A 922746-nucleotide genomic window follows, 5' to 3' on the forward strand; every position below is an offset into this window, starting at 1 on the left:
CTCACCCCGGGATCGCGTCACGCCGTGCGGCGACGGCGGTTCGGCGTGGCCTCAGCCGGTGCGGCGCCGTCCGACCGCGCCACCGCGCACGAGCACGGACGCCGCGGGGCCGCAGCGTCCGGTCGCCGTAGCGCTTGGACGAGCCCGGATCAGGCGGGTGCGGATTTGTCCGAGTCCGAGCCGGAATCGCCGCCCAGCTCGGGTTCGCCGGCGCCTTCGGCCTGCGACGGCGGCTTGGCGCGCAGGTCCAGCACTACCCGGATCAGCCCCGGCGAGTCCTGCTGGAATTCGCGTTCGAAGCCCAGCGACTGCGCCAGCGACAACATCGGCGCGTTGTGTTCGAACACTTCGCCGTACAGCCGGTGCACTTTTTTGCCGCGCGCCCACTTCACCAGCCGGGTCATCAGATAGCGGCCCAGGCCCATGTTGGCGATATAGCGGCTGACCAGGATCGCGAACTCGGCATCGCGAGTGCGCTCGTCGATGGCGATCCGCGCGACCGCGCCGACCAGGGCCTCGCCGGGAGGGAAGGGTTCGGCGGCGACCAGGGCGAACTCGGTGCGCGGATCGATACGGGTGAAGCGCTCCGCCATTTCCGGCGTGAGTTCCTTCAGCGCGTACAAGAAGCGCTGACGCACTTCGTCGGGCTGCAGCAGAGTGAAACCGGCCCGCAGGGGCTCGGCATCTTCGGGCCGTACCGGGCGTATCAACACCTCGCGTCCGTTGGGGAGACGCTGGCGTTCGTGCCAGGGCGGCAATCGTTCACGCGTGGCCATGGGTCTGATAGTGGCACATTGTGACGGATTTAGCCCTTCCTCTTTGCGATACCCGTCCGAGGTCCCGACCGGCGGGCGTCGGTATCCGCGATGCGGCGGCAGCGGGACGAAGGGCGGGGTCCCGTGCGGGCCTCATCGGGCCTGGGGTTTGTTGACGCAATCCATGCCAGAAATGAGAATTGGTTTCATCATGGCCGGCTAACCGCGGCCTGACAACTGCCATTGGCCAGCCCAGCCTCCGCTGGAGTGTGCCTGGGGCGTGCCGACCTGCCGGCTGGGCGATGGTCGGCGGGGGCGATACACGGGCGCTCGCCACACCGAAGGCGAGCTGCGCCGGGTGTTCGGCGGGACCCGGCGCCGGCCGCCGACGGGAGCATCCTGGCCCGACGCATCGGGTCCCGATCCGCGCCCGGCGACAATCCGGCAAGCCCGCCTGTCGCGTCTGGACCGGTTCGTGGGCAGGGCGCCGGCCGCGACCGCCCGGTCGATGCCATCGCCCGGCGCAAGGGCCTTTCGGTCCTCAATCGCCAGTATCGGCAATGCTAGACTCCGCCGCTTGAAACCCGAAGGAGCAGTTCAGTCATGGCAGGTGGTGGTGATTCGACCCGCGCGATCCTGTTCGCGCTAGGCGCCAATTTCGCGATCGCGGTGTCCAAGGGCGTCGCAGCGTTCTTCACCGGCTCCAGCGCGATGCTGGCCGAGACCGTCCACTCCCTGGCCGACTGCGGCAACCAAGGCCTGCTGATCCTCGGCCTGAAGCAATCCAAGCGCCCGCCGTCGCCCGACTATCCGCTGGGTTACGGCAAGGCGATCTACTTCTGGTCGTTCCTGGTCGCGGTGATGCTGTTCACCGTCGGCGGCATGTTCTCGCTGTACGAAGGCATCCACAAACTGCAGCACCCCGAACCGCTCAAGCAGTGGTGGTGGGCGGCCGGCGTGCTGACCTTCGGCATCGTCGCCGAGGCGATCTCGATGCGCGCCTGCCTGCAGGAAGTGGCCAAGGCGCGCGGCCAGCGCACTTTGTGGCAGTGGTTCCGCGAAAGCCGCCAGGCCGAACTGGTGGTGATCTTCGGCGAAGACCTCGCCGCGCTGCTGGGCCTGGTGCTGGCGCTGATCGCCGTGATCCTGACCGTGGTCACCGGCAACCCGATCTGGGACGCCATCGGCACCGTCTGCATCGGCGCGCTGCTGATCATCGTGGCGGTGTTCGTCGCCATCGAAGTCAAGGCGATGCTGATCGGCCAAAGCGTCGACCCGCTGCGCCAGCAGCAGATCCGCGAGTTTCTCGACGCGCGCCCGGAAGTGGCGCGGGTCATCAGCCTGATCACCCTGCAACTGGGCAACGAGGTGATGGTCTCGGTGCAGGCGCAGATGCGCGAAGAGCACAGCGTGGCCGGACTGACCGAGCAGATCAACGCGGTCGAGCGGGCGATGAAGCAGGCCTTCCCGGAAGTGCGCTGGAGCTTCTTCGAGCCCGACGTCGCGCGCGGCGACTGAGGCCGCGCTGCGGCACCGCAAGACGAGGCCGGGAGTGCGCTGCGCTTCCGGCCTTTTCGTTGGCGATAATCGTTCCGACGACGAAATGGACCCCGAACGATGAAGACCGGCCAAGCGGTATTGCTGTCGATAGCGATCGTGGCGGCCGCGGCGGCGGCCTTGGGCGGGGTCGGCTACGTGGCCTACCGGCAGCTCGAAGGCAAGGTGGCGCAACGCAGCCGGGCGGGGCAGGAAAACGCCGCCGGCCCAATGCACGGCGCCGCCGGCGCAGACCGGCAGGCGGCCGGGGATGGCGGCAAGGGCGGCGGCTGCGCGATCCAGGACCACGACGCCCGCGCCCGCGCCGTGCTGGCGCCGGTGGCCGCGGCCATGCAGACCAGCCAGCGGCCGGTGGCGCGGATCGAACTGAGCGAACTGAAGACCGACGCGTTGCGGTTGAGCAAGGTCGGCGGCCGCGCCTATTGGGCGGCCGGGCGCGATTACCCGCGCGATCCCCAGGGGCGGCCGTTGTTCCTGCTGGCCCAGCTCGATTTCGCCGAACTGCCGGTGATGCCGGGCTATCCCCAGCAGGGCTTGCTGCAGTTCTTCGTCTCCGCCGACGACTACTACGGCGCCGGCCTGGACCGCGCTCACGGCGAGGACCGCATGCAGGCGCTGGCCGAACAACGCGGCTTCCGCGTCGTGTACTGGCCGCGCACCGATGCGCCGGCGGTCGCGCCGCCGGCGGGCACGGCGGCCGGCGAGGGCCTGCCGTTCGATCCGGCCCGGCCGCGCCGGATCCGTTTCGTCGCCGACCACGAAACCATCGGCGGCAACGACGCCGGGCTCGAGCGCGCCATCGGCCGCGACATCGATGGCCTGATCGCCGATTACCGCAAGGCCCATCCCGAGGACGAGGCCGAGGACGTCGCCGACGACGTCGCCGCCTATCTGGACCGTGCCGGACACAAGCTCGGCGGCTACCCCGACTTCACCCAGTCCGATCCGCGCGCCGCCGGCGATGAGCGCGTGCTGCTGTTGCAGCTCGACAGCGACGAGGACCTGATGTGGGGCGATTCGGGCATCGCCAATTTCTTCATCGACCCCGACGACCTGGCCCGCGCCGATTTCAGCCGCGTGGCTTATCACTGGGACTGCTACTGAGGCCGCCACGACGAGGCCCGCACCGTTCGACGCCGGGCAGATGTGTGTCTGCGTCGTATCGCCACGAAGACCGCGCGGCCTGTCTGGGCTTGTACGGGGGCGGTAACGGCCGGGGGCGCGCCCCCGGCCGTCGATCCGTGCGGACGATCCTTTCGGGCCGTCCCGCCGGATCAGGGCAGGACGCAGCCGCAGCGGCGATAGCAGTTGGAATACTCGATCCAGCAGCGGCTGCCGCCGCTGTTCTCGCAGTTGGTCAGCGCGGTTTCGCACCCCAGGCGGCAGGTGTTGTTGCAGGCGAAGGCGCCGGCGCTGCTGGCGATGGTCATGCCGAAGGCGAAGGCGCACACGGCGAGAAACCCGATCTTCTTCCTGATCATTCGAATTCCCTCTCTCCAGCCCGTCATTGGGCGGCGCCGTGATACGACGCCCGCCGCGCTCGCGCAAGTCGTCGCCGCCCGGCGCCGGCGCGCAGCGGCACGGCCGCGGGCATGCGGATGCGGCGCAAGCCGGCCACGCCAAGCGCGCGCGGCTCCCGCGCAGCGATGCCGACGTGCCGGCGGGACGGCGCGCACGGCGGCGCAAGCGTGCGCTGGAACGCGATTTCCGCTGCGTTGCAGCGTGCCGCTGCGCGGGGCTCAGTCGGGCCGCTTGAGCCAGTTCAAGCCGCCTTCGGCGGCAGAGGTTTCGCCGAGCGTGCGCGCCAATGCCGGCAGCACCGCGGTCAGGGTCTCGTCCAACTGCCACGGCGCGTTGAGCAGCAACAGGCCGCTGCCGTTCATGCGCAGCGGCGAATCGTCGGCGCGCACCAGCAGTTCGGCGGTCAGGATGGACTTGGCCGGCAGCGCGGCGGCGCGGCGGTAGAACGGCTGCAGCGCGCGCCGGCGCTTGATCGGATACCACAGCGCGTAACAGCCCTGCGGCCATCGGGCCAGGCCCTCGCGCAGCGCCGCCAAGGCGGTGTCGAACTCTTCCAACTGCGCTTCGTACGGCGGGTCGATCAGGACCAGGCCGCGGTTGTAGCGGGTGGCGCCGATCTTGGGCGGCAACAGCGCCTTCATCGCCGCGTAGCCGTCGCGGGCGTGCACGGCCATGCGCGGGTCGGCATGGAAGTGCTGCCGGAGCTGGCCGGCCTCCTCCGGCTGCAGTTCGCAGGCGGCGATGCGGTCGTCCTCGCGCAGGGCATGCGCCAGCAACCAGGGCGAACCCGGGTAGGCGGCCGGCCCGTGCACGCTGCGGCAGGCCCGCACCGCGGCCAGATAGCGCGCGATCGCCGGTTGTTTCGGCGCCTCGGCGATCAGCCGGCCGATTCCGCCCTCGGCTTCGCCGGTGCGCTGGGCCGAATTGCCGTCCAGGGGGTACAACCCGCGCCCGGCATGGGTATCGAGCGCGAACAGCGGCGCCGGCTTGATGGTCAGCGCATCGCACAAGGCCAGCAGGGCGACGTGTTTGAGCACATCGGCGTGGTTGCCGGCGTGGAAGGCGTGGCGGTAGTTCATTTTCGGCCGGGATTGGGTTTCGGGATCGGGGATTGGGAAAAGCAAACAAGCAGTCCCCGGGACATTATGGGGCCTGGGCGAGTCGCGCCGCGAAAGCGGCAGCCCGCAGGCCGAACAGGCATCATGGGCGACGCGGCGCTTCGCCCATCCCCCATCCCGAATCCCCAATCCCCGCCCCATGCGCATCCTTCTGGTAGAAGACGAATCCGCCATCGCCGACACCGTGTTGTACGCGCTGCGCGCGGAGGGCTACGAGGCGGTGCATTGCCTGACCGGGGGCGAGGCGCTGCGCGAGGCGGCGCGCGGGGCGTTCGACCTGGCGGTGCTGGACGTCGGCCTGCCCGACATCGGCGGTTTCGCGCTGTGCCGCGAGCTGCGCCGCGAGCGCGATCTGCCGGTGATCTTCCTGACCGCGCAGAACGCCGAGGCCGACCGTATCCTCGGCCTGGAGATCGGCGCCGACGACTACGTGACCAAGCCGTTCTCGCCGCGCGAACTGGCGACCCGGGTGCGGGTGGTGCTGCGCCGGCTGCGTCCCGGCGGCAGCGAGGCCGCGCCGGCGACCGAGGAGGGCTTCGTCCACGACGCCGAGGGCAAGCGCATCCGCTACCGCGGCCAGGCCCTGGACCTGACCCGCTACGAGTACGGCCTGCTGGCCGCTTTGTTGCAGCGCCCGGGCGCGGTGCTGTCGCGCGCGCAGTTGATGGACCGGGTCTGGGGCGATGCGCTGGACAGCGGCGACCGCACCGTCGACACCCATATCAAGACCCTGCGCGCCAAGCTGCGCGAAGTCGCCGCCGACGCCGACCCGATCCGCACCCACCGCGGACTGGGCTACTCGCTCGACAACGCCTGAGCCGGGGCCGCTCGTGCGCATCGGACTGCGGATCTTCCTCGGCTACTTCCTGATCGTCGCGGTCGCGGCGTTGTTGCTGGTGCGGGTGTTCGTGGCCGAGGTCAAGCCCGGCGTGCGCCAGGCGATGGAAGACACTCTGGTCGACACCGCCAACGTGCTGGCCGAACTGGCCACCGACGATTTCCTCGCCGGCCGCATCGACCGCGGCGACTTCGCCAAGCGCGTGCGCTCGCTGGACGGACGCGACGTCGGCGCGGCGATCTGGGGCTTCCGCAAGCCGGAAACCAGCTATCGCGTCTACGTGACCGACGCGCGCGGCATCGTCGTGTTCGACAGCAGCGGCGTCGCGGTGGGGCAGGACTATTCGCGCTGGAACGACGTCTACCTGACCCTGCGCGGCCGCTACGGCGCGCGCTCCAGCGCGGTCGATCCGGCGCGCCCGGACGACACCGTGATGCACGTGGCCGCTCCGATCCGCGACGAGCGCGGCCGGGTGATCGGTTCGTTGACTGTGGCCAAGCCGAACGCCGCGATCGCGCCGTTCATCGCCCGCAGCCAGGCGGTGGTGACGCGCTGGGGCTTCGTGCTGATGGGCGCGGCGCTGGCCATCGGGGTGATCGTGTCGTGGTGGCTGTCGCGCCAGATCGGCCTGCTGCGGCGCTACGCGCAGGCGGTCACCGCGGGCAAGCGCGCCGACCCGCCGGACGCCGCCGGCGAGTTCGGCGAACTCGGTCAGGCGTTGGAGACCATGCGTGCGCGCCTGGAGGGCAAGCAGTACGTCGAGCAATACGTGCATACGCTGACCCACGAAATGAAGAGCCCGTTGGCGGCGATCCGCGGCAGCGCCGAATTGCTGGAATCGCCGCCCGGCGATGCGCCGATGCCCGATGCCGACCGCGCGCGCTTCGCCGGCAGCATCCGCCGTCAGGCCGAGCGCCTGGCGCAGATGATCGACAAGCTGCTGGCGCTGGCGGCGGTCGAACATCGCCAACGCCTGGAACGGCCCGAACCGGTGGCGTTGGCGGCGATCGCGCGCGAGGCGGCCGAGCATTGCGCGCAGCGCATCGACGGCGCCGGCGCGCGGCTGTTGCTGGACCTGGACCCGAGCCTGCCGCCGGTGCGCGGCGACGCTTTCCTGCTGCGTCAGGCGCTGATCAACCTGCTCGACAATGCAGCCGATTTTTCGCCGCCGGGCGGCGAGATCGTGTTGCGCCTGCAACGCATCGGCGAGGCGCAGCAGGTCGAGGTCGGCGATCGCGGCCCCGGGGTGCCGGACTATGCGGTGGGGCGGGTGTTCGAACGCTTCTACTCGCTGCCGCGGCCGGCCGGGGGCAGCCGCAGCAGCGGTCTGGGGCTGTGCTTCGTCGCCGAGGTCGCGTCCCTGCACGGCGGCAGCGCGCAACTGCGCAACCGCGACGGCGAGCCCGGCGCGATCGCCGCCCTGTCCATTCCGGAGTAGGAGCGGCGCAAGCCGCGACCAAGGCACGCGCGGGCGCCCCGGCCTGCGCCATCGACCGAAGCCCGGCCCCGCCGCTTCTGCGCAAACGGGGCACGCGGCCGTGCCGCGCGCCGCCTTACCGAATGCTGCGGTCGGCGCGGCGGTCGATCGCGCGTGCGCCCGTCGCCGCCCAGGTTTCGGGCGCGGGCTGCGGCCAACGGCCGACCTGGGCGCGGGCGTACAGATAGCCTTGCTGCAGGACGATGCCCATCGATTTGAGCTGGGCCGCGTCGGCCTGGGTTTCCACGCCTTCGGCGATCAGGGCGATGCCGAGCTGGGCGGCGATCGAGACCAGGCCGGCAACGATCACCTGGCGGGCGCGGTCGGCGGCGATGCCGCGGACCAGGCCGATGTCGATCTTGATCAGGTCCGGCGCGCAATCGGCGAGCAACTCCAGGCCCGCGTAGCCGGCGCCGAAATCGTCGATCGCGGTGGCGTAGCCCCAGTCGCGCAACAACCGTTGCGCCTGGCTCCAGGCGCTGCGCGCGATCGGGCTGGACTCGGGGAATTCGAACACGATGCGCCGGCCGTCCAGCCCCAGCGTCTGCGCCTGGCGGTGCAGTTCGTGCAGGGCGATCGGATCGCCGAGCATCGACGGGCCGAGGTTGATCGACAGCCGTTGCGCGCCGGGCAGGTGCGCGGCGGCGCGCAGTGCGGCGCGGGCCAAGCGCCGTTCCAGGTCGGCGCGCGCCGGCGCGTCGAGGCCGGCGAACAGCGCGGCGGCGCCGTCGCTGCCGGCGCGGCGGCCGAGCGCTTCGTAGGCGAACACCTCGCGCCGGTCGAGATCGACGATAGGCTGGAACGCGATGGCGAACGCGCCCGACGCGCTGCGGCGCTGCGGCGCGGACGGCGCGGAACGCGGTGGTGCGGGCAAGGCGCTCATCGCGGCCGCGCCGCGGGAATATCGACCCGCGCGGTACGCCGCACGCTGACTTCGATCCGGCGGCGGGCCGACGACTCGCGCAGCGACCACGGCAGCGGCAGGTTGTCGGCGACGACCTCCAGGGTGTGTTCGCCGACCGACACGCGCGGGAAGGCGAATTCGCCGTTGCTGTCGGTGCGTACGGCGTAGCGTCCGTCGAGCACCACGGTGACGTTGGCCGCGGCCTGTTCGGAAGCGGCACGCACGCCGTCGTCGTTGTCGTCGAGGAACAGCGAGCCGGCGACGTGGCCGGTGGCCGCGCCCGGCGCGCCACCGAGCACCGCCTGGCTGCGGCCGCGCTGACGGTCATAGCGCAGGCTCAACAGCGCCGAGCGCTCGCGCGGCAGGGCCAGGAACGGCGACTCGATCGCCAGCGGATCGAGCGCGAACGGCGAGCGTTGGCGGCCGCGGCTCTGGTAGACGGCCAGGTTCAGTGACCAGCGCGGAGCGATGCGCCAGTCCAGGCCGAGATTGAGGTCGGTGCCGCGCAAGGCGCTGGCGCCGTCGCCGTAAGTCCAGCGTGCATTGCCGTCGAGGCTGACGCGCGAGCCCAGGGCCAGGCCGCCGTAGAAGGCCAGCGTGGCGGTGCGGGTGGAACCGGCGTCGGCGTCGGCGATCTCGCCGTAGCCCAGCGACACCGACAAGCGCCGGCCGGCGCGCAGCGGCAGCGCCTGATCGATGCTGGCCTGCCAGCTGCGGCCGAGGCCGTCGCCGTCGGCGTGATCGAATTGCAGCCGGGTCTGGCCCCACTCGCCGCTACGGTCGGCGAACAACTGCAGCGCATGCGCGTCGCCGTCGGCGTGGCGCAGACTGAGGCTGGCGCCGTAGCCGAGCCGGCTGCTGGCCTGATAGCGCGCGTAGGCGGTGGCGTACTGGCCGTCGAAGCCGTCGCCGCTGATGGAGCGGATGTCGTCGACGCCGGCGTTCCATTGCCAGCGGCCGTACTGATAGCCCAGGCGGTAGTAGCCGCCGCGCACGTCCTGGTTGATCGGCAGCGCGCCCCAGGCCAGGCCGGGGTCGAGCGAAAACACGCCGTAGTGGTGGCGATAGCGGCCGCGCCGGGCGCTGGCGTCGATCCAGCCGCCGGCGGCGTCGCGGCCGTCGTTGCGGCTGCCGAGCAGATTGAACTGCACGCTGTCGCGTTCGCTGCGCCAGCCGGCCGCCCAGTGCGCGGCCTGGCTGTCGCCGGAGGCGAAGTCCAGATCGCCGCGGCCGTCGGCGACGATCCGGCCGCCACTGCCCAGCACCGCCAGCGACTGGTTCCAGCCGGCGCCGCTGCGCCATTGCACACCGGCCGCCGCGACCCGGCCGTCGCCGGGGTCGAAGCCGGCCATGCGCCGGCCGTCGTAGACGCCGGCGCGGCCGAACGCGGCGTACGCCGAGGTGCCGTCGGCGTCCTGTCGCCATTGCGTGCTGGCGCCGGCCAGCGGCGCGGTCGGCAGGAAAAAGCGGTATTGATTGCGCTGCAGCTCCGGCGCCGGCGTATTGAGCACGCCCAGGCCGTTGTCCACGCGCCAGCCGCCGTCGAGATACAGATTGCGTTGCCACAACGTGGCCAGCCCGCCCCAGTCGCGGCCCTCGTCGCCGTGCAGGCGATCGCTGCGGAACAGGTTGGCGTCCAGCGACAGGCTGCCGTGATCGGCGGTTTCCCAGAACCCGCCCGCCGAAAGGCCGTGCTCGTCGTAGCTGCGCTCGCCGCGCTCGCTGCGCGCCAGTTGCAGCTCGACGCGCAACGCGCGCGGCGGGCCGTCGTCGTCGGCCGGCGCTTCGTCCTCGTCCGGCGGCAGCGGCGCCAGCGCCTGCGGGGCGATGATCCGGTCGCGATACGCGCCGGCGGGAGGCGCCGTCTCGCTGGCGGCGACCGGCGCGGCGACCAGCGCGCCGGCGACGCACCACGCCAGCCGGCGCAGGACGAGCCGGTGCGAGCCGGGGGGAGGCAACCTCATCGGTTCAATACGGCGTCGAGTTCGAGCCGCTGCCGGTCCCAGTCCAATGCGCCCTCGAGTTTCAAGGGATAGGCGATCGGCGGCGCCGGCGTGGCCGGATCGTCGCCTTGCGGTTGCAATGCGATCGACCGGGTTTCGCCCGGCAGGATGGGCAGATTGGACGGCGCGAAGGCGATCTTGCGGCCTTGCGCGTCGGTGCCGTCGATCAGGCCTTCCAGGCGCGAATGGGCGTTGCCGGCGTTGTGGATCTCCAGCACCGGCAGGTCGCGGCCGTCGATGCGCTGCACCCCCATCGCGCGGGTCTGCAGCCGCGCGGCGGCGCCGCCGACGGCGAGGTAGACGATGATGCCGATCCGCCCCGACACCGGCAGCGCGACCGAGCCGCGTACGGTTTCCGGTTCGCCTTCGAGCAGGATCGCGAAGCGGCATTCGCCGGCCGGCGCGTCGGCCGGCACCGCGACTTCGAAGCGATAGCGGCGCTTGCCCTGCGCGCCGACTTCGATCTGCGCCGCCTCCAGCCCCACCCAGGGGCGGCAGCTGTCCGGCGCCAGCGCCTCGTCGAAGATCGCCGCGCCCTGCGGGTCGAGGCGCCAGTCGGCGGTCTTGAGCGTGTAGCGCGCCGACGCCGGCGACAGATTGGAGATTTCGACCACGTTGCGATAAGTGGTGCCGGGCCGGGCCGAGTCTTCGAAGCGCGGCGGCGAAACCAGGGCCGAAAAGCCCTGCGCGGCGACGCACAGGGGCAGCGACGCGAGCAGAGCGGCGAGGGTGCGCAGGCGGGCGAGGCGCATCACGGAGTGTCCAGGTCGACTTCGAAGGAAAAATGCAGTTGCTCGGCGCGCGACAGGCGTTGTCCGTCGGCCTGCAGGTTCAGGCGCACGGTGTCTTCGAGCAGCCCGGCCGGCAGCGGACCGGCATAGACCAGGGCGCGCTCGCCGGCGCGCAGCGCGCCCGGCAGCAGGCGGCCGCGGGTGGTCCATTGGGTCAGGATCGGTCCCGAAGGCGAGGCGGGCAGGGTCATGTAGACGCGGCCCTGGCGGCCCTGCCAGGGCGACAGGTCCAGGCGGACCAGCACGGTCAGCGCACCGGACACGGTCTGGCGCGCGTGTTGGCCGGGCACGGCGTCGTCCCATTTCATTTGCACGTCGTTGTCCAGCACCTGGCTGGCGCTGTCGTCGACGCGGAAGGTGGCGGCCTGGGCCAGGCCGGCGCACAGCGACAGCAGCGCGATCGCCAGCCAGCGGCTCATGGCGCGCTCAGGGTGTAGACCACCCGGCCGGTGTAGGTGCCGGCGGCGACCACCGCGTCGTTGGCATAGCGGAAACGGTGGCAGCTCTCGCGCCAGCTGTTGGCCGGGAAGCTGGCCAGGCTCTGCACGCCGCCGTTGAAGCTGCCGGCCGGAATCGGCTGGGTGCCGGTATCGCCGTTGCCGCTGCTGGCCCAGGCGATCTGCGAGAAGGCGATGCTGTCGCCGTTGCCGTTGCTCAGCCCGGCGGGCGAGGACACGGTCAGGCTGGCCGAGCCGGTGGTGGTCGGACGGCGGTAGAAGCCGCCGATGTAGACCTCGTCGGGCACGTTGCAGAAGGTGTAGCCGTCGTAGTGGCTGGTGGTCTGGGTGGCGTCGCTGGTCATCGGCTGGTCGGTGCCGTTGCCGAGCGCCGCGGCCGGCACGGTCACCGAGACCTTGTTGAGCGTGCCGCCGCTGCCCGGCGTGCCGCCGCCTCGATAGGTCCCGGTGAACACGCCGTTGCCGATGCGCAGATAGACCGCGCGGGTGCCGGGCGAGATGGTGACCACGAAGGCCTGGGCGGCGCCGAGCCACAGCGCGGCCAGCGGCAGCAGGGCCCAGCGGATCTGGCGGATGGCGCGCAGCGATGGCGTCATGACGGACGGTTCCGGTGCGGAGGCGGAAGCCCTCCCGCGGACGCGCCGCGGGAGGAGGGAGCGAAACGGACGGCGGAGCGCGTCGCCCGTCCGCCGCTTACGGCATCGAAGCGGTGTAGGTGACGCGGCTGTTGTTGGCGTTGACGCCGCCGTACACGCCCGGGGCGACGACGTTGTTGTTGAGGTAGGTGTAGGTCCAACGCGCGCTGCGGTTGACGACCTTGCCGCTGGCCGGCGCGATGGTGAGCGGCGTCGAGGCGCCGTCGGTCAGCACCGGCGCCGGCAGGGCGGCGGTGTCGCTGGCGGTGGCGATCTGGCTGTAGGAAATGGTGTCGCCGGCGGCGCCGTTGCTGAGCGCGCCCAGCGCGGTGGCGCCGAGGGTGATGTTGCCGTTGTTGCCGACCACCTTGGCGGTGACTTCGCCGTTGCCGAGGTCGCCCGAGGTCGCGGTCGCGGCGACGGCGGCGCCGTTGCCGACGTTGGCGGCCGGGACGGCGAAGGCGATCTGGTTGACCGTCGCGGTGCTGGTGTAGTCCGCGCCGCTGCCGACGCGCAGGAACAGGATCTTCGGAATCGTGATCTGGAAGTCGAGCTTGGCGCTGGCGGTCAGCGGCGAGCCGGCGCCGGTGCTGTACTGCGATTCGGCCTGGGCGAGCAGCGGCGCGCCGGCCAGCAGGGCGGCGGCCAGAAGAGAGGTCGGGAGCTTGCGCATCATCGGGATCCAAAAGGAGGTGAGCGGCCGGGGCTCCGGGCGCTGACCGCAGGCAGAAGCAGGTTTCGTGCCAAAAAATGTGACACATAGCTCATTGAAATTGTTAACACAAAGTGATTTTTGCGTGAGGACGAGTGAGTCAGAAGCTGACCTGCGGCGTCGGTTTGCGTCTTTTCGGGCCAGGGTCGGCACGTCCTCGGGGCTATTCGGGACAGGAATGGCGGGCTGAGGCGGTCCGGGCGGGGCGGGATCGGCCGCTTCCCCGTTCATGTTTGTGGATGCGCCGACGGCCCCAGGGGGCGGCGCCGAGAAGCGGCTTCGGCAGGCCGTAGCCGGGGGCGCGGCGGCAGGGGACGACGGCCATGCCGCTGAGCGGCCCCGGCGGTGTATCGGCCTGCCGTGCCTCCGGAGGGCGGCCGTCGACGGGCGCGAGATCGTGGGCGCCCTGGCCCGCTCGCCGCGAATTCCGTTGCGCCGCTGCGATGTTCGAACCGGCGCGGTGCGCGCTCAGGCGCCGCGGCCGATTCCGCTGTCTGCGGCAACGCCACCGCCGCGCGGACCGTCGCGACGGCGCACCGCGGTCGGACCGTACGGGGCCGGCGAGCGCGCTTCACTCTTGCTTCACCGCAGCCACACCGCCGGGCCATCGCGTCCCCGCATGCGCTGCGCATGCTGCGCTCCGAGTTCGTAACCAGGAGCAGGACCATGCGGGTGTGGCTGAAGATGTTGTTGGTGCTGGGGATGACCCTGGCGATCCTGATACCGCTGTTGATGATCGGCGGGATCATCGACGAGCGGCAGGGCTATCGCGCCGAAGCGGTGAACCGGATGGCGCGCAGCTACGCCGGCGCGCAGGCCTTTTCCGGGCCGGTGCTGGTGGTGCCGTACGAAGAGACCTGGATCGAGCAGGAGAAGGACCTCGACGGCGCGATCAAGCAGGTGCGGCGCCGCGAAGTCGCGCACTGGACTTTCTTCCCGAACAAGCTCGAGGTCGAGGGCGAACTGCTGCCGCGCGTGCGCCAGCTCGGCCTGCACAAGGTGCGGGTGTACGACTGGACCGGCCATGCGCGCGCCGATTTCAGCGCGACCATTCCGGCCGACCCGGCAGTCGATTCGACCCGCAACGGCCGCGTGCGCAGCATCGGCCGGCCGTGGATCAGCTACGCCTTCGCCGACGTGCGCGGCCTGCGCGCGCCCAAGCTGCGTTTGAATGGCGTCGAGGCGGCGATCGAGGACGGTCTGGGCGCGCGCGACGGCGGCGGCATCCACGCCCGCCTGGCGGCGCCGGCGCCGGGCGCTCAGTTGCGCGTGAACACCGACCTGAGCTTCGTCCTCGGCGGCACCGAATCGCTGGCGCTGGTGCCGCTGGGCAAGAGCAACCGCTTCGCCCTGCATTCCAAGTGGCCGCACCCGAACTACGGCGGCAGCTTCCCGCCGAGTTCGGACGACATCAGCGAGAACGGCTTCCGCGCCGAATGGCAGGTGGCCTCGGTGGCGACCAACGCCCAGCGCCAGTACCTGGCCGGCAACGTGCTGCCGGTGGTGCGCCTTACCCGCGACGACGACTCCAACGAACCGATCGGCGAAGTCAACGCGGTGCAGGTGACGCTCAAGGACCCGGTCAACGTCTACACCCAGGCCGACCGCGCGACCAAGTACGGCTTGCTGTTCGTGTTGCTGACCTTCGTCGGCTTCTTCATGTTCGAACTGATCAAGCAATTGCGCATCCACCCGATCCAGTACGGCCTGGTCGGCTTGGCGCTGGCGATCTTCTTCCTGCTGCTGGTCAGCCTCAGCGAGCACATCGCCTTCGGCTACGCCTATCTGGCGGCGAGCGCGGCCTGCATCGGCCTGCTGGTGTTCTATCTCAGCGCGGTGCTGCGCAGCCTGGTGCGCGCGCTCGGCTTCGGCGCCATGCTGACCACGCTGTACGGCGCCCTGTACGGGTTGCTGGTGTCCGAGGACAACGCGCTGGTGCTGGGCGCCGGCCTGCTGTTCCTGATCCTGGCCACGATCATGGCGGTCACCCGCAAGGTCGACTGGTACCAGCTCGGCGGCGGGCTGCCGCGCCGTGCGCCGGTGCCGGACCCGCCGGTCGGCCCGCTCTGACCGCTCATGCCGCGCTCGGGACCGCCCGGGCGCGGCGAGGCCGCGGCTGCGCAAACCTTGATACAGAAAAGATCGGTCCGGGAACGGCACGGCGGCTTGCGCGCTGACTAAGATGGACCGATGAAGAAGCCGATGCCCGTCATCCGCAGTTTCGCTGGGGTGGAGATCGCCCCTCATCTGCCGGCGCTGGCCGAACTGCGCATGCGCGTGTTCCGCGACTGGCCGTATTTGTACGACGGCGACGCCCAGTACGAGGAGCGTTACCTGCGCACGTATCGCGATTCCTGGCGCAGCGTGGTGGTGCTGGCTTTCGACGGAGGGCGCGTGGTCGGCGCCTCGACCGGGTTGCCGCTGAGCGACGAGACCGACGAGATCCGCGGGGCTTTCGACGGTCATCTGGTCCAGGTCGAGCACGTGTTCTATTGCGGCGAGTCGGTGTTGTTGCCGGAGTATCGCGGGCTCGGCGTCGGCCATCGCTTTTTCGACCTGCGCGAGGCGCATGCGCGCGCGCTGGGCGATTTCCGCTGGACCGCGTTCTGCGCGGTCGAGCGCGATCACGACGACCCGCGCCGGCCGGCGTTCCACCGCGGCAACGAGGTCTTCTGGCGCAAGCGCGGCTACACCCATCGTCCCGAACTGCGCGCCCACCTGAGCTGGAGCGAGGTCGGCCGCGGCGAACAGCCGCATACTTTGAGTTTCTGGCTGCGGCCTTTGGAGCGTGGGCGATGAGGCATGCGGCATGAGGAGCGCGGGATGAGGATAGCGGTGGCCAAGTACCGGATCGGCGCGCCGCGCGATTTCGCCGAGTTCGCCGACAAGCAGGCGCAGTGGCTGGCCGAGGCGCGCGCCGGCGGCGCGCAGGTGGCGGTGCTGCCGGAGTACCTGTCGCTGGAGCTGGGCGCGACCTTCGGTGCCGCCACCCAGGGCGACCTGCATGCCTCGCTGGTCGCCACCCAGGCCTATCGCGGCGCCTGGCTGGAACTGTTCGGCCTGCTCGCGCGCGAATTGCGCCTGCACGTGGTGGCCGGCAGTTTCCTGCTCGATCCGGGGCACGGCCGCTATCGCAACCGCTGTTACGCCTTCGCGCCGGACGGCGGCCGGGTGTGGCAGGACAAGCTGCAATTGACCGGGTTCGAAAAGCGCGCCGGGGTGATCGAGGCCGGCGACGAGCTCAAGGCTTTCGCCCTCGGCCCGACGCGCGCGGGCATCGCGGTCTGCTACGACATCGAATTTCCGCTGCCGGTGCGCGCGCAATGCGAGGCCGGGGCGCGGTTGTTGCTGGCGCCGAGCTGCACCGACACCGAGGCCGGCGCGACCCGGGTGCGGGTGGGGTGCCTGGCGCGCGCGCTGGAGAACCGTTGCTTCGTCGCCCAGGCGGTGACCGCGGGCGATGCGGCCTGGAGTCCGGCGCTGGACGTGAACACCGGCGAAGCCGCGGTGTACGCGCCGATGGACGTCGGCCTGCCGGCCGACGGCGTGCTTGCGCAGACCCGCGGCGGGCAGCGCTGGGCGTATGCCGATCTGGATTTCGCCGCGCTCGACGCCAGCCGCGAGCGGGCGCAGGTCGCCAACGATCGCGACTGGCCCGGCCAGCACGCCCCGGCGATTGCGCGGGCGCGCGTGCAGGCCTGGGAACCGCGCGGCTGATCCCCGGGCGTCGCGGACGCCGCGCGCCTGTAGGGGCGGCGTCCCACGGGGATTTCCTTCGGTCATAAGCTGCGACTCACCGAAGCGACCCGCGCAAGCGTGGCCCCAAGGAGCCCGCTTGCACGGCGCTGCTCAAGCCAGCGCCTGGTGTGCGAATCGCTTCGGCGGACGACGTGGTATGGCCTGGCTTCGGTTGTCGCGGCTCACGCCGCTCCTACAGGGGCCGGTTGGCGGCGCCGCTGGACGGAGCATGGCGATCGCGGCTCGCGCCGCTCCTACCCCTGGATGGAGGACCCGCCAAGGCCGCATCGTCGTTCCCCTCTTTGCAAAAAAGGGGCAGGAGCGATTTGCTCTTCCCGAATCCCGAATCCCGAATCCCGAATCCCGCCCTCACCACAACGACACGCCGGGCACCAACCACAGCGACAGGCCGGCCAGTGCGCTGCCGATCGCGGTGGCGGCCAGCACGTCGCTGGGGTAGTGCAGGCCCAGCACCACGCGCGAGGCGGCGACGCTGGCGGTGAAGGGGATCAGCAGCCAGGCCAGCAGCGGGTAATGGGCCATGGCGACCAGGCTGAAAGCCACCGCGTGCAAAGTGTGGCCGGAGGGGAAGCTGAACTCGTCCAGCGGTGCGACCCAGGCGTGGATGCGTTGATCGGACGCGAACGGGCGCGGGCGCCGGGTCCAGCGCTTGAGCAGTTTGTACAGCGCCAGTGCGATCACGCCGGTCGCGGCCAGATGCAGCGAGGCGCGCAGGCCGTCGTAGCCGTCGGCGACGATCAGCGCGGCCATCAGCACGTACCAGAACACGCCGTCGCCGAGCCGGCTGATCGCGGCGAAGTAGGCGCGCGAGCCGTTGCGTTCGCCGAGCCGGTTGGCGCGCAGACACCAGCCGGATTCGCCGTCGCTGAGGCGTTTGCGCAGGGGCATGCGGTTCATGCGACCTCCTGGGGCGGTTTGCCGGGAGCGGTTTGGGGCGGAACGGTTTCGGAGGGCATTGGGCGGATAGCGCCGGCGGGTTCGGAGCCGTCGTCGGCGCGAAGCTGGCGTCCGGGCGTGTTGCGTTCGGCGAGGCCGCGCAGCAGCGCGTCGAAGTCGGCCGCGACCTGCTCCGGGCGCAGCCCGGCGATCGCCTCGCGGCCGGCGTGGGCCATCGCTGCGCGCAGCGCGTCGTCGCTGCCGATGCGCACCGCCGCGGCGACGAAGCCGGCGTCGTCGCCGTCGGCGATCGCGGCGCCGTCGCGGCCGTCGCGCAGATGCTCGTGGGCGGCGCCGTAATCGAAAGCTACCGTCGGCACGCCGCTCGCCATCGCTTCCAGGGTGACGTTGCCGAAGGTTTCGCTGTGGCTGGGGAACAGGAACAGATCGCCGCTGGCGAAGTGGCTGGCCAGGGCCTGGCCGCGCTGCAGGCCGCAGAAAATGAAATCCGGGTTGTCGCGTTGCAGTTTTTCGCGCGAGGGTCCGTCGCCGACCCAGACGAAGCGCGCCTGCGGCCGTTGCGCCTGCAGGGCGCGGAACGCGCGCACTGCCAGATCGAGGTTCTTTTCAGGGGCGATGCGGCCGACGTAGATCGCCGCCAGGCCGTCCTCGCCCAGGCCCCAGTCGCGGCGCAGGGCGGCGCTGCGCCGTTGCGGATCGAACAGCGCGGTGTCGACCGCGCGCGGCAAGCGCACCACGTCTTCGAAGCGGCGTGCGCGCAGGAACTCGGCCAACTCGCGGGTCGGCACCAGGGTGGCGTCGGCGCCGTTGTGGAAGCGGCGCATCCAGTCCAGGGCGATGCCGCCGAGCCACGGCGCGCCGTAGTCGCGCATGTATTCGTCGAAACGGGTGTGGAAGCCGGTCGCGGCAGGAATGCCCAGGCGGCGCGCGGCGCGCAGCGCCGACCAGCCCAGCGGGCCTTCGGTGGCGACGTAGATCGCGTCCGGGCGCTGCCGGGACCAGGCCGCGCGCAGACGGCCGGCGCAGGGCAGGCCGAAGCGCAGGCCGGGATAGCGCGGCAGCGGCAGGCCGGGTACCAGCACTTCGTGCGCCTGGCCCCGGTCGACATCGCCGTTCTGACGCGGCCGCACCAACTCGACCGCATGGCCGCGGGCGCGCAGACCTTGTTCCAGCCCTTGCACGGTCAGGGCGACGCCGTTGATCTCCGGCGGATAGGTCTCGGTGACGATCGCGTAGCGCATGCGCGGCTCCCGGTTTGGGCAAGCCTGGGGGCGTGGCATGTCCCGGACGTGGCGCCGGTATGACCGCGGTATGACGCCGTCGCGGGCAAGCGGCAGGAGCGTGACCGGATGCGCATTTGTCCGCCGCGGAGCGGGTCCGGGCCGGGCCGTCAATGCCGGCACACTGGGGTCATGTTCCGGAGTGTTAACAACCCGATCCCTACAATCGCCCGATTCATTGGATCCGGGTCCCCCGCCGGTGCACCGACGCGAGCTACTCAAAACCGGGCTATCGCTGCCCCTGCTGGGCGCGGCCGCCTCCTGGACCGCTGTGGCGGCGGGTCCGGCGCAGGCGTTCGGCGCGGACACGGTGCCGGCGCTGGCGCGCGCGCTGGCCGCGAAACCCCACCGCGCCGGCGACAGCGAGCTGCCGCCGGCGCTGGCCGCGCTCCCCTACGACCGCTACCGCGACATCCGTTTCGACCCGGCCCAGGCGCTGTGGAAGGCCGAACGGCTGCCGTTCCAGCTGCAGTGTTTTCACCGCGGCTTCCTGTTCAAGCAGCGGGTCGACGTGCATCTGGTCGACGCCGGGCAGGCCACGCCGCTGCTGTACCGGCCGCAGATGTTCAGCTTCGGCGCGGCGCCCAAGCCGCAGCAGGACGACCTGGGTTTCGCCGGGTTCCGCATCCATGCGCCGATCAACCGCGCCGATTACTACGACGAGGTCGCCGCCTTTCTCGGCGCCAGCTATTTCCGCGCGGTCGCCAAGGACCTGCTGTACGGCCTGTCCGCGCGCGGCCTGGCGCTGAACACCGGCGCCGGCCAGGACGAAGAGTTTCCGCAGTTCGTCGGGTTCTGGATCGAGCGGCCGACGCGGCGCGCGCGCAGCATCGTGGTTCACGCCCTGCTCGACAGCCCCAGCGTGGCCGGGGCGATGCGGTTCGCGATCACGCCCGGCGCCGAGACCGTGTTCGATACGCAGCTGCGGCTGTATCCGCGCGTTGGCCTGGCGCGGGTCGGCATCGCGCCGCTGACCAGCATGTACCACTTCGACGCGGCCAACCGGGTCGGCATCGACGACTTCCGGCCCTCGGTGCACGACTCCGACGGCCTGGCGCTGTACAACGGCGCCGGCGAGCAGATCTGGCGTCCGCTGCACAATCCGCGCACGCTGCAGGAAAGCGCGTTCCAGGACCGCCGCCCGCGCGGCTTCGGCCTGATGCAGCGCAAGCGCGCCTTCGCCGACTACGCCGACGCCGAGGCCCATTACGAGCGCCGCCCGAGCCTGTGGGTGGAGCCGCTGGGCGATTGGGGCGAGGGCGCGGTGCATCTGATCGAAATACCGACCGGCGACGAGTACCACGACAATATCGTCGCCTTCTGGCGCCCGCGCGCGCCGTTGGCGGCCGGCCGCGAGTACCGTTACGACTACCGCCTGCATTGGTGCGCGCGCCACGCCTGGAAGCCCGAGCTCGCCGGCGTCGCCGGCACCCGCATCGGCGCCGGCCGCGACGGCGCGCGCCGGGTGGTGATCGACCTGGAGGGCGGTCGCCTGGCCGCGCTCGGCCGCGAGGCGCGCTTGCGCGCGTCGGTGTGGGCCTCGGCCGGTCGCGTCGTCGACGCGGTCGCGCACGCCAACGCCGGCACCGGCGGCTGGCGCATGGCCTTCGAACTGCAACCGCAGGATGCGCGCAGCATCGAGTTGCGCGCCGTGCTCGAAGACGAGCGCGGTCCTGTTTCCGAAACCTGGCTTTATCGTTGGACCGCATGAATCCCACCGCTCCGTTGCACCGTCCCAGCTCTACGCCGTACGAGGCTTTGCCGCCGGAGTCGCCGCTGGCGATGCCGGTGCAGTCGTTGTCCGCCGGCGCGCTGTCGCGGGCGCCGCTGCCGACCTTGCCCAGCGCGATGGGCTGGCGTCGCCTGTACGTGATCGGCGGCGCCGCGCTGCTGACCTTGATCGCGGCCTATCAGATCCTGCGCGTGCTCTACGTCGGCGGGCTGAATCTGCTCGAAGGCGTGCTGTTGCTGCTGTTCGTGTTCCTGTTCGCCTGGATCGCGCTGGCCTTCACCAGCGCCCTGGCCGGCTTCGTCCTGATCCTGTCGCGGCGGCGCTGGCGGTTGGGCCTGAAGCAGGGCGGCGAACTGCCTGCGTTGGGCGAGCGCACCGCCTTGCTGGCGCCGACCTACAACGAAGACCCCGAGCGGCTGATGGCCGGTCTGCAGGCGATCTACGAATCGGTCGCCGCCACCGGCCAGCTCGACAAATTCGACTTCTTCATCCTCAGCGACAGCACCAAGGAGCCGATCCGGCAGGCCGAGATCCGCGCCTTCCAGGCGCTGCGCGAGCGCACCGGCGGCCAGGCGCGGATCTTCTACCGCCGGCGCAAGAACAACGCCGAACGCAAGGCCGGCAACATCGCCGAATGGGTGCGCCGCTTCGGCGCGGCCTATCCGCATATGCTGATCCTCGACGCCGACAGCCTGATGACCGGCGAGGTCATCGTGAAGCTGTCGGGGGCGATGGAGCAGCATCCGGACGTGGCCCTGATCCAGACCCTGCCGATGATCGTCAACGGCCAGACCCTATTCGCGCGCATGCAGCAGTTCGCCGGCCGCGTGTACGGCCCGGTGATCGCCTACGGCATCGCCTGGTGGCACGGCGCGGAAAGCAACTACTGGGGCCACAACGCGATCATCCGCACCCGCGCCTTCGCCGATCACGCCGGCTTGCCCGAACTGCGCGGCCGGCGCCCGTTCGGCGGCACCGTGCTCAGCCACGACTTCGTCGAGGCCGCGTTGATGCGCCGCGGCGGCTGGGCGCTGCACATGGTGCCGGGACTGGTCGGCAGCTACGAGGAAGGTCCGCCGTCGTTGACCGACATGCTGGTGCGCGATCGCCGCTGGTGTCAGGGCAATCTGCAGCACACCGCGGTGCTGCCGGCGCGTGGCCTGCATTGGATCAACCGACTGCACCTGCTGATCGGCATCGGCCATTACTTCACCGCGCCGATGTGGGCGATGCTGATGCTGATCGGCCTGGCGATCCCGCTCGACCATGCCGGTTTCTTCAACTGGGACAGCGTGCGCCTGCCGGGCTTCTCGCCCAGCGACTACTGGCGCGACCAGGACCCGGACCGGGTGCTGTGGGTGTTCGTGGCGACCATGGCGGTGCTGCTGGCGCCGAAGTTCATGGCCTACCTCGCGTTGCTGACCGATCCGGACACCCGGCGCGGCTGTGGCGGCGCGGTCCGCGCCTTCGTCAGCATGATCTTCGAGACCCTGCTGGCGGCGTTGATGGCGCCGATCACCATGTACGTGCAATCGCGCGGCGTGGCCGAAGTGCTGGCCGGCAAGGATTCGGGCTGGGAGTCGCAGCGTCGCGACGACGGCAGCCTGCCGCTGTCGGGCCTGGTCCGCAGCTACGGCGGGCTGAGCCTGCTCGGCCTGTTGATCGGGTCCATGGCCTATGTGATTTCGCCGCCGTTGGCGGCATGGATGTCGCCGGTGATCCTGGGCCTGATCGTGTCGATTCCGGTGGTGGCCTTCACGTCCTCGCGCGGGCCGGGGCAGTTTCTGCGCAAGCTCGGCATCTTCCGCATTCCCGAGGAAGTGACGCCGCCGCCGGTGCTGGTGCGGGCGCGGCAATTGCGCGCCGAAGCGGCGCAGCGTTCGGCGCAACAGGCCTCCGCAGCGCCGGTAGCGCAGAAGTAGGAGCGACGCGAGCCGCGACCGCCATCGTTCGATCTCGCCGCGTCTTTGTCCTGGGCCCCTGTAGGAGCGGCGTAAGCCGCGACCAAGGGACGCGCAGAGGAATCAACGCCTTCGCCATCGATCGAAGCTCGAAACCCCCGCGAGGTAGGAGCGGCGCAAGCCGCGACCGCGCTCTTGCGGTCTCACGGCTCATGCCGTTCGAAGGCTTCTAAAGCGTCAAAGCCAAGCGTCCGTCCGCAAGCGGCCGGGTCACTTTCTTCGTCCAAGGCGACAAAGCCCTACGGGCTTTCCTTCGGTCAAAAGTAACCGAAGAAAACGCCATGGCGGTTTCGGATCAAGAGCCACTATGGGACGTAGCTTGCGCGGGGCTGCTCCGCACAGGCCATCCTTGGTTTGGCTGCGCACGGCCCGCCTCCCTGCGGGCCGCCCTCCATTTGTCTTGGCGAGTTCGAAGCGGCGCCAAGCTGTTCACGGCAACAGCAACAGCAACCGCAACCGCGGGCGCTGGGCGTCGCTTGCCGTGCGGCGCCTGGAAGGATGCGGCCGCGGGCGTGGACTGCATGCGCCGCGCCGCGGCCGGCGCGGTCTGTGTGGCGGGGCTTACGAAGCCAGCAGCTTCAGCGCGATTCCCAGACCCGCCATGTCCTGCGGTTCGCCTTCCAGGTCGGCGCGGATCAGCGGGCGCGATTCCAGCCAGCGCTTGGACACGGTCAGGGTCAGGGTCGAGCCCTCGACCTGGGCGTCGAGTTGCGGGATCGGGTCGGATTCGTGGGCGCGGTGCAGCAGCACCGCCAAGCGCAGCAGGGCCGAGCTGCGGCGGACCGCGGCCAGCAAGCGGTCGGGCAGGGCGTCGAACGCGGACTTGGGAATGCCGCGGCGATGGGTGCGCACCAGCGCGGCGAGGAATTGCTGTTGCTGGCGCGAGAAGCCGGAGATGTCCGAGTTCTCGATCACGTAGGAGCTGTGCACATGGTATTGGCTGTGGGCGATGGCCAGGCCGAGCTCGTGCAGGCGCGCGGCGCGCTGCAGCATCAGCCGGTCGTCGGCGTCCAGGCTCCAGCCCTGGGCGACCTGGTCGAACAGCCGCAGCAAGGTCGCCTCGACCCGCGCCGACTGTTGTTCGTCGATGCCGTAGCGCTTGACCAGCGCCGCTACCGCCGCGTCGCGCGGGTCGTCGGCGCCGCCGCGGCCGAGCATGTCGTACAGCACGCCCTCGCGCATCGCCGCCTTGCTGACCGCCATGCGCTGCAGGCCGAGCACGTTGAACGCGGCTTCCAGGATCAGGATGCCGCCGGCGATGATCGGGCGGCGGTCGGAGGACAGGCCGGGCAGGTCGATCGCATCGATGCGGTCGGCCTGCAGCAGGCGGTCGCGCAGCTGCGGCAGGGCGTCGGCGGTGACCGCGCCCTTGGTCAGCTTCATCGCCGCGCAGATCTCGCCGATCGCCTTGTTGGTGCCGGACGAACCCAGCGCCTCGTGCCAGCCCAGCGCGCGGTAAGTGCCGGCGAACTGCTGGAACTCGGCCGATACCTCGGTCAGCGCGTCGCGCCATTTCTTCTTCGACAGCTTGCCGTTCTCGAAGAAGCGGCGGGTGCTGGCGACACAGCCGACCTGCAGGCTTTCGCGCTCGATCGCCTCGAAGCCGCTGCCGACGATGCATTCGGTGGAGCCGCCGCCGATGTCGATCACCAGCCGGCGCTCGCCGGGCTTGGACGGTTGGGCGTGGGCGACGCCGAGGTAGATCAGGCGCGCCTCCTCGCGGCCGGACACCACTTCGATGGCGTGGCCCAGGGCCGATTCGGCCGGCATCAGGAAGGCCTGCGGCGCGGCCAGGCGGCGCACGGTGTTGGTGGCGATCGCGCGCACCCGTTGCGGCGGCACGTCGCGGATGCGCTGGCCGAAGCGCGACAGGCAATCCAGCGCGCGCTGGCGCACCTCCGGCGCCAGCCCGCCCTTGCGGTCCAGGCCTTCGGCCAGGCGCACGGTTTCGCGCAGGCGGTCGACGGTGCGCAGCTGGCCGAGCACGTAACGTGCGACCACCATATGGAAGCTGTTCGACCCCAGGTCGACGGCGGCGAGCAGGTCGCCGTCCTGGAGCGGCAGGCGGGTGGTCGGGAACACGTTATTCATGGCGCGGAATTTTCGACTATCCGCACAGTTTGGCCAACAGGGTCGCCTGGGCCGAATGCGGCATGGCGCCGTCTTCGGGGACGATCCGGCTGTAGCGACCGTCGGCGCCGAGCTGCCAGGCGTTGAGGTTGTCGCTCAAATAATTGGCCAGCGCCTCCTCGTAGACCCGCGCGCGCAGGTCCGAATCCAGGATCGGGAAACCGGTCTCGATGCGCCGCAGCAGGTTGCGCTCCAGCCAGTCGGCGCTGGAGCAGAACAGGTCCGGCGCGCCGTCGTTGGCGAACCAGTAGACCCGGTGGTGTTCGAGGAAGCGGCCGACGATCGAGCGCACCCGGATGTTGTCGGACACGCCTTCCACGCCGGGGCGCAGGGTGCAGGCGCCTCGCACGATCAGGTCGATCTGGACCCCGGCCTGCGAGGCCTGGTAGAGGGCGCGGATCACCTGCGGCTCGTTCAAAGCGTTCATCTTGGCGACGATCCGCGCCGGCTTGCCGGCGCGAGCGTGCTTGGTCTCGCGGTCGATGCGCTTGAGCACCCCGGCGTGCAGGGTGAACGGCGACTGCAGCAGGCACTTGAGCTTGAGCGACGGCGCCAGGCCGGACAGTTGCTGGAAGATCAGATGGACGTCGTTGCCGATGTCGGGGTCGGCGGTGATCAGGCCGAAGTCGGTGTAGGCGCGCGCGGTGCCGCTGTGGTAGTTGCCGGTGCCCAGGTGCACGTAGCGTTTGAGCTTGCGGCCCTCGCGGCGCACGATCAGCAGCATCTTGGCGTGGGTCTTGTAGCCGACCACGCCGTACACCACCTGCACGCCGGCTTCCTGCAGCCGGTCGGCCAGCCCCAGGTTGGCCTCTTCGTCGAAGCGCGCGCGCAGCTCGACCACCACGGTGACGTCCTTGCCGTTGCGCGCGGCCTGCACCAACTGCTCGACGATCGGCGAGTCCTTGCCGGCGCGGTACAGGGTCTGCTTGATCGCCAGCACGTTCGGGTCTTCGGCGGCCTGGCGGATCAGCTCCAGCACCGGCGCGAACGAGTCGAAAGGATGGTGCAGCAGCAGGTCGCCGTCGGCGACGGTGTCGAAGATGCTGTCGATGCCGGCCGGCACGCGCTGCTGGTAGGAGGGGAACTTCAGTTCCGGGCGCTGGACCAGGTCGTAGACCTGGATCACCCGGTTGAGGTTGACCGGGCCGTTGATGCGGTAGACCGCGTTCTCGGGCAGGTCGAAATTCTCCAGCAGCGTGCGCACGATCGGTTTCGGGCACTGCTCGGCGATCTCCAGCCGCACCGCGCGCAGATAGCCGCGGCCGATCAGCTCGTCGCGCAGGGCCAGGGCGATGTTGTCGACTTCCTCCTCGTCGACCAGCAGCTCGGAGTTGCGGGTGACGCGGAACTGGTAGGCGCCCTTGACCTCCATGCCCGGGAACAGCTCGTCGACGAAGGTCGACAGCACCGAGGACAGGAACACGAAGTCGTGCTTGCCGCCGGACACGTTCTCCGGCATCTGGATGATGCGCGGCAGCGAACGCGGCGCGCGCACGATGGCCAGATTGCCGGCGCGTCCGAACGCGTCCTTGCCCTTGAGCACGACGACGATGTTGAGCGACTTGTTGAGGATCTTCGGGAACGGGTGCGCCGGGTCCAGGCCCAGCGGCGACAGCACCGGCATGATCTCGTCGCGGAAATAGGCGCGCAGCCAGCGGGTCTGGCGCGCGTTCCAGGAGTTGCGGCCGAGCACGCGCACGCCGGCCTCGTTCAGCGCCGGGCGCAACACGTCGTTCCAGCACTCGTACTGCGACTTGACCAGCTCGGCGGCGCGCTCGTGGATGCGCGACAGCACCGTCTGCGGCGCCAGTCCGTCCGGGCCCGGCGCCAGGCCGAGGTCCTGGGCGTGGCGCAGGGTGCCGGCGCGGATCTCGAAGAACTCGTCGAGGTTGGTGCAGGAGATGCACAGGTACTTCAGCCGCTCCAGCAGGGGCACCTGCGGGTCCTGGGCCTGGGCCAGGACGCGGAAGTTGAAGTCCAGCTGCGACAGCTCGCGGTTGAAGTACAGCGCGCTGTCGCGCAGCGGATCGGTATCCAGCGGTGTTTCCGTCATCGCGTTCATGGCGCTACAGCGGCGGTCCTAGGGCAGTGCTTCGGGAAGAGTATCGGAATAGCCGTCGTAGGCGTCGCGGCGGCGGATGCGGTCGGGACCGAAGTGGCAGGCGAAGGTGCTGCCGCGGCCGACTTCGCTGGCGATCTCCAGCCGCGCCTGGTGCAGGTGCAGCACGTGCTTGACGATCGACAGGCCCAGGCCGGTGCCGCCGCTTTCGCGCGAACGGCTGGTGGAAACGCGGTAGAAGCGCTCGGTGATGCGCGGCAGGTGCGCGGCCGGAATGCCGTAGCCGCTGTCGACCACCTCCAGCACGGCGCCGCGCGCCAGGCCTTCGTTTTCGGGGCGGAAGCGGATGCGGATGGTGCCGCCGGCCGGGGTATAGCGGATCGCATTGCTGACCAGGTTGGAGAAGGCGCTGTGCAGTTCCTTGTTGGAGCCGAACAGGTCGATCCCGGCCAGGTCGTCCATCGCGATCTCGTGCCGGCCCTGGCTCAGCGCGTTGGCTTCGCGCTTGAGCGTGGCCAGCATCGAGGCCATCGCCACGGTTTCTTCGGCGATCAGGCCGTCCTGCGATTCCAGCCGCGACAGGGTCAGCAGGTCTTCGACCAGCTGGGTCATGCGCTGCGACTGGCGTTGCATCTCGGCCAGCATCGGCGCCCAGTCCGGGTGTTCCTCCGGATCGAGCATGTCCAGATAGCCGTGGACCACGGTCAGCGGCGTGCGCAGCTCGTGCGAGACGTTGGCGACGAAGTCGCGGCGCATCTGTTCCAGCTGCAGCAGCCGGCTGACGTCGCGCGCGACCAGCAGCCACAGGTTCTCGGAGTAGGGGATCAGGCGCAGGCTCAGGGTGATCGCCGGGTTCCACGGCGAGGCCGCCTCCAGCGGCTCGGCGTTGCGCCCGGAGGCCAGCCAGTGCGCGAGCTGCAGCGGTTGCAGGCGCTGCACCACCGGCGCGCCGATGTCGCGCGGGTAACGCAGGCCGAACAGGCCGTTGGCGGCTTCGTTGAACCATTGGATGCGCTGGCTGTTGCGCTCGACCACCACGATCGCGTCGGGCATCGCCGCAGCGGCTGCGCGGTAGGCGCGCAGCATCTCGATCAGGCGGCGCTTGCGTCCGCGCATCTCGGCCTGGCTGCGGTGCAGCAGGCGGTCGAGTTCGTTCCAGATGCCTTCGCCCAGCGGCGGGGTCAGGCGCTGGCGCGCGGTGAGGCGGATCAGCACCCGGCGCAGGCGCCAGTAATGCCAGGCGACCACGCCCAGGGCGGCGGCGGTGACCACCGGCCAGGGATAGCCGATCAGAACGCCGAGTATGGCCGCGGCGACCAGGATCAGCGCGAGCTGACCCAGGGTGCGGAACCAGGCGGAGCGTGCGCGGGGCGGCATACCCCCAGCTTACGCGGCGAGCGAGGCGGAAAAACGGTACCCGGCGCCGCGAACGGTCTGGACCATGCCGTCCAGGTGGTGCGGTTCCAGGGTCTTGCGCAGCCGGCGGATGTGCACGTCGACGGTGCGTTCCTCGACGTAGACGCTGCCGCCCCAGACGTGGTCGAGCAGTTGGGTGCGCGAATAGACCCGCTCGGGGTGGGTCATGAAGAAATGCAGCAGGCGGTACTCGGTCGGGCCGATCTGCACCGGCTGGTCGCCGCCGCCGACCTGGGCGAACACGCGGTGCGCGGCGCCGTCGATGCGCAGCGGGCCGACGCCGACGCTGCCGTCCTCGTCGTCCTCGCGCGAGCGGCGCAGCACGGCGCGGATCCGCGCCAGCAGCTCGCGCGCCGAGAAGGGCTTGACCACGTAGTCGTCGACGCCGGCTTCGAGCCCGCCGACGCGGTCGTTCTCCTCGCCGCGCGCGGTCAGCATGATGATCGGGATCTCGCGGGTCAGCGACTCCTTGCGCCAGCGCCGGGCCAGTTCCAGGCCGCTGGTGCCGGGCAGCATCCAGTCGAGCAGGATCAGGTCCGGCACGCGGTCGGCGATGGCCGCCTGGGCCTCGCGGGCATCGCCGGCATGGACCGGCTCGTACTCGCCCTTGCGCAGGGCGAAGGACACCATGTCGCGGATGGCGGGTTCGTCTTCGACTATCAGGATGCGCTTCTGCACACGGTCACCGGGGGAGGCAGGGGAGGGCCTTGAAACCGCGTCAGTACACTACCGTTTTATGACTGCTCCGTGACATGGGACGGGCGGTCTTGAGCGGACTGTGACCGCAGACGCGGCCCCCGGGGCAGGCCGGCAAAGCCCCAGGCGGCGGGGCTTGTGCGGTGCAGGCGGCTGTTTCGCCGGCGATGCCTGCGCGATCGGCGACGCTCGAGTTTGGCGGCCAGATGACATGGGCATGGCAGCCGACCGAGCGCCGACGGCGGCCGTGGCGAGAGTCCGGTCCGCAGCGCGGCGTTTACTGGCGCCGCAGGTCCTCGTCGCGCACGCCCTGGCGACGCAGTTCCAGCACCGCCGGGGTGATCGCGGCGATGCGCGCCTCGATCCGGGCGCGGGCGTAGTAGTCCAGGTCCGGCTTGCGCTTGAGGTTGTTGAGCTGGACCAGGGCCTGCTCCGGCCGGCCGCGCAGGTAGGCGGCCTCGGCATAGGCCTCGCCGGCGCGGATCGCGTCGCCGGCGATCTCGCAGGCCCGGGCGAAGGTCTGCTGCAACAGCGGGTCTTCGCCGCCGCCGCCGAGCAAGGGGCGCAGCACGGCCTGGGCGCGCTGGCCGGCGGCCGGGGTATTGCGGTCGGTCAGGACCTTGGCATAGCCCAGCGCGACCGCACGGTTGTTCGGGGTCTGGCGCAGCATGGCCTCGAAGCGGGTGTCGGCGGCGGCGGTCTTGCCGGCCTGGGCCTCGGCTTCGGCCAGGGCCAGGTTCAGCCACATCTGCCCCGGGTGCTTGCGCACCAGCGTCTCCAGCGCGGGCAGCGCCGCGCCGGGCTGGTTGCTGCGCATCTGCGCCAGGGCCTGGCCGTACGCCTGGGCGTCGCTGCGCGTGCCCAGGCGCTCGTACTCGCGCACCGCGTCGCGCGGCGAGCCGGCGCTGAGCACGCGGATGCGTTCGCGGGCGAAATCGAACACGCCGGTGCCGCCGGCGGTCAGGGCCTGATCGCTGATGCGGATGCCGTTGGGCAGCAGCGGGTTGTCGCTGCTGTCGGGCAGGCTGAAAGGCGTCTTGGGAATGCGTTCGACCCGGGTCGCGTCCGGGGTGGTCGTGATCGCGGTGACGCTGTTCTTGGCGGCGATCTGCTCGGCGCGTTCCTTGGCTTCGCTGATGCGGGTGGTGGTGACCGGGTGGGTCATCAGATAGTCCGGCGTTTCGCCGTACCAGTTGGCCTTGTTGCTGCGCGAGACCAATTGCATGCGGGCGAAGAAGTCGGCCATCGCGGTGGTGTCGTAGTGACTGCGCGACAGGGTCTGGATGCCGATCCGGTCGGCCTCGGACTCGTTGGAGCGGGTGTAGTTGATCTGCCGCTGCTGCATCAGGCCCATGCCCGAGCTGACCGCGGCCATGGTCGCGTCGTCGCTGGAATTGCCGCCGGCGGCCTGGGCGGCGACGATCGCGCCGAGCATCGCCAGCAGGATCGGCAACTGGTCGCGCTGGGCGCGCTCGACCCCGCGCAGCACGTGCTGCTGGGTGACATGGGCGATCTCGTGCGATAGCACCGCGGCGACTTCGTCCTCGCGCTCGGCGGTCAGGACCAGGCCGGAGTTGACCCCGATGTAGCCGCCCAGGGTGGCGAAGGCGTTGATTTGGCGCTCGCGCAGCATGAAGAAGTTGAACGGCTGGCGCGGCTTGTCGCTGTTGGCGGCCAGGCGCGTGCCCAGGGTCTCCAGCCAGCTGTCGATCAGCGGGTCTTCCAGCAGGTAGTCGTAATGGCGCAGCTGGGCCAGCATCATCGCGCCGTACTGGCGCTGCTTGGCCGGCGTCAGCAGTTCGCCGGCCGAGGAGCCGATGTCCGGCAGCTTGGATTCCTGCGCCTGCGCGCAGAGGCTGCCGATGGCGAGGGTGACGGCGGCGGTGAGCAGGGCGATGCGGCGCAAGCGGTGGGTCCTCGGGCCGGCGGAGCCGGTCGGCTGGGCGCGGCGGCGCGGTTTCGCGCGCGCGGCGGATGCATGGCAGGATGCCGCCCGGATCGGCGGACGGCGTGAATACGTCGTTAACTGTCGGTGCGTTCATTTCCGCGGCGTCGGCATCGTGGCGTCGACGTCCGGGCGGCGGCCGGCGCGGCTTGCGGCCGCGCCGGGCCCTGCTCCGGACGCCGGCGTATCGAATGCCGGTGGAGTGCGTTCCGCCGGCGAACTTTAAACTCATCGACGCTACGCCCATATTCCGACCGCAATCGCATCCCAGAGTTCAGGCAGGAGAACCGTTTTGACCGACACCGCCCCCACGACGCCCGAGATCGTCATCTACACCACCGCGATCTGCCCGTACTGCGTCGCCGCCAAGAACTTCCTCAAGAGCAAGGGCCAGCAGTGGACCGAGGTCCGGATCGATCTGGAACCGGGCGAGCGCGAGAAGATGATCGCGCGCACCCAGCGCACCAGCGTGCCGCAGATCTTCATCGGCCAGACCCACGTCGGCGGTTACGACGACATGATCGCGCTGCACCGCGCCGGCGGCCTGGAGCCGTTGCTGGCCGGCTGAGCGGGCGCCCGGGCGGCAGCGCCGCCTGTGCCCGCGAACGACCGGCCAGGGACGGACCGGGCCCGATCCGCGGCCGGGCAAGCCGCGCCAAGGACGGCAAGCGCGCAAACGCATCCTCCGCGCGCCGCTCCTCCCTCCGTAGCCTCTCCAATCCAAGGACCCCGCGTGAGCCATTCCCCCGCCGACGACGGCGCCTCGTCGCAAAAAGACCGCGTCGCCGAATTCACCGCGTTCCGCAAGCGCATGAACGAGCGCATCCTGGCCGAACCCAACCAGGTCGTACGCCGTTTCTTCGCCCTCGACACCCAGACCTACCAGGCCGGCGCGCTGGACGTGAAGACCAAGGAACTGCTGGGCCTGGTGGCCTCGCTGGTGCTGCGCTGCGACGACTGCATCAGCTACCACGTCGCCCAGTGCAAGGAGGCGGGCGTCAACCGCGATGAGATGTTCGAGACCTTCTCGGTCGGCCTGGTGGTCGGCGGCTCGATCGTGATCCCGCACCTGCGTCGCGCGGTCGACTTCCTCGACCAGCTCGAACAGGGCGAGGCCCAGGCCCCGGCCGGTCACGACCACGGCTGAGTCTGCTCAGCGCGGCGCAAGCCCTCTGTAGGAGCGGCGTGAGCCGCGACCCCGGAGCCCGGTGCCTCCGTTTCGCGACGGCGGGACCGGGCTTTCGTGTCTTGAGGGGGCGCGAGACTGGCGCCGTGCCGCAGGGCGGCCGCCTGCGCCGGCCGTCGCGCCAGCGCGGTCGCGGCTTGTGACCGGAGGGAATCCCTGTGGGACGCCGCCCCCACCCCGGAGCGCGAGCCCCGGGAACGCCCGGCTTGGCCGAATCGGTCCGCTGGACCCGGCACGGGGCCATCCGGCCTGGGTCCAGTACGGCCGCGAATGCAGGGCGGGGCCGCTTCCGGCATAATTGTGCGGTTAACACTTTCGTTTCGTGCGCCGCGCCACAGCGCCGCGCGCCCTACCGCTGGAAGAACTGCTCTCATGACGCAAACGATTACGGTCATCCGTGGCGACGGCATCGGCCCGGAGATCATGGACGCGACTTTGCACGTGCTCGACGCGATGAACGTCGGCCTGTCCTACGAGTTCGCCGACGCCGGCCTGGTCGCGCTGGAAAAGCACGGCGAACTGCTGCCGCAGGCGACCCTGGACTCGATCCGCACCCACCGCATCGCGCTGAAGAGCCCGCTGACCACCCCGGTCGGCGAAGGCTTCAGCTCGATCAACGTCGAACTGCGCAAGCGCTTCGACCTGTACGCCAACGTGCGTCCGGCCAAGTCGTTCCCGAACACCAAGTCGCGCTTCCCCTCGGGCGTGGACCTGATCACCGTGCGCGAGAACACCGAAGGCGCGTACATCGGCGAAGGCCAGTCGCTGTCGGAAGACGGCGAGACGGCGATGCTGACCCAGAAGATCACCCGCCGCGGCTCCGAGCGCATCGTCCGCTACGCCTTCGACCTGGCCCGCAAGACCGGCCGCAAGAAGGTCACCGTGGTGCATAAGGCCAACATCCTGAAGTCGACCTCGGGCCTGTTCCTGAAGACCGCGCGCGAAGTGGCGCAGCAGTACCCGGACATCCAGTGCAACGAGATGATCGTGGACAACACCTGCATGCAGCTGGTGATGCGTCCGGAGCAGTTCGACATCATCGTCACCACCAACCTGTTCGGCGACATCATCTCCGACCTGTGCGCCGGCCTGGTCGGCGGCCTGGGCCTGGCCCCGGGCGCCAACATCGGCACCGACGCGGCGATCTTCGAAGCCGTGCACGGCTCGGCTCCGGACATCGCCGGCAAGGGCATCGCCAACCCCTGCGCGCTGCTGCTCGGCGCGGCGCAGATGCTCGACCACCTGGGCCAGCCGGAAAAGGCGACCAAGCTGCGCGAAGCCATCGTCGCCACCCTGGAAGCCAAGGATTCGCTGACCCCGGACCTGGGCGGCGAAGGCAACACGATGTCGTTCGCCAAGGCCATCGCCAGCCGCGCCACGGCCTGAGCGATACCGCTGCGATCGATCGACGACGGGGCGCCTTCGGGCGCCCCGTTCGTTTTGCGGCGCACCGCACGCTTGCGCGCGGCGCGCGGCGCTAGGCTCCTGCGGCGAGATTCCGGCAGGACGCCGTCGCCTGCCCGAAGGGGGCCGCGCGCGCATCGATGTCCGCCACCGCTGGGGAGCGGCGGCGGCCCCGCATACCGGCGGTCAGGTTCGCATCGAGGAACGTCATGAAGATCAGGAAGATGAAGGGGAAGGCGATCGCATTCGCGGCGATCGCGTTGATCGGCGCCGCCGGCACCGTCGCGGCGATTCCGCCGCGCGGTACCTGCACCGCGGAAAACCAGGGGCAGCGGATCAAGGAATACGGACCCAACGGCACCTCGCGCATCTACCAATGCGAGGACGGGGTGTGGCTGCTGTACGCGATCTGCGATTACCGCGGTTGCACCATCGTGATCTGATCGATCCCGGCATGAGTCCGGCAGGACGCCGCCGACTGCCGGCCGCGCCGCCGATGCGCGCCTATGGCGCCGCATCGCGCGCGTTGTCCCGGCGGCACCTTGCATGCATTGAGGCATCCATGAAGATCAGGAAGATGAAGGGCAGGGCGATCGCGTTCGCGGCGATCGTGTTGATGAGCGCCGCCGGCACCGTCGCCGCGATCCCGGCGCCGGGCACCTGCACGGCCGCCAACCAGGGGCAGCGGGTGACGGAGCGTGCGCACGACGGCAGCTCGCGGATTTACCTGTGCGACGAAGGCGTGTGGCAGACCTATGCAATCTGCGACCGCTACGGCCGCTGCATCATCGTGATCTGAGCGGGCGTGGCGCCGCCGTGGGCCGTCCAGTGGACGACGGCCTCGCGCCGGCCGGCCATCGCGTTATCGACGGGGCGCCTGCGGGCGCCCCGTTTTCGTTGGTGCGCTGCCCTCATCCCCCTGCGGGCCCCTTCTCCCGCAAGCGGGAGGAGGGAAGAGCGGCCGGGAAGGAGGAGAGGGGATAGGTGGAAGGGAAAGGGGGAGGATGGGAGGGGGAAGGGGGCAACATAGCCGCGTAGCGCTCCCTCTCCCGCTTGCGGAAAAGGATTGGGGCGAGGGCGGATCAAGCGCGGCAGACCCAGCCGCCGGCTCCGCCGGCAACGGATATCCCCAGCCTCGGCCCGCCCCCTAATCCCTAATTCCTAATTCCTAATCCCTAATCCCTAATCCCGAATCCCAGCTTTCCACCCCCAGCACTCGACATCCGTGATGCTGCGCTGCAAAATCGCCAAGTTTTCTAATTCATTCGGATGAAGCGATGAATGATCCGTCCCGCCCCGGCGCGCCGTTGTCCCCGAGCGCGCTGGCGCTGAGCCCGCTGCTGGTGTTCCTGGCCCTGTTCTTCGGTGCCGGGCTGTACTTCACCGCGCACGGCGATGCGATGGGCTTCTACCAACTGCATGCGCCGGTGGCGATCCTGCCGGCGCTGGCGCTGGCCGCGTTCATCGCCTGGCGGCGCGGGATCAAGCCGCTGGAGACCCTGCTGCAGGGCATGGGCGACCACAACGTGGTGCTGATGTGCCTGATCTTCCTGCTCGCCGGCGGCTTCGTCGAAGTGTCCAAGGCGATCGGCGCGGTCGACGCCATCGTGGCGCTGGGCGTCGGCAACGTGCATCCGGCGTTGCTGCTGCCGGCGCTGTTCGTGGTCGCCGGCTTCATCTCGATGTCGCTGGGCACCTCGATGGGCACCATCGCCGCGGTCGCGCCGATCGCGCTGGGCGTGTCCGACGCCTCCGGCCTGGACCGCGCGCTGGTGCTGGGCGCGGTGATCGGCGGCGCCACCTTCGGCGACAACCTGTCGGTGATCTCCGACACTGCGATCGTCGCCAGCCGCACCCAGGGCTGCACCATGCGCGAGAAGTTCCGCGAGAACTTCAAGCTGGCGCTGCCGGCGGCGCTGGCCACCCTGGTGCTGCTCGGCTTCCTCGGCGAGACCGCGCCGGTCGACACGCCCGATCCGGTCTCGCCCTGGTTGATCCTGCCCTACCTGATCGTGCTCGGCCTGGCCATCGCCGGCATCGACGTGATCATCGTGCTCAGCCTGGGATTGGTCGTGGCCGGCCTGTTCGGCGTGTTCTTCGCCGAGGACTTCGGCTTCGCCGCCTACACCAGCCACATCTGGGACGGCTTCGAGAGCATGGTCGAGATCACGCTGCTGTCGTTGCTGGTCGGCGGCCTGGGCGCGCTGATGAAGGCCGCCGGCGGGCTGGCCTGGCTGGCGCAGACGATCGGCAAGTTCGCCCGCGGCCACCGCAGCCGCCGCGCCGGCGAAATCAGCATCGCCGCGCTGTCGGCGACCACCGACGTGTTCACCGCCAACAACACGGTCGCGATCCTGATCAGCGGCGGCCTGGCCCGCGATGTCGCCCAGCAGCACGGCGTGCCGCCGGCGCGCGCGGCCAGCGTGCTCGACATCTTCGCCTGCGTGACCCAGGGCGTGCTGCCCTACGGCGCGCAGATCCTGCTCGCCGCGTCCTTGAGCAAGGTCTCGCCGCTGCAACTGGTCGGCAACGTCCACTACAGCTGGCTGCTCGGCGGCATCACCCTGGTCGCTATGCTGTGGCCTTCGCGCAAGCGCACGGCCGAGGCGGCGTTGGGCTGAACCCAGCGACACGCAGGACGATCGGCCCGATTTGTCCGCGATGCAGCCCGGCTTTGGCCGGGCTGCTTGCGTTGGGACGCGGAGCAGGCGCACAGGCGCACGCCGCCTTGCCGCGATGCGGATTCAGTCCTGCGTGCGCCCCGGGGCGTCGATCAGCAGCGCCTGGCCGGGCTTGAGCACGGCCTTGGCGGTCAGGCCGTTGCGCTGCAGCAGGTCGGCGACGCGGATGCGGTAGCGCTTGGCGATGCTCCAGGCGTTGTCGCCGCGGCCGACGGTGTGGCGGCGCGGGGCCTTGGGCTCGCGCGGCGCGGCGACGTCTTCGTCGACCGACGCCTCGGTGCGCGCGGTTTCGGCCGCGACGGCCGGGCCCGATGGCAGGGCGCCCTCGACGACCGCGAGGTCGGCCGCGACCGGCCCCGGCGAGCCGACCGCCGGCGCCGCCACCGCCAGCAGCGGCGCGCGCTTGCCGCCGGCACGGGCGATGCGGCCGTCGCGGAAGGCCGGGTTCAGGCGCAGCAACTGCGCGGCGTTCTGGCCGGTGCGCGCGGCCCACTCGCCGATGCTGTCGACGTCGGAGGGCACCTCCACCGCATCCAGTCGCGGCACCGGCCGGTCCAGCGCGGCCAGCCACTCGTCGCGGTCGTCGGCTTGTTCCATCAGGCAAGACAGGGCGTGCAGCTTGCGCACGTAGGACGTGGTGATGTCGGACAGGCCGCTGAGGCGGTCGTGACGGGTCTGGGCGATCGGCGTGCCGGCGCGCTTGACCGCATTGAGCACGCGGTATTCGCCGGCGTTGTAGGCCATCACCGTCAGCCGCCAGTCGCCGCCGAACATGCCGTGCAGGGTCTTGAGGTAGCGCACCGCGGCGCGGGTCGATTCGACCGGCGACAGGCGGCCGTCGTAGCCCTCGCGCATCGGCACGCGGTGGTTGCGCGCGGTCATCGCGATCATCTGCCACAGCCCGGCCGGGCCGGCGGCGCTGCGCGCGCCGGGGCGGTAGCCGCTTTCGACGAAGGGAATCAGCGCGTACTCGGTCGGCAGGCCGGCCTCGCGCAGGGCGTCGACCACGTAGCCGAACAGCGGCAGCAGGTCGTCGTCGGAGGCGGCCAGGCGCTTGGGCGCAGTGGCGAAATGCTGGCGCCAGCGGCTGCTGACTCCGGGTTCGCAGCTCGGGTCGGCCAACCCTTCGCGGAAGCGGCGATAGATCTCGTGGCCGTTGCGGGTCGCGGCTGCGGGCTCGTCGACGGCGGTCGCGGGCTTGGCGGTCGCAGGCGGTTCGGCGAAGGCCGCGGTGGCACCGCCCAGGCCGAGCGAGCAGGCCAGGGCCGCGCCCAGCAGCCGGCGACGAGCGCCGCGCGCAGCGACGGCGTTCACGCCTGGAACCCGTCTTTCCAACGCCGCAGCTCGGCGAAGGCTTCGACCTCGTCGGCCGGCGCGCGGCCCAGGCGGGCGGTCAGGCTGCGCAGCACGGAAGCCTCGCGGCTGCGCAGGAAGGGGTTGGTCGCGCGTTCCTCGCCGAGCGAACTGGGAACCGAGGGACGTCCGGCGTTGCGCATGCTCTGGGCCTGTTCGATGCGGCGCGACAGCGCCGGATTGTCGGGTTCGACCACGCGCGCGAAAGCGCCGTTGGCCAGGGTGTATTCGTGTCCGCAGCAGACCCGGGTGTCGTCCGGCAGGGCCGCCAGCCGGGTCAGCGAGCTCAGCATCTGTGCGGCGGTACCTTCGAACAGCCGGCCGCAGCCCAGGCTGAACAAGGTGTCGCCGCTGAACAGCAGGCGTTGGCCATCGCTGCCGCTGCCGCTGCGGTCCAGGTAATAGGCCACGTGGCTGCGGGTATGGCCCGGTACCGCCAGGACCTGCAAAGTCCAGCCGGCGACATGCACCCGGATGCCGTCGTCGACCCGCACCGTGGCGTCGCCGATGCGCTCGTCGTCGGGGGCGAATACCGGCAGGCCCGGCCAGCGCTCGCGCAGCGCGGCGGTGCCGCCGATGTGGTCGTTGTGGTGGTGGGTCAGCAGGATTCCGACCGGGCGCAGGCCGTTCGCGGCCGCGGCCAGCACCGGCGCGGCGTCGCCCGGGTCGACGATCAGCGCGGTCTCGTCGTCGCTGCCGCACAGGGCCCAGATGTAGTTGTCGCTGAGGGCGGGCAGGGCGAGCAGCCGCATCGTCGGTCTCCTGGCGAACGCCGGCGCCGGATCGCCGGCGGGGCGGGGGCTCGGCTTGCCTGGCCGGCGCGGGAGGCGCACAGTCCGGGCGTAGCGGTCGCCGCGGTCCGGGAACGGCCTGGGCCGGTCGCCGGGTCGGGTTTGCGGGACAGGCGGCGCGCTGTCGCCGACGGTTCCGCCGCCGGCGGTAGTGTCACGGCGATCTGCGACCCTGGCGGCGCCCCGGTTCCGTCCGGAAGCCGCCTCCGGCGCAGCGGCGCTTCCCCGCCGGCTCCGCCCCGTCCCTGCGAGACGCGAACATGCCCGCCCTGTCCCACGGCCGTCAACCCGAGACCGACTCCGCCAGCGCCCTGCACTGGTTCGGCGAGGTCGCCGGTCAGGGGCTGCTCGAGGTCGAGGCGGCGGCGATGAGCCGGGTCCTGGCGGCCAGTCCGGCCTTGCCCTGGGCCTGGTTCGGACTGCCCGCGGCTTCGCCGCCGCGCGGGCGCGGGGTGGTCCTGCGCCGCAGCCGGCTCGGTTTCGACGGCGCGGTCCGCTGCCGCCTGCCGCTGCCCCTGGCCAGCGAGGCCTTCGGCGCGGTCCTGCTGCAGCACGTGTTCGACGACGGGGTCGACCCGCGGCCGCTGCTGAGCGAATGCGCGCGCATCCTGGCCCCCGGCGGGCGACTGTGGCTGGCGACCCTGAACCCCTGGAGCCCGTACCGTCTGCGCTGGGCGCGCAGCGGCCTGGCCGCGCGCGATGCCGGCCACTGGCAGGCGATGCTGCGCGTGTCCGGCTTCGCCGCCGATTCGGTCAGCCTGCAATGGCTGGGGCCGCGCTGGCGGGTCGCGCACGGCGACGCCGGAGTGGCCGCGGCCGACGTGTTCCGCGCCGGGGTCGCGCTGAGCCTGACCAAGCGCGTGCACGCGGCGATTCCGCCGGCGCGGCTGCAAGTGCTGCGCTGGCAGGGCAGCGGCGGTTTGATTCCGCGCGCGCAGCGTGGCTCGACCCGGGGCGCGCAACGGCGATAATGTCCGGCTGCCGTTCAAGAGAAGCCGTTGCGTGAGCCAAACCAGTACGGGCGTCGAAAAGACCGTCGAGATCAACACCGATGGCGCCTGCCTCGGCAACCCCGGGCCCGGCGGCTGGGCCGCCTTGCTGCGTTACAAGGGCCGCGAGCGCGAGCTGTCCGGCGGCGAGCCGGACACCACCAACAACCGCATGGAGCTGATGGGCGCGATCATGGCCCTGGAAGCGCTCAACGAGCCGTGCCGGGTGGTGCTGACCACCGACTCGCAGTACGTGCGTCAGGGCATCACCCAGTGGATCAACAACTGGGTGCGCAAGGGCTGGAAGACCGCCGGCGGCGACCCGGTCAAGAACCGCGACCTGTGGGAGCGCCTGCACGCGGCGACCCTGCGCCATTCGATCGAGTGGAAGTGGGTCAAGGGCCATTCCGGCGACCCGGACAACGAGCGCGTGGACACCCTGGCGCGCGTGCAGGCGGAACGGCTGCGGCCCTACCGACCGTAATGCACTGACGAGAATCCGCGAAGACCGGCAGCGGCGCACAGGCGCCTGGCACGCGACCAGGCCGCCCGGCATCGTGTCGGCCGCCGCGCGCTCCTTCCACGCATCTGAGACAATCCCCCCATGCGCCAAATCATCCTGGATACCGAAACCACCGGCCTGAGCTGGGAACGCGGCAACCGCGTGGTCGAAATCGGTTGCGTCGAGTTCATCGAGCGCCGCCCGACCGGCCGCACGTATCACCAGTACATCAAGCCCGATTGCGAGTTCGAGGCCGGCGCGCAGGAAGTGACCGGCCTGTCGCTGGAACGGCTGGCCAACGAGCCGCCGATGGAAGCGGTGGTCGAGGAATTCCTGGCCTTCATCCAGGGCGCCGAGCTGATCATCCACAACGCGGCCTTCGACGTCGGCTTCCTCAACAACGAGCTGTCGATCTGCGGCGCTCAGTACGGCAAGCTCGCCGACCACGTCAGCAACATCGAAGACTCGCTGCTGCTGGCGCGGCAGCGCTTCCCCGGCCAGCGCAACTCGCTCGACGCGCTGTGCAAGCGCCTGGGCGTGGACAACTCGCACCGTCAGCTGCATGGCGCGCTGCTCGACGCCCAGATCCTGGGCGAGGTCTACATCGCCCTGACCTCGGGGCAGGAAGAGATCGGCTTCGGCGACACCGTCGTGGCGACGCAGAACGCCCAGGTCAGCCTCCAGGTCGACCTCGGCGCGGCGCGGCCGCGGGTGGTGGTGCATGCGGACGAACTGGCCGCGCATCGCGTGCGGCTGGAGAAGCTGCGCAAGAAGGCCGGCAAGTGCGTGTGGGACCAGGTCCTGCCGGAGCCGGCGCTGGAAGCGGCCGAGGCCTGAGCGCGGGCCGCGCCCACGATGCAACGCGCCGGCAGGCGGCGCGTTCTGGATTTTTTTGAAAATCATTCGATTTTCGCGGCCCGTCTAAAGACGTCCAATCGCCTGCGGCGCCGCTTCAGTGGCTGCGCACCAGCACCACGGTGACGTTGTCCGAGCCGCCGCCGTCCAGCGCCGCGGCGACCAGGGAGTCGACGCACTCCTGCGCGCTGCAGTCGTTGTGCGCCAGCACCCGGGCGATGCTGCGGTCGTCGACCTCCTCGGTCAGGCCGTCGCTGCACAGCAGCAACTGCATGCCCGAGCGCAGCTCGCCGGTCATGGTCTCGACGTTGAGATTGCGCGGGTCGGTCACGCCCAGGGCCTGGGTCACCACGTTGCGGTGCGGATGGCTGCGCGCCTGTTCGTGGGTGATCGCGCCGTTGGCGATCAGCTCCTGCACATAGCTGTGGTCTTGCGACAACTGGGCCAGGTGGCCGTCGCGCCACAGATACACCCGGCTGTCGCCGACCCAGGCCACTTCGAAGCGGTTGCCGGCGATGCGCGCGGCGACCACCGTGGTGCCCATCGGCAGGGCTTCGTTGCGCCGCCGCGACATGCGGATGATCTCTTCGTCGGCGATCCGGATTGCCTGCGCCAGGGCGGTGCCGTTGCGCACCTCGCGCACGATCACCTCGCGCGCGAGCGCGCTGGCGACCTCGCCGTACTCGTGGCCGCCCATGCCGTCGGCGACCAGCCACAGCCCGAGTTCGCTGTCACCGTAGTAGGTGTCTTCGTTGAGTTCGCGGCGCAGGCCGACGTGCGTGAGGTGTCCGAATTCGATCATCTGCCGGTCGTGCCGTTCGCGTCCGTCGTGTGCGCCAATGCAATGAACGGAATCATCGCGGTCCAGCGGCCGCGTAGCAAGAAAGCGTGATCCCTGCACGGCTTCATGCACGAGGACGGATGAAGGCCGTGTATGCGTTGAGGATCGACGTCGCCCGCTCGCGCGCGTGAACCGGCGTTGCGTGCGACGTGATCGTGTCCGCAGCCTGGCCTGCGTCGGCCCAACCGAGGATGAAGCCTGCGCCGCCGCCGTGCCGGACTCGGCGACGCGCTGTCGCCGCCGTGGCCGGACGCTTCGCCGGAAAAACAAAACGGGCCCCGAAGGACCCGTCGTGTTGCGTATCTGGCGGAGAGGGGGGCCGCCAACGTGCTTCCGCATCGTTCCATATTGGTTCGTCATTTGCAACTAAGTCGTTGACCTTCAACAAATTATCGTCCGCACAACTCCATCTCCTTCCGCTATGATCCGCTGCCCAATCATGGGTACGGTCATGGGTAGGAGAGTGCATGGCGAAAGGAATTCATCGGTTGTCGGTGCGGCAGATTGCCACAGCCAGAACCGGACATCACGCGGACGGTGGCGGCCTTTACTTACAGGTGACCAAGACCCTTGCGCGTAGCTGGGTGTTCCGATACCAGCGCAACAAGCGGCGTCGCGAACTCGGGCTGGGAACGGCATCGGTTGTGACGCTCCAAGAGGCCAGGGAGCGCGCCGTGGAGCTTCGTAAGGCGCTTGCGAGAGGGGAAGACCCGATGGCCGCAAGACTGGCTCGTAGAGCTGCACAGCGGCGCACCTGGGGTGAAGTCTGCGAGGAGTACATCGAAAAGGCTTCGACTGAGTGGAAGAACGACGCTCAGGCGGCGCAGTGGCGCCAATCCCTGACGGATCACGGGCCGGATGCCAAGTTGCCGTTAGAGCACGTCACTGACGCAGTGGTGCTCGCCTGCCTACGGAAGATTTGGGAGAGCAAGACCGAGACCGCAACACGGCTGCGCGGACGCATCGAGCGCATTTGGGGCTATGCCCACTATGAGAAGTGGGTGACCGGTGAGAACCCGGCCAGGATGAAAGGGCACTTGGAACATGCTCTGCCCAAGGCTTCCAAAATCAAGAAGGTCAAGCACCACGCGGCAATGCCTTACGCCGACGTGCCTTCGCTGATGCAGCTATTGCGTAAGCGTGATACTAAGTCGGCCAAAGCACTGCGGTTCACGATCTTGACCGCCGCGCGTACTGAAGAAACCGTGGGCGCGCCCTGGTCCGAATTCAACTTGGCGAAGGCTCGTTGGGTTATTCCGGGTGAGCGAATCAAGGGCGGAAAAATGCATGTCGTGCCTTTGTGCGATGAGGCGCTCGAAATACTCAAGTCCATGCCAAAGGGTGAGCCGCCGTTCAAGCTGTCCGAAAATACGATGCTGTATCTGCTGAGCAAACCGGACAAGCTTGGGTTGCCCTATACGGTCCATGGTTTCCGGTCGTCGTTTCGAGACTGGGCGGCCGAAGAAACCGAAGCCGAAAACTTCATCGTGGAAATGGCCCTAGCGCACACCATCAAAGACAAGACCGAGGCCGCTTACCGGCGCGGTCAGTTGATCGCCAAGCGCAAAACGCTGATGACGGCCTGGGAAGCCTTTTTGAAAGCGCCGGCCAAGGCCAAGAATCGAGAGTCTGAGGCCGCCGAATAGGCGGCCTTTTGTTTGGATGCGTTGCCCGGTCACGCCGGCCCGGTTCCCGGTACGTGGCCTGTCCCGACCTTCGGCATCGCAGCCAGGGCAACGCCCCGCGCAGGCTGGCGACGTGTCCACCGATGGCGGCGCGCTCGCGGCGATCGACCGCCGTCTGTGTGCTGATCCTGGCCTTATCCATATAAAGCCCCACGGGTTGGGGGGCCATCGGAAATCGGTAACTTCGGTAACCGGGTCAAAAAAGCGATACTTTCTGTAGCCATATCAATAGCTTGCGATAGGGGCGGTGCGGTAACCTATTCGGTAACCATGAGGTAACTAGTTACCGTTTTTAGAGGTAACCTTTAGTCATCTTAAATGTCTTAAAAATCAATAGCTTGAGTTTCGGTTACCGCAAGGGTTACCGAAAGTTACCGAGCTACGGTAACCAATAAATTCCTTGTAATTCAAATGGTTATCTGGATTTTTTGGGCGAGGTTACCGGGGTTACCGATTTCCGGAGGCCACCCAACGCGACCGGTGCGGACGCCTGCCAGCGACCTACAGACCAAGCCATGCATAGCTGCCCTGTTGCCGGCCCTACCCGAGGGGGCCGAAACTGCCCGTTAGGTGCGTCAATCTGCGTCGCGTGCGCCCCACGATCTGATGCGAGCCCGAGACTGTCTTTGCCTGTCTTTTGTGCGGGCTCGCATTTGAGTCGAAAGCCGCACATGTAGTGGGAAGGCGTGGCGGGGTCTCGACCGCGCGCCAGCGCGCCGAATGGCCGTTGCGGGGGCGCACCGCCCGGTGACCCCGCAGATAGGCTTGGGGTGTGCCTGTCCGTATCTGCGGCCGTCGTGCGATGGACTTCTCTGACCCCGGCGTCAGAAAAGTCTGACGCGCCTGGGGTGCCGTCTAGGCGATACTCAAGGCCACGGTTCGCATTCCGCTTACATGCGTTCTGCAATTGCCGACAAGGAAGAATTCATCTGATGAGCATCGAATCACATTCAGTCACGACGCAGCCATCGGGAGTGCCGACGGGTCATTTCTATGTCCTTCAACCTGATATCTACAGTGGCGGTCCCGGCCACGGTTTGACATTTTCAAACCTTGAACGGTTGTTGACGCCGCCCCGGCGCATTCTTCGGCCAGCCGATGGCGGTTTTCCCGTCCTGCCCGAAATTCCCGTCCTCATTCAGAGCGCTTCTGGGCGTCCGTTGAAGGACTTAGAGGGAGTATTTAGCGGGTATTGGCTCGTATCTGAAGAACTAAAGAAGGTGTTGGAGCGCCACGACGCTGATGGATTCGCGTTTACGCCGTGCAATGTCGTTTCGGCTGATGGCACTTCGCTTGGCGAATATCATCTCTGCGACGTTCTGAGAGTTATCGATGTTCTGGACGAAAGCCTGTCGAGGCTCGATATAAGAATCGGCGAGGAGTATGCGAAGGGGAAACACTACCGCATTGGTCCTGGCGCAAGTCTAGCTTTCAGAGAGCATGAAATATCTGCGGCTCATGTGTTCAGAACGCCATTTTCTAGCTATGTCTTCTGCGACAAGAAACTAAGGGGCGCGATCATTGAAAGCGGATGCGTTGGCATCTCGCTAGAGGATGCTGCGGATTTCTGAGGCCATCTGTGGCAATGGACTAGTGAGAGAGCAACGGAACTGCCAAAATGAATGACAAGCTACAGCATACTTTTGAGCTGCATCATTGCATCGAACAGAACAACGTTTTCGAGAACAGCGAGCTATTGCAAACGCTGAGCCGAGACAAGCTATATAGCATCAACAATTCTGGCAATTTAGTTTACTTGCCCGACGGAAAGCCACTCGGCGCCCAGCTAGAGGTTTCCCCTCACGTTGGCGGGCATCTGAAGTCCTACACAAACGTAGTCGTTAGCGCGTTGAAGGACATTGAGGACAGCGCGGACTGGCAGTCGTACCTAGAGACCGGAGACCAAGCGACGGCGCAAAGAGTGGTGCAGCGAGTGCATCACGTCGAAAGCACGATAAAGACCGCCCTGGTGAACGGCGATCTTTACACGAACAACACGCATGGACTATCGAATAATCAGGTTCGGGCGATCAATCAGGACTTCCACTCAAAGTTCTACACGTATCAAGAAACGCACGCCGCACAAATCTCTGACATTGCGAAACTTGACCCGCCACAGTCGCAATGGGTCAGCGTTCTTCGCACAGAACAGCAGGCCCTCGACGCAGTTCAGTTGGTAAATAGGCCGGGATTCAAGCCCAGTCTCGGCACGGCTGCTGACGGGCGAGCCTCTTTGTTGGAAGCGATAGAGCAAGCGCATAGCGCCGGACGCTTAACTCTTTCGGCGGAAGGATTGGCTAGCGCGCGCGACTCTCTTGCGAACAGCAGTTTAAATTCGGTGCAGGCCGAACAATTGGCGCCCAAGGTTGGCGGGCGTGCTATGGCGATTAAAGGCATCGTAGCCGCTGCGGGGGCCGTCAGCATCGTGGAAGCCGCAGAAGCCAGCGAGCGCATATCGTCATCCTTGGATCGAGATAACCCGCTTGCCGCGCAATCGCACGCAATGCACTACGGCGGACGCGGTGTCGGCGGTGTTGCCGGCGGCGCCGCCGCTGGGCTCCTCGCAGGCTCTTGGAGCGGCCCAGGCGCGCTTGTAACTGTTGCAGTTGGCGCTTATGTCGGCAGCGAGGCCGGCGAGAAAGTCGCGAAGTGGTGGGACAACCGGCAGGTTTATCACCAGACCGACCGCGACGACGTATCGTGGGAATTCACCGGCCGGCAATGGGTGCGCGAGCGGACGGCAGACCTAACCCGCGACGGCAACGACAATCCAACCGTAACTACATTCGCCGCGCCGCCGGAAAAAGCGCGGGAATTGAATCTGGCCGCGCTTAACGCGGCGACTGCTTTAGAACTAAAGGACGTACCGCCGCCGCGCAGCCCCTTTGTTCAACCGCAGGCACCGGGGGACACTCCGAGTCTAGATCCCGCGCCTTGGGAGCGTAATAGCCGCACCGGGGAGTGGGAACGTAATGTGGTGGTCGGCCGCATCGATCACGGAGCGAATAACATTCGTCCCGAAATCGCATCGCCGCAGCGTACTGCCGCGTTAGAACAAGCCGCAGACCAGGTCATCCGCGAAAATATCGCTAACGGTCCTGCGCCTATTGCGTCGCGCTACGAAATTGCGTTTCGCGCGAGCGGCTTTGACGGCGAGAAACTACCCGCCGCAACAACGGCGCTGGCGCAGGGCTCCGTGACCGCCAGCAACGGCGAGTTGTACCGCCGCGACGACGGCGGCCAATGGCTGAGCATGAGCGGCACCCCCGCACCTGGAAACCTGCCGGTCGAGTTGGAGCGGACCAACGCCGAACTGGCGCCGCAGTTGGCCCAACACCGGCAGTACGTGGCCGCGCTGTCTCCCATGCAGGCACCGCCGGCCGAGGATCGCGACCGCGCCATTCTGCTAGACACGTATCAGCAGCGCGGCGTGAACCCGACGCAAGCGCAGATGGACGCGTCCATGCTCGCCGTTGCCCGCACGCGCGAAGCGAATGGAATCGGGCCGGGCATGACGACGTTTCAGCTTGAGCCCAACGCCGCAGGCGAGTACGACGTGCGCAGTCCGATCGCTCACGTTTACGGGTACGCCGATGGCGTCCGGCGCATCGCGGCCGTGACGACGGCGCCAGAGATCGAGCAAGCGCTAACCGAAGTTCGAGCCCGTCCGGCTCCGATCCCGGACACACCCGAACTGCGCATTGAGGCGCTATCGCCACAGCAGCGGGAGGCCCAGGAACAGGCGCTGCGGGAGGCGAATCGGCTTGGTCTATCGCGCGATGACGTGCAGTTGACCGCACAGCAAGCGGCAGCCGCAGCGGCGATTGCAGCGGATCGCGAACCGGAAATCATCACGCGCCCCATTGAAGCCGCCCGCGCCCAAGCGGCGCCACGGCCGGAAGCGGAGCCCGCCCCCGTACCGTCGCCGTCGGCCCCTAGCCAACCGGCCATGCCCCCGCCGTCGAAAGCGGAACCGCCGCCGGAAGCCGCCCAGGCCGAGGCGCGCACAGATGAAGCGCGCAAGCCTACAGAGCCCGCGCAGCCTGCCGCCGAAGTTCAGCAGGCAGCGCCGCGGCCACTGTCCGCGCAGAATGACGCGCAGGCCGCGCCAAGCGCGCCGAGCGACCATGACGACGCCCTGCGTCGTGGCAGCGAGGGGCAAGACGTGGCATTGCTGCAATACCGCCTGGATCGCATGGGCTATCGCGGGCCGGAAGAAACATCCCTGCCGCAGCATGGACGGTTTGACGCCGCAACCGAGCACGGCGTGCGGCAATTTCAAGAAGCCAATCGCCTGCCCGCCACGGGCATGGTGGACCCGGACACGGTACAAGCCCTGGCGGTCGCGCAGCAGAGCCGCGCTGTTCGTCCGGCGCCTACGGAACAGCGGGAACATCCCGCCGCGCCCGCTCGCGAGCGGCAGCCTACCGTGCAGGCTCAGGACGCCGCGCCTGCGGCAGTCGCGCCGCCGCCCCTATCTATGCCGGATCGCCGCAGAGAAGCGCACGAAGCGTTAGAGCCTGCGCCGTCTCAGCCATTGGAATCGCACCACGCTGCGGTGCTCTCTGCACGGGAGCATGGGGCCGCCAATCCCGCCCCCGAGCGCCTGCCGGCATCCGATGTAGGCCGGACCGAGCCGGACCACACGTCGCGGCAGTCCGAACCGGTTGGAACGCTCGCACCGCCGCTTGGCGATCACGAATCCGAGCCCGACAGGCGCGCCGCGCCATCCGAGCACGCCAGCGGCTCGCCCAGTCACGCCGAATCACAAGCTGGCATTCAACGCGCCACAGCCGATCCGACCGTTGATCTCTCCCGCTTCTCGCGCGAGGATCAAGCGATGATGGCGAAGATCCGCGAGGGCTCTCCCAACGGCATATCCAATGAGCATCTCGCGGCGGCGATGTTGGCTGCAAAACGCAACGAAATACCCGATGCAGGGAGCATCAAGCTAGTCGCCGTGGTGGGGGACACCCTATGGATAGAAAAGAACACCCCAGGATTCCACACGCCCGCCGCAACGCTTTCGCAGCAAGCGCCATCACTGGAAAATACGTTGCGCGAAACCCAAACTTTCAACGAACAGCAGGCGCAGCAACAAGCGCAGGCGAGGGAGTTGGAGCAGCAGCAACAGAACGAAAAGCAGACCGCAGCGATGCGGCCGCAACTGTAATTCACTATGGCCCTATCGGTTACGCCCAGGATGAAGCATCCGCACGGCATGCGTGACCATTACCCTTTCAAGGATGACACCCGTGAGCGAAGAACCCGTCTTTGAGCTGCAACGATTGATCGGTCCGGAGCTAGTTCAACAAAGCCTACTGCTGCGACTGCTAACCAAGGCCGGCATGTTCGATGTCGATGGCCCACGCAATACGATGTATCTGCCGATTTCCCGTGAGTTGGCAATTAAGTTGGGTGTTTCGCCTTACGCCGAAACGCCACTGTCAAGCTACACAGATGGTTTGATGGCCCAACTCGCCAAGATCGAAGCAACAGACGATTGGCAAGCAGCACTGGCTGGCGACGGAGCCGCGGCGCAGCGCGTGAGCGAGCAAGTTAACGGCCTGAGCGATGTGCTCAAAGTAGCGATCACCAACGGTGATCTTTACCTCGCCGCAACCGCAGACGGGTAACGGGTGCGAGGCGAGTTGAACGATGATTTCAGATAAACAACTGGCGGCCGCAGATTGCTAGATCAAGGAGGATATAGCGTGCGCAAACGAAAACGATGGGGGCTCCCAGGTCTGCTAACTGCGTGTTGCCTCGCGTCGGCGAGTGGAGTGCCGGCGTCATCGGCGGCCGCATCTTCTGCACCCGATTCATTGGCCATTGTGCGGCTTACGTTGTCGGAGCCGGAAGCAAATCTAGACTTAGCCCGCGCCAAAGTCCGAATTGATCGCCTGATAGACCCTCACATCGATGAAGCATCTGTGCTGCGTCAAATCGACCTGTTGTCGAAACAAGTCCTCGCACGTGTTCCTACGGGTGCAAGCAATCGCGCGAAGCTGGAAGTTTTGGTTACGTCATTGGCGCAGCCGGGTCCGTGGAACGACTATCGATCGTTTCGATATGACTTGGAAGACCCGTTCGGAAAGAACATACGGAACAAGTTTCTCTCAACTTACCTCGCGACACGCAAAGGCAACTGCGTATCGATGCCCGTCCTGTTCGTGATCGTCGCTCAACGAATCGGACTTGAGGCGACCCTATCGGCCGCGCCTCATCATGTATTCGCTCGGGTCAAAGGCGACGGGGGAAAATGGGTCAATGTGGAAGCTACGAGCTTTGGCACCAAGTCCGACAATAGCTATCAAATAGAACTAAACATCACACCCCGTGCAGTCCAGAGCGGCATCTACCTACGAACGCTTACGCGCAAAGAAACCATAGCGGTCATGCTTGAGACTCTAATGGAGCATTACAACGAGACCGGTGCGCAAGCGCGCCGCTTGGCGCTGACGGACTTGGTATTGGAACAAGACCCGAGAAACGTTGCGGCCATCCTACATAGGGGGAGCGCTTGTACTCGACTTGCAAAACAGCGCTTCGCCGACTTGCGCGTGTCGCCTGACGCGCTGTCGCGAGCACAGCGACAGGATTTCGAGAGGCTGGGGCGTTGCAATGCCGATGCTTTCGCCAAGGCCGAGGCGCTTGGATGGCGGGAAGAGACAAAGGCGGACAACGCGAACTATCGACGCGGTATCGACCAAGTGAAAGTCAATCAAGGAAGACAACCATGAAGATCGTAAGAACACTGGGATGTGGTGTCCTGCTGCTTGTACTCAACGCCGCCAGCGGAACAGCGTTTGCGCGTTACTTGCAATCCGATCCCATCGGGCTGCAAGCCGGACCCAGTACCTACGCCTACGTTTCAAGCAGTCCACTGATGTATTACGACCCCTTCGGGTTGCAGCAGAATCAAGCTTGCGTGGCCGCCTACACTGCGGGCGGTGCGATTTGCGTCGGCGCTGCCGGCTATTACGGTGGGGGTCTGGCTGGCGCGGTAGGCGGTGGCGCGGCTGGTACGTTAGTTTGTAGCCCTTCGGGTCCGGGCGCCCTAGCCTGTGCCGGCGCTGCCGGCACTGGTGGGGCAATTGTTGGGAGCAAGGCGGGCGGCCTACTTGGTGCGGCAGTGGGCGGCGTCGCGGGAAATCTACTCGGGCAGGCGATGTGTCCGAACGAGGAAAGCGAGGAAGAAAAACGCGAGAGGCATTGCCAAGCGCTCAAGGATAGTATTCACAATACGTGCTGGGGGCTACCGGCAAAGCAGCGGATGAGATGCTGGCAAGCAGCGGTTGACGCATATAGACAATGCATGGGACACATATGAATCAGGAAAAATTTATTGCCGAAAGGCGGCTCCTATTTGGGCGTGCTGATGACCCTGTCCGGAAAGAGTTGACGATACGCATCGCGGCGCCTCGCATACTTGACCCGGATAGTGTCAGCTTCAGATTTGATGAAGGGACTGCCGCCTGTTCGGCAGTCTTTGAAGGACTGGACGTTCCGCATTCCGAGGTCTACGGCATCGACACACTGCAAGCACTGCGGCTCGCCTCAGACATCGATCCGATATTGCGTGGGCTACAGAAGAAGCACGATGTAACTTTTTTCTTTCCCGATGGCGATACGTATTTCGACTAGCTCATCCAACGGATGCGAGGGCAAGCTAACAATGATTGCAGATAAACAGTTGGCCGGCGCCATTAGCGAGCGAGTCCTGCGCGTTAACGAACTTTTGAATGAGATGGCTAGCCTTGTCCAAGAGCGAGGCACCGAGGATGAACTTCGCCCGTTCTGTAGGGCTATCGGTCAAGTCATGGGGGAGTTGCTGTTGTCAGTCGCTAACCCGCTTTACAAAGCCCATCCCGAGTTGAAGCCGGCAGGGATGGATTAGGCCTGACGGCATGGAAACTAGTTGCCTGGATGAAATTAGGCGCATTCTTGACTCTGGCGAGGTAGACAGAGGAAGGGCCTTGTTACTCGACTTCGCAAAAGCCAATCCAGACGAAGCCCGAGCATGGATTTTCCTAGCTGGGATCGCGACACGTTTGCAGGATTGGACGCTGGGAAAGAAAGCCTTTTCTGAACTGACACGCCTGCGTCCGTCGGACGGTTTGGCGTCATCTGGTTTAGTGCAATCCCTTGTGGAACTCCATCACCACGACCGGGTCCGTGAGGAAATAGCAAGGTTTGCTTTGACTGCTGATCGATCAAATGCAGGCGCGATTGCGGTCCTTGCAGAACATCAAGAAGTGCTAAGACGAATTTCCGGGAGGGCTCCGCGGTAGACTAGAAGTCAAGAGGACAAAGAGAACGGCTATGCGAAAATTCACCGTAGGGGAGGTGGAAGGAACCGTGATTCGTTACAACCCGATACGCGGCATGTTCGTGGTGGAGGTTGTCGAATACGGGGAGTACATGGTTTTTGAGTTGCTCGACTCTGTTGACATCGAACTCGGCAACATTATTGCTGGCGACCTTCGCGCGCTTGGCAGCGTGGAGTTGCGCCACCTTCAAGCCGGGCGGATGTTCAGCGCTTACGGTCAGTCGGGGCCGTCGAGCAAGCAGGCGGCCTTGCGGCTCATCAGTTAGTCCGGCTGTACCGCGAGGGCTAGGGCAATGGCTTGCGCTTGGCGGCAATGGCTGACGCAAAAGGAAAGGGCGCCGTGCGGCGCCCTTTCTCATCTGCGCCGAAGCGCCATGCTAGGAGTCGAGCGTGTATGGAATGAAGCGAACGACTTCCTCGCCGACCCACTCATTGATGCGTCGAAAGCGCGTTTGCAACGGTATCAACTCATTGCGCGCGAACACCCGCGCGGCTTTCTCCACGTCGCCGAACCCGCCCGTGTTGTTCGGTGGCATGCACAGAAGTTGCGGCGGTACGCGATGCGCGGCCAGCACGTCATCGCGCGTCGCGCTCTTGATTCCTAGGAATTCGTCTTTCGCCGCAACTTCGCTGATCGGGATCACCTGTACCCCGTCCTTGGAGCCGTTGGGCGAGTACAGAAATAGATTGCGAAAATTGCCGATTCCCTTCGCGTCGCGCAATGCTTGCCGCATCGCGTCAATGTCGGCCGGGTCTTGCGCGGCATCGTTGACGTAGAGGATGAATCCCGCATGGCTACCGTTGAGGTAATACTTTCGACGGAACAGCGTCGCCGATTCGTTGAGAAACGCCGACTGTAATGCGGCGATGTACTGCGGCACGCCGTAAAGCTCTTGCGTCAGGTCCGGCTCGATCAAGTGAAACATCGAGTCCGGCGCGAATTCGTGTTCCTCACCGTCTTGGATGAAGTAATAACGCCCGTCTTCGATGCCTCGCCGCGTATGCAGCGCCAGCGAGTGCCGCAGCGCCATCGGCTTACGACTGCGGGCGTCGCGCCGTTCCAAATACGCGTTGCCTAGCGCGATCATATCGAGCGCCAATTTCTCGAATTGATCGCCGCTGAGCAAACGGTGCGGTATGAAGGTGGACGACAGGATGTTGCATTTCGTGTAGATCGCCGAGGCGTGGTGAGGGCTGGAGTGAAACGCGCGGGCAAGCCCGTTCATCGACACGGACGGCTCATACCAGCGCCCGACGCGGACGCACTCGCTGTGATCGAGGATGGCGCGTTTATCCATCACGGGCACCGGGTCGCCGAAGGTGAAGGCTTGCGCCTTCGGGGACGTTTTAGGGGCGTCGGCGGTGTCGGGTAGAGCAGGCATCAGAAAATCTCCACAATGGATTTGCTGCGCGGGCTGTCGCCGCCCAGCGGTTCATGGTCAAGCGCATGCATCACGGCCCACGCCAAATCGGCGTGCCCAATGTCATCGCTACGGCTTGCTTCAAAGGTGGCTTGCCGGCCGCTCGCGGTCATGGTCTTGCGGATCGCCATAAAGGCCTGCGCCAAGTCCGACCACGAAGCATCGAATTCCAGACGCCCGCTGCCGATCACGTCCTTAGCCTTTAAGACCATGCGGGTCTTGGTTTCCACCGAGTACGTGATATTTCGCGCGGCTGGGAAAAACTCGCGCACCAGCGGGTAAACGCCCGCACCGACGCCGGTTGCATCGATGCCGATATACGTCACGTTGTACTGCTGCGTAATTTTTCGGATGCGGTCGGCCTGCACCTTGAAATCCATGCCGCGCCACTGATGCTTTTCCAGCACGCGGAATTTGCCGCCGGGCACGGAGGGCGGCGCCACTACAACTAGGCCGGCGCTGTCGCCGGACAAGGCGGGGTCATAGCCGATCCAGACCTCGCGATAGCCGAACGGCCGCATCGCAAATTGCTTGAAGTCTTCCCAGACTTCCCAGGTGTCGACGAAGCACCGCTGCAACTCGGCAAGCGGGAACACCGACGCCGTGTCGTCGGCGAACTCGCACATAAGCAGGTTGGCCCATTCTTCCGGGCTCTTTTCCTTGCGCAGCGCTTCCAAGTCGAACAGGTTGCAGCCCAGGCGGGCCGCATCCATTACCGTGACGATCTGGCGCCAATGCCCATCTGCACAGTGGAAACCGTTTTGCAGCGTGTCGTGCGACACGTCCAGTTTGATGCGCTGATCGCGCGGCCTTCCCTTGTTGAACTGTTCGCCGGTCCAGAACGCATACGCTTCATGCGTGACGCTCGACGGCGTGGAAAAGTACGTCTGCCGCCACTGCTTATGCAGCGCCATGCCGGCCGCGACCTTTTGCAGTGCCGTGAATTGGAACGTCCAGAAGTATTCGTCAAAGTACAGGTTGCCGTGATAGCTCTGCGCGGTACGCATGTTGGTGCCGAGGAAATACAGCGTCGCGCCGTTGGGCAGCACGATCGGATCGCCCGACAGGTCTACATCGGCGGACTGCGCAAACTCGATGATGTACTGGCGGAAGACGTGCGCTTGTTTCTTGCTGGCCGACAGGAAGATTTGATTGCGGCCGGTCTCTAGCGCGTCTACCAGCGCTTCGCGAGCGAAATAGTACGTCGCGCCGATCTGGCGGGACTTCAGAATGTTGCGGATGCGTTCGGTCAATCCGGCCTTGCGCCATGCGCGTTGATAACCGAACAACTGCTGATCGAACGTGCGAAGCAATTGCACTTTCTGATCGTCCGAGAACGCATTGCGTACCGGCTTGCGCTTGGGCTTGGCATTGCGCCGCTCGATGTTCGGGTTCAAGTCGCCTTCGTGGCCGCCCGGCTCGCCGTAGCGGCGCACGCGTGCCAATCGCTCTATCTGTCGGCCGAGTAGGTCAATTTCCTTGTAATCGCCGCCCGTTTTGACTTCCTTCAGGACAAGTTGCGTTAAGCGCGCCTCAATCGAGGATTCGACGCGGGCAATCGGCGGCGCATCGTCCCAGGCGTCTCGGGTTTTCCAGCTTTCAACCGTCGTGCGCTTGAGCCCAAGGCTCTTGGCGATATCGGTCACGCGCCAGCCTTGCCAATAGAGCGCGCGAGCGCTTCGGCGCTGATCGATGTGCGGTGCGGGTGCAAGAGAGAGCATGCGCAAAAGCTAAGTCGCGCGCGCGTGTGGGCTGCATTCTTGCGAACGGTGTAAGCGCGTTACACAACGCGCATGCGTTGGACATAGTGCGCGTGCCGCCGACCATGAATCCATCGAAAGCAAATTCGTTCGGGGTCATTCGTGGCAGGCAAGAGCAAGTTTTTTCGCGTCGCAGTCGAGGGCAAGACCTGCGATAAGCGCACCATCGAACGGTCATGGCTGCTGGACGCCGCGGCGACCTATGACCGCAGCAAGTACGCCGCGCGTATCTGGCTGGAACACATCCGAGGCGCGGCGCCGGAATCGCCGTTCGGCGCGTATGGCGACGTGCTGGCACTGAAGACCGATACCGTCGTGATCGACGGCGAACAACGGTTGGCGCTGTTCGCGCAGGTTGCGCCGTCCGCTTCGTTGGTCGCGCTCAACAAACGCGGTCGCGGGCTGTACTCGTCTGTTGAGATTGATCCCGACTTCGCCGAGTCCGGCCGCGCCTATCTCGTGGGCCTTGGCGTGACCGACAGCCCTGCAAGCCTGGGCACCGAAGCGCTGTCGTTTTCCGCTGCGAATCCCGATACCGCCCTGAGCCGTCGAAAGCTCAACGCGGCCAACATCTTCACCGTCGCCGAGCCTATCGAATTGTCGTTTGACGACACCGACGAACCGTCGTCGCAGGGCGAATCGCTGTTCAACAAAGTGCGCTCGCTGCTGGGTCGCCGCGCCGCGAACGACGATGCGCGCTTTACCGACGTGAATCGCGCGGTCGAGACGGTGGCCCAGGCCGCCGCCGATACCGACCGCATCGCAACGGCCGCCCGTGACGCCCTGGCGCAGTTGCGGACCGAGACCGAAACCCAGTTCGCCGAACTGCGCGGCCTGCTGGACAGCACGCCGAACGGTGCCCCTGCGCGCCCGGTCGCCATCGGCGGCGGCGGTGGCGATCTGACTGACTGCTGATCGGGACCGCACGACCGCACGCCCCTACGTCAACCCAAATAAGCGGAACCCCATGCTCTGCAATACCCGACTGCGATTCGACCAGTACATTTCCCAGGTGGCGAAGCTCAACAACACCGGCGACCCCTACAAGAGCTTCAACGTGTCTCCCAGCGTGCAACAGAAGATGGAAGCGCGCATGCAAGAAAGTTCTTCGTTCCTTAAGTCCATCAACGTCATGCCGGTGGACGAGATCAAGGGCGAAAAGATCGGTCTCGGCATCGGCGCGCCTGTCGCCAGTCGCACCGATACCAATCTGCGCACGCGCACGACCCGCGATCCGACTTCGATGGATATCGGCGGCTACGAATGCCAGAAGACCAATTTCGATACCCATCTGAAGTACGCGAAGCTGGACGCCTGGGCGAAGTTCCCGAACTTTCAGGCGATGTGCCGCGATGCGGTGCTGACCCGCTGTGCGCTGGACCGCATTTCTATCGGCTTCAACGGTACGCATGCCGCGCCGGATACCGACCTGGGCAAATTTCCGAACCTTGAGGACGTGAACAAGGGTTGGTTGCAGCACTACCGCGACCAAGCGCCAGCCCGCGTGCTCAAGGAAGGCAAGACCCCGGGCAAGATCACTATCGGTGCGGGCGGCGATTTCGCCAATCTGGACGCCGCCGTCATGGATGTGGTGCATGGGCTGATCGATCCGTGGCACCAAAAGGCCGGCGGTCTCGTCGTGATCCTGGGCGCGGACTTGCTTCACCGTAAGTATTTCCCGTTGGTGAACACCAATCAGGCGCCGAGTGAACAGCTTTCGGCCGATATCGTGATGAGCCGGCAGGAAGTGGGCGGCAAGCCGGCGGCGCAGGTGCCGTTCATGCCCGATAACGCGATGTTTATCACCCCGCTTAAAAACCTGTCCATCTACTACCAAGAGAGCGCCCGCCGCCGCTATTTCAAGGACGTGCCGGAACGCGATTGCATCGAGAATTACGAATCGTCCAACGAGGCGTATGTGGTCGAGGATTTCGGCGCCGGCTGTCTGGTCGAAAACATCGAACTTGTGCGCTGATCGATGTCGCTCGCAAAAGCACACTTCCTGCGCGTGCGCGCCGCCGAGGCGTCCGCTTCGACGGCGCACGGCGAACCCATCGACGCGACCGCGTATGAGCTGATGCTCATGCAGTTGGCCGAGCATCGGCGCCGGCTCAAAACCTTGCAGTCGGTTGAACGCAAGGTGGAGATGAAGCGTCGGATTCTGCCCGAGTACGCGCCGTGGATTGACGGCGTGTTGCAAGGCGGTCGCGGCGGACAGGACAAGGTGCTGATGACGGTCATGGTCTGGCATATGGACGCCGGCAACTACGGCGAAGCGTTGCGCATCGCGGACTATGCATTGCGGTTCGATCTTGCAATGCCCGACGACTACCAGCGCACGACCGCAACCGTCATCGGCGATGAAATCGCGGACGCGGCGTTGAATGAGCAGGGTGCCGGCATGGCGTTCGATCTGGACGTGTTGACCCAGGCCGAAGCATTGACCCGCGATGCGGACATGCCCGACGAAGTGCGGGCGAAGCTGCACAAGGCGCTTGGTATCGCGCACATGGCGCAGGCCGGCGACCCGCCGTATGCCGGCGCGGCGGTGGCCTGGGCCGAGTCCGCCCGCGAACACCTGCGTCGCGCTTTGAAATTGCACGACCGCGTCGGCGTCAAAAAAGAAATCGAGCGCTTGGACCGCGCATTGAAACCACCCCTTACCACGTCCGGGTCGCCGGGCGTTGCGAAGCGCCGCAAACGCCGTTCGTAACGCCGGCCCCGGTCATCCCGAGTCGCCCACCCGCGCCACGGCGGCGGGGCGGGAGCGCGGGTCTCTCTCCCCCTATCGCTCCCGCCCCCCACCGCCGTTTTACCTGGACCCGATATGAGCGCTTTTATCGCCGCCGCGCCCGCCAAGGCCGCGCCGGAATCCGACACCCTGCAAAACGACGGCTGGTTTCCCGATCTGTCGTTGTCGTCGCTGCGGCTTGCTGGCCGCATCGATGGCACCGTGCCCACCGACCGCCTGCGCGAGCTGGCGAAGGATGCGGCCTTGACCGTCAACGCCCGTTTGCGCGAATTCCGCGCCGGTCACCAAGGCGCGGGATTCGCTTCGCTGCTGGCGGTGCCGTCCTCGCGCATCGACGGCGAATCGCGGCTGGCGGTGCTGTACCGCCGCGCCGTGGCGTGTTTGTTGAAAGCCGATGTGATCGAACGCTATCGCGACTTCGACAGCACCGACAGCGGCCAGCGTCGCGCCGAGGATCAAGAGCCCGGCGCGGATACGTGGCGCCGCAATGCGTCCTGGGCCGTGAGCGATATCAACGGCCAGACGCGCACCGTCGTTGAGTTGATCTAGTGCGCGTGTACGCCGTGCAGGGCGAAACCCTGGACGCGCTGTGTTGGCGCGTGCTCGGGCGCACGGCCGGCGTTGTAGAGGCCGCCTTGATCGCCAATCCCGGCCTCGCCGACCTGGGGCCGCTGCTGCCGCACGGAACCCCGGTGGATCTTCCTGACCCCGTAACCCGCGCCCCCGACGCCCGCCCCCTTATCCAGCTTTGGGACTGATTCGCCCTGTGACGACACCGACCGAACCCCTGCTGTCCATTCCCGTTCTGAGCGGCACCGCCGCCGCGTCCACGTCGGCCGGCGTCGTGGCCTGGGCCTCGCCGCTGACGCACGTCGGCGTGCCCGCTGCCGTGCTGTTCATGGCGTTTGCCGGGGTCGCCTGCGGCCTGCTGGTGAACCGGCCGGGCGGCACGCGCTGGCGTTTGTACGCGCTCGCGTTGGCCTATGCCGCCGTATCGGCCTGCGTCGCCATCGTCGTACCCAGCGTGCCCGGCCTGGGCTTCCTGCAACCCGTGGCGCCGGCCCTGGCGCTGCTGGTGGCGTTCTTCTCGCAATCGCTGATTCCCGTTGTGGGCGATGCGCTGGCCGAACGGATCAAGCGCGAAATCGGAGGCAAGCCGGAATGACCTTCGCCGATTGGCTAACGGCCCTGGTCGCGCTGGTGACCGCGCTGGCGATGCTCAAGGACACGCCGACGCACGACGACGTGCGCGCCAACGTCCGCGCCATTGTGCGCGGCGCCTGGGCGACGTTTCGCGCCCGTGGCGTGCGCGCGATCGACGGCGCCGCATTGGGCGGATTGGCTCGCTACCTAGTGCGCCTGGTTGCGCTGGTCTGCGTCGTCGCTGGCGCGGGCGTGATCGTCCTGCAGCCCGTTCTAGGGGTGGCCCCCATCCACGACCACGAACGCGCCCTGCGCGCCGCGCTGTGCGTCCTGCTGGCGCTGCAAGTTCCGTGTCCGTGGTGGCGCTACATCGCCCACGGTCACCCCCGTATTTCCCGTCCGTCGCTTCGGAGCAAACGCCGCAATGCTGTTCACTGAAACCCAACTGGCCGCCGCCGTGCAATGCCCGCACGCTCGCGCCGTGCGCTGGCACGAACCGCTTATGGCAGCCATGCACCGTCGCGCGATCACCACGCCGCGCCGCATTGCGCATTTCTTGGCCCAGGTCGGGCACGAAAGCGGCGGGCTGCTGCGCCTGGAAGAAAATCTGAACTACCCGGCTTCGCGTCTACTGGAAGTGTTCGAGGATTATTTCAGCCCGGCCACCGCGGCACAGTACGCAGGCCAGCCCGAGCGCATCGGCAACCGCGCGTATGCCAACCGCAACGGCAACGGCGACGAAGCCAGCGGCGACGGCTACCGCTTCCGGGGCCGCAGCCCCGTCCATCTGACCGGCCGCGACAATTACCGCTGGATCGGCGTTTTGATCGGTGTTCCGCTGGAAGCTGAGCCCGACCGCGCGGCCGGCGTCGAGGTCGGCGCCGAGATCGCGGCGGCGTATTGGACGGGGCGCGGCCTGAACCTGCTGGCGGACGGCAACGATGCGTTGGCCGTGAGCCGCAAGCTCAATCTCGGCCGGACCAACACCACGCGCATTCCGAACGGCTGGACCGACCGCGCGGCGCGCACAAAAAACGCGCTGCGCGTGTTCGGGATCGGCGCGTGAGCCCGTCGCTCGCCTGGGAGCTGGCGCGGCCTGTCGTCCGCGCGGTCGCGCTGCTGCTGATCCTGGCGGCGCTGATCGTCACGTATGCCGGAATGCAAACCGCCCGCGTGCATGCCGCCGAGGAACGCGCCGAGCGCGCCGACCGCGCCCGCGTCGCCGCCGAGGCGGCCCGCGATCTGGCCCGCGCCGAGGCACGCATCGAAGTGCGCTATGTGGACCGCGTGCAAGTCGTGCGCGAAAACGCCCAAGTCATTACCCGTGAGATTCCCGTCTATGTCACTCCGACTGCTGATGCTGCTTGCGCTGTGCCTGTCGGCTTTGTGCGCCTGCACGACGCCGCTGCCACGAACCAACCCGCCGGCCCAGCCGCCGGAAACCCTGATGCGCCCGCCGAAGGTGTTGCGCTCTCTGATGTCGCCGCCGCTGTCGCCGACAACTACGCCGCCGCCCACGAAAACGCCGAACAAGTAACGGGCCTGCAGGAATACGTGCGCGCCCTGGTCGAGCACTGCACCCGATGAACAAGCCGGCGAGCCTGCGCGCGCATCTGGCGGCTGCAATGCCCGAGCTGGCGACCGATCCCGAACGCATGCTGGTGTTCGTGGAAGACGGCAGTCTGATTAGTACCGAACAGCCCAATGACTCGTTTGAACTGCGTTACCGGTTGTCGCTGGTGCTGGTTGATTTCGTCGGCGACGCGGCACGGCTGTTCCTGGCCGTGCTGCGTTGGGTGCGCATCAATCAACTGGACTTGATCGCGCATCCCGACCGCTGGGGCGAACTGGCGTTTGAGGTGGACGTGATCGACCACGAACGCGCGGACGTGCAAATTCGCCTGCCGCTGCGCGAGCGAATCGGCGTGACGGTGGACGCAAACGGCGCGGAACAGGTGACGCCGTGGCCTGAGCCGAAATTCGACGTGACGGTTTGGGAGCCGTGAGCGATCTTGAGGCGTTAGAGCAGTGGGCCGCGCCGCTGGTCGCGGCATTGTCCCCGGCGGCGCGGCGCGGCCTGCTGCGCGCCCTGGCGCTCGATCTTCGCCGCTCGCAACAACAGCGCATCGCACGACAGCAAAACCCCGATGGCAGCGCCTACACACCGCGCAGACGTTTGCACGATGAGCGCGGCGGACGCATCCGCCGTCGCGCGATGTTCCAGCGCATCCGACAAGCCCGACACCTGAAAGCCACGGTGGAGGGCGGCGGGGTGCGCGTCGGCTACACCGGCCGTGTCGCCCGAATCGCCCGCGTTCACCAAGACGGCGGAATCGATGCCGTTCGCCCTGGCGGCGCCCTGGCGCGCTACGCCCGGCGCCAGCTACTCGGGTTCAGCCCCGCCGACCGCGACCGGCTCCGCGAACGGCTGGTGGCCCATCTAGCCGGCTGTACCGACGCAATTTAGCGACACACCGCACAGTTTCCCGGAGAAAGCGTGACCCGCGCCGCCGACGCCCTAGCGGGGCGCCGGATATTCTCGCGACGTGAGACAGGGGCCGGGTGAACATGGATCGTTTCGTGCGTCGTGCAATGCACATCGTTTGCTTGCTGCTGGTCACGCTGACTACGGTCGGCGCTGCACCCGTGCCCGCGCTGGAAGTATCGTTCTTGGCCCCTGGCACGGGTTTCACCGCTGAACGCATCTTGGCCGGCGAAGCCGCAGAGCATTTCGAGTCCGTGCCTTCGGCCGATGTCGTCATCATGGGTAAAGAGCCGCAATGGCTCCGCGTCGTCGCGCACCGAGATTATCCGCAGCAGCTCGCGCCGAATCTGGTGATGACGCAGCCTTATCGAAAGGCGATAGAGGTCTGGCGCCCTGGCGATCACGTCCCCCTACGTCGCGCCACTTATGGCGCGGATGCGGATTTGAATCATTCCACGCTGTTTCACGTCATCCCGCTCCCGAACGGATTACGGCGAGGTGATGTGATTTATCTGCGTGCGAAAGCGGTTGACGTGAGGCCGTCGCGGTTCACGATTGAATCGGCCGCCTATGTGCATCGTATGGACATGACGTTCGGACGCGCGCGAACCTTCGTGCTTACGTCCCTGAGTATCGTTGCGGTCCTCGCCTTGGGTTTTGGCGTGAGTCTGCGGCAGCGCGGCTATGCCTATCTGGCGCTCACCTTGGCGGCCCAAGCCGTAACGCTCGCCATTGAGGGCGGCGAGGTCCGCGAATCTTCGTGGCTGGTGTCGGTTGCGCAAGACCACCGAACCAATATCCTGCTGAACACAATAGCCACGCTCGCAAGCGTCCGGTTCTTGATGTTCTTCCTGAGTATCCCGCCGCTTCAACCGCGTATCGCCAAGGTACTGAACGCGTGCAGCATCGTGTTCTTGGCGTTGATTGCCGTTTCTACGGTCCACGTTTGGTATGCGTCGGCGATGATTGGCAACGTGACGTTGCTGGTCGCGATTGTGTCTGTGTTCAAAGCGATTCTTCATGCGCTGCACATGCGGCAACGCGAAGCGTTTTTCTTGCTGCTGGCATGGACGCCGCTAATGATCGTGGCCGCGATACGGGTCGGCGGCTTGCAAGGCTGGCTGCCGATCTTCGATTGGGTGGAGTTCGCACTCCCGTTTACCATGACCGTTGGCGGCTTGGGTCTGCTGTTCGGAATGACCGACAAGCTGCGGCAGCTCCGGCGCGAAAATGAAACGGCCCGCCATCGTGCGACGCACGACGGATTGACGGGCGTGCTCACGCGGAGCGCGCTGGACGATGCGATGCAGGCGGCGGCCGAGGCGGCGCACGCGACGGGCCGTCCGCTGTCCGTCGTGTTCTTCGATATCGATCACTTCAAGCGTGTCAACGACGACAACGGCCACGCGACCGGCGATGAAGTGCTGCGCATTGTGGCGCTGCGGACACTGAATCGCCTTCGCCCGTTCGACGTGTTTGGCCGCTACGGCGGCGATGAAATGCTGGTGGGCTTGCCGGGGGCTACGCTGGATGAAGCGGTGTTGATCGCTGAGCATGTGCGCGGTGCTGTGTCCGGCTCCCCGATATCCATCGACGGGCGCCGGCTGGAGATCGGTATTAGCATGGGGGTTGCACAACTCCGAGAGGGCGAGACATTGGGGGCGCTGTTGCGCCGCGCCGATATCGCCCTGTATCAAAGCAAGGCGCAAGGACGCGGCCGGGTCACCGGGTGCTATCTGGAAACGCCTACGCAGCCCTTTACCGCTTGAGCGGAACAGAGCGCGGCGTCTCAGTCCGCCCAGCGCGCTTCACTATTCTGAAAGTTCCATCCGCCTGACTGAGTACGCCATGAAACGCAAAATGACCCTTGCTCTCGCCGCCGCGCTGTTCGCGCTGATCTGCACCGCTTGCGCCCCGCCCAACAGCCCGGCCGATCTGCACCCCGAAGCGCACGCCGCGCTGTCGCAGGCATCGCACGCCTTACGCGCACCCTGACGGCGTAGAGATTGAGGTAGAGGACGCCCGGCCTAACGGCCGGGCGCCGCGTCGTGCGCTGTCATCACACGTCAAGCGCTTTCGGCGTTTTCCGGTCTTTTGCGCGCAAGATGGCCTTGCTGAGAATGTCGCCAACACGATCAAAATGCGATTTTGTTCCGAAGTACAGCGCGCCGCCAAAACCAAAGCCGACAAGTAACGCGGCAATGAGAGTCACGACGTAAGGCGGCGAGGTGAAACCCAATGCACTCGCAGCCAGATTCAAAGCGCTAGTCATCGCCGCTGTTGTGAACCCCACCATCTGCGCTCTAGAGGTTGCGCGCACCGATTGTGCGGATAAATCGATCTTCGCCTCTTCCAACTGAAGCAACGGAACCGGTGCGAGGCGGTGCAAAGTGATTTCGTCCAATGCTCGGTAGTCATCCATTACATTAGCTTGCACGTCGGTAATCGTGAGCCAGCCGTACTCGCGCGCCCGGTACGCTTCCCGAGCCAGCGCCGCCAATCCGACAACGGCACCTGCGGCCACCCACGCGGCAGAAGCGAGCACATACGGGCGCAGCGTTTCCTTTTCGACGCCGTAAAGAACATGCAGCGCGCCGCCCGCGTAAACGCCAAGCACGCCGGGGCTGCAAGCGACGGCAAACTGGGTTGCCCCTCTTTGTATTCTCGCGCCAACGCTTCGGTTAAACGACTGCTTGTCGTTAAACGCAACATCGTTCATCAATTCGTTAATGCTTGGCATGGCAGACCACTGAGGACGAGATTCAATCTCTGTTGATACGTCGGGTGTCGCGATTGGCTGGTTCATGTGCGCTCCTGTGCGCGGTGCCGATTGGCCGGCGAGTTGATCGTGCTGCAAGTTCAATTGCTCCGCAATGACCACTTTTTGATGAAAGTTATTTGCCGCCTGGGCGTGGCGTGAGCTCTATTTCGCCCGCCGCCTGTAGCCCCAACTCGGCAACTTCGCCAGTTCAGCTAAGACGGCCGCCAGACCTTCGTCATCCCGTGAAGCCAAGTCGTCGGGCTTTTCGCCGTTGATTCGGACGTCTACCCGCCATGCGTCGCGGTGCTTCCCCAGCGTCAAATCAGCGGCGCGCATATAGGTCTGCCACCGCGAACTGCGTACATGCGCTGTATGCCACCGCATGTAGGCGTCCGGTAGCGCTCCGCGATCTTGCTTCGTCACAAGGTATTCGGGGTTACTCGGCACGTACTCGCTCGCGTCGATAACACGCGCAGCCGCGCAAAGAAGCCACCGCGTATCGCGTACCAAGTCCAGCCGCTCTTGCGGTGCGCGCGTGACGCGCTCGCCCAACTCTCTTGACCGTGCTAGTAAGCGCTCAGTCAGTTCGAGGAGATCGGATTCAAGGTAGGGGTTTCGCGGTTCCTGTCGCATGTCGTCACCGCTGGATGTCTACGGCGCGAGTCTACGCCCGGCCGTCTCATGCCATGAGACCGTGAAAGCCGCTTACACGCTTGCAATCACTCAGGAAATTGTCGTGCGCGCGCGAGCCTGTCGGTAGTTCATACGGGGCCGCGCGTGTCCACCTTTACCGCCGTCGATTTGTCGCGCTTGCCGCCGCCGCTGGTGGTGGAGTCGCTGGAATACGAAACCGTCCTGGCGGAGCGCGTCGCCGACTTCCGCAAGCGCTTTCCCGCATACACCGAACTGACCGACTCCGATCCTGCAATGGTCTTATTGCAGGAAAACGCTTATCGCGAAATCGGCTGGCGCCAGCGCGTCAACGACGCGGCCAAAGCCGGGATGCTGGCCTATGCGGTCGGCGCCGATCTGGATCACATCGCGGCCCGCGATAGTCTGCTGCGGTACATCATTGATCCCGGCGAACCGGAGCGCGGGATTCCGCCTACCTACGAGAGCGATGCGGACTTTCGTCGCCGCATCCAACTCGCACCCGAAGGTTTTTCGGTCGCTGGCCCCGAAGGCGCGTACATTTTCCACGCGTTGAGCGCCGATCCCGACGTGTTGGACGCCAGCGCGACCAGCCCGGCACCAGGCGAGGTAGTAGTGACCGTCCTCGCACGTCACGGCGACGGCACGGCGTCCCCTGCGCTGGTGCGCGCTGTCGAACGCGTGCTGACCGATGATCGCATCCGCCCGTTAACCGATTACGTGCAAGTTCAGTCGGCGCGCATCGTGCCGTTTGAGGTTCGCGCGACGGTCTACACCCACGCCGGCCCCGATTCGTCGATGGTGATTGATGAATCGCTGCGACGGCTGCACAGCTACATCGAACAGTCGCACCGCCTGGGCCGCGACGTGCCGCAATCCGGGCTGTATTCCGTCCTGCATTCCGAAGGCGTGCAGCGCGTCTTGTTGCATTCACCCACCGCTGATGTGGTGATCGATCGGACGCAGGCCGCTCATTGCACGCTCGTTGATATTCGCGTGGGCGGGATCGATGAGTGATCTGTTACCGCCGAACGCATCGCCGCTGATGCGTGCCCTGGCGGCCACGAATGCGGCGATTGCGTTTGTGCCGATCCCATTGCGCGAACTGCGCGACCCGATGCGCTGCCCGCTGAAAATCCTGCCGTGGCTGGCCTGGGAGCGCTCGATTGATTCGTGGAAACCCTACTGGCCGGAACACATCAAACGCGCCCGTGTGCGCGCCGCGACCGAGATTCAGCGGCGTAAGGGCACCGCGCAAAGCGTGCGCGAAGTCGTCGCCGCGTTCGGCGGCGCCGTTGTGCTACGCGAATGGTGGCAGATGGAGCCCAAGGGGCGACCGCACACGTTCGACGTGAACCTGACGATTGCCGGCGACGGCGGCGCACCGCCGAGCCTGGAATTCATCGCCGACGTAATCGCAGAGATCGAGCGCACCAAGCCCGTGCGCAGCCACTTCACGTTCACCCAAGGCGCTTATGCGACCGGCGGGGTCGGCGTCGTCGCCGCCGGCCGTGTCGCGGCCTATCGCCGAATCCAGTTGACCGCCATCGAACCCGAGGAGACCCCCAGCCCGTGAGCGGCCTGTTTATCACTGTCACCGATGCCGGCTTTCGTGCGTTGGTCAATTCGTCCAACACGGGCACCCGTGCGGTAAGCCTGACGCATATCGGATTGTCGGCCGCTAGCTTCGCCGCCGCGCCCAATCTGACCACTCTACCGGGCGAGTTCAAGCGCCTGACGACGTTCGGCGGCGCCGCAGTCGCCAAGGACACATTGCATCTGTCGATCCGCGACGACGGCCCCGAGGCGTACAGCATCCGCGCGTTCGGCTTGTATCTGGACGATGGCACCTTGTTTGCGGTCTACAGTCATCCCGACGTGTTGATGAACAAAGACGCGGCCGTGTCGCTGTTGCTAACGGCAGACGTTCGATTCCAGCGCATCGACGTGTCGCAGTTGGTGTTCGGCGATACGGTGTGGCTCAACCCGCCCGCAACCGAGACCGTGCAAGGCGTCGTGGAATTGGCCGACCGCGTCGAAGCGGTCGCGGGGACTGATCGCACTCGCGCGATGACGCCGGACGGTGTGAAAGCGGCGATGGATGCACGCCTGGGTGACGCTGCGCCGTCGCCGTTCGTGAAGTCGATTCTGAACGCTGCAAGCGCACTACTGCTACGCGCTGCGCTGGGCCTGGGCAATGCCGCGGTACGCGACGAAGGCGCCGGCAAGGGCTTAGACGCCGACAAGCTCGACGGCGAACACGGCGCGTACTACCGCAACTTCGACAACCTGACCAACGTTCCCGGCGAGTTCACGGCCAAGAAGCACCGGCACGCGTGGGCCGATCTGGACGGCGTGCCCGACACGGCGAGCCGAAATCCGACGTTCGATGAGGTGACGAACAAGCCGGACGACTTCAAGCCCAAGCCGCACCCGCATTCGGCCAGCGACATCACGTCCGGTGTGTTCGCGCCCGAGCGTATCCCGGCGCTACCTATCGCCCGTGTGAGCGGGTTGGAAACCGCACTGGCCAACAAGGTCGGTGTCACGGGTGGCGAGATTTGGGGGCGCCTGATACTCACGCGCGATAGCCCGCCGCCCGATGGAAGTGCCTACAACACCGGCCATCTGGAATTGAAAACCACCAACACCAGCTTTCCGCGCATCGGTTTCCACCGCAGCGGCGCGGATGCGATCGCCATCGTCTACGAAGGCGGGACTTCGCTCACGCTGTGGTCGAATACGGGCAATCGTTATGACCTGTGGCACGGCGGAAACTTCAATCCGAACGGCAAAGCCAACCTCGGTACTCCGTCGCCGGGATCAATCCATTTGACGGGCGGCGCCGCCGCCTACTACCTGCGTGACCGTGATTCCAATCGCGACTGGGCGCTCTATGCGCACGGCGATCGAGTCGCCCTATTCAATGGCGGGGGGGACGTAGTGACAATCACGCCGTGGGGTTCGATTACGGCCAACGGCGGCTTTGACGATGGTTCCTCGTACCGGCTCAAGCGCGATCTAAAGCCGCTGCCCTATGGGTTAGCCGAGGTGGAACGAATCGTGACGCGGATCGGTCGCTATCGGGATTTCTATAACCGCGATGATCGCCTGCGTTTGTTCGTCCTGGCCGAGCAGTTGCGCGGCGTCTTGCCCGAAGCGGTCAATGATGACGGTTTGGTGATCGACGGCGAGCGTTACGCGACCGTGCAGTATTCCCAGTTGATGCCGCCGGTCATTGTGAGTGTTCAGCAGTTGGCCGCGAACGCTCGCGACGACCGCGCGGAATTGGCGAAGGTACGCGATAGCCTGGACACACTCAGGAGCGAGTTCGCCGCGTTTCGTGAGCGGGTCATGTCGCTGTCGGAGGGCGCCAGATGACCGGTCACCGTAGCGGCGGCGTCTCGTTTGATGACCTGTTTGACCCCGATTTGAACGGCGATGGCCCCACGGCTGGATTTCTGCGGCGTATCGACGGCACGCCGCTACGGTATGCGCATATCCAGTACGGCGCGCAGCGCGCCGACGTGAATCGGCGCAGTGGCGGCGTAGACGTGGCCCGCCTTTGGGCTGCGAAAGGCACGGCGTCTTACGTCAGTGATGGCGGTTGGGGCGGCCGTCTCGTTGCGTCGGACGTGGGCTATCCCAGCGCCAAAGCCACGGCGTCGTTTTCCTTTCGCTCGGACGGCTCGACGTTCTGGCAATCGGAAACCGGCGGCGGCAGCGGCACAGGAACGTGGGCGCGTTCGCGCCCTGGTGATTACGACATTCTGTTTTCGCTGATCTACGCGGACAGCGGCGGCTATCTCAATGTCACCCTCGATCAATGGTTGCCGCTGACAGAACTGCGATTCGTCTCGCTGACGGTAAGCGCGTCCAACGGGCGGCAGGCGTCGGCCAATCGCACCGTGCGTGCGCAGATTCGTCGCCGACAGGACGGCCGCATTTGGATGGATAAGCAAATGGCGTTCTATTGCACGGTCGCCGCTGACGGTTAACGCATCGTCACTGCGCAGGGTGTAAGCCGCTTACACCCTTGCGGTTTCGTGAGCGCACGGGACGTGCGTCCGATCCTTGTCGGTATGCAACGCAACGCCGACATTCAGCGCCGACTCGCGAACATGATTCGCATCGGCACCATTGCCGAAGTCAATTACACCACGCAACGCGCCCGCGTTGCGTCGGGCGATTTGTTGACCGACTTTCTGCCCTGGGGCGCCGGCCGCGCGGGCCGGCGCAGCGAGTATTCAGCGCCCAGCGTTGACGAACAAGTCATCCTCGTTTGCCCGCAGGGCGAGACGACCGGCGCATTCATCCTTTGCTCCGCGTACAGCGCCGCGAATCCTTCGCCGGGCAACGCGCCGAATCTGCATGTCACCCGCTACAGCGACGGCGCCGTCATCGCCTACGACGACGAAACGCATGCGCTGTCCGCGACGTTGCCCAGCGGCGGCACCGCGACACTGTCGGCCGATGGCGGCCTGACCATCAATGGCCCGGTCACGATCAACGGCAAAACCACGATCAACGGCGATACGTCGGTGGACGGCAAGGTTAACGCAAGCGGCGATGTGGTCGGCGCGGGTGTGAGCCTGGAAAAGCACCCGCACGGCGGCGTGCAGACCGGCGGCGGCAAATCGGGGCCGCCGGCATGACGGGCATGGATCGCGCCACCGGCCGCGCGCTCGACAGCGATGCGCACCTGCGCCAATCCATTGCGGACATTCTGTGTACGCCGCTGGGAACGCGCGTGATGCGCCGCGACTACGGATCACGGCTCGCCGACCTGATCGACCAGCCATTAAACGAAGCCACGCGCACGCGCCTGTTCGGCGCGACCGCTACCGCGCTTCAACGCTGGGAGCCGCGCGTGCGCGTGCGCCGCATCCAGTTCACGCCCGGCGACACGCCCGGCGCCTGCGAATTGACCTTGACCGTGGAGCGCATCGACCCCGGCGGTCGCCGTGTGCCGGCCTCGCTCGCGGTTCCGCTTCCCCTGCGCCTGTTCCCCTAGGAGTTTCCCATTGGATGATTTTCATCATGGCGTTCGCGTCATCGAAGTGACGGGCGGTGCGCGCACCGTCCGCGCTGTCGCGACCGCTGTCATCGGCGTGGTCTGCACGTCTAGCGACGCCGACGCCGCCGCGTTCCCCATTGACCGGCCCGTGGTGCTGACCGACGTTCGCCGCGCGCTCGCGAAGACCGGCAAGACCGGCACGCTGCGTCCGACCTTGCAGGCCATCGCCGACCAATGCAACACGCCGACCGTGGTGGTACGCGTGCCGACCGGCAACGACGACGCAGCCACGACCAGCGCGGTCATTGGCAGTGCCGAAGGCGCCAGCTTCACCGGCCTGTATGCGCTGCTGGCGGCGCAGGCGCAGCTCGGCGTGCGCCCGCGCATCCTGGGGGCGCCTGGCCTGGACACGCAGCCGGTCGCCGTCGCGCTCGGCGTGATCGCCAAGAAGCTGCGCGCAATGGCCTATGTGAGCGCTGCCGCCAGTGCGAAGAAAGAGGACGCCGTGCTGTACCGCAAGAATTTCTCGCAACGCGAATTGATGGTGATCTGGCCCGACTTCGTGTCTTGGGATACCGCGACGAACAGCACGCAAAACGCCTATGCGACGGCCCGCGCCTTGGGCCTGCGCGCTCTGATCGATCAAGAGCAGGGTTGGCACAAGTCGCTGTCTAACGTGCCGGTCGCGGGCGTTACCGGCCTATCGCGCGATGTGTTTTGGGACTTGCAAGACCCCAGCACGGACGCGGGTTATCTCAACGCGGGCGATGTGACGACGTTGGTCAATCACAACGGCTATCGCTTCTGGGGCTCGCGCACGTGCAGCGACGATCCGCAGTTCGCATTCGAGCCCTTCGTGCGCACGGCGCACGTCATCGCCGACACGCTGGCGGAAATCGCAGCCCCGAACGTCGATAAGCCGCTGACGCCGATGCTCGTCCGCGACATGCTCGACGAAGGCAATGCGCGCTTTCGCTGGTGGAAAACCGCCGGCTATCTGCTGGGCGGCCAGTGCTGGTTCGACAACGAGCAGAACCCGGCCGACCGGCTGTTTAGCGGAAAGCTCGCGCTCGCGCACAACTACACGCCCGTGCCGCCCGCCGAGGACATCACGTTGCGCCAATCCATCACCGACGTGTATCTGGCCGACTTCGCCAGCCGTCTTGTTGCCTGAGTTTCGGAGACCGCATGGCGCTGCCTTCTGTACTGAAAAACTATCACCTGTTCCACAACGGCGTGAGCTTCCTGGGCTTGGCGACCGAGGTCGAATTGCCGCCGCTCGCGCGCAACATGACCGCCTATCAAGCCGGCGGCATGTCCGGCCCGGTCGATATCGACAACGGGCCGGACGGTCCGATTGAATTCGGCTGGAAGTGCGGCGGTTTCGTCGTGGACGTGCTGCGCCAGTACGGCGCCGTTCGCCACGATGCCGTGCAACTGCGCTTCGCGGGCGCGTATCAGCGCGACGACACGGGCGAAGTGCTGGCCGTCGAGATCGTCGTGCGCGGTCGCCACAAGGAAATCGCGCTGGGTACGGCGAAGATCGGCGAGCAAACCGAATTCGCGGTCAAGACCACGTGCAGTTACTACCGCCTCACGGTCAACGGCGCGACCGAAATCGAGTGCGACCGCATGGCGATGATTGAAGTCGTCGGCGGTGTGGATCGCCTCGCGCAGCAGCGCGCCGCACTCGGCCTGTAATCCGCGCCCGGCGCAAGGCCGGGCCGTCTTTCTCTGCAAGGAATTTTCCCCATGCCCAAAGCTACCCCGGCGGACATTGCCGCCGTGTTACCCGATCCCGTGACCACCACGGCGGTCACCTTGGAAAAGCCAATTAAGCGCGGCGAATCCGAAATCGCGAGCGTAACCGTGCGCCGTCCGGTCTCCGGCGAACTGCGCGGCCTGTCCATGCTCGACCTGATGCGCTTGGAAATGGACGCGGTGCAGAAGGTGCTGCCGCGTATCACGATGCCGACCCTGACCGCGTTTGAGGTGTCCCAACTGGACCCGGCCGACACCGCGCAGTTTGCAATGGCGATTGCAGATTTTTTTCTGACGAAGGCGCAGCGGGCGGCCTCCCTGACTGCGTAGAAAACGCGATGGCGGACATTGCCGCCGTCTTCGGCTGGTCCCCCGCCGTCATGGGGGACCTTCCCCTTAGTGAATTGGTCGCATGGCGTGAGCGCGCCCGTGTGCGGAGCGGTGTTGACGAATGAGCGGCGGCGATCTGGCGTTAAAGGTGCGGCTCGATATGCTCGACCGCGCCACCAAGCCGATGCAGCAGGTCGCCGCCGCCGCGCAGGTCGCCGCCCGTGCGTTGCGCGAGACGCAAGACAAGCTCAAGGGGCTGGACCGCGCACAGCAGCAGATTGCCGGGTTCCGCCGGCTCAAGAATGAGACCGACGCGAGCGGTCTTGCGCTCAAGGCCGCGCAACAGAAGCTAAACGCGATGCGCGGCGAGATGCAGCGCGTCGGCGTCGCCAGTGAACGAATGTCGCGCGACTACGCGAAGGCGGAACGCGCTACCGAGCGACTACGCACCGCGCACATTCGCAAGCTGCAAGCGCTCAAGGGTTCGCGCGAGGGGCTGGCCGCGTCCGGGATCGAGGTCAAGCGCCTGGGCGAGCATGAGCGGCGCCTAGCGCACGATGTGGCGCAGACCACGCAACGCATTTCCGCGCAGCGGGCCGAGTTGGGCCGTTTGGCGCAGCAGTCGCGGCAGGCCCAGGCCGCGCAACAGCGCATGGCGCGCGCACAGCAGCAGGCCGGCGCCCTGGCCGCCGCGGGCGCCGGGGTCGGCGCGGCCGGCGCCGCGCTGGCGGCCCCTGTCGTGTTCGCCGTGCGCGCGTATTCATCGTTTGAAGATGCGATGACGGGCGTTGCGCGGCAGGTGGACGGCATGCGCGACAAGGTGGGCCGCCTGACGCCGCTGTATTACTCGATGGGCCGCGAACTGCAAAAGCTGTCCGAGGACTTGCCCGGAACCGCCGAAGAACTGGCGGCCATCGCTGAGGCGGCGGCGCGCATGGGCATCAAGGGCACGCCCGACATTCTGAAGTTCACCAAGACCGTTTCGGTCATGGCCGATGCGTTCAACTTGCCCACCGATGAAATCGGCGAAAGCATGGGCAAGCTGCGCAGCCTCTACAAAGTGCCGATTGGCAGCATCGAAGAATTGGGCGATGCGATCAACTACCTGGACGATAACGCGCAATCGCAGGGCCGCGACATCATCGACGTGATGCAGCGCCTGGGCGGCGTTGCCGACAAGCTCAATTACCGCCAAGCGGCGGCGCTGGGTAGCACGTTCCTTTCGCTGGGCAGTGCGCCCGAGGTCGCGGCGAGCGCTGCGAACGCCATGGTGCGCGAATTGGCCGTGGCGACGATGCAGGGCAAGCGCTTTCAAAATGGATTGCGCGCCTTGAGTTTGGACGCGGGCGCCCTGCAACAAGGCATGGTGACAGACGCGCAGGGCACGATTAAACGCGTCCTCGCGGCAATCAAACAACTGCCGGCCAAGGATCAACTCACGGTTACGACGCAGCTTTTCGGCAAGGAATTCGGCGACGACGCGTCCAAGCTCGCGAACAATCTAGAGGAATACGAGCGGCAAATTAAGCTGACCGAGGATGCACGGGCGCTGGGTTCGTCCCAGCGTGAGGCCGCCGCCCGCGCTAACAACCTGTCCGCGATCTGGGCGAATGCCAAGGATACCGGCCGCAATTTCGCCGCCGATGCCGGCGCGCTGTTGGCGCCGAACCTGCGCGAATTGGGCGACCAGCTCAAGAGCATCACCCAGGCGGCCCGCGCCTGGATCGCGGCGAATCCTGCGATGGCCGCCGGCCTGGTCAAAGCCGCGGCGGCCGGCGCCATCCTGCTAACCGTGGTCGGCGGGCTCGCCCTGGTATTGGCCGGCATCCTGGGGCCGCTCGCCGTGATCCGTTACGGCTTGGTGAGCCTGGGGCCGGCGCTGACCCAGGCGCAGACCGCGCTAAGCGGCCTGGGCGCGCGCGTGTTGCCGGTGCTGATGAACGGCGCCCGCGCCTTGCTGCCGGTCCTGGGCGGCCTGTCCGCACCGGTTCTGGCGTTGCTCGCGGTGCTGGCGGCGGTCGCCCTGGCGATCTGGAAGTATTGGGCGCCGATCAAGGCGTTTTTCATCGGTCTGTGGGCCGGCTTCGTTGACGCGCTGCGACCGGTGCAAGCCGAACTGGCGCCGCTGGGCGCCGCCCTGGCCGACGCGCTATCGCCGTTGCGCCCGCTGTGGGACGCCGTGGCCGCCGCGCTGGCCGCCGTGTGGGGCTGGCTGCGGGATCTGTTTACGCCGTTCCAAGCCACCGCCGACCAGCTCGCGGGAGCGACCGAAAACGGCCGTGCGTTCGGCGCGGTGCTGGGTTCGGTAGTAGCCGGACAGGTGCGCGCCGTCATCGCCGTGGTGACGACGCTGGCCGGATGGTTCAAGACGCTGTTCGCCTATTCGCCGCTCGGCCTGATCGCGGCGAATTGGGATGCGCTGCGCGGCTATTTCGTCGGCCTGTGGGACGCCTTGAAAAACATCGTGCGCGGCGGCTGGAATGCGCTGGTCGGCGTGTTTACGGGCGACGGGGCGCGACTGCGCGATGGGCTGGCGATGCTGTGGAACGGCATCAATTCGGCGTTGCTGGGTTGGCCCGCGCGTTTCGTGCAGTTCGGCGCGGATATGGTGCAAGGACTGATTAACGGCGTACTGGGCCGCCTGGATGCGCTCAAGGCGACGGTGACCAACGTCGCCGGCAATGTCGCCGGATGGTTCGCTAAGCGTCTGGACATTCGCAGCCCGTCGCGCGTGTTCGCGCAGTTCGGCGACCACACGATGACCGGCCTTGCGGTCGGCCTGGATCGCAGCCAGTCGGCGCCACTGGACGTGCTGTCGCGCCTGACCGGCGGCATGCAACGGGCCGGCGCCGCGCTTGCAATCAGCGCCGCCGCGACGGCGCCGGCCGTGGCGATCGATCAACGGCCGCCATTGGCCGCGCGTTCGCCTGCCGCGCCGCCCACTGCGCCCGCCGCGCCCATCGTGATTCACATCCATGTGCGCGACACGGATAAGGGGCAGGAAATCGCCGCCGCCGTCCGCGTGGAACTGGAACGCATCGAGCGCGAGCGCGCCGCCCGCCAACGCTCGACTTACACCGATTACGACGACTGAGTTTCCCCCGCATGCTGATGGCCCTGGATACCTTCGTGTTCTCCCTTCCGACGCTGGCCTATGACCAGCTACAGCGCAGCACTTCATGGCGCCATGTGGCCGCCGACCGCCTGGGCGCGCGACCGTCGCGCCAGTTCGTCGGCCCCGGCGATGACACGATTCGACTATCAGGCTTGATCGCGCCCGAACTGACCGGCACGCCGGCTTCGCTCGACGTGTTGCGCGCAATGGCGGACGACGGCAAGGCGTATGCGCTGGTGGAAGGAACCGGCGTGGTCTACGGCGCCTTCGTCGTTGGCGACATCAACGAGACGCGAACGCAGTTTTTCGCGGATGGCGCCGCGTGGCGCATCGAGTTCGATATGACCCTGGCCCGCGTTGACGATTCCACCGACGCGGAGCGGCGCGCATGATCGCGCACGCGATCCCGGCATGGCGCGTGACGCTGGACGGCAAGGATTTGACGGACCGCATCCGCCCGCATTTGCTCGACCTGACGTTGACCGAGGCCCGCGACGGCGAGGCCGACCAGCTCGATTTGAGCGTGCTGGATCGCGGCGATGCGATGGCGCTGCCGCGCCGGGGCGTGGCGCTGTCGGTCGCGCTGGGCTGGCGCGGTGGCGGGTTGGTGGACAAGGGCACGTTTACCGTTGACGAAGTGGAGCATTCGGGGCCGCCCAGCGTCATCGCGATCCGCGCCCGCAGCGCTGACCTGACCAAGCCCCTGCGCATTCGTCGTGAACGATCCTGGCACGGCGCGACGCTAGGCACGGTGTTGCGCGAGATTGCTGGCGAACACGGCTTGCAGGCGCGTATCGCACCTGCGCTTGCCGGCGTCGCCGTCGCGCACCTGGACCAGACCGAAAGCGACGTGGCGTTGTTGGCGCGGCTCGGGAAGCGATACGACGCCGTAGCAACCGTGAAGGCGGGATGCCTGCTGTTCGCTCCGGTGGGTAGCGGGCGCACCACCAACGGCGTCGCGATTCCAGAGGCCGCCGTGCGTCGGCAGGACTGCGAACGCCATCGTTTCGCCTACGCCGACCGCGACCGTTACAGCGGCGTGCGCGCGTATTGGTCCGACCGCGAAGGGGCGAACCGCAAATCCGTCCTGGTCGGCGAAAGCGGTAATGCGAAGCGCTTGGGCGAGACGTTCCCAAACGAGACCCAGGCCCGCGAACACGCCCAAGCGGAATGGGCGCGCGTGCAGCGTGGCGCGGCGACGTTCGGCGTCACCCTGGCGATGGGTCGGCCCGAGTTGTACCCCGAGCAGCGCGTGCGCGTGCGCGGGTTCAAACCGGAAATCGACGGCATGCCGTGGCTGATCGCTAAGGCAACGCACACCATGAATCCGGGCGAAGGTTTGAAGACCAGCCTTGAACTAGAAGCGGGCACGGAATGAGTGCATCGCATCGGGGGATATTCCTACCCACCGCCGCGCCAATCGCCGAGTGACGAAGCGGCCAAGGCTGCGCGATACTACGCACGGACGCCTAGGCCACTTCGCGTTGCGATGGATCGCGACGAACCGACCGCATGGACCTCAAGCGCCGGCGTCCTCTTTCTTCCTTTGCCACGGCGACCCGCGCTCCAGAGCGCGGGCATTTTCGCGTGTGTCCGCGTCGCAATCGGTGGGGTAGGGTTTTTCCTACGCGATACCGCTGCAAGTTCTGACGCGACAGCGCGGCAGTCACGAACACAGGGGCGGTGCGATGCGTCGGTTTTTGCGCGACTTGGACACCCCGCATCGTCGTGGCGACGTAACAGGTTGATCGCGCGTCGAGCACTGGGCGCCGATGTGTTGAGGTCGGCGCGGCCGTTCGTCGCTTCGCATGCGGTCCACTCGGGGCAGCCCGTAAGCGCGGCGTGTCCTGCAAAGCCACGCAACGCATTCGGCAAATGCACGCGCATGGTGAGTGACCCGATATGCACATCACCATCAACGTACTGTCCAACCGTGACCGCGTGCGTCAGTCGGTCTTCCCCTTTTTTTTGCGTCCACCGCCGCCCACGTTGATCGTTTGCGATCCGGTTATTGGGCCATGGCTGACCTGCCCGATTTTGATGTTTCCGCTGGATGCATTGAAGGTCGATCCAGTCGCGGGCGCTTGAGCCGCAATGCCGAGTACCGCCAATGCGGCTTTACGTAGTTCAAGCGAAGAACCGCGATACCGCGCCAACAATTCCGCTTCGTCATCGGCAATGGTGGAAGCGACGCGCTCGCCCGTGATGATGTAGGTGACATCAAAGCCCGCCGCTGCCAATTGCTTCATGTACGCAAGATTGGGCATCGACTCGCCCATCTCGTATGCCGCCTGAGTGCGCAGGCTCACGTGGCCCAGCGCGGCAGTCTCTTTTTGACTGGCGCTTTGCCGCTGCCTTTCTTCCGCAATCCGTGCGCCGATTGTGCTTATGTCATTGTGCATAAAACTGCATCTTCCTGTTGACATGTGCGAAATTTCGCACGATTATAGATTCCGAACTGTACGAACCTATCCGCATCCATCGCAATGTCAAATCAGTCACGCATTCGCACCAAGAAACAGGCCAAAGCGGACCTGCGCCGTCGCGGCGTCAGCGTTGCTCAGTTCGCTAGGGCGCACGGTCTCGCGGTCGGCACGGTCTATCACGTACTGAGCGGCGTTAGCCCCGCCCTGCGCGGCGAGGCCCATAAGGCGGCGGTGCTGCTGGGCATCAAAAACGGAGTGATCGAGCAGGGGGGCGAGTGAGCCGCATCCTGACCATGCTGTGCGGACACTGCCGCTGTGTCGGCAATGTTCGGTCGAGTAAGGAAATGACGCCGCTGTTTCGTGAGGTCACTTTGCGCTGCACCAACGATATGTGCGGGCATGTGTGGGTGGCCGATCTGATCGCGGTTCGCACCGTTTCCCCCTCTGCCTGTCCCGATCCTGAAATCGCTTTGCCGTTTGCGCGAAGCGTGATGATCCGAAACCTAGGGTTGCAATTGGAACTGGCGTTCCGCGACGCCGCCAACGATCCCGGATAGTTCGCTCCCGGTTCCTCTCCCAATCCCGACTTCTGTTCGCACGGCCCCACGGCCGGGCCCGGTCCCTTATTGCCTGAAGAAATGCAGACAGACACGCTCAACAAGATTTGCGAACGCCTTGAACAAGATTTCGGGTTCAAGAAGCGAAAGCAGTACTACCAAGACGGTAAGTGCCCTGAGTGCGGACAGAAAGAACTGTTCACGCTCCGCGACAATCCGAACGCGCTTAAGTGCGGTCGGGAGAACAATTGCGGTGCCGTGATCTTCGTTCGGGATTTGTACCCGGACCTGTTCAAGAACTATTCGGCCCGCTTTAAGCAGACCGACACCGCGCCGCATGCGGCGGCGGATGCCTATTTGTCAGAGGCGCGCGGGTTCGATCTTTCCCGCTTGCGTGGCCTGTATACGCAAGAGCTGCACCGCGATCCCGAACTCAAGATCACCACGGCCACGGTGCGTTTTCCGCTGGTGAACGGCATTTGGTGGGAGCGCTTCATTGACCACGCCGACCGGTTCGGCAAGCAAAAGGCCAAGTTCGCGCCCGGGAAGGATCGTGCCGGCGAATGGTGGCAGATGGAGGACACCGCCGCGTGGCCGTCCGAAATCTGGCTGACCGAGGGCGTGTTCGACGCAATCGCCCTGGAGCATCACGGCATAGCGGCCCGTGCGCTCATGTCGTGCAACAGCTATCCCGACAAGGCGTTGGCGCGGCTGCGCGCCGCGTGCGAGGTCGCCGGCAAGCGATTGCCAACCCTGGTTTGGGCGCTGCACAACGACAACGCGGGCCGCACGTACACGCTCAAATGGCATCACAGAGCCAAGGCGGATGGATGGAAGTCCAAGGCCGCGCAGATTCCGCAGAGCGGCCGGAACAAGATCGACTGGAACGATGCGCACTTGCGCGGCGCAATGAAGCCCAGCGACCGCGATACCTATCTTTACGAAGGTGCATTGCTGTGCGCGGTGTCGCCTTCCAAGAAAGCGCGAATCATCTACAAGCGCGAGGAACGCGCGACGTTCCATTTTTCGCATGGAAATCGGCTGTATTGGGCCAGCTTCAATGCGGAAGCCTACAACAAGGCCAAAGACAAGCTGGAAGGTGAGAGCACTGGAATGACCGAACAAGAGCTGCGCGACAAAGCGTTGAACGATTCGCTGTGCGTTTCCGAAATCTGCAATTGCCACCCGCAGCCGCTTTACTACCAATCCAATCGCCTGACCGGCGAGAGTTGGTATTACTACCGCATCACGTTTCCGCCCGGCCCGTACCACAAGACCGAAATCAAGGACACGTTCACCGCCAATCAACTGACATCGGCAACCGAATTCCGAAATCGTCTCTTGCACATGGCGTCGGGAGCGATCTGGGATGGCACGACGCCGCAGGTCATCCGGCTGTCGAAAGATACGCTGTTCGGCCTCAAGACCGTTGAGACCATCCCGTTCATTGGCTATGCCCGCGAACACGGCTGCTATGTCTTCGGCGACGTGGCTGTGAAGGACGGCGCCGTCTACAAGCGCAACGACGAAGACTTTTTCGATATCGGAAAGCTGTCGCTCAAGAGCTTGAACGAAAGCATCGGATTAGCGATCAACACCAAGCGCGAGGAGTACCGCAGCGATTGGCTGAACATGATCTGGGCGTGCTACGGGGTCAAAGGCATTGTGTCGTTGGCGTTCTGGTTCGGCTCGCTGTTTGCCGAGCAAATCCGCGCCAAACAACAGAGTTTGCCGTTTATCGAAATGTCCGGCGAGCCCGGCACCGGCAAATCGACCTTGATCGAATTCCTGTGGAAGCTGGTAGGTCGCACCGGGCACGAAGGCATGGACCCGGCCAAGTCCACGTTGGCCGGTCGCATGCGCACCTTTACCCAGGTCGCCAATCTGCCGGTGGTGCTGATCGAATCCGACCGTGGCAAAGAGGACGATCTAAAGCTAAAGAAGTTCGATTGGGAAGAAATCAAGCCGCTGTTCAACGGGCACATTGGCCGCTCGATCGGTGTCAAGAACTCGGGCACCGACACTTACGAGCCGCCGTTCCGCGCGTCGATTGTGATCGAACAGAACGCGCCCGTGTCGGCAAGCAAACCTGTGCTTGAGCGCATCGTGCATATGACGTTCGACAAGTCATTGCACAGTCGTGAGAACAAAGCGATTGCGGAGCAGTTGACCGATATAGATGTGTCCGAGGTCTCCGCGTTCGCATTGATGGCGACGCAGCGTGAAGCCGAAGTAATGAAGATCGTCAACGACGCGGCGCGGGACTACAGCAACCAACTGTTGAGCTTGGCGGACATGAAGAACGTCCGTTTAGCGCATAACCACGCGCAGATTATGGCCTTGGTGGACGCGTTGAAGCTGGTGACGCCGCTGACCGATGAACAGCACAGCGCAACGCACGCGGCCTTGATTCAAATGGCACTGGCACGGCAAGTCGCGCTCGATGTTGATCACAAGCACGTGCAAACGTTCTGGGAGCTTTACGACTTCGTTGGCGGCGACTCGGGTAGTCCGCCCCTCAATCATGCCAACAGCGAAAGTCTGATCGCGCTGAGCCTCGTTGAATTTGAGGCCCGCGTAATGCGCGCCGGCATTCGCATGCCGTGTGACCTGTCGGAATTGAAAGACCTTTTGCGCACGTCGCGTGCGCGCAAATTCCTTGACCACAAGAACGTCAAATCCCGCCTTACCGGCGAGGCGAAAAAGTGCTGGGTGTTCCAGCGCGAAATCTAAGCGGTCCCGGCGGGAGAGCGGCAACTCTCCCCAAGGGCCATCACCACGAAGCAACGGAGAGAAACCATGCGACACACGACCGACAAAACGCCGGAAGCAACCGCACGCCACGCGGATCACAGCGCCGGGACCGATAGGAAGGCTAGCACGGTCGAAAAAATCGGCAGCTTGCTTGCCGCGCATGCCCGCGCGGCCGTCACTTATTTGGACGCAGCCCAAGAACGCTATTTGGCCGAAGCCCGGCAGCGGCGTGCGATGGCCGCCGCCATGCGTCTAAATCCGTTGTTACCCCGCGACAAGCGCCACCAAGCCGCAGCGTCGGCGGAAGTTCGCGCCGGTTTCGCCGACGACAAGGCGTCGCACTACGCGGCGCGAGCAGCGCAGTTGCGGGCGCTCAACCCGGAACTACAGCCGTCGCCGCAAGTCCGTGTCGTCATCGCCGCGCAGGTCAACCGAATCGACGTGACCGCTTATTGGCCGCAGGGGCAGGGCGCCGCGCTGACCCAAAGCCGCGAACGCCTGGACGCACACTTGTGGCTCATCACGGGCGCCCATTGGGGCGACCACCTGGAAACGCTGGGGCCGGCGCTGTGCGAGTTTCTAGACGGGTTGCCGATGGCCTTGGATGTGGCCGACAGCTTGCGGTGCGGAGCATCCGAGGGTGCCCGCCATGGTTAAGCCCATCGGAATCATGGGCGTGGTGCGCACCTGGGCTATGGCCTGGGAGCGCAGGCGCGCCCAGGCGGCCCACCGCCGCGAGGTCCGGCGCGTCCTGGCGGCCTGCGCTGTAACGGCGACTGGCTTGCGCGCTCCGCAGTCGCCCCAGGCCGTGCGCCGCTCTTGGGAGGCGACATGACGCAACGACAGGTCGCCCATCAGGTCACCTTGCCCGCCTGCGCCCAGGGGCACGCCGTTCGGCACGTCCACGACTTGCGGCGGCCGGAAGCTGGCGGCGGGCACCTTCTGGAATGCGAGTGCCGGCAAACGGCGAAATACGCCTGTGTCGGCGACGCCCTGCGGCAGTGGCGGCGGATGAACGCCAAGCGCCGCGCCGCGATCCGGCGCAGCGAGCCGGCGGCGCCGGCCGCACAGCCAGCGCCGGCAACGCTGGCCGGCATTCTGCAATTCCCCCTGGCCTTTGTCCGAGGGTCGGGCGCATGAGGAAAACCATGAACCGATTTGGTGGCCGGCATGCGCCACTGGACGGCGGCCCCGTCTCGGGCCAGCGAGACAGCGGAGCCCGGTCGCCGCTGACCGTGATGGCCCGCCGCTGCCATCGCTGCAATACCGCGCGGGCGGTCGGCGGCGGGCGGGTGCGGATCGTTCAGCAACGCGGATGCCGGGTAAACGTTTTCACCTGCGCGGAGTGCAGCCGATGAGCCGAACCCCGGATATCGACGCCGGGCAAGTGTGGGTGGCCCGTAAACGGCGCACCCGCACCCCGTCGCGGCGGGTGGTGGCCGCGATCAACGGCCGTATCTGCTATAGCGCAGGCGGGGACGTGACTCGTTGGTGCCGGCTCCGCGCGTTTCTGGTCTGGCTGCGGCGCTACAACGCCGTTCGGACCGATCCCCGGCGCCGCCGTGCGCTGTCGGCTTGCTGGCGAGGGGCGTGATGGCGGTAGCACAGAGCCGAGTGCCGGCATACGAACGCCTGTTGCGGCGCCAGGAGGTAGAGAGCCGCGTCGGGCTCAAGAAATCGGCGATCTACCAGCGCATCGCAAAAGGGGTGTTCCCCGTCCCGGTTCCAGACGAAGACGGCACGAATGTCCGTTGGCTGGAGTCGGAAATTCGGGCCTACATCGCGGCCCGAAAGCGCGCCCGGGATGCTGGGTAAGGTGATGGGTACGGAAGTCTAGAAAAGAAAAAAGCCCCTGAAAAACAGGGGCTTTTTCTTTGATCTGGCGGAGAGGGGGGGATTCGAACCCCCGGTACGCTATAAACGTACGCCTGATTTCGAGTCAGGTACAATCAACCGCTCTGCCACCTCTCCGGGTGCGTGCGAGCCGAGAATGATACGGGCTGCCGCGCCCGCCGACAAGCGGTTCGTGCCGGAGCCTCCGGCGGCCCTTGGCGCCGCGGGCTACACTAGCCGCCCCTACGGCAATGAACGGCTGCGCGACATGTCCGAAATCCTGGTCCCGGTGTCCTTTGGCGAACTGCTCGACAAGATCGCGATCCTGCAGATCAAGTCCGAGCGCATGACCGACGAGGCCAAGCTGGTCAACGTGCGCAACGAGCTGACCGCGCTGGAGAAGACCTGGATGGCGCACCCGGCCGCCGGCCACGACATCGTCCGCCTGCGCGCCGACCTCAAGGCGGTCAACGAGCGCCTGTGGGTAATCGAGGACGACATCCGGATCAAGGAAAAGCGCCAGGAATTCGACGCCGAGTTCATCCGCCTGGCGCGTTCGGTCTATGTCGAGAACGACGAGCGCGCGCGGGTCAAGAAGCAGATCAACCTGGCCCTGGGCTCGACCTACGTCGAAGAGAAGTCCTACCAGGACTACGGCACCGGCCCGATCGGCTGAAGTCCGCGCCGCGGGCGTACCCGCAGGCTAGTGGCGGCGCGGGTCCAGCGCCGCCTCGTACAGGCGTTGCTGCAGGCTGGCCGGGTGGGTGGCCGCGTCCGGCCAGACCGGCTCGCCGCGACCGCGCGCCGGCGCGACGATGCCCAGCCCGGCGAACAGCCGGGCGAGCTCGCCCAGCGCCGCAGGATCGCCGCGGCCGAGATCGCCCAGCAGGGCCTCGATCAGGTGCCGGCCCGGCAGCAGTTCGAAGCGTCCTTCGGCGTCCAGCTTGACGATCGGCGCTTCGTGCAGCGAACGCTGCTCCGGGCCGTGCCAATAGCCGATCACTTCGCCCTCGTCGTTCTCGATCACGAAGCTGATGTAGGCGCTGACGCCTTCGATCGCGGCATGATGGGCGCGCACCGCCGGGTCGGCGAGGTCGCTGCGGCTCAAATACCCCTCCGGATCGAGCAGGGCCGGCTGGTAGTCGCGATCGATCACCGTGCAACCCAGTTCGGCGAGCAGATGCAGCAAGGGCGGATGCTGGCGCTGCCACAGACGCAGCAGCGCCTCCAGGTCGGCGGGCAGGGAACCGGGCGGCGGCGCGTGGAAATCGGCGAAGGCGGCCGAAGCCATGGGGAGGCGTCTCGGTGGGATCGGTTCAACGTCGCATCGGACCGTGTCGGCCAGGCGACGCCGCACTTCCATTAACGCAAAACCGAGCGGATTCAGGCCGCGCCCACGGCCCGGGTGGGGCGTGTCGGGCTGATCGGCGGCCCGTCCGATGCCCCCCCAGACCGCCCCAGACCGGGGCGAGCGGGCTGGCCTCGACGTGGAGGGTCGCACCGGTGCCGAGCAGAAGCCGGGCCGAACTCGGCCAGGTTCCCGGCCGCCCGGGAGGGATAACGCTCGCCGGTCCAGGTCGTCTCATCGAGCTCGGCGATTTCCCGGTCCAGGGCCTTGGCCCGTCCGGGGGCGTCCCTGGTCAAGTATCCGCGCCGGGCCTGCGCTGCGCCGAACAGCCCGGCCTTGCCCGTCATCCAGTGCCCGGCGGTGGCGTAACGCTCGCGCGCGACCACGAGCGGCGCCGGATGCCACTGACTCAAGCAAGCTCGTGTCGACCCGGCCGGTCGCGCCTCGGTGGCCCCAGAAGCACCGGTAGTCGTGGCGCCGGCCGGCGGCCGGCAAACGTTCCGGCGGCGCCGGCGGCGTATCGGCCGCGGTCGCCGGGCTCATGCGCCGGCGGCGGGGTGGTCGGCGCGATAGCGCTCGAACGCGGCGATGCCGTCCTCGACCGTGATCAGGTCCATCACCCCGGCGTGCTCGATCTTGCGGCCCCAGCCGATCTCCGCCGCGGGCTTGCCGAGGTACTTGCGCGCGGCGTCGTCGTAGCGGTCGGCGCAGTAGCGGCGGTCGCTGTAGGGCCCGCTGCGCGCCGGGTTGCTGGCCGCGTGCAGGCCCAACACCTTGGTGCCCATCGCGTTGGCGATGTGCATCGGTCCGGAGTCGGGAGTCATCAGCAGGTGGCCGCGTTCGAGCAGGGCCGGCAGTTGCTTGAGCGTGTCCTTGCCGACCAGATCCAAGGCCGGATGGCGCATGGCGGCGAGGATGGCGTCGGCGGTGTCGCGTTCGAGCTGGCTGCGGCCGCCGCACAGCACCACCCGCCAGCCCTGGCCGGCGGCGTGGTCGGCGACCGCGGCGTAGCGTTCGCTGCGCCAATTGCGCAGGACATGGCTGGAGCAGGGCGAAATCAGCAAGGTCGGCACGCCGTCCTGCGGCCATTGCGCGCGCGCCCATTCGCGCGCCTCGTCGGGCACCGGCAAGTCCCAGCGCACCTCGGTCTGGCGCAGGCCGAGCGGCTCGCAGAAGCTGCCGATCGCGTCGAGCACGTGGATGCCGGGCCGGTCGGCGATGCGTTCGTTGACGAACAGGCCGTGCAGGTCCTTGGAGCGCGAGCGGTCGTAGCCGATCCTGCGCCGGGCCGGGACGAAGGCCGACAGCAGGTTGGCGCGCGCGGCCACCTGCATCTGCAGCAGCGCCTCGAAGCGCCCGCCGGGCAGTTCGCGCTGGCGCAGCGCGCGGCGGACCGCGCGCATCCCGGCCAAGCCGGTCTTCTTGTCGTATTCGACGAACTCGACCCCCTCCAGGCCGTCGAGCAGGCGTCGCTCGCCCTTGCCGATCAGCCACACGATCGAGGCCTGCGGCCGCGCCGCGCGCAGGGTGTGGACCAGCGGCACGACATGGGTCACGTCGCCCAGCGCCGACAGGCGCAGCAGGCACAGGGAAGGCGAAGAACTGAGAGGCGATTGGGTCACGTGCTTGTTAGACTCGGACGGATGACGGGTTATGACGCCGCCGAGGGACTGACGCCGTACCGCGACGACAGCGGTTACGGTGCGATTCTGTTCGACCGCGAGCGGGTGCAGCAAGCGCAGCCGGAGTGGTTCTCGCCCGCGCATTGGGGCGCCAAGGCGCGGCCGGTCGACAGCGGCGGCCGCGGCGGGGCCTGGTTCGTGGATGCGCCGTTCGGTCAGGTGGTGCTGCGGCGCTACCTGCGCGGCGGCCTGGTCGCGCGTTTCAACCGCGATCGCTATTGGTGGCGCGGTGCGCACCGAACCCGCAGTTTCGCCGAGTTCCGCCTGACCCGCGAGGTCGCGCGCAAGGGTCTGCCGGTGCCGATGCCGGTCGCCGCCTGGTACCGGCGCGACGGGCTGCACTATTACGCGGCGATCCTGATCGAGCGCCTGGGCGACGTGCGTTCGCTGGCCGACCGCGCCGCGGTGGCCGGCGACGGCGCGCCCTGGGAAGAGGCCGGCCGATTGATCGCGCGCTGCCATCGCGCCGGGCTCGACCACGCCGACCTCAACGCCACCAACCTGCTGTTCGACAGCGGCGGCCGCGGCTGGGTCATCGATCTGGACCGCGGCGCGATCCGCATCCCGGCCACGGCCTGGCGCGAGCGCAATCTGGCCCGGCTGCTGCGCTCGCTGCTCAAGCTGCGCGGCGCGCGCACGCCGGCCGAGGTCGAACGCGATTTCGCCCGACTGCGCACGGCCTATGACCGCGCCTGGGAACGTGGTTACTGAAAGAGTGAATGGTCAAAGGCGAGGGTGGGCATGAGTTGGCGGTTGCGTCTGCACGGCGTCGGCAATGCGTCGGCGGTGGAATTGGGGTCGGCGATGGCGACGCTGGAGCGCGACGGCGAGCCGTGGCTGACCGTCGACTGCGGCGGCGAGGGGCTGACCGCCTATCTGGCCCACTACGGCCGGATGCCCGAGGCGCTGTTCGTCACCCACACCCACCTCGATCACGTCGCCGGCTTCGAGCGCCTGTTCGTCGCCCATTACTTCGACCCGCAGCGGCGTGGCAAGGTGCGCCTGTACGTGCCGGCGCCGGTGGTGCCGCTGCTGCACCAGCGCGTGGCCGACTATCCCAACGTGCTGGCCGAGGGCGGGGTGAACTTCTGGGACGCGTTCCAACTGGTCCCGGTCAGCGGCCATTTCTGGCACGACGGCCAGCGCCTGGAAGTGTTCGCCACCCGCCATCACTGGCCCGACAGCGCCTTCGGCCTGCGCCTGCGCGGCAGTGCGATCTGGACCGGCGATACCCGGCCGATCCCCGAGGTGCTGGCCAAGTACGCCGATGCCGGCGAGCTGATCGCCCACGACTGCGCCCTGCACGGCAATCCCTCGCACAGCGGCATCGAGGACCTGGAGCGCGAGTACCCGCGCGAATTGCTGAACCGCTGCGTCCTGTACCACTACGGCAGCCGCGAAGAAGGCGACGCGCTGGCCGCGCGGGGGTATCGTGTGGGGAGGCCGGGCGAGGTGATCGATCTGGCCGAGCCCCTTGAGACCCAGGTGCCGTCCTAGGTGAATGCCGTTGCCGCGCAGGAACTTGCCGCACGGGCCGCTGGCGCAGCGGCGCCGGCGCTGCCGCTCGACCGGCTCGGGCGGCCGCTGCGCGACTTGCGCCTGTCGGTCATCGACGCCTGCAATTTCCGCTGCCCGTATTGCATGCCGGCCGAACGGGTCGGCGACGACTACGGCCTGGACGCGGCCGGGCGGCTGAGTTTCGACCAGATCGAAACCCTGGTGCGCGGCTTCGTCCGCGTCGGCGTGCGCAAGCTGCGCCTGACCGGCGGCGAGCCCTTGCTGCGCAAGCGCCTGCCCGAGCTGATCGCGCGCCTGGCGGCGATTCCCGGCCTGGACGATCTGGCCCTGACCACCAACGGCTCGTTGCTGGCGCGGCACGCGCGGGCGTTGCGCGAAGCCGGCCTGCGCCGTCTCACCGTCAGCCTGGACGCGCTCGATCCGGATTTGTTCCGGCGCCTGTCCGGCGGCCGCGGCGAGGTCGCCGACGTGCTCGCCGGCCTCGACGCCGCGCACGCCGCTGGGTTCGGGGCGATCAAGCTCAACTGCGTGGTCCAGCGCGGAGTCAACGAAGACCAGGTGCTGCCCCTGGTGGAACGCTTCCGCGCCGGCGGCGACGTGCTGCGTTTCATCGAATACATGGACGTCGGCAATTGCAACGGCTGGAGCCAGGCCGGGGTGGTGCCGTCGCAAGCGTTGCGCGACCGCATCCATGCGCGCTGGCCGCTGCGCGCGCTCGACGCCAACTATCGCGGCGAGGTCGCCTCGCGCTACGGCTTCGCCGACGGCGCCGGCGAGATCGGTTTCGTGTCTTCGATCAGCGCGCCGTTTTGCGGCGACTGCCACCGCGCCCGGGTGTCCGCCGACGGGCGACTGTACACCTGCCTGTTCGCTGCCGAGGGCAGCGACCTGCGCCCGCCGCTGGCCCAGGGCGAGGACGCCTTCGCCGCCCATCTGGCCGAGCTGTGGTCGCGACGCGGCGACCGCTACAGCGAATTGCGCGCCGCCGATGCGCCGCGCCCTCGCCGGCACGTGGAAATGTTCCTGATCGGCGGTTGAGCGCAGCCGGAGGCTTGTCGTGTCCATAGCGCGCACTCGACAGCGTCCCGACGGGACCGCGACCGCCGTCGCGGCGGTCCCGGCCACGTCCGCTGGGCGCTTGGGCGCGCTCGGATTCGTGCACTGGCCGGGTGCGGTGTCGGCCGCCCGCGTGGCGCAGGCGGGCGCGCAGGCCGATGCCGCTGCGCAGGCGATGGACGAAGACGACGCCGGCACGCGCGATCTGCTCGCCCATCCGGGGTGTGCGGCGCTGGTGGCGCCGCTGCGGCGGAGGCTGGCCGGGGTCGGCGCGCTGGATCGCGATGCCGTCGCGGTGCAATGCACTCTGTTCCGCAAGAGCGGCGCGCGCAATTGGAAGGTCGGCTGGCATCAGGATCTGTGCGTGCCGGTCGCCGGCCGGGTGGAGTGCGCGCAGTTGAGCGGCTGGTCGCGCAAGCAGGGCGTCGATTTCGTCCAGCCTCCTGCGGAGTTGCTGGAGCGCCTGACGATCGTGCGCCTGCATCTGGACCCGTGCGAAAGCGACGACGGCCCGTTGCGCGTGGTGCCGGCCTCGCATCGTCACGGCCGCTTGGGCATGGCGCAGGCCCGGGCATTGCGCGCCCGTTCCGGCGAGGTCGAGTGCAGCGCGCAGCCCGGCGATCTGCTTATCATGCGTCCGTTGTTGCTGCACGCCTCGTCCAAGGCGGCCCGGCCGCAAGGGCGGCGGCGCGTGCTGCATTTTCTGTTCGGACCGCGCGAGCCGGGGTACGGACTTCGCTGGAGTATGACGATTTGAGCGCCGAGCCCACCCTGACCCACATCGACCGCGACGGCCGCCCGGCGATGGTCGACGTGTCCGCCAAGGCGGCCACCGCGCGCGAGGCGACGGCGCGCTGCCGGGTGACGTTTCCGGCCGCGGTCGCGGCGCAATTGCGCGCCAGCGGCCTGCGCAGCAAGAAAGGTGCGGTGATCGACACCGCGATCGTCGCCGGCACGATCGCGGTCAAGCGCACCCACGAACTGATTCCGTTCTGCCATCCGCTGCCGATCGATGGCTGCCGCATCGCCATCGACTGGGACGGCGAGCGCAGCCTGGCGATCGACTGCGCGGTGCGCACCGTGCATCGCACCGGGGTCGAGATGGAAGCGCTGACCGGCGCCACGGTCGCGGCGCTGACCGTGTACGACATGTGCAAGGCCTTGTCGCACGCGATCGTGCTCGGACCGGCGCGCCTGCTCGGCAAGCGCGGCGGCAAGCGCGATTTCGGCCGCAGCGGATTCGACGGCGACGCGACTGCGGCGGCCGCGCAATCGCGGCGGAGAACATCCAAGCCGGCGGCTGCGGCGGCGCCGGTCGCGGCCCAACCCGCGGCCGGCGAGCGCGCTGCGCGGCGGCCGGCGGCCAGCCAGACGAGCGCCGCCGGGTCGGCCGCGACCAAGCCGGTGCGCGCGCGCCGCCGGGGTAGCGCATGAGCCGGCTGACCGTGCTGTATTTCGCCAGCCTGCGCGACGCCGCCGGGGTCGCCAGCGAGGCGGTCGAAGCCGACGGCCCCGACCTGCGCGCCTTGTACGAAACCCTGCGCCGGCGCCACGGCTTCGCCTTGCCGGTCGAACGGCTGCGGGTCGCCGTGGACGGCGATTTCGCGGATTGGAACGAGGCGCCGCGCGCGGGCAGCGAAGTGGCCTTCATTCCGCCGGTCTCGGGAGGCTGAGCGATGGCGCGCTTCCGATTGTCCGAGCATCCGTTCGAGATCGCGCCGCTGCGCGAGCGCCTGCTCAGCGAGCGCGCCGGCGCCTACGCCGGCTTCGAGGGCTGGGTGCGCGACCACCACGACGGCCGCGCCGTGGCCGGCTTGCGCTACGAAAGCTACGCCGCCCTGGCCGAGGCCGAGGGCGAGCGGGTGCTGGCCGAGGCGATGGAAAAGTTCGCCATCGTCGAAGCCTGTTGCGTGCACCGGGTCGGCGATCTGGCGATCGGCGAACTGGCGGTGTGGGTCGGCGTCAGCGCCGCGCATCGCGATGCCGCGTTCGCCGCCTGCCGCTACATCATCGACGAGACCAAGCGGCGCGTGCCGATCTGGAAGCACGAGCGCTACGCCGACGGTGCCGCCGACTGGCTGCACCCCGAACCGCCGTAAACGCCGGCGCGCGAATGCGACGCAGGTGCGCGGCCGCTGGCCGGCGTTGCGCTAGGCTCCGCTCGACGCCGTCGTGCGCTGTCGCAAACCTCATCGGAGCCGAACCGCCATGCGCTTGCGATCCCTGGGACTGGGCCTGTATCTACTGATCGCGCCTGCGGCCGCGGGCGAATTGCTGGTCGGCAACAAGGCGGCCGATACAGTCTGGCGCCTGTCCCTGGACGACGGACGCAAGCTGCGCGCATTCGCCAGCGGACGCGGTCCGCACGAAATCGCGGTCGCCGACGACGGCGCGTTGGCGGTGGTCGCCGATTACGGCGACAAGGACGCGCCCGGGCATACCCTGACCGTGCTCGACCTGCACGGAAAACAGCCGCCGCGACGGATCGGGCTGGGCCGCCACGGCCGCCCGCACGGCCTGCGTTTCCTGCCCGGCGGGCGCGAGTTGCTGGTCACCACCGAGGCCACTTCGCAGCTGTTGCGCGTGGATGTCGCCGACGGACGGATCGTGGCCGAGATCGCGCTCGGCGAGGGTCGCGGCCACATGGTCGCGGTGAGCGCCGACGGCGCCAGCGCCTATGTCAGCAAGATCGACCGCGGCACGCTCAGCCGGATCGACCTGCGCCGCAACCGCAAGACCGACGAAGTCGCCGCCGGCGCCGGCGCCGAAGGCCTGGCGGTGCGGCCCGGCAGCGGCGAGATCTGGGTCGGCAACCGCGAGGCCGGCACGGTGACCGTGCACGACCCGGACGACCTGTCGATCCGCGCGGCCCTGGACAGCCCGGGCTTTCCGATCCGCGTCGCGTTCACCGCCGACGGCCGCTACGCCATGGTCAGCAACGCGCGCGCGGCCACCCTGTCGGTGTTCGACGCGCGGCGCAAGCGCCTGCATGCGCGCGTCTCGCTGGCGCGCGAGGGCGTCGAGTATCGCGATACCTTGCTCGGCCGCGCCGCGCTGCCGATCGGCGCGATCGCCGACCCGCGGCGGCCGCGCGTCTATGTCGCGATCAGCGGCGGCGACGAGATCGCGGTGATCGATCGCCGTCGCTGGCGGGTCGTGGCGCGCTGGCCGACCGGGCGCGAGCCGGACGCGTTGGCGTTGACGCCTGCGCCCTGAGCGATTTCAGGCGTCGAGGGCGACGACCGCTTCGCCTTGGCGCGCCGCGCCCGGGGTGATCCCGAGCACGCGCTTGAACGCGCGCGAGAACGCGGCTTCGGATTGGTAGCCCAGTTGTTCGGCGATATCGGCGATGGCCCGGTCGCCTTCGCGCAGCCAGGTCAGGGCGACGTGCATGCGCCAGCGCGCCAGGTACTGCCTGGCCGGTTCGCCGACCTGTTGGTGGAAACGCGCGGCGAAGGCCGAGCGCGACATCGCCGAAACCGCGGCCTGGGCCTTGCTGGCGCGACATTGGCGCGGAGTGGAAGTGCGCGAGCTGCTCGGCGAGCGCGACCTGAGCCATGCGCAGGCCGCCGCGATCCTGGGCCAACGCCTGGGCCTGTCGGATCTGGAGTACCGGCAGTTGGAGCCGGGCGAGGCGGTGGACGGGCTGATCGGCGCCGGCTTCGCGCCGGATCTGGCCGCGGCCTATGTCGAACTGGCCCGCAGCATCAACGCCGAGTTGATCCGTTCGCTGCAGGGGCGCAATGCGACCAACACGCCGCCGACCCGGTTCGAGGATTTCGCCGAGGCGTTGGCGCAGGCGTATCGGGCGATGTAGGCGCAGGGGCGGCCAGGCGCGCCGAGGCCGGTCCGGCAGCCTCGGCCGGCGCGGGCGAGGCGATAGAGAGCGGAGCGGGAATGCCGGCCCGAAAAGGCGGCGGCCCCGCAAGCGTGACTCCGGCGCCCGAATCAGTCGATACCGTTGCTGCCTTCCGGCCCTGGCGGGGTTTTCGACCTATCGTCGCGGAGGCGCCAACGGGGCCACCATAGACTCGGCGATGCGCAGGCGCGTCGCGAGGCCCGGCATTCTGCCTGAGCCCCCGCCGCGGCGCAATCGCGGCCGCGGCGGGCGTTCAGCGCCGCCGCGTCTCGCGGTCTCGCGGCGGCGGCATCGGCTGCGCGCCTGGATCGATCGCGGCAGGGCTCGGGACGCCCGGGCCCGCGGCCGCCGACGGTCTCGTCCGGGCCCGCCAGGAGGGCCGGCGAGGCCGTGCGTCGGCGTCATACGCTGAAACCCACGAGTGAAGCCGGCCGTTGAAACCTGCCGTAGAAACCGGCCGTAGAATCGGCGCATGCGCATCGCAGTGCTCTCCGACATCCACGGCAACCTCGGTGCACTCGAGGCGGTGATCGCCGACTTTCGCCGGCGCGGCGTCGAGCATGCGGTCGACCTGGGCGACCTGCTGTCGGGCCCGCTGCAGCCGTGCGCGACCGCGGACCGGTTGATCGAACTGGGCTGGCCGACCATCGCCGGCAACCACGAGCGCCAAGTGCTGTTCGATCCGCTCGAACGCATGAGCGCTTCCGACCGCCACGCCGCTGCGGAACTGCGCCCGGATCAGCGCGACTGGCTGCGCGCGCTGCCGCCGAGCCTGCGCCTGGACGAAGAGGTGTTGCTGGTGCACGGCACCCCCGCCAGCGATCTGGCATGCTTCCTGCAAACCATCGACGCCGGCGGCATGCGTGCCGCGCACGCCGGCGAGATCGCGCGACGCGCCGGCGACGACCCGGCGCGCCTGATCCTGTGCGGCCACACCCATGTGCCGCGCGCGTTGCGGCTCGACGACGGACGCCTGATCGTCAATCCCGGCAGCGTCGGCTTGCAGGCCTACGCCGGCGAGCATCCGCACCCGCACCGGGTCGAGAACGGTTCGCCGCAGGCGCGCTACGCCATCGTCGAACGCGACCGTGACGGCTGGCATGCGCAACTGCTGCAAGTCGACTACGACTGGGGCGCGGCGGCGGCGCTGGCCCGCCGCAACGGCCGCGAAGATTGGGCCCGCGCGCTGCTGACAGGACGCGTCTGACCCCAGCGCCGAGTCGGATCCTGCGTCTGTAGGAGCGGCGCGAGCCGCGACAGCGTTCTTGCGGCCTCGCGCCGTCTAGTCGATTTCAGGATGCAAGCAAGGCTTCCGCTCGCAAGCGGACGGGGACTGTCTTGGGGCGCCCCAAAAGTCCCGCCGGATGTCCTTCGGTCAAAATCGGCAGAAAAGCCCGGACACGGAAATCTCCGCTGCGGCTTCGATGCCGGCGCCGGGATTTTTCGATAAGACATCCCTGTCTTATCGAGGCATGCGCTTCAACCGCAGATCGCACGTCTTGTGCGCCACCCTTCGGGCCTGCAGGCGCCGTCGCGGGTTCGCTGCTGCGCCAGGCTCTTCCGGCAACGGCGACACGGCAACTTAGGGGAGCGGGATACTCGGCCTCCGCATCCCTGTCAGCGCTGCACCACGAACGTCGCCGCGGTCGCGTTCAAGGTATTGCACTGCTCGAACAATAACCGGTCGCGATTGACTGTGGCGTAGGACTCGTGCCGGCCCATCAACTGGCAGGACTGCCATTTCACGAACGGCATGTCGCCGTTGCGCGGGCGGTAGGTGACCGGGAACGCCAGCGGTCCGACCGAGGACACATGCGCCCAGGCCGCGTCGGTGCAGCTGATGAACGTCAGGCTGCCGTTCTTGGCGTCCCAGCCGCAGTTGAGCAGCTTGCTGCTGGTCGAGCGCAGTTCGAAGCGCACGCCGATCACGACCAGGGTCTTGACCGTATTGGAATGGCTCTGCGCCGGCAGATCGAAGAACACCGACGGCACCTGCGGATCGGTATTGGTGTGGATCCACGAACCGCCGTAGACGTTGATGTAGCCGCCCTTGACGAAGCGCAGCAGGGTGCCGCTCTTGTACTCGAACTTGCAGTCGCGGAACCAGAAGTTGAGGAACTGGTCCTGCTGGGCGAACTCCGGCGACATGCCCGAATGCAGGAAAGCGTCGCCGATCACCACGTCGTTGGCCAGGTGGCAGCGGTTGAACGACCATTCCGAGTTGAGGTTGGAGTCGCTCGGGCCGTCGAGGCCGATGATTCGCTCCCACGGGCCGCGCCATTCGACATCGTCGAAAGCGAAGTCCTGATTGGAATCGTTGACCGCCGACCAGGCGAACAGCCAGCTTAGGCCGGCGCGCGCCGAACGGAAGCCGATCTCGCGCACGCGGAACTGGCGCAGGCGGCCGGCCGCGGTCATCAGGTTGTTGTTGAAGCGGTCGCCGCTGGCCAGCGGCGCGTCGAACAGGATTTCCGAGCTGCGCTTGCCCTGACCCTCGATTACGTAATTGCGCAACTGCGGACCGACCATCGGCAGCAGCGCGTCGGCCTTGGTCACCCGGTACACGCCGGCGGGGAAATACAGATGGTGGGTCAGCCAGCCGTTGCTGTTGACCGAGGCGAACACCGCATCGCGGGCGCGCTCGATCGCCGCAGTGTCGTCGGTGCTGCCGTTGCCGACGGCGCCGTAGTCCTTGACGTTGACCCGGCCGTCGGCGGGCAGCGCCAGCGCGCCGGCGGCGGCCGTCGTGCGACGCGGGCTCGGCGCGACCGCTGCTGCGGCGGCCGCGCCGGCGCTAGCGGTGGCCGCGGCCATCAGGCCGGCGGCGCCGATCAGCTGGCGGCGCGAACGCGAAGTCGGGGTGGCGTCGTTGGCGGGAATCTTCTTGCTCATGAGAATCCTTGTGTGGTGGATGCGCCCGCAAGGGCGAGAGCCGCGACGGCGGCGGGGCGCACGCGGATTTGGCCGCTCCGTCGCGAGCCGCGCGCAATCTAGGCGCCACGCCTCTATGGAATTGCGATGAGCAACGCAATTCGCCCGTGCGACTGCGATGGCAGTTGTAACGAAAGGTTGTAGTGAGTCCGCAGTCGCGCTCTGTCCATACGCCGACGCGCCGCACTGCGACCGCCGGTCGGCGATGGAAGGCGCTGGCGCGCATCGTCTGTGCGCGCCCACGCGATCGACGCCCCCTGCGCCGCGCACGACCCTCGGTGCCGGCCGGCGGAGATGTCGGGGGTGGCGGGGCGCGTTCGGCGTCGTTCGCCGTGGAACAGCGTGGTTCCGCCAAGCCGTTGGCGTTGCGGAACTGAGCGGTTCAGCCCCGCGGTGGGGCCGGTGCGCCGGCCCTGGCCGGCGCTGGCATAACGCGTAGACTGTCGCTCTTTGCCCGGTTCAGCCGTCGAATTGAATACGCTGCAAATCGAGTTGCGGGCTGCGACTGCCGCGCAACACACCCGGTTGGATCGGCTGATGGCCGGCGGCTTGAGCGATCACATGGGCTATGCGCGCTACTTGCGCGGCATGGCGGCGCTGGTCTCGATCTTGGCCCTGGCACCGGAGGAACTGTCGGCGCGCGCGCTGTGGCGACCTGGTTCGATGGCCAGCGCCCGGCCTTGCTGACGCAGGACCTGCAACAGTTGGGCGCGGCGCCGTCAGCGCCGCCGCCGGCCTTGCCGCCGAGTTGGTGGATGGGGGAACCTACGTCCTGGAAGGCTCGGCCCTCGGCGCCCGGCTGCTGTTGCGCAATCTCGCCGGCCTGCGCCGGACCGATCCCGATATGCCGCAGTCGTTCTGCAGCGCCACGCCGAGCGCAGCCAGCGTTGGCCGCGCTTCCTCGCCGCGCTGGCCGGCCTGCGCGGACCGATGCGCGAGGACGCAGAGCGCGGCGCGCGGCACGCCTTCGGCCTGGTGGCCGAGGCCATGACTTCCGAGGATCTCGCATGATCGACCCCAAACTGCAGGCGGCGTACGACGAGTGCGCGCGCGAGCCGATCCACCTTAGCGGCGCGATCCAGCCGCACGGCGTCCTGCTGGCGTACGCGCCGCGCAACGGCCGCCTGGTGGCGGTATCGGAGAACGCCGGCGACTTGTTCGGCCGCAGCGCCCAGGAACTGCTCGGACAACCGACCGTCTGCGAGTGATCCCGGACGCCGGCTACGCGCCGGTGTCGGTGCATTGCGCGGCCAGCGCCGCGCCGCTGGACATGAGCTTCGACTTGCTGCGCAGCGTGTCGCCGGTGCACCTTGGAGTACCTGCGCAACATGGGCGTAGGCGCCTCGATGTCGATTTCGCTGATCGTCGACGGCCGGCTGTGGGGCTTGATCGCCTGCCATCATCCGCAGCCGCGTCCGGTCGACGCCGCGCAACGCATCGCCGCCGACGTATTCGGCCGTTACGTCTCGCTGCTGCTGAGTAGCCGCGACCTCAAGCGGGTCGGTGCCGCCGAATCGGCCTCCCGCGCGCACCGGGTGCGCCTGGAACAAGCGCTCAGCGACGGCACCCCGGCCCTGCGTACCTTGCGCGACGAAGCCGGCGCCCTGCTCGGCGCTTCCTGCGCGCATGGCCTGGCCTTGGTCGCCGGCGACCAGCAGGTGCTCGGAGAGTGCGTGGACGAGGCGGCGGTCGAGGCCGCCTTGGCCTGGGCGCGGGCGAATGCCGGCCACGAAGCGGCGGGCAGCGCCGACCGTACGGCCTGGAACCCGTCCGGCGAGGGGCCGGCCGGACTGTTCGCGGTGCCGCTGGAAGGCGGCACCCTGGGCTGGCTGCTGTTGTTCCGCGAAGAGCAGATCGAGCACGTGCGCTGGGCCGGCGCGCCGTCCGACGCCTACCAGCTCGATGCCGGCAGCCTGAAGATCGGCCCGCGCGCGAGCTTCCAAGAATGGAACCAGACCGTGCGCGGCACCTCCGAGCCGTGGACCGGCGAGGACGCCGAGCGCGCCGAACGCCTGCGCCTGCTGTTGCTGCGCTATCTGCACGCGCCGGCCAGCGAGCCGGCCGAGCGCGATACCGGCGGCCGCTTGGTGCGCCTGGACGCCTACGGCCACCGTCGCCGCCTGACCCTCCTGGCCAACCTGCTCGCCGACGCCGCCGATCACCTGGATCCGCAGCAGCGCGAGCGCATGAGCGGCCTGATCGGCGAACTCGAGGCGATCGTGTCCACGCCGGCGAACCTCGGCGAACGCCAGGCCGCCGGCTGACTGGGCGGTCGTGTTCGCGCCGGCGTCATCGCCTGCCGACGCCGCCTTCATGTTCCTTGCGGCTGCACTGTCCGCGCGGCGTCGTTTAACGACATGTCGATTGGCATCGGCCGGCGATCGCGGCTCCATAGAGGGGCCGCGATCGGCGGCGCGAGCGGGACAGGGCATGAAGGCGTGGCAGCGCGAGCACGACCTCAACGCATTGCAGGCATTGGCGAACCTGATCGCCGCCCTGCTGCGCCAGGCAGAACTCGCTGCCGAGGATTGCGGCGAGGCCGAGATCGAGCGCGCGCAGGCCTGCGCGGCGTTGGATGCGGCCTTGCTGCGGCAACTGGCGGCGCGCGACGGCAGCGAACGCGCCGCGACCGAGTTGAGCGCGCGCCTGTGCGCCGTCGAGGCCGAACTGGGCGAATGTCTGTACTGGCATCGCCCGAGGCGGGCTCGCGCTTGCGCCTGCAGCGCGTCGCGATCTACGAACTGCAGGCCTTGAAGCTGCATGTCGACGACTACCTGCTGTTTCGCGATGCGCCGCGCCTGGGCGAGCGGTTCGAAGCGCTGGCGCGCGCGACCGACAGCCTGCAGCGCCAGCGCGGCGCCAACGCCGCTTTACAGGCCCATGCGCGCGCCGCCGGCCGGTCGCTGCGCGCCGCGCTGCAGGCACTGGACGGCGCCGCCGAACCGCAGAACGACGACCGCGAACTGAACCAGCGGCAGCGCGCCTGAGCTCCGATGCGCAAGTTGCTGCTCACGCTCGACGCGCGCTACCTGATCGTCGAGCGGCGCCTTTGGCGCGCGAGCGATCCCGGCTTGAGCGCCGACCGCCGCCAGGTTCTGATCGATGAGCTGATGGACGCGCGCCGCGCGCCACCGGCGACGATCCGGCCGCCTTGCGCCAGGCCCGCGCCCGGGTACAAGCGGCGAAAGTGTCCCTCGGCGAACGCGGCCCGGTGTGGTGGCGCGACGGCGTGCCGGACTGCAATCGGCATCTGGTCGAGAACACGCCGTATGCGGCCTGGTACGCCGCGCCTCGTCTCGGCTCTTGCGAGGCGGGCGGTCCACCATGGAACGCGCCCGCGGGGTGCGGGAGGACTTGCCAGGCGATCATGGGGCGGCGATGCTTGGGGCGAAATGCGTTGGAAGACCCATGCATCGGAGCGGTCTGGGCTTGACGCTGCGTCGCCCCCTGGTTCCGCGCCAACGGGAGCTTCGCGTATCGGCTGTCGCAATCGTTGTGCCCGAGATGCGCAACGGCTCCGAAAATGCGCAAGCGCCCGGGCGCGTGTTACGACGGAAAAAGTACGGTCGCAATACAGAGAAGGGAGTTCTACGCTCGATCAGTTGCAGATCGGTTCGGAAGCGATTACCACAAGGAGAATGTGAAATGCGGGGATCCGTAATACTGGCTTCGATATTGTTCGGCTGCAGCTTCTCCGCAGCCACCGCAGCCACCAATCAGCGTGTATCCGACGGCGGTCGTACGCAGATCCAGACCCAGCAGCAAAGCCGTCTCCAGGCTCTGGCCAAACGAGGTCGTTACAGCAATTACCAGCAGTTGTTGGGGGCTGGCCAAGTTCAAGCCAAGCACGGCGCGGTAGGCGGGGGGCTCAAAGGCGCGCGGCCCACACCCGAGCAAATGCAAGCGTTGACGCAGCAGACCGCGGTCGACTTGGCTGCGCTGGGGTTCACGGCAAAGGACGTGGCGGTCTTCCAACAAAGCGGGATCGACTTGTTCGATATCGCGCAGCGGTTTTTCGCGGGCAGCACCACTGCCGCCGAGCAAATGCTCATGGCCGACACCGTGGTCATAGCAACAGCAGGCAAGACGATGGACGGTCGGGCACGCCTGGACGGATTCTTGTCGACGAGTCCGTTTACCGTTGTGAAATCGCTTAAGGGCGCGCGGGCGCCGGGCGACATGGTTTACGTCCCACGAAAATCCGGGGCGAACCCGGATGGCACTGTCTTGACCGTAACCTCCGACATCGAATTTACGGTGGGAAAGAAGTATTTGTTGGTATTGTCGAAGAATTGGTACGAGCAGTGGGTCGCTGAGAAGCGCAAGCAAACCGAGGCCGGTTTCATCGCTGTGCCGTATCTGGCGTACGAAATACTCCCCAACGACACCCTGCGGGACGGTCCGCGCGCCACGCGCTCGGGCGAAGACCCGCGCAGCGTCGCCGAGGCTGCGAACGAGTTAAAGAAGTTTTCTCCTGGCAAGCGTAGCGCCGGGGGCGCGCCATGATTTCGGCTCGCATGCTTGTGGCGACGGCCCTGGCCGTCTGCGGCTTTCAAGCGTCGGCCCAGGCGCCGGTCATCACTTCGCAATGGGAGGCCGCCTCGGTCAATATTGGGTTTCACGACTCGGTTTCGGCCTGCATCTTTTCCAGCATAGGCGCCAGCAATACCTGGAACCGCGTGGGAGTGGATTTGCATCTGCAGACCGACTCGCTTGCGTCGCATCCTCGCGTCGATGAGCAAACTCAGGCCTACAATTATTCGCACATCACCGTCGAAGACGACGCGCAGCTGCTTCCCGGCGCCCTTATGGAAGCCCGGATCATGACGAATTCCCAGACGGGAACGATTCTGAACGCCGATATATTCGTGGATCGGCGGCACATGAATCAGACTCAGGGGCTGTTCCAGTTCAGTTGCGATACCGGCAGTAGCGTGCCGCCGGACAAGTACGACTGGGAGTCGGCGATCCTGCACGAGTTTGGGCACATTGTCGGCTTTCAGCACACCTACGACCAGACCGGTTGTTCGATGTACAAAACGCTGAAAGAGGGCGAGTCGCGTCGGGTGCTGTGCGAAGCCGAAAAGCAGGAGTACATCCGAGCCTACGGTTTGACGTTCAGGATCATGGCCCTGGAGAACGTGGCGGGGCCGCAGGGTGCCAATATTCCGGCCCGAGTCTTCTACAAGGGCACGCCGGTCTTTCCGGTTAGGAGAGAGACGAAAATCGTCGAATGCGCCAGCGGCTGGGAGTGCAGCGACTACATCGGAACCTACACTGCCCAAACGCCGTCGCCGCTGACTTTCTATTTCAGGTGCACTAATACCACGCCCCTTCCCACTGCGACGTTCCGTTGGCGCACGACGCTGATAGACGCCAATGGAATGAAGACCAACAGTGTCGACCACACCAGCACTTGCACCACTCCGCCCGGCGCGATCCAGACCGACAGCGCAGATCCTGTGGGCGGCAACAGGATCATCATTACCCAGTGACATGAAGAACAGACGCGTGTTCTTTAGCGCGATACCGGGCAAAGAATCCGATAGGCAGAAAGAACTAAGTCCCTGAGAATCGGGGCTTGGTTCTTTGTATGGGGAATTCCTAGCCATACCGGACCAAAGTCCAAGAGGGTTTGGCCATGAAGCGATGCCCAAACTGTGAGGGTGGTCGCGACGTCGACCTAGAACCCTTAATTTTTAGGCCTATGAAGCGTACGTCGATACAGGGGCTTAGACCCACGTTGGTCCGGAAAGGGTAGGGGTTGGCATGGATCACATTGAGGCGATCGTCAAAAACGTTGCTTGGAGCGACCGCCACGATGAAGAGTCGTTCACCGGCGCCCTGCATGAGCGGGCCGTCTGGGACGCTCAGAAGTGCTGGGAGCTGGAGGCCGCATTTACTGCCTTGCCGCTCACCCAAAGGATTTTCCCCAACTGATGTGTCCCCTGTTCCGCCTCTTCAGCTACATCATGGTCAGTCTCGGAGCGTACTTCGATCCAAACGATGCCTTCAGGATCGATAACGTGACGATGCGCAGGTCTATGACTGCCGGGGAGGGCCCAGCTTGTCTTCGAGGGGGTGTTCTCGGGAAACATGCCGGTTCAGTCCTCAGGCTTGGGGACACCCAATCGACGGCTTCATGCCAACGTTTGATTCAGGCCGAAGCCGCTTCATCGGCTCGGCCTGATTCGAGCACTGTCGTAGAGCAGGCACTTGGCGAGTCGTGAAGGGCGTCGAACCTTCGACCTATGGGGCAAGAGTCAACTGCTCGACGAGTCGAAATAATTTGAACTCGGAAGTCTGCGAGGCTGCCGGCGCCGGGGCGGACCCAGCCGCTGGCCGTTCACCTCGCTGCGGCCTGGGGCGGCCGTCTCGTATGCGGCAAGCTGCGGCGGGCACAAAAAAGCCCCCGAGCGGACTCGGGGGCTTTCTTCACGTGAACTGGCGGAGAGAGGGGGATTCGAACCCCCGAAGCGCGGTTTAGACGCTTACACACTTTCCAGGCGTGCTCCTTCAACCACTCGGACACCTCTCCGGGATCTGTGCGACTCGCTGGGCGGGCCGTTCAGAGCCGGGAATTCTAGCCTTGGCGGGGGCTGGCGGACAAGCTGGGCGTGGCCGGCCCGGCTTCCGGGCCGCTATAAGGGGGTTTTCCCGAGTCCCGGCGGACGCTCCGGGCGCGGCCGCGCGGGGCCGGCGTGGCACAATGCGCGGGTTCCACAGTGCCGCGCCCAGCGTCGTGACGGCGCCCGCTCGCGCGCGCTGTGCCGCGTTACCCTGGCGGCTCGTCCGCAGGCCTCATCGCAAAGGATCCGATGTCGTATCTCGTCCTCGCCCGCAAGTGGCGCCCCAAGCGTTTCGCCGAACTGGTCGGGCAGGAGCACGTCGTGCGCGCGCTGACCAACGCGCTCGGCACCGGGCGCGTGCACCATGCCTTCCTGTTCACCGGCACCCGCGGGGTCGGCAAGACCACCATCGCGCGCATCTTCGCCAAATCGCTCAATTGCGAGCGCGGTACTTCGGCCGATCCCTGCGGCGAGTGCGCGGCCTGCCTGGACATCGACGCCGGGCGCTACATCGACCTGCTCGAGATCGACGCGGCCAGCAACACCGGCGTCGACGACGTGCGCGAGGTGATCGACAATGCCCAGTACATGCCCAGCCGCGGCCGGGTCAAGGTCTATCTGATCGACGAAGTCCACATGCTGTCGAAGTCGGCGTTCAACGCGCTGCTGAAGACGCTGGAGGAGCCGCCGGGGCACGTCAAATTCCTGCTGGCGACCACCGACCCGCAGAAGCTGCCGGTGACGGTGCTGTCGCGCTGCCTGCAGTTCAACCTCAAGCGCCTGGACGAGCAGCAGATCGCCGGGCAGATGACCCGCATTCTCGCCGCCGAGCAGATCGGCGCCGACGAGTCGGCGATCCGCCAGTTGGCCAAGGCCGCCGACGGCAGCCTGCGCGACGGCCTGTCGCTGCTCGACCAAGCCATCGCCTACGGCGGCGCCGGCGGCGACACGCGCCTGGAAGGCGCTGCGGTTGCGGCGATGCTGGGCTCGGTCGACCGCACCCGGGTCGGCGCGGTGCTGGCCGCGCTGGCCGACGGCGACGGCACGCGGCTGATGGCCGAGGTCGCGACCCTGGCCGAGTTCTCGCCGGACTGGGGCAGCGTGCTGGAGTCGCTGAGCGACGCCCTGCACCGGATCCAGGTCCGCCAGTTGGTGCCGGAGGCGGCGGTCGAGGCCGACGGCGTCGATGTCGACGCGCTGGCCGCGCAGCTGCGGCCTGAGGTCGTGCAGCTGTGGTACCAGATGAGCGTCAACGGCCGCCGCGATCTGCCGCTGGCGCCGAGTCCGCGTGCCGGTTTCGAGATGAGCGTGCTGCGCATGCTCGCGTTCCGCCCCAGCGGCGCGGCCGAGCCCGGCCCGACGTCGGGCGGTTCGGGCGGGCGCAGCGAGCCCGCGCGCGGCCGCGACGCCGCCGCGCAAGCGGCTGCGGCGATGCGCGAGATGGGCGGTGCGCCGGTGCGCGAGGGCGCGCCGCGAGAAGCGGCGGTATCGGCGCCTTCCGCGGAGCCGTCGACGCCGCTCGAGCCGGCGCAGGCCCCGGCGCGGGCGGCGGAAGCGCGCAGCGCCTCTGCGTCCGGGTCGCCGCCGCGTCCGGTCGCGCCGATCGAACCGGCTCGCGCCGAGCCGACCCGTAGCGAACCGGCGCGCGCTCCGCTCGCCGCCGCGCCTGCAGCGGCGGACGAAGCGCCGTTGTGGCCGGACGAGGAACCGGTGCGCCGCGCCGAACCGCCGCGTCCGTCGCGGCCGGTCCAGGCGGTGCGCGAGGACGCGCCGCTGTGGCCGGAAGACGATGTGCCGCAACCGCGACAATCGTCCCGCCCGGAACGCGCGGGTTCGGAGCCGGAGCCGGTTCGTCCGGAAGCGGCCCGGCCGGCCGCTCCGGCGGCCTCGGTCGAGCCGGAGCGGATCCGATCGGCCCGGATCGAGCCTGTCCGCGCCGAGCCCGAGCCCGCACGGGCCGAGCCGGCGCCGATCGCCGCCGAACCCGAATTTCGCGTCCCGCCGGCCGCCGCCGCGCCGGCGCCCAGCGTGGTGCCGGACGAAGTGCCGCGCGAAGACATGTTCGCCAGCCCGGCGCCGCGCGCGTCCGAGCCGATCCGGATGCCGGCGCGCGCCGCCGCGGGCGGGGCGGGAATTCCCGACGCCGACGCCTGGCACGCCCTGGTCGACGCCAGCGGCCTGCGCGGCCCGGCGCGGATACTGGCCGAGCATTCGGGCTTTCTCGGTTATGCCGACGGCGTGCTGAGCCTGTCGCTGGGGCCCAACGACGACCACCTGCGCGCGCCGGTGCTGATCAAGATGGTCGCCGATGCGCTGGCCCAGCGCTTGGGCGTCGCTCCGCAGATCCGCTTCGAGACCGCTTCCGGCGGCGAATCGCTGCATGCGCGCAACCTGCGCGCGCGCGACGAGCGCCAGGCTTCGGCCGAGGACATGTTCATGAACGATCCCGACGTGCGCCGCCTGATCGACGACTACGGCGCCAAGCTGGTGCCGGACTCGATCCGCCCCTACGACGAACCCTGAGCCCCTTGCGCGGCGCCCGCCGCGCCCTCATCCCATCGGCGGGCGCCGCCCTCGCGCGTCGCCGCCGTCCGGGCCGGACGGCTCCGATCCCGAATACGATCTCCAACACGACCACAAGGCAGGACCACCATGCGCGGCAACATCGCCCAACTCATGCAACAGGCGCAGCGGATGCAGGAAAACGTGCAGCGCGCCCAGGAAGAACTGGCCAAGATCGAGGTCACCGGCAGCGCCGGCGGCGGCATGGTCAGCGTGACCCTGACCGGCCGCATGGACTGCCGCAAGGTGCGCATCGACCCGAGCGTGCTGTCCGACCAGGAAATGGTCGAGGACCTGATCGCCGCCGCCTTCAACGATGCGGTCAACAAGATCAACGTCGAGTCGCAGGCCAAGATGTCGGCCGCCACCGCCGGCATGCCGATGCCGCCGGGCATGAAGCTGCCGTTCTGAGCGGCGCGCGCGGATGAACCTGCATATCGGCGCCACCGCTGCGGTAGTCGCTGCGGGCTTGCTAGGCCTGGACGTCTACACGACCTGGGCGATCTGGCGCGAGCCGGATCTGACCGGCGCGCAGAAGGGCCTGCAGTCGGCCCTGGTCTGGCTGTTGCCGTTGCTCGGGGCCATCGTCTGCCTCAACGTGGTGCGGGCGATGAACCGCGAGCCGGTCGCGCGCAGCAGCTTCACCGTCAGCGAATGAGCGGACGCCGGCGCGCATGAGCAGCAGCCTGCTCGAACAACTGATCGACGCGTTCCGGGTGCTGCCCGGGGTGGGGCAGAAGTCGGCCCAGCGCATGGCCTACCACGTGCTCGAACGCGAGCGCGCCGGCGGCCAGCGCCTGTCGCAGGCCCTGGCCGAAGCGATCGAGAAGATCGGCCACTGCGTGCGTTGCCGCGACTTCAGCGAGAGCGAGGTCTGCCCGACCTGCGCCAGCGCTGCGCGCGACGCGCACCTGCTGTGCGCGGTGGAATCGCCGGCCGACCGGCTGGCGATCGAGCAGGCCACCGGCTACCGCGGCCTGTACTTCATCCTGCAGGGCCGGCTGAGCCCGCTCGACGGCATCGGCCCGCGCGAACTGGGCCTGGACGCGCTGGCCGCGCGCCTGGCCGAGGGCGAAGTGCAGGAACTGATCGTCGCCACCAACCCGACCGTCGAAGGCGAAGCCACCGCCCACTACCTGGCCCAACTCGCGCGCCAGCACGGTGTGCGCCCCAGCCGCCTCGCCCACGGCGTCCCGCTCGGCGGCGAACTCGAGTACGTCGACCGCGGCACTCTGTCGCATGCGTTCGGCAGCCGGAGCGAGATGTAGGTGGTTGCTGGGATCGGGATTGGGGATTCGGGATTCGGGATTGGCAAAAGCGGTCGGACGGGCGGGACCGAATTCGGTGTACCGTAGCCACGCTCCGGTTTTTACCAATCCCGAATCTCCAATCCTCAATCCCGGCCCCCAATGACCGACACCACCATCTTCGGCAAGATCATCCGGCGCGAGCTGCCGGCCGACATCGTTTACGAAGACGGCGATCTGATCGCGTTCCGCGACATCGCGCCGCAGGCGCCGGTGCACGTGCTGTTCGTGCCGAAGACGCCGATCGCCACCCTCAACGACCTGCAGGCCGATCAGGCCGCGCTCGTCGGCAAGCTCGTCCACGCGGCGGCGCAGTATGCGCAACGCGAGGGCTTCGCCGAGGACGGCTACCGGATCGTCATGAACTGCAACGGCCACGGCGGCCAGACCGTGTTCCAGCTGCACCTGCATCTGCTCGCCGGCGATCAGCTCGGCCGCTTCGGCACCCCGCGCTGAATCGCCCGGCGTCGAGCCTGCGGCGAGAGGGCGTTCGGTTCCCGATCCGCATCGCCGTGGCCCTTGCCGTTCCCTGCGTTGAAAAGGGAGGGCAGGGGGATTCGCCCTTGCCGTTGCGCGACACGGCCGGTGCTCGGCGAACCCACCCCAAAACGAACGAAGGCGCCGCCAGGCGCCTTCGTCGTTACCGCCGCGGGCTACCGGCGACGCTCGCGGCTCACCACCAACCCCACCACGGCCACGGCGCCGGGCGTTCGATCACGTCCACCCGTTCGCGCACCGGCCACAGATAGACCACGTCGGCGTCGAGCTGCGGAAAGCGGTACTCGTAGCCGCCGATGCGCCGCGACTCGTAGCCGGCGATGCGGCCGGTGAAGGTCACTTCGCGGTTCTTCTCGAACAGCGCCGGGTCGTAGAAGCCGGCGCGGCAGGCCAGGAAGCGGCCGCCGACGTCGTCGCTGGCCCAATACGGCCGGCCCGAGTCGCCGAGTCGGGTCGAGATCATTTCGAAGCAGGTGCGGTTGGCCTGCGGCTCGACATCGACGATGCGGCCGCCCCAGCGCACGACCGCGCCGGTGCTGTCGCTGGCCGCGGCGTCGGCCGGGGTGATGGGCGAGAACGCCCCCTGTAGCGGTTTGGGCTGGGTGGCGCAGCCGCCGAGCAGCGCGACTCCGACAGCGATTACGGCAAGACGCAGCTTCATCGTCGTTCTCCAGAAGGGCCGGGCCGATGCGCGCGTAAGGCCCGAACCAGTTCGTTGCGCAGTGCTCGGGCCTCGCGCCGCCCGGGTCCATTACCAGCGTAGCGCCAATCGCTGAAATGTTGGCTGAGCCGGAGCAAGCTTTCGCCCAGGTCCGGCCGCGCCTGGGCCACCCGCCCGGCCCAGGCCAGGGCCGGCTCGTGCGGTTGGCGCTCCAGGCCCAGCCGGCGGTAGCGTCGGCCCAGGGCCCGCCAGGCCCGCACCACCGGGTCGCGCTCGCGTTCGCCCCGGCTGCTGAGCCAGACCATCCAGATCCCGGCCACGCTGGCGAACAGCACGAACAGCAGCACCAGCTTGTGGTTGTCCAGCCGGTCGACGCCGAAGGGTTGCAGCATGCGCTGCTGGCGGCTGGCGTCGAAGCCGAGCACGAAATCGTTCCAGCCGCGGCGCAGCCAATCGCTGAGGTTGAACAAGGGCGTCGCCGCGGCGATGCCGCCGAACAGTCCGCCGGCGCCCGGCTGCCGGTCGGCCAGGGTGTCGTAGATACGCTCCGGCGCGACCGCCGCGGTCGGGTCGACCCGCACCCAGCCGCGCCCGCGCAACCACACCTCGGCCCAGGCGTGGGCGTCGGAACGGCGCACCAGCCAGTAGTTGCCGACCGGGTTGTAGTAACCGCCGGCATAGCCGGTGACCACCCGCGCCGGCACGCCGGCGCCGCGCATCAGCACCACGAAGGCCGAACTGAAGTGCTCGCAGTAGCCGGCCTTGTGGTCGAACAGGAACTCGTCGACCGAATGCCGGCCGAGCAGGGGCGTGGCCAGGGTGTAGGCGAATTCGCCGCGGATCATCGCCATCGCCCGGCGCACGATCGCCGCATCGTCGGCGCCGGCCTCGGCGCGCCAACGCTGCGCCAAGGCCAGGGTGCGTGGGTTGTAGCCCTCGGGCAGGGACAGGGCCATGCGCCGCAAGGTGTCGCGCAGCTGCGGTTCGTAGCTGGCCGGCGGCGCCGAGTGCAGTTGCCAGCGGGTTAATGTGCTGAGCGGTCGCCGCGTATAGAGATTGTGGTCCAGGGTCAGCCGCGCACCGGGCGGCGCCGCGCGCGGCAGGTCCAGGGCGACGAAATCGCGGGTGTCGGTCGGCTCGACTTCCAGCTCGTAGTCCCAACCGTTGCCTGCCGCGCGCATCGGCGCGGCCGGCAGGCCCTGGATCCAGCGCGAACGGGTCCACTCGCGGCCGTCGAAGTTCCAGAGCACCGGCCCGCGCCAGTACATCTGCGAGGTCGGCGGCGCGGCGCCGCGGAAGCGCGCGCGCAGGGTGACGGTTTCGTCGTTGAGCAGCTCGACCATCTCGCCGGGGCGCATGCTGTCGGACAGGCCGGGCCGGGCCAGGGCGCGGTCGGGGATGCCCCACAGCGGCGAGCTCAGGCGCGGGAACAGCCAGAACACCGCCAGAGCCAGCGGCAGACCGATCGCGATCAGGCGGCCGATCGAAAGCAGGCGCTGTCCGGGCGACAGGGCCGGTTCGGCGGCGCGCGCGGGGTCGGGGCGCGATTCGTACTCGGCCAGGCGCTGCAGGGTCGCCAAGGCCAGCACCACCGCGGCCAGGCCGAGCACCAGCGACCAGGGGCCCTGGTCGAGCAGGAAGGTCGCGAACGGGCCGAACAGGGCGAAGCCGATCAGGCTGCGCGCGTCGCGCAGGGTGTAGGTTTCCGACGGCTTGAGCGCGAACATCGCCGCGAGCAGGGCGCAGCCGGTATCGCGCCCGAGCGAAAAGCCGGCCAGCACCAGCACCGCGCCGACCAAGCCCAGCACCAGCAACAAGCGCAGCGCGCTGGGCAACGGCCGGCGCCAGGACAACAAGCCGATGCCGACGCCGACCGCGGTGATCAGCGCGGCGATGCTCGGCGGCAGTTGCAGCAGCAAGGGCAACAGGCAGCTGGCGCCGGCGAGCAGGGTCGCGCGCCGCGCCGACGGCGGCAGCCCTTCCGGTGCCCGCGCGTCGTCGCCGGCGCGCCTGCCTGCGGCGAAGGGAAGACGGAGTTCAGCCATGCGGCATCAACGCCAGGGCGCGCAGGCAGGCGTGGCGGTGGGCGTGGCCGCTGCCCGGGCCCAGCGCGGGTTGGTGGGGCAGGCTCAGCCGATAGCGGCAACCGTCGCGCTCGGCTTCGTCGACCCAGCGCGCCAGCCGCGAAATGCGCGCTTCCTGGTCCAGCCCGTTCAAGTGCTGCCATTCCAGTTCGACGTCGCCGCCGAGCGGCTGTTCGTACTCGCGCACCAGCAGGATGTCGCGTCGCGCCGAATGCTTCCACGCGATGGTGCGGCGGGCGTCGCCGGGGCGATAGGCGCGCAGGTGATGCACGTCGTCGCCGGCCGGATGCAGCCGGGTCACGGCCTGGTCGCCGCCGCCGGTGGGCAGCGGCGGGCCGTGCGGTTCCGGCGTCGGATAGACCAGCAGCGGCGCCTGCGGCCAGACCAGGGCCCAGGCCCGCGCCAGGCCCAGCGGGCGGGTGGTCCACACCCGCAGCCGCGGCAGTTCGAGCCAGCCGCGCCGTTCGGTGGTCAGCCGCAGCGCCGCTTCGCCGGCGCCCTGGTCCAGATCGAGCGAGGCGACGCCGGTGCCGAGCGCGCCGTCGTCGTCCACGCGTAGGCCGCGCCGGGCGCGGTCGGGCTTGGCCCGCGCATGCACCCGCACCGTCATCGGCTGGCCGGCCGGTACCGGTTCGGCGTCGATCGCGACGATGCTCAGCCCCGACAGTTGCAGCTGCGCGGCGATCAGGCTGGCCAGGCCGGCGCCGGCCAGCAGCAGCGCCAGCAGCAGGGCCGGGTTGTTGTTGTAGTTGAGCGCGCCCAGCAGCATCGTCGCCAGCAAGGCACCGTAGAACGCACCGAAACCGGTCGGCAGCACATAGATGCGGCGGCGGTCGAAGCGTGCCGGCAGGGCTTCGCGACGGCGCGGCCGGGTCAACGCCAGCAGGCGCCGGCGCCATTCGCTCAGGCGTCCGCGCGCGGTGGCGGTGGTCGTTCCAGCCTGGGCCATGCGGTTCGGACTCAATCCACCGCCACGGCGTAGAGGATCGATTTGGCCACGTCGGGGCCGGCATCGGCTTCGGCCACCAGGCGGTGCGAGGCGACCGCGGCGAACAGCGCCTGCACGTCCTCGGGCACCACGTGCGAACGGCCCAGCAGCAGCGCGTAGGCGCGCGCCGCGCGCAGCAGCGCCAGGCCGGCGCGCGGCGACAGGCCGACCCGCACGCCGGGGTGCTTGCGGCTGCGCGCGAGCAAGGCCTGGACGTAGCCGATCAGGCTCTCGCTGGCATAGACCGCGTCGACCGCGCGACGGATCGCCAGCACGTCCTCGGCGCTCAGCAACGGCCGGGTCTGGGCGATCAGATTGCGCCGGTCGGCGCCCGCCAGCAGGTCGCGTTCGGCCGCTTCGTCGGGATAGCCCAGGTGCAGGCGCAGCAGGAAGCGATCGAGCTGCGAGTCCGGCAAGGGATAGGTGCCCGACAGGTCGACCGGATTCTGGGTGGCGATGACGAAGAACGGGTCGGGCAGGGCATGCGTGCGCCCGTCGACGGTGACCTGGTGTTCGGCCATCGCCTCCAGCAGCGCGCTCTGGGTGCGCGGCGGGGCGCGGTTGATCTCGTCGGCCAGCAGGACCTGGGTGAACACCGGTCCGGGGTGGAACTGGAACTGGCGCGATTGCGGGTCGAACACCGATACGCCGACCACGTCGGCCGGCAGCAGGTCGGAGGTGAACTGCACGCGCTGGAACTCCAGCCCCAGGGTCGCCGCCAGCGCGTGGGCGAGCGTGGTCTTGCCCAGGCCGGGCAGGTCTTCGATGAGCAGGTGGCCGTCGGACAACAGCGCGACGAAGGCCAGCCGCACCGCCTGCGCCTTGCCCAGCACCAGCGAATTGACCTGCGCCTGGGCCTGTTCCAGGGCGCTGCGCAGGGCATCGGGTAGGATGGTCTCGCGTTGCGCCGACGTCGGGTTCGCCGTCGTGGTCTTGCCTGCCGTCATCGTGCTCGGTTCCTGTTTCGGTATCGTCGCGTCGCCGCGCGCGCGATCGCGTTGCGCCGCTCTCGCGCATCATCGCGCGCGGTCGCGGCCGGTGCAGCCATCGCATGGCCGCGTGCGGATGTTCTGGAACGGACATCAATAAAAAAAAGACATCGATAAAGCCCGCGCGCGCCCTGCCGAGGTTCGCGCGGAGATTGCCGAGCGGACGCTGCCGCGCGGACTTTGCCGGATCGGTCGCGCGTGAGGAGCGTGCGACCGGCCGCATGCGACGATTCGGCCGCGCGCCCGGCGCGACAGATCCAACCCCTTCCGAAGTGTAGCGAGGTCGAGTGCCGATGCGGGAACCAAAGCAGGACACGGGCGGCGCCGCGCGCGGATTCTGGATGCTGTGGCTGTCGCTGCTGGCGCTCAAGGCCGCGGTGGCCGCGCGCCTGCCCTTGTTCGTCGACGAAGCGTTCTACTGGCAGGAAGGGCAGCATCCGGCGGCGGCGTATTCGGACCTGCCCGGGCTCACCGCCTGGCTGACCCGGCTCGGGGTCGAACTCGGCGGCGCGCAGGCCTGGGCCTTGCGCTTGCCGTTCCTGGCGATCGCCGCATTGGTGCCGCTGCTGTTGGTGCGCATGACCGCGCGCGAATTCGGCGCGCGCGCCGGCTGGGTCGCCGGTTGTTTCGGTCTGCTGCTGCCGTTGGCGGGCACGCTCGGCCTGCTCGCGCTGCCGGACGCGATGATGGCGTTGGCGACCTTGCTGTGCCTGGACGCCGGCGCGCGCCTGCTGCGCGAGGTCGATGCGCGCGCCGCGGTGGAGCTGGCCGCCGGCCTCGCTCTGGGCGCACTCAGCCACTACCGCTTCATCGCGGTGATCGCGGTCGGCGGCGTGGCGCTGCTGTGCCTGCCGCAAGGCCGGCGCGCGCTGCGCGACGTGCGCGTGCTGGTCGCCGCGGCGATCGGCGCCTCGGCCTGGGCGCCGCTGGTGGCCTGGAACATGGACAACGCCGACGCCGGTCTGCGCTTTCAACTGGTCGATCGGCATCCGTGGGCGTTCCACATCGACGGTTTGTGGTTCGTCGTCGTGCAGGCGCTGCTGGTCACGCCGCCGTTGTTCGCCGCGCTGGCCTTGGGCGCCTGGCGCGGCGCACGCGCGGCGAATCCGGCGGCGCGTTATTTCGCTCTGTCCGGCGCGCTGATCGTGCTCGGTTTCTTCGTCCTGGGTTTCTTCGCCGATACCGAGCGGGTCAGCTTCCATTGGCCGCTGCCCGGCTATCTGGCCTTGCTGCCGCTGTTGCCGGGCGTGCTTGCGGCTTGGCCGCGCTGGGCGCGCGGACTCGCCGCCGCGCTGGCCGGCGCGGCGGTGCTGGCGGTGCTGGGCTATTACGTCGCGGTGTCGGTGCCGTCGCTGCGCGCGCGGAGCGCAGGCGAGAAGTGGTATCCGTCGAATTTCGCCGGGTGGGACGAACTGGCCGGGCGCGTGCAGAGGCGCCTGCGCGAATTGCCGCCGGGCACGCGGGTGTTGGCGGACAACTTCAAGATCGGCGCCGAACTCGGCTTCGCCCTGGGCGATGCGCGGATCGAAGTGCTGGACCATCCGATCAACCACAAGCACGGGCGCGCGCCGCAGTTGCGGCTATGGAGGCTGGAGCGCGACCGCCGCATCGATACCGTCGCCGGGCCGGCGCTGCTGGTGGTCGGCGCGACCGAGGTCGAATACAAGCATCTGTTGCAGCGCTATCACGATCTGTGCGCGATGCTGGGCCCCTTGCCGCCGCCGCAGGCGCTGAATGTCGATCACGGCCGCCAGCGTTTCCTGCTGTTCGCCCTGGACGGCCGCGCGCGCCAAGGCCCATGCACGACGCCGGCGATGGCCTGGGTCGATGCGCCGCTCGCCGGGGCGCGGGTCGGGCGCGAATTCGAAGTCGCCGGCTGGGCGTTCAAGGACGGCATCGGCCTGGCCCGGGTCGAGGTCTTGCTCGACGGCAAGCCGGTCGCACAGGCGCAGTACGGACGCGAGTTGCCGGGCGTGCGCGGGTTCTGGCGGATCAGCAACGATCCGCAGCATCCGCGGGTCGGCTTCGCCGCGCGGGTGCGGCTGGATGCGCAGGCGCCGGGGCGGCATTGGCTGGGCCTGCGCTTGCATGGCCGCGACGGCAGCATCGAAGACTGGGCCGAACAGCCGATCGAGCTGGCGCCGCGCTGAGCGCATGCGCTTCGCGAGCGTGCCGGGTCAGGGCAGGGCGTAGCCGGCCTGGCGCAGCAGGCGCGCGGTCGCGATCAGCGGCAGGCCGATCAATGCGGTCGGGTCGCTGGACTCGATCGCCTCGAACAAGGCGATGCCCAGGCCTTCGGACTTGAAACTGCCGGCGCAGTCGTAAGGCTGCTCAGCATCGACATAGCGGGCGATCTCGGCCGCGTTCAGTTCGCGAAAGCGGACGGTGGTGACGTCCAGCGCGGTCAACGGCGCCTGACCGTGGCGCAGCACGCACAGCCCGGTCAGGAACCGCACCTCGCGCCCGGACATGGCCTGCAACTGAGCCAGGGCGCCGTCGCGGCCACCGGGCTTGCCGATCGGGCGGCCGTCGAATTCGGCCACCTGGTCCGAGCCGATCACCCAGGCCTGCGGCTGCTGGGCCGCGACCGCGCCGGCCTTGGCCGTCGCCAGGCGGGCGGCGAGGGCGGCCGGGGTCTCGCCCGGCCGCGGGGTCTCGTCGGTGTGCGGGCGGGCGGTGTCGAAGGCCAGTCCGAGCCGGCCGAGCAGCTCACGACGGTAGATCGAGGTCGAGGCCAGGATCAGAGGGGAAGGCATAGGCGATCTCTAACTCTATTGAGACGTCGTGCAAAAACGGCGTCTCAGCCGGTCGGCAGACGCGCACGCTCGATCTTGTTCAGCTGTTGCTCGATCCGGCCGCGCGCGGCATCGATCGAGCTGCGCACTTCGGCCAGCTGGGACAGGCTGGCGCGGCGCCCGTATTCGCGCAGCCACAGGCGCTGGCGCAGCATTTCCCGCATCGCGTCGCCGACCGGGTCGCGGCCCTCGTCGCCGGCGACCGCCTCGATCTCGGCCCGGGCCGTGCGCAACTGGGCTTCTAGGGCGTCGGCGGCGTCGAGCAGTTCGCGCACCGCGCGCTGGCGCCGCATCGGCCCGTACAGGGCGAGGACGGCCGCGGCCAGGGCCCCCAGCACGACCAGGGTCAGCAGCAGGATGAGGATCAAGGCGGCGGCTTCGCTCGGCAGGAGGCCGGAAAGTCTGCACGCGCGCCGGGGGCGGCGGCAAATCCCCAGCGCCGGCCGGGGCTTACGGTTTGACAGCGGGGGGCGGGGTCTCTACCATTCCGCGGCTTATGTCAGCCGATGTGCCATCTGGGCGGGTGCCCGACGTCCTCGATGCCTGGCGCCTGGTGGCGGCCCGGCGCGGCGTGGAAGGCCGTGTGCCGTTGTCGGACATGACCCGGCTGCGCGACAGCCTGGTCGACGCCGAAGGCGAAGTCAGCTTCTCGCTGGATTTCGACAGCGACGCGCTGCAGGTGCCCTACGTCGAGCTCAAGATCGACGCGCAGTTGCCGCTGTTGTGCCAGCGCTCGCTGGAACGGTTCCTGTTGCCGGTGCAGATCGTGCAGCGGCTGGGGCTGATCCGCGACGAGGCCGACGAAGCCGCGTTGCCGCCGGGCTACGAGCCGCTGCTGATGCCGGACGACGGCATGCTGCGGCCCGTGGAGCTGGTCGAGGACGAACTGATCCTCGCCGTTCCGGTGGTGCCGATGGCGCCCGGCAGCGAGGCGGTCGAACGCGAATGGGAGGCCCCGCAGGCCGAACAGGACGCGGCCAACCCGTTCTCGGTGCTGTCCTCGCTGAAGAAGAACTGACGCAAGACCGGTTTCACCCTTTTCGTTCCATTCCGACCTGCAGGCGAAGCAGCAAGCCGTTCCTGCGAATCGGGCTACGCTATCCACCTCAGGTTTCCACCGCTTTTCCGGAGCAAGACCATGGCTGTTCAGAAGTCCCGCGTTACCCCGTCCCGTCGCGGCCAGCGCCGCGCCCACGACGCGCTGACCAGCAAGCAGCTGGCCACCGACCCGACCACCGGCGAGACCCACATCCGCCATCACGTGACCGCCGACGGCTACTACCGCGGCAAGAAGGTCATCGAGACCAAGACCCGCATCGTCGACGAAGAATAATCTTCGTTCGCGCCGCGACGTGCGCCCGGCTTCCGGCGCGCGTCGCCGCCGATCTGGGCCGGCCGCGGGGAGCGCATCCCCGTGCCGGCGCCGATCCGCTCCGTCGCCCGCGGCGGCGCGTCCGAACTCAGACCTGCGGCCGTCGCGGCACCGTTCCACCGCCAGCTCATGCTGGCGGCCTGCGTTTGTGGCACTGATGACTTCGGCGGCCTGCGTCCGGCGACGACGCTGCATCGCGGCGTGCGGAGCCTGAGCGGGCCCCTACACGGCAACGCCGCGGAGTGGTGATGACAGATCGGATTTACGCCCGCATCGCGGGTACCGGCAGCTACCTGCCGGAAAAGGTGTTGACCAACGCCGACCTGGCCAAGTTGGTCGATACCAGCGACGAATGGATCGCGACCCGCACCGGCATTCGCGAGCGCCATATCGCGGCCGAGGGCGAGACCACCGTCGACCTCGCTTACCACGCTTCGGTGCGTGCGCTCGAAGCCGCCGGCGTGGCCGCGAGCGAGATCGACCTGATCGTGCTCGGCACGACCACCCCCGACCTGATTTTCCCGTCCAGCGCCTGCCTGCTGCAGCACCGCCTGGGCGCCGACGGCTGCCCGGCGTTCGACGTCAACGCGGCCTGCTCGGGTTTCGTCTACGCGCTGACCGTGGCCGACAAGTTCATCCGTTCTGGCGCGGCCAAGACCGTGCTGGTGGTGGGCTCGGAAACCCTGACCCGGATGCTGGACTGGAACGACCGCGGCACCTGCGTGCTGTTCGGCGACGGCGCCGGCGCGGTCGTGCTCAAGGCCGACCGCGAGACCGGCATCCTCAGCACCCATCTGCACGCCGACGGCGGCAAGAAGGAGCTGCTGTGGAACCCGGTCGGCGTCTCGGCCGGCTTCAAGCCGGAAGAGCATAATGCCGGCGTGCGCGTGCTGATGACCGGCAACGAAGTGTTCAAGCATGCGGTCAAGGCGCTGGACTCGGTGGTCGAAGAGACCCTGGAAGCCAACGGCCTGGACCGTCATGAGATCGACTGGCTGATTCCGCACCAGGCCAACCTGCGCATCATCGAGGCCACGGCCAAGCGCCTGGACATGCCGATGGACCGCGTGATCGTGACCGTCGACCGGCACGGCAACACCTCTTCGGGTTCGGTGCCGTTGGCGCTGGACGAGGCGGTGCGTTCGGGCAAGGTCCAGCGAGGCCAGTTGCTGTTGCTGGAAGCGTTCGGCGGCGGTTTCACCTGGGGCTCGGCGCTGCTGCGCTACTGATCCCTGTTGCCGTTATCGCCATCGCCGAGGCCGGCCGCGATTCGTCGCGAGCCGGCCTTTCGCGTCTTTGAGCTTGCGTATTTGTGCAGGGGCGGCGTAAGCCGCGACGCCAGGACGCGCAGATAAGCCAACGCCTTCGCTATCGATCGAAGCCCGAAACCCTCGCGGGTAGGAGCGGCGCAAGCCGCGGCCACGGGACGCGCAGAGCGATCAATGCCTTCGTCATCGATCGAAGCCTGAAACCGTCGCCGGGGTAGGAGCGGCGCAAGCCGCGACCGCCCTCTCTCCCGCTCGCCGCGTCTTTGTCCTGGGCCCCTGTAGGAGCGGCGTAAGCCGCGACCGCGCTCTTGCGACCTCGCGGCGTTTGTCGTTCGAAAGCTTGTGAAGCTTCAAAGCCACAAAGCCTCCAAGCAAAGCTTCCGTCCGCAAGCGGCCGGGTCACTTTCTTTGTCCAAGGCGACAAAGAAAGTAACCAAAGAAAACGCCATGGCCGTTTCGGATCAAAAGCCACTATGGGACCTGGCTTGCGCAGAGCTGCTCCGCACGGGCCTTCCCTGACCTGGCTGCCCACGGCCCGCCGCCCTGCGGGGCGTCAGGGCGTTCTCGCGAGATCGCTGCGGCGCCAAGCTATTCACAGCAACAGCAACAGCAACAGCAACAGCAATGCTAGGAATCGGCGCTTGGGGGTAGGAGCGGCGCAAGCCGCGACCGCGGCGCTGTGTTCTCGCGGCGTTTCTTGGCCGGAAGGGCTCGGGCCGCGGTCATGAACCGGCGCGGCGGTTTCGGCTTCGATCCTCGGCTTCGGCGTGGAATCGGCGGCCCTTGCCGAGACTGTTGGCATCGTCCGGTTTTGGATGCGCGAATGCCTGGTGAAAGGGGGGGGTGTGCCGTCGTATCCATCGCGAGGTTTCGGCGCGTCCGGGACGTGCCCGGGCGATTTTGACCCGATCAGGCAAAGCCCGGGGCGCTCGATCGAGCGGAGCCCGCATGACCGGCGAACTCGTTCGGTGCCGCGCCGCTGCGAGGTTTCGCGCCGGATCGCCGCGGTTTGCGACGCCGCGTGACGCCGTACCGACCGGTACAGACGTTCGCAACCGTTCGCCCGTATGATTCGCCATCCTTTCGATGTGACGGCACGCGTGACCGATCAGCGCCTTTCTTTCGTCTTCCCGGGCCAGGGCTCGCAGTCGCTGGGCATGCTGGCCGAGCTGTCCGAACTGCATCCGCAGGTTCGCGAAACCTTCGCCGAAGCCAGCGACGGCGCCGGCGTCGATCTGTGGGCGCTGAGCCAGGGCGGCCCGGAAGAGCAGCTCAATCGCACCGAGTTCACCCAGCCGGCGCTGCTGGCCGCGGGCGTGGCGGTGTGGCGCCTGTGGCGGGCGCAGGGCGGGGCGCAGCCGGCGTCGCTGGCCGGCCACAGCCTGGGCGAATACAGTGCGCTGGTTGCGTCCGGGGCGCTGTCGCTGCGCGACGGCGCCCATCTGGTGCGCCTGCGCGGGCAACTGATGCAGGACGCGGCCCCGGCCGGCGTCGGCGCGATGGCCGCCGTGCTCGGCGCCGAGGACGCGTTGGTCGAGGAGATCTGCGCGGCCGTATCCGGCGCTGAAGTGGTGGTGCCGGCCAATTACAACTCGCCGGGCCAGATCGTCATCGGCGGTCATGCCGGCGCGGTCGACAAGGCGCTGACCCGGCTCGCCGAGGCCGGCGTGCGCAAGGCGGTCAAGCTCGCGGTGAGCGTGCCCTCGCATACGCCGCTGATGCGCGATGCCGCCAACCGCCTGGCCGAAGCCATGGCCGGGCTGGACTGGCGCGAACCCTCGATCCCGGTGGTGCAGAACGTGGATGCGCAGGTCGAGGACGGCCTGGACGCGATCCGCGATGCCCTGGTGCGTCAGCTTTATCTGCCGGTGCGCTGGACCGGCTGCGTGCAGGCCCTGTCCGCACGCGGCGCGCAGCGCATCGCCGAATGCGGTCCCGGCAAGGTGCTTGCCGGCCTGATCAAGCGCATCGACAAGGCCATCGACGGCCGCGCGATCGGCACGCCGGCGGATTTCGAATCCGCGTTGGCGGACTGGCGCTGAATCCGGACCGCCGCGCACCTGCGACCCTTGCGCTACTGAAATCCCGACCCCAGCCTGTGTAGGCTTGGCCGCATGCACGCGCGGCCAGGCCGCCTCGCTCGGGCGGGACGCCGCGGCTGTCCCGACCGGGACGCGGTGCGGCCCCCACGAGCCAGCAGCCCTTACGGAGTGAAACACGCATGAGCACGACCCCGCTTTCGGGCGAAATCGCGCTGGTTACCGGCGCCAGCCGCGGCATCGGCGCGGCCATCGCCGACGAGCTCGCCGCCCAGGGCGCGACCGTCGTCGGCACCGCGACCAGCGAAGCCGGCGCGCAGGCCATCGCCGCCCGCCTGGCCGCGCACGGCGGCCACGGCCGGGTCCTCGACGTCGCCGACCCGGCGTCGGTGGAGGCCCTGATCGACGAGGTCGCCAAGACCGTCGGCCCGATCTCGATCCTGGTCAACAACGCCGGCATCACTCGCGACAACCTGTTGATGCGGATGAAGGACGAGGACTGGCAAGCCATCCTCGACACCAACCTCAGCAGCGTCTACCGCACCAGCAAGGCGGTGATGCGCGCGATGATGAAGGCGCGCAAGGGCCGGATCATCAACATCGCTTCGGTGGTCGGCGTGACCGGCAACCCGGGCCAGGCCAACTACGCCGCGGCCAAGGCCGGGGTGATCGCCTTCAGCAAGTCGATGGCGCGCGAGATCGGCAGCCGCGGCATCACCGTGAACGTGGTCGCCCCCGGATTCATCGACACCGACATGACCCGCGACCTGCCCGAGGACGCGAAGAAGGCCATGTTCGACCAGATCGCGCTGGGCCGCTTCGGCGACCCGGCCGACATCGCCCGCGCGGTGGCGTTCCTGGCCGGCCCCGGGGCCGGCTACATCACCGGCGAAACGCTGCACGTCAACGGCGGCATGTACATGCCCTGAGCCTTTGGCGTAGGCTGTAAGCGATTGAACCCAAAGGGGTTTCGTCGAAAGGCCCGCGGCCCTCGCGAAACCCTCCGATTCCATTAGACTATTCCGTCGAAAAACCCCTCACGGGAGGAGCAGCATCCATGAGCAGCATCGAAGAACGCGTCAAGAAGATCGTGGTCGAACAGCTTGGCGTCAAGGAAGAGGAAGTCACCAACAACGCTTCGTTCGTCGACGACCTCGGCGCGGATTCGCTCGACACGGTCGAGCTGGTGATGGCGCTCGAAGAAGAGTTCGAGTGCGAGATTCCGGACGAAGAGGCCGAGAAGATCACCTCGGTGCAGCAGGCGATCGACTACGTCAAGGCGCACGTCAAGTCGTAATGCGCCCGCTCGTCCGCGATGCGCCTCGGCGGCTCGCGGACGGCATGCCATGCCATACAGCGACAACTCGGGGCCGCATTGCGGCCCCGTGCTTTTCAGGCCGGTCGATACGCCGGCGTAGCGTCCGCAGACGGATCCAGCAGAGGTAGCGTTGCATGTCCAACCGTTCCTTCAACCGCCGCGTGGTCGTCACCGGCCTCGGCCTCGTCTCCCCGCTCGGCAACGACGTCGTCAGCAGCTGGGACGGCATCGTCAACGGCCGCTCCGGCATCGGCCCGATCACCCATTTCGATCCGGCCCTGTTCACCACCCGCATCGCCGGCGAAGTGCGCGATTTCGACATCACCCGCTGGGTGAACCCGAAAGACGCCAAGAAGATGGAGGAGTTCATCCATTACGGCGTCGCCGCCTCGCTGATGGCGCTGGAAGACGCCGGCATCACCGTCGACGACTCCAACGCCGAGCGCATCGGCGCGCTGATCGGTTCGGGCATCGGCGGCCTGCTCGGCATCGAAGAGCAGACCATCAAGTACCACGAGGGCGGCCCGCGCAAGATCTCGCCGTTCTACGTGCCCAGCACGATCATCAACATGCTGCCCGGCCAGGTCTCGCTGCTGACCGGCATCAAGGGCCCGAATTTCTCCGCCGTGTCGGCCTGCGCGACCTCGAACCATTCGATCGGCACGGCGATGCGCATGATCCAGTACGGCGACGCCGACGTGATGGTCGCCGGCGGCGCCGAGCGCGGCTCCTCGCCGACCTCGGTCGGCGGCTTCTGCTCGATGAAGGCGATGTCGACCCGCAACGACGACCCGACCCGCGCCTCGCGGCCGTGGGACAAGGAGCGCGACGGCTTCGTCCTCGGCGACGGCGCCGGCATCCTGGTGCTGGAAGAGTACGAACGCGCCAAGGCGCGCGGCGCGCGCATCTACTGCGAGCTGGCCGGCTTCGGCGCCAGTTCGGACGCGTTCCACATGACCGCGCCGAGCGAGAACGGCGAAGGCCCGGCGCGCTGCATGGCGGCGGCGTTCGCCGACGCCGGCATCAACCCGGACCAGGTCGGCTATCTCAACGCGCACGGCACTTCGACCCCGCTCGGCGATCTCGCCGAGACCCTGGCGATCAAGCGCGCGCTGGGCGATCACGCCTACAAGACCATGGTCAGCTCGACCAAGTCGATGACCGGGCACCTGCTTGGCGCGGCCGGCGGCGCCGAGGCGATCTTCTCGGTGCTCGCCCTGTACCACGGCATCATTCCGCCGACCATCAACCTCGACGAGCCGGGCGAGGGCTGCGACCTCGACTACGTGCCCAATGTCGCCCGCGAGGCCAAGGTCGACGTCGCCGTGTCCAACGGCTTCGGCTTCGGCGGCACCAACGGCACCCTGGTGTTCAAGCGCATCTGAAGTCCGCGCCCCGCGCTGCGTGCGGGGCCTTGCGCCGCCGGCGGCGGCCGGCCGCGCCATGTCGGGCGCCGCTGCGGTGCCCGGCATCCGTACCGCAGGCCGGGCCTGCGCACGGTGCCGCGATCCGGCGCCGGCCGTTTCGCGGCGATTTTCATCCGCCGCGCCGCGCGCGGTATCCTGCCGCAGGCGCGGCTCGACGAGCGGTTTCGCGCGCCGCCTCCGGCCTGCCGGAGCGCGGCGCCGGCTCGGCGCAGCCCATCCCGCCGTTCCGGTCGACGACTGAGCCTCCGCCCCGCGGACGCGGTCCGCGCCGGCGCGCGGCGGCTCGGATCGTAGGCTTGGAGGTGTCGTGGGTAAGACTGGCAAACGCGGCTGCGGCTGTCTGATCGTGATCGTGCTGCTGCTGGCCGCGCTCGCCGCGGGCGGCGCCTGGCTGTGGCAGCGCTACCAGCATTTCGCCGATGCGCCGATGAGCGGCCTGGAGAAGGGCGAGAGCCTGCGCGTGGAACGCGGCGATTCGTTGCCGGCGGTGGTGCGCAAGCTGCGCGCGGCCGGGGTCGAGCAGGGCGAGGCGCTGGAATGGCGCGCACTGGCCAGGCAACTCGGTGCGGCCGGCCGGTTGCAGGTCGGCGAGTATGCGCTCGAGCCCGGCACCACCCCGCGCCAGTTGTTGACCGCGATGCGCGACGGCAAGGTGGTCAGTCACCGCTTCACCATCGTCGACGGCTGGAACATGCGCGAGCTGCGCGCGGCGCTGGCCCGCGCCACGCCGCTCAAGCAGGAAGCGGCGCAACTGGACGACGCGGCGCTGATGAAAGCGATCGGCCGCCCCGGACAGCATCCGGAAGGCCGCTTCCTGCCCGAAACCTATCTCTACACCGGCGGCGACAGCGACCTGGACGTGCTCAAGCGCGCCCATCAGGCGATGGACCGCGCGGTGCAGGCGGCGTGGGAAGGCCGCGACCGCGACAGCGTGCTGAAGAGCCCGGCCGAGTTGCTGATCATGGCCTCGATCGTGGAGAAGGAAACCGGCCTGGCCGCCGAACGCCCGCAGATCGCCGGCCTGTTCGAACGCCGGCTCAAGCTCGGCATGAAGCTGGAGACCGATCCGACCGTGATCTACGGCCTGGGCGCGAACTACGACGGCAACATCCGCAAGCGCGACTTGCAGACCGACACGCCGTACAACACCTACACCCGTACCGGTCTGCCGCCGACGCCGATCGCGATGCCGGGCCTGGCGGCGCTCAAGGCCGCGGCCAATCCGGCGCCGGGCGACGCGCTGTTCTTCGTCGCGGCCGGCGACGGCACCGGCCGCAGCCTGTTCGCGGCGACCTATGCCCAGCACCAGGCCAACGTGCGCCTGTACCTGCAGCGCTACCGCCAGCAGCGCACCCATAGCCAGCCGGAAGAGGGCAAGGCGGTGCTGGAGGAGGCCGAGTCGGACACGGCCGCGGCGCCTGCCGCGCCGGCGGACGCGCCGCCCGCGAACGGAGCGCGCCGATGAGCGCACCGCTGCGCACCGGCGCGCGCTTCGTCACCCTGGAGGGCGGCGAGGGCGCCGGCAAGTCGACCGTGCTCGCCGCGTTGCGCGGCGCGTTCGAAGACGCCGGCATCGATGCGGTCTACACCCGCGAGCCCGGCGGCACGCCATTGGCCGAGCAGATCCGCGGCCTGATGCTCGACACCCATCACGAGCCCGCCGCGCCGGAGACCGAGCTGCTGCTGGCCTTCGCCGCGCGCGCCCAGCACGTGCGCGCGACCATCGCGCCGGCGCTGGCCCGCGGCCGCTGGGTGATCAGCGACCGTTTCACCGACGCCAGCTATGCCTACCAGGGCGCCGGCCGCGGCCTGGACCTGCACTTCATCGCCGAACTGGAACGGCGCGTGGTCGGCCTGAGGCCGGCGCTGACTCTGCTGCTCGACGTGCCGGTCGACGTCGGCCTGGCGCGCGCGCGCGGCCGCGGCGCCGCCGACCGGATCGAAAGCGAGCGCAACGATTTCTTCGAGCGCGTGCGTCACGCCTACCGCGAGCGCGCCGCCGCCGAGCCCGAGCGCTTCGCCGTGATCGATGCCGGCCAGCCGGCCGAAGCGGTCGCGCAACAGGCGGTGGCGCGGCTGCGCGCGCTGATCGCGCGCACGCCCGCCGCGGGAGCGCAGGCATGAGCGCGCCGGCGTTCGCGAGCTGGCAGCGCCGCATCTACGATCAGGCCAAGGCCTCGATCGCGGCCGGCCGGCTCGGCCACGGCCTGCTGTTCTGCGGCCCGGCCCAACTCGGCAAGCGCGCGGTCGCCGAGCGTCTGGCGCGCGGCCTGCTGTGCCGCGAACGCGACGCCGACGGCGAGCCGTGCGGTCGTTGCCGCAGCTGCCTGCTGCTCGACGCCGGTACCCATCCGGACTACCAGTTCGTCAGCTTCGTTCCGAACAAGGAAGGCACCCGACTGCGCACCGAGATCGTGATCGAGCAGATCCGCTCGCTGTCCGAGCGCTTGGCGCTGACCCCGCAGTACGGCGGCGCGCAGATCGCGATCATCGATCCGGCCGACGCGATCAACACCGCCGCCTGCAACGCCTTGCTCAAGACCTTGGAAGAGCCGGTGCCGGGGCGGTATCTGTGGTTGGTCAGCTCGCATCCTGCACGCCTGCCGGCGACCATCCGCAGCCGCTGCCAGCGCCTGGAGTTCCGCCTGCCGCCGCACGACGAGGCCTTGGCCTGGCTGCGCGCGCAAGGCCATGCCGAAGCGGCCGCGCGCGAGGCGTTCGACGCCGCGCGCGGGCATCCCGGCCTGGCCCAGGAATGGCTGACCGGCGACGGACTGAAGCTGCGCCGCGAAGTCGCCGCCGATCTGGCCAAGCTCGGCCGCGGCGAAACCTCGGCACCGGAAGTCGCGCAACGCTGGGTCGGCGACGAGCATGCCGCGCTGCGTCTGCGACACGCGTCGGACATCGCGCTGGCCGAAGCCGCCGCCGGCTTGACCGACCCGGGCCGCGCGCGCAGTCTTGCTGCCTGGTTCGATCGCGCCAACCGGACCCGCGATCTGTTGCGGACCACGGTGCGCGCCGATCTGGCCGTTACCGAATTGTTGATGGCCTGGCGCGCCGACGAGACGCGCCGCGCCGCAGGAGGAAGCAGGGCATGAACGCACCGGCAGGGGCAGCGCGGCAGGGCATCCTGTCGCTGACGATCAAGGACAAGGCGGCGCTGTACAGCGCCTACATGCCGTTTCTCAAGTTCGGCGGCATCTTCGTCGCCACGCCCAAGCGTTACTTCATCGGCGACGAGGTGTTCTTGTTGCTGACCCTGCCCGAATCGGGCGAGCGCATGCCGGTGGCCGGCAAGGTGGTGTGGGTCACGCCGACCGGCGCGCAGGGGCATCGTACGGCGGGCATCGGGGTGCAGTTCGCCGAGACGGCTGAAGGCGATGCGGTCAAGGGCAAGATCGAGGCGCTGCTGGCCGGCACCCTCCACGCCGAGCGACCCACCCACACGATGTGACTGCGGCTGCGTCGCTGCGGCATTGCCGGGGCCTCCGCCCAGGGTAGGAGCGGCGCAAGCCGCGACCGCCATCCATCGCTCTCGCCGCGTCTTTGTCCTATGCCGCCTGTAGGAGCGGCGCAAGCCGCGACCGCGTTCTTGCGGTCTCGCGGCGTCTGTCGTTCGAAGGACCGTGGAGCTTCAAAGCTTCAAAGCCGAGCTTCCGTCCGCAAGCGGCCGGATCACTTTCTTTGTCCAAGGCGACAACGTCCTACTGGGTTTCCTTTGGTCAAAAGTAACCAAAGAAAACGCCATGGCGGTTTCGGATCAAAAGCCACTACGGGACGAAGCGTGCGCGGGGCTGCTCCGCACAGCCCGCCTCCCTGCAGGCCGCCCTCCGCGGCTTGAGGGCGTTCTCGCAAGATCGATGCGGCGCCAAGCTCTTTACGGCAACGGCAACAACAAAAAAGCCGCGCATTCGCGCGGCTCTTCGTTGCTTGCGGCGTTGCGCGCTTTACTTGCGCAGCAGCGGCGAATCCCAGCCCTGGCGCGGGGCGAAGCGCAGGCCGTAGCGGGCCTGCAGCTGTTGTAGGCGCGCCAGGACGTTGTCGACGCCGGTTTCGCGTACGTACTGGATCGGGCCGCCGCGGAACGGGGCGAAGCCGGTGCCGAAGATCACGCCGGCATCGAGCAGGTCGGGGTCGGCGACCACGCCGTCGTGCAGGCAGGCCACCGCTTCGTTGATCAGCGGCAGGATCAGGCGGTCTTCCAGATCGTTCGGCGCCTTGTAGTCCTTGGCCAGCTCCGGCTTCTGCGCGCGGCCGTTCTCCCACTTGTACAGGCCCTGGCCGTCCTTCTTGCCGCGCTTGCCCGGCTCGACGTTGCTCAGCGCGGCCGGCACTTCCAGGCCCAGGAACGGCGCCAGCTCGGCGCCGACGCCGGCGGCGACGTCCAGGCCGACGGTGTCGATCAGTTCGATCGGGCCCATCGGCATGCCGAATTTGAGCGCGGCCTTGTCGATCGCCGGCCCCGGGATGCCTTCGGCGAAGGCGGTGCCGGCTTCGAGCATGTACGGGAACAGCACCCGGTTGACCAGGAAGCCCGGGCTGCCGGCGACCGGCACCGGCAGCTTGTCGATCGCCTTGCAGAACGCCGCCAGGCGCTGCTCGGTCTCCGGCGCCATCGCATCGTGGCGGATGATCTCCACCAGCGGCATCAGCGCGACCGGGTTGAAGTAGTGCAGGCCGCCGAACTGGGCCGGGCGGCGGATGTGCCCGCGCAGTTCGTCGAGCGGAATCGACGAGGTGTTGGTGGTCAGCAGCGCGTCGGCCTTCAGCCGCGGCTCGACCTGCGCGTACAGCTCGCGCTTGGCCTCGGGCTTCTCGATGATGGCCTCGATCACCAGGTCGGCCGCGTCGGCGCCGTCGCCGGCCAGATCGCTGCGCAGGCGCGCGGCGACCGCGGCGCGCTTGCCGTCGTCCTTGACCTTCTTGGCGAACAGGGTCTGGGCGCGTTCCAGCGCGCCGTCGATGAAACGCTGCTCGCGGTCGGCCAGGGTGACTTCGAAGCCCTTGTAGGCCGACCAGGCGGCGATGTCGCCGCCCATCACGCCGGCGCCGACCACGTGCACGTGCTTGATGCGATGGTCCTTGCCGCCCTGGCCCTTGAGCCGTTCCTGCAGGAAGAACACCCGGATCAGGTTGCGCGCGGTCGGAGTCGAGGCCAGCTTGACCACCGACTTGCGTTCGCCGGCCAGCAGCGCTTGCACGCCGCCGCCGGTGCGCTCCCAGGTCGAGATCAGCGCGTACGGCGCAGGGTAGTGTTCCTTGCGTGCCTTGCGCGCGACCTGCTTGACCAGCATCGGCGCGAGGATCTTGCGCGCCGGCCAGGTGTTGCTGGCCCAGGCGGTGAAGCGCTGCTTGAACGGACGCTGGGCGCCGCTCAAGGCGATGCCGGCGGCGGTGTCGACCAGCACCGCCGGCTCGGCGATCTTGTCGACCAGGCCGATCGCGCGCGCCGCCGTCGCCGACAGGCTGCGGCCGGTCAGCATCAGGTCGAACGCGGCCGGCGCGCCGACCAGGCGCGGCAGGCGCACGCTGCCGCCCCAGCCCGGGTAGATGCCGAGCTTGACCTCGGGCAGGCCGATCCGGGTCGAGCCGTCGCTGCTGGCGACGCGGTAGCGGCAGGCCAAGGCGATTTCGGTGCCGCCGCCCATGCAGAAGCCGTGGATCGCCGCGACCGTGGGGCAGGGCAGTTCGGCCAGGCGCTGGAACACCTGCTGGCCGCGGCGGATGGCGTCGCCGACCGTGCCCTTCTGGTCGAAGGACTGGAATTCCTTGATGTCCGCGCCGGCGATGAAGCCGGTGCTCTTGGCCGAGCGCAGCACCAGGCCCTTGGGCGGGTCCAGCGCCAGCCGTTCGAGCAGGCCGTCGAGTTCGATCAGCACGTCCTGGGCGAAGGTGTTGACCGGCGCGCCTTCGCGGTCGAAGGAGAGCACCAGCACGCCGTCCGCGCGCAGTTCGGTGTGCCAGTGCCGGGCACGGAGCCCGTCAAACGCGGTGAGGCCGTCGAGGGCTGCAGTCATTGCCGCACCATCCGTTCAGGTATGGGGAGGCCGCTATCATCCCGATTGTGTTTCGCCGCCGTCAAATCCGTTCGCTCCGGCGCCCGTCCGTACGGCAAGTCCCCGGCGGCTGTGGGACACTTGACGGTTGCGAGCGTTCGCCGCCGACCCCATTGATCCGGCGATTGAACTTTTTCCCCGACAGGGTTGTCCCATTGTTCGGCCATGGCCGAGCTGACAGGAGTGCCGGCGCGGTATGGCCGAGAATGAGTTGGACCAGGAGCTGGTCAGGCGTGTCCAGCGCGGCGACAGTGCGGCCTTCGATGCCTTGGTGCGCAAGTACCAGCATCGGATCACCGCGCTGATCGGGCGCTACATCCCCGACTGGAGCGAATGCCAGGACGTGGCCCAGGAAACCTTCATCCGCGCCTACCGCGCGATGGCGAATTTCCGCGGCGACGCCCAGTTCTATACGTGGTTGCACCGTATCGCCGTGAATACCGCCAAAAACTACCTGGTAGCGCAGAACCGCCGGCCGCCGACCGACGACATCGACGCCGGCGACGCCGAGCAGTACGACGCCGGCATCCGCCTGCGCGATACCGATACGCCGGAACACGAACTGCTGCGGCAGGAGATCGAACGCACCGTGATGCGGGTGGTCGAGTCGCTGCCGGAGGAACTGCGGGCCGCCATCACCATGCGCGAGGTCGACGGCCTGAGCTACGACGAGATCGCGCAGAAGATGGGGTGCCCGATCGGCACGGTGCGGTCGCGGATCTTCCGCGCCCGCGAGGCGATCGACACCGAACTTCGGCCCTTGCTGGACAATCAGGACACCCGGGAGCGCGCGCACTGATGATGTCGAACACTATCCATGGCGATGATCGCGAGAACCTGAGCGCCTTGTTCGATGGCGAGCTCGACGGCGACGCCGCGCGCTTCGCGCTCAAGCGGCTCGGCCACGACGCGCAATGGCGCCAGGCCTGCGGCCGCTGGCAATTGTGCGGCGACGTGCTGCGCGGCCGCGCCCAGGGCGTGGCGCCGGCCGATTTCGCCGACCGGGTCGCGGCCGCGATCGCGGCCGACGCCGCGATCCAGCGTTCGCGCGAGAGCGCCGCTCCGGCCGATGCGATCCGCGAGCGTCCGCGCAGCCGCCGCGGCTGGTTCGGCGGCGCTGCGCTGGCCGCTTCGGTCGCGGTCGCGGCCTTGTTCGTGGCGCGGCCGTTCTCCGACGACGCCGCTGGCGGCAGCGCCGACCCGGTGCAGGTGACGGTTCCGGCCCTGGCCGCCGCCCAGCCGCAGCCTGCGACCCCGGCCGCCGCCGACCCGGCCGCCACCGCGAGCGGCGTGCCGGCGGCGACCTCGGGCGACGCTTCGGTCCTGGCCGGCGGCGCCGCCGCGACCGCGGTCGCCGTGGCCGAGCTGCCGCGGCGGCTGAACGAACGCCGCTCGCGCGGCCAGAGCCAGCGCGCCGCGCTGCGCGCATCGGCCGGGCGCCAGGCCGAAGCGCCGGTGCAGGTCGCCGCGATCGGCGGCGCCTCGCCGCTGCCGGCCGATGCCGCTCGCAACCCGTTCCACCCGCCGCAGAACGAAACGCCAGCGGCGCGACCGTGGCCGCGCGCGGTGTTGCCGAACTTCCCGGCCGACCACGGTTACACCGCGAGCTACGGCAGCAGCGGTTCGTTGTCGCCTTCGTTCTATCCGTTCGAGCCCGCCGCCGCGACCGATGAGCCGCGCGTCCGTGCGCCGGCTCCGGAGCGGTCGCCGCAGCCCTGAGTCCGGGCCCGGCGGTCGGCCCATCCGGCCGGCCGGGTCCGTTTCCGAAGCATCCCCATCGTCGCCTGCGCGGCCGTGCCGCGCGACGGCCCCCTGTTGTCCGCGTTCCGACCCTCAACCATCGTCACGAGGCCGCTTCATGACCCGCTTCCCGATGCTCCGCCTGTCGTCGAACCGCGCCGCGGCCGCCGGCCGCACGCGTGGCCGTCCCCTGCATTCCCTGGCCCTGATCGGCGCGATCGCCGTCGCCTTGCCGGCGGCGTGCACGGCGCAGGCGCCGACCGCCCCGATCGCGCCGCCGCCGGCGGCGACCCCGGCCGCGCCGATCGTGGCCGGCCTGCCGGATTTCACCGCCCTGGTGCAACGGGTCGGCCCGGCGGTGGTCAACATCAGCGCCGAGAGCACGCCCAAGCGGGTCGCCCGCGGCGGCATGCCCGATGAGGAACAGATCCCCGAGTTCTTCCGCCGCTTTTTCGGCCCCGACTTCCCCGGCCCGGGCGGCCAGGGGCCGCGCCAGCCGCGTGGCGGCGGGCGTTCGATCGGCAGCGGTTTCCTGATCTCGCAGGACGGCTACGTGCTGACCAACCATCATGTGGTCGACGGCGCCGACACGGTCACGGTCAAGCTGACCGACCGGCGCGAGTTCAAGGCCAAGGTGATCGGCAGCGACGAGCAGTCCGACGTCGCCCTGCTCAAGATCGAGGCCAAGGGGCTGCCGTTCCTGCGCGCCGCCCAGGCCGGCCACACCAAGGCCGGGCAGTGGGTGGTCGCGATCGGCTCGCCGTTCGGCCTCGACCACTCGGTCACCGCCGGCATCGTCAGCGCGGTCGGACGCAGCAATCCCTATGCTGATCAGCGCTATGTGCCGTTCATCCAGACCGACGTGGCGATCAACCAGGGCAATTCCGGCGGCCCGCTGCTCAACACCGGCGGCGAGGTGGTCGGGATCAATTCGCAGATCTTCTCCAATTCCGGCGGCTACATGGGGGTCAGCTTCGCGATCCCGATCGACGTGGCGATGAACTCGGCCGAGCAGTTGCGGGCCAAGGGCAAGGTCAGCCGCGGCCAGCTCGGCGTGGTGGTGCAGCCGCTGGATGCGACCAAGGCCGCCGCGCTGGGCCTGCCCGACAGCAACGGCGCCCTGATCGCGCAGGTCCTGGACGGCGGTCCGGCGGACAAGGCCGGGCTGGTGCCGGGCGACGTGGTGCGCTCGGTCAACGGCACCGCGGTGTACGAGTCCAGCGACCTGCCGCCGCTGATCGGCAACCTGGCGCCGGGCAGCAAGGCGCGGGTCGGCGTGTTCCGCGACGGCAAGACGGTCGAGCTGACCGTGGCGGTCAACGAGTTGAACGGCGACGGCGCGCTGGCGGCCAACGATGCGTCGGGCAACGGCAGCGATGCCGCACCGTCGCGCAGCGGCGGCAACGCCCTGGGCATCGCCGCCCAGGACCTCGACCCGGCCGCGCGCCAGCGCCTGGGCCTGAAGGCCGGCGAGGGCGTGGCGGTGCGCGATCCGGGCCCGGCCGCCGCCGAGGCCGGGGTCCGTCCCGGCGACGTGATCCTCTCGGTCGGCCGCACCGCAGTCGGCAGCGCCGCGGCGCTGGAGCGGGCCCTGGCCGGGACCCGTCCGGGCCAGACGGCGATGCTGCTGGTCCGCCGTGGCAGCGCCACCCAGTTCATCGCGGTCCAGGCCGGGCAGGGCAAGTAACCCAGGCCGGCGGCGTGCCGGCCCCTCGCGTAGCCAAGGGGGCCGGTCGGCTGGCTCGGACACCGGCGGCGACCGGTTCCGGCCAGACTCGGCGCCCGCCCCACGGCGGGCGCCGGCGTGGTCGTGCGCACGGTTCGGCCCGCCGCCCGGCCGCGGCGGGCCGGGGGCTATGCGATAATCCCCCGTTAACTCTCATGGAACCGGCGAGCTCCGCGTCGCCTCGCATGCAACAGATCCGAAACTTTTCGATCATCGCCCACGTCGACCACGGCAAGTCGACGCTCGCCGACCGCATCATCCAGCTGTGCGGCGGCCTCGAAGCGCGCGAAATGGAAGCCCAGGTGCTCGACTCGAACCCGATCGAGCGCGAGCGCGGCATCACCATCAAGGCCCAGTCCGTGTCCCTGCCGTACAAGGCCAAGGACGGCAAGGTCTACCAGCTGAACTTCATCGACACCCCCGGCCACGTCGACTTCTCCTACGAAGTCAGCCGCTCGCTGGCCGCCTGCGAGGGCGCGCTGCTGGTGGTCGACGCCGCCCAGGGCGTCGAGGCCCAGTCGGTCGCCAACTGCTACACCGCGGTCGAGCAGGGCCTGGAAGTGGTGCCGGTGCTCAACAAGATCGACCTGCCGACCGCCGACATCGAGCGCGCCAAGACCGAAATCGAGGCCGTGATCGGCATCGACGCCGAGGACGCGGTCGCGATCAGCGCCAAGACCGGCCTCAACGTCGAGCTGGTGCTGGAGGCGATCGTGCATCGCATCCCGCCGCCGAAGCCGCGCGACACCGACAAGCTGCAGGCGCTGATCATCGACTCCTGGTTCGACAACTACCTCGGCGTGGTCTCGCTGGTGCGGGTCATGCAGGGCGAAATCGGACCGGGCAGCAAGATCCTGGTGATGTCGACCGGGCGCACCCATCAGGTCGACAAGGTCGGCGTGTTCACCCCCAAGCGCAAGGAGCTGCCCAAGCTCGGCGCCGGCGAGGTGGGCTGGATCACCGCCTCGATCAAGGACGTGCACGGCGCGCCGGTCGGCGACACCCTGACCCTGGCCTCCGATCCCGCGCCGGGTCCGCTGCCGGGCTTCCAGGAAATGCAGCCGCGCGTGTTCGCCGGCCTGTTCCCGGTCGACGCCGAGGACTACCCGGCGCTGCGCGAGGCGCTGGAGAAACTGCGCCTCAACGACGCCGCGCTGCGTTTCGAGCCGGAAAGCTCCGAGGCGATGGGCTTCGGCTTCCGCTGCGGCTTCCTCGGCATGCTGCACATGGAGATCGTGCAGGAGCGCCTGGAGCGCGAGTACGACCTCAACCTGATCAGCACCGCGCCGACGGTGATCTACGAGGTGCTCAAGACCGACGGCAGCGTGATCCCGATGGACAACCCGGCCAAGCTGCCGCCGGTGAACATGGTCGAGGAGATCCGCGAGCCGGTGATCCGCGCCAACATCCTCACCCCGCCCGACTACATCGGCAACGTGATCAAGCTGTGCGAGGAAAAGCGCGGCGTGCAGATCGGCATCACCTACATGGCCAGCCAGGTGCAGATCAGCTACGAGCTGCCGATGGCCGAGGTGGTGCTGGACTTCTTCGACAAGCTCAAGTCGGTCAGCCGCGGCTATGCCTCGCTGGACTACCACTTCCTGCGCTTCCAGGGCGGCCCGTTCGTGCGCGTGGATACGTTGATCAATGGAGACAAGGTCGATGCGTTGAGCATCATCTGCCACCGCAGCCACGCCGACCGGCGCGGTCGCGACCTGTGCGAACGGATGAAGGACCTGATTCCTCGGCAGATGTTCGACGTCGCGATCCAGGCCGCGATCGGCTCGCAGATCATCGCCCGCAGCACGGTCAAGGCGATGCGCAAGAACGTGTTGGCCAAGTGCTATGGTGGCGACATCACTCGCAAGAAGAAGCTGTTGGAAAAGCAGAAAGAAGGCAAGAAGCGGATGAAGCAGGTCGGTCGGGTCGAGATTCCGCAGGAAGCGTTCCTGGCTGTGCTGACGGTCGACAACAAGTAAGCGCGGATTGGCGATTTGGGATTGGGGATTGGGAAGCAAGAGGCGCCCGGGCGGCTGAGATGCGGTCGCAGCGAGCGGTCTCGGATTCGAACCGAACCCGCCCCCGAGTTCCCGGTCAATTCCCGGCTCCCGCTTTAACCAATCCCAAATTCCGAATCTCGAATCCCGGCTTTAAAAGGACAACTGCATGCGTTGGTTCGAAATCGCCCTGGTGTCGCTGACGATCTTCACCGGACTGGTCTGGCTGCTGGACAAGCTGGTGCTGGCCAAGCGCCGGGCCGCGAACGAGGGCCTGCTGGACGACGGCAAGGAGCCGGTGGTCGTCGACTACTCCAAGGCGTTCTTCCCGGTGCTGTTCGTGGTCCTGATCCTGCGCAGCTTCATCGCCGAGCCGTTCCGGATCCCGTCCAACTCGATGATGCCGACCCTGCTGACCGGCGATTTCATCCTGGTCAACAAGTTCACCTACGGCCTGCGCCTGCCGATCACCAACCACAAGGTGCTGGCGATGGGCGAACCCGAGCGCGGCGACGTGGTGGTGTTCCGGCCGCCGCATCATCCCGAGCAGGACTGGATCAAGCGCGTGATCGGCTTGCCCGGCGACAAGATCGTCTATCGCGACGGCCGCCTGACCGTGAACGGCGAACCGATCGCCTACGCGCCGGTCGGGGTCTACCAGGGCCGCGGCAACGGCGTGGAAATGACCGGCGCGCAGGAACTGCGCGAGCAGGTCGGCAAGCACATGCACAATATCCTCCTGCGCACCGAGTCGCCGCTGCTGGATCAGGGCGAGGGCGAATGGGAGGTGCCCGAGGGGCAGTATTTTGTGATGGGCGACAATCGCGACAACAGCGAGGACAGCCGATACTGGGGCTATCTGCCGGAGCAGAACCTGCGCGGCAAGGCGTTCCTGATCTGGATGAACTTGGACGGGGGCGTGGACTTCTCGCGCATCGGCAGCAGCATTCCGTAACGGCGCGAGCCGTTGCGGTGGGGACGTGGTGGGTTGGACCAACCGGTTGATCGAAGGGGATCGAGGTATGAAGCGTAATCAAGGCGGTATGACCCTGCTGGGGTTCATCATCGTGTTGGCGGTGGTCGGCGTGTTCGCCTACATGGGCATGAAGCTGGTGCCGATGTATTCGGAGTTCTATTCGGTCAAGCGTTCGCTGTCCGACCTGGCCCAGGAGCCGGGCGCCGGACACATGGACGGCGCCAGGGCGCGCGACCTGTTCTTCCGCCGCATGGACATGAGCTATGTCGACAGCGTGAAGCAGGAAAACTTCAAGATCGTGCGCAACGACCGGGGCATGGAAATCACCGTGGCCTACGAAGTGCGGCGTCCGCTGATCGCCAACCTCGATGTGGTCGGCCGTTTCAAGGCGGTCCAGCAGCTGACCTCGAAAGAAGGTGACTGATCCGATCGGCCATCGCTTCGCCGACCCGGCGTTGCTGCAGCAAGCCCTGACTCATCGCAGCGCCGGGGCGCCGCATAACGAACGCCTGGAGTTTCTCGGCGATGCGCTGGTCAATCTGATCGTGGCCGAAGCGCTGTACCAGCGTTGGCCGCAAGCCGACGAGGGCGCGTTGACGCGCGCCCGCGCCGAACTGGTGCGCGAATCGGCGCTGGCGCCGATCGCGCGCGCCTTGGAATTGGGCGCCCGCCTGACCCTGGGGCCGGGCGAAATGAAGTCCGGCGGCCACCGCCGCGATTCGATTCTGGCCGACGCGCTGGAGGCCGTGGTCGCGGCGATCTACCTCGACGCCGGTTTCGAAGCCTGCCGCGCCCGGGTCCTGCCCTGGTTCGTGCCGGCGATGGAGGCCCTGCCGCCCGCGCACAAGGTCGGCAAGGATGCCAAGACCCGCCTGCAGGAATGGCTGCAAGGTCGGCAAAAACCCCTGCCTGTGTACGCCCTGCTGTCGGAAAGCGGCGAGGACCACGCCAAGACCTTCCGGGTCAGTTGCACCTTGAGCCAGCCGCCGTTGAGCGCCGAAGGCGAAGCCGGCTCCCGCCGCGCCGCCGAGCAATTGGCGGCGGACGAGGTGCTGCGGCGGTTGAAGGCCGATTGAGCGGGGATTGGGGATTTGTAACAGCGGGGATTCGGGATTCGGAATTCGCTAAAGCCGCCTCCGGGCGGCTTTACGCTTTTTGCCAATCCCGAATCCCCAATCCCCGCTCCATTGCCCCCACCGCCGCCCGGGGGGACAATTCGCGTATGACTTCTTCTTCCCATCGCGCCGGCCACGTCGCCGTCATCGGCCGTCCCAACGTCGGCAAATCCACCCTGGTCAATGCCCTGGTCGGGGCCAAGGTCAGCATCGTCTCGCCGCGGCCGCAGACCACCCGCCATCGCCTGCTCGGCATCGCCACCTTCCCCGAGGGCCAGTTGCTGCTGGTCGACACGCCCGGTATTCACCGCGAGCAGAAGCGGGCCATGAACCGGATGATGAACCGCGCCGCGCGCGGCTCGCTGGAAGGGGTGGATGCGGCCTTGCTGGTGGTGCGCGCCGGCCAGTGGGACGACGAGGACACCCTGGCGTTCGACGCATTGCGCGGTGCCGGCCTGCCGGTGGTGCTGGTGGTGAACCAGGTCGACCGCATCGCCGACAAGGCCGCCCTGCTGCCGTACTTGGCCAAGGTCAGCGAGGGCCGCGATTTCGCCAGCGTGCACCCGGTGTCGGCGCTGAAGAACAAGGGCCTGGAGGCGCTGGTCAAGAGCGTGCTGGCGCTGCTGCCGGAACAGGAAGCGCTGTATGGCGAGGACGAGATCACCGACAAGAGCCAGCGCTTCCTCGCCGGCGAGATGGTGCGCGAGCAGCTGATGCGCCAGCTCGGCGAAGAGCTGCCGTACGCGACCACGGTCGAGATCGAGCGCTTCGCCGTCGACGGCGCGATGCTGCGCATCGGCGCGGTGATCTGGGTCGAACGCGACGGCCAGAAGGCGATCGTGATCGGCAAAGGCGGCGCCCGCCTGCGCGAAATCGGCGCCAAGGCCCGAGTGCAGATGGAGCGCCTGTTCGGTTCCAAGGTGTTCCTGGAGACCTGGGTCCGCGTACGCGAAGGCTGGTCCGACGACGAGGCGGCGCTGCGCCAGTTGGGGTATGAGTGAGGTTGGGATTAAGGATTAGGGATTAGGGATTGGTCGAAGCAAGTCCGTCCTCGCTGTGTAGGTTCACAGCACCGCGTATCGCACTTCCGAATCCCCAATCCCGAATCCCCAATCCCGGCACCATATGCATCTGATCGCCGAACCCGCCTACGTGCTGCATACGCGCCCCTGGCGCGAGACCAGCTTGTTGGTGGAGGTGTTGAGCGAGCAGCACGGGCGGGTCGGCTTGGTCGCGCGCGGCGTGCAGGGGCCGAAGCGGCAGGTGTTGCGCGCGGCTTTGCAGCCGTTCCAGCACATCCGCGTGGATGCGCTGTTGCGCGGCGAGTTGGCGCGCCTGACCGCGGCCGAGGCGCTGGATGCGGCGCCGCGCCTGGACGGCGATGCGGCGCTGGCCGGTTTCTACGTCAACGAATTGCTGTTGCGGCTGGTGCCGCGGCACGATCCGTTCCCGGAGTTGTACGCGCTTTACGGCCGCACCCGCGCGCGTCTGCCGGGCGAGGGGCTGGCCTGGACCCTGCGCCGGTTCGAACGCGACCTGCTCGAAGCGCTGGGGTCGGGGTTCGACTGGAGCGTCGATGCCGACGGCACGCCGATCGATCCGGCCGCGCGTTACCGGCTCGATCCCGAGCAGGGGCCGCGCCGTCTGCTCAGCGACCGCGGCCACGGCGAGCGCAGCGCCGCCGCGACCGGGCGCGCGCTGCTGGCGCTGGCCTGCGACCTCGCGCCGGAGTCGTCGGATCTGCCGGGCCTGCGCCAGGCGCTGCGCGCGGTACTGACCCACCACCTCGGCCCACGCGGGCTGAAATCCTGGGAAATGATGGCGGAGCTGTCGCGGGTGCGCAGCCGGCCCGGGCGGGAGCCGGACGCGGCGCAGGATTAGCGCCGGCTCAGCCGGCCGCCTGCACGGTGTCGGCGGCGGCGGCGGCCAGGCGCGTCAGCGCGGCGGCCGAATCGGGCTGCGCCTGCAGTTCCTGCACCGCCTGGGCGAGCCTCAGGGCGCCGACAAAACCGCAGCTGGCGCGCAACTTGTGCAGCTCGGCGCGCACCGCGTCCACATTGCCGAGCCGGTGAGCGCTTTCGATCGCATGGCGCGCATTGGGCAGCTCCTGCAGGAACAGACCTCGCAAGGTGGCGATATGGGTGCGATTGCCGTTGAGCGCACGCGCCGCGCTGTCGTCGTCCCACACCGGCGCGGCGCTCGCGGCGGTGGCCGGCGCCTCGGCGCACTCTTGCCCGGGCAGGGCCAACAGGCGCCGGATCGCGGCGCGCACCGCGGCCGCAGGCAGCGGCTTGACCAGCACTTCGCTGAAGCCCGAAGCGATCAGCCGTTCGCGCACGTCGCTTTCGCCGGTGGCGGTGTGCGCGACCGCGATCGTGCGCGGATGGCGCCGGCGCAGGCGCGCGAGCAACTCGCTGCCGCTGCCGTCGGGCAGGTTGGCGTCGAACAGCCACAGCTGATAGTCCTGCGCGTCGCCCAGCGCGAGCGCGGCGGCTAGGCTGTCGGCGCCGTCGACTTCGGCCGGTATCGCCTCGACCGCGGCGGTGAGAAAGGCGCGGCTGGTGGGGTCGTCCTCGACCAGCAGCACGCGTGGAACTGGGGAATTCTTCATTGCCGGTTCGCTTTCGCCCGCTATCCTGCGTCCATGCTGAGGGCCATGTTACGCCTCCTGATCGGTTTGTCGCTGCCCCTGGCCGGGATCGCAGCGGCCGATGTGCAGGCGCGCACACTGACCGCGCGGATCGAACGCGTGCATACGGCGGTGGCCCAGCTCGATGGCGTGACGGTGCGGCTGTCGTGGCCGGAGGGCGCCGGACAGGGCGACCTGCAACTGCACGCCGCGCGGGTCGAAGCGCCGGAGCTGGGCTATCGCTACCGCGATTTGAACTGGCGCTGCCCTTTGCGCCGCGACGGGCGCGGCGGCTGGGCCTGCGCCGGCGAGCTGCGCAGCGGCCGCGGGCCGGCCTTGCACCTGGCCCTGGACCTGGGCGTGGCCAGCACCGACGCACGGCTGAGCCGCGGCGACAGTGTGCTCACCCTGCGCCGCGATGCGGCCAGCCCCGACCTGACCCGGATCGATCTGAGCCGGGTGCCCTTGGCCTGGACTCAGGCCCTGCTGGCCCAGGCGTGGCCGGAGGGGCGGATCAAGGCCGGCACTCTGGACGGCCGGCTCGACATCGCCGCGCCCGAACGCGGGCCGCTGCGCATCGCCGGGCCGTTGCGGCTGGCCGGCGGCGCCTTCGACACCCCCGACGGTTCGGTCGCGGCCGAGCGCCTCGGCGCTCATCTGAACCTGGACAGCGCGATCGGCGCCGGCCAGCGTTTCGCGATCGACGGCGGCCTGCAGGGCGGCGAACTGTTGTTCGGCAATGCCTACCTGGCGTTGCAGCAGCGGCCGGTGGAATTGCGCGTCGAGGCCGAGCGCGGCGCCGGCGAGTCCGGCTGGCGCTTGCCGCAGTGGCGATGGCGCGACGGCCGCCTGCTTCAGGCCGAGGGCAGTGCCGCGCTGGGGGCCGACGCCGGCCTGGCCGCGCTCGACCTGCAACTGCGCAGCGAGGACCTGGCGCCGGTGCGCGATGCGTACCTTTCCGGTTTCCTCGCTCTGGCCGGTTTGTCGCAACTGGAACTCGGCGGCGTCGCCCAGGCGCGGCTGCGGCTGCGCGACGGCGAACTGCAACAGGCGCAGGCACGGTTGGGCGCGGTGCGCATGAACGACCCGCAGGGCCGGTTCCGCTTCGAGGGCCTGGACGGCGAGTTGCGCTATTCCGACGCCGATCCGGTCGACAGCGAACTGGCCTGGTCGGGCGGGGCGCTGTACGGACTCGAGTTCGGCCCGACCCGATTGCCGTTCTCCAGCGATCATGGCGAGTTGCGCCTGCGCCGCGCGATCGGCTTCCCCATGCTGGGCGGCCAGGTCGGCATCGACGGCCTGCGCCTGCGCCCGCCGGCCGGCGGACGCGGCCTGGACCTGCGCTTCGGCCTGACCCTGGACCGGCTCGATATCGGCCGCCTGGCCAAGGCCCTGGACGGACCGGCGTTCACCGGCGAACTCAGCGGCCGCCTGCCGCAGGCGCATTACGCCGACGACCGGCTCGAGCTCGATGGCGGGCTGAGCATGCAATTGTTCGGCGGCACGGTGGCGGTGTCGTCGCTGGCGATGGAGCGGCCGTTCGGGGTCGCGCCGACCCTGAGTTCGGACCTGGCGCTGGAAAACCTGGACCTGGAATCGCTGACCGGCGTATTCGGCTTCGGCAGCATCACCGGCCGCCTGTTCGGCCGCATCGACCGGCTGCGTCTGGTCGACTGGCAGCCGGTCGCGTTCGACGCCGAATTGCACACGCGCAAGACCCCCGGCGTGCGCCAGCGGATCAGCCAACGCGCGGTGCAGGACCTGTCCAGCGTCGGCGACTCGTCCTTCGTCGGCAGCCTGCAGGACCGCCTGATCGGTTTCTTCGACGACTTCGGCTATGCCCGCATCGGCATTTCCTGTCGCCTCGCCGAGGAGGTCTGCCACATGGGCGGGCTGGGGCCGGCCAAGAACAGCGGCTTCCTGATCGTGCAGGGCGCCGGGTTGCCGCATCTGGACGTGGTCGGCTACAACCGCCGGGTCGACTGGCCGACCCTGCTCGAACGCCTGGAGGCGGTCAGCAAGGGCGAGCTCAAGCCGGTGGTGCAGTGACCGCCGGCGCGGTGATGGGCGCGCGGCCGCGGGTCGCGTATCCCGCCGTTCAACGGCGCCGTGGTTCAATAGGCGCCGAATCGTTCAGCCCGCGTCCGGATGCGCGGGGCCTCGCGCAGGACGCGCGCCCACGAAAAGGAAACCGATCATGCGCCGTTGGATGGGAGTACCGGTCGCCGCCGTGATGTTGACGGCCTGCGTGACCATCAACGTCTATTTCCCGGCCGCCGAGGCCAAGGAAGCGGCCAAGGAATTCGTCGAGAAGGTGATCGGCGACCAGGCCCCGGCGACGGCGCCGCTACCCGAGCCGGCCAAGCCCGGCGGCGGACTCGGCGCGGTGCGGCCGCAGGCCTCGGCCAGCGACGTCAGCCGGCTCGCGGCGCGCATCGACTGGCTGTCCCTGGTCGGCATCGGCAGCGCCTACGCGCAGTCGCCGGACATCTCGATCAAGACCCCGGCGATCCAGGCGATCCAGTCGCGCATGGCCTCGCGCTTCGACAGCCAGCTGCGCGCCCACTTCGATTCCGGCGCCCTGGGCTTCACCAACAACGGCACCGTCAGCGTGCGCGACGCCGGCAAGATCCCGCTCGGCGACCGGGTCGCGGTCAACCAGGCGGTGGCCGACCAGGGCCGCGATTCGGCCGCGGTCTACCGCGAGATCGCCGTCGCCAACGGGCACCCCGAGTGGGAAGGCCAGATCCGCCAGGTGTTCGCCCGGCAGTGGATCGAAAGCGCCAAGGGCGGCTGGTGGTATCAGGATGCGGGCGGCGGTTGGAAGCAGAAATAGCCGGGATTGGGGATTCGGGATTGGTTTGGAGCCGGGATTCGGCATTAGGGATTCGGGATTGGCTTAAAGCCGAAATTCGGGATTCGGGATTCGGGATCGGTTGAAGCCCTGCTTGCGACGTGAAAGGCCCGCTTCGGCGGGCCTTTCGCTTTTGCCAATCCCCAATCGCCAATCCCGGCCGACCCCGACGCGACTCCGAGTACGCGAAAATGCAACAATGGCCGGCCATTTGATTCCTGCCAGCAGCTGTGGCCCGCATCGATCAAACTCCTTTCGAGGTCGCCATCGCCGGCCTCACGCACGACGGCCGTGGCGTTGCCCGGCGTCCCGACGGCAAGGCCGTGTTCGTGGCCGGCGCGCTGCCGGGCGAACGGGTCATGGCCAAGCAGACCGCGCGTTCGCGCCATTTCGACGAGGCGGTGACGCTGGAAGTGCTGGAGGCTTCGGCCGACCGGGTCGCGCCGCGTTGCGCGCATTTCGGCACCTGCGGCGGCTGCGCGCTGCAGCATCTGTCGGAGGACCAGCAGATCCTGGCCAAGCAGCGGGTGCTGCTGGAAAACTTCGAACGCATCGGACACGTGACGCCCGAGCGCGTGCTGCCGGCGCTGACCGATTCGGCCTGGGGCTATCGGCGCAAGGGCCGGTTCTCGGTGCGCCGGGTCGAGAAGAAGGACAAGACCCTGGTCGGTTTCCGCGAGACCGATCCGCGTTTCGTCGCCGACATCCGCCGCTGCGACACGGTGATCCCGCAGATCGGCGACAAGATCGAGGCCCTGGCGACGCTGATCGACGGGCTGCAGGCGCGGCGCGAGATTCCGCAGGTGGAGTTCATCGGCGGCGACCCGCAAAGCGATCACGGCGGCATGGCGCTGACTTTCCGCCATCTGGCGCCGCTGTCGGAGGCCGACCGCCAGGCCATTGTCGGTTTCGCCCGCGAGCACGCGTTCGCGGTGTTCCTGCAGCCGGGCGGCGTGGACAGCGTGCATCCGCTGTGGCCGGCCGATCCGCAGTTGTCGTTCTCGCTGCCCCAGTGGCAGCTGGAACTGAAGTTCCGGCCACTGGACTTCATCCAGGTCAACGCCGCGCTCAACGGGCGCATGATCCAGCACGCGATCGACCTGCTCGAACCGCAGGCCGAGGATCGCGTGCTCGACCTGTTCGCCGGCCTGGGCAATTTCACTTTGCCGCTGGCGCGCACGGTGCGCGAAGTGGTCGGGGTCGAGGGCGAGGCCGGGCTGGTCCAGCGCGCGCGCGACAATGCCGCGCACAACGGTCTGGGCAACGCCCAGTTCTACGCCGCCGATCTCGGTAAAGACCTCAGCGCCGAACCGTGGATGCGCGAAGGCTTCGACCGCCTGCTGCTGGATCCGCCGCGCTCGGGCGCCGACTTCGTGCTCACCCAGCTGCCGCTGAAACAGTTCAAGCGCATCGTCTACGTCAGCTGCCATCCGGCTTCGCTGGCGCGCGACGCCGGCTATCTGGTGCGCGAGAAGGGCTGGAAGCTGCGCGCGGCCGGGGTCATGGACATGTTCCCGCACACCGCACACGTGGAATCGATCGCGATGTTCGAGCCGCGCTGAGGTGCGGCTCGCGCTTGCGCTGGGCGGCGCTCAGCGCGGCGGATCCAGGCGCCAGGTGCCGTCGGCTTGCGGCACGAAGCGCAGCGTGGCCTGGTCGTCGCCTTCGGGCAGGCGCATGCCGACATCGCAGGAAACCCGCCCTTCGTCGCGGTCCAGTTCGCAGCCTTCCAGCGCCGACACGATCAGGCTCGCCGCGGCCCGCTCGTAGCGACCGCGTTGCTCGGTATCGTCCAGGCGCGGGGCGCGCAGCAACAGGTCCGCGCGCAGCAGCGCCTGCGCCTGCGTCCGGCTCGGCGCCGGCGGCGCCAGATCGGCCAGCGGCAGCAGGATCCAGGCGCCGTCACGCCGTTGGAAACGGTAGGTCTGGTAGGCGCCGCCCAGGCCCGATTCGAGCCGTACGATGCAATCGACCCGATCCTCGCGCAGCGGGCCGCAGAGGCGCAGCTCGCTGAGCCGGATCGATTCGACCAGCGCCTGGCCCATCGGCGTGGCCGCCGGCGATTCGGCGGCGAGCGCTGCGCGCTGCGCGGCGATGGCCTGGTCGAGCGTGGGCGCTGCCGGCGGCGATGCGGGCGTCGATGGGGGCGTCGATGGGGGCGGCGCGGCGGCGGCCAGCAGCGGCCACGCCAGGCACAACAGCGGCAGACTCAGCCGGGCAGCGCGATGCCGCGGCGGAAAGGGCAGGGCGGGCATGGCGTCCTTGCTGGAAACGGCGCTGCGTCGGGAGCGCGCATTCTACGTGCGCATTCGTTCGCCGCACTCGGCCATAATGGCGCATGGGCATCGAAATCGAACGCAAATTCCTCGTCGTCGGCGACGGCTGGCGCGCCGCCGCGCACAAAGTTGTGCCGATGGCGCAGGGTTATCTCAACGACCTCGACGCGATGGAGCCCGGCGCCGGGCGCAGCGCGATGAAAGCCTCGGTGCGGGTGCGCATCGCCGGCGACGAGGCTTATCTGAATCTGAAATCGCGCGAACTCGGCCACACCCGGCAGGAATTCGACTACCCGATCCCGGTCGCGGACGCGCGCGCGCTGCTGGCGCTGTGCGTCGGCGGGCTGGTCGATAAGCGCCGGCACTACGTCGAGCACGCCGGCCGGCTGTGGGAGGTCGACGAGTTCCTCGGCGACAACGCCGGGCTGGTGGTGGCGGAAATCGAGCTGGAGCGCGCCGACGCGCCGTTCGAGCGTCCCGACTGGGCCGGCGCCGAGGTCACCGACGCGCAGCGCTACTACAACCTGGCCCTGGCGACCCGGCCGTATGCGGCCTGGACCCAGGCCGAACGCGACGGCGCCGGCTGAATCCGCCGGCCGGGCAGGGTGCGCCCGCCGCGGCATCTGCGAGACAATGGCGCCAGCGCGTCCGGCGCTGACTTTTCCCAGGAGTTCCGCATGCTCGTGATCGGCGTCGCCGGTACCGAACTCACCGCGCAGGAGCGCGACTGGCTGCAGCACGACGCCTGCGCCGGCGTGATCCTGTTCAGCCGCAACTTCGCCTCGCGCGCGCAGGTGACCGAGCTCTCGGCGGCGATCCGCGAGGCCGCGCCGCGGCCGCAGCTGATCTGCGTCGACCAGGAAGGCGGGCGGGTGCAGCGTTTCCGCGAGGGCTACAGCGCGCTGCCGCCGCTGGAGGTATTCGGCAAGCTCTACGCCGAGGACCGCGACGCCGCGCTGCGCCTGGCCGAGGAGCACGCCGGGTTGATGGCGGCCGAAGTCCAGGCCAGCGGCGTCGACCTGAGCTTCGCGCCGGTGGTCGACCTGGGCCGCGGCAACCTGGCGATCGGCAACCGCGCCTTCGATGCCGATCCGCAGATCGTGGCCGAGTTCACCCGCGCCTACATCCGCGGCATGCACGGACGCGGCATGGCCGCCACGCTCAAGCATTTTCCCGGCCACGGCTCGGTGCTGGCCGACACCCATTTCGACCAGGCCGCCGATCCGCGCACGCTCGACGAGTTGCGCGCCACCGACCTGATTCCCTTCGTCGCCGGCATCGAGGCCCAGGCCGACGCGGTGATGATGGCGCACGTGTCCTATCCGGCGGTCGCGCCGGAACCGGCCGGTTACTCGCGGCGCTGGATCGAAGAGATCCTGCGCGGCGACCGCGCACAGGGCGGGCTCGGTTTCCGCGGCGTGGTATTCAGCGACGACATCGGCATGGCCGCGGCGTTCTCGGTCGGTGGTGTCAAGGCGCGGATCGACGCGCACTTGGACGCCGGCTGCGACGTGGTCCTGGTCTGCCACCCGCAACTGGTCGAGGAATCCCTGGCCGCGGTCGCCGGCCGCCGGCTCAATACCGCCGCGCTGATCGGACTGATCGGCCGCGGCGCGCTGGGCTGGGACGGCCTGATCGCCGACGCCGCTTATGCACCCACCCGCCAACGTCTGGAAGGATTGGCCTGATGACTTCGCACGACCTGGCCGCGGCGCTCGCCGATGCCGATCTGATCCACGACCGCCGCAGCCTGGAGCGCGAGATCGCGCGCATGGCGGTAGCGATCCGCAACGATTACGCCGGCGCCCGCCCGGTGTACCTGACCATCATGCACGGCGGTCTGCCGTTCGCCGCGCAGCTGGCGATGGAGCTGGGCCAGCGCGGCCTGGATCTGGAGTTCGACTACCTGCACGCGACCCGTTACCGCGGCCAGACCACCGGCGCGGACCTGGTCTGGAAGCATCGACCGGCGACGCCGCTGCGCGGCCGCCGGGTGCTGCTGGTCGACGACATCGTCGACGAGGGCCACACCTTGCTCGGCATCCGCGACTGGTGCCGCGAACAGGGCGCTGCCGAGGTCCGCATCGCCGCGCTGGCGGTGAAGCGCCACGACCGCTGCGTCGACGGCCTGCGCGCCGACTACGTCGGAGTGGAAGTGCCGGACCGCTACGTGTTCGGCTACGGCATGGATTTCTACGAGCAGGGCCGCAACCTGCCCGCGATCTACGCATTGAAGGATTGAGATGAGCGCGCCCGCAATCGATCTGGCCGTGATCGGCGGCACCGGCCTGTACCGCCTGGCCGAGCTGCAAGATGTGCAGTCGCAGCAGCCCGAGACGCGTTACGGCGCGCCGTCCGGCCCGATCCGGGTCGGCACGCTCGGCGGTCGCCGGATCGCCTTCCTGGCCCGTCACGGCGAAGGCCATTCGCTGCCGCCGCACCAGATCAACTACCGCGCCAATCTGGCCGCGCTGCAGGCGATCGGCGCGCGCCGGGTGTTGGCGCTCAATACGGTCGGAGGCATCACCGAACGGTTCGGCCCGCGCGTACTGGCTTGTCCGGATCAACTGATCGATTACACCTGGGGCCGCATCTCGACGATCTGCGAAGAGCCCGGCAGCGAAGTGCTGCACGTGGACTTCGGCGAGCCGTACACGCGCAGCCTGCGCGCGGCGGTGCTCGCCGCGGCGGCGCAGGCGAGCGTGGCCCTGGTCGACGGCGGCTGCTACGGCGCGACCCAGGGGCCGCGCCTGGAAACGCGCGCCGAGATCCTGCGCATGCGTCGCGACGGGTGCGATCTGGTCGGCATGACCGGCATGCCCGAGGCCGGGCTGGCGCGCGAACTGGGCCTGGACTACGCCTGTCTGGCGATCGTCGCCAACTGGGCGGCCGGCGCCGGTCCGGACCCGGACGAAGTCATCACCCTGCAGGACGTGCTCGACAACGTCGCCGCGGCCTCGGCCGGGCTGCCGGCCTTGCTGGGCGCCGTGTTGGATCAGTGATCGGTTTCGCATAAACCGCGATGCGCGGATTCGAACCGGCGCCGACCTGGCCGGTTCGGTTGCGCAAATACGTGGCCGATGCCGTCACGTTGAGCCGTTGTCTTCCATGGGCGCAGTTTGCATACTCGCCTTGCGTCTTCAGGCACACTCGCCGGCGACGCACGTCAACGCATCCAGCATGAGGTCAATAAGGATATGCAGTACGGCACCGTGAAGTGGTTCAACGACGCCAAGGGCTTCGGTTTCATCTCGCCCGAAGACGGTAGCGCGGATGTATTCGTGCACTTCTCCGCGATCAACGCCAAGGGCTTTCGCAGCCTGCAGGAAGGCCAGCGCGTCAGCTACCAGCTGACCCAGGGCCCGAAGGGCGCCCAAGCTTCCGAGGTTACTCCGGCGGCCTGATCGCGTCGCTCGCGGCCAGTCCGCGCCTGACCGATCGCATCGGACAGTTTCCAAGGCCCCGCGTAGCGGGGCCTTTCTTTTTGCGCGATTCGCGTCCCGGGGGAAAGCGAATCCCTTTTGGCACCCTTGCAACGGGGGAAATCGCAACGGCGACGGCAAAGACGACGGCGGCCCCAGCCGGCTTCGCGCCGACTTACCGCACCAGCGCGATACTGAGCTTGGGCTCTCCCCCGAGCCTCTAAGCTCCGATTCCCGATTCCCGATTCCCGATTCCCGATTCCCGATTCCCGAATCCCGAATCCCCGCCCAAAGGAGTAGCGCAGTGAAGGAAGCATTGCCGCCGTTCGCCACCCATCGGGTCGAGAACCAGCCGCCGGCGTTCGCGCCGCGCGATCTGTGGCGCGAGGACGCGGCCTTGCGCGAAGCGGTCGCGGCCGAGGGCGGCGACGCGCATGCGCAGGCCCTGGCGCGCTACGGCGCGCTGGCCGGCGACGAGTTGTACCGGCTCAGCTTCGACGCGCACCGCGACAAGCCGCGCCTGCGCCAGTACGACGCCGGCGGCCAGCGCATCGACCTGGTCGAGTTCCACCCCAGTTATCACGCCATCATCGGCGCGGCGATCGAGCACGGCGTGGCCGGGCTGTCCTGGCATCGGCCCGGGCCCGGCGCGCACGTGGCGCGCGCGGCGCTGAGCTATCTGCATCACCAGGTCGAGCCGGGCACCAGTTGTCCGCTGACCATGACCCATGCCGCGGTGCCGGTGCTGCGGCACGCGCCGGCCTTGGCCGAATGGGCGCGCAAGGCGGCGACGCCGGCCTACGACGGTCGCGACGTCGCCGCCGCCGACAAGCCGGGCCTGACCCTGGGCATGGGCATGACCGAGAAGCAGGGCGGCTCGGACGTGCGCGCCAACCAGACCGTGGCGCGGCCGCTGGCGGGCGACGAGTACGAGTTGGTCGGGCACAAGTGGTTCTTCTCAGCGCCGATGTCGGACGCGTTCCTGGTCCTGGCGCATGCGCCGGCCGGCCTGAGCTGTTTCCTGATGCCGCGTTGGCATCCGCACGGAGGCAAGAACGCGTTGCGGTTGATGCGGCTCAAGGACAAGCTCGGCGACTGGTCCAATGCGTCGTCGGAAGTCGAGTTCCAGGGCGCCTGGGCGCAGCGCATCGGCGAAGAAGGGCGCGGCGTGGCGACCATCATCGAGATGGTGATGCTGACCCGGCTGGACTGCATGCTCGGCTCGGCCGCGCAGATGCGCATGGCGCTGGCGCAGGCGCTGCACCACGCGCGGCATCGGCGCAGCTTCGGCAAGCGTTTGATCGAGCACGCGCTGATGCGCAACGTGCTCGCCGACCTGACGATCGAATCGGAGGCGGCGACCCGCTTCGCGATCCGCGTCGCCGGCGCGGTCGACCGCGCCGGCGACGACCCGGTCCAGGCCGCATTCGCGCGCATCGCCACCGCCATCGGCAAGTACTGGATCTGCAAGCGTGCGCCGGCCTTCGTCAACGAAGCCCAGGAATGCCTCGGCGGCGCCGGCTATGTTGAAGAATCGCTGCTGCCGCGCCTGTATCGGCAGGCGCCGTTGAACTCGATCTGGGAGGGCAGCGGCAACATCCAATGCCTGGATGTGCTGCGCGCGCTGGGCCGCGAGCCGCAGGCCGCACAGGCGCTGCTGGCCGAGCTGGACGCCGCGGCCGGACGCGATGCGGATTTCGATGCGTATTCGACGCCGCTGCGCGAGGCCTTGAGCGGGCGCACGGCGATCTGCGAAGCGCAGGCGCGATTGTGGACCGAACGCCTGGCGCTGAGCCTGCAGGCGGCCTATCTATTGCGCAGCGGCAGCCCCTTGGCCGGCGCGTTCTGCGCCAGCCGGCTCGGCGGCGGCCGCGGCCAGATCTACGGCAGCCTGCACAGCGACGAGAGTTTCGAACGGGCTTTGCTGCGCGCGGGCGGCGAATGAGCGCGACGCCGGAACGGGCGCGACGCAGCGGCTTGCGCACCGCCTCGTGGGGGCTCGGCGCCGCGTCGGTGGCGCTGCCGGCGGCGCTGTTCGCCTATCAGAGCCATCAGCTCCGGGTCTGGGCGGAACAACATCCCGGCGGCGTCTGCGGCATGGGCATGTTCGCCGCGATCGCGCTGTCGGCGCTGCTCAGCATCGGCCTGTCGGCGCTGGCCTTGCTGCTGGGGTGGTTGGATCATCGCGCATGGCGTCGCCCGCTGTCGCTGCGCCGCGCCATCGAGCTGTTGCTGGTCGGTCTGCGAGGCGGCCTTGATCGCTTGCGCGGCGGCGCTCGTCGCCAACGCCTGGGATTGAGCTTCACCTCAAATGCCGCACACCGGTTCGCCGCGAGGCGCTCGATTCGGCGCGCTCGATCCGGTTCGTTCACGTGCATTTTTGCGCATACGCATCGTGCGCATGTCGGTTGATGTAGGTGGCCAGGCCGCGTCCGGCCGATGCCAGCGCCTGCATCCGTTCGATGACCTCGGCGCCGGCGCTGGCCGCCGTGTACAGGTACTGCGAGCCGTCGGCGAACTCGACCGCGATCGCCTGCGGCTCGATCCGGTAGCCGCGTACGCCGGAGTCGCCGGAAAGATTGCGGTAGCGGGTCATCGCGGACGGCATCTGAATGGCGCGGACGACCGGTCGTCGCCCCGAGCGCGGAGATTGGCCGTATCGTGCGCCGGATGGGTGTAAGTTTGGGTGAGGCGGCCGTGGACGCCGCCGCAGGAGGTCGCCATGCGTGGTCCTCGTAAAACCCAGGCCCTGGCCTTGATCGCTCTGGCCGCGGTGCCGCCGCCGGCGCACGGTTCGGATTTTTCTCTGGCCTTCATGTTGCTGAGCCGCGGCGCGGGTCTGCTTGCGCTGTGCGCGTTCGTGGCCTGGTGGATCGGCGAGCGCTATCGCACGCAGTGAGTCGCGCTGCCGCCGCGGTGCTGGCGGTGCGGTCGCGCGATCGCGCCGATTGCGTTCCCGGCGCGGATGTCGAATCGCGGCTACGACTCTGAGCATTCGATCTCGGCGCGAACCTCGACGTGCATGGGGCTGAGCCGATGCGTCCGATCGGGCCATCGGCGACGACCGTCCGGCGGCTCGCGCGCCGGCGCTCGACCGATCGCCGCCGCTGCGCATGGAGCGCATCGGTTTGCGCGCTTTTCGCGCAATTCTTCAGCTCGCTGTACGCAACCTATGCTGCAGCGCAAGGATGCGCCGGCGCATCGTCGTTGCGACGGCATGCGCGTGCCGTAGTTGTGACGCGCTTCGGGATCAGCGTGTGATGCGCCCTCGCAGCGGCGCCTTGCCGCGGCGGCATGCGATCCACTTAGCTGAGCGCTCCCGTTGTCCGTCCGCTACGACGCCACGAACTACCCGGGATTCGACGACGGGCCGCCGTCCCGGCGACGGCGCCGCGAGGCCGCTGCGGCCTCATCCGAGTCATGTCAGTTCCCCATCCCAAGGAGCTTTCCCACATGTCCGTTTCGATTTCCCGCCAGTCCGCCCGCAAAATCTCGCTGTCAGCCTGTGTCGCGCTCGCCGCAGCGGCCACGTTCGCATCGGGCGCCGCCGTCGCCGGCGATACGGTCGATGCGCAGTTGAAGTTCGCGATGCAGCGCGACCTGGGCATCTTCCCGGGCCAGTACGCCCAGTATCTGGCGACCGAGCGCTTGGCCCAGAGCCAGGGCCGCGCGATCGAACGCGAGTTCGGCAGCGCTTACGCCGGCAGCTGGATCGAACGCAATGCCGACGGCAGCTTCAAGCTGGTCGCCGCCAGCGCGGGCGCGCGCAAGTCGTCGTCGATCGGCGGCGTGGAAGTACGCAACGTTCGCCACAGCCTCAAGCAGCTGCAGCAGTCGATGGACCTGCTCGACGCCAGTTCGCGCGCCCGCATCAAAGGCATCAGCAAGCCGCTGACCGGCGTGCAGAGCTGGTACGTCGATCCGGTCAGCAATTCGGTGGTGGTGAAGGTCGACCAGGGCGCGCTGGACCGCGGCATCGACTTCGTCGCCCTCAGCGGCGCCGACAGCGGTTCGGTGCGGATCGAGGAAACGCCCGGCACGCTGCAGACGGCGGCGACGATCGTCGGCGGCATCGAGTACTCGATCAACAACGCCTCGCTGTGCTCGGTCGGCTTTTCGGTCACCCGCAGCTCGACCAAGGGCTTCGTCACCGCCGGCCACTGCGGCTCGGCCGGCGCGATCGTGCGCATCGGCGGCGCCCAGGTCGGCTCCTTCGCCGCCTCGCGGTTCCCGGGCAACGACCGCGCCTGGGTCAGCGTCGGCAGCGGCAATACCCTGCAGCCGTGGGTCAGCAACTACAGCGGCGGCAACGTGATCGTGCGCGGCAGCACCGAGGCGGCGATCGGCGCGGCGGTGTGCCGCTCCGGCCGTACCACCGGCTATCGCTGCGGCACCATCACCGCCAAGAACGTCACCGCCAACTACGCCCAGGGCGCGGTCTACGGCCTGACCCAGGGCAATGCCTGCATGGGCCGCGGCGATTCGGGCGGCTCCTGGATCACCAGCGCCGGCCAGGCGCAGGGCGTGATGTCCGGCGGCAACGTCCAGGCCAACGGCAACAACTGCGGCATCCCGGCCTCGCAGCGCAGCAGCCTGTTCGAGCGCCTCAATCCGATCCTGAGCCAGTACGGGCTGAGTCTGGTTCGCGGCTGACGGCGTCGCGGCAGGAGCGCCCCGCCGCGGTGGGGCGCTCTCGCTTCGGTCAGCCGAGGCCGGCGGTGATCGCAAACAGCAGTATGACGACCCAGAGAATCGCGCTGCCGAGCATGCCAACGATCAGGCTTTTGCCGAAGGTGATGCCGAACAGCCACCGGTAGAGCAGGCACGTGCCGACAAAGCCGATGGCCAGCCCCAGCCAATCGGGGGCGATGCAGGCGCCGGCTGCCTCGACCAGGGCCTGCTGCAAGGCCAACGCCAGCGCAGCGATCCATACACTGCCGCGCTGCGCACCGGCCGCGCGCGCGCTGTACACGACCGGCACGATGGCCACGCACAGGAACACCCCGGCCGAGATCCAAAAAAGCTCCGCCATCGGCTACAGGCCTCTGCGTCGTGCGCGGCGACGGCGAAGCCTCGTGCGGTCCTGGGCCGGATGGCGTCGCGGACAGGCCGCGGGTTCGGCGTCGGCAGGGACGGCGACGCTGGTGCCTTGCACAAGGCTCCGCATTTCAGTCCAGGAACTGCAGCTTGGCCAGCTCGGCGTACAACCCGCCCTGGGCCAGCAACTGCTCGTGGGTGCCTTCGGCGACGATCCGGCCGCGGTCCATGACCACGATCCGGTCGGCCTTGAGCACGGTCGCCAGGCGGTGGGCGATGACCAGGGTGGTGCGGCCCTGCATCAGGGTTTCCAGGGCCTGCTGTACCGCGCGCTCGCTCTGCGCGTCGAGCGCGCTGGTGGCCTCGTCGAGCAACAGGATCGGCGCGTCCTTGAGCAGGGCGCGGGCGATGGCGATGCGTTGCTGCTGACCGCCGGACAGGCGCGTGCCGCGTTCGCCCAGTTCGGCCGACAGGCCGTCGGGCAAGGCCTGGATGAAATCGGCCGCGTGGGCCGCGCTCACCGCCTGTTCGAGCTCCGCTTCGCTGGCCTCGAGCCGGCCGTAGCGGATGTTGTCGCGCGCGCTGGCGGCGAAGATGGTGGGTTGCTGCGGGACCAGGGCGATCGATTGGCGCAATGCCGCCGGATCGAGCTCGCGTACGTCGGCGCCGTCGACCGACACCGCGCCCTGCTGCGGGTCGTGGAAACGCAGCAGGATCGAGAACACGGTGCTCTTGCCGGCGCCGGACGGGCCGACCAGGGCCACGGTCTCGCCGGGTCGCACGCGCAGGCTGAAGTCTTCCAGCGCCGGCAGGTCCGGGCGCATCGGATAATGGAAACCGACCCGGTCGAACACCAACTCGCCGCGCACCGGCTGCGGCAGCGCGCGCGGTTGCGCCGGCGCGGTCACCGCGTTGGTTTCCTCCAGCAGCTCGCCGATCCGGCTCATGCCGCCGGCGGCGCGCTGCAGGTCGTTCCAGACCTCGGCCAGGGCGCCGACCGAGCCGCCGCCGATCAGGGCGTAGAGCACGAACTGGCCCAGGGTGCCGGCGCTCATGCGCCCGGCGACCACGTCGTGCGCGCCCGACCACAGCACCAGGGTGATCGCGCCGAACACCAGGGTGATGGCGATCGCGGTGACCCAGGCCTGGGCGCTGATGCGGCGGCTGGCGGCCTTGATCGCGATCAGCAGCGACTCGTTGAAGCGGCCGCGCTCGTAAGGCTCGCGCGCGTGCGCCTGGACCGTGCGCACCGCGCCGAGGGTCTCGCTGGCCAGGGCGTTGGCGTCGGCGACCCGGTCCTGGCTGGCGCGCGAGATCTTTTGCAGCCGGCGCCCGCCGATCACGATCGGCAGCACCGCCAGCGGAATGGCGACCAGGGCGTACAGGGCCAGCCGCGGACTGGTCACGAACAGCATCGCCAGGCTGCCGACCACCGTGACCGCGCTGCGCAGCGCCACCGACATGCTCGAACCGACCACGCTGCGCAGCAATTCAGCGTCGGCGGTCAGGCGCGAGATCAGCTCGCCGCTGCGGTTGCGGTCGTGGAAGCCGACGTCGAGGGTAATCAGGTGGTTGTACAAGGTCTCGCGCAGGTCGGCCACCACCCGCTCGCCCAACACCGAGACGAAGTAGAAGCGCACCGCGGTGGCCAGGGCCAGGGCGACCGCGACCGCGAACAGCAGCAGGAAGGCGCGGTCGATCGCGCCGCTGCCGCCGCCGGCGGCGCTCTGGGCGAAGCCTTGGTCGATCATGGTCTTGAACGCGACCGGCAGGCTCAGGGTCGCGGTGCTGGACGCGGCCAACGCGAACAGCCAGGCGACGAACAGGCCGCGGTGCTTGCGCACGAACGGCCACAGGGTGCGCAAGCTGCCGATCGGCGCCTTCTTGCGGGGTTCGGCTGCGGCGGCGCGGCGGCCGCTGGGCGTGTCGCTCATCGGGTGAAGGTCATCCAAGGGGGCTCGCGCCGGGCTCGTCGAGGCGTACCCGATTACGTGTGGCGTCGCGCAGCTGCGCTTTCAAGGCGGGCAATTGCGACGCCGGCAGGCGGATCCGCACCCGCACGCCATCGGCGCTGTAGCGTTCTTCGGTCTTTTCCGCGCCGTGGGCGGCGAACGCGGCATGGACCGCGCCGGTGTCCTCGAAGCCGAAGCTGAGCTCGAGTTCGTCGTAGCGGACCAGTTCGCGGCGCGGCGCGCGGCGCAGGCATTCGGCGGCGCAGCCGCCGTAGGCGCGGACCAGGCCGCCGGCGCCGAGCTTGATGCCGCCGTACCAGCGGGTCACCACCACCGCGATCCGGTCGTAGCCCTGGCCGTCGATCGCGGCCAGGATCGGCCGCCCGGCGGTGCCGGCCGGCTCGCCGTCGTCGTTGAAGCGGTATTGGGCGCCGATGCGGTAGGCCCAGCAGTTGTGGGTCGCGGCCGGGTCGCCGACCTCGGCGAAGAAGGCCAGCGCCGCTTCCGGGGTCTCGACCGGGGCGGCCAAGGCCAGGAAACGGCTGTGCTTGACCTCCTGGGCCAGGCTGGCGCGCTCGGCCAGGGTCGAGGCGCCGGCGGGCGCGTTCATTTCAGCAGCGGCCGCAGGTCGTCCGGAATCCGCGTCCGCGGGTGGGCGCTGCGGAAACGGCGCAGGCCGTCGCGGGCGCGCTCGATCTGGCCGGCGTCGCGGTACTCGCGGATGCGTTGCAGCCACTGTGCCGGCGCCAGGCGCGCATCGTCGGCGTCGGCGGCCGCGCCGATCCGGCTTCCGGTCACTTCGATCCGGTCCAGGGCGACCGAGTCGGCAGCGGCCTCGGCGGCCGGAGCGGCTGCGGGAGCGGCCTTGGCTTCCACGGCGCCGGCCGCGGTGGCCTTGCGGGCCGCGGTTTCGGAGGCGAGCGGGGCCGGCCGGGCCTCGGCGGCCCGGTAGTCCTGGCTCTGATCGCGACCGGCGGCCGCGTTCTGCGCCGCCGGAGCCGACGAACGCGAACTTACTGCGCTGGACGGCGCGGCTGGCGCGGCCGAAGCAGGGGCGGGCGGGGCCGGTGGCGCCGGCGGCGGGGCCGGCATGTCGATCGGCGCGGGCTCTTCGGGCAGCGAGAACGCTTGCGGCGGGGCGCGCCTGGCCTGGTGCGGTTCGGCCTGGGGCGCTTCGGCGCTGCGTTCGCGCCGGGCGTCGCCGGCCGGTACGGGCGCGGCGGCTTGGGTGCGCGCCGGGAGCGCCGGCGCGGCAGCGGCGCCCGCTGCGTCGGCGACTTCGAGCGGGGGAGGAACCGCTGCCGGGGCGACCGCGGCGGCGTCCGCCGCTGCTGCCGAATCCTGGCCCGGCGTTGCGGCGGTGATCGCTTCGGTCTCGGCGGCCGTCGCGGCCGGTGCCGAAACCGTGGCCGGGTCCTCGCCCACGGCTTCGAAGCTCTTGCCGGTGGGGCGCAACTGCCAGGCGATGCCGACCGCCAGGCTCAGCGAGGCGGCGACGCCTATCCACGCCGGCCAGCGCGAACGCGGCCGCGCGCGCGGCGCCTGCGCCACCGCGGCATGGGCGGCGGCCAGGATCCTGGCGTCGAGCGCCGGCGAGGGGCCGTCGTGCGGGCCCACCCGCAGCAGGCGGTCGGCCAGCTCGCGTTCTTCGGCCGTCAACGGATCGGGGGCGTCGGGACGGCGGTTCATTCGGTCAACCTCGCGCGCAACTTGTCCATCGCGTAGCGCAGCCGGGACTTCACGGTCTCGCGGCCGGCTCCGGTGATGGCGCCGATGTCCTCCAGACTGAGTTCCTGTTCCAGCCGCAGCAGCACGACTTCGCGCTGTTCCTGCGGCAATTCTTCGATGGCGCGCTGCAGCCGCCGGCGCTGTTCGAACTCCGACAGCTCGCGCTCGGGCGTAGTCGGGTCGGGCACGCGCGCGGCGCGCTCGTCGCCGTCCTCCGGCGCCGCCGGGCGGTGCTTGAGCCCGCGCCAGTGATCGTTGAGGCGGTTATGGGCGATCCGGAACAGCCAGGTGCTGAACGCCGCTTCCGGTTTCCAGCCGTGCCGCGCCGCGATCACCCGCTGCCAGACGTCCTGGAAAAACTCGTCGGCGAGCGCCGAATCACGGATTTGCCGCAGCAGGAAGCGGTACAAGGGGCCGCGATGACGCGCGTACAGCACCTCGAACGCGGCGGCATCGCCGCCGGTCCAGGCGAGCATGAGCACGTCGTCGCTGGCATCCGCACCGGAATTCATCCGCGGCAGGGTACGGCTTGGCGACGCCGACGGGAAGCGCTTGCGCGTCGCCGGAGCCTCGTATAGCGGTAGGTGCTGGGCCATCGGCATGATCGGGTCAACGGCCCGGGGCCCGGCATGGGGTTGGCCTATGCCGCTCCCGTAAAGCTCGCGTTATCCTGCGCCCTGCGCAGAAGGCGGCGATCCGGTGCACAGCAGTGACGTACTTCCAGTGGCGGCGGTAAGCGGGCGCTCGACTGCAGGCGACGCGCTGGCCTGCGCGCTGCAGGAAGCCTTGCCGGCCGGTTCGCAGGTCGTGGTGTGCTGGCGCGACGCGCAAGGCCGCGTTTCCGATTCGTCCACGCCGGGCGCGCCGGCACCGCTGCGCGCCGACGCCGCCGCCTGGCTGGAACGCGATCCGCCGGCGGTGGGCGCGTCCGGCGATACCCGCCCGGACCGCATCGAAGCCGCCTGGTGGCTGGAGGACGGCAGCCGCGCGGCGCTGGTCGCGGCCCTGCCGCAGTCCATGCCGACGCCGCTGCGCGCCGCTTGGCTGGCGATGGCGCGGCGCATCGTCGCCGCCGACCTGGCCGCGGTGCGCGCCCATGCCCGCGCCGAGGCGCTGGAGAAATCCGAGCGCCTGCAGCAGGCGCTGTACGGGATCGCCGACCTGGCCGGCTCGGGCCTGGAGATGAGCGATCTGCTCAGCCGCATCCACGGCGTGGTCTGCGGCCTGACCTATGCCGAGAATTTCTACATCGTGCTCTACGACGACGTCGCCGACACGATGCGCTTTCTGTACTTCGCCGACCGCGCCGACCCCTTCGTCGCCGACCCCGAGCAGGTGATCCGCGCCGCCGACATGCCCAACAGCCTGACCCTGGCCTTGCTGCGCCACGGCGAGGCGCTGCAGGGCAGTTCGACCAGCCTGCGCGAGCTGCTGAACGTGCCGCCGGACGATTTCCACGGCCCCGACAGCGCCGACTGGCTCGGCGTGCCGATGCGCCGCGGCGAGCGGGTATGCGGCGCGATCGTGGTGCAGAACTACGACACGCCCGGCAGCTACGGCGAAGAGGACCGCGCCTTGCTGTCCTTCGTCGCCCAGCACATCCTGACCGCCCTCGACCGCGTCCACGCCCGCGAAGAGCTCGAACGCCGCGTCGCCGAACGCACCTACGCCCTGCAGCTGAGCAACCGCGACCTGCAGGCCGAGATCATCGAGCGCCAGCGTTCCGAGCGCCTGCAGCGAGCGCTGTTCCGCATCGCCGAGCTGACCATCACCTCCGACACGCTGAGCCGGTTCTATTCCCAGGTCCACGACGTGGTCAGCGAGCTGCTGTACGCGCGCAATTTCTACATCGCGCTGCTGTCCGACGACGGCGAGCGCCTGCAGTTCCCGTACTCGATCGACGAGCGCGACATGATCCGCGAATCGCGCCGGCTCGCCGACGGCCTGACCGAGTACGTGATCCGCCAGGGACGGCCGTTGTTGGCCGACCGCAACCGCATCGCCGAGCTGCACGCCCGCGGCGAGGTGCGCAGCCACGGCTCCGCCGCGCATTGCTGGCTGGGCGTGCCGCTGTTCCGCGACGAGGCGGTGGTCGGAGTGATCGCGATCCAGAGCTACTCGCGCGCGATCGCCTTCAACGCTCGCGACCAGGAGCTGCTGACCTTCGTCGCCCATCACATCAGCATCGGCCTGGCCCGCAAGCAGGCCCAGGACCGGCTGGTCACCGCGCACGGCGAACTGGAGCAGCGCGTGGCCTCGCGCACGCGCGAGCTGGCGCACAGCAATGCCGAACTGGTCGCACAGATCGGCGAACGCGTGCGCGCCGAGCAAAAGCTCACCCACCAAGCCTTGCACGACACCCTGACCGGGCTGCCGAACCGCGGCCGGTTGCTGGAACGCCTGGGGCAGGCCATCGCCCAGGCCCGTCGCGACCGGCGCTCGTTCGCGGTGCTGTTCCTCGACCTGGACCGGTTCAAGCTGGTCAACGACAGCGTCGGCCATTCGGCCGGCGACGAACTGCTGGTGGAAAGCAGCCGCCGGATCGTCGCCGCGGTGCGCGGCGAGGACATGGTGGCGCGGCTGGGCGGCGACGAGTTCGCGATCCTGATCGAGAACATCGACGGCCTCGGCGCGGTCGAGGACATGGCGCACCGGGTTCTGCGCGCACTCGGCGAGCCGTGCTGGATCGCCGGGCGCGAGGTGTTTCCTTCCGCCAGCATCGGCATCGCGCTGTGGCATCCGCGGTATCGCGACGGCATCGAGCTGCTGCGCGACGCCGACGCCGCGATGTACCGGGCCAAGGGCCTGGGCCGCGGCCGTTGCGCGGTGTTCGACGAAGAAATGCGCGACCAGGCGATGCGCATCCTCGACCTGGAAGCCGACCTGCGCCGAGCCATCAACGGCGACGCCTTCGTCGCCTACTACCAGCCGATCGTGCGCCTGGACGACCGCGCCCTGATCGGCCACGAGGCCTTGTTGCGCTGGCGCCACGAAAAACGCGGCCTGCTGCTGCCGCGCGAATTCATCGGGGTGGGCGAGGACAGCGGCCTGATCGAAGAGGTCGACTGGATCCTGTACGGCCGCGCCGTGGCCGAGCTGGCGCGCGGCGGCGAGGGCTACATTTCGGTCAACGTCTCGCCGCGGCATTTCCGCTCGGGCGATTTCGCCGACCGCCTGCTGCGCCTGCTCGACGACGCCGGCGCCGATCCGCAGCGCCTGCGCATCGAGATCACCGAGGTCGCGCTGCTCGACGACGTCCCGCGCGCGCTGCGCATGCTGCGGACCCTGCGCAATCACGGCGTGCTGGCGCAATTGGACGATTTCGGCACCGGCTTCTCGGCGCTGTCGTATCTGCACCGGTTCCCGATCGAGTGCCTGAAGATCGATCAGAGTTTCGTCGCCGGCCTGGTCGGCGAATCGCGTCCGGAAAGCGTGGCGGTGGTGCGCGCGATCCAGGCGCTGGCCGGCACCCTGGCCATCCACACCATCGGCGAGGGCGTGGAAACCGAAGCTCAGCGCGCGGCCTTGCGCGAACTGGGCTGCGTTTACGGCCAGGGTTTCCTGTTCGGACGCCCGGCCGAGCGGCTGGCGACCGGCGCCGTCGCCGCCATGCCGACGCCGGCGGGCGACGTCGCTGCGCCGGCCGCGTGCACGGCCGGCGCCTCGTCCTCGCTTACCGGCTGACCGCGACCTCGGTCGCCGGCGCGGCCGGGGGCGCGCCGATCTGGACGCGGGCGCGTTCGACCAGGCCGAGGAACTCCGCGCGCAGGCCCCAGCGATCGTCCAGGCGCACGCTGCGCGCGGTCGCGGCGATCTGCTCCCAGCCCCAGCCGTCGATCTGCTTGCCGCCGCGCAGCGCGTCGGCGAACGCGGCGACCGAGGCGGCGAAGCGCATCGAATCGCTGGCCACGGCGCGCAGGCCGGTCTTGCGCACCGGGGTTTCGATCAGTTGGCTGCGGTCTTCGCCGGGACGCTTGTAGCGCAGCTTGAGTAGGGCGATCTCGTCCTCGCCTCCGGCGTCGGCCGGCGCGGAGGCGGCATAACGCAGCGCCGGCAGGCGCGTGGCCTTGGAGCCGACCGGGGTGATCTCGTACAGCGCGGTGACCTGATGGCCGGCGCCGATGTCGCCGGCATCGACCTTGTCGTTGGCGAAGTCCTCGCGCTTGAGCAGGCGGTTCTCGTAGCCGATCAGGCGGTACTCGGCGACCTGGGCCGGGTTGAATTCGATCTGGATCTTGACGTCGCGGGCGATGGTCAGCAGGGTCGAGCCCATCTGCTCGACCAGCACTTTGCGCGCCTCCTGCGCGGTGTCGATGTAGGCGTGGTTGCCGTCGCCGACGTCGGCCAGTTTTTCTGCCAGCGCATCGTTGTAGTTGCCCTGGCCGAAGCCGAGCGTGGTCAGGGCGATGCCGCTCTTGCGCTGGTCGGCGACGAGGGTTTCCAGGGCGTTGTTGTCGACCGTGCCGACGTTGAAATCGCCGTCGGTGGCCAGGATCACCCGGTTGACGCCGTTCTTGACGTAGGCCTGCCTGGCCATGGCGTAGGCCAGGCGGATGCCGTCGCCGCCGTTGGTGCTGCCGCCGGCCTGCAGCCGGTCCAGCGCGGCGAGAATCTCGTCCTGGCGATCGCCCGGCGTCGGCGGCAGCACCAGGCCGGCGGAGCCCGCGTAGACCACGATCGAGACCCGATCCTGCGGGCGCAGTTGGCGGGCCAGCATCGAGAAGGCGTTCTTCAGCAGCGGCAGTTTGTCCGGCGACTCCATCGAGCCGGAGGTGTCGATCAGGAACACCAGGTTGGCGGGGGGCAGGGTGCGCTTGGGCACCTCAAAGCCCTTGATGCCGATCATCAGCAACTGGCGCTGCGCGTTCCAGGGCGCCGGCGCGAGTTCGGTGCTGACCTTGAAAGGCATAGCCAGCGAGGCGGGCGCCGGGTGCCGATAATCGAAGTAGTTGATGAACTCTTCCGCGCGCACCGCGTCGGCCGGCGGGCGCGTGCCGGCGTTGAGCATGCGCCGCACGTTGGCGTAGCTGCCGGTGTCGACGTCGATGGAGAAGGTCGACAGCGGCTGTTCGCTGGCGCGCAGCACCGGATTGTCTTCGCGGGCGGCGTATTTCTCGGTGTTGGCCGGCTGGGCGTACACGGGCGGCGGCGGGGCGGGCGGCGCGATGAAGCCGAGCGCGGCCGGGGCGACCTTCAGGGCTTGCGGCGCCGCGCGCCGCAGGCGCGGGTCGGCGATGCGCGAGCCGGTGACCTGGACCCGTTCCAGCGCGGCGCCCGCCTTGGCTTCGGCGCGCGTTGGCGCCGGCGCGGCCGCCGGCGCGGCGACGGATGCGACCGCGGCTGCGTCGGCGGCTTGGACGGGTTCGATCGCGACGACATCGCCGGGCGCGGCCGCCTCGGCTTCGGCGGGCGGCGTTTCGGGCGCTTGCTTGGCCAGGTCGCCGGGCGCCTGGCAAGCGCCGAGCGACATGGCGAGGGCGGCGAGCAGGGCGACGCGCAGGGCGCGCGGGGTGGAGGAGGCGGGCTGGGCGGACGTGGCGCGGGCGGACATGGCGGCTTCCCTGGTGTGTGGACCTGAGAAGATCAACGCGCCGCCGCGGCGGACGGGGTTGGCGGCGGTCGAACTATTTTCCGGCCGCCGCCGGGTGCGCCGTGGGGCCGGCTCAGCCGGCCGGGTCGCGGATCACCAACAACCGCTGCTCGCTCATGTCCTCGATCGCATAGCGCACGCCTTCGCGGCCCTGGCCGGAGTCCTTGACCCCACCGTAGGGCATGTTGTCGACGCGGAAGCTGGGCACGTCGCCGACGATCACGCCGCCGACGTCGAGCCGGTCCCAGGCGCGCATCGCATGATCGAGGCGACCGGTGAACACGCCGGCCTGCAGGCCGAAGTCGCTGTCGTTGACCCGCGCGAGCGCCCGTTCGTAATCGTCGAAGGGCTCGATCAACGCCACCGGCCCGAACGCTTCCTTGCGGTACAGCTCGGCGTCGCGCGGCACCTTTTCCAACAGCGTGGCCGGGATCATCGTGCCCTGGCGCGGGCCGCCGGCGATGCGCTTGGCGCCGCCCGCGAGCGCGCCGTCGATCCACGACTGGATGCGCTGCGCGGCCGGTTCGTCGACGACCGGGCCGATGAAGGTGGCCTCGTCGCGCGGATCGCCCATGCGCAGCGCGCCGACTGCGGCTTTGAGCTTCTTGCGCAGCTTGTCGTAGACGTCGGCGTGGGCGTAGATGCGCTGCACGCTGATGCAGCTCTGGCCGCTCTGGTAATAGGCGCCGAACACCAGCCGCTGGACCACGTGGTCCAGGCTCGCGCCCGGGTCGGCATCGACGATGCAGGCGGCGTTGCCGCCCAGTTCCAAGGTGACCTTCTTCTTGCCGGCGCGGGCCTTGAGGTCCCAGCCGATCAGGCCGCCGGTGAAGCTCAGCAGCTTGATCCGCGGGTCCTCGACCAGCAACGAGGCGTCCTCGTTGGAGCAGCACAGGGCCGAGAACGCGCCTTCCGGCAGGTCGGTCTCGGCCAGCACTTCGGCGATGATCAACGCGCCGACCGGGGTCTTGATCGCCGGCTTGAGCACGAACGGGCAGCCGGCGGCGATCGCCGGCGCGACCTTGTGCGCGACCAGGTTGAGCGGGAAGTTGAACGGGGTAATGAAGCTGCACGGCCCGATCGGCACCCGTTTGACCATCCCGCGATAGCCGCGGGTGCGCGGCGAGATCTGCAGTTCGAGCAATTCGCCGGGGCTGCGGGTGGCTTCGTTGGCGGCGATGCGGAAGGTGTCGATCAGCCGGGTGACCTCGCCGCGCGCATCCTGGATCGGCTTGCCGGCTTCGATGCACAGCGCCAGGGCGAGTTCTTCGAAACGTTCGCCGAAACGGCGCACGCAGTGTTCGAGCACGTCGCGGCGGCGATCGGGGGCGAACTCGGCCATGGCCTCGCGCGCCGCGTGCGCGGCGGCGATCGCCTGGCGCACGGCGGCCGCGTCGGCCATCGCCACCCGCGTGGCGCGCTTGCCGCTGTACTTGTCCAGCACTTCCAGGTCGGTGTTGACGGCGACCGCGCGGTTGGCGAGGTAGTAGGGGTAGCTCGGCTTCAGGCCTTTGCCGGCGCGGGCCGCGGGGGCGGATTTGGACTTGGCCATGGAACGCTCCGAAGCGAAATGGAAAAGGGAGGGCTGCGGCGCGCGCTCAGCGCAGCGCAGCGGCCAGGCGCGGGATGTCCTGGTTGAGGATACGGTCGTCGTCGGCGTAGTCGATCGGCACTTCGATCAGGTCCACGCCGGGCGCGGCCAGCGCCTGCCGCAGCAGGGGCAGGAAGGCGTCGCTGGACGCGGGGCGATGGCCGCGCGCGCCATAGCTGCGCGCGTAGGCGACGAAGTCCGGGTTGCCCAGGTCCATGCCGAAGCTGGGGTAGCGTTCGTGCGCCTGCTTCCACTTGATCATGCCGTAGGCGTCGTCGCGCAGCACCAGCACGGTCAGGTCCAGGCCCAGCCGTACCGCGGTTTCGAGTTCCTGCGAATTCATCATGAAGCCGCCGTCGCCGCACACCGCCAGCACTTTGCGTTCGGGGCAGACGATGCGCGCGGCGATCGCCGACGGCAGGCCGGCGCCCATCGTCGCCAGGGCGTTGTCGAGCAGCAGGGTGTTCGGCTCGCGGCAGCGGTAGCTGCGCGCGAACCACAGCTTGTACAGGCCATTGTCGAGACAGACCACGTCGTGCGGCGCCATCGCCGCGCGCACGTCGGCGACCAGGCGCTGCGGCGCCAGCGGAAAGCGGTCGTCGTCGCAGCGCTCGCGCAACTGCGCCAGCAGCGCCTCGCGCACCCGACCGAAAAAGGCGAAGTCCCAATGCGGTTGCGGCTGCAGGACCTCGCCCAGGCGCCAGACCGAGTGGGCGATGTCGCCGACCACTTCGATCTGCGGGAAGTACACCGGGTCGACCTCGGCCGCGTCGTAGTTGACGTGGATGACGGTGCGCCGGCCTTCGCGCATGAAGAACGGCGGTTTTTCGATCACGTCGTGGCCGATGTTGACGATGCAGTCGGCGGCGTCGATGGCGCGGTGGACGAAGTCGCGATCGGACAGGGCGGCGTTGCCGAGCCACAGCGGCCCTTCCTCGTCGAGCACGCCCTTGCCCATCTGGGTGCTGAAATAGGGGATGCCGAGCTTGGCGACGAAGGCGTGCAGGGTCTTGGCGGTGGTCTTGCGGTTGGCGCCTGCGCCGATCATCAGCAACGGGTGGCGCGCCTGCGCGATCGCCTGCGCGGCGCGTTCGATCGCCTTGTCCTCGGCCACCGGCCGGCGCGAGAACGCGGCCGGGATCGGCCGCGCATCGGTGAGCTCGCCGGCGACGTCCTGCGGCAGCTCCAGATGGACCGCGCCCGGGCGTTCTTCCTCGGCGCGGCGGAAGGCTTCGCGTACCCGCGCCGGGATGCTGTCGGCGGAGACGATCTGGCGGGTGTACTTGGTCAACGGGCGCATGGCGTCGACCACGTCGACGATCTGGAAGCTGGCCTGCTTGCTGATCTTGATCGGCTTCTGCCCGGTGATCATCAGCATCGGCATGGCGCCGAGCTGGGCATAGGCCGCGGCGGTGACCAGGTTGGTCGCGCCGGGGCCGAGGGTGCTGAGGCAGACCCCGGCCTTGCCGGTGAGGCGGCCGTAGGTCGCGGCCATGAAGCCGGCGGCCTGTTCGTGCCGGGTCAGCACCAGCCGGATCGAAGAGGTGCGCAGCGATTCGAGCAGGTCGAGGTTCTCTTCGCCGGGAATGCCGAACACGTATTCGACGCCTTCGGCCTCGAGCGCGGCGACGAACAGATCGGACGCCTTGGTCATGCCGGACTCCATCGCGGGCAGGGCCCGAAGGCCGGCATGGTCGCGCAGTCCGCGTTAGCGGCAGGCGATGACCGCCGCGCGACGCGCCGCTACAACGGCAGCGCGGCCTGGCTCGGCACCGGTTCGTCGCGGTCGTCGGCTTCGACCCGAAGCCGCAGTTCGCCGTCGCCGACCCGGGCCGTGAGGCGCTCGCCGGCGGCGGCGTCGGCGACCCGGCGCACGACCCGGCCGTCGCGGTGCTGCAGGATGGCGTAGCCGCGCGCGACCGTGGCCAGCGGGCTGCAGGCTTCCAGCGAGCGCGCCAGTCCGCGCAGCCGCAGCTCCTCGGCGCGCAGCCGGCGCGCGATCGCGTTGCGCGGGCGCGGCGCCAGCGCGTTCAGGCGATCGCGCAGCGCGGCGATGCGGCGTTGCGGCTGGTGCGCGCGCAGCACCGCGTCGGCGTGACGCAGGCGTGCGCGTTCGCGCTCCACGCGCAGACTCCAGGCCTGTTCCAGCCGCCGCCAGGCCTCTTGCTGGCGGCTGCGCAGCGCGGCCAGCCGCGCCTGCGGGCGCAGCGCGTTGAGGCGCAGGCCGGCGCGGTCGCTGCGCTGCATCGCCTGGCGCAGGCGTTGCGCCTGCAGATTGCACAGCCGGGCATCGAGATTGCGCAGGCGGTGCAGCAGGTCTTCGCGTTGCGGCACCAGCAATTCGGCCGCCACCGACGGAGTGGGCGCGCGCAGATCGGCGGCGAAATCGGACAGGCTGAAGTCGGTTTCGTGGCCGATCGCCGAGACCACCGGCACGCTCGCCGCAGCGATGGTCCGCGCCAGGCGTTCGTCGTTGAACGCCCACAGGTCTTCCAGCGAACCGCCGCCGCGCGCCAGCACGATCACGTCGTAGCGTTGCGAAGCGTCGGCGCGCTGCAGCATGGCCGCGATCTGCGCTGCCGCGCCTTCGCCCTGCACCGGCACCGGCAGCACCTCGGCTTCGACCAGGGGAAAGCGGCGCGCCAGGACGCTGAGCACGTCGCGTACCGCCGCGCCGCTGGGCGAGGTGATCACCGCGATGCGACGGGCGAAGCGCGGCAGCTCGCGCTTGCGTTCGCGATCGAACAGGCCTTCGGCCGCCAGGCGCGCCTTGAGCTCCTCGAACGCGCGCCGCAGAGCGCCTTCGCCGGCCTCTTCCATGTGGTCGAGCACCAACTGGTAGTCGCCGCGCGCTTCGTACAGGGTCAGCCGCCCTCGCGCGAGCACGCGCACGCCCTCGCGCGGGGCGAACTTCAGCCAACTGCTCTTGGGCTTGAACATCGCGCAGCGGACCTGGGCGCGCGCGTCCTTCAAGGTCATGTACAGATGGCCCGACGACGGCCGCGACAGATTGCCGAGCTCGCCCTCGACCCAGATCAACGGAAAGGTATCTTCCAGCACGTTGCGCGCGAGCGCGTTGAGCTGGCTGGGGGTGAGGACGTCGTCGGGGGAACTGGGGGGCATGGCCAGACAGGAGCGAGGCGAGCCGCTCGGAGCGAAACGGGTGCGGCGATGGTAACCCGTCCCGTGCGCGGCTTCCGGGGCAGAGCGAACGCGTCGAGTGGAGCAGGGCGGACAGGAAGGCCGGCCGGGGGAGTTCGGGCCGCTTCCGGAATCATCATGCCCGCCAAGGCGAGGGCCCGGAGATTTCGGAGCCCGGACGCGATCGCGCCCGGAAAATCCCCGCCTCCCCGGGATGACGCCCGCAGACAGGCGTAGCCGCCCCGCGCCAGAGCCATCGGGCCGATCCGCGGTGCCCGACCGGGCCGGAACTCCGTCGCGCTCGGCGCCGCGCGTCAGCCGCGCTTCACCCCCGCCGCACCTCTGTGCTGAGTCCCGGCGCTACAATGCGCCCATGAATTCCGATGCCGTCCTGCCCTGCGCCCACCCCGATTTCGGCCCGATGCCGCGCCGCCTGACCCGTTCCGTGCAGATCGGCGGAGTCCAGGTCGGCGGCGGCGCGCCGGTGGTGGTGCAGTCGATGACCAACACCGACACCGCCGACGTCGCTTCCACCGCCAAGCAGGTCGCCGAGCTGTGGCGCGCCGGCTCGGAGATGGTGCGCATCACCGTCAACACCCAGGAAGCCGCGGCCGCGGTGCCGCGGATCGTCGACAAACTGGCGATGATGGGCGTCGAGGTGCCGATCATCGGCGACTTCCACTACAACGGCCATCAATTGCTCACCGCCGAGCCGGCCTGCGCCGAAGCCTTGGCCAAGTACCGCATCAACCCCGGCAACGTCGGCTTCGGCAAGAAGAAGGACAGCCAGTTCGCGACCTTGATCGAGCTGGCGATCAAGTACGGCAAGCCGGTGCGCATCGGCGCCAACTGGGGCTCGCTGGACCAGGCCCTGGCCGCGCAGTTGATGGACGAGAACCACACCCGCGCCGAGCCCTGGGACGCCGGTCGCGTATTGCGCGAGGCGTTGATCCGTTCGGCCCTGGATTCGGCTGCGCGCGCGGTCGAGCTGGGCCTGCCGGCCGAGCGCATCGTGCTCAGCGCCAAGGTCAGCGGCGTGCAGGAGCTGATCGCGGTGTATCGCGAGTTGGCCAACCGCGGCGATTACGCCTTGCACCTGGGCCTGACCGAGGCCGGCATCGGCAGCAAGGGCATCGTCGCCTCCAGCGCCGCGCTCGGCGTGCTGCTGCAGGAAGGCATCGGCGACACCATCCGCATTTCGCTGACGCCCGAACCGGGCCAGGCGCGCAGCAACGAAGTCATCGTCGCCCAGGAGCTGCTGCAGACCATGGGCCTGCGCGCGTTCACGCCGATGGTCACCGCCTGCCCGGGCTGCGGCCGCACCACCAGCACCTTCTTCCAGGAACTGGCGCAGACCGTGCAGGAGCACGTGCGGGCGAAGATGCCGGAGTGGAAGATCACTCATCCGGGCGCGGAAAACCTGACCCTGGCGGTGATGGGCTGCGTGGTCAACGGCCCGGGCGAATCGCGCCATGCCAACATCGGCATCTCCCTGCCCGGCACCGGCGAAGCGCCGTCGGCACCGGTATTCGAGGACGGCGAGAAGACCGTGACCTTGCGCGGCGAGAACATCGCGCGCGAGTTCGTCGATCTGATCGACCGCTACGTCGAGCGCCACTATGCCGCCCGCGCCGCAGGTGCCTGAAGCCGACCTCCGGCCCACGGACGCGGCCGGTAGCCACGAAGACGCCGCCTCGGTCCGCCGCGGGCCGGGCGACAGCGCGCTGCAGCAGGAGGCGCGCTTCGGCCTGGCCCTGTTGCGCCGCCACGGCTGGACCCTGGCCCTGGTCTTCCTCGGCTTGTTGTTGCCGCTGTGGGCTTTCGCCGAGCTGGCCGACGAGATCCACGAACGCGAGGCCATCGTCTTCGACGTGCCGGTCCTGCAGTACGCGCACGGCCTGGCGCGCGAAGGTTTCGACAGCGCTTTCGTGCTGCTGTCGCAACTGGGTTATCTGTGGGGCGTGGTGCCGTTCGACATCGGCCTGGTGCTGATGCTGAGCCTGCGCCGGCGCTTCCGCGAAGCCAGTTTCGCCGCGCTGGCGCTGGGCGGTTCGGGCCTGCTCAACATCGCCGCCAAGCAGTTCTTCGCCCGCGAGCGGCCGTCGCTGTGGGAGTCGATCGCGCCCGAGCACAACTACAGCTTCCCCAGCGGCCACGCGATGGGTTCGATGACCTTGTTGGTCACGCTGCTCCTGCTGAGCTGGCCGACGCGCTGGCGTTGGCCGGTGCTGATCGTCATGGTGCCGTTCGTGCCGGCGGTCGGCTTTTCGCGCCTGTACCTGGGCGTGCATTACCCCTCCGACATCCTCGCCGGCTGGGCGGTGGCCACCGCCTGGGTCGTGGCGGTGTATCTGGTCGTGTACCGCGGCGGCTTGCTGCGGCCCTGGCACCGACGTAGCTGATTCGGGTCTCATCGGCAAGGGCGGATGCGGCCGTTGTGGGGTGCATTTCGCCAAATTAAGCAAAGCCATTCCGCAGATACTGCCAGAGGCGGGTAGGGGGTACCCTGTCCGCATGCGTTGTCACTTTTAGGGGGAAGTGAGCGACGCAGTCTTGCGGCCCGTGTTCGTTACCGGAACCGCAACAGATCGACCTCTCCCTACACGGGTGCGCAACACCGGCCGCGTTGGCCGCGTTGCGCTTAGCGCATGCGTCAGCAAAGAGAGGCTAGGGGAATGCGGAAGGTAATGAAGAGGACGTCCATCGCGGCGGCCATCGCAGCGGTCGCGGCCATCGCCGGAGCGACGGCGATGATGCCGGGCCGCGATTCGGGACAGGGCGGGCCGATCGGCGGCGCGCCGTCGCCGTCTTTGCCGAGCGAAGCCGCGCTCGACGGCTACAAGCGCTACATCGTGGTCTACCGCGAAGCGCCGTTGAGCGCCTACAAGGGCGAACTGAGCGGCATGCCGGCGCCCAAGCGTCTGCCCAGCGTCAGCGGCGGCAACGGCCGCATCGACGTGCAGAGCGCGGCCGCGCGCAGCTACGTGCAGCACCTCGGCGACGTCCAGTCCGCGCACGAGCGCCGCATCCGCGGCCTGCTCGGCCGCAGCCCGCGGGTGGACTTCCGCATGCGCCACGCCCTCAACGGCATGGTCGCCGAACTGACCTCGGCCGAGGCGGACCGCATCGCCCAGCTCGATGAAGTGCGCTTCGTCGAGCCCTATCAGGAATACGAACAGGCCACCGACGTCGGTCCGGCGCTGATCGGCGCGCCGGCGTTGTGGAATGCCGCGCCGAGCGGTTTCCGCGGCGAGGGCATGGTGGTCGGCATCATCGACTCGGGCATCAATTTCGGCAGCCCGGCGTTCGCCGCGGTCGACGACAGCGGCTACCAGCACATCAATCCGCTCGGCGCCGGCACCTACCTGGGCAGCTGTGCGCCCGGCGGCGTCGACGAAGGCCGTTGCAACGACAAGCTGATCGGCGGCTACGACTTCGTCTGCAACGCGCCCGGCAACCAGTGCGGCGTCGCCGACGTGCGCGAAGAGCCGGGCTTCGGCGACACCAACAGCCACGGCAGCCACGTCGCCTCGACCGCGGCCGGCAACGCCTGGACCGCGAGCTACCGCGGCCACAGCATCCGCATTTCCGGCGTCGCCCCGCGCGCCAACATCATCGCCTACGACGCTTGCTACACCCAGATCTCCACCGGCCGCGGCCTGTGCCCGAACACCGCGACGGTGCGTTCGATCGATCAGGCGATCGCCGACGGCGTGGTCGACGTAATCAATTACTCCATCGGCGGCGGTTCCAACCCGTGGAGCGAAGCGACTTCGCTGTCGTTCCTCAACGCCACCGACGCCGGCATCTACGTCGCCGCGGCCGCCGGCAACGACGGCCCGGCGTCGTACACCACCGGCCATCTGGAACCGTGGGTCGCCACCACCGCCGCCTCGCAGCATGGCCGCGGCACCTTCGCATGGGTGCTGTCGGTGTCCGGTCCGGGCGGCGTGCCCGGCGACCTGCAGGCGATCGAGCTGACCGAGGGCAGCGGCGGCACGCCGTTCGCCACGGCCATCCCGAGCAACACCCCGGTGCGGGTCAGCGCCGGCATCGACACCGCCAACGACGGTTGCGCCGCATTCCCGGCCAATACCTTCCAGGGCGCGATCGCGGTGGTCCGCCGCGGCAGCTGCAACTTCACCGACAAGGTCGCCAACGCCGCGGCCGCCGGTGCGGTGGCCGTGGTCATCGCCAACAACCAGGCCACCGGCCTGACCCCGACCGTGACCGGCGCGACGGTACCGGCCTTCGTCGCCAGCCAGGCCGACAGCAATCTGCTGCGCGACTTCGCCAACGCCAATGCCAACACCAGCACCGGCGGCATTCCGTACCCGTCGGTGATCGTCAACAACACGCCCGACCAACTGGCCGACTTCAGCTCGCGCGGCCCGGCCGGGGTGCTGGACGTGATCAAGCCCGAAATCACCGCCCCGGGCGTGGACATCCTGGCGGTCACCGCAGGTACGGCGATCAGCGGCAGCGAGAATTCGGTCGGCCTGATCAGCGGCACGTCGATGGCGTCGCCGCACCATGCCGGCGCGGCTGCGCTGGTGCGTCAGGCCCGTCCGAACTGGACCGTGGCCGAGGTCAAGTCGGCGCTGATGATGACCGCCAAGCAGGAAGTGCTGAAGGAAGACGGCGTCACCCAGGCCGATGCGCACGCGATGGGCGCGGGCCGTCTGCAGCTCGAACAGGCGATCCGCGCCGGTCTGGTGCTCAACGAGACCACGGCCAACTTCCGCGCGGCCAATCCGGCCACCGGCGGCGACGTCTCGACGCTGAACCTGGCGAGCATGGCCAAGTACAGCTGCGCCACCTCTTGCTCGTTCACCCGTACCTTCCGCAACGTGCTGCCGACGCGCCAGACCTGGACCGGCAAGGTGCAAGGCCTGAGCGCGCTGGTCTCGCCGTCGCTGTTCACGCTCAATCCGGGCGAGAGCAAGACGGTCAAGATCACCGTCAGCACCAGCGCCTTGGCCCCCAACGGCAATTTCAACTTCGGCAAGCTGGTGCTCACGCCTTCCGGCGGCGACACCTCGCAGCCGCTGTTGCGCCTGCCGATCGCGGTGGCGGTGCAGCCGCCGCGCCTGGACGCCACGCCGTCGACCGCGCTGACCCTGGCTCAGGGCAGCAGCGGCAACGTGACCTTCCGCCTCGGCAACATCGGCGGTTCCAACCTGGACTGGCAGATCGACAACACCGGCAGCGGCGGACGCACGCTGGTCGCGCAGTTGCCGAACAACACCAACGGCCGCCGCTCGACCCGCTTCACCGACGCGGCCACGGTCGGCGCGCGCGCGCAGCTGTCGGCGGACGACTTCACCCTCACCGACGCGACCGGGATCACCCGCATCGTCGCCGACGGTTTCGTCAACGGCGGCAGCCTGGCGACGTCGACCAACATCAACTGGTCGATCTTCCGCGATGTCGGCGGCAATCCCGAAGGCAACCCGGAATCGACCCCGCAGCTGGCGGTGTGGAGCCACACCTCCACGGTGAACGGCGCCGGCGTGTCGACTTCGGGCTTCGCCAGCATCAGCCTCAACCTCGCCGCCGCCGGCCAGAACCTCAATCTGCCGGCCGGCCGCTACTGGCTGGTGGTGTCGGTGCGCGCGCCGTTGGCGACCAGCTGGTTCTGGTTCAACGCCACCAGCGGCGACAGCATCTACCGTGGCGCGATCATCACCCCCGACGGTACCGGTGACTGGTCGGCAATCGCCGGCGCGCCGGGCCTGGCCTACCAGCTGCAGGGCGCCAATGCCTGCGGCGCTACCTGGATCGGCGCGCCGTCGCGCGCGTTCGGCCGCCTCGCGGTCGGCGCCAGCGTCGACACCCTGGTGCAGATCAGCGCCGCCGGCCTCGCGCCGGGCAGTTACTCCGGCTATGTCTGCGTGGCCAGCAACGATCCGCTGCGTCCCAAGGCGGCGCTGCGAGTCGCGCTGACCGTTACGCCTTCGCCTTGACCGTACCGCGCGCCGGGCCTGCACGGGCCCGGCGCGCTCCATTCGGCCGGACCATGCGCGGTCAGGACCGGCACCCATTTCGTCGCCGCGCGCGATCACGGCCGCGCGGCGCGCACGACGTCTTCCAGGAGGACAGTTTGAACATTTCGCACAAGACCCTTCTCGCCACCGCGCTCTCGCTGGCCTGCGCTTCGGCATGGGCGGGCGAGCCCTGCGTGCTCGACGACGGTTTCGGCGGCACCACCACCGGCGGCGCCACCGCCAACGGCGGCAGCGCCATCGCCTGCGGCCAGGGCGCGAGCGCGGACGGCGATTTCGCCGTCGCCAACGGCGCCGGCGCCACCGCCAGCGCGGTCGGCGCGATCGCGGTCGGCGCGAACTCCACCGCGTCGGGCGACCAGAGTTCGGCGCTCGGCGCGGGCGCCACCGCCTCCGGCGCCAACAGCAGCGCGATCGGCGACAGCGCCACCGCCTCGGGCGAGTTCTCGACCGCGAACGGCTCGGCCAGCACCGCCGGCGGGCGTTTCGCCACCGCCAGCGGCGCCGGCAGCACGGCCAGCGCCGACAACGCCACCGCGCTGGGCGCGAACAGCTCGGCCTCGGCCGCCGGCGCGGTCGCGCTGGGCAGCGACTCGATCGCCGATCGCGCCAGCACGGTGTCCATCGGCAGCGCCGGCGCCGAACGCCAGTTGGTCAATCTCGCCGCCGGCACGGCCGACACCGACGCGGTCAACGTGTTCCAGCTCAACACCCTGGCCGGCGCGCTCGGCGGCGGCGCCAGCTTCGCCGGCGGCGTGTTCACCGCGCCGACCTATGCGATCCAGGGCGGCAGCTACCGCGATGTCGGTTCGGCGTTCGCCGCGGTCGACGGCCGCCTGACCGATCTCTACGGTCGGGTCGGCGCCGGCGCGGCCAATTCGGTGACCTATACCGACGCGTCGCAGACCCAGGTCGCGCTGCAGGGTGCCGGCGGCACCCGCGTGAGCAACGTCGCTGCCGGCACTGCGCCGACCGACGCGGCCAATGTCGCCCAGGTGCAGAGCGGCGACGCCCAGACCCTGCGCAGCGCGAATGCCTACACCGACTCGCGCGTGACCCAGATGCTGGCCGCGCCGACCGAGGCGATCAACGAGCTGCGCGACGACATGAACTGGCGTTTCCACAAGCAGGATCGCCGCATCGACAAGCTCGGCGCGATGACCGCGGCGATGGTGCAGATGTCGGCCAGCGCATCGGGCCTGAACACGCCGAACCGGATCGCGGTCGGTGCGGGCTTCCAGGGCGGTCAGCAGGCGCTGTCGATCGGCTATCAGCGCGCGATCAGCGATCGTGCGACGGTGACCCTGGGCGGCGCGTTCAGCGACTCGGAAAGCTCGGCCGGCGTCGGCGTGGGTTTCGGTTGGTGAATGCGAGCGGGACGGGCCGCAACGGCTCGTCCCGAATCGCGGCCGGTCGCGCGACGCGCGACGTTGCAGGAACGCAACGGCGGTCCGCTTGCGAGCTGCCGGTCGCAGACTAGAATCGGCCGGACACGCGCGAAGCGTGGCGGCCGTCACGGAGCGGTTGCGTCGTCGCCGGAATGCGACGCCGCCCGTGGGGGAGTCCCGCCCGGATTGCGTTAGTGGGGTTAGCCGGTGCCGGAGGAAGCGGGCCGGGCGCAGCGGGCACGGGGCCAGGGCCGATGTGTTCGTCGTGGACGATGTCTCTTCCTGAACTCGCGCCGCGATATGCCTGAGGGGGCAGGCGGGGAGCGGTGTCTTCGCGAACGACGCAGAGGACCTCTCGATGCCTAACGCAGTCAATCGATTGACGATCGCGATCAGCCTGATCGGGCTGGCCGCGATCGCCGGCGCCGCGATCCGCGGCTTGTCCGACGATACCCCGGCCGACGCCGGCGCGATCGGCGGCGCTCCCTCGCCCAGCCGCATCGACAGCGGCCTGGAAACCCAGACCAGCCGCTACATCGTGTTGTACAAGGAAGCGCCGCTGGCCACCTACGCCGGCGAGATCGCCAGCCTGCCGGCGCCGCAGCGCATGGCCGGCGCGCAGAACGCCAACAGTGCGGCCAAGAGCGGCGCGCTCGGTCGACTCGACGTGCGCAGCGCGCAGGCGCGCGGCTACGTGCGTCACCTCGATCAAGTCCAGCGCGACCACGAGCGCGGCATCAATGCCTTGATCGGGCGACCGCTGGCGATCGAGCGGCGCATGCAGCATGCGGTCAACGGCGTGATCACCCGCATGACCCAGAACGAGGCGGCGCGCATCGCCAAGCTGCCCGGCGTCGAACTGGTCGAAGAGTATCGCGAGTACGAGCAGGCCACCGATGTCGGCCCGGCGCTGATCGGCGCGCCGGAGCTGTGGAACGCCGTGCCGACCCAGTATCGCGGCGAAGGCGTGGTGTTCGGCATTCTCGACTCGGGCATCAACTTCGGCAGCCCGGCGTTCGCCGCGATCGACGACACCGGCTACCAGCACGTCAATCCGTTCGGCAGCGGCACCTACCTGGGCACCTGCGCGCCCGGCGGCGTCGACGAAGGCCGTTGCAACGACAAGCTGATCGGCGGCTACGACTTCGTCTGCGGCGCGCCCGGCAATACCTGCGGCGTGGCCGACATCCGCGAGGAGCCCGGCTTCGGCGACACCAACGGCCACGGCAGCCACACCGCTTCGACCGCGGCCGGCAACGCCTGGAACGCCAACTACAAGGGCCGCACGGTCCGCATTTCCGGCGTCGCGCCGCACGCCAACATCATCGCCTACGACGTCTGCTACACCCGCATCTCCACCGGCCAGGGCCTGTGCCCGAACACTTCGGCGGTGGCCGCGGTCGACCAGGCGATCGCCGACGGCGTCGACGTGATCAACTACTCCATCGGCGGCGGCAGCCAGCCCTGGGGCGAGGCGGTGTCGCTGGCCTTCCTCAACGCGTCCGACGCCGGCATCTACGTCGCCACCTCGGCCGGCAATTCCGGCCCCGGCCCGAACACCATGGGCCATCTGGAGCCGTGGACGGGTTCGACCGCGGCCTCGCAACACGGGCGCGGTACCTTCGCCTTCCTGTTGCAAGTCACCGGCCCGGGCGCCGTGCCGCCGGCGCTGCAGGCGATCCAACTCACCGAAGGCAGCGGCGGCGCCGCGTTCAACGCCAGCCTGCCGCCGACCACGCCGCTGAAAGTCAGCGCCGGCATCGACACCGCCGCCGACGGCTGCGCGGCGTTCGCGCCGGGCGCGTTCCAGAACGCGATCGCGGTGATCCGCCGCGGCACCTGTAGCTTCTCGATCAAGGTCAACAACGCCGCCGCCGCCGGCGCGATCGGCGTGGTCATCGCCAACAACCAGCCGGGCGCGACCACGCCCAGCGTGCCGGGCACCACGATTCCGGCGTTCCTGGCGTTGCAGACCGACAGCGACGCGTTGCGAAACTTCGCCGCCGGCAACGGCAACACCACCACCGCCGCCATCAACTTCCCGCCGACGCCGATCCCGAACACGCCCGATGCCCTGGCGGCGTTCAGTTCGCGCGGCCCGGCCGGCGATTTCAGCCTGATCAAGCCCGACATCACCGCGCCGGGCGTCAGCGTGCTGGCGGTGTTGTCCGGCACGGCGATCACCGGCAGCGAGAACCTGGTCGGCCTGCTCAGCGGCACGTCGATGGCCTCGCCGCACCACGCCGGCGCCGCCGGTCTGTTGCGCCAGGCCAAGCCCGACTGGACCGCCGCGGAAATCAAGTCGGCGTTGATGATGACCGCCGAGCTCAAGGTCTACACCGAGGACGAAGTCACCCTGGCCGATCCGTTCGACGCTGGCGCCGGCCGGGTGCAGGTCGATCGCGCGCTGCGTGCCGGCCTGGTGCTCAACGAGACCACCGCCAACTACCTGGCGGCCGATCCGGCCACCGGCGGCGACGTCTCGAGCTTGAATCTGGCCAGCCTGGCACAGCGCGAATGCGCCGAAGCCTGCGTGTTCAAGCGCAGCTTCCGCGCGGCCCAGGGCCAGCGCGGTCTGTGGGTGGCGCAGCTCAAGGGCGTCAGCGGGATCGCCTTCCCGCCGGTGTTCCTGTCTCAGCCGGGCCGCACCCAGGACGTGACCGTGATCGTGCTGACCCATCAGCTGCCCAAGGACGGCGCCTGGCACTTCGGCGCGCTGCAACTGGATCAGGTGCTCGGTGGCCCGTCGCCGCAGCTGCACCTGCCGGTCGCGGTCGCGGTGCCGCCGCCGCAGATCGAACTGCGGCCGGCGCAGGTCGCGGTGAGCTTGCCGGCCGGTACGCGCGGTTTCGCCGATTTCGCGATCGGCAACCTCAGCGCGTCGGAACTGCAGTTCCAGGTCGACAACACCGGCGAAGGCTCGCGGAGCGTGATCTCGGCGAACTCCGACGGCGTCAGCAGTGGTTTCCGCAGCACCGTCTACACCGATCCGGCCTCGGCCGGCGGCCTGCCGGCGCAGTTCTCCAGCGACGATTTCCTCCTCACCGACAGCACTCGCCTGTCGCGGCTGTTCGCCGAGGGCTTCGTCTCCAGCGGCGCCGCTTTGGCCAGCACCGCGACCAGCCTGACCTGGAGCGTGTTCGCCGACAACGGCGGCAACCCGGCCAGCAACCCGCTCGCGGGTTCGGCCTTGTGGACCTACACCGCGGCGCCGAACGCCGCCGGCGTGACCGTGGACGGAGCGAACATCAGCCTCGACTTGGCCGCGGCGGGGCAGAACGTGCAGTTGCCGGCCGGCCGCTACTGGCTGGTGGTGCATGCGCGTACCAGCTTCGCCAATCGCTGGGTGTGGTACGCCTCCAACAGCGGCGACAACCAGTTCCGCACCATCGCCCCCGCGGTCGGCGGCGCCGGCACCTGGAACGCCGGCGCCGGCTTCGCCGGCCTGGCCTACGACATCCAGGGCGCCAGCGCGTGCGGCGCGCCCTGGATCGGCGCGCCGGTGCGCGCCTTCGGTCGCGTCCCCGGCCGCGGCCAAGTCGCCAACCGCGTGCGCATCGATGCGCGCGGCCTGAGCGCGGGCACCCACATCGGCTATGTCTGCGTCGCCAGCGACGACCCGGTCCAGCCCAAGGTCGCGCTGCGCGTGGCGTTGACGGTGACGAACTGAGCGTGCTGAGTTGAGATTGGGATAGAAACCGAAAGCACGTCGCGATCCGACCGGGCCCGTTCGCGGGCCCGGTCTTTTTTCAGGCGGCTGCGGGCACGCGTGATCGAGCATGCGGCCGCAGGTGCAGGTGCAGGTGCAGGTGAGGCCGGCGCGCGCCTGGCGTCGCGTAATTGGGGATTGGGGCAGGCGTGGCGATAGCGCCATCGGAGCCGGGCGTAGCGGCTTCGGCGACGGTTTTCGACGCCTTCGGCCGCGCCGCTCACCACTCCCGCCAGGTCTCGGTCAGATCCTCTTCGCCCGAACCCAATCCGGCTTCGGCCGCGGCGCCGAGCAGCAGATCGCACAAGCCCTCGCGTTGCTCGGTTTCGATCAGCGCGTAGCCGCACCGGGCGTTGAGCGCGTTGAGCGCGAGCACGGCCGTCTTGAGCGCGACGCGAACCCGCGGCGGGTCGCCGGCGGCGTCGCGGGCGGCGTCCAGGAACCGGTCGACGATGGCTTCGCAGGCTTCGATCTCGGGTTCGGCGTAGCCGGGGTCGGCGCTGTCGGCGCGCAGGTCGTCCATGTAGCTGCGCATGCCGTCGAGGATTTCGCTTTTGAGCTCGACGTAGTCGTGGGTGTTCACCTGCATCGTCCTGCAAGGGCCGGCGACCTGAGGCAGGCGGCGGCCGGGTGGGGCCGCGCCGGCGGTGGGCCGGCGCGTCGGGGGACGCCATCCTAGGCAGGGCAGATTGCAGTCGATGCGTCGAAGCAGGCGCCGCGGCGCGAGGCGACGGAAGCGTGACGACGGTCGACGAACGATCCTCCGCGGCCGTGCGGCAGCCGTAGCGACGACGCGGCCGCGGTCGCGGCCGGCGCAAGACGAGCTTGCGCCTTGAATGGGGTCGCTGCCGGTCTTGCTAGACTGTCCGCGCCGGTCGCCGTTCGGCGGTGCGGCATCCGTGGTCAGGAACTCGCGCCGTGCAGAAGCCCGATATTCCCGCCAACGAAGCCGAGCGCCTGGCCGCGTTGCGCAGCTACGACATTCTCGACACGCCGCCGGAGCCGGACTTCGACGACCTGGTCGCCATCGCCGCGGCGATCTGCGACGTGCCGACCGCCCTGATCAGCCTGGTCGACAGCGACCGGCAATGGTTCAAGTCCAAGCTCGGCCTGAAGGTGGACCAGACTCCGCGCGAGCTGGCGTTCTGCGCCCATGCCATCCTCGACCCGAGCCAGCCCTTGGTAGTGCCGGACACGCACCAGGACGAGCGCTTCCACGACAGTCCGCTGGTGGTCGACGAGCCGAACATCCGGTTCTACGCCGGCGCGCCGCTGGTCACGCCGCAAGGCGAGGCGATAGGCACCTTGTGCGTGATCGACACCGTGCCGCGGCAACTGCTGCCGCAGCAGCGCAAGGCCTTGCTGGCCTTGTCCAAGCAGACGTCGCGGGTGCTGGAGCTGCGCCGGGTCAGCCGCGCGCTGGCGCGGCAGTTGCAGGAAAGCGACTGGTACGAAAAGCAACTGCTGCAGTACCAGCAGCAGCTCGAAGCCAGCAATGCCGACCTGGCCGCTCTGACCCGCACCGACCCGCTGACCGGCCTGCCGAACCGGCGCGCGTTCGCGGCCGCGTTCGAACAGGCGCAGGCGCGGCGCGACGGCCGGCTGCAGGTGGCGGTGCTGGACATCGACCATTTCAAAGTCATCAACGACGTGCACGGCCATCCGGAGGGCGACCGGATCCTGGTGGCGGTCGCCGAGACCTTGCGCCTGTACGCGTCCGCGCCCGGCGCGGTGGCGCGCTACGGCGGCGAAGAGTTCCTGATGATGTTCGAGTCCGACCTGCGCCAGGCCGAACTGCAGTGCGAGTTCGTGCGCGAAGCCATCGCCAACCTGCCGGTCGGGCTGCCGTTGACGGTCAGCATCGGCCTGGCCACGCATCGCGCCGGCGAAAGCAGCGCCGACAGCATCGCCCGCGCCGACCAGGCCCTGTACGCGGCCAAGCGCAGCGGCCGCAACCGGGTCGAGGTCGCCGAAGGCGACTGAGCCGGCGGCGGCTCAGCGGTAGACGCGTTCGCGTTCGGCTTGCAGGCGCTGGCGCAGGTACTCGTCGCGGCTCAGGCCGCGGGGAAAGGCGCGCATCGCCATGACCTCGGCGACGATTTCCTGTTCGCGCCGCTTGTAATCGCGAAAGCGCGGATCTTGGGCTTGCTGCTGCAGCCATTGCGCATTGCTGCGTTCGGCCTCGCCGCGATAGCGCGCGGCCAAGGCTTCGACCAGTTCGGCCTGGCGCGCCGGGTCGGCGACGGTGGCGCGGATCAAGGCCACGCGCAGCAATACGGTTTCGCCGGCCGAGAGTTCGCCGGCGCCTTCGTAGGCGTCGATGTTCCGCTGCAACGCCTGTGCGCGCCGCTCGCGCTCGCCGGCCGGCAGGCGTTCGGCCTGGGCGAAGAACTGCCGCGCTTCGTGCTGGAACCGTTGGCGTTGCCGGTATTGCTGCGCCTGCGGCGTGGCGAGCAAGGCTTGCGATGACGGCGGCGTCGCGGCGTCGTTTGCGGCTACGGCCGTCGCTGCGCCGGCCGCGACGGCGCCCCCGTCGTGCCGAGGCCATCCGGCGCCGCCGACCGCCGCGGCCAGGGCCGCGGCGGTCAGGGCGCTTGCGATCAAGACAGGCTTGCGCATCTCAGGTCAGCAACTGGTCGACCAGCCAGTACAGCAGGTTGAAGGGCTTGGCCCGGTCGGCGGCGTCGCTGTCCTCGGCCGCGTCGAGCACTTTGCCCTGGCCGTCGAGCACGCTGTCGATGAAGTGCTTCAGCTCCAGGTTCTGCGCCTGTACGTCGCCGTTCTTGAAATCGACGATGGTGGTGCAGTGGCTTTCGTTGAGCTTGCGGTACTGCGGGAAGTAGCCACCGAAGTTGTCCAGGCCGTTGAGGCGCGCGGCCAGCCGCTGGGTGTCGGTGCCCCACTTGGCGTGGATCAGCGCCTGCTTGGCTTCCTGGGTCGGCGCCTGACGGATATCGTCGTGGAAGCGCTCGTAGGAATACGACGAGTAATTCAGGTCTTTCCAGAAGTGGGTGTGGCCGAGGCGGTCGTTGCGGTGCTTGTTGGCGAGCGCCGGATAGATCGAACCCAACTCGTTGAGGTCGACTTGCGGTAGACCGGCGGAGAGGAAGGCCAGCGGTCCGTTCGGCGCGTCCAGGCCCCAGACTTCGCGGATCGTGGTCATCAGCGGCTGCGAGGGATATTCGGCCGGATTGCCGTAGCGCGGAGTCGGAAAGATCGGACCGGAATCGTCGATCAGGAAGCCGTTGGTCGGCGCCAGCTCGGTGCGCAGCGAGTCGAACGAGATCAAGCTGCCGGCGCCGCCGGCGCTGCAGCCGGTGCTGAGCATCTGCCCCGGTCGCGGCAGGTTGTCCTTGAGCCAGGCGGTGATCGCGCGGGTGTTGCGCAGGCCGTTGTGGTGCCAGACCAGCGGCGGCTTCTGCCCGCTGGGGTCGTCGTACACCGCGACCTTGTCGCCGCTGTAGATGTCGCCGGTGCAATACGGCACGTAGACCATGTTCCAGCCCTGGGTCTTGACCGCATCGAAGGGGCTGACGCGGGTGACGAAGGGGCTGACCAGGCTCGCGCCCGGGTTGAGCAGCTTCATGTAGTCGTCGGGCACGCCGTTGGGATTGCGCGCGCCGCGCACGCCGGTGGCGCCGGTGCAGCTGGCGTAATCCCAGCAGGCGCCGCCGCCTTCCATGTAGATGATGGTATTGGTCGTGTTCGGAACCCGGTTGACGAAGATCTTGTACGGCGAACCGTTGCCGCAGATCGCGCCGGTCTCGGCCGGCAGCTGCACGGTCTGCCACGAGTAGTAGGCGGCGGGGTCGAAGCCGTCGCTGCGTGCGGCGCTGCGGCTCAGCAGCGGATAGTGGCCGCTGCGCTGGGCCGGCTGCACCGGGTTGTCGGCGCGCGGCGGCGAGAACAGATTGCGCAGGGTTTGGAAAAACCCGTAATCGCCGGTCTCGGCCTGCGAGGGCAGGCTGGACAGGGCGACCAGGCCGCCCAGCATCACGGCGGCGGCGTGTCGGCTTAGGGCCATAAACTCATCTCCTTGTGAGCATCCGAAGGGGCGGACGGGCGCCGTGCGTTCGGCGCAGGCGGGGAGGGCGCGTCCGTACTGCCGCGTCTGGATAGCCCCGGCGCGATGACGGGTCAATCGGGCTAGGGCGCGAATTGCGTTGCGCGGCGAGTTTGTCCGCGAATGCTTCCGCGGTTGTCCGCTTTTGCCCCGCAAACGATCACGGAATCGCCGCCGCGGACGGCGCGGTCGTGCGCTGCAGCATGTGATTGCCTTCGCCCAATGCGCGGACCTGGCGCCGCGCCGGAAGCGGCGCCGGCCGGTCGGCGGTCGCGGCGTTCACTCGCCGGGCACGGCGCCCGCGGTCGCGGCGGCCGAAGCGCGGCGCCGCGCCAGCACGGCCTCGCGATGGGCGATGTAGGCGTTGGAGCCGAGGATGATCGCGGCGCCGATCACGGTCCAGCGGTCCAGCGATTCGCCGAACCACAGCCAGCCCGCTGCGGCCACCAGCGGCAGCTGCATGAAACTGATCGGAGTCAGCGCCGATACTTCGCCGAGCTTGAGCGCATGCGTCCACAGCACCTGGCCGCCGGTGCCGAACACGCCGGCGGCGACGATCCAGACCCAGTCGACGCCTTGCGGCCATTGCCATACGAACAGGGCCGGTATCAGCGACATCGGCACCCAGAACGCGTAGGTGTAAAGCACGATGGTGTTGGCCGAATCGACCCGCGACAGCTGCTTGATCTGGATCGAGATCACCCCGCCCAGCACCGCCGCGAGCAGTGCGGCCAGGCTGTCGACCGAGAACTCGGCCGAGCCCGGGCGAACGATCACCAGTACGCCGACGAAACCGGCGGCGACCGCGAGCCAGCGCCGCGCGCGCACCTGCTCGTGCAGGAACACGACCGCGGCGATGGTGACGAAGATCGGCGTCGAATAGGTCAGCGAGATCGCCTGCGCCAAGGGCAGGTGGCCGATCGCCCAGAACCCGGCCAGCATCGAGCAGATGCCGATCAGGCAGCGCACGAAGTATTTCGGCAATTGCCGGGTGCGCAGGTCCGCGCGTCGCGCGCCGAGCAGCAGCGGCAGCACCGCGAGCAGGCCGAACAGATTGCGGAAGAACGCGATCTCGAAGGTGTGCAGCGAGTGCGAGGCGAAGCGGATCGCGATCGTCATCACCCCGAACGACAAGGTGCTGGCCAGCATCAGGCCGGCCGCACGCAGCGGTTGTGCCGGCGCTGGGCTCACCAGCTCGCGCCGACGACGCGCGGCTCGGGTTCGATGGCGATGCCGAAGCGCGCCTGCACCGAATCGGCGATGCGCCGGGCCAGGTCGAGCAGTTGCCGGCCGCTGGCGCGGCCGTGGTTCACCAGCACCAGGGCGTGCGCGGCGGACACGCCGGCGTCGCCGTCGCGATGGCCCTTCCAGCCGCAGGCATCGATCAGCCAGGCCGCCGACACCTTGCGCGTGCCCGCGTCGCTGCCGCGGAACACCGGCGCCTGCGGATGCCGGGCGAGCAACGCCTCGGCCTGCGCCGTCGGCACGATCGGATTCTTGAAAAAGCTGCCGGCGTTGCCGAGCACGGCCGGGTCGGGCAGCTTGCGCCGGCGGATCGCGATCACCGCTTCGGCGACCGCGCGCGGGGTCGGCGCGGTCACGCCCATCGCCGCCAGCTCGTCGCCGATGCCGGCGTAGTCCAGCCTGAGCTGCGGGCGCCGCGACAGGGCGAACTCGACCGCGACGATCAGATAGCGGTCCGGCGCCTGCTTGAACAGACTGTCGCGATAGCCGAATCGGCACTGCGCGGCGTCGAAGCGGTGCCAGCGCGCGGTGGCCGGTTCGTAGGCTTCGACTGCATGCACGAACTCGCGCACTTCCACGCCGTAGGCGCCGATGTTCTGGATCGGCGCGGCGCCGACCGTGCCCGGAATCAGGGCCAGGTTCTCGAGCCCGGCATGGCCTTGCTCGAGCATCTGCATGACGAAGCCGTGCCAGGGCACGCCGGCGTCGGCGCGGACGACGGCGCGTTCGCCGTCGTCGTCGAGCGTGCGCACCCGCCGGCCGCTGAGTTCGAGCACGGCGCCGGCAGGATCGCCGGCGAACAGCAGATTGCTGCCGCCGCCGAGCACCAGGGCCAGGCCGTCGCGCAGTTCCGGCAGGGCCAGGGCCTGCGGCAACGCCTCGGCGTCGGCCACATCGATCAGCCAGGGCGCGCGCGCCTCGACGCCGAAACTGTTGCGCCCGCGAAGGGATACGTCGCGCTGCACGCGCACGTTGGGGTTCATGCGCTGGGGCCTGCGGCTACGGCGGCGGAAACCGAATGGGAAAAATCGGACAGGATGGCGGCGCGCTCAGATCGTCGGCGGCATGTTGCCGCGGCTGGGCGCTTCCTTGCGGCGGCGGATCGCTTCGACGCAGTCGTGGACCAGCGCCGGGCCGCGGTAGACCAGGCCCGAATAGCACTGCACCAGGCTGGCGCCGGCGGCCATCTTGGTCACCGCGTCGGCGCCGGACAGGATGCCGCCGACGCCGACCATCGGGATGCTTTCCGGCAGGCGCGTGCGCATCTTGCGCAGCACCGCGGTCGACGGCGCCATCAGCGGCCGGCCCGACAGGCCGCCGGCTTCGTTGGCGTAGGGGCTGCCTTCGACGCCTTCGCGGGCGATGGTGGTGTTGGTGGCGATCACGCCGTCGACCTGCAGCTCGCTGAGCACCCGGCTGGCGGCCTCGATATCGTCGTCGGACAGGTCCGGGGCGATCTTGACCAGCATCGGCACGCGCCGGCCTTCGCGCGCGCCGAACTTCTCCTGCGCCTCGCGCAGGGTGCCGATCAGGCGGCGCAGCGACTGCTCTTCCTGCAGCTCGCGCAGGCCGGCGGTGTTGGGCGAGGAGATGTTGACGGTGATGTAGTCGGCCAGCGGATAGACCCGCTCCAGGCAGTACAGATAATCGTTCTCGGCACGCTCGTTCGGCGTGTCCTTGTTCTTGCCGATGTTGATGCCGAGCAGACCGCGCTTGCGCCGGGCCTTGGACACGTTGCGCACCAGCGTTTCGACGCCTTCGTTGTTGAAGCCCAGGCGGTTGATCACCGCTTGCTGCTCGGCGAGGCGGAACATGCGCGGGCGCGGATTGCCTTCCTGCGGCTTGGGCGTGACCGTGCCGATTTCGACGAAGCCGAAACCCAGCGCCAGCAGCGCGTCGATGTGGGCGCCGTTCTTGTCCAGGCCGGCGGCCAGGCCGACCGGATTGGGGAAGGTCAGGCCGAAGACCTTGGTCGGCAGCGGCTTGGGCACCTTCGCCACCAACGGGTTGAGGCCGGTGCGGTATGCGGTTTCCAGCGCCGTCAGGCCGAGGCCATGGGCTCGTTCGGCATCCAGGCCGAAGAGGAAGGGTCGGGCGAGGCTGTACACGAGGTCGGTGGGGGCGCTCGGGAACGGGGACGACGATTATCGCCGATGCCGCGCCGCGCCGCGACCTCGACGGGGCGTTTGTGGCCGAAAACCGTCACTCGCCGGGGCGGACTGTGACGCGGCGGGGCGCTCCGGCGATCGGTTGCCGCCGGACTGGGGCGGGCGCCGCAAGAACGCGCGCCGCCGACGGCGGCGCGCGCGGTGGGCTTAGGGGTCGGCCGGACAGTCCAGGGGGCTGACGCAGTCGGCGTAACGCAGTTCGCAGGCCTGGGCCTGGCTCGGCGATTCGGCGGTGAGCACGCAATGCTCCCAGACGATGCGGCATTGCCGGCAGCGTTCTTCGTCCGGCGTGGCCGATGCGGCGGCGGCGAAACCGAACGCGGTCAGGGCCAGGATCAGGCGGAAGCGGCGGTTGGATCGGTGGTTCATCCTTGCGTCTCCATGCAGTGGATGCGATGCGGCGACGCGCTTGCTCGGGCGCGGCGCGCGGGTGCGGGCGGGCGCTCAGGGGTCGAGCTGGCAGCCGTAGGCGGTCAGACAGGCGCGGTACTGCATGAAGCAGCTCGGGCGCGCGTCGGGGGTGTAGAGCTGACAGGGTTCGAGCACGTTGGTGCGGCATTCCTCACAACGGTCGATCGCGGCGAAGGCGGTGACCGATGCGGCGAAACCGAACACGCCGGCGGCGAGCGCGGCGAGTCGGGCGGTGCGGGACCCTCCTTTCGTGGAAACGGCTTTCATCGAAACGTCCTGTTCGTCGCCAGTCCTTCTGGCCCGGCCACGCTAGGCGTCTGCGGCGGGGCGGACAAGCTGCGCCGCAACACCTGCGGCGCGCGGCGGCGCCGCGCGCCGTGAAGCGCTCAGTGGCTGCCGGCCATCGCCGCGATCGCGGCCAGGCCGCCGAAGAACAGCACGATCACCACGATGCTGACGATGGCGATGACCACCGAGGCCCAGCCCAGGATCAGGCCGCCGATGGCGAGGCCGTCGCCGTCGTAGCGGTCGGGTTCGCGGCGGATCTGGCCGCGCGCCATGTGGCCGGTAACGATCGCGCCGAGGCTGCCGAGGATGGGCAGCAGGGTCCAGCCGAGGATGCCGGCGATCAGGCTGATGATGGCCAGGACGTTGGTCTGGCGGACGGGTGTTTGCATCGAACGATCCCTCGTTAGCTTGAAGTTCGTCACAGCATACGACGGGGCGGGAAGGAACGAGAAACCAGGGACATGGGAACGAAGAACGCGCGACGGCGGTCCGCCCCCGTTGTGGCCGCGGTCTGCGGGCGTAGGCGCTGGCCCGGTTCGCAGGCTGGATCACAAAACAGGGCGGCCGTCGCCGGCCGCCCTGAAGTCGTCGCGTCGAAGCCGGCCGCAGCCGGCGTCCGGTTTACAGATCGAACTTGATGCCCTGCGCCAGCGGCAGCGCGTCGGAGTAATTGATCGTGTTGGTCTGGCGACGCATGTAGGCGCGCCAGGCGTCGGAGCCCGACTCGCGGCCGCCGCCGGTTTCCTTCTCGCCGCCGAAGGCGCCGCCGATTTCGGCGCCGGAGGTGCCGATGTTGACGTTGGCGATGCCGCAGTCCGAGCCGGCGGCCGACAGGAAGGCCTCGGCGGCCTTGAGATTGGCGGTGAAGATCGACGAGGACAGGCCCTGCGGCACGTCGTTCTGCAGGTCGACGGCTTCGTCGAGCTGCTTGAACTTCATCACGTACAGGATCGGCGCGAAGGTTTCGGTCTGCACCACCTCGGCGTCGTTGCTCAGGCCGGTCACGATCGCCGGCAGGACGAAGTTGCCCTTGCGATCGATGCGCTCGCCGCCGGTCTCGACCTTGCCGCCGGCGGCCTTGGCCTTGGCGATGGCGTCGAGGTAGGCCTGCACGCCGTCCTGGCTGTTGAGCGGACCCATCAGGTTGGCCGGGTCGGTCGGGTCGCCGATCTTCTTCTCGACCTGCTTGTAGGCGGTGACCAGCTTGGCCAGCACCTCGTCGTAGATCGACTCGTGCACGAACAGGCGGCGGGTGGTGGTGCAGCGCTGGCCGGCGGTGCCGACCGCGCCGAACACGATCGCCGGGATCGCCAGCTTCAGATCGGCGGTGGCATCGACGATGATCGCGTTGTTGCCGCCCAGTTCGAGCAGCGAACGGCCCATGCGGCGGGCGACGCGCTCGCCGACGTGGCGGCCGACCTTGGTCGAGCCGGTGAAGCTGACCAGCGCGATGCGCTTGTCGTCGACGAAGTTCGAGGCCAGCTCGGTGCCGGCGTCGTTGAACAGGAAGAACAGGTCGGGGAAGCCGCCGGCGCGCAGGGCGTCGTTGCAGATCTTCATCGAGGCGACCGCCGACAGCGGGGTCTTGGGCGAGGGCTTCCAGATCGAGATGTCGCCGCAGATGGCGGCGATGAACGAGTTCCAGGCCCACACCGCGACCGGGAAGTTGAACGCCGAGATGATGCCGACCAGTCCCAGCGGGTGCCACTGCTCGTACATGCGGTGGCCCGGGCGCTCGGAGTGCATGGTCAGGCCGTACAACTGGCGCGACAGGCCGACCGCGAAGTCGCCGATGTCGATCATCTCCTGCACTTCGCCGTCGCCTTCCGGCTTGGACTTGCCCATTTCCAGCGCGACCAGCGAACCCAGCGCGTCCTTGTGCTTGCGCAAAGCGTCGGCGCACAGGCGGATGGCTTCGCCGCGGCGCGGCGCCGGAGTGGTGCGCCAGACCTTGAACGCGGCCTGGGCGCGCTCGACGATGGTGTCGTAGTCGCGCTGCGAGGAGGCCTGCACGCGCGCCAGCACTTCGCCGTCGGTCGGGTTGATCGGCTCGAGCACGCCGGCGTCGGCGGTCGTGGCCCACTCGCCATGGCCGAGGTAGGTGCCGGACTCGTTGTCTTTGAGTCCCAGGGCGGCGAGAACGGGGTGGGTCATACCGGAAGCTCCATATGGTGCCGCGCCGGGGGCGCGGCGAAACGGGAAGGGCGCCCGCGAGGGCGGGGCGACGCGCTGGGCGCGGCGCCGGAATGCGCGGCCCCGATGCGTTTCGAACGCACTGCAATCCGCTGCCTGGAGATTCCACGCGAACGGAGGCGCTGCCCGACCGCTGCCGGGGCCATCCGCGGAATTGTAGCCGTTGGGCCGTCGCAGTGCTTACCGGCGCGGTTTCGCCGCGGGCGGTGCGACCTGCGATCGCGGCGCCGCGGACGGGGACGTCACTGGACGGTGCAGGTCAGGGTCACGGTCACGCGATTGTCGGGAGGCGCGGCCGTCAGCGTCGCCAGGGTCACGCCGGTATCCAACTGCGCCAAGGGCAGGTTCGCCGCGGGACATCCCACTCCCGAGCAGAGGGCCGGCCCCGGGCAGCTCAAGCCGGTGCGGCCGGCGGCCGGGTCGCGCAGCACCGCGCCTGTCACTGCGTCCGGACCGCCGTTGGCGACCACGATCGTGTAGGTGGTCGTCGCCCCGCGCGCCAGGGTGTCGTTGGCTTGATCGATATCGCCGTTCACGCCGGGGGTGTTGGTCTTGGTGATGCTCAGATCGGCCAGCGGAAGACGGGTATTGACCAGGGTGCAAGTCAGGTCGTCGCCGGCCGCCGGGGTGATGCTGAAACTGGCGCCGTTGCCGCTGGGCGTCTGGCCGCCGGCGAAAGCGTTGCTGCAGTTCCAGCTGACCGTGTAATTGCCGAGGTTGGCGCCCGCGGCCGCGGTTTCGGACAGCGTATACGCGGCTGCGATGGTGGCGGGCTCCACCGTCACCGAACCGTTGGCCGTGCTGCCGCTGCCGGTGGTGGTCACCGGGGCCGGTGCGCCGGGACCGACGACGCTCAGCGCGAACTGGTCGGTGGCGACGAAGCGTCCGAGTGGCAGGGACTTCTGCAGACGCACGACGGGCTGCCTGGTGTTGGTGTACGTGCAGGTCGTGGCGGCAGTGCCGTTCGAAATCGTCAGTTGCCGCCCGGTCGAGCCGGATGCCAGCGTCGAACCGCCGGCGCAGGCGACGGCGGTGAGGTAATTCGCTTGACTGCCGTTGGAGAAAGTTTCCGCGGGCAGGGTCAGGACATCGCCGGCATAGACGGTCACGGCCGCGCCGACATCGGTCTCGTTGCTGGTGTTCGCCGTCGCGGCCAGGGTCGGATTGTTGGTGCCGCCGGTCGTGGTCACCGAAATCGCGTGGTTGACCGTGGCGTTCTGCCAGGTCTTGGCCAAGTTGATCTGCTGGGCGATGCGGGTATTGGTGAAGGTACAGACCACGCCCGAATCGGCCGGCATGCTGAAACTGCCGTTGGCGCCGGTACCGCTGGCGACGAGGCTGTTGTTGGAGACGCGCCGGCACTCCCAGGCGATGGCGTAGTTGGCGGCGCTGCCGGTGGCGAAGGTCTCGCTGAGCGTGACGGTCTGGCCGGGCAGGCCGTTGGCCGTGGCCGCGGTGGTGGTCGACGGCGGAGTCGACGTGCCGGGCGTCGGGTTTTCCGCGCCTGCGCCGGCGAGGGTCAGGTTGACCGTGTCGCCGCTCTTGCCGTTGACCCAGGTTTTTCTCAGGGTGACCGGCAGGTTGGGCACGTTGGCCGAGCCGAAGCCCACGCCCAAGGTATCGGTGGCCAAGCCGACGGCGGTCAGCACCAGTCGGTCGAACGTGGTGTTGTTGGTGTTGATGAACACCAGCGTGTCCGGGAAGTTGCCGCCCGTCGCCGATGGGAAGGAAGACAGCGTGTAAGTGGCGGTGGTCGCGTTCCAGGTGTAGTTCGTGGGGGTGCCGGTGGGCGGATACGGGTCGACCACCGTCACCGTCCAGGTACTGGTATCGATCGCGGCGCCTTGGTAGTAGGCGTCGAAGTTGTACGTGAACGGTCCGGTTACGCCGACGTCGCCCGAACCCGGATCGAACAGCGAGATGATCGTGTTGTCGGGCGAGCTGACGACGCCGTTGAATTTGAAATCGATGACGGTCGTCGAGAAAGCGCCGGCGGGTGCGTCGTCCGGTGCGCGCGGAAACTCGCCGTCGAATCCGAAATGGAATATTCCGGTGACGCCGCCGACGGAGTTGGCGTAAGGGTCGGAGTAGGCCGGGGCGCCGAAACCGCTGGCGATGATGGTGCTTTGGTGATTTTCGGTGAACCCGTACACCTGTCCGGCGCCGGTGCGGGTCATGTCTACCGTTCCGGAAATGGAGCTGCCGCCCGGGGCCCACAGCCAGTTTCGGGTAGCGGTCTGACCGCTGTTCAAGATTCCGGGATTGCCGCCGGAGAGAGTCACCCAACTGGTCTGGGCTCCGGCGCTCGGCGCGAATGCCAGGATCGAACCGGCCGTCAGCAGACCGGCCCAAAACTGTCGGAACCGCAGATCGAGCCGAAGCACGTGCAGTAGAAGCGCGATCGCGCCCGACCCGGTCCGGCCACAGAACAAGCTGCACATGGAAATCCCCCCGGAACCGCTTGATGTTCAGTACAGCGGTCTTTCGCCCCGGCGTATGGACGCAAGTGTTGCCGCTTGCGCGGCATAAATAGAGATTTCTGTCACATTTTGCAATGACACATTTACGCCGCATTAAGCTACCGGGCGGGCGGTCGCAAAAAAGCGAGCGATTGCCTGACCCGAGCCGGGGCGAGACAAGAAGGCATCGGATGGTGGGGCAATCGATCCGCTTCGCGACCCGGTGCGTGCGCGAGCCGGCGCAGGGGCGTGGCGCGCGCTGCGGCGGCCTCTGGTTTGGCGACCCCGACACGATTCGAACGTGTGACCTTCCCCTTAGGAGGGGGATGCTCTATCCAGCTGAGCTACGGGGCCGGCGATGCATGGCTGCGTTCCCGCCGATGCGCGGGGCGCATACGCGCGGCCGCGGCCATCCGCCGATTGTACCCGGCGGCGCGGGGCGGCGGCCACGGCGCGGCCGGATGGCCGGCCCGGCCGGCTTCAGGCGCTGCGCCACAGGCGCTGCAGCAGGGCCTGCGCGGCCGCGCCGGCGGCGACCGGGTCGAAGCGTTCGACCGGCTGCGCCAGGGCCCAGCGATCGGCCGCGCGCAGCACCGCCAGCGAAGCGGTTTCGATCAGGCGGCGGTCCGGCGTGCCGTCGATCAGGCCCAGCCGGGCGGCGTCGGCGAAGAAGGCGGCGAACCAGGACGAGGGCGCGTCGCCGGGCGTCTGTTCGAGCAGAGCGCGATGATCGGGATGGGCGGCGAGAAACGCGCCGAGACGCTCGTTAGCGGCATGGAACTGCCGCCACAAACCATCGGCGTCGGCCGCCGGCGACCATTCGCCCAGGGTCTGCGCGGCGCGTTGCAGCGAATCGGCGGCGACGGTTTCGAACAAGTCGCCCTTGCCGTCGAAGTAGTGGTAGGCCGAGGACTTGGAGATGCCCGAGTCGTCGATGATCCGGTTGAGCGAAGCGCCGTCGCGGCCGTCGCGGGCGAAATGCGCGCGCGCGGTGTCGAGGAAGGCGGCTCGGGCCGCGGCGGGCAGGCGTTCGAAGCGGGGCAAGGGCATGGCGCAGCGGTCAGCGGGCGGGAGTGGCGACGTCCGCGGCGGCTGTCGGCGTCGACGGCGCTGTGTCGCGCAGGCCTCGCAGGATGTGCAGGGTCGCGCGCCAATGCGCGGCCCACAGCGCCAGCGCCGCGGCGCCGGCGAGCACGCCGGCCGCGCCGGGCCACAGCGAGGCGATTTGCGGTGCGCACCAGCCCAGGCCCAGCCGCTGCCAGCGCCGCTGCTGCGCCGTCGCGATGCGGCCGTCGGCGCGCAGCGAGCCGGCGATCGCCGCGACGATGAAGAAGTCTTCCACGAAGTTGTAGGGGATCGCGAACATCCACCACACCGAGCCCGGCGGCGCGCGTCGCGCCGATGCCGGGATCGCCTGCAGCACGGCCTGCAGGTGGCGGCAGTAGCAGGCGACCAGGGCGAAGAACGCCAGCATCGCGGCGATGGCGCCGGCCGGCTCCAGGGCCCGCACCTCGCCGAGGAGGCCGGCGCCCCATTGCGGCGCTCACCAGGGTTGGGTCAGCAGGGCCGCGACGGCGAGGGTCGCGGCGAACTTGAGCCAGGGCATGCAGGCCCGCTCCATGGTGTGTACCGGTAGTGTACACAGTTGGTTTCATGGCCGGGCCGGCCGCTCGCGGGCGCGCAGGCGCGTGAGATTCCTCCGCTCATAAGCCGCGCCTGCCGCAGCGGCGTGTGCAAGCGTCCCTCGCCCCTGGGCCCATCGACGGCGTTTCAACGCTGGCGCGTTGCTTACGGCGTCAGGCATTCGCCGTGCTGCTTGAGCTTGTCCAGCAGCTCAGGGTGGGTATCGGCGACATGCCGGCACACCAGTGCTTTGCCGTACTCGCCGGAGATGCGCCGCCCGGGTTCGGAGGAGATGACGGCCAGGGTCTTGGCGTAACACTCGGTGCCGACGAAACGCTCCAATGCTTGCTGTCGTTGCGGCGGCAGCGCCTGCAACTGCGCCAGGAGATCGTTCGACGAGGCGGCCTTGCGGCTGGCCGCCATCGCCGCCGCGCCGTCTTCGGACTCGATGAACCTCAGGCAGGGTTCGAACTGTTGCGCCGGCAGCGCCTGCGACAACAGCGGTTCGAGCTTGGCGGCCAAGGCGCCGGTGTCGAAGCCGGCGACCGCGGCTTCCGCGACCGCGCGAAGCTTGGGATCGCTGGCGGTTTGCGCCACGATCTGCTGGTTCAGCGCATGCTTGCCGTGAAACACTTCGAACAGATAGACGACCAGCTTGGCCGGACCGGTCGGCGCGGTTTCGGCGGGGGCGGGCGGAGCGGCGAAGCAGGCCGAACCGAACAGCAACGCAGGAAGAGCCGCCGCGAGGGCGAGCCTGGAAAGACGCATCGAATCATCCCCTGAAGTGCGGCGCGCGAATCGCGCCGACGGATAGCGCCGCCCGTCGCTGCGGCGGCATGACGCATTCTGGCAGAGTCTGTCGCGGCCTTGCGAGGCATGCGCTTCCCCTTCGCCGATCGGTGCGTGCTACCCGTTCGGCGTTTTTGTAGGAGCGGCGTGAGCCGCGACCACCGCAGCCGCGTACGCAAGCGGTGCCTGGCGAAGCACGGATGACCGGCCGCACTCGACCGCGACAGGCTCCATCCCCGCTTGGGAGACGTTCGGGGCATCGCATCGCTTCGGCGGTCGCGGCCGGTGACCGGAGGCCATCCCGTGGGACGCCGCTCCAACCGGAAGGCGGCAGGTTCCGTCGGCGGACGCACAGGCGGCGAAAACACGAACGCCCCGCGCGAGGCGGGGCGTTCGGGCTCTGCGGCGGACGCAGGCGGCGTGCCGGTTTATTCCACCGACAGCCCTTCGACCTTCTGCCAGCCGCGCGGCAACAGGCCGCCGCGGGTGGCGCGGGCGCCGAGGTAGGTGTCCAGCTCCTTATACGACAGGCCCATGGTGCGCGCGCCGGACTTGATGCTCAGGGTCTGTCCCGGGGCGACCACCGCCACCGCGACCACGCGCTCGGTGCCGAGCTTGGCCTTGGGGATGTCGATGATCTTGTTGCCCTTGCCCTTGTCGAGTTCGGGCAGCTCCGAGACCGGGAAGGCCAGCAAATGGCCGACGTTGGTGACCGCGACCACCCGGTCCTGTTCGACGTCGCCGACCGGGGACGGCTGCAGCACCTTGGCGTTCGGCGTCAGCGACAGCATCGCCTTGCCGGCCTTGTTGCGGCCGGTCAGGTTCTCGAAGCGGGTCACGAAGCCGTAGCCGTGGCTGCTGGAAAGGACGAAACGCTGGTCGTTGTCGCCGGCGGCGATGGCCTGGAACGCCGCGCCGGCCGCGGGCGAGAAGCGCCCCGTCAGCGGCTCGCCGTTGCCTCGCGCGGAGGGCAGGCTGTGGATCAGGGTCGAGTAGGCGCGGCCGGTCGAATCCAGGAACGCGACCTGCTGGGTGCTGCGGCCCTTGGCCGCGGCCAGCAGGCCGTCGCCTTCGCGGTAGCTCAGGGTGGCGGCGTCGATGTCGTGGCCCTTGGCCGCGCGCACCCAGCCTTTCTCGCTGACCACCACGGTCATCGGTTCGCTGGCGACCAGTTCGGTCTCCGACAGGGCCTGCGCGGCGTTGCGCGCGACCAGCGGCGAACGGCGCGCGTCGCCGAACTTCTTGGCGTCGGCGAGCAGTTCGTCCTTGATCAGCTTCTTCAGCTTGGTCTTGCTGGCCAAGGTGGCGACCAGTTGCTCGCGCTCCTTCTCCAACTCGGCCTGTTCGCCGCGGATCTTCATTTCCTCCAGGCGCGCCAACTGGCGCAGGCGGGTCTCGAGGATGTAGTCGGTCTGCTCTTCGGTCAGGCCGAAGCGCTTCATCAGCACCGGACGCGGCTCGTCCTCGGTGCGGATGATGCGGATCACCTCGTCCAGGTTCAGGAACGCGACCAGCAAGCCTTCCAACAGGTGCAGGCGGCGGTTGACCTTGTCCAGGCGGTGGTTGAGGCGGCGGGTGACGGTGTCGCTGCGGAAGCTCAGCCACTCGGTCAGGAAGGCCTTGAGGCCCTTGACCTGCGGGCGGCCGTCCAGCCCGATCACGTTGAAGTTGATGCGGTAGCTGCGTTCCAGGTCGGTGGTCGCGAACAGATGGCCCATCAGCTGTTCGACGTCGACCCGGTTGGAGCGCGGCACCAACACGATCCGGGTCGGGTTGGCATGGTCGGACTCGTCGCGGATGTCTTCCAGCCACGGCAACTTCTTGGCCCGCATCTGGGTCGCGATCTGCTCGATGACCTTGCTCGGCGAGGTCTGGTAGGGCAGCGCGGTGACGACGATGTTGGCGCCGTCCTTCTCGAAAATGGCGCGGGCGCGCACGCTGCCCAGGCCGGTTTCGTACATCGCGATCAGGTCCGCACGCGGGGTGATGATCTCGGCCGTGGTCGGGTAGTCCGGGCCGAGCACGTGCTCGCACAGGTCGCGGGTGGTCGCGTCCGGGTCGTCGAGCAGGCGCACGCAGGCGCTGACCACTTCGTTGAGGTTGTGCGGCGGCACGTCGGTGGCCATGCCGACCGCGATGCCGGTGGTGCCGTTGAGCAGCAGATGCGGCAGGCGCGCCGGCATCCAGGTCGGCTCTTCCAGGGTGCCGTCGAAGTTCGGGTCCCAGTCGACCGTGCCCTGGCCGAGCTCGCCGAGCAGGACCTCGGCGATCGGGGTCAGCTTGGACTCGGTGTAGCGCATCGCCGCGAACGACTTGGGATCGTCGCTGGAGCCGAAGTTGCCCTGGCCCTCGACCAGCGGATAGCGGTACGAGAACGGCTGCGCCATGAGGACCATGGCCTCGTAGCAGGCGCTGTCGCCGTGCGGGTGGTATTTGCCGATCACGTCGCCGACGGTGCGGGCGGACTTCTTCGGCTTGGCCGCGGCGTTGAGGCCGAGTTCGCTCATCGAATAGATGATGCGGCGCTGCACCGGCTTGAGGCCGTCGCCGAGGAAGGGCAGGGCGCGGTCCAGGACCACGTACATCGAGTAGTCGAGGTAGGCGCGCTCGGCATACTCGCGCAGGGGGATCTGTTCGAAGCCGTGGAACACCGGACGTACGGAATCGGTCATGGAACCTGTGGCTGGGTAGGGCTGACCGGGGATTCTAACCGGGCAGGGGGTGGCGGGGATGTCGTGGCGGCCGCGACGCCCCGCGAGGTGCGCCGCGGAGCCCGCTGGCGCTGCGGCCGGGCGGGCCGGCGCGGTATCCTGCCCGCCCGCCATCGCTCAGCCTGAGACCGCCATGCCGCGTCGCTTCCGCCGCCTGCGTACGTCGATCCTGTGCCTGGCCGCGGCCGGCATCGGCATCGCCGCGGCGACCGCGGCGCAGGCGCCGTCGCGCGCCGCGCCGGTCTGGTCCTATAAAGTCGTCGCCCGCTACCCGCACGACCCGGGCGCGTTCACCCAGGGCCTGATCTTCCGCGACGGCTTCCTGTACGAAAGCACCGGTCTCAACGGCCGTTCGACGGTGCGCAAGGTCAAGCTCGATACCGGCGAGGTGGTGCAGCGTGCCAGCCTACCGGCCTCGGTGTTCGGCGAGGGCCTGACCGATCGCCAGACCGAGCGCGGCCGCCAGCTGCTGGTGCTGACCTGGACTTCGCGCGCCGGCTACATCCTCGACATGGGCAGCTTCGCCACCGCCGGCACCTTCAGCTATCCCGGCGAGGGCTGGGGCCTGACCCGTTCGCAGGACACGATCTACCTCAGCGACGGCAGCGCCCAGATCCGCCTGCTCGATCCGAAGACGCTGAAAGAGCGCGGCCGGATCGAGGTGCGCGAGGGCGGCCGCCCGGTCGACCAGCTCAACGAGCTGGAATGGGTCAAGGGCGAGATCTACGCCAATGTGTGGCAGACCGACCGCATCGTCCGGATCGACCCCAAGAGCGGGCGCGTGCTCGGCTGGATCGACCTCAGCGGCCTGTTGTCGCGCCACGGCAGCGGCGGCAGCGGCGGCCGCGGCGCCGACGTGCTCAACGGCATCGCCTACGACGCCGCGCGCGACCGCTTGTTCGTGACCGGCAAATGGTGGCCGGACCTGTTCGAGATCAAGCCGGTGCCGCCCGCCGGCGGCAAGCGCTGAACCCGCGGCGCGGCATCGGCCGCGTCGTCGCCCTGCATCGTCGCAAGCCGCATTGAGCCGAGCGCCGCTTAGCTGACGGATTTGTCAGCGGCGCGACAGCCTGCCGTCCGCGGCCGCGGCCTAGAGTCGGCGCAGGTTCCGCGTGCCTCCCACCGCGGTCCTGCGCGGCGTCGCGGTTTGCGGCGTCGCGTCCTCCCCGTTGCCAAGGACGCCGCCCATGCCGCCTGCCGCCGATCGTTCACTGTCGCCCCGCGCCCGCAAACGCGCCTACGCCGTCTCCGTCCTGGCCGCCGCGCTGGCGGCGGGGCTGGCCTGGGGCGGCTTCGGCAGCCGCGGCGCGCCGCCGCCCAAGCCGCCCTCGCCGGTGCCAGTGACCTTCGCCAGCGTCGAACGCCGCGACGTGCCGCATTGGCAGGAAACCATCGGCACCGTGACCTCGCTGCAAAGCGCGGTGTTGCGGCCGCAGGTCGACGGCGTGTTGACCCAGGTGCTGTTCCACGAAGGCCAGACGGTCAAACGCGGGCAGTTGCTGGCGCGCATCGACGACCGCGCGATCCGCGCCGGCCTCGACGGCGCGCAGGCCCAGCGCGAGCGCGACGCGGCGTTGCTGCGCGCGGCTAAGTCCGACCTGAGCCGGTTCCGCCAGTTGTCCGGCGCGCAACTGATCGCCAAGCAGATGCTCGATCAACAATCGGCCTCGGTGCAGCAGTTGCAGGCCACCGCGCAAGGCAATCAGGCGGCCGTCGATGCGGCCCAGGTGCAGTTGTCCTACACCCGCATCGTGTCCCCGATCGACGGCCGGGTCGGGCTGCGCCGGGTCGATCCGGGCAATGTCGTGCGCACCGGCGATGCGCAAGGCCTGGTCACCGTGCAGCAGGTCGATCCGATCTCGGTGGTGTTCTCCCTGACCCAGGACCAACTGCCGGCGTTGCGTGCGGCGCAGGCCGCCGGGACGGTCGCAGTGCAGGCGCTGGACCGCGACGCCGGCCGGGTGCTCGGCGAGGGCGAGCTGCGGGTGATCGACAATCGGGTCGACGAGGCCACCGGGACGGTGCGCCTGCGCGCGGTGTTCGACAATCCCGGCGATCGCCTGTGGCCGGGGCAACTGGTCAGCGTGCGGGTGCGCACCGGCGAAGAGCGCGGCGCGACCGTGGTCGCCGCCGAAGCGCTGCAGCGCGGCGTCGAAGGCAGTTTCGTCTACCGTCTGGGCAGCGACGGCAAGGTCGCGGCGGTGCCGGTGCAGATCGGCTACCAGGACGATGCCTTGGCGGTGGTGCGCGGTCTGCGTCCCGGCGATACCGTGGTCCGCGACGGTCAGTCGCGGCTCAAGCCCGGGACCGCGGTGGTCGCGGCCAAGCCTTCCTCGCCGGTGCTGCGATGAGCGCGCCGGCCGGCGACGGCAACGCCGCTTCCACCACCCAACAGCTGGTGCGGCGTGCCTCGGTTTCGGACTGGTTCGTGCGCCATCCGGTCGCGACCACGCTGTTGACCGCGGCGGTGGTGCTGCTGGGCGTGTTCGCCCAGCCGCGTTTGCCGGTGGCGCCGCTGCCGCAAGCCGAGTTCCCGACCATCCGCATCGGCGCCAGTCTGCCCGGGGCCAGCCCGGAGACCATGGCCTCGGCGGTGGCCACGCCGCTGGAGACCGAGCTGACCGCGGTGCCCGGCATCACCGAGATGACCTCCAGCAGCGCGCTGGGCACGACTTCGATCACGCTGCAGTTCGCGCTCGACAAGAGCATCGACACGGCCGCGCAGGAAGTGCAGGCGGCGATCAACGCCGCGGCCGGGCGCCTGCCCGCGGACATGCCGTCGCTGCCGACCTGGCGCAAGGTCAATCCGGCCGACAGCCCGATCCTGGTGCTCAGCGTGGTCGCGCCGCAGATGTCGCTGACCGAGCTCAGCGACCTGGTCGAAACGCGTCTGGCGCGCAACCTGACCCAGATCGACGGCGTGTCGGAGGTCTTCATCGCCGGCCAGCAGCGGCCGGCGATCCGCATCCAGGCCTCGCCCGAGCGGCTGGCGGCGATGGGGCTGACTCTGGCCGACCTGCGCGAGGTCGCGCGCAGCGCCAGCGTCAACCAGGCCAAGGGCGCGCTGGTCGGCGAGCGGCGCATGTCGACCTTGGCCGCGAACGATCAGCTGTTCCGCGCCGAGGACTACCAGAAGCTCGTGGTGAGCTACCTCGACGGCGCGCCGGTGCGGCTGGGCGACGTGGCCAAGATCGGCTTCGGCGCCGAGAACGATTACGTATACGCCTGGCCCAACGGCCAGCCCGGCCTGGCCCTGGTGGTCAATCGTCAGCCCGACGCCAATATCATCGCCACCACCGACGCGGTGCTGGCCGCGCTGCCGCGGTTGCAGGCCGGCCTGCCGGCTAGCGTCGAGGTGGCGGTGCTCAACGACCGCACCCGCACCATCCGCGCGTCCCTGCACGAGGTCGAACTGACCCTGGGCGTGACCGTGTTGTTGGTGGTGCTGGTGATGGGCCTGTTCCTGCGCCAACTGTCGGCGACCATGATCGTCGGCGCGGTGCTGCTGGTCGCGCTGGTGGCGACGTTCGCGGCGATGTACGCCCTGGGCTACAGCCTCAACAACCTGACCTTGGTCGCACTGGTGATCGCGGTCGGCTTCGTGGTCGACGACGCCATCGTGGTGATCGAGAACATCCACCGCCATCGCGAGGCCGGGCTGGGCGCGTTGGAGGCGGCGCTGAAGGGCGCCGGCGAGATCGGCTTCACCGTGGTCTCGATCAGCCTGTCGCTGATCGCCGCCTTCATCCCGCTGCTGTTCATGGGCGGCGTGGTCGGGCGCTTGTTCGCCGAGTTCGCGATGACGGTTACCGTGGCGATCCTGATCTCGATCGTCGCCTCGCTGACCCTGGCGCCGATGCTGGCGGCGCGCTACATGCGCGCCCCGCCGCACCACGACGCCGCGCGCGCCGGATGGTCGCAGCGCCTGCTCGCCGGCTACGACCGCAGCCTGCGCTGGGCGCTGGACCGCCAGCGCGCCGTGCTCGCCGCGTTCGCCGCGACCCTGGCGGTCGCGGTGCTGGCCTACAGCCTGATTCCCAAGGGCTTCTTCCCGTTGCAGGACACCGCCTTCGTGTTCGCCACCACCGAGGCCGCGCAGGACATCTCCTTCGAGCAGATGCGCGCCAAGCACCTGCAACTGGCCAAGATCGCCGAGAGCGACCCGGCGATCCAGACCTATATGCATTCGGTCGGCGCCACCGCCGGCAGCCAGAGCCTGTCCAACGGCCGGTTCTGGTTCATCCTCAAGGACCGCGGCGACCGCGACGTCTCCGCCGACGAGTTCATCGATCGCATGAGGGCCAAGTTCGCCGCGGTGCCGGGCATCGCCATCTACATGCGCTCGGCGCAGGACATCAATCTCGGCACCGGCCCGGCGCGGACCCAGTACCAGTACGCGTTGCGCGGCCAGGACAGCCGCGAGTTGTCGGTCTGGGCCGACCGCCTGACCGAGCGCCTGCGCACGCTGCCGGAATTGCGCGACGTGTCCAACGACCAACAGATCGGCGCCGCGGTGACCCGCCTGACCATCGACCGCACCGCCGCCGCGCGTTTTGGCCTCACTGCGGCCGATATCGACCAGGCGCTGTACGACGCCTTCGGCCAGCGCCAGATCAACGAGTTCCAGACCGAAACCAACCAGTACAAGGTGATCCTGGAGATCGATCCGCGCTTGCGCGGCCGAGTCGACAGCCTGGCGTACTTCCACCTGCGCTCGCCGGTCGGCGGACAGATGGTGCCGCTGTCGGCGGTGGCCAAGGTCGAGCCGGCCGAGAACGGCCCGGTGTCGATCAGCCACAACGGCATGCTGCCGGCGGTCAATCTCTCGTTCAATCTCGCCCCCGGCGTGGCCCTGGGCGACGCGGTGGCGCGGGTCGAGGACGCCGCGCGCGAGATCGGCCTGCCGGCGTCGATCTCCGGCAATTTCCAGGGCAGCGCCCAGGCCTTCCGCGATTCGCTGGCGACCCAGCCGCTGTTGATCCTGGCCGCCCTGCTGGCGGTCTACATCATTCTCGGCGTGCTGTACGAAAGCTTCGTCCATCCGTTGACGATTCTTTCGACCCTGCCGTCGGCCGGGGTCGGCGCGGTGCTGATGCTGTGGGTGTGGAAGCTGGATTTCTCGATCATGGCCCTGATCGGCATCGTGCTGCTGATCGGCATCGTCAAGAAGAACGGCATCCTACTGGTGGACTTCGCCCTCGACGCGCAGCGTCAGCGCGGCCTGTCGCCGCGCGCGGCGATCCACGAGGCCTGCCTGACCCGGTTCCGGCCGATCATGATGACCACCTTGGCGGCGCTGCTCGGCGCGGTGCCGCTGATGCTCGGCCTGGGCACCGGTTCGGAGCTGCGCCAGCCGCTCGGCGTGGCGGTGGTCGGCGGCCTGTTGGTCAGCCAGTTGTTGACCCTGTACACCACGCCGGTGATCTATCTGGCCCTGGACCGCTGGTTCCTGCAGCGCCGCCGCGCCGCCGCGGCGCAGAGGCCGACGGCCACCGCGGCGGCGGCCGCAGCGGAAGGGTAGGATGAGGCCCCGGAACTCCTTGCGATGAAGCGCCTGCCGCGATGAAGCTGCTGATCGTCGAAGACGAGGTCAAGACCGCCGACTACCTGCGCGACGGCCTGGCCGAGCAGGGCTGGGCCGTCGACGTCGCCCGCGACGGCATGTCCGGCCTGCACCTGGCGCGCGAGCTGGATTACGACGTGATCGTGCTCGACGTGATGCTGCCGGGCATGGACGGTTTCGCCGTGCTGCGCGAACTGCGCACGCGCAAGCAGACCCCGGTGATCATGCTGACCGCGCGCGATCGCATCGACGACCGCGTGCACGGCCTGGGCGCCGGCGCCGACGACTATCTGGTCAAGCCCTTTTCCTTCATCGAACTGCTGGCGCGCCTGCAGGCGCTGGTGCGGCGCGGCCGCCAGCAGGAGCCGACCGAACTGGCCGTCGGCGACCTGCAGATCAACCTGATCGCGCGCCGCGCCTTCCGCGACGGCGTGCGGCTGGACCTGACCGGCAAAGAATTCGCCCTGCTGGCTTTGCTCGCCCAGCGCCGCAGCCAGATCCTGTCCAAGACGGTGATCGCCGCGCAGGTCTGGGACATCAACTTCGACAGCAACACCAACGTGGTCGAAGTCGCGATCAAGCGCCTGCGGACCAAGATCGACGGCCCGTTCCGCAGCAAGCTGCTGCATACCGTGCGCGGCATGGGCTATGTGCTGGAGGTGCGCGAGGACGAGCGCGAAGGTTCGGCATCCGGGCGGTCGCCGGCATGACGTGGCTGTCGATCGCCCAGCGCTTGGCGGCGATGTTCGCCCTGGCCGCGCTGCTGGTGTTCGCCCTGGTCGGGGTGGTGCTGCACCAGGTGCTGCGCGACCAGATCGTGCGCTACCAGCACGCCGAACTCAGCACCAAGCTGCGCTCGGTCGCGCACAGCGTGGCGATGTGCGATTCGCCGGAACGCTGGCGCAAGGTCCAGGACAAGATCGAGAACCTGACCACCAGCGAGCGCAATACCCGTTTCTGGGCCTGGAGCGAAAGCGCAGACTTCCGCCTCGGCGCCGACCGCGCGTTGCCGGTGCGCACCGGCAACGCCCGCGACTACGGCATGGGCACGCTCGATCGACCCGGCATGACCTCGCCTTACCGGACCTTGGAGCAGATCGTGCCGGCCTACGGCCAGCGGCCGCCGGTGCGGTTGTGGATCGGCATCGATTCGCAGCCCTACGTGGCCGCGTTGCGCACGTTCGCGCTGGCCTTCGTCGCGCTCGCCTTGGTCGGCACCGCGCTGGTAGCGCTGCTCGGGCACTGGATCGCGCGGGTCGGCCTGCGCCCGCTGCAGCGGCTGTCGAGCCAGGCGCGCACGTTGAGCCCGAGCAACCTGTCGCAGCGCCTGCGCACCGAACAATTGCCGCCGGAGCTGGGCCATCTCGGCGGCGCCTTCAACGGCGCGCTGGACCGCCTGGAGGCGGCCTATACCCGGCTGGATGCTTTCAATGCCGACGTCGCCCACGAACTGCGCACGCCGCTGGCCAATCTGATGGGCCAGACCCAGGTGGCGCTGTCGCGGCCGCGCGAGGCGGCGCAGTTGGAAGAGGTGCTGCAGTCGAACCTGGAAGAGCTCGAACGCATGCGCGGCATCGTCAACGACATGCTGTTCCTGTCGCGCGCCGACCAGGGCGATATCGCCCTGGACCGTGCCTGCGTGCCCTTGGCCGCGGAGGTGGCCAAGACCGGCGAGTTCCTCGAGTACCTGTTGGAGGAAGCCGGCATGCGCCTGCGCATCGACGGCGCGGCCGATGCCTGGATCGACTCGGCGCTGTTCCGCCGGGCCATGACCAACCTGCTGCACAACGCGGTCCAGCACGGTACGCCGGGCTCCGAGATCGTGGTCGAGCTGGCGACGGGCCGGAGCCCGGGCGAGGCCCGGGTGGCCGTGCGCAACCGCGGCCAGACCGTGGCCGCGGAGCATCTGGGACGGATGTTCGACCGCTTCTACCGCGCCGACGCGGCGCGCGAGCACCGCGGCGAGCGCCACCACGGGCTCGGCTTGTCGATCGTCAAGGCGATCGCCGTGCTGCACGGCGGGGCGGTGTTCGCCGACAGCGGCGATGGCGTCACCACGGTCGGCTTCAGCCTGGCCGAGCCGGCCGCGCTGCGCGCCTGAGGCGGGCGCGGCGGCAAGCGCCGCTCAGCGGTGCAGGTCGCCCGCTGCTTCGGGCTGGTAGCGCAGGCCGAGTACGCGCAGTTGCGCGCTGCGTCCGCCCGGCAGGGGCCAGGCGATGCGCGCGCCGACCCGCAGGCCGAGCAGGGCGCTGCCGACCGGGGCCAGGATCGAAATACGGTCGCTGCGCCCGTCGGCGTCGCGCGGATAGACCAGGGCGGCCTCGCGTTCCTCGCCGCTGGCTTCGTCGACGAAGCGGATCACGGAATTCATGGTGATGACGTCGGCCGGCACCTGGGCCGGTTCGACCACCTCGGCGCGGTCGAGCTCGCGGCGCAGGCCGCCGGTGTCCAGGCCGGGCGGGGCCTGGTCGAGCAGGGCCTCCAGGCGGTCGCAGTCCAGCCGCGACAGGAGCAGCGGCGGCGGCAGGCCGGAGGGGTGGGGCAGTTGCTGATCGTTCATTGCGGACTCCATAAGCGATAACGGGCGACGCACTGCGTGCGCCGCCCGCGGTTCAGGGATGTCCGGCGACCTTAGCCCGCGGCCGGAGGCGCTTCAAGCCGGCACGGACGGGCGATGCCGCGCAGCGCGCCGGGCCTGTGCCGGATCGGGCGACAACCGGCCGGTGAAAAAATTTATGACAAAGTCGTTGACAGCCGGTCCGCTGCAAAGCAACATACGCGCCTCGCAACGCTGAACGGCGACGCGAAAGGCCCAGGTGGCGGAATTGGTAGACGCACTAGTTTCAGGTACTAGCGGGTAAAACCGTGGAGGTTCGAGTCCTCTCCTGGGCACCAACGATATACGACGACGAAGCGGTTCCAAACCTTCGACGTTGAAGACAAGGCGAGCCATCGGCTCGCCTTTTTCTTTTTCCGATTCGTTTCCGGCATGCCGTCCGCGCAGTCCCGGCCCCTTTCGCAGATCGGCGCCGGATCGCGCTGCGGGCGCATGCGCGCCCGCCGGACCGTCGCTCCTTGGCCGTGCCCGGCTGGGCGGCACGTTTCTTTTTTCATGTCTGCGGCGCCGTCCGACCCGCCGGGCGGCGCTCAGGAGCTCGGTTCCGATTCGCCGGGGGCGGGATCGGGCCCCTCGGCCCGCGGGTGGAGCGAATACTCCAGGGATGGATTCATAAACTTGACTCCGGTCACATGCCGATTCAGGAAATTGCCTGGTCATAGACCATCGGCTAGGCTTTGCCGTGCAGCACCGGCCGTACAGGCCGCCGTCGTGGGGAGGCCGGGAGCGATCCCGGAGACCGGCGGACTGCCTGCGCGGTGGACCCGGGACGCGCCGTCGCATCCGTCGGGCCACGTTAGGAATTTCAGTTCACTAAGGAGAGGTCTCATGAAGAAGTTGGGTCTGGCGGTCGCGCTGATGCTCGCGACGACGTCCGCCGCGGCGAATGAATTCATTCCCTACTACGGCAACAACCCGTTCGTGTTCTGCAAGGTCGGCGTGCCGCAGGACTGCTGGGTGCCGAAGAACATCGCCACCGGCGAGTACCGCGTGCTCAGCCGCAAGTGCTTCAAGCCGTGGTCGGCCAAGCTGTTCTCGCGCGTGTGCAAGCAGGCCTTCCCGAACGGCATGCCGGCCGGCGGCGACGCCGCCCTAGGCGCCGCGGCGGTCGGCCAGGCGGCGACCACCGGCAACTACGACGACATCAAGGACAAGGCCGACGCTTACAGTAAGCAGAACTCCTCGTATGCCGACGCCTACGAGAAGCAGATGAACTTCTCGCAGATCGAGAAGAAGGCCAACGCCAGCGGCCAGAACTTCAACGACATCAAGGCCCGCGCCGACGAGTACAGCCGCAGCACCGGCTTCGATCCGAACGCGTATGTCAGCGAGCAGCGCGATCCGGCCCGCGTCGATCCCTGATCGAAGCCGCTTCGTTTGCGCTTTGCGACGGCCCCGAGCGATCGGGGCCGTCGCCGTTTCTGCATCCGTGCGCACGGACGTGGCGATCGCGACGGTCGCGGGACGGAGGCCGGCGACGCCGTCGGCATAACCCCGGCATAACTTATCGGACGAGACGAGCACCGCACCCGCGCCGAGACGCGCGCCGCGCCGCGGGCATCGCGCCGGCGCCGGCTTGCGCGGCCGTGACGCCTCGCACGGATGCGCGCGGCAGCGCTGGCATAGTCCTGTCCGGGGAAAGAGGGGCCGCCGATGGAAGAGCGACTGATCCTGGTCGATGGCGATGACCGAGCCATCGGCGTCGGGGAGAAAATGCGCGTGCACCGCGAGGGGGCGCTGCACCGTGCGTTCTCGATTTTCGTGTTCGACGAAACCGGACGCCTGATGCTGCAGCAGCGCGCATCCGGCAAATACCACTCTGGCGGACTGTGGAGCAACACCTGTTGCGGCCATCCGCGCGAAGGCGAGGCCACCGATGCCGCCGCGCATCGGCGTCTGGGCGAGGAAATGGGCTTCGACTGCCGGTTGCGCAGCGTCGCCCGCATCGTCTATCGGATCGAAGTCTCGCAGGGGCTGATCGAACACGAGTACGACCATATTTTCGTCGGCCGCTACGACGGTCGGCCGCGGCCGAATCCGCTGGAGGTGCGCGACTGGGCCTGGCGCAGCGCGGCCGACCTGGATGCGGCGTTGCGCGAGCGGCCGCAAGACTTCAGCGGCTGGCTGCGCTACATCCTCGATCGCGGCGGGCCGGAGGAGTTGGAGCGCTGGCGCGAGGCGGCGAGCGAGGGCGTGGCCTCGCGTTAGCCCCTTGCGGGACGGGCCAAGCGTGGCGCGGTGGCGTGGCGGATCGGCCGCGTGCGTGGCGGCGGCCAGGCGGCGGCCGCGCGGTTCATAACGACCTCGTCATGAACACGCTGTTGGGGTCCTCGACGTAATCGCCGAACGGTGCGCACTCGACGAAACCGAACTGCGCATACAGGGTCCGCGCCGGCGCGAAGCCGGCCATCGAACCGGTTTCCAGGCTCAGCCGGCGATAACCGCGGCGGCTGGCTTCGTCGAGGATATGGCCCAGCATGCGCGTGGCCACGCCCTTGCGCCGATGCGCCTCGGCGGTGCGCATCGATTTGATCTCGCCGTGGGTCGAATCGAGTTCGCGCAGGGCGCCGCAGCCGAGCAGCTGGCCTTTCTCCCAGACCGTCCAGAAGCGGATGTCCGGCCGGCGCAGACCGTCCAGATCGAGGGCGTGAACGCTTTCCGGCGGCGAAAGCTCGGCCATGTCGCGCAGGTGCTCTTGCAGCAAGGCGTGGATTTCCGAGCCGGTGAGATCGTCGATGCGTATGTCCATGAGCGCAAACCGCGACGGCGCAGGGGAAGGACCGAGCATGCAGCAGTCGCCGCGGCGAGGGAATCCGTGTCGCGCTCCCGGCCATCGCGGGCGCTTGCGGCCGTGGCCCGGGTTTTCTCGTCCAAGTGCCGCGCAAATGCCTTCGGGCGCTTCGTCGCCCGGGGCCGTCACGCGGCCTGCCGGCGGTATCCGTTAAAGTCCGGCCGATCCGGGAAGCGGCGATGCTCCGCCGCGTTGCCGCCGCGAGGAGACGATCCATGCCCACCCAAGCGCGCCCCTTCCTGATGTTCACCGGCCGGGCCGAGGAGGCGATGACCCGCTATGTCTCGCTGTTCACCGATGGCCGCGTGCTCGAAGTGAACCGCTACGGCGCCGAGGGCCCTGGGCCCGAAGGCTCGGTGATGGTCGCGCGCTTCCGTATCGCCGGTCTCGAAGTCATGTGCAGCGACAGTTACGTGCAGCATGCTTTCGGCTTCACGCCGTCGATGTCGCTGTTCGTGGATTGCCGCAGCGAGGAGGAAGTCGACGCCCTGGCCGCCCTACTGAGCGAGGGCGGCTCGGTGTTGATGCCGCTGGACGACTACGGTTTCAGCCGTCGCTTCGCTTGGGTCGCCGACTGTTTCGGCGTGTCCTGGCAACTCAATCTGCCTTGAATCGGTACGAAGCGACGACCCGCCGCCACGGCGCCGGCAATGTGATTTGTGCGGGGTACTGGACGCGGCCGTTTGGACCCCGCGGCACCCGCAGGTAGGATGGATGCCAATGCAGGTCCGGATTTTCGCCCGCGTAGGCGAAGGCGGGCGAATACCGAGGGCGTCATGGTCGATCGCGAACGTCGCAACAGCGACAAGAAACTCAACGCCGCCGAGCTGCGCGCCGGATTGACGCCGGCGCAACTGGACGCTCTGACGACATTGGAGTTCTTTCGCTGGGAACTGCGCTTCGTGCGCCGGCCGCTGTTTCAAGACCCGATTCCGGTGGTGTTCAACCGCGACGGCAAGCGCTATGCCGTGCTCGAGCCCGACGGCAGCCTCAACGAGAACCCGGGCTTCAAGATCCGCGACTGAGCCGCTTGCCGGCGCCGCAGGCGCGTTGCAAGATCGGAGCGTGACCGCATCGCGACCGCGCTCGCTGCTTGCGACGGCATTCGTTTCCCTCCCGGATGCAATCCCATGGACGCCGCCCAGGCCCGCGCCCTGATCGAACGCTATATCGCCGCCTACAACGCCTTCGACATCGACGGGATGCTCGCGACCCTGGCGCCGCAGCTGCGGTTCGAGAACTGGAGCGGCGGCCAGCTGACCGCCGAGGCCGACGGCATCGAAGCGTTTCGTGTGTTGGCCGAGCAGGGCGCCCAGTTGTTCGCGCAGCGCGAGCAGCGCGTGCTCGACCTGCGCCTGGACAGCGCCCGCGCCGAAGCCGACATCGGCTATCGCGGCCGGCTGGCGCTGGACCTGCCCGGCGGCCCGCCGGCCGGCACGGTGCTGGAACTGCAGGGCACCAGCGAGTTCGGCTTCGCCGACGGCCGCATCGCCCGCATCGTCGACCGCAGTTGAGCTGAGGGGCCCCGTCCGGCGTGTCCGCCATCGGGATGGCGGGGCGTGGCTTCGTCTAGTTCGCGTGCGCGTCCCCGCTCATTGCCGCCAACAGCCGGAGCAAGCCGGGCTTCAGGATTACCGACGGCATTCGTCCTTGGGGGGGCGTGCCGGTTGGCGTAGGCGCGGGCGCTTGCCGGAGCCCGTCGAACATCGTGCAGTAATGGCGTACCTCGCCGCGTCTGTCGGTGTAGGGCGGATGCATCGCCAAGCATTTGTCCAGGGCCGATTCGCGTTGCGCGGCGGCCAGGACGGCGGGATCCCTTTCGGCCATGACGCCCAGAAGGCCGATGTAGCCCATCGACAGCATTCCTTCGTCTCGGGTCTCGATGCGCGTGAGCAAGCGGGCCGCCATCGCGGGAGTTCGCTCGGTCACGTAGCGTTGCGGAAATCCGATGTTGGGCGGATGCGAAGTGCCCATATTGCAGGCCACCAGATCCAGCAGTTCCTCATCGTCCAGTTCGCCCAACCGGGTGGCCAGCTCCTGTTCGTCCAGGTCCCAGGTGTTGGGCAGTCCGTAGCAGTTGGGTTCGGCCCAGCGCGGCGGAGCGCAGGCCGCCGCCAGGGCGGTCAGAAGCAGTATCGGCAGGAGTCTGGGCATGCGGCCGAATGTCTGGATCAAGCCGACCCGAGAAGCGGCATCGGCGGGGCGGGGTGTTTCTCTTTCGAGCCCCCGGGCCGATCCGGCGCGCAGACCAGATGAACGACGTCCGACGAGCGTTCGTACCGTCCCCAGGGCAGGACCAGATAGCGCTTTATATGCCAAGACCCGTGCAGGTCGAGCGGTACCATGTAGTCAGTCTCCACCAGGAACGGCCCTGCGACTGTTGCGGACACCATGTCGCGCGTCATCGCGACGGGGGCGCCTCTCATGTCCCTTCCGCGGATGCCTTTGCGTTGCAGGTCCTGAAACGTGTCGTCGACGCAGGCGTCCAGGCTTTGCCACGCCGTGAGATAGCCGGCGCCGAGGACGAGCAGGCAAACCGTCGCCACGCCGAGCAGGGTCTTTTTCCAAATGGTCACGCGGCGCTCCTTAGTTCCTCGAACGGGCACGTCGCTGCACGGCTCCGGCTGGCACGGTCATCACGGCGCATCACGGCGCGGTCGGCTCGACCTCTTCCGCCTCCACCCCGAATTCCATCTCCATGGCGATCCGTACCAAGGCCGGAAAAGCGAACCAGTACTGTCGCCTCACCGCGTCCTTGACGAAATCTTCGCCGAACATCTCGCAGTAATGACGTTGCTCCCATGGGGCCAGCCTGTCCCGATCTGCACGGAGCAGCGCGATCCTGTGCTTGAGCATCAGACGGCGGAAATCGCCGACATTGCCTATGCCGACAGCGGAAAGCTCCGTCACCAACTCATCGTACGGCGCATTTCCGTAATCGTTCCGCCGCGGGAATATCTTGGATAGGACGGCATGTATCGACGCTGCCGTCAGTGGGCGCTGATGGATCCTTTTGCGGGCCGATATTCGTCTCATGGCGTTCTATCGCGTCAAGGCGGCTTTACTGGAACGAATTGTCGGGCGCCGGCCGCTTGGGCGGCAAACAGTCGTGACCGCGGCTGACGATACTGCCCGCCAGCTGATAGCACTCGAACAGCTGGCGATCATTGCGGTAGCCGGAATACACCAGGAAGGATATGGCGCCGCCTCGCTGAGCCTGGCGGACCCGGCTGGGGGCGCCGGGCAGCCGGCCCAGGCGTATTGCCGCAACCGGGCCGTCGCCGGTACGGGCAAGGCGATAGACGTAGCCCTCATTGGCCGAAAGGTGGGCCAGTCCGGTAAAGACGAAGACGCCTTCCGGGTTTTCGACGATTCCATGGACGTTCTCGTTCAGCACCGTCTCCAGGTCGCCGTCGGCGTCCTGAAATACGAGCTTGCCGATCCATTCCCCGGCATTGGTTCCCGAGAGGCGGCCGCCGAAGGCCTCGAGCGTGTGGTCCGCGACCACGGCCCGATGTCGCCGCTCTGGCGCGGGCGCGGACTGCTCGGCGGAACAGCCGCAAACCAGGATCGACGCGGCGAGCAACAGCGCCAGACTGTGTTTGAACATCAGTCGCCGCAAGTCTGTGATCACGCCTATGCCCAGCGCGAAAAATTCCGTCGCCACGAACGACGCATCTCCCTGGCCGTATCGCCGAGGAAGGCCGCTGGACGCATTGCGGTAGATTCTGCCACGCGCGGACATTCGCCTCATGGCGTTCCATCGCTTTGCAATCGGGCCTGGCCGGCTGCATCGCTATGCCCGTCGGTCTGGATGGATCGCCTGGCCTTGCCGGCGATCCAGGCGCCCGCCGCGGCCAGTATCGCGGCGGCGATGGCCAGCCAGCAGCCGAAGGTGAATTGCAGCCATACGGTAACGGCCGCTGGGACATAGATTGCGGCGAATACGGCGCAACAAACGGCTGCCAGGACAGGGCGGCGCAAGAGTAGGACCGCCGAAAGGACCCCGATCAAGCCGGAGCCCACCCAAAGCGCGTGGCCGATCGGGGGAGCGGCACGGAAGCTGCGAATGGCTGGAAACTGGTCGGGCAGCATGTCGAGGGCCAAACCCAGGCCGGTGGCGAGCGGGCCGAAGGAAAGCAGGGCGACCAGGGCGGCGGCAAGTTTTGAAACGACGGGAGAGCGGAAATTCATAGCGGCTCAGTCCTTGGCTGGGCGTTCCGCGAAGCGGCTTCGGTTCGAATGAATGTTCCGCTAGCCACGCGCGACGGAACGGACCAAGACGATATTTGCGCAGTCTTCTCTTTCCAGCACTCATCCAGCGCTCGGGATGTCGAGCATGATGCCCTCGCCGAATTCGGACTTGCACCCGAACGGGCGGTACAGCGGATGACGACCAGCAGGCGGGTCGATCGATGGGGGCTTGATCGTCGATCTTGAACCAAAGCCATGCCCTGTCCGCGCCCGTCCAACGCGAACGGCGCCTGCGGGCTTCCGCCGGGCGTAGCGGCCTGAATCGTCCAGGCGAAAAAAAACCGACGAAGCATCGTCGGTTTTTTAGGACTTGGTGGAGCGGAGGAGGATCGAACTCCCGACCTTCGCATTGCGAACGCGACGCTCTCCCAGCTGAGCTACCGCCCCAAGTCAGGATGGGAAGTCTAACGGGGACGGACGCGTCGCGCTAGTCCCTGTTCGCGAGCAGGGGCGCCAGGGCCGGTTCCAGGGCGCTGCGGCGCCAGCCGGACAAGGCCTCCGGCCAGATGCCGTGGTCGAGCAGGGCTTCCAGCCAACGGCGCGAGGCGAGCACGCCGTCGGGCAGGCCGAGCGCGGCGCTGCGTTGGGCGACGGCGTCCTGCAATTGGCGCAGGCGCTGCTTGTCGCGGGTCTCGGCGACGGCGGCGTCGGGGGCCTGGTCTTCGTCGGCCAGCGGCGTCGACAGTGCGGTCCAGATCGCGTCGGCGAGCTTGCGCGGGGCCTTGGGGTGCGCGTCGAGCAGGCGCTGCAGGGCGTCGCGGTCGCTCGGGGCCTGCTTGGCCAGGGTCGCGGCGAGTTCGTTGTCGAGGATCCAACTGCGCGGCTTGTCGCTGTCGCGCGCGTAGCCGTCGCGCCAGCGCAGCAGGCGCAGCAGGCGGCGCTGCGCGGCGGCGTCGAGGAACTGGGCGCTGCGCATCGACAGGTGCGGCCAGCGCTCGGGCGCTTCGTTCTCGGCGTTGGCAACGGTGCGGGCGGCGTCCTCGGCCAGCCAGTCGCGGCGGCCGAGTTGGCCGAGCAGGCCGTCGAGGGCGTCGTGCATGGCGAACAGATGGCGCACGTCGTCGGCGGCGTACTCCAACTGCGAAGGCGAGAGCGGGCGACGCAGCCAGTCGGAGCGGGTCTCGCCCTTGGCCAGGGTCACGCCGGTGAGTTGTTCGACCAGTTTCTGGTAGCCCAGGCCGCCGCCGATGCCGGCCAGGGCCGCGGCTTGCTGGGTGTCGAACAGCGGCTTGGGCACCACGCCGCAAGCGCGCTTGAACGCGACCAGGTCTTCGCTGGGGCTGTGGGCGATCTTGAGGATGGCGGTGTCGGCCAGGATCGGCGCCAGCGCCTCGGCGATGCCCGGGCGCAGCGGGTCGATCAACAGGATGACCGGCTCGGCCTCGGCTTCGCGCTCGATCGCGATCTGCACCAGGGCCAGCTGCGGCCAATACGTGCGTTCGCGGATGAATTCGGTGTCCAGCCCGATCCGAGCGGGCTTGGGGTCGAAGTGCGCGAGCAGCGCGGCGGGCGTGGTGATCCAGTGGGGCATGAGTCGTCGTTCGGGGCGCGGCGGCCGGTGCGGTGCCGGGGCGGGCGACAATAGCCTACTTTCCGCGCCGGGGCGCGAAGCGCGACCGCCGGCACGCTCGGCGGGGCTGGCACGGGCGCCGCGGCGGCGGGAACGCGGGCTGCGTGGCGGGGTCGAAGCGCTATGCTGGGGCGGTCCTGGTCGGCGAGGTCGTGGGTTTGCGCGCATTGGTGGGTTCGGGCATCGCGGTGTTGGCGCTGCTGGTCGGGTGCTCCGACCGGGACGGCAAGACGTCCGCGCCGCCGGCCGCGACGCGCGCACCGATCATTACCGTCAGCGCCGATCAGGCCGTGTCGCCGGTGCCGGCCTGGCGCGCGCCGGCGGTCGCGGTCGACGCTGGCAATGCCGCGGCGCTGCGCAAGCGCGCTGCCGCCGCCCTGAGCGAGGGGGATTTGTACGCCAGCGCCGACTCGGCGATCCCGATCTATCTGGCCCTGCGCGAGTTCGCGCCGACCGACCGCCCGGTCGCGGTCGGCCTGGACCGGGCGGTGGCGCTGTTGCTGATGGAAGGCGAGGCCGCGCTCAAGCGCATCGACGATGAGCCGCTGGCCTTGCGCGAGGCGCACCAGGCCGCGGCGGTGGCGCGCGCGGTCGCGCCGGAGCATCGCAAGGTCGAGGCCTATCTGGAGCGGCTGGATCGCGCCGACGAAGCGCAGGAGGCCAATCGGCTCGGCGAGGTCGAGCTCAATGCCGGGCGCATCGGCGAAAGCGGGCAGGGCGGCGCGCTGGCGCGGTTCCGCGAGGCCTTGGAGCTGCGGCCCGGCGACGTGCGCGCGGCGCAGGGCATCGCCGCGGCCGAAAGCGCGCTGATCCGGCGCGCCGAGGTAGCGGCCGACCGCGACGATTACGCCGGCGCCGAGCGTTGGCTGGCCGCCGCGGCGCAGGTGCGGCCGAAGCTGGACACCGCCGCCGACGCCCAGGGCCGGATCGCGGCGCAGCGCCGCGCCCGCATCGGCCATCTGCGCGACGCCGGCATCGCCGCCCTGCCCAAGCTCGGCGGCATCGACGAGGCCCGCGGCAATCTGGCGACCTTGCTGCGCATCGCTCCGGCCGGCGATCCGGCGGCGATCGAGTTGCGCGAGCGGATCGAATTGGCGACCCACTACGGTTTGTTCCGCCCCGGCCAAGTGTTCACCGATGCGATGAATCTGGGCGGGCGCGGCCCGGCGATGGTGGTGATCCCGCATGGCGCGTTCCGGATGGGCGCCGACGCGGTCGAATCCGGTTCGAGCGATGCCGAGCGGCCGCTGCGCACGATCCGTTTCGACCGCGGCCTGGCGGTGTCGCGCTACGAGATCACCGTCGGCGAGTTCCGCCGCTTCATGAACGCCAGCAAGCACCGCCCGCGCGCCAACCGGCGCGGGTATTCCATCGCCTACGACGAACGCAGCGGCAACCTGGTCCGGCGCGGCGGGGTCGACTGGCGCTCCGACTATGCCGGCCGGCCCGCGGCCGACAACATGCCGGTGGTGCACGTCAGCGCCAAGGATGCGGTGGCCTATACCGAGTGGTTGTCGGCGATCACCGGCCAGCGTTACCGGCTGCCGAGCGAGGCCGAGTTCGAGTACGCCTTGCGCGCCGGCACCCAGGGCCGTTTCCCCTGGGGGGACGGGCCGCCGCCGGCGCGGGCCGGCAACCTGACCGGCAGCCTCGACGCCTCGCCCAGCGGCCGGCAGTGGCGCAACGCCTTCGACCGCTACGGCGACGGCGCCTGGGGGCCGGCTCCGGTCGGCCGCTACGCGCCGAATGCATTCGGTCTTCACGACATGGCCGGCAATGTCAGCGAGTGGGTGGCCGATTGCTGGCACGACAACTACCGGCGCGCGCCCCGCGACGGCGCGGCCTGGTTCAATCCGGGCTGCCGCACGCGGGTGTTCCGCGGGCCGTCGTGGTCGAGTTCGCCGGCGCAGTCGCGCGCGGCCTGGCGCCAGGGCACCAGCGCCGACACCACCAACGGCCGCCTCGGGTTCCGGGTGGTGCGGGAGATTTGACCGGCGCCGGTCGCGCGGCATGATGGCGCGATCGTCGTCGGCGATGGGGGCGGGCGGCGCGCGAGCGCCGCACGGCCGGTCAGCAACGAAGCGGGCGCGGGCCCGCAGGCAGTTTCGGGAGTAGGCAGATGCGGATCGATCCTATGGGCGGCGCGAGCCGCGGGCAGCGGCGCGGGTTCGGCGGGTTCCGCTGGTGGATCCTGGCCCTGTTCGCGGTCTATGCGGCATGGCAGTGGTTCGGCAGCGCCAAGACCGATCCCTACACCGGCGAGAAGGCGCACTACGGCACCACCGCCGACGAGGAAGTGCAGCTCGGCGCGCAGGCCTTCCAGCAGGTGCTGGGCGACGCCAATGCCCAGCGTGCGCTGTTGCCGGCGAACGCGCCGGAAAGCCAGGCGGTGCGCGAGATCGCCCAGCGCCTGATCGGCAAGGTGCCGCAGGTCGCCGAATCGCTGGCGGCGGCCAACCAGCAGACCGCGCCGACCGATTACCGCAGCTTCCAGTGGGACGTGGCGGTGATCGATTCGCAGGAAGCCAACGCCTTCTGTCTGCCCGGCGGCAAGATGGCGGTCTACACCGGCCTGCTGCCGGTGACCCAGAACGCCGACGCGTTGGCGGTGGTGATGGGGCACGAGATCGCCCACGCCCTGCTGCGCCACGGCTCGCAGCGCATGGCCCAGCAGAAGCTGGTGCAGATGGGCCAGATCGCCACCGGCATGGCAGTGGGCGGCATGGACCCGCAACAGCAGCAGATGATCATGGGCGCGCTCGGCGCCGGTGCCCAGTACGGGCTGATCCTGCCCTACGGGCGCAACCACGAGACCCAGGCCGACCAGGTCGGACTGATGCTGGCGGCGGCGGCCTGCTACGACCCGCGCCAGGCGGTACCGCTGTGGGAGCGCATGTCCCAGCTCGGCGGCGGCCAACGCCCGCCGGAGTTCGCCTCGACCCACCCGGACCCGGCCAACCGCATCCAGAGCCTGCAAGCGCTGATGCCGCGCGCGCTGCAGTTCTACCAGGCGAACTGTGCGAACCGGCCGTTGCGGTGAGCCTGAGGTAGCAGCAACGGCGACAGCAACTCCTCCTGGCCCCCTTTTTCGCAAGGGAAGAACAGCGAAGGCTAACCACAGAAAGAAAAAGCCCGCCGGTCGGCGGGCTTTTTCGTTGCGCGTGCGGCCTCGTCGTGCGTTGGAAGGAGGTCGGCATCGAACGGCCCGGCTTCGGCCTTTACCAATCCCCCATCCCTAATCCCCGCGTTCAGAAACTTATGAACAAGCCGCCGTTGACCGGAATATTGGCGCCGGTGATGAAACCGGCGTCGTCGGCGGTCAGGAATTCGACGGTGCGGGCGATTTCGCTGGGCTTGCCGAGGCGGCCGACCGGGACGGCGTCGATGATGCGGCTGCGGATGTCCGCGGGCACCGCCATCACCATCGCGGTTTCGCAGTAGCCGGGCGAGACCGAGTTGACCGTGACGCCCTTGCGCGCCACTTCGCGCGCCAAGGCCATGGTGAAGCCGTGCATGCCGGCCTTGGCCGCGGAGTAGTTGGTCTGGCCGAACTGGCCGGTCTGGCCGTTGACCGAGCTGATGTTGACGATGCGGCCGAAGCCGCGCTCGGCCATGCCGTCCACCGCGTGCCGGCACAGGTTGAACACGCCGTCGAGGTTGACGTCCATGACCTCGTCCCAGGCCCGCTTGTCCATCTTGCGCAGGCTGCCGTCGCGGGTGATGCCGGCGGCGTTGACCAGGATGTCGACCGAGCCTTCGCGTTCGAGGATGCGGCCGATCGCCGCGCCGCAGTCGTCGTAATCGGCGACGTTGGCGGCTTCGAAGCCCACGTCCAGGCCTTCGGTCAGGCGGCCGAACTCGGCGATGCGCTCTTCGCGCGAGCCCAGGTCGAGGGCGATCACGCGCCGGCCGGCGCGGGCGAGGGACTTGCAGATCTCGCTGCCGAGACCGCCGATACCGCCGCTGACGACGGCGATGCGCTTGTGCATGGGAACTCCGGAACGGGATGCCGGGCGCGGCGGGGTCACGCGCCCGCGAACCGCCCGCGGGCGGTCGCGATCGTGCTGGGCGCGCCGGCGGCGCGCAAGAAAAAAGCGCGGCTCAACGCTCGCGCTTGTCGGTCTTGTTCCGCGGCGTGGTCGGTTGGCCTACGCTGCCGGACAGGTTCTGCTGGAACTCTTTCCACAGGCTGAGGTTGCGCTCGGTGAGCTGATTCATCATCGCCCACGGGGTCTGGCCGAGCATGCCGCCCATCTGGTTGCGGAACTGCTGCTGCTGGTCCAGGAACAACTGCATCGAGCGTTCTAGGTAGTTGCCCATGAAGCCCTGCAGCGAGTCGCCGTAGAAGCGGATGATTTGGCTGAGCAACTGGGTCGACAGCACCGGTTCGCCGTCCTGCTCGTGCTCGGCGATGATCTGCAGCAGCACCTGGCGGGTCAGGTCTTCGCCCGAGCGCGCATCGCGCACTTCGAACTCCTCGCCGTCGACGATGAGCTGGCGCACGTCTTCGATGGTGATGTAGCTGGAGATCTCGGTGTCGTAGAGACGACGGTTGGGGTACTTCTTGATGACGCGGGTCGAGGCCATGGAGCTTTGGCTCTAAAACGTGGTGCCTTGCAGCATGGCTCAGGCCGCGAGGGCTTGCAACAGGGTCGGCACAATGAGCGCGACGGGCGGTCGGAACCGCCGCCGGACGCGGCGCCGTCCGGCCTGCGCACCGGAGACCTGAACAGGTCTCCGGCGGCGAACCGGTTTACCAGCCCATGTACTGACCGCCGTTGGCGGACAGGTTGGCGCCGGTGATCCAGCCGGCTTCGTCGGGAATGAAGAAGCCGACCGCGTAGGCGATCTCTTCCGGCGTGCCCAGGCGCCCGGTCGGGATCTGGGCGATGATCTTGTTGCGCACGTCCTCCGGCACGGCCATGACCATGTCGGTGCCGATGTAGCCCGGCGACACGGTGTTGACGGTGATCCCGAACTTGGCGTTTTCCTGCGCCAGCGAGATGGTGAAGCCGTGCATGCCGGCCTTGGCCGCGGCGTAGTTGGCCTGGCCGTACTGGCCCTTCTGGCCGTTGATCGAGCTGATCTGCACGATCCGGCCCCACTTGCGATCGCGCATGCCCTCGATCACCGGGCGGGTGACGTTGAAGCAGGAATTGAGGTTGGTGCCGATCACGTCGGTCCACTGCTGCGCCGTCATGCGGTGGAAGGTGGCGTCGCGGGTGATGCCGGCGTTGTTGACCAGGATGTCGATCGGGCCGAGTTGGCGCTCGACCTCGCGCACCAGCGCTTCGGCCTGCTCCGGCGAGGACACGTCGCCCTGGGCGATGGCCACGTCGAAGCCCTGTTCCTTCAACTGCGCCTGCCAGGCGCGGCCCTTGGCTTCGTCTCGATAGTTGGTCGCGACCTTGTGCCCCATCTTGGCGAGGCGTTGGACGATCGAGGTGCCGATGCCACCGGTGCCGCCGGTGACCAGTGCAACGCGTGACTGCATGCTGTGCTCTCCATGACCGCGCAGCGCGGTATCGGCCCGATTCTAGACAGCATTCGGGGCCGGCGTGTTGTGCACAGCAGCGAGGGTCTCAGCACATTTTGGAATCTGTGCCGGACTGAACGAAACCCTGGCCTGGTCGAGCAATTGCGTGACAGTCGCTACCGCGGCCAGGGGCTCGGGGTCCTGGCCGAGCGCGTGCCAGGCGGCACGCAATGCGGGCAGCGGGTCGGACGGGTCCAGCGGCTGCGCAGCGTCGGACTTGGACAGCTTGCGTCCCTGCGCGTCGAGCAGCAGCGGCAGGTGGGCGTAGCGCGGCGTCGGCAGGCGCAGGGCGCGCTGTAGCAGGATCTGGCGCGCGGTCGAGTCGAGCAGGTCGGCGCCGCGGACCACGTCGGTGATGCCCTGGTCGGCGTCGTCCACCACCACCGCGAGCTGGTAGGCCCAGTAGCCGTCGGCGCGGCGCAGGACGAAATCGCCGACCTCGGCGGCTACGTCCTGGCGCTGCGGGCCGAGCACGGCGTCGTCGAAGCCCACCGTGGCGCCGTCGGCCACGCGCAGTCGCACCGCCGCTTGCGGCGCGGCGCGCCCGGGTTCGCGCGCGGCGGCGAGGCAGCGGCGGTGGATGCCGCCGGCGGCGGCCAGGTCGCTGCGGCTGCAGCGGCATGCGAAGGCCAGCCCGCGTGCGAGCAACTGGTCCAGGGCGGCGCGGTAGAGCTCGCCGCGCTCGCTCTGGCGCCGCACCGGCTCGTCGCTCTCCAGGCCGAACGCGGCCAAGGCGCGCAGCTGGCGTTCGGCGGCGCCGGGAACTTCGCGCGGCGGATCGAGGTCTTCGATACGCACCAGCCAGGCGCCGCGGTGGTGGCGCGCGAGCAGCCAGCTGCCGAACGCCGCCAGCAGCGAACCCGGATGCAGGTCGCCGGTGGGCGAGGGCGCGAAGCGGCCGCGGTAAGGCGCGGGCGCGGCCGCGCCGGGGCTGGCCGGGCCCCCGGCATGCTCGGGTGGGAACGAAGGATGTCCGGACAATGAACGAGCGCTCGGGCGACGGCGGGGACGATACGGATTCTCGTTGAATTAACGGCGGGTTCGCCACATTTGAGGACGAGCGGCGGCGACGCCGCACCGACAGGGAGGTCGCCCGAAGCCGCGCATGGTGCGCGGCAACCAAAGCAAAGTACGACCATGTTCAAACGCATAGCGCTGTTCCTCGCCACCAACCTGGCCGTGCTGATCCTGCTCGGCGTCGTCATGTCGGTGCTGCAGAACGTATTCGGCATCCGCCTGGGCAACAACGGCGCGATCCTGGTGATGGCCGCGGTGTTCGGTTTCGGCGGCTCGCTGATTTCGCTGCTGATGTCGAAGTGGATCGCCAAGCGGACCACCGGCGCCTACGTGATCGAGCAGCCGCGCAACGCCGAGGAGCGCTGGCTGGTCGAGACCGTGCGCCGCCAGGCCGAGGCGGCCGGCATCGGCATGCCTGAGGTGGCGATCTACCAAGCGCCGGAAATCAATGCCTTCGCCACCGGCGCCAACCGCAACGACGCGCTGGTCGCGGTGTCGACCGGGTTGCTGGGCGCGATGACCAAGGACGAGGCCGAGGCGGTGCTTGCCCACGAGGTCAGCCACGTCGCCAACGGCGACATGGTGACCATGGCCCTGATCCAGGGCGTGCTCAACACCTTCGTGCTGTTCGCCGCGCGCATCGTCGGCGGCTGGATCGACGCCATGCTCAACGGCGGCCGCGAATCGCGCGGGCCGGGCGTGTTCTATTTCGTCGTGGTGATGGTGCTGGACGTGGTGTTCGGCATCCTGGCCAGCATGATCGCCATGGCGTTCTCGCGTTACCGCGAATTCCGCGCCGACGCCGGCGGTGCCCGCCTGGCCGGACGCGAGAAGATGATCGCCGCGCTCAAGCGCCTGTCGCTGACCTACGGCGAGAGCACCCTGCCGAACCAGGTCCAGGCCTTCGGCATCAGCGGCGCGGTCGGCCACGGCCTGTCCAAGCTGCTGCGCAGCCACCCGCCGCTGGAGGAGCGCATCCAGGCGCTGATCGACGCGCCGCAGGAGCGGTCGAGCGGTCGGACCGTGGTGCGTTGAGCGAAGGGCGGGGAAAGGCAAGAGCACATCCCGCTGGCCCCTTTGCAACGCTGGGGCAGCGAAGGCGGCTCCGCCAACGGCCGGGTTTCTAGAGCCATCGGCCGCCGCCGCCCGACTACGATGAAACAACAAAAAACCCGCCAGACGGCGGGTTTTTTGTTGCTCGCAGGCCCCGGCTTTCTTAGCCCTTCCCGAATCCCGAATCCCGAATCCCGAATCCCAGCCTCACTGGAAGTCGTAATCCATCTCCGGCCCCGCCGCGGCCAGGAAGTGCCCCTGGGCGTAGTCGATGCCGGCGCCGAACAGCAGGCTCATGCTGGCCGCGTCCTGGACGAACTCGGCGATGGTCTGCTTGCCCAGCTCGCGCGCCTTGTCGGCGATGTCGCGGACGCGCTGCTGGTGGTCGGGGTTGCCGGTCAGGTCTTCGATGTAGCCGCGGTCGATCTTGAGGAACGCGGCGTCGAAGTGGTTGAGCAGCTGGAACGAGTTGAGGCCGGCGCCGAACTGCTCCAGGCCGATGCGCACGCCGTAAGGGGCGATGCGCGCCTGCAGTTCCTGCGCCGCGCGCAGGTTGGTGAACACCTTGGACTCGGGCAGCTGCAGCACCAGCAGCTTGCCGTCGGCGCCGTACTTGGCCAACTGTTCGACGATGTGCTGCTGCAGGCTTTCGTCCTGCAGCGAGGCCTGGGTGATCTTGACCAGCAAGGTGGTGCGGCGGCCCTGGCGCATGCGCTCGCCGATGATCTGGATCGCCTTGCCGACCACCCAGCGGTCGATCTCCCACAGCAGGCCGTGTTCCTCGGCGATCTGCAGGAACGACAGCGGCTGCACCAGCTCGCCGCCGGCTTCGCCCGGGGCCGCGCTCTGCATGCGCAGATAGGCCTCGTACATCTCGATCGGCTCGCCGTGCAGATTGATCAGCGGCTGGTAGTTCATGACGAAGCGATCGGCGTCGAGCGCGTCGCGGATGCGCGTGACCCAGGCGGCGATGCGCTCTTCCTCGGCGCGGTCGACCGCGCCGGGGTCGAACAGCTCGCTGCGGTTGCCGCCGACGTCGCTGGCCGACTGCAGGCATTGGCTGGCCTTGCCGAGCACGGCGGTGATGCTGGCGATCTTCTCGCCGATCTGCACGCCGCCGAGGCTGGCGGTGGCGCTCAACGCCAGCGGGCCGGCCTCCAGCACCTGGTCGGCGAACGCGGCGCGGATGCGCTCGGCCAGCGCCGCGGTGTGGCTGTGGTCGCTGTGCCGGGTCAGCACCGCGAACTGGTGCTCGGCGAAGCGCGCGACCACGTCCTCGGCGCCGATCGCGGTGCGCAGGCGTTCGCCGCAGGCGGCGATGAGCTGGTCGGCCTGGTCCAGGCCGATTTCCTGCAGCAACTGGTTGTAGTGGTCGGGCTCGATCAGCAGCAGGCCGTGGTGGGCCGAGTTCTGCGCCGCATCGGACACCGCGTCTTCCAGCGCGCGCAGGAAAGTGGCGCGGTTGAGCAGGCCGGTGACCTGGTCGCGCTGGCGCAGCGCTTCGACTTCGCGCGCCAGTTCCGGGTCGACTTCCTGCCGGCGCAGCACCACTTGCAGGCAGTGCTCGCCCTCGTAGGTGGCGGGGGTGAACTCCATCACCGCCGGGAAGGCGTTGCCGTCCAGGGTGCGGGCCTGGGTCTCGTAGCTCGGCGGCGGCGGTTCGCCCTTGCTGAGCTGCTTGAGCAATTGCTTGAAGCCGTCGACCTGGCCGGGCGCGACCAGATCCAGCAGCGACATGCCTTCGATCTCTTCGAAGGACTCGAAGCCGAACATCTCCAGGTACGCCGTATTGGCGCGGATGTGCATGCCTTCGTGGATGTAGGCGATCGGGTCGCGCGAGGAATCGATCAGCGCGTCGCAGCGGCGCTCGGTCTCGCGCACCTGGGCTTCGAGCCGGCGCAGCGAGCGGCGCGCTTCCAGGTCGGCCCATTCGGCGCGCACCGCGTTCTGCAGATGCGCCAGATTGGAGCGCAGCACCACGCCGCGCGCGCCGATTTCCAGCGCGCCGAGCAGGATGGCGTCGTCGACGGTGTCGGTCAGCACCAGCACCGGCAGGTCCTTGCCGCTGGCGTCGACGCTCTGCATCAGCTTGGACAGGGCGACGTTGCGCGAATCGCGCGAAGCCAGGACCAGGTCCGGCGGATGCTGCAGGATCAGGGCCGCGACTTCCTGTTCGTTTTCCGGCCGCGTCGGCCGTACTGCGATGCCGCTGTTGCGCAGGCCGCTGACGATGGCCTCGGCCGCCTCGACGCTGTCGTCGACGATCAGCAGGCGCAATACCATGTCTTTGCCGAATTGCATTGACCACCTCCGTGGGCCGGGTTTATGACATGAAGGACCGGCCTCGTCCATGCAAGGTCGAAAATCTGTGACCTGTTGTTGGGTTCGATCCGCCGCGACCTGACAGGGCCGGCGCATGGCGGCGCCGGTCTGCGGTTTCGCGTCGTTCCCCGATCAAACCCCGACCAGATTACAACCTTACAACGGTCGCTTGCCGGGATCGCCTGCCACTTCTCGCACCAGCTTGGGCACCAGGTAGCCGGAGATGCGCGCGGCCAGGGCGCGGTGCAGGGCCAGGGCGCGTTCGTCGGCGACCTCGAAATGGGCCGAGCCCTGGACCCGGTCGAGCTGGTGCAGGTAATAGGGCAGCACGCCGGCGGCATAGCTGCGTTCGCTGAGCGCGGCCAGGGCGTCGACGTCGTCGTTGACGCCGCGCAGCAATACCGCCTGATTGAGCAAGGTGGCGCCGGCGGCGCGCAGCCGGCCCATGGCGGCGTCGACCGAGGCGTCGAATTCGGCGGCGTGGTTGGCGTGCAGCACCACCGCGACCGGCCAGGGCAGTCCGCGCAGCCAGGCGACCAGCTCGGCGTCGACGCGCTCGGGCAGGACCATCGGCAGGCGGGTGTGCACGCGCAGGCGGCGGAGGTGCGGAATCGCGGCCAGGGCCTGGGTCAGCTCGGCCAGCTTGGGGGTGGCCAGCGACCAGGGGTCGCCGCCGGACAGGATCACCTCGTCGATGCCGGCGTCGGCGGCGATCGCCGCCACCGCCTCGCGCCAGCCGGCCGCGGCCGCGGTTTCCTCGGCATAAGGGAAGTGGCGGCGGAAGCAGTAGCGGCAGTGGATCGCGCAACTGCCGGTGGCGATCAGCAGGGCGCGGCCGCGGTACTTGCGGATCACGCCGTGGCCGGCCTTGGCCGCGCCGTCGCCGACCGCGTCCAGGCTGAAGCCGGGCATGGGCCGCATTTCCTCGTCCAGCGGCAGCACTTGGCGCAGCAGCGGGTCGGCCGGGTCGCCGTGGCGCATGCGGGCGACGAAGCCGCGCGGGACCCGCAGCGGAAACTGCGCCGCCGCCTCGTCCGACAGGCCCAGCGCCGCCTCGTCCAGGCCGAGCAGGGACAACAGCTCGCGCGGATCGCGCAGGGCCTCGCGCCAGGCCGCCTGCCAGCGGGCGCCGGGGCGGTCGGGGGCGGGCGGCTGCATCGGGGCCGGGGCTGCGGTTATCATGTCGGGCTGGTTCGGGTGGCCGGATCTGCCGGCGCCGGCCCGGGCCGTAGGCCGGGGCGGGCGCGCAGCCCGACATTCTAGCCTTACCCGCCCGATCGCGTTCCCGAGCGGCGCACCGTGGCGACGTGGCCGAGCGCCGGCCTGCCGCAGCGCGGGGCGCCGCCTCATTACTTTCCAAATTCGCAGGAGCTTCAGCATGGCCAGCTTAGGCATGAACGACGTCAAGACCGGACAGAAGATCCTGGTCAACAACGACCCGTGCATCATCACCGAGACCGAATACGTCAAGCCGGGCAAGGGCCAGGCCTTCACCCGCGTCAAGTACCGCAGCATCAAGTCGGGCCGCGTGGTCGAAATGACCATGAAGGCCACCGACAGCGTCGAACAGGCCGACGTGGTCGACACCGACATGCAGTACCTGTATTCGGACGGCGAGTACTGGCACTTCATGAACCAGGAGTCGTTCGAGCAGGTCCAGGCCGACAAGGCCGGCATGGGCGGCGCGGAGAAGTGGCTCAAGGGCGAGGAAGAATGCGTGGTGACGCTGTGGAACGGCGTGCCGATCGCGGTCCAGCCGCCGAACTTCGTCGAGCTGAAGATCACCGAGACCGATCCGGGCGTGCGTGGCGATACCTCGGGCGGCGGCGGCAAGCCGGCGACCCTGGAAACCGGTGCGGTGGTGCGCGTGCCGCTGTTCGTCGGCCAGGAAGAAGTGATCAAGGTCGACACCCGCTCGGGCGAGTACGTCAGCCGAGTGAAGTAAGCCGGTCCGTTCCGCGGCCGCCGCCGGCGGTCGCGGGCGGCCGCGCAAGTCCCGCCGCCGGCCGCGCCTGCGGCGCGGTTTGCCGGCATTGCCGCTTTCGCCGCCGCCTGCGCGGCGCGGGCGAGGGCGGCGCACAATGCCTTGCGGCGACGCCGCGGCGCTGCGATGCGCAGCGTGCCCGACGCCACGACCCGTACGCGGACGGCGACCCCGGCCGCGTTTTCGCAATACCCGGCCGACCCGGCCCCGGGCGGTCCGACCCTCCGAGCGAGCGCAGATGACGACCGAAGCCCAAGCCATTCCCTGCGACCTGTTGATCGAAGCGGGCTGGGTGGTGCCGGTCGAGCCGCATGCGGTGGTGCTGGAAGCCCACGCCGTCGCGGTGCGCGGCAGCCGGATTCTCGAGGTCCTGCCGGTCGCCGAAGCGCGGGCGCGCTACGCACCGGCGGAAACCGTTTCGCGGCCCGACGCGGCGCTGATCCCGGGGCTGGTCAACGCCCACACCCACAACCCGATGACCCTGCTGCGCGGCATCGCCGACGATATGCCGCTGATGGAGTGGCTGCAGGGCCATATCTGGCCGGTCGAGGCGGCGGTGATCGGGCCGCAGTTCGTCGAGGACGGCATCGCCCTGGCGATCGCCGAGATGCTGCGCGGCGGCACCACCTGCGCCAACGAGAACTACTTCTTCCCCGACGTGCAAGCCGCGGTGTACAAGCGCCACGGCTTCCGCGCCCGGGTCGGCCTGCCGGTGATCGATTTCCCGACCGCCTGGGCCAAGAGTTCGGACGAATATTTCGACCGCGCCGGCGAAGTGCACGATCTGTGGCGCGACGATCCGCTGGTCGCGACCGCGTTTGCGCCGCATGCGCCGTACACGGTCAGCGATGCGAACTTCGAGCGCATCCGCATGCTCGCCGACCAGCTCGACCTGCCGATCCACCTGCACACCCACGAGACGGCGCAGGAAGTCGTCGACTCGATCAAGCTGCACGGCCAGCGCCCGATCGCGCGCCTGGACCGCCTCGGCCTGATCAGCGACCGCCTGATCGCGGTGCACATGACCCAGCTCACCGACGCCGAGATCGAGCTGTGCGCGCAGCGCGGAGTCAGCGTGGTGCATTGCCCGGAATCCAACCTCAAGCTGGCTTCGGGCTTCTGCCCGGCGTGCAAGCTCGAGCGCGCCGGGGTCAACCTGGCGATCGGCACCGACGGCTGCGCCAGCAACAACGACCTGGACATGTTCGGCGAGACCCGCACCGCGGCGCTGCTGGCCAAGGCCGTGGCCGACGACGCCAAGGCGCTGGACGCGTTCCGCGCCCTGCGCGCGGCGACCCTCGGCGGCGCGCGCGCGCTCGGCTACGAGAGCCGGATCGGCACCATCGAAGCGGGCAAGCAGGCCGACCTGGTCTGCGTCGATCTGTCGCAGCTGGAGACCCAGCCGCTGCACCATGTGGTCTCGCAGCTGATCTACGCGACCGGGCGGCATCAGGTCAGCGACGTCTGGATCGCAGGCCGCGCCAAGCTGCGCGAGCGCGTGCTGGTCGACATCGACGTCGCCGGCCTGCTCGCCAACGCGCGCCAGTGGCGCGAACGCATCGCCGCGATTTGAACCTGCGGCGCTCGCGCGGCGTTAACACCGCGGCGCGGGCGCTTGGCCACACTAAGCGACGGCGGCGCCGCTTCGGCGCCGCCCGACCGGCGAGGACGCGAACCGCGCCCGCGCCGCCATCGACCGGCGACGGTCCGAACGGTAGACACCATGAGCGCTCACAGCACCGCCCCCCAATCCGGCGACACCGGCGACACGGCCTCCGCAGGCGGCGAAAACTTCAGCCAGGCCGAGTTGGACAAGTTCGGCGCCCTTGCCAATCGTTGGTGGGACCCGCAGGGACCGCAGAAGCCGCTGCACGCGATGAACCCGGCGCGGCTGGGCTATGTCGCCCAGCGCGTGGAATTGCGCGAGGCGCAGGTGCTCGACGTCGGTTGCGGCGGCGGCCTGCTCAGCGAGGCCCTGGCCGCGTCCGGCGCGCAGGTGATCGCGATCGACCTGGCGCCGGAGCTGATCAAGGTCGCCAAGCTGCACCGGCTGGAAACCGGCGTTGCGGTCGACTACCGGCTGCAGTCGGTGGAAACCCTGGCCGAGCAAATGCCGGCGCAGTTCGACGCGGTCACCTGCATGGAAATGCTCGAGCACGTGCCCGATCCGGCGGCGATCGTTCGCGCCTGCGCCAAGCTGCTCAAGCCCGGCGGGCGCCTGTTCCTGTCCACTCTCAACCGCACCCCGGCGGCGTTCGCGCTGGCCATCGTCGGCGCCGAATACGTGGCCCGGGTGCTGCCCAAGGGCACTCATCAGTACCGCGATTTCATCAAGCCCTCCGAGCTGGCGGGTTGGCTGCGCGAGGCCGACCTGCAGCTGGAAGACGTCAGCGGCCTGATGTACGAACCCTGGCGCAACGCGGCGCGGGTGATCTCGCGCACCGACATCAACTACCTGGCCTGCGCGCGCAAGCCCGAGGACGCGGCATGAGTGCGGCCGCGGCGGCCGTCGCAGCGTTTCCGAAGGCGGCCTTGTTCGATCTCGACGGCACCTTGCTCGACAGCGCGCCGGACATGCTCGCGGTGGCCAACCGCATGCGCGCCGCGCGCGGCGTCGGCCCGATGCCGCTCGATGCGCTGCGTCCGCACGTGTCCAAGGGCGCGCGCGCCATGCTCGGCGCGGCGTTTCCGGAACTGGACGCCGAGGGGCGCGACGCGCGGGTGCGCGAGTTCCTCGACCTGTACGAAGTCGAGCTCGGCCTGCACGGCGCGCCGTTCGCCGGCGTCGAGGCGATGCTCGGCCAGCTCGAGGCGGCCGGCTGCGTATGGGGCATCGTCACCAACAAGCCCGAGTACCTGGCGCGCAAGCTGATGCCCCTGCTGGGCTGGGAAACCCGCTGCGCGGTGCTGATCGGCGGCGACACCCTGGCCGCGCGCAAGCCCGATCCGCTGCCGCTGACCGTGGCGGCCGAACGCATCGGCATGACCGCGGCGGATTGCGTCTACGTCGGCGACGACGAACGCGACATCCTCGCCGCTCGCGCCGCCGGCATGCCCTCGGTGGCCGCGCTGTGGGGCTACCGGCTTGACCACGACGACCCGCTGTCCTGGCAGGCCGACGCGATGATCGAGGCGCCGGCGCAATTGCTCGCCGCCGACGCATGGCCGGCGACGCGATGAGCGCCGCCGGCGAGGCCGACGAGCAGGCCCTGCACGAATTCGCCGGCAAATGGCGCGCGCGCTGGCCGGAGTGGTCGGTGGCCGAGGTGTTCGTGCCGCGCGCCGAGCGTGCCACCGCGCTGGCCTGGGCCGCGCTGCAGCAAGAGCTGACCGATGCCGCCTGGGGCGGCAGCGACGCCGCGCCGGGCGAGGCCAAGCTCGGCTGGTGGATGGAAGAACTGCAGGGCTGGACCCAGGGGCGGCGACGCCATCCGCTGGGCCTGGCCCTGCAAAGGCGCCCGGCGCCGTGGGCGGCGCTGGCGGCGGCCCTGCCGGGCCTGCGCGACAGTCGCGAGCGGCCCGGCGACCGCGGCGAGGCCTACGACGCCTTGCGCCCGCTGGCCGAGGCCGCGGCCGCGATCGATGCGGTCCTGTTCGAGCCGGTGCCCGGCCAGTTGCCGGTCGCCGCGGTACCGGCGATCCAGGCCGCCCTGCTGGAGGCGCGCCTGCTGCTGCAGGGCGACGCCGCCGTGCCGCTGAGCGTGGTCGCGCGGGCCCTGGCGCGCCCGGGCGAGGGCGCCGCGGCGGAATGGGGCCGGGAACTGCTGGCGCAATGGCCCCACGGCGGCGGCGCCACGGTGCCGCGACGGCTGTGGACGGCCCTGGCCCGGACCCGCCTGCAGCGCGGCGATGCGGCCCGCCCGCTGTCGCCGTGGACGGCGTTGCTGGCGGCCTGGCGCGGGGCCCGCAACTGAGCGTTGCAGGGCCGGGGCCGGGCCGGCCGTCCCCAGCCGCTAGAATGGCGGCGTTGCGTTCCCCCCACGCGCCCCCATTTCAGCCGTCGTGAACCCTCCCAACGCTCCTGCGCTCAAGCCCGTTTTGCCCGATGTCGCCTTCGACGCCGCCGCCGCGGCGCGGCCGCTCGACTGGGTGGGCATGTCCAATATCGCCTTGCCGCTGCGGATCGCCGCCGGCGACGGCAGCGTCATCCAGGTGCCGGCCTCGGTCGACGTCTCGGTCGATCTGCGCGATCCCGACGCGCGCGGCATCCACATGTCGCGCATGTACCTGCATCTGCAGCACGCCTTCGCCAGCGAGACGGTGACCCCGGCCGGCCTGCGCCGCGCCCTGCAAAGCCTGATCGACGGCCAGGGCGGGCTGTCCGGCGCCGCGCGCCTGAGCCTGCGTTACGAACAACTGCTGCTGCGTCCGGCGCTGGCCAGCCAGAACGCCGGCTGGAAGCGCTATCCGGTCGAGATCGACGCGCGTCTGATCGACGGTCACCTGCACCTGGGACTGCGTTTCGCGGTCGAGTACTCCAGCACGTGTCCGGCTTCGGCGGCGTTGTCGCGCCAGCTCAATGCAGCGCGTTTCGCCGCCGATTTCGCTGCCGCGCATCCCTTGTCGACCGCGGTGGTGAGCGACTGGCTGGCCTCCGAACGCGGTCTGGCCGCGACGCCGCACGCGCAGCGCAGCCGCGCCGACATCCGGGTCGAGTTGCGTCCGGCATTCGACGAACTGCCGCTGGTGGCGTTGATCGACGCGATCGAGCAGGCGCTCGGCACGCCGGTGCAGACCGCGGTCAAGCGCGAAGACGAACAAGCCTTCGCCAAGCTCAACGCCGAAAACCTGATGTTCTGCGAAGACGCCGCGCGCCGGGTCGCCGCGGCGCTGTCGCGCGATGCGCGCATCGAACGCTTCGACGCCGAAGTGGCGCATTTCGAAAGCCTGCACGCGCACGATGCGGTGGCGCGGGTGACAGGGCAGGGCGCGCGCGACTGAACGCGCGCCTGATTCGCGCCGGCATCCGTCGGCGGTAACGAACTGCATATTTGAGGCGCGTACCGCGCTTCCTCGCATGCCAATGTGCCGAGGCGTGTTACAGCGCACAGATTGACAGGCCAAATCGTGACGCTACCCACCCCCGGCGCGCGCGCCGCATCGGCTATGCTCGGGTCATTGGATCAGTGACCGGATGGGGCATGGGGAAACCCTGGCGTCGGGGCTGGCAGACCCTGTGGGCTCTGCTGGCGATGTGGGTGGCGGCGATCGCGTCGGCGCAATCCCCGGGGCTGTCCTCGTCCGACCGTCCGGCCTTCCGTGCGCCTGCGTTCAGCCTCGCCCGGCTGGCCCAGGACCCCGTGCCGGCGCGCGTGCTAGCCGGCGAGTTCGACGGCGCCTTCGAGGCCGTGTCCGGCAGCGAGATCGCCGCGCCGCGGCGACAGCCGATCTGGTGGCGGATCAGGGTGCTCGGCGAATTGAGCGCCGATGCCGCGCCGCAACTGGTGGTCAGCCGGCCGTACCGGCGCGAGGTCGAGCTGTGGCGCCCGGGCGACGCCGTGCCGCTGCGCCGCTCGATCTACGGGCCCGACACCGACTTCGATCATTCCACCCGCTTCGTGGTGTTTCCGCTGCCGCAGGGACTGCGCCAGGGCGATGTGCTGTACCTGCGTCTGATGACAGTCGACGTGCTGCCGTCCAAGGTGACGATCCAGCCGCTGGCCGAGGTCCATCGCGAGGACATGCTGCACGTCGGTCTGCGCAGCGTGGTGCTGACCGCGATGGGCGTGGCTGCGGTGCTGGCGTTCGGGTTCTGGGCCGGCCTGCGCGAGCGCGGCTACGCCTACCTCGGCCTGACCCTGGTGCTGCAGATCCTGACCCTGACCGCCGACGGCGGCGAGATGCGCGCGGTGCCGTGGTTGAGCGAGATCGCTCCGGACGGGCGCACCAACGTCGTGCTCAACACCGCCGCGGTGCTGGCCAGCATCCGTTTCCTGATCTTCTTCCTCGGCCTGCGCACCACCCAGCCGCGGGTCGCGCGCATCCTCGACTACTGCAGTATTTCCCTGGGCGCGCTGCTGGTGGTGTCGGTGTTCCGCACCTGGAAGCACAGTGCGCTGTACGGCAATCTCAACTTGTTGGTGGTGATCGCGCTGGTGCTGTACTGCACCGCGGTCGCGACCTGGCGCCGGCAACGCGAGGCCTATTTCCTGTTGCTGGCCTGGACCCCGCTGATGGCGCTGCTGGTGGTGCTGGTCGGCGCCAATCACCAGTGGTGGCCGGAATACGCCTGGCTCGAGTACGCCTTCCCGGTCGGCCTGGCCCTGGGCGGGCTCGGCCTGCTGCTGGGCCTGACCTCGAAACTGCAGCAGTTGCGCCGCGACCGCGACACCGCCAACCGGCTCGCCACCTACGACAGCCTGACCGGGGCCATGACCCGTGCGGCGATCTCGCAAAGCCTGCGCGGCGCGGTCGACAGTGCGCATCGCTCGCACCGGCCGCTGTCGGTGGTGTTCTTCGACATCGACCACTTCAAGCGGATCAACGACGAGCACGGCCACCGGGTCGGCGACGAAACCCTGCGCATCGTCTCGCTGCGTACCCGCAACCGCCTGCGCGCCTACGACCTGTTCGGCCGCTACGGCGGCGACGAGGTGTTGGTTGTGCTGGCCGACACGCAACTGCGCGATGCGGTGCGGGTCGCCGAGCATCTGCGCGAGTCGGTCAGCGGCAGCCCGCTGTCGATCGACGGCCGCCTGTTGCCGGTCAGCCTGAGCCTGGGCGTGGCCGAGCTGTTGCCCGGCGAGACGCCGGAGCAGTTGCTCGAGCGCGCGGACGCCGCGCTGTACGCCAGCAAGTCGGCCGGGCGCGACCGGGTCACCGGGCATGCCACCGAGCCGGTCGAGACCGAGGCGGTGTCGTGAACCCGGAGCGCCGCCGGCCGGCCTCGTGCGCGCCGGCGCAGTTGCGCACCGGCGACGTATTGTTGCTGCGCCATCGCAACGAACTGGCGCGGTTGTACGCCTGGCTCGGCGACAGCGACTACGACCACGCGGTACTGGTCGGCCGCGCCGGCTGCCTGATCGAACTGTGCGCCGACGGCGTGGTCGAGCCGGCACTGGCCGAGCGCCTGGCCGATCCGGACCTGAGCGCTGCCGAAGCGCGGCGGCCGCAGCAGGCCGGGGGCGAAGCGGCGCAGGATACCGACCGCATCGCGGTACTCGCGCATGCGCTGTCGCTGCGCAAGCCGGCGCATGCCGGCGACCCGTTGCGCGCGCTCGGCGTGCTGGCCGCGCTGCGCGAGCGCGACTGGCCGGCGCAGCCGGGCCTGCGTCGGGTGCTGTACGAAGCCTTGCGCCGGGTCGCCGAGACCGGCGCGGAAGCGATGACGGCGAGCGAATTCGTCTATCGCTGCCTGGCCGAGAATCCGGTCCATGCACGCGACCGTTCGGTATGGCGATTGCCGCCGGTGCCGTCGCGGATGCGCCCCTGCCCGGACCTGGACGAGGCGGCGCTGTGGGCCCGGATCGAACCCTGGCTGTCGGCGGCGCGCCGCCGCGGCTGGGCCGAGGCCAAGGCGGAGGCGGACATCGGCGAGGCCGCGTTCGCAGTGGCGCTGGCCCAGGCCCGCGCCCGCCTGGGCCTGATCGCGACCGGGGCCGGCTTGCTGGCGGCCGGACCGCGGGTCGCCAATCCGAAATGGCTACGTCTGCGCGAACTGGAGCTGTCGCCTTCGTTGCCGGCACTGGGCGCGTTGCTGGCGGGCTGAGCGCTCGCGCTGCTCAGCCCACGACGGCCGCTCAGGGCGCCGCCGGCGCCTTCGTCGCGCGCACCGCATCGCCGCGTTCGAGCACCAACTGCGGATCGATGCGCACGTCGAACCAATTCATGCCCCAGTGCAGGTGCGGCCCGGTCGCACGACCGGTCGCACCGACCGCGCCGATGGTCTGGCCCTGGGCGATGCGATCGCCGACGTTGACGTCGATGCGCGACAGATGCAGGAAGTTCGAGCTGATGCCGTGGCCGTGGTCGAGCACCACGGTACCGCCGGTCAGGTACAGGCCGGGCTTGGCGAAGCTGATCACGCCCGCGGCCGGGGCCAGGATCGGGGTGCCGTTCGGCGCGGCGATGTCCATACCGGAATGGCCGGAGCCTTTCTGGCCGTTGTAGACGCGCTGATTGCCGAAACGGCCGCTGATCCGACCGCGCACCGGCCAGGCGAAGGCCTGGGCGAAGTCGGCGCGGTCGTCGTCGCGTACCCGCGCGGCCACCACTTCGGCCTGTTCGCGCTGGATCCGCGCGGCGATCTCGGGCGGCGGGTTGACCGTTTTCGGCGGCACGCCCTGGATGTACTCGGTCGGGAAGTCGCGCGGCGTCACCGCGATGCGCACGGTCTCGACCCGGCCGGGCGCGGTTTCGACCTGGACCTCGAGCGGGCCGGCCGCGTCGCGGCCGACGCCGAACACCACCGAGCCGTAGCCGGTGCTGCGCAGGCTGCGCCCGGCGTAGCGCACCGTGCTGCCGGGCGGCACCTTGCCGATCACCATCGCGCCCTGCTGCACGGCCTCGGGGAACACGATGCGCGTATCGGCGCGCGCCGGCGCCGGTGCGGTGTCCTGGGCCGGCGCGGCGGCGCTCGGAGCGGCCGCCGCCAGGCACGCCGCCAGGACGGCGGCGGGGCCGCGGCTCATCGGGCGAACGCCAGACGTTGCCCGTTCGGTGCGCCGACCAGGGCCTTGCCGTCCCAGGCCAGCGCGCCGTTGACCCAGGTCGAGGCGATGCGGCTGTGGAAGGTGCGGCCTTCGAACGGCGACCAGCCGCACTTGGACAGCACGTCCTCGCGCCGCACCGTGTACGGCGCGTCGTCGATCAGCACCAGGTCGGCGAAGTAGCCTTCGCGCAGGAAGCCGCGGTGTTCGACATCGAACAGCTTGGCCGGAGCGTGGGCGAACTTGTCGACCACCTGGGCGGTGCTCAGGCGGCCTTCGTGAACCAGTTCCAGCGCGGCGTTGAGCGCGAACTGGACCAGCGGCAGGCCGCTGGGCGCGCCGGTGTAGGGTCGCGCCTTCTCTTCCAGCGTATGCGGCGCGTGATCGGTGGCGAGCACGTCGATCACGTCCTCGGCCACGGCGCGGATCAGCGCCTCGCGGTCGGCCGGGTCCTTGATCGCCGGATTGCACTTGATCAGGTGGCCGAGCTTCTCGTAGTCGTCGCGGTCGAAGCGCAGGAAGTGGATGCAGGTCTCGGCGGTGATGCGCTTGCCCTCGATCGGGCCGGCCTGGAACAGGGCCAGTTCGTCGGCGGTGCTGATGTGCAGCACGTGCAGGCGGGTGCCGTGCTTGCGCGCCAGCGAAATCGCCAGCTCGGTCGATTTCTTGCAGGCTTCGCGCGAGCGGATGTCGGGGTGGAAGCGCGCCGGGATGTCGTCGCCGTACTGCGCCTTGTAGCGCGCCAGCTCGGCATCGATCATCGGCGTGTCTTCGCAATGGGTGATGATCGGCGTCGGCACGTCGCGGAAAATCGCGTCGAGGGTGACCGGATCGTCGACCAGCATGTTGCCGGTCGAAGCGCCCATGAACACTTTCACGCCCGGCGCGGTGCGCGGATCCAGCGACTGGATCGCGGCCAGGTTGTCGTTGCTGGCGCCGAGATAGAAGCCGTAATTGCCCCAGGCGCGCCCGGCGGCGCGGCGGTACTTGTCCTCCAGCGCCGCCGAGTCCAGGGTCGGCGGCTGGGTGTTGGGCATGTCCATGAACGTGGTCAGCCCGCCGGCCACGGCCGCGGCCGACTCGGTGGCCATGTCGGCCTTGTATTCCAGGCCGGGTTCGCGGAAATGGACCTGGTCGTCGATCATGCCCGGCAGCAGGCGGCGGCCGGCCGCGTCGACCACGGTTTCGTTGCCGCGCGCATCCAGGCCGGCGCCGATCTGGGCGATGCGGCCGTTCTCGATGCGCAGGTCGCCGTCGTATTCGCGGCCTTCGTTGACCAGCCGGGCGTTGACGATCAGTGTCGATGACATGTGTGTTTTCCGGAGTCCAAGGGCGGCACGGGATCGTGGCCGCCGGGGTGCAGGGGATGGCAGCGCGCCAGGCGTCGCAGCGTCAGCCAGCTGCCCCTGAACGCGCCGAAGCGGTCGATCGCCTCCATCGAATAGGCCGAGCAACTGGGGTAGAAACGGCAACGCTGGCCCAGCATCGGACTGATCCAACGCTTGTAGCCGCGAAGCAGGGCGATGAGAAGGCGGTCGATCACGTTTTCTTAATGCCGGCAACGGTAGGGACTGACGCAGGAAACGCGCGCCGCGAATGCCCTCGGGTACTGCGTCTGGCCGGTGATTTGGCGCGGTTGCCGCAGGTGCCGCAGCAGGGTATAACAGCGCGCTTTCCCCAAACAAGGCAAGTGCGAGACGAAGGTCCGCCGCGGCGCGGAAGCGATGCTACCGTGTCTGCCCGGGCCGGGCGAAAACCGGCCGAACGCCGGATTTCACTTGCGGTCAGCGAACGCATGTGCATTTGATGACCGGGTGGGTCATGCTTGGCCCGCGAAGCCCTTCGGACGGCGTCCGGGGGCGCCCTCAGGGAATAGAAGGACAAGCCGCTCGTGGCAGTGAAAAAACCTGCGAAGAAGGCCGCCCAGGCCGCCAAGAAGACCGTCAAGCCGGCTGCGAAGAAGGCGGCCAAGCCTGCGCCCAAAAAGGCGGCGAGCAAGGCTGCCAAACCGGCAGCGAAGAAGGCGACGGTCAAGAAGGCCGTAGCGAAATCCACGGCGAGCAAACCGGCGGCCAAGAAGGCCGCAGTCGCGAAGAAGGCGGCGCCCGCCAAGGCGCCCGCGGCGAAGAAACCGGCCCCCAAGCCGGCGCCCGCCGCGAAGAAAGCGCCGTCCGCGGCGGCAAAAAAACCCGCACCCGGCAAGGCCGGCGGAACGAACAAGCCCGAGCTTAAAAAAGTTGAAGCGAAAAAGCCCGAAGCTGTGAAGCCCGCAGCCAAGCCGGCTGCCCCACCGCCCGCGCCGCAGGCCGCCGCCAAGGCTCCCCCTGCAGCGCAGGTCGACAGCACCTCCGACCGAAGCAAGAACACAGTGACCCAGACAGCATCCAGCAAAACATCCGCGAGCAAGCCCGCGAGTACGGCCGCCTCGGCGCCGCGCCCGGCCGGCAAGGTCGCCGTCGCCGTGACCGCCAAGCAGGCGGCGCCGGCGCCGAAGACCAAGGTCAAGGTCGTGGCGTACAAGAACGACCCGGCGACCGGCCGGCCGATCGTTCCGGACGGCTACAAGCCGACCTCCGACGAGGAGTACATGAGTCCGCTGCAGCTGGAGTATTTCCGCCAGCGTCTGCTGCAGTGGCGCGCCGATCTGGTCGAGGAGTCCAAGCAGACCATCGAGAACCTCAAGGATGAAGTGCGCGACGTCGGCGACGAGGCCGAGCGCGCCACCCGCGAGACCGAGAACTCGCTCGAGCTGCGTACCCGCGACCGCTATCGCAAGTTGATCAGCAAGATCGACAGCACGCTCAAGCGGGTCGATTCCGGCGACTACGGCTTCTGCGTCGATACCGGCGAAGAAATCGGCCTGGAGCGCCTGGAAGCGCGCCTGACCGCCGAGCGCACCATCGACGCCCAGGAGCGTTGGGAGCATCTGCAGAAGCAGATGGGCGACTGACCGGCCCGACGGCCGAGCGGTGCGGTCCAAGGAAAAGCCCGGCTTCGGCCGGGCTTTCGCGTTTCGGCCGGGCGCGGGCGAACAGCCGTTACGCCGGTGCGGGCCGAAGCGGCCTGCCCGCGCACGGGCTCCAGCGCTCACCGCCATCCTTCAACCGACAGAACCGGTCCACCCGCTCGGCGCCGGCCTGCGGCAAGCTGGGGCCAATCCCCCGACGAGCGCCGCCATGTCCACCGATGCCGCCGACCTGGACTTCCTCCGCGAGGCCGTGGCCTTGGCCCGCGCCAACATCGCGGCCGGCGGGCGCCCGTTCGGGGCGCTGGTGGTGCGCGACGGCGCGGTGCTGGCGCGCGCCGCCAACGCCATCCACGCCAGCGGCGACCCCACCGCACATGCCGAACTGCTGGCGATCCGCGCCGCCGCGCAAGCCCTGGGCGTGCCGCGCCTGGACGGCTGCACGGTCTACGCCAGCGGCCAGCCCTGTCCAATGTGCCTGGCGGCGATGCATCTGTGCGGCGTGGCCGCGGTGCATTTCGCCTATTCCAACGACGACGCGGCGGCGTTCGGCCTGTCCACCGCCGCGGTCTATGCGCAGATGGCGCTGCCGCCCGCGCAGCAGTCCTTGCCGGTGCGGCCGTTGCGCCCGCCGGGCGAGGAGGGGCTGTACCGGGAATGGGCGCAGCAGCGCGGCTGAGCGTCTATTGCAGGTCGCGCAAGTCGAGCCGGCGCAGCTTGGGCGCCAGCTTCGCGGTCGCGGCGACCACCGCCAGGGTCATGCAGCCGCCGAAGATCAGCGACGGCACCAGGCCCAGCAGGCGGGCGGCGACGCCGGACTCGAACGCGCCGAGCTCGTTCGATGAGCCGATGAAGATGCCGTTGATCGACGACACCCGGCCGCGCATCTCGTCCGGCGTCGACAACTGCAGGATGGTCGAGCGCAGCACCACCGACACGCCGTCGCACATGCCCGAGAGCATCAGCATCAGCGCCGACAGCCAGAACTGGCGCGACAGGGCGAAGCCGATGATGCACAGGCCGAAGCCGGCCACCGCGTACAGCAGCAGGCGCCCGGCGTGCTTCTGCGGCGGATGCCGGGCCAGCCACAGACCGACCAGCACCGCGCCGGCGGCCGGCGCCGCGCGCAGCACGCCCAGCGCTTCGGGACCATAGTGCAGCACATCGTGGATGAAGGCCGGCAACAGCGCGACCGCGCCGCCGAACAGCACCGAGAACATGTCCAGCGCCTGCGCGCCGAGCACGACTTGGTGATTGAACACGAAACGCAGGCCCTCGCCGATGCTCTTGAACACCGGCGCGCGTTCGCTCGGCGCCGGCGGTTCGGTCACGCGCAGGGTGATGATCGCGATCGCCGCGGCGACGGCGAAGCCGGCCGCGACCAGGTAGGCCGAGGTCTTGCCGCCCCAGGCCACCAGCGCGCCGCCCAGCGCCGGGCCCAGCACCAGTCCGGTCTGCATGACCACGCTGCTGACTCCCGCGCCGCGCGCGTAATGCTCGCGCGGGAGCACGCGCGCGAACAGCGACGTGTACACCGGCCCCAGGAAGGCGCGGACCACGCCGTTGAGCGCGATCGCCGCGTAGATGGTCGCGGTGGCGAAGCCGAATCCGCCGGCCGGCAGCGCGCCGGAGGCGACCCCGGCCAGCAACGCGGTGGTCGCGACCAGGCCGAGGCAGGCGAACAGGCCGAGCTTGCGCCGCGGCAGATGATCGACCGCGTAGCCGGCGAACAGGGCGAAGCAGAAATAGGGCACGACTTCGGCCAGGCCGATCAGGCCCAGGGCGAAGGGATCGCGGGTCAGTTCGTAGACGTGCCAGCCGACCGTGACCGCGACGATCTGGTACGACAGCATGCCCAGCAGCCGGTACACCAGCAGGCCGGCGAAACCGGGGTTGCGCAGCAGCGGGCCGACTCCGGTCGGTGCCGGCGGCGGTGCGTCGGCGGTGTCGGCGCTCGTGCCGGACGGTCCGGCGCTCACAGGCGCCGTTGCGCCTGCTCGCGGATGAAGGCCAGCAGCGCGGCCAGGCCGTTGCTACGGGTCGGCGACAGGTGCTTGGCCAGGCCGATGTCGGCGATGTAATCGGCCGACGTGGCGACGATCTCGTTCGCGCTGCGCCCGGAATAGACCCGCAGGGCCAGGTAGATCAGGCCGGAGACGATCGCCGAATCGCTGATTGCATGGAAATCCAGGCGTTGCGCGTCGCCCTCGACCGCGATCCAGACCATCGACTGGCAGCCGAGCAGGCGGTGCTCTTCGGTCTTGTAGGCCTGCGGCAGGTCCGGCAACTTGCGGCCGAGGTCGATCAGGTACTGGTAGCGTTCGGACCAGTCGCCGAAGAAGGCGAATTCGTCGCGGATCGCGGCCTGGGCCTGAGCGGCGCTGGGTTCGAGCGGAAACGGGGAAGCGGGGAGGGCGGCAGCGTTCATCGAATCTGGGGGCCTGCGCGCGTCAGGACCCGGTTTCCTCGGTGTTGAGTTCCGGGCGCTTGCGCACCCAGCGCACGCCCTGCGGCGTGTCTTCCAGCAGGATGTTCTCGTCGGCCAATTGCTGGCGGATCGCGTCGGCGCGGGCGAAATCGCGCGCCTTCTTGGCCGCGCTGCGCTCCTCGACCAGGGCCTGGATGCGCTCGTCGTCCTGGTCGCCGTCGGCGCCGGCGAACCAGGCCGCCGGGTCCTGCTGCAGCAGGCCCAGGGCCAGGCCGGCGCCGAGCAGGTCGCGCTTGAGCCGCGCCTGCTCGGCCGGATCGGTGGCCTTGCGCGCCTCGGCGGCGATGCGCGCGATCTCGGCCAGCGCCTGCGGCGTGCCCAGGTCGTCGTCGAGGATGCGCTCGATCTCGGCCGGGATGCGTACCGGCTCGGCTTCGACGCCGGCCAGATCGCGCAGAGTGCCGTACAGCCGGTCGAGGGTACGCGCGCACTGCTCGATCAGCTTGTTCGACCAATCCAGCGGCTGGCGGTAGTGGGCGGTCAGCAGCGCGTAGCGCAGCGCTTCGGCCGGGTGCTTTTCCAGCAGTTCGTGCACGGTCTCGATGTTGCCGCGCGACTTGGCCATCTTCTCGCCGTCGAAGTTCAGCATCCCGTTGTGCAGCCAGAACCGCGCGAACACCTTGCCGCCGTGCGCGCATTCGCTCTGCGCGATCTCGTTCTCGTGGTGCGGGAACATCAGATCGTTGCCGCCGGCATGGATGTCGATGGTCTCGCCCAAATGGGCGGCGGCCATCGCCGAGCATTCGATGTGCCAGCCCGGACGGCCGCGGCCCCAGGGCGAGTCCCAGCCGGGCAGGTCGGCGCCGGAGGGCTTCCACAACACGAAATCGCCCGGATCGCGCTTGTACGGCGCGACTTCGATCCGTGCGCCGGCGCGCATGTCGTCGATGTCGCGGCGCGAAAGCTTGCCGTACTCGGGGAAGCTCTGGATCGCGAACAGCACGTGGCCTTCGGCCTCATAGGCGTGACCGGTGGCGATCAGGCGCTCGATCATGCTCACGATCTGGCCGATGTGCGCGGTCGCGGCCGGCTCCAGGTCCGGCAGGCGCACGCCGAGCGCGCCCATGTCCTGGCGGTAGATCGCGGCGTAGTGCTCGGTGATGACCGAGATCGGCACCCCTTGCTCGGCCGCGGCCGCGTTGATCTTGTCGTCGACGTCGGTGATGTTGCGGGCGAAGGCCAGCGCGCCGTAGCGCCGGCGCAGCGCCTCGGCCAGCACGCCGAACACCACCGGGCCGCGGGCGTTGCCGATGTGGGCGTAGTTGTAGACCGTGGGGCCGCACAGATACATGGTCGGGCGGGCCGGATCCAGCGGAACGAAGGCTTCGACCTGTCGCGACAGGCTGTTGTAGAGATGCAGGCTCATGGCGGCACGAATGGGAGTCGGTTCATTCTAACGAAGGCACGCTCGCTGCGCCCGGACGCGATGGCGCTGCGGCGGCCGGGGCGCGCGGCGAAGCGGTGCCGCCGCGCGACCGACCGGCGGGGCGCCGACGTCGCCGGTCGCTCCGCGCCGGTGGCCGGGCGGCGCGATGGCCTCCGGCACGACGCCGCGGACGTGCCTCCGGCCCGGTTCGCGGGCTGCGCCGGGTCGGGCCTAAAGGTGGGATTCAGGCCATGGCGGCACACTGCTCTTACAATTTATTCACGAATCCGTCTCCGCGAGCCCGATGAACCGAACCGCCTTGCAGGCTTCGATCCTGGTGCTGGCCAGCGCCCTGGCCGCGGCGTCGTCGCTGCCGGCCGCGGCCCAGCACACCGTGATCCAGGCCGAAAACGTGCGTTTCGACTACGCCCAGGTGCTGCGGGTGACCCCGGTCTACCAGACCCTGCGCGCGACCACGGTCGAGCAGCAATGCGACCCCGAGCCCGCTGCGAGCGAGAACTCGCGCCTGTCGCGGGTGGTCGGGGCGGTGCGCGAGGCGCTGGGGCGCGAGCGCAATCCCAAGCCCAGCACCGGCGAGAACTGCCGCCCGGTGCCGGTCGACCGCGAGTTCCGCCGGCCGATCGCCTACGACGTGGACTACGTCTACAAGGGCGCCCGATTCCGCTCGCGCCTGCCCGAGGACCCGGGCAACAAGCTGCGGATCCGGGTCGCGGTGACCCCGGTCATCACCCCGATCAGCACCTCCCGCTAGCCCCGGCGCCGCCCGGACGCGGCCGTACGGCTTGCGCCCGCGTCCCGCCCATGCGAGCATTCGCGACCTCATGAACCCGAACTACGCCGACGCCGACGTTTTGACCTCCGCCTACATGGCGGCGGGCATGACCTCGCGCGCGCGTCGACCGTTGCCCTGCCAATCCGCTGGGTGACGGCGCTCGCCGTCGTTCGTGTAACAAGCACCACACACGAAAAGCCCAGCCTAGCGCTGGGCTTTTTTGCTTTTCGGGATCGGGATTCGGAATTCGGGATGGGTTACAGCGGCTGCCGCCACCCCCGATCGCCTTTCGCGCCTCCCACCACCGCGTTCCACGCTTTGCGAATCCCCAATCCACAATCTCGAATCCCAGACATGTCCAGACACTTCCTCAACACCCAGGACTGGTCGCGCACCGACCTCGACGCGCTGCTGGCCCAGGCCGCGGCGTTCAAGCGCAGCAAGCTCGGCGACCAGTTGCGCGGCAAGTCGATCGCGCTGGTGTTCTTCAATCCGTCCATGCGTACCCGCACCAGCTTCGAGCTGGGCGCGTTCCAGCTCGGCGGCCATGCCGTGGTGTTGCAGCCGGGCAAGGACGCATGGCCGATCGAGTTCGACCTGGGCACGGTCATGGACGGCGATACCGAGGAGCACATCGCCGAAGTGGCGCGGGTGCTGGGCCGCTACGTCGACCTGATCGGCGTGCGTGCGTTCCCGAAGTTCGTCGATTGGGCCTACGACCGCGAAGACATCGTGCTCAAGTCCTTCGCCAAGTATTCGCCGGTGCCGGTCATCAACATGGAGACCATCACCCATCCCTGCCAGGAGCTGGCGCACGCGCTGGCGCTGCAGGAGCGCTTCGGCACCACCGACCTGCGCGGCAAGAAGTACGTGCTGACCTGGACCTACCACCCCAAGCCGCTCAACACCGCGGTCGCCAACTCGGCCCTGACCATCGCCACCCGCTTGGGGATGGACGTGACCCTGCTGTGCCCGACCCCGGAGTACGTGCTCGACCAGCGCTACATGGGCTGGGCCGAGCAGAACGTCGCCGAGAGCGGCGGCTCGCTGACCGTCAGCCACGACATCGACAGCGCCTACGCCGGCGCCGACGTGGTCTACGCCAAGAGCTGGGGCGCGCTGCCGTACTTCGGCAACTGGGGTCCGGAAAAGCCCATCCGCGACCAGTACAAGCACTTCATCGTCGACGAGGCGAAGATGGCGCTGACCAACAACGGCGTGTTCAGCCACTGCCTGCCGCTGCGCCGCAACGTCAAGGCCACCGACGCGGTGATGGATTCGCCGAACTGCATCGCGATCGAGGAGGCCGAGAACCGCCTGCACGTGCAGAAGGCGATCATGGCCGCCCTGGCGGGCGGCCGGAACTAGGGATTCGGGATGGGGGATGGGCGAAAGCGCATCCCCAGCGCTGGATCATCAACAAGACATCATCATTAGAGACGCCTCCCCATGTCGCAGCAGACCGCTTCCACCCATCCCGAATCCCAAATCCCGGATTCCGGCACCAAAGACATCGTCCTCGCCTTCTCCGGCGGCCTCGACACCAGTTTCTGCGTGCCCTACCTGCAGGAGCGCGGCTGGGCCGTGCATACCGTGTTCGCCGATACCGGCGGCGTCGACGACGAGGAGCGCGCCTTCATCGAGCAGCGTGCCGCCGAACTCGGCGTGGCCAGCCACGTCACCGTCGACGGCGGTCCGGCGATCTGGTCGGGCTTCGTCAAGCCGTTCGTGTGGGCCGGAGAGGGCTATCAGGGCCAGTATCCGCTGCTGGTGTCGGACCGCTACCTGATCGTCGAAGCCGCGCTCAAGCGCGCCGCCGAACTCGGCACCAAGGCGATCGCCCACGGCTGCACCGGCATGGGCAACGACCAGGTGCGTTTCGACCTGGCGGTCAAGGCGCTGGGCGATTACGAGATCGTCGCGCCGATCCGCGAAATCCAGAAGGAGCACACCGAGGTCCGCGCCTACGAGCAGAAGTACCTGGAACAGCGCGGCTTCGGCGTACGCGCCAAGCAGAAGGCCTACACCATCAACGAGAACCTGCTCGGCCTGACCATGTCCGGCGGCGAGATCGACCGCTGGCAGGCGCCGGGCGAGGGCGCGGTGGGCTGGTGCAAGCCGCGCGCGCAGTGGCCGAGCGAGACCCTGTCGGTGAAGCTGAGCTTCGAGAACGGCGAGGCGGTGGCGCTGAACGGCGAGAAGATCGAAGGCCATAAGCTGTTGGCCAAGCTCAACGGCCTGTTCGCGCAGTACGGCGTTGGCCGCGGCCTGTACACCGGCGACACCACCATCGGCCTCAAGGGCCGGATCATCTTCGAAGCGCCGGGCCTGATCGCGCTGCTGACCGCGCACCGCGCGCTGGAAGAAGCGGTGCTCAGCAAGCAGCAGAACCGCTTCAAGCCGGACGTGGCGCGCAAGTGGGTGGAGCTGGTCTACGAAGGCTTCTTCCACGACCCGCTCAAGGCCGACCTGGAAGCCTTCCTGGCCAGCTCGCAATCGACCGTCAACGGCGAGGTGACCCTGGAGAGCAACGGCGGCACCGTCAACGCGGTGGCGATCGAATCCAGGCACATCCTCAACGCCAAGGGCGCGACGTACGCCCAGGCCGCCGACTGGGGCGTGGCCGAGGCCGAAGGCTTCATCAAGCTGTTCGGCATGAGCAGCACGCTGTGGGCGGAGATCAACCGCAAGAGCTGACGCTCAACAGCCCCTCTCCCGCAGGCGGGAGAGGGGACTGCAGCGACGATATTGCGGCGACGCACCCCACCGACTCCCCAACGACCCGCCGACCATGCTCCCCGAAGTCCTAACCCATCTGCAGGCCCTGGTCTCCTACGACACCCGCAATCCGCCGCGGGACATCGGTACCGACGGCATCTTCGATTATCTGCGCAGCCAACTGCCGGGATTCCGCATCGAAGTGACCGATCACGGCGCCGGCGCGGTGTCGATGTTGGCCGTGCGCGGCAACCCGCGCCGGCTGTTCAACGTCCATCTCGACACGGTGCCGTCGTCGGAAGCCTGGAGCGCGGATCCGCACGTGTTGCGGGTGACCGAAGACCGCGCGATCGGCCTGGGCGCCTGCGACATCAAGGGCGCGGCGGCCGGATTGCTGGCCGCCGCGGCCGTTGTCGACGGCGACGCCGCGTTCCTGTTCTCGACCGACGAGGAGGCCAACGACGCGCGTTGCATCGCTGGCTTCCTCAGCACTGCGCACGGTTTCTCGGACGTGCTGGTGGCCGAGCCGACCATGAATGAGGCGGTGCTGGCGCATCGCGGCATCAGCTCGGTGCTGCTGAAGTTCCGCGGCGTCGCCGGGCATGCCTCCGGCGCCAACGCGATGCAGGCCAGCGCGTTGCATCAGGCGATCCGCTGGGGCGGCAAGGCCCTGGACTACGTCGAGGCGCAGGCGCACCAGCGCTTCGGCGGTCTGACCGGGCTGCGCTTCAACATCGGCCGGGTCGAAGGCGGGATCAAGGCCAACATGATCGCGCCCAGCGCGGAACTGCGTTTCGGCTTTCGTCCGCTGCCCTCGCAGCCGATCGACGACCTGCACGAAACCTTCGGCACCCTGGTCGACGCCGGCGCGATCGAGCGCTACGAGGAAACCTTCCGCGGTCCGCCGTTGCCGGCCGGCGGCGTCGCCGATGCCGAACATCGCCGGCTGGAAGCGCGCGACCTGGCCGACGCGCTCGATCTGCCGATCGGCAACGCGGTCGATTTCTGGACCGAAGCCTCGCTGTTCTCGGCCGCCGGCCTGACCGCGATCGTCTACGGCCCGGGCCATATCGCCCAGGCCCATACCGCCGACGAATGGGTCGCGCTGGAACAACTGCAAGGCTACGCGCAGAGCGTGGCGCGCGTCATCGGGAGCAAGGCGTAATGAGCGTTTCCATGGACAACCACCTGCAGACCCGCCAGACCATCGTGCGGCTGCTGTCGAGCATGGCCAGCGCCAAGGAGATCTCGCAGTACCTCAAGCGTTTTTCCCAGCTCGATTCCAAGCGCTTCGCGGTGGTCAAGGTCGGCGGCGCGGTGCTGCGCGACGACCTGGCCGCACTGACCTCGTCGCTGGCCTTCCTGCAGGACGTCGGCCTGACCCCGATCGTGATCCACGGCGCCGGCCCGCAGCTCGACGAAGAACTGTCCGCGGCCGGCATCGTCAAGCAGACCGTCAACGGTCTGCGAGTGACCTCGCCGGAGGCGCTGGCGATCGTGCGCCGCGTGTTCCAGGCGCAGAACCTCAAGCTGGTCGAAGCGCTGCAGGCCGGCGACGGCCGCGCGACCTCGATCATCTCCGGCGTGTTCGAGGCCGAATACCTGGACCGCGATACCTACGGCCTGGTCGGCGAGGTCAAGAAGGTCAACCTGGCGCCGATCGAGGCCAGCCTGCAGGCCGGCTCGATTCCGGTCATCGCCAGCCTCGGCGAAACCGCCGGCGGGCAGATCCTCAACGTCAACGCCGACTTCGCCGCCAACGAGCTGGTGCAGGTGTTGCAACCGTACAAGATCGTGTTCCTGACCGGCACCGGCGGCCTGCTCGACGACAACGGCAAGGTGATCGACTCGATCAATCTGTCGACCGAGTACGAGCACCTGATCGAGCAGCCGTGGATCAACGGCGGCATGAAGGTCAAGATCGAGCAGATCAAGGACTTGCTGGACAAGCTGCCGCTGACCTCGTCGGTGTCGATCACCAAGCCGGCCGAACTGGCCAAGGAACTGTTCACTCACAAGGGCTCGGGCACGCTGGTCCGGCGCGGCGAACGCGTGCTGCAGGCCGCGCGCTGGGACGAGCTCGACCTGGAACGCCTGCGCGGCCTGATCGATTCGGCCTTCGGGCGCAAGCTGGTCGCAGGTTATTTCGAAAACACCCGGCTCAAGCAGGCCTACGTCAGCGAGAACTATCGCGCCGCGATCGTGCTGATCGAGGCCGACGGCCGCACCTACCTGGACAAGTTCGCGGTGCTCGACGACGCCCAGGGCGAAGGCCTGGGGCGGGCGGTATGGCAGGTCATGCGCGAGCAGAATCCGAGCGTGTTCTGGCGCTCGCGCCACGGCAATCCGGTCAACCCGTTCTATTACTCCGAATCCGACGGTTGCCTAAAGCAGGAGAAGTGGAAGGTGTTCTGGTACGGCATGCACGGCTTCGACGAAATCGCCGCCTGTGTCGAGTGCGCCGGGCGGCGCACGCCGACCCTGGAGGACTGATGGACGCGCAAGGCAGTGCGTGGACCCAGCAACCGCGGCTGAGCGGGGAGCACGTCGTCCTGGAACCGCTGTGCCGCGCGCACGGCGACGGTCTGCGCGCGGCCCTGGCCGGCGGCGAACTGGCCCAGGCCTGGTACACCAACGTGCCGGCGCCGGAGGGCGTGGACGGTTACATCGACGCCGCCCTGGCGATGCGCGACCGCGGCGTCGCCTGGCCGTTCGCCGTGCTCGATGCGCGCGGCGAAGTAGTCGGCAGCACCCGCTATTACGACATGGACGCGGCGGTGCCGCGGGTCCAGATCGGCTATACCTTCTATGCGCCGCGGGTGCAGCGCACCGGCCTGAACACCCAGGCCAAGCTGCTGTTGCTCGGCCACGCCTTCGAAACCCTGGGCTGTATCGCGATAGGCTTCGAGACGAGCTGGTTCAATCAGGCTTCGCGCGCCGCGATCGCGCGCCTGGGCGCCAAGCAGGACGGCGTGCTGCGCAATCACCGCCGGCACGCCGACGGCAGTCCCCGCGACACGGTCGCATTCTCGATCATCGATACGGAGTGGCTGGCGGTGAAGCGCAATCTGCATTACAAGCTGGACCGACACGCAAGCGGAGCCGCAACCCATGGCTAAGACCTTAGGCATCGTCGGCGCGCGCGGCCACGTCGGCGCCGACCTGATCCGGCTGATCGCCGGCCATCCCGAGTTCGAGTTGGCCTTCGTGTCCTCGCGCGAACTCGACGGCCAGCGCCTGGCCGACCACATCCCCGAATACGCGGCCAAGAACCCGGATCTGCGCTACAGCTCGCCGGCGCACGAACAGTTGCCGGCGCTGGGCGCCGACGCGGTGGTGCTGGCCCTGCCCAACGGCAAGGCCGCCGCCTGCGTGGCCGCGTTCGACGCCGTCGGCGCCGAACCGGTGATCGTCGACCTGTCGGCGGACTATCGCTTCGACGATCACTGGTACTACGGCCTGCCCGAGCTGACCCGCGGCGATTATCACGGCCAGCGCCGGATCAGCAACCCGGGCTGCTACGCCAGCGCGATGCAGCTGGCGATCGCGCCGCTGCTGAACGTGCTGGAAGGCGCGGTGCAGTGCTTCGGCGTGTCCGGATACTCCGGCGCCGGCACCACGCCCTCGGACAAGAACGACCCCGACAAGCTGCGCGACAACCTGATGCCGTACGCGCTGACCGGGCATCTGCACGAGCGCGAGGTCACTCGCCACCTCGGCCATCCGGTCGAGTTCATGCCGCACGTGGCGCCGCATTTCCGCGGTCTCACCGTAACCTCGAACCTGCACCTGTCGCGCCGGTTCGAGCGCGAAGAGCTGGTCGAGCACTATCACCGCCATTACGACGGCGAGCCGATGGTGCGGGTGCTGGACGAGGCGCCCTGGGTCAGCCGCATCGCCGGCCGGCACCATGTGGAAATCGGCGGCTTCTCGGTATCCGAAGACGGTCGCCGGGTGGTGGTGGTGTCGACCCTGGACAACCTGCTCAAGGGCGCGGCGACGCAGGCGCTGCAGAACCTCAACCTGGCCTTCGGCCTGGACGAACTGACCGGCATCGACGCGCACCCGCGACCGTGACGCTTCCGTTGTTTCCCCCTCGAGAAAAGGGGGCAGGGGATTTGCTGTCGCCGTTGCTCTGAACGCAGGGCAAAAGCGGGCACAAAGGCCAAGGCAAGTCCCCCTTGACCTCCCTTTCCAAAAAGGGGCGTCCGGTAGGAGGGATTCGTTGGTTGGATGGGTTGCAGCGTTCGGAGTGAAGCCGCCATGCGTCTGTCGCGTTATTTCTTGCCCGCGTTGAAGGAAAACCCCGCCGAGGCGCAGATCGCCTCGCACCGGCTGATGCTGCGCGCCGGACTGATCCGGCAGGAAGCCGCCGGCATCTACACCTGGCTGCCGGCCGGCCTGCGCGTGCTGCGCAAGATCGAGGCCGTCGTCCGCGACGAGCTGGACCGCGCCGGCGCGCTGGAATTGCTGATGCCGACCTTGCAGTTGGCCGACCTGTGGCGCGAAAGCGGCCGCTACGAAGCCTACGGGCCGGAAATGCTGCGCATCCGCGACCGCCACGAGCGCGAACTGCTGTACGGGCCGACCAACGAGGACATGATCACCGCGATCTTCCGCGCGCATGTGAAGTCCTACCGCGCGTTGCCGATGAACCTGTACCAGTTGCAGTGGAAGTTCCGCGACGAGCAGCGCCCGCGCTTCGGCGTGCTGCGCGGGCGCGAGTTCCTGATGAAGGATGCGTACTCGTTCGATCTCGACGAGGCCGGGGCGCGCCGCAGCTACCGGCGCATGTTCGTCGCCTACCTGCGCATCTTCGCCCGGCTCGGCATCCGCGCGATTCCGATGCGCGCCGAGACCGGGCCGATCGGCGGCGACCTGTCGCACGAGTTCCTGGTCCTGGCGCCGTCGGGCGAGTCGGCGGTGTATTGCGACCGCGGCATGCTCGAATTGCCGATCCCAGGCGACGACATCGATTACGACGGCGACCTGGAGCCGATCGTGCGCCAGTGGAGCTCGCTCTACGCCGCGACCGAAGACGTGCACGACATCGAGCGCTTCGAGCGAGACGTGCCGGCCGAACGGCGGGTGCAGGCGCGCGGGATCGAAGTCGGCCAGGTGTTCTATTTCGGCACCAAATACTCGCAGCCGATGAAGGCCGCGGTGACCGGCGCCGACGGCGCCGAGCGCGCCATCCACGGCGGCTCCTACGGCATCGGCGTGTCGCGCCTGGTCGGCGCCATCGTCGAGGCCGGTTGCGACGAAGCCGGCATTGTCTGGCCCGAGCCGGTGGCGCCGTTCCGGGTCGGCCTGATCGATCTCGATCCGGCCGATGCGACGGTCTCTGCGGCTTGCGAATACCTGTACGCGCAACTCCAGGCGCGCGGCGTGGACGTGCTGCTCGACGACACCGGCGAGCGCGCCGGGGTCAAATTCGCACACATGGACCTGCTCGGTCCGCCCTGGCAGATTGTGGTCGGCCGGCGCGGACTGGAGCGCGGCGTCGTCGAACTCAAGCGTCGCGCGACCGGCGAGCGGACGGAGCTGACGCAGGAGGACGCTCTGGCCCGTTTGTCCATGCGCAGGAACGAGTGAGGCGGAACGAGCGGCGGTCGCCGCCGCCTTCTGTTGCCGAATTCTCTTTCGCCTCTGTTTCCCCGTTTTCCCGATTCTCTTTCCCGATTCCAGCGAGCCGTCCCCCATGTCCGATCTGCTTTGGCAAAAACCCGGCGTCAAGGTCGACGCGCGGATCCAGAACTTCCTCGCCGGCGAGGACGTGATTCTCGACCGCGAGTTCTTCCTGTTCGACATCCAGGCCAGCCGCGCCCATGCGCAGGGCCTGCAGCAGATCGGCATCCTCAACGCAGACGAGCTCGAGGGGTTGTCGCGCGAGCTGGACGTGCTGGCCGAAGATTTCCGCGCCGGCCGCTTCGTGCTCGACGAGCGCTACGAGGACGGCCATTCGGCGATCGAAGGCCGGTTGATCGAACGGCTCGGCGATGCCGGCCGCAAGATCCACACCGGCCGCAGTCGCAACGACCAGATCCTGGTCGCCACCCGGTTGTGGCTGAAGGACCGGCTGAGCCGCGTCTACGCGCTGTGTCGGGAGACGGCCGAAGTCGCCCTGGCGCGCGCCGAGGCCGAGGCCGGCTTGCCGCTGCCGGGCTACACCCATCTGCAACGCGCGATGGTCTCCAGCGCCGGCATGTGGTGGGGCGCCTGGGCCGAGGGCTTCATCGACAACGCCGTGCGGGCGCGCCAGACCCTGGACTGGGTCGACGCCAATCCGCTCGGCAGTGCCGCGGGCTACGGCATCAACCTGCCGCTGGCGCGCGAACACACCACCCAGGCGCTGGGCTTCGGCCGACTGCAGCTGATCGCCACCTACGCCCAGCTTTCGCGCGGCAAGTTCGAACTCGGCGCGATCGATGCGCTGTCGACCGCATTGCTCGACTTGCGCCGCCTGGCCTGGGACCTGAGCCTGTTCACCAGCGCCGAATTCGGCTTCGTCGCCTTGCCGGCCGAATACACCACCGGCAGTTCGATCATGCCCAACAAGCGCAACCCCGACGTGATCGAGCTGATGCGCGCCAGCTACGCCGCCGTCGCCGCCGCGCGCACCGAGATCGAACATCTGCTGTCGCTGCCTTCGGGCTACCACCGCGACCTGCAGTTCTCCAAGGGCGCCATCTTTCACGCCTTCGGCCGCGGCCTGGGCGCGCTGGAGCTGCTGCCCGACCTGCTGCGCAACCTGGAATGGAAGGCCGAACGCCTGCGCGCGGCGCTGGAGCCATCGATGTACGCCACCGACCTCGCCGTCGATCTGGCCCGCCAGGGCCTGCCGTTCCGCGACGCCTACAAGCAGGCCGCCGACCCGGCGCGCTGGGCCGAGGGCGATCCGGAGGCCAGCCTGCGCGCGCGGGTGTCGCCGGGCGCGGCGGGCGATCTGCGCCTGGATGCCCTGCGCGCGCGCCTGAAGGAGCTGACATGAGCGCCGCGGCAAAGGATTTCGCCGCGCAGCCTTTGCCGCCCTGGCGCCGCGCCGTGCTCAAGGTCGGCAGCAGCCTGCTGGCCGGCTTCGAGGGCGGCGGCCTCGACCCGCGCTACGCCGCCGGCCTGGCGCGTTTCATCGAAAGCGCGCGCGAACAGCAGCGCGAAGTGGTGCTGGTGTCCTCCGGCGCGGTCGCGGCCGGGCGCAGCCGCATCCACACCGGCGGCGACGGCCTGGTGCTGCGCCAGGCGCTGGCCTCGCTGGGCCAAGCCTCGCTGATCGCGTTCTGGCAGCAGCTGTCCGGCGTGCCGGTGGCGCAGGTGCTGCTGACCCACGACGACCTGCGCAACCGTCGCCGCTACCTCAATGCGCGCGCTTCGCTGCGCGAATTGCTGCGCCTGGGCGCGTTGCCGGTCATCAACGAGAACGACACCGTCGCGGTCGACGAACTCAAGCTCGGCGACAACGACAACCTGGCTGCGGCGGTGGCGTCGCTGGTCGACGCCGACCTGCTGCTGATCGCCACCGACATCGGCGGTTTGTACAGCGGTCACCCGCAGCGCGATCCGACCGCGCGGCCGATCGGCCACGTGGCGACGGTGACGCCGGAACTGCTGGTCACCGCCAGCGGCGGCGCCGGCGCGCTCGGCACCGGCGGCATGCGCACCAAGCTCGAAGCGGCGGCCAAGGCCGCCACCGCCGGAATCGCCACCGCGCTGTTCTGCGGCCGCGACGCCGAGGTGGTCGCGGCATTGGCCCAGGACCGCCTGCACGGCACCCTGGTCGCTGCGCACAGCGACCGCCTGCGCGCTCGCAAGCAATGGCTGCGCCACGCGCCCGCCAGCGGCAGCCTGCACATCGACGCCGGCGCGGCCAACGCGCTGCGCGTGCGCGGCGCCTCGTTGCTGCCGGGCGGGGTGGTCGCGGTCGAGGGCGAGTTCCGCCGCGGCGACGTGGTCGAGCTGCGCGTGGCGGCGGACGGTGAGGCGATCGGGCGCGGGTTGGTGCAGTACAACTCGGTCGAGCTGGGGCGGATCAAGGGCCGCCACAGTCGCGACATCGAGGCGGTGCTCGGCTTCCGCTACGGCGAGTCGGTGGTGCACCGCGACGATCTGGTGATGCTGGGCGGGCGCACGCCGGCGGAGGTCGGCGCGATCGCGGCCGACCCCACCGGTGCGGTCGCCGCCAACGAGAGGAACAGGGCATGAGCGGTTACGTACGCACCTTGGCCGAGCGCGCCCGCGCGGCATCGCTGATTCTGGCCGCACTCGACGGTGCCGAGCGCGCCGCCCTGATCGCGGCGATGGCGGGGCAGCTGGACGCACGAAGCGCGAGCATCCTGGCCGCCAACGCCGAAGACGTGAGCCGCGGCGAAGCCGCCGGCCTCGGCGCGGCCATGCTCGACCGCCTGCGCCTGGACCCGCAGCGCCTGGCGGCCATCGCCGACGCGCTGCGCGAAGTGGCCGCGCAAGCCGACCCGCTCGACGGCGTCACCCGCAGCGAAACCCGCCCGAACGGATTGGTGATCGAACGCAAGCGGGTGCCGCTGGGCCTGATCGCGATGATCTACGAATCGCGGCCCAACGTGACCGCCGACGCCGCCGCGCTATGCCTGAAAGCCGGCAACGCCGTGCTGCTGCGCGGCGGCTCGGAAGCGCGCGCCAGCAACGCCGCGATTGCCGCCGCCCTGCACGCGGCGCTGCGCGAACGCGGCTTGCCGGAAGCGGCGGTGTCGTTGATCGACGACACCGCGCGCGAGCACGTGCTGGAGCTGCTGCAGCTGTCGGATCTGATCGATCTGGCGATCCCGCGCGGCGGCGAAAGCCTGATCCGCTTCGTCGCCGAACATGCGCGCGTGCCGGTCGTCAAGCACTACAAAGGCGTCTGCCACCTTTACGTGGACCGCGCCGCCGATCCCGCGCTGGCGCTGGACCTGCTGGTCGACGGCAAGGCCTCGCGCCCGGGCGTGTGCAATGCGCTGGAAACCCTGCTGGTGCATCGCGACATCGCCGACGCCTTCCTGCCGCAAGCGCTGGCCGCCCTGGCCGCGCGCGGCGTGGAAGTGCGCGGCTGCGAGCGCGTGCGCGCCTATGCGCCGGACCTGGCCGTCGCGGACGACGCCGACTACGCCGCCGAGTACCTCGACCTGATCATCGCCGCGCGCGTGGTCGACGATCTCGATCAGGCCCTGGTGCATATCGCGCAGTACGGCTCCGACCACACCGAAGTGATCGCCACCGCCGACCCGGCCGCCGCCGAGGCCTTCGTCCGCCGCACCCGCAGCTCGGCGGTGATGGTCAACGCCTCCTCGCGCTTCAACGACGGCGGGCAACTCGGCCTCGGCGCCGAGATCGGCATTTCGACCACGCGCTTGCATGCCTACGGCCCGATGGGCGTCGAATCGCTGACCATCGAACGCTTCGTCGTGCGCGGGGCAGGGCAGGTCCGCCATCCCGAGTCGCAGCATCGCTGACGCCGGGGCCTCGTGTAAGCCCTTATAGGAGCGGCGCAAGCCGCGACCGCAGGGCGTCCAGATCGCGCCGCAGGCCGGGTTTCGTGGTCGCGGCTTACGCCGCTCCTACAGGCGAGGATTCAAAAAACGCAGCGCCGCCTGGCCCCTTGTAGGAGCGGCGCAAGCCGCGATCGCAGCGCGTCCAGATCGCGCCGCAGGCCGGGTTTCGTGGTCGCGGCTTACGCCGCTCCTACAGGCGAGGATTCAAAAAACGCAGCGACGCCTGGCCCCTTGTAGGAGCGGCGCAAGCCGCGATCGCAGCGCGTCCAGATCGCGTCGCAGGCCGGGTTTCGTGGTCGCGGCTTACGCCGCTCCTACAGGCGAGAATCCAGAAAACGCAGCGACCTGGCCCCCTTGTAGGAGCGGCGTAAGCCGCGACCGCAGGGCGTCCAGATCGTGCCGCAGGCCAGGTTTCGCAGTCGCGGCTCGCGCCGCTCCTACAGGCGAGGATTCAAAAAACGCAGCGCCACCTGGCCTCGTGTAGGAGCGGCGCAAGCCGCGACCGCAGGGCGTCCAGATCGTGCCGCACACCAGGTTTCGCAGTCGCGGCTCGCGCCGCTCCTACAGGCGAGGATCAAAAAAGCGCAGCGCCACCTGGCCTCGTGTAGGAGCGGCGTAAGCCGCGACCGCAGGGCGTCCAGATCGCGCCGCACGCCAGGTTTCGTGGTCGCGGCTTGCGCCGCTCCTGCAAACGGCGATCCATCTGACTCCCACCACCGCCTCAACGCCCAGCGGATTTGCCGGAATCCCCGCCCGTCGCCATCGTCTCTTCCATCCAGCGCGCGTAGTTCCCCAGCCGCACGCCGTAACTGATCTCGCCGTACCGGCCCGGGCGCAGTTCCGTGCCCTCGACCTGGCCGCGCTTCCAGGCCGCGACCCCGGCGACCTGCCATTGCTTGCCTACCGCGACCAGGATCGGCCCGCCGCTGTCCCCGCTACCGGTCGACGCCTCCAAGGGCAGCGCCTTCGGCGGTGCGTCGAAGGCGTATCCGATCCACCGAGTTTCCGACACGCTGATCCGGTTGTAGCCCTGGCGCAGTTCGGTCCGATTCGGTCCACGCAACGAATGGCCCGTCGAACCCGTCCCCGTGGCGCCGCGTCCCATGATCCGGACGAGCTTCCCCAAGGCCGAACCCCGGTAGATGCGCACAGGGGCGATATCGCGAACCGGCGCGGACAGCTCGATCAAGGCGATGTCGTCGGACGTAGCGGCGAACGCGAAGAACGCGTCCCAATCGCCCGATTTCAGTGCGGCGTCGATCATCGCCTGAGGCGGCTGTTTGTAGCCCGGATGGACGACGATGCGGCGCACCGCACGAGGCGTGCCGCCCACGTCCACCGTATCCACGGCATGCTGCCAGCTCACGGCATGGGCGGCGGTCACGACCCACTGCGGCGCGATAAGCACCCCATGGCCCTCGCCGGGCATGTCCGCCAGCGCCGGGAACTCGGAGGCCGCCATGCGATAGCGCAGATCCGGGACATCGTCGCGAACGACGACCGCGCCGGCGCCGGACGAGACCAGCAGGAGCAGCAGGGCGGCAGCACGCATGCGCAACATCCGTCGTCGGAAACCGCCATTGTCGGGCCCCAGGCGCGGCGTTGGCTATAGGCCGGTCGCGCGACACCGGGCCGCACCCCTGGTAGGAGCGGCGTAAGCCGCGACCGTGGGGCTTCAAGCTCGCGCCGCAGGCCGGACCTCCCCTATGGGCGCCCGTGCTCAGCCGACCGCGCAATCAGCAGCAGAACGGCGGCGGCCGCGGCAAGACACCGATGGGCTGTGCGCAGGCGGCGCTCGCCGCAGAGCCATCGCGGGCGAACCCGCGGCGCATGTCCGATCTCGCCCCTTGCGGGCGCCAGGTCGCGGATATCAGGCGCCGAATCCCGGCGGCGCGCGAAAACCACCAAGCGCTTGCGCGATCAATCGGGCGACTTCGATGGTGGTCCGGTCGCCATACTCCGGGCCGATGATCTGCAGGCCGATGGGAAGGCCGTCGCGCGATAGTCCGCTGGGAAACGCCGTGCTCGGCAGATAGGCGACGCTCGCCAGGCCGACCCAGAAGTAGTGCTCGTAATGCGAAGTGCGCACCGCGTCGACGTCGAGAATTCTCTCGGGCTTGGGCCGGTGATCGTGTGGGTACGCCGTCGTCGCGGAAATCGGGCATATCACGACATCCCAGTCGCCGAAGAAGGCGCGCCAGCTCAGCCGGCAGCGCGTGCGCGCCTCGTCGCGATCGGACCAGTCGCGATGGTCCAGCGCTCGCGCACGCATCAATATCGCCAGCGGCGATTCGTCGCTCGCATCGAACTGCGCGGCCGTTCTCCGGTTGTCGCGATGGTAGTCGTCCGGAAGACCGACGAGCCCAGCCGATCCCAACAGACTCAGGTAGGTAACGTACGAGTCCTTCGCGGAGAAGTCGGGGCGCGCCAGATCGGACACTGCCGCGCCAGCCCGGGCCAAGGCGTCTCCGACCTCCTGCACGCGATCCGATATCTCGACCGAGGTCGGCGCGAAATCCTGCCTGGGCCAGATCGCCACGCGCAGGCCGCGTAGCGTGTGCGTCTTCGGCGGCGGAAGCTCCAGTCTCCAGCCCGGCGATCGAAACCGGTCGGCGCCGGCTACGGCGTCCAGCGTCAACGCCAGATCCTCCGCGCTTCGCCCCATCGGCCCGACGACATTCAGATCCTGGGCGGATACGACGCCCAAAGGATGGTGGCCCTGCGTTGGAACGATGCCGTAGGTCGGCTTGTGCCCATACACGCCACAGAAGTGGGCCGGGTTCCGGATCGAACCGCCGATATCGGAACCGAATTCCAGGCCGCTCAGGCCGGCCGCCAGCGCAGCGGCCGATCCGCCGGACGATCCGCCCGGCGACCTCGCCGTGTCCCAGGGGTTGTGGGTGGTGCCGTAAACCTCGTTGTAACTCTGCCAATCGCCGAGCCGCAGCGCGACGTTGGTTTTGCCGATGACATGGGCGCCGGCCGCCTTCAACCGCTCGACTACCGCGGCGTCGTTCAAGGCGAGACGATCCCGTTGCTCCGGCACGCCCCACGTCGTCGCCAAGCCGGACACGTCGAAGGATTCCTTGACCGTCATCGGCACGCCGTGCAGCGGACCCAACCGCTGTCCGCGGGCGACAGACGCATCGGCCCGCTTCGCCGCTTCCAGGGCGCGCTCGAAATCCCTCACCACGACGGCATTCAACGCTTTATCGAATGTCTCGATGCGTTCGATGTAGTGTCGAGTGAGTTCGAACGAACTGATTTCCTTGCGCCGAATCCGTCGCGCCAGATCGGCCGCCGACGAAAAGGCCGACTCGTCCGACGCGAGGCCGGTGTCGATCGGGGGCAGGGTAGGGTCGCAGGGCGAAACCGCAGCCCCGTCCGGCGCCGTGAGCAAGTCAGGCCTGGAAATCGGATTCATAATGGCCCCGGCCGTAGGTCGGCAGCGCTCGATCACGGGCCTGTCGGCCCTGATTCACGCCTGCTAATCCCGCTGGGCCGGAATTCTAGCGGAAACCCAAGTGCCCGTAACGAGTCGCGCCGTGCCCCTGTGGGGAAAATCCCGGCCGATATCTGTGCCAGGAGTGGGGCGGGGGGCCGCACGCAGCCGGCCGCAGCTCCAGCGCGGAGCGCATTGCCGCGGCCCATCGGGGATATTGCTTGACAGACCGATAGCCGGGGCCGGACCCTCTGCGGCATGAAAATCGATATCGAAACGCTCAGCCTGGCGCAACTGGAGTCCCTGTTGATCGCCGCGGAACGGCGCAAGCGCTTGCTCTCCAGCCGCCGCTCCATCGCCTCGGTACGTCGCAAAGTGATCGCGCTCGCCGCTCAGCACGGTTACACGATCGAGGAACTCTACGGGGACAAGCCGGTGGCCGCGGCGGCGGTCAAGAAGCGGACGACACGGCGAAAGACGGGCAAGGTGGCTCCCAAGTACCGCGACCCGGACAACAAGCGCAACACCTGGTCGGGCCGCGGGCGGATGCCGCGATGGCTGGCCCAGAAGACCAAGCACGGCCGCAGCGCCACCGACTTCCTGATCCCCGGCCTGGCCAAGCCCACCGCAAGCAAGAGCAGTTCGATAGGCCGACGGACGCTGATCAAGCAGCGCTGACGCCGCAGCCCGGGTGCGCGGGAAGGCTGAGGAGCGCCTGGCGCGCTGCGATCGGTGTGCGCAACGGCGAGTACGCCCGCGCCAGGCACCGCCATCCGGCGGTCTATACTCTGTTCGCATCGGGGCCCCGGGCATCGGCTATGCGAACAGCTTCAGCGTCGCCTTCATTTCAAAGCGCTGTACCGGCGGAATCGGCGCCGATGCCCCGCCATCCGACGCTCCGCTTCCGATACCTCGCGCGCGGGCACCGGGAAAGCGTTTCGACGACGCGCCACGGTTGCGCGAGCTGTCGCCCATGAGCGCGATCGACCGCTTCCCCGCACTGGGCGCCTGGCGGGATGCCGGCGAATTCGTCACCGTCCGCGGCCGTCGCATCTACTGCCGTCGCGACGGAGCGGGGCCGCGACTGCTGCTGATTCACGGCTTCCCGACCAGCAGCCTGGATTGGGCGCCGATATGGCCGATGCTGACCTCGCGCTTCGAGGTGCTGACCTTCGATCTGCTGGGCCTGGGGTTTTCCGCCAAGCCTCGCGGCCATCGTTACCGCGTGAGCGAGCAGGCGGATCTGGCCGAAGCGGTCGCGCATCATTACGGCTGGAACGCCGCCTTCGTACTCGCCCACGATTATGGCGATACGGTGGCGCAGGAATTGCTCGCCCGAAGCGATCAGAACCCCGCGCACGCCGCGTTGCGCGTCCTGCGCTTGTGCCTGCTCAACGGCGGATTGTTTCCGGAAACCCATCGCGCTCGACTGATCCAGCGTTTGCTCGCTTCGCCGCTCGGGCCTGGGTTGGTCGGGTTGATGAGCCGCCGCAGCTTCGCGCGCAGCCTCAACGCGTTGTTCTCGCCTGCTCGCCCGCTCGGCGAGACGGCTATCGACGAATACTGGGCGTTGCTGCAGCACGAACAAGGCCTGCACGCGGTGCCGTCGCTGCTCGGGTACATGGCCGAACGCCGGCGCGAACGAAGCCGCTGGGTCGGTGCGCTGCAAACGACCGAGACCCCTTTGCGCCTGATTTGCGGCGCGCTCGATCCGGTCAGCGGATTGCACATGTCCCAACGCTATCGGCAACTCGTTCCGCGCGCGGATGTCGTGCTGCTGGACGATGTCGGCCATTTCCCGCAGCTGGAAGACCCGGACAGCGTCTTCGCCGCGGCCGCAGCCTTCTTCATCGGCGACGACGAACGGACCGGCGGGTAAGGCGGTTCCGCATTTTTCGAACACGCGGCGCCGATTCGCTGCGTTCGATCGATCCGAAATCGTGCCCGCGCAGCAGGGCAGGGGGCGGCGATCGCATAGGCATCGATCGCGTCGTGCCGACGGCCTGCGCCGTGTATTTTCCGATAGGCCGGACGGCGACTGGACGCCGAGTAAAACCGAACTCCGGCGGTCGATAACGAAGAAACGCGCGATGCGTCGGACGCGGGCGTCGAGCGCAGATCGCTGCCACCGGCATGCCGCGAGTCGATTCATCGCTGGCCGGTCGCGGGCGGTTTGCCCGTATGCAGCAGGGGGTCGGCACCGATTGCCGAAAGTGCAAGCGAAGCAGCGTAACCGCGGTTTTTCCCCTGCACTGTGAAGCGCTTCCGAATTTTTCCGGAAGTCGGTTGACGCCCCTGGGGGCCGGATGTAGTGTCCGGCCGAAGGACGAATTGGCTGTAGGGCAAGGAGAATTGTGCTCGTGAGCGCGCCCTCGTACGACGGGACCATCGCAGTGCCGGACGCCAGTCCCGGTCACGCCGACTTCCCTCTGACGGACATGCAACGCCTGCTGGTCGTCAGTGCCTCCGACGGCATGGAATATGCGCTGCATCCGCACCTCTACTTCGAGGTGGAGCGTCCCGGCCTGGACATCGATCGATTCGTTTCCGCGATCGCGCGCGTGATCGAGCGACACCGGCGCAACATCGTCGCCGTGACGCCGGAGCTGCGGCTGCGGCAGGTCGAAGAGGCGAGCGCGCCTCGCGTATCGGTCTGGGACCTGCGCGGGCTTTCCGAATTGGGAACACGCCAGGGGCTGATGCAGATCCGGCATCGGATGTCGCACCAGCCGCTGCCCATGGATCGCTGGCCGTGGCTCGACTTCCAGCTCACACGCTACGGCGACAGCGATGTCCGGCTGCACGTCAATTTCAGCAATCTGTTTCTCGATCAGTTTTCCGGGCTGCGCCTGCTGTCCGAGATCGAGCAGTACTACGCAAACCCGGATGTCGAACTTCCCGCCGACCAAGTGGGGATCGCGGAGGTGTCGCTCGCGCTGGCGCAGCGCCACGAGGCGGCCGATCGGGCGCGCGCCTATTGGACCGATCGCGTAGCGACGCTGCCGGCTCCGCCCGAACTGCCGCTCGTGCGCCTGCATGGAAACCCGGGCTTGAACCGGCGCCGGCTGGTGATCGACGCGGCGACCTGGGCCGCCTTCACCGCCGGCGTCGCCTTGCACGGCATGAGCCCGGTGACGGCCTTGCTCGCGGTGTACGGCGAGATCGTCGCCCGTTTCAGCGGGTCGCGCCATTTCATTCTCAATCAGATGATCACGCGCCGCCTGCTCAGGCGGATTCCGGGCGCCGAGTCGGTGCTCGGCAATCTCGGCGCGATCTATCCGCTCGAATTCGATTGGCGCGGTGCGGCCTCGCTGCTGGAACGGGCCCGCCGCCTGCAGGCGACCATCATCGGCGATCTCGGACGCACCGACTGGTCGGGGGTCGATGTGCTCGAGGCCTTGAACGCGCGCCACCATTCGCAAGGCCGGGCCGCGTGCCCGTTCGTGGTCTCGTCGGGCTTGGCCGGCGGGCCGCAGGAAGCGTTCGGCTACAGCAAGCTGGCGACGCCGCAAGTGTTGCTCGATCACCAGTTCTTCGCGCTTCGCGGCGACCGGGTCGAAATCGTCTGGGATGTCGTGGAAGCCGCGTTCCCGCCGGGTTTCATCGATGCGCTGTGCCATGCGCACGAAGCGCTGATCCGCAGCCTGGCCGCCGACCCGCAGGCGTGGACCGCGACGACCGCGCTGGTGGCGGCCCGCAGCCCGGCATCGCCGGTGGAAACCGGCCCGGCACGGCCGTTGCCGACGGGCCGCCTGTCGGACGGATTAAAGGCCGGAGCACGCGTCGCGCCGGAGCATCCGGCTGTCGTCTGCGGCGAGGAGGCGCTGAGCTATGGCGAACTGGCCGCGGCCGCCGAATCGTTGGCGAAGGTGTTGTGCGCCCACGGCGTCCGCCCCGGCGATCGGGTCGCGATCGTGCTGGCCAAGGGGGTTCCGCAGACGATCGCGGTCTATGCGGCCCTGCTCGCCGGTGCCGCGTACGTGCCGATCGATCCCGCGTGGCCGCAGCGGCGGATCGAGCAACTGGTGAACGACATCGGCGCGGCGGCCATCCTCGGCACCGAGGCGGGCCAATGCCCGGGCGTGCCCGTCATCGCGGTCCGCGGCCAGGCAGCGGCTGTCGCAGCGGCGGCCTGCGCCGGCACGCAGTTGCCTGCCGACCTCGATCCTTCCGCGCTGGCCTACGTCATCTACACCTCCGGCTCGACCGGGCAACCCAAGGGCGTCGCACTCGATCACCGCGGGCCGGTCAACACCATTCTCGACGTCAACGGCGAGTTCGGCATCGTTGCCGAAGACGTGCTGTTCGGCGTGTCCTCGCTGTCGTTCGACCTGTCGGTGTACGACATCTTCGGTGCGGCGATGGCGGGCGCGACGCTGGTGCTGCCCGATCCCGCCGACCACAGCCCGCACGCCTGGCTGGCGGCGATGGTCGAACGAGGCGTCACGGTGTGGAATTCGGCGCCTCCCTTGATGCAGCTGCTGGTCGACGTCGCGCGCGCCGAGGGCGTGCAGTTGCCCGCGCTGCGCCTGGTGATGCTGTCCGGCGACTGGATTTCGCTGTCCCTGCCCGACGACATCCGGGCGATCGCGCCGAATGCGAAGGTGGTGAGCCTGGGCGGCGCGACCGAGGCCTCGATCTGGTCGATCTGGTATCCCATCGATGCGGTAGACCCCAAGTGGCGCAGCATCCCCTACGGGCGGCCGATGGCGAACCAACCCTGGTACGTCCTCGACGAGCAGGGCCATGAGACGCCGACTTGGACCACCGGTCAGCTGCATATCGGCGGCGTCGGTCTCGCCCAGGGCTATTGGGGCGACCCGGGTAAAACCGCGGCGGCGTTCGTAACGCACCCGGCCACGGGCGAGCGCATCTACCGCACCGGCGACCTCGGCCGCTTGCTGCCCGACGGCAACATCGAGCTGATCGGGCGCATCGATGCGCAATGCAAGATCCAGGGGCATCGGGTCGAACCCGGCGAAGTCGAGCACGTGTTGGCGGCCGATCCGCGGGTCAAGGACGCCGTCGTGCTGGTGGCCGGCGAGGCCAAGCAGAAGCAGCTGCGCGCGTTCGTGGTGCTGCACGAAGCGGCAGGCCCCAGCGAAGGCGAGTCCATCCGCGCCAGCCTGGTGGACCGGCTGCCCAGCTATCTGGTCCCGGCGCAGATCACGGTCGTGGCGAGCCTGCCGGTCACCTCGAACGGCAAGCTCGACCGCGGCGCGCTGCTCGCGCTCGCCGAACCCGCCGCCGAAGCCGGTGTGGACTATGTCGCGCCGCGCACCGAGCTGGAGCGCACGATCGTCGCGGTGTGGAAAGAAGTGCTGGGCGTCGAGACCATCGGCGTCGAAGACGATTTCTTCAACCTCGGCGGGCAGTCGTTCACCGCATTGCGTGCGGTCGCCGCGCTTCGCTCGAAAACCAAGCTCAACCTGTCTCTCGGCGGGCTGATCGAGTCGCGCACCGTCGCGCGCCTGGCCAGCCTGATGACCGGGCAGCGGCTGTCCAACGCCCTGGTGCCGCTGCACCCCGGCGCCGGGCCGGCGCTGTTCATGGTGCATCCGGCCGGCGGATCGGTCGCGGCTTACCGCGACCTGGCGCGCGATCTGGACCGCGCCAGTTTCGGGCTCGCGGCGAGCGAGCCGCTGCCCGGCACCGTGGAAGCGCTGGCGCAGGGGTATGTGGCCGCGGTCCGCGCCGCGGCGCCGGGCCCGTACACGATCTCCGGCTGGTCGTCGGGGGCGGTGATCGCGCTGGAGATGACCGCGCAGCTCGAGGCGGCGGGGGAAAAGGTGGCGCAGTTGATCGTGCTCGATGCGCCCGCGCCGACCGATCCGCCGCCCGGCCCGGTCGACGACGGCACCTTGCAGGACTGGTTCCGCGAGGACACCGCCGGCGCCGACCTGCTGGCCACCGAGCTGCATCATGTCTATCCGGTGTTCGCGCAGATCGTGAATGCCTGCCGCAGCTATCAGCCGCCGGTGGTGGCGGCGGACGTCGCGCTGATCCGGGCCCGCGACGGGCGGGTCAGCGAGTATGCGGAGCATCCGCACGAGGCCGTGGGCGATTGGGGCTGGTCGTCGCGCACCCGCGGCAGGGTGGCCACGCGGGTGGTCGCCGGCACCCACCATAGCCTGTTCAGTCCGCAGCACCGCGCCGACGTGGTGGCCGCCGTTCGGGAGCTCGCCCGATGATGCGCCTGCGCGATGACGGCTTGCCGTTGAACCTTCGCCTGTCCCTGCCGACGCCATCGGCGCCGGTGCCCGTTCGTGCGGGTGTCGTGGAGTGATCATGTCCAGTTCGAGCGCATCTTCCGACAGCAGCGAACTCCCCGCCGACATCGACGTCGTCGTGATCGGCGCAGGACAGGCCGGCCTCGCCGTCGGCCAGACGCTCAAGCAAGCGGGCGTGAACTTCGTCATTCTCGACGCCGCGAACGAACTCGGCGTGTCCTGGATCAATCGCTGGGATTCCTTGCAGCTGTTCACGTCCGCGCGGTTTTGCGGTCTGCCCGGGCTGCCGTTCCCCGGCGATCCGGACCGATACCCGGCCAAGGACGAAGTGCCGCACTACTTCCGGACCTACGCCGCGACGTTCGAGCTGCCGGTGCATCTCGGCCAGCGGGTGGTTTCGGTGCAGCGCTCCGACGGCGGCTTCGCGGTGACCACGTCGACCGGCCGCATCAGCGCGCGCCAGGTCGTCGCCGCGGTCGGCGCGTTCCAGACGCCGGTCGTCCCCGAGTTTTCCCGGCGGCTTGCGCCGTCGGTCACCCAGCTGCATTCGCACGCGTACCGCAATCCCGAGCAGCTCCCCGCCGGCAAGGTCGCGGTCGTCGGCTCGGCCAACTCGGGCCTGCAGATCGCCACCGAGCTGTCGCACAGTCGCGAGGTGGTGGTTTGCCGAGGCCGCAAGCAGCCGCGGCTGCCGCAGCGGATACTCGGGCGCGATGCGTTCTGGTGGTTGTCCAAGTCCGGCCTCCTGCGCCTGCCGACCAACACGCCCCTGGCGCGGCGCTTGGCGATGCCCGATCCGGTCGTCGGCACGAAGATCGACGAGCTCGCGCGCAGTGTCGGTTTCGCCGAGCGGGCGGTGGACGCCGATGGCGCGCAGTTGGTCACCGCCGACGGCCAGCGGATCGAGGCATCGACCGTGCTGTGGGCCACCGGCTACCGCAACGACTGGTCCTGGCTGAGCCCCGAACTGCGCGGCGCGGACGGCCAGCCCGAGCACAATGCGGGCATCGGCGCGTCCGGCCTGCACTTCGTCGGCCTGTACCGGATGCGCAACCGCGGCTCGGCGCTGCTGGGCTTCGTCGGCCGCGACGCGCAACGCGTCGGCGCGGCCGTCGCGCGCCGCGCCCGGCGCTGAGCCGCAACTCAGCCGGCCTGCAGTTCGGCCGCCTGCGATTCAGCGGCCTGCGGCTCGGCGGCCGGTAGCCCGAACGCCTGCTCCGGCTGCCACTCGTCGACCAGTCGGTCGTAGTTGGCGTAATCCGGCTCCAGGCCGGCGGCGACGATCTCCCACAGCATCTCGTCGGTGCCGCCGCCGATGCGCGCCATCTTCACGTCGCGCCACCAGCGGCCCAGCGGCGACTCCGATTCCAGCACGCCGGCGCTGCCGAAGATGTGCATGCACTCGGACATCACCTCGCCGCCCAGGCGCACCACCGTGACCTTGGCCGCCGAGGCCGAGCGCACGTTGAAGCCGGCGCCGTCGGCGATCAGCCCGTTCAGCGCCAGCTGCATCATGTCGACCCGCGCCTGCAGGTCGGCGACCCGCAGGCGCAAGGCCTGATGGTCGAACAGGGGGGCGCCGAAGGACGTGCGCCGCTTCATCCGCGCCACGGTCACGCCCAGGGCCAGCTGGCAGGCGCCGACGATCTGCGCCGCCATGGCGAAGCGTTCTTGGGCCAGGGCCATGCTGAGCACGGCCAGGCCGGTGCCGGGCCGCGCGATCATCAGCTCCTCCGGCACCCAGGTGTCGAACTGCACCGGCGCGGTGCTGATGCTGCGCGCGCCGACGGTGTCGAACTGCTTGCCGACCCGCAGCTGCGAGGTCGGCACCAGGAACAGCGCCAGGTCGTCGCGGCCGGCGTGGCCCTCGTCGCTGCCGCGCAGCGCCAGCACGATGTAGTCGGCCACCGGCGAAGGCGAGGCCATCTTCTTGTGCCCGCGCAGGCGATAGCCGCCGTTTTCGCGCGCCGCGGTCGAAGCCAGGCCGAGCATGTCCGAGCCCGCGCCGGCTTCGGTCGCGGAAATGCACAGCACGGCCTGGCCGGCGATCGCCTGGTCGGCGACCTCGCGCAGCCGTTCGGAACGGCCGAACCGGCGCAGCATCGCGATCGCCGAGTCGTGCAGGGTCACGCCGGAGGCGATGCCGCCGGCGCCGAGCCGGCCGAAGCGCTCGGACAAGGCCAGGGTGTGCTGCAACGCCGGCACCGGGCGCTCCTGCCACTTGGCGGCGAAGATGCCTTCCCGGCCCAGCAATTCGACGATGCCGCGCGGGAAGCGCCCGGCGACTTCGGCCTCGTCGATCATACGCCGCGTCGATTCCTGGGCCAGCAGCGTGTCCAGGCGGTCCTTGAAGGAGGCGATAGCGGAAATCGCGGTTTCGGTATCGAGGCTCATGTTCAGCCGACCTGTTCCTGATGTCGTGGGGCGCTCATGCCGTGCAGCATGGCCAGCTCGGTTTCGACGATGCTGATGGTGGCGGACCGCCGCGGCTTGCCCGACGGCGTTTTCGGCAGTGTGCGCGGCGGCACCACCGAAACCAGCCGCGGGCTGACGCCGAAGGCCGAGTAGACCGCGTCCGATACTTCGTTCTTGATCCGCGCGCTGGACTCCAGGTCGGCGCTGTCGGCGGCTTCGACCACCACCGCGAATTCCTCGCGGATGCCCGCGGCGGCCAGGGCGACGGCGATGGCGTTGCCCGGGCGCACCCCGTCGACGCGGCAGGCGGCCCGTTCGATGTCGGTGGGGAAGATGTTGCGCCCGGCGACGATGATCATGTCCTTCAAGCGGCCGCAGACGACGACCTCGCCGGTTTCGGTGACGTAACCGATGTCGCCGGTGCTGAACCAGCCGCCGGCGCCGAGCAGCGACTGCCTGCCGTTCTGGGTGAGGTAGTAACGCGAGACCGCATCGCCGCGGATCTTGAGTTCGCCGACCGTGCGCGGCTGCGCGCCGGTGCCCGGCGCATCGCCGACCATGACCTCGATGCCGGGCAGGGGCTTGCCCAGCCGGGCCAGGTGGCGCGCGCCGTCGCCGGTGCGCGGCGCCGCATGCGACTTGAGCTCGATCGCCGCCTGATCGACCGCATCGAACTGCATGCCGGCGCCGGTCTCGGAGAACGAAATGGCCAGCGTGGCCTCGGCCATCCCGTACGCGGCGACGAAGGCCTTGCCGTCCAGCCCGAAGCGGGCGCCGGCGTCGATCACCGCGGCCACGGTGGCATGGTCGATGGGTTCGGCGCCGCTGAGCACGAAGCGCAGCGAGGACAGGTCGAACGCCCCGTCGGGCGCCGCGCGCAGGTAACGGGCGAGCAGGGCATAGGCGAAGTTCGGCCCGGCGGTCATCGTGCCGCGGTACTTGGAGATCAGCGTCGGCCACAGCCGCGGCGAGCGCAGGAAATCCCCGGGCGCCGCGCACACGGCCTCGGCGCCGACCTGCATCGGCAGCACCATGAAGCCGATCATGCCCATGTCGTGGTACAGCGGCAGCCAGCTCACCAGCACATCGGCCTGCGGGTCCAGCCGCGAGGCGCTCACCATCGCCGCCGCGTTTTCGTACAGGTTGCGGTGCGAGATCGCCACCGCCTTCGGCAGCCCGGTCGAACCCGAGGTGAGCTGCAGGAAGGCGATGTCGTCCTCGCCGCACTCCACCGGCGCCAGCGCCGCGCCTTCGGCCAGCGTTTCCGCGGCCAGCACCGCGGTGCCCTGTGCCTCGAACAGCGGCGTGGTGCGGGCGAACACGTCGCCGACGACCGCGACCTTGGCGCCGATCATCGCCAGCACCGCGAACGTGTCTTCCGCCCAGGCTTCGAGGTCGGCGCGCGGGCCGGGCTGATGCAGCATCGTCACCGACGCCCCGCGCATCCAGATGGCCTGGATCACCGGTGCGATGCTGGCCGGCTCGCCGACCAGCACGCCGACCGTGTCGCCGGGATTCACCCCGGCCGAGGCCAGCGAGCCCGCCATGCCGCGGGCGATCTCATGAATCTGCTGCCAATTGCGCCGCAGCGGCTGCTGCGGTTCGCCCGTCACCAAACCTCGGCCGGACGCGGGCGCAGAAACGAATACCTGTTGGGTGAACCTGCTCATGATGCGATCGGTCCTTGATCTTCCGGTATCGCGCGCCGGCGACGGAACGTACCGTCGCGGCGACCGGGGGCTTTAGGCGGGGATTGCGGATTCGTCGGGAATCCCGGCGTTGCAAGCGACAGTGCGATGGCGCGTCTGTTCGATCAGCCGGGTCACATCGCCGACGGTCTTGCACCGGATCAGCTCCTCCTGCTCCAGCGTCACCCCCAGCCGCTCCTCGATCGACACCAGGCCGATCGCGAACGCGATGGAGTCGAACCCCAGGTCGCCGATCAACAGCGCGTTCGGATGCACCCGCCCCGGCTCGATCGCCAGCTCGTCCCGAAAAACTGCAACGAGCGTCTCATAGACAGTCGGTTTTTCAGACATAAATCACTCCTTTGATTTCTAACGAGCGTAGCACTCAGGCTATCGCGTCCTGGCCACCCATAGCGTATGAACCGGGCGTTCTGCAGCAGGAATACGCGGTTTGGGGATGGGGTAGGACAAGGGTGGTTGACGCACGTTAGGCGTCAGATGTGATCAGGTTCCCGGAGTGAGGATCAGGCGTGCTCTACAGAATCTATCTTCGCCAGCGACTGGCCTACGCAATCTAGAGAGTAGAGCCGTCACCATTGTCCTGCACTAGTTCTATGCAGCGTGAACCCAGTTCTTAAGGTTTGGGTGCTCGGCCATTGTGTTCATTAAGACGGCGATCCAATGGTTCGCACCATAGGTTTCGCGTCGGTCATTGGAGCGTCCTTTCAGGAACTCCTGTAAGTTCGCCCCCCCTGCATTGAGAAACACTCTGCAATCCGACAGGATCTCGGCAACTTCGTCGTTGCTTCGCTCGTCGTACCGGTCAATTAGCTTGAGTCGGCGGAAGTGGCTGTCGATAAGATCCCATACGTTTTCCTCCATCTCTGCGGGTCTTTCGAGAGAGAAGGTCGCCCCTACGCCCGTGAAATGCGGGTCTTCATGGAGAGTCACTTTGACGAACTGCAAGTCCGGTACTATATCGGTATACGAGTGCAAAAACTGACGTTTTCCATGGATGGACAACCAATCGTCGTCCTTTGTTGAGTTGCATGTCGAACAGCAGGGAACCAGATTCAGTGGATGTACCGAAAACTCGGGGAATGCAACTGCAGGCATGTAGTGGTCAAACGTGCGAGGAAGTGTAGTTCCACACATGGGGCAGTACTTTAGAGTCCGTCTGGGCTGCGCGTCTCGGATTGCTTCCTTAAGTTGTCTTAAGGGCTGGGTGGCTCCGTCATAGCAAGCACGTAAGGGGGCTCTAAGCAGAAGAGATTCAGCGTCCTTATCGAGGCTCGCTAGCAAGCCTTTGCCGATGGCATCGGCGTGAGCCTCGTATCGCTTCTTGATCAACGCATGGGCCTTAACAAGGGGTTCGCGTGTGGCCTTGTGCTTTTTGTCTCGAATAGCTACGTACCAGTCCAGATAGCCAGGATTGTCGGGAAGGGGGGCTAAGTTCCTCATTTCTTCTTTCCCGCCTTCTTGCCGTACTGCGCCAACAGATACGCCTGAGCATTCAGGCTTAGGCCGCGATCGAAGTGAGCCATGACCTCCTCGGCTGACTCTTCTTGCGCAAGTTTCTTGAGGGTCCGGCGGTAGAGGGTTTCGACCTCGATCGTCTCGAACACGTGTTTGGTCAGCTCGGTCACACTTTCCCCGAAGCTTTCGAGCAGCAGCGGATTAGCTACCGTCACGTTCTGCTCTCGTTCGAACACGAGTACGCGCTTCGCAGGGATCTCCTGGATCACGACAGGTGAGTGGGTTGCAACTACTGCATAGGAATCAAATTCTTCCAAGATCTCTGCCAATACCAGAAACAAGCTAGCCACGGCGTTCGGGTGAAGATGTGTTTCGGGCTCGTCGAACAGAACTATCGAGTTCGGCTGGATCCATGCGAGAAGTGCAGTCACGAAGTGTGCCAAGATCGACTGGCCAGAACTAAGTAGGGACAACGCTGCGTCGTCTATCGAGGCACTGCTTATTTCTGCCTTCAAACTCACCGTTAGTTGTTCGCTGAGATCCCCTAGAATGGCTTGCATATGCCGGGTCCAGTCAGCTTGCCCTCCACGGTCACGTATTCTGTTCTGGTTCCGACGGTAGGTTTCTACAAGCGAGGCGCGCGATAGCCCTCCTTTGTCATTCCTGATGCCGCAGTACACATAACTACTGGAGCTATCAGGCGGTGGGCGTTTGAAGCGGTCAAAGGCACTGTACGAGATGGCTATGATGCGCGTGAAGAGAGGGCGGCCGAGGGGGAATCGTTTCTCTCGCTCGACCAGCTTTTCGGCCGAGGTCCGCGAGATTTGTGCGAGATCGGCCCCCAAGCTCGCGAGAAACCTAGTTTTGCCAACGGCATTGCGGCCAATGATTCCCACGATGCGGCCTGGGACACGGTCCTTGCGGTCGAAGGCGAAATGCGCATCAATATCGGCGTCTGCTCCGTCGATCATCCCAATGTATGAAAAGGCAAGCTGGGCGCGAACGGTGTCTCCCAAGGCCCACGCAGAACCGAAGCGACGGGCTCGGTGGGCGCCGTTTTCGCGCATCATCGCGTTTCGAAATGCTGTAGTTGGTTCAAAATCAGACGCGAACGCTGGTCGCCAGGCGATATCACGAAGCGCGTCAAGAACATCGCCAGACTTTGCGCCAAAGAGTTTGTGAAGATTCTTGTAGTAGTTGTCCTGCTGGCCAATGGATACAAAGTCATCGCTCAGTTGAGAGAACGCATCCTGCAGATGGGTGGTCTCCGCTACTTGGATGGGCTCTCCGTCCGCGTTCGTTCGCTGGAGGATTTTTACCGCGCCTATGCGAGTTTCGTCGCCGTTTCTGTCGAGATAACTGAGGTGGAATTGTACCTTGTGCCCGTAGTCATCCCAGTTGTCCGTCGTAAGTACGAATGTTGGTCGGGGCGACGAGGGAACGGGTTGCTGCCGTGCGCGGACTAGAAATTTCAGATTCTTCGACAATGGGCTAGTTCCTTGCATCAGGGGTTAAATGAAAAATTAGCATCGTGGCGCGGTTGTGAGGTGATACGACAATTGTGTTCTTTTTAGACTGGCTCAATGCTAGCCGGGCGCTGTGTGGGCTTGTTATGGAGCCCTCAGTAGCACTGTTTGCTAGCCCATGAGTGCACTCGTGACAACTCTCTGCTGGAGGCGTGCGACGTGATTGTGGAAACTTATTGCCGCAAGTTTATTTGCTAGGCAAAACGCAACAGTAGGATGTCATGTCTGGAAGTTTGGCTTTTTGGGTCGGAAGCCGGCGCCAGCGAATGCGTGAGCAATTCATGTGGACGCTCGATGCAGGCTTGGATTAAAAATTGGACTCATTTTTCAACAGGTTGTGAGGGTTCGGCGGAGCGTCAAAATGGTGCGTTCTGGACGTAAGCGACTTTCAACGTTGATGGTCTATAAAATGTTCTCGCTAGGTATACGGGATTAGCCATTGAACTCGGCCAGGCCTCATTGACAACCACCAGATGATTCCGCAAAGTTGAAATTACGGAGCGTCGAAACTCCTCGTATAGCGGTGCCCACCTTCGTCAATGGTGGGTTTTTCATGCCCGATGTTTGGGTGTGTCGACGCGTTGCCTGCGTCGGGAGGGCGGCTAATACAACACCCGCAAGGGGAATACGCCCGCCGTCTATGCGCGGTTTCGAACCTCCCGACATCCCGCCGGTCGCGCAATGTGCCGCGCGGGCTTTCCGCCTATGGACAGGAGTGCCGCGTATGCCCCGCAAACCCGAGTTCGCGCCCCCGCAGGAGGGGGTGGTGATGTCCGTCGATGCGTTCGAAGCGCTGTCCGCTTTCCAGCGGGAGTTGCACGGGATCGTGCGGACTCTGCAGCCGGAGGTATTGATCGAGATCGGGTTTCCGGCGGGGCAGGATCATCGGGTGTTGCGGGAGGTGTTTCAGGCCTTGGCGCGGCGGTTGGACCCGGTGCTGGCGGCCTGTGTTTGGACGCTGGTCGGGGATGGCGGTGTCGGGGCGGGGCGGGCGCACTGAAGGCGGGCCGGTCTTGCTGCGGGCCGGTGTGGCTGGTCGCTGAGCCTCGATGGCGAGCCGTCGGGGCTGGGTGCCCGTCGATCGCGGGCCACCGGCGCGATCGGCCGTGTGGCATGGCATGCGCCGGGCCGGGACGGCGTCTCGTGCTAGCGCGCGCCACTCGTCGCCGGCATATCCCGCACGAGCTTGTACAACTTCTGTAGGTCCGAAGGATGCCCCTGCTTCCGGAACTGGCTGAAGATCAGGTAGCCCAGAATCGAGTTCCCGGTATCCCGCCGCGCCACCAGCGTCAGTTTCCGCGCCGGGTCCACCAGCAGGTATTGGCCGCCCCAGCCGTCGGCGTGCACGGTGTCGAGCTCGGAGTTCAACCACCAGGAGTAGCCGAAGCCGTCGTAGAACGGGTTCTGCGTGGCGGAATACGAGGCGGTGCTTTTGGCTATCCACTCGGCGGAGACGACCCGCTTGCCGTTCCAAAGGCCCTGCTGCGCTACCAGCGCCCCCAGCCGCGCCAGGTCGCGTGCGCTCATGTGGATGCGATAGGTCCGGTAATCGGAATCGGAGCCGCGTTGGTCATAGATCACGTGCTCGCGGTGGAAGTCCTGCATGCCCAGCGGGGTGGCCAGCCAGGTATCGATGGCCTCGCCGATGGATAGCCCGGTCTTGCGTTCGAAGATGGCGCCCAGGACGTTGAAGTCCCAGTTGTTGTAGAAGTAGTTCGTGCCCGGCGCGAACTGGCCGCGCTGCGGGCGGCCTTCTTTGTTTTCCACCGTCTCCGCGCCGGAGGGCAGGTAGATGCCCGACCGGGCTTGAAGCAGGTGTTCGATGGTGGCTTGCTTTTCCGCCTGGGTGAGGGGCGTGCGGCTCTCGTCGACGCCTAGCGCTGCCAGATTCTCGTTCACATCGATCAACCCGCGGTCGACCGCCACGCCGAACAGCAGGCTGAGGATGCTCTTGCGCGCGGACGCCAGGTTCATGGGCGTGCCGACCTCGCCGTACTCCATCAGCACCGTTTCGCCGCGCAGCACGACGAACGCATCGATGGCGTCCGCCTGGGTCGTTATGTAGTCCGTGAGCTTGTTCGCCTGCTCCGGAGGCAGCGGAGCTTGCGCGAGGGGCAGGGGGCGGGTGGCGGGTGCGTCCCGGTCGATGAAGGGCCGAAGGCCCAGTACCAGCGATACCGCCAGAGCCGCAAGCAAGGTGATGCCCAGGTACTTCAGGATGCGCCGCATGGATGGGCCCCCGTTGAGTACGTTGTCGGTGCCGTCCACCGGATCGGCGACGGAGCACGTTGGGTCTGACGCGTTCTTTCGATCCTTGGGCCAAAGCGCGACCCGCATCGTCGTGGCGGTGGCTGGACCGGGCCATGCCAGCAGGCGGGTTGGGCTAACGGCCTTTTGCGAGGCTGCAACAACAGCGGTGCGGGTTCAACCGGTCGACGCAACAGCTGCGCCCAGCTTACTGGCCACAAACGGCGTCGGGGACTGTTTTGAGTCGTCCCCGATACCGTTTCCCGGGTGGCGAGCTCGCCAGGGGGCGGCGAACCCAGGCCTTGATCCCGCTGTCGCCTACTTCGCCGGGCTCAAGGTCGGGAACAACGTGCCCAGCACGGTCTTGGTTGCCTTGTCGCCGCCCATGTCCTCGGTGGCGTTGGCCACCACCAGGGCGCCGGTGTTCGTGTTCGGGAACAGCACCGCCCAGGCGAGCCAGTTGCCGTCGGAGCCGCCGTGCACCAGCACGGGGCCCTGGCGTCCTGCGATCGAATCCTGGACGCCCCAGTCCAGGCCCGAGCCGCTGCCGGGTTGCGCCGTTTGCATCAGCCGGTACGAGGCGCGGCTCAGCAATTTGCCACGGCCTTGGCTGCCGGCCAGTTGGTCGAGGCAGAAGCGCGCCCAGTCGGCCAGGCTCATGTGCATGTTTCCGGCCGCGGTGTACATCATCGGCACGCCGTCGTCGGACACTTTCGGCGCCGTCGTCACCGGCTTGCCGCCACGGTGGCCGAGCGGCTGGCCGGCCTGGGTGGGGCCGAAACCGGCGCTCGCCATGCCCAAGGGCTGGAAGACTTCGCGGCGCATCAGTTCCTCGAAGTCCGATCCGGTGGCGCGCTCGGCGATGACGGCCGCGATGAGGAAGCCGGTGTTGCAGTAGTTGAATTCCGTACCGGGTGCGGCAGCCGGCGCATCCTTCAACGCCTGGGCGATGAAGGCCAGGCGTTGTTGCGGCAACGGCCGGGTGTCGACGAAGAAGGTATCGAGGACCTTCAGGTCGCGGATGTTCTCCGGCAGGCCCGACCGGTGCGAGAGCAGCTGGACCAGGGTGACCGAGCGGTATTCCGGTCGCATCGTCTCGGCCAGGTCGGGCAGCAGCGTCGCCAAGGGGGCGTCCCAGGACAGCACGCCGCGATCGACCAGCTTGGCGATCAGCGCGACCGTCATCGGTTTGCCGGTGGATCCGATCAGCCAGACATCGTCGGCGCCGACCGCGTCGGCCGCATCGCTGCGGCGCAGGCCGCGCACGGCTTGTTGGGCGATCGCGCCGTCGCGCATGACCAGCGCGCCGAGTGCAGGCGTCTGGGTGCCTTCCATCGCGCCTTTCAGCAGGGCGTCGAGATCGACGGCGTTCGGCGGCGGTACGTCGTTGGGGTGGGCCTGCACCGCGAGCGGCGCTTGCAGGAGCAGCATGGAGGCAAGAACGAGCTGAAGGAAGCTTCGACGCGCTGGATGTTTCAAGTGGATCCCCTGGTGTGCGGCTGCTCGATGGGTGGCGACGCGCCCCTTCGTCGCTACCGGGCCGCGGCGAGGCGCTTGCATGGATCGCGCGCCCGCCGCATGGATCGATGCTGCGGTTTACAGCGGATGCGTGCATGAGCTGCAAGTCATGGCTGCGGCGGGATGAGGCATGGAGGCGATAGCAACAGCGACAGCGCAGCGACAGCAACGGCAACGGCAACGGCAACGGCAAATCCCCCCCTTGGCCCCCCTTTTTCAAAGGGGGAAGCGTTGGGGTGGGGGGCGTTGGGGCTGGAGGGGTGAGGGTTGCGGTTGCGCTTGGAGGCGGATGCGGGCGTGGAATGGGCGCGGCCTGGGTCGCGGCTTACGCCGCTCCTACAGGAAGGGGAGGCGCGCTTAGCCACGCCGGGGAGGGTGGGCTCAGCGCTGCGGCTTGAACTCGATCGGGACGATCACGACGGCGGCGATGGGGCGGCCGTTGCGTTTGGCGGGGGCGAAGCGCCAGTTGCGTACGGTGGCGACGGCGGCGCGGTCGAGGTCGCGGTTGCCGCTGCGTTTGCCGATCTCGACGCGTTGCGGGCGGCCGTCGGCGCCGACGCGCACGCGCAGGGAGACCAGTCCGCCTTCGCCGCGGCGCAGGGCGTCGAGCGGGTAGGGCGGTTTCGGGCTGTGGCCGGGCAATGGGCGGGGTTTGGCGCTGGCGCCGCGCGGGGCGGTGTCGCGTTGCGCGCGCGGTGCGGCGACCGCGGGCGTGGCGTCTGTCGCGTCCGCGCTCGGGGCCGGCGGTTGGGCGGTGTCGTCGTCGCTGGTGCTCGGCGGGTTCGGCGGCTGCGGCGGCGCCAGCGGCGGGCGGTCCAGGCCGGGCGCGCCTTCGATCTGCTGCGACGAGCTTTCGCTTTCGATCTGGCGGTAGCCGTGCGATACGACCAGCAGCACGGCGACCACGAACACCACCGCCAGGCCCAGCATCGGGATCCAGGCGGTTTCGGGCAAGGTGTGGCGGGTGAAGGCCGGCATCGGCGCGGCCAGCGCCAGCGGCTTGGGCGGCGGCGGTTTGACCGTGGTGACGCCGAGCGGCACGGCCTGGTTGGGGTCCATGTGCAAGGTGCTGATGCGGCCTTGGTTCAGCGCTTGCGCGACCTCGGCGCTGGCGCCGAGCGCGGCGGCCACCTCTTCCAGCGCGACCGGCGGCGGTGCGCTGCGCCGCTCCACGCCGCTGAAGCGGTGGCGGTTGTATTCGGCCCACAGGATCAGCACCGTCGCGGCGCCGACCGCGGTGGCGGGCAGCGCCAGCAGCAGGAAGGGGTCGATCTCGTGCTGGCGCAGGTACAGTTCGGCTTCGGTGCGGCGGATGCCGAACAGCCACATGAACAACGTGATCAACGGCACCCACAGGTAGAGGTAGATCGCCCAGAAGGCGCCGGTGGTCAGGCCCCAGAAGGTGCGCGGCAGCAGCGGCTGCGAGTACGGCCGTTGGATCAGCCGCGAGTCGTGCTTGTGCCGCCGAGAGCGGCGGGGCTGCGGCCGCTGCGGCACCTGGCCGGGCTTGGGCGTGCTCATCGCAGCCCCCGATCCGGGCTCACCCACACCGCGCGGGTGCCGCGGCGCTTGGCCAGCGCCTTGGGCACTGCGGCCACGGTGGTGGTGAAGCTCAGCAGCCAGAACACCATCGGGTACCAGATCATCCAGTAGTAGTTGCGGCCCACGCCGGTTTCGTAGCGGCGGTCGATGACGATGCTGGCGGCGAACTGCAACAGGCAGATCATCGCCAGGATCACGCCGTGCCACGACGGCAGCAGGGTCGGCACGCGCAGCTGCTCGGGCAGTTCGAACACCAGGCCCAGCGCCCACAGCAGGATGATGAAGGCCATCATGTAGGCCCAGGCCAGGCTCAGCAGGTATTCGCCCAGCACCGCCCACATGCGGCGGCGGCGCCACGAGACCAGGTCGCGGGTGTGGCGCAGCAGCACTTCGACGCCGCCCTGGGCCCAGCGCAGGCGCTGCTTCCACAGGCCGCGCACGGTTTCCGGCATCAGGATGAAGCACATCGCATTGGGCTCGTAGCGGATGTCCCAGTGGTTCATCTGCAGGCGCCAGCTGATGTCGATGTCCTCGGTGACCATGCTGTCGGACCAGTAGCCGATCTGGTGCAGCGCGGTGCGGCGGAACGCGCAGATCACCCCGGACACCGTGAAGATGCGGCCGTAGACGCGCTGGGCGCGCTTGATCATGCCGATGATCGAGGCGAACTCGCCGACCTGCAGGCGGCCGAGCAGGGTCGATCGGTTGCGGATGCGCGGGTTGCCGGTGACCGCGCCCACGCGCGCGCCCGAGCACAGGTGCCAGACCATCCAGTGGGTGGCGTACTCGTCGAGCAGGGCGTCGCCGTCGATGCAGACCAGGTACTCCGAGCGCGCCGCCAGCGCGCCCATGCGCATGGCGTTGGCCTTGCCGAGGTTGCGGTCGAGGTGGACGACCCGCAGCGAGGGGTACTGCGCGGCGAGCAGGTTGAGCTTCTCGCCGGTGTCGTCGCCGCTGCCGTCGTTGATGGCGATGACTTCGAACGCGGGATAGCGCTGCGCCATCGCCGAGGCGATGGTCTCGCGGACGTTGTCGCCCTCGTTGTGGCAGGGGATCAGGATCGACACGAACGGCGTCGACTCCAGCGGCGGCGGATCGGTGCGGCCGCGGGCGTGGCGCTCGCGGCGCAGGTAGTAGTACAGCCCGCCCGCGATCCAGAAGAACGACATCACGATCGGGTAGTAGAAAGCGAATTTGAACGACACCGCGAGTAAGGCGCTGAGAACCTCGTACATGGCAGTCTCCGATGAGGCGCGCGTGCGCGGTGGAAGGGCCCGGCGCTTCGGCGCCGGGGGCGGGGTCAGCGTTCGATGTAGGGGAAACCGCGCGCGGACATGATTTCGCGCGCGTCGCGGGTCGAGGGGACGTCGTCGATGAAGTTGTCCGGGTACCAGGCCAGGTGGCGCACGCCGGCGGCCTGCAGGCGCCGCGCCATGGTCTTCAGCCGTTGCGCCGGGATCGGCTTGTTGTCGCGCCAGTCCACGGTCTGCAACTCGAACAGGGTCCGCGCCAGGCCGCGGGGCGAGCGCGCCACTTGCGCCACCAGCCGGTCCATCCAGGCCTGCGGCTCGCGGCTGTTCTCCATCCACGGCATCGCCATCACCGCGGTGTAGTCGTAGGCCTGGTTGAACGCGGCCAGGTTCTGCGCGAACCAGCGCTCGCTGTCCGGGCGCAGCACCGGCTCGGCGAACAGGTTGCGCACGGTGATCAGCTTCGGCCGCCACTTGCCGGCGGCGCGGGTCAGTTCCTGAGTGAATGCGATCAGGGCCTGGGTGCGCTGGGCCGCCTGTTCCGGCGCCTGGCCGAGCAGTTCGTCGTCGCGCAGCAGGGCGTCGTCGTGGAACAACAGGCCTTCGCTGTAGCCGCTGACGGCGAGGTCTTCGTAGATGTCGGCGACGATCTTGCGCGCCTGCGGCTCGAACGGATTGAGGCGGAAGGTTTCCTTGGGGTTGCTGGCGGCGATGGCCAAACGCCGGCGCAGCGCGGGGTCGGGCAGCTCGAAGCCCAGCACCGGCAGCCAGGCGAACACCTTGACCCCGGCGCGGGTCTTGAGCTGCCAGGCGACCCGGTTGTACAGGTCGGCGCGCATCGGCAGGTGGCGGTTGGGGAAGTACAGCGCGTCGGCCGAACCGTTGCCGTCGGGGTCGGCGAAGGCCTGCAGGAACACATGACTGGGACCGACCTGCTTGACCCGCTCGATCAGCTTGTCGAGGTTGCGCGCCTGTTGCGCCGGATCGGCGTCGTAGACGTAGTCCAGGTCGATCTGCAGCGCGCGCAGGCCGTCCAGGCCTTCGTCGTGGCGCAGTTCGTAGGCCAGGTCGTTGACGGTCGGGTTGTCGAACACCAGCAGCCGGGCGAGGCCGTGCAGGTCGCGGCGCAGGGTCTGGTGGCGGCCTTCCAGGTCGAAGGTGACCTGCATGCCGAGCTGGTCGGCGATGGCGTTGGTCTGGCTGTTGTAGGCCGCGTACGGCCACACCACCGATTGCGGGGCGACGCCGAGTTCGCGCTTGATCGCGGCGACGCTGTCGCCCAGGTCCTTGCGAATCCGCGCCAGGTACTCGGCCTCGGTCTCGTAGCGCTCGGCCTTGGGGTCCCAGACCCGGGTGATCGCCGCCGGCATGCTGTTGCCCTGCGGGTTGGAGGTCACGCCGCGGTGCAGGGCGTGGCTGTGCGAGGCGACTTCGATCAGGCCCGAGGCCTGCATCTCGCGCAGTTGGTCCCAGGTGACGAAGTCGTCGTGGGTGAACATGCGCGGGCCGTAGTCGACCTGCTGGTCGCGCGGCAGGTCGACCCAGGAGGTCACCACCGCCATCAGCGCCGGGTAACCGTAGGCGCGCAGCAGCGGGAAAGCGTGGGTGTAGATGCTGCGCAGGCCGTCGTCGAAGGTCAGCAGCACCGCTTTGGGCGGCAGCGGCTTTTCGCCGCGCGAGGCGGCGATGACCTGGCTCAGCGACACCGGGTGGTAGCCGTGGCCGGCCAGCCAGTCCAGGTGGGCGGCGAAGTTCTGGGTGCTGACCGCATAAGCGTCGGGATCGCCTTTGCGGGCGACGTCGTCGCGCACATCGTGGTAGCTCAGCACCAGCAATTCGTCGGCCTGGGCCGGCGCCAGCGCGGCCAGGGCCAGGGCCGCGGCGGCGAACAGGCTGCGCAGCGTGTGCGCGGCCCAGGCGTGGCGAGCGGCGGCGGGGAGTCGCAGATCCATGTTCATTGCTCTCCCCAACGGAAGTTCAGATCGAAGCCGAGTCGTTCCTCGCGCTGGCCGTCGTAGACCGGGCGCGACCAGCTCAGGCCGTAGGTCAGCTTGCGGCCGGTGCCCAGCCCCCATTCGTGTTCGTAGCGCAGCTGCGGAATCCAGGCGCTGCCGTAGCCCTGCTGCCAGTAGGGGCCGGCGTAGGCGGTGAAGCGTTGCAGCAGGTGGCGGCTGTAGCGGCGCCAGGCGACGTGGTTCAGGCGCAGGCCGAGATTGAGCGAGGCGTCGCGGCTGGGGTTGAAGTAGGGCACGTCGGCATCGCGGCGGCTGGCGCGGCTGGCCGAGAGGTCGGCCAGGCCGTCGAGCTGCAGGTGCGGGCGGGTATAGGCGCGCTGGTCGAGCGACAGCGCGAACGCGCTGCGGCGGTTGTCGTCGCTGTAGCGCAGCTGTTGCACGCTGGCGGCGACCGCGGTGCGGTCGCTGGGCGTCCAGCGCAGGCCCAGGCTCAGCGCGTCGGCGTCGATGCCGGCGCGGCGCGCCTGCAGCGAAGCGTCCGGCGACTGCCGGTACCAGGACGCGCTGCCGCGCCAGGCGTCGTTGAAGCGCCAGCCGGCGTCGAGGTAATAGCCGGTGCGGTCGTCGCGGTCGAGCCAGCGGTCGCTGGCGCGGTCGACGCCGAACCCCAGGCTGAGCCGGTCGTAGGCGTACAGCGCGCCGACGCCCTGGCGGCGGTCGTGCACGCGTTCGCCCGGGTAGTCGGCCCAGGCGTCTTGCGCGTGCGCGGTGAGGCGCCAGCGATCGTGGATCAGCGGGCTGCGGATTTCGGCGCGGTGGGCGCCGTCGCGGCTGCCGAGCGGCGAGGTGCTGTCGCCGCCGCCGTCGGCGCGGCTGCGATGGCTCGAGGTCGACACCTGCCACTGCCAGCCCAGCCGGCTGTCCCAGGACTCGCGCATCTGCCGCACCTGCACGTCGCGTTCGCGGCGCGCCAACAGCTCGTCGTGGATCGGCCGCGCCAGATCGACCCGGTCGTGTTCGAGGTAGGCGCCGATCTGGCCGATCCGCGCGCCGACGCTGGTCGGTTCCAGGGTGCTGGCCATGCGGAAGCGTTCCAGCGCGCGCTCGGTCCAGCCGCGGCGCTGGTAGGCGACGCCGAGGTTGGTCTGCAGGCCGGCGTTGTTCGGGCCGATCGCCGCCAGCGCTTCCAGATCGCGCTGTGCGCCGACGGTGTCCTCGCCGTACAGGCCGACCATGATCAGGTTGGTGTCGGCGTCGTAGTGGCGCCAGTTGGCGTGGCTGACCTTGGCCCCGGGCACGCGTACGAAGGCGGGCTCGGCGGCCTTGATCTTCTGCAGTTGTCTCTTCGCGTCGTCGAAGCGCTCGGCCTCGGAATAGGCATAGGCCAGCTGCAGCTGCGAGTCGTGGTCTTCCGGCATTTCGCGCACGACCCGCTCCAGCACCGTCGCCGCTTCCTCGGGGTGGCGCGCGGCCAGCAACGAGGCGCCGACCCGGGCCAGGGCGTACAGCGGCACCTGGACGCCTTCGGCCTGCAACTGGCGGTAGTTCTGCACCGTGTCGGCGTGGCGTTCGAGGATGTTGAGCATCACCAGCTCGTCGAAGCGCGTGCGCAGGTCGGCCTGGCGCTGGCTGTCGCTCTGGCTCTGGCGGTACTCGGCCATCGCGCTGCGCGCGGCGCGGATTTCCTCCAGCCGCTGCGCTTCGTTCTCCGGATACAGCCCGCCCCACACCACCATCCGCGCCAGGCGATTGGATTCCAGGCGCTGGCGTTCTTCGGCGCTGAACAAACCGGGACGTTCGCGGTACAGGCTCCAAGCGCGGTAGGCGTTGCCAAGATCGGCCAGGGTCAACACCTGCAGGCGATACAGCGCCTCGTCGCCGGGACGGACGGCGAGGCCGGCTTCGATCTGTGCCAGGGCCGCCAGCCACTGCCGGTCGGCGCGCAGGCGCTCGATCTCGGGCAGGGGGTTCAGGGGCTTGGGTTGACTCTCAGTGGCTGAAACTGACGAAAAAGGGCAGATTGAGCTCGCAGAAACCAAGGTGAAGGCAAGGGCGTAAGCAAGGCGATGCGTAATCGGCATGAACCACCAAGATCCGTGGGGAAGACGCGACCGGTCCGTGACGCGAATGAAAAAATGTGAGCTAAGTCACATTGAGGCTTGCCCTCATTGACGCAAAAGCTATGCCAAAGACTCGTGAATCGCGGGCTTGATTTTTGCAGCGAAGTGCTTGTCCCGATTGGCTTTTGCGCATTGCCTGGATACGTTCGCAATGCTGCGGCGCGGTTTGACAGTCTCGATTTAGATCGATTTAAATCGGGTGAAACGGCGTATCGAATATTCGCCAACGGGCGAAGCGTGACGCCGCGCAAGCATGGGAGCGGGGCATGTCGTTGGGTCATAACGCTCGCCGCGGTCGCGGCCGGCCGCAGGATGTCGCAAGCCGTCGGATCGCACGCCGTTGTTCGATCGCGGTCGCGATCGCATTGGCCTGGCCGGCGTTCGCGGCGGCGCCGCGCAGCTTCTCGACCTCGTTCGAAACCGGCGAAGCGGTACCCGCAGCCGCTCCCGACGTGCCGGGCTCGCTGCATGTGGACGGTGGCCCGGACGCGGGCGCGGCCTTGACCGCCAAGCCCGGCGTCGGCTTCACCGGATTGCGCTCGCTGCGCTATCAAGGCGAGGGCGGGCACGAACAACGCCTGCACGCGTTCGACGTCGATCTGGCGCTGAGCAAGGACAGCGTGCTGTCCTATCGCGTATTTCCCTTGTCGGACGAGCGCGTGTCGGGACGGCGCGCGACGGTGCCGGCCGACGGCCTGCGCAACACTTCCGGCTTCGTTGCGGTCGATCTGGAATTCGACGACGGCAGCCGGCTGTCGCAGCGCGCGCCGCTGGACCGGTACGGCCAGCCGCTGACCGCGCGCGGCCAGGGGTTGGCGCGGCTGCTGTATCCGGACCAATGGAATGCCGTCTCCAGCCGCATCGGCGACGTCGCGGCCGGACGCCGCGTGCGGCGCATCCTGGTCGTGCACGATGCCGACCACGCTGCGCCGTTTCGCGGCTGGCTGGACGATCTGCGCATCGAGCGCATGCCGGCGGCGAAGGGCCCGGCGCCGCGGCCCAGCGACTACGTCGACACCCGTCGCGGCAGCAATTCCAATGCGCGTTTCTCGCGCGGCAATACCTTCCCGGCGGTCGCGTTGCCGCACGGTTTCAATTTCTGGACCCCGACGACGAACGCCGGTTCGCACTGGATCTACCAGTACCAGGAGCGCAACGGCGACGACAACCGGCCGCGCCTGGAGGCGCTGGCACTGTCGCACGAGCCCAGCCCGTGGATGGGCGACCGCCAGACCTTCCACGTCCTGCCGGCGATCGGTACCGCCCGGCCCGAGTTCGACCGCGGCAAGCGCGCGCTGAGCTTCGGCCACGACCAGGAGACCGCGCGCGCCGATTACTACCGGGTGCGCTTCGACAACGGCCTGGTCGCCGAGCTGACCCCGACCGATCATGCCGCGATGCTGCGCTTCACTTTCCCGGACGCGAACGCGCAATTGCTGTTCGATCATCGCGACGAGCACGGCGATATCCGGCTGAATCCCGACGACGGCAGCCTGAGCGGCTGGAGCGACAGCCGCAGTTCGCTGTCGACCGGCGCGACCCGGTTGTACTTCTACGCGCGTTTCGACCGGCCGGTGCGCGGCGGCGAGCGCCTGCCGCGCGAGAAGGGCCGCGACCGCGTGTCGGCCTGGTACGGCTTCGACCTCGGCGCCGAGCCGTCGCGGCAATTGACGATGCGCATCGCCACCTCGCTCATCGGCGTCGAACAGGCCAAGCGCAACCTGGCGCTGGAAATCGGCGCCGACGAGGGCTTCGACGCGGTGCGCGAGCGCGCCCGCGCGGCCTGGGACGCCAAGCTCGGCGCGGTGCGCATCGAAGGCGCGCCCGAGCACGAACGCGCCACCTTGTACTCGAACCTGTACCGCCTGTTCCTGTATCCGAACAGCGGCTACGAGAACACCGGCACCGCAGAACAGCCGGTGTACCGCTACGCCAGCCCGTTCGCGCCCCCTGCCGGCGCCGATGGCGATACCGCCACCGGCGCGACCGTGGTCGACGGCAAGGTGTTCGTCAACAACGGCTTCTGGGACACCTACCGCACCAGTTGGCCGGCCTATGTCTTGCTGGCGCCGACCCAGGCCGGCGAGATGATCGACGGCTTCGTCCAGCAGTACCGCGACGGCGGCTGGATCGCGCGCTGGTCTTCGCCGGGTTATGCCGACCTGATGGTCGGCACCAGTTCCGACGTCGCCTTCGCCGACGCCTGGCTCAAGGGCGTGCGCAATTTCGACGTGCGTTCGTTCTATCAGTCGGCGATCCGCAATGCTTCCAGCGTCAGCCCGATTCCGGGCGCGGGGCGCAAGGGCATCGAGCGGGCGATCTTTACCGGCTACACCGACACCACCGTCGGCGAGGGCCTGTCCTGGTCGATGGACGGTTACATCAACGACTTCGCCATCGGGCGTTTGGCCGCGGCGCTGGCGCAGGAGGCTGCGGCCGACGATCCCTATCGCGCCGGCTACGCCGACGATGCGGTCTATTACCGCAATCGCGCGCTGGGCTACGTCAACCTGTTCCATCCGCAATTGGGTTTCTTCGTCGGTCGTCATCGCGACGGCCGCTGGCGCTACACCGCCAGCGAGTTCGACCCGCTGCGCTGGGGCGGCGACTACACCGAGACCAACGCCTGGAACATGGCCTTCCACGCGCCGCAGGACGGCGCCGGCCTGGCGGCGCTGTACGGCGGCCGGGTCGCGCTGGGCAACAAGCTCGACCTGTTCTTCGCCACGCCCGGCCTGTTCGAGGTCGGCAGCTACGGCCAGGTGATCCACGAGATGCTGGAAGCGCGCGACGTACGCATGGGCCAGTACGGCCACAGCAACCAGCCCTCGCACCACATTCCCTACATGTATGCCGCCGCCGGCCAGCCGTGGCGGACTCAGGAGAAAGTGCGCGACATTCTCGACCGGTTGTACGTCGGCGGCGAGATCGGCCAGGGCTATCCGGGCGACGAGGACAACGGCGAGATGTCGGCGTGGTGGCTGTTCAGCGCCGCCGGTTTCTATCCGCTGCGGATGGGCTCGCCGGAGTACGTGATCGGCGCGCCGCGCTTCGAGCGGATGAGCATCCGCCTGGAGAACGGGCGCGAGTTGCGCATCAACGCGCCCAAAGTCGGGGCGCGCAACCGTTACGTGCAGTCGCTGCGGGTCAACGGCGAGCCCTGGGACCGGTTGACGCTGCCGCACGAACTGCTGGCGCAAGGGGCGGTGCTGGATTTCCGCATGGGCCCGTCGCCGTCGAACTGGGCCAGCGCGCCGCAGGCGCTGCCGGAATCGTTGAGCGCCGACGGCGAGAAGCCGACGCCCTGGCGCGACCTGGGCCGGCGCGACAACGCGACCGTGGCCGGCATCGCGGCCAAGCAGGCGGCGGCCTTGTTCGACGACGACTCCGGCACCGGCGTGCGTCTGAACGTGCCGATGCCGTCGATCGCCTGGACCTTCAAGCGTCCGGCGACGGTGCATCTGTACACGCTGACTTCCTCGGCCAAGCGCGGCGATGCCCAGGCCTGGGCCTTGCAAGGTTCCAACGACGGCGAGCAGTGGACCACCCTCGACGAGCGCAGCGGCCAGGCCTTCGCCTGGCGCCGGCAGACGCGTGCGTTCGCGCTGGCGCAGCCGGCGAGCTACAGCCGCTACCGCCTGCGCCTGGTCGGCGAGGGCGGCGCGATCGAACTGGCCGAGGTGGAGTTGATCGGCGAAGCGCCGTGAAGGCGGAAGCGGTCGGAGAGGAGCGCACGACGAACGGGATGCGCGGTCGCCGGCGACGGACGCTCGTCGGTCCGCGCGCCCGGCTCAGCGGTCGTTGACTGCGGCTGTGACGCGTTACAGGCTTTAACGCCAGCCGAAGGCATCGGTGCCGGCGAGCCCGCAACGCGCCACGGTGCGCGTACGCATGGCCCGTTGCGCTTCGCTGAGGCGCTGGCGCCAGCGTGGTTCTCGTCGCGACCGTGACGGCTTGCAGGCTTTAACGTCGCGCTCCGATCCGTCGCAGTGCGACGTCGGTCCGTTCGTGCGAATCGTTCCCGGTTTGTCCCGGTATCGCCCCGGATTGTTCCTCGGCAGGCGGCGCTTGCGGGGCTAGGGTCGGGGAGCTGTCCCCATCCACCGGACGATCCGCAGCGAGGCGCATATGGAACGCATGCGACGTAACCGCAGCGCAGGGCGGCTTGCCGCCGTGTTGGCCGCGGGCCTGATGCTGGCCGCGCCCTGGGCGCAGGCGCAGAACTTCGAAACCTATTACGGCAACCAACCTTGGCGCGACCGCGGCGAGGACGTCAAGACAGTCAACTTCTGTCCCGGCGGCGGCTCGGTCACCGTCGGCACGCGCCGCTCCAGCGACGGCCAGGAACAGGTCCTGGTCACCCGAGCCAACGACAGCGGCGTCACCGACAATCCCGGCCTGAATACCTGGCAGCAGGCGTATCCGATCGCCGGCAGCAAACTGTCGAACGCGTTCGGCGTGATCGAACTGACCGGCGGACGCGGTTTCGCCGTGACCGGTGCGGTCACCGTCGGCGACGGCAGTTTCGTCTATGTGTTGCAGATCGACTGCAAGGGGTATCCGCGCTGGACCACGCTGCTGGACAATCTCGATCCCTCGCACCGCGCCACCGGCTACGACTTGATCGAAGGCGGCACCACCGTGTCGAGCACCGCCGGCAACGGCCAGATCGTGGTGGTCGGCGAGGAGATCGACCGCAACGGCCGCAGCTTCGGTCGTATCGCGCGCCTGGACCCGGCCGGCAACGTCATCTGGGATCAGGACTACGACGGCGGCAGCGATTGGCCGAATCTGCGCTTCCGTGCGGTGACCGAGAACTTGGCCGGCACCGGCGGCTACACCGATCTGGTGGTGGCCGGTTCGGCTTGGTCGGGCACGGCGCGCGGCGGCCTGATGTTCCGTACCGACGGCGGCGGCGCGCCGGTGTGCAGCAGCGTGCTCGCCACCGGTCAGGACCACCGCGACTTCCACGGACTCGCCGCGCTGTTGAGCCCGAACTATCAGGGCGAGACCGTGCTGGTCGGCGCCGCCAGCACGCTCGGCGGCGGCAACGCCCAGGTCTATATGGCGCGCTACTCGCGTCTGACCTGCGCGCCGAAAGTGCAATCGGTCTGGCAGGACCGCGCCCAGGCCAGTTTCACCGCCTTCGACGTGGTCGAGGCGCGCACCCTCGACGGCCGCGACGGCGCGCTGGCGGTGGTCGGCACCATCGCCGGCACCCAGGGCTTCCTGCTCGCCGCCAACCACCGCGACCTGCTGCGTTACGGCGGCCTGGGCCCGCGCCGCTTCGGCGACAAGTTCCGCGAAAGCCTGTACGCGATCGACCGCAAGCGCGACCGCTTCATCCTCGCCGGCGACACCTACGGCGACTGGCAGGGCGTCGGCGATGCGCAGGACGTGTACTTCGTCCAGGTCGACCCGGGTTTGAACACCGGCTGCGCCGATCCCTGGGAGCCGGCCGCGGTGCCGGTCGACCTGCCGTACAAGCAACCTCTGCCGCATCCGATCCGGATTCCCGAGTTCCGCCGCGTCGACACCCCGCTGCTGCAGGCCAGCGATTGGGGCTATGCCTGCGCGCTGGACCCGCCGGAAGGCTGCCCGGGACTGATCAACAACGGCATCGTCCAGCTCGGCGTGTCCAGCACCGGCTACCTCAACATCGAGTGCCCGAACATCGACCTGTCCAGCGGCCGCTACGGCACCCGCCTGGTCGGCCTGCGCTACATGCCGACCAACGGCGAAGCTTCGGCGCCGGGCGCACCGTGCGAAGGCTGGGGCGTGGCCAACGCCGATCCGGCGGCGCCGGTGAGCGGGCGCACTTCGCGTTGCGCCGGCACCAGCAACGTGTCGGTGGTGAGCTTCACCTACACCCCGAGCACGGCGACGTCGGTGGTCAACGTCGGCAACACCTTCCGCGTCACCCACCAGTACACGCCGATCGCCGCGACCAGCTATCTGTACCGGGTCGACGTCAAGATCGACAACATCGGCCGCACGCCGGTCAACGACCTGCGCTACACCCGCGGCATCGACTACGACATCCCGCCGAACACGTTCTCCGAGTACATCACCATGGCCGGCGCTTCGCCGTTCCTGTTGGCCTGGAACAACAACGGCTTCAATTCGCTGGACCCGTTGGCGGCCAACAGCGGCACGTCGGGACCGATGACCGACTTCGGCCCCGGCGACCTGGGATCGCACATGGACTTCCGCTTCGGCGTGCTGCCGGTCGGCGCTTCGCGCAGCTTCGTCACCTTCTACGGTGCGGCGCCGACCCAGACCGCGGCCTTGAACGCGCTGTCCATCGTCGGTGCGGGGCTGTATTCGTTCGGCCAGACCAACTGGGACGGCGTCGGCGGCGCCGGCAACACCAATCCCAACCCCGGCACCTTCGGCGCCACCACCGGCGCGCCGGCGACCTTCATGTACGGCTTCAAGACGCAGTGATCGCCGCGGCGGCGGCCGGCGCTACGGCCGTCATCGCACGCGAGCCCCGGGGGCCTGCGCCCCCGGGGCGTTTTCGTACTCCGCGCGGCGCAGGCCGCGTTGCAGATGGACGACTCCGGCCAGCAGGCACAGCGCGATCGCCGCGGCCAGGGCCGCGGCCGCCGGCGCCAGGCGCAGGCGGTCGGCGAGCAGGCCGGCGAACAGCGTCGCCAGCGGCATCGCGCCCATGGTCGCGGCGGAGAACCAGGTCATCTCGCGGCCCATGCGCTGCGCATCGGCATTGCGCTGCAGCCACGACAGCGACTGGATGCCGTAGTAGTTCGATGCCGCCGCGAGCAGGCAGAACGCGGCCAGGGTCGGCGGCAGCGCGGCGCTGGCGGCGAGCAGGGCATAGGCGAGGGCGGCCGCAGCCCAGCACAGCAGGATTTTGCGCAGCACCGCCCGCATGGGATCGGTGGCGCGCGCCGCCAACGGCGCGGCGACGGCGATGCCGGCGAACTGGGCCAGATAGATCAGGAAATAGCGCGCATCGCCGCGTTCGACCAGCAGCAGCGGCAATAGCACCTGCACCGGACCGAAGGCGAGCACGGTGCTGATCAGCAAGTAGGCGTAGTAACTGCGCGGCACGGCGGCCGCGGCCGGGAGCGCCTGCGCCCCGCTGGATGCGTCCGGGCCGGCGCCTGCGCCGCGTACCGGCCCGCGCCGGCGCACCGCCGCCAGCAGCCACAACGAGGCCGCCACGCAAATGGCGTCGATCCAGAAGGCCCACGCCAGGCTGCGCGCGTCGTGGCTGCGCAGAATCAGACTGCCCGCGAGCATCGGCAACAGCGTCATCGCCAGGCTGGACGCGACCGCGAACACCGCGTTGCCGGCGGCGAGCAGGGGTTTGCGGATGTACAGGCCGAAGCTGGCGCGACCGGCCGGGTACGCCAGCGCCCAGACCAGGCCGCCGAGCAGGGCGATCGCGTATACGCTTTCGATCGTGATCCGGCCGCTGCCGGCCAGGATCGCCAATGCGGCATTGAGCGCCACGTAACAGGCGCGGCACCACCACAGCACGCGCAGCGGATCGAGCCGATCGAGCAGGCCGCGGCCGAATCCGAGCAGCAGCGCGCTGGGCAAGGCTTCGATCGCCGCGGTCAGGCCCAGGTCGAAGGCGCGGCCGGTCAGGCGCATGACCAGAAACGGCAGGGCGATCAGGGTGAAACTGGCGCCGAAGGTGGTGATGAGATTGTCGAGCAACAGCCAGCCCAGGCGCGGATCGCGCCGGCTCAGCCGCCATAGGCGCGCGGCGTCGGCGGCGCGGCGGCGCAGCGCGAACCGGGGCATCGGTGCGGCGTCGCTATGCGCCGGCTCAGGACGCGGCCGCGCCGGTGCGGCGCAGGAAGAACAATTCGCCGTCGCGCTCCACCGTCAGGCCATAGGCGCTGGCGATGGCGCGCAGCTTGCCGGCGTCCAGGCGCCATACCGGCTCGACATCGTCGACGCCGAGGTCGAGGGTCCATTGCATGCCCAGCCAATGGGTGAGCACGAAGCCGCGCTCGCTCAGCAGCCCGGCCAGGGTTTCGAAATAGCGCTCCAGATGGCGCTGGCAGCAGGCGAAGCTGGCCAGGTTGTTGTCGAGAACGCAGTCGAAGCGGCGGTCGCGGAACCGTTCGGCGAACTCCAGGCCGTGCTTGTTGAGCAGATGGACCTGGTAGTCGGCGATGCCGAGGCTGCGGCCGTGCTCCCATTCGCCCTCCGCCACGGTCACCGAGGTCACCCGCGCGCGGCCGGCGAGCAGGCGCGCGACCGAGGAATTGCCGGTGCCGATGTGCAGCACTTCGCCTCCGTCCAGTTCGGCCCGCTCCAGCCAGAGATTGATCGCTTGCTGGTCTTCGGTGGGTTCGCACTGCGAGTAGTCGAGCAGCGGCCAGGTGGCGCGCTCTTCGGCGGCGCGGTGGGTGGCCGCGTGCGGTTCGCGTCCGCAATCCAGGCGCTGCGCGCCGATGTCGAAGCGCGGCCGGAACGCGGCGGCGGAGGCGAGCGAGGGTTCGTTCATGGCAAGGGCCGAGTCGAGCGATGGAGGAGCCGGGTAATGCGGAGCGATGCGAATGCGGGCGCCCACAGCCGGCGGAGTGGATCGATTCTTCAACGCGCGCTGTCGCGGTGTCGAGAGAATGCGCGCGCCGTTCGCGGAACTGCTAAACGTCGTCACAGAAAAGCGAGCGCGCCTGCTTCCATTCTTGCTTGCGAAAAACGCGGCCATGCATCGCGTTTTCGACCGTAGCCAGGTTACGGTTTTGTTGCAGGTTCCGCCCGTTGCGCCGTTCCTCCCCCGTTGTAGCCGATGCAAGCACCGAACGTGCGGCCCTCGTCATGCGGGGCGTCGTATCGACGCGTCCGGTCTGCCCAACAGACCCTGCGGTCCGCCGCGCGCAATGCGTGCGCGGAGCGCGTTGCCGGATGCGTTGTTCTCATGCTGAGCCAGTTCTTCTTGACCGGCCTGGTCGGTTTCTCGACCTTGATCCTGTTGTGTTGCCTGATCTTTCTCGCCGGTTGGGCGGTGTGGCGCGTCTTGCGGCGGCCGCCGTCGCCGACGTTGGCCGACTATCCCTTCGTTTCGATCCTGGTGCCGTTCTACAACGAGCCGCCGGCGTCGTTCCTGCGTACGCTGGAGGCGATCGAGAACGCCGAATACCCCGGCCGGATCGAAGTGCTGCTGGTCGACGACGGGTCCACGAACGCTACGCCGCAGGCGCTGGCGCAGTGGCTGCAGCCGCCGCGCGAAAAGTGCTATCGCCTGGTGTCGTTGGCGCGCAACGGCGGCGCCAAGGGCCTGGCCCTGGATGCGGCCTTGCCGCAGCTGTCGCCGGAGTCGGACGTGGTCACGGTGATCGACAGCGATACGGTGATCCTGCCGTGCTCGTTGCGGCGCGCGGTCGAGGCCCTGTACGCCTCGCCGCGCCATGCCGCCGCCTGCGGGCTGATCGTGCCCGACGAGCGCCATCGCTCCTGGCTGCACCGGCTGCAGTTCTACGAGCATGTCGGGGCGCTCGCGGCGATCCGCTATGTGCAGAGCAAGATCGGTGTGGTCAACGTGGTCGCCGGGGCGTTCTCGTTGCACCGCACCGCGGTGATCCGCGAACTCGGCGGCTGGGGCGACTGGCTGGTCGAGGACATTTCCTGGACCTGGCGCGCCTTCGCCCACGGCTATTCGATCGCCTACGCGCCCGACGCGATCGCGTACACGATCTGCCCGACCACGCTGCAGGGCCTGTTCCGCCAACGCCGGCGCTGGGCGCGCGGACGGCTGGAGTCGTTCCGCGTCGCCTGGCGCATCTCCTGGGCGCGGACCATGACCATGCTGCCGTGGTGGCTGCTGTGGGCGCAATCGGCGCTGGTGCCGACCTTGCTGCTGTTGATCGCCGGCGCGTTGGTCTATCGCAGTCCCAGCCTGCTCGCGATCGCAGGACTGAACTGGTCGCTGATGGCGCTGCTGAATTTCGTCTCGATGATTCAGGCGCGCACCCGGCTGGGCCTGAGACCGTTGGACCTGGCCCTGGTCTCGGTGTGCAACACCGTCATCGACGTGCTGCTGTTGCCGGCCAACCTGATCGGCTTGCTCGACGAACTGCGCGGCGGTCGCAAGACCTGGCTGACGCGCTGAGCGGCGCATGGACTGGCACGGATTCCTGCAGGCCCGGCCACAGGCCTATCTCGGCCGCGGCGCCGCGGACCGGCGCGTACTGGCGCTGACCTTCGACGACGGACCCGGTCGCGCCACGCCGGCCCTGCTCGATGCCTTGCGCGAACTCGATGTGCGCGCCAGCTTCTTCTGCGTCGGCGCGGCGATGCGCGCGCAGCCAGCGTTCGTACAGCGATTGCTCGATGAAGGGCACGAACTGGGCAACCACTCCGAGCGCCATGCCGATGCGCGCGGGATCGAGGCCGGGCAGTGGATGCGCGAGGAAGTAGAGCCGACGGCCGAGGCGCTGGCGGCGGCCGCGCGCGACCGGCCGGTCGCGGCGGCGCCGTTGTTCCGCCCGGCCTACGGCGAACTCGATGCCGCGCAATTCGACGCGCTGGCCGCGGCCGGCTACGTCGTGGTCGGCTGGTCGGTCGACCCGCGCGACTGGTTGGAACCGGACGCGCCGGGCTATGTCTCCTGCGTGGTCGAGTCCGTATTGGCGCGTATCCACCCCGGCGCGATCGTGCTGCTGCACGACGGCGACGACGAAAGCGGCGGCGCGCGCCACGGCATCGTCGAGATCGTGCGTCGGCTGGTGCCGGCGCTGCGGAACCAGGGCTATGGCTTGGTAAGGGCCGGGGAACTGATGGCGGCGGCGGGCGCGGGCCGGACGACGGCGATAAGCTGACGCTTCGATGCCTTCGCGAGTCTGTCGGCTTTTGTCGCTTCAGGCTTCGGGCGGCTGCTGCTGCGGCGGCGGTACCGGCCGCGGTGCGCGGCGCGGTGGCGGCGCTTCGCGGTGCGGTTCGAGGTAGACCGCATTGAGCAGGGGCAGGGCGACGAACAGCGCTCCGAGCCACAGCATCGACGCAGTGAAGAAGCCGAAGCTGAGCAGCATGGCGCCCATCAACAGGGCGAACAGGCCCGAGCCCAGGCGCACGATCAGGGCGAACAGCGAGGATTCGATCCATGCCGCCGAGGCCAGCGCGACCACGAACGGCGCCAACCCGAACAGGGTGCCGATCGGCGAGGGACGGCCGCCGAAGGCGGTGAGAATGACCGCTGCGATGGCGATCCAGTTCCACAAGATCAGATAGCGTCCCATGTGTTGCGGGTCCTTTGGCTGGGGATCGTTGGTCCGCGACGTTGCGTCAGGTAACGGCAGCGCGCGGCATAGGCCAAAACACAGGCCGCGACTCAGCGCCGGCCGGGCGCTGGGGCCAGTCGGGTCAGGGCCCCCGGCTTCCAGGCGTAGTGCCAGGTATGCCGGCCGGGCGCGGGGCAGGCGGCGCTGTGGCCGTTTCCGGCGCCGGCATCGTCCTGACAGAACGGCGATGCCTCGCGAGCGAGGAATGCCACCGAAATGCGCTGGTCCGCCACCCGGATCGATTCGACCTCGCCGGGAATCTGCGCACTGGCGTTCTCGACGTAGCCGAGCGCGCGGACCCGGGCCAGATGGGCTTTCTCGGCGTCGTCGCTGAGGCGCGAGGGCTGCGCGCGCGGATCGTTCGGGCGCAGTGCGTCCAGCACCGTCAGCGAGTTCTCGCAATCGAAATTGGCCTGGGCGCAGGTGGCCGTCAGCAGGAACAGGATTTCGGCGCGGCCGTCGCCGTCGAGATCGGCGACCTGGACCCGGCGGGCGCGGAAATCGCTTTGGATGTCGTCGCCGTAGCGGTTGTCGGCGACCGCGTCCGCTGCGCGTTGGGCCGCGGTCGTATCCGCAGGCGCGGCGAACGACAGGCCCGCCCAACAGGCGAGCGACGACAAGACGACGGCAGTCCTTGGCATGGCGACGATTCCCGGCGCCTCGAGGGTGAGGCGGCTGCGGCCTAGATTACGCCACCGTGCGCGCTGCGCAACGAGACGCCGGCGGTCCGGAGGCGGTGGCGCGACGTGGCCGCGCCGTGCCGGGCGGTCGTGTGGTGGCCCGGTGCGCCCGGCGCCGGTTTTATGCGGCCCAAGCCTCGCCAGCGACGACGGCCTAGGCCGGAGCGGATTGCGTCCGCGGCTGCGCCCGCGGCGCCGTTGCGACCGCCTTGGCGCTGGCCGAGCCCGTCTTGCTCGACGCCTGCACACGCAGCGACGCCTGCGGCGAGGCCTGTCCGGAGCGGGTGCTCGCGCGCGACGCAGCGGGCCGGCGACTTGGCGCTATCGCGCGGATACCGACCCTTTATCGCGCCTGGGCGCGGCTTCGAGTTTTACGGCACTCCGAAAGGCGCGCGCTGATCTGGGCCCTGCCTCAAGCGGTGGCAGGGGCACGCGCGAGAAGACCTGCGTCGACTGCCCCAAGCGCATCGCCCCTTGGTTGCCTGACGTGAGCGGGGTGCCGCAAGGCTAGAACAGGGCGGCGCGAACTCGCCTGCGGGCGAGCAACCGACGGACGCGAACGGTTCCGTCCGCGCTGCCGCGTAGCGGGCGCTCAGCGCGCGTCCGGAAACCGGTTGACCCGGTCGATGCCGTGGATGGCGGCGTTGCTCGCATGCAGGTTGGGCTGGACGACCTTGGCGATGCCGACCATCACATGCCTGTCGACCGATTGGATCGCCAGGCTGTTTCCGTGCAAGGTCTTCAGCGAACTCCAGCGCTCGAACTCGGCCACGGTCTTGCGCCTGGCGATCAGGTGATGGCACAGCAAGTCGATCAGGCGCGGCTGGTTCGGCGCGAGCAACAGCGATTCGAGGTAGCCATCCGGAAGCATGCCGAACGCTGCATCGGTGGGGATGAAGGCGGTGAACGGACCGGGCCCGTCCAGCAGTTCGCGCAATCCGGCGCGTTCGGCCGCGTCGCAGAACACGGAGAACCCGTGCTCGGCGGCGACTTCGAGCAGCTTTCTTGCGGTGCTGTCCGGGCGGGCGATGGAGACGATCCGCGGCATGACGCGCGCGGACAGGGCGGAGGAGTTCATGTGGTTGTCCTTGGATGGCAGCGCACTGAAGCGCGCGCTGCGATGGTGCGATGGATGGAACGAATCACCAGCCCCAGACGCTGATGGCCAGGAGCAGAATGCAGCCCGATATCGCGGTCGCCCAGTACGAGGCGAGCATCTGCCCGCGATTGTCCTTGCAATACAGCGCGCCGCCGCGATCCTGGCTGAGTCGGAAGTTCCGGTCCCTGAGATAGATCATGAGATTGCGCGCACCGCGCGGCGTATTGGGCGGCCCGTTCCGTTCCGATGGGCGAGGGCTGCGGAGGTGATCGCGCTGCTTCGGATGCAAGGTGCCAAGCAGTTTCCAGAATCTGGCCCGAAGCAGGGATTCGATCGCGATCGCCGAAACGAACAGGATCAGCGCGGACAAGGTGATCGCGTTCATTCGGCGCCCGCCCGGGCAGCGGCCAGCCGTCGCCGTAGTCCGCGCGAGCCCTTGTCAGGGAGCGGTTCGCGTCGGTCGCGATCGGTAAAGTAGTGCCGCCACGGTGTGGCCGGCCTCAGCGGGGCGGGATCGGGAGCGAGAATGGGCCAGCCTTCGCTCTCTGCGTCCTGGATCGCTCGCAGGTCCTGCAGGACGAGATTGCGCGCTGCGTGGGCCCGGAGCAGTTCGAGGTGCGCTTGAGCGTACATGCCGTTCTCCGGCCTGCACGCTGAGGAGCGGCTGGCGGCAGACGCTTCGATGCTTGCAGGTACACACCCTATCAGACTTCCTGCGGTTCGGCGCGACGGCGAACTCGTCACGGCGAAGTAACGGAGCAAGGCGCATGTTGGCCGGGTTGCGGTGCAATGCCGCAACGGCTGCTCAAGCCGCGCCGCACGTCCATTCACTCTCCGCATTGAGTCATCGCTCCCGATACGCGGGGGCATCGGCTTCGGCCATCCTCGATTCGCCCGATGCGAATCCATCAGCAGGCCACTTCCATGACTACTCCCCAGAACACCCAGCAAACCGAGACGTCGAACCTCAGCGTGCTCGACACCGTCGCCGCCAACGGTTCGTTCGGCATTTTCGGCCGCGCCGTGGAACAAGCCGGCTTGAAGGAAACCTTGGCCGGACCGGGACCGTTCACCGTCTTCGCGCCGACCGATGCGGCTTTCGACAGCCTGCCGGCAGGCAAGTTGGACGATCTGTTCAAGCCGGAAAACCAGGAGCAACTGAGCTCGATCCTCAAGTACCACATCGTCAACGGCCGGCGCAGCGTGGCCGACGTGGGCAAGTGGGATGCGGCCAGGACCGTCAACGGCCAGCCGGCGCCGATCAAGCGCGAGGGCGAGACCGTCAGCATCGACGGTGCGCGCATCACCGTGGCCGACCTGAGCTCGGCCAACGGGTTCGTGCACGGAATCGACAAAGTCAACCTGCCGGCGGCGAAGCAGAACTAGCGCACGCCGCGAGGCAGGGATAGCCTTCATCGAGATCGTTGGAAAGGCCGGCGCAAGCCGGCCTTTTCCGTTGTGGCGCCGCCGGGCGGGTAAGCGACGGGGCCGTGGGCGCTGCGACAGGCGAATCGATCCAGGGTTCGCGGCAGCGCGCCGAGAGCGGCCCGGATGCCGGGTGCCGACCCTGCGCCGGTACTGCGTTGGGCAGGCCGCGGGCGCAGCGTGCGTCGGCGGAGCTGCGATCCGGTCCTCCCGTGCCGCGCCGATGCGGTAGCCTTCGCCCATGCGCATCCTCGTCGTCGAAGACCAAACGGACCTGCGGCAGGCGGTGGCCAAGCGCATCCGCGCGCTCGGCCACGCCGCCGACGAAGCGCCGGACGGCGCGATGGCCGAATCTTTCGTTCGCAGCTACGTCTACGACGCCTTGATCCTGGACCGGCTGCTGCCCGACGGCGACGCCCTGGTCCTGCTGCGGCGCTGGCGCGGCGAGGGCCTGGGCGCGCCGGCGTTGTTCCTAACCGCCTGCGATCAGGTCGACGACCGCATCGAAGGCCTGGCCAGCGGCGCCGACGACTATCTGATCAAGCCGTTTTCGATGGACGAGCTGATGGCGCGGATCGCGGCGATCGCCCGTCGCGGCGGTTCCATCCGACCCACCCGGCTGCGGGTCGGCGATCTGGAGATCGACCTGGGCCGGCGCGAAGTGCATCGGCGCGGGGTGCTGTTGCCGCTGCGGCCGAAGGAGTTCGCGGTGCTGCAGCGGCTGGCCGAACGCGCCGGCCGGGTGGTGTCGCGCAGCGAGCTGATCGCCGGCTGCTGGGGCGAGGACCGCGAGCCGGCTTCGAACGCCGAAGAAGCGGTGATGGCCGCGTTGCGGCGCAAGCTCGGCGATCCCTCGCCGCTGCGCATGGTGCGCGGCGCCGGCTATGCGCTCGAAGACGGCCCGCTTGAGGGCGGCGATGGCCCCCAGGCTCCGTGACCGCCGGCTGCGCGCCGTCGCGCGGCGCCCGCGCTTCGGTAACCGGCGACCCGATGCAGACCGCCCCCTGTACCGCAACGGCGGCATGGCGCATCGCGTGATCCAGCAGCAACCGGCGGCGCTCCGAATCGAGCGCGGCACCGCGCCGATGCGCCGGGGCGGCCTGGGAGGGGGAGTCGGCGCAGGTCGAGCGCGCGCGATGCCAAGGCGATGCCGACGGTTGCCGGACATGATTGGAGCGCAGGGCTGAATGGAGGATTCGGGGGCCGGGTCGGCCGGCCGACGGAAGGCGGGGAGCCGAGGCCGATTAGGAGGATGATGGTCGCAGGGCCGGACGCGTGTCCGGCCGATGGAGGCGCGCCGTGGCGACCCAAAACATGGCCTGGTTCATTACCGCCTGCGACGACCGTGGCCAATGCGGCGATCTGCTGTGCATCCGTTCCAGCGACGTAACCTCGCTTGGCGATGGGACCGAGAAAACCGAGCAGTTGTCGATCTCGATCCGCAATCGCGAAGGCAGGGCGCTGAGGCGGCGTAGCGAAGGCATCTACGTCGACGATGGGGTGAACAGAGTCTATTGGTCGCAAGATCCTTCCGCGCCCTAGCCGACTATCGGCCAGGGGCGGGGAAAAGGTTGACGCGATCGATGCCGTGGATCGCGGCGTTGCTCGCATACAGGTTGGGCAGGGTGACCTTGGCGGCGCCGACCATCACTTGCTTGTCGATCGCCTGGATCGCCAGGCTGTTCCCATGCAGGGTCTTGAGCGAATCCCAACGCTCGAACTCGGCGACGGTCTTGCGTTTCGGGACGATGTGGTGGCACAGCAGGTCGACCAGGCGCTGCTTGTTCTCGGCCAGGAACAGCGATTCGAGATAGCCCGGCGGAAGCTCGGCGAATGCGGCGTCGGTGGGCAGGAAAGCCGTGAACGGGCCCGGCCCATCGAGCAGATCGCGCAATCCGGCGCGCTCGGCCGCGTCGCAGAAGATCGCGAAGGATCCCTGTTCGGCCGCGACGTCGAGCAGTTTCTTCGCGGCCGGTTCGGGGCGTGCAATGGCGGTGATCCGCGGCATCGTGCCGGCGGACGGAGCGTGGGAATTCATGGGGTCGGCCTTGTGTGGCAGCGCGACTGCGCGCGCTGCGATGGGTGGGGCGAGTCACCAGCCCCAGATGCCGATGGCCAGCAGCAGAAGGCAACCCGATATCGCGGTCGCCCAGTACGAGTAGATCATCGGGCCGCGATTGTCCTTGCAATACAGGGCGCCGCCGCGATCCAGGCTCAGGCGGAAGTTCCTGTCTCTGAGATAGATCATCAGCTTTCGCGCACCGCCTCGCTGGGTCGGCGGCGCTTCCCGCTCGGATTCGCGGCCGCGGTGGGCGTGGTCGTGCTGCTCGGGGTGCAGGTGGCCGAGCAGTTTCCAGAATCTGGCCTGGAGCAGGGATTCGATCGCGATGGCCGCAACGAACAGGATCAACGCGGACAGAGTGATCGCGTTCATTGCCGATCTCGCACGGCGATGCGCGGGCAGCGCCGCCGTCCGCTCGGATCCTGGCCAGGAAAGGGGCGGGGCGAGGCGCGATCGAAAAAATAGTGCCGCCACGGCGTGGCCGGCCTCAACGCGGCCGGATAGCGGCAGGGAACCGGCCAGCCTTCGCTCTCCGCGTCCTGGATCGCGCGCGCGTCCTGTCGGTCGAGATCGCGAGCCGCGTTGGAGCGAAGCAGTTCGAGGTGCGCGTGGGCGTACATGCCGTCCTCCGGCCTGCGGGCTGAGGAGCGGCTGGGAAGACGCTTCGGTGCTTGCAGGTAGCCACCATATCAGACCGCGCATTGCCCGGCGTGACGAGAGCGCCGCCTCGTCACAGCAAAGTAACGAGGCCAAGCGCATGTTGGGCGGGTTGCGGTGCAATGCCGCAACGGCTGCTCAAGCCGCGCCGCACGTCCACTCACTCTCCGCATTGAGTTATCGCTCCTGATCTTTCAGGGGCATCGGCTTCGGCCATCCTCGATTCGCCGAAAGCGGATCCACCAGCAGGTGACCTCCATGAATACCAATCAGAACTCCACTCCGAGCGCCAATCAAACCGCTGCCTCGACCCTCAGCGTGCTCGATACCGCCGCCGCCAACGGCTCGTTCGGCATTTTCGGTCGCGCGGTGGAAAAAGCCGGGCTCAAGGAAACCCTGGCCGGCCCGGGCCCGTTCACCGTCTTCGCCCCGACCGACGCGGCCTTCGACAGTCTGCCGGCCGGCAAACTGGACGAGCTGTTCAAGCCGGAAAACAAGGAACAGCTGAGCGCCATCATCAACTACCACGTCGTCAACGGCCGCCGCAGCGCGGCGGACGTCGGCAAGTGGGATGCGGCCAGGACCGTCAACGGACAGCCGGCGCCGATCAAGCGCGACGGCGAGACCGTCAGCATCGATGGCGCGCGCATCACCGTGGCCGACCTGGCCTCGGCCAACGGGGTCGTGCATGGCATCGACAAGGTCAACCTGCCGGCGGCGAAGAAGAACTAGCGCGGCCGCGAGGCAGGGATCGCCTCCATCGCGAGTTGAAGCGAAAGGCCAGCGCAAGCTGGCCTTTTCCGTTCTGGCGACGGCCCGGTTCGGATTCGGTCGCGTACATGTGCGCACTCATTCGACCTGCGCGGCAAACGCGCATTTCGGCCTCGGAATCCAGACCAGGACGGCATGGTCGAGGCCGAAGACGGTAGGACCGGCGCCCGACCTGTTTTCCGGGCTGCACGACTGGGTGCTGGAGCTGTAGGCGCCTGCATCGCGCGGGCGGCGCCGTCGAAGGTCAACGCTCGCTGCCGCCGCCGTCCTGGGTTTTGCCCGGCGCCGGAGCGATGTCCAGGACATAGGCGACGCCGCCGGCGCGTCCGGAGGTCATCGTGCCGAACTCGGTCGCAGACACGGCGAAGCGGTAGCGTCCCGGCCGCGCCGGCTCGCCTTCGATCCGGGCGCAGTCCTCGCCGCGGGCGTGCTCCAGCCGCAGCCCGTCGGGCAACTCGCCCGAGTCGATCTCGAACGCGGCGATCGGATTGCCGGGGTTGGTAACGCAGAGGGATTGGGCATAAGGCGCACGAACCGAACCGGAGGGCAGGGCGTCGGGTTGCAGGCGCAACTCGCGGCTGCAGCCGGACGCGCCGGCCATCGCCGTGCACGTCGCGAGCGCAAGCCAGAGCGCATCGGTCTTGACCTTGAGCATGGGGCCTTTGCATGATCGATCGCATTCGATCTTAGCCGCTGCTCGGTTCCGATGGCGGCGGACGGACGCGCCGCTCGAAGGCGGCGCGGTTGGCCTATCGCAGGGAGGGGAAGGCTTTGAAACAGGTTTGGTCGGCCGGTTTGGCCTTGCTGGGCGTTTTGTCCGGCGCCGACGCAACGGCGCGCTGCATGGACGTGGAGGGCCGGGTGGCCGCCTGCAGGATCGCCGGGCAGGCGAAAAGCCTGGCGATCTGCCTGGCCGGCGACGAAGCGGTGTATCGCTACGGCCCGAACCAGGGGCCGGACGAACTGGTGCTGCGCGCGCCGCTGACCCAGCTCGGCTATTACCGTGCGGACGGCGCCCAGGGCACGATCGACGAGACGGTGGTGTTCGCCAACGGCGACCATGCCTATCGGGCCCGCTTCGGCTTTCGCGACGGCCAGGCGCCGGATCCGACCGAGCTGCGCAAGATCGGCGAGCTGCAGGTCCAGCGCAAGGGCGACACGGTCGCCGCCCTGACCTGCGCCGCGGACAGCATCGAGCGGGTTCCCGAGCTGCTGCTCGACCGGATGCGCAAGCTCGGGCGCACCCACGCCAGCGACGCGGTCGAGTTTCCCAATTACGACATCGAGTATCCCGGCCCGGTCGCGCAGTCGCCGGCCTGCGAACGCGACTCGAACGTGGACAGTTGCTGGAGCCAGGGCGTCTCCGCTGCGCGCGGCGGCGATCCGGCGCTGGCGCTGGGTTACTTCGACAAATCCTGCGACGCCGACCTGGGCCCGCAAGGTTGCTACGAAGCCGGCAAGCTGTACCTGCACAACCGCAAGCTGCGCGACTACCCGCGCGCTTACGAACGCCTCGGCCGGGTCTGCGCCAGCGACGACATCGGCCAGGGGCCCTACGCCTGCAAGTACCTGGGCTGGATGCATCACACCGGCATCGGCGCGCCGCGCGACACGGCCCAGGCCTGGACCTATCTGTCCAAGGCCTGCTTCCTGCACAACCCGGATTTGTTCCTGGACGCCGAAGGCTGCCACTTCCTCGCCGAAGCGGCCTTGGCCGGAGCGCCGCGCAGCGAACGGCCGCAGCGCGTATCCGGCGAGCGCGGTCAGCTGGCCTATCTCGCGCTGGCGATGGGCTGCGCCGACGGCGCCGAGGGCATCTGCGCCCAGGCCAGGACGCTACTGTCCGACGCCCGCGCCGCATCTGCCGCCTGGGTCGCCGGTTGCGACGCGGACGCCGCGGCGTCGCCGCTCGGCGACTGCGCCGGCCTGATCGCGCCGCAGGCCGATTACGAAGCCAATCGGGCCTTGCGCAAACGGATTCTTTCGCGATTCCGCGACGCGTCGAGCGCGCTGGACGCGCCCTGAAAGCGCGCTGCCGTCGCCGCGTTCGAACCCGGCGGGCACGGCCGGCAAGCGGCGCAGGTGAGGCATGGCGCCGATGCCGAGGAGCTGCGCCGATCGCGCGACCGGCCTGCAGGCGAGGGCGGTTGTCTGGTTGGCGCTTGCTACGGCGGCTTGCCGCCGCCGTAGCGCAGGCACAAAAAAACCGGCGCGAGGCCGGCTTTTTCGTCGTATCAGATTGGTCGGGGAGACAGGATTTGAACCTGCGACTTCTACGTCCCGAACGTAGCGCTCTACCAGGCTGAGCTACACCCCGACTGCTGAGCCGCAAATTCTAGCGACGTCCCCCCGGGTGATGCAAGAGGGGCGATGCAAAAAATTCATCGCGACGGGTCCGGCCCCGATCAAAGCCCGCCCGGAGGCGGTTCCGGCGCTTTCGCCCCGGATCGGTCGTCGTGCCCCGGCGCGGCAAGCCAGGAGCGGGGCGGGACGTTAAACTGTTTGCGTCGGTTGCGCCAGCCGTTCGTCCGTCCGCGGACGGGCCCGGGCGCCGCCGCCGGCCCGTCCGCCCGACCCCATTGGAGTACCGCTTGATCAAGCCCCGCACCCCGCCCGGGGTCATGGAGCTCTTGCCCCGTGACCAGATCGCCTTCCAGCGCATGCTGGACACGATCCGCCGCAACTTCGAGCGTTTCGGCTTCCTGCCGATCGAAACGCCGGTCATGGAGCTGTCGGAGGTACTGCTGACCAAATCCGGCGGCGAGACCGAGCGCCAGGTCTATTTCGTCCAGTCCACCGGCGCGCTGGAGAAGAGCGCGCAGTCGGGCGAGCGCGGCGTGCCGGAAATGGCCCTGCGCTTCGACCTGACCGTGCCGCTGGCGCGTTACGTGGCCGAACACGAGCACGAATTGGCGTTCCCGTTCCGCCGCTACCAGATGCAGCGCGTGTACCGCGGCGAGCGCCAGCAGCGCGGCCGCTTCCGCGAGTTCTATCAGTGCGACATCGACGTGATCGGCAAGGACGCGCTCAGCGTGCGCTACGACGCCGAGCTGCCGGCGGCGATCTACGCGGTGTTCTCCGAGCTCAACATCGGCGCCTTCACCATCCAGCTGAACAACCGCAAGCTACTGCGCGGCTTCTTCGAAGCCCAGGGCGTGGCCGATGCGCAGCAGCAGGCGCTGGTGCTGCGCGAGGTCGACAAGCTGGACAAGCGCGGCGCCGACTACGTGCGCGAGACCCTGACCGGGCCGGAGTTCGGCCTGGCCGCGGATGCGGTCGCCACCATCCTCGACTTCGTCGCGATCCGCTCGACCTCGCACGAGGACGCGCTGGCGCGCCTGGCCGCGCTGGGCGAGGGCAACGAATCGCTGCGCCAGGGCGTGGCCGAGCTGCGCGAGGTGCTGGGGCTGGTGCGCGCGCTGGGCGTGCCGGAAAAGAACTACGCGCTGAACTTCTCGATCGCGCGCGGCCTGGACTACTACACCGGCACGGTCTACGAGACCACCCTCGACGACTACCCGCAGGTCGGTTCGATCTGCTCGGGCGGCCGCTACGAGGACCTGGCCAGCCACTACAGCAAGTCCAAGCTGCCCGGCGTCGGCATCTCGATCGGCCTGACCCGGCTGTTCTGGCAGTTGCAGGAAGCCGGCCTGGTCAGCACCGCCGACAGCAGCGTGCAGGTGCTGGTCACCCAGATGGACGAGGCCCACCTGCCGCACTGCCTGGCGATCGCCAACGAGCTGCGCCACGGCGGCCTCAATACCGAAGTGGTGATGGAGGCGTCCAAGCTCGGCAAGCAGTTCAAGTACGCCGATCGCGCCGGCATCCGCTTCGTGGTCGTGCTCGGCGAGGACGAACTCGCCAAGGGCACGGTGACGGTCAAGGACCTGCGCCGCGAAGATCAGTTCGAAGTCGCGCGCAGCGAACTCGCCCGCACCCTGCGGGTCGAGCTCGAACAGTCGCGGGTCATGCAGTGATCGATCCGCGCGCCGGTCGCGTCGGCACCGCCGGCCGTCCGGACGCGCCGACGCGCCGTTGGCGCGCGCCCCCTTCCCATCCCGCGCGGCATCCGCCGCGGCGGGATCGGGCGCCGGCTGCGGCCGGTTTCCACCCCGCGACCGGCGGCCGCCGGCGCGGTTCCCATCGTTCCATTGACGCACCGACTCCCGAGTATGCGCGGCCGGTTCCGGCCGTCGCAGATGATCGCCAGGGTGCGATGCGGAGAACCCACGCTTGAACAAGATCCAACTCGATGGCCGCTCTTTGACGCGGTCGCAGCTCGTCGCCGTGGCTTACGGCGCCCAGGTCGAACTGTCCGCGGCGCAACTGCCGGCGGTAGCGCGCGCGGCCGACTTCCTGGCCGAACAGGTGCGCCGCGAAGAACCCATCTACGGCGTTTCGACCGGCTTCGGCAGCAACGCCGACCGCCTGCTCGGCGCGCATCACCTGCGCGACCAGCTGCCGGGCGCCAAGCGCAACGAAGAGACCCTGCACGAAGAGTTGCAGCGCAATCTGATCGTGACCCACGCGGTCTGCGTCGGCGAGCCGTTCGCGCCGGAAATCGTCCGCGCCATGCTGTGCATCCGCATCAACACCCTGATGCGCGGCCACTCCGGCATCCGTGTGCAGACCCTGCAGGCGCTGACCGATATGCTCAACGCCGGCATCGTGCCGGTGGTGCCGCAGCTGGGCTCGGTCGGCGCCAGCGGCGATCTGGCGCCGCTGTCGCATCTGGCCATCGTCCTGCTCGGCGGCGGCGAAGCCTTCTACCAGGGCCAGCGCCTGCCCGGCGCCGAGGCGCTGGCGCGCGCCGGTCTGGCGCCGGTCAAGCTGTCGTACAAGGAAGGCCTGGCGCTCAACAACGGCACGGCGCAGATGCTGGCCTGCGGCGTGCTCGCCCTGGCCAAACTCGAGGACCTGCTCGATACCGCCGATCTGGCCGCGGCGATGACCATCGACGCCTTCGCCGGCCGCCTGGGCGCGTTCGCCCAGGAAGTGCACGCGCTGCGTCCGCATCCGGGCCAGGTCGAAGTCGCCGCGAACCTGCGCAAGCTGCTCGACGGTTCCACGCTGTCCGACATTCCCTACCACCTGGTGCCGCGCTTCCGCGCCTGGCAGCCGCAGAGCTGGGACACCCCGGCCGCGCAGCAGCTCAGCTTCGACATCGGCTGGGACTGGGTGCCGTTCGGCCAGCGCCACGGCCGCGAGAAGTTCTACAATCGTTTCCGCCCGTTCCGCGGCGGCAAGAAGCACCAGCCCCAGGACAGCTACTCGTTGCGCTGCATCCCGCAGGTGCACGGCGCGGTGCGCGACGCCATCGCCCAGGCCGCGCGCGTGCTCGAAGTCGAGCTCAACTCGCTGACCGACAACCCGATCGTGTTCCCGGACGCGCAGGCCGAGCACGTCGAGCAGCAAGTGATCTCGGCCGGCCACTTCCACGGCATGCCGCTGGCGCTGGCGATGAGCTATGTCAAGGCGGCGATCCCGGTGCTGGCGAGCATTTCCGAGCGCCGCCTCAACAAGCTGGTCGATCCGGCCACCAACGACGGCCTGCCGGGCTTCCTGATCGGCAACGAAGACTCGACCGAATCCGGCCACATGATCGTGCAGTACACCGCCGCGGCGATCGTCAACGACCTCGCCAGCCGCGCGCATCCGGCCTCGGTGTATTCGATTCCGACCAGCGCCAACGCCGAAGACCATGTCTCGATGGGCGCCAACGAGGCGCGCCACGTGCTGGCGATGGCCGACGACCTGGGCAAGGTGCTGGCGCTGGAGCTGTACACCGCCGCCCAGGCGCTGGACCTGCGTCGCGACATGATCAACGCCGCGCGCGATCTGGCCGATCGCGCCGACGCCGCGACGCTGGCCGCCAAGGTCGCCGGCGGCCCGCTGGCGGCCAGCGATGATCACGCCGGCTTCCTGGCCGAAGTCGAAGGCCTGCGCGCCGAACTGGCCGCGGCCGAAGAGTTCCGCCCGGGCCGCGCGGTCGCCGCCGCGCACGCCGCGTTGCGCGAGGCCATCCCGTTCCTGGATCACGACCGCGCCCTCGACGGCGAAGTCGCGACCGCGGTGCGGCTGGTGCGCGACGGCACCGTGCTCGACGCGGCACGCGCTACGCTGCAGGGCTGAAGTCCCAGGCGCCTGTGCATTCCCTCTCCCGCTCGCGGGAGAGGGGTAGGGGCGCGATGAACGCCAGCGGCGAAGGCCAGCGGTGAAAGGCAGGGGGCCCGTCATGCAGATCGTCCGTCACAACGACCGCGTTTTCACCTTGCGTCCGCTGCTGGCGCCGGACGAATGCGCCGAACTGATCGCCTTGGCTGAGGCGCACGGCTTCGAGCCTGCCGGCGTGCGCACCGCCGACGGCGGCCAGAAACCGATGGCGCACGTGCGCAACAACGAGCGCGCCGTGTTCGAATCGCCGCACTGGGTCGGCGCCCTGTGGCAGCGCCTGCGTGCGGTCGGCCTGCCGGCGTTGGACGGCGAAGTCGCGGCCGGCTTGCCGCGCGCCTTGCGCTTCTACAAATACGGCCCGGGCCAGCGTTTCCGCATGCACAAGGACGGCCCCTGGAGCGAAGACGGCCGGCTCAGCCGGTTGACCCTGCTGGTCTATCTCAACGACGGTTTCGGCGGCGGCGACACCGACTTCCGCCAGTTCCGGGTCGTGCCGCGCGCCGGCGACGGCCTGCTGTTCGTCCACGACACCTGGCACGAGGGCGCGACGGTCGAGTACGGCACCAAGTACGCGCTGCGCTCGGACGTGATGTACGCGCCGCCGGCATAAGCGGCGCGCGGTTCAGGACGCCAACCGCTCCGCCCCCCAGACCCGCACGCAGTCGCGGCCGTCGGCCTTGGCCAGATACAGCGCCTGATCGGCGAATTGCAGGGCCGCCTCCACCCCCAGATCCGCATCCGGCGCGATCTCGTGCACGCCGATGCTGGCGGTGACCGGGATGTCGCGGCTGCGGCTGGGGCAGGGCTGGGCGGTGAGGCGTTCGCGCAGTTCCTCGGCGACCCGGGCGCCGGCATCGAGATCGTGGTCGGGCAGCACGGCGACGAATTCCTCGCCGCCGAAACGCGCCAGCAGGGCGTGGTGCGGAATCAGCACCTGGGCGATCAGGCCCGCGGCCCAGCGCAGGCATTCGTCGCCGATCAGATGACCGTAGCGGTCGTTGATCTGCTTGAAGTGGTCCAGGTCGATCATCATCAGCACCAGCGGCCGGCGTTGGCGGCGCGAGCGGTGCAGCAGCGATTCGAAGGCCTCGCGGAAATGGCTGCGGTTGTGCAGGCCGGTCAGCGCGTCGCGCTGGCTGGTTTCGCGCAGCCGTTCGTGCGCGTCCTCGAGCTGGACCAGGGCCTGGCGCAGCTCCAGCGTGCGCAGCTCGACCTTGTGCTCGAGCTGGTCGCGCGCCTCGCGCACGATCCGCTCGTTCTCGCTGCGCAGCGACGAGTAGCGGTAGCCCAGGGCGACCGAAAGCAACAGCATCTCCAGAGCCGAGCCGATCTGCACCCCGTATTCGGTGATGAACATCTTCGGCAGCAGGTCGAAGGCGATCGCGGCGAACATGCCGGTGCCGAGCAGGAACGCCGACCACGCCAGCAGGAACAGCCGCGCCGGCTTGTAGCCGCGGCGCATCGCGACCAGGCTCTCGACCGCGATCCAGGCGATGCTGACGAACACCGCCGCCGAGGCGATCGGGGTGGCCACGCGATAGGGCAGGCGGGTCGCGGCCAGGCCGAGCACCACGAAGAACGCGATCATCGCCAGGCCGACGTAGTCGCCGCCGCGCCAGCGTTGGCGCAGGCCGAGGAACTCGCGCGCGAACTGCTGCATGCCGATCTGGGCCAGGCAGATCGACAACGGCACCGAATGGTCGGCCAGCCAGGGCGACTGCGGCCACAGGTATTCGAAGCCCAGGCCGTTGAGGGTCAGCAACACCAGGCCGAAGGCGCAGATGTGGAACAGGTACCAGAAGTAGCTGGAGTCGCGCAGGCTCAGCCACAGCACCAGGTTGTAGAAGAACAACGCGGCGAGGATGCCGTAGTACAGGCCGATGCCGAGCTGAGCGTCGCGCGCCAGTTCGGTGAACGCGCTGGGGGTGTACAGGGTCAGCGGCACCTGCATCGAGCTTTGGCTGCGCACGCGTACGAACACGTCGACGGTCTCGCCGGCCGGCAGGTCGATCCAGAAATTCGGATGGCGGTAGCGGATCGCGCGCGCCGCGAACGGCAGGCTGTCGCCGCCGGCCTGGTAGGTCGCGACGCCGTCGGCGCCCGCGGTGTACACGTCGAGCCGGTCGCTGAGCGCGAACTCCTGGACCAGCAGCCAGCGCGGCACTTCGGCGTTGCGGTTGCGCACCGCGATGTGGAACCAGAATGCGCCGGGCTGGAACCCGAACGAGTTGCGCCCGCCGGGCAGGGGCTGGAAGCGGCCGTCGAGCATCGCCTGGCGCGCGCCGTCGAGTTCCAGCCGGCCGCCCGGGTCGTGGTAGTAGGCGGTGAACGGCGCCAGCTCGACCGCGCGCGTGCCGCGGCCCAGGTCGAGCACGCTATGCGCCTGCGCCGGCAGGGACGCGGTGAGCAAGGTCCACGACAGGGCGAGGCAGAACAAGCGGAGCGCCGCGGCAGCGCGGCGCAGGCGGACGGGCACGGCGGACTGGGTCGTGTTCATCTTCCATGGCGGTGACGGACGCAGGCCGTTGCGTCGCGCGGGCGGGAGGCGCCCGCGGAGGGGGCGCGGGCAGGGCGTGTTCTGGGTCTTAACGCGATTAGCGGCCGGTTCAGGCCGGGCTTGACGATCTTCGCTGCGCTCGCTAATGTATTAACGTGTTAGTACATTAATGCATTCGTGATCCGGTCGTCGGGTCTGGATGCGCCACTGCCTCGCAACGCCAGCCGAATCTCCTGCATGAAGCGCCGCGCCACCGATCTCGACCAAAGCCAGGATGCGCTCGCCGATCTGGCCGATGCTTTCGCCGGATTGCGCAGCGCCGAGCAGGTGCGGGCCTTCCTGGAAGACCTGTGCACGCCGGCCGAGCTGGAAGCGATGAGCGACCGCTGGCGGGTCGTGCCGCTGCTGGAGCAGGGCGTGCCTTATCGCGAGATCCACGACCGCACCCAGGTCAGCGTGACCACCATCGGCCGCGTCGCGCGCGTGCTCGAGCGCGGTGCCGGCGGCTACGCCGCGGCCCTGCACCGCCGCCCCGGCCGACACCGCTGATCGCGCTCTGCGCGTCGCGGCCCCTGCGCCGCGGCCCGCGTCAGTTCCCTCCTTGTCCGTTAGCCGCTCGCCCCGCATCCCCACCGAGACCCGTCCATGAGCCCTCCCGCCAGCGCCGTCGCGCGTGACCGCCTGCGCATCGCGATCCAGAAGTCCGGCCGCCTCGCCGACCCGGCGCGCGCCCTGCTGAGCGCCTGCGGCCTGAGCTGGCGCGAAAGCCGCGACCGCCTGTTCTGCTACGGCGAGACCTTGCCGGTCGACCTGCTGCTGGTGCGCGACGACGACATCCCGGGGTTGATCGCCGATGGGGTCTGCGATCTCGGCGTGGTCGGCCGCAACGTGCTGCTGGAACAGGACGGCGATCGCCGCGGCAACGGCCGCGCGGCGGCGTTCCGCGAGTGGCGTCCGCTCGGGTTCGGCGCTTGCCGGCTGGCGATCGCGGTGCCCGACGCCTGGCATTGGGAAGGGCCGCAGCAGCTCACCGGCAAGCGCATCGCCACCAGCTACCCGGCATTGCTGAGCCAATGGCTGGCCGAGCAGCGCATCGAGGCGCAGGTGGTGCTGCTGTCGGGATCGGTCGAGATCGCGCCGCGCCTGGGCCAGGCCGAGGCGATCTGCGACCTGGTCTCCAGCGGCGCGACCCTGGCGGCGAACCAGCTCAAGGCGGTGCAGACCCTGGTCGAAAGCGAGGCGGTGCTGGCCGGACCGGCCGAACGGTTCGACGACGTCCGCGGCGAACTGGCCGACCTGTTGCTGCGCCGGCTCGACGGCGCGATGCGGGTGCGCAACAGCAAGCTGCTGATGTTCCAGGCCCCGCGCGACCTGCTCGACGAACTGCTGCCGCTGCTGCCGGACGCCGAGGCGCCGACGGTGATGCGCCTGGACAACGACGACGGCGTCGCCCTGCAGGCCTTGTGCCACGGCGCGGTGACCTGGCAGCGGCTGGAGGAACTCAAGCGCGCCGGCGCGCGCGGCCTGATGGTGCTGCCGGTGGAGGGCATGCTGGCATGAGCGCGCGCATGCAACGTCTGCTTTGGAACGCATTGGACGAGGCCGCGCGCGAGCAGGCCCTGCGCCGCCCGGCGCAACAGACCCGCGCCGATACCGCCGCGGCGGTGGCGGAGATTCTCCAGGCGGTGCGCCGCGACGGCGATGCCGCCCTGCGCCGCTACGCCGAGCGCTTCGACGGCCGCGCGCCGGAGCGCTTCGCGGTGTCGGCCGGGGAGTTCGAACAGGCCGAACGCTCGTTGAGCCCGGCGCTGCGCACGGCGATCGACGAGGCCGGCGAGCGCATCGCCCGTTTCCACGAGGCCGGCATGACCCGGCCCTACGCCCTGGACACCGCCGAGGGCGTGCGCTGCGAGCGCGTGCTGCGGCCGATCCGCCGGGTCGGCCTGTACGTGCCGGCCGGCTCGGCGCCGCTGCCCTCGACCGCGCTGATGTTGGGCGTGCCGGCGCAACTGGCCGGCTGCCCCGAGGTCGCCCTGTGCACGCCGTCGCGCGCCGACGGCAGCGCCGATCCGGCGGTGCTGTACGCCGCGCGCCGCTGCGGCATCGAGCGCGTGTACAAGCTCGGCGGCGCGCAAGCCATCGCCGCGATGGCCTTCGGCACCGCCAGCGTCGGCAAGTGCGACAAGCTGTTCGGGCCCGGCAACGCTTACGTCACCGAGGCCAAGCGCCAGGTCGCCCTGCTCGAGGGCGGGGCGGCGATCGATCTGCCGGCCGGCCCCTCCGAAGTGCTGGTGATCGCCGATGCCGGCGCACGCGCCGACTTCGTCGCCGCCGACCTGCTGTCGCAGGCCGAACACGGCCCGGATTCGCAGGTGATCCTGCTCAGCGACGATGCGGCCCTGCTGGATGCGGTGGACGCCGAACTCGAACGCCAGCTCGCGGTCTTGTCGCGCGCCGACACCGCGCGCGCCGCGCTGGGCGCGTCGCGCTCGATCCTGGTCGATTCGATCGACAGCGCGCTTGCGGTCAGCAACCGCTACGCGCCGGAACACCTGATCCTGGCCCTGCGCGACGCGCGCGCCTGGCTGGGCGAAGTCGAGGCCGCCGGTTCGGTGTTCCTCGGCGACTGGGCGCCGGAAGCGCTCGGCGATTACTGCAGCGGCACCAACCACGTGCTGCCGACCAGCGGTGCGGCGCGCTATGCCGGCGGGGTCAACGTGGCCAGCTTCCAGGTCGCGATCACGGTGCAGGAGGTGCAGCCGCAGGGCTTGCGCGCGATCGGCCCCTGCGCGGTCGAGCTGGCCACGGCCGAAGGCCTGGACGCGCACCGCGAGGCGGTGGCGCTGCGCTTGCGCGCGGTGGCGGCATGAGCGATCAATCTTCGATGAGCGACCAGGCGATGAACGACGATCCGGTACTGCTGCTGCGCGAAGACTTGCGCGATTTCGCCGGCTACAGCTCGGCGCGCAGCGAAAAGCGCGACGGCCGGGTCTGGCTCAACGCCAACGAGGCGGCCTGGCCCAGCGTGGCCGACGGCGAAGGCGCGGTGCGCCGCTACCCCGATCCGCAGCCGGCGGCGCTGCGCGAGCGCCTGGCCCGGCTGTACGGCTGCGAGCCGCAGCAACTGCTGGCCGGGCGCGGCAGCGACGAGGCCATCGACCTGCTGGTACGGGCGCTGTGCCGCCCCGGCGGCGACGCGATCGCGATCACCCCGCCGACTTTCGGCATGTACGCGGTCTGCGCGCGCCTGCACGGCGTGCGCACCATCGAGGCGCCGCTGCGCGATACGCCCGACGGCTTCTCCTGCGATTTCGCCGCGCTCGCCGACACGGTCGAGCGCGAGGCGGTCAAGCTGGTGTTCCTGTGCTCGCCGGGCAATCCCTCCGGCAGCTTGTTGCCGTTGCCGCAGATCGCCGCTTTGGCGCGGCGCCTGCGCGGCCGCGCCCTGGTGGTGGTCGACGAGGCCTACATCGAGTTCGCCGAGGGCGCCTCGGCGGTGAGCCTGCTCGGCAGCGAACGCAACATCGCCGTGCTGCGCACCCTGTCCAAGGCGCACGCATTGGCCGCGGCGCGGATCGGCACGGTGATCGCCGATGCCGGGCTGATCGCCGCGCTGCAGCGCTGCCAGGCGCCGTACCCGTTGCCGACCCCCTGCGTCGGTTTGGCCCTGCGCGCGCTGGCCGAAGTGCCCCTGAACACCACCAAGGCGCGCACCGCCACCGCGATGAGCGAGCGCGAGCGCCTGGCCGAGGCCTTGCGCGGCCTGCCCGGCGTGCGCCGGGTCTATCCCTCGCAGGCCAACTTCCTGCTGGTGCGCTTCGACGACGCCCAGAGCGCGTTCGATGGCCTGCTCGACACCGGCGTGGTGGTGCGCGATGTGCGCGCCGCGCCGCAACTCGGCGATGCGCTGCGCATCAGCCTGGGCACGCCGGAGCAGAATGCCGCGGTGATCGAGGTGCTGAGCCGGATCGCGCGCCGGGCCGGAGTCGCGGCATGAGCGCGGGCACGCCGATCCTGTTCGTCGATCGCGACGGCACCCTGATCGAAGAGCCGGCCGATTTCCAGATCGACAGCTACGCCAAACTGCGCTTCGTGCGCGGGGTGATCCCGGCGATGCTGAAGCTGCGCGACGCCGGCTACCAGTTCGTGATGGTCACCAACCAGGACGGCCTGGGCACCGAGTCCTATCCGCGCTGGAGCTTCGACGGTCCGCACGAGCTGATGATGCAGGTGTTCGAAAGCCAGGGCATCGTGTTCCGCGAGGTGTTGATCGACACCAGCTTCCCGGCCGAGAACCGGCCCACGCGCAAGCCCGGCATCGGCCTGGCGCTGCACTTGCTGAAAGACCGCAGCATCGATTGGCAGCGGTCGGCGATGGTCGGCGATCGCGAAACCGACAACGGCTTCGCCGCCAACCTCGGCGTCCGCGCGTTCCAACTGCGCACCGAGCAGTTCGGCGGCGAGTGGGACTGGGCCGGCATCGCCCACGCCTTGGCCGACCGGCCGCGCACCGCGCGGGTGCAGCGCAATACCCGCGAGACCCGGATCGAGGTCGCGCTGGACCTGGACCGCGCCGCCGAGCCGCGGGTCGCGACCGGGCTGGGTTTCTTCGACCACATGCTCGAGCAGATCGGCAAGCACGGCGGCTTCGCCCTGGAGCTGCGCTGCGAGGGCGACCTGCACATCGACGAGCACCACACCATCGAGGACAGCGCCCTGGCGTTGGGCCAGGCCCTGCGCGAGGCGCTGGGCGACAAGCGCGGCATCGGCCGTTACGGCTTCGACGCCGCGGCGGGCGGCGAGGGCGAAGGCGAAGGTGTTCAGGAAAAAAGCACACTTATTCGGCAGGCCGATGTCGTCTTGCCGATGGACGAGACCCTGGCGCGGGCCGCGCTGGATTTCTCCGGCCGACCGTACTTCGTGTTCTCCGGCGCGTTCGCGCGCGAGCGCGTGGGGGATTTCCCTACCGAGCTGGTCGCGCACTTCTTCCGCTCGTTGTGCGAAACCGCGGGTCTGAACCTGAATCTGAACGTGGAAGGTGATAACGATCACCACAAGATCGAGGCCTGTTTCAAATCGGTGGCGCGTGCGCTGCGTCAGGCGATCCGTCGCGAAGGTCGCGAGCTGCCGAGTACGAAAGGGGTTCTGTAATGACCTGGGTGGTAGTAGTGGATTCGGGTGGGGGGAACGTCGGCTCGGTGCGTTATGCATTGGAGCGGTTGGGCGCGCGTTCGATCCTGAGCGCGGACCCTGCGACGATCGCCTCGGCCGATCGCGTGATCCTGCCCGGCGTGGGCGCCGCCGCCCCCGCCATGGCGCGGTTGCGGGAGCGAGGCCTGGTCGATGCGATCCGCCGCTTGCAGCAGCCGCTGCTCGGGATCTGCCTGGGGATGCAGCTGTTGTACGAGTCCTCGGAGGAGGGCGAGGTGGAATGCCTCGGACTCCTTGCGGGCCGTATCACCCGACTGCCATCAGGACCAGGAGTGCGTGTGCCACACATGGGCTGGAACCTCCTCCAGAAACGCGCGCCGCGAGATCGCGGCGATGCCCTGCTCGCCGGGCTCGGCGAGCGCGACCAGGCCTATTTCGTCCACAGCTACGCCGCCCCGGTGACCCAGGACACCCTGGCCAGCGCCCGCTACGGCGTCGACTTCACCGCCGTGGCCGGACGCGGCAACTGCTACGGCGCCCAGTTCCACCCCGAACGCTCGGCCGCGGTCGGTTCGCGTCTGCTCGCGAACTTCCTGGCCCTGGAGGCGTGAACATGGGCAACGCCACCTTGTATCCCGCGATCGACGTGCGCGACGGCCGGGTCGTACGCCTGCACCAGGGCGACTACGCCCAGGAGACCCGCTACGAGACCGAACCGCTGGCGCTGGCCACCCGTTATGCCGAGGCCGGCGCCAAATGGTTGCACCTGATCGACCTCGACGCCGCCCGCTACGGCGGCTACACCCTGGCGCCGCTGCTGCGCGCGATCACCACCTCCAGCTGGATGCGGGTGCAGACCGGCGGCGGCGTGCGCAGCGAGGCCGACGTCGAGGCCATCCTCGACGCCGGCGCCGACCGGGTCGTGATCGGCTCGCTGGCGGTCAAGGAACCCGAACAGGTGATCGGCTGGTTCCGCCGCTTCGGTACCGAACGCATCACCATCGCCCTGGACGTGCGCCAGACCGGCGACGGCGGCTGGGAGCTGCCGGTGGCCGGCTGGACCGAAGCCAGCGGTGCGCGCCTGGAGCCGGTGCTGGAGGTTTACGCCGGCGCCGGCCTGCGCCACCTGCTGTGCACCGACGTGTCCCGCGACGGCACCATGGCCGGTCCCAACCTGGACCTGTACCGGCACCTGCATGCGATCGCGCCGCAGGTCCAGGTGCAGGCGTCCGGCGGCATCCGCGACATCGCCGACATCGTCGCCGCCGACGGCGTCGGCTGCAGCGGCGCGGTGCTCGGCAAGGCCCTGATCGAAGGCCGCTTCCAGCTCGGCGACGCATTGCGCCAGGTGCGCCGATGCTGAACGCCTCCGCGCCCGCGCTGAACTCTACGCCGCTGAGCCGGCGCATCGTGCCGTGCCTGGACGTGCGCGACGGCCGGGTGGTGAAGGGCGTGCGCTTCCGCGATCACGTCGACATGGGCGACATCGTCGAGTTGGCGCTGCGCTATCGCGACGAGGGCGCCGACGAACTGGTGTTCTACGACATCACCGCCAGCCCGCAGGGCCGCAGCGTCGATCGCGACTGGGTCGAGCGGGTCTCGCGCGCGATCGACATTCCGTTCTGCGTCGCCGGCGGCATCCGTTCGGTCGAGGACGCGCGCGGCGTGCTCAATGCCGGCGCCGACAAGATCTCGATCAACACGCCCGCACTGGAACGGCCGGCGCTGATCGGCGAGATCGCCGCCGAGTTCGGCGTGCAGTGCGTGGTGGTCGGCATCGACAGCCTGCGCGACCCCGACGGCGAATGGCGGGTGCGCCAGTACACCGGCGACCCCGACCGCACCCAGGCGCTGGCCCGGCGCACCCTGGACTGGGTGGTCGAGGCGCAGCGCCTGGGCGCCGGCGAGATCGTGCTCAACTGCATGGGCAGCGACGGCGTGCGCAGCGGCTACGACATCGAACAACTGTCTGCGGTGCGGGCGGTATGCGAGGTGCCCCTGGTCGCCTCCGGCGGCGCCGGCGCGATCGAGCATTTCGGTGCGGTGTTCCGCGAAGCCGACGTCGACGCGGCCTTGGCGGCCAGCGTGTTCCACTCCGGCAGCATCCGCATTCCGGTCCTCAAGGCAGTGTTGCGAGAGCAGGGTGTCCCAGTCCGCGAACTCCAATGACGGCGCCGCGTCCGGCCTGGACGCAGCGCAGATCGACGCCCTGGCCTGGGACAAGCAGGACGGCCTGTTGCCGGCGGTGATCCAGGACGCGGCGGACCTGCGCGTGCTGATGCTCGGCTACATGGACCGCGCCGCGCTCGACGCGACCCTGGCCAGCGGCCATGTGACCTTCTACAGCCGCAGCAAGCAGCGCCTGTGGACCAAGGGCGAAAGCTCCGGCCACTTTCTCGACCTGGTCTCGATCGAAACCGACTGCGACCGCGACACCTTGCTGGTGCGCGCGGTGCCGCACGGGCCGACCTGCCATCTCGGCCGGGTCAGCTGTTTTCCCAAGGCCCCCGGCGACGAGTTGGCCTTCCTCGGCGAACTCGACGAATTGATCGCCCGGCGCGAGCGCGAGCGTCCCGAGGGCAGCTACACCACCCACCTGTTCGCCAAGGGCGCGGCCGCGATCGCCAAGAAGGTCGGCGAAGAGGCGGTGGAGACCGCGCTGGCGGCGGTCGGCGAAGACGACGCGGCCTTATGCGCCGAAGCCGCCGACCTGTTGTTCCACCTGCAGGTGCTGTTGCGCGCGCGCGGCCTGTCGCTGGCCGACGCGGTCGCGGTGTTGCGCCAACGCCACGGCCAGCCGCATCGCGGCGCGCGCCGGCGCGAGGACTGAGGGCCAGACGCCGCCCCAGCGCCGCCGACTCAACTGATGTCGTTCTCGAACGCCGCCCGCGCCAGTCCGCCGATGGTCACCGACTGATCGCTGAGGAAGGCCTTCTCGAACCAGTTCAAGGTATTCCACTGGTCCTCGACGCCCTTGTGCATGTATTCCTTCTGCAGCTCGGAATACGGCGACACCGGGCCGGGCCCGTTCTGCGGGATCTCGCCGTTCTTCTTCTTGTCCATGTAGGTGTCGACCATGATGCCGGCGACGATGTTGTTGGACTTCTGCGTCTCCCAGCGCGCGCGCAGGTAATCGGCGGCGACGGCGAGATTGGTGTCGTAGAAGTGGCCCGGGGTCCAGCGCAGGTCGCGCAACTGTTCGAATGCGCCCTGGATGTCGTCGGGATGACGCTCCATCGCGTCCTTGATGTAAGCCTCGACCTTGCCGCGATCTTCCGGCGCCCACTGGGTCGCTTCGGTCTTGTAGGCCCCGATCGCCGATTCGATGGTTTCGCGCGACGCGGCGGGCAGGTCGGGATGACGCTCGAGGATCTTCTGTCCGTACTGCTCGACCAGTTGCGCCACCGTCGGCTCGCGTTCGGTCTTGCCGCGGCCGGGCAGGGCGAGGATCTGCAATTGGATCTCGACCGCGACCGCCTTGTCGATCGCGGCGCGGTCGTCGGCGAGCTGCGAGGCGCCGGCGCCCTGGCTCAGGTGGGTCTGGTACTGGCGGATCGCCCGGTCGGTGGCCTCCGAAGCGGTCGGCGGCTCGGGCGGTTCGGGGCGATAGGGGTAGGCGGTCGGTGCCGCCGCAGTGATCGGCGTGACCATGACGGACTCCAACGGGTTGGGGGAGACTCACCCTAGGACGCCGCATTCGCCGTGCACATCCGGGCCGTCCCTAGGCCTTTGTTAAGCCGGAACCGGCTTCGCAGCGGGTATCGGCCGAATCCGATACGCCTGCCCCTATAGGGGCGCCGTGAGCCGCGACCGACCGCAGCGGTGTGGACGAGCCTCGCGGCCGAAACCCGGAGTCGCCGGGTCCCGGCGAGTCGAGTGCCGTTTGGCTTCGGATACCGCGCTTGCGTACGTCGCTTCGGTTGCCGCGGCCCACGCCGCCGCCGCAGGAGCGGTGGGGCACGAGGCGGCGGCGCCCGCGCATAATGGGCCGTTCCCAAGGAGTTTTCGCATGCGTCCGATCGCGTCCGCCGCCCTGTTGTCCGCCCTGTTCGCTACGGCCGCCTCGGCGACGCCGCAGTGCGAGGGCACGGTCTATGCCGACCGCAATGGCAACGGGCGCCGGGACGCCGGGGACGCGGGATTGGCCGGGCAGCGGGTGTCCGACGGCGAAATCATCGTCGTGACCGATGCCCTAGGGCGCTACCGGCTGACGCCGCGCGAGGGAAGCAGCCAGTTCCTGATCAAGCCGGCGGGCTATCGGCTGCCGGCGCGCGGCAACGGGCTGCCCGATTACTGGCTCAACGTGCGCGAAAACGAAGGGCCCGCGCTGAAGTACGGCGGCATGCCGCGCAGCGAAGCGACGTGCCGGGACTACGGTCTGATCCCGCAGCGCGCGCAGGGCGGCGAGGATCTCGACGTGCTGGTGTTCGCCGACCCGCAGACCAAGAGCGCGGTCGACGTGGGCTACTACGAGCGGGCCATCGTCGAGCCGCTGGCGCGCGAGGGCGCGGCTGCCCGGTTGGGCCTGAGCCTGGGCGACATCACCCACGACGATCTGTCGCTGTATCCCCGGCTCAATGCCGCCACTGCGCGCCTGGGCGTGCCCTGGCTGCATGCGCCGGGCAACCATGATCTCGATTTCGACGCGGCCCGCGACGAGGACTCGCTGCTCAGCTTCCGCCACGTCTACGGCCCGGACACCTACGCCTGGGAAGAACCGCAGGCCAACTTCGTGGTGTTCGACGACGTGGTCTACCGGCCGGGGCCGAAGCCGGACTACATCGGCGGCCTGCGCGAGGACCAGTTCGTCTTTCTCGAACGTTACCTCGCCGATGCGCCGAAGCAGCGCCTGCTGGTGCTGGCCATGCACATTCCCTTGTTCGACGCCGCGCCGGGACGCGAGAGCTTCCGCCGTGCCGACCGCGAACGCCTGTTCGCGCTGTTGCGGCCGTTCCCGCACGTGCTGGTGCTGAGCGGGCACAGCCATGCCCAACGCCATGTCTTTCACGCCGCGGCGAGCGGCTGGCAGGGCGCCGCGCCGCTGCACGAGTACAACGTCGGCGCCGCCTGCGGGGCGTTCTGGTCCGGCGTGCGCGATGCCCAGGGACTGCCCGACAGCACCATGAGCGACGGCACCCCGAACGGCTACGCACGCCTGCGCATCGGCGCGGATGCGCGTTATGCGCTGAGCTGGCATCCGGCGCCGTCGGCCGGACGCGCGCTGGACGCGGACTCGGTGGCCAACGCGCACCTGCGCCTGTACGCGCCGAAGACCTTGCGCCGCGGCTCGTATCCGATCCGCGGCGTGTACGCCAATGCGTTCATGGGGCGCGAGGACAGCCGGGTGGAATTGCGTATCGACGGCGGCGAATGGACGCCGATGCGTCGGGTCGAACAGCCCGACCCGGCATTGTTGGCCGAAAACGCCCGCGACGACGGCGCCGAGCGCTTGCGCGGCTACGACCGCGCTGCGATCGCGATGCCGTCGGCGCATCTGTGGAACGCGGCGCTGCCGACCGATCTGGCGGCGGGAGAGCATGCGATCGAAGTACGGGTATTCGATGCGTGGCAGGGCGAGCAGCGCTTGTCCACGCGCTATCGCCTGATCGAGGCCGCACCGTGAGCGCCGCGCCCAAAGGCCCGGCCGACGACCTGCCGGTGATCGCCTTCGCCGATGCCGCGACGTTCGAGCGTTGGCTGGAAAGCGGTGCGGAGCCGCGCGGAGTGTGGCTGAAAATCGCCAAGAAAGGGCAGGGCGCGGTGACGGTGAACTACCAGGAGGCCCTGGACGTGGCCTTGTGCCACGGCTGGATCGACGGCCTCAAGCGCGGCCTGGACGAAGTGTATTTCCTGCAGCGATTCACTCCGCGCCGGCCGCGCAGCCTGTGGTCGAAGATCAACATCGGCAAGGTCGAACGGCTGATCGCCGAAGGCCGCATGCGCCCGGGCGGGCAGCGCGAGGTCGACGCGGCCCAGGCCGACGGGCGCTGGGCGGCGGCCTACGAATCGGCCAGCAAGATGAGCGTGCCCGAGGATCTGGCCCTGGCGCTTAAGCGCGAGCCGAAAGCCCGCAAGTACTTCCAGGCGCTGGACGGCGCCAATCGCTACGCGGTGTTGTGGCGAGTGCACACCGCGAAAAAGCCGGAGACGCGCGCGGCGCGGATCGCCAAGTTGGTGGCGATGCTGGCGCGCGGCGAGAAGATCCATTCCTGATGAAGAATTGACGCGGGCTTTACGCGCCGGACGGCGCTCGGGAATGGCGGCTTTACGCCGGCGCTTCCTACATTGGGCCTCAAGGCGCGCCGCCCCGAGTGCGCCGCGAGTGCGAACGTGTCGATCCTCATCCTGCGCGGCCCGCAGCCCGGTGCCGCCGTCGAATGGCCGCTGCAGCCCTTGGCCGGCCCGGTCCGCGCCGGTTTGATCGAGCGCGCCGCCAGCGCCGGCAAATCGATCGCGCTGCGCTGCTGCCGCAGCGAGCGTGAACTGGTCGAGTGCCTGCGCGGCATGCGTGCGGCCAACACCGAACTGCTGCTGCTCGATCCCGGCGCCTGCGTGCCGGCCAGCGCCGAATTGCGCGACGCACTGGACGGTTTGCCGATGCCCTACATCGAAGTCCACGACGACCGGATGGGCGCGCTGGAACCCTCGATCGTCCCGCATTGCGGCCCGCGCCTGCGCCTGGTCCACGGCTATGCCGCGCACAGCTACACCCTGGCCCTGTCGATCGCGCTGGAGCACCTGGGGTGCGACGAATGCGGTAACGCTGTCCATGTCGGCACCTGAGCCGAACATGGACAGCGCCGATACGCACCATTTCTATTTCGCCGACTACGAGATCCTGGTCGGCGGCCGTTTCTGCATTCGCGGCCAGGCCACGTTGGACTATGCGCCGACGGATACGACGCCGTTCGACCCGGCCGAGTTGGTCGAGCGCCTCCGCCGCCGCATCGCCGACGAGCGCGGCGTCGAGCGCGATGAAGTGCGGATCCGTCATCTGAGCCGGTTGTAGCCGCCAACCGCCGCGATCGACGCATCGCTCCCTGTAGGGGCGGCGTCCCACGGGGACTTTCTGCGGTCATGAGCCGCGACCGCCGCAGCGGGGCGTATGCGAGCGCAGCGCCCAAACCCCGGATAGGCCGTCTAATGCGGAAGAACCCTGTGCCCGGGCTGCGGACACGGGCATGACTTGCCGCGACGGCGTCCGCTTTGGGGTAGGAGCGACGCAAGTCGCGACCGCCGTGTTGCGGCTTGCGCCGTAGCTGCGGCACCCCCGTCGCGGCTTGCGCCGCTCCTACACGAGCCCGTCGGCCGCAGCGTCGCTCAGACCGGGTCGATCTGCGCGAACGATTCCACCCGGGTGTGGCCGTGCGTGGCATCGCCCTCGCGCGGCTGCGGGTAGTCTTCGCGGCGGTCGACCAGCACCGTGCCGACGCCGGCGTCGCGGGCGGCGTCGAGTTCCTCGACCACGTCGGACAGGAACAGGATCTCGTCGGCGGGCAGGCCGATCGATTCGACGATGCGCGCATAGCTGTCGCGCTCGCGCTTGCCGCCGACTTCGGTGTCGAACCAGCCCGAGAACAGCTCGGTCAGATCGCCCGCATCGCTGTGGCCGAACAGCAGCCGCTGCGCCGGCACGCTGCCGGAGGAGTACACGTACAGGCGCAGGCCGGCGTCCTTCCAGCGGCGCAGCGCCGGCGCGGCATCGGGGTACATGTGCGAAGTGAAATCCGCGCTGCGGTAGCCGTCGGCCCAGATCATGCCCTGCAGGGCCTTGAGCGCGGTGTGCTTGCGGTCTTGGTCGATCCAGCCCTGCAGCACCTCGACCACGGTCGAGTCCTGGCACACGCCGCCGTTCTCCAGCGCCACCGCGTCCAGCCACTTGCGCACCGCCGGTTCGCGCCCGCGCGCGGCGACGAAGCCCGGCAGGGCCCGGCGCGCGTAGGGGAACAGCACGTCCTTGACGAACGAGATGCTGCTGGTGGTGCCTTCGATGTCGGTGAGAATGGCGCGGATGGGCATGGGGCGAGGAATTAGGTAAAAGGAACGGGTTGGGAGAAACGAAGCGGAGGCGAATTGCGAGTCGCGATCAGAGAGCGGCGCGGCGCCGATCCGTACGCGCTTGGCCGCTTCTCGGCATCGAGCGGGTGCGGGCTGAGGTCCGGGATAAAGTGTGCAGAGCGGAGCTTTGGCGGACGACCGCCGAAGACGGCGCAGGATGCTCGCTACTCGTTCCCCGCTCTCAGCCCGCCTGTCCCTTCTCGTAGCGCGGGAACTGCTGGGCCAGGTCGCTGCCGGTGAAATAGCCGACCCAACCGTCCGGCTCGGTGAAGAAACGGATCGCGACGAAGCTCGGCTCCGGGCCCATGTCGAACCAATGCAGGGTGCTGTCGGGCACCGAGATCAGGTCGCCTTGCTCGCACTTGATCTCGTACACGTTGGGTTCGACGTGCAAGGTGAACAGGCCCGAGCCGGCGACGAAGAAACGCACTTCGTCTTCCTTGTGGTAATGCTCGTCGAGGAACTTGCCTCGCATCGCCTCGCGCTGCGGATTGTCCGGGGCGATGCTGACCACATCGACGGTCTTGAAACCTCGTTCGGCGGTGATGCGCTTGATGTCGGCGCGGTAGGCGGCCATGATCGCTTCCGGCGTGTCGCCCGGCTTGACCGGCTGGGCGGCCTGCCACTGTTCGAAGCCGACCCCGATCTTGGCCAGTTCGCGTGCGATCTGCGCCTGATCGCTGGTGCTCAGCGTCGGCGTGCCGGGCTCGTCCTCGGCGAAAATGCGCAGGCGGCTCATCGCTGCAGTCTCCTCAGTTCCAGTTCGCATCCGAGCAGGAATTCGAACGCCTCCAGGTGGCGCCGGGCCTCGGCCATGTCGCGGCCCCAGGCGTACAGGCCGTGGCCGTCGATCAGATAGCCCCACATCGGTTGGTGGTCGAGGGTGGCGTCGACCTGGGCGGCCAGGGTCGGCATGTCCTGGGTGTTCGGGTACACCGGCAGGTCCAGCTCGGTGTCGTGGGTGGTGGTGCCGCGGAAGGCCTTGAGCAGCTCGTAGCCCTCCAGATGCACGTGGCCCTGGCCGGCGAACAGGCGCGAGGCCACGGTCTGGGTCTGCGAATGGGTGTGCAGGACACAGCCGACCTCGGGGTAGCGCTTGTACAGCTGGGTGTGCAGCAGGGTCTCGGCCGAGGGGCGGTGCTCGGTGGCGACCGGCTGCCCGTCCAGGTCCACGACCATGATGTCGGCCTCGGTCAGGCGGCCCTTGTCGCGGCCGGACACGGTGATGGCGACGTGGGACTGGTCGATCCGGCGCGAGAAATTGCTGCTCGTGGCCGGAGTCCAGCCGCGCTGGGCCAGCTCGCGCACATTGACGATGATCTCGCCGGCGCAGTGCGACAGGTGCTGGGGGTCGTAGGGCAGGGGGCTGTTCATGGTCTCAGTTTACAAACAAACGGCGACCGGGGCGGCCCGGTCGCCGTGGGTTTGCCCCGGCTGGCGGCAACACAGCGTTGCCGCGGGCCCGCGCAGTGCCGTTCAGGCCTTGCGCAGGCGGCTGTGGCGGAAGCCGTACAGGAAGTAGACCAAGATCCCGACCGCGGTCCAGACCGCCATCAGCATCCAGTTGTGCGCGCTCATGGTCGACAGCAGGATCAGGCAGCTGACGATGCCGGCCAGGCAGATCGGCCAGGCGAACGGAATCCGGAACGGGCGCGGCAGGTCGGGCTGGGTGCGGCGCAGGATCAGCACGCCGGCGCAGACCGCGGCGAAGGCGATCAGGGTGCCCATCGAGGTCATGTCGCCGAGGATGTCGAGCGGGAACAGCGCCGCCAGCAGGGCGATGCCGATGCCGGTGATGACGGTATTGATGTGCGGGGTGCGGTACTTGGGATGGATCTTGGTGAACACCGGCGGCAGCAGGCCGTCGCGGGCCATGATCATGAAGATGCGCGGCTGGCCGATGATCATCACCAGCACCACCGAGGACAGGCCGACCAGGGCGCCGACCTCGACCACCACGCGCAGCCAGTTCAGCGCCGGATGGGCGGCGATCGCGGTGACCACCGGCTCGTCGGTGCCCAGGGTGGTGTAGGGCGCCAGGCCGGTCATGACCGCGGCCATGCCGATGTAGAGCACGGTGCAGATCGCCAGCGAGGCCATCATGCCGATCGGCATGTCCTTCTGCGGCTTGTGCGATTCCTGCGCCGCCACCGACACCGCCTCGAAGCCGATATAGGCGAAGAACACCATCGAGGCGCCGCGCAGCACGCCTTCCCAGCCGTATTTGCCGTGCCCTTGCGATTCGGGGATGAACGGGGTCCACAGCTCGGGGTTCACGTACTTCCAGCCGACCGCGATCACCAGCACGATCAGGCCCGACTTCAGCAACACCATCGCCATGTTCATGGCCGAGGATTTGCGGATGCCGACGTAGCACAGCCAGGTCAGCAGCAGCACGATCGCCGCCGCCGGCAGGTTGGCGATCGCGCCGGTCGGGCGCAGCTTGGCGTCCAGCGGCGCCTGCACCAGCGCCGCCGGCAGGGTGATGTCGAAGTGTTGCAACAAACTGAGGAAGTAGCCGGTCCAACTGACCGCCACCGCCGAGGCGGAGACGCCGTACTCCAGTATCAGCATCCAGCCGATGAACCAGGCCGAGAGTTCGCCGAGGGTGGCGTAGGTGTAGGTGTAGGCGCTGCCGGAGACCGGCACCATCGCCGCGAACTCGGCGTAGGCCAGGGCGCAGAAGGTGCAGCAGATCGCGGCCAGGACGAAGGACAGCATGATCGCCGGGCCGGCGTGTTCGGCCGCGGCCTTGCCGGTGATGACGAAGATGCCGCCGCCGATCACCGCGCCGATGCCGAGCGCGGTCAGGCCCCAGGGGCCGAGGGTGCGGTGCAGGCTGAGGCCGTCGGCGTCGCTGTGGGCAGCGTGCGGGTGTTTGGTCGCCCGGAGTTGTTCCAGCATGGGGTTCGTCCTGGTGTTGCGTGTGTCCGCGATCCGGATCCCCTGCGTCCCGTCATTCCCGTCAAGGCGGGAATCCGAAGACTTCGAAGTCGTGCCCCGGCGAAGCCCTGGAGTCCCGCTTTCGCGGGAACGACGGCTTCGAGGAGCGGGCCCGAACGGCGAGCCGGTCGCTGCGGTGGAAACGTCTGTGCGTGGAAAGGAAAAAGGCCGGCGGAAGGTGTCCGCCGGCCTCGAATCATGAATGCGCCGGGTTCAGGCCTTGCCGCCCGCCGCCCTGCGCAGCTTGCTGTGGCTGTAGCCGTAGAAGGCGTAGATCAGCAGGCCGATCACGGTCCAGCCGGTCATCAGGTGCCAGTGCTCCGAGAACGGCTTCCAGAACAGGTACAGGCAGGCCGCGGCGCCGAGCGGGCAAACCACCACGGCCAGCGGCACGCGGAACGGACGCGGCAGGTCGGGGCGGGTGTTGCGCAGGATCAGTACGCCGATGCAGACGGTGGCGAAAGCGAGCAGGGTGCCCATCGAGACCAGTTCGCCGAGCAGTCCGATCGGCAGCAGGCCGGCCAGGATGCAGGCGAACACGCCGACGATGATCGTGCCCATGTACGGGGTCTGGAACTTCGGATGGACCTTGGCGAACAGTTGCGGCAGCAGGCCGTCCTTCGCCATCGAATAGAAGATGCGCGGCTGGCCCATCAGCATCACCAGGATCACCGAGCTGAGGCCGGCGATCGCGCCGATCTCGACCGCGAGCTTGAGCCAGCCCAGCGCCGGATAGGCCTCCAGCGCGGTCGCCACCGGCTTCGGAGTGCTCAGCATGTGGTACGGCAGCAGGCCGGTCAGCACGCCGGAGACGATGATGTAGATGATGGTGCAGATCACCAGCGAGCCGAGGATGCCGATCGGCATGTCGCGCTGCGGGTTCTTGGCCTCGCCGGCGGCGGTGGAGACCGCGTCGAAGCCGATGTAGGCGAAGAACACCACCGAGGCGCCGCGGACGATGCCGTCGATGCCGTACTTGCCCGGGCCCTGGTTCTCCGGAATGAACGGCACCCAGTTGTCCGGGTTGACGTACTTCGCGGCGAAGGCCACGAACAGGGTGATCACCACGACCTTGATCGCGACGATGATCGAGTTGATGAAGGCCGACTGGGTGATGCCGACGTAGCACAGGCCGCTGAGCGCGGCGACGATCGCCACCGCCGGCAGATTGACCAGGCCGCCCGTGTAGACGATCGCGCCATCGACCACGTTCAGCGGCGCCGCCGACAGCGAGGTCGGCAGGCCGACGCCGAAACTGGTCAGCAGGCTGTTGAGGTAGCCCGACCAGCCGACCGCGACGGTCGAGGCGGCGAACAGGTACTCCAGGACCAGGTTCCAGCCGATGAACCAGGCCACGAACTCGCCCAGGGTGGCGTAGGAATAGGAGTAAGCGCTGCCCGAGACCGGCAGCATGGCCGAGAACTCGGCGTAGCACAGGCCGGCCAGGGCGCAGGCGAAGCCGGCGATGATGAAGCTCAGCACGATCGCCGGGCCGGCGTGTTCGGCGGCGGCGTGGCCGGAAAGGACGAAGATGCCGGCGCCGATGACCGCGCCGATGCCCAGCATCACCAATTGGGTCGCGGTCAGCGACCGTTTCAGCGTGGCTTCGCCTTCGAGGCTGCCCTCCACGGGCTCGCCGGCGTCCACGTGGCCGGCCGGCGCCACGGGCTTGGTGATGAACAGGCCTCTCGACATCGAACTCCCCTCTCTCTCGTAAGAAGTGATCTGAAGTGATCTGTGCCCGTCGTTCTGCGACGACGATGGATGACCGACTCCCGGAGCGGGGCGGCGGGCCACCTTAACCCAGTGCGGAAACGGGCGGCAAGCGGAGCCGGTCATGGCCTTTGCGGCGATAATCACGGTCCCGGCTCTGCGCCCTGTGCTTTTTTCGGTATGCCTGTGAAACATTCGGACTCGATCGGTCAGCTGCGTTCCAATCTCGACCTGTACGCGCGCCAATGGCCCGACGAAGCCGAACATACGCTGCCGTTTCTGGCCTTGCTCACCGAAGCCGACGGCGGAGAGACGGCGCCGGACGGCGCCACCGAACCCGGCGACCCCTTCCTGCGCGAGCGTCTGGCCGGCCATTTCACCGGCGGCGCCTGGCTGATCGACCGCGCCGGCCGGCGCGTGCTGCTGACCCACCATCGCAAGCTCGGCCGCTGGCTGCAGCTCGGCGGCCACGCCGACGGCGACCGCGACCTGGCCCAGGTCGCCCTGCGCGAGGCCGAGGAAGAGTCCGGCCTGACCGGACTGAGCGTGGAGCCGGAACTGTTCGACCTGGACCGGCACTGGATCCCGGCCCGCCACGAAGTCCCCGGGCACTGGCACTACGACCTGCGCTACGTGGTTCGCGCCGGCGACAACGAAGACTACGTGGTCAGCGAGGAATCGCTGGACCTGGCCTGGCGCGACATCGCCGAGCTGTTGGCCGACCCGACCAGCGACGAATCGATGCGGCGCATGGCGCGCAAGTGGCTGGCGCGGGGGTGAGGATCGCGGCCGGCCGCTGCGCCAGCGCCGCAGCGGCTCGCCTGTAGCAAGCGGCGGCGTCTGCCTGTAGGAGCGGCGTGGTTGCCCTGTAGGAGCGAGGTGGTTGTCCTGTAGGAGCGGCGTAAGCCGCGACCATCGCAGCGGTGTGCGATACCGCGTTCCCGTCCGCAGCGGCGGATCGACAAAAACACACCCGTTGTTGCCGCGTTGCCGGTCTTCGCCGGCGCCGCGCTTGCGTCCACCGCTTCGGCGGTCGCGGCTCACGCCGCTCCTACAAGGAAGCGGCGTCATCGGGGGTAGGAGCGACGCGAGTCGCGACCGCCATATTTCCAGCTTGGCCGTCCTCACCCCAAAGCGGCGTGGTCGCCTGTAGGAGCGGCGTAAGCCGCGACCATCGCAGCGGTGCGATACCGCGTTACCGTCCGCAGCGGCGGATCGACAAAAACTCACCCGTCGTTGCCGCGTTGCCGGTCTTCGCCGGGGCCCGCGCTTGCGTCCACCGCTTCGGCGGTCGCGGCTCACGCCGCTCCTACAAGGAAGCGGCGTCGTCAGGGGAGGAGCGACGCGAGTCGCGACCGCCATATTTCCAGTTTGGCCGTCTTCACCCCAAAGCGGCGTGGTCGCCTGTAGGAGCGGCGTAAGCCGCGACCATCGCAGCGGTGCGATATCGCGTTACCGTCCGCAGCGGCGGATCGACAAAAACTCACCCGTCGTTGCCGCGTTGCCGGTCTTCGCCGGCGCCGCGCTTGCGTCCACCGCTGCGGCGGTCGCGGCTCACGCCGCTCCTACGAGGAAGCGGCGTCATCAGGGGTAGGAGCGACGCGAGTCGCGACCGCCATATTTCCAGCTTGGCCGTCCTCACCCCAAAGCGGCGTGGTCGCCTGTAGGAGCGGCGTAAGCCGCGACCATCGCAGCGGTGTGCGATACCGCGTTACCGTCCGCAGCGGCGGATCGACAAAAACTCACCCGTCGTTGCCGCGTTGCCGGTCTTCGCCGGCGTCGCGCTTGCGTCCACCGCTTCGGTGGTCGCGGCTCACGCCGCTCCTACGAGGAGCGGCGTCATCAGGGGTAGGAGCGACGCGAATCGCGACCGCCATATTTCCAGCTTGGCCGTCCTCACCCCAAAGCGGCGTGGTCGCCTGTAGGAGCGGCGTAAGCCGCGACCATCGCAGCGGTGCGATACCGCGTTACCGTCCGCAGCGGCGGATCGACAAAAACTCACCCGTCATTGCCGCGTTGCCGGTCTTCGCCGGCGCCGCGCTTGCGTCCACCGCTGCGGCGGTCGCGGCTCACGCCGCTCCTACGAGGAGCGGCTTCGTCAAGGTAGGAGCGACGCGAGTCGCGACCGTCGTGTCGAACGGTCGCGTCGCAAAACCGGGTGCCGACGCTCAGCCCCGCCCGATCGCCGGATCGCTGACGCCCGGGCTGCCGTTCTCGGCATGGCCGGCGATGCGGCGCAGATAACGGGCATCGGTATCGCAAGTGACGCTGAAGTCGTACCAGCGCCGGCTGGTCGCCAGCGGCCAGTGATCGCGCACCCGTGCGCCCGGGGCGAGGTCGTAATGGCGTGCCGGCGCATCGCTGTAGTGGTTCGGGCGCAGGGTCAGGCGGCAGGCCGCGCGGCCGGTGTTGACGAATTCCAGGCTCAGCAGTTCGCCGATCGCATCGTGGCGCACGATCACTTCCGGATTGGCGCCGGTCGCCGACAGCGCCTTGTTCAGATCGCCGCGGAACTGCCGCAGGAATCCGTTCGGACCATAGGTTGCCAAGTCGTAAATGCCCTGAGTGTACTGGCGCGCGCTCCAGTAGTCCGACAGCGCGGTGTTCGCGTCCAGGGTGTAGTACCACGGCCCGTCGCTGCGATTGCCGGCGTACACGTTCAGGCAGGCGCCGGCGACACCGTCGTTGCCGAAATCCAGCCAGTAGCGGCCGCTGGAAGCTTCGATCCGCCCGTCCACGCGCAGCTCGTACGGCAGCGCCCGCGCAGGCCGCGCGCCACGCTCCTGGCGCGGCATCGACGGCTTGCTCGGCGGCTTGGGCGCGCTGAGCTTGCAACTGGCGTCGGCGCCGCTCATCGCGCCGGAAGTGTCCGGCAGGGTCGGCCACTGCGCATTGGGGTTGGCGAAATCGAACGCAGTGCTGAGATCGCCGGCGACGCTGCGGCGCCAGGCGCTGATGTTCGGTTCGGCGATGCCGAAGCGCGCTTCCAGGAAGCGCAGCACCGAAGTGTGGTCGAACACCTGCGAATTGACCCAGCCGCCCTTGCTCCACGGCGAGATCACGAACATCGGCACGCGGATGCCGAGCCCGACCGGGATGCCCTTGTAGTTTTCGGTCGCGGTGTCGACCGTGCTCTTGCCGAGGCTGGACGTGATCGCCGGCAGCGGCGGCGGAACGTGGTCGAAGAAGCCGCCGTTCTCGTCGTAGTTGATGATGAAGACGGTCTTGGACCAGACCTCGGGATTGGCCACCAGCGCCGCCAGCAGGCGCGCGGTCAGCGACTCGCCGTAGGCCGGGGTCGCTTCCGGATGCTCGCTCATGATGTAGGACGGCACGATCCACGACACCGCCGGCAGGGTGCCTTCGCGCACGTCCTTGGCGAACTCGGCGATCAGGTGTTCGCCGCGCGAGGTCTTGGCGTTGGTTTCGTTGGAGCCCGGGACGATGGCGCGGGCGCGCTTGTACAGCTCCGAAGCGGTGTCCAGCTTGCGGAACTTGGCGAAGTAGGCGAGCGAGTTGTCGCCGTAGTTGTCGTGCTCCTGGTACACCCGCCACGGGATGCCGGCGTTCTGCAGCCGTTCGGCGTAGGTGGTCCAGCGATGGCCGGCGAAGTTCGGGTTGTCGCGCGCCATGTCGCCGGTCCAGTTGCCGTCGTCGGCGTTGTTGACCGCCTGCGGCCCGAAGTCGCCGACGGTCATGCCGCTGGTGCCGGCGAACAGGTGCATGCGATTGGGATTGGTCGGGCCGTGGTGCGAGCAGTAATAGGCGTCGCAGACCGTGAACGCGTCGGCCAGGGCGTAGTAGAACGGCAGGTCCTCGCGGCGGAAGTGGCCCATGCACATCGAGCCCTTGGTCGCGACCCAGGCGTTGTAGTCCTTCCAGCGGGCGTGCGAGCCCTTCCAACTGTGGTCGATGTCGGCCATGCAATGCGCGGCGGTGCGCATGGTGTCGAGGTGGAACGGCAGCACCGGTTGCGGATTGGTCGCCGACTTGGGCTGCTCCCACACCGTCTTGCCGCCGGGCAGCGGAATCGGCCGCGGATCGTCGAAGCCGCGCACGCCGCGCAGCGCGCCGAGGTAATGATCGAAGGAGCGGTTCTCCTGCATCAGGATCACCACGTGCTGCACGTCCTGGATAGTGCCGGTGACACGCGCGGCCGGAGTGGCGAGCGCGGCGCGGATGGTGGGCGGCAGCAGGCTCAGCGCGGCGGCGGAGCCGGCGAGCTTGAGGAAATCGCGACGAGTGGAGGTGACCAAGGCCGGGCTCCTGGCTGGGCGGGCGGCGGGCTGCCGCGGGAAAAAGACTAGCCTGAGAGGCGCAGATTGCAGGTTCGTGGCAGCCCTGCGCGCGCGAGCGGGATCACGTTTCCGCAAGCCGCGGCGGATAATTTGGCCGCGAAATTCTGTGAATGCGGTCGCGCGAAGCGTTGGGCGGCTCTTGTAGGAGCGGCGTCAGCCGCGACCACCGCTGCGGTGATCGCGAGCGCGGCCGGCCGAAGCCCGGGCGGATGCGGCCGCCGGTTTCGCTAAGACGGGCGGGTCTGATGCTTCGGAAGGAGCGCGGTATCGCACCGCTTCGGCGGTCGCGGCTCACGCCGCTCCTACAAAGGCCGCTTGCGCCGCTGCGCCCCGGATGCGGCGCGGGCAGGCGGCGCATGGCTCAGTCGCGCAGCCACTTGGTCATCAGCCGGCGCGGATGCGCGCGGTAGCCCGCGCGCTCGTAGATGCCGCGGGCGTGGGCGTTGTCGTCGTTCACTTCCAGCCGCAAGGCGCCCAATCCTTCGGCCCGGCACAGGGCCTCGATCTCGGCCAGGGCGCGCTTGGCCAGCCCGCCGCCGCGGTGCGCCGGCAGCACGAACAATTCGTCGAGCAGGCCGTAGCGTCCGCCGAACTCCAGGCTGAAGCAGAAGCCGAGGACGAAATAGCCGGCTATCGCGCCGTCGCGCAGGATCAGCCGCAACCGGCCCGCGTTCGGGTCCGACACCAGGGTCAGCAGCGCCTGCCGCAGCGCCGGTTCGTTCCACGGCAGGTGCTCGACCGTGTAGAACTCGCGCAGTACCGGCATCAGCCGCTCCAGGTCGGCGGCGCCGGCGGCGGCGAAACGGTAGTCGGGGGCGGGGGAGGCGTCGTTCATGGCCACTCCTGGCTGCGGCCGTAGCGCGTCATCCACGCGGCGACGGACGGATCGGATCGGTACTCGGCGCGAAGCGCGTCCCAGCGCGCGCGTTCGTCGCGGCGTCGCTGCTCGGCCTCGCGCGACAGGGCCTCCATGGCCTGCGCGTCGGAGGGCTCGCCGCCGGAGAAGTCGAGGTTGTGCTCGTGCGCGATGACGAATTCGCGCAGTTCGTGCGGCAAGCCGCACCAGCCGCCGGCATGGCCGGCTTCGATGCGCGGCGGCGTCTGGCAGCCCGCGCCGGCGTCCGCGCCGAGGCGCGAGCACCCGGCCGCCAGCGCGAGCGCGCCGGCGGCCCACAGCGCGATCTCAGTCCGCACGGCCGGCGAACTCGCCGGTGGTGGTGTTGACCAGCACGCGTTCGCCGTTGCCGATGTATTCCGGCACCATGATTTCGATGCCGGTCGACAGCTTGGCCGGCTTCGGGCGCTTGGTCGCGGTACCGCCCTTGAGCTCCGGCGGGGTCTCGATCACTTCGATCGCCACGCTCTGCGGCAGCTGCAGCGCCACCGGCTGGTCGTCGATGATCTGCACGTAGCAGCCCGACAGGTCCCCGACGATGTAGCCGGCAGCGTCGCCGACCACGTCGGCATCGAGCGTATAGGGGGTGTAGTCCTCGTCGTCGAGGAACACGAAGGCGTCGCCGTCCTTGTACGAGAAGGTCGCCTGGCGACGGCTCAGCTCGACTTCCTTGAGCTCGTCTTCGGCGCCGACGCTGAGGTCGAACTTGGTGCCGCCCGGCACCGAGTACATGGTGAAGCGGTACTTCACGTTGCCGCCGCGGCCCTGCGGCGAGCTGCGTTCGATATCGCGCACCTGGTACACGGTGTTGTTGTGTTCGACCACGTTACCTTTTTTGACGTCGTAGGCTTTCATCGTTGTTCGGAATTCGAGATTGGGGATTCGGGGTTGGCAAAAGCGGAGGGGGACGCCGGGCGGAGCGGGGATCGCTTTGCCGATCCCGAATTCCCAAACCCGAATCCCGGCCTCGCTTACTTCGGCGCCAGCCGGGTAGCGCCGTCCAGGCGGATGGTCTCGCCGTTGAGGTAGCGGTTGCCGAGGATGTAGCCGACCAGGTCGGCGAATTCTTCCGGGCGGCCCAGGCGCGAGGGGAAGGGGATCGAGGCCGACAGCGACTGCTGCACCGATTCGGGCATGCCGTCGACCATCGGGGTCCAGAAGATGCCCGGAGCGACGGTCATCACCCGGATGCCGAAGCGCGACAGTTCGCGCGCCATCGGCAGGGTCATGCCGACCACGCCGCCCTTCGAGGCCGAGTAGGCGGCCTGGCCGATCTGGCCTTCGTAGGCCGCGACCGAGGCGGTGTTGACGATCACGCCGCGCTCGCCGTCTTCGCCGGCTTCGTTGTGCTGCATCAGGTTGGCCGCGGCCTTGGCGACGTTGAAGCTGCCGACCAGGTTGACCATCACCGTGCTCTGGAACTGGCCCAGCGGCATCGGCGCTTCCTTGCCCAGCACGCGGCCGGCGCCGAGGATGCCGGCGCAGTTGATCGCCGCGTTCAGCCCGCCCAGGAACTCGCGCGCGGCCGCCAGGTTGGCCGCGACCCCGGCCTCGTCGGTGACGTCGGTGCGGAAATAGCGCGCCTTGTCCGCGCCCAGCGCCGCCACGGCTTGCGCGCCCTTGTCGTCGTTGACGTCGAACAGGGCGACCTTGCCGCCACGGGCGACCAGGTGCTGGGCCACGGCCAGGCCGAGGCCGGAGACGCCGCCGGTGACGACGGCGCGGGCGTTTTCGAGTTGCATGGGCGGTTCCTGAAGGCGGAAAGCCGCCATTCTAAAGGAGCCGGGGTATCGGCGCCGACCGCGGCCGGCGGCCGCGGACGCGGTCAGACCGTGCGCAAGTACCAGGTATGGCTGCCCGCCAGCTCCGCGTAACCCATCGGCGCGTCCAGCAACTGGAAGCTGTTGGCCTCCAGCAGCCGCTGCGCCTCGCTCATGCGGTCCAGCAATTCGACGTAGCACTGCGTATAGCCGTAGCCGCGCGCGGTCAGCAGGCACTTGTCGAGCAGGGCCTGGCCCAGGCCGATGCCGCGCACCGACGGCAGCAGGTAGAACTTGCGCAGCTCGCAGATGCGCTCGTCGCCGCCGAGCAGCGGCGCGATGCCGGCGCCGCCGCCGAGCTTGCCGTCGCGTTCGACCAGGAAGTAGGCGCTGCGCGGGCGGCTGTAACTGCGCTGCATCGCGTCCAGTTCCGGGTCGCTGATCGCGGCCGCGCCGAACTCCGCCTGCACCTGGCGGGCGATCGCGGCCAGCGCGGCATCGTCGCGGGGCAGGATCGAGCGCAACTGGACGCCGGGCGGCAGGGCCATGCGATAACTCTGTGTCGGGGACCGGTGCACATCCTCGCTCAGGACGGGGCCGATGCGAAGATGCCGGTAGCCGCATCGGGACTCGGCGCCGGGAGGGCGCAGGCGCTGCGGAGCCGGTTGTACAGTAACGGCCGGCGCCCGGACCGCCCGTCGGCAGGGTCAAGGGGCATGGATCGCAAGCCAAGGAGAGATCGTATGAGGAAGCTGGCCTGTCGGGCCGCGGGACTGCTGCTGTCGGCGTTGCTCGTCCAGCAGGCCCATGCCGACCAGGGGTGTCCGGAAGGGCTGAGTCCGATCGGCCGGGCGCCCGGACCGATCTGCGTCCCCACGCCGGGTTACGGAAACGGCCCGGTGCAGCGCGCGGCGCCGCCGCGCACCGCACCGGCGACCATGCCCGCGATCACCATGATGCCTACGCCGCAGCGCCTGCGGTTCTTCGGCGTGCACGTCAGCGATCCGGCGCGTTCGCAGTTGTACTCGTCCAACTACTCGCTGGACGTCGCCAAGGCCTCCAGCCTGGCGCTGGACTACTGCCGCCAGCAGACCGGGCAGGAATGCGTAGTGCTCGGCTCGTTCGTCGATCAATGCCAGTCGATCGTGATCGACAAGGCGCGCAAGACCTACCGCGGCCTGGACCTGATTCCGCGCGTGGCCGCGCGCACCGCCATGGCCGAGTGCCAGCGCGGTACCCGCTCCGGCGAGTGCCGCTTGTGGCGCCTGCCGCTGTGCAGCGGCTCGGACTACAGCGGCGGCAATTTCATCGGCGAGGACAACGGCCGCACGCCCGAGCAGATCGCCGAGGAGATCGCGACCATGACCCGCGAACTGTCGGCCGAGTTGGCCGCGGACGGCGGTTGAGTCTCGCCCTGCCGCCGAGCGCGGCGCAACGCCCAGGACGCCGATCAAGACCCATGGACCCCGCCAAGCATATCGACGCCGTCGTCGCTTCAGGACTGGCCCCGCTGCTGAAATCTCACGGCTTCGCCAAGGCCGGCCGCAGCTTCCACCGCCGACACGGCGATCGCTGGCAGGTGGTGAACGTCCAGGCCAGCAGCGGCAACAGCGCCGCGCAGGCGCGCTTCACCCTCAATCTGGGCCTGTACATCCCCGAGATCGAGGTGTTGGCTGGAAACGCTCCGCTGGCCGGCAAGCCCAAGGAGTACGAGTGCACCCTGCGCGAGCGCATCGGCGCGCTGATGCCGCAGGCCCGCGACCATTGGTGGACGCTCGCGCCCGACAGCGACCCGGCGCTGCTGGCGCCCGAACTGGCCGACGCCTTCGCGGCCCACGGCTTGCCTTGGCTGGAGGGCTATGCCGATCTGGCCAAGGTCGCCGCACGGCTGGCCGAGGCGCCGACGATCCTGGCCGCGGCGGCGGCGCTGGCGGCCGGCGACCGCGAGGCGGCGGCACGCCGGATCGAACACATGAAGGCCGACCGGCCGCGGGCGACGGCGGTGGCGGACGCGTGGGCGGCCAAGCACCTGACGGCTTGAGTCCGATGCCCGCACCCGGGGGCGGAACGGCAGCGATATTTACGGAGCACGGATGAGTCGGGCGGAATGGTCTACTGCGGTGTTGCGGGTGTTCGGCGACGACCTGGACCCCGATGAAGTCAGCACGCTGCTTGGCAGCAGCCCGAGCAGTTCGGCGCGCAAAGGCGACCGGCTGGTCAACGCGGCCACCGGGCGGGTGCGTATCCTCAAGACAGGCCGCTGGAGCCTGAGCGCCGTGGACAACAGGCCTGAAAACATCGAAGCGCAGATCTTCACGATCCTCGGCGGCGTGACCGACGACCTGGCGGTCTGGCGCTCGCTGGGGGAGCGCTACCGAGTGGACCTGTTCTGCGGAGTGTTCATGGAAAGCGGCAACGACAATCTGCGGCTTTCGCCCCAAGCGCTGCTCGCGCTGGGGCAGCGCGGAATCGAGCTGGAACTGGACATTTACGATCCGGCAGACGAAGCAGCGGCACAGCCGCATTGAGTCGGGCGACGGACGAGATCGCATCTTGACGCATATACCCACAGCCAAGGAAAAGGACCGTTTCGAGCGGCTCCAGCTCAGCGTCGGCCAGATGCCGCGATGCGCATTGAGCGAAGGGGCGTTCGCTACCGGCGAACACCATCGCCAGCGCGATCCCGACACTGTCTTCGCGCGGCTGCGATACCCCCGTCCTCAGGCGATACGCGCCTTGCGCGAACGCAGTCGTCCGGCCCTATGAACCTGCACTGGAAAGACCTGGAGACCGATGGCGGCCAGTGGTTCGGCCTGGCCCTGCAGTGCAGGATGGACGACGGCCGCCATCGCAAGCCGCCGTTGCACCTGGAGAGCGGCGACAACGGCCGGATCCGGCTGGTGCAGGAGTGCGCGGGCAGCGATGAATCGGTAGTGCGCTTCTGGGCGACGCTGCTGAGCGACTACGAGGGCGTTTATTGGCTGCGCGGCGCCGACGAGGCGCCGGCGCCAGTGCCGGCGTCGACGCTGGATTCGGCGATCGTCGAGCGGCATGCGGCGTTGCCGCAGGCGCAACGCCTGCCCGGATGGAGCCGGGTGTTCGCGCAGGCGCTGGCCGAGGGCCCGGCCTCGTTCCTGTACCCGGGGCTGTGGGTGTTGATGGCGATGCGCCCCAAGCCCGGAACCTGGACGTTCGAAACCGAGCCCCTGCGCCGGGCGCAAGCGAGCTGGTGGCTCGAGGATGCTCGCGACGCCTTGCGCGAAGACCCGCTGTTCTTCATCGACTGGTGGCACGGACGCTACCCGCTGCTGAACCTGCGCGCGCCGGCCGCGGTCGACGACGGCCGGCTCAAGTGGTGGCGCAAGAAGGCGCGCGAGGAGGCGTTGCCGCCGGTGCTGCTGTGGTATCTGAGCTGCCTCAACGGCTATGTCATCGTCGACGGCCATCTGCGTCTGCAGGCGGCCTTGCTCGAGGATCGGCCGCCGTCGTTTCTGGTCGCCTATTCGGCCTACGAACAGGCGGTGCGGCCCGATCCGGCCGCGCAACGCGCGATTCTCGATTCCTACGAGCGCCACGCCCGCGAGTTGGCGCTGAGGCTGCCGCAGCGTCGGCCGATCGGCACCGACTCGATCAACGCCACCCTGATCGCGGCGTTCGACGACCGGCCGCTGCTGTTGCCGCGCAGCTACGGCTGGGCCACGCGCCGGCCGGAAGCGCAATGGCTGGACGAGGTCCGGGCTCGGCTGGCGGCGATCGGGCGCAGCGAGGCGATGGACGAGTTCGCGGCGCGTTGACCGGCCGTCGCGGCGTGTGCCGGGTCGCGTAGGCCCGGGCTCAGTTCGTACGGCTCAGGTAGTAATCGCGCAGGTCCCCCGGCGACAAGCCGGGAGCGAACAAGAAGCCCTGGCCGATGCCGACGCCCAGCTCGCGCAGGAAGCCGCGCTGGCGTTCGGTCTCGATGCCCTCGGCGACCAGGCCCAGGCCCAGGCTGCGGGCGATGCCGGTGACGGCCTGGCAGACGGCGACGTCGGATTGGTTGTCGGGCACGCCCTGGACGAACAACTGGCTCAGCTTGAGGCCGTGGATCGGCAGGCGGCGCAGGTAGTTGAGCGCGCTGTAGCCTTCGCCGAAATCGTCGATCGACAGGTGCACGCCGAGTTCGCGCAGGCGGGCGAAAGTGCGCACCGTGTCGGGCGCGTCCTCGATCAGCACCCGTTCGGTGAATTCCAGCTCCAGCGCGCTGCCGGGCAGGCCGTGTTCGGACAACGCCGCGGCGACGTTGCTGGCGAGGTCGTCGCCGAGGAACTGGCGGTAAGAGACGTTGACCGCGACGCGTTCGACCCGCAGGCCTTCGTCGCGCCAGCGGCGCAGTTGGCGGCAGGCCTCGTGCAGCACCCAGCCGCCGATGCCGACGATGTCGCCGGTGGTTTCGGCATGGCCGATGAAGCGGTCCGGGCGCATTTCGCCCAGCGAGCGGTTGCGCCAGCGGATCAGCGCTTCGACCGCGATCACCCGGCCGTCGCCGAGGTCGACCTGCGGTTGGTAGACCAGATGGAACTCGTCGTTGTGCACCGCGCGGCGAAGGTGGGTTTCCAGTTGCAGGCGGTGCAGCTGCTGTTCGGCCAGTTCCGGAGTGAAGGCCTGCCAGCTGTTGCGGCCGCGGCGTTTGCTGTCGTACATGGCCACGTCGGCGCTTTGGATCAGCTGTTGCGCGGTGCGGCCGTCGAGGGGCGCCTGGGCGATGCCGATGCTGGCGGTGATGCTGAACTCTTCGCCGTCGACGCGGAAGCTGTCGCCGAAGCTTTCCAGGATCGCGTCGGCGATGCGTTCGGCGCGCAGCGGCTCGCCGTCGAGCGGGCACACCACCAGGAATTCGTCGCCGCCGAAGCGGGCGATCTGCGCCGGATCGTTGCCGATGGCCTGGCGGATGCGGCGCGCGGCCGAGGCCAGCAGGCGGTCGCCGGCGGCATGGCCCAGCACGTCGTTGACCACCTTGAAGCGATCCAGGTCGATGTACAGCACCGCCAGCGGCGATTGCGGGAAGGTGTCCAGGCGTTGTTCGAGCTCGGCTAGCACCGCGTCGCGGTTGAGCAGGCCGGTCAGCGGATCGCTGCGCGCCTGGATGCGCAGGTGTTCTTCTTCCTGCTTGCGCTCGGTGACGTCCTGCAGGGTGCCGGTCAGCACTTGGCCGACCGGATCGCCGGCGCCGGCGTCGCCGATCACCCGCACCCAGAACACGCTGCCGTCCGGGCGCACGCCCTGCAGCTCCAGATCGAGCCCGCGGCCGCCGCCGACGCTGCGGTCGAGGTGGCTGCGCAAGCGATGGCGGTCCATCGGGCGCAGGCAGTCGAGCAATTCCTCGATGGTGGTCGGCACGACTTCGCGGCCGAGAATGCGCGCGGCTTCGTCGGTCAGATACAGGCTGTCGCGGCCGGCGTCCCACTCCCAGCCGCCGATGTGGGCCAGGGCCTGGGCGCGGTCGAACAGCGCGCTGTCGCGCTTGAGCGCGGTGACGTTGGAGAACAGTGCGAACACCTGGTTCGGCCGGTCGCCGCCGGGCGGGAACTTCGGCACCGCGGTCACCGACAGCCAGATCAGTTCGTGGCGGTTGCGGTGGTACAGGCCGAGCACGGTGCTCTCGACCACGCGCCCGGTTTCCAGGGCGATGCGCGAGGGGTATTGCGTGGGCGGCAGCTCGCGGCCGCGCTCGTCGATCACCATCCAATGGCCGGAGCGCAACTCGTCGACGATGCTGTCGCCGCTGTGCAGCGACAGCAGCCGCATCGCCGCGCTGTTGGCGTAGACGATGCGCAGGCCGTCGTCCTGCACGATCACGCCGCGGTCGATCAGTTCGACCAGCTCGCGGAAGCGCAGCTCGGCGTCCTGGCGGGTGCTCAGGTCGCGGGCGACCGCGATGATCCGGCGCTGGCCCTCGTGGACGAACGCGGCCGAATGCACCTCCACGGGGAAGCGGGTGCCGTCGCCGCGCTTGTTGGTGACCTCGATGACGTAGGTCTCGCCGCGGTTGAGGGATTCCCACACCGGGACCAGGTGGTCCTGCGGCAGCTCCGGATTGAGCACGTGGATCGGCTGGCCGAGGATGTCTTCGCGCACCCGCCGGTGCGCATGCGTGCCCTGGCGGTTGATCTCGATCACCGTGCCTTCTTCGTCGAGCACCGTGACCAAGTCGGGGATCGAGTCGAACAGGGCGCGGTACAGGCAGCGGTGTTCGGCATCGCCGCCGCGCGCGCGCAGCGCGGCCGCGGCTTCGGCGAGCAGGGCGCGCAGCGCCGGGTCGAGTTTGGGGTCCTGCTGCGCCCGCTCCAGCGCCGCCAGGACCCGCGCCGGATCGTCCGTGCGGCTCGGCGGCGGCTCCGGCGCGGGCGCGTCGCGCTTCACGCCGCCGCCAGAGCCTTGCCGACCTTGCTGCCGGTTTCGCGGCCGAGCAGGCCGGCCAGCCAGCGCCCGGTCCGGGCCAGCGCATCCAGGTCGATGCCGGTGTCGATGCCCAGGCCGTGCAGCATATAGACCACGTCCTCGCTGGCGACATTGCCGCTGGCGCCCTTGGCGTAGGGGCAGCCGCCGGTGCCGGACACGGCCGAGTCGACCACCGCCACGCCTTCCTCCAGGCAGGCGAGGATGTTGGACAGGGCCTGGCCGTAGGTGTCGTGGAAATGCACCGCCAGCGCCGCGACCGGCACTTCGGCGGCGACCGCCCTGAACATCGCCCGCGCCTTGCCCGGCGTGCCTATGCCGATGGTGTCGCCGAGCGAGATCTCGTAGCAGCCCATGTCGGACAGCGCGCGCGCCACCCGCACCACGTCGGCGACCGGCACCGCGCCCTGGTAAGGGCAGCCGAGCACGGTGGAGACGTAGCCGCGCACCGCCACGCCGTCGGCCTTGGCCCGCGCCAGCACCGGCGCGAAGCGTTGCAGGGACTCGTCGATGCTGGCGTTGATGTTCTTCTGGTTGAAGGCTTCCGAGGCCGCGGTGAACACCGCGATTTCCTCCACCCCGACCGCGCGCGCGCGTTCGTAGCCTTGCTCGTTCGGCACCAGCACCGGGTAGCGCACGCCGGGGCGGCGGGCGATGCCGGCGAACACTTCGGCCGCGTCGGCCAACTGCGGCACCCACTTGGGGCTGACGAAGCTGGTCGCCTCGATGCTGCGCAGTCCGGTCGCGGACAGGCGGTCGATCAGGGCGATCTTGTCGGCGGTCGCGATCGGGGTCTTTTCGTTCTGCAGTCCGTCGCGGGGACCGACTTCGACGATGCGTACGGCGGAGGGCTGAGTCACGGATGTTCCTTGGATGGGACGCGTTGCAGCGACATGGCTTTGGCGCGCGTGTCGTATAGCAGATCGGTGTGCCGGGCGAGCGTGGCGCGCAGGCGCTCGGCGTCGCCCTGGACGAGGGCGAAGCGGTCCTCCAGTTTGCGCCCATCGAGCTCGCCGCGGGCGATCGCGGCCAGTGCGCGTTGCGAATCGGGCAGCCAGGCACTGATGCGGCCGTCCTCGATGCGATACAAGACCAGGAACACTGCGCCGGCCGGCGCCGCGCCGGTCAGGCTGCGGCCTTCGGCGCCGATCGCGCGTTCGGCTTCGGCCGGAGACAGCACGATGTAGCGGTCTTCGCCGATCGCGAAGCCGGTCAGGTCCAGCGCGACCGGACGCTCGCGCAGGCCGGGCCAGTCTTCGGTGTGGCAGCGCGCATCGATGCGGAGGGTTTTGTCGATGCCTTCCGCGCGCAGGCGCCAGTGCCCGGGCAGGTCGCGGTCGCAGCGGCGTTCGGCCACCGGGCTGCGCTCGAAGGCGACGCAGCCGGCGCACAGCGCCAGCGCGGCGAGCACAAGCGGGCGCAGGGCGCGCGCGGCGGCGGACATTGGCTCGACGGTCGGGGCGAGGGCGTCGGCGGCGCGGCGTTGCCGAGGATCGGACGGCCTTCGACCGGGCCCTGGTCGCCGATCTGGGGTGGGTCGCAGGGCAGGGCGGCCGAAGGCGGCCGTTCGGCGACCGCGCAGCCGTTCCAGGCCGGCGGTGAGCGCAAGACTCAGGATCGGATACCGAAGCATGCGAGATCCCTCTTGGCGATGCGAGGCCGGTGCGCCGAGCGGCGCCGGCGGGACGGCCCCGGCGCTCCAGCCGGGGCCTCCATCATTGCGGAAATTTCGATAGCGGTCGATGTTGCGCCGCCGTACGGTCCGCTCAGGCCGGGGCCAGGGTCGCCAGCACCGCGTCGGCCTCGACGAAATCGCCGGCCGCGGCGCGCACCTCGGCGATCACGCCGGCGCGCGGCGCCTTCAGGCTCAGCTCCATCTTCATCGCCTCGATCACCAGCACTTCCTGGCCGGCCTCCACGGCATCGCCCGGCGCGGCCTTGACCACCACTACCCGGCCCGGCATCGGCGCGTTGACGTTGTTGCCGGAGCCGGCGGCGGCGCCCTGTTCGTGGCGGTACATCGGCACCGATTCCAGGCGCAGTCGGCGTTCGCCGTCGTGCAGCACCAAGCGGGCGCCGTCGCCGAGCGTGCGCAACCGGCGCGCGCGGCCGTCGATGCGCAGGCTCAACTCGTCGCCGTGCAGGCGCGCGCCTTCGATGCGATGAGTGCCGTCGGCGCCGGCCAGTTCGATGCGGTAGTCGCCGGCGCTGCCGTGCGCCTGCAGCTCCAGGCGCTGTTCGCGGCTCAGGAAGGCCAGGCTGCGACGGCCGCCGTGACCGAGCCGCCAACCGTCGGCGACCGCCCAGGGCGAGCCCGGGTCGTTGGAGGCCGCAGCGTCCTGGCGAGTGCGGCGCTCCTGCGCCAGCAGCTCGCATACCGCCGCGCCGAGCAGCAGGTCGCGCTCGCCGGCGTCGTCGCGGTGCGCGGCGGGCATGAACTCGTCGAGATGGCGGTCCAGGTAGCCGGTGTCGATGGTGCCCTCGACCACCGCCGGATGCCGCGCCAGGCGCTCGAGGAATTCGATATTGGACTTCGGCCCGGCGATCTCGCACTGCGCCAGCGCCGCGCGCAACCGCGCCAATGCGCGCGGCCGGTCGGCGTCGGCGACGATCAGCTTGGCGATCATCGGGTCGTAGAAGATGGTCACCGTATCGCCTTCGACCACGCCCGAGTCCAGGCGCACGTGCGCATCGGCCGCCGGCAGGCGCAGGCGTTCGAGCTTGCCCGAGCCGGGCAGGAAGCCGGCTTCCGGGTCCTCGGCGTACAGCCGCACTTCGATCGCGTGGCCGCGCTGGACGATGGCGTCCTGGGCCAGTGGCAACGGTTCGCCGGCGGCCACGCGCAGCTGCCATTCGACCAGGTCCACGCCGGTCACCCATTCGGTCACCGGATGCTCGACCTGCAGGCGGGTGTTGATCTCCATGAAGTAGAAACCGCCGTCCTGGCCGACGATGAACTCGACCGTGCCGGCGTTGACGTAATCGATCGCGCGACCGGCCTGGACCGCGGCGGCGCCCATCTGCGCGCGCAGCTCGGCGCTGAGGAAGGAGGAGGGCGACTCCTCCAGCACCTTCTGGTAGCGGCGCTGGGCCGAGCACTCGCGTTCGTTGAGATGGATCACTTCGCCGCGGTTGTCGCCGAAGATCTGGATCTCGATATGGCGCGGACGCTCGACGTAGCGCTCCAGCAGCACCCGGTCGCGGCCGAAGGCGTTGCGCGCCTCGCGCTGGCAGCTCTCCAGATTGGCGGCGAATTCGCCCGCTTCGCGCACGATGCGCATGCCCTTGCCGCCGCCGCCGTGGGCGGCCTTGATCATCAGCGGATAGCCGATGCGGTCGGCCTCGCGCTGCAGCAGCGCCGGGTCCTGGTCGGCGCCGGTGTAGCCCGGCACCACCGGCACGCCGGCGGCCTGCATCAGTTCCTTGGCCCCGGACTTGCTGCCCATCTTGCGCATCGACGCCGCCTTGGGGCCGATGAAGGCGATGCCGGCGGCCTCGACCGCGTCGGCGAAGTCGGCGTTCTCGCTGAGAAATCCGTAGCCGGGGTGGATGGCTTGCGCGCCGCTGCGCCGCGCGACCTCGATGATCGCGTCGCCGCGCAGGTAGCTGTCGGCCGGGCGCGGGCCGCCGATCGGATAGGCCTCGTCGGCCTGGCGCACGTGCTGGGCGTCGGCGTCGGCCTCGGAATACACCGCGACGGTGCGGATGCCGAGCTGGCGGCAGGTGCGGATCACGCGACAGGCGATCTCGCCGCGGTTGGCGATCAGGATCTTTTCGAACATGGCAGGCCGCAGGTCGGGGCGCAGCGAGGCGCGTGGTCGGGAGCCGCGGCGCCGGGGGGCGGACGCGATCCGGCGATTTTCGCCGATGCGGCGGCCTCGTGTCGCCCCGGCGTGGGCGAATGCGTCGCCGTCGGCGTGCGTACGTAGCGGTATGCGCGTGCGCTCAGGCGTCCGCGCGGGACGCCCTGGCGCGTAGCGGGCTCAGCGCGCCCAGTTCGGCTTGCGCTTGTCGAGGAAGGCGCTCAGGCCTTCCTGGCCTTCGGCGGACACCCGCAGCGCGGCGATCAGCGCGGCGTTGTCGGCGTCCAGGCGCGCGCCGTCGCGTTCGCCGGCGACCCGGCGCACCAGCTGCTTGGCTTGCGCGGCGGCGCGCGGGCCGGCCTTGAGCAGCTGTTCGACCTGGCGCGCGACCGCGGCGTCGAGCTGATCCTCGTCGACCAGCTCGTGCAGCAGGCCGATGCGCAGCGCGGTGGCGGCGTCGAAGATTTCGGCGGTGGCGAACCAGCGTCGCGCCTGGCGCGCGCCGATGGCTTCGATGACGTAGGGCGAGATCACCGCCGGCAGCAGGCCGAGCTTGCTCTCGGTCAGGCCGAACTTGGCCGCCGGCGCGGCGATGGCGATGTCGCAGCAGGCGACCAGGCCGACCCCGCCGCCGAAGGCCGCGCCCTGGACCCGGGCCACGGTCGGCTTGGGCAGCTCGTTGAGGGTGCGCATCAGCCGCGCCAGGGCCAGCGCGTCCTCGCGATTCTCGGCCTCGCCGGCGGCGGCCATGCCGCGCATCCAGTGGAGGTCGGCGCCGGCCGAGAACGAGGCGCCTTCGCCTTCGATCACCACCACCCGCACCTCGTCGTCGCCCGCGGCGGCGTCCAGGGCGCCGGTCAGCGCGGCGATCAGCATGGCGTCGAAGGCGTTGTGCAGCTCGGGACGGTTCAGGCGCAGGCGGGCGACAGGGCCCTCGCGCAGGCTCAGCAGCGGATGGGTCATCGGGCGGGGGAGTTGATTGGAGTTGGCGAATGATACCGTTCAGCTTGCCGGCTCCGCCCCTGTCCGTTGTACCAGTGCTAGAATGAGAACAATTCCCATTTGGGTCGCCACCTCCTTCCTGGAAGCCGCCTCTTGAAGCTGTCCGAACTGCCGCGCCGTACTGCGGCCACGGTCGAGTCCGTCGATGATCAGGTTCCCAACGACACCATTGCCAGGCGCTTGCGCGAACTCGGATTCGTCGCCGGCGAGCGGGTGGAAGTGATGGCGGCCGGTCCGATCGCCGCCGAGCCGCTGCTGGTGCAGGTCGGCTACACCCGTTTCGCCCTGCGCCGCACCGAAGCGGCGCGAGTGCGGGTGCGGCTGGAGCCGCCGGCATGAGCGCGATCGCCGCCGAGGCCGGCGCCATGCCCGCGACCGCACCGATGCGGGTGGCCCTGGTCGGCAACCCCAACTGCGGCAAGACCGCGCTGTTCAACCTGCTGACCGGCAGCCGGCAGAAGGTCGCCAACTACGCCGGCGTCACCGTCGAGCGCAAGGAAGGCCGGCTGCACGCGCCGTCCGGGCGCAGCTATGCCGTGCTCGACCTGCCCGGCGCCTACAGCCTCAGCGCGGCCAGCCTCGACGAGGCGGTGACCCGCGACGTGCTGCGCGGTTTCTACCCGGGCGAGCCGGCGCCGGACGTGCTGCTGTGCGTGGTCGATGCGACCAACCTGCGCCTGCACCTGCGCTTCGCCCTGGAGCTGCGCGAGCTCGGCCGGCCGATGCTGGTGGCGATCAACATGATGGACGCGGCCAAGCGCCGCGGCATCGACATCGACCTGGCCGCGCTGGAACGCGAGCTCGGCGTGCCGGTGGTGCCGACGGTCGCGGTCAAGCGCGACGGCGCGCGCGAGCTGGTGGCCCTGCTGGACCGGATCGCGGTCGCGCCGCGCGAACCGCACGAGCCGCGCGTGCGCCTGGCCGAGGGCGCCGACCTGCACGCCGAAACCCGGCGTCTGCTCGAGCTGACCGTGCGCATGCCGACCCGCACCGCGCGCATCGACGACGCGCTCGACCGCTGGCTGCTGCATCCGGTGCTGGGCCTGGTGTCGTTGGCGGTGGTGATGTTCCTGATCTTCCAAGCGGTGTACGCCTGGGCCACGCCGTTGATGGACGGGATCGAGGCGCTGACCGCGTGGACCGGCGAGCGAGCCGGCGCGCTGTTGCCCGACGGGCCGCTGCGCAGCCTGCTGGTCGACGGCGTCATCGCCGGCCTCGGCGGCGTGGTGGTGTTCCTGCCGCAGATCCTGATCCTGTTCGCTTTCATCCTGGCGCTGGAAGAGTCCGGCTACCTGCCGCGCGCGGCCTTCCTGCTCGACCGCATGATGGCCGGCGCCGGCCTGTCGGGGCGTTCGTTCATCCCGCTGCTGTCGAGCTTCGCCTGCGCGATCCCCGGGATCATGGCCACGCGTTCGATCCAGGACCCGCGCGACCGCCTCGCCACCATCCTGGTGGCGCCGCTGATGACCTGCTCGGCGCGGCTGCCGGTGTACGCGCTGCTGATCGGCGCTTTCATTCCGCAGCGCCAGGTCTGGGGCCTGCTCAACCTGCAGGGCCTGGTCCTGTTCGGCCTGTACATGGCCGGCATCCTCAGCGCGCTGGCGGTGTCGTGGGTGATGAAGAAGTGGCGCCGCGACAAGAGCGAGCATGCGCTGCTGCTGGAGCTGCCGTCGTACCGCGTTCCCAATCCGCGCGATCTGCTGATCGGCCTGTGGGAGCGGGCCTGGATCTTCCTGCGCCGGGTCGGCGGCATCATCCTGGCCCTGACCATCCTGCTGTGGTTCCTGCTGTCGTTCCCGGGCGCGCCGGAAGGCGCCACCGCGCCGGCGATCGACTACAGCTTCGCCGGCCGCATCGGCCACGCGATGACCGCGGTGTTCGCGCCGATCGGCTTCAACTGGCAGATCTGCATCGCCCTCATTCCGGGCTTGGCCGCGCGCGAAGTGGCGGTGTCCTCGCTGGCCACCGTCTACGCGCTGTCGGCGCCGGACGACGAAGCCGCGGCGCAGGCGCTGACCCCGATCATCACCGACACCTGGTCGCTGGCGACCGCGCTGGCCCTGCTGGTGTGGTTCATCTACGCGCCGCAGTGCATTTCCACCCTGGCCACCATCCGCCGCGAGACCAATTCGTGGAAGCAGGTGGGGATCGCCGCCGGGTATCTGTTCGCGCTGGCGTATCTGGCCTCGCTGCTGACCTATCAGGTCGCGGTCTGGCTGGGAGCGGGTTGAGCGATGGACCCGGGGCTGTTCGCGCAATACGTGGTGATCGCGATCGCGGTCGCGGTCAGTGCGGCCGTGGTCGCGCGCAAGCAGTTCCCCGGCGGCGTGCGTCGCCTGCGCATCGCCTGCGCTCTGCCGCTGGTGCGCGAGGGGCGGCCGGGCTGGATGCGCAAGCTCGGCCGGCGCATCGCCCCGGCGCCGCGCGCGAGCGGCCCGAACTGCGCCGGCTGCGACAACTGCGGCCCTTCCGGCTGACGCCGCTCGGCCCGCCGGCGCCGAACGATTGCGCGCCGCCTCAGCCGGCGCGCTCGCGCAGGTAGGCCTCGGCGCGGTCCAGGTGCCTGCGCGCCTCGTCCATATGCGGCGCCGACGGCGCGCGTTCGAAGCGGCTGGCGCCGTCGCTCAGCCGCAGATAGGCCGGGGTTTCGCCGCGGCCGCGACGGAAGTCGAAGGCGAGAATGAAGTCGTCCGAGCCGGCGTCGTTGAAGCCGGCCGCACCGCGCAGCGGACTGAGCACGCGCAGCATCTCGATCGGGTGTCCGGACACCTGCAGCATGGCGATGCGCAGCTCGCGGCGCAGTTCGTCGTATTCCACCGGCGGAGTGCCGGTCCACGAATCCTGGCGCCAGGCCTTGATCGCCTCGGCGACGGTGGCGGGCTGCGGATCGGTCAAGGCCTCGGCGTGGCCGCGGCGACCGCCCAGCCCCGCCTGCAACGCCGATGCCGCCGGCCAGTCGCCGAACTCATCCGGCCGCGCCGGGGCGGAATCCATGTAGGCCTGATAGCGCTGCAGGTCGAGCGTGAACCTCGCATACAGCGAAAGCGGTTGCGGCACTGCCGGTTGCGACATCCAGAAGATCCTTTCCTGTGACCGTGGCGCCGCGGATCAGCGGCGCAGCCGTCCTTTGCTCGCGGCTTTCCAGCCGACGGCCTCGAAGGCCTCGACCGATAAGGTGAAAGTGCGTTCGTCACCCGGGTGCAGCGCGCCGACGCCGACCACCTGGCGGGTGATCTCGTCGCCGCGCTCGTTGCGGATCGACAGCACCATCGAGTATTCCCAGGCGACGTCGCCCTGGGGTGGGCGAATCGTGCCTTCGACGTGCAGCGGCGAGAACCTCGCCGCCGCACGCTGAGCGGCATCGGAGTCGAAACGCAGATGGTGCTTGCACGCGGGACAGACGCTCGCGCTGTCGAGAATCGTCGCCTTGCAGTGCGGACATACGCGCGTCGCGCCGGGCTGGCCCTGGCGGACGGCGCTCATGAGTCGGCGCCGTTCTCCGTCTTGGCGCCGTTGCCGTTCTTCTCGTGCTTGGACGACTTGGCGTTGCCGCTGTCCTTGTCTTCCCAGCCGAATTCGACCTGGCCGCGCATGCGCGATCCGGCCGCGACGGTGACCACCCCGGCCTTGACGTCGCCGATCATCGCGCCGCTTTCGAGCAGCTCCACGCGCTGCGCCGATTCGATGTTGCCTTCCAGTTCGCCGGCGATGACGACCTTGCGCGCGCGCACGCCGCCGTTGAGCTTGGCGCCGAGTTCGACGGTGAGGTCGCCGTCGACCTGCACGTCGCCCTTGAAGCGGCCGGCGATGCGGATATGGCCCGAGCCTTGGATCTTGCCTTCGATCGACAGGTCCGAGGCGATCAGCGATTCCTTCACCGTCTCGCGCTCGGGCGCGCGCGGTGCCGGCGCGGCCGCGGCAGGAGCGGGCGCGATCGGCGTCTGCGGCGGCATCGGCTGGCCGAAGCTGAACTCGTTGAGCGTGTCGGGTTCGCGCTTGAGCGCGGTTTCAGGCTGCGGCGGCGGAACCGGATTGTCGCGCTTGGGCGGAGCGGGCTGGTTGAAGATAGCCATGACGCGGTGTTTCCTCAGGTCGGGGGATCAAGTGATGACACGCGTGAACAACGGAGCCTAACACGCTGATCCGAAGCCCCCACTGTGATGCATCTCACCAATCCGAGTTGCAGGAAACGGCGACTCCGATTCAGATTTCGCGCGTGAATCGGCGATGCGGAAAAGCGCGCGGAGCGCAGCGCATTCAGTCGATTTCAGCCGCTGCGCTCATGACAAAAAGAATTCAGTTTGTTTTCATGACGATGAATAGCCGGCGCTGCTTCGACAGGCGCGTTCGGCATCGGCAGCCGACGAAGAGGATCGCGCAACGCGGATCGGTCGCGACGCGCAATGGCACCGGCCCGGAGTGTTAGGCGAACGGTTTCGTCGCGCCGTTGCGTTCGAATGCGATGCGGCACGGCCATGCGCCGTCGGATCGTCGTCTCGCATGCCCCGCAACCGGCTCGGACTCGATGCGAAGCCCGGCGAAGTCGCGGACGAAATCGCGCAATGGAGTGGCGCGCGCGGGCGATGCGCGCGCGGGGGCCGAAGCCGGCGCGGGCAAGGTGCCCGGCGCGCCGTCTATGGTCGCATCGATGCCGCTGCGCGATAGCGCGATGGCGCACGCGCTGTCGGGATGGCTCGCAAAAGCGCGCGCCGCCTTGCGGCGGCGCGATGGATCACATCCGGAACACGCCGAAGCGGGTGCGATCCTCGATCGGCGCGTTGAGGCTGGCCGACAGGCCCAGGCCGAGCACGCGGCGGGTGTCGGCCGGATCGATGATGCCGTCGTCCCACAGGCGCGCGGTGGCGTAGTAAGGGTTTCCCTGGTTCTCGTACTGCTCGCGGATCGGCGCCTTGAATGCGTCTTCTTCCTCGGCCGTCCACACTTTGCCCGCCGCCTCGATGCCGTCGCGGCGCACGGTCGCCAGCACCGACGCGGCCTGTTCGCCGCCCATGACGCTGATGCGCGCGTTCGGCCACATCCACAGGAAGCGCGCGCCGTACGCGCGGCCGCACATGGCGTAGTTGCCGGCGCCGAAGCTGCCGCCGATGACCACGGTGAACTTGGGCACGTGCGAACAGGCCACCGCGGTGACCATCTTGGCGCCGTCCTTGGCGATGCCGGCGTTCTCGTACTTCTTGCCGACCATGAAGCCGGTGATGTTCTGCAGGAACACCAGCGGAATGCCGCGCTGGTTGCACAGCTCGATGAAGTGCGCGCCCTTGAGCGCGCTTTCGGCGAACAGGATGCCGTTGTTGGCGACGATGCCGACCGGGTAGCCGTGCAGATGGGCGAAGCCGGTGACCAGGGTCTTGCCGTAGCGCGCCTTGAATTCCTGGAACTCGCTGCCGTCGGCGACGCGCGCGATCACTTCGCGGATGTCGAAGGGCTTGCGGGTGTCCTTGGGCACGATGCCGTACAACTCCTCGGCCGGATACAGCGGATCGCGCGGCGCCTGTGCGGCGACCGGCAGCGACTTCTTGCGGTTGAAGGTGGCGACGATGTCGCGCGCGATCTGCAGCGCGTGGCGGTCGTCTTCGGCGAAGTGATCGGCCACGCCGGACACGCTGGTGTGCACGTCGGCGCCGCCGAGCGCTTCGGCGTCGACCACTTCGCCGGTCGCGGCTTTCACCAGCGGCGGGCCGCCGAGGAAGATCGTGCCCTGTTCCTTGACGATCACCGACTCGTCGCACATCGCCGGCACGTAGGCGCCGCCGGCGGTGCAACTGCCCATCACCACTGCGACCTGGGGGATGTTCTCGGCGCTGAGACGGGCCTGGTTGTAGAAGATCCGGCCGAAGTGCTCCTTGTCCGGAAACACTTCGTCCTGCAGCGGCAGGAAGGCGCCGCCGGAGTCGACCAGGTAGACGCAGGGCAGGCGGTTCTCGCGTGCGATCTCCTGCGCGCGCAGGTGCTTCTTGACCGTCATCGGGAAGTAGGTGCCGCCCTTGACCGTGGCGTCGTTGGCGACGATCACCACTTCCAGCCCCTGCACGCGGCCGATGCCGGCGACCATGCCCGCGGCCGGCGCCGCGTCGTCGTACATGCCTTCTGCGGCGAGCGGGGCGATTTCCAGGAACGGCGAGCCGGGGTCGAGCAGGGCGGCGATGCGGTCGCGCGCCAGCAACTTGCCGCGTTCGGTGTGCTTGGCCCGTGCTTTGTCGCCGCCGCCGTGCGCCGCGCGCGCCAAGCGCGCGTCGAGTTCCTCGACCAAGGCCTGGTGATAGGCGACGTTGTCGCGGAAGTCCTGCGAGCGTGGGTCGAGCTGGGAGGTCAGGGCGGGCATCGCGCAACGGCCGTGGGTTTTGGACGCGGCATCAGAACACAAAGCGCGCCGCGCGGCCAAGCGCTGGCGGATGGCGCGCGACAACGCACGCCGGCGCACGGAGGCACGGAACATCGCAGGCGCCGCTGCGCTTGCGCCTTGGCCGGTTGCTCGCGGCGCAGTCGGGCTGGGGCGTTCGCGCCGAGCTCGTCGGACAAAAAGAAAGGCCCGCTCGCGCGGGCCTTCCGGTGCAGCGGGAGAGCGCCAGCGATTAGTGCTTGGCGGCTTCTTCCTTGGCCTTGTCGGCAGCGGCGTCGGCCTTGTCGGCGACGTTCTGCGCGGCGTCGGCGGTGGCGTCGGCGGCCTTGGCGGCGGCGTCGGCAGCGCCGGCGGCGGCCTGGTCGGCGGCGCCAGCGGCGGCGGCGGCGGCGTTGTCGACGGCGGTGCCGGCAGCGGCGGCGGCGTCGGCGGTGGCGGCGGCAGCGGCTTCGGCGCCTTCGGCGGCGGCGGTGCCGGCGGCGTTGGCGGCCTGGGCGGCGGCGTCGCCGGCCTGCTCGGCGGCGGTGGCGGCCTCAGCGGCTTCGTTCTTGGCTTCTTCGGTCTTGGTGCAAGCCGACATTGCCAGGACGGCGGCGGCGAGCAGGACGTAGAGATGGGTCTTCATGAGCTGTCTCCTGAGGAGTTGTCTGAGAAAAACGTCTGGGTGGATCTGTCAGGCAACGCCAGTGCTCGCAGCGGTCCGGCAAGCCGGCTTCGATCGTTCACTGACCTTACGGAAAAAGCCGCCGGAGAACCGGCGGCTTTCCCGTTCGACGCGACAGAATCGCGTCGGAACTTGAAGCGATATCGCGCGAGGCGATATTACTTCTTCGCTTCTTCCTTGGCAGCTTCCGCCGGAGCGGCAGCGTCCTTGGCAGCGTCGGCAGCGGCGCCAGCGGCGTCGGCAGCGTTCTTGGCCGCGTCAGCAGCGGCGTCGGCAGCGGCCGGGGTGGTGGCAGCGGCAGCGGCGTCGGCCGAGGTGGCGGCGGCGTCGGCGGCGGTGGCAGCGGCGTCGGCCGAAGCAGCGGCGGCGTCGGCGGTGGCGGCGTCGCCAGCGGCGGCGGCGGTGTCGGCAGCGGCCTGGGCTTCGGTCGAAGCGGCAGCGGCGTCGGCCGAAGCCTCTTCAGCGGCCTTCTGGTTCGAGCAAGCGGCCAGGGCCAGGCCCAGAGCCAGGGCGATCAGCGCCTTGTTGAAATTCATGATTCGGATTCCTCGTCGTTTAGTTAGGCAACGCGCAGTTGCGCGCCGATAACATGATGACAAGCCGGTGACGTGTGTCAAGCGGCCTGCCGGGTTTTTTTGTGCAACGCGTTTTTAACTTTTTACACCAACTCGATCGCAATAGCGGTGGCTTCGCCGCCGCCGATGCACAGCGAAGCCACGCCGCGCTTGCCGCCGCGGATGCGCAGGGCGTTGATCAGGGTGACCACCAGGCGAGCGCCGCTGGCCCCGATCGGATGCCCCAGCGCGACCGCGCCGCCGTGCACGTTGAGCTTGTCGTGGGGGATGCCGAGGTCCTTCATCGGCGCCATGGCGACGCAGGAAAAAGCCTCGTTGACTTCGAACAGGTCGACGTCGGAGACGTTCCAGCCGGCCTTTTCGAGCACGTTTGAAATCGCTTTCACCGGCGCGGTGGTGAACCATTCCGGCGCCTGGGCGTGGCCGGCGTGGGCGACGATCCGGGCCAGCGGGGCGAGGCCGCGCGCGGCGGCTTCGTCGGCCGACATCAGCACCGCGGCGGCGGCGCCGTCGGAGATCTTCGACGAGGAGGCGGCGGTCAGCACGCCGTCCTTGCCGAACGCCGGGCGCAGGCCCGGAATCTTGCTGACGTCGATCTTGCCCGGCTCTTCGTCGCTGTCGACCACGGTGTCGCCCTTGCGGCCCTTGACCGTCACCGGGACGATCTCGTCCTGGAAGTGGCCGGCGCTCTGCGCGGCCTGAGCGCGCTTGACGCTTTCCTCGGAAAAGGCGTCGATCGCGGCGCGGTCGAGGCCGTACTTCTCGCAGGCGGCGTCGCCGAACACGCCCATGGCCTTGCCGTCGTAGGGATTGGTCAGGCCGTCCCAGGCCATGTGGTCGAGGAACTCGGCGCTGCCGTAGCGGATGCCGGTGCGCGAGTTGTTGAGCAGGTGCGGGGCATTGGTCATCGACTCCATGCCGCCGGCGACGACGACCTTGGCCGAGCCGGCCTTGATCAAATCGTGGCCGAGCATGATGGCCTTCATGCCCGAGCCGCAGACCTTGTTGATGGTGGTGCAGCCGGCGGCGGTGGGGATGCCGGCGGCGAGCGTGGCCTGGCGCGCGGGCGCCTGGCCGAGGCCGGCCGGCAGCACGCAGCCCATGATCACCTCTTCGACCTGGTCGGCGGCGACGCCGGCCTGCGCCAGCGCACCGGCGATCGCGGCGCTGCCCAGGGTCGGAGTCGGGACGCCGGTGAACTGGCCGAGGAAGGAACCGATGGCGGTGCGCTTGGCACCGACGATGACGACGTCGCTCATGGGGCGAGACTCCGGGTTCTGTGCGGGCCGGCGGGGGCCGGCGGGTCGTAGGGTGCCGGCCGGGGCCGGAATCCGCGAATTATGCGGCGCCGTGCTGCAGCGCGGCAAATTCGGCACGGCGACTAACGAAAAATCAACAAACGACCTGGGCCAGCCGGCCGGCGGCTGAATGCCCGAGCCGGCGCAAACCGGCTTTTCCCGCTCAAGATCGCCGCTTCCCGACCGCTCCGCGGCCGGCCGCCGGGCCGCCCCCGCGGGTCGCCCCGGGGCGCCGGAACGCGCGCATGAACCGGTGATTGTCCGTGCCGTCGGCTTGGACTAAAACGTGACCGAGCGCAGCCCTTCCGCAAGGGTGCGGACGCTGCGCCGTCCGACGGGGGTGTGCGATGCAACGATTCGCAGCGGCGGCGCGCCACGGTTCGCGCCTGAGCCTGTCCGCATGGGTCCTGGCCCTGGCCGCCTGCGGCGGAGGCGGGGGAGGCGGCGGCAACGTCCGCAACGACCCGCCGCCGTCCTCGCCACCGCCGACCACCCCGCCGCCGCCGAGCCCGAACCAGCCCGCGGCCGACGCTCACCTGAGCCTGACCAATGCCCGCGCCGCGCACAGCCTGGGCCTGACCGGCCAGGGCATCCGCATCGGCGTGGTCGACAGCGGGGTGCGCCGGACTCACCCGGCCCTGGCCGGCCGGGTCGGGCCGATGCTGCTCTACACCGATCCGCGGACCAACAACCACAGCATCGACGACGTGCTCGGCCATGGCACCTACGTCTCGCAGATCGCCGCCGGCACCCCGGTCGGCGCCTGGCCCGGCGGCATCGCCCCGGGTGCGCAGATCGTCTCGGCGCGGATCCTGGCCGACGTGCGCCCCAGCGACGACGGCTCCGGCCAGGGCAATCAGGCGACCAACAACGGCGGCCTGGACATCGTCAGCCGCGACCTCATGAACGCCGGCGTGCGGATCATGAACAACTCCTGGGGCGGCCTGTACTGGACCGGCGACCCCGTCACCCAGAGCTTCATCGCCGCCTACCAGCCTTTCATCGACAACGGCGGCCTGGTGGTGTTCGCGACCGGCAACGAGTCGCGGCCGGACCCGACCGACAACGCTTCGCTGCCCAGCCAGGGCGCCGGCGCCTCGATCCTGGAGCGCGGCTGGCTGGCCGCGGCGGCGCTGGACAGCAACAACCCGACCCAACTGGCCAGCTACTCGAATGCCTGCGGCATCGCGATGCGGTACTGCCTGGTCGCGCCCGGCAACGTGATCGCCACCGGGGTCAACGATGCGGTCGGCAGCCCGACCTACTGGTCCATCCAGGGCACTTCGTTCGCCGCCCCCCAGGTGTCCGGCGCGGCCGCCCTGGTCTGGCAGGCGTTTCCTTATTTCAACAACGACCTGGTCCGGCAGACCCTGCTCGGCAACGCCAAGGATCTCGGCGCGCCCGGGGTCGACCCGGTGTTCGGCTACGGCCTGCTCGACATCGGCGCCGCCGTGCGCGGCCCGCGCCGCTTCGACTGGGGCGACGTCCGGGTGGCCTTCGACGGCAATTCGAGCTGGTCCAACCCGATCGCCGGCACCGGCGGTCTGATCAAGGAAGGCAGCGGCACCTTGCGCCTGGACAGCGCCGCCGCCCACAGCTACACCGGCGCGACCCAGGTCAACGCCGGCGTGCTGCGCTTGAACGACAACGGCGCGCTGGCCTCGCCGCTGGCGGTGCGCCCCGGGGCGCAGTTCGTCGGTGGCGCCGGCGCGCGGATCGGCAACCGGGTCGACAACCAGGGCGCGTTGCGCCTGGAGGGCGCCGGCCTGCGCGTCGACGGCGATTACCAACAAGGCGCCGGCGCGCAGTTGCAGTTCCTGATCGGCTCGCGCCTGGACGTCGGCGGCAGCGCCAGCCTGGCCGGCGGCGCGCACGTGCTCGGTCAACTGCCGGGCTATGTGCGCTCCAGCCGCGAGGTGTTCCTCAACGCCGGCAGCGTCAGCGGCACCTTCGATTCGTTGAGCAGCGCGCCGGGCGTGTTCCTGCTCGCGACCCTGGGCTACAGCGGCACCCGGGCCTGGCTCGACATCGTCGCGCTCAACATCACCGCAGCCGCGCAAAGCATGGGCGTGCCGATGGCGGCATCGGCCGCGGCGCAGCGCGTCGACGGCGCGTTGGCCGGCTTGAATGCGGGCGCGGTCGCAAGCGGCGGCGACGGCGCCCAGGGCGCGTTCGGCGCCGGTCTGGGCGCCTTGCAGCACAGCGCCGACACGGCGCAGGCGCGACGCTCGCTGACCAGTCTGTCGGGCGAGCTGCACACCGCCGACGCCGCGTTCGCGCAGATGGCGATCGAAGCCAGCCGGCGTGCGCTGGAATCGCGCCTGGATGCGCGGGTCCGGCAGCCGCAGGACGGCGCCTGGAGCGAGCGGCTCGACACGCAACGCGTCGCCGCCGGGCGCTACGACCTGGACATCGACGGCTGGATGCTCGGTCAGGACCGCCGCCTCGGCGCCTGGACCTACGGCGCGGCGCTGAGCCGCAGCGAGGGTCGGGCGCGCCACGCCGAACTGAGCGACCGCGAGCGCAACCGGCAGACCGAGGCGCAGCTGTACGCGGCCTGGAACGGCGAGCGCAACTACCTCTTCGGCCGTGCCGCATTCGGCTACTTGGACCGTGAGCTGCAGCGCGAAATCGTTCTGGGCGCCAGCCGCTTCGGCGTCGGCAGCGATTACGGCGAGCGCTATCTGCACCTGGGCCTGCAGGCCGGCCGTCGCTACGGCCGCGATGCGGCCGCGCTCGTGCCCTATGTCGGCGCCGAGCTCATGCGCCTGCAACGCGAGGGGTTCGACGAGCCCGGCGCGCTCGGCTTCGGCCTGCGCAGCCAGGCGGCGAGCCTGCAGGCGACCCAGGCGCTGGCCGGCCTGCGCCTGCAGCGCGAGGGGCAGTGGGGCGGCATGCGCTGGCGCTGGGACGCGCGCGCCGAATGGCAGCGCCGGCTGAGCCTGCGCGGCGGCGACATCGCCGCGCGCTTCACCGCGATGGAGGTGTGGGCGCCGATCCTCGGCGAGCCGCTGCCGGAGGAGGTGGCTCTGGTCGGCCTCGGCCTGGACCTGCGCCTGCCGCGCGCCGGCGCGCTGCGCCTGGATCTCGATCAGCGCTACGAAGACGGCGCGCCGCGCTTCGGCGCGATGGCGTGGTGGAGCTATCCGTTCTGACCAAGACGCTGGCGCCGACCGCAAGCGGCGCAGGCCTGCTGTAGGAGCGGCGTGAGCCGCGACGAAGAAGGCGCAGGAAGGCCAATGGCATCGCAATCGGCCGAAGCCCGGTACCGTCGCCTGCTTGCGGTCCGCCTCGTTGCCGACGTGCCGCGGTCGCGGCTCACGCCGCTCCTACCCCGAACCTGCGAAGCGAACGGCAATGCCGGGCGCAAACCAAAACGCCGTCGCGGTTGCGACGGCGTTCGGCTTGCGGCGACCGCGGGACGCGGTGCGGCTCAGCTCTTGCCGTCGAACAGCTCGCGGCCGATCAGCATGCGGCGGATTTCGTTGGTGCCGGCGCCGATCGCGTACAGCTTGGCGTCGCGCAGGATGCGCCCGGTCGGGTACTCGTTGATGTAGCCGTTGCCGCCCAGAGTCTGGATCGCTTCCAGCGCCACCTGCACCGCCGCATCGGAGGCGTGCAGCAGGCACGAGGCGGCGTCGACCCGGCTCTTGTGCCCGGCATCGTAGTCGCGCGCCACTTGGTAGGCGAAGGCGCGGCTGGACTGCAGCGCGGTGTACATGTCGGCGATCTTGCCCTGCATCAGGCCGAAGGTGCCGATCGCCACGTCGAACTGCTTGCGCTCGCGCACGTAGGGCAGGGCGATGTCCAGCGCCGACTGCATCAGGCCCAGCGGGCCGCCGCTCAGCACCAGGCGCTCGGTGTTGAGGCCGCTCATCAGCACCTTGACCCCGTGATGGACTTCGCCGAGCACGTTCTCGGCCGGGATCTCGCAGTTCTCGAACACCAGCTCGCAGGTGTTGGAGCCGCGCATGCCCAGCTTGTCCAGCTTCTGCGCGGTGCTGAAGCCCTTCATGCCCTTCTCGACGATGAAGGCGGTCATGCACTTGCTGCCCGCGTCCTTGCCGGCGGTGCGCATGTACACGATCAGCACGTCGGCCTCGGGGCCGTTGGTGATCCACATCTTGTTGCCGTTGGCGACCCACACGCCGTCGCGCAGCTCGGCTCGGCAGCTCATCGAGCCGACCACGTCCGAGCCGGCGCCGGGCTCGCTCATCGCCAGCGCGCCCTTCCATTCGCCGCTGCACAGCTTGGGCAGGTACTTCGCGCGCTGCGCCTGGTTGCCGTTGGCGTACAGGTTGGACACGCACAGGTTGGAGTGGGCGCCGTAGGACAGGCCGACCGAACCGGACGCGCGCGAGATCTCCTCCATCGCCACCAGGTGGGCCAGATAGCCCATGTCGCTGCCGCCGAACTCGCCCGGCACGGTCATGCCGAGCAGGCCCAGCTCGCCGAGCTTGGGCCACAGGTCCTGCGGAAACGCGTTGTCGTGGTCGATCTGCGCCGCGCGCGGTGCGATCTCGGCTTCGGCGAAACGGCGCACGGCATCGCGCAGCGCGTCGATCTCTTCACCCAGGGGAAAACTGCGCATATCAGCCCTCGTAACGAATCAGCGGCCGCCCATTGAGCGGTTGGAGGTTGCGGTTGTTGCGGCGGTAGTGCGACAGAAAACCGTCGATCTGCCGTTGCGACATGGTCACCGGCGCCGGCATCACGTACCACTCGACATTCTCCGTCAGCGGCGGGGTCGTGAGCGAGCCCAGGTAATGGTAGTAAGCGTGCGATTTCGGCAGCAGGCCCTCGATGTCGATTTCGTGCTGGGCCGGCTTGCGCCCCGGTTGCAGTCCGTCGAGCACGTCCTGCGCGACCGGATTGGCCTGGCCCTGTTCATACATCACCCCGATCACCGCCAGCCGGCCGTCCTGGGCCTTGAACACGAAATGCCCTTCCAGCGGGTAGTGCCTGCCGTCCAGGGTGTGTTCGCTCTGCGAGTGGAAGTGGAACTGGGCCAGCTTGAAATGGCGGCCGCGGATCGTGGCCTCGGTGGCGTGAGTGTCGACCTGCACCGCATGGCCGTTGTCTTCGACCTTGTCGACCGGGCCGTGGGTATGGCTGAACTCGATCGCGCCCGGCTCGGCCGCATCGGCGGCGACGGCGCTGGCGGTGACGATGTCGATCGGCGACTGTGATCTGGCCGACGCGGCCTGCCAGGACTCCTGGCGATCGTAGTCGTAGACCTCGTGGTGGCCGGCGGCGGCCGGTTCGTTGGCCTGCACGGCGCAGGCGCCGGCGAGAGCGAGGGACAGGGCGACGGACAGAATGAGGGGTGGGGCGATGGCGAGCTTGGGCATGGCGGGCTCCAGGGGCTGGCGACGCGAACGCGAAACGGACACACGGCGAAAGGCGCGTCATGCTAAACGCAGCGACGCGCCGTCCCCCTATGTCGGATGCGACGACGGGGCCGTTCGGCCCCGTCGAAGTGGATCAATGGCCGCCGCGGATGCGGCCGCGGAAGCTCGGCGTGCTGCGCCCGAGCGGCAGCTTGAGCTTGCCGATCGCGCTGATGCGCTCTTCGGCCAGGCGGTCGGCGGCGGTGTAGGTCGGGATGCTGTCGCGCTCGGCGATCTCGAAGATGCGGCCGAGGTTGTGGTAGATCGTGCGCATCATGCGCATGGCGCGCTCGCGGTTGTAGCCGTCGAGCTCCAGCGCCACGTTCATCACGCCGCCGGCGTTCACGGCGTAGTCCGGCGCGTACAGGATGCCGCGCTTGGCCACTTCGTCGCCGATGGCGTTGTTGGCCAGCTGGTTGTTGGCGGCGCCGCAGATGATCTTGGCCTTCAGGCGCGGCAGGGTCTGCTCGTTGACGGTGCCGCCCAGCGCGCACGGCGAGTACACGTCGGCGTTGACGTCGTAGATCTCGTCCAGGCCGACCGCTTCGGCGCCGTAGTCGGACACGGCCTTGTCGACCAGGCCCTTGTTGATGTCGGTGACGAAGATCTTCGCGCCGCGCTCCTTGAGCAGCTTCACGAATTCCATGCCGACGTGGCCCAGGCCCTGCACGGCGTAGCTGTACTTGCCGACTTCCTCGTCGCCGAAGCGCTTGTTGAGCGCCGCCATCAGGCCCTGCAGGGTGCCGTAGGCGGTGAACGGCGACGGGTCGCCCGAACCGCCGTGGACCTGGTGCACGCCGGTGACGTACTCGGTCTCGCGGTACACGTATTCCATGTCGTTGACGTCGATGCCGACGTCTTCGGCGGTGATGTAGCGGCCGCCCAGCGAATCGACGAACTTGCCGAAGGCGCGGAACAGGGCTTCGGACTTGTCGGCCGACGGGTCGCCGATGATGACCGCCTTGCCGCCGCCGATGTTGAGGCCGGCGACCGCGTTCTTGTAGGTCATGCCGCGGCTCAGGCGCAGCACGTCGTTCAGCGCGTCCTGCTCGGTCTTGTACGGCCACATGCGCAGGCCACCCAGGGCCGGGCCGAGCACGGTGTTGTGAATCGCGATGATGGCCTTCAGGCCGGCGTCCTTGTTATGGCAGAAGACGACCTGCTCATGGCCGAAGGTGTCGAGGGTTTCGAAAATCATCGGGTGCTCCGAACCGGCGCGGGCTGCGCGTAGCGCTGGCGACGCCAGGTGGTGTGTAAGTCGTTGAATGGGAATGGATTGGCCTGTACGCCGGGGCGTCAGGCCCGGCGTAGCGCGGCGTAGTCTAATGCAATCGGCCAGTACGGCTAGGTATTGCAAGGCTTGCGCGGTCGTGGCTGGCAGGGGCGCGAGCCGCATTCAGGAAAGTCCGCGGCAGGGTCGCGGGCGGTCGCTGTGTCGGTGTCGGACCGGCGGTGGCTGTGCGGGTTCGACGTCGCGTCGCGGGGTTTTCGTGCGTGCGTTCGTGCGTCGGCGCAAACCGCAGCCGTCGCGCGGCCGAGCCGGGCGCAGGCGGACTTTGCCGCGGCTGGCTGTTGGCGCACGGGCAGCGGCCTGTGCGGTCCGTCGCGCACGAGCGTTCGGACCGGAGCCGACGACGGCCGGTCTGTCGCATGGCTTGCCTCGATCCAAACGCGGGCAACCCATAGCGATCGCGTCGTGTTCCGCGCGATGCGCGGTGGGCGCGACGCGATCCCAAAACACTGCGCCCGCATCCGGTCGGCCGGCGTTGCACGACGCGAGCGGACGACGGCGATGGAGCGCTGCGGATCGAGCGGTCGCACGGACCTGCGACTGAGGCGGAGGGAGTTAAACCGCACGAGACTGTTCGAAGCGCCCGTCCGCAATAGGACGGCGTAATTCTTCTAGCTGGCGCCGATGTCCGCGTCGCCCGCGCGAGCGCGTTGGCTTCGATTGCCGGGATCGAGGCTCACGTCTCAGGACCTCGTTACGACTTCGCAAGGACCGCGACGCGTCGCCTGCGCGACGCGAGCGAGCCGCCAGGGCGGCATCAGGGAACGGTCGCGACGCGGTCCGGCGCCGACCGGCCAGCCGGGGGGCTCGGCCGGCCGGCGCTTATCTGCCGGGCAGGGACGCAGGGCGCTCGCCGCGTGAGGGCATCGGCATGACGTCGACGCCCTCGTTCGAATGCCCTGCGCTCCATGCCGCTCACGCGGAAGAGCAAGCGCGAGCCGGGCTCGGCGATCGATGCCCAGTGCCTGGTTTCCGGCGCCTCGCGTGCCGCGTCGTGGCATCCGGCGGTCTGCTCAGCGACGGACCCAGTAGCCGTCGCGCAAGCGCCAGCCGGGGCCGTGATGATTCCAGCGCGGACCGACATAGACGTAGCCCGGCCGCGCCCGCAGGTAATGCCCGCCGACCCAGACATAAGCGCGCCCGTTCCAGCGCCAATGCCCCGGCGCCCAGGCGTAGCCGGAGCGCGGCCTGATCCGCTCGTAGCGCGGCGGCGGAGGCGCTACCCGCACCACGTCCACATCGATATACGTCCGCGCTTGCGCCGCTGGCGCGTGCACGCCCGCCATCGTCGCCACGCCGAGCACCGCCGCCGTCATCCACGCACGCATCGCCATCGTCGTTCTCCTCGTACCCGGCGGCCACCCGCCGGTCATCGGACACAACGCCGGCCGCGTGCGGTCTGTTGACCCGGTCTCGCGCGCCGTTCAGACCGCCGTCGGTTAACTGAAGCCACGCTGCACCCGCGAGGCCAGCAGAACAGGGGTAGGAGCGACGCGAGCCGCGACTGTGTCGCGATTGGCGTCGCCGCCCCTGCCATCGACGTTCGATCCATCCGGGGCTGCGCCGCCGCTCACGGTTTCGCGGTCGCGGCTCGCGCCGCTCCTGCCCCGGACTGCACGGTTGCGGCCGCGACCTGCGTCGCAGCCGCGGTTTCTTCGCTGCAAACCCGCCTAGCACCATCCCCCACCGCACGGCAAGCCCGCGAACGCGGGCGCCCGTGCGGAGCTACAATGCGCGCAGCCCGCAACGCGTATCGAGATGCCCATGAGCACCACCGCTGCCAACGTTCCCGCCGCTCAGCCCGACGCCACCCCGCTGCGTTTCGTCACCGCCGCCAGCCTGTTCGACGGCCACGACGCGGCGATCAACATCATGCGTCGCCTGATCCAGGGGCAGGGCGCCGAAGTCGTCCATCTCGGCCATAACCGCTCGGTCGAGGACGTGGTCCGCGCCGCGCTGCAGGAAGACGCCGACGGCATCGCTCTGTCCAGTTACCAGGGCGGCCACGTCGAGTACTTCAAGTACATGGTCGACATGCTCAAGGAGCGCGGCGCCGGCCACATCCGCGTGTTCGGCGGCGGCGGCGGCACCATCACGCCGGAAGAGATCCGCGAACTGCAGGCCTACGGCGTCGAGCGCATCTACCACCCCAACGACGGCATGCACATGGGCCTGGTGGCGATGATCGAGGACGTGGTGCGCCGCGCCAGCGACGCGCGCTTGCCGACCGAAGACACGCCGCCGGTCGCGCACATCGACGACGAGATCAGCATCGGCCGCACCCTCAGCGCGATCGAAGAGAACGCGCTCGACGAGGCGCAACTGGCGCACCTGCGCAAGCAATGGCAGCTGGCCGGCGGCAAGACTCCGGTGGTCGGCATCACCGGCACCGGCGGCGCCGGCAAGTCCTCGGTCACCGACGAACTGCTCAACCGCTTCCTGGCCCATTTCCCCGAGATGCGCATCGCGGTGATCTCGGTCGACCCGACCCGTCGCCGCACCGGCGGCGCGCTGCTCGGCGACCGCATCCGGATGAATTCGCTGCGCAGCCATCGCGTCTACATGCGCTCGATGGCCACCCGCCGGCAGAACTCGGCCACCAACACCGTGCTCAAGGACTGCATCGGCTTCCTGCGCAGCCTGGGCTACGACCTGGTCATCGTCGAAACCGCCGGCATCGGCCAGAGCGATTCGGAGATCGTCGACCTGGTCGACTTCCCGATGTACGTCATGACCAGCGACTTCGGCGCGCCGAGCCAGCTGGAAAAGATCGACATGCTCGACTACGCCGAGCTGGTCGTGCTCAACAAGTTCGACAAGCGCGGCGCCGAGGACGCGCTGCGCGACGTGCGCAAGCAGTGGAAGCGCAACCGCGTCGCCTTCAGCACCCGCGACGAGGACGTCCCGGTCTATCCGACCATCGCCAGCCAGTTCAACGACCCGGGCATCAGCTGGATGTTCGTCAACCTGTGCCGGTTGCTGCGCGAGAAGCTGGGATTGGGGAGTGGGGATTCGGGATTGGGCAACAGCCGCTGCGATTATCAGCCGCAGGTCGATACCTCGCTGAAGGAGCCGCGCGCGACCGTGCTGATCCCGGGCAGCCGGGTGCGCTACCTGGCCGAGATCGCCGAGCAGGGCCGCTCGATCAACAAGCAGATCGAGACCCAGGCCGAAATCGCCGACCGGGCGCAGTCGTATTGGCAGTCGCTGCGCGATCTGGAAGACGGCGCCTTGCCCAAGGCGCTGGACCTGTATGCCGGCGAAGCGCTGCTGGCCGACGGCCAGGCCGCCGACCGCACCCTGCTGACCCTGCGCCAGCGCTACAACGACGCCGTCCAATCGCTCACCTCCGAAGCGCTGAAGCTGCTGCGCGACTGGCCGGCGCGGCTGAAGTCGATCACCGACGAGGTCAACGAGTACAAGGTCCGCGACAAGGTCATCCGGGTCGAGAACTACCGCGAATCGCTGAGCCACCAGCAGATCCCGAAGATCGCCGCGCCGACCTACAAGAGCTGGGGCGAGCTGCTGACCTTCCTGCAGAAGGAAAACCTGCCCGGCTATTACCCCTACACCGGCGGCGTCTACCCCTACCGCCGCACCGGCGAAGACCCGATCCGCATGTTCGCCGGCGAGGGCACCCCGGAGCGCACCAACCGTCGCTTCCATTATCTCAGCGTCGGCCAGCCGGCCGCGCGCCTGTCGACCGCGTTCGACAGCGTCACCCTGTACGGCGAAGACCCGGCAGTGCGCCCGGACATCTTCGGCAAGATCGGCAATTCCGGGGTCAACATCGCCTCGCTGGACGACATGAAGAAGCTGTACTCCGGCTTCGACCTGTGCGCGCCCAGCACTTCGGTGTCGATGACCATCAACGGCCCGGCGCCGATCATCCTGGCGATGTTCATGAACACCGCCGTCGACCAGCAGGTCGAGAAGTACCTGCGCGAGGACCAGTCGCGCTGGGACGAGGCGCGGGCCAAGATCGACGCCCTGTTCGAGGGCCGCCAGCGCCCGCAGTACAGCGGCCAGCTGCCCGAAACCAACGACGGCCTCGGCCTGGGCCTGCTCGGCGTCACCGGCGACCAGATCGTCGACGCCGAGACCTACCAGCGCATCCGCGACAAGACCCTGGCCACCGTGCGCGGCACCGTCCAGGCCGACATCCTGAAAGAGGACCAGGCCCAGAACACCTGCATCTTCAGCACCGAGTTCGCCCTGCGCATGATGGGCGACATCCAGCAGTTCTTCGTCGACAAGAACGTGCGCAACTTCTATTCGGTGTCGATCTCCGGCTACCACATCGCCGAAGCCGGCGCGAACCCGATCAGCCAGCTGGCCTTCACCCTGTCGAACGGCTTCACCATCGTCGAGTACTACCTCGCCCGCGGGATGAAGATCGACGACTTCGCGCCCAACCTGTCGTTCTTCTTCAGCAACGGCATGGACCCGGAGTACACCGTGATCGGCCGCGTCGCCCGCCGGATCTGGGCCCGCGCGATGCGCGAGCGCTACGGCGCCGACCCGCGCAGCCAGATGATGAAGTACCACATCCAGACCTCGGGCCGCTCGCTGCACGCCCAGGAAATCCAGTTCAACGACATCCGCACCACCTTGCAGGCCCTGTACGCGCTGTTCGACAACTGCAACAGCCTGCACACCAACGCCTACGACGAAGCCATCACCACCCCGACCGAGGAAAGCGTCCGTCGTGCGGTCGCGATCCAGATGATCATCAACAAGGAGCTGGGGCTGAACTTCAACGAGAACCCCTGGCAGGGCAGCTTCATCGTCGACAAGCTCACCGACATCGTCGAAGAGGCGGTGTACAAGGAGTTCGAGGCGATCAGCGAGCGCGGCGGCGTGCTCGGCGCGATGGACACCATGTACCAGCGCGGCAAGATCCAGGAAGAAAGCCTGTATTACGAGCACAAGAAGCACGACGGCAGCCTGCCGCTGGTCGGCGTCAACACCTTCCTGCCCAAGGATCACGGCGGCGACATCGTCACCGAGATCGAGCTGATCCGTTCGACCGAAAGCGAGAAGGGCCAGCAGATCGACAACGTCCAGGCCTACCAGGCCGGCCGCAACGGCTACGCCGGCGAAGGCCTGCGCGGCCTGCAAGCCGCCGCGCGCGAACGCCGCAACGTGTTCGCCAGCCTGATGGAAGCGGTCAAGACCCACAGCCTGGGCCAGATCAGCCACGCCCTGTACGACGTCGGCGGCGAGTACCGCCGCAACATGTAAGCGAACCCCGCTGCATGGGTTCCGACGAAAGGCCCGCGCAAGCGGGCCTCTTCGTTTCCGCGCCGCAGCCCGCGTAGGAGCGGCGCAAGCCGCGACAGCCGAAGCGGTGAAACACCGCGTACTCACCCGAATCGACCGATCGCCAAGCTTCGCGGCGGCACCGCCGCGGTCCGAGCCTCGGCGGGAGACGCTTGCGACCCTCGCTTCGGTGGTCGCGGCTCACGCCGCTCCTACAGGGGGGCGGCGCACAGACAGCGGCCACGAAACCGCCAGGGTAGGAGCGGCGCAAGCCGCGACCGCGCCGCCACGCGGTCCCGCGCACCCGCCGCCAGACCGCCCGGGCCGTTCGGATCGCGATGCTCGTGATGCCTTGACCGCCGCGCATCCGCGACGCCGATCACGCCGTCGCCGCGCGCACGCGAACCGCGCTCGCCCGCACGAAGTCGACGACCGCTCGCCGCACCTCGCCAGGACTGTGCCGCAAGCCCGTTCGTTCATCGCGAATCATGCCGGCCCTCTCAATCGCCCTATCGGGGTTCTGGGAAGATCGCCGCGCCTCACGGCACCGGCGACGCGGGGGCGTCGCCGGCATCCCTCTTTCAGGAGCGGTCTTATGGCTATTCCGCTGCGACGGCTGCGCGCCGTCGCTCAGTGCGTTTGCGTATTGGCTGGACTGGCGCTGGCGACGACGAACGTCGCGTCAGCGCAAACGAAAACGCCGCCCGCCGGAAAAACCGCGGGCGACTTCCGCATCGGCGTCGAGCCGCGCATCGTCTCCAGCAGCCGTGAAAGCTCGGTCGCGACCTTTGTCGTGCTCGACAGCATCGACCGGTTCGAGAAAGCCGCCGCGCTTACCGTGTCGAACCTGCCCGCCGGCGTCAGCGCGAAGTTCGCGCCGGCTGCGCTGGCCGCGACCGCCAACGGCAGCTCGCGTTCCAAGCTCACGTTGAACGTCGCCGCGGACGCGGCGGCCGGCACGTACCCGATCACCGTCATCGGCCGCTCCGGCGACCTGGTGCGCAGCACCACGGTCGATCTCGTCGTGACCGCCGACGCCGGCTACAAATTGGTGCTGTCGGGCACCCAGCACGTCACGCCCATCGGCGGCAGCAGCCAACTGCCGGTCAGCGTCGTCGGCACCGCGTTCAACGCGCCGGTCACTTTGGGCGTGAGCGGCCTGCCGGCCGGCGTCCGCGCCGCGTTCGGCCTCAACCCGGTTTATCCCGGCGCCAAAGCTGCAGTCAATTCGACCCTGACCCTGCAAGCCTCCGCGCAAGCGGTGCAGGGCGTGTATCCGCTGACGATCACCGGCACGTCGGGCGGCACCGTGCGCAGCGCCCGGATCGACCTGTACGTCAATCCGGCGCCGGATTTCACGCTGTGGACGGTCGGCCGCAGCCGCGCCTTGGTGGCGGTGACCCAGCAGGCCGGCATCAGCGGCTGGCTGGAGATCAACGCGCGCCCGCTGCATGCCTGGAACCAGCCGATCGCGTTCTCGATGGAAGGCTTGCCGGCGGGCGTGAATGCTCGCTTCAGTCCCGCGGTGGTCGACCCCTACGGCCCGACCAGCATCGCCTTTACCGCCAGCGCCGATGCCGCGCCGGGCATCTACCAGGCGAACGTCGTGGCCACGGCCGCGTCGACGACCCATCGCCTGCCGGTGCAAGTGACGGTGCTGCCGTACATCGACCCCAACCGCCTGCCCAACGAACTCACCCGCGTCGGCATGTCCCTGCGCGCCGGCGAATCCCTGTTGTTCAACATCATGAAACCGGAAGGCTACGCACCCGGCTTCTATCTCAACACCCAAGTCGGATTCGGCACCGGCCGCGGCACGCTGTACGTGCGCGAAGGCGCGCCGCCGACCGACAGCGAATTCCACTGCCGCACTTCGGGCTTGTGGAGCACGTTCTGCCGCGTCGAACGCAACCCGCAGGCCGAGTTCCCGCTCACGTACTTCCTGCGCCTGAAAGCCGATACGGACATCGAAGGCGCCAGCGTGATGGCGGCCTACGGCGCCGATTACGACGCCCGCCCGCGGGCGCTGTTCGCCAACCCGACCGACTACCTGATCAACGACAACACCGTGATCGAAAGCCCGCTGACGGTCGGCGGGGCCAACGGCAACGGCGGCATCGCACGGGTGAGCTACCGCGTCAGCCACCCGCACCGCAGCGATCTCAAGATCGAGCTGATCGCCCCCGACGGCCGCGCCTACCTGCTGCGCGACCACCACAACGGCCCGATCAATCCGAGCCCGGAACTGCGCCTGGACCTGACCGACCAAGTCGCCAACGGCGTGTGGAAGCTGCGCGTCACCGACGACGTACTCGGCGGTTCCGGCACCTTGCTGCACTGGACGCTGGATTTCTTCCGCACGCCGTAGCGCTGCCCGACGTCGCCCCGGCCTTTGCCGTTCCCCTCTGTCGCCTGCGGGAGAGGGGAACGAGTGAGGGGCACCCCGACGGAACGTCCTGAAAAAATACGCCGCACCAAAGCTGTCGCCGTGTCCCTCTCCCGCTTGCAGGAGAGGGGCCGGGGTGAGGGCCTCCCGATCGAGACGATCTCCACAACCGCACGCGCCCCCGGCCGCCGCCGCATCGGTCTCTCCCCGAAACCCGGACCGCCCGTGCGGCGCCAATACGGCCGACTACAATGCGCGCATGGAACGACTCCGCGCGTTGCTGGCGCAAATCGAACACGACCCCGCACTCGCACGGCCCGACGGCGTCCCGGCGCGTTTGGACGCCCTCGACCGCATCGACGCCTGCCTGCCTCATGCCGCTGCCGACCTGCGCCAAGCCGCCCAGGCCGCCGTCGACCGGCTCGAAGCGCTCAACGCGGCCTTCTACGGCGACTTGCGCGAAGACATCCGCAGCGGCCGCGGCGCCGCGCGCCTGCTGCACTACGCGACGGCCTGGGCGCGCGAGGCGCCCGCGCACGACCCGCAAGCCTACGACCTGCTCGACGAGCTGATCGCCGGCGTACTGCCGTTCGCCGAACCGCAAGCGCCGCAAATCGCGCTGACGCCGGACATGGTGTTCTACCAGCCGACCCCGGCGCGCCATGCCCTGACGATGATCCGCGACAGCGGCCTCGCCGCCGGCGACGTCCTGGTCGACCTCGGCTCCGGCCTGGGCCACGTGCCCTTGCTCGCGGCCATCTGCACCGAGGCCGAAACCGTCGGCATCGAACTGGAACCGGCCTACGTGGCCTGTGCGCGCCAGGCGGCCCTGGCGCTGAACCTGGCCAACGCGCGCTTCGTCGAAGCCGACGCGCGCCATGCCGACCTCGCATCCGGCACCGTGTTCTACCTCTACACGCCGTTCAAGGGCGCGATCCTGGCCGAAGTGCTCCAACGCCTGCGCGAACACGCTGCGCGCCGCGCGATCCGCGTCTGCGGCTTCGGTCCCTGCACAGCGACGCTGGCCGCACAGCCCTGGCTGGTCCGCCAGGACGTCGGCGACGCCTACGGCCCGGCGGTGTTCCGCAGCGTCGCCGCCTGAGCCGGGCACCCGCCGCGCGGGTGAGCGAGGCGTGCCGGCGCCTGCGCCCGCCGCGCGCCGGACCGCCGCACCCGTAGCCACGCGCCGCCGCTCCGCGATAATGCCCGCATGAGCATCTTCCTTACCGACTTCGCCCGCCCGCGCCTGTTCCCGCGCGAACCGCGCCGCAACACCATCCAGGACATCACCCCGGAGCAGTTCGAGCGCCACCTCAACGAGAATCCGCCGCTGAAGGTGCTCGACGGCTACGCCCCGTTCTGCAAACTGCACGTGCACCGCAACTGGACCCGCACCCGCTGCCTGGCGGTGCCGATCACCGACGCCAACCGCCACCTGCTGCGCAGCGGCTACGAGGCCCGCACCCAGGACGAACTGCCGGTGCTGGTGCGCTGGTTCGAGGGCCTGGACCCGCCGGTGGCCGAGTACCTGATCGTCATCCTCTACAGCCGCGAACAACTGGCCAAGGAAGGCACCGCCATCGACGCCGACTGGGGCGTGGTCGGCTGCATGTACACCGCCGAACCGGTCGAAACCCCGATGGCCCCGATCACCATGATGCGCAACGCCCTGGGCGTGGAAGAGGGCGGCTCCGGCGTGCCGCTCGACCGCGAGGCCTACCGGCGCAGCGTCGAGTTCTGGAGCGCGCACGCCAACTGGCGCGGCTGAACGCAGAAACCGCGCACCGTTCGCATTGCAACCCCGCCGGATTCGTCGTACACCGGTCAGCGCTCGCCTTCATAGGAAGCGTCCGCATGGACCGAACCACCGCCGGCTGCCTGTGCGGCCAAGTCCGCGTCGTCGCCACCGGCCGGCCCTACCGGGTCGGCCTGTGCCACTGCCTGGACTGCCGCAAACACCACGGCGCCCTGTTCCACGCCTCGGCGATCTTCCCCGCCGACGCGGTCAGCGTCGAAGGCGATACCCGCCACTACCGCAACCGCCACTTCTGCCCCAACTGCGGCTCGCCGGTGTTCGGCCGCAGCGGCGACGAAGTCGAACTGAACCTCGGCGCCCTCGACGCGCCGGATCAGTTCCAACCCACCTACGAACTGTGGACCGTCCGCCGCGAATCCTGGTTGCCGCGGTTTCCGCTGGCGCACAGTTACGAGCGCAATCGCGAAGGCATATGACGTGGTACGAGGAATAGGCCAAACGACTAAGCGCATTCGTTTATACGTCGCGAATGTCCGAACAAATACGGGTCCGGCGCCACCGCAATCCATGGTTGCGATTTTCTGATGTAGTCAGGATCGGTCCTTGCAGCGATCTCGATTACCGCAACTACTACGCCGCCACACCATGAGCCGCATCGCCGATGTCAACCGTGCGTCGGACAACCTAGTCACCAACCCCTTGAGTGGTCCAGGCTCGCCCTTGCACCTCAATCAGAAGGCTTTGGGTCGGAACCTGGAAAAGATCGAACGCGCTGGCGTCAGCTTCGCCAGCTACAAGATCGACCTGAATTTGACGACACCAGCAGCGGCAAGCCGCAGTCGCCGATGCACTTGACCACGTACTACGCCGGCAGGCACAAAGAGGCGCGGCCGAACTGGATACACATTTCGGCTGCTTGCTGGATGCCGCCAGCAAAACGACTGGTCGTTAGCCTGACGGAATTGGCAAGGGAAATGGTCGGTATCGCATCGACCAGGTCATGCTTGGCTGCACTAATCAGGGCGCAAAAACCGGATAGAACGTGCTCGTAGTCGGAGGATGATTGGACGATGCAGCGTACCGCCGCGCCCGCAACCGGATCGAGGGGCTGCGCAAGTGCCGGTCGAGCAATCAGCAGTGGTCGACCAAGTTCAATAGGGCGTAATCGGCAGATTTCGCAGAGCACGCAGGCGTCCTGGAGGGCTGCGCGAGCGCTCGTAACTCTGTAGGAACGAACTCTAGCCACAGCACCGGCCACATTCCAGAATCGTCTTAGAACTAAGTGCTTAAACGCTATGTGCGCCTACTGCTTTATGCAATGCTCCGCCTATTGCAGGTCTAGATCGGGCGTGAGCTCGTCGTGATCCAGGGAGGAGCGTTGAGTGGAATGTTCTAGAGGTGGTCACCCCAGTGGACAACGTCCAGCGTATAGCTCCGCCAAATGGCAGGAAGGCTCCCGCATTGAGCGCCTCTCCTGATAGATTTCGCTTCAATCTGATCCGACAAGGCAGGGAAGTTGGGCTAAGACTTGGGGCCCGTACGTAGTTGAAAAAATTTCAGGATGGAAAGTGTAGCTAAACAAGGTGAATGCTAGTGAGCCGATGTCGCTACTGTAGGAGGGGAAAGGTTTATTCAATGGTAGCTTGCATGCGATAGCTGCTTGATAAAAATCTACTGGAGTAAATAAATGGCTTATGTGGCTGGGTCTCCTCCGGGTAACTTTGTCTCAAGAATTACTGTTAGAGGGCTTTATGGTGAGTTCGATTACGATATCGGGCCGCCGAAAGATGGTGCAGATCCTCGAATAATTATCCTATACGGCGATAATGGGACCGGAAAAACGACAATATTGCAGTTGCTGCGAAGTTTGATGTCGCCAAATGACGAGTCAGGTCATCGGTCGAGGATAGCAAAAATTCCCTTCAAGCGATTCGAGGTTGATTTGAGGGATGGGACGAGAATATGTGCTGAGCGGGAAGGGGGTGAGTCTGTTGGTAGCTATATTCTGTCAATCTCTGGTGGAGGGGAGGGCGGTGGTGTCAAAGTCAATGTTCAAGCAGATGCAAATTGCGTTGTAAAGACTTCATCGTGGTCTCAGGCTGACCAAGTTAAATTCTCGCATTTCCTGCAGAGACTGGCAGCTATTAGTAAAGATGTCAGCTTTCTTGATGACAAAAGAACATTTGGTCCTGGGGATGACGGGCACCGTAGATCGTTCGGATTTAACGAGGGTAAGTGGCTAATAACAGAAACTGCAACAGAAGATCCCGTGGCGGAAAAAGTGTCGGCGCTTGCTGAGTCGGTGCGTCGAGAGGCACTTATGCGTCAGCGGAGGGGTTCTGGTGATTCACAAACGATCTATCGAAATCTAATTGCGACCATCGCAAAGGGAAATTCTCCAAGAGCTATAAGTCTAGAGGCTGTTATTAGTAAATTGATTGAGGCTGAGGTCCTTAGTCGTGAATTTTCCAAAATCGGTCTCATGGCGCCTCTGTGCCATGAGCCAATTATATCTCAACTGCGAAATGTGTCTGAGGCGCGCAAGGACGTGGTGACCGAGTTGGTGCTTGCTTATGTTGATAGCACAGAGGCTTGGTTTAGTGCTCTAAAGGAACTCAATGCACAACTGGAGAAGTTCATTGGGCGACTGAATTTTTTTATGGCTACAAAAACCGCCGAATTCACAGTTGGAGATGGATTAAAATTTTTGTCGAAGCAAGGGTTGCCTTTGGGTGTGTCGGCTCTATCTTCTGGCGAAAGGCACTTGGTGATGATGTTAGTTCAGGCGCTGCTTTTGAGAAATGATACTGGGCTGGTGATAATCGATGAGCCGGAGCTTTCTTTAAATATGAAATGGCAGCGCGAACTGGTGGCTGCGATTCTCGATTGTCTTGGCGGGGGGGGCGGCTCAGATATTTATAGCTACTCATTCTATAGAGATAGCAGCCAAGTACAGGGGGAATATTGCTCGGCTTTGGGTGCCAGGGGACGCGCCAAATGAAGCGAACAATTGAAGAGATCGTTACGATCTATGAATTAGAGCCAAGCACCAATCGTGATGTTTTTGTTGAAGGTGTGAGTGATAGGGAATTAATTGTTTGGTATATGAGTGAGTTGGGGCAAAGTGGAAGGGCGGTGTATCCGATTGATTTGGTAGATGTGCCCTCAGGTCTGCTCCAAGAGCTTGGGCTGCCACATGGCTCTAATCGAAGTAGAGTGATAGCCTTGGCGATTCGGGTGTGGCAAGAAATATCTCAAGAGCAATGTGGCCTTATCTTTATTGTTGATCGAGATTTGGCTGACTTTATTGATGGGCAGATTCCACCTAGGGGCATTGTAATGACCGATGGCGCCTCAATGGACGGGTACTTGCTGTCGGATTCCAGTGTTGATAAATATTTAAGTTTGGTATGCCGGGTGGCCCCCTTATATGTTTGTGGGGTTAGGGAGTCAATTTATCGAATTCTCGCTTATACTTTTGCCCTCAGGATTGCCTTGCAAAGGCTTAACATGGCTGTGCGTATCGTTAGCCTCAGCAAATTGATTAGTATTGATGGCGTGGCTGTCTCCATTAATGAAGTGGAATTGGTTCGGAGAACTCTGCTTGCAGGCAATCAGGTGGCTCGGTTGAATGAGGTTTTTGATGAAATCAAAGATATTCGCGCGATAGTTGATGCGAAGGCTGGTGGTGATTTTGCTAATGGGCATGATGCTTTTTTGGTGTTGGGAGAATGTGCCAACAGCATGGCTCGAGACAGTGCATACCGCGAGGAGCGGCGTGTCCGAATGGCTCTTATGATGGCATTGAAAAGGAGTGATTTGGATGAAAGGGAGCTATTCAAGCTTGTGATGTAAACTTGTAGTAAATGATTTAACTTTCACCGATAACTTATAAATAAGTGTAGGTGTTGGTTTGTTGGGCCTTTCTCGGGGAGGGGGGAGTAGTTTGTTGTGCATCTGCGACTCGCAAAATATTGCCTGGCAAGACTTGCACAGGTCTCGGTCAGTGGTTGTAGCAATGACGAGTTTCGGCAGATTCAGCTAGAGGAATTGGCGAAAGCTCAGCGGGACGACAGGCTCTTTGCGCTGCCTCCATCGGAAAACAACAGGGTGGCCATAAAACCGGAACACCCGTTCCGTTTCGATCCATCGGCGCCCAATCGCCGTGTCAGTTCTGACAGGTCCGCGCCGATACGCATTCGCAGCGACCGCTATAAGTCGGACGACAGGTGTCCGCCTGTCTCGACCAAAGGAGCGTTTGCCTCATGGATTTTGGATCTCGTCGTTCTTTGCGTTTCGTCCCGGCCGCGTTGGCGGCCGGTCTGTTGTGTTCGCTGGGGCTGCAGGCGCAGCCGGTCGGGGGCGACCCGATCGCGGTGTCGTACGCGCAGACCTATCGCGTGCCGGTGTCGGAGGCGCAGCGCCGGTTGGCGCGGGTGCCGGCGATCGCGCAGTTGGAGCAGCGCTTGCAGCGGGAGCTGCCGGAGTCGTTCGCCGGGCTGTATATCGAGCACCGGCCGGCGTATCGGGTGGTGGTGCGGTTCACCAAGACGCCGAAGGCCTTGTTGGCGCGCTATACGAAGGACCCGGTGTTCGTGGCGCAACTGGCGCCGCGGCCGTTGGAGCTGCTGCGCGGGGCGCAGGAGGAACTGGCGGCGCAGTTGAGTGCGTCGGGGGTGGCGTTCGAGTCGGGGGTGGACGTCAAGACGTCGCAGATCAACCTGTTCGTGCTCGACACCGCCGCTGCGGGCAAGCGCTTGTCGGGGCTGATGGCGGTGGCGGATTACATCAAGGTGCAGAAGGTGCCGGCGCTGATGACGCCGACCGCGATCGTCGGCGGCAATCAGGTCGACGGCAGCACCCAGCGCTGCACCACCGGCTTCAACGTGTTCAACGCGGCGCGCGAGTTGGGGGTGATCACGGCGGGGCATTGCGACAACGCGCTGACCTACATCGGCAGCCCGAATGCGACCTTGGCGTTCCAGAGCGAGCAGAACGGCGGTTCGCTGGACCTGCAGTGGAACAAGCAGTCGGGCGGCACGGCGCAGGAGCAGAGCAACCAGATCAAGCTGGTCGGCGGGCCGCAGGCGACGATGGACATCACCAGCGAGACCACATCGGCCAACCTGCCGCTGGGCACGACGGTGTGCAAGATGGGCATCACCACCCACTACACCTGCGGCGAGGTGGCGGACAAGAACGCGCAGGCGATGTACGCCGGCTCGGTCGGCACCTATATCCGCGTGCACAACGCCAACAACCAGGTGATGACCGCCGCCGGCGACAGCGGCGGGCCGGTGTTCGGCACCAACACCGCCTATGGCCTGGTCCACGGCCGCGGCGGCACGGGCACGCCGACCCACAACGACCTGTACTTCATGCCGGTGGATCACTTCTCCGCGATCGGGGTGACCCTGCTGAAGGAGAAGTTCGCCTTGACCAGCATCCCCAACGTGTCCGGGCCGCACAACGTCAGCTTCCAGGCGCAGGTGTTCTTCCAGGGCGTGCCGAAGTTCCCGGTGCAGCGCAAGACCAAGATCGTCAGCTGCGCCTCGGGCTGGACCTGCAGCGATTACAACGGCACCTACAACACCAGCAGCGCTTCGCCGCTGACTTTCAACTACAAATGCAACACCAGCGGTTCGACCCCGACCTCGACCTTCGTCTGGAGCACGACCCTGATCGGCGCCGACGGCGTGGCGACCAATGCGATCCAGCACACCAGCACCTGCACCGCGACGACGCTGGCCGGTGCGGCGAAGGCGGGCGGCGAGGGCGGGGCGCCGTCGATCACGATCGAGCCTTGATGCAAGCCAGGGGCGACGGCGGCTGTCGTCGCCCCTTTGTAGGAGCGGCGTAAGCCGCGACCGCGCCGTTGCGGGTTCCCGCAGACTCTTGGAAACCCAGCTCAACCGTTCCGCTCGACTGCATCTCCGCTTTTGTGCTGGGCGTCCAGTAACGTCGACGGCCTCCCCCGAAAACTGTGTTCCGGATCGAACTTGGATGCGCGGCAGCATTGCCAGGGCTGCGAGGTGGTTCGAAAATGCATCCGGCTGCCGGTTCGCACGCCCGGTCTCCGGCACCGGGCTAGCGGAGCGTCTGAGCGCATACCACCGCGGCTGCGAGCCGACATCGTCTAGGACAGGACGCCATGAACGCGCAAATTCACCAGGCACTGAGCGACAGCGCAAGGGACTTCCAGGATATCGTGTGGCCGCAGATCGCCGCTTTGCCGCTGATACAAGGCGGCGACTTACGCCCGGTAGAAGCAGTGGCCGAGAAGAACTTTCGGGACGAACTGGACCTGCTATCCGGGATTGATGCGTGGCATATTCTCGACGGGCGCGCAGGAATGCGCGGCATCGCCAGCCGGGTTCAATGGGGGCAGGCCCACTCCTCGTTCACGATCCGGACCCGGGTGGCGTCAGGCCAGGAAACCGAATTCCATAAGCGGCTACGCGCCATTCGGAACATCGATGAGGGACATCTTTATCCGCACTTGACCGTTCAGGCTTACCTCGACGAACGCAAAGGCCAGTTGCTGGCGGCGGCTGTGGTCCGGACAAGGGAGCTCATCGAAACGGCGGCTGTCCTGGTGGAGAAACGCGAACGGCTGCGCCCGTTGCCGCATCTTTATGGCTTCAGGCCAAATGCCGATGGCACAGAGTTCCTTTACTTGAATTGGGCTTACCTGATTCACAAAACGGTGCTGAGCGAGGAAAACATCGTGCAAACAGCGGTCTGATCAGGTCGCGTTGCGGGCGGTCGAGCGTGCTGCGCAAGGAAGCGTGCGCAACCGCCTTTCTGGGCTTGGCTAACCAAACGAACTCGCGCCGCCAGGAGCGTGGACTTGCGCTGTTGGGGATGCGGGAGCGTCGCGGCGACAGAACGGGGTTCCGGCGGCGGTGCCGGGCGTTGGTTCTCTGCGTGTTCCTTGTCGCGGCTTATGACCAGAGGAAATCCCCGTGGGACGCCGCTCCTACAGGAGCCGCGGCGGCGACGAGCGGTCGGTAAGGCGACCGTTGGTCGTCTGAATGGGGCGCGATGTTGGCGGAACTGCGATCGGTGTCCGAGGCTGCGCGGGGCGGACGTTGTCCCCCAGTGCCGGCCGCGTGCCAGCTTCCTGCCGCGGGTGCGCCGGCATTCCCCCGTTGACCAGGACCTGTGTCATGACTACCCATTCGACGTTTCGGCGCGGCCCGAGGGGTTGGGCTGCGGTTTCACTGATCGCGTTGGGTCTGGCTGCGTTCGCGTTCGCGAGCCGGATGTCGGCGCCTTCGTTCGAATCTGCGCAACACGACGCGGCGGGTGCGCCGCAGGACGCCTCGGGGACGGGCGGTCCGAATCCGCTGGCCTTGGCGGCCATGCAGGTCAACGGCGGCGCTTCGCCGGACGGCATGTGGCAAACCCTGCCGGCGGTGCAGTTGCCCGAGCGGTTCCCCGCGCCGACCGCCTACGTGCCGCTGACGCTGGACGCGATGATGCTGGAAGCGCGCTTGCGCGGCACGCCGCGCGAGACCTTCGGGCCGATTCCGGCGCAGACACTGATCTATCTGCCGCGCGCGAGCGGCGGTTTCGTGCAGATCGCGCTGGCGCAAAGCCAGCTGTTGGGTCCGGTGCTGGCAGGCCAGTATCCGCAGATCAAGACGTACGTGTTCGAGGATGAGCGCGAGGGCTTTACCGGCCATATCACCGTCGGCACCCGCGGGGTGTTCATTTCCGGCCAGACCGACGACGGCATCCTGCGCGTCGAGCCGGTCGAAACCGCCAACGGCCGGGTCTACCTGAGCTACCGCGATCAGGACCGCACCGACGGCGCCAACGATTTCCATCAGGACGACGATCACCACGGTACGCCGGTGCCGCGGTTCTCCGCTGCGCTGGTGTCGCAGATCCAGGCCAACGCCAAAGTCTCGGCGGGCACGCAGCTGCGGATCTACCGGCTGGCGGCGTCGACCACCGGCGAGTTCTACCAGGCCCGCGACGCGGGCGGCGGCGCGGCCGACGTGCTGTCGTCGATCGTCGCCGATCTGGCCGGCGCCAATGCGGTGCTGGAGCCGGAGGTCAGCGTGCGCCTGGTCGTGGCCGATGCCAGCGACGACGTGATCTACAGCGATCCGGACACCGACCCGTTCGACAACACCCAGAGCCCCTGCACGCTGCGCGACGCCAATCGCGACAACAACAAGGTGGTGCTGGACGACGCGGACTACGACATCGGCTTCCTGTTCGCCACCCGCGGCGGCAACGGCGCCAGCGGCTGCGCCTGGTTCGTGGTCTGCCTGACCACCGACGACACCCTGCACAAGGGCCGCGGCGCGGGCCAGATGGGCAACAACGGCGCCAACAGCGCCAGCGGCTTGCTCGCGCACGAAGTCGGCCACCAGCTCGGCGCGCGGCATACCTTTACCGGGTCGGACGGCAGTTGCACGCTGAACGAGTTCCTGGCCGGCGACAGCGAAAGCGGCTATGAGCCGGGCAGCGGCACCACGCGCATGTCGTACAACGGCAACTGCGGTACCGACGATGTCGACACTTCGGCGATCGGCGCCGGTTCGTATTTCCACTCGCGCAGTTTCGACGAGATCGTCACCAACGTGTTCAGCGGCGACGGCGCCACCTGCGGCACGCTGGTGAATACGGGCAATCTGCCGCCGAACGTCGATGCCGGCGGCGACTACACGATCCCGCGGCAGACGCCGTTCGAGCTGACCGGCTCGGCGACGGACGCCGATGCGCTGACCTACAACTGGGAGCAGTTCGACCGCGCGGTGACCCAGCGGCCGATCAATACCGACCCGGGCGACGGGCCGCTGGTGCGTTCGCTGCCGCCGGGCGCGTCCAGCTCGCGCATCATCCCGAACCTGCAGGACCTGCTGGACGGGGTGACCCGCGCCGGCGAAATCTTGCCGCAGGTCGACCGCGAGATGAACTTCCGCCTGATCGCGCGCGACAACCGCATGGGCGGCGGCGGTGTGGCCTACGACGGCATGCACATCCAGGTGTCGGGCAGTCCGTTCTTCATCACTGCGCCCAACAGCGGCGCGCTGGGCGCCGGTTGCACGGTGCCGTTGAGCTGGGAGGTCGGCGGCGGTTCGGTCGCGCCGCAGGTCAGCGCCCTGTTCTCCAGCGACGGCGGGCAGAACTTCGCCACGACGCTGATCGCGGCGACCGCCAACGACGGCGCGGCCTCGTTCGTGGTGCCCTGCGCCGGCGGTGCGGACAACCGGATCAAGCTGCAGTCGGTCGGCAATATCTTCTTCGACATCAACGACCAAGACCTGAGCGTGACCAATACCGCGCCCAGCGTTGCGGTCGATACCGCCGGCGGTGCGGTCGACGAGGCCTGCGAGTTCACCGTGCAATTCAGCGCCCAGGCCACCGATACTTGCGGGGTGCTGGCCGGCGATGTCTCGGTCGAGTTGATCAAAGCAGCGAACAACTTCACCCTGGGCACGCCGACGATCAATATCCAGCAGGTCTCGGCGACGGAAGTCGGGGTCAGCGGCAGCGTGGTGGTGTCCGAGCTGACCGGTTCGCCGGCGCAGCTCAGCGTCCGCGTCACCGCGCAGGACGCCTGCGGCCTGTCGACTCAGGACACCGCGGTGGCGCAGATTGTCGACGACACGCCGCCGACGATCGACGTCAGCCTGAGCCCGGATCAGCTGTGGCCGCCGAACCACAAGATGGCGCCGATCTGGGCCACGGTGGTGGCCAAGGACAACTGTCCGGGCGTGGCCTACACCCTGACCAGCGTGACCAGCGACGAGCCGGACAACGGCAACGGCGACGGCGACACCGTCAACGACATCCAGAACGCCGCGATCGGCACGGCCGACCTGCAGTTCGACCTGCGCGCCGAGCGCGCCGGCAACGGCGACGGCCGCGTGTACACCGCGACCTACACCGCGGCGGACGGCTCGGGCAACGACGTCAGCGATGCGGACACGGTGGTGGTGCCGAAGAACAAGTAAGTTCTTGGGGGTCCGGCAGATGCAGGAAGAACGCCGCCTTCGGGCGGCGTTTTTCTTCCTCGGCACCCCTCCCATTCGTGTCGCCACCCCCTGCAACCGATGCTCCAAAAGGTAGGAGCGGCGTAAGCCGCGACCGCGGGCCCCACCTTCGCGTCGCCATCCCCTGCAACCGACGCTTCAAAGAGCAGGAGCGGCGTCCCACGGGGATTTCCTCCGGTCACAAGTCGCGACCGCAACGGCAGAGGTCGGTTTCTAATGGCGGCGCCGGGAATCGGGGTTTCTGCGCGTTCCCTGTCGCGGCTCACGCCGCTCCTACAAGAGCGGAAAAGCGCCCCGGATGGCCGGGGCGCTCGGTTTGCCACTACAGTCGCGATGACTTACGGCGTGGTCTTCAAGGTCAGCGAGTACGCGCTCAGGATCGGGTTGATCGGGCTGTAATAGCTGTTGCCGCCGCCGGTGCGGCCCTGGCGGCCCTTGCAGCTGCCGCTGCCGCCGGAGAGCACGCCCTGCGCCTGGCCGGCGCCGGTGATGAACGAACCGCCGGAGTCGCCGCCTTCGGAGCAGGCGGTGGTTTGAGTCAGGCCGGTGACGGTGCCGTCCGGATTGCCGGCGTCGTCGACGTAGGACACGGTGACGTTCTTGCTGCGGATGGCGCCGCAGCGCCAGCTGCTGGTGCGGCCGGAACGGCACAGCGCGGCGCCGACCGCGGCCTCGGTGCTGCCGACCACGTTGACGTCGCCGTTGCCGTAGCCGTACACGCTGGCCGAAAGGGTGTGGGTGCTGTCGACCTGGACCCAGCCGCGGTCCGGGCCGGTTTCGTTGTTGTCGGGCATGGTCGAGGCGGCGAACGAACCCAGGCGCACGCCCGGGGTCCACTGCGAGACTTCGTGATAGACCACTTCGCCGGTGTCGCCGCAGTGGCCGGCGGTGGCGAAGCCGTTGGTGGTGCCCTTGGTGACCGAGAAGCCGACCGAGCAGGCATAGACGTAGCCGTCGCCCGGATCGCGCAGGTAGCCGCGGCCGCCCTGGATGGCGATGCGGCGCTGCGGCGCCTCGGCCAGGGTTTCGAAGCGCACGGTATCGCTGTCCAGGCCGCTGCGCGCGACGAAGTCGACCGCGGCGTCTTCCGCACCGGGCGCGACGCCGACGATCACGCTGTTGCTGGGCAGGTCGACCGCCCAGCTGTACACGCCCTTGGGCGCCTTGCCGTTGCGCGCCAGCTGACTGTCGAGCTGGGCCTTGGCGCGGTCGAGCGCGGCCAGGCTGTGGCGGGCCTGGCGGGTTTCCACGCCGGCCGCGGCCTTGGCGGCCTTGATCGACGTGCTGGCGGCGACGAAGGCGAACGAGCCGTCGGCCTTGCGCTCGAGCCAGGCGCCGGCGTAGTGGCGGCCCAGTTGCTTGGCCAGCGCCTTCTCCTGCTGCGCGGCCAGGCGTTCGGCCTTGAGGTACTGGGCCAGTTGGTTGCCGGACAGGCCCAGGTCGCGCTGCATGGCCGTCTTCAGGGCGGGGGCGATGTCGTCGGCGGCGAAGGCCGCGCCGGACACCATCATGACCGCCGTTGCAGCGAGAACCGACTTACTGATCTTGCGCATATCCAAAAGCTCCTAGGGCAGAGAAGGGATGCGGACAGCGATGCGGCCGGTTCGGAGCGGGCGGGGATGAGCCGGTTGGGAGCGCTCGGGTGGGCCGCAATGAATGGAACGGGGCGGTGCGATGGCGTCCCTACCTTGGAAGTGCGACCAAGTGCCTGTTTTGCGTGCGGGTTCAGCAGCGCTTGGATGAAGATCGTGAATGGGGAGCGGCCTACGAGGTAGGAGCGACGTCCCACGGGGACTTCCTTCGGTCACGAGTCGCGACCGCGAGGCGTGGGGCTCGCGTCGTATCCATCTGCGACCGATGCGGAAGACGAAACGCGACGAACAATCTGTCGGCGATGGAGCGAGCGGATCGGTCGGTGGGCTGGCATAGAGGTTCGGCGCGAGACGGAAGCTCCGCCGCCGCGGCTCGCGCCGCTCCTACCCGCGATACGGCGTGGTTTCTGATCGCGGCGGCGGGCGTGGGTCGCTCTGCGCGTTGCGTGGTCGCGGCTCACGCCGCTCCTACAAGGGGGCCAGCGCCCCGCGTGAGCGGGACGCTGGGAGTACCCACTCAGGGCATGGCTTTGACCCGCGAAATCGCCGCGCGCAGATCCGGCAGCGGGCCGATCTGGCCGCCGGCGCCGGTTTGCGGGGTGCCGGTGGCGATCAGCAGGTCGCGCATCTGCCGCGGCGTCAGGGTGATGCCGCGTTGCTTGGCGATGCCCGACAGCGCAACCACCGCCGACGCGACGATCGGCGAGGCGCTGGAGGTGCCGGAGAACGTCTTGGTGTAGTAGGCGTTGACGCCGCCGTTGTACAGGTTGCCGTAGCCGGCGGTGGTGACGCAGCGGCCCCAGGCCTGGACGTTGACGCGGCGGCCGTAGGTCGAGAACGGTTGCTTGGCGCGTTCGGCGACGCTGTCGCTGCACCAGGCGTTGGAACGCGGGCCGCCGGCGCCGACGATGATCGAGCCCGAATCCGGGCGGCTGCGCGGGAACGGCGAGCCGAAGCAAGCGGTGTTGTCGAGGTTCATGTTGCCGTTGCCGCCGGCCTGGACCACGTGCACGCCCTTGTTGGTGGCCACCACGATCGCGTCGTACACCGACGGCGTCCATTCCACCGGCACGTAGTTGCTGCAGCCGCTGGGGCCGGCGGCCTGCTGTTCGAGCAGAATCACGTCGCCGGCGCGCAGGAAGTTGGCCGCGGTGAGGATGGCGTTGGCCAGGTCGTAGCCGCGCTCGGTGTTCATCGCATTGGTGTAGTGCGCGCTGGCCCCGTTGACCAATCCGGTGACGCCGATCCCGTTGGCGTCGGCGACCAGTTCGCCCATCACCGCGGTGCCGTGGTTGTTGTCGTTGAACGGATCGCGCGGGGTGCCGTTGCGCACCTGCGCGCCGGCCAGGCGCAGCTTGGACAGGTCTTCGTGGTTGACGTTCCAGCTGTATTCGATGTCGAGCACGCGTATGCCGGCGCCGTTGCCGCCGGGCTGGGTGCGGGCGTAGTCGCTGTCGATGCCGCTCTGCGCGGCGGGCAGTTTGTAGTGCTGGTTGCCGTCGTAGGCGGGCGAGGCCGGCAGCGGCACCGGCAGCGGCGCGGGGTAGGCGATCTCGACGATGCCCATGGCGTTGAGTTCGTCGATCACGCGCCGGATGTCTTGCCCCGGGCGCAGGCGCAGGCGGAACCACTGGCTGAGGTCGGGTTGGGCGTTGCCGGCCTGCGGCTGCGCGCTCTTGGCCAGGCTGGACAGGGTGGCGGCATCGGCGCGGAACAACGGTTCCATCGCCGATACCGGGCCGGCGCCGCCGGTGAGGCTTTCCAACGCGGCCAGGCGGCCGTACTTGGCCGAGGTCGGGCGGCCGCCCTGCAGGCTGACCTGGCTGTCGCGGACGAACTTGACCTCGATGACCTCGCGCGAGTCGTAGCGGCCGAGCGTGGTCTTGAACGGCTTGGCGAACACCGACGGCGCGGCGGGATCGGCCGGCGGCGCGGCCGGCGGCGCGGCGGCCGGCAGGGCGGCGAGAAGCAGCAGCGGCAACAGGCGCAGCCGGCGGGCCGGCGCGGTACGAGCGAAAGAGCGCATGAGTGGGTCCTGGATGATGGGGAGGTGTCGTCATGCGAAGCAACACGCGTCCGGGCTTCGCGGCCGGTGTGGGATCGGCCTACGGCTGCAACTGCGATCCGGCGGCGAGAGTATTCACCCGGCTATGTGCCCTGACTTGAGTCGGATCACGCTTTCGCCGTTGCGTTCCGGGCGTGGTTTCGCGCTGCGCGAAACGGGATCGCGCACACGGCTTGAAGGCGCCGCGGCGGGCGGCGGCGGCGCTGCGGTAGATGCAGACGTGGCAGGGTGAGCGGTTGGATCGCGTGTGCGGTCGCGGCGCCGGACGAATCGTTGTGCAGTGCACCGATACCGCATCGGATGGCGGCGAGACCGCCCCTTGTAGGAGCGGCGTAAGCTGCGACAAACGCAGCGGTTCTCGACAGCGTTGCAGCCAAGGTCAGGCCATTCGGGCGATAACCGGCGTGCGCGTCGAGGTTCGGGGTCTCGGACACGACGCTTGCGTACACCGCTGCGGTGGGTCGCGGCTTACGCCGCTCCTACAGGGGCAGAATGCGGAACCGGGACTTCTGGGACGGGTGCGCGGCGGGGCGCTGGCTATAGTGGCCGGACCCCTCGACAGGAGTCGTGCCGTGGTCAAGTCCAGCGTTCCGCTCGTTGCGTTGTTGGCCGTTTCCACCGCCTCCGCCGGCGCCCTGCACGGGATCCAACCCGGCGACATCAATCGCGGCGGCCAGGCCTGCGATGATTTCTTCGACTACGCCAACGGCGCCTGGCGCCAGCAGAACCCGATCCCCGACTACATGGATCGCTGGAGCCGGCGCTGGCAGTCGGGCGAAGTCAACAAGGAGCGCGTGCGCGACATCCTGACCGAGCTGTCGGCGCGCAACGATTGGCCCAAGGGAAGCGCGGGGCAGTTGGCCGGCGATTTCTATGCCGCCTGCATGGACGAGTCGCGCATCGACGCTCTCGGCGTCGAACCGCTGCGGCCCTGGCTGGACGAAATCGGCGCGATCGGCGACCGCGACGGCTTGCAGCGCGAGATCGGCAAGCTGCACGCGGCCGGCATCGCGGTGCCGTTCGTGGTGTTCGCCGGCGAGGACCTGCGCGAGCCGTCCAAGACCATCGCCCATCTCTACGCCGGCGGCCTGGGGCTGCCGGACCGGGACTACTACTTCAAGACCGAGCCGCGCTTCGTCGAGGCGCGGGCCAAGTACCTGCTGCACGTGGCGAAGATGTTCGAGCTGGCCGGCGCCCCGGGCGAACAGGCGCAGCGCGATGCGCAGACGGTATTCGAGTTCGAGCAGCGCCTGGCCGAGGCTTCGCTGGACAACGTGCAGTTGCGCGATCCCAAGCTGCAGGACAACCCGACCGGCTTCGACGATTTGGCCAAGCTGGCGCCGAACTTCGATTGGAGCGGCTATTTCGACGCCGCGCAGATGCCGCGCGCCGCGGTCAATGTGACCCAGCCCAAGTTTCTGCAGCAATTCGACCGCGAGCTGGCCAAGACGCCGCTGCCGCAATGGCAGGCCTACCTGCGCTGGCAGTTGCTGCATGCCGCGGCCGACTCGTTGTCGACGCCGTTCGTGGAGGAAAACTTCGCCTTCAACGGCAAGTTCCTCACCGGCACCACCCAGATCAAGCCGCGCTGGAAGCGTTGCGCCGAACTCACCGACAACCAGCTCGGCGAGGCGCTGGGGCAGAAGTACGCGGAGAAGTATTTCCCGCCGCAGGCCAAGGCGCGCATGCAGGAGATGGTCAAGAACATCCTCGCGGCGATGGACGACACCATCCGCGAGCTGGACTGGATGGACGATGCGACCAAGCAAAAGGCGCTGGAAAAGCGCTCGACCTTCGTCGCCAAGCTCGGCTATCCGGACAAGTTCAAAACCTACGACGGCGTCGCGGTGAGCCGCGACTCGGCCTGGAACAACGTGGTCGCGGCCTCGCGCTGGAACGTGGCCGACAACCGCAGCCAGGTCGGCAAGCCCACCGATCGCAGCCGCTGGGGCATGACGCCGCCGACGTCGAACGCCTATTACAACCCGCTGCAGAACGAGATCGTGTTCCCGGCCGGCATCCTGCAGCCGCCGGCGTTCGACGTGGACGCGACCGACGCGGTCAACTACGGCGCGATCGGGGTGGTGATCGGCCACGAGATCAGCCACGGCTTCGACGACCAGGGTGCGCAGTTCGACGCGCAAGGCCGTTTGAAGAACTGGTGGACGCCGGCCGACGGCCGGCAGTTCGCGGCCAAGGGCCAGTGCGTGGTCGATCAGTTCGAAGGCTATTTCATCGAGCCCGGCGTGCACCACAACGGCAAGCTGGTGTTGGGCGAATCCATCGGCGATCTGGCCGGAGCCAAGATCGCTTACCGCGCCTATCTGAAATCGCGCGAGGGCAAGGGGCCGGAACCGACCTTGGACGGCTTCACGCCGCAGCAGCAGTTCTTCATCGCCTGGGGCCAGTTCCGCGGCGACGAAACCCGCATGGAGACCCAGCGCACCATGATCCAGGGCGACCCGCACCCGGTCGCCAAGTACCGCGTCAACGGCCCGCTGTCGAACCTGCCGGCGTTCCAGCAGGCGTTCCAGTGCAAGGCGGGGGATGCGATGGTGCGGGCGGAGGCGAAGCGCTGCGAGGTGTGGTGAGACACGCGCTCGTACAGCGGCGAAGGCCGGGGCGTTGTGCGTCCTGGCCGGGTTCCCGAGACACTGCGGTCATGCCGCCGATCGCCGGCTTCGCGGGGCTGACGATTTGGGCGCCGCGCCGCGAAACCCGCCTGCCGCTCGGCCGTCGGACCGCGAGGACTGCCTGACGTCATGCCGCGAAAGCGGGCATCCGGAGACTTCAGCGTCATGCGTCCTGGAAGCCACACCGTCACTCCTCCGGTGGCGGCGTCGGATCGTAGGCGATCAGCTCCCCGGGCTGGCATTCCAGCGCCGCGCAGATCGCCTCCAGGGTGGAGAAGCGGATCGCCTTGGCCTTGCCGGTCTTGAGGATCGACAGATTGGCCAAGGTGATGTCGACGCGTTCGGACAGCTCGGTCAGGGTCATGCGCCGTTCGTGCAGTTTTTCGTCGAGGCGGATCACGATCGCCATGGCTTACACCGTGCCTTCCAGGTCGGAGCGCATGCGCGCGCCCTGTTCGAACACCCGCGCCAGCACGAACAGCAGCAGCACCGCCAGCCAGGGCGCGAACGAGAAGCCGACGTCGATGTCCATCTTCAGCCCCGGCGAGGACTTGGCGGCGGCGTAGACGACGCTGGCGATCAGCAGGCGCACGCCTTCGCCGGCCAGCACCCACCAGGCGATCGCCTGCAGGCGGCGGCTGTTGCCGGCGGCGAAGGGATCGCCGTCGCGCACGGTATCGACGATCGCCAGCAGCTCGCGCAGCACGCGGTGGACGAGATAGGCGCCGAGGATGCCGAGCAGCACCACCGCGCGCAGGGCGTTGTGCAGGTGGGCGTAGGTCGCGCCGAGAGCGTCGAACATCAGCTTCGGGTTGACCAGGGTCGCGATCAGCAGCGCGGCGATGGCGAAGGCGTAGAGGGCGTTGAGGACGATCAGCCCGCGGATCACCAGGCGGGCCAGGGGCAGGGCGTTGGGCGGGCGGGACATGGCACGGCTCCTTGGGTATATCGTGAATCGATATATAATTTATCGAAAAACGATATTCAAGTGCCGCAGGGGGCTGAGCGCGACCGTCCGTCGGCTCCTGGCCGGGGGGCCGGCGGCGCGGCGCGACAGGGCGGCTTTCTCTACCGCCGCCGAGCGCGCCGACGGACGGTCGGCCGCCCGCCGCGCACCGTTGCGTGGCTTCGGATGCGGGCGTCCGCGCGGTGCGGGCCGCCACTCCAAGGAAAAACGAAGCCATGTCGAGCAAGAAAGACATCCATGTCGTGCCGCACAGCGACGGCTGGGCGGTCCGGCGCGAAGGCAGCGACCGCGCCAGCTCGATCCACGACACCAAGGCCGCGGCCCTGGCGGCCGCGCGCAACCTCGGCCGCAAGGATCACGTCGAGGTCGTCAGCCACGGGCGCGACGGGCGCATCCAGGACAGCGACAGCTACGGCAGCGATCCGCATCCGCCCAAGGACCGCAAGCACTGAATCCGGCGCCGGTTGCGACGGCGGCGGCTTCGCCGCTGCGGTTTTCGCCGTGCACGGACCGTGCCTGCATCCCGTCCCCCTTGGCTGAAGGGGGGCGGACTCGATCTTTGCCGATCGATGCCGTCCCCGGGCTTCAATCGTCGTCCTCATCCTGTCCTTTGCGCAGCACCTTGCGTTGCATGGCGTCGAGGTACGCGTCGGCTTCGGCGACGCTGCTGAAGATCTCCTCCATCGGCACGGCCTTGACCAGGTCGAACACTTTCTGGATCTGCGGCTGCGGATTGACCACGACGACTTTGCCGTTGCGCCCGGCCAGCGCCTTGCGTGCGCGGAAGATCGAGCGGATGCCGGCGGAGCTGATGTACTCCAGGCCGGCCAGGTCCAGCACCAGCGACGGCACATCGGCGGCCAGCAAAGGGGCCAGTTGCCGGTCCAGCTCGGCGTAGCTGGCGGTGTCCAGACGTCCGGCCAGGCTGACGCGCTGGCTCTGTGCGGTGGCCGGATCGATACGGATGGTCAAGTCCATGCGTGGCTCCTGGTTCGGGCGGCCGGCGTCACTCGCCGGCGTCGGGACGTAACAGCACGATGCGCAGCACGTTGTAGCGGCCTTCGCGGGCGTAAGCGGCCTCGTCGGCGAGGGAACGGATCAGGTACAGGCCCAGGCCGCCGAGCGGACGGTCTTGGACGTCGGCGTCCAGGTCGGGCGGGGCTTGTGCGAGCGGATCGAACGGCCGCCCATCGTCGCGGAACAGCAGGTCGACGCGGTCGCGGCCGATGCCCAGTTCGAGGCTGACCTCGTGTCCGCCCGACTGGCCGCCGTAATCGATGGCGTTGCACATGACCTCCTCGACGATCAGGCGCACGTCGCCGATGCGTTCGCGTTCGACGCCGGCTTCGGCCAACGCCGCCTCGACCGAGGCGAACACGTCCGGCAGCCGCGCGCGATCTTGCGGGGCGAGGAAATGCAGGGCCGCGCGCATGCCGGAGGCATCGTCGCCACCGCCGGACCAGTGCAAGGACAAGACGGTGATGTCGTCGGATTGCGCCGCGCCGGCGGCGAAGCGGTGCACGTCGGCGACCAGGTTGCCGCACAGGGTGCCCGGTTCGGCGGTGCCGCGCAGGCTCGCCAGCAACCGTTCGTTGCCGAACGGCCGCTGCTCGGCGTCGAAGGCCTCGGTGACGCCGTCGGTGTAGGCGACCAAGGCGTCGCCGCTGCGCAGGCGGCCGCGCCAGATCGGGTAGTGCTCGGCCACCGCTACGCCCAGCGGCGGCCCCGACGGCAGCTCGATGAATCGCGCGCTGCCATCCGCGCCGAGCAGCGCTGGCGGCTCGTGGCCGGCGCTGGCCAGGGCGAACTCGCCGCTGCGCGCATCGATCAGTCCGCATAGCACGGTGGCGAACATGCAGGTGTCGTTGCCCTCGAGCAGGCGCTGCGCGGCTTCCTTCAAGGCGATTTCCGGCGAACCGCCGAGCCCGGCCGCGATCTCCAGCACGGTCATGGTGCGGGCCATGAACAACGCCGCCGGAACGCCCTTGTCGGACACGTCGCCGATCGCGAACCACAGGGTGTGGCTGTCGCGTTCGAAGAAACTGTAGAAGTCGCCGCCGACCGCCTTGGCCGGCTCCAGCCGCGCGTTGGCCTGCAGGCGCCAACCGTCGGTACCGAGCACGCGCGCGCCGGGCAGCATCGCCAGCTGTATCTCGCGGGCGATATCCAGTTCGCTTTCGAGCTTTTGCCGGGCCGTGCTCATGTCCTGGATCTCGACCATCTGCCGCTTGATCGAGCCGCGCGCGTTGTCGAAGGCGCGCGCCATCACCCCCACTTCGTCGCGGCGATCGGTCTGGTGCAGCGGATAATCGAATTCGCCGTCGGCGAAATGGCTGGCGGAGCCGGTCAGGTCGCTCAGCGGCGTGGTGATCCGCGCCGCCATCCGCCGCACCAGCAGCGCGCACAGCAGCAGGGCCAGCACTGCGATCAACGCGAGGCGGACGATGGTGCGCTTGAGCTCGGCCAGCAGCGGCTTGTGCGACATCGATACCTGCAGGGCCCAGCCGGTGTCGGCGATCGGCTCCAGCACCGAGTAGCGGGTTTCCCCGGTGGTCGGCAGCACATGGGTGAACGCGAACCGCCGTCCCTGCGCCCGCGCGGCGGACATGTCCTGGAGATCGCTGCGCCCGGCAACGGCGATGTAGCCGTCGAGCGTGGTTTTCAGCGCCGCTTTCGGGTCGGCGTGCAGGGCGATGGTGCCGCCCGGCGCGAACAGCGCCGGGCGCTGGCCGCGGATACGGTGCAGCGGCTGGACCAGGTCGGACCAGCGTGCGATCGGCACGTCCAGGCTGACCATGCCCAGGCGGGCGCCGTGGCGTCCGCGCAGCGGCAGGTTCAAGGTGGTCATCCAATGACCGCCGGCGGTTTCGTTGAAGTAGGGCTCCGACCACCACGGCTTGTCGGCGGACAGGGTGCGCCGGTACCAGGGCTGCTGGGCGACGTTGTAGCCCAGTGCGATCAGATCGCGGTCGGCGACGCCGCGGCGTTCGACGCCGACGTAGTAGGCCATCGGCGCACCGTCGGGCAGCACCCCGGGTTCGAGCGCGATCAACCCGCCGACGGTGCTGGCGTCGGCGTCCAGCAGGGCCTGCAGGGTCTTGATGGTCGCCTCGCGGTCCAGGGCGAGATTGTCGAAGATGCCGATCATGCTGGCGCCGGTGATGCGTACCGATTCCATCGATGCATGCAGGCGCGCGGCGGTTTGCGCGGCTTCGTAGCGCGTCCGTTCCTGGGCCCCGGCGATGATGAGCTGGCGTGCGATCAGAAAGGCGGCGACGAAGCCCAGCAACAGCAGCACGCCGACCAGCAGGCCGAACCACAGCATCAGCTTGGTGCGCAGACTGTCGCGCCACGACACCGGAGGAAGCTCGCCGCTCGCGATCGCAGCGCGAGGCGAGGGCGGAACGGCGGCTGGCTCGGTCCGGTCCATCGGCGGCTCCCAGAGGACAGCGCGAGCATAGCCTCAAGCACGGCAAAAAAACCGAGCGCGGTCATGGTTTCTCCGGCGCCCGGATGCGCCGGCGACGGTCGTCGTCGGGGCGGGGGTTGTGCGTTGGGGCCGGCCAGTGGCGGCGGCTTGTGCCCCCGGACCGCCGCGGCTGCGCCGTGTGCTCCGCGGCGTCGTTTCTGGCGCTGCGCGGGCGATCGGCATCGATGCGTCGGCGCTCGGCGCGCCTTGTGGCCGATCTTCGGCGACACGGCGGCCGAGGCGATCGTTCGCGCCCGGAATGATGCGTTTTTGCAGCATGGCGCTTTCGCCTCGCGCGAAGCGGGGGGCGCAGGGACCGCCGGTCGGACAGAGCGGCCGGTGCGGCGTCACGCCCGGCGCGCCGGAGTAGGATGCGCTCGATGCCGATGCGAGGCGCCTTCCGCAGCCAGATTGCGTCGGTTACAGACGAGGGCGGTCGTGCCCTCCGGCCAGGGGCGGCGCCGCAACGGCGCCGGGCCGCCAGCACGACCACTGCGTCGCCGCATGCCCGTTCGAGGCCCGACCATGAAACCCGTTCTGCGCATTCTCGTGTTCTCCTGCGCCGTCGCGCTGGCGCTCCCGTCCTGCCGCAAACCCACGCCCGAGGAGGCAGGACCGGCGGCGCAAGCGGTATCGCCGCCGGAACTGGCGATGGTCGGTGCGCATCTGTTGGAAGGCTTGGGCGACTATCGTTTTCCGATCACCAGCAAGAACCCCGAGGTGCAGCGTTGGTTCGACCAGGGGCTGATGCTGACGTTCGGCTTCAACCACGACGCCGCCGAGCGGTCTTTCCTCAAGGCCATCGAACTCGATCCGGACTGTGCGATGTGCTGGTGGGGGGCGTCGCTGGTGGTAGGGCCGCACGTCAACGCGGCGATGAATCCGGAAGACAACGGCGACGCCTGGACCCGCCTGCAGCGCGCCAAGACGCTGGCGCCGAAAGCCAGCGAACGCGAACGCGCTTTCATCCAGGCCCTGTCGGCGCGCTACGCGCAGGACCCGCCGGCCGACCGGCGCGCGCTGGACCAGGCCTATGCCGACGCCACGCGCGAATTGGTGCGGCTGCGCCCGGACGACTTGGATGCGGCCGTGTTCCACGCCGAAGCGCTGATGGACCTGCAACCCTGGGATTACTACGACGAAAAGCGCCAGCCCAAGGGCAATACCGCCGAGGTGGTGTCGACCCTGGAATCGGTGATGGCGCGCAACCCCGATCATGCCGGTGCCTTGCATCTGTACGTGCACGCGGTCGAGGCGTCGGCCGCGCCCGAGCGCGGAGCGGCGGCCGCCGATCGCCTGCGCGAGCTGATTCCCGGCTCCGGTCACTTGGTGCACATGCCGGCCCACATCTACGCCCGCGTCGGGCGCTGGCACGATGCGGTGGTGGCCAACCAGCGCGCGATCGAGGCCGACGACGCGTATCTCGCGGTTTGCCGCGGCTACACCCAGGGCGTGTACCCGTTGGGTTACGTGCCGCACAACCACCATTTCCTCTGGTTCGCCTCCAGCATGGAAGGCAGCGGCGCGTTGGCCAAGCGCGCCGCGGCGACCACCGCCGAGCGCACCCACCTGCCGGAGTTGATGCGCAAGGAAGGCTTCGCCGGCCTGCAGCACTTCTGGATGACGCCGTGGTTCGAACGGGTGCGCTTCGGCCGCTGGGAGGAGATCGCCGGCGCGCCCAACCCGGCAGCGGATCTGCCCTACGTCACCACGGTGTGGCATTACGCCCAGGCGATGGCGGCGGTGCGGCAGAACCGCTTGGGCGATGCGCAGCGTCACCTCGACGCGTTGCGGCCGTTGGCGAGCGACCCGGCGATGGACCAGTTGACCATGTGGGACCGCTATCCCTTGTCGCACGCCTCGCGCATCGCCGAGCGCGTGGTCACCGCCGAGCTGGCCGCGGCGCGCGGCGAGCGCGATGCGGCGATTTCGGCCTTGAACGAAGCGATCGCGATCGAAGACCGCATCCCCTACGACGAACCGCCGGGCTGGCACGCGCCGGTGCGCCAAAGCCTGGGCGCGGTGCTGCTCGATGCCGGCCGCGGCGCCGACGCCGAGCGCGTGTATCGCGAAGAACTGTTGCGCAATCCCGGCAACGGCTGGTCCTTGTTCGGGCTGGCGCAGAGCCTGCGCGCGCAAGGCAAGCAGGCCGAGGCCGAAGCCGCGCAGCGCGATTTCGAAGCGGCCTGGCGCAATGCCGACGTCACGCTGACCGCTTCGCGGATGTAGCCGATGCGGACGCGCGCCTAGCCGGAGTGGTTCTGCGCGCGAAGCGTATGCCCGGCATTGCCGCAGGCAGGGCCGGCTTGGGGCGCGGCATGGAACTCGACCAGCAGGCCCAGATCGTCCACGGTCGGGGCCAGAAAGGCCTCGCCCCAGGCGCCGCGGTAGCCCGAGGCGAGTCTCGTAGCCGCGTTCCACCCGCCAACGGGCCTGCTGCAGGTCGGCGACGGCGATGCTGACGCCCAGCAACTGCGGCCCCCGTCGGCGCAGCGCATCCGCGGCGGCGCCTTCGCCGTCGGGCTGCAAGGCCAGCACGCGCTTGCCGCCGACCGGCACGCAATAGCCGCGTGCCGCGATTTGCGGCAGACGGACCGGGCTCATGCCGGTGAAGCCCATGCGTTCGAACTGCTTGCGGTCGGCTTCGACGTCCGCCGAAAGCAGCCACAGGCCGCTCAGCGCCAACGCCCCGTTGGGGTGCTGCGGGCCGACACGCAGGTCGATCGCGCGCTCCGGTGTCGCAGCGAGGGCGGCGTAGTCGATGAAGAACAGGTTGCTGGACAAGGGTTGCGCGTCGAACGAAAACAAACGCCAGCGCGGCGGATGTCCCGCACCGTCGCCGTCGGGATCGTCGGCCGCGGCGGTGAACAACGGCGTGACGGTGAACCGCTGTCGGCGCAGTTGGTCATGCGCGGCGTCGAGCGCAGCCGAGCGCAGGCCGAAGGTGTGGGCGCCGACACCGCCGCGCAACGCCTTCTGGTCGGCCTGCATGCCGGGATCGAACTGCGGGTTCGCGCCCTCGATCGCGAACAATTCCAGGTAGCTGCGGTCGCCGAAGCGCACATAGCGATTGGCGACGCCGCCGGTCGTGCGGCCCGGCCGCACCTGGAAGCCGAGCTTGACCGTCATCGCCGAGGTGATCTCGTCGATGCGGCGGCCCCAGACCAGCGCGTGGTCGATGTCGCTGCCGGCGGCGGGCGAGGCCGGCGTTGCCGCTGGCCCGGCCGCGGCCGGGCCGGCGCCCAGCAGCAGGGCGCCGCCCAGGGCGAGGGACAGGGCGATGGATGGTTTGGATTGCGTCTTCATGGCCGTCTCCGAGTGCGGTTGCGATGGCGCACAGCTTCGCGGAGGCGCAGCCGCGCCGGCGCGCACGGACGGACGGCGACGGGCACGAAAGGACGATCGGTGCGGATCGAGGACGCGAGGGCACGGGCGATGCAGGCGGTCAACCGGCGCGACGGCTCGATTCGCGACAGCGCTCAGCCCTAGCCGGCGGCCAGTGCCTGCAACTGCTGTTGCATCGACGCGCGCAGCTTCGTCAACGGCGTGCGCGCCAGTTCCGCCAGCGGCCGGTCGCGGCCGATGCGGCGGGCGATGCTCAGGCCGACCAGATAGCCGCCGCGGGCGGGTTCCGGGCCCTTGTGGCCGGCGCCGAAGAAACGGTTGGCGTCGTCGGCGGAGGTCGAGTCCAGCACGGCGAGCAGTTTGCCGGCCAGATCGCGCACGGTGGCGTCGTCGACCGCGGCCAGCTTGCGGTCGTCCAGCAGCACCTGCACCCGGCTGGCGTCGGGGTTGAGGCGTTCGCTGACGTAGGTGGCCAGGCCTTCGATCCACAGCGAGCCGTAGACCGGCGGTTGCTCGTCCATCAGCAATTCGGGCACGAGTTGGCCGTGGTAGAGGTGGAAGGACTCGTGGTCGAGGAACACCGACAGATTGGCGTCGGCGCCGTGGTAGCGGACGATGCCGTCGATGCCGACGAACAACGGCAGCCTGCCTTGCCACGGACGCAGGTGGCCGTCGAAGTTGAACAGCGACGGCATCAGGTAGATCGGCGCGCGCTCGCGTTGGAAATCGGGGAACTCGCGCTGGAAGTGTTCGACGTGGCGCCGGTAGTGCCCGGCGAAGCCCTGGCTGAGGCGGCGCGCAGGTTCGGCGATGGCGTCGAACTGCGGCAGCCAGGCGGCCAACCGTTCCGGCGTAGGCTTGAGCCCGGCACCGGCGTACAGCTCGGCGTTGGGAGCGAAGAACGCCTGGCCGATGGCCCGCGCGCGATCCTCGGCCGCGCGGCCGGCGTCGTAGGCGCGCCAGAACGCCGGCATCAGATCGGTCGGCGCGGGCGCCGCTGCCGCGGGCAGCCGGCCGGCGGCGGCGAGCAAGGGCGACAGGGCGGCCAGTCGGAGCAGATCGCGGCGGTGCATCGTGGAATCCTGTTGGGTCGACTCGATGAGCGATGCGGCGGGGGGGCCGTGTCGTTGAAGCGCGCCTGAAGGGCCAGCACGGCGCGCGCAGGCGCCGAGTCTAAGTCGGACGCTGACGCGCAACTGTTTCTTTTTGCGAAACCGCGGAGGCCGAGGCGACTTCAGTACGCACGCACCCCGTCCGCCAAGGCCAGGTCCAGGAACGCCCGCACCCGCGCCGGCAGCATGCGCGCGCTGGGGTAGACCGCATGGATCGGCGACGGCGGACGTTCGAATTCGGGCAGCAGGACCTCCAGTTCGCCGGTGGCCAGGTGCGCAGCGACCTGATAATGGAGGGCGCGGACCAGGCCGCCGCTCTCGCGGGCGTGGTCGATCGCGGCCTCGGCGCTGTTGGTGGACAGGCGCGCGGCGATGGCGATGCGCAGCTCGCGCGCCGGGTCGTGCGGGTCGGCGAACAGCCAGTCGCCGTTGGCATGGACCGGGCCGAAAGCGATGGTGTCGTGGCCGGCGATCGCTTCCGGCGCGGCCGGTCGCCCTCGCGCGGCCAGATACGCCGGGCTGGCCACCAGCACGCGGCGGGTGCTGCCGAGCGGGCGTGCGACCAGGCTGGAGTCGCCGAGCGCGCCCAGCCGGATCGCGATGTCGACCCCTTCCTCGATCAGGCTGACGTTGCGGTCGTTGAGTTGCAGCTCGGCGACCACGTCGGGGTAGGCGGCCAGATAGCGGCGCAGCAACGCGGCCACGTGCATGCGGCCGAACGTCAGCGGCGCCGAGATCACCAGCCGGCCGCGCGGCCGCTCCTGTTCGCCGCGGGCGATGTCCTCGGCGGCGTCGACCTCGGCCAGCACGCGCCGGACCTGGTCCAGGTAGCGCGTGCCGGCGTCGGTGAGGTGCAGCGAACGGGTGGTGCGTTGCAGCAGGCGCACGCCGATGTGGCTTTCCAGGCTGGACACGGTGCGGGTGACCACCGGCGGCGACAGGCCCAGCCGGCGTGCCGCTGCGGCGAAGCTGCCGGTGTCGCAGACGGCGGCGAACACGCTCATGGCTTGGAGGCGGTCCACGGTTATTCCTGATTCGGCAATGGTGAAGTGTCTTCCATGCCGATTATCACCGTCCGGAGAAAGATTCAAAGTGGCTCCCGCAGCGCAGACCTTCCCCTTCGGTCGCCGGGCCCGCTGCAGCCGGCGGCCCATCGGAGCCTCCCCCATGAGCAAGACCCTGTTGAACCTGGCCACTGCCGCCGTGTTGGCCGCCAGCGCCGTCCAGACCCTCCCGGCCGCTGCCGCAGAGTCGGTTGCGCAGACCGCAACCGCGCCCGCCGCCGAGCAGGTGCGCTATCGCACCGTCGACATCGACGGCGTCGAGGTGTTTTACCGCGAGGCCGGCCCCGCCGACGCCCCGGCGCTGTTGTTGCTGCACGGCTTCCCGACCTCCTCGCACATGTTCCGCGACCTGATCCCGCGCCTGGCCCAGCGCTACCGGGTGATCGCCCCCGACTATCCGGGCTTCGGCTACAGCGCCGCGCCGCCGCGCGAGCGCTTCGCCTACACCTTCGACAACTACGCCAAGACGGTGGACGCGCTGACCCGGCGCCTGGGCCTCGAGCGCTACGCCTTGTACGTGATGGACTACGGCGCGCCGGTCGGTTTCCGCCTGGCGGTCGCTCATCCGCAGCGGGTGAGCGCGATCGTGGTCCAGAACGGCAACGCCTACGACGAAGGCATCGCCGGCTTCTGGGACCCGATCAAGGCCTATTGGCGCAGCGGCGCGCCGGCCGAGCGCGAGGCGCTGCGCTGGCTGACCAGCGCCAAGGCGACCCAGTGGCAATACACCAACGGCGTGCGCGACGTGTCGCTGGTCAGTCGCGACGCCTGGACCCACGACCAGGCCGGCCTGGACCGCCTCGGCAACCAGGAGATCCAGCTCGACCTGTTCTACGACTACCGCACCAATCTGCCGTTGTATCCGCAGTGGCAGCGCTACTTCCGCGAACGCAAGCCGCCGATGCTGGTGCTGTGGGGACGCCACGACGAAATCTTCGTCGCCGCCGGCGCCGCGCCGTATCGCCGCGACAACCCGCATGCGACGGTGAAGTACTTCGATACCGGGCATTTCGCCCTGGAAACGCACGGCGTGGAGATCGCGCGCGAGATCGGCGGCTTCCTCGACCGGCATGTCGGCCGCGGCAAGTGAGCGACCGCCGCGCGCCGAATGTTTGCGGCGCGGACGGTGGGCGGCATCCGAAGCGGTCGCGCGTACGGCAACAGGCCGGCACGCGATCGCTTCGTCGCGTTTTCTGCCGGCATCAGCCCGATGCGGCCGGCGTTGTTCGTCCGTCGCGCATCGTCCGGCCGCAGGAAAGCGTCGGTTCGTCCCGGCGCCGGCTCGGTTCGTCACGGCCGTATTGCGCGGGCTCGGACGCCCCGGGCAGCCTAGCGTCGCATCGCAAGCTGCGAAGCCGGCGGTGGATGCCGGAGCCCGCGTGGCTTCGCCGTCCTGGTCGTCGCTGAGCCGTCGCATCCGCCGCCGCGCAGCGCGATGGCCCAGACCGTGAGCGCCCGTCGGGCCGGCGCGCGCACGGTGTTTTCAGGCCCTAATCGAGGAGTAGTGCAATGAGGATCCGGAGTTTCGTTTTCGTCGCGTTGGCCGCGGGCTGCGGCTTGGTTTCCGGCTGCAGCGCCATCGCCACGAAAACCAACAGCCTCAGCGACGCGGACATCCTGTCCAAGACGTCCGGCGTGCTAGGGCTGTCGCCGTCGGACCTCACCCTTGTGAACCGCCGCACCGAAGGCGTCAATACCTACGCGACCCTCAGGACCAAGAGCGGCAAGACGTACGCCTGCACGGTCAACGGCGGCAACCTGCTCTCGTTCGGCATGACCAATCCGCCGGTGTGCAATCCGATGTGAGCGCATCGCTGCGTCCTCGTCGGCGGCGGGCGCGGATCTGTAGGAAGGCGCATGCGCAAGGACGCGCAGGCCAACCGCCGGGCGCCGCTTCCGCCACCGGCATTTCTCAGGTATTCGAAGGTCATGGATAAGGTTATGCCAACAACATTGCGCGCCGTCGTTCTTCTGGTTGCCGCCTGCTCGGCCTCCTGCACCGCCGTGGTGGGCTCGGGATCGACCGGCGTCAGCGCCGCCGAATGCCGGGCCTACTACGTGCACACCTACCGGCTCGACGGCATGGACGCGGCCGCGGTGCTGGGCGAGGAACAGCTCAGCAAGGACTCGGGCACCTGCGCGCAATCCGGCATGGTGACGCGCCGGCATCTGGATTGCGCGATGGCGGCGCGGTCGGTCGATGCGCTGCACGCCTGCGGGGCGCCCAACACTTAGCATGGCGGCGCCGGGCTTAGAATGCCGCCCAGCGCCGCCGCGCCCGATCGCAGCCGCGACGGCAGGCGAGGGTTTCGAGACGGTCGGAGCACGCGGCCGAAGATTTTTGGTCATGGCGCAGACCGGACTGCGCAGGAAGAGGCAAGGGATGTTCGATTACGGTGACAGCGTCGATGCCGCGGCGGTTTGGCGAAAGGCGGTTTGGGCATGCCTGCTGTGGGCTGGTTTGTGCGGCGGCGCCGGCGCGACGCAGGCCGACGCCGGCGCGACCGCGGCCAGGCCGGATCAGACCGGGGAAGCAAAGCTGGTCACCCGCTCGTCCTTGGGGGCGTGGATGCTGCGCGAAGATGCCGCACGTCCGGGGTTGAACTGCGCAGTGAAATTCGTGCCGGCGCGGGCCGGCTCGGTCGGGTTGGCGATTCTCGGGCCGACTGCGAGTTCGCGCGCGTCGTCCATCCTGTTCGACGGTTACGGCATCCCTTTTTCCCGCTCGCCGCAGCCGGTGCAGGTGGAGTTGGTGCAGAAGGATCTGCCGGCCACCCGCCTCAACGCCATGCAGTTGCCCGGCGACGCGGCGACCTCGGCCGGCGTGCTCGCGATTCCGGCGGGCGATATCCGCCAGACCCTCAAGTCGATGCGCGACCGCGAGGACGAGATGCAGCTGAAGCTGGTCGCGGCCCCAGCGGTGTCGGTGGCCTACGACGGCCTGGACCAGGCCCGCGGCGCCTTGCTGGCTTGCCTGGACGGCAAGCGCTTCGCCGGCAAGAGCCTGCGCGAGGCGACCGCCGAGCTGCGGCCGCTGGGCACCTCGACGATCCGCGGGCAGACCTACTTCAAGGGCGCGGCGCTGGCGAAGAAGAAGTACCCGCCCAAGGGCAGCCGCGCGGTCGGTCTTATCTGGATGACCGACGAGTTCAAGGCCTGGTACGAACAGGTCAAGCGCAACAAGAAGCTGCCCGAGCAGATTCCGCTGCACATCCTCAAGCACTTCATGTCGACCCAGATCCTCGACGACCAGGGGCGCTGGGAGTTCACCAACATGCCGGCGGGCGAGTACCTGCTGGTGGCGAACTTCTCCTACGAAAAGACCGTCAACCGACCCGAAGTCGTCGGCCGGACCGATGTCTACCGAGGCAATCAATACATCGGTTCCAACGACCAGGTCGCGTATTGGTCGTATACGGTGCAGCAGGGCACGACGTTCGAAAAGAAAGTGACGGTGCCGCGCGACGGCGAGACCGTCGAGGTGGCTTTGGACAAGTCGCAGATCTACTGCTTCATCGTCTGCTTCTGAGCGCTGCGGCTTCGCGCCCGCGCTTATGCGGCGCGCTTGCGTGCCCGGCGCTTGCGCGGCGGCGCGGCGCCGTGCGCTGCGGCGTCGGCGTCCGCTTGCCGGCGTTCGAACGCGCCGCTGCCGGCGGCGCGCACGATGCGCTGGAAGGTCGGGCACTGCGGGTGACTGGGCGCGCGGCAATGAGCGGCGTGGCGCAGGCCGTCGCGCATTGCGCTCAGGCGCTGGATGCGGCGATCGAGTTCGTCGGCCTTGGCGAGCAGCAGTCGCCGGTCGATGGTCTGGCCGCCGTCGGCGAAGACCCGGCCGATCTCTTCCAGCGAGAAGCCGGCGGCGCGGCCGAGCGCGATCAGGGCCAGCCGCTCGAGTACGCATGCGTCGAACAGACGCCGCAGGCCGCGCCGCCCGAGCGAGGCGATCAGACCTTTTTCTTCGTAGAACCGCAGCGTGGACGCGGGCACGCCGGAGGCGCGGGCGACTTGGGCGATATCGAGGCACGGCACCGGCTTGACCTCAAGCGAACTTGAAGTGGCATGGTGCGGGCTCCCTCCCGTGCAGGCAAGCCGCCATGACCGTGCCCACCAGCTACGACTTCGAACCCGAGCCCACGGTCGCGCCGCCGCTCGACGCCAACGACCAGACCGCGTTGTGGAACGGCGCCGCCGGTCGCGCCTGGGTCGAGACGCAGGCGTTGCTGGATGCGATGTTCGCCGCGTTCGTGCCGGTGTTGCTGGAGCCGTTGGCGCAGCGGCCGGGCGCCGACGTGCTGGACGTGGGCTGCGGCACCGGCGCGCTGGCCCTGGCCGCGGCGCGCGCCGGCGCCGTGTGCGCCGGCGTGGACGTCTCCGCGCCGATGATCGAACTGGCGCGCGCTCGCGCGGCGAGCGAGGGCGCGAACGCGCGCTTCGTCTGCGCCGACGCGCAGCGCTACGATTTCGGCGCGGCGCGCTACGACCTGATCCTGTCGCGCCTGGGCGTGATGTTCTTCGACGATCCGGTCGCGGCGTTCGCGCATCTGCGCGGCGCGGTGCGCGAGGGTGGGGCGATGCGCTTCCTCGCCTGGCGCGGGGCGGCCGAGAACCCGTTCATGACCACGGCCGAACGCGCTGCGGCGCCGTTGCTGCCGGAGCTGCCGCCGCGGCGGCCGGGCGGCCCCGGCCAGTTCGCTTTCGCCGACGCGCGGCAGGTTCGCGAGATCCTGCAGCAGGCGGGTTGGCGCGCCGTCGACATCCGCCCGGTCGAGTTGGAATGCGGCTTCGCCGCGTGCGAGCTGCCGGCCTATCTCAGCCGGCTGGGGCCGGTCGGGCTGGCGCCGACCCGGCGGACCGGGCGCGGGTCGTCGAGGCGATCGCGCCGGCGTTCGCACCGTTCCGGCGCGGCGACGAGATCCGTTTCAGCGCTGCTTGCTGGCGCGTGGACGCTTCGGTTTGACCTGCGGCTGCGGCGCGGTGCGGGCCGGCGCCGCGAATGCGTACCTCCACCGCTAGTCCGAAAGGCCCCCTGTCTTTCGGACTAGTGTGTTGCTTAAATACAACACTATTATTGTGATCAATCGGCGGCCGGCCACGAAACGCGGGTCGCCTGGACCGATCACACAGGAGGCGGGGATATGGGCAAGCGCAAGCGCTTGGGGCAGGCGGCGATGCTGGCATTGGGACTGTGGTGCGCCGCGGCGGCGCAAGCCGCCGAAGCGCCGGCCGGCGAACGCACGGTGCAGCGCGCGGGCTACCGCCTGCAGGCGCAGCAGCAGGGCCAGGGGCCGGTCGCGGTGGTGTTCGAATCGGGTTTCGGCCAGGGCGCGGGCGCTTGGAAGCAGGTCGTCGCCGAACTCGGCGCCGATTGCGATTGCATCGCCTACGCGCGCGCCGGGCTCGGCGGCTCCGGCAGCGACGGTCGACCCAAGCGCATCGAAGAGCATCTGCAAGACCTGGAGGCGGTGATGGACCGCTTGGCGCCGCACCGCAAGGTGGTGCTGGTCGGACACTCCTACGGCGGTCTGCTCGCCAGCGAATTCGCCCGCCGCCATCCGCAGCGCCTGCTCGGCCTGGTGCTGGTCGACCCGACCACCCTGGATCAGCGGCATGCGTTCAAGCGAGCCGACCGTGCGCGCGTGCTGGCCGACGACCAGGCCTTGCTGGCGATGCTGCCGCCGCCGATGGCGGCCGACTACCGCCTGCTGGTCGAGCAACTCGACAGCGCCGATGCCGCCGTCCCGCGCGCGCCGGCCGACGTGCCGGTGGTGTTGATGACCTCGACCCAGGTCGCCGCCGAACCGTTCGTGTTGGAAGAGACCGCACCGGGCAAGGCGATCTGGAAGCGCCAGCACGCGCAACTGTTCGCCGGTTTCGCGCGCGGCGAACACCGTTACTTCGCGACCGGCCACAACATCCACCGCGAGGACCCCAAGGCGGTGGCCGCCGCCGTGCGCACGGTCGCGGCGCTGGCCGCGGCGCCCTGAGCCGCGGCGCTCAGCGCCGGGTCGCCGCCACGCCGTCGAGGGCGAGCTCGGCCTTGAAGCCGGCCTTGTCCAGGCGCTTGGCGACTTCACGCGGCACGTCGCGGCCGCTGGTGAGCTTGTTCGGGCTGCCGGTGTAGTGGAACAGGCGGCCGCCGCGGCGCAGCACCCGCGCCAGTTGATCGTAGAAGGCCTGCGAATACAGTTCGCCGGCGATACCGAAGCGCGGCGGATCGTGCAGCAGGGCGTCGACCGAGGCGCTGCCGATCTCGGCGATCGCCTGCGACACATCGGCGTGGCGCAGTTGCAAGCGACCGCCGTTGACCGGCGCTTCGGGATCGGGCGACCAGGGGTTGAGGGTGCGCAGCCAGAGCACGCTCTCGTTCTTCTCGAACGACTGGATTCGCGCCGCTCCGGCTTCCAGGCAGCAGGCGGCGAAGTAGCCCAGGCCGCCGCAGGTGTCCAGCACCTGTTTGCCGCGCGGTTCGATCAAGGCGACCTTGCGCCGTGCATCCTCCAGCGGCGAGGTCTTGGCGGTCGGCAGCATCTTGATGCCGTCGATCTCGAACGTCGGCGCGCCCCATTCGGTGGGCACCAGTTTGATCAGCGAACCGGCGTAGCGCGACACGGCGGCGAAGTCCTCGCCGTCCCAGTAGTAGACGGTGCGGTCCTTGAGCTTGGCCGGGTAGGGAAAGGCTTGCCCGTGCCACTGCCAGGACTCGGCCTGCAACCGCACGGTGCCGCTGCTGCGGCCCAGGTCCAGCGAGCCGGTCCAGTCCTCCTGGCCGGCCGCGCGCGCGGCGATCAGTTGTCCGGCCAGCGGCGCGGTCAGCAGGGGGCCTGAGTAATGCGGCACGACGGGTGTTCCTGGGCGGACGAATGCGGCGCCCAGGATAAAGCGCGCAGGCGGTTTTCTCGACCGGCGATCCCTCGCCGGCCCTGGGGCTGCCCCGGATACGGCGCACGCTGGCCTTCGCGGTATAAAGAGCGGCCACCGCGCTGGGAGCCGCGCCATGACCGCGAAGACGTCCCGCACCTCGGCGCCCGCCGTCGTCAAGAAGACGGCGTCCGCCGGCAAGCCTGCCGCGAAGCCGGCGCGGGCCGGGCAAATCGCAGCCCGGAAGAGCGCAACGAAAAAAACCTCGGCGAAGCAGGCTCGAACGGGGAAACCTACCGCCCGCATGGTGTCGGCGAAACCGGCCGGGCCCGCGCGGACCGCAGCGGCGCGTTCCGTCGCGGCCAAGGCGCCGGTGCTGCTGTCCGGCGGCAACCCGCAGATCGCCAAAGGCGAGGGCGATGCGCCGGTGCAGGCCTATATCGCGGCGATGCCGGATTGGAAACGTGCGATGGGGCAGCGCCCGGATGCCTTGATCGTCGAAGCCGTGCCGAACGTGCATAAGGCGGTCAAGTGGAATTCGCCGCTGTACGGCATCCGCGGCCAGGGCTGGTTCCTGAGCTTTCATTGCTTCGACCGCTACATCAAGCTGGCGTTCTTCCGCGGCGCTTCGCTGCGGCCGATGCCGCCTGAGCCGTCCAAGACCGCGCATACGCGCTATCTGCACGTGTACGAAAACGAATCGTTCGACGAGGCGCAATTCGTGGCCTGGGCGAAGCAGGCGAGCCGTTTGCCCGGGGAGCGGATGTAGGCGGCACCGGCCGCAGCGACGACAATCCATCTTTCGGAGGCGACTACGCATGAAGAGCAAGCACGGCGGTTCCGGCGGCGGCGCGGACGATCAGGCCGCGTCGGCGATGATCGACGAGCGCATTGCCGGGTTGAGCGACTGGCGCGGCCAGACCCTGGCCCAGGCGCGCAAGCTGATCCTGCAGGCCGGCCCCGGGATCGTCGAGGAGTGGAAGTGGGGCGTGCCGGTGTGGTCGCAGGGCGGCATCCTGTGCACCGGCGAGGTCTACAAGAACGCGGTCAAGCTGACCTTCGCCAAGGGCGCTGCGCTGGACGACCCGACCGGGATGTTCAACGCCAGCCTCGACGGCAACACCCGCCGCGCGATCGATTTCCGCGAAGGCCAGAAGATCGACGGCAAGGCCTTGCAGGGGCTGATCCGCGCTGCCGCAGCGCACAATGCTTCGGCCAAAGCCGGGACGGCGGCCAAGAGCGCCGCCAAGAAAGCCGCCCAGAAGGCGGCTCCGAAGCAGGCCGCTCCGAAGCAGGCCGCGGCGGTCCGGCAGACCGCGGCGAAGGCGGTCGCGAGCAGCGCCAAGAAGAGCGCCGCGAAAGCCGCCGGGAAGACCGCTGCCAAGACGTCCAAAAAGCCCGTCGCCAAGGCCGCCGGACCCGCCAAGCGCGCCTGAGGCCGAGGCCGGCGCGGCGCGCTCGACGACGCGCGGACGGCCCCGCAGGACGCGGCGCTTTGCCGAATCCGGCTGGTCCGCGTCCAAACCATCGGCCCGGGACAGGTCGCGGCGCGCTGCGCTAGGCTGCGCCCTTTCCACCGGGGACCGCATCATGAAGTTTTCACGTTTGAGCCTGGGCCTGGCGCTCGCCGCCGCGTTGGCCGTTCCCTCCGTCCAGGCCGCCGGGGCCGGCGCCCAGGGGCAGCCGCGGCTGGGCAGCTTCGGCGTCGACCTGAGCGCGCGCGACACTCAGGTCAAGCCGGGCGACGACTTCAACCGCTACGTCAACGGTCACTGGCTGGACAGCTACCAGCTCAAGGACTACGAGACCTCCTACGGTTCGTTCAACGCGTTGCGCGACCAGTCCGAGGCGCAGGTGCACGCGATCATCGAAGAACTGCGCCAGCGCCAGGACTTGGCCCCGGGCAGCGACGCGCGCAAGCTGCGCGACTACTACGCCAGCTACATGGACCGCGCCGCGCGCGACGCCGCCGGCGTCCGTCCGCTGCAGCCGGTGTTGGACAAGATCGCCAAGATCGATTCCAAGCCGGCGCTCATCGCCGCGTTCGGCGAGGCCGATCTCGACGGCAGCGCCGCACCGGTGCGCCTGGGCGTCGACCTCGACCGCAAGGACCCGGACCAGTACCTGGTCGGCCTGCGCGTCGGCGGCCTGGGCCTGCCGGACCGCGATTACTACCTCAATCAGGACGCGCGCTTCGCCGGCATCCGCACCGCCTACCTGGCCCACATCGAGCGCATGCTCGGCTTCGCCGGGGTGAGCGACGCCAAGGCGCGCGCGCAGGCGGTGCTGGCGCTGGAAACCGAACTGGCCAAGCCGCAGTGGGAACGCGCCAAGCTGCGCGACCGCGACAAGACCTACAACGTCTCCAGCTTCGCCGAGCTCGGCACGCAGTACCCCGGCTACGACTGGGCGGCGCAGCTGAAGGCGCAGGGCATGCCGGCGATCGACCGGGTCAACGTGGCCACCCCCAGCGCGGTGCAGCCGGTGCTGGACGTGATCGGCAAGACCCCGCTGCCGGTATGGCGCGACTACCTGACCTTCCACGCGATGCGCAACAACGCCGGCCTGTTGAGCCGCGAGATCGACGACGCCGCGTTCGCCTTCAACGGCACCGTGCTGAGCGGGCAGAAGGCGCAGCGCGACGACTGGAAGCGCGCGGTGGCCGCGGTCACCGGCATGGACGGCCTCGGCGACGCGATGGGCAAGCTCTACGTCGAGCGCAATTTCTCGCCGCAGGCCAAGGCGGCGATGCAGGCGCTGGTGGAGAACCTGCGCAAGGCCCTGCGCAGCAACATCGAGAAGATCGACTGGATGGGCGATGCGACCAAGGCCGAGGCCTATCGCAAGCTGTCGACCTTCCGGCCCAAGGTCGGCTACCCGGACAAGTGGCGCGACTACTCCAGCGTCGCGATCGTGCCGAACGATCTGATGGCCAACGTGATGCAACTGCGCCGCTACGGCCGCGCCGACCAGGTGCGCCGCATCGGCACCCGCCCGGACCGCGACGAGTGGTTCATGACGCCGCAGACGGTCAACGCCTACTACAACTCGACCTTCAACGAGATCGTGTTCCCGGCCGGCATCCTGCAGGCGCCGTTCTTCGACCTCAACGCCGACCCGGCGGTGAACTACGGCGGCATCGGCGCGGTGATCGGCCACGAGATGGGCCACGGCTTCGACGACCAGGGCAGCAAGTCCGACTTCGCCGGCATCCAGCGCAATTGGTGGACCGACGCCGACCGCGCCGGCTTCGAGCAGCGCACCAAGGCCCTGGGCGCGCAGTACGACGGCTACTGCCCGCTGCCGGGCCAGTGCGTCAACGGCGCCCTGACCATGGGCGAGAACATCGGCGACCTCGGCGGTATTTCGATGGCCTATACGGCTTATCAGCTGAGCCTGGGCGGCAAGCCGGCGCCGGTGATCGACGGCCTCAGCGGCGACCAGCGTTTCTTCCTGTCGTGGGGCCAGATCTGGAAGGGCAAGTACCGCGACGAGGCGCTGCTGAACCAGATCAAGACCAACCCGCATTCGCCGTCGCAGTACCGCGCCAACGGCCCGCTGCGCAATTTCGACCCTTGGTACCGCGCGTTCGAGGTCAAGCCGGGCGACGCCATGTACTTGGCGCCGGAGCAGCGCGTGCGGATCTGGTGATGCGCCAGGGACGCAGGGGTTGAGCGCTGCTTGCTCCTGCGTCCCCCGACGTTCTCGACATGATCTACCTGGGCCTGTTCGCGGCGGCCTTCGTCGCCGCCACGCTGTTGCCCGCGCAATCGGAAGGGGTCCTGGCCGGACTGATCGTCGCCGGCCATTCGCCGTTGGGCCTGGTGCTGGTCGCCAGCGTCGGCAACGTGCTCGGTTCCTGGCTCAACTGGTGGCTGGGCCGGGAAGCGTTGCGCTTCAGCGACCGCCGCTGGTTTCCGGTCAAACCGGCGGCGCTGGCCCGCGCCGGCGCCTGGTACGGCCGTTACGGCCGCTGGACGCTGTTGCTGAGCTGGATGCCGGTGATCGGCGACCCGCTGACCCTGGCTGCCGGCATGATGCGCGAACCCTTGCGGGTGTTCCTGCCGCTGGTGACGCTGGCCAAGGCCGCGCGCTACGCGGTGGTGGCGGCAGCGGCGGCGCGGTACTTGTAGTCTCGCACCAGGGGGGCAGGGGGGGGCGCGCGCAACCCCCTGCGTCCCGGCCGGTTACATCCCCGGAATCGGCAGGCACTCCATCACCTCGACTCCGTCGCCGGGGAAGATCGTGAAGTGCGGGTGGTTTTCGAACAGTTGGGCGGCGGCGTCGTGCGATTCGGCGCGGATCACGGTGTAGCCGGCCAGGGCGTTGCGGATGTCGGCGACGCCGTCCTTGGAGATGCGCTTGGTTTTGCCCAGCGGGCCGCCGTGGTCGACGATGATGTCGGCATGGGTCCGCACCCATTGCTCCCAGGCCTGCATGCCGGCCCGGTCGCGCTCGGCGCGGGTTTGCGGATCCAGCTTCTGCCACGCGTCCATCGAGGCGGGCGAGCCGGTGAAGACGGCGACGAACTTCTTCATGGGTGACTCCTTGGCGAGGTGGCGGGCCGGGCCCGCGGAGCGGCGGCGACGGCTCAGCGGTCGCCTTCTTTCTTCATGCCCTTGAGCAAGGCCACGATGGCCATGCCGTGGCCCTGGCCCAGGTCGAAATCCTGCTTCAGCCAGGCCAGCACCTCGCCGGCCTTGACCCCGGGGCGCAGGCCCTTGGCGTCGGCGTAGCCCTTTTTTGCGGCCAGGGCGCGGAAATCGGCGGGACTCTTGCCGGTCTTGCTCTGGATGTTGTCGAGATAGGCCTGGAAGGACATGGTGGACTCCTGATCGAAAGGGCCGGCGGGGCCGGAAGGGCGTTGTTATCCGAAGCGACGAACGGGCGGGGCGCGGATCGACACGGTCCGGCAAAAAAATTCGTCCCAGGCCAGGGTGGTAAAGTGAGCGCCTTTCGGACCGCCAGAGCGAGCGCCACGATGAACGCCCCAGCCTTCTATCCGATCGGCACCCCCGGACGCGCCTGGGGCGCGCAGGAGGTCGCGCAATGGCGTGCGCGCCAGGTGCGTCACCGCAGCTATGCCGACGATGTGCTGAGCGCGATCGAGGGCCTGCGCGAACGTTTCGACGTGGTCGAGTACGGCCGCCTGGACTACGCCCCCGACGCCTATCCGCTGTTCGCGATCAAGAGCCGAAACTGGGACCCGAACCTGCCGGTGGCGCTGGTGACCGGCGGCGTGCACGGCTACGAGACCAGCGGCGTGCACGGCGCCTTGCTGTTTCTGGACCGGCATGCGGGCGATTACGCCGGCCGGGTCAATCTGCTGGTCGCGCCCTGCATCAGTCCCTGGGCCTACGAGCGCATCCACCGTTGGAACGTCGATGCGATCGATCCCAACCGTTCGTTCCGGGAGAACAGCCCTGCGCAGGAGTCGGCGGCGCTGCTGCGCCTGGTCGCGCCGGTGCGGGCGCAGGTGCTGGCGCACATCGACCTGCACGAAACCACCGACAGCGACGAGTCCGAGTTCCGCCCGGCGCTGGCCGCGCGCGACGGCAAGCCGTTCGAGCCCGGCGAGATCCCCGACGGCTTCTATCTGGTCGGCGACACCGACAACCCGCAGCCCGAGTTCCAGCAGGCGGTGATCGCCGCGGTCGAGCAGGTCACCCACATCGCGCCGCCGGACGCGCAGGGCGAAATCATCGGCTCGCCGGTGGTCGCGCACGGCGTCATCAATTATCCGGTCAAGCAGCTCGGCTTGTGCGCCGGCATCACCGACGCGCGCTACACCACCACCACCGAGGTGTATCCCGACAGCCCGCGCGCCACGCCGGCGCAGTGCAATGCCGCCCAGGCCGCGGCGGTGTGCGCGGCGCTGGACTTCGCCCTCGCCGCGCGCGCGGGCTAGCCATACCGAACGAGCAGCGGGCCCGGGCCGGGGCCCGCTCGCTCCCGGCCGATCGGCGCGTGCGCGTCGTGTCAGCCGGCCGGCGCCGCGTTGGGGGGTCGCGTTTCCAGCATCAGCGCGTCCATGAAGAACTTGGTCGCCCAGTTCGGGTAGCGCCAGGGCATATAGGCCGCGCCGAGCGGATGCGAGCCTTTCAGCGCGCCGCGGACGTTGTCGTTGGCCGTGGCCAGGTGCTGCAGGCTCATGTTGTAGCGGTTGGCGGCGACCGCATGGGCGATCCAGCGTTCGTCGCCGTCGACCTGGGCCAGGCGCAGCCAATTGACCGCCATCTGCGAATTGCCGGTGACGCAGGTCCAGGCGACCGCGCCGCGCCATTGCGGGTCGCAGTAGCCGGGCAGGGAGCCGTCGGCGGCCTGCGCCTGCGCCATGGCCCGGGCCATGCGCCGGGCCTGGTCGAGATAGCCGCGGTTGCCGGTGGCCGCACCGACTTCGAGGAAGCCGCGCAGGGCGTAGGCGATGGTGTGGGTGAGCGCGCGGTCGTCGCGATGCCGGCCCAGGCAATTGTCGGGCAGCCAGCCGTTGGCGTGGGCGGTCGACAGCGCCCAGGCGACGTTGCGGTCGGCGGCCTGCAGGTAGCGCGCGTCGGCGGTGGCTTGGTAGGCGCGCACCAGGCCGAACGCGGTGCGGGTGTTGTAGGTCGCGCGCCGGGTCGTGGTCAGCGGCGATTGGAAACGGCGCCAGCAACCGTCCGGGTCCTGGGCCTGCAACAACCAGTCGGCGGCGCGGACCAGGGCGTCGCGGAACAGCGGTTCGCCGGTCTCGCGCAATGCCCGCTCCAGGCCGAACAGCACCTGGCCGGTATTGAACACGGTCGACACCGCCGGCCGCGTCGCCATGGTGCCGGCGCGCACGCCGCCATCGGGTTGTTGCACCGCGACCTCCCAGCGCGCCATGCGCAGGGCGGCGTCGCGATAGCGCGGGTCGCCGCCGTAATCGGCGTAATCGCACAAGGTCGGAATCACGTAGCCGGTGGTCTCCGGATACGAAGCGATCCAGCGGTTGCGGCGTGCGTCGTAGGAATGAGCGACGCCGTCGTCGTCGGTGGCTTGTTGCGCGCGCAACAGCCATTGCGCTGCGGCGGCCAGATGTTCCTGCGGCGTGCGCGTGGGATGGCGGCCGGCGTTCAGGCGATCGCGGTCCGCGTGCAGGGCGACTTGGGCGAACCACAGCAGATGCTTCATGAAGACGATCCGGCTTCGGCGCGAGCGCGGCGAGTGTCGCCGCATCCGCGCGCAGGGGCCAGCATCGAGTTCGCAGAATGACGAAACGCATCGCCGCGTGGCCGCGCGGCGATGCCGAGGCGTTCAGCGCCCCGACACCCCCATCGACGCCGGTCCGCCGCTCTCGAACACGATCGGCGCGCCCGCGGGCCGCAAACGGTCGGCTTCGATCCGGAACCGGTGCAGGGCGCGGTCGGCGATGCTTTGCGCGACCAGCGTGCGCGAGTCGTCGAGAAACGCGACGCCCTGCGACCAGGCGCCGATCGGTTGCCGGTCCAGGCGCAGCAGGCGCTCGTTCTCGATCTTCAACAGCACCACCGCGCTGCGTTCGCCGTAGAACGGATGCGACTTGGGCCGGTTGCTGAGGTTCTGGATCGCGGCTGCGGCGTAGCGGCCATCGGGCGAGCAGGCCACGCCTTCGGGCACCGGGCCGACGCTGACGGTATCGACCGTGCGCGGCGCGGCGCCGTCCAGGCGCAACAGGCTGACCGTATCGGCATCGCCGTCGCCGTCGCCGAAATTGCTGACCACCGCATGGCCGCCGGCGCCGCAGAAGGAGACCGCGAACGGCCGCACGCCGGCGACCAGGTCGCGGATCGCCGGCACACGCACGCCGCTGTCGTCGACCGCATACAACGACACCCGGTGATCGCCGGCGCGGGTGACCAGCAAGCGGCGCCCATCCGGCGAGAAGGCGGCGGACAAGGGGCCGGAACCCGCCGGGAAGGCGATCTGTCCGGCGACTTTCGTGCTGTGCGCCCGGCTGTCCAGCGCCAGCACGGTGGCGCGGTCCGCGGCGGTATGCAACACCAGGGCGCTGCGGCCGTCGGGGCTCATCGCCAGCGACGTCGGCGACGCGTCCAATTCCAGCGTCTGCACCGCGCGCAGGGGCGAGGCGGTCAAATCGATCACCGTGACCCGGCGGTCCGGCACGAACTTGGCTTGCGCGGGGTCCAGCCGTGAGGATGCGGCGACCAGGGCGAGCCGGCGATCGGCGCTGATCGCTACCGCGGACGGCGGACCCAGATAGCTGGTGGGAGCGTCCACTTCGCCGAGCAGGCGCGGTTGCGACGGCGAGAAGTCGATGAATGCGGCGCGGTCCGGTTTCGGCGACGCGACCACGGTGGCGCCGCCGACCACCGGCGTTCCGTCGCCGATCACGGCCTTGGGCTCCAACGCGACCCCGACGATCTGTGCCGGAGCGCACCAGGGCAGGGCGAGCAGCACAGGGCACAGCAGGCGGTGCAGGCGCATGGTTGCGGTCCGGCGATGGCGGGCGGCCAGTGTCGCAGCCCTCGGCCCAGCGGCGATACTGACGGGCATCGCTTCGGGCGGCGATGGCGGTCCTTCAACGCCCCATGACGATGCGCAGACCGCGCACTTCGCTCGCATCCGGACGCCGCGGCGCCGCGCCGGCGCGGACGACGCGCAGGCGCACGCGGACCCGGCCGTCGCGCACCGCGTGAGCGGGCAGCGGCACGACATAGGCGCCCGCGTCGTGCCCGGGCCGCAGTCCGTGCGGCGAGATCATCCCCAATGGCCGGCCGGTGTCGGTGCTCAATTCGATTTCCTGGCCCGAGCCGAGCCGGCCGACCTGCACCTCGAGGAACACCGACTCGCCGATGTCGCGCGCACGGGGCAGGGCCAGGGTGGAGACGTCGCCTGGCGCGACGCAGCCGGCCTGCACGATCAGCAAGGCCCAGGCCAGAGCGGCGATGCGGCGCGACATGGCGGCTCGCCGTTCAAGTGCGCGCGGCGCGTGCCGCCGGTCGATCGGGCGTGGATGGCCGCATCCTGCTGTCCTCCTGCGTCGTTTTCCGGCGGGTTCGCGCATCGTGCGCGGTTGCGGCGCATTCGCGAATCCGCTTGCGCGCGCGGCTCTTATCGGAAAACGCTTCCGCACGGCAGCGACGGACACGCCCGCGTGGGGCGCGCCGCAACGGTCGACGCGGTCACACAAGTGCCGCGATGCGGCGCACCGCGAGTGATGCCGGGTGAGGCGCGCCGGCGTCGCGCGCCCGAATCAGTAGAACGCGATGCCCGGGCGCAACAACAGTTGAAACACCAGCAGCAGACCCGCCGCGGCCAGCGCCAGGCCCAGGGTGGAGCCCGGCCGCATCGCTGCGCCGCCGGCCCGCACGCCTTGCACGCGCCAGGCGCCGGCCTGGATCCACACCAGCCCGAACAACGCGACCCAGGCCGGCAGCAATGCGACCTCGATCCATTCGCGCGGCATCCGGAACGGCACCGTCAGCGCAGTGCCCAGCAGGGCCGGCAGCGTCGCACACTGAAATACGAAGCGGGTGCGCGCAGCGGGCCCGGCGATGCGCTCGGGCGCATCGGCCAACGCCAACAGCGGCCTCAGCAACGACAGCGCCGCGAACGGAATCGCGGCCAGCGCCAGCGCGGCCGCGCACAGCCTGGCGGCCGGGCCCCATTGCAGATAACGCATCGCCATGCCGAGGTCGCTGCCATCGCTGATCGCGCCGATCGCGACCTGCGGCAAGGCCATGAGCCAGCCGCAATACGCCATCCAGATCAGGAACAGGCGCGAGCCGGTGCCGCCGCGGGGGCGCCGCAGACGCCAGGCGCACAGCGAGGCGACGACCACGGTGGCGACCGCGCCGCTGCCCTGGAACAACGCGGCCAACGGGTGCTCGCCTTGCCAGGCGTGGTTGTTGTGGAACAGGGTCGGCCGCAGCCCGGGCGTCAGCGCTTTGGGCAGGACCAGGAACAGCTCCTGGACGAAGAAGGTCAGGTTGAAAGCCAGGGTATAGAGCAGGGCCGAGTTAAGGCTCAGGCGCCGGTTCCAGGGCGGCGCGACGGCGTCGCGTGCGGCGCTCGCCGACGCCGCGCCGCGCAGGCGCAAGACGCCGGCCAGGGCGAGCAGGACCGGACCGACCAACAGGACGCCGCCGGCCAGGGCGGCGATCGCAGATCCGAGCATGCAGGAGGGTCTCCGGTCGCGTCATCGCGTCGGCGCACTATAGCGGCGTCCGTATCGGCCCGGTCCGGCCGGCGCAGAAAAAAACATGGCGTGTCGATTCGGCGGGTTCCGGTTCGTCGTCCTGGCAGGAGCGCGGTTGTGCGCCGGAACCGTTCCGGCGCCCGCGCCCGCCCACGAGGAGTCGGCACCATGCGTTTTTTTTCCATGATCCGGATCGACGAAACCCTGAATCAGGCGCCCAGCGAGCGTCTGCTGACGGACATGCAGCAGTTGATGGAGGAGATGACCCGCAACGGCAGCCTGATCGCCACTGCCGGGCTGACGCCCAGCGCCGACGGCGTTCGCTTGCGTCTGCGCGGCGGCAAGATCACCGCCACCGACGGCCCGTTCACCGAAGCCAAGGAAGTGATCGGCGGTTACGCCCTGTTCGAAGCGGCGTCGAAGGCGGAGGCGATCGCGATCGGCCGGCGCTTCCTGGAAGTGCACGGCGAGGGCTGGGACATCGAGTGCGAGGTGCGGCCGCTGCGGGACCAGGGGGCGGGCTGCGGGCGGGTGGACTGTGTCGAATGAGTGCACGGCGGCTCGCCGCCTTCTCGCAGGCGGCGAGCGCGGCGAGGCCGAGTCAACCGTGATAGTCCGGGTCCGGCGGCTCGGCCGGCACCAGCGCGATCACCGCGGCGGTGGTCGGCGTACTCCAGTCGGGCAGGCCGCTGACCCAGGCATCGCCGGCGAGTTGGGTCCAGATCTGTCGGCCCGCGTTCCAGGCGTAGTGGACCTGGGCATGGACCGTGATCGTGTCGGTTTGATTCGGCACGAAGACATCCGGCCACTGCACGGTGAGGGTGTACTGGTATCCGCGCCGCGCCCAGGCCGACATTGGAATCATCGCGAAGATCGGATCCGGAGCGTAGAAGGGCGGGGCGTTCAGCAGTTGCCTCGCTGCGGCTTGCTTTTCCTGGTCGGAAGGAGGAACGCTCATGACTGCCTCGGAAGCAGGAATCGGTTGGGGTGGACCTTACCCGGTCCGGCGGTGCGTGATAAGGCCGGTGCGGCTCGGCCTGCGAATCCCGCGGTCCGCCCCCGTCGCGCTCAGCGATTGACCGCCGGTCCGTTGACGCCCGCATAGCCGTTGGCGCAGCCGCTGGTGCAGGTAGTCGCGAGCATGTTGTAGACGATCCGACCGGCGTTGGACTTGGAACGGAAATGGCCGACGCCCTGGCTGGTGTCGCCGCCGCCGGCGTTGTAGGGGCTGCCGTCGCTCCAATCCCAGTCGTAGGCGTAGGCGCTGTTGCCGGCGCCGATGTCGACCTGGGCCTTGACGTTGGCACCGGCGTTGAACAGCGCGCCGCCGCTGCAGCCGGCGGCGTAGCTGGTGGTGAAGCAATGCACCTGGTCGTACAGGCCGGCGGTGATGGTGTAGAAGGCGATCGAGCCGTAAGTCTGCGGCATCGCGCGCAAGCTGTTGCTGCCGTCGCCGGTCCAGCGGCTATAGCCGTAATAAGGCACGCCGCTGCTGGGATACAGGCCGAAGGTGTAGTAGTCGTAGGGATAGACATAGGCTTCGGCATTGCAGGTCGGCGCGTACGGCGACTGGTAGCCGGTGCTCAGGCAGGTGCGCAGGCCGCGCAGGCCGCCGGCGATGTTGACGAAGCGGCGCACGCTGGCCTGATAGCCGTAGTACTTCAGCATCGCCAGGCTCATCGACGAGCCCAGCGAGTGCGAGACGATGTCGACCTGGCTGCGGCCGGTGTAGGTCTTCACCTTGTCGATGAAGCTCTTGAGCACCTGGTACTTGGCCGGCTCGTGGTAGTTGTACTGCGGCGCGGCGCGTTCTTCGGCATCCAGGTAGGTGATGCCGAACAACTCGCAATCGTTGTAGCCGCGCGCCTTGAGTTCGTCGTAGACCGAATGCGCCGGCGCCGCATAGCCGGCCACGGCGGAAGGCGGCATGTCGAAGCTCAGCGCGCTGTCGCCGTTGCCGTGCACGAACACCACCGGGGTGCGGGTGGCGATGCAGTCGCCGCCGCCGAAGCCGCCGCTGCCGACGCCGGGCGCGAAACCGCCGGCGTATTGGCTGGCCGCGCCTTGGCAGGTGTAGCCGTTGTGGCTGCCGCAGTCCAAGGCCGCGGCGGCCGGCGAGGCCGACAGGCCGAGCACGGCCAGGGCGATCGCTGCCATGCCCGCTGCCGCCGGGGTGCGGTTTGCGCTGTGCGGCCGGTGCGAGCCGGCGATCGGGTGCGTGTTTGCCGTACGGAACATGAGCCCTCCCCAGGGTGATCGGTGCGACGACGGGACCGCGGACCCGGCGATGGTGAGCCCGCCGTTCGCCCCGGCGGTATTGCACTTATGGGCGATGCGCCGGGCCGGCCGCGACGGCCGGCGGCGCCGGCGCGAAGCCCGCGACTGTGACCGGCCCTGCAAATTCGGCCCGCGGACTCGAATAAGGTGCGCTCGGTACGGGCTCGTCCCGACGCCTGCGACCGCCCCGCCGCAGGCTCGGCCCGCGACGCCGCTGCTGCGACCGCGGCTGCGCTCGCCGCGCACGCGACCGACGCCCGCGCTTCCCCCACGCAACGAGACCTCTCATGCGCACGAATCGATCAACGGCCCGCCTGGCGGGCGCCCTGTTCGCCGCCCTGTTGTTGCCGGTTTCCTTCGCCCACGCTGCCAACCAGTACTGCGACAACGACCGCGATCCCGGCCAGTATCCCAGTTGCGGCAACGTCGCCGGCGCCGGCTTCTATTACCGCAGCGGCCAACCCAGCGACTACCACGGCGACGACCGACTCTCGACCACCCAATCCAGCAGCTACGGCTGGGTGTTCCTGGGCACCGTCGCCGCCGGGCATCACTATGCGTATCTCGCCAACAACGCCTTCACCGATCCGCGCGCCGAGTACCAGGCCTGGGACCTGGGCAGCGGTTTCTACTCGATCGGCTACGTCAACCAGAACACCGCGCCCAGCGGCTGGAATTACGTGGGCTACGGCACCAGCGGCGCGTTGTACGTACGCCGCAGCAGCGGCAGCGGCGCGACCGGCGCCGACGCCGTCATGCGCCAGTACGCGGGGCCGAGCGCGCAAGCGTCGACGCCGCTGACGCCCGCGCCGGCCGGGCGCTGTCCGAGCCTGGCTCTGCGCGATCCGGCGCTGGCCGAACTGCAGAACAAGATGTTCGACGCCGCGCGCAGCTATCGCGATGCCGCCGGTTCTTACGCGATCGTGTTCAACAACAACGGCCAACGCGAGCGGATCGAGTTCGAAGTGTCGCCGGCCCGGCGCAGCGGCTTCGTGCGCATCGCCGGCGCGGACGGACGCCTGACCGAACACTACGCCGACGCCGAGTCGCAGACGACGGTGCTGCCGTTGCATTCGGCCTATCGCTCCAGCCGCCGGGCGGCCGCCCCCGATGCGGAGCAGGCTCCGGCCGCGCATGCCTATCGCAATACCGCCTGCCAGGCGGTGTACGCGAGCCAGCCCGATGCGAGCGGCGCGCCCGGCACGGCCGACGTGCTGGCCCCGGCCAACTACGCTTTCTGGCTGTCGGACGAGGACAGCCGCATCCTTGGCCGGCCGAGCCTGCTCGGACGCGAGGCGGTGCTGGTCGAAGGCCGCCACGACGAAGCGATGGCGCGCAAGCTCGGCGCGCAGCGCTATCGCATGTGGGTGGACGCGGCGACCGGCATCCTGCTCAAGCTCGAAGGCCGCAATGCGCGCGGCGGCCGCGCTTATCTGATCGAAGTCGAGCGGTTGCGCCTGGACAGCGGCGTGTCGCCGCGGGCCAGGCCGACGCTGGCGAAGGGCTGGATCGATCTCGGCGCGGCGCGCTGAGTCGCACCGGACCGGAGCGGCGCCGCTCCGGTCCGCTGTCGCGCTCAGTACACCCGTCCGGTGGCGCCGGCGCCGTTGCCGGAGTGGTAGAACAGCACGCCGCCCGGCGAGGACACGACCCGGTTCCAGCCGGTGGCGAAGGCGCCGGCCGGATAGGTGGTCAGGGTGGTGTGATTGCCCGCGCTGTCGAAGCGGCCGATCGCGCCGGCGCCGGTGGCCGCGTTGTAATACAGCACGCCGTTCGGCGTCGACACGATGCTGGTCCAGCCGGTGGCGAACGAGCCGGCGGGCCAGGTGCGCAGGGTGGTGTGGTTGCCGTTGGGTTCGATCCGGCCGAGCGCCGCGGCGCCGGTCTGGGCGCTGTAGTAGAACAGCCCGGCCGAAGTATCGACCACGTTGCTCCAGCCGGTGGCGAAGGAGCCCGCCGGCCAAGTCTGCAGGGTGACGAAGGATTGCGCCTGCGCCGACGACGTTGCCGCGGCCAGGGCGAGCGGAACCAGCAGCGACGACCACAGGCGGCGCGTGCGCGCACCGCTACGAGTGCGATTCATGGGGCCTTTCCTTGGTGATGGAAGCGCGCCGGGCGTACGGCAACGCATTCGGCGGCGCGATCCGAAAGCGTGGCGAGAACCTGCGAGGGCGTGTGCGAGCCAGCCGGCATCGAACGCAACCGGTGCCGGAACGGTCGGCGCTCGCCCACGGATCTTGTAGCCCAGCCGCTCGCCGGTTTCCGACGATTGCGTCCGCAGATCCGCCAGCGGCCGGCATGGGTTCTGCGACGGCCGTCGTCGCGACGATCGCGCGCAACCAGGACTGCGCCGCCGGTCACGCGCTCCAGCGACGCGCGACGCAACGGCGTCGGTGCGGCCGGCAGTGCCTGCCGGCGTCGGGTTCGGGCCTCGCCCGTGGCGCTCCGGCGCTTGCACGGTGCGCCTCGACAGGAGTACTACTGGCGCCGCCACCGGAACCGCGGGAGAGCGGGCATGAAGCGAGGAGCCTGGGCGATGCTGGTCGCCGGCCTGTGTTGCGCCGTGCCGGCTTGGGCGGGCGATCCGCCGGCATCGACTGCGCCGGCAGCCGCGCCGAGTCGCGATGCGGCATTGGCTCAGCGCCTAGGCGCCGACGAGCGCGGCATGCGCCGCTACGTGCTGGTGATCCTGAAGACCGGTCCGAAGCGCGTGCCCGACGGCGAAGAGCGCAAGGCGATGTTCGCCGGCCATTTCGCCAATATCGAGCGCTTGGCCAAGGCCGGCAAACTGGCGCTGGCCGGGCCCTTCGCCGAGGACCCGGACGGCTGGCGCGGACTGTTCCTGCTCGCGGTGGACGATCTCGAGGAGGCGCGACGGCTGACCGCGACCGATCCGGTGATCGAGCGCGGCGAGATGGTCGCCGAGTACCACCGTTGGTACGGCTCGGCAGCGGCGATGGCGATTCCCGAGCTGCACGACAAGCTGGCGCCGAAGCGGCCGTGAACGGCGTCGGAGCGTGCCGCGCCGCGGCGCGCGGCTTGGACGGCCGGATGCGCTCTGCTACCGTGCGCGACCAGGACGGCGGCGCCGGCGGCGTCGCTGCGCAACGCTTTCCAAGGCAGGAACCCGCATGCATCCGTTTCGTCGTCGCTTCGTTTTCGGTCTCTCCCTGATCCTCGCCGCTTATGGCGCCGCCGCGACCGAAATCGCGCCCGAAGCGGTCCGGCTCGAAGCCGGGTTGATCGCCGCGCTGCGCTACGACGCCAAGACCGGCGAACGCGCCGCGCCGTCCGGGCCGGCGATCCAGGCCTATATCCGCGCCGGCTACCTGACCGCCAAGCCGACGGTACGTGCCGACTACACCGACTATCGATTGCTCGACAAGCCGGCGACCTTGCTCGGGCTGCCGCTGGTGGCGATCGAGGAGGAGTACATGACCCAGTACCTCGGCTGCTGCGTCAGCGAAGGCGCCGGCGCGACGGTGCGAGTGTCCGGCGACATCGCGCCGTTGGTCGAGTTCGCCAAGCGCAACGCCTGCCATCTGGAGCGCGACTACGACGTTGCAGGCGAGTTCAGGAACTACGGCATCGCCGGCAAGTTGCCGGCGGGCCGCTACGCCAACCTGAGCTGCCGGGCGCGCGACGCGGATCGGGCGGAGCCTTGAGTCCTGAAGGGGCGCCGCGAGAGCGGTCGCGGCCCGTGTCGCCGCTGCGATAGGCCGATCTTCTGCAGGAGCGGGACGAGCCGCGGCCGAAAGCGTGGGCGGCCTCAATTGTCGACGGCGAACGCGCCGAACAACACGCCGTTGTAGCTGGCCGGCAAGTAACACACCACCGAGACGAAGCTCCAGTAGTTCACGGTCGGCAACGACACCGGTTGGTCGTAGGTGGCGCCGCACTGGTTGAAGCTGGAGCTGCTCAGCAGCTGTCCGGTGTAGTTGTAGGCGTACACCGTGCAGCTGGTGCAGGCGCCGTTGAGGTTGCTGCCATCGATGTAGTAGCTCTGCGCCGGACCGGTGACCGGATGGCGCACGATCGGGCAAATGACGGGGCGCACGGCGGCGTTTGCATTGCGCACGCCGTAGCTGAGGTAGTCGATGTCCAGCGCCTGGCCGGCGTTGTAGGCCGCGCAGGACGTGCCGGGCGTGCTCAGGTTCTGCGAGGTTGCAGCGCGCGTGTCGAGCGCGGCCGCGCTGCCCAGTGTCAGGGCCAGGGCTGATACGGCGGCCATCCAGGTCTCGGCTTTCATGTCGTCACCTCGTGAGGTAGGTGGAAGTACCGGGCTTCTCCCCCTGTTCCTGCCGCCGCATCGCCGGCGGCGGCTTCAACGCTTAGCCGACGCGCCGGGAGCCGGCTCCGGCCCCAGCAAGTACAGGACCATCTCGCCGCGGCCGTTCGCGCCCGGCGCGTACTGCGCGACCATGCGCGGCAGCGCGTCGGCGAATTGCTGGCTCCACAGCGGCAGCTGTTTCTGCAGCCGCGCATCGCCGCCGTCGCGGATCTCGACCCGACACAGGGTCGAACGGCATTCGACGTCGCGCGCCGCCTCGCGCATGGCCTCGTCGGCGCGGATGGCGTTCCACAGGCGCGACGTCATCGCCGGCGACCAACTCGGGTCGGCGGTTTCGCGACGGAAGTTCTGGCGCAATGCGTCGAGATAGGCCTCGTGTTTGCGTTCGCCGGCTTCGGCGCGTTGGCGCAGCGCGGCCGGATCGGCGCGTGCGTCGGCGCCGGAGCGGTGCAGCGCGACCATTTGCGACCGCAGTCCAGCGATCTCATCGCGCATGCGTTGCAGCTCGGCATCTTCGCGCGTGTGTTCGTTCGCGGGCGCGGCCGCGTTCGGTGCGGGCGTCGTTTCGTTCGCCGAGTGATACACCGTCGCCAGCGCCGCCAGCGCCAGCAATCCGGGCCCGATCCATAGCCATGCGCTGAGTTTCATGGACGATGGTGTAGCAGAAGCCTGGGTGCGGAGCATGTCGCTTAAAAAACGACACCGCCCGATCGGCGCACCGCTTCGGCCCACAGCAGCGCGATCAGTTTGCGGCGCGACGTCAGGCCGGTCTTCTGATAGACCCGCTGCCATAAGGTGCGCACGGTCGAGATCGAACAGCCTAGGGTCGCGGCGATCTGCTTGTCCTCGGCGCCGCGCGCCGCCGCCAGCAGCACCGAACGCTCCATCGGGCTCAACGGCGCCCAGGCGCTGGCGGCGGCCTCGTCCAACAGGTCGTCCATGATGGTGTTGCGAACATGGGTGACGGCCGGCGACATTCAATGTCTGCGGGTCGGGGGGACACCTATCCAACGCCAGGCCGTGCGCGGACAGGTCAGTGTGGAACCGGCGAACTGAGGGTTCGGTCACAATGAATCTGCCGACCCGCGGTGAAGCGGATCGGTACGGGCGCACGGTTTGCGCCGCGCCGTCGGCGCGGCGTCGACGGGGCACGACATCGAAGCTTGCGCCACTGCGGTGGGCCGATCCGGGCTCGGCTTCCGACGCCGCCCGCGAGCGTGTCAGTGCGCGGCGGTCGCCGGGTCGACGGCCAGCGGACGCACGTACTGCAGCAGGCTGGTCAGGGTCTTGCCCGGCTCTTCCCAGGGCATCATGTGCGAGGAGTTTTCGAACCACACGCCCTGCTTGAACGGCGCTTTGACCTGCTTCAACCACTGTTCGGCCGGCTCGGCCGGGGTGGTGTAATCGTGGCGCCCGAGGAAAAACACCACCGGGATCGGGAACTCGCGGATCGGCTTGTAGTCGACCGCGACGAACTCGGGCAGGATCTTGCCGAGGGTGAACACGTTGCCTTCGTTGACGTTGCGGCGGTCGCAGTCGCCGTACTCCGGCGACAGTCGCGGGCCGCGGTAGAAATAGGTGGAATCGTTGCGGTAGGCGGTCAGGCCGCCGTAGTACTGCGACCACTTGCGCGCGGCGATGATGCGTTCGCGGGTGATCGGCTGGTCGCCCGGATAAGGCATGATCGCTTCCATCTCCTTGACCGCTTCGGCGTTGCCCAGCGCCTTGGCCCGCTGCAGGCCGAAGTCGAAGCTGATGCGCTCGTTGTCGCGCACGTTGATGGCCTGGCCGATGCCGACGTAGGCGTAGAACAGGTCGGGCTGCTTCAGCGCCGCCTTCATGCTGATGATGGTGCCCCAGCTGTGCGCCATCAGCACGATCTTGCGCTTGCCGTAGCGTTGGCGCAGGTACTGGGCGACTTCGACCACGTCGTCGGCGAAACGGTCGATATGGATGGTGTCGGCGTAGCTTTCCGGGTCTTGCAGGGCATAGGTCTTGCCGGCGCCGCGTTGGTCCCAGTTGACCACGGTGAAATATTCCTCGATCGGACGCTGGAACTGCCACGAGGTCGGGATCACCGGCGAGGCCGGGCCGCCGTGCACGAACAGCAGGATCGGATTGTTCTTGTCCTGGCCGCGCACGCTCAGCCACTGATCGATGCCGCCGATGCGGGCCGCGTAGGATTCCTGGATACCGTTGGGCGCGACGATGCGGCCGAGGTCTTCGATGATGGCGCGGGCCTCGGCGTAGCTGGAGGTGTCCTTGCATTCGGGGGCGGCCGAAGCGAACGGGCTCAGGGCCAGCAGCAGGGAGGCGAGCAGGGCTTGGGTCTTCATGGGCGGATTCCGGCCGAAAGGCGAGGGTCTGGCGAAGGCGAAGGGCGACGCCGCAAACTGCGATGACGCGGCCGGCGGCGCCGACGAGGCGGCGATGCGACGCGCAGCGCACCAGTTGGCCGTCGGAGGTCGGCTGCAGCGTGCCTGTCGTGTGTCGCGATCGTTCCCCATGCGGCATCAGATACGGTTGGAGGGGCGAGGGTTTACACCGCGCATGTTTTTATTTGCAACGGCCGGCGCGCCGGTCGGCCGTTCCGCGACCTCGGCCGGTGTCCTTGGCCGCCGCGGCGGAGTAGGGTGTGGGGCTCCCCAGCGAGGAATCCGCCATGGAAACGCAGGAACTGCATCGCGGCCGCCTGATCGACCATATCCAACTGGTGGTGCGCGACCTCGAGGCGAGCAGACGCTTCTACACGGCGGTGTTCGAGGCGTTGCAGGTGCCGATCGCCGGCAGCGGCCCGGATTACTTCTGGGCCGACGAGCTGTTCGTGTCCACCGCGTCCAGCGAAGCCGCGCAGGGCGAGTTGACCGGCCGCCATCATCTGGCCTTCCAGGCTCGCGACCGCGCCATGGTCGAGGCCTTCCATCAGGCCGCGTTGGCCCACGGCGGTCGCGACAACGGCGGCCCCGGCCGGCGGGCCTATCACCCCGGCTACTACGCCGCGTTCGCGCTGGACCCGGACGGCAACAACATCGAGGCGGTCTATCACGGGCCTGCCGAGCGCAGCGCGCCCTCGGTCAAGGTCGTGTTCTGAGCGGGGCGGGGCCGGCGTACGACCGGTCCGGCGCAGACCGTTACCGGCCGGGCGCAGGGCTGCCGGTACTGGCGATGCCCTTGGCCGAGGTTGCGGGTTCCGAGAACGCGGCGGCGCCGAGCGCGAAGTCGCGTCTTAGATCGAAGCCCGAGCCGTCGCCGGCGTCCGCGGCGGGCGGACGCCGGCGAGGCGGGCCGTTCAGCGCGGCTTGCGCGCGCGCGGCGGCGCCGCGGCCGCCTGGGCCGGGCCGCGCGCGCGGCACTGCCAAGTGATCCGGCCGACTTCTTCGCCCTGGTAGAGCTGGCGGATGGTGACGCTGGCGCCTTCCAGGCGCACCGACTTGGGGGCGCGCAGCAGCAGCCGCGCCGGCAAGCGGGCGGCGCGCGGCAGCGGCAGCCCGCACAGCGGCAAGCGCGGCAGTGCCGGCAGGCTGAGCACGGCCTGGCGGCCCTTGCGCGGCGTTTCCAGCTTCCACGGCGCCGCGCCGGCGATGCGGTAGGCCAGATCGCGCGGCAGCTCCAGCCGCAGCTCGGCGCCCTTGGGCAGGCGCCGCACGATTTCGAAGTCGAACGCGCGGGCGCGGTCCGGCGTGCCGGTGATCAGGAACGGCAGCGCCAGCCCGACCTGCGGATCGGCCGGCGGATCGACCACGTTGAAATTGCGCCAGGTGACGTTGTTGTGTGCGCGGATGTAAGCGCGGAACGCGTCCCAATCGAAGTTCGGCGGGCCCGGCGGCGGAGGCGGCGCCGCGTCGCGCGGATGGCTGACGCTGGCGACGAAGCAGTAATGGCCGGGGCCGGGGATGTCGGCCTCGGGCCAGACGATCGGCGCGGCCACGGTCAGTACGTCGCCCAGCGGCACATCGACCGGCGCCGAGGTGCCGATGAAGTTCCACAGGTCCGGGGTCAGCAAGGTCGCGACCGGACTCCAGTACACGCTGGCGCGCACATCGTCGGCATCGGCGCCGCCGCGGTTGCGCATGCGCACGTAGAGGTAGTTGTCGTGGCCGGTTTCGGCCTCGTGGCCGAGCGCGTTGCTGTTCTCGGTGCCGCTGCCTTCGCCGAACGCGGCGTTCGGGTCGGGCACGGTCGACGGCAGCAGGATCACGTCCGGGCTGGCGCTGATCGAACCGGCCGACGGCACCGCGCCGTTATCGCCGACGTGATCGCGCAGGTACACGTCCGGCGTCAGCCCCAGCGTGTTCTCGATGATCGCGCGCAGGTCCGGCATCACGCCGATCGCGCCGGCGAGGCCGCCGCCTTGCGGCGTATTGATCGCCGGGTCCGACAACAGGCTGCGCATCTGCGCCGGCGACAAGCGCGTGCCGGTAGCGGCCGCGTGCATGCCCTGCACGATCAGCGCCGCGCCGGTCACGATCGGCGAGGCCGAACTGGTGCCGTTGAAGCCGGCGGTGTAGGTGCGCTCGTCGTCGCCGCCGCCGTTGTCGAGGGTGCCGTAACCGCAGGTGGTGACGTTCTCGCCCCAGGCGTAGCAATCCACCCGCGAGCCGTAGCTGGAGAAGCCGGCTCGATCGTGCGGCAGGGACGATTCGGCGGCGCCGACCACGATCGCGCCGGAGTCGCGGAAGTCCGGGCTGGCGCGGTTGAAAGCCTGAACGCCGCTGCCGTCGAGATAGCTGTCGAGGTCGTTGTTGCCGTTGCCGGCGGCCTCGACCACGATCACGCCCAGCGCGCTGGCCAGGCGGATGGCGTCGAAGTCGGCGTCGTCGACTTCGGTCATGATCGCGCCGGCGCGCTGCACTTCCAGCAGCAGCACGTCGCCCACCGCCATGCTCGGCAGGGCGGCGACGATGGCGTCGGCCACATGCAGGGCGGTATCGGTACCGGCGTCGTAGTGCGACGTGACCCGCACCGAACCCACGTCCGGGGCGATGCCGACCACGCCCAGGGTGTTGTCGACCGCGGCGATTTCGCCGAGTACGGCGGTGCCGTGGTTGCCCTTGTAGGCGCCGACGCCGTCGCGGTTGTCGCCGTAGATCAGGCTCGGCGCGTGCGCGACAAGATCCTCGTGGCCCAGGAACCAGCCCTGTTCCAGGTCGACCACGCCGGTGCCGGCGCCGGTCCCGTTGGCCTGGGTCCAGGCCCAGCGCGCGTCGATGCCGTCCGGCGCTGGGTCCAGATAGCCTTGGCCGACGGCATAGGGGTCGTCGCTGTCGTCGACCGGATCGCTCACGTCCAGTTCGCGGTAGGCGTCGGCGATTTCGCTGAGCGCACGCAGGCGCGCGACCAGCATTTCGGCCTGCTCGGGACGCTGGCGCAGATCCAGGCGCCAGTAGCCGGTGAGGCTGCGCAGCGGCGGGAAGGGCGAGTTCGCGGCGCGCTTTTCCAGTTCCCGCAGGCGCTTGGGGTCGAGGCTGCGGATCAGCGGCCGGGTCGACTCGACGCCGGTCTCGTCGAGCAGCTTGGCCAGCGCGGTCAGTTTGTGCTTGCGCGCCAGGGCGCGCAGGTCCTTGTCGGCGGCGGGCGCGAAGCGTTCGCTCAAGCGTGCGATCACGAAGCCGCTATAGCCTGGGCCGCCCGCGGTGGCGGGCGGCTGCCGCGGCGGACGGGTCGGCCCGCCGGCGCAGGAAAACGCCGGGATGCAATGTCGGGATTTCATCTCGAACCTCCTTGTGTTCGGCCGCAATCGGACGCGGACCCGATGCTTGCGGTCGGCCACATCCTTGTTTTCCCCCGTGCGGCGCTGCCGGACGGCGGTAAACGCCGCTTCGATTTCGACGGCGTCGTTACTGTCAGCGAACGCGCGCGCCGGCGCCGGTCGGCCACTCTTGGGCAGTCTTCCGTGCATCGGCGCGTGGCCGGCGTTGCGGGTCTTTTCCGTCGCCGCGACCGGAATCCGCCGCTGGGGCGAGTGGGGCAGGCCGCGATCGGGAGTTGCCGCGGCGGAAATATTTTCGAATCGTCAATCGCGCCTGCGCTGCTCGACGGCGCCGATTCTCGGCCGCGACTGCGCGCTGTGAAGCGCGACGAACTCAACTGTGATTGATGCGGGCAGAACCGACATCGGCCTGGCCGACGCCGACCGGCTGCGGCGTAGCCAGACAGGCGCATCGCCGGATCTCGGTGTCGCGCCCGCGCCTCGGCACTTCCGCGGCGCGGATGACGATCGCGCTACGGTCCCTGCTGGGCTTGGCGCGAAGTTTCGCTGTCGATCACGGCGTGGCGTGGAAGTCGCTGGCGCGATCGACGTTCCCGACCGTCCCATTCCATCGAGGAGTTCGCCATGAAGCATGCAACGACCCAGCGCCGTTCGTCCCAACTTGCCGTGCTGGCTGTTTCGGCCTTGTTCGCCGCATCAGCGGCCGCCGCGCCGCTGGTCTGCACCGACGCCGTATCGGCCAATGTCGCCGTTCCCCAGAACACTTGGGTCAATATCGACGCCAATTGCCCCGTCGGCTACAGCGCCACCGGCGGCGGCTACGTGTTCAACGAAGGCAGCGGCGGGGTGATCGGCATCTGGGCGATGTCGATCCCGAACGGCAACGGCTGGCGCACCTGGGTGGTCCAACACAATCCCGGCGTGCGCCACGTGCAGACCTACGTGCGTTGCTGCCGTACGCCATAAGCGGCGCCCTATGCGGGCATCGCCGTCGCCGCCTTGCGCGGCGACGGCGATGAGCCGCGAAGCTTGCGGATCAGGGCAGCTTGGTGCCCTGGTCGGCGATGGCGACCCAACCGCGGCCGTTATGGCTGTAGGTGACCCCGGTGAGGGCGCGCTGGCGGTAGCCGATGCGCGGGATCTCGTACACGGTTTCGTACAGGATGTAGGCCGAGCGGCAGCCGTCGACGACGCGATAGCGCTCGGTCCAGCTCCACTTCGCTTCGCGGTTGGCGAAATGGCTGGCCAAGGCGGCCATGACCGCATCCAGGCCGATGCGTACGCCGCCGCTGTCGAACACGGTGACCGAACGCTCGTCGTGGATCGCGCGGAACGTTTCGGCGTCGTAGTCGCGGAACGACTCCATGTCGGTGCGTTGGGCGATCTCGAACTGGCGCGCGCAGATGCGCGCCAATCCCTCGCCGATGCCGAGGCCTTGTGCCGCGTCGGCGGCGGAGGCGGCCGGCGCGAGGCCGATCAGCCCGGCGGCGAACGCGGACAGAGCGAGGCGGCGGAACGGAATGCGCAGCGTAGTCATCGTTGGAACCTCCTGGTGGGCGAGGCGACCTTAGGACCGCTTTCGCCGCGTTGGGAGGGCCAATTCGTCCGCGCCGGGCAGGACCAATCGCCCCTGCGCGCACAGCACGCTTAGCCTGATCCAGCCGCGGTTTTCGGCTGTGCCGTGCTTGCGTTTGCGTTGCGCGCGCACGCGCGCAAGGGACCATTCGGCCGCGTTCAGCCGTGCGCCGCCGGCAGGCGGCGCGGGCCGATCCGGCGGCGGTTTCGCTTGCCGACGGCCTCGCCGGCCTGCGCGCTCGAATGGCAGGCCTTGCTGCACCAGAAGCAGCCGCGGCTATGAGGGTAGTGGCGTTGCGCGGTTTCCAGGGCGGTGACGCAGTGCCGGTGCAGGCCGAGTTCCTGGCGCACGAACGGCACGAACGGACAGTCGGCGCGATGCACTTCGTGCACGCCGTCGGGGCAGGGGGTGCGATTGACGTAGTAGCGATGCATGAGCGATTCCATTCCGGCGCGGCGCGCCCGGACGACAGGAATACGCCATCGGCATCGCAGCGCCTGCGACGCCGGCGATCGAGCGGAAAACGAAGGCACGCACCGGCCCGGGCGGCGACCGACCTCGCCATCCGGACCGGCGCGTGCCGGTTGCTCGACTGCCGCCGTCGGCGGCGTGTGCTCGAATTGCTGGACTCAGGGCTGGGCGATCTGAGTGGTGGTGTCGGCGGCCAGTTGCCAACGGCCGTGCTTGCGGACCCAGTTGGCGACGTCGATGCCGTGCAGGACGATGCCGGCCTCGGGCAAGGCGAACTCGATGCGGTCGGCGACGATCGCGCTGGAGCAGCCGTTGACCTGCTGCGAGAGCAGGGTGCGCTTGAACGTGTAGTTGCCGGCCATCACCGCGCGATAGAACGCGGCGATCGCAGGCTTGCCCTGGAACAGTTGGCCGCGGGTGTTGACCTGGATCGCGTCGTCGGCGAACGAGGCCATGAACGCGTCGAGATCGCGCTGCTCGAAGGCGCGGCCGGTGGCTTCGGACACGCGTTCGAGTTCGCGCAGGCAATGGCGGTGTTGAGCCGTCTCGACGGCGGCGCTCTGAGCCAGGCCGGTCAACGGCGCCAAGGCCAGCGACAGAGCGGTCAAACGCAGGGCGGTACCGGATGTCATCGTTGCGTTCCTCGTGTTCGGCGGGTGGTGCGATCACGGTATCGATCGCAGCGCGGCGAGGATGTGCGCCGGGCGACCGGAAAACTTGCCGGTGATCCTCGGCTGCATGTGCGGGTCCGGAACAGTTCCGCGCCGTGGCCGGCGACGGCCGCGCCGTCGGTTCCAGGCAATGCGGACGACAGACGAAGAGTCGCGTTGTGCGTCACGGCTGAGATTTGATGGGTCGCATGGAACGATCGTCGGCGCTGCTTATCGCGGTGTATCTCGCCCGCATCGCGGCGACCGTGCGCCGTTGGTGCTGCGCGTGCAGCAGCTCTCGATGAACTGAAACAGCGCCGAGAACGAAGCGCACGGCTCCCCGGCGCGCGCTGCAGGACGTCAATGTGCGTCTGCTGAGCGCCTTGAACGAGCGCTGCACCGGGCCGAAGAGTTGAGCCGCGGCGACGGCGGGCGCCGCGCGTGGCCTGCCGTCGCCGCGGCGGACCGGCGTCGCCGCGAACCGCCGGTGATTCGGCGCTCACGCGCCAGCGCTTATAGTGTGCGCCGTTTTCGCCACCGGACCCGCCGCCATGACCGCCTCCTTCCGCCTGTTCGCTCTGTCCCTGCTGTGCCTGGGCGCCGCCGCCTGCGCCACCCACGAAGCCAAGCCCGCCGCCGGCCAGGCCAAGATCGGCATGGCCAACCCCGCCTCGGTCCATTGCACCGAGCAGGGCGGCAAGCTGGAGATCCGCACCGGCAAGGACGGCGGCCAGTACGGTGTGTGCACGCTGCCGGACGGCCGGGTGTGCGAAGAGTGGGCGCTGTTCCGCGACAAGAAGTGCGAACTGCCGGCGGAATAAGCCGACAATCCATCCGGCGGCGCGCCGGGCGAGGCCCGCCCGTTCGGCGCTCGCCCGCGCCGGCTCCGACGGCGCCGGTGCACGCTTCGATGAGTCCCGTTTCGATGAGGCTTCACGGACGCCCGTTTGGATGCGGCCCGTTTCGATAAGGCGCCGGGCGCAGCGCCCGGATCAGGATTCGTGCTGCTTGGCGCAGGCCATGACGTGGTTGTGGTCGCTGGACATGCAGCGATAGAAGGCTTGGCGCGCACCCGTGGCCGCCTGGCAATCCTGCGCCGACACGCCGTCGCGGAAGGCCCTGAGCTTGGCCGCGGTGGCGTCGAACCGGGTCTGCGGCAGATAGCCGTCGCGCACGTTCTTCTCGCCGACTTCGAGCATGGTGTCCAGACCGTAGCGCGCGTTCACGACGGCGCGCGCGCAGTCCAGTTCGGCCGCTTGCTCCTGCACCTGCAGCAACTGCCCGGCGACCTGTTCGGCCAGCTCGCGCACAGGCGCGGGCAGCGGGCGTGTGGGGACCTTCGCACTGGGCGCGACGGTGGTGTGGGCGGGTACCGGGACCGTAGCGGCGGTTGTCGTCAACGCCAGCGCGATCGCGCAGTACTTCCATGCATGGCGGCACATCGTGTTTCCCCCTCGCTTCTGCTGCGGCAGCGGTCGCGACCGGGGCCGCGACGCTGCCGCAGCGTCGCAAGGAGTATAGCCAGGGCGCACCGCGGCGAATTCGCATATTGGCTTGGCGGAGCGTGCGGGCTATCTTGCTCCAAGCAGTAGGGGATGAGGGGCGAAAGGGACGATGAGTAATCCAGAGATGGCGCTGCTCGGGAACGACGGCCCGAACGACGCGGTCGCCGCATTCGCCGATTGCGCCCGACGTTACTGCAACTGGGCTCGCGAGCGGATGGCCGACGCGAGCGATGAGGTGGATACCGCCTTGGCGCTGCTGTCGGAGCTGAATTTTCGGGCTCTGGCCTTGCCGCACGCGGAATGGCAGGACAACCCCGAAGATTCGGAGCGTAGCGAATGGGAGGCCGTGCTCAGGCGCTTCGCCGCTTTACCGTTCCAACTCTACGAACTGCCTGCGAGTCCCGCTGCGCTGGAGTGGGCCGGAGAGGTCGGCGATTTGCAGGACGACCTGGCCGATATTTGGCGAGACCTGCATTCAGGCCTGAATCTGTTCGATCGCGGACAGCCCGGAGCTGCGGCCTACTTCTGGCGCAGTTTTTACTGGGGGCATTGGGGGCGCCATGCCAACGCCGCGTTGTATGCACTGCATACCTGGGTCGCGGACCGGTGCTGCGAATGAGCGATCGGGATCGACGGGCGGGCAGGGCGATGTTCGGCTTGACGGCAGTTGTCGGCCGCCGATGATCCGGGTTGTGGCTGGCGGCGTTGTTGCTCGGGCAGGGCTGCGATCGTTCGCCGCAGCCGGCCCCAACGCCCGCCGCACGCCCGGCCAGCGACGCCAATGCGACCTGGATGGCGGCCGCGCGCCGCCACCGCACCGAGCACTACCTGATCGCCACCACCGCGACGCCGGAGCAGGCGTCGCGGGTCGGCGTCGCGGTCGAGCAACTGCACCGCGCCTATCGCAGCCACTTCGCCGGCCACCTCGACGCGGACCAGCCGGGCGCACCGCTGAACCTGGTGTTGTACCGCGACCGGCCGGAATTCGTCGCTCACAACCGCAGCCATTCCTGGGCCGAGGCCTATTACCGTCCGCCGTATTGCTACGCCTACTACGCCGGCGGGCGGGAGAACACCTATCACTGGATGTTGCACGAGGCCACCCATCAGCTCAATGGCGAAGTCGCCGGTTGGACCCGCTTGCCGAAGTGGATCAACGAAGGCGTGGCCAGCTACTTCGGCGCCAGCCGGATCGAGGGCGGGCAACTGGCGCCGGGTACGATCGACCCGAACGCGTATCCGATCTGGTGGCTGACCGACACGCCGTTCAGCGGCAATCTGCAACGCGATATCGCCGAGCAGCGGGTGATCGGGCTGCGCCGGCTGATGACCGACACCGGGCCGGACGTCCGCGTGCATCTGAACCTGTACTACATCGAGTACTGGAGCCTCACTCATTTCCTGTTCCACGGCCAGGACGGGCGCTACGCCGATGCCTATCGGCGTCTGATCGCCGCCGGCGGCGACGACCTGGCCGAGTTCGAGCGCCGCATCGGGCCGGTGGAGAGGATCGAGCGCGAGTGGTACAGCTATCTGCAATGGTTGCAGGCCGAACAGGCGATCGTCGAAAACCCGGCCTTGCTGGCGTCGCCGGCCGCGGGCGGCTGAACGGCGCCGAGCCGGCCCATCGCGTACGCGACCGCCGCGCGCGCAGCGGCTAGGATGCGGGACTGCCTTCGTACGGACCGGCGCATGGCCCACACCCGCATCAACCTCGGCTCGCTCAAGGCGTTCGAAGCCGCCGCGCGCGCGCTCAGCCTGACCCGCGCCGCCGAAGAGCTCAACGTCACCCAGGCCGCGGTCAGTCAGCAGGTGCGGCAGTTGGAGGCCCAACTCGGGGTCGATCTGTTCCGGCGCCTGCCGCGCGGCCTGGCGCTGACCGACGAGGCGTTGGGATTGCTGCCGGCGATCCAGGAAGCCTTCGACCGCATCGAGGGCGCGCTGGACCGGGTCGGCAGCGGCAGCGCGGGCGAAGTGGTGCATGTCGGCGCGGTCGGCACCTTCGCCTGCGGTTGGCTGTTGCCGCGGCTGGCGGAGTTCGCGCGCCGGCATCCCGGCGTGGACGTGCGCCTGAGCACTCACAACAACCGCGTCGACCCGGCCGGCGAAGGCCTGGACTACGCGATCCGCTACGGCCGCGGCACCTGGCCCGGCATGGAGAGCCGGTTCCTGATGGGGGCGCCGCTGACCCCGCTGTGCACGCCGGCGATCGCCGCGCAGTTGCGCACGCCGGCCGACCTGGCGCGCTTCCCTCTGCTGCGCTCGTACTTCGTCGACGACTGGCGCTTGTGGTTCGAAGCCGCGCAGACCGTGCTGCCGGGACCGGTCAACGGCCCGATCTTCGATTCCTCGCTGACCATGGTGCAATGCGCCCTGCAGGGCCACGGCATCGCCCTGGCGCCGTTGGCGATGTTCGCCGCCGAACGGGCCGAGGGCCGGTTGTTGCAGCCGTTCGCGGTCGAACTCGATGCCGGCGGCTATTGGCTCACCCGGCTCGCCTTGAAACCGGCCGGCGCCGGCGCGCGCGCGTTCGCCGAGTGGCTGCATAGCGAGTGCGCAGCGGCGCCGTAGCGCGGCGCCGCCGGCCGCGGAAGCCCGCGGCCGCACGCATCTTCCTGCGTGCCTGCCGTCAATTCAGCGCTTCGTGCCGCGTTTGGACGGTTTCGGCGTCGTATTCGAAGCTTCGGGAGGCAAGGTCCGCCTGATCAGCCAAAGCATCGCCGCCCGCACCCGGGCCGGATCGGCGCCGGCGTCGATCTCGAGCGCGGCGCGGTCGAATGCGGCGGAGAGCAGGGCGGCGAGGGCGTCGATCGGCGCCTGCGCCGGGTCCATCGCTGCGCTCAGTCCCTGGCGCAAGCTGTCGGCGGCGTGGCGACGGTCGATCGCATCGATTTCGGCGTGGCCGAGCGCGGCCGGGCCTTCGATCAACAGCAGCCGGGTGCGGCCAGGCGCGGTCATCGCACGCAGATAGGCTTCGGCCCCGGCGATCAGGGCCTGGTCCGGCGGCAACGCGGCCGGGCTTGCCGCCTCTATTTCGCCGGCCACGGCTTCGGCTTCGCGCAGCAGCACGTGACGGAACAGATCGCGCTTGTCCGCGAAGTGGTGATAGAGCGCGCCGCGGGTGGTGCCCGCGGCGGCGGAGACGTCCGGGGTCGAGGTGTCGCCGTAGCCGCGCTCGACGAACAGCGCGCGTGCGGCGTCCATCAGCGCCTGGCGGGTGGCGTCGGTGCGCTCGCGATTGCTGCGCGGAGCACGGGCAGGGGGTGTTGGCATACATACAGCCTGTATGTTAATTTGGATTTGCATACAGACTGTATGTCAAAAAACCAGAGGACGCACCGGCATGAAAGTGACCAGCTACTACCCCGTGATCATGACCCACGACGTCGCCGGCACCGCCGCCTTCTACCGCGACCACTTCGGCTTCGTCGCGCTGTTCACCGCCGACTGGTACGTGCATCTGCAGTCGGCGCAGGACCCGTCGATCAACCTGGCCGTGCTCGACGGCCGCCACCACACCATTCCCGAATCCGGTCGCGGCCGGGTCGGCGGCCTGTTGTTGAACTTCGAGGTCGAAGACGTCGATGCGGCGCACGAACGCCTGAGCGCAGCCGGCCTGCCGGTGCTGTTGAGCCTGCGCGACGAGGCCTTCGGCCAGCGCCACTTCATCACCGCCGACCCCAACGGCGTGCTGATCGACATCATCAAGCCGATTCCGCCCAGCGGCGAATTCGTCGAGCAGTACGAGGCGAGCGCGCTGCCGGTGGCGTGACGGACGCCGGCAGGCCGCAGGATCGGCGTGGGCCGCAGCCGCCGGAGCGGCGACGTTCGGGCGCGGGCGTCGGCGAGAGCGTTTGCGCTGCTTGCCAGTTCGTCGAGGCATGCGCGGCTGCTACGGAGGGCGGACAGAACGCCCTTCGCGCGATCATTCGATCAAGCCCGAGCTCTGCGCCGCGTCCGGGTCGGCGAAGATCGCCATCGCGGTGCGCATGGGGCGGAAGCCGAGCTTGCGGTAGAAACCTTCCTTGCCGGGCTGGGCGTAGAGCAGGATCTTGCGGTGGCCCTGGGCGCTCGCGACCAGGCGTTCGACCACTTGCTGGCCCAGGCCGCGGCCCTGGTAGTCCGGGTGGACCACGATGTCGGCCAGGTAGGCGCAGTCGCGGCCGTCGGCGAGGGCGCGGCCGGCGGCGATCAGGCGGCCCTGGTCGTACAGCAGCGCCGCGTGCCGGCTGGCGCCGTAGACCGCGCGCAGGTGTTCGGGGGATTTGGTCCCCAGCGGCGCGATCCGATACAGCTCGGACAATGCCTCCCAGTCGAGGCCGTCGGTGTCGTGGCTCCATTGCATGGTCGTGCTCCGTTGGCGATGGGCTCAGCCTAGGCCGGCGCCGGCACGCCGAGGGGGCCAGTTCGCGCGGGTTCGCGGGTGCCAGGCCATGCCCCGGCTTCACGCGTCGCGCCCGCTGCCGTTGTGACGGGTGCGGCGGCGCGATTTCCGTGCCGCGGCGCCTATGCGAGGACACCGCGATGAGCGATACGTTCGAACAAACCTGCGATTACTGCGGAGCCAAGTTCCGGGTCGATGTGCCCCACCAGGAAGGGCACGATTCGCTGGAGGAGTACTACTGCCCGGACTGCCACAAGGAATTCAAGACCCGGGCCGCCTACACGCCCACGGTCACCCGGATCAGCGGCCGCACCGACGGCCGCACCGACCAGTACGACAACCGCGCCTGAGCGGCCCGGCGCGCCGGCCGCGCTGCGCCGGCGCGCCTATTTCAACACCGGCGGGTACTTCTCGCCGTACTCCAGTGCGGTATCCAGGCGCGTGGTCAGCTTGATCGGGCAGTTGTAATAGTCCGAATGCGCGCACAGGAAGGCATACAGGGTGTTCAGATTGAACCGCATCGCCGCCGGCGGCTGGCCCTTGGCGAAGCGGGCTTCCAGCACGCGGCCGCCGCCGTAGCTGGTCTTGGCCGAGGTCCGGTCGGTCAGGAACAGCAGCACGGCATCGATCTTGGCCCAGTCCTTTTCCTTGTGGTAGGCGCGCAGGCGGTAAGTCTTGCCGCGCAGCGGCAGGTCGACGTCGCCGACCCAGTACATCAGCCCGGTGTGGTTGCGCGAATCGAGGTGGCTGACGCCGACCGGCACCGGCTTGCGCTGGAACTTGCCCTCGACCACGCCGCTGGCGTCGTAGGGGAAAAAGCTGAGTTCGCGAAAGCGCTGTTGCGACAGGGCCGGGTTGTACAGCCAAGCCTTGATCGAATCCTCGTAGACGGTGGCGCGCACGATCAGGCCGTTGCCCAGCGCCTGTTGCTGCTCGGGCGCGCGCAACAGATCGACCGGCTCGCGCCCCGGCGCGTGCAGCCAGGCCCGGCCGTCGAGATATTCCAGCCGCGTCGTGGCCTCCGGCTTGCCCGCATCGGCGCCCCAGCGCGCGTCGGCGGGCCGGGCGGCGGCGACCAGGCGCGCGCTCTTGCCGGGCGCGATCACGGTCGCATCCTGGATCGCGTACATGCCGGTCGGGCCGCCGGCATGCCGGTTCATCGCCTCGCGGAAAGCGTCGTACTCCTGGCGCGGGTCGGCGGAGGCGCTGGCGCCGAGCAGCAGGGCGAGCACGGGGGGCAGCCACAAACGCATGGTTCGGTCCTCGTTGGGGGCGCTCGCTGCGGCGCGGCCGCCCGATGTAGCGGCCGCGTCGCAGGCGCATGCCGGCTCAGGCCGCCGCGCGGCGCAGTTCGGCCAAGTCGATCTTCTTCATTTTCAGCATCGCCTGGGTGGCGCGCTGGGCGCGGCCGGGATCGGGATCGCCGATCAGCCGGATCAACTCTTCCGGCACCACTTGCCAGGACAGGCCGTAGCGGTCCTTGAGCCAGCCGCATTGCTGCGCGCGCGGGTCGCCGCCGGCGCTCAGCCGCTCCCAGTAGCGGTCGACCTCGTCCTGCGAGCGGCAGTTGACCACCAGCGAGACGGCTTCGTTGAACTTGAAGTGCGGGCCGCCGTTGAGCGCGGTGAACGCCTGGCCGTCGAGCTCGAAGGCGATGGTCATGATCGCGCCCTCCGCTTGTCCGGACACTTGCGCGCTGGCGCGGTCGTAGCGGGTCTCGCCCACGATGCGCGAACGCTCGAAGGTGTCGAGGTAGTAGTGCACCGCCTCTTCGGCCTGCCGGTCGAACCAGAGAAACGGGGTGATGCGTTGGAAGCGGTCGGTCATGGCGATGCTCCGTGCGAGGGGGAGGCAACCGGGTCACGCTAGCGCATCGGCGCGGAGGCGGGCTGTCCGATTGTCGTGTATTCGACGAACGGGACGGCGCGGGATCGACGCGCGCGGACGCCGTCCGACCGGAGGAGGCCCTCTCAGAGTGGGCGCCCGCGCACGTTTCGCGACATTGGCCCGCGGTCGCCTGTCCTCCGCTTTCGACCCTGGGGCGTTAGCTCAGGGGGAATCCCGCCTGCCGAAGAGTCCGTCATGCCCCTGCCGTTGTCTCCCGCCGAACTGGCCTGGTACGTCACCGGCCGCTTCTATCGCCGTGCCGACGGTTTGTTGGCCGATTACGGCTATTTTCTGCATCTGTCCGGGATCGACGCGCCGTTGTTCGCCGGCGAGGTGGCCGAGGGCAACGCCTACTTCACGTTCGCCGCGCAACCGTTCCGGTCCGGCAGCGCGGTCAATGGCGCCTTGCAACTGGGCCTGGACCGGGTCGGCGAGTTTTCGGTCTATCTGCAGCGCGAGCCCGCCGGCGACTTCGACGATCCGGCTTCGTTCGCGCGCGGCGAACGCATCGCCGTGTTCCGCCGCACCGGGCTGGTGGTCGGCACCACGGTCGAGGCCAGCCTCGGCGGTGCGCCGGGCGCGGTGTTCGCCGACAACGTGTTCAGCGCACGCCTGATCGAAAGCCGGCCGTTCCGTTTCGACGGACACAGCTACGACCTGGCCGAGATTCTCGGCCGCGGCGTGACCCAGTTCGGCACCGCCGCCAACGTGCCGGTGCCGGTACCGATCACGCCCGCGCCGCCGCATTACGACCTGATCCTGCCGTTCACCGGTTCGGCGATCGCGCTGGCGCGGACCTGAGGGGAATGCTCCGATGCCGCAACTTTCGGTTGCTCTTGAATGCGAACCGCGACGGCACTCACCATGAACGCCGTCCCCGGGCCCGCCGTTTGCGGTCACGACGCCCGCGCGGACTCGTCTTGCCGAGCAAGGCGCTACGACGCAATGCGGAGATAGGCGATGGTGCGGCATCGAATCCAGGTCGGCGACACCACCAGCGGCGGCGGCAGCGTCGTCGCCGGCGCGCCGGCGCAATCCCCGGGCGGGCCCAGTTGGGCCCGGGTCGGCGACGCGGTGCAGTGCGGCGTGCACGGCGCGACCACCGTCGCCACCGGCGATGCGCAACTGCGCATCGACGGCCGTGCGGTGGCCCGCCACGGCGACTTCTGCGCCTGCGGCTGCATCCTGATCTCGCAGCGGCAGATCCGCTCGATCGTCGAGCACGGCCGCGGCTTCGCGGTCGAACATGAGACCGGCGTCACGGATTGAGCCCGGCCCGGCTAGACTGCGCGCCATCGCAACCGGCAGGCGACGCGCTCGGGCATGGACCTGGCTCTATTCGATTTCGACGGCACGATCACTTACGACGAAACCTTCCCCGGCTTCGTCCGCGCCACCGTCGGCCGCCGCCGCCTGGCCCTGGGCCAGGTGCTGATGGCGCCGTACGGCATCGGCTACAAGCTCGGCCTGATGTCCGGCGCGACGGTGCGCCGGCGCATCGTCGCCTTCGGCTATCGCGGCCGCAGCGAGCAGGCGGTGCGCGAGGCCGGCGCGCGCTACGTGCGCGAAGTGGTGGCGCAGCGGTTGCGGCCGGAGGCGCTGCAGCGCATCGCCTGGCACCGCGAGCGCGGCGACCGCGTGGTGGTGGTGACGGCATCGCTGGACCTGTTCGTCGCGCCCTGGTGCGAGGACCAGGGCCTGGAACTGATCAGCTCGCATCTGGAGGCCGAACGCGGCGTGCTGACCGGGCGCTACCTGGGCGCGGACTGCTGCGGCGCGGAGAAGGCGCGACGGGTGCGCGAGCGCATCGACCTGAGCGCCTACGGCACGGTATATGCCTACGGCGACACGGTCGAGGATCTGGCGCTGCTGACGCTGGCCCAGCGCAAGTACTACCGCTGGCAGGAAGTCGCCTGAGCCGCGCCGACGACGCGGCGCGGGATCGCGCTTGACCGCGGTCGCGGTTCGCGACATCCGCCGCCGATGCGTCGGCGCGCGTCGAGGTCCGCGGGAGGCTCGGATCCGCATGCGTTTTCGCCCTTGCCGGGTGCGTTCGGCGGCGATGCATGATCGGCTGCGCATTCGCGGCTTGACCGCAGGCACGCCGGTTCACCGAGGTGACCGAGCGCATAGCCGGCGGCTATGGCAGCCATCGAATCAAACGATTTCAGCCCCGGCCGGCCGCGCACTAGGGTCGACCGGGACGCCTGCGCCCCCGCGACAGCGTCTTCCGCCCAGCACGCCAGCAAGGGAGAACGACATGAGGCAGCGCGAGTCCTCGCGGTTACGTCGGTGGTGGTGGTCGTGCGCGGTCGCGATCGGCGCGTCCGGCATCGCCTTGGCGGCCGATCCGCCGAGCAGTTACGCCCCGGTCGTCATCAAGGAGACCTTCGCTGCGATCAAGGCGCGCATGGAGCGCGACAAGCCCGCAATCGGGCAACGCCAGCGCAGTCTGCTCGAACAGCGCTACGACCTGCGCAATCAACCGGTGCGCGGGCTGACCATGTCCGGCGGCAAACCGGTGCAGGGCGGGGTGCGGGTGCGCCTGCCGGCCGGCGTCAGTTGGGAAGAACTCGGAGCGATGACGCCGGAACAGATCCGCGAGCGCGGCGCGTTCCCGGCCGGTTTCCTGCCGTTGCCGCATCCGAATCATCCCGAAGGCGGCATGTTGTTTCCGCAGTTCCACATCGATGCGGTCAAGCGCGCCGAGCAACGCGACTTGACCCGCTTCGATCTGGACTTCGATCTGCCCGACCACTTCCTGCCGGATTTTCCGGCGCCGATCTATCTGACCACGCGGCCGGACCTGGGCGACGCGTCCCAGGGGCAACTGGTCACGATCAACAACTACTACGAACTGTTCAACGGCGTGTTGAACCCCAAGCAGCTGGAAGGCCTGCGCCTGCTGGTGACGCCGTTCGCCCAGCAGCAGTTCAACCAGACCGAAGACCGTCGCTCGGCCTTGCCCAGCCGCGGCGTGGCTTGCCTGGACTGCCACAGCAACGGCCATACGGTCGCCGCCACCCACCTGGTCGGCGATATCCGGCCGCAGCCGCTGCGCCATCGCATCGATACGCCGACCCTGCGCGGAGTCAACATCCAGCGCCTGTTCGGTTCGCAGCGCGCGCTCAAGTCGGTCGAAGACTTCACCGAGTTCGAACAGCGCGCCGCCTATTTCGACGGCGATCCGGTGATCGCGACCAAGAAGGGCATCAACATCCTCGATCGCGGCCATCAGGTGCACGCGATGGGCGAGTTCCAGGCGCTGTTGGATTTCCCGCCGGCGCCCAAGCTCGACTTGCTGGGGCGGCTGAAACCGGACGCGGGCGAGGCCGAGAAGCGCGGCGAGGCCTTGTTCTTCGGCAAGGCGCAATGCTCGGCCTGCCACGCGCCGCCGTACTACACCGATAACAGCATGCATAACCTGCGGGTCGAGCGCTTCTTCAAGCCGCACACCGTCAACGGCCGTTTCGCCAGCGCCGACGGCCCGATCAAGACCTTCCCGCTGCGCGGGATCAAGGACTCGCCGCCGTACCTGCACGACGGCCGGCTGCTCACCCTGGAGGACACAGTGGAGTTCTTCAACGTGGTGCTGCAGACGCGGCTGGAGCCGCAGGAGAAGCAGGACCTGGTCGCGTTCCTGCGCGCGCTCTAGCGCGGCGAGCGTCGGCAGCCGGGCCGGAGGCGGTCGATAGGGGGTCGCCGGCACCGGCTGCGACGCTCTGACCGTGAGAACGGCGGCGGGCGGCGGATGTGAAGCCGCGGCCCGTCGGCGACGACGGCGTCAGCGCGCGTAACGCTGCGCGCTGCCGTCGGGGCGTTGCAGTTGCAGTGCGGCGATGCGGCCGGCGCCGTCGCGTTCGAAGCGCACCCGCACGCTGGGATCGTCGCCGAGGCAGTACAGGTCGGCCTGCAGCCGGGTCAGCGGCTGCAGCGGGCGCTTGCCGTTGCGCAGCGCCAATCGCTCGCGGTCGCGTTCGATGCGGATGCGGCCGTAGTCGCCCAGGTAGGACGGATCGTACGCATCGGCCTGCGCCTTGGATTGGGCAGCGCGCAGCGCTTCCAGTGCCCAGCGCGCGTCGTCGGCGTTGGCGCCGGGCAGGCCGCGCGCCAGCACGGCCTCCAGCGCCAGTATCTGCGCCGTGCGCAGGGCCTCGTGCTGCGGCACGGGCACGTCCGGAACGACGCCGCGGCCTTCCCAGTTGCCGCCGGTGATCGGGCTGACCGGCGATCCGTCGGCGACGAAGACGCTGAAGCCGGCGCCGGCATCGCGTTCGCCGCCGGGATTGGCGGCGCCGGCGCTGGTCTCGCCGACCACGACGGCGCGGTCGACGTTGCGCAGGGTATAGGTGAAGGCCTCCGCCGCCGACGCGGTGCGCGAGCTGGTCAGCACGTACAACGGCAGCTCGGTGCGCGGCGCGGGGTAGGCGATCTTGGGCGCTTCGCTGCTGCTGCGCACGGTGTCGCCGTCGCGCCAGCGGAAGCGGTTGTAGACGTCCGCGCCGGGTGTTACGAAGGCGCTGGCCAGATAGCCGACCGCGGACGGCGCGCCGCCGCCGTTGTCGCGCAAGTCGACGATCAGCGCATCGCAGTCGGCGACGAAGGCCAGCGCCGCGTCGAGCGCGCGCCGCGCCGGCGCCAGCGGATCGTCGAAATCGATCTCGGCGAATTCGCGCAGGTCCACGTAGCCCAGATTGCCCGGCAGCAATTCGACCCGGCGCAGGCCGTGGTTGCGCCGGCGCGCGTAGTCGATCGCCCCGGCATCCGGACCCCGCCGCAGGCGCGGCCCAGCCCCGGCCGTCGCGGTGCCGGCCGCCGTGGTGGGCGCGCGCCAGACGACCCGGAAATGGCCGTCGTGCGGCTTGAGCCGCTCGCTCAGGGCGCTGGCCAGATCGCGGGGGGCGCGGTAGCTGTCGAAGGCGCCGCGGCGGTTTTCGCCGCGCAGCGCATCGGCCAGTTCGCGACCGCGTTCGAGGTCGTAGTAATGATCCTGGATGCGCTGCGCCACCGTGTCGACGACCTCGCGCAGCGCGGCCGGCGTCAGCGCGGACGGGGTGGCGGTTTCCGCGGCCGGTTGCGGGGCGGCGGAGGCCTGAGCGCCGACGGGCAGGACGGACAACACGAACGCGGCAGCCAGCAGCAGGGCGGCGCGGAGGCGCGAATGCAATGGCATGGGAGTCTCCGGGGCTGGCGCCGCCGCGCCGGCGACGCAAAAGGGGGCCTAGCCGTAGATGCGTGCCGGCGACGATCGGTCGCAGCGGCGGAGGCGGACACCGCACCGATGCGCGGGCTATCGTGTCCGGGCCGGCCGCTTGCGGTCGCCGCACCGCGACCGTTGCTTTCGGCACACGCGGAAACGATCACGTTTTTCGAGTCTGGACGGCGTACCGCACCGCATCTCACCGCGTCGTATCGCCCATCGGAACCGGACCGCCGGGACAGGACAGTCGAATGCCGCTCATCAGCTCATCCAGCAGCGCAGGCGCGCAGCCCTGGCTGTGGTTCGCCGCCGGTTTGAACGCCGCTGCCGCTTTGCTCCATGTCGGGGTGATTGTCGGCGGCTCGTCCTGGTATCGCTTTTTCGGTGCCGGCGAGGGCATGGCGCGCATGGCCGAAGCCGGACGGGCCTATCCGGCCGTGCTGACCGCCGGTATCGCCGGCGTGCTCGCGCTGTGGGCGGGCTACGCCCTGTCCGGCGCCGGCGTGTTCGGCGCCTGGCCCCTGCTCAAGCCGGCGTTGTGCACCATCACCGCGATCTATCTGCTGCGCGGGTTGGCGGTGGTGCCGATGGCGCTGGCGTCGGTGCCGCAGCCGGCGACGCCGTTCTGGTACTGGAGTTCGGCGATTTGCCTGGGCATCGGCCTGGTGCATCTGTTCGGCCTGATGGCGGCGTGGCGCACGCTCTAGACCGGCGCGGGACGGATTCTTCGTCGTCCGACACAGGCCGTGCGACCGCGAACGGCTAGGCTGTGCCCCTGTCGATCACGAGGAGCGAGGCATGGACGGCCACGGCATGCGTTTGCAGGGCGAACCGGCTATGGGCGCGCGGGCGTTGCGGCGCTGGGGCGCGCGGCTGGCCTTGTTCGGCGCCTGCGTCTGCGCGAGCGCGGCGATCTCGGCGCAGCCGCAAACCGCGGCGCCGGCGCAGGACAGCGAGCGCATCGACTACAGCGAGGTCTGGCCGGACTACCGCCAACGCCAGTCGCGCCTGCCGCTGCGCTACGAGAGCCTCGGCAGCACCGCGCTGGACGGGGTCGAAAAGCGCAGCTACCGCTTGATCTCGCAGCGCTGGCCGGAGAACGGCGGCGCCGTGCCGAGCCAGTGGACGCATCGGGTCGACCTTTACCTGCCGGCGGTCGCGCGGCCCAAGACCGCCTTGCTGGTGATCAACAACGGCATCAACACCGCCGGCGGCAGCGATCCGGTGCGGCCGCCGGGCGATTTCGACGAGGCCCTGGCGCTGGAAGTCGCCCGCACCACCCAGACCATCGTGGTGTCGGTGTCGGACCTGCCGAACCAGTACCTGACCCTGCCCGGCGACAGCGTGGCGCGCAAGGAAGACGTGCTGGTCGCGGCGACCTGGCGCCGTTTTCTCGATGCGCCGGCGGCCCATGCGACCTTGCCGCTGCACGTGCCGATGGCCGAGGGCGCGGTACGGGCGATGGACTTGGCCGAGCGCGAACTGCGCGCCTGGAGAGTGCGTTCGTTCGTGATCACCGGCGCGTCCAAGCGCGCCTGGGCGGCATGGCTGACCGCAGTGGCCGACCCGCGGGCGGAGGCGCTGGTGTCGTACGTGATCGACTTGCGCATCGCCGAGCTGATGCAGCACATCAACCGCGTCTACGGCGGCGGCTGGCCGATCGCCTTGCTGCCGTACCACCAGGAGGGCATCACCGCGCGCTATCGCGAACCGGCCTTCGCCCGGATGATGCAGGTCGAAGACGCCTACCGGTATCTCGCCACGCGCCACCGCCACCGTCTGCGCCTGCCGAAGTACCTGATCAGCGCCAGCGGCGACGATTTCTTTCCGCCCGACGCGCAGCGCCTGTACGTGGACGCGCTGCCCGGTACGACCGCCTTGCGCGCGGCGCCCAACGCCGATCACGGCGGCGTGCGCCGGCACATGCGCGAGACCCTGATTCCGGCCTTGCAGCGCTTCCACCGCGGCACCGCGCTGCCGCAGGTACGCGCCGCGCTGCGCCGCGACGACGACGGCCTGCGCCTGAGCGCGCAGGCCAGCGAGCGGCCGGTGTCGGCGACGCTGTGGCAGGCCGACAATCCGACCGGACGCGATTTCCGCTACGCCTGCGGCATCCGCTATCGCGACAGCGCGCTGGCGCTGCGCCGCAACCGGGCCGAAGTGCCGCTGGCGACGCCGCCGGCCGGCGGCTGGTCGGCGGCGTTCGTCGAGTTCCGCTTCGCCGACGGCTTCGTCGCCACCACGCCGGTGTACGTGTATCCGGAGGAACGCTATCCGGATCGGCCGCCGGCGAACGGCACCGGAGCGTGCCTGACGATTCCGCAGTAGCGCAGAACGCAGGAATGGACGGCGCGGGCGGCTGCGCAGGCTTCTTGGGTTTCCCGTACCTGAAAGGCCCGGCCGCGCTTCGCTGTCCCGGTCGGCGAGGCGACCGGCGCAACCGGCCGGCCACTGCCGGTCTCGCGGCGCCTGGGCGTCTGTTCCCTGCGGTTGCGGCCGGCAGGCCATATTGAGACTTCCATCGCATTTGCGCTCGCCCCCAGGCTTCTCCGGCGCGAGGTGCGCGGTATAACTCGCCCGGGGGCGGTCCAGGCCCGGCCGGTGACGGGCCGTACTCGCTGCACGAGGTGATGCGATGAATGCTGGCGTCGCGCGCGGTCGCAACCGCCGTCCCTCCATCCTGCTGCCGTTGCTGGCCCTGGCCTTGTCCGCCTGCGGTGCCGATCCGGCCGGGCGCGAGGCCGCGGCCAAGCCGGCCGCCGCCGGCCAGCCGATCGACCGGGTCGAAACCGCGCAGCGCCTCAATGCGATGCGAGGCCAGGCCATGGCCGGCGACCAGGCCGCTTTGCAGCAAAGCGTGGCCGAACTGGACCGCGACCTGCGCCGGGCGGTGCGGCTGGTCGATCCGGAGCGCAAGATCGATCGCGAAAACGCCCGCGTCGCCGCCAAGAGCGTGACCGGGGTGCGTTCGGCGGTGTGGGTCGACGACGAGAACCTGCTCGCCATCGTCGACCGCAACGCCCAGCGCAGCTACGGCACCATCGATGCGATCTGCACCCGCCTGGAGCCGATGGGCGACACCCTCGGAGTGGTGGTCAACCTGCAGAGCGGCGCGGCGCGCAACGGCGACGAGTTGGAGATCCTCAGCCGCAACTGCGAACTGCCGCCGGGCGAGCGCGCCGTGGCTCAGTCCCACCGCCAGATCGACGTACTGCCGCCGCAGGTGCGGGCTCAACACCGCGCCAACGCCGACGCCGCCCTGGCCGGCCGCGACCGCAGCGTCGAACGCGAGGAGAGCGAACGCATCATCCAGGCCAGCACCCCGGAGATGTAGCCCGCCGGCGCAGCCTCCGCCCGCCAGTCCCCGCCCGAGCGCCCAGAAGCCTGCCACTCGGCAAAGAGCGGCCGGAAGGATGCGCTTTCCCCAACTCCCCAATCCCCAAAATGTGCTTCGCCCCCATCGCCGCGACTTGCCCCACAATGGCCGCCCCACACCAGCGAGGTGAAGCATGATCCAGCGATTCGACGTCGGTCCGCGCTTGTCGGAAATGGCCGTGTACAACGGCGTGGCCTATCTCGCCGGGCAGGTGCCCGATAGCGAGGACCTGGACATCGCCGGCCAGACCCGCGAAACCCTGGCCTCGATCGACGCCTTGCTGGCCCGCGCCGGCACCGACAAGAGCCGCATCCTGATGGCGCAGATCTTCCTCGCCGACATGGCCGACTTCGCCGGCATGAACGAGGTCTGGGACGCTTGGGTCGCCGAAGGCCAGGCACCGCCGCGCGCGACCGTGCAGGCGCCGTTGGCCAACCCGAAGTTTCGGGTGGAGATCGTGGTGACCGCTGCGGTGTAAGCGAAACGTGGAGGGAGGAGCGACGCAAGTCGCGCCCCTGCGCCGCGGCTTTCGACAGCGTTGCCGCCGAAGCCCGGGCATTCGGGCGATAGCGATCGATTGCGTCTTGCTCGCGCACGACGCTCGCGCACACCGCGGCGGTGGGGCGCGGCTCGCGCCGCTTCTATCCCGATGCGGCCGCGTTCGCGCGCTCCACCGCGCGCGCCGCCTCGATGAAGGCCATCAGCAGCGGCCGCCCCGGCAACAGATCGGGGAAGCGGCGGTCGTGGAATTCCGGATGCCATTGCACGCCGACGACGAAGCCGCCGTCGGCGGCGCGGATGCATTCGGGAATGCCGTCCTGCGACCAGGCCTCGACCTCCAGGCCGGCGCCCAGCGCCTTGATGCCCTGGTGGTGGATCGAGTTGACCCGTGCCTGGCCGTGCTGCGGATACAACGCTTGCAGCCAGCCGTCGGGGCGCAGATCCAGCGCGTGGGCGTGTTCGTCGTAGCGCGCCGGGATGTAGTGCAGGTCGCCGGTCGCGCCGCCGCCGACCAAGTCCTGGTACAGGCTGCCGCCGTGGGCGACGTTGATCAGCTGCATGCCGCGGCAGATGCCCAGCACCGGCTTGCCGGCCTCGACGAAGGCGCGCAGCAGGCTCAGTTCGAAGCGGTCGCGATCCGGGTCGGTGGTCATCAGCAATTCGCTGGGCTGTTCTCCGTAGGCCTGCGGGTCGATGTCGGCGCCGCCCTGCAGGATCAGCCCGTCCAGCGCGCTGGCGTAGTCGCACACCGACAGATCGCTGGCCTGCACCTCGCCCAGCGCGTCCACCGTGGGGATCATCGTCACCAGTGCGCCGCTGGACATCACCCAGTGCGCCATCGACTGCTCCAGGTACTGCAGGGTCTTGTTGCGGAAGCCGTACTCCGGCGGCAAGTTGCGCATCAGGCGCGGAGACAGGCCGATCAGCAGTTTGCGGGCAGGGGCGTTCATGGCGATGTCGGTGCGATGAGGCGTTCGGGTCAGGGCTCGGGAACGGTGGTGTGCAGCAGCCAGTCGACCACGCTGCGCAGTGCGGCGCTGCGAGTGGCGCCGCGCTCGCGCTGTTCGCGATAGCAGGCCAGTTGGGCATGGGCGCTGGTGCCGCGCTCGATAATCGCGTCCAGCGTCCGCAGCGCCTCGACGCAGTCCAGTGCGCGCGCGTCCTCGGCGCAAAGCTCGCGCAGGCGTTGCAACTGGGTCAGGGCCGGCTCGGTCCGGCCGCGTTCGTCGAGGAACTGCGCCTGCAGGCCGAAGCGCTTGGCGCGCCAGCGGTTTTCGTCGATGACCCGGCGCAGGGCGGCGTCGCAGGGCGGCGCGTCGCCCGGACGCATGGACAGATGCCGCATCAGGCAGCGATACAGCGCGGCGATCGCCAGGCTGTCGTCGAGCCGGGTGCAGGCGTCGGCGATGCGCAGCTCCACGGTCGGGTAGTTCGGCGAGGGCCGGATCGCCCACCACAGCGAGCCGGCGTCGGCGATCGCGCCGGCGCGCACCAGCACCGCGGCGAAGGCGTCGTAGGCGGCCTCGTCGGCGAAGAAGTCTGGAATGCCGGTGCGCGGCCATTCGTCGTACATGGCCTGACGATAGCTCATCAGCCCGGTGCGCAGCCGGTCCCAGAACGGCGAGGAGGTCGACAGCGCCAGGAACAGCGGCAGCCAGGGCATGGCCCGGTTCATCGCCTGCACCCGGTCGACGTCGTCGGGCAGTTGCACGTGCACGTGCAACCCGCAGACCAGGCTGCGCCGGGCGACGATCTGGAAATCCTCGACCAGGCGCCGGTAGCGCGGTTTGTCGGTTTCGATCTGCTCGCGCCACAGCCCCAGCGGATGAGTACCGGCGGCGAGCAGGGCCAGGCCGTGCTCGCCGGCCAACGCCGACAGTCCGCGCCGCAACTCGCCGAGCTGGCGCCGGGCTTGGGCGATGTCGCACAGCACCGGCGAGGCGATCTCGATCTGCGCCTGCAGCAATTCGCTTTTGATCGACTCGCCGAGCTGGGCGCGGGCGCGCTTGAGCAGGCGGGCCGGCACCTGCGCGGCGAGTTGGCGGGTCTCGGGCCGGACCAGGAAGAATTCTTCCTCGATGCCGAAGCTGTAATCGCACTGCGCGCTCATCGCGGGAGCTCCCGCGATTGCGCCGGGATGGGAATCCTCATGCGCCCACGGTAGCCGCGCGGATGTAAGTTCCAGTTGAAGACGCCGCGGCGCACGCGGCGGCGCCGCGCAGGGCAGGGGCGGCGGACGCCTGGCGGCGAACCCCGCCGCCGCCAGCGGGCGCGCGCCGGCGCGCCCGCTGCAAGCTCACTTCAGCGGCAGGCAGATCGCGGTCTTCCACTCCGCCGGCGGCAGCTGCGAGGGGTCGTTGAGGTATTCCTCGTACACCGGCGCATCGCCGGCTTCTTCGCCGCTGGCCGGCAGCCATTGGCAGAACAGCCAGTCGTAGGCGCGTTGCAGTTCGGCATAGGGCCCGGTGTGCACGACCACCGCGTGGCGGCCGCCGGCGATCTCGACCCGGCGCATGCCCTCGCCGGGCTCGATCTCGCCGGAGGCGCTGATGCAGGCCTCCGAACGCAACTGTTCGACCGGAGTGTCGGCGGGGCTGTCGTAGTAGATGCCGATGCCGCGCGTGTCCGGGCGCATCAGTCCGCGCGGTCCCGCCCAGGCGTAGAGGGCGTGGAAGCTTTGGCCGATGGTCTGATAGTCGCCGCGGTGCGGCAGGGCGATGACGCGGATCGGGGCGAGGGTATTGATCTGGGCGGTGTACATCAGCGTCTCCAAAGTCGGGTCGAAGGCCGCGCCGGGCAGGGCGGGCAGGGCGGCACGACGCTTGCGGAACGCCGCCGGCGCATCGCCGTACACCGCACCGAAGGCGCGGGTGAACGCCGCCACGCTGCCGTAACCGGCGCGGACGGCGATCTGGGCGATCGGCTGGCGGTTGCCGATCAGCTCCGTCGCGGCGCGATGCAGGCGCAGGCGGCGTTGGGTGCTGGCGATGGTCTCGCCCATCAGGCCGCGGTAGACGCGATGGAAGTGGAACGGCGAGAAATGGCCGGCGTCGGCGAGTTGGGCCAGGGTCAGCGGCTGATCGAGACGGTCGGAGAGAAAGGCGACGACCTTCTCGATCCGGGCGCTGTACTGCTCGAACGTGTTGCGGCGGCTCAAAGCGGAACTCCGTTGGCGTCGTGTCCGGGCAGTCTGCGCGGGCCGGATTGATCCAGGTTGCGCTTTGCGCGCCCGGTCGCCCAGGGTAGGCGATGGCCCGCGATCGGACGACGCGGGCAGCCATCGGCGCCGGTCTGCGGGCGCCAGCCGCGACGCCGCCCGGTTTCGTCGCTGCGGTGCGGTCGGGGCGGTCGGGGCGGCCGCCCGGACGGAAAGGTCGCGGCTTCCGTCGCTCCCGCAGCGGAGGGGCGCTGGCGGGGCGGCGCAAGCCGCGACCGGAAAAACGCAACGGTCCACGACAGCCGTCGCGGGCCCGGACGCTGTCGTCCCGGCGAGCGCCCTTCCTGCGCCGCGCGCAGAAAGGGCGCGGCCGGATTACAGATCGTCGATGCGCACGCCGGCGACGGCGCGGGTGGCGCCGATGCTCACGGCCGAGGAACTCGTGGCGGCTTCCACGCGGACGCCGACCAAACCCAGACCGGCGACGCTGACCCGGCCCTCGACACCGAGCTGCACCGGCTGATGGGCGACGAACACGTTGCGGGTGCCGACCCCGGACACGGCGGACCGGTTGAGGGTCAGCACGCCGTTCAGCGGCACTTCGACCGGAATGCCGAGCACGGTCAGGCGCAGGCTGCCGCCGATCGGCAGGCTGAAGTTGCGCGGAATCGGTGCCGGCAGGTTGATCAGATCGCCACCGGCCACGCGTATGCGCGCCACCCGGGTGCCGGCGTTGCATTTCACGACGTTGTCGCCCGACAGCGAGTCGCAGGACAGCTCGCCGCTGACCCCCTCGACGGTGATCAGGTCCTGCACCAGGCTGAGCCCCGCGGCTTGCGAGGCGCCGTCGAGCGCGGTCGCCCCCGGCGCGTTGGTGTAGATGGCCTGCTGTTGCGCAGCGCCGATTTTCAGCAGGCCGACGATGCCGAGCAGGCTGAGGTCGACCGAGGCGGCCGACCCATCGTCGCGGCCGGGCGAACTGCGCAGGGCCTCGCCGGTGCAAGGCAGTGGGAGGGACGTGGTGAGGCCGAGCACGGTGACGCTGACGATGCCGCTGGCGGCGCAGGCGCGTACGTTCGCGGCAGCCACTTCGCTGCTCTGGGCGAACGCGCCGGGCGCGAAACCGGCGGCCCCGAGCGCGCAGGCGAGCGCGGCGAAACGCAGACGGCGGGAGGTGCGGATTGGGCGCGTGGTCATGTCGATGTCCTTGTCCTTGAGTCGTATGCGAGGAGGGGCGTGGCGAAACAGTCCCGCCGCGAACGCGTGGGCCGCGGCGATCGGTCCCGCGAGTGCGCCGACGCAATGGCGTCGGCGCCAAGTGCAGACAAGGCCGGACCGGGCGGGGACCGGTACGGAGCAGGGGCGAACACGCCGCATCCCTGGCGTGATGGTGGCGGCTACAGCCTATGAATGCGCGCCGCCGCGAACCTTGATGTTTCGCGCACTAGTCGCAGCCGCGGAATCGGCTTGCGCGATTTGCGATGCAGTCGAAATTGGCCGCGTCCGCATCGGCGCGCGCGATGGCCGCGGTTGCGCGGCGTTGGCGCGGCGTTGACGGGATGTTTCCGCGGTTGCGCGATGTTGTCGCAGCCGGCAAGCGCGACGCGCGCCGGCGTCAAGATTTTCTTCAGGGCGAAATCGCGTCGGCGGCGAAGGCCGCGCGTTCGGCGTCGCTGAGCGGCAGCGACAGGCCGTGGCCGTGCGCGGCAGCGGCTTCGGCGGTTTCCAGTACCGCCATCACCGCCAGCGCTTGCGCCGGCGTGACCGGATTGGCGCCGCGTCCGAGCACGGCGTCGCGGATGCCGGCGTAGTAGCGGCCCTGATCGCCGGCCGGCGCCGGCAACCGATGCGTGCCGGCGTCGTCGTAGACGATCAACGGGTCTTCGTCGCGCCCCCACTCCAGCGCGCCCGGGCGCATCCCGGCCAGCAACTGCGCTTCCTGGCGATCGGCCAGCGTCTTGACCGCACTGCCGCGCTGGCCGTGGACGGTGAAGCGCGCGCTGCCGCCGGCGACCAGCATGCTGGCGTGCAGGATCGCCCGGCGCCGGCCGTATTCGAGCACGACGTGCGCCCAGTCGGCGACCTGGGCGCCGTCGCGCTGCACCGCCAGGCTGGCCGACACGCGGTGCGGCAAACCGAACACCAGCAAGACCTGATCGACCAGGTGCGGCCCCAGGTCCCACCACAGTCCGCTGCCGGCGCCGGCCTGTTCGCGCCAGCGCTCGCGCACCTGCGGCCGGTAACGGTCGATATGCGATTCGAAATGCAGCACCTCGCCGAGGCGACCGTCCTGGATCAGCCCGCGGACAGCGAGGAAGTCGCTGTCCCAGCGCCGGTTCTGGAACACCGACAGCAGTCGCCCGCGCTGTTGCGCGAGCGCGCTCAGCTCGCGCGCCTGGCGCAGATCCAGCGCGAAGGGTTTGTCGATCACCACGTGTTTGCCGGCGTCCAGCGCGGCGCGCGCCAGCGGCGCGTGGCTGGCGTTCGGAGTCGCGATCACCACCAGCTCGGCGCGCGGATCGGTCGCTGCCGCGAACGGGTCTTCGACCACCGCCACCGGAGGCAGCCCGCGGGCGGCCAGTCCGTGGGCGACCTTGGCCGGATCGCGTGAGCCGACCAGCTCCAGGCGCAGGCCGGGCGTGGCGCTGATCAGGGGGGCATGAAAAGTCTGACCGGCGAAACCGTAGCCGATCAGGGCCACGCGGATGGGGGCGGGATCGTTCATGGAAGGCGGCTCGACGACGGCGAACGCGGGGGCGGAGCTTCACCATGCCGTATCGCGGCGCGCACGGCCAGCGCCCGGCTTTGCCGGATGGGGCCGGGATCGGGTATGTATGGACTGTCCCCCGCCCGGAACCCGTATGAGCGCCGTCGCGATCGCACCCGCTGCCCCGTCCGCCTCCCGCGTGCTGTTCGCGAGCCTGATCGGCACCACCATCGAGTTCTTCGATTTCTACATCTACGCCACCGCGGCGGTGCTGGTCTTTCCCAAGCTGTTCTTCCCCGCCGCCGATCCGAACACCGCCACCCTGCAGTCGCTGGCGACCTTCGCGCTGGCCTTCCTGGCCCGGCCGATCGGCTCGGCGGTGTTCGGGCATTTCGGCGACCGCATCGGCCGCAAGGCGACCCTGGTCGCGGCGCTGCTGACCATGGGGCTGTCGACGGTGGCGATCGACTTGCTGCCGACCTATCACAGCATCGGCATCCTCGCGCCGGCGCTGCTGGCCGTGTGCCGCTTCGGCCAGGGACTGGGCCTGGGCGGCGAGTGGGGCGGAGCGGTGTTGCTGGCGACCGAAAACGCGCCGCCGGGCAAGCGCGCCTGGTACGGCATGTTTCCGCAGCTCGGCGCGCCGATCGGCTTCTTTCTCTCGACCGGCATCTTCTTGCTGCTGACCGGCACCATGGGCGATGCGGCGTTCTTCGCCTGGGGCTGGCGGATTCCGTTCCTGGCCAGCGCGGTCCTGGTCCTGGTGGGGTTGTGGGTGCGCCTGCGGATCAGCGAGACGCCGGCGTTCCAGCGCGCCATCGACCAGCACGAGCGCGTGCGCCTGCCGATGCTGAAAGTGCTGGCGCACCATCCCGGCGCCTTGATCGTCGGCACCTTCGCCGCCTTGGCGACCTTCGTGCTGTTCTACCTGATGACCGTGTTCGCGCTGAGCTGGGGTACTTCGCAATTGGGCTATACGCGCGAGCAGTTCCTGCAATTGCAGCTGGGCGGCGTGGTCTGCTTCGCCGTGACCATTCCGCTGTCGGCGGTGTTCGCCGACCGGCGCGGCCGGCGTCTGGCGATGATCCTGTCGACCGGCGCGATCGTGCTGTTCGGCCTGTACTTCGCCGAGCTGTTCTCGTCCGGCAGCGTGCCCGGCACCCTGATCTTCCTCGGTCTCGGCCTGGGCATCATGGGCCTGACCTACGGCCCACTCGGCACCATTCTGGCCGAGATGTTCCCGACCGCCGTGCGCTATACCGGCGCCTCGCTGGCGTTCAACCTCGCCGGCATCTTCGGCGCTTCGTTGGCGCCGTACGCGGCGACCTGGCTGGCCCAGCGCTACGGCCTGGAATTCGTCGGCTTCTATCTCGCCGCGGCCGGCGCGCTGACCCTGATCGCCCTGTTGATGGTGCGCGAGGACGAAGGCGAGAGCGAATCGGCGCTCTGAACGCCGCGCCGCGCTCACCCGGCCGCCGTGCCCCGGCGCGGCGCGCCCAAATAGCCGAACACCGCGCGCAACACCCGCGCCTGCAGGGCGGCGGCGTCGGTTTCGCCGCGCTCGCCGGCGCCGTCGACGATGCTGCGCACGATCGCGATGGTGTCCAGAGCCAGCAACTCCGGCGCGGCGCCACCGCCGCCGGGCCGCGCGGGCGCGTCCGGACGGGCGAGCAGGGCCAGCACGCAGTCCTGTGCGGCGCGGTCGACGCGCAGATCGCGTTCGCGCAGCGGCAGGCGCCGCTCTTCGAAATCGAGCAAGCGCGCCAGCGCCGGCCGCTGCAACTGGTGCGCGGTCGCCGCCCGCACCAACGCGACGATGCCGCTGCGGTAGCCGGCTTGCGCCGGAACCGCGGCGAGGTCGGCCAGCAGAGTTTGCGTCTCGCGTTCGATCAGCGCGGCGGTCAAGGCGTCCTTGTTGGGAAAGTACTGGTACAGCGAGCCGATGCTGACTCCGGCGCGCTCGGCCACGGCATTGGTGTTGTAGCCGCGCAGGCCGTGGCGCTCGAGAATGCGAGCCGCCGCTTCAAGGATCGCGGCGACGGTATCGGCGGCGCGTTCCTGACGCGGGATTTTGCGTGGTTTCAGGCTGGTGCGGCGGCGCGCGACGGGCATGGCGGGATGCGAGTAGTGAATATGAGCAATCGCTCATATTGTGTCCGCGACTTCCACGAAACGCCAACGAGGCGATCATGAGCGACACCGAACAGCGCTATCCCCTGACCGTGTTCATGCTGGTCAAGACTCAGCCGGAATGGCTGGGCTTCGACATCGACACGCGCTTCCGTCTGCTCGCCGAGCACGTCGAGCCCATCCTCAAGCAGCACCGCGATCAGGTGCGGTTGCGCTTCTGCGACATCGAGTTCTACAACGCCCGGGTCACCGATCTGTGGCAGTGGGACGCGCGCAGCCATCACGCCTACGAGCTGGTGGTCGAGGCCTTGCGCGAAACCCCGTTCTGGGACCGCTACTTCGCCATCGTCGAGATCCTGCCCGGGGTGGAGAACGCCTACGCCAGCAACTACGGGCGTCCGCCCTTGGCGGCCTGAGCGGCGGCGTCGTCGCCGGTCGCGGCGTGCGGTCCGCGCTCCGCCGGCGCGAGCTGGCTCAACTTGAGCTGCGTCAGGTACAGGCGCAGATCGAACTCGCGCTGGTGGTAGTCCGCGCTCATGTGGGCGCAGAGCTGGTAGAAGGCCTTGTCGTGATCGCGATGCTTGAGGTGGGCCAGCTCGTGCACCGCGATCATCTCCAGGAACTCGCCCGGCGCATCGCGGAACAGGGTGGCGATGCGGATCTCGCGCGCCGCCTTGAGCCGGCCGCCGTGCGCGCGCGACACCGCGGTGTGGGTGCCTAGCGCATGCTTCACCACATGCAGCTTGTTGTCGTAGACGACCTTGTTGAGCGGGTCGCTTTTGCGCATGTAGCGGTCCTTGATCGCGACCACGTACTCGAACAGCGCCTTGTCGTCGCGGACCTGGTGGCCCGCGCTGTAGCGATTGCGCAGCACTTCGCCGAGACGGCCGGCATCGATCAGCGCGCGGACCTGGGTCAGCACGCGTTCGCCGTAGCCGCGCAGGTATCGGAGCTCGTCCATGCGCACACGATACGGTATCGGCGTCGCGGCCGGCGAGACCGGATTACGACCCGGGTCATGGAACGTCGGCCGGGCGAGGGCGCGTCCCGGCCGTCCTCCGCGGCCGCTCAGGGCCGGTATTCCACCCGCAGTCTGGCGCCGGCGCCGCGCTCGATCCAAAGGTAGTTCGTCGCGCCGGGCGGTTGCTCGAAGCGCAGCCGCAGTTGGGTGCGGTCGGCGCGGTCGATCGCGCCCAGGCCCGCGGCGTCGAACGGGGTGCTGGTCTGACGGCCGCCGCCGAAGCGCGCCAACTCGGCGACCGCGGACGCATCGGCGGCTGCGGCATAGTCGCCGGCTTCGATCGTACAGCCGCCGAAGCAGCCCCGGCGCGCGTCGATCAGCAGACGATTGCCGGCCGGCTGGCTCCACGGATCGCCGTAGGCGCTGCCGAAGCCGACGCTGAGCGTGGCGCCGAGCACGGTGGCGCCGTCGGGCAGGGCGGAGGTATCGAACGACAACACGCTGCGATTGTGTTTGCCGTCGCTGCCGCGTCCCACGGCCAGGCCGTAACTGGCTTCCAGCGCGCCCACTGCGGCGGCACTGCCGTCGGCGTTGGCTTTGACGTAGCCGTCGTTGGCGTCTTCGTTGACGAATTCCATGACCAGCGGCGGGCCGTCGCTACCGCCGCTGACGGTGACCGATATCGGCGGCGAGCCGGCCTGGTTGCCGGCGATGTCTTCGGCGCGCGCCTGCAGCACATGCGCGCCGTTAGTGGCGGTGGCGCTGTTCCATTGCGCTTGGTAGGGCGGCAGACGGTCGGTGGCGATCACCGCGCCGTCGAGCAGGAAGTCGACGCGCTCGATGCCGACGTCGTCGGCGGCCTCGGCGCTCAGAGTCACCAGGCCGTTGACTTGGGCGCCGTCGTACGGCGCGGTCAGCGCGACTTGCGGCGGGTTCGGGTCGAGATCGTCCAAGCCCCAGAAACGGGCGATGTAGTAGCTGGAGCAGATATCGGCATCGAGCACGTATGCCCCGGCGGTGCCGCACTGGGTCTCGCCGCTGCCCGGATCGACCGGCGTGCCGTGGCCCATGCCGACGATGGCGTAGGTCTCCACGCGCGCGCGCCCGGCGCCGTCGCGATACACCCGGTGCGGATGACCGGCGACGGTGTCCTGCACGTCGGCGGCCTGGTCGATGCCGTGCACGTCGGTCCACTGCTGCATCAGCTCGGCCTGATTCATCGGTCGCACCACGTAATCGGCGTCGCCGTGCCAGATCGAGACAATCGGCCAGGGGCCGGCGTGCGCGCCGGCTGCGCGCACCTTGTCGCCCCATTGCTTCGGGCTGAGGTCGGTGCCCGGCGACATGCATGCGAACGCCGCCGAGGAACCGGTGGCGCAGCGGTAAGGCAGACCGGCGACGACGGCGCCGCCGGCGAACAGATCCGGATAGACGGCGAGCAGGGCTGCGGTCATCGCGCCGCCGGCGGACAGGCCGGTGACATAGACTCGGTCGGCGGCGCTGCCGTGGTCGGCGCGCATGCGTTCGATCATCTGCCGGATCGACAAGGCCTCGCCCTGGTCGCGTGCGGTGTCGCCGGGCTCGAACCAGTTGAAACAGGCGTTGGCGTTGTTGGCGCTCTGCTGCTGGGGCAGCAGCAAGGCGAAACCCCAGCGTTGCGCGAGCATCTCCCAGCCGGTTTCGGCATCGTAGGACGCGGCGCTCTGGGCGCAGCCGTGCAGGGCTACGACCAGCGGCGCGCCGGCCGGCAAGCCCGGCGGCACGTACCGGTACATGCGCAGATTGCCGGGGTTGCTGCCGAAGCCCACGACTTCGGTCGATGCCGCGGCGGACAGGACCGTCAGCGCCGCCCAGGCCGCGAGCAGCAGCGAGGCGATGCGCCTGCGGCGATACCGGCGCGGCGGCGAGGGGCGCTGGGACGCAAGCGCGGGCGGATGCGGCGATACGGACATGCGATCGGCTCCTGCGCCGGAACCGGGGCCGGCGCGACCGCAGTGGGCCACCGTCGCGGCGACGGCGCCATCGTCCGATCGGGCACGTTGCGCCGCAGCATGCGGCGCGGAGCGGTCAGTAGCTGGACAGCCCGGTGGCTTCGCCGAAGCGGTACCACAGGCGCCGCAGCGCCGAATCGTCGGCGTAAGCGGCATAGTCGGTGCTGATCCGGCGGCCGTCGCCGTTGCCCCAGCTTTGCTCGAAATACGCCAGAGCCTCGCTCGCGACCGGCGCATCGGCTTCGGCCAAGACCCGCGCGCTGCTCTCCAGGTTGTAGTCGTCGAGATTGCGCCGGGTGTAGTTGGCCGAGCCGGCGATCAGCTCGATCCGGCCGTCGCCGCCGCGCTTGAGCAGCAGTTTGGCGTGACACTGCTCGCCGTGCGTGTCGCACCAGCGCAGCGGCACGTCGGCCGCATGCAGTTCGGCGGCGACCTGGCGATTGGGCACGCCGTTCTTCTTGCGCCCGAACGCGTCCTCGTTCGGGTCCAGCAGCACGCGCAGCCGCACGCCGCGCTGCTGGGCGGCGATCAGGGCATCGATCACGCCGCGGTGGGACAGATAGAACACCGCCAAGTCGACGCGCTCGTCGCGTCGCGCTCCCTGGATCGCGGCAATCAGCGCGTCGCGGATGCGCGCTTCGGTCAGCAGCTGCACGCGCGGCGCCAGGGTGGCGTCGACGATGGTCGGCGGCGGCGCGGCCTGCGGCAGGCCCTGCGGCCAGGTCGCGCCGGACATCCGCGCCACCGCGCGCTCGCTGGCCAGTACGTCGAGCGCGGCCGCGCCGTGGAAGCGCAGAGCGACGTTGCCGTGGCGGCTGCTGGCGTCGTGCGGATTGGCCGAGGCGACCAACGCGGTCCAGCCGTCGCCTTCGTCGACGACCAGGGTCTTGCGGTGGTTGGCGTTGAAGTTGAACAGCGCCAGCCAACTGCGCAGGGTGACCCGGCCGGGGCCGAAGGGATTGGCCAGCCAGCCGCCGTCGGGGTCGTTGCCGGCCCAGCGGCAACACAGCTGCCATAGCCCGGACCAGGCCGGATTCGGTGCGCGCAAGCGACCCAGATCGGTCGTCACCACCTCGATCCCCGCCGCGCGCAAACTTTCCAGGCGCGGGGCACGGCGGCCGCCGTAGACGGTGTTGATCGGATCGGTGATCAACACCGCATGCAGTTGCGGCACAGCGCGTTTGCGCGCGATGAGCGCGGCCGCGAGTTCGTCGCTGAGACGGCGATGGCGTTCGCCGTCGGCGGCGGCGAAATCGTTGAACAGGAACTGGTCGGCGACCACGGCGCGCCGCGCCTGGCCGATCAGGCGCAGGCTTTCGTCGAAGATCCGTTGTTCGCTGCGCCGTGTGCCGTCCGCATCGACCCAGGTGACGTCGCTCAGCAACGCGACATCGCGCGCAGCGCGCAGCGGATGCTGCGCGCTCACCCCTTCCGGCAGCGGCTTGTACGAGTGCCAGATCGCCGATACGGCCCAAATCAGTACCGCCCCGCACAGCGCGCGCCGCGGCCCGCGGCGCTTGCGCGCGGGGACGGCATCGGGGGCGGCATCGGCGGCGGATTGCAAGCGGTCGGACATCGGCGGCGAGGGCGGCAAGCGTGATAGTTATCGCGGAATGCGCGGGACGGAGAGGGGCCGGAATGCGATGAACGGGCACTACGGCGGTGCGAACGGATTTTCGCCGACTTCGCGTACGTTCGCGACGCTTTTCTTGTGCGGCGCAATAATCGAACTGACAGTTGACACGAGGGCGGGCGAGCGCGCAGCGTGTCGGCGCGGAGTTGCCAGGGGACGGTGTCCGAAGCCGATGAGGCTCGCTCCGCCGTCCGCAACGACTCCGTGCACGTTCGCCGTCACCGATCGGAATCGGCCCGTCTGCCGGCATCCCGGCGCGGGCCGCCACCGATTCCAATCATGTATTGAACAAGGAGAGGTTTATGCAGATCGACGACATCGTTTCGGGCTGGCTCAACGGTTCGGAAGACATGAACCCGGCGGGTCCGCTGTATATCGAAGGCGCCGCCGCGACCGAAGCCGCGCTGACCGACACCGCCCTGCCGCTGCTGACCCGTTGCAGCAGCTGCAGCGCTTCCGGCGGCGGCCAGTGCTGCTGATCCAGCGCTGAACGTCTGTTACCGACAAGGAGAGGTTCATGCAGATCGAAGACATCGTTTCGGGTTGGTTGAACGGTTCGGAATCGGAAAACCCGGCCGGCCCGCTGTACGTCGAAGGCGTCGCCGCGACCGAAGCCGCGCTGACCGACACCACTCTGCCGCTGCTGACCCGTTGCAGCAGCTGCAGCGCTTCCGGCGGCGGCTACTGCTGCTGAGCAGACGCTGAGCCAGCGCGGACTCGCTCCCGGCGCGAGCCGGGAGCGAGTCCGATCTTGCGGGCCGGCCCTGCCGCCCGCCGAACTCCGCCGCAGCCTGCGCCGGCGCCGATCCCGCGAACGCGAACGGCCCGCGCCAGCCCGCGGTTCCGTGGATTCCGCAGGACGCACCGACACGATGAGCGAACCCAGCAACGGCGAGTCGTTCCTTCCGATCATCGAAACCTTCACCGCCGAGCCGCGCGCCCGACTGGACGCGACCCTGGCCGGCCTGGCGCCGAAGCTGGACCGCGACGAGATCGCGCTGTTGCGGCAAGTCGGCGCGCAGACCCTCAACGACAATGCGCGGCTCAAGCTCAGCCGCACCTTGCTGCTGGAGTTGCATGCCGCACGCCTGGGCGGGCAGTTGCCGGCGCAGGACGATGTCGAGCAATTCCAGCAGTTCATCACCCTGGCGCTGCAGCCGGAGTTCGACCCGCATTTGCGCCGGCGCTATCCGGCCCTGCATGCGCGCCTGCAGCGCACCCTGGAGCTGCAGCGCCTGGCGCTGGAAGCGTTGGCCTCACGCATCGCGCAGGACCGCGAGCGCCTGGGCGAACTGCTCGGCCGCGCCCCCGGGCGTCTGCTCGCGGTGCAGCCGGGCGAGGGCGACCGCCATGCCGGCGGCCAGACCGTGGTCCGGCTGGGTTTCGAAGGCGGCCGGATCATGTACAAGCCGCGATCGCTGCGCATCGACCTGGCCCTGGACGCGTTCCTGGCCCGCGTGTTCGGCGACGATCCGCTGCGGATCCGGGTGCCGTACGCGCTCGACTGCGGCGACTACGGCTGGACCGGCTTCGTCGACCACCGCTACTGCGACGGCGACGCCGAACTGGGCACGTTCTACCGCAATCTCGGTCATTGGCTGGCGGCGATGCAGTTGCTCGGCGGCACCGACCTGCACCAGGAAAACCTGATCGCGGCCGGGCCGGTGCCGGTCGCGATCGACGTCGAAAGCCTGTTCGCGATCGAAGTCGATACGCCGCCTTCGGCGCGCGGCCGCGCCTTCGATCTGGCCTCCGAACTGATCCGCACGTCGGTGCTGCGCACCGGCATCGTGCCGTTCCGCGCGCCGGTGCTCGGCTTCGGCGGCGTCGACATCTCCGCCGCCGGCGCGCTGCCCGGCGAACAACCGCAGATCCGCATGCCGGCGATCGCCGACGAAGGCACGGCGCGCGCGCGGCTGGAGATCGTCAGCACCGACTTCGGCCAGTCGCAGAACCATCCCAGCCCCCATCCCGAGGTGACCCGGTTCTGGGACCGGATCAGCGAGGGATTCGTCGAGGCCACCGCGCGCCTGCGCGCGCTCGATGCCGAGGGCGCGCTGGAGCCGCTGCTGCGCGGCTTCCTGGGCTGCCCGGCGCGCGACATCCGCCGGCCGACCCAGGCCTATGTCGAGATCATGCGCATGCTCTGGCATCCGGCCTCGCTGCACGACGAGCCCAAAGCGATCGAGCGCGCCCGCGACATTCTGCGCCGCAACGCCGTCGCCCTGCCGATCGCGCCCTCGTCGGCGCACGAGATCGACGGCGAGATCGAGGACATGCGCATCGGCGACGTGCCGATCTTCGTCGCCCCGCTGGACCCGGCGCGGATCGAGGAGACCTTGCAGCGCTGGCGGCGGATGCGGGTCGAACTGGAGGAACTGACCATCCGCAGCGCCCTGGTCACGGTCGATCTGAATCAGCGACTGGGCAAGAACGAGCGCGTGCGCGCCGACATCGTCGCCCGCCATCCGCACGCCGAGCGGCTCGACCAGCGCCGGCGCGCGGCCGCGGCGCAGGCGGTGGGGCAATTGCTGCGCCTGGCGGTGTACGGCGACGACGGCAGCGTGACCTGGATCAGCCCGGTGCTCGGCGATACCGGCTGGGTGACCCGGCCGCTGCAGGCAGACCTGTACACCGGCTTGGGCGGTGTCGCGCTGAGCCTGGCCGGCTATCTGCACGAATGCCGCGCGGGACGCGCCGATCCGGTCGAAGGCCTGGAGCCGGCGCTGGACGGCGCCTTGAGCGCGTTGCGCGCGATCGAGCAGGCCGACAGCCCGAGTACGGTCGGCGGCATGATCGGCTACGGCGCGCAGATCTGGACCTGGATCGCCTTGCACGATCTGCTGCAACGGCCGCAGATGCTGGAATGGGCGATCGAACGCGCGCAGGCCCTCGATGCGGCCGGCTTCGACGCCGACCGTTACCTGGATCTGCTGGAAGGGGCCAGCGGCGCGATCGTGCCGTTGCTGCAACTGGCCGACGCCAGCGGCGACGCGCGCTGGCGCGAGCTGGCGGCGCGCGCGGCCCGGTTCATGGAATCGCAGGCGATCGTCGACGACCGCGGCGCGCGCTGGCCGTCGACGATCTTCGACGCGCCGATCGGCGGCTACGCCCACGGCGCCAGCGGTATCGGCTGGGCGCTGAGCCGGATCGGCCACAGCGCCGCCGGCAGCGCCGAGGACCGCGCCCGCTGGCGGGCCCTGGCCGAACGCGCCTTCGCGTTCGAGGACGGCTTGTACGACGACCGCGCCGGCTGCTGGCGCGATGCGCGCATCGCCGACGAAGACCAGTTCCTGCACGCCTGGTGCCACGGCAGCGTCGGCATCGGCCTGGCCGCCTGCGACCTGTACGAACTCACCGGCGACGCGCGCCATCTGCGCGATCTGCGTCGCGCCGCGCAGGCCGCGCGCGGCTTCGGCTGGGGCGCCAGCCACACCCTGTGCCACGGCGATCTGGCCCTGTGGGAGCTGCTGGCGCGCGCCGCACGGCTGGACCCGGACGGCGGTTGGGGCGATCCGGCCGAGCACACCATGCAGATCGTGTCGGCGATCGAGGAGCATCGCGGCGCGGTCGGCAGCCGCGCCCGCGACGCATTCACGCCGGGCTTGATGACCGGCGTCGCCGGCGCGGTGCATGCGCTCAACCGCATGCACCCGGACTGCCCCCTGGCCACGCCGTTGGTGTTCGAGCGGCGCGCCGGGCATTGAAGCGGGCGCGGCGGGCCGCCCGGTCCGCCGCCACGATTCGGTCATGGGCGGAGGCTAGGCTGGCGGGATGAACATCCTGATGCTGTCGGACGTCTACTTCCCGCGGGTCAACGGGGTGTCGACCTCGATCCGCACGTTCGCCCAGTCGCTGGCGAGGATGGGGCATTCGGTGACCGTGGTGGCGCCCGATTACGGGCCCGGCAGCGGTCAGGAGCAGCACGACAGCGACGAGTTCGAACTGATCCGGCTGGCTTCGCGGGTGATCTTCTTCGACCCCGAGGACCGGCTGATCCGCGCGCCGGAGCTGCGCCGCATCATGCCCGCGCTGGCGGCGCGGCATTGGGACGTGATCCACGTCCACACGCCGTTCCGCGCCCACCGCATGGGCGTGCGCCTGGCCGAGCTGACCGGCCGGCCGACGGTCGAGACCTACCACACCTATTTCGAGGAATACATCGGCCACTACCTGCCGTGGGCGCCCGCGCCGCTGCTGCGCTTCGTCGCCCGGCGCCTGTCGCGCATGCTCTGCCACGGCGTCGATCACCTGATCGTGCCCTCGGAGCAGATGGCCGAAGTGCTGCGCCGCTACGGCGTGACCACCGCGGCGACGGTGCTGCCGACCGGGATCGACCTGAGCGAATTCGCCCGCGGCGACGGTACGCGTTTCCGCATCGCCCACGACATCGCCGCCGATCGGCCGACCCTGGTCACGGTCAGCCGGTTGGCGGTGGAGAAGAACATCGCGTTCCTGTTGCAGACGGCGCGGCGGCTGGTCGCCGAGTTTCCGCGGCTGATGTTCATCATCGCCGGCGAAGGGCCGGACGCGCCGCGCCTCAAGCGTCTGGCGCACGAATACGGCCTGGACGCGAACGTGCGTTTCTTCGGCAACCTGGACCGGCGCACGACCCTGCTCGATGCCTACCGGGCCGGCGATGCCTTCGTGTTCGCCTCGCCGACCGAGACCCAGGGCCTGGTGCTGATCGAGGCCATGGCGCTGGGCGTGCCGATCGTCTCGACCGCGGTAATGGGTACGGCGACGGTGCTGCGCGATGCGCGCAGCGCCCTCATCAGCGACGAAGACGTCGATGCGTTCGCCGGCCACGTGGCGCGATTGCTGCGTTCGCCGGAACTGCGCGCGCAATTGTCCCAGGCGGGGCCGCAGGACGCCCGCGCCTGGAGCACCGAAGGGCTGATGACGCAGGTGGTGGCGCTGTACCAGCGTCTGGCCCAGGAGCGTCCCTTGCCGCGCCGCGGCGCCCAGGCCGCCGCGCAGCAGGGGTAGGGCGGCGCAGGCCGCGACCACGCGACGCGCAGACCGGACAACGGCGAAAGCGCCGCCATCGAAGCCGTGTCGTCGTTCTCGCAGGGGCGATGCATCTGCTTCGGCTGCCGCGCTTGCGCGCGTCGCAGCGCTTGTCCCGACTCGCGGCCGAAGGACATCCGCGGGAGTGCCGCTTCTACCGGCTTGAAGGCGCCGTTGCGACCCGCACCCGCGACGCCAGGCCCAGGCCGAGCAGCGCCAGCGCCGCAGCGATCGCGAACCCGCACAGATACGCCAGCAGGTGCGAGCGGGTCAGCAGCGCGGCGAACAGCGAGCCGCCGATCGCCAGTGCCGTGGCTGTGAAGATGGCATCACCCAGATGCAGTGCGGAGGAACTCTCGCCCTGGCGTTCCGGCGGCGACAATTCCAGCATCAACACCGACAGGGTGGGGTACATCAGTCCCATCCCGAAGCCGGCGAGGACCCAGCCGGCGATGCCCAGCGCAAGCGGCGTCGCCGCCCAAGCCAGCGCGCCGATCGCGATCACGCCCAGGCCGAGCAGGGCCATGCCGGCCTGCAGGAAGCGCCGCGCATCGGCGTCGGCCGGCGCGCGGCCGCGGAACCAGGAACCGGTCGACCAGCCGATCGCGCCGAGGGTCAGCACCAGCCCGGCCCAGGTCGGCGACAGTCCGCGTTCCTGCGCCAGCAGCAGCGGGATATAGGCCTCGCTCAGGAAGAACGCGCCGGCGGCGAGGCCGCGCAGCGCGACCACGGTCGGCAGCCCGCGCTTGGCGCGCAACGCGCCGGGCGGCAGCAGGCGCGAGGCCGCCGCGGCCAGGGCGGCGACCGCCGCGCCGATCCACAGCCAGGCGGTGGCGTCGCGCAATTGGCCGCCGTAGTGCAGGGCGAGCAGGCTGGCGGTGGCCAGCAACGCCCACGCCATCCGCGCGCGTTGCATCGCCGCGATCGCGGCCGCGGCCGCGCTCGGCCCCAGCCCGCGCAGCGCCGGCAACACCAGCCAGGCCGCCACCGCCGCGGCCAGCGGCACCGACAGGAACACCCAGCGCCAGCCCAGGCTCTCGACGATGGCGCCGCTGATCGCCGGGCCGACGATCGCCGGCACCACCCAGGCCGCGGCGAACGCGGCGAAGATGCGCGCGTGCAGCTGCGGGGGATATACGCGCCCGACCACCACGTACAAGGCCACCGAAATCAGTCCGCCGCCGAAGCCTTGGACCACCCGTCCGGCGATCAGCCACGGCATCGAGGGCGCGGCTCCGGCCAGCAGCAAGCCGAGCGCGAACCAGGCGATGCCCTGGCGCAGCGGCGCCGCCGGCCCGCGCGCGTCGGCCCAAGGCCCGGCCGCGACCATGCCGACCACGCTCGCGGCCAGGGTGCCGGCAAAGGCCAGCGCGTACAGGGACAGGCCGTCGAGCGATCGGGCGACCGTCGGCATCGCGGTGGTCACCGCCAGCGCTTCGAACCCGACCAGGGCGACCAGGGCGACCGCGCCTGCGGTCAACGCGCGATACGCCGGCGCGAACAGCCCCGGTCCGCCGCGGCCGCTGTCGGGAGGGGCTTCGGCGACGGCCGACCCGGCCCGCTGGGCCAGTTCCGCTTCGCCGGGGACCGCCGCCGCAGCCCCTCCCGGCAACGGCCGCGATCCCGAGGGAGCGGTCCCGAACCCTGCAGGGGCGTCGAACGCTTCCTCTGCCGCGATGGGCGAGAGGGATCCGTCGTGATTCATGCGAACAACTCCGTCGTTGCGTTCTGATAGACCATCAACACCACCTTGCCGCGCCCCGGACCGCGCTCGACCGCGCGGTGCGCCTCGGCCGCGCGGGCCAGCGGAAACATTTCGCGCACATGCACCAGCAGGCCATGGCGCAGGTGCGCGCCGACCAGTTCGGTCAGGCCGGCGCGGCTGCGCTCGCTGCGCAACGAGAGCAGACGTTGGCGGCGCAGGCGGGACGCGCCGCGCAGGCTGACGATGCGCTGCGCCGGCGCGCCCAGTTCCAGCCAAGCGGGGCGGGGCGCGCCGCCGAGCGCATCGAACACCGCGTCGACGCCGCCCGGGGCTACGGCGCGCAACTGCGCCAACCCGGCCTCGTCTTCGCCGATCGCGAGCGCGCCGAGCGAACGCAGGTAATCGTGATCGGCGGGCGTGGCGCTGCCGACCACACGCAGGCCCCAGGCGCGGGCCAACTGGACGGCGACGCTGCCGACATCGCCAGCGGCGCCGTGGATCAGCAGCGTCTCGCCCGCGCGCAAACGCAGCGCGCGCAGCGCCGCCAGCGCGGTCTGGCCGGTCGCCGCGAGCGCGCCGGCGACCGCCCAGGACATGCTCGGCGGCTTGTGCACCACCTGTTCGGCCGGCACGGTCAGCACTTCGGCATAGCTCATCGCCACCGCCCAACCCAGCACTTCGTCGCCGATCTTCAGGTCGCCGACGTCGCTGCCGACTTGATCGACCACCCCGGCGAACTCGTTGCCGAGCCGGCGCGGAAATCCGCCGGGCGCCGCGGCGCGGCCCGCGCGCAGGGCGATGTCGCCGGGACGCACGCCGGCCGCGCGCACCCGGATCCGCACTTCGCCCGGACCCGCCTGCGGCATCGGCAAATCGATCGCGCGCAGCACCTCGGCATCGCCATGACGGTCGTACACCACCGCCTTGACCTGCGGTATCGAGGCGGAGACGGCGTTGCGGAGTTCGGCGGCGGCCATGGCTTGACCCGATTTGGACTTGCGGCGCAGCATAGAACCTCAATCAAAGTTGAGGTCAAGGGCGATGAGCATGGCGATGGAGCTCTCGGTAGGCCAGGTCGCCGAACGTTCCGGCGTGGCGGTGTCGGCGCTGCATTTCTACGAGGCCAAGGGGCTGATCCACAGCCTGCGCACCGCAGGCAACCAACGCCGCTACAGCCGCGACACCTTGCGCCGGATCGCGCTGATCCGGGTCGCGCAGCGGGTCGGCATACCGCTGGCGACGATCCGCGAAGCGTTGGACACGCTGCCGGACTCGCGCGTGCCCAGCCGTGCCGACTGGGCGCGGCTGTCGGTGGCATGGAAGGAAGAGCTGGAGCAGCGCATCGCTCACTTGAGCTTGATGCGCGACACCCTGGACCAATGCATCGGCTGCGGCTGTCTGTCGCTGGACCGGTGCCGGATGGCCAACCCCGGCGACAGTTGGGGCGAGCAGGGCGCCGGTGCGCAACGTTGGGCGGCGGCGCTTGCGCGACCGCATCGGCGCCGCGGCGCCGCAACCGCGACTCGGGCCGTGGCGGGCAAGACCGCCGGGGAGATGAGCGAGGCGGGCTCCGGCGCGGCCGGCGGCAAGGGGGCGGCCGGTAAGCGATCGGCCGTCGGAAAGGTGTGTTCCAAGCCCGTGCGTACGCGCTCGGATTGATTCGCGCCTATGCCGGTGCGGGGCGGTCCGCCGCGCTGCACGGCGAAGCGGCGCCCTGGGCGATGCGGCAGGCGCGGCGGAAAATGTCCGTCGCCCCTGCGTCCGGCCGCAGCCATGTGCGCCGCGGCGGCGTACCATGCGCGTTTCCCCACCACGGTCTTCGCCATGACGATTTCGATGTATTCCGCTTCGGTGCCGGTGATCCGGCAGATGCTCGGCAGCCTGTCGACGATCCTGCAGCGCGCGCAGGAGCATGCCGGCGAGCGCGGCATCGATCCGGACGCCTACCTGCAGGCGCGCCTGTTTCCGGACATGTTTCCGTTGCTGCGTCAGGTCCAGATCGCCTGCGACTTCGCCAAAGGCGTGAGCGCCCGTCTGGCCGATGTCGAAGTGCCTTCCTACGAAGACAACGAGCGCGACTTCGCCCAATTGCAGGCGCGCATCGCCAAGACCCTGGCCTTCGTCGACGGCCTGGAGCCGGCGCTGTTCGAGGGCGCGGAGGATCGTGAAGTCGTGCTGCGTCCGGGCACGCCGAAGGAACGCCGCTTCGGCGGCCAGGACTATCTGGTGCGCTACGGCTTGCCGCAGTTCTTCTTCCACGTCACCACCGCCTACGCGATCCTGCGCCACAACGGCCTGGCGATCGGCAAGCGCGATTTCATGGGCGAGCACTGAGTCGTCCGGCGCGCGGCCGCCCGGCCGTGCGCACCTTCGCGGGCCTCGATTCGGTCGCGGCGCAAGCCGCGACAACGCAGACAACCCCACTGCGATGAAACTTCCCGTAGGGAGCAGGTCGCGACCCGCGTTGCACCTGCCCCTGAGCGGGCATGCCCCTTCTGTAGGAGCGGCGCAAGCCGCGACCGCGACAACGCAACTACGACGAAACTTCCCGCGCGGGGCTAGTCGCGACTCGCGTCGCACCTACCCCTGAGGGGCATGCCCCCTGTAGGAGCGGCGTAAGCCGCGACCGCAATAACGCAACTGCGACGACCCTTCCCGCAGGGCGCGGGCCGCGACTCGCGTTGCTCCCCCCTGAGCGACACGTACGAGCGCCGAGGCCGTTCCGGTCAACGGGTTTCGGCCTTGCCCAATGCGCTGTCGCTGCCGTGCCGTCTCAGGCTCTGATCCCTCTCGCGCCGACACTGCCGATCCGGTCCGGGGCGTCCGCCGCGAGGCAGCGTATCCCTGCCTGCCGCGTCCTGCCGCGAGCGGCGCAAATCGAAACGCGAGCCTCGCCGATCGAAATATCCCGACTCTGGTCGCGCCCCGTCTCGGCCTCTGCGACGCGCTCTTGCGATCATGTTTTCCCGGCAGCGACAGGACGTCGCGACGGGTCCGGAAACGGCAGGGAGCGCGGTCGAGGAACGGCCGCAACGTCGCCAGGCGCAGGGATGCGCGGTCCGGAGTTGCATTCCCCCGTTCTCAACCAGAAGGAGTTGGCATGTTGTCCAAGAGTATCAAGGGGCCCGCCGTACTGTGCCTGAGCCTGTTCGCGGTCGGCATCGCCGGTGGCGCCCCGAGCACCCTACTGTCGTCGCTGACGATGTCGGCCGCGTCGTTCGCCGGCGCTGCCGAGGCGGTCGAACGCAGCGTGAGCGATCTGGATCGCTATCGCCCGCTTGCGGCGGCCGACCTGGTCACCAACAGCGTCGATGGCGCCGCTGCCACGGTCGCGCTGCGCGGCTCGATCGGCGACGGTTCGGTCCTGCGCTACAGCATCGTCGAAGCGCCGAAGCATGGCGCGGTGCGGCTCGACGAGGGCCGTGCGACCTACACGCCCGATCCGGGCTTCGAAGGCGTCGACACTTACGTCTATCGCGTACACAGCGGCGAGGCGAGCGTCGATGCGGTGGTCGCGGTGACCGCGATCGGCGGCGCGGCGGTCGCGCGCGCCGTGGCGGCCTTGTAGGCCCGCGCATCCGCTCCGGCGTGCTCGCGCCGGGGCCACCGGTACCCCCCGGAAAGGGGTAGGGGAACGGCCGCCGGCGCAGGGCGCCACGGCCGACCGCGCGAACCGGCCTGGGTGCGCACGATGTGCGCCGTGGGTCCGCCGCTCGCCGTGTCGTGGCGGCGAGGGCAGCGACCGCGGCGCCGAAGGCGCGCCGCCGGTTTCGCGTCATCCCCGGGGGCGGCCGGTCCGCGGCGCCCGCCGGCATTGCCGGGCGGACGCCGCGGCCGGTGCGGCACCGCACCGTGTCCGGACGCGCTAGGGCCGGACGCGCCAAGTCAGGACCTGGCATTGCCCGGGTCGATCGTTGGAAAACTTTCATCTCCGTCAGTGATGAAAGCAGGGACGGGCAGGGACGCCCGGCCGTCGGCGGCTCCGGCCGTCGTTATCGCGGACTGGGACCGCGGTGGCGGCGACCGGGGCCGGCGATCGCGCACCGGGGCCAACCTGTGTCGCGGAGCGCCGCACGGGGCGTGCGCTGCGCCCGAGCAGGAGTTCGCCGTCGGTCGCGAATCCGCAAGCAGGACTTGCATCAAGCGCCGCCTGCGGTGACGATGCGGCCTCGGCTTGGGGAGGCCTGGGATGGAACTGCTGACGCTGGAACACTTCGCTTCGCACGTGAACGAGACCTATTCGGCGCAGCTCAACGACGGCGAAGTCCCGTTCGTGCTGGTCGAGGCGCGCGCACTCAGCACCCGCCCGCAACAGGCGATGCGCATGCCGTTCTCGCTGCTGTTCCGCAACGGCTCGTCGTTCCTGTTTCCGCAGCAGACCTATCTGATGCGCCACGACTCGATCGGCGAGATCGGCATCTTCCTGGTGCCGGTGGCGCGCGAGCGCGAAGGTTTCCTGTATCAGGCGATCTTCAACTGAGATCCCGCCTCAGGCGTGCGCGCGCGGCGCGGGCGCACGCCAGCGCATTGCGGCGTGGGTCGGCAGATCTTCCTCGTGCTCGAAGCCCAGGCGCTCATACAACCGCCGCGCCGAATCGTTGCCGTGCTCGACGTGCAGGCGCAGGCTGCGGCCGCATTCGGCGGCGTCGGCCTGGGCGCCGCCGATCAACGCCGCGCCCAGGCCTTGTCCGCGCTGGCCCGGGGCCAGGCCGATATCGACCAACAGATGCTCCGGCGCGCGGCGCAACAGATAAAGCCGGCCGATCGGCGCATCGCCGCGTTCGACGATCAGGAACTGGGCGTCGGCGTAGTAGCGGGTGTAATGCAGATGCTGCATGGCGAACTGCTGATCGAGGAAGGCGGTCAGCGCCGCGGCCGGCCAACCCAGCGGCGCGAACTCGGCCGCGCGCCGTTCGCGGTAATGCAGGCGCAGCCATTCGATATCGTCGTCGCGCGCGGCGCGCAAGGACACGCCCTGCGCGGACAGCGACTCGGGCAAGCGCAGGCACGGGCCGCCGCGATGCGGCGGCGGAAACGACAGCGTCGGCGTCGGCCCGTGCACTGCGGTCAGCCGAACGAGGGGAACACGCCCTGCAAGGCGATGCAGAAGTTCATCGCCAGGTAGGGCTGGCGGTTCTCGTGCGGTTGGCCGCCGCCGGCGGGCTGGATCACGGTCGGCGGGAAGGGCGAATCGGCTGGCCCGTTGAAGAATGCAGAGGCCAACGGGCTGCCCAGGGCGTTGCCATTCGCTGGCGAGGGCTGCCGCTTGGTCGTGTCGTTTTGGCTGTAGATCTGCATGGGGTGGGTATGGGCCGGCATCTCTTGCGAAGTGAGCGTTACGCTATTAGAGCCGAATGTTTCGCCGATGGTGCGATCGGTCAGGCCCAGTCCCTGGCCTTGCTCGCAGGCGGCGCGATTGACGAGATTGGGCAGTTGGAAGGTCGTCTGGCCGTTGCCGCCGTACTGGGTGCCCAGCAGGGAGAACAGCGCGGTGTTCTGCTGAATCGCCAGAGTGGCGCCGTTGCAGAAGGCCCAGCCGCGCGGCGGGAAGTTGAAGCCGAACAGCTGGATCTGGCCGATGAAGGGTTCGGACATGGTCTTGCTCCTGGTGCTGGCGCGTCCCGCGATGCGGGACGCCGTATCAAGTCTGCGACGGGAAGATGCCGGCCCAGGCGATGCAGAACTGCACCGTAAGGGTGGGCATGAGGTTGTCGTGCGGCTGGGTGCCGCCGGCCGGCGTCACCGCGGCAGCTGCCTGCGGGACCGGCGGCAGGCCGGTGATATCGGTCAGATACATCGTGTCGCCGCTCAGGGCCCCCAACTCCACCGTCGATCCAGGCTGCTTGACGGTGGAAAGCAGTGTGGTCGCCACCACCGTGTGAGTGTGTTGCGGCATCTGGCCCGAAACCAGGGTGACGCTTTCGACGCCGCTGCGCTGGCCGATGACATAGGGGCTCAAGCCCGGGCCGTTGCCGAAATGCACCGGCACGCGGCCGCGCAGATCGGGTACGGCGAAGGTGGACACGCCGTCGCCGCCGTAGGTGGTGCCGAGCAGGACGAACAAGGTCTCGTACTGGGAGATCGGGTAGAGGCTGCCGTCGCAGGCAAACCAGCCGGTGGGTACCCGGCCGAATCCGAACATGCGGATCTCGCCGACGTAAGGTTCGCTCATGGTGTGGACTCCGTAACGCGGATGCTGAAAGAAAGCCGGACGGACCGGCGCGTGGGCCGGTGCGTCAGTTGCGCGACGGGTAGATGCCGACCAGAGCGATGCAGAAATTGATAGCGAGGTAGGGCTGCACGTTCGTGTGAGGCTGGGTGTTGCCTTGTGGACCCAGCGTGGCCTGCGACAACGCTACTTGCGGGCCGTTGGTGAGCGCGTACATGTCGAGGGTAGACTTGGCGTAGTAATTGTTGCGGGCGGTGCGCACGTCTGCGGCGCCGCTGGTACCGACCAGTCCGTGAGTGTGGGTCGGCAACTGCGTACTGAGCAGGGTGACGTTCTCGACGCCGCCGGTTTCGCCGATGTTGTAAGGAGAGGGGTTCCAACCCGGATCGACCGAATTGCCGAAGCCCACCGGCGTTCGCCCCTGCAGGTTGGGCAGGGCGAAATTGGTCTGGCCGTTGCCTCCGTACTGCGTCCCCAGCAGCGAGAACAAGGCCTGGTTTTGAGCGATCGCCAGCAACTGCCCGTTGCAGAAGGCGAAGCCTTTCGGAGGGAAGTTGAATCCCCCCATGATGATTTGTCCCAAGAATACTTCTGTCATCTCTTCCCCCGGAGGATGGCGTCCGAACCGTTTTCGGGTCGGATTGCGGAACGGATCGCGGCCGGCTCGCCCGTCGAGCGACGGTGGCGACGACCGACCGGAGCCGCCATGGCGCATACGCGCCATGACTTGGCTTAACGCAAAGTCGGGGCAAAGGCGGCCGCTTTTTCCGTCGAATTGCGTAACTGGTCGAGAAAGGGGCGTCGTCCAGGCAAGACGGGCGCGCAAAAGCCGGATTTGGCAAAGCGGAGCTTCGGCAGTTGGGGGCGAGGAATCGCACCAAGGCCGGGGCGGGGGGCTGGACTATGGTTGGGCATGGCATGCATAGCGCGAACTCGCATCATTTGCGCGGTTTGAGGCGGCTTCAGCGCTGCGGCGCTGTTTTGATGCTTTTGGCGGTGTCGTTGCTGTGGTCCGGCTGGGCAACGGCCGGCATCTACTGCACTACGTTCACGATCTCCGTCGCGAACGGAGGAACTCATGTCCTAGACGCCGGTGCCTGCGACGGTCCCGATGACAGCGGTATCGGTAATATCGCCACGCCTCCGACTCATGGCGTGGCATCGACCGATCCGCTTGCCCAACTCGTTACCTACACACACAACGGAAATACAGCGACAAGCGACAGCTTTGTTTTCCGGGATGGCATAGGCGGCTTTGTCACCGTCAACGTGAACATCAGCGCGCCGACGTCGCCGATTACCGTCACCCCGGCGACCATTTCGCCGGTCCTTGGACAGCCATTCAATGCCACTATGGCCGCCAGCGGCGGCACGGACCCTTATACCTTCGTCCAAACGAGCGGAACCTTGCCGACTGGGCTGAGTTTTGCGTCCGGTACTTTCAGCGGTACGCCGACACAACGCGGTACTTTCTCGGTTTCGATTACGGTGACCGATTCGAGCACGCCGACACCGTTGAGCACTGTCAAAAGTTACAGCATCGCTGTTCCCACGGTCGTGCCGACGATTTCACCCGCTACGCTGCCAGCTATGGCTGTCGGTGTTGCATACAACACCGCCCTCGCCAGCAGCGGTGGCGTGGCGCCTTACAGCTATTCAGTGCAGGCCGAACCCGATTCGCTGCCGCCGGGATTAAGTTTGAGCGCCGGTGGCGTGATCAGCGGCACGCCCACTACAACCGGCACCTACACCTTCCGCATCCTGTCAGACGACGACAGTACCGCGCAGGACGCTTCGCAGAACATCGGCAGCCGCCTGTACACCGTCACCGTCGCGGCGGCGCCGACCATCGTCGTCAGCCCGCCGACGTTGTCCAATGCGACCTCCGCGGTCGCTTACAGCCAATCCCTCAGCGCTACCGGCGGCACCGGGCCGTACACGTTCGCGGTCACCGCCGGTAGTCTGCCGGCGGGCCTGACCCTGTCTACGGGCGGCGATCTCAGCGGCACGCCGACCGCGGTGGGAACCTTCAACTTCACCGTCAGTGCCACCGACGCCAACAGCTTCGTCGGCAGCCGCGCCTACAGCCTGGTCGTGGCGGCGCCGAACATCAACGTCGATCCGCCGGTCCTGCCGGCAGCCACGGTCGGGGTGGCTTACAGCCAGACCCTGAGCGCCAGCGGCGGCAACGGCAGCTACACGTTCTCGGCACCGCCGGGCGCTTTGCCGCCGGGCTTGAACATCAGCGCCGGCGGCGTTCTGTCGGGCACGCCGACCGCGGGCGGGTCGTTCAATTTCATGATCATCGCCGCCGACCAGAGCACCGGCGCCGGCGCGCCCTACACCGGCTCGCGCGCTTACATCTTCACCATCAATCCGGCGACGGTGACCCTGCCGGCAACCACTCTGGCCAACGGCACGCTGGGTGCGGCCTACAGCGCCGCCCTCAACCCGGCCAGCGGCGGCACCTCGCCCTATACCTATGCCTTGACGGCCGGCTCGCTGCCGCCGGGCGTGACCCTGTCGGCCAGCACCGGCAACCTCAGCGGCACGCCGACTGCGCCGGGCACCTTCAATTTCGCCGTCGTCGCGACCGACTCCAGCACCGGCTCGGGACCGTACAACTCGGCGCCGCGCGGCTATACGCTGCAGATCGCCGACATCGCGCCGATCGCCAACCCGGTCTCGGCCTCCGTCGCCTACAACGCCGGAGCCACCCCGATCGCCTTGTCGATCACCGGTGGCACGCCGACCTCGGTCGCGATCGGCAGCGCCCCGGCGCACGGCACCTCGATCGCCAGCGGCGCCTCGATCACGTACCAGCCGACGGCCGGCTATTACGGCGCCGACAGCTTCACCTACACCGCCACCAACGGCGTCGGCACCTCGGCGCCGGCGACGGTCTCGATCGTCGTCGCTCCGCCGACGATCACGGTCACCCCGACGGGTTCGTTGAATGCCCAGGTCGGCGCCGGCTACAGCGTCGGCTTCACCTGGAGCGGCGGTACCGCGCCTTACGCCAGCTACAGCGCCAGCGGACTGCCGACGGGCCTGAGCCTGACCGCCACCGGCAGCGACAGCCTGACCGTCAGCGGCACGCCCGCCCAGGCCGGCAGCTTCACCGTCAACGTCCAGGCCACCGACAGCAGCACCGGCGACGGGCCGTCGACGAAGTCGGAATCGTTCACCCTCACGGTCGGCGCGCCGACGCTGAGCATGACCCCGGCCGCCGGCACGGTATCGATGCCGTACGGCGTCGCCACCACGGTGAATTTCAGCGCCAGCGGCGGTACCCCGGCGTACTCGTACTCGCTGACGGCCGGTTCGCTCCCGGTCGGCGTGAGCTTCAGCTCGGCCGGCGTGCTCAGCGGCACCCCGACCGTGCCGGGCAGCTATTCGCTGACCGTCCGCGCCACCGATTCCAGCACCGGTACCGGCGCGCCGTTCTCGATCGACCAGAACTACGTGATCCAGGTCGGCGCGCCGAGCATCACCATCGACCCGCCGAGCCTGCCCGACGGCACCGCCGGCACCGCCTACAGCGAGAACTTCAGCGCCAGCGGCGGCGTCGCGCCGTACAGCTACTCGCTGTTGGCCGGCTCGCTGCCGATCGGGATGAGCTTCAGCTCGGCCGGCGCGCTGTCCGGCGTGCCGCGCAGCGACGGCAATTTCAGCCTGACCGTGCGCGCCACCGACGCCAACGGCCAGAACGCGAGCGTGGTGCGGACCCTGCGCATCGACCCGGCGACGGTGGTGATCTCGCCGTCGACCTTGCCGAACGGAGTGGTCGGCAGCGCCTACAGCCAGAGCCTGAGCAGCAGCGGCGGCATCGCGCCGTACACTTACTCGATCGTGTCCGGCGCGCTGCCGGTCGGAATCGCGTTCTCCTCGGCCGGCACGCTGAGCGGCACGCCGGTGTTGGCCGGCAACTACAGCTTCACCGTGCGCTCGACCGACGATGCCGGCTACAACCGCACCATCGGCTACAGCATCGTCGTCGCCGACGCGGTGCCGGTCGCGGTCGACGACAGCGCCAGCACCTTGGCCAACGTCCCGGCGACCATCGATGTGGTCGCCAACGACACCGGCATCATCGCCTCGATCGCGGTGGCGACGCTCCCGAGCCACGGCAGCGCCGCGGTCAGCGGCACCGCCGTGGTCTACACGCCGGCCGCCAACTATTTCGGCAGCGACAGTTTCACCTACACCGCGACCGGTCCGGGCGGCACCTCGGCGCCGGCGACCGTGACCGTGACGGTCGCGGCGCTGCCGGTTCCGGTCGGCCAGCCGCAGACCGCGACCACGCTGTCGACCACGGCGGTGACCATCGATGCGGCGACCGGCGCGAGCGGAAGCCCGTTCACCGGCGTGACCCTGTTGGCGCCGCCGAGCTCGGGCACGGCGACGGTCGACGGCACGCGCATCGTCTACACCCCGGCCGCCGACACCGCCGGCGCGATCGCTCTGACCTACACGCTCAACAACGCCTTCGGCCCGTCCGCGCCGATCACCTCGACCATCACCGTCAACGCGGTGCCGGTGGCGGTGTCGCGGCGGGTGCGCACGGTCGCGGGCGCAACGGTCGTGGTCGAGCTGACCACCGGCGCGCGCGGCGGCCCGTTCACCGCGGCCCATCTGGTCTCGCTGACCCCGGCCGGTTCGGGTGCGGCGGCCATCGTCGGCTCCGGCGGCGGGTTCCAACTGCGCTACACGCCGGTGATCGGTTACGCCGGCGTGGCCGTGGCCAGCTTCACCATCAGCAACGCGCATGCGACCTCGGCGGCGGCGACGGTCGAGATAGAAGTCGCGCCGCGCAGCGATCCGTCCAAGGACGCCGAAGTGCTCGGCCTGCTCGGCGCGCAGACCTCGGCGGCGCGGCGTTTCGCCAACAGCCAGATCGGCAACTTCCAGCGGCGCATGGAAGGCCTGCACGAAGGCGGCGAAAACGGCGCCCGCTTCGACAACGGGCTGAGCTTCTCGATCGACTCGCGCTGCCGCGACGAAGCGCGCCGCACTCCGGGCAGCGATTGCCGTCAGCCGCTGTTGGGCGACGACAGCGCGGCGCTGGCCGAGCCGGCGCCGGTGGCCGGCAGCGGCACCCGCTACGGCCTGTGGACCGGCGGCACGATCAACAGCGGCAACCGCGACGGACGCAGCGGCTCGGCCGGGTTCGATTTCGAGACCAGCGGCATCAGCGCCGGCGCCGACGTGCGCCTCAGCGACGCCTTCGCCCTCGGCGGCGGCGTCGGCTACGGCCGCGACGACACCGACGTCGGCCAGCGCGGCAGCCGCAGCGAGGCCGAGAGCTACAGCCTGGTCGGCTACGCCAGCTATCACCCGGGCAAGACCTTCTATCTCGACGGCCTGCTCGGCTACCAGTGGCTCTCGTTCGACACCCGCCGCTACGTTACCGACACCGGCGGCACGGTAAGCGGTTCGCGCGACGGCAAGCAGTGGTTCGGTTCGGTCTCGGCCGGCTTCGAGCACCAGCGCGACCGCCTGCGGGTGACCCCGTACGCGCGCCTGGACATCGCCCGTGCGCGCCTGGACGGCTACACCGAGCGCGGCGATCCGCTGTACGCGCTGCACTATCGCGACCAGGACGTCGACACCACCACCACCAGCCTGGGTCTGCGCATCGACTACCGTTACGACATGAGCTGGGGGCGCTTATCGCCGCGGGTGCTGTTGGAGTACCAGCACGACTTCGAGGACGATAGCATCGCGACGATGAGCTATGCCGACATGCTCGGCGGACCGTTCTACCGCGCGCGCGTCGTCGGCCTGGACCGCAATCGCTACGTGTTCGGTCTCGGCGCGGTGCTGCAGGGCGAGCGCGACTGGGCGCTGCGCTTCGAATACCGCGGCCTGTTCGGCAGCGGCAACGACGACGACCACAGCGTCCTGATCAACTTCGAGAAGAAGTACTGAGATCGGGGCGGGCGCGGCCCAGGCCGCGCCCGCCGCCGCAAGGACGATGCGCGGGGGAGGGCGCGCGCGGCGGTCGCCGAAATGCCAAGATGGGGCTCCGTTCCGTCGTGCGGTCGCCGCAATGCCCGATCCCGTTCCGCCTTCCGTCGAACGCGTGCCTGCGCGATTGTCCGCAGCGGCGCTGGAGCAGCTGCCGTTGAGCCTGCCCGACGAGCTGCGCATGGCGCTGGAGTCGGCCTATGCGACTCCGCCGCGGGCCTATCACAACCTCGGCCATGTCGCCGAAGTGCTGGGCCACTACGCCGATGTCGCCGCGGGCCCGGGCTGGCGGCAGCCGATGGAGGTCGCATTGGCGGTGCTGTACCACGATGCGGTCTACCAGGCCGGCCGGCGCGACAACGAGGCGCGGTCGGCGCAGTTGGCGCGCGAGCACATCGCGCGTTGGCTGCCCCTGGCCGGGATCGACGCCGATCGCGTCGCCGAACTGATCGAATTGACCGCGCGCCACGGCGCGATCGCGCGCGAGGACGTGGACGAGGAAACCCGGCTGTTCCTCGACGGCGACATGGCCATCCTCGGCGCCGAGCCGGCGGCGTTCGACGCTTACGACCGCGGCATCGCCTCGGAGTACCGCGGCCACGTGCCGGGGCCGTTGTTCCGGCTCAATCGCCGGCGTTTTCTCAAAGGGCTGCTCAAGCGCGAGCGGATCTTCCTCAGCGACCACTACCACCGGCGCTACGACGCGGCGGCGCGCAACAACCTGCGCCGGGCCATCACCACCAAGCGCTGAGGGCCGGCGCGGCGCCGCAGGGCGTGCCGGCAAGAGAAAGGCGCGCCCGCAGGACGGGCGCGCCGGAGGGACGACCGGTTCGCGGTCGCCGGGGCCGCAGCGCCCGGCAAGGTCCGGCCAGGCGTGCGGAACGTGACGGGCAGGGAGGCGGCGCTTACGCGCTCAGCCGGCCCAGCGAACTGTCGAGCACGCGCTGCAGCTTGCGGGCCGCGCCGCTGATGGCCGCGCGCATGGTGTCGGCATCCTCGGTCGCGGCCACCGGCGGCCGGCCTTCGAGGCGGGCTTCGATGGTGCAGTGCTTGTCGCCGCCGCCGGCCTTGGCGCCGTTGACGTCGCGCAGATGCACTTCGACCCGGGTGACCTGGTCGCGATAGCGACCCAGGCTGTGATCGACCACGCCTTCGACGTGTTGGGCGAGCGATTCGTCGCCGCGCAGGTGGTGGTCGGTGTTGAGCTGAACCTTCATGCAGACGCCTCCTTTGGCGCAGTGAGAGGGCGAAGCCGCCGCCCCTGCGGCGGCTTCTCGCACGGTCCGCGCATTCGCGTTGCGGCCATGCCCTAAGTCCGACCGGGGATGCCGCAGAAGGTTCTCGCGGCGTTCAGCTTCGGCCCAGCCGGAACATGCGAGCCTCGCGGATCGGCTGCGCGGACCGGCGCCCGATTCGGCAAAGACGGCCCGGCGGGCGCGCCGCCGGGGCGGATTCGGCGCGCAAGGTAGAATGGGCCGATGATCGTCAATATCGCCGCCTATCACTTCGTCGCCATCGCCGACCCGCCGGCCCTGGCCGCGCGTCTGCGCGAACGCGCCGAAGCGTTGCAATTGCGCGGCACCGCGCTGGTCGCGGGCGAGGGCATCAACCTGTTCCTGGCCGGCGCCGCGCAGGCGATCGAAGACGTGCTGGGCGAGTTGCGCGCCGATCCGCGTTTCGCCGATCTGATCGTCAAGTACAGCCGCAGCCGGGGCATGCCGTTCGCCCGGCTCAAGGTCAAGCTCAAGCGCGAGATCATCGCGTTCCGGCGCGACGGGGCTTCGCCGCTGCGCGAACGCGCGCCGACGGTGTCGCCGCAGACCCTGGCGCGCTGGCTCGACGCTGGCCGCGACGACACCGGCCGGCCGGTGGTGCTGCTGGACACGCGCAATCGCGAAGAAGTCGGCTACGGCAGTTTCGCCGACGCCCTGACCCTGCCGATCGACAACTTCACCGAACTGCCCGAGGCGCTGGCGCCGCATCGCGAGGCGCTCGCCGATGCGACCGTGGTCAGCTTCTGCACCGGCGGCATCCGCTGCGAGAAGGCCGCGTTGTGGCTGCGCGCCGACGGCATGGACAATCTGCTCCAGCTCGACGGCGGCATCCTGGGCTATTTCGAGCAGGTCGGCGGACGCCATTACGACGGCCGCTGCTTCGTCTTCGACGAGCGCGTCGCCCTGGATCCGCAGCTGCAGCCGTTGCACGACGCCGCAGCTTGACGGTTTAGACGGATTTCGCAACTTTTACCGTTTCTTACAAACTATTAACCCGGCCACGCCGGGCGAACGGTTAGGCTGCGCGTTCGTGTCGCGCCTGCGCCTTCGCGCCGGCCTCCCCCCGACGACGCGCCGCGAGCGGGCGGTCTGCGCATGGCAGGCGCCCGCGCTTGCATCAGAACGAGGATTTTCGATGAACCGACGCTCGCTTCCCGCCCTGTCCGCATTGGCGTTCGCCGTCATGGCGATCGCCGCCTGCAACCAGAGCGCGCCGGTCAACACTGCCGCCCCGCAGGAAACCACCGCAGCGCCGCCGCCGGCACCGCAGACGGTGCCCGATCCGGCCGCCGATCCGGGCACGCGCGCTTCGCCGCCGGTGCTGACCCCGGTCGCGCTGGGCACTTTCGAGCCCGGCAATCCGCTGGCCGAAGCCATGACCGGCAAACTGACCATCGACGATCTCGAGCTCAAGGGCGAGAACGGCGCGCTGTACAAGACCGAACGCGTCGCCCTGGTGCGCGGCGGCGATCAGTACGCGGCCGGCGAGACTTACGGCGCGATCATGCAAGTCGAGGCCAGCCAGGCGATCGAGTTGCGCCGGGTGATCGAGCAGAAGCCGCCGGAGAAGGCCCCGGCGAATGCCTACTGCGGCACCACCCCGACCGGCTTCATCGCTCTGGCCAAGGTCAGCGAGGCCACCGGCGACGTGATCAAGCTGATCGCGCTGCAGGGCAGCGACCTGCCGGCGGCGACGTCGCAGGGCGTGGGCCTGTGCGCGTCGATGTTCTACCTGGGCAAGGCGCAGGAGAAGGCCGCGGGCTGAGCGGCGGCCACGGCGGTCCCTGCGGTGCACCGCATGTCCGAGCTTCGGACGCAGCGCCGACGTGAACCGCTGCGGTAGTCGCCGCTTACGCCGCTCCTACAGGGGCGGCGTATGGCCGCGTTCTTGCAGGAGCGGCGTAAGCCGCGACAGCCGACGCGACGCGATGCCATGCAAGTACCCACAGACAGGCGACGCACGTGCGCTGGCCGGGATGGCGCGCATCCACGCCGGGACCACAGCGTTGACGCGCCGGTGCGGCGGTCGTGGCGACGAGCGCAGGAAAGTCCCCGTCGGGCGCCGCTGCTACGGGTCCGGAGCGGCCGCCAGCAAGCGGCGGGCGGCGGCTTCGCCGGCGATCAGGCCGCTGGCGAAGCAGGCGGTGAGCAGGTAGCCGCCGGTCGGCGCTTCCCAGTCGAGCATTTCGCCCGCGCAGTACACCGCGTCTGGCAGTCCTTGCAGGCGCAACTGCGCATCCATCGCCTCCAGGCGCACGCCGCCGGCGCTGCTGATCGCTTCGGCGATCGGGCGCGCGCCGCGCAGGCGCAGCGGCAGACGCTTGATCGTGCGCGCGACGGCGGCCGCGTCGTCGAGGCCGTGCTTGCCCAGGGTTTCGAACACCAGCGCGGCCTTGGCCCCGTCCAGCCCCGTCTGCCGGCGCAGGTGCTCGCCGACGCTGCGGCCGCGGCGCGGCTGGGCGAAGTCGCGTTGCAGGCGGTCCAAGTCGCGGCCGGGTGCGAGGTCCAGGTGCAATACGGTGTCGCCATGCGCGGCGATGGCGTCGCGCAGCATCGCCGACAAGGCATAGATCAGGCTGCCTTCGATGCCGCCGGCGGTGACCACGCATTCGCCCTGCAGTGCGCGTTCGCCCTCGGCATCGCGCCAATGCGCGACCACCGGCTTGAGCGGCGCTCCGGCATGACGCGAGGCGAAATGCTCGCTCCAGCCGATGTCGAAGCCGCAGTTGGACGGCTCCAGTTCGGCGATATCGATGCCGCGTTCGCGCAGCGGCGCCACCCAGGCGCCATCCGAGCCCAACTCCGGCCAACTGCCGCCGCCGAGCGCCAACACGCTGGCGCCGGCGCGCACCCGCAGTTCGCCATCGGGCGTGTCGAAGCGCAGCGCGCCGTCTGCGGCCCAGCCGGTCCAGCGGTGCTGTACGTGGAAGCGCACGCCGTCTTCGCGCAGTCGCCGCACCCAGCCGCGCAGCAGCGGCGCGGCCTTGCGGTCGAGCGGGAACACCCGCCCGGAGCTGCCGACATAGGTCTCGACGCCGAAACCGCGCGCCCACTCGCGCAGCGCATCGGCATCGAAGCGGTCGAGCCAGCGGCCGATCGCTTCGGCGCGCGCGCCGTAGCGGCGGTCGAAATCCGGCCGCGGTTCGCCGTGAGTGAGGTTGAGCCCGCCCTTGCCGGCGATCAGGAACTTGCGCCCCGCCGAGCCCTTGGCCTCGAACAGATCGACGTCGACCCCGAGCGAGCGCGCGGTCTGCGCCGCCATGAGGCCGGCGGGGCCGCCGCCGATCACGGCCAGGCCGGGCAGGGCAGGAAAAGAAACGGCGGACATGCGGTCGTGGGGGAGGAGGGGCGGACGGCCGCCTATTATGCCGCGCTCGCCATCGGCCCGTTCCGGCTCTGGCGCGGCGGCGCGGCATCGCCCACAGTGCGGGCTTCGCGTCCCGGAACCCGACCATGCCCCGATCCGACTGGAAGACCCAAGGCGCCGGCCTGCTGCTGTGCCTGAGCGCCGGCGTCGCCGGCGCAGCGCCGGCGACCGCACCGGCCGAGCCGGCGCCGCTGCCGGAGCCACTGCGCGACTTCGATGCCTACGTCGAAGGCGTGCGGCGCCAGTTCGAGGTGCCGGGGATCGCGGTGGCCATCGTCAAGGACGGCCGGGTGGTGCTGGAGCGCGGTTACGGCGTGCGCGAGCTGGGCAAGCCGGAAACGGTCGACGCCCACACCTTGTTCGCGATCGCGTCCAACACCAAAGCCTTCACCGCCGCTTCGCTGTCGATGCTGGCCGACGAGGGCAAGCTGGCTCTGGACGACCGGGTCATCGACCATCTGCCCTGGTTCCGCATGGCCGATCCCTACGTGACCCGCGAAATGCGCCTGCGCGATCTGCTCGCCCACCGTAGCGGCCTGGGCCTGGGCGCCGGCGACCTGCTGTACTGGCCGGGCACCGACTACAGCAACGAAGAAGTGGCGCGGCGCCTGGCCGACGTGCCCCTCAGCGGCGGCTTCCGCGCCCAATACGCCTACGACAACATCCTCTACGGCGTGGCCCAGCTGGTGATCGAAAAAGCCAGCGGGCAGAGCTATCGCGAGTTCCTGGCGCAACGCATCTTCCGTCCGCTGGGCATGGACGAAACCCGTTACAACAGCGATGCGCTTCGTCCGGGCGACAAGGTCGCCAGCGGCCACGCCAAGGCCGACTTCAAGGACTTGCAGCCGGCGCCGCGGATGACCTGGGCCAACGTCGCCGGCGCCGGCGGCCTGTATTCCAGCGTCCATGACATGGGCAAGTGGATGCGCGTGCAGCTCGACGGCGGCGTATACGCGCGCAGCGGCGACAAAGAACAACGCTTGTTCAGCGCCCAGCGCCAGCAGGCGATGTGGTCGGTGGTGACGCCGATGCCGATCCTCGAGCCCTCGGTGCCGGAGCTGGCCGCGGCGAAGCCGAACTTCGCCGGCTACGGCGAGGGCTGGCAGCTCACCGATTATCGTGGCCGCAAGCTGGTGTGGCATACCGGCGGCTGGCCGGGCATGGTCTCGCGCGTGACCCTGGTGCCGGAGCACAAGCTCGGCGTGGTGGTGTTGACCAACGCCGAATTGCCGGGCGCGTTTCAGGCGGTGACTATGCGTGCGCTGGACGCGTATCTGGAGGCGCCGCGCACGGATTGGAATGCGGCCTATGCGGCGGCCCTGGCCAAAAGCCGCAGCAAGGCCGACGAAAGCTGGAACAAGCACGTGGCCGCGCGCGCGCCGGACTCTCGCCCATCGCTGCCGCCGCAAGGCTATGCCGGCACCTATCGCGATCCGTGGTACGGCGACGTGAGCATCGAGGCCGCCGCCGACGGCAAGCTGCGCCTGCGCTTCACCCGCACCACAGAACTGGTCGGTACGCTCGAGCACTGGCAGCACGACAGTTTCATCGTGCGCTGGGACCGGCGTTGGCTCAACGCCGATGCCTTCGTCAATTTCGCTCTGACTGCGGACGGCAAGGTGCGCGAGGTGCGCATGGAGGCGGTGTCGCCGCTGACCGATTTCAGTTTCGACTTCCAGGATCTGCGTTTGAGTCCGGTCGCGGCGACGACCGGTGCCTGATCCGCAGGTCCGCGGGTCTCCTGCAGGAGCGGCGCGAGCCACGCGCCCACGGGATACGCAGAGAGCCCAACGCCGACGCCAACGATCGAAGCCCGAAACCATGGCGGGGGTAGGAGCGGCCCAAGTCGCGACCGCTCTCTCGCCCGCTCGCGGCGTCTTTGTCCTCAGACCCTGTAGGAGCGGCGTAAGCCGCGACCAAGGAACGCGCAGATAAATCAACGCCTCCGCCGTTGACCGAAGCTCGAAACCTTCGCGCCGGCTTCTGTGGCAAAAGTTTCAAAGCAAAGCTTCCGTCCGCAAGCGGGCGGGTCACTTTCTGTGTCCAAGGCGATAACGTCCTACTGGATTTCCTTCGGTCAAAAGTAACCAAAGAAAACGCCATGGCGGTTTCGGCTCAAAAGCCCCTATGGGACGTGGTTTCCACGGGGCCGCTCCGCACCGGCCCTCCCTGCGGGCCGCCCTCCGGGGTTTCGGTGCGTTCTCGCGAGTTCGATGCGGCGCCAAGCTCGTTACGGCAACGGCAACGCCCCTGTCGCTGCGGTTGGGGCTGGAGCGGCGCGGGCCGCGACCGTCGCCACGGCCTCCGCGAGCGCCGTCGCCGAAGGGCGGGAAGCGGGGGAGCTTCGTTTTCATGTGTGGGGCCGGTTTCGGTGCACGGCGCCCCAACTTCCGCCGACAGGGCTCCGGTCCGCCAGCTCCCGCCGTCCGTCCGCCTCGGGTAGGGGGGCGGGGCGGTGCTGCGTTGTCTAGTCAAGACGGGATCGTCGTCGACCCGCCGTTTCGTCTCCAGGGGAGCGGCGGATGCTTGTGGTGCGTCGCGGGACCGTGCCCGCCGCGCCACTTACGGCCCCGCATCGCGGCGCTACGCGGTGCGGGGCCTTTCCTTGTCGCCGCCGCTCATTCCCAGGCCGCGGTGCCGTTCCGCGGCTCCAGCCGTTCGGCGAGGAAATCCAGAAAGCAGGCGATGCGCGAGGCCAATGGGGTGTTGCGGTAGTACACCGCGTTGATCGGCTGGCGCACGTCCAGGGTCTGCCCCGCCAGCACCTGCACCAGCTCGCCGCGGCGGCGGTCGTCGCGGGTCATGAAGTCCGACAGACAGACGATGCCTTCGCCGGCCAGAGCGAGCTGGCGCAAGGTCTCGCCGCTGGAGGCATGCAGCTGCGGCGCGATGTCGAGCTCGGCGCCGTGCGCATCGCGTAGCGGCCAGCGGTTCAAGGTCGCGGTCGGGGCGAAGCCGAGCAGGCGGTGCGCGCTCAGGTCGGCGACGCTGCGCGGTTCGCCGTGCGCCTGCAGATAGGCCGGGCTGGCGAGCACGCGCAGGCGGCTGCTGGGCAGCGGCCGGGCGTGCAGGGTGGAGTCGGCGAGGCGGCCGATCCGGATCGCGATGTCGGTGCGCTGTTCGATCAGATCGATGATCTGGTCGTTGGTGTTGAGCTCCAGCTCGATCTGCGGATAGCGACGGCCGAAATCGCCGATCAGCGGCACGATCGCATGCAGCATGAACGGCGAGGCGGCGTTGACGCGCAGGCGCCCGGCCGGCTGTTGATGGCGCAGCGCCATCTGCTCTTCGACGTCCTCGACCGAGGCCAGGATGGCGCGTGCGCGGACGAGCAGGGCTTCGCCTTCCTCGGTCAGCTCCAGGCGCCGGGTCGTCCGCCGCAACAGGGTGGTGCCCAGCTTGCTCTCGAGCCGGTTCAGGGTGCGGCTGACCGCGGATACGGTCTGCGCCAAGGCCTGCGCGGCGGCGGTGATCGAGCCGCTGTCGACCACGGCGGCGAAAGCCTGCAATTCGTCGAGGGTGATCTTCATGCGCCGCATTCTAGGCGTCGCCGCGGGTTCTGGCGGAAGGCGGTGACCGCGTTCTCAGCCCGCCGGCCGCATCGCGGGCATGCTGGCGCTACGCCGCGAACGCAGGAGAATCCGCATGGTCCGACCGTTGGCGTTGTCATGCGCCGCCTTGGTCCTCAGCGCCTGCGGCGAGCGCGCGAACCTGCAGGTGGCCGACGGCACCGGCCCGCGGCCGCAACTGCCGGCGCCGAATCCGACCGCGATTCCGACCGTCAACATCGCCCCGGCGGTGGGCTGGCCGGCGGATACGGCGCCGACGCCGGCCGAAGGCCTGGCGGTGAACGCTTATGCGACCGGGCTGGATCATCCGCGCTGGCTGCACGTGCTGCCCAACGGCGACGTGCTGGTCGCCGAAAGCAATGCGCCGGCGCGCAAGGCCTCGGGCTTGAAGGCTTGGGTCGCCGGGCGGGTGATGAAGCGCGCCGGCGCGGCGGTGCCGAGCGCAGACCGCATCAGCCTGCTGCGCGATGCCGACGGCGACGGCGTGGCCGAGCTGCGCACGGTGTTCCTGAAGCACCTGCACTCGCCGTTCGGCATGGCCCTGGTGGGCGAAGACTTCTATGTCGCCAATGCCGACGCGGTCTGGCGTTTCCGCTACCGCGCAGGCGCGACGCAAATCAACGAGGCCGGCACCAAGGTCACCGACCTGCCGGCCGGCATCAATCATCACTGGACCAAGAATCTGATCGCCGGCGGCGACGGCCGCAAGCTCTACATCACCGTGGGGTCCAACAGCAACGTCGGCGAGAACGGGATGGAGATGGAGGAAGGCCGGGCCGCGATCTGGGAGTTGGACCGCGCCAGCGGCCAGAAGCGGTTGTTCGCGACCGGGCTGCGCAATCCCAACGGCCTGGCTTGGGAACCGCAGACCGGCGCGCTGTGGACCGCGGTCAACGAACGCGACGAGATCGGCAGCGACCTGGTGCCGGACTACATCACCTCGGTGCGCGACGGCGGTTTCTACGGCTGGCCTTACAGCTACTACGGCCGGCACGTCGATGTGCGGGTCCAGCCGGCGCGGCCGGACCTGGTCGCCAAGGCCGTGGTCCCGGATTATGCGCTCGGCCCGCACACTGCCTCGCTCGGCATCGCCTTCTCGCACGGCACGCGCCTGCCGCCGCGCTATGCCAACGGCCTGTTCGTCGGCCAGCACGGCTCGTGGAACCGCAAGCCCAAGAGCGGTTACAAGGTGATCTACGTGCCGTTCCGCGACGGCCGCCCGGACGGCGCGCCGCTGACGGTGCTGGAAGGTTTTCTCGACAGCAAGGAACGCGCACGCGGCCGACCGGTCGACGTGCGCCTGGATCGACGCGGCGATCTGCTGGTCAGCGACGACGTCGGCAACGCGGTGTGGCGGGTGACGGCGGCGCGTTGAGCGGCGCGGCGCCCGCCTCAGTCGCAACCGTCGCGGCGGCCGTCGAACAGGGTCTGGGCGATCGGAGGCCGGCGCGGCCGCAGCGGCCCGAGGCCGTCGATGCTCAGGCGCAAGCGCTCGTCTTCGACCTCCACCCGCAGTCGCTGCGCGCCGTTGCTCGCGCGGTACTCCAGCGTGGTCGCGCCGGAGGCGGCATCGGCGGCGGCCTGGCCGGAGGCGAGCGCGCGGACGAAATCGATCCGCGTATGCGTTTGCACGACCAACCCTTGCGGTGTTGCGCCGCCCGCATGCGCCGCCGGCGTGGCGCGGGTCAGGCTGGCGCGTTCGCCGTCGCGCGAGAAGGCCAACTGCAGGCGGCGATCGGGATCGTCGCCATCGGCGCGCTGGATCTGGCCGCCGAGCCAGCTCGGGCGCTCGTGATCGGGCAGCAGGCGCAACCATCGCGTGGCCTTGCCATCGGGCTCGACGCGCTGGATCCAGCAGCCGCGTACCCGGTCCAGGTCCGCGGCGGGCGATGCGGCCGGCGGCGCCGCGCCGGCGATCGAGGACAGCGCAAGCAATGCCGCAGCGGCGGCGACGGAGCGGGAATAGGGCATCGCGGCACTCGCAGGCGAACCGGACCAGTGCGTCACCTTAAGCCTGTCGTGCGAACTTGTCGCGCCCGGTCGCCGGTCCGCTCAGGCACCGCTCAGTGCGGCACTTGGTGGCCATCGCCGCGGCGCTTAAGCTCGGGCCTCGAATCGGCAACAGCGGAGCGATGCATGAGCGTGGCGGCGATCCTGGCCTTGGCGGTCGGACTGTATCTGGCCTTCAAACTGGTCGGTTTCCTGCTCAAGGCGGCGATGTGGGGCGTGGTCGCCGCGGCCTTGTACTGCCTGGCGGCGCCGTCGCTGGGCTGGCCGCTGCCGTGGTGAGCGCCCGGCCGCGCGTTGCCGCAGTTTCTCTCTCTCACCACGACCAGGACGGCAGGCCATGAACGACGCTTTCGATTCGCCGCACAGCCACGGCGCGCATGAGGCTCCGGACCCGGTTCCCGCCGCCTGGCGCGAAGACGTGCAGGACATCGGCCGGCTGGTGCGCGCGGTCTACGAATGCATTTCCGGCCCGGCCGGCGCGCCGCGGGACTGGGCCCGGTTCCGCTATCTGCAGCATCCGCGCGCTTTGTCGCTGCGCACGGTGGTCGAGGCCGACGGCTCGACCCGGGCGGCGGTATTCGATGTCGAAAGCTATATCGCCAACGTCGCGCCCCTGTTCGCCGAGCAGTCCTTCTTCGAAGTCGAAACCGACCAGCGCATCGAGCGCTTCGGCCAGGTCGCCCACGTCTGGAGCAAGTACGACGCGCGGCCGGCGCCGGATTCGCCGGTATTGCTCAAGCGCGGCGCCAACAGCATCCAGCTCTGCCACGAGCACGGCCGCTGGTGGGTGTTCTGCACGGTCTGGGACAACGAGCGCGAAGGGCTGCGGTTCGATCTGTTCTGACGCCGCCGCTCGCGCGAGGCTTTGCCGGAACGGGCGATACGGGGCGGTTCGGCGCCGAGCCGGAAACACTGCGTATCCGCGCCGGATACGCAGCGGCGCTGGAATCGGGCGCGATGGTCCCCAAATCGGAGGGATCTCTTCCGGATCGCCGCGCATGCTGCCGTATTCCGTACTCGATCTCGCCCCGGTGACCCAGGGCAGCGACACCCGCCAGGCCTTCGCCAACAGCCTGGCCCTGGCACGGCATGCCGAGGCTCTGGGCTATACGCGCTATTGGCTGGCCGAACACCACAACATGCCCGGCATCGCCAGCGCCGCGACCGCGGTGCTGATCGGCCATATCGCCGGCGGCACCTCGAGCATCCGGGTCGGCGCGGGCGGCATCATGCTGCCGAACCACGCGCCGCTGCAGGTCGCCGAGCAGTTCGGCACCCTGGCCTCGCTGTATCCGGACCGGATCGACCTCGGCCTGGGCCGCGCGCCGGGTACCGACCAGGCCACGGCGCGCGCGTTGCGCCGCTATTACGACGGCGCCGACAGTTTTCCGCAGGACGTGGCGGAGTTGCTGCATTACTTCGAGCCGGCCCAGCCCGGGCAGGCGGTGCGCGCGGTGCCGGGCGCCGGCCTGGACGTGCCGGTGTGGTTGCTGGGCTCGAGTCTGTTCAGTGCGCGCCTGGCCGCGGCGATGGGCCTGCCGTTCGCGTTCGCCTCGCATTTCGCCCCGGATGCGATGGACGAGGCCTTGACTCTGTACCGGCGCGATTTCGCGCCGTCGGCGCGGTTGGCGCGACCGCATGCGATGCTGGCCTTGAACGCGGTCGCGGCCGATCGCAGCGACGAAGCGCGGCGCTTGTTCACCACTCAGCAACAGGCCTTCGTCAATCTGCGCCGCGGCCGACCGGGGCTGATTCCGCCGCCGATCGACGATATCGAAAGCTATTGGACGCCGCTGGAAAAAGCCGGCGTAGCCCAGGCCCTGGCCTGCGCGGTAGTCGGCGATGCGGCCGAAGTCGGCGAAGGCATCGCCGACTTCGTCGCCCGCCATCGCCCGGATGAGTTGATGCTGACCGCGAACATCTACGACCACGCCGCGCGCCTGCACTCTTTCGCTTTGGCGGCGCAGGCCTGCCGGTCCCTGCGCGCGGCCTGAGCCGCGCGCAGGGCGAGTCGCGCTCCGGGGCGCGGCGCGCGGCGGTTCAGCGCGATTCGACGCCGAGCAGTTCGACCTCGAACACCAGCGAGGTGTCGGGCGGGATCACGCCGCCGCCGGCGCCCGCGGCGCCGTAACCCATGTCGGGCGGCACCATCAGCACGCGCTTGCCGCCGACCTTCATGCCGGCGACCCCATCGTCCCAGCCGCGGATCACCCGGCCCGCGCCGAGCAGGAATTCGAACGGCCGGCCGCGCGGCAGCGAGCTGTCGAACTGGCTGCCGTGCTTGTCGGCGGCTTTCTCGTCGTACAGCCAGCCGGTGTAGTGGACGATCACCGTCTGCCCCGGCTGCGCCGTCGCGCCGGTGCCGACGCGCTCGTCGATGGTCTGGAACTGGGCGATGCGGCCGCTGTAGACCTGGGACGCCGTGCCTTCGCCCGCAGCCTCGGTGGCGGGGCGCTGGCAAGCGCTCAGGGCGAGCGTGGCGCAGAGCAGAGCGGCGCCGAGGCGGGCCGCGCGCAGACGGCGAAACGCCATCGGGCGCGCGGATGAAACGATGGACGAAAGAGCGGAAGCTGATACGGACACGCGCGACCTCGAAGTTCGCCGGCAAGGGCGTACAGCTTAGCCCCTGCCGGCGACATCGGTGGGTCAATCCGCCGGAATGCGGCGTTCGTACTCGGCTTCGAGGCGGGTGTGATTGCGCCAGAACCCGCCCGGTTCCTGATCGGACAACCGCGCCAGCAACACGTCGAGATGGGCATGCCAGCCGCTGGCGACGCTGACCATGGCGTTGCGGTCGGCGAGGCGGCGATGGGTCACGACCAATCGCACCTGATCGCCATGCTCGTGCAGCTCGAACTCGACTTCCGACGACTCGTCGCCGGCTTCGTTCCAGGTGTAGGCCAGGCGGTGCGGCGGATCGATCGCGGTGATGCGGCCGTGTTCGCTTACTTCCTGCGCGCAGTAGGCGTACTTGTCCGGCGGGGCGTCGTCGTCGCGGCTGAGTTGGCTGTGCCGGAAGCGCAGCTCGACCGCGCCGCCGGGGCGAAGGTCCATCTCGCCGCCGGCCAGCCAGCGCGCGCGCAGGTCGGCCTGGGTGAGGTAGGCCCAGACCCGGTCGATCGGGCCGGGCAGCATGCGTTCGATGCGCACCGTGTCGGTGGCGACGACGGTGCCGTAGTCCAGTGGGGTGAGCGAGTTCATCGGCGACTCCTTCGGGCCGCGGAGCGGCGTGTGGGGTGGCGCGCGCTGGCCGGTCGGCGCAGCGAGCGAAACGCGGCGTCGCCGGCGACCGCTGCGTTGCGCGGCCGCAGGGCGATGGGGACGGATGAGCGGCGGGCGAACACGGCGAGGGCGCTCAATCGCGGGGGCGCGGCTTGCGGCGCGACGGCGGAGCGGTGTCCTGCGCGCCTCGCCGGTCGTCTTCGTGCAGCAGCGCTTCCAGCAGGTCCAGCCGCTGGCTCCAGAAACGTTCGTAGTGGCGCAGCCATTCGTAACCGCCGTGCAGCGGCGCCGGCTGCAGGCGGCAAACGTGGATGCGGCCGCGCACCGTGCGCTCGATCAAACCGGCGCGCTCCAGCGATTTGATGTGCTTGGACGCCGCGGCCAGGGTCATGCGGAAGGGCTCGGCGAGTTCGCCCACGCTCCGCTCGCCATCGGCCAAGCGTCGCAACATCGCGCGTCGGGTCGGGTCGGCGAGGGCGTGGAACACGGCGTCGAGCTGTTCGGAGCGATAGTCAACCATAGAGTTGAATATCTGGCCGGGCCGGACGATTGTCAACCGATGGGTTGAATATTTTCCGCCCCGCCGACCGACGGTAAGGACCGGGCGGGGGCAACGGCCCGCGTCGCTGGGCTCAATGGCTGGGCGGCAGCGGTTCCAGGGTCGCGCCGAACGCGCGCATCGCCTGCGCGGTGGCGGCATCGGCGGGGAAGAAGGACTCGATCGCCAGTTCGGACAAGGTCACGTCGAGCGGCGTGCCGAACACCGTGATGGTGCTGATGAAGGCCAGTTCGCCGAAATCGCTGCGCACCCGGAACGGCACCGCCACGTGCGCCGTCGGCGACAGCATCGATTCGTCGTAATCGTCCTCGCAAGGGTAGGCGGCCAGTTCGGCATGGAGTTCGGCCAGCACCGCGTCGCCGGTGCTGTCGGCCAGGTGGCGCAGCCGGTGCAGCAGATGCGCGCGCCATTCGCCGAGGTTGACGATGCGCGGCGCCAGGCCTTCCGGATGCAGGCTGACCCGCAACACGTTCGACGGCCGCGCCAACAGATGCTCGGCGACGCCGGCCAGCAGCGGCGCGACCGCGCGGTTGTGCGAGATCAGGTTCCAGTGCCGGTCCACCGCCAGCGCCGGGTGCGGCTCGTGGCCGTACAGCACCAGGTCGACCGCGGCCTGGGCCTCGCGCAGCGCCGGATCTTCGAGCCGGCGTTCGGCGTACATCGGCGCCAGCCCGGCGGCGGTCATCAGCACGTTGCGCTCGCGCAGCGGCACTTCGAGCCGGTCGGCCAGGCGCAGCAGCATCGCCCGGCTCGGCAGCGAACGGCCGGTTTCGATGAAACTGACGTGGCGGGTGGAGATCTGCGCCATTTCGGCCAGATCGAATTGAGTCAGGCGGCGACGCTGGCGCCAGTCGCGCAACAGCTCGCCCACGGGGCGGAGATCGTTCATGCGCTCACCATAGCCCGAGGCCACGGTCGGTGGCATTACCTGGCAAGTAATCGACCCGCGGCCGCCGCGGCGGTGTGATGGCTACCGAGATTCGTCCCCCTTTCACCCGCTAGCCTCCAGGAGTCGACCATGGCCATCGCCGCTCAAGCTCGTCCTTCTTCTCTGTTATGTCGTGCGCTGGTCGCCGACGCGGTTATTTCCGGCGCCGTCGGCGCCTTGCAACTCGCCGTGGCCGGACCCTTGTCCGGCTTGCTGGCCATCGAGGCGGGTTGGCTGCAGCGCAGCGGCGTGGTCTTGCTGGCCTGGACCGCCTTGCTCGGCTGGATGTTGACCCGCAAGACGGTCTCGCCGCCGATGGCGTGGACGGTGATCGGGACCAACCTGGCGTGGGTCGTGGCCTCGGTCCTGGTGCTGGTCGAAGGCGCGATCGCGCCGAACACCCTGGGCACGGCCTACGTGTTGGCGCAGGCGGCGGTGGTGGCGATCTTCGCCGAACTGCAATTCTTCGGCCTGCGCAGGCAGTCGCGTGGCTGAGGGCAGGGCTGCAAACGCCCCGTCGCATCGACGGCTCTCGCTCAGGCGAGGGCCGTCGTCGTTTTGGGCCGTCGGGTCGGGGCGGAGGGGCCGCGAGTCGCCATCGCCGTGGCCTGGACGCATTGGATTGCGCGTCCGATGAACGATCGGGCCCGATGCTCGGGTGCCGACCCGCGCCGATTCGCGCAGCCCTGGCGGGAGAACGCGATGAAACCGATTCTGGGTCTGTTCGCAGCGGCGTTGTCGATCGTCGCGCCGGCGATGGCAACCCGGACCGATCCCGGCGATATAAGGCGGCCGGGGATCGAGTCGCCGTACTTGCCGATCTGCGCCGAACGTCGATGCGGTCGCGGCGTCGACCCGATCAGGCCTGCGGCGCCCGCCACAGCATCGGTGTCGAGGGTATGCCGCCGCGCGTCTGCTCTTCCCCTTGAGCCTCGAAACCCAGGCGCAGGTACACGCCGACGGAGTGTCGCGAAGCGTTGACGGTGATCTGCGCGGGCCAGGCGTCCTTCAACAAGGGATGCGCGCGCAGGCCGGACCAGAGCCGACGCGCGATGCCGCGGCGTTGGAAGCGGTCGTCGACGAACAGGTTATACAGATGCGCCGGCAGGCGCAGCGCGGCCACGCCGACGATGCGGCCTTCGGTTTCGGCGACGAGGTAGGCATGCCCGGCGAGCAGGCGCTCGCGGGTGGCCTCGGTGCCCATCGAGGCGGCCAGCACGGCGCGGCCGTCGACATCGCAAAGTGGAAAGATCCAGTGTTGCGCCGAAGCCAGGACCAGGGCGCTGATGGCTTCGGCGTCTGCCGCCGTGGCGATTCGCAGAGGGGCCTCGTCGCTCATGCGCGGCTCACTCCTCGGCGGGCGGCCGATAGGCGACCTCGACGATCGCGTAACGTTGCGGGCCGCCCGGCAGCAGCGCTTCGAATTCGTCGTCGACCCGGCGCTTGAGCATGGCCCGGGCCAGCGGCGAGTCGATGCTGATGTGGCCGAGCTTGGCGTCGGTCTCGTCCGGCCCGACCACGCGGTAGCGCGCGATCTCGCCGTCGGCGACGTTCTCGACTTCGACCCAGGCGCCGAAGAACACCGCTTGCGGGTCGCTGGGCGCGGTGTCGACCACCCGCAACAGCGGCAGGCGTTTGCTCAGGTAGCGCACCCGCCGGTCGATCTCGGCGAGCTGCTTCTTGCGATAGGTGTATTCGGCGTTCTCCGAGCGATCGCCCTCGGCCGCCGCGGCGGCCAGGGCTTTGACGACCTCGGGGCGGCGCAGCCGCCACAGTTCGTCGAGTTCGTGCTTCAGGCGCGCGTGGCCCTCCCGCGTGATCAGGGCGGTGCCGTGCTCGGCGGGAGGGCGCCAGCGACTCATCCTCTCGTCACTGCGCCGCGCCGGCGCGCTTGAGGCTGTAGTTGAGTTCCGACTCGATCTTCTTGCCTTCCTGGTCGAGCAGGCGGATCTCGTCGTTGGACACCACTTCGTACACGCGGTCCTGGTCGCTCTTGCTGTTCGGGTCCAGGCGCAGGCGCTTGCCGTCCTCTTCCGCGGCCCAGTGGCCATCGCCCTTGAACGCGCCGTCCTTCTTGCCCTGGTAGGTCTCGTCGACGGTGTAGCTGCCGTCCGCCTTGAGGTCGATCTTGGTGTCGATGCCGCTGCAGTCGGCGCAGGGCAGGGTGCCGGAGAAGGTGCCGGCGAAGGCGGCGGCGTCGAAACCGGCCTTGGGCGCTTCGGCGACCAGCGTCGGCTCCGCGGGAGCGGCCGGCGCCGGGGCCGGAGCGGCTTCGGCGGCCTGGGGCGCTTCCGCCGCGGGAGCGGCTTCGTCGGGCTTCTTGCAGGCGCTCAGCGAGAGCGCGGCGAGGCAGGCGAGGGCGAGCAGGTGCTTGGTCACGGTCGGATCCTGATGGAATGGATGGGACGGCGGCCGGGCGGCCGCCGCAGTGCGGGCGGCGTCAGCGCTTGCCGCCGAAAATGCCGCCGAGCAGACCGCGCAGGATCTGCCGGCCGATCTGGCTGCCGACGGTGCGTGCGGTCTGCTTGGCCATGGTTTCGACCATGCCCTGGCGGCGCTTGGTGCCGAACACCGCGTCCTTCACCGCCTGGCCGAAACCGCCTGGTTCCTGGTCGTCCTGTTCGCGGGTCTTGGCCGCCGGCGCGTCGGCCTGCGCGGTCGCGGTCTCGGCGCGCTTGGCCAGCATCTCGGCGGCCGATTCGCGGTCGATTTCCTGGTCGTACTTGGTCCCGATCGGGCTGCCGGCGCGGACCTGCTGGCGCTCGGCTTCGGTGATCGCGCCCATGCGGCAGCGCGGCGGCGCGACCAGGGTGCGCTCCACCGGCATCGGCACGCCCTTGTCCTGCAGGGTCGAGACCAGCGCCTCGCCGGTGCCGAGCTTGGAGATCGCCTCGGCCACGTTTAGCGCCGGATTGGGGACGAAGGTCTCGGCGGCGGTGCGCACCGCTTTCTGGTCGCGCGGAGTGAAGGCGCGCAACGCGTGCTGCACCCGGTTGCCGAGCTGGCCGAGGATGGCGTCGGGCACGTCGTCGGGGAACTGCGAGCAGAAGTACACCCCCACGCCCTTGGAACGGATGATCCGCACCACCTGCTCGACCCGCTGCTGCAACGCCGCCGGGGCGTCGTCGAACAGCAGGTGCGCTTCGTCGAACACGAACACCAGCTTGGGCCGGTCGAGGTCGCCGACTTCGGGCAGTTGTTCGAACAACTCCGACAGCAGCCACAGCAGGAAGCTCGAGTACAGGCGCGGCTTGAGGATCAGCGAGTCGGCGGCGAGCACGTTGATCACGCCGCGCCCGTCCTGGGTGGTGCGCATCAGGTCGGTCAGCTCCAGCGCCGGCTCACCGAAGAAATGCGCGCCGCCCTCCTGCTCCAGGCGCAGCAGGGCGCGCTGGATCGCGCCGATCGACTGCGCGCTGACCAGGCCGTAGCTGGTCGAGATGTCCTTGCGTTCCTCGGCGACCAGGCCGAGCAGGGCGCGCAGGTCGGCCAGGTCGAGCAGCAGCAGGCCGCGGTCGTCGGCGAGCTTGAACACGATGTCGAGCACGCCGGACTGGGTGTCGTTGAGTTCCAGGATGCGCGAGATCAGGGTCGGGCCCATCTCGCTGACCGTGGTCCGCACCGGATGGCCGAGCTTGCCGAACAGGTCCCAGAACACCACCGGATTGGCCGATGGCGCGTAATCGCTGAGGCCGATCTCGTTCAGCCGCGCCTGCAGCTTGTCGTTGAGCGTGCCCGCGGCGGCCAGGCCGGCGACGTCGCCTTTGACGTCGGCCAGGAACACCGGCACGCCCTGGCGCGAAAAGCCTTCGGCCAGGGTCATCAGGGTCACGGTCTTGCCGGTGCCGGTGGCGCCGGCGACCAGGCCATGGCGGTTGCCGAGCTTGGTGTGCAGGAACACCTGTCCGCTGTCCGGCGTGGTCACCGCCTTGCCGATCAGGATGTCGTTCGGGTTTGCGCCGGGGGTCGGGGCCATGTCGCGTCCGTGGTCCAGGGAATGAAGTGCGGGGATCGATTCTAGCGGCAGGGGACGACGCCGGGCGCGCCGCAGATGAACCGCGTCCCAGCGTTTGCGGCGACGCGCGCCGGACTCCGGGCGATGCGGCGACGAGCCGCCCGACCGGGCAAGCCGGCAATGTGTCGCGGTTCTTGCCCGGCCCGGACCGGCGCCGTTACCCTGGCCCCCCGCAAAAAGGACCTGCTGCACGCCTCATGCCCGCTTCCTTCCGCATTTCCGGCGCGCTGGCGCCGCTCGCCGCGGCGCTCGCGCTGTGCAGCCTGTCGCCGCAAGCCGCCGCCCTGTCCAAGCGCGATCAGGCCGCGGTCGATGCCCTGAACCAGCGCATGCAGTCGGCCGAGGCGCGCTACCAGTCGGCCCTGGTCAAGATCCGCAACGCCGATCCGGCCGGACGCCAGGACAGCGACGCGGCGCTGGAGGACATGGAGGACGTGCTCGCGGCCTGCATGAAGCAGAAGGGCTGCCAGACCAATACCCTGCTGGCGGCCTACAAGCGCCTGCTCAAGGCCAATGCCGACGCCTCCGCCAGCGTCGACGAAGACGGCGAGGACAGCGGCACGCTGGACAGCGAAGGCCTGGCCGCCGACGTGCCGGAGGCCGCGCGCGCGGCGGCGCTGCTCAGCGCCGACGGCCAGCGCTTCGTCAAGATGGTGCAGTACAACCCGGCGGTGCAGGCCGGCATCCGCCGCTGGCTGACCGACATGCGCGGCTCGCTGATGCAGAGCTACGACAATTACCAGTACATGCGCCAGATGATGTGGCCGCAGTTCGAGCGCGCCGGCCTGCCGGAGGCGCTGCTGTTCGGGATCATGGCCAAGGAATCCAACGGCAAGGTCCACGTGACTTCGCGCGCCGGCGCCGCCGGCCCGTTGCAGTTCATGTTCGCCACCGGCAAGCGCTTCGGCCTGGGCGACGACGGGTCGGGCTTCGACACCCGCTACGACCCGCGCGAGTCGTCCGCGGCCGCGGCCGAGTACCTCAACGAGCGCCTGGGCCAGCTCAACAACAGCATCGAAATGTCGTTGGCGGCCTACAACGGCGGCGAGGGCCGCGCGCTGCGCATCAACAACGCCAGCGGCGGGCGCAATTTCTGGGACGAGTCGGTCTATAACCAGTTCCCGGCCGAGACCCGCGACTACGTGCCGATGGTGATCGCGGCGGCCTGGCTGTTCCTGCACCCGCGCGAGTACGGGCTGAACTTCCACAAGGTCGACGCCAAGCCGGCGCAACTGCGCCTGAGCCGGCCGAGTTCGATCTACGAGCTGACCATCTGCCTGGGCAGCAGCGGCACCCGCGAGGGCTACATGCGCGCGCTGCGCAACCTCAACCCTCGCTACCAGGCCGATACCTACCTGTCGGCCGGCACCACTCTCAACGCGACCGCGCGCATGGTCGGCCTTTACAACCGCTGGTGCCTGCAGGGCAAGCGCGCCGACCTGGCCCGCACCCTGGTCAATAGCGACGTCGCCAGCGCCATCGTCCGCACCGGCCCGGTGACCGTGGTGCCGAGCACCGGCAACGGCGAAGACGGCACTGTGGCGGCCGCTGTGGCGCCGTCCCCGGCGGCGAGCGCCAAGCCGGCGCCGGCGAAGAAGCCGGCCAAGCCGGGCAGCTACAAGGTCCGCCGCGGCGAAACCCTGACCGACGTGGCGCAGAAGTTCCAGTGCGATACCAAGCAACTGGCCAAGGCCAACGGCATCAAGGCGCCGCGCTACCTGGTCAAGCCGGGACAGACGCTGAAGCTGAGCGGGTGCGGCTGAGGGGAGCGGCGGGTTTCGCTGCCGGCTTTTTGCCCTGACCCCAACCCCTCTTCCGCGAGCGGGAGAGGGGCTTGCAGTGCGGCGGCGGTCGGGCGATGCGTTGAGGGGCTTCGGCTTGTCTGCGGCAGATCAGACGGATCGCGGCCGCTGCGGTACGAAGCTTGCGCGGGTTCGCGGGCCGGCGTCGTGTTGTCCGGCTAAGCTGCACGGCTTGTGCGGCCGCCGCCGTACGCCAAGGGGTTCCGAACCGATGCACAGCTCACCGATGCGATCGTCGATGCCGTCCGCGGCGGCGTGGTGGCCGTGGGTCGCGAGCGTCGCCGCCCTCGCCATCGTCGGCGCCTACACGGCGCCGTGGTTGCATTACCTGTGCAAGCCCGCGGCCACGCTGCTGATCGCGGCGATGGTGCTGCGCCTGGGCGCCGCGGCCGAGCCCGGTTACCGGCGCGCGATCTTCGTCGGCCTGTTGCTGTCCACGGCGGGCGACGTGTTCCTGATGCTGCCCGGCGATTGGTTCGTGTTCGGTTTGGCTTCGTTCTTGTGCGCGCACGTGGCTTATCTGGTCGGCCTGTGCAGGCGCGCGCGGCCGTTCGCGGCGGCGTGGCCGTTCTTGGCCTATGCCGCGCTCGCAGGCAGCGTGCTGTACGTGCTGTGGCCGCATCTGCCGGGCGAGTTGCGCATCCCGGTGATCGTCTATGTCGCGGTGCTGGCGGCGATGGCGGCGCAAGCGGCGGCGGTGTGGCGTGCGCGTGCGGACCCGGCCGGCGCGGCGGCGGCCCTCGGCGGCGCCTGCTTCGTGCTGTCCGATGCGACCTTGGCCATCGACCGTTTTGCCGCGCCGTTCGCCGCCGCTCAGGCGCTGGTGTTGGTCAGCTACTGGGCGGCGCAGTGGTGGATCGGACGCTCGGCGACCTTGGCGCGGAGCTGAGCGGGCCCTGGCTCAGACTTGGGCGCGGCACTGGAGCCGCCGCCGCGTTCCTGCGCGGCGCGGTCGGAGCAGGCGAACCGGAGTGGGCTTCAACCCGCCGGCGCCGGAGCGGCCCGGTCGGCGGGCGCATCGGCCGACGGCGCCAGCGCCTCGCGTGCCTGGTTCCACCAGTGACCGGCGGCGTCGCCGGCCTGGCCGACGCCTTTTTGCAACGATTCCCCCATCGGCCGAAGCGTCTGCTCGTCGGCCAGGCCCGCGGCGGCGCGCACGGCGGCGGGGCCGTGCTGCTTGGCCGCGTCCCAGGTCAGGGTGGCGATCAACCGCGGCATGAAGGCGAAGGAGTCGACGTCGCCGCCCTTGGCTTCGGCCTGGGCGATCAGGGCAGCGAGTTCCTTGCGTACGCCGACCGGGACGCTGGAGTCTTGGCTCAGCCGCTTGAGTTCGACCAGCGCCTCGCCGACGCGGCCTTCCTGCACCGCCACGCCGGCGGCGGCGATCTTGCCCAGCCACGGCGCGCGCAACTGCTGGCCGAGCGCATCGGCATGGATCTGGGCGCGGTCCCAGCGCTTTTCGCTGACCGCCAGATAGCCCAGGCCCAGGTGCAGGGCGAGCATCTGCCCGGCCGGCGTCTTTTCCGCGCCGGCCGCGCGCGGCGCGGCCCAGACGCGGTCGCTCTCGGCCTGGGCCAGCTGCGGCCATTCCAGCCGATGGAACGCGACCGAGCGCAGCGAGGCGGCGGCGAGGTCGTCGAAGGGCGCGCAGTCCTGCGCCTCGACGATGTCGGTTTCGGCCACCGCCAGGGTGCTCTTGTCGGCGCCGAGCGCGGCGTAGGCGAGCAGCAGATGGGCGACGCAGAAATCGGCGGCGCCGAGCGGCGGCAGCTCCGGCGCCGTCACGCCGGCCTTGCCGCTCCATTGCGCGCCCAGCCGATAAGCGTCGAGCGCGGCCGGCAGGCCGGATTCGGAAACGCGCCGGTACTGGGTATAGGCCAGGCCGTCGCGCAGTTCGGCCAATTGCTCGGTTTCGCTCTTGGCGCCGCAGGCGGCGAGGCTCAGGGCGAGGGCGGCGACGGCGATGCCGCGCGGGCGCAGGTGGTCGAACATGGGTCCCCTCCATGGGAGCGTCGTCAGTGGATTCGAGGCGGCGGGAGCGGAGCGGACCGCTCCCGCCGGCGTGCGGCGATGTAGGCGGCGCGGCTCAGGCGTTGCGGCGCGCCAGCGCCTGGCCCAGGCGCACCGGGGTTTCGGCGCTGAGGCCGGGGTCGAGTTCGGCCACGCCCGGCGGCAGCAGCACGATCACGGTCGAGCCGTAATTGAAGCGCGCCATTTCCGCGAAGCGTTTCAGCGTGATGCCGCGGCCGCGATAGTCCTTGCGCGTGACCCGGTCGGCGTAGTGCGGAATCTCGACCCCGCCCCAGACCGTTTCCACGCCCGAGACCAGCAGCGCGCCGACCATCACCTGGACCATCGGCCCGAAGTCGGTGTCGAAGTGGCAGACCAGGCGCTCGTTGCGCGCGAACAAGCGCGGCACGTTGCGCACCGCGTCCGGGCCGACGCTGAACAAGCGCCCCGGCACATGCACGGTTTCGCGCAAGGTGCCGGTCCAGGGCATGTGCACGCGGTGGTAGTCCTTCGGCGACAGGTACACGGTCGCGAACGCGCCGTCGCGGAACGGCGCCGCCGCGGCCTCGTCGCCGCCGAGCAGTTCGGCGGCGGTGAAGGACTGGCCCTTGGCCTGGAAGATCACCCCGTCGCGGATCGGTCCGCATTGGCTGATGCGGCCGTCGGCCGGCATCAGCAGGCTGCGCGGATTGGGATCGGCGACCCGCGCGCCGGGCTTGAGCGCGCGGGTGAAGAAGGCGTTGAAGGTCGGATAGGCGCGCGGATCGGGCTGCGCGGCCTCGTTCAGGTCGACGCCGAACTTTTCGGTGACCGTGTCGATCAGCCAGCGGCTGACCAGCGGGTTTTTCGAGTAGGCCAGTACCCGCGCCAATGTGGACAGGAAGCGGTGCGGCAGGACGTAGGTGAGGGTGGTGACCAGGCTCACGGCGCGGCCTCCGACAGGGCGACCATGTCGGCGGCGATCGCGTTCGGATCGAACGGCGGCCGGACTAGGCCGGCCATGCGGCCTTGCGCATCGAGCACGGCCAGGGTCGCGCTGTGGTCCATCGTGTACTGGTCGGCGGGCGCGCCGGCGGGCGCCGGCACCTTGGCGAACACCATCGCCAGCGACTTGGTGAAAGCCTCCAGCGCCGGCACGTCGGCGGTCGCGGCCAGGGTGTCCTTGTGGAAGCCGTGCGCGTATTCGCCGATCCGGTCGGGCGTGTCGCGCTCGGGGTCGACCGACACGAACAGCACCCGTGGGCGGCTCGCTTCGGGCAGCGACTCCCAGCGCTTTTGCGCCACCGACATCTGCGCCAGCGTGGTCGGACAGACGTCGGGGCAGTGGGTGAAGCCGAGGAACACCAGGGTCCAGTGGCCCTTGAGTTCGCCCGGAATCAGCTGGGTGCCGTCGGACTGGCGCAGCGAGAACGCGGGCAGGGTGCGCGGCGGATCGAACAGGCGCACGGCGGTGGTCTGCGGCAGCTTGGGCCCGGAGACGGAGCCGAAGTAGCGGCTCGACACCCACAGGCCGGCGGCGCCGGCGAGCACGGCGACCAGCAGGACGATGGCGGTGGTGCGATTGAACATGGCAGGTCCGATGATAGAGCCGGGCCATGATACCGGCGAAGGCGGGGCCGGGTTCGCTCGCCGGGGCGCGGGGTTCTCCGGCGGCGCGGTATCGGCCCTGCCCCTGCCGGCCGCAACCGCTGTGTTGCGGGGCCTCCTTTGCCGTTCTCCCTTTTTCACAGAGGAGGGCTGGCCGGACGCTCGATACAGGCGCTGCGCCCGGGGCGGCTCCTGCCAATCCCCGGGCCGGCGGCTATACTGGGCGTCTTGCTTCGCCCTGGACCTGCCGTGCCCGCTTCCGTCTCCTTCGAACAGCTGACCCTCGTCGACCTGATCCGTTACGGCGCCAGCCGCTTCAACGCGGCCGGGCTGACCTTCGGCCACAGCTACGACAATGCCCTGGACGAAGCGACCCAACTGGTCCTGCACGCCCTGCATCTGCCGCACGACCTGGGCCCGGTGTACGGCCAGGGCCGGGTCACCACGGAAGAGAAGGACGCCGTGCTGGCGCTGTTCGAGCGCCGCGTCGCCGAGCGCATCCCGGCCGCTTACCTGACCGGCGAGGCCTGGTTCGCCGGCCTGAGCTTCAAGAGCGATCGCCGCGCCCTGGTGCCGCGTTCGCCGATCGCCGAACTGATCGAGGCCGGTTTCGAGCCCTGGCTCGGCGGCCGCGAGGTGAACCGCGCGCTGGACCTGTGCACGGGGTCTGGCTGCATCGCCATCGCCACCGCGCACTACCACCCGGACTGGCAGGTGATCGGCGCCGACATCAACGACGACGCGCTGTCGCTGGCGGCCGAGAACCGCCAGCGCCTGCACGCCGACAACGTCGAACTGCGCAAGTCCGACCTGTTCAAGGGCCTGCAGGGCGAGGTCTTCGACCTGATCGTGACCAATCCGCCCTACGTCACCAACGACGAAACCGACGCGCTGCCGCAGGAATATTCCTACGAGCCCGAACTGGGCCTGCGCGCCGGCGACGACGGCCTGGACCTCGCGCTCAAGATCCTGCGCGACGCCCCCGATCACCTCAGCGAACACGGCCTGCTGATCTGCGAAGTCGGCGAAGCCGAGCGCGCCCTGGTCGAACTGCTGCCCGAACTGCCGCTGGCCTGGGTCGAATTCAAGGTCGGCCAGATGGGCATCTTCGTGGCCGAGCGCCACGACCTGGTCGAACACCACGAGCGGATCAAACGCCTCGCCGACGCGCGCGGCTGAATCGTGCGCGTCGGCGGTCGGTAGCGGGGCGGCCTCAAGCCGCCGCCGCGACGCCGCGCGAGCGCTGACCCCTTCAGTGCAACGCCCGGCGCAGACCGGCCGGAATCCGCAGCGGCTTCGCCGCGTCCGGTGGCGTTTGCGCTCGCGTCGTGCCTGCCCACGTCTCTCCGGCGCCGGCCGAACGGGAGCCGGTCCGAACCAGGCCGGCCATGGCCCGAGCGCCCTTCGACCGCGAACGGCAGGCTTGGTTACAGCGGAAACCGCGACGCTCGGCTAAGGTTGAGCCGGTCGGCTCCGCGTCCCGCCTCGCCTGCGCAATGCGCGGTCCCGAGCGGACGCGAAGGACGCCGGCCGGATCGATGGGTGATGACGAACGCGCAATCGGTCATTTCCGTGCGCAAACCCGGCGTCATACCATCGGGGCTCGCCTTTCCAGGCCCTGCCTTCGCGTGCGGCGCCGGCTTCATCTCCAGCACACGCGCGGCCTCCATCATCGTTTCCGCCCATGCCGGCGCCTGCCGGCTCGCACCAGGATCCCGGTTGTGTCCAGCAACAGCTTCGGCAAGCTCTTCACCGTGACCACCTTCGGCGAAAGCCACGGCCCGGCCATCGGCTGCGTGATCGACGGCTGCCCGCCCGGGCTGGCGATCGCGCCGGAAGAGTTCCGCCACGACCTCGACCGCCGCGCGACCGGCCGTTCGCGCCACACCTCGCAGCGGCGCGAGGCCGACGAGATCGAAATCCTCAGCGGCGTCTATCAGGGGCTGACCACCGGCACCCCGATCGCGCTGCTGATCCGCAACACCGACGCGCGCAGCAAGGACTACGGTTCGATCGCCGAACAGTTCCGCCCCGGCCATGCCGATTACAGCTATTGGCAGAAGTACGGCCTGCGCGACCCGCGCGGCGGCGGCCGCTCCTCGGCGCGCGAGACCACCATGCGCGTCGCCGCCGGGGTGATCGCCAAGAAGTGGCTGGCGCAGCGCTACGGCGTGCGCGTGCAGGGCTTCATGACCCAGATCGGCGAGATCGTTCCGCGCGGCTACGACCTGTCCGCGGTCGAGGACAACCCCTTCTTCTGGCCCGATGCCGGTCAGGTCGCCGAGCTGGAAGGCTACATGGACGCGCTGCGCAAGTCCGGCGACTCGGTCGGCGGCCGCGTCGACGTGATCGCCGACGGCGTGCCGCCGGGCTGGGGCGAGCCGATCTACGGCAAGCTCGACGGCGAGCTGGCCGCGGCGCTGATGAGCATCAACGCGGTCAAGGGCGTGGAGATCGGCGACGGCTTCGCCGCGGTCGCGCAGAAGGGCACCGAGCACCGCGACGAGATCTCGCGCGCCGGCTTCGCCAGCAATCACGCCGGCGGCATCCTCGGCGGCATCAGCACCGGCCAGCAGCTGCGTTGTTCGACCGCGTTCAAGCCGACCTCGAGCCTGCGCCTGCCCGGGCACAGCGTCGACGTGCACGGCAACGAAATCGAGGTGGTCACCACCGGCCGCCACGACCCCTGCGTGGCGATGCGCGCCGCGCCGATCTGCGAGGCGATGGTCGCCCTGGTGCTGATGGACCAAGCGCTGCGCCACCGCGCCCAATGCGGCGACGTCGGCGAGGTCGCTCCGCGCATTCCCGCCGCGCCCGGCTTCGGCGACGCGCACGGCGATGACTGAGCGTCCGCGCGTGTGGGTCTCGCAACCGCTGTTCGACGACATCGTCGCGCGGCTGGGCGAGCATTTCGAGGTGACCGCCACGCCGGAGGTGACCCGGCACGCGCCGGCGGCGATGGCGGCGGCCCTGGCCGCGGCCGACGGCGCCCTGGTCACTCTCAACGACCCGATCGGCGCGGCCGAGATCGCCGCAGCGCCGCGCCTGCGCGCGATCGCCAATGTCGGCGTCGGCTACAACAACCTCGACCTGCCGGCGCTGAGCGCGGCCGGCATCCTGGTCACCAACACCCCCGACGTGCTGACCGAGACCACCGCCGACTTCGGCTTCGCCCTGATGATGGCGACCGCGCGCCGGATCGGCGAGGCCGAGCGCTGGCTGCGCGAGGGCCAGTGGCGGCAGTGGAGCTTCGACGTGCTGCTCGGCGGCGACGTGCACGGCGCCACCCTCGGCATTCTCGGCATGGGCCGGATCGGCCGCGCCATCGCCCGCCGCGCCGGCGGTTTCGGCATGCGCGTGCTGTACCACAACCGCAGCCGGCTCGATCCGCAGGTCGAACGCGAGCACGCCGCCGAGTACGTCGGCTTCGACGAACTGCTGGCGCGCGCCGATCATCTGATCCTGGTGCTGCCGTATTCGCCGCAGTCGCATCGTCTGATCGATGCCGCGGCGTTGGCCAAGCTGCGCCCGCACGCGACCCTGACCAATATCGCGCGCGGCGGCATCGTCGACGAGGACGCGCTGTGCGACGCGCTGGAGCAGGGCCGCCTGGCCGGCGCCGGCCTGGACGTGTTCGAGGGCGAGCCCGCGCTCAACCCGCGCCTGCTGCAGCAGCGCCGGGTGGTGCTGACCCCGCACGTCGCCAGCGGCAGCCTGGCCACGCGCCGTGCGATGGTCGCGCTGGCGGTCGACAACCTGATCGCCGCGCTGGGCCGCGGGCCGAATGCCGGTCGTCCGCCGTCGGTGGTCAAGGCCGGGATTAGGGATTAGGGATTAGAGCGGCGCGATCGGGTGCTTTTGCGAATCCCGAATCCCGAATCTCCAATCCCCGCATCAAAAAGCAACACCCGCCGGAAATGGGTCCGGCGGTCCCCACTAGTCAGGTAACTGAGAACAGATGAACGCCAAGACGTCCTGCAATGTCGCCGTCGTCGGTGCTACCGGCGCGGTCGGTGAAACCATGCTCAAGGTGTTGGCCGAACGCAAATTCCCGATCGGTCAGCTGCATGTGTTGGCGAGCGAACGCTCGGCGGGAGAGAAAATCGAGTTCGGCGGCAAAACCATCGTGGTTCAGGACCTGGCCAAGTTCGATCCCGCCGGGGTCGACATCGCGCTGTTCTCGGCCGGCGGCTCGGTGTCCAAGGAGTACGCGCCCAAGTTCGCCGCCGCCGGCGCGGTGGTGATCGACAACTCCTCGGCCTTCCGCTACCAGGACGACGTGCCGCTGGTGGTCAGCGAGGTCAACCCGGAAGCGGCGAAGAACCGCCCGCTGGGGATCATCGCCAACCCCAACTGCTCGACCATGCAGATGCTGGTCGCGCTGGCGCCGATCCACCGCAAGGCCAAGATCGAACGCATCAACGTCGCCACCTACCAGTCGGTGTCGGGCACCGGCAAGCGGGCGATGGAAGAGCTGGGCCGGCAGACGGCCGCGCTGCTGAACTTCCAGGAAGCCAAGCCGGAGATCTACCCGGTGCAGATCGCCTTCAACGTGATCCCGCACGGCGGCGATTTCACCGACAACGGCTACACCACCGAGGAAATGAAGCTGGTCTGGGAGACCCGCAAGATCCTCGGCGACGACAGCATCGGGGTCAACGCGACCGTGGTCCGGGTGCCGGTGTTCTACGGCCACTCCGAGGCCGTGCACATCGAGACCCGCGACAAGCTCAGCGCCGCCGACGCGCGCGCCTTGCTGGAACGGTCGCCGGGCCTGGAAGTGGTGGACGAGGCCAAGGGCGGCGGTTATCCGACCCCGGTCACCCACGCCTCCGGCAACGACCCGGTCTACGTCGGCCGCATCCGCGACGACATCTCGCATCCGCGCGGGCTGTCGCTGTGGGTGGTCGCCGACAACATCCGCAAGGGCGCGGCGACCAATGCCGTGCAACTGGCGGAACTGGTCTGGAACGAGCGCTGAGCCGGCCCTGTCCGGCGCCGCTGGTGCGGCGCCGGACGCCGCGATCGATCGGGCCCCGCGGGGCCCGATTTTTTTGCGTGGCCGCCCGCGCGCCGGCGCGGTCACAGCGCTTCGCTCCTGCCGTTCGCCTTGTCGAAGGGCAGGGCTTGGAAGGAGACGCAGGAGCGGGGCGGATGCGAGGGCGCTTCGCCGCAGGCAACGCTTTCCAAACCGCGACGGTGCCGCTTGCATCCTTGCCGCGATAGCGCAAACTTAACAACGCGTTGCGCATTCAGCCCATCGACCGCTAGAGTCGCCGCCTGACATCGAGATTGGGATCGTCCGTGACCTCAGGTTTTGCACGCACCGCACTGGCTTTGTCCCTGGCCCTGGCCAGCGGCGCCGCCTGCGCGCTGGGCCTGGGGCAGATCGAAGTCAAGTCGCGCGCGGGCCAGCCGCTGTTGGCGGAAATCCCGGTGATCTCCAGCGACCGCGAGGAACTGGCCCAGCTGCGCGCCGGCCTGGCGTCGCCGGAGACCTTCCAGCGCATCGGCCTGCAGCCGCCGCAGGGCATCGTCACCGACCTGCGTTTCACCCTGGCCCTGGACGCCGCCGGCAAGCCGGTGATCCGGGTCACCAGCAGCCAGCCGGTGACCCAGCCGCTGCTGACCTTCCTGATCGAAGTCGACTGGGGCCAGGGCCGCCTGACCCGCGAGTACTCCGCGCTGATCGACACCCCGCGCACCGCCGCGGCGCCGATGCAGCCGCCGATCCAGGCCCCGACCGGGGCCGCGTCCAACACCATCGAACGTCCGCTGGATGCGCCGCTGCCGTTCGGCGCCCAGCCGCAGCAGACCGACCCGCTGGCGGTCGAGAACCAGCTCGGCGCGCAGGACCCGAACCTGATCGGCGCCGCACCGCCGAGCCCGCTGCCGGCCGCGCCGGAGCCGATCGCGATGCAGCCCGAACCGGCGCCCATGCCGGCCCCGGCACGCGCCAACGCCGGCACCATCGAGCGCCCGGTAGCGCGTCCGCCCGCGCCTGCGGTCGATGCCGAGGGCGGTGTGACGGTCGCGCGCGGTCAGACCTTGTCGGGCATCGCCGCCGACCTGGCCGGCGGCCATAGCCTCGACCAGACCATGATCGCGCTGCTGCGCGCCAACCCCGAAGCCTTCATCGGCGGCAACATCAACCGCTTGCGCCAGGGCGCCGTGCTGCGCCTGCCGGCCGACGGCGTGGCCGCGATCGACCCGCGCGAAGCCAGCGAACTGGTGCGGGCCCAGGTCCAGCAGTGGCGCCAGGCGCGCCAGCCGGTGCCGCAGCCGATCGGCCTGGAAGCCGACGCCGCCGTCGTCAAGGCGCCGGTCGCGCCGGCGGCGCAGAACGCGGCGCGCGGCGGCGATGCGCGCCTGGAAATCGTGCCGCCGGGCGCCAGCCGCGCGACCCAGGCCGGAACACAATCCGGCCTCAGCGCCGGAGGCGAGGGCAACATGATGCGTCAGGAGATCCAGCAGGCCAACGAAACCCTCGCCGCGCGCGAGGCCGAGCTGGCCGAACTCAAGAGCCGGGTCGCCGAGCTGGAGAAATTGCAGAAGGATCAACAGAAGCTGATCGCGCTGAAGGACAGCGAGCTGGCCTCGACCCAGCAGCGTTTGGCCGAACAACAGGCGCGCAGCGACGGCGGCTCGCCGTTGCCGTGGCTGTTCGGCGGCCTGGGCGTGCTGGCCCTGCTGATCGGCGGCTGGGTGCTGAGCCGGCGCGAACCCAAGCGCCCGAGCTTCCGCGCGCCGCCGGCCGACGCCCCGGCCTCTTCGCGCCCCTCGTCGGCCGCCGCCGCGGCAGCGGCGACCCAGGCCGCGGCCGGCGACGCGCTGCGCCGCCGGCCCGAGCCGGCCGCCGAAACGGAACTGGTCGACCCGGTCGCGCAATTGCTCGGCGAGGTCCCGGCCGAACGGCGCGGCGACCATCGCGCCGACCCGATCCCGGCGCAGACCCCGGTCGCGGCCGATCCGGGCCAGGCCACGGCGCCGTTCTGGACCTCGCCGCGCCAGGAGCCGCAATCGGCTCCGCAGCAGCGGGTGCCGACCTGGCACGCCGCCGAAGCCGGCAGCGCACGCAGCGCCGCGCCTCTGCCGCGCAGCGAGCCCAAGCTCGAACGACCCGCATCGGCGGCGGACACGCCGGCGCCGGCGGCGACCGGTCCGATTCAGCAGGACGCGCCCGCCGCAGTGCCGGCCGAAGCCGCGGTCGCGCCGGGCCAGGAACGCATCGAGCTGGCCCGCGCTTACCTCGACCTCGGCGACGAGGGCAGCGCCCGGCAACTGCTCGGCGAGGTCTTGATCAACGGCGACCACGCCGCGCGCCAGCAGGCAGCGCGGATGCTGCGCGAGCTCGAGGCTTCCTCGGGCTGAGCCGGACCCTCCGAGTCCGGACAACCGACGGCCCGCGCGGGCAGGGCGGAGAGCAATGGCGGTAGAACACAATCCAACCCCGGAATCCGCAGCCGCGCCGCTGCGGCGTTACGCCCTGGGCGTGGAGTACGACGGCAGCGAGTTTTCCGGTTGGCAGCGCCTGGTGCGTCCGGGCGAGCCTGACCGGCGCGGCGAGGCCACGGTCCAGTCCACCCTGGAAGAAGCGCTGTCCTTCGTCGCCGGCGCCCGGATCGAGGTGGTCTGCGCCGGCCGTACCGATGCCGGCGTGCATGCGTCCTGCCAGGTGGTGCATTTCGACAGCCCGGTCGAGCGCGACCCGCGCGGGTGGGTGCTGGGCACGACCTCGCGCCTGCCGCCCTCGGTTTGCGTGCGCTGGTGCCTGCCGGTGGCCGCGGACTTCCACGCCCGCTTCTCGGCGCGGGCGCGCCGCTATCGCTACCGGATCCTCAACCGGCCGGTACGGCCGGCGCTGCAGCGCCAGTACCTGACCTGGGAGCGGCGCCCGTTGGACGCCGACGCCATGCACCGGGCGGCTCAGGCCCTGCTGGGGGAAAACGACTTCTCCGCGTTCCGCACCGTGCACTGCCAGGCCCCGCATGCGCGGCGCGACCTGCAGTACATCGCGGTGCGGCGCGACGGCGATGTGGTGGAGGTCGAAGTCCAGGCGAACGCCTTTCTTCACCATATGGTGCGCAACATTGTCGGAAGCTTGTTGCCGGTCGGCCGCGGGGAGCAGCCGGAAGCCTGGATCGGCGAGCTGCTCGCCGGCCGCGACCGGACCGTCGCCGGGCCGACCGCGCCGTCGTCCGGCCTGCTGTTCGTCGGACCGCGCTATCCCGCCGATTGCCAGTTGCCCGCCGAGGTCACCCTTTGAGCCAGCCCCGCACCCTGTTCCGTACCCGCGTCAAGTTCTGTGGTTTCACCCGCCCCGGCGACGTCCGCCTGGCCTGCGAGCTCGGCGCCGACGCGATCGGCTTCGTGTTCGCCGCCGGCAGTCCGCGCCGGGTCGCGGCCGAGGAGGCGCGGGCGATGCGCCAGGCGCTGGCGCCGCTGGTCGACGCCGTGGCCCTGTTCATGGACAACCCGGTCGACGAGGTGCGCGAAGTCGTGCGCCAAGTCCGGCCGAGCCTGCTGCAGTTCCACGGCAACGAGGACGACGCCTTCTGCCGCGGCTTCGGCGTGCCCTACCTGAAGGCCATTCCGATGGGCGGCGAACTGGCCGACCAGCATCCGGCGGCGCTGCATTCGCGCTTCCCCGGCGCGGCCGGTTTCCTGTTCGACAGCCACGCCGCCGGCGGCAGCGGCGGCAGCGGCAAGACCTTCGACTGGAAGCGGATTCCGGTCGGAGTGCAGAAACCCTTCGTGCTCGCCGGCGGCATCACCCCGGACAACGTGTATGAAGCGATCCTGGCGACCCTGCCCTGGGGCGTGGACGTGTCCAGCGGCATCGAGAGCGCGCCGGGCCTGAAGGACGGCGACAAGATGCGCCATTTCGTCGAAGAAGTGCGGCGCGCCGACTGCCACGTCGAATGAGGCGCCCGGCGTCGGCCGGACGCCGCGGCGCGCAGCGCGGCGTCAGTCCAGGTAGGCGCGGATCAGCGTGTTCAGGTGCAGGCGCTCGGCGTCGCGCAGGAACGGCGCCAGCAGCATCATGACCTGGACGATGCCGTCGCGGATCGCGGCATGCTCGTCCTTGTCGCCGCGCGCGGAAGCGTAGTTGAGCCAGAAGGTCGCGATCACCAGCACGTTGGTCGCGGTCGCGGCCAGCTCGTCGCCGGACGCGCGCATCACTCCGGCCTGCGACAGCCCGCGCATGACCAGGTGCGCCTGTTCGTCGGCGCGCTTGAGGATGCGGGCGAAGCGCAGGCGCAGGCGACGGTTGCGGCTGAGGATCTCGACCAGGTCGCGGTACAGGAAGCGATAGTCCCAGATGCACTCGAACACCAGGTGCAGCTGCAGCCAGATGTCCTCCAGCCCGGGCAGTCGCCCCTGCGGCGCGGCGAGCGCGGCGTCCATGCGCTCCTCGAAGCGCGCGAACAGCTGCTCGATGATGTCGTCCTTGTTGCGGAAGTGGTAGTACAGATTGCCCGGGCTGATCTCCAGCTCGTCGGCGATGTGGTTGGTGGTGACGTTCGGCTCGCCCTGCGCGTTGAACATGGTCAACGCGCTGTCGAGGATGCGCTGGCGGGTCTGTTTCGCCATCGGGCGGCCAGGGGCGTGGGGCGGGCGGCGCGGCGTCAGCCGCGCAGCTTCTTGACCAGGTCGACGTACTTCTTCATCGCGTCGGCCTGAGCGGTGCCCTTGAGTTTTTCCCAGGCCTCGTACTTGGCCGTGCCGACGAAGTCGAAGAAACCGGGCTTGGGGCCGCTGACGTCGCCGTCGGCGCCCTGCTTGTACAGCGCGTACAACCGCAGCAGGGTGTCGTTGTCGGGGCGTTCGGGCAGCGACTGCACGTCTTTGGCGGCTTGTTCGAATGCGGCTTGGATATCGGACACGGCGGGCCTCTCCTGGGCACCAGGGCGAAGGGGCATCACAGCATGCGCCCCCGGGGCGGTCAATACGGAAAAGAATTGTTACCGCGCCCGGGCTCTGGCACCGTAGCGGGACGCCGCCGGATGTGGCGGCCGATCGGCCATCCAGGAGAGGGGTATGAGCTATTTCGTCACCGGCGCGACGGGCTTCATCGGTCGCTTCCTCGTCAGCAACCTGCTGAAACGCAAGGGCACGATCCACGTGCTGGTGCGCAAGGATTCGCAGAAGAAGTTCGACGCCATCGCCAAGAAGATGGGCTGGGACCTCAAGCGTGTGATCCCGGTCGCAGGCGACATGAGCCAGGCCAAGTGCGGCCTCAGCGCAGCGCAGATCCGCGCGCTCAACGGCAAGATCAAGCATTTCTTCCACCTCGCCGCGATCTACGACCTGACCGCCAGCGTCGCCGCGCAGCGCGAGGCCAACATCGACGGCACGCAGCATGCGCTGGACCTGGCTGCCGCGCTCAACGTCGGCTGCTTCCACCACACCAGCTCGATCGCCGCCGCGGGGCTGTATCCGGGCGTGTTCCGCGAGGACATGTTCGACGAAGCCGAAGGCCTGGACGACCCCTACCTGCGCACCAAGCACGATTCCGAAGGATTGGTGCGCGCCGAGAAGCGGATCAAGTGGCGCATCTACCGCCCGGGCATGGTGGTCGGCCACTCGCAGACCGGCGAGATGGACAAGATCGACGGGCCGTACTACTTCTTCACCTTCCTCAAGAAGCTGCGCGAGATGCTGCCGCCGTGGATGCCGATGCTCGGCGTCGAGGGCGGGCGGATCAACATCATCCCGGTCGACTACGTGGTCGACGCGATGGACCATATCGCGCACAAGCCCAAGCTCGACGGCCACTGCTTCCACCTGACCGATCCGGAGCCGCAGCGCGTCGGCGAAGTGCTCAACGTGTTCGCCCGCGCCGGCCACACCCCGGAGATGACCATGCGCATCGACGCGCGCATGTTCGCCTTCGTGCCCAGCGGCATCCGCGGCGCGGTCGGCAACCTGCCGCCGGTCAAGCGCTTCGTCGGCATGCTGTTGCGCGACTTCAAGATTCCCAAGGAAACCTTGAAGTTCATCACCTATCCGACCCGTTTCGACAACCGCGAGACCGAGCGCGCGCTGCGCGGCAGCGGGATCAAGGTGCCGCGCCTGGACGACTACGCCTGGCGCCTGTGGGACTACTGGGAGCGTCACCTCGACCCGGACCTGTTCGTCGACCGCAGCCTCAAGGGCAAGGTGCGCAACAAGGTCGTGGTCATCACCGGCGGTTCTTCCGGCATCGGCCTGGCGAGCGCGGAGAAAGTCGCCGCGGCCGGTGCGATCACGATCATCGTCGCCCGCGGCGAGGAGGAACTGTTCAAGGCCCGCGACGCGATGAAGGCCGCCGGCGGCAAGGTGTTCGCCTACACCGCCGACCTGGCCGACATGGCCGACTGCGACCGCCTGGTCAAGACCATCCTCGACGAGCACGGCCACGTCGACATCCTGGTCAACAACGCCGGCCGCTCGATCCGCCGCTCGATCGAACTGAGCTACGACCGCTTCCACGATTTCGAGCGCACCATGCAGCTCAACTACTTCGGCAGCCTGCGCCTGATCATGGGCTTCATGCCGAAGATGACCGAGCGCCGCAAGGGCCACATCATCAACATCAGTTCGATCGGCGTGCTGGCCAATTCGCCGCGGTTCTCGGCCTACGTGGCCTCCAAGGCGGCGCTGGATGCCTTCAGCCGCTGCGCCCAGGGCGAACTGTCGGGCAAGGGCATCAGCTTCACCACCATCAACATGCCGCTGGTGAAGACGCCGATGATCGCGCCGACCAAGATGTACGACAGCGTGCCGACCCTGACCCCGGACGAGGCCGCCGATCTGGTGGTCAAGGGCATCATCGAGAAGCCCAGCCGCATCGCCACCCGCCTGGGCATCTTCGCCAGCGTGGTCAATGCCCTGGCGCCGAAGGCCTACGAGGTGGTCATGAGCACCGCGTTCGAACTGTTCCCCGATTCGGCCGCCGCCAAGGGCGACCGCAAGGGGCTCAAAGACGAACACGCCAGCAACGAGCAGATCGCCTTCGCCGCATTGATGCGCGGCGTGCATTGGTAACCGCCGCGATGTTAAGCGGCCAACCGGTAGGCGGCCGGCCGGCAAGCGGAGTGCAGTTATAGGGCATGTTCAGCGCATGACCGGCATCGGCCGGCCCAGGCCGCCCGATGCCGGTCATGCGCAAGTGTCGCCGTACGTCGCCGCGCCGTCACCGCCGCGCCCCCTCGTAGGAGCGGCGTGAGCCGCGACCGCCGCTGCGGTGTACGTGAGCGGAGTTGCGCGCAGACCGGGCGCTCGGTGCCTGCCGGGCAAGGCAGCCCCTTGGTCCTGGCTTCGGAGCGCTCGCGCCGGGCAAAGCTTCGGTTGGTCGCGGCTGACGCCGCTCCTACAAAGCGTACAGCCGCCGCGCGCCAGCCCTTGTAGGAGCGGCGTGAGCCGCGACCGCCGCAGCGGTGTGGGCGAGCGGAGCTGTCCGCCGACCGGATGCATGGCGCCGAGTGCGCAGGCTGGCACCTTGATCCGGGCTTCGCAGAGTTCGTGTGGAACGAGGCTGCGGTTGGCGCGGCTTGCGCCGCTCCCGCAAAAGCCGCCGGCCGGCGTCGGCGCCGGCCGTAGCTTCAGCTCAATACGCCCGGCATTGGAAGAACCGCACCCGCGAGGCGCTGCCCGGCGGCGGCTGCAGCTGCACGCGCGACGCGCGCAGTTCGGGATAGGCCACCAGCACGGTGCAGATCCGGTCGATGTCCTGCTGGGTGGCGTCGGTCAGGCGATAGATCAGCAGGTTCGACGGCGTCGACCACAATGCGCGTTCGACGCCATCCAGCGTGCCGATGCTGCGGATGACCTGGGCGCGGTCGGCCGAGGCGTTGCCGCTGGAGTGATTGGGCGTCGTCGTGTCCGGAGTTGGTGCGCGCGGCGCCGGTTGGGCGACGGCCGGCGCCGTTTGCGCATCGACGGCCGGTGCGGGCGCCGGCGTCGCGGTGGCCGGTGCCGGACGGGCCGGTTCCGCGGCGGTCGGCGAATCGATCGGCGGCGCGGCGTCTTCCGCCGGCGGCGCTGCGGTTTCGACCGGGGCGCTCGCTGCCGGCGGCTCCTCGCCAGGCATCAGGTGCGGCATCACGAAACCGGCGATCAGGCCCAGCGCGATCGCGCCGCCCCAGGCGATGGCAATGGTGCGGATGCTGCGCTTCTGCGCGGCGGCGATGACCTCGTGCCGGGTCGAGGCCGGCAGCACCGGTTCGACCAGTTCCCACAAGGTCGCGCCGCTGTAGAGGTCCAGCCCGTTGGCGACGCGTTCGGAATTGGCGTCGAAACGGCCGGTGGTGACCAGCATGCCGCCGGCGGCGCCGTTGAAGCGCACCGCGTCGGCCAGCTCGGCCACGGTCGCGGCGGCGACCCGGTAGTCGGCATCGCCCAGCTTGCACGCCAGCAGCCAGGGCTTGCCCGCGCGCAGCAGGCGCAGTTCGGCCTGGGTGCCGCGGGCCAGGGATTCTTCGACCGATTCGGCTTCGAAGCCGCGCTCGCGCAGCGCATCGACGATCAGGCGCGCGAATTCGCGCCAGCGCATCTTGGCCAGCACGGCGACGCCGGTCGCGACTTCAGTGCGTTGCCGGCGATGGGTCCAAAGATAAGCGGTGGACGCCAGCCCGACCGTCAGGGCGACGGCGACAGCGGCCCACAGGGAAAAACTCGACATGCAACGATGGGCCCATAAAAGTCGCTGAGGATAACGGGTTTGCCACGAAGCACAGTCCGAAAAACTGCGATGTAGTTAGCGAAATCACTGCGTCTTGTGTGCCTCGTCCTTCGCCCAACGCGCGCAGCCGCGGTTAGTGAAGGCCTCAGAGGGCGGCGTCGGGCATAAGAAAGCCCGCCAGTCCGAAACCGTAAGGGGAGGGGAGCATACGGAAGCGCGGACTGGCGGGCTTAAGCGTCGCATCGCGCGGGCCGCGCGACGCGGATGGAGCGGATTTACGGTGCGACCGGCGGCTTGGGCTTGGCGATCGACTTGCGCGGCTTCTTGGCCGCGGCGGCCTTCTTCGGCTTCGGCTGGGCGGCGGCCTTGGCCGGCGCCTTGCGCGAGGCCGGCGCGCCGCCTTGGCGGCGCAGCTCGCGGGTCAGGCTCTCGACCCGCTCGCTGAGTTCGTTGAGGTCGTCGCGGCCCGGCACGCCGAGCTTGACCAGGGCGCGCTGGACGCGGTCCTCGAACACCTTCTCCAGGCGGTCCCAGGTGTCGGATGCGCGCTCGCGCGCCTGGCCGACCTTGGACTCGACCGCATCGCGCAGCGCGCCGGCCTGGCCGCCGGTGAACTTGCGCGCGGTCTGCTCCAGGTTCAGGCCTTCCTTGACCAGGCCTTCGAACAGCTTGGTGCCCTCGGCCTGGGCGCGGCCGAACGCGCCGACGCCGGCCAGCCAGATCTGCTGCGCCGACTCGCTGAGAGTCTTGGACAGGCGCTCGGCCTGCTCCTGCGCGCCCGGCTTGTCCGCGCCGCGCTTGGCGCCGCTCTTGCCGGTGGATTTCTTCGCGGTCTTCTTGAACTTGGCGGCCATGGACGTCCTGTAATTAGGGTGAGCGCTGTAGGTCACGATGGAGCGGCTGTCTAGAGTATTCACACCAGCCCGTCGCCGGGGCCGAGCCACCGACGACGAGTCTCCGCGCGCAGGCGCCGTCTATGGCGCGAAGCGGCCCGATCACGGCGTTCACCGCCGCGCGCGCGTCCTCGTCCGCCGGTTTTCCGCCTTCGTTCCGACGCTCAGCCGGCCTGCTTGCGCGGCGCTCTGCGCCGCGGCCGGCGCTGTTGCTGCCCGGCCACCAACCGTTCGGCGTCGTCCAGCGCGCGACGCAGGCGCGCGGTGGTTTCGCTGTCGCGCTTGGGCGGGGCGATGCCGTCGAGGATCGAGCGTTCGCGGTCGGCCAGCACGTCCTCGCGCAGGCGCAGCCCATGCGCGGCCAGCAGCGGGCCGAGGGTGTCGGCGCGCAGGCGCAGGTCGGCCAGGGTGTTGCGGTAGGCGATCTCGCAGATCCGCTGCCGGGCCGAGAAGCTGAAGGCGTTGGTGAAGAACAGCTCGCGGTCTTCGGCGTTGGGTTCGAACACCAGTTGGTCGATGTCGGGGTACTGCTGGGCGTAGCGCGCCAGCCCGACCTGCATGCGCGACTGCAGCAGGGTGCGGAAGGTCTGCGACAACACCGCCGGCAGGCCGCCCGCGGCCAGGCTGCGGTCTTCGCTGACCACCGGCGCGCCCTGGGCGTGGTTGAACGGCACCAGCGGATTGATCCCGATCAGCAGGTCGATGCCCTGTTCCAGCACCAGCGAGGCATGCATGGTGCGGCGCAGGGCGCCGTCGACGAAGTGGCGGCCGCCGATCTCCACCGGCGGATACAGGCCGGGCAGGGCGGCGCTGGCCTGCACGGCCTGCGAGATCGGCACCTGGTCCCAGCCGTCGCCGCCGAAGCGCACCGCGTCGCCGCTGTCGATGTCGACCGCGACCACGTACAGCTTGGCGCCGAGCTCGCGGAAATCGTTGCTGCGGCCGCGGCGGGTGAAGACTTCGCGCAGGAAGCGCTCGACCTCGGCGTTGTCGAACAGGCCGTTGGGGATCAGCCCGCCGAACCGGGTGATCAGGTCCGACCAGCGCGCCTCCAGCGGCGAGAACAGCAGTTCGCGCCACCATTCCGCGGCCAGGCGCGGGAAGCTCGCCGCGCGCTTGACGTATTCGAGGAAGGCCGGGCGCAGGAAGGTTTCGGGGCGGAATTCGACGTCGGCGCTGTCGCCGGTGACGAAGATCCGGCACATCTCGGCCGTGTCCATGCGGTTGGCCAGGCCGGCGGCGAGGAAGGCGCCGCTGCTGACGCCGACGTAACAGTCCAGCCGGGTCAGGTCGAGGCCTTCGATCGCCTCGTCCAGGGCGCGCAGCGCGCCGAGCTCGTACATGCCGCCGATGGGGCCGCCGCCGGCGATCGCCAGGCCGATTTTGGGGCCGGCCGGCGCATGCTTGGCGCCGCCGTTCGCGCCGGCTTTACGGCTCGCCCGGTGGCGGGCGGAGTGGAGTGACAGCATGTGATCGGCGGCACGGCCCTGGCGGAATTCGGTCGAGTGTAGCCCAGGACGGCGGGCGCGCCAGGGGCCCCGGACGATGGTCGTAGGCGGCCGCGGCCGGCTTGCGGGACGGCCGTCCGGCCGCGATGATCCGCGGCAGATGGCCAGGACGACCGATACCAGCCGACGCATGGGCTGCCTGCTGGCCCGGCATCAGGCGCTGCACGATCCCGAGCGCGAGCCGCGCAACCGCCTGCGCTGGCTGGCGGAACTGCGGCGCTGGCAGGCGCGGCGGCTGGAGGCCAGCTTCGACCGCTTCCTGCGCGACCCGCGGCGGCGCCCGGCGGCGCAGTTCTTCCTCAGCGACGTCTACAACGACCGCGACTTCAGCCGCCGCGACGCCGACATCGCCCGGGTCCTGCCGATGATGCAGAAGCTGTTGCCGGGGCCGCTGCTGGGCACGGTGGCCGATGCGATCGAGCTCGGCGTGCTGACCCAGGCCTTCGACCTGCGCATGGCGCAGTGCCTGCACCGGCTGGCGCCGCGCCGGCAGCGGCTGGACCGGGCGCTGTACGCGCAGGCGTATCGCGAGTGCGGCCTGCCGCGGCTGCGTGCGCACCAGATCGACCTGATCGGCGGCGTCGGCCTGGGCTTGGGCCGGGCGGTGCGCATGCCGGGCATCCGCACCCTGTTGAAATTCTCGCGCGGCCCGGCGCGCGCGGCCGGTCTGTCGGAACTGCAGGGCTTCCTCGAGCGGGGCTTCGTCGCCTTCGGCGAACTCGGCGACGTGCGCGAGTTCATCGCCGAGATCGAACTGGACGAGCGCAGCGTGTCCGAGCGCCTGTTCGCCGGTCACCCGGCGCCCTGTCCCGAACCGGACTGACCGCGTCGTCCGCCCGGCTGCGCGCCGCTTCGGGCCGGGACCGAACCGCTTTACCGAATCCCGAATCCCCGCCGTACTTACTTGAACCGCTCCTCGAGCACGCGGCGGATCTCCGACTCGATCGGCCCCTTGAGCGCGCCGAGCAGGAAGCCGAGTTGGGCGGTCACGTGCAACTGGTTCGGCTTGAGGTCGATCTTGCCGTCGACGCCGCTGCGGACGAAGTTGAGCGTGTCGCCGACCCAGTCGTATTCGACGTCGAAGCGCTCGGCGAGTTTCTTCGCGACTTCCTCGACGGCCTTGCGGGCCTTGGCCGGAGCCAGCGAATGGGGGTGGCGGATATCGATGCTGGACATGGTCTGGGTTCTCCCTGGAACCGCTTATTGTGCGGGCAGGGGCGGGCGCATCCAAGCAGGCCGGCGCGACGGGGTGTGCGGCGTGCGACAACCTGCTAGATTCCCGCAGCGTGAGCGCACTCAAACTCCGATACCCGAACCGCGAACATGCCGACCTGTCCTTGCGGGCCGGCGTGCATGCGATCGGCCGCGACGCCGCCGGCCGCGCCGTGCTGGTGGAGGACGCCGGCGCGGCGATCGCCCAGCTCAGCGTCGACCGCCGCGGCATCTGGCTGCAGGTGCGCGAAGGCCTGCGCGGCCTGCACGTCAACGGTCGGCCGGTGAAGCGCATGGCCATGCTGCGCGCCGGCGACGCGATCTTTCTCGACGGCGTCGAACTGCTGCTGGTCGACGACAAGCCGGAACCGGCGCCGCCGTTCGGGGTCGAGATCCCGGCCGATTCGCGCATGGTCGTACGCGGCGTCGGCGGCATCCATCACGGGCGTTGCTACACCCTGGACCAGCCGCGGGTGATCGGTCGCGCCGGCGACTGCGATATCCGCATCAACGAACCCGCCTTCGCCGACCGTCACGCGCGCCTGGAGGCGCATGCCGACGGCGTGGTCCTGCGCGACGTCGGTTCGGTCGACGGCAGCGTGGTCAACGGCAACCCGGTCCGCCATGCGCTGCTCAAGCCCGGCGACCAGTTGCTGCTCGACGGCCAGCATCGTTTCGTGATCGAAGCGCCGACCCGCCAGCTCAGTGCGTCGGAAGCCTTGCAGGCGCAGTTGGCGCAGGAAGCGGCGGCCAACGACGAACGCCCGGTGCCGCCTTCGGCGCTGCCGGCTTCGGTGCGGCGCATGCCCTGGCTGCTGCTCGCCGCGGTGGCGATGGCCGGCCTGCTCGGCCTGCTGCTGCTGTACGGCGTGCGCTGAGTTAAGCGAAGAAGCGTACGTAAGCGTCCGTCCCGAAGATCGGACGACTCAGAGTGTCGACCTCATAAAGTCTTCCCGAAGCATCGGGCTTCGGACGCCGCGCGTCGATCGCCGCTTCGGGCGGTCGCGGCTTGCGCCGCTCCTACCCCGAAATTTGCGGATGCCAGGCTTCGGATGCCGCGCGTCGATCGTCGCCTCGGCTGTCGCGGCTCACGCCGCTCCTACAGGGGGCGGTTTCGCCGCCGCGCATCGGCGATGCGCCGGGTAAAGTCTTCCCGAAGCATCAGGCTTCGAATGCCGCGCGTCGATCGTCGCTTCGGCTGTCGCGGCTCACGCCGCTCCTACGGCGGTTTCGCCGCCTTGCGCCGGCGCGCGTCGGCGACGCGCCTGTATAGGCGCCAGCCCAGCAGCGCGGCCAGGATCGCTGCGTACAGCAGCGGCTCGCGGATGTCGGACTTCACCAGCCACCAGAAATGCAGCACCGCCAGCACGGCGATCGGGTAGACCAGCTTGTGCAACCGACCCCAGTGCCGGCCGAGCCGGCGCATCATGCCCTGGGTCGAGGTCAGCGCCAGCGGCACCAGCAGCAGCCAGGCGGCGAAACCGACGGTGATGTAGGGGCGCTTGGCGATCTCTTCGAAGATCTGCGCCCAGTACTGCTTCAGGTCCAGGATCAGGTACGCCGCCAGGTGCAGGCTGGCGTAGAAGAACGCGTACAGCCCGAGCAGGCGGCGGAAGCGCAGCAGCACCGGCTGGCCGCTGAGCTGGCGCAGCGGCGTCACCGCCAGCGCGATCAGCAGCAGGCGCAGCGCCCACAGGCCGAGGCGGTGCTCGATCTCGGCCACCGGGTCGGCGCCCAGGCCGCCGCGGCCGGCCAGTTCCTCGCGGATCTGCCAGGCCAGGATCGCGGCCGGGGTCAGCGCCAGGACATGCACGAGGGCCTTGGCCGCGATCACGCCGACCGGCGTACGGCGTTTCGACGGCGGTGCGGCGCCCCGGCGCAGCGGGGGCGAAGGCGAGGTGGCGGACGAAGGCGCGGCCGGCGCGGATTCCTGGGCCATCAGAACCAGGTCCGCAGGTTCATGCCCGCGTACAAGCCGGCGACCTGCTCGCCGTAGCCGTTGAACAACCGGGTCGGAATGCGCTCGGCGAACAGCTTGCTGCCGGTGCCGGCGATGCGGCGCTCGGTCTTCTGGCTCCAGCGCGGATGGTCCACGTTCGGGTTGACGTTGGAAAAGAACCCGTACTCGCTCGGCTGCAGATCGTTCCAGCTGGTCATCGGCCGGTGCTCGACGAAGGTGATGGCGACGATCGACTTGATGCTCTTGAAGCCGTACTTCCACGGCACCACCAGGCGCAGCGGCGCGCCGTTCTGCTGCGGCAGCGGCTTGCCGTACAGGCCGGTGGCGAGCAGGGTCAGCGGGTGCATGGCCTCGTCGATGCGCAGGCCTTCGCGGTACGGCCAGTCGATCGAGGGGTAGGCGATGCCCGGCATCTGCTTGCGGTCGGCGAGGGTGGTGAAGGCCACGTACTTGGCCTTGGAGGTCGGTTCGAAGCGCTTGAGCACGTCGGCCAGCGGCACTCCCAGCCAGGGGATCACCATCGACCAGCCTTCCACGCAGCGCAGGCGGTAGACCCGCTCCTGGGGCGCAAGGCCTTTGATCAGCTCTTCCAGGCCGAACCGGCCCGGCTTGGCGCAGGCGCCGCCGACCGCGACCGTCCACGGCCGGGTGCGCAGGGTCTTGGCCGCGCTGGAGGGATCGGACTTGTCGGTGCCGAACTCGTAGAAGTTGTTGTAGGTGGTGACGTCCTCGAAGCGGGTCAGGGGTTCGTCGGTGCGGAATCCCGCGCGGGCCTGCTCCGGGCTCAGCGGCCGGCCGGCCGGCGGCGGCGGGGGCTCGGCCTCGGCGCAGCCGGACAGGGCCAGGGCGGGGCTCAGGGTCAGCGCGCCGAGCAGCCGGCGGCGCTCGCGGTAGACGGTCTCGTCGGTGATCTGCGAGGCGGGAATGTTCAGGGCGGAACGCAACGACATGAGGGGACTCCGGGGCGGTCGGCGGGGTCGCGAAGGCAAGCGGACCCGTTACCAGCATAGAGGCGCCCGAGGGGGCAAAAGTTGCGCACGAAACGGAGGCGCACAGGGTGTTGCACTGCGGCATACTGAGGGGCCAACCCCCCATCCACGGAGCCTCCGATGTCCCGCGCGTTCAACTTTAGTGCCGGTCCCGCGACCCTGCCCGAATCGGTCTTGCTGCAGGCGCAGTCGGAGATGCTGGAGTGGAACAACGCCGGGGCCTCGATCGTCGAGCTCAGCCACCGCGGCCCCGAGTTCATCCAGGTCGCCGCCGAGGCCGAGCGCGACCTGCGCACCCTGATGTCGATTCCGGACGATTACGCGGTGCTGTTCCTGCAGGGCGGCGCGACCGCGCAGCAGGCGCTGATCGCGCTCAACTTCGCCAACCCCGGCCAGACGGCGGACTACGTGGTCACCGGGCACTGGGGCAAGACCGCGCTCAAGCAGGTCAAGCCCTACGTCAGCGCCAACGTCGCCGCCAACGGCGAGGCCGGCGGCTTCCGCGACATCCCGGCGCGGGCGGAGTGGAACCTGTCCGCCGATGCGGCCTACGTGCATTACACCGCCAACGAGACCATCCACGGCGTCGAGTTCCGCGACGTACCGGACGTCGGCGACGTGCCGCTGATCGCCGACTTCAGCTCCTCGATCGCCGCCGAGCCGGTCGACGTGTCCAAGTTCGGGGTGATCTACGCCGGCGCGCAGAAGAATCTCGGCCCGGTCGGCGTCAGCGTGGTGATCATCAGGCGCGAGCTGCTCGAGCGCGCCGGCCAGCCGCGCGCGGAGATCTTCGATTACCGCGCCCACGTCAAGGGCGAGTCGATGCTCAACACCCCGCCGACCTGGAACTGGTACCTGGCCGGGCTGGTGTTCAAGTGGATGCTGGCCGAAGGCGGCGTGGCCGAGTTCGCCAAGCGCAACGCGCGCAAGGCCGAGCTGCTGTACAAGACGATCGACAACTCCGGCGGCTTCTACCGCAACGAAGTCGCCGCCGCGGTGCGTTCGCGCATGAACGTGCCGTTCTTCCTCAAGGACGAAGCGCTGGACAAGCCGTTCCTGAAGGAAGCCGAAGCCGCCGGCCTGATCTCGCTCAAGGGCCATCGCGCCCTCGGCGGCATGCGCGCCTCGATCTATAACGCAATGCCGGAAGCGGGCGTGCAGGCGCTGGCCTCGTTCATGCAGGATTTCCAGAAGCGGCACGGCTGAGCCGCCGCGCAGGGCCGATGCCTCACCGGCATCGGCCGCGGCGGCATGCGCCCGGCCAGGACGGCCGGGCTGGCGATCCGGAGGCACACCATCCGCCAGGTTCGGCGGCGACCGCCTTCGGAAGCGATGAGACGACCATGAACGACAAGTCCCGCAAGACCAAGCAATCCGATACCAGCAAGCCGGCCAAGCCCGGCAAGCCCGCCGCCAAGCGCGCGGCGCAGAAGCAGGCCGCCGTCCCGCCGAAGGCGGCGAAGCTCGAAGAATCGGCGCCTGCGGCCGCGATTCCCGACCTCGCCACCCTGCGCGAACGCATCGACGGCATCGACCGCCACATCCAGCAGCTGATCGGCGAGCGCGCCCAGTTCGCCAACCAGGTCGGCAAGGCCAAGGGCAAGCTGGCGGCGGCGGTGGACTACTACCGCCCCGAGCGCGAGGCGCAGGTGCTGCGCCGGGTGGTCGACCGCAACGACGGTCCGCTCAACGACGAAGTGCTGGTGCGGTTGTTCCGCGAAATCATGTCCGCCTGCCTGGCCCAGCAGGAGCCGCTCAAGATCGGCTTCCTCGGCCCGGAAGGCACGCATTCGCAGCAGGCGGTGTACAAGCATTTCGGCCATTCGATCCACGGCCTGCCGCTGTCGAGCATCGAAGAGGTGTTCCAGGAGGTCGAAGCCGGCAACGCCGATTTCGGCGTGGTGCCGGTGGAGAATTCGACCCAGGGCACGATCCAGTCCACCCTGGACATGTTCCTGACCTCCAGGCTCAAGATCAGCGGCGAAGTCGAGTTGCGCGTGCACCAGCACCTGCTCTCGCGCAGCGGCCGGATCGAGGACATCGAACGGGTGTACTCGCATCCGCAGTCCTTCGCCCAGTGCAAGGCCTGGCTGCGTCAGTACCTGCCCAAGGCGGAGAAGATTCCGGTCGGCAGCAACGCCGAAGCCGCGCGCCGCGCGCGCAACGCCGACGACGCGGCGGCGATCGCCGGCGCCAGCGCGGCGACGGTGTACGGCCTGCGCAGCGTGGCCGGCCCGATCGAGGACCGCCCCGACAACACCACCCGCTTCCTGGTCATCGGCCGCGAGCTGTTCTCGCCCTCGGGCAACGACCGCACTTCGCTGCTGATCTTCATCAAGGACCAGCCCGGCGCGCTGTACAACGTGCTGTCGCCGTTCGCCAAGCGCGGCCTGAGCATGAACCGGATCGAATCGCGCCCGGGCCATACCGGCCGCTGGCAGTACGCGTTCTTCGTCGACATCGGCGGCCACGTGCAGGAAGACGCGATGCGCGAGGCGCTGGAGGAACTGCAGTCGCTGGCCCACGAGGTCAAGGTGCTCGGCTCCTACCCGGTGGCGATCGCATGAGCCAGCCGGCCCCGCAATCGGCCGCGCCGGCTATGGACCAGGCCCGCGTCGATCAGGCCCGCGTCGTCGAAGCCGGCTTCGACGAAGCTTGGTTCGCCGCGCGCGCCCAGCCGGGCGTGCAGCGGCTCAAGGCTTACGACCCCGGCCACGATCTGGTCGCGCTGCGCCGTCGCTACGGCGAAGCGAACCTGGTCGAACTGGGCTCGAACGAGAACCCCTACGGCCCGTCGCCGGCCGCGCGCGCAGCGATCCTGGATTCGCTGCACGCGCTGCACCGCTATCCCGATCCGCTCGGCGGCGACCTCAAGCGCGCGCTGGCCCGCAAGCACGGGGTGGACGTCAAGCAGATCCTGCTCGGCAACGGTTCGCACGAATTGCTGATGCAACTCGGCCAAGTGTTCGCCGGGTCGGGCCAGGAAGTGGTGTTCTCGCGATATGGCTTCGCCGTGTTCGCGCTCGCCACCCAGGCCGCGGGCGCGGCGATGCGCATCGTCGACGCACTGCCGCGAGAGGCGGCGATGCCTTGCGGCCACGACCTCGACGCGATCGCCGCTGCGGTGAGCGCGGACACCAAGCTGGTGTACATCGCCAACCCGAACAACCCGACCGGCACCTGGTTCGGCCGCGACGCGCTGGTCGCGTTCCTGGACAAGATCCCGCCCCAGGTCATCGTGGTCATGGACGAAGCCTACGCCGAGATGGCGGAGGCGCCGGACTACGCCAGCGCGCTGAGCGTGCTGGATCGCTATCCCAACGTCGCGGTGACCCGCACCTTCAGCAAGGCCTACGGCCTGGCCGGCCTGCGCGTGGGCTATCTGATCGCGCAAGCCGGGCTGATCGCGGTCATGGACCGCCTGCGCGAAAGCTTCAACGTCAACGGCCCGGCGCTGGCCGCCTGCGAAGCCGCGCTCGGCGACGAGGAACACCTGCGCTGGGCCTGCGCGCGCAACGCCGAGCAGCGCGCTGCGCTCAGCGACGCCTTGAACGCGCGCGGCCTGCGCGCGTTCCCGTCGCAGACCAACTTCGTCCTGGCCGAATTCGGCGCGCGCACGCCGCAGGTCGAAGCGGCCCTGGTCGAGCGCGGGGTGATCCTGCGGCCGATGGGCGGCTACGGCCTGGCCGACTGCATCCGCATCAGCGTCGGCTCGCCCGACGAGAACCGCCGCCTGCTGGCCGCGCTGGACGAGGTGTTGGCATGAGCGCCGCGGCCGAACTGCAACAGGCCTGGACCGCCGTGGCCGGCTCGCCCCTGCGCGGCCGCCTGCGCGTGCCCGGCGACAAGTCGGTCTCGCACCGCGCGATCATGCTCGGCGCGCTGGCCGACGGCGTCACCCGCGTCACCGGTTTCCTCGAAGGCGAGGACACCCGCGCCACCGCCAAGGTGTTCGAACGCCTGGGTGTGCGCATCGAAACCCCGAGCGCCAGCGAACGCATCGTCCATGGCGTCGGCCTGCACGGCCTGCGCGGCAGCGACGCGGCGCTGGACTGCGGCAATGCCGGCACCGGCATGCGCCTGCTCGCCGGCGTGCTGGCGGGGCAGGCCTTCGACAGCGTGCTGATCGGCGATGCCTCGCTGTCCAAGCGGCCGATGCGGCGCGTGACCGAACCGCTGGCGGCGATGGGCGCGCGCATCGACACCCAGGACGGCGGCCTGCCGCCGCTGCGCATCCACGGCGGCCGCGCGCTGCAGGGCATCGAATACACCTTGCCGGTGGCCAGCGCGCAGGTGAAGTCGGCGCTGCTGCTGGCCGGCCTGTACGCGCAGGGCGAAACCGTGGTGCACGAACCGCACCCGACCCGCGACTACACCGAACGCATGCTGGCCGCGTTCGGCTGGCCGATCGAGTTCGCGCCCGGCTACGCGCGCCTGTGCGGCGGCCATGCGCTGCGCGCCACCGACGTCGCGGTACCGGCCGATTTCTCGTCGGCCGCGTTCTTCCTGGTCGCCGCCAGCGTGGTGCCGGGTTCGGACCTGGTGCTGGACGCGGTCGGCATGAACCCGCGCCGCACCGGCCTGCTCGCCGCGTTGCGCCTGATGGGCGCCGACATCGTCGAGCAGAACCCGCGCAGCGAAGGTGGCGAACCGGTCGCCGACCTGCGCGTGCGCCACGCGCCGCTGCGCGGCGTCGAGGTGCCGCAGGCGCTGGTGCCGGACATGATCGACGAGTTCCCGGCGCTGTTCGTCGCCGCCGCGCTGGCCCAGGGGCGCACCGTGGTCAGCGGCGCCGCCGAGCTGCGGGTCAAGGAGTCCGACCGCATCGCCAGCATGGCCGCCGGCCTGCGGGCCCTGGGCGCGCGCATCGAAGAGACCCCGGACGGCGCGATCATCGACGGCGGCGCATTGCACGGCGGCGAAGTCGACAGCCTCGGCGACCATCGCATCGCGATGAGCTTCGCCGTCGCCGCGCAGTGCGCCCGCGGTGCGGTGCGGATCGGCGACGTCGCCAACGTCGCCACCTCGTTCCCCGGCTTCGAAGCCTTGGCGGCGCAAGCCGGCATGCGGGTCGATCCGGCGTAACGACAGCCGGCGCCCTGCGCAGGGCGCCGACGCCGGCGTTGCCGGCCGGTGATGCAAGACCATTCGCCCCCTTCGCAAAAGGGGGCGGGCGCCTGCGTCGACCGGATCGGGCGCGTTATCCGCCTGCGCCGCGGGAGGACGCTCAGCCTGCGATCGTCCCCAAAACAAAAACGGCGGCCCCAGGCCGCCGTTCCCGCATCCGATCTCGTCTTCGACTCACTGCCGCGGCCGAAACTCCACCGGCTGTTCCACCACCGACGCCACTTCCGTGCCGTCGCGGGTCGCCGGGCGGAAGCGCCAGTCGCGCACCGCCGCCAGCGCCGCGCGGTCCAGCTCGCGCGAGCCGCTGCGCCGCGCCAGGCCGACCTCGCCCGGCACGCCGTCGGCGCCGACTTCGATCCGCACCACCACCGTGCCGCCTTCGCCGCGGCGCAGCGCGGTCGGCGGATAGTCCGGTTCCGGGCTGCGGTCGAACAACGGGCGGGCGGCAGTGACCACCGCCAGCGCCGGCAGCGCCGCGTTGGCGGCGGCGCTCTGCGTCGGCGACATCGGGCCGACCCGGCGCACGGCCAGCCGCGCCGGCGTACCGTGCTCGTCGAGCGGCGCGGCCTCGCCGGGGCGGTCGATCGGCGGCAGCACCACCAGCGGCATCGCCGGCGCCGGCGGACGCGCCACCGGCCGCTTGCCGTAGTAGTACCAGCCCATGAAGGCGCCGCCGAGCAGGATCAGCAGCAACCACAGGCCGGTGCTGGAGGATGCGTACGTGGCCGGGGCTTCGGCGGCGTCGCGCTCGGAGCCGGGGGCGGGCGCCGCCGGCTCGAAAGACTGGATTGCGGTCATGAACGGGTCCCTTGCGTGCGTTCCCCGGGGGCGGGAGCGCCGGCCGAGCTTCCCGGCGCGCAGGTTAGCCAGGGGTGAACACCGCGTAAGCGCGGCGCGATCCTGCGACGCAGTTCGCGCTTACTGATTGGCGTTGAAGGTGATCGGCACGATCACTGTGTCGGCGACCGGGCGGCCGCCGCGGGTGGCCGGGCGGAACCGCCATTGCCGCACCGCCGCCAGCGCGGCGCGATCGAGCAGGCGCGAACCGCTGCCTTCGGCCACTTCCAGGCTGCCGACATCGCCGGACTCGGTCACCTCGACCCGGATCCGCACCGTGCCGGCTTCGCCGCGGCGCAGCGCCTGCGCCGGGTACTGCGGGGCGCGGTTGCCGGGCAGGGCGGAGGCCGCCGTGCGGGCGCCGCTGGGGGCCGCGGGCGCGCTGCTCGGCGGCGCGGCCGGCGCGCTCTGCGGCGGCGCCGGCGGGTTGGGGTTTTCGACCAGCTGCGGCCGCTCCTGCTCCTCGCCCGGCACCGCCGCCGGCAGCGGTTGCGGCGCGGCCGGGGCGGCGCCTTCGCCGCCCGCGGGGGCCGGCGCCGGCAGCGGCGCATAGAACGGCGCATCGCTGGTCGGCGCGGCCGGGCCGGCGCGGTAGAAGTCCTCGCTGCTGTTGCGGTTGCTCGACCAGACCCAGGCGAACAGGCCCAGGCCGGCCGCGAACGCCGCCAGGATCAGCCACCAGGACTTGCCGGCGGGGCGCCAGGCGGCGAAATCGAAAGCGCGACGCGACGGAGCGGGGGACGGTGTCGACATGGGCGGTCCGGAGATGCGATCGGCACATTCTGCAACGAAATGCCGGTTCGCGCCGGTCGCCGCGACCCGGCCGTCGCGACCGGCCCGCCCCGGATTCGCGAAAAATGCCGGCCGGCGCGATAATCTGCGGTTCTCTTCGCCACCTGAATCCGGCTCCGTCATGCTCGATCCGACCCTGCTGCGCCAACAGCCCGCCGACCTCGCCGAACGCCTGCGCGCTGCGCGCGGCTACGACCTCGACCCGGCCGTGCTGGAATCGCTGGAAAGCGAGCGCAAGCAGATCCAAGTGCGCACCCAGGAACTGCAGAACCTGCGCAACACCAAGTCCAAGCTGATCGGCCAGCTCAAGGCCAAGGGCGAGGACGTGGTCGCGGTGATGGCCGAAGTCGCCGGTTTCGGCGACGAGCTCAAGGCCAGCGAAACCCGCCTGGAAGCGATCAAGGCCGAGATCGAGGCCATCGCCCTGGGCCTGCCCAACCTGCCGCACGCCTCGGTGCCGGCCGGCAAGGACGAGAACGACAACGTCGAACAGCATCGCTGGGGCCGCCCGCGCGCGTTCGACTTCGAGGTCAAGGACCACGTCGAACTCGGCGCCCGCAACGGCTGGCTCGACGGCGACACCGCCGCCAAGCTGTCCGGCGCGCGCTTCACCGTGCTGCGCGGCGGCCTGGCCCGGCTGCACCGCGCGCTGGCCCAGTTCATGCTCGACCTGCACGTCGGCGAGCACGGCTACGAGGAAACCAGCGTGCCGCTGCTGGTCAACGCCGACTCGATGCGCGGCACCGGCCAGTTGCCCAAGTTCGAGGACGACCTGTTCGCGACCGTGGTCGGCGAAGGCGAGGCGGCGAGCAAGCGTTATCTGATCCCGACGTCGGAAGTGCCGCTGACCAACATCGTCCGCGACGAGATCCTCGAGGACGCCGCGCTGCCGCTGCGCATGAGCGCGCATTCGATGTGTTTCCGCGCCGAAGCCGGCAGCCACGGCCGCGACACCCGCGGCATGATCCGCCAGCACCAGTTCGAGAAGGTCGAACTGGTCAGCATCGTCCGCCCGGACGAGAGCTACGACGAGCACGAGCGCATGACCCGCTGCGCCGAAGTGGTGCTGGAGAAGCTCGGCCTGCCGTACCGCCGGGTGCTGCTGTGCACCGGCGACATGGGCTTCGCCGCGGCCAAGACCTACGACCTGGAAGTCTGGCTGCCGAGCCAGAAGACCTACCGCGAGATCTCCTCCTGCTCGAATTGCGAAGCCTTCCAGGCCCGGCGCATGCAGGCGCGCTGGCGCAACCCGGCCACCGGCAAGCCGGAACTCGCTCACACCCTCAACGGCTCCGGCGTCGCGGTCGGCCGGGCCATGATCGCGGTGATGGAGAACTACCAGAACGCCGACGGCACCATCGCCGTGCCGGAGGCGCTGCGTCCGTACATGGGCGGCATCGAGACGCTGGCTTGAGCCGCGGCCGGTCGGTTCGAAGCGGAGCTTCGCACCCTGGGGGCCGAGTCGCTTGCCCGACGGCAGGCGCCTCGGGCTTTCGCCTTCGGGCCTAGTCGCGCCGGCGCCGCGCGGCGCGCCCATGGACCTCATCGCCGGAGCGATCCGGCGCAACGAAAGGAATCGTCATGAACGCCGCTTTCGACATGTTCGCGCAGTTGCTTACCGTCGTGATGATGGCTGCCCCGGCCCTGGTCGGCTTTTTCGCCCTGCAGTTCGCCGTATTGCTGGTCAGCAACCGCAAGCGCAACGCGCCGCTGGCGACCGCCGGACTGATGTGGCGCGCCGCCGCCGGCGTGCTGTTCGGCAGCCTGGTCGGCTTCGCCGCCTTGTGGGCGACCATGGTCGTGCCGTCCTGGGTGACCGGCGACTACGAAGGCCTGCCCTGGCTGATGATGTTTCTCGCCTTTCCGGTCGGTGGCGTGGCCGCGCTGCTGGCCAGCTATTTCTTCGCCCGTTGGCTGTTGCGGCGCACGCCCGACGGCGCGGCGGCGCAGCCGGCCGCCGCGCGCGCTTGAGCCTTGCCCGCGCCGCCGCCCGGGGGTAGGAGCGGCGCAAGCCGCGACCGCGTCAATTCCCCTACGGCGCAACCCCATCGGCCTGCGCCCCCTCGGATCGCGGCTTATGACCGAAGGAAATCCCTGTGGGACGCCGCTCCTACCGGAGGCGCAGCGTCGCCCCATTGTAGGAGCGGCGTAAGCCGCGACCGCGCCAATTCCGCAACGGCGCAACGCTGTCCGCCTGCGCAATTCCGGGGCGCGGCTCGCGCCGCTCCTACCCCTGTTCCGCGCTACTGACGGCTGTAGCAGCGGCGTCGATTCCGGTAGCTGACGCGCTCGCGCGCCAGCGCACCCGATCGCGCTGCTGCAAACAAAAAGACCGGGCCCTTTCGAGGCCCGGCCGAATGCCGGCGTGGGGGAGGGAACGCCGGACTTGGGGATCGATGCGGTCGCGCCGAAACGCGCTCACGCAACCTCATGCAACTTCACCTTCATGCTGCGCGACGCAGCGGCGTAACGATCGAAGCATGTGCGGCAGCGAGCGCATCGGCTCGATGCTGAGGCGAGTAAGCCACACCTTCGGCGCGCACGAACTCGACATCGGTCACGCCGATGAAGCCGAGCACGTGACGCAGGTAGGCCTCCTGAAAATCGCTGGGCTGATCGGTGTGGAAACCGCCGCGGCCGCTGACCACGATCGCCTTCTTGCCCTTGGCCAGGCCTTCCGGCCCGTTCTCGGTGTAGCGGAACGTTTTGCCGGCCACCGCGATGCGGTCGATCCACGCCTTGAGGGTCGAAGGAATGCCGAAGTTGTACATCGGCGCGCCAAGTACGATCACGTCGGCGGCCAGGAACTGTTGCAGGATGCGTTCGGACGTTTCAGTTTCGAGCGGATCGGCCTTGGCCAGGGAACGACCGGTAAGATGCGGAATCGGATCGGCATCCAGATCGCGGTACTCGATGCTCAGGCCCGGCACCGCGTCCTGCCAGCGCGCCGCTACCGCCGCGCTAAGCTCGCGGGTGACGGACTGGGTGCCCAGGGCGCTGGAATCGATATGCAGCAGCTTCATGACGGACCTCGCTTCGGTTGGCTGGCGGCATGCCCGCCGCGTTGGAGCAAAGTCTGCGTCGTTGCAGTGGTGGAATAAAGCTGATTAAATGTCACTGGCTGTTCTAATATTGGAACTATCCTCATGCACGACCTGAATGACCTCTACTACTTCGCGATGGTCGTCGACCACGCCGGCTTCGCCGCCGCCGAACGCGCGCTGGGCATCCCCAAGTCGCGCCTGAGCCGGCGCATCAGCCAGCTCGAGACCGACCTGGGCGTGCGTCTGCTGCAGCGCTCGACCCGCCGCTTCGCCGTCACCGAAGTCGGCAACAGCGTCTACCGCCACGCCCAGTCCATGCTCGCCGAGGCCCAGGCCGCGCGCGAAGTGGTCGACCGCCTCAGCGCCGAACCGCGCGGCGTGATCCGGGTCAGCGTGCCGGTCGGCCTGGCCCAGCAGCAGATCCCCAAGCTGCTGCCGGAATTCCTCGCCAAGTACCCGCAGGTGCGGGTGCAGCTGCACGTCAGCAACCGCCGCGTCGACATCATCAACGAAGGCATCGACGTCGCCCTGCGCGTGCGCTCCAAGCTCGACGACGACGGCAGCCTGGTGATGCGCAGCTTCGGCCAGATCCAGGAACTGCTGGTCGCCAGCCCCAAGTACCTGACCCGCATGGGCCGGCCGAGCAACCCCGACGAACTGTCCGACCACGTCACCCTCAGCATCAGCGAAGACGACGCCCGCCAGCGCTGGGAGCTGCACGGCCCCGACGGCGAAGTGCGCCGGGTCGAGCTCAAGCCGCGGGTGATGGGCTTCGACTTCCCGATGCTGATGGCGCTGGCCGAGCAGGGCGTCGGCATCACCCTGCTGCCGGAAACCGTCTGCGCCGAAGCCGTGCGCCGCGGCGAACTGGAAGTGGTGCTGCCCAACTGGCGCCTGCCGCAGGGCATCTTCCACGCCGTGTTCGCCTCGCGCCGCGGCCTGCTGCCGGCGGTGCGGGTGTTCATCGACTTCCTGGCCGAGAAGGCCCCGTCCCTGGTCGAATCCGCCCGCCTGCAGTGCAGCGACATCAAGGGCATCCCGTGCCCCGACGGCATCGCCGGCCGCGACAAGGCCGCCAAGGCCGACAAGTCGGCGAAGATTTCCGCGCCCGCGGCCTGAGCCCCGGCGGCATAAGCGCCGGCGGCATGAGAGAATGCCCCGCGTCCGGCGCAAGGCCGGGCGCAGGGCGGCCCGCCAGCGGCCGCCCATGATCGTCGCCCCTGCGGGCTCCGCAGCACCCGCGACCGATCGACAGCGGTTCTACGGAGAGATGGCCGAGTGGTTTAAGGCAGCGGTCTTGAAAACCGCCGAAGGGTCAAACCTTCCGTGGGTTCGAATCCCACTCTCTCCGCCACTACCTAACTATCAAGGACTGACTTGGCTCGATTTTCACGAGGCGAGTGGCCGCCCTTTGTTCCGTTTTTCGTTGACGAAACGAAAGGGGGGTAATGTGGGTGGCGTCACTTACGGTTGTCAAAACCTAATTCATTGGTGGTGGCTCATAAGCCTTCTTAGAGGTGGAGCTACTAATAAAAGGTTGTAGAGCGGGCTATCGCCAATAGCGCGCGTGATCGTCAAAAAAGAAATGAGCAACTTATTCGCTGAATCCCGAGTGGTCGAGGATTTTCACATCGGCCTTCTCTGTTGGTGGGTCATGTGCATCGGCATAAAGGGATGGCTGTAGGAGGTCGCATGCGAACGATCGCTAAAATATGGTGGGTTGCCGTTCTTGCTGGCGCAATATGCAGTGTCCAAGCAGCAACGGAGTATGAGATAGAGGTTTCTCATGATGATGAGTTGTTCATCATAAACGGAGAAAAATTTGTGGCTAAGACGTACTGCTTTGATATGGAGGAAGGGGATAGGGTCATTTTTATCGAGGGCAGCGCCTATGGTGCTTGTGCTTCGGCAGAAATCCTAAATTTGCGGACCAAGCGGGTTTGCGAAGTTTGGTGCGAGTAACGGGTATTCCGGCGGGTAGTGAATTATGCGCGCGCCGAGTGGTTGGAGCGAATAGGCGCTGATTTATTGGCTCGTCACGAATTCGATTGTGAGGAGTGCTATGGTGATCAAGAAAATTCATCCTCCTAAGCCCCCAAAGCCGCCGGATAGGTTGCAAAATATGCGAACGTTACGTCCGCTGGGCAAAACAAAGTGGGTGCGTGCCCACTGGCGTTGGGATTACTCGACTCGGCGATGGGAGTGGGTGCTTGGTCACTGGAGTAAGTAGGATGTTTTTATCCGGGCCGTTTTTGAGATGAGACTTAGCTTGGAAGTGTTTCTTGGAGCGGTATGCTGCGAGGATGTTCACTTTCGACAATGGCTCTGGAGTAACTCATAGTACAAGCAGGGGTGTTATTTCTACGGGTTGCGGGCAATGTTCAAGTCCTGCAGCGGATTGGCATCGAGTCGCAGCTGAAGAGGGCAATGAAACGCACCTGGACCATCATCGCCGTCGCCGATGTCGCCCGCAGCTTCCGCTGGTATCAGTCCCTGTTCGGGCAGCCCGCGACCGCGCCGGCGCACGATTACTTCGGCCAGCTCGTCGATGCGGACGGGACAGTGCTGTTGTGTCTGCACCGGTGGGGCGCGCACGAGCATCCTTCGTTGGCCGACCCGGAGCGTGCCGAGCCCGGCAATGGCTTGCTGCTGTTCTTCCGCGTGGACGATTTTTCCGAAGCGCTGCTTCGCGCCCGTGCGCTCGTGCCCCGTCTCGAAGAAGAGCCGAGCCGGAACCCGGCCACGGGGACGCTGGAGTTCGCGCTGCGCGATCCGGACGGTTACTACGTCATGGTCAGCGCGCTGACGGCCGACTAGGGGGGGCGACGGACGAGATTTGCGAACAGTCGATTCGTTGCGGCTCGGGCCGCCATGACCGTGCCGGCGAAGGCCGGGCCGAACGACGATCGGCCCGGCCTTCCTCTTGTTTGTCGAGCCGAGCGCCGATCGCCGCGATGGTTACATGAAGCGCGGTGCGGACGATTTGTTGCTGTGTCCGTCGGGGCTGAACATCATCGTTTGCTCGGTGATCGAGTCCGTGCCGCGCCCGGCCAGGGTGTGCGAGGCGTTGATCGCCAGGTTCACGCTGAGGGCGACCTGGGCGAAATCGGCCTGCGCCTGCGGCAAGCGGATGTCGTAGCCGCCCTTGATCGCGTTGCTCAGTTCGGTCTGCGCGTTCTTGATCGCTTCGAACGGCACCGCATTGGTGGCGCCGACGCCGCCCTCGTTGCGGGCTTGGGGCGAGTTGAGATGATCGCGCCAACGGTCGGCCAGCGTGTTGCGGGCGGCCTGGTCGGGCGGCAGGCTCCAGTGCGCCGCGCTGTTCTGCACGAAGCTCTGGTCGGCCTTGATCGCCGCGGTAAGCAGCTTGGGGTCGCAATTCTCGTAGGACTTGATGTCGCGGCCGCCCAGGGCGAAGAAACTGTGCGGGTTGTCGAGCAGTCCCTGCAGATCGCGGCGGACGGCTTGCGGCAATTTGCTTTGCTCGGCGTTCGACGACGACGCGACCGACTTGGCCTGGCCCGGTGCGACCGGCTCGGGGATATTGGCGGCGGAGAGCTTGCCCGCGTAGCGATTCAGATTGCGGTAGGCGCTCAAGCACAGCTCGTACTGACGGTCTTCGCTCATGCCGACTTCGCGGGTCAGGCTGGCGATGGTCTTGTACGAATTGACCTTGTCCTCGCGCGCCGCGTAGTGATTGCGCAGGAAGGCGTCGTTGGAGGTCATGTAGGCCTGGATGCCTTCCAGAGTGATCTTCTCCGGCGCGCTGCCGGCCGCCTTGCCGGAATAGCGCAGAAGACAGTCCTTCAACGACTCTTTGGACGATGCGTTGTCCGTGCTGGAACCCTGTCCCATGCGCTTGCTCCCTCGGTCGATGGTGGATGGGGCATACGCCCGCGAGGCCGGCTTCGGCATTGCGCGGGCAGAAACAACTCCACCAACGTTCGACGACTCGCCGTCAGGACAGGCGAACGCGGTCTCGCTTGTGTTCGGTGAAATCGATCACAATACAGCGGCCTCCGCGGGCCGGGGCTGCGCTAAGCGGCGCGATCCCGCGCCGATGTTGCGCCTGCATCGCGCCGCGCCACGGCGCGGCCTGGGCAGGCTGCGTCGTGGCGTTTTTCGGCTTACTGCGCGAACACTTTCCAAGGCCGCGTCGCGCTGCCGGGATCGGTATTGCCCGGCTCGCAGTAGTGAGTGATGTAAGTCTTGGGGATCGTGGTCAGGAACGCGACTTCGACCCCGGGATTGACCGGGCCGCCGCTGATGCCGAACAGGCTGGACGTGGCCAGGGTGGCGGCGTCGAAGAACACGTTGGCCTTGACCGCCGAGGCCAGGTCGCCGGCGCTGGCCACCGGCGTGATCGCTCCGGTGCCCAGGGCCTGGACGTTCAAGCCGATGCTCATCTTGTAGACATAGCTGGACGAGTAGCCGCCGGTGTCCTGGCTGGTGTCGGTGGAGACGTGCACGGTGCGCCGGGTCTTCTCGTTCTTGATGTTGCGCAGCACGTCCCACAGGGTCGGCGCGGCGGAGTCGAGCAGCACTTGCAAACTGGTGTCGTCGGCCGGCTTCGGCAGCTTGGGTGCGGGCCCGCGCGGGACGATGCAACGCAGGATGATCGCCCGGCCGGTGTCCGGGGTGGTGGTCACCCAGGGCGAAAAGCCCTGGGCGGTGCGGATCTGATCCGGGGTGCGGCTGTCGCCGCGGTAGAGCGTGATGGGCATGGCAGGGCTCCTGTAGACGTTTGCGGTAGGCCGCGCGACGCGGCATGGAGCGCGGACAGTCGGCCGCTGCGCTCGAACGAACGGCGTAACGCCGTATGCGCGGCCAGACGGCGTTGCGCTTACCGGTTCAAACGGCGACGTCCTGGAGACCGTGAAGGTAGGAGCGGTCCATCTAATGGGGGGAATCGAGCGATGCGGCGGACGGCGATCCCTTGGTGTTACTGCGGGATCCTGGGGCCGATTGGGGACGAAGGCTGCGCCTGATCGAGTTGCTGGCTTTGCGACTGCGTACGCTGCGCTTCCAGGGCGATGCTCTGATTCGCCACGCGGAGTTTTTCGTCCGACTGTTCGACCGGTGTGGCGGCCGCCTGCTGGACCGGCACGCTGGCGCGCTTGTGCGCAGGGTCGTCGAGCCGGCCTTCGACCACGAAGACATTGCCGTTGTGACCCAGGACAACATGATCGGCGCGGTTGATTGCGTTGGCTGCCAGCGAAATGCCGTGCGCCTGCGGATGCGCTTCGCGATTGTCCTTGCACGCAGCCAGCAGGCTGCGGCTCAGTCGCTCGCTGGCTTCGTCGAAAGGTTTGCCGATCTTTTCATCAATGGCCCGTACGCCACTGCGGATCTGTTCCAGCAAGCCGTGATCGGGATGGCCGGGGTAGTCAGGCCGTAGAACTGCGACGGCGCGCTCGGCGATCTCGGCTTTCGGCGCGTCCTGATTGGCTGTGGTCAAGGTGTGGCGGATCGTCGCCAGTTGCATTTGCCCGTGACTGAGGTCGACGAAGCCGAAGGTCCGTCCGCTCAGGTCCAGCCCGTTCCGCTCGATCTGGCGCGGATCGAGCTTCAATGCCGCCATGTCCAGATGCACCGTCGGCGCCTGCTGATGAACAAGCCGGCCATCGCGCTCGGCGTCGTACCACTTGGCGGCGATGGTCTGTATTGCGCTGACGCCGAAATAGTCGTTATAGCCGGAGTCGCGATGGCGGCCCAGGCGCTGACTCTGATCGTAGTAACAGCGGGCAACAGCCTCGACTGAGGCAGGGTCCTTGGCGTTCTGGTAGCCGTGTTCGTTGAGCTTGACCCCAGGGGCGAATCTGAGCTAGTTCTTTGCTGCGTCTCCCAGTACGCACGATGTAGTGGGCTGGGCCCGTTGCATGAACTCATTCGGATCAAGATGGCCGTCGTTCTCGACCCGAACTCGGCTGGCCAGCGCATTCAGGCCAGCGAGCTCCGCTAGCGCTTCGCCATGGCGGAACTCCGTCAAGTAGCTCTTTGTAGGTGCGGTCAAGTCGAGCGAGGACTCATTGCCAAGTCCTTGCTGCAGGCGGAACTCAATCTCGGACGAAAACCTCTGCACAGAATCGATTGACGTTTTCCGCCTCAGTGCATGAGCCGTTTCATGACCCAGCGCGACGGTGAGCAGGTCGCCTTGTTCTTGTGGGGATAGTTGCGGGTCGTTGAGAGTTCTTTCGGTGAGATGGATGAGTCGATCCCGGAGGCCGTAGTGTGCCGCTTCATTCGGATTGTCGGACAGCGCTATCCCGATCAGGCTTCCGTTGCGCGCCGCGCGGGTGATCAGGTCGGCCAGCAGGGGAGAGTTGACGATGGCCGCGCGCAACTTATCCATGTCCTGTCGATGCAGGCCATTCGGTCTGGTTTCGGATCGCTTGAGAACCCCCTCAAGTTCCGCGGGAACATCGCTCATTTGGCTTCTCGCGCGGCGTCGATGGCTATTGCCCCGACACAAGGGTCGCCTTTGTTGCTTCCATTATGAGCTCTGTACAGTTCAGCCTTTACATAGAAAGTCAGTCCATTGATGCTTGATCGACGCACGAATCCCCACTGTTCACGATGCGGTAGTGTGGTTTCCCGGCCGTCGTATCCTTGCTCAGATAGATCGTTGGCGAATTCCGAGATGCCGAACGTGCATATCGAAGAACGATCGTTTTCCGTATCCTTGGGCAGGAAGCTGATTCTTATGTGTTTGCCGGGAGCCTTGCGATAGACCGTGCTGACACTGACGCGATAAGAGCCGATTCCCTTCAGCTCGCCTAAGGATTCACCCTCGCGAATAGTCAGAAGCTCCGGTGTGAAAGGGCTACCCATCATTCGGGCGACATTCTCGGATTCGGTATCGGCCTCAGTACTGAGAGTGGCGGTCAGGCGAAGGATCCGTTGCCGCAGTTCGGCGACACCGATAGCAGGAGCGAGGGCATCCGCTCTGTCGGCTGTCGGTCGCGCGGTCTGCGCTTTGTGAATATGGTCGTATTTCGTCTCTGCACTTCGAGCCGCCGCATTTATTTCAACGGCTATCGGGTCTTCGTCCTGAATCACGATGGTCTCCTTGGCGCTTTCGCCGGGGGCGCGGGTGCAGCCGTTCATTGCGAGTACGCTGGCTAGCAGGACGGCATTCCGGACGAGTTCTTTGGCCATTTGCGTTCTTCCGCGATAGTCCGTTGGCGAAGAAATTACGCCAACTTCAGCGAACGAGCTAGATGGATACCGAAAGTTGCGATCTCCGTCGGCTAGTGTGTTTTACCCGATGGCGCCGCTCCCAGTGCCATTGCCGAACCTCCGTTGCAGTCGACCTAACGACGCGAAAGCCCATCTGTCGGGCTACTTGACTGGCCGCGAGCAGTCGCTGGATGCGGCGCAGGAGCCTTGCGAAGAGAGGTTCATCTCAGCTCGGACGGATCATAGTGCTAGGTAAGCGGCACCGTCTCTGAAAACGATCGAGACCCAACCGGGTTTTTTCGGCCAGTTTCATGCTTTCCAGCACGGCGACACGGGTCAATGACCTCGGATCAGACCGAATTAAATCAGCCCCATTCCGGTCAAACCGAGTCCAGACCGATGGCGACATCGTAACTGGGTAGCGTCATGGCGACGCGGAACTCGGGCATGGCTTCCACCGCCGAGTAATAGGCTTCGACATCGGCGAAGTCGAACGACCACCGGTTGGCTTGGATGCCGGCCGTGGCCGGCGTGGGGGCGCAGCTCAGTTCGCAGTGCAGTTGTTCGTAGCCGAGGAATTCGTCGTCCTGGTCGGTCAGTTCGAACTGGCACAGCGGATCGAAATAGAACCGCGGCTGGCCGCTGAAGTCGTAGGTGCCGAACTGCACCAGCAGGCCGATTCGGTCCCGGCCGTCGTGGGATGTCTCCAAGCCGCGCCCGAACGACTTGAACGCCTCCCAGGCGGCCGCCGGCGCGGTCGGGGAGCCCACGCCACGGGCGGCGAGCTCGGCTTGCAGGCGTTCGAGCTCGACGGTGAATGCGTGTGGCATGGATGCCCCGGCGGTCGATGCGGAACGAATCGGCGGATTCTGTTGCCGGGTAGCAGAGGCGTCAATCGGGAGGTTGTGGTGTCTGGCGGCGCAGGCAAGTGGCCGCGACGGCGATACGGCAAGCCAGGCCGACGGGGACCGGGCGTTGGTTTCGGCTGGCTCGACGCCCCCGGTGCGCGGATGCAACCATGCGCGCAGGTCTGCAAGGAGGCTGCGCGGTGGAGCAAGGGCTATGGGGCGTGCGGGCAGTCTGCCTGCCGGCGGCTGCGCGCGCTGCAGGGCGGATCGCGATCACGCCGTGGATGTCGCCGTGAAGACCGCGCACAAGTTTCTGATCTGGCTGGCGGTGCTGCCGCTGTCGGTGCTGTTGGTGCGCTTGACCGGTCAAGGCGCTTGGCTGCTCGGCGGACTGGTCGCGCTGATCGCGACGATCCTGTACGGCTCGGACCTGCATGCGCAGGCGTTGCAGGCGACCGATGCCAAACGCGGGTCGCTGCGCCGTTTGGCCCTGGAACTGCCGCGGTTCGTCCTGGCCGCGGTCTGCATGGCGATCGGGCTGGCCTGCCTGGGCTGGTTGGGCTGGACGGTCTGGCAGCCGCAGTCCCTGGCGTTGAAGCAAGCCCTGGTCCTGGCCGGGGTGGCGCTGCTGATGCTGGGTGGCGGCGCGGCATTGTGGCTCGAAGGCGTGCGCGGGCCGCCGCCGCAGGTGCGCGACTGGTTTTCGGTCCGGTTCGACGAACACGAAGTGCATATCCTCGCGCGCCCGCCGGGCGAGGCGCCGTTCGATGGGAGCTTCGCCTGGGACGCGATCGAGCGGGTGATCTTCAAAGACGGCGGGATCTACCGCAGCGACGTGTTCTACGTGTTTGTCCGCGGCGGCGAGCGCGCGTTCGCGGTCCTGACCGAAGGCGAGGGCGGGTCGGCCTTCTGCGGCGCCTTGTGCGAACGCGGCCATTTCCCGTCGGAGATCTTCTTCCAGGCGATGGGCTCGACCGGCGGCGAGACCTATGTCTGGCCGCCGTTGGAATCGGACGGGAAGTCTTGACGGTCGTCGAGCCGCGAAAGGCCGGCGGTCCGTCGGGCGGTCCCGACTAGATCGCCGGCTCGGGCTCGGGGACGGCGTTGCGGTCGGCGTGCGCCTGCGTGTCGGTGGGCGCGAACACATAGCCCAGATCGGTACGCCCGTGCACCAGCCGGATCGAGGCGTTGGGCGGGTTCTTTTCCTGCTCGAACCACTCGTAGGGATGGTGCAGCCATTGCATCAGGAAGGCGCGGATGGTGACGCCGTGGCTGACCACCACGATCTGGTCGATGCCGTTCTTGTCGTAGTCGCGCTGGAAGGTGCCGAAGGCCTGGTGCACGCGGATGGCGACGTCGAAGCGGCTTTCGCCCAGCGGCATGCGCGCCCAGAAGCGGCCTTCGAATTCGACCTGCTTGTCGAAATGCGCGGATTCGCGCGGAAACTGCAGCGGCAGCTGGTCCTCGGGGATGCCGTCGAACAGGCCGAACTGCTGTTCGACCAGGTTGACGTGTTCGCGCCGGTCGAAGGCGAACTTGGCGCGATCGTGATCGCTCGCGGTTGCGGCCACGGTTTCGACGCCGCGGATGACTTCATCGGCAGTCTGGCGGGTGCGGGTATAGGGCGAGACCCAGAAGCGGGTGCGGGTCTGAGCGGTGTTGCGTTCGAGGAAGTGACGGCCCAGCCATTGGCCGGCCGCATATGCCTGGCGGCGGCCGGTATCGGTCAGGGGAATGGCGTGGTCGGCCAGTTCCAGGTGTTTGCGCTTGTCGACGTTGCCGGCCGATTCGCCATGGCGGATGAAGATCAACGAAAGCGGGGTCATGCGGTGTCGGCTCCTTGGCGGACGGCGTGCGCGTTCCTGCGCGGTTCGCCGGCGACGATAGCGGCCGCTGGCTCCCGGGACAACGCGACCGGGGGCGTAATGGCATGACGGGCATGAACCAGGAAAGCGGAGGGCTGGCCGAGTGGCGCGCCTGTGCCGGACCGGTACCGGGATGCCTCGGGCGAACTCCAGACGACCGATTACAGATCCTTACATTTGATCTCTAGACGACCGGTCTAATCGGGGCTAGAGTGCGCCCATGACCGCCGTCCCCGCTCAGCACGATGTGCGCCAGCACATTCTCGACATCGCTTACCCCTTGCTGCTGCGCAAGGGCTTCACCGCGGTCGGCCTGGCCGAGGTGCTGGCCGCGGCGCAGGTGCCGAAGGGCTCGTTCTATCACTACTTCGGCTCCAAGGAGGCCTTCGGCGAGGCCGTGCTGGAGGCGTATTTCGCCGACTACCTGGGGCGGATGGACACCTTGCTGGCGCAGCCGGGAACGGCGGCGCAGCGGCTGTTGGACTATTTCTACGACTGGCTGGACTCCCAGACCGGCGACGAGGCGCAGAGCCGCTGCCTGGTGGTCAAGCTTGGCGCTGAAGTCTGCGATCTGTCGGAAACCATGCGCGCGGCGCTGGCGCGCGGCACCGGCGGGATCGTCGAACGACTGGCGCGTTGCGTCGAAGCCGGGCGGGCCGATGGTTCGCTGGCCGAAGCCGTCGGCGACGCGCGCACCCTCGGCGCGACCCTGTACCAAAACTGGCTCGGCGCCAGCCTGTTGGCCAAGATCACCCACGACCGCACGCCGCTGGACACCGCCCTGATCGGCACCCGGCAGTTGCTCGGTCTGCGTTTGTACACCTGATCCAGCGATTCCAGCCGGGCGTTCGGCCAGCCCGCTTTTTCTGCGTCCATGAACTAGACGACCGGTCTAATTTATTTCGTAACGCCGTAGTCAACCCGCTGCCGGCCGTCCCGCGGATCGCGCGGCTTTCTTCACTAGACACACTCAAAGGCCTTTCCCATGCCGCAAACCGACACCGTCAACCGCCGCATCGTCCTGGCTTCGCGTCCCAACGGTCTGCCCAGCACGCACAACTTCCGCCTCGAACAGGCCGAGATGCCGACCCCGGGACCCGGTCAGGTGCTGCTACGCACCGAGTACCTGTCGCTGGACCCTTACATGCGCAATCTGATGGAAGAAATCGGCCCGACCTATGCGCCGTCGGTGCCGCTGGACCAGACCATGGTCGGCGGCACCATCGCCCGGGTGGTGGCGTCAAAACACCCGCAGTTCCGCGTCGGCGAACGCGTGCTGGCGAATGCCGGCTGGCAGGACTATGCCCTGTCGGACGGCCAGGACCTGCTCGCCCTCGGCGACGATCCGCGGCCGTCGCTGTCGCTGGGCGGCCTGGGCATGCCCGGGTTCACCGCGTATGTCGGCCTGTTGGACATCGGCCAGCCCAAGCCGGGCGAAACCGTGGTGGTGGCCGCCGCGACCGGTGCGGTGGGTTCGGCGGTCGGGCAGATCGCCAAGCTCAAGGGCGCGCGCGTGGTGGGCATCGCCGGCGGCGCCGACAAATGCCGCTACGCGGTCGAGGAGCTCGGCTTCGACGTCTGCATCGACCGTCGCGATCCGCAATTCGAGCAGCGCCTCGCCGAGGCTTGCCCGGACGGCATCGACGTGTACTTCGAAAACGTCGGCGGCGCGGTGTTCGACGCGGTGCTGCCGTTGCTGAACGTCGGCGCGCGGGTGCCGGTGTGCGGCCACATCGCCGACTACAACAGCCAGAACCTACCCGCCGGCCCCAATCGCTTGCCGCTGCTGATGGCGGCGGTGCTGCAGAAGCGCATCCGCATGCAGGGCTTCATCATCCTCGATCACTACGGCGAACGCTTCGAGGCTTTCCGACGCGAGATGGGCGAATGGGTCGCCAGCGGCCGGATCAAGCTGCGCGAAGACCGCGTCGACGGCCTGGAGAATGCGCCGGAGGCCTTCATCGGCCTGCTGCAGGGGCGCAATTTCGGCAAGTTGGTGGTGCGCGTCGGCGAGGGGTGAGGCGCCGGTCCGCCGGATGGTTCCGTGGGGACGGCGGTTTCCGATCGGTGCCTGGGGCTGTCTGTGCAAGCCGAAGCAAGTCCCCCGGCCGCCCTCCTTTTCGACAGGAGGGAGCGGCGGGGGGCGTGCGGTGCGCTGGCGAGGCTCAGCGCACGATGGTCAACGGCGTCTGTGCGTGCGCCAGCACCTTGCCGGCGATCGAACCCAGGAACAGGGTCTTGAGCGCGCCGCGGCCGTGCGAGCCCATCACGATCAGGTCGCAGCGTTCGGTCTTGGCGAACTTGAGGATGGTCGAAGCGGGCTCGCCGATCGGCAGGTGTTCTTCGAACTCGAGCTGCGCGCGCTTGAGCGCCGTCCGCGCGCGCTGGGTGGCGGCGCGGCCGTTCTCGGCGTGGTAGCGCACCGCGCCGTCCGCGCCCAGGTGCACGGCGACGCTGCGCAGCAGGGGTTCGTCGACGTACAGCAGATGCAGCTCCGGCGGCTGCGCCAGCTCGCCGGCGAGGCGGATGGCGTAGCGCACCGCGCGCAGGGCGATTTCGCTGCCGTCGACGGCGATCAGGATGCGCATGGTGACTCCGGCGGGTGAGGGGCGATCACAGCATCCGCGCACGCCGGCGGCGGATATTGATCGCGATCAAGCTAGGCGGCGATCGCTTGCGATGCCGGTTCAAAAGCGCGCTGCCCACAGCGCGGCCATGCTCAGCATCGCCGGCCACAGCCAGGCTGGGTGCAGGACGGCGCGGCCCAGCGCATGCCGCGGGCGGAAGCCGACGCCGTGGACGAAACCCGCGCAGATCAGCAGCATCAGCGGACTCAGCAGGCCGTGCCCGGCGGCGCTGATCTCGCCGCCGCGCATCGCCGGCAGGAACAGCAGCGCCAGGGACAGCGCCGATGCCAGCAGCAGCGACACCGCCCGCGCCATCAGGGGCCGTCCTCCAGCGCTTCGCGCCGGCCGCGTTCGTCGTCCTCGTGCAGTTCGAACCACATGGCGTTGAGCACCCCGAAACAGCAGGCCAGGGCCAGGCCGAGGATCCAGGCGAAGTACCACATCAGTAGGCTCCTTGGGATTCGTCTTGCGATTCGACATGGGCGCGGGTCACGGTGCCGCGCATGACCCGGAACGCCCAGGTCGTATAGGCCAGGATCAGCGGCAGGAAGATCGCCGCGGCGACCAGCATGATGCCCAGGGTGCGCTGGCTGGAGGACGCGTCCCACACCGTCAGTCCGTGGCCCGGATGGGTCGAGGACGGCAGCAGGAACGGGAACAGCGACAAGCCCGCGGTCAGGATGATGCCGGCGACCGCGGCGCCGCTGGCGACGAAGGCCAGACCGCGCCGGCGGCACAACAGCACCGCCGCCAGCAGCAACAGCACCGCGACCGGGATCGCGATCATCCCCGGATGCAGGCTGTAGTTGGCCAGCCAGCCGCCGACGACCGAGATCGCGTGCTTGGCCAAGGGGTCCGAAGCGCCGTCGGTGCGCACCGCGCCGACCAGGGCCGAGGCCGGAATCCAGCGCAGCCACAGGCCGGCGCCGGCGAAACCGAGCGCGGCCACGACCGCAGCGATGCGGGCGATGCGGCGCGCGCGCTGGCCGACCGGGTCCTCGATCTTCATCGCCGCGAAGCTGGCGCCGTGCATGACCAGCATCGCCAGGCTGACCACGCCGCAGAGCAGGGCGAAGGGATGGAACAGGCCGAGGAAGCTGCCCTCGAACACCGGCAACAGCTCCGGCGTGAAGCGCAGCGGGATGCCCAGGAACAGGTTGCCGAAGGCGACGCCGAACACCAGCGACGGCACCGCGCCGGCGATGGTCAGCGCCCAGTCCCAGGCGCCGCGCCAGCGCGCCTGCGGCAGGCGGTTGCGGAACGCGAAGCCGACCGGACGCAGGATCAGCGCCACCAGCAACAGCAGCATGGCGAAATAGAACGCCGAGAACGAGGCGGCGTAGAGCAGCGGCCAGGCCGCGAACACGGCGCCGCCGCCGAGGATGAACCAGACCTGGTTGCCTTCCCAGTTCGGCTCGATCGCCTCCAACGCCATGCGCCGTTCGACGTCGTCGCGGCCGATCAGGCGCAGGATCGCGCCCAGGCCCAGGTCGTAGCCGTCGGTGACGGCGAAGCCGATCAGCAGCACGCCGAGCAGCACCCACCAGACGAGGCGCAACAGTTCGTAATCGATCACGGGAGGCTCCTTTCGGCGGCAAGACGGTGCTCGGCGGGCGCCGGCGAGGCCGGCCAGAACTTCATTCGGTCGGGGCCGGAACGGATCGCGCGCAGCATCAGCATCACGTCGATCACGGCCAGGCCGGTGTAGAGCACGACGAAGCCGATCAGGCTGGCGATGACCTGGGTGGAGTTGGTCGCCGACACGCCCAGGAAGGTCGGCAGCACGCCGTCGATGGCCCAGGGCTGGCGGCCGACCTCGGCGACGATCCAGCCCAATTCGGCGGCGACCCAGGGCAGCGGCAGGCTGTACAAGGCGATGCGCAGAAACAGCCGGTTGTCGAGCTTGCGCCGCGCCGCCAGCCAGAACGCCCAGCCGAACAGCAGGATGAAGAAGAAGCCCAGGCCGACCATGATCCGGAACGACCAGAACAGCACCGGCACGTTCGGCACCGTGCCCCACGCGGCGCGCTCGATGACAGCTTCGTCGGCGCTGGCCGGGTCGCGGGTGTAGCGCAGGGTCAGCAGGCCGAAGCCGAGGTCGTCGCGCAAGGCCATGAAGGCGGCGGTTTTCTGCGGATCGTCGCGATCGGCGCGCAGTTCGCGCAACGCGGCGTAGGCGGCGATGCCGCGGCGGATGCGTTCGCGATTGTGTTCGACCAGGTCGTGGATGCCCGCGACCTCCTGGTCCAGCGATCGGGTCGCGATCAGGCCCAACGCCCAGGGGATGCGGATCGCGTGTTCGGTCTCGCGGCGTTCCATGTCCGGCAGGCCGAACAGGGTGAACGCGGCCGGCGCCGGATGGGTGCGCCATTCGGCCTCGATCGCGGCGACCTTCATTTTCTGGTTTTCCGAGGCGGTGTAGCCGCTCTCATCGCCGAGCACCGCCACCGACAGCGCCGAGGCCAGGCCGAAGCTGGCCGCGACCACGATGGAGCGGCGCGCGATTTCGACATTGCGCCCGCGCAGCAGGTACCAGGCGCTGATCGAGAGCACGAACATCGCCCCGGTGACGTAACCGGCGCTGACGGTGTGCACGAACTTGGCCTGGGCGACCGGGTTGAACACCACCGCGGCGAAGTCGGTGACTTCCATGCGCATGGTCTGGAAGTTGAACTCGGCGCCGACCGGATTCTGCATCCAGCCGTTGGCGATCAGGATCCACAGCGCCGACAGATTGGCGCCGAGCGCGGTGAGCCAGGTCACGGTCAGATGCTGCAGCTTGCCGAGCCGGTCCCAGCCGAAGAAGAACAGGCCGACGAAGGTGCTTTCCAGAAAGAACGCCATCAGCCCTTCGATCGCCAGCGGTGCGCCGAAGATGTCGCCGACGTAGTGCGAGTAGTAGGCCCAGTTGGTGCCGAACTGGAACTCCATGGTGATGCCGGTGGCGACGCCCATGGCGAAGTTGATCCCGAACAGCACGCCCCAGAAACGGGTCATCTGCTTCCAGATGGCGCGCCCGCTCATCACGTACACGCTTTCCATGATCGCCATGATCAGGGCCAGACCGATGGTCAGCGGCACGAACAGGAAGTGGTAGAGCGCGGTCAGCGCGAATTGCAGTCGCGACAGGTCGACGACGTGTAGGTCCGGCATGGCGGGTCACCTTGTGGGAAGCAGGCGCCGGTCGATCACCGCATCGTCGATGTGCGGGCGGTTCGAGGGCGAGAAAAAAAGCAGGTACAGCGCGGTCAGCAGGGCCAGCTTGAGCGCGATGGTCAGGGCGATGCGGCGCAGCAAGCCGCGTCGCCACGGGACCGGCGCCGCCTGCGGCACGGCGTTGCGGCGCCGGTTCATCGGCCGCGGCCCGCATTCGCGCGGCAAACGCATCGACGGGCGAACGGGTGCATGTTGCGCATGGGCCGGCTCCGGCTGAATCCGGGCGCCAGTAGGCGGTCGCGGCGTGTCGGCAGTCTTGATCCAGATCAAGGGGAACCGGCGGCGGCCCGTATGCGCGGCCGATCGCGGCGCGGCTTGATCCAGGTCAATGCGCGCCGGCGCGATCGGCGTGCAATGGCGGGAAAACGTCCGCAAGGGCGGAGGATGCGATGCTCAAGGATCTGGTGGTGCCGATGACCCGCAGCGCCGGCGATGCCGACGCGTTGAACTTGGCGCTGGGCCTGGCCTCGGCGCACGCGGCGCGGGTCGAGGTGCTGGAACTGGTCGATCTGCCGCTGCCGCTGGCGCATCCGTTCGGGTTGATGCCGGACATGACCACCGATGCGGCCAACGAAAAGCTGCGCGCCGATGGCGAACGTCGGGCCCAGGCCCTGCGTCAGCGCCTGGCCGGCGAGCCGGTCGATACCGAGGTGCGACTGGTCGAGGCCTTGTACGTCGAGGCGCCGCGGATGGCGGCGCTGCACGCTTACTATGCGGACCTGACGGTGCTGGCCGGCGCCTTGGGCGACACCCGCGAGGCGGCGCTGTCGCACGCTTATTTCGTCGCGCTGTTGCTCGAATCCGGGCGACCGGTATTGGTGGTGCCGCCGCGCTGCAAGGCGCAGGCGCCGCCGCGGCGCGCGGTGGTGGCCTGGCAGCCGACCCGCGAAGCGACGCGCGCGGTGCACGATGCGATGCCGCTGTTGCTCGGCACCGAAGCGGTCGACGTGGTGGTGGTCGACACCGGCAACGGCCGCGTGGCCAAGGAGTCGGGCGCGCAGATCGCCGCCCATCTGGTCCGCCACGGCGTGCATGCGGAACTGGTGCTGCGCGAGGCGCGCGGCGCGACGGTCGCTTCGACCTTGCTCGATCACGTCGGCCAGGCCCATGCGCAGTTGCTGGTCGCCGGGGGCTATGGCCATTCGCGTCTGCGCGAGTGGGCGCTGGGCGGGGTCACCCGGGAACTGTCGATGAGCGCGGCGGTGCCGGTCTTCTATGGTCACTGACGAGCGCGGCCCGCACTCGCTGCGGGCCTTGCTGCGGCCGGCGGCCGACCCGCCGATGCGAGACCCCCGACGCAGCCGCGAACAGGCCGCGCAAGCCTTGAACCGCGCCGCCGAGGCGATCGACGCCCTGCGTGCGCAGGCCGTGCCCGAGCCGGCGCCCGAACTGCGCGCACGCAACCAGCAGGTGCGCGCGCTGAGCCGGCAGTTGACGCATCGCTACCACTGGCTGGCCGAATTGCATCGCAATGTGGCCTTGGGCGACGACGCCGACCTGGCGCGCGCCTGGAGCCGGTTCTTCGCCTGCTACGACGATTTCCTCGAAGCGCTGCGCCAAGCCCGCACCGAGTTGGAGCCGGGCACGGGGCCGGACGGCGACCCTGTCGTCGACCCGCCGGCGGACGACGGCGAGCGCTGAACCGGCGCCACCGCGATCAGAGGCAGTAGCTGCACAGCCGGTCTTCGCAATCGCCGCGGGCGATTTCCACCGGTGCGTCTATCCACGGTTGCATGGCCGCGGCGAGCGCGCCTTGCGCGGCCAGCGCGGCGTCGGCGGACAGCGCCAGGCGGTTGCGGCCGGCGCGTGCGCGTTGCGCGGCCAGGCCGATGCTGGCGTTGTTGGCGAGCAAGGCCAGGCAGGGCTGGGCCGATATCCGCGTCAGGCGCCGATAGCGGCGATGCTGCAGCAAGGGCCCGGCCAATTCGCGCGGCAGGGCGCGGTCGCGCCAGTACGCGGCCAGCGCACCGGCGACGCCGTTCGCGCCGGGGCCGCGTTCTTGCCCGAGTTCCAGCGCGCTTTCGAGCGCGGCGAAGGCGAGAGTGCGCGCGATCGCGGCAGCGGCGAGCTGGGCCTCGCGGCCGCGGTAGTCCAGGCCGAGCGCGGCCAGGGCGTCGGCCAGCCCCATGACGCCGATGGACAGTTCCGGCGCGGCGGCGCGCTCGCCCTCGCACAGCCGCACCGCATCGTCGAGCAGGCGCACGCTCAAGCCGGCGACGCCGGCGAAGCCGGCATGATCGAAGCGCGCGGCGGCGCTGTGCGGCGCCAGCACGAACGCGCCCAGATTGAGGCAGGCCTGCGGCTCGGGTAGGGCGGTCGGCGCGCGGCCGGTGCCGGCATGGCGCAGCAGACGCTCGTCGGGCAGCAGTTGCCAACGGCTGAACACTTCGATGTAGCGCTGGCGCCAGCGGTCCGCGTGCGCGCCCGCGCCTGCTGCGAGGGCGCCGGCGACGCGCTGCCAAGTCGCGTCGATGGTGCGGTCGCGCAACAGGTCGCCGCTGCGCCAGCGGAAACTGGCATCCCAGACATCGACCGCGTGCGGGTCGGTGAAGCGCGTGGGCGTGCTCAAACGATGGACCGGGGGTAGCGACGGAGACGATCCACTATGCGACCGGCGCACCGCCCGGCATTGACGCCGGTCAATCCCCGGCGCCGCGCCGACGCGGGGAGTGCGGCGGCAAAGCCGCTGTTACACATCGTTACCGCCGGTTACCGCAGCCACATCGTCCGGCGGCGTCGCGCGCCTAGGCTGGCGCCATCCCCATCGCAGGAACGCCGCCATGTTGCTCGAAGCCGCCTCGCCTTCCGCTGTCGCGTTCCATGCGCCGCATTTCGGGGCCGTGCCGGCGGTGGCCGGCGTAGTCGCGGGCGGCGGTTCGGCGCGCAGTCTGGAGCAATTGTTGAAGGACTGGCCGCTACAGCGCCGTTGCGTGCACGCCAAGCAATACGTGTTCCGCGCCGGTCAGCCGCGCCAGGCCCTGTATCTGGTGCATGCCGGCTTCTTCAAGACCGCCCTGGTCAGCGACGACGGCCGCGAGAAGATCACCGGCTTCCGCATGCGCGGCGATCTGCTTGGGTTGGACGCGCTGGACCAGCCTGTCTACACCTGCGACGCGGTCGCACTGGATACCGGCGAATTGTGGGAGCTGCCGTATGCGCAGCTGCGCGAGCGCCTGCCGCAGTTCCAGGAGCGCATCACCGCGATGCTGGCCGGCGAGATTCGCCGCGACTGGAACTGGATGCTGGCCCTGGGCACGCTGGGCGCCGATCAGCGCGTGGCCGCGTTCTTGCTCGACCTGGCGGCGCGCCTGGAGGGCCTGGGCTTCAGCGCCAGTCGGCTGATGCTGCGCATGACCCGCGCCGAACTCGGCAATTTCCTGTCCCTGACCCTGGAAACCGTGACCCGGGCCTTGTCGCGTTTACAGGCGCGCGGTCTGATCGCAGTGGACGGGCGCGAGATCCGCATTCTCGAACCGGCCGCGTTGCAGGCGGCGCAGCGCGATCCGGCGTTGTGCCATTGAGCTCGGCGACCTAGTCGCCGGCGTCGTCGACGGCGGGATTCAATGCGCGGCCGATCGCCGCGGCCAGTTGCTCGCGCCGATAGGGCTTGCGCAGCAGCTCGAACGCGCCGGCTTCGGCGGCCGCGGCCGCGGCATCGGTTTCGTAGCCCGAAGTCAGCACCACCGGCAGCAATGGGCGAAGCGCGCGCGCGGCCAGCGCCAGTTCCTTGCCGTTCATGCCGGCGCCGAGCATGACGTCGCTGAACATCAGCGCGATGTCGTCGCCGATCGCCAATTGCTGCAGCGCCTGGGCCGCGTCGGCGACCGCGATCACCCGATAGCCCGAAGCCTGTAGGAAGGACACCGCGATGCCGCGCACCGCGTCGTCGTCCTCGACCACCAGCACGGTTTCGCCGTTGCCGTCGACGCGCGCCTCGTTCGGCGCCGGCGCTTCCGCGATCCAGGCTTCCGCCGCCGGCAGGTACAGGTCGACCCGAGTGCCGTAACCGAGCGCGCTGTCGATGCGCAGATGGCCGCCGCTCTGCTTGGCGAAGCCGTACACCATGCTCAGGCCCAGGCCGCTGCCGCGGCCGCTCTCTTTGGTGGTGAAGAACGGTTCCATCGCCCGCGCCAGGGTCTCCGGCGCCATGCCGCGGCCGGTGTCGGCGACGCTGATGCGCACGTAGCGACCCGGCGCCAGGTCGGCGCCGGCGGCGTCGGCTTCGACCCGATGTTCGCGCGCCTCGATCGCGATTTCGCCGCCGCGCGGCATGGCGTCGCGCGCGTTCAAGGCCAGGTTGACCAGGGCCGCATCGAGTTGCGCCGGGTCGGCATAGGCCGGCGGCAGATCGTCGGCGCAGTGCAGGTACAGGCGCACGCTTTCGCCGAGGGTGCGCTTGAGCATGGATTCGACGTCGCGCAGCAGCGCCGGCGCGTCGACCGCGCGCGGGCTCAGGCGCTGGCGGCGGGCGAACGCGAGCAGCTTGCCGGTCAGCTCGGCGCCGCGCCCGACCGAGCGCAGCGCGCTGGCGATCAACTCGCCGGCTTCGGGCGTGTGCTCGTACTCCAGTTCCAGCAGTTGCAGGCTGCCGGACATCACCGTCAGCAGATTGTTGAAGTCGTGGGCGATGCCGCCGGTGAGCTGGCCGACCGCGTCCAGCCGCTGCGAGTGCGCCAACTGCTCTTCGGTGCGGCGGCGCTGGACGAAGGCGGCGATCAGGTTGGCCACCGATTGCAGCAGGTGCACGGCGTCGTGATCGAACAATCCCGGTTCGGCCGCGATCGCGAGCAGGGCCCCGAGCGGACGGCCGCGGTCGAACAGCGGCATCAGGGCGGCGCTGCCTTCGGCCTGCGCGGCGAACGGAAAGGCGCCTCCCAGGGCGCGGTGCTGGCGCAGGTCTTCGACCAGCCAGGGTTCGCCGCGCGCCAGCGCCTGCAGCACCGCAGCGATGTCGTCCTCGCCGGCCGCGCCGCGGTTCAGACCGATCGCGGCGCGGGTGTCCAGGCTCTGCCGGTCGCTGGCGACGAACAGCACCGCCACGGTTGCGGCGCGCAGCGCGCCGGCGAGCAGGGCGGGCACGTGGTCGATGACCCCGGATTCGTCCTGCGCCTCCAGCGCCAACTGGCCGATGCGTGCGACCAGCGCGTCGTAGCGCGCGCGCACCAGCGCCTGGCGCGCGCGTTGGGTTTCGGAGATGTCGCGGATCGAGGCCAGGTAACGCGAATCCTCGCCGTCGCCGATCGGGCTCAGGGCGATTTCGACCGGGAAGCGGGTGCCGTCCAGGCGCATCCCGATCAGACTCTGGCCGGTGACGCCCATCGGCCGCACGTGCGGCCGCGCCATGTAGTCGTTGCGGTGCGCGCGGTGGCGTTCGCGCGCCTCGTCGGGCATCAGTTTTTCGATCTCGATCCCGCTCAGCCCGCCGCGCGGATAGCCGAACAGACGCTCGGCCTGGACATTGGCCTGGACGATGCGGCCGCGGCCGTCGGCGACGATCAGCGCGTCGGGCACCGCTTCGAACAATCCGGGGAATGAGACGCTCATGCGCGGCGGACCTCGACCGCGAGCACGTAGCCGGCGCCGCGCACCGACTTGATCAGCTGCGGTGCGGCCGGGTCGGTTTCGATCTTGCGCCGCAGCCGGCCGATGCCGACGTCGATGGCGCGATCGAAGGGGCCGGCGTTGCGGCCGTGCACGCGGTTCATCAGCTGGTCGCGGCTGAGCACTTCGCGCGGGCGTTCGGCCAGGGCGCGCAGCAGTTCGAACTCGCCGGTGGTGAGCGCGACCTCCTGTCCGGCCCCGTCGCTCAGCCGGCGAGCCGGCAGGTCCAGACGGTAGCCGCCGAATTCCAGGCAGTGCCCGGCAGGCGCCGGCGCCGGAGCGGGCGCCGCGCGGCGCAGCACCGAGCGGATCCGCGCCAGCAGCTCGCGCAGATCGAAGGGCTTGGAGACATAGTCGTCGGCGCCGAGTTCCAGGCCGACCACGCGCTCGACCGCTTCGCCGCGACCGCTGACCACGATCACCGGGCCGCGCCAGGCGCCTTGCAGATGACGCAGCAGCGACAGGCCGTCTTCGTCGGGCAGGCCGAGATCGAGCAGCACCAGGTCGACCGAATCGTCGAGCGAGGCGCGCGCCTGCGCGGCGCTGGCGGCGCTGACGGTGCGGAAGCCGTTGGCCTGCAGGTAGCGGCTCAACAACGAGGCGATATCGGGGTCGTCGTCGATCAGCAGCAGTTTCGGCGCGGGGGCGGATGCGGCGGCAGGGTCCATCGGCAGGCTCGCATGGCGGGGAGCGGCCCGCGAACGGGCAACGCACAGCGCCCAGGATGGGCTTATCGCGCAGCGCCCGCAAGCCGCGCGCGGCTTGCCGACCGGCCGCGCAAGGTGCGATTGCGCCACCGGTCGGCGCTTGCCCGCGCGATCGCGCGCGACTGATCCAGATCAAGCGCCGTCGAGCCCGGGTCGGCCAAGCTGTGGGCGTTTCCCATGCGGACTGGCCATGTTCAAGGACATTCTGGTGCCGTTGCTGCTCGGCGACATTCAGCCGCCGGTGTTGCGCACGGCCTGTGCGCTGGCCGAAGCCGGCGGCGGGCAGGTCACGGCCCTGGTCGGGGTCAGCCTGGCCGCGCCGATCGCCGACGCCTGGGACTACTACCCGGCCGGGCTGTACGAAACCATGCGCGAGAGCGCGCTGGCGACCACCGATGCGATCGCCGAGGCGGTCGAGTTGCGCCTGGCCGGCGAGTCGGCGCGTTGGTCGGTGCGCAAGAGCGAGTCGTTCTGGCTGACCCCGGGCGAGATCTGCGTGCAACACGCGCGTTACGCCGACCTGACCGTGCTCGGCACCGGTCAACGCGAGGCGCCGGCGCGGCGGCGCTTGTTCGCCGCTCTGCTCGGCGGCTCCGGCCGGCCGGTGCTGCTGGTGCCGGAGGACTGGGCCGGAGACGGCCGGGTCGAACATGTGGTGCTGGCATGGAAGTCTTCGCGCGAGGCGGCGCGCGCGTTGCACGATGCCATGCCCTTGCTGGCGCGGGCGCGCTCGGTCGATCTGTTGATGGTCGATCACGATTTCGAGCGCGATTCGCAAGCCGATCCGATGGGTTTCCTGCTCGGCAGCCATCTGCAGCGGCATGGGATTCCGGCCGAACTGGTGCGGCGCAGCGCCGAGCGCAGCTCGGTCGGCGAAGTCGTCGCCGCGCATGCGCGCGAATCCGGCGCCGACCTGATCGTGGCCGGCGGCTACAGCCATCCGCGCCTGCTGGAAGACGTGCTCGGCGGCGTCACCCGCTATCTGCTCGACCATACGCCGGTACCGGTGTTGTTCTCGCACTGAGCCGGCCGGGCGGGCGAGGACAGGGGGAGTTCTTGGCGCGACCTACCTACCGCCGTTCCCGCGAGGGCGGCCCCCCGGGGCTTCATCGCGACGCAGGGGAAATCAGGCCGCGCGGCGCAGGGCCGAGGCCGCGAGCAGGGCGCCGAAGCCGACCAGCAAGGCGCCGAACACGCGGTCCAGCCAGCGCCTGAAGCGCAGCAGGCGAGCGCGCACTTCTTCGCCGGACAGGGCCAGCGCGACCAGGCCGAACCACGCGATGTGCGCGGCGGATACGAAGGCGCCGTAACCGATGCGCTGCGCGAGCGGCGTGTCCGGTTGGACCGCCTGCAGGAACAGGCTGACCACGAACACCGTGCTCTTGGGATTCAGCGCATTGGTCAGAAACCCCGTGCGCAGCGCGGCGAAATCCGACAACGCTACCGGCGCGGACGGTCCGGCGGCAGCGGCGGCGGGCGTGCGCAGCATCTTGACGCCCAGCCACAGCAGGTACAGCGCGCCGATCAGTTTCAGCGCGGCGTACAGGCGCAACGATTGCTGGATCACCAGGCCGACGCCGAGCAGGGTGTAGGCGATGTGCACCCAAACGCCCAGGCCGATGCCCAGTGCGGTCAGCAGGCCGGTGCGGCGCGACAGCAGCAGGCTGTTGCGCGAGACCATGGCGAAGTCCGGCCCCGGGCTGATGACGGCGATCAAGGTGATGGTGACGACAGCTAACAGCTCATGCATGCGCGGGACGAGCGAAAATCGGCAATTGCAGCTAAATTAGGCCGATGAAAAGCCGTCCGCAAACGACGATTGTTCACTCAATGGGTGAGGAAAAATCACGACCGACGCGGGCTCGGCTGCCGCCGTTGGGCGCGTTGCGTTGCTTCGAGGCGGCGGCGCGGCTGCAGAGCTTTACCCGCGCCGCCCAGGAACTGCACCTGACCCACGGCGCGATCAGCCGGGCGGTGCGTTCGATCGAGGACGCTCTGGGCGTAGCCCTGTTCGAACGCCGTCACCAACGGGTACGGCTGACCGCGGCCGGTGCGCGCCTGCGCGAGGCGGCGGCGAACGCGTTCGACGGGTTGGAGGCGGCGGTACGCGAGTTGCGCGCGGCCGCCGGGCCGCGTCCGCTGCGCTTGTCCTGCGAGCCGACCCTGCTGATGCGTTGGCTGATCCCGCGCCTGGCCGGTTTCCACGCGCAGCATCCGCAGATCGCCTTGCAATTGGTCGCCGGCGGCGGGCCGGTGCCATTCGGCGAGGTCGACCTGGCGATCCGGCGCAACGATTTCGACCGCAACGGCGCACATGCCGAGTTCTTGTTCGAAGAGCGCATCGGCCCGGTCTGCAGCCCGCGCACGCACGGGCAATGGCTGACCGCCGCCGCGCGGCCGCGCTTGCGCGCCGAAGCCAGCCTGCTGCATACCGCGACCCGGCCCGGGGCGTGGAACGATTGGGCCCGGGCCAGCGGCGCGACCCTGCCGCAGCGGCGCGGCCAGCGTTTCGAGCATTTCTACTTCAGTCTGCAGGCGGCCGTGGCCGGCCTCGGCGTGGCGATCGGGCCCTGGCAGGCGGTACGCGACGACATCGACGCCGGCCTGCTCGAAGCGCCGCTGGGCTTCGTCGCCGACGGCAGCCGTTACGAGCTGTTGTCGCCGCAGGCACCGATGGCGGGGACGCCGGAAGCGGCGGTGCTGGGCTGGCTGCGCGCGCAGGCCTAGCCGCTGTACAGCGCTTCGGGCGTCCGGCGCAGCCGGGCCACGTCGCGCAACGGCGGCGCGCCGAACAGGCGGTTGTATTCGCGGCTGAACTGCGAGGGGCTGTCGTAGCCGACCGCATAGCCGGCGCTGGCGGCGTCGAGCGCGCGGCTCAGCATCAGCTTGCGCGCTTCCTGCAGGCGCAGTTGCTTCTGGAACTGCAGCGGGCTCATCCGGGTGACCGATTTGAAATGCGCGTGCAGCGCCGAAGGGCTCATCCGCGCCTGGGCCGCCAGTTCGGCCAGATCGAACGGATCGCGGAAATGCCGCTTGATCCACGCGATCGCGCGCTGGATCTGGCCGAGCCGGCTGTCGGCCTGGGCGATTTCGCGCAGGCGCGAACCTTGTTCGCCCTTCATCAGCCGGTACAGGATTTCGCGTTCGACCAGCGGCGCCAGCAGCGCGATATCGTCGGGCGTGCGCAACAGACGCTGCAGGCGCAAGGCGGCGTCGACCAGTTCCGGCTGCAGATCGCCGAGCATCAGACTGGGGTCGGACGTCGCCGCCGCCGGCGTCGCGCCCATCTCCATCCATAGCGCGGCAAGCATGGCCGGGTCGAGGTCCAGACGCAGGCACAGATAGGGTCGCTCGGCCGAGGCTTCGATCACCTGACCGACGATGGGTACGTCGACCGACACGGTCAGATAGCGATTGCGGTCGTACTCGTAGACCCGGTCGCCGAGCAACACCCGTTTGCGCCCCTGCACGACGATGCACACCGCCGGTTCGTGCAGGGCGTGCAGCGCCTCGGTCGGTGCGGCGCTGCGGATCAGCGCCAGGCGCGGGATCGCGGTTTCGTGCACGCCGTCGTCGACGGCGTTTCGAGCAACCAGGTCGGTCAGTTCGGCGAGGGCTGACATCGTCGGTCCGCAGCGGCAGGCAGGAGAAAGACCCGAGAATGCGGGCGAATTCGCCGGTCCGGGGATGAGGCGATGATCCGCCGCGGACGCTGCAGCGGCAAGCGCAGCGGTCCCGCTTTGGAGAATCGTGCAAGAACCGCCCGCGATCGTTCTACCGCCTCCCGGACGGGCGCGACGACAGTGGCGCCAGGCCGGACGAACCGCGTCCGCCGCTTCCCAGGAGCTCCGCCATGTCCTCTGTTCCAGCTATTCCAGCCATTCCAGCCAAGACCGTACTGATCACCGGCGCCAGCAGCGGTATCGGCGAAGCCACCGCCCGCCTGCTCGCCGCGCGCGGCGCGCGGGTGGTGATCGGCGCCCGCCGCGGCGAACGCCTGCACGCCCTGGCCGAAGAGATCGCCGCGGCCGGCGGGCAGGTGCGCCAACGCGTGCTCGACGTCACCGACGCCGGCGATGTGGCCGCCTTCGCCGCCTACGCGCAAGAGCAGTTCGGCGCCATCGACGTGTTGGTCAACAACGCCGGGGTGATGCCGCTGTCGACCCTGGACGCGCTCAAGCTCGACGAGTGGAACCGGATGATCGACGTCAACATCCGCGGCGTGCTCCACGGCATCGCCGCGGTGCTGCCGGCGATGCGGGCCCAGGGCCACGGCCAGGTGGTCAACGTCGCTTCGTTGGGCGCGCATTACGTGGTGCCGACCGGCGCGGTGTATTGCGCGACCAAGTTCGCGGTGTGGGCGATCTCCGACGGCCTGCGCCAGGAGAACGAGCGCATCCGCGTGACCACGATTTCGCCCGGCGTGGTCGAATCGGAACTGGCCGACAGCATCAGCGACCCCGCGGCGCGCGAGAACATGAAGGCATTCCGTCGCATCGCGATCCAGCCCGATGCGATCGCGCGCGCGATCGCGTTCGCGATCGAGCAGCCGGACGATGTCGACGTCAGCGAGGTGATCGTGCGCCCTACGGCCGGGACGTTCTGAGTTGCGGGGATTGGGGATTCGGGATTCGGGATTGGCTAGGCGAATCCGAATCCGCTTTCGTCGGTCGTCGGTCGTCGGTCGTCGGTCGGGTCGATGGATTGCGATCGCGAATGCGGCAGGGCGAGCCTGCCGTTTTCGCGTTTTCGCGTTTTCGCGTTTTCGCTTAGCGGCTCAGGCGAAATCGAACAGCGCGTTGAGGCGGCCGTAGTCCATTGCCCGCGCTTGCAGCGGCCGCGAGTCGCCGTCGCCGAGAAAGCCGCCGGCGAGGTCGGCCAGGCGGGCATAGGCCGACTGCGCCAGGTCCGATCCGGCGCTGAGCCGGCGCACGCCCCAACCCTGCAGTTCGGCGGCCGGCGGCAAGGCCGGACATGCGAGCAGGTTCAACGGCAGATCGCAGCCGGCGGCGATCGCGCGTACTTCGTGCTCGGCGGTCAGGCCGGGCACGAACAAGCCGTCGGCGCCGGCCTCGCGGTAGCGCGCGGCTCGGGCGAGGGTGGCCTCGACCCGCTCGCCCTCGGCGGCGAGGCCGCGCAAGTACACGTCGGTGCGTGCGTTGAGGTAGAGCGGCACGCCGAGCCGGGCGGCCGCGGTTTTGACCCGTTCGATCTTGGCGCACAACCGCTCGGGGCCGGCGCCGCCGTCCTCCAGGTTGATGCCGACCGCACCGATGTCGATCAGCGCCGCGACGGTGTCGGCGACTTGCGCCGGATCGTCGGAGTAGCCGCCTTCGACATCGACCGACAAGGGAATGCGGATCGCGCGGGCGATGCCGGCGGCCACGTCGATCAGGCGCTGCGCCGGCAAGCGGTCGCCGTCGGCGTAGCCCTGCGCCCACGCGACGCCGGCGCTGGTGGTGGCCAGCGCCTTGGCGCCGAGGCTTTCGATCAGGCGTGCGCTGCCGGCGTCCCAGCCATTGGCGAGCAACAGTACGCCGTCGTGATGGAAACGATGGAACTGCGCGGCGCGATCGGCGGTGGCGGACATCGAGGGTTTCCTTCGCAAGAGCGCGCAGTATCGGCCGCACGGGCAGAGCTTACTTGCCGTTTTCGGACATCGACGTCGGCGCCAGGCGGGTGTCGGCGTCCCAGCGCCGGATCGCGTTTTCGACCGCGTCCACGCCGAGCGCGGCGGCTGCCGGATCGATTTCGTCGAGGGTGTCGTGGGCACTGTGGATCACCCGCATCACCTTGGCCGTCTCTGCGGTTTTCTCGCGCCGGTACGCGGCCAGGATCAGCGGTACTTCCTCGGCGCCGATCAACGAGTACGACACCGCCGGCCAGCCGGCCTTGAGGAAGGAGCGGTGGTCGCTGGGCGGATACTGCTCGCCCGGCGCCAGGCTCAGGCCGGCGGCCTGAGCGGCGCTGCGGCTGGCCGCGACCAGCGCGCTGTCGGCCTCGGGGGTCATCATCCACAGGGTCTTGCCCCAGCCGAACACGTCGAAGTTGACGTACAACGCCGGCTTGGCGCGGTTCTGCGCGATGTAGGCGGCCGAGCCGAGCAGGCCGGCTTCTTCCAGGTCCCAGAACGCGACCGCGACGCGATGGCGGCTCAGCGGACGCTGCTTGAAGCGCTCGGCCAGGGCCAACACGGTCGCGCTGCCGGACGCGTTATCGGTGGCGCCGCGGCCTTCGCCGACGCGATCGAAGTGCGCGCCGAACAACAGCAGCGGCGCATCCGCCGACCCGGACACGTCGGCGACCAGGTTGGTGCCGCGGCCGTGTTTGCCCGCTTCGAACGTTTGCGCATTCCAGTGCAGGCCGATCGCGTCGAGCCGGCGTTCGATCGCGCTCCGGCGTCCATCGCCGGCGTCGGCATCGGCGATCGCGTCGACGTCGCCGATCCAGCGTTGGGCTTTGGGCGCCGCTTCGCGGGCAAGGGCGGGCGCGGCAGCGGTCAGCCACAGCGCGGCGGCGACGGCAATCACGAGCGTAACGGGGCGGCGTCGTTGCATGAGTTCCTCGGAATGGGATGGGCGAAACGGAGCGGTCATTGTGAACCTAGTAACATTATCAGTGCCTTGCACCGCACAAAGCGGCCGCGTAGCCTGCTCGGAGTGGCAGCAAGGCGGCAGGGGAAGGACATGACCATCCGTGTTTTCATCGTCGACGATCATGCGCTGGTGCGTACCGGCATGCGCATGATTCTGTCCGCGGAAACGGATATCGAGGTACTCGGCGACGTCGAAAGCGGCGAAGAGGCGATGCCGCTGATCCGCAAGCTCAAGCCCGATGTCGTGCTGTGCGATCTGCACCTGCCCGGCGTCAGCGGCCTGGAAGTGACCGAGCGCATCGTCAAGGGCGATCACGGCACCCGGGTCATCATCGTCTCGGTACTCGAAGACGGGCCGATGCCCAAGCGCCTGCTCGAAGTCGGCGCGTCGGGTTACGTCGGCAAGGGCGGCGACGCCAGCGAGCTGTTGCGGGCGATCCGCGACGTCGCCCGCGGCAAGCGCTACCTGGCCAGCAACATCGCCCAGAACCTGGCGCTGTCGAATATCGACGGCGGCGCGTCGCCGTTCGACGAGCTCTCGCCGCGCGAACTGGAGATCGCCTTGTTGCTGGTGCAGGGCTTCCGGCAGGAAGAAATCGCCAAGCGCCTGAGCCTCAGCGCCAAGACCGTCAACACGCACAAGACCCGGCTGTTCGAGAAGCTGGCGATCACCGACACCATCGCCCTGGCGCGCCTGGCCGCGCAGTACGGGCTGGCGGATCCGGCGCATTCGTTGTGATGCGGCGGTAGCTGCGACAGCAACAGCGACATTCAACCCCGGTCCCGGTTCCATAGGCGAGGGCGGTCGGTAGGGAGCGCGGCGAACCTTTGGGCCCGTTGCCGGTGGCTGCTCGAAGGCCGCGACTGCCCTTTTCGAAACGGGACGCGACCGGCTGTGCTTGGGCCAACTGGTGTGCTTTCGTCGATTCGTTCCGTAAGAGAACGGTGCGCGATTGCGCCCGCGCCGGGCTTGTCCGCTTGCGCTGTTCCCCATCGAAACGGCTGGGATTCGCGGGCGCTCCTCGCAACGATAAGCGGACCGAGCGAGCGCGGGGCCGATGCAGTGAGACGCGATGCGCGCGTGTCGGCGAATCGCGGCGATAAAAAAAACCACCGGCCGCTCGCGCGGCCGATGGTTTCGCTGACGCGGGGATCGAATGCCGCGCGATCAGGTGCGACGTTCGTTGCTGTCGTCGCCCTTGCCTTCGGCGGCCTCCTCGCCCTCTACCGCGGCGTCGGCGGCGTCGGACGTGGCCGGGGTCGAGGGCAGGGGATCGAACAGGCTGCCGGTGCGCGGCGTGGCCGGCGCGGTCGGAGCCGGCGCGACGGCCGGTACCGGATCGACCGCGGTTTCGGCCGTCGTTGCGGGCTCGGCCGCCTGCGCCGGAGCGGCTGCCGCCTCGACCGCGGCCGGCGTTTCGACGGCCGCGGTTTCGACGGCGGGCGTGGCCGCAGCGGCGCTGACGACGTCACGGTCGGTCTCGACCGGGCCCAGGGCCGGCGCCTCGGCCTGGGTCGGACGCGGGGCCGGCACTTCCTCGGTGGCCTTTTCTTCGACCTTGGGCGCTTCGATCAGCACCGGTTCGACCGGCGTGGGAGCGACCACCTCGCTTTCGACCAGGGTGTCGCGCACCGGTTCCGGTTCGATCACGGCCGCCTCGGCCAGGTCCGGTTTGACCGGCGTGCTGGGCGCGGCTTCGAGCGCAGGCTGGACGGGCTCGATCGCGACCCGCTCGATGGCGGCGACGGCGTCTTCGGCCGGGGCCGCGCTCGGCGCGGTGTCGGTCTGACGGGTGATCACCGGCATGGCCGGTTCGAGCACGGGCTCGCGCGTCGGCTCGCCGGCCTTGGGCGCTGCCGCCGGCACGGATTCCGATGCGGCCGGCGCGGCGGCTTCGCCGACCTGGCCGGTCACGGCGCTTGCGGCGGCCGCGGCGACGCTGGCGGTCGCCGCGGGGGGCACGCTGGCGGCCGCAGCCGGAGGGGCGGCGCGTGCCGGAGCCGGTGCAGCGACCGGGCTCGAGGCGGGCGCGGCGACGTCGTCGTCGAAGTCGAACTCCGGCTGCGAACGGTGCGCGGCGGCGGGCGCCGGGACCGGCTCGCCGCCGATCTCGTCTTCGTCGTCGAACGCGTTCTCGTCCTGCAGTGCGCCTTCACCGGCGGCGCCGGCTTCGCCGTTGCCGCGGCGACGGCGACGGCCGCCGCGACGGCCGCGGCGGCGACGGCCGCCGCCTTCGCCGGCGGCGTCGGCCGCATCGCCTTCGCGCTTGTCGGCGTCGGCGTCGGTCGCGCCGGTTTCGGTCTTGGCGAGGGTTTCATCGACGGCCGGCAGCGGCGCGGCCACCGGAGCGCCGGCGCTGGCCTGGGCGGCGACGATCGCCGCCGGCACCACCGCCGCGGCGACGGCTTCGACCGGCGCGTCCTGGCGCGGCGGCTTGGGCGGACGCGGCGCGGCGTTGGCGGCGACGTTGCGCTCTTCGCCGGCCTTGTCGTTCTGAGCGCGGTGATCGCTCTGGCGGGCTTCGTTCTGCGCGCGCGGCTCGTTCTGCTTGGCCTCGTTCTGCGGCCGCGCTTCGCTCTGCGGCTTGGCCTGCGCCTGGCCCGGGGCGGCCTGCTGCGGCTTGGCCTGTTGCTGCTGCTGTTGCGGCTTGGGCTGCGGCTGGCCTTGCTGTGCCGGTTGCTTCTGCTTCTGGCCCTGCTGCTGCGGATTCTGCTGCTGCGGCTTGCCGTCGCGACGCGCTTCGTCGCGGCGCTGTTCCTGGCGCGGCTCGTCGCGGCGGCCGGCGTCGCGGCCGTTCTTGCCGTTGCTGCGCTGTTCGCCGCGACGCTGGCCGTTGCGGTCGTTGCGCTCGCCGCGGCCGCGGCCGTCCTGGTTGCGCGCGCTCGGCTCCGGCGCGGCCGGTGCGGCCGGCTGCGGGGTGCCGCGGAAGATGCGCAGGATACGCTCGACCAGGCCGACCGAGTGGGTCGGCGCGGCGACCGGTGCGGGCGCCGGGGCCGGGGCGGGCGCGGCGGCCGCGACCGGGGCCTCGCGCGGTTCGCGCAACGGCGCCGGCTGGGCCGGGCGGACGTTGGTCACCGCCGGCGCGTCCGGAATGTTCAGGTGCGCCTTGGTCAGCGCGTGCAGCGGCAGCTTGCGCTGGGTGCCGCGCTGGTAGCTGGGCTTGTTGGACTCTTCGCCGAGCTCGTTCTCGCGCACCCGGGTGACTTCGTAGTGCGGGGTCTCGAGCTGCTCGTCGGCGACGATGACGATCGGGGCGTCGTGGCGCTGCTCGATCTCCAGCAGGGCGCGGCGCTTTTCGTTGAGCAGGAAGTTGGCGATCTCGGTCGGCGCCTGCACCAGCACCTGGCCGGTGTTCTCCTTCATCGCGTGCTCTTCGGCGACGCGCAGGATCGACAGCGACAGCGACTCGACGCTGCGCATGCGGCCGTGGCCGTCGCAGCGCGGGCAGACCAGCTGGCTCGACTCGCCGAGCGACGGGCGCAGGCGCTGGCGGCTCAGCTCGAGCAGGCCGAAGCGCGAGATGCGGCCGATCTGGACGCGGGCGCGGTCCTGCTTGAGCGCATTCTGCAGCTTGTTCTCGACCTCGCGCTGGTGGCGGTTCGAGGACATGTCGATGAAGTCGATCACCACCAGGCCGCCGAGGTCGCGCAGGCGCATCTGGCGGGCCACTTCCTCGGCCGCTTCCAGGTTGGTGTTGAACGCGGTCTCTTCGATGTCGCCGCCCTTGGTGGCGCGGGCCGAGTTGACGTCGATCGCGGTCAGCGCTTCGGTCTGGTCGATGACCAGGGCGCCGCCGGAGGGCAGGCGCACGGTGCGCTCATAGGCGTTCTCGATCTGCGACTCGATCTGGAAGCGGTTGAACAGCGGGGTGTCGTCGGCGTACTTCTTCAGCTTGCGCAGGTTGTGCGGCATCACCTGCTCGACGAACTCGCGCGCCTCGGCGTACATCTCGTCGGTATCGACCAGGATCTCGCCGATGTCCGGGCGCATGTAATCGCGCAGGGCGCGGATGATCAGGCGCGACTCCTGGTAGATCAGGAACGGCGCCTGCTTGCTCAGCGCGGCGTCGGTGATCGCCTTCCAGACGCTGACCAGGTAGTCCAGGTCCCATTGCAGCTCTTCGGCGTCGCGGCCGACGCCGGCGGTGCGGATGATCACCCCCATGTCGTCGGGGATGTTCAGCTTGTCCATCGCCTCCTTGAGCGCGGCGCGGTCGTCGCCCTCGATCCGGCGCGAGACGCCGCCGGCGGTGGGCGAGTTCGGCATCAGCACCATGTAGCGGCCGGCCAGGGAGATGAAGCTGGTCAGGGCGGCGCCCTTGTTGCCGCGCTCTTCCTTGTCGACCTGGACCACGATCTCCTGGCCTTCGCGCAGCAGCTCGCGCAGGCCGGCCTTGTTGTGGTCGACCCCGGGCTGGAAATAGTCGCGGGAGATTTCCTTCAGCGGCAGGAAGCCGTGGCGGTCGGCGCCGTAATCGACGAAGGCGGCTTCCAGCGAAGGTTCGAGCCGGGTGATGCGGCCCTTGTAGATGTTGGACTTCTTCTGTTCCTTGGACGGCTGTTCGATGTCGATGTCGTACAGGTTCTGGCCGTCGACGATGGCGACGCGCAGTTCTTCCGCCTGCGTCGCGTTGATCAGCATGCGCTTCATTGTTGCGTTCCTCGCGCGCTCTACCGCGCGGAACGCCATGGCGTTTCGCTATCTGGGAACTGAGTCCGCGCCGTCGCGTTCGGCGCCCGCATCCGGGCCGCCCGCCGCGCCGGCGAGGCCTCCACTACCAGCGCTACATCACCACGGCACGCCGCGGGAGCGCTTGTTACCTTTCCAATCTTTCGGGCCGGCGACGCGAACGTCGCTCGGGGCGGGGCGGCGGCAGCTTCGAGCCGGCTCTTCTGGAGCGGAAGCTCTGGCGCCGCACGGGTGTTCATCGCGATGGTTTGACCCACCGGGCGAGGGCCGGTTCCGCCGCTCCGTCGCTGCTAACATGGCTGCCCCGTGGGCAGTGGTTAGACGCGGATCGGAATCGCGGGAGGGGCTTTCGGCCCCGTACCGGAGTCGCTCGCTTGTCAGGCGTGGCGGCCAGTACAACTCCCAGCGAAATCAAAACCTTATCTCGCGTCGCGAGTGTAACAGATAACGCTTCGGGATGACCCAATCAGCAAACCCCGCCCCCAGCGGCGCGCGCACCGTGCGCGTGCCCGACGACCGCGACGGCCAGCGGCTCGACAATTTCCTCCTCGGCCAGCTCAAAGGCGCGCCCAGGTCCTTGATCTACAAGCTGGTCCGCTCCGGCCAGGTGCGGGTGAACGGGGGCCGCGCCAAGGCCGAGCGCAAGCTCGAGGCCGGCGACGAGGTGCGCATCCCGCCGGTCCGTCTCAGTGAGGTCGGCGACAAACCGACCCCGCCCAAGGGCTTCATGGACGCCCTGGACGCGGCGATCGTGTTCGAGGACGCCCGCCTGCTGGCCCTGAACAAGCCCTCCGGGGTCGCCAGCCACGGTGGCAGCGGGATCAGCTTCGGCGCGATCGAGACCCTGCGCGCACTGCGTCCGGGCCAGACGCTGGAGCTGGTCCATCGTCTGGACCGCGACACCTCCGGCCTGTTGATCGTGGCCAAGAAGCGCTCGGCCCTGACCGAGCTGCAGGCGCTGATGCGCGAGGAGGGCGGTATATCCAAGCGCTACCTGGCCCTGCTGACCGGTCGCATGCCGGACGGGGTCATGAGCGTCGACGCGCCGTTGCACATCGGCCTGCGCCAGGGCGGCGAGCGCCACGTCCAGGTGCACCGCGACGGCAAGCCCTCGTTGAGCCACTTCAAGGTGCTGGAGCGGCGCGGCGGGCAGTCGTACTGCGAGGTCCGGATCGAGACCGGCCGCACCCACCAGATCCGCGTCCACGCCCAGCACATCGGCCATCCGGTGGCCGGGGACGACAAGTACGGCGAGGCCGAGGCCAACAAGCGGCTGCGCGACCAGGCCGGGCTGCGCCGGCTGTTCCTGCACGCCTCCACCCTGGAGTTCGCCCTCGACGGGGGGCGCGAGCCGTACCTGCTCAACGCGCCGCTGGCGCCGGAATTGATCGAAGTGCTCGATCGGCTGGGCTGAGCGCTCCGGGCCTGGCGCCGGCAGAGCGGATGCGTCGGCTGCTGTCGCGCGATCGGACCGCGCCGCCGGCGGCGATGCCGGCCATCAAGCAGCGGCGCTACCGGCTCGCGCGGGCGCGCCTGTCGCGCCCTTGTGCGGCAAGGGCGCGCGAGACGGATGCGATCAGTGGGCGGCCGGGGCGGGCGCGGCGCCGCAATGCGGCGGGCGTTCGGCCGGAGCGTGGAAGGTCACCGGCACCTGGATGTCGGTGGAGACCGGCTTGCCGTTGCGGGTCGCGGCTTCGAAGCGCCAGCGCTGCACGCCTTGGATCGCGGCTTGGTCGAGCGCGGCGACCTTGCTGCCTTCGAGCACGTTGACCTTGGTCGGCTTGCCTTCCGGGCCGACGGTCAGCTGCAGCACCACCTTGCCGCCGATCTGGTCGCAGCCGATGGTCTGCGGGTAATCCGGCGGCGGCGTGTCGACCGCGCGCAGCGGGGTCGAGGGAATCGCCGGCGCCTCGGGCGCGCGCTGGCAGCCGGCGGCCAAGGCCGCGGCCAGGGCGGCGGCCAGCGCCGGGGCGAGGGACAGCGGACGGTGCAGGGTCATGGCAGTCAACCAGTCAGGGCTTCGGCCTTGGCGGCGCAGATGAAGTCGTTCTCGCTCAGTCCGCCGACGTCGTGGGTCGAGTAGCGCACCACGCAACGATCGTAATGCACGCCGAGGTCGGGGTGATGGTCCTCGCGGTGGGCCATGAACGCCAGAGCGTTCACGAACGCCATGGTGCGATAGTAGTCGTCGAAGCGGAAAGTCTTGGTGAGGGCGTGGCCGTCTTCGGCCAGTTCCCAGCCCGGCACCTGCGGCAGCAGTTCGCGCACGCGCGCCTCGTTGAGCCGGTGCTCGCTGCCGCGGCGGGCGATGCAATGGGCCTGGGACAGGGGAATGAGGTCGTTCATGGCGGACTCCTGGCGGCCGGCGCGGCGGCCGGGCGATGCGTCTGCGCCGCGACCGGTTCCGTCTGAACGGAATCGTATCGCCGGCGGTCGTAGGATGGGCGCGCGACTTCAGGTCGCGTCGACCCCGCTAGAATAGCCCGATGATCAATATTTCCGAATCCGCCCAGGCGCACTTCCGCAAGCTGATCGAACGCGAGGCCCTGCCGGGCCTGGGCGTGCGCCTGTCGGCGGTGCATCCGGGCACGCCGCGCGCCGACGTGCGGCTGGAGTTCGCCGAGCTCGCCGACCTGCACGGCGACGAATGGGCGATCGACTGCGAAGGCTTCACCCTGTGGCTGCAGGCCGACAGCGTGCGTTACCTGGACGGCGCCGAGATCGATTACGAAACCCGCGCCACCGGCGGTCAGCTGCAGATTCGGGCGCCCAAGATCAAGGGCGAGGCGCCGGCCGACTCGGCCTCGCTGGTCGAGCGCGTGCATTGGGTGGTCGAGCACGAGATCAACCCGCAGCTGGCCCAGCACCGCGGCAACGTGGCGGTGCAGGAAGTGACCGCCGACGGCGTGGTCGTGCTGCGCTTCGGCGGCGGCTGCCATGGCTGCGGCATGGCCGATGTGACCCTCAAGCAGGGCATCGAGACCACGTTGATGAGCAAGGTGCCGGGGGTGACCGCGGTGCGCGACGCCACCGACCACGACAGCGGCGACGCGCCGTACATCCGCCGGGACAGCGCGGCCTGATCGCGGCGCGGCGCAGCCCATGCCCACCGCCGCCTCGCTCATCGAAGCCCTGCAACGACGGTTGCGGCTGGCGCCGCGGCGCGCGCCCGGCGAACTGCCGCCGGGCTGGCAGCATTGGCTGGACGAAATGCCCGCGCGCGCCGACGCGGTGACCGGCGCCACCCCCGAGGCGGTGCTCGCCGTGCTGGCCCAGCGTCCGCTGGCGCAGCCGCCCGCGCGCGCCGCCGCGCTCAACCGCTGGCAGGCGTTCGCGACGCTGTGGCGGCAGGAGTGGCATCCGCCGGCGCGCGAAGAGCGCGGCCTGCGCTGGTTCGCCGGCTCGACTTCGCTGCTGTGGCATCTGATCTTCGGCGGCCTGCTGATCTGGCTGATGTACCTGCAGTATTTCGCCACCCGGCCGCCGGCGCGCGGCGAGGACGTGACCCTGGTCGAGCTGATCGGCGACGGTACCCCGCAGCGGCCCGGAGGCGGTCCGCAGCAGCCCAGCGAACAGCCCAGCGAGCAGGCGGCCGAGCCGACGCCGGCGCAAACCCAGGCGCCGCCCCAGGGCGCCGCGGCCGAACCGGCGCCGCCGCAACCCGACGTACCGACGCCGCCGGCGCCGGAACTGCAGGCGGCATTGCCCGAGGTGCCGCAGCGCGACGTGCCGGAACCGCAGTTGCCGCCGCCGACCGCGGAACAGCCGGTGATGGTCAGCAAGGCCTTGCCCGATGCGCCGCAGGAATTCGTCCTGCCGCCGACCCGGCGCCGGGTCGACGACAGCGTGCGCGTGCCGCAGTTGGAGGCCGCCGCCCGGCCGGTGCCGTCGCAGGACGTGCCGGCACCGGTGCAGCCGATCGCACGCGAACTGCCGCAGCGCGAGATCGCCGCGCCGAGCCTGAGCGCGCGGCCGCGCGAGATCGCGCTGCGCGAGGTGCCGGCGCCGACGCCCGCGCCGGCCTTGCCGAGCGTGAATCTGCCGAGCCGCTCGATCAGCGCGCCGCAACTGCGCAGCGTCACGCCGTCGGTGCGGGTGGCGGACATTCCGACGCCGAACCCGCCCGCACCGGCTGCCCGGTCGGCCGCGCCGGCCTCCAGCAGCGCGCCTGCGGCCGCGACGCCCGCGCCGAGCAAAGAACCCGCATTCCCGGCGTCCGCGGCGGACGCCGCCGCGGCCCTGGACGCGGCGGCGAGCGCGCCGAGCGCCGCTGCGCGCGCGCCGGCCGCGACCGCCGGCGCCGGGCCCAAGCCGACGCCGGCTCCCGGCACCTGGTCTTCGCCCAAGCGCGGCGACGACTGGGGCGAAGCCGCGCGCAACCGCCCCGGCGGCCAGCCGGGCCAGCCTAGCCAGGCCCCGGGCCTGTACGGCAGCGACGGCCGGGTGCGCCTGGCCGAGACGCCGGGGTCGGCCTCGCCGGGCCAGCCGCCGGGCACGATCACCGAGGAGATCAAGGACCTCGACCGCGCCGGCACCTGGTTGCGGCGCAAGCCCAACGATTACGAGCCGACCACCTTCGACAAGTACTGGCGTCCGAACGAGACCCTGCTGGCCGAGTGGGTGCGGCGCAGCGTCCAGACCGTGATGATCCCGATCCCGGGCACCAGCAAGCGCATCCGCTGCTCGGTGGTGCTGTTGATGGCCGGCGGCGGCTGCGGCATCAACGACCCCAACCTCAACGATCAGCCGGCCGAGGCGCGACCGCCGCCGGACGTGCCGTTCAAGCCGCATCTGCAGGAAGACAACGGCAGCGTGCGGCCGCCGCCGGGCGGCTGAGCGCCCGGGCCTGGGACCGGATTCCCGCGTCGCTGCCTACGATAGGGCGGGCGCGGCGGCGGGGCGGTGGATCGCGGCGGCCGGTCCGGCCCGTTGACCGGTCCGCCGGCGAGCTGCGAGCGGCGCACGCGCCGGACTCGATACAAAAGAAAACGGCCCGCGCGAGCGGGCCGTTTTCCTTCATGAGGTCCTGCGGCGAGCGTACGCGGCGCAGGCCCGCGCGGCGATTCAGTGAATGCCGTGCAGGTCGCGCAGCTGACCCTTGTCGCGCGAACCGAAGTAGGCGGCGAGGTCGGCGATCTGCTGGTCGTTGAGCGCCTTGGCCTGGTTCGACATCAACGCGTGCTCGCGGTCGCCGTCGCGGTACATCTGCAGCGAGTGGGCGATGTAGTCGTGGTACTGGCCGGCCAGCTTGGGGTAGGTCGGGTCGATCGGCGCATTGCCTTCGGCGCCGTGGCAATCCACGCAGGACTGACCGGTGGCCGCGCCCTTGACGCTGGCCAGCTTCTCGCCTTCGGCGATGCGGCCGGCCGGCAGGCCCGAGGAGGATGAGGTGTGGCCGGCGTTGCGATCGGCCGAGGAATGGCCGGCCGGCACGTCGGCGCTGGAGCAGGCGGCGAGGGCGAGCGACAGTGCGGCCAGGGCGACGCCGCGCTTGATCAAGCGGATCTGGGTCATGGGGCGGCTCACTTGGCGCTGGAGAGGAAGGCGGCGATGTCGGCGATGTCCTGGTCCGAGAAGCTCTGGGCCTGGGCCTGCATGGTCGGGTGCTTGCGCGTGCCTTTCTTGTATTCGCTCAGCGCGTTGACCAGGTACTCCTGCGACTGCCCGACGATCTTGGGCACGTGGTAGTTCGGATAGGCGTTCTTGTAGCCGGTGACCCCGTGGCAGCCCTGGCAGGTGTAGGTCAGCTGGCGACCGGTTTCGGCGTTGCCTTTCGCCGTCGGCGCCTTGGCCGGGGCGGGTGCGGCTGCGGCGGCGGGCGCGGCAGTGGCGGCCGGCGCCTTGGCGGGTTCCTGCGCGTGCGCCGTAGCGGCGGCCAGGGTCAGAGCGAAACAGGCGATCGTCAGCGGTCGCATCATGTCGTAGTCCGCAATCTCGAATGGCTAGCGAAAGGTGGTGGCTGGCTCTACGCGGCCGGAGACCGCGCACAAGTGGGCGAGTATAGCCGGCGATGCGACTGCAACGAAGTCGTCGTTCGACGCATCCATGCTTCGGGGCCGGAACGCCGGCGGCCGCGGCCGCTCGCGCTTACCGTGCCTCAGAATAAATCCATGGCTCCAGTCACCATGACCTTCGGCGGATGGTGGCTTTCCGGGCCGGTGATATACCTATATACAACACCGGCATACGGCCGGTTCCGCCGAAGTCCTTCGACGTTCTTATGAGAATCCTGGGGTCGTTTCGCATGCGTCATCTCACCCATAACCGCCGCGGCGGTGCTTCGGCGCGCAGTACGCTGGCGGTCGCCGCCCTGGCCCTGGCCTGTACGCTCGGGCTGGCGGCCTGCAAGGGCGGCCCCGGCGCCGCCGAGGCGCAAGGCAAGGAAGCCAAGGACAAGGCGTCCGAGGCGGTACCGGTCGAAGTCGCCCAGGCGACCCGGCGCGCGATCGCGGCCAGCTACACTGGCACCGCGCCGCTGGAGGCGCGCGCCGAATCGCAGGTGGTGGCCAAGACCTCCGGCGTGGCCCTGGCGGTGATGGTCGAGGAAGGCCAGCACGTCCAGGCCGGCCAGGTCCTGGTCCGGCTCGACTCGGCCCGCGCCGAGCTGCAGGCGGCCCAGACCAACGCCACCATGCGCAAGCTGGAGGCCAACTACGCCCGCTCCAAGCAACTGGCCGAACAGCGCCTGCTCAGCGCCAACGACAACGACCAGTTGCGCTACGACCTGGAAAACGCCCGCGCCGCCAACCGCATGGCCAACCTCGAGTTGTCCTACGCCAACGTGCAGGCGCCGATCTCCGGCATCGTCGCATCGCGTTCGATCAAGACCGGCAATTTCGTCCAGATCAACTCGCCGATCATCCGCATCGTCGACACCTCGCGCCTGGAGGCGACCCTCAACGTGCCCGAGCGCGAGCTGGCCACGCTGAAGGCCGGCCTGCCGGTGCAGATGGCGGTCGACGCCATGCCCGGCAAGACGTTCGCAGGCAAGGTCGACCGGGTCGCGCCGGTGGTCGATTCGGGCAGCGGCACCTTCCGGGTGATCTGCAGCTTCGAGGGCGGCGGCGCGCTGCAGCCGGGCATGTTCGGCCGCCTGCGCATCGATTACGACAACCGCGCCGACGCGCTGGTGGTGCCGCGCGCGGCGCTGCTCGACGACGAGGGCGATCCGGCGGTGTTCGTGGTCCGCGGCAAGAAGGTCGCGCGGGTGCCGGTCAAGCTCGGCTACCTCGACGGCGCCTGGGCCGAGGTCCGCGACGGGATCAAGCTCGGCGACCAGGTCGTGGTCGCCGGCAAGACCGCGCTGCGCGAAGGCACCGAGGTGCAGTTGATCGGCCAGAACCCGCCGCGTGAAGTCGCCGCGGCGAAGCCGGCCACGCAGAAGCAATAAGCGCGCCGGGCGCGCGCCTCCGCCGACGCCGCGTCCGCCGCGGCGCCGGCCGCTGACAACCCTAAGAGAACGTGGGGACTGACTGTGGCTCAGCCTTCGGACACGACGTCCTTCAACCTCGTGGAATTCTCCACGCGCCGCCGGGTCACGGTGGCGATGGTGACCATTACCTTCCTGCTGTTCGGCGTGATCGCGCTCAACAGCCTCAAGGTCAACCTGCTGCCCGATCTCAGCTATCCGACGCTGACGGTGCGCACCGAGTACACCGGCGCGGCGCCGACCGAAATCGAGACCCTGGTGACCGAGCCGCTGGAAGAGGCGCTCGGCGTGGTCAAGGGCCTGCGCAAGCTCAAGTCGGTCTCGCGCACCGGCCAGAGCGACGTGGTGCTCGAATTCGCCTGGGGCACCGACATGGACCAGGCCAGCCTGGAAGTGCGCGACAAGATGGAAGTCGTGCAGCTGCCGCTGGAAGTGAAGAAGCCGGTGCTGCTGCGCTTCAATCCTTCGACCGAGCCGATCCTGCGCATCGCCCTGTCCAACAAGGGCGGGGCCGCCGACGACACCGACGCGATCCGCCGCCTGACCGAGCTGCGCCGTTACGCCGACGACGATCTGAAGAAGAAACTCGAGCCGGTCGACGGCGTCGCCGCGGTCAAGGTCGGCGGCGGCCTGGAGGACGAGATCCAGGTCGACATCGACCAGCAGAAGATCGCCCAGCTCAACCTGCCGATCGACACCGTCATCCAGCGCCTGCAGCAGGAGAACATCAACATCTCCGGCGGCAGCCTGCAGGAGGGCAGCCAGCGCTATCTGGTGCGCACGGTCAACCAGTTCGCGACCGTGCCCGAAATCCGCGAGATGCTGGTGACCACCCAGCAGGCCGGCGGCAACGCCGCGGCCGACGCGGCCGCGGAAATGGCCCGGGTCGCCGCCGCCTCCGGTTCGGCCGACGCGATGGCCGCCGCGGCTTCGGTGCAGAGCGCCAACGACGGCGCGCAGAGCACGCCGGCCGGCGGCAAGCCGGTGCGGCTGAAGGACATCGCCGAGGTCCGCCAGGGCTACAAGGAACGCGAAGCGATCATCCGCCTGGCCGGCAAGGAAGCGGTGGAACTGGCGATCTACAAGGAGGGCGACGCCAATACCGTCGCCACCGCCGACGCCATCCAGGCGCGGCTGGAGGCGATCAAGTCGCAGATCCCGGCCGACGTCGAACTGACCACCATCGACGACCAGTCGCAGTTCATCCGCCACGCCATCGCCGACGTCAAGAAGGACGCGGTGATCGGCGGCCTGCTGGCGATCCTGATCATCTTCCTGTTCCTGCGCGACGGCTGGAGCACGTTCGTGATCAGCCTGTCGCTGCCGGTCTCGATCGTCACCACCTTCTTCTTCATGGGCCAGCTCGACCTGAGCCTCAACGTGATGTCGCTGGGCGGCCTGGCGTTGGCGACCGGCCTGGTGGTGGACGACTCGATCGTGGTGCTCGAATCCATCGCCAAGGCGCGCGAACGCGGCCTGGGCATTCTCGACGCGGCGATCCAGGGCACGCGCGAGGTCAGCATGGCGGTGATGGCCTCGACCTTGACCACGGTGGCGGTGTTCCTGCCGCTGGTGTTCGTCGAAGGCATCGCCGGCCAGCTGTTCCGCGATCAGGCCCTGACCGTGGCATTGGCGATCGCGATCTCGCTGGTCGTGTCGATGACCCTGATCCCGATGCTCAGCGCGCTCAAGGGACGGCCGCCGATGGCGTTCCCGGAGGAGGAGGGCCATCCGCGCTGGCAGCCGAACTCGCGCCTGCAAAAGCCGCTGGCCGCGATCGGCCACGGCGCCGGCGCCGGCGTGCGCGGCAGCGTGTTCGGCCTGAGCTGGTTGGTGGTGAAACTGTGGCGCGGGATCGCCGCGGTGGTCGGCCCGGTCATGCGCAAGGCCAGCGATCTGGCGATGGCGCCCTACGGCCGCGCCGAAAGCACGTATTTGAAGCTGTTGCCGGCGGCGTTGCGCCGGCCGACCCTGGTGCTGCTGCTGGCCGGCGCGGCCTTCGTCGCGACCATGGCCACGGTGCCGCTGCTCGGCGCCGATCTGATCCCGCAGCTGGCCCAGGACCGCTTCGAAATGACGGTCAAGCTGCCGCCGGGCACGCCGCTGCGCGAGACCGACAAGCTGGTGCGCGAGCTGCAGCTCAAGCACGGCAAAGATCCGGGCATCCGCGCGCTGTTCGGCGTCAGCGGCAGCGGCACGCGCCTGGACGCCAACCCCACCGAGAGCGGCGAGAACATCGGCAAGCTCACCGTGGTGATGGCCGACGGCGGCAGCAAGCAGGTCGAGGCGGCCGAAACCGAGCGCCTGCGCGAGACCATGGGCGCCCATCCGGCGGCCCAGGTCGGCTTCGCCCGGCCGCAGTTGTTCAGCTTCTCGACGCCGCTGGAAATCGAGCTGCGCGGCCAGGACCTGGAAACCATCCAGCGCGCCGGCCAGCGCATGGCGGCGATGCTGCGCGCCAATCCGCACTACGCCGACGTCAAGTCGACGGTGGAACAGGGCTTCCCCGAGATCCAGATCCGCTTCGACCAGGACCGCGCCGGCGCGCTCGGCCTGACCACGCGCCAGATCGCCGATGCGGTGGTCAAGAAGGTGCGCGGCGAAGTGGCCACCCGCTACAGCTTCCGCGACCGCAAGATCGACGTGCTGGTGCGGGCGCGCGAATCCGACCGCGCCTCGCTGGAGAGCATCCGCCGCCTGATCGTCAATCCGGGCAGCAGCCGGCCGGTGACCCTGAGCTCGGTCGCCGACGTGGTCTCGACCACCGGTCCGAGCGAGATCCACCGCGCCGACCAGGTGCGGGTGGCGATCGTCTCGGCCAATCTGCGCGACATCGACCTCGGCGGCGCGATCGACGAGGTCCGGCAGATGGTCGCCGAGCAGCCGCTCGGCCCCGAGATCGGCATGCACATCGGCGGCCAGGGCGAGGAGCTGCAGCAGTCGATCAACTCGCTGCTGTTCGCGTTCGGCCTGGCGATCTTCCTGGTCTACCTGGTCATGGCCTCGCAGTTCGAATCGCTGCTGCACCCGTTCGTGATCCTGTTCACCATCCCGCTGGCGTTGGTCGGCGCGGTGCTGGCGCTGGTGCTGACCCGTTCGCCGGTGTCGGTGGTGGTGTTCATCGGCCTGATCCTGCTGGTCGGCCTGGTGGTGAAGAACGCGATCATCCTGATCGACAAGGTCAACCAGTTGCGCGAGGAAGGCGTGGCCAAGCGCGAGGCGCTGATCGAAGGCGCGCGTTCGCGCCTGCGGCCGATCGTGATGACCACCACCTGCACCCTGTTCGGCTTCCTGCCGCTGGCGATCGCCACCGGCGAGGGCGCCGAGGTGCGCGCGCCGATGGCGATCACGGTGATCGGCGGCCTGCTGGTGTCGACCCTGCTGACCCTGGTGGTGATCCCGGTGGTGTACGACCTGCTCGACCGCCGTTCCGACGAGCACTACCGCGAGCGCGCCCGCCGCGCCCGGCGCGACGCCAGTGCGGTGAGCGAACGCATCCACGAGGAGCAGGAGCCGCTGCACGACGCCGACCTGCACCATCCGCCGCACGGTCACCAGCCGGGCCAGGCCTGAGGAGCACCCAGGATGAGCGTTGCTGAGTTCAGCATCCGGCGCCCGGTCACGATCATCATGGCCTTCGTGTCGATGTTCGTGATCGGCCTGATCGCGGCGGTGCGCCTGCCGCTGGAGGCCTTCCCGTCGATCTCGTTCCCGTTCCTGGTGGTGCAGATGCCGTACGCCGGCTCGACCCCGGAAGAGGTCGAGCGCACCTTGCTGCGGCCGACCGAGGACGCGCTGTCGACCATGACCGGCATCAAGCGCATGCAGGGCGAGGCGCGCGCGGACAACGCCAGCGTGGTGATCGAATTCGCCGACTGGGACCGCGATGTCGCCATCGCGGCTTCGGAGGCGCGCGAACGCATCGACGCCATCCGCAGCGACCTGCCGGACGACCTGCAGCGCTACTTCGTGCTCAAGTTCTCCACCACCGACCAGCCGTTCCTGCGCGTCCGGCTGGCCAGCGACCACGACCTGTCCGGTTCCTACGAGCTGATCGACCGCGAGTTCAAGCGCCGCATCGAGCGTCTGCCGGGCGTGGCCAAGGTCGAGATCTCCGGCGTGTCGCCGAACGAGGTCGAGATCGCCATCGCGCCCGACCGCCTGACCGCGCACAACATCAGCCTCAACGAGCTGACCACGCGCCTGCAGACGGTCAATTTCTCGGTGTCGGCCGGCGAGATCGAGGACGGCGGCCGGCGCCTGCGGGTGCAGCCGATCGGCGAGATCACCGACCTGCAGCAGTTGCGCGACCTGGTGATCGGCACCAACGGCACCCGCCTGGGCGACATCGCCGAGGTCCGCTACAAGCCCAAGCGCATGGCCTACGGCCGGCGCCTGGACGGCCGCCCGGCGGTGGGCCTGGACATCTTCAAGGACCGCAACGCCAATCTGGTCGAAGTCTCGCGCCTGGCCCTGGCCGAGGTCGAGAAGGTCAAGTCCGAGTCGGCGCTGCGCGGGGTCCAGTTCAAGATCATCTCCAACGAGGGCGAGGAGGTCACCAGTTCGCTGCTGGAACTGGCCGAGGCCGGCGCGGTCGGCCTGGTGCTGTCGATGGCGGTGCTGTTCTTCTTCCTGCGCCATTGGCCGTCGACGCTGATGGTGACCCTGGCGATCCCGATCTGCTTCGTGATCACCCTGGGCTTCATGTACTTCGTCGGCGTGACCCTCAACATCCTGACCATGATGGGCCTGCTGCTGGCGGTCGGCATGCTGGTCGACAACGCGGTGGTGGTGGTCGAGAGCATCTACCAGGAGCGCGAGAAGATGCCGGACCAGCCGCGGCTGGCCTCGGTGATCGGCACCCGCCACGTCGCCATCGCCTTGTCGGCGGGCACGCTGTGCCACTGCATCGTGTTCGTGCCGAACCTGTTCGGCGAGACCAACCAGATCAAGATCTTCATGTCGCAGCTGGCGATCACGATCTCGGTCTCGCTGCTGGCCTCGTGGCTGGTCGCGGTCAGCCTGATCCCGATGATCTCGGCGCGGTTGAAGACCCCGCCGACGATCAATCGCAGCACCGGCCTGATCCCCTACCTGCAGCGCAACTACGCCGCGCTGCTGCGCTGGACCCTGGAGCACCGCGGCTGGAGCGTGCTCGGCATCATCCTGATCATCGCCGTCAGCATCGTGCCGATGACCCAGACCAAGTTCGACATGTTCGGCGGCGAAGGCGGCGACAGCGCCAACATCTACTACCAGTGGAAGGGCAGCTACACCAAGGAACAGATGTCGGACGAGGTCAAGCGGGTCGAGGACTACCTCGACGCCAACCGCAAGAAGTTCCACATCACCCAGGTGTACTCGTATTACAGCGAGGACGGCGACGCCAGCACGGTCATCACCTTCGACAAGGAGCTGGTCAAGAAGACCAAGCCGATCACCGACCAGATCAGCAAGGGCCTGCCGAAGTCGGCGCGGGCCGGCATCGGGGTCGGCTTCGACGAGGACCAGGGCCAGCAGAACCAGGTCCAGGTGCAGCTGGTGGGCGATTCCAGCGCCATGCTCGAACAGTTGGGGCAGGATATCGTGCCGATCCTGGCCCGCAGCCCGCGCTTCCGCGACGTGCGCATCGACGCCGGCGACCGCAACAACGAGCTGCGCATCCGGGTCGACCGCGAACGCGCCGCCGCGTTCGGCTTCAGCGCCGACGAGGTGTCCAAGTTCGTTGGCCTGGCCTTGCGCGGCGCGACGCTGCGCGAGTTCCGCCGCGGCGACACCGAGGTCCAGGTGTGGGCGCGCTTCGCCGGCGCCGACCAGTTCAACACCGCCGAGATCGCCTCCTTCACCGTGCGCGCGCCGGACGGCCGCACCGTGCCGTTGCTGAGCATGGTCCAGGTCGAAGTGCGCCCGTCGGCGACCCAGATCAACCGGGTCAATCGCCAGACCACGCTGACCATCAAGTCCAATCTCGGCGACAAGGTCACCGTGCCGGAGGCGCGCAAGGAGATGGAGGCGATCCTCAAGCGGATCGCGTTCCCGCCGGGCTACAGCTATTCCTTCGACGGCAGCGCGTTCCAGCGCGACGACGAGGCCAACCAGCAGATGCTGTTCAACCTGCTGATCGCCTTGATCATGATCTACGTGGTGATGGCGGCGGTGTTCGAGTCGCTGCTGTTCCCCTCGGCGATCATGAGCGGCGTGCTGTTCTCGGTGTTCGGCGTGTTCTGGCTGTTCTGGATCACCGGCACGACCTTCGGGATCATGTCCTTCATCGGCGTGCTGGTGCTGATGGGCGTGGTGGTCAACAACGGCATCGTCATGATCGAGCACATCAACAACCTGCGCCGGCGCGGCTTGTCGCGCACCGAAGCGCTGGTCGAGGGCAGTCGCGAACGCCTGCGCCCGATCCTGATGACCATGGGCACGGCGATCCTGGCGATGGTGCCGATCGCGCTGTCGACCAAGACCAGCGGCGACATGCCGCCGTACTACCCGATGGCGCGCGCGATCGCCGGCGGCCTGGCGTTCTCGACCGTGGTCAGCCTGCTGTTCCTGCCGACCATCTACGCCATCCTCGACGATCTGCGCGGCGGCACCGCCAAGCTGGTGCGGCGCGCGCGCGGCCTGCCGGCGCAGTCGGCGGATGCGGTGGAGCCGGCGGCACAGCACGCATGACGCGTTGACGCCGCCGCGGCGGCCGACCCGCGTGGGCGGCGCACGGACGATGGAACCGTGCGTCGCCGCTCCAGGGCGAATCATGCGCACCCGGATCGCGGCGGCAGCGGCCGCCGCCGCGCGGCTCGCCGGCTTCGGCCTTCGAGGGCGGGGCGACATCGTTCTGTGCGAGCGGGCAACGCGGTCCCGACCGCCGGCGCCTTGCCCTGCGGCCGATCCGCCGGGCCGGCATACGGCTCCGACGATGCGTTCCGATCCGCGCCGGGGCGCGTCGGCGAACAGCCCCGCCGCCGTCCGTGCGGCGCATGCCTGCGCGCACGTTCCGCTTTCGACGCGCATCACGGGCACGGGCTTCGCACTGCGTCCGCCCCGGCCATGCGGGCCGATCGCGCGGCCCAGCCACGCCGGGGCTTGGATTTCGTGGCAGGCTAGGCGCATTCCGCCGCCGGCACGCGCATGTACCTGGATCATTACGGGCTCAAGGAGCCGCCGTTTTCGATCACGCCCGACCCGCGCTTCGTGTTCCTCAGCGAGCGTCATCGGGACGCGTTGGCGCACCTGTTGTTCGGCGTCGGCCAGGGCGGCGGCGGCGGCTTCGTCCTGCTGACCGGAGAGGTCGGCACCGGCAAGACCACCCTGTGCCGCTTGCTGCTGGAGCAATTGCCCGACCACGCCCGCGCCGCGCTGGTGTTGAACCCGCGCCTGAGCCCGGTCGAACTGCTGGAGACCATCGGCGAAGAATTGCGCCTGGACCTGGCCGGCCGCCGCGGCAGCGTCAAGGCCCTGGTCGACGCGCTCAACGCGTATCTGCTCGACGCCTATGCGCGCGGCCTGCGCGTGGTGTTGATCGTCGACGAAGCGCAGAACCTGTCGGTGGAGGCCTTGGAGCAGGTACGCCTGCTGACCAACCTGGAAACCGACACCCAGAAGCTGCTGCAGATCGTGCTGATCGGCCAACCCGAGTTGCGCGACATGCTGGCGCGCCCGGACATGCGCCAACTGTCGCAGCGGATCACCGCGCGGTTCCATCTGACCCCGCTGGATGCGCAGGAAACCGGCGCCTTGCTGCGCCATCGCTACCGCGTCGCCGGCGGCCAGCGGTTGCCGTTCACCGCCGCGGCGATCAAGCGCATCCACGCCCATTCCGGCGGCGTGCCGCGGCTGATCAACGTGATTTCCGAGCGCGCGCTGCTCGGCGGCTACGCCCGCGACGACGCCACGGTGGGCGAGTCGCTGGTCGATCAGGCCGCGTATGAGGCGCTGGCGCCGGTTGCGCGCCGGCGCCGGTATGCGCGCGTCGCCCTGGTCGCGGCCGCTCTGGCCAGCGCAGTCGCGGCAGGCGCCTGGTGGTGGCGTGCATCCGCGCCTACCGCCGCCGCGACGGCGGCCACGCCCACATCGCGTGGCGCGGCCGATTCCCGTGTCGTCGCCGCATCCGCGGTGTCGGCGGTGCAGGCGCCGGTGGCGCCCCCGGCGTCCTCAGCCGCGAGCGCAACCGCCATCGCAACGGGCGCGGTGCCGCGCCTGGACGCGGCGTCGGCGGCGCAGCGCATGAGCGAAGCGGGCGCCGACCCGACCGCGGCGTGGCAGCGTTTGCTCGATCTGTGGCAATTGCCTTCCGGGCCGCCGGCGGTCGAAGCGGCGGCCGCTTGCGCGCGCAGCGTCGCGCCGGGCCTGTACTGCCTGCGCGGCTACGCCCGCCTGGATGCGCTGGCCGCGCTGGGCCGGCCGGTGCTGCTGCGCCTGAACGCCGACGGCCGCAGCGCCTGGGCGCTGTTGCGCGGCGTCGACGCGGTCGATGCGCGGCTGTGGCTGCACGGCCGCGACGTCGACCTCGACCGGATCGCGTTGCAGCGCCTGTGGAACGGCGAATACGCCGCGCTGTGGCGCGGGCCCGAAGGTCTGAGCGCGCCGCTGCCCCAGCCGTTGCAAGGCGCGCCGAAGGCGTGGTTGAACGCGCGCCTCGGCGTCGCCGACGCGGGCGCGGAGGACGTGCGCCGGTTCCAGGCCGCGCGCGGCCTGCGCAGCGATGGCGTGGTCGGTCCGGAAACGCTGTTCGCGCTGTCGGCCGAAGACGCCGCCGGGCCGCGCCTGCAACGGGTATTGGAGTAGACGATGTCGTTGATCCTGGAAGCCCTGCGCAAATCCGAGGCCGAGCGCCGCCGCGGCCAGACGCCGGATCTGCACGCGCCGTTGCCGCCGCTGCCGCCGCCGCTGCGGCGTTCGGCGGCGCCCTGGTTGTGGGGCGCCGGCGCGGCGGTCCTCGCCGCCGCGGTGGGGGTGTGGATGCTGCGCCCTGAATCCTTACCGCAGGGCCCGGCGGGCCCGGTTGCCGCCACGGCGGCCGATGCGGCCGCGCTGCCGAACGCTGCCGCGAACGTTGCGGAGCGGCGCGAACCGGTCGCTGCGACCGCAGCTCCTGCGCCTGGCGTTTCTGGGCCGGATGTCTCCGCCGTCGCAGGAGAACGCACGAGTGCTCCTTCGGTCACCGCCGGCGAGCGCGGTGGTGCGCCGGCTGCCGCGCTTTCGCCTCCGACCGGGACCGCGGCGAAGGCGACGACCGCGGAGCGGGTATCTGCGCCACCGACCGCCGCGGCCTCGTCGGCGGCCACGGCAGCCATCGGCACGAACGCGTCGGCGCCCGCGCCCGCCGCGCCGGTTGCCGCGGTTTCGTCGAACCTCGCTTCTGCTTCCAGCTCCGCCTCGCGCCCGCCATCCGCCGCGCCCGCGCAGACCGCCGCCGCGGCGGCCGCGCTCGAACCGATGGCGGCACCCGAGCCCGTGCCGGTTCTGCCGCCGTCCGCCGCCAAGCCGGCAGGCGAGGGCGGGGCGATGCGCCTGGCCGATCTTTCGCCGGAGGCGCGCAAGCAATTGCCGCCGCTCAAGCTCAGCATGCATATGTGGAACGACGAGCCGGCGCGGCGTTTCGTGATCGTCGACGGTCAGCGGCTGGCCGAAGGCGACCGCATCGGCGAAGCGGTGCTGGTCGCGATTCGCCCCGATGGCGCGGTGCTGGATTGGAACGGCCGCCGCTTGCAGTTGTCGCTGCGCTGAAGCGCGCTCGCTGTTTGTCGGAGCGGCGTGAGCCGCGACAGCCGGAGCGGTGACACACCGCGCCAGGATCCGAAGCCCTGTCGCGACCGAGTCGAAGCCCAATGATCAGGGGGGCGGCGTCTCCGCTTGCGCCCATCGCTCCGCTTGTCGCGGCTTACGCCGCTCCTGCAAGCGCGGCGTCGCGTGCGCTTCAACCGACCAGCTTGGCCGCGATGCGGAAACCGGCCAGCCACACGCCGGCCATCGAACCCAGGTTGGTCAGCAGGAAATTCAGCACCACCCGCGCGACCCGGTTGCGGTACCAGCCGCCCACCGTTTGCGCGTCGTCGCGCAGGGCGAGGAAATCGCCGTAGGCCGGCTTGCGCCGATGCACTTCGACCAGCGCGCTCAACGCGCCGGTCGGCACGCCGGGGCGGAACGGCTTCAACGGCGCGACGATCGCCGCGGTGATCACGCTCAGCGGATGGCCGCCGGCGATCGCGCAGCCCAGCGCGGCCAGGCCGCCGGTGAACAGCACCCACTGCAACAGCAGCTCGGTGCCCATCTGCGCGCCGCCTTTCCAATAACCCCAGGCGATGCCGGCCAGGATCAGGGTGGTGATTGCGATCATCACCCACGGCACCTTGCTCTTGGTCTTGACCTGCTCGAGCGCGATGCGCTGCGCGACCGGGTCGCCCTGGTCCTCGCGCAGATGCTTGGCCAGGCCTTGCAGATGCCCTGCGCCGACCACCGCCAGCACCTCGCGCGACTCGCCCGCGGTCTCGCGCAGGCGCGCGGCCATGTAGCGGTCGCGCTCGGCGATCACGGTGTCGTACAGCTCCGGGCTTTCCTTGGCGAACTCGCCGAAGCTGGACTCGAGCATGTCGCCCTGCTTGAGCTTTTCGATTTCGTCCTCGCCGACCTCGTCGGCGGCGAACAGGCTGGTGACCAGGCCGACGCCGAGCTTGCCGCGGCCGAAGAAGCCCAGCCGCTGCGAGGCGCGCTTGAAGGTCAGGCCGACCTCGCGGTCGATCAGATGCACCGGCAGCTCGCGCTGGCGCGCTTCCAGCACCGCGCGCTTGAGTTCGGCGCCGGGTTCGATGCCGAGCTGTTCGGCGAGCCGGCGCTGGTAGGCGGCCAGGGCCAGGTTGGCGGCGAACAAAGCGGTCTTGCCGGAGCGGATCACCTGGATCAGGTCCAGCCGCGCCAATGCGTCCGGGTCGGTCAGCGCCTGCAGGCGCTGCGGATCGAGTTCGACCGCGACCGCATCGTAGCGGCCGGTGCCGACCGCATCGCGCACGGCATCGACGCTGGCCTGGGACACGTGGGCGGTGCCGAGCAGGGTATAGCGCACGCCGTCGCGTTCGACGATGGCGTGCGGTTGGCCCTGCAGGCCGTCGGATACGAGATGCGGTTCGTTCATGCGGATCGGAAAGGCTCGCGGCAGCTGTGCCGGAGCACAGAAAGGCCCGCAGCATAGAGGTTGCGGCCGGGTGCCGGCAAACCCGTGGCGGACGGTTGCCTGCCTGTCGCGGGATTCGGGATTGGGGATTGGGGATTCGTCGAAGCGGCGTCCTCTGTCTCCCGCTCGACTCGCTGTTCAGCCCGAGCGATCCCCAAATCCCGAATCCCCAATCCCCAATCCCCAATCCCCGCCCCTCAGGCCAACCCATACGGCAAGTTGCCGCTGGACACGACGGTCTCGCCGACCGGTTCGCCGCGCAGGAAGCGCAGGCTGGCGGCGATCACCCCGCCGTCGTCGGCGATGCGGTTGTGGCCCAGGCCCTGGGTGCTGAGCAGGCGCGCGCCCGGCCAGTAGCGCGCATAGCGCTCGCCTTCCGACCAGGGCACTTCGCGGTCGTCCAGATCGTGCACGATCAGCGCCGGGCGGGCGATGTTGGGCGCGTTGCGGTGCGCTTGCTGCGAGTCGAAGCTCAGGCCGACGCGGGTTTCGAAGTAGCCGATCATGCGCCGGCGCAGCGCTTCGCCGACCCACAGGAAACGGGCGAAGCGGCTCACCGCGGCGACCGGATCGGCGGCCGGCGCGATCAATACCGCGCGTTCGGCCTGCAGGCCGCGCGCCAGCGCGAGCAAGGTCGCCGCGCCGCCGAGCGAATGGCCGATCACCGCCGCCGCCGGTCCGTAGTGGTCGCCGACTGCGTACAGATGGCGGGTGAAGTCGGGCAGGGTGGCCAGCCGGCCGGGGCTGCGCCCGTGCGCGGGCTGGTCGAACGCGACCAGGGCGTAACCGGCCTCGCGCAGCGCGGGCAGCCACCGGGCGACGCGGGTGCCGTGGCTGGACCAGCCGTGGGCGAACAATACATAAGGTTGGCGGCGCGGATCGCCCCAGACGTAGGCGACGATGGCGTGGCCGTCGACCTCGATGGTCTCTTCGCGAGCGTCGAAGGTCGGCGCGGCCAGCGCGCGCGTGCGCGAGGACGCGAACGGGGTGCAGAACAGGTCGGCGGCGCGGCGCACGGTCGCATCCGGCGCGAACCAGGCGCCGAACACGAAGCCCAGGCGCAGGCCGTACAAATGGATTATGTTACGAACGGTCGTACTAATTTTGGCGACGGACGTGCTCATGACGGACCTCGCTAGACAGGAATCAGGCCTTGGGGGAGGCGGCGCAAGCGGGCGTGGCGTAAGAACGGACCAAGCGCTCGAACGCGCGGCGCCCGCGCTCGCGCGCGGAATCGAAACCGAACAGGCCGGCGTCGTGGTGGACGATCAGCGCCAGGCCGTAGATTTCGAACGCCAGCTGCTCGGTATCGGTGTCGGCGCCGAGTTCGCCGTTGTCGACCGCCAGTTGCACCGCCTGCGCGAGGGCGGCGCGCCAGCGCTTTTGCTGCTCGACCACCCAATCGCGCAGGGCGCCGGGGCGGTCGTCGTACTCGCTGACCGCGCCGAGCAGCACGCAGCCGCCGTCGGTGTGGCGCGACCAGTCGAACCAGGCGTCGACGATCGCGCGCAGACGCACCAGGCCACGCGGCTGCTTGAGCTGGGACAGCAGCACATAGCCGGTGAACAACTGCGCCGCTTTGTCCAGCACGGCCAACTGCAGGTCTTCGCGCGAACCGAAGTGGGCGAACACGCCGCTCTTGGACATGCCGACGGCGGCGGCCAGCGGCCCGATCGACAAGCCTTCCAGGCCGGCCGAGCAAGCGATGCCGTAGGCCTGTTCCAAGATCGCATCGCGGGTGGCGGCGCCCTTATTGGTCGCGGTCAGAGTCGACATGGCCATAAAATAGCACGTCCGTTCGTTTTATTTTGACCGCTCGTCGGGCGGTTTCGTTCAGCTTAGCGGAACCGTTCCGGCGCGCCTGGGCCAAAGGACGGAGACGCCGTCATCGAGAAAGGCACATTGCGCCGGCCGGCCGGGCCTGTCCGTGGCGGCTGGCGCATATCCGGACGCGCCGCCGCAGGGCGTGCCGGAAACGCGACCGCGTCCCGGCGCGGGTTCAGCACAGGCCGGGCACGTCCGGATCGGGCTCGCCCTCGCGGCCGTCGCCGAGCGGACGCACCATCTGCACCGTATCCAGCCAGCGGCCGTGCTTGCGGCCGATGCCGGGGAACACGCCGGCCAGCCGGAAGCCCAGGCGCTCGTGCAAGGCCATCGATGCGGCGTTGCTGCCGTCGCCGATCACCGCGACCATCTGCCGGAACCCCAGCGCGGTGCAGTCCTCGATCAGGCGCCGCATCAGCGCGCCGCCGACGCCGCGGCCCTGTAGCGCCGGCTCGACGTAGACCGAGTTCTCCACCGTCCAGCGATAGCCGATCCGGTTGCGATAGGCGCTGGCATAGGCATAGCCGGCGAACGCGCCGTCGACTTCGGCGACCAGATAGGGATAGCCGGCATCGGCGATCGCGCGCCAGCGCTTATGCATCTCGGCGCGATCGGGCACGTCGTATTCGTAGGTGGCCACGCCCTCGCGCACTTCGCGCGCGTACAGCGCGGCGATCGCGTCGAGGTCGGCCTCGGCCGCGACGCGCAGCAGCATCGGGCTTGGCGGCTGGCTCGACGGTCGGTTCGGCGCTTGGTTCAATCGCGGTACCGCTTGAGCAGGTCGGCGTAGGCGTCGATGCGGCGGTCGCGCAGGAACGGCCAGATCCGCCGTACGTGCTCGCTGCGGCCCAGGTCGACCTCGGCCAGCAGGATTTCCGGCTCCTGGGTCTTGGCCTCGGCCAGGTACTCGCCCTGCGGGCCGAGCACGTGGCTGGAGCCCCAGAACTGGATACCGGACGCGCCGAGCGGGGACGGTTCGAAGCCGACCCGATTGACGCTGAGCACCGGCAGGCCGTTGGCGACCGCGTGGCCGCGATGGCTGAGGATCCAGGCGTTGCGTTGGCGGTCCTTCTCGTCCTGGGCGTCGTCCGGGTCCCAGCCGATCGCGGTCGGGTACAGCAGCAGCTCGGCGCCGGCCAGCGCCATCAGGCGCGCGCCTTCCGGGTACCACTGGTCCCAGCACACCAGCACGCCGAGGCGGCCGACCGAGGTCTGGATCGGTTCGAAGCCGATGTCGCCCGGGGTGAAGTAGAACTTCTCGTAGAAGCCCGGGTCGTCGGGGATATGCATCTTGCGGTACTTGCCGGCGATCGAACCGTCGGTCTCGTAGACCACCGCAGTGTTGTGGTACAGCCCGGCCGCGCGGCGTTCGAACAGCGAACTGACCAGCACGATACCGTGCTGCTTGGCCAGCGCGCCCAGGCGCTGCGTGCTGGGGCCGGGAATAGTCTCGGCCAGGTCGAACTCCTGCACCGACTCGTGCTGGCAGAAGTACGGCCCGTTGTGCAGCTCCTGCAGCAGGACCAGCTTGGCGCCCTGGCGGGCGGCTTCGCCGACCCGCTGCTCGATATTGGCCAGATTGGCTTCGCGCGAGCCGTGGTCGCGGTCCTGGATCAGCGCGACGGGGAGGGTGGTCTTTTTCATCGGGGCACGGGTCCGGCGGTGAGGCGAGACGTCTATTGTAGGAGAGCGCCGTGACCGGCAGGGCGGCGGCGACACGCGCATCGTCGGAGCGGCCCGGCGCGAGCGGGCGCAGCGAGATCGATGCGGGATGTCCGAGTGCAGACGAGATCGCGCCTGCCTGCGGGATGCGAACGCGCGGCCCGGGGACCGCGCGTTGCCAGACGCGACGCGGCGTTACGCCGCCACGCCCTGCGGCAACTGCATGGTCACGCAATGCAGGCTGCCGTTCTGCCAGATCAGCGCGCGGCACGGCACCGGCACGATCTCGCGATCGGGGAAGGCCTGGGCCAGCACCGCCTGCGCCGCGGCGTCGGCGACGTCGCCGTAGGCCGGCATCAGCACCGCGCCGTTGACGATCAGGAAGTTGGCGTAGCTGGCGGCCAGGCGCCGGCCCTGGTCGAGGATCGGCTGCGGCCACGGCAGCGCGAACAGCCGGTACGGACGGCCGTCGCGGGTGCGCAACGCGGCCAGCTCGGCGGCCATCGCCTGCAATTCCCGGTAATGCGAATCCGACGGGTCGTCGCAGCCCTGGTAGACGATGGCGTCTTCGGCGGCGAAACGGGCCAGAGTGTCGATGTGGGCGTCGGTGTCGTCGCCTTCCAGATAGCCGTGGTCCAGCCACAGCACCCGGTCCTGCCGCAGCCAGCCGGCCAGCCGGGCGCCGAGTTCTTCGCGGCCGAGCTGCGGGTGGCGCTCGTGCAGGCAGCGCCAGGTGGTCAGCAGGGTGCCGGCGCCGTCGGTCTCGATGCCGCCGCCTTCCAGGGCGAAATCGATGCTTTCGCGCTCGCTGCCGGGCGCGAACACGCCCTGCTCGTGCAGGCGCTCGACCAAGAGGTCGTCCTGGCTGGCGTCGAACTTGCCGCCCCAGCCGGTGAAGCGGAAGTCGAGCAGGCGGAAGCCGTCGCCCTGCCTGAGGGTGATCGGGCCGGAGTCGCGCAGCCAGGTGTCGTCGTAGGGCGCATCGATGAAATGCACCCGGCTCATGTCGATCCGCGCCGAGGACAGGCGCGCCCGGGCATAGGCCTGGACGTCGTCGTCGGCGACGCAGATCAGGGCGGGCTGAAACCGGGTGATGGCCGCGACCAGGGCGATGTAGGTCTCTTCGACCTCGCCCAGGCGGTCGGCCCAGTCGGTGTCGGCGTTCGGCCACGCGATCAGGACCGCGGACTGGGGTTCCCACTCCGCGGGGAAGCGCAATGCGTTGTTGGTCATAACCTCAAAGGATAGGCGGTTTCGGTCCGATTTCCTCGGCGCCCGCCTTGTTCGCGACCACGTCGATCACCCGGCTCTTCTCGAAGTACACGGTGAAAGCCGGATAGACCCAGCGGTTGATCTGCGGCCAGGCCCGCTTCTGGCCGCCGCGGGCGTCCAGGCGCTGGGTCGGCTCGCCGTAGCGGGCCTTGACCTGATCCATGCTCTGGCCGCGTGCCGGCAGCAGGGCCTTGCCCTCCTGTTGCACGCGCTCGATCAGCAAGGTCTCGGCCGAAGCCGCGCCCGACAGGGCCAGCAGGGCGAGCAGCGGTGCAACGGCAATGCGCAGTTTCATGGCAAATTCACCTCGTCAAAGGACGCGGGATTCTAGGCACAAGGTGACGCGCAGCGGCAGCGTGCGGCCGTCACGCTTTGATGAACCGGTGCGGGCCGGGCCGCGGCGAAGGCGAGGGCGGGGCGGGTCCGAGGGGCATAACGAAGAAAGCCGCCTTGCGGCGGCTTTCGACTTGAACCCGGGCGGCGGACTTGAAATCCGCCGTCGCGACTCAGCGCTGACGCGCCTTGAAACGGGGGTTCGACTTGCAAATCACGAAGACCTTGCCGCGGCGGCGGACGACCTTGCAGTCGCGGTGACGGGCCTTCGCCGACTTCAGAGAGGACAGGACCTTCATGACAGACCTCGGCAAAAAGTGGGTGAAATAAAGCGGGTGGAAAATTAAGCCCGCGATTCTAGCGGATAAAAACTCGCCCGATCAAGTGCTTGCAGGAAGAAATCTGCGCCTGGCGCCGGCTGCGGCCCGCCGGACCGGGCCGTGCGGCGGCGGAGAAGGTGGCCCGGGCCGGGTGGGTGCCGCCGCGGCATGTCGGGGCGGGCCGGGCGGCGGTGCGCCGATATCCGGCCGCGGCCGGCGGCGGGGTCGGCGGAGAAAGCGCTGCGACGGCCGCATAATACAGTCATGAACAGCGCATCTTCCGACTCTATCTTCGTCCCCGTCCTCACCATCGACGGCCCCTCCGGCTCCGGCAAGGGCACGATCAGCCGCCTGGTCGCCCAGCGCCTGGGCTGGCACTACCTGGACTCCGGCGCCCTGTACCGGGCGGTCGGTGTCGCCGCCGGCTGGGCCGACCTCGATCTGGCCGACCCGGCCGCCCTGGTCCGCTGCGCCTTCGACACCCGGATCGGCTTCCGTGAACAGGCCGGCGAGCTGCGCGTCCTGGTCAACGAGGTCGACGCCACCGACGAGCTGCGCACCGAAACGGCCGGAGCGGCCGCCTCGGCCATCGCCGCCATCCCCGAGGTCCGGGCCGCGCTGAAGGACCGCCAGCGGGCGTTCCGGCAGCTGCCGGGCCTGGTGGCCGACGGCCGCGACATGGGCACGGTCATCTTCCCGGACGCCCCGTTCAAGGTGTTTTTGACCGCCAGCGCCGAGGAAAGGGCGGAGAGGCGTTATAAGCAGTTGAAAGACAAAGGGGTTTCGGTTACTTTAGACGGTCTGCTACGGGAGATTCTCGCCCGCGACGCGCGCGACGCCCAGCGCGCGGTGGCGCCGCTGCGACCGGCCATCGATGCCGTGCGCATCGACACCACCGGCTTGGGCATCGACGCGGTGGTCGAACAGGTGCTGGCCTTGTTGCCGGCGCACTGAGCGACATCGCGCGGACGTTTTCCCCGCAGCGGATGCTGCAACAGCCCCGTCGCATTCCGCGGCGGATCAACCACAACACATGGTGCGGCTCCATCGCATCACATAACGGGTGGGTCGACCACGCGCTGCTTGCGTCGCCACGACGGCGACGATGCCAGCCGGTGCGGCCCGTGTGTTCAACCGAGTATTCAATCCAATGACCGAATCATTTGCCGAACTGTTCGAACAGAGCCAGCAGTACCTGGCCAAGCTGAAGCCGGGCGCCATCGTCACCGGCGTCGTCGTGGAAGTCCGCGGCGACGTGGTGGTGATCAACGCCGGCCTGAAGTCCGAAGGCATCGTGCCGATCGAACAGTTCCGTAACGACGCCGGCGAGATCGACGTCGCCGAAGGCGACGAAGTCAAGGTCGCCCTCGACTCGATCGAAAATGGCTTCGGCGAAACCGTACTCTCGCGCGAGAAGGCCAAGCGCGCGATGGTGTGGGACGAGCTGGAAGCCGCGCTGGAAAAGAACGAAACCATCACCGGCCGCATCAGCGGCAAGGTCAAGGGCGGTTTCACCGTCGACATCAAGGATGTCCGCGGCTTCCTGCCGGGTTCGCTGGTGGACGTGCGCCCGGTGCGCGACTCCGCCTATCTCGAAGGCAAGGAACTCGAGTTCAAGCTCATCAAGCTGGACCGCAAGCGCAATAACATCGTCGTCTCCCGCCGCGCGGTGGTCGAGAGCGAGTACAGCGTCGAGCGCGAACAGCTGATGGAGAAGCTGCAGGAAGGCGCGATCCTCAAGGGCGTGGTCAAGAACCTCACCGACTACGGCGCGTTCGTCGACCTCGGCGGCATCGACGGCCTGCTGCACATCACCGACATGGCGTGGAAGCGCGTGCGTCATCCGTCCGAAGTGGTCGAAGTCGGCCAGGAGCTGGACGTCCGCGTGCTCAAGTACGACCGCGAGCGCAACCGCGTTTCGCTCGGCCTCAAGCAGCTGGGCGAGGATCCGTGGGACAACATCGCCCGTCGCTACCCGGCCAACACCCGCGTGTTCGGCAAGGTCAGCAACGTCACCGACTACGGCGCGTTCGTCGAGATCGAGCCGGGCGTCGAAGGCCTGGTGCACGTGTCCGAGATGGACTGGACCAACAAGAACGTCAACCCGTCCAAGATCGTGCAGGTCGGCGACGAGGTTCAGGTCATGGTTCTGGACGTCGACGAAGAGCGTCGCCGCATCTCGCTGGGCATGAAGCAGGTCACCAGCAACCCGTGGGAGACCTTCGCGGCCATCCACAAGAAGGGCGACAAGGTCGAAGGCCAGATCAAGTCGATCACCGACTTCGGCATCTTCATCGGCCTGGACGGCGGCATCGACGGCCTGGTCCACCTGTCCGACATCAGCTGGAACACCACCGGCGAAGACGTGGTTCGCAACTTCAAGAAGGGCGACACGCTGGAAGCCGTGGTCCTGGCGGTCGATCCGGAGCGCGAGCGCATCAGCCTGGGCGTCAAGCAGCTGGAGCAGGACCCGATGGGTCAGTACGTCGCTTCCAACGCCAAGGGCTCGATCGTCAAGGGCACGGTGAAGGAAGTCGACGCCAAGGGCGCCACCATCGAGCTGGCCGACGGCATCGAAGGCTACGTCGCCGCGCGCGACATCGCCAAGGAGCGCGTCGAAGACGCTTCGCAGTACCTGAAGGTCGGCCAGGAAGTCGAGGCCAAGATCATCGGTACCGATCGCAAGGGTCGCAGCATGCAGCTGTCGATCAAGGCGAAGGACGAAGCCGAGCAGCAGGAGGCCCTGGCCGACTACAACCGTCAGGCCGGCGACGCCGCCAGCGGCACCACCAGCCTCGGCGCGCTGCTGCGCGAGCGTCTGGGCGGCAAGTCCGAGTAATCGCTCTTCCGTTTCAGGCACTACGGCCCGGTTCGTCCGGGCCGGCAACACCGATGCTCCACCGAGGCGGCCCGGCAGGGCCGGGCCGCCCTCGGTCTGCGGCCGGGGATCGCGAGCGATCGCGACGCCGCAGCACTTCCGAATCTTTCGCGGCCAGGCCACGTTTCGCCTATGACCAAGTCCGAACTCATCGAGATCCTTTCGCAGCGTCAGGCCCATCTCAAGGGCGACGATGTGGATCTGGCGGTGAAGGCTTTGTTGGAAATGATGGGCGGCGCGCTTTCCGCCGGCGACCGCATCGAGATCCGCGGTTTCGGCAGCTTCTCCCTGCATTACCGTCCGCCGCGCCTGGGCCGCAATCCCAAGACCGGCGAATCGGTCGCGCTGCCCGGCAAGCACGTGCCGCACTTCAAGCCCGGCAAGGAACTGCGCGAGCGCGTCAGCGGGGCGACCCCGCTCGACGAAGACGCCTGATCGCGCGTTCGTCGCGCCGGGCTTCGGTGCGCAACGCCGGCTTCGCCGTTCATCGCTTTGCGTCGGCCCGCCCGGTGCCGACACCGACCCCGGCCCTTGCGCTGCGCGCCTCTACGCGGCCTGCATTCGCGTCCGCTAAGCTAGGCGCGACACGCACCCGCCGGTGCACGACTTCCGGAACCTTCCCATGCGCGTGATCCGCCTTCTCGTCGCCTTGGCCTGCCTCGCGGCAGGGGCGATCCTCGGCGCACTCAACCGCCAGATCGTGAGCATCGATCTGGGCGTCGGCTTCGTGCCGCCGACCTCGCTGGGCATCGCCCTGATCGTGGCCTTGCTGATCGGCGCCCTGATCGGCGGCCTGGCGATCAGCGCCAGCGTGGTGCTGCCGTTGCGCCGCCGCCTGGCCCGCGCCGAGCGCGCCGCGTCCGCCGCGCCGGCTCCGGCGCCGACCCTGACCGGCCCCGAGGTCTGAGCATGGAGTTCATCAGCCAGTGGTTCTGGTTCTTCCTGTTGCTGCCGATCGCCGCCGTCGGCGGCTGGGTGGTCGGACGGCGCGGCGGCGAGCGCCATAGCGACACCCAGGTCAGCCGCCTGTCGACCACGTATTTCCGCGGCCTCAACTACCTGCTCAACGAGCAGCCGGACAAGGCGATCGAACTGTTCCTGCACATCGCCGAACTGGATAAGGACACCTTCGAAACCCAGGTCGCGCTGGGCCATCTGTTCCGCCGCCGCGGCGAGGTCGACCGCGCGATCCGCCTGCACCAGGCGCTGGTCCAGCGTCCGGGCCTGAGCGATCAGCAGAAGGTCCAGGCCCTGCTCGCGCTGGGCGAGGACTACATGCGCTCGGGCCTGCTCGACCGCGCCGAGACGGTGTTCAGCGACCTGGTCGCGCTGGACATGCGCGCGCCGCTGGCGCTGCGCCATCTGATCGGCATCTACCAGGCCGAGCGCGACTGGGGCAAGGCGATCGAGAACGCGCAACGCTACGAGGCCGCGACCGGCGAGCCGATGGGCAAGCTGATCGCCCAGTTCGAGTGCGAGCTGGCCGATCGCCACCGCGCCGCCGGCGAGATCGAGGCCGCGCGCGAGGCGGTCAAGCGCGCCTACGAGGCCGACGCCAATTCGGTCCGGGCCGGCATGCTGGAAGGCCGGATCGAAGTCGAGGCCGGCAACGACGCGGCGGCGATCCGCGCCTTCGAGCGCGTCGCCCGCGCCGACCCGGACTACCTGCCGGAAGTACTGCCGGCGCTGCTGAGCTGCTACGAGCGCGACGGTGATGCGACCGGCGCTCGCGCGTTCCTGGCCGAGATGTGCGAGCACTACCGCGGCATCGCGCCGGTGCTGGCCCTGACCCGCATGGTCGAAGCCGAAGACGGCGTGCCGGCGGCGCGCGCCTACCTGGCGCGGCAGCTCAAGGATCGGCCGTCGGTGCGCGGCGAGGCGGCGCTGATCGACCTGACCCTGGCCGAGAACGCCGACCCGCTGGCCACCTTGCACGACCTCAAGCACATCACCGACCAATTGCTGGTGCGCAACCCCAGCTACCGCTGCAACCGTTGCGGTTTCGGCGCGCGCAGCCATCACTGGCAATGCCCGAGTTGCAAGGAGTGGGGCACGGTCAAGCCGCTGCTCAACTACGCGGTGGTCTGAGCGATGTGGGCCTGGATTGCGATCTATGCGGCGCTCGGCGCCGCAGGCACCTGGCTGGCGCGCGCCTATGCGCTGCACCGGCGCATGATCGACGAGCCCGGCGAGCGCCGCAGCCATAGCGTGGCGACCCCGCGCGGCGGCGGCATCGCGATTGTCGCGGCGTTGCTGATCGCGACGGTCGCGGTCGGCGTGCGTTTCCCTTCCCATGCGCCGCTGGCGGCGGCATTCGGGCTGGGGCTGGTCCTGATTGCGGGCATCGGCTGGATCGACGACCACCGGCCCCTGTCGCCGTGGCTGCGCCTGGGAGTGCATGCCGCAGCCGCGGCCCTGCTGGGCGTCGCGGTGGGTACGATCCACGGCGAGGCCTGGCTGGGACTGGCGACGTTCGCGTTGGCGATCGGCCTGACCAACGTGTGGAACTTCATGGACGGGATCAACGGCCTGGCCGCGTCCCAGGCGGCCCTGGTCGCGTTGGCCCTGGCCTGGCTCGGCGGTCCGGTGTGGAGTTGGCTGGCCCTGGCCCTGGCCGCGGCTTGCCTGGGTTTCCTGCCGTTCAATTTCCCGCGGGCGCGCATCTTCATGGGCGACGTCGGCAGCGGCGCGATCGGCTACGCCGCGGCCGGGCTGGCGGCGCTGGCGGCGAGCGGGCTCGGTTCGCGTTCAGCCCTGTTGTTGTGGCCCTTGGCCGCATTCATGGTGGATGCCGGCTTGACCTTGTTGAGCCGGGTGCGCCGCGGCGAGCGCTGGTGGACGCCGCACACCCAGCACGCCTACCAGGCCTGGGCGCGACGGATCGGACACACCCGGGTCACGCTCGCTTATGGGGCTTTCACGCTGTTGGCCGTAGTGTCCCTGCGCTATGTGACCGAAGTCCGGACCGGTTTCATCCTGGGTATGGGAGCGGCGTGGTATATGTCCGGCGCTTTTTTTTGGTGGCTGATACGCCAGGCCGAACCCCGCGACCGGGACTAGGCCGACCGACGCCCCGACCGATCGCCGGCGGGGCGTCATCGTTGCAATCCGCGACAGCCATAACGCTAATCCGACCGACTTCAGCTGGGGCAAGGAATGAACTCATTGCGTGATCGTCTCAAAGGCGGCCTGCCACGGTTGGCGGTGGTCGCGCACGATCTCGCGATGGTGTGGCTGGTCTGGCAGGCCCTGCACAAGCTGCGCTTCGGGGTCGTGGTGACGCCGCCGACGCTGCCGTTGTGGTCGACCGAGATCGCCCTGGTGCTGGCGGCGCAGGGCCTGGTGTTCTGGCAGGTCGGCCTGTACCGCGGCCTGTGGCGCTTCGCCGGCGTGCCGGACCTTTGGAATATCTTCAAGGCCTGCATGCTCGGCCTGTTCGCGATCGTGCTGGGCCTGTTCCTGTACAACCGTCTCGACCTGGTGCCGCGCACGGTGCTGGTGCTGTATCCGCTGGTGCTGATGGGCATGCTCGGCGCGCCGCGCCTGCTGTACCGGGCCTGGAAGGACAGCCGAATCGACAGCGCCAATGCGGTGTCGGTGCGGATCCTGATCCTCGGCGCCGGCCGCGCCGGCGAGGCGCTGGTGCGCGATCTGCGCCGCTTCGGCACCTACCACCCGGTCGGCTTCCTCGACGACGCCGCGCGCCTGCGCGGCAGCAAGGTCCAGGGCGTGCCGGTGCTGGGCCGGGTCGAGGACGTCGCCGAGATCGCGCGCGAGACCGCGGCCAAGCTGCTGGTGATCGCGATGCCGTCGGCCGACGCCAACGCGATGCAGCGGGTGGTGATGGCCTGCGAACGCACCGGGGTGCCGTTCCGGATGGTGCCGCGCCTGCAGGACGTGCTCGAGGGCCGTTCGCTGCCGGGCGAGCTGAAGGAAGTGGCGATCGAGGACTTGCTCGGCCGCAAGCCGGTGATGCCGGACTGGAAGGCGATCCGCAGCTGGCTCGGCGCGCGTTCGGTGCTGGTCACCGGCGCCGGCGGCTCGATCGGTTCGGAGCTGTGCCGGCAGAGCGCCCGCCACGGCGCCAGCCGCATCGCCCTGATCGAGATCGACGAGCTGGCCCTGGTCACCACCGAGACCGCGCTGCGCCGCGACTTCCCCGACGTCGAATTCATTCCGATCCTCGGCGACTGCGGCGACAAGGCGGTGATCGAGTACGCGCTCAAGCTGGCCGAACCCGAGGCCGCCTTCCACGCCGCCGCCTACAAGCAGGTGCCGCTGCTGGAAGCGCAGCTGCGCGAAGCGGTGCGCAATAACGTGCTGGCCACCGAAACCGTGGCTCGGGCCTGCCGCGCGGCCGGCGTCGGCACCTTCGTGCTGATCTCCACCGACAAGGCGGTCGACCCGGTCAACGTGCTCGGCGCGACCAAGCGCCTGGCCGAGATGACCTGCCAGGCCCTGGCCGACCAGCGCGCGACGCGCTTCGTCACCGTGCGCTTCGGCAACGTGCTCGACTCGGCCGGCAGCGTGGTGCCGTTGTTCCGCGAACAGATCCGCAGCGGCGGCCCGGTCACCGTGACCGACCCGGAAGTGACCCGTTTCTTCATGACCATTCCCGAGGCCTGCCAGCTGATCCTGCAGGCCTCGGCGATCGGCACCCATGAGGCGATCTACACCCTTGACATGGGCGAGCCGGTGCCGATCCGCCTGCTGGCCGAGCAGATGATCCGCCTGGCCGGCAAGACCCCGGGTCGCGACATCGCCATCGTCTACACCGGCCTGCGCCCGGGCGAGAAGCTGCACGAGACCTTGTTCCACGCCGACGAGCGCTACCGCCCGACGGTGCATCCCAAGATCCTGCAGGCCGAGCCGCGCGACGTGTCGATGGCCGCGCTGGAAGGTTCGCTGCAACAGCTGCGCGAGGCCTCCGTGCGCTACGACCGGGAAGCGCTGAACAGTCTGCTGCGCATGGCGGTTCCCGAGTTCCAGCCGGTCGGAGAACACCCCGATTACAAAGAGTCGGCTACGGTGGTCGCTTTTCCCGCCCGTAACGCCAGGAAGATTTGATGGCTACAGCCAACGCGAAGCCGCGCATCCGCAAGGCCGTATTCCCGGTGGCCGGTCTCGGCACCCGTTTCCTTCCCGCCACCAAGACCGTTCCCAAGGAAATGCTGCCGATCGTGGATCGGCCGTTGATCCAGTACGCCGTCGACGAGGCCATCGAGGCCGGCTGCGATACCCTGGTGTTCGTCACCAACCGCTACAAGCACGCGGTGGCCGACTACTTCGACAAGGCCTACGAGCTAGAGCACAAGCTCGAACGCTCGGGCAAGACCGAACAGTTGGAGCTGATCCGCAACGTGTTGCCGGAAGGCGTGCGCGCGGTGTTCGTGACCCAGGCCGAGGCCCTGGGCCTCGGCCATGCAGTGTTGTGCGCCAAGGAAGTGATCGGCGACGAGCCGTTCGCGGTGGTGTTGCCGGACGACCTGATCTGGAACCGCGGCCCCGGCGCGCTCAAGCAGATGGCCGACGCGGCGCAGGCCAGCGGCGCCAGCGTGATCGCGGTGCAGGACGTACCGCACGAGCAGACCGGCAGCTACGGCATCGTCGCCACCGACGGGTTCCAGGCGCGCGAAGGCCGGATCCGCGCGATCGTCGAGAAGCCCAAGCCCGAGGTCGCGCCGAGCAATCTGGCGGTGGTCGGGCGCTACGTGCTCAACCCGCGCATCTTCGAATTGCTGGAAAGCACCACGCCCGGCGCCGGCGGCGAGATCCAGCTGACCGACGCGATCGCCACCCTGCTGGAGCAGGAAACCGTCAACGCCTACCGTTTCCAGGGCACGCGCTTCGACTGCGGCACCCATCTGGGCCTGATCGAGGCGACGATCCGCTACGCGCTCGACCACGAAAAGCTCAGCGATTCGGCGCGCCAGCTGATGCAGAACGCGCTCAGCGAACTAGGCGTCGAGGATCTGGCCTGAGGCCGCAGGCAACCGCCGGAGGCGAGGGGATAGCGAAGCAACAGCGCCGGCGCTCCGCTTTCGCCATTCGCCGGCTCCCGCGCGCTGTCTCCTAACCCTTGGCCCAGAACAGGGCCAGCGACGCGGCCGCGGCGCAACCGCCGGCCGCGATCTGCGCGACACGCCCCATCCCGGCGCTGCGCAACGCCCACACCCGGGCGACCTCGCCGCGCAGCACGCGCACGTCGCGGTAGGTCTTCCATTCGCGCGGCGGAAACCGCCCCTGGTCCGCCGCCACACGGCCGAGCCGGCGCAGGCTGCGGCCCCACAGCGCCAGCGGCAGCACCGGCGCGGCCAGCATCGCCGCGATCGCCAGGCCGAGCCAGCGTCGCGCCTCCGCGGCCGGGCTGGCCAGTGCATGCGCCTGCACCGCCAGCAGCCAATCCCGCCACTGCCACAGGCCCAGGCCGCACAACAGGGCGAGCGCGCCCAGCAAGGCCAGGCTGCGTCTGCGGTAGGCTAGATCGGCGCGGTGGATGTCCATGGCTCTGCTGCGATCGCGTTCGAATCGTCGTCATCGATCTCGCCATCAAACCGCCGCCGTCGCCCCATGTCCATGCCCGCCGACAGTTTCTATCGCGCCAGCCTGCAAGCGATGCCGTCCTGGCCGCCGTTGCGCGAGCGCCGCGACGCCCGGGTGTGCGTGATCGGCGGCGGCTTCGCCGGCCTCAACACCGCTTTGGGCTTGGCCGAGCGCGGCTGGCCGGAGGTCGTGCTGCTGGAGGCGCGATCCGTCGGTCACGGCGCCTCGGGGCGCAACGGCGGCTTCGTGTTCGGCGGTTTCTCGCGCGGCGAGGACGCGCTGCTGCGCGAGCTGGGTCCGGCCCGCGCCCGCGCCTTGTATGCGGGTACGACCGGCGCGGTGGAACTGATTCGTCGGCGCATCCACGCCCACCGTATCGACTGCGACGCGACCGAGGCCGGCGTGCTGTGGGCCAACTGGTTCCGCGATCCGCAGGTGCTGCGCGAGCGCCAGCGCCTGCTGGCCGAGCATTACGGAGTGGAGTGGGAGTGGTGGTCGCGCGAGCGAGTGCGCGAACAGGTGCGCAGCGAGCGCTACCACGATGCTTTGTACGAACCGCAGGCATTGCATTTCCACCCGCTCAAATACGCCCACGGTCTGGCCGCGTCGGCGTCCCGGCTCGGCGTGGCCGTGCACGAGGACACGCCGGCGCTGTCGCTGCAGCGCGCCGGCAGCGGCTGGCGCGTGCGCACCGCACAAGGCGAGGTCGAGGCCGAACAGGTGGTGCTGGCCTGCGGCGGTTATCTGGCCGGCCTGCGCCGCGACGTCGACGCGGCGGTGATGCCGATCGCGACCTATGTCATGGTCACCGCGCCGCTCGGCGCGCACCTGCAGCGCGCGTTGCGCACCCGGGCGGCGGTCTACGACACCCGCTTCGCCTTCGACTACTATCGGCCGTTGCCGGACACGCGCCTGCTGTGGGGCGGCCGCATCTCGGTGCTGGACCGCTCGCCGGAGCAGGTCAAACGGCTGCTGTACCGCGATCTGCTCAAGGTGTTTCCGCAATTGGCCGGAGTCGGCATCGACTACGCCTGGTCGGGCTTGATGAGTTACGCCCGCCACCAGATGCCGCAGATCGGCCGCATCGACGACGGCCTGTGGCTGGCGCAGGCCTTCGGCGGCCACGGCGTGGCGCCGACCACCTTCGCCGGCGAACGCTTGGCCGCGGCGATCGCGGAAGGCGACGAGGGCTGGCGCGAGCTGAGCCGTTACGGCCTGGTGTCGGCATGGAAACCGGCCGGGCTGGCGGCGGCGCAAATCAGTTATGCCTGGGCCCAGTTCAAGGACTGGTGGAAAGACCGCAACGAAGGACATACCGCATGAGCCCGACCCACGACCGCGCGCCCCGCGACGGCATGACCGACGAAGCCGCGCACGGCCTGATCGAGTGGAGCGATTTCGAGAAGGTGCTGATCTGCGCCGGCACCGTGACCCAGGTCGAGGCGTTTCCGCAGGCGCGCAAGCCGGCGTGGAAACTGTGGGTCGATTTCGGCCCGTACGGCATCCGCAAGACCAGCGCGCAGATCCGCCACCTGTACGCGGCCGAGGATCTGCTCGGCCGCCAGATCGTCGGGGTGATCAACTTCCCGCCCAAGCAGATCGGGCCTTTCGTGTCGGAGTTTCTGCTGACCGGGTTTCCGACCGAGGAGGGCGTGGTCATCACCGCAATCGAACGGCCGGTGCCCAACGGCACCCGGCTGGCCTGAGCGCCGCGCCGGCGGATGAAACAACGGTAATGCCGGGGTCCTGGCCGCGACAGCGGCGGCCGTGCAGGCGGGGCGGGCGATCCGCTGTCGGAACTTCCCGAAGGAATCTTCCGCGCGGCGCCTGTTCGTCGTACCGCTCGCTGCCGCGCTGTTGCCTCTGAGCCTGGCGGCCGCTGCAGCCGTGTCTGCCGCCGCTGCGCCTGCGGCGGGAAAAGCGGCAGCCGAACGCTGCCGCGATGCCAGGGGCAAATTCGTCGCCTGCGCAAAACCGACCGTCGCCAAGCGCGGCCGCGACGGCCACGGCAAGTTCGTCGCCCGCCCGAAATAGCGCCGGGGCAGGGCGAAACCCCGCACCTGCTCAGCTTTCGCCGTCGCCCGACTGCGGCGCCGGATCTTCGTGCCTGCCGATCGCGACGGTCTTGTCGTCGCCGTCGTAGCGCTTGGCCGCCCGGTCCCAGTGCGCGGCGATCTGCGGATGAGCGTCGCAGGCCAAGCGCCGCAGCCGTTCGTAGGCGGGAGAGTCGCCGCCCTCGTGCCCGGTCGGGCCCAGGCGCAAGGTGATCCGGGGGCTCAGCCCGCCGCCGCTGCGGAAGGCGAGGTAGCCGCCGTCGTCGAAATCCGCGCGGTACAAGGACGCAGGCGTATCCGGATCGCGGTCGATGCGCGACGCGTGCGCGCGCACCTCGCGCGCGAGCCGGCACAGGCGCGCGAACCCGCGCCGGTCCCACATGCGCGCGGTGCGCCGATTGACCTGGTCGTGAAAGGACTGGCCGGCGACCGGCGCGATCGGGTAGCGCGCATCGAACAAGACCGCTTGCCTCAGCGCGCGGAAGTCGCTGCGTTGCGCTCGCGCGCCGGGGTAGTCGATTTCGTGCGCGATCTTGCCCAGATCGTGGCCATAGACGCGTCTGAGATCGCGCTCGAACATCGCCGGCCGGCAGCCCCGGTACACGGCGGTCAGGCCGGACTTCAAGTACATCTCCACCGCATAGCCGAGCAGCAGCAGGCTGGCGCGCGGCATCCCTTCCAGCCGCTGCCACTCGCGCGGCGCCATCCGGACGGGAGGCTGCGCGCGCAGGCGGCGCTTCAGCGCTCTGCGCCGGACCTGCCACAGCGCGCGCAGTTCGCGTGCGGAAGCGAACAGTCCGTCGCCTTCCTTCAGCCATTCGGCCGGATCGAACATGCCCGGATGCTTGACGGCGACGATGGGCTGCATCGCGAGCGCCCCTGCGGCGACGGTGCGGGAGCGACAGCATCCGGCGCTGGCGGGCAAAAAGAAACCCCGGATCGCTCCGGGGTTCCTCGGGGCGCCGCAGTCGGCGATTACAGCGCTTCGAACACGCCCGCCGCGCCCATGCCGGTGCCGATGCACATGGTCACCATGCCGTACTTGAGCTGGCGGCGGCGCAGGCCGTGCACGATCGTCGCGGTGCGCACCGCGCCGGTGGCGCCGAGCGGATGGCCGAGCGCGATTGCGCCGCCGAGCGGGTTGACCTTGGACGGGTCGAGATCGCTGTCGCGGATCACCGCCAGGGCCTGCGCGGCGAAGGCTTCGTTGAGCTCGATCCAGTCCAGCTGGTCCTTGCTCAGGCCGGCCTGCTTGAGCGCCTTCGGGATCGCGGCGATCGGGCCGATGCCCATCACCTCCGGACGCACGCCGGCGACGGAGAAGCTGACGAAGCGCGCCAGCGGGGTCAGACCGTAGTCCTTGACCGCCTGCTCGGAGGCCAACAGCACCGCGGCGGCGCCGTCGCTCATCTGCGAGCTGTTGCCGGCGGTCACCGTGCCGCCGAACTGGCCGTTGCGGAACACCGGCTTGAGCTTGCCCAGGCCGTCCAGGGTGGTGTCCAGGCGCGGGCCTTCGTCGGTGTCGATCAGCGCCTGCTTGAGGCGGATCGTATTGCCGGCCAGGTCGGGCAGGTGCGAGGCGATCTGGTAGGGGCTGATCTCGCTCTTGAATTCGCCGGCCTGGATCGCGGCCAGGGCCTTCTGGTGCGAGGCGAGGGCGAACGCGTCCTGCTCCTCGCGCGAGACCTTCCATTCCTCGGCGACTTTTTCGGCGGTGATGCCCATGCCGTAAGCGATGGCGACATGATCGTCCTTGAACACCGACGGGCTCAAGGCGACCTTGTTGCCCATCATCGGCACCATCGACATCGACTCGGTGCCGCCGGCCAGGACCAGATCGGCATTGCCGAGGCGGATCTCGTTGGCGGCCAGGGCCACGGCCTGCAGGCCGGACGAGCAGAAGCGGTTGATGGTCTGCGCGGCGACGGTGTTGGGCAGGCCGGCCAGCAGCACGCCGATGCGCGCCACGTTCATGCCTTGCTCGCCTTCCGGCATCGCGCAGCCGATGATCGCGTCGTCGATGCGGCTCAGGTCGATGCTCGGCGCCTGCGCGACCACCGACTTGAGCACGTGGGCGAGCATGTCGTCCGGACGGGTATTGCGGAACACGCCGCGCGGCGCCTTGCCGACCGGGGTGCGGGTGGCGGCGACGATGTAGGCTTCTTGCACTTGTTTCATGACTTTCTCCGAAAGCGGGGATTCGGGATTGGGGATTCGGGGTTACTAGGGCAGGAGATTCGGGCTCGCCTTTGCGAATCCCGAATCTCGAATCCCCGATCTCAATTCCGCAGAGGCTTGCCGGTCTTGAGCATGTGCGCGATGCGTTCCTGCGTCTTCGGCATCTGCGCCAGGGCGACGAAGTGTTCGCGTTCGAGCTTGAGCAGCCATTCCTCGTCGACCAGCGAGCCGCGGTCGATCTCGCCGCCGCAGATCACGGTGGCGATGCGGCTGGCGATCTCATAGTCGTGCGGCGAGATGAAGCGGCCTTCCAGCATGTTGACCAGCAGCATCTTGAAGGTGGCGATGCCGACGTCGCCGGCGACCTGGATGCGGCGTGCCGGCAGCGGCGGGCGGTAGCCGCTCTCGGCCAGGGCGCGGGCCTGGGCCTTGGCCACGTGCAGCAGCTCGAAGGCGTTGAACACCACCGCGTCGCCGTCGCGGGCGAGCTTGAGTTCGCGCGCTTCGAAGGCCGAGGTCGAGACCTTGCCCATGGCCACGCTCTCGAACGCGGTCTTGAGCTGGGCGAACACGTCGCCGCCCGGACCGGCGGCCTCGGAGGCGCGCACCGCGAATTCCTTCAGGCCGCCGCCGGCCGGCAGCAGGCCGACGCCGGCTTCGACCAGGCCGATATAGCTTTCCAGCGCGAACACGCTGCGCGCGGCATGCATCTGGAACTCGCAGCCGCCGCCCAGGGCCAGGCCGCGCACCGCCGCGACCACCGGCACCAGCGCGTACTTGATCCGCTGGCTGGTGGCCTGGAAGTTGGCGACCATGGCCTCGAAGCCCTTGATGTCGCCGGCCTGCAGCAGGCCGAGCGCGCCGGACAGGTCGGCGCCGGCCGAGAACGGCTCCTTCGGCTGCCAGATCACCACGCCCTTGAACTGCTTCTCGGCGATGGCGATGGCTTCCTGGATGCCGTTGAGCACGTGATCGTTGACCGTGTGCATCTTGGTCTTGAAGCTGATCACGGCGATGTCGTCGCCTTCGTCGGCCCACAGGCGGATGCCGTCGTTCTCGTACACGGTGCGGCCCTGCGAGAACTTCTCGCCGAGCAGGGCGTCGGGGAAGCGCTGGCGGGCGTAGACCGGGTTGGACGAGCGCGGCACCTGCGCGTTGCGGCCCGGGCTGTAGCTGCCCTTGGCGTCGTGCACGCCGTCGCGGCCGTCGAACACCCAGTTCGGCAGCGGCGCACTGGCCATGGCCTTGCCGGCGACGATGTCTTCGGCGATCCACTCGGCGACCTGCTTCCAGCCGGCGGCCTGCCAGGTCTCGAACGGGCCCAGCGACCAGCCGTAGCCCCAGCGCATGGCGAAGTCGACGTCGCGCGCGGTGTCGGCGATCGATTCCAGATGGAAGGCGCTGTAGTGGAAGCTGTCGCGGAACACCGCCCACAGGAACTGCGCCTGCGGGTGCTGGCTGGCGCGCAGCGCGGCGAACTTCTTGGCCGGGTCCTTTTCCTTGAGCAGGCCAGCCACGTCGGCGTCGAGTTCGCCGGCCGAAGCGCGGTAGTCCTGCGCCTTCAGGTCCAGGACCAGAATGTCCTTGCCCTTCTTGGTGTACACGCCGGCGCCGGTCTTCTGGCCCAGCGCGCCCTTGCCGATCAGCGCCGACAGCCACTTCGGCGCTTGGAAATAGGCGTGCCACGGGTCGTCGGGCAGGGTGTCGGCCATGGTCTTGATGACATGGGCCATGGTGTCCAGGCCGACCACGTCGGCGGTGCGGAAGGTCGCCGACTTCGGCCGGCCGATCGCCGGGCCGGTCAGCGCGTCGACGGTGTCGAAGCCCAGGCCGAACTGCTCGGTGTGGTGCATCGCCGCCAGCATCGAGAACACGCCGATGCGGTTGCCGATGAAGTTCGGGGTGTCCTTGGCGATCACCACGCCCTTGCCCAGGGTGGTGGTCAGGAAGGTTTCCAGGCCCTCCAGCACGGCCGCGTCGGTGGTCTTGGCCGGGATCAGCTCGGCCAGGTGCATGTAGCGCGGCGGGTTGAAGAAGTGCACGCCGAGGAAGCGGTGGCGCAGCTCTTCCGGCAGCACCTCGGCGAGCTTGTTGATGCCCAGGCCGGAGGTGTTGGAGGCCAGCACCGCATGCGCCGGCACGTAGGCGGCGATCTTCTTGTACAGGTCCTGCTTCCAGTCCATGCGTTCGGCGATCGCCTCGATGACCAGGTCGCAGTCGCGCAGCTGTTCCAGGCCGGTGTCGTAGTTGGCGGCGGTCAGGCGCTCGGCCAGAGCCTTGCTCGCCAGCGGCGCCGGGCTCAGCTTGGTCAGGTTGGCGATGGCCTTGGCGACCACCCCGTTCGGGTCGCCTTCCTTCGCGGCGAGGTCGAACAGGACCGTGTCGACGCCGGCGTTGGTGAGGTGCGCGGCGATCTGGGCGCCCATGACGCCGGCGCCGAGGACCGCGGCGCGACGGACTAGCAATTGGTTGGACATCGTCTACAACTCCTTGGAAGGAATTCGGAATCTGCGTGGGCGAGAGGAGTTCGGCGGCGGGTGGGTACGACCGGGGCGCTGGGCTCTCCGGCGGCGCCGGTCCCCGCCGGGACCGGGCCTGGCGCCGCTCAGCTCTTGAAGCCGGCGGCGGCGAAACGGATCAGTTCGCGCGCGGCGCGTTCACGGTGCGCCTGTTCGGTGACACCGGCGGGTCGCTTGATCAGGCCGAAATCGGCCATGGCGTAGGTCAGCGCGCCGGCCAGGAAGTCCAGGCGCCAGTACAGCTCTTCCTTGCTCAGCCCCGGCACCGCGCCGGCGATGGCCTTGGCGAACTCGCGCAGGACGTGGCCGTAGTGGTCGGACAGGAACTTGCGCAGGCTGTCGTTCTTCTCGGCGTAGGCGCGGGCGATGACCCGCACGAAGGCGCCGCCGCCGTTGCGGTCCTGGGCCAGGGCCAGGGCCGGTTCGACGAAGGCGGCCAGGATCGGCTCCAACTCGCCCGGGTGTTCGGCGACCGCGGCCTTGAGCGCGTTCATGCGCTGGCCGGTCATTTCGTCCATGCGCCGGCGGAATACCTCGTTGACCAGGTTTTCCTTGCTGCCGAAGTGGTAATTGACCGCGGCGATGTTGACGTCGGCGCGGCTGGTGACCTGGCGCAGCGAGGTGCCGGTGAAGCCGAACTGGGCGAACAGCTCTTCGGCGGCGCCGAGGATGCGGTCCTTGGTCGAGAAATGGGCGGTGCTGGACATGCGGAAGGCGGGCCGGTCGGAAAGGGCGGGGCGACCGCGGACCGCGGCCTGAATCAAACGCTTGTTTGATGCTAGTCGCGGCGCCCCCGGCTCGTCAACGGTAAACGTACTCATCCGTACGGGGTGGCGGAAGCCCCGGCCGCGGACACCGCCAGAGGATGCAAAAGCGGTTAGCGATCCGTTAGAATTACCGCAGCCATATCGGCTAAACCCGCGTCCCGTCGCGGGTTTTCTGTTATTCTCGGGCCGACCGCAAGCGGCCCGCCTACCCGGAGAGTATCCATGGCGCTGGAGCGCACCCTGTCCATCATCAAGCCCGACGCCGTTGCCAAGAACGTGGTCGGCGAGATCTACACCCGTTTCGAGAAGGCCGGCCTCAAGGTCGTCGCCGCCAAGATGAAGCACCTCTCGAAGCAGGAGGCCGAAGGCTTCTACGCCGTGCACCGCGAGCGTCCGTTCTTCGCCGCCCTGGTCGAGTTCATGATCAGCGGCCCGGTGATGGTCCAGGTCCTGCAGGGCGAGGGCGCGGTGCTCAAGAACCGCGAGCTGATGGGCGCCACCAATCCGAAGGACGCCGCGCCGGGCACGATCCGCGCCGACTTCGCCGACAGCATCGACGCCAACGCCGTGCACGGCTCGGACAGCCTGGAGAACGCCGCGATCGAAATCGCGTACTTCTTCCCGGCCACCGACGTGTACCCGCGCTGATCCGCTCGACGCGAGCACTACGAGCAACGCAGTGAACGATATCCGCGACAACGCAAACGACCTTCCGCTCGCCGGCGATGCGCAGGCGGCGGAGACCGCTTCGCGCGCGGACGCGCCCGCTCCGGCGGGCGCGGCGGCGAAGCCGGCCGCGGCCGGCTCCGCCGTGCCGGACAACGGCAAGACCAACCTGTTCGATCTCGACCGCACCCGGCTCGAGGACTTCTTCGAGCAGACCCTGGGCGAGAAGCGCTACCGCGCGCACCAGGTGATGAAGTGGATCCACCACCGCTACGTCACCGACTTCAACGACATGACCGACCTGGGCAAGGCGCTGCGCGCCAAGCTCGAAGCGCATGCGCAAGTGCGCGCGCCGATGGTCGTGTTCGACAAGCCTTCCGCCGACGGCACCCACAAGTGGCTGCTCGGCATGGACACCAAGAACGCCATCGAGGCGGTCTACATCCCCGACAAGGGCCGCGGCACGCTGTGCGTGTCCTCGCAGGTCGGCTGCGCGTTGAACTGCCAGTTCTGCTCGACCGCGACCCAGGGCTTCAACCGCAACCTGTCCACCGCCGAGATCATCGGCCAGGTGTGGGTCGCGGCGCGCCACCTCGGCAACGTCCCGCACCAGCAGCGCAAGCTCACCAACGTGGTGATGATGGGCATGGGCGAGCCGCTGGCGAACTTCGACAACGTGGTGCGCGCGATGAGCATCATGCGCGACGACCTCGGCTACGGCCTGGCCAACAAGCGCGTGACCCTGTCGACCGCCGGCATGGTGCCGATGATCGACAAGCTCGGCGAGGTCAGCGACGTGTCGCTGGCGGTGTCGCTGCACGCGCCCAACGACGAGCTGCGCAGCGAACTGGTGCCGCTCAACAAGAAGTACCCGATCGCCGAGCTGATGGAGTCCTGCGTGCGCTACGCGCTGCGCAAGCGCGGCACCTCGGTGACCTTCGAGTACACCCTGATGAAGGGCGTCAACGATCAGCCGACGCACGCGCGGCAACTGGTCCGCCTGCTGCGCCAGTTCGACAACGCGGTGCAGATGAAGGACGCGGCCAAGGTCAACCTGATCCCGTTCAATCCTTTCCCCGGCACCCGCTTCGAGCGCCCGGACGACGCGGCCATCCGCGCCTTCCAGAAGCTGCTCAACGAGGCCGGCATGATCGCGCCGGTGCGCCGTACCCGCGGCGACGACATCGACGCGGCCTGCGGCCAGCTCAAGGGCCAGGTCATGGACCGGACCCGGCGCCAGGCCGAGTTCCGCAAACAACTGCAGGCCCAGGGCCTGGATAAGGACATCGGCGATGCCGCAGCCTGAGTCTCCCCGCCGCGCGCCCGCGACTGCCGCCGCGACGGCGGGGCGGGCACTGCGCACGGCGTTCCTGTTGGCCCTGGCGGCGTTCGCCGTCGGCGGCTGCAACCGGCTGACCTTCGTCAAGCCGAACATGGAGCGCAAGGGCTTCACTCAGACTTCGATCGATTACGAAGTGGGCGACAAGCGCGAGTTTTCCGGCGCGCGCGCCGCCGCCGGCCCGATCCAGGCCGCGCAGCGCTACCTCTCGCTCGGCGAGCGCGACAAGGCCGCGGCCGAGCTCAAGCAGGCGGTCAAGCTCGATCCCAAGTCGGCCGAGGCCTACAGCCTGATGGCGTTGATGGCCGAGCAGGCCGGCGACAACGCCAAGGCCGGCGGCTACTACCGCAAGGCCGCCGAGCTGGCGCCCGATCGCGGCGCCGCGCTCAACAACTACGGCGTCTGGCTGTGCGCCAACGGCCGCGCCAGCGAAGCGATGGGCTGGTTCGACCGTACCCTGGCCGACCCGCGCTATCCGACGCCCGCGGTGGCATTGGCCAACAGCGGCGCCTGCGCCGATCAGATCGGCCAGGGCGAGCGCGCCGACCGCGACCTGCGTTTGGCGCTGAGCCTGGACCCGAACAGCGCGATGGCGTTGAGCGCGATGGCCAAGCGCCAGTTGCGCCTGGGCCATGCCTTCGAAGCGCGCGCATTTTCTGAACGCCGGCTGGCGCTCCAGCCGGTTTCGGCTGAAGCGCTGATGACTGCGTCACAGATCGAAGAAAAACTCGGCGACACGGCTGCCGCCGCGAGATACGTTCAGCGACTGAGGGCGGAGTTCCCTGACGCGCAGGGCTCCGGATTGGGGGATGGCGGTAGGTGATGATGCAGTCGAACGAATTCGCGCCTGACGTCGGCGGAAGCTGCGGCGCGCGTCTGAAACAGGCCCGTATCGCAGCGGGGCTGTCCATCGAGGACGTCGCGACGCGCTTGAGGATGCCGGCCCGCGTGGTGCAATCGCTGGAAACCGACGACGTCGCCCGACTCGGCGCGCCGGTGTTCGTGCGCGGCCAGCTGCGCAGCTACGCACGCCTGGTCGGCATCGACCTGGAAGACCAGCTCGCCGCGACTCCGCTGGCGTCGACCGCGCCGTCCGAACTCGTCAGCCACACCCACACCCCGCGCTATCGCCGGGTGTTCGAGCAAACCACCCGCCGCGCCATCTATATCGTGCTGACCGCGGCGATCGCGGTGCCGGTGGTGATTGCGACCCGTCCGCACCTGGGCAACCAGGTCGCGGTGCAGTCGCTGGAAATGCCGGCCATGCCGGCCGGTGCCGACGCCGCCCAGGCGCAGCATCCGGCCACGGCGCAGGCGCCGCAGCGCACGCCGCTGATCGCCTCGATCGCGCCCTTGCCCGCGGCAGTGCCGGCGCAGAAGACCCTGACCCTGAACTTCACCGGCGAAAGCTGGATCCAGGTGCGCAGCGGCGACGGCCGGGTGCTCGACGAGGGCACCGTGCAGGCCGGCCAGACCCGTAGCTACGAACTCGCCGAGATCGGCTACGTGAAGCTCGGCAACGTGCCGGGCGTGGAAGTGCGCAAGGCGGGCGAGGCGGTCGATCTGGCTCCGTTCAGCCGCGGAAGCGTGGCCCGCTTTACGCTATCCTCTGACGGTTCCCTCGCGCCGGCCTCGAACTGAGCCGCGCTGCGGGGTTGCGACCATCGCCGGCCCGCGCGGGCCGGTTCCCATTGACTCTGGCCGCGCCCGCCCGGGCGGGGCCCTTGCACGGCGGCGTACGGCCTAATGGCAATTGACGATCTGCTCGACGAACACGAACAAAGCGAACGCGTACTGGCCTGGCTGCGCGCGAACGGCGCGGCCCTGATCGGCGGCGTCGCCCTCGGCCTGGCCGCGATCGGCGGCTGGAAGTGGTGGGGCAACCACCAGCTCGAACAGCACACGCGCACCGCCAACCAGTTCCAGACCGCGGTCGACGCGATCGAAGCCAAGGACAAGACCGCGGCCGCCAAGGTCAAGGCGCTGCCGGCGGGCATGTACCAGACCCTGGCGGCGCTGGACCTGGCCAAGAACCAGATCGAAGCCGGTCAGCGCGATGCCGCCGTCGCCACCTTGAAGGCGATCAAGACCGACGACGCCGCCGTCGCCGAGATCGTCAACCAGCGCCTGGCGCGGTTGCTGATCGACGCCAAGCAGCCGGCCGAAGCGCTCAAGCTGCTGGCCAAGTCGCAGTCGCCGATGGCGATCGAAGTCCGCGGCGACGCCCAGTTCGCGCTCGGCAAGGCCGAGCTGGCGCGCACCGAATACAGCGCCGCCCTGGCCAAGCTCGACGCCGAATCGCCGCGTCGCCGCCTGCTCGAACTCAAGCTCACCGAAGCCGGCGGCACGCCGGTCAAGCCCGAGGCCAAGTCTTGATGAAGTACGTTAATGCGGGTGGTTCGCCGTCGTTTTCCCCGGCTCGTAACGTCGCCCGCTTCGCCGCCGTCGCCTTGTGCGCGGTGGCGTTGAGCGGCTGCTCGACGGTCAAGGGCTGGTTCGGCGGCGGCAAGAAGGACGACGGCAAGCCCAATGAGCCGACCGAGCTCACCGACATCACGCCCAGCGTCAAGGTCGACAAGATCTGGTCGGTCAACGCCGGCAAGGGCGAAGACCGGATCGGCGTGCGCCAGGGCCCGGCCGTGGCCGACGGCCGCGTCTACGCTGCGGCGATCAAGGGCGGCGTGCACGCCTACGACCTGCAGACCGGCAAGGAAGTCTGGCACTACGTGCCCAAGCGCGAAGACAAGGACAAGAAGGACAAGGACATCCGTCTGTCCGGCGGCCCCGGCGCGGGCGACGGCCTGGTCGTGATCGGCGGCCTGGACGGCGAAGTGATCGCGCTCGACGCGGCCACCGGCGCCGAAAAGTGGAAGGCCAAGGTCTCCAACGAGGTCATCGCCGCGCCGACGATCGGCCTGGGCATGGTGTTCGTGCGTTCCAACGACGGCCGCGTCACCGCCTTCGACGCCGCCAGCGGCGAACGCCGCTGGTTCTGGAGCCATGAAGTGCCGATGCTGTCGGTGCGCGGCAACGCCTCGCCGACCCTGGGCCCGGGCTACGTTTTCGTCGGCAACGACGACGGCACCCTCAACGCGCTGGCCGCCAACGACGGCCGCCCGACCTGGGACGCGCCGGTGGCGCTGCCGGAAGGCCGCAGCGAACTGGACCGCATGGCCGACGTCGACGGCGCCCCGGTGCTGGAAGGCGCGGTCCTTTACGCCACCAGCTTCAAGAAGCGCACCGTCGCCATCGACGCGCCCAGCGGCCGCCCGATCTGGGTCAGCGACCACGGCGGCGTCGGCCGTCTCGGCGTCGGCAGCGACCGCCTGATCGTGGCCGATCCGACCGGCCTGGTGTTCGGCCTCGACAAGGCCAGCGGCAGCGCCCTGTGGCAGCAGCCCTCCCTGGCGCGCCGCAACCTGTCCGGCGCCGCGGTGCAGGGCGACTACGCGGTGGTCGGCGACTACGACGGCTACATTCACTGGCTCAAGCTCGACACTGGCGAATTCGCCGCCCGTGCCCGGGTCGGCGGCAAGGCCCTGCGCGCCAACCCGGTCGTCGTCGACGGCGTGCTGGTGGTGCAGAACGTCGAAGGCGAGCTGACGGCGTTCAAGTTGCAGTAAAGCCGGGAGTAGGGATTCGGGATCTGGGATTCGATGGGGTCCCGCCGAGTTTCTGATCTGGCGCAAGGGCCCGGGTCGGCGCAGCCGGTCCGGGCCTTCGGCTTTTCTGGAGCCGGGATTTGGCGCCGGCCAGCCGGCCTGCCGCTTTACGAATTCCGAATCCCAAATCCCCAATCCCCGCCGTTCTGGCACTATTGCACCCTCCGTAGGCTTCGCAGCTCTGAGCGGCGGCATCGCCGCCTCTCGCGAATCCCGAATCCCAAATCCCCAATTTCGGCTCCAAACACATGCTCCCGCTCGTCGCCCTCGTTGGCCGGCCCAACGTCGGAAAATCCACCTTGTTCAATGCGCTGACGCGCAGCCGCGACGCGCTCGTCCACGACGAGCCGGGGGTGACCCGCGATCGCCACTACGGCGTGTGCCGGCCGGAGGGCCAGCGCCCGTTCGCGGTGGTCGACACCGGCGGCATCGCCGGCGAGGACGAGGGCTTGGCCGGCGCGACCGCGCGCCAGGCGCGCGCCGCGGCCGAGGAAGCCGATCTGGTCCTGTTCGTGGTCGACGGACGCGAGGGCGCCTCGGCGCTGGACGACGAGATCCTGGCCTGGCTGCGCAAGACCGCGCGGCCGACCCTGCTGGTGGTCAACAAGACCGACGGCATCGACGCGCGCGAGGCGATCAACGACTTCGCCCGCTACGGCATCCGCGACGCGATCGCGGTGTCCTCGGCACACCGGCAGGGCTTGGACGAGCTGTTGAGCGAAGTGCTGGGCCGCCTGCCCGAGGAAGGCAGCGCGACCGAACTCGACAACGACCCCGCGCGCATCCGCGTCGCCTTCATCGGCCGCCCCAACGTCGGCAAGTCGACCCTGGTCAACCGCCTGCTCGGCGAGGAGCGGATGATCGCTTCCGACGTGCCGGGCACCACCCGCGACTCGGTCGCGATCGACATGGAGCGCGACGGCCGCCTGTACCGGCTGGTCGACACCGCCGGCGTGCGGCGCAAGTCCAAGGTCGAGGAGGCGGTGGAGAAGTTCTCGATCATCAAGACCCTGCAGGCGATCGAGCAGTGCCAGGTCGCGGTGGTCATGCTCGACGCCGGCGAAGGCGTCACCGACCAGGACGCCAGCGTGCTCGGCTACGCGCTCGACTCCGGCCGCGCGCTGGTGATCGCGGTCAACAAGTGGGACGGGCAGACCGAGTACCAGCGCCAGCAGACCGAGAACCTGCTGCGCCGCAAGCTGGCCTTCGTCGAATGGGCCGAGCCGGTGCGGATCAGCGCCAAACACGGCTCCGGCCTGCGCGAGCTGTTCGCCGCGATCCATCGCGCGCACGCCTCGGCGACCACCGAGATCGGCACCAGCGAAGTGACCAAGGCCCTGGAAATCGCCTACGAAAGCAATCCGCCGCCGGTGGTGCGCGGGCACGTGGCCAAGCTGCGCTTCGCCCATCCGGCCGGCACCAATCCGCCGACCTTCGTCGTCCACGGCACCCGCCTGCGCACCCTGGCCGACAGCTACAAGCGTTATCTGGAGAACTTCTTCCGCAAGCGCTTCAAGCTGGTCGGCACGCCGGTGCGGTTCGTGTTCAAGGACAGCAGCAACCCGTACGAAGGCAAGAAGAACGTGCTGACCGAGCGCCAGGTGGCGAAGAAGCGGCGTCTGATCCGCCACGTCAAGCGCGGCAAGTAAGCGGGGCCGCATCGCCGCAAAAGCCCCGCCATCGCGCGGGGTTTTTCTTTTCGGCGCGGACTGGGGCGGCGCCGGCGCCGCGCACCGCAGGCAGAATGGAACCGTCGCCGCCGCAGGCCCCGTCTCCATGCCGATCGAGCGTTCCGAACTGACCCTGGGCATCCTTGCCGGCGGCCGCGCCAGCCGGCTCGGCGGGCTGGACAAGGCGTGGCTGCAGCGCGAGGGCGAAGCCCAGGTGCTGCGTCTGGTGCGGCGTTTCCGCGACCGGGTCGGGGCGGTGCGGATCAGCGCCAATCGCGATCCGGGGCGCTATGCCGCGCACGGCCTGAGCGCAGTGCGCGACAACCTGAGCGACGTCGGCCCGTTCGGCGGCCTGGAGGCCTTGGCGGCCGCCTGCACGACGCCTTGGCTGTTCACTCTGCCGGTCGACGCCGTCGATGCCGGGCCGGAGTTGCTGCCGGCGCTGATCGCGGCGCAGGACGGGCAGGGCGCCTATGCGATCGACGACGACGGCGTGCAGCCGCTGTTCGCGCTGTGGCCGGCGGCGCCGCTGCGCCAGGCGCTGGCGCAGGCGGCCGACGCTCAGCGTTGGGCGGTGCGAGAGTTGCAGACCGGACTCGGCATGGCCGCGTTGCGCCTGGATGGCCTACGCTTCGGCAACCTCAACACGCCCGACGACCTGGCCGCGGCCGGTTTCGTCCCCGGTCTGGGCGATTGAACCGGCCGCGCCGCCGCGCGTCCTCGTCGTCCTCGTCGTCCGCCCCCGATTTCCGAGATCCAGAGAATCCCGTGCCATGACCGATTTCCCGACCGGGCTGTTGTTCGAGGAGGCGATGGCGATCGTCGCCGAGGTCGCCGCCGCGCATCGGCTCGATAGCGAGACCCTGTCGCTGGGGCGCAGCCACGGCCGCATCCTGGCCCGCGACGTCGACGCCGGACTGCCGCTGCCGCCGTTCGACAACAGCGCGATGGACGGCTACGCGTTCCGTCACGCCGATCTGAGCGGCGAGCTGACCCCGCTGCAGATCGTCGGCGAGCAATTCGCCGGGCTCGCCGGCGACTGGCGGCTGGGGCCGGGCGAATGCGTGCGCATCACCACCGGGGCGCCGTTGCCGGCCGGCGCCGACACGATCGCGATCAAGGAGAACGTGCGCCTGGACGGCGAGCTGGCGCTGATTCCGGCCTGCCAGCGCGGCCACCACGTGCGTTATGCCGGCGAGGACGTGCGCGAAGGCGAACGATTGCTGCAGGCCGGGCAGGTGCTGACTCCGGCACGGGTGTCGCTGGCGGCCTCGCTGGGCCTGTCCTCGCTCGAGGTGCGGCGGCGCCCGACCGCGGCGGTGTTCACCAGCGGCGACGAACTGGTCGAACCCGGCATGCCGCTGCGCCCGGGGCAGATCTACGACAGCAACCGCGAGCTGTTGATGGGCCTGCTGCGCGCCGACGGCCTGGAGCCGACCGCCTGGCCGCGCTTGCCCGACGACCCCAGGCAGGTCGAGATCGCCTTGCGCGACGCCGCCTGCGCCTTCGATCTGGTGTTCACCTGCGGTGCGGTGTCGGCCGGGGAGAAGGATCACATTCCGGCGGTGCTGGGCGAATTCGGCCGCATCCATCTGTGGAAGGTGCGCATGCGTCCGGGCATGCCGCTGCTGTTCGCCAGCATGGACCAGGCCCGGATGCTCGGCTTGCCGGGCAATCCGGTCTCGGTGCTGGCGACCTATCTGACTTTCGGCCGGGCCTTGGTCGATGGCTTGCAGGGCCGCAGCGAACCGCGGCCGACGCTGCGCGCGCGCCTGGTCGGCGGCATCGACAAGACTCATCCGCGGCGCGAGTTCGTGCGCGCGCGGCTGCGCAGCGACGATGCCGGGGTGCTCTGGGTCGACCCGAATCCGGCCACCGGCTCGCACCGGCTGCGTGCCGCGGCCGAGTCGGAGGCGCTGATGGTGGTGCCGGAGGGGCCGCAGCAGCTAGGCGAGGGCGCGGTGATGGAGGTTTGGCCTTACGCGCTGGGGTGAGTTCGGTTCGGCAGTGTTGTGCCCTCATCCCAACCTCGCTGCCGCAAGCGGGAGGGGGGCTCTGTTCTGCGGCCGGGGCGAGTTCTGCGGTCACCGCGCCGCTGTGTTGAGAGTCCTCGCGGGAGAGAGGGCTCGGTTTCGCCGTCGGGCGAGTTCTGCACCCCCATCGGGTTGAAAGCCCTTCTCCCGCTTGCGTGAGCAGGGCAGCGAGACGAGCCGGCCCCCAACCGCCGCCCTGCGCAACGCTGCGTCCCCGCGTTTGCCTGCCGCCTCGCCCGCGAAAGCGGATAATCCGGGCATGAGCATCGAACCCATCCCCGAACGGGGCGCCCCCGAGAGGATCTCTCCCGCGCAGACGCGTGCGCGCCAGCAGGCCGGTGCGGTCCTGATCGACGTGCGCGAGGCGCACGAACGCGCTGCCGGCCAGGCCGAGCATGCGCTCGGCGTGGCCAAGGACGCGCTGGAAGCCGATCCGCAGGCGTTCCTGCCCGATCGCGGCGCCGAGGTCGTATTGATCTGCCAGTCCGGCGCTCGCTCGCTGCGCGCCGCGCAGGCCTTGCTCGATGCCGGCTACGCGCGCGTGGCCTCGGTCGACGGCGGCACCGCCGCCTGGATCGCCGACGGACTGCCGCTGGCCGACCTGCGCCAGACCGAGGCCGAGCGCGATTTCTACGATCGCTATTCGCGCCATCTGCGCCTGCCCGAAGTCGGCGAAACCGGGCAGCGCAAGCTGCAGGCGGCGCGGGTGGCGATGGTCGGCGCCGGCGGCCTGGGCTCGCCGGCGGCGTTCTACCTGGCCGCGGCCGGGGTCGGCACGCTGGTGCTGGCCGACGACGACGTGGTCGACCGCAGCAACCTGCAGCGGCAGATCCTGCACACCGAGCAGCGCATCGGCACGAGCAAGGTCGAGTCGGCCAAGATCGCGCTGCAGGCGCTCAACCCGCGCGTGCGGGTGGAGACCTTCGCCGAACGCATCACCGCCGACAACGTCGAGCGCCTGATCGGCGCGGCCGACGTGGTGTTCGACGGCGCCGACAATTTCCCGGTGCGTTATCTGCTCAACGACGCCTGCGTCAAACTCGCCAAGCCGCTGGTGTACGGCGCGATCCATCGCTTCGAAGGCCAGGTCAGCCTGTTCGACGCCGGCCGCCATCGCGGCGAAAAACCCTGCTACCGCTGCCTGTTTCCCGAACCGCCGCCGCCGGAAGCGGCGCCCAATTGCGCCGAAGCCGGCGTGCTCGGCGTGCTGCCGGGAGTGATCGGTCTGATCCAGGCCACCGAGGTGGTCAAGCTGATCCTCGGCCTGGGCGAGCCGCTGGCCGGGCGCTTGCTGCATTTCGATGCGCTCGGCCTGCGTTTCCGCGAGACCCGCCTGCGCCCCGACCCGGATTGCCCGGTGTGCGCGGCGGGGCGCGAGTTTCCCGGCTATATCGACTATCAGGCGTTCTGCAGTGCGCATTGAACGAGGCGCCCGGCTCGCCGCCTGGCTGCTGGCGGGCCTGCTGTCGTCGGCGCTGCCGGCGACCGCCCAGACGCCGTCGGCGCTGGAGCGTCTGGCCGACCTCAGCGCGCAACGCCTGCGGCTCGCCGACCAGGTCGCGGCGAGCAAGCGCCGCAGCGGCCGGCCGGTCGAAGACGCGGCGCGCGAACGCGAACAACTCGAGCGACTCGGCCAGGCCGCCGTCGCGCGCGGCCTGCCGCACGAGGCCGCGACCGGATTTTTCCGCGCCCAGTTCGAAGCCAACAAGCTGGTCCAGTATCGCCTGCTCGGCGAGCCGCCGCGGCGCGGCGAAGCCGCGGCCGACCTGGACGCGGTCCGGGCGCGGCTGGATCGCCTCAACGGCGAACTGCTCGACGCGCTGGGCCAGGGCTTGAACGACGCCGCGCGCGCGGATTGCGCGACGCAGGCGCGGCGCGCGCGCGAGCGGGCCGCGCGCAGGCGACGACTGGACGAACTGCACCGCATCGCCTTGAGCCGCGCGCTCGGCGATCTGTGCCGGCGCGCGCCCTAATCGGCGGCGATCGCCTCGATCTCGACCATCCAGCCTTCCTCGTACAGGTCGGCGATGATCACCGTCAACGCCGGCGCGTGTTCGCCCAGCACCTCGTGGCGGATTTCGTAGTTGCGCTTGCGCAGCCGGCGGTCGCTCAGATACGTGGTCACCTTGACCAGATTGGCCAAGCTCATGCCGGCGGCTTCGAGTTGGCGCTGGACGTTGCTCCAGGCGCGTCGGCACTGGCCGTCGAAGTCCTTGGGCAGGATGCATTCCTCGCACTGCGGCAACTGGCCGCTGACGAACACCAAGCGCTTGAAGCCGGTGATCTCGAGCGCTTGCGAATACGACACTTCGGTCGGACGGATTTCGCGGCGTTGCAGTTGCATGGACGGGCCCCGGCGTTGGGAAGCGAAGGACGGATCAGTCGATGAAACCTTGCAGTGCCTCAGCGTACTCCGGGTACTGGCCGATGTTGTGATGGTCGGCGCCGTTCAACTGCACGACTTCCAGCCCCTGGGTGCGGGTCTGCAGCGAGTAGATCAGGCGTTGCGTGTTCGGCGGCGGGATCACGTCGTCGTGGCTGGCGCGCACGATCAGGATCGGGCCGAAGTAGTTGCGCAGATGCTTGACCGACTCGTAGCGGTCGCGCACCAGCCAGCGCGTCGGCAGCCAGCGGTAGTGCGCCTGCGCGGTTTCGCTGAGGCTGTCGAACGGCGTCACCAGGGCCAGGCGCTCGACCGGGCGACGGCTGGCGACGTAGCTGGCGACGCCGCTGCCGAGGCTGCGGCCGATCACCGCGATGGGCTGCTTGGGATGCTCACGCGAGACCTGGTCGAAGGTGGCCAGCGCATCGGCGAACAGCGCCGCTTCTTCGGGTCGGCCGTCGCTGGCGCCGAATCCGCGATAGGACAGCAGGTAGACGGTGCGGTCGGGGAACCAGCGCGCCAGCGTCTCGCGCATGTTTTCGATCCGCTCGGCGTTGCCGCCGAAATAGATCAGCGCTTTGTCGCGTCCGGCGTTGAGCCGCCAGCCGCGCAGCACGATGTCGCCGCGATCGACGGTGTAGTCGGTGGTGTTGGCGCGCAGCCGGGTGTTCTGCGGGAAATACATCAGTTCGCGCTGCTTCACGTACAGCCAGCCGCAGATGCTGAGGTAACCGGCGGCGGCGACGCCGGCCAACGCGGCGAGGGACGGGAGCAAACGGGGCGTGCGGGCCATCGGGCGGAGCGTTCCTGGTCGGGGGCCGCGACGCGGCGGCCCGGGCGGTTCGGTTCGTGCGTCGGTTCGATAACGTTCCCGGCGACGATAACCCGCGCGCTCGCCGGTCGCCAGAGACCGGCGGCGATCACGCGCTTTGCACGGTCGGGCGATAGGCTGGCCGCAGGCTCGCGGCGGGCATCGCGTTGCGGCAGTTAAGGCGCTTGCGGGTAAGGTCGCGGGCTGCGGCGCTGCCGCCGGTCGCTTCACCGCCGCCGGTCGTCGCCGAGCGATGCCGCGGACGGCGGACCCGCGGCGATGCCCCCCCCCCACCAGGAGAAAGGATTCGATGTTGCGTTCGTTCGTGCTTGCTTGTGTCCTGTTTTCGGCCAGCGCCTCGGCGGTGGCCGCCGACGCCTGTCCGCGCCTGCGCGGCCAGGCCGCCGCCGCCGATGCGGCGACCCGCATCGCCGCCGCGGCCTGCGACGAAAACCTGCAGTGGTACCGGCCCTTCATCGATACCCAGGGCCGGCTCGCCAGCGCGACCGTCAGCGAGGCCGAGCGTGCGCGGCTGGAGGACGGCGCCACCGAGACCTGGCGCCGCACCGCCGGCTACTGGCGCGACACCGGGCTGCTGCAGCGCATGGCCGGTTTCGCCGGTGCCGAACAGTGCTTCGATCCCTACGGCAGTGCGTATTCGACCACCGCGTGCCGCGCGTTCCTGATCGACAACCCCTGGTCGGCGGCCTTCGTGTCCTACGTGATGATGAAGGCGGCGGTGCCGGGCTTCCGGCCCTCGGCCAGCCATTACGACTACGTGCGCGATGCCTACCGCACGCCGGAACAGAGCCCGTTCCAGTACCTGGACCCGGCCGCCGCGAACCCGGCGGTCGGCGACCTGCTGTGCGCGGTGCGCTCCAGCACCCGGGTGTACGGGCATGCGGGGCTGACCGCTGCGCTCAACGGCGACGGCGGCTTGAACATGCATTGCGACATCGTCGTCGCGGTCAATCCGGACAACGACGGCAAGGCCTATCTGATCGGCGGCAACGTCCAGCAGGGCGCGACGATGCGGATGATGGCGGTCAACCGCAACGGCCAGTTCTGGCCGCTGCCGCTGCGCAGCGAAACCCAGGTGGAGTGCTCGCCGGACACCGTGTCGGCCTGCGACATGAACAAGATGGACTGGTCGGCGCTGCTCAAGCTCAAGCCGGACGCCGCGCTGGCGACGCTGGCGCCGCCGCAGCCCCTGTACGCGCCGCAGCAGGCGCCGGCCAGCGAACCGCAGGGTTGCTGCGTCCAATGCGTGGTCGGCTCCGGCGTGCCGCGCTGCCCGAATCCCAATGTCCCGTCGGTGCGACCGCAGCAGGAGTGAGTGGCCGGGATTGGGGATTGGGGATTGAGGGGGGGCGCCGGGACGGGGTAGGAGCGGCGCAAGCCGCGACCGCCATGCTCCGATCTCGCCGCGCCGCCGCCTTCCTGTAGCAGCGGCGTGCGCGAGCGCAGGCGACCGAAGCCGCCGCTCGTTCAAGCGTGCCGCTGCTGTGCCGCCTCGAACGCGGCCAGCTGCTCCGGCGTGGCGTCCTTCTGGTGCTGCGCCTTCCACTGCGCGAATGGCATGCCGTACACCGCCTCGCGCGCCTCGTCCTTGCTCATGGCGATGCCGCGCGCCTCGGCGGCCTCGCGGTACCAGTCGGCCAGGCAGTTGCGACAGAAGCCGGCCAGGATCATCAAGTCGATGTTCTGCACCTCCGGGCGCTCCTGCATCAGGTGGGCGAGCAGCCGGCGGAAGGCGGCAGCCTCGATGGCCAGGGTCTCGTGGTCGCGCGGGGCGTGGTCGGCGGGCGGGGCGGGGTGGGTCATGGCGGCGGACTCGTGGGATCGTGCGGGCAGGGCGGGAAGAAGGGAGCGGCAGCGCGGCGGCGGGCCCGGCGCGAGCGCCTCGCGGCAAAACCGGCGCGGGGAATGAGCGATAATGCGCGGCCCCGACTCTACCTCAGCGCCGACCCGCATGACGTCTACTCCGCACCCGGCCCGCATCCTCGACGGCAAACGCATCGCCGACGAGTTGCTCGACAACCTCAAGGCCCAGGTCGACGCGCGCATCGCCGCCGGCAAGGCGCGGCCGGGGCTGGCGGTGGTGCTGGTCGGCAACGACCCGGCCTCCAGCGTGTACGTGCGCAACAAGCGCCGCGCCGCGCAGAAGGTCGGCATCCGCGCGATCGACTACGACCTGCCGGCCGACACCGACGACGCCGCGCTGCTGGCGCTGATCGACCGGCTCAACGCCGATCCGGAGGTGCACGGCATCCTGGTCCAGCTGCCGCTGCCGGACCGCCGCGACGCCACCGCGCTGATCCACCGCATCGACCCGCGCAAGGACGTCGACGGTTTCCATCCCGAGAACGTCGGCCATCTGATGCTGCGCCAGTTCGGCCTGCGGCCCTGCACCCCGCGCGGCATCACCACCTTGCTCGGCTACACCGACCGGCCGGTGCGCGGGCAGAGCGCGACGATCGTCGGCGTCAGCAACCACGTCGGCCGGCCGATGGCGCTGGAGCTGCTGATCGCCGGCTGCACCGTCACCAGCTGCCACAAGTTCACCCCGGCCGCGGTGCTGGAGCAGTCGGTGCGCAACGCCGACATCCTGGTGGTCGCGGTCGGCCGCCCCGACCTGATCCCCGGCGAATGGGTCAAGCCCGGCGCGGTGGTCATCGACGTCGGCATCAACCGCCTCGACGACGGCCGCCTGGTGGGCGACGTCGGCTTCGCCGCCGCGGCCCAGCGCGCCAGCTGGATCACCCCGGTCCCGGGCGGGGTCGGGCCGATGACCGTCGCGACCCTGATGCAGAACACCCTGGAAGCGGCGGAGGCCGCGGGCTGAGGGGCGGGGATTGGGGATTGGGTAGGCGGGATTCGGCGGCTTCGTTCAGGTTCGCCCCTGCTGCCCACCGTCCTGGCCCAACCAATCCCGACTCCCCAAATCCCGACTCCCCGCACCACCGCAACGACCAATCCCGAATCCCGAATCCCTAATCCCCGCTTCCCGGGGTACAATGGCGCGCTTCATCCTCCCGGGCCCGCCTATGCTGCGCATCCAGGCTGAAGCGCTGACTTACGACGATGTCTCCCTCGTCCCCGCGCATTCGATCGTCCTGCCTAAGGACGTAAACCTCTCCACCCGCCTGACCCGCGACCTGTCGATCCGCCTGCCGATCCTGTCGGCGGCCATGGACACGGTCAGCGAAGCCCGCCTCGCGATCGCCCTGGCCCAGCTCGGCGGCATCAGCATCATCCACAAGAACATGAGCCTGGAGGCCCAGGCGGCCCAGGTCGCCCAGGTCAAGAAGTTCGAGGCCGGGGTCATCAAAGAACCGTTCACCGTCGGTCCGGAAACGACCATCGGCGAAGTGCTGAAGCTGACCCGGGCGCGCAACATCTCCGGCGTGCCGGTGGTCGACGGCGGCCAGTTGGTCGGCATCGTCACCAGCCGCGACATGCGCTTCGAGAAGAAGCTCGACGATCCGGTCCGCCACATCATGACCAAGCGCGAGCGCTTGATCACCGTGCACGAAGGCGCCAGCGACGAAGAAGTGCTGCAGTTGCTGCACAAGCACCGGATCGAGAAGGTGCTGGTGGTCAACGACGGCTTCGAGCTGCGCGGCCTGATCACGGTCAAGGACATCCAGAAGAAGACCGACAACCCCAACGCCGCCAAGGACAGCGCCGAGCGCTTGCTGGTCGGCGCCGCGGTCGGCGTCGGCGGCGACACCGAAGCGCGCGTGGAAGCGCTCGCCGCGGCCGGCGTGGACGTGATCGTGGTCGATACCGCGCACGGCCATTCGCAGGGCGTGCTGGACCGGGTCAAGTGGGTCAAGACCCGCTTCCCGCAGCTGCAGGTGATCGGCGGCAACATCGTCACCGGCGACGCGGCCCTGGCCCTGATGGACCACGGCGCGGACGCGGTCAAGGTCGGCGTCGGCCCCGGTTCGATCTGCACCACCCGCGTCGTCGCCGGCGTCGGCGTGCCGCAGATCACCGCCGTGGCGATGGTCGCCGAGGCGCTGCAGGACCGCATTCCGTTGATCGCCGACGGCGGCATCCGCTACTCCGGCGACATCGGCAAGGCGCTGGTCGCCGGCGCCTCGACGGTGATGGTCGGCGGCCTGTTCGCCGGCACCGAGGAGGCCCCGGGCGAGGTCGAACTGTTCCAGGGCCGCAGCTACAAGAGCTACCGCGGCATGGGCAGCATCGGCGCGATGGAGCAGGGCTCCAAGGACCGCTATTTCCAGGACGCTTCCGACGCCGACAAGCTGGTGCCGGAAGGCATCGAAGGCCGGGTGCCGTACCGCGGCCCGCTGCGCGGCGTGGTCCACCAGCTCGCCGGCGGCCTGCGCGCCACCATGGGCTACGTCGGCTGCGCGACCATCGAGGAAATGCGCAAGAAGCCCAGCTTCGTGCGCATCACCAACGCCGGTTCGCGCGAGAGCCACGTCCACGACGTGCAGATCACCAAGGAACCGCCGAACTATCGCGCCGGCTGAGCCGGCGCGCGGGATTCGGGATGGATGGAGCCGGGATTCGGGATGGGCGATTCGGCAAAGTCCGGCGCCTCGATCCCCCGCTAACCCATGTCTATTCGGCGAATCCCGCATCCGTTGTTCGAACCGACGCTTTTGCGAATCCCCACTCCCTAATCCCGGCCCCATGACCGACATCCACAGCGACAAAATCCTGATCCTCGATTTCGGTGCGCAGTACACCCAGCTGATCGCCCGCCGCATCCGCGAACTGGGCGTGTACTGCGAAATCTGGGCCTGGGACCACGATCCGGCCGAAATCGCCGCTTACGGCGCCAAGGGCATCATCCTGTCGGGCGGCCCGGAGTCGACCACCGAGCAGGATTCGCCGCGCGCACCGCAGCAGGTGTTCGACGCCGGCCTGCCGATCCTCGGCATCTGCTACGGCATGCAGACCATGGCGGTGCAGCTGGGCGGCGCCACCGAGGCCGCCGACCAGCGCGAGTTCGGCCATGCCGAAGTGCAGTTGGTGGCCCAGGACCGTTTGTTCGACGGGCTCAAGGATCACCCGGGTTCGCCGCCGCGCCTGGACGTGTGGATGAGCCATGGCGACCACGTCGCCAAGGCGCCGGAAGGCTTCGTCGTCACCGCCAAGACCGACCGCATCCCGGTCGCCGCCTTCGCCGACGACGCGCGCCGCTGGTATGGCGTGCAGTTCCATCCCGAAGTCACCCACACCAAGCAGGGCCTGACCCTGCTGCGCCGCTTCGTGGTCGATATCTGCGGCTGCCAGACCCTGTGGACCGCCGCCCACATCATCGACGACCAGATCGCCCGCGTGCGCGAGCAGGTCGGCCAGGACGAGGTCATCCTCGGCCTGTCCGGCGGCGTCGATTCCTCGGTGGTCGCGGCGCTGCTGCACAAGGCGATCGGCGACCAGCTGACCTGCGTGTTCGTCGATACCGGCCTGCTGCGCTACAACGAAGGCGACCAGGTGATGGCGATGTTCGCCGAGCACATGGGCGTCAAGGTGGTGCGGGTCAACGCCGCCGACCGGTACTTCGCCAAGCTGGCCGGGGTCAGCGACCCGGAGGCCAAGCGCAAGATCATCGGCAACCTGTTCGTCGAAATCTTCGACGAAGAGTCGGCCAAGCTTGCGAACGCCAAATGGCTGGCGCAGGGCACCATCTACCCCGACGTGATCGAGTCGGCCGGCAGCAAGACCGGCAAGGCCCACGTGATCAAGAGCCACCACAACGTCGGCGGCTTGCCCGAGGACATGAAGCTCGGCCTGGTCGAGCCGCTGCGCGAACTGTTCAAGGACGAAGTGCGGCGCCTGGGCGTCGAACTCGGCCTGCCGCGCGAGATGGTCTACCGCCATCCGTTCCCGGGCCCGGGCCTGGGCGTGCGCATCCTCGGCGAGGTCAAGCCCGAATACGCCGACCTGCTGGCCCGCGCCGACCACATCTTCATCGACGAACTGCGCAAGGCCGGCCTGTACGACAAGACCAGCCAGGCCTTCGCGGTGTTCCTGCCGGTCAAGTCGGTCGGCGTGGTCGGCGACGCGCGCGCCTACGAATGGGTGATCGCGCTGCGCGCGGTCGAGACCATCGACTTCATGACCGCGCACTGGGCGCACCTGCCGTACGATTTCCTCGGCACGGTGTCGAACCGGATCATCAACGAACTGCGCGGCGTCTCGCGCGTGGTCTACGACATCAGCGGCAAGCCGCCGGCGACGATCGAGTGGGAGTGAAGTCAGGCCCTGTGGGGGCTATCGCCAGCTATCGAAAGCTCGTCAGGGCGTGTTGATTCGGAAATAAGTACGTCGGCAGCTCGCGGTGACTATCGCCGGCCAGCAGAACAGGCTGGCGGTAGCGCCGACGGTAGGAACCGGAGAACCGGGTCGAGACCCTTGCGTTTGCGATCCAGACTAAGCCGGTCGTTGACGGCAAAAGTCTCCTTGGAAAAGTCTCCCCGGGAAAGCGCGAGGCGTCGTCGCTCATGGGCGCCCTTTTCTGGGCCTAAAGCCGATCGAACGGTTTTCGATCCAACAGACAATCGATGAACGCGCCCAGCAGGGCCGGTCGATGTTGCCGGTTCGGGTAGTAGAGGAACAACCCGGGGCGCGAGATCGACCAGTCCGCCAGGACCTGGACCAGCCGGCCCTGGGCCAAGAGTTCGCCCACGCCATCTCGCTCGAAGTGATAGGCGATGCCGAGCCCGCCCAATGCAGCCGCAATGCCGATGTCGGCGTGATTGGTGACGACGGGGCCGTCCACGGCGACTTCGAGTCGTTGTCCTCGTTTCTCGAACTCCCAGCGATAGTGCCTGCCGTCCATCTGCAGCCGCCAGTTGATGCAGGCGTGGCCGTGCAACTCGGCGGGCGACTTGGGGGTTCCCCGACGCGCGAGGTAGTCCGGGGACGCCACGGCCACCATGTCCAGGTCCGGCGTAAGACGCACGGCCACCATGTCCTTTTCGAGCTGCCCGCCCACGCGGATGCCCGCGTCGAAGCGCCCGGCGACGATGTCGGCCAGCGCATCGTCGACCACGATGTCCAGAACCACGTCGGGGTGCGCTTGATGGAAGCGCGAAAGCCGGGGCGCGATGATGGTCCGGGCGGCGATCCCCAGCGTGTTGATCCGCAGCGTGCCGCTCATCTGCCCGGTCGCCTCGCTGGCTTCGGCGACGGCCGCCGCCATCTCCCGAATCAACGGCGCTATGCGCCGGTAAAGCCGTTCGCCGCTTGCCGATGGCGCGACGCTTCGCGTCGTGCGATTCAGCAGGCGGGCGCCGATGCGGTCTTCGAGCTGCCGGATCGTCTGGCTGAGTGCCGAAGGCGACAGGCCCAGGTACTCGGCCGCCCGGGCAAAGCTCTGGCGCTCCACGACGGCTACGAAGGCCTTCAGCTCAGCGAAGTCGGATCCGCGCATTATGTATGTATTCCTACATAGCCCATACGGATTCTAGGGCATTCACTGAATTAATGCCGACGCGCATCCTGAGGCCTCCACTGGCCCCACGGAACCGACGACATGGACACCCTGACTCTCCCCGAGCCGATTGCCGCGTACTTCGCGGCCGAACACACCCCTGAAGCCTTGGCGCATTGCTTCACGGCGCAAGCCGTCATGAAGGACGACGGGCACACCTACACCGGCATCGACGCCATCAAGGCCTTCATGGCCGAGGCATCGGCCAAGTACAGCGCGACGAGCGTGCCGTTCGCCATCGAGCGGGAGGACGGCTTTCAACTCGTCCGCGCCAACGTCAGCGGCAACTTCCCGGGCAGCCCGATCGTTCTGTCTTACCGCTTTCGCCTCGAGCGCGGCCTGATCGCATCGCTGGAGATCACGGCATGAGCTTCGACCTTCGCCTGCACGGCCTGCGGGCCGTGGTAACCGGCGGCACGCTGGGCCTGGGCGCTGCAGTCGTGAAAACCCTTGCGGAGGCCGGCGCTCGGGTGGCGACGTCCGCACGCACCGTGCCGGCGGAGCCGGTGGAGGGCGTCGACTATGTGGCCGCCGACCTGTCGACGGCGGAAGGAACGAGTCACCTCGCTCGGACCATCCTGCAGGATTGGGGCGGCGTCGACATCTTGATCAACGTGCTCGGCGGGTCGAAGACGCCCGGCGGCGGTTTCGCTGCGATCAGCGATGAGCACTGGTTCGCCGAGCTCAATCTGAATTTGATGCCTGCGGTACGCCTGGATCGTGCGCTGCTGCCAGCGATGCTGGCTCAAGGGGCGGGAGTCATCATCCACGTCAGCTCCATCCAGCGCGTGCTGCCTCTGCCGGAGTCCACCACCGCCTATGCAGCGGCCAAGGCGGCCCTCACGACGTACAGCAAGTCGCTGGCGCGCGAGGTGACGCCCAAGGGCGTTCGCGTGCTGAGCGTGGCGCCGGGCTGGATCGAGACCGAGGCATCCGTCGCGTTTGCCCGGCGGACGGCCGATCAGGCAGGAACGGACTACGAGGGCGGCAAGAAAATCATCATGGATTGGCTGGGAGGAATTCCCGTGGGTCGACCCGCACAACCCCAGGAAGTCGCAGATTTGATCGTCTTCCTGGCGTCCCCGCGATCGGCTTCGATCGCCGGGGCCGAATACCGGATCGACGGCGGCACTGTTCCTACTCTGTAGCTGACAGCCGCGGCCGACCGAAGCGAGCTACACAAGCGCGACGACCCGAAGCCCGGACCTCCGGGCTTCGGTCGTTTTTTGGAGGGGCGGTTCTTTGGGGGCGGCCGGCTTCGGCAACGGCGTGGTAGTGCAACGCTGCGGCTGTCGCGGCTCACGCCGTTCCTACAAGCGACGGTCTGCGGCTTCGATCGTCGGTGCAGGTTCTGCGCGGTCCGCGGTCGCGACTTGCGTCGCTCCTATCCGGCAGCGGCGACGTGTGCGCCGCCGGCTGCGCCCTGCGTCACTTCGCCACCCCGATTCGAACGATCGAGGACAGAACCTGGCCGCGACCGGGCGTAGCCTGGGCGCTCGAACCGCCGTGCCCGCCGCCCCGGCCGCCCCCGCCGGAGCGCCCGTGTCGATTGCGCCCGGTCCGGTTCGTCGTATCAGTACAGGTCGCGCTGCCCCGCGCGCGGCCGCGCACGCTCGCCGTACAGGAGTTCCGACGATGCCTCGATACCTGCCGCTGGCGGCGGCGCTGCTGGCCCTGCCGCATTTGCTGATGGCCGCGTCCGCGCATCGCACCTCGCTGCCGCAGATGGTGGAGCGGGTCGAATGCGCGCACCGCACGCCGCCGGCAGCGTCCGTGCGCGCAAAGGCGGCGCCGGCCGCGGCTGCGCGACCGATGCGTCCGGGCGAACCGCACGGCTGAGCCGGTCGCGCGGTGCGTGCGCGCCGCGGGTCGGGGATAATGCCCGCTTCCAAGGCCGCGCGACTGCGGCCAGAGCGGGCGCAGTGAGCGAGCAGGACGACATCGACGAAGGCTGGATGCGCCATGCGTTGGCGCTGGCCGAGCGCGCCGAGCGCGAAGACGACGAGATTCCCGTCGGCGCGGTGCTGGTCTCGGCCGAGGGCGCGGTGATCGGCGAGGGCTGGAACCGCAACATCGGCAGCCACGACCCCAGCGCCCATGCCGAGATCGTCGCCCTGCGCGAGGGCGGCCGTGCGATCGGCAACCATCGTCTGCTCGGCGCGACCCTGTACGTGACCCTGGAGCCCTGCGCGATGTGCGCGATGGCGATGGTGCATGCGCGGGTGGCGCGGGTGGTGTACGGCGCCCGCGACCCCAAGACCGGCGCGGCCGGCAGCGTGTTCGACCTGCTCGCCGACCCGCGCCACAACCACCGGGTCGAGGTCCGCGGCGGCGTGCTCGGCGAAGAGGCCGGGGCGCGCCTGACCGCTTATTTCCGCCGCAAGCGCGGCAAGCCGGCTTAAGCGTGACGCGTCACGGCCGCGGCGGGTTGTCGCGGTCGAACTCGCGCTTCACCTCGGCGTCGAGCATGGTCACGCTCATCCGCGCCTCGCGGCCGAGGTTGATCGAGGCCGCCAGCACCAGCAGCACGCCGCACATCGCCAGCCCGGTCGGCACGCCGCGCAGGTAGCGGAATTCGGTGAACTGGTCGATGCCGATCGCCAGGCTGGTGGCGACGAAGGCGGTCATCGCGCCGTACAGCAGCTGCAGGCAAATCAGCACCAACCGCACCCGTCGCCGGTGCAGGATGATGCGCGCCTCCAGATACTGCCGGGTCGCTTCGTCGTGGGTCGATTCCAGGGTCGCCAACTGCTGGCGCAGGCGGTCGACGATGCGCGCCAGGCGGTTGTTCGACGACACCAGCAAGGAAGCGGTCGCGGTCAGGAAGAACGCCGGCGTGATCATCGCCGAGACCACGCTGTAGTGCTGGCTCAGTTGCAGCGGGTCGGGCATGGCGGGCTCCGGGAGGGCGGCGATGTGGGGCCGGGCAATGGTGCGGCAACGACGGCGGGAGGGGCTCAGGCGCGCGGCTTGGCCCAGCGCTTCATCGCGCTGGCGTGACCGTGATCCATCTCCTCGTTGACCGCCTCGACCGCGAGCGCCGACTCGCGCGCCAGCAGCAGGCTGGCGGCGAACATCGCCAGCACGCCGAGCGCGGCCAGCGCGGTCGGGATCGCGCCGAGCCGGTAGCCGAGGAAGGCGTCGCCGGCGACGCTGAGGCTGGTGCCGACGAAGAAGCTGATCGCCGTGTAAAGCAGCTGGCTGCCGCGCAGGATGATCCGGCTGCGGCGCTTCTGGCGCAGGATGTGGCGCTCGATCAGCTCGCGCTCCTCGGCGTCCTCGGTCTCGGCCAGCTCCTTCAGCAGCACTCGCGCGCGGTCGATGACCCGGGCCAGGCGGTTGTTGGCCGACAGCAGCAGCGAGGCGGTCGCGGTCAGGAAGAACGCGGGGGCCAGCATCGCGGTCAGGATCGCGTAGTGGGCGTAGGCGGCGGTCTGGCTCATTGCGGTGCGGAAAGCGGGGCGGCGGGGCTGTCGGCTATCATGCCGCGACACGGACACGACGGCGAGGCTATGACCGACAAGACTGGGCACGAGCACCGGCTGATCTGGATCGATCTGGAGATGACCGGCCTGGACACCGACCGGGATTCGATCCTGGAAATCGCCACCGTGGTCACCGACGCGCAGCTCAACGTGCTGGCCGAGGGCCCCGAGCTGGCGATCGCCCATCCGCTGGAGCGCCTGCAGGCGATGGACGAGTGGAACCGCAACCAGCACAGCCGCTCCGGCCTGTGGGCGCGGGTGCTGGAGCAGGGCGTGCCGATGGAGGAGGCCGAGCGCCGCACCCTGGAGTTCCTGGGCCAGTGGGTGCCCGCGAACACGTCGCCGATCTGCGGCAACTCGATCTGCCAGGACCGCCGCTTCCTGCACCGCTGCATGCCGCGGCTGGAGAAGTACTTCCATTACCGCAACCTCGACGTCAGCACGATCAAGGAGCTGGCCCGGCGCTGGGCGCCCGAGGTGCTGGCCGGGGTCAGCAAGGACAGCAAGCACACTGCGCTGAGCGACGTGATGGACTCGATCGCCGAACTGCGCCATTACCGCGGCGCGATGGGCAAGCTGGGCGGGTTGGGCTGAGCGGCGCCTGCAAGAGGCGCCGCCCTGCGCGGGTAGGAGCGACGCAAGTCGCGGCCAACCGCAGCGACGTACGCAAACGCAAGCCACCGAAGCCCGGGCCACCGGGCTTCGGCCTTTTTTGGGGCGATGGTTTCTCTGGCGGGGGCGCCGGCTTCGGAAAGCGGCGTGGTATCGCGCCGCTGCGGCTGTCGCGGCTTACGCCGCTCCTACAGGCGGGAGGTCGCGGCTTCGATGATTGGCGGCGGCCCGGTCGCCTCTGCGCGTCCCGCGGTCGCGACTTGCGCCGCTCCTACCCAAGGCTGGCTCTTGCAGGAGCGGCGCGAGCCGCGACAACCGCAGCGACGTATGCAAGCGCAAGCCACCGAAGCCCGGGCCACCGGGCTTCGGCCGTTTTAGGGCGATGGTTTCTCTGGAGGAGGCGCCGGCTTCGGAAAGCGGCGTGGTATCGCGCCGCTGCGGCTGTCGCGGCTTACGCCGCTCCTACAGGCGGGAGGTCGCGGCTTCGATGATTGGCGACGGCCCGGTCGCCTCTGCGCGTCCCGCGGTCGCGACTTGCGTCGCTTCTACCCCGGGCTAGCTCTTGTAGGAGCGGCGCGAGCCGCGACAACCGCAGCGACGTACGCAAGCGCAAGCCACCGAAGCCCGGGCCACCAGGCTTCGGCCGTTTTGGGGCGATGGTTTCTCTGGAGGAGGCGCCGGCTTCGGAAAGCGGCGTGGTATCGCGCCGCTGCGGCTGTCGCGGCTTACGCCGCTCCTACAGGCGGGAGCTCGGGGCTTCGATGATTGGCGACGGCCCGGTCGCCTCTGCGCGTCCCGCGGTCGCGACTTGCGTCGCTCCTACCCCGGGCTGGCTCTTGTAGGAGCGGCGTGAGCCGCGACAACCGCAGCGACGTGCGCAAGCGCAAGCCACCGAAGCCCGGCCAACCGGGCGGTCGTGACCGATCGCAGGGCCGGCGGGAAAAGCTGCCCGCCGCTCAGGGCTTGGGTTTGCCGGCCGGGGCCGGCACGTCGCCGTCGTCGGCGATCGACTGGGTCAGCAGCTCGGCGAGCGGGCGGCCGTCGGCGTCGTGGTGGTAGACGTGCAGGTCGCGCTGCGGGTAGGGGATGTTGAGGCCCTTGCCGATCAGCTCGTTGCGGATGCCTTCGACCAGATCGCTGCGGGTGCGCACCAGGTTGGCGGTCTTGACCCAGGCGCGCAGCTCGAGATTGACGCTGCTTTCGGCCAGTGCGGTGACCAGCACTTCCGGCGCCGGGTCCTGCAGGACGTTGGCGTGCCCCTTGGCCAGGCTGAGCAGGGTGTCCTTGGCGGTCTTGAGGTCGTCGTCGTAGCCGACGCCGACGGTGAGGTCGATGCGCCGCTTCGGGTTGGCGGTGAAATTGATGATCGCCGCGGTGGTGATCAGGCTGTTCGGCAGCACGATCACCCGGTTGTCGATGGTGCGCAGGCGGGTCTGGAATACGCGGATCTGCTCCACCGTGCCCTCGACGCCGGCGGCCTGCACATGATCGCCGGCGCGGAACGGGCGCAGCACGATCAGCATCACCCCGGAGGCGATGTTGGACAGCGAGTCCTTCAGCGCCAGGCCGATCGCCAGGCCGGCGGCGCCGAGTACCGCCAGCACCGAGGTCATCGGTACGCCGATCTGCTGCAGGGTGGCGACGCCGACCACCACCACCATCGCCGCGTAGGCGATGTTGCGCAGGAAGCCGCGCAGGGTGACTTCCATGTTGGCGCGGGTCATGACCCGCTCCAACGCCCGCGACAGGCGCTTGGCCAGCCACAGGCCGATCAGCCCGATCGCCAGGGCGCTGAGCAGGGTCAGGCCCTTGCTCTGCGCCCAGGCGAGCAGCTTGTCGAGGTCGAAGCCGCTGGTTTCCAGGCCCAGCAGGGACTTGGGCACCAGCGCCTGCACCGCGTCCTGTTCGGTCATCGCCGGATCAGGCCTTGGCCTTCGCCTTGGCCAGGCGCAGCCAGGTGTCGACCACGGTGTCCGGGTTCAGCGACACCGACTCGATGCCCTGGTCCATGAGCCACTCGGCCAGGTCGGGGTGGTCGCTGGGGCCCTGGCCGCAGATGCCGACGTACTTGCCCTTGGCGCGCGCGGCCGAGATGGCCATGGCCAGCAGCTTCTTCACCGCCGGGTCGCGCTCGTCGAACAGCTTGGCGACGATCGCCGAGTCGCGGTCCAGGCCCAGGCTGAGCTGGGTCAGGTCGTTGGAGCCGATCGAGAAGCCGTCGAAGATCTCCAGGAACTCGTCGGCCAGCAGCGCGTTCGACGGCACCTCGCACATCATGATGATCTGCAAGCCATTCTCGCCCTTGCGCAGGCCATTCTTCTCCAGCACCTCGATCACCCGCCGGCCCTCGTCCAGGGTGCGCACGAACGGGATCATGATCCAGCAGTTGGTCAGGCCCATCTGCTCGCGCACCTTCAGCACCGCCTGGCATTCCAGGGCGAAGGCGTCGGAGAACGAGGGATCGACGTAACGGCTGGCGCCGCGGAAGCCGATCATCGGGTTCTCTTCGTGCGGCTCGTAGCGCGAGCCGCCGATCAGGTTGGCGTATTCGTTGGACTTGAAGTCCGACAGGCGCACGATCACCGGGTGCGGCGCGAACGAGGCGGTGATGGTGGCGATGCCTTCGGCGAGGCGATCGACGTAGAACTGCACCGGGTCGCCGCCGTAGCCGGCGATCTTCTCGTCGATCTTCTTCTTGGTCGCCGCGTCCTGCGCCGAGTACTCGAGCAGCGCCTTCGGGTGGATGCCGATGTGGCTGGCGATGATCATCTCCAGCCGCGCCAGGCCGACGCCGGCGTTGGGCAGCATGGCGAAGTCGAACGCGCGCTCCGGGTTGGCGACGTTCATCATCACCTTGAGCGGCGCCGGCGGCATCTTTTCCAGGTCGGCGACGTGGCGCTCGAAGGGCAGGGCGCCGTGGTAGATGTAGCCGGTATCGCCTTCGGCGCAGCTGACCGTGATGGTGTCGCCGTCCTTGACCGTGTCCAGCGCGTTGCCGGTGCCGACCACGGCCGGCACGCCGAGCTCGCGGGCGATGATCGCCGCGTGGCAGGTGCGGCCGCCGCGGTTGGTCACGATCGCGGCCGAGCGCTTCATCACCGGCTCCCAGTCGGGGTCGGTCATGTCGGCGACCAGCACGTCGCCGGGCTGGACCCGGCTCATGTCGTCGAGGCTGCGCACCACGCGCGCCACGCCGGTGCCGATCTTCTGGCCGATCGCGCGGCCTTCGGCGATCACTTCGCCGCGCTTTTCGAGCTGGTAGCGCTCGATCTGGGTCGCCTTGGCGCGCGACTTCACCGTTTCCGGGCGCGCCTGGACGATGAACAGCTTGCCGCTGACGCCGTCCTTCGCCCATTCCACGTCCATCGGGCGGCCGTAATGCTTTTCGATCACCAGCGCCTGCTTGGCCAGCTCGTGCACGTCGGCGTCGTCGATCGAGAACTTGACCCGCAGCTCGGCCGGGGTGTCTTCGGTGCGCACGCGCTCGCCGGGCTGGTTCGAATAGACCATGCGCAGCTGCTTGGCGCCGACCGCGCGGCGCAGGATCGCCGGCTTGCCCTGGGCCAGGGTGGGCTTGTAGACGTAGAACTCGTCCGGGTTCACCGCGCCCTGCACGACCATCTCGCCCAGGCCGTAGCTGGAGGTGATGAACACCACGTCGCGGAAGCCGGACTCGGTGTCCAGGGTGAACAGCACGCCCGAGGCGCCGACGTCGGAGCGCACCATCAGCTGCACGCCGGCGGACAGGAACACGTCCTCGTGCTTGAAGCCGTGGTGGACGCGGTAGGCGATGGCGCGGTCGTTGTACAGGCTGGCGAAGACTTCCTTGACCTTGTGCACGACGTCGTCTTCGCCGGTCACGTTGAGGAAGGTTTCCTGCTGGCCGGCGAAGGAGGCGTCGGGCAGGTCTTCGGCGGTCGCCGAGGAACGCACCGCGACCGCGACGTCGCCGCCGCCGTTCTCGCTGCACAGCTGGCGGTAGGCGGCGCGGATGTCCCGGTCCAGCTCGGGCTGCAGCGGCGCGTCGATGACCCAGCCGCGGATTTCGCCGCCGGCCGCGGTCAGCTGCGGCACGTCCTCGACGTCCAGCGTGGCCAGCTTGTCGTAGATGCGCTGGTGCAGGTTGTTATGGGCGATGAAGGCCTTGAAGGCTTCGGCGGTGGTGGCGTAGCCGCCCGGCACCGAGACGCCGAGGTTGGACAGGTGGCCGATCATCTCGCCGAGCGAGGAATTCTTGCCGCCGACCCGGGCCAGGTCGTCGAGGCGTAGCGCATGCAGCCAGAGGATGTTCTCGTTCAAGACACACAATCTCCGAGGGGGCGGGGACGCGTTCGCGGCCAAGACCGCTATGATCGCCCGGGCGTCGGGTGCATACAAGCTTGATCCGGCGGGCTTTTTCGTATTGGCGCACTACCCAGACGAGGTGATCGATGGCCGGGACCCGACCGGTTTTCTACGTTTCCGACGGCACCGGCATCACCGCCGAGACCATCGGCCACAGCCTGCTGACCCAGTTCACCGAGACCCGGTTCGTGACCGACCGGATCCCGTTCGTGGACAGCGTGGATCGGGCCCGGGAAGTGGCGGCCAAGATCCGCGAGGCCGCGGTGGAGTACGGGGTGCGGCCGGTGGTGATCAATTCCTGCATGGACGGCGAGGTCGGCGCGGCCCTGGCCGAGAGCGGGGCGCTGATGCTGGACGTGTTCGCGCCGTTCATCGAGCCGCTGGAGCGGGAGCTGCACGAGACCCGCCAGCGCCGGATCGGCCAGGCCCACGGCCTGGTCGACTTCGAGACCTACCACCGCCGCATCAACGCGATGAATTTCGCCCTGACCCACGACGACGGCGCCAGCATCGACTATGCCGAGGCCGACCTGATCCTGGTCGCGGTGTCGCGGGCCGGCAAGACCCCGACCTGCGTCTACCTGGCCCTGCATTACGGCGTGCGCGCGGCCAACTATCCGCTGACCGAGGAAGACCTGGAGCACGACCGCCTGCCGCCGCGGCTGCGCCCCTACCGCAACAAGCTGTTCGGCCTGACCATCGACCCCGTTCGGCTGCAACAGATCCGCCAGGAGCGGCGGCCGAATTCGCGCTATGCGCAACTGGAAACCTGCAAGCGCGAGGTCGCCGCGGCCGAGATGATGTTCCGCGCCGAACGCATTCCGACCTTGAGCACCACCCACACCTCGATCGAGGAGATCTCGAGCAAGGTCATGACCACGCTCGGCATCCATCGCGAGATGTTCTGAGCGGGCAGGGCGCGGGCGGGTGCGCGACGCGCATTCGCCCGCGCTTCGCCGCGGCGGACGCCGGTCCGCGCATGCGTCGGCGCGCCGATGGGCGAGCGTGGAAGCGGAGGGAAGGTCGATGCTGAACGGGGCCGCCGCACGGGGCCGCTCGGCGATTCGCCGGAGCATCGCGAAAGAGCCTATAAATTAAGGGTTTTTCGCGATTCCGTCAATCCTGCCGCGAGCGCTTGCGGACGTGTAGGATCGCGAGCATGACCTCGTCCGCTTCCCGTCTCGCGCGCATCCCTCGGCTCAGCCGCTTCGGCTGGCTGATGGGCTTGTACGCGGAGAACCATGCGCGCCTGCAGCGCCTGTTCGCACCGGCCGAACTGGCCCGCGGCACGTATCTGTCTTCGGTCGGCGACGGCCTGGATCTGCGCCTGGACGTGCTGGAGCAGCACCGCTACACCACCGAGCTGCGGCTGACGTACGCGCTGCAGGATCCGTTGACCGGCGAACCCGATCCTTCCGCGTTTTTGCGGCTCTATCACGACGCGCACCAGGTCGAGGCCACCCATTGCTACGTCGGCCGGCGCTGGCAGGACGTGATCGGCATGTACCCGCCGCCGGCGGAAGTGATCGGCCACCGCATGCGCATGAATACTTTCCTCGGCAAGTGGCTCGAGTATCTAGCCGAACGCGGTCATGGCATGACAAGATTGCGCCCCGTCGAACTCGACCCGGCGTCGCCCGATCCGATCGGAACAGGCCTCGCGGGAGAGGGCAAAAATTCAGCGATGACCGCTTGACGACTTCGCTGAACGCCCGCTAAGATGTTCGTCTTTCCAGCACAGTGGGGCCATAGCTCAGCTGGGAGAGCGCTACAATGGCATTGTAGAGGTCGCCGGTTCGATCCCGGCTGGCTCCACCACTCTTCGGAACTGAAAGGGTTTTCGAAGGGGCTGCAAGTTTCAAGTTTTGTCCCCATCGTCTAGAGGCCTAGGACATTACCCTTTCACGGTAGCGACCGGGGTTCGAATCCCCGTGGGGACGCCACATCGACCGCCTGAAAGGGCGGTTTACATCAAAGCCCTGTCGTCTGGGGCTTTTTTGTTGAAAGTTGCACGTTGTTGTTTCCAGCATGTGGGGCCATAGCTCAGCTGGGAGAGCGCTACAATGGCATTGTAGAGGTCGCCGGTTCGATCCCGGCTGGCTCCACCACTCTTCGGAACTGAAAGGGTTTTCGAAGGGGCTGCAAGATCCAAGTTTTGTCCCCATCGTCTAGAGGCCTAGGACATTACCCTTTCACGGTAGCGACCGGGGTTCGAATCCCCGTGGGGACGCCAGATTGAAGCTAAAGCCCTGATTTATCAGGGCTTTTTGCTATCTGAAGGGCTACTTTTTTATAGGTTTTCGAGGGGGTTACACCACTTTTCCGGTCCGCGCAGCGACCTCAGTCGCCCGCGGTTGCCGCATCCTCAGCAGGCCCTCTGCGTCAGCGGCGCATCCCTTCGCGCATTGCGTTCAACCATGCGATGACGTGGCTGCCGTCGTTGAACGAGTCAACGAACAAGAACTCCATATCGTTGATTCGCCCCCAAGCCCGATGAGCAGCAGCCAGGATCTCAAGGGTTTGATCCGGGGTGCGCACCGTGGCAGCGATATTTGCGAACCAGCGCATGTATTGCACCCAGGAGAGCTTTAGCCACGGGGCTCCCTCTCCTTGGCGGAGAGTCTCCAAGATCATTCCGGATGCTGGGTTGTCGGCGAAATGGGAGTCGTTGAACCAACCTTCGCGATCTAGTCGCAGTGCTTCCTGGTCGCGGATTAGCGTGAGCAGCTTTTCGTCGTTCCAGTACGAAAGATTCCTGCCCTTTGTTTGCTCGTCAGTCCAACGCGACGGGGAGAAACGGCGCAAGTTCATGTACTTGCCGGTCGAAACATCGTGCGCGCCAGCGCCGAGCCAGAGGAGTACATCGTGACTGGCGCAGGCCACGTGCACCCTTTGTTGACTGCTCAAGAGCCGAATCAGATGAATCGCTGTCGCCAGCGCTGCTTGGTCCCTCATTGGCTCGCGCTGGGGAACGCAGTCCGCGAGGAAGCTGATGAAGACACGGTCGCACTTTGAACCGCTAACCGTCGAAGCTATCTCCATTGCCCTTCGGGGTTCATGCAGTTGATTCAGGGGAATGATCAACGAAAGCGCAGCATCTAGGCCGAGAGGGCGAACGTGGCCAATCATTTCATCCGCGAGATCGACGACGAACCTGAAATAGTTGTCCTCCATGACGCGAGGGATAGGTGTTGGGCTGCACACGGTCGTTGCGCCGACACGAACAGCCTCCGCAGCGATCTCAGGGATCTTTCTTGCCCACCAACCGAACAGACTTCGATCGGCGGTCTCAAAATCGCTTCCGTAATAGGCCCACCGAGGGAGTTGGCCCTTTTGCGTAACTGGGTTGTAGAGCTGCGGGTCGAGAATTACGTCAAGGTCACTCTGCTTTTCGGTAAGCGCCTTGAGCCTGACAACTATTTCCTCGGGTGAGTCATTCACCGGGCTTAGAACTATCCCCGCGAACTGTCCGATGTTCGGGGCATCAGCCAAATTCCATGACTCGTGACCTGTTTGAAGATAGTTCCCCACGACAGCTCCCCCCTTAGTCTGCTAATGCCGCAATGAAATCGTGTGGCTGGCGATACCTCCCAACCGGCCAAGGCGATAGTGCGCGAATGAGCATCGACATTCCGAGCTCTTCGAGTTGGTCTCGAGACTCTTGAGGCACCTCCCGTTTCGACGCGACTTCGATGATTGCCGAATGTATGTTCTGGTCGGGAAGCATGAAGGGGTGCCTTCCCAAAACACACTCAGAGAGCACGATCGCCAATTCAAACTGATCGGTACGCCAGTCGATAAGGTTCTTCTCGTTGTTGAGTTGTTCTGGCGCAGCGTATGCCGGTGTTCCCGGCCCAAAGGCAAGGAACTCCCGAGTCAATGAAGGGAGATCCAGGACTCGAACGATGCCGAAATCCGTGAGTACAGGCGTTTGACCATCAGCCGCGAATAGGATGTTCGCCGGCTTGATGTCGCGGTGGACTAGCCGCCTTTCAAAGAGATGCTGCAGAACGCCCGCCAGCGGACGGGCCAGGTTCAGCGTCTGCTCGCGAGAGAGGCGCCCCTTGCTGAGGCGATCTTCAAGGGTGCCACCCGGAATGAATTGCTCGATGGCAACCCAGAGCGGCTTGCCGTTGTAATGGTCCGGAAATGCCTCGAAAAGAGAGGCAATGTTCGGGTGCGCGCATCCGAGTAAGGCGTCGGTTTCGCGAATCAGTCGATCGACCGGCCCAATGATTGGCGCTAGTTTGAGCGCAAACTCCGTTTCGGCCGATTGAACTAGGTATGCGCGCTTAAAGGCGCCGCTACCCAGCTCGCGAACCAGTTTGAGCCCGCGTTTCTGACATACATGGGCGGCGGCTTCCGCCAGCTCGGCTTCCAGATTCATCGCTGAGCCCGTTGAAATGCTCGTGAGCTTTTCGTCGGATCCAGGTCACTATGGGCTCCTGGTCGACCGCCTCCAATAAGACCTCGATTCGCTTCCCATCGAAACTGCATAGGCCGACCCCTTTTCCTTCAAACATTCTGCGATGTGGCAGTGCTCGGTGCGCAACCCGCGAAGGCAAGAGGACATAAGCCCGGTTTGCGTAGGCCGTGTTTCGATAGGCCTGCATGAACGCGCGTTTCCAGTCGCCCAGCTTTGCCTCGAATGCAATGATCGCCGACGAGCGATCGCGGGCTAGGACGTCCACTAGGCCCGCTCGGTGATCCCACTCACGTGTTATTTCCAAGCGACCAAAGCCAGACCTCGGTTTGGACAAGCGCTGTACAAAGCGATTCACAAGGTCCGCTTCGCTCGCGAACTCGTCATGTGCCGGCTTCTTGACTGCAGCACGGTCCATCTGGAACCCCGGGTGGATAGGTCTCGGTCGCCATTGTCTGCGGCTTGACGCAAAAAGCAATTAAGGCCAAGCCGCGCGGTCGGGTCAGTTCTGCCAGCCGGTCCGTAGGTTTCGACGAACGGGCGGTTTGGCTTTCCTTTTGCCAGGAATCGCCAAAAAACGCGACATAAATCACAGTTATTGGCGGGGCTTAACGAGGGATCCCCGTGGGGACGCCAAAAGCAAACGAATCGGGATGCGGGATTAGAGATTCGAAACGTGGATTCGGGCGAGGCGGCCCGGTAATCGGTTCGCCTCGAGCCCTTGCCCGAAGCGATCCGGGTCCTCGCGATTTACTTTGTTACTGCGATCGGGGCGCGGCTTCGTCGTCGAGGCGCGCTTCGGCCGGCGCCGGAGTTTCTGCGGCGGACTGCGCCGGCAACAGCGCACGCGCCAATACCAACCCCGCGCCCAGGCCGACGCACTGCGCGGCGACGAAGCCGGCCACGTCCTGCGGGCGGATGCCGGCAAAGCTTTGGGTCAGTGCGCGCGCCAGGGTCACCGCGGGATTGGCGAAGCAGGTGCTGGCGGTGAACCAGTAGCCGGCGAAGACGTAGGCCGCGACCAGCGCCGGCACCGCGGTGGGACGATGGCGCAGGCCGAGCAGGATGGTCAGCACCAGGCCGGCGCTGGCGACCGCTTCGCTGAGCCATTGCGCGGCGCCGCTGCGCGCCTGGGTGCCGGGCTGCCACAGCGGCAGCTCGAACATCGCGTGCGCCAGCAGTACGCCGGCGATCGCGGCGACGAGTTGCACGGCGACGTAGGCCAGCGCTTCGCGCGTGCCGATGCGCCGTTGCAGGCGCATGGCCGCGGTCACCATCGGGTTGAAGTGCGCGCCGGAGATCGGGCCGAGCACGGCGATCAGCGCGTACAGCGCGGCCGCGGTCGCGGCGGCGTTGGCGAGCAGGGCGACGGCGTCGTTCCCGGCCGCCAGGCGCACGCCCATGATCCCCGAGCCGACCACGGTCGCGAGCAGGGCGGCGGTGCCGAGGAATTCGGCCAGCAGTTTGCGCGCGAACGGATTCACAGGCTGGCCAGCAAGGCTTGCACGCGCGCGGAGATCTCGTCGCGCACGGCGCGGTAGCCGTCGTCGTCGAGGTGCTTGGGATCGGGCAGTCCCCAGTCCTCGCGCCGCTTGGCCGGAATCCACGGGCAGTCGTCGCCGCAGCCCATGGTGACGACCGCGTCGAATTCGCCATCGACATCGTCCAGCGATTTGGACGCGTGCGCGCTCAGGTCGTAGCCGAGTTCGGCCATGAACCGCACCGCCTTGGGGTTGATCCGGCCCGACGGTGCCGAACCGGCGCTGAAGGCTTCGACCGCGCCGCCGCCGTGGATGCGGGCGAAGGCCTCGGCCATCTGGCTGCGGTTGGAGTTTTCGATGCAGACGAACAACACGCGCTTCACGGGCGATCTCCCAGGTGTTTTTGCATGCACGCCGCCGAGGCCGGGCACAGCGAGCGGAATTCGGCGCTGTCGCGCAGCGCCGGCGGGGCGAGCCGGCGTTCGACCAGCGCGTAACCGCGGCGGGCGAAGAACGGCTGCGCGGTTTCGGTCAACAGCAGCAATTGGCGCAGGCCGCGTTCGCGCGCCTGCGCTTCCAGCGCCTGGACCAGGGCGTCGCCGACGCCGCTGCCACGGTAGTCCTCGCGTACCGCCAGCGAGCGCAGCAGGCCGTCCTGCGCGTAGGCTTCCAGGCCGATGGCGCCGATCACACGCTGGGCGTCGACCGCGACGATGAAGTCGATGGCCGCGGTGTCCAGGTCGGCGACCGGCAGTTTCGATTCGATCAGCAGCGCGCGCACTTGCGCGCGCTCGTCCGGGGTGCAGGGGCGCAATCGCATCGGCGCGCGCTCAGCAGCAGCCCGAGCGCGGCGCGCAGCAGCTCGCGCCGGCGGCCTGGGCCGGCGCCGGCTTCATCGCCGCCGGGTCCGGAGTGCAGCCGGCGCCGTCGCTGGCGCAGGCCGCGCCGGCGCCGTGGTAGCTGGTGGCGTCGCCGAAGGTGTGGAAGCTCTCCCAGCGCGTGCCCTGCGGATCTTCGGTCCACAGCTTGTCGGAGCGCGCGTAGCAACACACCGCGGCGCCTTCCGGCACCACGCTGCCGCCGGCGGCGTCCAGGCGCGGGCCGAGCGCGGCCAGCTCCTCGGCGCTGTCGACCTGCAGGCCGAGGTGATCGATGCCGGGCGTGCGGCCGGTGGCGGAAATGGCGAAGTTGATCCGCGGGTCTTCGAGCATCCACTTGGCGTAGTCGGGCTTGAGCACGCTCGGCTCGGCGGCGAACAACTCGGTGTAGAAGCGCAGGCTGGCGGGCAGGTCGGCGACGTTCAGGTGCACATGGAAGCGGTTCATGACGTGGCTCCGGTGGGGCGCGGCGGGCAGGGCTGGGCCGGGCCGCAGGCGGCGGACCCGGCGCAGCAGTTTTCGGTGAGGTAGGCGAGCAGGGCGTTCATCTGCGCGTAGTGGGCGCGCACCCGGATCACCCGGCCCTCGCGCTGGTCCTCGACCAGGGCGGCGGCGCGCAGCACGTTGAGGTGGGCGCTGAGAGTGGCCGGCGGCAGGCCGAGGCGTTCGCGCAGTTCGCCGACCGACAGGCCCTCCGGACCGGCCTGGACCAGGTGCCGGAAGGCGGCGAGGCGGGATTCGTGGCTGAGTGCGCCGAGGGCGCTCAAGGCGGCTTGGGTGTCCATAATTCCAATATTCCGGAATTATAGAATTGTGTCAAGGCGGCCAGTGGAAAATCCGATCGATGGCTCAGGTCGGGTCGCGATGGGCCGGCAGCGGCGGCCTGTCCGCCGGACAGGCCCGCGGCAGAGTCCGGCCGCAGCCGCTCTGGGCGTGTTCCAACGAGGCCGGCGTCTCGGCCCGCGTCAGCGCGCGCAGCGGCACGCCGTCGTGCACGACCGTGACTGCGTAACGTCCGCGCGGCAGCGCCGGCAAGCGGGCGAATTCGGCGGCGCCGCGCTGCTACCGCGCCTGCGCATCGCGTACTCGTTCGGCCCGCGTCGCCTCGGGATCGGGCCGGGGAAAGGTAGGCGAAGACGCGCCGGCGACCGCAGCGTGCGCAGCCTGCAGGCAGGCCGCGCACGCCGGTGCTGTCGCTCGACCGTTAATCGGCGCTCGCGGGCGCCGCCGCCGGCGGATTGAGCATGCCGTCGGTGACCACGTCGATGGCCTCGGCGAAACTGCCGGTCATCCACGGCTGGCCGTCGCCGCCGTACAGATCGATGCGGCCTTCGACCGTGCGCCGCGCGGCCGGCTGCTCCAGCGCCTTGCGGTAGGTGGCGAAGCCTTCGAGCAGGGCTTGGGTGCTCATGCTCGACGGGTCGCCCTTGTCGGCCATCAGCTGTTCCAGACCGCCCTTCAGCGCCGGCACCTGGCAGCGGTAAGTCACCGTGGCGATGGTCTGCCCCGGCCGGACATCGTTCGGGCGCTGCTGATTCGACACGCCCTTGCACTGGGCGTTGGCGACCGCGTTGGCCTGGCTCTTCATGGCGGCGATGATCGCCGGCTTGGCCTGGGCGGGGTCGGCCTTGGGCAGCGAGCTGAGGACCGAATCGGCGAAGGTGGCGTAGGACTCGTCCAGGGTCTTCGGCGCCGCGGCCAGCGCGGCCAGGTCGAATGCGTCTTTGCCGTCGAAGGCCGGCTTGAGGTAGTCGTTGAGGCGCTTGCCGGCCTCGGCGTCGTGGGCCAGGGCGACGCGCAGGTACAACTCGGCGACCTGCTCGGGCGTGAGCGCGGCGGGGGCGGCGAGAGCGGGGGCGGCGAAGGCGGCGAGGGCGAAAGCGAACAGCGGGGCGCGGGTCCTGCGGAGCATCGTGGGCATCCTTGTCGGAAGGGGGGCGCGCGGCGTGAACGCCGGGCGGTGACCAGAGTAGCGCAGCTCAGGCGTCGGCCGGCGCCGCCGGCACGCGTTCGAGCACGCCGCCGGCGTAATCGCGCAGAAACGGCAAGTCCGGGCGGTGGGCGTAGCCGATGTAGCAGTCGCACCGCGCGTTCGGACAGGCGCGCGGACGCAACTGCGCGGCGTAGCTGCCGTCGTAGAGATTGCCCAGCGGCTCGGCGACGAAATGGCAGCGGCGCACGTTGCCGTCGCCGTCGACCGAGATCACGCGCTCGCCGGTCAGGCAGGGCGCGCCGAGGCTGGGCGCGGGCTCGAGGTTGTAGCGGAAGTGCGGATCGATGCGCTGCAAGCGTTCGACCTGGGCGGCGTCGTAGTAATCCGGCGGGCGCGGGTCGAAGGCGTTGAGCCACATCGGCGTGCGCGCCGGCAATTGCGCGCGCAGCGCTTCGATTTCGTCCAGGTCTTCGCGCCGCGCGACCATGCCGACGCTGTGGCGCACGCCGCGGCGGTCGAGTTCTCGGCAGCGGGCGAGAAACGCGCTGCGCGCGACCTGGCTGGGGTGGTAGGTGCACCACAGCGCCAGCCGCGCGGTGTCGACCGCGTCCAGCCAGCGCATGCCCACGCACAGGTTGGTCTGGATCGCGACCCGGCGCAGTTGCGGCAAATGGCTCAGCGTCGTCAGCGCGTCGCGGTAATGGCGACGGACCAGGCCCTCGCCCCAGGGCGTGAACAGGATCGACAGCGGCCGTCGCTGCTGCGCGGCCCAGTCGACGAAACGCCGCAGGTCTTCGGCATCGCGACGCAGCGCGCCGCGGCTGTCGTAGGCCTTGGCGAAGGGGCAGTAGCCGCAGTCGTAATTGCAGCTGCTCAGGCGCCCGCGGTACAGCACCGACAGGTGGCCCGGCACGGCCGCGTCCGCCGGCGCCGGAAAGCGGCCGTCGGCGACGAGGCGGGCGTGGTCGTCGAGGTTCATCGCGATGCGCTCAATCCAGCCGGTAGTCGCGCATGCGTTCGGCGACCGCGGCCGACACCAGCCAGGGGCCGATGGTGTCGGCGCGGGCCATGCCGGTGTCGGTCAGCGCGATCAGCTCGCCGTGTTGCTCGGCCAGGCCGAGTTCGAACAGTTCGGCCAACTGCGGCAGTTGCTGCAGGCAATCGGCACCGAAGCGGTCGCGATAGTCGGCGCGGTCAAGGCCCGGCCGCACCAGCAGCGACTGGATCGCGTGCCGGCGCCGGCGTTCGTCCTCGTCCAGGGCGATGCCGTAGTCGGCGTAGCCGAACGAGGCTTCGTCGCGGGCGAGATAGTGGTCGAGGATCTCGGCCACGCTGCGCCGGGCGACCCCGTACTCGCTGGAGTAATGCAAGGCGCCGGTGTAGGAGCGCGCACCGCAGCCGATCCCGACCATGCCGTCGCTCTGGCAGCAGTACACCGGCGCGGCGGTGTCCGGCGCATGCGGGGCGCGGAACATGCGCATCGACACCTGGGTGTAGCCGGCGGCGAGCAGGCGCGCGCGGCCGGCTTCGTACAGGGCCAGGCGCGGGTCCAGCGGTTCGGCCTGCACGGCGAACCCCGGCTTGCCGCGCTTGCCTTCGATCCGGCCCAGCCCGGTCAGCGGCCGCACGTACAGCGGGTAGAGGTAGATCTCCTCCGGCACATGCGCCAGCGCGCTGTCGATCGAGGCGACGAAGCTGGCCTCGCTCTGGCCGGCGATGCCGTAGATCAGGTCCAGGTTGAGCGTCGGCAGGCCTTGCTCGCGGATGCAGGCGATCGCGCGTTCGACCACCTCGCGCTGTTGCGGCCGCACCAGCGCGCGCACTTCGGCCTCGCTGAAGCTCTGGATGCCCATGCTGACCCGGTCGATGCCGGCGTCGCGGCACAGGCGCAGTTTCTCCGCGTCGACGGTTTCCGGCGAGACCTCGATCCCGGCCGGGATCGCGCGCAGGTCGATGTTGGCGTGACGCGTCACCATCTCGAACACCCGGCCGAGCTGGCCGGCGTCGAGATAGCTGGGGGTCCCGCCGCCGAGGGCGAAGCGCACGAAGCGATGCTCGCCCAGGGCCGCCGCGGTGGCGCGCAATTGGCGTTCCATCTGCTGCAGATAGGCCTCGACCTGGGCCGGCGCCGGCCGCGCCAGCGCGAACAGGTTGCAGAAGCCGCAGCGGTAGGAGCAGAACGGCACATGCAGGTACAGGAACAGCGCCTCGCGGCGCTCGCCGGCCCACAGTTCGCGCAGCGGCAGCGCCGGTTGCAGCGGCCGGTAGGCGGTTTTGTGCGGGTACGAGTAGGAGTACGCCTGGTACGGCGGCAGCTGCAACAGGTCGGCGAGGGTCGGGGCGGTCATGGATCGAGCAGGAAGTGCGCGTAGGGCACGGTCATCACCGTGTCGTGGGCGAGGCGGTGGCCGTGGTAGCCGTCTTCGCCGTAAGCGGTGCCGTGGTCGGAGCAGACGATGGCGAAGGCGCCGCCGCGTTCGCGCAGGACGGCGAACAGCGGCGCCAGCGCCGAGTCGACGTAGCGCAGCGCGGCGCAGTGGCTGTCGTAGCCGTCGCGCTGCGCGCCGGGCAGGTAGTGGCGGTTGGGCTGGTGCAGGGCGGAGACGTTGATGAAGGTGAAGCAACGCCGCGCGCGTAGTTCCGCGCTGCGCAGGCGTTCGCAGGCCAGCGCGACCTGGCGTTCGGTGGAGTCCGGCGCGGTCACGCCGAAGCCCGGGTTCCAGTGGCTTTCGTCGAACAGACCGGGAAACTGCGAGCCGAGCGGATTGCGCTGGTTGAAGAAACCGACCCCGCCCAGGCAGACGGCGTGGTAGCCCAGGTCGCGCAGGCCGGAGACGATGTCGGCGCGGCCGCGCAGCACGCAGGTGCGCGCGTCGGTGGTTTCGCTGCCTTCGAACTCCAGCGCGAACAGGCGCGGATGCGGACCCGGCCGCGCCGGTGTGGGCAGAAAGCCGGCGAAGAACGCCGCGTGCGCGGCATAGGTGAAGCTGCCGGGCGTGTGCCGGCGCTCCCAGCCGCCGGGCGGCAGCAGCGGCCCGAGCACCGGCAGTTCGCCGCGTTCGTAGCACTGCTGGGCGGCGTCGTAGCGCAGGGTGTCGAGGGTGATCAGCAACAGATCGCGACGGCCGACGATGGCGCGCATGTCGGGTGCGTCCCGGTCGAAGCCGGCCGGGTCGGAGGCGGAAGCGTCGCTGGATTCGGTCATGGTCGGATCAGGCCGCGGCCCGCGGTGCGTGCGCGGCCGGCGTCAGCGCGGCCTGGTCCTGGTAGGCGTCGCGGCCCTGCCAGCGCAGTTGCGGCAACAGGTCGCCGAAGGCGTTGGCTTCCAGCACCCAACTGCGGCGTTCGCGCAGGATCAGGTCGAAGCCGATCGAGCGGCTGCGCGGGAACGCCGCCGCGGCGCGTTCGACCGCGGTTTGCAGGGCCTGGGTCTGCGCGGCGTCGAGCCAGTCTTCGACCGCGCCGCGGCGGTTGCCCAGGTGCAGGTTGGTCAGGGGGCTGCGGCTGACCCGGGCCACGCGCTGGCGCGCGCGGCCGTCCAGCGCGAGCACGCGCAGGTCGTAGTGCGCGCCGGCGTCGTCGGGCGCGCGCGGCTTGGCGATCCAGCGCTCGGCATAGGCGCCTTGCGCGGCCAGGGCGTCGATCAGGCGTGCGATCAACAGGCCGTCGGCGTAGCGGCGCGGGCGCAGCGAGTTGTACAGGCGCAGGCCGCCGTCTTCGTCGACCGCTTCGATCGAGCCGTAGGCGACCTCGCGACCGTCGCGATGGCGGCGGTAGGCGAGCACGCCGGCGCCGGAGGAACCGTAGCGGGCCTTGACGAAGACCCGGTCGCAGCCGGTGTCCCGCAGGCGCCGGCGCAAGTCTTGGTAGCCTTCGATCGCGCCGAGCAACGGCGGCGCATCGACGCCGGCGGCGATCAGGCGTTGCTGGCAGGCGAGCTTGTCGCTCATCGCGGCGATGTCGGCGGGCGGGTTGAGGTAGCGCGAGGCGTCCGGCAGGCCGGCGAGCAGGTCGGCGAAGCCGGCGTACCAGTGCTGCTGGTGCGCCAGTTCGCCGTATCGCAGCGGCGCCGGCGCATCGCCGTGCCCACCGAGGCGGCGCCAGCCGCGCTCGATCAGCGCCGCGTGCAGCGCCGGGTCTTCGCCCGGCGATTCGAGTTTGACCAAGGCCTGCGGATGCGCGGCCAGCGCTTCGCAGGCGAGTTCGGGCCGCAGCAACAGGTCGGCGTAGTCGACCAGCGCCGCGTCCAGGCCCTGCGCCTGCAGGGCCTGCAGCAGGCCCCGCACCCGCCGGCTGTCGCGCGGACCGAACAGCAGCCAGGGACGCGCCGGCACGGGCTTACTCGGCGACCGCGACGTAACGCTCGCCCTCGTACTCTTCCGCCTGCTCTTCCAGCACCACCGTGCACGGCAAAGCGGCCAGCTTGGCCTGCCACTCCGGCGAGATGTAGTGGTGGCTCAGGTCGATGCGTTCGATCGAGCCCAGGTGCGGGCTTTCGCACAGCGCCTGCGCGCCGACGTCGCCGATCGTGCCCAGCGACAGGTCCAGGGTCTGCAGGGTGGCCAGCCACGGCTGCTGCGCCAGCCACACCGCCAGTTCGTCGGCGATGCTGGCGTTGCGCAGGCCCAGGTAGCGCAGCTGGCCCGGCTGCAGCGAGGCCAGCAGGCGCTGATAGGTGTCCAGGCTGCCGTCGAAGCCGTATTCGTCGCTGCCCAGCCACAGTTCCAGGTGGCGCAGCGCCGGCAGCTTGGAGCCGGCCAGGGCGTCGGCGATCTTCGACGGCAGGCCGCCGCATTCGATCGCCAGTTCCTGCAGCTGGGCGTGGTCGAACGCCTGCAGTTCCAGGTTGCTGGAGCCGCGGATGCGCAGCGATTCCAACTGCGGGTAGGCGGCCAGCAGCGGGTTGTAGGCGGCCTGGATGATCCAGGAGATCTCGCAGTCCTCGTAGGTCATGTCGCCGACGAACAGGCCCTTGAGCGCGCCGAACTCGGCGCGGCGCTCGATCAGCGCATCCAGATAGCCGGTCGGGCCTTCGTCGTGGGCCTCGCTCCAGGGGCCGATCACCAGCGCCTCGATCGAGGCGGGCGGCACCTGCGCCAGCAGTTCGGCGAACAGCTCGCCCTGGCTCTCCTGGCTGTCGTAATCCTGGTGCAGGCGGTAGACGACGTCGCCGCCCTCGGCCTGGCCGCCCTGGCTGAAATTGACGATGCGCTTGCCGCGATAGAACTGCGAATACTCGCCGATGGCCACGGTAGGCCTCCTTGCCGAAAGTGGATCAAGCATACCCGCGCGCGCCGACCGCCGTCACGGTGCGGCGCATCGGCGCGGCGTCAGTGGAAGTCGCGCGAATGGGTGCTGAGGTTGCCGAGCAGGGCGGTCAGGTCTTCCATGCGCGAGACGATCAGGTGCTGGACGCCGTCGACGCGTTCCAGGCGGCCGTCGATCGCCATCAGCCGCGCCTCGACCAGGACCCGCCGCTGGCGCTGGGCCAGGTCGCGCCAGACGACCGCATTGACCGTGCCGTCCTCGTCTTCGAGGCTGAGGAAGGTGACTCCGGCCGAGGTCTCGGGATGCTGGCGCACGGTCACCAGCCCGGCGAAGCGCACCTGGCTGCCGTTGGCGGTCTTGGCCAGTTGCGAGGACCGCCGGCAGCGCCGCGCGTGCAGGGCGCTGCGCAGCAACGACAGCGGATGCCGGCCGAGGGTGGTGCCGAGCAGGGCGTAGTCGGCGCGCACGTCCTCGCCGGCGCTGGGCAGCGGCAGCGGCACCGGCGCTTCGTCGCGGGCGACGCCAGCGAACAGCGGCAACTGGGTGTCGACCCCGGCCACCGCCCAGCGCGCGCGATGGCGATGCCCCGCCAGCGCGCGCAAGGCGCCGGCGTCGGCGAGCAGGGCGCGCGCCCGCGCGTCCAGCGCCGCGCGCGCGCACAGGTCGTCGACGTCGCGCCACGGCGCCTGCGCGCGCGCGTCGCTGATCCGGTCGGCGGAGGCTTCGTCGAAACCGGCGATCAAACGCAGACCCATGCGGATCGCATGCGGGTGGCGGCCGCCGCCGCGGCCGGGCAGGGCTTCCAGGGTGCAGTCCCAGTCGCTGTAGCGCACGTCCACCGGCAGCACGGCGACGCCGTGGCGGCGGGCGTCGTGCAGGATCTGGCCGTGGGTGTAGAAGCCCATCGGCGCCGAGTTGATCACCCCGCAGGCGAACGCGGCCGGGTGGTAGTGCTTGAGCCAGCAGCTCACGTAGGCGATCAGGGCGAAGCTGGCGGCGTGCGATTCGGGGAAGCCGTAGCTGCCGAAACCCTTGATCTGCTCGAAGATGCGGTGGGCGAAGTCTGCGCTGTAGCCGTTTTTCAACATGCCCGCGTGCAGTTTTTCCCGGTGCGGCTCCAGGCCGCCGTGGCGCTTCCAGGCCGCCATCGAGCGGCGCAGCTGGTCGGCCTCGCCGGGCTGGTAATCGGCGGCGACGATCGCGATCTGCATCACCTGCTCCTGGAACAGCGGCACGCCGAGGGTGCGCTTGAGCACTTCGCGCAGCGCGTCGGAGGGGTATTCGACCAATTGCGGATTCTTGCGCCGCTGCAGGTAGGGGTTGACCATGTCGCCCTGGATCGGGCCCGGCCGCACGATCGCGATTTCGATCACCAGGTCGTAGAAGTTGCGCGGCCGCAGCCGCGGCAGCATCGACATCTGCGCGCGCGATTCGATCTGGAACACGCCGATGGTGTCGGCCTCGCAGATCATGTCGTAGACCGCCTTGTCGTCGCCGCCGGCATTGATCGCGCTCATGCTCAGTTCGCCGACGCCCTGGGACTTGAGCATGGCGAAGGTCTTGCGGATCGCGGTCAGCATGCCCAGGGCCAGGCAATCGACCTTGAGCAGTCCCATCGCGTCGAGATCGTCCTTGTCCCACTGCACCACGGTGCGCCCGTCCATGGCCGCGTTCTCGACCGGCACCAGGGTGTGCAGCGGACGCTCGGAGATCACGAAGCCGCCCGGGTGCTGCGACAGGTGGCGCGGGAAGCCGCCATTGACCAGCAGCGCGCTCAGGCCCACCACCTTGCGCAACAGCGGCGAATCCGGGTCGAAGCCGCGTTCGCGCAGATGCTCCGGCAGCGGCACGTCCTCGCTCCAGCGGTCCAGGGTGCGCGCCAGCTCGCCGATCTGGTCCTGCGGCATGCCCAGGGCGGCGGCGACGTTGCGCACCGCGCTGCGGCCGCGGTAGCTGATCGCCACAGCGGTCAGCGCGGCGCGCTCGCGGCCGTAGTGTTCGAATACGTACTGCAGCACTTCTTCGCGGCGCTGGTGCTCGAAATCGACGTCGATGTCGGGCGGCTCGTTGCGCTCGACCGACATGAATCGTTCGAACAGCATGCCCATCCGGGTCGGGTCGATCTCGGTGATGCCCAGGGCGTAGCAGACGATGGAATTGGCCGCCGAACCGCGGCCCTGGCAGAGAATCTCCCGGCGCCGCGCGAACTCGACGATGTCGTACACGGTGAGGAAATACGACTCGTAATCCAGCCGGCCGATGATGTCCAGCTCGTGCTCGATCTGGCGCTGCGAGTCGGCCGGGACGCCTGCGGGCCAGCGCCGCAACGCGCAGCGCGCGACCAGTTGGGGCAGCCAGGTCTTGGGCGTTTCGCCCGCCGGCACCAGTTCGTGCGGGTATCGGTAGTCCAGGCCTTTTTTCAGGTCGAAGCGGCAGCGCTCGGCGATGCGCAGGGTCTCGTCCAGCAGTTCGCGCGGATAGATCGCCGCCAGCGCCTTGCGGATGCGCAGGTGGCGTTCGCCGTTCGGGAACAGGCGCCGGCCGGCCTCGGCGACGGTGCAGCGGTGACGGATCGCGGTCATCACGTCCTGCAGCGCGCGCCGGCCGCGTTCGTGCATGTGCACGTCGCCGGCGGCGACGCAGGGCAGGCCGTGGCGCGCGGCCAGGGCCTGCAGCGCGGCCAGGCGCGCGGCATCGTCGGCGCTGCGGTGCAGGCCGACCGCGACCCACAGCCGGCCGCCGAAACGCGCCTGCAGCCAGGCCGCATGGGCCGCGTCGCGCTCGTCGCCGTCGGGCAGCCACAGCGCCAGCAGGCCTTCGCAGCGGCCGTCGAAGTCTTCGCCCAGGCTGCGGTACTCGCCCTTGCCGGCGCGGCGCCGGGCGAGAGTAATCAAGGCGCACAGCGAGGCATAGCCGGCGTCGCGTTCGACCAGCAGCACCAGCTTGGGCCCGCCGTGGATGCGGATCTCGCTGCCGACGATCAGGGGCAGGCCGGTATCGCGCGCGGCCTGCCAGGCGCGCACGATCCCGGCCAGGGTGCATTCGTCGGTGATCGCCAGGGCGCGGTAGCCCAGGTCGCGGGCGCGCTCGAACAGCTCGCGCGCGACCGAGGCGCCGCGCTGGAAGCTGAAGGCCGACAGGCAATGCAGTTCGGCGTAGTCGGGCAGGGCCTGTGCCTTGTCGGTGCGGTCGACGGATAGCGCGCTCATGCGAACCAACCGTGGAGCAGGAATTCGCCGTCGCCGCCGGCGTCGCGGTAGGCCCAACCGCGCTGGCCGCGCGCGGTTTCGACCAGGTAGTAGTCGCGGCGCACGTCGTCCTCGTCCCACCAGCCCGATTCGATCCGCTCCGGCCCGGCGAGGATGCGCAGGCCCGCTTCGCGCAGCGGCACGGGTTCGCTGAGCAGCCAGCCCGGGCGCGGCGGCATCGGCTCGGCGACGATGTCCGCGCGCGTTGCCGGCGCATCGCCCGGCAACGCGCGCCAGGCGCGTTCGGGCCGATGCTCGGCCTGCACCGCCAGCCCGGCCACCGCCTCGTCGCCGAGCCGGGCGCGCAGGCGTTCGCGCAATTGGTCCCAGGGTACGGCCTGCTGCGGGCGCGGGTCGAACAGGTCGCGTCGCGCCGGCACGAACGGCGGCAGTTCCTCGGCGAGCAGGCGCAGGCCGATCGCCGGCGCCGGCAATTGCGCCTGCTGCAGGCGGCCGCGGGCGAGTTCGAACAGCATCGCCGGGTCGCGCTCCGGCGCGAGCAGGCCGACGACGACTTCGCTCTGGCGATGAGTGCGGCCGTGCAGGCCCGGCTCGTGTTCCAGCACCAGCACGAAACGCGCCACGCCGCCGTCGCGGCCGGCCAGGTAGGCGGCCAGGTCGGCGGTCAGCCGGCGCAACGGAAACAACAGGGCCTGGCTGGATTCGACCTCGTGGCCGAGCTCGATCCGCGCCTCGAAACGGTCGGCCGGTTGGAAGTAGCGCAACGGCGGCGCGTCGACCCCGCGCAGCGCATCCAGATGGGTCAATGCCGCGGCGCCGAAACGCCGCCCCAGCGGTGCGCGCGGCAGCGCGAACACCGCGCCGAGCCGGTGCAGCCCCATACGTTGCAGCGCCTGCACCGTGTCGGCGTCGAAGCCGCTGCGCTCGATCGGCAGCCGCGCCAGCGCCGTCTCCAGTTGCGCGTCGTCGACGGCATCGTGTTCGCCCAGATTGCTCAGCACCCGCGCCGCGTGCGGGTTCGGCGCGGCGACGATGCGATGGCGGAAGCCCAGTTCGTGCAGCTCGGCGCTCAGGCGCTGGCGCAGTTGCGGCCAGGGCCCGAACAGGGCGCGGCTGCGGCCGACTTCCAGCACCACCGCATGGGCGAATTCGGTGCTGACCTGGGAGCTGTAGCGGTAGGCCCAGGCGGCGAGCAACTGGCGTGCGCGCTCGGTGGCGTCGGGGTCGTGGTCCACCGTGTCGAAGCCGTCGGCGATGGCCTGGGCCGCGATCAGCGACAGGCCGGGCTTGAGCCCGAGCGCGCGCGCGGCGGCGTTGACCGCGTACAGGCGCCGGCGCGCGCGCGGGCCGTCGACCAGGGCCAGCGCGCGCTGCGGCTGCGCGCGCTGGCGCAGGACCACGTCCAAGGCGAGTTGCGGCAGCAGCAGGCAGGCCCAGCGCACGGCGGCGTCCTCAGCGGCGCGGCAGGGCGACGACGGTGGCGCCGGCTGCGGCGCCGGCGAGGCGGACCGGTTCGGCCGCGGCCAGCGTCGGCGGCAGCATCGCAGCGGACGGCAGCACCGGCGCGGGGGCCGCGTGCGAGGAATGCGGGAACGCGATCGGCCGTGTCGGTGCGTTGCCGCCGCGGCACTTGAGCACGCGCAACTGGCGCGGCGCGGCATCGATGGCGATGCGCAGCGCCGCCGGCGAGGCATTGCGCGCCGCGCCCGCGTCGCGCATCGCGAAGCCCAGGCATTGCCCGGTTTCGGCGGCGACCTGCAACCGGCGCAGGGCGCGGTCGTCGGCGCGTTGCGGCCAGCACAGCACCGCCGCGCAGGCGCCCGAACGCAGGCATTGTTCGGCAGCCCACAAGGCCTCGCGCGCGCCGACGCGCACCCATTGCAGGCGCGACATCACCACGCCGGCGTCGCGCCAGGCCGGCGCGTACGGCAGCAGCGGCGGATCGACCAGCACGATCATGCGCGCGGCCTGCGCCGGCTGGGGCTGGGACAGGCGCGCCAGGGCCGGCCACAGCAACTCCAGCTCGCCGACCCCGGGCATCGGCAACAGCAGCTCGCTGAGCGCCGCATCGGGCCAACCACCGCTGGGCAGGGCGGCGTCGAGTTCGGCCAGGCCGGTGGGCTGGACCGAAGCGGCGCGCTGCGTCGGCTGACCGCGCCACAAGCGGCGCGAGTCGATCAAGCCGTCGAGGGCGACCAGCTTGCCCATCGGCCTCAGCCCCCGCGCACCAGGCCGCAGTACAGGCCTTCGATGGCGAAGTCGGCGTCGGCCGGGACCCGGATCGGCGCGTAGTCGGGATTGCGCGGCAACAGCGCGATGCCGTCGGCGCCGATGCTCAGGCGCTTGATGGTGATTTCCTCGCCGATGCGCGCGACCACGACCTGGCCGTGACGCGCCTCGGAGGTGCGGTGCACCGCGACCAGATCGCCGTCGAAGATGCCGTCCTCGCGCATCGAGTCGCCGCGCACGCGCAGCAAATAGTCCGGGCGCGGCGAGAACAGGCTGCGGTCGACCAGCACATGACGCTCGACCTCGGCATCGGCGCCGATCGGCGCGCCCGCGGCGACCCGGCCGAGCAGGGGCAGGGTGTCGCGCGGCGGCGCCTCGGCGAGATGGATATCGTGGCGATCGAAGTCGGCGCCGATCCGACCCGCCTCGGCCAGCCCGGCGGGCAGCAGGCGGATGCCGCGGGCGCGGCCCGGGTGCAGTTCGATCAGGCCCTGCGCCTGCAGCGCCTGCAGGTGGTAGCCGGCGGAGCGGTTCTGGCGGAAGCCGAAACGCGCGCAGATTTCCTGCTGCGACGGCGGCAGGCCGTCGGCGGCGATGCGCTCGTGCAGGTAGGCGAGCAGGGCGCGGCGAAGGTCGGTGAGGCTCATGTACTAATTTTAGTAATAAGTCGGCGTGCCGGTAAGACGGGGCCGGGACGCGGCCGACGGACGGAGGGGTGGAGGGGACAGCCTGGGCCGCCACCGTCTCGGGGCTTGCGACGCCGGCCCCTGTAGGAGCGGCGTCAGCCGCGACGCGAAATCGCGAAGATCGTGTATCCCCCTGATCTACCGGCCTTCGGCGGCAGGTGGCCCGGCGCCTGGGGTCGCGGCTCACGCCGCTCCTGCAAAAGCAGGCTCCGCGCCGACGAGCGGGCATTGACGGGCTTCCATTGCTTCGTTAATTTCTGTTTAAACAGAAATAAGCGAAGGCCGCCATGTCCCTCAGCCCCCTGCAAGAACGCTTCATTCTCCATTGGGGCGAGATGGGCAGCCGCTGGGGGGTCAACCGCACCGTGGCCCAGATCCACGCCCTGCTGTTCCTGTCCGAGCGCGCGATCACCGCCGACGAGATCTGCGAGACCCTCAACCTGGCGCGCTCCAACGTCAGCACCAGCCTGCGCGAGCTGCAGTCCTGGAACCTGGCGCGGGTGGTGCACGTGCTCGGCGACCGCCGCGATCACTTCGAGACCTACAAGGACGTGTGGGACATCTTCCGCGCGGTGGTGCAGGAGCGGCGCCGGCGCGAGATCGAACCGACCCTGACCATGCTGCGCAGCGCCGTGCTCGACGGCGACAACGCCGCGGTGCCGCCGGACCAGAGCGACCCGCGCGACCGCGCGACCCTGGCGCGCATGCGAGAGGTGCTGGAGTTCATGGAGACCGGCACCAGCTGGATCGACGAGATGAACCGGCTCGACCCCAAGACCCTGATCAAGCTGCTGAAGATGGGCGCGCGCATCCAGCAGTTCGTGCGCGGTGCGGCCAAGCCGCTGCCCGAACCGCAGGCGCAGGGCGGCGGCGTGCTGTTCGACGACGAAGGCGAGGCCGCGGTGGCGCAGGCCGACGCCGCGCCGCCGCGCGAGCGTCCGTCCTGAGTCGCCCCCTTTTTTTGTCCATCAATTTCTGTAATTACCGAAATAACTGTAGGAGTAGGCCATGAGCAAGGATTCCGTTCCGCGTCCGGTCCGGCCCCGGCCCCAACCCCGGCAAGTCGTCGCTTTGTACGACCGTGCCTGCCCGCTGTGCCGCACCGAAATGCATCGGCTCAAGGCGCGCGATCGCCGCGACCGGCTGTGCCTGGTCGACATCGCCGCGGCCGACTTCGACCCCGCCGCCTGGGGCTTCGAGCTCGAAGCGCTGCGCAACGCCCTGCACGTGCGCTGCGCCGACGGCCAGTGGCGGATCGGCGTGCCCGGCATCGCCGAGGCCTACCGCGCGGTCGGCCTGGGTTGGCTGACCTGGCCGCTGCGCGTGCCCGGCGCCGGCCGCATGGCCGCGCGCGCCTACCGCTGGATCGCGCCGAACCGGCATCGCGTCTCGCGCTGGCTGGGTTATCGCGAGGCCGGCGGCGAACCGGCGCCGCGCTGCGACGACGGCCATTGCCCGGTGCATTACTGAGGACGCGGTCATGGACCTGCACACGCTGTTTCTGAGTCTGTTGCTGCTGCAGATCGCGATGGGCGCGCTGGACACCGTCGCCCATCACGAGCTGATGGAAAAACTCGCCAACCGGCGCAGCGCCGCGCTGGAACTGAAACTGCATGCGGCGCGCGGGCTGGTCTACGGCCTGCTGTTCCTGGTGTTCGCCTGGCTGCGCCCACAGGGACTGTGGCTGGCGGCGGTGTGGGCGCTGGTGCTGGTCGAAGTCGGCATCACCCTGTGGGACTTCGTGGTCGAAGACGCGACCCGGCTGCTGCCCAACACCGAACGCGTGCTGCATACGGTGCTGGCGGTCAACGGCGGCGCGATGTTCGCGGTCTATGCCCTGGCCACGCGCGGCGACTGGACGCTGCCGAGCGCGCTGACGCCGGTCGCGCACGGCGGGATGTCCTGGGCCTTGAGCGCGGCCGCGCTCGGCATCGGCCTGAGCGCGCTGCGCGACGGCCTGGCCGCGCGCGCGAATGCGGCCGAACCGCCGCCGCGGCCGTTGCTCGCCGAGCATCCGCAGCAGCATTTCCTGATCAGCGGCGGCACCGGCTTCATCGGCACCGCGTTGGTCGAAGGCCTGCTCGCCGGCGGTCATCGCATCACCGTGCTCAGCCGCGACCCGCGCCGCGCCGCCTTGCGTTTCGGCGGCCGCGCGCGCTGCATCGCCGACACCGCCGAACTGCGCGACGACGAGGCCGTCGACGTGGTCGTGAACCTGGCCGGCGCGCCGGTGGTCGGCCCGCGCTGGAGCGCTGCGCGCAAGCGCGCCTTGCTCGCCAGCCGGGTCGGCACGACGCGCGCGTTGCGCGCCTGGTGCGAACGCGCGCAGCGCCGACCGGCGTTGTGGCTGCAGGCCAGCGCGATCGGCGTGTACGGCGCGCAGGCGCGCAGCGGCCCGGAACGGCGCGCGCCCGAAGCGGTGGCCGGCGATTTCGCCAGCGAACTGTGCGTGGCCTGGGAGCGTGCCGCCGCGCCGATCGCCGAGCAGGGCATGCGCATGGCGACCCTGCGCCTGGGGCTGGTGCTGGGCCGCAGCGGCGGCATGCTGCCGATGCTGTCGCTGAGCGCGGCGCTGGGCTGCGCGGCCACGCTCGGCCATGGCCGGCAGTGGTTCGCCTGGATCCATCTCGACGACGTGCTGGCCTTCGTCGAAGACGCGGTGCGCCATCCCGGCGTGCGCGGCGCCTACAACCTGGTCGCGCCGAACGGCTGCACCCAGGCCGAATTCACCCGCGCTTTGGCGCGCGCGCATCGCCGGCCGGCGTGGCTGCGCATGCCGGCTTGGCCGCTGCGCGCCGCGCTCGGCGAGATGGCGACCATGCTGCTCGACGGCCCGCAGGTCGAACCGCAGCGCCTGCTCGATCAGCGTCATCGTTTCGTACATGCCGGCCTGGACAGCGCGCTTGCCGTCCACGCACGCGCACCGCGTTTTTCTAGTGAGGGTGGCGAACACCCGGGGGAGTTCCATGGAACGGTCGAACACGGCCCGGCCGGCGCCGGCCGCTTGCGTTGAACCGGCGTTGGCCGGGCTCGGCGGCGAAAGCGCCGCCACCGCCGCGGCGCCGCGCCTGCCGGCTGCCGCGCACGATCTGGCCGCGCTGCTGCGCGCCGCGTTGGGTCCGCGCTGGGCGCTGCTGCATCCGCATATCCGCGCGCGGTTCGCCCTGGCGCCGGACGAGAGCCAGGCCGAGTACTTCGGCACCATGCACCAGGTGCGCTGCACTTGGCTGGGCGGCTTGTTCGCGCGCCTGATCCGCTACGCGCGGGTGCTGCCGCACCACAATGCCGAACGGGTGCCGTTCCGCTTCGACGTGCAGCCCTTGCGCGAGGGCCTGGGCTGGCTGAAGACCCGCACCTACCACTTCGCCGACGAGGTGTTCAGCTTCCGCTCGCGCATGAGCCTGGGCCGCGACGGGGTGCTGCTGGAGCGGTTCGGCGGCGGCCTGGGCATGCGGGTGCGGCTGGAAGTGCTGCCCAACCGGCTGGTGTTCGTCGACGACGGCTATTTCCTGCATTGGCGCGGCTACCGCCTGCCGCTGCCGCGTCCGCTTTGGCCGGGCCGCTTCGTTCTCGTGCATAGGGATCTGGATGCGACCCGCTTCGAAGTCAGCATCGACGTGGCGCATCCGTGGTTCGGGCCCTTGTTCCACCAGGACGGAACGTTCGAGCGCACGGAGAGCGTGCGGGGCTGAAACGGCGGCAGGGAATCCGCCGGACAGGGGGGCAGGGAAGCGGCGACAGGGAACGTGAGGCAGGGCCAGGGACGGCCGAGGCGAAAGCGCCAACGAGGCGGGGCAGCGCTCCGGATTTTCGGGAGGCCGGCCGCGCGGGTGCGACGGCGGCGACGGATGCGGCGAAACCCGCCTGTTTCTGTCCTCCGCGAAATCCGCCTGGTCTCATCCCCGCGTGGGCGGGGGCAGGGTTTCATCCAGGCCGCGCTGCGAAGCCTCCAGGCACGATGGCGAGCCTCGCGATGCCGGTCGTCGCGTGCAGGGCCGCCGCGGGAATCGTTGTGCGATGCAGGCGTCTACGGTGCGCGAAACAGCACGTTGTAATGAAACCGCCGCCCCGCCGTCGCGCGCAGCTTCTTCGCGTCGCGATGCTCGGGATTGATCAGCGCGTTGTATTCCTCCGGCACGATCACCGACGGCACCAGCAGGATCGCCGAGGCCTGGCTGCTCAGCCACTGCGCGCCGACGCGCACGCTGGCCTGGCCGGCCGGTACCGCGTCCCAGCCGCCGGGAAGGTCTTGCGGCGTCAACTGCACGCGCGCCTTCCACACCGCGGCCGGCACGTCGATCCAGACCACATGCCGGTTCAACGGCAGACCATGAGCGTCGACATAGGCGGCGGTTTCCAGCGCGGCCAGCGCCAGCGAGGTCGCGGTGTAGAGCACGCGCTGGCCGTCGTCGTTCCAGCGCCCCGGGTACTTGGCCGCGCCCGCGCCGCTCATGTCGTCGGCGCGGTAAGCGCGGGTTTCGGTGGCGATGCGCCAGAGTTTCATCGGCCGTGCCCCGTCCTTGCGGCGGCGCGGCGCGTCACTGGTAGGCCCCGCTTTCGAGCGAGCCGAGCAGGCGCGCGACCACGTCGAAACCGCTGGGCGTGTCCAGCAGGTCGGCCGGACGGCGGCCGCCCAGGGCCGGCTGCGGCTGCTCGATCCAACGCCCCAGCCAGCGCGCCAGATCGAATTCGCCGGCCTGGGCCGACACGCTGGCGTCGACGATCGACTGCGCGATCACCATCAGCCGCAACAGGCCCAGCGCGGCCTGGCCGCCGGCGCCGGCGATGCGCGCCTGCTGCGCGGCCTTGCTTTCCGCGGTGGCCTTGGCGATGCCGAGAATGTTGAACATGCGCACCGCCGGCAACTCCATGCTCGCGGCCAGGTCCTTGATGACCTGCGCCGGCACGCCTTCGCGCTCGACCGCGACGCGCTGCAAAGGCGTGGCGGTGCGCAGGTAGCTGACATAGCCCTTGAGCGTCGCCGGCCCGATCTCGGGCGTGGGGTCCTTCAGCGACGGCGTGCGCTTGCGTGCCGGGTAGGGCGCGTCGCGCAGATTGAGCGGGCTTTCGCGTAGCGTGGCCTTGCCCCGTTCCAGGGACTTGAGCGGCGGCTTGGCCGGCGAGGGCTTCTTGGCGGCTTTGGTCATAGGGGCAGGAGTATTTCGTCTGGATTTGGACAGACGTTAGCACAAAATTAGACGTATTGCCCAGTTTGGCCGGGTGCGTCCGACGGCCGTCGCGGCGACACGGTCTTGCCGCGGCCGGTGCTAAGTTCGCTCTCCGATCCCGAATCCCGAATCCCGAATCCCCGAATCCGGAAGTCGAACCGATGGGTCCAGCGAAGCCGCGCCCCGCCCCTCGCGCCCCCGCCGCCGGCACGCCGCTCGTACCGCCGCTCGCACCGCCGCTCGCACCGCCGCCGGGCGCGCCGATGTCCGCCGGCGAGTATCAGCGCCTGGCCGCCGAGCAGGCCGCGCTCAAGCGCGAACTCAGCCGCGTGTACGCCGAAGCCTGCGGCGGCAAACCCCGCGTCCCGCGCTGAACCGCGCCGCCGCGGTCAATAGGACCTGTGGCCGATGCCGCCTGCCGGCCCCCCCCGGCAGACTGCGTCGGCCGCTCCCGCGAAACGGGCGGTCTCGGCCGGCGAGCCGCCGGCGCCCACGTCTCGACGCCGCGCACCGCCATGACCGCCGTTCCCGAACGCCTGCGCATCAGCACCGATCCGGCCGACATCGACGTCGGTTTCGTCCACGAATTCCTGTCCACCCGCAGCGGCTGGGCGCAGGGCATACCGCGCGACACCGTGGAGCGGTCGATCGCCCATTCGCTGTGCTTCGCCGGTCGGATCGGCGCCGAACAAGTCGCGTTCGCACGGGTGATTTCCGACTACGCCACCTTCGCCAACCTGGTCGACGTATTTGTGCTGCCGCAGTACCGCGCTTGCGGCTACGGCAAGGCGCTGATGCAGGCGGTGCTGGCGCATCCGCAGTTGCAGGGCCTGCGCCGCTTCACCCTGGCCACGGCCGATGCGCACGGCCTGTACGCCCGGTTCGGCTTCGCCGCTCCGCGTTATCCGCACACATTGATGGAACGGTACGCGCCGGATATCTACCGTGCCGGTTGAGCCGAACGCAGCCCCTGAGACGTCGCCGCACTACACTGGCCGCGAGCCGACAGGGGGCTCGAGCGCCGCGCCGCGGCCCGGCGTATTCGGGGCCGCACCGGCCACGGCCGGCAAAGCCGATGCGGTCCGATCGCCGCCGCCGCCGCGCGGCGGCCGTCTCCACGCCGCCGACATCCCCCTCGTGCTGAACTCGCCATTTGCGGTTGCTATGCTTCGCGCCGGTCGTCGGCCCGAGGGGGCGCCGTCGTCTTCAATGCAGTAGGTAAGGAGTCGTCATGAATTGCCGCTCACGCATCCTGATCGCCGGTCTCGGCCTGGCCTTGATCGCTGCGCTGCCGGCCCAGGCCCAGCGCCAGCGCGGCGGCGGCAAAGCCAATGCCGACCGCGCGGTCTACGACGCGGCGATCGAGCGCGCCTCGCGCGTCTGCCCCGACCACAGCGCCGAGCGCACCGGCGCCGGCGTGCGCTCGATCCCCGCCAGCGCCCTGCGCATGATCGAACAACGCGATTTCGTGCTTTGCCCCGACCTGCGCCTGGACACCCAGACCCCGGTGGTCTGGTACGGCCGCCAGGGCGTGTTCGCCTGGAACCCGCAAGCCCGCGGCGCGGTCAAGCTGCTCGCGACCAAGGCCGGCGCCTACGCCCGCGACAACTCCTTCCCCAAGGAAACCGTGGTCTGGAAGCCCAGCGGCAAGGAGGCCGAGGGCGCGCTGGTGCCGACGTTCCGCGGTCGGCTGGTGCGCTGAGACAATGATCGCGCGCGGCCGGGCTTGCATCGGCCCACATCGGCTGCGGCCGCCGGCGCAGCGTTGGCAACTCGTGAGCCGTTCGGGCTTACCCGTCACTGTGCCTCGGCCCCGTTGGTGTTCGGCCACCGTCTGTGGAAATCGTTCCACAAGATTTCCTCAGTGCAACCCGGCCCACCCATCACGGTCAGGGTTCGACTGTTCGGGTCCATATAGATGAGCCAAGGCCCATGTGGCATGTCGGGGGCCGTCGTACCTACCACCACCTTGGGCGTTTGGTAGGCGCGTTCGTACTCACCGATGACTTCGCCGAGCAAGTGAAAGAATCCAACACCGTCTTGCATCAGTGCCTCGAACTCAGGCCAGCTAACGATGCGTTCGCAGTCGTGCCGGCGCCGCACATGGATTCCCTCTGGGCTCAGTGCATAGTCGGCATGGGCGAATCCGTTCCGAACATCCGCGTCGAAGGCGTCGCGGAACACCTCGGCCAGTTCGGGCAATCCTTGATCGTATGCCTCCTCGGCCAAAAAACCCATGACCTTGTTGGCGTTCGGCGCAATGGTCTGTCCCGTCTTTCTGTGGCGCTTCACCAGTTCGGCAAACGGTTCCAGGTTGTAGTACTCACCCCTGCGTACCAGCAACATGCACATAGGTACACCCCAAAGGCCGGCCGCTTCCGCCGTGTGGCAATACAGCGCTAATGCGACACGACAGTGAATTCCTTGCCCCTTGTGCTGCCCCGCTTGTAAGAACCCGAGATACTCCCTAAAGGCGCGTTGGGCATCTATGGCTGACGTCAGAGTGTAGGCCTTGAACTCCGGGGAGAGTGAAAGGGCAAAGTTAAGCTCGTCCTTTCGGCGCGCCTCCTCAAATAGCTGGTCCAGTGCGTGTCGTGCCTTCGTTAGGAAAGGGCTTGTCGGCGCCTCCTCGTGATCATCAACGCCCATCATGGCTGCCTCCTTGTGTGCCAACACTATGGGGGAAGCCCTTGGACGACAACGGAGAAACCGGGTCTGCCAGCGTATGCGTCATGCGGGCGGCAAGCTTGCGGGATTGTGGCTTGGCCTGCTCAAGTGAGGGCGCAACCTCGGCAGAGCAAGCCGGCGCCGCACAACATCATGCATTTAATGAATTGACGACTGAGAACGATGGTAACTATCCGCAACTTCGAGCCGTGGATAACGTCGGTTTATTTAGACTTATGTCTGGAGTCGGTTTTGCATTCGGGTCCCGCCGGAGGCCTAAGTGGACAGAGGTGCACTGACCACAGACTTTGACATCTGAAAGTCTGCGGGCGCGCAACTACGGAGCAGCGCGCAGGAACCCTATGTGGTTGACGGAGTTAACGTCGGCGGTGAATCGACCGGAATTTGATATTCGCGCGATGTCGAACAGCAGCAAGTGGCCGCCGACGATGTCTTGAATACTGGACAGACGATACCTTTCGAGAATCGCGGGGATATGGCTTTCGTGAATGGCGATGCGGAAGGCGCTGTTACTTAGGCCAAAATTCGCATAGTAGGAGCTTCCGAGCGCCCAGTAAGTCAATCGAGGAACAACGCCCCAGAATCCATGCCAAGTGGCCGTATGGCGATCTGGGTCGGCTTGTTCGAAGCGTACGAATGCTGTGTGAACCGGAAGCTCGGTTTGATTTGGGTCGGGAAGACGTATCGGGAGTGCGCTCGTCTTGAACGACGGCCAGCCGACAAGTTGCTCTAAGAGTCTTTGTGGTCCCCGGATAATATTGGGGGATTGTCGCGTCCTTGATCCACCTCCTTGGGTCCGCTGTCCCTCGTCAGTCTCGGAGGCTGACGGCTCGGCTTCCGACGGCTCCGTCTGTTCCGTCCGTATGTGCACGACGAGTGTTTTCCGGCGCTCCTCCCAATGGGCCACAGTGCTGTCGCCGTCTTCGCTTTCCCATGGGTCCGAATAGTCGCGAGTGATGTCGCAATTCGCGCCATGTGGACGACTGGCGAAGTGAGCGGACCTAGCACGTCGTCCGCCGCCTGGCGGCGTGCCCCGTCTGTAAAAGGCCGGCTCACCGCAGTAGGGGCAGGTCAAATGTCCTCGTAGGACGGCCCTGTCAGCTTCCGAAAACTGTGAGAGCTGTGTAGCGGTGTAGTCGCGATCGTCAATCGCGCAACGTGCGGTTTGCATCCATTCCCCCGTTCTGGACACCTGGCATCAAGTGTCAAGAGGGATCGAGCAAACGTCAAACCGCCACGCGACGGCTCGAACGCTTCATCCGTACTGCGATCCGTATACCCAAGAATTCAGGGTTCGACAAAAAGAAAAACCCCTGATAAATCAGGGGTTTGTATTGGTGGAGGTGGGCGGAATCGAACCGCCGTCCGAAGGCACTCCATCCCCGGCACTACATGCTTAGCGCTCCGTTGGATCTCGTCCCGGGACAGCACGGCGCGCAAAGCGCATCCAAGGACCAGCCTGCTAGAGGTTGACCCGGAGCTGGCAGGCGGCGGCTCCGGGCGATTCCGTGATAGTGACCCTACGCTGCGAGCACGGACACAAGCAGTTTCGGGGCTTACGCCTTAAGCGGCGAGAGCGTAGTTGTCGTCGTTGGCAACTAGAAGTTTGCAGCTGGATTTACGAGGAAAGCTACCCCCTCGGCATGCGCCAAGCGATTTCGCGACCCCCGTCGAAGCCAGTGCACCCCCGGGGACAGCCAAACTGCGCTGACGTGTTCAGTATAGGGCCTGGCGGCGCGTTCTCAAGCATCGCTTTAGCGGTCGGCGGCCGGGGTTCAGCCGCGGCGCCGGCTCAGTTGCCGTCCAGCAGCTCGATCAGGGCGCGGCGCTTCTTGCGCGAGAGCTTGCGCATCAGGCCCATCAGGCGCAGTTCGTCGGGATCGCTGTACTTGGCGGCGTTCTCGCGCACCGACAGCGATTTGCCTTCGATGGTGCCGCGGCCGGTGGCCAGCCATTCGAAGCTGACGTGCTGCTGCACGGCGATCTGCAGCATGCGTTCGAGCTCGGGCAGGGCCAGGCCGACCAGCCATTTGCGGGCGGTCTCGCGGCTGACGTCGTAGTAGGCGGACAGAGCGCCGGTGCGGGCCCGGCCCTTGGCGAATCCGGAAAAATCCAGGGCCTGGTGCAGCCGGTTGGCGAATTCTTGGTGGGGCGCGTTGGTCATGAGGTCTCGCCGGAGCATCCTGCAGGGCTAAACGTGGGCGCCGGCCGTCCCGGGCCGCCGGCCCAGGGAGGATAGCGCAACTCATTGTTGCGTACCCCTTCGCCAAAACATCACTCTTTGCGGTCGTTGAAAAGAGCAATTTGTGGTGGTAAGTTGGCCTGGCATGGATGCAAGGCCGGAGATCAGGACATGGACTCGAAAGGCAAGACCGCGTCGCGCGACGGTTCCGGGCAGGGAAGGCGGCGAGCCGCTAGCGCTGCGGATGCGCCGGCGTTGCCGCGCTCGGCGGCACGCGAACCCAATCCCATCGAACGTTACATCGCCTGCTTCGTCACCGCGCGCGCGGCGGCGGAGGCGGCCGGCGTGTCGACCGCGATGCTGCGGCGCATGCGCGGGCGCGGCTTCGTTTCGACCCGGGCGCGCGCGCTGCTGATGGCGCAGGCCTGCGACTTCCGCATCGCCGCGGCCGAGCTGTTGGCCTTGCCGGCGCAGGTGCCGTGATGGGGCCCCAGTGGTGGTGGCGGGCGTGGGTGCGGGTCGCGCGCGAGGCTTGGCGGTTGCGGGCGGGGCGCTGGCCGGCCGGGGCGCCGGCGGGGCGGATCGGCCTGGCCCGGCGCGCCGATCGCAACGGCCAGGCGTTGTTGGACCTGGCCGACGAGATCGACCGTTTTCTGGCCTGCCAACAGTTGGACGGGCGGCCGGTGGCCTTGCAACGGCACTGGCCGCGGGTATGCCGGCAGGTCGCTGCCGATCACCTGGAGTGCATCAACCGGCTGATGCTGGCGGGCGTCTGGGACGACGAAAACGCGGCGCCGGGCAAGGATTGAACGCGCCGCGGCCGGCGTGAGTGCGGTGCACACGAGCGGGCGGGTATGCTTGTTCGGATGACGACGAGCGATCCGGCCGAGCACGCCCCTTCCGCGTCCGACGACGATGCCGAGCTGGCCGGGTTGATGCCGCGGCGCGGCTACCTGCTGGCGCTGGGCGTGCTGATCGGTTCGTTGATCCTGGTGTTCACCGCCTGGCGCATCGCCCGCGACCGCGAGCTGCGCTCGGCCCAGGCCGAGTTCGTCGGGCGCACGGTGCAGGTGACCGAGCTGATCCAGCAGCGGCTGGTCAATTACGAACTGGTCGCGCGCGGCGGCGTGTCGCTGTTCGCCTCGGTGCAGCGGCCGACCGCGGAGCAATGGCGCGCCTACGTCGACGGCATGAACATGCAGCGCCGGTTCCCGGCGACGCTGGGGCTGGGGTTCGCCGGCTACGTGCCGCAACGCCTGCTGGTGCAGTTGCAGAACGAGTGGCGCGACGCCGGCTACGGCCTGCTGACGGTGCGTCCGCAGGGCGTGCGCGAGGTCTATGCGCCGGTGCTGTTCCTGGAGCCCAAGACCCCGGCCAACGTCGCGGCGATCGGCTACGACATCCACTCCGAAGCGGTCCGGCGCGAGGCGATGATCGCGGCGATGGACAGCGGCCAGGCGCGGCTGTCGGGCAAGATCCACCTGATCCAGGACGGCCCTCAGCCGCTGTCGACCGGCTTGTTGCTGACGCTGCCGGTCTATCTGGGCGGCGGCCGGCCGCAAAGCGAATCGCTGCGCCGGGCCGAGATGCAGGGCTGGGTGTACGTGCCGTTCCGGATGGAGCGTTTCGTCCAGACCACGCTGGGCGGCAGCCACGACGACATGTTGTTCCGGATCTACGACCGCAGCGGCGGGCGCGACACGCTGTTGTACGAGGCGCCGGGCATGAAGGGGCAGGCCGCGGCGTTCGTGCACCGGGTCAGCTTCGACATCTACGGCCGCAGCTGGCGGATCGACTACCAGTCGGCGCCGGTGGAGCAGGCGGTGCCGCGCCTGGCCGGGTTGCGCAACATGTTCGCGCTGGGGCTGTTCTCTTCGCTGCTGCTGTACGGCATCGCCTTGATGCTGGCGCGCACCGAGTCGCGCGCGCGCAACATCGCCGTGCGCATGACCGAGGATTTCCGCCGCAGCGAGGCGCGCTTCCGCAGCGCCATGCAGTATTCGGCGATCGGCAAGGCCTTGCTCGACAGCGAGGGCCGGATCGTCGACGCCAACCCGTCGCTGGCGGGCATCGTCGGCACCGGCATCGGGCAGCTGCGCGGGCGGCGTTTCGAGGAACTGCTGGAGCATGACGACGGCGACGAGGGCGATGGCCGCACCGACGAGGACGGCGTGCACCGCGCGACCCGTCGCCTGCACCGCGAACACGGCGTCGCGCGCCAGGTGCAGCTGACCTATTCGCCGGTGCCGGGCAACGTCGGCCAGGACATCGCCGGCCTGGTCCAGGTCGAGGACGTGACCGAGCGCCTGCGCGCCGAGGCGCGCGTGCACGCGCTCAACCGCACCCTGGAGGCGCGCGTGGCCCTGCGCACGCGCGAGCTGAGCCAGGCCAACCAGGAGCTGGAGGCGTTCGCGTACAGCGTCTCGCACGACTTGCGCGCGCCGCTGCGGGCGATCGACGGCTTCAGCCGCATCCTCGGCGAGAAGTACGCCGACCGGCTCGACGCGCCCGGCCGCGACTACCTGGGCCGGGTGCGCAAGGCGGCCGCGCGCATGGGCGATCTGATCGACGCCTTGTTGAAGATGTCGCGCTTGTCGCGCGGCGAGCTCAAGCACGAGAGCGTGGACCTGGGCCGGGTGGCGGCGGAGGTGATCGACGAACTGCGCGTGGGCGAGCCGCAGCGCGCGGTCGAGGTGAGGATCGACCCGGACATGCGGGTCACCGGCGACGCTTCGTTGTTGCGCAACCTGCTCGGCAATCTGCTCGGCAATGCCTGGAAGTTCAGCCGCGACCGCGATCCGGCGCGGATCGAGTTCGGCCTGCGCGAGTTGCCCGGCGGCGGGCGCGAGTTCTACCTCAGCGACAACGGCACCGGCTTCCCGCAGGCCTATGTCGACAAGTTGTTCCGGCCGTTCCAGCGCCTGCACAACGTCGAGGATTTCGCCGGCCACGGCATCGGCCTGGCCTCGGTCAAGCGCATCGTCGAGCGCCACGGCGGGTCGATCCGCGCCGAGGGGCGCGAAGGCGAGGGCGCGACGTTCTTCTTCACCTTGCCGCTGGAGGCGCCGCGCGGGGAGTGAGGGGCGGCCGGGCGTGGCGGGCGTCGCTCCGGACGGCGATGGGCCGCGCTTGGATGCGCACTCGACGAGCCGCCCCTACAAGCAGGGGCCGGCTCGGGCATCGATATGGGGTTTCCGCGCGCCCCTGGTCGCGGCTTATGCCGCTCCTGCAGGTGGGAAGCGGGTTCAGGCGTCGCGGTTGTGGCGGCGCATGACCCGCTGCTTCTCGCGCGCCCAGTCGCGTTCCTTGCTGGCTTCGCGCTTGTCGTGGGTCTGCTTGCCCTTGGCCAGGGCGACTTCGATCTTGACCTTGTTGCCCTTCCAGTACAGCGCGGTCGGCACCACGGTGTAGCCGTCGCGCTGGACCCGGCCGATCAGGTTGTCGATTTCGCGCCGGTGCAGCAGCAGCTTGCGGGTGCGGCGCTCCTCGGCGACGACGTGGGTCGAGGCCGAGATCAGCGGGGTGATCTGCGAGCCGATCAGGTAGATCTCGCCGTGCAGGATCACGGCATAGCTTTCGGTGATGTTCGCGCGTCCGGCGCGGATCGACTTGAGCTCCCAGCCCTGCAGGGCCAGGCCGGCCTCGAAGCGTTCTTCCAGGTGGAATTCGTGGCGGGCGCGCTTGTGCAGCGCGATGGTGCCGCCGGCGGCGCCCTTTCCTTTATCCTTGCCGGCCTTGTTGTTGGTGTTTTTAGCCATCCGGCGATTGTCTCCGATCCGGAGGCGGTTTGAGTAGCCGGGCGGGGCGGCGAGGGCCTCCGGAGCCCTGCGGCCGCTCGGCCGGCGATGCTTGCGGCAACGGGCGGCCCGCTTTCGCCGGGTTGAAACCAGCGCCGCGATCCCAATTAGCGAAACACGAATGCCTACCATCCGCCGCTCCGCCTTGGTCGAACACTCCGCCGCGCGCATGTTCGCGCTGGTCAACGATGTGGCCGCCTACCCGCGCCGTTTCGACTGGTGCGAGCAGGCGCAGGTCCTGGAGGCCTCCGAGCAGCACATGGTCGCGCGGTTGGACCTGGGCCTGGGCGCGCTGCGGACCTGGTTCACCACCCGCAATGTCTTGTCGCCGCCGCACCACATCGAGTTGCAGTTGGTCGACGGCCCGTTCCGCAAGCTCGGCGGGCGCTGGGAGTTCCATGCCCTGGACGAGTCGGCCTGCAAGGTCACCCTGACCCTGGAGTTCGAGCCGGCGGTCAAGCTGCTCGGCCCGGCCTTGGCGCTGGGCTTCCAGAGCCTGGCCGACCGCATGGTCGACGATTTCGTGCGGGTCGCCGACCGCGGCGCCGAGCCCGGCGCGCCGGTGGCCGGAGTCGCGACGACATGAAGGTCGAGCTGGTCCGCGCCTGGCCGCGCCGCCACGAGGCGGTGGCGCTGGAGCTGGCCGAAGGCGCGACCGTGGCCGCGGCGTTGGCGGCGGCCGGCTGGCAGGACGATCCCGAAACGGTCGCCTATGCCGTATTCGGGGTGCGGGCCATGGCCGACACCGCGCTGCGCGACGGCGACCGGGTCGAGCTGCTGCGGCCCTTGCAGCTCGACCCCAAGGAGGCGCGCCGGCGGCGCGCCGCCGACCGCCCGCTGAAGCCGCCGCCGAAGCAGTAGCGGCCGGAGCAGGCGCCTGTCGAAAAAGGGGGCGGTCTAAAGCGCGCCTGTCGAAGAGGGCGGCTGTCCAAGAGCGGGCCCGCGAAGGGCGGGGCCTGGAAAGCCGGGGCCGCCGACGCGCCTGCTGCCGGCGCCGGCGTTCGCGGCGGTTCTTCGATCAGTGTGCGAACGGGCGTGCGGGCGAGGACGGAGCGGGCTGTGCGCACCGGCGCAGGCCGGACGGCGCAAACGAAAACGGCCGCCCCGGGGCGGCCGTTCGTGCCTCTGCGGCGGCGCTCTCAGCTGCCGCGGCGGCGCTTCTTGTCCTTTTCCTTGGCCAGGTTGCGGCCGAACTGCTTGACCGAGGCCTTGGCGATCTCTTCGTCCTGCTCGGGGAAGTAGTCGCCTTCCCACTTGGTCAGGGCGTCGTTCTCGAACCACAGGGTCAGGTTCTTGCGCGAGGTATGGCCGAGGCGGTCGACGCGCTGGGTCGAGGTGTAGTCCCAGCGGTTCTGGTGGAACGGGTCTTCGATCGACGGGGTGCCGAGCAGGGTCTGCACCTGCTGCTTGCTCATCCCGGTCTGGAGTTGGTCGACCGCGGTCTTCTCCAGCAGGTTGCCCTGGTAGATCGGCTGCTTGTAGATGATGCCGCAGCCGGCGGTGAGCACGGAAAGCGAGAGGACGAGCAGGAGCTTACGCATCGGGTCGGGGTCTGCGGCAGTCGAAGGCAACGGGGCCGATGATACACTGAAGCCCGCACCCACCAAGGGCGGTTACGGGCGCGCGGCAACCCCTCGCGTTCATCCGCCATTCCGGCCCAGCCAGCCCAGTCCGCTCAACGCGCAGGCGCTTGCGGCCAGGCCCGCCGGTCAATACCCGGGCCCGCGCCGCCGGGCCGCAACGATCGCAAGGAACACCGCCATGGAATCGCAAGACCTGCGCAACGCCGGACTCAAGGTCACTCACCCGCGGATGCGGATCCTGGAGCTGCTGGAGCAGTCCAAGCCGCGCCACATGACCGCCGAAGACATCTATCGGATGCTGCTGGAGAAGGGCGAGGACATCGGCCTGGCCACGGTCTACCGCGTGCTGACCCAGTTCGAATCCGCCGGCCTGGTGCTGAAGCACAATTTCGAGGCCGGCCAGTCGGTCTACGAACTGGACCGCGGCCACCACCACGACCACATGGTCGACATCGATACCGGCAAGATCATCGAGTTCGAAAGCGCCGAGATCGAGGAACTGCAGCGCAAGATCGCGGCCAAGCACGGCTACGAGATCGAGGAGCATTCCTTGGTGTTGTATGTGCGCAAGAAGCGGTGATTGGGGATTGGGGATTCGGGATTCGGGATTGGTTAGAGCGGCTCTGCGCCGTTTGATCGCGCCCCGTTCTTGGCCGTGACGGTCGATTCCAGAAGCCGGTAAACGAAAGGCCCGCTTGATGCGGGCCTTTGTATTTTGGGGTGACGGTGGGGCGAAGTGCCGACGGACGCCAGCGACTCCGCTTTTGCCGATTCCGAACCCCGAATCCCGAATCCCAATCCCGGCCTCACCCCACATCCGCCAGCAAGCGCCGCGCGGCCGCGCGGACTTCCTTGCTGAGTTCGATGCCGCCGAGCATACGGGCGAGTTCTTCTTCGCGCTGCTTGGCGCCGAGGACGACCACGGCGCTTTGGGTGACGCCTTCGCTGGCGGCCTTGCTGACCCGGTAGTGGGCGTGGCCCTGGGCGGCGACCTGGGCCAGGTGGGTGACGCACAGGACCTGGCGGCCGGCGCCGAGGGTGCGCAGTTTCTGGCCGACGATCTCGGCCACGGCGCCGCCGATGCCGGAGTCGACTTCGTCGAAGACCATGGTCGGCACCGCGTCCAGGCCGAACGCGGCGACTTCGATCGCCAGCGAGATGCGCGAGAGTTCGCCGCCGGAGGCGACCTTGCGCAGCGGCCGGGCCGGTTGGCCGGGGTTGGCCGCGACCATGAATTCGACCCGTTCGCCGCCCTGCGGGTCGGGGCGGTCTTCGTCCAGCGGTTCGACCGCGACGTCGAAGCGGCCGCCGCCCATGCCGAGCTCGCCGATCAGCTCGGTGGTGCGCGCGCCTAGCGAGCGGGCGGCCTCGCGCCGGGCCTGGCCGAGCGCGTCGGCGGCGCGGCGCCAGCCGGCGCGGGCGGCGTCGATTTCGCCGTCGAGGCGGTCCAGGCGTTCGCCGGCGCCGCGCAGTTGTTCCAGTTCGGCGGCGAGGCCGTCGCGGGTCGCGGCCAGCCGCTCCGGCGCGACCCGGTGCTTGCGCGCCAGCTCGTGCAGCCGGCCCATCTTGTGTTCGATCTGTTCGAACTCCGACGGGTCCAGGTCGAGGTCGTCGCGGACCCGGTCGAGCAGGGACACCGCTTCGTCGATCTGGATCGCGGCCTGGTCGAGCATGGTCTCGACCTCGCCCAGGCGCGGTTCGTGCTCGCTCATGCGCTGCAGTTCGCCGCGCACCTGCTGCAGGGTGCGGGTCAGCGACGGGCCTTCCTCGCCGCCGAGGCGGGCGAAGGCGCTTTCGCAGGCGGCGATCAGGCCGGCGGCGTGGGCGTGGCGGCGGTGATCGGCGAGCAGCTTGGCCAGGGCGTCGGGTTCCAGCGCCTCGCGCTCGAGTTCGGCGTACTGGTGCTCGAGCCAGCCGATGCGGTCGCTGACGTCGCCCTGGGCCAGCAGGGTCTCGCGCTCGCGCAGCAGCGCGCTCCAGGCGCGCGCGGCGCGCTCGACCGGTTCGCGCTGGGCTTCGCAGCGGCCGTAGGCGTCGAGCAGGCCGAGCTGGCTGGCCTTGGACATCAGCGCCTGATGCTCGTGCTGGCCGTGGATCTCCACCAGGTGCGCGGCGAGCTCGCCGAGCTGGCCCAGGGTGACCGGGCGGCCGTTGATCCAGGCCCGCGAGCCGCCGTCGGCGCGGATCACCCGGCGGATCTGGCACACCGCGACGTCGCCGTCGCCGGTTTCGTCGAGTTCGTTGTCGCGCAGCCACTGCGCGGCTTGCGGCGCGTCGTCGAGGGTGAAGTCGGCGACCAGTTCGGCGCGGTCGGCGCCGTGGCGGACCACGCCGCTGTCGGCGCGCAGCCCCGACAGCAGGCCGAGCGCGTCGACCAGCAGCGACTTGCCGGCGCCGGTCTCGCCGGAAATGACGGTGAGCCCCGGACCGAAGCTGAGTTCGGCGGCGCTGACGACGGCGAATTGCTTGAGCGAGAGATGGGCGAGCATGCGGCGGCGATTGTGCCCTGACGGCCGGCGGCCTGGGAATGGGAGACGGTCAGCGTCGCAGGGTAGGGGAAGGGGGGCTCACTGGGTGAGATTGGGATTGGGGATTGGGGATTCGGGATTGGCAAAAGCGGTCTCGCCGCGACGGCTGTTGTTCCAGGGAGGGGAGCCGGGATCTCTACAACAGCCTTCGCTTTTGCCAATCCCGAATCCCGAATCCCCAATCCCCGCCCCTTGCACCTACCGGCCGCGACGCCTATATCGACACCATGAACCGCCGATCGTCCGAACCCGTTCTAGACCCGCGTGCGCGGCAGTTGCTGCGCACCCTGATCGGTCGCTACATCCACAGCGGCGAGCCGGTCGGGTCGCAGACCCTGGCCCGGCATGCCGGCCTGGACGTCAGTCCGGCGACGATCCGCAACATCCTCGCCGACCTGGAGGAGGCCGGGTTGCTGAGCGCGGCGCATGCCTCGGCCGGGCGGGTGCCGACCGCGCAAGGCTATCGGCTGTTCGTCGATTCTTTATTGCAGGTGCGGCCGTTGCCGGAGGGCGAGGTCGCGCGGCTGCGCAGCGAGCTGCCGGCCGGCTCGGGCACCCAGGCCCTGCTCGGCAGCGCCTCGGAACTGCTGTCGGCGATGACTCATTTCGTCGGCGTGGTCAGCGTGCCCAAGCGCGAGCAGTTCGCGTTCCGGCGCATCGATTTCGTGCCGCTGGACGCGCAGAGGGTGCTGGCGATCCTGGTGTTCGCCGACCAGGACGTGCAGAACCGCATCATTCAGACCCGCCGCCCCTACGACGGCGGCGAGCTGGAGCGGGTCAGCAACTATCTCAATACCCATTTCGCCGGCCGGCCGGTGGCCGAGATCCGCGCCACCCTGGTGCACGAGCTGCGCCATGCCCAGACCGAGATGCAGGCCTTGCTGACGCAATCGGTGGAGCTGGCCGAGCAGGTGTTGGCCCCGGACGGCGACGACATGGTCCTGGCCGGGCAGACCCGGCTGATGGGCCTGCAGGAGCTGGCCGACCTGGACCGGCTGCGCGAGCTGTTCGAGGCCTTCGCCCGCAAGCGCGAGATCCTGCAATTGCTGGAGCGCACCGTGCGCGCGCCCGGGGTGCGGATCTTCATCGGCGAGGAAACCGGGCTGGCGCCGCTGGAAGGGGTGTCGCTGGTGACCGCGCCGTACACCGCCGGCGGCCGGGTGCTGGGGGTGCTGGGGGTGATCGGCCCGACCCGCATGGCCTACGACCGGATCATCCCGGTGGTGCAGGCCGCCGCCGATGCGCTCGGCGACGCGTTCCAGCCCGGAGAGGGCGGCGAGCCCCCGCAGCCCCACGATCTCTCATAGTCGCGGCGTGAGCCGGGCCCGCCGCGGATAGCCGCGACGCGAGCCGCGACCGAGACCCCTCGCCGTGCGCCCGAGGCGGCCCGGGGCCGAAGCCAAAACCCCCGGCTTTTCTCAATGGGAATAGCGCGGGCGACGGGGTTGCGGACCGGCCGAACGGACCGCGCGGCCGTTCACGAAACCCGCGACTCGACGCCGATGGCGGCCGATCGATGCAGATCCCGGCACTTGAATGCCGCCGCGCCGGCCCCATTGCTGCCCCTGTCGCGGATGGACCGCCAGGAACCAGCATGAACCCACACGATCTGAACCCCGAATCGACCCAGGCCGCCCAGGACGAGGCGCCGGCCGGCGAGGTGCCCGAACTCGACGCCCTGCGCAACGAGTTGAGCAAGCTGCGCGAGGATTCGCTGCGCGAGCGCGCCGAGCTGGACAACCAGCGCAAGCGCGTGGCGCGCGACATCGAGATGGCGCGCAAGTTCGCCAACGAGCGCCTGCTGGGCGAGCTGCTGCCGGTGATCGACAGCCTGGAGGCCGGCCTGGCCGCCGCCGGCGAGGACAGCGGCGCGCTGCGCCAGGGCATGGAGCTGACCCTGCGGCAATTGCTCAAGGTCGCCGCCGACAACGGCCTGGTCGCGGTCGATCCGACCGGCCAGCCGTTCAATCCCGAACACCATCAGGCCATGAGCCTGGTGCCGGCGCCGGGCGTGGCGCCGAACCACGTGGTTCAGGTCTACCAGAAGGGCTGGCTGCTCAACGAGCGCCTGCTGCGTCCGGCCCTGGTGGTGGTCAGCCAGGACGCCTGAGAACGGCGTCCGGGTATCGGCGAAGGGCCGGTACCCGGACCGACGGGGCAGGGCACGGGCGCTTGAACTGCCCGGCACCGGGCCCCAGATAGCGAACATCGGCGGCCGGCGCGCACCGCGCCCCGCCCCTTAAATTCCAAGCATTCGAGAGGGAGCACAGCAATGGGCAAGATCATCGGCATCGACCTGGGCACGACCAATTCCTGCGTCGCGATCATGGAAGGCGGCAAGGCCAAGGTCATCGAAAATTCCGAAGGCGACCGCACCACTCCGTCGATCGTCGCCTTCACCAAGGACGGCGAAGTCCTGGTCGGCGCCTCGGCCAAGCGCCAGGCGGTGACCAATCCGAAGAACACTTTCTACGCGGTCAAGCGCCTGATCGGCCGCAAGATGACCGACGCCGAAGTGCAGAAGGACCTCGGCCTGGTGCCGTACGCGATCGTCCCGCACGACAACGGCGACGCCTGGGTCGCGACCCAGGACGGCAAGAAGATGGCGCCGCAGCAGATCTCCGCCGAAGTGCTGGGCAAGATGAAGAAGACCGCCGAAGCCTACCTGGGCGAGCCGGTCACCGAAGCGGTCATCACCGTGCCGGCCTACTTCAACGACAGCCAGCGCCAGGCGACCAAGGACGCCGGCAAGATCGCCGGCCTGGAAGTCAAGCGCATCATCAACGAGCCGACCGCGGCCGCGCTGGCCTACGGCATGGACAAGAAGGGCGGCGACCGCAAGGTGGCCGTGTACGACCTCGGTGGCGGCACCTTCGACGTGTCGATCATCGAGATCGCCTCGGTCGACGGCGAGATGCAGGTCGAAGTGCTGTCGACCAACGGCGACACCTTCCTCGGCGGCGAAGACTTCGACAAGCGCGTCATCGACTACTTGGTCGACGAGTTCCAGAAGGACCAGGGCATCGACCTGCGCAAGGACCCGCTGGCCCTGCAACGCCTGAAGGACGCGGCCGAGCGCGCCAAGATCGAGCTGTCGTCCTCGCAGCAGACCGAAGTCAACCTGCCGTACGTGACCGCCGACGCCTCGGGCCCGAAGCACCTCAACATCAAGCTGACCCGCGCCAAGCTGGAGTCGCTGGTCGAGGACCTGGTCAAGAAGACCATCGAGCCCTGCCGCATCGCCCTGAACGACGCCGGCCTGCGCGCCAGCGACATCAGCGAGGTGATCCTGGTCGGCGGCCAGACCCGCATGCCCAAGGTCGGCCAGGCGGTGGCCGAGTTCTTCGGCAAGGAGCCGCGCAAGGACGTCAACCCGGACGAAGCCGTCGCCGTCGGCGCGGCGATCCAGGGCGGCGTCATGGCCGGCGACGTCAAGGACGTGCTGCTGCTCGACGTGACCCCGCTGTCGCTGGGCATCGAAACCCTGGGCGGCGTGTTCACCAAGATCATCGAGAAGAACACCACCATCCCGACCAAGGCCTCGCAGACCTTCTCCACCGCCGAGGACAACCAGTCGGCCGTGACCGTGCACGTGCTGCAGGGCGAGCGCGAGCAGGCCCGCTACAACAAGTCGCTGGCCCGCTTCGACCTGTCCGGCATCGAGCCGGCGCCGCGCGGCATGCCGCAGGTCGAGGTGTCCTTCGACATCGACGCCAACGGCATCCTGCACGTCAGCGCCAAGGACAAGAAGACCAACAAGGAACAGAAGGTCGAGATCAAGGCCGGCTCGGGCCTGTCCGAGGAAGAGATCGCCAAGATGGTCGCCGACGCCGAGGCCAACCGCGAGGAAGACCAGAAGTTCCATGAGCTGGTGCAGGCCCGCAACCACGCCGACGCGTTGATCCACAGCGCCCGCAGCGCGATCAAGGAGCACGGCGAGAAGCTGCCGGGCGAGGCGATCGGCCGCGCCGAGTCGGCCATCGCCGAGCTGGAGACGGCGATGAAGGGCGACGACAAGGCCCAGATCGAGGCCAAGTCGCGCGCCCTGGAAGAGGCCGCGCAGTCGCTGTTCGCCGCCGCCGGCGCCGGCCATGCCGACGCCCCGGCCGGCGACGCCGGCGCCTCCTCGGCCAAGTCCGACGACGTGGTCGATGCGGAGTTCACCGAAGTGAAGGACGACAAGAAGTAAGCCGGGATTCGGGATCAGGGATTCGGGATTGGAAGGCCAGGCTTTCCGTCCCGGGTCCCTTTTCCGGTCATAGGTTCCTGCTCTAGCTAATCCCCAATCCCGAACCCCCGATCCCAGCCCATGAGCAAACGCGATTACTACGAAGTGCTGGGCGTTGCGCGCAACGCCGGCGACGACGACCTGAAGAAGGCCTATCGCCGCTGCGCGATGAAATTCCATCCGGACCGCAATCCGGGCGACAAGGCGGCCGAGGCCTCGTTCAAGGAGTGCAAGGAGGCTTACGAAGTCCTGTCGGACGCGAACAAGCGCCGCGCCTACGATCAGCACGGCCATGCCGCGTTCGAGCACGGCATGGGCGGCGGCGCCGGCGGCCCCGGTTTCGCCGACATGGGCGATATTTTCGGCGACATCTTCGGCAACATCTTCGGCGGTGCCGGCGGCGGCCAACGCGGTCCGCGCCGCGGCGCCGACATCGGCTATGTGATGGAGCTGACCCTGGAAGAAGCGGTCGGCGGCGTCGAGAAGCAGATCGAAATCCCGACCCTGGACGAGTGCGAGACCTGCAAGGGCTCGGGCTCGGCCGACGGCAAGATCGAGACCTGCAGCACCTGCAACGGCCGCGGCCAGGTGCGGTTCCAGCGCGGCATCTTCTCGATGCAACAGGCCTGCCCGCATTGCAACGGTCGCGGCCAGACCATCGCCAATCCCTGCGGCGACTGCCACGGCCAGGGCCGGGTCGAGCGCACCAAGACCCTGCAGGTCAAGATTCCCGCCGGCGTCGACAACGGCGACCGCATCCGCCTGACCGGCGAAGGCGAGGCCGGCCCGGCCGGCTCGCCGCCCGGCGACCTGTACGTGGAAGTGCGCGTGCGCGAGCACGAGATCTTCCAGCGCGAAGGCGACGACCTGCACTGCGAGGTGCCGATCCGCATTTCCCAGGCCGCGCTCGGCGATTCGATCCGGGTCCCGACCCTGGACGGCGAAGTCGAGCTGCGCATTCCGGCCGAGACCCAGAGCGGCAAGCTGTTCCGCCTGCGCGACAAGGGCGTCAAGTCGGTGCGCAGCCGCCGCCCGGGCGATCTGTACTGCCGCGTGGTGGTGGAGACGCCGGTCAACCTCACTCCCGAGCAGCGCGAGCTGCTGGAGAAGTTCGAGGCCACCTTCGTCGGCGACGGCGCGCGCAGGCATTCGCCGCGTTCTTCGACCTTCCTCGACGGGGTCAAGGGTTTCTGGGACCGGATGACGTCCTGAGCCGGGCGGCGCTGCGCCGTCCGCTCGCCGCTGTCGAGGAAAGGGCCGCTCATGCGGCCCTGTCTTAGTTCGAGGTTCGCGGCGCTCGCTGCGGCAGCGTCGGTTCGGCCGCCGGCGAGGGCTCGAAGGCGCACGGCACGGCCGTGCCTGCGACTCGAAGGGGTGCGCCCGGCCGGCCTTTTGTTGCGGCGTTTGCGCTGCTGGGCAGGCGCGGTTGCGGGCACCGCGCGAACGGCGCGCGATCGCGCAGCGCCCGCGAGTCGGCGTCTGCGAACTCGGAAGCGCGACCGGCCGGTCCTTCGCTTTATCTGGCGGCTTCCGTGCGCCGGCGAACCTGGCGGCGGCGATGTGCTAGAACGCAGGGCGGCAGCGGAGGCTCCGCTGCGCAACGCCTCAGCGAATGTCCGTCGCCGCGTTTCACCGACATGGAGTCCCGCATGCCCCTGCGCCCGGCAACATCGACCCCGACCCCGACCCCGAGATCGCAGCCGACGCTCGCGCGCTGCGCGCTGCGCGCTGCGCGCGGCCGCCTGCCTGCTGGTCTTAGGTGTCGCCGCGCCGGCCGTAGCCGGCGCGGGCTGCAGCGGCGCCACGCCGACGGCGGTGGCGCAGTCCTTCTATCGTTTGCACTACCTGTTCTGGGACCAGGCGCCGCAGCGCCTGGGCGACGTCGTCGCCGCGCCCTTGTTGGCGTTGCTGCGCAGCGAGCATGCCTGCCGCGACGGTGGCGAGCTGTGCGCGATCGACGCCGATCCCTGGCTCGGCGCGCAAGACGGCGAGGCCGCGAACCCGCGCTTCGAGGCGGAGGGCAGGGATCGCGTGCGCGTGGCCTATCGCTTCGACCTGGGCGAGGAACGCAGCGAGCGCAGCGCGCAACTGCTGTTCGTGCAAGAACGCGGCTGCTGGCGCGTCGCCGACCTGATCTCGCCCGGCGGCGGTTCGCTGCGCCGGGCGCTGGCGCAGTTCCACCGGCCTTGAGCAGGGGGCGCGGAAGCGAAAGCAACAGCAAAGGCAAGTCCCCTGGCCCCTTTTAAAAAAGGGGGGAGCGGCCGAAGCGTTGTGGAGGAACGGCAGGGCGTCGCCGCTTCCTGTAGGAGCGGCGTAAGCCGCGACCCGGGACGCGCAGCGCCGTCGGACGCCTTGCCACCGATCGAAACCGCGTCCTCGGGGTAGGAGCGAGGTCCCGCGGGAATGTCCTTCGGTCGCAAGCCGCGACCGCGACCCCAGGCCGCCGATTCAATGTGCCTCGATCCGTCATCGTTCGCGACCGCTTGCGGCGTCGCGGCGATGTGGTAGAACAGGCGCGCCGCCATCGCGGCGCGGTGCGCGGACGCGGTCCGGCGCCGTCTTTCAGGGAAACGGGGACGAAAGGATGCCTACCATCGTGTTGCGGCTGTCGGCCGCGATCGCATTGAGCCTGCTGGCCGCTGCCGCCGGCGCACAAACGACCCAGAATCCAGCGCCCGCCGCGTCCGCGCAGGCGCCGAAGGCCAAGGCCGCCGAAGCCGAGCCGATGCGGATCGAGCGCCTGCACGTCGATTACCGCGTCGAACCCAACGGCGCCTATGCCGAACGCCGGGAGATGGCGGTGAAGGTGCTGGAGGAGCGCGCGGTCGAGTCGGCCAAGCACCGCTCGATCGGCTACAGCGCCAGCCTGCAGCGCCTGGACGTGATCGCCGCCTACACCCAGAAGGCCGACGGACGCCGGGTCGAGGTGCCCAAGTCGAACTATCAGGTCGAGACCAACGAAGGGCGCGCCGGCGGCGGCCCGGCGTTTTCCGACCAGGCCACGACCAGCGTGGTGTTCCCCGACGTCGCGGTCGGCGACACGGTGGTACTCGATTACCGCCTGACCGCGACCCAGCCGATGTTCGACGGGCATTTTTCCGAAATCGAAAGTTTCGGCGGCAGCGAGCGTTACTACGGCGACGTGCGCGTGCGCATCGACGCTCCGGCGGCGATGACCGCGCAGGCGCGCGGTTTCGGCGGGCTGAAAACCGTGCGCGATGAGGTCGCCGGCGGCCGCCGCCTGATCGAGTGGAGCTACCAGAATCGCGAGCCGGTCGAGGACGAGACCAACGACTACTCGGTGTACCAGGTCGAGCGCTTCCCGGGGTTCGCGTTCTCGACCTTCCCGGGCTACGCCGACATCGCCCGGGCCTATGCCGCGCGGGCCTTGCCCAAGGCCGAGCCCAGCGCGCGCGTGCGCAAGCTGGCCGACGAGATCGCCGCCGGCAAGATCGCCCCGCGCGAGGTGGCTCAGGCGCTGTACGAATGGGTGTCGACCCAGATCAACTACGGCGGCAACTGCATCGGCCTGGGCGCGGTGGTGCCGCGCGATCAGGCCTTCGTGCTCGATAACCGCCTCGGCGATTGCAAAGACCACGCCACCCTGCTGCAGGCGCTGCTGTCGGCCAAGGGCATCGAATCGACCCAGGCCTTGATCAACGCCGGCAACGTCTACAGCCTGCCGTCGGTGCCGGTGGTGGCCAGCGTCAATCACGTGCTGAACTATCTGCCGGGGCTGGACCTGTACGTCGATGCGACCGCCAAGGGCATTCCCTTCGGCGAGCTGCCGGCGGTCGTCGCCGGCAAGCCGGTGCTGCGCATCGACCGGCCGGACCTGGCCGCGCGTACGCCGGGCTTTGCGCCGCTGCGCAACCGCCAGCGCATGGTCAGCCGGCTGGTCATCCTCGAGGACGGTTCGGTCAAGGGCCAGGTCGAGGTCGAGCTGGCCGGCCTGCCGGCGATCAGCAGCCGCGCCGGCCTGCGCGAACTCAGCGCCGAGGACGCCAAGGGCCTGGTCAAGAAGATGTTCCAGTCCAGCGGCCTCACCGCAGAAGGCAGCTTCACCCAGGACGACCCCAAGCCCTTGCGCGCCGAGCATCGCTACCGTGCCGAGTTCGAGGTCAAGGAAGCGATGCCGATGCCGGGTGCGTTCCCGCTCGGCCCCTTGTTCTTCAATCCGATGCCGGTGTCGGCGTTGACCGGCAGCGCCGGCGCCGATGCGCTGGACACCCTGACCGGCGACGGCACCTGCGGCGGCGGACGCTCGGAGGAGATCTACCGGATCGAGTTCCCGAAGACGGTCAAGGTCATCGCCGTGCCGCCGGACCTGAGCCTGCGCTCCGGCGATTCCAGCTACGTGGCGCGCTACAAGCTCGACGGCCAGGTGCTGGAGGCGAGCCGGGTGATCGAGGATGCGACCGCCGGTCCGGTGTGCAGCAACGAATACAACCGGACCTATCGCGATTTCGCGCGCAAAGTGCGGCCGAACCTGAAGGCGCAGGTGGTCTACCAGCAATGAAGCCCGCCGCTGCGCTTGCCGTTGCGGCGGCGCAGCCGGTAGCGTAAGCGCATGAGCGCACCCCTACGACTGTTGATTCACGGCGCCTCCGGGCGCATGGGCCAGGCCTTGTTGCGTCTGGCGGCCGAGCGCGACGACCTGCAGGTCGTCGCCGCCTTCTCGCGTTCGCAGCCGACCCAACGGGTGGTCGACGGGGTGCCGCAGTTCGCCTCCGCCGAGCTCGACGGCGCGCCGGAGTTCGACGTGGCGATCGATTTCAGCCTGCCGCAGGGCTTCGACCCGGTGTTGGCGTTGTGCGCGCGCCGCGGCAAGGCCTTGGTCTCGGGCACCACCGGCCTGAGCTCGGCCCAGAACGCGGCGATCAACGAGGCTGCCAGCGGCATCGCGGTGGTGTGGGCGGCCAACTACAGCCTTGGCGTGGCGGTGCTGACCGAACTGGTGCGGCGCGCCGCCGCTGCGTTGCCGGGCTGGGACTGCGACGTGATCGAGGCGCACCACACCCGCAAGCTCGACGCGCCCTCGGGCACGGCTTTGCACCTCGGCGCGGCGGCGGAGATCGGTCGCGGCGCGGCGCCGCATTACGCCAGCCTGCGCGCCGGCGACATCGTCGGCGAACATACGGTGCAGTTCGCCGCGGCCGGCGAACGCCTGGAGCTGATCCACCGCGCCACCAACCGCGACATCTTCGCTCGCGGCGCGCTGGAGGCGGCGCTGCGGGTGGCGCACCAGGCGCCAGGGCGCTACGGCCTGGCCGAGCTGATGTTTCCCAATCTGTGATGCCGCCCGCGCTCCGTGCCGGGCCTGCGGCGCGAATCGCACGGCCGGCGCGGCCGGCGCCGGAGCACAGTGAAAGCGCCGCGGACCCGCGGCGTTTTCACTTTTCGGGAGGCAGATCATGGGCAAGAACGGGATGTTCGCGGCCGGTGCTTTCGCCGCGTCGCTGCTGGTCGGGCCGGCCGCCGCCGGCGACGTCGAAACCGTGCTGGCCGGCGCCGACGGCTACCAGCGCCAGCCGCTGATCCAGATCGTCGACGAACACGGTTTCCAGCGCGAGGGCCTGCGCTGCGGCGCACCGGCGTCGACGCCGCAACGCCGGCGCGACGTCGAGCGCCGCCTGCAGCAACTGCGCGCCGCCTCGCCGTTGCGCAACGGCGCGTGGGGCGCGGGCGCCGCGAGCAAGACCGTGCCGGTCTGGTTCCACGTGGTCACCCGCACCGACAACACCGGCGACGTCAGCGACGCGCGCATCGCCCAGCAGATGCAGGTGCTCAACGCCGCCTACGCCGGGCGCGGCTTCCAGTTCGTCCTGGCCGGAGTGACGCGGACCAAGAACAACACCTGGTACGGCAACTGCCTCAGCAACGAGATGAAGATGAAGAACGCGCTGGCGGTGAACCCGGCGCGCAACGTCAACATCTACACCTGCAAGCCCGGCGGCTACCTGGGTTACGCCTATCTGCCCGACAGCTATCCCGAGTCGTCCAAGCGCCACGGCGTGGTCGTGCTGCATTCCTCGCTGCCGGGCGGCGCCTCGACCAACTACAACGAAGGCGACACCGTCACCCACGAGGTCGGCCATCACCTCGGCCTGGAGCACACTTTCGAGGGCGGTTGCAGCGAGCCGGGCGACTACGTGGCCGACACGCCGCCGCAGGCCGGCCCCAGCTCCGGCTGTCCGGTCGGCCGCGACAGTTGCCCGGGCGGCGGCCTGGACCCGATCACCAACTTCATGGATTACAGCTACGATTCGTGCATGAACACGTTCTCCGACGACCAGAGCATCCGCATGCAGGACCTGGTCGCGACCTACAAGCCCTCGCTGGGAACGTGAACGCCGTGGCACCGGCCGCCGGCCCGGGCCGCGCGGGCCCGGGCCTCCCCGGCTGAGCCGGCGAGGCGGCCGGCGCGGGCCGTCGCGAACCTCGCCGGAACGGGGCAGGGCGCAGCCGGGAGGGGTTTTTTTGGCCGGCCGCGCCGGCGTCGAGGTGGGCCGTATGGGCGCCCGCCGCGCGGCGGCCGGCGCGCGCAAGCGCCTGAACGGCGGTCGCGATCGGGCCGCGCCGAGGCCGGCCCGGGACGAATCCGGCTGCGCAAACGCTGGCGCCCGGAGGCCTTCGCCGCTACAATTCCGGCTCGCCTGAATCCCGAACGCCGGACCGGTCCAGCACCGCGTCCGCGCTTTGCTGCAACTTGCGTTCTGCCGCAGTCGCGCACGGGATCAGATCCTTCGGCAGCCAAGGCGACCCCCGTGACCCAACCCGCAATCCTCGCCCTCGAAGACGGAACCGTGTTCGAGGGCGTTTCCGTAGGCGCGCCCGGCCTCAGCGTCGGCGAAGTCGTATTCAACACCGCCATCACCGGCTACCAGGAAATCCTCACCGACCCCTCGTATGCGCGCCAGCTGGTGACGCTGACCTATCCGCACGTCGGCAACACCGGCTGCACGGACCAGGACGACGAGGCGCGCCAGGTCTGGGCCTCGGGCCTGATCGTGCGCGATGTGCCGCGCCGGCCGAGCAACTGGCGCAGCCAGGTCGCGCTGCCGCAGTGGCTGAGCGAGCGCGGCGTGGTCGCGATCGCCGACATCGACACCCGCAAGCTGACCCGCCTGCTGCGCGACACCGGCGCCCAGAACGGCGCGCTGATGGCGGGCGAGATCAATGTCGAGAAGGCGCTCGAAGCCGCGCGCAAGTTCCCCGGCCTGAAAGGCATGGACCTGGCCAAGGAAGTCTGCACCCGCGAGCGTTACGAATGGACCGCCGGCCAGCTCGACCTGGACCGCAACGCCTTCGTCGACGCGCCGCCGCGCTTCCATGTGGTCGCCTACGACTTCGGCGTCAAGCTCAACATCCTGCGCATGCTCGCCGAGCGCGGCTGCCGGGTCACCGTGGTGCCGGCGCAGACCCCGGCCGCCGAGGTGCTGGCGCTGAATCCGGACGGTGTGTTCCTGTCCAACGGCCCCGGCGACCCGGAGCCCTGCGATTACGCGATCGCCGCGATCAAGGAATTCGTCGCCCGCAAGATCCCGACCTTCGGCATCTGCCTGGGTCATCAGTTGCTCGGGCTGGCCTCCGGCGCCAAGACCCTGAAGATGAAGTTCGGCCACCACGGCGCCAACCACCCGGTCCAGGACCTGGACTCGGGCCGGGTCATGATCACCTCGCAGAACCACGGCTTCGCGGTCGACGAGGCCAGCCTGCCGGCCAACGTGCGGGTGACCCACCGCTCGCTGTTCGACGGCAGCAACCAGGGCATCGCCCTGACCGACGCACCGGCGTTCAGCTTCCAGGGCCACCCGGAAGCCAGCCCCGGCCCGCACGACGTGTCGCCGCTGTTCGACCGCTTCGTGCAGTCGATGGAACAGGCCGCATGAAAATCGCGCTGGTGCTGTCCCTCATGGTCTCGGCGCTGGTTGCGGCGCCGATGGCCATGGCGTGGGCGGTGCCGCCGAGCGATGCCCAGACCGCGCGCCTGATGGAGGTGCTCGGCTTCAAGGCGGCGATCGACAGGATTTTCGACGGGTATTTCACCCGCCACCCGAAGTACAGCCGCTACAAGCCGGCGCAGAAGGCCTGCGTGCGCGGGCTGCTGCAGCCGGTGCTGCAGGCGGACCAGCGGCGGGCGATGGCGGCCAGCATCGGCGACCAGCGGCATGTGCAGTACGTGCTGCGGTTCGCCGCTACCCCGGCCGGACGCAAGTTTTTCGCCCACGCGCGCCAGGCGCTGTTGGATTCGGTGCCGGCGGCCCTGCATTCGGACCCGGGGCTGGACACGTTCTTCGAGTCGCTGTCGCCTTCGGAACAGAAGCAGGTGCTGGCCTATCTCGACAGCCCGGCGGCCGAAGCGCTGGGCAAGGCGACGCCGTTCGCGGCGCCCTCCGCAACGGCCAAGCAATGGCTGCGCTTGCAGAGCCTGAGCCGCTGCGGGGTGGAGATGGTGCAACTGTGAGCGCGCTGGCCTCGCCGCCGTTGCGCCGACGCCGCTGGCGCCGGCCCGCGTTGGCGGTGCTGGCGCTGCTCGCCGCCTACCCGGCGTTCGTGCTGAGCGCGGTGTATGCGCAGTGGTTCGGCGCGAATCTGCCGGGCGGACGCAACGGCCCGGCGGATGCCTACCGGCACAGCCTGGCCAGCGCGGTCGTCGCCTACACCTTGTCGCCGCGCTGCGTGGACTGGGTCACGGCGGTGATGGAGCGGGGCGGCGAGGGCAACCCGAGCCGGGCGATGGACGCCCACAACAACCGGATCGGCGCGCGCCTCGGCGCCGCCGCTCCGACCTGGGCCGCGATGCAGCGCGAGGTTCGCGCCGCGGTCGACCACGGGGCGATCGATGCGCGATCGCCCGACCAGATCACCTGGCGCGTCCCCGAGACGTGGCAGGAACGACTTTACTGAGGATCACATGCCCAAGCGTACCGACATCAAAACCGTCCTGATCATCGGCGCCGGCCCGATCGTGATCGGACAGGCCTGCGAGTTCGACTACTCCGGCGCGCAGGCGTGCAAGGCGCTGCGCGACGAGGGCTACCGCGTGGTCCTGGTCAACTCCAACCCGGCCACGATCATGACCGACCCGAACATGGCCGACGCCGTGTACATCGAGCCGATCAACTGGCAGACGGTCGAGAAGATCATCGCCAAGGAACGGCCCGACGCGCTGCTGCCGACCATGGGCGGCCAGACCGCGCTCAACTGCGCGCTGGACCTGGCCGACCACGGCGTGCTGGAGAAGTACGGCGTCGAGCTGATCGGCGCCTCGCGCGAGGCGATCCGGATGGCCGAGGACCGCGAGCTGTTCCGCGTGGCGATGAAGGAAATCGGCCTGGAATGCCCCAAGGCCGAAGTCGCGCACACCCTGGAAGAAGCGCTCGACATCCAGACCCGGGTCGGCTACCCGACCATCATTCGTCCCTCGTTCACCCTCGGCGGCAGCGGCGGCGGCATCGCCTACAACCGCGAGGAGCTGATCGAGATCGTCAACCGCGGCCTGGAGCTGTCGCCGACCACCGAAGTGCTGGTCGAGGAATCGGTGCTGGGCTGGAAGGAATTCGAGATGGAAGTGGTCCGCGACAAGGCGGACAACTGCATCATCGTCTGTTCGATCGAGAACTTCGACGCGATGGGCGTGCACACCGGCGACTCGATCACCGTCGCCCCGGCGCAGACCCTGACCGACAAGGAGTACCAGCGCCTGCGCGACGCCTCGATCGCGGTGCTGCGCAAGATCGGCGTCGACACCGGCGGCTCCAACGTCCAGTTCGGCATCAACGCCAAGAATGGCCGCGTCGTGGTGATCGAGATGAACCCGCGCGTGTCGCGCTCCTCGGCGCTGGCGTCCAAGGCCACCGGCTTCCCGATCGCCAAGATCGCCGCCAAGCTCGCGGTCGGCTACACCCTGGACGAACTGCGCAACGAGATCACCGGCGGCGCCACCCCGGCCTCGTTCGAGCCGAGCATCGACTACGTCGTCACCAAGATCCCGCGCTTCGCGTTCGAGAAGTTCCCGCAGGCCGACGCGCGCCTGACCACGCAGATGAAGTCGGTCGGCGAAGTCATGGCGATGGGCCGCACCTTCCAGGAGTCGCTGCACAAGGCCCTGCGCGGCCTGGAGACCGGCAAGGTCGGCCTCGACCCGACCGGCCTGGACCTGGGCAGCGAGGACGACCTGGCCCGGCTCAAGCGCGAGCTCAAGGAGCCCGGCCCGGAGCGCATGTTCTACATCGGCGACGCGTTCCGCGCCGGCTTGAGCGTGGAAGACGTGCACGCGCTGTCGTTCGTCGATCCCTGGTTCCTGGACCAGATCGAAGAACTGATAGCAACCGAGCGCGAAGTCGCCGAGCAAGGCCTGGCCGCGCTCGACCAGGCGCGCATGCGCGCGCTCAAGCGCAAGGGTTTCTCCGACGCGCGCATCGCCCAGCTCACCGGCACCGACGAGACCGCGGTGCGCATCCTGCGCCGCGCGCTCAAGGTGCGCCCGGTGTACAAGCGCGTGGACAGCTGCGCGGCCGAGTTCGCCACCACCACCGCCTACATGTACTCGACCTATGAGGACGAGTGCGAGGCCGCGCCGACCGGCCGCGACAAGATCATCGTCCTCGGCGGCGGCCCCAACCGCATCGGCCAGGGCATCGAGTTCGACTACTGCTGCGTCCATGCCGCCCTGGCCCTGCGCGAGGACGGCTACGAGACCATCATGGTCAACTGCAACCCGGAGACCGTGTCGACCGACTACGACACCTCCGACCGCCTGTACTTCGAGCCGCTGACCCTGGAGGACGTGCTCGAGATCGCCGACCTGGAGAAGCCCAAGGGCGTGATCGTGCAGTACGGCGGCCAGACCCCGCTGAAGCTGGCGCGCGCGCTGGAAGCCAACGGCGTGCCGATCATCGGCACCACCCCGGACAGCATCGACCTGGCCGAGGACCGCGAGCGCTTCCAGAAGCTGGTGCAGGAACTGGGCCTGGCTCAGCCGCTCAACCGCACCGCGCGCAACCCCGACGAGGCCCTGGCCCTGGCCGGCCAGATCGGCTATCCGCTGGTGGTGCGTCCGAGCTACGTGCTCGGCGGCCGGGCGATGGAAATCGTCTACTCCGACACCGACCTGACCCGTTACATCCGCGACGCGGTCAAGGTCTCCAACGATTCGCCGGTGCTGCTGGACCGTTTCCTCGACAACGCGGTCGAAGTCGACGTCGACGTGATCGCCGACCGCGAGGGCCGGGTGCTGATCGGCGGGGTGATGGAGCACATCGAAGAGGCCGGCGTGCATTCGGGCGACTCGTCTTGCTCGCTGCCGCCGTACTCGCTGTCGCCGGCCACGCAGGAAAAGCTGCGCGCGCAGGTGGTGGCGCTGGCCAAGGCGCTCAAGGTGGTCGGGCTGATGAACACCCAGTTCGCGATCCAGACCGACGCCGACGGCAACGAGACCATCTTCCTGATCGAGGTCAACCCGCGCGCCTCGCGCACCGTGCCGTTCGTGTCCAAGGCCACCGGCATGGCCCTGGCCAAGATCGCCGCGCGCTGCATGGTCGGCCAGACCCTGACCTCGCAGGACGCGGTCGAAGAGATCGTGCCGGACTACTACTCGGTCAAGGAAGCGATCTTCCCGTTCGCCAAGTTCCAGGGCGTCGACCCGATCCTCGGCCCGGAAATGCGCTCGACCGGCGAAGTCATGGGCGTGGGCAAGAACTTCGGCGCGGCGATGGCGCGCGCCCAGGAGGCCGGCGGCATCAAGGCGCCGCCGGTCGGCAAGGTGTTCGTCTCGGTGCGCGACCCGGACAAGCAGCGCGTGCTGCCGGTGGTGCAGGAGCTGGTGCGCCGCGGCTACAGCCTGGTCGCCACCCGCGGCACCCAGGTCTTCCTGAGCGAGCACGGCGTGGCCTGCGAAGTGGTCAACAAGGTCACCGAAGGCCGTCCGCAAGTCGTCGACCTGATCAAGAACGGCGAGATCGTCTACATCATCAACACCACCGAAGGCCGCCAGGCGATCTCGGACTCGTTCTCGATCCGCCGCGAGGCCTTGCAGCAGCGGGTGACGTACTCGACCACCGTGTCGGGCGCGCGCGCCCTGGTCAACTCGCTCGACTACCGCGGCCAGGGCCCGGTGTGGTCGCTGCAGGAGCTGCACGCGCAGATCGGCGCGGCCTGAGCGAGGCCGCGACAGGGGCCGTTCGCCGGCGCGTCCGCGCCGGCGTACGCGCCACGGCGAAACGCCCTGCGGCCGGCCAGCCCGGCGCAGGGCCAGGCGCAAATCCCCGCGATCGGTCACACGTTCCACGCAGGCGCCCCGCAGCGGGGTGCCAAGCCGGCCTGTTCCCGGCACAATGCCGTTACAGTCACACACGATGGGCCGGCGGCGTCCGGCGAGAGGAAGGCAATGAGAGCACCCATGACCGCGAAGGGCGCGCAGCGTCTGCGCGCCGAGCTGGACGAACTCAAGACGGTCAAGCGGCCGGCGGTGATCAACGCGATCGCCGAAGCGCGCGCGCACGGCGACCTCAAGGAGAACGCCGAGTACCACGCCGCCCGCGAACAGCAGGGCTTCATCGAAGGCCGCATCAAGCAGCTCGAGGCCGAGCTGTCGCATGCCCAGATCATCGACATCAGCCAGCTCAACGCCGGTTCCAAGGTCGTGTTCGGCGCCACCGTCGAACTGGCCGACGTCGATACCGACGAGGAAAAGACCTACCAGATCGTCGGCGACCTGGAAGCCGACATCAAGCAGGGCCTGATCGCGATCTCCTCGCCGGTGGCGCGCGCCCTGATCGGCAAGAACGAAGGCGACAGCGTCGTCATCGAAGCGCCGGGCGGCACCCGCGAATACGAGATCGTCGGCGTCAGCTACCAGGGCTGAGCCCGACGCCGCGCGCATGAATTCCGTCACCGTCCTGTTGCCGGCGCGCGCGCGCTTCGGCGGCCAGCGTTTCGGCGAGGCCTTCGGCCGCCGCCTCGGCCGCGCCGACCGCAGCGTCGAGGCGGCCGATCAGGCCGCGCGCGCGTTCGACATCCTGCCGCGCGGCTGGCCGGTCGCGGCGGTGACCCGCCAGCGCGATGCCGGCGACGCCGCGCATGCGGCCTGGCTGCGCGCCGACCCGGCCTATGTGCGCCCGGACATCAACGGCGCGCGCCTGCTCGCCTACGGCCAGGCCCTGGCGCTGAGCGAACGCGACAGCGCCGCCTTGCTGCCGGCGCTGCGGCCCCTGTTCGGCGACGCCGGTTTTCCGATCGACGCGCCCAGCCCGAGCCGCTGGTACCTGTGCCTGCCGCGCGAGGCGCGCTTGCCGCGCTTCGCCTCGCCGGAGCAGGCGCTGGGCGAGGACCTGTTCCAGCACTTGCCCGAGGGCGACGGCGCCGAAGGCCGGCGCTGGCGCGGCCTGCTCAGCGAAGCGCAGGTGGTGCTGCACAATCATCCGCACAACGCTCAGCGTATCGCCGCCGGGCTGGCGCCGATCAATTCGCTGTGGTTCTGGGGCGCGGGCGTGCTGCCCGACCACGTGCGCAGCGATTACGCGGAAGTCTTCAGCGACGATGAAGCGCTGACCGCGTTCGGCGCGCTGGCCGGCGTGCGCGCCGAAGCGCTGCCGCCGCGATGGAGCGGCGGGGAGGGCGCCGGCCTGTTCGACCTGCGCGCGATGCGCGACCTGGCCCTGGTGCAGCGCGACTGGCTGGAGCCGATCGGGCAGGCGCTGGATGCCGGCGCCATCGACCGCGCCGTGTTGGGTTTCGCCGACGGCGAACGCTTCGAACTGGCGCGTTCGCAACGCTGGCGCTTCTGGCGCAAGCCGTTGCGCGCGTTGCTGGACGCCGAGCCGGCGCAATGAAGCCGGCTGCGCGTCTGCGTCGCCGCCCGCCGATCGGCGCGGGCGATTTTCCCGACAGCATTCCGCCGCTGCTGCAGCGCATCTACGCCGCGCGCGGCGCCACCGACGCGGCCCGCGCACAGCCCAAGCTGACCCAGCTGCTGCCGCCCGACGGACTGCTCGGGCTGGAACGGGCGACGCAGTTGCTGGCCGAGGCGATCGCGGTGCAGCGCCATATCCTGGTGGTCGGGGATTTCGACTGCGACGGCGCCACCGCCTGCGCGGTCGGCGTGCGCGGCCTGCGCATGCTCGGCGCGCAGCGCGTATCGCATGCGGTGCCGAACCGCATCGTGCACGGTTATGGGCTGTCGCCCGCGCTGGTTGAGGAACTGGCGTCGCTGCAACCCGACCTGCTGGTCACCGTCGACCATGGCATCGCCTGCCATGCCGGCATCGCCGCGGCGCGCGCGCGCGGCTGGCAGGTGCTGGTCACCGACCATCATCTGCCCGGCGAGCGCCTGCCCGAGGCCGACGCCATCGTCGACCCCAACCAGCCCGGCGACGGTTTCCCGAGCAAGATGCTGGCCGGCGTCGGGGTGATGTTCTACGTGCTGTTGGCGCTGCGGCGCCGCCTGCGCGAGGCTGGCGTCTTCGCCGACGGCAAGGGCCCGGACCTGAGCGCGCTGCTGGACCTGGTCGCGGTCGGCACGGTCGCCGACCTGGTGCCGCTGGACACCAACAACCGCGCCCTGGTCGCCGCCGGCCTGCGCCGCCTGCGCGCGGGCCAAGGCTGCGCCGGCCTGCGCGCGCTGATCGAGGTGTCGCAGCGCGATTACCGGCGGCTGACCGCGGCCGACATCGGCTACGCGGTGGGGCCGCGGCTCAATGCCGCCGGGCGACTGGAAGACATGGCGCTCGGCATCGAGTGCTTGCTTACCGACGATGCCCGCCAGGCGCGCGAGATCGCCGCCACCCTGAACGAGATCAACGCCGAACGCCGCGCGGTGCAGCAGCAGATGACCGACGAGGCGCAGGTCGCCTTCGCGCGCGTGGCCCTCGACGCCGACAGCGCGCCGCTGGCGGTATGCCTTTACGACGAGGACTGGCATCCCGGCGTGGTCGGCCTGGTCGCATCGAAGATGAAGGAGCGGCTGCACCGCCCCGCGATCGCGTTCGCCCCGGCCGAGCCCGGCAGCGACCAACTGCGCGGCTCGGCGCGCTCGATCCCGGGCTTCCATATCCGCGACGCGCTGGCCGACGTGGCCGCGTTGCATCCCGAACTGATCGAACGCTTCGGCGGCCACGCCATGGCCGCCGGCCTGTCGCTGCGGCGCGAGGCCTTCGACGCGTTCCGGGTAGCCTTTGAAGCCTGCGCGCAGCGCCTGCTGACCCCGGAACTGCTGCAGGCCGACATCCTCAGCGACGGCGAACTGCAACCGGCCGAGTTCGACCGTCGCCACGCCGAATGCCTGCGCGACGGCGGCCCCTGGGGCCAGGGCTTTCCAGAGCCGCAATTCGACGGCGAATTCGAAGTGCTGTCGTGGCGGGTGATCGGCGAGCGTCATCTCAAGCTCGAACTCGGCCGCGACGGCCTGCGGCTGAACGCGATCGAGTTCGGCGGCTGGGACGGCAACAAACCTCCGTCGTGGGTGCGGATCGCTTATCGGCTGGAGCCGGACGATTATCGCGGCGGCGAAGCGGTGCAGCTGGTCGTCACCCATCGCGAGGCGTTGTAAGTCTCCTCGAGGCCATGCTGCAGCCCCGCCGTGGCCGCACGCGCCAGCGACGAGCAGGCCGACGCGGATCGAAGGGCGCAGTCGCTACCCGCATCAGCGATCCCACTGGCACAGATGCAGCAGCACGCCGGACGGGTCGTGCACGAACACCACGCTGGCGCCGTAGTCCTGTCGGCGCGGCGGTTGCACTCGGGCCTGGGCGAAGTCGCCGTCGCGCAGGACCGCGGCGACGTGCGCGTGCCAGGCCGGTGCGTCGTCGACGGTGAGGTGCAGCATGGTGTTCTCGGCGATGTCCTTGCGGTAGTAATCCTGGATGTAGAAGTGCTGTTCTTCGCCCAGGCTTACCAGGGCCAACCCGCGGTCGACGTCGCGGGTGTCCCAGCCCAGCGCGGCGTAGAAGCGTTTGGACAGGGCGAAGTCCTGTGCCGGGATGAAGGGGCGCAGGTCCGAAGCGTTCAATGTGGGCACGATGGCCTCCATGCACGGGCGCGAAAAGCCGCATCGACGGATGCCGCCTGCATGCTGCGTTGCGACCGGGTCGCAGCGGATCGGATCGACGCAAGACGACGTTGGCCGAACCTACCGGCTATCGGGCACCCGATCAAGCACACTCCCTCCAAGCCGTTCTCCAAGCCATCTCCCTTTGAAAGGGGGCGGGGGATTTGCTCTCAAGTCTCGCACCGCGCCCCGCCGGCGCCCATGTTCGAGCCGAACGCCTCCGATCCGTCCGGCCCGCGCTTGCATCGCGGATTCATCCGCCGGCGCCGGCCAGCATGCGCAGGTTGCGCACCAACCCGCCAAGACGGTGCATGAAGTCCAGGCTGTATTGGTCCTGGGCCGCATGGATGTCGGCGCCGGCGCCATCGAGAAAGGCGCGCGCCAGGCTGCAATGCTGTTCGACCAACTCCGGGGCGGTCGCCGTAACCGGCGGCGCTGCGGCGAACCGTGCGGCGGCCGGAGCGGCCAACGGCGTCCCCAGCGAAGCGATCAGCGCCGCGCCGACCTGCGGTGTCGATGCCGGAGCGGTTTCGGACGGCATGCTCTCGTGCGGCCCGGCGGCCTGCTGTGCCGCATCGGAGGACGAGGTTGCGGGCGCCGCGCCGGCGCCGCGCGGTGCAACTTCGTCGGCCACCGCCGACGGTACGGTCTCGATCGCGAACGCTTGCAACGCGGCGGCGAGTCCGCTCTCGTCGCGCAGCGGTGGCGCATCGGCCGCCGCGGCCTGATCGGCGATGCGTATCTGCATCGGCCCGGAGAATTCGGGCATCGTGTCCTGGACCGCGCGCAGGCCGAAGCCGGCGTCGGATGCGCGCGGCGTTTCGGCCGCGAACGCCGCCGCGGTCGGGTCGAGCGGGGACAGCGGTTCGCCGGGATCGAACAAGTCCAGGCCAGTGCCGCCCACGCTATGGCCGGCGCCGGGAAACAGGCTCAGCGGGTCCAACGGCGTGTTGAGCAGCTCGGCCGGGTCCAGCCCGGCGCCGGCGCGTTCGTCCAGCGGCGATGCCGGCACGCCGGGCTCGTCGGCCGGGTAGGCGCGCAAGGGATTGTCGGCCGGGGCCGATGACGGCGGCGGTAGGGCCTCCGCCTCCGCGGCTTCCTTGGCCAGGCCCGTGTCTTCGACCATCAGCACGTGATCGCCGATTTCGATGATGTCGTGATCGGCGAGCGCCCGCTCGGCGCCGCATTCCAGCCAGCGGCCATTGACGACGACGAAACGCTGGCCCTCGTTGCGCAACCGCCATTCGCCGCGTCCGCGCGCCACGCTGGCCTGGCGTGGGGCGACGTTGCCGTCGACGGCGCTCAGGACCAGGTCGTTATCGGGCGCGGCGCCGAGAGTGCCGCCGTCGTGGTCGAACTGCACCGCTCGGTCGCTTTCGCAGGCCGTGCCGGGCCGGCCGATGAGGATCAATTTCATGACGAGACTCCAGGGGATGGGGCGGCGCTCGCGAGGCGAGGGCGCACAGCCTTCAAGGACAGACGAAAGACTCCAGTTCGGCGAGGTGGAACGGATTGCGGCTGCCGCTGACGTTGACTCGCAGCGACAGCTTGCGGCCGCCGAAACCGTAGGACACGACGAAATCCTCCGGCGCCGCGCCGGGTTTGATCCGGCCGCGCTGGAACAATCGGTGCAGGGCCCAAGTGCCTTCGGTGCGGATCGCATCGGTGCCGGGGCTGAGCTGCAATTGCGCGGTCGCGCTGCCGCGCGGCCCGGGCCAGGTCATGGTCGCCGGGGTCGGCGGGCCGTGCGCGTAGCGCAGGGTCTGGCCGTCGATGTTCAGCTGGTACTGTTCGATGCCGGGGTCCAGGTCGATCGGGGTGAGCCGCAGGCGGACCGAAGGCATGCGCTCACCCGAGGGAAAAAAAACGTCGCGGATCACCTCCGCGCGCTGGAACGCCAGCGGCAGCGCGGCATCCATCGGCTCGGCGCCGGCGCCGGGGTCGCGGAACGACCACGGCTGGGTGCCCATGTCGATGCGCTCGGCCAGGTGCTTCTGGTAGAAGGCATCCATCAGCCCGCCGGGGGCGAACAGACGGGCGAAGTCCTCGGCCGAGACTTCGCGCTCGGCGTCGCGCACGAACGGATAGCGGCCCTGGATGATCTGCCGGCACTGACGGCCGACCGAGGCTTCGGCGTTGCCGATCAGGCTGCTGCGGCCGACGCCGCTGACCTGGCGGGTGGTGATGCCGGACAGTTCGTCGAACATCTGCCGCAACGGTATCGGCATGCGCCCGGCTTCGGATTGCAACTTGCTCAGCACGTCCGGCGGCGGCGGCGGGCTGCCGGTGGCCTGCGCGGACTGGGTCGAGTTGAGATAGCTGTAGAGCTCGTCGATGGTCTTGAGCGTGCCGTCCAGCGCCGACGGGCCGCTGCCGTCCGGAGCGTTGCCGGCGACCATGCGCCGCAGCGGATCGAAGTGGTCGTCGACGATGCTTTCCAGATAGCGCTGGGTCTCGACCGGGCGGCGGCGAGTCGGCAGCGCGTCGCCGAACACGTCGGTCAATGCCTGCTGGGCCTGGCTGATGCCCTCCTGGGCGCGGCCGAGCAGGGAACGCCGATCGCCGATGCGCCCGCGCAGCAGCTGGGTCTCGCGCGCCACCGATTGCAGGAACAGTTTCAACGGCGAGTCGGGCGAGGACAGCACCCGCGCGATCTGGATGCTTTCGGCCAAGGATTCGCTGCCGGCGAGGCTGAGATCGTCCAGGTATTCATCCCAGACCTTGACGTAGTCGTTGAAGTACTCGCGCTTGACCTCGCCGACCAGGCGTCGCCGGGCGATGTCGTCCAGGCCCTGCAACTGGCGCACGCCGAGCACCCAGGCATCGTCCTTCTCCAGATCGGACGTGGCGCTGGAAACCTGCTTGTTGAACACCTCCCAATAGCCGCGGTAGCTGTACAGCCCGGGGATGCCTTCGGTCAGCGGGCGTCCGCTGCGACGGCGGAACACCAGGCTGGCCTGCGGGCCGCCGGTGCTGACGTAGGTGATCGGGTCCATCTCGATCGTGCGCAGCAGCTTGCGGCGCAGGCGCTGATAGGCGCGCTGGCTGATCGGCACCTGGGTGATGCGCATGCGCGTGGCGTCGACCAGGCCGCGATCGACCGGGTACGGCGAGCGCAGCGCGCCGGGCTCGAGCAAGCGGCCGATGTGCGCCTCCATGGTCTTGATCTGCTCGCTGGTGATCGTCGCCGGCAAGTTGCGCTCGATGTTCCAGTTGAGCCAGGCGGCGAGGAACGCGGCGTCGTAGTGTTCGCCGTCGTACAGCATCAGATAGGCCTTCAAGGCCTGGTAGGAGTACTCCACGTCCTCGGCCGGCGCGTCGGCGAGGATGTCGCGCAGGCGCACGGCGACCTGCGGCAATAGTTTCTCGACCAGGGCGCGGCGGTACAGGGCGTCGCCGGCGCCCTGCGCCCGCGCGCCCTGGTAGAGGCCGAAGCGGTAGCTCAGCGGCGGAGCGGCGGTGTCCAGGCCCGGGCTCTGCGGCAGGGCCAGCAAGGTGTCGAGCAACGGCGACAAGGGCTGGACCGCGCCGCTGGGCAGGGCGATGCGTTTGGGCGAGGTGCGCTCGAAGTGCTCGGCGCGCTGCGCGACTTCCTGCAGATAACCGCGGTTGTTGCGGTAGGACAGGGTCCAGCCCCATACCGCCAGGCTCAGCGTCGCGGCGATCAGCACGCAGGCGGCGACGTGCCCCCACAGATGGCGACGTCGCCATGACGGATGCGTGCCGGCCAACCCCGATTCGGCGAACACGACGTCGGAAAAAAAGCGCTTGAGGAACAAGCCTTGGCCCGCGCCGGGACGCGGCGTGCGTGCCGGCAGCGCGGTCAGACCCGGCAAATTGGGGTCCGACACCCGGTCGATGATCGCTTGATGCTGCGCGGCGCTGCTGAAGTAGACGCCGCGTGGCCACAACCCGGACTCGAACTTCGACGCCGCGAACACGCGCGCGAAGAACTCCTTCAGCACCGGCCCCAATGTCGAAAACTGTTGCGGGAATACGTACGCCGCCCAGCGATCGTCGAGTTCCGGCTCGCGTTCCAGCACGTCGTGCACGCCGATGTGCAAGCGGTCGGCGAGCAGGCCGAACTCGGCGTCGAAACGCTTGATCGCCTGCTCCGGCGAGAGTTGCGTCGGGAAGGCGAAGCCCCAGGCCTGCTCGCGCGCGTTGCGGTCGAGGCCATCGAAGTATTCGCGGAAGCCCTGCACACCGTCGAGCTTGGTCAGCAGCAGATACACCGGAATCCGGAATGCCAGCCGCGCCTGCAGGTCGAGCAGGCGGCGGTGCAACAGCACCGCCTGGCGCATGCGGCCGCGCTCGTCGAGGCCGAGCAGGGCCGGCAGGGATACGGTCAGCACCACGCCGTTGAGCGGTTGCCGGCTGCGGTATTTGCGCAGCAGCGTTTGCAGCTGCTGCCAGCGGCCGTCGCCGGCTTCGCCGTCGGCCCGGCCGTCGGCGTCGAACGCCTGGCCCGGCGCGTCGATCAGCACGGCCTGATTGGAGAACAGCCAGGCGTAGTCGCCGTCGCCGGCGTGATCCGAGAACAGGCCGGCCGGGTCGGCGTCCGGGTCGGGCAGGTCGATCCCCGCGCGCAGCAGGGCCGAGGTCTTGCCTGCGTCGGGCCCGCCGACGACCAGGAACCAGGGCAGCCGATAGCGATACTGCTGGCTGATCCGGTCGAGCAGTCTCCCCCACGCGCTGTGCGCTTCCGACGGCATGGCGGCGAGCTTGCGCAAGGCGTCATCGAAACCGGCGCGCAATGGATCGGGAGCGACCTCGCGCGGGGCGCCCGGCTCGCGCTTGTACCGGCCGGGCTGGCGCACCCGCTCCAGCACCTGCGCTCCGGCGGTCTGCGACCAACGCCAGCGGCGCAGCAGACGGACCAGCCAATACAGCACGATCGCCCCGCTGAGGACATAACGCCACAGTCGGGTTTCCAGCGGTCGCCAGCCGTTGATGTCCAGCGCCGGCCCATAAGCCCAGATCAGCGCCAGCACCAGCAGCATCGCCAGGAACAGCCACAGTTCGCGCGAGAACAGGATCGAGAACAGCCGGCCGAAGATGCGGAATATCCAGTACATGACGGACCTCAGGGTTGCGGTTGCCCGGCCTGCGCCGGCGCCTGGAGAATGATTTCGACCCGGCGGTTGCGGGCGCGGCCTTCCGGCGTGGCGTTGTCGGCGACCGGCCGCTCGGCGCCCAGGCCCATCGCCTGGATGTCCTTGGAGCGCTGCAGCGACAGCACCAGCAGATTGCGCACCGCATCGGCGCGCGCTTGCGACAGTTCGATGTTGGAATTGAAGGATGGGGTGTGGATCGGCTGCGAGTCGGTATGGCCGATGATCCGTACCGTGCCTTCGGCGCTGTTGAGCGCGCTGCCGATGCGCTGGATGGTCGCCAGATAGCCGTCCTTGAGCTGGGCGGACCCGGAGTCGAACAGGCCGTCGCCGCGGATCGTGACCACGCTGCGGTCGGACTCGTCGACCACCGAGATACGGTCGTCGGCGAGCTGGTCAGCGAGCAGGCCGGTCAACCGCGTGGCCTGTACGAAGGTGTCGAGCTTGGGCAGAGAGACGGCGTTGATCGCCGCATAGGTGCGATCGCTGTGGTTCTGCAATGCGGTCAGGAAGCCGATATACGCGCCGCAGCCGAGCAGCGCGGCCAGCACCAGCCACACCCAGGCCGGCATCCAGCGCCGCGCCGCTTCGGGCTTCGGCGAGTCGACGCGCCAGTTCGACGACAGTGCCGCGGCGGTGGGCGCGCCGGTTTCGCGCACCAGCTTGAGCAGGCGCTCGCGCACGTTCTCGACCTGCGCCTGGCCGTTGGGCACGATGCGGTAGCGGCCCTGGAAGCCCAACGCCAGACAGAAGTACTGCAGCTCCAGGAGATGCCGGTGCGCGTGCGGTTGCTGCGACAGCCGGGCCAGCAGCTGGAAGAATTTCTCGCCGCCCCAGGTTTCGTTGTGGAAGGTCACCAGAAGGCTGTGCGCCGACCACAGGCCACCGCCGCCCCAAGGCGTCAGCGCCGCCGCCTCGTCGAGCGCCGTGCACAGGCAGTAGCGCGCAGCGACGATGGTTTCCAGCGGAATATCGGCCTGCTGGGCGCGGGTCTGGAAGCGGCGCACTTGCGCAGCCAGATATTCGCGCAGACGCTCGGGCGAATCGTGGTGTTTGCTGCGCCGGATCGTCGGCAGCAGGTCGAGCAGCGGGTTGGCGGCGGCGACCAGCGGGTTGCTGCCGCCCTGGCGGTCGGGCGGGGCGGATTCGGCGCCGTCGATGGACGGCGCAGCGGCTTCGGAGCGCGGGTTGGCGGCCAAGGCAAGCAGGTTCATGGCGGGGAGTCCGTCGTGTAGGCGAGGGCGGAAAATCGGGCTGGTCAGCTGCGGATGGCCCAGCACTCCATGCTCAGGCCGGGCAGATCGCCGGCGAAATGCAGGGCCAGGCCGGCGGAGGTTTCCATTTGCCGCCACAGCTCGCTGCCGGTGTCGAGTTCGAAATAGTGGTAGCCGGCGTGGTAGGGGATCTGACGCGGCGCGACCGGCAGGCTGCGTATGCCGATGCCCGGCAAATGCAGGTGCACCAGATCGTTGAGCAGCTCGACCGGGCCGATCTTGACCTGCGCCGGGTAGCGGGTACGGACCACCTCGGCCGGTGCGCTGGCGTTGACGGCGAGCACGAAGCCGGCGGTGCGGATGAGCTCGACGCTGGGGATCTGCGCCACCCACACCCGCGGTGCGCGTTCCTGCAGTTCGATCGCGATCGCGTTCTGTTCCAGTACAGTCGACAACGAGCGCCGCAGGTCGGCCATCAGCGGTTCGAAGCTCGCGCTGAGGTCGTCGTGGCGATAGGTCGGGCGAACGCCGGGGCGGCGCTCGGCGGTGGTGTAGGTGGACAGATCGAATGCGAGCCTCAGCCAGTCGCGGAACAGCCGCTCCGGATGCAAGCCGTCCAGGTTCAGTGCGTGCCAGGTGTCGGCCATGCTGCGGTTGATCAGCTCCAGCAGCAGGAAGTCGGCCACTTCGGCCACGCCGCCGCGGCCGGTATGGGAGAGGCGGTGCGCCATCGCCTCGCCGCGTTGTTCGAGCAGGCCGTGCAGTTCGCTGACGAAGCCGGCCAGCGGTGCGCAGCGGTTCGCGCTCAGCATCGGCGGGATGTAGCGCGGATCGAGCCGGACAGAATTGTCGCTGCGCCGCTCGAGTACCCGCACCAGCCCCAAGGACTGCCATTCCATCCCCAGTTGCGAGGCCGGCATCAGACGGAAACGGGGCTTGCCGACCTGGATGCTGGCCGGCCCGAAGGCGACCGCATTGTTGTCGGCCATGTCGCAGGCATGCACGGTGTAGCGCGCCAGCGATTGCTCATTGTCGGCGTGGATCAGGTCCTCGCCGCCCGGGCGTTGCAAGGGCAAGGCCAGCACGATCGGTTCGTCGCGGCAACCCGGCGGCACGTCCAGCGGCGGCGGCGCCTCGCGGCCGCCGGCGAACTGGAACGGCGTTCCATCGGGCATCACTCCGCGCGCCGAGGCCAGCACGATCTTGCCGAGCGAGAGCGCGTCGCGGTCGATGTCGTAATCGCAATAGCCCCAGAAGCAAGCCTGCTGACCCAGGCAACGCTGTTGGACGTAGCTCTCCAGGTAGCGCTCCTGCTGCTGGAAGTGCTGCGGCCGCAGGTACATGCCCTCCGACCAGACGACTTTGCTGCGCGCCAGATGGGCGTCCCTGATCGGCGATTCGCTGGAGGTCATTTGCGGTTCCGCTGGCTGGATGGAGAAGAGGGAGAGGGCGCGGGTATGGCGTCGGCCGGGTACGTCCGCGGATTGGCGGGCGATTGCGCTTGGCCCGGTACGGGCGACCGCGAGCGCATTCGAGAACCGTTTTTTGGTATGGCTCTCGGTTCGTTTTGCGGAGTCGTCGTGGCGGCAGTCGGCTTAGTCTTGGACGTCACTGCTGCGGCGCCCGGGACGGGCTTCGAAGTCGTCGCGGCAGTTGTCTCGACGGACTTCGGCGCCGGCCCGGCGGCTGGCGGGAAGTTCTTCGAGACCGTTGCAGCGGTGGATGGAGCGATGTTCGAAGTCGTCGTAGTAGTCCTCGCCGCGGCCGTCGGGCCGGCTTTCGAGGTCTTTTCGGCGATGATCGAAACGGCCTTCGAGGTCGCCGCGGCGGGCGGCGAGGGCTTCCTCGCGATCGCCGCAGCGATCGCCGAGGTGGCCGCCGCTGATGTCGAGTTCATCGCCGAAGCGGCTTTCGAAGTCGGCGACACAGGCGTCGGGACGGCCGTTGGCGCTGCGGCGGCGATCGTCGAGACCGCCTTCGAGGCGGCCGGTGGGATGGTCGGAACGGTTCTGGATGCGACGGCGGAGATCGTCGAGGCGATCGTCGAAGTGGCGCCGGCGGTTGTCGAAGCGGTCTTCGAGGCCGTTTCAGCGATCGAAGTTGCGATCTTCGAAGCCGCTTTCGACGTGCGCGCCGCGCGCGGCGGCGATGGCGACGGGGCGCGCGTCCCAGGGGCGTTGGCTGTGTTGCGCGGTTGCGTGGTCGCGCGGGCGCCGCGAGCCGGGCGTGGCGCCTCGGCGGCGCGCACGCGCGGCGGCGCGGGTTCGGGCCGATCGCGCCGGTCGGCGAGCAATCGCAACCCGCCGGCGCCGATATCGACTTGGAGCAGCCGGCGGCCCGATTTGATCTGGAAGTACTTGTCCTTGGCCGAGGGCAGGGCGACCGTGGCCTTCCACGGCTTGCCCTGCTCGCGGTAGCCGACCGCGACGCCGATCAGGCGCGCTTCGGCATTGCCCTTGCGGCGCAGGCGGCGTTGCTCGCCCGGGTGCAGGATCAACTGCTCGCCGCCCAGCAGATCGGGACCGAGCGCGCTCTTGTCGTTGTCCTGCAACTGCGGATAGTCCGCGTTGGAGAACGCCGTATCGGCCTTGAGCTCGTAGATCGCGACCAGCACCGGCGCGGCTTCGCCGCGCGCGTTGCGGTTGGCGTCGGCAGCGACGCGGATGTCCAGGTCGTAGGGCGGCGCGACCTGAGTCTTCAGGCCGGCGCAACCGCCCAGCAGAAGCGCAAACGACAACGAGAGCGGACGCACGAACGGGTTCATGGCAGATCGCATCGTTTTCTAGGGATAGGCGGCAAAAAGCCGGTATGGATTCAAGGGCAAAAAAACACCTTGGCCTGGCAAGGCGACGCATCGCAGCCCACGGTATTGGTGGAGTTCTGCCTGGTCGGATGGGATAGGCACGTGGCCGGCATACAGCCGACGCTCACCTTGCTGGAGCCTTTGATGTTCTGGCAGGTCGATCCGACAGTGCCCGAAGCCACGCCGCCCACGACGCCCGGTTGATCGCCGACGCTCATCATGATGATCGTGGCCAAATTGCAGGCCAAAGCGTTGACGATGAAAATATTCGTGACGTTGGGCGCTGCGCTGCTTCGGTGCCCCATGTTCGGGAATGGAACCGGTACTAGAACGATGGTGAAGTTGACCGAAATGGCGAAACAGAAGCCGCTTGATGTCGTATTTGCTGGCATGGTCATGGCGGAGGCCCTGGTGCGAAAGCGGAGGAAGACCAGCGGTGGACATGCATTCGATCGGCGATCAGCCGATATGCACTTGTTCGCCGTCTAATTTGGCCAATTTCGAGGCGGTGACGATGGTGTGCTCGGCATGCAGGCGCGCATCGGTGGCGGCGGTGTAATCGATCTGCCCGGAACGCAGGCAATCGACGGTCTCGACCGTGCGGACGCTGTGGCGGCTAGCCTGGACGATGCGTTCGGCGGCGGACTCCAGCACCCGGCCGACCAGCCGCCACAAGCCGACCCGGGTTTCGATTCGGCCGCAGTTGGCTTGCGCTGCGTCCGCATCGATGCGCGCTTCGCGGCCGGCGATGGCGATCGTGTCGGCTTGGGCACGCAGCGTCGTGTTGCTGCACAGGGACAGGTGGGTGTCGGCATGCAGGCGCAGCTCGCCGCCGATGGCCTGGAGCTCCAGGTCGCCCTGTACCTGCAATCGGACCGGGCCCGGATCGGGGCGGTGCAACACCGCACAGACATAATGTTCGGTGCGCCCGTCGGAGACGATCCAGACCCGGTCGCCGCTTTTGGGCGGCGTCAGACAACTGTGGGCACGACGGCAATACAGCCGCCGGTTCTGACGATCGATCACGAGCCCTCCCTGCTCGTCGACCGCGACTACGTTTGCCGCACCGGACCAAGGACTCCCGTCGTGATTCAGTGGCTCGGACAGCACCGAGACCGCGCTGTCCGTATCTTGCGACCTGATGTCTTGCAGCATGATGGACTCCTTCATTCGTAGAGAGCGTCTCGGCGTTCCGACCAAGCCTCGGCCGCGTAGAGATCCGCGTCCTGGAAGACGACACCGGGTTGCCGCCGCCAAGCGCCGCGGGGAAGGCTGGCGCGATGCACGCGGGTCGCGGCGAACGAGGCGCCGGCGAAGTCGGCTTGCGAGCAGTCGGCGTAGGACAAGTCGGCCTGCTTGAGGCGAGCGCGGGAGAAACGCGTACCGACTGCAGAGGCGCGCATCATCGAAGCCGATTCCAGGTCGGTTCCGCTGAGATCGGCCCGGTCCAGGCGTGCTTCCAACCACAGGCTGTTGGCGAAGTACGCGGATTGGCAGTGCGCATCGCTGAGGTCGGCGCCGGAATAGTTGGCATAGGCTGCCGCCGCCGCTTCCAGGCGGGCGCCGCGCAGATCGGCGCCCTGGAAGTTGCACTGGGTCAGGTCAGCACCGGACAAATCGATGCCGGCGAGACGGGTGCGTACGAACTGAGTGCGAGGCATGCGCAGCCCGCGCAGCACCTTTCCGCTGAGGTCGCAGTCGAACAACGCGACCTGGTCCAATGAGGCGCCAACGAGGTCCGCGCCGCGCAGATCGATGCCGTCGAAGCCGACCTGGCGCAACTTCGACGCCTGCAGGTCGGCCTGCTCGAAGGTAGTGCCGGCGAAGAACGAGCGCTCGATATCGGCTTCGCGCAGTACGGACTGACGCAGGTCACCGTTGAACCATTGGGATTGGTCGATGCGCGCCCCGCGCAGTTCGATGCCGTTGGCGCTGACGTCGCGGAAGACGCAGCCGTTCAAGCGCGCACGCAGCCAGCGGGACCGGTCGAAGCTGCCGCGGTCGAAGCGGCAGGTGTCCAATAGGATGGCTTCCAGTTCGCCATGATCGAATCGGCAGTCCAGGAATACGCAGTCTGAGAAATGCGCATTGCGGAGTCGTGCGTAAGAGAAATCGATGCGATCGAATGTCGCGCTGGAGAGATCGGCGCCGATCAGGTCGGCGCCGTGCAGCGACAGCTCCGCGACCGTTCCGGTCTCTGCCAGACGATCGACAAGGTCGGCCAGTTCGGGGCTCACAGGGATTGCTCCCGTGCAGGGTAGGCGATGCTTTTCTCCAGATAAGCGCCGTGCAGGCGCGTGCTCCGGTCGAGCGATACCTCGGAGAGGTGGGCCCTGAACAGATTGGCGGATTCCAGATTCGCGCCCTCCAGATGTGCGCCGCGGAGATAGGCGCCGATCAGGTCGGACGAGCTCAGGTCGGCGCCGCGAAGCGTGGTCCGAACCATCAGTCCGTCGTGGATCTTGACCCGACTGAGGTCGGCTTCGCTCAGATCTGCGTCGGTGAGGTCGCTTGCGCGGATCTGAGCCGAGACGAAACGCGCGCCGCGCAGCCGGGCGTCGCGAAAGTTGACCTCGGTCAGGCAGGCATGGCTGAAATCGATCCGAGGTAAAACCGCGCCGCCCAGGGCCGCCTTGCAAACACGGGCGCGCAGCAGGCGGATATCGCCTTCCACCTGGGTGTCCAGCAGCGCTAAGTTCTCGATATCGGAGTCCGACAGATCGATATCGCGCAATCGGCACTGGCTGAACACGATCTTGCGCAGTTTCGCCCGTCGCAGGTCGATATCGTTCAGGGTATTCCCGATCAGCATCAGCTGACCGAGTTGTGCGGAACCGAAGTCGATCCTGTCGAGCATGGCGCGGTCGAAGCGGCCGCGCTGCACAGTGGCCGACGAGAACGTGCAGCGATGCAGTCGTACTCCTTCGAAATTGGCCTCGTCCAGTTCGCACCGGCTGAAGTCGGCTTCTTCGCAGATGGCCTGGGCGAAGTTGCTGCGCCTGCCGACCGCGGCCGACAGGCGGGTGCGGGTGAGGTTGCAGCGCACGAAGACGGCCTCGTCCAGGCATGCCGACGACAGGTCGGCATCGGACAGGTCGGCGCCTTCCAGCAGCGCTCCTTCGAGGCGGGCGCCGCGCAAGTTCAGGCCGCGCAGGTCGGCGCCGGTCAAGTCGATCGCGGCCAGTGCGTCGCCGCGGGCGTGAGCGGCGGCGACGCGTTCGCGCAGGGCCTCGGATGCGGCTGCGTCCAGGCGCGGCGCGGGCGCCTGGTGCTGGGCCGAGAGGCGGTATCCGACGAGAAGATCGCGTTCGCATCGCTGCAGATGGCGTTCGAGCGCGGCGGCGTCGCAGCCCCTGGGCGCGTGCTCGGTCGTCACGCTCAACTCCGGCCGAGCCAACTTCGGCGGTCCGTGCGGTGCGGGCGGCGCGGCGACGCTCTTGCCGTGCGGTGATGCTGCGCTGCGTGCGCGTTCGATGTGCTCTTCGGCCAAGGCGTCAGCAGAGATCTTGCGGATCTCGGCGAGTTCGCGCTCGCTGCGGCGCTGGGTCTGCTGGACGAATTCGGGCAGGGCATCGACGGCGGGCAACGCCGGCATCTTCAACTCGGGATCGGGCAGGGCGTCGACGCCGTGACCGGGCGGCGGCACCTCGTGCAATCGCCGCTTTGCCCGGTCCAGTTCGCGCTGCAACCTGGGCGCGACGCTGCGCGTTCCGGTCTCGGCAGCATCGGGCAGCCATTCCACCGGCAGCAGATCGCGGTCGCGCAGGCAGTACAGGGCACCGTGGGTCGGATCGTTGCGCCATTGCAGCACCTGCCGGTACCAGGACCGCGGCCGTTCTTGCCCCTCCTGTTCGCCTGCGAGCAGGAGGCCGAACAGGTCGCTGGCATCGAAGGCCTGGACCTGGACTTGTCCGTGATAGATCAGGATCGCCTGCTCGCGGTGGGGGAAGAACCACGCGGTGGTCAGGCGCAGCGCCGTCTCTTCCAACTCGTCGCTGCCGCGGCGCAGGACGAACGCACGCGCCCGCAGCGCCGGCAAGCGTCCATGCAAACGCGCGCGTTCGGGATGCATGCCGAGTATTTCGTACTCGGCGGCGCTGGGAAATGCGCTGCAGCCGGCAAGTTGCTGATCGGCCGGAGCGAGATTGTAGTAGCGACGGTCGTGATCGTGCGGCAGGCCGGGATAGTCGTGCTTGAGCCAGTGGTCGTCGGTCCGGCCATACAGCGCACTGCGCTGCGGCCATGCCGGCGGCAGTGGGGCGAAGCTGGCAGGCGCGGTCTCCGCGCCTGCACGCCCCTGGGCGTAGTCGGCGTATTCCACGTTGGGCACGCGGCGCAATCCGGTTTGGCCGGTCGCCGTGCCGGATGCGCCGATCCCGTCTGGGTTTGCGTCATAGCCGGGGCCGCCGTAGGCGTGTTTCCAATCCAACCGCATGCGGTCGTAGGGCGCAGGGTCGCTGGTTTCGAAGGCATTGAGCCAGCAGCGGTCGCCGTGTACTTGCAACTGCTTCTCCTTGCCGGCGATCCGCACCCGGACATGGCCGCGTTCGGCGCTGGCCTGCCCGGGCTCGGGATAGGCGTAGCCGCTGACCAGATACTCCGGACAGCCTTTAGGCACGGCCTCGTCGAGCGGCATCGGCGAGACCTCCTCGCCGACCAGTCGCCACAAATCCTGATCCGACCCCAGCTTTGGCTTGGCGCCGAGATTAACGAGCGCCGCTACCGCCAGGCCGAGATGCTCGCTTCCGCGATCGCGGAAGCAGCGGGTGAGATAGCTCAGGTGGGTGGGCTTGGTCGTTCTCATGGTCGATGCGTGCGGCGCCAGCGGCGCAAGAAGGGGAAGCGGCGCGACGGCACCGCTCGGATACGGGCAACGTCGGGCTTACATGATCATCTTGTTTCCCACCATCTCGACCGAGCTCTGCATTTGCTTGAGATCGACGGCCGTCTGGCTATAGCCGTATTGGGTATAGCTGATGCTCAATCCTGTCTGGCTGACGGACAGGCCGTTTACGTTCATGCTCGATGCGTTGATGTTATTGGCGTGCGTGGCATTGATAGTGGTGCTGGCTCCGATCTTCATGCTCTGGTTCGTTCCAACGGTCAGCTCATTCTTGTTGCCGATGTAAGTGGAACTGGTATCGCTGACCGTCAGTTCTGTCTTTGTTCCGATGGTGGTCAACGTCTTGTTTCCGACGGTCAGGTTGGTCTCGTTGGAAATGATGGTGGAGGTGACGTTTCCGATCGTGGTCGAGGTGTCGTTCGCCATCTTCGTCGACGTGACGTTGCCGATGGTGGTGCTGGTGATATTCCCTTCCGTGGTGGATGTGACGTTTCCGACGGTCAGCGAAGTGGCGTTGCCTTGAGTGGTCGAGAACGTGTTTCCTACCGTCGTCGAGGTGGCATTGCCCTTCGTGAACGACCAAGTGCTGCCCATGGTGGTCGAATGCGAGCTGCCCATGAGCACCGAGGCCGCGTTGCCGTGAGTCAGCGATACGGTCGATCCGTTGGTGATCGATTCGGTGCTGCCGTTGGTCATCGAGAAACTGTGGCCGTTCAGGAAGCTGGTGCTGTTGCCGTTGATGTCCGAGAACGAGCTTCCGTTGAGGATGCTGGTCTGGGTGCCTGTAGTGATCGAGACGGTGTTTCCGAACACGGCGTTGACGCTCAGGCCCTGCACGGACACGCTGAACATGCTCGCCGCTTCGCTGCTGATCTTCTCGCTGATGTCGGACAGCCCGGAAGAGACGTTCGCCGGGTTCTCCGCGTCGACCTGGCTGGTGTGCTGCCGCTCCGGCGGGGGCATTTCCACGCCCTGCGCGCTGGCCGCCGCCGCCGCCGCGGCGCTGCCCGCCTTGGCCTGCTGGGCCTGGCCGGCCATGGTGACGATGTTGGTATCCGGCACCACCCCGGGCGCGGTTGGGGGCAGAGTGCCTGCCGCCCCCCCATTGAGCAGCGGCAGTGGGCTTTGCTGGCCATCGTGGGGAGTCAGGATGGTGCCGACCGTGACCAGTAGCTTGTTGGCTACGGTGAGGGTCGAATCGTGTTCGGCGGAGACGTCGTAGTCGCGCTCGGCGTGCAACCGGACTTGCTCGCTGCCCTTCTTGTCCTCGAAGCGCAGCATGTTGGCGTTCTCCGGCCCGCCGCCGGGAGTGCGGGTGACGAATCCGCTCTGGGTGCAGGACACCGGCATTTCGAACGGCGGCATCTGGTCTGCGTTGTAGATGCGTCCGGTGATCAGCGGACGGTCCATCTGGCCGTTGAGGAAGTCGACCACCACCTCCTGGCCGATGCGCGGCACGTGCACCGAACCGTAGTTGGTGCCGGCCCAGGCGTCGGACACGCGCACCCAGCAGGAACTGTTCTCGTCGCTGTTGCCGTAGCGGTCCCAGCGGAACTGCAGCTTGACCCGGCTGTACTGGTCGGTCCAGATGATCTGTCCCGGCGGGCCGACCACCACCGCGGTCTGCGGGCCGGTCGCCTTGGGCACCGGCGTGGCGCAGGCGGCGCGGAACGGCAGTTGCGCCGGTTGGACGGTGAAATCGATGTCGTAGCGGGCGTCGTTGCTGCCGGTGGCGTAGCCGCCTTCGCGCAGGTCGTAGTCGGCCGCGACGATCAGGTACTGGCGGTTCTCGTTGTCGCGCGGGCAACCGGTCAGCGAGAACAGTCCGCCGCAGGCGATCGCGCGTACGGTGCTGTGGGCGCGGATGCGCGCATGCTCGGCCTGCTCGGCTTCCAGGCGGATGCGCGCGTAGTGGGCCCCTTGATCGGCCTCGATGTAGCCGCCCTGCCAGATGTACTTCTCGAACTGGGCGTGGTCGTGCTCCATCTCATGGGCCAACGACTGCCCGAGTTTGGCGCCGGGTTTCTTGAAGTCGTAGTCGTCGACGCTGTAGACGCCGGAGCGGACCTCCTCGGCGCTGCGCCACTGGTCGATGCCGGGTTCGTCCTGCAGCGCCAGGCGGTCGTGCGAGATATAGGGCAGGGTGGCGTAGCCGGGCAACTCGTCGTGCGATCCCAACTCGTCGGCCAACACCAGGGTCTGCTGGCCCAACTCGTGCTTGAAGTAGTAGTAGATGCCCTCGTGCTCCATCAGCCGGCTGACGAAGGCGAAGTCGGTTTCCTGATACTGGACGCAATACTCCCAGTTCCGATAGTTGGCCGACACCCGCTTTTGCACCGGGAAGCCGTATTTGGCGAACACCTCGTCGAGGATGTCGAGCACGTTCTTGTTCTGGAAGATGCGGCAGTCGATGGTCCTGGTCAGGTACCACAGGCTGGGACGCAGGGTCAGGGTGTAGATGTAGCTGCGCGGGGTTTCGGTTTCGCGCCCGCTGAGTTCGCAACGCACGATCTGCCCGCACAGGTGGCGGCGGTCGTGGTTCTGGGTTTCGATTTCGAGGGTGAGGGCTTTGCCGAGCAACGATTTCATGTCGATGGTCGGATCGTCCGAAACCAGTTCGACGGTGAACTCGTACAGCGAGGACAGCTGCTCGGTGCCGCGCAGGCTGCGGAAACGCAGGCTGTCCGCGGGCAACGGGGTATGTGCGACGACGACTCTGTTCATGCCGGGTCCGTCAGTGCGTGTGGAGGATCGATGGGGGTGGGGAAGAAGCGGTGGGCGAGGGTGCCGCCCTGGTCGTGCAGCTCGACGGAGCGCAACGGCTGGCCGTCGGCGACGGCGGCGATGACCGCGCGGCTGATCGGCGGCAGCACGGTGTCGACGATTACCGACTCGATCACGCGGCCGCCGGAGCTGCGTTGCACGCAGCGTTCGCGGATCGCATCGACTGCGTCCTCGCCGTAGACGAAGCCGATGTCGTGCTGCACCCGCATGCGCTCGGCGATGCGGTCCAGTTGCAGGCGCACGATGCGGCCAAGGGTGTCGTCGTCGAGCGGGCGGTACGGCACGATCGTCAGACGGCCGAGGAAGGCGGCGGGGAAGATCTGCAGCAGCTCGTCATGGAGCTTTGGCGCCAGGGCGGCGGCATCGTCCGCACGATGCGCGGCGATGAGTTCGTCGCCGGCGTTGGAGGTCAGGATCAGGATGGTGTTCTTGAAGTCGATGCGGCGGCCTTCGCCGTCTTCCATCCAGCCCTTGTCGAACACTTGGTAGAACACTTCCAGCACGTCCGGGTGGGCCTTTTCGACCTCGTCGAGCAGGACCACGCTGTAGGGGCGGCGGCGCACCGCCTCGGTCAGCACGCCGCCTTCGCCGTAGCCGACATAGCCCGGCGGCGAGCCGCGCAGGGTGGCGACGGAGTGGCCTTCCTGGAACTCGCTCATGTTGAGCGTGATCAGGTTCTGCTCGCCGCCGTACAGCGCCTCGGCCAGGGCCAGCGCGGTTTCGGTCTTGCCGACGCCGGAGGGGCCGCACAGCAGGAAACAGCCGATCGGCTTGCCCGGATCGTCGAGCTTGGCGCGGGAAATCTCCACCCGGCGGGCGATGGCTTGCATCGCTTCGCCTTGGCCGAGCACCCGCCGTTGCAAGGTCTCGGTCAATACCAGCACGGCCTGGGCTTCGTCCTTGACCATGCGTCCGACCGGTATGCCGGTCCAGTCGGCCAGTACCGCGGCGACCGCGTCGGCGTCGACCGCCGCAGTCACCAGCGGCGCGGGCTGCTGGAGTTCGCGCAGTTGCGCCTGGACATCGGCGAGTTCGGCGCGCAACCGCGCTGGATCGGACCGCTCGGCGCCGCCCCGAGCATCGGCGTGCGCACCGGGCTCGCTGCAGTCGTCGCCGTTTGCCGTGTCGGCGGCGTCGCCGAGCCGCTCCAGCGCGGCGCGGGTTTCGCCGATGCGCGCTGCCAGCTCGCGCTCACGTTCCCAGCGCGCCAGCAGTCCGTCCAGGCGCAGGCGGTGCTCGCGCAATTCCGCGTCCAGCCGTTCCGGCCGGGCTTCGTCGCCGGCCTGAATCCGTTGTTCGCGCCGGGCTCGATGCAGTTCGATCTCGAGCGCGTCGATCCGTTGCCGCAACGCTTCGACTTCGGCCGGTGCAGCGTGCTGGCTCAACGCGACCCGGGCACAGGCCGTGTCGAGCAGGGCGATGGCCTTGTCCGGCAGTTGCCGTGCCGGGATATAGCGGTGCGAAAGCCGAACCGCGGCGGCGATGGCGTCGTCCAACAGCAGCACGCCGTGATGCGCCTCCAGGCGCACGGCCAGGCCGCGCAACATGGCTTCGGCCTGCGGCTCGGACGGTTCCGGCACCTGGATCGCTTCGAACCGACGGCTCAACGCGGCGTCTTTCTCGATGTGCTTCTTGTACTCGCTCCAAGTGGTGGCGCCGATCGTGCGCAGCTGGCCGCGCGCCAGCGCGGGCTTGAGCAGGTTGGCGGCGTCACCGGTACCGCTGGCGCCGCCGGCGCCGATCAGGGTGTGCACCTCGTCGATGAACAACACCGTCGGCTGTGCGCTGCCTTCGACTTCCTCGACGATCTGGCGCAAGCGCTGTTCGAACTCGCCTTTCACCCCGGCGCCGGCCTGCAGCAGGCCGAGGTCGAGCGCGCACAGGCGCACGCCGCGCAACGGCGGCGGCACGTCGCCGCTGACCAGGCGCAGCGCCAGGCCTTCGACCACCGCGGTCTTGCCGACCCCGGCCTCGCCGGTCAGCAGCGGATTGTTTTGGCGCCGGCGCATCAGCGTGTCGATGACCTGGCGGATTTCGTCGTTGCGGCCGACCACCGGGTCGATGCCGCCGCTGCGTGCGCGCGCGGTCAGGTCGACCGCATAGCGCGCCAGCGCCGACTTCTCCTGCGCGCCGGCGGGTGCTGCCGGCGGCGCGGCGGCCGCAGCGTCGGCCTGCGGCTGTTCGCGCGAGCCCGCGACCGCGGCGGGGAGGCGTTCCAGCAGCGCGTCCGGCTGCAGCTTGCTCAGTTCGCCCGAGATGCCGCACAGCACCTGGCGCAGGCTGCTGGAGTTGAGCATGCCGGCCAGCAGATAGGCGCTGCGGATCTGCGCCTGCTCGTAGCGCAGGCTGGTATAGACCCAGGCTCGCTCGACCGCCTCGTCGATGAAGCTGGAGAAATCGGCGATCGCGCTGGCGCCGCGCGGGAGACGGTCGAGCGCGGTGTTGAGGTCGGCGGTCAGACGCGCCCAATCGAGAGAGAAATGCTGGGACAGGCGGTGCAGGTCGCTGTCGCTTTCGTGGGCGATCTGGTGCAGCCAGTGCGCGAGTTCGACATAGGGATTGCCGCGCAGCTTGCACAATGCGGTGGCCGACTCGAGCGAGCCGAGCAGGAACGGGTTGAGTCTTCCGTAGAGCGCCTTTCGGCTGATGTTGGTCATGACGGGTCCAGGGAGGCTGCGGCCGCGGCGAGGTCGACGGTCAGGCGCTGTTCGGGGGAGTAGGTGAGATCGCCGGCGTCGCGGTCGCTGCGGCGTTCGCCGAGCCAGGCGTCCCAGCCCAGGCGCGCGCCGCCGTCCAGCCGCGCCGACGGCACCTGGTCGCGCGCCAGCACCGGCCGCACCCGCCAGGCGAATTCCAGACCGACGTAGTTGCGCACCCACTGCAGCATTTCGCGGACCGAGTCGGCGTCGGGGTGCCATCTGCGGTACTCGCTCAGCGACAGCGGGCCGATCACGATCTCGAAGGTCGACTGCACGTCGAGCACCGCGGCGCCGAGCACTGCGCCGCGGCCCAGCGGTTGCCCGGCACCGCGTCCGCACAGGCGCGTTCGTCGCGACGGCGGCACTGCGACCCAGGTTTCGACCCACTCCCGGATCCGCACCGGCAGGCCGAAGTAGGTGGCGAGGATCTGCTGCAAGCCTTCCGGATTGCGGGTCTGGCGGCTCAAATGCCCGGCCATGAACAACTTGGCGTGATCGGGCACGCGGTCACGCTCGCGCAAGCCGGGCTGGCCCAGGTGGATCAGGCTGGCCACGTAGTCGCCGAAGCGGGCGCCGCCGCGCAAGCCGCGGTCGAGGCTGGTGGTCGCCTGCGCGTCGGCCCAGGCGCGATAGAACAGCAGGAGCAGACGATGGTGGAACAGATCGGCGAAGCGGCTCATCGTCGGGTCGTTGTGGTGCCGGGCGCGATCGCGCGCGTACTCGGTCAGGTGCAGCGGCAGCGGGCCGTTGGGGCCGAACAGGCCGAAGCTGAAGACCGATAGCCTGGGGACCGAACCGACGCCCCGTTCGACTCCGGCCAGGGTCGAGGGCGCGAAGGCCAGGCTGGGCTCCTGGCCCAGACGCAGCGGTTCTTCGGCCGGGCGTGCCGCGCGGCCCAGCGGTGTGCGGTGCTCCATGCGCGCATCCAACCAGCGCAGCAGGTGATACAGGTCGTATTCGTGCGGCGCTTGCGCGAGGCGTTGCCAGACGTCGGCTGAGCACGCACCGGCATTGCGGTCGATGACCGGCGCGGGATCGAGCGGAGCCCATTCGGTCGCGGCGTTCATGCCACCGGCCTCCGTCCCAGCCGCGGCGGCCACTGGTGCACCGGACCGCGCTGCAAGCTGTGCAAGGCCAGCTCGACGAAACTGTTCAAGGCCACATGGCGGGCCAGGAATTGCTCCAGAACCGAGCCGAACAGGTAGGGGCTGGTGCCGCTGAACGCGGTTTCGTCCAGGCTCAGCTCGATGCGCACGCCGCGCGCCAGCACGATCGGCCCGAGCGCGGGCATCGGCCGATGCACCGGTTCCAGGCGCACGGACCGCAGTCCTTGGATCTGCCGATCCAGCGCCGATCCGGGCCGGCCGGCATAGAGTCCCAGCAGTTCGCGCAAGGCTTGCGCGCCCTGAACCTCGTCCAGGTCGGTCAAAGTCAGATGATTCAGGCCGAGATGGCTGATCAGGCGCCACGCCGCTTCGCCTTCGGCCAACGCCGGTCGCGGCGGGGTCGGGCCGTGCAGAAGTCGGATCGATGCCACCGGGGCCGACACGCGCAAGCTCAAGCCGTGTTCGGCCGGTCGCAGGCGCATCGGCAGGTCGCGATTGCTGCACCACATCTCCACCGACAACTGACGCAAATCGTCGGCGTGCGGGGCTTCCTGCGCATCGACCAGGCTCAGGAACACCTCGCTGCCGGCATAGCCGGAGCGGTGCTGCGTCGCCTGCGTGGGCGCACCGGCGATGCGCGGCTCGCGACGCAGGGAGAAGAACCGGCCCTGCTCGCTGCCGTCGCGCAGGCAACTGTAGAAGGGGTGGAACGCCCACTTCTCGCCGCTTCGGGCGCCGTGGCCGACCACCTTGTCGACGCTGTAGACCTCGTAGTCGAGCGGCTTGGTCCGGTCCGGGACCAAGTGGTGTTCGTAGCGCTGAGTCGATACCGGAATACGGTCGCTGGTCCTGCGCTGCAGGTTTATGACCGGGGTGCAATGCAGGGCCAGGCTATGCGTGCCGATGCTCGCCTCTAACTCGGCGTCGGCGGCGTCGAACAGCACGCTGATCTCCATCGCCTGGCCCTGCGCGCGTTGGATGGCGGCGTCGAGCCCATGCAGGCTGCAGAACAGGCCACGCGCCGGCATGGCGAAGTACTCCTGCAGAATCCGATAGCCCTGGAAGCCGCGAGGCCCGGTCGGCAGCAACGCTTCGTCGGCGTCGAAGCCATCGTGGCGCAGCGTGTCGGCGGCCAGGGCCTGGTGCCAGCGCAGCGGGCGCTCCGGATCGTGGCAGACCACCGCTACGGTGCGGCACAGCAGCCATTCCAGCAGGCGCGAGGCCTCGCGGTCCGGGCCGCTGAGATGCAGTGCCAGGCGTTCCAGCGACAGCTCGCGCAAAGGCATCGAGCCCTGGGTCTCCAGACGCAGGCGCAGGCAACCGCGCACCCGTCGCGCCAGCCCAAGCGCCGCCAGCGGCAGGTCGCCCGGCTCGCCCGAGAACGAGACCGCGCTCAGCCGCAGTGGCCACATGGTGACGGCATGAGCGGTCCGGAACTCACAGGCGGTCTGGCGTTCGTTGTCGGGCTTGGCCTGCACGGCGGTGCCGGCGGGCAGGGTGAAGCCGGCGCGCAGATTGCCTTCGCGCACATTCGGTTCGAATGCGACGATGGCCATCGACGGCGTCGGCGCCAGATAGCCGGGGTAAACCACGTCGAGCAGGCGCTGCGAGAAGCGCGGGAACTCCGCATCCATCTTCAGCTGGATGCGTGCGGTCAGGAAGCAGAAGCCCTCCAGCAGGCGTTCGACGTAAGGGTCGGCGCTTTCGCCCTCGCCCAGGCCGAGCCGTCCGGCGACCTTGGGGTGGAGCTGCGCGAACTCGGCGCCGAGTTCGCGCAGATAGCCCAGCTCGCGGTTGTAGTAGTGCAACAGGCGCGCGTCCATGTCACTCGGCCCGTTGTGCGCGCAGGGAAATATGACCGCTTTCCAGGTCGATCTCGGAGCGGAACGAGAAGGCGGTGGCGCGGTCGGGCGATATCACGTCGCCCTGGATCAGCAAGCTCAGTACGTTTCCGGTCGCGCGCGGGCCGGTTTCCGACAGGCAGCGCACCTGCAACGAGCGGGCGCAGATGCGTGGTTCGAAGCCGACGATGGCCGCGCGCAAGGTGCGTTCGATGTCTTCCCACTCGACTTCGGACATGCGCCTGCCGGCCAGGGCGCTGATGCCGAAGTTGACCACCGAACGGCGCGCATGCGGATACGCGGCGAAGTCGACGTCCGCTTCCAGATTGCTGGTGTTGAGCAGCCAGCTCAGGTCGCGCAGCAGCGCATCGCGCAGCCGCGACGGCGCCGACGGGTCGATGTCGGGCGCGCCCTGGCGCTCGACCGAGCGATCGGTCAAGCGGTCGAGCAGACTGGCCTCGCCGCCGGCCTTGCGGGCCGGAACGGTCGGGGTCGGTGCTGGCGCCAAAGGGTTCATGCGATCGACTCGGATCAGGGCGGGACGGATGGGGGAGGGCGATGGAGCGACGGGGAGGGAGCGAAACAGGATCCGGAACGGTGCCGACGGCAGCCTCCGGCGACGCCGGATCGGGTCCGGCGGTCGGCGACCGTCTTTTCGGGGCGGCCGCAAGATGCGGCCCGGCGACACCGTCCCGGAGTCCCGGAACGCACTGGACCCGACCCGGTCCAGCCTTCGATGCATGTGCGGCAGCGGGGGCCGATGCCGTGCGGGTCGGAAACAGCGGTACTTACATTTCGCGGTTCTGCTTGATGTCCCAAGTCAGCACGCTTTCGCCGCCGCGAGTGCCCTGGTCGGTCTGCTCCCAGTACTGCTTGGTGACCTTGGCGGCCTGGAAGGTGTAGTCCATCAGGATCGCGTCGCTGTCGTGATCGGCGTTGTGCTCGACCGCGGTCACCAGCACTTCGTTGAGGGTAATGCGCAGGTACTCGACCTGGGTGCCACCGGCCTTGCATACCGAGATCTCGACCGACGGCAGATGGCGGCCGTTGGCGCAGTACTTGAGGATCGCCGGCGAGGCCTTGTCGATCACCGCGGTGACCTTGAGGTCGTTGAAGCTGGCCTTGCCGGTGCCGCCGCCGGAGCCGGTGGCCATGCTGCCGGGCTGCTTGGCGCCCCAGGCATAGGAGCGCACGTTGCTCCAGCCGCGGTGGTTGGCGTCTTTGGCTTCGCCGACGACGCCGTCGACGCGCAGATACATGTCGATTGCCATTTCGTTTCCTCTTCAGTGAGTGATTGCTTGCAATGGCGTCTCAGGCGACGCCTTCCTTCAGCGAGGGGAGCTTGGACACCAACCGCAACGAAACCGTCAGGCCTTCCAGCTGGTAATGCGGGCGCAGGAAGAACTTCGCGTTGTAGTAGCCAGGGTTGTCTTCGACTTCCTCCACGATGACTTCGGCCGAGGCCAGCGGCTTGCGGGCCTTGGTGTCCTGGGACGAATTCGCCGGGTCTCCATCGACGTAGCCCATGATCCAGTCGTTGAGCCAGGTCTCCATCTCGGTGCGCTCGCGGAATGCGCCGACCTTGTCGCGGACGATGCACTTCAGGTAGTGGGCGAATCGGCAGCAGGCGAACAGGTAGGGCAGGCGCGCGGACAGCTTGGCGTTGTCGGTCGCCTCCGCATCCGTGTATTCGAACGGACGCTGCAGCGACTGGGCGCCGATGAAGGCGGCGAAATCGGAGTTCTTGCGGTAGACGAAGGGCATGAAGCCGTTCTTCGCCAGTTCGGCCTCGCGCCGGTCGCTGATCGCGATCTCGGTGGGGCATTTGATGTCCACGCCGCCGTCGTCGGTCGGGAACGTATGGGTCGGCAGGTTCTCGACCGCGCCGCCGGATTCGACGCCGCGGATCGAGGTGCACCAGCCGTAGGACTTGAACGAGCGGTTGATGTTGGTCGCCATCGCGTAGGCCGAGTTGATCCAGGCGTAGCGGCCGTGGCTGGCGCCTTCGGTGTCCTCTTCGAAATCGAAGTCGTCGACCGGACTGGTGCGGATGCCGTAGGGCAGGCGGGCCAGGAAGCGCGGCATGGCCAGGCCGATGTAGCGCGAGTCCTCGGATTCGCGCAGGCTGCGCCAGGAGGCGTACTCGGTGTTCTGGAAGATCTTGGTCAGATCGCGCGGATTGGCCAGTTCCTGCCAGGAGTCCATCTGCATCACCGCCGGCGACGCACCGGCGATGAAGGGACAGTGCGCGGCCGCGGCGATCTTGGCCATCTCGCCCAGGGTCTCCACGTCCTGCGGACTGTGGTCGAAGTAGAAATCGCCCACCAGGCAGCCGAACGGCTCGCCGCCGAACTGGCCGTACTCTTCTTCGTAGATCTTCTTGAAGATCGCGCTCTGGTCCCAGCCGATGCCCTTGTAGCGCTTGAGCACGCGGCTGAGTTCCTTCTTGCTGATCGGCATGCAGCGGATCTTCAGGGTCTCGCTGGTCTCGGTGTTGTTGACCAGGTAGTGCAGGCCGCGCCAGGCCGATTCCAGTTGCTGGAACTCCGGGTGGTGGAGGATGGCGTTGATCTGTTCGGACAGCTTGCGATCGATCTCGGCGATGATCGCCTGCACGGTCTGGTAGGTGTCGGAGGACACGGTGACGGTGTTCTCCAGCGCCTGCTGCGCGAGCGTGCGCACAGCGCTTTCCACGGCCTGCTTGGCCTGATCGGTCTTGGGTCGCAGTTCGCGGTACAGCAGGCTGGAGAAGTCGTCCGCCTGCAGGGCGTCGGCGGCGTGCGCCGCCTGGGCGACGGCGTTCTTCTCGATCGATTGGGTCTGGGTCTTCATCGGCGGTGTCCTGGCTCGGCGGCGGTGGCGCAGCGGTGCGTGGTTCAGTCGGCGCTGTCGTCGCCGGCGGGCGCGGAGGCATCGACAGCGGCCGCGGGCTTGGGGGCATTGGCCAGGGCCGCCAGCAGCGCCGGTTCGCGCAGCGCGCGCGCGATCAGTTCTTCGGCGGCGTTTTTGCCGTCCATGTAGGACAACAGATTGGCCAGCTGCACACGGGCTTCGAGCAGGCGGCTCAGCGGCTCGACCTTGCGCGCGACCTGGGCGGGCGAGAAGTCGTCCATGCTTTCGAAGGTGACGTCGACCAGGAGGTCGTCGCCTTCGGTGAGCTTGTTCGGCACCTGAAACGCCACGCGCGGCGCCACCGACTTGAGCCGCTCGTCGAAATTGTCGACGTCCACTTCCAGGAACTGGCGTTGCTCCAAATTCTTCGGCGGCGTTTTGGACTTGCCGGCCAGATCGGCCATCACGCCCATCACGAAGGGGATCTCGACCTTGCGCTCGCTGCCGTACAGTTCGACGTCGTACTCGATCTGGACGCGCGGCGCGCGATTGCGGCCGATGAATTTCTGGCCGCCGGACTTTTGCTTGAGTCCCTTCTTGACGTTGGTGTTGACCACGGCGATTCCTCTGGTTCGGCTTGAAAGGGCGGGGTGGAGCGGTACGAGCGCCGGTCAGTCGGCGGGCGCGGGTGCGATGCCGGCGACGGTTTCGACCTGGGCCAGCGAGGCCGGGGCGAGTTCGCGCACGATGTCGTAGAAGCTCATGTCCATCAGCCGCAGCGCGCGGCGGATCAGCAGCGGAGCGGGGTGGCTGGGTTCGTGGCGTTCGAGGTAGGCGCTCGCCATCTCGAGCACCGTGGCGACGTCGCGACGCGAGCGCAGCTGCAAGAGCGCGGCGTTGGACGGCGCCGCGGCGGCGTCGGCGGCGATTTCGCTCTCGCAGTTCGCGACGGCGTCGGCGGCGATCGAAGCCGGCGATTCGTCGGCAACGGCGCAAGCGGTTTCGATCGCATGCAGCGGTTGCTCGATCGCGCCGAAATCCGGAATGAAGCCGGTGCCGAGTTCGAGCGCGAAGCGGGCCTTTATCCGCGCCAGCGACGCCAGTACGGCCGGAATGCCGGCGATGTCGGCTTGGCCGTCGGCGTGGGCGCGGCGCAGTTGCCCGATCAGCATGCCCTGTTCGGTAGTGGCCACGGCGGTCGAGTTGACCAGCGCGATGGCGGCTGCAGCGTCGCGGACGCTGACCGTAGCGCCGCGCCGGTCGCGCAACAGCGTTGCATTGCGCAGCGAACGCACCATCCCTTCGGGCGCGTTCAAGGCGGCGACGGCGTTGAGGCGCGGCAGAGGATCGTGCTCGTCGAGCGCGTCCAGGCGCGGATGCAGTTCGGTCCAGTAGCGGTCCAGCCAGGCGGCGGTCAGTTCCAAGCCTTGGGCCAGCCCCGGCACCCCCTCGCATTCCAGCTTGGCCCGTGCGATCAGCAGGGCGATGCGCAGATCTTTGGTGCGCGCGCTGAGCTGCAGTGCGCGCCGTTCGACCTCGTTCCAGTCCGGCGGCTCGGCCGGAATGACCGCCGTGCCGGATTGGCGCTCCTCGCGGCCGGCGGCGAGGCGGAGAATATGCAGATATTCCTCGTCATATTCCAAGTCGTCCCCGCACGGGGAGTCCGAGCGGGAATGTTCGTTGATCAGCGTATTCCACTCGCTGCCGTCGTGAAGCGACATCTCCTTTCCCCTGTCCGCGCCGTGATCGAGCAATCGGTCGTCTGTTGGTATGGATAACAATCGCGGTGTCGGCTCGGCAATGAGTGCGACGGGGTGGACGAATGCGACGCAAATCACCCTTCATGAGGCTGAATGTATATTGTTAGCTAGTGATGAACTTGGTTGATCTATTGCTTATGGTTGAAGAAATGCGCACTTTAATTTGAAATTAATGGCATTTATTAGATCGACATTGCTCGTTGAAGAGGCTGGGTCAGGGCGCACGCCGATCTTGTCAAATTAGGTCATATGAATTTCTACTGAATAGTCATTGATGTCTATTATTTCCCTGCGCCAGCGCACGGTGTCGTATTTGTGATCGAGTAAGTAATTAATTATTCGGCACATATTGATTGGGCTCCAGCGCTATTTTCTTTTCGATTAACTGAGACGCTCGGCCGTCGTCGGGGCTATCGCTTTGGCCGACAAGCCGATCGGCGAGCTGCATGCCGCGTTGCGGGCGATGGGGCCCCAGGTCTTGCAGGAGGTCGCGACCACCGGCATGCCGTTGCGCGATCGAGACCCCGCGGCCGAATGTGGTGGTCGTCGAGTCGGCTCGCCCTCGCGCGATGCGCTGCAGCCGTCGGCGATGCATGCGAATGCGCATGCGCCCATGCCGCAGCTGGCGGTGACGTCCTCCGCCGACGGCGGCGAGGGTTTGATCCATCGTTCGACATAGAACCGGTACAGGCAGGAATCGATCCAGCCGCCGTCGCCGAATCGCAGGACGATGCCGTCTTTCAGCGAATCCGCTGTTCGTCGATGCAGCCTTCGTCGATACACAGGCCGGCCGGGCGCAACGGCGGCCGCGCAGGTCGCGGACGGCGTGGTTGCCGACAGGGCGCCAAGCATGCGAGTGCTGCGCCCGATCGTCGGCAGCGTCGTCGAGTCGATGCATAACGGCGTCGAAAATCGTCGAACTCGGCCCCGCGGGACGCGCCGGCTCGCGCATCGGCGCTGGCGCGAACGGCGCCGGCGCCGATGGCGGTGCGCTTGCGCCGCGGTGCGGCGGCGGCTAGCGTGGCGGCGGCCCGCGCTATGCGCATTCGCTCGCTGATCCTCATGACGTCACGCCGCCGTTTCCTGCAACAGTCCTTGCTCGCCGCGTCGGCCGCCGCTTTGCCGGCCGCGCTGCCGGCGTCCGGCGGCGCGAGCGCCACGCTGCGCGACGGTGCCCGCGTGGTCTCGACCTGGGATTTCGGCATCGGCGCCAACCAGGCGGCCTGGCCGGTACTGGAAGCAGGCGGTTCCGCGCTCGATGCGGTCGAGACCGGTGCGCGTTGGGCCGAGGCCGACCTGTGCAACAGCACGGTCGGCCGCTGCGGCAATCCCGATCGCGACGGCGTGCTGACCCTGGACGCCAGCATCATGGACGGCGATGGCCGCTGCGGCGCGGTCGCCGCGCTGGAGGACATCGCCCATCCGGTCAGCGTGGCGCGGCGGGTGATGGAACGTACCCCGCACGTGTTGCTGGTCGGCGCCGGCGCGCAGCAGTTCGCGATCGAACAGGGGTTTCCCAAGCAAGCCTTGCTGACCGACAAGGCGCGCGCGGCTTGGAACGAGTGGCGCAAGACGTCCAAGTATCAGCCGGTGATCAACGCCGAGCGCCTGGACAACGCCAAGCCCGGCGACAAGAGCAACCACGACACCCTGGGCATCCTGGCCATCGACCGCCAAGGCAAGCTGGCCGGCGCCTGCACCACCAGCGGCATGGCCTGGAAGCTGCGCGGCCGGGTCGGCGACAGCCCGATCGTCGGCGCCGGGCTGTACGTCGACAACGAGGTCGGCGCGGCCACGGCATCCGGCGTGGGCGAAGAAATGCTGCGCAACGCCGCCAGTTTCCTGGTGGTCGAACTGATGCGCCAGGGCCGCAGCCCGGACGAGGCCTGCCGCGAGGCGATCGAGCGGGTGGTGCGCAAGCGGCCGCAGGCCAGCAAGACCTTGCAGGTCTGTTTCCTAGCGATCAACAAGCACGGCGAGGTCGGCGCGCACGCTCTGCACCGCGGTTTCGTCTATGCGGTCTGCGACGCGGGCAAGCGCGACGCGCTGCTGGACGCGCGCTCGGTCTACACGACCGAGCAGGCCTGAGGCCGGCATGGGCGCCAAGCTGCTGGAAATTTCGGCCAATTCGCTGGCCTCCGCGCTGGCCGCGCAGGCCGGCGGCGCCGACCGGGTCGAGCTGTGCGAGAACCTGGGCGAGGGCGGCACTACCCCGTCCTACGGCGCGATCGCGATCGCGCGCGATCGCCTGCGGATTCCGCTGTACGTGCTGATCCGCCCGCGCGGCGGCGATTTTCTCTACTCCGCCGATGAGCGCGCGGCGATGCGCGCCGACGTGGAAGCCTGCGTACGGCTGGGGTGCGACGGAGTGGTGATCGGCGCGCTCGACGCCGACGGCGAAGTGGATACCGCGGTGTGCGCCGAGTTGATCGCCGCCGCCGGCCCGCTGGGCGTCACCTTCCACCGCGCCTTCGATGCGGCGGCCGATCAGGGCCGCGCATTGGACGCGGCGGTCGCGCTGGGTTGCGAACGCATCCTGACCTCGGGCGGCGCGGCCGACGCGGTCGCCGGCGCGCCGCGCATCGCCGCGCTGGTCGCTCAGGCGGCCGGACGCATCGCGCTGATGGCCGGGGCCGGCCTCACCGCCGACAACATCGTCGCCACGGCGCAGCGTTGCGGCGTCGAACAAGTGCACGCCTCGGCCAAGGCGCCGCGACGCTCGGCGATGCGCCATCGCAACGACGATCTGCCCGGCCTGTCGGCGGATTGGGTGCAGAGCGACGAAGCCCGGGTACGGGCGCTGGTGCGGGCGCTGCGCGGATAAGAGGCCGGAGCGTCGGACGATGGGTTACGAATACAAGGCGATGCCCGACGATCCCGCCGACTACCGGCGGCGGCGCGAGGCCCTGTTGCTGCAGGTCGCGTCCCTGCCGACCTTCGCCGGCCGCGGCGGACCCAATCAGGTCGGGCTGGACGACGCTCCGCAGCCGCTGCGCAACCGGCGCTGGGGCGATCCGGTGCAACTGTGGTTCGAGCCCGATCACGTGCACGTGCTCTGTGCCGGCGCCTTGAGCGAGGCCTTGCGCGTCGATTTGCGCGAGCTGTTGCGGATGATCGGCGGGCGTTACTTGGACGACGACGGCGAGCCTGCGGCGTTCTGAGTCCGACCCGAGGCAGGGGGCGAGGACCGTCGCGGCTGCCAACGGTTCAGGCCGGCGTCGCGAACGGATCCGCCGCGCCCTCCCAGGTGCACAGGATCAACCAAGCGCCTTCGTCGCCGGCATCGGCGACGAAGGCGTCCCAGACCGCGCCCAGCGCTGGACGCAGCGGCGCGTGGATATCGCGCGACAGACGCCGCCAGCGCGGCGCTGCGCCGGCCAGCGCATCCAGGCGAGCGACGAACTCGTCGAACAGCGCGCCGTTGAGCCAGGACTGGGTCGCCGCGCCGCGCATCGGCTTGAGCAGCCAGCGGCGCAGATCGTCCGGCGCCTGCGGCTGCGCCGGGGCCAGCGCGCAGTCGCGCGGGCTCAACCGCAACAGGGCGCAGACTTCGCCCAGCCGGTCGGGCGCCCGGGGGCGCAGATCCAGGCAGTGGAAACGGCTGCCGTCGTCCTTGCGCGCTGCGATCGCGTCCAGCAGCCGGCCGAGCCGGTCGGCCGGAGTAGGGCTCAGTGCGCTCATCGTCGTGCCGGAGGCGAGGGCGGGATTTCATTGTCGACGATGCGGCCCGGTACGGACAGCGGCGGCGAGATTTCGCGCGAGTAAACGGTTACCTGCGCGGGGGCGAGTGCGCGCCCGTGCAAGGGCGTGGGCGCGAGTGCCTGCGGCCAAGCTCGGCAAAACAAGGGCTTGGCGGCGATCGCAGCTCGGGACCGAGACCTAGCACAGCTGTATTGCTGCGCCGCGTCATGCAAGGCCCAAGTCGGTTGTGGTTAATTTAGATCGATCCAATTTGGGGGTTGGGTATGCCGCTTCGGCTTGTCGTACTGACGAAGGTCGGCATTTAGATCGATAGAAATTCAGTCCGGGGCCAGGGACGGTCGCCTTTGCAGTCCACTTTCTCTCTTGGGGAGCACCGCGTATGAGCCATTCCACCTTGCGACGCAGCGCGCTGACCGGCGCCTTGCTGTCGATCCTGTTTGCGCCCGTCGTCGCCCAAGCCCAGACGGGCGAGGCGGCCGCGACCGGCGCCGAGGCCGGCGCGCAAGCCGGCAAGCCTACCGAAATCGACAAGGTCACCGTGACCGGCTCGCGCATCAAGCGCGCCGAGATCGAAGGTCCGGCGCCGGTGTTCACCATCACCGCCGCGCAGATCGAGAAGGAAGGCTTCACCACCGTCTACGACGCGCTGACCACGCTGACCGAAGCGATGGGCACGGTCGAATCCGACATCGCCTGGGGCCAGCACACCGTCAACGCCAGCCCGCTCAACCTGCGCAACATGGGCCCGGGCCGCAGTTTGCTGCTGATCAACGGCCGCCGCGTGGTCGACTACCCGCTGCCGTACCAGGGCAAGAGCAACTTCGCCAACTACAACAACATCCCGACCGCGATCGTCGAGCGGATCGAAGTGCTGGCCAGCGGCGCTTCGGCCATCTACGGCTCCGACGCGGTCGCGGGCGTGATCAACGTGATCCTCAAGAAGGAATTCCAGGGCGACCAGGTCAAGTTGCGCGGCGGCACCTCGACCCGCGGCGGCCGCGATCAGATGGACCTGTCCTGGGCCGGCGGCCGCAGCGGCGACAACTGGAACGTGACCTACGCGCTGCAGTGGTTCCATCGCGAGGCGCTGCCGGCCGGCGAACGTCCGTTCATGGATTCGGATTTCGACGCACCGCCGCAGTCGCTGAACCCACAGGACCGCAAGGTCGGCATCCTGCCCTCGGTCGGCATCCGCATGTTCAACGCCGGCACCGGCCTGCGCATGATGCCGCCGCCGGGCGCCTGCGATCAGTACGGCAACGAGTTCTTCCTGCAGAACCGCCGAACCTACAACCGCAACACCAACCGCATCAGCGACACCGGCTGGCAGTGCGGCCAGCTCGCGGCCTACCAGCACTGGACCCTGCGCAACGGCAGCGACGACAAGTCCGGCTACGTCTACGGCAACTACGACTTCGAAAACGGCATGCAGGGCTGGGCCAGCCTCGGCGTGTGGAGCTCGCGCGGCGAGAACATGACCTTCATGCCGGCGTGGAGCTCCAACGGCACCTACCGCGATGTCGGCCTCAACGCCAACCTCGATCTGGTCAAGCGCTTCACCCCGCAGGAAATCGGCGGCGCCGAAGGCGGCTACACCCATTCCGACGAATTGTCCTGGGACGTGTCGGCCGGCCTGCGCGGCCAGTTCGGCGACCGCTTCGACTGGGATTTCAGCATCGGCCGCGCCGAGTACCGGGTCGACGAGAAATTCCCGGCGATCGTCTACGCCGACGCCGACCGCTACTTCCTCGGACCGAACCGCGACCGCCTGGATCAGGGCCGGTTCTGGAATCCGATCTCGCCGCAGGACTACGCCTCGATCTCGACCCGCGGAAAGAACCGCGCCGAATCCTGGCTGACCTCGGCCAACTTCATCGTCAGCGGCGACCTGTTCGAAGGCTGGGCCGGCCCGATCGGCTTCGCCGCGCAGTTGGAAGCGGCCAAGCAGGGCTACCGCCTGGCGCCCGATCCGAACACTCTCGGCGCCAACCCGAAGTACGACCAGACCGCCAACATCGACCTGGGCTCGGGCTCGCGCAACCACTATGCCGCCGGCGTCGAGTTCAAGATCCCGCTGCTGGAGTCGCTGACCGCCTCGCTGGCCGCGCGCTACGACAAGTACGACGCGGTCTCCGGCGACGCCGCCACGACCTACAACGCCGGCCTGGAATGGCGTCCGTTCAGCAACCTGCTGGTGCGCGGCACCTACGCCACCAGCTTCCGCGCGCCGGACATGCATTTCGTCTACGCGACCCCGAGCACCTCGGTGTCCGACCAGACCGACTACCTGAACTGCCTGCGCGCGGGCCAGCAGGGCAACTGCACCTGGGACGCCGGCTTCAAGGTCGAAGACGCCGACATCTCGCGTCAGGGCACGCCCGACCTGAAGTACGAAACCGGCAACTCGTGGACCGCCGGCTTCGTCTGGGACATCGCCGAAGGCCTGTCGGTGTCGACCGACTATTGGCGGATCGAGCTGGAAGACGAAATCGACGACGTCGGAGCCAACGACGTGCTGCTCGACGAGGCCTACTGCCTGACCGGCAAGACGCCGACCGGCGAACCGCGCATCGGCGCGCCCAGCGCCGACCGCTGCAAGCTGCAGATCGGCCGCGTGACCCGCGCCGCCGATCCGGACGGTGCCGGCCCGCTGCTCGGCCAGGTCACCGAGATCCGCACCGGACCGGTCAACCGCGCCGCGCGCAACGTCGAAGGCGTCGACGCTTCGTTGAAGTATCGCCTGCCGACCCAGCGCTGGGGCGATTTCACCTTCGGCCTGAACTACACCAACCTGCTCAAGCTCGAGACCCGGGCCGACGCCAGCGAGGAAATGCAGGACAAGCGCAACGACGAGCCGCGCAGCAAGTTCCGCGGCAGCGTCAACTGGCAGCGCGACAAGTGGAACGCGACCGTCTACGCCGACCGCGTGGGCAGCGTGCCGAGCGTGCGCTTCAACGGCTGCCTGCCGTTCGCCGACGGCTACGTGCCCAGCTCGGACAACTGCCTGGACAACGACGCCGGCAGCCCGACCTTCGGTCAGAGCACCAAGAAGTACTACGGCCGCGTCGGACCGGCGATCACCTGGAACGTCAGCGCGGGCTACCAGCTGACCGAAAAGGCGCGCGTCAACGTCTACGTCAGCAATCTGTTCGACCGGGTCAACGAAGACAAGGACCCGTACAAGAAGGACTTCGCCTTCATCGCCGACCGCATCTTCAGCCCGGTCGGCCGCGAGTTCGCGATCGAGTACGTGCTGGACTTCAACTGATGCGCTAATGCCCGTCGCGGTGGCCCTGCGGGGCCGTCGCGGCGGATTCCTCCTATTTTCCAACCGATGTTTCCAAGCGACGGCAGGGCGCAACCACGATGACTCGTACTCCGGTGAGGCAAGGGCAGGCTTCGATCTTCGGCAACGGCGCGGCGACGCGGCGCAGCGGCGGAAACGGCAAGGCCTGGCTGACCGGAGCGACCGCCTTGTCCCTGGCCCTGGTCAGCGCGCTGGCCGTTGCGGCCGCGCCGGCGACCGAGCGAGCGGCCGACCCGGCGGCGGAGGTCAACACCTTCATCGGCAGCAAGGACGACGGCAACACCTTCCCCGGCGCGTCGGCGCCGTTCGGCCTGATCCAGGTCAGCCCGATCGGCGATCACTACAGCGGCTGGCGCTATGACGATCCCAAGATCCGCGGCTTCGGCCATTCCTTCCTGTCCGGCGCCGGTTGCTGGGAGCAGGGCGGCCAGTTGTCGGTGCTGCCGACCACCGGCGCGATCGGCCCGGGCCAGCGTTTCGACACCAAGAATCCCAAGGCCTTCGATCACAAGGCCTATGCCTCGACCTACACCCACGATGGCGAAGTCGGCCAGGCCGGCTATTACAAGGTGCGCCTGACCGGCGAAGCGGCCGGCCCGATCGACGCCGAAGCCACCGCACTGACCCGCGCCGCGGCCGAGCGCTACACCTTCCCGGCCGGCGCCGCGCAGGGCACGATCCTGGTCAACACCGGCCAGGCCAACGAACGCCATCTGGTGGTCGGCAGCAATATCGAGGTGGTCGGCGACCGCGCCGTGGAAGGCAAGATCGTCACCAAGAGCTTCTGCGGCGGGCAGCAGTACACGACCTGGTTCCGGATGGAATTCGACCGGGCCTTCGCCAGCCATGGCGTGTGGGACGAAACCGGCGGCCATCCCGGCGGGCGGGCGAGCATGCAGGGCGACACCCGCCCGCACGGCGCCTGGTTCACCTTCGACACCGCCAAGGGCAAGTCGGTGACCGCGCTGAGCGCGATCTCGCACGTCGACATCGAAGGCGCGCGCCGCAATCTGCGCGACGAGGCCAGCCGCGACGGCAAGCCGTTGAGCTTCGAGGCGATGCGCAAGCAGTCCCAGGACGCCTGGCGCCAGGAGCTGAACTCGGTGCGCGTCAAGGGCGGCAGCGGCGACGACCGCACCGTGTTCTACACCGCGTTGTATCACTCGCTGCTGCAGCCGCTGACCGGCAGCGACAGCGACGGCCGCTATCGCGGATACGACACCGAAATCCACAAGGCCGAGGGCTGGACGTACTACGAGTACTTCTCGTTGTGGGACACCTACCGCTCGCAGAATCAGTTGCTGGCGATGCTGCGGCCGCAGCGGGCGCGCGACATCGCCCAGTCGGTGCTGAAGATCCACGAGCAGAACGGCTGGCTGCCGCGCTGGGGCTACGCCAACTACGACAGCAACGTCATGACCGGCGATCCGGCGACCCCGTTCCTGGTCGATCTGTGGCGTTTCGGCGCGCTCGAAGGCCGCGAGCAGCAGGCCTACGCGGCGCTGCGCGAGAACGCCTACGGCCTGCCGCCGGCGCTGGTGCGCAGCCAGGGCCGCGCCGGCAACCCGAGTTACCTGAGCCGCGGCTTCGTCCAGTACGACCGCGCTTTCCCGGCCAAGAGCATGGACGTGGACCCGCATCACGGCGGCTCCTCGACCCTGGAATACGCGCTGGCCGATTGCTCGCTGGCGCAGATGGCGCAGGCGCTGGGCAAAGACCAGGATGCGGCGACGTTGCGCGAGCGCGGCCGCAACTGGCGCAAGGTCTGGGACGCCGACGCCGCCGATCCGGAGCTGGGTTTCCGCGGCTTCCCGCGTCCGCGCCTGGACGACGGCCGGTTCTATGTCGAGGCCGACGGCGGTTACAGCCCGCGTTCGCACCACGGCTTCCATGAAGGCACCGCCTGGCAGTACCAGTGGCTGGTGCAGCAGGACGTCAGCGGCCTGGTCGAGGCCATGGGCGGCGCCGAGCAGACCGGCAAGCGCCTGGATGCGTTCTTCGCCTACGACCAGCTGTTGGCCGACCCGCTCAACGCGGCGCGCAAGCAGTGGGTGGTCGGGCCGTACAGCTACTACAACCAGTACCGCTACAACCCGAACAACGAACCCGATCTGCACAGCCCGTGGATGTACACGCTGATCGGCCAGCCGTGGAAGACCGCGACCGTGCTGCGTTCGGCCCAGGCGCTGTTCACCAACGCACCCAACGGCGTCACCGGCAACGACGACCTCGGCACCATGTCGGCCTGGTATCTGTTCAGCGCGATCGGCCTGTACCCGGCGGTGCCGGGCACCGGCGAGTTGCTGCTGCACACGCCGCGCTTCGAACAGGTCGAACTCGACCTGGGCAACGGCAAGACCCTGCGCATCGAAGCGCCCGGCGCCGACGGCCGCCGCGTGCAGTACGTGCAAGGCGCCGAGTTCGAGGGCAAGGCCCAGGACAAGGTGTGGCTGGACTGGAGCGCGCTGCGCAACGGCGGCACCCTGCGTTTCGATCTCGGCACCCAGCCCGCGCCGGCCTGGGGCACCCAGGCCGCGGCGCTGCCGGCCTCAGCCTGCGCGGCATCGAACTGAGGCGATGAACGCGATGACCTCCCGGGCTGCCGCCGCCGTGTCGCGCCTTTCCTCTGCGCGAGACAGGCGCAGGCGCGCATCCCGACGCCGGGGCGATCGCAATGACGCGCTGAACCTTCAGGGACCCCGCTTGGGCGGGGGGGAGGCCTGGGAGGATGGTGCAGATCTGTCCGCGGGCGGTCATTTCCGCGAGCGAGGGAATCCGGGGTTTCAACGCGGCTTTGCTGCATTCCGCGGCATGCCCGCATGGCTCGAGGCCCGCTCATGAAACGAACCTTGGCGAAACTGTCCCGTGCGCGCTTGCCTTGGTTGCTGTTCGGCTTGATCGGCACGGCGCTCGCTCCGGTTGCGAGCGCCGCCGACGGCGCCGCGCCGCATGCGCAGGCGTTGGAATTGGGGCCGGAATTGGTGCCGCGGCCGGCGCAGGTGCAGGCGGGCGAGGGCACGTTCACGCTCGATGCGGACACCACGATTTACGCCAACAATGCCGAAGCCCGCGCCGTCGCGCGCTTGTTGCGCGACGAACTCGCATCGCGCCAAGGCCTGAACCTGGCGGTGCGCGACGGCGCGCCCAAGCCGCGCAGGGGCGAGGACGAAGCTTCGGCCTATGTGCAGTTGGTCGCCGAGCCCGCGACCGGCGGCCGCGACGCGCGAGCCGACGAACGCTATCGGCTCGAGGTCACCGATCGCGGCATCCGCCTCGCCGGTCCGCCGGCGGGGCTGTTCTACGGCTATCAGACCCTGCGCCAGTTGTTGCCGGCCGCACGCCAGGCGGCGCCGCTGCGCCTGCGCTCGCTGAGCATCGACGATGCGCCGCGTTTCGCCTATCGCGGCATGCACCTGGACGTCGGCCGGCACCTGTACCCGGTCGCCTTCGTCAAGCGCTACATCGACCTGATGGCGCAGTACAAACTCAACACCTTCCACTGGCACCTGACCGAGGACCAGGGCTGGCGGATCGAGATCAAGCGCTATCCGCGCCTGACCGGCGTCGGCGCGCAGCGCAAGGAGACCGTGCTCGGCCGCAACATCGATCCCTATGTCGGCGACGGCAAGCCCTACGGCGGCTTCTACACCCAGGACGAAGTGCGCGAGATCGTGGCCTACGCCCGCGAACGCCACATCGCGGTGATCCCGGAAATCGAGATGCCAGGGCATTCGCTGGCCGCCCTGGCGGCGTACCCCGAGCTGGCCTGCACGCCGGGGCCGTTCGAGGTCGGCACCAACTGGGGCGTGTACGACGACATCTACTGTCCCAAGGAAGAGACCTTCCAGTTCCTGGAGAACGTGCTCGACGAAGTGGTCGCGCTGTTCCCGGCGCCGTATCTGCACATCGGCGGCGACGAAGCGCCGAAGACGCGCTGGAAGAGCAGCGAAGTCGCGCAGGCGGTGATGCGCCGCGAAGGCCTCAAGGACGAGCACGAACTGCAGAGCTATTTCATCCGCCGGATGGAGAAGTTCCTGCGCACCCGCGGCAAGCGCATCATCGGTTGGGACGAGATCCTCGAAGGCGGCTTGGCGCCCGACGCGACGGTCATGTCCTGGCGCGGCGAGGCCGGCGGGATAGCGGCGGCGCAGCAGGGCCACGACGTGATCATGACCCCGACCCAGTGCTGCTACTTCGATTACGGCCAGGGGCCGTCGAAGTACGAGCAATGGAACCTCGGCGGCGAACTGACCCTGTCCCGGGTCTACGGCTACGACCCGGTACCGGCGGCGCTGAACCCCGAGCAGGCGCGGCATGTGCTCGGCGTGCAGGGCAATGTCTGGACCGAGCACCTCAAGACCGAGGCGATGGTCGAGTACATGGTGTTTCCGCGCCTGCCGGCCTTGGCCGAGGTCGGCTGGACGCCGCAGGCCGAGCGCGACTACGCCGATTTCGAGCGGCGCCTGCGCGGGCAGTTTCCGCACCTGGACCGGCAGGGCGTCGGCTATCGCATTCCGGCGCCGCATGGCCTGGCCGACGTGATGCGGGTGCAGGAAGCGGGCGAGGGCGACGAATACCGGCACCGTTTCGCGCTGGTTCCGGCGGTGCCGGGCGCGAAGATCCGCTACACCCTCGACGGCAGCGAGCCGGACGCGCGATCGGCGCTCATCGACGGACCGCTCGAGGTCGTCGTCGCGCTCGGCCAGAGCCGTACTTTGCGCACCGTCACCGAACTCGCCGACGGCCGCCGCAGTGGGGTGCATGAGGCGGTGCTGCGTTATCGAGGGTATCTGCCGGCGTCCGTGCCGCCGCGGCCCTCCCGCGTGGGCCTGGGCTATCGCTTGTACGAAGGCAGTTACGCTTCGCTGGACGAGTTCGCCCGTGCCGGCGAGCCGTCGAAGCAGGGCGCCGCGACTTCGCTGGACGTCGAAGGCTACGGCTTGCTGCGTCGCTACGGCCTGCGCTTCGACGGCTATGTCGAAGCGCAGGCGGACGGGGTGTACCGCTTCGCCTTGCAAGGCGACGACCGTTCGGCCTTGTACGTGGACGGAGAACCGGTGATCCGCAACGACAGCTACGACCAGACCTTGCACGCGCAGGTGCCGCTCAAACGCGGCTGGCATCGCCTGCGCCTGGATTGGTACCAGCGCGACGGCGGGCGCGGTCTGCGCCTGCAGTGGGCTGCGCCGGGCGCGCCGTTGCGCGATCTGGATGCGCAGGCCGCGCGCCACTGAAGTTTTTTTTCGACAGAAAGTTTAGATCGATCCAAAGATGCCGGCGACAGAACCGGCACCGACACGCCACGAACCGCCGCTGCAGACCGCAACAGACCACACGAACGCAACCTTGGCCGAAGCCCGGCCGCGATTTGGGAGGGGTAAGCAGGTGAACCAGAGCAAGCAGTCCAACTTCGAGCAGCTGGCTTTTGCGCAGCGCGCCGACGCCGTCCGATCGCGCCGCGCGCGCCGCAACGCCTTGACCGCGGCGATGCTGGCCGCGTTGTACCTGCCCGGCCTCGCCGCCGCGCAGGACGCGGCCGCGCCGGGCGAGGAGGTCAAGTCGATCGACAAGATCACCGTGACCGGTTCGCGCATCAAGCGCGCCGAGATCGAAGGCCCGGCGCCGGTGACCGTGATCAGTTCCGACCAGATCAAGCGCGAGGGCTTCGCCACCGTGTACGAGGCGTTGAGCACGCTGACCGAGGTCACCGGTTCGGTGCAGGCCGACGTCAACAAGGGCCCGACGCCCAATGCCAGCCCGCTCAACCTGCGCAACCTCGGTCCCGGCCGCACCCTGCTGCTGATCGACGGCCGCCGTGTCGCCGATTACCCGCTGCCCTACGAGGGCCGCGGCAACTTCGCCAACTTCAACAACATCCCGATGTCCGCGGTGGAGCGGATCGAGGTGTTGGCCAGCGGCGGCTCGGCGATCTACGGTTCCGACGCGATGGCCGGCGTGATCAACATCATCATGAAGAAGAACTTCAACGGCGATGAGGTCCGCATCAAGGGCGGCACCACCAGCCGCGGCGGCGGCGACTCGTTCGATCTGTCCTGGACCGGCGGCCGCACCGGCGAGAAGTGGAGCGCGACTTACGGCGTGCAGTGGAGCGGGCGCGAAACCATCTTCGCCGGCCAGCGCGGCTTCCTGGCGTCCGACCTGGAGCCGGCGGCCACGGTCAAGCCGCTGGTCAACGACCCCTGGCCCTGGGTGTGGGGCGTGGAGCTGATCGACAGCGCCGCCAAGCGCCGCGTCACTCCGCCGGCCGGCGCCTGCGACCGCTTCGAAGACCTGCCGCTGCACAACTTCCTCGGCAACGAGGGCAATCCGCCCGAGTTCCCCGGCTACAGCTGCACCCAGGCGCGCGGCAACGCGCTGTGGAGCCTGCGCAACGGTTCCAACAACCTGTCGGCGTTCGGCAATTTCAGCTACGACTTCGATAACGGCATGCAGGCCTGGGTGAGCGCGTCGGTGTGGGACAGCGAAGGCGAATCGCGCCAGGACGAGGCGCTGCGCTTCGAACTCAACCGCGGCGGCGCGTTCTACGACCAGAACACCGGCCGCAGTTACCAGGCCCGGCGCGCGTTCACCGTGCCCGAGGCCGGCGGCCGCGATCCGTTCCTGTTCTATACCAACGAGCGCTCCTGGGATCTGGCCGCCGGCCTGCGCGGCCGCTTCGGCGAGCGCTTCAACTGGGATGCCACCGTCGGCCGCACCGAGTACGAAGTCGACTTCAGCTTCCCGGCGGTGGTGCAAAGCGCGGTGGACGAGTACTTCCTCGGCCCGCAAATGGGCACCAATGGCGGCCTGCCGGCCTACCGGCTGGACATGAACCGGTTCTGGAACCCGATGGACATCGCCACCTTCCAGAAGCTGACCACCCACGGCCACAGCAGCGCCAAGTCGTGGATGAACCAGGCCCAGTTCGCGGTCAGCGGCGACCTGTTCGACCTGCCGGCCGGTCCGGTCGGCTTCGCCGCGGTGCTGGAAGCCGGTTCGCAGGGGTACCGGCTCAGTCCCGACCCGCTGACGTACGGCCCGAACAAGCAGTACGACCAGCCCGGCGGCACCAACCTCGGCGGCGGCGACCGCAAGCGCTACGCCGCTGGCGTCGAGTTCAAGCTGCCGCTGTTCAAGACCCTGGACCTGACCACCGCCGGCCGCTTCGACCGCTACGACGACGACAGCCGCAAGGAAAGCAATTTCACCTGGAACGCCGGCCTGGAGTGGCGGCCGATCGACAGCCTGCTGCTGCGCGGCGCCTACAACACCACGTTCCGCGCGCCGGACATGCACTACCTGTTCGCCACCAGCGGTACCGGCACCCAGGAAGACGCGGACGTGGCCACCTGCATCGCCCGCGGCCTCGGTCCGAACTGCGGTTCGCAGGCGCTGTACTACCGCCACAACATCAGCCGCACCGGCAATCTCAAGCTCGACAGCGAGACGGGCAAGTCGTGGAGCGCCGGCCTGGTGTGGGACGCGACCGACAATCTGTCGTTCAGCGCCGACTACTGGCGCATGACCATCGACAACCAGGTGCGCGACTTCAACATCGCCGACATCCTGGAACTGGAAAGCCAGTGCATCAACGGCAAGCCGCGCCGGCCGGAAGACCGCATGCAGGTCGCGCCGGGCTCGTCGACCTGCGCCAGCATCCAGTCGCGAGTGACCCGCAGCGCACCGGGCACCAACGCCGCCGGGGTCGCCGATCCGAACTATCCGCTCGGCCAGGTGCTGTCGGTCAGCAGCGGCCCGATCAACATCGCCTACCGCGAGGTGGCCGGCGTCGACGTGTCCGCGCGCTACAAGCTGCCGGCCACGCGATGGGGCGATTTCAGCTTCCAGCTCAACTACACCAACCAGCTCAAGAACAACGAACAGCGCGACCCGGGCGCGCCGATGCAGGAGAACCGCGACAACGACGTGCGCACCTTCGCCCGCGCCAGCGCCAGCTGGAGCCGCGGTCCCTGGAACGCGACCTTGTTCGCCAACCGCGTCGGCCACGTCAACGGCGACAACTACAACCGTTGCGCGCCGATCCTGCCGGGCCAGACCGACACCTCCTGCCGCATGGTCGGCAAGCTCAAGGCGCCGGTGTTCTTCAACCTGACCGCCGGCTACCAGCTGACCGAGCAGGCGCGGGTCAACCTGTACATCGACAACCTGTTCGACGAGGCCGATTACAAGGACCCGTACAAGATGTTCTTCGCTTACGCCAACGAGCGGGTGTTCCCGCGCGTGGGTCGTGAAATCTCGGCCGAATTCGTTTACAAGTTCGACTGATCGCGATGCGGTTCAAGAATCGGATGCAGGGGCCGCCCGGGCCCCTGCGTTCGGCGGCAACCCCGCCGCCGGGCCGTCGCGCCACCCACCGGTGGCGTTACGGCACGGCGGCGGACCTCCCGGGCAAGGCGGTGTACCCCCTCGCGGCCACCCTCGGAAAGCGTGCCGCGAGGTCTTGTCCGGACCTCGGAACGGGAGCGCGGGAATGCGCGCTCCCGTTTTTTTCGGCGGGCCTCCCGCCCGATCGTTTTCGCCGCCGTCACGGCCGCCCCCGCCGCGCGGGTGCGGCCCAGGATTCGCGCACGGCCCGGCGCCGGCCGGCCTGCCGCCCCCTTTTCGACAGGTGACTCCATGCCCCAGACCGCAAGGCCCTCGTCCCCCTGGCGCTCGCTCGCCGCCCTCGTCCTGATGCTGCTGGCGATCGCTGCCGTGTGGTCGGCCCAGGCCGCACCGCTGGCCAGCCGCGAGCTGCACGCGGGCTGGCAGTTCCGCCTGCTGCCCGACGATCCCGAGGCGGCCGCGCATCGCGATGCGACCCAATGGCGCAGCGCACGCGTGCCGGGCCACGTCCACACCGACCTGCTTGCCGCCGGGCTGATCGTCGACCCTTACGTCGGCGCGCCGGAGGCGCAGCTGCAATGGATCGGCCTGGCCGGTTGGGAGTACCGCACCGGCTTCGACCTGGACCGCGCCACGCTCGCCCGCGCGCGCAACGAACTGGTGTTCGATGGCCTGGACACGTTCGCCACCGTCTATCTCAACGGCCGCGAACTGCTGCGCGCCGACAACAGCTTCCGCACCTGGCGCGTGCCGGTCGACGGCCGCCTGCGCGAACGCGGCAACGAGTTGCGGGTGGTGTTCGCCTCGCCGATCCGCAAGCTGCTGCCGCAGGTGCAGGCGATGCCGAACAAGATCGCCGGCAACTATCCGTCGCCCTACGGCGACGAGCCCAAGGACGCGATGACCGGCAACTTCGCGCGCAAGCCGGGCTACCACTACGGGTGGGACTGGGGCCCGCGCTACGTCGGCGCCGGGATCTGGCGCGGCGTGCGCCTGGAGAGCTGGGACCGCCTGCGCCTGGCCGATCTGCACCTGCAACCGCGGCGTATCGGGCGCGACGCGGCCGAGCTGTCGGCCGAGCTGGAGATCGTCGGCGCCCAAGCCGGCGAGGCCTCGGTCGAGCTCGAATACACCGCGCCCGACGGCGCCCGCCGAGTGCTGCGCCAGCAAGCTCGGCTGAGCGCGGGCCTCAACCGGGTGTCGATCCCGCTGCGCATCGAACGGCCGCAGTTGTGGTACCCGGTCGGCTACGGCGCGCAACCCCTGTACGCGTTCCGTGCCACGGTCCGCGACGGCGACGCGGTGCTGGCGCAGGCCAGCCGACGTACCGGTCTGCGCACGGTCGAGATCAAGCGGGAGAAGGATGCGCACGGCCAAGGCTTCGCCTTCGTCGTCAACGGCGTGGAGGTGTTCGCCAAGGGCGCCAACGCGATTCCGTTCGACGCGTTTCCGGCGCGGGTGAGCCGCGAGCGCCTGCGTCGCGACCTGCAGTCGGCGCGCGACGCCAACATGAACATGATCCGCAACTGGGGCGGCGGCTATTACGAGTCGGACGACTTTTTCGATATCGCCGACGAACTGGGGCTGATGGTCTGGCAGGACTTCATGTTCGGCGGCGGCATGCCGCCGGCGTACGACGCGGCGTTCCGCGCCAACGTGGTCGCCGAGGCGCGCGACAACGTGCGCCGGCTGCGCAATCACCCCAGCATCGTGCTGTGGTGCGGCAACAACGAAGAGGAGACCGCCTGGAAGGACTGGGGCCACGGCAAGAAACTCAAGGAAGCCGATCCGGCCTTCGCCCAGACCGTGTGGGACGGTTACGTCGCGCTGTTCGGCAAGGACCTGCGCCAGGTCGTGGCCGAGGAGGGCGCAGGCGTGCCGTACTGGTCGAGCTCGCCGAGCAACGATCTGGCCGAGAAGGCCAACGACTCCAACCACGGCGACAAGCATTACTGGGACGTGTGGGGCGGTCCGGCGCTGCCGGCCACGGCTTATCTGGACGAGACTCCGCGCTTCATGTCCGAGTACGGGCTGCAGGGCTGGCCCTCGTTGCGCACCATCGGCGCATTCGCCAAGCCGGAAGAGCAGGGCATCGACACGCCGGTGATCCGCGCCCACCAGAAGTTCCTCGCCGGCGACGGCAATACCCGCCTGCTCAAGTACATCCGCGGCGAGTACGGCGAGCCGCGCGACTTCGCCGATTTCGTCTACCTCAGCCAGCAGGTCCAGGCCGAGGGCATCGAACTGGCGGCGTTGCATCACCGCGCCTCGCGGCCGCGCACCATGGGCTCGCTGTATTGGCAGTTGAACGACGTCTGGCCGGGCGCGTCCTGGGCCAGCCTGGACTACTTCGGACGCTGGAAGCCGTTGCATTTCCACGCCAAGCGCTTCTTCGCCGAACTGGCCGTCGCGCCGCTGCGGCGGCCGGTGGCGGCGCGCACCGAGTTGAATCTGATCTCCGACCGGCAGGACGCCGTACCGGCGCAGTGGCGCCTGCGGGTGGTGGACTTCGCCGGCAAGGTGCACCGCGACGAACGCCATCCGGCGACCCTGGCCGCGGCCGCGTCCACCGCGGCCGGCGCCTGGAGCGACCAGGACTTGTTGCGCGGCGCCGACCCCCAGCGCACCGCGGCGGTGTTCGACCTGATCGTCGACGGCCGCAGCGTGTCGCGGCGCGCGGTCTATTTCGGCGAAGCCAAGACCCTGGCCTGGCCGGACCCGAAGCTGCGCGCCGAACTGCGCCGGGAGGGCGCCGGGTACGTGCTGAGCCTGCATGCCGGCGCCTTCGCACGCGCTGTGTGGATCGACTTCGGCGAACACGATGCGACCCTGTCCGACAACGCATTGACCTTGTTGCCGGGCGAGAGCATCGAGATCGCGCTGACCTCGACCGCCGGGCTGGACGAACTGCGTCAAGCCTTGCAGTTGCGCTCCCTGCATCGCCCCTGAGCCATCGCCCCGGGGAGGGGCGGCGCAGGCCGCGAGCGCGCGCTCGCAGGCGGCGGCGCGGGCGGGAGCAAGAGCAAATTCCCAGCCCCCCCTTTTCAACGAGGGGGCGCAACAGCGGACTCGCAATCGGGAACGGCGCCGACGCCCGGGGCAATACCGGCGTCGCGCGCTCCCCGTACCCGCGGCGCAAGTGGTGGCCCCAGCCACCGCACCGGCCCGGGCAGTGGCGGCGCAAGCCGCGACCGGCGACTGCGTGGGGCCGCGCGCGTCGTGGCGCTTGCCGCGCCCGTCGGTATCGTCGAAGCTGGCGCAGCCGCGGCGTCGCCGTCGGCATGGAAGCCTCACCCCTTTCGCGCAGTTCGCGCGTTGAGGGATTCGACCCCGCCACAAGGAAGCGCCTCCGGTGAAACTCCCCTTTGCGCCCGCCGTGCTCGTCGGCCTGCTGCTGAGCCTGCCCCTGGGACTGGCCGGACTGGCCGGCGCGCAGACGCCCGGGCACTTGACCGCCCCGCCGTTGCCGCCGCTGCTGCGGGTCGCCGGTGCGGAAACCCCAATCGAACTGGAATCGGCGCGGGTCGACGGCGAAATCGTCGGCGGCCTGGCGCGGACCTCGATCGAACTGGTGTTCCGCAATCCGAACGCGCGGGTGCTGGAGGGCGAACTGCAGTTCCCCCTGCAGCCCGACCAGCAAGTCGCCGGCTTCGCCCTCGATATCGGCGGCGCGATGCGCGATGCGGTGCCGGTGCCGAAGGCGCAGGGGCGGCAGGTGTTCGAGGCGATCGAGCGGCGCGGCATCGACCCAGGCCTGCTCGAGCAGACCGCCGGCAATCAGTTCAAGCTGCGGGTCTATCCGATCCCGGCCGGCGGCACCCGGCGGGTGCGGCTGGACCTGGTCGAATCGCTGCGCCGCGACGGCGAGGCCTGGCAGTACCAACTGCCGCTGCGTTTCGCCGACGGCGCCGGCCGTTTCGAAGGCGAATTGCGCACGGCGCAGAAGCCCGAACCGCTGGGGCTGGCGCGCGCGCTCAAAGCCGAGCGGCACGGCCGCGGTTACCGCCTGGCATTGAGCGCGCGTCCGCCGGGCGAGGTGTTGAGCCTGCGTCTGCCGCGCGCCGAACGGGCCGAGAGTTATGTCCAGGATTTCGCCGGCGAGCGCTATTTCCTCGCCGAAGTGCCGCTGAGCGGCGCCTCGGCGCCGCGCCGGCTGCCGCAGACGGTGGGGTTGCTGTGGGACAGTTCGGCTTCGCGCCGCAAACGCGATCACCCAGGCGAACTCAATCTGCTCGATCGCTATTTTCGCGCTGCCGGCACGGTGCAGGTGCGTCTGATCCGTTTGCGCGACCGCACCGAGCCCGCGCAGACCTTCCAGGTGCGCGGCGGCGACTGGTCGGCGCTGCGCCGCGAGCTGGACGACACGGTCTACGACGGTGCCACCGATCCGGGCGGCTGGAACGCCGAGGCCGAGATCGGCGAGTACCTGCTCGTCAGCGACGGCCTGTTCAACTACGGCGATCAGCGCTTGCCCGAACTGGGGCCGCAGCAACGCCTGTACGCGCTCAATTCGGCCGGCGCCAACGGCGACAACGACCGTCTGCGCGCGCTGGCCCAGGCTCACGGTGGCCGCCTGGTCGCCTGGAGCCGCGCCGGCGAACTCGAGCGCGCCGCGCGCGAGTTGCTCGAACAAGCTCCGCAATTGCTTTCGGCGAGCGGCGCCGGAATCGCCGATGCGGCGGCCGAGTTGGCCTTCGCCGACGGCGGCTTGCTGCGCATCGCCGGGCGCTTGCGCGATGCGCCGGCGACGCTGCGCCTGCGGGTGCGCGACGCCGACGGCGAGCGCGAACTGAGCCTGCCGATCGCCGCCGATGCGCCGGCCAGCGCATTTCCCGCGACGTTGTGGGCGCAGTACTCGATCCGTGCACTGCAGGCCGATCCGGAGCGCCATCGGGCCGAGATCGCCCGGCTCGGCCGGAGCCACGGCCTGGTCACCGCCGAGACCTCGCTGATCGTGCTGGAAGAAGCGGCCGACTATGCACGCTATCGGATCGAACCTCCGGCGCCCTTGCGCGAGGAATACCGTCGCCTGCTGTCGGCGCAGGAAGAGGCCGTCGCCGGCGAGCGCCGCATCCATCTCGACCTGGTCGCGGGCAGCTACCAGCAGCGCATCGACTGGTGGCAACGCGATTTCCCCAAGGGCAAGCCGCCGGCGGCGCTGGGCGGAAACGAACGCTATCGGCTGGCCGAGGCGGCGCCGGCGGCGGCCGCGGGGATCGCGCCCATGCCCGCGCTGCCGGCACCGTCGGACTCCGCCCGGGAGCCCACCACCCTGGACAGCGTGGAGATGCCGGCGGAGGCTGCGGCGGCCGACGCGGGCATGGATCGAATCGTAGTCACCGCCAGCCGGATCGCGCACGACGATCAGGCCGGCCCGTCCGGCCCCGTCCAACGCCCCGCTCGCATCGCCCTGCAGGCCTGGGAGCCCGACTCGCCCTATGCCCGCCGCTTGCGCAAGGCCGACGCCGGCAGCGCCTACGCGATCTACCTGGACGAACGCGATTCCTATGCCGGCAGCACCGCGTTCTACCTCGACGTCGCCGATGTGCTGTTCGAAAAGGGCCGCCCGGAGCTGGCCCTGCGGGTGCTGTCCAATCTGGCCGAACTCGACTTGGAAAACCGCCATGTCCTGCGCGTGCTCGGCTACCGGCTGATGCAGGCCGGGCAACCGGCGCTGGCGGCACAGGTGTTGGAGCGGGTGCTGGCGATGGCCGAGGAGGAGCCGCAGAGCTTCCGCGACCTGGGCCTGGCCTACGCCGCCGCCGGCCGTCCGCAAGAGGCGGTCGACCGTCTGTACGAGGTCGCGCTGCGCGCTTGGGACGGTCGCTTCGACGGCATCGAAGAGATCGCCCTGGCCGAGCTCAACGCGATCGCCGCCGCGCATCCGGACCGGGTCGACCTGAGCCGGGTCGACCCGCGCCTGCGCCGCAACCTGCCGCTGGCCCTGCGCGCGGTGCTGAGCTGGGACAGCGACAACAGCGACATGGACCTGTGGGTCACCGACCCGAACGGGGAGAAGTGCTACTACGGCAATCCGCTGACCTACCAGGGCGGGCGCATCACCGACGATTTCACCGGCGGCTACGGACCGGAGGAGTTCGCCCTGCGCCGGGCCAAGCCGGGCAAGTACAAGGTCGAGGCGCAGTTCTTCGGCGACCGCCAGCAACTGGTGACCGGCGCGACCACCCTGAATCTGCGCCTGAGCACCGGCTTCGGCGGCCCCGGCCAGCAGGACCGGCAGGTGACCCTGCGGCTGAAGGACGCCAAGGAGCAGATCCTGGTCGGCGAGTTCGAGGTGCGCTGAACGGCCGCGGCCGGCGGGCGCCGCGGCGCCCGTGCAGGCCGGAACGGTGCCGGCCGGGGCGGCGGAGCCCGCGGCCGGGCAGGGCGGGGCGGCCGCCGGGCTGCTAGAATCGCCGGTTCATCCGCATCAAGACCACTCGGACATGATCGAACTCAATCCCGTCCGCCAGCGCATCGCCGACCTCAAGGGTCGGCTGGATGCGCTGAGGGGGTATCTTTGACTACGACAGCAAAGTCGAACGTCTGGAAGAAGTAAACCGCGAGCTGGAAAGCCCCGACGTCTGGAACGACGCCGAGCGCGCCCAGGGCCTGGGCCGGGAGCGCGCCTCGCTGGACAAGGTGGTGACCGGCATCCGCAGCCTCACCGACGGCCTGATCGGCGGACTGGAATTGCTGGAACTGGCCGAGATGGAGGACGACGAGTCCACCGCGCTGGCCGTGGTCGACGACGTCGAGCGCTACAGCAAGGACGTGGAGAAGCTGGAGTTCCAGCGCATGTTCTCCGGGCAGATGGACGGCGCTTCGGCGTTCGTCGACATCCAGGCCGGCGCCGGCGGCACCGAAGCCCAGGACTGGGCGGAAATGCTGCTGCGCATGTACCTGCGCTGGGCCGAATCGCGCGGCTGGAAGACCGAGTTGCTGGAAGTCTCCGGCGGCGAAGTCGCGGGCATCAAGTCGGCGACCTTCCGCGTCGAGGGCGATTTCGCCTACGGCTGGCTCAAGACCGAAACCGGCGTGCATCGGCTGGTGCGCAAGTCGCCGTTCGACTCCGACAACCGCCGCCACACCAGTTTCACCTCGGTGTTCGTGTCGCCGGAAGTCGACGACAAGATCGACATCGAGATCAACCCCGCCGACCTCAAGACCGACGTGTACCGGTCTTCGGGCGCGGGCGGCCAGCACGTCAACAAGACCGAATCGGCGGTGCGCATCACTCACGTGCCCAGCGGCATTGTGGTGGCCTGCCAGACCGAACGCAGCCAGCACGCCAACCGCGACCGCGCCATGAAGATGCTCGCGGCGAAGTTGTACGAGCTGGAAATGCAGAAGCGCAACGCCGAGCGCGACGCGGTCGAGGCGACCAAGTCCGACATCGGCTGGGGCAGCCAGATCCGCAACTACGTGCTGGACCAGAGCCGGATCAAGGACCTGCGCACAGGCATCGAGCGCAGCGACACCCAGAAAGTGCTCGACGGCGATCTCGACGAGTTCGTCGAAGCCAGCCTGAAGTCCGGTCTGGAAGTCGGCTCCAAACGTTCTGACGCCGTCTGAGGCGGCTGCGCCGCCTCGGGGATTCGGGATGGGGGATTCGGGATTGGCCAAAGCCGGTCCCGCCCGCTCCCGGAATCCCTGCTCCAGGGGATTCGGGATCGGGGATTGGGGATTGGCCAACGCCGACCCCGCCCGCTCCCGGAATCCCTGCTTCGAATCCCCAATCCCGAATCCCGAATCCCAAAACCGCAATGACCGACAACGACCTGCCGCCCATCGACGAGAACCACCTGATCGCCGAGCGCCGCGGCAAACTCAAGGCGCTGCGCGAGGAGGGGATCGCGTTCCCGAACGACTTCCGCCGCGCCGATTACGTCGGCGACCTGCAGGCGCAGTACGCCGACGCCGAGGCCTGGACCCAGGAGGCGCTCGACGCCCGCGGCCAGCGCGTCGCGGTGGCCGGCCGCATCCTGCTCAAGCGGGTCATGGGCAAGGCCAGCTTCGTCCAGATCCAGGACGAGTCCGGCCGCATCCAGCTGTTCCTGCAGGCCAACGCGCTCGGCGAGAGCTACGACAAGTTCAAAGGCTGGGACGTCGGCGACATCGTCGCCGCCGAAGGTCCGCTGACCCGGACCAAGACCGGCGAGCTGTCGATCAAGGCCGAGTCGTTGCGCCTGCTGACCAAGGCGCTGCGTCCGCTGCCGGACAAGTTCCACGGTCTCAGCGACGTCGAGCAGCGCTACCGCCAGCGCTACGTCGACCTGATCGTGTCGCCGGACGCGCGCGAGGTGTTCGTCAAGCGCTCCAAGATCATCCGCGCCATGCGCGCCTGGCTCGACGCGCGGCGCTTCCTGGAAGTGGAAACGCCGATGATGCATTACATCCCCGGCGGCGCCGCGGCCAAGCCTTTCGTCACCCATCACAATGCGCTCGACCTGCAGTTGTACCTGCGTGTGGCGCCGGAGCTGTACCTCAAGCGCCTGGTGGTCGGCGGCCTGGAGCGGGTCTACGAGATCAACCGCAACTTCCGCAACGAAGGCGTGTCGACCCGGCACAACCCCGAGTTCACCATGCTCGAGTTGTACGAGGCCTACGCCACCTACACCGAGATCATGGACCTGACCGAAGCGGTGATCCGCCATGCCGCGCAGGACGTGCTCGGCACGACTCGGGTCGAATGGGACGGCAGCGTCATCGACCTGGGACCGGGCTTCCGCCGCTGGTCGATGACCGACGCGGTGCTGGAGCACAACCCGGAGATCAAGCGTGAGGAACTGCGCGACCTCGCCGCCATGCGCGCTCACTGCGCGCGGCTGAAGATCCCGGTCAAGCCGGCGTACGGCTGGGGCAAGCTGCTGCTGGAGATCTTCGAGAAGACCGTCGAGCACACGCTGATCCAGCCGACCTTCATCACCGACCACCCGGTCGAAGTCAGTCCGCTGGCGCGCGCCAACGACATCGACCCGGAACTGACCGACCGTTTCGAACTGTTCATCGGCGGCAAGGAACTGGCCAACGGCTTTTCCGAGCTCAACGATCCGGAAGACCAGGCCGCGCGCTTCCAGGCCCAGGTCGACCAGAAGGAAGGCGGCGACGACGAGGCCATGCACTACGACGCCGACTACATCCGCGCGCTCGAGGTCGGCTTGCCGCCGACCGGCGGCCTCGGCATCGGCATCGACCGCCTGGTGATGATGCTGACCGGCAGCTCCTCGATCCGCGACGTGTTGCTGTTCCCCTACATGCGTCCGGAAGCCGGCGGCTGAGTCTCGCCCGGGTTCGCGAACGGGCGCCCGCCGCCCAACGCGACCGGCGCCCGCGAACGGCCAGCATCCGCTGGCCGTTTTCGTTATGGGGCTGCGTAGAAACCGTGATGAACCGCGCGCATTGCTGCGGCGGACGGCGGTCCGCAGATTTGCGACGGGCTATGTGTGGAAGTGTTCTAGGTTTGCCACTTGGGACCTTAGACGGCTGTCACGGGCATCGCGGCGGGGTATGCTCGCGGATCGGCCGCCACAGGGGGCGGCCTTACTACGGATACCGGTGTGAACGTCGTTATCGTCGATGACCAAACGTCCGCGCGGACCATGCTGCGCCACATCATCGAGGACATAGCGCCCGAGCTGTCGGTGCACGATTTCGGCGAACCCGAGGCCGCGCTCGCCTGGTGCGAAACGCATCAGCCCGACCTGTTGCTGCTCGATTACCGCATGCCGGGCATCGACGGCCTGGAGTTCGCGCGCCGCTTCCGCCGCCTGCCGATGCATCGCGACATTCCGATCATCCTGGTCACCGTGGTCGGCGACGAACCGGTGCGCCAGGCCGCGCTGGAAGCCGGCGTGATCGACTTCCTGGTCAAGCCGGTGCGTCCGCGCGAACTGCGCGCACGTTGCCGCAACCTGCTGCAGCTGCGCCAGCAGTCGGAGAACGTCAAGCAGCGTGCGCTGTCGCTGGAACAGCGCCTGCTGTCGAGCATGCACGAGGTCGAAGAGCGCGAGCGCGAAACCTTGTCGCGGCTGGCGCGCGCGATCGAGTACCGCGACGCCGGCACCAGCGCCTACCTGGAGCGCATGTCGCACATCGCCGGACTGATCGCCGAACAGCTGGGCATGTTCGAAGACGAGATCCGGGTGATCGAGATGGCCGCGCCGCTGCACGACATCGGCAAGATCGCCATTCCCGACTCGGTGCTGATGAAGCCCGGCCCGCTGACCGAGGAGGAGACGGCGGTCATGCGCCGCCACCCCAAGATCGGCTACGAACTGCTCAGCGGCAGCCAGAACCGCTTCATCCAGGCCGGGGCCCTGATCGCCCTGCGCCATCACGAGCGCTACGATGGCAGCGGCTATCCCGACGGCCTGGTCGGGGAGCAGATCCCGCTGGAGGCGCGGATCGTGGCGGTCGCCGACGTGTTCGACGCCCTGATTTCGCCCCGCCCCTATAAGAAAGCCTGGGACGTGGAAGAGGCTTTGGAGTATATGTACGCCCAGCGGGGCCGCCTGTTCGACCCGCGGTGCGTGGACGCGCTGATCCGCAGCCGCGCCCGTCTCGACGAAATTTGCGACAGATACTCCGCCAGTTTTCCTCGTCCCGGCTTGGAGTAGCCGATGGCTTCCATCCTGCGCTTGCTGAAAGAGCGCCTATCCAACCGCCCGGACAGCGAGCACGGGCAGGCCCTGGTGCGTCTGATCATCGCCTGCCTGATCGTGGCCTATCTGCTCGGGCTGCAGGCCTTCGAGCAGGACAGCCGGGCGACCCAGACCATGCTCTGGGTGATGTCCGCCGAATCGCTGGTGGGGCTGGGGCTGTTGGCCGGGATCGTGCGCTGGCCCGGGGTCTCGCACCTGCGGCGCTGGATCGGCATGATCGCCGACTACTCGACCCTGGCGGCGCTGATGTCGCTGGACGCGCCCTCGCTGGCGCCGCTGTACGTGATCGTCCTGTGGGTCACCATCGGCAACGGCCTGCGCTACGGCACCCGTTATCTGTACACCTCCGCCTCGCTGGCAGGCGCTTCGTTCCTGGCGGTGATCCTGGCCAATCCGTACTGGCGCGACCAGCCCTATTTGAGCGCCGGCCTGTGGCTGGGTTTGGTGGCGATTCCGGCCTATCTGTCCTCGCTGCTGCGCAGCCTGCAGAAGGCCACCGAGGACGCGCGCCGGGCCAACGAGGCCAAGAGCCGCTTCCTGGCCAACATGAGCCACGAACTTCGCACGCCGCTGAACGGCATCATCGGCATGGCCGAGCTCATGCACGGCACCCGCCTGGCGCCGGAGCAGCGCGAGTACGCCGACGTCATCCATACCTCGGCGCAATCGCTGTTGCTGCTGGTCAACGACGTGCTCGACATCTCGGCGATCGAGGCCGGCAAGCTGCAGCGCCGCGACGTCGACTTCAACCTGCAGGAGGTGATGAAGCGCCTGCAGAAGATGCTGCAGCCGCTGGCCGCGGCCAAGGGCCTGACCCTCAAGATCGACGTCGAGCAGGACGTGCCGCTGCGCTTGAACGGCGACAGCGCGCTATTGACTCAGGTGCTGCTGAACCTGCTGCACAACGCAGTCAAGTTCACCGAGAAGGGCGGCGTGTCGCTGGTGACCCGGATCGCCGACGGCGGCGCGCCGGCGCCGCTGCCCGGCGGCGGTCGCCAGGCGCGCTTGCGCTTCTCGGTCCGCGACACCGGCATCGGCATTCCCAGCGCGGACCAGGAGCGGATCTTCCAGGCCTTCGAGCAGGTCGACAACGGCCCGACCCGGCGCTTCGGCGGCACCGGTCTGGGCACCACCATCGCCAAGACCCTGACCCAGTTGCTCGGCGGCCAGATCGGCCTGGAAGGCAATCCGGGCGGCGGCAGCCACTTCTGGATCGAACTGCCGCTGCGGCTGGAGGAGGCCGCGCCGCAGACCCACGAGGCCGAGCCGCAGGAAAGCGGCAAGGTGGTCTCGTTCGAAGACCCGTTCATCCGCCACAAGACCCGGGTGCGCGGCCTCAAGGTGCTGATCGCCGACGACCAGTCGGCCAACCGCACCGTGCTGACCCGCATCCTCGAACGCGCCGGCCACCGCGTGCAGGCGGTCAACGACGGCGAGGAGGCGCTGGACCAGCTCGAGACCGGCCAGTTCGAACTGGCCATCCTGGACATGCACATGCCCGGCCTGAGCGGCCTGGACGTGATCCGCCAGCTGCGCTTCATGCAGGCCGGCAACAGCCGCCGCACCCCGACCATCATCCTCAGCGCCGACGCCACCTTGCAGGCTTCGGAAGCGGCCAGCGAAGCCGGCGCCATGGCCTTCCTGACCAAGCCGATCGTGGTCGGGCGCCTGCTGGAAACCATCGCCGACGTGGTCGACACCCAGCGTCTGCCGGCGGTGCGCGCGATCAGTGACGTCAGCCGTCCGCTGACCAATCCGGCGGTGCTCGCCGAGCTGGCGGAAATGGGATTGGGCGATCAGTTCCTGCGCGACTTCGTCGAGCAATGCCTCAAGGACGCCGCGGCCTGTCAGACCAATCTCGCTGCGGCCGGCCTGGCCCAGCAGTGGGACGAATTCCGCGAGGTCGCGCATGCCTACAAGGGCGTGTGCGAAAACCTGGGTGCGCACTCCATCGCCGAACGCTGCTCGCAGATCATGCGGGCCGGCGACGATGCGCTGGCGCGCGAACACGGCAAACTCGTCAGCGAACTCGCCGGTCAGCTGGCGGCGGTCGCCGACCTCAGCCGTCAGGAAGTCGCGCGCCTCAGCCGGGGCGGCGGGCGCAGCAAGGACGTCCCCGACGTATCGTGACGTTGCATCCTGCCACGCAGGACGCGTGGCAGGCTCCCCCCTGCAAGACGATCATGCCAGCGCCAGATTCAGCGCGGCCGAGCCGGCCCGGCGCTGCTGCGCGCGCACCAGACGGTCCATGGTCTTGAGCCCGCGGTCGCTGAGGCGCATGGCGGCGTCGACCCATTCGGTGGTGACCGACAGCAGCTCCTCGAGGCTGACCGGACGGCAGGCCTGGCGCACGGTGTTCATCGCCCGCAGCGCGTTGCCCATGCGCTGATTGCGCTTGATCGTGTCGTGCGCCGCCTGCAGGCCGCAGCCGCGCGGCACCACCTGGTCGACCACGCCCATGCGCAGCAGCTCTTCGACCGGATAGACGCGGGCGTTGAGCATCATGTGCTCGGCCTGGGCCGGCGAAACGCGCCGGGTCAGGAAGGTGTAGGCGCCCATGCCCGGGAACAGGTCGAACAGCACCTCCGGGAAGCCCATGCCGGTGCCGGCCTCGGCGATGATGGTGTGGCAGCACAGCGCCGCCTCGAAACCGCCGCCGAGCGCGTCGCCCTGGATCACCGCGATGCTGTGCACGCGGTCTTCGTGCAGCTGATAGAGATTGAACGCGACTTCGATGCACAGGCGCGCGTAATCGAGCAGGCGCTCGCGATCGTTTTCGCGGATCAGGCGCGAGAACAGGGCCAGGTCGCCGCCGAGATTGAACACATCGGCTTCCGAGCCGAGGACGAAATGGCGGATGCCGGCGCGCGGATCGGTGTCGGCGGCCAGTTCGCGGCGGATGCGTTCCTGCACCCGCTTCATGTCGTCGAGCAGGCGGATCGAGAAGCAGGGCGAATAGACCGCGTCCGCTCCATGGACGAGCTCGGGCTGGGCGTGCATGTAGCCCCAATCGACGCTGCCCGCGGCATCGGCCACATGACGGAACAGGCTGGCTTCGGCGGCCGGGAAACGGACGGAAGCGGCTTCGGCGATGGGGAAACGAGCGGAGATGGACATGGCGGACTCCTGGAGGTCGGTGGCGGGAAAAAAGTCCCGCAATTCGATGCTACACCTCGTTCCTAGTGTGTTCAGACAAGCCCGAGTTCGCGTTTTGCCTGCGTTGGCGCGCACAAAAAAGCCCCTGCCGGGCAGGGGCTCCTGAATGCGGCAATGGCCGGTCGTAGCGCGCGGCGCTGCGACCGGCTCACCCAAACTCACGTCTTGGCGTTGTCGCGCAACTCGCGGCGCAGGATCTTGCCGACGTTGGTCTTGGGCAGTTCGGTGCGGAACTCGACGTAGCGGGGGTGCTTGTAGCCGGTGAGGTTGGCGCGCGCGTGGGCCTTGACCTCGTCGGCGGTCAGCGCGGGGTCCTTCTTCACGATCACCACCTTCACCGCTTCGCCGGACTTCTCGTCCGGCACGCCGACGGCGGCCACTTCCAGCACTCCCGGCATCATCGCGATCACGTCCTCGACTTCGTTCGGATACACGTTGAAGCCGGACACCAGGATCATGTCCTTCTTGCGGTCGACGATGTAGAAGAAGCCTTGCTCGTCCATGCGCGCCATGTCGCCGGTGTGCAGCCAGCCGTCGGCGTCGATGACTTGTGCGGTCTCTTCGGGCCGCTGCCAATAGCCCTTCATCACCTGCGGGCCCTTGATGCACAGTTCGCCGACTTCGCCGATCGGCAGCATGCGGCCTTCCTCGTCCTTGACGCAGGCGTCGGTGGAGGAGATCGGCAGGCCGATCGCGCCGTTGTACTCGGGCAGGTCCATCGGATTGATGCAGGCCGCGGGCGAGGTCTCGGTCAGACCGTAGGCCTCGACCAGGGTCACGCCGGTGACCTGCTTCCAGCGTTCGGCGACCGAGCGCTGCACCGCCATGCCGCCGCCCAGGGTCAGGTGCAGGCGCGAGAAATCCACCTGATCGAAACCGGGCGTGTTGAGCAGGCCGTTGAACAGCGTGTTGACCCCGGTGATCGCGGTGAACGGCGTGTTCTTGAGTTCCTTGACGAAGCCCGCCATGTCGCGCGGGTTGGTGATCATGTGGTTGAGTCCGCCGAACTTCATGAACACCAGGCCGTTCGCGGTCAAGGCGAAGATGTGGTACAGCGGCAGCGCGGTGATGATGACTTCCTGGCCGTACTTGACGTTGGCCCCGACCCAAGCCGCGGCTTGCTGCATGTTGGCGGCCAGGTTGCGGTGGGTCAGCATCGCCCCCTTGGCCAGGCCGGTGGTGCCGCCGGTGTACTGCAGGAAGGCGATGTCGTCGGGCGAGATCTCCACCTCGGGCAGCTTGTGCATCTGGCCCAGGGTGAGGGTGTCGCGGAAGCGCACGGCGCCGGGGATGTCGTAGTCCGGCACCATCTTCTTCACGTACTTCAGCACGAAGTTCATGATCGGGCCCTTGAGCCCGCCGATCATGTCGCCCAAGCCGGTGGTGATGACCTGCTTGACCTGGGTGTCGGCGACGACTTCGGCCACGGTCTTGCCGAAGTTGTCGAGCACCAAGATCACCGACGCGCCGGAATCCACGAGCTGGTGCTTGAGCTCGCGCGGGGTGTACATCGGATTGGTGTTGACCACGCTCAGGCCGGCGCGCAGCACGCCGAAGGTGGCGATCGGATACTGCAGGCAATTGGGCATCATGATCGCAACGCGATCGCCCTTCTTGAGCTTGAGCTCGCCGAGCAGGTAAGCGGCGAACTGGGCGCTGAGCCGGTCGATGTCGCCGTAGGTGAGGACCTTGCCGAAATTCGAGAAGGCCGGGCGATCGCGGTATTTGTCGATCGCGTTCTGCAGCACCGAGACCACCGACGGGAATTCGTCGACGTCGATCTGTGCGGGCACGCCTTGCGGATACTGGGCAAGCCAAGGACGTTCCAAACTCATCGCGATCCCCTCTTTAATCGCTTAGATATCGGCGCAGGCGGCTGTGTGCGCCGCCGTACGGTGTTTGATCGATTGGAGCATAGGCTCTACCCACTGGCAAGGAGGCGGCGCAGCGTTCGCGCAGGCGTTGTCGGCAGCGGCGCGGACCTGTCAGGATCGCAGTCGGACACGGCCAATTGAACGGTCGTGCGATTTTCCGCCACCGGTGTTTTTCCGCCATGCGCAGCGTGCTAGCGACCTTCCCGATCCCGACGGTCCGGACCGCTCCCGGCCCCGATTCGCCGCGCCCGGCGCGCGGCGGCCGCGGCTGGGCATGGGGCGCGCTGCTTGCGCTGGGCTTGGCCGGCTGCGCCGAACGGCCGGCACCGGAACAACGCCTGCGCGCTTCGATGGAGCAGTTGCAGGCGGCGATCGATGCCCGCGATGCGGCCGCGATCGAGGCCCAACTGGCCGAGGATTTCATCGGTCCGGAAGGCATGGACCGGGCCGGCGCGCGGCGCCTGGCGGTGGCCAGTTTCCTGCGTTATCGCTCGGTCTGGGTCAAGCTCGGCAAGGTCGACATCGCGCTGCAGGATGGCCACGCACGCGTGCGTTTCGAGGCCGCGCTCGGCGGCGGGGCGGGGCAGCCCTTGCCCGAAGCGGCGCAGTGGTATTCGGTGCAGACCGGTTGGCGCGACCAAGACGGCCAGTGGCGCATGACCTCGGCGCAATGGCAGCCGCGGCTGTGACCGCGATCGGGGGCGGCGGCGCGCCCTGGGCGTGTGAGATCGCCTTCGGCGGTTCTGCGCGTATGCAAAAGACGATCGCCTGTCGGAGGGCTTCGGACGCGGCCGGGCGGGGCCGCATCTGGGTGCGCGGGTCCGTCCCAGGCGGGGCCAAACCGGCGTGGGTGGGTCGCGACTTGCGGCGCTTCTGCCTCGGGGGCGGTTTCGAGCGGCGCCGCCGCTGCATCCCGCTTGCGGGAGAAGGTGCTCCGAAGGGGCGGATGAGGGCACGCGGGCCGTCGAGGCCCTCACCCTAGCCCCTCTCTCACAAGCGGGAGAAGGGAACGCGACTCACCCGCCCCGTCCGGAGCCTGTCAGGCGGTCTTTTTCGCCGCCAACTGGCGCAGCACGTAATGCAGGATGCCGCCGTGGCGGGGGCTTCCGCTCCGTCCGGAGCCTGTCAGGCGGCCTTTTTCGCCGCCAACTGGCGCAGCACGTAATGCAGGATGCCGCCGTGGCGGGTGAGGGCGGGCCGTTTGCGCGGCATTGCCGCGCGGCCCGAGCGAACGCCCGCCGCGTTGCGGCGGGCGGGGGCTTCCGCTCCGTCCGGAGCCTGTCAGGCGGCCTTTTTCGCCGCCAACTGGCGCAGCACGTAATGCAGGATGCCGCCGTGGCGGGTGAGGGCGGGCCGTTTGCGCGGCATTGCCGCGCGGCCCGAGCGAACGCCCGCCGCGTTGCGGCGGGCGGGGCTTCCGCTCCGTCCGGAGCCTGTCAGGCGGCCTTTTTCGCCGCCAACTGGCGCAGCACGTAATGCAGGATGCCGCCGTGGCGGAAGTACTCGACTTCCTTCGGCGTCAGCAGCAGCACCTTGACCTCGAAGCGCTTCTCGCTGCCGTCGGCCTTCTTCGCCGTCACCGTCGCAGTCTTGGCCTTGCCGTCGTCCAGACCGGTCACGCTGATCGTTTCCGAACCGTCCAAGCCGTGGCTCTGGGCGTTCTCGCCGTCCTTGAACTGCAGCGGCAGCACGCCCATGCCGACCAGGTTGGAGCGGTGGATGCGCTCGAAGCTCTCGGCGATCACCGCCTTGACCCCGAGCAGGTTGGTGCCTTTGGCGGCCCAGTCGCGCGAGGAGCCGGTGCCGTATTCCTTGCCGGCGAACACCACCAGCGGCACGCCGTCGGCCTTGTACTTCATCGCGGCGTCGTAAATGGCCAGCTTCTCCGGCGCGGCGCCGTTGCCGCCGTAGTACAGGGTGTTGCCGCCTTCCTCGCCGCCGAACATCAGGTTCTTGATGCGGATGTTGGCGAAGGTGCCGCGCACCATCACGTCGTCGTTGCCGCGGCGGCTGCCGTAGCTGTTGAAGTCGACCGGCTGCACGCCGCGCCCGATCAGGTAGCGGCCGGCCGGCGAATCCTTCTTGATGTTGCCGGCCGGCGAGATGTGGTCGGTGGTGATCGAATCGCCGAACAGGCCCATGATCCGGGCGCCATGGACGTCGTCGATGCTGCCGACCTGCATGGTCATGCCGTCGAAGTAGGGCGGGTTCTTGATGTAGGTCGAGGCTTCGTCCCAGGCGAAAGACTCGCCGTCCGGCGAAGCGATCTGGTTCCAGCGCGTATCGCCCTTGAACACGTCGGCGTAGTTCTGCGCGAACAGCTCCGGGCCGACCGTCGCGGCGATGACGTCGCCGATTTCCTTGTTGCTCGGCCAGATGTCGCGCAGGTACACGTCTTGGCCGTCGCTGCCCTTGCCGATCGGCTGCTGGGTCAGGTCGATGTTGACCGTGCCGGCGATCGCGTAGGCGACCACCAGCGGCGGCGAGGCCAGGTAGTTGGCCTTCACTTCCGGATGCACGCGGCCTTCGAAGTTGCGGTTGCCCGACAGCACCGAGGCCACCACCAGCTCGTTTTCCGCGATGCCCTTGGAGACTTCGTCCGGCAGCGGGCCGGAGTTGCCGATGCAGGTGGTGCAACCGTAGCCGACCACGTAGAAGCCGAGCTTCTCCAGGTCGTCGAGCACGCCGGCCTTCTTCAGGTAGTCGGTGACCACCAGCGAGCCCGGGCCGAGCGAGGTCTTGACCCAGGGCTTGGATTTCAGGCCCAGCCGGGCGGCGTTGCGCGCCAACAGGCCGGCGCCGAGCATCACCGCCGGGTTGGAGGTGTTGGTGCAGGAAGTGATCGCGGCGATCACCACCGAGCCGTCGGACAGTTCGGCGTCCTGTTCCTGGATGCGGATCTTCGACACCGGCTTGGCCGCCAGGTGTTCGGCCTGCGGCTGGGCGCCGCCTTCGCCGTTGAGTTCCTCGATCGCGCAACCCACGCCCTTGGGCTTACGGTTGGCGATCAACGGGCCGAGGTTGTCGTTGAAGTTGCTGTGCACGTTTTCCAGCAGCACCCGGTCCTGCGGACGCTTGGGGCCGGCCAGCGAGGGCCTGACGTCGCGCAGGTCGAGCTCGAGCGTGGTCGAGTAGGTCGCGTGCGGCTGGCCCGGCTCGTGCCACAGGCCCTGGGCCTTGGCGTAGGCCTCGACCAGGGCGATTTGCTCTTCCGAGCGGCCGGACAGGCGCAGGTAGTTCACCGCCTCGGCGTCGATCGGGAAGATGCCGCAGGTGGCGCCGTACTCCGGGGCCATGTTGGCGATGGTGGCGCGGTCGGCCAGCGGCAGGTGCTGCAGGCCGTCGCCGTAGAACTCGACGAACTTGCCGACCACGCCGAGCTTGCGCAGCATCTGGGTCACGGTCAGCACCAGGTCGGTGGCGGTGGTGCCTTCCGGCAGCTGGCCGCTGAGCTTGAAGCCGACCACCTGCGGGATCAGCATCGACGAGGGCTGGCCGAGCATGGCCGCCTCGGCCTCGATGCCGCCCACGCCCCAGCCGAGCACGCCGATGCCGTTGATCATCGTGGTGTGGCTGTCGGTGCCGAACACGGTGTCGGGGAAGGCCAGCAGGGCGCCGTCGACCTCGCGGCCGACCACCACCCGGGCCAGGTTTTCCAGATTGACCTGGTGGACGATGCCGGTGTTCGGCGGCACCACCTTGAAGTTCTCGAACGACTTCTGGCCCCAGCGCAGGAAGCTGTAGCGCTCCTTGTTGCGGTCGAACTCGATCTTGCCGTTCAGGTCCAGCGCGTCCGGGCGGCCGAACACGTCGACCTGGACCGAATGGTCGATGACCAGTTCGGAGGGGATCAGCGGGTTGATCTGCTTCGGGTTGCCGCCGAGCTTGCCGACCGCGTCGCGCATCGCCGCCAGGTCGACCACGCAGGGCACGCCGGTGAAGTCCTGCAGCACCACCCGCGCCGGCATGAAGGCGATCTCGGTATCGGGTTCCTTGGCCGCGTCCCATTGCGCCACCGCCTCGATGTGCTCCTTGCCGACCGTGGCGCCGCCGTCCTCGTGGCGCAGCAGGTTCTCCAGCAGGATCTTCATCGAATAGGGCAGGCGGGCGATATCGAAGCGCTCGCCCAGGGCCGGCAGGCTGAAGTAGGTGTAGTCGCGGCCGTTGACGGTCAGTTTGCGACGGGTGGCGTAGGAGTCGGGCATGTCGTTGGAGCTCCTTGATGCGGCTGGCGTGCGTGAGGCACGGCACGGTGGCTGGCTTAGCGCCGATCGACCGTGCGGTCGGGCGTGGCGCCGATTATCGCTTTATCGGGTTCAGGTAGCGTGCAGACAATGGTCTAAGCGGGCTACAGCGTTCCGCCGCAAGCGTATGGACGGATCGCGCAAAGCCTTGCCCGGCGGGGCCGGGCGCCGCCCTCGCCGCGTTGCCCGAAGGCGCCTTTGAAGGCAAAATACGCGGTCGAGGCCGAGCCCCTGGCGGGCGCCTGAGGCCTCGCCCCCAAGCCGCCACGCAATCCGCCCGGTCCGCCGAGCGGACCACGCAACGGTACGGCGTCTTTCCGCTCCACTCCGACGGGACTCTCCATGCTCTCCAGCTATCGCCAACACGTTGCCGAGCGCGCCGCGCTGGGCATTCCGCCGCTGCCGCTGACCGCCCAGCAGACCGCCGAGGTCATCGAGCTGCTGAAGAACCCGCCGGCGGGCGAGGAAGAGTTCCTGCTCGACCTGATCACCCACCGCGTCCCGGCCGGCGTCGACGACGCCGCCAAGGTCAAGGCTTCCTATCTGGCCGCGGTCGCCTTCGGCAGCGAGAAGAACGCGCTGATCTCGCGCGCCCGCGCCACCGAACTGCTGGGCACCATGCTCGGCGGCTACAACATCCATCCGCTGATCGAACTGCTCGACGACGCCGAAGTCGGCGCGGTCGCCGCCGACGCGCTCAAGCACACCCTGCTGATGTTCGACGCCTTCCACGACGTGCAGGAGAAGGCCGAGAAGGGCAACGCCAACGCCAAGGCCGTGCTGCAGAGCTGGGCCGACGCCGAGTGGTTCACCAGCAAGCCGGAAGTGCCGCAGTCGATGACCGTCACCGTGTTCAAGGTGACCGGCGAGACCAACACCGACGACCTGTCGCCGGCCCCGGACGCGACCACCCGCCCGGACATCCCGCTGCACGCGCTGGCGATGCTCAAGAACAAGCGCGACGGCATCGAGCCGGAAGAGGACGGCAAGCGCGGCCCGGTCGCCTTCATCGAGTCGCTGAAGGACAAGGGCCACCTGGTCGCTTATGTCGGCGACGTGGTCGGTACCGGCTCCAGCCGCAAGTCGGCGACCAACTCGGTGCTGTGGTTCACCGGCGAGGACATCCCGTTCATTCCGAACAAGCGCTTCGGCGGCGTGTGCCTGGGCTCGAAGATCGCGCCGATCTTCTACAACACGATGGAAGACGCCGGCGCGCTGCCGATCGAACTCGACGTGTCGCAGATGAACATGGGCGACGTGGTCGAGCTGCGTCCGTACGAGGGCAAGGCGTTCAAGAACGGCGAGCTGATCGCCGAGTTCGCGCTCAAGTCCGACGTGCTGCTGGACGAAGTCCGCGCCGGCGGCCGCATCCCGCTGATCGTCGGCCGCGGCCTGACCGCCAAGGCCCGCGAAGCCCTGGGCCTGGCCCCGTCGACCCTGTTCCGCCTGCCGCAGAATCCGGCCGACACCGGCAAGGGCTACTCGCTGGCGCAGAAGATGGTCGGCCGCGCCTGCGGCCTGGCGGAAGGCCAGGGCATCCGCCCGGGCACCTACTGCGAGCCGAAGATGACCTCGGTGGGGTCGCAGGACACCACCGGCCCGATGACCCGCGACGAGCTCAAGGACCTGGCCTGCCTGGGCTTCTCGGCCGATCTGGTGATGCAGTCGTTCTGCCACACCGCGGCCTACCCGAAGCCGGTCGACGTCAAGACCCATCACGAACTGCCGGCCTTCATCAGCAACCGCGGCGGCATTGCGCTGCGTCCGGGCGACGGCGTGATCCACAGCTGGCTCAACCGCATGCTGATGCCTGACACCGTCGGCACCGGCGGCGACTCGCACACCCGTTTCCCGGTCGGCATCTCGTTCCCGGCCGGCTCGGGCCTGGTCGCGTTCGCCGCGGCCACCGGCGTCATGCCGCTGGACATGCCGGAGTCGGTGCTGGTGCGCTTCAAGGGCACCATGCAGCCCGGCGTGACCCTGCGCGACCTGGTCAACGCGATCCCGCTGGCCGCGATCAAGCAGGGCCTGCTGACCGTCGCCAAGCAGGGCAAGAAGAACATCTTCTCCGGCCGCATCCTCGAGATCGAAGGCCTGCCGCAGCTCAAGGTCGAACAGGCGTTCGAACTCTCCGACGCCTCGGCCGAGCGTTCGGCCGCCGGCTGCACGGTCAAGCTGGACAAGGAGCCGATCGTCGAGTACCTGACCAGCAACATCACCCTGCTGAAGTGGATGATCGCAGAAGGCTACGCCGACGCCCGCTCGCTGCAGCGCCGGATCAAGGCGATGGAAGGCTGGCTGGCCGACCCGCAGCTGCTGGAAGGCGACGCCGACGCCGAATACGCGGCGGTGATCGAGATCGATTTGGACCAGATCGTCGAGCCGATCGTGGCCTGCCCGAACGACCCGGACGATGTGAAGACCCTGTCCGACGTCGCCGGCGCGGTCATCGACGAAGTCTTCATCGGCTCGTGCATGACCAACATCGGCCACTTCCGCGCCGCCGCCAAGCTGCTGGAAGGCAAGCGCGACATCCCGACTCGCCTGTGGGTCGCGCCGCCGACCAAGATGGACGCCTCCGAGCTGACCAAGGAAGGCCACTACGGCACCTTCGGCACCGCCGGCGCGCGCATGGAAATGCCGGGCTGCTCGCTGTGCATGGGCAACCAGGCGCAGGCGCGCGAGGGCGCGACCGTGTTCTCGACCTCGACCCGCAACTTCCCCAACCGTCTGGGCCGCAACACCAACGTGTATCTGGGTTCGGCCGAGCTGGCCGCGATCTGCTCGCGTCTGGGCCGCATCCCGACCCGCGAGGAGTACATGGCGGACATCGGCGTGATCAACGCCAACGGCGACAAGATCTACCGCTACATGAACTTCGACCAGATCGAAGATTACAAGCAGGTCGCCGATACCGTCGCTGCCTGATTCGAGCGGCGACGCGTCACGAGAAACCCCGGCTCCGGCCGGGGTTTTTCTTTGTCTCGCGCCCCCTGGCGAGCGCTTTGGGGCGCTTTCCAGGCCCTGTCGGCGACGCGCCGGCGAACGCCCGCTTCGTCGCTGTATCGGGGCGCAGTCTTCCGCGGCGAGGTTGCGTGAGGCGCGGCAGCGCCGCTGTCTAGCGAGAGAGGGCGCGGCGATGGCCGCCCGCCGTCGCGCAGCGCGTGACGATCAATGAAGGGATCGCCGCGGCCGCGCCTTGCTGGCCGCGAAAGGATAGGGACATGAAAGCGACGCACAAACCGGCCCGCGCCGACCGGATAGAGCAGGCCATGCGCTGGACCCTGGCAGTGGCCCTGATCGTGGCCGTGGCGTGGGCCTGGGGGCATGGCGGGGCAGGCGGCCCGTTCGCAGGCTGACGGCCGCCGGGCGCATCCGCCCCAAAAGGGTCCCGGCGCCGCAGCAACGGTCCCGGCGCTGCAGCGCCCCCCTCGGTAGGAGCAGCGTAAGCCGCGACGGCCGCCGCGACGAGCGCGAGCGACCGCTTCGAAGACAGGAACGGCATGCAGATATCGATAATTAACCGATCCGCCGGGCTGCGGAGGCCGCGCTTGCGTCCACCTTTGCGATTGTCGCGGCTTACGCCGCTCCTACACAAAGCCGGCGCGCGGCTGCAAAGGGGTAGGAGCGGTGTAAGCCGCGACCGCCGCCGCGACGAGCGCGAACGAGCGTTCCGAAGACAGGAACGGCATGCAGATATCGATAATTAACCGATCCGCCGGGCTGCGGAGGCCGCGCTTGCGTCCACCTTTGCGATTGTCGCGGCCTACGCCGCTCCTACACAAAGCCGGCGCGCGGCTGCAAAGGGGGTGCGGCGCCAGCAGCGGGGCAAGCCGCGCCGCTCAGTCCAGCCGCGCCTCGATCGCGTCGAGCATCGCGCGGCGACGCAGCAGGAAGTCCCAGTAGCTGCCGCCGAGCTGGCGCCACAGCACTGCCGAGCGCACCGCGGCGAGCAGGGTCGCGCGCACTTCGGCGACCACGCCGGTCTGGCCGAGGTAATGCGGGTTGCCCTGCACCAGCACGCGCGGGCGCAGGTGGCTCAGGGTCTCGGCGTACAGGGCGCCGAGCGCGGCGATCACGTCGGGGTGACTGCTGCCGAGGCGGTAGGCGTCACCGGCCTGGGCGTGGATGCCGCGCAACACCTTGTCGGCGACGGCGCGGTCGCGGACGAAGCGGCGCTCCAGTTGCAGTACCGACAGAGCCAGCCGCGGCAGGTGCTCGTCGGCGGGGCGATTGACGAAATAGTCCTGCAGCAGCACCAGTCCCGGGCGCAGATTGGCCGCGCCGCCGTAGACCGCTGCCGGCGAGGACGCGTCGATGCGGAACACCGAGTCCAGCGCGGTCGACAGCACGGCGGCATTGGCCTGGCCGGTGTCGGCGATGCGCCGGACCTGGGCCAGGGCCTGGGCGAGGCCGGCGAGGGCGAGGACGCGTTCGGAGAGATCGGCCATTACGGGGTCTGATCCTGGTTCGAATGAGGGGAGGGCGGACCGCAGGCCGGTGCGTCGGTGGCGGCGATCACCGCGCCGCCGAGGCAGGCCTCGCCGTCGTACAGCACCAGCGACTGGCCCGGCGTCACCGCGCGCTGCGGCTCGGCAAAACGTACCCGCAGGCGGCCATCGTCGAGCACCTCCACTTCGCAGGCTTGGTCCGGCTGGCGATAGCGGGTCTGCGCGGTGCAGGCGAACCGGCGCGACGGCGGCGATCCGTCGATCCAATGCGCGGCTTCCGACCACAGGGTCTGCGAGCGCAGCCAGGGGCTGTCGCTGCCCTGGTCGACGTAGAGCACGTTGCCGGCGACGTCCTTGCCGACCACGTACCACGGTGCCGGTTCGAAGCCGCGCACGCCGCCGATGTTGAGCCCTTCGCGCTGGCCGAGGGTGAAATAGAACACCCCCGGATGGCGCCCGACCACACGCCCGTCCGGGCTGCGGATCTCGCCCTCGCGCGCGGGCAGGTAGCGCGACAGGAACTCGCGGAAGTCGCGTTCGCCGATGAAGCAGATGCCGGTGGAGTCCTTCTTGGCCGCGGTCGGCAGGCCGGCGGCGCGGGCCATCTCGCGCACGTCGCGCTTGAGCAGGTCGCCGAGCGGGAACCGGGTCGCGGCCAACTGGGCCTGGCCGAGCTGGTGCAGGAAGTAGCTCTGGTCCTTGCTGCGGTCGACCGCCCGCAGCAGGCGGTAGCGGCCGCCGTCGCCTTCGACCCGGGCGTAGTGGCCGGTGGCGATGAATTCCGCACCAAGGTCGCGCGCGGCGTCGAGGAAGTGCTTGAACTTGATCTCGCGGTTGCACAGCACGTCCGGATTGGGCGTGCGCCCGGCCGCGTACTCGGCCAGGAAGTGCTCGAACACCCCGGCCCAGTACTCGCCGGAGAAATCGCGGAAATGGATCGGCAGGCCGAGCCGGCCGGACACCGCCACCGCGTCGCGGCGGTCGTCTTCGGCGCGGCAGTCGCCGCTGCCGTCGTCGGCCCAGTTCTGCATGAACAACCCGGCCACCGCCTCGCCGGCGTCGCGCAGGCGCAATGCCGCGACCGAGGAGTCGACCCCGCCCGACATGCCTACGATGGTGCGTACCGACCCGCCCATGACGATCAGCCCGCTGCGTCGTCCGCGGCGGGCAAGGCCAGGTGCTGCAGCAGGTCGAGCGAGTGCCGGCGTCCGCCGAGGAAATCGGCCGCGACCCGCCAGACCAGCGGGCTGCGGTGTTGGTCCGCACGCGCCTGCAGCTCGGCCGGGCTCATCCACAGCGCCTGCACGATGCCCTCGTCGAGGGCGCGGCCGGGGTGATGGCGGACCGGTTCGGCGGCGAAGGCGAAACGCAGGTAATGGCGACCGCCGCTGCCGTCGGCCTGCAACGGTGCTTTCCACTGGTAGGCACCGACGAAGGCGGTCAGGCGCACGTCCCAGCCGGTTTCCTCCAGGATCTCGCGCAGGGCGGCGTCGAGCAGGCTTTCGTCGGGCTCCAGGTGGCCCGCCGGCTGGTTGAGCACCCGCCGGCCGCCGACCGATTCCTCGACCATCAGCAGCCGCCCGCCGTCGACCACGACCGTGGCGACGGTGACGTCGGGTTGCCAGAAGCGGCCTTGGCGGTAGCTCACGTCAGAATTCGTCCTGGCCGGGGGAGAGTTCGGCCTCCATCTCGTCGGCGGCGCGGACCACGTAGTCGATCGCGTCGTCGAGATCCTCGCCGCTGGCCGCGGCGTCGAGCTTGACCACGAACACGGCCACCGAGTCCTGCTTGACCCAGCCGCCCATCTTGCTGAGCTGGCTGTCCTCGAGCAGGCGGTTGGCGACGTCGGCCGGGAACTGCTTGGCCGACGTGCGATAGGCCGGCGACCAGACCTCGCGCACCTGCAGCTTGCCGTAGCGCTCCGTGCGCGACAGCACGTAGGCCATCTGGCTGCGGTCGCCCTCCAGGCCGAAGGTCAGCGCGTAGTCGCCGTCCTCGTCGACCTCGTACTTGTAGCCCAGCTTGTCGAGCTGCTCGCGGATGCGCGGGTCGGCCGCCGCGGGCGGGGCGGCGGTCCGAGCCGGTTCGGTCGCGGGCGCGGCCGGGGCCAGGGCCGGCAGCAGGGACAGCGTCAGGGCGGTAAGCAGGCAGCGGCCGTAGCGGGGCATGGGGGTCCTTGAGTCGCAACGCCGGCGCATAGCGACCGGCCTGCCGCCCGAGATGGCGGCATGACGGCATTTTGCAATGCGGCCGCGGATGCGTCCATGACGCAGCGCGGGCGCATGGCCCGGACGCGACAGCGGTCTATAATCGAACGATGGCTAAACAGACCGAACACGAACACAGTCATGGCGTGCTGGTGGAGCCGGGAAAACCCGAGCTGGCCCGCCCGCCGTTGTACTCCGTCCTGCTGCTCAACGACGACTACACGCCGATGGACTTCGTGGTCGAGGTCCTGATGCGGTTCTTCCCCATGAACGTCGAGAAGGCGACCCAGATCATGCTCCACGTCCATACCCGCGGACGGGGCGTTTGCGGGGTCTTCACGCGCGAGGTGGCGGAGTCCAAGGTTGCACAAGTGAACGAATTTTCAAGGATGCATCAGCACCCCTTGCTGTGCACGATGGAAAAGGCCTAAAAGGGGGCTGTAAGGGTCCCGTTGGGGCGGGGCATGGAAAAGCCGGCGAGCGCCCCCACGTAGCGTGCATACGTTCTGGAGGCTCCGCCCCATGTTCAGCAAGGATCTCGAATACAGCATCGGCCAGTGCTACAAGCGCGCCCGCGAGGCGCGCCATGAGTACATGACGGTCGAACACCTGCTGCTCGCACTGCTCGACAACCCCTCCGCCGAGGCCGTGCTCAAAGCCACCGGCGCCGACTTCGCCCGCCTGCGCACCGATCTGGAGCAGGCCATCGCGACCTCGGTCCAGGTGCTGCCGGACGACGTCGACCGCGACACCCAGCCGACCCTGGGTTTCCAGCGGGTGCTGCAGCGCGCGGTCTACCACGTCCAGTCCTCGGGCAAGAAGGAAGTGACCGGCGCCAACGTGCTGGTCGCGATCTTCGGCGAGAAGGACTCGCACGCGGTCTACTTCCTCAACCAGCAGGACGTGGCCCGGCTCGACGTGGTCAATTACCTGTCCCACGGCATCGTCAAGCACAGCGCCGAGGACAGCCACGGCCACCACGAGGAAAGCGAATCCAAGCCGGCCGAGGGCGGCGAGGGCGAGGGCAAGTCCGACGCCCTGGCCGAGTTCGCCAGCAACCTCAACCAACTCGCCCGCGAAGGTAAGATCGACCCGCTGGTCGGTCGCGCCGACGAGGTCGAGCGCACCATTCAGGTGCTGTGCCGGCGGCGCAAGAACAACCCGCTGTACGTGGGCGAGGCCGGCGTCGGCAAGACCGCCATCGCCGAAGGCCTGGCCAAGCGCATCGTCGACGGCGAAGTGCCGGACGTGCTGCGCAACGCCACCATCTTCGCCCTCGACCTGGGCGCGCTGGTCGCCGGCACCAAGTACCGCGGCGACTTCGAAAAGCGGCTGAAGGCGGTGCTGGCCCAGCTCAAGCGCCAGCCCGAGGCGATCCTGTTCGTCGACGAGATCCACACCATCATCGGCGCCGGCTCGGCCAGCGGCGGCACCATGGACGCCAGCAACCTGATCAAGCCGGCGCTGTCCTCCGGCGAGTTGCGCTGCATCGGTTCGACCACGTTCCAGGAATACCGCGGCATCTTCGAAAAGGACCGCGCTCTGGCGCGGCGCTTCCAGAAGATCGACATCGTCGAGCCGACCGTCGGCGAGACCTACCAGATCCTGCAGGGGCTCAAGCCCAAGTACGAGTCGCACCACGGCGTGACCTACGCCGATGAGGCGCTGCAGGCCGCGGTCGACCTGTCGGTCAAGCACATCGGCGACCGCCTGCTGCCGGACAAGGCCATCGACGTCATCGACGAGGCCGGCGCGCGCCAGCGGCTGCTGCCGGACGGCGTGCGCAAGCAGCTGATCGACATCGAAGAGATCGAGACCATCGTGGCCAAGATGGCGCGCATCCCGACCAAGCAGGTCTCGGCCAGCGACAAGGACGTGCTCAAGAACCTCGAGCGCAACCTCAAGATGGTGATCTTCGGCCAGGACCCGGCGATCGAGACCCTGGCCTCGGCGATCAAGCTGGCGCGTTCGGGCCTGGGCAATCCGGACAAGCCGATCGGCAACTTCCTGTTCGCCGGCCCGACCGGCGTCGGCAAGACCGAGGTCACCAAGCAGCTGGCGCTGCAGCTCGGCATCGAGCTGGTGCGCTTCGACATGTCCGAGTACATGGAGCCGCATTCGGTCAGCCGCCTGATCGGCGCGCCTCCGGGCTACGTCGGCTTCGACCAGGGCGGCCTGCTGACCGAGAAGATCGTCAAGACGCCGCACTGCGTGCTGCTGCTCGACGAAGTGGAAAAGGCGCATCCGGACATCTTCAACATCCTGCTGCAGGTCATGGACCGCGGCACGCTGACCGACACCAACGGCCGCGAAGCCAACTTCAAGAACGTGGTGCTGGTGATGACCACCAACGCCGGCGCGGCCCAGGCGGCGCGGCGTTCGATCGGCTTCACCAAGCAGGACCACTCCACCGACGCGATGGAGACCATCCGCAAGAGCTTCAGCCCCGAGTTTCGCAACCGCCTGGACGCGGTGGTGCAGTTCCAGGCGCTGGGCTTCGAGCACATCCTGCGCGTGGTCGACAAGTTCCTGATCGAGCTGGAAGCCCAGCTGCACGAGAAGAACGTCACCCTGACCGCGACCCCCACCGCGCGCGACTGGCTGGCCCAGCACGGCTTCGACCCGCTGATGGGCGCGCGGCCGATGGCGCGGGTGATCCAGGACAAGGTCAAGCGGCCGCTCGCCGACGAACTGCTGTTCGGCAAGCTGGTCGACGGCGGCCGGGTCACCATCGACGTGCAGGACGACGAACTGGTCGTGCGTACCCAGGCCGAGCCGGAGCGGCTGCTGCCGGTGTCGGTCTGATCCGCGCCGGCGGCCGTGCCGGATCGGACGGGCGCGCCCGGTCCGGAGCCGCGCCCGCTCCGCCTTCCCATGCCGTGCGGCCGCCCAGTGCGGCCGCACTCGTTTGCGCGCCGGGCGCCTGCCGGCCTGCGGCGACGGGCGCCGCCATTGCGTGAGCCAGGGCGCGGATCGGCGCCGGGCACCTGTCCAAATGCGCAGTAGGCCGTAAATCCGCCGGGTGGGCGGTGCTAGCGTCGCCGCTGGTCCGCAAGCACGCGGACCGACGGTCCACGGCGGATCGTCCACTGCGATCGGGAGTCGGTCCATGAGAGTGTCCATGCTGTCTCGGGCGGCGTTCGCCGCCTTCGTGTTCGCCTGCGGCGCGGCGACGGCGTTTTCCGCCGAGAACCCCTGCCAGACCTGCTATGCGACCTACGACCGCTGCCAACGGCTCGGTCTGGAGAACTGCGAAGCCAGGCTCGACCTGTGCCTGCGCCGCAATAACTGTCCATTGCAGTAAACGCCACCGTCGGTCCGCTCCGGCGCGCCCGCACGGGCGTTCCGCCGGCCGCGCCGCGCGCGGGACGACGCCATCGCAAGACTCACAAGGAAGGAGCCAACGCATGCCGTTTCGCAAGTTGTCGTTGACCGTCGCCGCCGCGTTCGCATTCGCCGCTTCGGCGGTCGCCGCGACCCGCATCCCGGTTTCGCCGTGCCAGGTCTGCCGGGCGGCCTATCAGCAATGCATGCTCGATCCCACTTTGGAATGCGAGTCGGAATTCAGCCGCTGCCTGATTCAGGCCGGTTGCCCGCTCGAATGAAGCGCGGCGCCGGCCGTCGCCCACCATCGCCACCGAGAGAGAAGGAATTCGCCATGAAGCTACGCCGTGTGACCCTGGCCGCCGTCGCGGCCTTCGTGTTCTCCAGCGCCGCGGCCCTGAGCGCGGTCGCCGCCGATCCCTGCGACACCTGCTGGCAGCGCTACAACCGCTGCATCGAGGTCGGTTCCGATCCGGGCTACTGCGAATACCGGGTGACCCAGTGCCTGGCCGCAGCCGGTTGCCCGGCGCCGCCGTTCTGAGGGGCGCAGATTCGGGATTGGGGATTCGGGATTCGCCGAGCGGTTGCGGTTGATCCCGGTTGGGCGGCGCGCTGCGCATCGAGCCCCGGACATGGAAAAGGCGGCCATTCGGCCGCCTTTTCCTCATGCGCTGCGATCAACCGATCGGCCGATCAGCGACGGCGGCGGTAACGGTCGTAGGTCTCCTGGTCGATCTTGTCGACCGCGCCGACCGCGCAGGTGTCGCGCTGGGTCTTGACCACGCTGCCGCTCGGGCACAGGCGGTTGACCTGCTGCTCGCTGGAGATCTCCATCTTGTTGGTGATGCTGAGGTCGGCGCAGGTGTTGCGGAAACCGACGCGGTAGTAATCCTCGGCATGCTTGACCACGACGAACTGGGCGCCGGCGCGCGCGACCTGCGATTCGCTGCCGAGATCGATGCAGGCATCGAGCTTCTGTTGCGCCGCATTGGCCGCGGTGGCGGACAGGCAGAGCAGGCTGGTCAGGGCGATCTTGCGGAACAGCGACATGGGGGCATCCTCGGTTGTGCCGGCTCGGTATTGAGCTTGCGGCGAAGTTTGATCGGACACGACGCGGGCGAAATCTGGAGAAAGTCGTTATGACCTTCGTCACTGCATGACCTTCGGCCTAAACGTTTCGCCTGCTTCGTGCATCCGGTTTCCATAGATGCGGCAACGGCGCGGCCGGTTGCAGCGATTGGCGTACCGGTTTAATCGGTTCGCAGCGGACGCGCTCGCCGTCGCGACGAAGCGCGGCGAATGAGTGACGAAACCCGCCTTCGCGCCGCCGGGCCAGCGCGGCGGCCGGCATCATGCGCGCGATGTATGGCGCGATGTTTACTGCGGCGCGGCGACATGCGATGAGTCGCTGTCGGCGTCGCATTGCGGTGTCGTCGATTGCGGTGCGCGATGGGCGTGCGGGCGTCGGGCGCGCAGTGTCGTTCCGCCGAATGCGCGGTGTAAGTTCGGCCGTGCATCGTCCGCGGCGTGCCGCTTGTTCGGGCGCGCCGCCGGCTTCATGGCGGTGCCGCGGCCGGGAGCGGCGTCCCGCGGGATGTCCTGCGGCGCCAGGCCGCGACCGCCGCAGCGATTAAGGCAAGGGATCGCTGCCGAAGGCTGCGTTCGACACGGTGCGCCGAGAGCGGTCGGGGCCGAGGCTGGTGGAGCGGGCTTCCAGGCGCTGCGCGCGCCGGCACCGCTGCGCCGCCCGCTGCCGCCCCGGCGCGGGTTGCTTCGGTCTGCGGCGTCGGTGCGGCCGCCGCTCGTTCCACGCCCGGCTTGCGCCGCTCCTGCCGGGGCGAAGCGCGCCGCGAGGGGCGCAAGTCGCGACCGCATGCGGCGGCGCCGATCAGCGGCCATTGCGCCGCTAGCCATCGGGCGGGCACGAAAAAGGCGGCCAACGGCCGCCTTTTTCAATAACTTACCGCAATTACTTCATGCGGTAGGTGATGCGACCCTTGGTCAGGTCGTAAGGGGTCATCTCGACCTTGACCTTGTCGCCGGTCAGGATGCGGATGTAGTTCTTGCGCATGCGACCCGAGATATGGGCGATGATCTCGTGCCCGTTTTCGAGACGCACGCGGAACATGGTGTTCGGAAGGGTTTCCGCCACCGTGCCCTCGAATTCGATCACGTCGTCTTTTGCCATGTGTTTCCCGAAAGGAATCGCTGCAGTCGCGAAGGGTGGGCGCCGAGCGCCCGCGAAGCCGCGCATTCTGCCACGCCGGAGCCGCGAGAGCAAAAATGCGTTAATCGCAGCGCCCGTCGCGACCGCGTCGGCGGGCGGAGGCCGCTGCGCTCAGGCCTCGGCGATGGGGCCGGCGGACGCTGGGTCGGCCAGGCGCGACGCCGGCCAATCGCCGAAGCGCTCGGCCCAGGAACCGGGCGGCTCGGCGATCGCGCACAACGCGGCGACCTGGGCCAGGAACCGCGGCCGCGGCATCGATTCGGCGCCCAGGCCGAGCAGATGCGGGTTCTCGACCTGGCCGTCGAGCAGCGGCCAGCCCCATTCGTGCAGGCGCCGGGCCAGGGCGGCGAGGGCGACTTTGGAGCCGCCGCTGCATGCGCTGAACATGCTTTCGCCGAAGAACATGCGCCCGATCGCGACCCCGTAGATGCCGCCGACCAGGGCGTCGCCGGCATAGACCTCGACCGAATGGGCGTGGCCGAGCCGGTGCAGGCGCAGATAGGCGGCCTCCATTTCGGGCGTGATCCAGGTCCCGCCCTGGCCGCGCCGCGGCGCCCGCGCGCAGGCCGCGATCACCTCGGCGAAGGCGGTGTCGGCGCGTACGATCCAGTCGCAGCGGCGCAGGCTGCGGCGGAACTTGCCGCCCAGGCGCACGCCGTCGGTGCGGAACACGGTGCGCGGGTCCGGGCACCACCACAGCAGCGGATAGCCCTCGCTGGGCCAGGGGAAGATGCCGTGGCGGTAGGCATTGAGCAGCCGTTCCGGGCTCAGGTCGCCGCCGACCGCGAGCAGGCCGTCGGGCTCGTCCAGGGCGCATTCGGCCGGAGGGAACGGCGCCAGTGGATCGGGCGAGAGCAGGGCCGGCAGGCGTTTCACGGCGCCGGCTCCACCGCGGCGGCCGACGCTTCGGCCTGCTTGAACGGCGAATGCGCGGCCAGGGTCGCGGCGTAGCGGCGCACCGAGGCGGCCTCGTCGCGGCACCACTCGCGCAGGGCGCGGCCGAAACCCGGATGGGCCAGCCAGTGCCGGCTGCGCACTTCGGCGGGCAGGAAGCCGCGGGCGATCTTGTGCTCGCCCTGGGCGCCGGGTTCGAACCGGCTCAGGCCTTCGCGCAGGCAGTAGTCGATGCCCTGGTAGTAGCAGGTCTCGAAATGCAGGCCGGGCAGGGCCAGGTCCGCGCCCCAGTAGCGCCCGTACAAAGTGTCGCCGCCGCGCAGGCACCAGGCGCCGGCGATCGTGGCGCCGTCGCGCCGGGCGAGGAACAGCACCAGCGCCTGCGGCATTTCGCGTGCCAGATGGCGCAGGAAATCCAGGCTCAACGCCGGATGGTTGCCGTACTCGGCGAAGGTATTGCGATAGAAACCGTGCATCGTCGCCAGATCGTCGTCGCTGGCGCTGTAGCCGTCGACGACCCGGTACGTCACCCCGGCGCGGGCGACCTTGGCCCGCTCCTGGCGGATGTTCTTGCGGTGCTTGTGGTCGAGCGCGGCGAGAAAACCGTCGAAGTCGCGCCAGCGCCGGCCTTGCGCGTCGGGTTCGTTGCGCCAGTGGTACTGCACGTCGATGCGCTGCAGCCAGTCGCCGTCGAAGCAGGCGTCCTCGTCGTCGCGATGGAAGTTGACGTGCACCGAGGACAGCCCCTGGCGTTCGCACAGCTGTGCCAGCGCCTGCAGCAGCAGGCGGCGGTCGCCGTCGTTGCGGGCCAGCAGGCGCGGACCGGTGACCGGCGAGTAGGGCACCGCCGCGAGCCACTTCGGGAAGTAGTCCAGCCCGTGTTGGGCGTAAGCCTGGGCCCAGGCGTGGTCGAACACGAACTCGCCGTGCGAGTTCTGTTTCAGGTAGGCGGGCGCCGCCGCGATCAATTCCTCGTCGCGCCACAAGGTCAGATGGTGCGGCGTCCAGCCCCAGTCCGGGCACAGGCAGCCGTGCCGTTCCAGGCCGTGCAGGAAGGCGTGGGCGAGGAAGGGGTTGCGGCCGTCGTGCAGGCCGTCCCATTGCGCCGGCGCGATCGTCGCCAGCGAGTCGAGCAACCGCGCCGTAACCGCGTCGCCGGCGCTCATCGCGGCGGCGTCGCGACGGACACGAGCAAGCGCGGGCCGGGCAAGGCGGGAGCGGCCGCGTCGCCGACGCCGTCGATCCCGCCCATCGCTCAGGCGTCCTTGTCGAGGAACTTCTCGGCGTCGAGCGCGGCCATGCAGCCGAAGCCGGCCGAGGTGATCGCCTGGCGATAGACCTGGTCGGCGACGTCGCCGGCGGCGAACACGCCTTCGACCGAGGTCTGGGTGGCGCTGCCGTCGAGGCCGGTCTTGATCACCAGGTAGCCGTTCTTCATGTCCAGCTGGCCGTCGAACAGCGAGGTGTTCGGGGTGTGGCCGATGGCGACGAACAGGCCGTGGACGGCCAGCTCGCGGGTCGAGCCGTCCTGCACCGACTTGACCCGCACCCCGGTCACGCCGGCGTCGTTGCCGAGCACTTCGTCGACGGTGTGGTGCCACACCGGCTCGATCTTGCCGGCCTGGATCTTGGCCTGCAGCTTGTCCTGCATGATCTTTTCCGCGCGCAGGGTGTCGCGGCGATGCACCAGATAGACCTTGCGCGCGATGTTCGACAGATACAGCGCTTCCTCGACCGCGGTGTTGCCGCCGCCGATCACCGCCACGTCCTGGTCCTTGTAGAAGAAGCCGTCGCAGGTGGCGCAGGCCGACACGCCGCGGCCCTTGTATTCCTCTTCCGACGGCAGGCCGAGGTACTTGGCGGTGGCGCCGGTGGCCAGGATCAGCGCGTCGGCGGTGTAGTCGCCGTTGTCGCCCTTGAGCCGGAACGGGCGCTTGGACAGGTCGGCGGTGTGGATGTGGTCGAACACGACTTCGGTGTCGAAGCGTTCGGCGTGCGCCTGCATGCGCGCCATGAGGTCCGGGCCCATCAGGCCGTGCGCGTCGCCGGGCCAGTTGTCGACCTCGGTGGTGGTCATCAGCTGACCGCCCATCTGCAGGCCCGTGATCACCAGCGGCTTCAGGTTCGCGCGAGCGGCGTACACGGCGGCGGTCCAGCCGGCCGGGCCGGAACCGAGGATGACGACGCGGGAGTGCTTCGAAGGGGTCATGTATATAATCGCGGGCAGTTGGGAGCGCGCTCTGCGCAAAAAGAATCTTCGCCCTCCGGCCATACGCCGGCGTGTTGAAGATTCCGGGGCAGGGCATAGCTTGGAGGCGCGGTCACTGCAAAACAAGGCGTGCCGCGCGGACGCATCGTTGCGATCCGCGCGAACCGCCCGATGCCGGATAACGCGCCGCCGGCAACCGGTGTATCCAGACGCCGCACGGACGCAGCATCGACGCACCGGACTGCCCGGGCCGCTCCCCGTGAGCTTTCGCGATCGGCCACCGCGATCGGCAATACCGTGTTTTAGCGCACCACCCACCACACATCGCTCGAACTAACTACAACAGGGCTTGGGGCGCCGCGCATGCGGCGTTTTTTCTGGGCCGCACTGGAGACTGCAATGCGTATCGGCGTACCGAAGGAAACCAAGACTCTCGAAGGGCGCGTGGCGCTCGTTCCCGCCGCGGCGGGCGACCTGGTCAAGCGTGGCCACGAGGTCTGGCTGGAAAAGGACGCGGGCATCAAAAGCGGCTTCAAGGACGAGGACTACACGCGCCTGGGCGTGAAGATCGCGCCGGACGCCGCCGCGCTGTACGAAAAGGGCGAGTTGATCGTCAAGGTCAAGGAGCCGATCGCCGGCGACCTGCAGCATCTGCGCCGCGACCACCTGCTGTTCTGCTACCTGCACCTGGCCGCCGAGCCGGTGCTGACGAAGCAGCTGCTGGACATCGGCCTGACCGGCGTCGCCTTCGAGACCGTCGAGCTGCCCAACGGCGACCTGCCGCTGCTGGCGCCGATGTCGATCATCGCCGGCAAGATCGGCGTGCAGGTCGGTACCCACCTGCTGCACCAGCCGATGGGCGGCAAGGGCAAGCTGCTCGGCGGCCTGCCGTCGACCGAGCGCGGCAAGGTGGTGGTGTTCGGCGCCGGCCAGGCCGGCGGCGCGTCGGCGGCGCTGGCCGCGGCCGGCGGCTCCAACGTCACTGTGTTCGAGATGCGCCAGGACCGCATGGACCAGATGATGCGCCTGGGCAACAACGTCACCGCGCTGTACCCCTACGTGGACGTGGTCGCGCGCGAAGTGGCTTCGGCCGACCTGGTGATCGGCGCGGTGCTGGTCACCGGCGCGCGCGCGCCTCACGTGCTGACCCGAGAAATGCTCAAGGGCATGGAAGACGGCAGCGTGGTGGTCGACATTTCGATCGACCAGGGCGGCTGCTTCGAGACCTCGCGCCCGACCACCTGGAAGGAGCCGACCTACGTCGAAGAGGGCGTGACCCACTTCTGCGTGACCAACATGCCCGGCGCGGTGCCGCAGACCTCCTCGCAAGCGATCTGCGCGGCGATCCTGCCGTGGGTCAACAAGCTGGCGGCCGGCAACGAGTGGCGCAACAACCTGGCCCTGGTGCGCGGCATCAACGTCGAGGGCGGCAAGCTGATCCATCCGGCGCTGCTCTGAGAGCCGGGATTGGGGATTCGGGCGTCGGGATTGGGTTGAAGCCGGCCCGACTCCTGTGATGCCGAAGCGGAGGGGCGGTGCGGGCGGAGCGGGGCTCCGTCACGTGGCCGCCCCTTTATCGTTGATGGGCGGGATTGGGGGCGGGATTAGGGGGGGGGCTTGGCCGGCCGATTCCAGGTAGCGCCGGAGGGGGCGGCGGAGGGTGTCTCGGTCCGTCGGATCCGCTCCCGGCGGCCCGCTTCAGGTGGTACCGTTCCCAGGCGGGGCCGGGGCGGTCGGGGTCGCTGCCACTCGCGCCTGGCCCGTGTTCACTCGTTTTCAGCTCTTTCCTGTATATTCAAAGACTAACGATAGCAACCTAAGGCAGCACATCACGGTGGCGTCCGCACCCACAGCCGCTCGCAAGAAGGCCAAGCCAACCGAAGAGGTCAAGAGCGCGCCGTCGCCGAAGCGGCAGCGCCTGATGCGCGACATCGCGCTGATCCTGATCGCGCCGCTGTTGCTGTATCTGCTGGCCAGCCTGCTGACGTTCTCGCCGCAGGACCCGGGTTGGTCGCATTCGGGTTCGATCACCGCGCCGCTGCACAACCTCGGCGGACGGGTCGGCGCCTGGATCGCCGACGTGCTGCTGTACCTGTGCGGCTACGTCGCGTTCCTGTTGCCGGTGATGCTCGGCGCGATCGCCTGGATCGCCCTGTTCGGCATGGACACCGACGGCGACGGCGAGGCCGACCTCGGCCCGGCGCTACGCCTGATCGGCATCGTCGGTTTCCTGGTTTCGGCCACCGGCCTGCTGCAACTGCGCTTCGGCCCGGCCGAAGATTTTTCCGCCGGCAGCGGCGGCATCCTCGGCCAGTTGGTCGGGCGTTCGCTGTACTCCGGCTTCGGTCCGGTCGGCGGCAATCTGTTCCTGCTCGCCCTGTTGCTGATCTCGGTGACCCTGGCCACCGGCATTTCCTGGTTCGCGGTCATGGACAAGATCGGCCAGTGGGTGATGGCCGCCGGCCCGACCTTGAGCAAACTGTTCCGCCGCGGCAGCCAGCAGGCCACCGAATGGCGCCAGACCCAGGTCATGCGCGAAGAGCGCGAGGAAGCGCGCAAGGTCGACACCGAGCTGCGCGCCAAGCGCGAGAAGGTCAAGATCGAACCGCCGCCGGCGCCGGTGGTGGAAAAGAGCGAGCGCGCCAAGCGCGAAACCCAGATTCCGCTGTTCCATACCGGCGACGGCAGCGGCGTGCCGCCGCTGGCCCTGCTCGACGATCCCAAGCCGCAGCCCAAGGGCTACAGCGAAGAGACCTTGGAAACCCTGTCGCGGCAGATCGAGTTCAAGCTCAAGGACTTCCGCATCGACGCCCAGGTGGTCGGCGCCTACCCGGGCCCGGTCATCACCCGTTTCGAGGTGCAGCCGGCGCCGGGGGTCAAGGTCAGCCAGATCTCCTCGCTGGACAAGGACATCGCCCGCGGCCTGTCGGTGAAGTCGGTGCGCGTGGTCGACGTGATCCCGGGCAAGTCGGTGATCGGCCTGGAAACGCCGAACACTTCGCGCGAGATGATCTTCCTGTCCGAACTGCTGCGTTCGAAGGAGTACGACAAGTCCGGCAGCCTGCTGACCCTGGCCCTGGGCAAGGACATCGCCGGCCGGCCGACGGTGGCCGATCTGGCGCGCATGCCGCACCTGCTGGTCGCCGGCACCACCGGCTCGGGCAAGTCGGTCGCGGTCAACGCGATGGTGCTGAGCCTGCTGTACAAGGCCTCCGCGAAGGACCTGCGGATGCTGATGATCGACCCGAAGATGCTCGAACTCTCGGTCTACGAGGGCATTCCGCACCTGCTGGCGCCGGTCGTCACCGACATGAAGGAGGCCGCCAACGGCCTGCGCTGGTGCGTGGCCGAGATGGAGCGCCGCTACAAGCTCATGTCGGCGGTCGGCGTGCGCAACCTGGCCGGCTTCAACAAGAAGGTCAAGGACGCGCAGGACGCCGGCCAGCCGCTGATGGACCCGCTGTTCAAGCCCAACGCCGAACTCGGCGAGGCGCCGCGGCCGTTGGAGACGCTGCCGTTCATCGTCATCTTCATCGACGAATTCGCCGACATGATGATGATCGTCGGCAAGAAGGTTGAGGAGCTGATCGCGCGCCTGGCGCAGAAGGCGCGCGCCGCCGGCATTCATCTGATCCTGGCCACCCAGCGTCCCTCGGTCGACGTCATCACCGGCCTGATCAAGGCCAATATCCCGACCCGCATCGCCTTCCAGGTATCGAGCAAGATCGACTCGCGCACCATCCTCGACCAGTCCGGCGCCGAGACCTTGCTCGGCCACGGCGACATGCTCTATTTGCCGCCCGGCACGGCCATGCCCGAGCGCGTGCACGGCGCTTTCGTCTCCGACGAGGAAGTGCATCGGGTGGTCGAGCACCTCAAGCAGCTCGGCGGCGGCCCGGACTACATCGAGGGCGTGCTCGACGAAGTGCAGACCATGGGCGACGGCACGGTGGTCGGCGCGACCGGCCTGCCGGAAACCAGCAGCGGCGGCGGCGACGAGTCCGACCCGCTGTACGACGAGGCGGTACGCATCGTCACCGAGACCCGCCGCGCTTCGATCTCCGGCGTGCAGCGCCGGCTCAAGATCGGCTACAACCGCGCCGCCCGCCTGATCGAGGCGATGGAAGCGGCCGGGGTGGTGTCGCCTCCGGAGCACAACGGCGATCGCAGCGTGCTGGCGCCGCCGCCGCCGAAGTAAGCGCGCAGCGGGCGAGGGCCGCGGCGGTTTCGCGATCGCGCCGCTGGATTCCAAGCCGCTCGATGGCGGCCGGTCGGCTTCGACCTGCGGTTCCAGCCTTCGGTCGCAGCCGTTCCAGCGCCCCAAAGCAAAGCGCCTGCCGTCCGCGGACGGCAGGCGCAGGCGCCTAGGCTGGGCGCATCAGTCGATTACTGGCAGCGGCGGCGGGTGACTTCCAGTTCGCCGCTGAGGGTGCCCCAGGTCGTGCGACGGCCGTCGCAGCTCCAGTGGACGTAGCCGACCAACTGGCCGCTGGCGTTGTAGTACTCCTCGAACTGCTCCGAACCCAGCGGCGGCGCATTGGCGGCGCTGGTGCCGGCGACGAGGGTGCCGGCGAAAACGAGGACGGCGGCCAACAGGGCTTTCTTGCTCATGGAAACTCCTTGTGATGTTGGTTGGCCCCGACGGACGGGGGGCGGGTACCGGCTTCGTGCCGGCCAGTCGTCTCGATCGCGACGCACACGAACCGGGACGGGCGATGCGGCCCGTCGCGGAACCCGGGGGAGATCCGGCCGTTCGGCGCGAATGCTACGACTGTCACAGACTCTACCGGCTCGACGGCATGGCAAAATGTGTTCTGAACCGCGTTTTGCTCGTCACGAGCCCGTTCAGACATCGCCACGCACACTGCCGCCATACCGTTTTCAGGAGTCCGCCCGTGTCTGCTTTTTTCCGCCGCAACACCGTCGCGGCCACGCTGTCCACGCTCCTGCTGTCCACCGCGATGTTCGCCGGCGCGGCCGTGGCCGGCGGGCGCGAAGACCTGGGCGCTTTCACCCGCGGCCTCAAGGGGCTGGACGGCCAGTTCGCGCAGAAGGTGTACGGCCCCAACGGCAAGCTCAAGGAAAGTTCGACCGGTCAGGTGGCCTTGTCGGCGCCGCGGCTGTTCCGCTGGGAATACGCCAAGCCCTATCCGCAGCTGATCGTCGCCGACGGCAAGAAGGTATGGGTGTACGAGCCCGACCTGCAGCAGGTCACGGTGCGTCCGCAGGGCGTGGAAGAGCAGAACAGCCCGCTGGCGGCGTTGATCGATCCGGGCAAGCTCGACGCCATGTTCGTGGTCAAGGACGCCGGCAGCGTTGGCGGTCTGAATTGGCTGACGCTGCAGCCCAAGCAGCAGGAAGCCAGCTTCCGCAGCGCCAAGCTCGGCTTCAACGCCGGCAGCCTGGCCAAGATGGAAATCGTCGACGCGCTCGGCCAGAAGACCGAGATCAGTTTCAGCGGCTGGAAACGCAATCCCAGCTTCCCGGCCAGCACCTTCAAGTACGCGCCCGGCAAAGGCGTGGACGTGATCGGCGAGGGCTGAGCCCTCGCCGCGTGCGTCTCGCTCCGGCGCGCGCCCTCCTGGCGTCCTACAGGGCTTTCTCGTAGCGGATCGTGGTCAACCCGCTGTTCCATTCTTCGTCGGGATAGCGTGCGGTCTCGCGATACCCCAAGGCCAGGTACAAGGCCTGGCTGGCGCGGTTGAAGGTGTCGGTCTCCAGGCTCGCCCGGGGCCGGCCTTCGCCGCGCATCGCCGTTTCCAACGCCTGCATCAGCGCCCGCGCGACGCCGCGGCGGCGTGCGCGCGCGCTCACGTGCAGGGAGTCGACGAAGTCGCCGCTGCGGCCGGCGAAGCCGGCTACCGCGCCGTCGAGTTCGGCGACCAGCAATTGCGGCAGTTGCGCATCGACGTAGCGTTCGGCCACGCGTTTGCGTTGGTAGTCGGCGATCGCTTGCGCGGTGAGTTGCGGACGCCAGGTGTCGGCGAAGGTTTCCGCCAACAACGCCAGCACTGCGGCGCGGTCGTCGGGACGGGCGGGGCGGATCTGCGGCGCGGCGGACGTAGGGGTGGCGGACGTAGGGGTGGCGGACATCGGCGAAGGGCTGGCGAGAAGGGCGGGCGATGGACAGCGCGCATTGTCGGCGCCGCCTCGCGGCCCGGCAACGCACCGACCTTGGCCGGCCCGGCGCGGGCCCCGCCTTCGCTCGGGGCGGCGAAGCGCCGATGCCGCGAGCCGATGTTGCGAAGCGTGACGAGGATCGGGCCGCGCTGCGCGGTGGGACGGGCTTTGCGGGCAGCGTCGCAACGCCGTGGGGCGTGGGTCGCACGGTTTGCGGACTGCGCGCGCACTGGCTGCGGCGCAGCCTCCCGACGCAGGTACCCGCGCGGCGGAACGACGCGATCGGCGTGACATGATCGCCGCGCTTCGCCCGCTGCACGGGCGAAGCCGGCGCAGGCGCAACGCTGGCCGCAGGCGCGCGCTCCCCACGCCAGCGTCCGCATAGGAGCACCACCGCATGAAGCGCCTCATCCAGCGTCTCTCGCTGTCGATCGCCTTGTTGCTGCCGGCCGTCGCAGCCGCCCAGTTCTACGAGAAGGACAACGGCGTCATCCGCGTCCGGCTCAACGAAAAGGTTCCTCCCTTCATCGGCCACTCGCCGATGATCACCGGCCTGTGGATCGCCGGCCGCCAGGCGGTGCCGAACGACAACGTCGGCGCCGGCTTCCAGATGACCACCCGCAGCCACCAGGGCAACGAGTACAACCCGACCCAGGGCGGCGATTGCACCGGCCGGCCCTCGCTGCTGACCGGCGTGATCCCGGACTGGAACGGCGCCCAGCTCGGCACGCCGGCCAGTCGCGGCATCCTGCTCGGCATCGACCCGTTGCTCTACGACGAGCCGGGCCTGTCCGGCACCTGCAGTGGCGGCAAGCCGAATCCAGCGCCCTACGACATGGCCTTCGGCGTCACCCTCGGCGACGGCATCGCCATGCCGCGCGAAGCGATGATCGTGGACATGTCGATCCGCAAGGATCACCCGGGTGCGGACCATCTGTTCAAGGCGTTGTCCGAACTGCCGGTCGCTTACGTCGACGCCGATTTCCTGCGTTACGCCTACTACAGCGTTGACGGCCTGCATTTCCAGCGCTTGAACGTGGATTCCAGCCACGATCTCAAGCAATGGCCCTGGAACATCAACCACTACCGCAGCGGCCATGCCATCGCGCTGTGCGATCGCCCCGACCTGGTCGAGCAGCCCAGCCAGGGCACCTGCATGGCGTTCTATTCGCACGAACCGACGCTGCTCACCGCCAGCCGCCGCCAGGGCGCGCCGTACGAACTGGGGTTGATGACGACGCTGGGCGACGACGACTTCGGGACCCAGATCGTCGACACCCAGTGGCACACCGCGCGCCGGCTGGTCGCGGTGGGGCACCTGGCCAGCGTCGCGGCGGTGATCGCCTACGCCGAGCGGCATGTCCCGGCCTCGGCGTGGGGGCAGTGGTGACCGCGCGGTTCGGCTAAGCCGGAGTGCGCGGCGGAACGGGCGTGGCGATGCGGGCTTCGGCCCGCATCGCCCGTCGTCCGACACTCCGCGAGCATCGCCGAGCGCGCCCGGCGCGCTCAGCCCGGCGCCTGCGCCGGGAACCAGTGCGCCCGCGCCAGCCAACCGGCCAGAAAGCGCTGCAACACCGGATGGGCCTGGGCCAGTTGGCGGTAGTAAGCGATCCGCCCCGCGCGATAACGCGCATACAGCTCGGGCTGGTCGGCCTTGAGCACGGCCGCCAGCGTGTCCGGCCCGAAGCGGCCGTCGACGCACACCGGCGGGCCCAGCAGTTGCTGCAGCAGGACCACGGCATGGAAGCCGGCATTGACGTAGAAGTCGAACACGATGTCGGCCAGGTATTGCAGCGTGATCGCGTCGCCGTGCAGCGGGTCCCAGTACAGGGTCTTGTACAGGGTGCCGGCCTCGGCGGCGGTGAGCGCGCGCAGGTTGGTCAGGGTCGGCGCGATGCCGAGCAAGGTCTGGGAATGCGCCTCGAAGGTGCTCAGGGTGATGCCCATGTTGGTGGCGCCGCCCGGATCGTAGGGGTTGTCGACGTAGCCGCCTTCGAAGCGCAGCAGCTGCGGGAGGTAAGTCTGAAAATAGGCCATGACGAGCTGCCGGTTGCGCGGAAGGCGGTACCGATGACAACGCCGGAGTCGCGGGCTTGTGACCGCGCTCGCTCGGCGCGGCCGGCGGGGCACGGCGGTTTGCGAAATCGAGCCGGATCAAGCGCTTGCGCGCGAGGTGGGTCCGGTGCCGGCGCTAAATTGCTATCGTGTCGGCCGATACGACACCGGATCTTTCCTGGCCCGTGGCCCGCCGCACTCCCGCTTCCTCCGAGGAACAACGCGACCTGCTCAGCGTCGACCGCGACGGCCTGCGCCCGCTGGCCGAGCGCATGCGTCCGCAAAGCCTGGACGAGATGGTCGGCCAGCGCCGGCTGCTGGCGCCGGGCTCGGCGTTGCGCCGCGCGGTCGAGTCCGGCCGGGTCCACTCGATGATCCTGTGGGGCCCGCCGGGCTGCGGCAAGACCACCTTGGCGCTGCTGCTGGCGCGTTATGCCGATGCCGAGTTCCGGGCGATCTCGGCGGTGCTGTCGGGCCTGCCCGAGGTGCGCCAGGTGCTGGCCGAGGCCGCGCACCGGTTCGCCGAAGGCCGGCGCACGGTACTGTTCGTCGACGAGGTGCATCGCTTCAACAAGAGCCAGCAGGATGCGTTCCTGCCGCACATCGAGCGCGGCACGATCATCTTCGTCGGCGCGACCACCGAGAACCCTTCCTTCGAACTCAATTCGGCGCTGTTGTCGCGCTGCCGCGTGCACGTCATGGAGGCGGTGTCGCCGGAGGACGTGCGCGCGGCCTTGCGCCGTGCCCTGGACGATCCCGAGCGCGGCCTGGGCGCGCAGGCGATCCGGGTCGAGGACGAACTGCTGCTGCAGATCGCCACCGCCGCCGACGGCGACGTGCGCCGCGCGCTGACCCTGCTCGAGATCGCCGCCGAGCTGGCCCTGGACGAGGGCGGCACGGTGACCGCCGCGACCCTGGCCCAGGTGTTGGCCGACCGCACCCGCCGCTTCGACAAGGGCGGCGAGCAGTTCTACGACCAGATCTCGGCGCTGCACAAATCGGTGCGCAGCTCCAACCCCGATGCGGCGCTGTACTGGTTCGCGCGCATGATCGACGGCGGCTGCGATGCGCACTACCTGGCCCGGCGCCTGACCCGGATGGCGGTCGAAGACATCGGCCTGGCCGATCCGCGCGCGCTGCAGATGGCGGTCGACGCCTGGGACACGTACGACCGCTTGGGCAGCCCGGAAGGCGATCTGGCCCTGGCCCAGGTGGTGCTGTACCTGGCCAGCACCGCCAAGTCCAACGCCGCCTACGCCGCTTACAACCAGGCCCGGCGCGACGTCGCCGAGCACGGCACCCAGGACGTGCCGCTGCACCTGCGCAATGCGCCGACCCGGCTGATGAAGCAGTTGGGCTATGCGCAGGGCTATCAGTACGACCACGACGCCGAGGGCGGCATCGCCCTCGGCCAGACCGGTTTCCCGGACGCGATGGGCGAGCGGGTGTACTACCGGCCGGTGCCGCGCGGGCTGGAGATCAAGCTCGGCGAGAAGCTGGAGCGGCTGCGCCGGTTGCGCGCGCAGGCGCGCGGCGAGGCGCCGCCGGAGCAGGACGAGGGCGGAACGGACGCAGGCGCCTAGCGCTTATTCTGTTCGTTGTGCAGGGGCGGCCAGGCCGCGTTGACGTCGGCACGGCCGACCGGGAGGCGACGATCCATGTGGGCTTCGTTCGTGGCCATCGGCCTGGGGGCGGCGATCGGCGCCTGGGCACGTTGGGGCCTGAGCCTGTGGCTCAATGCGCTGCATGCGCAGTTGCCGCTGGGCACCCTGGCGGCGAACCTGGTCGGCGGCTACGGCATTGGCCTGGCCCTGGCCTGGTTCGGCCAGCACCCGGCGTTGGCGCCGGAATGGCGCTTGTTCGTGGTGACCGGCCTGCTGGGCGGCCTGACCACTTTCTCGACCTTTTCCGGCGAGGTGGTGCAGTTGCTGGAACGGCAGCAGGTGGGCTGGGCGCTGGGCACGGCCGCGTTGCATTTGTTCGGCTCGCTGGCGATGACCGTCGCCGGCCTGGCCAGCGTGCGCGCCTGAACGCATCCGGGCTGATCCCGGGACGGTGCGGGCCGGCATCGACGCCACCGGCCGCGGCCGCATTCATTCCGGCGGCGGCAGAACGGTCCGGCGCGACATGCGCAGGACCTCGTCGCTGGGCGCCGCGGATTTGTTGGCCAGCACCTGCTGCAGCGATTCGACCTCGGCCCAGACCATGTGCTGCAGCGCCTGCAGCAGGGTATTGCCGGCGTTGGACAGCAACAGTCGCCCGTCCTGGCTCAGGGCCAGCCCGTCTTCGATCAGGGCGTGTTTCATATGGCTGGTTTCCGGCTGCACGCCACGTTGCAGGCCGACCAGGACGCTCAGCAGAGCGTGTTCTCGCAACGACACTTTGAACAATGCCTTTCCCCTCTTGCCCGGCACGTCCGACTTGTGTGCCGGGAGTCACGATATGGGAGGCGATGTGATGACAGTTTTGACTGGCGCGCATGCATGTGAAAATTGGCATCACGCCGACGGGGGCGTATGGCCGCCCCCGGGCGTCGCCGTTGTCAATATCGCGTCGATGGCGCATCTTCGCCGCACCCGCCGGGCCGGCGGGCATTCACTCGATTCCGGGAATTCCATGCTGATCTACGACCGCGTCGTACCGTTGAACCGCAACACCCACCGGCGCCTGCGCATCAGCGCGCAGTCGCACAACGCCCGCTTCGCCGCGACCCTCAATTCGGTGCCGCTGGCGGCGATCGAGTTCCTGCCCGCGGCGTCGGAATACGCGATCGTGTTCGCCAGGCTCGACAACGGCGACTACCTGCCGGCGATCATGGTCGGCTTGAAGCCGCAGCAGAACCTGTACGTCGACGCCGAGGCCCGCTGGCGTCGCGGCTACGTGCCGGCGTTCCTGCGCCAGTACCCGTTCGTGCTGGCCGAAGACCGCGAAACCGGCAACCTCACCGTGTGCGTGGACATGGCCTACGACGGCCTGTCGGAAGAGGAGGGCGAGGCGCTGTTCGAGGACAGCGGCGAGGACACCCCGAACCTGACCCGCGCGCTGGGCTTCCTGACCGAGTTCCATCATGAGCTCAAGCGCACCGCCGCCTTCACCGAGCGGCTCAAGGCGCTGGACCTGCTCGAACAGCAGGTGGTGCGTTTCGGCCGCGAAGGCGAGCCCCCGCACGAGATCAACGGCGTTTACGTGGTTTCGGAAGAGCGCCTGCACAAGCTCGACGACGCCACCCTGGCCGAATTGGTGCGCAGCGGCGCGATGCGCCTGATCCACACCCACCTGGTGTCGATGCGCAATCTGGAGCGCCTGTCGGAACTGGCCCAGCAACGGGCCGCGGACGAGGACGCGCCGCAGGGCGCGGCCAACTGAACCAGGCGTTCGGCCGGTCGCCGCACGGCGTGCCGCTGTCCACGCCGCGACGCCGGCACGGTGCCGGCGTCGTCGTTTGAGGAATGGCGATGGTCGATATCTCGCACGAAAGTCCGCAGGCGACCGCGCGTCGCCTGCTCGAAGTGACCCGGCGCGCCCGGCTCGCGGTCTATCCCGGCACCTATGCCTTCGCCGAGTTCGGGTTGCGCGACTTCCCGGCCGCAGTGCGCGCCGATGCCCTGGCGCTGGTGCGCGACGACGCGGTCTGGAGTCAACTGGTGCCTTGCGACGACCCCGGCGAGGAGTTGTTCGCGCTGTTCCGGTTCCACTTTCCCGCCGGCGCCGACAACAGCGGCTTCGTCGGCTGGCTGGCGTCGCGGCTCAAGCAGCGCTTCGGCACCGGCGTGTTCGTGACCTGCGGGCACAACCGCGGCGATGGCGGCATCTACGATTACTGGGGCGTGCCGGCGGCGCTCGCCGCCGAGGTGCGCGCCGAACTCGAGGTCTTGACCTCGCCGCCTTGAGCCTCGCGGTCCCGGGCTTCGCGTCCCGGGCCTGCCGCGGCCGCGCTCAGCGGCGCGCGGCTTCGCGCAAACGATCGCGCCGGTACATGAGCGCGCCGGCCACGCTCACGCCGAGCGCGACCAGGGCGACGATGATCGTGGTCAGGGCGTTGATTTCCGGCGTCACCCCGAGCTTGACCTTCGAATACACCAACATCGGCAGGGTGGTCGAACCCGGGCCGGAGGTGAAGCTGGCGATCACCAGGTCGTCCAGCGACAGGGTGAAGGCGAGCAGCCAGCCGGCCAGCAGCGCGGGCGCGATCAAGGGCAGGGTGATGACGAAGAACACCCGCCACGGCTTGGCGCCCAGGTCCATCGCCGCTTCCTCCAGGCTGGCGTCGAGCGAGGTCATGCGCGAGCGCACCACCACGGTGACGTAGCAGGCGGTGAGGGTGATGTGGGCCAGGGTGATCGTGGTCATGCCGCGTTCGGGCCAGCCGAACACCTGCTGCAGGCCGACGAACAGCAGCAGCGAGGACAGGCCCAGCATCACGTCCGGCATCACCATCGGCGCCGAGTTCAGCAGGCTCAGTGCGCCGCGCCCGGGGAAACGGCCGAAACGCGACAAGGCCAGGCCGCTGGCGGTGCCGAGCGCGACCGCGGCGGTGGCCGAGATCGCGGCGATGGTCAGGCTGCGCTGCACCGCTTCCAGGATCTGCTCGTTGCGCAGCAGCTCGCCGTACCAGCGCAGCGAGAAGCCGCCCCAGGTGGTGGCGCGATCGGAGCCGCTGAACGAGTACACGATCACCGACGCGATCGGCAGGTAGAGGAAGGCGTAGCCCAGCGCCATCATCGTGTACAGGGCGAAGGGGGTGCGCTTCACGGTGCGTCCTCCCGCGCCGCGCGGCGATTCTCTACGTATTCGAACAACAAGGTCGGCAGCACGATCAGCAGCAGCATGGCGATCGCGATCGCCGCCGCCAGCGGCCAGTCGCGGTTGGTGAAGAACTCGGTCCACAGCACGCGGCCGATGGTCAGCGCGTCGGGGCCGCCGAGCACATCGGGGATCACGAACTCGCCGACCGAGGGGATGAACACCAGCAGGGTGCCGGCGAGCATGCCGGGGAAGGACAGCGGCAGGGTGACCCGCACGAACGCCTGCCAGGGCTTGGCGCCCAGGTCGGCCGCGGCTTCCAGCAGGGTGAAGTCGAGCCGGATCAGCGTCGCCGCCAAGGGCAGGATCATGAAGGGCAGGTAGTTGTAGGTGATGCCGATGTAGACCGCGAGATCGGTGTGCAGCACCGCCGTGCCCGGCTCGATCAGTCCCAGCTCCGACAGCGTCCGGCTGACTATGCCGTTGGCGCGCAGCAGGCCGATCATGGCGTAGGTGCGCAGCAGCGAACTGGTCCAGAACGGCAGGATCACCAGCACCAACAGCAGCAGCCGCCAGACCTTGGGCGCGCGGGCGATGCCGTAGGCGATCGGATAGCCGATCAGCAGGCAGCACAGGGTCGAGACGCTGGCGAACAGCAGCGACTTCAGGTACGCGCCGACGTACAGCGGATCGGAAATCAGCGCGGCGTAGTTGGACGCGTGCAACTGCAGCGAGACCGCGCCGTCTTCGCCGGTCTGCACCAGCGGCGTGTACGGCGGCACCTGGCCGAACAAGGCCTGGGCGAAGCTCAGCTTGAGCACGATCAGGAACGGCACCAGGAACAACAGCGCCAGCCACAGCATCGGCAGCGCGGTCACCAGGAAGCGGCCGCGGCGGGTGCGGAATTCGTCGCCGACGGCGCGGAACCAACCGAAGAGGTTATCTACGACATCGGCCCAGAAACTCCAGCTTTCCGAGCCGCGCTTTTGCTCCATTCCGCTCACCGTGCGTCCCCCGCCGCCGAGCCGTACCCGGCCTCGGCGATTTTCCGTTTGCGATCCGCCCGCGCTGCGCTCACGAGGTCAGCACCACCGCGCTGGCCGCATCCCACGACAGCCACAGCGTGTCGTCCCAGTCGTAATGCGGTTCCGAGCTGCGCGCGACGTGGGTCTCCTGCACCCGCAGCACCGCGCCGGAATCGGTCTGGACGTGGTAGATCGACACGTCGCCCAGATAGGCGATGTCGCGCACCTTGCCGACCACCGCATTGTCGAAGCCGGCCGGGCGGGTGTCGTGCACGTCGATCTTCTCCGGGCGCACTGCGATGCCGACCGCGGTGCCTTCCGGCAACGGGTCGGGGTGGCGCGCGAGCAGTTCGCCGCCGACGGCGTCGCATTGGATGCGCAGGGTGCCGCCGGCCGCGTCGTGGCCGAGCACGCGGCCCTCGAGCAGGTTGATGCCGCCGATGAATTCGGCGACGAAGCGGGTGGAGGGATACTCGTACAGCACCGCCGGGGTCGAGACCTGGACGATCCGGCCGGCGTCCATGACCGCGATGCGCGAGGACATGGTCATGGCTTCTTCCTGGTCGTGGGTGACCATGATGAAGGTGGTGCCGACCCGTTCCTGGATGCTGACCAGCTCGAACTGAGTGTGCTCGCGCAGCTTCTTGTCCAGCGCGCCCAGCGGTTCGTCGAGCAGCAGCAGCTTGGGCTGCTTGGCCAGGGCGCGGGCCAGGGCGACGCGCTGGCGCTGGCCGCCGGAGAGCTGGTCGGGCTTGCGCTGGCCCAGCTGCGGCATGCGCACCAGCTCCAGCATGGCCTGGACCCGGTCGCGGATTTCGCCCGCGCCGAGCGGGCTTTCGCCGGGCAGGGTCTGCTTGAGGCCGAAGGCGATGTTCTGCGCCACGCTCATGTGCGGGAACAGCGCATAGCTCTGGAACATCATGTTGACCGGGCGCTGGTACGGCGGCAGCGCGGTGACGTCGACGCCGTCGATCAGCACCCGGCCGCGGTCGGGGCTTTCGAAACCGGCCAGCACCCGCAGCAGGGTGCTCTTGCCAGAACCGGAACCGCCGAGCAGGGCGAAAAACTCGCCGCGATAGACGTCCAGCGAGATGTCGTCGCAGGCGTAGACCTTGCCGAAGGTCTTGGTCACGCCTTCGATGCGCACGAACGGCTGCGCGGACGGGTCGCGCCAGGGTTCGGGCGCGGCGTTGCGGGCGGGGACGCTCACCGGTTTACTGCCCGCTCTTGATGCGGGTCCAGGCGCGCACGCGCTGGCGCTGCACGTCCTCGGGCAGGCTGGCCGGGTCCACCAGCTTGGCCCGCACTTCGGCCGGCGGGTACACGCCCGGGTCCTGGGCCACGGCGGGATCGACCAGGGCGGTGGCGTCCTGATTGGCGCTGGCGTAGGCGACGTGGTTGCTGATCGCCGCGGCGACCTTGGGGTCGAGCAGATAGTCGATGAAGGCGTGGGCGTTGCCGGGGTGCTTGCTGTCCTTGGGAATCGCGATCACGTCGACCCAGCGGATCGCGCCTTCCTTGGGGATCACGAAGCGCAGGTTCGGCGCCGGCTTGCCGGCCTGCTTGGCGGCGTCGAAGGCGGTGGTGCTGGCCTGGGCGATGTCGCCGGAGTAGCCCATCACCAGGCAGGCGTCGCCGTTGGCGAAGGCGTCCTTGTACTCGGCGTTGTTGAAGGTGCGCACGAAGGGGCGGATCGCGGCGTAGACCTTGCGCACCGCGTCGAGCTCGTCGGCGGCGCCGGCATTGGGATCGCGGCCGAGCCAGATCAGCGCCGCGCCGAAAGTTTCCTGATCGTCGTCGAGCACGGTGATGCCGCATTTGGCCAGTTTGGCGGCGTTGGCCGGATCGAACAGCAGCGACCAGGAGTCCAGCGGCGCGTTCTCGCCCAGTGCCTGCTTGATCTTGTCGACGTTCAGGCCCAGGCCGGTGGTGCCCCACATGTACGGCACCAGGTGGGCGTTGCCCGGGTCGATCGAGGCCAGGTTCTGCAGCACCTGCGGGTCCAGGTGCTTCCAGTTCGGCAGCTTGCTCTTGTCCAGCGGCGCGTACAGGCCGCTCTTGACCTGGCGCTGGGCGAACGGGCGCGCCGAGGGGAACACCACGTCGTAGCCGGAGGCGCCGGCGGTGAGCTTGCTCTCCAGGGTTTCGTTGGCGTCGTAGACGTCGTAATTGACCTTGAGGCCGCTGGCGGTCTCGAAGTTCTTGACCGTGTCGTCGGCGACGTAGTCCGACCAGTTGTAGACGTTGAGGACCTTCTCCTCGGCTCCGGCCGGGGTCGCGGTGGCGGCGGCGTCGGGCTGCTTGCTCCCGCCGCAGGCGGCGAGCAGCAGGGCGCAGGCGAGCGGGGCGAGGCGCAGGGTCACGGCAATCTCCAAAGTGGGCAAGTCGGATCGGCAATGTTTGGGCGCGATGTTCGGAGCCCGCCCCGGCGGTGTCAACGCATCGGCGCCATCGGGCGGCGAACGGCCGCCAATCCGGCCGGCATCTGGCACGGATCTGCACCGATCCGGCCAGCTTGCGGTATCGTCGCAGCCCGCCCACCCCTGCCCACCGCCCGCCGGAGCCCGCCGATGCCGACTTTCCCCACCGCCCGTACCGCCGCTGCGCGTCTTGCCCCCTGGTGGCTGGCCTTGGCCGCGGCCGCAGGCGCACCGGCGATGGCGCAGACGGTCGAGGCCGAACCGGCCCAGGCGGCCGCGGCCGACGAGGCGCCGTGGGCGGTCCACGGCAGCGTCGGCGCGCTCAGCGACTACGTCTGGCGCGGCGTTTCGCAGACTCAGGAAGACCCGGCGCTGCAGGCCGAGGTCAATCTGGAGCACCGCAGCGGGTTCTATGCCGGCCTATGGACTTCCAGCATCGACTTCACCGCGGCCGGCGAGGAAGACGACGGCATCGATTACGAGCTCGACGGCTACCTCGGCTGGGCCGGAGAACTGCGTCCCGGGCTGGACCTGGATGTGGTCCTGACCCGCGCCGCCTATCCGGGCGCCCGCCGCGGCTACGACTACGACTACACCGAACTCGAAGCGACCCTGGGCTTCGCCGAGCACTACCACGTCGGCCTGGCCTATTCGCCGGACATCTTCGGCCTCGGCGGCAAGGGCTATTACTGGAACGCCGGCGGCGAATGGCCGCTGGGCGAGAGCGGTTTCGGGCTCAAGGTGCAGGTCGGCCATTACGACCTGGAAGACGCAGCCGGCGACAGCTACCAGGACTATCTGATCGCCGTGACCCGAGAGTTCGGCCCGGTGCAGGCGCAGCTGCAGTACACCGACACCTCCAGCTACGGCCCGGAGTTGTCCGAAGCGCTGGACGATGCGCGCTTGGCCGACGGACGCGTGGCGCTGGCGCTGACTTGGTCGTTCTGAAGCGACGCGGCTGCCGCGCCTGTAGGTGCGGCGCACGCCGCGACCCGGCGCAGTGGCGCACGCGAGCGTAGCACTCCGAAGTGCGCGACCATCGGACAGTGCTGCCGAAGCGTGGCTGGCTTCGGATGCTGCGCTGTCGAAGCCTCGCTTCGGCAGTCGCGGCTTACGCCGCTCCTGCAAGAGCTCTTGCCGTTCCCCCTTCCTTGAAAAGAGGGGCAGGGGAATTCGCTGTTGCCCGCGCTGTCGTTGCTGCTGTCGCGGCGCCCGGGCGTCGCATGCCGGTCCGCGGTCGCGGCTTGCGGTGCTCCTTCCCCAATGGGCGCCCCTGGCCCTGTTTATGATTTTCCTAGGGTCATTCCCAGATTGACCGGGGTCGCTGCGCGGGGAGACTGGGCGGCGTCACCCACGGGAAGGAGCTCGCCATGTCTTTGTTCGGGGATTTCGCCAGCGGCATCGGCCAGGCGTTGGGCGCAGGATTGGGTTCGATCGCCGGACCGCTCGGGACCATGATCGGGCGCGAACTCGGCGGCATGCTGGGCGATTTCGTCGCCGATGCGGCAACTCAGTACCTCGGCTTGGCCAACGATGCAGCGCAGGATTCGGACTTGCCCGAGGTGGCCAAGAACGTGTTCGGCGCCGCCTACGAACTCGGTTTCCGCTGAGCCGCGAGCGTGGACATCGACGGCCGTCGCGAGGACTGGTTGCAGCGCGTTCGCGCTCTGCGCGAAGCCGGCGCGATCGACGATGCCGACGAGCATGCGCTGATCCGCCAGTACGACGAGCGTGCGCAGCGGTTGCGCGAGGAACTGGCGAAGCTGGTGCCGGAGTACCGGCGGCGCCTGAGCCGCGACGGCGAAGCGCCGGCGAACCGTTGGCTGGCCGACATCGCCGAAGCGATGGGGCGGCGCGACGGGGAGGAAACCCGTCAGGCCTTGGCGGCGCTGGAGCGGCGCGCCTGAAACCGCGCCGCCGGCCGGTGCTGCGGGCGGCACCTGAGGATCGGACGCCTCCCGCGTGCGGTCCTTTTGGTTTCGCGGCCGCCCGAGCCCGGTAGCTGCGGCACGAGCCGCGACAACCGAAGCGATGTTCGTCGTGCGATATCCAGCGCCCGGACAGACGCTGGGCACCGTGCGCCTGCGGTCTTCGGCCGGACGCTGTGTGCGTACGCCGCTTCAGTGGGGCGCGGTTTACGCCGCTCCTGGCGGAACCTCAGGGTTTGGCCTTGCCGCAGCAATCCGCCGCCAGGTCGTCGAGGATCGGACAGTCCGGCCGGTCGTCGCCATGGCAGCGCTCGGCCAGGGCTTCCAGAGTGCGCTGCATGGCCTGCATTTCGCGGATCTTCTCGCCGAGCTCGCGCGCATGCGCCTGCGCCAGTTGCTTGACCTCGGCGCTCGCGCGGCCGCGGTCGTCCCACAGGCCGAGCAAGGTTTCGATCTGGCGCATCGAGAACCCCAGCGTGCGCGAACGCTTGATGAAGCGCAGCCGGTGCAGGTCGCTGTCGCTGTACAGGCGGTAGCCGGCGACGCTGCGGCCGGCGGGCGGAATCAGGCCGATGCTTTCGTAGTGGCGGATCATCTTGGCGTTGACGCCGCTGAGCGCGGCGGCTTCGCCGATGTTGTGCAGGCCTTCGGCCTTGGCCTGGGCCAATTCGGGCGGAGGCGCGGGGCGGGCGGTGCGGCTCATGCGGCGGCTCCTGTTTGGATCTTCGACGGCGTCGACGGGCGCCAGCGGCGCAGCAACAAGGTATTGCCCAGCACGCTCACGCTGGAGAACGCCATCGCCGCCGCGGCGACGATCGGGTCCAGCCAGCCGAACGCGGCCAGGGCGATGCCGACGACGTTGTAGCCGAAGGCCCAGAACAGATTCTGGCGGATCTTGCGCGTGGTGCGGCGGGAAATGTCGATCGCATCGGCGACCAGCCCGGGTTCGGCGCGCATCAGGGTGATGCCGGCCGCCTGCATGGCCACGTCGGTGCCGCTGCCCATGGCGATGCCGACGTCGGCCGCGGCCAGCGCCGGGGCGTCGTTGACGCCGTCGCCAACCATCGCCACCGCGCCGTCGCGGCGCAACTGCGCGACCGCTTCGGCCTTCTGTTCCGGCAGGACTTCGGCGCGCACCTCCTGGATGCCCAGGTCGCGCGCGATCGCCTGCGCCGCGCCGAGGTGATCGCCGGAGATCATCGCCGTGCGCAGTCCCAGCGCATGCAGGCGCTGGATCGCCGCACGCGCCTGCGGCCGCGGCGCATCGCGGAAGCCGAGCACGCCGAGCAGCTGCCGGCCGTGCGCGTCGTCGGCGGCCAGCCAGGACACGCTGTGGCCGTTGTCGGCCAGGCGTTGCGCGGCATCGGCCAGCGCGTCGGCAGCGACCCCGGCCTCGGCCAGCATGCGGCCGCTGCCGAGCAACAGGTCGCGTCCGCCGATGCGGCCGCGCAGGCCGCGTCCGGGCACCGCGCGCAATTGCGTCGCCTCGGGCAGGCGCAGACCGCCGGCGCGATCCAGGGTGGCGCGCGCCAGCGGGTGTTCGCTGCCGCGCTGCAACGCCGCCGCCTGGGCCAGCAGCGCATCGCGGTCGCCGTCGACGGCGATCCATTCGGCCAGTACCGGCCGGCCTTCGGTCAGGGTGCCGGTCTTGTCGAAGGCGACGGTGTCGATGCGGTGGGCGATCTCCAACGCTTCGGCGTCCTTGATCAGCAGGCCGGCGCGCGCGGCCACGCCGGTGCCGGCCATGATCGCAGTCGGCGTGGCCAGGCCCAGGGCGCAGGGGCAGGCGATCACCAGCACCGCCACCGCATTGAGGATGGCCTGGTTCCAGTCGCCCGTGCCCAGCCCCCAGGCCAGCAGCGTGATCAGGGCCAGCGCGATCACCACCGGCACGAACACCGCGCTGACCCGGTCGACCAGGCGCTGGATCGGCGCCTTCTTGGATTGCGCGTCCTCGACCAGACGGATGATCCGCGCCAGTGCGGTTTCCGCGCCGACCGCCAGGGTCTCGACGATCAGGCGGCCTTCGCCGTTGATCGCGCCGCCGGTCACTCGCTCGTCTTCGTGGCGCGGTACCGGCAGCGATTCGCCGGTGATCAGCGATTCGTCGACATGGCTGCGGCCTTCGCGGATGCGGCCGTCGGCAGCGATGCGTTCGCCGGGCAGGACCACGACCAGGTCGCCGACCTGCAACTGCGCGATCGGCAGCTCGCGTTCGACCCCGTCGCGCAACACCCGCGCCCGCGCCGGCCGCAATGCCTGCAGGGCGCGGATCGCCGCGGTGGTCTGGCGCTTGGCGCGCGCTTCCAGCCATTTGCCGAGCAGGATCAGGGTGACGATCACCGCCGAGGTCTCGAAGTACAGCGCCTGGCTGTCGCCGCGCCACAGGTGGTAGAGGCTGAGGCCGTAGCCGGCGCTGGTGCCGAGCGCGACCAGCAGGTCCATGTTGCCGCTGCCGGCGCGCAGCGCATGCCAGCCGGCCCGGTAGAAGCGCGCGCCGAGCCAGAACTGCACCGGCGTCGCCAGGGCCAACTGCAGCCAGCCCGGCAGCATCCAGTGCTGGCCGAACAGCAGGCCGGCCATCGGCAGCACCAGCGGCAGGGTCAGCGCCGCGGCCAGCCAAAGGTGCCGGGTCTCGCGGCTCAGCGGCGCGCGCGGCGCGGCCTCGCCGCTGCCCGCCGCCGCGGCGCCGGAGTCGCCATCGGCCGCATCGGCATCGGCATCGGTCAGGGCGGCGGCGTAGCCGGCGCGCTCGACCGCGGCGATCAGCGTCGCAGGATCGAGCCCGCCGAAGTGCCGCACCCGGGCCCGCTCGGTGGCCAGGTTGACCTCGGCGGACAGCACGCCGGGTACGGCGTTCAGGGCTTTCTCGATCCGGCTCACACAGGAGCCGCAGGTCATGCCGCGCAGCGCCAGTTCGGTTTCGTCGCGGGTCACGGAATAGCCGGCCGCGGCCACCGCGCGTTCGATCTCAACGGCTGAGACGGGGCCGGCGGAGGCTAGCTCGGCGGTTTCGGTGGCCAAGTTGACGCTGGCCTCGCTGACGCCGGGCATCGCGCGCAAGGCTTTTTCGATCCGCGCCACGCACGAGCCGCAGGTCATGCCGGCTACGCCGAAGCGCAGGCGGACGGTGGGGGCGGCGGCGTGGGTGCCGGCCGGCGTGGCGGTGACGGTGGGGTTCGCGGCGGATGGCATCGCAGGGTCCTTCGCTGACGGTTCGGATTGCGAGGCAGTCTTGGGCTTCCCATGATGGGAAGGTCAAGCCGGATTCACCAGGGCCGGCGCTGAACCGTTCAGCGGTGTCGGCCGGCTGGCAGCGGCGGCGGTTTTGCGGCGCAGAATCGGCCCAATGTTGAGCGGGGCGGGGATGCTTCCTCAGCCGACCCGCCGCTCCGCCGGAAGGGCGGCGCTACGCTGCAGCCGATCCGGTCGTGGAGTTCGACCGCGCAACCGGATCCGGCCGCTCGGTCCCGCAAGTTCGCCGCACGCAGCCGCTACTAGCAGTCCGCTCCAGCCAGTTTGCTCCCGTGGGCCGTCCTCGGCCCGCTCCGTCCTCACCGGGCCGCGGCGACGCGGCGAACGCATGGTTTCCGACAGCGATATTCCCGACAGCGCAGCCCCTGCCGCCGCGGCCATCGACGCCGCCGTGCTCGACGCCTTCCATCCCGCAGTCGCGGCCTGGTTCCGCGCGGCCTTCGCGGCGCCGACCGGCGCCCAGGCCCTGGCCTGGCCGGCGATCCGCACCGGCGGCGACACCCTGGTCGCGGCGCCGACCGGTTCGGGCAAGACCCTGACCGCGTTCCTGGCCGCGATCGATGCCCTGGTCCGCGAAGGCCTGGAGCAGGGGCTGCGCGACGAGGTCGCGGTGGTCTACGTCTCGCCGCTGAAGGCGCTGTCCAACGACATCCACCTCAATCTGGAGGCGCCGCTGGCCGGGATCGGCGCGGCGCTGCAGGCGATGGGCCTGGGCGACCCCGGCATCCGCACTGCGGTGCGCACCGGCGACACCTCGGCCGGCGAGCGCCAGTCGATGCGGCGCAAGCCGCCGCACATTCTGGTCACCACCCCCGAATCGCTGTACGTACTGCTCGGTTCCGAGTCCGGCCGGGCCATGCTCGGCGCGGTGCGCACGGTGATCGTCGACGAAATCCACGCCGTCGCCGACGACAAGCGCGGCAGCCATCTGAGCCTGAGCCTGGAGCGCCTGGGCGCGCTGTGCGGCGCGCGGCCGCAGCGGATCGGCCTGTCGGCGACGCAGAAACCCATCGACGAAGTCGCGCGCTTCCTGGTCGGAAGCCAGCGCGTCGGCGCCGACGGCGTGCCGGACTGCCGGGTGATCGACATCGGCTACGCCAAGCGGCGCGATCTGGCGCTGGCGCTGCCGGGCTCGCCGCTGAGCGCGGTGATGTCGCACGAGCAATGGGACGAGGTCTACGAGCGCTTGGCCGCGCTGGCGCGCGAGCATCGCACTACGCTGGTGTTCGTCAACACCCGGCGCATGGCCGAGCGCGCTGCGCGCCACCTCGGCGAGCGCCTGGGCAAGGAAGCGGTCGCCGCCCACCACGGCAGCCTCGCCCGCGAGCTGCGCCTGGATGCCGAGCAGCGGCTCAAGCGCGGCGAACTGCGCGTGCTGGTCGCGACCGCGTCGCTGGAACTGGGCATCGACATCGGCGACGTCGATCTGGTCTGCCAGCTCGGCTCGCCGCGTTCGATCGCCGCATTCCTGCAGCGGGTCGGCCGCGCCGGCCATCACGTCGGCGGCGTGCCCAAGGGGCGCCTGTTCCCGCAGTCGCGCGAGGATCTGGTCGAATGCGTGGCCCTGCTCGACAGCGTGCGGCGCGGCGAGCTGGATGCGCTGCAGATTCCGCGCGCGCCGCTGGACGTGCTGGCGCAGCAGATCGTGGCCGAAGTCGCGGCGCAGGAATGGCGCGAGGACGCGCTGTACCAGTGCCTGCGCGGCGCTTGGCCCTATGCCGGGCTGAGCCGCGCCGACTTCGACGCGATCGTGCGCATGCTGGCCGACGGCTTCAGCACCCGGCGCGGCCCGCGTTCGTCCTACCTCCACCGCGACGCCGTGCACGGCCGCCTGCGCGCGCGCCGCGGCAGCCGCATGACCGCGGTGATGTCCGGCGGCACCATTCCCGACACCGGCGACTACGCGGTGCTGCTGGAGCCGGAGGCGCACAGCATCGGCACGGTCAACGAAGACTTCGCTATCGAGAGCCTGGCCGGCGACGTGTTTCAGCTCGGCAACGCCAGTTACAAGATCCTGCGCGTCGAGCCCGGGCGGGTGCGGGTCGAGGACGCGCACGGCCAACCGCCGAACATCCCGTTCTGGCTCGGCGAAGCGCCGGGACGCAGCGACGAACTCTCGCACTCAGTGTCGCGCCTGCGCGCCGGCGTCGATGCCGCGCTCGGCGAAAGCGCCGACGCCGCGGCCGCCGCGCGCTTGCTGCAGCAGCGCTACGCCTGCGACGGCGAGAGCGCCCTGCAGCTGGTCGATTACCTGGGCCGCACCCGCGCCGCGCTTGGCGTGGTGCCGAGCCAGGAGACGCTGGTGTTCGAGCGCTTCTTCGACGAATCCGGCGGCACCCAGTTGGTGATCCATTCGCCCTACGGCAGCCGGATCAACCGCGCCTGGGGCCTGGCGCTGCGCAAGCGCTTCTGCCGCAAGTTCAATTTCGAACTGCAGGCGGCGGCGACCGAGGACGCGATCGTGCTGTCGCTGTCGACCAGCCACAGCTTTGCGCTGGAAGAGGTCGCGCGCTACCTGCATTCGGCCAGCGCGCTCGACGTGCTGACCCAGGCCCTGCTGGACGCGCCGCTGTTCCCGGTGCGCTGGCGCTGGAACGCGACCACCGCGCTGGCGCTGCCGCGCTTCGTCGGCGGGCGCAAGGTCGCGCCGCAGCTGCAACGCATGAAGAGCGAAGACCTGCTGGCGACGGTGTTCCCCGATCAGGTCGCCTGCGCCGAGAACCTGGCCGGCGAGCGCGAGGTGCCCGACCATCCGCTGGTCGCGCAGACCCTGCACGACTGCCTGTACGAGGCGATGGACAGCGCCGGCTGGCTGCGCCTGCTGCAGCGGCTGGAAGCGGGGCAGGTGCGGGTGATCGGCCGCGACGTGGCCGCGCCGTCGCCGATCGCCGCCGAGGCGATCAATGCGCGTCCCTACGCCTTCCTCGACGACGCGCCGCTGGAAGAGCGCCGCACCCAGGCGGTGATGGCGCGGCGTTATGCCGAGGCCGAGGGCGCCGGCGATCTCGGCCGGCTCGATCCGCAGGCGATCGAGGCGGTGCGCGAAGAGGCCTGGCCGGAAGTGCGCGATGCCGACGAGATGCACGAGGCGCTGATGGGCCTGGGCTTCGTTACCGCCGAGGAGGCCCAGGCGCATGCCTGGAACGATCGGCTGGCGACGTTGGCGGGCGATGGCCGCGCCACGGCCTTGCGTTTGCCGGGTGCGGACGATGCGCCCGGTTGGTGGGTGGCGACCGAGTGTCTGCCGCAGGCGCAGGCGGTATTCCCGCAGGCAGCGATGGACACCGCGGTGACAGTGCCGGCCGAATTCCTGGCCGTGGCCTGGAGCAGCGAAGACGCATTGACCGAACTGTTGCGCGCGCGCCTGACCGCGCTGGGCCCGACCACCGCGACCGCGCTGGCCGCCGATGCGCGGCGCCCGCGCGGCGAGATCGATCTGGCCCTGGTGCGGCTGGAAAGCGAAGGGTATGCGATGCGCGGCCGGTTCGGCCGCGACAGCCTGCTCGGCGGCGAAGAGGAATGGTGCGAGCGGCATCTGCTGGCGCGCATCCACCGCTACACGGTCGGCCGCCTGCGGCGCGAGATCGAGCCGGTCGAGCCGCGCGATTTCGCCCGCTTCGCGTTCGACTGGCAGCATCTGAGCCGAGCCGAGCGCATGCACGGGCCGCAGGCCTTGCGCGCGGTGCTGGAGCAGTTGGAGGGTTTCGAAGCGCCGGCCTCGGTGTGGGAAAGCGAACTGCTGCCGGCGCGCGTGGCCGACTACGATTCCAACTGGCTCGACGAGCTGTGCGCGGCCGGCCGCATCACCTGGGCCCGGCTGCGCCCGCAGGCCGCCGGTGCCGACAGCGCGCCGCAGGGCGTGCCCAGCGTGCGCCAGACCCCGATCGTGCTGCTGCCGCGGCGCGCACTCGGCGATTGGCGGCTCAGCGCCGAGGCGGGCAGCGACCCGGCGCCGGTGTCCTCGCGCGCGCAGCGCGTGCTCGAGGTACTGCAGGCGCGCGGCGCTTCGTTCTTCGACGAACTCGAGCGCGCCGCGCACCTGTTGCGCACCGAACTGGAAGAAGCGCTGGGCGAACTGGTGGTGCGCGGCCGCATCACCTGCGACAGCTTCGCCGGCCTGCGCGGCCTGCTGGTACCTGCGTCCAAGCGCGCCTCGACCCACGGCAGCCGGCGCCGGCGGGCGCTGCTGACGGATTTGCAGGATGCCGGGCGCTGGTCCCTGGCCCGGCCGCAGCACGATGCCTTCGACGGGGGCACCGACGAAGGCGGGCCGGCGCAAGCCGCCGCGCGCCGCGCCGAAGCGGTCGAGCACATCGCCTGGCGGCTGCTGGAGCGCTATGGCGTGGTGTTCTGGCGCCTGATCCAGCGCGAGGCCGGCTGGCTGCCGCCATGGCGCGATCTGCTGCGCGTGTATCGGCGCCTGGAAGCGCGCGGCGAGATTCGTGGCGGGCGTTTCGTCGCCGGCATGAGCGGCGAACAGTTCGCCTTGCCCGATGCCGTTGCGGCGCTGCGCAAAGTACGCCAGCGCGAGCACGACGGCGAAATCGTCTGCGTGTCCGCGGCCGATCCGCTCAACCTGACCGGCAGCGTCCTGGCCGGGGCCAAGGTGGCGCGCATTCCCGGAGCGCGCATCGCCTTCCGCGACGGCGTCGCAGTCGCCGCCTTGCTGGCGGGCCAGGTCGAGGAATTCGAACCGCTGCCCGCGGAAGTGCGGCGCGAGGTGCAGCAGCGCCTGAGCCGTCGTCCCAGCGGCGCGGCGGCCGCTGCCGCGGCCAGCCTGGACGAAGTGCTGCGCAATCTCGGCCGGCCGTGACCGCCTCCGGCGGCCCCATGGGGCCTGCGACTTGCCGCTGTAGGAGCGGCGTAAGCCGCCACCGCCGCCGCAGTGCGCGCAGCGCTCGACCTGAAGCCGGCCGCTGCCTCGCGCCGGGCGACCATCGGCCGCGTCACTGGGCGTCGGCCGCGCCGCTTTCGTCCGTGTGCGTCAGCATTCGACCCGGCGCCGGCCCGCTGCCCTGCGACTGCAAGGGCTCAGGCTCCGCTGCCCTGCATCGCGACCGGGCGGGGCAGGCGGCTCTGGAACGAGGCGCGGACGCGGGCGAAGCCGCGCCGGTACAGCGTGCCACTGGTCGCCAGATGGCCTGCTTCGAGCACCTGCAGCGTCGCCACCGAACGCGCGGCGGCGCCTTGCGCGGCGGTTTCCAGCAGGGACTCGGCCATCAGCTGATAGGCCAGGCATTCGCCCCTGAGACCTTCGATCTGTTCGTACAGGCCCAGGCATTTGTGTTGCAGTTCCAGCGTCTCGCGCAGCGCGGTTTCGAGTGCGGTTTGCGGATCGATCGGGGGCACGTTCGGCTCCTGTGGCGTTGACGATGGCTGGCGGCTCACGAAACGGCCGATGCGGTGCGGAGCCCGTGCGAGGATGCCTTCGCGACGGAACGATCGCCGGCCGACCGGCCGGTCGGCGGAGCGGAGCGGAGCATCACGGTCACGGCGGCGTGTTGTGCTTGCGCGACGGCGCCTTGCGGTCGCTGAGCAGGGCGCTGACCACCAGGCCGACGCCGAGCACGCAGGCGAACAGGAACAGCACCAGCGCCAACGCCGGATAGCCGAGCAAGCGGTGCGGCGTGTCGATGCGCATCATCACCGCCGAGGCGATGATCAGCGCGGCGGCGATCGCCCCGGTGCTGATCCGGTTGGCGATCTTCTGCAGGCTTTCCATCAGCCGCGACTCCTCCAGCCCCGCCACCGACACTTGCATGCGGTTTTCGGCCAATAGCGACAGCAGCGCGGACAGCTTGCGCGGCGCGTCGCGCACCAGGCCCTGCAGCTCCAGTGCCTCGGTCGCCAGCCCCGGCGCCGACAGCGAATGGCGCAGGCGGCCGAGCATGACGAACTCCAGGTGCGGGCGGACCACCTCCTGGATGTCGAGGTCGGGCGCCAGCGCATGCGCTACCGCCTGCAGGTTGAGCAGGGTGCGGCCGAGCAGGCCCAGTTCCGGCGGCGGCCGCAGGCCGCAGGCCACCGCGACCCGCACCACTTCGATGAACAAGGTGCCTTCGGCGAGTTCGGCGCTGGACTGCTGCGCCGCATAACGGCCGACCAGATGGCCGATCTCGCGCCGGTAGCGGACTTCGTCGAAGGATTCCAGGCGCGTACCGATGGCGATGGTCTCGGCCGCCGCGTCCTCGCCGCGACCGTCGACCGCGGCCAGCATCAGCTTCAGCAGGCGGTCGCGGCGTTGCGGCGGTACGTGCACGATCATGCCCAGGTCGAGCACCGCCAGGCGCCCGTCCTCGGCCAGCAGAATGTTGCCCGGATGCGGATCGGCGTGGATCTCGCCGTGCAGGAACACCTGATCCAGGTACCCGCGCAACAGCGCTACCGCCAGCGGTGCGTACTCGTGCTCGGTGCGCAGCAGCCCGGACAGGTCGATCACCTTGCGCCCACGCACCAGTTCCATGGTGATGATGCGCGGCCCGCACAGACTCCACACCGGCTGCGGCACGTACAGATCCGGATAGCGGGCCAGGTGCGAAGCGAAACGCTCGAGGTTGCGCGCTTCGGCGCAGTAGTCCAATTCGGTGTAGAGCGCGCGGCGGAACTCGTCGAGCCAGTCGGCGAAATGCATGCGCCGCCCGGTCGCGGTGACCCGGTCGGCGGTGTAGGCGAGGCGGGCGAGGATATCCAGATCGGTTCCGATCACCGCCTCGATGCCGGGCCGCTGCAACTTGACCGCGACTTCGCGGCCGTCGCGCAAGGTCGCGCGATGCACCTGCGCCAGCGAGGCGCGGCCGATCGGTTCCGGGTCGAAGCGCATGAATGCCTTGGTCAGACGCACCCGCAAGCGCTCTTCGACGAGCTCGCGAACCTGTGGGAACGGGATCTGTTCGGTCACCCGGTCCTGCATCCGTTCCAGTGCGCGGTGCAGGTCCTCCGGCAACAGGTCGGGGCGGGTCGAGAGCGCCTGGCCGAGCTTGATGAAGGCCGGCCCCAGCGACTCCAGGTCGTGGACGAAGGCCTCGCCGTCGCGGCGTTCGCCGGAGGCCTGCGCTTGCGCGTGTTCCGACAGGCCGCGCCCGGCGGCGACGTCGAATTCCGAGAACGCGCCGATGTGGCGGTATTTGGCGACGAAGGCCAGGATGCGCGCTGTGCGCAGAGCCGGACTATCCCCGCGGTCGAGCCGGTCGAGCAGGGCCGGGGCCATGGCTCAGCCGCCGCGCCGACGACGTTCGACCGTCTCGGCCGCATAGCCGACCGCTGCTACGGCTGCGATTTCGCGCGGGCGGCATTCGCCGACCGCCCAGCGCACGATCCTATAGCGCGGGTCGTGTCGCGGTTCCGAGCCGATGCGATGGCGGTCCTCATCGCTGCGTCGTTGCGGATCATCGTGCATGGCGGACTCTCCGGCTGAGTTCGAGGCGAGTGCTCCGGGCGGTCTGCTTGGCGCGCTCGCCCGGCGGTTCAATGCAAGGACGGGCGTGGGACGGGCGGCCCGAGGCGACTGTCGAGCATGAAGCGGATGCGCGCACCGACATAGTCGTATTCGTCGCGATCGGCGTGAGCGAGCACGGCCTCGATGGCGAGGCCGAATTCGCGTTCCAGGGTCTGCGAATCGGGCGGCGATTCGGTCCAGCCGGCGACGATCCGGTCCAGCTGATCCAGGGCAAGTTCGAGCGCGTCGTTCATGGCGTCCTCCTCGGCGGCGCATGGGCGGCGGGTGTGTCGCTGGCGGCGGCTGTCGATCGGTGCTGTCGTTGCGGGCTGTCACTCTCCATCGAAGCAAGGCGCATGCCAGCGGCGCGTCCGCGGACGTGGCCGTCGTCCGCCGGTCAGGCGCGATTCGGCCAAGCCCGGCCTTCGCCGCCAGCGGGCCCGCGCGGACGTTTTCCCGCCGAGCCGACGCGGAAACCGGCCGATGCCGCACCACCGCGCGGTTTGGGCGACGGCTCATTCGGCAAGGCCGGCGCCTCCCGCCGGATACGGTCCGGCCCGCGCGTCGGAATCCGCGCAAGGCATTCGCCGCGACCGGAAGTATTTTCCTTGCGCGAACAAATTTCGCCGCGATTCGGCAGGGCGGCGACCGGCGCGGGCCGAGTCGGCGCGCGGCTCGGCGCGGTTGCGACACCGCCCAGGCCGCTTCGTGGCCGTGCGCAAGGCGTGTTCAGCGGGCCCGGCTGGGGCTGTGGAACAGACTGTAAATGCCGAGCGAGACGATCGCACCAAGCAGGCTAAGCGTCAAACCGGCCAGACTGAGATCGCCGCGATCGAGTTGGCTGATGCCCAGCAAGCGTGCGGCGCAGCCGCCGGCGATCGCGCCGGCGATTCCGACCGCGATGTGCTGCGCGGTGTGGGGCGGCGCTGCGTTGCGCATGGCGCGGCTGCCGATCCAGCCGACCAGGGCGCCTATCGCGAGCCAAACGAGGATGCCGATCATGCCGTTTCTCCTCTTCGATGCCGGCGCAAACGGCCGCCGGAGGCCGTATGTCGCTATCTCACGATGGTCGCGCCGCCGTCACGAACGCGTCCTTTGCGCACCACGAGGCGCTTGGGTTGCGACGATCTGCGCAGTCCGCCACGTTTTGTCCGTGCGTTCGCGCAAGTCCGCGCAAGCGAGCGCCATGCGGCGCGGGCTGGCACAGGGTTTGCTTTATAGCGGTTGCCCGTTCCATCGTTGGTCAGAACGCATAAACGGCGCGAAGGCGGGCAGGGCCGTGGCCGGCGCGGTTGCGGGCGTTCGCAGCCATGGGCGCGCAGGTTCGCGGCCTCCATCCGAACGGCCGCGCATCGCGTATGCGCCGACCTGCGAGGCGATCATGCACAGAAGCCGATTCGCGCAATTGGTCATCGATTGCGAAACCACCGACCCCGATTGGGCGGCGCAGTTCTGGGCCCAGGCCCTGGGCTGCCGCATCCATCGTCTGCACAGCAGCGGCGACGCGATGTACCGGCAGTTGCTGACCCATGAAAACCAGCCCTGCGTCCTGGTGCAGGCGGTCGAACACGCCAGTCGCATGCACCTGGACATCGAGACCGACGACGTCGAGGCCGAAGTCGTGCGCCTGGAGCAACTCGGCGCGGCGCGCATCGCCCAGGTCAAGCAATGGTGGGTGATGGCGGCGCCGACCGGGCAGCGGTTTTGCGTGCTGCCGCCGCAACGGCCCGATTTTCCCGCGCACAGCAACGTGTGGCGTTGACCCGAGGCGGCGATGAACGCACCCGACGACGGCGGTCCCAGGCGCGCTCCGGCCCGACGCGCGCACCTGTCCACGGCGGTGCCGTTCGCCAAGCCGGTCGGCGAAATTCCCAAGGGCTCGTTGCGCCATCTCCGCGACGAGGCCGAGCACTGCCGTCGTTGCCCGCTGTGGCGCGGCGCGACCCAGACCGTGTTCGGCCGCGGCTCGTCCGATGCGCGGGCGATGCTGATCGGCGAGCAGCCCGGTGACCGCGAGGACCTGCGCGGTGAGCCCTTCGTCGGCCCGGCCGGACGCCTGCTCGACAAGGCGCTGGCCGACGCCGGGCTGGCGCGCTCGGCCTTGTACCTGACTAACGCGGTCAAGCATTTCAAGTACGAGCAGCGCGGCCCCGACCGCCTGCACACGCGCGCCAGTGCGCGCGAGCAGGAAGCCTGCCGGGTCTGGCTCGCGGCCGAGTGGCTGCGGGTGCGTCCGCGGTTGGCGGTCGCGCTCGGTGCGATGGCGGCGCAGACCCTGTTCGGCAGCGGCTTCCGGCTCAGCCGCGAGCGCGGGCAATGGCTCGAACTGGAACCGCATTGCCGGGCGTTGGCGACCTGGCACCCGTCCTCGGTGTTGCGCACCCCGGGAACGGGCCGGCAAAGGCGCTACGCCGAACTGGTCGAAGACCTCGGCCGGCTGGCCGAGGCCTTGCGCGAACCGGAGCCGTGAGCGCCCGCGTGTTCGACGCTGCGCGGGCCGGGGTCAGCGCCGGCACAGGCGCTCGTCGAGCGCGACCACGTCGGCCGACAACACATCGAGCTTGTCGCGGTCCTCGTGGCCGAGGTTGAGCAGCACGTTGCGTTCGCGCGGCGACAGTGCGCTGGGCACGAACAGGCCGAACGAGGGGCCGGCGTCGAGCCAGCAATCGCCGACCCGGCGCACGTGTTCGCGGTACGGCCGCTGATCCCAGTCCTCGGGCACGGCGCCGCAGGGGTGCACGCAGTCGGCCGGCACGCTGGCCACCGCCATGCGCAATTCGCGCGGCGCATCGCCGTCCAGGTGGGCAACGAACTCGAGCAGCGCGCCGGCCGGCGACAGTGAGGCGTAGATCGCGCGCCGTCCGGGGGAGGTCCAACGGCCGCCTTCGAATCCGGGCCCATCGTCGAACGCGTGCTCGACCTGCTCGGCGGCGACCACGCGATACAAGAGCAGATGCGGCAGCTTGCGCGCCGGTTCGGCGGATTGCGGCGCGCTGGTGGATGGCGGATCGCTGGCGGGGAAGCTGTCGGCGAGCTGCTTGTCGCGCGAGGCGGGACGCGCTTCGGGCGTGCCGGCGGGCGGATTGGGCTTGGACTGGCTCATGGTTCGGGGGCTCGGTCGGGGGAGGGGGGGGGATTCGGCCGGCCCCGGTTTGGCCGGCGCGCTCACCGCGGGGGCTGCCCGCGCCGTGTCGCTCGCGGGCGCCTGGCAGTCCTCCAGCGCCGGCCCGGACAGGCCGGTGCAGGCGCTGCCCGGTGCGGTGGTTTCGCGCCCGGCCTCGGTCGCGTTCGCCCCCGGTTGCGCGATCGTGCTGTCGCGGGTGTCGGACTCTTGCGGCGGTTGGCTGCGACGCCGGTCGCAGGCGCCGGCCACGAGCAGCAGGCACAGGCCCAGGCAGAGCGGCAGCGCTAACGATTTGCTCATCTGACGTTTCATCGCGCAGTTCCGTTCGGTGTCGTGGAAGGGCGCAGCAAGCTCCGTGCCAGCGCCGGCGCGCGGCGCGGCGATGCAACGCCGGTGTCGTTGCGCCAGCTCCCGCGCCGCGCAGATTCTGCCGGGCTGCGCAGGAGTTCCTGCGCGCCTGCCATTCATCGACCTCGCTCGCGCCGTGCTGGCGCGCTCGCGGGCTCTTGGCACGCGACTTGCGGCTGTTCCAGTTGTTTCCCGCGTTGCGGTGGCCGCGCGCGCCACCGCATCGGGAATCTCATCTCCCAGTCGTTCAACCCCTGGAGCGCGAGCATGAACGAAGCCAGCACCACCCAGCCCCAGCCGCCGCAGTCGCAGGACGAGCAGCCGGGCCAGCAGAAGCCGATGCTGCCGCAGCCCGAGACCATCCGCGACAGCTACCTCGGTTCGCAGCGATTGAAGGACAAAGTGGCGATCGTCACCGGCGGCGACAGCGGCATCGGCCGCGCGGTCGCGGTGCATTTCGCCCGCGAGGGCGCCGATGTCGCCATCGCCTATCTCAACGAAGAAAGCGACGCCGAAGAAACCGAACGGCTGGTGCGCAAGGAAGGCCGACAATGCCTGCGCATCGCCGGGGACGTCGGCGACCCGGAGCACTGCCGCGAGATCGTCCGCCGCACCGTCGAGGCCTACGGCCGCGTCGACGTACTGGTCAACAACGCCGCCGAGCAGCACAAGGTCGAAGAGCCTGAGCAACTGACTCCGGCGCAGATCGAGAGGACCTTCCGCACCAACATCTTCGCCTACTTCTTCATGGCCACCGCGGCGCTGCCGCACATGCCGCGCGGCGCCAGCATCCTCAACACCGGCTCGGTCACCGGCGTGCGCGGCCACGAGCAACTGATCGACTACGCCGCCACCAAGGGCGCGATCCACGCGCTGACCTTTTCCCTGGCCCAGGCCGTGGCCGGTCGCGGCGTGCGGGTCAATGCGGTGGCGCCGGGCCCGGTGTGGACGCCGCTGATCCCGGCCAGCTTCGACGAGGAGGAGGTGGCCAAGTTCGGCGCCGACACCTTGCTCAAGCGTCCCGGCCAACCGTGCGAGATCGCACCGGCCTACGTGTTCCTGGCCAGCGAAGAGGCCTCGTACATCACCGGGCAGACCATCCACATCAACGGCGGAGGACACATCAGTGCGTAAGCAGCAGCGCGAGAACGATCCCTTGGGGACCGGCGAGCTGAAGGCCGTGGCCGAAGAGGCATTGCGGCTAGGTGCCCGGGCTCTGGAAAAGAGCCGCGAATGGTTCAACGAAATGACCGACAACTTCACCGACAGGAGCGACGACATGAGACATCAAGGCGAACGCAATCGTGGCGAGCGTGGCCGCGATCCTTACGGGCGCGAAGCGCAGCAGCAGCGGCCCCGCTCGCAGCAGGCCGGATCGCGCGGCGATTACGATGACGGCGACGACTACGCCGCCGGCCCGAGCACCGGTTCGTCCGGCCGCGATTGGGACGAGCTGAGCACCCGCGGCGCCGACCGCCACGGCCATGAGCGCGGTGGCGGCTACATGCCCGAGCGCGGACGCGAATACGGCCATGCCAGCGGCTACGACTCGGGTCGCCAGGACTACGGACGACAGCACGATGGCCGCGAAGACTACGGCCGCGGCTGGCGCGACGACCGCGGCCAGGATCAGGCCCGCTCCAGCCGCTCGCACTCGGGCGAACGCAGCCTGTACGGCGCCCATGGCCCCGATATCGAACGCGCCTATTACGACAGCGGCTGGCGCGCCAGCGGCTTCGACGAACGCAGCCAGAGCGTGGGCTGGGAAGACGACCGCGGCGATGCCCCCGGCACCTCGCGCGGCTCGCGCTTCGGCGGCAGCCGCGGCGGCTACTCGCGCTTCGGACCCAGCTACGGCGGCGAAAGCGCCGGCCGCGGCGGCCGCGAAGGCCTGTACGACTACAGCGAACACCGCCCGCAACAAACCCGTGGCGGCGGCGAAGACCGCTCCTACAGCGACCGCGGCGGTCGCGGCTACGGTCAGGGCTACGGTCGTTCGTCGGGTTATGCCGATCGCAGCGGCTTCTCGGCCTCGGCCTACGGCTCCGGTTTCGACGCCAATCCCGGCGCCTACCGCGAACAGGGCGTGGCCAGCCAACGCGGCCGCGGCCCCAGCCGTTACACCCGCTCCGACGAGCGCATTACCGAAGACCTCAACGAGCGCCTGACCGAAGACGAGCTGATCGACGCCAGCGATATCGAAGTGCGCTGCGAGAACGGGCGTATCGTGCTCGAAGGCGAAGTCGACCAGCGCTGGATGAAACACCGCGCCGAAGACATCGCCGACGCCTGCAGCGGGGTCAAGGACGTCGACAACCGCATCCGCGTGCGTGGAGGCGGACGCACAGGTTCGGACCACGGCGGCGACCGCCACAACGAAACCGGCAGCGGCCCGCAGGCCGGGCAGGGCAGCCAGGGCCAAGGGCAGGCCAGCCAGCGCGGCGCCAGCGCTGGCCAGCCCCGCACCGGCACCCTACCGGGCACGTCGGCGCCGCCATCGAGTGGCACGGGAAGCGGCGCGACCGGTACCGGCACCGCGGGCAACCAAGGTGGGGGAGCGCAGACCCACTAAGCCTGCTCGGGATGCGGGGATGGGGTCCGCCGCGATCGTTCCGTCGCGACGCCTCAAGAGGCCTGCACTCAGCGCAGGCCTCTTTCCATGCCGGACCGAATCTCGTCGATTTGCGGGTAAGCGTATGGGCCACCTGATCGCTGGCGACGAAAGAACGAAATCAGGACCGGCGCGAATGACCACGAAGGCGGCGCGCGCCCCCGACCAGAGCCAAAATGCCGAGTCCGGCCAGGGCCAGGCCCGGCGCCGGCAGCAGCATCGCCACGAGCAGGCCGAACGGCGCCAGGACCAGGCCCCAACCGAACAAATCGGCTTGCGCGGCGGTCGCCGGCAGCGCCGTGCGCCGCGCCAGCCAGGCGTCCAGGCTCAGGCGCCCGGGGCCGCCGAGAATCAGCGGCCACAGCATGACCAGGAAGATCAGCGGCAGCTTGTAGTTGCCGCCGCCGCTGTCGCTGATCGCATAGCCCTGGGCGAGCTGGGCCAGGCCCATCCAGTCCTGCGGCCAGTGCACGGCGGCGGTGGCGACCACGGTCAGCACGAACAGCGAGGCGGCGGCGAACCGGGTGGCCAGGCCGAGCAACAGCGCGATCGCGCCGAGCAGTTCGAACCAGGTCGCCAGCGACCAGCTCAGCGTGGCCGGCACGCGGTCGAACGGGAACGGGAACTGGGCCATGATCTCGCCGAACCAGTTCTCGCCATGGAGCTTCTCGCGCCCCGATTCGAAAAACTCCCAGGCCAGGATCAGGCGCAAGCCCACCGGCGCCAGCCAGGTGCCGACGCCGTCCAGGCGGTCGCGCAGGGCGACGCAGGGATTCAGCAGAGACAGCGACATGATGTGCTCCAAATAGTTGAGTCGTAGGCACCGGCATTCGCGCCGGCGAGATGTAGCGATCAGGCCGAGGCATTCGCCGCAGCGACGTAGATCACTGCATTGGCGCGCATCGTCCGCAGCAGGCCGTGGCCGAGTTCGAGGAACGCGGCCGGGTCGTCGCTGCCGGCTTCGGCGGCCAGGGCGGCGAGTTGTTCGCGCGCGGTCAGCTGCGGCGCTTCGCCGATGCGTTCGACCAGGCGATAGGCCAGCGGGCTGAGCTCGGAGAACCGGACTTTGCCGTCGGCCTCGCGGCGCAGCAACAGCAGACTGGGCGTCTGCGGCGCGTGCTCGGGGACGAAGCCGGGGCCGATGCGGTGCACCGGCCAGGCGTAGGCCAGGGGCCAGGCCAGCGGCGACAACTGCGGTGCGTGCTCCAGCAGGTCCGCGTCGGCGATGCCGGCGTCGTCGCGCAGGGGCTGCGCTTCGCTCAGTTGCAGGGCCAGTTCGACCCATTCGTAATGCGCCAGCTCGGTCAGGAACGGCGGGTCGCCGACGGCGTCGCGCTGCTCCAGATAGCGCATGAACTCGCGCGCGATCTCAGGAAACAGCGGGGTGCGGCAACGATGGTCGCGGTAGAAGTCGCGCACCAGGCGCGGCCAGCGTTCGTCGCCGAGCAGCCGGCTGATGACCGGGAAGTTGCCCGCCAGCAGGCCTTCGATGTTGTTGAAGAACAGGTCGCGGTAGATGCCCAGGCGGCGGTCTTCCAGGCCGGCCGGGGCCGGACTGGCCTGCAGGTCGCGCAGGTGGCGGGTCAATTCGAATTGTTGCGCGCGCAGGCGCGAAGGAGCGTCGTTCATGGGCGGTGCCTGGACTCAGCCGCGGGCGCGGCGGGCCGCGGCGGGCGCGGCCTCGGCGAGGAGGCGGCGCACCTGGCCGAGTTCGCCGAGCAGTTCTTCGTAGGGCGGGAAGTTGAAGTCGCGTTCGAGCAGGGTGGGGCGTTGGCCGAACACGCGGTAAGCCTCGCCGAGCAACGACCACACCGCGTCCTTGACCGGCGCGCCGTGCGTGTCGACCTTCAGGTCCTCGGCTTCGTCGTAGTGGCCGGCGACGTGCAGGTAGGCGATGCGTTCGGCCGGCATCGCGGCGAGGAAGGCGCGCGCATCGTAGCGGTGGTTGATCGAGTTGACGTAGACGTTGTTGACGTCCAGCAGCAGATCGCAGTCGGCTTCGGCGAGCACGGCGAGGGTGAACTCGATCTCGCTCATCTCCTGGTGCGGTGCGGCGTAGTAGGAGGCGTTCTCGATCGCGATCCGGCGCCCGACCAGGTCCTGGGTGCGGCGGACGCGCGAGGCGACGTGGCGCACGGCTTCTTCGGTGAACGGAATCGGCAGCAGGTCGTAGAGGTGGCCGTCGTCGCTGCAATAGCTCAGATGCTCGCTGTAGCAGACGACGCGGTGTTCGTCGAGAAAACGGCGGGCCCGGGCGAGGAAGGTCTCGTCCAGCGGCTCGGTGCCGCCCAGCGACAGCGACAGGCCGTGGCAGACCAGCGGATGGCGCGCGCTGAGTTCGCGCAGGGCTTCGCCGTAGCGGCCGCCGACGCCGATCCAGTTTTCCGGTGCGCATTCGAGGAAATCGAAATCTCCGTCCGCGGCGGACTGCAGCGGGCCCAGCAGGGCCCGCCGCAGGCCGAGGCCGACGGCATCCGATTTCAGGGGACGCGAGTGGCTCATCGTCATCGCGCTGCGATCAGACCGAGCCGCCGCACTTGCCTTCGCCGCACTTGCCTTCACCGGCCTTCTTGGCCGTCGGCTTGGCGGAGGACTTGACCGCCCCCTTCTTGTCGCCGCCGCACTTGCCCTCGCCGCACTTGCCTTCGCCGGCCTTCTTTGCGATCGGCTTGCCGGCGCTCTTGGCACCGCCACAGCCGCCTTCGCCGTGCTTCTTGTCGCCGCCGCAGCTACCCTCGACCTTCTTCGCAGCCACGGCCTTAGCGCCGGCCTTGTCGACGGATTGGGCCGATTGCGCGCCCAGCAGGTAGCCCTGCGACAGGTCGGTCATCGCAAACGCGGAAGCCGACAGGCTCAGGCCGCCGATCAGGGTGGCGCCGAGGGCGAGGGCGATGGGCTTCTTGATCTGCTCGTACATTGAAAAACTCCTTGATGACAAAATCGACGGAGAATCCGTCGGTGGGTAACGCACGGTGGCTCCAGGTCGCGACCTGTTGCATTTCTGTGTGCCCGGGACGCATTCCATCGCTGTCGCCACGACCGGCGTAGCGCTCTCCGCAAGCACGCCTTAAAGAGCGCCGACAGGCGCGGCAGGATTCGCGCGATGCAGCCAGATTCGCCGCTTCGTTAACTATCGATTCATGCCGGCCCCGCGGCCTTCGATTGCATGCGCGGGGCGCCGGGCAAACAAACAGGAATTGTCGTGAAGTCATGCCGTATCGCCATACGGAAATGTCTTAGCGCAAATCCGATAGCCTCGACTGTCCTGTCGAAAAGTTCCGCGCTTTTATCGTCTCTAGCGTTCGCCGAAATCGGCGTTGGATGGCGACAGAACGCAAGTGCGCGAGCGATGGCGGAAGCGGTATCGCGGCGTTGAAGATCGCCTGGAAACGCGTTTCCTGTCGAGCGCGGACGAGGCCGCTGGAAATGCGAAATCCCTCCTCGCCATCAGCCGACTCGTGACGAGGAGGGGGCGGAGTCTTCGAGCGTCTGGCGGGACTTCGCTCAGGGTGCTAAGTCCCGGAGCCCATCCGGTTATGTGCCGAATTGGCCTGGTAGTGGGGATAGTGCGTGTCCGCGACCCGCCGTGCGGTACCGGTGTTGAGATCGATGACGAAGCTCTCCTTCCGCGCCGGGACTTATCGGGCCAGCGTGTCCTGCTTCGGGTCTTCGTCGCCGAAGGCCATGGCGCCGCCCGCCATCAGGATCTTGTCGCGTGAGAACTGGGCCGACGGCGCCCCTTGACGTTGGTACCGATAGCAGGCGGCCGCAGTTCCGGTGCGCCCGCGCGTCGCGCAGCGCATCGAGCGGCGGGCAGCCTGGGCCGCCCGCCGCGTTGCGAATCGACTGCCGGCCCGACGCTACTTCGCCGTCAGTTGCTCGTACAGAGCGTAATAGGTGAATCCCTCGGTGTTCACCTGCATCGTGAGATTCAACAGCGGGAAAGCGCCGAAGGGGCCGTAGGCTACGTCCGAGTTTGGAACGCTCGCCATCGTCCCATAAGTCGGCACCCGGATGATGCATGCTCTGTCTTGTGCGACCGAATGCGCCGCCGCTTGCTCCGCGGTAACCGGGACGCAGCGCAACCCCTCCTGCGCGTACCCGGCATAGTCCCAGACGAACCCGCCTTGCGCGTTGTTGTCGCGCAGGTCGCCTCGAATCAGCCGAGGCTCCTTTTCCCACCACTTGAACCCAGGCATGTACTGGACAAAGAGCGGGTCCAGCAAGTTGAGCCTGGGATCGCCCTCCTGCCAGCCCGACCACGCCATCATGTCTCGACGGGAACCCAGCCAAGCCTGCGCGTCTTGCTGGAACTCGATCGGGTGATTGAACTCCAGGACTTCTTCGGTCAAGCCGCCCTGCGAAAACTCCAGATAGCACGAACTGTCGCAACGCGCGCCAGAATTCTTCGCCGTGACCGTCCAGCCCTTGGACTCCACCCCAGGCCACGTCATCACGTTGATTTTCAGAACGGTAGTCGGCGCAGGGGCGGTGTCGGCGCCAGCGCAAAGCACCTCGCTTCTCAGCTTGGTCTTCGGGTAAACGGCCTTGGTGTATTCCTTCAGGCCCGGCCAAACGCCGCTGCCCTTGAAGTACTGGCACTGGGTCGCCTTTGCGCCCTGTATTCTCAAGGGGGCGGTCCGGCCCAGGGGCGTGTTCCTGCTGAAGACTTCATCGAGATAGAGCAGGACGTTCTTCTGCGAACCGGCCGGAAGCAGCTTCAGGGTTTCGGCGGGGTTGATTCCGGTCGCGTTGTCCAGCCCGTAATCCCCGAGCGGCGAATGCCCGAAGTTGGCGATGTTGCCGTCGGTCACCGCGCCGTGGATGCCTCTCGCGTTATCGCCGGTATAGGTTATGAATTCCACCCCGCGTTGCTTGAACTTCGGGAAAATGTGCTCGATCAAGCGGTTCATCTGAATCACCTGCTGCCGCCCTTCGGTCGAATCGTCGAAGCCTTGTTCGATGTTCAGGAACCACCCGTCCAGTTTCAGCGCCTTGGCGATTTTTTCCAGATTCTTCAAAGCCGGGATGTGATAGGAGGACTCGAGCTCTTCGTTCGGAAACGTTCCGGTCAGAAAGCCGATCAAACTCTTGACCATGGCGGAGTTGCCATGAGTCGCGTCGATATAGACGGTCCCGTAGATCTTCACCCCGTTCTCGTGGGCGGCGGTGACCCAGTTCGGGTCCGGTGCGATCACATGCGCCCCGGAGGAATGCTCGCCACCGAAGTACACGAATTTCCGAACGAACGCCCAATTCTCGAATGTCACCGGAGGAGGCGCCCCTTCCGGATAGGACTTGAGCGCCGGACGGGTTCGGTACAAGGCGGTGTAGTCGATGCCGTTTCCGGTCTGCCGGTTGCCCAACCAAGCCGACTCCATGTTGGTGTTCAGCTCGGTCCGCGATGGCGCGGGCCTGTTCGGCGACTCAATAACCAGGTTTTCAGTCAATAGGCTGTCGAAACCGCTCGAGTTGCTCCCGCTGTCCAAGGCCCAGGTATAGGTATCCATACCGAATGCCTGACCGCTGATGGCCAGGCAAAGGGGAATGGCCACCAATTTCATTCGCTTCATTCCAATATCCTCTGTCTTCCATGTCCTCTTTGCCGTTCTCCCGGCCGTAACGTATCGCAGCGCCGCTCACCGGCGCAGGCACAGATGCGGGAGCTAGGACTAAAGAGCTAGTTCGATATCCGAGCTACGGTGCCCGCGTCCGCCCTGCGGATGTCGCGGTCGCCCCATGAATCTGCCTTCGGACAGCGGAGGCATGGGGCATCGGGAATGCGGCCTTGGCCCGGGGACTGCCGGTCGCAGCCGGGCCGCGGCAAAGAAGAACTCCGCCGCGCTCGGACGCTTCAGACACTTCACGAAGCTTGCGCCTGTCGCATGCCTCGTTCGATGCTGGCGAGAATCTCCTCGATTCCTGCGGGCTTGACCAAGTGCTCGTGGAAACCGACCGCGGCGGTGCGGTCGCGGTCGCCGGCCTGGCCGTAGCCGCTGTAGGCCACCAGGTAGGGCGAGTTTCGTTGCGAGCGCAGGGTCGAGGCGATGTCGTAGCCGTTGAGCGGACCGGGCAGTTCCAGGTCGCATAGGACCACATCGAACGCGCCGCGGCGCCAGGCCGCCAAGGCCTGCTCGGCGTCGATCGCGCATTCGGCGTGGTGGCCCTGCAGTTTCAACAGTACACGCAGGGCTTCGGCGGTGTCGGTCTCGTCGTCGACGATCAGTACTCGGCCGCAAGCGCGGTCGGCCGGCATGTCTGCCCGCGGCATGCCCAGGCTGGCTTCGACTTCGGCCAGCGCCGTGCTCGGCGCGGTCTCGCTCCGGGGGGACGCCAGCGGCAGGCGCACGCTGAAACGCGCGCCGCGGCCGAGTCCGGCGCTGTGCGCGGCGACCGAGCCGCCGTGGCGCTCGACCAGGGTCTTGACGATGCTCAGGCCCAGCCCGAGTCCACGCGAACGCCAGTCCGGCGTCTGCACGAACGGTTCGAACAGGCGCGTCGACAGGTCTCGGCTCAGTCCCTGGCCTTGGTCGCTGACTTCGATCAGCGCGCCCTCTTCGGTCGTCGCCGCGTCGATGCGAATGCGTTGCCCCGGGGAACTGGCCTTGACCGCGTTCGACAGCAGGTTGTCGAACACTTGTCGCAGCCGCGCACGATCGCCGTCGACCCAGCATGGCTCGACCGGCAGCGCCGCCTCGATCGCCACCTGTTCGTGCCCGGCACGGTCGACATGGTCGCTGTGCACTTCCTCCAGCAGCCGGTTGAGATCGAAACGTTCGCGGCGCAGTTCCAAGTCGCCTTGCGTGACGCGGGAAATGTCCAGCAGATCCTCGACCAGGCGGTGCAAGTGACGGTTCTGCCGCAGCAGCGTCGCCAGCGCGCGTTCGCGATCGGCGGCGGGCAGGTCGTTCCGGCTGAGCAATTCGCTGGCGGCGCTGACTCCGGACAACGGATTGCGCAGTTCGTGACTGAGTACCGCCAGGAACCGGCTGATGCGCTGGTTGGCCGCGGCCAGGGTTTCCAGGGCGCGTTTCTGGTCTTCGATATCGGTGCTGGCACCGTACCAACAACGCAGTCGGCCGTGGTCGTCGAACAGCGGCTGGGCGCGCACGATATGCCAGCGGTACGCGCCGTCGGCGCGGCGGAAGCGCAACTCGACGTTGAGCTGCCGGCCGGCGCGGATCGCCTGGTCCCAGGCGCGTTGGCCGTTGTCGAGGTCGTCGGGGTGGACGATGTGGCGCCAGTCCTCTTGCCCGCTCAGGCCGGTGTATTCGTACCAGTGCCGGTTCTGGTAACGGATGCCGCCGTCGGGTTCGGCGATCCAGACCATCTTCGGCAGATTGTCGAGCAAGGCATGCTGTTCCGCCTCGGCGCGTCGCAACTGCAATTCGAACACCCGCCGCTCGTGCACGTCGCGAATGCCGCCGATCCATTCGGCGACAGTCTCGTCCTCGGTCAGCACCGGCACGGCGCGCAGGGCGACGTAGCGCGCTTCGCCGGTGGCGGTGCGGACCCGGAACTCCAGGTCGAGCGTCTGCGCCGGCGCCTCGCGCAGCGCCTCGCCCCAGGCATCGCGCACTCGCGCGCGATCGTCCGGATCGATCGCATCCAACCAGCCGTCGCCGCGGTACTGCAGCGGCGGTTGTCCGGTCAACGCTTCCCAGCCCGGCGCATCGAGCATGCGGCCGTCGCGGTCGGCGCACCAGACGATGCCGGCCCAGGCCAGGGCCAGGCTGCGAAAGCGTCGTTCGCTGGCGGCGACCCGGCGGGTGGCTTCGATCCGGTCGGTGATGTCGACGGCATGGATCACCGCGCCCTCCACCGTCTCTCCGTCGGGCTGGTGCGGCACGAACTGGACGTCGTAGTGGCGGCGCTCGCCGGCCAGGAGCAACTCGGCCGGGAAGCGCACCGCCTGGCCTTCCAGGGCGCGCTGCAGCAGCGGCAGGTAGGGGGCCAGATCGCTGTGCGGATGCGCTTCGTCGACCCGCATGCCGTGCAGGGGCATGCCCGCGAAACAGTCCTCGAAACTGCGGTTGAACAGACGATAGCGTCGTTCGATGTCGATGTAGGCGACCAGCGCCGGAAGCCGGTCGATCATCGCGCGCATCAGCTGGCGTTGCGCGCGCAGGGCGGCGTCGATGCGCTTGTGCTCGCTGATGTCGAGCGCGAGCAGGGCGACATCGCGCCCGGACAGCGCTTCCCCGGCGAGCAGCACCCAGTCGGCGCGGCCCTGTCGGCCGAGCACCTGCACCTCGGTGGGACGGAACCCCCCCTCGCGCCGCAAGGTATCGAGCAAGCCGCGCGGCACGCCGAGGTGTTGCAGGTCGTCCGACGCAAGCTCGCCGGGCGGCCGGCCGTCGAGCGTGCCCGTCTCGCTGCCGTGGTCGCCGAGCAGCATGCGCCGGAAGCGCGGATTGGCCAGCCAACGGCCGCCGTCGAGGTCGGCGAAGCAAATGCCCCACATCTCGGTGTCGAACACCGCGCGCAGCTTGCGGTCGCTGAGGCTGGGCTGGTCGCCGCAGCGCCGGCGCAAGAACAGGACATGCCCGGAATCGGCGTCGCGCCCGGCCTGCAGGCGGACCACGTCGGCGGTGAGTTCCGCGCCGCTGCCGGACAGGTCGATGTGGTAGGTCGAGCGCGACGCGCTGCCGGCGTCGGCGTCGAACGCATCTTCGGGCAGGCCGGCCAGCAGCTCGCCGATCGGCCGTTTCTCGGCGCGTTCGCTGCTGCAACCGAGCATGGATTCCGCGACCGCATTGAGATAGCGCACACGACGGTGCTGGTCGACGGCGACCACGCCGTCTTCGATGCCCGCGAGTACCGCGGACAGGTGCGCGCGCTGTTCGCGTTCGCTGCGGCTGAGCTGGCGCGCGCTGGCGACGATCCAGATCAGCAGCGCAGACACCAGCAGATAGAATGCGGCGCCGTCGCTGCCGAGGTTGCGCAGCAGCCCCGGCCACAGCAGCACCGCGCCCAGGCTGGCGGTCAGGCCGATCAGTCCGCCGCGGGCGCCGTAGAACGCGCTGGCGAGAATCACCAGCAAGTAGAACAGCGCGATCGGGAAGGCTTCGGCGACGCTGCGGCCGTAGCGGACGTGAACGGCGATGGCGAGCAAAGCCAGGATCAGCGCGATCGCCAGTTCGCGCGATCGATGCCGGCCGCGCTCCGCGCTGGACATGTCAGGCTTCCGCCGGCGGCTCGGCCAACAAGGCCGAACAACGCTGGCAGGCGTCGCGCACCCGGCGCAGGTTGTCGCGCACGGCCGGGTCGTCGCCGGCGCCGGCTTCGATCAGCCTGTGCGCGGCGGCGCTGGCCATGGTCACGGTGTTGACCTCGTTGCGCAGTCGGTGCAGCCAGCGAGCGAACTCGGTCGGCCCGGCCGGCGGCGTGGAGGCGGCGGCCCGATCAGACGTCATGGCCGCTCTCGCGCAGCCGCGCCAGCTGGTTGTGGATGGTGCGTACGCTGACGCCCAGCGATTGGGCGCTGCGGGTCCGGTCGCCGTCGAAATGGGCCAGGGTCTTGAGCAGCATCTCCTGCTCGATCTGGGCATAAGTCATGCCGACCGAGAACGAGACATGGGTGGCGTCGTGGTGCACCGGCGCCAGCTTGCGAAAGCCCGGCGCCACCCGGATTTCGTCGCCTTCGGCGGTCAGGAAGGCGCGCTGCACCGCGCTGCGCAGCTCGCGCACGTTGCCGGGCCAGTTGTGCCGCAACAGCACCCGTTCGGTGCCGGCAGCGAAGCGCTTACGCGTGCCGTAACGGATGTTGAGGCGCTCCAGGAAGTTGTGCGCGATCAACAGCGCGTCGTCGCCCCGGCTGCGCAACGGTGGCAGCTCCAGGCCGATGTCGGCCAGGCGATAGAACAGGTCCTCGCGCAGCGAACCTTCCTCGATGCTGCGCTGCGGGTCGCGATTGGTCGCTGCGACCACGCGCACGTCGATATCGACCGCTTCGCTGCCGCCGACTCGGGTCACTGTCCCGGTTTCGAGCACGCGCAGCAGATAGACTTGCAACGCCGGCGGCATCTCGGTGATCTCGTCCAGGAACAACGTTCCGCGATCGGCCTGTTCGAAGTAGCCGTTGTGGCGCGCGGCGGCGCCGGTGAAGCTGCCGCGCTCGTGGCCGAACAGATGGCTGGCGAGCAGATCCGGCGCGATCGCGCCGCAATTGACCGGCACGAAGGCGCCGCTGCGGCCGCTGAATTCGTGGATCGCGCGCGCGACCAGCTCCTTGCCGGTGCCGCTTTCGCCGCTGATCAGCACCGTCGCCTCCGACGGCGCGATCCGCTCCAGGCTGTCGATCAGCCGTCGCATCGCCGGCGACCGGCCGATCATGCCGCCACGCGCTTCGGCGCGCGCCTGCGGCGGCCGTGCGCGCGCGGCGGCATGATCGAGCAGGTTGGAGAATTGCTCCGGGCACAGCGGCTTGATCAGATAATCCACCACCGGCAGCGAAACCGCGCGCGCCGCGCTCTCCACCGAGGGCTGGCCGGTGACGATCGCGATCTGCCCGTGCTCGGGCAAGTCCATGTCGTCGAGCAGGTCGAAGCCGTTGCCGTCGGGCAGTTCCAGGTCCAGCAGCAACAGATCCACGGCCGGAAGGCGGGCGAAACCGCGCGATTGTTCCAGCGAGTGCGCCATGTAAGGAGTGAAGCCGCGCGCCCTGGCGAAGTCGGCGGCGGCGGAGGCGAAATCGTGATCGTCGTCGACGATCAACACGGTAGGGCTCGGTGCGGAGACGCGTTCGGCCACGTCTGTCGATCCGTTGTCCGGGGCGTCCACGCTAGCTGAGCGTGAGTTAACGGTGCGTCGGCGGAAAATGATTCCGCCGTGATGAAAGAGTTGCTGTCCGCACCAAGCAGAGGGGTGCCGGCAGCGAAAAAGCATCGTCCAGGGACACGTGTTCGCGCCGGGCGCCTGCGAAAACCGCCGCAGCGCAGTCAGTTTCGTCATTGCGCACTTCCGCCATGCGCCTGCAGCCGGGCGTCGCACGAAGAGCGGTATCTGAAGCGTTCAGTCCCGCACTGCGATCGGTGTCGCCGATTGCGGATCGGACCGCCGTATGGGTTCGGCTGGCACGGGAGTTGCGTCATCGCTGATGCGCCCGGTCGCAACATGCGATCGCACTGCCTACGCAACGGATCCATCCTTCAGGAGACGCACATGGCTTACTCGTCCACCCGCGCTTTTCCCGCTGCACTCGTTTTCGCGCCTTACGAGGGGCCGGCCCGCGCCGGCGTCGCGGCGCGGACGACGGAGGCATCGGGCCATCCACCGCGCGAAACGGCGCGTCCACCCGGAACGAAAGGCCAGACCGCCGCTTCGCCTGCGTCGATGCAGTCCCTGGACGTGATCGACATGGAGTCCGAACTCAGCTACTGGCGCACCCACTATCGCGGCATGTCTCGATGCGAAGGCCTGCGCTACAGCGATTACGAACCGGCGCTCAAGCTGGGCCTGGACGCTTACATGCGCGGTCACGGCCGCTCGCTCAGCGACATGGAGCAAGAGTTGCGCGATTGCTACCGCCGCACCCGCGGCGGCTCGCGACTGGACTGGGATCAGGCCCACAGCGTGGTCCAGGCGGCCTGGGACCGGTTGAACGACCGGGGCGGCAGATGACTCTGCGCGAAACGTTCGAGCGCGGCGCGAAGGCCGCCGCGCGTTTTACCGGCCACCCCCTGTGTTTCTGCCTGGCGGTCGGAGTGGTCCTGCTGTGGCTGCTCAGCGGGCCGGTGTTCGGCTTCAGCGACACCTGGCAGCTGATCATCAACACCGGTACGACCATCGTGACGTTCCTGATGGTGTTCCTGATCCAGAACTCGCAGAACCGCGATGCCGCCGCGGTGCAGATCAAACTCGACGAGCTGATACGGGCGACGCTCAAGGCCGAGAACGCCTTGCTCGATCTGGAAGAACTCGACGAGGACACGCAAGAGCGGTTCCGTCGGCGCTACGAAGCACTGGCGAAGAAGGCCCGCCGGCTCAGCGGCCGCAGCCGACGCGGCGGTTCCGCCGACGTCGGCGCCGACGCCCCCGGGTCCGATGCCGAGCCGTCGCCGCCGGGAGGCGGCGCTTCCACCCCAACTTAACGAGGCGATACGACATGAAAAAGACTCAACCCGAAGCCGCCCAAGTGCGCGAGTTGCTGCTCCAGGCCCTGCAGACCGAGCAGGGCGGCGTAAAGATCTACGAAGCCGCCGTCGCCAGTGCGATCAACGACGACCTGCGCAAGGAGTGGACGGACTATCTCGAAGAAACCCGCACCCACGTACGGGTGCTGTTGAATGTGTTCGAGGAGCTCGGCCTGGATCCGGAACAGACCACGCCGGGTCGCGATGTCGTCGGTCGCATCGGCGAATCGCTGGTCGCGGCGATCCGCGAGGCGCAAAACACCGCCGAGCCTGCGGCGGCGCAACTGGTGGCGGCTGAATGCGTGGTCCTGGCCGAGACCAAGGACCATATGAACTGGGAGCTGATCGGCCACCTGGTCGAACACGCCAAAGGCGAGGGCCTGGACGTGCTGAAAACCGCCTTCGAAGCGGTCGAGTCCGACGAGGACCATCATCTGTACCACACCAAGGGCTGGGCGCGAGAGCTGTGGATCGAAGCCTTGGGCCTGCCTGCGGTACTGCCGCCGCCCGAGGAGGTCAAGAAGGTCGAAACCGCGATCGGCGCGGCCCGCGCCGAACAAGCCCGCTCGCGCATGCTCTGAGCGCTGCTCGATGAACGCGGCCAAGAAGAAAGGGCTTGCGGCGGCGTCGGGTTTCTGGCGCCGCAACTCGCTCTCGCTGGTGCTGCTGGCCCTGTTCGGGATCAGCCTGTTCGGCCAGATCGCCGCCGGCCGCGCCGTGCTCGACCGCGAACGGATCGAGCACGGCCAGCCGCCGCTGGACTGGGGCGAGTACTTCCGCCACGGCCAGTTCTTGTCGGCGACGTTCGAGAACTGGGAAAGCGAGTTCCTGCAGATGGGGCTGTACGTGCTGCTGACGGTATGGCTGCGCCAGCACGGCTCAGCGGAATCGCGCAAGGTCGAGGAACGCAACGACGGCACCGAGGAAGAGGGTGGGCGCGAGATCGAGCCCGGGCCGACGCCCGGGCCGGTGCGGCGGGGAGGCGCCTGGGCGGCGCTGTACGCCAATTCCCTTTCGATCGCCTTGCTGTCGCTGTTCGCGCTCGCCTTCGCCGGCCACGTCTACGGCAGTTGGCGGCAGCAAGTGGAACAAGCGCAGCGCGAAGCCCAGCCGGTACCGAGTCTGAGCGAGCACCTGGGGTCGGCGCAATTGTGGTTCGAGTCGTTCCAGAACTGGCAGAGCGAGTTTCTCGCCGTGCTCACCCTGGTGGTACTGTCGATTTGGCTGCGCCAGGCGCATTCGCCGCAATCCAAACCGGTGCGCGCGCCGCACGCCCAGACCGGCGCCGGGTGATCGCGATGCGGCGCTCGTTCACCCGCCCTGGACGGTTGCGGTCGCACAGTCTGAAGCCCCGCTTCCCGTCACGCATTGCGAGGTGCCGTCATGGCGCGCCCGATCTGGACCGGAACCCTGTCGTTCGGCCTGCTCAATATTCCGGTCAAGCTGATGACCGGCGAACGCCGCGTCGATCTGCATTTCCGCATGCTCGACAGCCGCAACAAAGCGCCGATCCGCTACGAGCGGGTCAACGAGGAGACCGGCGAAGAGGTGCCTTGGAAGGAAATCGTCAAGGCCTTCGAGTACGACAAGGGCAACTACGTGGTGATCGAGGATACCGACATCGCCGCCGCGGCTCCCGAGCACAAGGAAACCGTGGACATCGAAGCTTTCGTCGACGCGGCTGCGATCGGGCCGCAGTTCTACGACAAGCCGTATGTGCTGGAACCGGGCAAGAAGGCGGAGAAGGGCTACGTACTGTTGCGCGAGGTGCTGCAGCGTGCCGGCAAGGTCGGGGTGGGGCGGGTCGTGATCCGAACCCGCGAGTATCTGGCCGCGGTGATACCGCAGGATCAAGCGCTGCTGCTGTTGATCCTGCGCTATGCCCAGGAGATCGTCGACCCGGCCGATTACAAGCTGCCCGAAGGCGGTCTGGCGAAGTGGAAGATCTCAGCCCGCGAGGTGGACATGGCCCAGAAGCTGATCGAATCGATGAGCAGCGATTGGGAGCCGGACAGCTATCGGGACGATTTCCGCGAGCGCCTGCACAAGGTGATCGAGCAGCGGGTCAAGTCCAAGCAGGTGGTGCGCGGCAAGTCCGTCGACGAGAGCAAGCTGCCGGAGAACGCGGCAACCAATGTGATCGACTTCGCCGAGCTGCTCAAGCGCAGCCTGGAAAAGAAGGGGGGAGGTACGGCGGCCAAGCCGGCCAAGAGCGCGGCCAAGAAAGCGGCGAAGAAAGCGGCGAAGAAGACCGCCAAGAAGAGCGTGCGCCAGGGAAGCGGCAAGGGCGCGCGCAAGTCGGCCTGAACCGCGACAGAGCAGCGGAAGCGAAGCCATGACTCTGCGCGACTACGCTAGCAAACGCCGTCTCGGACTTACTCCGGAACCCGGCGTAGAGGGCGGCCGGGCCCGGCGGCGCGCCGGCGGACGGCCGATCTTCGTGGTCCAGTTGCATCACGCGCGAGCCAGGCACTACGACTTCCGTCTCGAGGCCGACGGCGTGCTCAAGAGCTGGGCGGTGCCGAAGGGGCCGTCGCTTCGCGCCGGCGAGAAGCGGTTGGCGGTCGAAGTGGAGGATCACCCGATCGATTACGCCGGCTTCGAGGGCGATATTCCCAAAGGGCATTACGGCGCCGGCCATGTCGATCTGTTCGACCGCGGCACCTGGTCGACCGAGCGCGACGCGCTGGAGCAGATCGCCGCAGGCAAGCTGGATTTCGAGCTCGACGGCGAACGGCTGCACGGCGGCTATACCCTGGTCCGCACCCGCCGCGCAGGGCGCCAACCCCAGTGGCTGCTGATCAAGCGCGGCGACGAACATGCGCGCGATCTGGACGCCGACGGCTTGCTTCGGTCGCCGGTCAAGTCATCCGCCAAGTCGCCTGCGTCCCCGGCTTCGTCTACGCCGAGCCGGGCGCTTCCCGTGCGCCGTGCCACGCCCGCCGGCGTCGCCTCGCGCGAACGTTGGCGCAAGGCTGCGCTGGCCGTGGACGGCGCGACCCCGGCGACCATGCCCAAGCAGATCGAGTTGCAATTGGCGAGCCTGCGCGAACGCCCGCCGGCGACCGGCGAATGGCTGTACGAAATCAAATGGGACGGCTATCGACTGCTCGCTTGGATACGGCGCGGCGTACGCCTGGAGTCGCGTAACCGGATCGACTGGAGTGCGCGTTTTCCGGCCCTGGTGGAGGCGCTAGGCGCCCTGCCGGTACGCAGCGCGGTGCTGGACGGCGAGCTGATCGCCCTCGACGCCGAAGGCCGCAGCGACTTCGGCGAGCTGCAACGCAGACTCGAGGCCGGCGAGGTCGGCGGCCTGCGTTATGTGGTGTTCGACTTGCTATATCTGGACGGCATCGATCTGCGCGAAGCCGGTCAGGCAGACCGGCGCGCGCTGCTGCGGCGCCTGCTCGAAACTTCCGCTTCGCCCGTTCTCGTCTTCAGCGAACACGTCGAAGGCTCGGCCGCGCAGGTGCTGGCGGCGAGCGCCCGTGCCGGCCTGGAAGGAATCGTGTGCAAGCGCGTCGCGGCGCCGTATCGCGGCGGCCGCAGCCAGGCCTGGATCAAGCTGAAGCACGTCGCCGACGAGGAGTTCGTCGTGGTCGGCTATACCCCACCGCGCAACAGCCGCAGCGACTTTGGCTCCTTGCTGTTGGCCAGGCCGGAGGGCGGAGGCTGGCGCTACTTCGGCCGGGTGGGCAGCGGCTTCGACGACGTGGCCCTGCGCGCGATCGGCGCCCGTTTGCGGCGCCTGCATCGGGACCGGCCGGTGCTGACGCTGCCGGCGCATGTGCCGTTTCCGGTGCGCAAGGTGCAGTGGGTCCGCCCGCAGCTGGTGATCGACGTGCAATCGCGCGGTCGCGGCAAAGAGGGGTTGCTGCGCCAGGCCAGCTTCCTGCGCCTGCGCGAGGACAAGGCCGCGGCCGATCTGGCCGCACCGTCGCGCCGGCGTGCGCGAACGCCGGAGCCAGGCGAGGACACCGCAATGAAACAGCTCCCACCGGACGGAGCCAAAAAAGCGCGCGGCCGCAGTCGCTCCAACGCCCCGAAAACCGACGCCGAATCGAGGCGGTCCGTTCGCGTCGAGTCGTTGCCGCTGACTCACCCCGAGCGGATCGTCTATCCCGACGCCGGTATCCGCAAAGGCGAGGTCGCCGAGTACTATCGCGCGGTATCCGCCTGGCTTTTGCCGGAACTGATCGATCGCCCGCTGTCGTTGCTGCGTTGCCCGCATGGAATCGCGGACGCCTGTTTTTTCCAGAAGCACTACAACGGCAGTTTCGGTCGCGACGTGCACCCGGTCGCGCTCGAGGAATCGGGCGGGCGCGCCGACTACGTGTATGTGCGCGACCTCGACGGCGTGCTGGCCCTGGTGCAGATGAATACGATCGAGTTCCATCCTTGGGGGGCGCGGCGCAAGGCTCCGGACAAGCCGGACCGGATGGTGTTCGACCTCGATCCGGCGGAGGGCATCGCCTGGAGCGAACTCAAGCGCGCCGCGCGCGAAGTGCGCGACCGCCTGGCCGAACTCGGCCTGGAAAGTTGGGTGCGCCTGTCCGGCGGCAAGGGAGTGCACGTGGTCGTGCCGATCCGCCCCGGGCCGCAATGGAGCGAGGTCAAAGACTTCTGCGAGGCCTTTGCTGACGCCATGAGTACCCAGTCGCCACTGCATTACGTCGCCACGGCCTCCAAGGCCGCGCGCAAGGGGCGGATCTTCATCGACTGGCTGCGCAATACGCGCGGCGCCACCAGCGTCGCCGGGTGGTCGTTGCGCGCCCGCGCCGGAGCGCCGGTAGCGATGCCGTTGCGTTGGGACGAGTTCTCGCGCAGCGGCTCCTCGACCGACTTCGACCTGCCCAAGGCCGTGCGGCGCGCGGCGCGACTGCGCAGCGACCCCTGGGAAGGCTTCGCCGAAAGCCGCCAACGCCTGCCCGGCCGCTAGCGCGGCACGCTGTCGTCGTCGTTGCCCGGCGGCGGCGATTCGCTGCCGACCTTGCGCTCGAATAAGTTCAACAAGGCCAGTACGCCCAGGGTCAGGGCGGTCGCCGCGAACGCCAGCAGGTGATAACGCAAGCCGGTGCACGCACCGATCACCGCGACCATCAGCAGCGAAGCGGCCGTGGTGATGCCGGCCACGGCCTGGCCGCGCCGACGGGCGAAGATGGTGCCGGCGCCGATGAAGGCCACGCCGGCGACGACGGCTTCGACCAGGCGCAAGGGATCGATGTTGACCAGGAAGGGCATGCGGAATCGCGGGTCGACCACGATCAATTGCCCCAGGCCGATCAGCAGCGAGGAGGCGCCGGCGACCAGCATGTGGGTGCGAAAGCCGGCAGGCCGGTTCTTGAATTCGCGCTCCAGTCCGATCGCGCCGCCGAGCAGCATGGCATAGGCGCTGCCGGCGACGACCCAGAGTTGTTCGGCTTGCATGAATGCGCTCCGCAACGCGCGGCTGAACCCGCGACGACTTCGTCGATTGATAACTGCGGCAGCGTGATCCGCCCGTGACCGGCTGCGCGCATCGTGACGGTGCGTGCACATCGCCGATACCGATCCCTAACGCCTTCCTGCAGTCCGATTAACCCCCGCGCGGGTAGCGTCGAATCGAATCCAAACGCAGGAGCCAGACCATGTCGCGCGGCGAGAAGTCGGCTTATACCGACAAACAGAAGCGCCAGGCCGAACACATCGAGGAGGGATACCGCAAGGAAGGCGTGTCCAAGAAGGAGGCCGAAGCGCGTGCCTGGGCTACCGTCAACAAGCAGGACGGCGGCGGAAAGAAGTCCGGTTCCGGGCGAAAAGACCATCACTGAAGAGACGGCGGTCGAGCGTCGGCTGCGACTGCAACGCTGCCTTGTCGGCCGCCAGGGCGGCGATTACCGCTCTATCGATTCCACGCGCCGGCGGCCGTGCCGGCGCCTCAACGAGGAACTTGCCATGAATGCGATCCGTACCGCGAGTATTGTTCTGGGCCTGAGCCTGTGCGCCGGTGCCGTCGCCGCGCCGCAATCGGCCGGCACCGCCGCGAGCCAAGATCCGGCCGTTTCCGCCACCGGCAACGACTCGGCGCAGCCGGTCAGCGACACCTGGATCACCACCAAGGTCAAGACCGAACTGCTGGCCACCAAGGGTGTATCGGGCACCGACATCAGCGTCGAAACCGTCAACGGAGTGGTCAAGCTGTCCGGCCACGTGAGCGGCAAGGCCGAGGCCGACAAGGCCGCCTCGGTCGCGCGCAACGTCGATGGCGTCAAGAGCGTCGACACCAGCGCCTTGGTCGCGGCCAAGAGCGCCGGCAGCAAGTAACCGAGCGAACGGTGCGTTCGGGGACGGCCGCGGGCGCCGGCGGATCGATGCCGTCCGGCGCCCGCGAGTCTGCCGCCCGCCGTGCCGCGCGATCCTCCACGCTCTGCCCATACCCTCCGATCAGCCGGTTTTCGCCATCATGACCCAACTCGCCGATCGCGTCGTCACCGACTCCGCCGACATCGCGCGCCTGACCCGGTTGATCGAGGACTTGGCGGACGAAGCCCTGGTCTGCCTGGTTCTCATCGACGGCAGCCGCCGGCTCGGGGTCGTGACTGCGCGCCCGAGCCTGCAGACCTTTCTCGATCCCAGCGGCCGCGAAGGCGTCAACGCCGTATTGCGCGTCGACGATCCGAAGATCGAAAGCGGGACCTGTTATCTATGGCTGGACGAGATCATCGAAGTGCGTCCGATCCACTCCGACCGACGCGACTTCGCCCGGCCCGCGCCGGGCATGCGAGTCGCGCCCCGCTAGGTGGGCGCACCGTTTCCAAGGAGCCTGCCATGTCGACCTGCGATGTTTGCGGCAACCAGTACGACAAGACGTTTACCGTCCACCGGGCCGGACAGACCGGCACCTTCGACTCCTTCGAATGCGCGATCCACGCGATGGCCCCGCGCTGCGCGCACTGCGATTGCCGCATCGTCGGCCACGGCGTCGAGAACGACGGCCGATTCTATTGCTGCGCGCATTGCGCCAAGAAATCCGGCGTGCGCGGCATCGAAGACCGCATTTGACGAGGGCCAGTCGCGCGGGGGAGCGCGGAAACAAGCCGCTCCCGTCGCTTGCGGACGGGTGTCCGCAGCGGTTGTCCGGCCGGCGCGGCAGCGCGCCACCCGGCGGTTGCGACGGCGCGCCGGTGCGAACCGCGTCGGCGGTCACGTCGCCGTTTCGCACCGCATTTACGCACCGGCGCGGATGCTCTGCGCAACGGCCCGCGGACGGGCCGGACGGAAGCGACGATGCCGGCGCGTGCCGACCCCGAACTGGCTTTCCTGCGTAGCGCCGATCCGGACACCGGGCCCGGTGCGAGCGAAGGCGAGTGCTACCTGTACGTTTTCCCAAGCGCCGGCGAGGATTTGCTCAAGCTTGGATTCTCCCGCAATCCGCTCGGCCGCATGCAGGCCCTGCATCCTCGCTATTACGAATTCTTCGATCTCGAGCGCGGGTGGCTGGCGCAGACCGATTCGGTGCGCGAGGCGCGTCGCCTGGAACGCGATCTGCATCGCAGCCTGGGCGAGTACAACGCGCCGGCGCCGCTGACCGTACGCAAGGCCGCCGCCGGCCACGGCGAGTGGTATCGCGGCGCGTATGCCGGTCTGTGGAACCAAGCCGATCGCTTGCGGGCGGTCGGCCACGCGCTGCACTGGCCGCTGCGCGACTGGGCCGCGGCCGAACTGGCGCGCCAGGGCGAACGCCTGTACGACCGCGGCGCGGCTTTGCTGGCCCAATTGCAGGGCGAGCCCGGCCTGCTCGACGACCCGGCACTGAGCGGGCTGCGCCGTAATCTGCTCGACAGCCTGGATGCCTATCCGGCCTTGTCCGTGGAGTTGCATCTGCCCGAGCCCCTGCTGCATTGGTACTACGCCGCGCGCTAGCGGCGCACGTCACGGCGCGGACGCGCCCCCCACGACTGGAGCCGACCTCATGACCCCACTCGATAAACCGATCCGTCGCGAACTGGAGATCGAAGGCAAGGCCTACACCCTGATCCTGGAGCCGGATGGCTTCAAGCTGGCCGAAAAGGGCCGGCGCAAGGGATTGGAATTGCGCTGGGCCGACCTGGTCTCCGGCGATGCGGCGCTGGCCGCGGCCTTGCAGGCTTCGCAGGCCGACTGATCTTGCCATCGGCCGCCCGCAGCCCACGGGCGGCCTTCAACCCGGCCGGACCCGGAACGCGAGGCTGATGCGCGGCGCGGTCACGCCCGGCGCTTTCGGAATGCCGTGGTCGTAGTGGCGCTGCGAGGCGTGGCTCATGACCAGCAGGCTGCCGGGTTCGAGTTCGACCTGCCACTGCCGATGCGGCGGACGCTTGGCGCGCAGCAGCATGCGTCGTGGCGCGCCCAGCGACAGCACCGCGATCGGCCGCGCGGGAATCAGGTCGCGCAGCTTGTCGTTGTGCAAGGCGACGCTGTCGGCGCCGTCGCGGTAGAGATTCAGGCCGACGCTGTTGAACGGCGTGTCCAGCCGGACGCTCACCCGTTGCGCAGCCTGGGCCAGCCACGGCGGCAGGCGATCGCGATCGAGCCGGTAGGCGGCGATGCGTCGCGGCACATCGACCAGGCGCTCGTACATCATCCGGGTGCACGCACTCCACTCGGCCCGCGCGAGCAGGCTGTCGAACAGCTGCGCGGCTTCGTCCGCGGCGAACACCCCGGGCAGGTAGTACACCCCGTCTTCGTCGTCGGCGATGAAGCGCTGCGGAGTCGGAGCGAACAATGAGGCCTGATGCATGGCGCATCTTCCCCAGCGGGCGTCTCAATCGGTGAGACGCCTTCCGCAGGCACAGCCGCTCAGTCTTCGCGGCGTTCCAGCTTGGGCAAGAACCAGGCCAGCAGCCCGATCGCCGGCAGATAGGCGCACAGGCCGTACACCGCCTCGATGCCGATGCGGTCGGCCAGTTGGCCCAGCGCGGCCGCGCCGAGGCCGCCCATGCCGAAGGCGAAGCCGAAGAACAGGCCGGCGATGACGCCGGTGCGGCCGGGCACCAGTTCCTGCGCATAGACCAGGATCGCCGAGAACGCCGACGACAGCACCAGCCCGATGACCACGGTCAGCGCGGTGGTCCAGAACAGGTCGGCATGCGGCAGCATCAGGGTGAAGGGCAGCACGCCGAGGATCGAAAACCAGATCACGTAGCGGCGGCCGACGCGGTCGCCGATCGGCCCGCCGAGCAGGGTGCCGGCGGCGACCGCGCCGAGGAACACGAACAGATGCAACTGGGCGTCGCGTGCGCCGAGGTGGAACTTCTCCATCAGGTAGAAGGTGTAGTAGCTCGACAGGCTGGCCATGTAGAAGTACTTGGAGAAGATCAGCACGCCGAGTACGGCCATGGTCGCCGCCACGGTGCGACGCGGCAGCGGCGGCGCGGTGCCGGCACGCTTGCGCTGCTGCCGCTGCGCGGGGATCTGGGCGCGATACCACCCCCCGATCCGGCTCAGGATCGCGATGGCGGTCAACGCTGCCAGCGCGAACCAGCCGACGCTGCCCTGGCCGTGCGGCATGACGACGTAGGCCGCCAGCAGCGGCCCCAGGGCCGAGCCGACGTTGCCCCCGACCTGGAACAGCGACTGGGCCAGGCCATGACGGCCGCCGGAAGCCATCCGCGCCACGCGCGAGGACTCGGGATGGAATACCGACGAACCCGAGCCGACCAGGGCCGCGGCCAGCAGGAGCATCGGAAAGCTCGATGCGCGCGACAGCAGCAATAAGCCGACCAGGGTGAAGCCCATGCCGATCGCCAGCGAGTAGGGCATCGGCCGCTTGTCGGTGTAGATGCCGACCAGCGGCTGCAGCAGCGAAGCGGTGACCTGGAAGGTGAGGGTGATCAGGCCGATCTGGCCGAAATCGAGCGCGAACGCGTCCTTGAGCAGCGGATAGATCGCCGGCAGCAAGGATTGGATCATGTCGTTGAGCAGATGGCAGACGCTGAGCATCGCCAGGATCGGCAAAGCGATGCGCGCCGGTTCGGCGGCAGCGGCCGGCGCGGAAAATTCCGGTACCGCCGCCGGCCCAGCGGCATCGGCGGCGGACAGCGTGGCGTCGGTGCGCGCGGTATCGAGAGAATTCATGCGGCATCAGCGGGCCATCGGCCCGTCGCGGAAGCGACCGGCGGGCGAGGGCGGCGGCAGCCGTCCTTCGCATCGCATCGGTCGGAAAGGAAATGGTCGTGACGCAGTAGACGCGCCCGCGACACTGCCCGCATTATCGTTCAGGTCAACAGTCTTCGAGATCGGGCCAATGCGCAACGTTTTGGCGACCCAGGCCGACGCCTTGCCGGGGCGGATCGTCGCCACCGCGAACGACTATCCGACCGATCACCGCGTCGCCCGCCATCGCCACCGCCGCGCGCAGCTGCTCTACGCCGCACACGGGCTGATGCTGGTGACCACCTCGGCGGGGCGGTGGATCGTCCCGCCGGAACGCGCGGTGTGGATTCCGGCCGGGGTCGAGCACGAGGTGCAGGTGCTGGTGCGGATCAGCACCCGCAGCGTTTATGTCGAACCCGGCGTCAGCGCCGATCTGCCGGCGGACTGCCGGGTGCTCGGGGTCGCGCCTTTGCTGCGGCAGTTGCTGTTGGAGACCCTGGACCTGCCCCTGCCGGGCGAGGCCGATGCGCGCGCGCAGCTGATCTATTCGCTGATCGTGCATGAGATCGAACGCGCGCCGGTGCTGCCGCTGGACATTCCGTTCCCGACCGAGCCGCGCCTGGCCAAGCGTTGCCGCGCGTATCTGGCGCGTCCCTCGCCGCACGACGGCATCGACGACTGGTGCCGCGACCTGGCGATGAGCCGGCGCACCTTCACCCGCCGATTCCGCGCCGAGACCGGGATCAGCTTCGCCCAGTGGTGCCGGCAGGCGGCGATCTTCGCCGCGCTGCCGCGCCTGGCCGCGGGCGAGCCGATCACCGCCCTGGCCCTGGACCTGGGTTACGACAGCGCTTCGGCCTTCAGCACCATGTTCAAGCGCATCGTCGGCATGCCGCCGAGCCGCTATCTGGGCAACGCCGCCTAGCGGCATTGCGCCGGTCATGTGACCGCGTGCGGCTGCCCTCGGTTGAAGACTGGCCGGGAAAAGAAGCGGGCGATCTGCGTATGCATCCGCCTTTCGCCGTTGTCTGCCGGTGCGCGGTCGCGGTTGGCGCCCCCCCTTCGGCGGGCGTCGGTATCTCGTGCCGGTGCTGTTTCATCCTTAAAAAAGGAGGGATTTGCTTCCGCCGCGCTTTCGGCCAGTCGCCGAGCGACTACCGCCGTCGGCGGTGCGATCCGTTCAGTCCGACAGCGCCTGCAGGGTGATCAGGCACAGCGGATCGCCCTTGCCGTCCTGGCTCCATTCCACCGACTGGACCAGGAAGCTCGTGCCCGGGGCGAAGGTGTACTCGATCTTGTCCGGCCCGTCCGACAGCGGGGTGATGTAGCTGGCCGCGTCCCAGACCCAGGCGCCCGGCGGCGGGTTGGCGATCAGGATGATGCCGTTCTGGTACTGCAACGCCTCCTCGTAGGTGCTGCCGAAGCTCCACACCATCTTGGTGGTCAGGGTATCGCCGACCTGGATGTAGTCGTCCAGCGCCTGTTGCAGCGGAATCTGCAACGGCACGCCTGCCGGGCCGGCATTGAGCGGGCATTGCAGGAACTCGATGCCGAAGTGCTCGGTGCCGAGTTGGTAGATGTCGACCTGGCCGCTGAACAGCTGCGCCTGGTCGACGGTGCTGGTGCGCGGCATGGACTGGAAGCCGGCCGCAAGCAGCCGGTTCTCGATGTCGGCGAAACGTTGCAGTTGATCCGCCACCGCGGCCAGCTGGGTCTGCACGTTCTGCAGCGAATCGGCCGGCACCATCAGGAACGAGCGCATGTAGTCGGCGTTGCTCGGGTTGTAGGTGTTCCAGTTCGACTCCCAGATCGCCTCGGCGATGCCGGGCTGGTCCAGCGGCGGCGGCGACCGGCCCATCGCCGTGTAGGCGAAGATCTTCATCAGCACCAGGCGGGTGAACGAAGCCGTGGTCCAGTCGTAGATCGACATCGCCAGTGGGAACGAGTACGGCGTGAACGGAAACAGTTGCAGGCCCAGGGCGCGGATCTCCGCGGCGCTCTTGCCGGGCGCATCGGGGATGTCCTGATACGGCACGTACTTCTGCGCGATCATCGCCTCCAGGTAGGCCGCGTCGGCCGGGTCGATCGTCGGCAACGGCTTGAGCGCCCCGGCGCCGCTCTGGCCGCTGCCGACCGCGGTCACGGCGAAGCGCGCGTCGGCGCTCAGGCTCAGGTCGATCTGCACGCTGGGGTTGGGGGTGTAGTCGAGGTCGACGCCGTTGCAGTCGACGATGTCCATCACCGGGCCGTTCGGGAAGCCGTTCTGAAAGTCGGTGATGTCGAGGAAACCCAGGCCGTCGACGATCAGCCGGCTGGATGCGCCGCTGCCGCCGCGCATCGCCGTCAGCGGCGCTCCGTCGCTGAACCACAGGGCCGCGCCGCTGGGGTTGTCGATCGTGCGCAACTGCCACATGCGAACCTCGGCGACGGCGGGACGGAACACCCGCCGATATCCCGCCCAACGCCAAGCCGTGCGCGGCGAGGCCATCCTCCTGCGGCTATTGCGACCGCGGTCGGGATTCGCCGCCCCAGCTCCTACTTGGCGATCAGCAACAACAGCGAGCGCGACTGCAGGCCATAGGTCGTGTTCTCGCCGCCGATCGCGGTCTCCGCGCCGGGCAGGGCGACCGTGTTCGGGCCCTCGTTCCAGGTTGCGGTATCGGTCACGCGGTACCACTGCTTGCCGTTGCCCGGCCACGGCAGGACGAAGTTCACCGGCCCCGACCAGCCGTTGTAGGCGACGTAGATCGCGCTGGCCGGATCGGCGAATTCGGTGCCATCGATGCGCCAGGCGATGGCGTGGTTGTCGGCGGCGTTGAAGTAGGCCGCATCGGCCTGGGCGCCGTCGGGCTTGAACCAGCGCAACTGCTCCATCACGTTGCCGTTGTTGTCGGCGCCGGAATAGAAAGCGGACGGCCGCAATGCCGGATGCGCTTTGCGGAACGCGATCAGGCGCCGGGTGTAGGTCTCGTGGTCGGCTTCGATGGCGCTGCGGGTCCAGTACAGCCAGTTGGCGGGCGAATCGAGGTTGTAGCTGTTGTTGTTGCCGAACTGGGTGCGCAGGGCCTCGTCGCCGCCGGTGATCATCGGCACGCCCGCGCTCAGCATCAGGAAGGCCAGGCCGGTGCGCGCGGCCTTGCGTTGTTCGGCGACCGCGCCGCCCTGGTCCCAGCTGAGGTTGTGGTCTTCGCCGCCGTCGGAGGGGCCGTAGGGCCAGGGCTGGCTGTTCTGCTTGCTGTTGTAGGCGTACAGGTCGTTGAGAGTGAAGCCGTCGTGGGCGACCATGAAGTTGACCGAATGCCAGGGCTTGCGGCCGTCGTCGCCGTACAGGTCGCTGGAACCGGCGAAACGCGTGGCCAGGGTGCCGGCGGTGACGGTTTCCTGGCCGAGCTTGTTCTGCTTCTTGCGCAGCGCGTCGCGGTACAGGCCGTTCCATTCCGCCCAGCCGGCGGGGAAATTGCCGACCTGATACGAATTGCCGCCGATCGCCCAGGGTTCGGCGATCAGGTCCAGGCCGGCGCCGCCGCCGGCCGGGCGCGGCGGCAATTCGGCGACGATCCGGTTCAGGGCGGTCGCGGCATCGAGCTTGTCGTAATTGAAACAGCCGTGCTGGCAGGTGTTGCCCAGCACCGAAGCCAGGTCGAAGCGGAAGCCGTCCACGCCGAGGGTGTCGCGCCAGTAGGCCAGCGAGTCGACGATCAGGTTCTGCGCGACCGGATGGCGGGTGTTGTAGTTGCCGCCGACGCCGGTGTTGTCCCAGGGGTATTGGTAGTCGCTGCTGAGCGAGTAGTAGGCCGGGTTGTCGAGGCCGCGGAACGACAACAGGTTGTACACGGTCAGGCCATCGCTGCCGCCCCAGGGGCCGCCTTCGCCGGTGTGGTTGTAGACCACGTCGACATAGACCTTGATTCCCGCGTCGTGGAAGGCCTTGACCATCGCCTTCCACTCGCGGGTCGGCCCGCCCGGAGATTTGTCCGCCGCGTAGCGCCGGTCGGGTGCGAAGTAGTTCAGGGCCATGTAGCCCCAGTAGTTGTCGCCCGCGGTCGAGTTCGGGTCGATGTCGTTCTGGTCGTTCTGCGCTTCCTGCACCGGCAGGAACTCGACGGCGGTGACGCCGAGCGAGGCCAGGTAGGCGGCCTTGCGCGCCGCGCCGGCATAGGTGCCGCGCTCGCCGGCCGGTACGCTGTCGTCGTTGCGGGTCAGGCCGCGCACATGCACTTCGTAGACGACCTCGTCCTTGAGCGGCCGGCCGGGCTTGCTGCCGATCGAGCCGGACTGCGGCGCCAGGGCGATGCCCTTGGCCGCGCAGGCGCCGCTGTCCTTGTGCCGGTGCAGCGCGCCGCTGGCGTAGATCGTGCCGTCGGGGCAGGCGGCGGTGTTCGGGTCCTGGCTGATCTCGCGCGCATACGGATCCAGCAGCAGCTTGTTCGGATTGAAGCGATTGCCGGCGGCGTCGACGTCGCTGACGAAGCCGGTGCTGCTGCCCTTTGTCCACGCGGCCGAGTACGGCCAGTTCGGTCCCCAGGCCCGATAGCCGTAGTACACCGCACCGGTGATGCCGTAGGTGGTCTTGATCGTGCTCACCGGCAGCGTGGCCGACCAGACGTTGCTGGCCGCGTCCTTGCTGAGGGCGATGCGCGCGACCTCCTGCGTGCCGGAACCGGCCTTGTACAGCCACGCTTCGACCCGGGTCGCGCGCGAGGAATACACCCGGAACGCGAGATTGGTCTGCGAGGCGTCGTAGCGCGCGCCCAGTTGCTGCGCGTCGATCGCCGCGGACGCGGCGAACGGCCAGGCCGTCGTCAGGGCGAGCAGGGCGACGGCCCCGAAGCGCCTGTGTTCGGCGATGGCCGCCGCAATCCCTCGCCGTTGCGTATTCCGCATCGCCGTCGCCTCGTCGCTCCGCCGCGCACATCGCGCGGGGACACTCTAGGCACGATGTTGCGCTGCTCCGGATCGGTTGCAATCGTATTCACGGCGGGATTCGTGACGCGCGACGCGCCTGCCGCCCGGTGGGCACGATCGATCCGGCGCACGCAACACGGCGGGCGCGCCGTGGCCGCAGTCGGCCCGGCGGCGCGAACGCTTCACTTCACCCGATGCTTGCCCAGCTTCCGCGCCAGCGTGCGCCGGTGCATGCCCAGTCGCCGGGCGGTTTCGGAGATGTTGAAGTCGGTCTCCGCCAGCACCTCGTGGATGCGTTCCCATTCCAGGGTCTTGATCGAGGTCTGGCGTTCGGTCAGTTCGACCGTGGCGTCGCCTTCGGCGCGGGTGAAGGCGGCTTCGATGTCGTCGGTGTTGGAGGGCTTGGCGAGGTAGTGCAGGGCGCCGAGCTTGATCGCCTCGACTGCGGTGGCGATGCTGGCGTAGCCGGTGAGCACCACGATCAGCATGTCCGGGTCGTGGGCGTGCAACGCCTGCACGCAGGCCAGGCCGGAGTCGCCGCCGGCCAACTTGAGGTCGACCACGGCGTAGCCGGGCGAATGCTCGCGCAGCAGTTCGCCGACCTCGGCCAGGTTGGCGGCGTGGTGCACCAGGTAGCCGCGGCGTTCGAACGAGCGGCTCAGAGTGCGGGCGAACGCGGCGTCGTCCTCGACGATCAGCAGCCGGCGCAGAGCGGCGTTCTCACTCATCGGCGGCGGCCTCGTTGAGGGTCAGGGCGGACAGGGGCAGGCTCACGGTGACCACCGCGCCGCTGGGTTCGCGGTTGCGTGCGGCGATGCTGCCGCCGAGTTGTCGGGCGACGTTCAAGGACAGGAACAGGCCCATGCCGCGGCCCGGACGGCCTTTGCTCGATTGATACGGCTTGCCGAGTTGGCTGAGCATGGCCGGGGCGAAGCCGGGGCCGGCGTCGCTGACCCGCAGCACCAGCCGGTCCTCGTCGCGCCAAGCCTCCAGGCCGACCCAGTCGGGCGAGGCCTCCAGAGCGTTGTCGAGAATGTTGCCGATCATCTGCTTGAGGCCGGAGTCGGAGACGATGGCGACGTCGGCGCCGAATTCGTTGGCGTAGTCGAAGCCGCGCACCGGCCGGGTGGCGCGCCACTCGGCGACCAGGTCGTCGAGGAATTCGCCGACGGTGGTTTCCACCGGCGCGTCGCCGCGCGCTTCGCCGGCCGAGAGCAGGATGCCGGTGACGATCGATTTGCAGCGCTGCAGCTGGGTCTGCATCTCGTCCAGTTCCTGCAGCAGTTCGGGCTGCTCGGTGAACGGTTTCATCCGCCGCCAGTCGCCGAGGATCACCGACAGCGTCGCCAGCGGCGTGCCCAGCTCGTGGGCCGCGCCCGAGGCGAGCAGGCCCATGCGCACGATGTGCTCTTCCTCGGCGGCGCGCTGGCGCAGATCGGCCAGGTGCTGGTCGCGGGCGCGCAGGATCCGGCCGATGCGGGTGATGAACACCACCAGCAGGGTGGCGTTGAGGGCGAAGCACAGCAGCAGGCCCTGCACGTAGGGGTCGGCGAGGCCGCGGGTCGGGTCGGCCGGGATCACCACCGGGCCGGAGAAGCGGGTCAGGGCGACGAAGCAGGCGGTGGTCACCAGCACCATTGCGCAACTGGCCCAGGTGCGCAGCAGCACCGCGGCCAGTGCGACCTGTAGCAGGTACAGGAACACGAACGGATTGGCCGCGCCGCCGCTGAGGTAGAGCTGCGCGGTCAGGGTCATCACGTCGACCAGCAGGGCCAGGAACAGGGCGCCGTTGGTGACCTTCTCGCGATGTCGCCAGCGCAGCGCGCTGACCAGATTGAACGCAGCCAGGCAGGCCAGCACGATCGCCATCGGCGCCAGCGGCAACTGGATGCGGAAGCCGAAATGGACGAACAGGATGGTCGCGACCTGGCCGATCACCGCGATCCAGCGCAGCTGGATCAGCTGGTGCATGTTGCGCACTCCGGCGCTGGCGCGCAGGGCCGTGGCCAGCAGCGGCGGAGGCGGGATGGCCGATGCGGAAGGGGGCGGCGATGCAGGCCGGGCGTCGGTCGCGCGGGGTGGGGAAATGTCCTGCATCGTCGGGCCTCAACGAACCTCATCGGTCGGCGGCGGCGCAGCGCGGCGCCGCCGGCGTTGCTCCAGGGCCACGCGCCAGGCCGCGCCGGCGACCATCAGCGCCAGTCCGAACCAGGTCAGCGCATAGACCAGGTGATTGTTGGGAAACTTTATCACCGTCAGCCCGCCGACCGGCTCCTGCGCCGGGCCGGCATCGGCGCCGGGCGTGCGGTCGGCGTCGACGAAGTAAGACGCGACCGCCGCGCCGTCCAGGCCGCGGGCGGCGGCGATCGCGGCGACGTCGCGCGAATGCCAGCGTTCCTGCGCCGGGGCGTTCCTGCGCAAGAAGCCGCCGCCGGGCTCGCTGAGGCGCAACAGGCCGGTCACTTCGCCGGCGGACGAGGGCGCCGCCGGCCGGCGCTCGCGCACGAAGCCGCGGTTGACCAGCACGATCTCGCCACCCTCGGTCCGGAACGGACTGAGCAGCCAGTAGCCAGGACCGAGTTCGGTGACGGCCTGGGTGTAGGTGTCGCGCCCCGGCAGATAGCGGCCGCTCAGGCGCACGTGACGGTACTCGTCGCGGGCCGCGCTCACCGTGCTCCAATCGGTCCGCGCCGGCGGTGCGCCGGGCGGTGCATGCACGCGCGCTTCCACGCGCTGGATCAGGTCGAGCTTCCAGGCGCGGCGCTGGACCTGCCAACTGCCGAGCGCGATCAGGCCCGCGAACAGGGCCGCGAACAACAGGTACAGCGCGACCAGCGCGAGAACGCCGCGCGGTCGCCGGGCCGGGGCCGTCGTCATGGGCACCACCTCGCGAACAACGGGTACAAAGCCGCGACTGCGTCGCCGCTCATCCTAACAGCCCGGGCCGAACCCGGCCCATAAAGCGCGATGCCCGGAACGCAGTCCCGGGCATCGCATCCAGCCTGCGGCGAGGAGTCCACTGTCGCCTCACTCCGCGGGGGTGTTTCCCGGCCTCAAGGCATGGCCCGCATGTCGTGCGGCATCGGCATCATGTTGACGTTGAGGTGGTGCATGACCCACAACGAACCGGCCAGCATGATCACCACCAACACCAGGGTGAAGATCAGGGCGAGCATGTTCCAGCCGCCCTCCGACTTCGTGTTCATGTGCAGGAAGTAGACCATGTGCACGACGATCTGCACGACCGCAAAGGCCAGGATCACGAAGGCGGTGGTGCCCGAGCTCGGGATCACCTTGCCCATGACCAGCCAGAACGGGATCGCGGTCAGGACCACCGAGAGCAGGAAGCCGACGACGTAGCCCTTGACGGTGCCGTGGTAGTCGTCGCCGGCATGATGGCCGTGATCGTCGTGGCCGTCGTGGCCGTTGTCGTGGTGTTGATTGGCGACCGGGTGGCTCACGGCAGCGCTCCCATCAGATAGACGAAGGTGAAGACGCCGATCCAGACGACGTCGAGGAAGTGCCAGAACATCGACAGGCACAGCAGGCGGCGGCGGTTCTCCGGAATCAGCCCGTGCTTGCGCAGCTGGACCATCAGCACCACCAGCCAGATCACGCCGAAGGTGACGTGCAGGCCGTGGGTCGCGACCAGAGCGAAGAACGAGGACAGGAACGCGCTGCGCTGCGGGCCGGCGCCCTCGTGGATCAGGTGGGCGAACTCGTACAGCTCCAGGCCGAGGAAGGCCAGGCCGAACAAGCCGGTGACCGCCAGCCAACCTTGCACCGCGGCCAGCTTGCGCCTGGTCATCGCGATCATCGCGAAGCCGTAGGTGATCGACGACAGCAGCAGCATCGCGGTGTTGATCGCGACCAACTGCAGGTCGAACAAGTCGGCGCCGGACGGGCCGGCCGCGTAGCTGCGGCCGAGCACGCCGTAGACGGCGAACAGCACCGCGAACACCAGGCAGTCGCTCATCAGGTAGAGCCAGAACCCGAGCAGGGTGCCGTTCTGCGGATGGTGCTTGCCCTTGAGGTCGAAGAAGACCGGGCGCCCGTCGGGGGTGTGGGTGGCGATGGCGTGGGCGTCAGACATGGGCGGCGGCCAGTTGTTGCGTGCGCTGGTTTTCCGTGGCGGTCACTTGCTCCGCCGGGATGTAGTAGTCGCGCTTGTAGTTGAAGGTATGGACGATGGCGGCGATCAGCATCGCGGCGAAGGACACGCCGGCAACCAGCCACATCTGCCAGATCAGGGCGAACGCGCACAGCGTGCTCAGGCCGGCGATGACCACGCCCGCGCCGGTGTTCTTGGGCATGTGGATCGACAGGAAGCCCGAGGTCGGACGCTGGTAGCCGCGCTGCTTCATGTCGTGCCAGGCGTCGTTGTCGTGCACCACCGGAGTGAAGGCGAAGTTGTAGTCCGGCGGCGGCGAGGAGGTCGACCACTCCAGGGTGCGGCCCTGCCACGGGTCGCCGGTTTCGTCGCGCAGCGCCTTGCGGTTGCGGATCGAGACCGCGACCTGGATCAGGAAGCTGAGGATGCCCAGGGCGATCAGCACCGCGCCGAAGGCGGCGATCACGAACCAGATCTGCAGCGAGGCGTCCTCGAAATGGCTGACGCGGCGGGTCACGCCCATCAGGCCGAGCACGTACAGCGGCATGAAGGCGAAGAAGAAGCCGATCTGCCAGAACCAGAACGAGCACTTGCCCCAGAACGGATCGAGCTTGAAGCCGAAGGCCTTGGGCCACCAGAAGTTGATGCCGGCGAACAGGCCGAACAGCACGCCGCCGATGATCACGTTGTGGAAGTGAGCGATCAGGAACAGGCTGTTGTGCAGGACGAAGTCGGCCGGGGGCACCGCCAGCAGCACGCCGGTCATGCCGCCGATGACGAAGGTGACCATGAAGCCCATCGTCCACAGCATCGGCACTTCGAAGCGGATGCGGCCGCGGTACATGGTGAACAGCCAGTTGAAGATCTTCGCGCCCGTCGGGATCGAGATGATCATCGTGGTGATGCCGAAGAACGAGTTGACGCTGGCGCCCGAGCCCATGGTGAAGAAGTGGTGCAGCCACACCAGGTAGGACAGGATGGTGATCACCACCGTCGCATAGACCATCGAGGCGTAGCCGAACAGGCGCTTGCCGCTATAGGTCGAGACGACCTCGGAGAAGATGCCGAAGCAGGGCAGGATCAGGATGTAGACCTCCGGGTGGCCCCAGATCCAGATCAGGTTCACGTACATCATGGGGTTGCCGCCCAGATCGTTCGTGAAGAAGTTGGTGCCCGCGTAGCGGTCCAGCGACAGCAGCAACAGCACCGCGGTGAGCACCGGGAACGCGGCCACGATCAGCACGTTGGTGCACAGCGAGGTCCAGGTGAAGACCGGCATCTTCATCATGCTCATGCCGGGGGCGCGCATCTTGACGATGGTCGCGATCAGGTTGACGCCCGATAGCAATGTGCCCACGCCCGCGATCTGCAGCGCCCATATGTAGTAGTCGACGCCGACCCCCGGGCTGTAGGCGATGCCCGACAGCGGCGGATACGCCAGCCAACCGGTGGTGGCGAACTCGCCGACGAACAGCGAGACCATCACCAGCGCGGCGCCGCAGGCGGTCATCCAGAAGCTGAAGTTGTTGAGGAACGGGAAGGCGACGTCGCGCGCGCCGATCTGCAGCGGCACGAGGTAGTTCATGAAGCCGGTGACCAGCGGCATCGCCACGAAGAAGATCATGATCACGCCGTGGGCGGTGAAGATCTGGTCGTAGTGGTGCGGCGGCAGATAGCCGGCGTTGTCGCCGAACGCCATCGCCTGCTGCAGGCGCATCATGATCGCGTCGGCGAAACCGCGCATGAGCATGACCAGCCCCAGCACGATGTACATGATGCCGATCTTCTTGTGATCGATGCTGGTGAACCACTCCTTCCAGAGGTAGCCCCAGAGCTTGTAGCGGGTGAGCAGGGCGACCACGCCGAGGCCGCCGAGCACGACCATGGCGAAGGTGGCGATCAGGATCGGCTCGTGCAGCGGGATCGATTCCCAGGTGAGCCGGCCAAAGATTAGGTGGGCGGGATGGGGCTGTTCTGACATCTTGACTCCGAAGGTCCGCTGCCGGACCTGACGCCTTTGGGCGCGCTAACTAAGGAATGCGGTGGCTGCGCGCCTTACGGCGCGAGGGTGGCGACGCCCCAGTTCGGGGTCGCGGCGCTCGGCGAGGTCAGGCACATGGCCGAGGCCACGTAGGGACCGCCGCGCAGGTCGCCGGTGCGGCGCTGGGCGAGGGCGTCGGTGCTCAGGCCGAGGCCGCCGCCGGCGTCGATCGCCATCATCTCGTCCATGCACATGCGGCTGGCGTCGACGCAGCGGTTGAGGATCGCGTGGTACAGGCCCGGCGCGACCGCGCCGTAGCGGCGCACCGGTTCCTTCTCGCTGGGCTTTTCCAGTTCCAGATAGCCGGCGCGTTCCAGGGTGGTGCCGCTGGCGCGGTTCTTGGCCACCCAGGCGTCGAAGCCGGCCTGGTCGAGGCCGTGGAAGCGGAAGCGCATGTGCGAGAAGCCGGCGCCGCTGTAGTTGGCGGAGAAACCCTCGTAATCGCCCGGCTTGTTGATCACCGCGTGCAACTGGGTCTGCATGCCCGGCATCGCGTAGATCTGTCCGGCCAGGGCCGGGACGTAGAAGGAGTTCATCACCGTCGAGGCGGTGATCTTGAACTGGATCGGCCGGTCGACCGGCGCGGCCACTTCGTTGATCGTGGCGATGTTCTGCTCCGGATACAGGAACAACCACTTCCAGTCCAGCGCCACCACTTCGATCACCAGCGGCTTGACGTCGGCGGCGACCGGCTGGCCGGGCTTGATCCGGTCGAGCGGGCGATACGGGTCCAGGGTGTGAGTGCTGACCCAGGTGATCGCGCCGAGGATGATGATGATCAGCAGCGGCGCCGACCAGATCACCAGCTCGAGCTGGGTGGAGTGGTCCCAATCGGGCTTGTACGTCGCCTTGGTGTTCGAGGCGCGGTAGCGCCAGGCGAAGAACAGCGTCAGCGCGATCACCGGCACGATGATCAGCAGCATCAGCACGGTCGAGATCACGATCAGGTTGCCTTGCTGCTGGGCGATGTCGCCCGACGGGTTCAGCACCACGGTGTTGCAACCGGCCAGCGCCAGCGTCGCGCCGGCGGTGAGCAGGGGTCGGAGCAGAGTCTTGAAGGCGTTCATCGATCTGACGCGTAGGCACGAGCGAGGGCCGCGACGGCCGCGGCGATGGGCGCGATCCTAAAGGCCGGCGGCGGTGGGGACGATTGGACGTTTTGTCCCATGCGCTGCGCTGCAACATCGCCCCGGCCGGGCCCAGGCCAGGGCCGGGGCGTCGCGCCGTCTTCACGAAACCCAACAACGGCGCGGCCTGGCGCTGAACAGGGCGCTCCGAATGCGGTATTGGCGTCGTCCGCAGACCGGAGTAACGTCGGAGAGGCGGGTCAAGCCACCCGCCCGTTCCGGCACAGCCGCCGACCACGGACCGCAACCCGTACCGAGCGCCCGCCTATGATGCCTATGCCCAGCCATGCCCTCCCGGAGTCGTCCCGCACCGTTTCCGTCCATGGCCCCGAGCCCCAGGGCGAGGTCAAGCCCGGCGAGATCGCGGTCGGGGTGGTGATCGGGCGGGCCTCGGAGTACTTCGACTTCTTCGTCTACGGCATCGCTTCGGCCCTGGTCTTCCCCTCGGTGTTCTTTCCCTTCCTCGGCAAGCTCGAGGCCACCTTGTGGTCGTTCGCGATCTTCGCCCTGGCCTTCGTCTCGCGGCCGCTGGGCACGGTGCTGTTCATGTGGATCCAGCGCCGCTGGGATCGCAGCACCAAATTGACCGCGGCCTTGTTCCTGCTCGGCAGTTGCACCGCCGGCATCGCCTTCCTGCCCGGGTTCGCCAAGATCGGCAGCCTGTCGATCGTGCTGCTGGCGCTGTTCCGGCTCGGCCAAGGCGTGGCCCTGGGTGGTTCCTGGGACGGCCTGCCGTCGCTGCTGGCGCTGAACGCGCCCAAGGACCGGCGCGGCTGGTACGCCATGCTCGGCCAGCTCGGCGCCCCGGTCGGCTTCATCATCTCCGCGGCCCTGTTCGCCTATCTTTACGGCGCCCTGTCGCCGACCGACTTCTTCGACTGGGGCTGGCGCTATCCCTTCTTCGCCGCGTTCGCGATCAACGTGGTGGCCCTGTTCGCCCGCCTGCGCCTGGTGCTGACCCACGAATACGAGCGCGAGCTGGGCGAGCACGAGCTGGAGCCGACCCCGGTGATCGAACTGGTCGGCGCCAAGGGCCGGCATGTGGTGATCGGCGCTTTCGCCGCCTTGGCCAGCTATGCGCTGTTCCATATCGTCACCATCTTCCCGCTGTCGTGGATCCTGCTGTACTCGGACCAGTCCGTGCCGCAGTTCCTGGCGGTGCAGATCGTCGGCGCCTTCCTGGCCGCGGGCGCGGTGGTCGTCTCGGGCCTGATCGCCGACCGCTTCGGCCGGCCTCGCACCCTGGCCGCACTGGCCGCGGCGATCGCGATGTTCAGCGGTTTCGCGCCGACCCTGCTCGGCGGCGGCGCGGTCGGGCAGGATGCCTTCATCCTGATCGGCTTCGTCCTGCTCGGCCTGTCCTACGGCCAGGCGGCCGGGTCGGTGACCGCCAACTTCGGCTCCAAGTACCGCTACACCGGCGCCGCGCTCACCTCGGACCTGGCCTGGCTGATCGGCGCTGCGTTCGCGCCGCTGGTCGCGCTGGGGCTGTGCGCCCGATTCGGCCTGGCGTTCGTCGGGGTCTACCTGCTGTCGGGCGCGATCTGCACCATGGCTGCGCTGGCGGTGAACCGGGCGCTCAAGCTGCGCAGCTGAGCGCCGCCCGCGCCGGCGATGCCGGCCCAGCCTGCCCAACGACGGCCCGCGCTCGCGCGGGCCGTCGGCGTTTTGGAGCGGCCGTCGATGCCGGCGGGGCGCCGCGTCCGGAATAGCGGGGCGCTTACCTATATATAAGTGCCACAGTGGAGCGCGCGGGTCCGTTGCGGCGGCCGCCAGGAGTTTGCCGATCCTGGCGAATTGAACGCGGCCTGCGATCGAGATCCGCCGCCGCCGAGATCGCCTCCGGCCCTCGTGGGGGCGGCGCAAGACCATCGAGACGATTTCGGAACCATCGGTGCGCGCAATCGTTGGTGCGGCTTCGTGCATACGTTGCCGTACGCGAAGCGAACGATGCAGCAGCGCATTTGCCGTCCGGCCCAGACGGCTTGCGATGCATAACGCGCCAGGTCGCAGGCCGTGGTTACGAAACTTGCGGCAGACACGCGCGGCGATCGGTGCACCCCTCAGCCGGTCGATGCATCGCGCGGTGCGCGCAGCGCGGAACACGGCATCGAAAGCGTTGCGCAACACGATGCGGAACGCGCATTCGTTAATCGTCGATAACGAACGCATGCATGCGTTGAGATCGCCTCGGCGCGATGCGACCGGATGTTGCATCCCATCGGCCAGCGGCAATTGCATTCGCGCTGTGTAGGAATTGCCTGGATTTCGCGGAGTTTGCGCAGCGACGTCGACGTTCTCTGTCCGAGTGCGCGTTCCGTTCGCGCCTGAATGTGACGAAGCCACGCGAACGAGTTGAACGGAAACAAATCGATGTCGCAGAGTTTGATCGGGTACTCCGTTTGCAAATCTTCGCTGCAGCGTTCGTAAAGAACTTTCAACACTGCGATATATGTTATGGACGCAGTCACCGAACCAAAGCCTGTTGCGTTAGCCGGATTCAGTCGGGCGCGCCGCGCCTGGAAGCAACGCGACCACATCTCGCCGCAGAAGTACCCGCGACGCATCGTTCGCGGGAACCAGAGAGAGCGAACGTATGCAGGAGGCGACCGTCGAGCAAGCGCCGGCATCGACGAGCGGACCCACGAGCGCGACATCGCCGCAAGCGGCGCCGCGCGCGCGCTCGACGTTCGCGCTGCTGTGGCTGAGCGAGACCGCGTTCGACCTGGGCACGACGTTGGTCAGCTTCGCGGTCGGCGTGTGGATCTTCTCTCAAACGGGATCGGCCCAGGACTATTCGTTGTCGATCCTCTTCGCGGTGCTGGCGGGCATGCTGGCGACGCCGTTCGCGGGAGCGTTCGCTGACCGTTACGATCGGCGCTGGGTGGTGTTGTGCTGCGATCTGGGCGCCATCGCCGGCACGTTCGCGATCGTGACGGCGCTGGTGTACGGCCGGGCGGGCATCGGCGCCTTGTACCTGTATGCCGCGGCCGCATCGGCGCTGGGCGCTTTGCGCAGGCCGGCGATTCGCGTCGCGATCAGCCGCTTCGTGCCCAAGGACCGTTTCGCTCAGGTCGGCGGCCTGACCGGTGTTTCGCGCGCCCTGGTTCAGGTCGGCGCGCCCACCGCCGCCGGCTTCTTGATGGCGCGCCTGGGGCTGCAGGGCGTGATGGCGACCCAACTGTGCCTGTTGCTGGGCGGCGCGGTGCTGATGTTCGCAGCGCTGACCCGTGCCGGCGATCGTGTACGCGGCGGCGCGATCGCGGCGAAAACAGGCTTGCTCGGCGGCGCCATGAACAGCTTCGGCGGCGCGTTCGGCTATCTGCGCGAACAACCGTTGATGCGCGCCCTGCTGCTGTATGGCGCGCTGGTGCAATGCCTGATGGTGCTGGCGACGACGTTGCTGACGCCGATGGTGCTGTCGACCCATTCCAGCGATGTGCTCGGCCTGGTGATGTCGGTCGGCATCGTCGGCGGACTGCTCGGTTCGATCGTGGTCGCGACCGCCTGGATTCGCCGGAACCTGATGCACTGGATCCTGGCCTGCGACGCGCTGCAGTGCGCGGCGGTGCTGATCGCCGGCTACGCGACGGGACCGGCCTGGTGGTGCGCGACCGCGTTCGTGTGCCTGTTTTGCGGCAGCACGTCGGTGGCGTGTTCGCACGCGCTGTGGATGCGCAAGGCGCCGCTGTCGCGTCAGGGCAGCATTTTCTCCCTGGTTGCAGCGAGCAACATGCTGGTGATGTGCGTCGTGCTGCTGATCGGAAGCTGGCTGGCCGACGCGGTACTGGAGCCCGCGCTGCGCGAAGGCGGTGCGCTCGACGCGACGGTCGGCGGCTGGTTCGGCAGCGGACGCGGACGCGGCATCGGCTTTTTGTTCTTCGTCAGCGGCGCGATCGGCTTGGCATTGACGTCGTTCGCTCTGGCCAGCCGTCGCCTACGACGGCTCGAAACCCTGGTGGCGGACCGCTGCGATCCCTGACGGCGTCCGGCCACGCACGACAACGCCTTGCGCGCGGTGCGCGCGGGCGACCCGTTCCTTCCGATTTTCCAATCAGCCGATCCCATGAGCAGCGAAGCACTCCATCCTTTGAGCTCTCCCCAGCAGGCCGTGTGGCTGGACCAGTCGTTGGCGCCGGACTTGCCTTGCTACAACATCGGCATCGCGGTGCTGTTCGAAGGGGCCGTGGACCCGGACCGCTTCGAAGCCGCGATGCGCTACGTCGCGCAGCGCCATTCGGCCTTGCGGATCGTGCTCGAACGCAGCCGCGACGGCGCCCGGCAGCGCTTCGCCGATATCGTGGGGACCGGTTTGCAGCGCATCGACCTCCGCGGTCGGGAGGACGCCGAGGAGCGCGCCTGGGACCGCATGCGCGAGGCTTTCGACCAGCCTTTTGCCTTGTACGGTCAGCCGCTATGGCGCATGCAGTGGCTGCAGGTGGCGCCGGAGCGCGCCTACTGGCTGCTGTGCTTCCACCATCTGATCGCCGACGGCTGGACCGTGTCTTTGATCGGCCAGGCGGTGAGCGAGGCCTATAACCGGCTCGAACGCGGCGAGGCCTTGGCGGCTGCAGAGGAGGGGGGCGACGAGGCGGGTCGGGAAGCCGACTATCGCGATTTCATCGCCCGCGACACCGAGTATCTGGCCTCGCCGCGGCACGCCAAGGACCGCGAGTTCTGGACCCAGCGCTATGCGAAGCTGCCCGACCCGCTGTTCGAGCAGGCGCCGGGCCGGCGCGGCCGTTTCGATCGGCGATTCGGCCAGGCGGTCTGGCAACTGGAGCGCGCCCACTATCGGCGACTGAGCGAAGTCGCCGCAGCCCAGGGCGGGTCCAGCACGCACTTCATCGCCGCCGCGTTGGCGGTGTATTTCGCCCGTCTCGCCGGGCGCGAGGACGAGGTGGTGATCGGCATGCCGGTGCACAACCGCACCGGCGCCGCGCAGCGGCGCACAGTCGGCATGTTCGCCGCGGCGATTCCGGTCGGCATTGCGGTCGATGCGCGGTCCCCGTTCGCCGCGGTGCTGGCGCAGGCCGCGGCGGAAATGAAGCGCTGCTACCGGCACCAGCGCTACCCGCTGGCCGATTTGCATCGCGAATTGCTCACCGGGGTCGGCGACCGTCGCGGCCTGTTCGACCTGACGTTGTCGATGGAGGGCTTCCAAGGCGACCTGGGCATGGCCGGCGTCGCCACTTCGGCGCATCCCCTGCACAACGGCTATGAGCGCCAGCCCCTGGCGGTGTATGTGCGCGACTACGAGCAACAGCGCCCGGTCCGGATCGAATTCAACTACGACCCCGACGTGTTCGGCGAGCAGGACATGGCCGCGCACCTGCGCCGGCTCGAACGATTGCTTCTGGCCGCGATCGAAGCGCCGGACACCCCGGTGGGCGATCTGCCGCTGATGGACGAGACCGAGCGCACCCTGGTCCTGCATCGGTTCAATGAGCCGCAGTCGGACACCGGCGCGCCGCAATTGATGCATCGGCTGTTCGAACGCCATGCGCGCGATACGCCCGATGCGGTCGCGGTGCAGTACCAGGACCAGGCGTTGAGCTATGGCGAGCTCAATCGGCGGGCCAACCGTCTGGCGCATCACTTGCGCGAACTCGGCGTCGGGCCGGACGCGCTGGTCGCGATCGGCCTGGCCCGCGGCCTGGACCTGGTGGTGGCGATCCTGGCCACGCTCAAAGCGGGCGGCGCTTACGTGCCGCTGGACCCGGCCTATCCCGACGAGCGTCTGCTGCACATGCTGCGCGACAGCGCGCCGGCGGTGCTGATCGGCGACGACGACATGCTGCAGCGCCTGCAGCCGGCCGCCGAATATCGTGCGCTGCGGATGGACCCGGCGCAGGCCGAGCGGCCCTGGGCGCAGGCGAGCGCCGAAGATCCGACGATCGCAGGGCTGACGCCTGCACATCTGGCGTATGTGATCTACACCTCGGGCTCGACCGGCCTGCCCAAGGGCGTGATGGTCGAACACGCCCAGGTCAGCCGCTTGTTCGCCGCGACGCAGGCCGATTTCGGCTTCGGCCGCGACGATGTCTGGACCCTGTTCCATTCATTCGCCTTCGACTTCTCGGTATGGGAGTTGTGGGGCGCCCTGATCCACGGCGGGCGTCTGATCGTGGTGCCGCATGCGATCAGCCGGGCGCCGGCCGAGTTCCATCGCCTGGTCTGCGAGCAGGGCGTGACCGTGCTCAACCAGACCCCGAGCGCTTTCCGCCAGTTCATCGCCGCCGGTCAAGCCGAACCGCGCCCGCATGCGTTGCGCTACGTGATCTTCGGCGGCGAAGCGCTGGAAATGGCCAGCCTCAAGCCGTGGTACGCGCAGGCGCACAACCGCGCCGCGCGCCTGGTCAATATGTACGGCATTACCGAGACCACGGTGCACGTGACCTATCGGGCGCTGCAGCCGGCCGATGCGGAGCGCCCCGGCGCCAGTCCGATCGGCGCGCGCATCGGCGATCTGAGCCTGTACGTGCTCGACCCGCAGGGGCGGCCGTTGCCGGTGGGCTGCACCGGCGAAATGTACGTCGGCGGCGCCGGCGTGGCGCGCGGCTACCTGCGGCGCCCGGAGCTGGATGCGCAGCGGTTCCTTCCCGACCCGTTCAGCGGCGTGCCCGGGGCGCGCATGTACCGCACCGGCGATCTCGGCCGCTACTTGGCCGACGGCACGCTGGAGTACTTCGGCCGCAACGATCAGCAGGTCAAGATCCGCGGATTCCGCATCGAGCTGGGCGAGATCGAGGCGCAGTTGGCCCGCATCCACGGCGTCGGCGAAGCGATCGTCGTCGCGCGCGAGGATGTGCCGGGCGACCAGCGCCTGGTGGCCTATCTGGTCGCCGACGACGCCGCGCCGCTGCCCGAGCCGGCGCGGCTGCGCGAGTCTTTGCGCGAGCGCTTGCCCGACTACATGCTGCCGGCGGCGTACGTGCGCCTGCCGGCGCTGCCGCTGACCGCGAACGGCAAGCTGGACCGCAAGGCGCTGCCGGCGCCGGACGATCTGGCCTATCGCCAGCGCGCCTACGAGGCGCCGCGCGGAGCGGTCGAACAGACGCTGGCGCGGATCTGGGCCGAATCGCTCGGGGTCGATCAGGTCGGCCGCAGCGACAACTTCTTCGAACTCGGCGGCCATTCGATTCTCGCCGTGCAACTGGCCGAGCGGCTGCGCCAGGAAGGGCTGCCGGTGACCATCCGCGATCTGTTCGCCGCGCCGAGCCTGAGTGCGCTGGCCGCATGCGCCGAGCAAGGGCAGGATGATGCGGTCGCGATACCGGCCAATGCCATCGCCGGTGGCTGCGAACGCATCGTGCCCGAGATGCTGCCGCTGGTTCGCCTGGACCAGCCGCAGATCGAGCGGATCGCCGCCGCCGTGCCCGGCGGCATGGCCAATATCCAAGACATCTACCCGTTGGCGCCGTTGCAGGAGGGCATCCTGTTCCACCACCTGCTGCAGCCCGAAAGCGACGCCTACCTGCTGCCGGCGCTGCTGCGTTTCGACGACCGCGCCCGCCTGGACCGCTTCCTCGCCGCCCTGCAGCAGGTGATCGCGCGCCACGACATCCTGCGCACTGCCGTGCATTGGGAAGGCCTGGACGAGCCGGTGCAGGTGGTCTGGCGCCGCGCCGAACTGCGCGTGCAAGAACTCGATCTGGACCCAACCCGCGGCGACGTGCGGGCGCAACTGCAGGCACGGGCCGATGCGCGCCGCACCCGGCTGGACCTCCGCCGCGCACCGATGCTGCAGGCTTATGCGGCGTTCGATCCTGTCGGCGGGCACTGGCTGCTGCAATTGCTGCACCACCACCTGACCGTGGATCACGCCACGACCGAACTGGTGCTGCACGAGGTGGCGGCGTTGCTGCAAGGACGCGGCGACGAACTGGCGGCGCCGGTGCCGTTCCGCGACTTCGTGGCGCGCGCGCGCCAGGATGCGGGGCAGGCCGAGCACGAGGCGTATTTCCGCGCCATGCTCGGCGACCTGGACGAGCCGACCGCGCCATTCGGCTTGGTGGACGTGCAGGGCGACGGCTCGCGGATCGAGCAGGCCCGGCACGACTTGCCCGCGGAATTGTCCGAGCGGCTGCGCCGCCTGGCCCGCGCCCACGGCGTCGGTGCGGCCAGCCTGTTCCATCTGGCCTGGGCGCAGGTGCTGGGGCTGTGCAGCGGCCGCGACGACGTGGTGTTCGGCACCGTGTTGTTCGGTCGCATGCACGGCGGCCCCGGCATCGATCGCGCCATGGGCATGTTCATCAACACCTTGCCGGTGCGCATCGCCCTGAGCGGACGCAGTGCGGCGCAGGGACTGCGCGAGACCCACGAACGCCTCACCGGCCTGCTGCGCCACGAGCAGGCGTCGTTGACCCTGGCCCAACGCTGCAGCGGTCTCGGCGCGAACGTGCCGATGTTCTCCGCCTTGCTCAACTACCGCCACAGCCGCGCCGAAACCTTCGGCGAAAGCCGAATCGCCGAGGGCATCGAGTTCCTCGGCGGGCGCGATCTGACCAACTATCCGTTCTGCCTGTACGTCGACGATCTCGGCCGCGACTTCGTCCTCACCGCAGAAGTCGAACGCAGCGTCGACGCGCAACGCATCTGCGGCTTCGTCGAGCAGGCCTTGCAGGCGCTGGTCGACGCATTGGAGCGCGAACCGCAGCGACCGCTCGATCGCCTGGAGCGGCTGCCGGCGCAGGAACGCGAACAGGTGTTGCAGGCCTTCAACGCCACCGACACCGAGTATCCGCGCGGCCTGCTGCTGCATCAGCTGTTCGAGCGTCAGGCGGCGCAACGCCCCGATGCGATCGCGCTGGCGTTCGAAGACCGGCGCCTGAGCTATGCCGAGCTCAATGCGCGCGCCAACCGATGGGCGCGCCGCCTGCGCCTGCTCGGCGTCGGCCCGGATGCGCGGGTCGGCGTGTGCCTGCAGCGCAGCGAGCATCTGGTGATCGCGTTGCTGGCCACGCTCAAGGCCGGCGGCGCCTACCTGCCGCTGGATCCGGCATTGCCGTCCGAGCGCTTGCAGCAGTTGCTCGAGGAGGCCGCGCCGGTCGCGGTTCTGACCGAATCGGCGCTGGAATCGCGACTGCCGGCGACGTCGTTGCCGGTGGTGGCGCTGGATCGCGACACCACCGCCTCGGTATTGGCCGGGCACGACCTGGACCCGGCCGAGGTCGGCCTGGGCGAACGCCACCTGGCCTATGTGATCTACACCTCCGGTTCGACCGGCCGGCCGAAGGGGGTGATGAACGAGCACCGCGGCATCGTCAATCGACTGCACTGGGGGCAGCAGACTTACGCCTTGACCGAGCAGGACGTAGTGCTGCAGAAGACGCCGTTCGGCTTCGACGTGTCGGTGTGGGAGTTCTTCTGGCCGCTGATGGCCGGTGCGCAACTGGTGCTGGCGCGCCCGGAAGGGCACAAGGACCCCGCCTATCTGGGCGAGCTGATCCGCAGCGCCGGGGTCACCACCCTGCATTTCGTGCCGTCGATGCTGCAGCTGTTCCTGGCCCGGCCTGATGCGGTCGCCGGTTGCGCCAGCCTGCGCCGGGTGATCTGCAGCGGCGAGGCCTTGCCGGCGGCGCTGGCAAGGCAGTGCCGCGAGCGCCTGCCGCAGGCGCGGCTGTACAACTTGTACGGCCCGACCGAAGCGGCGGTGGAGGTCAGTGCCTGGACGTGCAGCGCGGCCGACGAGACGGTCGTGCCGATCGGCCGGCCGGTCGCGAACACGCGGCTCTACCTGCTCGACGCCGCGTTGCGTCCGGTGCCGGTGGGGGTGGCCGGGGAGCTGTACATCAGCGGCGTGCAGGTGGCGCGCGGCTACCTCAACCGGCCGGACCTGACCGCCGAACGCTTCATCGCCGACCCGTTCGACCCCAGCGGTGCCGGGCGCCTGTACAAGACCGGCGATCTCGGCCGTTGGCGCGCGGACGGCGCGATCGAGTACCTGGGCCGCAACGACTTCCAGGTCAAGCTGCGCGGCCAGCGTATCGAGTTGGGCGAGATCGAAGCGCAGCTGATGCGCCTGGACGGCGTGGGCGAGGCGGTGGTGACCGCACGCGAGGACGGTGCGGGCGAACCCCGCTTGGTCGCCTACTGGATCGGCGAACCCGGCGCAGCGCGGTTGGACGCCACGCAACTGCGCGAGCGACTGAGCCGGCGCCTGCCGGACTACATGCTGCCGGCGGCTTACGTCGCCCTGGACGCCTGGCCGCTGACTACGAGCGGCAAACTCGACCGCAATGCGCTGCCGGCGCCGGATGGCGGGGCGCTCGGTCGTCGCGCCTATGCGGAACCGCAGGGCGAGGTCGAACAGGCCCTGGCCGCGATCTGGTCGCAATTGCTCGGCGTCGAGCGGATCGGCCGCGACGACGATTTCTTCGCGCTCGGCGGACATTCGCTGCTGGCGATTCGCCTGCTCGAACAATTGCGCCGGCACGGCTGGTCCAGCGACATCCGTTCGCTGTTCGCTCATCCGACCTTGGCCGGGTTGGCCGCGGCGGTGCAGGGCGGCGCGGACGAGGCGACGACGGTGACAGTGCCGCCGAACCGGATTCCGCCCGGTTGCGAGACGATCGAGCCGGCCATGTTGCCGCTGGTCGCGCTCGACGATGCGGCGATCGAGCGCATCGTACGCACCACGCCGGGCGGCGCGGGCAATATCCAGGACATCTATCCGTTGGCGCCGCTGCAGCAGGGCATCTTGTTCCATCACCTGCTGCAGCGCGAACGCGACACTTATGTCCTGCCGACCCTGCTCGAATTCGACGATCGCGGCCGCCTTGACCGTTTCGTCGCCGCCTTGCAGCGGGTGCTCGCGCGGCACGACATCCTGCGCACCGCGGTGCATTGGGAGGGGTTGCCCGAGCCGGTGCAAGTGGTGTGGCGCCGCGCCGTGCTGGATCTTCGCACGCTGGAATTGCCGCCGGGGCCGCAGTCGGCCGAGCAGCGGCTGCGCGAGCATCCCCAGGTGCGTGGAGCGCGTATCGACGTGCGCCGCGCGCCGATGATGCACGCGCATGCCGCCCGCGCCGACCGCGGCGAGCGCTGGCTTCTGCTGCTGAGCTATCACCACCTGGTGATGGACCACAACACCCTGGAGCAACTGGTCGAAGAAATCGCCGCCATCGAGCGCGGCGACGAAGCCGAACTGCCGCCGTCGGCGCCGTTCCGCGACTTCGTCGCCCAGGCACGGCTCGGCATCGGCGAAGCCGAGCACGAAGCCTATTTCCGCGCCATGCTCGGCGACCTGGACGAACCGACCGCGCCGTTCGGATTGCTCGACGTGCAGGGCGACGGCTCGAAGATCGAACAGGTCCAGCGCGCCGTGTCCGGCGAACTGGCGGCGCGCCTGCGTCGGCAGGCGACGGCGCACGGGGTCGGCCCGGCCAGCCTGTTCCACCTGGCCTGGGCGCAGGTGCTCGGCCAGTGCAGCGGGCGCGACGATGTGGTGTTCGGCACGGTGCTGTTCGGACGCATGCACGGCGGCGGCGCCGACCGGGCGATCGGCATGTTCATCAACACGCTGCCGCTGCGCTTGCGGCTCGCCGGCCGCAACGTGCGCCAGGCCGTGCGCGAGACCCACGAGCGATTGAGCGGCCTGTTGCGCCACGAGCACGCCTCGTTGGCCCTGGCCCAGCGCTGCAGCGCAATGGAAGCGCATACGCCGCTGTTCTCGGCGCTGCTCAATTACCGCCATAGCGAAGTCGGCAGCGCCGCGCTGACCCGGGTGCTCGATGGAGTGCGCCTGCTGGATGTGAACGACCGCACCAACTATCCGTTCAGTCTGCACGTCGACGACACCGGGCGCGGATTCGAACTGACCGTGCAGGTCGATGCCGCGGTCTCGGCCGAGCGCGTCGCCGGCTTCGTCGAACAGGCGCTGGCCGGCTTGGCGGAAGCGCTGGAACGCACGCCCGATGCGCCGCTGAGCGCGCTGGATGCACTGCCGGCCGCGGAGCGGCGGCGCGTGCTCTACGACTGCAACGACACTCGCCGCGACTACGCCGCGCCGGCGCTGGTCCACGAGGCCTTCGAACAGCAGGCGGCAGCGCATCCGGAACGGGTCGCGCTGGAGCTGGACGGCGCGCAGCTGAGCTATCGCGCGCTCAACGAACAGGCCAATCGCCTGGCGCGGCACCTGCGTGGACTCGGCGTGGGGCCCGATCGATGCGTGGCGATCTGCGTCGAACGCAGCCTGTCGATGGTGGTCGCGATCCTCGCCACGCTGAAGGCCGGCGGCGCCTACGTGCCGCTGGACCCGGCCCATCCGGACGGACGGCTGGCGCAGATGCTGCGCGACAGCCGCCCGGCGGCGCTGCTGACGCAGCATCGTCTGCTGCCGCGGTTGCTGCCGGACCAAGCCGCGCTGGTGTTGCTCGACGACGCGATGCTGGCCTGGGCCAAGGCTTCGGCCGCCAACGTGCACGGCGGCGAGCTGGGCCTCAAGCCCGAGCACTTGGCCTACGTGATCTACACCTCGGGTTCCACCGGGGAGCCCAAGGGCGTGGCCATGCCGCATCGCGGCCTGGTCAACCTGCTGGCCTGGCAGCGCGAGCAATTGCCAGAGCCTGCGCGCACCCTGCAATTCGCCGCGCTGGGTTTCGATGTCGCCTTCCAGGAGATCTTCAGCACCCTCGGCAGCGGCGGCACCCTGGTGCTGCTGCACGAGGAACTGCGTCAGGACTTGCCGGCGCTGGCCGAATGGGTGGCGCAGGAGTCGATCGAGCGCCTGTTCTTGCCGTACATCGCGCTCAACCGCCTGAGCGAACTGTGGGCGCAGCGCGCCGAGCCGCTGCCGATGCTGCAGGACCTGATCACTGCCGGCGAGCAATTGCGCATCACCCCGGCGATCCGGCGTCTGTTCGTCCGCCAGCCGCAGGCGCGCCTGCACAACCACTACGGCCCGACCGAGAGCCATGTCGTCACCGCGCACACGCTGAGCGGCCCGGCCGAGCACTGGGAAGACTTGCCGCCGATCGGCAAACCGATCGGCAATAGCCGCGTTTATCTGCTCGATGCGCACGCTAGGCCGGTGCCGGTCGGCGTCGCCGGCGAGTTGTACCTGGGCGGCGTGCAGATCGCTCGCGGCTATCTGCAGCGGCCGGCGTTGAGCGCGCAGCGCTTCCTGGCCGACCCGTTCGACCGCCGCGGCGGCGGACGCATGTACAAGACCGGCGACCTGGGCCGCTGGCGCGAGGACGGCAGCATCGAATACCTCGGCCGCAACGACTTCCAGGTCAAGGTGCGCGGCTACCGCATCGAACTGGGCGAGATCGAGGCGCGACTGATCGGCATCGACGGCGTTCGCGAAGCCGTCGTGCTCGCCCGCGACGAGCGGGCAGGCGAAACCCAGTTGGTCGCCTACCTGATCGCCGAGCCCGCTGCAGCGAAACCGGACCCGGCGCAGTTGCGCGCGCAATTGAGCCAGGGCCTGCCGGACTACATGCTGCCGACGGCCTACGTGACTCTGGACGCCTGGCCGCTGACGCCGAACGGCAAGCTCGACCGCAAGGCCTTGCCGGCGCCCGACAGCGAGGACTACGGCCGCCGCGCCTATGTCGAACCGCAGGGCGAGTGGGAGCGGGCGCTGGCCGCGATCTGGTCGCAACTGCTCGGCGTCGATCGGGTCGGACGCGACGACGACTTCTTCGAACTCGGCGGACACTCGCTGCTGGCGGTGCAACTGATCTCGCAAGTGCGCGAGCGCTTCGACGCCGAACTGGCGTTGTCGACCCTGTTCGTCCAGCCGCGCCTAGCGGAACTGGCCGCCACGGTGGCCGCGGCCGCGAGCGTCGCGCCGGACGTCCAGCCTCTGGGCAGCCGGATTCCGACCGCCGACCGCTCGCAGCCCTTGCCCCTGTCGCCTGCGCAACAACGGCTGTGGTTCATCGCCGGCGTCGATCCGCAGGCCAGCGTCGCTTACCACATCCCCGGGGCGTTGCGCCTGCGCGGCGCGCTCGATCGTCAAGCCTTGCGCAGCGCTTTGGACGGCGTGGTCGAGCGTCACGAATCGCTGCGCACGCGTTTCGTCGCCGTCGACGGTCAGCCCTGGCAGGTGATCGATCCGCCGCGCGGCTTCGAGTTGACCGAGCAGGATGCCAGCGGCCTCAGCCCGGCACAGATCGAGACGCTGTGCCGCGAGGCCGCGGCGCAGGCCTTCGATCTCGCGTCCGGCCCGCCGATCCGCGGCCGCCTGCTGCGCGTCGCCGCCGACGAGCACGTGCTGCTGGTGGTGATGCACCACATCGTTTCCGACGGCTGGTCGCTGAGCGTGCTGATGCGCGAAGTCGCGCAGGCTTACAGCGCCCGGCGCGAGGGCCGGGCGACGATTGCGCAGGCGCTGCCCGTGCATTACCCCGACTACGCGGTCTGGCTGCAGCAACGGCTGGCCGAGCCGCAGGCACAGGAACAACTGCAGGCCTGGGTCGAGCACTTGCGCGGCGCGCCGGCCTTGGTCGCGCTGCCGACCGATCGGCCGCGACCGCCGTTGCAGGATTACCGCGGCGCCAGCCTCGAGGTCGGCCTGGACCCGGCGGCGAGCGAAGCCTTGCGCAACCTGGCCCAGCGCCACGGCGCGACCCCTTACATGGTGGCTTTGGCGGCCTGGGCGGCGGTGGTCGCGCGGTACAGCGGCCAGCGCCGGGTGGTGATCGGCAGCGCGCACGCCGGCCGCGACCGGGTCGAGATCGAGCCGCTGATCGGCTTCTTCGTCAACATCCAGGCGATCCAGGTGGATCTGGATGCGGCGGCGAGCGCGGCCGAACTGCTTGCGCAGGTCCGGCACGCCGCATTGCAGGCGCAGGAGCGCCAGCAGGTGCCGTTCGAGCGGCTGGTCGAGGCCTTGAATCCGCCGCGTTCGATGGCGCATGCGCCCGTGTTCCAGGTGATGCTGACTTGGCTCAACACTCCGGAGGTGAAGCTGGAGCTGGCCGGCCTGGAGGTGGAGCGGGTCGAGAGTCTGCCGGCCAGCGCGCAGTTCGACCTGGCCCTGGACCTGCAGGACGAAGACGAGCGCGTGATTGGCAAGTTCAACTACGCCACCGCGTTGTACGACGAGGCGACGGTGCGCGGGCTGTGGGACAGCCTGGCGGCGATGCTGCGCGGCATGGCCGCCGACGATCGCCAACCGGTCGAACGGATCGACCTGCTCGACGGGCCGCACTGCCGGCGCCTGCTGCACGAGTTCGCCGACGGCGGCACAGCGCTGCCGGCGCATCCGTTCGTACAGGCCGCGTTCGAACGCCAGGCCGCGCAGCGGCCGGACGCGGTCGCGCTGGAGCACGACGGCGAATCCTGGACCTATGCCGAACTGGATCGGCGCGCCAATCGGCTGGCGCATTACCTGCGCGGACTGGGCCTGCGCGCCGACGATCGGGTCGCGCTGTGCCTGCAGCGCGGGCCGGAGCTGATCGTGGCGGTGCTGGCCACGCTCAAGGCCGGCGCCGCCTACGTGCCGTTGGACCCGGCCCACCCGGATCAGCGCCTGGCCTGGTTGTTGCAGGATTGCGCGCCGGCGGCGCTGCTGACCCAGACCGCCTTGCGCGAACGTCTGCAGGCGCCGGCAGGCTGCAGCGCGATCGCGCTCGACGCGACCGCCTGGGAGCACGCGCCGTGGGCCGCCGCACCGGCGCATGCGCCGGACCTGCGTGCCTGGGCCGGCGACGGCTCGCACCTGGCCTACGTGATCTACACCTCCGGCTCGACCGGTACGCCCAAGGGCGTGATGGTCGAACACCGCCAGCTTTCGCATCAGATCGCGGCGCTGCAAGCGCTGTACGGATTCTCGCCCGAAGATCGCGTGCTGCAGTTCTCGGGCCTCAGTTTCGACGTCGCCGGCGAGGAGATCTTCGGCGCGCTCAGCCACGGCGCGACGCTGGTGCTGCGCACCGACGACTGGTTGGCCGAGCCGCAGCGTTGGTGCGAGTTGTGCGACCGGCACCGCCTGACCATCGCCAATCTGCCGACTCTGTTCTGGCAGCGCCTGGCGCAGACGCCCACGGCGGCGCTGCCGGCCCGGTTGCGTCAGATCGTGATCGGCGGCGATGCGGTCGGTGCGGCCGCACTTCAGGCCTGGTGGCGTCGCGACGGCCATCGTCCGGCGCTGGCCAACGCCTACGGCCCCACCGAGACCACGATCAACGCCAGCGTGGCGCGTTGCCGTGCCGACGATGCGCCGGCCAGCATCGGCCGGCCGGTCGCCAATGCGCGGATCTACGTGCTCGATGCGCAGGGCCGGCCGCTGCCGGTCGGCGCCATCGGCGAAATCTGGATCGGCGGCGCCGGCGTGGCGCGTGGCTACCTGCATCGCCCGGAGCTGACTGCGCAACGGTTCGCCGCCGACCCCTTCGCGCCGGCCGATGCCCAGGCGCCGCGCATGTACCGCAGCGGCGACCTCGGCCGCTGGCGCCACGACGGTACGCTCGAGTTCCTCGGCCGCGACGACCAGCAGGTCAAGTTGCGCGGGTTCCGCATCGAGCTGGGCGAGATCGAAGCCGAGCTGTTGCGCCTGGACGGAATCTCCGAGGCGGCGGTGGCGGTCGGGACGGGGCAGGGCGAGGACCGCCGCCTGCTGGCCTACGTGGTCGGAGGCGAGGCACATACCGATCCGGCGGCGCTGCGCGCGCGTCTGGCCGAGCGCCTGCCGGATTACATGCTGCCCGCGGCCTTCGTGCGCCTGCAGGCGCTGCCGCTCAACGCCAACGGCAAACTCGATCGGGCCGCGCTGCCGTCCCCGGACGACGCGGCCTACGCGCAGGCCGCATTCGATCCGCCTCAGGGCGAGCATGAAATGGCCCTGGCACGGTTGTGGTCGGAACTGCTCGGCGTCGCCACGATCGGCCGCGGCGACGGCTTTTTCGAACTCGGCGGCCACTCGCTGCTGGCCGTGCGGATGATCTCGCAACTGCGCCAGCGCCTGGGCGTGGAACTGGCGCTGAGCTCGGTGTTCCTCCGGCCGCGCCTGGCCGACCTGGCGGCGGAGCTGGCGAGCGCCGTCCCCGGAGCGGTCGCCCCCATTCCATTGGCCGACCGCAGCCTGCCGTTGCCGTTGCCGTTGTCGCATTCGCAGCAACGGCTGTGGTACGTGACCCGGATCGACGCCCAGGCCGGCGCCGCCTACCACCTGCCGGGCGCCTTGCGCCTGCGCGGCGAACTCGACCGCGCCGCGTTGCAGGCGGCGCTGGACCGTATCGTCGCGCGTCACGAATCGCTGCGTGCGCGCTTCTTCGCCATCGACGGCCAGCCGCGGCAGCGGATCGAGCCGCCAGCGCCCGTCGCGATCGGCTACCGCGTCCTCGAACCCTCCGACGAAGCCGGTCTGCAAGAATTGTGCCGCGCCGAAGCCGCGGCACCGTTCGATCTGGAGCGCGAACCGCCGCTGCGCGTGCAGTTGCTGCGCTTGGCGCAGGACGATCATGTGCTGCTGCTGACGTTGCATCACATCGCTGCCGACGGCTGGTCCTTGAGCGTGCTGGCCCATGAGTTCTCGACTCTGTACCGAGCGTTCCGTTCCGGTACCGCCGACCCACTGCCGGCCTTGCCGGTGCAGTACGCCGATTACGCGGCCTGGCAGCGGCAGCGTGCGCAAGGGGCGCAATGGCAGGCTCAATTGCAGTACTGGGCGGATCGGCTGCGCGATGCGCCGCCGTTGATCGGATTGGCCACCGACCGGCCGCGTCCGGCCAGCCAGGATTACCTGGGCGCCAGCTTCGACGTCGCCCTCGACCCCGCGCTCAGCGCCGACTTGTCGGCCCTGGCGCAGCGCCACGGCGCGACTTTGTACATGGTCGTGCTGGCGGCCTGGGCGGCGGTGCTGGGACGGCTGAGCGGCCAGTCGCAGGTCGTGCTGGGCAGTTCGCTGGCGGGGCGGGACCGCGCCGAGTTCGAACCGCTGATCGGTTTCTTCGTCAACGCCCAAGCGCTGCGCTTCGAGCTGGACCCAGGTCTCGACGTCGCCGCATTGTTGGCGCAGGCGCGCGAGGTGGCGCTCCAGGCGCAGCAGCACCGCGAGGTGCCGTTCGAACAAGTGGTCGAAGCGGTCAATCCGCCGCGTTCGCATGCCTATAACCCGATCTACCAAGTTCGCCTGGCGTGGCAGAACACGCCGCCGACACGGTTGATCGCGGATGGGTTGGCCTTGGACACGCTGGCCTCGCAGGCCGGTCACGCCCAGTTCGACCTGTCGCTCGACCTGGAGCCGACTGGGGCGGGCATCGTCGGCCGGTTCAATTACGCCACCGCCTTGTACGACGAGGCGACGGTACGTCGGCACTGGAATGCACTGGCGGCGATGCTGCGTGGCATGGTCGCCGACGAAACGGCGCCGGTGGCGCGGATCGGCCTGCTCGACGCCGAGCAACGCGAGCGGGTCGTGCATGGCTTCAACGCCTCCGGCACGACCGACAACGAGGACCTGCTGCACCGCCTGTTCGAACGCCAGGCTGCGGCGCAGCCGGCGACGCCGGCCTTGGTCTATGACGGGCAAGCGCTGAGCTACGCCGAACTCAACGCACGGGCCAACCGCATCGCCCACCATTTGCGCAGCCTGGGCTTGCGCCCGGACGACCGCGTCGCGCTGTGCCTGGAGCGCAGCCTCGAGCTGGGCGTAGCTTGGTGGGGCACGCTCAAGGCCGGCGGCGCCTGCGTGCCGCTGGACCCGGTGCATCCCGACGAACGCCTGGCGCACATGCTGGCCGATAGCGCGCCGATCGCGGTGCTGACCCAGTCGCATCTGCGTTCGCGCCTGCAGGTGCCGGCCGGCTGCACGGTGCTGTCGCTCGACGAGGCGCCGGAATCGGCCCCCTGGGCGCAGGCTTCGGCGCAAGATCCCGACCCGGACGAAATCGGCCTGGCGCCGTCGCATCTGGCTTACGTGATCTACACCTCCGGCTCGACCGGCTTGCCCAAGGGGGTGATGGTCGAGCATCGCAACGTGCTCAACTTCCTGCTCGGCATGGAACAGCGCATCCATGGCCCGGCGCCGGATTGCCGGCGCATCGCCTGGAATTCCTCGTTCGGTTTCGACATGGCGGCCAAGGCCTGGGGCCAGCTGTGCTTCGGCCGCAGCGTGCATCTGCTGAGCGAACGCACCCGCTTGGATGCCGAGGCCTTGCTCGACTACATCGAGCGCCATGCGATCGAGGCCATGGAGTGCACGCCTTCGCATTTGCGCATGCTGCAAGCGGCCGGTTTGCTGCGCGGTCGCGGCGCCGGCATGCGCAAACTGCTGCTGGGCGGCGAGGCGCTGGATCTTGCGGCCTGGAAGACGCTGACCGAGGCCGACGCCGTGGTGTTCCACAATATGTACGGCCCGACCGAGTGCAGTGTCGACGCCACCTGCGGGCCGGTCGCCGGGGCGGCGCCGCAGATCGGTCGTCCCATGCCCGGCGCCCGGGTGTACGTGCTCGATGAGCACGGCGAGCCGGTGCCGATCGGCGTGCCCGGCGAGATTTTCATCGGCGGCGCCGGCGTGGCCCGCGGCTACCTGCACCGCCCCGGGCTGAGCGCCGAACGCTTCGTTCGCGACCCGTTCGCCCGTGGGGCCGACGCGCGCATGTACCGGACCGGCGACCTCGGTCGCTGGCGCGACGACGGCACGATCGAGTATCTGGGGCGCAACGATTTCCAGCTCAAGATCCGCGGCTACCGCATCGAGCTGGGCGAAATCGAAGCGCGGCTGGCCGGGCTGGAGGGTGTGCGCGAAGCGGTGGTGGTCGCACACGCGGACCGCCCGGGCGATCCGCGCCTGATCGCCTACCTGCTGTGCGAACCCGGTGCGCAGCCGGACCCGGCCGGACTGCGCGAGCGGCTCGGCGCGCAGCTGCCGGACTACATGCTGCCGGCGGCCTACGTCGTCCTGGATGCCTGGCCGCTCAACGCCAACGGCAAGCTGGACCGCAAGGCGTTGCCGCCGCCGGACGACGACGGCGTGGCGCACCGGACCTACGCCGCCCCCGCAAACGACATGGAGCGCCGCCTGGCGGCGATCTGGGCCGGCCTGCTCGGGGTCGAACGAGTCGGTCGCGACGACAACTTCTTCGAGCTCGGCGGGCATTCGGCCCTGGCGATCCAGCTGATCCATCTGATGAGCGAACAGCAACTGCAGGTCGACGTGCAGATGGTGTTCAACGCGCCGACCCTGGCCGACCTCGCCGCCGCCACGGCGCAATGGGAGGAAATCGAGCTATGAACGCTTCCGAGCTGATGGCGACGCTGCAAGCGCGCGGGCTTTCGTTGCGCCTGGACGGCGAACGGCTGCGCCTGCTCGGCGACCCGCAAGCGCTGGCCGAGTCCGCGCTGGTGGAGGCCCTGCGCGAGCGCAAGTCCGAGCTGATCGCCCTGCTGCGCGAACGCGGTGCGGTTGCGGGGGGCGATTACCGCATCGACGAAGGCGCGACCGCGATCAGTCCGCAGATGCTGCCGTTGGCCGGACTCGACCAGGCCGCGATCGACCGGCTGCTGGCGCAGGTGCCGGGCGGCGCCGGCAACGTGCAGGACGTTTACCCGCTGGCGCCGTTGCAAGAAGGCATCCTGTTCCATCACCGGCTGCACGGCGAAGGCGAGGGCGATGCCTACGTCATGCCGACCCGGCTGCGCTTCGACAGCCGCGAGCGCCTGGATCGTTTCGTCGATGCCTTGCAGGAAGTGATCGCGCGCCACGATACCCTGCGCACTTCGGTGCATTGGGAAGGCCTGGAGCAACCGGTGCAGGTGGTGCATCGACGCGCCGAGCTCAAGATCGAGACGTCGATCGCGGCGGCGGGCGTCAGCGCGGCCGAGCACCTGCAGACGCAGGCCGACCCGCGCCGATTCCGGCTCGATGTGCGCCGCGCGCCGATGCTAAGCGGGCACGCGGTGCAGGATCCGGACGACGGCCGCTGGCTGTTGCAGCTGCTGCATCATCACCTGATCCTGGACCACACCGCGTCCGAACTGTTGGTGCAGGAGGTGATGCTGATCCTGCAGGGGCGGCGTTCGCAGTTGCCGGCACCGGTGCCGTTCCGCCGCTTCGTCGCCCAGGCCCGGCTAGGCATGGGGCAGCCCGAGCACGAGGCCTATTTCCGCCGCGAACTCGGCGACGTCGACGAAACCACTGTGGCGTTCGGGCTGCGCGACGTGCAGGGCGACGGCAGCGGCGTGATCCAGGCCCGTACCGGACTCGACCCCGGCCTCGCCCGGCGCCTGCGCGAACAGGCCCGCGCCCACGGCGTCGGTGCGGCCAGCCTGTTCCATCTGGCCTGGGCGCAGGTGCTGGGGCTGTGCAGCGGCCGCGACGACGTGGTGTTCGGCACCGTGTTGTTCGGCCGGTTGCAGGCCGGTGCCGATGCGGCGCGGGCCATGGGAATGTTTCTCAACACTTTGCCGTTGCGGGTGAGGATCGACGGCAGGCCGGTCGAGACCGCTTTGCGCGCGGTGCACGCCTCCCTGGCCGAGCTGCTGCGCCACGAGCACGCCTCGCTGAGCTTGGCCCAGCGCTGCAGCGGCCTACCGGCCGATGCGCCCTTGTTCGCCAGCCTGCTCAACTACCGCTATAGCCAACGCGACGGCACGATCCCGGCCCTGCAAGGCGTCGAGTCGCTGGGCGGCCACGACCGCACCAATTACCCGTTCGTCCTGCATGTCGACGATTACGGCGACGGCTTCGGGCTCACCGCAGAAGTCGAACGCAGCGTCGACGCGCAACGCATCTGCGGCTTCGTCGAGCAGGCCTTGCAGGCGCTGGTCGACGCATTGGAGCGCGAACCGCAGCGACCGCTCGATCGCCTGGAGCGGCTGCCGGCGCAGGAACGCGAACAGGTGTTGCAGGCCTTCAACGCCACCGACACCGAGTATCCGCGCGGCCTGCTGCTGCATCAGCTGTTCGAGCGCCAGGCGGCGCAACGCCCCGATGCGATCGCGCTGGCGTTCGAAGGCCGGCGCCTGAGCTATGCCGAGCTCAATGCGCGCGCCAACCGATGGGCGCGCCGCCTGCGCCTGCTCGGCGTCGGCCCGGATGCGCGGGTCGGCGTGTGCCTGCAGCGCAGCGAGCATCTGGTGATCGCGTTGCTGGCCACGCTCAAGGCCGGCGGCGCCTACCTGCCGCTGGACCCGGCATTGCCGTCCGAGCGCTTGCAGCAGTTGCTCGATGAGGCCGCGCCGGTCGCGGTTCTGACCGAATCGGCGCTGGAATCGCGACTGCCGGCGACGTCGTTGCCGGTGGTGGCGCTGGATCGCGACACCACCGCCTCGGTGTTGGCCGGGCACGACCTGGACCCGGCCGAGGTCGGCCTGGGCGAACGCCACCTGGCCTATGTGATTTACACCTCCGGTTCGACCGGCCGGCCGAAGGGGGTGATGAACGAGCACCGCGGCATCGTCAATCGATTGCACTGGATGCAGCAGGCCTACGCCCTGACCGAGCAGGACGTAGTGCTGCAGAAGACGCCGTTCGGCTTCGACGTGTCGGTGTGGGAGTTCTTCTGGCCGCTGATGGCCGGTGCGCAGTTGGTGCTGGCGCGCCCGGAAGGGCACAAGGACCCCGCCTATCTGGGCGAGCTGATCCGCAGCGCCGGAGTCACCACCCTGCATTTCGTGCCGTCGATGCTGCAGTTGTTCCTGGCCCGGCTCGACGCGGTCGCCGGTTGCGCCAGCCTGCGCCGGGTGATCTGCAGCGGCGAGGCCTTGCCGGCGGCGCTGGCAAGGCAGTGCCGCGAGCGCCTGCCGCAGGCGCGGCTGTACAACTTGTACGGCCCGACCGAAGCGGCGGTGGACGTCACCGCGTGGACTTGCAGTGCGGCCGACGAGACGGTCGTGCCGATCGGCCGGCCGATCGCGAACACGCGGCTCTACCTGCTCGACGCCGCGTTGCGTCCGGTACCGGTGGGGGTGGCCGGGGAGCTGTACATCGGCGGCGTGCAGGTGGCGCGCGGCTACCTCAACCGGCCGGACCTGACCGCCGAACGCTTCATCGCCGACCCGTTCGACCCCAGCGGTGCCGGGCGCCTGTACAAGACCGGCGATCTCGGCCGTTGGCGCGCGGACGGCGCGATCGAGTACCTGGGCCGCAACGACTTCCAGGTCAAGCTGCGCGGCCAGCGTATCGAGTTGGGCGAGATCGAAGCGCAATTGTGCGCTCTCGACGACATCGCCGATGCGGCGGTGCTGGCACGCGAAGACCTTCACGGCGCGTTGGCCCTGGTCGCCTACGTGGTGCCGGCCGCCGGCACCGATGCGCCGGTCCCGGCCGCGCTGCGTGAGCGGCTGGGCCGGCGCCTGCCGGACTACATGCTGCCGACCGCCTATGTCGCGCTGGCGGCGTTGCCCCTGAGCGGCAACGGCAAGCTCGACCGCAAGGCGCTGCCGGCGCCCGATCAGGCCGCGTTCGGGCACTGCGAATACGCACCGCCGCAGGGCGAGGTCGAGCAAGCCCTGGCTGCGATCTGGTCGCAACTGCTCGGCGTCGAGCGGGTCGGCCGTCACGACAGCTTCTTCGCGCTGGGCGGCCATTCGCTGCTGGCGGTGCAGTTGCTCGAACACCTGCGCCGCCGCGACTGGACGATCGACGTGCGCGCGGTGTTCGCTCAACCCGAACTGGCGGCGATGGCCGCGGCCGTGCGTGGCATCGTCGCGCCGGGACAGGGCGAGGTCGCCGTGCCGCGCAACGCCATTCCGGAGCGATTCGACGAGTCGCCCAATGAACACGAAATCGAGGAGTTCAGACTGTGAACGCGGAAGTCTCGAGCATGCAGGCCCTGGACGCGCAGGCGTTGATCGGCCTGCTCGAACAGCAGCAAGTGCGGGTGCGGGTGGAGCAGGGCGAGCTGGTGGTGAAGGCGCCGCGCGGAGTCTTGACTCCCGGCGTCATGGCCTCGTTGAAGCTGCACAAGCAGGCCCTGCTGCAATGGGCCGCGGCCAACGGTGAGCGCGCCGCGCCGCCGGCCCCGGCGCCGCAGATCACCCCGCAGATGTTGCCGTTGGTGCGGCTGGAACAGTCGCAGATCGATCGCATCGTCGCGGCGACGCCGGGCGGTGCGGGCAACATCCAGGACATCTATCCGCTGGCGCCGCTACAGGAGGGGATTTTGTTCCATCACCTGCTGCAACAGCAGGGCGATGCCTATCTGACCCGCGTGCTGATGAGCTTCGACAGCCGCGAGCTGCTCGACCGCTTCGTCGCCGCGATGGACGAAACCATCGCGCGCCAGGACGTGCTGCGCACCGCCGTGCAGTGGGACGGCCTGGCCGAGCCGGTGCAGGTGGTGTGGCGGCGTGCGCGGCTGGACGTGGAGGTGCTGAACTTCACCGGCGACGTGCGGGAGCAGTTGCAGGCTTACGCCGATCCGGCCCGCTACCGCCTCGACGTGCGCCGTGCGCCGATGATGCGCGGCTTCGCCGCGTACGACGCGCAGGGCGAACGTTGGCTGCTGCAATTGCTCTACCACCATCTGGTCATGGATCACGTCACCTTGGAACTGCTGACGCAAGAAGTCGGCTTGATCCTGCGTGACCGCCGCGGGCAACTGCCCGAGCCGGTGCCGTTCCGGAATTTCGTCGCCCAGGCGCGGCTGAGCGCACGCGAGGGCGAGCACGAGCGTCATTTCCGCGCCGAACTGGGCGATGTCGATCAACCGACCGCTCCGTTCGATCTGCTCGACGTGCAGGGCAACGGCGCCCATGCGGTACAGGCCCGACTGCGTCTGGACCCGGCCTTGAGCGCCGAGCTGCGCCGGGTCGCGCGCGCCCGCGGGGTCAGTCCGGCCAGCGTGTTCCATCTGGCCTGGGCGCAGGTGCTGTCGCGTTGCAGCGGCCGCGACGATGTGGTGTTCGGCACCGTGCTGTTCGGCCGCCTGCAGGGCGGTGCCGGTGCCGACCGGGCAATGGGCATGTTCATCAACACCTTGCCGCTGCGCGTGCGCCTCAGCGGGCGCAGCGCCGGGCAGGCGCTGGCCGATACCGCCGCCGGCCTGGCCGAACTGCTGCGCCACGAACACGCGCCGCTGACTTTGGCCCAGCGCTGCAGCGGCGTCCCCGCCAACACGCCGCTGTTCTCGGCGTTGCTCAACTATCGCCATAGCCACGACGATGCCGAGGCCGCCGCGGACGAGGGCATCGCCGGCATCCATCACCTCGACAGCCGCGACCGGACCAATTACCCGTTCGTATTGCACGTCGACGACTACGGCGACGGCTTCGGCATCACCGCCGAGATCGTCGACAGCGTCGAAGCCGCGCGGATCGCTGGATGGGTGCGCGAGACCCTGGAGCAACTGGTCGCAGCGCTGGCGCGGGCGCCCGACACGCCCGTGCAGGCGCTGGAGGTGCTGCCGGCGCAGGAGCGCGAACAGGTGCTGCATGGCTTCAATCACCGCCGTCGCGACTACGCCGCGCACGGCGAGCTCGTGCATGCGCTGTTCGAGCGCCAGGCCGCCGCGACCCCGGACGCGATCGCGCTGGAGTTCGGGCCGGAGCGGTTGAGCTACGCGGAACTGGACGCGCAGGCCAACCGCCTCGCCCGGCATCTTCGTTCGCTCGGCATAGGCCCCGACCAGCGCGTCGCGGTTTGCCTGGAACGCGGCCCGGCGATGGTGATCGCCATCCTCGCCACGCTGAAGGCGGGCGGCGCCTACGTGCCGCTGGACCCGACCTATCCGGACGAACGCCTGGGGCATCTGCTGCGCGACAGTGCGCCGCGCGCCGTACTCACCCAGCAACGGTTGCGGCATCGCCTGCAGGTCGCCGTCGCTTGCCAGTGCGTGCTGCTCGACGAAGGCGCGGACGACGGCTGGGCGTCGCTGGAGGCCTCGCCGCTTCCGGTCGCGGACTTGTCCGGCGAGCATTTGGCCTACGTGATCTACACCTCCGGCTCGACCGGCTTGCCCAAGGGCGTGGCGATGCCGCACCGCGGCCTGGTCAATCTGCTGGCCTGGCAGCGCGGGCCGCTGCCGGAACCGGCGCGCACCCTGCAGTTCGCCGCGCTCGGCTTCGATGTCGCGTTCCAGGAGATTTTCAGCGCCCTCGGCAGCGGCGGCACCCTGGTCTTGCTCAACGAGGACCTGCGCCAGGACCTGCCGGCGCTGGCCGACTGGCTCGACGAGCAGTCGATCGAACGGCTGTTCCTGCCTTATATCGCGCTCAGTACGCTCAGCGAGCTGTGGTCGCAGCGCGAGGCGCCGTTGCCGGCGTTGCGCGACCTGATCGTCGCCGGCGAACAGTTGCGCATCACTCCGGCGATCCGGCGCCTGTTCGATGGCCGCCACTCGACGCGCCTGCACAATCATTACGGCCCGACCGAAACCCATGTGGTGACGGCGCATACCCTGTCCGGCCCGGCCGGGTCGTGGCCCGATCTGCCGCCGATCGGCGCGCCGATCGACAACAGCCGCCTCTATCTGCTGGACGCGCAGGGGCGGCCGGTGCCGCGCGGCGTGGCCGGCGAGATCCACATCGGCGGCGTCCAGGTCGCCCGCGGCTATCTGCAGCGCGCCGAGCTGAGCGCCGAGCGCTTCCTGCTCGACCCTTACGCCGCCGCCGAGCCGGGCGAGCCGGCACCGCGCATGTACAAGACCGGCGACCTCGGTCGCTGGCGCGACGACGGCAGCGTCGAGTACCTGGGACGCAACGATTTCCAGGTCAAGATCCGCGGCTATCGGATCGAGCTCGGCGAGATCGAAGCGCGCTTGGCCGAAGTCGAAGGCGTACGCGAAGCGGTGGTGATCGCACGCGAAGACGTACCCGGCGACAAGCGCCTGGTCGCGTACTGGGTCGGCGAAGCCGGAACCGCGCTGGAGCCGGCCGAACTGCGGGCCCGGTTGGGCGCGGCGCTGCCCGACTACATGCTGCCCGGCGCGTTCGTGCCCCTGGAAGCGCTGCCGCTGACGCCGAACGGCAAGCTCGACCGCAAGGCCTTGCCGGCGCCCGACGGGCTGGCCTTCGTCCACCGCGCCTACGAGGCGACCATCGGCGAGATCGAGACCACTCTGGCGCAGATCTGGTGCGAGTTGCTCGGTCTCGAACGGGTCGGCCGCCAGGATAACTTCTTCGAACTCGGCGGGCATTCGCTGTTGGCGGTCCGATTGATCTCGCAGCTGCGCGAGCGGCTCGGCATCGAACTGCCGTTGTCGGCGCTGTTCACCCATCCGCAATTGAGCGAGTTGGCCCGGGACGTGGCCGAGGCCGGACAGAACACGCTCAGCGCGATCGTCCGGGCCGACCGATCCAAGCCGCTGCCGATGTCGTTCGCCCAGCAGCGGCTGTGGTTCATCGCCCGGGTCGATCCCGAGGCGAGCAAGGCCTATCACGTGCCCGACGCGGTGCGCCTGCGCGGCCCGCTCGACGTGGCGGCGCTGCAGGCCGCGTTCGACCGCATCATCGAGCGCCACGAAGTGCTGCGCACGCGCTTCGTCGGCATCGCCGGTCAGCCGCTGCAGGTGATCGACGAGCCGCGCGGCTTCGCGCTGAGCCGCGAGAACCTGCGCGGCGTCGGCGATGCCGAACTGGAAGCGATCCTGCGGGAGGAGGCGCTGCGCCCGTTCGACCTGGCGCTGGGGCCGATGATCCGCGGCCGCCTGCTCGAGCTCGGCGACGACGATCACGTGCTGTTGGTGACCATGCACCACATCGTGTCCGACGGCTGGTCGGGCGGGGTGCTGGCGAACGAGTTCTCGACCTTGTACCGGGCCTTCCGCGAAGGTCGCCCGGACCCGCTGCCGCCGCTGGCGATCCAGTACGCCGACTTCGGCATGTGGCAGCGCCAATGGCTGCAGGGGCCGCTGTTGCAGCAGCAATTGCAGCAATGGGTGCAGCAGCTGCGCGGCGCGCCGAGCCTGCTCGACCTGCCGACCGACCGGCCGCGTCCGCCGATCCAGGACTATCGCGGCGGCAACGTCGAGATCGCGATCGACGCCGAGCTCAGCCGCGGCCTGCATGCGCTCAGCCAGCGCCACGGCACCACGTTGTACATGACCATGCTGGCGGCATGGGCGGCGGTGCTGAGCCGGCTCAGCGGCCAGGACCAGGTGGTGATCGGCAGCTCGCACGCGGGTCGCAGCCGGGTCGAGATCGAACCCCTGATCGGCTTCTTCGTCAACACCCAGGCGCTGAAGATCGACCTGTCCGGCAGCCCCAGCGTACAGGCCTTGCTGAGCCAGGCGCGGCAGACCGCGGTGCAGGCCCAGAACCTGCAGGACGTGCCGTTCGAACGCCTCGTCGAGGCGCTGAACCCGCCGCGCTCGCTGGCCCATCACCCGGTGTTCCAGGTCATGCTGTCCTGGCACAACACGCCCAAGGCCGAGCTCGATCTGGCCGGACTGCAGGCGCACAGCCTCGGCGGCGGTCCCGATAGCGCCCAGTTCGAGCTGTCGCTGGAGCTGCGCGAAAGCGAGGGCGGCATCGCCGGTCAACTCAATTACGCCAGCGCGCTGTTCGACGAGACGACCGTCCGCCGTCAGTGGCGCTGCCTGGAAGCGATGCTGCGCGGCATGGTCGCCGACGACAGCCAGGCGATCGACCGCATCGACCTGCTCGATGCGGCCGAGCGCGAGCTGGTGCTGCAAGATTTCAACGAAAGCCACGTCGCCGCCGCCGAGCCGGCGCTGGTGCACGCGCTGATCGAGCGCCAGGCCGCGACGCAGCCGGACGCGACGGCGATCGAGTACGGCGGCGAGCGGCTGAGCTACGCCGAGCTCAACGCGCGCGCCAACCGGCTCGCCCATCATCTGCGCGGACTCGGCGTCCGCCCGGACGACCGGATCGCGGTATGCGCCGAACGCAGCCTGGAGCTGGTGGTGGCGTTGCTGGCTGCGCTGAAGGCCGGTGCGGCCTACGTGCCGCTGGACCCGGTGTATCCGGACGAACGCCTGGCGCACATGCTCGAAGACAGCGGCGCGGTGGCGCTGCTGACCCAGCGGCGCCTGGAGCGGCGCCTGCATGCGTCGCCGGCCTGCGCGACGCTGTTGCTGGACGATCCGCAACCGGCTTGGGCACAGGCCCCGGACGCGAACCCGGACCCGGCGCAGATCGGCCTGAACCCGGCCCATCTGGCCTACGTGATCTATACCTCCGGTTCTACCGGCACCCCCAAGGGCGTGATGGTCGAGCACCGCAACGTCGCTTACTTCCTGCACGCGATGGAGGCCTGCATTCACGGCCTGGAGCCGGATTGCCGGCGCGTGGCCTGGAACTCCTCGTTCGGCTTCGACATGGCGGTCAAGGCCTGGGGCCAGTTGGCGCACGGCCGCAGCGTGCACTTGCTGCCGGAAGCGGCGCGCCTGAGCGCGGAAGATCTGCTCGGCTTCCTCGAAACCCACGCCATCGAAGCGATGGAGTGCACGCCCTCGCACCTGCGCCTGATGCAGGGCGCCGGCCTATTGCAGGGCCGCGCGCCGAGCCTGCGCAAGCTGCTGCTCGGCGGCGAAGCGATCGATTCGGCGACTTGGAGCGCGCTGGCCGCGGCCGAGGACCGGCTGTTCTTCAACATGTACGGCCCGACCGAATGCAGCGTCGACGCCAGCTGCGGCGTGATCGACGGCCGCCGCCCGCACATCGGCCGGGTCATGCCGGGCGCGCGGATCTATCTGCTCGACGAGGCCGGTCAGCCGGTGCCGGTCGGCGTCGCCGGCGAGATCCACATCGGCGGTGCCGGCGTGGCGCGCGGCTATCTGCATCGTCCCGAACTGACCGCCGAACGCTTCCTGCACGACCCGTTCGCGGCCGACCCGCAGGCGCGCATGTACAAGACCGGCGACCTCGGCCGCTGGCGCGAGGACGGCACGGTGGAATACCTGGGGCGCAACGACTTCCAGGTCAAACTGCGCGGGTTCCGGATCGAGCTGGGCGAGATCGAGGCGCGACTGGCTTCGCAGCCGGGCGTACGCGAGGCGGCGGTGATCGCGCGCGAGGACAGCCCCGGCGACAAGCGCCTGGTCGCTTATGTGGTCGGCCTCGCCGGCGCGCCGACGCCCGACCCGGCGCAGCTGCGCGCCGGGCTGGCGCCGCACTTGCCCGAATACATGCTGCCGTCGGCGTTCGTGAGCCTGGATGCGCTGCCGCTGACCGCGAACGGCAAACTCGACCGCAAGGCCTTGCCGGCGCCGGACGGGCAGGGGCTGGCGCTGAGCCGCTACGAGCCGCCGCAGGGCGAGGCCGAGCTGGCCATCGCGGCGCTGTGGTCGGAGTTGCTGGGAGTGGAGAAGATCGGTCGCCACGACAACTTCTTCGACCTGGGCGGCTATTCGCTGATGGTGTTCCAGGTCATCGAAGGGCTGAAGCAGAAGGGCTACGAAGTAGCGCTGCAGGACGTGCTGCTGGCACAGCAGCTCAGCGCGCTGGCGGCCCTGATCGAGCGTCCGCACGGCGGCTTCGCGCATGAGCAATGGATGACGATCCGCAAGGGCGGCTCGTCCCGTCCGCTGATCTTCATCCATGAGCCCAGCGGCGAGGTGCTGGCTTACGAGCGCCTGAGCCGGCATATCGATGCGCAAATCGGTCTGTACGGAATCCGCGCCGACCATCGCCAGGTCGGCGCCGATGCCCGCTTCGAGGACTTGGCCGCCGGTTACGTGCGGCTGATCCGCCAGGCCGTGCCGCAAGGGCCGTACCGCCTGGCCGGCTGGTCGGCCGGCGGCGCGCTCGCCTACGAGATCGCGCAGCAGTTGCTCGCGGCCGGCGAGCGGGTCGAGTTCCTCGGCCTGATCGACAGCTGGTACCGCGGCGACGGCGAGCGCGGCGTGTCCGAGCTCGGCGTGTTCGAAAAGAAGATGCTGTTGGTCGCATTCGCCGAGTACTACGGGCGCAAGCTGGAGAGCGCGGAAATCGAGCGCCTGATCGGCGCCGAGGACCTGCCGCAGGCGATCGCGCTGGCGCGGCGCGAGGACTGGCTGCAGAAGGACATGAGCGCGCAGGAATTCGAGCAGCGCGCCCGGCTGTGGTTCGACCTGCGCGCCGCCGCCCATCGCTACTACGCTCGGCCGCTGGCGGCGGATGCGCATCTGTTCGCCGCGCATCCGACCGACGCCGGCGACCCGGCCAACGGCTGGGGCGGGCTGCTCGGCGAACGTCTGCAAGTGCACCCGATCGGCGGCGACCACTGGAACATCATGATGCAACCCGAGCTCGCGGCGCGGGTCGGCGCTGCGATAGGCGCGAGCCTGGCCCGGCTCGATGGCGCCGCGGTCGCGCCGCCGGCCATGCCGCCCGCCGCCGGCGCTGCGGTCGTCATCCGCCAGGGGCGCGCCGGTGGACGCCAGGTGTTCTGCCTGCCGGGCGCCGGCGCCAACGCGACCTCATTCCTCGATTTCGCCGCCGCCGTCCCCGGCGACGTCAGCTTCATCGGACTGGAGGCGCCGGCCCTGATCGGCCGCGACGGCGCGCCGCCGACCCTGGCCGAAGCCGCGTGTCGCTATGCGCAGGCCATTCGCGGCCTGCAACCGGAGGGGCCGTATCACTTGATCGGCCATTCCTTCGGCGGCTGGGTCGCGCTCGAGGTCGCGCGGCAACTGCTCGACGCCGGCGCCGAAGTCGCGCCGGTGGTGATGGTCGACAGCGAAGCGCCGCGCGCCGACGGCCATGGCGACCGCGAGTACGCCCTGGGCGAGTATCTTGCGCTGATCGGCCTGCAGGGCGTGCGCGGCCACGGCTTGAGCGCGCAGTCGCTGGTCGCGCTGACGCGGGAGCAACAAGCCGCCAGCGTGTTCGAGGCGATGCGCCTGGGCGGACTGTTGCCGGCCACGGCACGCCTGGACGACTTCGCTCCGGCGCTGGAGATGTTCTGCCGGCAATGCGCGATCGGCTACCGCCACGAGCGGCCATTCGGCGGCCTGGCCGTGCTGGTGCGGGCGATGGGCGGGGCAGAGGCCGATGCGGTCGATCTGGACGACTGGCGCCGCTTCGAGCCGGAGTTGCGCGGCTTCGACCTGCACGGCAGCGATCACCTGTCGGTACTGAAGCCGCCGCACGTGAAGCGGCTGGTCGAGATCGTCGGCCGCCATTGGTATCTGGGACGATGAGCATGAGCGAAACGGCCCGCCCGATCGACGTGCCGCCTTGCGGGGTCGCCGACGGCCTCGGCGAAGGCTTTCCGCACCTGATCCGAGCCGCGCCCGGCGCGGGCGATGCCATCGCCTGGCTGGAGCAGGCCATGCCGAGGCTGGAGCCGGAACTGCATCGTTGCGGCGCACTGCTGTTCCGCGGCTTCGCTTTGCGCGAGGCCGAGGACTTCCGTCGCGCGGTCGCGGCGATGGCGCCGCGGTTGCGCGACTACACCGGCGGCACCTCGCCGCGAAGCCAGGTCGCCGAGGGCGTCTACACCTCGACCGAGTACCCAAAACACCTGGAAATACCGCTGCACAACGAGATGTCCTACAGCTCGCGCTGGCCGCAGCGGTTGTACTTCTTCTGTGCGGTCGCGCCGCAGACCGGCGGTGCGACGCCGATCGCGGACTCGCGGCGAATCCTGCAGGCCATGCCGGCGCGGATCGTCGACGAGTTCGAGCGCCGCGAGCTGCTGTACGTGCGCAACCTGGCCTCGGCGCAGTCGCCCTACAACGCATGGAGCAAGGCATTCGAGACCGAAGACCGCGAGCAGGTCGAGGCCTATTGCCGGGAGATGGACATCGGCTACGAATGGCAACGCAGCGGCGGGCTGCGCATCCAGGAGCGGCGCCCGGCGACGCGCGCGCATCCCGTAACCGGCGAGCGGGTGTGGTTCAACCAGGTGCATTTGTTCCACGCCTCGAACACGCCGCTGGCCAGCGCGCTCAGCGCCCGGATCGAGGCCGGGCTGCCGATGGCCGCCTACTACGGCGACGGCGGCCGGATCGGCAACGACACCCTGGCCGACGTGCGCGACGTGCTCAACGCGCACCGTCGCGGGTTCCGCTGGCAGCAAGGCGACTTGCTGGTGGTCGACAACGTGCTGGCCGCGCACGGCCGGCTGCCGTTCGACGGCCCGCGCCGGATCCTGGTCGCCATGTCTTGAGCCCGATTCTCCGACCATCACTTTCCAAACGACGCGAACACGAACATGAAAATCAACTCCGCCACGCGCGAGGCGCTCGCGCCCTGGATCCGACAGAACCGCCCGCTCATCGACGACGCACTGTGGAGCGACGGCTACGTGCTGTTCCGCGGCTTCGACGTCGGCGGCCTCGACGGTTTCGAGGAAAGCGCAGCCAGCGCCTGCGACTGCCTGTACAAGCACTACGGCGACCTGCCGCTGGCCAGCGCCAGCGAGAACGTCTACTTCGCCACGCCGTATCCCAGGCACTTGGAGATCCAGTTTCATAACGAAGCCTCGCACACTCACACCTGGCCCTCGCGGCAGCTGTTCTTCTGCCTGGAGCCGGCGCCCGAAGGCGGCGAATGGACCCTGTCGGACGGGCGCCAAGTGGTCCAGCGCCTGCCGGCGGAGATGCTCGAGCGCTTCCGCGAGCTGGGCCTGGTCTATCGGCGCCGCTTCATCCGCGGGCTCGACGCATCCTGGGAGCAATTCTTCAAGGTCGGCAGCCTGCAGGAGCTGCGCGACAAGATCGCGCCGACCGGGCACGAGATCGATGCGCCGTCGGAGAACGACGTCACCGTGTCCTACCGCACCCATGCGTTGCTGCAGATTCCAGAGCGCGGCACCGAGGCTTGGTTCAACCAGATCCTGCTGCACCATCCCGACGCGCTGCCGGCCGAGGTCGACGGCCTGTTGCGCAAGCATTTCCAGCGCGATCAGTTTCCGCGCACGGTGTTCTTCGGCGACGGCAGTCCGATTCCGACCGAATGGGTGCGCACCATCGACCGGGTGCTGAGCGAGTGCTCGGTGCGCATCCAGACCCAGACCCACGACGTGTTGCTGGTCAACAACCTGCTGCTGGCGCATGGGCGCCTGCCGTACAGCGGCAACCGCCAGATCCGCGTCGCCCTGGGCGACATGCGCGTCCACGCTGCGGCCGCCTGAGTCGCCCCAACCACCACACTTCACGGCACGAGAATTCCGGCATGATCAAGCGCCAGCACGTCGTCAACGACTTCTTTCCCGAGGCCGAAGCCATGCGCACGGCCTACGACGGCAAGGTCAAGAACGCCTACAACCAGACCGTCCAGTGGCAGTACTTCTGCGAACCGCGGATGTACACCTATCTGCGCACCATGCCGCAACAGGTGATGCCGGAGGCGCTGTGGGGCCGTTTCACCCAACACCTGAAACAGTGGTGCATCGACCACGTCGGCCTGCTGCCGACCGGCACGCCCAATCTGCACCTGATGGTCAACGGCTGCACCCTCGGCCTGCACAGCGATTTCCACAACGGCACCTTCGGTTTCGTGTTCTCATTGACCCGCTGGGATACGCGCAAGTTTTCCGGCGGCGAAACCCTGCTGATGCGCGACGGCGTGCCCAGCTACAAGAAGCATCACGTCCAGGGCGAGGTGCTGTACGAACTGGTGCCGGCGCAGTTCAATCAGTTGCTGCTGTTCGACGACCGCATCGTGCACGGCACCCAGACCATCGAAGGCAGCATGGACCCGCTCGACGGCCGCATCGCCCTGGTCGGGCATCTGCGCGCGACTTCGCCGGTGGTGACCGGCCCCCTCGACGCCGCCGCGGCGCGCAAGACCGTGTTCGAGTTCCATCGCGCCTTGGCCGAGCCGGTGAAGCCGTACAAGGACGTGCAAGGGGTCATGACCTTCCGCCTGAGCGTCGACGCCGACGGCGCGGTGGAGTCGGTCGCGGTGCTGACCGACAACTTCGTCACTGCGCACAGCGGCTATGAAAGCAACGAAGACGTCGCCGCGGTGCGGGCCCTGGTGCTGGACGCCGCCTCCAAGCTGCGTTTCGCCGCCGCGTCCGGGCCGTCCAAGGTCACCACGGCGGTGTTGCTGCCGCTGCCGGACCTGCGTCCCATCGAGATATCGATCCCGCATGCCGGCCGTCCGGCCAGGCTGCAGGAAGCGCTCAAGGCCCAGCTCAAGGAAGGCGCGGCGCTGGGGTTCGAGGTCGATGCGCAGAGCGACGGATTCGCGGTGCGCGAACCGCTGGCCGGCACGATCAAGATCGAGCCCGGCCGCATCGTCGCGTCGTTCGATCCGCCGATGTGGGTGCCGTCGCAACGCGACCACTTCCAGGCCATCTTGAGCGAGAACCTGGGCATGCTCGCCAAGTACGCCGGTTGAGCGGGCAGGGCAGGGCGCGACGCGCATGTCGTATCTGGAGCTGGCGATCCTGGCGATCGCCTTGGGCGCGGCCTTGCTCGCGGCGGTGTCGCCGCGGCTCGGGCCGCGCAGTCTGGCCACCATAGCCGGGTTGTCGGCGCTTGGCCTGGCGGCGCAGGCGTGGCGCTTGGGGCCGTGCTGGCAATACCTGCCGCTTTGCATGCTGGTATTGGCCTTGGCCGCGCTGGCCTGGCTGCGGCGACGACCGCCGCGGCATCGCGTCCTGGTCTGGGCCGGGCGCGGCGGTCTGGTCGCCCTCGCCGCGGCTGCGGTCGTGCCGTGGGGGCTGCTGCCGGTGCCGGAATTGCCGCCGCCGCGTGGGCCGTACGCGGTCGGCAGCCAGGTGTTCCGCTGGGCCGATCCGCGCCGCGACGAGGCCGCGACCGACGACCCGAACGATCGGCGCAATCTGATCGTCCAGGCCTGGTATCCGGCCGCCGCCGGCGGCGCGCCGCCGCCGCCGCCGTACCTGGACGGCCTCGGCCGCCTGCCTTCCCGGGTCTCCTTCATTCCGTCGCTGGCGATGGAGCGCTTCGGCCGCATCGACACTCATGCCCGCCGCCAGGCGCCGCCGCTGGCTTCGGCGCGGCCCTGGCCGGTGGTGCTGTTCTCCCCGGGCTACGGCGCATCCCGCGGGTTCTACAGCGGCCTGCTCGCCGACTTGGCCAGCCGCGGCTTCGTCGTGCTGGCGGTGGATCACCCCTACGAAGCCTCGGTGACTGAGCTCGCCGACGGCCGACTGGCGACGCAGGTCGAGCGCTTCCTGCCGGACGATCCCGGCCAGCTCCGCTACATGTCGATGCAGTTGGAAGTGCGCGCCGACGATTTGCGCGGCGTGCTCGACCGGGTCGAGAGCGGCGCCGGCTTGGGCGCCTTGTCGGCATGCCTGGACCGCGACCGCATCGCCGCGATCGGCCACTCCTTCGGCGGCGCCGCCGCGGTGGCCGCGGCGATGAGCGACCCGCGCTTGCGCGCCGCGGCCAATCTCGACGGCACGCTGTACGGCCGCACGCTCCGCGACCGTCTCGAGGTGCCGTTCCTGCTGCTGGAAAGCGACCGTCGCGAGACCGGCCATTCCGAGCGCTACTTGCGTGGCGCGCTGGCGCTGGCCCAGCGCCTGCGTGCCGGCGGCTATCGCTACCAGATCGCCGCGGCCAACCATTACAGCTTCACCGACGTGCCGCAGTTCCTGGCGCCGCCGGCGCGATGGCTCGCGGCCGAATTCATCGGCGGCTCGCGCGGCGCTGCCGCGACCCAGGCGCTCAGCAACGATCTGCTGGTCGCGTTCCTGCACGGCGCGTGGCGCGACGCGCCCGGCGATGTCGCGGCGGCGGCGCGCCGCGCCGGACTGAGCGGGGGCGCGTTGCCGCCGATGGCCGGCACGGCGGAATGAGCGCATCGCAACGGCAGCGGCCCCGGGACGCGAGTCGCCGGGGCCGCTGCGGGTCGGTGCGAGCGGCGAGGCCGGCCCGCCGCCGTCGATCAGGATCGCAGGAAGGCGAGCAGATCCTGGTTGAGCTTGTCCTTGTGGGTATCGGTCAACCCGTGCGGGGCGCCCGGATAGACCACCAGCTTGTGGTCCTTCACCAACTTGGCCGCGGCATGGGCGGCCGCGTCGATCGGCACCACCTGGTCGTCGTCGCCGTGCAGGATCAGGGTCGGCACGTCGAACTTCTTCAGGTCTTCGCTGAAGTCGGTTTCCGAAAACGCGGCGATGCAGTCGTAGGTGTTCTTGTGCCCGGCCAGCATGCCCTGCATCCAGAACCAATCGATCATGCCCTGCGACGGCGTCGCGCCGGGGCGGTTGAAGCCGAAGAACGGGCCGCTGGCGAGGTCCTGGTAGAGCTTGGAGCGGTCGGCGATAGAACCGGCGCGCAGGCCGTCGAACACGTCCTTGGGCAAGCCGCCGGGATTGGCCTCGGTCTTGAGCATCTGCGGCGGCACCGCCGAGATCAATCCGGCCTTCTTGACCCGGCCGGTGCCGTGACGACCGATGTAGCGCGCGACCTCGCCGCCGCCGGTGGAGAAGCCGAACAAACTCGCGCCGCGCAGGTCGAGATGCTCGATCAGCTGCGCCAGATCGTCGGCGTAATGGTCCATGTCGTTGCCGTGCCAGGGCTGGCTGGAGCGGCCGTGGCCGCGGCGGTCATGGGCGATGGTGCGGTAGCCGTGATCGGCCAGGAACAGCATCTGCGCTTCCCAGCTGTCTGCGTTGAGCGGCCAGCCGTGGCTGAAGACCACCGGCGCGCCGTCGGTCGGGCCCCAGTCTTTGTAGTAGATCTGTACGCCGTCTTTAGTGATGAAAGTGCCCATGGTTCGACTCCTGTCGTAGCGATTGAAGCGGACGGGCGCGGCAGCGCCCGAGCGCGGGGGAGGGAGCGGTGCGGAGGATCAGCGGATCAGGCGCTGCGCGGTCTCGGCGACCACGCGGCCCTGGTAGCGCGCGCCCTCGAGTTCGTTCTCGCTGGGCTGGCGCGAACCGTCGCCGCCGGCGATCGTGGTCGAGCCGTAGGGCGAACCGCCGGTGACTTCGTCCAGGCGCATTTGTCCGGCGTGGCCGTAGTCCAGGCCGACCACCACCATGCCGAAGTGCAGCAGGTTGGTGATGATCGAGAACAGCGTGGTTTCCTGGCCGCCGTGCTGGGTCGCGGTCGAGACGAAAGCCGAGCCGACCTTGCCGTGCAGCGCGCCGCGCGCCCACAGCCCACCGGCCTGATCGAGGAAGTTGGCCATCTGCGAGGACATGCGACCGAAGCGGGTGCCGGTGCCGATCACGATCGCGTCGTAGTCGGCCAGCTCCTCGACCTTGGCGATCGGCGCGGCCTGGTCGAGCTTGTAGTGCGAGCGGCGCGCCACTTCTTCGGGCACCAGCTCGGGCACGCGCTTGATGTCGACCTGCGCGCCGGCGCCGCGGGCGCCTTCGGCGATGGCCTGGGCCATGGTTTCGATATGCCCGTAGGCGGAGTAGTACAACACCAGAATCTTGGCCATGGGGCGCTCTTGGAAGTAGGGTTGGATTGCTGGGGCAAGCAACGCCGGCCACCTTGCCGGCGCTACGTTCTACAGTGTGAGTCGTACGTCGTGCGCTTGCGTGCGACTCGAGACTAAAGTCTCAGGGCGCGGTGTCGACCAGCACGATTTCGGCGTCTTCCAGCGCGGTGACGCGCAGGCCGGCTTCGTCGCGGATCGCGGCGCCGTCGCGGGCGTCGATGCGCACACCGTTGACTTCGACCGCGCCCTTGGCCGGCACCAGGTAGCCGTAGCGATCGGCGCCGAGCGCGTACTCGGCCGATTCGCCGGCGGCCAGGGTCAGTCCCAGCACCCGCGCATCGGCGCGGATCGGCAGAGCGTCGTCGTCGCCGGCCATGCCGCTGGCCAGGATCACGAAGCGGCCGCTGCGCTCGCCCTTCGGGAACGGCTTGCTGCCCCAGGTCGGGGTGCCGCCGCGCTGGTCGGGCAAGATCCAGATCTGGAAGATGCGGGTGGTATCGGCCTCCAGGTTGTACTCGGCGTGCTGGATGCCGCTGCCTGCGCTCATCACCTGCACGTCGCCGGCCTCGGTGCGGCCGCGGTTGCCGAGGTTGTCCTGGTGGCTGATCGCGCCGTCGCGAACGTAGGTGATGATCTCCATGTCCGCATGCGAATGCGGCGGGAAGCCGGTATTGGCTTGGATCGCGTCGTCGTTCCACACTCGCAGCGCACCCCAGCCCATGCGCTCGGGGTCGTGATAGTTGGCGAAGGAGAAGTGGTGCTTGGCGTCGAGCCAGCCGTGGTGGGCGCCGCCGAGGCGGGCGTAAGGGCGATGCTGGATCATGTCGTGGCTCCCGAAGTTGTGGTTGCGTGGGCGATGGACGGCACGATAGACCTCGCAGGCAGGCTTTAGAATGGAACGGATCGAATAAGATTCATTCCAAAAACATCACGGTTGTCGCGCCATGCAGAAACTCCCCGACCTGGAAGCCTGGGCGATCTTCGCCAAGGTCGCCGAAACCGGCTCTTTCGCCCGCACCGCGGTCGAGTTCGGCCTGGCCCAGGCGACCGTGTCCAAGGCCATCGGCCGGCTCGAAGCGCGGCTCAAGACCGTGCTGTTCCACCGCACCTCACGGCGCATGTCGCTGACCGAGAGCGGCCGCGGCGCGCTCGAGCGCGCCAGCCGCATCCTCGCCGAGGGCGAGGCGGTCGAGGCCGAGATCACCGCCCAGGCCAAGAACCCCCGCGGGGTCGTGCGGATCGCGGCGCCGATGTCGTTCGGCGTGGCCCACCTGTCGCCGCTGCTGCCGGAGTTCATGGCCCAGTACCCGGACATCGCCCTGGAGATCGCCTTCGACGACGGCGTCACCGACCTGGTCGGCGGCGGTTACGACCTGGCGCTGCGGATCTCGGCCCTGGCCGATTCCAGCCTGTTGGCGCGGCGGCTGTGCGGCGTGCGCATCCTGCTGGTAGGCGCGCCGGCCTATTTCGAACGCCACGGCCGCCCACGCCACCCGCGCGAACTGGCCGCCCACCACGGCCTGTCCTACACCTACTCGCGTTTCGGCAGCGCCTGGCGCTTCCAGCACAAACGCCACGGCGATTTCTCCATCGCGGTGCCGTCGCCGCTGCGGGTCAACAACGCCGAAGCCTTGAACCCGGCCCTGATCGCCGGACTGGGACTGGCGCTGCAGCCCGAGTTCCTGGTCTGGCGCGAATTGCGCAGCGGCAAGTTGGAAGCGGCGATGGCCGAGTGGGCGCCGCCACCGATCGCGCTGCACGTGGTCACGCCGCCGGGACGGGTGCGGCCGGCGCGGGTGCAACTGCTGATCGACTATCTGGTGCGCAAGTTCGAGAAGGCGCCGTGGGCCGAGCCTTCGTGATGCAGCCAGGCGCCTGCCTTTCGCGCGCCGCCGCCGGGCGGGCGGGCGGGGAAGGGAGCGCTGCATGACGGCGACGCCACCGATGCCGGCGGCGTCTCTCGCCGTTCGCGGCCGCGCCTGGGCGGACGGCGGCTTTCGTGATGCGTCACTGGAAAGCGCCGCGGCGCAGCCTCTTTTCTTATTTTATTTCAAGTCTTTATAAACACTTCGTGACGCATCACTATAGCGCGCCGCAAGCCATGCAGCCGCCGCCATGAAGCACGCCGACGACCCCGGCACCCTGGAACTGGAACTGCCCAAGAAGCGCGGCCGGCCGACGCTCTACACCAGTGCGCTGACCCCGGCCGAACGCGCCCGTCGTTATCGCCACCGCAAGGCCGATCGATTCGACGCGGCCTGGAGCGACCCGGCCGGTGCCGAGACCGGCATCCTGTGCCAGGCGCTGGCCTGGCTGGCCGCCAACCCGGGCGCGGTCAGCGAACGCACCGCGCAGCAGCTCGGCTCGCGGATCGCCAAGGAACTGGCGCGTCGCTTCCCGGTGCCGGCGAAATAGCGCGCCGGCCGCATCGATGCGCCGCCCGGTGCGCGCATCGGTCGCAATCCCCGCCGGAGCCGAGCGGCGCAGACTGATCCGGAGCGCCAACGACGGCGCCCGACGCCGCGCAATCCGGCGCGGCACGCCAGGAGCGAACATGGCCTTGTCCCGCAACATCGTCAGCGCCGTACCCTTGCCGCGCGAATGCAGCGTGATCGATCACTACCCGCGCACCGATCTGGCCGACGCCTATTCGATCGAGCTGCCGCCGGGCGTCTCGCAAAGCCCGGAAGAGTTGGCGCGCTTCATGTTCGCCCATGCGCCGGGCTGGTCGCGTGCGCTGATGGGCCTGCGCGACCTGCTGGTCGCCGGCCTCGGCCTCAAGACCGTTGCGCAGCTGACCGCGACCACCCCGGAACAGGCTGCGCAACGGATCGCCTTCTTCAAGATCTACAGCCGTCGCGCCGGCGAAATCGTGCTCGGCGAAGACGATAAGCATCTGGATTTTCGCCTGTCCCTGCTATGCCCGCCGGCGCCGCGAGGGCGACGGCTGACCGTGTCGACGGTGGTGCATTGCCATAACCGCCTCGGCCGCGGCTACCTGTTCGTGATTGCGCCGTTCCATCGCCCGATCGTTCGCGCCTACCTGCGCCGTGCGGCGCGAGTCGGCTGGCCGGGCGCGACGCCGGGCTGAGCGTCCGGCTGCAAGCCCGCACCGCGAACGCGCTCGGCGGACCATCCGCGCCGTGCCCGGCTGTCGCGCGAGCGGACGACCGTCGCAGTGCGTGCATCGCGGCGCCTCATCGATGGCGGCATCGGCGACAGGCGACGGCGGCGGGCGCGGCATAATGCATCGTTCTTCGTGCGGGCGGGCAGGGTGCTTGCGCCGCGTCGGCCACGGCGTGGCTCGCCAAGCGATAGCTTGCGTTGACAGGCATGTAACCGGTTACATATGATGCCTGAACGATAATTTTACGCAGGGTGCAAGCCGTAATGACTGGCCGCGTTGATGTCGATGCGCTACTCCGGCGCATGACGCTGGAGGAAAAGATCGGCCAGCTGTCGGTCTTGGCCGACTCGATCCGCCCCTTCGCTTTCGACGTCAATCCGGACTCGTTCCAATGGGGTCCGGAACGTACCCGCGAGATGATCCGCGCCGGCCAGGTCGGCGCTTTGTTCAACGGAGTAGGGGCCGCCGAAGGGCGCGAACTGCAACGCATCGCGGTCGAGGAAAGCCGGCTGGGCATTCCCTTGCTGCTCGGCGCCGATGTCATCCACGGCATGCGCACCGTGTTTCCGATTCCGCTCGGCGAATCGGCCAGCTTCGAGCCGGAACTGGCCGAGCGCACCGCCCGCGCCGCCGCGATCGAGGCCACTCGCGAGGGCCTGCACTGGACCTTCGCCCCGGTGGTCGACGTCGCTCGCGACCAGCGTTGGGGCCGGGTGGCCGAAACCAGCGGCGAAGACACCTACCTGTCGTGCGAGTTCGCCCGCGCCCGGGTGCGCGGCTTCCAGGGCCCGGACCTGACCGCGGACGATTCGCTGCTGGCCACGCTCAAGCACTTCGCCGCCTACGGCGCGGTCGGCGCGGGCCTGGACTACAACGCGGTGGATCTGGCGCCGCAAACGCTGCACGAAGTGCACCTGCCGCCGTTCAAGGCCGCGATCGAGGCCGGCGCGTTGACGGTCATGAGCTCGTTCAACGACATCAACGGCGTGCCCGCGACCGCCAACCGCGAGCTGCTGACCGGCGTGTTGCGCGATCAATGGGGCTTCGAAGGCTTCGTGGTTTCCGACTACACCTCCGACTTCGAACTGATCGCGCACGGCTATGCCGCCGACGAACGCCAGGCCGCTGAGCTGAGCCTCAACGCCGGCCTGGACATGAGCATGCAGAGCGGCATTTTCATGGACCACCTCGGCGCCCTGGTCGAACAAGGCCGGGTCGGCGTGGCGGCGATCGACGCCGCGGCGCGGCGCATCCTCGACGTCAAAGCGCGGATGGGCCTGTTCGAGAATCCGTACCGCTCCCTGAACCCGGCGCCGCCCGGCCCGACGCCGTATCTGGCGGCGCACGACGCGCTCGCGCGCGAGGCCGCGCGGCGCTCGGTGGTGATGCTGAAGAACCAGGGCGAGTTGCTGCCGCTGCGCAAATCCGGTCAGCGCATCGCCCTGATCGGCCCCTTCGCCCGCGACCGCGAGAACCTCGCCGGTTGCTGGAACATCTTCGGCGACGCCAGTCGCGAGATCGACCTGGAAACCGGCCTGCGCGCCGCGCTCGCCGATCCGCAATCGCTGCAGGTCGTGGAAGGCTGCGGCATCGAAGAGTCGCTGGAGGGCGGCATCGAAGCCGCCGTGGCCGCGGCGCGCCAGGCCGAGGCGGTGCTGCTCGCATTGGGCGAACCGTCGGTCTACTCCGGCGAGGCGCAGTCGCGCACCCAGATCGTGCTGCCGCCGGCGCAACAGGCTCTGGCGGAGGCGGTGATCGCCACCGGCACGCCCGTCGTCGTGTTGCTGCGCAGCGGTCGCGCGCTCGCGCTGAGCCCGGCGCTGCAATCGGCCGACGCCATTCTCGCGACCTGGTTCCTCGGCACCCAGACCGGCCATGCCGTCGCCGACCTGGTGTTCGGCGATCACAGTCCGTCGGCGCGCCTGCCGGTGAGCTTTCCGCGCGATGCCGGCCAGCAGCCGTATTACTACAACCATCCCTCGACCGGCCGGCCCTACACGCCCGAAGGCCTGCAGGCGTTCCGCACCCGTTGGCGCGAAGTCGATCATTCGGCCCTGTATCCGTTCGGCCACGGCCTGACCTATACCCGCTTCGACTACGGCCCGGTCGAACTCGATCCCGCCGGCCTGGCCTGGGACGGACAACTGACGGTGCGTGCGCGCATCGCCAACGTCGGCACCCGCAGCGGCGAGGAGGTAGTGCAGTTGTACGTGCGCGACCGCATCGCCAGCCGGGTGCGGCCGATCCGCGAGCTCAAGCGCTTCCAGAAGATCGCGCTCGCGCCGGGCGAGGGGCGGGTGGTCGAATTCACCCTGGACCGCAGCGACCTGGAGTTCCGCAGCGTCGACAATCGCCCGATCGCCGAGCCGGGACGCTTCGATGTGTGGATAGCGCCGTCGGCGACCGCCGGAATCGCCGTGTCGTTCGAACTCCATCCGGCCTGAGCCGCATCGCCGCGGCGGGGGAGAGCGCATGAAACTGTTGCTGCTCGGCGCCAGCGGCCTGGTCGGCGGCGAAGTGCTGCGGCTGGCCCTGGCCGAGCCGGCCGTGAGCGCGGTGGTCGCGCCCGGTCGCCGCGCGCTGCCGCCGCAGCCCAAGCTCGACGCGCCCTTGATCGACTGGGACGCCTTGCCCGACCAGGCCCCATGGTGGCGAGCGGACGCGGTGATCTGCACCCTCGGCACGACCATGCGCGCGGCCGGCTCGCAGGCGGCATTCCGCCGCGTCGACCACGACTATCCGCTGGCGGCGGCGCGCCTGGCCCGGCGCCACGGCGCCCGCGCCTATGCGCTGAACTCCGCGCTCGGCGCCGATCCGGCTTCGCGGATCTTCTACAACCGGGTCAAGGGTGAGCTCGAACAGGCGCTGCGCGGGCTGGACTATCCGTCGCTGAGCCTGGTCCGTCCGGGCCTGATCGGCGGGCAACGCGAGGCGTTTCGCGCCGGCGAGCGCGTCGCGACCTGGGCGCTGCGCCTGGCCGGCCCGGTGTTGCCGCGGCGTTGGCGGATCAATCCGGCGCCGCGCATCGCCCGCGCCTTGCTCGACGCCGCCCTGCGCGCCGAGCCCGGCCTGCACATCGTCGAATCCGATCGGCTGACCTGAAGGGCCGGGCCACTGGCTCAGATCCAGCCCTGGTCGGCCAGCTCGCGCTTGATGTAGGCGTAGTAGATCGGCGCGACGATCACCCCGGGGATGTGGAAGGCCGCTTCCATCACCAGCATCGCCAGCAGCAACTCCCAGGCGCGCGCCTGGATCTCGCCGCCGACGATGCGCGCGTTGAGGAAATACTCCAGCTTGTGGATCAGCACCAGGTAAGCCAGCGCGGCGATCGCGGCGTACAGCGAAATCGACAGCGCGGCGACGGTGATCAGTGTGTTCGAGACCAGATTGCCGAGCACCGGCAGCAGGCCCAGCACGAAGGTGATCGCGACCAGGGTCTTGGCCAGCGGCAGATGCACCCCGAACAGCGGCAGCACCACCAGCAGGAAGGCGCCGGTGAAGGCGGTGTTGAGCAGCGAGATCTTGAACTGGGCGAACACCACCCGCTTGAACGCGGAGGAGAAGCGCGAGCTGCGGCCGAGCAGTTCGCGCCCCAGCGGCCCCAGCCGCGGCAGCTGCAACTCGTCGTACAGCGCGATCATCGCGCCCAACACCATGCCCACCAGCAGGCGCGCCGCCACCTGGGCCGCTTCGGCGCCGGCCAGGCTGAGTTCGCCGCGATGCGCTTCCAGCCAATCCTTCACCGCAGTGCGCAGCTCGGACAGGTCGGACGGCAGGTAAGGTTGGGCCCAGGGCGGAATCTGTCCGCGCGAGGCGTCGATGATCTCCATCATCCGCGCCAACAGGGCCTGCTCGCCGCCGGTGTCGGCGCGGAAGAACGCCGCCAGCCCGAGCACGGCCAGGATCAGTGCGCCGACCACCACCGTCGCCAGCAACGCCACTGCGATCACCCGGGCGCGATGGCCGCGCACCATGCGCTCGACCAGGGGCGCGGTGGCGTGGATGAGCTGGAACACCAACAGCCCGGCCAGCAAGGCGCCGACCAGCCCCAGCTTCAGCACCAGATACATCGCCACAAGCGTCAGCGCCCAGGACGCGATGCGCGCCGGCGGCGCGGCCAGCAAGGGCTTGGGGGCGATCGTAGGGGCGGCGTCGGGGGCCGGCGAAGCGTCGGTGGGCATGCGGTTCCCTGGGGGCGGGGGAAGGCGGCGGCACCGGGCAGGCGCCGCGCTCGGCGACCAGTTTCTCTGCAATCGCGTCGGCTGGGAATGGTGTCGTGCGTCGGTTGGCAAGATCCGCAGGCACGGCGCTGCGCCACCGGACAGGCATCAGCTCGGCGCGTCGCCGCCCGCCGGCGCAAGGCTTGCGGTACATTCGCGGACTTCAGAGCGGAGGCGTGCGATGCGGGTGTGGTGCAACGGGGCGATGCGGGAAGGAGCGGCGATCGAACCCGGCGACCGCGGCTTTACCCTGGGCGACGGCCTGTTCGAGACGCTGCGCTGGGCCGACGGCGCGGCCCGGCACCTGGATCGGCACCTGGCGCGCCTGCGCGCGGGCGCGGCCTTCCTCGGCATCCCGCTGCGATGGAGCGATGCCGAACTCGGTGCGGCCATGGCCGCGGTCGTGCGCGAGCCGGGACTGGAGGAGGCCGCGATCCGGCTCAGCCTGAGCCGCGGCCCGTCGGCGCGCGGATTGTTGCCGCCCAGCGAACCGCGCCCCACGGTCGTCGTTTCCGCCGGGCCGCTGCCGCCGGCCGGCAGCGCCACCGCGATCGTCGCCCGTTCGACCCGACGCAACGAATACTCGCCCTTGTCGCGAATCAAATCGCTGTGCTACCTCGACAACGTGATTGCGGCCCGCGAAGCCGCTGAGTGCGGCGCCGATCAGGCGCTGCTGCTCAACACCGCCGGCCGGCTGGCCGAATCGGCGGCCGCCAACCTGTTCCTGGTCAGCGCCGGCGAGCTGCTCACGCCGCCGGTGAGCGACGGCGCCCTGCCCGGAATCGCCCGGCAACTGTTGATCGAGCGTTGCGGCGCGATCGAGCGACCGCTCGATGTCGAGGCCCTGATATCGGCCGATCATGCGTTCTTGAGCAACAGTCTGGGCTTGCGGGCGTTGAACCGGATCGACGGCCGCACGCTGGCGGTCGACGAACCCCTGCTCAGCGCACTGGCGACCCGGATCGACCGCTGACGGCGGCCGTCGCGCCCGCGGCCGGATCGCTGGCAGGCGTTTCGGTGCGCGCCCCGCACTGCGCCAGCCGGTGCGCGATGTAGCGCCGGTACAAGGTGGTATGCAGATTGTGCAGGCCCAGCTCGATGCGGAACGGCGTACGCGGATTGCGGTCGAGCAGCCGGGCGATGTGATAGCCCACCGGCTTGACCCCCTGCTTATGCACGTAGACCTCGAAACCGCGATAGAACGGGTCGGAGAGTTCGGTGTCGATCCGGGCCAGCGCGGCGCGCGCGTCGGCAGACAGTTCGGCGCGCAATGCCGGATCGAGTTCGTACAGCAGGCGTTCGTAGTAGCGGCGCAGCGGACGCGGGCGCAGGCCGCGGGCCAGCGTCCAGATCTCGCGGTTGCGTCGGTTGTAGTGTTCGAATCCCCGATGGCGGCGCAGCGCATCCGCGGCCGCGGCGCTGACGTCGTAGACCACGAAGTTCTCGGCCTGGTTGTTGATATCGTCCAGGGCGCTGCGATCGAAGACGTGGTAGATGAAGCCCGGCAGGCCCATGAAGGCCTGGCGTCCGCTGCGCGAGGCCTGGACGGCGATGCCGTCGCGACTGAACTCGCCCGCAGAACTCCCCAGCAGGATGCTGCGGCTGCGCCGGATGCGGTTGAACGTGCCGATGGCGATTTCGTCGGCGGCGAATTCGCGGTCGAACCCGGCCGGGCCGTACAACTCCAACTGCGCCGCGTACTGCGCGATCTGCCGGCCCAGCCCGCACTCGCCGCGCATTCGCCCGCGGTAGAACGCCTCGATCGCCCGCGAGTTGGCGCCGGCGGGGCGGTAGCCGCGACCGAACCAGGCCGTCGCACGCCAGCCATCGTGGCGCGCGCCGGTCGGGCCGAAACCGATCCAGCCCAACTGCACGCCGGTGAAACCGAAGCCCCCGTTGGCGCTGAGCCGGTCCACGGCGCGGCGCGTGGCGGCGCCGAGCGCGTAGCCGTAGGCGCACACGGTGGCGGGGTGGCGCAGCAATTGGTCCAGTCGGCGCTCGCGTTCGGCGACGCTCAGTTCGGGCGGCCAACGAACCGTCAGGTCGCCGTGCGCCTTTGCGTCCTGCAGGTCGGCGCGATCGCAGGGGCGACCGGCCTGCACGTCAGTCGGGGCGGTGGCGTCGGGCTCGAAGCGCCAGCCCAGATCCTGCAACAGGCGTTGCTTGCAGGACCAGGCAGGCGCAGGCGACGCGACCGCGCTCGCCATCGCCGCCGCGACGGTCAGCATGAAGCGGGCGAGCACGTGCCTGTGCACGCTCTCGGCCAGTGTTCGCATCCGCACCGACATGCGGGCAGCCTAATCGGCATGCGTGAAGCATGCATCAACGGCGCGACGGCCGATGATCTCTCGGCCCGGGCCGCGCTCGCCGGCGAAACGTTCGGAAGCGGCGTGCGCCGCGCCGACCGGGATCAGCGCAGCCCGCCCTTGCGCGGCATGCCTTGCAACTCGTCGATCACGGATTGCGGGGCGCGCAGGCGAATCTGCACCGGGAACGATTCCATCACGACCACGTCCTCGACCTTGCCGAGCCGCTCCAGTTCCCTGACCCGTTCCAGCACGGGGTCCGGCGATTCCGCGCTGCCGACGATCGTCGCGTTGCGCAGCGGCGCGGTCTGCTCGGCCGGCTCCGTGCGGTTGGCGGGCGGTTGCTTGTTGTCGATGCCGCAACCGGCCAGCAGCATCAGTGCGATCAATACCGGGCTCATCGTGGCCGCCTTGCGCATGGGGTCATCCGTCGGTGTGCGGCGCACCGGCGAGCCGGTGCGCCGCGGGTGGGGCTCAGGATCGCTGCCGCCCGCTTACGGGTAGGTCGAGATCCAGCTCTGCAGCGTGTTGTAGACGGTGCTGGTCAGGCGGGTACCGCAGTTCTGGCTCGCCGAACCGGTGGTGTGGATGCCGCGCACATAGACGCCGCCACCGCTGGAGATGCCGCTGCCGCTGTTGCCGCCGCTGGTGTCGATGGTATAGCACAGGCGGTAGGAGCCGCTGGTCCAAGGCGTACCCGAGTGGGTCCACATCGTGCCGAAGGGCTTCTCGCCCGGATAGCCGGTGATGGTGTGGGTGCCGCCCGAGTACACGCCCCAACCCGAGTTGCCGCCGTGCGGCGCCGAGCTGAGCACGATCAGCGCGTAGTCGTAGTTGGTATCGGCGCTGTTGTGCCAGGCGCTGGTGGTGACGGCGCGGGCCCAACTGGTGGTGCCCCAGGGCTGGTAGCTGCCGTTCTGGGCGACGGTGAAGTTCAGGCTGGAGTACCAGGTGCCGGCGCCGTTGGAGACGCAATGGCCCGCGGTCAGCACGTGCTTGGGCGTGATCAGGGTGCCGGTGCAGCCGATGCCGATGCGGCCGATGTGCCAGTACGGCGAAGCGACGGTGTTGGTGATCTGGACGCGATCGTCGGTGCCGATCACCACCTTCGGCATGAAGCGGATATCGCCGCCGTCGAGCGCCGGCCGCACCGGCGCGTTGCCCGGCGTCGACGCGTTGCGGCCGAGCAGTTCCAGGTCGCGGATCGCCTTTTCGAACACGGCGACATCTTCCGGGTTCATGCTGGCGGCGTACTGATCGCCGTTGGGGGTGACCATGACCGCGCTCAGGCCGGCGGCCTTCTGACGCGGACTCTGCAGGCGGGCGTCGATCGAACCGCCGCGTTCCGGCAGCACGTCGCGCACCAGGTTGTCGCCGTGGATGAACTTGGCCTTCGCGCTCATCTTCTGGAAGGGGCGCTCCTTGGCTTCCGCGGTGTTGGCCAGCGGGGCCGAAACCAGCAACGCCAGGCTCAGTGCGACTAGACTCTTCATAACTAGCTCCTTGTTGGTTGAATGTCCTGACTGCTGCCGGAAGCGCGCTTCCTGCCCGCTTCCGGCCGGCCGGCCCGGCACGATGCCTCGCCGACCCTGCGAACGGCACGGACGCGCCCGTTCGCGACGCGGCCATCCCTGGCCGCGCTGTGCGGACGCCCGATGGCGTCCGTCATAGCCGATTGTGCGAACGCCTTCGCTCGGGCAGCCGCGCCCGCGGCGCGACGGCGCCGTACCGACGTTCGATTCCGAACGCTGCGAACCCCGCAGCGTTCTGCCCGACCCGCTAGCGCATGCTGCGGGGCAGGGCGTGCCCGAACCCGCACGGGGGCCGGGGCGGCGCCGGGCGGGACCGTGCCCGCCCCCTGTTTGAACCGGCGCTCGTACCGATGCGCATTGCGACCTCCATGTTCGCGAATCGTTGGTGTTTCGACGGCGGCAAGCCACTGTCGGATGCCCGGTCGCAGACCGGAGCGCGATACGGATCGCGACCCGTGAGCCGCTTCACGCAATCCGCTCGCGCCATCGGGTGCGATCCGCTCCGTGTCGCCGAAACCCGCTTTCCTTCAACGTCGTTTGCGCTACCGGCGGGACAGACGTCATCGCAGTTCTTCCAACGACGCGGTCGAATCCCCACCGGCCTCGTAGGAATACGCGGCATCGCAGCGGAAGCGGACAGATCACCGACGCAATCGGAAGGCGTGACGATCTTTGCATCGCGTCTCAAGTGCGAATGATGCCGAAAATCGCCCACAGCCATCGGCGCGTGCGACAGGCGAACCCAGGGCCGATTCGCCGTTGCAGCCTCGGCTGTCGATCGCGACGCGCATCGCGGCGATTCCGGCCAGCGACGTCGGCCGTCTGCGCGCGTTTGTCATCCCCGGCGCCCGACGCGCGTTGTCGACAACGATCGCACAAGCGCAAGGATCCCCATGCATTGCCTCCTCGTCCGCCGATTTTCTGAAGCTCTGCTCGGTTTCGTCGTTGTCGCGTCGCCCATAGCGGCCGTCGCAGCGCATTCCACGGCCGCGCCGGCGGCGGTGGAGCGCGATGTGGCGTACGGGCCGGACCGGGCGCAACGCCTGGACGTGTACTGCCCGCATCGGGCGCGCAACGCCGCCATCGTGCTGATGGTTCACGGCGGCGGTTGGCGCATCGGCGACAAAGCGGCGCGCGGCGTCGCTCAAGCCAAGGCCGCGCATTGGAATGCGCAGGGCCGGATCGTGGTCGCGATCAACTACCGTCTGCTGCCGCAAGCCGATCCGCTGCAGCAGGCCGCGGACGTGGCGCGCGCCTTGGCACATGTCCAACGCGAGGCGCCGCGTTGGGGCGGCGACCCGACACGCGTGGTCTTGATGGGACATTCGGCGGGCGCACACCTGGTGGCGCTGTTGGCGGCCGCGCCGGAGTTGGCGCGCGCGCAAGGAGCGCGGCCTTGGAGCGGCACGGTGGCGTTGGACAGCGCCGCTTACGATGTCGAGGCCTTGATGCGGCGGCCGCATCTGCGCCTGTACGACCAGGCCTTCGGCGCAGATCCCCGCTACTGGCGCGAGGCCTCGCCGACCCGACGCCTGCACAGCGCACCGGCGCCGATGCTGCTGGTGTGCTCCAGCCGGCGCCGGCAGTCTTGCCCGCAAGCGCGCGATTACGCGCGCCGCGCCGTCGATCTGGGCGGGCTCGCGCAGGTACTGCCGGTGCAGTTGGACCATGCGGCCATCAACGCCGAGCTCGGCACCGAGGGCCACTACACCGCCCGGGTGGATGCGTTCCTGGCCTCGCTATGGGCGCCTGTGCGCCGCGATTGAACGCGGCCAATGGTCGATCCGGCGCGGTCGACCTGCGCCGTCGCCGGCGGTAGCATCGGCCTGGACCGCGATGCCGGCCAGGCCGGTCGGTCGCGGCGCGCACGGTGCGCCGTCGAGTCGCTCGCATCGCCCCTTCCATTGCCTTCGGCCGGAGCCCGCCATGCCCTCCAATCGCGTTTCCATCCTGACCGTCGCCGCGCTGAGCGGCGCGCTGCTGGCGGCCTGCTCGCGCCCGCCGCCGGCCGCCACCGCCGAACCCGCGCCGACAGCAGCGACCGCTGCGACGCCCGCGCCGTCCGCCGCCGATACGGGCGCATTCGCGTTCCGTATCGGCGCGCTGGAGGCTTACGCGCTGAAGGACGGCGATATCGATGTGGCCAACGACGGCAAGACGTTCGCCATCGGCGAGCCGGCCGAACAGGTGGCGGCCTTGCTGACTGCCGCCGGGCAACCGACCGACACCTTGCACTTGAGCATCCAGCCCTTGCTGGTGCGCAGCGGCGATCGGACGCTGCTGTTCGACACCGGCGCCGCCGGCGTCTCCTTCGCCCGTGCCGGCCGCTTGCCGGCGGCGCTGAAAGCCGCCGGCGTCGAGCCCGCGCAGGTCAGCGATATCTTCATTTCGCACGCGCATCCGGACCATGTCGGCGGCCTGCGCGCGAGCGACGGCGCCTTGGCTTTTCCGAACGCCGTGGTGCATCTGTCCAGGCCCGAGTGGGAGGCCTTGAAGGGCGATGCCGGCAACGCCGCTTTGGTCGCCGCGATCGCCCCCAAGGTCCAGGCTTTCGAGCCCGACGCGGCGATCCTGCCCGGCTTGGTCGACGCAGTGGCGGTCGACGGCCACACCCCGGGGCATAGCGCGTACCGGATCGCGTCCGGCGACCAGCGCCTGTTGTATCTGGGCGACACCGCGCACCACTTCGTGATCTCGGTGCAGCGCCCCGAATGGACGGTCGACTACGATCGCGACGCGACGCTGGCCGAAGCCAGCCGGCGCGCCTTGCTGCAGCGCGCCGTCGACGAGGACATGCACGTGTACGCCGTGCATTTCCCGTTCCCGGGGCTGGGCCGGATCAAGCGCCAAGGCGAGGGCTTCGCCTGGGCGCCCGACCGCTGAGCGTTGAACATCGGATGGGGCGGGGCAGCGACACGCCGACGCGCGCGGACATGCCGTCTCATTGTCGTTCCCGCATCGATCGCGCTTGCCACGCGGCCGGGAGACGAGGCCGCCCGTGATGCGGCGGCGATGCCGACACCGCTCAGGAGCGGGGCTGCGCCGAACGTGCGGAGATCTGCACGCCGATCGAACGCCGCGCGATCGGCAGGCGCTTACGCGGGCGCGAAGTGCGCCGGTTCGACTGGTGGCAGAGCGCGACCATCGACGGGGTGCGGTTCATCGCCACGCCGGCACAGCACTTCTCTCCGGCCGCAGCGGTCGAGGCCATCGCCCGCAGCGGTTACCCGGTGGCGGCGGTGATCGCGGCGTTACTGCCGGTCGGCGAAGAAGTTGTAGATCGGGCCGAACACCAGGGCGACATACCAGCCGCCGGCGAAGCTTTTGACCAGCCCGATCAGCACCGCGGACCAGGTCAACAGCTGGAAATCCGGCAGCACGAGGGTCAACAGCGAGCGGGCGGCGGGCCAGGCCGGAACGAACAAGTGGGCGACCACACAGAGCCCGAACGAGACCGACAAGAACAGGCTCAGCGCCATGCCCAGCGCGCCGACCGGGATGCGCGCCGCAGACCCGGTGCCATCGAGCCTGGATGCGGGAGTGGCGTTCATCGGCATGCTCCTTCTGGCGCGTTGTCCCGATCGGCTGCTTGGCAGCCGTGCCTACTACACCACCGGCCAAGCCGGCCGGGGTTGACGTGGATCAAGCCGGCCGCCCCTTCCTGGGCGGGCCGGCCGGCAAACCGGCGCGCGGTCGGCCCGGCGCGTGGCTCCGCGCCGGGCCCGCGGTCAGGCCGACGGCGGTTGCGGCCAGGCCGGGTGCGAGGAGTGGTGGCGGAAGCGCCGGGTCAGCCACTCGCCGAGGTCGTCGATCACGGTGAACGCGGCCGGGATCACGATCAGGCTCAGCAGGGTGGAAGTGATCAGGCCGCCGATCACCGCGATGGCCATCGGCGCACGGAAGCTGGAATCTCCGGAAAACCCCAGCGCGATCGGCAGCATGCCCGCGCCCATCGCCAGGGTCGTCATGATGATCGGCTGGGCGCGCTTGCGGCAGGCGTCGACCAGCGCGTCGTGCTGGCTCAGCCCGTGTTCGTCTTCGGCGATCACCGCATAGTCCACCAACAGGATCGAATTCTTGGTGGCGATGCCGATCAGCATCAGCAAACCGATCAACGCCGGCAGCGACAGCATGTTCTGGGTCAGCAGCAAGGCGCCGAACGCGCCGCCGGCGCACAGCGGCACCGCGGTCAGGATGGTCAGCGGCATCAGGGCGTGGTTGAACAGCAGCAACAGCACCATGTAGATGCAGATCAAGCCCGCCGCCATCGCCAGCAAGAAGCCGACGAACAACTCGACGAAGACTTCGGCGTCGCCGGTATTGAGAAAGCTCACGCCCGGCGGCAGCTGCTTGACGCTGGGCAGCTGCTGCACCGTCTCCATCACCTCGCCGAGCGGGCGACCGTTGAGTTCGGCGGTCAGGGTGACGTTGCGCTGGCGCTGATAGCGCGAGATCTGCGACGGGCCGCTGCCCATGCGCACCTCGGCCACCGCCGCCAGCGGCACCGGGCCGTAGCGGCCGGGCACGCGCAATTGGCCGATCAGCGCGGGGTTCGACAGCGCCGCCTCGGCGAAGCCGACCCGGATCGGAATCTGGCGGTCGGGCAGATTGAGCTTGGCCAGGCGCTGCTCGTAATCGCCGGCGGTGGCGATGCGCGCGGCCTCGGCGATGTCGGCGGTGGCTACGCCGAGGTCGGCCGCGCGGGCCGGGTTCGGCACGATCTGGATCTCCGGGCGCAACAGCGAAGCCGAAGAGGTGATGCTGCCCAGCCCTGGGATGCCGCGCAGGTCGCGCTCCAGCGCGATCGAGGCCTCCTGCAGGCGTTGCGGATCGTCGCCGGACAGCACCAGTTGCAACAGATTGCCCGGCTCGGAACTGACATAGCTCACCCGCACCCCGGGCAAGTCGGCCAGCCGGGCGCGGGCCACGCGCTCCAGTTCGCGCTGGTCGCGCTCGCGGTCGTCGGCCGCGCCCCAGTCCAGCACCAGGGTGGCCTTGCGTACGTCGGGCACCCCGGTCGTCGAGGGGTCGCCCAGATCGAGCACGCTGCCGATCGCGGTGTAGACCTGCTTGAGCTCGGGAATGTCCTTCAACCGTTGGCGTGCGCGTTCGGCCACCGCCTGGGTTTCCTGCAGGCGCGTGCCCGGCGGCAGCTCCAGGCTCAGATTGCTGCGCCCCAGGTCGGACTGCGGGATGAAGGTGGCCGGAATCAGCGGCACCAGCGCCAGCGAGACGACGAACAGACCGGTGGCGATCCACAGCGTGCGGGCGCGGTGGCGCAGCGCCGCATCGACCCAACCCAGGTACCAGCGCATCAGCCGGGAATCGGCCGGCTCCTCGCCGTGCGGCTTGAGCAGGTAGGCGGCCATCATCGGCGTCAGCAGGCGCGCTACCAGCAGCGAGAACAATACCGCCGTGGCCGCGGTCCAACCGAACTCGCGGAAGAACTTGCCGGCGATGCCGGGCATGAACGCGACCGGCACGAACACCGCGGCCAGGGTCAGCGAGGTCGCGATCACCGCATTGCCGATCTCGCCGGCCGCCTCGCGGGCGGCCTCGATCGGCGGCTTGCCCATGCGCAGGTGGCGGACGATGTTCTCGATCTCGACGATGGCGTCGTCGACCAGGATGCCCACCACCACCGACAAGGCCAGCAGGGTGATCAGGTTCAGCGTGAAACCGAACCAATGCATCACCGCGAAGGTCGGAATGATCGACAGCGGCAGGGCCAAGGCCGAAACCCAGGTCGCGCGCCAGTTGCGCAGGAACGCGAACACCACCAGCAAAGCCAGCAACGCGCCTTCCCACAGCATGGTCATCGACGAGTCGTAGGAGCGGTGGGTCTCGTCGATCACGGTGGTGACCAGGCGGAAGTCGATGCCCCGATGCTGCGCCTTGAGTTCCTCCAGCGCCTTGTGCACGCCGGCCTCGACCTCGACCTCGCTGGAACCGCGAGTGCGCGACATCGAGAACGCGACCACGTCGCGGCCGTCGAGCAGCGCGGCCTGGCTGGGATCGGCGGCGGCGTCGCTGACCCGGGCCAGCGCCGACAACCGCACCGAGCGTCCGTCGGGCAGGCTGATCGAATAGTCGCGCAGCGCTTGCGCGGTGCCGACCGTGCCCAGGGTGCGGATGGTCTGCTGGGCGCCATCGAGCTCGGCCTTGCCGCCGGCGCGCTCGACCTGGATCGCCGCCATCTGGCGCGACACGTCGCCGGCGGTGACCCCGTAGGCGAGCAGGGCGTTCGGGTCCAAGTCGACCCGCACCTGGCGTTGCACGCCGCCGACGCGGGTGACCCGGGCCACGCCCGGCACGCCGTACATCGCCCGGCTGACCTCGCGGTCCACGAACCAACTGGCCTCGTCGGCGCTCATCTGCGGCGCGACCAGGGCATAGGTCATCAGCGAGCCGCCGATGTCGACCTTGGAGATCACCGGCTCCTGGATGTCCTGCGGCAGGTCGGTGCGGATCCGCGTCACCGCGTCTCGGGTGTCGTCCAGCGCGGTGGCCAGGTCGGCTTCCAGCAGGAATTCGATCTGGGTGGTGCTGACGCCTTCGCTGACGGTGGACATCACCCGCTTGACGTTGGTCACCGTGGCGACCGAATCCTCGATCTTGCGGGTAACCTCGGCCTCCAACTGGCTGGGCGAGGCGCCCGGCTGGGTCACCGTCACCGTGGTCATCGGGAATGCGATGTCGGGGAAGCGCGCTACCGGCAGTTGGTAGAAGCCCCACAACCCAGCCACGCACAGCACGAAGAACACCATCACCGCCGGCAACGGGCGGCGGATCGCCCATGCGGAAAAATTCATGGCGTCGGCTTCTCCGCCGCGACCACGTGCACCCGATCGCCGTCGCCGAGGAAACCGGCGCCCGCGGCGACCACGCGCTCGCCGTCTTTCAGGCCTTCGACGATCTCGACCAGGCCCTGCGCGGTCTGACCGGTACGCACCCGCTGGCGCTGCACCGACTGCGCATCCTTCATCGTGAACACGTAGCTGTGGCCGTCGCGCTGCACCACCGCCGCGCTGGGCACCATCAGGGCGCGGCCGGCGCCGGTGACGATCCGGCCTTCCACGTACACCCCTTGCTTGAGCGGTCCGGGATCGGGCAGGTCGGCATAGACCGTGCCGGTGCGGGTCTGCGCGTCCACGCCCGGGCTGACTGCGCGGATGCGGCCGGCGATGGTCCGGCCGCCATGCGGCAATTCGACCGTGTTGCCGACCGCAACCAGGGCCAGTTGGTCTTCCGGCAGCTCGGCGCGCCACTCCAGCCGGCCGTCGCGGATCAGCCGCAGCAGTTCGCTGCCGGCCGCGACCACTTGGCCGGGCTGCACGAGGCGCTTGGAGATCACGCCGTCCGCGGGCGCACGCAACTCGGCGAAGTCGCGCCGGAGCCGGGCCGCATCGCGACCGGCGCGGGCGGTGGCGGTCTGCGCCTCGGCCTGCACCCGGGTGGCGCGCAGCTCGTCCAGATTGCCGGCGCTGATCAATTGCTGCGCGGCCAGCTTGGCGCCGCGCTCGTAACTGACCTGGGCCAACGACAGCGAGGCCTGGGCCTGCCGCAGCGAAGCCTCGGCCTGGGCCAGTTCGCTGTCCAGGGTGCGATGATCCAGGGTCAGCAGGACCTGGCCCTTGCGCACGCTCTGGCCGACGTCGACGTCGAGTGCGGTGACCCGTTGGCCGCTGAGCTCGACGCCCAGCTGCATTTCCTCGAACGCCGACACCGGCCCGGACACCAGCACGCTGCGCGCCAGTGGCCGCCACTGCGCCGGGGCCAGCGATACGGTCAGGGCCGACGCGCTCTTGGCTGCGGCCGGGTCGGCGTCTTCGTCGCCTGCGCACGCGCTCAGGGACAGGCACGCCGCGAGGAGGAGGGGGACTGGCCAACGCCGTGACCGTGCGCGCATGGGATTCCGTCGAGGTAGGTAAGAATAGGGGCGGCGCTGGATCGGGGCCGGCGTCGTGCGGACGGGCCGGAGCTGCGATCCGTGCGCGCATCGCGACCAAGCTAGGCGGGCGAGTTTAAGAAGGAATTAATCGCCGGCACGGCCGTCCGCACGAACCAGGCGATCGAGCAGGACGGTCGCGCAGGGGCAGAGCAGGGCAGGCTGCGTGCGAAGCCGTCAGATTATGCCGCCGACCGGGCGCGCACGTCCGGCCGAACAGGCATGATCCCTGCGGCCGCATGACGCAGGCCGAGATGCCGGCCAGCGTTATGCGAAATCCGCTCGGCGCCGGCCGCGCCGACCTCCACCGATTCGATGTCCAGCGCCGCACAGCGCTTTCTTGACTCAGAACCCGCATGCCACTGATCGCCCACGACCCGCCCGAGCTGTTCCCGCCATACCGCGGCTATGTCCACGCCATGGAAGTCGCCGGCGGAAGCCGGTTGCTTTTCATCAGCGGACTCAACGCCTTCCAGTCCGACGGCACCACCATGCCGGAATCGTTCGAGGACCAGGCGCTGCTGATCTGGAGCCACATCAAGACCATCCTGAACTCAGCCGGGCTCGGGATAGAGAACCTGGTGTCTCTGCGCACCTACCTGGCCGACCCGGCATTCGACGAGGCCAACGCCCGCATCCGCGCCGAACAGTAGGGATCGCATCGCGTCTCTTCGACGGTGATTTGCTGCACTTTGCTGGAGCCGACGTGGAAGCTGGAGGTCGAGGCGGTCGCCGCAGGCTAAGCTCGCCGCCGGGCCGCACGCCGGTTGCGGGTCGCCTCCAGCCGCGGAGAACCGGAGCCGGGCAAGGGCACGGCCGCCGCCATCCGCGGCCCGAGACGAAGCCTCATCTCCGCCCTGCGGCGCAGATCGTCAGATTCGGAATCCGAACCGCGCCGCCCACGGTCGCATACGGCTGCAGGCGCTCGCTGAGCCTGCGGCCGAATTCCGCCCGCTGCGCGAGCGGGCGATCGCCGAGCAGGGCGGAGAACTCGGGCGACACGTCCATCAGGTATCGGCCGCAGTCTGCGGCGGACGAAAACTCGAGGGGCATCGTCATTTCCTCGCTGTGCACGTCGCGAAAGCCGGCGCGACGCATGGTCTCTTGCACTGCTACGCGCACAGGCGAGCACGCAGGCGAGGCGTCGGACGCGGACGGCGGCAAGCCGAACATCTCTTGCGCGACCGCCGCCGCCAGGCTCGCCATCGGTCGCCCCTGCGCCCCGGATGGCCAAACGGCGGTGACGAACCAACCATCGGAAACCAACAGGCGCCGGATCGCGGCCAACGCCCCGGGCGGATCGGGCAGAGACGTCACCCCCCAGCGGCAGAGGATCGCATCGAAGCGGGCGCCGGCAACATCCAGCGTCGCCGCATCCGCCTGGATGAATTCCACGTTCGCCAGTCCCTGTGCAGCGGCTCTTTCCTGGGCGATATCGAGCATCCGCGGCGAAAAGTCCGTCGCCACGACCCGCCCCGAGGGACCGACGCAGCGCGCTGCCGATAGCGCGGGTTCGCCGATGCCGGTCCCGAGGTCCAGCACCCGCTGCCCGGGTCGGACCTGCGCCAGTTCGAGCATGCGAAGGCTGACACGTTGCGCGCCGCCCTCGATGGTCGGCCACCATTTCCGCCAGCCGGCGGCGACCGCGTCCCATTGCCGGCGCTGCTCCTCGTCGTGGTGCATGGGGCGATCGGATTCGGCGCTCATGGGCTCAGTCTCCTGGTTCGACAGGCCAATCCAGGCCGCCCGGCCGAACTGGCGGCGGACGGCTGTGCGAGGACGTTCATCCTATCCCGCGCCTGCCTCGGATCGGCCAGATCCGGCGCCGGAGCCTGCGGAAACCTGAGCGGGGCAGGGTGGCCTTTCGCATGGCGGCCCTCCGTTCTCAGGGAAAACCGCGGCCTCCCGGGTCGCGTGGGCCACCGCCAGGGGGATGCCTCGATGCGTGCGCGAAAGCAAGGCAACGGCTTGACCGTCAGAGCGATCGCAGGAACCAACACCGTCCTGCTCGCAATGAGCATGGACGAGGCCGCCCGCAAGGGCTGCCTGGGCTTCGCGATTCAGCGCACCGATCACACCGAGGACGAAAAGTACTGGATGCGCGGCCACAAGGTCTTCGCCGACACCGGCGCGCACGTGGCCGCGGGCCAGGATGTCTCCAGTCGATCCCATCCTTTCCAGTCGTTTCAGTGGTGCGACTATACCGCCAAGCCCGAGCACGACTACAGCTATCGGGTCGTGCCGTTGTTCGGTTCGCCGGGAAATTTGGCCGAAGGCGATGGGATCGCGGTGAAAGTGAGCACCGAGCCGAACAACGACGGCCGCCACGGCGTGTACTTCAATCGCGGCGCCTGTTCGTCGCAGGCCTATGCGCGCAATTTCGAGAACAAGCACCCCAAGGACGTGGGTCCCGCCGCCTACGATTGGCTATCGCGTGGATTGTTCGAAGGAATGGCGGCCTTCATCGCGCGCGCCAAAGACGCCTCCTATGCGTTGCATGGCGCCATTTACGAGTTCCAGCGCCCCGAAGCGCTGAGCGCGCTCAAAGCCGCCCGCGGCCGCAAGGCCAAGGTAAAAGTCGTCTTCGACGCCATCCCCGGCGCAAACAAACCCAAAGAAAAGAACCTGAGCGCGATCGCCTCCGCCAAGCTTGTCCGGGAATCGTCCGGAAAGACCAAGGGCACGATCATGCACAACAAATTCCTCGTGCTCAGCCACCGGAACCAGCCCATAGCCGTGTGGACGGGCTCGACGAACTGGACCGAAAACGGCATCTACGGACATTCCAATTGCGGCCACGTCATAGAAGGCGCCGATATCGCGCAGCACTACCTGGACTACTGGACTCAGTTGTCCGGCGACCAGGCCTCCGAGGCGAATCGCGACTGGATGGACGAAAACGCCCCCGCGCCGCCTTCGCCTTGGTCGGACAAGACAGTCGCCGTGTTCTCTCCCAGAAACGACCTGTCGGTGCTGGATTGGTACGCCGAGCTTGCCGCATCGGCCAAAGCGGCCCTGTTCATGACCTTCGCCTTCGGCATGAACCGGCGCTTCCTCGAGGTCTACGAAAAGGACGACGACGTCCTGCGTTACGCCCTGATGGAGAAAGAGGGCAACGGCGCCGGGCTCGCGCAGGGGAAAATCGATATCCGGCGCATTCGCGCCCGGCGCAACGTAATCGTTGCGGTGGCCAACAACCTTCAACTGAATGTGCTCGATCGCTGGGTGGCCGAACGTCGGGCGCTCAGCCACGAAGCCAACGTCAAATGGATCCACACCAAGTACGCCCTGATCGACCCGCTGGGCAACAACCCGGTGGTCATTACCGGATCGGCGAATTTCAGCGAAGCGTCGACCCTGTCCAACGACGAAAACATGCTGGTGATCCGCGGCGACAAGCGGGTGGCGGATATCTACCTGACCGAGTTCATGCGCTTGCACTCGCATTACGCCTTCAGGGAAGCGGTCAAGATCGCTCGCGATAACGGGGAAGACTTCGAAGCCGAACGCGCACCGTTGGCGCCCGACGACAGTTGGCAAAAGGACCACTACAAGAAGGGCCACGATCGATGGTTGCGGCGGCGCTATTTCGCCGATGTTGATTAGCGCGGCGCATTGGTGCCCGCTGCGGACCCGGGCAGCCTCGCCGGCCAGCCAGAGAAGCGAGCAACGGCGCGGGGGCGGGCACGGTCATCCGACCGACTGGCGGCCCGCAAACGAGTTATCCGGTCCGGTAGAACGGAGGCATGCAAGCCGCTCGTTCCGCCTGACCGGCGCTCACCCCTTGAAGCCTTCCGGTACGCCGGGGACGTCATTGAGGTCCAGTTCCAGGCGCACCCCCTCGCTGGTCTGCGCTCCCACGGTGAAGGCTTCCTGGGCCACGATCTTCAGTTCGGCGACACCGTCGACGGGCGCCACGTCGTGCTCGGCCGTGGCAAACGTGGGATGGAGGTAGAAGCGCACCGGCCCGTTCAGCGGTGGACCTCCGGGCAGCGGACTCACCGTCAGTCTCACGCCGTACTTGGAACCGCCCTCGGTCAGTTGCGTCACCTCGGCCTGGAGCTGGTATCCCCCGACGACCGCTTGTCCGCCGAAGCTGCCTTTGTGCGGATCGCTGTTCCAGAGTCCCTTCCAGGACTCTTCCACACGCGCTCGGGTGTCCATGCCGACGCCCACGGCGCTTGCCGCCAGTGCGTCGGCCGACGGCCTCGCGGGACCGGCCTTGCTCAAGAACCCCACCGCTTCCTCCAGTTCCGATGCGACCATCTGCGCGCGATCCTGCGCCTGGTCGCGCTCCTGCAGGGTCTGCTCGAGCGTCTCGACCGCTTGTAGGGCCCGTTCCTGCGCCTGGTCGCGCTCCCGCTCCGCCAATTCCCTTGCGCGCTTGAGTTCGGAAATGCTGCTTTGGTTGTCTTCCAGGAAAAGGGAGAAGTCCGTGCGGGTCCAGATGTAGCACGTCAGGAACCCGACCAGCGCGCTGGCCAGGAGGATGCAGCCCGCGATAACGGCGCCGCCTTTCCATCCCCAGCCTACGGCGGCCATCCGGGAGATTTCCGAGAAACCCTCGGCCAGCTCTCGCGCCTGCACCAGGCTCACGCCGACGATGATCTTGGTCAGCCAGTCGCTGATCTGTTCGAGGTTCGTGTTGTCGGTGAAACCGGACCGGACCGCATCAGTTTTCACCGTGAGCGCTCGGGGAATGCCGAACAGAAATCCGATCAGCGCACCCGCGGCCGCGGAGGCGCTGATCGCGAAAGTGACGGAGCCGAACTTGAAGAGCAGCGTGCCGGGTTCGGCCGACATCAGCAGTGCGCCGACGATCAGGATGATCACGGAAGTCACCACCACGTTGCGGAACGCCTCGATCCGGATCGCCGGGATCTCGCCTCCGGCGGTCCTGGCGCCGTGGGTGTCCTTGGCGTTTTTCGTGCTCTCCGGGTTGCCCCGGGCAACGGCGGCTTGCGTCCCTTCGCGCTGCGGTTGAGCGTTCATGGGCCTTCCTTTGTTCTTGTCCAACCCGTCACAACGGCGCCCGGCCGGGGCTGCGGCCTGCCCCGGAGCGCAAGCGCTGGGACGAGCGTCGCCCCAGCCTGGGCGGCCGACTGGGGGGCGCAGTCATCGGAACCGCTTGACCGGGACCGGCCCCTGGATGCGGGAATGCCAGTCCGCACCCAGTCCCGGGATGCCACTGGCGTCTCATAGTGTTCAGCGAGAGGGCGCTTCATCCAAACGCCGAAGGCAGTCCCACCGGGGATGGTGCGTACTACGACCACAGCGGGGCGCCATCGCGGCACGAGGATTCGTGTCCGGTCGCCGGGCGGCCTGACGTTGCCCCGGAGTATCCAATCGAGCGCGCGACTCGCGCGGAGAGGCGCACAGCCATGGACGGTCGCGCGGCACCGCTGGGGAAAAAGCTTCCGTGGGAAGCGTCGCCGTTGAAACGGACAGGGCGCCTGGCTCATGCGGGCGTTGGAGCCCGATCCTCTCGGCGGCGCTCGCCGGTGTTCCATCGATCGGCGGCGCCGATGCCTCCTGGTCAAGGGCAACGTTTCCGCCGGGACGAGCTCGCAGACATCCGGCTTTTCCGGAACGCCACGCCGTCCGTCATCGCCTTCGCATCGCAGACGCAGGTGAACACCGACGGCGCCCCGGACGGCTAACAGGGCGGAACGTCCCGAGGAGATTGCGGTGGCCCTAACATGAAAGCCCAAGAACAGTTTCCGGCCCCCCGTTGGTTTCGTGTTCCAGCGTTTCCGGGAATAAACTCCGATCAACTGCCGCGTCAATATTGCGTGGAGAAACGCAATGGCTAGGGATGGTCAGTCCGCATCGCGCCAGAGCGGCTTCGCCTCAGCCATGCTGGGGCAGTCCGAGGCTTACGGACAGATGCGCGCGCTGCTGCATCGCTATGCCGGTTGCGACGTGCAGGTGCTGATCGAGGGCGAGACGGGTACGGGCAAGGAACTCGCCGCCAGGGAAATCCACTATCTCAGCGAACGCAGCGAACGGCCGTTCGTACCCGTGAACTGCGGCGCGCTTCCCGACAACCTCATCGAGAACGAGCTGTTCGGGCACGAGCGCGGCGCCTATACCGACGCCCGGAGCGCGCAGCCGGGGCTGATCGAACACGCGAGCGGTGGAACCCTGTTCCTCGACGAGGTGGATTCGCTTTCCAGCAAGGCGCAAGTGACCCTGCTTCGTTTCCTTGAGAACAACGAGTACCGCCCCGTTGGCGGAGGCGCGACGCGTGTGTCGACCGCCCGCGTGCTCGCAGCCTCCAATGCCTGCCTGGAAGCGCAGGCGGCGGCCGGCCTGTTCCGGCGCGATCTGCTCTACCGGCTCAACGCGCTGTACGTGCGCCTGCCGCCCCTGAGGGAGCGCGAAGGCGACATACCGATGCTTGCCCGACACTTCCTGCGGCAGGTGGCCCTGCGGATGGAGCGGCCGGAAAAGCGCTGGACGGAAGAGGCGCAACGGGTGCTCGACGCGCACAGCTGGCCGGGCAATGTGCGCGAGCTGGAGAACGTGGTATTACGGGCGTATCTGGGGACCGAAGGCGCGACGATAGGCGCCTCCATCCTCCACGACTTCATCGCGCCTGCGGCCGATCTTGCGCCGGCCACGCTTGCCGGCGTGTCCATGGCCGGCGCCGACCTGCACTTTGTTTCCGCGAAACGCAACGCCATGTGCGCGTTCGAGCGATCCTTCCTGTTGGACCTGATGGCGCGAACCGCGGGCAACATCAGTGCCGCAGCGCGCCTGTCCGGCACGGAGCGGAGGCAGCTGGGCAAGTTGCTGAAGAAGCACGGCATCGAGGCGACCGCGCTCCGCTAGCGCAGGGCCTGCTTCATCTCCCTGAGCGCCCCTCCATGTGCGACGGTTCGACCGGAGCGCCCTTCTCCGGGATCGAAGCCGGCGCCGCCCGGCACGCGATTTCTCGCCCGCCGAAGATGGGTGTTGACTGACCCGCCGCGCTTGAAAACCGGGTCAAACATGACCCGGCCGCCTCCCGGCTCGACGCGCAACGCCCGGAATAGAGCCCTTTCTCGCTTTCTCGGCGTTGGTACGACATTTGCTTGAATCAAGCTGACGCGGAGGTGACGCATGGGACCTAAGGAAAGCCTGGAGCGACACGCCGGGGGTGAAGTAGAGGACGCGGTGTTGGCCTATCTGGCGCAGCATCCCGATGCCGCCGACACGCTCGACGGCATCGTGAGCTGGTGGTTGCCGCAGCAACGCTATGAAACCCAACGCCACCGCATCGAGCAGGCCTTGAAACAACTGATCGAGCGGGGCCAGCTGCGCTGCGACCGTCTTCCCGGCGGCGCCGTGCTGTACGCGCTCAGTCGCGCCGGGCCTCCGCAACAGCCGAACTGATCGACGGACCCCGCAATGGCCAAGGAGATCGCCATGCAAGCCACACCGCGCCATCCAGGCGTCCCCGTCGAGGAGACCACGGGCGGTGCGCGCGGCTTCATGAACACGGCCGCATCGTTGGTTGCCTCTGCCGTTCGTCATCGGGAGGACGGCAGATGATGGTCGAGGCCATGACATTGCTGCTCAAGCAGCTCAACGACTACGTCGCGCAAGCGGACGGTGGTGCGCCCGGCGCGCCGGTGCAGGCCGTCTGGGGCAACGTCGCGCAGTTGGAGCGCCCGGAGGTGGCGAGCGAGCTCGAGAACCACATCGTGCTGACTTTGGTGAACCTCGAGGAAGAGCGCACGCTCAAGAACGGCAGGTCGTTCGCGACCGTGGGCCCATCGGATATCGCGTATCGCAACCGTCCGGTTCATCTGAACCTCTTCGTGCTGTTCACGGCGAACTACCGGAACTACGGCACGGCGCTGCGCCGGCTTTCGCAGGTTCTGGCCTTCTTCCAGGGCAAGCAGAAGTTCACGTTGGCGAACTCGCCGGGCGCGCTGCCGCAGGTGCCCATCGCCGAGTTCTCGTTAACCATGGATCTGCTGTCGCCGACGTTCGAGGAGGTCAATCACCTCTGGGGGTTCCTCGGCGCCAAGCAGGTCGCTTCGGTCCTCTATCGCGGTCGCCTGGTCGCGATCTCCGACGACCGCGTGCTGGCCGGCGGCGGCCGCATCCGCGAGATCGACGTCCTGAGCCGGGATGCGACCCAATGATCCGCTACCGGACTTTGTTCGAGGTCGATATCGTCCACGATTACTTCGTGAATCGCGGCGAGGTCGTGATCGAAGCGCAGCCGGACGAGGATCGGGCCGCGTTGGCGGCCTTGTACTCCACCGCTGACGTCTTCGAAATCGAACCCGATGCGCCTACGCGCGCAGCTCTGGCAGGGCACAAGCTTTTGTTCCGCAGCACGCGCAGCGGTTTCATCGTCGTCGTCCAGGCCGATGCATCGACGCCTCCGCGCCCCATCATCGCTCCCGGCGATGGGTTCAGGCTGGCGTTTGTGCTGCGCCTGCGCGATGCGCGGTTCGCGAACTACACGGAACTCGGGCCGCCATCGAGCTTCTACCGGTTCGGCAACGACGCGCAGAATCGAGTGGCCGGCGTCAGCTATCTCTCGCGGCCGATCCCCGCATTCGATACGACCCGCCGATACCTCGTTGGAGAGGTGAGATCCCAGGCGGCGGGCTCGACGTTCGACCTCTTCCTGGCGCTGCGGGACACCGGGCCGGCCGCAACGCCGGTCGCGGCGGACTGGCGGCGTATCCCGGCCGACACGTTCAGCGCCGGCGAGACTTACCAATCCGGAGCGATCGTCCTCGCCGCAAACCGCGTCTACCGCGCGCTCGTGAACGCGCCGGGGACGAATCTGGCGAATGCGGCGGAGTGGCAGCCCCTGGAGCTGCTCGGCAACCAGTACGCCTCCGCCACGGACGCGATGGGCGTCGAGTTTGCGTTCGCGACGCTCGACATCGCTGCAGCCGCCTTGTCGAGCACCATCGTGCGCATTACCCGGGCCGGCGCAGCGGCTCCGGTTTCCGAGCAGCCGTTTGCGGCAGAGCAGGGCACGCTGAGCCGGGTGCAGGTCGATTTGCGCACGATGCCTTCCGGGACCTACCGACTGGAAGTCCTGGACGACACCCAGACCGCGGTTCCAGGCCAGTCCCGGTCGATCTTCGTCGCTGCCGACGCGCGCTCGACCGGCGCCTTCGGCGTGATCGAGATCCGGTCCGGCACCGCGGACTATGCGCTGCTCGACGGGGCCGGCGCGTTGCGCTCCCCGCGGTATGCGCTGCGCTTCCTCAATCGCGCGACCCGTTGGCGCTACATCTTTCCCGCGCCGCAGGCGGTCGGCGCGGGAGCGGACGTCGCCCATGAAGGCTTGGATCAGCGCGTGCTCGTGACGGCCGCCGCACGTCCGTTGTCGCGCTTCGGCCCGGGATCTCTCCTCCAGGCCAACGTCGTGGCGACCCCGGCCTCCGAAGAGATCCTGCTCCCAGCGCCCGACGTCGAGCGCATGCGGCGAGAAAACGCCGAATGGTTCTCCGAAACCCATCTGCCGAACCTGACCGTAGGACCGTAACCCATGGCTCTGAATCTGAGAACTCCAGGCGTGTACATCGTGGAGGAGTCGAAGTTTCCTCCGTCCGTGGTGCCGGTCGAAACCGCGATCCCCGCGTTCTTCGGCTACACGCGCAACGCCCAGTACAAGGGCAACAACCTCCTGAACCGTCCGGTGGCGGTGAATTCGCTGCTCGAGTTCCAGGAGATCTTCGGCCTGCCCCCGGTCATCGGAGGGTTTGCCATCTCGCTGGACGAGGAGGGCCGGGTGGCCGCGCCCGCCGCCGACCCGGGGCAGGGACCGAATGCGCGGTTTCGCCTGGGCTACGCGCTGAGGCACTTCTACGACAATGGCGGCGGCCGCTGTTACGTGGTGAGCGTAGGCACCTATGCCGCCAGCGCCGTGGTCAACGACATCGTGGACGCGCATGTGGCGGGGCTGGAGGCATTGGCGCGCGAAGACGAGCCCACGCTGATCGTCTTTCCCGACCTGAGCGGGATGCGGCCCGCGCCCGGCGCCAACCCCGCCGAGGTCGCCGCCAACCTCGCCGCCACGCGCGCCGCCTATCACTCGGTGCTGGTGCAGGCCCTGAACCAGTGCGCCACGCTGGGGGACCGCTTCCTGATCTGCGATCTGTGGGACGGCAACCAGCCGGGCAGCGAGGGCATCGCCGCCTTCCGCAACGGCATCGGCACGAGCAACCTGAAGTACGGCGCGGCTTACCACCCGCATATCCGGACCACCATGGCCTGGAACTGGGACGAGTCCAGCATCACCGTCACGCAGGTCGCGCGCCGGAACGACGATGGAACCGTGGACCGGCCCAGCCCGCACAACGGCATGACCCTGGCCGCGCTCAAGGGCGGCGCGCCCAATTCCAGCCCGTTGATCTACGGCAACGCGCGCAACGAGCTGGCTCGTTTCACGGTCACCTTGCCGCCCGCCGCCGCGATGGCTGGCATCTATGCCACCGTGGACCGTACGCGCGGCGTGTGGAAGTCGCCGGCCAACCAGAGCCTGGCGTCGGTGATCGATCTGAGCGTGCGCATCGATCAGGACCTCAACGACATCATGAACGTGGAGCCCAGCGGCAAGGCGATCAACGCTTTGCGCTTGTTCAGCGGCAAGGGCTTCCTGGTCTGGGGCGCGCGTACGCTGGCCGGCAACGACAACGAATGGCGCTACGTGTCCGTGCGGCGTTTCTTCAACATGGTCGAAGAGTCGACCCGCAAGGCCACAGAGCCGTTCGTGTTCGAGCCGAACGACGCGGGCACCTGGGCCAAGGTCAAGGCGATGATCGAGAACTTCCTGGTCATCCAGTGGCGCGAAGGCGCGCTGGCCGGCGCCAAACCGGGCGACGCGTTCTACGTGAACGTGGGCCTGGGCTCCACCATGACGGCGCAGGACATCCTCGAAGGGCGCATGAACGTCGAGATCGGCATGGCGGTGGTCAGGCCTGCCGAGTTCGTGGTGCTGCGTTTCTCGCACAAGATGCAGGAGGCCTGACCCATGCCGTACAAGACACCAGGTGTACACGTGGAGGAGATCTCCACGCTGGCGCCCTCCGTCGTGGCGGTGGAAACCGCCGTGCCGGTATTCATCGGCTACAGCGAGCGCGCGCAGAGCACCGCGGGCGAGGATCTTCGCTTCGTACCCACGCGCATCCGCTCGTTGCTCGACTATCAGCAATCATATGGCGGCGAATACACGCCCGCCGCTTATCGGGTCGTGGTGGACACCGCTGCCGGCAACCTGGTTGGCGCGGTGTCGCCGCGCAACGCGGCCGACGTCGAGCGACGCTACTACCTGGCCACCGCCCTGCGGCATTTCTACGCCAACGGCGGAGGCCCGTGCTATGTCGTTTCCGTGGGGTCGTACGCGGATGCGCCGGCGCTCGGCAATACCACCACGCCCGCCGGCCTGCTCGGCGGGCTGTCGCGCGTAGAGGCCGTGGACGACCCGACGCTGCTCGTGTTCCCCGACGGCGTCTCGCTCAGCGCCGCTGAGATGGGATCGCTGCAGGTTGCGGCGTTGGCCCAGTGCGAGAAGCTGCAGGACCGCTTCGTCATCATGGACCTGGTGCAGGGCGACCAGCCGGTGTCCTTGGCGCTGGACCCGGTCGGCAACTTCCGCCAGAACGTGGGCACGTCGTCCCTGCGGTACGGAGCCGCCTACTACCCCTGGGTCCGGACCATCTACCGGCCGGACGTGGACTTCCGCCAACTCAACCTGGTCACCCCGGCGCTGGCGGCCATTCCCGCGGGGACCATCAACACGCTGACTGGCGACACGACGATCGACGGCCTCGTCACCGCGACGCGCTCGGCCGATACCGCCGCGACCACCGTCGTGGGCACGGTGAACGTCTCCGCCATGGCCGGACCGAACCCGCTCACGCTCACGCGCGCGAACTTCGGACAACTCAGCCAACACTATGCCAGGCTCCTCGATCTGCTGCGGCAGACGGACGCCGCCACTGCGGCCGCCACGGTGCGCCAGCGCTTCGCCAACCTGGTGCTCCTGGTCCGTGCCGTGGCGCTGGCGCTGCGCGCACTGCAGACTGCGGCGCCGTCGCTGCCTGCATCGGTCAATCTCGCCGTGACCGACCTGAGCAACGACTCCGAGCTCGCGGCCGGCATCTCGGCGCTGATCGCCTACGAAAAGAACGCGGACGTCATGGGATCGATCTCCGGTACGCGCGGGATCGCCGAGGTCGAGGGCGACTACGCCGCTCTGAACGGTTCGCCCTGGATCGCACCCAACGCCAATGCGGGCGCCATCGCCGCCAGTGCCGACGCGTTCGGTGGCGCCACCGTGCGGGCCACGGCGCTGAATGCGGCCTCGGCGCTGCGCGGGCTGTTCGAGCGGCCGGCCGCCGCGGTGCTTGCGATCTTCGCCAGCGTGGAGTTTCTGGCCGACGAGGCGCAGAACCGGCTGTTCGAGAGGCATCCCGTGTTCGCCAACATCCTCGAGCAGGTCAACGGCGTCATGACCCTGCAGCCGCCCTCGGGCGCGGTGGCCGGCGTCTACTCGGCCGTGGACCGCACGCGAGGCGTGTGGAAGGCGCCGGCGAACGTGTCGGTGGCCGACATCAGCGGCGTGGCGGTGAAGATCAACGACAAAGCGCAGGAGGATCTGAACGTCACCAGCACGGGCAAGAGCATCAATGCCATCCGCACCTTCACGGGCAAGGGCTCGTTGGTCTGGGGCGCCCGGACCCTGGCCGGCAACGACAACGAATGGCGCTACGTGCCCGTGCGCCGATTCTTCAACATGGCCGAGGAATCGATCAAGAAGGCCACCGAGGTCTTCGTGTTCGAGCCCAACGACCGCGGCACCTGGGTGCGGGTTCGCGCCATGGTCGAGAACTTCCTGACGGTGCAGTGGCGGCAGGGCGCGCTCGCCGGTTCGGTTCCGCAGAAGGCGTTCTTCGTGAAGATCGGATTGGGCGAGACCATGACGGCCCAGGACATCCTGGAGGGAAGGATGATCGTGGAGGTCGGCATGGCGGTCGTCCGGCCGGCCGAATTCATCGTGCTGCGCTTCGCGCACAAGATGCAGACCTCTTAACTTCTGCAGGGAGACGAGAACATGGCTGAGTATCCGTTGCCGAAATTCCACTTCGAGGTGGAGTGGGGTGGCACCCGCATCGGCTTCACCGAGGTCACCGGCTTGGAAGTGACCACGGAGAAGATCGAATACCGCGATGGCGCGAGCCCGGAGTATCACAAGATCCGCATGCCCGGCATGCAGACCTTCGGCGACCTCACGCTCAAGCGCGGCATCTTCGCGAACGACAACGAGTTCTACGCCTGGTGGGACTCGGTGTCGCTCAACACTATCGAGCGCCGCGACATCACCATCAGCCTGCTCAACGAGAACCACGACCCGGTCGTGATCTGGAAGGTGAAGAACGCGTGGCCAACGAAAGTGACATCCACCGATCTGAACTCCTCGGGCAACGAGAGCGCGATCGAGACGCTGGTGCTGGCCCATGAGGGCCTGACCATGGCGAACGGCTGATCCATGGACCTGAGCTACCCGCATCCGGGATTCCATTTCCTGGTGGTCTTCGAGCTGCTGCCGCAGTTCCCTTACGACACGCGCTGGCAAGAGGTGTCGGGCCTCAGCGTGAGCACGGAATTCGAGAGCTGGCCCGAAGGAGGCGAGAACCGCTACGCCCACCAGTTGCCCAAGAGCCTGCAGTTCGGCGAACTGACGCTCAAGCGCGGCAAGTTCATGGGGTCCGGGGTGCTGCACTGGGCGCGCAAGGCCATGGAGCAGTTCGAGTACAAGCCCGTCAACCTGATGATCTCGCTGCTCGACGAGGAGCATCTGCCCCTCTACAACTGGTATGTGACCGGAGCCGTTCCCAAGCGCCTGGAGATTGCGGGCATCAATGCCGGCAGCAACGAGATCCTGATCGAATCGCTGGCCCTGCAGTACCAGTATTTCAAGTACTACGACCCGGCGAGCGTGGCCCTGGATGCGGCTGCGGCGCTCTCGGGCAGCGTGGGGGTGAGCTTCTGATGCCCATCGAGATCCGCGAACTGGTGATTCGCGCCACGGTGGATCCCGCCGCGGGCGGGGGCGGGGGCGGTGGGCCGGGAAACTGCGGTCTCCCCGCGGGCAAAGACGGCCAGGATCAGGGCGGAGCACCCGGCGCCCACGCGGATTCCGCGCCCGCCGACGGCGACCTGGTGCAGGTCTGTGTGCGCGAAGTCATGCGCATCCTCGAACGCAAGGGAGAACGCTGATGCTGTTCGAGAAAGGAAAGCTCGAGAAGCTCACGCTGCGCGCGTTCAAGCCGGCGGCCAGTCCGGAGGACAAACCCGTCCCGTCGGATAGTCCGGAAGACACGTACGTGGTCCAGGTCAATCCGGGCACGTACACGCTGAACAAGCTGATCAACTACTCGCGCCAGACGGGGCAGGGCGATACGGCGTCCGAGGCGCTCTACAACAACACGCCTCCGGCGAATCTTTCCTTCGAATTCCTGTTCGACGGCACCGGTGTCGTGCCCGAGCCCTCGGAGCTCGGCGACATTCCATTGGTGGGCGCCATCGCCTCAGCGCTGTCCGGACCGAAGAAGTTCGTGGTCATGGACGAGATCCAGAAGTTCGACCGCCTGGTACATGCGTTCGACGGCACCATCCACCGGCCGCGCGAGTTGCTGTTGGTCTGGGGCGCGCTGGTATTCCCCTGCGTGTTGACCTCGGTGAGCTACCGCTACACCTTGTTCAAGCCGGACGGCACGCCGCTGCGCGCCATTGCCGCTTGTTCGTTCTGCGAGCACGTCCCCAGGTCGCTGGCGGAGCGCAAGAAAAACGCCACTTCGCCGGATCTGACGCATCTGCGGGACGTGCGCGAGGGCGACACTCTTCCGGCCATGGCGTACGCCATCTACGGAAAGCCCGAGCTGTATCTCGAGGTCGCCCGCGTCAACAAGCTGGTGAATTTCCGCCGCCTGCGCCCGGCCAGCCGGGTCGCTTTCCCCCCGGTGGGGGTGAAGGCATGAGTGCGCTGCCCATCACTCGCCCCACCGACGTCATCACGCTGACCGTGCAGGTCGACGGCGCCGAGCTTCCGCGCACCGTGGCCTTGCAAGGCGTGGAGGTGGTCAATCAGGCGAACCGTGTGCCTTATGCCCGCCTGCGTATCGGCGACGGCGACGCGGCGCGCGGAGACTTCATGCGCAGTACCGGCGAGTTGTTCGTGCCGGGCAACAAGATCCAGATCGCGGCCGGATACCACGGCGAAACGGAAGCCATCTTCGGCGGCGTCATCCTGACCCAGCGGATCGTGTCCCGCGACGGCGCGTCCTGGCTGGAAGTGGAATGCCGCGACCCGGTGTTCGTCATGACGCTGGTGCGACGAAACCGCTATTTCGAGGAAATGAGCGACAGCGATGTGGCGAAGAAGCTGTTGGGCGAGTATCCCGGCTCCGGCGTGAGCGCGGGCGAAGTCGCGAGCAGCGACGTAAGCCATCCGCAGCTGCTGCAGTATCAGTCCAGCGACTGGGACTTCCTCGTGAGCCGCGTCGAGGCGGCGGGACAGCTGTGCTTCGCCGACGCAGGCAAGGTGGCCACGGTCAAGCCGACGCTGGACGACCCGCCGGCGGCAGCGCTTGATTATGGATTCACGGTGCTCGAACTCGATGCGGAGATCGACGCCCGCACCCAGTCCGGCGCCGTTCGCGCGGTGGCATGGGACCCGGCGGAGCAGACGCTGCTGGAAGCCAGCGCGAAGGACCCGGGCTGGAGCGGCAACGGCAACCTGGGCGCGTCGAAGTTGAGCGCCGCCGCCGGCCGCACCGAGGACGTGCTGTGGCACGGCGGCAGCCTGGCCAACGATCAGTTGCAGAAATGGGCCGACGGCGCGCTATTGCGGGCCCGGCTGGCCGCCGCTCGCGGCCGCGTTCGCTTCGTCGGCCTGACTGCCGTCAAGCCCGGGGCACTGCTGGAACTCTCGCGCCTGGGAGAACGCTTCAACGGCAAGGTCTATGTCACCGGGGTGCGTCACGAGTTCAGCTCCGGCAGATGGATCACCGATGCCGAGTTCGGATTGCCGCGCGAGCCGCATGCTGCGCGCGTGGCGATGGACCACCTGCCGGCCGCGGGACTCGCGGCCGCCGTGCATGGGCTGCAGATCGGGGTGGTCAGCGAACTGGCCGACGACCCCGGCAAGGAGCACCGGGTGCGGGTGAAGGTGCCGCTGGCCGGAATGGGCGAGCAGGGCGTTTGGGCGCGCGTGGCCACCCTGGATGCGGGCGACAAGCGCGGAACGTTCTTCCGGCCCGAGGTAGGCGACGAAGTCGTTCTGGGTTTCTTCCATGACGACCCCTCGCAGCCCGTGATCCTCGGCATGCTCCACAGCCGCAAGAAGGCGCCGCCGCTCGAAGCCACGGCGGACAACCATACAAAGGCCTACGTGTCGCGCAGCGGGCTCACGCTCGAGTTCGACGACGACAAGAAAGTCATGACGCTGAGGACTCCCGGCAAGAACCGTATCGTCCTCAGCGACGAGGACGGCGGCATCACGCTCGAGGACCAGCACGGCAACAAGCTGGTGCTGGGCGAGGAGGGCGTGGTCATCGAAAGCGCGAAGAAGGCCGTGGCGCTTACCGCCAAGACCAAGCTGGAGGCCAAGGCCAACAAGATCGCCCTGGAGTCCCAAACGACGCTGGAAGCCAAGGCGCAGGCCAAGGCCGAGGTTTCCAGCAGCGGAAACCTGACCCTCAAGGGGTCGATGGTGATGATCAACTGAGGAACGGATCGACTGCCATGCCGCCCGCTGCGCGCGCCAACGACATGCACGTCTGCCCCATGGTCACCGGTACGGTGCCGCACGTGGGCGGGCCGGCATTGCCCGGGGCGCCGACCGTGATGATCGGCGGCCAGCCCGCACTGCGGGTGGGCGACATGTTGACCTGCACCGGACCGCCGGACGTGGTGGTGGCCGGCAGCGGCAGCGTGATGATCGCGGGCATGCCGGCTGCGCGCCTGGGCGACAGCACCGCGCACGGCGGCAGTCTCGTCGTGGGCTGCTTCACTGTGATGATCGGAGGTTGAGGTGGCCGACAATCCTCAATTCCTCGGCAAGGGCTGGTCGTTTCCGGTGACGTTCGGCAACCAGGGGCGCAGCGTCGCCATGGCGGAGGCCGAGGACGACATCCGCCAGAGCCTCGACATCCTGCTGTCCACCGGACTGGGCGAACGCGTGATGCGCCCGGGCTTCGGCTGGAAACGCGACGCCCTGCTGTTCGAGCCGCTGTCGACGTCCTTCGCGTCGTACCTGGCGCAGGAGATCGAGAGCGCGATCTTGTTCTACGAATCGCGCATCGAACTCAACCGCGTGGACTTCGACCCCGCTGTCGACCAGGCCGGGCTCATTCTGATCCGCCTGGACTACACCATCCGCGCCACCAATACCCGCACCAACCTGGTCTATCCCTTCTACCTCGATCATGCGGAGGCGAAGGCCTGACCATGGACCTGTTCCGCCGCTATGGAAACCTGCTGCGGCCCGACGGCGCCAACCAGTTGCAGCGTTTGTTGCCCGGGCTGGAGGCGGACTACGTCGTGCCGGACGAGCGGTCGTTCTCCGACCTGCTCGCCTATGCGCATCGCGTGGCGGCGGAAGTTCGCTATTACGACCTGTCCGGCCAATCCACCGGCGATTGGCAGGCTCTGTTGGAGCCGCTGCTGGCGCCCGGCACCGACCGCATGCGCTCGGCCGGCGATCTTGAGCTGCTGCTGGCTTCGCGCTCGGACTGGCCACCGCACCTGGTGCTGTTTCTCGCGTTCCTCCGACTGTTCCAGCATCTGCAGGACGACCTCAACGATCTGACGCGTCGCCACCTGCTGCACTACTACACCCGTCAGCTGGGCCTGTTGCTTCGCGCACCCGAGCGCGACTGCGTACACGCCGTCTTCGAGCTGGCGCAGAACGCGGCCGCGACGCGCTTGCCCGCGGGCACTTTGCTCGACGGCGGCAAGGACAGTGCGGGCCGGCAACTGGCCTACGCCCTGCAGAACGAGATCGTGGTCAACGCCGCCGTCGTGGCGCAGGTGCGCCGCGTTGTGGTGGAGGAGGACATCCAGCACCATCGTCGCGTGTTCGTCGCCGACGGATTCTCCGCGCTCGAAGGGCCCGGGGGCTACACCTTCGGGCGGCAGCAGCTGGACCTCGATGTCTCGCAGCGCTTCATGCAGGAAGCGTCGCTGGGATTCGCCGTGGCCGCGCCCATCCTCAGGCTCGCCGAGGGCGAGCGTCGCATTACGCTGCGCGCGCATCTGCGCGTGGACGGCGCCGCCCCGATCAGCACGCAGGGGCTCACCGGTGCGGTCGCGGTGACCATGAGCGGCGCGGAAGGCTGGCTCACTCCGGATCGCGTGGAGGCCACGCTGGTGGCCGATTCCGGCTCCGGGCAGCCTGCGCTTGACCTGACGATCGACGTGGGCTCGGCGTCTCCCGCGATCGTACCCTTCGATCCTGTCTTGCACGGCGCCGGCATGACCAGCGACCGGCCTGTGCTGCGTTGCCTGGTGAATGGCGCATCCGGGACCTTCGAGCTCTTCGACCGCTTCGCCGTCGAGCGCATCGACCTGGCAGTGAGCGTGTCGGGGCTGCATGGCCTGGTGGTGCAAAGCGACGAAACCCCGCTGGATGCGGGCAAACCCATGCCCCTGTTCGGCAGCCAGCCGCGCATCGGCAGCGTGTTCTACGTGGGCAGCGAGGAGGCGTTCTCGAAGAGATTGGACTCGCTGACCTTCAACCTGGAGTGGAAGTCTCCGCCGCTCGACCTGTTCGATCACTATCGCGGCTACTTCGACACCGTCAACAACACCCTGTCGGACACCTTCGCCAACAATTTCCGCGTCAGCGTGGACCTGTTGCACGAGCGGGCGTTCCGCCGGCTGCTGGTGAACCAGACGCTGTTCGAGCCGGTCACCGCCGATGTCAACGCCATCACAGCCAATGCCAGTGCGTTCAACTTCGCGTTTCAGGGGCTGGACTACCGCGAACAGCCCGATCTGCAGGTGCCCGACACCTTCGCACCTCAGAGCCGCGCCGGTTTCGCGCGCCTGGTGCTGAGCGAACCGACGCGCGACGATTTTGCGGTGTTCTCCGGTGCGGTGCCTTTCGAGGCTTTCGGCCACCCGGTGTTCGCGCAACGGTATGCCCGCCAGGCCATCAAGCTGGCGACTTCTCCGCCGGGCACGAATGTTCCGCTGCCCAGCGATCCATACACGCCAGTATTGAGTTCGCTGACCCTGGACTACCACGCGACGGGCGATTTCGTGCCCAACGACGACCAGCCGGCAGCGTACTTCGTGGTCGGCCCGCACGGTGCCGTGCGCGCCCCGGACCCCGCACAGGCTCGCCTGGTGCCGCGCCTGAGCGCTCGCGCGGAGTTGCTGCTGGGCATCGACCGCTTGCAACCGCCCGGCACGCTGACCCTGTACTTCGAGATCGACGCCGGCACGGCCGAGTCTGCCGACGTGCTGGCCACCGGGGACACGCGATGGAGCTATCTCGGCGCCGGCGATCAGTGGCGCCCCTTGAGCGAGGGTTCCCTGCTCATCGACACCACACTGGGGTTCCAGAGTCCCGGCATCATCGCCATCGATGTGCCGGCCGCGGCCGTGCTCGAGCACCAGAGCCTGCCGTCCGGGCTGGCCTGGCTGCGCGCATCCATCGACAAGCCGCCCGGGGGCGCCGCGCGCACGCTCTCGATCCGTTCGCAGGCCGCTGCCGCCCGCTTCGAACCGGGCGCTGCGCCGCTGGAGGAATTCGCGACCCATCTGCGGCAAGGCTTGCCGGCCGCTTCGATCAAGGCGCTGGTTCAGCGCAATGCGGCGATCCGCGCCATAACCCAGCCGCGGCCTTCCTTCGACGGGCGAGGGCCGGAAAGCAACGAGGATTTCGTTCGCCGCGCCAGCGAGCGGCTGCGTCACCGCCGGCGCCCTGTCACGCCCTGGGATATCGAGCGCCTGGCGCTCGAGCGTTTCCCCGAAGTGTTCAAGGCCAAGTGCCTGCCGCACACCGATGCGGACGGCAGGGCTCGCGCAGGCCATGCGGCCCTGGTGGTGGTGCCCAACCTGCGCCGGGGCGGCGCCGCCAATCCGCTGGAGCCTCGCGCTGGCGAGGACCTGCTGGCACGCATCGCCGATTACTTCGACGGCCTCGGCACGCCGTTCCTGGACCTGCATGTGATCCGGCCGGTGTTCGAACGCGTTCGGGTCGAAGCCAAGGTCGTGTTCGGGCCCGGCTTCGACCCGGGCTACTACAGCGGCGTGTTGAACGAAGACCTGCGCCGCTTCCTGTCGCCCTGGGCGTACCAGGTGGGCGAGGACATCCCGTTCGGCGCGCGCATCTACCGTTCCGAGATCCTCGCATTCATCGAGGGACGCCATTACGTCGACCACCTCGTCGGCCTGCGCATCTACCACACGTACTCGGGAACCAAGGCCGAGGGCATCGGCTCGATGGTCATCGACGAGGACTTCATCGTCCATGCACGGCCGAAGCCTGGCTTGGGAGAGATGCGGGTCGACGACGATTTCATCGTCGGGCGCGCATTCGAGTCGGCCGGCACCACGCAGGCGCACGCGATCCTGGTCTCACATCCGCAACACCTCATCACGGCCGTGGCGCCCGGCGAGGAGGTGTGCTCGGGCGTGACGGCGCTCGGCATCGGCTACATGACCGTCCGCCTCGATTTCGAAGTCGGCTTGGAAGTGTCGTGAAATCTCCAGATCAACATGAGCGGGTGGGTGACCTATGAGCAACCAGACAAGGGACTTCCTGAAGAACTCCTACTTCAAGAACGGCGATCGGCCGGACCAGGGGGCGTTCGGCGACCTCATCGACAGCTGTTTGAACAAGGCGACCGACGGCCTCGACCTCGACGCCGACGGCACGCTGATGCTCTCGCGCGGCCTGCGCCTGGGCGACAGCGCCGTGCCCAATATCGCCGGCGGGCTGCGCTTCAACGGCGGCCAGCTGCAAGTCAACAATGGCGCCGGCTGGAGCAACGTCGGCGGCGGGGAAGGCGGCGGGTTCGCGGCCGTGGGCGCGGCCGGCGCGATCTCCTACAGCGCCGGCCGTGTCGGCATCAACACCGGCGCGGCGGAACCGGCGGCGAGGCTGGAAGTGGTGCTGGGCCCGAACACCGGGCCGGCCGAGCAGGCGCGCTTCGGCAACGCCATGGTCGGCAGCGGCGGCGCCGCCTTCAGTTCCTTCGCGCTGTTCGGACATCAGGCGCTGGGCGCGAATGTCGGCGCGGTGAATTCCAGCTATGCGTTGAGACAGTCGAATACCGGGGCGGTAAATCTCAACGCAGCGACCGGGCAGGTACTGAGCCTGCGCCAGGGCGGCAACTCCGTGCGCCTAGGCATCACGACCAACGGCAACGTCGTGGTCGGCTCCGAGTCCGAGCTGGCAGGGTCGGGCGCCGCCGTGTTCCAGGTGGCCGGCGGTGCGTTCAAGAACGACGGCAACGGCGCTTGGGCCTTCACCTCCGACGCCCGGGTGAAGGACGATGTCCGTGATCTGGACGCAGGCCTGGCCGAGCTTCGCCGCGTGCGTCCGATCCGCTATCGGTACAACGGCCTGGCCGGCACGCGCGCCGGCCAGCAGGGAGTGGGCGTCCTGGGCCAGGAGATCGAGGAGATCCTGCCCGAGACCGTGGAGAGACTGCCCACAGACTCGAACGCCGACGGCATGGAGGACCTGCGGGTGTTCAATCCTTCGGCGCTCACCTTCGTGCTCATCAACGCCGTCAAGCAACTCGCCGACAAGGTCGATGCGCTGGAGCACGCCCTGGCTCAGGCCAGGTCGCAGGCTGCGCGATGAGCCAGACGCTGCGCATTTCGGCTGCGCCGCCGGACCGGATCAGTCTGGACTACGCCAGGCTGCGCGAAGGCGGGATGCAATCGATCCGGGCCTTGGCCAAGGACAGTTGGACGGACCACAACGTCCACGACCCGGGCATCACGCTGCTCGAGGCGGCCAGCTACGCCATCACCGAGTTGGGGCTGAAGCTGCAGCTCGACATCGCCGACCTGCTGCGCAGCGGCCAGGCGCACGCCGAAGCGGAGTACGAACCGGCGCACCGTGTGCTGCCGGTGGGTCCGGTCAATGCGCGGGATTTGCGCGCCCTCCTGCTCGACCACCCGCTGGTGAGCGACGCCCAGATCTTCCATCCCGGACAGAACGAGGTCGCCTTCTACGAAGTCGATGCCGATCCCCCTCTCACGTTCGTGCCGCCGCCCGTCGCGCCGGTGCGCTCGCGCACCGCCGGGCTCTACGACGTACTGGTAGAACTGTCCCAACGCGACCTCAACAGCAATACCTATCCGCTTCCGGTGCTGGCGGCCGGCGATACCTGGGATATCGAAGTCGCGTTGCCCTGCTGGGACGACATCGAGGCCGCGCCCTTCCATCGGCCCGTGACGCTCGACGCCGTCGTCATGCTCCCCGATGCCGGAGTTTTCTGGCGCGCGCTGCCGGAACCCCAAAGCTATTTCGGACGCATCCGGGTGGATTACACGGACCTCTCCGGGGCGCCCGGCAGCATGCAGGCCTGGGTGCTTCTGCGCGTGGTGGAGAAGATCGCGCAGCCCGGCCTGGTGGTGCCGGCCATTCTGGTCGCGGCACGGGCGGCGATCGAAACGAACCTACCCGGGGCGCCGCTGTCGCGCTTCGCCATTCGCGTTCGCGAGGCGGCCGTCGCCGTCGCGCAGCTGGCCGATTATGTCGCCGGCTGGCGAAACCTGGGCGAACAGGCCGTGCGCATCGGGCTGGCGCGCGTGCAGGAAATCGCCTTGAACGCCCGCCTTGAGGTCACCGGCGGCATCGACGTCGAAGCGCTGTTGGCGCGCATCTTCCTGGACATCGACGCAATGCTGTCGCCGTACGTGCGTTTCCAGTCGCTGGCGGAGCGTCGCGTCGCCGAACCCGACCCCGACTCGATCTACGACGGGCCGCTGCTGCGCCGGGGCTTCCTCGATCGCGCCACCAGCGGCCGGGCGATACCCGATGTGATCTACACCTCCGACATCTTGCGGCGGATCATGCAACGCCGCGGCGGTGGCGGCGACGACGTGGTCACTCAGGAGGACGTGGCGGCGCGCGACATCGTCGCCGTCACCGACCTGACCCTGGCCAACTTCATCAACAACCGGCCCATTACCTCGGGCGCCGAGGACTGCCTGCACCTGGTGCAGATCGCACGCTACCGTCCGCGCCTGAGCCTGGCCAAGTCGCGCATCACCGTCGTGCGCAACGATGTGGAGGTGGCCTACGACACGGCGCGCGTGCTCAGCCTCTTCCAAGCCATGCAGGCACAGGCTTTGGATGAAGCCTTTACGGACGCTCCGTCGCCCGTCTGGCCGGTGGTATCCGGCGACGTCCTGCCGGTGGACGAATACACCCCCTTGCAAATGGATCTTCCGGCGTTGTTCGGCACCGGCGATGCGGCGCTGCCGGACAGCGCCAGCGCCGAGCGGCACGCCGCCGTGCGTCAGCTCCAGGGCTATCTGCTCCTGTTCGAGCAGTTCCTGGGCGACATGACCGCGCAGTTGGGCCACATCAACCGCTTCTATTCCGGGAACGGCGAGGCCGGGACGACTTACGTCACACGCCCGCCGTTCGACCTGCCTGGCGCGCCGCGGTTGCTACGGCAGTTCCCCGCCGGCGGCAACTGGGCCGCCTTCATCGCCGACCCGGACAACCCGGTGGCCGGTGCTCTGCGCCAGGCCGCGGAGACCCGCGAGCGTCTGCTCGATCGGCGCAATCGCATCCTGGACCATCGGCTGGCGCGCCAGGGCGAGGACGCCGCGGCACTGGCGCAGGAGGTGCATCGCTGGGCCCGCGCCGAACTGGACGTACGCGCCTTGCCGCCGGCGCAGCAGGAGCAACGGGTCGCAGACCGACGCGAAGCCGCCGATGCCCGTCTGCTGCGCTTGAAATCCGCGCTGCTGCGCGAAACGCCGGAACTCAGTGCGATGCGCCTGCAGGCGCTCAGCAACCCCGTCCAGCGCGACGAAGGGATGCTTGCCGTCCTGGCCGAAGGCGTCGGTTTCCGCTGGATGCTGAGCCCGGACGGCCAGCCGCGGTTGCGCGGCGCGGCTCCCGAGGTCACGGACATCATGGCCGCGATCTCCGGCGAGCGCGCCCTGGCCTTCGCCGCGCGAACCAGCAACTACATCGGCTTCGACAGCGGTAGTGGCGTTTTCCGCCTGCGGCTCACCGACGGCGCAGGCGTCGCAGCTCAGGCGATCGCGGAGAGTGTCCAGACCTTCGTCTCGCTGGTCGCAGCGAACGCCGCCGCGCCGGCGCTGGCGGCGCTGTTCGCCGCCGCGCGCATCGAGCCCTCCCTGTCGCCGCTCGAGCGCAAGCTGGCCCATCACAGCGGGATACGGAACGCGCGCCGACGTCGCGCGCTCCGCCCCATCGGCGACTTCTTCGAGATCTTCGACGAACCCGCGCCCCCGGGGTTCGTCGGCCGTCGTTGGCGGCTTCGCGAAACCATGCCCGCTGGCGCGGTGCTGCTGGCCAGCGACGTGCGCTACGACGACACCACGGCGGCCGGCGCCGTGGCGCTGGCGGAGCAATCCATCGGCCGCGTGCTGCGTTACGGGATGGACGAATGGAACTATCGCGCGGTCCCCGCGGGCGGCAATACGTTCGCGATCCAGTTGCGCGACCCGACGGGCATATTGCTGGCGGTGGGGCAGGGAACCTTCGCCAGCGCCGCTCTCGCCCGGGCGGGCATCGAGGCCGCGGTCGCGATGCTCTATCGCGAGTACGGCGCCGAGACGATGTATCTGCTGGAGCACCTGCTGTTGCGGCCGCTCGCGAACACGGATGCGCTCCTGTCGCTGCCGGAAGGCGAGGGACGCGAGCGCGATCCCTACAGCCACCGCTTGTCGCTGGTCTTGCCCTCGGGCTATGCACGCGACTTCGCGCTCGCGCCCGCCGATGCCGTGCGCACCCCCGTGACGCCGGACCGCTTCCGCAGTTCGGAATTCCGGCGGCACGTAGAGGGAATGATCCAGCGCTGCTGTCCTGCCCATCTGTTGATCAAGGTGTTTTGGGTGGACCGCGAATCCCCGGCGAGCGCATCGCCGGCAAGCTTCGACACGTTCGAGACCCGGTATCTCGCCTGGTTGGACACGGTGCTGGTCCCGGGCGCACCCGCCGCAGCGGTATCCGCCGCGCGCAATGCCCTGGTGGAGGCGCTCAATGCGATCGCCAATGACGCCTAACCGCCACCGCATCCAGCGTCAGGTCATGGAGCTCACGGTCGGCGATGCCAGAGCAGCGCCGGGCATCCAGGAGCAACTGGCCCGCGCCTGCCGCGAGCCGCTGCTCAAGGGGATGGAGCAGGTGTTCGATGCGGTGGCCTCGGCGCACGAACTGCTGCGGCTGGACCGCGTGGAGATCGACGTGGGCCGGATCGAGGGCGCGGACTGGGCGCCGGAGTTCGAGCGGCGCCTGCTGGCCGAATTGGGGAGGCAACTGGAAGGCCGCGCCGCGGAAGCGCAGCGCCAACGCAGCGCGCAGGCAAGCGAGGAAGGCGGCGGGGAATTCGAAGCCTTCATGTTCTTCCTGCGACACGGAAGACTGCCTTGGTGGAGACGGGCGCCGGACGCGGATTGGCCGCCCCTCTTCGAAGCAGCCGATGCGCGACGCATCGAGGCGGTGCGTTCGCTGTTCGAGGAGGAACCGCGCATCCTGCCACGCCTGATCGATGCCTTGGACGATCCCCGCCTCGAGACGCTGGTCGCCGGCGTCGGGGCGGCACGCGATTGCACCGCGGCGCTGCGCGAACTGCTCCCCGCGGACTCTCCGGCGGCGTATCAGCGCTGGCGTCAAGCGTTCTGGAGCGCAGTGCTCGGATGGTCTCTGGCGCGAGGCGACGCCGTCTCCGGCGCGGCCCTGGTCCAGTCGTTGTTGGCCGATCGCTGCAGACTGGCGATGGAGCAATCGCGGCATCGGAGCGATGTCATGAGCGCATCCACGGGCGAGGCAAGCCCCCCCGTCATCAGGCCGGTAACGACTTCCGCCTTGCCTGCGCCCTGGCGCGAGTGGTGCGAAGCCGCGCTCCAGGACATGGGGCAGGGCGCATCGATCGCCCCCGCAGCGAGCAGGCCTGTGCCGGCGGCCCCCGGCCCGGGCGCTCCGCGGCGCGAGGCGCCGGGACGAAAAGTCGAACCCGCGATGGGGGAAGCGGTCTATCTGCCCTGCGTCGGCATCCTGCTGTTGCACCCCTTCCTCGCGGCGCTGTTCGACGACCGCGGCTTGCTGGAACGTGGTTGCTTCGTCGACGAGGGAGCGAGGCAGCGTGGTGCGCAACTGCTGGGTCACCTCGCGACCGGGCTTGCCCGGACGCCGGAGTACGAACTGGGCTTCGCCAAGCTGCTCACCGGCATCGCGCTGGACTCGCCACTGGAAAGCCTCTGGCTCGAAGAACAGGACATCGCCGCCTGTGCCGAGCTGCTCGACGCCGTACTCGGCCATTGGACGGCGTTGCGCAGCAGTTCGGCGGCATGGCTGCGCAGCCAGTTCTTCCTGCGCGAGGGCAAGCTGGAGGCGGTGGAGGGCGGCTACCGCGTGACAGTGGAACGTCGCGCACAGGATGTGCTGCTCGCGCGACTGCCCTGGGGCTTCGGGGTGATCTCGCTGCCGTGGCTCAACGACAGGATTTTCGTGCAGTGGCTGGATTAGGCGACGGTGTTCTGACACGAGGCGCGCGATTTAAATCCAGTGCGAAAACGTCAGCGTCCGATACGGAGTGACCCATGAAACCAGCCAACGTAATTCGACGCCCAAGGAGGAGTGACTCATGAAATCAGCCAGAGCGATGAAACGCAGCCGGGAGCTCGGCATTCCGGCGATCCTGATGATGGTCGGTGCCTGCGGCATCCCGTCCGTCGCCTGGGCGGATCCTCAGGACCTGCCCATCCCGTGCGCAGACTTCCAGTACTCGTACGCGGCCAAGCCGGGCGAGGCGATCACGGCCACGGACATAGAGACCAACAAGGATGCCTATTGGGTGTTCGAGAACGGGGGAGGGAACCTGAGTTGCTCGGGGACTGGCCCGTTCACCTGCGCCGGGCTGACAGTGACCGTGCCCGCGCCGGATGTCGTGCATTCGCCCGCGGCCCCTGACGGCAAGACCACGGTCGCCGGCACGGCCGCGGCGCTGGGCGAGCAGGATCAGTTCAGTCTGACGGCTTCCGATGCGTCCGACCCCGCCAAGAAGTGCAAGGGCACCTATCTGTTCCACGTTACGGCCGAAGGCGGCGGCTGGGGCGACCCCCATCTGACCACCGTCGACGGCGTCCACTACGACTTCCAGAGCGCCGGCGAATTCACCGCGCTGCGCGACGACAAGCTGGAAATCCAGACGCGTCAGACCGCCGTGCCCACGGCCACCATCCCGATCACCAACGCCTACACGGGCATCACGCATTGCGTCGCGGTGTACACCGCGGTGGCGGCCCGCGTCGGCAGCAGCCGCGTCACCTTGCAACCCAATCCGAACGTAGAGGAAACGCGCAAGGGCATGGAGCTGCGAGTGAATGGCAAATTGGTCCAGCTGACCGATGCCGGCATCGTACTCAACGCCAGCAGTGCAACGTCGGGGGCCGCGATCGGAGGCATCGACGGCCACATCCGCAAGGCCGCCGATGGCGCGATCGAGATCATCGACGCCCGCGGTACGCAACTGGTGGTCACCCCGCGGTTCTGGGACGGGCCGAAGGTCTGGTATCTGAACGTCAACGTGTACCAGACCTCGGCGACCCAGGGCACGATGGGCGTGGTCCCCGAAGGCAGTTGGATTCCGGCGTTGCCCGACGGTACGTCGCTCGGCTCGATGCCCGAGTCCATCGATCAGCGCTACCAGGACCTGTACGAGAAGTTCGCCGATGCGTGGCGGGTCACCGATGCAAGCAGCCTGTTCGACTACGCGTCGGGCAGCAATACGGCGACGTTCACCCTGGACGAGTGGCCGCGCAACTCGCCGCAGTCCTGCGACCTGGCCGGCCAGACCTCGGTGCAGCCGGCGACCGAGGCGGTGGCGCAGGCCGCGTGCGCGGCGGTCACCGATCCGGTGCGCAAGGCGGATTGCGTGTTCGACGTGATGGTCACCGGCCATGAGGGCTTCGGCAAGAGCTACGAGACCATGCAGAGATTCCAGCCCCTCGGCACGGGCACGTGGTACAGCCCCGCGCCGCCCAAGGTCGACGGCGGTCAGCCCGGCAACAACCCGGGCGGTCTGGGCGCCGTGTTCAAGAAATGGTGGTGGCTGATCCTGCTGCTGTTGCTGATCGTCTTCCTGCTGATGAGGAAGAAGAGTTCGCCGTAACCCGGCAAGCCGGGCGGGCTTCGTCCCGCCCGGCGGGAGGCCGCCATGGGCAGACGCAGGCGCAGACAAGCGGAAGGCACGCAGACCCGCGATGCGGCGTTCTTCAAGCCGCAGAGCGGGCCCGCGGCCGGCGATCCGTTCTTCAAGCCCGCGGCCGCCGGCGATGCGCCCGTGCTGCAAAAGGAGGACGCCCCCGGCGCAGCCCAGGAGGAAGAGAAGAAAGACCCGATCACCGAGGGGTTGAAGACCGCCGCCGAGAAACTCGGGGAGAACGAATCGTTCAAGAAGTGGTACGAGCCGCGCCTCACCCGCCTGAAGTACACGCTATGGGACAGGGCGAGCCCGGCCGAGAAGGCTGCGATGTTGAGTTTCGCCGGTGTGAACCTGGGCATGGCGGGGCTGGCGTTTGCATCGAACCCGCAACTGCGCGAAACCCTGTCGGGCGTGAACATCGGCAAGTTGCTGGGGCTGATTCCGTACTCGCCCATCGATGGCTTCAGCTACAAACTTCCCGCGGCCGGGAAGCATGAAACCGAGTTCTCCGCGGACTTCACCCTCGGCCCCTATCTGGACCTGTGGAAGAAACGCCCGGCGTACATTCCGTCGGGCGCGACATTCGGCCTGGAGTCCGGCTACGACCCCACAGGCAGGGGATTCAACTTGACCGGCGGAAAGTTCGGCCTCGATTTCCTGGACGGCGCGCTGAAGGCCGAAGGCAAGACGTTCAAATCGTTGAGCCCGTACCCGATGCTGATGCCCGGCATGGCGCCGGGCTACGAGCCGACCTGGCTCATGAACCAGACCCCGGGCATGCCGGACCTCCAACGACCGGGATTCCAGTTCATGTTGAACATGGACATATTGAAGCTGTTTCCGGGCTTGAAGAAGAGATTCTGAGCCGTGCGAACAAAGACCGCCGCCAAGGAAGCTTCGGGTCATGCGAGCAAGTCGTTTTTCAGCCCGCACAGGGCGAGCGCGGCATCGTTCTTCGCGCCGATGATCCAGGCGAAATGCGCGTCTTGCGAAGCCGAGGAAACTGCGAAACTCAAGGAGGAAGGGCCTCCGGATTTGCAGGCGAAGTGCGACGCTTGCGATCACGAGCCTCCGAAGCTGCAGCGCCGCGACGCGCCCGTACAGGCCAAGCTTTCGCTGGGCACCCCGGGCGACCGCTTCGAGCAGGAGGCGGATCAGATGGCCGACACCGTAATGCGGATGCCGGATCCTGCGGCCCCGATGCAGGTTTCCTCGACCGCTGGCGCCGGCGTTCAGCGTGACTCGGCGGAGAGCTGCTCGGCCAAGGACGAGCCGCCCGAACCCGGAGAGATAAACGAAGAGACCGAGGACATCGACCTCGTCAACCCGAAAGAAACGCCCGTAAGCCCGAAGCGTGAGGGGGGCGATTCAGCCGCTCCGGCCGATCTCGAATCGCGTATCGATGCCGCCAAGGGAAGCGGCACAGCGCTTCCCCCGGACACGCGCGACTTCATGGAATCCAGATTCGGCCACGACTTTTCTCAAGTGAAGATCCACACCGGCGCGGCTTCGGCCGCCATGAACCGCGATATCCACAGTCATGCGTTCACCAGCGGCACCGACATTCACTTCGCGCCAGGGCAGTACCGTCCCGACACGGACTCCGGCAAGCACCTGCTTGCCCATGAGCTCACGCATGTCGTGCAGCAGACAGGTTCGCGCGGTGGAGACGGCGCCATCCAGCAGATGGCGAGCCGACGACAAATATCGCGCGCGGGCAGCAATTACGAGACGAAGTGGTACCAGAACACCTCCTACGTTTCGGGCAAAGCCACCCACGGAATCATCGAGAGGCTATTGCGCGAGTCGGACGCCGCGCTGGTTACCGAGGCGGCGATCCCGGGCGCGGATCGCTTCGCCCCCGGCATGAACAAGGTCGGCGTGGCGGACCTGTACATGTCCACGCCGGCAAAGACGGTCTCGGGAGTCAAGGCGTACAAGGAAGCCGAAACCGAACACGAAATCGTGTCGATGGACAAGCCATCGTCGAAGTTCCTGGGCACCCAGCCCGCAGTGGCGTCCGCGCCCACGCGGCCAGATCGCAAGAAGGGCGTTCGCGGCTGGAAGGGCGACTTCCCGTCGCACATCTGGCTGGGCGAACTCAAACCGTGGAACGCCGGAAAGTTGGCGGCAGGCGTGGCCCAGCTGGACAGCTACGCGCTGGGATACAACGCCTTCGTTAAGCGGGTGAATCAGCTCAGCGGCGGCAAGACGCGCGGCAGCATCTCCTTCGATCGTCTCAAGCTCAAACTGCCCGGCTTCCTGGACTTCGACAATTGGGACGCACAGCACAAGATCGGCTCGCCGAAAACCGAGTATGGCGACCGGCGATTGTGGGTCGCCTACGTCGGCGGCGGCGTCTATCTGTACAAGGATCTCGCGAAGGGGCTGGACACTCCCCCCGACGAATACTTCACCAAGCACCTCGCGGAGATGCGGGAACTCAAGAAGTCGATGACGGACTCGCATCCCCATCCGGGGAAGATGGCCAGCCCCAAGACGATCGCGGCT

At 69.0% G+C, this 922746-nt stretch carries 806 protein-coding genes, 11 tRNA genes, 2 other RNA genes and 7 pseudogenes (1 of these 826 running past the window's edge); 457 read left to right on the plus strand and 369 right to left on the minus strand.

The annotated features are described in order from the left end of the window. Positions 1-149: 149 nt before the first annotated feature. Positions 150-776, minus strand: a complete 627-nt coding sequence (locus tag V2J18_RS07470) for a GNAT family N-acetyltransferase (protein ID WP_079247990.1) — start codon at positions 774-776, stop codon at positions 150-152. A 582-nt stretch (positions 777-1358) separates the two neighbouring features. Between V2J18_RS07470 and V2J18_RS07475 the strand changes: the two genes are divergently transcribed. Beyond that, positions 1359-2273 (plus strand): cation diffusion facilitator family transporter, encoded by a 915-nt coding sequence (locus V2J18_RS07475; RefSeq protein ID WP_064746258.1) that lies wholly within the window; start codon positions 1359-1361, stop codon positions 2271-2273. Positions 2274-2372: 99 nt separating this feature from the next. After that, positions 2373-3416 (plus strand): YwqG family protein, encoded by a 1044-nt coding sequence (locus V2J18_RS07480; RefSeq protein ID WP_064746257.1) that lies wholly within the window; start codon positions 2373-2375, stop codon positions 3414-3416. Between the two features lie 170 nt (positions 3417-3586). Here V2J18_RS07480 and V2J18_RS07485 read toward each other — a convergent pair whose 3' ends face one another. Both V2J18_RS07485 and V2J18_RS07490 read right to left on the minus strand, forming a co-directional pair. Further along, a complete protein-coding gene (locus tag V2J18_RS07485; RefSeq protein WP_064746256.1) occupies positions 3587-3793 on the minus strand; it encodes a hypothetical protein in 207 nt (68 codons plus the stop codon). Positions 3794-4051: 258 nt separating this feature from the next. After that, on the minus strand, positions 4052-4912 hold the full coding sequence (locus V2J18_RS07490) for a 23S rRNA (adenine(2030)-N(6))-methyltransferase RlmJ (protein WP_336131438.1): 861 nt from the start codon (positions 4910-4912) through the stop codon (positions 4052-4054). Between the two features lie 178 nt (positions 4913-5090). On the opposite strand from V2J18_RS07490, the gene creB reads away from it, so the two are divergent. Both creB and creC read left to right on the plus strand, forming a co-directional pair. Then, positions 5091-5768 (plus strand): two-component system response regulator CreB, encoded by a 678-nt coding sequence (gene creB, locus V2J18_RS07495; protein ID WP_064746254.1) that lies wholly within the window; start codon positions 5091-5093, stop codon positions 5766-5768. Between the two features lie 13 nt (positions 5769-5781). Further along, the gene (gene creC, locus V2J18_RS07500) at positions 5782-7227 is read left to right on the plus strand and encodes a two-component system sensor histidine kinase CreC (RefSeq protein ID WP_336131439.1); all 1446 of its coding nucleotides are present in this window, start codon (positions 5782-5784) and stop codon (positions 7225-7227) included. Between the two features lie 115 nt (positions 7228-7342). Here creC and V2J18_RS07505 read toward each other — a convergent pair whose 3' ends face one another. The 6 genes from V2J18_RS07505 to V2J18_RS07530 all read right to left on the minus strand — a co-directional run bounded on the left by V2J18_RS07505 (position 7343) and on the right by V2J18_RS07530 (position 12730). Next, positions 7343-8149 carry an EAL domain-containing protein gene (locus V2J18_RS07505; protein ID WP_064746252.1) on the minus strand — a complete coding sequence of 269 codons (807 nt, stop codon included), beginning with the start codon at positions 8147-8149 and terminating at the stop codon, positions 7343-7345. Beyond that, positions 8146-10134: a carboxypeptidase-like regulatory domain-containing protein gene (locus tag V2J18_RS07510; protein ID WP_336131440.1), complete on the minus strand. Its 1989-nt coding sequence runs from the start codon at positions 10132-10134 to the stop codon at positions 8146-8148. Before V2J18_RS07510 ends, V2J18_RS07505 begins: the two co-directional genes overlap by 4 nt. Then, a complete protein-coding gene (locus V2J18_RS07515) occupies positions 10131-10925 on the minus strand; it encodes a COG1470 family protein (protein WP_336131441.1) in 795 nt (264 codons plus the stop codon). The genes V2J18_RS07510 and V2J18_RS07515 overlap by 4 nt, the downstream gene beginning before the upstream one ends. Beyond that, positions 10925-11383 carry a hypothetical protein gene (locus V2J18_RS07520; RefSeq protein WP_336131442.1) on the minus strand — a complete coding sequence of 153 codons (459 nt, stop codon included), beginning with the start codon at positions 11381-11383 and terminating at the stop codon, positions 10925-10927. Before V2J18_RS07520 ends, V2J18_RS07515 begins: the two co-directional genes overlap by 1 nt. Then, on the minus strand, positions 11380-12018 hold the full coding sequence (locus V2J18_RS07525) for a hypothetical protein (RefSeq protein WP_336131443.1): 639 nt from the start codon (positions 12016-12018) through the stop codon (positions 11380-11382). Before V2J18_RS07525 ends, V2J18_RS07520 begins: the two co-directional genes overlap by 4 nt. Before the next feature lie 97 nt (positions 12019-12115). Continuing rightward, entirely contained in the window at positions 12116-12730 is a 615-nt protein-coding gene (locus V2J18_RS07530; RefSeq protein ID WP_141233304.1) for a hypothetical protein, read from the minus strand. A gap of 705 nt (positions 12731-13435) precedes the next feature. On the opposite strand from V2J18_RS07530, the gene creD reads away from it, so the two are divergent. The 3 genes from creD to V2J18_RS07545 all read left to right on the plus strand — a co-directional run bounded on the left by creD (position 13436) and on the right by V2J18_RS07545 (position 16486). After that, on the plus strand, positions 13436-14839 hold the full coding sequence (creD, locus tag V2J18_RS07535; protein WP_336131444.1) for a cell envelope integrity protein CreD: 1404 nt from the start codon (positions 13436-13438) through the stop codon (positions 14837-14839). Positions 14840-14959: 120 nt separating this feature from the next. Next, on the plus strand, positions 14960-15568 hold the full coding sequence (locus V2J18_RS07540; RefSeq protein WP_064746245.1) for a GNAT family N-acetyltransferase: 609 nt from the start codon (positions 14960-14962) through the stop codon (positions 15566-15568). Positions 15569-15592: 24 nt separating this feature from the next. Next, on the plus strand, positions 15593-16486 hold the full coding sequence (locus tag V2J18_RS07545) for a carbon-nitrogen hydrolase family protein (RefSeq protein WP_064746244.1): 894 nt from the start codon (positions 15593-15595) through the stop codon (positions 16484-16486). A gap of 390 nt (positions 16487-16876) precedes the next feature. Here the strand turns inward: V2J18_RS07545 and V2J18_RS07550 are convergent, their stop codons facing one another. Continuing rightward, positions 16877-17416, minus strand: a complete 540-nt coding sequence (locus tag V2J18_RS07550) for a phosphatase PAP2 family protein (protein ID WP_087960656.1) — start codon at positions 17414-17416, stop codon at positions 16877-16879. A gap of 137 nt (positions 17417-17553) precedes the next feature. Then, positions 17554-18666 (minus strand): annotated as a pseudogene (locus V2J18_RS07555) (glycosyltransferase family 4 protein); the annotation flags it as partial. Between the two features lie 310 nt (positions 18667-18976). Between V2J18_RS07555 and V2J18_RS07560 the strand changes: the two are divergent. Then, positions 18977-20416 (plus strand): OpgD/OpgG family glucan biosynthesis protein, encoded by a 1440-nt coding sequence (locus V2J18_RS07560; RefSeq protein ID WP_336131445.1) that lies wholly within the window; start codon positions 18977-18979, stop codon positions 20414-20416. After that, positions 20413-22359 carry a glucans biosynthesis glucosyltransferase MdoH gene (gene mdoH, locus V2J18_RS07565; protein WP_336131446.1) on the plus strand — a complete coding sequence of 649 codons (1947 nt, stop codon included), beginning with the start codon at positions 20413-20415 and terminating at the stop codon, positions 22357-22359. The genes V2J18_RS07560 and mdoH overlap by 4 nt, the downstream gene beginning before the upstream one ends. A 600-nt stretch (positions 22360-22959) precedes the next feature. On the opposite strand, the gene ppx is transcribed toward mdoH, so the two are convergent. The 5 genes from ppx to V2J18_RS07590 all read right to left on the minus strand — a co-directional run bounded on the left by ppx (position 22960) and on the right by V2J18_RS07590 (position 30605). Continuing rightward, positions 22960-24489, minus strand: a complete 1530-nt coding sequence (ppx, locus tag V2J18_RS07570) for an exopolyphosphatase (protein ID WP_336131447.1) — start codon at positions 24487-24489, stop codon at positions 22960-22962. 16 nt (positions 24490-24505) lie between these two features. Continuing rightward, complete coding sequence (ppk1, locus tag V2J18_RS07575) at positions 24506-26590, minus strand: polyphosphate kinase 1 (protein WP_336131448.1); 2085 nt, start codon at positions 26588-26590, stop codon at positions 24506-24508. An 18-nt stretch (positions 26591-26608) separates the two neighbouring features. Next, the gene (gene phoR / locus V2J18_RS07580) at positions 26609-27964 is read right to left on the minus strand and encodes a phosphate regulon sensor histidine kinase PhoR (protein WP_064746238.1); all 1356 of its coding nucleotides are present in this window, start codon (positions 27962-27964) and stop codon (positions 26609-26611) included. 9 nt (positions 27965-27973) lie between these two features. Beyond that, the gene (phoB, locus tag V2J18_RS07585; protein ID WP_064746237.1) at positions 27974-28681 is read right to left on the minus strand and encodes a phosphate regulon transcriptional regulator PhoB; all 708 of its coding nucleotides are present in this window, start codon (positions 28679-28681) and stop codon (positions 27974-27976) included. Between the two features lie 295 nt (positions 28682-28976). Next, positions 28977-30605, minus strand: coding sequence for a M48 family metalloprotease (locus tag V2J18_RS07590; RefSeq protein WP_064746298.1), 1629 nt, complete (start codon positions 30603-30605; stop codon positions 28977-28979). 331 nt (positions 30606-30936) lie between these two features. Here V2J18_RS07590 and grxC point away from each other — a divergent pair, with 331 nt between their 5' ends. The 6 genes from grxC to V2J18_RS07620 all read left to right on the plus strand — a co-directional run bounded on the left by grxC (position 30937) and on the right by V2J18_RS07620 (position 35855). After that, the gene (gene grxC / locus V2J18_RS07595; protein WP_087960655.1) at positions 30937-31212 is read left to right on the plus strand and encodes a glutaredoxin 3; all 276 of its coding nucleotides are present in this window, start codon (positions 30937-30939) and stop codon (positions 31210-31212) included. A 243-nt stretch (positions 31213-31455) separates the two neighbouring features. Then, the gene (locus V2J18_RS07600; protein ID WP_261369980.1) at positions 31456-31791 is read left to right on the plus strand and encodes a carboxymuconolactone decarboxylase family protein; all 336 of its coding nucleotides are present in this window, start codon (positions 31456-31458) and stop codon (positions 31789-31791) included. Positions 31792-32202: 411 nt separating this feature from the next. Further along, on the plus strand, positions 32203-33216 hold the full coding sequence (locus tag V2J18_RS07605) for an isocitrate dehydrogenase (protein WP_064746234.1): 1014 nt from the start codon (positions 32203-32205) through the stop codon (positions 33214-33216). Positions 33217-33443: 227 nt separating this feature from the next. Next, positions 33444-33677: a hypothetical protein gene (locus V2J18_RS07610; RefSeq protein WP_064746233.1), complete on the plus strand. Its 234-nt coding sequence runs from the start codon at positions 33444-33446 to the stop codon at positions 33675-33677. Then, the gene (locus tag V2J18_RS07615; RefSeq protein ID WP_336131449.1) at positions 33659-34033 is read left to right on the plus strand and encodes a hypothetical protein; all 375 of its coding nucleotides are present in this window, start codon (positions 33659-33661) and stop codon (positions 34031-34033) included. Before V2J18_RS07610 ends, V2J18_RS07615 begins: the two co-directional genes overlap by 19 nt. A gap of 478 nt (positions 34034-34511) precedes the next feature. Beyond that, positions 34512-35855, plus strand: coding sequence for a Na+/H+ antiporter NhaC family protein (locus V2J18_RS07620; protein ID WP_336131450.1), 1344 nt, complete (start codon positions 34512-34514; stop codon positions 35853-35855). Between the two features lie 123 nt (positions 35856-35978). On the opposite strand, the gene V2J18_RS07625 is transcribed toward V2J18_RS07620, so the two are convergent. After that, positions 35979-37229 (minus strand): lytic transglycosylase domain-containing protein, encoded by a 1251-nt coding sequence (locus tag V2J18_RS07625; protein WP_336131451.1) that lies wholly within the window; start codon positions 37227-37229, stop codon positions 35979-35981. Then, positions 37226-38020, minus strand: a complete 795-nt coding sequence (gene gloB / locus V2J18_RS07630) for a hydroxyacylglutathione hydrolase (protein ID WP_336131452.1) — start codon at positions 38018-38020, stop codon at positions 37226-37228. Before gloB ends, V2J18_RS07625 begins: the two co-directional genes overlap by 4 nt. Before the next feature lie 299 nt (positions 38021-38319). Between gloB and V2J18_RS07635 the strand changes: the two genes are divergently transcribed. The 3 genes from V2J18_RS07635 (at position 38320) to dnaQ (ending at position 40387) form a co-directional block, all read left to right on the plus strand. After that, a complete protein-coding gene (locus tag V2J18_RS07635) occupies positions 38320-39030 on the plus strand; it encodes a methyltransferase domain-containing protein (protein ID WP_064746228.1) in 711 nt (236 codons plus the stop codon). 31 nt (positions 39031-39061) lie between these two features. Next, positions 39062-39532: a ribonuclease HI gene (rnhA, locus tag V2J18_RS07640; RefSeq protein ID WP_064746227.1), complete on the plus strand. Its 471-nt coding sequence runs from the start codon at positions 39062-39064 to the stop codon at positions 39530-39532. Between the two features lie 120 nt (positions 39533-39652). Next, a complete protein-coding gene (dnaQ, locus tag V2J18_RS07645; protein ID WP_336131453.1) occupies positions 39653-40387 on the plus strand; it encodes a DNA polymerase III subunit epsilon in 735 nt (244 codons plus the stop codon). 115 nt (positions 40388-40502) lie between these two features. Here dnaQ and V2J18_RS07650 read toward each other — a convergent pair whose 3' ends face one another. Then, positions 40503-41207 (minus strand): PP2C family protein-serine/threonine phosphatase, encoded by a 705-nt coding sequence (locus tag V2J18_RS07650; protein ID WP_064746225.1) that lies wholly within the window; start codon positions 41205-41207, stop codon positions 40503-40505. Between the two features lie 506 nt (positions 41208-41713). Between V2J18_RS07650 and V2J18_RS07655 the strand changes: the two genes are divergently transcribed. From V2J18_RS07655 to V2J18_RS07685, 7 genes are all read left to right on the plus strand, one after another. After that, the gene (locus tag V2J18_RS07655; protein ID WP_336131454.1) at positions 41714-42892 is read left to right on the plus strand and encodes a tyrosine-type recombinase/integrase; all 1179 of its coding nucleotides are present in this window, start codon (positions 41714-41716) and stop codon (positions 42890-42892) included. Positions 42893-43863: 971 nt separating this feature from the next. Further along, the gene (locus V2J18_RS07660; protein WP_336131455.1) at positions 43864-44502 is read left to right on the plus strand and encodes an imm11 family protein; all 639 of its coding nucleotides are present in this window, start codon (positions 43864-43866) and stop codon (positions 44500-44502) included. A gap of 47 nt (positions 44503-44549) precedes the next feature. Beyond that, the gene (locus V2J18_RS07665) at positions 44550-48104 is read left to right on the plus strand and encodes a peptidoglycan-binding protein (RefSeq protein ID WP_336131456.1); all 3555 of its coding nucleotides are present in this window, start codon (positions 44550-44552) and stop codon (positions 48102-48104) included. Between the two features lie 82 nt (positions 48105-48186). After that, complete coding sequence (locus V2J18_RS07670) at positions 48187-48567, plus strand: hypothetical protein (protein ID WP_336131457.1); 381 nt, start codon at positions 48187-48189, stop codon at positions 48565-48567. Positions 48568-48864: 297 nt separating this feature from the next. Continuing rightward, positions 48865-49674, plus strand: coding sequence for a transglutaminase family protein (locus tag V2J18_RS07675; protein WP_336131458.1), 810 nt, complete (start codon positions 48865-48867; stop codon positions 49672-49674). Positions 49675-50260: 586 nt separating this feature from the next. Continuing rightward, positions 50261-50578 carry a hypothetical protein gene (locus V2J18_RS07680; protein WP_336131459.1) on the plus strand — a complete coding sequence of 106 codons (318 nt, stop codon included), beginning with the start codon at positions 50261-50263 and terminating at the stop codon, positions 50576-50578. A gap of 678 nt (positions 50579-51256) precedes the next feature. Continuing rightward, the gene (locus tag V2J18_RS07685) at positions 51257-51529 is read left to right on the plus strand and encodes a hypothetical protein (RefSeq protein ID WP_336131460.1); all 273 of its coding nucleotides are present in this window, start codon (positions 51257-51259) and stop codon (positions 51527-51529) included. A 111-nt stretch (positions 51530-51640) separates the two neighbouring features. Here V2J18_RS07685 and V2J18_RS07690 read toward each other — a convergent pair whose 3' ends face one another. Then, positions 51641-52645, minus strand: a complete 1005-nt coding sequence (locus V2J18_RS07690; RefSeq protein WP_336131461.1) for a phage portal protein — start codon at positions 52643-52645, stop codon at positions 51641-51643. Then, complete coding sequence (locus tag V2J18_RS07695; protein ID WP_336131462.1) at positions 52645-54405, minus strand: terminase ATPase subunit family protein; 1761 nt, start codon at positions 54403-54405, stop codon at positions 52645-52647. Before V2J18_RS07695 ends, V2J18_RS07690 begins: the two co-directional genes overlap by 1 nt. A 141-nt stretch (positions 54406-54546) precedes the next feature. Between V2J18_RS07695 and V2J18_RS07700 the strand changes: the two genes are divergently transcribed. The 13 genes from V2J18_RS07700 to V2J18_RS07760 all read left to right on the plus strand — a co-directional run bounded on the left by V2J18_RS07700 (position 54547) and on the right by V2J18_RS07760 (position 62819). Next, complete coding sequence (locus V2J18_RS07700) at positions 54547-55359, plus strand: GPO family capsid scaffolding protein (protein ID WP_336131463.1); 813 nt, start codon at positions 54547-54549, stop codon at positions 55357-55359. Between the two features lie 52 nt (positions 55360-55411). Further along, positions 55412-56419 carry a phage major capsid protein, P2 family gene (locus tag V2J18_RS07705; RefSeq protein WP_336131464.1) on the plus strand — a complete coding sequence of 336 codons (1008 nt, stop codon included), beginning with the start codon at positions 55412-55414 and terminating at the stop codon, positions 56417-56419. Between the two features lie 3 nt (positions 56420-56422). After that, complete coding sequence (locus V2J18_RS07710; protein ID WP_336131465.1) at positions 56423-57157, plus strand: phage terminase small subunit; 735 nt, start codon at positions 56423-56425, stop codon at positions 57155-57157. A gap of 114 nt (positions 57158-57271) precedes the next feature. Beyond that, positions 57272-57745, plus strand: a complete 474-nt coding sequence (locus V2J18_RS07715; protein WP_336131466.1) for a head completion/stabilization protein — start codon at positions 57272-57274, stop codon at positions 57743-57745. Positions 57746-57750: 5 nt separating this feature from the next. Beyond that, the gene (locus tag V2J18_RS07720) at positions 57751-57954 is read left to right on the plus strand and encodes a tail protein X (protein WP_425605965.1); all 204 of its coding nucleotides are present in this window, start codon (positions 57751-57753) and stop codon (positions 57952-57954) included. A gap of 8 nt (positions 57955-57962) precedes the next feature. Further along, complete coding sequence (locus V2J18_RS07725) at positions 57963-58361, plus strand: hypothetical protein (RefSeq protein WP_336131468.1); 399 nt, start codon at positions 57963-57965, stop codon at positions 58359-58361. After that, a complete protein-coding gene (locus tag V2J18_RS07730; protein WP_336131469.1) occupies positions 58358-58777 on the plus strand; it encodes a hypothetical protein in 420 nt (139 codons plus the stop codon). The genes V2J18_RS07725 and V2J18_RS07730 overlap by 4 nt, the downstream gene beginning before the upstream one ends. Beyond that, positions 58767-59405: a glycoside hydrolase family 19 protein gene (locus tag V2J18_RS07735; RefSeq protein WP_336133076.1), complete on the plus strand. Its 639-nt coding sequence runs from the start codon at positions 58767-58769 to the stop codon at positions 59403-59405. Before V2J18_RS07730 ends, V2J18_RS07735 begins: the two co-directional genes overlap by 11 nt. A 92-nt stretch (positions 59406-59497) precedes the next feature. Continuing rightward, positions 59498-59926 (plus strand): hypothetical protein, encoded by a 429-nt coding sequence (locus tag V2J18_RS07740; RefSeq protein WP_336133077.1) that lies wholly within the window; start codon positions 59498-59500, stop codon positions 59924-59926. Continuing rightward, positions 59923-60345: a phage tail protein gene (locus V2J18_RS07745; RefSeq protein ID WP_336131470.1), complete on the plus strand. Its 423-nt coding sequence runs from the start codon at positions 59923-59925 to the stop codon at positions 60343-60345. The genes V2J18_RS07740 and V2J18_RS07745 overlap by 4 nt, the downstream gene beginning before the upstream one ends. Further along, entirely contained in the window at positions 60342-60806 is a 465-nt protein-coding gene (locus V2J18_RS07750) for a phage virion morphogenesis protein (protein ID WP_336131471.1), read from the plus strand. The genes V2J18_RS07745 and V2J18_RS07750 overlap by 4 nt, the downstream gene beginning before the upstream one ends. Positions 60807-60907: 101 nt before the next feature. Beyond that, positions 60908-62593, plus strand: a complete 1686-nt coding sequence (locus V2J18_RS07755) for a sensor domain-containing diguanylate cyclase (protein ID WP_336131472.1) — start codon at positions 60908-60910, stop codon at positions 62591-62593. A 79-nt stretch (positions 62594-62672) separates the two neighbouring features. After that, on the plus strand, positions 62673-62819 hold the full coding sequence (locus V2J18_RS07760; RefSeq protein WP_336131473.1) for a hypothetical protein: 147 nt from the start codon (positions 62673-62675) through the stop codon (positions 62817-62819). A 64-nt stretch (positions 62820-62883) separates the two neighbouring features. On the opposite strand, the gene V2J18_RS07765 is transcribed toward V2J18_RS07760, so the two are convergent. Next, positions 62884-63630: a hypothetical protein gene (locus tag V2J18_RS07765; protein ID WP_336131474.1), complete on the minus strand. Its 747-nt coding sequence runs from the start codon at positions 63628-63630 to the stop codon at positions 62884-62886. 732 nt (positions 63631-64362) lie between these two features. On the opposite strand from V2J18_RS07765, the gene V2J18_RS07770 reads away from it, so the two are divergent. The 13 genes from V2J18_RS07770 to V2J18_RS07830 all read left to right on the plus strand — a co-directional run bounded on the left by V2J18_RS07770 (position 64363) and on the right by V2J18_RS07830 (position 75837). Continuing rightward, positions 64363-65253: a baseplate assembly protein gene (locus V2J18_RS07770; RefSeq protein ID WP_336131475.1), complete on the plus strand. Its 891-nt coding sequence runs from the start codon at positions 64363-64365 to the stop codon at positions 65251-65253. Then, positions 65246-65812, plus strand: coding sequence for a phage tail protein I (locus V2J18_RS07775; protein ID WP_336131476.1), 567 nt, complete (start codon positions 65246-65248; stop codon positions 65810-65812). Before V2J18_RS07770 ends, V2J18_RS07775 begins: the two co-directional genes overlap by 8 nt. Further along, a complete protein-coding gene (locus V2J18_RS07780) occupies positions 65809-67617 on the plus strand; it encodes a phage tail protein (RefSeq protein WP_336131477.1) in 1809 nt (602 codons plus the stop codon). The genes V2J18_RS07775 and V2J18_RS07780 overlap by 4 nt, the downstream gene beginning before the upstream one ends. Then, entirely contained in the window at positions 67614-68234 is a 621-nt protein-coding gene (locus V2J18_RS07785) for a hypothetical protein (RefSeq protein ID WP_336131478.1), read from the plus strand. The genes V2J18_RS07780 and V2J18_RS07785 overlap by 4 nt, the downstream gene beginning before the upstream one ends. A gap of 84 nt (positions 68235-68318) precedes the next feature. Beyond that, the gene (locus V2J18_RS07790; RefSeq protein WP_336131479.1) at positions 68319-68891 is read left to right on the plus strand and encodes a phage baseplate assembly protein V; all 573 of its coding nucleotides are present in this window, start codon (positions 68319-68321) and stop codon (positions 68889-68891) included. Continuing rightward, the gene (locus tag V2J18_RS07795) at positions 68888-69250 is read left to right on the plus strand and encodes a GPW/gp25 family protein (protein WP_336131480.1); all 363 of its coding nucleotides are present in this window, start codon (positions 68888-68890) and stop codon (positions 69248-69250) included. Before V2J18_RS07790 ends, V2J18_RS07795 begins: the two co-directional genes overlap by 4 nt. A 10-nt stretch (positions 69251-69260) precedes the next feature. Then, the gene (locus tag V2J18_RS07800; protein ID WP_336131481.1) at positions 69261-70427 is read left to right on the plus strand and encodes a phage tail sheath protein; all 1167 of its coding nucleotides are present in this window, start codon (positions 69261-69263) and stop codon (positions 70425-70427) included. 14 nt (positions 70428-70441) lie between these two features. After that, positions 70442-70954: a phage major tail tube protein gene (locus V2J18_RS07805; RefSeq protein WP_336131482.1), complete on the plus strand. Its 513-nt coding sequence runs from the start codon at positions 70442-70444 to the stop codon at positions 70952-70954. Between the two features lie 51 nt (positions 70955-71005). Next, positions 71006-71344, plus strand: a complete 339-nt coding sequence (locus V2J18_RS07810) for a phage tail assembly protein (RefSeq protein ID WP_336131483.1) — start codon at positions 71006-71008, stop codon at positions 71342-71344. Positions 71345-71394: 50 nt separating this feature from the next. Beyond that, positions 71395-71469 (plus strand): GpE family phage tail protein, encoded by a 75-nt coding sequence (locus V2J18_RS23080; RefSeq protein ID WP_345786513.1) that lies wholly within the window; start codon positions 71395-71397, stop codon positions 71467-71469. Further along, the gene (locus V2J18_RS07820; RefSeq protein ID WP_336131485.1) at positions 71466-74438 is read left to right on the plus strand and encodes a phage tail tape measure protein; all 2973 of its coding nucleotides are present in this window, start codon (positions 71466-71468) and stop codon (positions 74436-74438) included. Before V2J18_RS23080 ends, V2J18_RS07820 begins: the two co-directional genes overlap by 4 nt. A gap of 11 nt (positions 74439-74449) precedes the next feature. Then, positions 74450-74851, plus strand: a complete 402-nt coding sequence (locus V2J18_RS07825; RefSeq protein ID WP_336131486.1) for a phage tail protein — start codon at positions 74450-74452, stop codon at positions 74849-74851. Continuing rightward, a complete protein-coding gene (locus V2J18_RS07830) occupies positions 74851-75837 on the plus strand; it encodes a contractile injection system protein, VgrG/Pvc8 family (RefSeq protein ID WP_336133078.1) in 987 nt (328 codons plus the stop codon). The genes V2J18_RS07825 and V2J18_RS07830 overlap by 1 nt, the downstream gene beginning before the upstream one ends. 568 nt (positions 75838-76405) lie before the next feature. Here the strand turns inward: V2J18_RS07830 and V2J18_RS07835 are convergent. After that, positions 76406-76861 carry a helix-turn-helix domain-containing protein gene (locus V2J18_RS07835; protein ID WP_336131487.1) on the minus strand — a complete coding sequence of 152 codons (456 nt, stop codon included), beginning with the start codon at positions 76859-76861 and terminating at the stop codon, positions 76406-76408. Between the two features lie 84 nt (positions 76862-76945). Here V2J18_RS07835 and V2J18_RS07840 point away from each other — a divergent pair, with 84 nt between their 5' ends. The 7 genes from V2J18_RS07840 to V2J18_RS23145 all read left to right on the plus strand — a co-directional run bounded on the left by V2J18_RS07840 (position 76946) and on the right by V2J18_RS23145 (position 82011). After that, entirely contained in the window at positions 76946-77164 is a 219-nt protein-coding gene (locus V2J18_RS07840) for a helix-turn-helix domain-containing protein (RefSeq protein ID WP_336131488.1), read from the plus strand. Continuing rightward, complete coding sequence (locus V2J18_RS07845) at positions 77161-77442, plus strand: ogr/Delta-like zinc finger family protein (protein WP_336131489.1); 282 nt, start codon at positions 77161-77163, stop codon at positions 77440-77442. Before V2J18_RS07840 ends, V2J18_RS07845 begins: the two co-directional genes overlap by 4 nt. An 81-nt stretch (positions 77443-77523) precedes the next feature. Next, entirely contained in the window at positions 77524-80175 is a 2652-nt protein-coding gene (locus V2J18_RS07850) for a toprim domain-containing protein (RefSeq protein ID WP_336131490.1), read from the plus strand. A gap of 66 nt (positions 80176-80241) precedes the next feature. Next, positions 80242-80853 (plus strand): hypothetical protein, encoded by a 612-nt coding sequence (locus V2J18_RS07855; protein ID WP_336131491.1) that lies wholly within the window; start codon positions 80242-80244, stop codon positions 80851-80853. 174 nt (positions 80854-81027) lie between these two features. Continuing rightward, positions 81028-81336, plus strand: coding sequence for a hypothetical protein (locus V2J18_RS07860; RefSeq protein WP_336131492.1), 309 nt, complete (start codon positions 81028-81030; stop codon positions 81334-81336). A 214-nt stretch (positions 81337-81550) separates the two neighbouring features. After that, positions 81551-81790 (plus strand): hypothetical protein, encoded by a 240-nt coding sequence (locus V2J18_RS07865; RefSeq protein ID WP_191822881.1) that lies wholly within the window; start codon positions 81551-81553, stop codon positions 81788-81790. Further along, positions 81790-82011, plus strand: a complete 222-nt coding sequence (locus tag V2J18_RS23145; protein WP_425605966.1) for a helix-turn-helix transcriptional regulator — start codon at positions 81790-81792, stop codon at positions 82009-82011. The genes V2J18_RS07865 and V2J18_RS23145 overlap by 1 nt, the downstream gene beginning before the upstream one ends. A gap of 65 nt (positions 82012-82076) precedes the next feature. Here V2J18_RS23145 and V2J18_RS07870 read toward each other — a convergent pair. Continuing rightward, positions 82077-82167 (minus strand) — tRNA-Ser (locus tag V2J18_RS07870). Positions 82168-82297: 130 nt separating this feature from the next. Between V2J18_RS07870 and V2J18_RS07875 the strand changes: the two genes are divergently transcribed. Next, positions 82298-82705 (plus strand): DUF6165 family protein, encoded by a 408-nt coding sequence (locus tag V2J18_RS07875; protein WP_064746297.1) that lies wholly within the window; start codon positions 82298-82300, stop codon positions 82703-82705. A 27-nt stretch (positions 82706-82732) separates the two neighbouring features. Here the strand turns inward: V2J18_RS07875 and V2J18_RS07880 are convergent, their stop codons facing one another. Further along, on the minus strand, positions 82733-83320 hold the full coding sequence (locus V2J18_RS07880; protein ID WP_064746224.1) for a hypothetical protein: 588 nt from the start codon (positions 83318-83320) through the stop codon (positions 82733-82735). Positions 83321-83916: 596 nt separating this feature from the next. Then, positions 83917-84999, minus strand: a complete 1083-nt coding sequence (locus tag V2J18_RS07885) for a glycosyltransferase family 9 protein (RefSeq protein WP_186442492.1) — start codon at positions 84997-84999, stop codon at positions 83917-83919. A 21-nt stretch (positions 85000-85020) separates the two neighbouring features. Here V2J18_RS07885 and V2J18_RS07890 point away from each other — a divergent pair, with 21 nt between their 5' ends. The 8 genes and pseudogenes from V2J18_RS07890 (at position 85021) to V2J18_RS07925 (ending at position 90849) form a co-directional block, all read left to right on the plus strand. Then, positions 85021-85770: a 3-deoxy-D-manno-octulosonic acid kinase gene (locus tag V2J18_RS07890; RefSeq protein WP_336131493.1), complete on the plus strand. Its 750-nt coding sequence runs from the start codon at positions 85021-85023 to the stop codon at positions 85768-85770. 30 nt (positions 85771-85800) lie between these two features. Then, positions 85801-86556 (plus strand): MBL fold metallo-hydrolase, encoded by a 756-nt coding sequence (locus V2J18_RS07895; protein ID WP_064746222.1) that lies wholly within the window; start codon positions 85801-85803, stop codon positions 86554-86556. A gap of 60 nt (positions 86557-86616) precedes the next feature. Next, the gene (gene moaA, locus V2J18_RS07900; RefSeq protein ID WP_064746295.1) at positions 86617-87615 is read left to right on the plus strand and encodes a GTP 3',8-cyclase MoaA; all 999 of its coding nucleotides are present in this window, start codon (positions 86617-86619) and stop codon (positions 87613-87615) included. Between the two features lie 100 nt (positions 87616-87715). Beyond that, positions 87716-88390, plus strand: a complete 675-nt coding sequence (locus tag V2J18_RS07905) for a phytanoyl-CoA dioxygenase family protein (RefSeq protein WP_336131494.1) — start codon at positions 87716-87718, stop codon at positions 88388-88390. Then, positions 88387-88863 (plus strand): annotated as a pseudogene (gene moaC, locus V2J18_RS07910) (cyclic pyranopterin monophosphate synthase MoaC); the annotation flags it as partial. The gene V2J18_RS07905 and the pseudogene moaC, both read left to right, overlap by 4 nt. A 200-nt stretch (positions 88864-89063) precedes the next feature. Continuing rightward, complete coding sequence (locus tag V2J18_RS07915) at positions 89064-89306, plus strand: MoaD/ThiS family protein (protein ID WP_064748807.1); 243 nt, start codon at positions 89064-89066, stop codon at positions 89304-89306. Between the two features lie 3 nt (positions 89307-89309). Then, positions 89310-89732 (plus strand): molybdenum cofactor biosynthesis protein MoaE, encoded by a 423-nt coding sequence (locus V2J18_RS07920; protein ID WP_064748806.1) that lies wholly within the window; start codon positions 89310-89312, stop codon positions 89730-89732. Between the two features lie 109 nt (positions 89733-89841). After that, positions 89842-90849, plus strand: a complete 1008-nt coding sequence (locus V2J18_RS07925; RefSeq protein WP_064748805.1) for a YncE family protein — start codon at positions 89842-89844, stop codon at positions 90847-90849. 6 nt (positions 90850-90855) lie between these two features. Here the strand turns inward: V2J18_RS07925 and V2J18_RS07930 are convergent, their stop codons facing one another. Continuing rightward, a complete protein-coding gene (locus V2J18_RS07930) occupies positions 90856-91104 on the minus strand; it encodes a helix-turn-helix transcriptional regulator (protein ID WP_064748804.1) in 249 nt (82 codons plus the stop codon). On the opposite strand from V2J18_RS07930, the gene V2J18_RS07935 reads away from it, so the two are divergent. Beyond that, complete coding sequence (locus V2J18_RS07935) at positions 91025-91450, plus strand: Rossmann-fold NAD(P)-binding domain-containing protein (protein ID WP_186442613.1); 426 nt, start codon at positions 91025-91027, stop codon at positions 91448-91450. The genes V2J18_RS07930 and V2J18_RS07935 overlap by 80 nt on opposite strands. Before the next feature lie 103 nt (positions 91451-91553). Here V2J18_RS07935 and ffs read toward each other — a convergent pair. Continuing rightward, positions 91554-91650, minus strand: an RNA gene (ffs, locus tag V2J18_RS07940) — signal recognition particle sRNA small type. A 314-nt stretch (positions 91651-91964) separates the two neighbouring features. Here ffs and V2J18_RS07945 point away from each other — a divergent pair. Further along, positions 91965-92699, plus strand: coding sequence for a metallophosphoesterase family protein (locus tag V2J18_RS07945; protein ID WP_336131495.1), 735 nt, complete (start codon positions 91965-91967; stop codon positions 92697-92699). A 410-nt stretch (positions 92700-93109) separates the two neighbouring features. On the opposite strand, the gene V2J18_RS07950 is transcribed toward V2J18_RS07945, so the two are convergent. Then, positions 93110-94384: a glycosyl hydrolase family 28-related protein gene (locus V2J18_RS07950; protein ID WP_336131496.1), complete on the minus strand. Its 1275-nt coding sequence runs from the start codon at positions 94382-94384 to the stop codon at positions 93110-93112. 510 nt (positions 94385-94894) lie between these two features. On the opposite strand from V2J18_RS07950, the gene V2J18_RS07955 reads away from it, so the two are divergent. The 9 genes and pseudogenes from V2J18_RS07955 (at position 94895) to V2J18_RS07995 (ending at position 100363) form a co-directional block, all read left to right on the plus strand. Further along, entirely contained in the window at positions 94895-95110 is a 216-nt protein-coding gene (locus V2J18_RS07955) for a hypothetical protein (protein WP_336131497.1), read from the plus strand. A 320-nt stretch (positions 95111-95430) separates the two neighbouring features. Continuing rightward, positions 95431-95631, plus strand: a complete 201-nt coding sequence (locus V2J18_RS07960) for a hypothetical protein (RefSeq protein ID WP_336131498.1) — start codon at positions 95431-95433, stop codon at positions 95629-95631. 102 nt (positions 95632-95733) lie between these two features. Beyond that, positions 95734-96687, plus strand: coding sequence for a GAF domain-containing protein (locus V2J18_RS07965; RefSeq protein ID WP_336131499.1), 954 nt, complete (start codon positions 95734-95736; stop codon positions 96685-96687). Between the two features lie 10 nt (positions 96688-96697). Then, the gene (locus V2J18_RS07970) at positions 96698-97177 is read left to right on the plus strand and encodes a hypothetical protein (protein ID WP_336131500.1); all 480 of its coding nucleotides are present in this window, start codon (positions 96698-96700) and stop codon (positions 97175-97177) included. After that, complete coding sequence (locus V2J18_RS07975; RefSeq protein WP_336131501.1) at positions 97135-97410, plus strand: hypothetical protein; 276 nt, start codon at positions 97135-97137, stop codon at positions 97408-97410. Before V2J18_RS07970 ends, V2J18_RS07975 begins: the two co-directional genes overlap by 43 nt. 6 nt (positions 97411-97416) lie before the next feature. After that, a pseudogene (locus V2J18_RS07980) lies at positions 97417-97724 on the plus strand (hypothetical protein); the annotation flags it as partial. A 344-nt stretch (positions 97725-98068) separates the two neighbouring features. After that, positions 98069-98929: a hypothetical protein gene (locus V2J18_RS07985; RefSeq protein ID WP_336131502.1), complete on the plus strand. Its 861-nt coding sequence runs from the start codon at positions 98069-98071 to the stop codon at positions 98927-98929. After that, complete coding sequence (locus V2J18_RS07990) at positions 98926-99918, plus strand: hypothetical protein (RefSeq protein ID WP_336131503.1); 993 nt, start codon at positions 98926-98928, stop codon at positions 99916-99918. Before V2J18_RS07985 ends, V2J18_RS07990 begins: the two co-directional genes overlap by 4 nt. A gap of 274 nt (positions 99919-100192) precedes the next feature. Next, positions 100193-100363, plus strand: a complete 171-nt coding sequence (locus tag V2J18_RS07995; RefSeq protein WP_336131504.1) for a hypothetical protein — start codon at positions 100193-100195, stop codon at positions 100361-100363. 505 nt (positions 100364-100868) lie between these two features. On the opposite strand, the gene V2J18_RS08000 is transcribed toward V2J18_RS07995, so the two are convergent. Next, positions 100869-100961: transfer RNA gene (locus tag V2J18_RS08000), tRNA-Ser, on the minus strand. A 280-nt stretch (positions 100962-101241) separates the two neighbouring features. Here V2J18_RS08000 and dnaX point away from each other — a divergent pair. The 5 genes from dnaX (at position 101242) to V2J18_RS08025 (ending at position 105317) form a co-directional block, all read left to right on the plus strand. Continuing rightward, positions 101242-103515, plus strand: coding sequence for a DNA polymerase III subunit gamma/tau (gene dnaX / locus V2J18_RS08005; protein ID WP_336131505.1), 2274 nt, complete (start codon positions 101242-101244; stop codon positions 103513-103515). A gap of 129 nt (positions 103516-103644) precedes the next feature. Then, entirely contained in the window at positions 103645-103965 is a 321-nt protein-coding gene (locus V2J18_RS08010) for a YbaB/EbfC family nucleoid-associated protein (protein WP_064748752.1), read from the plus strand. Positions 103966-103978: 13 nt separating this feature from the next. Continuing rightward, positions 103979-104212 (plus strand): hypothetical protein, encoded by a 234-nt coding sequence (locus V2J18_RS08015; RefSeq protein ID WP_336131506.1) that lies wholly within the window; start codon positions 103979-103981, stop codon positions 104210-104212. Positions 104213-104228: 16 nt separating this feature from the next. Continuing rightward, a complete protein-coding gene (gene recR, locus V2J18_RS08020) occupies positions 104229-104822 on the plus strand; it encodes a recombination mediator RecR (RefSeq protein WP_064748750.1) in 594 nt (197 codons plus the stop codon). A 141-nt stretch (positions 104823-104963) separates the two neighbouring features. Continuing rightward, on the plus strand, positions 104964-105317 hold the full coding sequence (locus V2J18_RS08025; RefSeq protein WP_064748749.1) for a histidine triad nucleotide-binding protein: 354 nt from the start codon (positions 104964-104966) through the stop codon (positions 105315-105317). A 217-nt stretch (positions 105318-105534) separates the two neighbouring features. On the opposite strand, the gene V2J18_RS08030 is transcribed toward V2J18_RS08025, so the two are convergent. Genes V2J18_RS08030 through V2J18_RS08045 form a run of 4 tightly spaced genes read right to left on the minus strand, consistent with a single transcriptional unit; the run spans position 105535 to position 110039 of the window. After that, complete coding sequence (locus V2J18_RS08030; RefSeq protein WP_064748748.1) at positions 105535-106020, minus strand: Slp family lipoprotein; 486 nt, start codon at positions 106018-106020, stop codon at positions 105535-105537. Next, complete coding sequence (locus tag V2J18_RS08035; protein WP_336131507.1) at positions 106017-108065, minus strand: transglutaminase TgpA family protein; 2049 nt, start codon at positions 108063-108065, stop codon at positions 106017-106019. The genes V2J18_RS08030 and V2J18_RS08035 overlap by 4 nt, the downstream gene beginning before the upstream one ends. Next, positions 108058-109053: a DUF58 domain-containing protein gene (locus V2J18_RS08040; RefSeq protein WP_336131508.1), complete on the minus strand. Its 996-nt coding sequence runs from the start codon at positions 109051-109053 to the stop codon at positions 108058-108060. Before V2J18_RS08040 ends, V2J18_RS08035 begins: the two co-directional genes overlap by 8 nt. Before the next feature lie 11 nt (positions 109054-109064). Then, the gene (locus V2J18_RS08045) at positions 109065-110039 is read right to left on the minus strand and encodes an AAA family ATPase (protein ID WP_336131509.1); all 975 of its coding nucleotides are present in this window, start codon (positions 110037-110039) and stop codon (positions 109065-109067) included. A 335-nt stretch (positions 110040-110374) separates the two neighbouring features. Here V2J18_RS08045 and V2J18_RS08050 point away from each other — a divergent pair, with 335 nt between their 5' ends. Continuing rightward, positions 110375-112231, plus strand: coding sequence for an ArnT family glycosyltransferase (locus tag V2J18_RS08050; protein WP_425605969.1), 1857 nt, complete (start codon positions 110375-110377; stop codon positions 112229-112231). Between the two features lie 27 nt (positions 112232-112258). Here V2J18_RS08050 and V2J18_RS08055 read toward each other — a convergent pair whose 3' ends face one another. Both V2J18_RS08055 and V2J18_RS08060 read right to left on the minus strand, forming a co-directional pair. Next, positions 112259-112837 carry a Maf family protein gene (locus V2J18_RS08055; protein ID WP_064748744.1) on the minus strand — a complete coding sequence of 193 codons (579 nt, stop codon included), beginning with the start codon at positions 112835-112837 and terminating at the stop codon, positions 112259-112261. A 44-nt stretch (positions 112838-112881) separates the two neighbouring features. Continuing rightward, positions 112882-113244, minus strand: coding sequence for a hypothetical protein (locus V2J18_RS08060; RefSeq protein ID WP_064748743.1), 363 nt, complete (start codon positions 113242-113244; stop codon positions 112882-112884). 128 nt (positions 113245-113372) lie between these two features. Here V2J18_RS08060 and V2J18_RS08065 point away from each other — a divergent pair, with 128 nt between their 5' ends. The 11 genes from V2J18_RS08065 (at position 113373) to V2J18_RS08115 (ending at position 123754) form a co-directional block, all read left to right on the plus strand. Next, the gene (locus tag V2J18_RS08065) at positions 113373-113894 is read left to right on the plus strand and encodes a YceD family protein (RefSeq protein ID WP_064748742.1); all 522 of its coding nucleotides are present in this window, start codon (positions 113373-113375) and stop codon (positions 113892-113894) included. A 120-nt stretch (positions 113895-114014) separates the two neighbouring features. Then, positions 114015-114209 carry a 50S ribosomal protein L32 gene (gene rpmF / locus V2J18_RS08070; protein WP_064748741.1) on the plus strand — a complete coding sequence of 65 codons (195 nt, stop codon included), beginning with the start codon at positions 114015-114017 and terminating at the stop codon, positions 114207-114209. 287 nt (positions 114210-114496) lie between these two features. After that, positions 114497-115477: a beta-ketoacyl-ACP synthase III gene (locus V2J18_RS08075; protein WP_064748740.1), complete on the plus strand. Its 981-nt coding sequence runs from the start codon at positions 114497-114499 to the stop codon at positions 115475-115477. 1106 nt (positions 115478-116583) lie between these two features. Beyond that, complete coding sequence (gene fabD / locus V2J18_RS08080) at positions 116584-117558, plus strand: ACP S-malonyltransferase (RefSeq protein WP_425605970.1); 975 nt, start codon at positions 116584-116586, stop codon at positions 117556-117558. 179 nt (positions 117559-117737) lie between these two features. After that, complete coding sequence (fabG, locus tag V2J18_RS08085; protein WP_064748739.1) at positions 117738-118484, plus strand: 3-oxoacyl-ACP reductase FabG; 747 nt, start codon at positions 117738-117740, stop codon at positions 118482-118484. A gap of 128 nt (positions 118485-118612) precedes the next feature. Next, positions 118613-118852 (plus strand): acyl carrier protein, encoded by a 240-nt coding sequence (acpP, locus tag V2J18_RS08090; RefSeq protein WP_031373652.1) that lies wholly within the window; start codon positions 118613-118615, stop codon positions 118850-118852. A gap of 155 nt (positions 118853-119007) precedes the next feature. Next, the gene (fabF, locus tag V2J18_RS08095; protein WP_064748738.1) at positions 119008-120258 is read left to right on the plus strand and encodes a beta-ketoacyl-ACP synthase II; all 1251 of its coding nucleotides are present in this window, start codon (positions 119008-119010) and stop codon (positions 120256-120258) included. A 349-nt stretch (positions 120259-120607) separates the two neighbouring features. Continuing rightward, positions 120608-121765 carry an endolytic transglycosylase MltG gene (gene mltG, locus V2J18_RS08100; RefSeq protein WP_336131510.1) on the plus strand — a complete coding sequence of 386 codons (1158 nt, stop codon included), beginning with the start codon at positions 120608-120610 and terminating at the stop codon, positions 121763-121765. Continuing rightward, the gene (gene tmk, locus V2J18_RS08105) at positions 121762-122424 is read left to right on the plus strand and encodes a dTMP kinase (protein ID WP_336131511.1); all 663 of its coding nucleotides are present in this window, start codon (positions 121762-121764) and stop codon (positions 122422-122424) included. Before mltG ends, tmk begins: the two co-directional genes overlap by 4 nt. Next, on the plus strand, positions 122421-123398 hold the full coding sequence (locus V2J18_RS08110; RefSeq protein ID WP_064748728.1) for a DNA polymerase III subunit delta': 978 nt from the start codon (positions 122421-122423) through the stop codon (positions 123396-123398). The genes tmk and V2J18_RS08110 overlap by 4 nt, the downstream gene beginning before the upstream one ends. After that, positions 123395-123754, plus strand: a complete 360-nt coding sequence (locus tag V2J18_RS08115; protein ID WP_064748727.1) for a PilZ domain-containing protein — start codon at positions 123395-123397, stop codon at positions 123752-123754. Before V2J18_RS08110 ends, V2J18_RS08115 begins: the two co-directional genes overlap by 4 nt. Before the next feature lie 493 nt (positions 123755-124247). Here V2J18_RS08115 and V2J18_RS08120 read toward each other — a convergent pair whose 3' ends face one another. Then, positions 124248-126317, minus strand: a complete 2070-nt coding sequence (locus V2J18_RS08120; RefSeq protein ID WP_336131512.1) for a 3-hydroxyacyl-CoA dehydrogenase NAD-binding domain-containing protein — start codon at positions 126315-126317, stop codon at positions 124248-124250. 235 nt (positions 126318-126552) lie between these two features. Between V2J18_RS08120 and rpoE the strand changes: the two genes are divergently transcribed. From rpoE to recO, 9 genes are all read left to right on the plus strand, one after another. Next, positions 126553-127155, plus strand: a complete 603-nt coding sequence (rpoE, locus tag V2J18_RS08125; protein WP_064748725.1) for an RNA polymerase sigma factor RpoE — start codon at positions 126553-126555, stop codon at positions 127153-127155. After that, on the plus strand, positions 127155-128075 hold the full coding sequence (locus V2J18_RS08130) for an RseA family anti-sigma factor (protein WP_064748724.1): 921 nt from the start codon (positions 127155-127157) through the stop codon (positions 128073-128075). The genes rpoE and V2J18_RS08130 overlap by 1 nt, the downstream gene beginning before the upstream one ends. A gap of 139 nt (positions 128076-128214) precedes the next feature. After that, a complete protein-coding gene (locus V2J18_RS08135; RefSeq protein ID WP_261370147.1) occupies positions 128215-129783 on the plus strand; it encodes a DegQ family serine endoprotease in 1569 nt (522 codons plus the stop codon). Between the two features lie 224 nt (positions 129784-130007). Further along, entirely contained in the window at positions 130008-131801 is a 1794-nt protein-coding gene (gene lepA / locus V2J18_RS08140) for a translation elongation factor 4 (RefSeq protein ID WP_064748735.1), read from the plus strand. A gap of 187 nt (positions 131802-131988) precedes the next feature. Next, positions 131989-132774: a signal peptidase I gene (gene lepB / locus V2J18_RS08145; protein ID WP_064748723.1), complete on the plus strand. Its 786-nt coding sequence runs from the start codon at positions 131989-131991 to the stop codon at positions 132772-132774. A 67-nt stretch (positions 132775-132841) separates the two neighbouring features. Further along, the gene (locus V2J18_RS08150) at positions 132842-133219 is read left to right on the plus strand and encodes a DUF4845 domain-containing protein (RefSeq protein ID WP_064748722.1); all 378 of its coding nucleotides are present in this window, start codon (positions 132842-132844) and stop codon (positions 133217-133219) included. Further along, positions 133212-133871 (plus strand): ribonuclease III, encoded by a 660-nt coding sequence (gene rnc, locus V2J18_RS08155; RefSeq protein ID WP_064748721.1) that lies wholly within the window; start codon positions 133212-133214, stop codon positions 133869-133871. Before V2J18_RS08150 ends, rnc begins: the two co-directional genes overlap by 8 nt. A gap of 146 nt (positions 133872-134017) precedes the next feature. Next, a complete protein-coding gene (gene era / locus V2J18_RS08160; RefSeq protein WP_064748720.1) occupies positions 134018-134911 on the plus strand; it encodes a GTPase Era in 894 nt (297 codons plus the stop codon). Positions 134912-135035: 124 nt separating this feature from the next. Next, positions 135036-135791 carry a DNA repair protein RecO gene (gene recO / locus V2J18_RS08165; protein ID WP_336131513.1) on the plus strand — a complete coding sequence of 252 codons (756 nt, stop codon included), beginning with the start codon at positions 135036-135038 and terminating at the stop codon, positions 135789-135791. Positions 135792-135798: 7 nt separating this feature from the next. On the opposite strand, the gene V2J18_RS08170 is transcribed toward recO, so the two are convergent. After that, positions 135799-136521, minus strand: a complete 723-nt coding sequence (locus V2J18_RS08170) for a response regulator (protein ID WP_336131514.1) — start codon at positions 136519-136521, stop codon at positions 135799-135801. Positions 136522-136566: 45 nt separating this feature from the next. On the opposite strand from V2J18_RS08170, the gene V2J18_RS08175 reads away from it, so the two are divergent. The 3 genes from V2J18_RS08175 (at position 136567) to rlmD (ending at position 140955) form a co-directional block, all read left to right on the plus strand. Next, positions 136567-138588 (plus strand): intermembrane phospholipid transport YdbH family protein, encoded by a 2022-nt coding sequence (locus tag V2J18_RS08175; protein ID WP_336131515.1) that lies wholly within the window; start codon positions 136567-136569, stop codon positions 138586-138588. Positions 138589-138736: 148 nt separating this feature from the next. Continuing rightward, complete coding sequence (locus V2J18_RS08180; RefSeq protein WP_336131516.1) at positions 138737-139375, plus strand: YdbL family probable chaperone protein; 639 nt, start codon at positions 138737-138739, stop codon at positions 139373-139375. Between the two features lie 236 nt (positions 139376-139611). Beyond that, positions 139612-140955 carry a 23S rRNA (uracil(1939)-C(5))-methyltransferase RlmD gene (rlmD, locus tag V2J18_RS08185; protein ID WP_064748715.1) on the plus strand — a complete coding sequence of 448 codons (1344 nt, stop codon included), beginning with the start codon at positions 139612-139614 and terminating at the stop codon, positions 140953-140955. Positions 140956-140985: 30 nt separating this feature from the next. Here the strand turns inward: rlmD and V2J18_RS08190 are convergent, their stop codons facing one another. Further along, the gene (locus V2J18_RS08190) at positions 140986-141648 is read right to left on the minus strand and encodes a hypothetical protein (RefSeq protein ID WP_336131517.1); all 663 of its coding nucleotides are present in this window, start codon (positions 141646-141648) and stop codon (positions 140986-140988) included. A gap of 83 nt (positions 141649-141731) precedes the next feature. Here V2J18_RS08190 and V2J18_RS08195 point away from each other — a divergent pair, with 83 nt between their 5' ends. The 7 genes from V2J18_RS08195 (at position 141732) to V2J18_RS08225 (ending at position 147503) form a co-directional block, all read left to right on the plus strand. Next, positions 141732-142256, plus strand: a complete 525-nt coding sequence (locus V2J18_RS08195; RefSeq protein WP_336131518.1) for a CYTH domain-containing protein — start codon at positions 141732-141734, stop codon at positions 142254-142256. Positions 142257-142346: 90 nt separating this feature from the next. After that, on the plus strand, positions 142347-143357 hold the full coding sequence (nagZ, locus tag V2J18_RS08200) for a beta-N-acetylhexosaminidase (RefSeq protein ID WP_336131519.1): 1011 nt from the start codon (positions 142347-142349) through the stop codon (positions 143355-143357). Further along, positions 143357-143911, plus strand: coding sequence for a hypoxanthine-guanine phosphoribosyltransferase (locus V2J18_RS08205; protein ID WP_064748711.1), 555 nt, complete (start codon positions 143357-143359; stop codon positions 143909-143911). Before nagZ ends, V2J18_RS08205 begins: the two co-directional genes overlap by 1 nt. A gap of 1 nt (position 143912) precedes the next feature. Next, positions 143913-144671 carry an S-methyl-5'-thioinosine phosphorylase gene (locus V2J18_RS08210; RefSeq protein ID WP_336131520.1) on the plus strand — a complete coding sequence of 253 codons (759 nt, stop codon included), beginning with the start codon at positions 143913-143915 and terminating at the stop codon, positions 144669-144671. A gap of 195 nt (positions 144672-144866) precedes the next feature. Continuing rightward, the gene (locus V2J18_RS08215; RefSeq protein WP_064748709.1) at positions 144867-145073 is read left to right on the plus strand and encodes a cold-shock protein; all 207 of its coding nucleotides are present in this window, start codon (positions 144867-144869) and stop codon (positions 145071-145073) included. Positions 145074-145395: 322 nt separating this feature from the next. Further along, positions 145396-147036, plus strand: a complete 1641-nt coding sequence (locus V2J18_RS08220) for an acyl-CoA dehydrogenase family protein (protein WP_336131521.1) — start codon at positions 145396-145398, stop codon at positions 147034-147036. Continuing rightward, a complete protein-coding gene (locus tag V2J18_RS08225) occupies positions 147033-147503 on the plus strand; it encodes a hypothetical protein (protein ID WP_336131522.1) in 471 nt (156 codons plus the stop codon). Before V2J18_RS08220 ends, V2J18_RS08225 begins: the two co-directional genes overlap by 4 nt. Here the strand turns inward: V2J18_RS08225 and V2J18_RS08230 are convergent. Continuing rightward, positions 147460-147687, minus strand: coding sequence for a hypothetical protein (locus V2J18_RS08230; protein WP_336131523.1), 228 nt, complete (start codon positions 147685-147687; stop codon positions 147460-147462). The two genes, V2J18_RS08225 and V2J18_RS08230, sit on opposite strands and share 44 nt — an antisense overlap. A 126-nt stretch (positions 147688-147813) precedes the next feature. Between V2J18_RS08230 and V2J18_RS08235 the strand changes: the two genes are divergently transcribed. Both V2J18_RS08235 and V2J18_RS08240 read left to right on the plus strand, forming a co-directional pair. Next, positions 147814-147990 carry a hypothetical protein gene (locus tag V2J18_RS08235; protein ID WP_336131524.1) on the plus strand — a complete coding sequence of 59 codons (177 nt, stop codon included), beginning with the start codon at positions 147814-147816 and terminating at the stop codon, positions 147988-147990. A 554-nt stretch (positions 147991-148544) separates the two neighbouring features. Further along, on the plus strand, positions 148545-149744 hold the full coding sequence (locus V2J18_RS08240) for a S1 family peptidase (protein ID WP_336131525.1): 1200 nt from the start codon (positions 148545-148547) through the stop codon (positions 149742-149744). A gap of 49 nt (positions 149745-149793) precedes the next feature. On the opposite strand, the gene V2J18_RS08245 is transcribed toward V2J18_RS08240, so the two are convergent. From V2J18_RS08245 to V2J18_RS08265, 5 genes are all read right to left on the minus strand, one after another. Continuing rightward, positions 149794-150123 carry a hypothetical protein gene (locus V2J18_RS08245; RefSeq protein WP_064748706.1) on the minus strand — a complete coding sequence of 110 codons (330 nt, stop codon included), beginning with the start codon at positions 150121-150123 and terminating at the stop codon, positions 149794-149796. A 136-nt stretch (positions 150124-150259) separates the two neighbouring features. After that, entirely contained in the window at positions 150260-152062 is a 1803-nt protein-coding gene (locus V2J18_RS08250; protein WP_064748705.1) for an ABC transporter transmembrane domain-containing protein, read from the minus strand. Between the two features lie 10 nt (positions 152063-152072). After that, a complete protein-coding gene (locus V2J18_RS08255) occupies positions 152073-152690 on the minus strand; it encodes an IMPACT family protein (RefSeq protein ID WP_064748704.1) in 618 nt (205 codons plus the stop codon). After that, on the minus strand, positions 152687-153769 hold the full coding sequence (locus V2J18_RS08260; protein WP_064748703.1) for a hypothetical protein: 1083 nt from the start codon (positions 153767-153769) through the stop codon (positions 152687-152689). The genes V2J18_RS08255 and V2J18_RS08260 overlap by 4 nt, the downstream gene beginning before the upstream one ends. Beyond that, complete coding sequence (locus V2J18_RS08265; RefSeq protein ID WP_064748702.1) at positions 153766-154320, minus strand: RNA polymerase sigma factor; 555 nt, start codon at positions 154318-154320, stop codon at positions 153766-153768. Before V2J18_RS08265 ends, V2J18_RS08260 begins: the two co-directional genes overlap by 4 nt. A gap of 187 nt (positions 154321-154507) precedes the next feature. Between V2J18_RS08265 and V2J18_RS08270 the strand changes: the two genes are divergently transcribed. Beyond that, a complete protein-coding gene (locus V2J18_RS08270; protein ID WP_261370146.1) occupies positions 154508-157492 on the plus strand; it encodes a bifunctional diguanylate cyclase/phosphodiesterase in 2985 nt (994 codons plus the stop codon). On the opposite strand, the gene V2J18_RS08275 is transcribed toward V2J18_RS08270, so the two are convergent. The 4 genes from V2J18_RS08275 to xseA form a co-directional block, all read right to left on the minus strand. Continuing rightward, entirely contained in the window at positions 157482-159359 is a 1878-nt protein-coding gene (locus V2J18_RS08275; protein ID WP_261370145.1) for a vWA domain-containing protein, read from the minus strand. The genes V2J18_RS08270 and V2J18_RS08275 overlap by 11 nt on opposite strands. Before the next feature lie 112 nt (positions 159360-159471). After that, entirely contained in the window at positions 159472-160950 is a 1479-nt protein-coding gene (locus V2J18_RS08280; RefSeq protein ID WP_336131526.1) for an aldehyde dehydrogenase family protein, read from the minus strand. 46 nt (positions 160951-160996) lie between these two features. Next, entirely contained in the window at positions 160997-162643 is a 1647-nt protein-coding gene (locus V2J18_RS08285; RefSeq protein WP_064748731.1) for an acetolactate synthase large subunit, read from the minus strand. An 89-nt stretch (positions 162644-162732) separates the two neighbouring features. After that, positions 162733-164112 carry an exodeoxyribonuclease VII large subunit gene (gene xseA / locus V2J18_RS08290; RefSeq protein ID WP_064748700.1) on the minus strand — a complete coding sequence of 460 codons (1380 nt, stop codon included), beginning with the start codon at positions 164110-164112 and terminating at the stop codon, positions 162733-162735. Positions 164113-164503: 391 nt separating this feature from the next. Between xseA and ispG the strand changes: the two genes are divergently transcribed. The 5 genes from ispG to V2J18_RS08315 all read left to right on the plus strand — a co-directional run bounded on the left by ispG (position 164504) and on the right by V2J18_RS08315 (position 175193). Further along, a complete protein-coding gene (gene ispG, locus V2J18_RS08295) occupies positions 164504-165775 on the plus strand; it encodes a flavodoxin-dependent (E)-4-hydroxy-3-methylbut-2-enyl-diphosphate synthase (RefSeq protein WP_336131527.1) in 1272 nt (423 codons plus the stop codon). 79 nt (positions 165776-165854) lie between these two features. Continuing rightward, positions 165855-166532, plus strand: a complete 678-nt coding sequence (locus V2J18_RS08300) for a phosphatase PAP2 family protein (RefSeq protein WP_064748730.1) — start codon at positions 165855-165857, stop codon at positions 166530-166532. 273 nt (positions 166533-166805) lie between these two features. Further along, positions 166806-170096: a S8 family serine peptidase gene (locus V2J18_RS08305; protein WP_425605973.1), complete on the plus strand. Its 3291-nt coding sequence runs from the start codon at positions 166806-166808 to the stop codon at positions 170094-170096. Between the two features lie 137 nt (positions 170097-170233). Further along, entirely contained in the window at positions 170234-171502 is a 1269-nt protein-coding gene (locus tag V2J18_RS08310; protein ID WP_064748697.1) for a YadA-like family protein, read from the plus strand. Positions 171503-171881: 379 nt separating this feature from the next. Further along, complete coding sequence (locus tag V2J18_RS08315; protein WP_064748696.1) at positions 171882-175193, plus strand: S8 family serine peptidase; 3312 nt, start codon at positions 171882-171884, stop codon at positions 175191-175193. Positions 175194-175452: 259 nt separating this feature from the next. Here the strand turns inward: V2J18_RS08315 and V2J18_RS08320 are convergent, their stop codons facing one another. Then, complete coding sequence (locus V2J18_RS08320) at positions 175453-175815, minus strand: hypothetical protein (RefSeq protein WP_141233518.1); 363 nt, start codon at positions 175813-175815, stop codon at positions 175453-175455. Between the two features lie 335 nt (positions 175816-176150). On the opposite strand from V2J18_RS08320, the gene V2J18_RS08325 reads away from it, so the two are divergent. Then, a complete protein-coding gene (locus tag V2J18_RS08325) occupies positions 176151-177215 on the plus strand; it encodes a sensor domain-containing diguanylate cyclase (protein ID WP_064748694.1) in 1065 nt (354 codons plus the stop codon). 12 nt (positions 177216-177227) lie between these two features. On the opposite strand, the gene V2J18_RS08330 is transcribed toward V2J18_RS08325, so the two are convergent. From V2J18_RS08330 to parC, 15 genes are all read right to left on the minus strand, one after another. Continuing rightward, positions 177228-177689, minus strand: coding sequence for a hypothetical protein (locus V2J18_RS08330; protein ID WP_336131530.1), 462 nt, complete (start codon positions 177687-177689; stop codon positions 177228-177230). A 163-nt stretch (positions 177690-177852) separates the two neighbouring features. After that, positions 177853-179256 carry a pectin acetylesterase-family hydrolase gene (locus V2J18_RS08335; protein ID WP_064748692.1) on the minus strand — a complete coding sequence of 468 codons (1404 nt, stop codon included), beginning with the start codon at positions 179254-179256 and terminating at the stop codon, positions 177853-177855. 318 nt (positions 179257-179574) lie between these two features. Next, a complete protein-coding gene (locus V2J18_RS08340; RefSeq protein WP_336133081.1) occupies positions 179575-180444 on the minus strand; it encodes a DMT family transporter in 870 nt (289 codons plus the stop codon). Positions 180445-180482: 38 nt separating this feature from the next. Continuing rightward, on the minus strand, positions 180483-181523 hold the full coding sequence (gene murB, locus V2J18_RS08345; protein WP_336131531.1) for a UDP-N-acetylmuramate dehydrogenase: 1041 nt from the start codon (positions 181521-181523) through the stop codon (positions 180483-180485). Positions 181524-181589: 66 nt separating this feature from the next. Then, the gene (locus tag V2J18_RS08350) at positions 181590-182648 is read right to left on the minus strand and encodes a quinone-dependent dihydroorotate dehydrogenase (RefSeq protein ID WP_336131532.1); all 1059 of its coding nucleotides are present in this window, start codon (positions 182646-182648) and stop codon (positions 181590-181592) included. A gap of 207 nt (positions 182649-182855) precedes the next feature. Further along, positions 182856-183077, minus strand: a complete 222-nt coding sequence (locus V2J18_RS08355; protein ID WP_064748689.1) for a hypothetical protein — start codon at positions 183075-183077, stop codon at positions 182856-182858. 75 nt (positions 183078-183152) lie between these two features. After that, on the minus strand, positions 183153-183386 hold the full coding sequence (locus V2J18_RS08360; RefSeq protein WP_336131533.1) for a hypothetical protein: 234 nt from the start codon (positions 183384-183386) through the stop codon (positions 183153-183155). A gap of 119 nt (positions 183387-183505) precedes the next feature. Next, positions 183506-183796 carry a DUF4190 domain-containing protein gene (locus V2J18_RS08365; protein ID WP_064748688.1) on the minus strand — a complete coding sequence of 97 codons (291 nt, stop codon included), beginning with the start codon at positions 183794-183796 and terminating at the stop codon, positions 183506-183508. A gap of 232 nt (positions 183797-184028) precedes the next feature. Next, positions 184029-185561 carry an L-piperidine-6-carboxylate dehydrogenase gene (gene amaB, locus V2J18_RS08370; protein ID WP_064748687.1) on the minus strand — a complete coding sequence of 511 codons (1533 nt, stop codon included), beginning with the start codon at positions 185559-185561 and terminating at the stop codon, positions 184029-184031. Positions 185562-185842: 281 nt separating this feature from the next. Next, positions 185843-187777: a prealbumin-like fold domain-containing protein gene (locus V2J18_RS08375; RefSeq protein ID WP_336131534.1), complete on the minus strand. Its 1935-nt coding sequence runs from the start codon at positions 187775-187777 to the stop codon at positions 185843-185845. A gap of 559 nt (positions 187778-188336) precedes the next feature. Further along, a tRNA-Arg gene (locus V2J18_RS08380) sits at positions 188337-188413 on the minus strand. Between the two features lie 126 nt (positions 188414-188539). Next, positions 188540-189109: a TetR/AcrR family transcriptional regulator gene (locus V2J18_RS08385; RefSeq protein ID WP_064746819.1), complete on the minus strand. Its 570-nt coding sequence runs from the start codon at positions 189107-189109 to the stop codon at positions 188540-188542. Between the two features lie 10 nt (positions 189110-189119). Beyond that, positions 189120-189569 (minus strand): hypothetical protein, encoded by a 450-nt coding sequence (locus V2J18_RS08390; RefSeq protein WP_222423718.1) that lies wholly within the window; start codon positions 189567-189569, stop codon positions 189120-189122. 278 nt (positions 189570-189847) lie between these two features. Further along, on the minus strand, positions 189848-190450 hold the full coding sequence (locus V2J18_RS08395; protein ID WP_141233357.1) for a hypothetical protein: 603 nt from the start codon (positions 190448-190450) through the stop codon (positions 189848-189850). 449 nt (positions 190451-190899) lie between these two features. Further along, positions 190900-193143: a DNA topoisomerase IV subunit A gene (parC, locus tag V2J18_RS08400; RefSeq protein ID WP_064746821.1), complete on the minus strand. Its 2244-nt coding sequence runs from the start codon at positions 193141-193143 to the stop codon at positions 190900-190902. A gap of 172 nt (positions 193144-193315) precedes the next feature. On the opposite strand from parC, the gene V2J18_RS08405 reads away from it, so the two are divergent. The 5 genes from V2J18_RS08405 (at position 193316) to V2J18_RS08425 (ending at position 200846) form a co-directional block, all read left to right on the plus strand. Then, positions 193316-194152 carry a glutaminyl-peptide cyclotransferase gene (locus V2J18_RS08405; protein WP_336131535.1) on the plus strand — a complete coding sequence of 279 codons (837 nt, stop codon included), beginning with the start codon at positions 193316-193318 and terminating at the stop codon, positions 194150-194152. A gap of 217 nt (positions 194153-194369) precedes the next feature. Then, positions 194370-195533, plus strand: coding sequence for an efflux RND transporter periplasmic adaptor subunit (locus V2J18_RS08410; RefSeq protein WP_336131536.1), 1164 nt, complete (start codon positions 194370-194372; stop codon positions 195531-195533). Beyond that, the gene (locus tag V2J18_RS08415) at positions 195530-198703 is read left to right on the plus strand and encodes a multidrug efflux RND transporter permease subunit (RefSeq protein WP_075575009.1); all 3174 of its coding nucleotides are present in this window, start codon (positions 195530-195532) and stop codon (positions 198701-198703) included. The genes V2J18_RS08410 and V2J18_RS08415 overlap by 4 nt, the downstream gene beginning before the upstream one ends. A 41-nt stretch (positions 198704-198744) precedes the next feature. Beyond that, a complete protein-coding gene (locus V2J18_RS08420; protein WP_336131537.1) occupies positions 198745-199455 on the plus strand; it encodes a heavy metal response regulator transcription factor in 711 nt (236 codons plus the stop codon). After that, positions 199452-200846, plus strand: coding sequence for a heavy metal sensor histidine kinase (locus tag V2J18_RS08425; RefSeq protein ID WP_336131538.1), 1395 nt, complete (start codon positions 199452-199454; stop codon positions 200844-200846). Before V2J18_RS08420 ends, V2J18_RS08425 begins: the two co-directional genes overlap by 4 nt. 24 nt (positions 200847-200870) lie before the next feature. Here the strand turns inward: V2J18_RS08425 and rnk are convergent, their stop codons facing one another. Next, a complete protein-coding gene (gene rnk, locus V2J18_RS08430) occupies positions 200871-201305 on the minus strand; it encodes a nucleoside diphosphate kinase regulator (RefSeq protein ID WP_064746826.1) in 435 nt (144 codons plus the stop codon). Between the two features lie 250 nt (positions 201306-201555). Here rnk and V2J18_RS08435 point away from each other — a divergent pair. The 3 genes from V2J18_RS08435 (at position 201556) to idi (ending at position 203570) form a co-directional block, all read left to right on the plus strand. Next, positions 201556-201640: transfer RNA gene (locus tag V2J18_RS08435), tRNA-Leu, on the plus strand. 550 nt (positions 201641-202190) lie between these two features. Continuing rightward, a complete protein-coding gene (locus V2J18_RS08440; RefSeq protein ID WP_064746827.1) occupies positions 202191-202724 on the plus strand; it encodes a hypothetical protein in 534 nt (177 codons plus the stop codon). 291 nt (positions 202725-203015) lie between these two features. Next, positions 203016-203570, plus strand: a complete 555-nt coding sequence (gene idi / locus V2J18_RS08445) for an isopentenyl-diphosphate Delta-isomerase (RefSeq protein WP_064746829.1) — start codon at positions 203016-203018, stop codon at positions 203568-203570. An 85-nt stretch (positions 203571-203655) separates the two neighbouring features. Here idi and V2J18_RS08450 read toward each other — a convergent pair whose 3' ends face one another. Then, entirely contained in the window at positions 203656-204111 is a 456-nt protein-coding gene (locus tag V2J18_RS08450; protein WP_336131539.1) for a GNAT family N-acetyltransferase, read from the minus strand. A gap of 257 nt (positions 204112-204368) precedes the next feature. On the opposite strand from V2J18_RS08450, the gene V2J18_RS08455 reads away from it, so the two are divergent. From V2J18_RS08455 to V2J18_RS08465, 3 genes are all read left to right on the plus strand, one after another. Further along, on the plus strand, positions 204369-204764 hold the full coding sequence (locus V2J18_RS08455; RefSeq protein WP_336131540.1) for a VOC family protein: 396 nt from the start codon (positions 204369-204371) through the stop codon (positions 204762-204764). Between the two features lie 165 nt (positions 204765-204929). Further along, a complete protein-coding gene (locus V2J18_RS08460) occupies positions 204930-205178 on the plus strand; it encodes a hypothetical protein (RefSeq protein ID WP_064746834.1) in 249 nt (82 codons plus the stop codon). Between the two features lie 105 nt (positions 205179-205283). Beyond that, on the plus strand, positions 205284-205667 hold the full coding sequence (locus V2J18_RS08465; RefSeq protein ID WP_064746836.1) for a nuclear transport factor 2 family protein: 384 nt from the start codon (positions 205284-205286) through the stop codon (positions 205665-205667). A 55-nt stretch (positions 205668-205722) separates the two neighbouring features. On the opposite strand, the gene V2J18_RS08470 is transcribed toward V2J18_RS08465, so the two are convergent. The 7 genes from V2J18_RS08470 to rnd all read right to left on the minus strand — a co-directional run bounded on the left by V2J18_RS08470 (position 205723) and on the right by rnd (position 209938). Beyond that, the gene (locus tag V2J18_RS08470; protein WP_336131541.1) at positions 205723-206307 is read right to left on the minus strand and encodes a hypothetical protein; all 585 of its coding nucleotides are present in this window, start codon (positions 206305-206307) and stop codon (positions 205723-205725) included. 17 nt (positions 206308-206324) lie between these two features. After that, positions 206325-206729: a hypothetical protein gene (locus V2J18_RS08475; RefSeq protein WP_336131542.1), complete on the minus strand. Its 405-nt coding sequence runs from the start codon at positions 206727-206729 to the stop codon at positions 206325-206327. Positions 206730-206799: 70 nt separating this feature from the next. Next, positions 206800-207063: a hypothetical protein gene (locus tag V2J18_RS08480; protein WP_141233358.1), complete on the minus strand. Its 264-nt coding sequence runs from the start codon at positions 207061-207063 to the stop codon at positions 206800-206802. A gap of 151 nt (positions 207064-207214) precedes the next feature. Beyond that, a complete protein-coding gene (locus V2J18_RS08485; RefSeq protein ID WP_336131543.1) occupies positions 207215-207907 on the minus strand; it encodes a hypothetical protein in 693 nt (230 codons plus the stop codon). Then, on the minus strand, positions 207904-208347 hold the full coding sequence (locus V2J18_RS08490) for a hypothetical protein (RefSeq protein WP_336131544.1): 444 nt from the start codon (positions 208345-208347) through the stop codon (positions 207904-207906). Before V2J18_RS08490 ends, V2J18_RS08485 begins: the two co-directional genes overlap by 4 nt. Before the next feature lie 371 nt (positions 208348-208718). Then, positions 208719-208794 (minus strand) — tRNA-Ala (locus V2J18_RS08495). 40 nt (positions 208795-208834) lie between these two features. After that, positions 208835-209938: a ribonuclease D gene (rnd, locus tag V2J18_RS08500; RefSeq protein ID WP_064746845.1), complete on the minus strand. Its 1104-nt coding sequence runs from the start codon at positions 209936-209938 to the stop codon at positions 208835-208837. 143 nt (positions 209939-210081) lie between these two features. Here rnd and V2J18_RS08505 point away from each other — a divergent pair, with 143 nt between their 5' ends. Beyond that, complete coding sequence (locus V2J18_RS08505) at positions 210082-211968, plus strand: formylglycine-generating enzyme family protein (protein WP_261370016.1); 1887 nt, start codon at positions 210082-210084, stop codon at positions 211966-211968. A gap of 128 nt (positions 211969-212096) precedes the next feature. Further along, positions 212097-213017 carry a M48 family metallopeptidase gene (locus V2J18_RS08510; protein WP_064746846.1) on the plus strand — a complete coding sequence of 307 codons (921 nt, stop codon included), beginning with the start codon at positions 212097-212099 and terminating at the stop codon, positions 213015-213017. Positions 213018-213225: 208 nt separating this feature from the next. On the opposite strand, the gene phbB (V2J18_RS08515) is transcribed toward V2J18_RS08510, so the two are convergent. The 4 genes from phbB (V2J18_RS08515) to gluQRS all read right to left on the minus strand — a co-directional run bounded on the left by phbB (V2J18_RS08515) (position 213226) and on the right by gluQRS (position 216383). Next, on the minus strand, positions 213226-213966 hold the full coding sequence (gene phbB, locus V2J18_RS08515) for an acetoacetyl-CoA reductase (protein WP_336131545.1): 741 nt from the start codon (positions 213964-213966) through the stop codon (positions 213226-213228). 112 nt (positions 213967-214078) lie between these two features. Beyond that, complete coding sequence (gene phaR, locus V2J18_RS08520; protein WP_064746848.1) at positions 214079-214564, minus strand: polyhydroxyalkanoate synthesis repressor PhaR; 486 nt, start codon at positions 214562-214564, stop codon at positions 214079-214081. A 166-nt stretch (positions 214565-214730) separates the two neighbouring features. Continuing rightward, positions 214731-215471, minus strand: coding sequence for an acetoacetyl-CoA reductase (gene phbB / locus V2J18_RS08525; RefSeq protein WP_064746849.1), 741 nt, complete (start codon positions 215469-215471; stop codon positions 214731-214733). A 42-nt stretch (positions 215472-215513) separates the two neighbouring features. Then, positions 215514-216383 carry a tRNA glutamyl-Q(34) synthetase GluQRS gene (gene gluQRS, locus V2J18_RS08530; RefSeq protein ID WP_064746889.1) on the minus strand — a complete coding sequence of 290 codons (870 nt, stop codon included), beginning with the start codon at positions 216381-216383 and terminating at the stop codon, positions 215514-215516. A gap of 267 nt (positions 216384-216650) precedes the next feature. Between gluQRS and htpX the strand changes: the two genes are divergently transcribed. Further along, positions 216651-217565, plus strand: a complete 915-nt coding sequence (gene htpX / locus V2J18_RS08535) for a protease HtpX (RefSeq protein ID WP_064746850.1) — start codon at positions 216651-216653, stop codon at positions 217563-217565. A 225-nt stretch (positions 217566-217790) separates the two neighbouring features. Here htpX and V2J18_RS08540 read toward each other — a convergent pair whose 3' ends face one another. Together V2J18_RS08540 and epmB are read right to left on the minus strand one after the other, a co-directional pair. Next, a complete protein-coding gene (locus V2J18_RS08540; RefSeq protein ID WP_336131546.1) occupies positions 217791-219884 on the minus strand; it encodes an EAL domain-containing response regulator in 2094 nt (697 codons plus the stop codon). Positions 219885-220061: 177 nt separating this feature from the next. Further along, positions 220062-221087 carry an EF-P beta-lysylation protein EpmB gene (gene epmB / locus V2J18_RS08545; protein WP_064746852.1) on the minus strand — a complete coding sequence of 342 codons (1026 nt, stop codon included), beginning with the start codon at positions 221085-221087 and terminating at the stop codon, positions 220062-220064. Between the two features lie 196 nt (positions 221088-221283). Here epmB and efp point away from each other — a divergent pair, with 196 nt between their 5' ends. From efp to V2J18_RS08585, 8 genes are all read left to right on the plus strand, one after another. Further along, positions 221284-221850: an elongation factor P gene (gene efp, locus V2J18_RS08550; RefSeq protein WP_064746853.1), complete on the plus strand. Its 567-nt coding sequence runs from the start codon at positions 221284-221286 to the stop codon at positions 221848-221850. Positions 221851-222127: 277 nt separating this feature from the next. Next, positions 222128-223462 (plus strand): TRZ/ATZ family hydrolase, encoded by a 1335-nt coding sequence (locus V2J18_RS08555; RefSeq protein WP_064746854.1) that lies wholly within the window; start codon positions 222128-222130, stop codon positions 223460-223462. 150 nt (positions 223463-223612) lie between these two features. Next, the gene (gene ubiG / locus V2J18_RS08560) at positions 223613-224380 is read left to right on the plus strand and encodes a bifunctional 2-polyprenyl-6-hydroxyphenol methylase/3-demethylubiquinol 3-O-methyltransferase UbiG (RefSeq protein ID WP_064746855.1); all 768 of its coding nucleotides are present in this window, start codon (positions 223613-223615) and stop codon (positions 224378-224380) included. Further along, the gene (locus V2J18_RS08565) at positions 224377-225069 is read left to right on the plus strand and encodes a phosphoglycolate phosphatase (RefSeq protein WP_064746856.1); all 693 of its coding nucleotides are present in this window, start codon (positions 224377-224379) and stop codon (positions 225067-225069) included. Before ubiG ends, V2J18_RS08565 begins: the two co-directional genes overlap by 4 nt. Further along, positions 225066-225803, plus strand: a complete 738-nt coding sequence (locus V2J18_RS08570; RefSeq protein WP_075575013.1) for an isoprenoid biosynthesis enzyme family protein — start codon at positions 225066-225068, stop codon at positions 225801-225803. The genes V2J18_RS08565 and V2J18_RS08570 overlap by 4 nt, the downstream gene beginning before the upstream one ends. An 88-nt stretch (positions 225804-225891) precedes the next feature. Beyond that, positions 225892-226830 carry a GTP cyclohydrolase FolE2 gene (gene folE2, locus V2J18_RS08575; protein WP_064746858.1) on the plus strand — a complete coding sequence of 313 codons (939 nt, stop codon included), beginning with the start codon at positions 225892-225894 and terminating at the stop codon, positions 226828-226830. 200 nt (positions 226831-227030) lie between these two features. After that, complete coding sequence (locus tag V2J18_RS08580; RefSeq protein WP_064746859.1) at positions 227031-228752, plus strand: GGDEF domain-containing protein; 1722 nt, start codon at positions 227031-227033, stop codon at positions 228750-228752. Further along, the gene (locus tag V2J18_RS08585; protein ID WP_336131547.1) at positions 228749-229597 is read left to right on the plus strand and encodes a hypothetical protein; all 849 of its coding nucleotides are present in this window, start codon (positions 228749-228751) and stop codon (positions 229595-229597) included. The genes V2J18_RS08580 and V2J18_RS08585 overlap by 4 nt, the downstream gene beginning before the upstream one ends. A gap of 31 nt (positions 229598-229628) precedes the next feature. On the opposite strand, the gene V2J18_RS08590 is transcribed toward V2J18_RS08585, so the two are convergent. From V2J18_RS08590 to yidD, 3 genes are read right to left on the minus strand one after another with little or no spacing between them, the layout of a single operon-like run. Continuing rightward, positions 229629-230519, minus strand: coding sequence for a M23 family metallopeptidase (locus tag V2J18_RS08590; RefSeq protein WP_336131548.1), 891 nt, complete (start codon positions 230517-230519; stop codon positions 229629-229631). Continuing rightward, positions 230516-231847, minus strand: a complete 1332-nt coding sequence (locus V2J18_RS08595) for a dihydroorotase (RefSeq protein ID WP_064746862.1) — start codon at positions 231845-231847, stop codon at positions 230516-230518. Before V2J18_RS08595 ends, V2J18_RS08590 begins: the two co-directional genes overlap by 4 nt. Then, positions 231832-232080 (minus strand): membrane protein insertion efficiency factor YidD, encoded by a 249-nt coding sequence (yidD, locus tag V2J18_RS08600; protein WP_221672111.1) that lies wholly within the window; start codon positions 232078-232080, stop codon positions 231832-231834. Before yidD ends, V2J18_RS08595 begins: the two co-directional genes overlap by 16 nt. Positions 232081-232428: 348 nt before the next feature. On the opposite strand from yidD, the gene dksA reads away from it, so the two are divergent. Both dksA and V2J18_RS08610 read left to right on the plus strand, forming a co-directional pair. After that, on the plus strand, positions 232429-233487 hold the full coding sequence (dksA, locus tag V2J18_RS08605) for an RNA polymerase-binding protein DksA (RefSeq protein WP_075575011.1): 1059 nt from the start codon (positions 232429-232431) through the stop codon (positions 233485-233487). Positions 233488-233713: 226 nt separating this feature from the next. Next, on the plus strand, positions 233714-234181 hold the full coding sequence (locus tag V2J18_RS08610) for a nucleoside deaminase (protein WP_064746865.1): 468 nt from the start codon (positions 233714-233716) through the stop codon (positions 234179-234181). A gap of 4 nt (positions 234182-234185) precedes the next feature. Here V2J18_RS08610 and V2J18_RS08615 read toward each other — a convergent pair whose 3' ends face one another. From V2J18_RS08615 to cysS, 3 genes are all read right to left on the minus strand, one after another. Continuing rightward, positions 234186-235406: an MFS transporter gene (locus tag V2J18_RS08615; RefSeq protein WP_336133082.1), complete on the minus strand. Its 1221-nt coding sequence runs from the start codon at positions 235404-235406 to the stop codon at positions 234186-234188. 71 nt (positions 235407-235477) lie between these two features. Continuing rightward, on the minus strand, positions 235478-235930 hold the full coding sequence (locus V2J18_RS08620) for a SufE family protein (protein ID WP_064746867.1): 453 nt from the start codon (positions 235928-235930) through the stop codon (positions 235478-235480). Positions 235931-235952: 22 nt separating this feature from the next. Continuing rightward, positions 235953-237356: a cysteine--tRNA ligase gene (cysS, locus tag V2J18_RS08625; RefSeq protein WP_064746868.1), complete on the minus strand. Its 1404-nt coding sequence runs from the start codon at positions 237354-237356 to the stop codon at positions 235953-235955. A gap of 304 nt (positions 237357-237660) precedes the next feature. Here cysS and V2J18_RS08630 point away from each other — a divergent pair, with 304 nt between their 5' ends. The 11 genes from V2J18_RS08630 (at position 237661) to V2J18_RS08680 (ending at position 250331) form a co-directional block, all read left to right on the plus strand. Further along, on the plus strand, positions 237661-238128 hold the full coding sequence (locus tag V2J18_RS08630; protein ID WP_064746869.1) for a hypothetical protein: 468 nt from the start codon (positions 237661-237663) through the stop codon (positions 238126-238128). A 375-nt stretch (positions 238129-238503) separates the two neighbouring features. Next, entirely contained in the window at positions 238504-239517 is a 1014-nt protein-coding gene (locus V2J18_RS08635) for an N-acetylornithine carbamoyltransferase (protein ID WP_336131549.1), read from the plus strand. An 81-nt stretch (positions 239518-239598) separates the two neighbouring features. Further along, positions 239599-240846 carry an argininosuccinate synthase gene (locus V2J18_RS08640; RefSeq protein WP_336131550.1) on the plus strand — a complete coding sequence of 416 codons (1248 nt, stop codon included), beginning with the start codon at positions 239599-239601 and terminating at the stop codon, positions 240844-240846. A gap of 94 nt (positions 240847-240940) precedes the next feature. Then, positions 240941-242032, plus strand: coding sequence for an acetylornithine deacetylase (locus V2J18_RS08645; RefSeq protein ID WP_336131551.1), 1092 nt, complete (start codon positions 240941-240943; stop codon positions 242030-242032). Next, a complete protein-coding gene (locus V2J18_RS08650; protein WP_336131552.1) occupies positions 242032-243360 on the plus strand; it encodes an acetylglutamate kinase in 1329 nt (442 codons plus the stop codon). Before V2J18_RS08645 ends, V2J18_RS08650 begins: the two co-directional genes overlap by 1 nt. After that, positions 243360-243986, plus strand: coding sequence for a GNAT family N-acetyltransferase (locus V2J18_RS08655; protein WP_336131553.1), 627 nt, complete (start codon positions 243360-243362; stop codon positions 243984-243986). Before V2J18_RS08650 ends, V2J18_RS08655 begins: the two co-directional genes overlap by 1 nt. Beyond that, positions 243979-244944 carry an N-acetyl-gamma-glutamyl-phosphate reductase gene (gene argC, locus V2J18_RS08660; protein WP_336131554.1) on the plus strand — a complete coding sequence of 322 codons (966 nt, stop codon included), beginning with the start codon at positions 243979-243981 and terminating at the stop codon, positions 244942-244944. Before V2J18_RS08655 ends, argC begins: the two co-directional genes overlap by 8 nt. Positions 244945-245130: 186 nt before the next feature. Then, positions 245131-246462: a proline--tRNA ligase gene (proS, locus tag V2J18_RS08665; protein WP_336131555.1), complete on the plus strand. Its 1332-nt coding sequence runs from the start codon at positions 245131-245133 to the stop codon at positions 246460-246462. Between the two features lie 106 nt (positions 246463-246568). After that, entirely contained in the window at positions 246569-247858 is a 1290-nt protein-coding gene (gene argH / locus V2J18_RS08670; RefSeq protein WP_336131556.1) for an argininosuccinate lyase, read from the plus strand. Continuing rightward, a complete protein-coding gene (gene proB / locus V2J18_RS08675) occupies positions 247855-249066 on the plus strand; it encodes a glutamate 5-kinase (protein ID WP_336131557.1) in 1212 nt (403 codons plus the stop codon). The genes argH and proB overlap by 4 nt, the downstream gene beginning before the upstream one ends. Next, positions 249063-250331: a glutamate-5-semialdehyde dehydrogenase gene (locus V2J18_RS08680; protein ID WP_336131558.1), complete on the plus strand. Its 1269-nt coding sequence runs from the start codon at positions 249063-249065 to the stop codon at positions 250329-250331. Before proB ends, V2J18_RS08680 begins: the two co-directional genes overlap by 4 nt. A gap of 760 nt (positions 250332-251091) precedes the next feature. Here V2J18_RS08680 and V2J18_RS08685 read toward each other — a convergent pair. After that, the gene (locus tag V2J18_RS08685) at positions 251092-251922 is read right to left on the minus strand and encodes a S1 family peptidase (protein ID WP_336131559.1); all 831 of its coding nucleotides are present in this window, start codon (positions 251920-251922) and stop codon (positions 251092-251094) included. Between the two features lie 318 nt (positions 251923-252240). Next, positions 252241-253794 (minus strand): amidase, encoded by a 1554-nt coding sequence (locus V2J18_RS08690; RefSeq protein ID WP_336131560.1) that lies wholly within the window; start codon positions 253792-253794, stop codon positions 252241-252243. A 276-nt stretch (positions 253795-254070) separates the two neighbouring features. Here V2J18_RS08690 and V2J18_RS08695 point away from each other — a divergent pair, with 276 nt between their 5' ends. The 4 genes from V2J18_RS08695 (at position 254071) to V2J18_RS08710 (ending at position 261177) form a co-directional block, all read left to right on the plus strand. Beyond that, positions 254071-254490, plus strand: a complete 420-nt coding sequence (locus tag V2J18_RS08695) for an H-NS histone family protein (protein WP_336131561.1) — start codon at positions 254071-254073, stop codon at positions 254488-254490. Between the two features lie 13 nt (positions 254491-254503). Then, on the plus strand, positions 254504-255691 hold the full coding sequence (locus V2J18_RS08700) for an alpha/beta fold hydrolase (protein WP_336131562.1): 1188 nt from the start codon (positions 254504-254506) through the stop codon (positions 255689-255691). Between the two features lie 481 nt (positions 255692-256172). Then, positions 256173-260003, plus strand: coding sequence for a non-ribosomal peptide synthetase (locus tag V2J18_RS08705; RefSeq protein ID WP_336131563.1), 3831 nt, complete (start codon positions 256173-256175; stop codon positions 260001-260003). Between the two features lie 97 nt (positions 260004-260100). Then, positions 260101-261177, plus strand: coding sequence for a flavin-containing monooxygenase (locus tag V2J18_RS08710; RefSeq protein WP_336131564.1), 1077 nt, complete (start codon positions 260101-260103; stop codon positions 261175-261177). A gap of 8 nt (positions 261178-261185) precedes the next feature. Here V2J18_RS08710 and V2J18_RS08715 read toward each other — a convergent pair whose 3' ends face one another. The 5 genes from V2J18_RS08715 to V2J18_RS08735 form a co-directional block, all read right to left on the minus strand. Then, complete coding sequence (locus V2J18_RS08715; protein ID WP_336131565.1) at positions 261186-262436, minus strand: acyl-CoA dehydrogenase family protein; 1251 nt, start codon at positions 262434-262436, stop codon at positions 261186-261188. Between the two features lie 2 nt (positions 262437-262438). Then, positions 262439-264127 carry a fatty acyl-AMP ligase gene (locus V2J18_RS08720; protein ID WP_336131566.1) on the minus strand — a complete coding sequence of 563 codons (1689 nt, stop codon included), beginning with the start codon at positions 264125-264127 and terminating at the stop codon, positions 262439-262441. 72 nt (positions 264128-264199) lie between these two features. Next, on the minus strand, positions 264200-264496 hold the full coding sequence (locus V2J18_RS08725) for an acyl carrier protein (protein ID WP_336131567.1): 297 nt from the start codon (positions 264494-264496) through the stop codon (positions 264200-264202). Positions 264497-264757: 261 nt separating this feature from the next. Further along, positions 264758-265168 (minus strand): hypothetical protein, encoded by a 411-nt coding sequence (locus tag V2J18_RS08730; protein ID WP_336131568.1) that lies wholly within the window; start codon positions 265166-265168, stop codon positions 264758-264760. A 434-nt stretch (positions 265169-265602) separates the two neighbouring features. Further along, positions 265603-267108: an AAA family ATPase gene (locus V2J18_RS08735; protein WP_336131569.1), complete on the minus strand. Its 1506-nt coding sequence runs from the start codon at positions 267106-267108 to the stop codon at positions 265603-265605. A 763-nt stretch (positions 267109-267871) separates the two neighbouring features. On the opposite strand from V2J18_RS08735, the gene V2J18_RS08740 reads away from it, so the two are divergent. Further along, positions 267872-268147 (plus strand): hypothetical protein, encoded by a 276-nt coding sequence (locus tag V2J18_RS08740; RefSeq protein WP_064749638.1) that lies wholly within the window; start codon positions 267872-267874, stop codon positions 268145-268147. Between the two features lie 146 nt (positions 268148-268293). On the opposite strand, the gene V2J18_RS08745 is transcribed toward V2J18_RS08740, so the two are convergent. From V2J18_RS08745 to pgaA, 6 genes are all read right to left on the minus strand, one after another. After that, a complete protein-coding gene (locus V2J18_RS08745; protein ID WP_336131570.1) occupies positions 268294-269376 on the minus strand; it encodes a serine hydrolase domain-containing protein in 1083 nt (360 codons plus the stop codon). Positions 269377-269712: 336 nt separating this feature from the next. Continuing rightward, positions 269713-270825, minus strand: a complete 1113-nt coding sequence (locus V2J18_RS08750; protein WP_064749640.1) for a serine hydrolase domain-containing protein — start codon at positions 270823-270825, stop codon at positions 269713-269715. Positions 270826-271293: 468 nt separating this feature from the next. Continuing rightward, positions 271294-272433, minus strand: coding sequence for a poly-beta-1,6-N-acetyl-D-glucosamine biosynthesis protein PgaD (gene pgaD / locus V2J18_RS08755; protein WP_336131571.1), 1140 nt, complete (start codon positions 272431-272433; stop codon positions 271294-271296). After that, entirely contained in the window at positions 272430-273689 is a 1260-nt protein-coding gene (gene pgaC, locus V2J18_RS08760) for a poly-beta-1,6-N-acetyl-D-glucosamine synthase (protein WP_064749641.1), read from the minus strand. Before pgaC ends, pgaD begins: the two co-directional genes overlap by 4 nt. Positions 273690-273754: 65 nt before the next feature. Continuing rightward, positions 273755-275656, minus strand: a complete 1902-nt coding sequence (gene pgaB / locus V2J18_RS08765) for a poly-beta-1,6-N-acetyl-D-glucosamine N-deacetylase PgaB (protein ID WP_336131572.1) — start codon at positions 275654-275656, stop codon at positions 273755-273757. A 2-nt stretch (positions 275657-275658) separates the two neighbouring features. After that, positions 275659-277740: a poly-beta-1,6 N-acetyl-D-glucosamine export porin PgaA gene (gene pgaA / locus V2J18_RS08770; protein ID WP_336131573.1), complete on the minus strand. Its 2082-nt coding sequence runs from the start codon at positions 277738-277740 to the stop codon at positions 275659-275661. A gap of 305 nt (positions 277741-278045) precedes the next feature. Here pgaA and V2J18_RS08775 point away from each other — a divergent pair, with 305 nt between their 5' ends. Together V2J18_RS08775 and V2J18_RS08780 are read left to right on the plus strand one after the other, a co-directional pair. Next, positions 278046-281486: a GH92 family glycosyl hydrolase gene (locus tag V2J18_RS08775; RefSeq protein ID WP_336131574.1), complete on the plus strand. Its 3441-nt coding sequence runs from the start codon at positions 278046-278048 to the stop codon at positions 281484-281486. Positions 281487-281907: 421 nt separating this feature from the next. Further along, on the plus strand, positions 281908-284226 hold the full coding sequence (locus V2J18_RS08780) for a hypothetical protein (protein WP_336131575.1): 2319 nt from the start codon (positions 281908-281910) through the stop codon (positions 284224-284226). A gap of 30 nt (positions 284227-284256) precedes the next feature. Here V2J18_RS08780 and V2J18_RS08785 read toward each other — a convergent pair whose 3' ends face one another. Then, positions 284257-285555: an MFS transporter gene (locus tag V2J18_RS08785; protein WP_064749645.1), complete on the minus strand. Its 1299-nt coding sequence runs from the start codon at positions 285553-285555 to the stop codon at positions 284257-284259. A gap of 25 nt (positions 285556-285580) precedes the next feature. After that, a complete protein-coding gene (locus V2J18_RS08790) occupies positions 285581-286267 on the minus strand; it encodes a hypothetical protein (RefSeq protein ID WP_064749646.1) in 687 nt (228 codons plus the stop codon). A gap of 417 nt (positions 286268-286684) precedes the next feature. Between V2J18_RS08790 and V2J18_RS08795 the strand changes: the two genes are divergently transcribed. Continuing rightward, complete coding sequence (locus V2J18_RS08795) at positions 286685-287875, plus strand: glycosyltransferase family 2 protein (RefSeq protein ID WP_336131576.1); 1191 nt, start codon at positions 286685-286687, stop codon at positions 287873-287875. Positions 287876-287882: 7 nt separating this feature from the next. Then, positions 287883-288584, plus strand: a complete 702-nt coding sequence (locus tag V2J18_RS08800; protein ID WP_336131577.1) for a polysaccharide deacetylase family protein — start codon at positions 287883-287885, stop codon at positions 288582-288584. A 39-nt stretch (positions 288585-288623) separates the two neighbouring features. Here V2J18_RS08800 and V2J18_RS08805 read toward each other — a convergent pair whose 3' ends face one another. From V2J18_RS08805 to V2J18_RS08820, 4 genes are all read right to left on the minus strand, one after another. Then, a complete protein-coding gene (locus V2J18_RS08805; RefSeq protein ID WP_064749649.1) occupies positions 288624-289001 on the minus strand; it encodes a hypothetical protein in 378 nt (125 codons plus the stop codon). A 92-nt stretch (positions 289002-289093) separates the two neighbouring features. Then, entirely contained in the window at positions 289094-289663 is a 570-nt protein-coding gene (locus V2J18_RS08810; protein WP_336131578.1) for a hypothetical protein, read from the minus strand. 652 nt (positions 289664-290315) lie between these two features. Next, the gene (locus V2J18_RS08815) at positions 290316-290801 is read right to left on the minus strand and encodes a fasciclin domain-containing protein (protein ID WP_336131579.1); all 486 of its coding nucleotides are present in this window, start codon (positions 290799-290801) and stop codon (positions 290316-290318) included. Between the two features lie 64 nt (positions 290802-290865). Next, on the minus strand, positions 290866-291207 hold the full coding sequence (locus V2J18_RS08820; RefSeq protein WP_064749652.1) for a hypothetical protein: 342 nt from the start codon (positions 291205-291207) through the stop codon (positions 290866-290868). Positions 291208-291746: 539 nt separating this feature from the next. On the opposite strand from V2J18_RS08820, the gene V2J18_RS08825 reads away from it, so the two are divergent. From V2J18_RS08825 to V2J18_RS08835, 3 genes are all read left to right on the plus strand, one after another. After that, complete coding sequence (locus tag V2J18_RS08825; RefSeq protein ID WP_064749653.1) at positions 291747-292208, plus strand: fasciclin domain-containing protein; 462 nt, start codon at positions 291747-291749, stop codon at positions 292206-292208. A gap of 280 nt (positions 292209-292488) precedes the next feature. Beyond that, positions 292489-293184: a response regulator gene (locus V2J18_RS08830; protein ID WP_336131580.1), complete on the plus strand. Its 696-nt coding sequence runs from the start codon at positions 292489-292491 to the stop codon at positions 293182-293184. 362 nt (positions 293185-293546) lie between these two features. After that, positions 293547-293789, plus strand: coding sequence for a hypothetical protein (locus V2J18_RS08835; RefSeq protein WP_141233589.1), 243 nt, complete (start codon positions 293547-293549; stop codon positions 293787-293789). Positions 293790-293793: 4 nt separating this feature from the next. On the opposite strand, the gene V2J18_RS08840 is transcribed toward V2J18_RS08835, so the two are convergent. Genes V2J18_RS08840 through V2J18_RS08850 form a run of 3 tightly spaced genes read right to left on the minus strand, consistent with a single transcriptional unit; the run spans position 293794 to position 294929 of the window. Beyond that, positions 293794-294285, minus strand: coding sequence for a fasciclin domain-containing protein (locus tag V2J18_RS08840; protein WP_079248341.1), 492 nt, complete (start codon positions 294283-294285; stop codon positions 293794-293796). A gap of 54 nt (positions 294286-294339) precedes the next feature. Beyond that, positions 294340-294681 (minus strand): hypothetical protein, encoded by a 342-nt coding sequence (locus tag V2J18_RS08845; RefSeq protein ID WP_064749657.1) that lies wholly within the window; start codon positions 294679-294681, stop codon positions 294340-294342. Beyond that, positions 294678-294929, minus strand: coding sequence for a hypothetical protein (locus V2J18_RS08850; RefSeq protein ID WP_064749658.1), 252 nt, complete (start codon positions 294927-294929; stop codon positions 294678-294680). The genes V2J18_RS08845 and V2J18_RS08850 overlap by 4 nt, the downstream gene beginning before the upstream one ends. 295 nt (positions 294930-295224) lie before the next feature. Between V2J18_RS08850 and V2J18_RS08855 the strand changes: the two genes are divergently transcribed. Beyond that, a complete protein-coding gene (locus V2J18_RS08855; protein WP_064749659.1) occupies positions 295225-295698 on the plus strand; it encodes a fasciclin domain-containing protein in 474 nt (157 codons plus the stop codon). Positions 295699-295981: 283 nt separating this feature from the next. On the opposite strand, the gene V2J18_RS08860 is transcribed toward V2J18_RS08855, so the two are convergent. Further along, the gene (locus V2J18_RS08860; protein WP_336131581.1) at positions 295982-296392 is read right to left on the minus strand and encodes a hypothetical protein; all 411 of its coding nucleotides are present in this window, start codon (positions 296390-296392) and stop codon (positions 295982-295984) included. Positions 296393-296508: 116 nt separating this feature from the next. Here V2J18_RS08860 and V2J18_RS08865 point away from each other — a divergent pair, with 116 nt between their 5' ends. Further along, positions 296509-297762, plus strand: a complete 1254-nt coding sequence (locus V2J18_RS08865; RefSeq protein WP_336131582.1) for an SEL1-like repeat protein — start codon at positions 296509-296511, stop codon at positions 297760-297762. Positions 297763-297977: 215 nt separating this feature from the next. Here the strand turns inward: V2J18_RS08865 and V2J18_RS08870 are convergent. After that, positions 297978-298054, minus strand: a tRNA-Pro gene (locus tag V2J18_RS08870). A 274-nt stretch (positions 298055-298328) separates the two neighbouring features. Here V2J18_RS08870 and hisS point away from each other — a divergent pair. From hisS to V2J18_RS08885, 3 genes are all read left to right on the plus strand, one after another. Beyond that, positions 298329-299714, plus strand: a complete 1386-nt coding sequence (gene hisS, locus V2J18_RS08875) for a histidine--tRNA ligase (RefSeq protein WP_336131583.1) — start codon at positions 298329-298331, stop codon at positions 299712-299714. Positions 299715-299970: 256 nt separating this feature from the next. Then, positions 299971-301869 carry an HAL/PAL/TAL family ammonia-lyase gene (locus V2J18_RS08880; RefSeq protein ID WP_336131584.1) on the plus strand — a complete coding sequence of 633 codons (1899 nt, stop codon included), beginning with the start codon at positions 299971-299973 and terminating at the stop codon, positions 301867-301869. A 103-nt stretch (positions 301870-301972) separates the two neighbouring features. Then, positions 301973-302521, plus strand: a complete 549-nt coding sequence (locus V2J18_RS08885) for a prolyl hydroxylase family protein (protein ID WP_336131585.1) — start codon at positions 301973-301975, stop codon at positions 302519-302521. A 12-nt stretch (positions 302522-302533) separates the two neighbouring features. Here V2J18_RS08885 and V2J18_RS08890 read toward each other — a convergent pair whose 3' ends face one another. Further along, a complete protein-coding gene (locus V2J18_RS08890; protein ID WP_336131586.1) occupies positions 302534-304408 on the minus strand; it encodes a sensor domain-containing diguanylate cyclase in 1875 nt (624 codons plus the stop codon). Positions 304409-304645: 237 nt separating this feature from the next. On the opposite strand from V2J18_RS08890, the gene V2J18_RS08895 reads away from it, so the two are divergent. The 9 genes from V2J18_RS08895 to hisIE all read left to right on the plus strand — a co-directional run bounded on the left by V2J18_RS08895 (position 304646) and on the right by hisIE (position 312389). After that, a complete protein-coding gene (locus V2J18_RS08895; RefSeq protein ID WP_064749665.1) occupies positions 304646-304957 on the plus strand; it encodes a YerC/YecD family TrpR-related protein in 312 nt (103 codons plus the stop codon). Between the two features lie 96 nt (positions 304958-305053). Then, positions 305054-305968: an ATP phosphoribosyltransferase gene (hisG, locus tag V2J18_RS08900; protein WP_336131587.1), complete on the plus strand. Its 915-nt coding sequence runs from the start codon at positions 305054-305056 to the stop codon at positions 305966-305968. Positions 305969-305976: 8 nt separating this feature from the next. Then, the gene (hisD, locus tag V2J18_RS08905) at positions 305977-307278 is read left to right on the plus strand and encodes a histidinol dehydrogenase (protein WP_336131588.1); all 1302 of its coding nucleotides are present in this window, start codon (positions 305977-305979) and stop codon (positions 307276-307278) included. Then, on the plus strand, positions 307275-308405 hold the full coding sequence (hisC, locus tag V2J18_RS08910) for a histidinol-phosphate transaminase (protein WP_425605976.1): 1131 nt from the start codon (positions 307275-307277) through the stop codon (positions 308403-308405). The genes hisD and hisC (V2J18_RS08910) overlap by 4 nt, the downstream gene beginning before the upstream one ends. Continuing rightward, entirely contained in the window at positions 308402-309559 is a 1158-nt protein-coding gene (hisB, locus tag V2J18_RS08915) for a bifunctional histidinol-phosphatase/imidazoleglycerol-phosphate dehydratase HisB (RefSeq protein WP_064749667.1), read from the plus strand. The genes hisC (V2J18_RS08910) and hisB overlap by 4 nt, the downstream gene beginning before the upstream one ends. Beyond that, positions 309559-310170 carry an imidazole glycerol phosphate synthase subunit HisH gene (hisH, locus tag V2J18_RS08920; RefSeq protein WP_336131589.1) on the plus strand — a complete coding sequence of 204 codons (612 nt, stop codon included), beginning with the start codon at positions 309559-309561 and terminating at the stop codon, positions 310168-310170. Before hisB ends, hisH begins: the two co-directional genes overlap by 1 nt. A gap of 2 nt (positions 310171-310172) precedes the next feature. Continuing rightward, positions 310173-310922 (plus strand): 1-(5-phosphoribosyl)-5-[(5-phosphoribosylamino)methylideneamino]imidazole-4-carboxamide isomerase, encoded by a 750-nt coding sequence (gene hisA / locus V2J18_RS08925; RefSeq protein WP_336131590.1) that lies wholly within the window; start codon positions 310173-310175, stop codon positions 310920-310922. Continuing rightward, positions 310916-311728: an imidazole glycerol phosphate synthase subunit HisF gene (gene hisF, locus V2J18_RS08930; RefSeq protein ID WP_336131591.1), complete on the plus strand. Its 813-nt coding sequence runs from the start codon at positions 310916-310918 to the stop codon at positions 311726-311728. The genes hisA and hisF overlap by 7 nt, the downstream gene beginning before the upstream one ends. Positions 311729-311744: 16 nt before the next feature. Continuing rightward, positions 311745-312389 (plus strand): bifunctional phosphoribosyl-AMP cyclohydrolase/phosphoribosyl-ATP diphosphatase HisIE, encoded by a 645-nt coding sequence (hisIE, locus tag V2J18_RS08935; RefSeq protein ID WP_425606103.1) that lies wholly within the window; start codon positions 311745-311747, stop codon positions 312387-312389. 29 nt (positions 312390-312418) lie between these two features. Here the strand turns inward: hisIE and V2J18_RS08940 are convergent, their stop codons facing one another. Continuing rightward, positions 312419-313210, minus strand: coding sequence for a hypothetical protein (locus V2J18_RS08940; protein ID WP_095179441.1), 792 nt, complete (start codon positions 313208-313210; stop codon positions 312419-312421). A 358-nt stretch (positions 313211-313568) separates the two neighbouring features. Between V2J18_RS08940 and V2J18_RS08945 the strand changes: the two genes are divergently transcribed. The 4 genes from V2J18_RS08945 (at position 313569) to V2J18_RS08960 (ending at position 316568) form a co-directional block, all read left to right on the plus strand. Then, on the plus strand, positions 313569-315182 hold the full coding sequence (locus V2J18_RS08945) for a calcineurin-like phosphoesterase C-terminal domain-containing protein (RefSeq protein ID WP_064749673.1): 1614 nt from the start codon (positions 313569-313571) through the stop codon (positions 315180-315182). Further along, entirely contained in the window at positions 315179-315772 is a 594-nt protein-coding gene (locus V2J18_RS08950) for a YdeI/OmpD-associated family protein (RefSeq protein WP_064749674.1), read from the plus strand. The genes V2J18_RS08945 and V2J18_RS08950 overlap by 4 nt, the downstream gene beginning before the upstream one ends. A 117-nt stretch (positions 315773-315889) precedes the next feature. Continuing rightward, positions 315890-316342 carry a type II 3-dehydroquinate dehydratase gene (locus V2J18_RS08955; protein WP_075575281.1) on the plus strand — a complete coding sequence of 151 codons (453 nt, stop codon included), beginning with the start codon at positions 315890-315892 and terminating at the stop codon, positions 316340-316342. 7 nt (positions 316343-316349) lie between these two features. Next, on the plus strand, positions 316350-316568 hold the full coding sequence (locus V2J18_RS08960; RefSeq protein WP_064749676.1) for a hypothetical protein: 219 nt from the start codon (positions 316350-316352) through the stop codon (positions 316566-316568). Between the two features lie 311 nt (positions 316569-316879). On the opposite strand, the gene mtnC is transcribed toward V2J18_RS08960, so the two are convergent. The 5 genes from mtnC to V2J18_RS08985 form a co-directional block, all read right to left on the minus strand. Then, the gene (mtnC, locus tag V2J18_RS08965; protein WP_336131593.1) at positions 316880-317578 is read right to left on the minus strand and encodes an acireductone synthase; all 699 of its coding nucleotides are present in this window, start codon (positions 317576-317578) and stop codon (positions 316880-316882) included. A gap of 220 nt (positions 317579-317798) precedes the next feature. Next, the gene (locus V2J18_RS08970) at positions 317799-318356 is read right to left on the minus strand and encodes a 1,2-dihydroxy-3-keto-5-methylthiopentene dioxygenase (protein WP_336131594.1); all 558 of its coding nucleotides are present in this window, start codon (positions 318354-318356) and stop codon (positions 317799-317801) included. Continuing rightward, positions 318353-318991 (minus strand): methylthioribulose 1-phosphate dehydratase, encoded by a 639-nt coding sequence (locus tag V2J18_RS08975; RefSeq protein ID WP_336131595.1) that lies wholly within the window; start codon positions 318989-318991, stop codon positions 318353-318355. Before V2J18_RS08975 ends, V2J18_RS08970 begins: the two co-directional genes overlap by 4 nt. A gap of 102 nt (positions 318992-319093) precedes the next feature. Beyond that, positions 319094-320521: an amino acid permease gene (locus V2J18_RS08980; RefSeq protein WP_064749680.1), complete on the minus strand. Its 1428-nt coding sequence runs from the start codon at positions 320519-320521 to the stop codon at positions 319094-319096. 252 nt (positions 320522-320773) lie between these two features. After that, the gene (locus V2J18_RS08985) at positions 320774-322255 is read right to left on the minus strand and encodes an amino acid permease (protein ID WP_064749681.1); all 1482 of its coding nucleotides are present in this window, start codon (positions 322253-322255) and stop codon (positions 320774-320776) included. 198 nt (positions 322256-322453) lie between these two features. Between V2J18_RS08985 and V2J18_RS08990 the strand changes: the two genes are divergently transcribed. Further along, positions 322454-323053, plus strand: coding sequence for an NUDIX hydrolase (locus tag V2J18_RS08990; protein WP_425605977.1), 600 nt, complete (start codon positions 322454-322456; stop codon positions 323051-323053). A 1388-nt stretch (positions 323054-324441) separates the two neighbouring features. Here the strand turns inward: V2J18_RS08990 and V2J18_RS08995 are convergent. From V2J18_RS08995 to V2J18_RS09020, 6 genes are all read right to left on the minus strand, one after another. Further along, positions 324442-326529, minus strand: coding sequence for a phosphocholine-specific phospholipase C (locus V2J18_RS08995; RefSeq protein ID WP_336131596.1), 2088 nt, complete (start codon positions 326527-326529; stop codon positions 324442-324444). Positions 326530-326932: 403 nt separating this feature from the next. Then, on the minus strand, positions 326933-327406 hold the full coding sequence (locus V2J18_RS09000; RefSeq protein WP_079248342.1) for a GNAT family N-acetyltransferase: 474 nt from the start codon (positions 327404-327406) through the stop codon (positions 326933-326935). Continuing rightward, positions 327403-327765, minus strand: a complete 363-nt coding sequence (locus tag V2J18_RS09005) for a hypothetical protein (protein ID WP_336131597.1) — start codon at positions 327763-327765, stop codon at positions 327403-327405. Before V2J18_RS09005 ends, V2J18_RS09000 begins: the two co-directional genes overlap by 4 nt. Continuing rightward, positions 327755-328321 (minus strand): elongation factor P-like protein YeiP, encoded by a 567-nt coding sequence (yeiP, locus tag V2J18_RS09010; protein WP_064748202.1) that lies wholly within the window; start codon positions 328319-328321, stop codon positions 327755-327757. The genes V2J18_RS09005 and yeiP overlap by 11 nt, the downstream gene beginning before the upstream one ends. 116 nt (positions 328322-328437) lie before the next feature. Beyond that, on the minus strand, positions 328438-329208 hold the full coding sequence (locus tag V2J18_RS09015; RefSeq protein WP_064748203.1) for an SDR family NAD(P)-dependent oxidoreductase: 771 nt from the start codon (positions 329206-329208) through the stop codon (positions 328438-328440). A gap of 83 nt (positions 329209-329291) precedes the next feature. After that, positions 329292-329774: a GNAT family N-acetyltransferase gene (locus V2J18_RS09020; protein WP_064748204.1), complete on the minus strand. Its 483-nt coding sequence runs from the start codon at positions 329772-329774 to the stop codon at positions 329292-329294. A 195-nt stretch (positions 329775-329969) separates the two neighbouring features. Here V2J18_RS09020 and V2J18_RS09025 point away from each other — a divergent pair, with 195 nt between their 5' ends. The 4 genes from V2J18_RS09025 to V2J18_RS09040 all read left to right on the plus strand — a co-directional run bounded on the left by V2J18_RS09025 (position 329970) and on the right by V2J18_RS09040 (position 333020). Continuing rightward, the gene (locus V2J18_RS09025) at positions 329970-330632 is read left to right on the plus strand and encodes a DUF4189 domain-containing protein (protein WP_064748205.1); all 663 of its coding nucleotides are present in this window, start codon (positions 329970-329972) and stop codon (positions 330630-330632) included. A 53-nt stretch (positions 330633-330685) separates the two neighbouring features. Beyond that, positions 330686-331267, plus strand: a complete 582-nt coding sequence (locus tag V2J18_RS09030; protein ID WP_064748206.1) for a DUF4304 domain-containing protein — start codon at positions 330686-330688, stop codon at positions 331265-331267. A 52-nt stretch (positions 331268-331319) separates the two neighbouring features. Continuing rightward, complete coding sequence (locus tag V2J18_RS09035) at positions 331320-331754, plus strand: DUF4279 domain-containing protein (RefSeq protein ID WP_064748207.1); 435 nt, start codon at positions 331320-331322, stop codon at positions 331752-331754. 234 nt (positions 331755-331988) lie between these two features. After that, a complete protein-coding gene (locus V2J18_RS09040; RefSeq protein ID WP_336131598.1) occupies positions 331989-333020 on the plus strand; it encodes a hypothetical protein in 1032 nt (343 codons plus the stop codon). Positions 333021-333060: 40 nt separating this feature from the next. Here the strand turns inward: V2J18_RS09040 and V2J18_RS09045 are convergent, their stop codons facing one another. The 5 genes from V2J18_RS09045 to V2J18_RS09065 all read right to left on the minus strand — a co-directional run bounded on the left by V2J18_RS09045 (position 333061) and on the right by V2J18_RS09065 (position 340427). Then, entirely contained in the window at positions 333061-335625 is a 2565-nt protein-coding gene (locus V2J18_RS09045) for a sensor domain-containing protein (protein ID WP_336131599.1), read from the minus strand. Then, the gene (locus V2J18_RS09050; protein WP_336131600.1) at positions 335622-336521 is read right to left on the minus strand and encodes a hydroxymethylglutaryl-CoA lyase; all 900 of its coding nucleotides are present in this window, start codon (positions 336519-336521) and stop codon (positions 335622-335624) included. The genes V2J18_RS09045 and V2J18_RS09050 overlap by 4 nt, the downstream gene beginning before the upstream one ends. Further along, entirely contained in the window at positions 336518-337105 is a 588-nt protein-coding gene (locus tag V2J18_RS09055; protein ID WP_064748211.1) for a hypothetical protein, read from the minus strand. Before V2J18_RS09055 ends, V2J18_RS09050 begins: the two co-directional genes overlap by 4 nt. 322 nt (positions 337106-337427) lie before the next feature. Continuing rightward, positions 337428-339443 carry an acetyl/propionyl/methylcrotonyl-CoA carboxylase subunit alpha gene (locus V2J18_RS09060; protein WP_336131601.1) on the minus strand — a complete coding sequence of 672 codons (2016 nt, stop codon included), beginning with the start codon at positions 339441-339443 and terminating at the stop codon, positions 337428-337430. A gap of 201 nt (positions 339444-339644) precedes the next feature. Beyond that, positions 339645-340427, minus strand: coding sequence for an enoyl-CoA hydratase-related protein (locus V2J18_RS09065; protein ID WP_336131602.1), 783 nt, complete (start codon positions 340425-340427; stop codon positions 339645-339647). A 132-nt stretch (positions 340428-340559) separates the two neighbouring features. Between V2J18_RS09065 and V2J18_RS09070 the strand changes: the two genes are divergently transcribed. Genes V2J18_RS09070 through V2J18_RS09080 form a run of 3 tightly spaced genes read left to right on the plus strand, consistent with a single transcriptional unit; the run spans position 340560 to position 342943 of the window. Continuing rightward, complete coding sequence (locus V2J18_RS09070; protein WP_064748214.1) at positions 340560-340805, plus strand: FeoA family protein; 246 nt, start codon at positions 340560-340562, stop codon at positions 340803-340805. After that, positions 340802-342697: a ferrous iron transporter B gene (feoB, locus tag V2J18_RS09075; RefSeq protein ID WP_261370121.1), complete on the plus strand. Its 1896-nt coding sequence runs from the start codon at positions 340802-340804 to the stop codon at positions 342695-342697. The genes V2J18_RS09070 and feoB overlap by 4 nt, the downstream gene beginning before the upstream one ends. A gap of 3 nt (positions 342698-342700) precedes the next feature. Further along, positions 342701-342943 carry a DUF6587 family protein gene (locus V2J18_RS09080; RefSeq protein ID WP_336131603.1) on the plus strand — a complete coding sequence of 81 codons (243 nt, stop codon included), beginning with the start codon at positions 342701-342703 and terminating at the stop codon, positions 342941-342943. 40 nt (positions 342944-342983) lie between these two features. Here the strand turns inward: V2J18_RS09080 and V2J18_RS09085 are convergent, their stop codons facing one another. The 7 genes from V2J18_RS09085 to V2J18_RS09115 all read right to left on the minus strand — a co-directional run bounded on the left by V2J18_RS09085 (position 342984) and on the right by V2J18_RS09115 (position 349325). Continuing rightward, positions 342984-343538, minus strand: coding sequence for a hypothetical protein (locus V2J18_RS09085; RefSeq protein WP_064748216.1), 555 nt, complete (start codon positions 343536-343538; stop codon positions 342984-342986). A 36-nt stretch (positions 343539-343574) separates the two neighbouring features. Beyond that, entirely contained in the window at positions 343575-343949 is a 375-nt protein-coding gene (locus tag V2J18_RS09090; RefSeq protein WP_064748217.1) for a hypothetical protein, read from the minus strand. Beyond that, positions 343946-344539, minus strand: a complete 594-nt coding sequence (locus tag V2J18_RS09095) for a bactofilin family protein (RefSeq protein WP_425605981.1) — start codon at positions 344537-344539, stop codon at positions 343946-343948. The genes V2J18_RS09090 and V2J18_RS09095 overlap by 4 nt, the downstream gene beginning before the upstream one ends. Before the next feature lie 659 nt (positions 344540-345198). Next, positions 345199-346809, minus strand: a complete 1611-nt coding sequence (locus V2J18_RS09100; protein WP_064748220.1) for a carboxyl transferase domain-containing protein — start codon at positions 346807-346809, stop codon at positions 345199-345201. Between the two features lie 250 nt (positions 346810-347059). Next, complete coding sequence (locus V2J18_RS09105) at positions 347060-347452, minus strand: hypothetical protein (protein WP_336131604.1); 393 nt, start codon at positions 347450-347452, stop codon at positions 347060-347062. A 197-nt stretch (positions 347453-347649) separates the two neighbouring features. Continuing rightward, positions 347650-348027, minus strand: a complete 378-nt coding sequence (locus V2J18_RS09110; protein WP_064749966.1) for a hypothetical protein — start codon at positions 348025-348027, stop codon at positions 347650-347652. Positions 348028-348149: 122 nt separating this feature from the next. Next, a complete protein-coding gene (locus tag V2J18_RS09115) occupies positions 348150-349325 on the minus strand; it encodes a thiolase family protein (protein WP_336131606.1) in 1176 nt (391 codons plus the stop codon). A 386-nt stretch (positions 349326-349711) separates the two neighbouring features. Between V2J18_RS09115 and V2J18_RS09120 the strand changes: the two genes are divergently transcribed. Then, on the plus strand, positions 349712-352519 hold the full coding sequence (locus tag V2J18_RS09120; protein ID WP_336131607.1) for a S8 family serine peptidase: 2808 nt from the start codon (positions 349712-349714) through the stop codon (positions 352517-352519). Between the two features lie 278 nt (positions 352520-352797). Here the strand turns inward: V2J18_RS09120 and V2J18_RS09125 are convergent, their stop codons facing one another. From V2J18_RS09125 to V2J18_RS09140, 4 genes are all read right to left on the minus strand, one after another. Beyond that, on the minus strand, positions 352798-353955 hold the full coding sequence (locus V2J18_RS09125; RefSeq protein WP_064749969.1) for an isovaleryl-CoA dehydrogenase: 1158 nt from the start codon (positions 353953-353955) through the stop codon (positions 352798-352800). 1 nt (position 353956) lies between these two features. Continuing rightward, the gene (locus V2J18_RS09130; RefSeq protein ID WP_336131608.1) at positions 353957-354715 is read right to left on the minus strand and encodes a carbonic anhydrase; all 759 of its coding nucleotides are present in this window, start codon (positions 354713-354715) and stop codon (positions 353957-353959) included. A 133-nt stretch (positions 354716-354848) separates the two neighbouring features. After that, positions 354849-355952, minus strand: coding sequence for a Glu/Leu/Phe/Val dehydrogenase dimerization domain-containing protein (locus V2J18_RS09135; protein WP_064749971.1), 1104 nt, complete (start codon positions 355950-355952; stop codon positions 354849-354851). Positions 355953-357058: 1106 nt separating this feature from the next. Next, entirely contained in the window at positions 357059-357379 is a 321-nt protein-coding gene (locus V2J18_RS09140) for a YXWGXW repeat-containing protein (protein WP_064749972.1), read from the minus strand. 430 nt (positions 357380-357809) lie between these two features. Here V2J18_RS09140 and V2J18_RS09145 point away from each other — a divergent pair, with 430 nt between their 5' ends. Beyond that, positions 357810-361289, plus strand: a complete 3480-nt coding sequence (locus tag V2J18_RS09145) for a methylmalonyl-CoA mutase family protein (protein ID WP_336131609.1) — start codon at positions 357810-357812, stop codon at positions 361287-361289. Positions 361290-361937: 648 nt separating this feature from the next. On the opposite strand, the gene V2J18_RS09150 is transcribed toward V2J18_RS09145, so the two are convergent. Continuing rightward, positions 361938-362285, minus strand: coding sequence for a hypothetical protein (locus V2J18_RS09150; protein ID WP_336131610.1), 348 nt, complete (start codon positions 362283-362285; stop codon positions 361938-361940). On the opposite strand from V2J18_RS09150, the gene V2J18_RS09155 reads away from it, so the two are divergent. The 5 genes from V2J18_RS09155 (at position 362236) to V2J18_RS09175 (ending at position 366304) form a co-directional block, all read left to right on the plus strand. Next, positions 362236-363675 (plus strand): proprotein convertase P-domain-containing protein, encoded by a 1440-nt coding sequence (locus tag V2J18_RS09155; RefSeq protein WP_336131611.1) that lies wholly within the window; start codon positions 362236-362238, stop codon positions 363673-363675. The genes V2J18_RS09150 and V2J18_RS09155 overlap by 50 nt on opposite strands. A gap of 277 nt (positions 363676-363952) precedes the next feature. Beyond that, positions 363953-364795 carry a class I SAM-dependent methyltransferase gene (locus tag V2J18_RS09160; RefSeq protein WP_336131612.1) on the plus strand — a complete coding sequence of 281 codons (843 nt, stop codon included), beginning with the start codon at positions 363953-363955 and terminating at the stop codon, positions 364793-364795. A gap of 108 nt (positions 364796-364903) precedes the next feature. After that, positions 364904-365461, plus strand: coding sequence for a DUF3228 family protein (locus V2J18_RS09165; protein WP_336131613.1), 558 nt, complete (start codon positions 364904-364906; stop codon positions 365459-365461). Between the two features lie 86 nt (positions 365462-365547). Further along, positions 365548-365925 carry a GFA family protein gene (locus V2J18_RS09170; protein ID WP_336131614.1) on the plus strand — a complete coding sequence of 126 codons (378 nt, stop codon included), beginning with the start codon at positions 365548-365550 and terminating at the stop codon, positions 365923-365925. 169 nt (positions 365926-366094) lie between these two features. Then, positions 366095-366304, plus strand: coding sequence for a hypothetical protein (locus V2J18_RS09175; protein ID WP_336131615.1), 210 nt, complete (start codon positions 366095-366097; stop codon positions 366302-366304). Positions 366305-366311: 7 nt separating this feature from the next. Here V2J18_RS09175 and V2J18_RS09180 read toward each other — a convergent pair whose 3' ends face one another. Beyond that, positions 366312-366635, minus strand: coding sequence for a hypothetical protein (locus tag V2J18_RS09180; RefSeq protein WP_336131616.1), 324 nt, complete (start codon positions 366633-366635; stop codon positions 366312-366314). Between the two features lie 501 nt (positions 366636-367136). Here V2J18_RS09180 and V2J18_RS09185 point away from each other — a divergent pair. The 5 genes from V2J18_RS09185 (at position 367137) to V2J18_RS09205 (ending at position 375423) form a co-directional block, all read left to right on the plus strand. After that, positions 367137-368450, plus strand: coding sequence for an AAA family ATPase (locus tag V2J18_RS09185; protein ID WP_336131617.1), 1314 nt, complete (start codon positions 367137-367139; stop codon positions 368448-368450). Then, complete coding sequence (locus V2J18_RS09190) at positions 368447-369304, plus strand: hypothetical protein (RefSeq protein WP_336131618.1); 858 nt, start codon at positions 368447-368449, stop codon at positions 369302-369304. The genes V2J18_RS09185 and V2J18_RS09190 overlap by 4 nt, the downstream gene beginning before the upstream one ends. A gap of 410 nt (positions 369305-369714) precedes the next feature. Then, entirely contained in the window at positions 369715-371256 is a 1542-nt protein-coding gene (locus tag V2J18_RS09195) for a S1 family peptidase (RefSeq protein ID WP_336131619.1), read from the plus strand. A 344-nt stretch (positions 371257-371600) separates the two neighbouring features. Then, positions 371601-372194, plus strand: coding sequence for a hypothetical protein (locus tag V2J18_RS09200; protein WP_336131620.1), 594 nt, complete (start codon positions 371601-371603; stop codon positions 372192-372194). A gap of 619 nt (positions 372195-372813) precedes the next feature. Next, a complete protein-coding gene (locus V2J18_RS09205; protein WP_336133086.1) occupies positions 372814-375423 on the plus strand; it encodes a reprolysin-like metallopeptidase in 2610 nt (869 codons plus the stop codon). Between the two features lie 377 nt (positions 375424-375800). Here the strand turns inward: V2J18_RS09205 and V2J18_RS09210 are convergent, their stop codons facing one another. Both V2J18_RS09210 and V2J18_RS09215 read right to left on the minus strand, forming a co-directional pair. Beyond that, positions 375801-377015: a S1 family peptidase gene (locus V2J18_RS09210; protein ID WP_064749988.1), complete on the minus strand. Its 1215-nt coding sequence runs from the start codon at positions 377013-377015 to the stop codon at positions 375801-375803. Between the two features lie 556 nt (positions 377016-377571). After that, positions 377572-379080, minus strand: a complete 1509-nt coding sequence (locus tag V2J18_RS09215; RefSeq protein WP_336131621.1) for a S8 family serine peptidase — start codon at positions 379078-379080, stop codon at positions 377572-377574. Positions 379081-379691: 611 nt separating this feature from the next. On the opposite strand from V2J18_RS09215, the gene V2J18_RS09220 reads away from it, so the two are divergent. After that, on the plus strand, positions 379692-381710 hold the full coding sequence (locus V2J18_RS09220) for a M13 family metallopeptidase (RefSeq protein WP_336131622.1): 2019 nt from the start codon (positions 379692-379694) through the stop codon (positions 381708-381710). Between the two features lie 229 nt (positions 381711-381939). On the opposite strand, the gene V2J18_RS09225 is transcribed toward V2J18_RS09220, so the two are convergent. Both V2J18_RS09225 and V2J18_RS09230 read right to left on the minus strand, forming a co-directional pair. Further along, entirely contained in the window at positions 381940-382161 is a 222-nt protein-coding gene (locus tag V2J18_RS09225) for a helix-turn-helix domain-containing protein (protein ID WP_336131623.1), read from the minus strand. Positions 382162-382164: 3 nt separating this feature from the next. Continuing rightward, the gene (locus tag V2J18_RS09230; protein ID WP_064749992.1) at positions 382165-382680 is read right to left on the minus strand and encodes a DUF2975 domain-containing protein; all 516 of its coding nucleotides are present in this window, start codon (positions 382678-382680) and stop codon (positions 382165-382167) included. A 254-nt stretch (positions 382681-382934) separates the two neighbouring features. Here V2J18_RS09230 and V2J18_RS09235 point away from each other — a divergent pair, with 254 nt between their 5' ends. Beyond that, positions 382935-383171 carry a DUF2188 domain-containing protein gene (locus V2J18_RS09235; RefSeq protein WP_064749993.1) on the plus strand — a complete coding sequence of 79 codons (237 nt, stop codon included), beginning with the start codon at positions 382935-382937 and terminating at the stop codon, positions 383169-383171. A gap of 133 nt (positions 383172-383304) precedes the next feature. On the opposite strand, the gene V2J18_RS09240 is transcribed toward V2J18_RS09235, so the two are convergent. Continuing rightward, entirely contained in the window at positions 383305-383697 is a 393-nt protein-coding gene (locus V2J18_RS09240) for an STAS domain-containing protein (protein ID WP_336131624.1), read from the minus strand. Positions 383698-383725: 28 nt separating this feature from the next. Further along, on the minus strand, positions 383726-386077 hold the full coding sequence (locus V2J18_RS09245; RefSeq protein ID WP_064749995.1) for a SpoIIE family protein phosphatase: 2352 nt from the start codon (positions 386075-386077) through the stop codon (positions 383726-383728). 636 nt (positions 386078-386713) lie between these two features. On the opposite strand from V2J18_RS09245, the gene V2J18_RS09250 reads away from it, so the two are divergent. Next, positions 386714-388417, plus strand: coding sequence for a tetratricopeptide repeat protein (locus V2J18_RS09250; protein WP_141233623.1), 1704 nt, complete (start codon positions 386714-386716; stop codon positions 388415-388417). Between the two features lie 450 nt (positions 388418-388867). On the opposite strand, the pseudogene V2J18_RS23150 reads toward V2J18_RS09250, so the two are convergent. The 3 genes and pseudogenes from V2J18_RS23150 to V2J18_RS09265 all read right to left on the minus strand — a co-directional run. After that, positions 388868-389494, minus strand: a pseudogene (locus tag V2J18_RS23150) (VOC family protein); the annotation flags it as partial. Between the two features lie 179 nt (positions 389495-389673). Further along, a complete protein-coding gene (locus V2J18_RS09260; protein ID WP_336131626.1) occupies positions 389674-390606 on the minus strand; it encodes a hypothetical protein in 933 nt (310 codons plus the stop codon). Positions 390607-390767: 161 nt separating this feature from the next. Then, positions 390768-391667 (minus strand): LysR family transcriptional regulator, encoded by a 900-nt coding sequence (locus V2J18_RS09265; RefSeq protein ID WP_064749998.1) that lies wholly within the window; start codon positions 391665-391667, stop codon positions 390768-390770. 145 nt (positions 391668-391812) lie between these two features. Between V2J18_RS09265 and V2J18_RS09270 the strand changes: the two genes are divergently transcribed. The 4 genes from V2J18_RS09270 to V2J18_RS09285 all read left to right on the plus strand — a co-directional run bounded on the left by V2J18_RS09270 (position 391813) and on the right by V2J18_RS09285 (position 395238). Then, positions 391813-392799, plus strand: coding sequence for an alpha/beta fold hydrolase (locus V2J18_RS09270; protein WP_336131627.1), 987 nt, complete (start codon positions 391813-391815; stop codon positions 392797-392799). Between the two features lie 419 nt (positions 392800-393218). Then, positions 393219-393515, plus strand: a complete 297-nt coding sequence (locus tag V2J18_RS09275; RefSeq protein ID WP_064750000.1) for a hypothetical protein — start codon at positions 393219-393221, stop codon at positions 393513-393515. Positions 393516-393566: 51 nt separating this feature from the next. Continuing rightward, a complete protein-coding gene (locus V2J18_RS09280; RefSeq protein ID WP_141233624.1) occupies positions 393567-393944 on the plus strand; it encodes a hypothetical protein in 378 nt (125 codons plus the stop codon). A 1-nt stretch (position 393945) separates the two neighbouring features. Next, positions 393946-395238 (plus strand): hypothetical protein, encoded by a 1293-nt coding sequence (locus V2J18_RS09285; protein WP_222423805.1) that lies wholly within the window; start codon positions 393946-393948, stop codon positions 395236-395238. A 23-nt stretch (positions 395239-395261) separates the two neighbouring features. On the opposite strand, the gene V2J18_RS09290 is transcribed toward V2J18_RS09285, so the two are convergent. After that, positions 395262-395738 carry a helix-turn-helix domain-containing protein gene (locus tag V2J18_RS09290; RefSeq protein ID WP_336131628.1) on the minus strand — a complete coding sequence of 159 codons (477 nt, stop codon included), beginning with the start codon at positions 395736-395738 and terminating at the stop codon, positions 395262-395264. Between the two features lie 65 nt (positions 395739-395803). Between V2J18_RS09290 and V2J18_RS09295 the strand changes: the two genes are divergently transcribed. Both V2J18_RS09295 and V2J18_RS09300 read left to right on the plus strand, forming a co-directional pair. After that, positions 395804-396751, plus strand: a complete 948-nt coding sequence (locus V2J18_RS09295; protein ID WP_336131629.1) for a class I SAM-dependent methyltransferase — start codon at positions 395804-395806, stop codon at positions 396749-396751. A gap of 93 nt (positions 396752-396844) precedes the next feature. After that, complete coding sequence (locus V2J18_RS09300; protein ID WP_425605984.1) at positions 396845-397693, plus strand: alpha/beta fold hydrolase; 849 nt, start codon at positions 396845-396847, stop codon at positions 397691-397693. Positions 397694-397703: 10 nt separating this feature from the next. Here the strand turns inward: V2J18_RS09300 and V2J18_RS09305 are convergent, their stop codons facing one another. Further along, on the minus strand, positions 397704-398546 hold the full coding sequence (locus V2J18_RS09305; RefSeq protein ID WP_336131630.1) for a class I SAM-dependent methyltransferase: 843 nt from the start codon (positions 398544-398546) through the stop codon (positions 397704-397706). Positions 398547-398703: 157 nt separating this feature from the next. On the opposite strand from V2J18_RS09305, the gene V2J18_RS09310 reads away from it, so the two are divergent. From V2J18_RS09310 to V2J18_RS09325, 4 genes and pseudogenes are all read left to right on the plus strand, one after another. Continuing rightward, positions 398704-399336, plus strand: a complete 633-nt coding sequence (locus V2J18_RS09310; RefSeq protein WP_336131631.1) for a DUF1801 domain-containing protein — start codon at positions 398704-398706, stop codon at positions 399334-399336. Positions 399337-399385: 49 nt separating this feature from the next. Further along, positions 399386-399787: pseudogene (locus V2J18_RS09315) on the plus strand (DUF1801 domain-containing protein); the annotation flags it as partial. A gap of 370 nt (positions 399788-400157) precedes the next feature. Then, complete coding sequence (locus V2J18_RS09320) at positions 400158-402218, plus strand: M13 family metallopeptidase (protein ID WP_064750005.1); 2061 nt, start codon at positions 400158-400160, stop codon at positions 402216-402218. A gap of 59 nt (positions 402219-402277) precedes the next feature. After that, the gene (locus V2J18_RS09325; RefSeq protein WP_064750006.1) at positions 402278-402700 is read left to right on the plus strand and encodes a YqaA family protein; all 423 of its coding nucleotides are present in this window, start codon (positions 402278-402280) and stop codon (positions 402698-402700) included. A 54-nt stretch (positions 402701-402754) separates the two neighbouring features. Here V2J18_RS09325 and V2J18_RS09330 read toward each other — a convergent pair whose 3' ends face one another. Together V2J18_RS09330 and V2J18_RS09335 are read right to left on the minus strand one after the other, a co-directional pair. After that, a complete protein-coding gene (locus tag V2J18_RS09330; protein ID WP_064750007.1) occupies positions 402755-403105 on the minus strand; it encodes a YciI family protein in 351 nt (116 codons plus the stop codon). 53 nt (positions 403106-403158) lie between these two features. Next, positions 403159-403389, minus strand: coding sequence for a DUF4287 domain-containing protein (locus tag V2J18_RS09335; protein WP_336131632.1), 231 nt, complete (start codon positions 403387-403389; stop codon positions 403159-403161). 159 nt (positions 403390-403548) lie between these two features. Between V2J18_RS09335 and V2J18_RS09340 the strand changes: the two genes are divergently transcribed. Beyond that, the gene (locus V2J18_RS09340; protein WP_336131633.1) at positions 403549-404475 is read left to right on the plus strand and encodes a M14 family metallopeptidase; all 927 of its coding nucleotides are present in this window, start codon (positions 403549-403551) and stop codon (positions 404473-404475) included. Positions 404476-404546: 71 nt separating this feature from the next. Here V2J18_RS09340 and V2J18_RS09345 read toward each other — a convergent pair whose 3' ends face one another. From V2J18_RS09345 to V2J18_RS09360, 4 genes are all read right to left on the minus strand, one after another. Further along, positions 404547-405716: a beta-L-arabinofuranosidase domain-containing protein gene (locus V2J18_RS09345; RefSeq protein WP_336131634.1), complete on the minus strand. Its 1170-nt coding sequence runs from the start codon at positions 405714-405716 to the stop codon at positions 404547-404549. Between the two features lie 123 nt (positions 405717-405839). Further along, positions 405840-407009: a lactonase family protein gene (locus tag V2J18_RS09350; protein WP_336131635.1), complete on the minus strand. Its 1170-nt coding sequence runs from the start codon at positions 407007-407009 to the stop codon at positions 405840-405842. Between the two features lie 94 nt (positions 407010-407103). Further along, on the minus strand, positions 407104-407484 hold the full coding sequence (locus tag V2J18_RS09355) for a hypothetical protein (RefSeq protein WP_336131636.1): 381 nt from the start codon (positions 407482-407484) through the stop codon (positions 407104-407106). 294 nt (positions 407485-407778) lie between these two features. Continuing rightward, the gene (locus V2J18_RS09360) at positions 407779-408702 is read right to left on the minus strand and encodes a hypothetical protein (protein ID WP_336131637.1); all 924 of its coding nucleotides are present in this window, start codon (positions 408700-408702) and stop codon (positions 407779-407781) included. A 189-nt stretch (positions 408703-408891) separates the two neighbouring features. On the opposite strand from V2J18_RS09360, the gene V2J18_RS09365 reads away from it, so the two are divergent. After that, a complete protein-coding gene (locus V2J18_RS09365; RefSeq protein ID WP_336131638.1) occupies positions 408892-409272 on the plus strand; it encodes a YciI family protein in 381 nt (126 codons plus the stop codon). A gap of 52 nt (positions 409273-409324) precedes the next feature. Here V2J18_RS09365 and V2J18_RS09370 read toward each other — a convergent pair whose 3' ends face one another. Both V2J18_RS09370 and phaZ7 read right to left on the minus strand, forming a co-directional pair. Further along, positions 409325-409681, minus strand: coding sequence for a hypothetical protein (locus V2J18_RS09370; RefSeq protein WP_336131639.1), 357 nt, complete (start codon positions 409679-409681; stop codon positions 409325-409327). A 110-nt stretch (positions 409682-409791) separates the two neighbouring features. After that, a complete protein-coding gene (gene phaZ7 / locus V2J18_RS09375) occupies positions 409792-410880 on the minus strand; it encodes an extracellular native short-chain-length polyhydroxyalkanoate depolymerase PhaZ7 (RefSeq protein WP_336131640.1) in 1089 nt (362 codons plus the stop codon). Between the two features lie 407 nt (positions 410881-411287). Between phaZ7 and V2J18_RS09380 the strand changes: the two genes are divergently transcribed. Next, the gene (locus V2J18_RS09380) at positions 411288-412532 is read left to right on the plus strand and encodes a hypothetical protein (protein WP_336131641.1); all 1245 of its coding nucleotides are present in this window, start codon (positions 411288-411290) and stop codon (positions 412530-412532) included. Positions 412533-412576: 44 nt separating this feature from the next. Here the strand turns inward: V2J18_RS09380 and V2J18_RS09385 are convergent, their stop codons facing one another. Then, on the minus strand, positions 412577-413083 hold the full coding sequence (locus V2J18_RS09385) for a hypothetical protein (protein WP_336131642.1): 507 nt from the start codon (positions 413081-413083) through the stop codon (positions 412577-412579). Between the two features lie 432 nt (positions 413084-413515). Here V2J18_RS09385 and V2J18_RS09390 point away from each other — a divergent pair, with 432 nt between their 5' ends. Together V2J18_RS09390 and V2J18_RS09395 are read left to right on the plus strand one after the other, a co-directional pair. Beyond that, the gene (locus V2J18_RS09390) at positions 413516-414004 is read left to right on the plus strand and encodes a YciI family protein (RefSeq protein WP_336131643.1); all 489 of its coding nucleotides are present in this window, start codon (positions 413516-413518) and stop codon (positions 414002-414004) included. Positions 414005-414131: 127 nt separating this feature from the next. After that, positions 414132-414665, plus strand: coding sequence for a hypothetical protein (locus tag V2J18_RS09395; RefSeq protein ID WP_336131644.1), 534 nt, complete (start codon positions 414132-414134; stop codon positions 414663-414665). 104 nt (positions 414666-414769) lie between these two features. Here V2J18_RS09395 and V2J18_RS09400 read toward each other — a convergent pair whose 3' ends face one another. The 4 genes from V2J18_RS09400 to V2J18_RS09415 all read right to left on the minus strand — a co-directional run bounded on the left by V2J18_RS09400 (position 414770) and on the right by V2J18_RS09415 (position 417627). Further along, entirely contained in the window at positions 414770-415249 is a 480-nt protein-coding gene (locus V2J18_RS09400; RefSeq protein ID WP_064750023.1) for a hypothetical protein, read from the minus strand. Positions 415250-415324: 75 nt separating this feature from the next. Further along, positions 415325-415939, minus strand: a complete 615-nt coding sequence (locus V2J18_RS09405; RefSeq protein WP_336131645.1) for a hypothetical protein — start codon at positions 415937-415939, stop codon at positions 415325-415327. 41 nt (positions 415940-415980) lie between these two features. Then, a complete protein-coding gene (locus V2J18_RS09410; protein ID WP_336131646.1) occupies positions 415981-416268 on the minus strand; it encodes a helix-turn-helix domain-containing protein in 288 nt (95 codons plus the stop codon). Between the two features lie 243 nt (positions 416269-416511). Next, complete coding sequence (locus tag V2J18_RS09415; protein WP_336131647.1) at positions 416512-417627, minus strand: alpha/beta fold hydrolase; 1116 nt, start codon at positions 417625-417627, stop codon at positions 416512-416514. Positions 417628-417953: 326 nt separating this feature from the next. Here V2J18_RS09415 and V2J18_RS09420 point away from each other — a divergent pair, with 326 nt between their 5' ends. Continuing rightward, positions 417954-418382, plus strand: coding sequence for a VOC family protein (locus V2J18_RS09420; RefSeq protein WP_064750027.1), 429 nt, complete (start codon positions 417954-417956; stop codon positions 418380-418382). A gap of 198 nt (positions 418383-418580) precedes the next feature. Here V2J18_RS09420 and V2J18_RS09425 read toward each other — a convergent pair whose 3' ends face one another. Further along, on the minus strand, positions 418581-421001 hold the full coding sequence (locus V2J18_RS09425; protein ID WP_336131648.1) for a S8 family peptidase: 2421 nt from the start codon (positions 420999-421001) through the stop codon (positions 418581-418583). A 42-nt stretch (positions 421002-421043) separates the two neighbouring features. On the opposite strand from V2J18_RS09425, the gene V2J18_RS09430 reads away from it, so the two are divergent. Further along, positions 421044-421388 (plus strand): hypothetical protein, encoded by a 345-nt coding sequence (locus V2J18_RS09430; RefSeq protein ID WP_186442684.1) that lies wholly within the window; start codon positions 421044-421046, stop codon positions 421386-421388. Positions 421389-421625: 237 nt separating this feature from the next. After that, complete coding sequence (locus V2J18_RS09435) at positions 421626-421967, plus strand: hypothetical protein (protein ID WP_064750055.1); 342 nt, start codon at positions 421626-421628, stop codon at positions 421965-421967. Positions 421968-422037: 70 nt separating this feature from the next. Here V2J18_RS09435 and V2J18_RS09440 read toward each other — a convergent pair whose 3' ends face one another. The 3 genes from V2J18_RS09440 to V2J18_RS09450 all read right to left on the minus strand — a co-directional run bounded on the left by V2J18_RS09440 (position 422038) and on the right by V2J18_RS09450 (position 423680). Continuing rightward, complete coding sequence (locus V2J18_RS09440) at positions 422038-422538, minus strand: hypothetical protein (protein WP_064750054.1); 501 nt, start codon at positions 422536-422538, stop codon at positions 422038-422040. 197 nt (positions 422539-422735) lie between these two features. After that, complete coding sequence (locus V2J18_RS09445; RefSeq protein ID WP_336131649.1) at positions 422736-423011, minus strand: hypothetical protein; 276 nt, start codon at positions 423009-423011, stop codon at positions 422736-422738. Positions 423012-423206: 195 nt separating this feature from the next. Beyond that, positions 423207-423680 (minus strand): YybH family protein, encoded by a 474-nt coding sequence (locus V2J18_RS09450; protein ID WP_336131650.1) that lies wholly within the window; start codon positions 423678-423680, stop codon positions 423207-423209. A gap of 569 nt (positions 423681-424249) precedes the next feature. Here V2J18_RS09450 and V2J18_RS09455 point away from each other — a divergent pair. Then, positions 424250-424519 (plus strand): putative hemolysin, encoded by a 270-nt coding sequence (locus V2J18_RS09455; RefSeq protein WP_064750051.1) that lies wholly within the window; start codon positions 424250-424252, stop codon positions 424517-424519. A gap of 171 nt (positions 424520-424690) precedes the next feature. Here V2J18_RS09455 and V2J18_RS09460 read toward each other — a convergent pair whose 3' ends face one another. Further along, positions 424691-425140 carry a hypothetical protein gene (locus V2J18_RS09460; protein ID WP_141233632.1) on the minus strand — a complete coding sequence of 150 codons (450 nt, stop codon included), beginning with the start codon at positions 425138-425140 and terminating at the stop codon, positions 424691-424693. 172 nt (positions 425141-425312) lie between these two features. Between V2J18_RS09460 and V2J18_RS09465 the strand changes: the two genes are divergently transcribed. From V2J18_RS09465 to V2J18_RS09475, 3 genes are all read left to right on the plus strand, one after another. Next, positions 425313-425822 (plus strand): DUF5063 domain-containing protein, encoded by a 510-nt coding sequence (locus tag V2J18_RS09465; RefSeq protein ID WP_079248379.1) that lies wholly within the window; start codon positions 425313-425315, stop codon positions 425820-425822. Between the two features lie 173 nt (positions 425823-425995). Then, the gene (locus tag V2J18_RS09470; RefSeq protein WP_141233631.1) at positions 425996-426811 is read left to right on the plus strand and encodes a DUF1570 domain-containing protein; all 816 of its coding nucleotides are present in this window, start codon (positions 425996-425998) and stop codon (positions 426809-426811) included. Between the two features lie 84 nt (positions 426812-426895). Continuing rightward, a complete protein-coding gene (locus V2J18_RS09475) occupies positions 426896-427774 on the plus strand; it encodes a LysR family transcriptional regulator (protein WP_064750047.1) in 879 nt (292 codons plus the stop codon). A 63-nt stretch (positions 427775-427837) separates the two neighbouring features. On the opposite strand, the gene V2J18_RS09480 is transcribed toward V2J18_RS09475, so the two are convergent. Further along, the gene (locus V2J18_RS09480) at positions 427838-428476 is read right to left on the minus strand and encodes a TetR/AcrR family transcriptional regulator (protein ID WP_064750046.1); all 639 of its coding nucleotides are present in this window, start codon (positions 428474-428476) and stop codon (positions 427838-427840) included. A 70-nt stretch (positions 428477-428546) separates the two neighbouring features. Here V2J18_RS09480 and V2J18_RS09485 point away from each other — a divergent pair, with 70 nt between their 5' ends. After that, positions 428547-428975 carry a VOC family protein gene (locus V2J18_RS09485; RefSeq protein WP_064750045.1) on the plus strand — a complete coding sequence of 143 codons (429 nt, stop codon included), beginning with the start codon at positions 428547-428549 and terminating at the stop codon, positions 428973-428975. A gap of 153 nt (positions 428976-429128) precedes the next feature. Here V2J18_RS09485 and V2J18_RS09490 read toward each other — a convergent pair whose 3' ends face one another. Beyond that, entirely contained in the window at positions 429129-429548 is a 420-nt protein-coding gene (locus tag V2J18_RS09490) for a GNAT family N-acetyltransferase (RefSeq protein ID WP_064750044.1), read from the minus strand. Positions 429549-429727: 179 nt separating this feature from the next. Here V2J18_RS09490 and V2J18_RS09495 point away from each other — a divergent pair, with 179 nt between their 5' ends. Beyond that, complete coding sequence (locus V2J18_RS09495; protein ID WP_064750043.1) at positions 429728-429937, plus strand: hypothetical protein; 210 nt, start codon at positions 429728-429730, stop codon at positions 429935-429937. Positions 429938-429973: 36 nt separating this feature from the next. On the opposite strand, the gene V2J18_RS09500 is transcribed toward V2J18_RS09495, so the two are convergent. Both V2J18_RS09500 and V2J18_RS09505 read right to left on the minus strand, forming a co-directional pair. After that, positions 429974-430840 carry a DUF1684 domain-containing protein gene (locus tag V2J18_RS09500; RefSeq protein WP_336131651.1) on the minus strand — a complete coding sequence of 289 codons (867 nt, stop codon included), beginning with the start codon at positions 430838-430840 and terminating at the stop codon, positions 429974-429976. Positions 430841-430916: 76 nt separating this feature from the next. Then, positions 430917-431414: a VOC family protein gene (locus V2J18_RS09505; RefSeq protein ID WP_064750041.1), complete on the minus strand. Its 498-nt coding sequence runs from the start codon at positions 431412-431414 to the stop codon at positions 430917-430919. 255 nt (positions 431415-431669) lie between these two features. Here V2J18_RS09505 and V2J18_RS09510 point away from each other — a divergent pair, with 255 nt between their 5' ends. From V2J18_RS09510 to V2J18_RS09525, 4 genes are all read left to right on the plus strand, one after another. Further along, positions 431670-432275 carry a hypothetical protein gene (locus V2J18_RS09510; RefSeq protein WP_336131652.1) on the plus strand — a complete coding sequence of 202 codons (606 nt, stop codon included), beginning with the start codon at positions 431670-431672 and terminating at the stop codon, positions 432273-432275. A gap of 159 nt (positions 432276-432434) precedes the next feature. Continuing rightward, positions 432435-432743, plus strand: coding sequence for a PAAR domain-containing protein (locus V2J18_RS09515; RefSeq protein WP_336131653.1), 309 nt, complete (start codon positions 432435-432437; stop codon positions 432741-432743). Positions 432744-432797: 54 nt separating this feature from the next. Continuing rightward, a complete protein-coding gene (locus tag V2J18_RS09520; protein WP_336131654.1) occupies positions 432798-433391 on the plus strand; it encodes an HAD family hydrolase in 594 nt (197 codons plus the stop codon). 343 nt (positions 433392-433734) lie between these two features. Then, positions 433735-435129 carry a hypothetical protein gene (locus tag V2J18_RS09525; protein WP_336131655.1) on the plus strand — a complete coding sequence of 465 codons (1395 nt, stop codon included), beginning with the start codon at positions 433735-433737 and terminating at the stop codon, positions 435127-435129. A gap of 129 nt (positions 435130-435258) precedes the next feature. On the opposite strand, the gene V2J18_RS09530 is transcribed toward V2J18_RS09525, so the two are convergent. Next, entirely contained in the window at positions 435259-436647 is a 1389-nt protein-coding gene (locus V2J18_RS09530) for a S41 family peptidase (protein WP_336131656.1), read from the minus strand. A 278-nt stretch (positions 436648-436925) separates the two neighbouring features. On the opposite strand from V2J18_RS09530, the gene V2J18_RS09535 reads away from it, so the two are divergent. The 4 genes from V2J18_RS09535 to V2J18_RS09550 all read left to right on the plus strand — a co-directional run bounded on the left by V2J18_RS09535 (position 436926) and on the right by V2J18_RS09550 (position 440528). Then, on the plus strand, positions 436926-437381 hold the full coding sequence (locus tag V2J18_RS09535) for a hypothetical protein (RefSeq protein ID WP_336131657.1): 456 nt from the start codon (positions 436926-436928) through the stop codon (positions 437379-437381). Positions 437382-437472: 91 nt separating this feature from the next. Further along, positions 437473-439002, plus strand: coding sequence for a PhoPQ-activated pathogenicity-related family protein (locus V2J18_RS09540; protein ID WP_336131658.1), 1530 nt, complete (start codon positions 437473-437475; stop codon positions 439000-439002). A gap of 307 nt (positions 439003-439309) precedes the next feature. Further along, positions 439310-440008, plus strand: coding sequence for a hypothetical protein (locus V2J18_RS09545; RefSeq protein ID WP_336131659.1), 699 nt, complete (start codon positions 439310-439312; stop codon positions 440006-440008). A 175-nt stretch (positions 440009-440183) separates the two neighbouring features. After that, positions 440184-440528 (plus strand): RidA family protein, encoded by a 345-nt coding sequence (locus V2J18_RS09550; RefSeq protein WP_064749036.1) that lies wholly within the window; start codon positions 440184-440186, stop codon positions 440526-440528. Positions 440529-440691: 163 nt separating this feature from the next. Here the strand turns inward: V2J18_RS09550 and V2J18_RS09555 are convergent, their stop codons facing one another. From V2J18_RS09555 to V2J18_RS09575, 5 genes are all read right to left on the minus strand, one after another. After that, positions 440692-441501, minus strand: coding sequence for a gamma-glutamyl-gamma-aminobutyrate hydrolase family protein (locus tag V2J18_RS09555; RefSeq protein ID WP_064749035.1), 810 nt, complete (start codon positions 441499-441501; stop codon positions 440692-440694). A gap of 29 nt (positions 441502-441530) precedes the next feature. Continuing rightward, positions 441531-442661 (minus strand): carboxylate-amine ligase, encoded by a 1131-nt coding sequence (locus V2J18_RS09560; RefSeq protein ID WP_336131660.1) that lies wholly within the window; start codon positions 442659-442661, stop codon positions 441531-441533. 186 nt (positions 442662-442847) lie between these two features. Then, complete coding sequence (locus V2J18_RS09565) at positions 442848-443708, minus strand: AraC family transcriptional regulator (RefSeq protein ID WP_336131661.1); 861 nt, start codon at positions 443706-443708, stop codon at positions 442848-442850. A 375-nt stretch (positions 443709-444083) separates the two neighbouring features. Beyond that, the gene (locus V2J18_RS09570) at positions 444084-444905 is read right to left on the minus strand and encodes a hypothetical protein (RefSeq protein WP_064749033.1); all 822 of its coding nucleotides are present in this window, start codon (positions 444903-444905) and stop codon (positions 444084-444086) included. 430 nt (positions 444906-445335) lie between these two features. Then, on the minus strand, positions 445336-446433 hold the full coding sequence (locus tag V2J18_RS09575) for an oxidoreductase (protein ID WP_064749032.1): 1098 nt from the start codon (positions 446431-446433) through the stop codon (positions 445336-445338). A gap of 151 nt (positions 446434-446584) precedes the next feature. Between V2J18_RS09575 and V2J18_RS09580 the strand changes: the two genes are divergently transcribed. Next, positions 446585-447865: an MFS transporter gene (locus tag V2J18_RS09580; RefSeq protein ID WP_425606104.1), complete on the plus strand. Its 1281-nt coding sequence runs from the start codon at positions 446585-446587 to the stop codon at positions 447863-447865. Positions 447866-447879: 14 nt separating this feature from the next. On the opposite strand, the gene V2J18_RS09585 is transcribed toward V2J18_RS09580, so the two are convergent. After that, complete coding sequence (locus tag V2J18_RS09585) at positions 447880-448527, minus strand: TetR/AcrR family transcriptional regulator (RefSeq protein WP_064749030.1); 648 nt, start codon at positions 448525-448527, stop codon at positions 447880-447882. A 77-nt stretch (positions 448528-448604) separates the two neighbouring features. Here V2J18_RS09585 and V2J18_RS09590 point away from each other — a divergent pair, with 77 nt between their 5' ends. Beyond that, positions 448605-448961 carry a darcynin family protein gene (locus tag V2J18_RS09590; RefSeq protein ID WP_336131663.1) on the plus strand — a complete coding sequence of 119 codons (357 nt, stop codon included), beginning with the start codon at positions 448605-448607 and terminating at the stop codon, positions 448959-448961. On the opposite strand, the gene V2J18_RS09595 is transcribed toward V2J18_RS09590, so the two are convergent. From V2J18_RS09595 to V2J18_RS09605, 3 genes are all read right to left on the minus strand, one after another. Then, positions 448934-449506 carry a M48 family metallopeptidase gene (locus V2J18_RS09595; protein ID WP_075575207.1) on the minus strand — a complete coding sequence of 191 codons (573 nt, stop codon included), beginning with the start codon at positions 449504-449506 and terminating at the stop codon, positions 448934-448936. The two genes, V2J18_RS09590 and V2J18_RS09595, sit on opposite strands and share 28 nt — an antisense overlap. Before the next feature lie 107 nt (positions 449507-449613). Beyond that, the gene (locus V2J18_RS09600; RefSeq protein WP_075575206.1) at positions 449614-451458 is read right to left on the minus strand and encodes an extracellular catalytic domain type 1 short-chain-length polyhydroxyalkanoate depolymerase; all 1845 of its coding nucleotides are present in this window, start codon (positions 451456-451458) and stop codon (positions 449614-449616) included. Between the two features lie 115 nt (positions 451459-451573). Beyond that, positions 451574-453073 (minus strand): phospholipase D family protein, encoded by a 1500-nt coding sequence (locus V2J18_RS09605; protein WP_336131664.1) that lies wholly within the window; start codon positions 453071-453073, stop codon positions 451574-451576. A 359-nt stretch (positions 453074-453432) separates the two neighbouring features. On the opposite strand from V2J18_RS09605, the gene V2J18_RS09610 reads away from it, so the two are divergent. From V2J18_RS09610 to V2J18_RS09625, 4 genes are all read left to right on the plus strand, one after another. Continuing rightward, positions 453433-453609 (plus strand): DUF6229 family protein, encoded by a 177-nt coding sequence (locus tag V2J18_RS09610; protein WP_087960746.1) that lies wholly within the window; start codon positions 453433-453435, stop codon positions 453607-453609. A gap of 38 nt (positions 453610-453647) precedes the next feature. Beyond that, entirely contained in the window at positions 453648-453824 is a 177-nt protein-coding gene (locus V2J18_RS09615) for a DUF6229 family protein (RefSeq protein ID WP_087960745.1), read from the plus strand. A gap of 178 nt (positions 453825-454002) precedes the next feature. Further along, positions 454003-456837 (plus strand): type 2 lanthipeptide synthetase LanM family protein, encoded by a 2835-nt coding sequence (locus V2J18_RS09620; RefSeq protein WP_336131665.1) that lies wholly within the window; start codon positions 454003-454005, stop codon positions 456835-456837. A gap of 67 nt (positions 456838-456904) precedes the next feature. Next, positions 456905-458119, plus strand: a complete 1215-nt coding sequence (locus V2J18_RS09625; RefSeq protein WP_064749027.1) for a glycosyltransferase — start codon at positions 456905-456907, stop codon at positions 458117-458119. A 175-nt stretch (positions 458120-458294) separates the two neighbouring features. Here V2J18_RS09625 and V2J18_RS09630 read toward each other — a convergent pair whose 3' ends face one another. Both V2J18_RS09630 and V2J18_RS09635 read right to left on the minus strand, forming a co-directional pair. After that, positions 458295-459644: an MFS transporter gene (locus V2J18_RS09630; protein ID WP_064749041.1), complete on the minus strand. Its 1350-nt coding sequence runs from the start codon at positions 459642-459644 to the stop codon at positions 458295-458297. Between the two features lie 197 nt (positions 459645-459841). Beyond that, on the minus strand, positions 459842-460822 hold the full coding sequence (locus tag V2J18_RS09635; RefSeq protein WP_079248266.1) for an NADP-dependent oxidoreductase: 981 nt from the start codon (positions 460820-460822) through the stop codon (positions 459842-459844). Positions 460823-460892: 70 nt separating this feature from the next. On the opposite strand from V2J18_RS09635, the pseudogene soxR reads away from it, so the two are divergent. From soxR to V2J18_RS09655, 4 genes and pseudogenes are all read left to right on the plus strand, one after another. Then, positions 460893-461318: pseudogene (soxR, locus tag V2J18_RS09640) on the plus strand (redox-sensitive transcriptional activator SoxR); the annotation flags it as partial. A 351-nt stretch (positions 461319-461669) separates the two neighbouring features. Then, positions 461670-462179: a DUF1993 domain-containing protein gene (locus V2J18_RS09645; protein ID WP_064749026.1), complete on the plus strand. Its 510-nt coding sequence runs from the start codon at positions 461670-461672 to the stop codon at positions 462177-462179. Between the two features lie 766 nt (positions 462180-462945). Beyond that, a complete protein-coding gene (locus V2J18_RS09650) occupies positions 462946-463413 on the plus strand; it encodes an Ig-like domain-containing protein (protein ID WP_336131667.1) in 468 nt (155 codons plus the stop codon). Positions 463414-464034: 621 nt separating this feature from the next. Next, positions 464035-464325: a DUF6916 family protein gene (locus V2J18_RS09655; RefSeq protein WP_064749024.1), complete on the plus strand. Its 291-nt coding sequence runs from the start codon at positions 464035-464037 to the stop codon at positions 464323-464325. Between the two features lie 9 nt (positions 464326-464334). Here the strand turns inward: V2J18_RS09655 and V2J18_RS09660 are convergent, their stop codons facing one another. The 4 genes from V2J18_RS09660 to V2J18_RS09675 form a co-directional block, all read right to left on the minus strand. Next, on the minus strand, positions 464335-464844 hold the full coding sequence (locus V2J18_RS09660; RefSeq protein ID WP_336131668.1) for a GNAT family N-acetyltransferase: 510 nt from the start codon (positions 464842-464844) through the stop codon (positions 464335-464337). A gap of 68 nt (positions 464845-464912) precedes the next feature. Further along, positions 464913-465440 carry a phage tail protein gene (locus V2J18_RS09665; RefSeq protein ID WP_064749023.1) on the minus strand — a complete coding sequence of 176 codons (528 nt, stop codon included), beginning with the start codon at positions 465438-465440 and terminating at the stop codon, positions 464913-464915. Positions 465441-465486: 46 nt separating this feature from the next. Further along, a complete protein-coding gene (locus V2J18_RS09670; protein WP_336131669.1) occupies positions 465487-466017 on the minus strand; it encodes a phage tail protein in 531 nt (176 codons plus the stop codon). 64 nt (positions 466018-466081) lie between these two features. Beyond that, positions 466082-466612 (minus strand): phage tail protein, encoded by a 531-nt coding sequence (locus tag V2J18_RS09675; RefSeq protein WP_064749021.1) that lies wholly within the window; start codon positions 466610-466612, stop codon positions 466082-466084. Positions 466613-466998: 386 nt separating this feature from the next. On the opposite strand from V2J18_RS09675, the gene V2J18_RS09680 reads away from it, so the two are divergent. Together V2J18_RS09680 and V2J18_RS09685 are read left to right on the plus strand one after the other, a co-directional pair. Then, positions 466999-471945, plus strand: coding sequence for a putative Ig domain-containing protein (locus V2J18_RS09680; RefSeq protein ID WP_425605988.1), 4947 nt, complete (start codon positions 466999-467001; stop codon positions 471943-471945). Between the two features lie 220 nt (positions 471946-472165). Continuing rightward, entirely contained in the window at positions 472166-472735 is a 570-nt protein-coding gene (locus V2J18_RS09685; RefSeq protein WP_064749038.1) for an HD domain-containing protein, read from the plus strand. Positions 472736-472889: 154 nt separating this feature from the next. Here V2J18_RS09685 and V2J18_RS09690 read toward each other — a convergent pair whose 3' ends face one another. Then, positions 472890-473201, minus strand: coding sequence for an HPF/RaiA family ribosome-associated protein (locus V2J18_RS09690; RefSeq protein WP_064749019.1), 312 nt, complete (start codon positions 473199-473201; stop codon positions 472890-472892). Positions 473202-473462: 261 nt separating this feature from the next. Between V2J18_RS09690 and V2J18_RS09695 the strand changes: the two genes are divergently transcribed. Beyond that, positions 473463-474203, plus strand: coding sequence for a sulfurtransferase (locus V2J18_RS09695; protein WP_336131671.1), 741 nt, complete (start codon positions 473463-473465; stop codon positions 474201-474203). A 190-nt stretch (positions 474204-474393) separates the two neighbouring features. Beyond that, a complete protein-coding gene (locus V2J18_RS09700) occupies positions 474394-475023 on the plus strand; it encodes a hypothetical protein (protein ID WP_336131672.1) in 630 nt (209 codons plus the stop codon). Between the two features lie 303 nt (positions 475024-475326). On the opposite strand, the gene V2J18_RS09705 is transcribed toward V2J18_RS09700, so the two are convergent. Continuing rightward, complete coding sequence (locus tag V2J18_RS09705; protein ID WP_064749016.1) at positions 475327-476586, minus strand: TIGR03862 family flavoprotein; 1260 nt, start codon at positions 476584-476586, stop codon at positions 475327-475329. Between the two features lie 125 nt (positions 476587-476711). On the opposite strand from V2J18_RS09705, the gene V2J18_RS09710 reads away from it, so the two are divergent. Beyond that, a complete protein-coding gene (locus V2J18_RS09710) occupies positions 476712-478346 on the plus strand; it encodes a serine hydrolase (RefSeq protein ID WP_336131673.1) in 1635 nt (544 codons plus the stop codon). An 897-nt stretch (positions 478347-479243) separates the two neighbouring features. Here the strand turns inward: V2J18_RS09710 and V2J18_RS09715 are convergent. Then, on the minus strand, positions 479244-480155 hold the full coding sequence (locus V2J18_RS09715) for a LysR substrate-binding domain-containing protein (protein ID WP_336131674.1): 912 nt from the start codon (positions 480153-480155) through the stop codon (positions 479244-479246). A 79-nt stretch (positions 480156-480234) separates the two neighbouring features. On the opposite strand from V2J18_RS09715, the gene V2J18_RS09720 reads away from it, so the two are divergent. Then, the gene (locus tag V2J18_RS09720) at positions 480235-481569 is read left to right on the plus strand and encodes a PQQ-dependent sugar dehydrogenase (protein WP_336131675.1); all 1335 of its coding nucleotides are present in this window, start codon (positions 480235-480237) and stop codon (positions 481567-481569) included. 17 nt (positions 481570-481586) lie between these two features. Here the strand turns inward: V2J18_RS09720 and V2J18_RS09725 are convergent, their stop codons facing one another. Next, positions 481587-482165: a hypothetical protein gene (locus tag V2J18_RS09725; protein WP_336131676.1), complete on the minus strand. Its 579-nt coding sequence runs from the start codon at positions 482163-482165 to the stop codon at positions 481587-481589. A 165-nt stretch (positions 482166-482330) separates the two neighbouring features. On the opposite strand from V2J18_RS09725, the gene V2J18_RS09730 reads away from it, so the two are divergent. The 3 genes from V2J18_RS09730 (at position 482331) to V2J18_RS09740 (ending at position 484198) form a co-directional block, all read left to right on the plus strand. After that, entirely contained in the window at positions 482331-482483 is a 153-nt protein-coding gene (locus V2J18_RS09730; RefSeq protein WP_186442621.1) for a hypothetical protein, read from the plus strand. Between the two features lie 58 nt (positions 482484-482541). Further along, positions 482542-483048, plus strand: coding sequence for a hypothetical protein (locus V2J18_RS09735; RefSeq protein ID WP_064749011.1), 507 nt, complete (start codon positions 482542-482544; stop codon positions 483046-483048). Positions 483049-483202: 154 nt separating this feature from the next. After that, positions 483203-484198 carry an LLM class flavin-dependent oxidoreductase gene (locus V2J18_RS09740; protein ID WP_064749010.1) on the plus strand — a complete coding sequence of 332 codons (996 nt, stop codon included), beginning with the start codon at positions 483203-483205 and terminating at the stop codon, positions 484196-484198. 46 nt (positions 484199-484244) lie between these two features. Here V2J18_RS09740 and V2J18_RS09745 read toward each other — a convergent pair whose 3' ends face one another. The 4 genes from V2J18_RS09745 to V2J18_RS09760 all read right to left on the minus strand — a co-directional run bounded on the left by V2J18_RS09745 (position 484245) and on the right by V2J18_RS09760 (position 486874). Next, complete coding sequence (locus V2J18_RS09745; RefSeq protein WP_336131677.1) at positions 484245-484736, minus strand: FKBP-type peptidyl-prolyl cis-trans isomerase; 492 nt, start codon at positions 484734-484736, stop codon at positions 484245-484247. Between the two features lie 114 nt (positions 484737-484850). Then, on the minus strand, positions 484851-485405 hold the full coding sequence (locus V2J18_RS09750; protein WP_064749009.1) for an SRPBCC family protein: 555 nt from the start codon (positions 485403-485405) through the stop codon (positions 484851-484853). A 154-nt stretch (positions 485406-485559) separates the two neighbouring features. Then, complete coding sequence (locus tag V2J18_RS09755) at positions 485560-485946, minus strand: ArsR/SmtB family transcription factor (RefSeq protein ID WP_336131678.1); 387 nt, start codon at positions 485944-485946, stop codon at positions 485560-485562. A gap of 112 nt (positions 485947-486058) precedes the next feature. Then, complete coding sequence (locus V2J18_RS09760) at positions 486059-486874, minus strand: helix-turn-helix domain-containing protein (protein WP_064749007.1); 816 nt, start codon at positions 486872-486874, stop codon at positions 486059-486061. A 129-nt stretch (positions 486875-487003) separates the two neighbouring features. On the opposite strand from V2J18_RS09760, the gene V2J18_RS09765 reads away from it, so the two are divergent. Continuing rightward, positions 487004-487408 carry a hypothetical protein gene (locus V2J18_RS09765; RefSeq protein ID WP_336131679.1) on the plus strand — a complete coding sequence of 135 codons (405 nt, stop codon included), beginning with the start codon at positions 487004-487006 and terminating at the stop codon, positions 487406-487408. A 364-nt stretch (positions 487409-487772) separates the two neighbouring features. Here the strand turns inward: V2J18_RS09765 and V2J18_RS09770 are convergent, their stop codons facing one another. From V2J18_RS09770 to V2J18_RS09785, 4 genes are all read right to left on the minus strand, one after another. Continuing rightward, a complete protein-coding gene (locus V2J18_RS09770) occupies positions 487773-488252 on the minus strand; it encodes a GNAT family N-acetyltransferase (RefSeq protein ID WP_336131680.1) in 480 nt (159 codons plus the stop codon). A gap of 7 nt (positions 488253-488259) precedes the next feature. After that, positions 488260-488775 (minus strand): transcription elongation factor GreB, encoded by a 516-nt coding sequence (gene greB, locus V2J18_RS09775; RefSeq protein WP_064749004.1) that lies wholly within the window; start codon positions 488773-488775, stop codon positions 488260-488262. Between the two features lie 7 nt (positions 488776-488782). After that, positions 488783-489292, minus strand: coding sequence for a copper resistance protein NlpE (locus tag V2J18_RS09780; protein WP_064749003.1), 510 nt, complete (start codon positions 489290-489292; stop codon positions 488783-488785). Between the two features lie 61 nt (positions 489293-489353). After that, positions 489354-490889: a helicase HerA-like domain-containing protein gene (locus V2J18_RS09785; RefSeq protein ID WP_064749002.1), complete on the minus strand. Its 1536-nt coding sequence runs from the start codon at positions 490887-490889 to the stop codon at positions 489354-489356. A 236-nt stretch (positions 490890-491125) separates the two neighbouring features. On the opposite strand from V2J18_RS09785, the gene V2J18_RS09790 reads away from it, so the two are divergent. Both V2J18_RS09790 and V2J18_RS09795 read left to right on the plus strand, forming a co-directional pair. Further along, positions 491126-492691, plus strand: a complete 1566-nt coding sequence (locus tag V2J18_RS09790) for a transglycosylase SLT domain-containing protein (protein ID WP_064749001.1) — start codon at positions 491126-491128, stop codon at positions 492689-492691. Positions 492692-492968: 277 nt separating this feature from the next. Then, a complete protein-coding gene (locus V2J18_RS09795; protein WP_336131681.1) occupies positions 492969-493619 on the plus strand; it encodes a lysoplasmalogenase in 651 nt (216 codons plus the stop codon). An 89-nt stretch (positions 493620-493708) separates the two neighbouring features. On the opposite strand, the gene V2J18_RS09800 is transcribed toward V2J18_RS09795, so the two are convergent. The 3 genes from V2J18_RS09800 to V2J18_RS09810 form a co-directional block, all read right to left on the minus strand. Further along, positions 493709-494722, minus strand: a complete 1014-nt coding sequence (locus V2J18_RS09800; RefSeq protein ID WP_064748999.1) for a hypothetical protein — start codon at positions 494720-494722, stop codon at positions 493709-493711. A gap of 94 nt (positions 494723-494816) precedes the next feature. Then, positions 494817-495665: an archaetidylserine decarboxylase gene (gene asd, locus V2J18_RS09805; protein WP_064748998.1), complete on the minus strand. Its 849-nt coding sequence runs from the start codon at positions 495663-495665 to the stop codon at positions 494817-494819. Further along, a complete protein-coding gene (locus V2J18_RS09810; protein WP_064748997.1) occupies positions 495662-496309 on the minus strand; it encodes an SCO family protein in 648 nt (215 codons plus the stop codon). The genes asd and V2J18_RS09810 overlap by 4 nt, the downstream gene beginning before the upstream one ends. A gap of 267 nt (positions 496310-496576) precedes the next feature. On the opposite strand from V2J18_RS09810, the gene prmB reads away from it, so the two are divergent. The 7 genes from prmB (at position 496577) to V2J18_RS09845 (ending at position 505252) form a co-directional block, all read left to right on the plus strand. After that, the gene (prmB, locus tag V2J18_RS09815; protein WP_336131682.1) at positions 496577-497506 is read left to right on the plus strand and encodes a 50S ribosomal protein L3 N(5)-glutamine methyltransferase; all 930 of its coding nucleotides are present in this window, start codon (positions 496577-496579) and stop codon (positions 497504-497506) included. Between the two features lie 542 nt (positions 497507-498048). After that, entirely contained in the window at positions 498049-499173 is a 1125-nt protein-coding gene (gene aroC, locus V2J18_RS09820) for a chorismate synthase (protein ID WP_336131683.1), read from the plus strand. Next, entirely contained in the window at positions 499166-500158 is a 993-nt protein-coding gene (locus V2J18_RS09825) for a 2-hydroxyacid dehydrogenase (protein WP_336131684.1), read from the plus strand. Before aroC ends, V2J18_RS09825 begins: the two co-directional genes overlap by 8 nt. 127 nt (positions 500159-500285) lie before the next feature. Continuing rightward, entirely contained in the window at positions 500286-501308 is a 1023-nt protein-coding gene (locus V2J18_RS09830; RefSeq protein ID WP_064748993.1) for an aspartate-semialdehyde dehydrogenase, read from the plus strand. A gap of 323 nt (positions 501309-501631) precedes the next feature. After that, positions 501632-503698 (plus strand): motility hub landmark protein FimV, encoded by a 2067-nt coding sequence (locus V2J18_RS09835; RefSeq protein ID WP_336131685.1) that lies wholly within the window; start codon positions 501632-501634, stop codon positions 503696-503698. Positions 503699-503753: 55 nt separating this feature from the next. Further along, positions 503754-504593 carry a tRNA pseudouridine(38-40) synthase TruA gene (truA, locus tag V2J18_RS09840; protein WP_064748185.1) on the plus strand — a complete coding sequence of 280 codons (840 nt, stop codon included), beginning with the start codon at positions 503754-503756 and terminating at the stop codon, positions 504591-504593. Next, positions 504590-505252: a phosphoribosylanthranilate isomerase gene (locus V2J18_RS09845; RefSeq protein ID WP_064748186.1), complete on the plus strand. Its 663-nt coding sequence runs from the start codon at positions 504590-504592 to the stop codon at positions 505250-505252. Before truA ends, V2J18_RS09845 begins: the two co-directional genes overlap by 4 nt. 42 nt (positions 505253-505294) lie before the next feature. Here V2J18_RS09845 and V2J18_RS09850 read toward each other — a convergent pair whose 3' ends face one another. After that, on the minus strand, positions 505295-505921 hold the full coding sequence (locus V2J18_RS09850; protein WP_064748187.1) for a TetR/AcrR family transcriptional regulator: 627 nt from the start codon (positions 505919-505921) through the stop codon (positions 505295-505297). A gap of 35 nt (positions 505922-505956) precedes the next feature. Beyond that, a complete protein-coding gene (locus tag V2J18_RS09855) occupies positions 505957-506214 on the minus strand; it encodes an acyl-CoA-binding protein (protein WP_064748188.1) in 258 nt (85 codons plus the stop codon). Positions 506215-506368: 154 nt separating this feature from the next. Between V2J18_RS09855 and V2J18_RS09860 the strand changes: the two genes are divergently transcribed. Further along, positions 506369-508357, plus strand: coding sequence for an SDR family oxidoreductase (locus V2J18_RS09860; RefSeq protein WP_336131686.1), 1989 nt, complete (start codon positions 506369-506371; stop codon positions 508355-508357). Positions 508358-508919: 562 nt separating this feature from the next. Here V2J18_RS09860 and V2J18_RS09865 read toward each other — a convergent pair. The 3 genes from V2J18_RS09865 to V2J18_RS09875 form a co-directional block, all read right to left on the minus strand. Further along, the gene (locus V2J18_RS09865; protein WP_064748190.1) at positions 508920-509993 is read right to left on the minus strand and encodes a restriction endonuclease; all 1074 of its coding nucleotides are present in this window, start codon (positions 509991-509993) and stop codon (positions 508920-508922) included. A 275-nt stretch (positions 509994-510268) separates the two neighbouring features. Then, positions 510269-510847 (minus strand): phasin family protein, encoded by a 579-nt coding sequence (locus V2J18_RS09870; RefSeq protein ID WP_261370116.1) that lies wholly within the window; start codon positions 510845-510847, stop codon positions 510269-510271. A gap of 203 nt (positions 510848-511050) precedes the next feature. Then, positions 511051-512355: a patatin-like phospholipase family protein gene (locus V2J18_RS09875; RefSeq protein ID WP_336131687.1), complete on the minus strand. Its 1305-nt coding sequence runs from the start codon at positions 512353-512355 to the stop codon at positions 511051-511053. A gap of 139 nt (positions 512356-512494) precedes the next feature. Between V2J18_RS09875 and V2J18_RS09880 the strand changes: the two genes are divergently transcribed. After that, positions 512495-513217 carry a DUF8198 family protein gene (locus tag V2J18_RS09880; protein ID WP_336131688.1) on the plus strand — a complete coding sequence of 241 codons (723 nt, stop codon included), beginning with the start codon at positions 512495-512497 and terminating at the stop codon, positions 513215-513217. A gap of 77 nt (positions 513218-513294) precedes the next feature. Here the strand turns inward: V2J18_RS09880 and V2J18_RS09885 are convergent, their stop codons facing one another. Continuing rightward, on the minus strand, positions 513295-513570 hold the full coding sequence (locus V2J18_RS09885; protein WP_064748193.1) for a polyhydroxyalkanoic acid system family protein: 276 nt from the start codon (positions 513568-513570) through the stop codon (positions 513295-513297). A 110-nt stretch (positions 513571-513680) separates the two neighbouring features. On the opposite strand from V2J18_RS09885, the gene V2J18_RS09890 reads away from it, so the two are divergent. Next, complete coding sequence (locus tag V2J18_RS09890; RefSeq protein ID WP_336131689.1) at positions 513681-514484, plus strand: FHA domain-containing protein; 804 nt, start codon at positions 513681-513683, stop codon at positions 514482-514484. A 341-nt stretch (positions 514485-514825) separates the two neighbouring features. Here V2J18_RS09890 and msrQ read toward each other — a convergent pair whose 3' ends face one another. Both msrQ and msrP read right to left on the minus strand, forming a co-directional pair. After that, positions 514826-515440: a protein-methionine-sulfoxide reductase heme-binding subunit MsrQ gene (gene msrQ / locus V2J18_RS09895; protein ID WP_064748201.1), complete on the minus strand. Its 615-nt coding sequence runs from the start codon at positions 515438-515440 to the stop codon at positions 514826-514828. A gap of 104 nt (positions 515441-515544) precedes the next feature. Beyond that, complete coding sequence (msrP, locus tag V2J18_RS09900; protein ID WP_336131690.1) at positions 515545-516516, minus strand: protein-methionine-sulfoxide reductase catalytic subunit MsrP; 972 nt, start codon at positions 516514-516516, stop codon at positions 515545-515547. A gap of 159 nt (positions 516517-516675) precedes the next feature. Here msrP and serC point away from each other — a divergent pair, with 159 nt between their 5' ends. The 4 genes from serC to aroA all read left to right on the plus strand — a co-directional run bounded on the left by serC (position 516676) and on the right by aroA (position 521640). Next, on the plus strand, positions 516676-517761 hold the full coding sequence (gene serC, locus V2J18_RS09905; protein WP_064748196.1) for a 3-phosphoserine/phosphohydroxythreonine transaminase: 1086 nt from the start codon (positions 516676-516678) through the stop codon (positions 517759-517761). Positions 517762-517898: 137 nt separating this feature from the next. After that, a complete protein-coding gene (gene pheA / locus V2J18_RS09910) occupies positions 517899-519122 on the plus strand; it encodes a prephenate dehydratase (protein ID WP_336131691.1) in 1224 nt (407 codons plus the stop codon). After that, on the plus strand, positions 519119-520321 hold the full coding sequence (hisC, locus tag V2J18_RS09915; RefSeq protein ID WP_336131692.1) for a histidinol-phosphate transaminase: 1203 nt from the start codon (positions 519119-519121) through the stop codon (positions 520319-520321). Before pheA ends, hisC (V2J18_RS09915) begins: the two co-directional genes overlap by 4 nt. Further along, positions 520318-521640 (plus strand): 3-phosphoshikimate 1-carboxyvinyltransferase, encoded by a 1323-nt coding sequence (gene aroA / locus V2J18_RS09920; protein ID WP_336131693.1) that lies wholly within the window; start codon positions 520318-520320, stop codon positions 521638-521640. The genes hisC (V2J18_RS09915) and aroA overlap by 4 nt, the downstream gene beginning before the upstream one ends. A gap of 216 nt (positions 521641-521856) precedes the next feature. Here the strand turns inward: aroA and V2J18_RS09925 are convergent, their stop codons facing one another. Both V2J18_RS09925 and V2J18_RS09930 read right to left on the minus strand, forming a co-directional pair. After that, positions 521857-522480, minus strand: coding sequence for an energy transducer TonB (locus tag V2J18_RS09925; protein ID WP_336131694.1), 624 nt, complete (start codon positions 522478-522480; stop codon positions 521857-521859). Between the two features lie 120 nt (positions 522481-522600). Then, positions 522601-523272 (minus strand): energy transducer TonB, encoded by a 672-nt coding sequence (locus tag V2J18_RS09930; protein WP_336131695.1) that lies wholly within the window; start codon positions 523270-523272, stop codon positions 522601-522603. A gap of 160 nt (positions 523273-523432) precedes the next feature. On the opposite strand from V2J18_RS09930, the gene serS reads away from it, so the two are divergent. After that, positions 523433-524725 carry a serine--tRNA ligase gene (gene serS / locus V2J18_RS09935; RefSeq protein WP_336131696.1) on the plus strand — a complete coding sequence of 431 codons (1293 nt, stop codon included), beginning with the start codon at positions 523433-523435 and terminating at the stop codon, positions 524723-524725. A gap of 167 nt (positions 524726-524892) precedes the next feature. Next, entirely contained in the window at positions 524893-525282 is a 390-nt protein-coding gene (locus V2J18_RS09940) for a hypothetical protein (RefSeq protein ID WP_336131697.1), read from the plus strand. Between the two features lie 473 nt (positions 525283-525755). Here V2J18_RS09940 and V2J18_RS09945 read toward each other — a convergent pair whose 3' ends face one another. Then, entirely contained in the window at positions 525756-526334 is a 579-nt protein-coding gene (locus V2J18_RS09945; protein ID WP_336131698.1) for an FMN-dependent NADH-azoreductase, read from the minus strand. A gap of 108 nt (positions 526335-526442) precedes the next feature. On the opposite strand from V2J18_RS09945, the gene V2J18_RS09950 reads away from it, so the two are divergent. From V2J18_RS09950 to V2J18_RS09965, 4 genes are all read left to right on the plus strand, one after another. Beyond that, positions 526443-527474 carry a LysR family transcriptional regulator gene (locus V2J18_RS09950; protein ID WP_336133089.1) on the plus strand — a complete coding sequence of 344 codons (1032 nt, stop codon included), beginning with the start codon at positions 526443-526445 and terminating at the stop codon, positions 527472-527474. 145 nt (positions 527475-527619) lie between these two features. Continuing rightward, positions 527620-527709, plus strand: a tRNA-Ser gene (locus V2J18_RS09955). Positions 527710-528047: 338 nt separating this feature from the next. Continuing rightward, a complete protein-coding gene (locus V2J18_RS09960) occupies positions 528048-528317 on the plus strand; it encodes a hypothetical protein (RefSeq protein WP_336131699.1) in 270 nt (89 codons plus the stop codon). A 465-nt stretch (positions 528318-528782) separates the two neighbouring features. Continuing rightward, positions 528783-529172, plus strand: a complete 390-nt coding sequence (locus tag V2J18_RS09965; RefSeq protein WP_336131700.1) for a VOC family protein — start codon at positions 528783-528785, stop codon at positions 529170-529172. Between the two features lie 141 nt (positions 529173-529313). Here the strand turns inward: V2J18_RS09965 and V2J18_RS09970 are convergent, their stop codons facing one another. The 3 genes from V2J18_RS09970 to V2J18_RS09980 form a co-directional block, all read right to left on the minus strand. Beyond that, complete coding sequence (locus V2J18_RS09970; RefSeq protein WP_141233361.1) at positions 529314-530210, minus strand: hypothetical protein; 897 nt, start codon at positions 530208-530210, stop codon at positions 529314-529316. A 272-nt stretch (positions 530211-530482) separates the two neighbouring features. Continuing rightward, positions 530483-531079, minus strand: coding sequence for a hypothetical protein (locus tag V2J18_RS09975; protein WP_064746901.1), 597 nt, complete (start codon positions 531077-531079; stop codon positions 530483-530485). Positions 531080-531297: 218 nt separating this feature from the next. Beyond that, on the minus strand, positions 531298-531948 hold the full coding sequence (locus V2J18_RS09980) for an XVIPCD domain-containing protein (protein ID WP_141233362.1): 651 nt from the start codon (positions 531946-531948) through the stop codon (positions 531298-531300). Between the two features lie 15 nt (positions 531949-531963). Between V2J18_RS09980 and V2J18_RS09985 the strand changes: the two genes are divergently transcribed. Further along, positions 531964-532116 (plus strand): hypothetical protein, encoded by a 153-nt coding sequence (locus tag V2J18_RS09985; protein WP_186442519.1) that lies wholly within the window; start codon positions 531964-531966, stop codon positions 532114-532116. Between the two features lie 63 nt (positions 532117-532179). Here V2J18_RS09985 and V2J18_RS09990 read toward each other — a convergent pair whose 3' ends face one another. The 3 genes from V2J18_RS09990 to V2J18_RS10000 form a co-directional block, all read right to left on the minus strand. Beyond that, positions 532180-532785: a hypothetical protein gene (locus V2J18_RS09990; RefSeq protein WP_141233363.1), complete on the minus strand. Its 606-nt coding sequence runs from the start codon at positions 532783-532785 to the stop codon at positions 532180-532182. Continuing rightward, the gene (locus tag V2J18_RS09995; RefSeq protein ID WP_141233364.1) at positions 532782-533513 is read right to left on the minus strand and encodes a hypothetical protein; all 732 of its coding nucleotides are present in this window, start codon (positions 533511-533513) and stop codon (positions 532782-532784) included. Before V2J18_RS09995 ends, V2J18_RS09990 begins: the two co-directional genes overlap by 4 nt. A 401-nt stretch (positions 533514-533914) precedes the next feature. Then, the gene (locus V2J18_RS10000) at positions 533915-534364 is read right to left on the minus strand and encodes a hypothetical protein (protein WP_064746904.1); all 450 of its coding nucleotides are present in this window, start codon (positions 534362-534364) and stop codon (positions 533915-533917) included. Positions 534365-534674: 310 nt separating this feature from the next. Between V2J18_RS10000 and V2J18_RS10005 the strand changes: the two genes are divergently transcribed. Next, on the plus strand, positions 534675-535409 hold the full coding sequence (locus tag V2J18_RS10005; RefSeq protein ID WP_336131701.1) for a hypothetical protein: 735 nt from the start codon (positions 534675-534677) through the stop codon (positions 535407-535409). A gap of 46 nt (positions 535410-535455) precedes the next feature. On the opposite strand, the gene V2J18_RS10010 is transcribed toward V2J18_RS10005, so the two are convergent. Further along, positions 535456-536208 (minus strand): histidine phosphatase family protein, encoded by a 753-nt coding sequence (locus V2J18_RS10010; RefSeq protein WP_336131702.1) that lies wholly within the window; start codon positions 536206-536208, stop codon positions 535456-535458. Positions 536209-536467: 259 nt separating this feature from the next. Here V2J18_RS10010 and V2J18_RS10015 point away from each other — a divergent pair, with 259 nt between their 5' ends. Both V2J18_RS10015 and V2J18_RS10020 read left to right on the plus strand, forming a co-directional pair. Next, entirely contained in the window at positions 536468-537073 is a 606-nt protein-coding gene (locus V2J18_RS10015) for a TetR/AcrR family transcriptional regulator (protein WP_064746907.1), read from the plus strand. A gap of 159 nt (positions 537074-537232) precedes the next feature. Continuing rightward, a complete protein-coding gene (locus V2J18_RS10020; protein ID WP_064746908.1) occupies positions 537233-538267 on the plus strand; it encodes an NADP-dependent oxidoreductase in 1035 nt (344 codons plus the stop codon). 145 nt (positions 538268-538412) lie between these two features. On the opposite strand, the gene V2J18_RS10025 is transcribed toward V2J18_RS10020, so the two are convergent. The 6 genes from V2J18_RS10025 to cydP form a co-directional block, all read right to left on the minus strand. Beyond that, positions 538413-538835, minus strand: coding sequence for a universal stress protein (locus tag V2J18_RS10025; RefSeq protein WP_064746909.1), 423 nt, complete (start codon positions 538833-538835; stop codon positions 538413-538415). 99 nt (positions 538836-538934) lie between these two features. Further along, positions 538935-539177 carry a cyd operon YbgE family protein gene (locus V2J18_RS10030; RefSeq protein WP_336131703.1) on the minus strand — a complete coding sequence of 81 codons (243 nt, stop codon included), beginning with the start codon at positions 539175-539177 and terminating at the stop codon, positions 538935-538937. An 11-nt stretch (positions 539178-539188) separates the two neighbouring features. Continuing rightward, positions 539189-539317 carry a cytochrome bd-I oxidase subunit CydX gene (gene cydX / locus V2J18_RS10035; protein ID WP_075575017.1) on the minus strand — a complete coding sequence of 43 codons (129 nt, stop codon included), beginning with the start codon at positions 539315-539317 and terminating at the stop codon, positions 539189-539191. Then, a complete protein-coding gene (gene cydB / locus V2J18_RS10040; protein ID WP_064746911.1) occupies positions 539317-540450 on the minus strand; it encodes a cytochrome d ubiquinol oxidase subunit II in 1134 nt (377 codons plus the stop codon). The genes cydX and cydB overlap by 1 nt, the downstream gene beginning before the upstream one ends. Further along, positions 540447-542027, minus strand: coding sequence for a cytochrome ubiquinol oxidase subunit I (locus V2J18_RS10045; protein ID WP_336131704.1), 1581 nt, complete (start codon positions 542025-542027; stop codon positions 540447-540449). Before V2J18_RS10045 ends, cydB begins: the two co-directional genes overlap by 4 nt. 6 nt (positions 542028-542033) lie before the next feature. Continuing rightward, positions 542034-542228: a cytochrome oxidase putative small subunit CydP gene (gene cydP / locus V2J18_RS10050; RefSeq protein ID WP_336131705.1), complete on the minus strand. Its 195-nt coding sequence runs from the start codon at positions 542226-542228 to the stop codon at positions 542034-542036. Positions 542229-542479: 251 nt separating this feature from the next. Between cydP and V2J18_RS10055 the strand changes: the two genes are divergently transcribed. Both V2J18_RS10055 and V2J18_RS10060 read left to right on the plus strand, forming a co-directional pair. Beyond that, a complete protein-coding gene (locus V2J18_RS10055) occupies positions 542480-543316 on the plus strand; it encodes a universal stress protein (protein WP_336131706.1) in 837 nt (278 codons plus the stop codon). Positions 543317-543371: 55 nt separating this feature from the next. After that, positions 543372-543731, plus strand: coding sequence for a hypothetical protein (locus V2J18_RS10060; RefSeq protein WP_336131707.1), 360 nt, complete (start codon positions 543372-543374; stop codon positions 543729-543731). Between the two features lie 16 nt (positions 543732-543747). Here V2J18_RS10060 and V2J18_RS10065 read toward each other — a convergent pair whose 3' ends face one another. Beyond that, entirely contained in the window at positions 543748-544659 is a 912-nt protein-coding gene (locus tag V2J18_RS10065) for a hypothetical protein (protein ID WP_336131708.1), read from the minus strand. Between the two features lie 211 nt (positions 544660-544870). Here V2J18_RS10065 and V2J18_RS10070 point away from each other — a divergent pair, with 211 nt between their 5' ends. Then, on the plus strand, positions 544871-545611 hold the full coding sequence (locus V2J18_RS10070; protein WP_336131709.1) for a helix-turn-helix domain-containing protein: 741 nt from the start codon (positions 544871-544873) through the stop codon (positions 545609-545611). 10 nt (positions 545612-545621) lie between these two features. Here the strand turns inward: V2J18_RS10070 and V2J18_RS10075 are convergent, their stop codons facing one another. Both V2J18_RS10075 and V2J18_RS10080 read right to left on the minus strand, forming a co-directional pair. Next, entirely contained in the window at positions 545622-547634 is a 2013-nt protein-coding gene (locus tag V2J18_RS10075) for an ATP-binding protein (RefSeq protein WP_336131710.1), read from the minus strand. Next, on the minus strand, positions 547631-548359 hold the full coding sequence (locus V2J18_RS10080; RefSeq protein ID WP_336131711.1) for a response regulator: 729 nt from the start codon (positions 548357-548359) through the stop codon (positions 547631-547633). Before V2J18_RS10080 ends, V2J18_RS10075 begins: the two co-directional genes overlap by 4 nt. A gap of 229 nt (positions 548360-548588) precedes the next feature. Between V2J18_RS10080 and V2J18_RS10085 the strand changes: the two genes are divergently transcribed. Continuing rightward, entirely contained in the window at positions 548589-549422 is an 834-nt protein-coding gene (locus tag V2J18_RS10085) for a universal stress protein (protein ID WP_336131712.1), read from the plus strand. Positions 549423-549524: 102 nt separating this feature from the next. On the opposite strand, the gene V2J18_RS10090 is transcribed toward V2J18_RS10085, so the two are convergent. Further along, entirely contained in the window at positions 549525-550148 is a 624-nt protein-coding gene (locus V2J18_RS10090; protein WP_336131713.1) for a LysE family transporter, read from the minus strand. Between the two features lie 125 nt (positions 550149-550273). Here V2J18_RS10090 and V2J18_RS10095 point away from each other — a divergent pair, with 125 nt between their 5' ends. Then, positions 550274-551125, plus strand: coding sequence for a LysR substrate-binding domain-containing protein (locus V2J18_RS10095; protein WP_336131714.1), 852 nt, complete (start codon positions 550274-550276; stop codon positions 551123-551125). Here V2J18_RS10095 and V2J18_RS10100 read toward each other — a convergent pair. Further along, positions 551122-552021, minus strand: a complete 900-nt coding sequence (locus V2J18_RS10100; protein WP_336131715.1) for an AraC family transcriptional regulator — start codon at positions 552019-552021, stop codon at positions 551122-551124. The two genes, V2J18_RS10095 and V2J18_RS10100, sit on opposite strands and share 4 nt — an antisense overlap. A 230-nt stretch (positions 552022-552251) precedes the next feature. Here V2J18_RS10100 and V2J18_RS10105 point away from each other — a divergent pair, with 230 nt between their 5' ends. After that, positions 552252-553004 (plus strand): SDR family oxidoreductase, encoded by a 753-nt coding sequence (locus V2J18_RS10105; protein WP_336131716.1) that lies wholly within the window; start codon positions 552252-552254, stop codon positions 553002-553004. A 171-nt stretch (positions 553005-553175) separates the two neighbouring features. Here V2J18_RS10105 and V2J18_RS10110 read toward each other — a convergent pair whose 3' ends face one another. Next, positions 553176-553988 (minus strand): isocitrate lyase/PEP mutase family protein, encoded by an 813-nt coding sequence (locus tag V2J18_RS10110; protein ID WP_336131717.1) that lies wholly within the window; start codon positions 553986-553988, stop codon positions 553176-553178. 49 nt (positions 553989-554037) lie between these two features. After that, positions 554038-554928, minus strand: a complete 891-nt coding sequence (locus V2J18_RS10115) for a M28 family metallopeptidase (RefSeq protein ID WP_336131718.1) — start codon at positions 554926-554928, stop codon at positions 554038-554040. 156 nt (positions 554929-555084) lie between these two features. On the opposite strand from V2J18_RS10115, the gene V2J18_RS10120 reads away from it, so the two are divergent. Then, positions 555085-555732: a response regulator gene (locus V2J18_RS10120; RefSeq protein ID WP_064746927.1), complete on the plus strand. Its 648-nt coding sequence runs from the start codon at positions 555085-555087 to the stop codon at positions 555730-555732. Positions 555733-556161: 429 nt separating this feature from the next. On the opposite strand, the gene rne is transcribed toward V2J18_RS10120, so the two are convergent. Then, positions 556162-559647, minus strand: a complete 3486-nt coding sequence (rne, locus tag V2J18_RS10125) for a ribonuclease E (protein WP_336131719.1) — start codon at positions 559645-559647, stop codon at positions 556162-556164. A gap of 496 nt (positions 559648-560143) precedes the next feature. On the opposite strand from rne, the gene V2J18_RS10130 reads away from it, so the two are divergent. Next, a complete protein-coding gene (locus V2J18_RS10130; RefSeq protein WP_064749725.1) occupies positions 560144-561100 on the plus strand; it encodes an RluA family pseudouridine synthase in 957 nt (318 codons plus the stop codon). A gap of 162 nt (positions 561101-561262) precedes the next feature. Here V2J18_RS10130 and V2J18_RS10135 read toward each other — a convergent pair whose 3' ends face one another. Beyond that, positions 561263-561685, minus strand: coding sequence for an energy transducer TonB (locus V2J18_RS10135; protein ID WP_064749726.1), 423 nt, complete (start codon positions 561683-561685; stop codon positions 561263-561265). 5 nt (positions 561686-561690) lie between these two features. Further along, positions 561691-562032, minus strand: coding sequence for a 4a-hydroxytetrahydrobiopterin dehydratase (locus tag V2J18_RS10140; protein ID WP_064749727.1), 342 nt, complete (start codon positions 562030-562032; stop codon positions 561691-561693). 140 nt (positions 562033-562172) lie between these two features. On the opposite strand from V2J18_RS10140, the gene V2J18_RS10145 reads away from it, so the two are divergent. Then, complete coding sequence (locus V2J18_RS10145; protein ID WP_336131720.1) at positions 562173-562769, plus strand: NfuA family Fe-S biogenesis protein; 597 nt, start codon at positions 562173-562175, stop codon at positions 562767-562769. A gap of 19 nt (positions 562770-562788) precedes the next feature. Continuing rightward, complete coding sequence (locus tag V2J18_RS10150; RefSeq protein WP_336131721.1) at positions 562789-564522, plus strand: hypothetical protein; 1734 nt, start codon at positions 562789-562791, stop codon at positions 564520-564522. A 228-nt stretch (positions 564523-564750) separates the two neighbouring features. Here the strand turns inward: V2J18_RS10150 and V2J18_RS10155 are convergent, their stop codons facing one another. Then, positions 564751-565200 carry a c-type cytochrome gene (locus V2J18_RS10155; protein ID WP_336131722.1) on the minus strand — a complete coding sequence of 150 codons (450 nt, stop codon included), beginning with the start codon at positions 565198-565200 and terminating at the stop codon, positions 564751-564753. Positions 565201-565208: 8 nt separating this feature from the next. Further along, the gene (locus tag V2J18_RS10160; protein ID WP_064749936.1) at positions 565209-565601 is read right to left on the minus strand and encodes a c-type cytochrome; all 393 of its coding nucleotides are present in this window, start codon (positions 565599-565601) and stop codon (positions 565209-565211) included. Positions 565602-565930: 329 nt separating this feature from the next. On the opposite strand from V2J18_RS10160, the gene V2J18_RS10165 reads away from it, so the two are divergent. From V2J18_RS10165 to V2J18_RS10185, 5 genes are all read left to right on the plus strand, one after another. Then, positions 565931-567076 (plus strand): efflux RND transporter periplasmic adaptor subunit, encoded by a 1146-nt coding sequence (locus V2J18_RS10165; protein ID WP_064749933.1) that lies wholly within the window; start codon positions 565931-565933, stop codon positions 567074-567076. 84 nt (positions 567077-567160) lie between these two features. Then, on the plus strand, positions 567161-570688 hold the full coding sequence (locus V2J18_RS10170) for an efflux RND transporter permease subunit (protein ID WP_336131723.1): 3528 nt from the start codon (positions 567161-567163) through the stop codon (positions 570686-570688). A gap of 12 nt (positions 570689-570700) precedes the next feature. Then, positions 570701-573790, plus strand: a complete 3090-nt coding sequence (locus V2J18_RS10175) for an efflux RND transporter permease subunit (RefSeq protein WP_064749932.1) — start codon at positions 570701-570703, stop codon at positions 573788-573790. Positions 573791-574246: 456 nt separating this feature from the next. Beyond that, positions 574247-575902 (plus strand): AAA family ATPase, encoded by a 1656-nt coding sequence (locus tag V2J18_RS10180; RefSeq protein WP_336131724.1) that lies wholly within the window; start codon positions 574247-574249, stop codon positions 575900-575902. A 3-nt stretch (positions 575903-575905) separates the two neighbouring features. Next, complete coding sequence (locus V2J18_RS10185) at positions 575906-576844, plus strand: general secretion pathway protein GspB (protein WP_336131725.1); 939 nt, start codon at positions 575906-575908, stop codon at positions 576842-576844. A 190-nt stretch (positions 576845-577034) separates the two neighbouring features. On the opposite strand, the gene V2J18_RS10190 is transcribed toward V2J18_RS10185, so the two are convergent. The 8 genes from V2J18_RS10190 to ykgO all read right to left on the minus strand — a co-directional run bounded on the left by V2J18_RS10190 (position 577035) and on the right by ykgO (position 583675). Continuing rightward, on the minus strand, positions 577035-578246 hold the full coding sequence (locus tag V2J18_RS10190) for a TraB/GumN family protein (protein WP_064749929.1): 1212 nt from the start codon (positions 578244-578246) through the stop codon (positions 577035-577037). Between the two features lie 236 nt (positions 578247-578482). Next, positions 578483-579409: an alpha/beta hydrolase gene (locus tag V2J18_RS10195; protein WP_064749928.1), complete on the minus strand. Its 927-nt coding sequence runs from the start codon at positions 579407-579409 to the stop codon at positions 578483-578485. 22 nt (positions 579410-579431) lie between these two features. Beyond that, entirely contained in the window at positions 579432-580067 is a 636-nt protein-coding gene (locus V2J18_RS10200; protein WP_315851276.1) for a TetR/AcrR family transcriptional regulator, read from the minus strand. A gap of 217 nt (positions 580068-580284) precedes the next feature. Next, positions 580285-580824 carry a GNAT family N-acetyltransferase gene (locus V2J18_RS10205; protein ID WP_336131726.1) on the minus strand — a complete coding sequence of 180 codons (540 nt, stop codon included), beginning with the start codon at positions 580822-580824 and terminating at the stop codon, positions 580285-580287. A gap of 41 nt (positions 580825-580865) precedes the next feature. After that, positions 580866-581753, minus strand: a complete 888-nt coding sequence (locus tag V2J18_RS10210; protein ID WP_064749926.1) for a carbon-nitrogen hydrolase — start codon at positions 581751-581753, stop codon at positions 580866-580868. A 213-nt stretch (positions 581754-581966) separates the two neighbouring features. Next, positions 581967-583004: an agmatine deiminase family protein gene (locus tag V2J18_RS10215; RefSeq protein WP_064749925.1), complete on the minus strand. Its 1038-nt coding sequence runs from the start codon at positions 583002-583004 to the stop codon at positions 581967-581969. A 4-nt stretch (positions 583005-583008) separates the two neighbouring features. Next, the gene (locus V2J18_RS10220) at positions 583009-583338 is read right to left on the minus strand and encodes a hypothetical protein (protein ID WP_064749924.1); all 330 of its coding nucleotides are present in this window, start codon (positions 583336-583338) and stop codon (positions 583009-583011) included. 211 nt (positions 583339-583549) lie between these two features. Further along, a complete protein-coding gene (gene ykgO / locus V2J18_RS10225; protein ID WP_010342887.1) occupies positions 583550-583675 on the minus strand; it encodes a type B 50S ribosomal protein L36 in 126 nt (41 codons plus the stop codon). 285 nt (positions 583676-583960) lie between these two features. On the opposite strand from ykgO, the gene cmk reads away from it, so the two are divergent. The 8 genes from cmk to galU all read left to right on the plus strand — a co-directional run bounded on the left by cmk (position 583961) and on the right by galU (position 592555). Beyond that, complete coding sequence (cmk, locus tag V2J18_RS10230; RefSeq protein ID WP_336131727.1) at positions 583961-584650, plus strand: (d)CMP kinase; 690 nt, start codon at positions 583961-583963, stop codon at positions 584648-584650. Positions 584651-584846: 196 nt separating this feature from the next. Next, positions 584847-586535 carry a 30S ribosomal protein S1 gene (rpsA, locus tag V2J18_RS10235; RefSeq protein ID WP_064749922.1) on the plus strand — a complete coding sequence of 563 codons (1689 nt, stop codon included), beginning with the start codon at positions 584847-584849 and terminating at the stop codon, positions 586533-586535. Between the two features lie 171 nt (positions 586536-586706). Then, positions 586707-587009 (plus strand): integration host factor subunit beta, encoded by a 303-nt coding sequence (locus tag V2J18_RS10240; protein WP_064749921.1) that lies wholly within the window; start codon positions 586707-586709, stop codon positions 587007-587009. Positions 587010-587196: 187 nt separating this feature from the next. Then, positions 587197-587481, plus strand: coding sequence for a lipopolysaccharide assembly protein LapA domain-containing protein (locus V2J18_RS10245; RefSeq protein WP_064749920.1), 285 nt, complete (start codon positions 587197-587199; stop codon positions 587479-587481). Between the two features lie 2 nt (positions 587482-587483). Next, the gene (gene lapB / locus V2J18_RS10250; protein WP_064749919.1) at positions 587484-588662 is read left to right on the plus strand and encodes a lipopolysaccharide assembly protein LapB; all 1179 of its coding nucleotides are present in this window, start codon (positions 587484-587486) and stop codon (positions 588660-588662) included. Between the two features lie 3 nt (positions 588663-588665). Beyond that, positions 588666-589634, plus strand: coding sequence for an MraY family glycosyltransferase (locus tag V2J18_RS10255; RefSeq protein WP_336131728.1), 969 nt, complete (start codon positions 588666-588668; stop codon positions 589632-589634). A gap of 96 nt (positions 589635-589730) precedes the next feature. Beyond that, positions 589731-591641, plus strand: coding sequence for a polysaccharide biosynthesis protein (locus V2J18_RS10260; protein ID WP_336131729.1), 1911 nt, complete (start codon positions 589731-589733; stop codon positions 591639-591641). Then, positions 591641-592555 (plus strand): UTP--glucose-1-phosphate uridylyltransferase GalU, encoded by a 915-nt coding sequence (gene galU, locus V2J18_RS10265; protein WP_064749913.1) that lies wholly within the window; start codon positions 591641-591643, stop codon positions 592553-592555. Before V2J18_RS10260 ends, galU begins: the two co-directional genes overlap by 1 nt. A 91-nt stretch (positions 592556-592646) precedes the next feature. Here galU and V2J18_RS10270 read toward each other — a convergent pair whose 3' ends face one another. Then, positions 592647-593078, minus strand: a complete 432-nt coding sequence (locus V2J18_RS10270) for a hypothetical protein (RefSeq protein WP_064749912.1) — start codon at positions 593076-593078, stop codon at positions 592647-592649. Positions 593079-593144: 66 nt separating this feature from the next. Between V2J18_RS10270 and V2J18_RS10275 the strand changes: the two genes are divergently transcribed. Beyond that, the gene (locus V2J18_RS10275) at positions 593145-594440 is read left to right on the plus strand and encodes an NAD(P)/FAD-dependent oxidoreductase (protein WP_064749910.1); all 1296 of its coding nucleotides are present in this window, start codon (positions 593145-593147) and stop codon (positions 594438-594440) included. A 32-nt stretch (positions 594441-594472) separates the two neighbouring features. Beyond that, positions 594473-594823 (plus strand): tRNA-binding protein, encoded by a 351-nt coding sequence (locus V2J18_RS10280; protein WP_336133090.1) that lies wholly within the window; start codon positions 594473-594475, stop codon positions 594821-594823. A 358-nt stretch (positions 594824-595181) separates the two neighbouring features. Here V2J18_RS10280 and V2J18_RS10285 read toward each other — a convergent pair whose 3' ends face one another. The 4 genes from V2J18_RS10285 to V2J18_RS10300 form a co-directional block, all read right to left on the minus strand. Further along, the gene (locus tag V2J18_RS10285) at positions 595182-596039 is read right to left on the minus strand and encodes a hypothetical protein (RefSeq protein ID WP_336131730.1); all 858 of its coding nucleotides are present in this window, start codon (positions 596037-596039) and stop codon (positions 595182-595184) included. 107 nt (positions 596040-596146) lie between these two features. Further along, positions 596147-597349: an acetyl-CoA C-acyltransferase gene (locus V2J18_RS10290; protein WP_064749905.1), complete on the minus strand. Its 1203-nt coding sequence runs from the start codon at positions 597347-597349 to the stop codon at positions 596147-596149. Between the two features lie 101 nt (positions 597350-597450). After that, positions 597451-599826 carry a 3-hydroxyacyl-CoA dehydrogenase/enoyl-CoA hydratase family protein gene (locus tag V2J18_RS10295; protein WP_064749903.1) on the minus strand — a complete coding sequence of 792 codons (2376 nt, stop codon included), beginning with the start codon at positions 599824-599826 and terminating at the stop codon, positions 597451-597453. A gap of 128 nt (positions 599827-599954) precedes the next feature. Beyond that, a complete protein-coding gene (locus tag V2J18_RS10300; protein ID WP_064749901.1) occupies positions 599955-600575 on the minus strand; it encodes a TetR/AcrR family transcriptional regulator in 621 nt (206 codons plus the stop codon). A gap of 282 nt (positions 600576-600857) precedes the next feature. On the opposite strand from V2J18_RS10300, the gene ndk reads away from it, so the two are divergent. The 11 genes from ndk (at position 600858) to aroQ (ending at position 611978) form a co-directional block, all read left to right on the plus strand. Next, complete coding sequence (gene ndk / locus V2J18_RS10305; protein WP_064749899.1) at positions 600858-601283, plus strand: nucleoside-diphosphate kinase; 426 nt, start codon at positions 600858-600860, stop codon at positions 601281-601283. A 163-nt stretch (positions 601284-601446) separates the two neighbouring features. After that, complete coding sequence (gene rlmN, locus V2J18_RS10310) at positions 601447-602607, plus strand: dual-specificity RNA methyltransferase RlmN (RefSeq protein ID WP_064749916.1); 1161 nt, start codon at positions 601447-601449, stop codon at positions 602605-602607. Next, positions 602594-603463 carry a type IV pilus biogenesis/stability protein PilW gene (gene pilW, locus V2J18_RS10315; RefSeq protein WP_336131731.1) on the plus strand — a complete coding sequence of 290 codons (870 nt, stop codon included), beginning with the start codon at positions 602594-602596 and terminating at the stop codon, positions 603461-603463. The genes rlmN and pilW overlap by 14 nt, the downstream gene beginning before the upstream one ends. Before the next feature lie 2 nt (positions 603464-603465). Beyond that, the gene (locus V2J18_RS10320) at positions 603466-604281 is read left to right on the plus strand and encodes a helix-turn-helix domain-containing protein (protein ID WP_336133091.1); all 816 of its coding nucleotides are present in this window, start codon (positions 603466-603468) and stop codon (positions 604279-604281) included. A 105-nt stretch (positions 604282-604386) separates the two neighbouring features. Continuing rightward, complete coding sequence (locus V2J18_RS10325) at positions 604387-605016, plus strand: YfgM family protein (protein ID WP_064749893.1); 630 nt, start codon at positions 604387-604389, stop codon at positions 605014-605016. Then, positions 605016-606263 carry an outer membrane protein assembly factor BamB gene (gene bamB / locus V2J18_RS10330; protein WP_336131732.1) on the plus strand — a complete coding sequence of 416 codons (1248 nt, stop codon included), beginning with the start codon at positions 605016-605018 and terminating at the stop codon, positions 606261-606263. The genes V2J18_RS10325 and bamB overlap by 1 nt, the downstream gene beginning before the upstream one ends. Positions 606264-606550: 287 nt before the next feature. Next, the gene (gene der / locus V2J18_RS10335; RefSeq protein ID WP_064749891.1) at positions 606551-607951 is read left to right on the plus strand and encodes a ribosome biogenesis GTPase Der; all 1401 of its coding nucleotides are present in this window, start codon (positions 606551-606553) and stop codon (positions 607949-607951) included. A gap of 127 nt (positions 607952-608078) precedes the next feature. Continuing rightward, positions 608079-608669: a molybdenum cofactor guanylyltransferase gene (gene mobA / locus V2J18_RS10340; RefSeq protein WP_336131733.1), complete on the plus strand. Its 591-nt coding sequence runs from the start codon at positions 608079-608081 to the stop codon at positions 608667-608669. Between the two features lie 76 nt (positions 608670-608745). Continuing rightward, the gene (locus V2J18_RS10345; protein WP_336131734.1) at positions 608746-609966 is read left to right on the plus strand and encodes a molybdopterin molybdotransferase MoeA; all 1221 of its coding nucleotides are present in this window, start codon (positions 608746-608748) and stop codon (positions 609964-609966) included. A 298-nt stretch (positions 609967-610264) separates the two neighbouring features. Continuing rightward, complete coding sequence (gene moeB, locus V2J18_RS10350; RefSeq protein ID WP_336131735.1) at positions 610265-611428, plus strand: molybdopterin-synthase adenylyltransferase MoeB; 1164 nt, start codon at positions 610265-610267, stop codon at positions 611426-611428. Next, on the plus strand, positions 611418-611978 hold the full coding sequence (aroQ, locus tag V2J18_RS10355) for a gamma subclass chorismate mutase AroQ (RefSeq protein ID WP_064749887.1): 561 nt from the start codon (positions 611418-611420) through the stop codon (positions 611976-611978). Before moeB ends, aroQ begins: the two co-directional genes overlap by 11 nt. Here the strand turns inward: aroQ and V2J18_RS10360 are convergent. Both V2J18_RS10360 and V2J18_RS10365 read right to left on the minus strand, forming a co-directional pair. After that, entirely contained in the window at positions 611975-612349 is a 375-nt protein-coding gene (locus V2J18_RS10360) for a RidA family protein (protein ID WP_064749886.1), read from the minus strand. The two genes, aroQ and V2J18_RS10360, sit on opposite strands and share 4 nt — an antisense overlap. A gap of 34 nt (positions 612350-612383) precedes the next feature. Beyond that, positions 612384-613181 carry an alpha/beta hydrolase gene (locus V2J18_RS10365; RefSeq protein ID WP_336131736.1) on the minus strand — a complete coding sequence of 266 codons (798 nt, stop codon included), beginning with the start codon at positions 613179-613181 and terminating at the stop codon, positions 612384-612386. 328 nt (positions 613182-613509) lie between these two features. Between V2J18_RS10365 and V2J18_RS10370 the strand changes: the two genes are divergently transcribed. Then, positions 613510-614535 carry a DUF2272 domain-containing protein gene (locus V2J18_RS10370; protein WP_336131737.1) on the plus strand — a complete coding sequence of 342 codons (1026 nt, stop codon included), beginning with the start codon at positions 613510-613512 and terminating at the stop codon, positions 614533-614535. 152 nt (positions 614536-614687) lie between these two features. On the opposite strand, the gene V2J18_RS10375 is transcribed toward V2J18_RS10370, so the two are convergent. Continuing rightward, positions 614688-615023 (minus strand): DUF1244 domain-containing protein, encoded by a 336-nt coding sequence (locus V2J18_RS10375; protein ID WP_064749883.1) that lies wholly within the window; start codon positions 615021-615023, stop codon positions 614688-614690. Positions 615024-615135: 112 nt separating this feature from the next. Between V2J18_RS10375 and folD the strand changes: the two genes are divergently transcribed. From folD to guaA, 3 genes are all read left to right on the plus strand, one after another. Beyond that, a complete protein-coding gene (folD, locus tag V2J18_RS10380; RefSeq protein ID WP_425605993.1) occupies positions 615136-616044 on the plus strand; it encodes a bifunctional methylenetetrahydrofolate dehydrogenase/methenyltetrahydrofolate cyclohydrolase FolD in 909 nt (302 codons plus the stop codon). A 202-nt stretch (positions 616045-616246) separates the two neighbouring features. Then, a complete protein-coding gene (guaB, locus tag V2J18_RS10385; protein WP_064749881.1) occupies positions 616247-617704 on the plus strand; it encodes an IMP dehydrogenase in 1458 nt (485 codons plus the stop codon). 163 nt (positions 617705-617867) lie between these two features. Next, positions 617868-619436 (plus strand): glutamine-hydrolyzing GMP synthase, encoded by a 1569-nt coding sequence (gene guaA, locus V2J18_RS10390; protein WP_064749880.1) that lies wholly within the window; start codon positions 617868-617870, stop codon positions 619434-619436. A 268-nt stretch (positions 619437-619704) separates the two neighbouring features. On the opposite strand, the gene V2J18_RS10395 is transcribed toward guaA, so the two are convergent. Then, positions 619705-620616 carry a LysR family transcriptional regulator gene (locus V2J18_RS10395; protein ID WP_336131738.1) on the minus strand — a complete coding sequence of 304 codons (912 nt, stop codon included), beginning with the start codon at positions 620614-620616 and terminating at the stop codon, positions 619705-619707. Positions 620617-620718: 102 nt separating this feature from the next. On the opposite strand from V2J18_RS10395, the gene V2J18_RS10400 reads away from it, so the two are divergent. The 4 genes from V2J18_RS10400 to tadA all read left to right on the plus strand — a co-directional run bounded on the left by V2J18_RS10400 (position 620719) and on the right by tadA (position 623078). Further along, entirely contained in the window at positions 620719-621045 is a 327-nt protein-coding gene (locus V2J18_RS10400; protein WP_336131739.1) for a nuclear transport factor 2 family protein, read from the plus strand. Next, a complete protein-coding gene (locus V2J18_RS10405; RefSeq protein ID WP_336131740.1) occupies positions 621042-621824 on the plus strand; it encodes an SDR family oxidoreductase in 783 nt (260 codons plus the stop codon). Before V2J18_RS10400 ends, V2J18_RS10405 begins: the two co-directional genes overlap by 4 nt. Before the next feature lie 487 nt (positions 621825-622311). Next, on the plus strand, positions 622312-622515 hold the full coding sequence (locus tag V2J18_RS10410; RefSeq protein ID WP_336131741.1) for a hypothetical protein: 204 nt from the start codon (positions 622312-622314) through the stop codon (positions 622513-622515). A gap of 83 nt (positions 622516-622598) precedes the next feature. Beyond that, the gene (tadA, locus tag V2J18_RS10415) at positions 622599-623078 is read left to right on the plus strand and encodes a tRNA adenosine(34) deaminase TadA (protein WP_336131742.1); all 480 of its coding nucleotides are present in this window, start codon (positions 622599-622601) and stop codon (positions 623076-623078) included. A 10-nt stretch (positions 623079-623088) separates the two neighbouring features. On the opposite strand, the gene V2J18_RS10420 is transcribed toward tadA, so the two are convergent. Together V2J18_RS10420 and V2J18_RS10425 are read right to left on the minus strand one after the other, a co-directional pair. After that, the gene (locus V2J18_RS10420) at positions 623089-623568 is read right to left on the minus strand and encodes a DUF2721 domain-containing protein (protein WP_336131743.1); all 480 of its coding nucleotides are present in this window, start codon (positions 623566-623568) and stop codon (positions 623089-623091) included. Between the two features lie 65 nt (positions 623569-623633). Beyond that, a complete protein-coding gene (locus tag V2J18_RS10425) occupies positions 623634-624119 on the minus strand; it encodes a DUF2721 domain-containing protein (protein ID WP_064749875.1) in 486 nt (161 codons plus the stop codon). A 69-nt stretch (positions 624120-624188) separates the two neighbouring features. Here V2J18_RS10425 and orn point away from each other — a divergent pair, with 69 nt between their 5' ends. Continuing rightward, the gene (orn, locus tag V2J18_RS10430; RefSeq protein WP_064749874.1) at positions 624189-624755 is read left to right on the plus strand and encodes an oligoribonuclease; all 567 of its coding nucleotides are present in this window, start codon (positions 624189-624191) and stop codon (positions 624753-624755) included. 974 nt (positions 624756-625729) lie between these two features. Here orn and V2J18_RS10435 read toward each other — a convergent pair. Both V2J18_RS10435 and ppsA read right to left on the minus strand, forming a co-directional pair. Then, positions 625730-626686: a mechanosensitive ion channel family protein gene (locus V2J18_RS10435; protein WP_336131744.1), complete on the minus strand. Its 957-nt coding sequence runs from the start codon at positions 626684-626686 to the stop codon at positions 625730-625732. Between the two features lie 7 nt (positions 626687-626693). Further along, positions 626694-629072, minus strand: a complete 2379-nt coding sequence (gene ppsA, locus V2J18_RS10440) for a phosphoenolpyruvate synthase (protein ID WP_336131745.1) — start codon at positions 629070-629072, stop codon at positions 626694-626696. Positions 629073-629203: 131 nt separating this feature from the next. Here ppsA and ppsR point away from each other — a divergent pair, with 131 nt between their 5' ends. The 6 genes from ppsR to V2J18_RS10470 all read left to right on the plus strand — a co-directional run bounded on the left by ppsR (position 629204) and on the right by V2J18_RS10470 (position 631350). Beyond that, entirely contained in the window at positions 629204-630025 is an 822-nt protein-coding gene (gene ppsR, locus V2J18_RS10445) for a posphoenolpyruvate synthetase regulatory kinase/phosphorylase PpsR (RefSeq protein WP_064749553.1), read from the plus strand. Between the two features lie 251 nt (positions 630026-630276). Next, positions 630277-630813 (plus strand): DUF1249 domain-containing protein, encoded by a 537-nt coding sequence (locus V2J18_RS10450; RefSeq protein ID WP_064749554.1) that lies wholly within the window; start codon positions 630277-630279, stop codon positions 630811-630813. Between the two features lie 46 nt (positions 630814-630859). Next, a tRNA-Ala gene (locus V2J18_RS10455) sits at positions 630860-630935 on the plus strand. A gap of 49 nt (positions 630936-630984) precedes the next feature. Next, positions 630985-631060 (plus strand) — tRNA-Glu (locus tag V2J18_RS10460). An 89-nt stretch (positions 631061-631149) separates the two neighbouring features. After that, positions 631150-631225 (plus strand) — tRNA-Ala (locus tag V2J18_RS10465). Between the two features lie 49 nt (positions 631226-631274). Next, positions 631275-631350, plus strand: a tRNA-Glu gene (locus V2J18_RS10470). A 149-nt stretch (positions 631351-631499) separates the two neighbouring features. On the opposite strand, the gene V2J18_RS10475 is transcribed toward V2J18_RS10470, so the two are convergent. From V2J18_RS10475 to lexA, 17 genes and pseudogenes are all read right to left on the minus strand, one after another. Then, positions 631500-632609: a hypothetical protein gene (locus tag V2J18_RS10475; RefSeq protein WP_336131746.1), complete on the minus strand. Its 1110-nt coding sequence runs from the start codon at positions 632607-632609 to the stop codon at positions 631500-631502. Between the two features lie 52 nt (positions 632610-632661). After that, complete coding sequence (locus tag V2J18_RS10480; protein WP_336131747.1) at positions 632662-633504, minus strand: serine/threonine-protein kinase; 843 nt, start codon at positions 633502-633504, stop codon at positions 632662-632664. A gap of 794 nt (positions 633505-634298) precedes the next feature. Continuing rightward, positions 634299-635024 carry an aquaporin gene (locus V2J18_RS10485; protein ID WP_064749260.1) on the minus strand — a complete coding sequence of 242 codons (726 nt, stop codon included), beginning with the start codon at positions 635022-635024 and terminating at the stop codon, positions 634299-634301. Next, positions 635021-635404, minus strand: a complete 384-nt coding sequence (locus V2J18_RS10490; RefSeq protein ID WP_064749259.1) for an arsenate reductase ArsC — start codon at positions 635402-635404, stop codon at positions 635021-635023. Before V2J18_RS10490 ends, V2J18_RS10485 begins: the two co-directional genes overlap by 4 nt. After that, positions 635401-635841 carry an arsenic resistance N-acetyltransferase ArsN2 gene (gene arsN2, locus V2J18_RS10495; RefSeq protein ID WP_064749258.1) on the minus strand — a complete coding sequence of 147 codons (441 nt, stop codon included), beginning with the start codon at positions 635839-635841 and terminating at the stop codon, positions 635401-635403. Before arsN2 ends, V2J18_RS10490 begins: the two co-directional genes overlap by 4 nt. A gap of 10 nt (positions 635842-635851) precedes the next feature. Continuing rightward, entirely contained in the window at positions 635852-636346 is a 495-nt protein-coding gene (locus tag V2J18_RS10500; RefSeq protein WP_064749257.1) for an ArsI/CadI family heavy metal resistance metalloenzyme, read from the minus strand. Then, positions 636343-636684: an ArsR/SmtB family transcription factor gene (locus tag V2J18_RS10505; protein ID WP_064749256.1), complete on the minus strand. Its 342-nt coding sequence runs from the start codon at positions 636682-636684 to the stop codon at positions 636343-636345. The genes V2J18_RS10500 and V2J18_RS10505 overlap by 4 nt, the downstream gene beginning before the upstream one ends. Before the next feature lie 419 nt (positions 636685-637103). Further along, complete coding sequence (locus tag V2J18_RS10510) at positions 637104-637811, minus strand: hypothetical protein (RefSeq protein ID WP_064749254.1); 708 nt, start codon at positions 637809-637811, stop codon at positions 637104-637106. Positions 637812-637878: 67 nt separating this feature from the next. Further along, complete coding sequence (locus V2J18_RS10515) at positions 637879-638811, minus strand: STM4011 family radical SAM protein (protein WP_186442636.1); 933 nt, start codon at positions 638809-638811, stop codon at positions 637879-637881. A 10-nt stretch (positions 638812-638821) separates the two neighbouring features. Further along, entirely contained in the window at positions 638822-640180 is a 1359-nt protein-coding gene (locus tag V2J18_RS10520) for an STM4012 family radical SAM protein (protein WP_336131748.1), read from the minus strand. Next, positions 640177-641037 carry an STM4013/SEN3800 family hydrolase gene (locus V2J18_RS10525; RefSeq protein WP_336131749.1) on the minus strand — a complete coding sequence of 287 codons (861 nt, stop codon included), beginning with the start codon at positions 641035-641037 and terminating at the stop codon, positions 640177-640179. The genes V2J18_RS10520 and V2J18_RS10525 overlap by 4 nt, the downstream gene beginning before the upstream one ends. 7 nt (positions 641038-641044) lie before the next feature. Next, positions 641045-642145 carry an STM4014 family protein gene (locus V2J18_RS10530; RefSeq protein WP_336133093.1) on the minus strand — a complete coding sequence of 367 codons (1101 nt, stop codon included), beginning with the start codon at positions 642143-642145 and terminating at the stop codon, positions 641045-641047. 25 nt (positions 642146-642170) lie between these two features. After that, positions 642171-643082, minus strand: a complete 912-nt coding sequence (locus V2J18_RS10535) for an STM4015 family protein (protein WP_336131750.1) — start codon at positions 643080-643082, stop codon at positions 642171-642173. 80 nt (positions 643083-643162) lie between these two features. Further along, complete coding sequence (locus V2J18_RS10540; RefSeq protein ID WP_336131751.1) at positions 643163-646309, minus strand: error-prone DNA polymerase; 3147 nt, start codon at positions 646307-646309, stop codon at positions 643163-643165. Then, positions 646306-647751: a Y-family DNA polymerase gene (locus V2J18_RS10545; RefSeq protein ID WP_064749249.1), complete on the minus strand. Its 1446-nt coding sequence runs from the start codon at positions 647749-647751 to the stop codon at positions 646306-646308. Before V2J18_RS10545 ends, V2J18_RS10540 begins: the two co-directional genes overlap by 4 nt. 154 nt (positions 647752-647905) lie before the next feature. Then, a pseudogene (imuA, locus tag V2J18_RS10550) lies at positions 647906-648517 on the minus strand (translesion DNA synthesis-associated protein ImuA); the annotation flags it as partial. A 5-nt stretch (positions 648518-648522) separates the two neighbouring features. Beyond that, positions 648523-649185, minus strand: a complete 663-nt coding sequence (lexA, locus tag V2J18_RS10555) for a transcriptional repressor LexA (RefSeq protein WP_064749248.1) — start codon at positions 649183-649185, stop codon at positions 648523-648525. A 326-nt stretch (positions 649186-649511) separates the two neighbouring features. Here lexA and V2J18_RS10560 point away from each other — a divergent pair, with 326 nt between their 5' ends. The 4 genes from V2J18_RS10560 (at position 649512) to V2J18_RS10575 (ending at position 652916) form a co-directional block, all read left to right on the plus strand. Continuing rightward, positions 649512-650171, plus strand: coding sequence for a GbsR/MarR family transcriptional regulator (locus V2J18_RS10560; protein WP_336131752.1), 660 nt, complete (start codon positions 649512-649514; stop codon positions 650169-650171). A gap of 61 nt (positions 650172-650232) precedes the next feature. After that, positions 650233-650694, plus strand: coding sequence for a thiol-disulfide oxidoreductase DCC family protein (locus V2J18_RS10565; protein WP_336131753.1), 462 nt, complete (start codon positions 650233-650235; stop codon positions 650692-650694). Positions 650695-650704: 10 nt separating this feature from the next. Further along, positions 650705-652237: a TIGR01777 family oxidoreductase gene (locus V2J18_RS10570; RefSeq protein ID WP_064749246.1), complete on the plus strand. Its 1533-nt coding sequence runs from the start codon at positions 650705-650707 to the stop codon at positions 652235-652237. Further along, positions 652191-652916: a DUF4166 domain-containing protein gene (locus V2J18_RS10575; protein WP_064749245.1), complete on the plus strand. Its 726-nt coding sequence runs from the start codon at positions 652191-652193 to the stop codon at positions 652914-652916. The genes V2J18_RS10570 and V2J18_RS10575 overlap by 47 nt, the downstream gene beginning before the upstream one ends. A gap of 335 nt (positions 652917-653251) precedes the next feature. On the opposite strand, the gene V2J18_RS10580 is transcribed toward V2J18_RS10575, so the two are convergent. Together V2J18_RS10580 and V2J18_RS10585 are read right to left on the minus strand one after the other, a co-directional pair. After that, positions 653252-653728: an RES family NAD+ phosphorylase gene (locus V2J18_RS10580; RefSeq protein ID WP_064749244.1), complete on the minus strand. Its 477-nt coding sequence runs from the start codon at positions 653726-653728 to the stop codon at positions 653252-653254. Between the two features lie 34 nt (positions 653729-653762). Then, a complete protein-coding gene (locus V2J18_RS10585) occupies positions 653763-654371 on the minus strand; it encodes an antitoxin Xre/MbcA/ParS toxin-binding domain-containing protein (protein ID WP_064749243.1) in 609 nt (202 codons plus the stop codon). Between the two features lie 536 nt (positions 654372-654907). On the opposite strand from V2J18_RS10585, the gene V2J18_RS10590 reads away from it, so the two are divergent. Together V2J18_RS10590 and V2J18_RS10595 are read left to right on the plus strand one after the other, a co-directional pair. Next, on the plus strand, positions 654908-655348 hold the full coding sequence (locus tag V2J18_RS10590) for a GNAT family N-acetyltransferase (RefSeq protein WP_064749241.1): 441 nt from the start codon (positions 654908-654910) through the stop codon (positions 655346-655348). A gap of 275 nt (positions 655349-655623) precedes the next feature. After that, complete coding sequence (locus V2J18_RS10595; RefSeq protein WP_064749240.1) at positions 655624-656094, plus strand: hypothetical protein; 471 nt, start codon at positions 655624-655626, stop codon at positions 656092-656094. A 95-nt stretch (positions 656095-656189) separates the two neighbouring features. Here V2J18_RS10595 and V2J18_RS10600 read toward each other — a convergent pair whose 3' ends face one another. The 3 genes from V2J18_RS10600 to V2J18_RS10610 form a co-directional block, all read right to left on the minus strand. Continuing rightward, complete coding sequence (locus V2J18_RS10600) at positions 656190-657044, minus strand: hypothetical protein (protein ID WP_064749239.1); 855 nt, start codon at positions 657042-657044, stop codon at positions 656190-656192. Positions 657045-658415: 1371 nt separating this feature from the next. Further along, positions 658416-658769, minus strand: a transfer-messenger RNA (tmRNA) gene (gene ssrA / locus V2J18_RS10605). A 103-nt stretch (positions 658770-658872) separates the two neighbouring features. Continuing rightward, a complete protein-coding gene (locus V2J18_RS10610) occupies positions 658873-659244 on the minus strand; it encodes a helix-turn-helix domain-containing protein (protein ID WP_031373591.1) in 372 nt (123 codons plus the stop codon). Between the two features lie 189 nt (positions 659245-659433). Between V2J18_RS10610 and V2J18_RS10615 the strand changes: the two genes are divergently transcribed. The 3 genes from V2J18_RS10615 to V2J18_RS10625 are packed head-to-tail and all read left to right on the plus strand — an operon-like array spanning position 659434 to position 662342. Beyond that, the gene (locus tag V2J18_RS10615) at positions 659434-659745 is read left to right on the plus strand and encodes a hypothetical protein (protein WP_336131754.1); all 312 of its coding nucleotides are present in this window, start codon (positions 659434-659436) and stop codon (positions 659743-659745) included. Beyond that, positions 659742-660071, plus strand: a complete 330-nt coding sequence (locus V2J18_RS10620) for a hypothetical protein (protein ID WP_336131755.1) — start codon at positions 659742-659744, stop codon at positions 660069-660071. The genes V2J18_RS10615 and V2J18_RS10620 overlap by 4 nt, the downstream gene beginning before the upstream one ends. Before the next feature lie 57 nt (positions 660072-660128). After that, positions 660129-662342, plus strand: a complete 2214-nt coding sequence (locus V2J18_RS10625) for a CHASE domain-containing protein (protein WP_336131756.1) — start codon at positions 660129-660131, stop codon at positions 662340-662342. 165 nt (positions 662343-662507) lie between these two features. Here V2J18_RS10625 and smpB read toward each other — a convergent pair whose 3' ends face one another. Next, complete coding sequence (smpB, locus tag V2J18_RS10630; RefSeq protein ID WP_064749235.1) at positions 662508-663020, minus strand: SsrA-binding protein SmpB; 513 nt, start codon at positions 663018-663020, stop codon at positions 662508-662510. A gap of 160 nt (positions 663021-663180) precedes the next feature. Between smpB and V2J18_RS10635 the strand changes: the two genes are divergently transcribed. Continuing rightward, positions 663181-663645 (plus strand): type II toxin-antitoxin system RatA family toxin, encoded by a 465-nt coding sequence (locus V2J18_RS10635; RefSeq protein WP_336131757.1) that lies wholly within the window; start codon positions 663181-663183, stop codon positions 663643-663645. Beyond that, on the plus strand, positions 663642-663920 hold the full coding sequence (locus tag V2J18_RS10640; protein ID WP_336131758.1) for an RnfH family protein: 279 nt from the start codon (positions 663642-663644) through the stop codon (positions 663918-663920). The genes V2J18_RS10635 and V2J18_RS10640 overlap by 4 nt, the downstream gene beginning before the upstream one ends. A 278-nt stretch (positions 663921-664198) precedes the next feature. Here the strand turns inward: V2J18_RS10640 and V2J18_RS10645 are convergent, their stop codons facing one another. Next, complete coding sequence (locus V2J18_RS10645) at positions 664199-664600, minus strand: outer membrane protein assembly factor BamE (RefSeq protein WP_064749232.1); 402 nt, start codon at positions 664598-664600, stop codon at positions 664199-664201. 220 nt (positions 664601-664820) lie between these two features. On the opposite strand from V2J18_RS10645, the gene fur reads away from it, so the two are divergent. Further along, the gene (fur, locus tag V2J18_RS10650; protein ID WP_064749231.1) at positions 664821-665222 is read left to right on the plus strand and encodes a ferric iron uptake transcriptional regulator; all 402 of its coding nucleotides are present in this window, start codon (positions 664821-664823) and stop codon (positions 665220-665222) included. 226 nt (positions 665223-665448) lie between these two features. On the opposite strand, the gene recN is transcribed toward fur, so the two are convergent. Beyond that, entirely contained in the window at positions 665449-667131 is a 1683-nt protein-coding gene (gene recN / locus V2J18_RS10655) for a DNA repair protein RecN (RefSeq protein WP_064749230.1), read from the minus strand. Positions 667132-667397: 266 nt separating this feature from the next. Between recN and hrcA the strand changes: the two genes are divergently transcribed. The 15 genes from hrcA to recJ all read left to right on the plus strand — a co-directional run bounded on the left by hrcA (position 667398) and on the right by recJ (position 686948). After that, the gene (gene hrcA, locus V2J18_RS10660) at positions 667398-668477 is read left to right on the plus strand and encodes a heat-inducible transcriptional repressor HrcA (RefSeq protein WP_336131759.1); all 1080 of its coding nucleotides are present in this window, start codon (positions 667398-667400) and stop codon (positions 668475-668477) included. 287 nt (positions 668478-668764) lie between these two features. Continuing rightward, positions 668765-669280: a nucleotide exchange factor GrpE gene (grpE, locus tag V2J18_RS10665; protein ID WP_064746747.1), complete on the plus strand. Its 516-nt coding sequence runs from the start codon at positions 668765-668767 to the stop codon at positions 669278-669280. 162 nt (positions 669281-669442) lie between these two features. Then, positions 669443-671359 carry a molecular chaperone DnaK gene (gene dnaK / locus V2J18_RS10670; protein ID WP_064746746.1) on the plus strand — a complete coding sequence of 639 codons (1917 nt, stop codon included), beginning with the start codon at positions 669443-669445 and terminating at the stop codon, positions 671357-671359. A gap of 120 nt (positions 671360-671479) precedes the next feature. Beyond that, positions 671480-672610 carry a molecular chaperone DnaJ gene (gene dnaJ / locus V2J18_RS10675; protein ID WP_064746745.1) on the plus strand — a complete coding sequence of 377 codons (1131 nt, stop codon included), beginning with the start codon at positions 671480-671482 and terminating at the stop codon, positions 672608-672610. A 603-nt stretch (positions 672611-673213) separates the two neighbouring features. Then, entirely contained in the window at positions 673214-673588 is a 375-nt protein-coding gene (locus tag V2J18_RS10680) for a hypothetical protein (protein WP_336131760.1), read from the plus strand. Between the two features lie 394 nt (positions 673589-673982). Next, a complete protein-coding gene (locus V2J18_RS10685; protein WP_336131761.1) occupies positions 673983-675917 on the plus strand; it encodes a DUF3857 domain-containing transglutaminase family protein in 1935 nt (644 codons plus the stop codon). Positions 675918-675968: 51 nt separating this feature from the next. Continuing rightward, positions 675969-676694, plus strand: a complete 726-nt coding sequence (gene dapB / locus V2J18_RS10690; protein ID WP_075574993.1) for a 4-hydroxy-tetrahydrodipicolinate reductase — start codon at positions 675969-675971, stop codon at positions 676692-676694. A 118-nt stretch (positions 676695-676812) separates the two neighbouring features. Next, positions 676813-677748, plus strand: a complete 936-nt coding sequence (locus V2J18_RS10695) for a zinc metalloprotease (RefSeq protein WP_336131762.1) — start codon at positions 676813-676815, stop codon at positions 677746-677748. A 417-nt stretch (positions 677749-678165) separates the two neighbouring features. Then, positions 678166-679290, plus strand: a complete 1125-nt coding sequence (carA, locus tag V2J18_RS10700; RefSeq protein WP_336131763.1) for a glutamine-hydrolyzing carbamoyl-phosphate synthase small subunit — start codon at positions 678166-678168, stop codon at positions 679288-679290. Continuing rightward, positions 679287-679865 (plus strand): YdeI/OmpD-associated family protein, encoded by a 579-nt coding sequence (locus tag V2J18_RS10705; protein WP_336131764.1) that lies wholly within the window; start codon positions 679287-679289, stop codon positions 679863-679865. The genes carA and V2J18_RS10705 overlap by 4 nt, the downstream gene beginning before the upstream one ends. Then, positions 679862-680308: a DUF6973 domain-containing protein gene (locus tag V2J18_RS10710; protein ID WP_087960669.1), complete on the plus strand. Its 447-nt coding sequence runs from the start codon at positions 679862-679864 to the stop codon at positions 680306-680308. The genes V2J18_RS10705 and V2J18_RS10710 overlap by 4 nt, the downstream gene beginning before the upstream one ends. A gap of 7 nt (positions 680309-680315) precedes the next feature. Further along, complete coding sequence (gene carB, locus V2J18_RS10715; RefSeq protein ID WP_336131765.1) at positions 680316-683561, plus strand: carbamoyl-phosphate synthase large subunit; 3246 nt, start codon at positions 680316-680318, stop codon at positions 683559-683561. Positions 683562-683789: 228 nt separating this feature from the next. Further along, positions 683790-684266 carry a transcription elongation factor GreA gene (gene greA, locus V2J18_RS10720; RefSeq protein WP_336131766.1) on the plus strand — a complete coding sequence of 159 codons (477 nt, stop codon included), beginning with the start codon at positions 683790-683792 and terminating at the stop codon, positions 684264-684266. 16 nt (positions 684267-684282) lie between these two features. Beyond that, entirely contained in the window at positions 684283-685233 is a 951-nt protein-coding gene (locus V2J18_RS10725) for a hypothetical protein (RefSeq protein WP_064746735.1), read from the plus strand. After that, positions 685230-686948: a single-stranded-DNA-specific exonuclease RecJ gene (gene recJ / locus V2J18_RS10730; RefSeq protein WP_336131767.1), complete on the plus strand. Its 1719-nt coding sequence runs from the start codon at positions 685230-685232 to the stop codon at positions 686946-686948. Before V2J18_RS10725 ends, recJ begins: the two co-directional genes overlap by 4 nt. A 93-nt stretch (positions 686949-687041) precedes the next feature. On the opposite strand, the gene V2J18_RS10735 is transcribed toward recJ, so the two are convergent. The 20 genes from V2J18_RS10735 to V2J18_RS10830 form a co-directional block, all read right to left on the minus strand. Further along, entirely contained in the window at positions 687042-687416 is a 375-nt protein-coding gene (locus V2J18_RS10735; RefSeq protein ID WP_336131768.1) for a VOC family protein, read from the minus strand. Positions 687417-687699: 283 nt separating this feature from the next. Continuing rightward, complete coding sequence (locus tag V2J18_RS10740; RefSeq protein ID WP_336131769.1) at positions 687700-688863, minus strand: hypothetical protein; 1164 nt, start codon at positions 688861-688863, stop codon at positions 687700-687702. 52 nt (positions 688864-688915) lie between these two features. Then, a complete protein-coding gene (gene tssM, locus V2J18_RS10745; protein ID WP_336131770.1) occupies positions 688916-692524 on the minus strand; it encodes a type VI secretion system membrane subunit TssM in 3609 nt (1202 codons plus the stop codon). 8 nt (positions 692525-692532) lie between these two features. Beyond that, positions 692533-693774, minus strand: a complete 1242-nt coding sequence (gene icmH, locus V2J18_RS10750) for a type IVB secretion system protein IcmH/DotU (RefSeq protein WP_336131771.1) — start codon at positions 693772-693774, stop codon at positions 692533-692535. Positions 693775-693818: 44 nt separating this feature from the next. Then, on the minus strand, positions 693819-695186 hold the full coding sequence (tssK, locus tag V2J18_RS10755; protein WP_064746729.1) for a type VI secretion system baseplate subunit TssK: 1368 nt from the start codon (positions 695184-695186) through the stop codon (positions 693819-693821). Next, positions 695183-696538: a type VI secretion system lipoprotein TssJ gene (gene tssJ / locus V2J18_RS10760; RefSeq protein ID WP_336131772.1), complete on the minus strand. Its 1356-nt coding sequence runs from the start codon at positions 696536-696538 to the stop codon at positions 695183-695185. Before tssJ ends, tssK begins: the two co-directional genes overlap by 4 nt. Before the next feature lie 50 nt (positions 696539-696588). After that, complete coding sequence (locus tag V2J18_RS10765; protein WP_336131773.1) at positions 696589-696975, minus strand: DUF4150 domain-containing protein; 387 nt, start codon at positions 696973-696975, stop codon at positions 696589-696591. Between the two features lie 61 nt (positions 696976-697036). Further along, positions 697037-697732: a DUF3540 domain-containing protein gene (locus V2J18_RS10770; protein ID WP_336131774.1), complete on the minus strand. Its 696-nt coding sequence runs from the start codon at positions 697730-697732 to the stop codon at positions 697037-697039. A gap of 11 nt (positions 697733-697743) precedes the next feature. Continuing rightward, complete coding sequence (locus V2J18_RS10775) at positions 697744-698814, minus strand: pentapeptide repeat-containing protein (RefSeq protein ID WP_336131775.1); 1071 nt, start codon at positions 698812-698814, stop codon at positions 697744-697746. Next, on the minus strand, positions 698811-701381 hold the full coding sequence (locus V2J18_RS10780) for a DUF2169 family type VI secretion system accessory protein (protein ID WP_336131776.1): 2571 nt from the start codon (positions 701379-701381) through the stop codon (positions 698811-698813). Before V2J18_RS10780 ends, V2J18_RS10775 begins: the two co-directional genes overlap by 4 nt. 78 nt (positions 701382-701459) lie before the next feature. After that, positions 701460-704144 (minus strand): type VI secretion system Vgr family protein, encoded by a 2685-nt coding sequence (locus V2J18_RS10785; RefSeq protein ID WP_064746723.1) that lies wholly within the window; start codon positions 704142-704144, stop codon positions 701460-701462. Continuing rightward, the gene (gene tssH / locus V2J18_RS10790) at positions 704141-706861 is read right to left on the minus strand and encodes a type VI secretion system ATPase TssH (RefSeq protein ID WP_064746722.1); all 2721 of its coding nucleotides are present in this window, start codon (positions 706859-706861) and stop codon (positions 704141-704143) included. Before tssH ends, V2J18_RS10785 begins: the two co-directional genes overlap by 4 nt. Further along, positions 706858-707970: a type VI secretion system baseplate subunit TssG gene (gene tssG, locus V2J18_RS10795; protein WP_336131777.1), complete on the minus strand. Its 1113-nt coding sequence runs from the start codon at positions 707968-707970 to the stop codon at positions 706858-706860. Before tssG ends, tssH begins: the two co-directional genes overlap by 4 nt. Beyond that, a complete protein-coding gene (gene tssF, locus V2J18_RS10800; RefSeq protein ID WP_064746721.1) occupies positions 707967-709832 on the minus strand; it encodes a type VI secretion system baseplate subunit TssF in 1866 nt (621 codons plus the stop codon). Before tssF ends, tssG begins: the two co-directional genes overlap by 4 nt. Position 709833: 1 nt before the next feature. After that, the gene (gene tssE / locus V2J18_RS10805) at positions 709834-710367 is read right to left on the minus strand and encodes a type VI secretion system baseplate subunit TssE (protein WP_222423712.1); all 534 of its coding nucleotides are present in this window, start codon (positions 710365-710367) and stop codon (positions 709834-709836) included. Between the two features lie 271 nt (positions 710368-710638). Next, complete coding sequence (locus tag V2J18_RS10810; RefSeq protein WP_064746720.1) at positions 710639-711121, minus strand: Hcp family type VI secretion system effector; 483 nt, start codon at positions 711119-711121, stop codon at positions 710639-710641. A gap of 40 nt (positions 711122-711161) precedes the next feature. Further along, a complete protein-coding gene (gene tssC, locus V2J18_RS10815) occupies positions 711162-712682 on the minus strand; it encodes a type VI secretion system contractile sheath large subunit (RefSeq protein ID WP_064746719.1) in 1521 nt (506 codons plus the stop codon). Between the two features lie 44 nt (positions 712683-712726). Next, on the minus strand, positions 712727-713299 hold the full coding sequence (gene tssB, locus V2J18_RS10820) for a type VI secretion system contractile sheath small subunit (protein WP_336131778.1): 573 nt from the start codon (positions 713297-713299) through the stop codon (positions 712727-712729). 54 nt (positions 713300-713353) lie between these two features. Further along, positions 713354-714403: a type VI secretion system protein TssA gene (tssA, locus tag V2J18_RS10825; protein ID WP_336131779.1), complete on the minus strand. Its 1050-nt coding sequence runs from the start codon at positions 714401-714403 to the stop codon at positions 713354-713356. Between the two features lie 420 nt (positions 714404-714823). Then, complete coding sequence (locus V2J18_RS10830; RefSeq protein ID WP_336131780.1) at positions 714824-715294, minus strand: hypothetical protein; 471 nt, start codon at positions 715292-715294, stop codon at positions 714824-714826. A gap of 210 nt (positions 715295-715504) precedes the next feature. Here V2J18_RS10830 and V2J18_RS10835 point away from each other — a divergent pair, with 210 nt between their 5' ends. The 3 genes from V2J18_RS10835 to V2J18_RS10845 are packed head-to-tail and all read left to right on the plus strand — an operon-like array spanning position 715505 to position 717603. After that, on the plus strand, positions 715505-716530 hold the full coding sequence (locus tag V2J18_RS10835; protein ID WP_336131781.1) for a glycosylasparaginase: 1026 nt from the start codon (positions 715505-715507) through the stop codon (positions 716528-716530). Positions 716531-716537: 7 nt separating this feature from the next. Continuing rightward, positions 716538-717266 carry a copper homeostasis protein CutC gene (locus tag V2J18_RS10840; RefSeq protein WP_064746715.1) on the plus strand — a complete coding sequence of 243 codons (729 nt, stop codon included), beginning with the start codon at positions 716538-716540 and terminating at the stop codon, positions 717264-717266. A gap of 19 nt (positions 717267-717285) precedes the next feature. Further along, a complete protein-coding gene (locus tag V2J18_RS10845) occupies positions 717286-717603 on the plus strand; it encodes a hypothetical protein (RefSeq protein ID WP_064746714.1) in 318 nt (105 codons plus the stop codon). Between the two features lie 46 nt (positions 717604-717649). Here the strand turns inward: V2J18_RS10845 and V2J18_RS10850 are convergent, their stop codons facing one another. Next, on the minus strand, positions 717650-718123 hold the full coding sequence (locus V2J18_RS10850; RefSeq protein WP_336131782.1) for a hypothetical protein: 474 nt from the start codon (positions 718121-718123) through the stop codon (positions 717650-717652). A gap of 400 nt (positions 718124-718523) precedes the next feature. On the opposite strand from V2J18_RS10850, the gene V2J18_RS10855 reads away from it, so the two are divergent. The 10 genes from V2J18_RS10855 to V2J18_RS10900 all read left to right on the plus strand — a co-directional run bounded on the left by V2J18_RS10855 (position 718524) and on the right by V2J18_RS10900 (position 742591). After that, the gene (locus V2J18_RS10855; RefSeq protein ID WP_075574990.1) at positions 718524-721412 is read left to right on the plus strand and encodes a TonB-dependent receptor plug domain-containing protein; all 2889 of its coding nucleotides are present in this window, start codon (positions 718524-718526) and stop codon (positions 721410-721412) included. Between the two features lie 98 nt (positions 721413-721510). Then, complete coding sequence (locus tag V2J18_RS10860; protein ID WP_336131783.1) at positions 721511-724024, plus strand: GH92 family glycosyl hydrolase; 2514 nt, start codon at positions 721511-721513, stop codon at positions 724022-724024. 264 nt (positions 724025-724288) lie between these two features. Further along, on the plus strand, positions 724289-726685 hold the full coding sequence (locus tag V2J18_RS10865) for a family 20 glycosylhydrolase (protein WP_336131784.1): 2397 nt from the start codon (positions 724289-724291) through the stop codon (positions 726683-726685). A 151-nt stretch (positions 726686-726836) separates the two neighbouring features. Further along, complete coding sequence (locus V2J18_RS10870; RefSeq protein WP_336131785.1) at positions 726837-729737, plus strand: TonB-dependent receptor plug domain-containing protein; 2901 nt, start codon at positions 726837-726839, stop codon at positions 729735-729737. A 351-nt stretch (positions 729738-730088) separates the two neighbouring features. After that, positions 730089-732746, plus strand: coding sequence for a beta-mannosidase (locus tag V2J18_RS10875; RefSeq protein WP_425605995.1), 2658 nt, complete (start codon positions 730089-730091; stop codon positions 732744-732746). Between the two features lie 403 nt (positions 732747-733149). Next, positions 733150-736101 (plus strand): VIT domain-containing protein, encoded by a 2952-nt coding sequence (locus V2J18_RS10880; protein ID WP_336131786.1) that lies wholly within the window; start codon positions 733150-733152, stop codon positions 736099-736101. Positions 736102-736243: 142 nt separating this feature from the next. Then, positions 736244-737372 (plus strand): peptide chain release factor 2 gene (prfB, locus tag V2J18_RS10885; RefSeq protein WP_141233345.1). Its coding sequence is split into 2 segments (ribosomal slippage): positions 736244-736318 and positions 736320-737372, totalling 1128 coding nucleotides; the frame shifts between segments, so codons are not numbered across the junction. A 191-nt stretch (positions 737373-737563) separates the two neighbouring features. After that, positions 737564-739078, plus strand: coding sequence for a lysine--tRNA ligase (lysS, locus tag V2J18_RS10890; protein ID WP_336131787.1), 1515 nt, complete (start codon positions 737564-737566; stop codon positions 739076-739078). Positions 739079-739294: 216 nt separating this feature from the next. Further along, the gene (locus V2J18_RS10895) at positions 739295-740416 is read left to right on the plus strand and encodes a response regulator (RefSeq protein WP_064746705.1); all 1122 of its coding nucleotides are present in this window, start codon (positions 739295-739297) and stop codon (positions 740414-740416) included. A 3-nt stretch (positions 740417-740419) separates the two neighbouring features. Continuing rightward, positions 740420-742591, plus strand: coding sequence for an ATP-binding protein (locus V2J18_RS10900; RefSeq protein WP_336131788.1), 2172 nt, complete (start codon positions 740420-740422; stop codon positions 742589-742591). 51 nt (positions 742592-742642) lie between these two features. Here the strand turns inward: V2J18_RS10900 and V2J18_RS10905 are convergent, their stop codons facing one another. Both V2J18_RS10905 and V2J18_RS10910 read right to left on the minus strand, forming a co-directional pair. Beyond that, entirely contained in the window at positions 742643-743578 is a 936-nt protein-coding gene (locus tag V2J18_RS10905) for a crotonase/enoyl-CoA hydratase family protein (RefSeq protein WP_079248042.1), read from the minus strand. Positions 743579-743775: 197 nt separating this feature from the next. Beyond that, positions 743776-745452, minus strand: a complete 1677-nt coding sequence (locus V2J18_RS10910; RefSeq protein WP_064746703.1) for a long-chain fatty acid--CoA ligase — start codon at positions 745450-745452, stop codon at positions 743776-743778. A gap of 218 nt (positions 745453-745670) precedes the next feature. Between V2J18_RS10910 and V2J18_RS10915 the strand changes: the two genes are divergently transcribed. After that, entirely contained in the window at positions 745671-746180 is a 510-nt protein-coding gene (locus tag V2J18_RS10915; RefSeq protein WP_336131789.1) for a DUF4440 domain-containing protein, read from the plus strand. Positions 746181-746927: 747 nt separating this feature from the next. Here the strand turns inward: V2J18_RS10915 and acnA are convergent. Continuing rightward, a complete protein-coding gene (gene acnA, locus V2J18_RS10920; protein ID WP_064746701.1) occupies positions 746928-749696 on the minus strand; it encodes an aconitate hydratase AcnA in 2769 nt (922 codons plus the stop codon). Positions 749697-750077: 381 nt separating this feature from the next. Between acnA and acnB the strand changes: the two genes are divergently transcribed. Further along, complete coding sequence (gene acnB, locus V2J18_RS10925; RefSeq protein WP_064746700.1) at positions 750078-752663, plus strand: bifunctional aconitate hydratase 2/2-methylisocitrate dehydratase; 2586 nt, start codon at positions 750078-750080, stop codon at positions 752661-752663. Between the two features lie 296 nt (positions 752664-752959). Further along, positions 752960-753094, plus strand: coding sequence for a hypothetical protein (locus V2J18_RS10930; protein ID WP_261370011.1), 135 nt, complete (start codon positions 752960-752962; stop codon positions 753092-753094). Between the two features lie 483 nt (positions 753095-753577). On the opposite strand, the gene hflD is transcribed toward V2J18_RS10930, so the two are convergent. The 4 genes from hflD to V2J18_RS10950 are packed head-to-tail and all read right to left on the minus strand — an operon-like array spanning position 753578 to position 756321. Beyond that, positions 753578-754186, minus strand: coding sequence for a high frequency lysogenization protein HflD (gene hflD, locus V2J18_RS10935; RefSeq protein ID WP_064746699.1), 609 nt, complete (start codon positions 754184-754186; stop codon positions 753578-753580). After that, positions 754186-755322 carry a tRNA 2-thiouridine(34) synthase MnmA gene (mnmA, locus tag V2J18_RS10940; RefSeq protein ID WP_064746698.1) on the minus strand — a complete coding sequence of 379 codons (1137 nt, stop codon included), beginning with the start codon at positions 755320-755322 and terminating at the stop codon, positions 754186-754188. The genes hflD and mnmA overlap by 1 nt, the downstream gene beginning before the upstream one ends. Before the next feature lie 5 nt (positions 755323-755327). Continuing rightward, entirely contained in the window at positions 755328-755834 is a 507-nt protein-coding gene (locus V2J18_RS10945; protein ID WP_336131790.1) for an NUDIX hydrolase, read from the minus strand. Position 755835: 1 nt separating this feature from the next. Then, positions 755836-756321 carry a YbjN domain-containing protein gene (locus V2J18_RS10950; protein ID WP_425606105.1) on the minus strand — a complete coding sequence of 162 codons (486 nt, stop codon included), beginning with the start codon at positions 756319-756321 and terminating at the stop codon, positions 755836-755838. Positions 756322-756503: 182 nt separating this feature from the next. Here V2J18_RS10950 and clpS point away from each other — a divergent pair, with 182 nt between their 5' ends. The 5 genes from clpS to V2J18_RS10975 all read left to right on the plus strand — a co-directional run bounded on the left by clpS (position 756504) and on the right by V2J18_RS10975 (position 760258). Further along, the gene (gene clpS, locus V2J18_RS10955) at positions 756504-756824 is read left to right on the plus strand and encodes an ATP-dependent Clp protease adapter ClpS (protein ID WP_064746695.1); all 321 of its coding nucleotides are present in this window, start codon (positions 756504-756506) and stop codon (positions 756822-756824) included. Between the two features lie 91 nt (positions 756825-756915). Beyond that, complete coding sequence (gene clpA / locus V2J18_RS10960; protein ID WP_064746694.1) at positions 756916-759198, plus strand: ATP-dependent Clp protease ATP-binding subunit ClpA; 2283 nt, start codon at positions 756916-756918, stop codon at positions 759196-759198. Positions 759199-759502: 304 nt separating this feature from the next. Beyond that, the gene (locus V2J18_RS10965) at positions 759503-759697 is read left to right on the plus strand and encodes a hypothetical protein (RefSeq protein WP_141233344.1); all 195 of its coding nucleotides are present in this window, start codon (positions 759503-759505) and stop codon (positions 759695-759697) included. Between the two features lie 103 nt (positions 759698-759800). Next, on the plus strand, positions 759801-759998 hold the full coding sequence (locus V2J18_RS10970) for a hypothetical protein (protein ID WP_064746692.1): 198 nt from the start codon (positions 759801-759803) through the stop codon (positions 759996-759998). A 53-nt stretch (positions 759999-760051) separates the two neighbouring features. Continuing rightward, positions 760052-760258: a hypothetical protein gene (locus V2J18_RS10975; RefSeq protein ID WP_064746691.1), complete on the plus strand. Its 207-nt coding sequence runs from the start codon at positions 760052-760054 to the stop codon at positions 760256-760258. Positions 760259-760410: 152 nt separating this feature from the next. On the opposite strand, the gene V2J18_RS10980 is transcribed toward V2J18_RS10975, so the two are convergent. From V2J18_RS10980 to trxB, 5 genes are all read right to left on the minus strand, one after another. Beyond that, positions 760411-760767, minus strand: coding sequence for a hypothetical protein (locus tag V2J18_RS10980; RefSeq protein ID WP_336131791.1), 357 nt, complete (start codon positions 760765-760767; stop codon positions 760411-760413). A gap of 919 nt (positions 760768-761686) precedes the next feature. Next, positions 761687-761905, minus strand: a complete 219-nt coding sequence (infA, locus tag V2J18_RS10985) for a translation initiation factor IF-1 (protein ID WP_031372296.1) — start codon at positions 761903-761905, stop codon at positions 761687-761689. A 150-nt stretch (positions 761906-762055) separates the two neighbouring features. Then, the gene (gene aat, locus V2J18_RS10990; protein ID WP_064746689.1) at positions 762056-762820 is read right to left on the minus strand and encodes a leucyl/phenylalanyl-tRNA--protein transferase; all 765 of its coding nucleotides are present in this window, start codon (positions 762818-762820) and stop codon (positions 762056-762058) included. Then, a complete protein-coding gene (locus V2J18_RS10995; RefSeq protein ID WP_336131792.1) occupies positions 762817-764004 on the minus strand; it encodes a GNAT family N-acetyltransferase in 1188 nt (395 codons plus the stop codon). The genes aat and V2J18_RS10995 overlap by 4 nt, the downstream gene beginning before the upstream one ends. A gap of 89 nt (positions 764005-764093) precedes the next feature. Then, positions 764094-765047, minus strand: a complete 954-nt coding sequence (gene trxB, locus V2J18_RS11000; RefSeq protein WP_064746687.1) for a thioredoxin-disulfide reductase — start codon at positions 765045-765047, stop codon at positions 764094-764096. 399 nt (positions 765048-765446) lie between these two features. Between trxB and V2J18_RS11005 the strand changes: the two genes are divergently transcribed. Both V2J18_RS11005 and V2J18_RS11010 read left to right on the plus strand, forming a co-directional pair. After that, positions 765447-766505 (plus strand): alanine dehydrogenase, encoded by a 1059-nt coding sequence (locus tag V2J18_RS11005; protein ID WP_336131793.1) that lies wholly within the window; start codon positions 765447-765449, stop codon positions 766503-766505. Between the two features lie 376 nt (positions 766506-766881). Further along, the gene (locus V2J18_RS11010; RefSeq protein WP_064749389.1) at positions 766882-769245 is read left to right on the plus strand and encodes a DNA translocase FtsK; all 2364 of its coding nucleotides are present in this window, start codon (positions 766882-766884) and stop codon (positions 769243-769245) included. A gap of 188 nt (positions 769246-769433) precedes the next feature. On the opposite strand, the gene V2J18_RS11015 is transcribed toward V2J18_RS11010, so the two are convergent. After that, positions 769434-769658 (minus strand): DUF6289 family protein, encoded by a 225-nt coding sequence (locus tag V2J18_RS11015; RefSeq protein ID WP_064749390.1) that lies wholly within the window; start codon positions 769656-769658, stop codon positions 769434-769436. 284 nt (positions 769659-769942) lie between these two features. Between V2J18_RS11015 and lolA the strand changes: the two genes are divergently transcribed. Continuing rightward, positions 769943-770590: an outer membrane lipoprotein periplasmic chaperone LolA gene (gene lolA / locus V2J18_RS11020; RefSeq protein ID WP_075575244.1), complete on the plus strand. Its 648-nt coding sequence runs from the start codon at positions 769943-769945 to the stop codon at positions 770588-770590. 46 nt (positions 770591-770636) lie between these two features. On the opposite strand, the gene V2J18_RS11025 is transcribed toward lolA, so the two are convergent. Then, a complete protein-coding gene (locus V2J18_RS11025) occupies positions 770637-771140 on the minus strand; it encodes a GNAT family N-acetyltransferase (protein ID WP_336131794.1) in 504 nt (167 codons plus the stop codon). Between the two features lie 424 nt (positions 771141-771564). On the opposite strand from V2J18_RS11025, the gene V2J18_RS11030 reads away from it, so the two are divergent. Next, complete coding sequence (locus V2J18_RS11030) at positions 771565-772557, plus strand: hypothetical protein (RefSeq protein WP_064749392.1); 993 nt, start codon at positions 771565-771567, stop codon at positions 772555-772557. 116 nt (positions 772558-772673) lie between these two features. Here V2J18_RS11030 and V2J18_RS11035 read toward each other — a convergent pair whose 3' ends face one another. Next, positions 772674-773204, minus strand: coding sequence for a glycoside hydrolase family 108 protein (locus V2J18_RS11035; protein ID WP_336131795.1), 531 nt, complete (start codon positions 773202-773204; stop codon positions 772674-772676). Between the two features lie 290 nt (positions 773205-773494). Here V2J18_RS11035 and V2J18_RS11040 point away from each other — a divergent pair, with 290 nt between their 5' ends. Both V2J18_RS11040 and crcB read left to right on the plus strand, forming a co-directional pair. Then, the gene (locus V2J18_RS11040; RefSeq protein ID WP_336133097.1) at positions 773495-774805 is read left to right on the plus strand and encodes a replication-associated recombination protein A; all 1311 of its coding nucleotides are present in this window, start codon (positions 773495-773497) and stop codon (positions 774803-774805) included. Between the two features lie 75 nt (positions 774806-774880). After that, on the plus strand, positions 774881-775252 hold the full coding sequence (gene crcB, locus V2J18_RS11045; protein ID WP_336131796.1) for a fluoride efflux transporter CrcB: 372 nt from the start codon (positions 774881-774883) through the stop codon (positions 775250-775252). A gap of 63 nt (positions 775253-775315) precedes the next feature. Here the strand turns inward: crcB and V2J18_RS11050 are convergent, their stop codons facing one another. Next, on the minus strand, positions 775316-775603 hold the full coding sequence (locus V2J18_RS11050) for a hypothetical protein (protein WP_336131797.1): 288 nt from the start codon (positions 775601-775603) through the stop codon (positions 775316-775318). A 235-nt stretch (positions 775604-775838) separates the two neighbouring features. On the opposite strand from V2J18_RS11050, the gene V2J18_RS11055 reads away from it, so the two are divergent. Next, positions 775839-776588 (plus strand): SapC family protein, encoded by a 750-nt coding sequence (locus V2J18_RS11055; protein WP_064749397.1) that lies wholly within the window; start codon positions 775839-775841, stop codon positions 776586-776588. An 89-nt stretch (positions 776589-776677) separates the two neighbouring features. Next, positions 776678-777112, plus strand: a complete 435-nt coding sequence (locus V2J18_RS11060) for a DUF6196 family protein (RefSeq protein WP_336131798.1) — start codon at positions 776678-776680, stop codon at positions 777110-777112. Between the two features lie 46 nt (positions 777113-777158). Here V2J18_RS11060 and V2J18_RS11065 read toward each other — a convergent pair whose 3' ends face one another. From V2J18_RS11065 to V2J18_RS11080, 4 genes are all read right to left on the minus strand, one after another. After that, complete coding sequence (locus tag V2J18_RS11065; protein ID WP_079248304.1) at positions 777159-777944, minus strand: ABC transporter permease subunit; 786 nt, start codon at positions 777942-777944, stop codon at positions 777159-777161. Between the two features lie 26 nt (positions 777945-777970). Then, positions 777971-778828, minus strand: a complete 858-nt coding sequence (locus V2J18_RS11070; protein ID WP_064749418.1) for an ABC transporter permease subunit — start codon at positions 778826-778828, stop codon at positions 777971-777973. 211 nt (positions 778829-779039) lie between these two features. Further along, positions 779040-780200: an ABC transporter ATP-binding protein gene (locus V2J18_RS11075; protein ID WP_336131799.1), complete on the minus strand. Its 1161-nt coding sequence runs from the start codon at positions 780198-780200 to the stop codon at positions 779040-779042. Positions 780201-780204: 4 nt separating this feature from the next. Further along, positions 780205-781353, minus strand: coding sequence for a polyamine ABC transporter substrate-binding protein (locus V2J18_RS11080; protein WP_261370186.1), 1149 nt, complete (start codon positions 781351-781353; stop codon positions 780205-780207). Between the two features lie 207 nt (positions 781354-781560). Between V2J18_RS11080 and V2J18_RS11085 the strand changes: the two genes are divergently transcribed. The 3 genes from V2J18_RS11085 (at position 781561) to V2J18_RS11095 (ending at position 783317) form a co-directional block, all read left to right on the plus strand. Next, the gene (locus tag V2J18_RS11085; RefSeq protein WP_336131800.1) at positions 781561-782358 is read left to right on the plus strand and encodes a TorF family putative porin; all 798 of its coding nucleotides are present in this window, start codon (positions 781561-781563) and stop codon (positions 782356-782358) included. A 422-nt stretch (positions 782359-782780) separates the two neighbouring features. Beyond that, the gene (locus tag V2J18_RS11090) at positions 782781-783020 is read left to right on the plus strand and encodes a hypothetical protein (RefSeq protein ID WP_064749401.1); all 240 of its coding nucleotides are present in this window, start codon (positions 782781-782783) and stop codon (positions 783018-783020) included. 9 nt (positions 783021-783029) lie between these two features. Next, positions 783030-783317 (plus strand): hypothetical protein, encoded by a 288-nt coding sequence (locus tag V2J18_RS11095; protein ID WP_064749402.1) that lies wholly within the window; start codon positions 783030-783032, stop codon positions 783315-783317. A gap of 250 nt (positions 783318-783567) precedes the next feature. Here the strand turns inward: V2J18_RS11095 and cueR are convergent, their stop codons facing one another. Beyond that, positions 783568-784041: a Cu(I)-responsive transcriptional regulator gene (gene cueR, locus V2J18_RS11100; RefSeq protein ID WP_064749403.1), complete on the minus strand. Its 474-nt coding sequence runs from the start codon at positions 784039-784041 to the stop codon at positions 783568-783570. Beyond that, positions 784038-786533: a heavy metal translocating P-type ATPase gene (locus V2J18_RS11105; protein ID WP_336131801.1), complete on the minus strand. Its 2496-nt coding sequence runs from the start codon at positions 786531-786533 to the stop codon at positions 784038-784040. The genes cueR and V2J18_RS11105 overlap by 4 nt, the downstream gene beginning before the upstream one ends. A 388-nt stretch (positions 786534-786921) precedes the next feature. Here V2J18_RS11105 and V2J18_RS11110 point away from each other — a divergent pair, with 388 nt between their 5' ends. Then, on the plus strand, positions 786922-791406 hold the full coding sequence (locus tag V2J18_RS11110; protein ID WP_336131802.1) for a DEAD/DEAH box helicase: 4485 nt from the start codon (positions 786922-786924) through the stop codon (positions 791404-791406). Positions 791407-791624: 218 nt separating this feature from the next. Here V2J18_RS11110 and V2J18_RS11115 read toward each other — a convergent pair whose 3' ends face one another. From V2J18_RS11115 to V2J18_RS11135, 5 genes are all read right to left on the minus strand, one after another. Next, positions 791625-791942: a hypothetical protein gene (locus V2J18_RS11115; protein WP_064749405.1), complete on the minus strand. Its 318-nt coding sequence runs from the start codon at positions 791940-791942 to the stop codon at positions 791625-791627. 139 nt (positions 791943-792081) lie between these two features. Then, entirely contained in the window at positions 792082-793800 is a 1719-nt protein-coding gene (locus V2J18_RS11120; protein WP_336131803.1) for an ABC1 kinase family protein, read from the minus strand. Positions 793801-793803: 3 nt separating this feature from the next. Next, a complete protein-coding gene (locus V2J18_RS11125) occupies positions 793804-793989 on the minus strand; it encodes a hypothetical protein (RefSeq protein ID WP_064749407.1) in 186 nt (61 codons plus the stop codon). Between the two features lie 68 nt (positions 793990-794057). Further along, a complete protein-coding gene (locus tag V2J18_RS11130; RefSeq protein WP_064749408.1) occupies positions 794058-794282 on the minus strand; it encodes a hypothetical protein in 225 nt (74 codons plus the stop codon). 475 nt (positions 794283-794757) lie between these two features. Beyond that, positions 794758-795030 (minus strand): GlsB/YeaQ/YmgE family stress response membrane protein, encoded by a 273-nt coding sequence (locus V2J18_RS11135; RefSeq protein WP_064749409.1) that lies wholly within the window; start codon positions 795028-795030, stop codon positions 794758-794760. 379 nt (positions 795031-795409) lie between these two features. Here V2J18_RS11135 and V2J18_RS11140 point away from each other — a divergent pair, with 379 nt between their 5' ends. Beyond that, complete coding sequence (locus V2J18_RS11140) at positions 795410-795790, plus strand: VOC family protein (protein WP_064749410.1); 381 nt, start codon at positions 795410-795412, stop codon at positions 795788-795790. A gap of 12 nt (positions 795791-795802) precedes the next feature. Beyond that, on the plus strand, positions 795803-796498 hold the full coding sequence (locus V2J18_RS11145; RefSeq protein ID WP_079248302.1) for a UdgX family uracil-DNA binding protein: 696 nt from the start codon (positions 795803-795805) through the stop codon (positions 796496-796498). 33 nt (positions 796499-796531) lie between these two features. Here the strand turns inward: V2J18_RS11145 and V2J18_RS11150 are convergent, their stop codons facing one another. Next, positions 796532-797452 (minus strand): RES family NAD+ phosphorylase, encoded by a 921-nt coding sequence (locus V2J18_RS11150; RefSeq protein WP_336131804.1) that lies wholly within the window; start codon positions 797450-797452, stop codon positions 796532-796534. A gap of 315 nt (positions 797453-797767) precedes the next feature. On the opposite strand from V2J18_RS11150, the gene V2J18_RS11155 reads away from it, so the two are divergent. Continuing rightward, on the plus strand, positions 797768-798634 hold the full coding sequence (locus tag V2J18_RS11155) for an SDR family oxidoreductase (RefSeq protein ID WP_336131805.1): 867 nt from the start codon (positions 797768-797770) through the stop codon (positions 798632-798634). Further along, entirely contained in the window at positions 798627-800072 is a 1446-nt protein-coding gene (locus V2J18_RS11160; protein WP_336131806.1) for a BON domain-containing protein, read from the plus strand. The genes V2J18_RS11155 and V2J18_RS11160 overlap by 8 nt, the downstream gene beginning before the upstream one ends. A gap of 160 nt (positions 800073-800232) precedes the next feature. Here V2J18_RS11160 and V2J18_RS11165 read toward each other — a convergent pair whose 3' ends face one another. The 8 genes from V2J18_RS11165 to V2J18_RS11200 all read right to left on the minus strand — a co-directional run bounded on the left by V2J18_RS11165 (position 800233) and on the right by V2J18_RS11200 (position 810863). Next, positions 800233-800904 (minus strand): HvfX family Cu-binding RiPP maturation protein, encoded by a 672-nt coding sequence (locus tag V2J18_RS11165; RefSeq protein WP_336131807.1) that lies wholly within the window; start codon positions 800902-800904, stop codon positions 800233-800235. Positions 800905-800963: 59 nt separating this feature from the next. After that, on the minus strand, positions 800964-801740 hold the full coding sequence (locus tag V2J18_RS11170; protein WP_336131808.1) for an HvfC family RiPP maturation protein: 777 nt from the start codon (positions 801738-801740) through the stop codon (positions 800964-800966). 15 nt (positions 801741-801755) lie between these two features. Next, positions 801756-802613, minus strand: coding sequence for an HvfB family MNIO-type RiPP peptide maturase (locus tag V2J18_RS11175; RefSeq protein ID WP_336131809.1), 858 nt, complete (start codon positions 802611-802613; stop codon positions 801756-801758). A gap of 16 nt (positions 802614-802629) precedes the next feature. Next, the gene (locus tag V2J18_RS11180) at positions 802630-803028 is read right to left on the minus strand and encodes an HvfA family oxazolone/thioamide-modified RiPP metallophore (RefSeq protein WP_336131810.1); all 399 of its coding nucleotides are present in this window, start codon (positions 803026-803028) and stop codon (positions 802630-802632) included. Between the two features lie 943 nt (positions 803029-803971). Then, positions 803972-805684, minus strand: a complete 1713-nt coding sequence (locus V2J18_RS11185; RefSeq protein ID WP_336131811.1) for an endo-beta-N-acetylglucosaminidase — start codon at positions 805682-805684, stop codon at positions 803972-803974. Positions 805685-805974: 290 nt separating this feature from the next. Continuing rightward, a complete protein-coding gene (locus V2J18_RS11190) occupies positions 805975-809289 on the minus strand; it encodes a PAS domain-containing protein (RefSeq protein WP_336131812.1) in 3315 nt (1104 codons plus the stop codon). Between the two features lies 1 nt (position 809290). Continuing rightward, a complete protein-coding gene (locus V2J18_RS11195) occupies positions 809291-809527 on the minus strand; it encodes a hypothetical protein (protein ID WP_336131813.1) in 237 nt (78 codons plus the stop codon). Continuing rightward, a complete protein-coding gene (locus V2J18_RS11200) occupies positions 809517-810863 on the minus strand; it encodes a sigma-54-dependent transcriptional regulator (RefSeq protein ID WP_336131814.1) in 1347 nt (448 codons plus the stop codon). Before V2J18_RS11200 ends, V2J18_RS11195 begins: the two co-directional genes overlap by 11 nt. A 582-nt stretch (positions 810864-811445) precedes the next feature. On the opposite strand from V2J18_RS11200, the gene V2J18_RS11205 reads away from it, so the two are divergent. The 6 genes from V2J18_RS11205 (at position 811446) to ligD (ending at position 817184) form a co-directional block, all read left to right on the plus strand. Next, positions 811446-811733 (plus strand): hypothetical protein, encoded by a 288-nt coding sequence (locus tag V2J18_RS11205; RefSeq protein WP_064750185.1) that lies wholly within the window; start codon positions 811446-811448, stop codon positions 811731-811733. After that, on the plus strand, positions 811730-812203 hold the full coding sequence (locus V2J18_RS11210) for a low affinity iron permease family protein (RefSeq protein ID WP_336131815.1): 474 nt from the start codon (positions 811730-811732) through the stop codon (positions 812201-812203). Before V2J18_RS11205 ends, V2J18_RS11210 begins: the two co-directional genes overlap by 4 nt. Positions 812204-812217: 14 nt before the next feature. Continuing rightward, positions 812218-812826 (plus strand): hypothetical protein, encoded by a 609-nt coding sequence (locus V2J18_RS11215; RefSeq protein ID WP_336131816.1) that lies wholly within the window; start codon positions 812218-812220, stop codon positions 812824-812826. A gap of 10 nt (positions 812827-812836) precedes the next feature. Then, the gene (locus tag V2J18_RS11220; protein WP_336131817.1) at positions 812837-813538 is read left to right on the plus strand and encodes a DUF6766 family protein; all 702 of its coding nucleotides are present in this window, start codon (positions 812837-812839) and stop codon (positions 813536-813538) included. A gap of 90 nt (positions 813539-813628) precedes the next feature. Continuing rightward, a complete protein-coding gene (ku, locus tag V2J18_RS11225; RefSeq protein ID WP_336131818.1) occupies positions 813629-814552 on the plus strand; it encodes a non-homologous end joining protein Ku in 924 nt (307 codons plus the stop codon). A 28-nt stretch (positions 814553-814580) separates the two neighbouring features. Further along, a complete protein-coding gene (gene ligD / locus V2J18_RS11230; protein WP_336131819.1) occupies positions 814581-817184 on the plus strand; it encodes a DNA ligase D in 2604 nt (867 codons plus the stop codon). Here the strand turns inward: ligD and V2J18_RS11235 are convergent. Then, positions 817181-817672: an MgtC/SapB family protein gene (locus V2J18_RS11235; protein ID WP_064750190.1), complete on the minus strand. Its 492-nt coding sequence runs from the start codon at positions 817670-817672 to the stop codon at positions 817181-817183. The genes ligD and V2J18_RS11235 overlap by 4 nt on opposite strands. Before the next feature lie 200 nt (positions 817673-817872). Here V2J18_RS11235 and V2J18_RS11240 point away from each other — a divergent pair, with 200 nt between their 5' ends. The 6 genes from V2J18_RS11240 (at position 817873) to V2J18_RS11265 (ending at position 820388) form a co-directional block, all read left to right on the plus strand. Next, on the plus strand, positions 817873-818055 hold the full coding sequence (locus tag V2J18_RS11240; protein WP_064750191.1) for a hypothetical protein: 183 nt from the start codon (positions 817873-817875) through the stop codon (positions 818053-818055). A gap of 124 nt (positions 818056-818179) precedes the next feature. Then, on the plus strand, positions 818180-818548 hold the full coding sequence (locus tag V2J18_RS11245; RefSeq protein WP_064750192.1) for a BON domain-containing protein: 369 nt from the start codon (positions 818180-818182) through the stop codon (positions 818546-818548). Positions 818549-818687: 139 nt separating this feature from the next. After that, complete coding sequence (locus tag V2J18_RS11250) at positions 818688-819023, plus strand: DUF3247 family protein (RefSeq protein ID WP_064750193.1); 336 nt, start codon at positions 818688-818690, stop codon at positions 819021-819023. A gap of 29 nt (positions 819024-819052) precedes the next feature. Then, positions 819053-819286 (plus strand): hypothetical protein, encoded by a 234-nt coding sequence (locus tag V2J18_RS11255; RefSeq protein ID WP_064750194.1) that lies wholly within the window; start codon positions 819053-819055, stop codon positions 819284-819286. 225 nt (positions 819287-819511) lie between these two features. After that, positions 819512-820147, plus strand: a complete 636-nt coding sequence (locus V2J18_RS11260) for a GIY-YIG nuclease family protein (RefSeq protein WP_064750195.1) — start codon at positions 819512-819514, stop codon at positions 820145-820147. A gap of 49 nt (positions 820148-820196) precedes the next feature. Continuing rightward, a complete protein-coding gene (locus V2J18_RS11265) occupies positions 820197-820388 on the plus strand; it encodes a hypothetical protein (RefSeq protein WP_064750196.1) in 192 nt (63 codons plus the stop codon). A 36-nt stretch (positions 820389-820424) separates the two neighbouring features. Here the strand turns inward: V2J18_RS11265 and V2J18_RS11270 are convergent, their stop codons facing one another. Next, positions 820425-821003, minus strand: coding sequence for an alpha-ketoglutarate-dependent dioxygenase AlkB family protein (locus V2J18_RS11270; protein ID WP_064750197.1), 579 nt, complete (start codon positions 821001-821003; stop codon positions 820425-820427). A 59-nt stretch (positions 821004-821062) separates the two neighbouring features. Then, complete coding sequence (locus V2J18_RS11275) at positions 821063-822340, minus strand: MFS transporter (RefSeq protein WP_064750198.1); 1278 nt, start codon at positions 822338-822340, stop codon at positions 821063-821065. A gap of 169 nt (positions 822341-822509) precedes the next feature. Here V2J18_RS11275 and V2J18_RS11280 point away from each other — a divergent pair, with 169 nt between their 5' ends. After that, a complete protein-coding gene (locus tag V2J18_RS11280) occupies positions 822510-823283 on the plus strand; it encodes an AraC family transcriptional regulator (protein WP_064750199.1) in 774 nt (257 codons plus the stop codon). A gap of 255 nt (positions 823284-823538) precedes the next feature. Here V2J18_RS11280 and V2J18_RS11285 read toward each other — a convergent pair whose 3' ends face one another. The 9 genes from V2J18_RS11285 to cyoA form a co-directional block, all read right to left on the minus strand. After that, entirely contained in the window at positions 823539-824801 is a 1263-nt protein-coding gene (locus tag V2J18_RS11285) for a hypothetical protein (RefSeq protein WP_141233646.1), read from the minus strand. Between the two features lie 92 nt (positions 824802-824893). Then, on the minus strand, positions 824894-827242 hold the full coding sequence (locus V2J18_RS11290) for a glycogen debranching protein (RefSeq protein WP_336131820.1): 2349 nt from the start codon (positions 827240-827242) through the stop codon (positions 824894-824896). A gap of 203 nt (positions 827243-827445) precedes the next feature. Continuing rightward, positions 827446-827991 carry a response regulator transcription factor gene (locus V2J18_RS11295; protein WP_064750202.1) on the minus strand — a complete coding sequence of 182 codons (546 nt, stop codon included), beginning with the start codon at positions 827989-827991 and terminating at the stop codon, positions 827446-827448. Next, positions 827984-829234, minus strand: a complete 1251-nt coding sequence (locus tag V2J18_RS11300) for an ATP-binding protein (protein ID WP_261370250.1) — start codon at positions 829232-829234, stop codon at positions 827984-827986. Before V2J18_RS11300 ends, V2J18_RS11295 begins: the two co-directional genes overlap by 8 nt. A 135-nt stretch (positions 829235-829369) precedes the next feature. Next, positions 829370-830140, minus strand: a complete 771-nt coding sequence (locus V2J18_RS11305) for an SURF1 family protein (RefSeq protein ID WP_336131821.1) — start codon at positions 830138-830140, stop codon at positions 829370-829372. 176 nt (positions 830141-830316) lie between these two features. Next, positions 830317-830724 carry a cytochrome o ubiquinol oxidase subunit IV gene (gene cyoD / locus V2J18_RS11310; RefSeq protein ID WP_336131822.1) on the minus strand — a complete coding sequence of 136 codons (408 nt, stop codon included), beginning with the start codon at positions 830722-830724 and terminating at the stop codon, positions 830317-830319. Then, positions 830721-831356: a cytochrome o ubiquinol oxidase subunit III gene (gene cyoC, locus V2J18_RS11315; RefSeq protein ID WP_064750205.1), complete on the minus strand. Its 636-nt coding sequence runs from the start codon at positions 831354-831356 to the stop codon at positions 830721-830723. Before cyoC ends, cyoD begins: the two co-directional genes overlap by 4 nt. Then, the gene (gene cyoB, locus V2J18_RS11320; RefSeq protein WP_222423814.1) at positions 831349-833325 is read right to left on the minus strand and encodes a cytochrome o ubiquinol oxidase subunit I; all 1977 of its coding nucleotides are present in this window, start codon (positions 833323-833325) and stop codon (positions 831349-831351) included. The genes cyoC and cyoB overlap by 8 nt, the downstream gene beginning before the upstream one ends. Before the next feature lie 104 nt (positions 833326-833429). Continuing rightward, on the minus strand, positions 833430-834482 hold the full coding sequence (gene cyoA / locus V2J18_RS11325) for a ubiquinol oxidase subunit II (RefSeq protein ID WP_064750207.1): 1053 nt from the start codon (positions 834480-834482) through the stop codon (positions 833430-833432). A gap of 327 nt (positions 834483-834809) precedes the next feature. Between cyoA and V2J18_RS11330 the strand changes: the two genes are divergently transcribed. From V2J18_RS11330 to V2J18_RS11370, 9 genes are all read left to right on the plus strand, one after another. Continuing rightward, positions 834810-836138 carry an MFS transporter gene (locus tag V2J18_RS11330; protein ID WP_336131823.1) on the plus strand — a complete coding sequence of 443 codons (1329 nt, stop codon included), beginning with the start codon at positions 834810-834812 and terminating at the stop codon, positions 836136-836138. A gap of 1000 nt (positions 836139-837138) precedes the next feature. Next, positions 837139-838524, plus strand: a complete 1386-nt coding sequence (locus tag V2J18_RS11335; RefSeq protein WP_336131824.1) for an MFS transporter — start codon at positions 837139-837141, stop codon at positions 838522-838524. 84 nt (positions 838525-838608) lie between these two features. Beyond that, positions 838609-854730, plus strand: coding sequence for an amino acid adenylation domain-containing protein (locus V2J18_RS11340; protein ID WP_336131825.1), 16122 nt, complete (start codon positions 838609-838611; stop codon positions 854728-854730). After that, complete coding sequence (locus V2J18_RS11345; RefSeq protein ID WP_336131826.1) at positions 854727-858245, plus strand: non-ribosomal peptide synthetase; 3519 nt, start codon at positions 854727-854729, stop codon at positions 858243-858245. The genes V2J18_RS11340 and V2J18_RS11345 overlap by 4 nt, the downstream gene beginning before the upstream one ends. Further along, positions 858242-866521 carry an amino acid adenylation domain-containing protein gene (locus V2J18_RS11350; RefSeq protein ID WP_336131827.1) on the plus strand — a complete coding sequence of 2760 codons (8280 nt, stop codon included), beginning with the start codon at positions 858242-858244 and terminating at the stop codon, positions 866519-866521. Before V2J18_RS11345 ends, V2J18_RS11350 begins: the two co-directional genes overlap by 4 nt. Before the next feature lie 2 nt (positions 866522-866523). Beyond that, a complete protein-coding gene (locus tag V2J18_RS11355; RefSeq protein ID WP_336131828.1) occupies positions 866524-867492 on the plus strand; it encodes a TauD/TfdA family dioxygenase in 969 nt (322 codons plus the stop codon). Between the two features lie 45 nt (positions 867493-867537). Further along, on the plus strand, positions 867538-868458 hold the full coding sequence (locus V2J18_RS11360; RefSeq protein WP_336131829.1) for a TauD/TfdA family dioxygenase: 921 nt from the start codon (positions 867538-867540) through the stop codon (positions 868456-868458). 41 nt (positions 868459-868499) lie between these two features. Next, positions 868500-869672, plus strand: coding sequence for a hypothetical protein (locus tag V2J18_RS11365; RefSeq protein ID WP_064749563.1), 1173 nt, complete (start codon positions 868500-868502; stop codon positions 869670-869672). Between the two features lie 25 nt (positions 869673-869697). Then, entirely contained in the window at positions 869698-871104 is a 1407-nt protein-coding gene (locus tag V2J18_RS11370) for an alpha/beta hydrolase family protein (RefSeq protein ID WP_336131830.1), read from the plus strand. Positions 871105-871193: 89 nt separating this feature from the next. On the opposite strand, the gene V2J18_RS11375 is transcribed toward V2J18_RS11370, so the two are convergent. The 3 genes from V2J18_RS11375 to V2J18_RS11385 form a co-directional block, all read right to left on the minus strand. Continuing rightward, positions 871194-872024, minus strand: a complete 831-nt coding sequence (locus tag V2J18_RS11375) for an alpha/beta fold hydrolase (protein ID WP_064749565.1) — start codon at positions 872022-872024, stop codon at positions 871194-871196. A 78-nt stretch (positions 872025-872102) separates the two neighbouring features. Beyond that, entirely contained in the window at positions 872103-872702 is a 600-nt protein-coding gene (wrbA, locus tag V2J18_RS11380; protein WP_064749566.1) for an NAD(P)H:quinone oxidoreductase, read from the minus strand. A 121-nt stretch (positions 872703-872823) separates the two neighbouring features. Next, positions 872824-873525, minus strand: coding sequence for a pirin family protein (locus tag V2J18_RS11385; protein WP_064749567.1), 702 nt, complete (start codon positions 873523-873525; stop codon positions 872824-872826). 121 nt (positions 873526-873646) lie between these two features. Between V2J18_RS11385 and V2J18_RS11390 the strand changes: the two genes are divergently transcribed. The 5 genes from V2J18_RS11390 (at position 873647) to V2J18_RS11410 (ending at position 878931) form a co-directional block, all read left to right on the plus strand. Continuing rightward, the gene (locus V2J18_RS11390) at positions 873647-874564 is read left to right on the plus strand and encodes a LysR family transcriptional regulator (protein ID WP_336131831.1); all 918 of its coding nucleotides are present in this window, start codon (positions 873647-873649) and stop codon (positions 874562-874564) included. A 253-nt stretch (positions 874565-874817) separates the two neighbouring features. Further along, complete coding sequence (locus V2J18_RS11395) at positions 874818-875117, plus strand: hypothetical protein (RefSeq protein WP_336131832.1); 300 nt, start codon at positions 874818-874820, stop codon at positions 875115-875117. A gap of 139 nt (positions 875118-875256) precedes the next feature. Next, positions 875257-875793 carry a DUF2867 domain-containing protein gene (locus V2J18_RS11400; RefSeq protein WP_336131833.1) on the plus strand — a complete coding sequence of 179 codons (537 nt, stop codon included), beginning with the start codon at positions 875257-875259 and terminating at the stop codon, positions 875791-875793. Between the two features lie 299 nt (positions 875794-876092). Continuing rightward, positions 876093-878273 carry a glycoside hydrolase family 3 N-terminal domain-containing protein gene (locus V2J18_RS11405; RefSeq protein WP_336131834.1) on the plus strand — a complete coding sequence of 727 codons (2181 nt, stop codon included), beginning with the start codon at positions 876093-876095 and terminating at the stop codon, positions 878271-878273. Positions 878274-878301: 28 nt separating this feature from the next. Continuing rightward, positions 878302-878931 carry a Rossmann-fold NAD(P)-binding domain-containing protein gene (locus tag V2J18_RS11410; protein WP_336131835.1) on the plus strand — a complete coding sequence of 210 codons (630 nt, stop codon included), beginning with the start codon at positions 878302-878304 and terminating at the stop codon, positions 878929-878931. 17 nt (positions 878932-878948) lie between these two features. On the opposite strand, the gene V2J18_RS11415 is transcribed toward V2J18_RS11410, so the two are convergent. Next, positions 878949-880010, minus strand: a complete 1062-nt coding sequence (locus tag V2J18_RS11415) for an AI-2E family transporter (RefSeq protein ID WP_064749574.1) — start codon at positions 880008-880010, stop codon at positions 878949-878951. Between V2J18_RS11415 and V2J18_RS11420 the strand changes: the two genes are divergently transcribed. Further along, positions 880009-881022: an aminotransferase class IV gene (locus V2J18_RS11420; protein WP_336133100.1), complete on the plus strand. Its 1014-nt coding sequence runs from the start codon at positions 880009-880011 to the stop codon at positions 881020-881022. The genes V2J18_RS11415 and V2J18_RS11420 overlap by 2 nt on opposite strands. On the opposite strand, the gene V2J18_RS11425 is transcribed toward V2J18_RS11420, so the two are convergent. The 3 genes from V2J18_RS11425 to V2J18_RS11435 all read right to left on the minus strand — a co-directional run bounded on the left by V2J18_RS11425 (position 880991) and on the right by V2J18_RS11435 (position 883848). After that, positions 880991-882325, minus strand: coding sequence for a hypothetical protein (locus tag V2J18_RS11425; protein ID WP_336131836.1), 1335 nt, complete (start codon positions 882323-882325; stop codon positions 880991-880993). The two genes, V2J18_RS11420 and V2J18_RS11425, sit on opposite strands and share 32 nt — an antisense overlap. 134 nt (positions 882326-882459) lie before the next feature. Continuing rightward, the gene (locus V2J18_RS11430) at positions 882460-882774 is read right to left on the minus strand and encodes a hypothetical protein (RefSeq protein ID WP_336131837.1); all 315 of its coding nucleotides are present in this window, start codon (positions 882772-882774) and stop codon (positions 882460-882462) included. Positions 882775-882849: 75 nt separating this feature from the next. Then, positions 882850-883848 (minus strand): trypsin-like serine peptidase, encoded by a 999-nt coding sequence (locus V2J18_RS11435; protein ID WP_064749580.1) that lies wholly within the window; start codon positions 883846-883848, stop codon positions 882850-882852. A 1052-nt stretch (positions 883849-884900) separates the two neighbouring features. Here V2J18_RS11435 and V2J18_RS11440 point away from each other — a divergent pair. Together V2J18_RS11440 and V2J18_RS11445 are read left to right on the plus strand one after the other, a co-directional pair. Next, entirely contained in the window at positions 884901-885653 is a 753-nt protein-coding gene (locus V2J18_RS11440) for an alpha/beta hydrolase (RefSeq protein ID WP_336131838.1), read from the plus strand. 160 nt (positions 885654-885813) lie between these two features. After that, the gene (locus V2J18_RS11445) at positions 885814-886770 is read left to right on the plus strand and encodes an MBL fold metallo-hydrolase (protein WP_336131839.1); all 957 of its coding nucleotides are present in this window, start codon (positions 885814-885816) and stop codon (positions 886768-886770) included. Positions 886771-886912: 142 nt separating this feature from the next. On the opposite strand, the gene V2J18_RS11450 is transcribed toward V2J18_RS11445, so the two are convergent. The 4 genes from V2J18_RS11450 to V2J18_RS11465 all read right to left on the minus strand — a co-directional run bounded on the left by V2J18_RS11450 (position 886913) and on the right by V2J18_RS11465 (position 891796). Beyond that, on the minus strand, positions 886913-887098 hold the full coding sequence (locus V2J18_RS11450) for a hypothetical protein (protein ID WP_336131840.1): 186 nt from the start codon (positions 887096-887098) through the stop codon (positions 886913-886915). Positions 887099-887138: 40 nt separating this feature from the next. Continuing rightward, positions 887139-887438, minus strand: coding sequence for a DUF5676 family membrane protein (locus tag V2J18_RS11455; protein WP_336131841.1), 300 nt, complete (start codon positions 887436-887438; stop codon positions 887139-887141). 177 nt (positions 887439-887615) lie between these two features. Further along, positions 887616-890699 (minus strand): efflux RND transporter permease subunit, encoded by a 3084-nt coding sequence (locus V2J18_RS11460; protein WP_336131842.1) that lies wholly within the window; start codon positions 890697-890699, stop codon positions 887616-887618. Beyond that, positions 890696-891796: an efflux RND transporter periplasmic adaptor subunit gene (locus tag V2J18_RS11465; protein WP_336131843.1), complete on the minus strand. Its 1101-nt coding sequence runs from the start codon at positions 891794-891796 to the stop codon at positions 890696-890698. Before V2J18_RS11465 ends, V2J18_RS11460 begins: the two co-directional genes overlap by 4 nt. Positions 891797-892191: 395 nt before the next feature. Between V2J18_RS11465 and V2J18_RS11470 the strand changes: the two genes are divergently transcribed. Continuing rightward, a complete protein-coding gene (locus V2J18_RS11470; protein WP_336131844.1) occupies positions 892192-892488 on the plus strand; it encodes a RidA family protein in 297 nt (98 codons plus the stop codon). A 193-nt stretch (positions 892489-892681) separates the two neighbouring features. Here the strand turns inward: V2J18_RS11470 and V2J18_RS11475 are convergent, their stop codons facing one another. After that, positions 892682-893542, minus strand: a complete 861-nt coding sequence (locus V2J18_RS11475; RefSeq protein ID WP_336131845.1) for a class I SAM-dependent methyltransferase — start codon at positions 893540-893542, stop codon at positions 892682-892684. Between the two features lie 234 nt (positions 893543-893776). Between V2J18_RS11475 and V2J18_RS11480 the strand changes: the two genes are divergently transcribed. Further along, on the plus strand, positions 893777-895441 hold the full coding sequence (locus V2J18_RS11480; protein WP_075575266.1) for a phospholipase D-like domain-containing protein: 1665 nt from the start codon (positions 893777-893779) through the stop codon (positions 895439-895441). 171 nt (positions 895442-895612) lie between these two features. On the opposite strand, the gene V2J18_RS11485 is transcribed toward V2J18_RS11480, so the two are convergent. After that, positions 895613-896827, minus strand: a complete 1215-nt coding sequence (locus tag V2J18_RS11485; RefSeq protein ID WP_336131846.1) for a pYEATS domain-containing protein — start codon at positions 896825-896827, stop codon at positions 895613-895615. Positions 896828-897691: 864 nt separating this feature from the next. Between V2J18_RS11485 and V2J18_RS11490 the strand changes: the two genes are divergently transcribed. The 21 genes from V2J18_RS11490 to V2J18_RS11590 form a co-directional block, all read left to right on the plus strand. Further along, the gene (locus V2J18_RS11490; RefSeq protein WP_064749590.1) at positions 897692-898669 is read left to right on the plus strand and encodes a sigma 54-interacting transcriptional regulator; all 978 of its coding nucleotides are present in this window, start codon (positions 897692-897694) and stop codon (positions 898667-898669) included. Positions 898670-898939: 270 nt separating this feature from the next. Beyond that, the gene (locus tag V2J18_RS11495; protein WP_064749591.1) at positions 898940-899212 is read left to right on the plus strand and encodes a hypothetical protein; all 273 of its coding nucleotides are present in this window, start codon (positions 898940-898942) and stop codon (positions 899210-899212) included. A 15-nt stretch (positions 899213-899227) separates the two neighbouring features. Then, a complete protein-coding gene (locus tag V2J18_RS11500) occupies positions 899228-899371 on the plus strand; it encodes a hypothetical protein (protein WP_186442651.1) in 144 nt (47 codons plus the stop codon). Further along, positions 899368-899970, plus strand: a complete 603-nt coding sequence (locus V2J18_RS11505; protein WP_064749592.1) for a Pvc16 family protein — start codon at positions 899368-899370, stop codon at positions 899968-899970. Before V2J18_RS11500 ends, V2J18_RS11505 begins: the two co-directional genes overlap by 4 nt. Further along, on the plus strand, positions 899967-901340 hold the full coding sequence (locus V2J18_RS11510) for a hypothetical protein (RefSeq protein WP_064749593.1): 1374 nt from the start codon (positions 899967-899969) through the stop codon (positions 901338-901340). Before V2J18_RS11505 ends, V2J18_RS11510 begins: the two co-directional genes overlap by 4 nt. Positions 901341-901343: 3 nt before the next feature. Then, on the plus strand, positions 901344-902825 hold the full coding sequence (locus V2J18_RS11515; RefSeq protein WP_064749594.1) for a phage tail sheath family protein: 1482 nt from the start codon (positions 901344-901346) through the stop codon (positions 902823-902825). Between the two features lie 3 nt (positions 902826-902828). Then, positions 902829-904889 carry a phage tail sheath C-terminal domain-containing protein gene (locus V2J18_RS11520; protein ID WP_336131847.1) on the plus strand — a complete coding sequence of 687 codons (2061 nt, stop codon included), beginning with the start codon at positions 902829-902831 and terminating at the stop codon, positions 904887-904889. A 21-nt stretch (positions 904890-904910) separates the two neighbouring features. Then, positions 904911-905342: a phage tail protein gene (locus tag V2J18_RS11525; protein ID WP_064749596.1), complete on the plus strand. Its 432-nt coding sequence runs from the start codon at positions 904911-904913 to the stop codon at positions 905340-905342. 3 nt (positions 905343-905345) lie between these two features. Next, positions 905346-905849 (plus strand): phage tail protein, encoded by a 504-nt coding sequence (locus V2J18_RS11530; protein WP_336131848.1) that lies wholly within the window; start codon positions 905346-905348, stop codon positions 905847-905849. After that, positions 905849-906076, plus strand: coding sequence for a DUF5908 family protein (locus V2J18_RS11535; RefSeq protein ID WP_336131849.1), 228 nt, complete (start codon positions 905849-905851; stop codon positions 906074-906076). The genes V2J18_RS11530 and V2J18_RS11535 overlap by 1 nt, the downstream gene beginning before the upstream one ends. Further along, entirely contained in the window at positions 906076-906837 is a 762-nt protein-coding gene (locus V2J18_RS11540) for a CIS tube protein (protein WP_064749600.1), read from the plus strand. Before V2J18_RS11535 ends, V2J18_RS11540 begins: the two co-directional genes overlap by 1 nt. Further along, positions 906834-908585: a type VI secretion system tip protein VgrG gene (gene vgrG / locus V2J18_RS11545; RefSeq protein WP_064749601.1), complete on the plus strand. Its 1752-nt coding sequence runs from the start codon at positions 906834-906836 to the stop codon at positions 908583-908585. Before V2J18_RS11540 ends, vgrG begins: the two co-directional genes overlap by 4 nt. A gap of 17 nt (positions 908586-908602) precedes the next feature. Beyond that, entirely contained in the window at positions 908603-908890 is a 288-nt protein-coding gene (locus V2J18_RS11550) for a PAAR domain-containing protein (protein WP_064749602.1), read from the plus strand. A 1-nt stretch (position 908891) separates the two neighbouring features. Next, positions 908892-909305, plus strand: a complete 414-nt coding sequence (locus V2J18_RS11555) for a GPW/gp25 family protein (RefSeq protein WP_064749603.1) — start codon at positions 908892-908894, stop codon at positions 909303-909305. Positions 909306-909307: 2 nt separating this feature from the next. Then, positions 909308-912571 (plus strand): baseplate J/gp47 family protein, encoded by a 3264-nt coding sequence (locus V2J18_RS11560; RefSeq protein WP_336131850.1) that lies wholly within the window; start codon positions 909308-909310, stop codon positions 912569-912571. 34 nt (positions 912572-912605) lie between these two features. Then, on the plus strand, positions 912606-913679 hold the full coding sequence (locus V2J18_RS11565; protein WP_336131851.1) for a tail fiber domain-containing protein: 1074 nt from the start codon (positions 912606-912608) through the stop codon (positions 913677-913679). Beyond that, a complete protein-coding gene (locus V2J18_RS11570; protein WP_336131852.1) occupies positions 913676-917095 on the plus strand; it encodes a baseplate J/gp47 family protein in 3420 nt (1139 codons plus the stop codon). Before V2J18_RS11565 ends, V2J18_RS11570 begins: the two co-directional genes overlap by 4 nt. Then, positions 917085-918557 (plus strand): contractile injection system tape measure protein, encoded by a 1473-nt coding sequence (locus V2J18_RS11575; protein ID WP_141233577.1) that lies wholly within the window; start codon positions 917085-917087, stop codon positions 918555-918557. Before V2J18_RS11570 ends, V2J18_RS11575 begins: the two co-directional genes overlap by 11 nt. Positions 918558-918693: 136 nt before the next feature. Continuing rightward, positions 918694-920202, plus strand: a complete 1509-nt coding sequence (locus V2J18_RS11580; RefSeq protein WP_064749608.1) for a hypothetical protein — start codon at positions 918694-918696, stop codon at positions 920200-920202. Positions 920203-920247: 45 nt separating this feature from the next. Then, on the plus strand, positions 920248-921099 hold the full coding sequence (locus tag V2J18_RS11585; RefSeq protein WP_336131853.1) for a hypothetical protein: 852 nt from the start codon (positions 920248-920250) through the stop codon (positions 921097-921099). Between the two features lie 3 nt (positions 921100-921102). Then, positions 921103-922746: the beginning of an eCIS core domain-containing protein gene (locus V2J18_RS11590; RefSeq protein ID WP_141233579.1), read on the plus strand. It continues 2085 nt past the right edge of the window; only the first 1644 of its 3729 coding nucleotides appear in the window; the start codon lies at positions 921103-921105; its stop codon lies beyond the right edge, outside the window.

The organism is Lysobacter firmicutimachus (assembly GCF_037027445.1).
GTDB lineage: Bacteria > Pseudomonadota > Gammaproteobacteria > Xanthomonadales > Xanthomonadaceae > Lysobacter > Lysobacter firmicutimachus.

Bases quoted from the DNA above. Each gene is read 5' to 3' on its own strand.
- V2J18_RS07470 (WP_079247990.1), bottom strand. From the start codon at position 776: ATGGCCACGCGTGAACGATTGCCGCCCTGGCACGAACGCCAGCGTCTC.
- V2J18_RS07475 (WP_064746258.1), top strand. From the start codon at position 1,359: ATGGCAGGTGGTGGTGATTCGACCCGCGCGATCCTGTTCGCGCTAGGC.
- V2J18_RS07480 (WP_064746257.1), top strand. From the start codon at position 2,373: ATGAAGACCGGCCAAGCGGTATTGCTGTCGATAGCGATCGTGGCGGCC.
- V2J18_RS07485 (WP_064746256.1), bottom strand. From the start codon at position 3,793: ATGATCAGGAAGAAGATCGGGTTTCTCGCCGTGTGCGCCTTCGCCTTC.
- V2J18_RS07490 (WP_336131438.1), bottom strand. From the start codon at position 4,912: ATGAACTACCGCCACGCCTTCCACGCCGGCAACCACGCCGATGTGCTC.
- creB (WP_064746254.1), top strand. From the start codon at position 5,091: ATGCGCATCCTTCTGGTAGAAGACGAATCCGCCATCGCCGACACCGTG.
- V2J18_RS07505 (WP_064746252.1), bottom strand. From the start codon at position 8,149: ATGAGCGCCTTGCCCGCACCACCGCGTTCCGCGCCGTCCGCGCCGCAG.
- V2J18_RS07510 (WP_336131440.1), bottom strand. From the start codon at position 10,134: ATGAGGTTGCCTCCCCCCGGCTCGCACCGGCTCGTCCTGCGCCGGCTG.
- V2J18_RS07515 (WP_336131441.1), bottom strand. From the start codon at position 10,925: ATGCGCCTCGCCCGCCTGCGCACCCTCGCCGCTCTGCTCGCGTCGCTG.
- V2J18_RS07520 (WP_336131442.1), bottom strand. From the start codon at position 11,383: ATGAGCCGCTGGCTGGCGATCGCGCTGCTGTCGCTGTGCGCCGGCCTG.
- V2J18_RS07525 (WP_336131443.1), bottom strand. From the start codon at position 12,018: ATGACGCCATCGCTGCGCGCCATCCGCCAGATCCGCTGGGCCCTGCTG.
- V2J18_RS07530 (WP_141233304.1), bottom strand. From the start codon at position 12,730: ATGCGCAAGCTCCCGACCTCTCTTCTGGCCGCCGCCCTGCTGGCCGGC.
- creD (WP_336131444.1), top strand. From the start codon at position 13,436: ATGCGGGTGTGGCTGAAGATGTTGTTGGTGCTGGGGATGACCCTGGCG.
- V2J18_RS07540 (WP_064746245.1), top strand. From the start codon at position 14,960: ATGAAGAAGCCGATGCCCGTCATCCGCAGTTTCGCTGGGGTGGAGATC.
- V2J18_RS07545 (WP_064746244.1), top strand. From the start codon at position 15,593: ATGAGGATAGCGGTGGCCAAGTACCGGATCGGCGCGCCGCGCGATTTC.
- V2J18_RS07550 (WP_087960656.1), bottom strand. From the start codon at position 17,416: ATGCCCCTGCGCAAACGCCTCAGCGACGGCGAATCCGGCTGGTGTCTG.
- mdoH (WP_336131446.1), top strand. From the start codon at position 20,413: ATGAATCCCACCGCTCCGTTGCACCGTCCCAGCTCTACGCCGTACGAG.
- ppx (WP_336131447.1), bottom strand. From the start codon at position 24,489: ATGAATAACGTGTTCCCGACCACCCGCCTGCCGCTCCAGGACGGCGAC.
- ppk1 (WP_336131448.1), bottom strand. From the start codon at position 26,590: ATGAACGCGATGACGGAAACACCGCTGGATACCGATCCGCTGCGCGAC.
- phoR (WP_064746238.1), bottom strand. From the start codon at position 27,964: ATGCCGCCCCGCGCACGCTCCGCCTGGTTCCGCACCCTGGGTCAGCTC.
- V2J18_RS07600 (WP_261369980.1), top strand. From the start codon at position 31,456: ATGAACGAGCGCATCCTGGCCGAACCCAACCAGGTCGTACGCCGTTTC.
- V2J18_RS07605 (WP_064746234.1), top strand. From the start codon at position 32,203: ATGACGCAAACGATTACGGTCATCCGTGGCGACGGCATCGGCCCGGAG.
- V2J18_RS07610 (WP_064746233.1), top strand. From the start codon at position 33,444: ATGAAGATCAGGAAGATGAAGGGGAAGGCGATCGCATTCGCGGCGATC.
- V2J18_RS07620 (WP_336131450.1), top strand. From the start codon at position 34,512: ATGAATGATCCGTCCCGCCCCGGCGCGCCGTTGTCCCCGAGCGCGCTG.
- gloB (WP_336131452.1), bottom strand. From the start codon at position 38,020: ATGCGGCTGCTCGCCCTGCCCGCCCTCAGCGACAACTACATCTGGGCC.
- V2J18_RS07635 (WP_064746228.1), top strand. From the start codon at position 38,320: ATGCCCGCCCTGTCCCACGGCCGTCAACCCGAGACCGACTCCGCCAGC.
- dnaQ (WP_336131453.1), top strand. From the start codon at position 39,653: ATGCGCCAAATCATCCTGGATACCGAAACCACCGGCCTGAGCTGGGAA.
- V2J18_RS07650 (WP_064746225.1), bottom strand. From the start codon at position 41,207: ATGATCGAATTCGGACACCTCACGCACGTCGGCCTGCGCCGCGAACTC.
- V2J18_RS07655 (WP_336131454.1), top strand. From the start codon at position 41,714: ATGGCGAAAGGAATTCATCGGTTGTCGGTGCGGCAGATTGCCACAGCC.
- V2J18_RS07660 (WP_336131455.1), top strand. From the start codon at position 43,864: ATGAGCATCGAATCACATTCAGTCACGACGCAGCCATCGGGAGTGCCG.
- V2J18_RS07665 (WP_336131456.1), top strand. From the start codon at position 44,550: ATGAATGACAAGCTACAGCATACTTTTGAGCTGCATCATTGCATCGAA.
- V2J18_RS07680 (WP_336131459.1), top strand. From the start codon at position 50,261: ATGAATCAGGAAAAATTTATTGCCGAAAGGCGGCTCCTATTTGGGCGT.
- V2J18_RS07685 (WP_336131460.1), top strand. From the start codon at position 51,257: ATGCGAAAATTCACCGTAGGGGAGGTGGAAGGAACCGTGATTCGTTAC.
- V2J18_RS07690 (WP_336131461.1), bottom strand. From the start codon at position 52,645: ATGCCTGCTCTACCCGACACCGCCGACGCCCCTAAAACGTCCCCGAAG.
- V2J18_RS07695 (WP_336131462.1), bottom strand. From the start codon at position 54,405: ATGCTCTCTCTTGCACCCGCACCGCACATCGATCAGCGCCGAAGCGCT.
- V2J18_RS07705 (WP_336131464.1), top strand. From the start codon at position 55,412: ATGCTCTGCAATACCCGACTGCGATTCGACCAGTACATTTCCCAGGTG.
- V2J18_RS07710 (WP_336131465.1), top strand. From the start codon at position 56,423: ATGTCGCTCGCAAAAGCACACTTCCTGCGCGTGCGCGCCGCCGAGGCG.
- V2J18_RS07715 (WP_336131466.1), top strand. From the start codon at position 57,272: ATGAGCGCTTTTATCGCCGCCGCGCCCGCCAAGGCCGCGCCGGAATCC.
- V2J18_RS07730 (WP_336131469.1), top strand. From the start codon at position 58,358: ATGACCTTCGCCGATTGGCTAACGGCCCTGGTCGCGCTGGTGACCGCG.
- V2J18_RS07740 (WP_336133077.1), top strand. From the start codon at position 59,498: ATGCAAACCGCCCGCGTGCATGCCGCCGAGGAACGCGCCGAGCGCGCC.
- V2J18_RS07745 (WP_336131470.1), top strand. From the start codon at position 59,923: ATGAACAAGCCGGCGAGCCTGCGCGCGCATCTGGCGGCTGCAATGCCC.
- V2J18_RS07755 (WP_336131472.1), top strand. From the start codon at position 60,908: ATGGATCGTTTCGTGCGTCGTGCAATGCACATCGTTTGCTTGCTGCTG.
- V2J18_RS07760 (WP_336131473.1), top strand. From the start codon at position 62,673: ATGAAACGCAAAATGACCCTTGCTCTCGCCGCCGCGCTGTTCGCGCTG.
- V2J18_RS07765 (WP_336131474.1), bottom strand. From the start codon at position 63,630: ATGAACCAGCCAATCGCGACACCCGACGTATCAACAGAGATTGAATCT.
- V2J18_RS07775 (WP_336131476.1), top strand. From the start codon at position 65,246: ATGAGTGATCTGTTACCGCCGAACGCATCGCCGCTGATGCGTGCCCTG.
- V2J18_RS07785 (WP_336131478.1), top strand. From the start codon at position 67,614: ATGACCGGTCACCGTAGCGGCGGCGTCTCGTTTGATGACCTGTTTGAC.
- V2J18_RS07790 (WP_336131479.1), top strand. From the start codon at position 68,319: ATGCAACGCAACGCCGACATTCAGCGCCGACTCGCGAACATGATTCGC.
- V2J18_RS07795 (WP_336131480.1), top strand. From the start codon at position 68,888: ATGACGGGCATGGATCGCGCCACCGGCCGCGCGCTCGACAGCGATGCG.
- V2J18_RS07805 (WP_336131482.1), top strand. From the start codon at position 70,442: ATGGCGCTGCCTTCTGTACTGAAAAACTATCACCTGTTCCACAACGGC.
- V2J18_RS07810 (WP_336131483.1), top strand. From the start codon at position 71,006: ATGCCCAAAGCTACCCCGGCGGACATTGCCGCCGTGTTACCCGATCCC.
- V2J18_RS07820 (WP_336131485.1), top strand. From the start codon at position 71,466: ATGAGCGGCGGCGATCTGGCGTTAAAGGTGCGGCTCGATATGCTCGAC.
- V2J18_RS07825 (WP_336131486.1), top strand. From the start codon at position 74,450: ATGCTGATGGCCCTGGATACCTTCGTGTTCTCCCTTCCGACGCTGGCC.
- V2J18_RS07835 (WP_336131487.1), bottom strand. From the start codon at position 76,861: ATGCACAATGACATAAGCACAATCGGCGCACGGATTGCGGAAGAAAGG.
- V2J18_RS07840 (WP_336131488.1), top strand. From the start codon at position 76,946: ATGTCAAATCAGTCACGCATTCGCACCAAGAAACAGGCCAAAGCGGAC.
- V2J18_RS07850 (WP_336131490.1), top strand. From the start codon at position 77,524: ATGCAGACAGACACGCTCAACAAGATTTGCGAACGCCTTGAACAAGAT.
- V2J18_RS07855 (WP_336131491.1), top strand. From the start codon at position 80,242: ATGCGACACACGACCGACAAAACGCCGGAAGCAACCGCACGCCACGCG.
- V2J18_RS07860 (WP_336131492.1), top strand. From the start codon at position 81,028: ATGACGCAACGACAGGTCGCCCATCAGGTCACCTTGCCCGCCTGCGCC.
- V2J18_RS07865 (WP_191822881.1), top strand. From the start codon at position 81,551: ATGAGCCGAACCCCGGATATCGACGCCGGGCAAGTGTGGGTGGCCCGT.
- V2J18_RS23145 (WP_425605966.1), top strand. From the start codon at position 81,790: ATGGCGGTAGCACAGAGCCGAGTGCCGGCATACGAACGCCTGTTGCGG.
- V2J18_RS07875 (WP_064746297.1), top strand. From the start codon at position 82,298: ATGTCCGAAATCCTGGTCCCGGTGTCCTTTGGCGAACTGCTCGACAAG.
- V2J18_RS07880 (WP_064746224.1), bottom strand. From the start codon at position 83,320: ATGGCTTCGGCCGCCTTCGCCGATTTCCACGCGCCGCCGCCCGGTTCC.
- V2J18_RS07890 (WP_336131493.1), top strand. From the start codon at position 85,021: ATGACGGGTTATGACGCCGCCGAGGGACTGACGCCGTACCGCGACGAC.
- V2J18_RS07895 (WP_064746222.1), top strand. From the start codon at position 85,801: ATGAGTTGGCGGTTGCGTCTGCACGGCGTCGGCAATGCGTCGGCGGTG.
- V2J18_RS07915 (WP_064748807.1), top strand. From the start codon at position 89,064: ATGAGCCGGCTGACCGTGCTGTATTTCGCCAGCCTGCGCGACGCCGCC.
- V2J18_RS07920 (WP_064748806.1), top strand. From the start codon at position 89,310: ATGGCGCGCTTCCGATTGTCCGAGCATCCGTTCGAGATCGCGCCGCTG.
- V2J18_RS07925 (WP_064748805.1), top strand. From the start codon at position 89,842: ATGCGCTTGCGATCCCTGGGACTGGGCCTGTATCTACTGATCGCGCCT.
- V2J18_RS07935 (WP_186442613.1), top strand. From the start codon at position 91,025: ATGCGCCAGCGCGCCAGGTACTGCCTGGCCGGTTCGCCGACCTGTTGG.
- V2J18_RS07930 (WP_064748804.1), bottom strand. From the start codon at position 91,104: ATGTCGCGCTCGGCCTTCGCCGCGCGTTTCCACCAACAGGTCGGCGAA.
- V2J18_RS07945 (WP_336131495.1), top strand. From the start codon at position 91,965: ATGCGCATCGCAGTGCTCTCCGACATCCACGGCAACCTCGGTGCACTC.
- V2J18_RS07950 (WP_336131496.1), bottom strand. From the start codon at position 94,384: ATGAGCAAGAAGATTCCCGCCAACGACGCCACCCCGACTTCGCGTTCG.
- V2J18_RS07960 (WP_336131498.1), top strand. From the start codon at position 95,431: ATGATCGACCCCAAACTGCAGGCGGCGTACGACGAGTGCGCGCGCGAG.
- V2J18_RS07985 (WP_336131502.1), top strand. From the start codon at position 98,069: ATGCGGGGATCCGTAATACTGGCTTCGATATTGTTCGGCTGCAGCTTC.
- V2J18_RS07990 (WP_336131503.1), top strand. From the start codon at position 98,926: ATGATTTCGGCTCGCATGCTTGTGGCGACGGCCCTGGCCGTCTGCGGC.
- V2J18_RS07995 (WP_336131504.1), top strand. From the start codon at position 100,193: ATGGATCACATTGAGGCGATCGTCAAAAACGTTGCTTGGAGCGACCGC.
- dnaX (WP_336131505.1), top strand. From the start codon at position 101,242: ATGTCGTATCTCGTCCTCGCCCGCAAGTGGCGCCCCAAGCGTTTCGCC.
- V2J18_RS08010 (WP_064748752.1), top strand. From the start codon at position 103,645: ATGCGCGGCAACATCGCCCAACTCATGCAACAGGCGCAGCGGATGCAG.
- V2J18_RS08015 (WP_336131506.1), top strand. From the start codon at position 103,979: ATGAACCTGCATATCGGCGCCACCGCTGCGGTAGTCGCTGCGGGCTTG.
- recR (WP_064748750.1), top strand. From the start codon at position 104,229: ATGAGCAGCAGCCTGCTCGAACAACTGATCGACGCGTTCCGGGTGCTG.
- V2J18_RS08025 (WP_064748749.1), top strand. From the start codon at position 104,964: ATGACCGACACCACCATCTTCGGCAAGATCATCCGGCGCGAGCTGCCG.
- V2J18_RS08030 (WP_064748748.1), bottom strand. From the start codon at position 106,020: ATGAAGCTGCGTCTTGCCGTAATCGCTGTCGGAGTCGCGCTGCTCGGC.
- V2J18_RS08035 (WP_336131507.1), bottom strand. From the start codon at position 108,065: ATGGCTGAACTCCGTCTTCCCTTCGCCGCAGGCAGGCGCGCCGGCGAC.
- V2J18_RS08040 (WP_336131508.1), bottom strand. From the start codon at position 109,053: ATGGCCCAGGCTGGAACGACCACCGCCACCGCGCGCGGACGCCTGAGC.
- V2J18_RS08045 (WP_336131509.1), bottom strand. From the start codon at position 110,039: ATGACGGCAGGCAAGACCACGACGGCGAACCCGACGTCGGCGCAACGC.
- V2J18_RS08050 (WP_425605969.1), top strand. From the start codon at position 110,375: ATGCGGGAACCAAAGCAGGACACGGGCGGCGCCGCGCGCGGATTCTGG.
- V2J18_RS08055 (WP_064748744.1), bottom strand. From the start codon at position 112,837: ATGCCTTCCCCTCTGATCCTGGCCTCGACCTCGATCTACCGTCGTGAG.
- V2J18_RS08065 (WP_064748742.1), top strand. From the start codon at position 113,373: ATGTCAGCCGATGTGCCATCTGGGCGGGTGCCCGACGTCCTCGATGCC.
- rpmF (WP_064748741.1), top strand. From the start codon at position 114,015: ATGGCTGTTCAGAAGTCCCGCGTTACCCCGTCCCGTCGCGGCCAGCGC.
- V2J18_RS08075 (WP_064748740.1), top strand. From the start codon at position 114,497: ATGACAGATCGGATTTACGCCCGCATCGCGGGTACCGGCAGCTACCTG.
- fabD (WP_425605970.1), top strand. From the start codon at position 116,584: ATGATTCGCCATCCTTTCGATGTGACGGCACGCGTGACCGATCAGCGC.
- fabG (WP_064748739.1), top strand. From the start codon at position 117,738: ATGAGCACGACCCCGCTTTCGGGCGAAATCGCGCTGGTTACCGGCGCC.
- acpP (WP_031373652.1), top strand. From the start codon at position 118,613: ATGAGCAGCATCGAAGAACGCGTCAAGAAGATCGTGGTCGAACAGCTT.
- fabF (WP_064748738.1), top strand. From the start codon at position 119,008: ATGTCCAACCGTTCCTTCAACCGCCGCGTGGTCGTCACCGGCCTCGGC.
- tmk (WP_336131511.1), top strand. From the start codon at position 121,762: ATGAGCGCACCGCTGCGCACCGGCGCGCGCTTCGTCACCCTGGAGGGC.
- V2J18_RS08110 (WP_064748728.1), top strand. From the start codon at position 122,421: ATGAGCGCGCCGGCGTTCGCGAGCTGGCAGCGCCGCATCTACGATCAG.
- V2J18_RS08115 (WP_064748727.1), top strand. From the start codon at position 123,395: ATGAACGCACCGGCAGGGGCAGCGCGGCAGGGCATCCTGTCGCTGACG.
- V2J18_RS08120 (WP_336131512.1), bottom strand. From the start codon at position 126,317: ATGACTGCAGCCCTCGACGGCCTCACCGCGTTTGACGGGCTCCGTGCC.
- rpoE (WP_064748725.1), top strand. From the start codon at position 126,553: ATGGCCGAGAATGAGTTGGACCAGGAGCTGGTCAGGCGTGTCCAGCGC.
- V2J18_RS08130 (WP_064748724.1), top strand. From the start codon at position 127,155: ATGATGTCGAACACTATCCATGGCGATGATCGCGAGAACCTGAGCGCC.
- V2J18_RS08135 (WP_261370147.1), top strand. From the start codon at position 128,215: ATGACCCGCTTCCCGATGCTCCGCCTGTCGTCGAACCGCGCCGCGGCC.
- lepA (WP_064748735.1), top strand. From the start codon at position 130,008: ATGCAACAGATCCGAAACTTTTCGATCATCGCCCACGTCGACCACGGC.
- lepB (WP_064748723.1), top strand. From the start codon at position 131,989: ATGCGTTGGTTCGAAATCGCCCTGGTGTCGCTGACGATCTTCACCGGA.
- V2J18_RS08150 (WP_064748722.1), top strand. From the start codon at position 132,842: ATGAAGCGTAATCAAGGCGGTATGACCCTGCTGGGGTTCATCATCGTG.
- era (WP_064748720.1), top strand. From the start codon at position 134,018: ATGACTTCTTCTTCCCATCGCGCCGGCCACGTCGCCGTCATCGGCCGT.
- recO (WP_336131513.1), top strand. From the start codon at position 135,036: ATGCATCTGATCGCCGAACCCGCCTACGTGCTGCATACGCGCCCCTGG.
- V2J18_RS08170 (WP_336131514.1), bottom strand. From the start codon at position 136,521: ATGAAGAATTCCCCAGTTCCACGCGTGCTGCTGGTCGAGGACGACCCC.
- V2J18_RS08175 (WP_336131515.1), top strand. From the start codon at position 136,567: ATGTTACGCCTCCTGATCGGTTTGTCGCTGCCCCTGGCCGGGATCGCA.
- V2J18_RS08180 (WP_336131516.1), top strand. From the start codon at position 138,737: ATGCGCCGTTGGATGGGAGTACCGGTCGCCGCCGTGATGTTGACGGCC.
- V2J18_RS08190 (WP_336131517.1), bottom strand. From the start codon at position 141,648: ATGCCCGCCCTGCCCTTTCCGCCGCGGCATCGCGCTGCCCGGCTGAGT.
- V2J18_RS08195 (WP_336131518.1), top strand. From the start codon at position 141,732: ATGGGCATCGAAATCGAACGCAAATTCCTCGTCGTCGGCGACGGCTGG.
- nagZ (WP_336131519.1), top strand. From the start codon at position 142,347: ATGCTCGTGATCGGCGTCGCCGGTACCGAACTCACCGCGCAGGAGCGC.
- V2J18_RS08205 (WP_064748711.1), top strand. From the start codon at position 143,357: ATGACTTCGCACGACCTGGCCGCGGCGCTCGCCGATGCCGATCTGATC.
- V2J18_RS08210 (WP_336131520.1), top strand. From the start codon at position 143,913: ATGAGCGCGCCCGCAATCGATCTGGCCGTGATCGGCGGCACCGGCCTG.
- V2J18_RS08215 (WP_064748709.1), top strand. From the start codon at position 144,867: ATGCAGTACGGCACCGTGAAGTGGTTCAACGACGCCAAGGGCTTCGGT.
- V2J18_RS08225 (WP_336131522.1), top strand. From the start codon at position 147,033: ATGAGCGCGACGCCGGAACGGGCGCGACGCAGCGGCTTGCGCACCGCC.
- V2J18_RS08230 (WP_336131523.1), bottom strand. From the start codon at position 147,687: ATGACCCGCTACCGCAATCTTTCCGGCGACTCCGGCGTACGCGGCTAC.
- V2J18_RS08235 (WP_336131524.1), top strand. From the start codon at position 147,814: ATGCGTGGTCCTCGTAAAACCCAGGCCCTGGCCTTGATCGCTCTGGCC.
- V2J18_RS08240 (WP_336131525.1), top strand. From the start codon at position 148,545: ATGTCCGTTTCGATTTCCCGCCAGTCCGCCCGCAAAATCTCGCTGTCA.
- V2J18_RS08245 (WP_064748706.1), bottom strand. From the start codon at position 150,123: ATGGCGGAGCTTTTTTGGATCTCGGCCGGGGTGTTCCTGTGCGTGGCC.
- V2J18_RS08250 (WP_064748705.1), bottom strand. From the start codon at position 152,062: ATGAGCGACACGCCCAGCGGCCGCCGCGCCGCCGCAGCCGAACCCCGC.
- V2J18_RS08255 (WP_064748704.1), bottom strand. From the start codon at position 152,690: ATGAACGCGCCCGCCGGCGCCTCGACCCTGGCCGAGCGCGCCAGCCTG.
- V2J18_RS08260 (WP_064748703.1), bottom strand. From the start codon at position 153,769: ATGAACCGCCGTCCCGACGCCCCCGATCCGTTGACGGCCGAAGAACGC.
- V2J18_RS08265 (WP_064748702.1), bottom strand. From the start codon at position 154,320: ATGAATTCCGGTGCGGATGCCAGCGACGACGTGCTCATGCTCGCCTGG.
- V2J18_RS08275 (WP_261370145.1), bottom strand. From the start codon at position 159,359: ATGTCCGCCCGCGCCACGTCCGCCCAGCCCGCCTCCTCCACCCCGCGC.
- V2J18_RS08280 (WP_336131526.1), bottom strand. From the start codon at position 160,950: ATGGCCAAGTCCAAATCCGCCCCCGCGGCCCGCGCCGGCAAAGGCCTG.
- V2J18_RS08285 (WP_064748731.1), bottom strand. From the start codon at position 162,643: ATGACCAAGGCGTCCGATCTGTTCGTCGCCGCGCTCGAGGCCGAAGGC.
- xseA (WP_064748700.1), bottom strand. From the start codon at position 164,112: ATGCCCCCCAGTTCCCCCGACGACGTCCTCACCCCCAGCCAGCTCAAC.
- ispG (WP_336131527.1), top strand. From the start codon at position 164,504: ATGAATTCCGATGCCGTCCTGCCCTGCGCCCACCCCGATTTCGGCCCG.
- V2J18_RS08305 (WP_425605973.1), top strand. From the start codon at position 166,806: ATGCGGAAGGTAATGAAGAGGACGTCCATCGCGGCGGCCATCGCAGCG.
- V2J18_RS08315 (WP_064748696.1), top strand. From the start codon at position 171,882: ATGCCTAACGCAGTCAATCGATTGACGATCGCGATCAGCCTGATCGGG.
- V2J18_RS08335 (WP_064748692.1), bottom strand. From the start codon at position 179,256: ATGGCCCTAAGCCGACACGCCGCCGCCGTGATGCTGGGCGGCCTGGTC.
- V2J18_RS08340 (WP_336133081.1), bottom strand. From the start codon at position 180,444: ATGCTGGCCAGCACCTTGTCGTTCGGGGTGATGACGATCGCGATCCGC.
- murB (WP_336131531.1), bottom strand. From the start codon at position 181,523: ATGAACCCCAACGTGCGCGTGCAGCGCGACGTATCCCTTCGCGGGCGC.
- V2J18_RS08355 (WP_064748689.1), bottom strand. From the start codon at position 183,077: ATGAACCACCGATCCAACCGCCGCTTCCGCCTGATCCTGGCCCTGACC.
- V2J18_RS08360 (WP_336131533.1), bottom strand. From the start codon at position 183,386: ATGAAAGCCGTTTCCACGAAAGGAGGGTCCCGCACCGCCCGACTCGCC.
- V2J18_RS08365 (WP_064748688.1), bottom strand. From the start codon at position 183,796: ATGCAAACACCCGTCCGCCAGACCAACGTCCTGGCCATCATCAGCCTG.
- amaB (WP_064748687.1), bottom strand. From the start codon at position 185,561: ATGACCCACCCCGTTCTCGCCGCCCTGGGACTCAAAGACAACGAGTCC.
- V2J18_RS08375 (WP_336131534.1), bottom strand. From the start codon at position 187,777: ATGACCCGCACCGGCGCCGGACAGGTGTACGGGTTCACCGAAAATCAC.
- V2J18_RS08385 (WP_064746819.1), bottom strand. From the start codon at position 189,109: ATGCCCTTGCCCCGCTTCGAACGCCTGCCCGCCGCGGCCCGAGCCGCC.
- V2J18_RS08395 (WP_141233357.1), bottom strand. From the start codon at position 190,450: ATGCGTCTTTCCAGGCTCGCCCTCGCGGCGGCTCTTCCTGCGTTGCTG.
- parC (WP_064746821.1), bottom strand. From the start codon at position 193,143: ATGACCGATTCCGTACGTCCGGTGTTCCACGGCTTCGAACAGATCCCC.
- V2J18_RS08405 (WP_336131535.1), top strand. From the start codon at position 193,316: ATGCCGCGTCGCTTCCGCCGCCTGCGTACGTCGATCCTGTGCCTGGCC.
- V2J18_RS08410 (WP_336131536.1), top strand. From the start codon at position 194,370: ATGCCGCCTGCCGCCGATCGTTCACTGTCGCCCCGCGCCCGCAAACGC.
- V2J18_RS08415 (WP_075575009.1), top strand. From the start codon at position 195,530: ATGAGCGCGCCGGCCGGCGACGGCAACGCCGCTTCCACCACCCAACAG.
- V2J18_RS08420 (WP_336131537.1), top strand. From the start codon at position 198,745: ATGAAGCTGCTGATCGTCGAAGACGAGGTCAAGACCGCCGACTACCTG.
- V2J18_RS08425 (WP_336131538.1), top strand. From the start codon at position 199,452: ATGACGTGGCTGTCGATCGCCCAGCGCTTGGCGGCGATGTTCGCCCTG.
- rnk (WP_064746826.1), bottom strand. From the start codon at position 201,305: ATGAACGATCAGCAACTGCCCCACCCCTCCGGCCTGCCGCCGCCGCTG.
- V2J18_RS08440 (WP_064746827.1), top strand. From the start codon at position 202,191: ATGAAGAAGTTGGGTCTGGCGGTCGCGCTGATGCTCGCGACGACGTCC.
- idi (WP_064746829.1), top strand. From the start codon at position 203,016: ATGGAAGAGCGACTGATCCTGGTCGATGGCGATGACCGAGCCATCGGC.
- V2J18_RS08450 (WP_336131539.1), bottom strand. From the start codon at position 204,111: ATGGACATACGCATCGACGATCTCACCGGCTCGGAAATCCACGCCTTG.
- V2J18_RS08455 (WP_336131540.1), top strand. From the start codon at position 204,369: ATGCCCACCCAAGCGCGCCCCTTCCTGATGTTCACCGGCCGGGCCGAG.
- V2J18_RS08460 (WP_064746834.1), top strand. From the start codon at position 204,930: ATGGTCGATCGCGAACGTCGCAACAGCGACAAGAAACTCAACGCCGCC.
- V2J18_RS08465 (WP_064746836.1), top strand. From the start codon at position 205,284: ATGGACGCCGCCCAGGCCCGCGCCCTGATCGAACGCTATATCGCCGCC.
- V2J18_RS08470 (WP_336131541.1), bottom strand. From the start codon at position 206,307: ATGCCCAGACTCCTGCCGATACTGCTTCTGACCGCCCTGGCGGCGGCC.
- V2J18_RS08485 (WP_336131543.1), bottom strand. From the start codon at position 207,907: ATGAGGCGAATGTCCGCGCGTGGCAGAATCTACCGCAATGCGTCCAGC.
- V2J18_RS08490 (WP_336131544.1), bottom strand. From the start codon at position 208,347: ATGAATTTCCGCTCTCCCGTCGTTTCAAAACTTGCCGCCGCCCTGGTC.
- rnd (WP_064746845.1), bottom strand. From the start codon at position 209,938: ATGCCCCACTGGATCACCACGCCCGCCGCGCTGCTCGCGCACTTCGAC.
- V2J18_RS08510 (WP_064746846.1), top strand. From the start codon at position 212,097: ATGCGGATCGATCCTATGGGCGGCGCGAGCCGCGGGCAGCGGCGCGGG.
- phbB (WP_336131545.1), bottom strand. From the start codon at position 213,966: ATGCACAAGCGCATCGCCGTCGTCAGCGGCGGTATCGGCGGTCTCGGC.
- phaR (WP_064746848.1), bottom strand. From the start codon at position 214,564: ATGGCCTCGACCCGCGTCATCAAGAAGTACCCCAACCGTCGTCTCTAC.
- phbB (WP_064746849.1), bottom strand. From the start codon at position 215,471: ATGCAGTCACGCGTTGCACTGGTCACCGGCGGCACCGGTGGCATCGGC.
- htpX (WP_064746850.1), top strand. From the start codon at position 216,651: ATGTTCAAACGCATAGCGCTGTTCCTCGCCACCAACCTGGCCGTGCTG.
- V2J18_RS08540 (WP_336131546.1), bottom strand. From the start codon at position 219,884: ATGCAATTCGGCAAAGACATGGTATTGCGCCTGCTGATCGTCGACGAC.
- epmB (WP_064746852.1), bottom strand. From the start codon at position 221,087: ATGATAACCGCAGCCCCGGCCCCGATGCAGCCGCCCGCCCCCGACCGC.
- efp (WP_064746853.1), top strand. From the start codon at position 221,284: ATGGCCAGCTTAGGCATGAACGACGTCAAGACCGGACAGAAGATCCTG.
- V2J18_RS08555 (WP_064746854.1), top strand. From the start codon at position 222,128: ATGACGACCGAAGCCCAAGCCATTCCCTGCGACCTGTTGATCGAAGCG.
- ubiG (WP_064746855.1), top strand. From the start codon at position 223,613: ATGAGCGCTCACAGCACCGCCCCCCAATCCGGCGACACCGGCGACACG.
- V2J18_RS08565 (WP_064746856.1), top strand. From the start codon at position 224,377: ATGAGTGCGGCCGCGGCGGCCGTCGCAGCGTTTCCGAAGGCGGCCTTG.
- V2J18_RS08570 (WP_075575013.1), top strand. From the start codon at position 225,066: ATGAGCGCCGCCGGCGAGGCCGACGAGCAGGCCCTGCACGAATTCGCC.
- V2J18_RS08580 (WP_064746859.1), top strand. From the start codon at position 227,031: ATGGGGAAACCCTGGCGTCGGGGCTGGCAGACCCTGTGGGCTCTGCTG.
- V2J18_RS08590 (WP_336131548.1), bottom strand. From the start codon at position 230,519: ATGAGCCGCGGCCCCGCCGCCGTCCTGGCGGCGTGCCTGGCGGCGGCC.
- V2J18_RS08595 (WP_064746862.1), bottom strand. From the start codon at position 231,847: ATGTCATCGACACTGATCGTCAACGCCCGGCTGGTCAACGAAGGCCGC.
- V2J18_RS08610 (WP_064746865.1), top strand. From the start codon at position 233,714: ATGTCCACCGATGCCGCCGACCTGGACTTCCTCCGCGAGGCCGTGGCC.
- V2J18_RS08620 (WP_064746867.1), bottom strand. From the start codon at position 235,930: ATGAACGCTGCCGCCCTCCCCGCTTCCCCGTTTCCGCTCGAACCCAGC.
- cysS (WP_064746868.1), bottom strand. From the start codon at position 237,356: ATGAGCCTGCATCTCTACAACAGCCTGTCGCGACAGGTCGAAGCCTTC.
- V2J18_RS08630 (WP_064746869.1), top strand. From the start codon at position 237,661: ATGAACCGAACCGCCTTGCAGGCTTCGATCCTGGTGCTGGCCAGCGCC.
- V2J18_RS08635 (WP_336131549.1), top strand. From the start codon at position 238,504: ATGTCCAGACACTTCCTCAACACCCAGGACTGGTCGCGCACCGACCTC.
- V2J18_RS08640 (WP_336131550.1), top strand. From the start codon at position 239,599: ATGTCGCAGCAGACCGCTTCCACCCATCCCGAATCCCAAATCCCGGAT.
- V2J18_RS08645 (WP_336131551.1), top strand. From the start codon at position 240,941: ATGCTCCCCGAAGTCCTAACCCATCTGCAGGCCCTGGTCTCCTACGAC.
- V2J18_RS08650 (WP_336131552.1), top strand. From the start codon at position 242,032: ATGAGCGTTTCCATGGACAACCACCTGCAGACCCGCCAGACCATCGTG.
- V2J18_RS08655 (WP_336131553.1), top strand. From the start codon at position 243,360: ATGGACGCGCAAGGCAGTGCGTGGACCCAGCAACCGCGGCTGAGCGGG.
- argC (WP_336131554.1), top strand. From the start codon at position 243,979: ATGGCTAAGACCTTAGGCATCGTCGGCGCGCGCGGCCACGTCGGCGCC.
- proS (WP_336131555.1), top strand. From the start codon at position 245,131: ATGCGTCTGTCGCGTTATTTCTTGCCCGCGTTGAAGGAAAACCCCGCC.
- argH (WP_336131556.1), top strand. From the start codon at position 246,569: ATGTCCGATCTGCTTTGGCAAAAACCCGGCGTCAAGGTCGACGCGCGG.
- proB (WP_336131557.1), top strand. From the start codon at position 247,855: ATGAGCGCCGCGGCAAAGGATTTCGCCGCGCAGCCTTTGCCGCCCTGG.
- V2J18_RS08680 (WP_336131558.1), top strand. From the start codon at position 249,063: ATGAGCGGTTACGTACGCACCTTGGCCGAGCGCGCCCGCGCGGCATCG.
- V2J18_RS08685 (WP_336131559.1), bottom strand. From the start codon at position 251,922: ATGCGTGCTGCCGCCCTGCTGCTCCTGCTGGTCTCGTCCGGCGCCGGC.
- V2J18_RS08690 (WP_336131560.1), bottom strand. From the start codon at position 253,794: ATGAATCCGATTTCCAGGCCTGACTTGCTCACGGCGCCGGACGGGGCT.
- V2J18_RS08695 (WP_336131561.1), top strand. From the start codon at position 254,071: ATGAAAATCGATATCGAAACGCTCAGCCTGGCGCAACTGGAGTCCCTG.
- V2J18_RS08710 (WP_336131564.1), top strand. From the start codon at position 260,101: ATGTCCAGTTCGAGCGCATCTTCCGACAGCAGCGAACTCCCCGCCGAC.
- V2J18_RS08715 (WP_336131565.1), bottom strand. From the start codon at position 262,436: ATGAGCCTCGATACCGAAACCGCGATTTCCGCTATCGCCTCCTTCAAG.
- V2J18_RS08720 (WP_336131566.1), bottom strand. From the start codon at position 264,127: ATGAGCAGGTTCACCCAACAGGTATTCGTTTCTGCGCCCGCGTCCGGC.
- V2J18_RS08725 (WP_336131567.1), bottom strand. From the start codon at position 264,496: ATGTCTGAAAAACCGACTGTCTATGAGACGCTCGTTGCAGTTTTTCGG.
- V2J18_RS08740 (WP_064749638.1), top strand. From the start codon at position 267,872: ATGCCCCGCAAACCCGAGTTCGCGCCCCCGCAGGAGGGGGTGGTGATG.
- V2J18_RS08745 (WP_336131570.1), bottom strand. From the start codon at position 269,376: ATGCGGCGCATCCTGAAGTACCTGGGCATCACCTTGCTTGCGGCTCTG.
- V2J18_RS08750 (WP_064749640.1), bottom strand. From the start codon at position 270,825: ATGCTGCTCCTGCAAGCGCCGCTCGCGGTGCAGGCCCACCCCAACGAC.
- pgaD (WP_336131571.1), bottom strand. From the start codon at position 272,433: ATGAGCACGCCCAAGCCCGGCCAGGTGCCGCAGCGGCCGCAGCCCCGC.
- pgaC (WP_064749641.1), bottom strand. From the start codon at position 273,689: ATGTACGAGGTTCTCAGCGCCTTACTCGCGGTGTCGTTCAAATTCGCT.
- pgaB (WP_336131572.1), bottom strand. From the start codon at position 275,656: ATGGATCTGCGACTCCCCGCCGCCGCTCGCCACGCCTGGGCCGCGCAC.
- pgaA (WP_336131573.1), bottom strand. From the start codon at position 277,740: ATGCCGATTACGCATCGCCTTGCTTACGCCCTTGCCTTCACCTTGGTT.
- V2J18_RS08775 (WP_336131574.1), top strand. From the start codon at position 278,046: ATGTCGTTGGGTCATAACGCTCGCCGCGGTCGCGGCCGGCCGCAGGAT.
- V2J18_RS08780 (WP_336131575.1), top strand. From the start codon at position 281,908: ATGGAACGCATGCGACGTAACCGCAGCGCAGGGCGGCTTGCCGCCGTG.
- V2J18_RS08785 (WP_064749645.1), bottom strand. From the start codon at position 285,555: ATGCCCCGGTTCGCGCTGCGCCGCCGCGCCGCCGACGCCGCGCGCCTA.
- V2J18_RS08790 (WP_064749646.1), bottom strand. From the start codon at position 286,267: ATGAACGAACCCTCGCTCGCCTCCGCCGCCGCGTTCCGGCCGCGCTTC.
- V2J18_RS08795 (WP_336131576.1), top strand. From the start codon at position 286,685: ATGCTGAGCCAGTTCTTCTTGACCGGCCTGGTCGGTTTCTCGACCTTG.
- V2J18_RS08800 (WP_336131577.1), top strand. From the start codon at position 287,883: ATGGACTGGCACGGATTCCTGCAGGCCCGGCCACAGGCCTATCTCGGC.
- V2J18_RS08805 (WP_064749649.1), bottom strand. From the start codon at position 289,001: ATGGGACGCTATCTGATCTTGTGGAACTGGATCGCCATCGCAGCGGTC.
- V2J18_RS08815 (WP_336131579.1), bottom strand. From the start codon at position 290,801: ATGAACTCCTCCGCCCTGTCCGCGCGCGTCATGCCGCGGATCGTCTCC.
- V2J18_RS08820 (WP_064749652.1), bottom strand. From the start codon at position 291,207: ATGAACGCGATCACCTTGTCCGCGCTGATCCTGTTCGTTTCGGCGATC.
- V2J18_RS08825 (WP_064749653.1), top strand. From the start codon at position 291,747: ATGACTACTCCCCAGAACACCCAGCAAACCGAGACGTCGAACCTCAGC.
- V2J18_RS08830 (WP_336131580.1), top strand. From the start codon at position 292,489: ATGCGCATCCTCGTCGTCGAAGACCAAACGGACCTGCGGCAGGCGGTG.
- V2J18_RS08840 (WP_079248341.1), bottom strand. From the start codon at position 294,285: ATGAATTCCCACGCTCCGTCCGCCGGCACGATGCCGCGGATCACCGCC.
- V2J18_RS08845 (WP_064749657.1), bottom strand. From the start codon at position 294,681: ATGAACGCGATCACTCTGTCCGCGTTGATCCTGTTCGTTGCGGCCATC.
- V2J18_RS08850 (WP_064749658.1), bottom strand. From the start codon at position 294,929: ATGTACGCCCACGCGCACCTCGAACTGCTTCGCTCCAACGCGGCTCGC.
- V2J18_RS08855 (WP_064749659.1), top strand. From the start codon at position 295,225: ATGAATACCAATCAGAACTCCACTCCGAGCGCCAATCAAACCGCTGCC.
- V2J18_RS08860 (WP_336131581.1), bottom strand. From the start codon at position 296,392: ATGCTCAAGGTCAAGACCGATGCGCTCTGGCTTGCGCTCGCGACGTGC.
- V2J18_RS08885 (WP_336131585.1), top strand. From the start codon at position 301,973: ATGCAGATCGTCCGTCACAACGACCGCGTTTTCACCTTGCGTCCGCTG.
- V2J18_RS08890 (WP_336131586.1), bottom strand. From the start codon at position 304,408: ATGAACACGACCCAGTCCGCCGTGCCCGTCCGCCTGCGCCGCGCTGCC.
- V2J18_RS08895 (WP_064749665.1), top strand. From the start codon at position 304,646: ATGAAGCGCCGCGCCACCGATCTCGACCAAAGCCAGGATGCGCTCGCC.
- hisG (WP_336131587.1), top strand. From the start codon at position 305,054: ATGAGCCCTCCCGCCAGCGCCGTCGCGCGTGACCGCCTGCGCATCGCG.
- hisD (WP_336131588.1), top strand. From the start codon at position 305,977: ATGCAACGTCTGCTTTGGAACGCATTGGACGAGGCCGCGCGCGAGCAG.
- hisC (WP_425605976.1), top strand. From the start codon at position 307,275: ATGAGCGATCAATCTTCGATGAGCGACCAGGCGATGAACGACGATCCG.
- hisB (WP_064749667.1), top strand. From the start codon at position 308,402: ATGAGCGCGGGCACGCCGATCCTGTTCGTCGATCGCGACGGCACCCTG.
- hisH (WP_336131589.1), top strand. From the start codon at position 309,559: ATGACCTGGGTGGTAGTAGTGGATTCGGGTGGGGGGAACGTCGGCTCG.
- hisA (WP_336131590.1), top strand. From the start codon at position 310,173: ATGGGCAACGCCACCTTGTATCCCGCGATCGACGTGCGCGACGGCCGG.
- hisF (WP_336131591.1), top strand. From the start codon at position 310,916: ATGCTGAACGCCTCCGCGCCCGCGCTGAACTCTACGCCGCTGAGCCGG.
- V2J18_RS08940 (WP_095179441.1), bottom strand. From the start codon at position 313,210: ATGGTCACGCCGATCACTGCGGCGGCACCGACCGCCTACCCCTATCGC.
- V2J18_RS08945 (WP_064749673.1), top strand. From the start codon at position 313,569: ATGCGTCCGATCGCGTCCGCCGCCCTGTTGTCCGCCCTGTTCGCTACG.
- V2J18_RS08960 (WP_064749676.1), top strand. From the start codon at position 316,350: ATGGACAGCGCCGATACGCACCATTTCTATTTCGCCGACTACGAGATC.
- mtnC (WP_336131593.1), bottom strand. From the start codon at position 317,578: ATGCCCATCCGCGCCATTCTCACCGACATCGAAGGCACCACCAGCAGC.
- V2J18_RS08970 (WP_336131594.1), bottom strand. From the start codon at position 318,356: ATGAGCCGCCTGCGCATTTTCGCCGAGGACGAGCCCGGCACGCCGACG.
- V2J18_RS08975 (WP_336131595.1), bottom strand. From the start codon at position 318,991: ATGAACAGCCCCCTGCCCTACGACCCCCAGCACCTGTCGCACTGCGCC.
- V2J18_RS08980 (WP_064749680.1), bottom strand. From the start codon at position 320,521: ATGCTGGAACAACTCCGGGCGACCAAACACCCGCACGCTGCCCACAGC.
- V2J18_RS08985 (WP_064749681.1), bottom strand. From the start codon at position 322,255: ATGTCGAGAGGCCTGTTCATCACCAAGCCCGTGGCGCCGGCCGGCCAC.
- V2J18_RS08990 (WP_425605977.1), top strand. From the start codon at position 322,454: ATGCCTGTGAAACATTCGGACTCGATCGGTCAGCTGCGTTCCAATCTC.
- V2J18_RS09000 (WP_079248342.1), bottom strand. From the start codon at position 327,406: ATGAACGACGCCTCCCCCGCCCCCGACTACCGTTTCGCCGCCGCCGGC.
- yeiP (WP_064748202.1), bottom strand. From the start codon at position 328,321: ATGAAAGCCTACGACGTCAAAAAAGGTAACGTGGTCGAACACAACAAC.
- V2J18_RS09015 (WP_064748203.1), bottom strand. From the start codon at position 329,208: ATGCAACTCGAAAACGCCCGCGCCGTCGTCACCGGCGGCGTCTCCGGC.
- V2J18_RS09020 (WP_064748204.1), bottom strand. From the start codon at position 329,774: ATGGCCCTGCCGCCCGGCGTCCAGTTGCGCTCGATCCTGCCCCGCGAC.
- V2J18_RS09025 (WP_064748205.1), top strand. From the start codon at position 329,970: ATGAGGAAGCTGGCCTGTCGGGCCGCGGGACTGCTGCTGTCGGCGTTG.
- V2J18_RS09030 (WP_064748206.1), top strand. From the start codon at position 330,686: ATGGACCCCGCCAAGCATATCGACGCCGTCGTCGCTTCAGGACTGGCC.
- V2J18_RS09035 (WP_064748207.1), top strand. From the start codon at position 331,320: ATGAGTCGGGCGGAATGGTCTACTGCGGTGTTGCGGGTGTTCGGCGAC.
- V2J18_RS09040 (WP_336131598.1), top strand. From the start codon at position 331,989: ATGAACCTGCACTGGAAAGACCTGGAGACCGATGGCGGCCAGTGGTTC.
- V2J18_RS09055 (WP_064748211.1), bottom strand. From the start codon at position 337,105: ATGTCCGCCGCCGCGCGCGCCCTGCGCCCGCTTGTGCTCGCCGCGCTG.
- V2J18_RS09060 (WP_336131601.1), bottom strand. From the start codon at position 339,443: ATGTTCGAAAAGATCCTGATCGCCAACCGCGGCGAGATCGCCTGTCGC.
- V2J18_RS09065 (WP_336131602.1), bottom strand. From the start codon at position 340,427: ATGACCCATCCGCTGCTGAGCCTGCGCGAGGGCCCTGTCGCCCGCCTG.
- feoB (WP_261370121.1), top strand. From the start codon at position 340,802: ATGAGCGCGATCGCCGCCGAGGCCGGCGCCATGCCCGCGACCGCACCG.
- V2J18_RS09080 (WP_336131603.1), top strand. From the start codon at position 342,701: ATGGACCCGGGGCTGTTCGCGCAATACGTGGTGATCGCGATCGCGGTC.
- V2J18_RS09085 (WP_064748216.1), bottom strand. From the start codon at position 343,538: ATGTCGCAACCGGCAGTGCCGCAACCGCTTTCGCTGTATGCGAGGTTC.
- V2J18_RS09090 (WP_064748217.1), bottom strand. From the start codon at position 343,949: ATGAGCGCCGTCCGCCAGGGCCAGCCCGGCGCGACGCGCGTATGTCCG.
- V2J18_RS09095 (WP_425605981.1), bottom strand. From the start codon at position 344,539: ATGGCTATCTTCAACCAGCCCGCTCCGCCCAAGCGCGACAATCCGGTT.
- V2J18_RS09100 (WP_064748220.1), bottom strand. From the start codon at position 346,809: ATGCCCGCCCTGACCTCCCAGCTCGACCCACGCTCGCAGGACTTCCGC.
- V2J18_RS09105 (WP_336131604.1), bottom strand. From the start codon at position 347,452: ATGAAGACCCATCTCTACGTCCTGCTCGCCGCCGCCGTCCTGGCAATG.
- V2J18_RS09110 (WP_064749966.1), bottom strand. From the start codon at position 348,027: ATGAATTTCAACAAGGCGCTGATCGCCCTGGCTCTGGGCCTGGCCCTG.
- V2J18_RS09115 (WP_336131606.1), bottom strand. From the start codon at position 349,325: ATGAGCGACGTCGTCATCGTCGGTGCCAAGCGCACCGCCATCGGTTCC.
- V2J18_RS09120 (WP_336131607.1), top strand. From the start codon at position 349,712: ATGCAACGATTCGCAGCGGCGGCGCGCCACGGTTCGCGCCTGAGCCTG.
- V2J18_RS09125 (WP_064749969.1), bottom strand. From the start codon at position 353,955: ATGCGCAGTTTTCCCCTGGGTGAAGAGATCGACGCGCTGCGCGATGCC.
- V2J18_RS09130 (WP_336131608.1), bottom strand. From the start codon at position 354,715: ATGCCCAAGCTCGCCATCGCCCCACCCCTCATTCTGTCCGTCGCCCTG.
- V2J18_RS09135 (WP_064749971.1), bottom strand. From the start codon at position 355,952: ATGATTTTCGAAACCCTCGACACCTTCGGCCATGAGCAGGTCGTCTTC.
- V2J18_RS09140 (WP_064749972.1), bottom strand. From the start codon at position 357,379: ATGGCGATGCGTGCGTGGATGACGGCGGCGGTGCTCGGCGTGGCGACG.
- V2J18_RS09145 (WP_336131609.1), top strand. From the start codon at position 357,810: ATGAGCACCACCGCTGCCAACGTTCCCGCCGCTCAGCCCGACGCCACC.
- V2J18_RS09150 (WP_336131610.1), bottom strand. From the start codon at position 362,285: ATGACGGTGATCGGGTACGTGCCGGCCGCCGCGTCCGCGGCGACGTTC.
- V2J18_RS09160 (WP_336131612.1), top strand. From the start codon at position 363,953: ATGGAACGACTCCGCGCGTTGCTGGCGCAAATCGAACACGACCCCGCA.
- V2J18_RS09165 (WP_336131613.1), top strand. From the start codon at position 364,904: ATGAGCATCTTCCTTACCGACTTCGCCCGCCCGCGCCTGTTCCCGCGC.
- V2J18_RS09170 (WP_336131614.1), top strand. From the start codon at position 365,548: ATGGACCGAACCACCGCCGGCTGCCTGTGCGGCCAAGTCCGCGTCGTC.
- V2J18_RS09175 (WP_336131615.1), top strand. From the start codon at position 366,095: ATGAGCCGCATCGCCGATGTCAACCGTGCGTCGGACAACCTAGTCACC.
- V2J18_RS09185 (WP_336131617.1), top strand. From the start codon at position 367,137: ATGGCTTATGTGGCTGGGTCTCCTCCGGGTAACTTTGTCTCAAGAATT.
- V2J18_RS09190 (WP_336131618.1), top strand. From the start codon at position 368,447: ATGAAGCGAACAATTGAAGAGATCGTTACGATCTATGAATTAGAGCCA.
- V2J18_RS09195 (WP_336131619.1), top strand. From the start codon at position 369,715: ATGGATTTTGGATCTCGTCGTTCTTTGCGTTTCGTCCCGGCCGCGTTG.
- V2J18_RS09200 (WP_336131620.1), top strand. From the start codon at position 371,601: ATGAACGCGCAAATTCACCAGGCACTGAGCGACAGCGCAAGGGACTTC.
- V2J18_RS09205 (WP_336133086.1), top strand. From the start codon at position 372,814: ATGCAGGTCAACGGCGGCGCTTCGCCGGACGGCATGTGGCAAACCCTG.
- V2J18_RS09210 (WP_064749988.1), bottom strand. From the start codon at position 377,015: ATGCGCAAGATCAGTAAGTCGGTTCTCGCTGCAACGGCGGTCATGATG.
- V2J18_RS09215 (WP_336131621.1), bottom strand. From the start codon at position 379,080: ATGCGCTCTTTCGCTCGTACCGCGCCGGCCCGCCGGCTGCGCCTGTTG.
- V2J18_RS09225 (WP_336131623.1), bottom strand. From the start codon at position 382,161: ATGGCGATCGTGATCCGCCTCGACGAAAAACTGCACGAACGGCGCATG.
- V2J18_RS09230 (WP_064749992.1), bottom strand. From the start codon at position 382,680: ATGTCCCGCCCGCCCAACGCCCTGCCCCTGGCCCGCCTGGTGATCCGC.
- V2J18_RS09235 (WP_064749993.1), top strand. From the start codon at position 382,935: ATGTCGAGCAAGAAAGACATCCATGTCGTGCCGCACAGCGACGGCTGG.
- V2J18_RS09240 (WP_336131624.1), bottom strand. From the start codon at position 383,697: ATGGACTTGACCATCCGTATCGATCCGGCCACCGCACAGAGCCAGCGC.
- V2J18_RS09250 (WP_141233623.1), top strand. From the start codon at position 386,714: ATGAAACCCGTTCTGCGCATTCTCGTGTTCTCCTGCGCCGTCGCGCTG.
- V2J18_RS09260 (WP_336131626.1), bottom strand. From the start codon at position 390,606: ATGCACCGCCGCGATCTGCTCCGACTGGCCGCCCTGTCGCCCTTGCTC.
- V2J18_RS09270 (WP_336131627.1), top strand. From the start codon at position 391,813: ATGAGCAAGACCCTGTTGAACCTGGCCACTGCCGCCGTGTTGGCCGCC.
- V2J18_RS09275 (WP_064750000.1), top strand. From the start codon at position 393,219: ATGAGGATCCGGAGTTTCGTTTTCGTCGCGTTGGCCGCGGGCTGCGGC.
- V2J18_RS09280 (WP_141233624.1), top strand. From the start codon at position 393,567: ATGCGCAAGGACGCGCAGGCCAACCGCCGGGCGCCGCTTCCGCCACCG.
- V2J18_RS09285 (WP_222423805.1), top strand. From the start codon at position 393,946: ATGGCGGCGCCGGGCTTAGAATGCCGCCCAGCGCCGCCGCGCCCGATC.
- V2J18_RS09295 (WP_336131629.1), top strand. From the start codon at position 395,804: ATGACCGTGCCCACCAGCTACGACTTCGAACCCGAGCCCACGGTCGCG.
- V2J18_RS09300 (WP_425605984.1), top strand. From the start codon at position 396,845: ATGGGCAAGCGCAAGCGCTTGGGGCAGGCGGCGATGCTGGCATTGGGA.
- V2J18_RS09310 (WP_336131631.1), top strand. From the start codon at position 398,704: ATGACCGCGAAGACGTCCCGCACCTCGGCGCCCGCCGTCGTCAAGAAG.
- V2J18_RS09320 (WP_064750005.1), top strand. From the start codon at position 400,158: ATGAAGTTTTCACGTTTGAGCCTGGGCCTGGCGCTCGCCGCCGCGTTG.
- V2J18_RS09325 (WP_064750006.1), top strand. From the start codon at position 402,278: ATGATCTACCTGGGCCTGTTCGCGGCGGCCTTCGTCGCCGCCACGCTG.
- V2J18_RS09330 (WP_064750007.1), bottom strand. From the start codon at position 403,105: ATGAAGAAGTTCGTCGCCGTCTTCACCGGCTCGCCCGCCTCGATGGAC.
- V2J18_RS09335 (WP_336131632.1), bottom strand. From the start codon at position 403,389: ATGTCCTTCCAGGCCTATCTCGACAACATCCAGAGCAAGACCGGCAAG.
- V2J18_RS09340 (WP_336131633.1), top strand. From the start codon at position 403,549: ATGAACGCCCCAGCCTTCTATCCGATCGGCACCCCCGGACGCGCCTGG.
- V2J18_RS09345 (WP_336131634.1), bottom strand. From the start codon at position 405,716: ATGAAGCATCTGCTGTGGTTCGCCCAAGTCGCCCTGCACGCGGACCGC.
- V2J18_RS09350 (WP_336131635.1), bottom strand. From the start codon at position 407,009: ATGCGCCTGCACCGCCTGCTGTGCCCTGTGCTGCTCGCCCTGCCCTGG.
- V2J18_RS09355 (WP_336131636.1), bottom strand. From the start codon at position 407,484: ATGTCGCGCCGCATCGCCGCTCTGGCCTGGGCCTTGCTGATCGTGCAG.
- V2J18_RS09360 (WP_336131637.1), bottom strand. From the start codon at position 408,702: ATGCTCGGATCTGCGATCGCCGCCCTGGCCGGCGGCGTCCTGTTGGTC.
- V2J18_RS09365 (WP_336131638.1), top strand. From the start codon at position 408,892: ATGCGTTTTTTTTCCATGATCCGGATCGACGAAACCCTGAATCAGGCG.
- V2J18_RS09370 (WP_336131639.1), bottom strand. From the start codon at position 409,681: ATGAGCGTTCCTCCTTCCGACCAGGAAAAGCAAGCCGCAGCGAGGCAA.
- phaZ7 (WP_336131640.1), bottom strand. From the start codon at position 410,880: ATGGCAGCGATCGCCCTGGCCGTGCTCGGCCTGTCGGCCTCGCCGGCC.
- V2J18_RS09380 (WP_336131641.1), top strand. From the start codon at position 411,288: ATGCGCACGAATCGATCAACGGCCCGCCTGGCGGGCGCCCTGTTCGCC.
- V2J18_RS09385 (WP_336131642.1), bottom strand. From the start codon at position 413,083: ATGAATCGCACTCGTAGCGGTGCGCGCACGCGCCGCCTGTGGTCGTCG.
- V2J18_RS09390 (WP_336131643.1), top strand. From the start codon at position 413,516: ATGAAGCGAGGAGCCTGGGCGATGCTGGTCGCCGGCCTGTGTTGCGCC.
- V2J18_RS09395 (WP_336131644.1), top strand. From the start codon at position 414,132: ATGCATCCGTTTCGTCGTCGCTTCGTTTTCGGTCTCTCCCTGATCCTC.
- V2J18_RS09400 (WP_064750023.1), bottom strand. From the start codon at position 415,249: ATGAAAGCCGAGACCTGGATGGCCGCCGTATCAGCCCTGGCCCTGACA.
- V2J18_RS09405 (WP_336131645.1), bottom strand. From the start codon at position 415,939: ATGAAACTCAGCGCATGGCTATGGATCGGGCCCGGATTGCTGGCGCTG.
- V2J18_RS09410 (WP_336131646.1), bottom strand. From the start codon at position 416,268: ATGTCGCCGGCCGTCACCCATGTTCGCAACACCATCATGGACGACCTG.
- V2J18_RS09415 (WP_336131647.1), bottom strand. From the start codon at position 417,627: ATGAAGACCCAAGCCCTGCTCGCCTCCCTGCTGCTGGCCCTGAGCCCG.
- V2J18_RS09420 (WP_064750027.1), top strand. From the start codon at position 417,954: ATGGAAACGCAGGAACTGCATCGCGGCCGCCTGATCGACCATATCCAA.
- V2J18_RS09425 (WP_336131648.1), bottom strand. From the start codon at position 421,001: ATGAAATCCCGACATTGCATCCCGGCGTTTTCCTGCGCCGGCGGGCCG.
- V2J18_RS09430 (WP_186442684.1), top strand. From the start codon at position 421,044: ATGCTTGCGGTCGGCCACATCCTTGTTTTCCCCCGTGCGGCGCTGCCG.
- V2J18_RS09435 (WP_064750055.1), top strand. From the start codon at position 421,626: ATGAAGCATGCAACGACCCAGCGCCGTTCGTCCCAACTTGCCGTGCTG.
- V2J18_RS09440 (WP_064750054.1), bottom strand. From the start codon at position 422,538: ATGACTACGCTGCGCATTCCGTTCCGCCGCCTCGCTCTGTCCGCGTTC.
- V2J18_RS09445 (WP_336131649.1), bottom strand. From the start codon at position 423,011: ATGCATCGCTACTACGTCAATCGCACCCCCTGCCCCGACGGCGTGCAC.
- V2J18_RS09450 (WP_336131650.1), bottom strand. From the start codon at position 423,680: ATGACATCCGGTACCGCCCTGCGTTTGACCGCTCTGTCGCTGGCCTTG.
- V2J18_RS09455 (WP_064750051.1), top strand. From the start codon at position 424,250: ATGACCGCCTCCTTCCGCCTGTTCGCTCTGTCCCTGCTGTGCCTGGGC.
- V2J18_RS09460 (WP_141233632.1), bottom strand. From the start codon at position 425,140: ATGTGCCGCCATGCATGGAAGTACTGCGCGATCGCGCTGGCGTTGACG.
- V2J18_RS09465 (WP_079248379.1), top strand. From the start codon at position 425,313: ATGAGTAATCCAGAGATGGCGCTGCTCGGGAACGACGGCCCGAACGAC.
- V2J18_RS09470 (WP_141233631.1), top strand. From the start codon at position 425,996: ATGGCGGCCGCGCGCCGCCACCGCACCGAGCACTACCTGATCGCCACC.
- V2J18_RS09475 (WP_064750047.1), top strand. From the start codon at position 426,896: ATGGCCCACACCCGCATCAACCTCGGCTCGCTCAAGGCGTTCGAAGCC.
- V2J18_RS09480 (WP_064750046.1), bottom strand. From the start codon at position 428,476: ATGCCAACACCCCCTGCCCGTGCTCCGCGCAGCAATCGCGAGCGCACC.
- V2J18_RS09485 (WP_064750045.1), top strand. From the start codon at position 428,547: ATGAAAGTGACCAGCTACTACCCCGTGATCATGACCCACGACGTCGCC.
- V2J18_RS09490 (WP_064750044.1), bottom strand. From the start codon at position 429,548: ATGCAATGGAGCCACGACACCGACGGCCTCGACTGGGAGGCATTGTCC.
- V2J18_RS09495 (WP_064750043.1), top strand. From the start codon at position 429,728: ATGAGCGATACGTTCGAACAAACCTGCGATTACTGCGGAGCCAAGTTC.
- V2J18_RS09500 (WP_336131651.1), bottom strand. From the start codon at position 430,840: ATGCGTTTGTGGCTGCCCCCCGTGCTCGCCCTGCTGCTCGGCGCCAGC.
- V2J18_RS09505 (WP_064750041.1), bottom strand. From the start codon at position 431,414: ATGACCGACCGCTTCCAACGCATCACCCCGTTTCTCTGGTTCGACCGG.
- V2J18_RS09510 (WP_336131652.1), top strand. From the start codon at position 431,670: ATGCCCCTGCCGTTGTCTCCCGCCGAACTGGCCTGGTACGTCACCGGC.
- V2J18_RS09515 (WP_336131653.1), top strand. From the start codon at position 432,435: ATGGTGCGGCATCGAATCCAGGTCGGCGACACCACCAGCGGCGGCGGC.
- V2J18_RS09520 (WP_336131654.1), top strand. From the start codon at position 432,798: ATGGACCTGGCTCTATTCGATTTCGACGGCACGATCACTTACGACGAA.
- V2J18_RS09525 (WP_336131655.1), top strand. From the start codon at position 433,735: ATGAGGCAGCGCGAGTCCTCGCGGTTACGTCGGTGGTGGTGGTCGTGC.
- V2J18_RS09530 (WP_336131656.1), bottom strand. From the start codon at position 436,647: ATGCCATTGCATTCGCGCCTCCGCGCCGCCCTGCTGCTGGCTGCCGCG.
- V2J18_RS09535 (WP_336131657.1), top strand. From the start codon at position 436,926: ATGCCGCTCATCAGCTCATCCAGCAGCGCAGGCGCGCAGCCCTGGCTG.
- V2J18_RS09540 (WP_336131658.1), top strand. From the start codon at position 437,473: ATGGACGGCCACGGCATGCGTTTGCAGGGCGAACCGGCTATGGGCGCG.
- V2J18_RS09545 (WP_336131659.1), top strand. From the start codon at position 439,310: ATGAATGCTGGCGTCGCGCGCGGTCGCAACCGCCGTCCCTCCATCCTG.
- V2J18_RS09550 (WP_064749036.1), top strand. From the start codon at position 440,184: ATGATCCAGCGATTCGACGTCGGTCCGCGCTTGTCGGAAATGGCCGTG.
- V2J18_RS09555 (WP_064749035.1), bottom strand. From the start codon at position 441,501: ATGAACGCCCCTGCCCGCAAACTGCTGATCGGCCTGTCTCCGCGCCTG.
- V2J18_RS09560 (WP_336131660.1), bottom strand. From the start codon at position 442,661: ATGAGCGCGCAGTGCGATTACAGCTTCGGCATCGAGGAAGAATTCTTC.
- V2J18_RS09570 (WP_064749033.1), bottom strand. From the start codon at position 444,905: ATGACCACGCGCCCAATCCGCACCTCCCGCCGTCTGCGTTTCGCCGCG.
- V2J18_RS09575 (WP_064749032.1), bottom strand. From the start codon at position 446,433: ATGAACGATCCCGCCCCCATCCGCGTGGCCCTGATCGGCTACGGTTTC.
- V2J18_RS09585 (WP_064749030.1), bottom strand. From the start codon at position 448,527: ATGCCCGTCGCGCGCCGCCGCACCAGCCTGAAACCACGCAAAATCCCG.
- V2J18_RS09590 (WP_336131663.1), top strand. From the start codon at position 448,605: ATGAGCGACACCGAACAGCGCTATCCCCTGACCGTGTTCATGCTGGTC.
- V2J18_RS09595 (WP_075575207.1), bottom strand. From the start codon at position 449,506: ATGGACGAGCTCCGATACCTGCGCGGCTACGGCGAACGCGTGCTGACC.
- V2J18_RS09600 (WP_075575206.1), bottom strand. From the start codon at position 451,458: ATGTCCGTATCGCCGCATCCGCCCGCGCTTGCGTCCCAGCGCCCCTCG.
- V2J18_RS09605 (WP_336131664.1), bottom strand. From the start codon at position 453,073: ATGTCCGACCGCTTGCAATCCGCCGCCGATGCCGCCCCCGATGCCGTC.
- V2J18_RS09610 (WP_087960746.1), top strand. From the start codon at position 453,433: ATGCAGATCGACGACATCGTTTCGGGCTGGCTCAACGGTTCGGAAGAC.
- V2J18_RS09615 (WP_087960745.1), top strand. From the start codon at position 453,648: ATGCAGATCGAAGACATCGTTTCGGGTTGGTTGAACGGTTCGGAATCG.
- V2J18_RS09620 (WP_336131665.1), top strand. From the start codon at position 454,003: ATGAGCGAACCCAGCAACGGCGAGTCGTTCCTTCCGATCATCGAAACC.
- V2J18_RS09625 (WP_064749027.1), top strand. From the start codon at position 456,905: ATGAACATCCTGATGCTGTCGGACGTCTACTTCCCGCGGGTCAACGGG.
- V2J18_RS09635 (WP_079248266.1), bottom strand. From the start codon at position 460,822: ATGGCCGCCGCCGAACTCCGCAACGCCGTCTCCGCCTCGATACCGCAG.
- V2J18_RS09645 (WP_064749026.1), top strand. From the start codon at position 461,670: ATGACGATTTCGATGTATTCCGCTTCGGTGCCGGTGATCCGGCAGATG.
- V2J18_RS09650 (WP_336131667.1), top strand. From the start codon at position 462,946: ATGTTGTCCAAGAGTATCAAGGGGCCCGCCGTACTGTGCCTGAGCCTG.
- V2J18_RS09655 (WP_064749024.1), top strand. From the start codon at position 464,035: ATGGAACTGCTGACGCTGGAACACTTCGCTTCGCACGTGAACGAGACC.
- V2J18_RS09665 (WP_064749023.1), bottom strand. From the start codon at position 465,440: ATGTCCGAACCCTTCATCGGCCAGATCCAGCTGTTCGGCTTCAACTTC.
- V2J18_RS09670 (WP_336131669.1), bottom strand. From the start codon at position 466,017: ATGAGCGAACCTTACGTCGGCGAGATCCGCATGTTCGGATTCGGCCGG.
- V2J18_RS09675 (WP_064749021.1), bottom strand. From the start codon at position 466,612: ATGACAGAAGTATTCTTGGGACAAATCATCATGGGGGGATTCAACTTC.
- V2J18_RS09680 (WP_425605988.1), top strand. From the start codon at position 466,999: ATGCTTTTGGCGGTGTCGTTGCTGTGGTCCGGCTGGGCAACGGCCGGC.
- V2J18_RS09685 (WP_064749038.1), top strand. From the start codon at position 472,166: ATGGCGCTGGAGTCGGCCTATGCGACTCCGCCGCGGGCCTATCACAAC.
- V2J18_RS09690 (WP_064749019.1), bottom strand. From the start codon at position 473,201: ATGAAGGTTCAGCTCAACACCGACCACCACCTGCGCGGCGACGAATCG.
- V2J18_RS09695 (WP_336131671.1), top strand. From the start codon at position 473,463: ATGATCGTCAATATCGCCGCCTATCACTTCGTCGCCATCGCCGACCCG.
- V2J18_RS09700 (WP_336131672.1), top strand. From the start codon at position 474,394: ATGAACCGACGCTCGCTTCCCGCCCTGTCCGCATTGGCGTTCGCCGTC.
- V2J18_RS09705 (WP_064749016.1), bottom strand. From the start codon at position 476,586: ATGTCCGCCGTTTCTTTTCCTGCCCTGCCCGGCCTGGCCGTGATCGGC.
- V2J18_RS09710 (WP_336131673.1), top strand. From the start codon at position 476,712: ATGCCCCGATCCGACTGGAAGACCCAAGGCGCCGGCCTGCTGCTGTGC.
- V2J18_RS09715 (WP_336131674.1), bottom strand. From the start codon at position 480,155: ATGAAGATCACCCTCGACGAATTGCAGGCTTTCGCCGCCGTGGTCGAC.
- V2J18_RS09720 (WP_336131675.1), top strand. From the start codon at position 480,235: ATGCTGGCGCTACGCCGCGAACGCAGGAGAATCCGCATGGTCCGACCG.
- V2J18_RS09725 (WP_336131676.1), bottom strand. From the start codon at position 482,165: ATGCCCTATTCCCGCTCCGTCGCCGCCGCTGCGGCATTGCTTGCGCTG.
- V2J18_RS09730 (WP_186442621.1), top strand. From the start codon at position 482,331: ATGAGCGTGGCGGCGATCCTGGCCTTGGCGGTCGGACTGTATCTGGCC.
- V2J18_RS09735 (WP_064749011.1), top strand. From the start codon at position 482,542: ATGAACGACGCTTTCGATTCGCCGCACAGCCACGGCGCGCATGAGGCT.
- V2J18_RS09740 (WP_064749010.1), top strand. From the start codon at position 483,203: ATGCTGCCGTATTCCGTACTCGATCTCGCCCCGGTGACCCAGGGCAGC.
- V2J18_RS09745 (WP_336131677.1), bottom strand. From the start codon at position 484,736: ATGGCGTTTCGCCGTCTGCGCGCGGCCCGCCTCGGCGCCGCTCTGCTC.
- V2J18_RS09750 (WP_064749009.1), bottom strand. From the start codon at position 485,405: ATGAACTCGCTCACCCCACTGGACTACGGCACCGTCGTCGCCACCGAC.
- V2J18_RS09755 (WP_336131678.1), bottom strand. From the start codon at position 485,946: ATGGTTGACTATCGCTCCGAACAGCTCGACGCCGTGTTCCACGCCCTC.
- V2J18_RS09760 (WP_064749007.1), bottom strand. From the start codon at position 486,874: ATGAACGATCTCCGCCCCGTGGGCGAGCTGTTGCGCGACTGGCGCCAG.
- V2J18_RS09765 (WP_336131679.1), top strand. From the start codon at position 487,004: ATGGCCATCGCCGCTCAAGCTCGTCCTTCTTCTCTGTTATGTCGTGCG.
- V2J18_RS09770 (WP_336131680.1), bottom strand. From the start codon at position 488,252: ATGAGCGACGAGGCCCCTCTGCGAATCGCCACGGCGGCAGACGCCGAA.
- greB (WP_064749004.1), bottom strand. From the start codon at position 488,775: ATGAGTCGCTGGCGCCCTCCCGCCGAGCACGGCACCGCCCTGATCACG.
- V2J18_RS09785 (WP_064749002.1), bottom strand. From the start codon at position 490,889: ATGGCCCCGACCCCCGGCGCAAACCCGAACGACATCCTGATCGGCAAG.
- V2J18_RS09790 (WP_064749001.1), top strand. From the start codon at position 491,126: ATGCCCGCTTCCTTCCGCATTTCCGGCGCGCTGGCGCCGCTCGCCGCG.
- V2J18_RS09795 (WP_336131681.1), top strand. From the start codon at position 492,969: ATGCCGTCCGCGGCGGCGTGGTGGCCGTGGGTCGCGAGCGTCGCCGCC.
- V2J18_RS09800 (WP_064748999.1), bottom strand. From the start codon at position 494,722: ATGTTCGACCACCTGCGCCCGCGCGGCATCGCCGTCGCCGCCCTCGCC.
- V2J18_RS09810 (WP_064748997.1), bottom strand. From the start codon at position 496,309: ATGTTCAATCGCACCACCGCCATCGTCCTGCTGGTCGCCGTGCTCGCC.
- V2J18_RS09825 (WP_336131684.1), top strand. From the start codon at position 499,166: ATGACTGAGCGTCCGCGCGTGTGGGTCTCGCAACCGCTGTTCGACGAC.
- V2J18_RS09830 (WP_064748993.1), top strand. From the start codon at position 500,286: ATGAACGCCAAGACGTCCTGCAATGTCGCCGTCGTCGGTGCTACCGGC.
- truA (WP_064748185.1), top strand. From the start codon at position 503,754: ATGGCGGTAGAACACAATCCAACCCCGGAATCCGCAGCCGCGCCGCTG.
- V2J18_RS09850 (WP_064748187.1), bottom strand. From the start codon at position 505,921: ATGGCGAAACAGACCCGCCAGCGCATCCTCGACAGCGCGTTGACCATG.
- V2J18_RS09860 (WP_336131686.1), top strand. From the start codon at position 506,369: ATGAGCTATTTCGTCACCGGCGCGACGGGCTTCATCGGTCGCTTCCTC.
- V2J18_RS09865 (WP_064748190.1), bottom strand. From the start codon at position 509,993: ATGTCGAGTTTTTCCCTGTGGGCCGCTGTCGCCGTCGCCCTGACGGTC.
- V2J18_RS09870 (WP_261370116.1), bottom strand. From the start codon at position 510,847: ATGGCCGCCAAGTTCAAGAAGACCGCGAAGAAATCCACCGGCAAGAGC.
- V2J18_RS09875 (WP_336131687.1), bottom strand. From the start codon at position 512,355: ATGCTGTCACTCCACTCCGCCCGCCACCGGGCGAGCCGTAAAGCCGGC.
- V2J18_RS09880 (WP_336131688.1), top strand. From the start codon at position 512,495: ATGGCCAGGACGACCGATACCAGCCGACGCATGGGCTGCCTGCTGGCC.
- V2J18_RS09885 (WP_064748193.1), bottom strand. From the start codon at position 513,570: ATGTCCAGCATCGATATCCGCCACCCCCATTCGCTGGCTCCGGCCAAG.
- msrP (WP_336131690.1), bottom strand. From the start codon at position 516,516: ATGTCGTTGCGTTCCGCCCTGAACATTCCCGCCTCGCAGATCACCGAC.
- serC (WP_064748196.1), top strand. From the start codon at position 516,676: ATGTCCCGCGCGTTCAACTTTAGTGCCGGTCCCGCGACCCTGCCCGAA.
- pheA (WP_336131691.1), top strand. From the start codon at position 517,899: ATGAACGACAAGTCCCGCAAGACCAAGCAATCCGATACCAGCAAGCCG.
- hisC (WP_336131692.1), top strand. From the start codon at position 519,119: ATGAGCCAGCCGGCCCCGCAATCGGCCGCGCCGGCTATGGACCAGGCC.
- aroA (WP_336131693.1), top strand. From the start codon at position 520,318: ATGAGCGCCGCGGCCGAACTGCAACAGGCCTGGACCGCCGTGGCCGGC.
- V2J18_RS09925 (WP_336131694.1), bottom strand. From the start codon at position 522,480: ATGACCGCAATCCAGTCTTTCGAGCCGGCGGCGCCCGCCCCCGGCTCC.
- V2J18_RS09930 (WP_336131695.1), bottom strand. From the start codon at position 523,272: ATGTCGACACCGTCCCCCGCTCCGTCGCGTCGCGCTTTCGATTTCGCC.
- serS (WP_336131696.1), top strand. From the start codon at position 523,433: ATGCTCGATCCGACCCTGCTGCGCCAACAGCCCGCCGACCTCGCCGAA.
- V2J18_RS09940 (WP_336131697.1), top strand. From the start codon at position 524,893: ATGAACGCCGCTTTCGACATGTTCGCGCAGTTGCTTACCGTCGTGATG.
- V2J18_RS09945 (WP_336131698.1), bottom strand. From the start codon at position 526,334: ATGAAGCTGCTGCATATCGATTCCAGCGCCCTGGGCACCCAGTCCGTC.
- V2J18_RS09960 (WP_336131699.1), top strand. From the start codon at position 528,048: ATGCGAACGATCGCTAAAATATGGTGGGTTGCCGTTCTTGCTGGCGCA.
- V2J18_RS09965 (WP_336131700.1), top strand. From the start codon at position 528,783: ATGAAACGCACCTGGACCATCATCGCCGTCGCCGATGTCGCCCGCAGC.
- V2J18_RS09970 (WP_141233361.1), bottom strand. From the start codon at position 530,210: ATGGGACAGGGTTCCAGCACGGACAACGCATCGTCCAAAGAGTCGTTG.
- V2J18_RS09975 (WP_064746901.1), bottom strand. From the start codon at position 531,079: ATGCCCATCACGCTCTACCGCGGCGACAGCCGCACCCCGGATCAGATC.
- V2J18_RS09985 (WP_186442519.1), top strand. From the start codon at position 531,964: ATGAACAAGCCGGCCATCGCGCTCGGCGTCGTACCACTTGGCGGCGAT.
- V2J18_RS09990 (WP_141233363.1), bottom strand. From the start codon at position 532,785: ATGAGCGATGTTCCCGCGGAACTTGAGGGGGTTCTCAAGCGATCCGAA.
- V2J18_RS09995 (WP_141233364.1), bottom strand. From the start codon at position 533,513: ATGGCCAAAGAACTCGTCCGGAATGCCGTCCTGCTAGCCAGCGTACTC.
- V2J18_RS10000 (WP_064746904.1), bottom strand. From the start codon at position 534,364: ATGCCACACGCATTCACCGTCGAGCTCGAACGCCTGCAAGCCGAGCTC.
- V2J18_RS10010 (WP_336131702.1), bottom strand. From the start codon at position 536,208: ATGACCCCGCTTTCGTTGATCTTCATCCGCCATGGCGAATCGGCCGGC.
- V2J18_RS10015 (WP_064746907.1), top strand. From the start codon at position 536,468: ATGACCGCCGTCCCCGCTCAGCACGATGTGCGCCAGCACATTCTCGAC.
- V2J18_RS10020 (WP_064746908.1), top strand. From the start codon at position 537,233: ATGCCGCAAACCGACACCGTCAACCGCCGCATCGTCCTGGCTTCGCGT.
- V2J18_RS10025 (WP_064746909.1), bottom strand. From the start codon at position 538,835: ATGCGCATCCTGATCGCCGTCGACGGCAGCGAAATCGCCCTGCGCGCG.
- cydX (WP_075575017.1), bottom strand. From the start codon at position 539,317: ATGTGGTACTTCGCCTGGATCCTCGGCCTGGCCCTGGCCTGCTGTTTC.
- V2J18_RS10045 (WP_336131704.1), bottom strand. From the start codon at position 542,027: ATGCCGGACCTACACGTCGTCGACCTGTCGCGACTGCAATTCGCGCTG.
- cydP (WP_336131705.1), bottom strand. From the start codon at position 542,228: ATGAACCGGCGCCGCAACGCCGTGCCGCAGGCGGCGCCGGTCCCGTGG.
- V2J18_RS10055 (WP_336131706.1), top strand. From the start codon at position 542,480: ATGCTCAAGGATCTGGTGGTGCCGATGACCCGCAGCGCCGGCGATGCC.
- V2J18_RS10060 (WP_336131707.1), top strand. From the start codon at position 543,372: ATGCGAGACCCCCGACGCAGCCGCGAACAGGCCGCGCAAGCCTTGAAC.
- V2J18_RS10070 (WP_336131709.1), top strand. From the start codon at position 544,871: ATGTTGCTCGAAGCCGCCTCGCCTTCCGCTGTCGCGTTCCATGCGCCG.
- V2J18_RS10075 (WP_336131710.1), bottom strand. From the start codon at position 547,634: ATGAGCGTCTCATTCCCCGGATTGTTCGAAGCGGTGCCCGACGCGCTG.
- V2J18_RS10080 (WP_336131711.1), bottom strand. From the start codon at position 548,359: ATGGACCCTGCCGCCGCATCCGCCCCCGCGCCGAAACTGCTGCTGATC.
- V2J18_RS10085 (WP_336131712.1), top strand. From the start codon at position 548,589: ATGTTCAAGGACATTCTGGTGCCGTTGCTGCTCGGCGACATTCAGCCG.
- V2J18_RS10090 (WP_336131713.1), bottom strand. From the start codon at position 550,148: ATGCATGAGCTGTTAGCTGTCGTCACCATCACCTTGATCGCCGTCATC.
- V2J18_RS10100 (WP_336131715.1), bottom strand. From the start codon at position 552,021: ATGTCAGCCCTCGCCGAACTGACCGACCTGGTTGCTCGAAACGCCGTC.
- V2J18_RS10105 (WP_336131716.1), top strand. From the start codon at position 552,252: ATGTCCTCTGTTCCAGCTATTCCAGCCATTCCAGCCAAGACCGTACTG.
- V2J18_RS10110 (WP_336131717.1), bottom strand. From the start codon at position 553,988: ATGTCCGCCACCGCCGATCGCGCCGCGCAGTTCCATCGTTTCCATCAC.
- V2J18_RS10120 (WP_064746927.1), top strand. From the start codon at position 555,085: ATGACCATCCGTGTTTTCATCGTCGACGATCATGCGCTGGTGCGTACC.
- rne (WP_336131719.1), bottom strand. From the start codon at position 559,647: ATGAAGCGCATGCTGATCAACGCGACGCAGGCGGAAGAACTGCGCGTC.
- V2J18_RS10130 (WP_064749725.1), top strand. From the start codon at position 560,144: ATGACCCAATCAGCAAACCCCGCCCCCAGCGGCGCGCGCACCGTGCGC.
- V2J18_RS10135 (WP_064749726.1), bottom strand. From the start codon at position 561,685: ATGACCCTGCACCGTCCGCTGTCCCTCGCCCCGGCGCTGGCCGCCGCC.
- V2J18_RS10140 (WP_064749727.1), bottom strand. From the start codon at position 562,032: ATGAACGACCTCATTCCCCTGTCCCAGGCCCATTGCATCGCCCGCCGC.
- V2J18_RS10145 (WP_336131720.1), top strand. From the start codon at position 562,173: ATGATCAATATTTCCGAATCCGCCCAGGCGCACTTCCGCAAGCTGATC.
- V2J18_RS10150 (WP_336131721.1), top strand. From the start codon at position 562,789: ATGCCCACCGCCGCCTCGCTCATCGAAGCCCTGCAACGACGGTTGCGG.
- V2J18_RS10155 (WP_336131722.1), bottom strand. From the start codon at position 565,200: ATGACCCAGATCCGCTTGATCAAGCGCGGCGTCGCCCTGGCCGCACTG.
- V2J18_RS10160 (WP_064749936.1), bottom strand. From the start codon at position 565,601: ATGCGACCGCTGACGATCGCCTGTTTCGCTCTGACCCTGGCCGCCGCT.
- V2J18_RS10165 (WP_064749933.1), top strand. From the start codon at position 565,931: ATGCGTCATCTCACCCATAACCGCCGCGGCGGTGCTTCGGCGCGCAGT.
- V2J18_RS10175 (WP_064749932.1), top strand. From the start codon at position 570,701: ATGAGCGTTGCTGAGTTCAGCATCCGGCGCCCGGTCACGATCATCATG.
- V2J18_RS10180 (WP_336131724.1), top strand. From the start codon at position 574,247: ATGTACCTGGATCATTACGGGCTCAAGGAGCCGCCGTTTTCGATCACG.
- V2J18_RS10185 (WP_336131725.1), top strand. From the start codon at position 575,906: ATGTCGTTGATCCTGGAAGCCCTGCGCAAATCCGAGGCCGAGCGCCGC.
- V2J18_RS10190 (WP_064749929.1), bottom strand. From the start codon at position 578,246: ATGAACGAACCGCATCTCGTATCCGACGGCCTGCAGGGCCAACCGCAC.
- V2J18_RS10195 (WP_064749928.1), bottom strand. From the start codon at position 579,409: ATGAGCACGTCCGTCGCCAAAATTAGTACGACCGTTCGTAACATAATC.
- V2J18_RS10200 (WP_315851276.1), bottom strand. From the start codon at position 580,067: ATGGCCATGTCGACTCTGACCGCGACCAATAAGGGCGCCGCCACCCGC.
- V2J18_RS10205 (WP_336131726.1), bottom strand. From the start codon at position 580,824: ATGCTGCTGCGCGTCGCGGCCGAGGCCGACCTCGACGCGATCGCCGCG.
- V2J18_RS10210 (WP_064749926.1), bottom strand. From the start codon at position 581,753: ATGAAAAAGACCACCCTCCCCGTCGCGCTGATCCAGGACCGCGACCAC.
- V2J18_RS10215 (WP_064749925.1), bottom strand. From the start codon at position 583,004: ATGACCAACAACGCATTGCGCTTCCCCGCGGAGTGGGAACCCCAGTCC.
- V2J18_RS10220 (WP_064749924.1), bottom strand. From the start codon at position 583,338: ATGAAACTGCGCATTGCCGTTGCACCGCTGCTCGCCCTGCTGGCCCTG.
- ykgO (WP_010342887.1), bottom strand. From the start codon at position 583,675: ATGAAGGTCCTGTCCTCTCTGAAGTCGGCGAAGGCCCGTCACCGCGAC.
- cmk (WP_336131727.1), top strand. From the start codon at position 583,961: ATGAACAGCGCATCTTCCGACTCTATCTTCGTCCCCGTCCTCACCATC.
- rpsA (WP_064749922.1), top strand. From the start codon at position 584,847: ATGACCGAATCATTTGCCGAACTGTTCGAACAGAGCCAGCAGTACCTG.
- V2J18_RS10240 (WP_064749921.1), top strand. From the start codon at position 586,707: ATGACCAAGTCCGAACTCATCGAGATCCTTTCGCAGCGTCAGGCCCAT.
- V2J18_RS10245 (WP_064749920.1), top strand. From the start codon at position 587,197: ATGCGCGTGATCCGCCTTCTCGTCGCCTTGGCCTGCCTCGCGGCAGGG.
- lapB (WP_064749919.1), top strand. From the start codon at position 587,484: ATGGAGTTCATCAGCCAGTGGTTCTGGTTCTTCCTGTTGCTGCCGATC.
- V2J18_RS10255 (WP_336131728.1), top strand. From the start codon at position 588,666: ATGTGGGCCTGGATTGCGATCTATGCGGCGCTCGGCGCCGCAGGCACC.
- V2J18_RS10260 (WP_336131729.1), top strand. From the start codon at position 589,731: ATGAACTCATTGCGTGATCGTCTCAAAGGCGGCCTGCCACGGTTGGCG.
- galU (WP_064749913.1), top strand. From the start codon at position 591,641: ATGGCTACAGCCAACGCGAAGCCGCGCATCCGCAAGGCCGTATTCCCG.
- V2J18_RS10270 (WP_064749912.1), bottom strand. From the start codon at position 593,078: ATGGACATCCACCGCGCCGATCTAGCCTACCGCAGACGCAGCCTGGCC.
- V2J18_RS10275 (WP_064749910.1), top strand. From the start codon at position 593,145: ATGTCCATGCCCGCCGACAGTTTCTATCGCGCCAGCCTGCAAGCGATG.
- V2J18_RS10280 (WP_336133090.1), top strand. From the start codon at position 594,473: ATGACCGACGAAGCCGCGCACGGCCTGATCGAGTGGAGCGATTTCGAG.
- V2J18_RS10285 (WP_336131730.1), bottom strand. From the start codon at position 596,039: ATGCAGCCCATCGTCGCCGTCAAGCATCCGGGCATGTTCGATCCGGCC.
- V2J18_RS10290 (WP_064749905.1), bottom strand. From the start codon at position 597,349: ATGAAACAAGTGCAAGAAGCCTACATCGTCGCCGCCACCCGCACCCCG.
- V2J18_RS10295 (WP_064749903.1), bottom strand. From the start codon at position 599,826: ATGTCCAACCAATTGCTAGTCCGTCGCGCCGCGGTCCTCGGCGCCGGC.
- V2J18_RS10300 (WP_064749901.1), bottom strand. From the start codon at position 600,575: ATGTCCAGCACCGCCCATTTCTCGACCAAGGACCGCATCCTCGGCGCC.
- ndk (WP_064749899.1), top strand. From the start codon at position 600,858: ATGGCGCTGGAGCGCACCCTGTCCATCATCAAGCCCGACGCCGTTGCC.
- pilW (WP_336131731.1), top strand. From the start codon at position 602,594: ATGCCGCAGCCTGAGTCTCCCCGCCGCGCGCCCGCGACTGCCGCCGCG.
- V2J18_RS10320 (WP_336133091.1), top strand. From the start codon at position 603,466: ATGCAGTCGAACGAATTCGCGCCTGACGTCGGCGGAAGCTGCGGCGCG.
- V2J18_RS10325 (WP_064749893.1), top strand. From the start codon at position 604,387: ATGGCAATTGACGATCTGCTCGACGAACACGAACAAAGCGAACGCGTA.
- bamB (WP_336131732.1), top strand. From the start codon at position 605,016: ATGAAGTACGTTAATGCGGGTGGTTCGCCGTCGTTTTCCCCGGCTCGT.
- der (WP_064749891.1), top strand. From the start codon at position 606,551: ATGCTCCCGCTCGTCGCCCTCGTTGGCCGGCCCAACGTCGGAAAATCC.
- mobA (WP_336131733.1), top strand. From the start codon at position 608,079: ATGCCGATCGAGCGTTCCGAACTGACCCTGGGCATCCTTGCCGGCGGC.
- V2J18_RS10345 (WP_336131734.1), top strand. From the start codon at position 608,746: ATGACCGATTTCCCGACCGGGCTGTTGTTCGAGGAGGCGATGGCGATC.
- moeB (WP_336131735.1), top strand. From the start codon at position 610,265: ATGAGCATCGAACCCATCCCCGAACGGGGCGCCCCCGAGAGGATCTCT.
- V2J18_RS10360 (WP_064749886.1), bottom strand. From the start codon at position 612,349: ATGCAACTGCAACGCCGCGAAATCCGTCCGACCGAAGTGTCGTATTCG.
- V2J18_RS10365 (WP_336131736.1), bottom strand. From the start codon at position 613,181: ATGGCCCGCACGCCCCGTTTGCTCCCGTCCCTCGCCGCGTTGGCCGGC.
- V2J18_RS10370 (WP_336131737.1), top strand. From the start codon at position 613,510: ATGTTGCGTTCGTTCGTGCTTGCTTGTGTCCTGTTTTCGGCCAGCGCC.
- V2J18_RS10375 (WP_064749883.1), bottom strand. From the start codon at position 615,023: ATGACCCACCCCGCCCCGCCCGCCGACCACGCCCCGCGCGACCACGAG.
- folD (WP_425605993.1), top strand. From the start codon at position 615,136: ATGCGCGGCCCCGACTCTACCTCAGCGCCGACCCGCATGACGTCTACT.
- guaB (WP_064749881.1), top strand. From the start codon at position 616,247: ATGCTGCGCATCCAGGCTGAAGCGCTGACTTACGACGATGTCTCCCTC.
- guaA (WP_064749880.1), top strand. From the start codon at position 617,868: ATGACCGACATCCACAGCGACAAAATCCTGATCCTCGATTTCGGTGCG.
- V2J18_RS10395 (WP_336131738.1), bottom strand. From the start codon at position 620,616: ATGCGCGGATCCGACTTCGCTGAGCTGAAGGCCTTCGTAGCCGTCGTG.
- V2J18_RS10400 (WP_336131739.1), top strand. From the start codon at position 620,719: ATGGACACCCTGACTCTCCCCGAGCCGATTGCCGCGTACTTCGCGGCC.
- V2J18_RS10405 (WP_336131740.1), top strand. From the start codon at position 621,042: ATGAGCTTCGACCTTCGCCTGCACGGCCTGCGGGCCGTGGTAACCGGC.
- V2J18_RS10410 (WP_336131741.1), top strand. From the start codon at position 622,312: ATGCCTCGATACCTGCCGCTGGCGGCGGCGCTGCTGGCCCTGCCGCAT.
- V2J18_RS10420 (WP_336131743.1), bottom strand. From the start codon at position 623,568: ATGCCCGACCCGCTGCAACTGAGCCAGCACTACAGCGTGGTCTCGGCG.
- V2J18_RS10425 (WP_064749875.1), bottom strand. From the start codon at position 624,119: ATGAGCCAGACCGCCGCCTACGCCCACTACGCGATCCTGACCGCGATG.
- orn (WP_064749874.1), top strand. From the start codon at position 624,189: ATGACCGACAAGACTGGGCACGAGCACCGGCTGATCTGGATCGATCTG.
- V2J18_RS10435 (WP_336131744.1), bottom strand. From the start codon at position 626,686: ATGACCGAACAGGACGCGGTGCAGGCGCTGGTGCCCAAGTCCCTGCTG.
- ppsR (WP_064749553.1), top strand. From the start codon at position 629,204: ATGGCCGGGACCCGACCGGTTTTCTACGTTTCCGACGGCACCGGCATC.
- V2J18_RS10450 (WP_064749554.1), top strand. From the start codon at position 630,277: ATGACCTCGTCCGCTTCCCGTCTCGCGCGCATCCCTCGGCTCAGCCGC.
- V2J18_RS10480 (WP_336131747.1), bottom strand. From the start codon at position 633,504: ATGAATCTGGAAGCCGAGCTGGCGGAAGCCGCCGCCCATGTATGTCAG.
- arsN2 (WP_064749258.1), bottom strand. From the start codon at position 635,841: ATGCGATTGCGCCCCTGCACCCCGGACGAGCGCGCGCAAGTGCGCGCG.
- V2J18_RS10500 (WP_064749257.1), bottom strand. From the start codon at position 636,346: ATGAACCGCTTCCATGTGCACCTGAACGTCGCCGACCTGCCCGCCAGC.
- V2J18_RS10505 (WP_064749256.1), bottom strand. From the start codon at position 636,684: ATGGACACCCAAGCCGCCTTGAGCGCCCTCGGCGCACTCAGCCACGAA.
- V2J18_RS10510 (WP_064749254.1), bottom strand. From the start codon at position 637,811: ATGCTCCGCAGGACCCGCGCCCCGCTGTTCGCTTTCGCCCTCGCCGCC.
- V2J18_RS10515 (WP_186442636.1), bottom strand. From the start codon at position 638,811: ATGAACCTCGACGACCACGCCCGCCTCGTCGCCGACGGCCGCTTTCCG.
- V2J18_RS10520 (WP_336131748.1), bottom strand. From the start codon at position 640,180: ATGACCGCCCCGACCCTCGCCGACCTGTTGCAGCTGCCGCCGTACCAG.
- V2J18_RS10525 (WP_336131749.1), bottom strand. From the start codon at position 641,037: ATGACCGAATCCAGCGACGCTTCCGCCTCCGACCCGGCCGGCTTCGAC.
- V2J18_RS10540 (WP_336131751.1), bottom strand. From the start codon at position 646,309: ATGAGCGCGCTATCCGTCGACCGCACCGACAAGGCACAGGCCCTGCCC.
- lexA (WP_064749248.1), bottom strand. From the start codon at position 649,185: ATGAGCCTCACCGACCTTCGCCGCGCCCTGCTCGCCTACCTGCACGAG.
- V2J18_RS10560 (WP_336131752.1), top strand. From the start codon at position 649,512: ATGTCCCTCAGCCCCCTGCAAGAACGCTTCATTCTCCATTGGGGCGAG.
- V2J18_RS10565 (WP_336131753.1), top strand. From the start codon at position 650,233: ATGAGCAAGGATTCCGTTCCGCGTCCGGTCCGGCCCCGGCCCCAACCC.
- V2J18_RS10570 (WP_064749246.1), top strand. From the start codon at position 650,705: ATGGACCTGCACACGCTGTTTCTGAGTCTGTTGCTGCTGCAGATCGCG.
- V2J18_RS10575 (WP_064749245.1), top strand. From the start codon at position 652,191: ATGGAACGGTCGAACACGGCCCGGCCGGCGCCGGCCGCTTGCGTTGAA.
- V2J18_RS10580 (WP_064749244.1), bottom strand. From the start codon at position 653,728: ATGAAACTCTGGCGCATCGCCACCGAAACCCGCGCTTACCGCGCCGAC.
- V2J18_RS10585 (WP_064749243.1), bottom strand. From the start codon at position 654,371: ATGACCAAAGCCGCCAAGAAGCCCTCGCCGGCCAAGCCGCCGCTCAAG.
- V2J18_RS10590 (WP_064749241.1), top strand. From the start codon at position 654,908: ATGACCGCCGTTCCCGAACGCCTGCGCATCAGCACCGATCCGGCCGAC.
- V2J18_RS10595 (WP_064749240.1), top strand. From the start codon at position 655,624: ATGAATTGCCGCTCACGCATCCTGATCGCCGGTCTCGGCCTGGCCTTG.
- V2J18_RS10600 (WP_064749239.1), bottom strand. From the start codon at position 657,044: ATGATGGGCGTTGATGATCACGAGGAGGCGCCGACAAGCCCTTTCCTA.
- V2J18_RS10610 (WP_031373591.1), bottom strand. From the start codon at position 659,244: ATGACCAACGCGCCCCACCAAGAATTCGCCAACCGGCTGCACCAGGCC.
- V2J18_RS10615 (WP_336131754.1), top strand. From the start codon at position 659,434: ATGGACTCGAAAGGCAAGACCGCGTCGCGCGACGGTTCCGGGCAGGGA.
- V2J18_RS10625 (WP_336131756.1), top strand. From the start codon at position 660,129: ATGACGACGAGCGATCCGGCCGAGCACGCCCCTTCCGCGTCCGACGAC.
- smpB (WP_064749235.1), bottom strand. From the start codon at position 663,020: ATGGCTAAAAACACCAACAACAAGGCCGGCAAGGATAAAGGAAAGGGC.
- V2J18_RS10635 (WP_336131757.1), top strand. From the start codon at position 663,181: ATGCCTACCATCCGCCGCTCCGCCTTGGTCGAACACTCCGCCGCGCGC.
- V2J18_RS10640 (WP_336131758.1), top strand. From the start codon at position 663,642: ATGAAGGTCGAGCTGGTCCGCGCCTGGCCGCGCCGCCACGAGGCGGTG.
- V2J18_RS10645 (WP_064749232.1), bottom strand. From the start codon at position 664,600: ATGCGTAAGCTCCTGCTCGTCCTCTCGCTTTCCGTGCTCACCGCCGGC.
- fur (WP_064749231.1), top strand. From the start codon at position 664,821: ATGGAATCGCAAGACCTGCGCAACGCCGGACTCAAGGTCACTCACCCG.
- recN (WP_064749230.1), bottom strand. From the start codon at position 667,131: ATGCTCGCCCATCTCTCGCTCAAGCAATTCGCCGTCGTCAGCGCCGCC.
- hrcA (WP_336131759.1), top strand. From the start codon at position 667,398: ATGAACCGCCGATCGTCCGAACCCGTTCTAGACCCGCGTGCGCGGCAG.
- grpE (WP_064746747.1), top strand. From the start codon at position 668,765: ATGAACCCACACGATCTGAACCCCGAATCGACCCAGGCCGCCCAGGAC.
- dnaK (WP_064746746.1), top strand. From the start codon at position 669,443: ATGGGCAAGATCATCGGCATCGACCTGGGCACGACCAATTCCTGCGTC.
- dnaJ (WP_064746745.1), top strand. From the start codon at position 671,480: ATGAGCAAACGCGATTACTACGAAGTGCTGGGCGTTGCGCGCAACGCC.
- V2J18_RS10685 (WP_336131761.1), top strand. From the start codon at position 673,983: ATGCCTACCATCGTGTTGCGGCTGTCGGCCGCGATCGCATTGAGCCTG.
- dapB (WP_075574993.1), top strand. From the start codon at position 675,969: ATGAGCGCACCCCTACGACTGTTGATTCACGGCGCCTCCGGGCGCATG.
- V2J18_RS10695 (WP_336131762.1), top strand. From the start codon at position 676,813: ATGGGCAAGAACGGGATGTTCGCGGCCGGTGCTTTCGCCGCGTCGCTG.
- V2J18_RS10705 (WP_336131764.1), top strand. From the start codon at position 679,287: ATGAAAATCGCGCTGGTGCTGTCCCTCATGGTCTCGGCGCTGGTTGCG.
- carB (WP_336131765.1), top strand. From the start codon at position 680,316: ATGCCCAAGCGTACCGACATCAAAACCGTCCTGATCATCGGCGCCGGC.
- greA (WP_336131766.1), top strand. From the start codon at position 683,790: ATGAGAGCACCCATGACCGCGAAGGGCGCGCAGCGTCTGCGCGCCGAG.
- V2J18_RS10725 (WP_064746735.1), top strand. From the start codon at position 684,283: ATGAATTCCGTCACCGTCCTGTTGCCGGCGCGCGCGCGCTTCGGCGGC.
- recJ (WP_336131767.1), top strand. From the start codon at position 685,230: ATGAAGCCGGCTGCGCGTCTGCGTCGCCGCCCGCCGATCGGCGCGGGC.
- V2J18_RS10740 (WP_336131769.1), bottom strand. From the start codon at position 688,863: ATGAAATTGATCCTCATCGGCCGGCCCGGCACGGCCTGCGAAAGCGAC.
- tssM (WP_336131770.1), bottom strand. From the start codon at position 692,524: ATGTACTGGATATTCCGCATCTTCGGCCGGCTGTTCTCGATCCTGTTC.
- icmH (WP_336131771.1), bottom strand. From the start codon at position 693,774: ATGAACCTGCTTGCCTTGGCCGCCAACCCGCGCTCCGAAGCCGCTGCG.
- tssK (WP_064746729.1), bottom strand. From the start codon at position 695,186: ATGACCTCCAGCGAATCGCCGATCAGGGACGCCCATCTGGCGCGCAGC.
- tssJ (WP_336131772.1), bottom strand. From the start codon at position 696,538: ATGAACCCGTTCGTGCGTCCGCTCTCGTTGTCGTTTGCGCTTCTGCTG.
- V2J18_RS10765 (WP_336131773.1), bottom strand. From the start codon at position 696,975: ATGACCATGCCAGCAAATACGACATCAAGCGGCTTCTGTTTCGCCATT.
- V2J18_RS10770 (WP_336131774.1), bottom strand. From the start codon at position 697,732: ATGCTGCAAGACATCAGGTCGCAAGATACGGACAGCGCGGTCTCGGTG.
- V2J18_RS10780 (WP_336131776.1), bottom strand. From the start codon at position 701,381: ATGAGAACGACCAAGCCCACCCACCTGAGCTATCTCACCCGCTGCTTC.
- V2J18_RS10785 (WP_064746723.1), bottom strand. From the start codon at position 704,144: ATGAACAGAGTCGTCGTCGCACATACCCCGTTGCCCGCGGACAGCCTG.
- tssH (WP_064746722.1), bottom strand. From the start codon at position 706,861: ATGACCAACATCAGCCGAAAGGCGCTCTACGGAAGACTCAACCCGTTC.
- tssG (WP_336131777.1), bottom strand. From the start codon at position 707,970: ATGAACGCCGCGACCGAATGGGCTCCGCTCGATCCCGCGCCGGTCATC.
- tssF (WP_064746721.1), bottom strand. From the start codon at position 709,832: ATGGACGCGCGCCTGTTGCACTACTACAACCGCGAGCTGGGCTATCTG.
- tssE (WP_222423712.1), bottom strand. From the start codon at position 710,367: ATGAACCCTTTGGCGCCAGCACCGACCCCGACCGTTCCGGCCCGCAAG.
- V2J18_RS10810 (WP_064746720.1), bottom strand. From the start codon at position 711,121: ATGGCAATCGACATGTATCTGCGCGTCGACGGCGTCGTCGGCGAAGCC.
- tssC (WP_064746719.1), bottom strand. From the start codon at position 712,682: ATGAAGACCCAGACCCAATCGATCGAGAAGAACGCCGTCGCCCAGGCG.
- tssA (WP_336131779.1), bottom strand. From the start codon at position 714,403: ATGTCGCTTCACGACGGCAGCGAGTGGAATACGCTGATCAACGAACAT.
- V2J18_RS10830 (WP_336131780.1), bottom strand. From the start codon at position 715,294: ATGCTTGGCGCCCTGTCGGCAACCACGCCGTCCGCGACCTGCGCGGCC.
- V2J18_RS10835 (WP_336131781.1), top strand. From the start codon at position 715,505: ATGACGTCACGCCGCCGTTTCCTGCAACAGTCCTTGCTCGCCGCGTCG.
- V2J18_RS10840 (WP_064746715.1), top strand. From the start codon at position 716,538: ATGGGCGCCAAGCTGCTGGAAATTTCGGCCAATTCGCTGGCCTCCGCG.
- V2J18_RS10845 (WP_064746714.1), top strand. From the start codon at position 717,286: ATGGGTTACGAATACAAGGCGATGCCCGACGATCCCGCCGACTACCGG.
- V2J18_RS10850 (WP_336131782.1), bottom strand. From the start codon at position 718,123: ATGAGCGCACTGAGCCCTACTCCGGCCGACCGGCTCGGCCGGCTGCTG.
- V2J18_RS10855 (WP_075574990.1), top strand. From the start codon at position 718,524: ATGAGCCATTCCACCTTGCGACGCAGCGCGCTGACCGGCGCCTTGCTG.
- V2J18_RS10860 (WP_336131783.1), top strand. From the start codon at position 721,511: ATGACTCGTACTCCGGTGAGGCAAGGGCAGGCTTCGATCTTCGGCAAC.
- V2J18_RS10865 (WP_336131784.1), top strand. From the start codon at position 724,289: ATGAAACGAACCTTGGCGAAACTGTCCCGTGCGCGCTTGCCTTGGTTG.
- V2J18_RS10875 (WP_425605995.1), top strand. From the start codon at position 730,089: ATGCCCCAGACCGCAAGGCCCTCGTCCCCCTGGCGCTCGCTCGCCGCC.
- lysS (WP_336131787.1), top strand. From the start codon at position 737,564: ATGACCGACAACGACCTGCCGCCCATCGACGAGAACCACCTGATCGCC.
- V2J18_RS10900 (WP_336131788.1), top strand. From the start codon at position 740,420: ATGGCTTCCATCCTGCGCTTGCTGAAAGAGCGCCTATCCAACCGCCCG.
- V2J18_RS10905 (WP_079248042.1), bottom strand. From the start codon at position 743,578: ATGTCCATCTCCGCTCGTTTCCCCATCGCCGAAGCCGCTTCCGTCCGT.
- V2J18_RS10910 (WP_064746703.1), bottom strand. From the start codon at position 745,452: ATGAGTTTGGAACGTCCTTGGCTTGCCCAGTATCCGCAAGGCGTGCCC.
- V2J18_RS10915 (WP_336131789.1), top strand. From the start codon at position 745,671: ATGCGCAGCGTGCTAGCGACCTTCCCGATCCCGACGGTCCGGACCGCT.
- acnA (WP_064746701.1), bottom strand. From the start codon at position 749,696: ATGCCCGACTCCTACGCCACCCGTCGCAAACTGACCGTCAACGGCCGC.
- acnB (WP_064746700.1), top strand. From the start codon at position 750,078: ATGCTCTCCAGCTATCGCCAACACGTTGCCGAGCGCGCCGCGCTGGGC.
- V2J18_RS10930 (WP_261370011.1), top strand. From the start codon at position 752,960: ATGAAAGCGACGCACAAACCGGCCCGCGCCGACCGGATAGAGCAGGCC.
- hflD (WP_064746699.1), bottom strand. From the start codon at position 754,186: ATGGCCGATCTCTCCGAACGCGTCCTCGCCCTCGCCGGCCTCGCCCAG.
- mnmA (WP_064746698.1), bottom strand. From the start codon at position 755,322: ATGGGCGGGTCGGTACGCACCATCGTAGGCATGTCGGGCGGGGTCGAC.
- clpS (WP_064746695.1), top strand. From the start codon at position 756,504: ATGGCTAAACAGACCGAACACGAACACAGTCATGGCGTGCTGGTGGAG.
- clpA (WP_064746694.1), top strand. From the start codon at position 756,916: ATGTTCAGCAAGGATCTCGAATACAGCATCGGCCAGTGCTACAAGCGC.
- V2J18_RS10965 (WP_141233344.1), top strand. From the start codon at position 759,503: ATGAGAGTGTCCATGCTGTCTCGGGCGGCGTTCGCCGCCTTCGTGTTC.
- V2J18_RS10970 (WP_064746692.1), top strand. From the start codon at position 759,801: ATGCCGTTTCGCAAGTTGTCGTTGACCGTCGCCGCCGCGTTCGCATTC.
- V2J18_RS10975 (WP_064746691.1), top strand. From the start codon at position 760,052: ATGAAGCTACGCCGTGTGACCCTGGCCGCCGTCGCGGCCTTCGTGTTC.
- V2J18_RS10980 (WP_336131791.1), bottom strand. From the start codon at position 760,767: ATGTCGCTGTTCCGCAAGATCGCCCTGACCAGCCTGCTCTGCCTGTCC.
- infA (WP_031372296.1), bottom strand. From the start codon at position 761,905: ATGGCAAAAGACGACGTGATCGAATTCGAGGGCACGGTGGCGGAAACC.
- V2J18_RS10995 (WP_336131792.1), bottom strand. From the start codon at position 764,004: ATGAGCGCCGGCGACGCGGTTACGGCGCGGTTGCTCGACTCGCTGGCG.
- trxB (WP_064746687.1), bottom strand. From the start codon at position 765,047: ATGACCCCTTCGAAGCACTCCCGCGTCGTCATCCTCGGTTCCGGCCCG.
- V2J18_RS11005 (WP_336131793.1), top strand. From the start codon at position 765,447: ATGCGTATCGGCGTACCGAAGGAAACCAAGACTCTCGAAGGGCGCGTG.
- V2J18_RS11015 (WP_064749390.1), bottom strand. From the start codon at position 769,658: ATGAGCAAGAAAGCCCTGTTGGCCGCCGTCCTCGTTTTCGCCGGCACC.
- V2J18_RS11025 (WP_336131794.1), bottom strand. From the start codon at position 771,140: ATGTCCGCCACCCCTACGTCCGCCACCCCTACGTCCGCCGCGCCGCAG.
- V2J18_RS11030 (WP_064749392.1), top strand. From the start codon at position 771,565: ATGAAGCGCCTCATCCAGCGTCTCTCGCTGTCGATCGCCTTGTTGCTG.
- V2J18_RS11035 (WP_336131795.1), bottom strand. From the start codon at position 773,204: ATGGCCTATTTTCAGACTTACCTCCCGCAGCTGCTGCGCTTCGAAGGC.
- V2J18_RS11040 (WP_336133097.1), top strand. From the start codon at position 773,495: ATGCGTCCGCAAAGCCTGGACGAGATGGTCGGCCAGCGCCGGCTGCTG.
- crcB (WP_336131796.1), top strand. From the start codon at position 774,881: ATGTGGGCTTCGTTCGTGGCCATCGGCCTGGGGGCGGCGATCGGCGCC.
- V2J18_RS11055 (WP_064749397.1), top strand. From the start codon at position 775,839: ATGCTGATCTACGACCGCGTCGTACCGTTGAACCGCAACACCCACCGG.
- V2J18_RS11060 (WP_336131798.1), top strand. From the start codon at position 776,678: ATGGTCGATATCTCGCACGAAAGTCCGCAGGCGACCGCGCGTCGCCTG.
- V2J18_RS11065 (WP_079248304.1), bottom strand. From the start codon at position 777,944: ATGATGGCGCTGGGCTACGCCTTCCTCTACCTGCCGATCGCGTCGGTG.
- V2J18_RS11070 (WP_064749418.1), bottom strand. From the start codon at position 778,828: ATGCTGTGGCTGGCGCTGTTGTTCCTGGTGCCGTTCCTGATCGTGCTC.
- V2J18_RS11085 (WP_336131800.1), top strand. From the start codon at position 781,561: ATGCCGACTTTCCCCACCGCCCGTACCGCCGCTGCGCGTCTTGCCCCC.
- V2J18_RS11090 (WP_064749401.1), top strand. From the start codon at position 782,781: ATGTCTTTGTTCGGGGATTTCGCCAGCGGCATCGGCCAGGCGTTGGGC.
- cueR (WP_064749403.1), bottom strand. From the start codon at position 784,041: ATGAGCCGCACCGCCCGCCCCGCGCCTCCGCCCGAATTGGCCCAGGCC.
- V2J18_RS11105 (WP_336131801.1), bottom strand. From the start codon at position 786,533: ATGCCATCCGCCGCGAACCCCACCGTCACCGCCACGCCGGCCGGCACC.
- V2J18_RS11110 (WP_336131802.1), top strand. From the start codon at position 786,922: ATGGTTTCCGACAGCGATATTCCCGACAGCGCAGCCCCTGCCGCCGCG.
- V2J18_RS11120 (WP_336131803.1), bottom strand. From the start codon at position 793,800: ATGGCCCCGGCCCTGCTCGACCGGCTCGACCGCGGGGATAGTCCGGCT.
- V2J18_RS11125 (WP_064749407.1), bottom strand. From the start codon at position 793,989: ATGCACGATGATCCGCAACGACGCAGCGATGAGGACCGCCATCGCATC.
- V2J18_RS11130 (WP_064749408.1), bottom strand. From the start codon at position 794,282: ATGAACGACGCGCTCGAACTTGCCCTGGATCAGCTGGACCGGATCGTC.
- V2J18_RS11135 (WP_064749409.1), bottom strand. From the start codon at position 795,030: ATGATCGGCATCCTCGTTTGGCTCGCGATAGGCGCCCTGGTCGGCTGG.
- V2J18_RS11140 (WP_064749410.1), top strand. From the start codon at position 795,410: ATGCACAGAAGCCGATTCGCGCAATTGGTCATCGATTGCGAAACCACC.
- V2J18_RS11145 (WP_079248302.1), top strand. From the start codon at position 795,803: ATGAACGCACCCGACGACGGCGGTCCCAGGCGCGCTCCGGCCCGACGC.
- V2J18_RS11150 (WP_336131804.1), bottom strand. From the start codon at position 797,452: ATGAGCAAATCGTTAGCGCTGCCGCTCTGCCTGGGCCTGTGCCTGCTG.
- V2J18_RS11155 (WP_336131805.1), top strand. From the start codon at position 797,768: ATGAACGAAGCCAGCACCACCCAGCCCCAGCCGCCGCAGTCGCAGGAC.
- V2J18_RS11165 (WP_336131807.1), bottom strand. From the start codon at position 800,904: ATGTCGCTGTCTCTGCTGAATCCCTGCGTCGCCCTGCGCGACCGCCTG.
- V2J18_RS11170 (WP_336131808.1), bottom strand. From the start codon at position 801,740: ATGAACGACGCTCCTTCGCGCCTGCGCGCGCAACAATTCGAATTGACC.
- V2J18_RS11175 (WP_336131809.1), bottom strand. From the start codon at position 802,613: ATGAGCCACTCGCGTCCCCTGAAATCGGATGCCGTCGGCCTCGGCCTG.
- V2J18_RS11180 (WP_336131810.1), bottom strand. From the start codon at position 803,028: ATGTACGAGCAGATCAAGAAGCCCATCGCCCTCGCCCTCGGCGCCACC.
- V2J18_RS11185 (WP_336131811.1), bottom strand. From the start codon at position 805,684: ATGAAGCGAATGAAATTGGTGGCCATTCCCCTTTGCCTGGCCATCAGC.
- V2J18_RS11190 (WP_336131812.1), bottom strand. From the start codon at position 809,289: ATGTCCAGCGCGGAGCGCGGCCGGCATCGATCGCGCGAACTGGCGATC.
- V2J18_RS11195 (WP_336131813.1), bottom strand. From the start codon at position 809,527: ATGACGTCTGATCGGGCCGCCGCCTCCACGCCGCCGGCCGGGCCGACC.
- V2J18_RS11205 (WP_064750185.1), top strand. From the start codon at position 811,446: ATGCAGTCCCTGGACGTGATCGACATGGAGTCCGAACTCAGCTACTGG.
- V2J18_RS11210 (WP_336131815.1), top strand. From the start codon at position 811,730: ATGACTCTGCGCGAAACGTTCGAGCGCGGCGCGAAGGCCGCCGCGCGT.
- V2J18_RS11215 (WP_336131816.1), top strand. From the start codon at position 812,218: ATGAAAAAGACTCAACCCGAAGCCGCCCAAGTGCGCGAGTTGCTGCTC.
- V2J18_RS11220 (WP_336131817.1), top strand. From the start codon at position 812,837: ATGAACGCGGCCAAGAAGAAAGGGCTTGCGGCGGCGTCGGGTTTCTGG.
- ku (WP_336131818.1), top strand. From the start codon at position 813,629: ATGGCGCGCCCGATCTGGACCGGAACCCTGTCGTTCGGCCTGCTCAAT.
- ligD (WP_336131819.1), top strand. From the start codon at position 814,581: ATGACTCTGCGCGACTACGCTAGCAAACGCCGTCTCGGACTTACTCCG.
- V2J18_RS11235 (WP_064750190.1), bottom strand. From the start codon at position 817,672: ATGCAAGCCGAACAACTCTGGGTCGTCGCCGGCAGCGCCTATGCCATG.
- V2J18_RS11240 (WP_064750191.1), top strand. From the start codon at position 817,873: ATGTCGCGCGGCGAGAAGTCGGCTTATACCGACAAACAGAAGCGCCAG.
- V2J18_RS11245 (WP_064750192.1), top strand. From the start codon at position 818,180: ATGAATGCGATCCGTACCGCGAGTATTGTTCTGGGCCTGAGCCTGTGC.
- V2J18_RS11250 (WP_064750193.1), top strand. From the start codon at position 818,688: ATGACCCAACTCGCCGATCGCGTCGTCACCGACTCCGCCGACATCGCG.
- V2J18_RS11255 (WP_064750194.1), top strand. From the start codon at position 819,053: ATGTCGACCTGCGATGTTTGCGGCAACCAGTACGACAAGACGTTTACC.
- V2J18_RS11260 (WP_064750195.1), top strand. From the start codon at position 819,512: ATGCCGGCGCGTGCCGACCCCGAACTGGCTTTCCTGCGTAGCGCCGAT.
- V2J18_RS11265 (WP_064750196.1), top strand. From the start codon at position 820,197: ATGACCCCACTCGATAAACCGATCCGTCGCGAACTGGAGATCGAAGGC.
- V2J18_RS11270 (WP_064750197.1), bottom strand. From the start codon at position 821,003: ATGCATCAGGCCTCATTGTTCGCTCCGACTCCGCAGCGCTTCATCGCC.
- V2J18_RS11275 (WP_064750198.1), bottom strand. From the start codon at position 822,340: ATGAATTCTCTCGATACCGCGCGCACCGACGCCACGCTGTCCGCCGCC.
- V2J18_RS11280 (WP_064750199.1), top strand. From the start codon at position 822,510: ATGCGCAACGTTTTGGCGACCCAGGCCGACGCCTTGCCGGGGCGGATC.
- V2J18_RS11290 (WP_336131820.1), bottom strand. From the start codon at position 827,242: ATGCGGAATACGCAACGGCGAGGGATTGCGGCGGCCATCGCCGAACAC.
- V2J18_RS11295 (WP_064750202.1), bottom strand. From the start codon at position 827,991: ATGAGTGAGAACGCCGCTCTGCGCCGGCTGCTGATCGTCGAGGACGAC.
- V2J18_RS11300 (WP_261370250.1), bottom strand. From the start codon at position 829,234: ATGCACCAGCTGATCCAGCTGCGCTGGATCGCGGTGATCGGCCAGGTC.
- V2J18_RS11305 (WP_336131821.1), bottom strand. From the start codon at position 830,140: ATGACGACGGCCCCGGCCCGGCGACCGCGCGGCGTTCTCGCGCTGGTC.
- cyoC (WP_064750205.1), bottom strand. From the start codon at position 831,356: ATGTCTGACGCCCACGCCATCGCCACCCACACCCCCGACGGGCGCCCG.
- cyoA (WP_064750207.1), bottom strand. From the start codon at position 834,482: ATGAACGCCTTCAAGACTCTGCTCCGACCCCTGCTCACCGCCGGCGCG.
- V2J18_RS11330 (WP_336131823.1), top strand. From the start codon at position 834,810: ATGATGCCTATGCCCAGCCATGCCCTCCCGGAGTCGTCCCGCACCGTT.
- V2J18_RS11335 (WP_336131824.1), top strand. From the start codon at position 837,139: ATGCAGGAGGCGACCGTCGAGCAAGCGCCGGCATCGACGAGCGGACCC.
- V2J18_RS11340 (WP_336131825.1), top strand. From the start codon at position 838,609: ATGAGCAGCGAAGCACTCCATCCTTTGAGCTCTCCCCAGCAGGCCGTG.
- V2J18_RS11345 (WP_336131826.1), top strand. From the start codon at position 854,727: ATGAACGCTTCCGAGCTGATGGCGACGCTGCAAGCGCGCGGGCTTTCG.
- V2J18_RS11355 (WP_336131828.1), top strand. From the start codon at position 866,524: ATGAGCGAAACGGCCCGCCCGATCGACGTGCCGCCTTGCGGGGTCGCC.
- V2J18_RS11360 (WP_336131829.1), top strand. From the start codon at position 867,538: ATGAAAATCAACTCCGCCACGCGCGAGGCGCTCGCGCCCTGGATCCGA.
- V2J18_RS11365 (WP_064749563.1), top strand. From the start codon at position 868,500: ATGATCAAGCGCCAGCACGTCGTCAACGACTTCTTTCCCGAGGCCGAA.
- V2J18_RS11370 (WP_336131830.1), top strand. From the start codon at position 869,698: ATGTCGTATCTGGAGCTGGCGATCCTGGCGATCGCCTTGGGCGCGGCC.
- V2J18_RS11375 (WP_064749565.1), bottom strand. From the start codon at position 872,024: ATGGGCACTTTCATCACTAAAGACGGCGTACAGATCTACTACAAAGAC.
- wrbA (WP_064749566.1), bottom strand. From the start codon at position 872,702: ATGGCCAAGATTCTGGTGTTGTACTACTCCGCCTACGGGCATATCGAA.
- V2J18_RS11385 (WP_064749567.1), bottom strand. From the start codon at position 873,525: ATGATCCAGCATCGCCCTTACGCCCGCCTCGGCGGCGCCCACCACGGC.
- V2J18_RS11390 (WP_336131831.1), top strand. From the start codon at position 873,647: ATGCAGAAACTCCCCGACCTGGAAGCCTGGGCGATCTTCGCCAAGGTC.
- V2J18_RS11395 (WP_336131832.1), top strand. From the start codon at position 874,818: ATGAAGCACGCCGACGACCCCGGCACCCTGGAACTGGAACTGCCCAAG.
- V2J18_RS11400 (WP_336131833.1), top strand. From the start codon at position 875,257: ATGGCCTTGTCCCGCAACATCGTCAGCGCCGTACCCTTGCCGCGCGAA.
- V2J18_RS11405 (WP_336131834.1), top strand. From the start codon at position 876,093: ATGACTGGCCGCGTTGATGTCGATGCGCTACTCCGGCGCATGACGCTG.
- V2J18_RS11410 (WP_336131835.1), top strand. From the start codon at position 878,302: ATGAAACTGTTGCTGCTCGGCGCCAGCGGCCTGGTCGGCGGCGAAGTG.
- V2J18_RS11420 (WP_336133100.1), top strand. From the start codon at position 880,009: ATGCGGTTCCCTGGGGGCGGGGGAAGGCGGCGGCACCGGGCAGGCGCC.
- V2J18_RS11415 (WP_064749574.1), bottom strand. From the start codon at position 880,010: ATGCCCACCGACGCTTCGCCGGCCCCCGACGCCGCCCCTACGATCGCC.
- V2J18_RS11425 (WP_336131836.1), bottom strand. From the start codon at position 882,325: ATGCGAACACTGGCCGAGAGCGTGCACAGGCACGTGCTCGCCCGCTTC.
- V2J18_RS11430 (WP_336131837.1), bottom strand. From the start codon at position 882,774: ATGCGCAAGGCGGCCACGATGAGCCCGGTATTGATCGCACTGATGCTG.
- V2J18_RS11435 (WP_064749580.1), bottom strand. From the start codon at position 883,848: ATGAAGAGTCTAGTCGCACTGAGCCTGGCGTTGCTGGTTTCGGCCCCG.
- V2J18_RS11445 (WP_336131839.1), top strand. From the start codon at position 885,814: ATGCCCTCCAATCGCGTTTCCATCCTGACCGTCGCCGCGCTGAGCGGC.
- V2J18_RS11450 (WP_336131840.1), bottom strand. From the start codon at position 887,098: ATGGCCTCGACCGCTGCGGCCGGAGAGAAGTGCTGTGCCGGCGTGGCG.
- V2J18_RS11455 (WP_336131841.1), bottom strand. From the start codon at position 887,438: ATGAACGCCACTCCCGCATCCAGGCTCGATGGCACCGGGTCTGCGGCG.
- V2J18_RS11460 (WP_336131842.1), bottom strand. From the start codon at position 890,699: ATGAATTTTTCCGCATGGGCGATCCGCCGCCCGTTGCCGGCGGTGATG.
- V2J18_RS11465 (WP_336131843.1), bottom strand. From the start codon at position 891,796: ATGCGCGCACGGTCACGGCGTTGGCCAGTCCCCCTCCTCCTCGCGGCG.
- V2J18_RS11470 (WP_336131844.1), top strand. From the start codon at position 892,192: ATGCCACTGATCGCCCACGACCCGCCCGAGCTGTTCCCGCCATACCGC.
- V2J18_RS11475 (WP_336131845.1), bottom strand. From the start codon at position 893,542: ATGAGCGCCGAATCCGATCGCCCCATGCACCACGACGAGGAGCAGCGC.
- V2J18_RS11480 (WP_075575266.1), top strand. From the start codon at position 893,777: ATGCGTGCGCGAAAGCAAGGCAACGGCTTGACCGTCAGAGCGATCGCA.
- V2J18_RS11485 (WP_336131846.1), bottom strand. From the start codon at position 896,827: ATGAACGCTCAACCGCAGCGCGAAGGGACGCAAGCCGCCGTTGCCCGG.
- V2J18_RS11490 (WP_064749590.1), top strand. From the start codon at position 897,692: ATGCTGGGGCAGTCCGAGGCTTACGGACAGATGCGCGCGCTGCTGCAT.
- V2J18_RS11495 (WP_064749591.1), top strand. From the start codon at position 898,940: ATGGGACCTAAGGAAAGCCTGGAGCGACACGCCGGGGGTGAAGTAGAG.
- V2J18_RS11500 (WP_186442651.1), top strand. From the start codon at position 899,228: ATGGCCAAGGAGATCGCCATGCAAGCCACACCGCGCCATCCAGGCGTC.
- V2J18_RS11505 (WP_064749592.1), top strand. From the start codon at position 899,368: ATGATGGTCGAGGCCATGACATTGCTGCTCAAGCAGCTCAACGACTAC.
- V2J18_RS11510 (WP_064749593.1), top strand. From the start codon at position 899,967: ATGATCCGCTACCGGACTTTGTTCGAGGTCGATATCGTCCACGATTAC.
- V2J18_RS11515 (WP_064749594.1), top strand. From the start codon at position 901,344: ATGGCTCTGAATCTGAGAACTCCAGGCGTGTACATCGTGGAGGAGTCG.
- V2J18_RS11520 (WP_336131847.1), top strand. From the start codon at position 902,829: ATGCCGTACAAGACACCAGGTGTACACGTGGAGGAGATCTCCACGCTG.
- V2J18_RS11525 (WP_064749596.1), top strand. From the start codon at position 904,911: ATGGCTGAGTATCCGTTGCCGAAATTCCACTTCGAGGTGGAGTGGGGT.
- V2J18_RS11530 (WP_336131848.1), top strand. From the start codon at position 905,346: ATGGACCTGAGCTACCCGCATCCGGGATTCCATTTCCTGGTGGTCTTC.
- V2J18_RS11535 (WP_336131849.1), top strand. From the start codon at position 905,849: ATGCCCATCGAGATCCGCGAACTGGTGATTCGCGCCACGGTGGATCCC.
- V2J18_RS11540 (WP_064749600.1), top strand. From the start codon at position 906,076: ATGCTGTTCGAGAAAGGAAAGCTCGAGAAGCTCACGCTGCGCGCGTTC.
- vgrG (WP_064749601.1), top strand. From the start codon at position 906,834: ATGAGTGCGCTGCCCATCACTCGCCCCACCGACGTCATCACGCTGACC.
- V2J18_RS11550 (WP_064749602.1), top strand. From the start codon at position 908,603: ATGCCGCCCGCTGCGCGCGCCAACGACATGCACGTCTGCCCCATGGTC.
- V2J18_RS11560 (WP_336131850.1), top strand. From the start codon at position 909,308: ATGGACCTGTTCCGCCGCTATGGAAACCTGCTGCGGCCCGACGGCGCC.
- V2J18_RS11565 (WP_336131851.1), top strand. From the start codon at position 912,606: ATGAGCAACCAGACAAGGGACTTCCTGAAGAACTCCTACTTCAAGAAC.
- V2J18_RS11570 (WP_336131852.1), top strand. From the start codon at position 913,676: ATGAGCCAGACGCTGCGCATTTCGGCTGCGCCGCCGGACCGGATCAGT.
- V2J18_RS11575 (WP_141233577.1), top strand. From the start codon at position 917,085: ATGACGCCTAACCGCCACCGCATCCAGCGTCAGGTCATGGAGCTCACG.
- V2J18_RS11580 (WP_064749608.1), top strand. From the start codon at position 918,694: ATGAAACGCAGCCGGGAGCTCGGCATTCCGGCGATCCTGATGATGGTC.
- V2J18_RS11585 (WP_336131853.1), top strand. From the start codon at position 920,248: ATGGGCAGACGCAGGCGCAGACAAGCGGAAGGCACGCAGACCCGCGAT.